The 905,151-nt window shown below is 66.3% G+C and carries 833 protein-coding genes, 25 tRNA genes and 2 other RNA genes (2 of these 860 only partly in view); 504 read left to right on the forward strand and 356 right to left on the reverse strand.

The annotated features are described in order from the left end of the window. The 12 genes from AC3IPM_RS04420 to AC3IPM_RS04475 all read left to right on the forward strand — a co-directional run. On the forward strand, positions 1–1,122 hold the 3' portion of the coding sequence (locus AC3IPM_RS04420) for a chloride channel protein (protein WP_489302719.1). Its footprint begins 222 nt before the window's first position; 1,122 of the gene's 1,344 nt are visible here — the last part of the coding sequence; its start codon lies beyond the left edge, outside the window; it ends in the stop codon at positions 1,120–1,122. Between the two features lie 90 nt (positions 1,123–1,212). Continuing rightward, a tRNA-Leu gene (locus AC3IPM_RS04425) sits at positions 1,213–1,297 on the forward strand. A gap of 234 nt (positions 1,298–1,531) precedes the next feature. After that, entirely contained in the window at positions 1,532–2,827 is a 1,296-nt protein-coding gene (tig, locus tag AC3IPM_RS04430; RefSeq protein WP_489302720.1) for a trigger factor, read from the forward strand. 66 nt (positions 2,828–2,893) lie between these two features. Beyond that, positions 2,894–3,520 carry an ATP-dependent Clp endopeptidase proteolytic subunit ClpP gene (gene clpP, locus AC3IPM_RS04435; RefSeq protein ID WP_489302721.1) on the forward strand — a complete coding sequence of 209 codons (627 nt, stop codon included), beginning with the start codon at positions 2,894–2,896 and terminating at the stop codon, positions 3,518–3,520. Positions 3,521–3,646: 126 nt separating this feature from the next. After that, positions 3,647–4,936, forward strand: a complete 1,290-nt coding sequence (gene clpX, locus AC3IPM_RS04440; RefSeq protein WP_489302722.1) for an ATP-dependent Clp protease ATP-binding subunit ClpX — start codon at positions 3,647–3,649, stop codon at positions 4,934–4,936. A gap of 143 nt (positions 4,937–5,079) precedes the next feature. Further along, the gene (gene lon, locus AC3IPM_RS04445; protein WP_489302723.1) at positions 5,080–7,545 is read left to right on the forward strand and encodes an endopeptidase La; all 2,466 of its coding nucleotides are present in this window, start codon (positions 5,080–5,082) and stop codon (positions 7,543–7,545) included. A 206-nt stretch (positions 7,546–7,751) separates the two neighbouring features. Next, complete coding sequence (locus AC3IPM_RS04450; protein WP_038690141.1) at positions 7,752–8,024, forward strand: HU family DNA-binding protein; 273 nt, start codon at positions 7,752–7,754, stop codon at positions 8,022–8,024. An 11-nt stretch (positions 8,025–8,035) separates the two neighbouring features. Then, positions 8,036–8,110 (forward strand) — tRNA-Val (locus tag AC3IPM_RS04455). A gap of 28 nt (positions 8,111–8,138) precedes the next feature. After that, positions 8,139–8,215, forward strand: a tRNA-Asp gene (locus AC3IPM_RS04460). A gap of 109 nt (positions 8,216–8,324) precedes the next feature. Continuing rightward, a tRNA-Asp gene (locus AC3IPM_RS04465) sits at positions 8,325–8,401 on the forward strand. 89 nt (positions 8,402–8,490) lie between these two features. Further along, positions 8,491–8,567 (forward strand) — tRNA-Asp (locus AC3IPM_RS04470). A gap of 201 nt (positions 8,568–8,768) precedes the next feature. Next, a complete protein-coding gene (locus tag AC3IPM_RS04475) occupies positions 8,769–10,742 on the forward strand; it encodes a peptidyl-prolyl cis-trans isomerase (RefSeq protein ID WP_489302724.1) in 1,974 nt (657 codons plus the stop codon). A gap of 169 nt (positions 10,743–10,911) precedes the next feature. Here the strand turns inward: AC3IPM_RS04475 and AC3IPM_RS04480 are convergent, their stop codons facing one another. Both AC3IPM_RS04480 and gloB read right to left on the reverse strand, forming a co-directional pair. Further along, entirely contained in the window at positions 10,912–12,141 is a 1,230-nt protein-coding gene (locus AC3IPM_RS04480; RefSeq protein WP_489302725.1) for a lytic transglycosylase domain-containing protein, read from the reverse strand. Next, positions 12,138–12,905 (reverse strand): hydroxyacylglutathione hydrolase, encoded by a 768-nt coding sequence (gene gloB, locus AC3IPM_RS04485; protein ID WP_489302726.1) that lies wholly within the window; start codon positions 12,903–12,905, stop codon positions 12,138–12,140. The genes AC3IPM_RS04480 and gloB overlap by 4 nt, the downstream gene beginning before the upstream one ends. 11 nt (positions 12,906–12,916) lie before the next feature. On the opposite strand from gloB, the gene AC3IPM_RS04490 reads away from it, so the two are divergent. From AC3IPM_RS04490 to dnaQ, 3 genes are read left to right on the forward strand one after another with little or no spacing between them, the layout of a single operon-like run. Continuing rightward, positions 12,917–13,561, forward strand: coding sequence for a TRM11 family methyltransferase (locus tag AC3IPM_RS04490; protein ID WP_489302728.1), 645 nt, complete (start codon positions 12,917–12,919; stop codon positions 13,559–13,561). Positions 13,562–13,572: 11 nt separating this feature from the next. After that, the gene (gene rnhA / locus AC3IPM_RS04495; RefSeq protein ID WP_489302729.1) at positions 13,573–14,025 is read left to right on the forward strand and encodes a ribonuclease HI; all 453 of its coding nucleotides are present in this window, start codon (positions 13,573–13,575) and stop codon (positions 14,023–14,025) included. A 4-nt stretch (positions 14,026–14,029) separates the two neighbouring features. Further along, entirely contained in the window at positions 14,030–14,755 is a 726-nt protein-coding gene (gene dnaQ, locus AC3IPM_RS04500) for a DNA polymerase III subunit epsilon (RefSeq protein WP_489302730.1), read from the forward strand. Between the two features lie 56 nt (positions 14,756–14,811). Here dnaQ and AC3IPM_RS04505 read toward each other — a convergent pair whose 3' ends face one another. Continuing rightward, positions 14,812–15,516, reverse strand: a complete 705-nt coding sequence (locus AC3IPM_RS04505; RefSeq protein WP_489302731.1) for a PP2C family protein-serine/threonine phosphatase — start codon at positions 15,514–15,516, stop codon at positions 14,812–14,814. A 166-nt stretch (positions 15,517–15,682) separates the two neighbouring features. On the opposite strand from AC3IPM_RS04505, the gene AC3IPM_RS04510 reads away from it, so the two are divergent. Both AC3IPM_RS04510 and AC3IPM_RS04515 read left to right on the forward strand, forming a co-directional pair. Further along, positions 15,683–15,773 (forward strand) — tRNA-Ser (locus AC3IPM_RS04510). A gap of 396 nt (positions 15,774–16,169) precedes the next feature. Continuing rightward, positions 16,170–16,586 (forward strand): DUF6165 family protein, encoded by a 417-nt coding sequence (locus tag AC3IPM_RS04515; RefSeq protein ID WP_489302732.1) that lies wholly within the window; start codon positions 16,170–16,172, stop codon positions 16,584–16,586. Here AC3IPM_RS04515 and AC3IPM_RS04520 read toward each other — a convergent pair. Continuing rightward, the gene (locus AC3IPM_RS04520) at positions 16,556–17,608 is read right to left on the reverse strand and encodes a glycosyltransferase family 9 protein (RefSeq protein ID WP_489302733.1); all 1,053 of its coding nucleotides are present in this window, start codon (positions 17,606–17,608) and stop codon (positions 16,556–16,558) included. The two genes, AC3IPM_RS04515 and AC3IPM_RS04520, sit on opposite strands and share 31 nt — an antisense overlap. A 21-nt stretch (positions 17,609–17,629) precedes the next feature. Here AC3IPM_RS04520 and AC3IPM_RS04525 point away from each other — a divergent pair, with 21 nt between their 5' ends. The 4 genes from AC3IPM_RS04525 to AC3IPM_RS04540 all read left to right on the forward strand — a co-directional run bounded on the left by AC3IPM_RS04525 (position 17,630) and on the right by AC3IPM_RS04540 (position 29,173). After that, positions 17,630–18,379, forward strand: a complete 750-nt coding sequence (locus AC3IPM_RS04525) for a 3-deoxy-D-manno-octulosonic acid kinase (RefSeq protein WP_489302734.1) — start codon at positions 17,630–17,632, stop codon at positions 18,377–18,379. Further along, the gene (locus tag AC3IPM_RS04530) at positions 18,379–19,146 is read left to right on the forward strand and encodes an MBL fold metallo-hydrolase (RefSeq protein WP_489302735.1); all 768 of its coding nucleotides are present in this window, start codon (positions 18,379–18,381) and stop codon (positions 19,144–19,146) included. Before AC3IPM_RS04525 ends, AC3IPM_RS04530 begins: the two co-directional genes overlap by 1 nt. Continuing rightward, on the forward strand, positions 19,143–19,565 hold the full coding sequence (locus tag AC3IPM_RS04535) for a nuclear transport factor 2 family protein (RefSeq protein ID WP_489304011.1): 423 nt from the start codon (positions 19,143–19,145) through the stop codon (positions 19,563–19,565). Before AC3IPM_RS04530 ends, AC3IPM_RS04535 begins: the two co-directional genes overlap by 4 nt. Before the next feature lie 383 nt (positions 19,566–19,948). Next, positions 19,949–29,173 (forward strand): autotransporter-associated beta strand repeat-containing protein, encoded by a 9,225-nt coding sequence (locus AC3IPM_RS04540; RefSeq protein WP_489302737.1) that lies wholly within the window; start codon positions 19,949–19,951, stop codon positions 29,171–29,173. A 94-nt stretch (positions 29,174–29,267) separates the two neighbouring features. Here the strand turns inward: AC3IPM_RS04540 and ffs are convergent. Continuing rightward, positions 29,268–29,364: signal recognition particle sRNA small type (ffs, locus tag AC3IPM_RS04545), an RNA gene on the reverse strand. 303 nt (positions 29,365–29,667) lie between these two features. On the opposite strand from ffs, the gene AC3IPM_RS04550 reads away from it, so the two are divergent. Continuing rightward, positions 29,668–29,985, forward strand: a complete 318-nt coding sequence (locus tag AC3IPM_RS04550; protein WP_489302738.1) for a DMT family transporter — start codon at positions 29,668–29,670, stop codon at positions 29,983–29,985. A 93-nt stretch (positions 29,986–30,078) separates the two neighbouring features. On the opposite strand, the gene AC3IPM_RS04555 is transcribed toward AC3IPM_RS04550, so the two are convergent. Then, a tRNA-Ser gene (locus AC3IPM_RS04555) sits at positions 30,079–30,171 on the reverse strand. 136 nt (positions 30,172–30,307) lie between these two features. On the opposite strand from AC3IPM_RS04555, the gene dnaX reads away from it, so the two are divergent. The 4 genes from dnaX to AC3IPM_RS04575 all read left to right on the forward strand — a co-directional run bounded on the left by dnaX (position 30,308) and on the right by AC3IPM_RS04575 (position 33,746). Beyond that, a complete protein-coding gene (gene dnaX, locus AC3IPM_RS04560) occupies positions 30,308–32,245 on the forward strand; it encodes a DNA polymerase III subunit gamma/tau (protein WP_489302739.1) in 1,938 nt (645 codons plus the stop codon). Between the two features lie 6 nt (positions 32,246–32,251). After that, positions 32,252–32,572, forward strand: a complete 321-nt coding sequence (locus AC3IPM_RS04565) for a YbaB/EbfC family nucleoid-associated protein (protein WP_489302740.1) — start codon at positions 32,252–32,254, stop codon at positions 32,570–32,572. A 95-nt stretch (positions 32,573–32,667) separates the two neighbouring features. After that, positions 32,668–33,267, forward strand: a complete 600-nt coding sequence (gene recR, locus AC3IPM_RS04570) for a recombination mediator RecR (RefSeq protein WP_489302741.1) — start codon at positions 32,668–32,670, stop codon at positions 33,265–33,267. A 119-nt stretch (positions 33,268–33,386) separates the two neighbouring features. Further along, positions 33,387–33,746 (forward strand): histidine triad nucleotide-binding protein, encoded by a 360-nt coding sequence (locus AC3IPM_RS04575; RefSeq protein WP_489302742.1) that lies wholly within the window; start codon positions 33,387–33,389, stop codon positions 33,744–33,746. Between the two features lie 100 nt (positions 33,747–33,846). Here the strand turns inward: AC3IPM_RS04575 and AC3IPM_RS04580 are convergent, their stop codons facing one another. Genes AC3IPM_RS04580 through AC3IPM_RS04595 form a run of 4 tightly spaced genes read right to left on the reverse strand, consistent with a single transcriptional unit; the run spans position 33,847 to position 38,224 of the window. Next, positions 33,847–34,371, reverse strand: coding sequence for a Slp family lipoprotein (locus tag AC3IPM_RS04580; RefSeq protein ID WP_489302743.1), 525 nt, complete (start codon positions 34,369–34,371; stop codon positions 33,847–33,849). Then, positions 34,368–36,320 (reverse strand): transglutaminase TgpA family protein, encoded by a 1,953-nt coding sequence (locus AC3IPM_RS04585; protein ID WP_489302744.1) that lies wholly within the window; start codon positions 36,318–36,320, stop codon positions 34,368–34,370. The genes AC3IPM_RS04580 and AC3IPM_RS04585 overlap by 4 nt, the downstream gene beginning before the upstream one ends. Continuing rightward, entirely contained in the window at positions 36,313–37,269 is a 957-nt protein-coding gene (locus tag AC3IPM_RS04590) for a DUF58 domain-containing protein (protein ID WP_489302745.1), read from the reverse strand. The genes AC3IPM_RS04585 and AC3IPM_RS04590 overlap by 8 nt, the downstream gene beginning before the upstream one ends. 1 nt (position 37,270) lies before the next feature. Next, the gene (locus tag AC3IPM_RS04595) at positions 37,271–38,224 is read right to left on the reverse strand and encodes an AAA family ATPase (RefSeq protein ID WP_489302746.1); all 954 of its coding nucleotides are present in this window, start codon (positions 38,222–38,224) and stop codon (positions 37,271–37,273) included. A gap of 40 nt (positions 38,225–38,264) precedes the next feature. Between AC3IPM_RS04595 and AC3IPM_RS04600 the strand changes: the two genes are divergently transcribed. Then, on the forward strand, positions 38,265–40,109 hold the full coding sequence (locus AC3IPM_RS04600) for a glycosyltransferase family 39 protein (RefSeq protein ID WP_489302748.1): 1,845 nt from the start codon (positions 38,265–38,267) through the stop codon (positions 40,107–40,109). A gap of 7 nt (positions 40,110–40,116) precedes the next feature. On the opposite strand, the gene AC3IPM_RS04605 is transcribed toward AC3IPM_RS04600, so the two are convergent. After that, the gene (locus AC3IPM_RS04605; RefSeq protein ID WP_489302749.1) at positions 40,117–40,689 is read right to left on the reverse strand and encodes a Maf family protein; all 573 of its coding nucleotides are present in this window, start codon (positions 40,687–40,689) and stop codon (positions 40,117–40,119) included. A gap of 113 nt (positions 40,690–40,802) precedes the next feature. Here AC3IPM_RS04605 and AC3IPM_RS04610 point away from each other — a divergent pair, with 113 nt between their 5' ends. From AC3IPM_RS04610 to AC3IPM_RS04700, 19 genes are all read left to right on the forward strand, one after another. Continuing rightward, complete coding sequence (locus AC3IPM_RS04610) at positions 40,803–41,312, forward strand: YceD family protein (RefSeq protein WP_489302750.1); 510 nt, start codon at positions 40,803–40,805, stop codon at positions 41,310–41,312. 108 nt (positions 41,313–41,420) lie between these two features. Continuing rightward, complete coding sequence (gene rpmF / locus AC3IPM_RS04615) at positions 41,421–41,618, forward strand: 50S ribosomal protein L32 (protein WP_038690090.1); 198 nt, start codon at positions 41,421–41,423, stop codon at positions 41,616–41,618. Positions 41,619–41,706: 88 nt separating this feature from the next. Next, on the forward strand, positions 41,707–42,684 hold the full coding sequence (locus tag AC3IPM_RS04620) for a beta-ketoacyl-ACP synthase III (protein ID WP_489302751.1): 978 nt from the start codon (positions 41,707–41,709) through the stop codon (positions 42,682–42,684). A 74-nt stretch (positions 42,685–42,758) separates the two neighbouring features. Beyond that, on the forward strand, positions 42,759–43,541 hold the full coding sequence (locus tag AC3IPM_RS04625) for a BUD32 family EKC/KEOPS complex subunit (RefSeq protein WP_489302752.1): 783 nt from the start codon (positions 42,759–42,761) through the stop codon (positions 43,539–43,541). A 176-nt stretch (positions 43,542–43,717) separates the two neighbouring features. Continuing rightward, entirely contained in the window at positions 43,718–44,662 is a 945-nt protein-coding gene (fabD, locus tag AC3IPM_RS04630) for an ACP S-malonyltransferase (RefSeq protein WP_489302753.1), read from the forward strand. Positions 44,663–44,734: 72 nt separating this feature from the next. Further along, positions 44,735–45,478 carry a 3-oxoacyl-ACP reductase FabG gene (gene fabG / locus AC3IPM_RS04635; RefSeq protein ID WP_489302755.1) on the forward strand — a complete coding sequence of 248 codons (744 nt, stop codon included), beginning with the start codon at positions 44,735–44,737 and terminating at the stop codon, positions 45,476–45,478. Between the two features lie 153 nt (positions 45,479–45,631). Continuing rightward, on the forward strand, positions 45,632–45,871 hold the full coding sequence (acpP, locus tag AC3IPM_RS04640) for an acyl carrier protein (protein ID WP_017357544.1): 240 nt from the start codon (positions 45,632–45,634) through the stop codon (positions 45,869–45,871). Between the two features lie 145 nt (positions 45,872–46,016). After that, positions 46,017–47,279: a beta-ketoacyl-ACP synthase II gene (gene fabF / locus AC3IPM_RS04645; protein ID WP_489302756.1), complete on the forward strand. Its 1,263-nt coding sequence runs from the start codon at positions 46,017–46,019 to the stop codon at positions 47,277–47,279. Between the two features lie 96 nt (positions 47,280–47,375). Beyond that, positions 47,376–48,731, forward strand: a complete 1,356-nt coding sequence (locus AC3IPM_RS04650) for an aminodeoxychorismate synthase component I (RefSeq protein ID WP_489302757.1) — start codon at positions 47,376–47,378, stop codon at positions 48,729–48,731. A gap of 95 nt (positions 48,732–48,826) precedes the next feature. After that, complete coding sequence (mltG, locus tag AC3IPM_RS04655; protein WP_489302758.1) at positions 48,827–49,885, forward strand: endolytic transglycosylase MltG; 1,059 nt, start codon at positions 48,827–48,829, stop codon at positions 49,883–49,885. Then, positions 49,882–50,541 carry a dTMP kinase gene (gene tmk, locus AC3IPM_RS04660; protein ID WP_489302759.1) on the forward strand — a complete coding sequence of 220 codons (660 nt, stop codon included), beginning with the start codon at positions 49,882–49,884 and terminating at the stop codon, positions 50,539–50,541. Before mltG ends, tmk begins: the two co-directional genes overlap by 4 nt. Position 50,542: 1 nt before the next feature. Continuing rightward, complete coding sequence (locus AC3IPM_RS04665) at positions 50,543–51,502, forward strand: DNA polymerase III subunit delta' (protein WP_489302760.1); 960 nt, start codon at positions 50,543–50,545, stop codon at positions 51,500–51,502. Beyond that, positions 51,499–51,852 (forward strand): PilZ domain-containing protein, encoded by a 354-nt coding sequence (locus AC3IPM_RS04670; protein WP_489302761.1) that lies wholly within the window; start codon positions 51,499–51,501, stop codon positions 51,850–51,852. The genes AC3IPM_RS04665 and AC3IPM_RS04670 overlap by 4 nt, the downstream gene beginning before the upstream one ends. Positions 51,853–51,917: 65 nt before the next feature. After that, positions 51,918–51,992, forward strand: a tRNA-Val gene (locus tag AC3IPM_RS04675). Positions 51,993–52,134: 142 nt separating this feature from the next. Continuing rightward, a complete protein-coding gene (locus AC3IPM_RS04680; RefSeq protein WP_489302763.1) occupies positions 52,135–52,548 on the forward strand; it encodes a hypothetical protein in 414 nt (137 codons plus the stop codon). Between the two features lie 117 nt (positions 52,549–52,665). Further along, positions 52,666–53,052: a YbjQ family protein gene (locus AC3IPM_RS04685; RefSeq protein ID WP_489302764.1), complete on the forward strand. Its 387-nt coding sequence runs from the start codon at positions 52,666–52,668 to the stop codon at positions 53,050–53,052. 41 nt (positions 53,053–53,093) lie between these two features. Further along, entirely contained in the window at positions 53,094–53,633 is a 540-nt protein-coding gene (locus AC3IPM_RS04690; protein WP_489302765.1) for a hypothetical protein, read from the forward strand. Positions 53,634–53,736: 103 nt separating this feature from the next. Next, complete coding sequence (locus tag AC3IPM_RS04695) at positions 53,737–54,615, forward strand: SDR family NAD(P)-dependent oxidoreductase (RefSeq protein WP_489302766.1); 879 nt, start codon at positions 53,737–53,739, stop codon at positions 54,613–54,615. A gap of 45 nt (positions 54,616–54,660) precedes the next feature. Beyond that, positions 54,661–55,536: a LysR family transcriptional regulator gene (locus AC3IPM_RS04700; RefSeq protein WP_489302767.1), complete on the forward strand. Its 876-nt coding sequence runs from the start codon at positions 54,661–54,663 to the stop codon at positions 55,534–55,536. Positions 55,537–55,584: 48 nt separating this feature from the next. Here AC3IPM_RS04700 and AC3IPM_RS04705 read toward each other — a convergent pair whose 3' ends face one another. The 3 genes from AC3IPM_RS04705 to AC3IPM_RS04715 form a co-directional block, all read right to left on the reverse strand. Next, a complete protein-coding gene (locus AC3IPM_RS04705; RefSeq protein ID WP_489302768.1) occupies positions 55,585–57,672 on the reverse strand; it encodes a TonB-dependent siderophore receptor in 2,088 nt (695 codons plus the stop codon). Positions 57,673–57,765: 93 nt separating this feature from the next. Then, positions 57,766–59,151 (reverse strand): sensor histidine kinase, encoded by a 1,386-nt coding sequence (locus AC3IPM_RS04710; RefSeq protein WP_489302769.1) that lies wholly within the window; start codon positions 59,149–59,151, stop codon positions 57,766–57,768. Then, positions 59,129–59,812 carry a response regulator transcription factor gene (locus AC3IPM_RS04715; protein WP_489302770.1) on the reverse strand — a complete coding sequence of 228 codons (684 nt, stop codon included), beginning with the start codon at positions 59,810–59,812 and terminating at the stop codon, positions 59,129–59,131. The genes AC3IPM_RS04710 and AC3IPM_RS04715 overlap by 23 nt, the downstream gene beginning before the upstream one ends. Before the next feature lie 225 nt (positions 59,813–60,037). Here AC3IPM_RS04715 and AC3IPM_RS04720 point away from each other — a divergent pair, with 225 nt between their 5' ends. The 4 genes from AC3IPM_RS04720 (at position 60,038) to AC3IPM_RS04735 (ending at position 67,434) form a co-directional block, all read left to right on the forward strand. Then, positions 60,038–61,240 carry an efflux RND transporter periplasmic adaptor subunit gene (locus tag AC3IPM_RS04720; RefSeq protein WP_489302771.1) on the forward strand — a complete coding sequence of 401 codons (1,203 nt, stop codon included), beginning with the start codon at positions 60,038–60,040 and terminating at the stop codon, positions 61,238–61,240. Positions 61,241–61,246: 6 nt separating this feature from the next. Further along, a complete protein-coding gene (locus AC3IPM_RS04725; protein WP_489302772.1) occupies positions 61,247–64,348 on the forward strand; it encodes an efflux RND transporter permease subunit in 3,102 nt (1,033 codons plus the stop codon). Positions 64,349–64,507: 159 nt separating this feature from the next. Continuing rightward, complete coding sequence (locus AC3IPM_RS04730; protein ID WP_489304013.1) at positions 64,508–65,485, forward strand: Lnb N-terminal periplasmic domain-containing protein; 978 nt, start codon at positions 64,508–64,510, stop codon at positions 65,483–65,485. Continuing rightward, positions 65,482–67,434, forward strand: a complete 1,953-nt coding sequence (locus tag AC3IPM_RS04735) for an esterase/lipase family protein (RefSeq protein WP_489302773.1) — start codon at positions 65,482–65,484, stop codon at positions 67,432–67,434. The genes AC3IPM_RS04730 and AC3IPM_RS04735 overlap by 4 nt, the downstream gene beginning before the upstream one ends. 51 nt (positions 67,435–67,485) lie before the next feature. Here the strand turns inward: AC3IPM_RS04735 and AC3IPM_RS04740 are convergent, their stop codons facing one another. Next, positions 67,486–68,862, reverse strand: coding sequence for an MFS transporter (locus tag AC3IPM_RS04740; protein ID WP_489302774.1), 1,377 nt, complete (start codon positions 68,860–68,862; stop codon positions 67,486–67,488). Positions 68,863–68,950: 88 nt separating this feature from the next. On the opposite strand from AC3IPM_RS04740, the gene soxR reads away from it, so the two are divergent. Further along, positions 68,951–69,385, forward strand: coding sequence for a redox-sensitive transcriptional activator SoxR (gene soxR, locus AC3IPM_RS04745; RefSeq protein WP_489302775.1), 435 nt, complete (start codon positions 68,951–68,953; stop codon positions 69,383–69,385). A 7-nt stretch (positions 69,386–69,392) separates the two neighbouring features. Here the strand turns inward: soxR and AC3IPM_RS04750 are convergent, their stop codons facing one another. After that, complete coding sequence (locus AC3IPM_RS04750) at positions 69,393–69,995, reverse strand: short chain dehydrogenase (RefSeq protein WP_489302776.1); 603 nt, start codon at positions 69,993–69,995, stop codon at positions 69,393–69,395. A gap of 94 nt (positions 69,996–70,089) precedes the next feature. Between AC3IPM_RS04750 and AC3IPM_RS04755 the strand changes: the two genes are divergently transcribed. After that, on the forward strand, positions 70,090–70,971 hold the full coding sequence (locus AC3IPM_RS04755; protein ID WP_489302777.1) for a LysR family transcriptional regulator: 882 nt from the start codon (positions 70,090–70,092) through the stop codon (positions 70,969–70,971). Positions 70,972–71,073: 102 nt separating this feature from the next. Here AC3IPM_RS04755 and proC read toward each other — a convergent pair whose 3' ends face one another. After that, positions 71,074–71,895, reverse strand: coding sequence for a pyrroline-5-carboxylate reductase (proC, locus tag AC3IPM_RS04760; protein ID WP_489302778.1), 822 nt, complete (start codon positions 71,893–71,895; stop codon positions 71,074–71,076). Positions 71,896–71,917: 22 nt separating this feature from the next. Then, positions 71,918–72,598, reverse strand: coding sequence for a YggS family pyridoxal phosphate-dependent enzyme (locus AC3IPM_RS04765; protein ID WP_489302779.1), 681 nt, complete (start codon positions 72,596–72,598; stop codon positions 71,918–71,920). A gap of 86 nt (positions 72,599–72,684) precedes the next feature. Between AC3IPM_RS04765 and AC3IPM_RS04770 the strand changes: the two genes are divergently transcribed. The 3 genes from AC3IPM_RS04770 (at position 72,685) to AC3IPM_RS04780 (ending at position 76,027) form a co-directional block, all read left to right on the forward strand. Beyond that, positions 72,685–73,722, forward strand: coding sequence for a type IV pilus twitching motility protein PilT (locus AC3IPM_RS04770; RefSeq protein WP_228886757.1), 1,038 nt, complete (start codon positions 72,685–72,687; stop codon positions 73,720–73,722). A gap of 51 nt (positions 73,723–73,773) precedes the next feature. Then, a complete protein-coding gene (locus tag AC3IPM_RS04775; protein WP_489302780.1) occupies positions 73,774–74,910 on the forward strand; it encodes a PilT/PilU family type 4a pilus ATPase in 1,137 nt (378 codons plus the stop codon). A 223-nt stretch (positions 74,911–75,133) separates the two neighbouring features. Next, positions 75,134–76,027 carry a hypothetical protein gene (locus AC3IPM_RS04780; protein WP_489302781.1) on the forward strand — a complete coding sequence of 298 codons (894 nt, stop codon included), beginning with the start codon at positions 75,134–75,136 and terminating at the stop codon, positions 76,025–76,027. On the opposite strand, the gene AC3IPM_RS04785 is transcribed toward AC3IPM_RS04780, so the two are convergent. Beyond that, positions 76,014–76,835: an alpha/beta fold hydrolase gene (locus AC3IPM_RS04785; protein ID WP_489302782.1), complete on the reverse strand. Its 822-nt coding sequence runs from the start codon at positions 76,833–76,835 to the stop codon at positions 76,014–76,016. The genes AC3IPM_RS04780 and AC3IPM_RS04785 overlap by 14 nt on opposite strands. Before the next feature lie 168 nt (positions 76,836–77,003). Here AC3IPM_RS04785 and AC3IPM_RS04790 point away from each other — a divergent pair, with 168 nt between their 5' ends. After that, the gene (locus AC3IPM_RS04790) at positions 77,004–77,219 is read left to right on the forward strand and encodes a DUF4287 domain-containing protein (RefSeq protein WP_489302783.1); all 216 of its coding nucleotides are present in this window, start codon (positions 77,004–77,006) and stop codon (positions 77,217–77,219) included. A 105-nt stretch (positions 77,220–77,324) separates the two neighbouring features. Then, positions 77,325–78,032: a YitT family protein gene (locus AC3IPM_RS04795; RefSeq protein WP_489302784.1), complete on the forward strand. Its 708-nt coding sequence runs from the start codon at positions 77,325–77,327 to the stop codon at positions 78,030–78,032. Between the two features lie 24 nt (positions 78,033–78,056). Here the strand turns inward: AC3IPM_RS04795 and AC3IPM_RS04800 are convergent, their stop codons facing one another. Both AC3IPM_RS04800 and AC3IPM_RS04805 read right to left on the reverse strand, forming a co-directional pair. Further along, positions 78,057–78,584 carry a DNA-3-methyladenine glycosylase I gene (locus AC3IPM_RS04800; RefSeq protein ID WP_489302785.1) on the reverse strand — a complete coding sequence of 176 codons (528 nt, stop codon included), beginning with the start codon at positions 78,582–78,584 and terminating at the stop codon, positions 78,057–78,059. After that, complete coding sequence (locus AC3IPM_RS04805; RefSeq protein ID WP_489302787.1) at positions 78,581–80,377, reverse strand: DUF4153 domain-containing protein; 1,797 nt, start codon at positions 80,375–80,377, stop codon at positions 78,581–78,583. Before AC3IPM_RS04805 ends, AC3IPM_RS04800 begins: the two co-directional genes overlap by 4 nt. A gap of 84 nt (positions 80,378–80,461) precedes the next feature. Between AC3IPM_RS04805 and AC3IPM_RS04810 the strand changes: the two genes are divergently transcribed. Genes AC3IPM_RS04810 through AC3IPM_RS04820 form a run of 3 tightly spaced genes read left to right on the forward strand, consistent with a single transcriptional unit; the run spans position 80,462 to position 82,455 of the window. After that, the gene (locus AC3IPM_RS04810) at positions 80,462–81,028 is read left to right on the forward strand and encodes a YqgE/AlgH family protein (protein WP_489302788.1); all 567 of its coding nucleotides are present in this window, start codon (positions 80,462–80,464) and stop codon (positions 81,026–81,028) included. Next, positions 81,021–81,488: a Holliday junction resolvase RuvX gene (gene ruvX / locus AC3IPM_RS04815; protein WP_489302789.1), complete on the forward strand. Its 468-nt coding sequence runs from the start codon at positions 81,021–81,023 to the stop codon at positions 81,486–81,488. Before AC3IPM_RS04810 ends, ruvX begins: the two co-directional genes overlap by 8 nt. A 16-nt stretch (positions 81,489–81,504) precedes the next feature. Next, a complete protein-coding gene (locus tag AC3IPM_RS04820) occupies positions 81,505–82,455 on the forward strand; it encodes an aspartate carbamoyltransferase catalytic subunit (protein ID WP_489302791.1) in 951 nt (316 codons plus the stop codon). Between the two features lie 174 nt (positions 82,456–82,629). On the opposite strand, the gene AC3IPM_RS04825 is transcribed toward AC3IPM_RS04820, so the two are convergent. From AC3IPM_RS04825 to AC3IPM_RS04915, 19 genes are all read right to left on the reverse strand, one after another. After that, the gene (locus tag AC3IPM_RS04825) at positions 82,630–83,085 is read right to left on the reverse strand and encodes an REP-associated tyrosine transposase (protein WP_489302792.1); all 456 of its coding nucleotides are present in this window, start codon (positions 83,083–83,085) and stop codon (positions 82,630–82,632) included. Between the two features lie 157 nt (positions 83,086–83,242). Further along, positions 83,243–84,043: a carboxylesterase family protein gene (locus AC3IPM_RS04830; RefSeq protein WP_489302793.1), complete on the reverse strand. Its 801-nt coding sequence runs from the start codon at positions 84,041–84,043 to the stop codon at positions 83,243–83,245. 67 nt (positions 84,044–84,110) lie between these two features. Then, entirely contained in the window at positions 84,111–84,377 is a 267-nt protein-coding gene (locus tag AC3IPM_RS04835) for a hypothetical protein (RefSeq protein WP_489302794.1), read from the reverse strand. Between the two features lie 13 nt (positions 84,378–84,390). After that, complete coding sequence (gene mgtE / locus AC3IPM_RS04840; protein ID WP_489302795.1) at positions 84,391–85,752, reverse strand: magnesium transporter; 1,362 nt, start codon at positions 85,750–85,752, stop codon at positions 84,391–84,393. Between the two features lie 522 nt (positions 85,753–86,274). Next, complete coding sequence (locus AC3IPM_RS04845; RefSeq protein WP_489302796.1) at positions 86,275–86,727, reverse strand: hypothetical protein; 453 nt, start codon at positions 86,725–86,727, stop codon at positions 86,275–86,277. After that, the gene (locus tag AC3IPM_RS04850) at positions 86,724–87,674 is read right to left on the reverse strand and encodes an RHS repeat domain-containing protein (RefSeq protein ID WP_489302798.1); all 951 of its coding nucleotides are present in this window, start codon (positions 87,672–87,674) and stop codon (positions 86,724–86,726) included. The genes AC3IPM_RS04845 and AC3IPM_RS04850 overlap by 4 nt, the downstream gene beginning before the upstream one ends. 100 nt (positions 87,675–87,774) lie before the next feature. Beyond that, complete coding sequence (ptsP, locus tag AC3IPM_RS04855; RefSeq protein WP_489302799.1) at positions 87,775–89,556, reverse strand: phosphoenolpyruvate--protein phosphotransferase; 1,782 nt, start codon at positions 89,554–89,556, stop codon at positions 87,775–87,777. A gap of 2 nt (positions 89,557–89,558) precedes the next feature. Beyond that, positions 89,559–89,828, reverse strand: a complete 270-nt coding sequence (locus AC3IPM_RS04860; protein ID WP_489302800.1) for an HPr family phosphocarrier protein — start codon at positions 89,826–89,828, stop codon at positions 89,559–89,561. Further along, positions 89,821–90,213: a PTS sugar transporter subunit IIA gene (locus tag AC3IPM_RS04865; protein WP_038689985.1), complete on the reverse strand. Its 393-nt coding sequence runs from the start codon at positions 90,211–90,213 to the stop codon at positions 89,821–89,823. The genes AC3IPM_RS04860 and AC3IPM_RS04865 overlap by 8 nt, the downstream gene beginning before the upstream one ends. 83 nt (positions 90,214–90,296) lie before the next feature. Then, positions 90,297–91,193: an RNase adapter RapZ gene (gene rapZ / locus AC3IPM_RS04870; protein ID WP_489302802.1), complete on the reverse strand. Its 897-nt coding sequence runs from the start codon at positions 91,191–91,193 to the stop codon at positions 90,297–90,299. Continuing rightward, positions 91,190–92,140 carry an HPr(Ser) kinase/phosphatase gene (hprK, locus tag AC3IPM_RS04875; RefSeq protein ID WP_489302803.1) on the reverse strand — a complete coding sequence of 317 codons (951 nt, stop codon included), beginning with the start codon at positions 92,138–92,140 and terminating at the stop codon, positions 91,190–91,192. The genes rapZ and hprK overlap by 4 nt, the downstream gene beginning before the upstream one ends. Next, positions 92,137–92,589, reverse strand: coding sequence for a PTS sugar transporter subunit IIA (locus AC3IPM_RS04880; RefSeq protein ID WP_489302804.1), 453 nt, complete (start codon positions 92,587–92,589; stop codon positions 92,137–92,139). Before AC3IPM_RS04880 ends, hprK begins: the two co-directional genes overlap by 4 nt. 20 nt (positions 92,590–92,609) lie before the next feature. Beyond that, entirely contained in the window at positions 92,610–92,930 is a 321-nt protein-coding gene (hpf, locus tag AC3IPM_RS04885; RefSeq protein WP_489302805.1) for a ribosome hibernation-promoting factor, HPF/YfiA family, read from the reverse strand. Between the two features lie 60 nt (positions 92,931–92,990). Beyond that, the gene (locus tag AC3IPM_RS04890; RefSeq protein ID WP_489302806.1) at positions 92,991–94,430 is read right to left on the reverse strand and encodes an RNA polymerase factor sigma-54; all 1,440 of its coding nucleotides are present in this window, start codon (positions 94,428–94,430) and stop codon (positions 92,991–92,993) included. Between the two features lie 41 nt (positions 94,431–94,471). After that, the gene (lptB, locus tag AC3IPM_RS04895; RefSeq protein WP_489302807.1) at positions 94,472–95,191 is read right to left on the reverse strand and encodes an LPS export ABC transporter ATP-binding protein; all 720 of its coding nucleotides are present in this window, start codon (positions 95,189–95,191) and stop codon (positions 94,472–94,474) included. Next, positions 95,191–95,745: a lipopolysaccharide transport periplasmic protein LptA gene (gene lptA / locus AC3IPM_RS04900; RefSeq protein ID WP_489302808.1), complete on the reverse strand. Its 555-nt coding sequence runs from the start codon at positions 95,743–95,745 to the stop codon at positions 95,191–95,193. The genes lptB and lptA overlap by 1 nt, the downstream gene beginning before the upstream one ends. A gap of 144 nt (positions 95,746–95,889) precedes the next feature. Beyond that, complete coding sequence (lptC, locus tag AC3IPM_RS04905) at positions 95,890–96,450, reverse strand: LPS export ABC transporter periplasmic protein LptC (protein WP_489302809.1); 561 nt, start codon at positions 96,448–96,450, stop codon at positions 95,890–95,892. After that, positions 96,447–96,995, reverse strand: coding sequence for a KdsC family phosphatase (locus tag AC3IPM_RS04910; RefSeq protein ID WP_489302811.1), 549 nt, complete (start codon positions 96,993–96,995; stop codon positions 96,447–96,449). The genes lptC and AC3IPM_RS04910 overlap by 4 nt, the downstream gene beginning before the upstream one ends. A 42-nt stretch (positions 96,996–97,037) precedes the next feature. Continuing rightward, on the reverse strand, positions 97,038–98,039 hold the full coding sequence (locus AC3IPM_RS04915) for a KpsF/GutQ family sugar-phosphate isomerase (RefSeq protein ID WP_489302812.1): 1,002 nt from the start codon (positions 98,037–98,039) through the stop codon (positions 97,038–97,040). 53 nt (positions 98,040–98,092) lie between these two features. On the opposite strand from AC3IPM_RS04915, the gene AC3IPM_RS04920 reads away from it, so the two are divergent. The 3 genes from AC3IPM_RS04920 (at position 98,093) to AC3IPM_RS04930 (ending at position 99,982) form a co-directional block, all read left to right on the forward strand. Further along, a complete protein-coding gene (locus tag AC3IPM_RS04920; protein WP_489302813.1) occupies positions 98,093–98,326 on the forward strand; it encodes a BolA family protein in 234 nt (77 codons plus the stop codon). Positions 98,327–98,399: 73 nt separating this feature from the next. Next, the gene (murA, locus tag AC3IPM_RS04925; RefSeq protein ID WP_489302814.1) at positions 98,400–99,674 is read left to right on the forward strand and encodes a UDP-N-acetylglucosamine 1-carboxyvinyltransferase; all 1,275 of its coding nucleotides are present in this window, start codon (positions 98,400–98,402) and stop codon (positions 99,672–99,674) included. Continuing rightward, entirely contained in the window at positions 99,671–99,982 is a 312-nt protein-coding gene (locus tag AC3IPM_RS04930; protein WP_489302815.1) for an EF-hand domain-containing protein, read from the forward strand. Before murA ends, AC3IPM_RS04930 begins: the two co-directional genes overlap by 4 nt. 56 nt (positions 99,983–100,038) lie before the next feature. Here the strand turns inward: AC3IPM_RS04930 and AC3IPM_RS04935 are convergent, their stop codons facing one another. The 7 genes from AC3IPM_RS04935 to purM all read right to left on the reverse strand — a co-directional run bounded on the left by AC3IPM_RS04935 (position 100,039) and on the right by purM (position 104,865). Continuing rightward, positions 100,039–100,722: a DUF3108 domain-containing protein gene (locus AC3IPM_RS04935; protein WP_489302817.1), complete on the reverse strand. Its 684-nt coding sequence runs from the start codon at positions 100,720–100,722 to the stop codon at positions 100,039–100,041. Positions 100,723–100,725: 3 nt separating this feature from the next. Further along, positions 100,726–101,514: a DUF3108 domain-containing protein gene (locus AC3IPM_RS04940; protein ID WP_489302818.1), complete on the reverse strand. Its 789-nt coding sequence runs from the start codon at positions 101,512–101,514 to the stop codon at positions 100,726–100,728. 65 nt (positions 101,515–101,579) lie between these two features. Then, on the reverse strand, positions 101,580–102,239 hold the full coding sequence (purN, locus tag AC3IPM_RS04945; protein ID WP_489302819.1) for a phosphoribosylglycinamide formyltransferase: 660 nt from the start codon (positions 102,237–102,239) through the stop codon (positions 101,580–101,582). Then, on the reverse strand, positions 102,236–102,871 hold the full coding sequence (locus AC3IPM_RS04950) for a DUF2238 domain-containing protein (protein WP_489302820.1): 636 nt from the start codon (positions 102,869–102,871) through the stop codon (positions 102,236–102,238). The genes purN and AC3IPM_RS04950 overlap by 4 nt, the downstream gene beginning before the upstream one ends. Further along, the gene (locus tag AC3IPM_RS04955; protein ID WP_489302821.1) at positions 102,868–103,311 is read right to left on the reverse strand and encodes a hypothetical protein; all 444 of its coding nucleotides are present in this window, start codon (positions 103,309–103,311) and stop codon (positions 102,868–102,870) included. The genes AC3IPM_RS04950 and AC3IPM_RS04955 overlap by 4 nt, the downstream gene beginning before the upstream one ends. A gap of 7 nt (positions 103,312–103,318) precedes the next feature. Further along, the gene (locus tag AC3IPM_RS04960; protein ID WP_489302822.1) at positions 103,319–103,786 is read right to left on the reverse strand and encodes a hypothetical protein; all 468 of its coding nucleotides are present in this window, start codon (positions 103,784–103,786) and stop codon (positions 103,319–103,321) included. A 23-nt stretch (positions 103,787–103,809) separates the two neighbouring features. After that, positions 103,810–104,865, reverse strand: coding sequence for a phosphoribosylformylglycinamidine cyclo-ligase (gene purM, locus AC3IPM_RS04965; protein ID WP_489302824.1), 1,056 nt, complete (start codon positions 104,863–104,865; stop codon positions 103,810–103,812). Between the two features lie 108 nt (positions 104,866–104,973). Between purM and AC3IPM_RS04970 the strand changes: the two genes are divergently transcribed. The 3 genes from AC3IPM_RS04970 to hda are packed head-to-tail and all read left to right on the forward strand — an operon-like array spanning position 104,974 to position 107,968. Next, complete coding sequence (locus tag AC3IPM_RS04970; RefSeq protein WP_489302825.1) at positions 104,974–106,092, forward strand: DUF2066 domain-containing protein; 1,119 nt, start codon at positions 104,974–104,976, stop codon at positions 106,090–106,092. Beyond that, on the forward strand, positions 106,089–107,261 hold the full coding sequence (locus AC3IPM_RS04975) for an AI-2E family transporter (protein WP_489302826.1): 1,173 nt from the start codon (positions 106,089–106,091) through the stop codon (positions 107,259–107,261). Before AC3IPM_RS04970 ends, AC3IPM_RS04975 begins: the two co-directional genes overlap by 4 nt. Then, positions 107,258–107,968 carry a DnaA regulatory inactivator Hda gene (gene hda / locus AC3IPM_RS04980; RefSeq protein WP_489302828.1) on the forward strand — a complete coding sequence of 237 codons (711 nt, stop codon included), beginning with the start codon at positions 107,258–107,260 and terminating at the stop codon, positions 107,966–107,968. The genes AC3IPM_RS04975 and hda overlap by 4 nt, the downstream gene beginning before the upstream one ends. Positions 107,969–108,092: 124 nt before the next feature. On the opposite strand, the gene murU is transcribed toward hda, so the two are convergent. The 4 genes from murU to AC3IPM_RS05000 form a co-directional block, all read right to left on the reverse strand. Then, complete coding sequence (gene murU, locus AC3IPM_RS04985; protein ID WP_489302830.1) at positions 108,093–108,797, reverse strand: N-acetylmuramate alpha-1-phosphate uridylyltransferase MurU; 705 nt, start codon at positions 108,795–108,797, stop codon at positions 108,093–108,095. Then, positions 108,794–109,819, reverse strand: a complete 1,026-nt coding sequence (locus AC3IPM_RS04990; RefSeq protein ID WP_489302831.1) for an aminoglycoside phosphotransferase family protein — start codon at positions 109,817–109,819, stop codon at positions 108,794–108,796. Before AC3IPM_RS04990 ends, murU begins: the two co-directional genes overlap by 4 nt. A gap of 58 nt (positions 109,820–109,877) precedes the next feature. After that, positions 109,878–110,147 carry a GlsB/YeaQ/YmgE family stress response membrane protein gene (locus AC3IPM_RS04995; protein WP_489302832.1) on the reverse strand — a complete coding sequence of 90 codons (270 nt, stop codon included), beginning with the start codon at positions 110,145–110,147 and terminating at the stop codon, positions 109,878–109,880. Between the two features lie 69 nt (positions 110,148–110,216). After that, positions 110,217–111,710, reverse strand: coding sequence for a M20 family metallopeptidase (locus AC3IPM_RS05000; RefSeq protein ID WP_489304014.1), 1,494 nt, complete (start codon positions 111,708–111,710; stop codon positions 110,217–110,219). 125 nt (positions 111,711–111,835) lie between these two features. On the opposite strand from AC3IPM_RS05000, the gene AC3IPM_RS05005 reads away from it, so the two are divergent. From AC3IPM_RS05005 to AC3IPM_RS05020, 4 genes are all read left to right on the forward strand, one after another. Continuing rightward, entirely contained in the window at positions 111,836–112,240 is a 405-nt protein-coding gene (locus tag AC3IPM_RS05005) for a ComEA family DNA-binding protein (RefSeq protein ID WP_489302833.1), read from the forward strand. A 470-nt stretch (positions 112,241–112,710) separates the two neighbouring features. After that, positions 112,711–113,781 (forward strand): L,D-transpeptidase, encoded by a 1,071-nt coding sequence (locus tag AC3IPM_RS05010; RefSeq protein WP_489302835.1) that lies wholly within the window; start codon positions 112,711–112,713, stop codon positions 113,779–113,781. A 26-nt stretch (positions 113,782–113,807) separates the two neighbouring features. Next, positions 113,808–114,527, forward strand: a complete 720-nt coding sequence (locus AC3IPM_RS05015; RefSeq protein WP_489302836.1) for a murein L,D-transpeptidase catalytic domain family protein — start codon at positions 113,808–113,810, stop codon at positions 114,525–114,527. 25 nt (positions 114,528–114,552) lie between these two features. Further along, on the forward strand, positions 114,553–115,164 hold the full coding sequence (locus AC3IPM_RS05020; RefSeq protein WP_489302837.1) for a HutD/Ves family protein: 612 nt from the start codon (positions 114,553–114,555) through the stop codon (positions 115,162–115,164). Between the two features lie 15 nt (positions 115,165–115,179). Here AC3IPM_RS05020 and AC3IPM_RS05025 read toward each other — a convergent pair whose 3' ends face one another. The 13 genes from AC3IPM_RS05025 to AC3IPM_RS05085 form a co-directional block, all read right to left on the reverse strand. Beyond that, the gene (locus AC3IPM_RS05025; protein ID WP_489302838.1) at positions 115,180–116,790 is read right to left on the reverse strand and encodes a sulfite reductase subunit alpha; all 1,611 of its coding nucleotides are present in this window, start codon (positions 116,788–116,790) and stop codon (positions 115,180–115,182) included. Beyond that, the gene (locus tag AC3IPM_RS05030; RefSeq protein WP_489302839.1) at positions 116,787–117,767 is read right to left on the reverse strand and encodes an FAD:protein FMN transferase; all 981 of its coding nucleotides are present in this window, start codon (positions 117,765–117,767) and stop codon (positions 116,787–116,789) included. Before AC3IPM_RS05030 ends, AC3IPM_RS05025 begins: the two co-directional genes overlap by 4 nt. Before the next feature lie 51 nt (positions 117,768–117,818). Next, entirely contained in the window at positions 117,819–118,625 is an 807-nt protein-coding gene (locus tag AC3IPM_RS05035; protein ID WP_489302840.1) for a DUF4198 domain-containing protein, read from the reverse strand. Between the two features lie 100 nt (positions 118,626–118,725). After that, positions 118,726–119,244 carry a DUF2271 domain-containing protein gene (locus AC3IPM_RS05040; RefSeq protein WP_489302841.1) on the reverse strand — a complete coding sequence of 173 codons (519 nt, stop codon included), beginning with the start codon at positions 119,242–119,244 and terminating at the stop codon, positions 118,726–118,728. 26 nt (positions 119,245–119,270) lie between these two features. Continuing rightward, positions 119,271–119,912: a PepSY-associated TM helix domain-containing protein gene (locus AC3IPM_RS05045; protein WP_489302842.1), complete on the reverse strand. Its 642-nt coding sequence runs from the start codon at positions 119,910–119,912 to the stop codon at positions 119,271–119,273. A 719-nt stretch (positions 119,913–120,631) separates the two neighbouring features. Further along, the gene (locus tag AC3IPM_RS05050) at positions 120,632–123,064 is read right to left on the reverse strand and encodes a TonB-dependent receptor domain-containing protein (protein WP_489302843.1); all 2,433 of its coding nucleotides are present in this window, start codon (positions 123,062–123,064) and stop codon (positions 120,632–120,634) included. 149 nt (positions 123,065–123,213) lie between these two features. Then, positions 123,214–123,645 carry a hypothetical protein gene (locus tag AC3IPM_RS05055; RefSeq protein ID WP_489302844.1) on the reverse strand — a complete coding sequence of 144 codons (432 nt, stop codon included), beginning with the start codon at positions 123,643–123,645 and terminating at the stop codon, positions 123,214–123,216. Positions 123,646–123,762: 117 nt separating this feature from the next. Continuing rightward, positions 123,763–124,491 carry a tetratricopeptide repeat protein gene (locus AC3IPM_RS05060; protein WP_489302845.1) on the reverse strand — a complete coding sequence of 243 codons (729 nt, stop codon included), beginning with the start codon at positions 124,489–124,491 and terminating at the stop codon, positions 123,763–123,765. Further along, complete coding sequence (locus tag AC3IPM_RS05065; RefSeq protein ID WP_489302846.1) at positions 124,484–125,173, reverse strand: Fe2+-dependent dioxygenase; 690 nt, start codon at positions 125,171–125,173, stop codon at positions 124,484–124,486. The genes AC3IPM_RS05060 and AC3IPM_RS05065 overlap by 8 nt, the downstream gene beginning before the upstream one ends. Positions 125,174–125,222: 49 nt before the next feature. Then, positions 125,223–127,520 (reverse strand): TonB-dependent receptor, encoded by a 2,298-nt coding sequence (locus AC3IPM_RS05070; RefSeq protein ID WP_489302848.1) that lies wholly within the window; start codon positions 127,518–127,520, stop codon positions 125,223–125,225. Positions 127,521–127,671: 151 nt separating this feature from the next. Further along, a complete protein-coding gene (locus AC3IPM_RS05075; protein ID WP_489302849.1) occupies positions 127,672–128,064 on the reverse strand; it encodes a hypothetical protein in 393 nt (130 codons plus the stop codon). 80 nt (positions 128,065–128,144) lie between these two features. After that, the gene (locus tag AC3IPM_RS05080) at positions 128,145–128,477 is read right to left on the reverse strand and encodes a non-heme iron oxygenase ferredoxin subunit (protein WP_489302850.1); all 333 of its coding nucleotides are present in this window, start codon (positions 128,475–128,477) and stop codon (positions 128,145–128,147) included. Then, on the reverse strand, positions 128,474–129,010 hold the full coding sequence (locus AC3IPM_RS05085; protein WP_489302851.1) for a GNAT family N-acetyltransferase: 537 nt from the start codon (positions 129,008–129,010) through the stop codon (positions 128,474–128,476). Before AC3IPM_RS05085 ends, AC3IPM_RS05080 begins: the two co-directional genes overlap by 4 nt. Positions 129,011–129,377: 367 nt before the next feature. On the opposite strand from AC3IPM_RS05085, the gene AC3IPM_RS05090 reads away from it, so the two are divergent. The 9 genes from AC3IPM_RS05090 to AC3IPM_RS05130 all read left to right on the forward strand — a co-directional run bounded on the left by AC3IPM_RS05090 (position 129,378) and on the right by AC3IPM_RS05130 (position 142,192). Next, positions 129,378–134,123 carry an RHS repeat-associated core domain-containing protein gene (locus tag AC3IPM_RS05090; RefSeq protein WP_489302852.1) on the forward strand — a complete coding sequence of 1,582 codons (4,746 nt, stop codon included), beginning with the start codon at positions 129,378–129,380 and terminating at the stop codon, positions 134,121–134,123. Beyond that, a complete protein-coding gene (locus AC3IPM_RS05095) occupies positions 134,120–134,527 on the forward strand; it encodes a DUF4279 domain-containing protein (protein ID WP_489302853.1) in 408 nt (135 codons plus the stop codon). Before AC3IPM_RS05090 ends, AC3IPM_RS05095 begins: the two co-directional genes overlap by 4 nt. 1,004 nt (positions 134,528–135,531) lie before the next feature. Next, on the forward strand, positions 135,532–136,005 hold the full coding sequence (locus AC3IPM_RS05100; protein ID WP_489302854.1) for a hypothetical protein: 474 nt from the start codon (positions 135,532–135,534) through the stop codon (positions 136,003–136,005). 643 nt (positions 136,006–136,648) lie between these two features. Next, entirely contained in the window at positions 136,649–137,014 is a 366-nt protein-coding gene (locus AC3IPM_RS05105; protein ID WP_489302855.1) for a hypothetical protein, read from the forward strand. A 717-nt stretch (positions 137,015–137,731) separates the two neighbouring features. Further along, entirely contained in the window at positions 137,732–138,046 is a 315-nt protein-coding gene (locus AC3IPM_RS05110; RefSeq protein ID WP_489302856.1) for a hypothetical protein, read from the forward strand. Positions 138,047–138,625: 579 nt separating this feature from the next. After that, positions 138,626–139,033 carry a DUF4279 domain-containing protein gene (locus tag AC3IPM_RS05115; RefSeq protein ID WP_489302857.1) on the forward strand — a complete coding sequence of 136 codons (408 nt, stop codon included), beginning with the start codon at positions 138,626–138,628 and terminating at the stop codon, positions 139,031–139,033. A 400-nt stretch (positions 139,034–139,433) separates the two neighbouring features. After that, positions 139,434–139,919 (forward strand): hypothetical protein, encoded by a 486-nt coding sequence (locus AC3IPM_RS05120; protein ID WP_489302858.1) that lies wholly within the window; start codon positions 139,434–139,436, stop codon positions 139,917–139,919. Between the two features lie 941 nt (positions 139,920–140,860). Then, positions 140,861–141,349: a hypothetical protein gene (locus AC3IPM_RS05125; RefSeq protein WP_489302859.1), complete on the forward strand. Its 489-nt coding sequence runs from the start codon at positions 140,861–140,863 to the stop codon at positions 141,347–141,349. A gap of 411 nt (positions 141,350–141,760) precedes the next feature. Further along, entirely contained in the window at positions 141,761–142,192 is a 432-nt protein-coding gene (locus AC3IPM_RS05130; RefSeq protein ID WP_489302860.1) for a hypothetical protein, read from the forward strand. Between the two features lie 17 nt (positions 142,193–142,209). Here the strand turns inward: AC3IPM_RS05130 and AC3IPM_RS05135 are convergent, their stop codons facing one another. From AC3IPM_RS05135 to AC3IPM_RS05165, 7 genes are all read right to left on the reverse strand, one after another. Continuing rightward, complete coding sequence (locus tag AC3IPM_RS05135; RefSeq protein WP_489302861.1) at positions 142,210–143,334, reverse strand: TonB family protein; 1,125 nt, start codon at positions 143,332–143,334, stop codon at positions 142,210–142,212. A 10-nt stretch (positions 143,335–143,344) separates the two neighbouring features. Beyond that, complete coding sequence (locus AC3IPM_RS05140) at positions 143,345–143,938, reverse strand: biliverdin-producing heme oxygenase (protein WP_489302862.1); 594 nt, start codon at positions 143,936–143,938, stop codon at positions 143,345–143,347. A 233-nt stretch (positions 143,939–144,171) separates the two neighbouring features. Next, positions 144,172–145,428: a cysteine desulfurase gene (locus AC3IPM_RS05145; RefSeq protein WP_489302863.1), complete on the reverse strand. Its 1,257-nt coding sequence runs from the start codon at positions 145,426–145,428 to the stop codon at positions 144,172–144,174. After that, a complete protein-coding gene (gene sufD, locus AC3IPM_RS05150; protein WP_489302864.1) occupies positions 145,425–146,687 on the reverse strand; it encodes a Fe-S cluster assembly protein SufD in 1,263 nt (420 codons plus the stop codon). Before sufD ends, AC3IPM_RS05145 begins: the two co-directional genes overlap by 4 nt. After that, positions 146,687–147,451, reverse strand: a complete 765-nt coding sequence (gene sufC / locus AC3IPM_RS05155; RefSeq protein WP_489302865.1) for a Fe-S cluster assembly ATPase SufC — start codon at positions 147,449–147,451, stop codon at positions 146,687–146,689. Before sufC ends, sufD begins: the two co-directional genes overlap by 1 nt. Before the next feature lie 66 nt (positions 147,452–147,517). Next, a complete protein-coding gene (gene sufB / locus AC3IPM_RS05160; RefSeq protein WP_489302866.1) occupies positions 147,518–148,993 on the reverse strand; it encodes a Fe-S cluster assembly protein SufB in 1,476 nt (491 codons plus the stop codon). 16 nt (positions 148,994–149,009) lie between these two features. Next, positions 149,010–149,462 (reverse strand): SUF system Fe-S cluster assembly regulator, encoded by a 453-nt coding sequence (locus AC3IPM_RS05165; RefSeq protein WP_489302867.1) that lies wholly within the window; start codon positions 149,460–149,462, stop codon positions 149,010–149,012. A gap of 174 nt (positions 149,463–149,636) precedes the next feature. Here AC3IPM_RS05165 and AC3IPM_RS05170 point away from each other — a divergent pair, with 174 nt between their 5' ends. After that, a complete protein-coding gene (locus AC3IPM_RS05170) occupies positions 149,637–150,104 on the forward strand; it encodes an SET domain-containing protein (RefSeq protein WP_489302869.1) in 468 nt (155 codons plus the stop codon). Between the two features lie 32 nt (positions 150,105–150,136). On the opposite strand, the gene AC3IPM_RS05175 is transcribed toward AC3IPM_RS05170, so the two are convergent. From AC3IPM_RS05175 to AC3IPM_RS05190, 4 genes are all read right to left on the reverse strand, one after another. Further along, entirely contained in the window at positions 150,137–150,733 is a 597-nt protein-coding gene (locus AC3IPM_RS05175) for a DUF1439 domain-containing protein (RefSeq protein ID WP_489302870.1), read from the reverse strand. A gap of 76 nt (positions 150,734–150,809) precedes the next feature. Next, the gene (locus tag AC3IPM_RS05180; protein WP_489302871.1) at positions 150,810–151,343 is read right to left on the reverse strand and encodes a hypothetical protein; all 534 of its coding nucleotides are present in this window, start codon (positions 151,341–151,343) and stop codon (positions 150,810–150,812) included. A gap of 54 nt (positions 151,344–151,397) precedes the next feature. Further along, complete coding sequence (locus AC3IPM_RS05185) at positions 151,398–151,706, reverse strand: DUF3861 family protein (protein ID WP_489302872.1); 309 nt, start codon at positions 151,704–151,706, stop codon at positions 151,398–151,400. 452 nt (positions 151,707–152,158) lie between these two features. Next, entirely contained in the window at positions 152,159–152,560 is a 402-nt protein-coding gene (locus AC3IPM_RS05190) for an HU family DNA-binding protein (protein ID WP_489302874.1), read from the reverse strand. A gap of 378 nt (positions 152,561–152,938) precedes the next feature. Here AC3IPM_RS05190 and AC3IPM_RS05195 point away from each other — a divergent pair, with 378 nt between their 5' ends. Both AC3IPM_RS05195 and AC3IPM_RS05200 read left to right on the forward strand, forming a co-directional pair. After that, a complete protein-coding gene (locus AC3IPM_RS05195) occupies positions 152,939–153,376 on the forward strand; it encodes an OsmC family protein (protein ID WP_489302875.1) in 438 nt (145 codons plus the stop codon). Positions 153,377–153,456: 80 nt separating this feature from the next. Beyond that, positions 153,457–155,127 (forward strand): amidohydrolase, encoded by a 1,671-nt coding sequence (locus AC3IPM_RS05200; protein ID WP_489302876.1) that lies wholly within the window; start codon positions 153,457–153,459, stop codon positions 155,125–155,127. Between the two features lie 42 nt (positions 155,128–155,169). On the opposite strand, the gene AC3IPM_RS05205 is transcribed toward AC3IPM_RS05200, so the two are convergent. Next, positions 155,170–156,045 (reverse strand): PhzF family phenazine biosynthesis protein, encoded by an 876-nt coding sequence (locus AC3IPM_RS05205; protein ID WP_489302877.1) that lies wholly within the window; start codon positions 156,043–156,045, stop codon positions 155,170–155,172. A 213-nt stretch (positions 156,046–156,258) separates the two neighbouring features. Here AC3IPM_RS05205 and AC3IPM_RS05210 point away from each other — a divergent pair, with 213 nt between their 5' ends. From AC3IPM_RS05210 to murD, 3 genes are all read left to right on the forward strand, one after another. Then, positions 156,259–158,862 carry a bifunctional aspartate kinase/diaminopimelate decarboxylase gene (locus AC3IPM_RS05210; protein WP_489302878.1) on the forward strand — a complete coding sequence of 868 codons (2,604 nt, stop codon included), beginning with the start codon at positions 156,259–156,261 and terminating at the stop codon, positions 158,860–158,862. A gap of 70 nt (positions 158,863–158,932) precedes the next feature. Then, positions 158,933–160,285 (forward strand): UDP-N-acetyl-alpha-D-muramoyl-L-alanyl-L-glutamate epimerase, encoded by a 1,353-nt coding sequence (murL, locus tag AC3IPM_RS05215; protein WP_489302879.1) that lies wholly within the window; start codon positions 158,933–158,935, stop codon positions 160,283–160,285. Further along, positions 160,266–161,675, forward strand: coding sequence for a UDP-N-acetylmuramoyl-L-alanine--D-glutamate ligase (gene murD / locus AC3IPM_RS05220; RefSeq protein ID WP_489302880.1), 1,410 nt, complete (start codon positions 160,266–160,268; stop codon positions 161,673–161,675). The genes murL and murD overlap by 20 nt, the downstream gene beginning before the upstream one ends. Positions 161,676–161,734: 59 nt before the next feature. Here murD and AC3IPM_RS05225 read toward each other — a convergent pair whose 3' ends face one another. After that, the gene (locus tag AC3IPM_RS05225) at positions 161,735–162,316 is read right to left on the reverse strand and encodes an SMI1/KNR4 family protein (protein ID WP_489302881.1); all 582 of its coding nucleotides are present in this window, start codon (positions 162,314–162,316) and stop codon (positions 161,735–161,737) included. Between the two features lie 131 nt (positions 162,317–162,447). Here AC3IPM_RS05225 and AC3IPM_RS05230 point away from each other — a divergent pair, with 131 nt between their 5' ends. Continuing rightward, on the forward strand, positions 162,448–163,242 hold the full coding sequence (locus AC3IPM_RS05230) for a dienelactone hydrolase family protein (RefSeq protein WP_489302882.1): 795 nt from the start codon (positions 162,448–162,450) through the stop codon (positions 163,240–163,242). Between the two features lie 73 nt (positions 163,243–163,315). Here the strand turns inward: AC3IPM_RS05230 and AC3IPM_RS05235 are convergent, their stop codons facing one another. Next, positions 163,316–164,314: a polyprenyl synthetase family protein gene (locus tag AC3IPM_RS05235; RefSeq protein ID WP_489302883.1), complete on the reverse strand. Its 999-nt coding sequence runs from the start codon at positions 164,312–164,314 to the stop codon at positions 163,316–163,318. Positions 164,315–164,538: 224 nt separating this feature from the next. Between AC3IPM_RS05235 and AC3IPM_RS05240 the strand changes: the two genes are divergently transcribed. Continuing rightward, positions 164,539–166,152, forward strand: coding sequence for an alpha-glucosidase (locus AC3IPM_RS05240; protein WP_489302884.1), 1,614 nt, complete (start codon positions 164,539–164,541; stop codon positions 166,150–166,152). A gap of 291 nt (positions 166,153–166,443) precedes the next feature. Here the strand turns inward: AC3IPM_RS05240 and AC3IPM_RS05245 are convergent, their stop codons facing one another. Together AC3IPM_RS05245 and AC3IPM_RS05250 are read right to left on the reverse strand one after the other, a co-directional pair. Continuing rightward, positions 166,444–169,203 carry a TonB-dependent receptor gene (locus AC3IPM_RS05245; protein WP_489302885.1) on the reverse strand — a complete coding sequence of 920 codons (2,760 nt, stop codon included), beginning with the start codon at positions 169,201–169,203 and terminating at the stop codon, positions 166,444–166,446. Between the two features lie 190 nt (positions 169,204–169,393). Continuing rightward, positions 169,394–171,460, reverse strand: a complete 2,067-nt coding sequence (locus tag AC3IPM_RS05250; RefSeq protein ID WP_489302886.1) for a glycoside hydrolase family 97 protein — start codon at positions 171,458–171,460, stop codon at positions 169,394–169,396. A 237-nt stretch (positions 171,461–171,697) separates the two neighbouring features. Here AC3IPM_RS05250 and AC3IPM_RS05255 point away from each other — a divergent pair, with 237 nt between their 5' ends. From AC3IPM_RS05255 to AC3IPM_RS05270, 4 genes are all read left to right on the forward strand, one after another. After that, a complete protein-coding gene (locus tag AC3IPM_RS05255; RefSeq protein ID WP_489302887.1) occupies positions 171,698–173,908 on the forward strand; it encodes a glucosidase family protein in 2,211 nt (736 codons plus the stop codon). Beyond that, positions 173,905–175,392: an MFS transporter gene (locus AC3IPM_RS05260; RefSeq protein WP_489302888.1), complete on the forward strand. Its 1,488-nt coding sequence runs from the start codon at positions 173,905–173,907 to the stop codon at positions 175,390–175,392. Before AC3IPM_RS05255 ends, AC3IPM_RS05260 begins: the two co-directional genes overlap by 4 nt. Then, positions 175,392–177,107: an alpha-amylase family glycosyl hydrolase gene (locus AC3IPM_RS05265; protein ID WP_489302889.1), complete on the forward strand. Its 1,716-nt coding sequence runs from the start codon at positions 175,392–175,394 to the stop codon at positions 177,105–177,107. The genes AC3IPM_RS05260 and AC3IPM_RS05265 overlap by 1 nt, the downstream gene beginning before the upstream one ends. Positions 177,108–177,176: 69 nt before the next feature. Further along, complete coding sequence (locus AC3IPM_RS05270; RefSeq protein ID WP_489302890.1) at positions 177,177–177,557, forward strand: SseB family protein; 381 nt, start codon at positions 177,177–177,179, stop codon at positions 177,555–177,557. 9 nt (positions 177,558–177,566) lie between these two features. Here AC3IPM_RS05270 and AC3IPM_RS05275 read toward each other — a convergent pair whose 3' ends face one another. Both AC3IPM_RS05275 and AC3IPM_RS05280 read right to left on the reverse strand, forming a co-directional pair. Next, positions 177,567–181,145 carry a M1 family aminopeptidase gene (locus tag AC3IPM_RS05275; protein WP_489302892.1) on the reverse strand — a complete coding sequence of 1,193 codons (3,579 nt, stop codon included), beginning with the start codon at positions 181,143–181,145 and terminating at the stop codon, positions 177,567–177,569. Positions 181,146–181,158: 13 nt separating this feature from the next. Continuing rightward, positions 181,159–182,052, reverse strand: a complete 894-nt coding sequence (locus AC3IPM_RS05280) for an ABC transporter ATP-binding protein (RefSeq protein ID WP_489302893.1) — start codon at positions 182,050–182,052, stop codon at positions 181,159–181,161. Positions 182,053–182,275: 223 nt separating this feature from the next. Here AC3IPM_RS05280 and AC3IPM_RS05285 point away from each other — a divergent pair, with 223 nt between their 5' ends. Then, complete coding sequence (locus AC3IPM_RS05285; RefSeq protein ID WP_489302894.1) at positions 182,276–183,658, forward strand: alpha/beta hydrolase family protein; 1,383 nt, start codon at positions 182,276–182,278, stop codon at positions 183,656–183,658. Here AC3IPM_RS05285 and AC3IPM_RS05290 read toward each other — a convergent pair. Then, complete coding sequence (locus AC3IPM_RS05290) at positions 183,644–184,675, reverse strand: LacI family DNA-binding transcriptional regulator (RefSeq protein WP_489302896.1); 1,032 nt, start codon at positions 184,673–184,675, stop codon at positions 183,644–183,646. The two genes, AC3IPM_RS05285 and AC3IPM_RS05290, sit on opposite strands and share 15 nt — an antisense overlap. Before the next feature lie 283 nt (positions 184,676–184,958). Here AC3IPM_RS05290 and AC3IPM_RS05295 point away from each other — a divergent pair, with 283 nt between their 5' ends. The 3 genes from AC3IPM_RS05295 (at position 184,959) to AC3IPM_RS05305 (ending at position 186,934) form a co-directional block, all read left to right on the forward strand. Further along, positions 184,959–185,516 (forward strand): single-stranded DNA-binding protein, encoded by a 558-nt coding sequence (locus AC3IPM_RS05295; protein ID WP_489302897.1) that lies wholly within the window; start codon positions 184,959–184,961, stop codon positions 185,514–185,516. 124 nt (positions 185,517–185,640) lie between these two features. After that, entirely contained in the window at positions 185,641–186,666 is a 1,026-nt protein-coding gene (locus AC3IPM_RS05300; protein WP_489302898.1) for an AI-2E family transporter, read from the forward strand. A 52-nt stretch (positions 186,667–186,718) separates the two neighbouring features. Beyond that, positions 186,719–186,934, forward strand: coding sequence for a hypothetical protein (locus tag AC3IPM_RS05305; RefSeq protein ID WP_489302899.1), 216 nt, complete (start codon positions 186,719–186,721; stop codon positions 186,932–186,934). A 9-nt stretch (positions 186,935–186,943) separates the two neighbouring features. Here AC3IPM_RS05305 and AC3IPM_RS05310 read toward each other — a convergent pair whose 3' ends face one another. Both AC3IPM_RS05310 and AC3IPM_RS05315 read right to left on the reverse strand, forming a co-directional pair. Beyond that, positions 186,944–188,059: an MBL fold metallo-hydrolase gene (locus AC3IPM_RS05310; protein WP_489302900.1), complete on the reverse strand. Its 1,116-nt coding sequence runs from the start codon at positions 188,057–188,059 to the stop codon at positions 186,944–186,946. 55 nt (positions 188,060–188,114) lie between these two features. Then, on the reverse strand, positions 188,115–188,684 hold the full coding sequence (locus AC3IPM_RS05315) for a TetR/AcrR family transcriptional regulator (RefSeq protein WP_489302901.1): 570 nt from the start codon (positions 188,682–188,684) through the stop codon (positions 188,115–188,117). A gap of 160 nt (positions 188,685–188,844) precedes the next feature. Between AC3IPM_RS05315 and AC3IPM_RS05320 the strand changes: the two genes are divergently transcribed. The 5 genes from AC3IPM_RS05320 (at position 188,845) to AC3IPM_RS05340 (ending at position 195,008) form a co-directional block, all read left to right on the forward strand. Next, a complete protein-coding gene (locus AC3IPM_RS05320) occupies positions 188,845–189,360 on the forward strand; it encodes a GNAT family N-acetyltransferase (protein ID WP_489302903.1) in 516 nt (171 codons plus the stop codon). Between the two features lie 40 nt (positions 189,361–189,400). Next, on the forward strand, positions 189,401–189,844 hold the full coding sequence (locus tag AC3IPM_RS05325; protein ID WP_489302905.1) for a DUF1801 domain-containing protein: 444 nt from the start codon (positions 189,401–189,403) through the stop codon (positions 189,842–189,844). 99 nt (positions 189,845–189,943) lie between these two features. Continuing rightward, on the forward strand, positions 189,944–191,068 hold the full coding sequence (locus AC3IPM_RS05330) for a metallophosphoesterase (protein ID WP_489302907.1): 1,125 nt from the start codon (positions 189,944–189,946) through the stop codon (positions 191,066–191,068). Positions 191,069–191,227: 159 nt separating this feature from the next. Further along, on the forward strand, positions 191,228–193,540 hold the full coding sequence (locus AC3IPM_RS05335) for a TonB-dependent receptor (RefSeq protein WP_489302908.1): 2,313 nt from the start codon (positions 191,228–191,230) through the stop codon (positions 193,538–193,540). Continuing rightward, positions 193,527–195,008 (forward strand): esterase-like activity of phytase family protein, encoded by a 1,482-nt coding sequence (locus tag AC3IPM_RS05340; RefSeq protein WP_489302910.1) that lies wholly within the window; start codon positions 193,527–193,529, stop codon positions 195,006–195,008. The genes AC3IPM_RS05335 and AC3IPM_RS05340 overlap by 14 nt, the downstream gene beginning before the upstream one ends. A 37-nt stretch (positions 195,009–195,045) precedes the next feature. Here AC3IPM_RS05340 and AC3IPM_RS05345 read toward each other — a convergent pair whose 3' ends face one another. Beyond that, a complete protein-coding gene (locus AC3IPM_RS05345) occupies positions 195,046–196,452 on the reverse strand; it encodes a DUF2867 domain-containing protein (protein ID WP_489302911.1) in 1,407 nt (468 codons plus the stop codon). A 10-nt stretch (positions 196,453–196,462) separates the two neighbouring features. Next, positions 196,463–196,780, reverse strand: a complete 318-nt coding sequence (locus AC3IPM_RS05350) for a metalloregulator ArsR/SmtB family transcription factor (RefSeq protein ID WP_489302912.1) — start codon at positions 196,778–196,780, stop codon at positions 196,463–196,465. Positions 196,781–197,013: 233 nt separating this feature from the next. On the opposite strand from AC3IPM_RS05350, the gene AC3IPM_RS05355 reads away from it, so the two are divergent. Beyond that, the gene (locus AC3IPM_RS05355; RefSeq protein WP_489302913.1) at positions 197,014–197,682 is read left to right on the forward strand and encodes a class I SAM-dependent methyltransferase; all 669 of its coding nucleotides are present in this window, start codon (positions 197,014–197,016) and stop codon (positions 197,680–197,682) included. 138 nt (positions 197,683–197,820) lie between these two features. After that, positions 197,821–199,089, forward strand: coding sequence for an MFS transporter (locus AC3IPM_RS05360; protein WP_489302914.1), 1,269 nt, complete (start codon positions 197,821–197,823; stop codon positions 199,087–199,089). Between the two features lie 36 nt (positions 199,090–199,125). On the opposite strand, the gene AC3IPM_RS05365 is transcribed toward AC3IPM_RS05360, so the two are convergent. From AC3IPM_RS05365 to AC3IPM_RS05380, 4 genes are all read right to left on the reverse strand, one after another. Continuing rightward, positions 199,126–201,336 carry a TonB-dependent siderophore receptor gene (locus AC3IPM_RS05365; RefSeq protein WP_489302915.1) on the reverse strand — a complete coding sequence of 737 codons (2,211 nt, stop codon included), beginning with the start codon at positions 201,334–201,336 and terminating at the stop codon, positions 199,126–199,128. A 384-nt stretch (positions 201,337–201,720) separates the two neighbouring features. After that, positions 201,721–203,415 carry a malate dehydrogenase (quinone) gene (gene mqo / locus AC3IPM_RS05370; RefSeq protein ID WP_489302916.1) on the reverse strand — a complete coding sequence of 565 codons (1,695 nt, stop codon included), beginning with the start codon at positions 203,413–203,415 and terminating at the stop codon, positions 201,721–201,723. A gap of 153 nt (positions 203,416–203,568) precedes the next feature. Continuing rightward, positions 203,569–204,153, reverse strand: a complete 585-nt coding sequence (locus AC3IPM_RS05375; RefSeq protein ID WP_489302917.1) for a hypothetical protein — start codon at positions 204,151–204,153, stop codon at positions 203,569–203,571. An 88-nt stretch (positions 204,154–204,241) separates the two neighbouring features. After that, on the reverse strand, positions 204,242–205,147 hold the full coding sequence (locus tag AC3IPM_RS05380; protein WP_489302918.1) for a LysR family transcriptional regulator ArgP: 906 nt from the start codon (positions 205,145–205,147) through the stop codon (positions 204,242–204,244). A gap of 136 nt (positions 205,148–205,283) precedes the next feature. Between AC3IPM_RS05380 and AC3IPM_RS05385 the strand changes: the two genes are divergently transcribed. Together AC3IPM_RS05385 and AC3IPM_RS05390 are read left to right on the forward strand one after the other, a co-directional pair. After that, entirely contained in the window at positions 205,284–205,919 is a 636-nt protein-coding gene (locus AC3IPM_RS05385; protein ID WP_489302919.1) for a LysE/ArgO family amino acid transporter, read from the forward strand. Positions 205,920–206,036: 117 nt separating this feature from the next. Beyond that, entirely contained in the window at positions 206,037–208,013 is a 1,977-nt protein-coding gene (locus AC3IPM_RS05390; RefSeq protein WP_489302920.1) for an alpha/beta hydrolase family protein, read from the forward strand. Between the two features lie 41 nt (positions 208,014–208,054). Here AC3IPM_RS05390 and AC3IPM_RS05395 read toward each other — a convergent pair whose 3' ends face one another. After that, on the reverse strand, positions 208,055–210,721 hold the full coding sequence (locus AC3IPM_RS05395; RefSeq protein ID WP_489302921.1) for a hypothetical protein: 2,667 nt from the start codon (positions 210,719–210,721) through the stop codon (positions 208,055–208,057). A gap of 342 nt (positions 210,722–211,063) precedes the next feature. Between AC3IPM_RS05395 and AC3IPM_RS05400 the strand changes: the two genes are divergently transcribed. Next, complete coding sequence (locus AC3IPM_RS05400; RefSeq protein WP_489302922.1) at positions 211,064–212,503, forward strand: hypothetical protein; 1,440 nt, start codon at positions 211,064–211,066, stop codon at positions 212,501–212,503. A gap of 6 nt (positions 212,504–212,509) precedes the next feature. Here the strand turns inward: AC3IPM_RS05400 and AC3IPM_RS05405 are convergent, their stop codons facing one another. Both AC3IPM_RS05405 and AC3IPM_RS05410 read right to left on the reverse strand, forming a co-directional pair. Beyond that, complete coding sequence (locus AC3IPM_RS05405; RefSeq protein WP_489302923.1) at positions 212,510–214,276, reverse strand: peptide MFS transporter; 1,767 nt, start codon at positions 214,274–214,276, stop codon at positions 212,510–212,512. A 99-nt stretch (positions 214,277–214,375) separates the two neighbouring features. Continuing rightward, positions 214,376–215,560: an acetyltransferase domain-containing protein gene (locus AC3IPM_RS05410; RefSeq protein WP_489302924.1), complete on the reverse strand. Its 1,185-nt coding sequence runs from the start codon at positions 215,558–215,560 to the stop codon at positions 214,376–214,378. A 103-nt stretch (positions 215,561–215,663) separates the two neighbouring features. On the opposite strand from AC3IPM_RS05410, the gene AC3IPM_RS05415 reads away from it, so the two are divergent. The 3 genes from AC3IPM_RS05415 (at position 215,664) to AC3IPM_RS05425 (ending at position 221,219) form a co-directional block, all read left to right on the forward strand. Then, entirely contained in the window at positions 215,664–217,634 is a 1,971-nt protein-coding gene (locus tag AC3IPM_RS05415) for an OPT family oligopeptide transporter (protein ID WP_489302925.1), read from the forward strand. Between the two features lie 148 nt (positions 217,635–217,782). Beyond that, the gene (locus AC3IPM_RS05420; RefSeq protein WP_489302926.1) at positions 217,783–219,846 is read left to right on the forward strand and encodes a dipeptidyl-peptidase 5; all 2,064 of its coding nucleotides are present in this window, start codon (positions 217,783–217,785) and stop codon (positions 219,844–219,846) included. Between the two features lie 131 nt (positions 219,847–219,977). Beyond that, complete coding sequence (locus tag AC3IPM_RS05425) at positions 219,978–221,219, forward strand: DUF819 family protein (protein ID WP_489302928.1); 1,242 nt, start codon at positions 219,978–219,980, stop codon at positions 221,217–221,219. A 121-nt stretch (positions 221,220–221,340) separates the two neighbouring features. Here AC3IPM_RS05425 and AC3IPM_RS05430 read toward each other — a convergent pair whose 3' ends face one another. Genes AC3IPM_RS05430 through AC3IPM_RS05450 form a run of 5 tightly spaced genes read right to left on the reverse strand, consistent with a single transcriptional unit; the run spans position 221,341 to position 224,379 of the window. After that, a complete protein-coding gene (locus tag AC3IPM_RS05430) occupies positions 221,341–221,826 on the reverse strand; it encodes a hypothetical protein (RefSeq protein ID WP_489302929.1) in 486 nt (161 codons plus the stop codon). A gap of 49 nt (positions 221,827–221,875) precedes the next feature. Then, positions 221,876–222,136 (reverse strand): cell division topological specificity factor MinE, encoded by a 261-nt coding sequence (minE, locus tag AC3IPM_RS05435; RefSeq protein ID WP_228886285.1) that lies wholly within the window; start codon positions 222,134–222,136, stop codon positions 221,876–221,878. Between the two features lie 2 nt (positions 222,137–222,138). Further along, positions 222,139–222,948: a septum site-determining protein MinD gene (minD, locus tag AC3IPM_RS05440; protein ID WP_489302930.1), complete on the reverse strand. Its 810-nt coding sequence runs from the start codon at positions 222,946–222,948 to the stop codon at positions 222,139–222,141. A gap of 35 nt (positions 222,949–222,983) precedes the next feature. Continuing rightward, positions 222,984–223,769: a septum site-determining protein MinC gene (gene minC, locus AC3IPM_RS05445; protein ID WP_489302931.1), complete on the reverse strand. Its 786-nt coding sequence runs from the start codon at positions 223,767–223,769 to the stop codon at positions 222,984–222,986. 13 nt (positions 223,770–223,782) lie between these two features. Then, on the reverse strand, positions 223,783–224,379 hold the full coding sequence (locus AC3IPM_RS05450; protein ID WP_489302932.1) for a GNAT family N-acetyltransferase: 597 nt from the start codon (positions 224,377–224,379) through the stop codon (positions 223,783–223,785). 138 nt (positions 224,380–224,517) lie between these two features. Here AC3IPM_RS05450 and AC3IPM_RS05455 point away from each other — a divergent pair, with 138 nt between their 5' ends. The 5 genes from AC3IPM_RS05455 (at position 224,518) to AC3IPM_RS05475 (ending at position 228,902) form a co-directional block, all read left to right on the forward strand. After that, the gene (locus AC3IPM_RS05455; RefSeq protein ID WP_489302934.1) at positions 224,518–225,717 is read left to right on the forward strand and encodes a sensor histidine kinase; all 1,200 of its coding nucleotides are present in this window, start codon (positions 224,518–224,520) and stop codon (positions 225,715–225,717) included. Further along, positions 225,717–226,358: a response regulator gene (locus tag AC3IPM_RS05460; protein ID WP_489302936.1), complete on the forward strand. Its 642-nt coding sequence runs from the start codon at positions 225,717–225,719 to the stop codon at positions 226,356–226,358. Before AC3IPM_RS05455 ends, AC3IPM_RS05460 begins: the two co-directional genes overlap by 1 nt. Positions 226,359–226,673: 315 nt before the next feature. Beyond that, on the forward strand, positions 226,674–227,750 hold the full coding sequence (locus AC3IPM_RS05465) for a polyketide cyclase (RefSeq protein ID WP_489302938.1): 1,077 nt from the start codon (positions 226,674–226,676) through the stop codon (positions 227,748–227,750). Between the two features lie 104 nt (positions 227,751–227,854). Further along, positions 227,855–228,226 (forward strand): DUF423 domain-containing protein, encoded by a 372-nt coding sequence (locus AC3IPM_RS05470; RefSeq protein WP_489302940.1) that lies wholly within the window; start codon positions 227,855–227,857, stop codon positions 228,224–228,226. 1 nt (position 228,227) lies between these two features. Next, complete coding sequence (locus tag AC3IPM_RS05475; protein WP_489302941.1) at positions 228,228–228,902, forward strand: DNA-3-methyladenine glycosylase family protein; 675 nt, start codon at positions 228,228–228,230, stop codon at positions 228,900–228,902. 93 nt (positions 228,903–228,995) lie between these two features. Here AC3IPM_RS05475 and AC3IPM_RS05480 read toward each other — a convergent pair whose 3' ends face one another. From AC3IPM_RS05480 to AC3IPM_RS05500, 5 genes are read right to left on the reverse strand one after another with little or no spacing between them, the layout of a single operon-like run. Continuing rightward, on the reverse strand, positions 228,996–229,802 hold the full coding sequence (locus tag AC3IPM_RS05480; RefSeq protein WP_489302943.1) for a M15 family metallopeptidase: 807 nt from the start codon (positions 229,800–229,802) through the stop codon (positions 228,996–228,998). Between the two features lie 9 nt (positions 229,803–229,811). Then, entirely contained in the window at positions 229,812–230,162 is a 351-nt protein-coding gene (locus AC3IPM_RS05485; protein ID WP_489302944.1) for a hypothetical protein, read from the reverse strand. After that, the gene (locus tag AC3IPM_RS05490) at positions 230,159–231,466 is read right to left on the reverse strand and encodes an alpha/beta hydrolase (RefSeq protein ID WP_489302945.1); all 1,308 of its coding nucleotides are present in this window, start codon (positions 231,464–231,466) and stop codon (positions 230,159–230,161) included. The genes AC3IPM_RS05485 and AC3IPM_RS05490 overlap by 4 nt, the downstream gene beginning before the upstream one ends. Then, complete coding sequence (locus tag AC3IPM_RS05495; protein ID WP_489302946.1) at positions 231,463–231,642, reverse strand: type II toxin-antitoxin system antitoxin; 180 nt, start codon at positions 231,640–231,642, stop codon at positions 231,463–231,465. Before AC3IPM_RS05495 ends, AC3IPM_RS05490 begins: the two co-directional genes overlap by 4 nt. A 7-nt stretch (positions 231,643–231,649) precedes the next feature. Further along, complete coding sequence (locus AC3IPM_RS05500; protein WP_489302947.1) at positions 231,650–232,519, reverse strand: SPFH domain-containing protein; 870 nt, start codon at positions 232,517–232,519, stop codon at positions 231,650–231,652. A gap of 122 nt (positions 232,520–232,641) precedes the next feature. On the opposite strand from AC3IPM_RS05500, the gene purT reads away from it, so the two are divergent. After that, a complete protein-coding gene (purT, locus tag AC3IPM_RS05505; RefSeq protein ID WP_489302948.1) occupies positions 232,642–233,826 on the forward strand; it encodes a formate-dependent phosphoribosylglycinamide formyltransferase in 1,185 nt (394 codons plus the stop codon). Between the two features lie 68 nt (positions 233,827–233,894). Here the strand turns inward: purT and AC3IPM_RS05510 are convergent, their stop codons facing one another. Both AC3IPM_RS05510 and AC3IPM_RS05515 read right to left on the reverse strand, forming a co-directional pair. After that, positions 233,895–235,100, reverse strand: a complete 1,206-nt coding sequence (locus AC3IPM_RS05510) for an endonuclease/exonuclease/phosphatase family protein (RefSeq protein WP_489302949.1) — start codon at positions 235,098–235,100, stop codon at positions 233,895–233,897. Between the two features lie 37 nt (positions 235,101–235,137). Beyond that, positions 235,138–235,893, reverse strand: a complete 756-nt coding sequence (locus tag AC3IPM_RS05515; protein ID WP_489302950.1) for an arginyltransferase — start codon at positions 235,891–235,893, stop codon at positions 235,138–235,140. A 155-nt stretch (positions 235,894–236,048) separates the two neighbouring features. Between AC3IPM_RS05515 and AC3IPM_RS05520 the strand changes: the two genes are divergently transcribed. Further along, positions 236,049–236,639: an EF-hand domain-containing protein gene (locus tag AC3IPM_RS05520; RefSeq protein WP_489302951.1), complete on the forward strand. Its 591-nt coding sequence runs from the start codon at positions 236,049–236,051 to the stop codon at positions 236,637–236,639. A 60-nt stretch (positions 236,640–236,699) separates the two neighbouring features. Here AC3IPM_RS05520 and AC3IPM_RS05525 read toward each other — a convergent pair whose 3' ends face one another. The 4 genes from AC3IPM_RS05525 to AC3IPM_RS05540 all read right to left on the reverse strand — a co-directional run bounded on the left by AC3IPM_RS05525 (position 236,700) and on the right by AC3IPM_RS05540 (position 240,452). Then, positions 236,700–237,908, reverse strand: coding sequence for an RNA polymerase sigma factor (locus tag AC3IPM_RS05525; RefSeq protein WP_489302952.1), 1,209 nt, complete (start codon positions 237,906–237,908; stop codon positions 236,700–236,702). 84 nt (positions 237,909–237,992) lie between these two features. After that, entirely contained in the window at positions 237,993–238,502 is a 510-nt protein-coding gene (locus AC3IPM_RS05530) for a putative signal transducing protein (RefSeq protein ID WP_489302953.1), read from the reverse strand. Between the two features lies 1 nt (position 238,503). Further along, the gene (gene tesB, locus AC3IPM_RS05535) at positions 238,504–239,412 is read right to left on the reverse strand and encodes an acyl-CoA thioesterase II (RefSeq protein WP_489302954.1); all 909 of its coding nucleotides are present in this window, start codon (positions 239,410–239,412) and stop codon (positions 238,504–238,506) included. A gap of 260 nt (positions 239,413–239,672) precedes the next feature. Further along, complete coding sequence (locus tag AC3IPM_RS05540; RefSeq protein ID WP_489302955.1) at positions 239,673–240,452, reverse strand: enoyl-CoA hydratase/isomerase family protein; 780 nt, start codon at positions 240,450–240,452, stop codon at positions 239,673–239,675. Between the two features lie 34 nt (positions 240,453–240,486). Here AC3IPM_RS05540 and AC3IPM_RS05545 point away from each other — a divergent pair, with 34 nt between their 5' ends. Then, on the forward strand, positions 240,487–240,930 hold the full coding sequence (locus AC3IPM_RS05545) for a copper chaperone PCu(A)C (protein WP_489302956.1): 444 nt from the start codon (positions 240,487–240,489) through the stop codon (positions 240,928–240,930). A gap of 11 nt (positions 240,931–240,941) precedes the next feature. On the opposite strand, the gene AC3IPM_RS05550 is transcribed toward AC3IPM_RS05545, so the two are convergent. The 4 genes from AC3IPM_RS05550 to uvrA form a co-directional block, all read right to left on the reverse strand. Then, the gene (locus tag AC3IPM_RS05550) at positions 240,942–241,166 is read right to left on the reverse strand and encodes an energy transducer TonB (protein ID WP_489302957.1); all 225 of its coding nucleotides are present in this window, start codon (positions 241,164–241,166) and stop codon (positions 240,942–240,944) included. A 150-nt stretch (positions 241,167–241,316) separates the two neighbouring features. After that, a complete protein-coding gene (locus tag AC3IPM_RS05555) occupies positions 241,317–242,318 on the reverse strand; it encodes an RHS repeat domain-containing protein (RefSeq protein ID WP_489302958.1) in 1,002 nt (333 codons plus the stop codon). Positions 242,319–242,557: 239 nt separating this feature from the next. Then, entirely contained in the window at positions 242,558–242,983 is a 426-nt protein-coding gene (locus AC3IPM_RS05560; RefSeq protein WP_489302960.1) for an acyl-CoA thioesterase, read from the reverse strand. Continuing rightward, the gene (gene uvrA, locus AC3IPM_RS05565; protein ID WP_489302961.1) at positions 242,983–245,979 is read right to left on the reverse strand and encodes an excinuclease ABC subunit UvrA; all 2,997 of its coding nucleotides are present in this window, start codon (positions 245,977–245,979) and stop codon (positions 242,983–242,985) included. Before uvrA ends, AC3IPM_RS05560 begins: the two co-directional genes overlap by 1 nt. 294 nt (positions 245,980–246,273) lie before the next feature. On the opposite strand from uvrA, the gene rplU reads away from it, so the two are divergent. The 3 genes from rplU (at position 246,274) to obgE (ending at position 248,114) form a co-directional block, all read left to right on the forward strand. Next, the gene (rplU, locus tag AC3IPM_RS05570) at positions 246,274–246,591 is read left to right on the forward strand and encodes a 50S ribosomal protein L21 (protein ID WP_489302962.1); all 318 of its coding nucleotides are present in this window, start codon (positions 246,274–246,276) and stop codon (positions 246,589–246,591) included. 15 nt (positions 246,592–246,606) lie between these two features. After that, positions 246,607–246,867: a 50S ribosomal protein L27 gene (rpmA, locus tag AC3IPM_RS05575; RefSeq protein WP_019184517.1), complete on the forward strand. Its 261-nt coding sequence runs from the start codon at positions 246,607–246,609 to the stop codon at positions 246,865–246,867. A 194-nt stretch (positions 246,868–247,061) separates the two neighbouring features. Then, positions 247,062–248,114, forward strand: a complete 1,053-nt coding sequence (obgE, locus tag AC3IPM_RS05580) for a GTPase ObgE (protein WP_489302963.1) — start codon at positions 247,062–247,064, stop codon at positions 248,112–248,114. Between the two features lie 175 nt (positions 248,115–248,289). Here obgE and rpsT read toward each other — a convergent pair whose 3' ends face one another. Beyond that, on the reverse strand, positions 248,290–248,559 hold the full coding sequence (rpsT, locus tag AC3IPM_RS05585) for a 30S ribosomal protein S20 (RefSeq protein WP_019184515.1): 270 nt from the start codon (positions 248,557–248,559) through the stop codon (positions 248,290–248,292). Positions 248,560–248,675: 116 nt separating this feature from the next. Here rpsT and murJ point away from each other — a divergent pair, with 116 nt between their 5' ends. The 7 genes from murJ (at position 248,676) to AC3IPM_RS05620 (ending at position 258,333) form a co-directional block, all read left to right on the forward strand. Continuing rightward, positions 248,676–250,280 carry a murein biosynthesis integral membrane protein MurJ gene (murJ, locus tag AC3IPM_RS05590; protein ID WP_489302964.1) on the forward strand — a complete coding sequence of 535 codons (1,605 nt, stop codon included), beginning with the start codon at positions 248,676–248,678 and terminating at the stop codon, positions 250,278–250,280. 75 nt (positions 250,281–250,355) lie between these two features. After that, positions 250,356–251,303 carry a bifunctional riboflavin kinase/FAD synthetase gene (locus tag AC3IPM_RS05595; protein WP_489302965.1) on the forward strand — a complete coding sequence of 316 codons (948 nt, stop codon included), beginning with the start codon at positions 250,356–250,358 and terminating at the stop codon, positions 251,301–251,303. Further along, the gene (gene ileS, locus AC3IPM_RS05600; protein WP_489302966.1) at positions 251,300–254,131 is read left to right on the forward strand and encodes an isoleucine--tRNA ligase; all 2,832 of its coding nucleotides are present in this window, start codon (positions 251,300–251,302) and stop codon (positions 254,129–254,131) included. The genes AC3IPM_RS05595 and ileS overlap by 4 nt, the downstream gene beginning before the upstream one ends. Continuing rightward, the gene (gene lspA, locus AC3IPM_RS05605) at positions 254,131–254,637 is read left to right on the forward strand and encodes a signal peptidase II (RefSeq protein WP_489302967.1); all 507 of its coding nucleotides are present in this window, start codon (positions 254,131–254,133) and stop codon (positions 254,635–254,637) included. The genes ileS and lspA overlap by 1 nt, the downstream gene beginning before the upstream one ends. 55 nt (positions 254,638–254,692) lie before the next feature. Then, positions 254,693–255,643, forward strand: coding sequence for a 4-hydroxy-3-methylbut-2-enyl diphosphate reductase (gene ispH, locus AC3IPM_RS05610; RefSeq protein WP_489302968.1), 951 nt, complete (start codon positions 254,693–254,695; stop codon positions 255,641–255,643). Positions 255,644–255,775: 132 nt separating this feature from the next. Further along, positions 255,776–257,659 (forward strand): M61 family metallopeptidase, encoded by a 1,884-nt coding sequence (locus tag AC3IPM_RS05615; RefSeq protein ID WP_489302970.1) that lies wholly within the window; start codon positions 255,776–255,778, stop codon positions 257,657–257,659. Next, a complete protein-coding gene (locus AC3IPM_RS05620; protein ID WP_489302971.1) occupies positions 257,656–258,333 on the forward strand; it encodes a lysoplasmalogenase in 678 nt (225 codons plus the stop codon). The genes AC3IPM_RS05615 and AC3IPM_RS05620 overlap by 4 nt, the downstream gene beginning before the upstream one ends. 74 nt (positions 258,334–258,407) lie before the next feature. On the opposite strand, the gene AC3IPM_RS05625 is transcribed toward AC3IPM_RS05620, so the two are convergent. Genes AC3IPM_RS05625 through AC3IPM_RS05635 form a run of 3 tightly spaced genes read right to left on the reverse strand, consistent with a single transcriptional unit; the run spans position 258,408 to position 262,698 of the window. Then, positions 258,408–261,200, reverse strand: a complete 2,793-nt coding sequence (locus AC3IPM_RS05625) for a TonB-dependent receptor plug domain-containing protein (protein ID WP_489302972.1) — start codon at positions 261,198–261,200, stop codon at positions 258,408–258,410. Positions 261,201–261,205: 5 nt separating this feature from the next. Further along, on the reverse strand, positions 261,206–262,177 hold the full coding sequence (locus AC3IPM_RS05630) for a FecR family protein (RefSeq protein ID WP_489302973.1): 972 nt from the start codon (positions 262,175–262,177) through the stop codon (positions 261,206–261,208). Beyond that, on the reverse strand, positions 262,177–262,698 hold the full coding sequence (locus AC3IPM_RS05635) for an RNA polymerase sigma factor (protein WP_489302974.1): 522 nt from the start codon (positions 262,696–262,698) through the stop codon (positions 262,177–262,179). Before AC3IPM_RS05635 ends, AC3IPM_RS05630 begins: the two co-directional genes overlap by 1 nt. Before the next feature lie 256 nt (positions 262,699–262,954). On the opposite strand from AC3IPM_RS05635, the gene AC3IPM_RS05640 reads away from it, so the two are divergent. The 5 genes from AC3IPM_RS05640 (at position 262,955) to AC3IPM_RS05660 (ending at position 268,309) form a co-directional block, all read left to right on the forward strand. Further along, a complete protein-coding gene (locus AC3IPM_RS05640) occupies positions 262,955–265,831 on the forward strand; it encodes an autotransporter domain-containing protein (RefSeq protein ID WP_489302975.1) in 2,877 nt (958 codons plus the stop codon). A gap of 104 nt (positions 265,832–265,935) precedes the next feature. Beyond that, positions 265,936–266,011: transfer RNA gene (locus AC3IPM_RS05645), tRNA-Thr, on the forward strand. A gap of 299 nt (positions 266,012–266,310) precedes the next feature. Next, a complete protein-coding gene (locus AC3IPM_RS05650) occupies positions 266,311–267,363 on the forward strand; it encodes an RHS repeat domain-containing protein (RefSeq protein WP_489302976.1) in 1,053 nt (350 codons plus the stop codon). Positions 267,364–267,369: 6 nt separating this feature from the next. Next, on the forward strand, positions 267,370–267,660 hold the full coding sequence (locus AC3IPM_RS05655; RefSeq protein ID WP_489302978.1) for a hypothetical protein: 291 nt from the start codon (positions 267,370–267,372) through the stop codon (positions 267,658–267,660). 46 nt (positions 267,661–267,706) lie between these two features. After that, the gene (locus AC3IPM_RS05660) at positions 267,707–268,309 is read left to right on the forward strand and encodes an RHS repeat domain-containing protein (protein WP_489302979.1); all 603 of its coding nucleotides are present in this window, start codon (positions 267,707–267,709) and stop codon (positions 268,307–268,309) included. 462 nt (positions 268,310–268,771) lie between these two features. Here AC3IPM_RS05660 and AC3IPM_RS05665 read toward each other — a convergent pair whose 3' ends face one another. Further along, on the reverse strand, positions 268,772–269,224 hold the full coding sequence (locus AC3IPM_RS05665) for a DUF695 domain-containing protein (protein ID WP_489302981.1): 453 nt from the start codon (positions 269,222–269,224) through the stop codon (positions 268,772–268,774). Between the two features lie 235 nt (positions 269,225–269,459). Here AC3IPM_RS05665 and AC3IPM_RS05670 point away from each other — a divergent pair, with 235 nt between their 5' ends. From AC3IPM_RS05670 to cyoD, 14 genes are all read left to right on the forward strand, one after another. Beyond that, entirely contained in the window at positions 269,460–269,816 is a 357-nt protein-coding gene (locus tag AC3IPM_RS05670) for an RHS repeat-associated core domain-containing protein (RefSeq protein ID WP_489302982.1), read from the forward strand. Positions 269,817–269,881: 65 nt separating this feature from the next. After that, a complete protein-coding gene (gene imm40, locus AC3IPM_RS05675; RefSeq protein WP_489304016.1) occupies positions 269,882–270,172 on the forward strand; it encodes an Imm40 family immunity protein in 291 nt (96 codons plus the stop codon). A 199-nt stretch (positions 270,173–270,371) separates the two neighbouring features. Further along, entirely contained in the window at positions 270,372–270,845 is a 474-nt protein-coding gene (locus tag AC3IPM_RS05680) for a hypothetical protein (RefSeq protein WP_489302983.1), read from the forward strand. A gap of 266 nt (positions 270,846–271,111) precedes the next feature. Continuing rightward, positions 271,112–272,116 (forward strand): 2-hydroxyacid dehydrogenase, encoded by a 1,005-nt coding sequence (locus AC3IPM_RS05685; RefSeq protein ID WP_489302984.1) that lies wholly within the window; start codon positions 271,112–271,114, stop codon positions 272,114–272,116. Positions 272,117–272,311: 195 nt separating this feature from the next. Continuing rightward, complete coding sequence (locus tag AC3IPM_RS05690) at positions 272,312–273,580, forward strand: chymotrypsin family serine protease (RefSeq protein WP_489302985.1); 1,269 nt, start codon at positions 272,312–272,314, stop codon at positions 273,578–273,580. A 113-nt stretch (positions 273,581–273,693) separates the two neighbouring features. After that, positions 273,694–275,316 (forward strand): L-lactate permease, encoded by a 1,623-nt coding sequence (locus AC3IPM_RS05695; RefSeq protein ID WP_489302986.1) that lies wholly within the window; start codon positions 273,694–273,696, stop codon positions 275,314–275,316. A gap of 258 nt (positions 275,317–275,574) precedes the next feature. Further along, positions 275,575–277,320, forward strand: a complete 1,746-nt coding sequence (locus tag AC3IPM_RS05700) for a ShlB/FhaC/HecB family hemolysin secretion/activation protein (protein ID WP_489302987.1) — start codon at positions 275,575–275,577, stop codon at positions 277,318–277,320. 21 nt (positions 277,321–277,341) lie between these two features. Then, positions 277,342–289,875 carry a hemagglutinin repeat-containing protein gene (locus AC3IPM_RS05705; protein ID WP_489302989.1) on the forward strand — a complete coding sequence of 4,178 codons (12,534 nt, stop codon included), beginning with the start codon at positions 277,342–277,344 and terminating at the stop codon, positions 289,873–289,875. 2 nt (positions 289,876–289,877) lie between these two features. Further along, the gene (locus AC3IPM_RS05710) at positions 289,878–290,285 is read left to right on the forward strand and encodes a hypothetical protein (RefSeq protein WP_489302990.1); all 408 of its coding nucleotides are present in this window, start codon (positions 289,878–289,880) and stop codon (positions 290,283–290,285) included. Positions 290,286–290,782: 497 nt separating this feature from the next. Next, the gene (locus tag AC3IPM_RS05715) at positions 290,783–291,268 is read left to right on the forward strand and encodes a hypothetical protein (protein ID WP_489302991.1); all 486 of its coding nucleotides are present in this window, start codon (positions 290,783–290,785) and stop codon (positions 291,266–291,268) included. Between the two features lie 771 nt (positions 291,269–292,039). After that, positions 292,040–293,125: a ubiquinol oxidase subunit II gene (gene cyoA, locus AC3IPM_RS05720; protein WP_489302992.1), complete on the forward strand. Its 1,086-nt coding sequence runs from the start codon at positions 292,040–292,042 to the stop codon at positions 293,123–293,125. Between the two features lie 8 nt (positions 293,126–293,133). After that, positions 293,134–295,131 carry a cytochrome o ubiquinol oxidase subunit I gene (gene cyoB / locus AC3IPM_RS05725; protein WP_489304018.1) on the forward strand — a complete coding sequence of 666 codons (1,998 nt, stop codon included), beginning with the start codon at positions 293,134–293,136 and terminating at the stop codon, positions 295,129–295,131. Next, entirely contained in the window at positions 295,128–295,769 is a 642-nt protein-coding gene (cyoC, locus tag AC3IPM_RS05730) for a cytochrome o ubiquinol oxidase subunit III (protein WP_489302993.1), read from the forward strand. Before cyoB ends, cyoC begins: the two co-directional genes overlap by 4 nt. After that, on the forward strand, positions 295,769–296,119 hold the full coding sequence (gene cyoD, locus AC3IPM_RS05735; protein ID WP_489302994.1) for a cytochrome o ubiquinol oxidase subunit IV: 351 nt from the start codon (positions 295,769–295,771) through the stop codon (positions 296,117–296,119). Before cyoC ends, cyoD begins: the two co-directional genes overlap by 1 nt. Positions 296,120–296,238: 119 nt before the next feature. Here the strand turns inward: cyoD and AC3IPM_RS05740 are convergent, their stop codons facing one another. Next, positions 296,239–298,302, reverse strand: coding sequence for a putative bifunctional diguanylate cyclase/phosphodiesterase (locus AC3IPM_RS05740; protein WP_489302995.1), 2,064 nt, complete (start codon positions 298,300–298,302; stop codon positions 296,239–296,241). Between the two features lie 145 nt (positions 298,303–298,447). Between AC3IPM_RS05740 and radA the strand changes: the two genes are divergently transcribed. The 3 genes from radA (at position 298,448) to AC3IPM_RS05755 (ending at position 304,225) form a co-directional block, all read left to right on the forward strand. Further along, a complete protein-coding gene (gene radA / locus AC3IPM_RS05745; protein WP_489302996.1) occupies positions 298,448–299,824 on the forward strand; it encodes a DNA repair protein RadA in 1,377 nt (458 codons plus the stop codon). A 190-nt stretch (positions 299,825–300,014) separates the two neighbouring features. Further along, positions 300,015–301,874, forward strand: a complete 1,860-nt coding sequence (locus AC3IPM_RS05750; RefSeq protein ID WP_489302997.1) for an ATP-binding protein — start codon at positions 300,015–300,017, stop codon at positions 301,872–301,874. A 44-nt stretch (positions 301,875–301,918) separates the two neighbouring features. Continuing rightward, entirely contained in the window at positions 301,919–304,225 is a 2,307-nt protein-coding gene (locus tag AC3IPM_RS05755; RefSeq protein WP_489302998.1) for a tetratricopeptide repeat protein, read from the forward strand. A gap of 52 nt (positions 304,226–304,277) precedes the next feature. Here the strand turns inward: AC3IPM_RS05755 and AC3IPM_RS05760 are convergent, their stop codons facing one another. Beyond that, positions 304,278–305,072 (reverse strand): cytochrome C assembly family protein, encoded by a 795-nt coding sequence (locus AC3IPM_RS05760; RefSeq protein WP_489302999.1) that lies wholly within the window; start codon positions 305,070–305,072, stop codon positions 304,278–304,280. Between the two features lie 130 nt (positions 305,073–305,202). Here AC3IPM_RS05760 and ffh point away from each other — a divergent pair, with 130 nt between their 5' ends. The 8 genes from ffh (at position 305,203) to rplS (ending at position 311,342) form a co-directional block, all read left to right on the forward strand. Continuing rightward, the gene (gene ffh, locus AC3IPM_RS05765) at positions 305,203–306,591 is read left to right on the forward strand and encodes a signal recognition particle protein (protein WP_489303000.1); all 1,389 of its coding nucleotides are present in this window, start codon (positions 305,203–305,205) and stop codon (positions 306,589–306,591) included. A 109-nt stretch (positions 306,592–306,700) separates the two neighbouring features. Next, complete coding sequence (locus AC3IPM_RS05770) at positions 306,701–307,135, forward strand: hypothetical protein (protein ID WP_489303001.1); 435 nt, start codon at positions 306,701–306,703, stop codon at positions 307,133–307,135. A gap of 75 nt (positions 307,136–307,210) precedes the next feature. Next, complete coding sequence (locus tag AC3IPM_RS05775; protein WP_489303002.1) at positions 307,211–308,287, forward strand: NAD(P)H-dependent flavin oxidoreductase; 1,077 nt, start codon at positions 307,211–307,213, stop codon at positions 308,285–308,287. Then, on the forward strand, positions 308,284–309,072 hold the full coding sequence (locus AC3IPM_RS05780; RefSeq protein ID WP_489303003.1) for an aminotransferase class IV family protein: 789 nt from the start codon (positions 308,284–308,286) through the stop codon (positions 309,070–309,072). Before AC3IPM_RS05775 ends, AC3IPM_RS05780 begins: the two co-directional genes overlap by 4 nt. Positions 309,073–309,197: 125 nt before the next feature. Then, entirely contained in the window at positions 309,198–309,458 is a 261-nt protein-coding gene (rpsP, locus tag AC3IPM_RS05785; protein WP_017356068.1) for a 30S ribosomal protein S16, read from the forward strand. Positions 309,459–309,501: 43 nt separating this feature from the next. Further along, the gene (gene rimM / locus AC3IPM_RS05790) at positions 309,502–310,014 is read left to right on the forward strand and encodes a ribosome maturation factor RimM (protein ID WP_489303004.1); all 513 of its coding nucleotides are present in this window, start codon (positions 309,502–309,504) and stop codon (positions 310,012–310,014) included. A 4-nt stretch (positions 310,015–310,018) separates the two neighbouring features. Then, positions 310,019–310,777: a tRNA (guanosine(37)-N1)-methyltransferase TrmD gene (gene trmD, locus AC3IPM_RS05795; protein WP_489303005.1), complete on the forward strand. Its 759-nt coding sequence runs from the start codon at positions 310,019–310,021 to the stop codon at positions 310,775–310,777. Between the two features lie 154 nt (positions 310,778–310,931). Continuing rightward, on the forward strand, positions 310,932–311,342 hold the full coding sequence (rplS, locus tag AC3IPM_RS05800) for a 50S ribosomal protein L19 (protein ID WP_038689625.1): 411 nt from the start codon (positions 310,932–310,934) through the stop codon (positions 311,340–311,342). A 129-nt stretch (positions 311,343–311,471) separates the two neighbouring features. Here the strand turns inward: rplS and AC3IPM_RS05805 are convergent, their stop codons facing one another. After that, positions 311,472–312,956 (reverse strand): MATE family efflux transporter, encoded by a 1,485-nt coding sequence (locus AC3IPM_RS05805; protein ID WP_489303006.1) that lies wholly within the window; start codon positions 312,954–312,956, stop codon positions 311,472–311,474. Positions 312,957–313,080: 124 nt separating this feature from the next. Between AC3IPM_RS05805 and AC3IPM_RS05810 the strand changes: the two genes are divergently transcribed. Both AC3IPM_RS05810 and AC3IPM_RS05815 read left to right on the forward strand, forming a co-directional pair. Then, positions 313,081–313,485: an RNA-binding S4 domain-containing protein gene (locus AC3IPM_RS05810; protein WP_489303007.1), complete on the forward strand. Its 405-nt coding sequence runs from the start codon at positions 313,081–313,083 to the stop codon at positions 313,483–313,485. A 117-nt stretch (positions 313,486–313,602) separates the two neighbouring features. Further along, positions 313,603–314,805: a glycoside hydrolase family 5 protein gene (locus AC3IPM_RS05815; protein ID WP_489303008.1), complete on the forward strand. Its 1,203-nt coding sequence runs from the start codon at positions 313,603–313,605 to the stop codon at positions 314,803–314,805. Positions 314,806–314,920: 115 nt separating this feature from the next. On the opposite strand, the gene katG is transcribed toward AC3IPM_RS05815, so the two are convergent. From katG to mutS, 3 genes are all read right to left on the reverse strand, one after another. Next, positions 314,921–317,158 carry a catalase/peroxidase HPI gene (gene katG, locus AC3IPM_RS05820; RefSeq protein WP_489303009.1) on the reverse strand — a complete coding sequence of 746 codons (2,238 nt, stop codon included), beginning with the start codon at positions 317,156–317,158 and terminating at the stop codon, positions 314,921–314,923. Between the two features lie 201 nt (positions 317,159–317,359). After that, complete coding sequence (locus AC3IPM_RS05825) at positions 317,360–317,983, reverse strand: DUF937 domain-containing protein (protein WP_489304020.1); 624 nt, start codon at positions 317,981–317,983, stop codon at positions 317,360–317,362. A 108-nt stretch (positions 317,984–318,091) separates the two neighbouring features. Beyond that, entirely contained in the window at positions 318,092–320,662 is a 2,571-nt protein-coding gene (gene mutS, locus AC3IPM_RS05830) for a DNA mismatch repair protein MutS (protein ID WP_489303010.1), read from the reverse strand. 194 nt (positions 320,663–320,856) lie between these two features. Here mutS and AC3IPM_RS05835 point away from each other — a divergent pair, with 194 nt between their 5' ends. From AC3IPM_RS05835 to AC3IPM_RS05925, 19 genes are all read left to right on the forward strand, one after another. Then, positions 320,857–322,446: a tyrosine-type recombinase/integrase gene (locus AC3IPM_RS05835; protein WP_489303011.1), complete on the forward strand. Its 1,590-nt coding sequence runs from the start codon at positions 320,857–320,859 to the stop codon at positions 322,444–322,446. Further along, on the forward strand, positions 322,427–323,011 hold the full coding sequence (locus AC3IPM_RS05840) for a hypothetical protein (protein ID WP_489303012.1): 585 nt from the start codon (positions 322,427–322,429) through the stop codon (positions 323,009–323,011). Before AC3IPM_RS05835 ends, AC3IPM_RS05840 begins: the two co-directional genes overlap by 20 nt. A 191-nt stretch (positions 323,012–323,202) precedes the next feature. Beyond that, positions 323,203–323,574, forward strand: coding sequence for a hypothetical protein (locus tag AC3IPM_RS05845; protein WP_489303013.1), 372 nt, complete (start codon positions 323,203–323,205; stop codon positions 323,572–323,574). Positions 323,575–324,011: 437 nt separating this feature from the next. Continuing rightward, positions 324,012–324,206, forward strand: a complete 195-nt coding sequence (locus AC3IPM_RS05850) for a hypothetical protein (protein WP_489303014.1) — start codon at positions 324,012–324,014, stop codon at positions 324,204–324,206. Positions 324,207–324,246: 40 nt separating this feature from the next. Next, the gene (locus AC3IPM_RS05855) at positions 324,247–326,247 is read left to right on the forward strand and encodes a phage/plasmid primase, P4 family (RefSeq protein ID WP_489303015.1); all 2,001 of its coding nucleotides are present in this window, start codon (positions 324,247–324,249) and stop codon (positions 326,245–326,247) included. A gap of 55 nt (positions 326,248–326,302) precedes the next feature. After that, the gene (locus AC3IPM_RS05860; RefSeq protein ID WP_489303016.1) at positions 326,303–326,719 is read left to right on the forward strand and encodes an ankyrin repeat domain-containing protein; all 417 of its coding nucleotides are present in this window, start codon (positions 326,303–326,305) and stop codon (positions 326,717–326,719) included. A gap of 2 nt (positions 326,720–326,721) precedes the next feature. After that, positions 326,722–327,636 carry a hypothetical protein gene (locus AC3IPM_RS05865; protein WP_489303017.1) on the forward strand — a complete coding sequence of 305 codons (915 nt, stop codon included), beginning with the start codon at positions 326,722–326,724 and terminating at the stop codon, positions 327,634–327,636. Between the two features lie 122 nt (positions 327,637–327,758). Beyond that, a complete protein-coding gene (locus AC3IPM_RS05870) occupies positions 327,759–328,505 on the forward strand; it encodes a M15 family metallopeptidase (RefSeq protein ID WP_489303018.1) in 747 nt (248 codons plus the stop codon). 177 nt (positions 328,506–328,682) lie between these two features. Then, positions 328,683–329,315, forward strand: coding sequence for a DUF5710 domain-containing protein (locus AC3IPM_RS05875; protein WP_489303019.1), 633 nt, complete (start codon positions 328,683–328,685; stop codon positions 329,313–329,315). A 217-nt stretch (positions 329,316–329,532) separates the two neighbouring features. Next, complete coding sequence (locus AC3IPM_RS05880) at positions 329,533–330,021, forward strand: JAB domain-containing protein (RefSeq protein ID WP_489303021.1); 489 nt, start codon at positions 329,533–329,535, stop codon at positions 330,019–330,021. 295 nt (positions 330,022–330,316) lie between these two features. Then, positions 330,317–332,260: a site-specific DNA-methyltransferase gene (locus AC3IPM_RS05885; RefSeq protein WP_489303022.1), complete on the forward strand. Its 1,944-nt coding sequence runs from the start codon at positions 330,317–330,319 to the stop codon at positions 332,258–332,260. Beyond that, positions 332,250–334,634: a DEAD/DEAH box helicase family protein gene (locus tag AC3IPM_RS05890; protein ID WP_489303024.1), complete on the forward strand. Its 2,385-nt coding sequence runs from the start codon at positions 332,250–332,252 to the stop codon at positions 334,632–334,634. Before AC3IPM_RS05885 ends, AC3IPM_RS05890 begins: the two co-directional genes overlap by 11 nt. Positions 334,635–334,708: 74 nt before the next feature. Next, a complete protein-coding gene (locus AC3IPM_RS05895) occupies positions 334,709–336,064 on the forward strand; it encodes a DUF6035 family protein (protein ID WP_489303025.1) in 1,356 nt (451 codons plus the stop codon). A 10-nt stretch (positions 336,065–336,074) separates the two neighbouring features. Continuing rightward, positions 336,075–336,980, forward strand: coding sequence for a hypothetical protein (locus AC3IPM_RS05900; protein ID WP_489303026.1), 906 nt, complete (start codon positions 336,075–336,077; stop codon positions 336,978–336,980). Between the two features lie 11 nt (positions 336,981–336,991). Next, the gene (locus tag AC3IPM_RS05905; RefSeq protein WP_489303028.1) at positions 336,992–338,095 is read left to right on the forward strand and encodes a transglutaminase family protein; all 1,104 of its coding nucleotides are present in this window, start codon (positions 336,992–336,994) and stop codon (positions 338,093–338,095) included. Beyond that, the gene (locus AC3IPM_RS05910; protein ID WP_489303029.1) at positions 338,092–338,814 is read left to right on the forward strand and encodes an RHS repeat-associated core domain-containing protein; all 723 of its coding nucleotides are present in this window, start codon (positions 338,092–338,094) and stop codon (positions 338,812–338,814) included. Before AC3IPM_RS05905 ends, AC3IPM_RS05910 begins: the two co-directional genes overlap by 4 nt. Next, positions 338,814–339,170: a hypothetical protein gene (locus tag AC3IPM_RS05915; RefSeq protein ID WP_489303030.1), complete on the forward strand. Its 357-nt coding sequence runs from the start codon at positions 338,814–338,816 to the stop codon at positions 339,168–339,170. Before AC3IPM_RS05910 ends, AC3IPM_RS05915 begins: the two co-directional genes overlap by 1 nt. Before the next feature lie 11 nt (positions 339,171–339,181). Continuing rightward, positions 339,182–339,547 carry a hypothetical protein gene (locus AC3IPM_RS05920; protein ID WP_489303032.1) on the forward strand — a complete coding sequence of 122 codons (366 nt, stop codon included), beginning with the start codon at positions 339,182–339,184 and terminating at the stop codon, positions 339,545–339,547. 95 nt (positions 339,548–339,642) lie between these two features. After that, on the forward strand, positions 339,643–339,978 hold the full coding sequence (locus AC3IPM_RS05925; protein WP_489303033.1) for a hypothetical protein: 336 nt from the start codon (positions 339,643–339,645) through the stop codon (positions 339,976–339,978). Positions 339,979–340,062: 84 nt separating this feature from the next. Here the strand turns inward: AC3IPM_RS05925 and AC3IPM_RS05930 are convergent, their stop codons facing one another. Next, positions 340,063–340,416: an HNH endonuclease gene (locus tag AC3IPM_RS05930; RefSeq protein WP_489303034.1), complete on the reverse strand. Its 354-nt coding sequence runs from the start codon at positions 340,414–340,416 to the stop codon at positions 340,063–340,065. Between the two features lie 163 nt (positions 340,417–340,579). Between AC3IPM_RS05930 and AC3IPM_RS05935 the strand changes: the two genes are divergently transcribed. From AC3IPM_RS05935 to AC3IPM_RS05980, 10 genes are all read left to right on the forward strand, one after another. Next, positions 340,580–340,804 (forward strand): hypothetical protein, encoded by a 225-nt coding sequence (locus AC3IPM_RS05935; protein WP_489303035.1) that lies wholly within the window; start codon positions 340,580–340,582, stop codon positions 340,802–340,804. Next, positions 340,801–341,739, forward strand: coding sequence for a hypothetical protein (locus AC3IPM_RS05940; RefSeq protein ID WP_489303036.1), 939 nt, complete (start codon positions 340,801–340,803; stop codon positions 341,737–341,739). Before AC3IPM_RS05935 ends, AC3IPM_RS05940 begins: the two co-directional genes overlap by 4 nt. An 86-nt stretch (positions 341,740–341,825) precedes the next feature. Further along, complete coding sequence (locus tag AC3IPM_RS05945) at positions 341,826–342,230, forward strand: hypothetical protein (protein WP_489303037.1); 405 nt, start codon at positions 341,826–341,828, stop codon at positions 342,228–342,230. Positions 342,231–342,560: 330 nt separating this feature from the next. Next, positions 342,561–343,145, forward strand: a complete 585-nt coding sequence (locus AC3IPM_RS05950; RefSeq protein WP_489303039.1) for a hypothetical protein — start codon at positions 342,561–342,563, stop codon at positions 343,143–343,145. Between the two features lie 40 nt (positions 343,146–343,185). Then, a complete protein-coding gene (locus AC3IPM_RS05955; protein ID WP_489303040.1) occupies positions 343,186–343,746 on the forward strand; it encodes a hypothetical protein in 561 nt (186 codons plus the stop codon). Between the two features lie 393 nt (positions 343,747–344,139). Then, the gene (locus AC3IPM_RS05960) at positions 344,140–344,355 is read left to right on the forward strand and encodes a hypothetical protein (protein ID WP_489303041.1); all 216 of its coding nucleotides are present in this window, start codon (positions 344,140–344,142) and stop codon (positions 344,353–344,355) included. 48 nt (positions 344,356–344,403) lie between these two features. After that, positions 344,404–344,586, forward strand: a complete 183-nt coding sequence (locus AC3IPM_RS05965) for a hypothetical protein (protein ID WP_489303042.1) — start codon at positions 344,404–344,406, stop codon at positions 344,584–344,586. Positions 344,587–344,706: 120 nt separating this feature from the next. Further along, the gene (locus AC3IPM_RS05970; RefSeq protein ID WP_489303043.1) at positions 344,707–345,300 is read left to right on the forward strand and encodes a hypothetical protein; all 594 of its coding nucleotides are present in this window, start codon (positions 344,707–344,709) and stop codon (positions 345,298–345,300) included. A gap of 241 nt (positions 345,301–345,541) precedes the next feature. Next, the gene (locus AC3IPM_RS05975; RefSeq protein WP_489303044.1) at positions 345,542–345,901 is read left to right on the forward strand and encodes a hypothetical protein; all 360 of its coding nucleotides are present in this window, start codon (positions 345,542–345,544) and stop codon (positions 345,899–345,901) included. Next, positions 345,901–346,239 (forward strand): hypothetical protein, encoded by a 339-nt coding sequence (locus tag AC3IPM_RS05980; protein ID WP_489303045.1) that lies wholly within the window; start codon positions 345,901–345,903, stop codon positions 346,237–346,239. Before AC3IPM_RS05975 ends, AC3IPM_RS05980 begins: the two co-directional genes overlap by 1 nt. Positions 346,240–346,241: 2 nt before the next feature. Here the strand turns inward: AC3IPM_RS05980 and AC3IPM_RS05985 are convergent, their stop codons facing one another. From AC3IPM_RS05985 to AC3IPM_RS06005, 5 genes are all read right to left on the reverse strand, one after another. Continuing rightward, a complete protein-coding gene (locus AC3IPM_RS05985; RefSeq protein WP_489303046.1) occupies positions 346,242–346,742 on the reverse strand; it encodes a hypothetical protein in 501 nt (166 codons plus the stop codon). A 15-nt stretch (positions 346,743–346,757) separates the two neighbouring features. Continuing rightward, entirely contained in the window at positions 346,758–347,021 is a 264-nt protein-coding gene (locus tag AC3IPM_RS05990; protein ID WP_489303047.1) for a hypothetical protein, read from the reverse strand. Between the two features lie 48 nt (positions 347,022–347,069). Continuing rightward, positions 347,070–347,618, reverse strand: coding sequence for a type 4 pilus major pilin (locus tag AC3IPM_RS05995; protein ID WP_489303048.1), 549 nt, complete (start codon positions 347,616–347,618; stop codon positions 347,070–347,072). Continuing rightward, on the reverse strand, positions 347,615–347,905 hold the full coding sequence (locus AC3IPM_RS06000; RefSeq protein WP_489303049.1) for a hypothetical protein: 291 nt from the start codon (positions 347,903–347,905) through the stop codon (positions 347,615–347,617). Before AC3IPM_RS06000 ends, AC3IPM_RS05995 begins: the two co-directional genes overlap by 4 nt. A gap of 442 nt (positions 347,906–348,347) precedes the next feature. After that, positions 348,348–348,527, reverse strand: a complete 180-nt coding sequence (locus AC3IPM_RS06005) for a hypothetical protein (RefSeq protein WP_489303050.1) — start codon at positions 348,525–348,527, stop codon at positions 348,348–348,350. A gap of 362 nt (positions 348,528–348,889) precedes the next feature. On the opposite strand from AC3IPM_RS06005, the gene AC3IPM_RS06010 reads away from it, so the two are divergent. The 4 genes from AC3IPM_RS06010 to AC3IPM_RS06025 all read left to right on the forward strand — a co-directional run bounded on the left by AC3IPM_RS06010 (position 348,890) and on the right by AC3IPM_RS06025 (position 350,990). Then, positions 348,890–349,291: a DUF6573 family protein gene (locus tag AC3IPM_RS06010; RefSeq protein ID WP_489303051.1), complete on the forward strand. Its 402-nt coding sequence runs from the start codon at positions 348,890–348,892 to the stop codon at positions 349,289–349,291. 74 nt (positions 349,292–349,365) lie between these two features. Then, positions 349,366–349,959: a nucleotide-binding protein gene (locus AC3IPM_RS06015; RefSeq protein ID WP_489303052.1), complete on the forward strand. Its 594-nt coding sequence runs from the start codon at positions 349,366–349,368 to the stop codon at positions 349,957–349,959. After that, positions 349,949–350,251, forward strand: coding sequence for a hypothetical protein (locus tag AC3IPM_RS06020; RefSeq protein ID WP_489303053.1), 303 nt, complete (start codon positions 349,949–349,951; stop codon positions 350,249–350,251). The genes AC3IPM_RS06015 and AC3IPM_RS06020 overlap by 11 nt, the downstream gene beginning before the upstream one ends. 79 nt (positions 350,252–350,330) lie before the next feature. Continuing rightward, entirely contained in the window at positions 350,331–350,990 is a 660-nt protein-coding gene (locus AC3IPM_RS06025; RefSeq protein WP_489303054.1) for a hypothetical protein, read from the forward strand. Between the two features lie 25 nt (positions 350,991–351,015). Here the strand turns inward: AC3IPM_RS06025 and AC3IPM_RS06030 are convergent, their stop codons facing one another. Then, positions 351,016–352,143 carry an HNH endonuclease gene (locus AC3IPM_RS06030; protein ID WP_489303055.1) on the reverse strand — a complete coding sequence of 376 codons (1,128 nt, stop codon included), beginning with the start codon at positions 352,141–352,143 and terminating at the stop codon, positions 351,016–351,018. Next, positions 352,140–352,439: a hypothetical protein gene (locus AC3IPM_RS06035; protein WP_489303057.1), complete on the reverse strand. Its 300-nt coding sequence runs from the start codon at positions 352,437–352,439 to the stop codon at positions 352,140–352,142. The genes AC3IPM_RS06030 and AC3IPM_RS06035 overlap by 4 nt, the downstream gene beginning before the upstream one ends. 432 nt (positions 352,440–352,871) lie before the next feature. Here AC3IPM_RS06035 and AC3IPM_RS06040 point away from each other — a divergent pair, with 432 nt between their 5' ends. The 7 genes from AC3IPM_RS06040 (at position 352,872) to AC3IPM_RS06070 (ending at position 358,896) form a co-directional block, all read left to right on the forward strand. Further along, complete coding sequence (locus AC3IPM_RS06040; protein WP_489303058.1) at positions 352,872–353,255, forward strand: hypothetical protein; 384 nt, start codon at positions 352,872–352,874, stop codon at positions 353,253–353,255. Beyond that, the gene (locus AC3IPM_RS06045) at positions 353,252–353,905 is read left to right on the forward strand and encodes a hypothetical protein (RefSeq protein ID WP_489303059.1); all 654 of its coding nucleotides are present in this window, start codon (positions 353,252–353,254) and stop codon (positions 353,903–353,905) included. The genes AC3IPM_RS06040 and AC3IPM_RS06045 overlap by 4 nt, the downstream gene beginning before the upstream one ends. 51 nt (positions 353,906–353,956) lie before the next feature. Next, positions 353,957–354,736 carry a hypothetical protein gene (locus AC3IPM_RS06050; RefSeq protein ID WP_489303060.1) on the forward strand — a complete coding sequence of 260 codons (780 nt, stop codon included), beginning with the start codon at positions 353,957–353,959 and terminating at the stop codon, positions 354,734–354,736. Positions 354,737–354,786: 50 nt separating this feature from the next. Continuing rightward, positions 354,787–355,410, forward strand: coding sequence for a hypothetical protein (locus tag AC3IPM_RS06055; RefSeq protein ID WP_489303061.1), 624 nt, complete (start codon positions 354,787–354,789; stop codon positions 355,408–355,410). Continuing rightward, positions 355,407–356,264 carry a hypothetical protein gene (locus tag AC3IPM_RS06060; protein ID WP_489303062.1) on the forward strand — a complete coding sequence of 286 codons (858 nt, stop codon included), beginning with the start codon at positions 355,407–355,409 and terminating at the stop codon, positions 356,262–356,264. The genes AC3IPM_RS06055 and AC3IPM_RS06060 overlap by 4 nt, the downstream gene beginning before the upstream one ends. Then, entirely contained in the window at positions 356,261–358,309 is a 2,049-nt protein-coding gene (locus tag AC3IPM_RS06065; RefSeq protein ID WP_489303063.1) for a TraM recognition domain-containing protein, read from the forward strand. Before AC3IPM_RS06060 ends, AC3IPM_RS06065 begins: the two co-directional genes overlap by 4 nt. Positions 358,310–358,413: 104 nt before the next feature. Beyond that, a complete protein-coding gene (locus AC3IPM_RS06070; RefSeq protein WP_489303064.1) occupies positions 358,414–358,896 on the forward strand; it encodes a hypothetical protein in 483 nt (160 codons plus the stop codon). Positions 358,897–358,959: 63 nt separating this feature from the next. On the opposite strand, the gene AC3IPM_RS06075 is transcribed toward AC3IPM_RS06070, so the two are convergent. After that, positions 358,960–359,256: a hypothetical protein gene (locus tag AC3IPM_RS06075; RefSeq protein ID WP_489303065.1), complete on the reverse strand. Its 297-nt coding sequence runs from the start codon at positions 359,254–359,256 to the stop codon at positions 358,960–358,962. Between the two features lie 170 nt (positions 359,257–359,426). On the opposite strand from AC3IPM_RS06075, the gene AC3IPM_RS06080 reads away from it, so the two are divergent. Then, positions 359,427–359,774, forward strand: coding sequence for a helix-turn-helix domain-containing protein (locus AC3IPM_RS06080; RefSeq protein WP_489303066.1), 348 nt, complete (start codon positions 359,427–359,429; stop codon positions 359,772–359,774). Between the two features lie 6 nt (positions 359,775–359,780). On the opposite strand, the gene AC3IPM_RS06085 is transcribed toward AC3IPM_RS06080, so the two are convergent. The 4 genes from AC3IPM_RS06085 to AC3IPM_RS06100 form a co-directional block, all read right to left on the reverse strand. Continuing rightward, a complete protein-coding gene (locus AC3IPM_RS06085) occupies positions 359,781–360,635 on the reverse strand; it encodes a hypothetical protein (RefSeq protein WP_489303067.1) in 855 nt (284 codons plus the stop codon). A gap of 281 nt (positions 360,636–360,916) precedes the next feature. Further along, on the reverse strand, positions 360,917–363,154 hold the full coding sequence (locus tag AC3IPM_RS06090; RefSeq protein WP_489303068.1) for a hypothetical protein: 2,238 nt from the start codon (positions 363,152–363,154) through the stop codon (positions 360,917–360,919). Further along, positions 363,154–363,630: a hypothetical protein gene (locus tag AC3IPM_RS06095; protein WP_489303069.1), complete on the reverse strand. Its 477-nt coding sequence runs from the start codon at positions 363,628–363,630 to the stop codon at positions 363,154–363,156. The genes AC3IPM_RS06090 and AC3IPM_RS06095 overlap by 1 nt, the downstream gene beginning before the upstream one ends. Positions 363,631–363,691: 61 nt before the next feature. Next, positions 363,692–364,102, reverse strand: a complete 411-nt coding sequence (locus tag AC3IPM_RS06100) for a GIY-YIG nuclease family protein (RefSeq protein WP_489303070.1) — start codon at positions 364,100–364,102, stop codon at positions 363,692–363,694. A gap of 108 nt (positions 364,103–364,210) precedes the next feature. Here AC3IPM_RS06100 and AC3IPM_RS06105 point away from each other — a divergent pair, with 108 nt between their 5' ends. From AC3IPM_RS06105 to AC3IPM_RS06125, 5 genes are all read left to right on the forward strand, one after another. Further along, entirely contained in the window at positions 364,211–364,453 is a 243-nt protein-coding gene (locus AC3IPM_RS06105) for an ankyrin repeat domain-containing protein (protein ID WP_489303071.1), read from the forward strand. After that, complete coding sequence (locus tag AC3IPM_RS06110; protein WP_489303072.1) at positions 364,437–366,290, forward strand: type IV secretion system DNA-binding domain-containing protein; 1,854 nt, start codon at positions 364,437–364,439, stop codon at positions 366,288–366,290. The genes AC3IPM_RS06105 and AC3IPM_RS06110 overlap by 17 nt, the downstream gene beginning before the upstream one ends. Before the next feature lie 51 nt (positions 366,291–366,341). After that, entirely contained in the window at positions 366,342–368,984 is a 2,643-nt protein-coding gene (mobF, locus tag AC3IPM_RS06115; protein WP_489303073.1) for a MobF family relaxase, read from the forward strand. Positions 368,985–369,628: 644 nt separating this feature from the next. Next, complete coding sequence (locus AC3IPM_RS06120) at positions 369,629–370,027, forward strand: hypothetical protein (RefSeq protein WP_489303074.1); 399 nt, start codon at positions 369,629–369,631, stop codon at positions 370,025–370,027. Between the two features lie 303 nt (positions 370,028–370,330). Continuing rightward, complete coding sequence (locus AC3IPM_RS06125; RefSeq protein ID WP_489303075.1) at positions 370,331–370,615, forward strand: hypothetical protein; 285 nt, start codon at positions 370,331–370,333, stop codon at positions 370,613–370,615. 57 nt (positions 370,616–370,672) lie between these two features. Here AC3IPM_RS06125 and AC3IPM_RS06130 read toward each other — a convergent pair whose 3' ends face one another. Continuing rightward, entirely contained in the window at positions 370,673–370,846 is a 174-nt protein-coding gene (locus AC3IPM_RS06130) for a hypothetical protein (RefSeq protein ID WP_489303076.1), read from the reverse strand. 145 nt (positions 370,847–370,991) lie between these two features. On the opposite strand from AC3IPM_RS06130, the gene AC3IPM_RS06135 reads away from it, so the two are divergent. Together AC3IPM_RS06135 and AC3IPM_RS06140 are read left to right on the forward strand one after the other, a co-directional pair. Beyond that, positions 370,992–373,196 carry a methyl-accepting chemotaxis protein gene (locus tag AC3IPM_RS06135; RefSeq protein ID WP_489303077.1) on the forward strand — a complete coding sequence of 735 codons (2,205 nt, stop codon included), beginning with the start codon at positions 370,992–370,994 and terminating at the stop codon, positions 373,194–373,196. A 135-nt stretch (positions 373,197–373,331) separates the two neighbouring features. Continuing rightward, positions 373,332–373,694, forward strand: coding sequence for a glycine zipper 2TM domain-containing protein (locus AC3IPM_RS06140; RefSeq protein WP_489303078.1), 363 nt, complete (start codon positions 373,332–373,334; stop codon positions 373,692–373,694). Positions 373,695–373,706: 12 nt separating this feature from the next. On the opposite strand, the gene AC3IPM_RS06145 is transcribed toward AC3IPM_RS06140, so the two are convergent. From AC3IPM_RS06145 to AC3IPM_RS06160, 4 genes are read right to left on the reverse strand one after another with little or no spacing between them, the layout of a single operon-like run. Then, positions 373,707–374,837 carry an ABC transporter permease gene (locus AC3IPM_RS06145; RefSeq protein WP_489303079.1) on the reverse strand — a complete coding sequence of 377 codons (1,131 nt, stop codon included), beginning with the start codon at positions 374,835–374,837 and terminating at the stop codon, positions 373,707–373,709. Continuing rightward, positions 374,834–376,003 (reverse strand): ABC transporter permease, encoded by a 1,170-nt coding sequence (locus AC3IPM_RS06150; RefSeq protein ID WP_489303080.1) that lies wholly within the window; start codon positions 376,001–376,003, stop codon positions 374,834–374,836. The genes AC3IPM_RS06145 and AC3IPM_RS06150 overlap by 4 nt, the downstream gene beginning before the upstream one ends. After that, positions 376,000–377,019: an HlyD family secretion protein gene (locus AC3IPM_RS06155; RefSeq protein ID WP_489303081.1), complete on the reverse strand. Its 1,020-nt coding sequence runs from the start codon at positions 377,017–377,019 to the stop codon at positions 376,000–376,002. Before AC3IPM_RS06155 ends, AC3IPM_RS06150 begins: the two co-directional genes overlap by 4 nt. Next, on the reverse strand, positions 377,012–378,361 hold the full coding sequence (locus AC3IPM_RS06160) for a TolC family protein (RefSeq protein ID WP_489304021.1): 1,350 nt from the start codon (positions 378,359–378,361) through the stop codon (positions 377,012–377,014). Before AC3IPM_RS06160 ends, AC3IPM_RS06155 begins: the two co-directional genes overlap by 8 nt. A 280-nt stretch (positions 378,362–378,641) precedes the next feature. Here AC3IPM_RS06160 and AC3IPM_RS06165 point away from each other — a divergent pair, with 280 nt between their 5' ends. Then, positions 378,642–380,618 (forward strand): oleate hydratase, encoded by a 1,977-nt coding sequence (locus tag AC3IPM_RS06165; protein ID WP_489303082.1) that lies wholly within the window; start codon positions 378,642–378,644, stop codon positions 380,616–380,618. 12 nt (positions 380,619–380,630) lie between these two features. Here the strand turns inward: AC3IPM_RS06165 and AC3IPM_RS06170 are convergent, their stop codons facing one another. Genes AC3IPM_RS06170 through AC3IPM_RS06185 form a run of 4 tightly spaced genes read right to left on the reverse strand, consistent with a single transcriptional unit; the run spans position 380,631 to position 384,721 of the window. Further along, entirely contained in the window at positions 380,631–381,521 is an 891-nt protein-coding gene (locus tag AC3IPM_RS06170; protein WP_489303083.1) for a hypothetical protein, read from the reverse strand. Between the two features lie 5 nt (positions 381,522–381,526). After that, the gene (locus tag AC3IPM_RS06175) at positions 381,527–382,579 is read right to left on the reverse strand and encodes a peptidogalycan biosysnthesis protein (protein ID WP_489303084.1); all 1,053 of its coding nucleotides are present in this window, start codon (positions 382,577–382,579) and stop codon (positions 381,527–381,529) included. 6 nt (positions 382,580–382,585) lie between these two features. Next, positions 382,586–383,986 (reverse strand): aspartate aminotransferase family protein, encoded by a 1,401-nt coding sequence (locus AC3IPM_RS06180; RefSeq protein ID WP_489303085.1) that lies wholly within the window; start codon positions 383,984–383,986, stop codon positions 382,586–382,588. 48 nt (positions 383,987–384,034) lie between these two features. Further along, positions 384,035–384,721, reverse strand: a complete 687-nt coding sequence (locus tag AC3IPM_RS06185) for an MtnX-like HAD-IB family phosphatase (RefSeq protein ID WP_489303086.1) — start codon at positions 384,719–384,721, stop codon at positions 384,035–384,037. Positions 384,722–384,900: 179 nt separating this feature from the next. Here AC3IPM_RS06185 and AC3IPM_RS06190 point away from each other — a divergent pair, with 179 nt between their 5' ends. Continuing rightward, positions 384,901–385,686 carry a MipA/OmpV family protein gene (locus AC3IPM_RS06190; RefSeq protein ID WP_489303087.1) on the forward strand — a complete coding sequence of 262 codons (786 nt, stop codon included), beginning with the start codon at positions 384,901–384,903 and terminating at the stop codon, positions 385,684–385,686. Here the strand turns inward: AC3IPM_RS06190 and AC3IPM_RS06195 are convergent. The 7 genes from AC3IPM_RS06195 to fabR form a co-directional block, all read right to left on the reverse strand. Beyond that, the gene (locus AC3IPM_RS06195; RefSeq protein ID WP_489303088.1) at positions 385,674–386,882 is read right to left on the reverse strand and encodes a DegT/DnrJ/EryC1/StrS family aminotransferase; all 1,209 of its coding nucleotides are present in this window, start codon (positions 386,880–386,882) and stop codon (positions 385,674–385,676) included. The two genes, AC3IPM_RS06190 and AC3IPM_RS06195, sit on opposite strands and share 13 nt — an antisense overlap. Next, complete coding sequence (locus AC3IPM_RS06200) at positions 386,879–387,277, reverse strand: DMT family transporter (RefSeq protein WP_489303089.1); 399 nt, start codon at positions 387,275–387,277, stop codon at positions 386,879–386,881. The genes AC3IPM_RS06195 and AC3IPM_RS06200 overlap by 4 nt, the downstream gene beginning before the upstream one ends. Next, positions 387,274–387,633 carry an EamA family transporter gene (locus AC3IPM_RS06205; RefSeq protein WP_489303090.1) on the reverse strand — a complete coding sequence of 120 codons (360 nt, stop codon included), beginning with the start codon at positions 387,631–387,633 and terminating at the stop codon, positions 387,274–387,276. The genes AC3IPM_RS06200 and AC3IPM_RS06205 overlap by 4 nt, the downstream gene beginning before the upstream one ends. Before the next feature lies 1 nt (position 387,634). Further along, positions 387,635–388,471 (reverse strand): alpha/beta hydrolase, encoded by an 837-nt coding sequence (locus AC3IPM_RS06210; protein WP_489303091.1) that lies wholly within the window; start codon positions 388,469–388,471, stop codon positions 387,635–387,637. A gap of 81 nt (positions 388,472–388,552) precedes the next feature. Next, a complete protein-coding gene (locus tag AC3IPM_RS06215; protein ID WP_489303092.1) occupies positions 388,553–389,932 on the reverse strand; it encodes a sensor histidine kinase in 1,380 nt (459 codons plus the stop codon). Further along, on the reverse strand, positions 389,929–390,600 hold the full coding sequence (locus tag AC3IPM_RS06220) for a response regulator (RefSeq protein WP_489303093.1): 672 nt from the start codon (positions 390,598–390,600) through the stop codon (positions 389,929–389,931). The genes AC3IPM_RS06215 and AC3IPM_RS06220 overlap by 4 nt, the downstream gene beginning before the upstream one ends. Positions 390,601–390,755: 155 nt before the next feature. Further along, complete coding sequence (gene fabR / locus AC3IPM_RS06225) at positions 390,756–391,421, reverse strand: HTH-type transcriptional repressor FabR (RefSeq protein WP_489303094.1); 666 nt, start codon at positions 391,419–391,421, stop codon at positions 390,756–390,758. 93 nt (positions 391,422–391,514) lie between these two features. Between fabR and AC3IPM_RS06230 the strand changes: the two genes are divergently transcribed. Then, positions 391,515–392,591, forward strand: a complete 1,077-nt coding sequence (locus AC3IPM_RS06230) for a flavin reductase family protein (protein WP_489303095.1) — start codon at positions 391,515–391,517, stop codon at positions 392,589–392,591. A gap of 2 nt (positions 392,592–392,593) precedes the next feature. Continuing rightward, complete coding sequence (locus AC3IPM_RS06235) at positions 392,594–393,751, forward strand: fatty acid desaturase family protein (protein ID WP_489303096.1); 1,158 nt, start codon at positions 392,594–392,596, stop codon at positions 393,749–393,751. On the opposite strand, the gene AC3IPM_RS06240 is transcribed toward AC3IPM_RS06235, so the two are convergent. From AC3IPM_RS06240 to AC3IPM_RS06265, 6 genes are all read right to left on the reverse strand, one after another. Further along, a complete protein-coding gene (locus AC3IPM_RS06240; protein ID WP_489303097.1) occupies positions 393,748–395,925 on the reverse strand; it encodes a TonB-dependent receptor plug domain-containing protein in 2,178 nt (725 codons plus the stop codon). The genes AC3IPM_RS06235 and AC3IPM_RS06240 overlap by 4 nt on opposite strands. A 116-nt stretch (positions 395,926–396,041) precedes the next feature. Beyond that, positions 396,042–397,535, reverse strand: a complete 1,494-nt coding sequence (locus AC3IPM_RS06245; protein ID WP_489303098.1) for a M23/M56 family metallopeptidase — start codon at positions 397,533–397,535, stop codon at positions 396,042–396,044. After that, positions 397,532–397,918, reverse strand: coding sequence for a BlaI/MecI/CopY family transcriptional regulator (locus AC3IPM_RS06250; protein ID WP_489303099.1), 387 nt, complete (start codon positions 397,916–397,918; stop codon positions 397,532–397,534). Before AC3IPM_RS06250 ends, AC3IPM_RS06245 begins: the two co-directional genes overlap by 4 nt. A gap of 68 nt (positions 397,919–397,986) precedes the next feature. After that, positions 397,987–399,117: a metallophosphoesterase gene (locus AC3IPM_RS06255; protein WP_489303100.1), complete on the reverse strand. Its 1,131-nt coding sequence runs from the start codon at positions 399,115–399,117 to the stop codon at positions 397,987–397,989. A gap of 129 nt (positions 399,118–399,246) precedes the next feature. Beyond that, on the reverse strand, positions 399,247–399,777 hold the full coding sequence (locus tag AC3IPM_RS06260) for a hypothetical protein (protein ID WP_489303101.1): 531 nt from the start codon (positions 399,775–399,777) through the stop codon (positions 399,247–399,249). Positions 399,778–399,826: 49 nt separating this feature from the next. Continuing rightward, entirely contained in the window at positions 399,827–401,248 is a 1,422-nt protein-coding gene (locus tag AC3IPM_RS06265; protein WP_489303102.1) for a GGDEF domain-containing protein, read from the reverse strand. A gap of 159 nt (positions 401,249–401,407) precedes the next feature. On the opposite strand from AC3IPM_RS06265, the gene AC3IPM_RS06270 reads away from it, so the two are divergent. From AC3IPM_RS06270 to AC3IPM_RS06280, 3 genes are all read left to right on the forward strand, one after another. After that, positions 401,408–402,439 (forward strand): cation diffusion facilitator family transporter, encoded by a 1,032-nt coding sequence (locus AC3IPM_RS06270; RefSeq protein ID WP_489303103.1) that lies wholly within the window; start codon positions 401,408–401,410, stop codon positions 402,437–402,439. Between the two features lie 76 nt (positions 402,440–402,515). Beyond that, on the forward strand, positions 402,516–403,265 hold the full coding sequence (gene gpmA / locus AC3IPM_RS06275; protein ID WP_489303104.1) for a 2,3-diphosphoglycerate-dependent phosphoglycerate mutase: 750 nt from the start codon (positions 402,516–402,518) through the stop codon (positions 403,263–403,265). A 242-nt stretch (positions 403,266–403,507) separates the two neighbouring features. After that, the gene (locus tag AC3IPM_RS06280; RefSeq protein WP_489303105.1) at positions 403,508–405,601 is read left to right on the forward strand and encodes a M13 family metallopeptidase; all 2,094 of its coding nucleotides are present in this window, start codon (positions 403,508–403,510) and stop codon (positions 405,599–405,601) included. 81 nt (positions 405,602–405,682) lie between these two features. Here AC3IPM_RS06280 and AC3IPM_RS06285 read toward each other — a convergent pair whose 3' ends face one another. The 5 genes from AC3IPM_RS06285 to AC3IPM_RS06305 all read right to left on the reverse strand — a co-directional run bounded on the left by AC3IPM_RS06285 (position 405,683) and on the right by AC3IPM_RS06305 (position 412,024). Then, positions 405,683–406,288 carry an HD-GYP domain-containing protein gene (locus AC3IPM_RS06285; protein WP_489303106.1) on the reverse strand — a complete coding sequence of 202 codons (606 nt, stop codon included), beginning with the start codon at positions 406,286–406,288 and terminating at the stop codon, positions 405,683–405,685. A gap of 51 nt (positions 406,289–406,339) precedes the next feature. Further along, entirely contained in the window at positions 406,340–406,855 is a 516-nt protein-coding gene (locus AC3IPM_RS06290) for a hypothetical protein (RefSeq protein ID WP_489303107.1), read from the reverse strand. A 79-nt stretch (positions 406,856–406,934) separates the two neighbouring features. Further along, positions 406,935–410,402, reverse strand: a complete 3,468-nt coding sequence (gene mfd / locus AC3IPM_RS06295) for a transcription-repair coupling factor (protein WP_489303108.1) — start codon at positions 410,400–410,402, stop codon at positions 406,935–406,937. Positions 410,403–410,491: 89 nt separating this feature from the next. Then, a complete protein-coding gene (locus AC3IPM_RS06300) occupies positions 410,492–411,037 on the reverse strand; it encodes a GNAT family N-acetyltransferase (protein ID WP_489303109.1) in 546 nt (181 codons plus the stop codon). A gap of 126 nt (positions 411,038–411,163) precedes the next feature. Beyond that, complete coding sequence (locus tag AC3IPM_RS06305; protein WP_489303110.1) at positions 411,164–412,024, reverse strand: 23S rRNA (adenine(2030)-N(6))-methyltransferase RlmJ; 861 nt, start codon at positions 412,022–412,024, stop codon at positions 411,164–411,166. A 45-nt stretch (positions 412,025–412,069) separates the two neighbouring features. Here AC3IPM_RS06305 and creB point away from each other — a divergent pair, with 45 nt between their 5' ends. The 7 genes from creB to AC3IPM_RS06340 all read left to right on the forward strand — a co-directional run bounded on the left by creB (position 412,070) and on the right by AC3IPM_RS06340 (position 419,804). Further along, positions 412,070–412,765, forward strand: a complete 696-nt coding sequence (gene creB / locus AC3IPM_RS06310; RefSeq protein ID WP_489303111.1) for a two-component system response regulator CreB — start codon at positions 412,070–412,072, stop codon at positions 412,763–412,765. A gap of 3 nt (positions 412,766–412,768) precedes the next feature. Continuing rightward, positions 412,769–414,229, forward strand: a complete 1,461-nt coding sequence (gene creC / locus AC3IPM_RS06315; protein ID WP_489303112.1) for a two-component system sensor histidine kinase CreC — start codon at positions 412,769–412,771, stop codon at positions 414,227–414,229. A 98-nt stretch (positions 414,230–414,327) separates the two neighbouring features. After that, the gene (gene creD, locus AC3IPM_RS06320) at positions 414,328–415,647 is read left to right on the forward strand and encodes a cell envelope integrity protein CreD (RefSeq protein ID WP_489303113.1); all 1,320 of its coding nucleotides are present in this window, start codon (positions 414,328–414,330) and stop codon (positions 415,645–415,647) included. Between the two features lie 10 nt (positions 415,648–415,657). Further along, positions 415,658–416,083, forward strand: coding sequence for a hypothetical protein (locus tag AC3IPM_RS06325; protein WP_489303114.1), 426 nt, complete (start codon positions 415,658–415,660; stop codon positions 416,081–416,083). Between the two features lie 112 nt (positions 416,084–416,195). Next, on the forward strand, positions 416,196–417,782 hold the full coding sequence (locus AC3IPM_RS06330) for a M20/M25/M40 family metallo-hydrolase (protein WP_489303115.1): 1,587 nt from the start codon (positions 416,196–416,198) through the stop codon (positions 417,780–417,782). A gap of 116 nt (positions 417,783–417,898) precedes the next feature. Then, the gene (gene gltX / locus AC3IPM_RS06335; protein WP_489303116.1) at positions 417,899–419,302 is read left to right on the forward strand and encodes a glutamate--tRNA ligase; all 1,404 of its coding nucleotides are present in this window, start codon (positions 417,899–417,901) and stop codon (positions 419,300–419,302) included. 16 nt (positions 419,303–419,318) lie between these two features. Beyond that, positions 419,319–419,804 carry a transcriptional repressor gene (locus tag AC3IPM_RS06340; RefSeq protein WP_489303117.1) on the forward strand — a complete coding sequence of 162 codons (486 nt, stop codon included), beginning with the start codon at positions 419,319–419,321 and terminating at the stop codon, positions 419,802–419,804. A gap of 78 nt (positions 419,805–419,882) precedes the next feature. Here AC3IPM_RS06340 and AC3IPM_RS06345 read toward each other — a convergent pair whose 3' ends face one another. The 10 genes from AC3IPM_RS06345 to AC3IPM_RS06390 form a co-directional block, all read right to left on the reverse strand. Next, positions 419,883–421,025 (reverse strand): HlyD family secretion protein, encoded by a 1,143-nt coding sequence (locus tag AC3IPM_RS06345; RefSeq protein WP_489303118.1) that lies wholly within the window; start codon positions 421,023–421,025, stop codon positions 419,883–419,885. Between the two features lie 8 nt (positions 421,026–421,033). Next, positions 421,034–422,719 (reverse strand): MFS transporter, encoded by a 1,686-nt coding sequence (locus AC3IPM_RS06350; RefSeq protein WP_489303119.1) that lies wholly within the window; start codon positions 422,717–422,719, stop codon positions 421,034–421,036. A gap of 11 nt (positions 422,720–422,730) precedes the next feature. Continuing rightward, on the reverse strand, positions 422,731–423,297 hold the full coding sequence (locus AC3IPM_RS06355; protein WP_489303120.1) for a TetR/AcrR family transcriptional regulator: 567 nt from the start codon (positions 423,295–423,297) through the stop codon (positions 422,731–422,733). 99 nt (positions 423,298–423,396) lie between these two features. Beyond that, on the reverse strand, positions 423,397–424,623 hold the full coding sequence (locus tag AC3IPM_RS06360) for an MFS transporter (protein ID WP_489303121.1): 1,227 nt from the start codon (positions 424,621–424,623) through the stop codon (positions 423,397–423,399). After that, positions 424,620–425,054, reverse strand: coding sequence for a MarR family winged helix-turn-helix transcriptional regulator (locus tag AC3IPM_RS06365; RefSeq protein ID WP_489303122.1), 435 nt, complete (start codon positions 425,052–425,054; stop codon positions 424,620–424,622). Before AC3IPM_RS06365 ends, AC3IPM_RS06360 begins: the two co-directional genes overlap by 4 nt. An 86-nt stretch (positions 425,055–425,140) precedes the next feature. After that, positions 425,141–427,108 carry a MacB family efflux pump subunit gene (locus tag AC3IPM_RS06370; protein WP_489303123.1) on the reverse strand — a complete coding sequence of 656 codons (1,968 nt, stop codon included), beginning with the start codon at positions 427,106–427,108 and terminating at the stop codon, positions 425,141–425,143. Next, on the reverse strand, positions 427,105–428,289 hold the full coding sequence (locus AC3IPM_RS06375; protein WP_489303124.1) for an efflux RND transporter periplasmic adaptor subunit: 1,185 nt from the start codon (positions 428,287–428,289) through the stop codon (positions 427,105–427,107). Before AC3IPM_RS06375 ends, AC3IPM_RS06370 begins: the two co-directional genes overlap by 4 nt. Positions 428,290–428,407: 118 nt before the next feature. Beyond that, positions 428,408–428,980, reverse strand: a complete 573-nt coding sequence (locus AC3IPM_RS06380) for a hypothetical protein (RefSeq protein WP_489303125.1) — start codon at positions 428,978–428,980, stop codon at positions 428,408–428,410. Continuing rightward, positions 428,973–430,331: a sensor histidine kinase gene (locus AC3IPM_RS06385; RefSeq protein WP_489303126.1), complete on the reverse strand. Its 1,359-nt coding sequence runs from the start codon at positions 430,329–430,331 to the stop codon at positions 428,973–428,975. The genes AC3IPM_RS06380 and AC3IPM_RS06385 overlap by 8 nt, the downstream gene beginning before the upstream one ends. After that, entirely contained in the window at positions 430,328–431,002 is a 675-nt protein-coding gene (locus AC3IPM_RS06390) for a response regulator transcription factor (RefSeq protein ID WP_489303127.1), read from the reverse strand. The genes AC3IPM_RS06385 and AC3IPM_RS06390 overlap by 4 nt, the downstream gene beginning before the upstream one ends. 255 nt (positions 431,003–431,257) lie before the next feature. Here AC3IPM_RS06390 and AC3IPM_RS06395 point away from each other — a divergent pair, with 255 nt between their 5' ends. After that, the gene (locus tag AC3IPM_RS06395; protein ID WP_489303128.1) at positions 431,258–431,539 is read left to right on the forward strand and encodes a hypothetical protein; all 282 of its coding nucleotides are present in this window, start codon (positions 431,258–431,260) and stop codon (positions 431,537–431,539) included. Positions 431,540–431,788: 249 nt separating this feature from the next. Here the strand turns inward: AC3IPM_RS06395 and AC3IPM_RS06400 are convergent, their stop codons facing one another. After that, positions 431,789–433,975, reverse strand: coding sequence for a TonB-dependent receptor (locus AC3IPM_RS06400; RefSeq protein ID WP_489303129.1), 2,187 nt, complete (start codon positions 433,973–433,975; stop codon positions 431,789–431,791). 172 nt (positions 433,976–434,147) lie between these two features. Here AC3IPM_RS06400 and AC3IPM_RS06405 point away from each other — a divergent pair, with 172 nt between their 5' ends. Continuing rightward, positions 434,148–434,561 carry a MerC domain-containing protein gene (locus AC3IPM_RS06405; protein ID WP_489303130.1) on the forward strand — a complete coding sequence of 138 codons (414 nt, stop codon included), beginning with the start codon at positions 434,148–434,150 and terminating at the stop codon, positions 434,559–434,561. A gap of 110 nt (positions 434,562–434,671) precedes the next feature. Continuing rightward, the gene (locus AC3IPM_RS06410) at positions 434,672–434,854 is read left to right on the forward strand and encodes a 30S ribosomal protein THX (protein WP_038689543.1); all 183 of its coding nucleotides are present in this window, start codon (positions 434,672–434,674) and stop codon (positions 434,852–434,854) included. 197 nt (positions 434,855–435,051) lie between these two features. On the opposite strand, the gene AC3IPM_RS06415 is transcribed toward AC3IPM_RS06410, so the two are convergent. The 3 genes from AC3IPM_RS06415 to AC3IPM_RS06425 form a co-directional block, all read right to left on the reverse strand. Beyond that, a complete protein-coding gene (locus tag AC3IPM_RS06415; protein WP_489303131.1) occupies positions 435,052–436,320 on the reverse strand; it encodes an alkaline phosphatase family protein in 1,269 nt (422 codons plus the stop codon). Between the two features lie 70 nt (positions 436,321–436,390). Further along, positions 436,391–436,882, reverse strand: coding sequence for a methylated-DNA--[protein]-cysteine S-methyltransferase (locus AC3IPM_RS06420; RefSeq protein ID WP_489303132.1), 492 nt, complete (start codon positions 436,880–436,882; stop codon positions 436,391–436,393). Beyond that, the gene (locus AC3IPM_RS06425) at positions 436,879–438,345 is read right to left on the reverse strand and encodes an AlkA N-terminal domain-containing protein (RefSeq protein WP_489303133.1); all 1,467 of its coding nucleotides are present in this window, start codon (positions 438,343–438,345) and stop codon (positions 436,879–436,881) included. Before AC3IPM_RS06425 ends, AC3IPM_RS06420 begins: the two co-directional genes overlap by 4 nt. Before the next feature lie 173 nt (positions 438,346–438,518). Between AC3IPM_RS06425 and AC3IPM_RS06430 the strand changes: the two genes are divergently transcribed. The 4 genes from AC3IPM_RS06430 (at position 438,519) to ubiM (ending at position 441,975) form a co-directional block, all read left to right on the forward strand. Further along, a complete protein-coding gene (locus tag AC3IPM_RS06430) occupies positions 438,519–439,661 on the forward strand; it encodes a COG3904 family protein (RefSeq protein ID WP_489304023.1) in 1,143 nt (380 codons plus the stop codon). A gap of 61 nt (positions 439,662–439,722) precedes the next feature. Continuing rightward, a complete protein-coding gene (locus AC3IPM_RS06435; RefSeq protein ID WP_489303134.1) occupies positions 439,723–440,253 on the forward strand; it encodes a DUF4019 domain-containing protein in 531 nt (176 codons plus the stop codon). Between the two features lie 42 nt (positions 440,254–440,295). Then, positions 440,296–440,685 (forward strand): MAPEG family protein, encoded by a 390-nt coding sequence (locus AC3IPM_RS06440; RefSeq protein WP_489303135.1) that lies wholly within the window; start codon positions 440,296–440,298, stop codon positions 440,683–440,685. A gap of 90 nt (positions 440,686–440,775) precedes the next feature. Continuing rightward, complete coding sequence (gene ubiM, locus AC3IPM_RS06445; RefSeq protein ID WP_489303136.1) at positions 440,776–441,975, forward strand: 5-demethoxyubiquinol-8 5-hydroxylase UbiM; 1,200 nt, start codon at positions 440,776–440,778, stop codon at positions 441,973–441,975. A gap of 3 nt (positions 441,976–441,978) precedes the next feature. Here ubiM and AC3IPM_RS06450 read toward each other — a convergent pair whose 3' ends face one another. Further along, positions 441,979–442,209 carry an RNA-binding S4 domain-containing protein gene (locus AC3IPM_RS06450; protein ID WP_489303137.1) on the reverse strand — a complete coding sequence of 77 codons (231 nt, stop codon included), beginning with the start codon at positions 442,207–442,209 and terminating at the stop codon, positions 441,979–441,981. A gap of 223 nt (positions 442,210–442,432) precedes the next feature. Between AC3IPM_RS06450 and AC3IPM_RS06455 the strand changes: the two genes are divergently transcribed. The 6 genes from AC3IPM_RS06455 to AC3IPM_RS06480 all read left to right on the forward strand — a co-directional run bounded on the left by AC3IPM_RS06455 (position 442,433) and on the right by AC3IPM_RS06480 (position 451,967). Beyond that, complete coding sequence (locus tag AC3IPM_RS06455) at positions 442,433–444,391, forward strand: DEAD/DEAH box helicase (protein WP_489303138.1); 1,959 nt, start codon at positions 442,433–442,435, stop codon at positions 444,389–444,391. A 181-nt stretch (positions 444,392–444,572) separates the two neighbouring features. After that, positions 444,573–447,002 carry a putative bifunctional diguanylate cyclase/phosphodiesterase gene (locus AC3IPM_RS06460; protein WP_489303139.1) on the forward strand — a complete coding sequence of 810 codons (2,430 nt, stop codon included), beginning with the start codon at positions 444,573–444,575 and terminating at the stop codon, positions 447,000–447,002. A 149-nt stretch (positions 447,003–447,151) separates the two neighbouring features. Continuing rightward, on the forward strand, positions 447,152–448,831 hold the full coding sequence (locus tag AC3IPM_RS06465) for a sensor domain-containing diguanylate cyclase (RefSeq protein WP_489303140.1): 1,680 nt from the start codon (positions 447,152–447,154) through the stop codon (positions 448,829–448,831). Positions 448,832–448,878: 47 nt separating this feature from the next. Next, a complete protein-coding gene (locus AC3IPM_RS06470) occupies positions 448,879–449,601 on the forward strand; it encodes a pseudouridine synthase (RefSeq protein ID WP_489303141.1) in 723 nt (240 codons plus the stop codon). A 68-nt stretch (positions 449,602–449,669) separates the two neighbouring features. Continuing rightward, a complete protein-coding gene (locus AC3IPM_RS06475; protein ID WP_489303142.1) occupies positions 449,670–450,740 on the forward strand; it encodes a GGDEF domain-containing protein in 1,071 nt (356 codons plus the stop codon). Positions 450,741–450,806: 66 nt separating this feature from the next. After that, on the forward strand, positions 450,807–451,967 hold the full coding sequence (locus tag AC3IPM_RS06480; protein ID WP_489303143.1) for an AAA family ATPase: 1,161 nt from the start codon (positions 450,807–450,809) through the stop codon (positions 451,965–451,967). A 1-nt stretch (position 451,968) separates the two neighbouring features. On the opposite strand, the gene AC3IPM_RS06485 is transcribed toward AC3IPM_RS06480, so the two are convergent. Continuing rightward, entirely contained in the window at positions 451,969–452,916 is a 948-nt protein-coding gene (locus AC3IPM_RS06485; RefSeq protein WP_489303144.1) for a DMT family transporter, read from the reverse strand. Positions 452,917–452,993: 77 nt separating this feature from the next. Here AC3IPM_RS06485 and AC3IPM_RS06490 point away from each other — a divergent pair, with 77 nt between their 5' ends. Further along, entirely contained in the window at positions 452,994–453,668 is a 675-nt protein-coding gene (locus AC3IPM_RS06490) for a Pr6Pr family membrane protein (protein ID WP_489303145.1), read from the forward strand. 23 nt (positions 453,669–453,691) lie between these two features. Here the strand turns inward: AC3IPM_RS06490 and AC3IPM_RS06495 are convergent, their stop codons facing one another. Next, on the reverse strand, positions 453,692–454,513 hold the full coding sequence (locus AC3IPM_RS06495; RefSeq protein WP_489303146.1) for a DUF72 domain-containing protein: 822 nt from the start codon (positions 454,511–454,513) through the stop codon (positions 453,692–453,694). Continuing rightward, positions 454,510–454,950 carry a VOC family protein gene (locus AC3IPM_RS06500; RefSeq protein ID WP_489303147.1) on the reverse strand — a complete coding sequence of 147 codons (441 nt, stop codon included), beginning with the start codon at positions 454,948–454,950 and terminating at the stop codon, positions 454,510–454,512. The genes AC3IPM_RS06495 and AC3IPM_RS06500 overlap by 4 nt, the downstream gene beginning before the upstream one ends. A gap of 132 nt (positions 454,951–455,082) precedes the next feature. On the opposite strand from AC3IPM_RS06500, the gene AC3IPM_RS06505 reads away from it, so the two are divergent. The 3 genes from AC3IPM_RS06505 (at position 455,083) to AC3IPM_RS06515 (ending at position 459,453) form a co-directional block, all read left to right on the forward strand. Continuing rightward, the gene (locus AC3IPM_RS06505) at positions 455,083–456,666 is read left to right on the forward strand and encodes a serine hydrolase (protein ID WP_489303148.1); all 1,584 of its coding nucleotides are present in this window, start codon (positions 455,083–455,085) and stop codon (positions 456,664–456,666) included. 87 nt (positions 456,667–456,753) lie between these two features. Continuing rightward, complete coding sequence (gene smrA / locus AC3IPM_RS06510) at positions 456,754–458,586, forward strand: multidrug efflux ABC transporter SmrA (protein WP_489303149.1); 1,833 nt, start codon at positions 456,754–456,756, stop codon at positions 458,584–458,586. Between the two features lie 93 nt (positions 458,587–458,679). Continuing rightward, the gene (locus tag AC3IPM_RS06515) at positions 458,680–459,453 is read left to right on the forward strand and encodes a hypothetical protein (protein WP_489303150.1); all 774 of its coding nucleotides are present in this window, start codon (positions 458,680–458,682) and stop codon (positions 459,451–459,453) included. A 79-nt stretch (positions 459,454–459,532) separates the two neighbouring features. Here the strand turns inward: AC3IPM_RS06515 and AC3IPM_RS06520 are convergent, their stop codons facing one another. Then, positions 459,533–461,341, reverse strand: a complete 1,809-nt coding sequence (locus AC3IPM_RS06520; RefSeq protein ID WP_489303151.1) for a DUF885 domain-containing protein — start codon at positions 461,339–461,341, stop codon at positions 459,533–459,535. 102 nt (positions 461,342–461,443) lie between these two features. On the opposite strand from AC3IPM_RS06520, the gene AC3IPM_RS06525 reads away from it, so the two are divergent. Further along, entirely contained in the window at positions 461,444–461,800 is a 357-nt protein-coding gene (locus AC3IPM_RS06525) for a GFA family protein (protein ID WP_489303152.1), read from the forward strand. Further along, positions 461,800–462,606: a DUF4349 domain-containing protein gene (locus AC3IPM_RS06530; RefSeq protein ID WP_489303153.1), complete on the forward strand. Its 807-nt coding sequence runs from the start codon at positions 461,800–461,802 to the stop codon at positions 462,604–462,606. Before AC3IPM_RS06525 ends, AC3IPM_RS06530 begins: the two co-directional genes overlap by 1 nt. Positions 462,607–462,650: 44 nt before the next feature. Here the strand turns inward: AC3IPM_RS06530 and AC3IPM_RS06535 are convergent, their stop codons facing one another. Further along, positions 462,651–462,944, reverse strand: coding sequence for a hypothetical protein (locus tag AC3IPM_RS06535; RefSeq protein WP_489303154.1), 294 nt, complete (start codon positions 462,942–462,944; stop codon positions 462,651–462,653). Between the two features lie 90 nt (positions 462,945–463,034). After that, positions 463,035–463,985: a LysR substrate-binding domain-containing protein gene (locus tag AC3IPM_RS06540; RefSeq protein ID WP_489303155.1), complete on the reverse strand. Its 951-nt coding sequence runs from the start codon at positions 463,983–463,985 to the stop codon at positions 463,035–463,037. A gap of 161 nt (positions 463,986–464,146) precedes the next feature. Here AC3IPM_RS06540 and AC3IPM_RS06545 point away from each other — a divergent pair, with 161 nt between their 5' ends. Continuing rightward, a complete protein-coding gene (locus AC3IPM_RS06545; RefSeq protein WP_489303156.1) occupies positions 464,147–465,028 on the forward strand; it encodes a DMT family transporter in 882 nt (293 codons plus the stop codon). Between the two features lie 87 nt (positions 465,029–465,115). Here AC3IPM_RS06545 and AC3IPM_RS06550 read toward each other — a convergent pair whose 3' ends face one another. Continuing rightward, positions 465,116–466,015 carry a peptidylprolyl isomerase gene (locus AC3IPM_RS06550; protein ID WP_489303157.1) on the reverse strand — a complete coding sequence of 300 codons (900 nt, stop codon included), beginning with the start codon at positions 466,013–466,015 and terminating at the stop codon, positions 465,116–465,118. A 144-nt stretch (positions 466,016–466,159) separates the two neighbouring features. On the opposite strand from AC3IPM_RS06550, the gene AC3IPM_RS06555 reads away from it, so the two are divergent. Both AC3IPM_RS06555 and AC3IPM_RS06560 read left to right on the forward strand, forming a co-directional pair. Continuing rightward, complete coding sequence (locus AC3IPM_RS06555; RefSeq protein ID WP_489303158.1) at positions 466,160–466,525, forward strand: PadR family transcriptional regulator; 366 nt, start codon at positions 466,160–466,162, stop codon at positions 466,523–466,525. Then, positions 466,522–467,511, forward strand: coding sequence for a sensor domain-containing protein (locus tag AC3IPM_RS06560; RefSeq protein WP_489303159.1), 990 nt, complete (start codon positions 466,522–466,524; stop codon positions 467,509–467,511). The genes AC3IPM_RS06555 and AC3IPM_RS06560 overlap by 4 nt, the downstream gene beginning before the upstream one ends. 47 nt (positions 467,512–467,558) lie before the next feature. Here the strand turns inward: AC3IPM_RS06560 and AC3IPM_RS06565 are convergent, their stop codons facing one another. Both AC3IPM_RS06565 and AC3IPM_RS06570 read right to left on the reverse strand, forming a co-directional pair. Further along, positions 467,559–468,875 carry a polyhydroxyalkanoate depolymerase gene (locus tag AC3IPM_RS06565; protein ID WP_489303160.1) on the reverse strand — a complete coding sequence of 439 codons (1,317 nt, stop codon included), beginning with the start codon at positions 468,873–468,875 and terminating at the stop codon, positions 467,559–467,561. 97 nt (positions 468,876–468,972) lie between these two features. Beyond that, complete coding sequence (locus AC3IPM_RS06570) at positions 468,973–469,569, reverse strand: class I SAM-dependent DNA methyltransferase (RefSeq protein ID WP_489303161.1); 597 nt, start codon at positions 469,567–469,569, stop codon at positions 468,973–468,975. 122 nt (positions 469,570–469,691) lie between these two features. Here AC3IPM_RS06570 and AC3IPM_RS06575 point away from each other — a divergent pair, with 122 nt between their 5' ends. Then, on the forward strand, positions 469,692–470,147 hold the full coding sequence (locus AC3IPM_RS06575; RefSeq protein ID WP_489303162.1) for a CopD family protein: 456 nt from the start codon (positions 469,692–469,694) through the stop codon (positions 470,145–470,147). 462 nt (positions 470,148–470,609) lie between these two features. Here AC3IPM_RS06575 and AC3IPM_RS06580 read toward each other — a convergent pair whose 3' ends face one another. From AC3IPM_RS06580 to AC3IPM_RS06655, 16 genes are all read right to left on the reverse strand, one after another. Continuing rightward, a complete protein-coding gene (locus AC3IPM_RS06580; RefSeq protein ID WP_489303163.1) occupies positions 470,610–471,569 on the reverse strand; it encodes an acetyl-CoA carboxylase carboxyltransferase subunit alpha in 960 nt (319 codons plus the stop codon). A gap of 113 nt (positions 471,570–471,682) precedes the next feature. Then, positions 471,683–472,555: a hypothetical protein gene (locus AC3IPM_RS06585; RefSeq protein ID WP_489303164.1), complete on the reverse strand. Its 873-nt coding sequence runs from the start codon at positions 472,553–472,555 to the stop codon at positions 471,683–471,685. A gap of 31 nt (positions 472,556–472,586) precedes the next feature. Then, entirely contained in the window at positions 472,587–476,168 is a 3,582-nt protein-coding gene (dnaE, locus tag AC3IPM_RS06590; protein WP_489303165.1) for a DNA polymerase III subunit alpha, read from the reverse strand. A 656-nt stretch (positions 476,169–476,824) separates the two neighbouring features. Beyond that, positions 476,825–477,475, reverse strand: coding sequence for a ribonuclease HII (gene rnhB, locus AC3IPM_RS06595; protein WP_489303166.1), 651 nt, complete (start codon positions 477,473–477,475; stop codon positions 476,825–476,827). Further along, a complete protein-coding gene (lpxB, locus tag AC3IPM_RS06600) occupies positions 477,472–478,752 on the reverse strand; it encodes a lipid-A-disaccharide synthase (RefSeq protein ID WP_489303167.1) in 1,281 nt (426 codons plus the stop codon). The genes rnhB and lpxB overlap by 4 nt, the downstream gene beginning before the upstream one ends. Next, entirely contained in the window at positions 478,749–479,540 is a 792-nt protein-coding gene (gene lpxA / locus AC3IPM_RS06605) for an acyl-ACP--UDP-N-acetylglucosamine O-acyltransferase (RefSeq protein WP_489303168.1), read from the reverse strand. Before lpxA ends, lpxB begins: the two co-directional genes overlap by 4 nt. Before the next feature lie 18 nt (positions 479,541–479,558). After that, the gene (gene fabZ / locus AC3IPM_RS06610) at positions 479,559–480,017 is read right to left on the reverse strand and encodes a 3-hydroxyacyl-ACP dehydratase FabZ (protein ID WP_489303169.1); all 459 of its coding nucleotides are present in this window, start codon (positions 480,015–480,017) and stop codon (positions 479,559–479,561) included. Next, positions 480,014–481,036: a UDP-3-O-(3-hydroxymyristoyl)glucosamine N-acyltransferase gene (gene lpxD, locus AC3IPM_RS06615; RefSeq protein WP_489303170.1), complete on the reverse strand. Its 1,023-nt coding sequence runs from the start codon at positions 481,034–481,036 to the stop codon at positions 480,014–480,016. Before lpxD ends, fabZ begins: the two co-directional genes overlap by 4 nt. Positions 481,037–481,385: 349 nt before the next feature. After that, positions 481,386–483,749: an outer membrane protein assembly factor BamA gene (bamA, locus tag AC3IPM_RS06620; RefSeq protein WP_489303171.1), complete on the reverse strand. Its 2,364-nt coding sequence runs from the start codon at positions 483,747–483,749 to the stop codon at positions 481,386–481,388. Between the two features lie 73 nt (positions 483,750–483,822). Next, positions 483,823–485,181 (reverse strand): RIP metalloprotease RseP, encoded by a 1,359-nt coding sequence (gene rseP, locus AC3IPM_RS06625; protein WP_489303172.1) that lies wholly within the window; start codon positions 485,179–485,181, stop codon positions 483,823–483,825. A gap of 34 nt (positions 485,182–485,215) precedes the next feature. Beyond that, positions 485,216–486,406 carry a 1-deoxy-D-xylulose-5-phosphate reductoisomerase gene (locus tag AC3IPM_RS06630; protein ID WP_489303173.1) on the reverse strand — a complete coding sequence of 397 codons (1,191 nt, stop codon included), beginning with the start codon at positions 486,404–486,406 and terminating at the stop codon, positions 485,216–485,218. Positions 486,407–486,408: 2 nt separating this feature from the next. Then, positions 486,409–487,233 (reverse strand): phosphatidate cytidylyltransferase, encoded by an 825-nt coding sequence (locus AC3IPM_RS06635; RefSeq protein ID WP_489303174.1) that lies wholly within the window; start codon positions 487,231–487,233, stop codon positions 486,409–486,411. Beyond that, the gene (uppS, locus tag AC3IPM_RS06640) at positions 487,230–488,000 is read right to left on the reverse strand and encodes a polyprenyl diphosphate synthase (RefSeq protein ID WP_489303175.1); all 771 of its coding nucleotides are present in this window, start codon (positions 487,998–488,000) and stop codon (positions 487,230–487,232) included. Before uppS ends, AC3IPM_RS06635 begins: the two co-directional genes overlap by 4 nt. Positions 488,001–488,005: 5 nt before the next feature. Beyond that, a complete protein-coding gene (gene frr, locus AC3IPM_RS06645) occupies positions 488,006–488,563 on the reverse strand; it encodes a ribosome recycling factor (RefSeq protein WP_489303176.1) in 558 nt (185 codons plus the stop codon). A 159-nt stretch (positions 488,564–488,722) separates the two neighbouring features. Further along, the gene (pyrH, locus tag AC3IPM_RS06650; protein WP_489303177.1) at positions 488,723–489,454 is read right to left on the reverse strand and encodes a UMP kinase; all 732 of its coding nucleotides are present in this window, start codon (positions 489,452–489,454) and stop codon (positions 488,723–488,725) included. Between the two features lie 124 nt (positions 489,455–489,578). Next, a complete protein-coding gene (locus AC3IPM_RS06655) occupies positions 489,579–491,078 on the reverse strand; it encodes a sensor domain-containing diguanylate cyclase (protein WP_489303178.1) in 1,500 nt (499 codons plus the stop codon). Between the two features lie 294 nt (positions 491,079–491,372). Between AC3IPM_RS06655 and AC3IPM_RS06660 the strand changes: the two genes are divergently transcribed. Continuing rightward, complete coding sequence (locus tag AC3IPM_RS06660) at positions 491,373–492,068, forward strand: AIM24 family protein (RefSeq protein ID WP_489304025.1); 696 nt, start codon at positions 491,373–491,375, stop codon at positions 492,066–492,068. Positions 492,069–492,560: 492 nt separating this feature from the next. Here AC3IPM_RS06660 and tsf read toward each other — a convergent pair whose 3' ends face one another. The 8 genes from tsf to AC3IPM_RS06700 all read right to left on the reverse strand — a co-directional run bounded on the left by tsf (position 492,561) and on the right by AC3IPM_RS06700 (position 500,409). Then, positions 492,561–493,439 (reverse strand): translation elongation factor Ts, encoded by an 879-nt coding sequence (gene tsf, locus AC3IPM_RS06665; RefSeq protein ID WP_489303179.1) that lies wholly within the window; start codon positions 493,437–493,439, stop codon positions 492,561–492,563. A 126-nt stretch (positions 493,440–493,565) separates the two neighbouring features. Further along, positions 493,566–494,432: a 30S ribosomal protein S2 gene (rpsB, locus tag AC3IPM_RS06670; RefSeq protein ID WP_489303180.1), complete on the reverse strand. Its 867-nt coding sequence runs from the start codon at positions 494,430–494,432 to the stop codon at positions 493,566–493,568. A gap of 213 nt (positions 494,433–494,645) precedes the next feature. Continuing rightward, positions 494,646–495,362: a fimbrial biogenesis chaperone gene (locus AC3IPM_RS06675; protein WP_489303181.1), complete on the reverse strand. Its 717-nt coding sequence runs from the start codon at positions 495,360–495,362 to the stop codon at positions 494,646–494,648. A gap of 1 nt (position 495,363) precedes the next feature. Beyond that, a complete protein-coding gene (locus AC3IPM_RS06680) occupies positions 495,364–495,639 on the reverse strand; it encodes a hypothetical protein (protein ID WP_489303182.1) in 276 nt (91 codons plus the stop codon). A gap of 75 nt (positions 495,640–495,714) precedes the next feature. Beyond that, entirely contained in the window at positions 495,715–496,764 is a 1,050-nt protein-coding gene (locus tag AC3IPM_RS06685; protein ID WP_489303183.1) for a Csu type fimbrial protein, read from the reverse strand. Continuing rightward, positions 496,761–499,124: a fimbria/pilus outer membrane usher protein gene (locus tag AC3IPM_RS06690; protein ID WP_489304027.1), complete on the reverse strand. Its 2,364-nt coding sequence runs from the start codon at positions 499,122–499,124 to the stop codon at positions 496,761–496,763. Before AC3IPM_RS06690 ends, AC3IPM_RS06685 begins: the two co-directional genes overlap by 4 nt. A gap of 13 nt (positions 499,125–499,137) precedes the next feature. Further along, on the reverse strand, positions 499,138–499,875 hold the full coding sequence (locus AC3IPM_RS06695; protein ID WP_489303184.1) for a fimbrial biogenesis chaperone: 738 nt from the start codon (positions 499,873–499,875) through the stop codon (positions 499,138–499,140). Between the two features lie 9 nt (positions 499,876–499,884). Continuing rightward, positions 499,885–500,409, reverse strand: coding sequence for a Csu type fimbrial protein (locus AC3IPM_RS06700; RefSeq protein ID WP_489303185.1), 525 nt, complete (start codon positions 500,407–500,409; stop codon positions 499,885–499,887). Between the two features lie 255 nt (positions 500,410–500,664). Here AC3IPM_RS06700 and map point away from each other — a divergent pair, with 255 nt between their 5' ends. Genes map through dapE form a run of 5 tightly spaced genes read left to right on the forward strand, consistent with a single transcriptional unit; the run spans position 500,665 to position 506,642 of the window. Further along, positions 500,665–501,438 carry a type I methionyl aminopeptidase gene (gene map / locus AC3IPM_RS06705; RefSeq protein WP_489303186.1) on the forward strand — a complete coding sequence of 258 codons (774 nt, stop codon included), beginning with the start codon at positions 500,665–500,667 and terminating at the stop codon, positions 501,436–501,438. Positions 501,439–501,440: 2 nt separating this feature from the next. Next, complete coding sequence (locus AC3IPM_RS06710; protein ID WP_489303187.1) at positions 501,441–504,080, forward strand: [protein-PII] uridylyltransferase; 2,640 nt, start codon at positions 501,441–501,443, stop codon at positions 504,078–504,080. Beyond that, positions 504,080–505,147: a 2,3,4,5-tetrahydropyridine-2,6-dicarboxylate N-succinyltransferase gene (dapD, locus tag AC3IPM_RS06715; RefSeq protein WP_489303188.1), complete on the forward strand. Its 1,068-nt coding sequence runs from the start codon at positions 504,080–504,082 to the stop codon at positions 505,145–505,147. The genes AC3IPM_RS06710 and dapD overlap by 1 nt, the downstream gene beginning before the upstream one ends. Positions 505,148–505,155: 8 nt before the next feature. After that, positions 505,156–505,518: an arsenate reductase gene (locus tag AC3IPM_RS06720; protein ID WP_489303189.1), complete on the forward strand. Its 363-nt coding sequence runs from the start codon at positions 505,156–505,158 to the stop codon at positions 505,516–505,518. Continuing rightward, positions 505,515–506,642, forward strand: coding sequence for a succinyl-diaminopimelate desuccinylase (gene dapE / locus AC3IPM_RS06725; protein ID WP_489303190.1), 1,128 nt, complete (start codon positions 505,515–505,517; stop codon positions 506,640–506,642). The genes AC3IPM_RS06720 and dapE overlap by 4 nt, the downstream gene beginning before the upstream one ends. A gap of 140 nt (positions 506,643–506,782) precedes the next feature. Here the strand turns inward: dapE and AC3IPM_RS06730 are convergent, their stop codons facing one another. Together AC3IPM_RS06730 and AC3IPM_RS06735 are read right to left on the reverse strand one after the other, a co-directional pair. Then, positions 506,783–507,466: a pentapeptide repeat-containing protein gene (locus AC3IPM_RS06730; protein WP_489303191.1), complete on the reverse strand. Its 684-nt coding sequence runs from the start codon at positions 507,464–507,466 to the stop codon at positions 506,783–506,785. 75 nt (positions 507,467–507,541) lie between these two features. After that, positions 507,542–508,420 carry a tetratricopeptide repeat protein gene (locus AC3IPM_RS06735; protein ID WP_489303192.1) on the reverse strand — a complete coding sequence of 293 codons (879 nt, stop codon included), beginning with the start codon at positions 508,418–508,420 and terminating at the stop codon, positions 507,542–507,544. Positions 508,421–508,754: 334 nt separating this feature from the next. Between AC3IPM_RS06735 and asnB the strand changes: the two genes are divergently transcribed. Both asnB and AC3IPM_RS06745 read left to right on the forward strand, forming a co-directional pair. Then, on the forward strand, positions 508,755–510,446 hold the full coding sequence (asnB, locus tag AC3IPM_RS06740) for an asparagine synthase B (protein ID WP_489303193.1): 1,692 nt from the start codon (positions 508,755–508,757) through the stop codon (positions 510,444–510,446). 74 nt (positions 510,447–510,520) lie between these two features. Then, entirely contained in the window at positions 510,521–511,900 is a 1,380-nt protein-coding gene (locus tag AC3IPM_RS06745; RefSeq protein WP_489303194.1) for a cation:proton antiporter, read from the forward strand. 77 nt (positions 511,901–511,977) lie between these two features. Here AC3IPM_RS06745 and AC3IPM_RS06750 read toward each other — a convergent pair whose 3' ends face one another. Further along, positions 511,978–514,329, reverse strand: coding sequence for a penicillin acylase family protein (locus tag AC3IPM_RS06750; protein WP_489303195.1), 2,352 nt, complete (start codon positions 514,327–514,329; stop codon positions 511,978–511,980). A gap of 141 nt (positions 514,330–514,470) precedes the next feature. Here AC3IPM_RS06750 and bfr point away from each other — a divergent pair, with 141 nt between their 5' ends. Then, positions 514,471–514,959, forward strand: a complete 489-nt coding sequence (gene bfr / locus AC3IPM_RS06755; protein WP_489303196.1) for a bacterioferritin — start codon at positions 514,471–514,473, stop codon at positions 514,957–514,959. A gap of 206 nt (positions 514,960–515,165) precedes the next feature. Here the strand turns inward: bfr and parC are convergent, their stop codons facing one another. Beyond that, entirely contained in the window at positions 515,166–517,409 is a 2,244-nt protein-coding gene (gene parC / locus AC3IPM_RS06760) for a DNA topoisomerase IV subunit A (RefSeq protein WP_489303197.1), read from the reverse strand. Positions 517,410–517,467: 58 nt separating this feature from the next. Next, positions 517,468–518,346: an AraC family transcriptional regulator gene (locus AC3IPM_RS06765; RefSeq protein WP_489303198.1), complete on the reverse strand. Its 879-nt coding sequence runs from the start codon at positions 518,344–518,346 to the stop codon at positions 517,468–517,470. A 141-nt stretch (positions 518,347–518,487) separates the two neighbouring features. On the opposite strand from AC3IPM_RS06765, the gene AC3IPM_RS06770 reads away from it, so the two are divergent. From AC3IPM_RS06770 to AC3IPM_RS06785, 4 genes are read left to right on the forward strand one after another with little or no spacing between them, the layout of a single operon-like run. Then, on the forward strand, positions 518,488–518,931 hold the full coding sequence (locus tag AC3IPM_RS06770; RefSeq protein ID WP_489303199.1) for a MarR family winged helix-turn-helix transcriptional regulator: 444 nt from the start codon (positions 518,488–518,490) through the stop codon (positions 518,929–518,931). Continuing rightward, positions 518,928–520,421: an efflux transporter outer membrane subunit gene (locus AC3IPM_RS06775; RefSeq protein ID WP_489303200.1), complete on the forward strand. Its 1,494-nt coding sequence runs from the start codon at positions 518,928–518,930 to the stop codon at positions 520,419–520,421. The genes AC3IPM_RS06770 and AC3IPM_RS06775 overlap by 4 nt, the downstream gene beginning before the upstream one ends. A 10-nt stretch (positions 520,422–520,431) precedes the next feature. Continuing rightward, complete coding sequence (gene emrA, locus AC3IPM_RS06780; protein WP_489303201.1) at positions 520,432–521,613, forward strand: multidrug efflux MFS transporter periplasmic adaptor subunit EmrA; 1,182 nt, start codon at positions 520,432–520,434, stop codon at positions 521,611–521,613. A gap of 7 nt (positions 521,614–521,620) precedes the next feature. Next, positions 521,621–523,198, forward strand: a complete 1,578-nt coding sequence (locus AC3IPM_RS06785) for a DHA2 family efflux MFS transporter permease subunit (protein WP_489303202.1) — start codon at positions 521,621–521,623, stop codon at positions 523,196–523,198. A gap of 265 nt (positions 523,199–523,463) precedes the next feature. On the opposite strand, the gene AC3IPM_RS06790 is transcribed toward AC3IPM_RS06785, so the two are convergent. The 4 genes from AC3IPM_RS06790 to AC3IPM_RS06805 all read right to left on the reverse strand — a co-directional run bounded on the left by AC3IPM_RS06790 (position 523,464) and on the right by AC3IPM_RS06805 (position 525,040). Next, on the reverse strand, positions 523,464–523,886 hold the full coding sequence (locus AC3IPM_RS06790) for a nucleotidyl transferase AbiEii/AbiGii toxin family protein (RefSeq protein ID WP_489303203.1): 423 nt from the start codon (positions 523,884–523,886) through the stop codon (positions 523,464–523,466). After that, positions 523,883–524,386, reverse strand: coding sequence for a helix-turn-helix domain-containing protein (locus AC3IPM_RS06795; protein WP_489303204.1), 504 nt, complete (start codon positions 524,384–524,386; stop codon positions 523,883–523,885). The genes AC3IPM_RS06790 and AC3IPM_RS06795 overlap by 4 nt, the downstream gene beginning before the upstream one ends. Positions 524,387–524,690: 304 nt before the next feature. Next, positions 524,691–524,777, reverse strand: a tRNA-Leu gene (locus AC3IPM_RS06800). A 176-nt stretch (positions 524,778–524,953) separates the two neighbouring features. Next, positions 524,954–525,040 (reverse strand) — tRNA-Leu (locus tag AC3IPM_RS06805). 155 nt (positions 525,041–525,195) lie between these two features. On the opposite strand from AC3IPM_RS06805, the gene AC3IPM_RS06810 reads away from it, so the two are divergent. Continuing rightward, entirely contained in the window at positions 525,196–525,879 is a 684-nt protein-coding gene (locus tag AC3IPM_RS06810; protein WP_489303205.1) for a glutathione S-transferase family protein, read from the forward strand. A gap of 72 nt (positions 525,880–525,951) precedes the next feature. Here AC3IPM_RS06810 and AC3IPM_RS06815 read toward each other — a convergent pair. Further along, positions 525,952–526,038 (reverse strand) — tRNA-Leu (locus AC3IPM_RS06815). Positions 526,039–526,166: 128 nt separating this feature from the next. On the opposite strand from AC3IPM_RS06815, the gene rnr reads away from it, so the two are divergent. From rnr to rlmB, 3 genes are all read left to right on the forward strand, one after another. Beyond that, positions 526,167–528,641 (forward strand): ribonuclease R, encoded by a 2,475-nt coding sequence (gene rnr, locus AC3IPM_RS06820; RefSeq protein WP_489303206.1) that lies wholly within the window; start codon positions 526,167–526,169, stop codon positions 528,639–528,641. A gap of 21 nt (positions 528,642–528,662) precedes the next feature. Then, positions 528,663–529,133 carry a GFA family protein gene (locus tag AC3IPM_RS06825; protein ID WP_489303207.1) on the forward strand — a complete coding sequence of 157 codons (471 nt, stop codon included), beginning with the start codon at positions 528,663–528,665 and terminating at the stop codon, positions 529,131–529,133. Positions 529,134–529,220: 87 nt separating this feature from the next. Next, positions 529,221–529,967, forward strand: a complete 747-nt coding sequence (rlmB, locus tag AC3IPM_RS06830; protein WP_489303208.1) for a 23S rRNA (guanosine(2251)-2'-O)-methyltransferase RlmB — start codon at positions 529,221–529,223, stop codon at positions 529,965–529,967. A gap of 92 nt (positions 529,968–530,059) precedes the next feature. Here rlmB and AC3IPM_RS06835 read toward each other — a convergent pair whose 3' ends face one another. Genes AC3IPM_RS06835 through AC3IPM_RS06845 form a run of 3 tightly spaced genes read right to left on the reverse strand, consistent with a single transcriptional unit; the run spans position 530,060 to position 534,668 of the window. Then, entirely contained in the window at positions 530,060–531,484 is a 1,425-nt protein-coding gene (locus tag AC3IPM_RS06835) for an efflux transporter outer membrane subunit (protein WP_489303209.1), read from the reverse strand. Next, positions 531,481–533,436: a MacB family efflux pump subunit gene (locus AC3IPM_RS06840; protein ID WP_489303210.1), complete on the reverse strand. Its 1,956-nt coding sequence runs from the start codon at positions 533,434–533,436 to the stop codon at positions 531,481–531,483. The genes AC3IPM_RS06835 and AC3IPM_RS06840 overlap by 4 nt, the downstream gene beginning before the upstream one ends. After that, positions 533,433–534,668: an efflux RND transporter periplasmic adaptor subunit gene (locus AC3IPM_RS06845; protein WP_489303211.1), complete on the reverse strand. Its 1,236-nt coding sequence runs from the start codon at positions 534,666–534,668 to the stop codon at positions 533,433–533,435. Before AC3IPM_RS06845 ends, AC3IPM_RS06840 begins: the two co-directional genes overlap by 4 nt. Before the next feature lie 170 nt (positions 534,669–534,838). Between AC3IPM_RS06845 and AC3IPM_RS06850 the strand changes: the two genes are divergently transcribed. From AC3IPM_RS06850 to AC3IPM_RS06860, 3 genes are all read left to right on the forward strand, one after another. After that, a complete protein-coding gene (locus AC3IPM_RS06850) occupies positions 534,839–535,567 on the forward strand; it encodes a response regulator (protein ID WP_489303212.1) in 729 nt (242 codons plus the stop codon). After that, positions 535,564–536,967, forward strand: a complete 1,404-nt coding sequence (locus AC3IPM_RS06855) for a sensor histidine kinase (RefSeq protein WP_489303213.1) — start codon at positions 535,564–535,566, stop codon at positions 536,965–536,967. Before AC3IPM_RS06850 ends, AC3IPM_RS06855 begins: the two co-directional genes overlap by 4 nt. Before the next feature lie 154 nt (positions 536,968–537,121). Next, entirely contained in the window at positions 537,122–540,148 is a 3,027-nt protein-coding gene (locus AC3IPM_RS06860; protein ID WP_489303214.1) for a two-component regulator propeller domain-containing protein, read from the forward strand. Here AC3IPM_RS06860 and rnt read toward each other — a convergent pair whose 3' ends face one another. From rnt to AC3IPM_RS06940, 16 genes are all read right to left on the reverse strand, one after another. Beyond that, positions 540,149–540,739, reverse strand: a complete 591-nt coding sequence (gene rnt, locus AC3IPM_RS06865; protein ID WP_489303215.1) for a ribonuclease T — start codon at positions 540,737–540,739, stop codon at positions 540,149–540,151. It lies immediately after the preceding gene. A gap of 71 nt (positions 540,740–540,810) precedes the next feature. Beyond that, the gene (locus AC3IPM_RS06870) at positions 540,811–541,488 is read right to left on the reverse strand and encodes an HvfX family Cu-binding RiPP maturation protein (protein WP_489303216.1); all 678 of its coding nucleotides are present in this window, start codon (positions 541,486–541,488) and stop codon (positions 540,811–540,813) included. A gap of 77 nt (positions 541,489–541,565) precedes the next feature. After that, entirely contained in the window at positions 541,566–542,315 is a 750-nt protein-coding gene (locus AC3IPM_RS06875; protein WP_489303217.1) for an HvfC family RiPP maturation protein, read from the reverse strand. Beyond that, complete coding sequence (locus AC3IPM_RS06880) at positions 542,312–543,190, reverse strand: HvfB family MNIO-type RiPP peptide maturase (protein WP_489303218.1); 879 nt, start codon at positions 543,188–543,190, stop codon at positions 542,312–542,314. Before AC3IPM_RS06880 ends, AC3IPM_RS06875 begins: the two co-directional genes overlap by 4 nt. After that, complete coding sequence (locus tag AC3IPM_RS06885) at positions 543,177–543,527, reverse strand: HvfA family oxazolone/thioamide-modified RiPP metallophore (protein ID WP_489303219.1); 351 nt, start codon at positions 543,525–543,527, stop codon at positions 543,177–543,179. The genes AC3IPM_RS06880 and AC3IPM_RS06885 overlap by 14 nt, the downstream gene beginning before the upstream one ends. 78 nt (positions 543,528–543,605) lie before the next feature. Beyond that, positions 543,606–544,112, reverse strand: a complete 507-nt coding sequence (locus tag AC3IPM_RS06890) for an RNA polymerase sigma factor (RefSeq protein WP_489303220.1) — start codon at positions 544,110–544,112, stop codon at positions 543,606–543,608. A gap of 576 nt (positions 544,113–544,688) precedes the next feature. Next, the gene (phoU, locus tag AC3IPM_RS06895; protein WP_489303221.1) at positions 544,689–545,396 is read right to left on the reverse strand and encodes a phosphate signaling complex protein PhoU; all 708 of its coding nucleotides are present in this window, start codon (positions 545,394–545,396) and stop codon (positions 544,689–544,691) included. A gap of 52 nt (positions 545,397–545,448) precedes the next feature. After that, positions 545,449–546,279: a phosphate ABC transporter ATP-binding protein PstB gene (gene pstB, locus AC3IPM_RS06900; protein ID WP_489303222.1), complete on the reverse strand. Its 831-nt coding sequence runs from the start codon at positions 546,277–546,279 to the stop codon at positions 545,449–545,451. 19 nt (positions 546,280–546,298) lie between these two features. Then, positions 546,299–547,165 carry a phosphate ABC transporter permease PstA gene (gene pstA / locus AC3IPM_RS06905; RefSeq protein WP_489303223.1) on the reverse strand — a complete coding sequence of 289 codons (867 nt, stop codon included), beginning with the start codon at positions 547,163–547,165 and terminating at the stop codon, positions 546,299–546,301. Beyond that, the gene (pstC, locus tag AC3IPM_RS06910) at positions 547,165–548,133 is read right to left on the reverse strand and encodes a phosphate ABC transporter permease subunit PstC (protein WP_489303224.1); all 969 of its coding nucleotides are present in this window, start codon (positions 548,131–548,133) and stop codon (positions 547,165–547,167) included. Before pstC ends, pstA begins: the two co-directional genes overlap by 1 nt. 93 nt (positions 548,134–548,226) lie before the next feature. Beyond that, on the reverse strand, positions 548,227–549,318 hold the full coding sequence (gene pstS / locus AC3IPM_RS06915) for a phosphate ABC transporter substrate-binding protein PstS (protein WP_489303225.1): 1,092 nt from the start codon (positions 549,316–549,318) through the stop codon (positions 548,227–548,229). A gap of 395 nt (positions 549,319–549,713) precedes the next feature. Next, on the reverse strand, positions 549,714–550,733 hold the full coding sequence (pstS, locus tag AC3IPM_RS06920; RefSeq protein WP_489303226.1) for a phosphate ABC transporter substrate-binding protein PstS: 1,020 nt from the start codon (positions 550,731–550,733) through the stop codon (positions 549,714–549,716). Positions 550,734–550,925: 192 nt separating this feature from the next. Further along, positions 550,926–552,137 carry an OprO/OprP family phosphate-selective porin gene (locus tag AC3IPM_RS06925; RefSeq protein WP_489303227.1) on the reverse strand — a complete coding sequence of 404 codons (1,212 nt, stop codon included), beginning with the start codon at positions 552,135–552,137 and terminating at the stop codon, positions 550,926–550,928. 182 nt (positions 552,138–552,319) lie between these two features. After that, on the reverse strand, positions 552,320–552,994 hold the full coding sequence (gene nth, locus AC3IPM_RS06930; protein WP_489303228.1) for an endonuclease III: 675 nt from the start codon (positions 552,992–552,994) through the stop codon (positions 552,320–552,322). Continuing rightward, the gene (locus AC3IPM_RS06935; RefSeq protein WP_489303229.1) at positions 552,994–553,353 is read right to left on the reverse strand and encodes a hypothetical protein; all 360 of its coding nucleotides are present in this window, start codon (positions 553,351–553,353) and stop codon (positions 552,994–552,996) included. The genes nth and AC3IPM_RS06935 overlap by 1 nt, the downstream gene beginning before the upstream one ends. A gap of 3 nt (positions 553,354–553,356) precedes the next feature. Further along, positions 553,357–554,139, reverse strand: a complete 783-nt coding sequence (locus AC3IPM_RS06940) for an enoyl-CoA hydratase/isomerase family protein (protein WP_489304029.1) — start codon at positions 554,137–554,139, stop codon at positions 553,357–553,359. Positions 554,140–554,322: 183 nt separating this feature from the next. Here AC3IPM_RS06940 and AC3IPM_RS06945 point away from each other — a divergent pair, with 183 nt between their 5' ends. The 3 genes from AC3IPM_RS06945 to AC3IPM_RS06955 all read left to right on the forward strand — a co-directional run bounded on the left by AC3IPM_RS06945 (position 554,323) and on the right by AC3IPM_RS06955 (position 556,863). Then, on the forward strand, positions 554,323–555,024 hold the full coding sequence (locus tag AC3IPM_RS06945; protein ID WP_489303230.1) for an FKBP-type peptidyl-prolyl cis-trans isomerase: 702 nt from the start codon (positions 554,323–554,325) through the stop codon (positions 555,022–555,024). 133 nt (positions 555,025–555,157) lie between these two features. Continuing rightward, positions 555,158–555,961, forward strand: coding sequence for a CoA pyrophosphatase (locus tag AC3IPM_RS06950; protein ID WP_489303231.1), 804 nt, complete (start codon positions 555,158–555,160; stop codon positions 555,959–555,961). Next, complete coding sequence (locus tag AC3IPM_RS06955) at positions 555,958–556,863, forward strand: sulfurtransferase (protein WP_489303232.1); 906 nt, start codon at positions 555,958–555,960, stop codon at positions 556,861–556,863. Before AC3IPM_RS06950 ends, AC3IPM_RS06955 begins: the two co-directional genes overlap by 4 nt. Before the next feature lie 27 nt (positions 556,864–556,890). Here AC3IPM_RS06955 and AC3IPM_RS06960 read toward each other — a convergent pair whose 3' ends face one another. Then, complete coding sequence (locus tag AC3IPM_RS06960; protein ID WP_489303233.1) at positions 556,891–557,457, reverse strand: N-acetylmuramoyl-L-alanine amidase; 567 nt, start codon at positions 557,455–557,457, stop codon at positions 556,891–556,893. Between the two features lie 57 nt (positions 557,458–557,514). Between AC3IPM_RS06960 and AC3IPM_RS06965 the strand changes: the two genes are divergently transcribed. Both AC3IPM_RS06965 and rlmKL read left to right on the forward strand, forming a co-directional pair. Next, positions 557,515–558,042: a hypothetical protein gene (locus tag AC3IPM_RS06965; protein ID WP_489303234.1), complete on the forward strand. Its 528-nt coding sequence runs from the start codon at positions 557,515–557,517 to the stop codon at positions 558,040–558,042. A gap of 174 nt (positions 558,043–558,216) precedes the next feature. Continuing rightward, complete coding sequence (gene rlmKL / locus AC3IPM_RS06970) at positions 558,217–560,361, forward strand: bifunctional 23S rRNA (guanine(2069)-N(7))-methyltransferase RlmK/23S rRNA (guanine(2445)-N(2))-methyltransferase RlmL (RefSeq protein WP_489303235.1); 2,145 nt, start codon at positions 558,217–558,219, stop codon at positions 560,359–560,361. 188 nt (positions 560,362–560,549) lie between these two features. Here rlmKL and AC3IPM_RS06975 read toward each other — a convergent pair whose 3' ends face one another. From AC3IPM_RS06975 to AC3IPM_RS06990, 4 genes are all read right to left on the reverse strand, one after another. Then, positions 560,550–560,879, reverse strand: coding sequence for a DUF3325 domain-containing protein (locus tag AC3IPM_RS06975; protein WP_489303236.1), 330 nt, complete (start codon positions 560,877–560,879; stop codon positions 560,550–560,552). Beyond that, positions 560,876–562,537 carry a PepSY-associated TM helix domain-containing protein gene (locus AC3IPM_RS06980; protein ID WP_489303237.1) on the reverse strand — a complete coding sequence of 554 codons (1,662 nt, stop codon included), beginning with the start codon at positions 562,535–562,537 and terminating at the stop codon, positions 560,876–560,878. The genes AC3IPM_RS06975 and AC3IPM_RS06980 overlap by 4 nt, the downstream gene beginning before the upstream one ends. Continuing rightward, a complete protein-coding gene (locus AC3IPM_RS06985) occupies positions 562,534–562,857 on the reverse strand; it encodes a DUF3649 domain-containing protein (RefSeq protein ID WP_489303238.1) in 324 nt (107 codons plus the stop codon). The genes AC3IPM_RS06980 and AC3IPM_RS06985 overlap by 4 nt, the downstream gene beginning before the upstream one ends. A gap of 118 nt (positions 562,858–562,975) precedes the next feature. Then, entirely contained in the window at positions 562,976–565,210 is a 2,235-nt protein-coding gene (locus AC3IPM_RS06990) for a TonB-dependent siderophore receptor (protein ID WP_489303239.1), read from the reverse strand. A 453-nt stretch (positions 565,211–565,663) separates the two neighbouring features. Between AC3IPM_RS06990 and AC3IPM_RS06995 the strand changes: the two genes are divergently transcribed. Together AC3IPM_RS06995 and AC3IPM_RS07000 are read left to right on the forward strand one after the other, a co-directional pair. Then, entirely contained in the window at positions 565,664–568,000 is a 2,337-nt protein-coding gene (locus AC3IPM_RS06995; RefSeq protein ID WP_489304031.1) for a TonB-dependent receptor plug domain-containing protein, read from the forward strand. Next, positions 568,000–569,292, forward strand: a complete 1,293-nt coding sequence (locus tag AC3IPM_RS07000; RefSeq protein WP_489303240.1) for an aminotransferase class V-fold PLP-dependent enzyme — start codon at positions 568,000–568,002, stop codon at positions 569,290–569,292. Before AC3IPM_RS06995 ends, AC3IPM_RS07000 begins: the two co-directional genes overlap by 1 nt. A gap of 11 nt (positions 569,293–569,303) precedes the next feature. Here AC3IPM_RS07000 and AC3IPM_RS07005 read toward each other — a convergent pair whose 3' ends face one another. From AC3IPM_RS07005 to aptA, 4 genes are all read right to left on the reverse strand, one after another. Then, the gene (locus tag AC3IPM_RS07005; RefSeq protein WP_489303241.1) at positions 569,304–569,702 is read right to left on the reverse strand and encodes a DUF4124 domain-containing protein; all 399 of its coding nucleotides are present in this window, start codon (positions 569,700–569,702) and stop codon (positions 569,304–569,306) included. Positions 569,703–569,805: 103 nt separating this feature from the next. Beyond that, positions 569,806–571,101 (reverse strand): DUF445 domain-containing protein, encoded by a 1,296-nt coding sequence (locus tag AC3IPM_RS07010; protein ID WP_489303242.1) that lies wholly within the window; start codon positions 571,099–571,101, stop codon positions 569,806–569,808. Between the two features lie 70 nt (positions 571,102–571,171). Beyond that, complete coding sequence (locus AC3IPM_RS07015) at positions 571,172–572,047, reverse strand: ParB N-terminal domain-containing protein (RefSeq protein WP_489303243.1); 876 nt, start codon at positions 572,045–572,047, stop codon at positions 571,172–571,174. A 79-nt stretch (positions 572,048–572,126) separates the two neighbouring features. Next, positions 572,127–573,479, reverse strand: a complete 1,353-nt coding sequence (gene aptA / locus AC3IPM_RS07020; RefSeq protein ID WP_489303244.1) for an omega-aminotransferase AptA — start codon at positions 573,477–573,479, stop codon at positions 572,127–572,129. Between the two features lie 112 nt (positions 573,480–573,591). On the opposite strand from aptA, the gene AC3IPM_RS07025 reads away from it, so the two are divergent. Together AC3IPM_RS07025 and AC3IPM_RS07030 are read left to right on the forward strand one after the other, a co-directional pair. Then, entirely contained in the window at positions 573,592–575,094 is a 1,503-nt protein-coding gene (locus AC3IPM_RS07025) for an aldehyde dehydrogenase (protein WP_489303245.1), read from the forward strand. Between the two features lie 112 nt (positions 575,095–575,206). Next, the gene (locus AC3IPM_RS07030; protein WP_489303246.1) at positions 575,207–576,490 is read left to right on the forward strand and encodes an MFS transporter; all 1,284 of its coding nucleotides are present in this window, start codon (positions 575,207–575,209) and stop codon (positions 576,488–576,490) included. 13 nt (positions 576,491–576,503) lie between these two features. On the opposite strand, the gene AC3IPM_RS07035 is transcribed toward AC3IPM_RS07030, so the two are convergent. The 3 genes from AC3IPM_RS07035 to AC3IPM_RS07045 all read right to left on the reverse strand — a co-directional run bounded on the left by AC3IPM_RS07035 (position 576,504) and on the right by AC3IPM_RS07045 (position 579,737). Continuing rightward, entirely contained in the window at positions 576,504–576,965 is a 462-nt protein-coding gene (locus AC3IPM_RS07035) for a bacteriohemerythrin (RefSeq protein ID WP_489303247.1), read from the reverse strand. Positions 576,966–577,035: 70 nt separating this feature from the next. Continuing rightward, positions 577,036–578,376 (reverse strand): GGDEF domain-containing response regulator, encoded by a 1,341-nt coding sequence (locus AC3IPM_RS07040; protein WP_489303248.1) that lies wholly within the window; start codon positions 578,374–578,376, stop codon positions 577,036–577,038. A 74-nt stretch (positions 578,377–578,450) separates the two neighbouring features. Further along, the gene (locus tag AC3IPM_RS07045; protein WP_489303249.1) at positions 578,451–579,737 is read right to left on the reverse strand and encodes an NAD(P)/FAD-dependent oxidoreductase; all 1,287 of its coding nucleotides are present in this window, start codon (positions 579,735–579,737) and stop codon (positions 578,451–578,453) included. A gap of 193 nt (positions 579,738–579,930) precedes the next feature. On the opposite strand from AC3IPM_RS07045, the gene AC3IPM_RS07050 reads away from it, so the two are divergent. The 3 genes from AC3IPM_RS07050 to AC3IPM_RS07060 all read left to right on the forward strand — a co-directional run bounded on the left by AC3IPM_RS07050 (position 579,931) and on the right by AC3IPM_RS07060 (position 583,361). Next, entirely contained in the window at positions 579,931–580,689 is a 759-nt protein-coding gene (locus AC3IPM_RS07050; RefSeq protein ID WP_489303250.1) for a gamma-glutamyl-gamma-aminobutyrate hydrolase family protein, read from the forward strand. Then, positions 580,686–582,122, forward strand: a complete 1,437-nt coding sequence (locus AC3IPM_RS07055) for a glutamine synthetase family protein (RefSeq protein ID WP_489303251.1) — start codon at positions 580,686–580,688, stop codon at positions 582,120–582,122. The genes AC3IPM_RS07050 and AC3IPM_RS07055 overlap by 4 nt, the downstream gene beginning before the upstream one ends. A gap of 135 nt (positions 582,123–582,257) precedes the next feature. Continuing rightward, positions 582,258–583,361 carry a polyamine ABC transporter substrate-binding protein gene (locus tag AC3IPM_RS07060; protein WP_489303252.1) on the forward strand — a complete coding sequence of 368 codons (1,104 nt, stop codon included), beginning with the start codon at positions 582,258–582,260 and terminating at the stop codon, positions 583,359–583,361. Positions 583,362–583,499: 138 nt separating this feature from the next. On the opposite strand, the gene AC3IPM_RS07065 is transcribed toward AC3IPM_RS07060, so the two are convergent. After that, entirely contained in the window at positions 583,500–584,654 is a 1,155-nt protein-coding gene (locus tag AC3IPM_RS07065; RefSeq protein ID WP_489303253.1) for a M35 family metallo-endopeptidase, read from the reverse strand. Positions 584,655–584,907: 253 nt separating this feature from the next. Here AC3IPM_RS07065 and AC3IPM_RS07070 point away from each other — a divergent pair, with 253 nt between their 5' ends. From AC3IPM_RS07070 to AC3IPM_RS07085, 4 genes are all read left to right on the forward strand, one after another. Next, positions 584,908–586,044, forward strand: a complete 1,137-nt coding sequence (locus AC3IPM_RS07070; RefSeq protein WP_489303254.1) for an ABC transporter ATP-binding protein — start codon at positions 584,908–584,910, stop codon at positions 586,042–586,044. Beyond that, positions 586,041–586,952, forward strand: coding sequence for an ABC transporter permease subunit (locus tag AC3IPM_RS07075; RefSeq protein WP_489303255.1), 912 nt, complete (start codon positions 586,041–586,043; stop codon positions 586,950–586,952). Before AC3IPM_RS07070 ends, AC3IPM_RS07075 begins: the two co-directional genes overlap by 4 nt. Further along, positions 586,949–587,794: an ABC transporter permease subunit gene (locus AC3IPM_RS07080; RefSeq protein ID WP_489303256.1), complete on the forward strand. Its 846-nt coding sequence runs from the start codon at positions 586,949–586,951 to the stop codon at positions 587,792–587,794. Before AC3IPM_RS07075 ends, AC3IPM_RS07080 begins: the two co-directional genes overlap by 4 nt. Before the next feature lie 304 nt (positions 587,795–588,098). Then, on the forward strand, positions 588,099–589,463 hold the full coding sequence (locus tag AC3IPM_RS07085) for an NAD-dependent succinate-semialdehyde dehydrogenase (RefSeq protein WP_489303257.1): 1,365 nt from the start codon (positions 588,099–588,101) through the stop codon (positions 589,461–589,463). Here AC3IPM_RS07085 and AC3IPM_RS07090 read toward each other — a convergent pair whose 3' ends face one another. The 7 genes from AC3IPM_RS07090 to AC3IPM_RS07120 all read right to left on the reverse strand — a co-directional run bounded on the left by AC3IPM_RS07090 (position 589,464) and on the right by AC3IPM_RS07120 (position 595,347). Beyond that, a complete protein-coding gene (locus tag AC3IPM_RS07090; protein WP_489303258.1) occupies positions 589,464–590,462 on the reverse strand; it encodes a magnesium and cobalt transport protein CorA in 999 nt (332 codons plus the stop codon). It lies immediately after the preceding gene. Positions 590,463–590,477: 15 nt separating this feature from the next. Next, the gene (locus tag AC3IPM_RS07095) at positions 590,478–591,731 is read right to left on the reverse strand and encodes a lipoprotein N-acyltransferase Lnb domain-containing protein (protein ID WP_489303259.1); all 1,254 of its coding nucleotides are present in this window, start codon (positions 591,729–591,731) and stop codon (positions 590,478–590,480) included. 8 nt (positions 591,732–591,739) lie between these two features. Beyond that, positions 591,740–592,621, reverse strand: a complete 882-nt coding sequence (locus tag AC3IPM_RS07100; protein WP_489303260.1) for a CorC family transporter — start codon at positions 592,619–592,621, stop codon at positions 591,740–591,742. An 87-nt stretch (positions 592,622–592,708) separates the two neighbouring features. Continuing rightward, a complete protein-coding gene (locus AC3IPM_RS07105) occupies positions 592,709–593,287 on the reverse strand; it encodes a hypothetical protein (RefSeq protein WP_489303261.1) in 579 nt (192 codons plus the stop codon). Between the two features lie 28 nt (positions 593,288–593,315). Then, the gene (gene ybeY / locus AC3IPM_RS07110; RefSeq protein ID WP_489303262.1) at positions 593,316–593,801 is read right to left on the reverse strand and encodes an rRNA maturation RNase YbeY; all 486 of its coding nucleotides are present in this window, start codon (positions 593,799–593,801) and stop codon (positions 593,316–593,318) included. Between the two features lie 19 nt (positions 593,802–593,820). After that, a complete protein-coding gene (locus tag AC3IPM_RS07115) occupies positions 593,821–594,357 on the reverse strand; it encodes a hypothetical protein (RefSeq protein WP_489303263.1) in 537 nt (178 codons plus the stop codon). Positions 594,358–594,363: 6 nt separating this feature from the next. Then, positions 594,364–595,347, reverse strand: a complete 984-nt coding sequence (locus tag AC3IPM_RS07120; protein ID WP_489303264.1) for a PhoH family protein — start codon at positions 595,345–595,347, stop codon at positions 594,364–594,366. A gap of 422 nt (positions 595,348–595,769) precedes the next feature. Between AC3IPM_RS07120 and AC3IPM_RS07125 the strand changes: the two genes are divergently transcribed. The 3 genes from AC3IPM_RS07125 to AC3IPM_RS07135 are packed head-to-tail and all read left to right on the forward strand — an operon-like array spanning position 595,770 to position 598,833. Then, entirely contained in the window at positions 595,770–596,744 is a 975-nt protein-coding gene (locus AC3IPM_RS07125; protein WP_489304032.1) for an HlyD family secretion protein, read from the forward strand. Between the two features lie 50 nt (positions 596,745–596,794). Next, on the forward strand, positions 596,795–597,721 hold the full coding sequence (locus AC3IPM_RS07130) for an ABC transporter ATP-binding protein (RefSeq protein WP_489304034.1): 927 nt from the start codon (positions 596,795–596,797) through the stop codon (positions 597,719–597,721). Further along, positions 597,718–598,833 (forward strand): ABC transporter permease, encoded by a 1,116-nt coding sequence (locus AC3IPM_RS07135; protein ID WP_489303265.1) that lies wholly within the window; start codon positions 597,718–597,720, stop codon positions 598,831–598,833. The genes AC3IPM_RS07130 and AC3IPM_RS07135 overlap by 4 nt, the downstream gene beginning before the upstream one ends. A 126-nt stretch (positions 598,834–598,959) precedes the next feature. Here AC3IPM_RS07135 and miaB read toward each other — a convergent pair whose 3' ends face one another. Then, entirely contained in the window at positions 598,960–600,423 is a 1,464-nt protein-coding gene (gene miaB, locus AC3IPM_RS07140; RefSeq protein WP_489303266.1) for a tRNA (N6-isopentenyl adenosine(37)-C2)-methylthiotransferase MiaB, read from the reverse strand. 154 nt (positions 600,424–600,577) lie between these two features. On the opposite strand from miaB, the gene AC3IPM_RS07145 reads away from it, so the two are divergent. The 6 genes from AC3IPM_RS07145 (at position 600,578) to AC3IPM_RS07170 (ending at position 605,724) form a co-directional block, all read left to right on the forward strand. Continuing rightward, the gene (locus tag AC3IPM_RS07145; protein ID WP_489303267.1) at positions 600,578–601,534 is read left to right on the forward strand and encodes a lytic transglycosylase domain-containing protein; all 957 of its coding nucleotides are present in this window, start codon (positions 600,578–600,580) and stop codon (positions 601,532–601,534) included. Between the two features lie 169 nt (positions 601,535–601,703). After that, positions 601,704–602,324 carry a ubiquinol-cytochrome c reductase iron-sulfur subunit gene (gene petA / locus AC3IPM_RS07150; RefSeq protein ID WP_489303268.1) on the forward strand — a complete coding sequence of 207 codons (621 nt, stop codon included), beginning with the start codon at positions 601,704–601,706 and terminating at the stop codon, positions 602,322–602,324. 2 nt (positions 602,325–602,326) lie between these two features. Further along, a complete protein-coding gene (locus tag AC3IPM_RS07155) occupies positions 602,327–603,586 on the forward strand; it encodes a cytochrome b (RefSeq protein WP_489303269.1) in 1,260 nt (419 codons plus the stop codon). Then, positions 603,579–604,325 carry a cytochrome c1 gene (locus AC3IPM_RS07160; protein ID WP_489303270.1) on the forward strand — a complete coding sequence of 249 codons (747 nt, stop codon included), beginning with the start codon at positions 603,579–603,581 and terminating at the stop codon, positions 604,323–604,325. Before AC3IPM_RS07155 ends, AC3IPM_RS07160 begins: the two co-directional genes overlap by 8 nt. 160 nt (positions 604,326–604,485) lie before the next feature. Then, positions 604,486–605,121, forward strand: coding sequence for a glutathione S-transferase N-terminal domain-containing protein (locus AC3IPM_RS07165; RefSeq protein WP_489303271.1), 636 nt, complete (start codon positions 604,486–604,488; stop codon positions 605,119–605,121). A gap of 159 nt (positions 605,122–605,280) precedes the next feature. Continuing rightward, a complete protein-coding gene (locus tag AC3IPM_RS07170) occupies positions 605,281–605,724 on the forward strand; it encodes a ClpXP protease specificity-enhancing factor (protein ID WP_489303272.1) in 444 nt (147 codons plus the stop codon). 64 nt (positions 605,725–605,788) lie between these two features. Here AC3IPM_RS07170 and AC3IPM_RS07175 read toward each other — a convergent pair whose 3' ends face one another. The 4 genes from AC3IPM_RS07175 to AC3IPM_RS07190 form a co-directional block, all read right to left on the reverse strand. Continuing rightward, positions 605,789–606,145 (reverse strand): DUF3301 domain-containing protein, encoded by a 357-nt coding sequence (locus AC3IPM_RS07175; protein WP_489303273.1) that lies wholly within the window; start codon positions 606,143–606,145, stop codon positions 605,789–605,791. An 82-nt stretch (positions 606,146–606,227) separates the two neighbouring features. Next, positions 606,228–607,274 carry a DUF2272 domain-containing protein gene (locus AC3IPM_RS07180; protein ID WP_489303274.1) on the reverse strand — a complete coding sequence of 349 codons (1,047 nt, stop codon included), beginning with the start codon at positions 607,272–607,274 and terminating at the stop codon, positions 606,228–606,230. Between the two features lie 138 nt (positions 607,275–607,412). Then, a complete protein-coding gene (gene nadC / locus AC3IPM_RS07185) occupies positions 607,413–608,279 on the reverse strand; it encodes a carboxylating nicotinate-nucleotide diphosphorylase (protein ID WP_489303275.1) in 867 nt (288 codons plus the stop codon). Next, positions 608,276–608,545, reverse strand: a complete 270-nt coding sequence (locus AC3IPM_RS07190) for a Trm112 family protein (protein WP_489303276.1) — start codon at positions 608,543–608,545, stop codon at positions 608,276–608,278. Before AC3IPM_RS07190 ends, nadC begins: the two co-directional genes overlap by 4 nt. Positions 608,546–608,604: 59 nt before the next feature. Here AC3IPM_RS07190 and purE point away from each other — a divergent pair, with 59 nt between their 5' ends. Continuing rightward, entirely contained in the window at positions 608,605–609,108 is a 504-nt protein-coding gene (gene purE, locus AC3IPM_RS07195; RefSeq protein WP_489303277.1) for a 5-(carboxyamino)imidazole ribonucleotide mutase, read from the forward strand. After that, positions 609,108–610,253 carry a 5-(carboxyamino)imidazole ribonucleotide synthase gene (locus tag AC3IPM_RS07200; RefSeq protein WP_489304036.1) on the forward strand — a complete coding sequence of 382 codons (1,146 nt, stop codon included), beginning with the start codon at positions 609,108–609,110 and terminating at the stop codon, positions 610,251–610,253. The genes purE and AC3IPM_RS07200 overlap by 1 nt, the downstream gene beginning before the upstream one ends. A gap of 150 nt (positions 610,254–610,403) precedes the next feature. On the opposite strand, the gene AC3IPM_RS07205 is transcribed toward AC3IPM_RS07200, so the two are convergent. Continuing rightward, positions 610,404–610,985: a superoxide dismutase gene (locus tag AC3IPM_RS07205; protein WP_489303278.1), complete on the reverse strand. Its 582-nt coding sequence runs from the start codon at positions 610,983–610,985 to the stop codon at positions 610,404–610,406. Positions 610,986–611,104: 119 nt separating this feature from the next. Between AC3IPM_RS07205 and grxD the strand changes: the two genes are divergently transcribed. From grxD to AC3IPM_RS07270, 13 genes are all read left to right on the forward strand, one after another. Continuing rightward, positions 611,105–611,425: a Grx4 family monothiol glutaredoxin gene (gene grxD / locus AC3IPM_RS07210; protein ID WP_489303279.1), complete on the forward strand. Its 321-nt coding sequence runs from the start codon at positions 611,105–611,107 to the stop codon at positions 611,423–611,425. After that, the gene (locus tag AC3IPM_RS07215) at positions 611,422–612,162 is read left to right on the forward strand and encodes an SDR family NAD(P)-dependent oxidoreductase (RefSeq protein WP_489303280.1); all 741 of its coding nucleotides are present in this window, start codon (positions 611,422–611,424) and stop codon (positions 612,160–612,162) included. Before grxD ends, AC3IPM_RS07215 begins: the two co-directional genes overlap by 4 nt. A gap of 297 nt (positions 612,163–612,459) precedes the next feature. Further along, positions 612,460–615,729, forward strand: a complete 3,270-nt coding sequence (locus AC3IPM_RS07220) for a TonB-dependent receptor (RefSeq protein WP_489303281.1) — start codon at positions 612,460–612,462, stop codon at positions 615,727–615,729. 1,275 nt (positions 615,730–617,004) lie between these two features. After that, positions 617,005–617,589: a Fic family protein gene (locus AC3IPM_RS07225; RefSeq protein WP_489303282.1), complete on the forward strand. Its 585-nt coding sequence runs from the start codon at positions 617,005–617,007 to the stop codon at positions 617,587–617,589. A gap of 4 nt (positions 617,590–617,593) precedes the next feature. After that, entirely contained in the window at positions 617,594–618,013 is a 420-nt protein-coding gene (locus AC3IPM_RS07230; protein WP_489303283.1) for a hypothetical protein, read from the forward strand. A 197-nt stretch (positions 618,014–618,210) separates the two neighbouring features. Next, the gene (gene ppnN / locus AC3IPM_RS07235) at positions 618,211–619,599 is read left to right on the forward strand and encodes a nucleotide 5'-monophosphate nucleosidase PpnN (RefSeq protein WP_489303284.1); all 1,389 of its coding nucleotides are present in this window, start codon (positions 618,211–618,213) and stop codon (positions 619,597–619,599) included. Between the two features lie 198 nt (positions 619,600–619,797). Then, a complete protein-coding gene (locus tag AC3IPM_RS07240) occupies positions 619,798–620,313 on the forward strand; it encodes a GspH/FimT family pseudopilin (protein ID WP_489303285.1) in 516 nt (171 codons plus the stop codon). Further along, positions 620,310–620,801, forward strand: a complete 492-nt coding sequence (pilV, locus tag AC3IPM_RS07245; RefSeq protein WP_489303286.1) for a type IV pilus modification protein PilV — start codon at positions 620,310–620,312, stop codon at positions 620,799–620,801. Before AC3IPM_RS07240 ends, pilV begins: the two co-directional genes overlap by 4 nt. Continuing rightward, a complete protein-coding gene (locus AC3IPM_RS07250) occupies positions 620,798–621,967 on the forward strand; it encodes a PilW family protein (RefSeq protein WP_489303287.1) in 1,170 nt (389 codons plus the stop codon). Before pilV ends, AC3IPM_RS07250 begins: the two co-directional genes overlap by 4 nt. Before the next feature lie 5 nt (positions 621,968–621,972). Then, positions 621,973–622,497 carry a pilus assembly PilX family protein gene (locus tag AC3IPM_RS07255; RefSeq protein ID WP_489303288.1) on the forward strand — a complete coding sequence of 175 codons (525 nt, stop codon included), beginning with the start codon at positions 621,973–621,975 and terminating at the stop codon, positions 622,495–622,497. Positions 622,498–622,508: 11 nt separating this feature from the next. Next, positions 622,509–626,243, forward strand: coding sequence for a pilus assembly protein (locus AC3IPM_RS07260; protein WP_489303289.1), 3,735 nt, complete (start codon positions 622,509–622,511; stop codon positions 626,241–626,243). A 26-nt stretch (positions 626,244–626,269) separates the two neighbouring features. Next, on the forward strand, positions 626,270–626,680 hold the full coding sequence (locus tag AC3IPM_RS07265) for a type IV pilin protein (protein ID WP_489303290.1): 411 nt from the start codon (positions 626,270–626,272) through the stop codon (positions 626,678–626,680). A gap of 69 nt (positions 626,681–626,749) precedes the next feature. Then, positions 626,750–626,826, forward strand: a tRNA-Asn gene (locus AC3IPM_RS07270). Between the two features lie 70 nt (positions 626,827–626,896). Here the strand turns inward: AC3IPM_RS07270 and AC3IPM_RS07275 are convergent. Next, on the reverse strand, positions 626,897–627,511 hold the full coding sequence (locus AC3IPM_RS07275; RefSeq protein WP_489303291.1) for a GspH/FimT family pseudopilin: 615 nt from the start codon (positions 627,509–627,511) through the stop codon (positions 626,897–626,899). 92 nt (positions 627,512–627,603) lie between these two features. Here AC3IPM_RS07275 and uvrB point away from each other — a divergent pair, with 92 nt between their 5' ends. The 12 genes from uvrB (at position 627,604) to AC3IPM_RS07335 (ending at position 641,223) form a co-directional block, all read left to right on the forward strand. Next, complete coding sequence (gene uvrB, locus AC3IPM_RS07280) at positions 627,604–629,628, forward strand: excinuclease ABC subunit UvrB (protein ID WP_489303292.1); 2,025 nt, start codon at positions 627,604–627,606, stop codon at positions 629,626–629,628. A 106-nt stretch (positions 629,629–629,734) separates the two neighbouring features. After that, positions 629,735–629,809 (forward strand) — tRNA-Val (locus tag AC3IPM_RS07285). A 202-nt stretch (positions 629,810–630,011) separates the two neighbouring features. After that, the gene (locus AC3IPM_RS07290; protein ID WP_489303293.1) at positions 630,012–632,417 is read left to right on the forward strand and encodes a DNA internalization-related competence protein ComEC/Rec2; all 2,406 of its coding nucleotides are present in this window, start codon (positions 630,012–630,014) and stop codon (positions 632,415–632,417) included. A gap of 3 nt (positions 632,418–632,420) precedes the next feature. Beyond that, positions 632,421–633,095, forward strand: coding sequence for a MotA/TolQ/ExbB proton channel family protein (locus tag AC3IPM_RS07295; RefSeq protein WP_489303294.1), 675 nt, complete (start codon positions 632,421–632,423; stop codon positions 633,093–633,095). A 3-nt stretch (positions 633,096–633,098) separates the two neighbouring features. Further along, positions 633,099–633,521 (forward strand): ExbD/TolR family protein, encoded by a 423-nt coding sequence (locus AC3IPM_RS07300; protein WP_489303295.1) that lies wholly within the window; start codon positions 633,099–633,101, stop codon positions 633,519–633,521. Beyond that, positions 633,518–635,266: a lipid A export permease/ATP-binding protein MsbA gene (msbA, locus tag AC3IPM_RS07305; protein ID WP_489303296.1), complete on the forward strand. Its 1,749-nt coding sequence runs from the start codon at positions 633,518–633,520 to the stop codon at positions 635,264–635,266. Before AC3IPM_RS07300 ends, msbA begins: the two co-directional genes overlap by 4 nt. Next, on the forward strand, positions 635,266–636,288 hold the full coding sequence (lpxK, locus tag AC3IPM_RS07310) for a tetraacyldisaccharide 4'-kinase (RefSeq protein WP_489303297.1): 1,023 nt from the start codon (positions 635,266–635,268) through the stop codon (positions 636,286–636,288). Before msbA ends, lpxK begins: the two co-directional genes overlap by 1 nt. 58 nt (positions 636,289–636,346) lie before the next feature. Continuing rightward, positions 636,347–637,120 (forward strand): 3-deoxy-manno-octulosonate cytidylyltransferase, encoded by a 774-nt coding sequence (kdsB, locus tag AC3IPM_RS07315; protein WP_489303298.1) that lies wholly within the window; start codon positions 636,347–636,349, stop codon positions 637,118–637,120. An 88-nt stretch (positions 637,121–637,208) separates the two neighbouring features. Then, positions 637,209–638,624 carry a hypothetical protein gene (locus AC3IPM_RS07320; RefSeq protein ID WP_489303299.1) on the forward strand — a complete coding sequence of 472 codons (1,416 nt, stop codon included), beginning with the start codon at positions 637,209–637,211 and terminating at the stop codon, positions 638,622–638,624. Then, the gene (uvrC, locus tag AC3IPM_RS07325; protein WP_489303300.1) at positions 638,621–640,468 is read left to right on the forward strand and encodes an excinuclease ABC subunit UvrC; all 1,848 of its coding nucleotides are present in this window, start codon (positions 638,621–638,623) and stop codon (positions 640,466–640,468) included. Before AC3IPM_RS07320 ends, uvrC begins: the two co-directional genes overlap by 4 nt. Before the next feature lie 9 nt (positions 640,469–640,477). After that, entirely contained in the window at positions 640,478–641,101 is a 624-nt protein-coding gene (gene pgsA, locus AC3IPM_RS07330) for a CDP-diacylglycerol--glycerol-3-phosphate 3-phosphatidyltransferase (protein ID WP_489303301.1), read from the forward strand. A 46-nt stretch (positions 641,102–641,147) separates the two neighbouring features. Beyond that, a tRNA-Gly gene (locus tag AC3IPM_RS07335) sits at positions 641,148–641,223 on the forward strand. A 93-nt stretch (positions 641,224–641,316) separates the two neighbouring features. On the opposite strand, the gene AC3IPM_RS07340 is transcribed toward AC3IPM_RS07335, so the two are convergent. Together AC3IPM_RS07340 and AC3IPM_RS07345 are read right to left on the reverse strand one after the other, a co-directional pair. Beyond that, positions 641,317–641,973 carry a hypothetical protein gene (locus tag AC3IPM_RS07340; RefSeq protein ID WP_489303302.1) on the reverse strand — a complete coding sequence of 219 codons (657 nt, stop codon included), beginning with the start codon at positions 641,971–641,973 and terminating at the stop codon, positions 641,317–641,319. Then, a complete protein-coding gene (locus AC3IPM_RS07345) occupies positions 641,970–642,404 on the reverse strand; it encodes a hypothetical protein (protein WP_489303303.1) in 435 nt (144 codons plus the stop codon). The genes AC3IPM_RS07340 and AC3IPM_RS07345 overlap by 4 nt, the downstream gene beginning before the upstream one ends. A gap of 119 nt (positions 642,405–642,523) precedes the next feature. Between AC3IPM_RS07345 and AC3IPM_RS07350 the strand changes: the two genes are divergently transcribed. The 9 genes from AC3IPM_RS07350 to AC3IPM_RS07390 all read left to right on the forward strand — a co-directional run bounded on the left by AC3IPM_RS07350 (position 642,524) and on the right by AC3IPM_RS07390 (position 648,040). Beyond that, positions 642,524–643,651, forward strand: a complete 1,128-nt coding sequence (locus tag AC3IPM_RS07350; RefSeq protein WP_489303304.1) for an NAD(P)/FAD-dependent oxidoreductase — start codon at positions 642,524–642,526, stop codon at positions 643,649–643,651. Positions 643,652–643,812: 161 nt separating this feature from the next. Next, positions 643,813–643,888 (forward strand) — tRNA-Gly (locus AC3IPM_RS07355). 146 nt (positions 643,889–644,034) lie between these two features. Next, positions 644,035–644,110: transfer RNA gene (locus AC3IPM_RS07360), tRNA-Gly, on the forward strand. Between the two features lie 73 nt (positions 644,111–644,183). After that, a tRNA-Cys gene (locus tag AC3IPM_RS07365) sits at positions 644,184–644,257 on the forward strand. A 760-nt stretch (positions 644,258–645,017) separates the two neighbouring features. Continuing rightward, a complete protein-coding gene (locus tag AC3IPM_RS07370; protein WP_489303305.1) occupies positions 645,018–645,380 on the forward strand; it encodes a hypothetical protein in 363 nt (120 codons plus the stop codon). 188 nt (positions 645,381–645,568) lie between these two features. After that, positions 645,569–646,063, forward strand: coding sequence for an ImmA/IrrE family metallo-endopeptidase (locus AC3IPM_RS07375; protein ID WP_489303306.1), 495 nt, complete (start codon positions 645,569–645,571; stop codon positions 646,061–646,063). A gap of 577 nt (positions 646,064–646,640) precedes the next feature. Then, positions 646,641–646,753 (forward strand) — tRNA-Cys (locus AC3IPM_RS07380). Between the two features lie 147 nt (positions 646,754–646,900). Continuing rightward, entirely contained in the window at positions 646,901–647,356 is a 456-nt protein-coding gene (locus AC3IPM_RS07385) for a BLUF domain-containing protein (RefSeq protein WP_489303307.1), read from the forward strand. A gap of 447 nt (positions 647,357–647,803) precedes the next feature. Next, positions 647,804–648,040, forward strand: coding sequence for a hypothetical protein (locus AC3IPM_RS07390; RefSeq protein WP_489303308.1), 237 nt, complete (start codon positions 647,804–647,806; stop codon positions 648,038–648,040). Positions 648,041–648,063: 23 nt separating this feature from the next. Here the strand turns inward: AC3IPM_RS07390 and AC3IPM_RS07395 are convergent, their stop codons facing one another. Next, positions 648,064–649,095, reverse strand: a complete 1,032-nt coding sequence (locus AC3IPM_RS07395) for a 4Fe-4S dicluster domain-containing protein (RefSeq protein WP_489304038.1) — start codon at positions 649,093–649,095, stop codon at positions 648,064–648,066. Positions 649,096–649,151: 56 nt separating this feature from the next. Next, positions 649,152–649,451, reverse strand: a complete 300-nt coding sequence (locus AC3IPM_RS07400; RefSeq protein WP_489303309.1) for a hypothetical protein — start codon at positions 649,449–649,451, stop codon at positions 649,152–649,154. Positions 649,452–649,645: 194 nt separating this feature from the next. Between AC3IPM_RS07400 and AC3IPM_RS07405 the strand changes: the two genes are divergently transcribed. From AC3IPM_RS07405 to AC3IPM_RS07455, 11 genes are all read left to right on the forward strand, one after another. Beyond that, positions 649,646–650,083 carry a group III truncated hemoglobin gene (locus tag AC3IPM_RS07405; protein WP_489303310.1) on the forward strand — a complete coding sequence of 146 codons (438 nt, stop codon included), beginning with the start codon at positions 649,646–649,648 and terminating at the stop codon, positions 650,081–650,083. Positions 650,084–650,127: 44 nt separating this feature from the next. Next, positions 650,128–651,537 carry an oxygen-independent coproporphyrinogen III oxidase gene (hemN, locus tag AC3IPM_RS07410; RefSeq protein WP_489303311.1) on the forward strand — a complete coding sequence of 470 codons (1,410 nt, stop codon included), beginning with the start codon at positions 650,128–650,130 and terminating at the stop codon, positions 651,535–651,537. A 73-nt stretch (positions 651,538–651,610) separates the two neighbouring features. Continuing rightward, positions 651,611–652,579: a hypothetical protein gene (locus AC3IPM_RS07415; protein ID WP_489303312.1), complete on the forward strand. Its 969-nt coding sequence runs from the start codon at positions 651,611–651,613 to the stop codon at positions 652,577–652,579. Positions 652,580–652,628: 49 nt separating this feature from the next. Beyond that, positions 652,629–652,715: transfer RNA gene (locus AC3IPM_RS07420), tRNA-Leu, on the forward strand. Positions 652,716–652,796: 81 nt separating this feature from the next. Then, positions 652,797–653,489: a glutathione S-transferase family protein gene (locus AC3IPM_RS07425; protein WP_489303313.1), complete on the forward strand. Its 693-nt coding sequence runs from the start codon at positions 652,797–652,799 to the stop codon at positions 653,487–653,489. A 102-nt stretch (positions 653,490–653,591) separates the two neighbouring features. After that, positions 653,592–654,641 (forward strand): DUF5694 domain-containing protein, encoded by a 1,050-nt coding sequence (locus AC3IPM_RS07430; RefSeq protein WP_489303314.1) that lies wholly within the window; start codon positions 653,592–653,594, stop codon positions 654,639–654,641. Between the two features lie 98 nt (positions 654,642–654,739). After that, complete coding sequence (locus AC3IPM_RS07435; RefSeq protein ID WP_489303315.1) at positions 654,740–655,756, forward strand: TraB/GumN family protein; 1,017 nt, start codon at positions 654,740–654,742, stop codon at positions 655,754–655,756. Between the two features lie 100 nt (positions 655,757–655,856). Then, the gene (locus tag AC3IPM_RS07440; RefSeq protein WP_489303316.1) at positions 655,857–656,312 is read left to right on the forward strand and encodes a BLUF domain-containing protein; all 456 of its coding nucleotides are present in this window, start codon (positions 655,857–655,859) and stop codon (positions 656,310–656,312) included. Positions 656,313–656,602: 290 nt separating this feature from the next. After that, positions 656,603–657,892, forward strand: a complete 1,290-nt coding sequence (locus AC3IPM_RS07445; protein ID WP_489303317.1) for a nucleotide sugar dehydrogenase — start codon at positions 656,603–656,605, stop codon at positions 657,890–657,892. A gap of 31 nt (positions 657,893–657,923) precedes the next feature. Then, a complete protein-coding gene (locus AC3IPM_RS07450) occupies positions 657,924–659,546 on the forward strand; it encodes an FMN-binding glutamate synthase family protein (RefSeq protein ID WP_489303318.1) in 1,623 nt (540 codons plus the stop codon). Beyond that, a complete protein-coding gene (locus AC3IPM_RS07455) occupies positions 659,546–660,046 on the forward strand; it encodes a GNAT family N-acetyltransferase (protein WP_489303319.1) in 501 nt (166 codons plus the stop codon). The genes AC3IPM_RS07450 and AC3IPM_RS07455 overlap by 1 nt, the downstream gene beginning before the upstream one ends. Before the next feature lie 41 nt (positions 660,047–660,087). Here the strand turns inward: AC3IPM_RS07455 and AC3IPM_RS07460 are convergent, their stop codons facing one another. After that, positions 660,088–661,335 carry a TIGR03862 family flavoprotein gene (locus tag AC3IPM_RS07460; protein ID WP_489303320.1) on the reverse strand — a complete coding sequence of 416 codons (1,248 nt, stop codon included), beginning with the start codon at positions 661,333–661,335 and terminating at the stop codon, positions 660,088–660,090. 9 nt (positions 661,336–661,344) lie between these two features. After that, positions 661,345–661,785, reverse strand: coding sequence for an FKBP-type peptidyl-prolyl cis-trans isomerase (locus AC3IPM_RS07465; protein ID WP_489303321.1), 441 nt, complete (start codon positions 661,783–661,785; stop codon positions 661,345–661,347). 63 nt (positions 661,786–661,848) lie between these two features. Here AC3IPM_RS07465 and AC3IPM_RS07470 point away from each other — a divergent pair, with 63 nt between their 5' ends. From AC3IPM_RS07470 to AC3IPM_RS07485, 4 genes are all read left to right on the forward strand, one after another. Beyond that, positions 661,849–662,214, forward strand: coding sequence for a DUF6164 family protein (locus AC3IPM_RS07470; RefSeq protein ID WP_489303322.1), 366 nt, complete (start codon positions 661,849–661,851; stop codon positions 662,212–662,214). A 54-nt stretch (positions 662,215–662,268) separates the two neighbouring features. Then, positions 662,269–663,012, forward strand: a complete 744-nt coding sequence (locus AC3IPM_RS07475) for a sulfurtransferase (RefSeq protein ID WP_489303323.1) — start codon at positions 662,269–662,271, stop codon at positions 663,010–663,012. 89 nt (positions 663,013–663,101) lie between these two features. After that, a complete protein-coding gene (locus tag AC3IPM_RS07480) occupies positions 663,102–664,088 on the forward strand; it encodes an LLM class flavin-dependent oxidoreductase (protein ID WP_489303324.1) in 987 nt (328 codons plus the stop codon). A 116-nt stretch (positions 664,089–664,204) separates the two neighbouring features. Next, entirely contained in the window at positions 664,205–664,714 is a 510-nt protein-coding gene (locus tag AC3IPM_RS07485; RefSeq protein WP_489303325.1) for a pyridoxamine 5'-phosphate oxidase family protein, read from the forward strand. 38 nt (positions 664,715–664,752) lie between these two features. On the opposite strand, the gene AC3IPM_RS07490 is transcribed toward AC3IPM_RS07485, so the two are convergent. Together AC3IPM_RS07490 and AC3IPM_RS07495 are read right to left on the reverse strand one after the other, a co-directional pair. Beyond that, on the reverse strand, positions 664,753–665,409 hold the full coding sequence (locus tag AC3IPM_RS07490; protein WP_489303326.1) for an exopolysaccharide biosynthesis protein: 657 nt from the start codon (positions 665,407–665,409) through the stop codon (positions 664,753–664,755). After that, positions 665,393–666,703: a hemolysin family protein gene (locus AC3IPM_RS07495; protein WP_489303327.1), complete on the reverse strand. Its 1,311-nt coding sequence runs from the start codon at positions 666,701–666,703 to the stop codon at positions 665,393–665,395. The genes AC3IPM_RS07490 and AC3IPM_RS07495 overlap by 17 nt, the downstream gene beginning before the upstream one ends. 281 nt (positions 666,704–666,984) lie before the next feature. Between AC3IPM_RS07495 and AC3IPM_RS07500 the strand changes: the two genes are divergently transcribed. Continuing rightward, positions 666,985–667,611, forward strand: a complete 627-nt coding sequence (locus tag AC3IPM_RS07500) for a DUF47 domain-containing protein (protein ID WP_489303328.1) — start codon at positions 666,985–666,987, stop codon at positions 667,609–667,611. A gap of 13 nt (positions 667,612–667,624) precedes the next feature. Beyond that, positions 667,625–668,746: an inorganic phosphate transporter gene (locus AC3IPM_RS07505; protein ID WP_489303329.1), complete on the forward strand. Its 1,122-nt coding sequence runs from the start codon at positions 667,625–667,627 to the stop codon at positions 668,744–668,746. Positions 668,747–668,865: 119 nt separating this feature from the next. Here AC3IPM_RS07505 and AC3IPM_RS07510 read toward each other — a convergent pair whose 3' ends face one another. From AC3IPM_RS07510 to parE, 3 genes are all read right to left on the reverse strand, one after another. Continuing rightward, positions 668,866–669,417 carry a GNAT family N-acetyltransferase gene (locus tag AC3IPM_RS07510; RefSeq protein WP_489303330.1) on the reverse strand — a complete coding sequence of 184 codons (552 nt, stop codon included), beginning with the start codon at positions 669,415–669,417 and terminating at the stop codon, positions 668,866–668,868. Between the two features lie 10 nt (positions 669,418–669,427). Next, entirely contained in the window at positions 669,428–669,871 is a 444-nt protein-coding gene (locus tag AC3IPM_RS07515) for a GNAT family N-acetyltransferase (protein WP_489303331.1), read from the reverse strand. Positions 669,872–670,148: 277 nt separating this feature from the next. Continuing rightward, a complete protein-coding gene (gene parE, locus AC3IPM_RS07520) occupies positions 670,149–672,038 on the reverse strand; it encodes a DNA topoisomerase IV subunit B (RefSeq protein WP_489303332.1) in 1,890 nt (629 codons plus the stop codon). A 162-nt stretch (positions 672,039–672,200) separates the two neighbouring features. Here parE and AC3IPM_RS07525 point away from each other — a divergent pair, with 162 nt between their 5' ends. The 8 genes from AC3IPM_RS07525 (at position 672,201) to truD (ending at position 678,910) form a co-directional block, all read left to right on the forward strand. Next, entirely contained in the window at positions 672,201–672,443 is a 243-nt protein-coding gene (locus AC3IPM_RS07525; RefSeq protein ID WP_489303333.1) for a hypothetical protein, read from the forward strand. 418 nt (positions 672,444–672,861) lie between these two features. Further along, a complete protein-coding gene (gene pyrG / locus AC3IPM_RS07530) occupies positions 672,862–674,526 on the forward strand; it encodes a CTP synthase (protein WP_489303334.1) in 1,665 nt (554 codons plus the stop codon). A 101-nt stretch (positions 674,527–674,627) separates the two neighbouring features. Then, positions 674,628–674,933: a hypothetical protein gene (locus AC3IPM_RS07535; protein ID WP_489304040.1), complete on the forward strand. Its 306-nt coding sequence runs from the start codon at positions 674,628–674,630 to the stop codon at positions 674,931–674,933. 69 nt (positions 674,934–675,002) lie between these two features. Next, the gene (eno, locus tag AC3IPM_RS07540; protein WP_489303335.1) at positions 675,003–676,289 is read left to right on the forward strand and encodes a phosphopyruvate hydratase; all 1,287 of its coding nucleotides are present in this window, start codon (positions 675,003–675,005) and stop codon (positions 676,287–676,289) included. A 3-nt stretch (positions 676,290–676,292) separates the two neighbouring features. Beyond that, positions 676,293–676,640 carry a cell division protein FtsB gene (gene ftsB, locus AC3IPM_RS07545; RefSeq protein ID WP_489303336.1) on the forward strand — a complete coding sequence of 116 codons (348 nt, stop codon included), beginning with the start codon at positions 676,293–676,295 and terminating at the stop codon, positions 676,638–676,640. After that, positions 676,637–677,335, forward strand: coding sequence for a 2-C-methyl-D-erythritol 4-phosphate cytidylyltransferase (gene ispD, locus AC3IPM_RS07550; RefSeq protein WP_489304042.1), 699 nt, complete (start codon positions 676,637–676,639; stop codon positions 677,333–677,335). The genes ftsB and ispD overlap by 4 nt, the downstream gene beginning before the upstream one ends. A 34-nt stretch (positions 677,336–677,369) precedes the next feature. Next, complete coding sequence (ispF, locus tag AC3IPM_RS07555) at positions 677,370–677,867, forward strand: 2-C-methyl-D-erythritol 2,4-cyclodiphosphate synthase (RefSeq protein ID WP_489303337.1); 498 nt, start codon at positions 677,370–677,372, stop codon at positions 677,865–677,867. Then, on the forward strand, positions 677,864–678,910 hold the full coding sequence (gene truD, locus AC3IPM_RS07560; RefSeq protein WP_489303338.1) for a tRNA pseudouridine(13) synthase TruD: 1,047 nt from the start codon (positions 677,864–677,866) through the stop codon (positions 678,908–678,910). Before ispF ends, truD begins: the two co-directional genes overlap by 4 nt. A gap of 164 nt (positions 678,911–679,074) precedes the next feature. Here truD and AC3IPM_RS07565 read toward each other — a convergent pair whose 3' ends face one another. From AC3IPM_RS07565 to AC3IPM_RS07575, 3 genes are all read right to left on the reverse strand, one after another. Then, positions 679,075–679,614 carry a Smr/MutS family protein gene (locus AC3IPM_RS07565; RefSeq protein ID WP_489303339.1) on the reverse strand — a complete coding sequence of 180 codons (540 nt, stop codon included), beginning with the start codon at positions 679,612–679,614 and terminating at the stop codon, positions 679,075–679,077. A 69-nt stretch (positions 679,615–679,683) separates the two neighbouring features. After that, on the reverse strand, positions 679,684–679,962 hold the full coding sequence (locus AC3IPM_RS07570; RefSeq protein WP_489303340.1) for a hypothetical protein: 279 nt from the start codon (positions 679,960–679,962) through the stop codon (positions 679,684–679,686). Positions 679,963–680,347: 385 nt separating this feature from the next. After that, complete coding sequence (locus AC3IPM_RS07575; RefSeq protein ID WP_489303341.1) at positions 680,348–680,623, reverse strand: hypothetical protein; 276 nt, start codon at positions 680,621–680,623, stop codon at positions 680,348–680,350. A gap of 175 nt (positions 680,624–680,798) precedes the next feature. Here AC3IPM_RS07575 and AC3IPM_RS07580 point away from each other — a divergent pair, with 175 nt between their 5' ends. From AC3IPM_RS07580 to AC3IPM_RS07715, 28 genes are all read left to right on the forward strand, one after another. Further along, positions 680,799–680,984 (forward strand): hypothetical protein, encoded by a 186-nt coding sequence (locus AC3IPM_RS07580; protein WP_489303342.1) that lies wholly within the window; start codon positions 680,799–680,801, stop codon positions 680,982–680,984. Beyond that, entirely contained in the window at positions 680,981–683,290 is a 2,310-nt protein-coding gene (locus AC3IPM_RS07585; protein ID WP_489303343.1) for a VapE domain-containing protein, read from the forward strand. The genes AC3IPM_RS07580 and AC3IPM_RS07585 overlap by 4 nt, the downstream gene beginning before the upstream one ends. Then, a complete protein-coding gene (locus tag AC3IPM_RS07590) occupies positions 683,287–683,625 on the forward strand; it encodes a DUF7696 family protein (RefSeq protein ID WP_489303344.1) in 339 nt (112 codons plus the stop codon). The genes AC3IPM_RS07585 and AC3IPM_RS07590 overlap by 4 nt, the downstream gene beginning before the upstream one ends. Next, on the forward strand, positions 683,622–683,987 hold the full coding sequence (locus AC3IPM_RS07595) for a hypothetical protein (RefSeq protein WP_489303345.1): 366 nt from the start codon (positions 683,622–683,624) through the stop codon (positions 683,985–683,987). The genes AC3IPM_RS07590 and AC3IPM_RS07595 overlap by 4 nt, the downstream gene beginning before the upstream one ends. A 373-nt stretch (positions 683,988–684,360) precedes the next feature. After that, the gene (locus AC3IPM_RS07600; RefSeq protein WP_489303346.1) at positions 684,361–684,795 is read left to right on the forward strand and encodes a hypothetical protein; all 435 of its coding nucleotides are present in this window, start codon (positions 684,361–684,363) and stop codon (positions 684,793–684,795) included. Between the two features lie 4 nt (positions 684,796–684,799). Beyond that, the gene (locus AC3IPM_RS07605) at positions 684,800–685,129 is read left to right on the forward strand and encodes a hypothetical protein (protein WP_489303347.1); all 330 of its coding nucleotides are present in this window, start codon (positions 684,800–684,802) and stop codon (positions 685,127–685,129) included. Further along, entirely contained in the window at positions 685,126–685,611 is a 486-nt protein-coding gene (locus AC3IPM_RS07610; RefSeq protein WP_489303348.1) for a glycoside hydrolase family 24 protein, read from the forward strand. The genes AC3IPM_RS07605 and AC3IPM_RS07610 overlap by 4 nt, the downstream gene beginning before the upstream one ends. After that, a complete protein-coding gene (locus tag AC3IPM_RS07615) occupies positions 685,608–686,048 on the forward strand; it encodes a hypothetical protein (protein ID WP_489303349.1) in 441 nt (146 codons plus the stop codon). Before AC3IPM_RS07610 ends, AC3IPM_RS07615 begins: the two co-directional genes overlap by 4 nt. A 4-nt stretch (positions 686,049–686,052) precedes the next feature. Next, positions 686,053–686,208 carry a hypothetical protein gene (locus AC3IPM_RS07620; RefSeq protein WP_489303350.1) on the forward strand — a complete coding sequence of 52 codons (156 nt, stop codon included), beginning with the start codon at positions 686,053–686,055 and terminating at the stop codon, positions 686,206–686,208. A gap of 86 nt (positions 686,209–686,294) precedes the next feature. Further along, positions 686,295–686,840: a hypothetical protein gene (locus tag AC3IPM_RS07625; RefSeq protein WP_489303351.1), complete on the forward strand. Its 546-nt coding sequence runs from the start codon at positions 686,295–686,297 to the stop codon at positions 686,838–686,840. Next, the gene (locus tag AC3IPM_RS07630; RefSeq protein WP_489303352.1) at positions 686,837–687,406 is read left to right on the forward strand and encodes a phage baseplate assembly protein V; all 570 of its coding nucleotides are present in this window, start codon (positions 686,837–686,839) and stop codon (positions 687,404–687,406) included. Before AC3IPM_RS07625 ends, AC3IPM_RS07630 begins: the two co-directional genes overlap by 4 nt. An 8-nt stretch (positions 687,407–687,414) precedes the next feature. Then, positions 687,415–687,834 carry a hypothetical protein gene (locus AC3IPM_RS07635; protein ID WP_489303353.1) on the forward strand — a complete coding sequence of 140 codons (420 nt, stop codon included), beginning with the start codon at positions 687,415–687,417 and terminating at the stop codon, positions 687,832–687,834. A gap of 50 nt (positions 687,835–687,884) precedes the next feature. Continuing rightward, positions 687,885–688,223, forward strand: a complete 339-nt coding sequence (locus AC3IPM_RS07640) for a GPW/gp25 family protein (RefSeq protein ID WP_489303354.1) — start codon at positions 687,885–687,887, stop codon at positions 688,221–688,223. Further along, positions 688,223–689,119 carry a baseplate assembly protein gene (locus tag AC3IPM_RS07645; protein WP_489303355.1) on the forward strand — a complete coding sequence of 299 codons (897 nt, stop codon included), beginning with the start codon at positions 688,223–688,225 and terminating at the stop codon, positions 689,117–689,119. Before AC3IPM_RS07640 ends, AC3IPM_RS07645 begins: the two co-directional genes overlap by 1 nt. Continuing rightward, complete coding sequence (locus tag AC3IPM_RS07650) at positions 689,112–689,657, forward strand: phage tail protein I (RefSeq protein WP_489303356.1); 546 nt, start codon at positions 689,112–689,114, stop codon at positions 689,655–689,657. The genes AC3IPM_RS07645 and AC3IPM_RS07650 overlap by 8 nt, the downstream gene beginning before the upstream one ends. Before the next feature lie 6 nt (positions 689,658–689,663). Next, the gene (locus AC3IPM_RS07655) at positions 689,664–691,670 is read left to right on the forward strand and encodes a tail fiber domain-containing protein (RefSeq protein WP_489303357.1); all 2,007 of its coding nucleotides are present in this window, start codon (positions 689,664–689,666) and stop codon (positions 691,668–691,670) included. 1 nt (position 691,671) lies between these two features. Continuing rightward, a complete protein-coding gene (locus AC3IPM_RS07660; RefSeq protein ID WP_489303358.1) occupies positions 691,672–692,340 on the forward strand; it encodes a hypothetical protein in 669 nt (222 codons plus the stop codon). An 86-nt stretch (positions 692,341–692,426) separates the two neighbouring features. Further along, entirely contained in the window at positions 692,427–693,635 is a 1,209-nt protein-coding gene (locus tag AC3IPM_RS07665; protein WP_489303359.1) for a phage tail sheath C-terminal domain-containing protein, read from the forward strand. Positions 693,636–693,637: 2 nt separating this feature from the next. Then, positions 693,638–694,141, forward strand: a complete 504-nt coding sequence (locus AC3IPM_RS07670) for a phage major tail tube protein (RefSeq protein ID WP_489303360.1) — start codon at positions 693,638–693,640, stop codon at positions 694,139–694,141. A 73-nt stretch (positions 694,142–694,214) separates the two neighbouring features. Continuing rightward, positions 694,215–694,505 (forward strand): phage tail assembly protein, encoded by a 291-nt coding sequence (locus tag AC3IPM_RS07675; RefSeq protein WP_489303361.1) that lies wholly within the window; start codon positions 694,215–694,217, stop codon positions 694,503–694,505. A gap of 147 nt (positions 694,506–694,652) precedes the next feature. After that, positions 694,653–697,058, forward strand: coding sequence for a phage tail tape measure protein (locus tag AC3IPM_RS07680; RefSeq protein WP_489303362.1), 2,406 nt, complete (start codon positions 694,653–694,655; stop codon positions 697,056–697,058). Then, positions 697,058–697,525 (forward strand): phage tail protein, encoded by a 468-nt coding sequence (locus AC3IPM_RS07685; protein WP_489303363.1) that lies wholly within the window; start codon positions 697,058–697,060, stop codon positions 697,523–697,525. Before AC3IPM_RS07680 ends, AC3IPM_RS07685 begins: the two co-directional genes overlap by 1 nt. Beyond that, entirely contained in the window at positions 697,512–697,724 is a 213-nt protein-coding gene (locus AC3IPM_RS07690) for a tail protein X (RefSeq protein WP_489303364.1), read from the forward strand. The genes AC3IPM_RS07685 and AC3IPM_RS07690 overlap by 14 nt, the downstream gene beginning before the upstream one ends. Further along, complete coding sequence (locus AC3IPM_RS07695; RefSeq protein ID WP_489303365.1) at positions 697,715–698,791, forward strand: phage late control D family protein; 1,077 nt, start codon at positions 697,715–697,717, stop codon at positions 698,789–698,791. The genes AC3IPM_RS07690 and AC3IPM_RS07695 overlap by 10 nt, the downstream gene beginning before the upstream one ends. A gap of 204 nt (positions 698,792–698,995) precedes the next feature. Beyond that, the gene (gene surE, locus AC3IPM_RS07700; protein ID WP_489303366.1) at positions 698,996–699,775 is read left to right on the forward strand and encodes a 5'/3'-nucleotidase SurE; all 780 of its coding nucleotides are present in this window, start codon (positions 698,996–698,998) and stop codon (positions 699,773–699,775) included. Continuing rightward, positions 699,772–700,449, forward strand: coding sequence for a protein-L-isoaspartate(D-aspartate) O-methyltransferase (locus AC3IPM_RS07705; RefSeq protein ID WP_489303367.1), 678 nt, complete (start codon positions 699,772–699,774; stop codon positions 700,447–700,449). Before surE ends, AC3IPM_RS07705 begins: the two co-directional genes overlap by 4 nt. Positions 700,450–700,468: 19 nt before the next feature. Further along, a complete protein-coding gene (locus AC3IPM_RS07710) occupies positions 700,469–701,083 on the forward strand; it encodes a YqaA family protein (RefSeq protein ID WP_489303368.1) in 615 nt (204 codons plus the stop codon). Further along, entirely contained in the window at positions 701,080–701,853 is a 774-nt protein-coding gene (locus AC3IPM_RS07715; protein WP_489303369.1) for a peptidoglycan DD-metalloendopeptidase family protein, read from the forward strand. Before AC3IPM_RS07710 ends, AC3IPM_RS07715 begins: the two co-directional genes overlap by 4 nt. 184 nt (positions 701,854–702,037) lie before the next feature. Here the strand turns inward: AC3IPM_RS07715 and AC3IPM_RS07720 are convergent, their stop codons facing one another. Together AC3IPM_RS07720 and yhbY are read right to left on the reverse strand one after the other, a co-directional pair. Next, entirely contained in the window at positions 702,038–702,412 is a 375-nt protein-coding gene (locus tag AC3IPM_RS07720) for an Mth938-like domain-containing protein (protein WP_489303370.1), read from the reverse strand. Positions 702,413–702,426: 14 nt separating this feature from the next. Continuing rightward, entirely contained in the window at positions 702,427–702,732 is a 306-nt protein-coding gene (gene yhbY, locus AC3IPM_RS07725; RefSeq protein WP_489303371.1) for a ribosome assembly RNA-binding protein YhbY, read from the reverse strand. Between the two features lie 65 nt (positions 702,733–702,797). Here yhbY and rlmE point away from each other — a divergent pair, with 65 nt between their 5' ends. The 15 genes from rlmE to AC3IPM_RS07800 all read left to right on the forward strand — a co-directional run bounded on the left by rlmE (position 702,798) and on the right by AC3IPM_RS07800 (position 717,811). Then, positions 702,798–703,430 (forward strand): 23S rRNA (uridine(2552)-2'-O)-methyltransferase RlmE, encoded by a 633-nt coding sequence (gene rlmE / locus AC3IPM_RS07730; RefSeq protein ID WP_489303372.1) that lies wholly within the window; start codon positions 702,798–702,800, stop codon positions 703,428–703,430. A gap of 53 nt (positions 703,431–703,483) precedes the next feature. Then, positions 703,484–705,427: an ATP-dependent zinc metalloprotease FtsH gene (gene ftsH, locus AC3IPM_RS07735; protein WP_489303373.1), complete on the forward strand. Its 1,944-nt coding sequence runs from the start codon at positions 703,484–703,486 to the stop codon at positions 705,425–705,427. Positions 705,428–705,582: 155 nt separating this feature from the next. Then, on the forward strand, positions 705,583–705,771 hold the full coding sequence (locus AC3IPM_RS07740; RefSeq protein ID WP_489303374.1) for a hypothetical protein: 189 nt from the start codon (positions 705,583–705,585) through the stop codon (positions 705,769–705,771). A 68-nt stretch (positions 705,772–705,839) separates the two neighbouring features. Then, positions 705,840–706,739 carry a dihydropteroate synthase gene (gene folP, locus AC3IPM_RS07745; protein WP_489303375.1) on the forward strand — a complete coding sequence of 300 codons (900 nt, stop codon included), beginning with the start codon at positions 705,840–705,842 and terminating at the stop codon, positions 706,737–706,739. Continuing rightward, positions 706,739–707,692, forward strand: a complete 954-nt coding sequence (gene miaA / locus AC3IPM_RS07750; RefSeq protein WP_489303376.1) for a tRNA (adenosine(37)-N6)-dimethylallyltransferase MiaA — start codon at positions 706,739–706,741, stop codon at positions 707,690–707,692. The genes folP and miaA overlap by 1 nt, the downstream gene beginning before the upstream one ends. Before the next feature lie 107 nt (positions 707,693–707,799). Continuing rightward, positions 707,800–708,084, forward strand: coding sequence for an RNA chaperone Hfq (gene hfq / locus AC3IPM_RS07755; RefSeq protein WP_489303377.1), 285 nt, complete (start codon positions 707,800–707,802; stop codon positions 708,082–708,084). Between the two features lie 38 nt (positions 708,085–708,122). Then, entirely contained in the window at positions 708,123–709,433 is a 1,311-nt protein-coding gene (gene hflX, locus AC3IPM_RS07760) for a ribosome rescue GTPase HflX (protein ID WP_489303378.1), read from the forward strand. 11 nt (positions 709,434–709,444) lie between these two features. Next, on the forward strand, positions 709,445–709,939 hold the full coding sequence (locus tag AC3IPM_RS07765) for a CinA family protein (RefSeq protein WP_489304044.1): 495 nt from the start codon (positions 709,445–709,447) through the stop codon (positions 709,937–709,939). A 35-nt stretch (positions 709,940–709,974) separates the two neighbouring features. After that, positions 709,975–711,654: a 2-polyprenylphenol 6-hydroxylase gene (gene ubiB / locus AC3IPM_RS07770; protein WP_489303379.1), complete on the forward strand. Its 1,680-nt coding sequence runs from the start codon at positions 709,975–709,977 to the stop codon at positions 711,652–711,654. A gap of 386 nt (positions 711,655–712,040) precedes the next feature. After that, the gene (lexA, locus tag AC3IPM_RS07775) at positions 712,041–712,691 is read left to right on the forward strand and encodes a transcriptional repressor LexA (protein ID WP_489303380.1); all 651 of its coding nucleotides are present in this window, start codon (positions 712,041–712,043) and stop codon (positions 712,689–712,691) included. Between the two features lie 204 nt (positions 712,692–712,895). Further along, on the forward strand, positions 712,896–713,936 hold the full coding sequence (recA, locus tag AC3IPM_RS07780; protein WP_489303381.1) for a recombinase RecA: 1,041 nt from the start codon (positions 712,896–712,898) through the stop codon (positions 713,934–713,936). A 111-nt stretch (positions 713,937–714,047) separates the two neighbouring features. Beyond that, positions 714,048–714,539 carry a recombination regulator RecX gene (gene recX / locus AC3IPM_RS07785; RefSeq protein WP_489303382.1) on the forward strand — a complete coding sequence of 164 codons (492 nt, stop codon included), beginning with the start codon at positions 714,048–714,050 and terminating at the stop codon, positions 714,537–714,539. Positions 714,540–714,645: 106 nt separating this feature from the next. Further along, on the forward strand, positions 714,646–717,294 hold the full coding sequence (gene alaS / locus AC3IPM_RS07790) for an alanine--tRNA ligase (protein WP_489303383.1): 2,649 nt from the start codon (positions 714,646–714,648) through the stop codon (positions 717,292–717,294). Positions 717,295–717,436: 142 nt separating this feature from the next. Then, positions 717,437–717,640 carry a carbon storage regulator CsrA gene (gene csrA / locus AC3IPM_RS07795; protein ID WP_019183311.1) on the forward strand — a complete coding sequence of 68 codons (204 nt, stop codon included), beginning with the start codon at positions 717,437–717,439 and terminating at the stop codon, positions 717,638–717,640. 78 nt (positions 717,641–717,718) lie between these two features. Continuing rightward, positions 717,719–717,811, forward strand: a tRNA-Ser gene (locus AC3IPM_RS07800). A gap of 60 nt (positions 717,812–717,871) precedes the next feature. Here AC3IPM_RS07800 and AC3IPM_RS07805 read toward each other — a convergent pair. Beyond that, a complete protein-coding gene (locus AC3IPM_RS07805) occupies positions 717,872–718,255 on the reverse strand; it encodes a VOC family protein (protein WP_489303384.1) in 384 nt (127 codons plus the stop codon). 209 nt (positions 718,256–718,464) lie between these two features. On the opposite strand from AC3IPM_RS07805, the gene AC3IPM_RS07810 reads away from it, so the two are divergent. Then, entirely contained in the window at positions 718,465–720,693 is a 2,229-nt protein-coding gene (locus tag AC3IPM_RS07810; protein WP_489303385.1) for a TonB-dependent siderophore receptor, read from the forward strand. 56 nt (positions 720,694–720,749) lie between these two features. On the opposite strand, the gene AC3IPM_RS07815 is transcribed toward AC3IPM_RS07810, so the two are convergent. Further along, positions 720,750–721,451: a pirin family protein gene (locus tag AC3IPM_RS07815; RefSeq protein WP_489303386.1), complete on the reverse strand. Its 702-nt coding sequence runs from the start codon at positions 721,449–721,451 to the stop codon at positions 720,750–720,752. A gap of 141 nt (positions 721,452–721,592) precedes the next feature. Here AC3IPM_RS07815 and AC3IPM_RS07820 point away from each other — a divergent pair, with 141 nt between their 5' ends. Then, entirely contained in the window at positions 721,593–722,519 is a 927-nt protein-coding gene (locus AC3IPM_RS07820) for a LysR family transcriptional regulator (RefSeq protein WP_489303387.1), read from the forward strand. A 118-nt stretch (positions 722,520–722,637) separates the two neighbouring features. After that, positions 722,638–723,780 (forward strand): alpha/beta hydrolase family protein, encoded by a 1,143-nt coding sequence (locus tag AC3IPM_RS07825; RefSeq protein WP_489303388.1) that lies wholly within the window; start codon positions 722,638–722,640, stop codon positions 723,778–723,780. Between the two features lie 66 nt (positions 723,781–723,846). Here the strand turns inward: AC3IPM_RS07825 and AC3IPM_RS07830 are convergent. The 10 genes from AC3IPM_RS07830 to AC3IPM_RS07875 all read right to left on the reverse strand — a co-directional run bounded on the left by AC3IPM_RS07830 (position 723,847) and on the right by AC3IPM_RS07875 (position 729,802). Further along, positions 723,847–723,923: transfer RNA gene (locus AC3IPM_RS07830), tRNA-Arg, on the reverse strand. Between the two features lie 83 nt (positions 723,924–724,006). Next, positions 724,007–724,083 (reverse strand) — tRNA-Arg (locus AC3IPM_RS07835). A gap of 56 nt (positions 724,084–724,139) precedes the next feature. After that, positions 724,140–724,216, reverse strand: a tRNA-Arg gene (locus AC3IPM_RS07840). 61 nt (positions 724,217–724,277) lie between these two features. Next, entirely contained in the window at positions 724,278–725,117 is an 840-nt protein-coding gene (locus AC3IPM_RS07845; RefSeq protein WP_489303389.1) for an alpha/beta hydrolase family protein, read from the reverse strand. After that, a complete protein-coding gene (gene thiD, locus AC3IPM_RS07850) occupies positions 725,114–725,923 on the reverse strand; it encodes a bifunctional hydroxymethylpyrimidine kinase/phosphomethylpyrimidine kinase (protein WP_489303390.1) in 810 nt (269 codons plus the stop codon). Before thiD ends, AC3IPM_RS07845 begins: the two co-directional genes overlap by 4 nt. An 80-nt stretch (positions 725,924–726,003) precedes the next feature. Continuing rightward, positions 726,004–726,672 (reverse strand): YoaK family protein, encoded by a 669-nt coding sequence (locus tag AC3IPM_RS07855; RefSeq protein WP_489303391.1) that lies wholly within the window; start codon positions 726,670–726,672, stop codon positions 726,004–726,006. 30 nt (positions 726,673–726,702) lie between these two features. Continuing rightward, positions 726,703–727,206, reverse strand: a complete 504-nt coding sequence (locus AC3IPM_RS07860; RefSeq protein WP_489303392.1) for a hypothetical protein — start codon at positions 727,204–727,206, stop codon at positions 726,703–726,705. Continuing rightward, positions 727,203–728,600 (reverse strand): PhoH family protein, encoded by a 1,398-nt coding sequence (locus tag AC3IPM_RS07865; protein WP_489303393.1) that lies wholly within the window; start codon positions 728,598–728,600, stop codon positions 727,203–727,205. The genes AC3IPM_RS07860 and AC3IPM_RS07865 overlap by 4 nt, the downstream gene beginning before the upstream one ends. 81 nt (positions 728,601–728,681) lie before the next feature. Further along, entirely contained in the window at positions 728,682–729,161 is a 480-nt protein-coding gene (locus AC3IPM_RS07870; protein ID WP_489303394.1) for a peroxiredoxin, read from the reverse strand. A gap of 80 nt (positions 729,162–729,241) precedes the next feature. After that, complete coding sequence (locus AC3IPM_RS07875) at positions 729,242–729,802, reverse strand: glycine cleavage system transcriptional repressor (protein ID WP_125361497.1); 561 nt, start codon at positions 729,800–729,802, stop codon at positions 729,242–729,244. A 165-nt stretch (positions 729,803–729,967) separates the two neighbouring features. Here AC3IPM_RS07875 and dapA point away from each other — a divergent pair, with 165 nt between their 5' ends. Then, positions 729,968–730,861 carry a 4-hydroxy-tetrahydrodipicolinate synthase gene (dapA, locus tag AC3IPM_RS07880; RefSeq protein ID WP_489303395.1) on the forward strand — a complete coding sequence of 298 codons (894 nt, stop codon included), beginning with the start codon at positions 729,968–729,970 and terminating at the stop codon, positions 730,859–730,861. Positions 730,862–730,887: 26 nt separating this feature from the next. Then, positions 730,888–731,412: a hypothetical protein gene (locus AC3IPM_RS07885; RefSeq protein ID WP_489303396.1), complete on the forward strand. Its 525-nt coding sequence runs from the start codon at positions 730,888–730,890 to the stop codon at positions 731,410–731,412. Positions 731,413–731,508: 96 nt separating this feature from the next. On the opposite strand, the gene fdxA is transcribed toward AC3IPM_RS07885, so the two are convergent. Beyond that, positions 731,509–731,832 (reverse strand): ferredoxin FdxA, encoded by a 324-nt coding sequence (gene fdxA / locus AC3IPM_RS07890; protein ID WP_108764771.1) that lies wholly within the window; start codon positions 731,830–731,832, stop codon positions 731,509–731,511. Between the two features lie 216 nt (positions 731,833–732,048). Between fdxA and AC3IPM_RS07895 the strand changes: the two genes are divergently transcribed. Continuing rightward, positions 732,049–733,467, forward strand: a complete 1,419-nt coding sequence (locus AC3IPM_RS07895) for a sugar porter family MFS transporter (protein WP_489303397.1) — start codon at positions 732,049–732,051, stop codon at positions 733,465–733,467. Between the two features lie 86 nt (positions 733,468–733,553). Here AC3IPM_RS07895 and AC3IPM_RS07900 read toward each other — a convergent pair. Then, positions 733,554–733,628 (reverse strand) — tRNA-Glu (locus AC3IPM_RS07900). Positions 733,629–733,678: 50 nt separating this feature from the next. Here AC3IPM_RS07900 and pcnB point away from each other — a divergent pair. From pcnB to AC3IPM_RS07935, 7 genes are all read left to right on the forward strand, one after another. Continuing rightward, entirely contained in the window at positions 733,679–735,046 is a 1,368-nt protein-coding gene (pcnB, locus tag AC3IPM_RS07905) for a polynucleotide adenylyltransferase PcnB (RefSeq protein WP_489304046.1), read from the forward strand. A gap of 3 nt (positions 735,047–735,049) precedes the next feature. Then, positions 735,050–735,538 (forward strand): 2-amino-4-hydroxy-6-hydroxymethyldihydropteridine diphosphokinase, encoded by a 489-nt coding sequence (gene folK / locus AC3IPM_RS07910; RefSeq protein WP_489303398.1) that lies wholly within the window; start codon positions 735,050–735,052, stop codon positions 735,536–735,538. A gap of 31 nt (positions 735,539–735,569) precedes the next feature. Further along, complete coding sequence (gene panB / locus AC3IPM_RS07915) at positions 735,570–736,385, forward strand: 3-methyl-2-oxobutanoate hydroxymethyltransferase (protein WP_489303399.1); 816 nt, start codon at positions 735,570–735,572, stop codon at positions 736,383–736,385. Then, positions 736,382–737,224, forward strand: a complete 843-nt coding sequence (gene panC, locus AC3IPM_RS07920; RefSeq protein WP_489303400.1) for a pantoate--beta-alanine ligase — start codon at positions 736,382–736,384, stop codon at positions 737,222–737,224. The genes panB and panC overlap by 4 nt, the downstream gene beginning before the upstream one ends. Before the next feature lie 612 nt (positions 737,225–737,836). Continuing rightward, complete coding sequence (panD, locus tag AC3IPM_RS07925; RefSeq protein WP_068850963.1) at positions 737,837–738,217, forward strand: aspartate 1-decarboxylase; 381 nt, start codon at positions 737,837–737,839, stop codon at positions 738,215–738,217. Next, positions 738,214–739,728 carry a glucose-6-phosphate isomerase gene (pgi, locus tag AC3IPM_RS07930; RefSeq protein WP_489303401.1) on the forward strand — a complete coding sequence of 505 codons (1,515 nt, stop codon included), beginning with the start codon at positions 738,214–738,216 and terminating at the stop codon, positions 739,726–739,728. The genes panD and pgi overlap by 4 nt, the downstream gene beginning before the upstream one ends. Positions 739,729–739,812: 84 nt before the next feature. Continuing rightward, positions 739,813–740,256: an XVIPCD domain-containing protein gene (locus tag AC3IPM_RS07935; RefSeq protein WP_489303402.1), complete on the forward strand. Its 444-nt coding sequence runs from the start codon at positions 739,813–739,815 to the stop codon at positions 740,254–740,256. Positions 740,257–740,264: 8 nt separating this feature from the next. Here the strand turns inward: AC3IPM_RS07935 and AC3IPM_RS07940 are convergent, their stop codons facing one another. Both AC3IPM_RS07940 and AC3IPM_RS07945 read right to left on the reverse strand, forming a co-directional pair. After that, on the reverse strand, positions 740,265–740,834 hold the full coding sequence (locus AC3IPM_RS07940) for a response regulator transcription factor (RefSeq protein ID WP_489303403.1): 570 nt from the start codon (positions 740,832–740,834) through the stop codon (positions 740,265–740,267). Then, a complete protein-coding gene (locus AC3IPM_RS07945; protein WP_489303404.1) occupies positions 740,831–742,057 on the reverse strand; it encodes an ATP-binding protein in 1,227 nt (408 codons plus the stop codon). Before AC3IPM_RS07945 ends, AC3IPM_RS07940 begins: the two co-directional genes overlap by 4 nt. A 144-nt stretch (positions 742,058–742,201) precedes the next feature. Between AC3IPM_RS07945 and ispG the strand changes: the two genes are divergently transcribed. The 3 genes from ispG (at position 742,202) to AC3IPM_RS07960 (ending at position 745,029) form a co-directional block, all read left to right on the forward strand. Next, positions 742,202–743,467 carry a flavodoxin-dependent (E)-4-hydroxy-3-methylbut-2-enyl-diphosphate synthase gene (gene ispG, locus AC3IPM_RS07950; protein ID WP_489303405.1) on the forward strand — a complete coding sequence of 422 codons (1,266 nt, stop codon included), beginning with the start codon at positions 742,202–742,204 and terminating at the stop codon, positions 743,465–743,467. Then, positions 743,448–744,164: a phosphatase PAP2 family protein gene (locus AC3IPM_RS07955; protein WP_489303406.1), complete on the forward strand. Its 717-nt coding sequence runs from the start codon at positions 743,448–743,450 to the stop codon at positions 744,162–744,164. Before ispG ends, AC3IPM_RS07955 begins: the two co-directional genes overlap by 20 nt. A 217-nt stretch (positions 744,165–744,381) precedes the next feature. Continuing rightward, positions 744,382–745,029, forward strand: coding sequence for a response regulator (locus tag AC3IPM_RS07960; RefSeq protein WP_489303407.1), 648 nt, complete (start codon positions 744,382–744,384; stop codon positions 745,027–745,029). Between the two features lie 98 nt (positions 745,030–745,127). Here the strand turns inward: AC3IPM_RS07960 and AC3IPM_RS07965 are convergent, their stop codons facing one another. The 5 genes from AC3IPM_RS07965 to zwf form a co-directional block, all read right to left on the reverse strand. Then, a complete protein-coding gene (locus tag AC3IPM_RS07965; protein ID WP_489303408.1) occupies positions 745,128–745,787 on the reverse strand; it encodes a bifunctional 4-hydroxy-2-oxoglutarate aldolase/2-dehydro-3-deoxy-phosphogluconate aldolase in 660 nt (219 codons plus the stop codon). A 204-nt stretch (positions 745,788–745,991) separates the two neighbouring features. Next, on the reverse strand, positions 745,992–747,908 hold the full coding sequence (gene edd / locus AC3IPM_RS07970; RefSeq protein ID WP_489303409.1) for a phosphogluconate dehydratase: 1,917 nt from the start codon (positions 747,906–747,908) through the stop codon (positions 745,992–745,994). 45 nt (positions 747,909–747,953) lie between these two features. After that, positions 747,954–748,676, reverse strand: coding sequence for a 6-phosphogluconolactonase (pgl, locus tag AC3IPM_RS07975; RefSeq protein WP_489303410.1), 723 nt, complete (start codon positions 748,674–748,676; stop codon positions 747,954–747,956). Then, complete coding sequence (gene glk, locus AC3IPM_RS07980) at positions 748,673–749,680, reverse strand: glucokinase (protein WP_489303411.1); 1,008 nt, start codon at positions 749,678–749,680, stop codon at positions 748,673–748,675. Before glk ends, pgl begins: the two co-directional genes overlap by 4 nt. Next, positions 749,677–751,119 (reverse strand): glucose-6-phosphate dehydrogenase, encoded by a 1,443-nt coding sequence (gene zwf / locus AC3IPM_RS07985; protein WP_489303412.1) that lies wholly within the window; start codon positions 751,117–751,119, stop codon positions 749,677–749,679. The genes glk and zwf overlap by 4 nt, the downstream gene beginning before the upstream one ends. 352 nt (positions 751,120–751,471) lie before the next feature. Between zwf and AC3IPM_RS07990 the strand changes: the two genes are divergently transcribed. Next, on the forward strand, positions 751,472–752,563 hold the full coding sequence (locus tag AC3IPM_RS07990; RefSeq protein WP_489303413.1) for an ABC transporter ATP-binding protein: 1,092 nt from the start codon (positions 751,472–751,474) through the stop codon (positions 752,561–752,563). 542 nt (positions 752,564–753,105) lie between these two features. On the opposite strand, the gene ygfZ is transcribed toward AC3IPM_RS07990, so the two are convergent. Further along, positions 753,106–753,969, reverse strand: coding sequence for a CAF17-like 4Fe-4S cluster assembly/insertion protein YgfZ (gene ygfZ / locus AC3IPM_RS07995; protein WP_489303414.1), 864 nt, complete (start codon positions 753,967–753,969; stop codon positions 753,106–753,108). A 39-nt stretch (positions 753,970–754,008) separates the two neighbouring features. Between ygfZ and AC3IPM_RS08000 the strand changes: the two genes are divergently transcribed. From AC3IPM_RS08000 to AC3IPM_RS08045, 10 genes are all read left to right on the forward strand, one after another. After that, on the forward strand, positions 754,009–754,182 hold the full coding sequence (locus tag AC3IPM_RS08000; RefSeq protein WP_489303415.1) for a DUF1674 domain-containing protein: 174 nt from the start codon (positions 754,009–754,011) through the stop codon (positions 754,180–754,182). A 56-nt stretch (positions 754,183–754,238) separates the two neighbouring features. After that, a complete protein-coding gene (gene sdhC / locus AC3IPM_RS08005; RefSeq protein ID WP_489303416.1) occupies positions 754,239–754,631 on the forward strand; it encodes a succinate dehydrogenase, cytochrome b556 subunit in 393 nt (130 codons plus the stop codon). Next, complete coding sequence (sdhD, locus tag AC3IPM_RS08010; RefSeq protein ID WP_038689045.1) at positions 754,628–755,014, forward strand: succinate dehydrogenase, hydrophobic membrane anchor protein; 387 nt, start codon at positions 754,628–754,630, stop codon at positions 755,012–755,014. The genes sdhC and sdhD overlap by 4 nt, the downstream gene beginning before the upstream one ends. 31 nt (positions 755,015–755,045) lie before the next feature. Continuing rightward, positions 755,046–756,836, forward strand: a complete 1,791-nt coding sequence (sdhA, locus tag AC3IPM_RS08015; RefSeq protein WP_489303417.1) for a succinate dehydrogenase flavoprotein subunit — start codon at positions 755,046–755,048, stop codon at positions 756,834–756,836. A 162-nt stretch (positions 756,837–756,998) separates the two neighbouring features. Beyond that, positions 756,999–757,784 (forward strand): succinate dehydrogenase iron-sulfur subunit, encoded by a 786-nt coding sequence (locus AC3IPM_RS08020; protein WP_489303418.1) that lies wholly within the window; start codon positions 756,999–757,001, stop codon positions 757,782–757,784. A 120-nt stretch (positions 757,785–757,904) separates the two neighbouring features. Beyond that, on the forward strand, positions 757,905–758,153 hold the full coding sequence (locus AC3IPM_RS08025; protein ID WP_128095617.1) for an FAD assembly factor SdhE: 249 nt from the start codon (positions 757,905–757,907) through the stop codon (positions 758,151–758,153). Continuing rightward, the gene (locus AC3IPM_RS08030) at positions 758,104–758,553 is read left to right on the forward strand and encodes a hypothetical protein (protein ID WP_489303419.1); all 450 of its coding nucleotides are present in this window, start codon (positions 758,104–758,106) and stop codon (positions 758,551–758,553) included. Before AC3IPM_RS08025 ends, AC3IPM_RS08030 begins: the two co-directional genes overlap by 50 nt. 23 nt (positions 758,554–758,576) lie before the next feature. Beyond that, complete coding sequence (locus AC3IPM_RS08035; RefSeq protein ID WP_489303420.1) at positions 758,577–759,818, forward strand: lipoprotein-releasing ABC transporter permease subunit; 1,242 nt, start codon at positions 758,577–758,579, stop codon at positions 759,816–759,818. Further along, positions 759,811–760,524 (forward strand): lipoprotein-releasing ABC transporter ATP-binding protein LolD, encoded by a 714-nt coding sequence (gene lolD, locus AC3IPM_RS08040; protein ID WP_489303421.1) that lies wholly within the window; start codon positions 759,811–759,813, stop codon positions 760,522–760,524. Before AC3IPM_RS08035 ends, lolD begins: the two co-directional genes overlap by 8 nt. Positions 760,525–760,611: 87 nt before the next feature. Then, on the forward strand, positions 760,612–761,073 hold the full coding sequence (locus AC3IPM_RS08045) for a DUF6491 family protein (protein WP_489303422.1): 462 nt from the start codon (positions 760,612–760,614) through the stop codon (positions 761,071–761,073). 100 nt (positions 761,074–761,173) lie between these two features. Here AC3IPM_RS08045 and AC3IPM_RS08050 read toward each other — a convergent pair whose 3' ends face one another. From AC3IPM_RS08050 to ftsY, 3 genes are all read right to left on the reverse strand, one after another. Then, on the reverse strand, positions 761,174–761,443 hold the full coding sequence (locus AC3IPM_RS08050) for an oxidative damage protection protein (protein WP_489303423.1): 270 nt from the start codon (positions 761,441–761,443) through the stop codon (positions 761,174–761,176). Between the two features lie 5 nt (positions 761,444–761,448). After that, positions 761,449–762,594 (reverse strand): A/G-specific adenine glycosylase, encoded by a 1,146-nt coding sequence (mutY, locus tag AC3IPM_RS08055; RefSeq protein ID WP_489303424.1) that lies wholly within the window; start codon positions 762,592–762,594, stop codon positions 761,449–761,451. Between the two features lie 117 nt (positions 762,595–762,711). Continuing rightward, on the reverse strand, positions 762,712–764,076 hold the full coding sequence (gene ftsY, locus AC3IPM_RS08060) for a signal recognition particle-docking protein FtsY (RefSeq protein WP_489303425.1): 1,365 nt from the start codon (positions 764,074–764,076) through the stop codon (positions 762,712–762,714). A gap of 198 nt (positions 764,077–764,274) precedes the next feature. On the opposite strand from ftsY, the gene AC3IPM_RS08065 reads away from it, so the two are divergent. Then, the gene (locus AC3IPM_RS08065; RefSeq protein ID WP_489303426.1) at positions 764,275–764,562 is read left to right on the forward strand and encodes a hypothetical protein; all 288 of its coding nucleotides are present in this window, start codon (positions 764,275–764,277) and stop codon (positions 764,560–764,562) included. Between the two features lie 131 nt (positions 764,563–764,693). On the opposite strand, the gene htpG is transcribed toward AC3IPM_RS08065, so the two are convergent. Then, positions 764,694–766,592, reverse strand: coding sequence for a molecular chaperone HtpG (htpG, locus tag AC3IPM_RS08070; protein WP_489303427.1), 1,899 nt, complete (start codon positions 766,590–766,592; stop codon positions 764,694–764,696). A 262-nt stretch (positions 766,593–766,854) separates the two neighbouring features. Here htpG and rsmD point away from each other — a divergent pair, with 262 nt between their 5' ends. From rsmD to AC3IPM_RS08100, 6 genes are all read left to right on the forward strand, one after another. Beyond that, a complete protein-coding gene (gene rsmD / locus AC3IPM_RS08075; RefSeq protein WP_489303428.1) occupies positions 766,855–767,460 on the forward strand; it encodes a 16S rRNA (guanine(966)-N(2))-methyltransferase RsmD in 606 nt (201 codons plus the stop codon). A 7-nt stretch (positions 767,461–767,467) separates the two neighbouring features. Beyond that, positions 767,468–767,977, forward strand: a complete 510-nt coding sequence (gene coaD, locus AC3IPM_RS08080) for a pantetheine-phosphate adenylyltransferase (protein ID WP_489303429.1) — start codon at positions 767,468–767,470, stop codon at positions 767,975–767,977. A 47-nt stretch (positions 767,978–768,024) separates the two neighbouring features. Beyond that, complete coding sequence (locus AC3IPM_RS08085) at positions 768,025–768,516, forward strand: hypothetical protein (RefSeq protein WP_489303430.1); 492 nt, start codon at positions 768,025–768,027, stop codon at positions 768,514–768,516. A 127-nt stretch (positions 768,517–768,643) separates the two neighbouring features. Next, on the forward strand, positions 768,644–768,925 hold the full coding sequence (locus tag AC3IPM_RS08090) for a YfhL family 4Fe-4S dicluster ferredoxin (RefSeq protein ID WP_489303431.1): 282 nt from the start codon (positions 768,644–768,646) through the stop codon (positions 768,923–768,925). Beyond that, on the forward strand, positions 768,922–770,664 hold the full coding sequence (ggt, locus tag AC3IPM_RS08095) for a gamma-glutamyltransferase (protein ID WP_489303432.1): 1,743 nt from the start codon (positions 768,922–768,924) through the stop codon (positions 770,662–770,664). Before AC3IPM_RS08090 ends, ggt begins: the two co-directional genes overlap by 4 nt. A 137-nt stretch (positions 770,665–770,801) precedes the next feature. After that, a complete protein-coding gene (locus AC3IPM_RS08100) occupies positions 770,802–771,692 on the forward strand; it encodes an MBL fold metallo-hydrolase (protein ID WP_489303433.1) in 891 nt (296 codons plus the stop codon). A 63-nt stretch (positions 771,693–771,755) separates the two neighbouring features. On the opposite strand, the gene AC3IPM_RS08105 is transcribed toward AC3IPM_RS08100, so the two are convergent. Both AC3IPM_RS08105 and upp read right to left on the reverse strand, forming a co-directional pair. Continuing rightward, positions 771,756–772,049 (reverse strand): PsiF family protein, encoded by a 294-nt coding sequence (locus AC3IPM_RS08105; RefSeq protein WP_489303434.1) that lies wholly within the window; start codon positions 772,047–772,049, stop codon positions 771,756–771,758. A gap of 117 nt (positions 772,050–772,166) precedes the next feature. Then, complete coding sequence (gene upp, locus AC3IPM_RS08110; RefSeq protein WP_017355792.1) at positions 772,167–772,802, reverse strand: uracil phosphoribosyltransferase; 636 nt, start codon at positions 772,800–772,802, stop codon at positions 772,167–772,169. 210 nt (positions 772,803–773,012) lie between these two features. Here upp and AC3IPM_RS08115 point away from each other — a divergent pair, with 210 nt between their 5' ends. The 6 genes from AC3IPM_RS08115 to AC3IPM_RS08140 all read left to right on the forward strand — a co-directional run bounded on the left by AC3IPM_RS08115 (position 773,013) and on the right by AC3IPM_RS08140 (position 779,528). Next, positions 773,013–775,583 carry a TonB-dependent receptor gene (locus AC3IPM_RS08115; RefSeq protein WP_489303435.1) on the forward strand — a complete coding sequence of 857 codons (2,571 nt, stop codon included), beginning with the start codon at positions 773,013–773,015 and terminating at the stop codon, positions 775,581–775,583. Beyond that, on the forward strand, positions 775,583–776,701 hold the full coding sequence (locus AC3IPM_RS08120) for an NHL repeat-containing protein (RefSeq protein WP_489303436.1): 1,119 nt from the start codon (positions 775,583–775,585) through the stop codon (positions 776,699–776,701). The genes AC3IPM_RS08115 and AC3IPM_RS08120 overlap by 1 nt, the downstream gene beginning before the upstream one ends. Beyond that, positions 776,701–778,080, forward strand: coding sequence for a purple acid phosphatase family protein (locus tag AC3IPM_RS08125; protein WP_489303437.1), 1,380 nt, complete (start codon positions 776,701–776,703; stop codon positions 778,078–778,080). The genes AC3IPM_RS08120 and AC3IPM_RS08125 overlap by 1 nt, the downstream gene beginning before the upstream one ends. Before the next feature lie 49 nt (positions 778,081–778,129). Further along, a complete protein-coding gene (locus AC3IPM_RS08130; RefSeq protein WP_489303438.1) occupies positions 778,130–778,765 on the forward strand; it encodes an inorganic diphosphatase in 636 nt (211 codons plus the stop codon). A gap of 79 nt (positions 778,766–778,844) precedes the next feature. Continuing rightward, positions 778,845–779,273 carry a hypothetical protein gene (locus AC3IPM_RS08135; protein WP_489303439.1) on the forward strand — a complete coding sequence of 143 codons (429 nt, stop codon included), beginning with the start codon at positions 778,845–778,847 and terminating at the stop codon, positions 779,271–779,273. A 15-nt stretch (positions 779,274–779,288) separates the two neighbouring features. Beyond that, positions 779,289–779,528: a hypothetical protein gene (locus AC3IPM_RS08140; protein WP_489303440.1), complete on the forward strand. Its 240-nt coding sequence runs from the start codon at positions 779,289–779,291 to the stop codon at positions 779,526–779,528. A 13-nt stretch (positions 779,529–779,541) separates the two neighbouring features. On the opposite strand, the gene AC3IPM_RS08145 is transcribed toward AC3IPM_RS08140, so the two are convergent. The 3 genes from AC3IPM_RS08145 to AC3IPM_RS08155 all read right to left on the reverse strand — a co-directional run bounded on the left by AC3IPM_RS08145 (position 779,542) and on the right by AC3IPM_RS08155 (position 781,057). Then, positions 779,542–779,868 (reverse strand): tetratricopeptide repeat protein, encoded by a 327-nt coding sequence (locus AC3IPM_RS08145; RefSeq protein WP_489303441.1) that lies wholly within the window; start codon positions 779,866–779,868, stop codon positions 779,542–779,544. 2 nt (positions 779,869–779,870) lie between these two features. Continuing rightward, positions 779,871–780,332 carry a flavin reductase family protein gene (locus tag AC3IPM_RS08150; protein WP_489303442.1) on the reverse strand — a complete coding sequence of 154 codons (462 nt, stop codon included), beginning with the start codon at positions 780,330–780,332 and terminating at the stop codon, positions 779,871–779,873. A 98-nt stretch (positions 780,333–780,430) separates the two neighbouring features. Further along, positions 780,431–781,057: a superoxide dismutase gene (locus AC3IPM_RS08155; protein WP_489304048.1), complete on the reverse strand. Its 627-nt coding sequence runs from the start codon at positions 781,055–781,057 to the stop codon at positions 780,431–780,433. Between the two features lie 243 nt (positions 781,058–781,300). Here AC3IPM_RS08155 and AC3IPM_RS08160 point away from each other — a divergent pair, with 243 nt between their 5' ends. Both AC3IPM_RS08160 and AC3IPM_RS08165 read left to right on the forward strand, forming a co-directional pair. After that, positions 781,301–782,716, forward strand: coding sequence for a cryptochrome/photolyase family protein (locus AC3IPM_RS08160; protein WP_489303443.1), 1,416 nt, complete (start codon positions 781,301–781,303; stop codon positions 782,714–782,716). A gap of 148 nt (positions 782,717–782,864) precedes the next feature. Further along, the gene (locus AC3IPM_RS08165) at positions 782,865–783,560 is read left to right on the forward strand and encodes a YiaD family glycine zipper/OmpA-like lipoprotein (RefSeq protein ID WP_489303444.1); all 696 of its coding nucleotides are present in this window, start codon (positions 782,865–782,867) and stop codon (positions 783,558–783,560) included. A 255-nt stretch (positions 783,561–783,815) separates the two neighbouring features. Here the strand turns inward: AC3IPM_RS08165 and AC3IPM_RS08170 are convergent, their stop codons facing one another. Beyond that, on the reverse strand, positions 783,816–784,838 hold the full coding sequence (locus AC3IPM_RS08170) for a LysR family transcriptional regulator (protein WP_489303445.1): 1,023 nt from the start codon (positions 784,836–784,838) through the stop codon (positions 783,816–783,818). Positions 784,839–784,979: 141 nt separating this feature from the next. On the opposite strand from AC3IPM_RS08170, the gene AC3IPM_RS08175 reads away from it, so the two are divergent. The 7 genes from AC3IPM_RS08175 to AC3IPM_RS08205 all read left to right on the forward strand — a co-directional run bounded on the left by AC3IPM_RS08175 (position 784,980) and on the right by AC3IPM_RS08205 (position 793,234). Next, on the forward strand, positions 784,980–785,207 hold the full coding sequence (locus tag AC3IPM_RS08175) for a hypothetical protein (RefSeq protein WP_489303446.1): 228 nt from the start codon (positions 784,980–784,982) through the stop codon (positions 785,205–785,207). Further along, the gene (locus tag AC3IPM_RS08180; RefSeq protein WP_489303447.1) at positions 785,204–785,977 is read left to right on the forward strand and encodes an SDR family NAD(P)-dependent oxidoreductase; all 774 of its coding nucleotides are present in this window, start codon (positions 785,204–785,206) and stop codon (positions 785,975–785,977) included. The genes AC3IPM_RS08175 and AC3IPM_RS08180 overlap by 4 nt, the downstream gene beginning before the upstream one ends. Before the next feature lie 91 nt (positions 785,978–786,068). After that, complete coding sequence (locus AC3IPM_RS08185; RefSeq protein WP_489303448.1) at positions 786,069–787,283, forward strand: efflux RND transporter periplasmic adaptor subunit; 1,215 nt, start codon at positions 786,069–786,071, stop codon at positions 787,281–787,283. Positions 787,284–787,443: 160 nt separating this feature from the next. Further along, entirely contained in the window at positions 787,444–790,614 is a 3,171-nt protein-coding gene (locus tag AC3IPM_RS08190; RefSeq protein ID WP_489303449.1) for an efflux RND transporter permease subunit, read from the forward strand. 25 nt (positions 790,615–790,639) lie between these two features. Next, entirely contained in the window at positions 790,640–791,377 is a 738-nt protein-coding gene (locus AC3IPM_RS08195) for an SDR family oxidoreductase (protein WP_489303450.1), read from the forward strand. Continuing rightward, positions 791,371–792,801: an efflux transporter outer membrane subunit gene (locus AC3IPM_RS08200; protein ID WP_489303451.1), complete on the forward strand. Its 1,431-nt coding sequence runs from the start codon at positions 791,371–791,373 to the stop codon at positions 792,799–792,801. The genes AC3IPM_RS08195 and AC3IPM_RS08200 overlap by 7 nt, the downstream gene beginning before the upstream one ends. Positions 792,802–792,970: 169 nt before the next feature. After that, entirely contained in the window at positions 792,971–793,234 is a 264-nt protein-coding gene (locus tag AC3IPM_RS08205; protein ID WP_489303452.1) for a hypothetical protein, read from the forward strand. A 51-nt stretch (positions 793,235–793,285) separates the two neighbouring features. Here AC3IPM_RS08205 and AC3IPM_RS08210 read toward each other — a convergent pair whose 3' ends face one another. The 5 genes from AC3IPM_RS08210 to AC3IPM_RS08230 form a co-directional block, all read right to left on the reverse strand. Then, positions 793,286–794,170: an endonuclease/exonuclease/phosphatase family protein gene (locus AC3IPM_RS08210; RefSeq protein WP_489303453.1), complete on the reverse strand. Its 885-nt coding sequence runs from the start codon at positions 794,168–794,170 to the stop codon at positions 793,286–793,288. A gap of 143 nt (positions 794,171–794,313) precedes the next feature. Then, entirely contained in the window at positions 794,314–794,982 is a 669-nt protein-coding gene (locus AC3IPM_RS08215; protein WP_489303454.1) for a hypothetical protein, read from the reverse strand. A 178-nt stretch (positions 794,983–795,160) separates the two neighbouring features. Beyond that, positions 795,161–795,563, reverse strand: a transfer-messenger RNA (tmRNA) gene (gene ssrA, locus AC3IPM_RS08220). Positions 795,564–795,723: 160 nt separating this feature from the next. Next, a complete protein-coding gene (locus AC3IPM_RS08225; protein ID WP_489303455.1) occupies positions 795,724–796,083 on the reverse strand; it encodes a hypothetical protein in 360 nt (119 codons plus the stop codon). A gap of 79 nt (positions 796,084–796,162) precedes the next feature. Next, on the reverse strand, positions 796,163–797,068 hold the full coding sequence (locus AC3IPM_RS08230) for a LysR family transcriptional regulator (protein ID WP_489303456.1): 906 nt from the start codon (positions 797,066–797,068) through the stop codon (positions 796,163–796,165). 114 nt (positions 797,069–797,182) lie between these two features. On the opposite strand from AC3IPM_RS08230, the gene AC3IPM_RS08235 reads away from it, so the two are divergent. Then, positions 797,183–797,863 carry an isochorismatase family protein gene (locus AC3IPM_RS08235; protein ID WP_489303457.1) on the forward strand — a complete coding sequence of 227 codons (681 nt, stop codon included), beginning with the start codon at positions 797,183–797,185 and terminating at the stop codon, positions 797,861–797,863. Here the strand turns inward: AC3IPM_RS08235 and AC3IPM_RS08240 are convergent. Both AC3IPM_RS08240 and AC3IPM_RS08245 read right to left on the reverse strand, forming a co-directional pair. Beyond that, positions 797,860–798,291 carry a DUF6691 family protein gene (locus tag AC3IPM_RS08240; RefSeq protein WP_489303458.1) on the reverse strand — a complete coding sequence of 144 codons (432 nt, stop codon included), beginning with the start codon at positions 798,289–798,291 and terminating at the stop codon, positions 797,860–797,862. The genes AC3IPM_RS08235 and AC3IPM_RS08240 overlap by 4 nt on opposite strands. Then, positions 798,288–798,716: a YeeE/YedE family protein gene (locus tag AC3IPM_RS08245; protein WP_489303459.1), complete on the reverse strand. Its 429-nt coding sequence runs from the start codon at positions 798,714–798,716 to the stop codon at positions 798,288–798,290. The genes AC3IPM_RS08240 and AC3IPM_RS08245 overlap by 4 nt, the downstream gene beginning before the upstream one ends. 98 nt (positions 798,717–798,814) lie before the next feature. On the opposite strand from AC3IPM_RS08245, the gene AC3IPM_RS08250 reads away from it, so the two are divergent. Further along, positions 798,815–799,162 carry an ArsR/SmtB family transcription factor gene (locus AC3IPM_RS08250; RefSeq protein ID WP_489303460.1) on the forward strand — a complete coding sequence of 116 codons (348 nt, stop codon included), beginning with the start codon at positions 798,815–798,817 and terminating at the stop codon, positions 799,160–799,162. A gap of 3 nt (positions 799,163–799,165) precedes the next feature. Here AC3IPM_RS08250 and AC3IPM_RS08255 read toward each other — a convergent pair whose 3' ends face one another. Together AC3IPM_RS08255 and smpB are read right to left on the reverse strand one after the other, a co-directional pair. After that, positions 799,166–799,591, reverse strand: coding sequence for a GNAT family N-acetyltransferase (locus AC3IPM_RS08255; RefSeq protein WP_489303461.1), 426 nt, complete (start codon positions 799,589–799,591; stop codon positions 799,166–799,168). Beyond that, entirely contained in the window at positions 799,591–800,094 is a 504-nt protein-coding gene (smpB, locus tag AC3IPM_RS08260; RefSeq protein ID WP_489303462.1) for an SsrA-binding protein SmpB, read from the reverse strand. Before smpB ends, AC3IPM_RS08255 begins: the two co-directional genes overlap by 1 nt. Positions 800,095–800,154: 60 nt before the next feature. Here smpB and AC3IPM_RS08265 point away from each other — a divergent pair, with 60 nt between their 5' ends. Both AC3IPM_RS08265 and AC3IPM_RS08270 read left to right on the forward strand, forming a co-directional pair. Next, positions 800,155–800,583, forward strand: a complete 429-nt coding sequence (locus tag AC3IPM_RS08265; protein ID WP_489303463.1) for a type II toxin-antitoxin system RatA family toxin — start codon at positions 800,155–800,157, stop codon at positions 800,581–800,583. Between the two features lie 3 nt (positions 800,584–800,586). Further along, positions 800,587–800,847 (forward strand): RnfH family protein, encoded by a 261-nt coding sequence (locus tag AC3IPM_RS08270; protein ID WP_489303464.1) that lies wholly within the window; start codon positions 800,587–800,589, stop codon positions 800,845–800,847. A gap of 16 nt (positions 800,848–800,863) precedes the next feature. Here the strand turns inward: AC3IPM_RS08270 and AC3IPM_RS08275 are convergent, their stop codons facing one another. Beyond that, on the reverse strand, positions 800,864–801,259 hold the full coding sequence (locus tag AC3IPM_RS08275) for an outer membrane protein assembly factor BamE (RefSeq protein WP_489303465.1): 396 nt from the start codon (positions 801,257–801,259) through the stop codon (positions 800,864–800,866). 103 nt (positions 801,260–801,362) lie between these two features. Between AC3IPM_RS08275 and fur the strand changes: the two genes are divergently transcribed. Continuing rightward, positions 801,363–801,770, forward strand: coding sequence for a ferric iron uptake transcriptional regulator (gene fur, locus AC3IPM_RS08280; protein WP_489303466.1), 408 nt, complete (start codon positions 801,363–801,365; stop codon positions 801,768–801,770). A gap of 126 nt (positions 801,771–801,896) precedes the next feature. Here the strand turns inward: fur and recN are convergent, their stop codons facing one another. After that, positions 801,897–803,558, reverse strand: coding sequence for a DNA repair protein RecN (gene recN, locus AC3IPM_RS08285; protein WP_489303467.1), 1,662 nt, complete (start codon positions 803,556–803,558; stop codon positions 801,897–801,899). 111 nt (positions 803,559–803,669) lie between these two features. Between recN and hrcA the strand changes: the two genes are divergently transcribed. The 6 genes from hrcA to AC3IPM_RS08315 all read left to right on the forward strand — a co-directional run bounded on the left by hrcA (position 803,670) and on the right by AC3IPM_RS08315 (position 810,903). Beyond that, positions 803,670–804,737, forward strand: coding sequence for a heat-inducible transcriptional repressor HrcA (gene hrcA / locus AC3IPM_RS08290; protein ID WP_489303468.1), 1,068 nt, complete (start codon positions 803,670–803,672; stop codon positions 804,735–804,737). 82 nt (positions 804,738–804,819) lie between these two features. Further along, on the forward strand, positions 804,820–805,335 hold the full coding sequence (gene grpE, locus AC3IPM_RS08295) for a nucleotide exchange factor GrpE (RefSeq protein ID WP_489303469.1): 516 nt from the start codon (positions 804,820–804,822) through the stop codon (positions 805,333–805,335). Positions 805,336–805,489: 154 nt separating this feature from the next. Next, a complete protein-coding gene (gene dnaK, locus AC3IPM_RS08300; protein WP_489303470.1) occupies positions 805,490–807,418 on the forward strand; it encodes a molecular chaperone DnaK in 1,929 nt (642 codons plus the stop codon). A gap of 121 nt (positions 807,419–807,539) precedes the next feature. Then, positions 807,540–808,676 carry a molecular chaperone DnaJ gene (gene dnaJ / locus AC3IPM_RS08305; protein WP_489303471.1) on the forward strand — a complete coding sequence of 379 codons (1,137 nt, stop codon included), beginning with the start codon at positions 807,540–807,542 and terminating at the stop codon, positions 808,674–808,676. A 206-nt stretch (positions 808,677–808,882) separates the two neighbouring features. Then, on the forward strand, positions 808,883–809,791 hold the full coding sequence (gene pdxY, locus AC3IPM_RS08310; RefSeq protein WP_489303472.1) for a pyridoxal kinase: 909 nt from the start codon (positions 808,883–808,885) through the stop codon (positions 809,789–809,791). After that, on the forward strand, positions 809,788–810,903 hold the full coding sequence (locus AC3IPM_RS08315; protein ID WP_489303473.1) for a prephenate dehydrogenase: 1,116 nt from the start codon (positions 809,788–809,790) through the stop codon (positions 810,901–810,903). Before pdxY ends, AC3IPM_RS08315 begins: the two co-directional genes overlap by 4 nt. A gap of 290 nt (positions 810,904–811,193) precedes the next feature. Here AC3IPM_RS08315 and AC3IPM_RS08320 read toward each other — a convergent pair whose 3' ends face one another. The 5 genes from AC3IPM_RS08320 to AC3IPM_RS08340 all read right to left on the reverse strand — a co-directional run bounded on the left by AC3IPM_RS08320 (position 811,194) and on the right by AC3IPM_RS08340 (position 815,356). Next, on the reverse strand, positions 811,194–811,391 hold the full coding sequence (locus AC3IPM_RS08320; RefSeq protein WP_489303474.1) for a hypothetical protein: 198 nt from the start codon (positions 811,389–811,391) through the stop codon (positions 811,194–811,196). Positions 811,392–811,462: 71 nt separating this feature from the next. Then, the gene (locus AC3IPM_RS08325) at positions 811,463–813,229 is read right to left on the reverse strand and encodes an ABC transporter transmembrane domain-containing protein (RefSeq protein ID WP_489303475.1); all 1,767 of its coding nucleotides are present in this window, start codon (positions 813,227–813,229) and stop codon (positions 811,463–811,465) included. Beyond that, on the reverse strand, positions 813,222–813,830 hold the full coding sequence (locus AC3IPM_RS08330) for an IMPACT family protein (RefSeq protein ID WP_489303476.1): 609 nt from the start codon (positions 813,828–813,830) through the stop codon (positions 813,222–813,224). Before AC3IPM_RS08330 ends, AC3IPM_RS08325 begins: the two co-directional genes overlap by 8 nt. A 39-nt stretch (positions 813,831–813,869) precedes the next feature. Further along, positions 813,870–814,841: a hypothetical protein gene (locus tag AC3IPM_RS08335; RefSeq protein ID WP_489303477.1), complete on the reverse strand. Its 972-nt coding sequence runs from the start codon at positions 814,839–814,841 to the stop codon at positions 813,870–813,872. Beyond that, complete coding sequence (locus tag AC3IPM_RS08340; protein WP_489304050.1) at positions 814,838–815,356, reverse strand: RNA polymerase sigma factor; 519 nt, start codon at positions 815,354–815,356, stop codon at positions 814,838–814,840. Before AC3IPM_RS08340 ends, AC3IPM_RS08335 begins: the two co-directional genes overlap by 4 nt. 250 nt (positions 815,357–815,606) lie before the next feature. Here AC3IPM_RS08340 and AC3IPM_RS08345 point away from each other — a divergent pair, with 250 nt between their 5' ends. Next, positions 815,607–818,474, forward strand: a complete 2,868-nt coding sequence (locus tag AC3IPM_RS08345) for a bifunctional diguanylate cyclase/phosphodiesterase (protein ID WP_489303478.1) — start codon at positions 815,607–815,609, stop codon at positions 818,472–818,474. A gap of 27 nt (positions 818,475–818,501) precedes the next feature. Here the strand turns inward: AC3IPM_RS08345 and AC3IPM_RS08350 are convergent, their stop codons facing one another. Next, positions 818,502–819,095 (reverse strand): LOG family protein, encoded by a 594-nt coding sequence (locus tag AC3IPM_RS08350; protein WP_489303479.1) that lies wholly within the window; start codon positions 819,093–819,095, stop codon positions 818,502–818,504. 202 nt (positions 819,096–819,297) lie between these two features. After that, entirely contained in the window at positions 819,298–820,794 is a 1,497-nt protein-coding gene (locus tag AC3IPM_RS08355; RefSeq protein ID WP_489303480.1) for an aminotransferase class III-fold pyridoxal phosphate-dependent enzyme, read from the reverse strand. A 247-nt stretch (positions 820,795–821,041) separates the two neighbouring features. On the opposite strand from AC3IPM_RS08355, the gene queA reads away from it, so the two are divergent. From queA to fabV, 6 genes are all read left to right on the forward strand, one after another. Beyond that, positions 821,042–822,073, forward strand: coding sequence for a tRNA preQ1(34) S-adenosylmethionine ribosyltransferase-isomerase QueA (queA, locus tag AC3IPM_RS08360; protein ID WP_489303481.1), 1,032 nt, complete (start codon positions 821,042–821,044; stop codon positions 822,071–822,073). Positions 822,074–822,142: 69 nt separating this feature from the next. Continuing rightward, entirely contained in the window at positions 822,143–823,273 is a 1,131-nt protein-coding gene (gene tgt / locus AC3IPM_RS08365) for a tRNA guanosine(34) transglycosylase Tgt (RefSeq protein WP_489303482.1), read from the forward strand. A 152-nt stretch (positions 823,274–823,425) separates the two neighbouring features. Continuing rightward, positions 823,426–823,773: a preprotein translocase subunit YajC gene (yajC, locus tag AC3IPM_RS08370; protein WP_489303483.1), complete on the forward strand. Its 348-nt coding sequence runs from the start codon at positions 823,426–823,428 to the stop codon at positions 823,771–823,773. 61 nt (positions 823,774–823,834) lie between these two features. Continuing rightward, a complete protein-coding gene (gene secD / locus AC3IPM_RS08375) occupies positions 823,835–825,688 on the forward strand; it encodes a protein translocase subunit SecD (RefSeq protein WP_489303484.1) in 1,854 nt (617 codons plus the stop codon). A 15-nt stretch (positions 825,689–825,703) separates the two neighbouring features. Further along, positions 825,704–826,681, forward strand: coding sequence for a protein translocase subunit SecF (gene secF, locus AC3IPM_RS08380; protein ID WP_489303485.1), 978 nt, complete (start codon positions 825,704–825,706; stop codon positions 826,679–826,681). A gap of 273 nt (positions 826,682–826,954) precedes the next feature. After that, positions 826,955–828,214, forward strand: a complete 1,260-nt coding sequence (fabV, locus tag AC3IPM_RS08385) for an enoyl-ACP reductase FabV (protein ID WP_489303486.1) — start codon at positions 826,955–826,957, stop codon at positions 828,212–828,214. 66 nt (positions 828,215–828,280) lie between these two features. Here the strand turns inward: fabV and AC3IPM_RS08390 are convergent, their stop codons facing one another. Next, positions 828,281–829,483 (reverse strand): MFS transporter, encoded by a 1,203-nt coding sequence (locus AC3IPM_RS08390; protein WP_489303487.1) that lies wholly within the window; start codon positions 829,481–829,483, stop codon positions 828,281–828,283. Then, positions 829,480–830,673, reverse strand: coding sequence for an MFS transporter (locus tag AC3IPM_RS08395; RefSeq protein ID WP_489303488.1), 1,194 nt, complete (start codon positions 830,671–830,673; stop codon positions 829,480–829,482). The genes AC3IPM_RS08390 and AC3IPM_RS08395 overlap by 4 nt, the downstream gene beginning before the upstream one ends. A gap of 136 nt (positions 830,674–830,809) precedes the next feature. On the opposite strand from AC3IPM_RS08395, the gene AC3IPM_RS08400 reads away from it, so the two are divergent. Further along, a complete protein-coding gene (locus tag AC3IPM_RS08400; RefSeq protein WP_489303489.1) occupies positions 830,810–831,397 on the forward strand; it encodes a TetR/AcrR family transcriptional regulator in 588 nt (195 codons plus the stop codon). Between the two features lie 28 nt (positions 831,398–831,425). On the opposite strand, the gene AC3IPM_RS08405 is transcribed toward AC3IPM_RS08400, so the two are convergent. From AC3IPM_RS08405 to AC3IPM_RS08415, 3 genes are all read right to left on the reverse strand, one after another. After that, on the reverse strand, positions 831,426–833,495 hold the full coding sequence (locus AC3IPM_RS08405; protein WP_489303490.1) for an EAL domain-containing response regulator: 2,070 nt from the start codon (positions 833,493–833,495) through the stop codon (positions 831,426–831,428). Positions 833,496–833,585: 90 nt separating this feature from the next. Further along, positions 833,586–834,770: a BaiN/RdsA family NAD(P)/FAD-dependent oxidoreductase gene (locus AC3IPM_RS08410; RefSeq protein ID WP_489303491.1), complete on the reverse strand. Its 1,185-nt coding sequence runs from the start codon at positions 834,768–834,770 to the stop codon at positions 833,586–833,588. Between the two features lie 8 nt (positions 834,771–834,778). After that, complete coding sequence (locus tag AC3IPM_RS08415; RefSeq protein WP_489303492.1) at positions 834,779–835,327, reverse strand: YaeQ family protein; 549 nt, start codon at positions 835,325–835,327, stop codon at positions 834,779–834,781. 42 nt (positions 835,328–835,369) lie between these two features. Between AC3IPM_RS08415 and AC3IPM_RS08420 the strand changes: the two genes are divergently transcribed. Further along, on the forward strand, positions 835,370–836,263 hold the full coding sequence (locus AC3IPM_RS08420; protein ID WP_489303493.1) for a pseudouridine synthase: 894 nt from the start codon (positions 835,370–835,372) through the stop codon (positions 836,261–836,263). 96 nt (positions 836,264–836,359) lie between these two features. Here AC3IPM_RS08420 and AC3IPM_RS08425 read toward each other — a convergent pair whose 3' ends face one another. Then, the gene (locus AC3IPM_RS08425; protein ID WP_489303494.1) at positions 836,360–836,827 is read right to left on the reverse strand and encodes a YaiI/YqxD family protein; all 468 of its coding nucleotides are present in this window, start codon (positions 836,825–836,827) and stop codon (positions 836,360–836,362) included. A 300-nt stretch (positions 836,828–837,127) separates the two neighbouring features. Between AC3IPM_RS08425 and AC3IPM_RS08430 the strand changes: the two genes are divergently transcribed. The 4 genes from AC3IPM_RS08430 (at position 837,128) to AC3IPM_RS08445 (ending at position 840,377) form a co-directional block, all read left to right on the forward strand. Further along, positions 837,128–837,337: a cold-shock protein gene (locus tag AC3IPM_RS08430; protein WP_145477885.1), complete on the forward strand. Its 210-nt coding sequence runs from the start codon at positions 837,128–837,130 to the stop codon at positions 837,335–837,337. A 152-nt stretch (positions 837,338–837,489) separates the two neighbouring features. Beyond that, a complete protein-coding gene (locus AC3IPM_RS08435) occupies positions 837,490–838,182 on the forward strand; it encodes a glutathione S-transferase family protein (protein ID WP_489303495.1) in 693 nt (230 codons plus the stop codon). Positions 838,183–838,219: 37 nt separating this feature from the next. Next, entirely contained in the window at positions 838,220–839,785 is a 1,566-nt protein-coding gene (locus tag AC3IPM_RS08440; protein WP_489303496.1) for a protein adenylyltransferase SelO, read from the forward strand. Between the two features lie 55 nt (positions 839,786–839,840). Continuing rightward, positions 839,841–840,377: an adenine phosphoribosyltransferase gene (locus AC3IPM_RS08445; RefSeq protein WP_489303497.1), complete on the forward strand. Its 537-nt coding sequence runs from the start codon at positions 839,841–839,843 to the stop codon at positions 840,375–840,377. A gap of 115 nt (positions 840,378–840,492) precedes the next feature. Here AC3IPM_RS08445 and dbpA read toward each other — a convergent pair whose 3' ends face one another. Beyond that, positions 840,493–841,869, reverse strand: a complete 1,377-nt coding sequence (gene dbpA / locus AC3IPM_RS08450) for an ATP-dependent RNA helicase DbpA (protein ID WP_489303498.1) — start codon at positions 841,867–841,869, stop codon at positions 840,493–840,495. 33 nt (positions 841,870–841,902) lie between these two features. Further along, the gene (locus AC3IPM_RS08455) at positions 841,903–842,979 is read right to left on the reverse strand and encodes a YeiH family protein (protein ID WP_489303499.1); all 1,077 of its coding nucleotides are present in this window, start codon (positions 842,977–842,979) and stop codon (positions 841,903–841,905) included. Between the two features lie 104 nt (positions 842,980–843,083). Here AC3IPM_RS08455 and AC3IPM_RS08460 point away from each other — a divergent pair, with 104 nt between their 5' ends. Then, entirely contained in the window at positions 843,084–843,983 is a 900-nt protein-coding gene (locus tag AC3IPM_RS08460; protein ID WP_489303500.1) for a LysR family transcriptional regulator, read from the forward strand. Between the two features lie 36 nt (positions 843,984–844,019). Continuing rightward, positions 844,020–845,903: a ribosomal protection-like ABC-F family protein gene (abc-f, locus tag AC3IPM_RS08465; RefSeq protein WP_489303501.1), complete on the forward strand. Its 1,884-nt coding sequence runs from the start codon at positions 844,020–844,022 to the stop codon at positions 845,901–845,903. Between the two features lie 29 nt (positions 845,904–845,932). Here abc-f and AC3IPM_RS08470 read toward each other — a convergent pair whose 3' ends face one another. After that, positions 845,933–846,394: a c-type cytochrome gene (locus AC3IPM_RS08470; protein WP_489303502.1), complete on the reverse strand. Its 462-nt coding sequence runs from the start codon at positions 846,392–846,394 to the stop codon at positions 845,933–845,935. A gap of 9 nt (positions 846,395–846,403) precedes the next feature. Then, complete coding sequence (locus AC3IPM_RS08475; protein WP_489303503.1) at positions 846,404–846,799, reverse strand: c-type cytochrome; 396 nt, start codon at positions 846,797–846,799, stop codon at positions 846,404–846,406. 204 nt (positions 846,800–847,003) lie between these two features. Between AC3IPM_RS08475 and AC3IPM_RS08480 the strand changes: the two genes are divergently transcribed. From AC3IPM_RS08480 to AC3IPM_RS08490, 3 genes are read left to right on the forward strand one after another with little or no spacing between them, the layout of a single operon-like run. After that, positions 847,004–848,149, forward strand: coding sequence for an efflux RND transporter periplasmic adaptor subunit (locus tag AC3IPM_RS08480; protein ID WP_489303504.1), 1,146 nt, complete (start codon positions 847,004–847,006; stop codon positions 848,147–848,149). Next, entirely contained in the window at positions 848,146–851,652 is a 3,507-nt protein-coding gene (locus tag AC3IPM_RS08485; protein ID WP_489303505.1) for an efflux RND transporter permease subunit, read from the forward strand. The genes AC3IPM_RS08480 and AC3IPM_RS08485 overlap by 4 nt, the downstream gene beginning before the upstream one ends. Beyond that, a complete protein-coding gene (locus AC3IPM_RS08490) occupies positions 851,649–854,756 on the forward strand; it encodes an efflux RND transporter permease subunit (protein ID WP_489303506.1) in 3,108 nt (1,035 codons plus the stop codon). Before AC3IPM_RS08485 ends, AC3IPM_RS08490 begins: the two co-directional genes overlap by 4 nt. Before the next feature lie 146 nt (positions 854,757–854,902). Here AC3IPM_RS08490 and AC3IPM_RS08495 read toward each other — a convergent pair whose 3' ends face one another. From AC3IPM_RS08495 to ykgO, 6 genes are all read right to left on the reverse strand, one after another. Further along, on the reverse strand, positions 854,903–856,135 hold the full coding sequence (locus AC3IPM_RS08495) for a TraB/GumN family protein (protein WP_489303507.1): 1,233 nt from the start codon (positions 856,133–856,135) through the stop codon (positions 854,903–854,905). Beyond that, entirely contained in the window at positions 856,128–856,658 is a 531-nt protein-coding gene (locus AC3IPM_RS08500) for a GNAT family N-acetyltransferase (RefSeq protein ID WP_489303508.1), read from the reverse strand. Before AC3IPM_RS08500 ends, AC3IPM_RS08495 begins: the two co-directional genes overlap by 8 nt. A 20-nt stretch (positions 856,659–856,678) precedes the next feature. Continuing rightward, a complete protein-coding gene (locus tag AC3IPM_RS08505; RefSeq protein ID WP_489303509.1) occupies positions 856,679–857,566 on the reverse strand; it encodes a carbon-nitrogen hydrolase in 888 nt (295 codons plus the stop codon). Positions 857,567–858,045: 479 nt separating this feature from the next. Continuing rightward, positions 858,046–859,083, reverse strand: coding sequence for an agmatine deiminase family protein (locus AC3IPM_RS08510; protein WP_489303510.1), 1,038 nt, complete (start codon positions 859,081–859,083; stop codon positions 858,046–858,048). A gap of 46 nt (positions 859,084–859,129) precedes the next feature. Continuing rightward, entirely contained in the window at positions 859,130–859,456 is a 327-nt protein-coding gene (locus tag AC3IPM_RS08515) for a hypothetical protein (RefSeq protein ID WP_489303511.1), read from the reverse strand. Positions 859,457–859,616: 160 nt separating this feature from the next. Then, positions 859,617–859,742 carry a type B 50S ribosomal protein L36 gene (gene ykgO, locus AC3IPM_RS08520; RefSeq protein ID WP_057628212.1) on the reverse strand — a complete coding sequence of 42 codons (126 nt, stop codon included), beginning with the start codon at positions 859,740–859,742 and terminating at the stop codon, positions 859,617–859,619. A 194-nt stretch (positions 859,743–859,936) separates the two neighbouring features. On the opposite strand from ykgO, the gene cmk reads away from it, so the two are divergent. From cmk to galU, 8 genes are all read left to right on the forward strand, one after another. After that, a complete protein-coding gene (cmk, locus tag AC3IPM_RS08525) occupies positions 859,937–860,617 on the forward strand; it encodes a (d)CMP kinase (protein WP_489303512.1) in 681 nt (226 codons plus the stop codon). Between the two features lie 196 nt (positions 860,618–860,813). Continuing rightward, the gene (rpsA, locus tag AC3IPM_RS08530) at positions 860,814–862,499 is read left to right on the forward strand and encodes a 30S ribosomal protein S1 (protein WP_489303513.1); all 1,686 of its coding nucleotides are present in this window, start codon (positions 860,814–860,816) and stop codon (positions 862,497–862,499) included. An 87-nt stretch (positions 862,500–862,586) separates the two neighbouring features. After that, on the forward strand, positions 862,587–862,892 hold the full coding sequence (locus AC3IPM_RS08535) for an integration host factor subunit beta (RefSeq protein WP_017355596.1): 306 nt from the start codon (positions 862,587–862,589) through the stop codon (positions 862,890–862,892). A 103-nt stretch (positions 862,893–862,995) separates the two neighbouring features. Continuing rightward, complete coding sequence (locus AC3IPM_RS08540; protein ID WP_489303514.1) at positions 862,996–863,286, forward strand: LapA family protein; 291 nt, start codon at positions 862,996–862,998, stop codon at positions 863,284–863,286. Between the two features lie 6 nt (positions 863,287–863,292). Then, positions 863,293–864,471: a lipopolysaccharide assembly protein LapB gene (gene lapB, locus AC3IPM_RS08545; RefSeq protein ID WP_489303515.1), complete on the forward strand. Its 1,179-nt coding sequence runs from the start codon at positions 863,293–863,295 to the stop codon at positions 864,469–864,471. A gap of 10 nt (positions 864,472–864,481) precedes the next feature. After that, positions 864,482–865,450 (forward strand): MraY family glycosyltransferase, encoded by a 969-nt coding sequence (locus AC3IPM_RS08550; protein ID WP_489304052.1) that lies wholly within the window; start codon positions 864,482–864,484, stop codon positions 865,448–865,450. 16 nt (positions 865,451–865,466) lie between these two features. Continuing rightward, a complete protein-coding gene (locus AC3IPM_RS08555) occupies positions 865,467–867,374 on the forward strand; it encodes a polysaccharide biosynthesis protein (protein WP_489303516.1) in 1,908 nt (635 codons plus the stop codon). Then, the gene (gene galU, locus AC3IPM_RS08560; protein ID WP_489303517.1) at positions 867,371–868,255 is read left to right on the forward strand and encodes a UTP--glucose-1-phosphate uridylyltransferase GalU; all 885 of its coding nucleotides are present in this window, start codon (positions 867,371–867,373) and stop codon (positions 868,253–868,255) included. The genes AC3IPM_RS08555 and galU overlap by 4 nt, the downstream gene beginning before the upstream one ends. Before the next feature lie 206 nt (positions 868,256–868,461). On the opposite strand, the gene AC3IPM_RS08565 is transcribed toward galU, so the two are convergent. From AC3IPM_RS08565 to AC3IPM_RS08575, 3 genes are all read right to left on the reverse strand, one after another. Beyond that, on the reverse strand, positions 868,462–869,670 hold the full coding sequence (locus tag AC3IPM_RS08565) for an acetyl-CoA C-acyltransferase (protein ID WP_489303518.1): 1,209 nt from the start codon (positions 869,668–869,670) through the stop codon (positions 868,462–868,464). A gap of 69 nt (positions 869,671–869,739) precedes the next feature. Further along, complete coding sequence (locus AC3IPM_RS08570; protein ID WP_489303519.1) at positions 869,740–872,112, reverse strand: 3-hydroxyacyl-CoA dehydrogenase/enoyl-CoA hydratase family protein; 2,373 nt, start codon at positions 872,110–872,112, stop codon at positions 869,740–869,742. A 44-nt stretch (positions 872,113–872,156) separates the two neighbouring features. Next, positions 872,157–872,819 carry a TetR/AcrR family transcriptional regulator gene (locus AC3IPM_RS08575; RefSeq protein ID WP_489303520.1) on the reverse strand — a complete coding sequence of 221 codons (663 nt, stop codon included), beginning with the start codon at positions 872,817–872,819 and terminating at the stop codon, positions 872,157–872,159. Positions 872,820–873,139: 320 nt separating this feature from the next. Between AC3IPM_RS08575 and ndk the strand changes: the two genes are divergently transcribed. From ndk to AC3IPM_RS08645, 14 genes are all read left to right on the forward strand, one after another. Then, positions 873,140–873,565, forward strand: coding sequence for a nucleoside-diphosphate kinase (ndk, locus tag AC3IPM_RS08580; protein WP_489303521.1), 426 nt, complete (start codon positions 873,140–873,142; stop codon positions 873,563–873,565). Between the two features lie 10 nt (positions 873,566–873,575). Continuing rightward, entirely contained in the window at positions 873,576–874,781 is a 1,206-nt protein-coding gene (rlmN, locus tag AC3IPM_RS08585; RefSeq protein WP_489303522.1) for a dual-specificity RNA methyltransferase RlmN, read from the forward strand. Beyond that, entirely contained in the window at positions 874,768–875,565 is a 798-nt protein-coding gene (locus AC3IPM_RS08590; RefSeq protein ID WP_489303523.1) for a tetratricopeptide repeat protein, read from the forward strand. Before rlmN ends, AC3IPM_RS08590 begins: the two co-directional genes overlap by 14 nt. Before the next feature lie 6 nt (positions 875,566–875,571). Beyond that, positions 875,572–876,435: a helix-turn-helix domain-containing protein gene (locus AC3IPM_RS08595; protein ID WP_489303524.1), complete on the forward strand. Its 864-nt coding sequence runs from the start codon at positions 875,572–875,574 to the stop codon at positions 876,433–876,435. Positions 876,436–876,494: 59 nt separating this feature from the next. Further along, positions 876,495–877,133: a YfgM family protein gene (locus AC3IPM_RS08600; protein ID WP_489303525.1), complete on the forward strand. Its 639-nt coding sequence runs from the start codon at positions 876,495–876,497 to the stop codon at positions 877,131–877,133. After that, positions 877,133–878,341, forward strand: a complete 1,209-nt coding sequence (gene bamB / locus AC3IPM_RS08605; RefSeq protein WP_489303526.1) for an outer membrane protein assembly factor BamB — start codon at positions 877,133–877,135, stop codon at positions 878,339–878,341. The genes AC3IPM_RS08600 and bamB overlap by 1 nt, the downstream gene beginning before the upstream one ends. A gap of 12 nt (positions 878,342–878,353) precedes the next feature. Continuing rightward, positions 878,354–879,745: a ribosome biogenesis GTPase Der gene (der, locus tag AC3IPM_RS08610; RefSeq protein ID WP_489303527.1), complete on the forward strand. Its 1,392-nt coding sequence runs from the start codon at positions 878,354–878,356 to the stop codon at positions 879,743–879,745. Between the two features lie 133 nt (positions 879,746–879,878). Beyond that, positions 879,879–881,018: a molybdopterin-synthase adenylyltransferase MoeB gene (gene moeB, locus AC3IPM_RS08615; RefSeq protein ID WP_489303528.1), complete on the forward strand. Its 1,140-nt coding sequence runs from the start codon at positions 879,879–879,881 to the stop codon at positions 881,016–881,018. A gap of 210 nt (positions 881,019–881,228) precedes the next feature. After that, a complete protein-coding gene (locus AC3IPM_RS08620; RefSeq protein ID WP_489303529.1) occupies positions 881,229–883,064 on the forward strand; it encodes a monovalent cation:proton antiporter-2 (CPA2) family protein in 1,836 nt (611 codons plus the stop codon). Between the two features lie 121 nt (positions 883,065–883,185). Next, positions 883,186–884,400, forward strand: coding sequence for a hypothetical protein (locus tag AC3IPM_RS08625; RefSeq protein ID WP_489303530.1), 1,215 nt, complete (start codon positions 883,186–883,188; stop codon positions 884,398–884,400). Between the two features lie 31 nt (positions 884,401–884,431). Continuing rightward, entirely contained in the window at positions 884,432–885,313 is an 882-nt protein-coding gene (gene folD / locus AC3IPM_RS08630) for a bifunctional methylenetetrahydrofolate dehydrogenase/methenyltetrahydrofolate cyclohydrolase FolD (RefSeq protein WP_489303531.1), read from the forward strand. Positions 885,314–885,463: 150 nt separating this feature from the next. Next, positions 885,464–886,918: an IMP dehydrogenase gene (gene guaB, locus AC3IPM_RS08635; protein WP_489303532.1), complete on the forward strand. Its 1,455-nt coding sequence runs from the start codon at positions 885,464–885,466 to the stop codon at positions 886,916–886,918. Between the two features lie 113 nt (positions 886,919–887,031). Continuing rightward, positions 887,032–888,597, forward strand: a complete 1,566-nt coding sequence (gene guaA / locus AC3IPM_RS08640; protein ID WP_489303533.1) for a glutamine-hydrolyzing GMP synthase — start codon at positions 887,032–887,034, stop codon at positions 888,595–888,597. A gap of 241 nt (positions 888,598–888,838) precedes the next feature. Beyond that, the gene (locus AC3IPM_RS08645) at positions 888,839–889,069 is read left to right on the forward strand and encodes a hypothetical protein (RefSeq protein WP_489303534.1); all 231 of its coding nucleotides are present in this window, start codon (positions 888,839–888,841) and stop codon (positions 889,067–889,069) included. 2 nt (positions 889,070–889,071) lie between these two features. Here the strand turns inward: AC3IPM_RS08645 and AC3IPM_RS08650 are convergent, their stop codons facing one another. After that, a complete protein-coding gene (locus AC3IPM_RS08650; protein ID WP_489303535.1) occupies positions 889,072–889,662 on the reverse strand; it encodes a helix-turn-helix domain-containing protein in 591 nt (196 codons plus the stop codon). A gap of 88 nt (positions 889,663–889,750) precedes the next feature. On the opposite strand from AC3IPM_RS08650, the gene AC3IPM_RS08655 reads away from it, so the two are divergent. The 6 genes from AC3IPM_RS08655 to AC3IPM_RS08680 all read left to right on the forward strand — a co-directional run bounded on the left by AC3IPM_RS08655 (position 889,751) and on the right by AC3IPM_RS08680 (position 894,761). Next, the gene (locus AC3IPM_RS08655) at positions 889,751–890,203 is read left to right on the forward strand and encodes a hypothetical protein (RefSeq protein ID WP_489303536.1); all 453 of its coding nucleotides are present in this window, start codon (positions 889,751–889,753) and stop codon (positions 890,201–890,203) included. Between the two features lie 92 nt (positions 890,204–890,295). Beyond that, positions 890,296–891,570 carry an MFS transporter gene (locus AC3IPM_RS08660; protein ID WP_489303537.1) on the forward strand — a complete coding sequence of 425 codons (1,275 nt, stop codon included), beginning with the start codon at positions 890,296–890,298 and terminating at the stop codon, positions 891,568–891,570. Between the two features lie 66 nt (positions 891,571–891,636). Next, positions 891,637–892,434, forward strand: a complete 798-nt coding sequence (locus AC3IPM_RS08665) for a type 1 glutamine amidotransferase domain-containing protein (RefSeq protein ID WP_489303538.1) — start codon at positions 891,637–891,639, stop codon at positions 892,432–892,434. A 190-nt stretch (positions 892,435–892,624) separates the two neighbouring features. Then, positions 892,625–893,407: a 3-hydroxybutyrate dehydrogenase gene (locus AC3IPM_RS08670; RefSeq protein WP_489303539.1), complete on the forward strand. Its 783-nt coding sequence runs from the start codon at positions 892,625–892,627 to the stop codon at positions 893,405–893,407. A gap of 266 nt (positions 893,408–893,673) precedes the next feature. Then, complete coding sequence (locus AC3IPM_RS08675; protein WP_489303540.1) at positions 893,674–894,159, forward strand: hypothetical protein; 486 nt, start codon at positions 893,674–893,676, stop codon at positions 894,157–894,159. Further along, positions 894,156–894,761, forward strand: coding sequence for a hypothetical protein (locus tag AC3IPM_RS08680; RefSeq protein WP_489303541.1), 606 nt, complete (start codon positions 894,156–894,158; stop codon positions 894,759–894,761). The genes AC3IPM_RS08675 and AC3IPM_RS08680 overlap by 4 nt, the downstream gene beginning before the upstream one ends. 62 nt (positions 894,762–894,823) lie before the next feature. Here AC3IPM_RS08680 and AC3IPM_RS08685 read toward each other — a convergent pair whose 3' ends face one another. Further along, positions 894,824–897,943: a galactose-binding domain-containing protein gene (locus AC3IPM_RS08685; protein ID WP_489304054.1), complete on the reverse strand. Its 3,120-nt coding sequence runs from the start codon at positions 897,941–897,943 to the stop codon at positions 894,824–894,826. A gap of 590 nt (positions 897,944–898,533) precedes the next feature. On the opposite strand from AC3IPM_RS08685, the gene AC3IPM_RS08690 reads away from it, so the two are divergent. The 6 genes from AC3IPM_RS08690 to AC3IPM_RS08715 all read left to right on the forward strand — a co-directional run. Then, the gene (locus AC3IPM_RS08690; RefSeq protein WP_489304056.1) at positions 898,534–899,055 is read left to right on the forward strand and encodes a helix-turn-helix transcriptional regulator; all 522 of its coding nucleotides are present in this window, start codon (positions 898,534–898,536) and stop codon (positions 899,053–899,055) included. Between the two features lie 56 nt (positions 899,056–899,111). Further along, positions 899,112–899,921, forward strand: a complete 810-nt coding sequence (locus AC3IPM_RS08695; RefSeq protein WP_489303542.1) for an APH(3') family aminoglycoside O-phosphotransferase — start codon at positions 899,112–899,114, stop codon at positions 899,919–899,921. A 168-nt stretch (positions 899,922–900,089) separates the two neighbouring features. Then, positions 900,090–900,620 (forward strand): DUF3592 domain-containing protein, encoded by a 531-nt coding sequence (locus AC3IPM_RS08700; RefSeq protein WP_489303543.1) that lies wholly within the window; start codon positions 900,090–900,092, stop codon positions 900,618–900,620. Positions 900,621–900,700: 80 nt separating this feature from the next. Beyond that, the gene (locus tag AC3IPM_RS08705) at positions 900,701–901,912 is read left to right on the forward strand and encodes a hypothetical protein (RefSeq protein WP_489303544.1); all 1,212 of its coding nucleotides are present in this window, start codon (positions 900,701–900,703) and stop codon (positions 901,910–901,912) included. Next, positions 901,909–904,110 carry an ATP-binding protein gene (locus AC3IPM_RS08710; RefSeq protein WP_489303545.1) on the forward strand — a complete coding sequence of 734 codons (2,202 nt, stop codon included), beginning with the start codon at positions 901,909–901,911 and terminating at the stop codon, positions 904,108–904,110. Before AC3IPM_RS08705 ends, AC3IPM_RS08710 begins: the two co-directional genes overlap by 4 nt. 67 nt (positions 904,111–904,177) lie before the next feature. Continuing rightward, positions 904,178–905,151 carry the 5' portion of a phosphotransferase enzyme family protein gene (locus AC3IPM_RS08715; protein ID WP_489303546.1) on the forward strand. 130 nt of this gene lie beyond the right edge of the window, so only the first 974 of its 1,104 coding nucleotides appear in the window; the start codon lies at positions 904,178–904,180; its stop codon lies off the right edge, out of view.

The following is a 905,151-nucleotide window of genomic DNA, read 5'->3' on the forward strand; positions in this document are numbered from 1 at the left end:
CTGACCCACGGCGCGCTCAAGCCGACCCGCGGTAGCGGCATTCCGCAGGTCATCGCCGCGCTGGAGCGGCCGGACACCGCATTCCGCCAGCACAACCTGTCGCTGCCGGTGTCGGCCGGCAAACTCGGGCTGACCGTGCTGGCGCTGTTTGGCGGCGCTTCGGTCGGGCGCGAAGGGCCGACCGTGCACGTCGGTGCCAGCCTGATGTATGTGATCGGGCGCGCGCTGGGCTTCCGCGACCCGCGCCACGCCGGGCATTTCCTGCTCGCCGGCGGCGCGGCCGGTATCGCCGCGGCGTTCAATACCCCGTTGGCCGGGGTGGTGTTTGCGATTGAGGAGCTGTCAGGTCGGCTCGAACACCGTTTCTCCGGCGCGTTGCTGACCGCGGTGATCGGCGGCGGCGTGGTCTCGCTGGGGCTGCTCGGCAACTACACCTATTTCGGCCATGTCGCCGTGACCCTGCCGCTGGGTATGGGCTGGCTGGCGGTGCTGCTGTGTGGCGTGGTCGGCGGCCTGGCCGGTGGGCTCTTCAGCCGGACGGTGCTGGCCGCCATGGATGGCCGGCCGCGCTGGCTGGGCCGGGCCCGTGCGTCGCGGCCGGTGCTGTTTGCCGCCGGCTGTGGGCTGTTGCTGGCGGTGCTCGGGCTGATCTTCGGGGCCGGTGCGTTCGGGACCGGCTACGAACAGGCGCGCGGGCTGGTGCAGGGGCAGGGGATGGTGGGGCACGAGTTCGGCCTGATGAAGTTTGCCGCCAACCTGGTGTCCTACGTGGCCGGTATTCCCGGTGGGTTGTTCTCACCGGCGCTGGCGGTGGGTGCCGGGATCGGCCACAACCTGGCGGTGCTGCTGCCGGGCGTGGACCCGGGCGCGGTGGTGCTGCTGGGCATGTGCGCCTACCTGACTGGAGTGACCCAGGCGCCGCTGACCTCGGCGGTGATTTCCATGGAGCTCACCGACAACAGCGACATGCTGCTGCCCATCCTGGCGGCCGTGCTGCTGGCGCGGGCGGTGTCTTCGCTGGTCTGCCGGCAGCCGATCTACCGGGCGCTGGCCCAGCGGCTGCTGGAAGCGATGCCGGCACCTCCAGCCCCTGCAGCGCCCCGCGAGGCGGCCGGAAGCTGATCCCTGCTGCGCTTGCGCCCATTCAGTATTGTCGATACGGCTTTTGCTTTGCGCCGCGCCCTGCAACAATGGGCGTCTGAGCAACGGCTCGCGAAAGTGGCGGAATTGGTAGACGCCCTGGATTTAGGTTCCAGTGCCGCAAGGCGTGGGGGTTCGAGTCCCCCCTTTCGCACCAGATTGGCGGCCGTGGGCCGCAACCATGACCATGGGCACGTCCCCCAGCGGGGAGACGGCCACATGCTGGGCACGGGCACGCCCGTGACGTTCCCGGCACCGTGCTGGCGGCGCTGGCCGGAATCGGCGAAACTACAGGGCTGCGGCGGGCAAGCGCGTCAACGACCCCGCGTCCAAAACCCGTTTTATCCATCACATCGAGCCGGGGGCGTTGCCGCCGGTGGCAGGAGTCAACATGCAAGCTTCGATCGAATCCACCGGCAACCTGGAACGCCGCCTGACCTTCTCGCTGCCGGAAGAGCGCCTGCAGACGCACATCAGCGGCCGCCTGGGCGAAATCGCCCGCACCGCGCGCATCAAGGGCTTCCGCCCGGGCAAGATCCCGGCCAAGGTGATCGAGCAGCGTTTCGGCCAGCAGGTCCGCAGCGAAGCCGTTGACGGCCTGCTGCGCGAAACCTTCGATGCCGCCCTGCGCGAGCACGAGCTGCGCATCGCCGGCACCCCGCGCATCGACAAGGGTGAAGAAGGCGAGTTCTCCTTCGTCGCCACCGTCGAGCTGATCCCGGACTTCGGCGACGTCGACGTCAGCGCGCTGACCGTGATCCGCCACACCGCCGACATCACCGATGCCGACATCGACCAGATGATCACCAACCTGCGCGAACAGCGTCGCAGCTGGAGCCCGGTCGAGCGCGGTGCGCAGGACGGCGATCTGGTCGCGCTGGAAACCTGGTCGCAGGCCGGTGACGAGCGCCTGCCGGCCGAAGGCACCGAGAAGGGCAGCGTGGTGGTGGGCCAGGGCATGATGTTCGAGCAGATCGAACAGGGCCTGGTCGGCCTGGCCAAGGGTGAGGAAAAGACCCTGGACGTCGAGTTCCCGGCCGACTGGCGCGTGCCGGCGCTGGCGGGCAAGCAGGTCAAGGTCACCGTCAAGGCGGTCGACGTGTCCGCGCCGGTGCTGCCGGACGTGGATGCCGAGTTCATCAAGAGCTTCGGCGTGAAGGGTGGCGATGAGGAGCAGTTCCGCAAGGACATCCGCGCCAACCTGGAGCGTGAACTGAAGGGCGCGCTGATGAACCGCCTGCGCCGCGAAGTGGGCGAGCAGCTGATTGCCGCCTACGCCTCGGTCGAACTGCCGCCGCGTCTGGTCGAGAACGAAGCCCGCGCCATGCTGGCCCAGCAGGTCGAGCAGATCCGCCGCAGCGGCCGCAACCCGGGCGAGATCCCGGCCGATGCCCACGAAGGCTTCAAGGACGCTGCGGGCAAGCGCGTGCTGGTCGGTCTTCTGGTCGGTGAAGTGGCGCGCAAGAACGACCTGCGCCTGGACCCGAAGCGCCTGAATGAAACCATGCGTCTGATTGCCTCCACCTATGAAGAGCCGGAGCAGGTCATTGAGATGTACCGCAATGACCCCCAGTTGATGAGTGGGCTGCAGAACCGCGTGATGGAAGAGCAGGTGATCGACTGGATCGCCGAGCGCGCCCAGCACACCGAACAGCCGCTGTCGTTCCAGGACGCCATCCGCCAGTAAGCGGACGGTGTTTTACGCCCCGCGCCTTGGCGCGGGGTTGTTTCCCCCCAAATAGGTGCCTCAGAAATGGACAACCGAACCACATCCCTGAACATGGTTCCCATGGTGGTCGAGCAGACCAGCCGTGGCGAGCGCGCCTATGACATCTATTCGCGCCTGTTGAAGGAGCGCCTGATCTTCCTGGTTGGCCCGATCGACGATCACATGGCCAACGTGGTGGTGGCGCAGCTGCTGTTCCTGGAAGCGGACAACCCGGAAAAGGACATCAGCATCTACATCAACTCGCCCGGTGGCGTGGTCACCGCCGGTATGGCGATCTACGACACCATGCAGTACATCAAGCCGGACGTGAGCACCATCTGCGTCGGCCAGGCCGCCTCGATGGGCGCCCTGCTGCTGGCATCCGGCGCCGCCGGCAAGCGTTATGCGCTGCCGAACTCGCGCGTGATGATCCACCAGCCGCTGGGCGGCTTCCAGGGCCAGGCCTCGGACATCGACATCCATGCCCGTGAAATCCTGACCCTGCGTTCGCGCCTGAACGAAGTGCTGGCCAAGCACACCGGCCAGTCGCTGGAGACCATCGCGCGCGATACCGAGCGCGACAACTTCAAGAGCGCCGCCGATGCGGTCGCCTACGGGCTGGTCGACCAGGTGCTGGAACGCCGTCCGGAAGAGTCGATCACCCCGGCGTGATGACACCGCCAGGCCGGGAAACCGGCCTGTTTCCGCGGGGTCGGGCAGGACTGGTGTCCTTCCGACCCTGTGCTATTCTCGAATCGAACCCCCGTTCAGCGGGTGGGGTAACTGGGTAAGCGAAGCATGAGCGAAGACCGCCAAGGTCGTTCCACGGACACCGGCAAGATCCTCTACTGCTCTTTCTGTGGAAAGAGCCAGCATGAGGTGCGCAAGCTGATTGCGGGTCCGAGCGTGTTCATCTGTGATGAATGCGTCGAGCTGTGCAACGACATCATCCGTGAAGAGCTTGAGGAAAAGGCGCAGTCGGCACGCAGTTCGCTGCCCAAGCCGCGCGAGATCCTCGAGGTCCTGGACCAGTACGTGATCGGGCAGAACCGCGCCAAGCGGACCCTGGCCGTGGCCGTGTACAACCATTACAAGCGCATCGAGAGCCGTCAGAAGAACGACGAGGTCGAACTGGCGAAGTCGAACATCCTGCTGGTCGGTCCGACCGGTTCGGGCAAGACGCTGCTGGCTGAAACCCTGGCCCGCCTGCTCAACGTGCCGTTCACCATGGCCGACGCCACCACGCTGACCGAAGCCGGTTACGTGGGCGAGGACGTGGAGAACATCATCCAGAAGCTGCTGCAGAAGTGCGACTACGACGTCGAGAAGGCACAGCAGGGCATCGTCTACATCGATGAAATCGACAAGATCTCGCGTAAGAGCGAGAACCCGTCGATCACCCGCGATGTGTCCGGCGAAGGCGTGCAGCAGGCCCTGTTGAAGCTGATCGAAGGCACCGTGGCCAGCGTTCCGCCGCAGGGCGGCCGCAAGCATCCGCAGCAGGAATTCCTGCAGGTGGACACCAAGAACATCCTGTTCATCTGCGGCGGCGCGTTTGCCGGGCTGGACAAGGTGATCCAGCAGCGGTCCAACGATTCCGGCGGCATCGGTTTCGGCGCCAAGGTGAAGAGCTCCGAGCGCAAGCAGGAAATCGGCAAGGTGCTGGCGGAAGTCGAGCCGGAAGACCTGATCAAGTTCGGCCTGATTCCCGAGTTCGTCGGTCGTCTGCCGGTCGTGGCCACCCTGGAAGAGCTGGATGAAGCAGCGCTGATCCGGATCCTGACCGAGCCGAAGAACGCCATCACCAAGCAGTTCAAGAAGCTGTTCGAGATGGAGCACGTCGAGCTGGAGTTCCGCCCGGACGCGTTGGCGGCCATTGCCCGCAAGGCGCTAAAGCGCAAGACCGGTGCCCGTGGCCTGCGTACCATCGTCGAATCGGTGCTGCTGGACACCATGTACGACCTGCCTTCGGCGGAGAACGTCAGCAAGGTGGTGGTGGATGAATCGGTGATCGAACACAAGTCCGAGCCGTACCTGATCTACCAGACCCCGCCGGCACCTGAACAGAAGGCGGCAGGCGCTGAATAATCAGTTCAAGCATTTGAATTGATAGAGGTTTTTCAGAACAGCTTGCATCTAGAAGCCGATGGCCCCATAACGAGGCCATCGGCTTTTTTTGTATCCGGGCGAGGCCGCCCGGAGGCCATCCCCACTGTTCCACTGGAGCCCACATGGCCCGTTCCCCAACTGAGACTCTCGACCTGCCGGTACTGCCGCTGCGTGACGTGGTGGTGTTCCCGCACATGGTCATTCCGCTGTTCGTCGGCCGCGACAAGTCCATGCATGCGCTGGAGCAGGCGATGGCGGCGGACAAGCGCATCCTGCTGCTGGCACAGAAGTCGGCCGAGACCGATGACCCGACCGCGGCCGACCTCTACCAGGTCGGCACGCTGGCCACCGTGCTGCAGCTGCTGAAGCTGCCCGATGGCACCATCAAGGTGCTGGTCGAAGGCCTGTCGCGCGTCAACGTCACCCAGGTCACCGAGCGCGACGGCGCGCTGCACGGCATTGCCAGCGAAATCGAATCGGACGAGTCGCGCGAACCGCGTGAAATCGAGGCGATCGCCCGTTCGCTGATGTCGCTGTTCGAGCAGTACGTCAAGACCAACCGCAAGCTGCCGCCGGAGCTGCTGCAGACCCTGGCCGGCATCGATGAGCCGGCGCGCCTGGCCGACACCATCGCCGCGCACATCAGCGTGCGCCTGGCCGACAAGCAGCGCCTGCTGGAAACCCTGCAGATCGGCGACCGCCTGGAAATGCTGGTCGGCCTGGTCGACGGCGAGATCGACGTGCAGCAGATGGAAAAGCGCATCCGCGGCCGCGTGAAGTCGCAGATGGAAAAGAGCCAGCGCGAGTACTACCTCAACGAACAGATGAAGGCCATCCAGAAGGAACTGGGCGACCTGGATGACGCGCCGGGCGAGCTGGACGAGCTGGCGCGCAAGATCGCCGAGGCGGGCATGCCCAAGCCGGTGGAGACCAAGGCCAAGTCAGAGCTCAACAAGCTCAAGCAGATGTCGCCGATGTCGGCCGAGGCCGCGGTGGTGCGCAACTACCTGGACTGGCTGCTGGGCGTGCCGTGGAAGAAGCGCACCAAGGTGCGCAAGGACCTCAAGGCCGCGCAGGACACCTTGGATGCCGATCACTTCGGCCTGGACAAGGTCAAGGACCGCATCCTGGAATACCTCGCGGTGCAGACGCGCGTGAAGCAGATGAAGGGCCCGATCCTGTGCCTGGTCGGCCCGCCTGGCGTGGGCAAGACCTCGCTTGGCCAGTCGATCGCCAAGGCGACCAACCGCAAGTTCGTGCGCATGAGCCTGGGTGGCGTGCGCGACGAGGCCGAGATCCGTGGCCATCGTCGTACCTACGTCGGCTCGATGCCGGGCCGCATCGTGCAGAACCTCAACAAGGTGGGCAGCAAGAACGCGCTGTTCGTGCTTGATGAGATCGACAAGATGTCGATGGACTTCCGTGGCGATCCGTCCTCGGCGCTGCTGGAAGTGCTCGACCCCGAGCAGAACAACGCCTTCAACGACCACTACCTGGAAGTGGACCTGGACCTGTCCGAAGTGATGTTCGTGGCGACCTCCAACTCGCTCAACATCCCCGGGCCGCTGCTGGACCGCATGGAAGTGATCCGCATCCCCGGCTACACCGAGGATGAGAAGCTCAACATCGCCATGCGCTACCTGGTGCCCAAGCAGATCAAGGCCAACGGCCTGAAGCCGGAGGAACTGGAGATCGCCGGCGACGCCATCCAGGACATCGTGCGCTACTACACGCGCGAATCGGGCGTGCGCAACCTCGAGCGCGAAGTCGCCAAGATCTGCCGCAAGGTGGTCAAGGAGATCGCGCTGGCCGGTCCGGTCGCCGCGGCCAAGCCGGCCAAGGCCGCCAAGAAGACCAGTGCGAAGAAGAAGCCGCTGGTGCTGGTCAACGGCAAGAACCTGGACAAGTACCTGGGCGTGCGCCGGGTCGACTTCGGCCGTGCCGAAGAGCAGAACGAGATCGGCCTGGTCACCGGCCTGGCCTGGACGGAAGTGGGCGGCGACCTGCTGCAGATCGAATCGACCCTGGTACCGGGCAAGGGCCAGCTGATCCTGACCGGCCAGCTCGGCAACGTGATGAAGGAATCGGCGTCGGCGGCACTGTCGGTGGTGCGTTCGCGCGCGGTCGGCCTGGGTATCGACAGCGAGTTCCTGCAGAAGCACGACGTGCATGTGCACGTGCCCGATGGCTCCACCCCGAAGGACGGCCCCAGCGCCGGCATCGCGATGGTGACCTCGCTGGTGTCCACGCTGACCAAGGTGCCGATCCGCGCCGAAGTGGCCATGACCGGCGAGATCACCCTGCGCGGCCGCGTCACCGCGATCGGCGGGTTGAAGGAGAAGCTGCTGGCGGCGCTGCGTGGCGGCATCACCACGGTCATCATCCCCGAAGAGAACCGCAAGGATCTGGCCGACATCCCGGCCAATGTCACCCGCGATCTGAAGATCGTGCCGGTGAAGTGGATCGAAGAGGTGCTGGACCTGGCCCTTGAGACACCGCTGACCCCGAAGAAGGCCAAGAAGGATGGGGCGCGCGTCACAGTGCGTGGCAAGAGCAAGACAGCTTCGAACGCGCGCGTCAAGCATTGACGCGTGCTGTCGAAATGCCCGAAACCCGCGTCGTTATTGGCTTTTCAGCTTGCGCGGGTAGGGGTGCGCTGGTATAAAAGCAGCACTCGCGAGTCAGCACGCTACTGACGTCGGCGAAATGAGAACTTCACTGGCATCCGGCCGCACTCTGGGTCGGATGCTTCACTGTCGAATATGCGGAATCCCCGCCAAAGGAGCTGTACAGAATGAACAAGACCGAATTGATCGACGCCGTTGCCGAAGCCGCCGACCTGACCAAGGCCGAGTCCAACCGTGCCGTCGACGCCGTCATCGCGTCCATCACCAAGGCCCTGAAGGGCGGTGACGCAGTGACGCTGGTGGGCTTCGGTACGTTCCAGGTTCGCGCGCGTGCTGCCCGCACCGGCCGCAACCCGAAGACCGGCGACACCATCAAGATCGCTGCATCGAACAATCCGTCGTTCAAGGCTGGCAAAGCCCTGAAGGATGCCGTAAACTAAGCGGCTTGCTGGGGTGCTTAGCTCAGCGGTAGAGCGTCTCCTTTACACGGAGAGGGTCGGGGGTTCGAAACCCTCAGCACCCACCACAGCACCGCCAGTAAAAGTTTGAAATGTGGAGCGGTAGTTCAGCTGGTTAGAATGCTGGCCTGTCACGCCGGAGGTCGCGGGTTCGAGTCCCGTCCGCTCCGCCAGTTTCAACGAGGCCCCTGAGCGATCGGGGGCCTTGTTTTCTCCAGCGACGCAAGTTGCAGGGAAGACAGACGTAGAGCCGACCGTTGGTTGGCTGAAAGAGTTAAATGCGGAGCGGTAGTTCAGCTGGTTAGAATGCTGGCCTGTCACGCCGGAGGTCGCGGGTTCGAGTCCCGTCCGCTCCGCCAGTTTCAAAAAAATCCTCGAAAAGTAGTAATTCGGGGTGGGTTTTCTGGGTATCTTCGGATATGATGAGCGCCTGCAAAGTTTCAAGCGCGGAGCGGTAGTTCAGCTGGTTAGAATGCTGGCCTGTCACGCCGGAGGTCGCGGGTTCGAGTCCCGTCCGCTCCGCCAATTCTTGAAGGCCCCTGGTGCAAACCAGGGGCTTTTCTTTTGCCCGCGATCCGGGGCGGCGGGTCCGTAGCCGGGTCGAACACGACGTCGCTGCCGTGCGGTCACCTGCTCTGGGCGATCAAGGTTGTCGCCGCCGCTTTTGGAGCCGGGCGCGAAGCGGGTTACACTGCCGGGCTCGCCAATCAGGCCTTGATTTTTCCCATGCTGCAGAAACTTCGCGACAAGACCTCAGGCTGGATCGTCACCGTGATCCTGGGGCTGCTGATGATTCCGTTCCTGTTCGTGATCGACAACAGCTACCTGGGTGGCGTTGGTTCGCAGAACGTGGCCAAGGTGGCAGCGCCGCCGACGTGGTGGCGCTCGGCACCGTCATGGTGGCCGATGTCGTTCCTGTGGCAGCACCATGAGATCAGCTCGCAGGACTTCCGCGTCCGCTTCGAGCAGGCGCGCCAGCAGGCACGCACCGAGAAGGGCGAGGACTTCGATCCGCGCGAGTTCGAGAGCACCGAGAACAAGCTGGCCGTGCTCGACCAGATGGTCGACGAGCAGGTCGTGCGCCTGGCCGGCGAACAGTCCGGCATCGTGATCGGCGACAACGCCGTGCGCGAATACATCGCCGCGATTCCGGCGTTCATCGGCGCCGATGGCAAGTTCAATGACAACCAGTACCGCATCGCCCTGGCCAGCGGCAATCCGCCGCGCACCCCGACCCAGTTCGAGGCGCTGGTGCGCGAGAGCATCCAGCAGTCGGTGATTCCGTCGGCGCTGCAGGGCTCGGGCTTCGTCACCCAGGCCGAGACCGAGCGTCTGTTGAAGCTGCTCGGCGAAACCCGCGACGTGGAACTGGCGGCGATGGCGGAACTGCCGGCCGATACCGCCGCGGTAACCGACGCGCAGATCAAGCAGTGGTACGACGGCCACACCAAGGATTTCCGCCAGCCGGAAACGGTGTCGCTGGAGTACGTGGAAGTCAACGGCGCCACCCTGCCGCCGGCGACCGCAGCCGATGAAGCGACCCTGCGCAAGCGCTATGCCGAAGAGAAGGCGCGGTTCGCCACGCCGGAACAGCGCCTGGCCTCGCACATCCTGATCGCCGCCGATGGCAGCGATCCGGCCAAGCTCAAGGCCGCCGAAGAGAAGGCCACGCGCATTGCCGCCGAAGCCAAGGCACCCGGTGCCGACTTCGCCGCGCTGGCCAAGGCCAACTCGGAAGATCCCGGTTCCAAGGGCAATGGCGGCGACCTGGGTTGGGTCGAGCGCGGTGCCATGGTCAAGCCGTTCGAAGACGCGCTGTTCGCCATGAAGGCCGGTGAAGTGACCGGCCCGGTCAAGACCGACTTCGGTTACCACGTGCTGCTGCTGCGCGAGCAGAAGGGCGGCGAGGGCCGTGCGTTCGAAGACGTGCGCGACCAGCTGGCCGCCGAGCAGCTCAAGGCCGACAACGAGCGTGCCTTCACCGACCTGAGCGGTCGCCTGGTCGACCTGGTCTACAAGAACCCGACCTCGCTGGAAGGCCCGGCCAAGGACATCGGCCTGCCGGTGCAGACCCTGGGGCCGTTCACCCGCGCCACCGCAAGCGGCATCGCCGCCAATCCGGCGGTGCTGCGTGCGGCGTTCTCCGACGTGCTGACCCAGGATGGCACTGTCAGTGACCCGATCGAGATCGCACCGAACCACAGCGTGATGATCCGCGTGACCGATCACAGCCCGGAACAGGCGCTGCCGTTGGACAAGGCCCGCGAGCAGGTGATCGCCGCGATCCGTACCGACCGCAACCGCCAGGCGTCCGAGAAGGCCGCCGATGCGCTGCTGGCCAAGCTCAAGGGCGGCCAGACGCTGCAGGCGCTCGCCGTCAGCGAGAAGCTGCAGATCAGCCCGCTGCCGGGCCTGCCGCGCACCCAGCCGGTGCCGACCCCGGAAATCAACAAGGCGGTGTTTGGCGCGCCGGTGCCGGCCGAAGGCAAGCCCAGCTACGGCAAGGTTGCCCTGCAGGGTCGCTACCTGGTGTTCGCGGTGACCAAGGTCAGCCCGGGCAACCTGGCCGAGATCCAGCCGGAGCAGAAGAAGGCCTTCAAGGACCAGCTGGACCAGATCGACGGCATGGCCGCGGCCAAGGCCTACATCGAAGCCATGCGCAAGCACTACAAGGTGCAGACCGAAGAGGCCAACCTCTAACCGGGAATCCGGTGCGGGGTCCACGCCAGGCGTGGATCCCGACGGTTGCAGTAGAAGGCCCGGCATTGCCGGGCCTTCTGCGTTTCAGGGCCCGGATACGACGATGCCCGGCAGGGCCGGGCATCGATCAGGGCGGTCTGCACAGGCCGGGCGCTGCCCGGCGTGGCCGTTAGTCCTCTACCCGCAATACCGCGCCGGGCTTGAGCACGCTGCTGCCGCTGAGCCCATTGAGCGACAGCAGGGCCTTGAGCGGCATGCCGTAGCGGCGGGCGATGGTCCAGGCCGATTCGCCATCGCGCACGGTGTGGCGGCGGCTGCGCGGACGGTCAGCGCTGCTGGCGACCGCGCGCGAGGCGCTGGACGTCGGCGTGCTGGCCTTGGGAGCCGGGGTGACCTCCGCCTTGGCCGGGGCATCCACGGCGGCCACCGTGGCCATCATGGCGGCACTGGCATCGACCGGCGCATGCGCGGCCGGGGCCAGCACGGTGGCCTGCCCGGTCGGGCGGCCCTTGCCGCTGGCCAGGGCCGGATTCAGGCGGGCGATCCGTGCCGGGTCCAGCGAGCGCTGTGCGGCCCACTGCTGGACGCTGGTGCCGGCCGGCAGGGGGTGGCCCTTGAGTACCGGTACGGTGCGGTCCAGCGAGGCCATCACGCCCGGCTTGGTTTCAGCGTTCTCGAGCACGCAGGCCAGGGCATGCAGCTTCTCGACGTAGGCATAGGTGATCGGCGACAGCCCCGGCAGTTCGGCCGGGCGTGCGTTCTGGGCGTTCATGCCGCCCTTGCGCAGCGCCTGCAGCACGCGGTACTCGCCCGCGTTGTAGGCCATGGTGGCCAGCCGCCAGTCGCCGGCGAACATGCCGTGCAGGGTCTTGAGGTAACGCACCGCGGCCTGGGTGGAATCCACCGCCGACAACCGGCCGTCGTAACCGGCGTTCATCTGCACCCGGTGGTTGCGCGCGGTGGTGGCGATGAACTGCCACAGCCCGGCCGGGCCACTGCCATTGCGGGCATTGGGCCGATAGCCGCTTTCCACGAACGGGATCAAGGCGAACTCGGTGGGCAGGTCGGCCTTGCGCAGCTCTTCAACCACATAGCCGAACAGCACCAGCGCATCATCGTCCTGGTTGGCCAGCCGCGAGGGCGCATGGGCGAACTGCTTCTGCCAGCGCGGGCTGGTGGCCTCGGCATTGCAGGTGGGTTCGGCCAGGCCATCACGGAAGCTGGCGAAGATCTCCTGCCCATTGCGCACCGACGCCGGCGGCAATGCGGCTGGATCCAGCGGCAGCTGCGACAGCCCGGCCACGTTCTGCGACATGCCGGCACTCAACGACTGGGCGCCCGCGTTGCCGGCCACGGCGATGGCCAGGCCGAACGCGAGCGGCAACCATCGCCGACTCATGTACGGAATCCGTCTTTCCAGCCTCGCAGACCTGCGAGCACATCGACTTCATCGGTGACGGGACGATCCAGGTGCGCGCTGACGGCAGCACGGATCGCAGGGGTATGGGTACGCAGGAACGGGTTGCATTCCAGCTCGCTGGCCAGGGTCACCGGCAACGTGGGGCGTTCATCGCGGCGCATGGCCAGGGCCTCCTCATGGCGCTGCCTTACGGCAACGTTGGTGGGGTCGACATGCCGCGCGAAGACGGCATTTGACACGGTGTATTCGTGTCCGCAGCACAACAGCAGGTGCGGCGGCAGGGACGCCAGCTTGTGCAGGGATGCAAGAAGCTGGGACGGCGTACCTTCGAACATGCGTCCACAGCCCAGGCTGAACAGTGCGTCTCCGCTGAAAAGATGTTCAGCGGTGTGAAACGCAACATGGGACCGGGTGTGTCCGGGCACGGATACTACGTCGATCCCCAGCCCCAATGCCTGAATGCGTTCACCTTCGGCCACCCGGTGGGTGGCGATGGGAATGCGCGGATCGTCCGGTGCATACACCGCCAGCCCCGGAAAACGGGCCTGCAGCGCAGCTACGCCGTCGATGTGATCGTCATGGTGGTGGGTGAGCAGCACGCTGTGCGGCTGCCATCCCTGCTGCGCTGCCGCAGCCAGGACCGGGTCGGCCTGGCCGGGGTCGATGACGATGGCACGGCCGTCGTCGGCGATCAGCGCCCAGATGTAGTTGTCCGCAAATGCGGGTAGGGCGGTCAGTCGCATAGAATTGGACCATGCCCGCCACGCCGAGCCCCCGTCAAGCGTCAGTCGCATCCTGGTTTGATACTGAACCGGCGCAGGCGCTGTGCCAGCTGGAGTTCGAGCGCCTGCAGCCGTTGCTGTCGGCGCACCCGGTGACCCCCTGGCTGTGGATCGCGCCGACCCCGGCCTGGCTGCCTGCTGCAGCACTGCCGGGGCGTGGCCTGCGCCTGTACCGGCAGGGGGGCGGCTATGCCGGCGATGCCACCTGCGCGCTGCCGCTGCCGCTGCCCAACGAGAGCGTCAATGCGATCGTGCTGCAGCATGTCACCGCCCGCGATGCAGAAGCCCTGATCGGCGAGTGCGAGCGGGTGCTGATGCCGGGCGGGCGGTTGTGGCTGTCCACGCTCAATCCGTTCAGCCCGTTCCGCCGCCAATGGCGTCGGCATGGGCTGGTGGTGCGCACCCCGCAGCGGCTGCGGCACACCCTGGAACAGGCCGGGCTGGTCTGTGAGGACCTGGCCTGGTTGGGCCCGATGTGGCGCGACCGCGCCCCTACCCGGGGCAGTCTTGCCCCGTTGCGCGCGGCCTGCCTGTTCACCGCCGAGAAACGCACCCTGGCTTTGCCGGGACCTACGCCACTGCCGGTCCGCCATTGGCACGGCACCGTGGCGACCTGATCTGGAATGCAATGAAGACAATTGAAATACACACCGACGGTTCCTGCCTTGGCAATCCCGGCCCCGGCGGCTGGGCGGCGCTGCTGCGCTACAACGCGCACGAGCGCGAGCTCAGCGGCGGTGAACCGCACACCACCAACAACCGGATGGAGCTGATGGCGGCCATCTCGGGCCTGGAAGCGCTGACCGAGCCCTGCGAGATCGTGCTGTACACCGATTCGCAGTACGTGCGCCAAGGCCTGACCCAGTGGATGCCGGGCTGGATCCGCAAGAACTGGAAGACCGCCGGCGGCGACCCGGTGAAGAACCGCGAGCTGTGGGAGCGGCTGCACGCCGCCACGCTGATGCACACCATCGACTGGCGCTGGGTGAAGGGCCATTCCGGTGACCCGGACAACGAGCGCGTGGACCAGCTGGCGCGCGATGCCGCGATCCGGATCCGCGCCACCGGAGCGGTACACTGAAGCCATGCGTCAGATCATTCTTGATACCGAAACCACCGGCCTGGAATGGCGCAAAGGCAACCGCGTCGTCGAAATCGGCTGCGTGGAACTGCTTGAGCGCCGCCCGAGCGGCAACAATTTCCACCATTACCTCAAGCCCGACTGCGAGTTCGAACAGGGCGCGCAGGAAGTCACCGGGCTGACCCTGGAGTTCCTGGCCGACAAGCCGGCCTTCGCGCAGATCGTCGATGAGTTCCTGGCCTACATCGACGGCGCCGAGCTGATCATCCACAACGCCGCCTTCGACGTCGGCTTCCTGGACAACGAGCTGTCGTTGCTGGGCGACCACTACGGCAAGATCACCGACCGCTGCACGGTGGTGGATACGCTGAAGATGGCGCGCGAGCGCTATCCCGGCCAGCGCAACTCACTCGATGCGCTGTGCAAGCGGCTGGGCGTGGACAACGCCCATCGCCAGCTGCACGGTGGCCTGCTCGATGCGCAGATTCTGGGCGATGTGTATATCGCGCTGACTTCGGGCCAGGAAGAAATCGGCTTCGGTTCGGCCGATGACACCCAGCGCGGCACCGCGCACGCGCAGGCCTTCGATACGTCCAAGCTGCTGCCGCGCCCGCGCGTGGTCGCTACCGCCTCGGAGCTGGAGGCGCACGACGCGCGCCTGGCCAAGCTGCGCAAGAAGGCCGGGCACGCGATCTGGGATGGTGAGCGCGAGATGGCCGAAGCCGGCTGATTTCAGCGCACGGCGTGCTGTCGCCACGCCCTGCGCGGCGACGGGCCGCTGCGGACTCAGTGGCAGCGCACCAGGATCACGGTGATGTTGTCCGAACCGCCCCCGTCCAGTGCGGCGGCCACCAGGGTGTCCACGCATTCCTGGGCGCTGGCGTCATCGAAGGCGAGGGTGCGGGCGATGCCCTGGTCCTCGACTTCCTCGGTGAGCCCGTCGCTGCACAGCAGCAGCTGCATGCCCGGGCGCAGCTCGCCGGTGGTGGTGGCCACGTTCAGATGCGCCGGATCGGTCACCCCCAGTGCCTGGGTGACCACGTTGCGGTGCGGATGCGCGCGCGCCTGTTCGGCGGTCAGGTTGCCCTGGGCGACCAGTTCCTGGACCACGCTGTGGTCCTGGCTGAGCTGGGCCAGCGCGCCGTCGCGCCACAGGTAGGCGCGGCTGTCGCCGACCCAGGCGACTTCGTAGCGGTTGCCCTGGACCCGCGCGGCGACCACGGTGGTGCCCATCGGCAGGCTGTCGTTGCGCCGCCGCGAGGTGCGGATGATCTCCTCATCGGCGACCCGGATCGCATGGGCCAGGCTGGCGCCCTGGCGGATCTCGCGCACGATGGTCTCGCGCGCCAGCGCACTGGCGACCTCGCCACAGGCATGCCCGCCCATGCCATCGGCGACCAGCCACAACGCCAGTTCGCCATCGCCGTAGTAGGTGTCCTCGTTGAGGTCACGGCGCAGGCCGGGGTGGGTCAGGTGTCCGAATTCGATCATGGTGGGGCGATGGCCGGGAGTGTTGCGGGGAGTAACGGCATGATCGCGGCCCGCCGGACATCCGGCAAGGCATCGATACAGAAGAAATTCACTTCTTTGCACAGAACGACTTGTCGCCAGCCGCTCCTGACCGTATCATTCGCTCCCCGGTTCGCCGGGACCATCTGGAGAGGTGGCAGAGCGGTTGAATGTACCTGACTCGAAATCAGGCAGGCGTTTATAGCGCCTCGGGGGTTCGAATCCCCCCCTCTCCGCCAGATACGCAAAAAAGGCCGCCCATTGGGTGGCCTTTTTTGCGTATCTGGCGGAGAGGGGCTGAGGCGAAGCAGCGCCGGGGTTCGACGGATTCGTCTGGAACGAATCCGGACAGACGAACGTCTGGCCCTGGAGCGCGCAGCGCGGAAGGGCTGGGCCCATGGATGGGCCCAGCAATCCCGGCAATGAAGCGGCCACCCTCGTCCCGGGTTCGACCCGCCCTCAGGCGAAGCAACGCGGGGCCGCTACCGCTCTGCCGGGCGACGCCACGCATAGCGTGGCGCTTCAGTTGGCCTTTGCGAACAATGCCACCTGTTGAAGCGGCAGGCACAGCAACCGCTGACCTGCGTTCCACGCCACGTCCGTTAAACTGGCCGCTCACGTAACGGATGCCCCCCATGACCGCTGAAATCCTTGTTCCCGTGTCCTTCGGCGAACTGCTCGACAAGATCTCGATCCTGCAGATCAAGGCCGAGCGCATCGGTGATCCGGCCAAGCTGGCCAATATCCACGCCGAGCTGAGCGCGCTGGAGAAGACCTGGATGGCGCACCCGGCCGCGGTCAAGGACATCGCCCGGTTGCGGGTGGCGCTCAAGGCGGTCAATGAGCGCCTGTGGGATATCGAGGACAACATCCGCCTGCAGGACAAGGCGCAGGCCTTCGACGACACCTTCGTGGAACTGGCGCGCAGCGTTTACCTGCAGAACGACGAGCGTGCGCGGATCAAGAAGGACATCAACCTGGCGCTGGGGTCGGCCTACGTCGAAGAGAAGTCGTACAAGGATTACGCCCCGAAGGGGGCATCGGCCACGTAACGCTCGAAGGCGGCGATGCCGTCTTCTACGGTGATCAGCTGCATCACGTCGTCGAACTCGATCTTGGTGCCCCATTTGAGTTGGCTGGCGGGCTTGCCCAGGAACCGGCGCGCGGCAGCGTCGTAGCGGTCCACGCAGTAGCGACGGTCCGAGTACGGCCCGCTGCGGTGCGGGTTGCTGGCCGCATGCAGGCCGAGCACCTTGGTGCCGACCGCGTTGGCGATATGCATCGGGCCCGAGTCCGGGGTCATCACCAGCGCCGCCCGGGCCAGCAGGGCGGGCAACTGCTTGAGCGTGTCCTTGCCGACCAAGTCCAGCGCCGGGGTCGTCAGCTGGGCCTGGATGGCATCGGTCATTTCGCGTTCCAGCGTGCTGCGGCCGCCGCACAGCACCACCCGCCAGCCGCGGCCGGTGGCGTGGTTGGCCACCGCGGCATAGCGATCGGCATACCAGTTGCGGCGCACATGGCTGGAGCAGGGCGAGATCATCAGCACCGGGCGGCCGTCGTCCTGCCACTGGGCTGCGGCCCATTCGTAGGCCGAGGCCGGCACCGCCAGGTCCCAGCTGACCTCGGTCTGCGTGTAGCCCAGCGGTTCGCAGAAGCTGCCGATGGCGTCCAGCACATGGATGCCGGGGCGGTCGGGGATGCGCTCATTGATGAAAAGGCCGTGAAGGTCCTTGGAGCGTGATCTGTCGTAGCCGATCCGGCGCTTGGCCGGGATGAAGGCCGAAAGCACGTTGGCGCGAAAGGCTACCTGCATCTGCAGCAGGGCCTCGAAACGGCCCGCCGGCAGGCTGGCGCGGAGCGCACGCATGCCGGCCAGCCCGGTCTTCTTGTCGTAGGGGTGGAACACGACGCCCGGCAGCCCGTCGAGCAGCTTGTGCCCGGCCTTGTCGATGATCCAGTGCAGCGCAACGCCCGGTTGTGCCTGCTGCAGGGTCCGCACCAGCGGCACCACATGGGTGACATCGCCCAGCGCGGACAAACGCAAAAGACACAAGGAAGAGGACGTTGGTGCCATGGTGTTGTTAGACTCGAAGGAATGGTTGCATTCGACGCCAATGAAGCGCTGACGCCCTGCCGTGATGGACGCGGCCTGGGTGCCATTCTGTTCGACCGCGAACGGCTGCGGCAAGCCGAGATCGAATTGTTCGTACCGTCCCATTGGGCCGAGCGGGCCCGCCCGGTCGGCGATGGCGGCCGGGGCGGCGCCTGGTTCGTGGATGCCCCGTTCGGCCAATGCGTGCTGCGCCAGTACCTGCGCGGTGGCATGGCAGCCAAGCTGAGCCGCGACCAGTACCTGTGGCGCGGTGCCGACAAGACGCGCAGTTTTGCCGAATTCCGCCTGATGCGCGCGCTGCGCGCGCAGAAGCTGCCGGTGCCGCGCCCGATCGCGGCGTTCTACATGCGCGAGGGCCTGCGTTACCGCGCGGCGATCCTGATGGAGCGCCTGGAAGGGGTGCGTTCGCTGGCTGACCGCGCGCTGGTCGCCGGTCGCGGGGCGCCGTGGGAGGAAACCGGGCGGCTGATCGCGCGTTTCCATCGCGTCGGCCTGGACCACGCCGACCTCAATGCCCACAACATTCTGTTTGATGCCAACGGCCACGGCTGGTTGATCGATTTCGACCGCGGCGTGCAGCGCATCCCGGCCACCCGCTGGCGCGAGCGCAATCTCAAACGCCTGCTGCGTTCGCTGATCAAGCTGCGCGGTGAGCGCAGCCATGAAGACGTGGAAAAGGATTATGCGCGGCTGCGCCGTGCCTACGACCTGGCCTGGAACCGGGGTTACTGATGGACTGGTCATTGCGTTTCATGGGCGTCGGCAGTGCGTCGGCCGTACAGCTGGGTTCGCCGATGGCGGTGATCGAGCGCGACGGCCAGCCGTGGCTGACCATCGATTGTGGCGGCGAAGGGCTGACCGCTTACCAGGCCCACTACGGGCACTCGCCGCAGGCGTTGTTCGTGACCCATGTGCACCTGGACCACGTGGCCGGTTTCGAGCGTTTGTTCGTGGATGCGTTCTTCTCGGCGAAACGGCGTGGGCGCATCCGTCTGTATGTACCAGCGAGCGTAGTGCCGCTGCTGCATAAACGCGTCGCCGATTATCCGAATGTACTGGCCGAGGGCGGTGCCAATTTCTGGGACGCGTTCCAGTTGATCGTGGTCGGTGATGCGTTCTGGCATGACGGGGTGCGGCTGGAAGTTTTTCCGGTGCGCCACCATTGGCCGGAAACCGCCTATGGGCTGCGTCTGAAAGGCGCGCTGGTGTGGAGCGGCGATACCCGGCCGATTCCGGAAATGCTGGCGCGCTATGCCGATGACAACGAATTGATCGCACACGACTGCGGCCTGCAGGGCAATCCCTCGCATACCGGCGTGGACGATCTCGAACGCGAGTACAGCGCGGCGCTGCAGGCGCGGATGATGCTGTATCACTACGCCAGCCACGCCGATGGTGATGCGCTGCGCCAACGCGGCCACCGCGTGGCGCTGCCCGGCGAATGCGTGGCCCTGGCCGCACCGACGGCGATGCACGTGCTGGCCCAGGATCCTCCCTGAGCGGGGCCGGCATGCAAGCGCCTGATGCGTTGGCAGCCCATCTGGAGAAACTCGAACGTGCGCTGCACGATCCGCAGGTGCGGGCCGACGTCGTGCGCCTGGGCGCATTGCTCGACGAGGATTTCAGCGAGATCGGCAGTTCCGGGAATCTCTATGATCGCGCTGCGGCGTTGCTCGAAATTCCTGTTGATCGTGCGCAGGTCGCTATCGGGTCGGACGATTTCAGCGTGGCGCTGCTGGTCGATACGCTGGCCCAGGTGCGTTATCGCAGCTGGTATGTAGTCGATGGCGTACGCCAGCCGATGGTGCTGCGCAGTTCGCTATGGCGTCGACAGGGCGGGGCGTGGCGCATGGTATTCCATCAGGGAACACCCGCGGCGAATCCGCTGGCGACAGACGGCGAGGGGAATCTTCGATAATGTCGCCAATGGCATGTTGTGGCGGGGTCGATTCTCCCCATTTGGAATGCCCGGCGCTCGCCTGATCGGCGGTATGTCAATTAATTGGCGCGCCAGTGCGATGGGCATCTCGGTTTTCCTGATTGAGTTTCACGCGGCACTGGCGGTCGGTTATGCACAGTCCGCGCATTCGCTACGTAATTTTACTGGCGCAGCAGTCAGCAGTACGCCATGAGTTTCTGATGCCGCTTTGCATCGGGCCCGTGTGAAAGTGTGAGCTGATTCAAAATTTATGACGGTGGTCGACATTTCCTTGTCCCGAATGGGGCAGGGCAGGTTTTCTTCACCTGTCATTCCATGCAGTCCTTCGTTGTTGCCATCGGTTACTTCAGGGAGATGTATCGATGAACCGCATTTACCGTCTCGTTTTCAATCACCGCCTTGGGGTAGTGCAGGTGGCATCGGAGATCACCACGCGCGCAGCCGGCGGCAGCAGCGGCGGTGGGATCAAACAGCCGCCGCTGGGTGCCAATCGCCTCGCCCTGGCGTTGGCGATCACCCTGGCAACCCCCTTGCTGAGTGGAACGGTATTTGCGGCCTGCACCACGGCGGGTAGCACGGTCACCTGCGCCACCGGATCGAACACCAACACCTTCGCCAGTGCTGCGAATGCGCTGACGGTCACCGTGCAGACCGGTGCCGTGCTCAGCGTGCCGCCACTGCTCGGTGGCAATGCGCTGACCTTGAGTGGCAATGGCATCACCCTGAACAATGCCGGTTCGATCGACCCGACCATCAACGGTGGCCTCAGCCTGGCCGCGTCCGGGGCGGTGCTGGGCAACAACACGGCCGGTGGCAACGCCATCCAGGTCAACAACCAGGCCGGGGGCTCGATCAAGGGCCTGGTCAATATCGGCTCGCTGCTCGGGTTTGGCGGGCAGGCGCTGACGGTGCAGAACGCCACGGGTGGCACCACCACGATCACCAACGACGGCACGATCGGCATGTCGATCCTGGGCATCGGGTTGTTCACCACCGCTGATGCGCCCGCCTTGGTGACCTACGGCGGCAGCCAGACCAACCTCACCAATACCGGCACCATCACCGGCCGCGTCGGCTTCGGCGCCTCCGGAACCGCAGGCGCACCCAATACCTTCATCAACGCCGGCACCATCAACGGCAGCGTGTACCTGGGCGACACGGCCACCGGCAATACCTTCACGGCAGTGTCCGGCTCCAGCATCACGGGCGATGGCATCGCGTTGGCCGGCACGCTGGGCGGCATCAATGTGAAGCTGGCCGCGGCGCGCACCGTCGATGGCGGTAACGGCACCGGCAATCGACTGGTGCTGCAGAACAGTGCCGTCGGCACGGGTACCGGCACCGGCGGCGCGGTGACCAACGCCGATGCGACCCAGTACCTGAATTTCCAGCACCTGACCGTCAACAGCGGCACCTGGAACCTGCTCGGCGTCGTGGCCAGTGGCGACACCACGCTCAACGACGGGCTGGTCAACTTCAATACGTCAGGCGCGTTTGGCAGCGGCGCACTCAGCGTCAATGGCGGGGCGATCGCGGCCACCAGCGCCGGCCTGAGCCTGGCCAATGCGGTGTCGCTCAACACCGGCCGGCTGACCCTGGCCGGGACCAATGCCTTCTCGCTGGGCGGGGTGCTGTCCGGGACCGGCGGACTGACCGTGAGCAACACCGGCATCACCACCTTGAGCGGTGCCAACCTGTTCAGCGGCGGGGTCAACCTCAACGCGGGCGGGTTGCTGCTCGGCAACGCCGGCGCGCTCGGCGGTGGTGTGTTGACCGTGGGCGGCGCGGCAAGCCTGGACACTTCCGGAGCGTTCACGCTGGGCAACAACATCGCGGTCAACGCCGGCGGCACCCTGACCCTGCCCGGCGGCCAGGCGCTGACCCTCAATGGCGCGATCTCCGGTGCCGGCAACCTGACCAAGAACGGCGCCAGCACGCTGACCCTGGGTGGCGCCAATACGCTGGGCGGGAACTTCGTCATTGCCGGTGGTGGCGTTGCCCTGGGCGCAGGTGGCAGCCTGGCACCGACCGGCGCGCTGTCGCTGGCGACGGGGACCACGCTGGATCTGTCCGCTGCGGCCAACCAGACCGTCGGCTCGTTGGCCGGGCTGGGTGGGGCGATCAATCTCGGCACGCGGACGCTGACCCTGGGCGGGCTGGGTAACACCAGCTATGCCGGCACGATTGCCGGCAGCGGTGGGCTGGTCAAGCTCGGGACGGGGATCCAGACCTTGGGCGGCGCCAACACCTTCACTGGCGGCGTGGCGCTCAATGCCGGGGGGCTGTTGATCGGTACCGCGACGTCGCTGGGCAGTGGCACGCTCAGCGTCAATGGTGCCGCCAGCCTGGACGGCACAGGCGGCCCGCTTGCATTGAGCAATGCCGTCAACCTGGGCACCGGCGCTTCGTTGAACCTGCTCGGCGGCCAGCCGTTGACGTTCAATGGTGTGCTGTCCGGCGATGGCGGGTTGATCAAAAATGGCGCTGGCTTGCTCAGCTTGAACGGTGCCAACACCTTCAGCGGCGGGCTGAGCCTCAACAGCGGTGGCCTGCTGCTCGGCAACAGCGCGGCGCTGGGCACGGGCGTGGTGACGGTGGCCGGACCGGCGACGCTGGACGCCAGTGCGGCCCTCGCGCTGGGCAACAACTTCAATCTGGTCGGCAGCACGCTGACCCTGCTCGGCGGGCAGCCCTTGTCCCTGGGCGGTGTGATCGGTGGCAGCGGTGGCCTGATCAAGAACGGCGCCTCCACGCTCACCCTCTCCGGCGCGAATACCTTCACGGGTGGGCTCAACATCAACGCCGGCACGGTCGCGCTCGGCGCGGGCGGCAGCCTGGCGTCCACCGGTGCGGTGACACTGGGCAGCGCGGGAGCGGCCTTCGACATCGCCGCTGCGGGCAACCAGACCATCGGTGCGCTGTCCGGTGTGGCCGGCACGGCGATCACGCTGGGTGGCAATACCCTGGCCTTCGGCGATGCCAGCAACCAGACCTTCAGCGGTGTGATCTCCGGCACCGGTGCATTGACCAAACAGGGTGCCGGTGTGCAGACGCTGACCGGCGCCAACACCTTCAGTGGCGGTGTGAATCTGACCAGTGGCGGGCTGCTGCTGGGCAACGCGGGGGCGATGGGCACCGGTGCCCTGACGGTCAGCGGGGCGGCCACGTTGGATGGATCGGTGGCGCTGAACCTGGGCAACAACGTCGGCCTGGGGGTGGGCGCTGTACTGACCCTGCCGGGCAGCCAGAACCTGACCCTGGGCGGGGTGGTGAGCGGCGCCGGCAGCCTGACCAAGAACGGCGCTTCGCTGCTCACCCTCAACGGTGCCAACACCTTCAGTGGCGGGCTCAACCTCAACGTCGGTGGCGTGTTGCTGGGCAACAGCGGCGCGCTGGGCACTGGCGCGCTCAACGTTGGCGGCGCGGTGACCCTGGACAGTGGCGCCAACCTGGCGCTGACCAATGCGGTCAATCTGGGGGCCGGTGCCAGCCTGAATCTGCTCGGCAGCCATGACGTGCTGCTGGGCGGCGTGGTGGCCGGTAGCGGCAGCCTGATCAAGAGCGGCGCCACCGTGTTGACCCTCAACGGTGCCAACACCTTCGCCGGCGGGCTCGGCCTCAACGGCGGTGGGCTGATGCTCGGCAACAACGGCGCACTGGGCACCGGGACGCTGGCGGTAGGGGCCAACGCCACGCTGGATGCCAACACGGCACTGGCGCTGGGCAATGCGGTCGCATTGGGCAATGGCAGCACGCTCAGCGTGCTGGGCAGCCAGGACCTGGCATTCGGCGGCGTCGTTTCCGGCATCGGTGCACTGAGCAAATCCGGTGCCGCGTTGCTCAGCTTGAACGGTCCCAACACCTTCAGCGGCGGTGTGGTCCTCAACGCCGGTGGCCTGCAACTGGGTAATGCCACGGCCTTGGGCAGTGGCGCGTTGAGCGTCACCGGCAATGCATCGCTGGATACCAGCGCTTCGCTGAGCCTGGCCAACGCGATCAACCTGGCCGTGGGCACCAACCTGGGCCTGGTCGGCAGCAACGCCCTGGGCTTGAACGGAGTGGTGTCCGGTGCCGGGGGTCTGACCAAGAACGGCGCGGCGACGCTGACTCTCAGCGGCAGCAACACCTATACCGGCGGCACCACCGTCAATGCCGGCACGCTGGCGCTGGGCGCGGGCGGCAGTCTGGCCGCAAGCGGTGCGGTGACCCTGGCGGGCGTGGGCAGCGTGCTGGATATTTCCGCCGCGGCCAACCAGACCATCGGTGCGCTGTCGGGCGTGGCCGGCAGTACGATCGCGCTGGGTGGAAATGTACTGAGTTTCGGCGCGGCAACCGATCAGAGTTTCGACGGGGTCATCAGTGGCAATGGCGGCCTGGTCAAAGTGGGGGCCGGCGTGCAGACACTGCGCGGTGCCAATACCTTCAGCGGTGGGGTAACGCTCAACGCCGGTGGCCTGGTGGTGAGCAATGACGCCGCGCTCGGCGCGGGTGCGCTGACCGTGGGCGGTGCTGCCACGCTGGATGCCAACGCGGCCGCCACGCTGGCCAACAACATGCTGCTCAACGCCAGCCTGACCGTGCTGGGCAGCAATGCGCTCACCCTCAACGGCAACCTGTCGGGCACCGGCAGCCTGACCAAGGAGGGCGCCGCGCAGCTGACCTTGAACGGCACCAACACTTACACCGGTGGTACCACCGTCAACGCCGGCACGTTGGCGCTGGGCGCAGGTGCGAGTCTGTCGGCGAGCGGTATCGTCAACCTTGCCGCCGGTTCCATCTTCGATCTGTCGGCGGGCAACGGCACGCAGACGTTTGGCACGCTGGTCGGCAACGGCACGATCAATCTTGGCGCGAACGCGTTGACGGTGGGTGGCCCCACCAATGGGACCTTCGGTGGCTCGATCAGTGGCACGGGTGGGCTGATCAAGGAAGGCAGCGGCACTGAAACCCTGACCGGCACCAATACCTACACCGGCGGCACCACCATCAATGCCGGCACGCTGGCGATCGGCGCCGGTGGCAGCCTGGCGGCGACCGGTGCGGTGAATCTGGCCAATGCAGGCACCGGTTTCGACATCAGCGCCGGAGGCAACCAGGCCATTGGTGGCTTGTCCGGCGTGGTCGGCAGCGCGGTCTCGCTGGGAGCCAATACGCTCACCCTGGGCGGGAACGGCAATGGCGATTTCAATGGCGTGATCGCCGGTACCGGCGGCCTGGTCAAGAATGGTGCGGGCATCCAGACGCTGGGCGGCGCCAACACCTTCAGTGGTGGTGTGGCGCTCAACGCCGGTGGCCTGGTGCTGGGCAACAACAGCGCCCTGGGCACCGGTGCGTTGAGCGTGGGCGGCGATGCCATGCTGGATACGCTGGCGGCGTTGAACCTGGCCAACGCGATCAGCCTGGCAACGGGCGCCAATCTGAACGTGCTCGGCAGCAATGCGCTCACCTTGGGGGGCAGTGTGTCCGGCGCGGGTGGGTTGATCAAGAATGGTGCGGCGACGCTCACCTTGACCGGCGCCAACACCTACACCGGTGGCACCACCATCAATGCCGGTACGTTGGCGATCGGGGCCGGCGGCAGTCTGGCGACCACCGGTGCGGTCAACCTGGCCGGTACCGGCACGCTGGATATCTCCGCCGGTGGCAATCAGGGCATCGGTTCACTGGCGGGCGTGGCTGGTAGCGCGGTGGCGCTGGGCGGCAATACGCTCACCCTGGGGGGCGCGACCGACAGCAGCTTCAACGGCAGCATCAGTGGCAGTGGCGGGCTGGTCAAGAACGGCAGCGGCATGCAGACGCTGACCGGTGTCAACACCTTCAGTGGTGGCGTCACCCTCAACGCCGGTGGGCTGGTGGTGGGCAACAACGCCGCACTGGGTACCGGCGCACTGACCGTGGGCGGTGCGTCCACGCTGGATTCCAACAGTGCGGTGACCCTGGCCAACAACGTGGTACTCAACGCCGGGCTGACCGTGCTGGGCAGCAACGACCTGACCCTCAACGGCAACCTGTCCGGCACCGGCAGCTTGACCAAGAACGGCCTTGCGACGCTGACCTTGAACGGCACCAACACCTACACCGGTGGTACCACCGTCAATGCCGGCACGCTCGCACTGGGCGCCGGTGCGAGCCTGTTCGCCGGTGGCATCGTCAATCTCGCCACGGGCGCGACCTTCGATCTGTCGGCCGGCAACGGCACGCAGACGTTCGGCACCCTGGTCGGCAATGGCACGGTCAACCTCGGCGCAAATACGCTGACGGTGGGTGGCCCCACCGATGGCACCTTCAGTGGTTCCATCGGCGGCACCGGCGGGCTGATCAAGCAGGGCACCGGCACCGAGACGCTGACCGGCACCAACACCTATACCGGCGGCACCACCATCAATGCCGGCACGCTGGCGATCGGCGCCGGTGGCAGCCTGGCGTCCACCGGCGCGGTGAACCTGGCCGGTGCAGGCACCGGCTTCGACATCAGTGCCGGCGGTGCGCAGAGCATCGGCTCACTGTCGGGCGTGGCGGGCAGCACCGTCGCGCTGGGCGGCAATGCGCTGACCCTGGGCGGAATTGGCAACAGTGCCTTCAATGGCGAGATCACCGGCACCGGCAGCCTGATCAAGAACGGCGCCGGTACGCAGACGTTGGGTGGCGCGAACACCTTCAGTGGGGGTGTCACGCTCAACGCCGGAGGCCTGGTGCTGGGCGACGATGCCGCACTGGGCAGCGGTGCACTCAGCGTGGCGGGCAGTGGCACGTTGGATACCAGCGCGGCACTGACCCTGGCCAACACGGTCACGCTGGCTGCAGGTTACAATCTCAACCTGCTGGGCAGCAACGATTTGACCCTGGATGGGGTGATCTCCGGTGCGGGTGGTCTGACCAAGAATGGCGCGACCACGCTGACCCTGACCGCCGCGAACACCTATACCGGTGGTACTGCGATCAACGACGGCACCCTGGCGATCGGTGCCGGTGGCAGCCTGGCCACCACCGGCGCGGTCAACATCACTGGCAATGGTGCGCTCGATATCAGTGCCGGTGGCAACCAGAGCATCGGTTCGCTGGCCGGCGGTGGCACGGTGGCGCTCGGGGCGTCGCTCCTGAGTACCGGCAACGACAACACCAGCACCACCTATGCCGGTGTGATCAGCGGTAGCGGCGGTTTGCAGCAGAACGGCAGCGGCACGCTGACCCTGACCGGCAACAACACCTACACCGGCGGCACCGGCATCGGCGCCGGTGGCACCCTGCAGGTAGGGGCGGGCGGGACGACTGGTGCAATCCTTGGCGACGTGGCCAACGACGGCACACTGGTGTTCAACCGCAGCGATGCGCTCGATGTCACCGGCACCATCAGCGGCAGCGGCGCGCTGCTGCAGGCCGGTGGTGGCACGTTGACCCTGCTGGGCAACAACACCTACAGCGGTGGCACCACCATCAACAGCGGTGGCACCGTGCAGGTGGGCAACGGCGGCGCGGGCGGTGCGATCACCGGCAACGTCAGCAACAACGGCAGCCTGGTGTTCGACGTGGCCGGTGCGACCAGCCTGGCCGGCACCATCAGTGGCAGTGGCGGGGTGGTGCAGGCCGGCAGCGGCACGCTGACCCTGACCGGCAACAACAGCTACACCGGCGGCACCACCATCAACAGCGGTGGCACCGTGCAGGTCGGCAACGGTGGGGCGAGTGGTGCGATCGCCGGCAACGTCAGCAACAACGGCAGCCTGGTGTTCGACGTCGCCGGTGCGACCAGCCTGGCCGGCACCATCAGCGGCAGCGGTGGGCTGGTGCAGGCGGGCAGCGGCACGCTGACCTTGACCGGCAACAACACCTACACCGGTGGCACCACGATCAACACAGGCGGCACGCTGCAGCTGGGCAATGGCGGTGCGAGCGGTGCGATCACCGGCAATGTCAGCAACAACGGCAGCTTGGTGGTCAACGTCGGTGGCGGTGCCAACCTGGGCGGCGCGATCAGCGGCAACGGCAGCATCGTGCAGACCGGTCCCGGCACGTTGACCCTGGGCGGCAACAGCGGTGGATTCAGCGGCACCGGCCAGGTCAATGGCGGCACGCTGGATGTCACCGGCACGATTGGCGGCCAATGGCAGGTGGCGAGCGGCGCAACGGTATCGGGCACCGGCACCATCGGTACCACCACCGTTGCTTCGGGCGGCACGCTGGCTCCGGGCGGCAGCGCGATCGGCACGCTCAACGTCAACGGCAACCTGACCCTGGCCAGTGGCAGCGTGCTGGCCGTCGACCTGGGCGGGACCACCAATGATGTGGTGCAGGTCAGCGGCCAGGCCAATGTGCAGGGCGGCCAGGTGAAGCTGACCACGCTGGATCCACAGACCAGCTACCAGCAGGGCCAGCAGTACACGCTGATCAACGCGGCCGGTGGCCTGACCGGGCAGTTCCAGGCACCGACCAGCAGCTCGGCGTTCCTGTCCACCACGTTGTCCTACACCAACAACGCGGCGCGCCTGCAGATCGATGTCGCGCAGACGGCCGCGTTCGTTACCGCCGCACGTACCCGCAACCAGTTCGGGGTCGCCTCGGCGCTGGACAGCCTGCCGCAGGCCGGCCAGGCGCTGTCGCTGTACAACACGGTATTGCTGTACGACGCGGCCACTGCGCGTGAGGCATTCAACCAGCTGTCCGGCGAGTCCTACGCTGCCACCCGTTCGGTACTGCTGCAGGATCGGTACCTGGAGGAGGGCATCGGCCAGCGTTTGAACAGTGAGTTGCCGCTGGTGCGCGGTGCACGTGGCGCGGCGTGGTTGGCCGGCAGCGGCAAGGTGTTCAAGCAGGATGCCGACGGCAATGGCGATGAGATCCGGGTCAACCGCAATGCGTTGATGGCCGGTGTCGATTGGCAACTGGGTCAGCACGCGCTGGTAGGCGTGGCGGCCGGCAGCCAGCGGCTGGATCAGCGCCTGCCCGAACGCGACTCGCGGGCACGCCTGCGTGGCACCACCTTCGGCCTGTACGCCCAGGGCCAGTGGGAAAACGGCTTGAGCGTGTCGGGCAGCGTGTCGCGCGGCGACTACCGCACCCGTACCACGCGCGCTGTACCGCTGCTGCAGCAGTCGCTGTACAGCCGCCAGGACGCCGACGTCACCATCGCCCAGGCCGAGCTGGGCTGGACGTGGGGCCGTGGCCCGGTGCAGGTGCAGCCGTATGTGCAGTTCGCCCGGCATTGGCTGGACAGCGATGCGGCCACTGAAAGTGGCGGCACTGCCGCGCTGGCGGTGCAGGGTGGCAAGGACAGCCTCAACACCACCACGGTGGGCGTGCGTGGGCGCTGGGACGTCGGTGGGGAGCGCTTCCCGGCCCAGCTGACGGTGGGCCTGGGCTGGCAGCATGCCAATGGCGATACCGACGTGGCCAGCCGCCAGCAGTTCGCGGTGGGCGGTGCGGCGTTCGATGTGTACGGCACGGCGCTGGCGCGCAATGCGGTGGTGGGCCAGGCCGGCGTGGCGGTTGGGCTGGGGCGCAGCAGCCAGCTGTCGATGTTCGTGCAGGGCCTGCATGGCGATGGCCGCCGCGACATCGGTGGCCAGCTCAACCTGCGGGTCGGCTTCTGATACAGGGGAGTAGGGCGCGGCCGCACCGGGAACCGTCGTGTTCCCGGTGCAGGCGGGAGTCGGAAAGGTGGGAGCGGGGCCTGAAAAGGCGGTAGCCCCGCCGGCTGACCTCGGCGCCCGCGTCGATCGATACCGTTGCTGCCTTCCGGCCCTGGCGGGATTTTCGACCTAGCGTCGCGAGGGGCCGACGGGGCCACCATAGAAACGTTGGCCGCCTTGCGGCGGCCGGTGCTCGTTGCAGCGGGCGATCATGGATCGGCCAGCGCGCTGGAGCGGTGCATGCGGGAACGGGCCCTGCAGTGCAGTCGCGCATTCTAGCGCATGCGCGACTCGCCGCGCCAGACGCGGTGGCTGAATCGCATGTATCCCGTTGCCCGCGGACGTGGCCCCGGGGCGGGGATGGCGCTAAAATGGCCACGCCATTGGAGGAACGACCTCCCCCGCATCGGGCATCAATGACCAGGACGGCCTGGCCCCCAAACAAGGAGGGCCGCATGGCCTGGATCTATCTGTTGGCAGCCGGTGTACTGGAAATCGTCTGGGCGTTCGCGATGAAGCAGTCCGACGGTTTCAGCAAGCTCACCCCCTCGATCATCACCCTCACCACCATGATTGCCAGCTTCTGGCTGCTGTCGCTGGCGATGCGCACCCTGCCGCTGGGCACCGCGTACACGATCTGGACCGGCATCGGCGCGGTTGGCGCGTTCGTGGTCGGCATCACCTTCCTCGGCGAGCAGGTCAGCGCGATGCGGATTGCCGCCGCGGTGCTGATCGTGGGCGGGCTGGTGTTGATGAAGCTGTCGAGCGCGTGAAGGTGCCTTGCGCGATGGGACGGCCGGGATCTCCGTGCTTTCCACCGCAGGAATGAAAAGGGCCGCCCCATGGGGCGGCCCTTTTCATTTGTCTGGCGGAGAGAGGGGGATTCGAACCCCCGAAGCGCGGTTTAGACGCTTACACACTTTCCAGGCGTGCTCCTTCAACCGCTCGGACACCTCTCCGGACCTGCTGCGATAACCCGCTGCAGGGGCGCAGATTCTAGCGGGGGAATTGCAATCGCACAAGCGGCACGACGCGAAGGGCAGGGGGGCTGGACAGGCGTGGCACAATGGACGTCCCGATGAAGACGGTGGCCTGATGTCCTATCTCGTCCTTGCCCGCAAGTGGCGTCCGAAGCGTTTTGCCGAGCTGGTGGGCCAGGAACACGTGGTCCGTGCGCTCAGCAATGCGCTGGACAGCGGCCGGGTGCACCATGCGTTCCTGTTTACCGGCACCCGCGGGGTCGGCAAGACCACCATCGCGCGTATTTTCGCCAAATCGCTGAACTGCGAGCAGGGCACCAGCGCCGACCCGTGCGGCCAGTGCCCGGCCTGCCTGGATATCGATGCCGGGCGCTACATCGACCTGCTCGAGATCGATGCCGCGTCCAACACCGGCGTGGATGACGTCCGCGAGGTGATCGAGAACGCCCAGTACATGCCCTCGCGTGGCAAGTACAAGGTCTACCTGATCGACGAAGTGCACATGCTGTCCAAGGCGGCGTTCAACGCGCTGCTGAAGACGCTGGAAGAGCCGCCCGAGCACGTGAAGTTCCTGCTCGCCACCACCGACCCGCAGAAACTGCCGGTGACGGTGCTGTCGCGCTGCTTGCAGTTCAATCTCAAGCGCCTCGACGAAGACCAGATCCAGGGCCAGATGACCCGGATCCTGGCCGCCGAGGAGATCGAGTCCGACCCGAGCGCGATCGTGCAGCTGGCCAAGGCCGCCGACGGCAGCCTGCGCGATGGCCTGTCGCTGCTCGATCAGGCCATTGCCTATGCCGGCGGCGCGCTGCGTGAAGACGTGGTGCGCACCATGCTCGGCACCGTCGACCGCACCCAGGTCGCGGCCATGCTGGACGCCCTGGCCGATGGCGACGGCGTGCGCCTGCTGCAGGTGGTGGCGGCGTTGGCGGAATTCTCGCCGGACTGGAGTGGCGTGCTCGAGGCCCTGGCCGAAGCCCTGCACCGGATTCAGGTGCAGCAGCTGGTGCCGGGCGCGCCGGGCGATGCCGAGGGCATCGATGCGGCCGCCTTCGCCCAGCGCCTGCGCCCGGAAGTGGTGCAGCTCTGGTACCAGATGGCGCTCGGCGGCCGGCGTGACCTGCACCTGGCGCCGAGCCCGCGTGCGGGCTTTGAAATGGCCGTGCTGCGCATGCTGGCGTTCCGTCCGGCCGCGGCGGTCCCACCGGTGCCGCGTGATCCGGGCGCCGGTACCGAGGTCACCCCGGGCAGCGCCGCGCAGGGCAGTGGCATGGCCGCGGCCTCCGCTGCGGCGCCGGTTGCCGCTGTGGCCGCGGCGCCAGCACTCGTAGCCGCCGCCCCGGTGGTTCCTGCGCCGACGCCGGCGCCCGTGGTGGAGGCGCCCAAGCCACCCAAGCCGGCCCCCCGGCCTGAGCCCGGCGCTGAACACGATCCGCCGCCGTGGCACCAGGCCGGCGCGGCCGACCGCGATGAAGCGCTGGCGGCGGAAATGGCCAGTCCCGACGCGGCCATGGTGGCCCCGTGGGAAGCGCCGCCATCGGCGCCCCCGGTTGCCGTGGACGCCGCGACACCCACGCCCCAGCGACCGCAGGGCATCGCGATCGCGCCGACACCCGCGTCCAATTCGGCCGCCGAACCGACGGCTCCGGCCAGTGTGGTGCAGCTGCAGTCGGCCGAAACCTGGCTGGAGCTGGTCACCCAGAGCCAGCTCACCGGCCCGTCGCGGCAGCTGGCGGCGCATGCGGCCTTCATCAGTTTCCAGCAGGGCACCTTGAAACTGGCGGTTTCGCCCGGATTTGAGTACCTGTGCTCGGACCGTTCGCTGGCCGCGTTGACCGATGCCCTGTCCGGGCCGCTGGGGCAGACCCCGCGGATCGTGATCGAGCACGGCGGCGCGCAGGCCGAAACGCTGCATCAGCGTTCGGACCGTCAGCGCGGTGAGCGTCAACAGGCGGCCGAGGCCGCTTTCATGGCCGATCCGGACGTGCAGGTGCTGATCCAGCAACACGGCGCCCGGCTCGTGACCGATTCCATCCGTCCTTTTGATGAGTAAAGAACCATGCGCGGCAATATCGCCCAACTGATGCAGCAGGCCCAGAAGATGCAGGAAAACCTGCAGAAGGCCCAGGAAGACCTCGCCAAGCTGGAAGTCACCGGCAGCGCCGGCGGCGGCATGGTCAGCGTGACCCTGACCGGCACCAAGGAGTGCCGCAAGGTACGCATCGATCCGTCGATCCTGTCCGACGCGGAAATGACGGAAGATCTGGTCGCGGCCGCCTTCAACGATGCGTCCAACAAGATCGACGCCGAGTCGAAGAACCGCATGGGTTCGGCCACGGCCGGCATGCAGCTGCCGCCGGGCATGAAAATGCCGTTCTGATCCATCGCGTGCAGCGGGCGCCGTCCGTTGCCGATCTGTCGACCGCGCCGCGAAGCCCCCGGGCTTCGCGCGCTTGTTTCTGGGAACGCACTGCCATGAGCCAGCCCCTGCTCGAACAACTGATCGAGGCCTTCCGGGTGTTGCCCGGGGTGGGCCAGAAGACCGCCCAGCGCATGGCGTACCACGTGCTGGAACGCGAGCGCGACGGGGGCCAGCGGTTGGCCGAGGTGCTGGCCAAGGCGATCGAGCGGATCGGCCACTGCGTGCAGTGCCGCGATTTCAGCGAAACCGAAATCTGTGCGGTGTGCGCCAATGGCAGCCGCGAACGTGTGCAGTTGTGCGCGGTGGAATCACCGGCCGATCGCCTGGCGATCGAGCACGCCACCGGCTTCCGTGGCGTGTATTTCGTGCTGCAGGGACGGCTGTCGCCGCTGGATGGCATCGGCCCGCGCGAACTCGGCCTGGACCAGCTGGAGGCGCGCCTGCAGCAGGGTGAAGTGCAGGAACTGATCATCGCCACCAGCGCCACCGTCGAAGGCGAAGCCACCGCGCATTACCTGGCGCAGCTGGCACGCGCACACAAGGTGCGCCCCAGCCGCCTGGCCCAGGGCCTGCCGCTGGGCGGCGAACTGGAATACGTGGATCGCGGCACGCTGTCGCACGCCTTCGGTACCCGCACCGAAATCCAGGAATAACGCCGCGGCAATGCGGTAGAGCCGACCCATGGTCGGCTGGCCGCGCAACGCGCGGCAATGATCGAAACCAGGTACGCCATCGCGCTAAGCTCCACTGTCTCCTTCTCAGCTGGTGCCCCATGAGCCAAGACACCCTGTTCGGCAAGATCATCCGCCGCGAAATCCCGGCCACGATCGTCTACGAAGACGACGAGGTGCTGGGTTTCAAGGACATCGCGCCGCAGGCGCCGGTGCACGTGTTGTTCATTCCCAAGAACGAAGCGATTCCGACCCTGGATGACGTGCAGCCCGGGCAGGCGCACCTGATCAGCAAGCTGGCGATGGCCGCAGCGGCGTACGCGCGTCGCGAAGGCTTCGCGCAGGATGGCTACCGCATCGTCATGAACTGCCGCGAGCACGCCGGGCAGACGGTGTTCCATATCCACCTGCACCTGTTGGCGGGCACGACGCTGGGGCACTTCGGTGCGGCGAACCGTTGAGCGGCGCGGTCGACTGACGGGCCAAAGAAAACGCCGCCCTGGGGCGGCGTTTTCGCTTCAAGGGGTACCGACCCAAGGCCGGTACCCGCCGGGGGATTGGTTACCACCAGCCCCAGCCGCGGTAGCCCCAGCCCGGGCCCCAGCCTGGACCCCACGGGCCATACGGGTACGCCGGCACCACATCCACCTGGCGCTGTTCCGGCCACAGGTAGATCACGTCGGCGTCCAGCTTGGGCAGGCGGTAGTCGTACTCGCCGATACGGGTGTTTTCGTAGCCGCCGATCTTGCCGATGAAGGTCACGTCACGGCCCGGTTCGAACACGGCCGGGTCGTAGAAGCCGGCGCGGCAGGCGACGAAGCGACCATCACTGGCATCGGCCGAGGTGGTGCTCGGGCGGCCGCTGCTGTTGAGCGGGCGCGAGATCATCTGGAAGCAGGTCTGGCCCTGGCCCGGATTGGTCTCGATGATGCGGCCGCCCCAACGCACCGGCGTGCCGACCTGCTGGGTGGGCACCGCATCGCGCGGGCTGACCATGCTGAACTGGCCTTGCAGCGGTTTGGGTGCGGTCGCGCAGGCGGCCAGCGCCAGGGAAGCGGCGAGGGGAAGCAATATCTGGATCTTCATGGGGATGCTCCGGAGGACGGGCGATGCCTGCGCAGGTCGCGCAATAATGAAGTGAGGTCGACGTCAGCGCCAGCGTAGCGCGCCTGGACGAAACGGAGGCTGAGCGAGAGCAGCGCCGGGTCGGGGTGTTGCCGGTGCACGCGTGCGGCCCAGTCGCCGGCGGTCTCGGCGCTGTCCCGGGCCAGCCCGCGCCGGGCGTAACGGCGACCCAGCCGGTGCCAAGCCCGCAGCAGCGGGTCGCGCTCGCGTTCGCCACGGGTCAGCCACCATGCCATCCACCCTAGCGCGGCCAGCGCGAAGGCCGTGAAAATACCGATCAGCTGGGCGGGCTCGAGCTTGTCGATACCCAGCGGGCGCAACAGCTGCTGCTGGCGGTTGGCATCGAAGGACAGCACCAGGTCGTTCCAGCCGCGGCGCAGGAAGTCGCCCACCTGGGCCAGCTGCAACCAGCGGCCCTGCAGGGTGGTGGCCGCGCCCCCGTCGCCGAGGCGGTCTTCCAGGGTGTCGTAGATGCGCTCGGGGGCGACGGCGGCGGTGGGGTCCACCCGCACCCAGCCGCGCCCGGGCAGCCACACTTCGGCCCACGCGTGGGCATCCATGCGGCGCACCACCCAGTAGTCGCCAAACGGATTACGCGTGCCACCCGCGAAGCCGGTGACCACCCGTGCCGGGATGCCGGCATTGCGCATCAGCACCACGAACGAGGAACTGAAGTGCTGGCAGAAACCCGCCTGCTGGTCGAACAGAAACTCGTCCACGCCATCGCGGCCGGGCAGCGGTGTGTCGAGCGTGTAGGCGAAGCGTGTACGGATCCAGTCCAGGCTGCGCGCGACGATGGCGGCATCGTTGCTGCCAGCCTCGCGCCGCCACTGCCGGGCCAGCGTAGCCGTGCGGGGATTGAAGCCTTCCGGCAGCTGCAGGGCGAGGCGGCGTTGTTCGGGGCTGAGCGGGTCGAGGTAACCGATGGCCGGCGCGGACTGCAGTCGCCAGCGGGTCAGCGCGGTCAGGCTGGCGCGGCTGCGCAGGCTGTGGTCCGCATCCAGCTGGCTGCCGGGCGGTGCCTGCAGCGGCAGGTCCAGCGCCACCAGCTGGCGGCGGTCGGTGGCTTCGTAATCGATCTGGTAATCCCAACGCGTGGCGGCATGCCGCACCGCGGCCGGCGCACCTTGCGCGCTGCGGCGGTCCTGTTCCCAGCGGCGGCCGTCGAACCGGGTCATCACCGGGCCACGCCAGTAACGCTGCTCGGGGGCGGGTATCGCGCCGAAGAACTGCACGCGCAGCGCCGGGCTGTCGTCGGCCATCAGGTCCAGCCATTGGCCAGGCTCCATGTGGTCGGACAACCCCGGCTTGCCCACCGCGCGCTCGGGCAGGCCCCACAGCGGTTCGCTCAGGCGCGGGAACAGCCAGAACCCGGCCAGTGCCAGCGGCAGGCCCAACGCGACCAGCCGGCCGACGCCGCGCAGCTGGCCGCCGATCGCCGGGCTGGGGGCCTGGCCTTCGGCATGCGCCAGGCGCTGCAAGGCCAGCAGCGCGCTCAAGGCGGCGGCCACGCCGAGCAGCATGGTCCAGGGTCCCTGGTCGAGCAGGAAGGCGGCGAACGGCGCAAACAGCGCGAAGCCGAGCAGGCTACGAGCGTCGCGCAGGCTGCGCAACTCGCTGGATTTCAATGCCAGCATTGCCGCCAGCAATGCGCAGCCGGTGTCGCGCCCGGGGCGGGCGCCCATCTGCCAGTAGATTGCCGCGAGCATCGCCAGTACCAGCAGCAGCCGCACCGGGCCGGGCAATACGCGTTGGCGCGAGATTGCGGCGGTCAACAGCGCGGTCGCCGCGATCACCCCGGCCAGCAGGTCCGGCAACTGCAGCAGCAGCGGCAGCAGGCCAAGTGCCGCACTGGCCAGGGTCCAGCCGCGTGCGCTGGTGCTCAGTAAAGGAGGCGTCGGCTCAGCCATGCGGCATCAGCGCCAGGGCGCGTTGGCAAAGGTGATGGTGGCTGCTGCCGTTGCCGGGGCCGAGCACCGGTTGTCCGGGCAGCTGCAGGGTGTAGCGGCGGCCCTCGCGCTCGGCCATGTCGACCCAGCGCGCGAGCCGCGCGATGCGTGCTTCGCCGGGCAGGGGCGCCAGCTGACGCCAGTCGAGCAGGATGTCCACGCCCACAGGTTTTTCATACTCGCGCACCAGCAAGGTGTCGCGCCGCGCGGAGTGCTTCCAGGAAATGCTGCGCGGCGGATCGCCGGCCCGGTACGGGCGCAGCTGGTGCAGTTCATCGCCGCTGGCGTGCACACGGGTGTGCAGCGGATCGCCACCGCTTTCCGGCAACGCGGGGGCCTGTGCTTCCGGTGTGGCATACACCAGCAGCGGCGTATCCGGCCACACCCACGACCACGCACGGACCAGGCCCAGCGGCTGCGTGGTGGAGATGCGGATGCGCTCCAGATCGAGCCAGCCACGATGCTCGGTGGGCAATGACAGGTCCACTTCCACCTGGTCGGTATCGAGCAGATGGGCAAACGCGCTGGCCTGGCCTTGCTGCAACAGCAGGCCGCGGCGTGCGCGCGCGTCATGGCGCGACACACTGATGCGCAAGCGCATTGGCATGCCGGCGGTGACCGGTTCGGCCGAGACCGCATCGATGCGCAGTGCCGACAACTGGAGGTGCGCGCTGAGCGTGCTGGCCACCGCCACCGTGGCCAACAACAGCGCCAGCAGCAATGCTGGATTGTTGTTGTAGTTCAGTGCGCCCAGCAGCATGGCCATCAGCAGCACGGCCATGAACAGGCCGAAGCGCGTGGGCAGCACGTAGATGCGGCGGCGGTCCAGCCGCTGCGGCAATGTTTCGGGCTGGCGTGGTCGCGCCAGCTGCTGCAGTTTCTGCCAGCGGTCTCCCCAGCCGCGGCGCATCTCAATCCACCGGTACGGTCTGGAGCATCGCCCGCGCCAGCGCGGGTCCGTTGCTGGCTTCTGCTTCAGGCACCAAACGGTGGCCAGCCACGGCGACGAACAAGGTCTGCACGTCTTCGGGCACCACATGGCTGCGCCCCAGCAGCAGGGCATGCGCCTTGGCCGCGCGCAGCAGCGCCAGCCCGGCGCGCGGCGACAGGCCCACGCGCACACCGGTGTGCTGGCGGCTGCGGGTCAACAGTGTCTGCACGTACTGGATCAAGGCTTCACTGGCATGGACCTGGCCGACCGCCTCACGCAACGTGCGCACCTGTTCCTCGCTCAGGCAGGCCGTGGCACGCGCGATCAGATGGCGGCGATCGGTGCCGCGCAGCAGTTCGCGCTCCGATTCCGGATTGGGGTAGCCCAGGGCCAGGCGCAGCAGGAAGCGATCCAGCTGCGAGTCGGGCAGCGGGAAGGTGCCCGACAGATCGACCGGGTTCTGCGTGGCGATCACGAAGAACGGATCGGGCAGCGCATGGGTGGTGCCGTCGAGGGTGACCTGCTGTTCGGCCATCGCCTCCAGCAGTGCGCTCTGCGTGCGTGGCGGGGCACGGTTGATCTCATCGGCCAGCAGCACATGGGTGAACACCGGGCCGGGATGGAACTGGAACTGCCGGCTGGCGGCGTCGTAAACCGAGACACCGAGCACATCGGCCGGCAGCAGATCGGAGGTGAACTGCACGCGCTGGAAGCCCAGCCCCAGGCTGGAAGCCATGGCATGGGCGAGGGTGGTCTTGCCCAGCCCGGGCAGGTCTTCGATCAGCAGGTGGCCACCGGACAGCAGCGCCACGAAGGCCAGCCGGACTTCATGTGCCTTGCCCAGCACCAGACCATTGACCTGGTCCTGGGCGCTGCGAAGGGCCTGTCGCAATACATCGGTTAGCATGGCTGGCACGTGGGGCGAATTTTCCATGACCGTCTCGTGTCGATGATTCCTTCGATTCTATAGAGCAATGCAGGGCGAACAACGCGCACGCACAATTTTCCTGCTGTTGTGGACGCTGGTCACCGCCATCAAGCTGGTGGTGGCCGCACGTCTGCCCTTGTTCGTGGACGAAGCGTTCTACTGGCAGGAAGGCCAGCACCTGGCGGCGGCGTATTCGGACCTGCCCGGGCTGACGGCCTGGCTGTCGCGGCTGGGGGTGGAGATCGGGGGGCCGCACGTGCTGGCCCAACGCCTGCCGTTCCTGGCTATCGGCGCGGCGTTGCCGTGGCTGGTCTCGCGGATCGCCACGCGCTGGTTCGGTGCGGTCGCCGGCTGGCAGGCTGGCAGCCTGACCCTGCTGATGCCGTTGTCGGCCACGCTGGGCATGCTGGCGGTACCGGACGTGCCGATGGCGTTGGCTGCGGTGCTGTGCCTGGATGCGGGTGCACGGCTGCTGCGCAATGTCGATGCCGCCGCGGCGGTGAAGCTGGCGCTGGGGCTGATGATCGGTGCGCTCAGCCACTACCGTTTCATCGGCGTGATCGTGGTCGGCTTCATCGCGCTGCTGCTGTTGCCGCAGGGCCGGCGCATGCTGCGCGATCCGCGTGTGTGGGTGGCATTGGCGGTGGGCGTGCTGGCGTGGTTGCCGCTGCTGTCGTGGAATGCCGACAACCATGACGCCGGGCTGAAATTCCAGGTGGTCGAACGCCACCCGTGGGCGTTCGAGTGGAGCGGGCTGTGGTTCCTGGTGATCCAGCCGATGCTGGTCACGCCGATCCTGTGCATGGCGATGTGGAAGGTGGCGGTGGCCGGTACCCGCTCCGGCGGCGGTGCACGTGCGCAGTGGCGCTATTTCGGCCTGATCGGCGGTGTCTCGACGTTGGCGATCTTCGCGCTGGGCTTCTTCACCGATGTCGAACGGATCAGTTTCCATTGGCCGTTGCCGGGCTATCTGGCGCTGCTGGTGGCGGTGCCGGTGGTGCTCAACGGCTGGCCGCGCTGGTTGCGCCGGACTGGTTGGTGGTTGGCCGGGGCAGGTTTGATGCTGGCCTTCGGCTACTACCTGATGGCGTCCACGCCGAGCCTGCGCGAGCAGCTGGCGGGGAACAAATACTACCCGCGCAATTTCGCCGGTTGGGAGCCACTGGCGGCGGCCGTGCGCGAGGAATTGGCCGGCATGCCGGCGGGCACGCGGGTGTTGGCCGGCAACTTCAAGGTGGGCGCCGAGCTGGGCTTCCAGCTGCGCGATGCGGACATCGAGGTGCTCAAGCACCCGCTCAACGACAAGCATGGGCGCAGTGCGCAGCTGGGGTTGTGGGGGCTGTTGCATCAAGGCGAACGCACGGCGCCGATGCTGCTGGTGCTGTCGCCGAGTGATCAGCGCTTCCGCGATCTCTCTTCGCGCTATCACGCGATCTGCGCGCAGGTGGGGCCGTTGCCGCCGCCGCGCGTGGTCAGCAACGACCACGGCTATCAGCGCTTCCTGTTGTTCAAGCTGCCGGTCGAACGTGCGGCCGGGCCGTGCGTCACGCCGGCCCTGGCGTGGATCGATACGCCGCTGCCCGATGCCGTGGTGGGGACGTCGCTGGACGTGCGTGGCTGGGCGTTCAAGGACGGGGTGGGGCTGTCACGGGTGGAGCTGCTGGTCGATGGCAAGCCCGTGGCCGACGCCCGCTATGGGCGCACCTTCGACATCACCGGATTCTGGCCGCTCTCCACGGATCCGCAGCACCCCAACGTCGGCTTCGATGCCCAGCTGGATACGCGCGCATTGGCCCCCGGCCGGCATTGGCTGGGGATGAACCTGTATGGCCGCGACGGCAGCGTCGAGCGTTGGTCGGAACAGCCTTTCGACGTGCCCGCCCGGCGCTGAACCGCGCTCAGGGCAGCCGGTAGCCGGCCTGGCGCAGCAGCTGGCAGACCGCGATCAGCGGCAGGCCGATCAGGGCGGTCGGGTCGCGGTTCTCGATCGCCTCGAACAGGCTGATCCCCAATCCTTCGCATTTGAAGCTGCCGGCGCAGTCCAGGGGCTGCTCGATCGCCACGTAGCGGGCGATCTCGGCGCCATCCAATACCCGGAAACGGACCCGGGTGAGGTCGCAGGCCTCGAACACCTCGCCGTCCCGGCACAGGCTCACCGCCGTGTGGAAATCCACGGCGCGGCCGGACATCGCCGCCAGCTGCGCATGCGCCCCGGCCACGTCGCCCGGCTTGCCCAGCGGGCTGCCGTTCAGTTCCGCGACCTGGTCCGAACCGATCACCCAGCGCCCGGGATGCCGCGCGGCCACCTCGGCGGCCTTGGCCCGGGCCAGGCGCACGGCCAGTGCCCGTGGGGCCTCGCCAGGCTGCGGCGTCTCGTCCACGTCCGGCGCGGCGCATTCCAGCGCAAGGCCCAGTCGTTGCAGGAGTTCGCGGCGGTAGCGCGAAGTGGAGGCGAGCAGCAGCGGGAGCATGCGACAATACCGGCTGGAGGGCCCCGCAGTCTGGGCTCCGGCAGGTGGGGCAGCAACCCCCGATGCGGTTGGATTTGACAGCCGGGCGGACGGTCCTTAACATTCAGCGGCTTATGTCCGCGAACGTACCCGAAATGCTGGATGCTTGGCGGATGGTCGCAGCGCGAAGGCGCTTCGACGGTCACGTCAGCCTGGCTGAATTTACCCGCCTGCAAGGGCTTGTTGCCGATACCGAAGGCCAGTGCACCTATTCACTGGAATTCGCGCACGACGACATCCTGCGGGTATCCTATGTTGAACTGTCCATCGACACCGAGCTGCCGCTGATCTGTCAGCGCAGCCTGCAGCGATTCCTGTTGCCGGTCTCGATGGTGCAGCGGCTCGGCCTGATCCGCAGCGAAGAGGATGAATCCTCGTTGCCGGAAGGGTACGAACCGTGGCTTGTGCCTGAAGACGGCATGCTGCGACCGCTGGAACTGGTTGAGGACGAACTTGTCCTGGCCGTGCCCGTCGTGCCGCTGTCTCCCGATGGCGAGGCGGTGGACCAGGACTGGGCACCGACCGAAGAAGAAATGAGCAAGGCCAACCCGTTCGCGGCATTGGCGGCGCTGAAAAAACAATAGCAGCCGGATTGTCGTCGGCGGCTGCGGCGAAAGCGAAGACTGTGCTGGGCGCTGGCGTCCTGCGCGACGATACGACGAAGCAAAACGAACCGAGTTTGGAGCAATCCCATGGCTGTGCAGAAATCCCGTGTCACCCCGTCCCGCCGCGGTATGCGCCGTGCGCATGACGCCCTGAGCGCCAAGCAGCTGTCCACCGACCCGACCACCGGCGAAGTGCACCTGCGTCACCACATCACCGCTGACGGTTTCTACCGCGGCAAGAAGGTGATCGCGACCAAGTCGAATTCGGCCGTCGAAGAAGATTGATTTGTAGGGGCCGCTGCCCGGTCGGGCAGCGGCCTTTACCCCATTCTTCCCGGCTGTCAGTGTTGATGGCCGTGCTACAGGACATGTAATGAGCAAGCGGATCTACTCGAGGATCGCGGGCACGGGTAGCTATTTGCCCGAAAGAGTGTTGACCAACCAGGATCTGGAGAAAATGGTCGACACCACCGATGAGTGGATTCAATCGCGCACGGGTATTCGTGAGCGGCACATTGCAGCTGAAGGTGAAACCACCAGCGACCTCGGCTATCACGCCGCGGTACGTGCGCTGGAAGCGGCCGGTATCGACGCTTCGCAGCTGGACATGATCGTGGTGGGTACAACCACGCCCGATCTGATCTTTCCCTCCACCGCGTGCCTGATCCAGGCCAAGCTCGGTGCGAGCGGTTGCCCCGCCTTCGACGTCAACGCAGCCTGTTCGGGCTTCGTGTTCGCGTTGAGCGTGGCGGACAAATTCATCCGTTCCGGTGACGCCCGCCATGTGCTGGTGATCGGTGCGGAAACGTTGACCCGCATTGTCGACTGGACCGAGCGCACCACCTGCGTGCTGTTCGGCGACGGTGCTGGCGCGGTCGTACTCAAGGCCGACGAAGACACTGGCATTCTGAGCACCCACCTGCATTCGGATGGCAGCAAGAAAGAGCTGCTGTGGAATCCGGTGGGCGTGTCTGCAGGCTTCGGCGAGGGCGAGAACGCCCGCGGCGCGATCCTGATGAAGGGCAACGACGTCTTCAAGTACGCGGTCAAGGCGCTGGATTCGGTGGTCGATGAGACCCTGGAAGCCAACGCGCTGACCAAGGCCGACCTCGACTGGCTGATCCCGCACCAGGCCAACCTGCGCATCATCGAAGCCACCGCCAAGCGGTTGGAGATGTCGATGGAGCAGGTGGTGGTGACGGTGGACAAGCACGGCAATACGTCTTCGGCCTCGGTGCCGATGGCGCTGGACGTCGCCGTCCGCTCCGGTCGCGTCGAGCGCGGCCAGCTGCTGCTGCTGGAAGCCTTCGGCGGCGGCTTCACCTGGGGTTCGGCCCTGCTGCGCTATTGATAGTGCAAGTTACGACAACGTGACGCTGTCGTTACGGCCCCATTAGGGGCCGTTTGCATTTGAGGAGATCTGTCATGGTTGAGCCCATCGTCATTGAAGGGCAGCGCGCCTGGCTGAAGCAGTACGGCGAAGGAAGCCGCGCGGTCGCGCTGGGCCTGCTCAATTTCGTTGCGAACCGTTTCGAGCTGGACGCACTGCGTCCACCGCCGCACCGCGGTGGCGATGCCGCGCGGGAAACCGAGGCACGGCGTCTGGCCGAGCTGCAGGCGCAGGGGGTCAACGTGCCGCACGTGATCGGCAGCGGGCATGCGGCGCTGGTGCTGGGCGACAACGGCAGTTCGTTCAACGTCTGCCTGCGCCAGGCCGATGCGGCGGGCCGCGATCGGCTGGTGTCGGCGGCGATGCAGGCCATTGCCGCCGCGCATGGGAAGGGCGCGTATTTCGGGCAGCCGCTGCCACGCAACCTGACCTGGGATGGCAGCCAGGTGGGTTTCATCGATTTCGAGGAAGACCCGCTGGAAGTGATGGACCTGGCGCAGGCCCAGGCGCGCGACTGGCTGATGTTCGGATACGGCGTGGCCAAGTATTACGAGGATTGCCCGGAGCGCCTGCAGGCGTTGATGGCGCAGGCGATGGACGGCGCGGATGCGCCGGTGCTGGCGCACGCCCATGCGGTGACCGGGCGGCTGCAGGGGCTGGCCCGCTACAGCCTGAAGATGGGCCGGTCGGCGCGCGCGCTGGCGCACTCGATCCTGATCGTGCACGGCGCCACGACGCTGGGGGTACTGATGCTGGTGGGAATCTGCTTCGACTTCTTCTCCGACGGCGACCTGGACATCCTGCAGTTGCTGGTGTGATCAAGAGCGTCGTTGCTGAGCCTTGACCCACCCCAGCCCTCCCCCAGTGAAGCGCAGGCGCCGCCTTTGACGTGGGCGTAGACGTTGACGTTGACCCCCACATACGCGGCAGTACAGACGGAGGGCAGTGTTCCCCCTTATCATTCGCCGTTCGATTTTTGCAGGCGGATGACCGCGTGACCGATTCCAATCTCGCATTCGTGTTCCCGGGCCAGGGCTCGCAGTCGGTGGGCATGCTGGCCGAACTGGCCGAGCTGCACCCCCAGATCCGCGAAGCCTTCACCGAGGCCTCCGACGGCGCTGGCGTCGACCTGTGGGCGCTCTCGCAGGGCGGTCCCGAGGAAATGCTCAACCGTACCGAATACACCCAGCCGGCCCTGCTGGCCGCCAGCATCGGCGTCTGGCGGGTCTGGAATGCCCTCGGCGGCGCCAAGCCGGCCGTGCTGGCCGGCCACAGCCTCGGCGAGTACACCGCCCTGGTCGCCGCTGGCGCCCTGTCGCTGCGTGACGGTGCCCACCTGGTGCGCCTGCGTGGCCAGCTGATGCAGGAAGCCGCTCCGACCGGCGTGGGCGCCATGGCCGCCGTGCTCGGCGCCGAAGACGCGCTGGTGCTGGAAGTCTGTGAACAGGCGGCCGGCAGCCAGGTCGTGGTGCCCGCCAATTACAACTCGCCCGGCCAGATCGTCATCGGTGGCGACGCCGCCGCGGTGGATCGTGCGCTGGCCCTGCTCGCCGAAAAGGGCGTGCGCAAGGCCGTCAAGCTGGCCGTGAGCGTGCCCTCGCACACCCCGCTGATGCGCGAAGCCGCCAACCGCCTGGCCGAAACCATGGCCGGCCTGCACTGGCACGCGCCGGCGCTGCCGGTGGTGCAGAACGTGGATGCCCGCGTTCACGATGGCCTCGACGCCATCCGCCAGGCCCTGGTCCAGCAGCTGTACCTGCCGGTGCAGTGGACCGGCTGCGTACAGGCGCTGGCCGCCCGTGGCGCCACCCGCGTCGCCGAGTGCGGCCCGGGCAAGGTGCTGGCCGGATTGATCAAGCGCATCGACAAGTCGCTGGACGCGCGCACACTGTCCACGCCCGCCGATTTCGAGGCAGCCCGCGAGACCTGGGCTGCCTGATGTCTTTCGATCGCCTCCGCATGCCGGCCCCCGTGCCTGGCCTGCGGACCGGTCCCGTCTGAGGAAATGCACATGAGCAAGCCCCTTCAGGGTGAAATCGCACTGGTCACCGGCGCCAGCCGGGGTATCGGCGCGGCGATCGCCGACGCACTGGCCGCGCAGGGCGCGACCGTGATCGGCACCGCCACCACCGACGCCGGCGCTGCCGCCATTGGCGAGCGCCTGGCCGCCAGCGGTGGCCACGGCCGTGCGCTGAACGTTACCGACCCGGCCGCGCTCGACGCCGTGCTGGACGGGATCGCCAAGGAATTCGGTGCTATCACCATCCTGGTCAACAACGCCGGCATCACCCGCGACAACCTGCTGCTGCGCATGAAGGACGAGGACTGGCAGGCCATCCTCGATACCAACCTGACCAGCGTGTTCCGCACCTCCAAGGCAGTCATCCGCGGCATGATGAAGGCGCGCAAGGGCCGCATCATCAACATCGCCTCGGTGATCGGCGTGACCGGCAATGCCGGCCAGGCCAACTATGCCGCCGCCAAGGCCGGCATCATTGCCTTCTCCAAGTCGCTGGCCAAGGAAATCGGCTCGCGCGGCATCACCGTGAACGTGGTGGCGCCGGGCTTCATCGACACCGACATGACCAAGGCCCTGCCCGAAGAACAGCGCACCGGGCTGGTCAAGACGATCGCCCTGGAACGCCTGGGCGAGCCGTCCGATATCGCCAATGCGGTGGCGTTCCTGGCCGGCCCCTCGGCCAGCTACATCACCGGCGAAACCCTCCATGTGAACGGCGGCATGTACATGCCGTAAGCATGTGGCGCATGGACTGCGCCGCAAGTGGTTGATCCACAAGATATTTTGCAGCGATGCAAGGCGTCGGTGGTTTCCACTACACTATCCCACGGTCATCCAGCACTGGATGGCGTCATTTTTGAACCACTACTCCATCTGGAGCGATATCCAATGAGCACCATCGAAGAACGCGTCAAGAAAATCGTCGTCGAACAGCTTGGCGTCAAGGAAGAAGAAGTCACCAACAGCGCATCGTTCGTCGATGACCTGGGCGCTGACTCGCTGGACACCGTTGAACTGGTGATGGCGCTGGAAGAAGAGTTCGAGTGCGAAATCCCGGACGAAGAAGCCGAGAAGATCAGCACCGTGCAGGCGGCAATCGACTACATCAACGCCCACGTCAAGGCCTGATGTCAGACGGCAGTGCGCGTGCGGGCTTCCCGCTTGCCGCGCACCGCACCCCATGGGGCCGCAGTTGCGGCCCTGTGTGTTTGGGCATCGCATCGAAAGTAAAACGAGTTACCCGTTGAGAACGTTCGGGTCAGGAGAATCAGCAATGAAGCGTCGCGTCGTCGTAACCGGCCTGGGCATCGTCTCGCCGTTGGGCAATGATCTGGCCAGCAGCTGGGAAGGCATCACCCACGGTCGCTCGGGCATCGGTCCGCTGACCAACGTTTCCGATGCGTACCTTGAGCGTTTCACCACCAAGATCGCAGGTGAGGTCAAGGACTTCGACATCACCGCCGACAATGCACTGTTCGGCAAGTTCCGGGTCAGCGGCAAAGATGCCCGCAAGATGGACCCCTTCATTCACTACGGCCTCGGTGCCGCGTTCATGGCCCTGCACGATGCGGGCCTGGACATCACCGATGCCAATGCCGATCGCATTGGCGCCATCGTTGGCGCCGGCATCGGCGGCCTGCTCGGTATCGAAGAGCAGACCATCGAGTTCCACGAGGGCAAGAAGATCTCGCCCTTCTACGTGCCCAAGACCATCATCAACATGCTGCCGGGCCAGCTGAGCATCATCACCGGGTTGAAGGGGCCGTCGTTCTCGGCGGTGTCGGCGTGCGCCACCTCCAACCACTCCATCGGCACCGCCATGCGCATGATCCAGTACGGCGATGCGGACGTGATGGTGGCCGGTGGTGCAGAGCGCGGCTCCTCGCCGACCGCACTGGGCGGCTTCTGCGCGATGAAGGCCATGTCCACCCGCAACGATGCGCCGGAGCAGGCCTCGCGCCCGTGGGACAAGGACCGTGACGGCTTCGTGCTGGGTGACGGCGCCGGCATCCTGATCCTGGAAGAGTACGAACACGCCAAGGCGCGTGGCGCGAAGATCTACTGCGAGCTGGCCGGCTTCGGCGCCAGTTCCGATGCGTTCCACATGACCGCGCCGAGCGAAAACGGCGAAGGTGCCGCGCGCTGCATGGTCATGGCCATGAAGGACGCCGGTGTCACCCCCGAGCAGGTGGGCTACCTCAACGCGCATGGCACCTCGACCCCGCTGGGCGACCTCGGTGAGACCATGGCGATGAAGGCCGCCTTCGGCGAGCACGCCTACAAGATGATGGTCAGCTCCACCAAGTCGATGACCGGCCACCTGCTCGGCGCTGCCGGCGGCGTGGAAGCGATCTTCTCGGTGATGGCGCTGCAGGACAACGTGATTCCGCCGACCATCAACCTGCAGCAGCCGGGCGAAGGTTGCGACCTGGATTACGTGCCCAACGAGGCACGCCAGGCCAAGGTCGATGTGGTGATGTCCAATGGTTTCGGCTTCGGCGGCACCAACGGTACGCTGGTGTTCAAGCGGGTCTGATCCGCGCCGTCACCGCCTTCCCACCCGGGCCGCCATCTTGGCGGCCTTGGTGCATCTGGCCCCCGCGCAACGCTGCGCGCTCTTCCGGTTCCCGCCATGCTCCAGATCCGCCCCCTGCCTGACACCACCGACCTGCTGACGCTGCAGCGCCTGGCCCCGCAGCGCTATCCGCTGCTGATGGAGTCCACCGCGTCGAGCACCGCGCAGGGCCGCTGGGACCTGCTGCTGATGGCCAACGGACAGGCGCTGGCATTGCATGCAGACGGCATCACCCGTGACGCCGAGGGGCGGGCCCACCCCGGGCGCTTCCTGGACGTGCTCGACGCGCACTGGGCCGCACTGCGGCAGCCGCGCGAAGAGACCATGCTGCCGTTCCGCGGCGGCTGGGCGCTGATGCTGGATTACGAACTGGCCGGGCAGATCGAGACGGTGCTGCAGCTGCCGGCGCGCGCCGATGGGCTGCCCTCGGCGTTGGCGCTGCGCTGCCCGGCCGCCGTGCTGCATGACCGCGTGCTGGGCCAGTACCACGCGGTGTGCGAGACCGACCATGTCGGCGTGCTGGAGACGCTGCTGTCCGATCTGGACGCGGCCGCAGCACAGCCGCCGCTGCCGGCCTGGCAGCCGCCGGTGCAGGTGGACGAAGACGCGCCGGCGCGCTTCACCGATGGCGTGACCAAGGTGATCGACTACCTGCGCGCCGGTGATGTATTCCAGGTTAACCTGTCGCGGCGCTGGCAGGCGCAGTTCGCCGACACGCTCGCGCCGCAGGCGCTGTATGCGCAGCTGCGGGTGGCCAATCCGGCCCCGTTCGCCGGGTTGTTCATGGCCCAGGGCAGGGCGGTGGTGAGTTCCTCGCCGGAACGGCTGGTGTCGGTGCACGGCGATGAGGTGCAGACCCGCCCGATTGCCGGCACGCGTCCGCGGTTCGCCGGTGACGACGATGCCGAGCGCATCCGCGAACTGGTGGGTCATCCCAAGGAGCGCGCCGAGCACGTGATGCTGATCGACCTGGAGCGCAATGATCTCGGTCGCATCTGCACGCCCGGCAGCGTCGAAGTCGACGAGCTGATGAGCGTGGAGAGCTACGCCCACGTGCACCACATCGTCAGCAACGTGCGTGGCCGCCTGCGCGAGGGGGTCAGCCCCGGCCAGGTGATCGCGGCGACCTTCCCCGGCGGCACCATCACCGGCTGCCCCAAGGTGCGCTGCATGCAGATCATCGCCGAGCTGGAACAGACCGCGCGCGGCGCCTATACCGGCGCGTTCGGCTGGCTGAACCGCGACGGCGACCTGGACCTGAACATCCTGATCCGCACCGCCGAAGTCGCTGCCGACGGCGCGACCTTCCGCACCGGCGCGGGCATCGTGGTCGATTCGGACGCGGACAAGGAACTGGACGAAACCCGGGCCAAGGCCCGGGGCCTGCTGCGCGCACTGGGCCGGCAGGACTGAACGTGCCCCGCCGCCAAGCCGGGCGGCGCTGGGGTTTGGCGGTGTGCAGTACGCGCGCGGTATGCTGCGCGGCGACTTGGTGATTCGAGGTGGGCATGGCGGGTGCGAAACGGGGATGTCTGGCTGTGGTGGCGGTGCTGCTGTTGGGCGTGCTGCTGCTGGCCGCGGCCGGTGCGTGGTTCTGGCAGAGCCAGCGTGGCTTCGCCGATGCGCCGCTGACGCCCGACCAGCCCAGCGTGGTGATCGCCTCCGGTGATGGCCTGAACACGGTGCTCGGCAAGCTGCGTGCGGCCGGCGTGGAGGAGGGCAGCGACACCCAGTGGCAACTGCTCGCCCGCCAGGTGGATGCGGCCGGCAAGCTGAAAGTGGGCGAGTACGCGCTGGATGCCAGCCTGACCCCGCGCGAGCTGCTCCTGCGCATGCGCCAAGGGCGGGTGGTACAGCACCGGGTGACGATCGTGGAAGGCTGGAACATCCGCCAGCTGCGTGCCGCGCTCAAGCGCGCCGACCCGCTGCTGCACACCACCGATGCGCTTGATGACGCCGCCCTGATGAAGGCGCTGGGTTTCCCCGGTGAACACCCGGAAGGCCGGTTCCTGCCCGAGACCTATGTCTACCAGCGCGGTGACAGCGACGTGGACGTGCTCAAGCGCGCGCATGCCGCAATGGAGAAGGAACTGGCTGTCGCCTGGGACAGCCGCAGCGACGACCTGCCGCTGAATTCCCCCTACGAGCTGCTGACGTTGGCCTCGATCATCGAGAAGGAAACCGCGTTGGCCAGCGAGCGTCCGCAGATTGCCGGCGTGTTCGCGCGCCGCTTGAAGATCGGCATGCGCCTGCAGACCGACCCGACCGTGATCTACGGCATCGGCAGCAGCTACGACGGCAACATCCGCAAGCGCGATCTCACCACCGATACGCCGTACAACACCTACACCCGCGCCGGCCTGACCCCGACCCCGATCGCCATGCCCGGGCGCGACGCGCTGCAGGCCACCGCACAACCGGCCGCCGGCAATGCGCTGTACTTCGTTGCGGTGGGCGATGGCAGCGGCGCGCACGTGTTCTCGGCCAGCTACACCGAACACAATGCGGCCGTGGCCCGCTACCTGCAGCAGCTGCGTCAGCAGCGCAGCCAGGCAGCGCCGCAGTGAGCGCGGCCCTGCTGCGCCACCCGCGTTTCGTCAGCCTGGAAGGTGGCGAGGGCGCGGGCAAGACCACCGCCATCAACGCCATCCGCGATGCGCTGCATGCGCGCGGTCACGAGGTACTGCTGACCCGCGAGCCCGGCGGTACGCCGCTGGCCGAGCGCATCCGCGGGCTGGTGCTCAAGCCCGATCCGGAGATTGCCGCCGAACCGTTGTCGGCCGAGGCCGAGCTGCTGCTGGTGTTCGCCGCGCGGGCCCAGCATGTGCGCCAGGTGATCGAACCGGCGTTGCGCCGTGGCAGCTATGTGGTGAGCGATCGCTTCACCGATTCCAGTTACGCCTACCAGGGCGGCGGACGCGGCCTGGACCCAGCCTGGATCGCCGAGCTGGAGCGACGTGCGGTGGGCCTGCTGCCGGGGCTGACCCTGCTGCTCGACGTGGACGTGGCCGTGGGCCGTGCGCGCGCCAATGGCCGCGACCTGTGGCCGGACCGGATCGAAAGCGAACAGGATGATTTCTTCCAGCGCGTGCGCGCGGTGTTCCGCCAGCGCGCCGCCGAGGACCCCGCCCGTTTCCGCCTGATCGACGCGGGCCAGGACCAGGCCGGGGTGGCACGCGCGGTGGTGGCCGCCGTGGACGCGTGGCTGGCGCAGGAGAGCTGACATGAGTGACACCTTTTCCCCCTGGCAGCAGCGCGCCTACGACCAGACCGTGGCCGCGCTGGACGCTGATCGCCTGGGTCACGGCCTGCTGATCTGCGGGCCGGCCGGGCTGGGCAAGCGCGCTGTCGCACTGCGCATGGCCCAGCACATCCTGTGCCGCGGCGAATCGGCCGCGGCCCAGCGCAGCGCGCAGTTGATTGCGGCGGGCACGCATCCGGACCTGCAGCTGATCTCGTTCATTCCGAACAAATCCGGCGACAAACTGCGCACCGAAATCGTGATCGAACAGATCCGCGAGATCTCGCAGAAGCTGGCATTGACGCCGCAGTACGGCATCGCCCAGGTGGTGATCGTCGACCCGGCCGATGCGATCAACCGCGCCGCCTGCAACGCGCTGCTCAAGACCCTGGAAGAGCCGCAGCCCGGCCGCTACCTGTGGCTGCTCAGCAGCGACCCGGCGCGGCTGCCGGCGACCGTGCGCAGCCGCTGCCAGCGGCTGGAATTCAAGTTGCCGCCGCGCGAGGAAGCACTGGCCTGGCTGCAGGCCCAGGGCCACAGTGAAACCAGTGCACGCGAGGCGCTGGACGCCGCGCGCGGGCACCCCGGATTGGCCGATAGCTGGCTGCGCGACGACGGGCTGGCCCTGCGCCGGCAGGTGGCCAGCGATCTGGAAGCGCTGGTGGCCGGACGCGCCGGTGCGGTGGAGCTGGCCCAGCGCTGGACCGGCGACGACCACGCCGCATTGCGCCTGCGCCATGCCGCCGACCTGGCGCTGGCCCAGGCCGCCGGTGGCGGCTTGACCGATCCGGAGCGATTGCACAAGCTGGGGGCCTGGTTCGACGCCGCCAACCGAACCCGCGATCTGCTGCGCACCACGGTGCGTGGCGACCTGGCGGTGGTGGAATTGTTGTTGGCCTGGAACAAGGTCAACGAGCGGCAAGCAAGGGGAAATAGAGCATGAGTGCCACCAACGCCCGTCAGGGCATCCTGTCGCTGGCCGTCAAGGACAAGGCGGCGCTGTACAGCGCCTACATGCCGTTCGTGAAGAACGGCGGCATCTTCGTGCCCACGCCCAAGCGTTACTTCCTGGGCGACGAGGTGTTCCTGCTGCTGACCCTGCCTGACTCCAGCGAGCGCCTGCCGGTGGCCGGCAAGGTGATCTGGGTGACCCCGGCCGGGGCCCAGGGCAATCGCGCGGCGGGGATCGGCGTGCAGCTGGCCGAAGGCCCGGAAGGCGAGAACGTGCGCCACAAGATCGAGACCCTGCTGGCGGGGATCCTGACCTCGGACAAGCCCACGCATACGATGTGAAGAAATTTGGGCAAAACCGTTGACGTCAAAATTTGCCGCCCTATAATGAGCGGCTCAGCAGCATCGGGCGGTTAGCTCAGCGGTAGAGCATTGCCTTCACACGGCAAGGGTCGCAGGTTCGAACCCTGCACCGCCCACCACGCTGCAACATGAAGAAGCCGGCCCTTGGGTCGGCTTTTTTGTTGGCGGGTCGACTGGGGGTATCGTGCCGTTGCGGGCCATTCCGCACATGGCGTCCCCCCATCAGGAGATCCGTATGGACGGCAGCACGAGGTGCACCCGATGAACGACGCGCATCCCGTTCCCAGAGGGCTGCTGCTCGCGCTGTTGTGCGCGCCGCTGCCCGCGATGGCATCGGACCCGGCCGGGTTGCTGACGATCTTCGTGGGCTTGCCTGTGCTGGCGGTGGCTGTGGTGGTGCTGGGACTGCTGGTGATCTTCCGGCGCCACGCGTGGGTGCGCGCAATCGGGCTGCTGATCGGTGTGCCGGTGCTGCTGGCCGGCGTTTACGTTGGCTACGTGGATACCTGGCGGTTCTGGCCGGAACCGGACGGTGCCGATGCACCGGTGCAGATCAGTATCGTGCTTGGCTACGGCGTGCTCTGGCTGTGCGCAGGGCTGTTCACCGGGTTGCTCTGGCGCAGCACCGTGCATCGCGCAGCGTCGGCGGATATCAAGCCAATGCGGTATCCGTAGCAGTACGGCGCAGCAGCCTGATTGCCGAAGGGGAAAATCGCCTGTCGCGCGCCGCTTGTTGAGGCCGCCGCGTCGCCCTAAGATCCGGCGACACGCTCAGCGAAGGTCAAGGCACCCATGGCAGATCCTTACAACAGCAATCCCCGTCCGAGCACTGCCATCCGCCTCGACGATGCGATGGTCACCACCGCCTTCGAACTGCCCGGCTTCCGCACCGTGCGCAACCTGGGCGTGGTACGCGGCATCACCGTGCGTTCGCGTTCGATCGTGGGCAACTTCCTTGGCGGGATACAGACGCTGTTCGGCGGCAACATCACCATCTACACCGAACTGTGCGAGCAGGCCCGCGAAGAAACCTACCGTGACATGGCCAAGCATGCGCGCCTGCTCGGTGCCAACGCGATCATCGGCATGCGCTACGACGCCACCGACGTGATGACCGGGCTGACCGAAGTGCTCTGCTACGGCACGGCGGTGGTGGTCGAACCGACGCGTAGTTTCTGACGCGGTAGTTACTGCAGCTCATGTCGCTCAAGAGGCCCTTGATGGCTGCGCTGCTGCTGGGAATCCCGGTGGCGGCGCTGTTTGCCTACGATGCCATCGTGCTGCAGCCACACCTGGCGCAGATCGAAACGCTGCTCGCCGACAGCGAACCGGGGGATCTGGCGCCGCCGCAGCAGATACGGGATCTGATCGATGCCAACGCAGGCTCGCCCACGCCGCATGCCACCCGGCTGATGCTCGCGCGGGTCTATCCGGACCCGGGCAGCGCAGGGCGGCGGCATCTGCATGGCGCATTGTGGCGGGTGCTGTTGCCCCTGCATTTCAGCCGCACCCGGATGTATGGGGCGTATGCCGCGTTGTCCTTCAACGGCATCGATCGTGGATTGAGCCGCTTTGCGCGACGCGAATATGGCAGCACGCTGGCAGCGCTTTCACCGCAACAGGCGGCGATGACGGTGGCCATGACGCATGCGCCCGGCATCTACCTGCGTGATCCGTCCAGGTTGCGGGCGCGGGCGGATGCATTGCTGCAGAAGACGGGGCACCCGCCGATGGACGCGCAGGCGACGCCGTCTCCCTAGCTGTGGAACGTAGGCGCGGCTCGCCGCGCGATACGCCAAACGTATCGCCACATCCTATAAGCAGTATTGGCTGTGTCTCCCGTGTTGGCCTGAAGCTGTGCGAATGGACAAACACGACGCCCTTTCTTTCAACGGCCAGGTAGGCCTGATCACCGGGGCCGGCGGCGGCCTTGGCCTGGCCTACAGCCGCCTGCTGGCCCAGCGCGGAGCGCAGGTGGTGATGCACGACGTGGGCGCGGGTGTGGATGGGCAGGATACCGATCCACAGCGCGTAGCCACGACGGTGGCGCTGCTGCGGGGGCAGGGCCTCGACGTCCACGCCGCGCACGACCCGATCGACAGCCGTGCCGATTGCCAGGCCTTGATCACCGCGATCCTGCAGCGCTTCGGGCGGTTGGATTTCATCATCCACAACGCCGGTTGGGTCGAGTACCAGCCGATCGAGGCGCTGGAAGAAGCGCGCTTCGACCGCATGATGAGCCTCGCCGCGAAGGCCCCCCTATGGTTGGCGCAGGCGGCATGGCCGGCGATGCAGGCCGCGCGTCATGGCCGCATCGTAGTGACCACGTCCGACCGCGCGCTGTACCCGCAGTATGTGCAGCCGGGATTGGTCGCCTACGCCGCGGCGAAACTGGCCGCTGTGGGCATCGTCAACGTGCTGGCGGCCGAAGGTGCGCCGCACGGCATCCTGGTCAATGCGGTGTCGCCGGTGGCCAAAACCCGGATGTGGGGCGTGCAGGGCGAGCCCGACGAACTGCATCCCGATGCGGTCGCCCCGGGTGTGGCCTTCCTGGTGTCGTCGGCGTGCCAGCAGGGCGGTTGGATCCTGCGCGCAAGCAACGGCCAGTTCCATGCCACGCGCAGTGAGGAGGCCGACGGCGTGGCGTATCCGCGTGATCTGCGTGCGGTGCAAGCCGGCAGCATCGAGGACATCGCGGCGCAGTGGTCGAACGTGGCGCAGCCGGCCATCGAGCCCCGCTGAGCGGGACGTATTACGCTGGCCCCTGTTTTCCGTTCCGGCAGGCCCATGGTCGACCTTCGCCTCCTCCGCCAGTTCGTCGCCGTCGCCGAGGAGCTGCACTTCCATCGTGCGGCGGCGCGGCTGCACATGTCGCAGCCGCCGCTGACCGCCGCCATCCGCAAGCTGGAAGAGGAGGTGGGCGCCGAGCTGATCCTGCGCGGCAACCGCACGCTGGGGCTCACCGCCGCAGGCCAGGTATTGCTGGCGCAGTCACGGTTGACCCTGCAGCAGGCCGAGCACGCTCTGACCGCCACCCGCGATGCGGCCGCCGGGCGTACCGGTACCGTGCGCCTGGGCTATGTGGGCAGTGCGCTGTACGGGCGGCTGCCGCAGGTGATCCGCGCGTTCCGCAGCAGCCATCCACAGGTGCGGCTGGAGTTGATCGAGGCAACGTCCGCACGGCAGGTGCTGATGCTGCGTGAGCAGCGGCTGGATGCGGGCGTGTTGATTCCACCGGTGTACGAGGCCGGTGACATGCAGCTGCGCGACTTCGATCACGACCGCCTGGCCATCGCGCTGCCGCGTTCGCATCGACTTGCGCAGGGAGGTGCGATTGCGCTGGCCGCGTTGGCCGCCGAACCCTTCGTGCTGTGGCCCGCGCGCGAGGGGCAGGGCTTCCATGCGCAGGTGATCCAGCTGTGCGCGGCAGCCGGTTTCGTGCCGGGCGTGGTGCAGGAAGCGCACGGCATGCATGCGGTGCTGTCGCTGGTGGCGGTGGAGGCGGGTGTGGCGATCGTGCCGGCCAGCATGGCGGGATTCCGCGGCGCGGAGATCCACTATCAGGCGATTGAAGGGGACGCGGCGCGGTTCATGTTGCAGCTGTGTCTGCGCAGCGGGGCGGAGTCACCGGCCCTGGGCCAGTTACTGCAGTCGATGGCCTGATCTGCACGCCGTCCGACCCGGGCACGGCGGCCCGGGTCGCCAGGAACCTCAGAACCGGTAGCTGATGGTGCCGGTGACGGTGCGCGGGTTGCCGGTGAAGCAGTCACCGAAGTTGCGGCACGGCGCGAAGTACTTCTTGTCGGTGAGGTTGGTGATGTTCAGCGCCATGGTCCAGTCGGTGACCTGCACTTCGAGCAGCCCATCGATGAGGGTGTAGCTGGGCGTGCGGATGAAGCCGCCGTAGCCCAGCGACTGGGTGTTGCCGACGTAGCGGCCACCCACGCCCACGCGCAGCCGCGCATCGGCATCGAGCTGGAAGCCCTTGGCGATCCACAGCGAGGACAGTTCCTGCGGGGTGTCGTTGAGGCGCTGGTCCACTTCCATGGCGAAGCTGCTCTTGGTCACCTCGGCCTTGTTGCGTGCGTAGGCGGCGGTCACGGTGAGATCGTTGGCGAAGGAGAACTGGCCTTCCAGCTCCACGCCCTTTGACTGGATTTCACCGGTCTGGATGACGTTGAGCACGTTGTCCGGATCGTTGGTCTGGCGGTTGGTTTCGGTGATGCGGTAGACCGAGGCGGTGACCAGCATGTTGCGCGCCGGCTGCCACTTCACGCCGCCCTCGACCTGGTGGCCCTGCATCGGCTTGAACGCGCGGCCGTACAGGTCCTGGCCGTTGACCGGCAGGAACGACTCGCTGTAGCTGATGTACGGCGAGACGCCGCCGCCGATGTCGCCGATCAGACCGGCGCGGTAGGTGGTGGCGTTGTCGGTCTGGCTGGGCAGGCCTTCGGTCTTGCTGCGGGCGTGGTCGCGGCGGGCGCCGAGCACCAGCGAGACGCGATCGGCCCAGCGGATCTGGTCCTGCACGTACACGCCCAGCTGGGTGGTGCGCTGGTTGGGCAGGCGGTTCCAGCCGTTGATGGTCACCCCGGTGGATACCGGGGTGTAGATGTCGATCGGGGTCGGGGTGGCATCCAGGCTCTGCGATGTCTCGCGGTAGTCGGTGTAGTCCACGCCGGCCAGCAGTACGTGCTGGAAGGCACCGGTGGCGAAGTCGAACTGGAAGGCGTTGTCACTGGTGAGCACACGCACGTCCGGGCGTACGCCGTAGGCATTGCGGTTGACCACGCGCTTGTCGGCATCGATGAACGGATCCAGCGGGTTGGTGTAAGTGTCCGGATACAGTTCGCGGAACTCGGTCTTGCCGTCCAGGTAGCGCACCGACGAGCGCAGGCTCACGCTGTCGCTGAAGCGGTGGTCGAACAGCGCGGTAAGGCTGTACACGCGCGAGTCGAGGGTGTCGAAATCGCGGTCGCCCAGGAAGGTGGACGGGTCCAGGCGGCGGCCCGCCGGTGCGTTCAAGGTGGCCACCACCGGCAGGAACTGCTGGCTGGAGGCAGTGGTGTCGTGCTGGTAGCTGGCCAGCACGGTGAGCGTGCTGCGCTCGCCGCGCCAGCTGATCGACGGCGCGACGTAGACGCGGTCATCGTCGACGAAGTCGGTCTGCATGCCGGCGTTGCGGACCAGCCCGACCACGCGGCCGGCGACGGTGCCGGCGTCATTGAGGGTGCCGCCGATGTCGCCCTGGAACTGCTTGCGGTCGAAGTTGCCCAGCTGCACGCCGAGCTCGCCGCCGGTGTCGGTGAAGGTCGGGCGCTTGGTCATGGCGTTGATGATGCCGCCGGTGGCGCCGGCGCCGTACAACACCGAGGACGGTCCACGCAGCACTTCCACCCGCTCCAGGCCATACACCTCGGTGCGTGCCATCGGGTTGAAGCCGTAGCTGCGGCGCAGGCCGTCCAGGTACTGCACCGGGTCCAGGCCGCGCACGGTGCTGCCGTCGCTGCGGGTATCCAGGCCGTAGGCATCGGCGGTGACGCCGGCGCTGTAGCGCAGGGTTTCCTGCAGAGTGCGGGCGCCGCGGTCGGTGAACAGGTCGGCGGTGACCACGCTGATCGCCTGCGGGGTCTGGGTCAGCTCGGTGTCGGTCTTGGTCGCGGTGCTGGCGCGATCGGCCACCACGCTCACCGCATCCAGGGTGCGGGCGGCGTTGCTGTCCTGGGCCTGGGCAATCGCCGAGGCGAGCAGGGAGGGCAGGGCGAGGGACAGCAGCAGCGGGCGGCGGAGGGCGGGCATCGGTCGGTCCGGGGGTGACGGTGGCGACGGATTATCCGGATGCTCCAATGCAAATACAAATTATTCGCAAATGGGTCGGTTGCGAAGTTCCGTTCAGGGCAAGCCATCGGCCTGGCAGCGCAGGCTGAGCCAGGCCCCGCCGCCCGGGGCGGTGCCGGCGCGGACCCGGAACCCGTGCAGGCCGGCGATGGCGGCCACGATGGACAGGCCCAGCCCGAAGCCCTCACCGCGCCCGGCATCGCCGCTGCCGCGGAAGAAGCGCTGGTAGATCAGGCTGCGGTCCTGGGCGGGGATGCCCGGCCCGTTGTCGATCACATCGATGCGGGGGGCACCTTCCTCCTCCACCGCACGCAACACGATGATCCCGTTGGCGGGCGTGAAGCGCAGCGCATTGGACAACAGGTTGGCCAGCGCCTCGAACAGCAGCTCGCGGTCGCCGCGCACGGCGCTGAGCGGGGGGGCGACCTCCAGCTGCAGCAGTTGCTGCTTTTCTTCGGCCAGCGGCAGGTAGAACTGATGCAGCTCGCCGAGCAGCTCGGCGATGTCGATCTCGATGAACGCCGAGCGGCGCTGGTGGTTCTCCAGTTCCGACACCCGCAGCAGCGCGGCGAAGCGCGCCATCAGCATGTCCGTGTCGGTGAGTGCGCGGTCCAGTTGGTTGGCGCGCGGATCCTCGTCGTCCAGATCCACGCGCATGCGGTACAGGTGCGCGCGCAGCCGGGTGAGCGGGGTACGCAGGTCGTGGGCGATGCTGTCGCACACGCCTTTCACTTCGGTCATCAACTGCTCGATGCGTTCAAGCATGGCGTTGACGATGCTCGACAAGCGGTCGATCTCATCCGGGCGTCCCGACACCGGCAGGCGTTGGCCCAGGTCGCCGGCGATGATGCGGTTAGTGGCGGCCTCGATCTGCTGGATGCGTTTCAGCGGCCGCCGACGCAGCACATGCCAGCCGGCCAGGCCGGGAATGACGGTCAGCGACACGCCCCACAGCAGGGCTTCCAGGATGATGCTGTTGACCATGGTGAGCTTGCCGCTGGGGCGTGCGAACACCAGCAGCCGGCCATCCTGGGTGTTCACTCCGAGCGCGCGGCCGGCTTCCTCGCGCGCGCCGCTGGCCAGCGCCCAGCTTTCCACCGCATGCGAGCGGCCATCGATGTCCAGGCCTTCGGGAATGGCCTGCAGTGGGCCCGCAAGATGCGCACCGTTGCGGTTGAAGATGCCGTAGGCGTAGGCGCCATGGATGTCGTAGCGCAGGCTGTCGCGCAACGCAGCGTCGAGTGCCTGTCCTTCGAACTTTTCGAACAGGTGGGCGCGTTGCAGCAACCCGGATTCGGCCACATCACTGAGGTAGTCCGAGACCCGCCAGTACATCACCCCCAGCAGCACGCTGGACCACGCCACGAACAGCACGCAGTACAGGCCCAGCAGGCGGCTGCTGGACGAACGCCAGCCGTCAGACATGCTCGTCGAGGACATAGCCGGTTCCACGTACGGTCTTGATCGGCTGTGGCCGGCCAGGATGGTCGATGCGCTTGCGCAGGCGTCCGATATGGACGTCGATGAGGTTGGTGCCGGGGTCGAAGTGATAGCCCCAGACCTCCTGGAACAGCATGCTGCGGGTGACCACCTGGCCGGCGTTGCGGACCAGGAATTCCAGTAGTTTGAATTCGGTGGGCAGCAGTGCGATCTCATCGCCGGCGCGGCGCACCGAGCGCGTCATCAGGTCCAGCTCCAGGTCGCCCACGCGCAGCACGTTGTCGCTGCTGGGCGGCTGGCCGTGGCGGCGGATCAGCACTTCCACGCGTGCGGCCATCTCGTCGGAGGCGAACGGTTTGGTCAGGTAGTCATCGCCCCCGGCGCGCAGCCCGCGCACTCGTTCATCCACATCCGACAACGCGCTGATCATCAGCACCGGGGTGGTGATGCCCTGGCGGCGCAGCGCGGTGACCAGGCCCAGCCCGTCGATGCCGGGCAGCATACGGTCCAGCGTGATCACCGCGTAGTCGCCACTGCGCGCCAGTGCCAGGCCCTGGTCGCCATTGGCCACCAGGTCCACCTCGAAGCCGTGGCTGCGCAGCTCGGTGGCGATTTCCTGGGCGGTGACGAGGTCGTCCTCGATGGTGAGTACGCGCGGCATGGGCCACTATAAGTCCTGGGACACGTGCATCCTCGCAACCGCCCGCAGCCACTGCAAATGAAAAATGTTTCATGCGTTTTTCGCCGGATCCTGCCGCTGCGTCTTCTATATTCGGCCCGTGGAAGGGTGCCGCCGGCGGGTTTCGGTGCCCCCACGGGATGCCGGCGCATGATGCCGGCGTCCTGCGCCCCCAGCGCTTCCCCCACGCCTGGAACTCCGTAGCCGATGACCCACACGCTCCGCTCCCCCCTGGCCAGCGCCTGGCCGCTGCTCCGTACCTGCCGTGCCCCGCTGCTGGCGCTCGGCCTGGCAACCGCGTTGGCGGCCTGTGGCAATGACGCCCCAAAGGCCGCCGCCGCCGCGCCGGAAGTGACCGTGCTGACCCTGCAGACCCAGCCGCTGGCGCTGGAGCAGGAACTGCCGGGGCGCACCGTGGCCTCGCAGGAATCGGAGGTACGCCCGCAGGTGGCCGGGGTGCTGGTGAAGCGTCTGTTCGAGCAGGGCCAGATGGTCCAGGCCGGGCAGCCGCTGTTCCAGATCGAGCCGGCGTTGTACCAGGCGGCGCTGAACGAGGCGCAGGCCAACCTGCGCACCGCCGAGGCCACGGCCGTGGCGGCGCGGCTGCGCTCGGAGCGGCTGCAGACACTGGGCAAGGACCAGCTGGCCGCGCGCCAGGACGTGGACGATGCGATTGCCACCCATCACCAGGCCGCCGCCGCGGTGCAGGCCGCGCAGGCGGTGCGTGATACCGCGCGTACCCAGCTGGGCTTTGCCCACGTGACCGCACCGATTGCCGGGCGGATCGGGCGGGCGCTGTTCACCCCGGGCGCGCTGGTCACCTCCGGCCAGGCCGAACCGCTGGCGCGGATCCAGCAGGTGGACCCGATGAACGTGGATATCACCCAGTCCAGCAATGAATTCCTGGCGCTGCGCCGGGCGATTGCCGAAGGCGGGGTGGAGGCCACCACCGCGCCGGTGCGGCTGCGTCTGTCCGATGGCAGCGACTACCCGCTGCCGGGCACGCTGGAGTTCGCCGATATCGATGTCGACCAGGCCACTGGCAGCATCACCCTGCGCGCGCAGTTCCCCAACCCGCAGGGCCAGTTGCTGGCGGGCATGTACGTGCGTGCCCAGGTGGGCCAGGGCACCCGCCAGCAGGCGCTGCTGGTGCCGCAGGCGGCGGTGGATCGCAGCCCCAAGGGCGAAGCGCAGGCATGGGTGGTGGACGCACAGGGCAAGGCCCGGCAACGGGTGTTCAGCACCGCGCGTGCGGTGGGCGATCAATGGCTGGTGCTTGATGGCCTGCGCGCCGGTGAACGGGTGGTGCTGAGCGGCCGCCAGGGGCTCAGCGATGGCATGGCGGTGCGGGTGAAGCCGGCGGCCGTGCCGAGCGCCGCATCCGCCACCACGCCCGCGAAGCGAGGCTGAGCCGCCATGCTGCCGCGCTTCTTCATCCACCGCCCGGTATTCGCCTGGGTCCTGGCGATCTGCATCATGGCGCTGGGCACCATCGCGGTGACCCAGCTGCCGGTTGAGCAGTACCCGGACATCGCCCCGCCGCAGGTCAACATCACCGCCAACTACACCGGTGCCTCCGCACAAACGGTGGAGGACAGCGTCACCCAGGTGATCGAACAGCAGATCAAGGGCATCGACCACCTGCTGTATTTTTCGTCCACCAGTTCCTCCTCCGGCCAGTCGCGCATCACCGTTACCTTCGACCAGAGCGCCAACCCGGACATCGCCCAGGTGCAGGTGCAGAACAGCGTCAACCAGGCCATCAACCGCCTGCCGCAGGAGGTGCAGCAGCAGGGCATCACCGTGGCCAAGTCGCAGGGTGATGCGCTGATGGTGGTGTCGCTGTACGACACCAGCCGGCGCATGGAACGCGTGGACGTGTCCGACTTCCTGGTCAGCAATGTGCAGGATCCGATCAGCCGCATTCCCGGGGTCGGCGAGATCAATGTGTTCGGTGCGCAGTACGCCATGCGCATCTGGCTGGACCCGCACAAGCTGCGCGCCTATGCCTTGATGCCGTCCGATGTGCGCAGCGCGATCGAAGCGCAGAACACCCAGGTGACGGCCGGTGAACTCGGTGCGTTGCCGGCGTCCCCGCAGCAGAGCCTCAATGCAACGGTCACCGCGCAGTCGCGTCTGCAGACGCCGGAGCAGTTCCGCGGCATCATCCTCAAGACGCTGCCCAGCGGTGCGGCGGTGCACCTGGAGGACGTCGCCCGCGTCGAGATCGGCGCGGAGAACTACCAGACCAGCAGCTACCTCAACGGCTATCCGGCCGCGGGTTTCTCGGTGACCTTGGCCTCCGGCGCGAACGCGCTGGAAACCGCCGATGCGGTGCGCGCGGCGATCGAACGGCTGCGGCCCGGTTTTCCACCGGGCATCGAGGTGGCGTACCCGCGCGACAGCACGCCGTTCGTGCGCGTGTCCATCGAAGGCGTGATCCACACCTTGATCGAGGCGATCATCCTGGTGGTGGTGGTGATGTTCCTGTTCCTGCAGAACGTGCGCGCTACGCTGATCCCGGCGATCACCGTGCCGGTGGTACTGCTGGGAACGTTCGGTGTGCTGGCCGTGGCCGGATTCACCATCAACACGCTGACCCTGTTCGCGATGGTGCTGGCGATCGGTCTGCTGGTCGACGATGCGATCGTGGTGGTGGAGAACGTCGAGCGCATCATCCACGAAGAACATCTGCCGCCGCGCGAGGCGACCGAGCGTTCGATGGGCGAGATCACCGGCGCGCTGATCGGCATCACCGTGGTACTCGGCGCGGTGTTCCTGCCGATGGCGATGTTCGGTGGTTCCACCGGCATCATCTACCGCCAGTTCTCGATCACGATTGCTTCGGCGATGGCGCTGTCGGCGCTGGTCGCGCTCACCCTGACCCCGGCGTTGTGCGCGACCCTGCTCAAGCCCTCCTCGGCGCAGAAACCACCGGGACGCTTCTTCGCCTGGTTCAACCGCGGCGTCGAGCGCAGCCAGGCAGCCTACCGCGGCAAGCTCGGCGGTGTGGTGGCCAACCCCAAGCGCTGGATGGCGTTCTACCTGCTGCTGATCATCGGCATGGTGGCGCTGTATGCGCGCATGCCCACCGGCTTCCTGCCGGTGGAAGACCAGGGCCAGGTGATGTTCCAGTTCTCCACGCCGGAAGGCACGCCGATGGCGCGCACCGAGGAACTGGGCGCGAAGATCAGCCAGTACTTCCTAGAGAAGGAAAAGCAGAATCTGGACGTGGTGTTCGTGGTGATCGGCCGCAACAACGCCGGCACCGGGCAGAACGCCGGGCAGGGATTCCTCGCACTCAAACCGTGGGGCGAACGCAACGCGGACAACAGCGCCGCGGCAATCATCGCCCGGGCCAACCAGTATTTTCGTGGCCAGGCCGATGCCAAGGTCAACGTGTTGTCGCCCCCGGCGGTACGCGGGCTGGGGCAGTCCAGCGGGTTCGAGCTGTGGCTGCAGGACAACAGCGCGGCCGGGCGCCCGGCGTTGCAGAGCGCGCAGCAGCAGGTGGTGCAGGCCGCCAACCAGGACGACGGCCTGACCTCGGTGCGCTTGAACGGGCTGGGCGACAAGGCCGAGCTGCACCTGGACATCGACCATGCCCAGGCCAGCGCGCTGGGCTTGGCGCAGGGCGATATCAATGCCACGCTTTCGGCGGCGTGGGGCGGTACCTACGTCAACGATTTCCTCGACCGCGGTCGGGTCAAGCGGGTTTACCTGCAGGGCGACCAGCCGTACCGCAGCGTGCCCGATGACATCGACCAGTGGTCGGTACGCGGCACCAACGGGCAGATGGCTTCCTTCGCCAGTTTCGCCAGCAGCCATTGGGCGCGCGGACCGCAGCTGCAGCAGCGCTTCAATGGCCTGCCGGCGATGGAACTCCAGGGCAGTGCCGCCGAAGGTCGCAGTTCCGGCGAGGCGATGCAGCGCATGCAGGCGCTGGTGGCCGAACAGCCTGGCTTCGCGCTGCAGTGGAGTGGGTTGTCCTATCAGGAACAGATGTCCAGCAACCAGACCCTGTGGTTGTATGCCGCGTCCATCGCCTTCATCTTCCTGTGCCTGGCCGCGCTCTACGAGAGCTGGACCGTGCCGGTGGCGGTGCTGCTGGTGATTCCGCTGGGCGTGATCGGTACCGTGCTGGCGACCACCGCGGCTGGCTTCGTCAACGACATCTACTTCCAGGTTGGCCTGCTGACCACGATTGGTCTGTCGGCCAAGAATGCGATCCTGATCGTGGAGTTCGCCGAAGCCGAGTACCGCGCCGGGCGCTCGGCGGTGGAGGCGGCGCTGCAGGGCGCGCGGCTGCGCCTGCGCCCGATCGTGATGACCTCGCTGGCGTTCGTGGCCGGTGTGATTCCGCTGGCGCTGGCCACCGGTGCGGGCGCGGCCAGCCGTCGCGAGATCGGCATCAGCGTGATCGGCGGCATGCTCTCCGGCACGCTGCTGGCCATCGTGCTGGTGCCGCTGTTCTTCGTGCTGGTGCGGCGGCTGGGCAAGGCGCGGCCGGTGGCGTGAGGCGTGGCGGTTCGGGCATAGCGGTGTTACGCCAGGAAGTTTTGACGAAGCTGAACACGCAAAAATGTCCTGTACTCACCGGTTATGGCTAACTAGCGCCCCGGATCAACGACGGAACGACGCGTGAAGAAGGCAGGACGATGGGGGCTGGCCGCACTGATGCTGCTGGCGGCGCTGTGGATCACCGGGCTGCTGGCCTACCAGTTGCCCGGGCCGGGCTGGCTGCGCACCGTGGTCATCGTGGTGTGGGCCGGCTTTGCGCTGACCACGCTGGTGGCGGTGGCACGGGCGCGCGCCGGGCGTTGGCCGGGTGCGGTGTTCGTCGCCGCGCTGGTCGCCTCGGGGGTCTGGTGGCTGCTGCTCAGCCCACGCCAGGACCGGCTCTGGGCCGACGATGTGGCGCAGCGGTTGAAGGTGGTCGAATTCGACGGCCGGCACGTGGTGCTCGACAACGTGCGCAACTTCACCTGGCACAGCGAAGACAACCACGAGGTGCGCTGGGAGCGCCGCGCCTATGACCTGGACCAGCTGCGTTCGGCCGACCTGGTGCTGTCGTATTGGATGGGGCCGATGATCGCGCACACGCTGGTCTCCTTCGGTTTCGCCGACGGTCGCCAGCTGGTGTTCTCGCTGGAGATCCGCAAGGAGCGCGGCGAATCGTTCTCGGCGCTGGGCGGTTTCTTCCGCAAGTTCGAGATGACCCTGGTGGCCGCCGAGGAAACCGACATCGTGCGCGTGCGCAGCAACGTGCGTGGCGAGGATGTGTATCTGTACCGGCTGCAGGGCATGACGCGCGAGCAGCTCAAGGGCTTGTTCGTGTCCTATCTGGGCGAGGCGCGCAAGCTGGACGCCGCGCCTGCGTTCTACAACACGCTGACCAGCAACTGCACCACCATCGTGTATGAGCTGGCCAAGCAGATCGCACCCGGCCTGCCGCTGGATTACCGCCTGCTCGCATCGGGCTACTTCGCCGAGTACGCGCGTGATCTGGGCGTGCTCACGCCCGGGGTGGATTTCGCCACCCTCAAGGCGCGTGGCCGCATCACCGAGCGCGCGCGCGCGGCCGGCGATGATCCTGACTTCTCCCGTTTGATCCGCCGTGGCGTGCCCGGTATCGACCAAGGAAACACCCCATGATGTTGTCGTTCCCGCGCCTGCCGGGGCGCGCGTTGCCGCTGCTGGCCGTGGTGCTGTCGCTGCTGCTGTCCAGCGGTTGTGCGATGGTTACCATGAAGCAGGTGGCGCCCACCGAGTACCTGGCCAACAAGCGCGGCGACGTACTGACCTCGGGCAAGCTGAGTGCCGCGTCGCAGGAAACGCTGAGCGTGATCGGCCTGGACGAGGCGCAATGCGAGAAGGATGTTGCCGCCTGCCAGAAGACCCTGGAAGACACCGCCGTGTTGCCGGAGGAGCAGCGGCTGTCAGCGCTGTCCGAACTGTGGGTCAAGACCGCATTGGGGCTCAGCCCCAAGCCCAAGGACCGCGAGAAACACCCGATGTCCGACGCCGCGCTGGATGCGTGGCTGGAAGCGGCGCGCTATGCCTATGCCTACCTGTTCTTCAGCGGACGCACACCGTCCGAGCGTGCCTTCGAGGACCGCCAGACCCAGGTCCGCGACTACTACAACTACGCCGCCGAACAGACCGCGGCGGTGGTGTTCAAGCGCAGCCGCGAGAGTGCGCTGGAAGGGGAGGACTACAACGCCGCGGTGGCCGGTGAGCGTTGGACGCTGACGTCGGACTTCGACCAGCTGCGCATGACCAGTATCCCCACCACCATGGTGTCGGCCTCGTCGGTGAGCTTTGCCGGGTTGCGCAGCACCTACCGCCGTGATGGCTTCGGTGCCGAGCTGGTGGTGGTGATGGATCCGCCCAAGCTGATCGCCGCGGCGGACGGCAAGAAGGCCGAGATTCCGCAGTACAGCGAGATGTCGGCGATCAATGCCACCGCGCTGCTGCGCTTCAAGGGCGATTCCCTGCGCGAGGTGATGGAGACGACCCAGGTGCTGTTCGATGTGTACTCGCCGGAGTCCACCGAGAGCATCGACCTGCACGGCGAGAAAGTGCCGCTGGCCGGCAACTTCACCGCCGCCTACGGCATGTGGCTGGCCCAGTCCGGCTTTGCCACGCAGTCGCTGCGCACCTTGTTCGGCCTCAGCGAAGGCATCGCCGAGCCGCATATGTACCTGATGCAGCCGTGGGATCCGAATCGCCGCATCATCTTCATGCTGCACGGCCTGGGCAGCAGCCCGGAAGCGTGGGTGAACGTCGCCAATGAAATCATGGGCGATCCCGAACTGCGCCGTCATTTCCAGGTGTGGCAGGTGTATTACCCGACCAACGCACCAATCGCGTTGAACCGCTTCGAGATCAACGAGGCCTTCAACAACACCCTCAAGCACTTCGACCCGAACGGCACCACGCCCGCGTCCAAGGACATGGTGTTCATCGGCCACAGCATGGGCGGCGTGTTGGCGCGGCTGCTGGTGACCTCTTCCGGCGATGCGCTGTGGGACCAGTTGCTGGCCAGTTACGAGCTCAAGGGTGAACGCTTGAAGCGGGTGGAGGCCAAGCTCGGCCCGCTGCTGCACTTCACGGCCGAGCCGAATGTGGAGCGTGCGATCTTCATCGCCGCCCCGCACAAGGGCACCGACATCGCCGGCAATCGGCTGGGCCGGTTGATCGGGCGGCTGGTGCGGTTGCCGATCACCATCCTGGGCAAGTTCGAGGACGTGTTCCAGACCCTGCAGCAGGCCGAGGCGCAATCGGCGCAGCCGACCAAACTGCAGATTCCCAACAGCATCGACAACCTCAAGGCCAGCGATCCGTTCGTGAAGGCCGCCGGTGCGCTGCCGATCGAGCCGGGCCTGAAGTACCACTCGATCATTGCCCAGCGCAAACCCGAGGTGCCGCTGCAGCAGTCCGACGATGGGCTGGTGCCGTACTGGAGCGCGCATCTGGACGGTGCGGTGTCGGAGAAGGTGATCATTTCCGGGCACAGCGTGCAGGAAACCCCGCAGGCGGTGCTGGAAATCCGGCGAATCCTGCGCGAAGACCTCAAGGACGTTGGCGACACGCATCGCTGACACTGCGCGGTGCGGTCCACGCGACCGCACCGTTGCCGGGGGTGCAGCGGCCTAGATCCGCCGCGCGACCACCACGCTGGCGGCGGCCAGCAAGAGCATGATCGCGAAGGTCAGCAGATAGCCCAGGGTCTCGTTGCCGGCCAGGAACAGCGCGAACAGCGAGCCGGACACCGCCAGCGTGGTGGCGACGCCGAGCGCTTCGCTCAACTGCAGCGCCGAGGTGTTGGCCCCTTGCTGGGCCGGCGGCGACAGTGACAGGGTCAGCACCGAGAGGCTGGGGTAGATCATGCCCATGCCCAACCCGGTCAGGGTCCAACCGGCGAGTGCCGGCCACAGCGGCACGCCGGGCTGGATCGCCAGTGCGGTGGCGATGATGCCCACGCACATCATCAGCGCACCGCTCTGCAGCAGCTGCCGCCGCGACCAGCCGCGTTTCTGGTGACCCTGCAGCCAGGAGCCGCTGAACCAGCCCAGTGCGCCCAGGCTGAGTGCAACGCCGGCGAGCAGGGGCGAGAAGCCGCGCTCGCGCTGCAGCAGCAACGGCAGGAACGCCTCGCAGCCGAAGAATGCCGAGGCGGCGATGCCGCGCAACGCGATCACGCTGGGCAGGCCGCGGCGCACGCGCAGGGTGCCGGCCGGCAACAGCTTCCAGCTGCACAACGCCAGTGCGGCGATGGCCGGCAGCAGCAGGGCCACGGCCCGCCAGCCGTGTTGCTGGCCGCCCACATAGAGCAGCAGCGCAGCGCAGGAAGCGCCGATGGCCCAGCGCACCACCGTGGTGGTGCCGGTAGTGTGGTTGGCCGGTGGCTGCCGGCCGCGCAGCGCCGGGCGCAGCAGCAGCGCGGCCGGTACCGCCAGCAGCGGCACCGCCAGGAATACCCAGCGCCAGCCCAGGTGCTGCACGATCAGGCCGCTGATGCCGGGCCCGATCAGGGAGGGCACCACCCAGCCGGCCGAGAACGCCGCGAACACGCGTGGGCGCATCGACTCGGGATAGGTACGGCCGACCAGCACGTACAGCGCCACCGAGATCGCGCCCGCACCCAGTCCCTGCATCAGCCGGCCCAGTACCAGCACCGGCATGTGCTGGGCCAGCCCGGCCACCAGCAGCCCGGCGATGAAGCACATCAGACCCAGCCACAGTGGCCGCGCCGGGCCCTGCTGGTCGCTCCAGCGCCCGGCCAGGGTCATGCCGATCACGCTGGTGGCCAGGGTGCCGCCGAAGGCCAGTGCGTACAGGCGCAGGCCATCAAGTTCATGCGCCACGGTGGGCATTGCCGCAGCCACCGCCAGCGCCTCGAAGCCGTGCAGCGAGACCAGCGCGACCATGCCGACGGTCGTGGCGCGGTACTGCGGTGAGAGGATCGAGGGCGGTGGCGCATCGGCGGGGACCGCCGCGGAGGCGGGTACGGCAACTTCGGAAGACATGCGGGATTCCTGGCGTCGGGGCGGGGGCGCTTGCAGTGCGCCGCGGCGTCACGCACGATGACACCTGAACCATGGTTGAGGTCAAGCAGTGATCGCGCAGGAACTGAGTGTAGGTGAAGTGGCCAGTCGCAGCGGGGTGGCGGTATCGGCCCTGCATTTCTACGAGCGCAAGGGCCTGATCCGTAGCCTGCGTACCGCAGGCAACCAGCGCCGGTTTTCTCGTGATGTACTGCGCCGGCTGGCGGTGATCCGGGTCGCGCAGCGGGTAGGCATGCCGCTGGAGGCGGTGGCCACCGCGTTCGCGGCGCTGCCGGACGACAAGACGCCGACCAAGGCCGAGTGGGCGAAAATGTCCGCCCTGTGGCGGGGTGAGCTGGACCAGCGCATCGCGCAGTTGCTGCTGCTGCGCGACCAGCTCACCGATTGCATCGGCTGCGGCTGTCTGTCGTTGAAGCGTTGCCGCCTGGCCAACCCCGGCGATGCGCTGGGTGACCAGGGCGATGGACCGCAGCGCTGGGGCTAGCGCGCGGTCACCACACGGTGAACACCTGCCCGCTCTGCACACCTTCCACGCTGCGCTGGTAGGCCAATGCAGCCCGCTGCGCGGTGACCGGCTCGAACCCCGGGAAATACGCGCCGTAGTCGTCCATTGATTCGACCAGCACATTCGGGCTGACCACGTTGATGCGCAGCCCGCGCGGCAGCAGTTCGCAGGCCGCGCCACGCGCGAAACCTTCCAACGCGGCATTCACCGCGGTGGCGTTGGCACCGTCGCGGATCGGTTGTGCGCTGACGATGCCGCTGGTCAGCGTGATCGAGCCGCCCGTGTTGAGGTGATGCTGCGCAGCCAGCGCGAGGCGTACCTGGCCCAGCAGCTTGTCCTGCAGGCCGAGGTTGAACTGGGCCGGGCTCATCTCGGCCAGTGGGCCGAAATGCAGGCGGCCGGTGGTGGCGACCACGGCATCGACGGTGCCCACCTGCTTGAACATCGCCTGCACGCTGGCATCGTCGGTGAGGTCCACCTGCACCTCGCCGCTGTGGCGCCCGGCGCGGATCAGTTGGTGGTGTGCGCCCAGGATGGTGGCGACGGCCTGGCCGAGGGTGCCGCTGGCGCCTACGAGAAGGATCTTCATGTCGGTTGCTCCGGAAAGGTAGGGCCAGTCTGCGCCGGCAATCTTGGTTTGGTAACCGGCGTATGCTTTGCAGATTCCTAATCAGGAGTTTCCAATGGACATCGTGCGCTGCATGCAGGCCTTCGTGGCGGTGGTCGAGCGCGGCAGCCTCAATGCCGCCGCCGAGCAGTTGCAGGTGTCCTCGGTGATGGTGGGCAAGTATCTGCAGCAGCTGGAGACACACCTGGGGGTGCGGCTGCTGCAGCGGAACACGCGCCGGCAAAGCCTCACCGATGCCGGGCGCAACTACCTGGCCGGTTGCCGCACGGTGCTGGAGCAGGTGCAGCAGGCCGAGGCCAGCGTGGCAGGGCTGCAGGCGCAGCCGCAGGGCGTGCTGCGGATCAGCGCACCGGTGACCTGGGGCAGCTGCGTGCTGGCGCCGTTGGTGGCCGATTACCTGGCGGCGCACCCGCAGGTGGTGGTCGAGCTGGACCTGAGCAACCGGCGCGTGGATCTGATCGAAGAACAGTTCGACGCGGTGGTGCGGATGGGGCGCTTGAGCTCCACGGAATGGGTGGCGCGCCCGCTGCCGCCGTATGCGATGCGCATCTGCGCCGCGCCGGCGTATCTACAGCGCAAGGGCGTGCCCCGGCATCCAGGTGAGCTGGCCCGGCACGATTGCCTGACCCACCTGGCGTGGCGCGGCGGCCATGGCTGGCGGCTGCGTGGGCATCCGGAGCAGGATTGGTCTGAGCATTCGCGGCTGCTCTGCAACGATGGCGATGCGTTGCGTCGGGCGGCATTGGCCGGCGCCGGGCTGATCCTGCAGCCGGCGGTGCTGCTGGCCGAGGACATCGCGGCCGGGCGATTGCAGCCGGTGCTGGACGACTACCTGCCCGAGCCCCGCCCGCTGCACCTGGTGTACCTGCCGGACCGGCGGCCGCGACCGAAGCTGAGCAGCTTTGTGGACTTCCTGCTGGACGCACTGAAGGCCTGACCCGTGGCTCTACCCTTGCCGGTTGTTACGCAGCCACGCATGGCGTGGCTCTACCCAGGCGTTGCCGGCGGTCGAGCGATGCTGCCCGCAACCGGCAATGGATCAGTCGTTGGCAGCCGACAAGGCCTGGCCGCGTCGCGTGGCCGCATCGATCGCAGTGGCGACGATCGCTTCGAAGCCATCGCCCTGGAAGCTTTCGATGGCGGCCTGGGTGGTGCCGTTCGGCGATGTCACGCGGCGGCGCAGCTCGGCCGGTGCTTCCCCGGATTCATCAAGCATGCGGCTGGCGCCGAGCAGGGTTTGTACCACCAAGGTACGCGCTGCTTCGGCGGACAGGCCTTGGGCGATGCCGGCCGCTTCCATGGCTTCAGCCAGCAGGAACACATAGGCCGGGCCGCTGCCGGAGACGGCCGTCACCGCATCCATCAGCGCTTCCTCCTCGATCCACACCGTGCGCCCGGCACTGGCCAGCACCGTGTCGGCCTGCGCGCGCTGCGCCGCGCTGACCGCCCCGGTGGCGAACAGCCCGGTGACCCCGGCGCCGAGCAGGGCCGGCGTGTTGGGCATTGCGCGGACCACCGCCTGGCCGCCGCCAAGCCAGCGGTCGAGCTGGGCGCTGGTGATGCCGGCGGCGATAGACACCGCCAGCGGTGCGGTGGCCTGGGCGAGATCGGTCAGCGTGGCGCAGACCTCGCGCAGCACCTGCGGCTTCACTGCGAGCACCCAGACCTGGCCCTGCGCCGCCGCCTCGCTGGCGCTGACGTAGGTGTGCACGCCGAATTCGGCGGCCAGCTGCTCGCGCAGCGCCGGCACCGGTTCGGCGACATGGATGCGGCTGGCGGCAACGCCCTGGCGGACCAGGCCGGCGATCAGGCTGCGGGCCATGTTGCCGCCCCCGATGAAGGTCAGCGATGAAGTACTCATACGATCTCCTGGAAACGAAGGGTCATGCCGGGCGCACGCGCGCGCCGAACAAGGCGGTGCCGATCCGGACCATGCTGGCGCCGTGGGCGATGGCCTCGGGGTAGTCGCTGCTCATGCCCATCGACAGCGTGTCCACCTGCCGATACTGCCCGGCCAACGTCTGGAACAGGGCGGCCATGCGTTCGAACGCCTGCTGGCGGCGTTCGGCATCCGGCCATGGTGCCGGAATCGCCATCAACCCGCGCAGCTGCAGCCGTGGTTCGGCGGCGATGGCTGCTGCCAGTATCGGGACCTCCTGCGGGCTGCAGCCGTGCTTGCTGTCCTCGTCATCGATGTTGACCTGGATCAGCACGTTCAGCGCGGGCAGCGTGGCCGGGCGATGGGCGGCCAGGGCGGTGACCAGCTTGAGCCGGTCCACGCTCTGTACCCAGTCGAAGTGGCGCGCGGCCAGCTCGGCCTTGTTCGACTGCAGGTGGCCGATCAGGTGCCATTCCAGGCCCAGCGCGGCCAGCGCGTCGATCTTGTCCAGCGCCTCGCGCACGTAGTTCTCGCCGAACGCGCGCTGGCCCTGCGCGGCCAGGGCGGCCACGGCGTCGGCCGGCTGGGTCTTGGACACCGCCAGCAGGCGGGGCGTTGGCCGCCCGGCGGCGGTGGCCGCGTTGTGCAGGTTCAGCAATATCGTCGGCAGGGGCAGGGCGGACACGCGCGCATTCCGGTAGTTCAGGAACGCTATACTGCCGCCCGGGGAAAGATCCTTCCAGTCGCAGCAGTCATGGGGAGTAGCAGCGTATGGATATCGCCGAGCTGTTGGCGTTTTCCGTGAAGAACAAAGCATCGGACCTGCATCTGTCGGCTGGCCTGCCGCCGATGATCCGGGTCGACGGCGACGTCCGTCGCATCAATATTCCGGCGTTGGACCACAAGCAGGTGCACGCGCTTGTCTACGACATCATGTCGGACAAGCAGCGTCGCGACTACGAGGAATTCCTCGAAGTCGATTTCTCGTTCGAGATTCCCAGCTTGGCGCGTTTCCGTGTCAACGCTTTCAATCAGAACCGCGGTGCCGGTGCGGTGTTCCGTACCATTCCCTCCGAGGTGCTCACCCTGGAAGACCTGGCGGTTCCGCCGATCTTCCGTGAGCTGATCGACCAGCCGCAGGGCCTGATCCTGGTCACCGGCCCGACCGGTTCGGGCAAGTCGACCACGCTGGCGGCGATGATCGACCACATCAACAAGAACGAATACGGCCACATCCTCACCGTCGAGGATCCGATCGAATTCGTGCACACCTCGCAGAAGTGCCTGATCAACCAGCGCGAAGTGCACCGCGACACGCACGGCTTCAACGAAGCGCTGCGTTCGGCACTGCGCGAAGACCCGGACATCATCCTGGTCGGCGAACTGCGTGACCTGGAAACCATCCGCCTGGCACTGACCGCCGCGGAAACCGGCCACCTGGTGTTCGGCACGCTGCATACGAGTTCGGCGGCCAAGACCATCGACCGCATCATCGACGTGTTCCCCGCCGGCGAAAAGCCGATGGTGCGCTCGATGCTCTCCGAGTCGCTGCGTGCGGTGATCTCGCAGGCGCTGTTGAAGAAGGTCGGCGGCGGGCGTACTGCCGCGTGGGAAATCATGGTGGGCACCCCGGCCATCCGTAACCTGATCCGCGAGGACAAGGTGGCGCAGATGTACTCGGCGATCCAGACCGGCCAGCAGCTGGGCATGATGACCCTGGACCAGCATCTGCAGGACCTGGTCAAGCGCAGCCTGATCACCCGCAACCAGGCGCGCGAATACGCCAAGGACAAGCGGATTTTCGAATAGTGGTAGTGCCGGCCGCTGGCCGGCTCCTGGAAACCTTCGGAGTACACCGCGATGAGCACCACCACCATCGACTTCACCTCGTTCCTCAAGCTGATGGCGCACCAGAAGGCGTCGGACCTGTTCATCACCGCGGGTATGCCGCCGGCGATCAAGGTCAACGGCAAGATTTCACCGATCACCCAGACCCCGCTCACGCCGCAGCAGAGCCGCGACCTGGTGTTGAACGTGATGACGCCGGCGCAGCGCGAAGAGTTCGAAAAGACCCACGAATGCAATTTCGCCATCGGCCTGTCCGGTGTCGGCCGCTTCCGTGTCAGCTGCTTCTACCAGCGCAACCAGGTCGGCATGGTGCTGCGCCGGATCGAGACGCGCATTCCCACCGTGGAAGAGCTCAGCCTGCCGCCGATCATCAAGACGCTGGCGATGACCAAGCGCGGCATCATCCTGTTCGTCGGTGCCACCGGTACCGGTAAGTCGACCTCGCTGGCGGCGATGATCGGCTACCGCAACCACAACTCGACCGGGCACATCATCACCATCGAAGACCCGATCGAATTCGTGCACAAGCACGAAGGCTGCATCATCACCCAGCGTGAAGTGGGCATCGACACGGACAGCTGGGAAGCGGCGCTGAAGAACACCCTGCGCCAGGCCCCGGACGTGATCATGATCGGCGAGGTGCGTACCCGCGAAGGCATGGACCACGCCATCGCGTTCGCCGAAACCGGCCATCTGGTGCTGTGCACCCTGCATGCCAACAACGCCAACCAGGCGATGGACCGCATCATCAACTTCTTCCCCGAAGACCGCCGCAACCAGCTGCTGATGGATCTGTCGTTGAATCTCAAGGGCGTGGTCGCCCAGCAGCTGATCCCGGCGCCGGATGGCAAGTCGCGCAAGGTTGCGATGGAGATCATGCTGGGCACGCCGCTGGTGCAGGATTACATCCGCGACGGCGAGATCCACAAGCTCAAGGAAATCATGAAGGAGTCGGTGCAGCTGGGCATGCGCACCTTCGACCAGAGCCTGTTCGAGCTGTACCAGGCCGGCGAGATCAGCTACGAAGACGCGCTGCGTTATGCCGACTCGCAGAACGAAGTGCGCCTGCGCATCAAGCTGTCGCAGGGCGGCGATGCACGCACGCTGTCGCAGGGCCTGGATGGGGTGGAGATTTCCGAGATCCGCTGAGGCGGTGGGAACGCGGCAGCGCTCTGCCGCGTTCGCCGCATGGGCTGCCGCTGTGGTGGCTCCATCCAGCAACGCTGATGATGCTTGTCCCATGTATCGAGGGACGCCGATGGTTTTGATCCCTCAATGGCATTTCCATTGATAGTGGGATGATCGCCCGCTTTCTTGCGCATCGCATTTTCTAGATTGGACCGGGGGGTCCAACCTGGAAAAGGAGATGGGTATGAAGTCGATGATCGCTGCCTTGCGGTTGTGGCTGCTCCTGCTCCTGCCCTTGCTGCTCGTGTCATGCCGGTCCTATTTTCCTTCGGACGTGAAAGCGCAGGTCTCCGAAGAAGGCGCTGCCGGACTCGACTACGGGCGCAAGGCAGGCATTTCCTATCTGGTCACCACCCAGTACATCCCTGGGGCCATGCGTTCATCGCGGGCCAGGCAGCAGCATGCCCACTGCAATGCAGACGGTCGGCATGTCGAGGTGAGGTGGCGCAACCCCGACATTGCTCCCGAACAAGCCATGAGAACCTGTGGATGGGTGTTATCGGCAGCGGCGTTCATTGCCGGCTACAGCGGTGGCTCGCGCGTCCGCAACCTCCGGGTAACGGTCATCGAGGAGGGCGAGGGCAGGGATACGCGCTGGCTGAGCATTGCCCCGCCGGGAGGTCTGTCGATGCGACTGGCAGTACGCTGGTTGGGCGATGAAGCGCACAGCGCGGCGGAGGCGGTCCGCCTGTTCGCACACGAACTCGCCCATGTGGATGCTCATTTCGCATCGCCGTTGCATGTGGGCGATACCGAGCAGTTGGCCTATCTTGCCGGTGCGTGTGCGCAATGGCACGTGGTTGGCACGCTCGCGACGCGGGATCTTGAGGCCGGTGTGCTCAATGTGGATGAAGCCGTGTTCCGGCATTCCTCCGACGTGGCCAATCGCGTCTGGAGCCTGTTGCACCCCTTCATCGCCGAAGGGCCATTGACCCGTGGGCATCCGCAGGCTGCTGCATTCTCTGCGCTATGTGATGCCCGGCTGAAATCGGGATTCGAATCCCTCCAGGTCGGGGCAATGCACCACGGCGGCGGATCTTCGGCCCGCCGCCGTGGTACATGGATCAGCCGCGAATGAACGCCAGCAGATCCGCGTTGATCACCTCGGCATGGGTGGTGCACATCCCATGCGGATATCCCTTGTAGACCTTCAACGTACCGTGCTTGAGCAGCTTGATCGACAGCTCGGCCGAGTCGGCGATCGGGACGATCTGATCGTCGTCGCCATGCATCACCAGGACCGGCACGTCGATCTTCTTCAGGTCCTCGGTGAAGTCGGTTTCCGAAAACGCCTTGATGCAGTCGTAGTGGGCGTTGATCGCGCCCATCATGCCTTGCCGCCACCAGTTGTCGACGATCCCGGCCACCGGCGGGCTGCCGTCGCGGTTGAAGCCGTAGAACGGAATCGGTACCTCGCGGTAGAACGCGGCACGTCCAGCGAGCAGTTGCGCGCGGAAGCCATCGAACACCTCCTTCGGCGTGCCGCCCGGGTTGCTCGCGCTCTTGAGCATGATCGGCGGTACCGCGCCGACCAGCACGGCCTTGGCGACGCGTCCCGGCTTGGCCTGGGCCACGTAGTGGGCCACTTCGCCACCGCCGGTGGAGTGGCCGATATGCACCGCATCGCGCAGGTCCAGGTGCTCGACCAACGCGTTGACGTCGGCCACATAGGTGTCCATCTCGTGCCCGCTACTGGTCTGCGAAGAGCGCCCATGGCCGCGGCGGTCATGCGCGATCACCCGGTAGCCCTGCAGCAGGAAGAACTGCAGCTGGCTGTCCCAGTCGTCGGCGCTGAGCGGCCAGCCGTGGTGGAAGACGAGGGGCTGGCCCTGGCCCCAGTCCTTGTAGAAGAGCTGGGTGTTGTCGGGCGTGGTGACGTAAGGCATGACAGGGCTCCGGGTAGTGGGGTGGGGTGGTGCGATGTGGCCCTGCATGCTGCCGCAGCCGGGTGTTCAGCCGGAATGAAAGGCACATGTCGATTCCGCGCACGCTCGAACGTCGTACAGAAGAACCCGGCATCCGTCCGGGTATCCCCAACGCGCGAGGAACCTGTCATGAGCGATACCCCCAAGGTCAACGGCCCGGCCTCCTACTTCCCCTCCATCGAGAAGACCTACGGCCAGCCGGTGGGGCATTGGCTGGCCCTGCTGGTGGCGCAGGGCGGGCTCAAGCATATGGAGCTGGTGAGCTTCCTGAAGGCCGAACATGGGCTGGGCCATGGCCATGCCAACGCGCTGGTGGCCCACCATCTGCGCACCGCCGGGCCCTGAGCCGGCGGGCATCAGTGAGGGTGGGCGGCTGGCTGAATCACTTGCACCTGCAACTGTCACGCTGATCGTGTCTAATACCGCTCCCCACGTTCAGCCCCCACCCCCATGTCCCTTGAATCCCATGGCCCCGCGCCGTGCGACGACGCCGACGGCCACCTTGTCACCGCCGGTCCGCTGACGCCGCCGCCGGACAGCGCCGGCACCGTCGCCGACCAGACCGCCCTGCGCCACTCGGTGGCCGAGGACGTGCAGGGCATGATCCTGGCCACCCTGGTGGCCTCGCTGGGCCTGGCCATCTTCGCCAAGGGCGGGCTGATGATCGGCGGCATGGCCGGGCTGGCGTTCCTGGCGCACTACGCCTTCGGCTGGAACTTCGGCTTGGTGTTCGTGCTGGTCAACCTGCCGTTCTACTGGGTGGCCGTGCGCCGCATGGGCTGGGAGTTCACCCTGAAGACCTTCGCGGCCGTGACGGCCTGCGGCATCCTGACGGACCTGCTGCCGCGCTGGGCCGATTTCGCCCACATCGCACCGCTGTACTCGGCGCTGGTCGGCGGCGCGCTGGCCGGCCTGGGCATCCTGTTCTACATCCGCCACCGTGCCAGCCTCGGCGGCATCGGCATCCTGGCCGTGTACCTGCAGCGCACCCGCGGCTGGAGCGCCGGCAAGGTGCAGATGTCCTTCGACACGCTGCTGATGTGCGTGGCGTTCTTCGTGCTGTCGCCGTCGCAGGTGATGTACTCGGCGATCGGTGCGGTGGTGCTCAGCCTGGTGCTGATGTTCAACCACCGCCCGGGCCGCTACATGGGCGTGTAAGAAGTCCTAGCGGGCAGATGCCGGCTACGGTTGGGTACGCAGGGCCTGCAGGCGCGCATACACCGGGCACTCCGGGCTGTGCGCGCCGGGCAGGTAGCCCAGGCTCATCAGGAATTCGCCGGTGATTTCCCCGCCGGTGAAGCGGAAGGTCTTCTTGAACAGCTTCACCCATGCCGCCTTGTCCTGCGGGTGGTGGGCATCCAGCCATGCCGCGAAGCTTCCATGGCTGGCGCGCAACTGCTGGATCACCTGGGCGTTGTGCACTGCTGCATGCACCTTGAGCCGGTTGCGGATGATCCCGGCATCGCCGAGCAGGCGCTCGATCTCGCGTTCGCCGTAGGCGGCCACCGTGTCCACGTCGAAGCCATCGTAGGCGGCGCGGAAGCCTTCGCGTTTCTTCAGGATGGTTTCCCAGCTCAGTCCCGCCTGGTTGATCTCCAGGATCAGGCGCTCGAACAGCTCGCGTTCCTCGCGCTGCGGAAACCCGTACTCGTGGTCATGGTAGTGGCCGTGCACCGGATGGCCGGGCGCGATCAGACAGTAGCCGCTCATGGGCGGGGCTCCTTCAGGGAAGATTCGTCGACGCCGAACAGCGCGCTGCCGTCCAGCGACAGGCTGCTCCAATGGGGGCGATGCACCTGCAGCTGCCCATCGAGCAAGGCCTGGTTGCTGCGTTTCACCGCGTCCTGGGCAAAGCTCTGGAACGTGACCGTGCCGGCATCCACCCAGTCCGCACCACGGCGCGTATGCACCTGGCACTGCGGGCCGCCATAGCTGCGCAGGGTGCACAGCAGCATGTCATCGACACCATCGGCGTTCAGATCGCGACGCAGCGCGACACACGCGGTGTCCATGTCGAGGCATTCGCGGGCGTCGAGCTTGCGTGCCAGCACCGCCTGCCACCAGTCGGGATCCGGCGCGGGGCTGCCCTTGGCCAGCTTCACGTGCTGCTGCAGCACGGCCAGTTCGCGGATACCGTGCGTGCCGTTGTCGTCGCCGGAGCCGTCATAGCGGGACTGCTTGGCCAGCGCAGTGGTAATGATGCTGCGGGCGCGGGCATCACTGCTGAAACGGGGGTCGTGCAGCAGTCCCTGCAAGGCTTCGACGCCGCGGCGGCCGAATTTGAAGCGCAGGGTGTCGGCGTCTTTCATGCGGATCGCCGCCGGGTTGTCATGCATCCGCGCGAGCTGGCTGGACACGCTGATCCGCATCGGATCGAGCAGCGGGGTGTTGGCGAGCAGGCCCAGGCCCAGCACCGCCCAGCACATCCAGCGGTTGACCGGCTCGATGCGCTGCAGCCACGGCGTGCGCGGGCGCACCGCACTGAACGCATAGCCCAGCGCATAACCGGCGACCAACACCGCCACCAGCAGGCCCCAGAAGCGCTCCGGGGTCCAGCCGTACTGGCTGATGCGCAGCCCCATCGCATACAGCGACAGTGCTGCATACACCGGCAGCACCAGCAGGCTGGCTTCGACCAGCCGACGCAGCCAGCGCGGATACGGCGGTTGTTCGCTGTCGTGCTGGTAAACCGCATTGACGAACACCACCAGCAGCAGGGACAGCGTGAGCAGCAGGCTGGCCGCCGACCGGGTCCGCCACAGAGCGTCCAGACCGGTGAAGGGCAGGCTGATGACGAAGATCACCGCGATGAACGCCAGCAGCGGCAACAGCCCGCGGCCGACAGCGAACAGCACCTGGCGGGTCATCTGGATGGCGCGGTGCTGGGTGCGCCCGATCAGCACGCCGAACCCGAACAAAGTGCCGGTCGCCAGCGCGATGAATGCGTTTTCGCGGAACAGATCGCGGAAGAAGTGGATGTCCACCAGCTCGAACAGCGCCGCCCACAGCCACAGCAGCAGCCAGGTCAGGCCGGTGAATGCCAGCGCCAGGGCCAGGGTCAATCCGTTCTGCCAGGCCCGCTCGAACAGCGCCGCGTACGGGGCGCGCCAGTGGCCGTGCTGCAGGCGGAACTGCCACCACGGCAGGCTCACGAACACCGCGATGGCCATGCTGATCGAGAACGGCATCAGCAGCGGACCTTGTTCCAGGTCCTTGGCGCCGCCGCCCAGATTCCAGCCGATCCAGCTGGCCAGGCCCAGCACCAGCAGCGAAGCCAGCGCGGCATGCAGCCACAGCCGGCGGTCGCGCAGGTCCACCAGGGTCAGGGCAACGGCGGTGGGTACCGTCAGTACCCAGGTGTACCAGCGCACCCGGTTGCACAGGTCGTGGAACGGCCAGCTGTCAGCGGCTTCCTGCACGGCGTACAGCATCAGCCCCTGCAGCAGTGCGATCAGCACGATGGTGCTGCGCGAGGCGGTGGGCAACACCGGGTGGGTGGTCATGCGGACGGATCCTTCCGGGAAAACACGCATGCTAGCGGAAGCGCTCACGCCCGTGTCCCGGGCCCAGCGGGTAGAATAGGTGCCATGTCCGAGCTGTCCACCTCCCTTGCCCATCACCTTCTGGTCGCGCTGCCGTCGCTGACCGATTCCACGTTCGCGCGCAGCGTGGCGCTGATCTGCCAGCACGACGAGAACGGCGCGATGGGCGTGGTGGTCAACCAGCCCTCCGAATACACCTTGGGTGAGGTGCTGGCGCAGATGGAGATCGCCACCGACGACGGCAACCTGCGCGCCAAGGTGGTTCTCAATGGCGGCCCGGTGCACCCCGAGCGCGGCTTCGTGCTGCATGACGACACCCGCGACTGGGATTCCAGCCTGGCGGTGGGCGAAGGCGTGTTCCTCACCACCTCGCGCGACATCCTCGAGGCCATGGCCCGGGGCGAAGGCCCGCGCAATGCGCTGGTCACCCTGGGCTGCGCCGGCTGGAGCGAAGGCCAGCTGGAGAACGAACTGGGCGAGAACAGCTGGCTGACCGTGCCGGCCGATGCCGAACTGCTGTTCAGCACGCCGCTGGACCAGCGCTGGCAGGGTGCTGCGGCACGGATCGGCGTGGATCTGTTCCGCCTCACCGATTACAGCGGCCATGTCTGAGCCGGCCACCATCCGCCGCGACGGCACCGTGCTGGGCTTCGACGTCGGCTCGCGCCGGATCGGCGTGGCCATCGGCAGTTCTTTTGGTACCCACGCGCGTGCGATCGCGGTCGTGGATGTACACGGCAATGGCCCGGACTGGGCCGCGGTGGAACGTTTGATCAAAGAATGGCGGCCCGACGGCCTGGTGGTGGGCGACCCGCTCACCCTGGACGGCCAGGACCAGCCCAACCGCAAGCGTGCGCAGGGCTTTGCCCGCCAGCTGCGGGAACGTTTCAAGCTGCCGGTGGTGCTGGTCGACGAACGTTCCAGTTCGGTCGAAGCCGCGCGCCGGTTCGCGGTCGAACGCGCCGAAGGCCGCAAGCGCCGCCGTGACGCGGCCACCCTGGATGCGGTGGCGGCGGCGGTGATCATCGAACGCTGGTTGTCCTGCCCGGACGACGCCACCCCCGTTACCTGACTCCCAGACCCTGCCCATGACTGCTTCGCAACTTGATTCCGATGGACGCCTGCGCCACCTGCTGACCCTGGAAGGTCTGCCCCGCGAAACCTTGTTGCAGTTGCTTGACCGCGCTGGCCAGATCCGCGATGCGGCGGTGGGCCGGGTCGGTAACAAGCGTCACGTGCTCGGCGGTTCGGCGGTGTGCACACTGTTCTTCGAACCGTCCACGCGCACCCGCAGCTCGTTCCAGCTGGCCGCGCAGCGACTGGGCGCGGACGTGCTCAACTTCGACGCCTCCACCTCGTCCACGCGCAAGGGCGAAACCGCCTGCGACACGTTGAAGAACCTCGAAGCAATGGGCGTGCGCGGCTTCGTCGTGCGCCATCCCGACGACGGCGCGGTGGCCGCGTTGGCCGCCGTTGCAGGCGAGGGCACCGCGCTGGTCAACGCCGGCGACGGGCGCAGTTCGCACCCCACCCAGGGCCTGCTCGACATGCTGACCCTGCGCCAGGCCAAGGGCAGCGATTTCTCGAAGATGAAGGTCATCATCGTTGGCGACGTGAAGCACTCGCGCGTGGCCCGTACCGACCTGCATGCGCTGCGCACGCTGGGCGTTGGCGAGATCCGCGTGTGCGGCCCGCAGTCGTTGCTGCCCGACGATGACACCCTCAAGGGCTGCATCGTCGGCCAGGATTTCGACGCCATGCTCGAAGGCGCCGATGCGCTGATGATGCTGCGCCTGCAGCGCGAGCGCATGGAAGAAGGCCTGGTGCCCTCGATCGAGCAGTACCACGCCAAGTACGGTCTCAATGCCGCGCGCCTCAAGCGCGCCGGCACCGACGCCGCCGTGCTGCACCCGGGCCCGATCAACCGCGGCGTGGAAGTCACCGACGAGGTGGCCGACGGCCCGCAGTCGTGGGTACTGCGCCAGGTCGCCAATGGCGTGGCCGTGCGCATGGCGGTACTGGAAACGTTGCTGGGTTGAGGGTGCGCCGCCGCCCGACCAATGATCGGGCGCCAATGCGGTGGGTGCCGACCGTTGGTCGGCTCTGCAGCAATTCAGGTAGTGCCGGCCGCTGGCCGGCTCTGCAGCAATTCAGGTAGTGCCGGCCGCTGGCCGGCTCTGCAGGTCCCATGAGGAGCCGGCCAGCGGCCGGCACTACGGTTCCATGGGCCAGACGCACCACGCATACGGGTAGTCTCCGATTTCATCGGTCAAACCTGCCCGGATCGGATTGCCCAGAATGTACATGGCGTGCCGTCGCAGGGCCTCGTCCGAGCGGATGGCATGGTCGTGATAGCCGGCTTGCCATAGCGCACCGCGACGACCACACGCCCGGTTGAGTGCAAGCGCACTTGATGATTTGAAGCGGCGTGCAATTTCGCTGAGCGGTTTTGACCGCAGTTCAAGCAACCAGTGCACATGATCCGGCATCACTACCCATGCGAGAGATCGTGCAAAGCCCTGCCGGTCGATTTCACGCATATGCGCCATTGCCAACGCCGCCGCGTCAGCATCATCGAACCAACGATGGCGGTCGTGGCAGACCATGGTCAGCACATAGCTCTGGCCTGGAATGGAACATCGGCCGATGCGCAGTCGCGAGGAACTCATGCCGCATCTTCGGCGATTCTATGGTTTGGCGACGTCGGTCAAATACGGTTGGGGCTGTAGCGGAAGAGCGCCTTGGATGCTGGGGGCTATGAGGAGCCGGCCAGCGGCCGGCACTACCGGTTCATGCGGTCCATGAGGAGCCGGCCAGCGGCCGGCACTACCGCTTCTGCTTCCACAACCAGTCCCACATCGCCGCGTCGGCGTACGTCGCATCCCAGGCGTTGTGGTTGCCGTCGGGGTACTCGGTGTAGCGCACGTCTTTCGCGCCGGCCTGCTGGAACGCGGCGTACAGCTGGCGGTCGTCTTCGGGCGGGACGATGTCGTCCTGCGCGCCATGGAACATCCACACCGGCAGGTGCCGCAGGCGCTGCGCGAGGACCGCATAGGGATCGGGCAGGGCGGCTACGGCCTCCACCTGCAGGTCCGGGCGGATCTGGTGCGGGGACAGTACCGCGCCGCACACCGGTACCATCGCGGCGAACCGCTGCGGTTCGGCCAGCGCGATGTTCCAGCTGCCATAGCCGCCCATCGACATGCCGGTCAGGTACTGGCGTTGCGGGTCGGCACCGAACTCGGCCAGGGTCGCATCGAGTGCGGCGAGCGCCATGCGGTTGTTCTCGTTGGACCACTCCCCGTGCTGCGGTGCCTGTGGCAGCACCACCAGCGCGGGAAAATCCTCCGCATGGTCGCGCAGGTACGGCCCCAGGCCCGCCTCGGTCTGGCGCTGGTTGTCGCCACCACGCTCGCCCGATCCGTGCAGGAACAGCACCACCGGCAACGCGCCGTGCTGCGCCCGTGCGCCGCGTGGGACGAAGACCTGGTAGTAGGAGGTGCGGCCGTCCAGCTGTACTGCGCGGCCGACGAAATGCCCCGGCGCGTCGTCGCGGCGCGGGGCGCACCCGGCCAGCGTCACCATCGCCATTGCCCACAACAGCCAACCCGCGCGTCGTCGTGCCATTGCCCATCCTCGACTGGAAGCGTTTTCAGTCTAGGCGGCAATCCGCCGGCGGGCATCGTGCAGTGCATCAGTCCGGGCGCGGCGCCGCAGCCAGGATGGCCAGCTGGTCGATCGCTTCGGGGTGGCCGTCGGCAGCGGCGGCCTGCACCTGCGCCAGACTGGGGTGGACCACCAGCAGGACCGGGTTCTCGCACTGCGGGCAGTCGAACTCGGCTTCATCCTCGTGCAGCTCCATCACCATCTGGCGCGCGCTGCCCTGCCATTCGCAGGCCGCGCAGGTGTGGGTCTGGTCGCGCCAGCCGGGGAGGAAGTAGTTGTCGAGGGTCAGGGCCATGCAGGTTCCAACGTCAATGCAGCAGGATCAGGGTGGCCAGGCCGAGGAAGCTGAAGAAGCCCATCACGTCGGTCACCGCGGTCACCACCACGGTGCCGGCCACGGCCGGGTCCACGTTCATGCGCTTGAGCAGCAGTGGCAGCAGCACGCCGGCCAGGGCGGCGGCGCAGAAGTTGATGATCAGCGCCAGGGTGATCACCAGCGACAGCAGGAAGCTGTGGAACCAGATGTAGGCGATGATGCCGACCACGGTCCCGATCAGGGTGCCGTTGATCAGCGCCACCCGCGATTCTTTCCACAGCAGGATGCGCGCGTTGCTCTGGCCGACCTGGCCCAGCGCGATGCCGCGCACCATCAGGGTCAGCACCTGCACGGCGGCATTGCCGCCGACGCCGGCCACGATCGGCATCAGCACCGCCAGCGCCACTACCTTCTGCAGGGTCAGCTCGAACTGGCCGATCACGCTGGCAGCCAGGAACGCGGTGCACAGGTTGATGCCCAGCCAGACCACGCGGCCGCGCACGGCGCGCTTGATCGGCGAGAACAGATCCTCTTCCTCGTCCAGACCGGCGGCGCCCAGCGCCTGGTGCTCGGCCTGCGAACGGATGATGTCGACCACGTCATCGATGGTGATGCGGCCGAGCAGGATGTTGTTGTCATCCACCACCGGGGCCGATACCCAGTCATGATCGGAGAACTGCCGGGCCACTTCGTCGCCGCTTTCGCCGACATCGATCGCCGGTTGCTCGTCATCGATCAGCCGGTTGATCGGCGTGCTGTCCTCGTGGGTCACCAGCGCGGCCAGCGACAACCGGCCCAGGTACTGGTGGCGGCGGCTGACCACGAACAGGTGATCGGTGTGGTCGGGCAGCTCGCCGCGCAGGCGCAGGTAGCGCAGCACCACATCGACGTTGACGTCGGCGCGCACCGTCACCACATCCGGGTTCATCAGGCGCCCGGCGCTGTCCTCGGGGTAGGACAGGACCTGCTCGAGCCGCTCGCGGTTCTCGCGGTCCATCGACTTGAGCACTTCGTCGATGACCGTGTCCGGCAGGTCTTCGACCAGGTCGGCCAAATCATCGATGTCCAGGTCTTCGACCGCGGCGATGATTTCGTCCGGGTCCATGTCGGCCAGCAGGCTTTCGCGCACTTCCTCGCCGACGTGGACCAGCACCTCGCCATCGTCTTCCGGATCGACCAGGCCCCAGACGATCTCGCGCTTGCCCGGCGGCAGCGATTCGAGCAGGTTGCCGATCTCGGCCGGCGCCAGCGTATTGACCAGGCGGCGCACCGGACCCAATCGCCCGCTGTCCAGTGCATCGGACAACAGCCGCAGCTGGCGTGCCGTCTTGTCGTGGCGTACGGCTTCGGCCATGGGCAGCTCCTGCGGAAAAAGAAAAGGCCGCTATCCGGACAGGATGCGGCATGCGGGGTGGTCACCGCGTCATTATCGCGTGCTTGTGTGTCAATCGGGTAGGTGCCTTGGCAGCCTTCAGGACGACGGCAGGAGGGGGAGGGCTGATCAGGGTTCAAGGAGTATGAAGGGATGCATCGCAGCGGTCCCGGGAGCGCCCTCGGGACGGGCAGTGCGAGGCCAGGTCAGCGCCCTTGGGCTGACTGGGTTGCAGTGTCAAGCCAATGAAGCTCATGGACGCGGCAAATGACGTTCGCAAGCCAGCGACGCTGGCTGCCTCACCGCTGCGTCGCGAAGGGCCATGTCGTCCTGAGTGGAATCAGGCTTCCACCGTGGTTGGCGTTCCAACTGGCAGGTGTTGAAGCGTGGAGTACGAAGCCGTTGACTTCCCGGATTCAGATTTGCAAGCCGCGCTCGAAAGTGATGCAAGCACACAATTCGCCCGATACGCCCTCCGTGGGTTAGATCCCGATCAGACGCTACTCAGCGCTTTGCATTTGCGCGTACTTTCGTGCCATCGGCCGCTTCGTAGCAATGAATGCGCGTGGCTTGGAATGTGGCGCCGCCCGGAACAGACGTCCCATCCCTGACCGCGCGGCCGGAAATCCGGATCTTCAGGCGCATCAGATGACGCGTTCGGGCCGGAGCGAGAGATTGCCTGAACGCGGCTGCGAGAAACTCCTGTGCATGCAGTTGCGGATAGCGGGAGTCGTCGAAGTTGACCCCTATTCCATGATTTTCATCCCTGTCGCAATCGAATATCAGGATGCCATGACGGGTTGCGTAATAGCATCCCGTCAAGGTGACATCACGGTCGATTGGTGGGTTATCGAGAATGGCTGGAATCGTGGAGTCGCTCTTTGCGGGTTGACAGTCCAATGCTGTGGCGGTCAACGGCAGCAGCACCATCCAAGCGATGGCAAGCATGATTTTCATTTGGTACATTTCCCAATTCCGCAGCTAGCCGTAACGCTGGAGTCCGCCTCGCGTTGAATCGTCATTTCGTCTCGACCTGTTCCTGGCTCCCAATAGCCCCAAGGCGAGCGAGCCTGCAAAGATTCGTGGTATGCCGCTTCAGCGCGATATGCCCTAACTTCGCCGGCGCGCAGAAGAGATCTGCTGGCCGTCATTGATGGCAACCCCTGAATCAATCGTTGCCGTTGATCAATGCCATGTGAGCCTTCGTGGAGAACTGTCGCATTGAGAATATCTTGCGTCCTTACGCCAGATACACCGGAAGCCATGCTGGCCATGGCTTGCATGTTGAAGCCCACGGTGGTGGTGCGGCCAGATGTCTCTGCAATGCCATAGAAACTCCCTGACCGCTCGTTCACGACGACCCCGTTGTCCACGCCCTCTGCGCCATAGAAGTTCGCGACTTGGGACGATCGAGAATCGCGAATTCTGGTTCCAGTCTGCTGTTTAGCGGATTGCTTGATTGATTTCAACGCGGACTTAACCCCTGCGCATAGATCCTTGCCTCCCTTGCACAGATAACGGCCATCCGGATCAATGGCTGAATACGGGTTATTGGCAACGTACGAGTATCGATTGAAATTGCCTCCATCTTTCCCGGCCCCTACCGGATCGCTGGAAAGAAACCTGCCGAGGGCGGCGCCGTAGTATCGCTGCTGCATGTAGGTCAATCCCGTCTCGGCATCTTCTACGTGCCCGGAGTAACCAGGGCCACCCTGGGCCGATGGGGAAATGTTGGCGCCGTACGGCTCGTAGCTGCGCCGTTCGACTACCTGCCCGCTCTCGTCGGTAACTGCCACGATGGACCCGAGGGCATCGGTATGGATGTACTCCACGCGCTGTGCCATGACCGGCTGGGCGAAGACCGTCGCTGCAAGTGCTGCGAGAAATAGAATATTCCGGCGCATAGCCTCGTCCTTGATGCACGATGTGATGACAATGATCGTATCTGAGGTAGACCCGCAAAGCGCGTGCCGCTCAACGAGGTCGCTACGTGGGCTCAGAGGGTTACGAGCCGGGAGCGTGACCGGCCTTCTCGATCCAGCGTTCGATACCGCGGCGGTCGCGCGCGGCCAGCAGCTTGGGCGCCATTGCCTGCAGCTCGGACAGGTCGCTGTCGCGGATGGCGCGGCGCACTTCCAGCAGCGTGCCCGGATGGAGGCTGAACTCGGTCAAGCCCAAGGCCAACAACAGGCGGGTCATCAGCGGGTCGCCGGCGATCTCCCCGCACACCGCCACCGGGATGTCATAGGCCTGGCCGGTGCGCAGGATATGCGCGAGCAGGCGTACCACCGCCGGGTGCAGCGGCGAGTACAACTCGCCGACGGCTTCGTTGTTGCGGTCGGCGGCGAGCAGGTACTGGACCAGGTCGTTGGTGCCGATCGACAGGAAATCCACCAGGTCGATGAAGCTCTCCAGTGCGATCGCCGCCGCCGGGACTTCGATCATCGCGCCGAACGGGATGTGCTCGGCCACCTCATGGCCTTCGGCGCGCAGCAGCTCGGCCTGTTTGTTCAACCGCCGGCGCACCGCCAGCACTTCTTCGCGGGTGCTGACCATGGGAATCAGGATGCGCAGCTTGCCGTAGGCCGAAGCGCGCAGGATCGCGCGCAGCTGGGTATCGGCCACCTTGGGCCGGGCCAGCGACAGGCGCACGCCGCGCAGGCCCAGCGCGGGGTTTTCTTCATTGCTCAGGGTCAGCCCGGTGCGGTCGGCCTTGTCCGCGCCCAGGTCCAGGGTGCGGATGGTGACCGGGCGCCCGCTCATGCCCAGTGCGGCATCACGGTAGGTTTCGAACTGTTCCTGTTCGTCGGGCAGCTCGTTGCGCTGCAGGAACAGGAACTCGGTGCGATACAGGCCCAGCCCGTGCGCGCCCAGTGCATGGGCCTCGGTGACGTCCTCGCGCGACTCGGCGTTGGCCAGCAATGCGATATCGACATTGTCGCGGGTGCGGGTGGGCTTGGAACGCAGCCGGCCCAGTTCGCGCTGCTCGCGGGCATGCTCGCGCAGGCGGACGCGGTAGTCGCGCAGGTCGGTCGCCTGTGGGTTGATGGTGATGGCGCCATCGCCGCCATCGATGATCAGCACGTCGCCATCGGCGACCTTCTGCAGCAGGTTGCTGACGTTGACGATCAGCGGCAGGTGCAGGCTGCGCGCCAGGATCGCGCTGTGCGACAGCGCGCTGCCACCGGCAGTCACGATCCCGACCACGCCTTGGGCCTGAAGCTGGGCCAGCTCGGACGGGGCGATGTTGTCGCAGACCAGGATCTCCCCGGCCAGCCCTTTGACGTCCGGCGGGCGCTTCTGCAGGAAGGCATGGATGCGCCCGATCACATGGTCCAGATCGTCCATGCGGCTCTTCAGGTAGGCATCGTCCATGCCATCGAAGACCTTGGCCAGGCGGTCGCGCTGTACGCGCAACGCATAGCCGGCACTGTAGGGGCCGCTGCGGATCAGCTCATCCAGCCCGAACAGCAGCTCCGGATCGTCGAGCAGCAGCGCGTGCAGGTCGAGGAATTCGCCCACTTCCTGGTTCAGCGCACCCTGCAGGCGTAGGCGCAGGTCGTGCATTTCCGCGCGGGCTGCGTCCACCGCTTCATGCAGGCGCTGCAGCTCGGCGGGGACCTTGGCCGGGGCGATGCGTTGTTCGGCCACTTCCAGGGCATGCGGCAGGCGTACCCGGGCGCGGCCCAGGGCATTCCCGCGCGAGGCACCGTGGCCGCCCAGCAGCAGGGCGCCGGAGGCGGTCCGTGCGGGCGTGCCAGCCCCTGCTCGCGGCGGCCCCGGCATGCTCAGTTGTCCTCGTCGAAGCGCCGTTCGAACAACGACACCACTGCGTCCATCGCGGCGACTTCGTCCTCGCCATCGATACGCACGGTGACCGGGGTGCCCTGGCCGGCGGCCAGCAGCATCACGCCCATGATGCTCTTGGCGTTGATCTCACGGCCTTTGGCGGCCATGGTCACGTTGCAGCGGAAAGGCGCCAGCTCCTGCACCAGCTTTGCAGTGGCGCGAGCATGCAGGCCCAGGCGGTTGGATACGGTGAGTTCACGTTCAAGCATCGTCGACAATCGCTCCATTGCGAGTGCCCGCCGCGGCTGTGGCGGGCAGTTGATCCAGTCCCTGTTCCGGATAATTCATCACCCGCAACAACATCGGCAGGCTAAGCGCCGAGACCCGGCGAGCCGGGGTGCCCAGACGAGCCAGTTGCCCGGCCAGATTGCTGGGGCTGGCGCCGTACAGGTCGGTCAGGATCAGCACGCCCTGGCCACTGTCCACCCGGCGCAAGGCGGCCGAGGCGAGTGGGAGCAGGACGTCCAGGTCTGCGTCGAACGGTACTTCGAAAGCTTCGGTCTTGAGCGGCAGATGCCGCAGCAGCCGGGTGGCCACGTCCAACAGGGACGTGCCTACACCGGGATGCGTTACGAGGAGAATGCCACAGGTCATTCCCGAACGTTAACAGGTCAACATGAATTGGCGATAGCAGGTGTGAAGGCCTGCTGTGTTCTGTCATTCATGTCGCAGTGCCTTCAATCCAGTTCGCGGTGGAACGTGGCCACTTCCGGCCAGCCCTGGTCGCGGGCATGGCGTGCCATGCGCTCGGCCAGGTAGACCGAGCGATGCTTGCCGCCGGTGCAGCCGAACGCCACCGTCACATAGCTGCGGGTGTCGTTGCCCAGCCGCGGCAGCCAGGTGTCCAGGAAGTCGATCAGCTGGCCGGCGTACTTCTGCACATCCGGCTGGTTGTCCAGATACTCACGTACGCCGCGCTCGCGTCCGGACATCGGGCGCAGTGCCGGGTCCCAGTGCGGGTTGGGCAGTACCCGTGCATCGAACACGAAGTCGGCCTCGGCCGGCACGCCGCGCTTGTAGGCGAAGGACTCAAACAGCAGCGAGAGCTTGTTGCCGTGGCTGAGCGCGAACTCGGTCACCACCTTGCGGCGCAACTGGTGAACGTTGAGATGGGTGGTGTCGATCACCGCATCGGCGGCGCGGCGCAGCGGCGCGGTCAGCTCGCGTTCGCGGGCGATCGCCTCGGGCAGGGACAGCCCAAGCTGGCTCAGCGGGTGCCGGCGGCGGGTGTCGGCATAGCGTTTGAGCAGGGTTTCATCGGTGGCATCGAAGAACAGCAGCTGTGCATCCAGCCCGGCCAGCTTGGCGTCTTCACGCCAGTACGAAAGCTGGCTCAGGTCGCTCTGCGCACGTACGTCGATGCCGACCGCCAGGCGGCGCGGGGCATCGGCATCGTGGCCGGCCAGCAGGCTGCGCACGAAGTCCGGCAGCAGGTTGATCGGCAGGTTGTCGGTGCAGTAGTAGTCGAGGTCTTCGAAGGTCTTCAGCGCGACCGTCTTGCCGGAACCGGACAGCCCGCTGACGATGATCAGGCTGGAGGCGGTCGGGGCGGAGGCGGGGGCGGGCGTGCTCATGGCGTTCGTCGTTCCAGCATGTTGCTGTGGCGGGCGATGAACATCGCCGCGGGGTCTATCCCCTTGGTACGTAAAATGTGCAGCCGGGTGGCCGCCTCGGTCAGTACCGACAGGTTGCGGCCGGGCATCACCGGCAGGGTGATCAGCGGCACGTCCAGGTCCAGCACGTGGCGGGTGCCGGAATCGCCGGTCAGGCGCTCGTAGCCATGGGGGGTGGGTTCGGTCATGGGCTTGGTCAGGTGCACGATCAGCCGAAGGTACTTGTTCTTCTTTACGGCTGTGTCACCGAACATCTCGCGCACGTTGAGCACGCCCAGCCCACGCACTTCCAGCAGGTCCTGCAGCAGCTCCGGGCAGGTGCCGTCGAGCACGTCCGGGGCGATCTGGGTGAATTCCGGGGCATCGTCGGCCACCAGGCGATGGCCGCGGCTGAGCAGCTCCAGGGCCAGTTCGCTCTTGCCCGAGCCGGCTTCTCCGGTGATCAGCACGCCGATGGAGTAGATCTCCATGAACACGCCATGCAGGATCACCCGCGGCGCCAGCGTGCGGGCCAGGTGGTAGGACAGGTGGTTGAGCAGCTCGTGACCGCGCTTGGGCGAGATCCACAGGGGGGTCTGGGATTCGTCGGCGGCCGCGCGCAGGTCTTCCGGGCACGGCTGGTTGCGGGTGATCACCAGCGCCAGCGGGTGCGACTGCATGATCCGCTCGATGGTCTCCCAGCGCTGGCGGGAATCCAGCGAGTCCAGCCAAGACAGTTCCTCGGTCCCCAGGATCTGCACCTTGTTGGGGTAGATCGCATTGAGGTAGCCGGCCAGCGACGGGCGCCGGGACACCGTGTTGCCGGCTTCCAGCTCACGGCGCTCGCCCTTCTGCCCGGCGGCCCAGCGCAGGCCGAGGCGGTCGCGCTGCTGTTCGAACAGTTCGCGCGCAGTGATGCTGGTATTCATGCGGCACTCGCCGGCGGGGGGAATTCGATGACCTGACGCAGCGCGTCGCCGTCGCGCGCTTCGCGCAGCGCCTGGCGGATGGCCGGCTCGGAGAACAGCTCGGCCAGTTCGGACAGCAGCATCAGGTGTTGATGGGTGTAGTGCGCGGGCACGGCAATGGCGAACACCAGGTCCACCGGTTCATCGCCGCCGAAATCCACCGGCGTCTCCAGCCGCAGCAGGGCACCGCGCGGGCGCTCCAGCAACGGCGCGCGGCCGTGCGGGATGGCGATGCCGTGGCCGATCGCGGTGCTGCCCAGCGTCTCGCGCTGGCACAGGTTCTGGTAGATCAACTCGGCATTGGCTTCGCGGCAGGCCAGCAGCCGGGCGGCGGCTTTCAGCACGCTGTCGCGATCGGCGGCCGGCAACACTTTCGTGCGCACGGCCGCCAGAAGATCAGTCAAGGGCATGTCAGGGGAGAACGAGGACGTCAGTCGTCATTGTCGCCCACCGGGAGCGGTGCGTGCTGCAGTTTCTTCTCTTTGTGCTTGATCACGAGGCGGTCAAGCTTGTCGGCCAGGATATCGATCGCGGCATACATCGTGGGAGCGCTGGCATCGGCGTGCAGGGTCTGCCCGGGAACGTTCACACTCGCATCGGCATGGTGCTCCGGCTTGCGGATCGACAGCTGCACGCGAATCTCGCAGTGCTGGTCGAAGTGCTTCCCCAGCCGCCCCAACTTGGTTTCCACGTACTCGTTCAGAGCCGGGGTGATCTCAAGATGGTCCTTGCCAAACGTTTCGATGAGCATCGGGTTTCTCCTTTTCATTCGGATGAGCCAATGAACCTTCCCGCCGAGCGCGGTCGAGCGTCAGACGATTCTTACTCTTTCGTGCGAGGCGGAAATGTTCATGGCCTCACGATACTTCGCTACGGTGCGCCGCGCTACCGGTATTCCCGAGGTCTTGAGCAGGTCAGCCAGCTTGGCGTCAGAAAGCGGCTTGCGCGGGTTCTCGTCATCGATCAGGCGCCGGATCATGGCCTGGATGGCGGTGCTGGACGCCTCGCCGCCGCTGTCGGTGTCGATCCCGGAGGCGAAGAACGCGCGCAGCGGCAGGGTGCCGCGCGGGGTGCGCACATATTTGCGGGCAATCGCCCGGGAAATGGTCGATTCGTGCAGGCCGAGCTCGCCGGCCACTTCGCGCAGGGTGAGCGGGCGCAGCGCCTGTTCGCCGAACTCCAGGAACGCGGCCTGCTGCTGCAGCAGGCTGCGCATCACCCGCAGCAGGGTTTCCCCGCGCGCTTCCAGGCCCTTGAGCAGCCAACGCGCTTCCTGCAGGTGGGCGCGCAGATAGCCGGCGTCGGCCTCGCCACAGCGGCGGATCATCTGTTCGTAGCCGCGGTGGATCACCACCCGCGGGCCGGCATGGGCGGCCAAGGCGGCGCGCCACACGCCGTTCTGGCGCCATACCACGCAGTCCGGCACCACGTAGCTGTCGTGGGCCAGTTCGCCGATCTGGGTGCCCGGGCGCGGGTCCAGCGAGCGCAGCAGCTGCACGGCGGTTTCCACCTCGGCCAGCGGTTCGCGCAGTTCATGGGCCAGCCCGGCAACGCCGCTGCGCGGCAGCCGTTCCAGCGGGCCGTCGGCAACGCGCCGGGCCAGGGCCAGCCCGGGGGTGTCGGGGGGCAGCACGTCCAGCTGCAGCTGCAGGCATTCGCCCAGGCTGCGCGCGCCCACCCCGATCGGGTCGAAGCGCTGGATCTGGTGCAGCACCGTCAGGATTTCGGTTTCATCGGCGTGAATGGCCGGCAGCAGCGTCTCGGCGATGGCCGACAGGGGCTCGCGCAGGTAGCCGTCTTCCTCGAACGCGTCGATCAGCGCCGCGCCGATGCTGCGGTCGCGCACGCTCAGGTGCGACAGGTGCAGCTGCCAGAGCAGGTGGTCGGCCAGCGATTCGGTCTCGGCCACGCGCTCGGCGGCGCTGCCGTTGTCATCGTCGTCGAACGAGCCGCCGCTGTTGCCGCTGCTCCAGTCCCCCTCACCCGGGGCCCAGTCGTCGCTGGCCGCAGGCGGGGTGTCGGCCTCGGCCGGGCCCTCGCCGGGGCCGGGCGGGCGCTCGTCGTCGCCCGGGGCGATATCCAGGGTGGGCTCGGCGTTCTCGGCCCAGTCCAGCAGCGGGTTGGTTTCCACCGCCTCGGCGATTTCCAGTTCCAGCTCGGCGCTGGACATCTGCAACAGCTTGATGGCCTGACGCAGCTGCGGCGTCATGACCAGTTGTTGTCCCAGCGATGTCTGCAGCCGTGCTTTCATGCCTGTGCCGAACGAAGGGAAGGCGTCGCAGCGGCCGCCGGTCAGAGCTTGAAGGTTTCTCCAAGGTAGACGCGGCGGACATCGGCGTTGGCCAGAATGGCGTCTGGTGCTCCCTGCGCCAGTACGCTGCCTTCGTTGAGGATATACGCGCGGTCGCAGATTCCCAAGGTCTCGCGCACATTGTGGTCGGTGATCAGCACGCCGATGCCACGCTGCTTGAGGTGGGTGACGATGCGCTGGATCTCGCCGACCGAGATCGGGTCGACGCCGGCGAACGGCTCATCGAGCAGGATCAGGCGCGGGCGCGCGGCCAGTGCGCGGGCGATTTCGCAGCGGCGGCGCTCACCACCGGACAGGCTGGCACCGAGCTGGTCGGCGACATGGCCGATCTGCAGTTCATCCAGCAGCGAATTCAGCTCCTTTTCGCGGCCGGCCTTGTCCAGGTCTTCGCGCAGTTCCAGCACCAGGCGGATGTTGTCGGCCACGGTCAGCTTGCGGAACACCGAGGGTTCCTGCGGCAAATAGCCCACGCCCTGCTTGGCGCGGGTGTACATCGGGTCGGCGGTGATGTCCTTGCCGTCCAGCACGATGCTGCCGGCATCGGCTTCGACCAGCCCGACGATCATGTAGAAACAGGTGGTCTTGCCGGCGCCGTTGGGGCCGAGCAGGCCGACCACTTCACCGGCGTCGAGGGTGAGCTCGAAGTCCTTGACGACTTCGCGCTGCTTGTAGCGCTTGCGCAGGCCTTTGGCGACGAGCATTACTTCTTGCTCCCTGCGGTGGGGACGGTGGTCTTGGCGGCGGGCGTCGCCGCGGCCGGGGCGGCGGTCTTGTTCTTGGGCGGAATCACGGTGCGCACGCGGGTGCCATCGCCGCCGCTGTTCATTTCGCCGGTGCGGGTGTTGTAGGTCATCTTCTCGCCGGAGTTGGTGCCCCGCGCGCTCTTGACGTGGTAGTTGCCGGTCATCACCAGCACTTCGGTCTTGATGTCGTAGTCGATGCGATCCGCACTGGCATCCATCCAGCTGCCGTCGTCCAGCTGCTGCTTGAGCTTGGCCTGCTTGCCGGTGAACACCGCGCGCACCGCCTCGCCATCTTTCATGTAGATCTCGGCTTCGGAGGAACGCAGGTCCAGCGTGCCCTGGGTGACGATCACGCCCTGGGACAAGGTGGTCTTGCCATCGCCCACCAGGGTGCCTGACTGCGCACCGGCATCGATGGACATGCTCTCGTTGCGATCGGTCGACTTCGCGCTGGCGGCGAATGCCGGGACCAGAAGACTGATCGCGCAGGCGGCTGCAAATAGGATCTTCATGGGGTGTCTGTTCTGCCGTTTGATTGCCCGGGCCAGGTGGCCAGGGAACTGTCGATGTCGAGGCCGGGGGATGCTGTCCGGCCCATGGGGAGTGCTGCTGCCGGCCCGCGCCGTTGGAGGACGTCGCGATGACCGGTCACGCCATCATCTGGCGGGTTGGTAGGTGCCCTTGGACTGGCTGAGGAAATGATACGTCTTGTTTTTCGAGTCCAGTTCAAAGCCCACGCCGGTCTGGGTGATGCCGGGCCGGGTCATGCTCACCTTGGCATCGGTCTTGGCACGGTTCTCTTTCGGGAACACGTCCAGGTGGTCGGTACGGAAGGTGGTCGGTGGCACATTGGGAACCTTGGGGCTGTCGCCGCTGACGTCGCCGGTCAGCTTGAGCAGGTCGCCCTTGGCACTGACCCAGCCGGTCTTGCCGCGCAGTTCCCAGTGGTTGCCGTCCTGGTCGGGCAGCAGGAACAGGGGGGTGGTGATGGTCATCGTTTCATCGCTGCGCAGGCGTTCCAGCAGCGGTGCGCGCAGGGTGGTGGATTCCTTGCCCTGTTCGTCCAGCGCCACGATCTGGAAATCGTGCAGCACGTAGTCCTTGCTGGCGTCATCGTTGACCGCCGCCACGGGTTTGTCGCGATGGCGCAGCAGCGACCAGCCGCTGAGCAGCGCGGCGACCAGCAGCAGTCCACCCAGGGCGGTACGCCAGCTCATGCGCCGAACCTCGCCAGCACCGCATCGATATGGCCCTGCGCGGCCAGCAGCACATCACACAGCTCGCGTGCGGCGCCACGGCCACCGTCGCTGCGGGTCTGCCAGTGCACGCGTTCGGCGATCCACGGGTGGGCATTGGCCGGGGCCACCGCCAGGCCCACCGCGCACAGCGGGGCGAGGTCGGGCAGGTCATCGCCCATGAAGGCGACCTGGTCCAGGCCCACGCCATGCTGTTCGCACAAGGCGCGCACGCTGGCCAGCTTGTCGCCGACCGCGATCTGGGTGTCGATGCCCAGGTCGGCGCCACGCTTGAGCGCGGACAGGCTGTTGCGCGCGGTGATCAGCACCGGGTGGATGCCATGTTGCTGCAGCAGTTTCAGGCCGAGTCCGTCCTGCACGTAATACGCCTTGCTCTCGTTGCCGTCCCGGTCGTAGTAGAGCCGACCATCGGTGAGCGTGCCGTCCACGTCGAAGCAGGCCAGCCGGATACGGCCGGCAGTGGCATGCAGGTGGGACGGGAAACCGGGCAACGGGGAGTAGGGCATCAGGGAAGGCAGTCCAGCTGAATGGAGGAAGGCAACTGTGGTTTAAACCACCCGGGCCCGCAACAGGTCATGAATGTTGAGCGCGCCGACCAGGCGGCCCTCGCCATCGACCACCATCAAGCCGTTGATCTGGTGGGTTTCCATCAACCGCGCGGCCTCCACGGCCAGCTGGTCGGCGCCGATGGTGCGGGGTTTGTGGGTCATCACCTCGGCGATCCGGGCGCTGCGCACGTCCAGGTCGGTGTCCAGCGCACGGCGCAGGTCGCCGTCGGTGAACAGGCCGATCAGGCGGTTGTCGGCATCGACCACGGCGGTCATGCCCAGCCGCTTGCGGCTCATCTCCACCAGGGCCTCGCTGAGGCTGGCACCCACGTCCACCCGCGGCAGCTCATCGCCGCTGTGCATGACATCGGTGATGTGCAGCAGCAGGCGGCGACCAAGGCTGCCGGCCGGGTGCGAGCGGGCGAAGTCGTCGGCGGTGAAGCCGCGCGCGTCCAGCAGGGCCACCGCCAGCGCGTCGCCCATCGCCAGCGAGGCGGTGGTGCTGGAGGTGGGGGCCAGCGCCAGCGGGCAGGCTTCGGCCGGCACGCTGACATCCAGGTGCACGTCGGCGGCCAGGGCCAGCGTGGACTGCGGCCGGCCGGTCATGGCGATCAGCCGGTTGCCCTGGCGCTTGAACACCGGCAGCAGCATCAGCAGTTCGTCCGATTCGCCGGAGTAGGACAGCGCCAGCACCACGTCGGTCTCGGTGATCATGCCCAGGTCGCCGTGGCCGGCCTCACCGGGGTGCACGTAGAACGCAGGGGTGCCGGTGGAGGCCAGGGTCGCGGCGATCTTGCGGGCCACGTGGCCGGACTTGCCCATGCCGGTGGCGACCACCCGGCCCTGGCTGCCCAGCACCAGCTGGCAGGCCTGGCTGAACGCATCGCCAAGCCGATCGGCTACGGCGGCAAGGGCGTCGGCCTCGATCTGGAACACGCGGCGGCCGCTGGCAACCAGCGCCGTAGCGTCGGTTGAAGAGGGGGGCAGGGGCGATACAGCCATGCGGGCGCCACGCGGAAGAGTAGAATGAGCGCACATTTTATTAGGAAAGCCCGTTGGACGCCGAGACCATCCGCAAACTGATCGAATCCGGCCTGCCGGGCGCCCGCGCGGACGTGCAGGGCGATGATGGCGTGCATTTCGAGGCCACCGTGGTGAGCGACAGCTTCGCCGGCAAAATGCCGCTGGCGCGCCACCGCATGGTGTATGCCACCCTGGGCGATCTGATGGGCGGGGCGATCCATGCGCTGGCGCTGAAGACCGTCACCACGGCCGAAGCCGCCGGTTGATTCCGGAAAGCCCCGCGCGCCTCCCTTTTTCAGCCGACCCACGGTCGGCTCTACCTGACCCCAAGTAGACTCCATGGCCAAGATCGTAGTGACCGGCGGCAAGCCGCTGCACGGTGAAGTGAACATTTCCGGCGCCAAGAACGCCGTCCTCCCCATCCTGTGCGCCACCCTGCTGGCCGACGCGCCGGTGGAAATCACCAACGTGCCGCACCTGCACGACGTGGTCACCACGGTGAAGCTGCTCAGCGAACTGGGGGCCAAGGTCACCATCGACCAGGGCACCCTGTCGCGCGGCAGCGCGATCGTGGTCGACCCGCGCTCGGTCAATCAGCACGTGGCCCCGTACGAGCTGGTGCGCACCATGCGCGCCTCGATCCTGGTGCTGGGCCCGCTGCTGGCCCGCTTCGGCGCGGCCGAAGTGTCGCTGCCCGGCGGCTGCGCGATCGGCTCGCGGCCGGTCGACCAGCACATCAAGGGCCTGCAGGCGCTGGGTGCGGAGATCACCGTCGAGAACGGCTTCATCAAGGCCCAGGCCAAGCGCCTGAAGGGTGCGCACTTCACCTTCGACATGGTCAGCGTCACCGGCACCGAGAACGTGTTGATGGCCGCCGTGCTCGCCGAAGGCACCACCGTGCTGGACAACGCGGCGATGGAACCGGAAGTCACCGATCTGGCGCACTGCCTGATCGCGCTCGGCGCGAAGATCGAAGGCCTGGGTACCGCGCGGCTGGTCATCGAAGGCGTCGAGAAGCTGTCCGGTGGCCGCCACGAAGTGCTGCCCGACCGCATCGAAACCGGCACCTTCCTGGTTGCCGCGGCGATGACCGGCGGCAAGGTCACCGTCAACCGTGCCCGTCCCAACACCATGGACGCGGTGCTGTCCAAGCTGGTCGAGGCCGGTGCGAAGATCGAGACCACCGAAGACAGCATCACCCTGGACATGCAGGGCAAGCGCCCGCGCGCGGTCAACCTGACCACCGCGCCGTACCCGGCGTTCCCGACCGACATGCAGGCCCAGTTCATGGCGCTCAACTGCGTGGCCGACGGCGTGGGCGTGATCAACGAAACGATCTTCGAAAATCGTTTCATGCACGTCAACGAGCTGTTGCGTCTGGGCGCGGACATCCAAGTGGAAGGCCACACCGCGATCGTGCGCGGCGCCGAGCATCTCAGCGGTGCGCCGGTGATGGCGACCGACCTGCGCGCCTCGGCGTCGCTGATCCTGGCCGGGCTGATGGCCGACGGTGACACCACCATCGACCGCATCTACCACCTGGACCGTGGCTACGAGAACATCGAAGAGAAGCTGTCTTCGCTCGGTGCCAGCATCCGGCGCGTCACCGCATGATCCTGCGCGGGAAATTCACCCGCCGCCGCAAGGCGCTGCTGGTGCTGATACTGGTGGTGCTGGCGTGGCTGGGCTATGCCTGGTACGCCGACATCGCCATCACCCAGGGCATCGAGCAGCAGGACATGGACTGGAACGCCGATGGCACGGTCAGCCGCACCGAAGTGCTGCAGGCGCTCTATGCGGTGGGCGTGAAAACCACCCAGGACGGCAACCGCCATTGCCGCACGTTCTACTGGCGCAGCAACGGTGAGCAGATCCGCGTGGACTGCAAAACCGTGTTTGGCGAAGACGCCAAGAAGGAATAAAAAAACGCCCGCGAAAGCGGGCGTTTTCATTGCGGCCGTTTGCTATCCGGCACTACTCAGTTCATGCCCTTGATCGTCAGGTCCAGCGCGTCCTTGCCATTGTCACGCTGCAGCAGGCGCGCCGGCACCGGGAACTCCGGCACGATCCAGGCGATCAGTTCCTTGTTGCCATCGGTGCGCGAGACCTTGGTGGCTTCGTAGGACTTGCCCCCGATGGTGATCTGCTCCTTGCCGACTACTTTGTAGGACATCGGTTTGATCCGGCCTTCGTCGACCATGCGGTAGTTCAACGGCTTGCCGGCGGCCAGATCGCGCGCGATGGCGAGGTTGATCAGCAACGCATCCATGTCGCCGGCCTTCAACGCGACCGGGCCACGCCGTTCCGGCTTGACATCGCCACTCCAGGTGGCCTGGTTGCTGGACCAGTTGTAGGTCGCATCGACATTGCGCTTCTTCACCAGCAGCACCGAACGGTCGTTGCTGCTCAGCGGGCGCAGGCGGCCATTGGCCTCCTCGAACACGGTGCTCTGGCTGAGGTCGGCCAGCTGGTTTTTCACGTTCAGGCTGTAGCGCCACTTGTTGGCGCCTTCGCTGGCCAGGGTCATGCTGCCATTGGCCTGCATGCCCATGTAGCTGGCCTGGTAGTCGGCCTTGAACGGCTGCAGTGCCATCGCCGGCAGGCTCACCACGGCCAGTGCGCCTGCGGCGATCCAGGTCAGCGGGCGGTTCAACATGTTCATCGGTCAGACTCCTTGGTATTCGATCAGGCGCAGATCGATCCGATCTTCGCCGTCTTCGCGTTGCAGGATGCGCACCGGGGTGGGGACCCCGTTGGCGATCCAGAGGATGGTTTCGTCATTGCCGCCGTTGGTCCGGTAGACCCGCAGCGCGTTGTAGGACAGCTCGCCGACCTGCACGGTCTCGGTTTCCGCGGCGGCCTGGTAGTCGTGCTGGCGCACGCGGCCGACATCGACGTAGCGGTAGTGCATCTGCCCGCCCGGCCGCGCGTCGCGCATGATCGCCAGGTTGAGCAGCAGCGCGCTCTGGTCGCCGGGCTGCAGCGGAATGGGTTGGGTGCGTTCCTTCTTCAGGTCGCCCAGCCACTGCGCCGTGCCGGCCTGCCAGTTGTAGGTGCCGGTGACCTTCTTGCCCAGGAACAGGCCCTTGCGCACGGTGGCCTGGCTGAGCGGGACATAGCGCCCGGCCTGGTTCTCGAACACGGTGCTCTGTTCCAGGTTCAGGCCCAGCACGCTGGCGAAGCCATGCCGGCCGATCACCTGCATGTCCACCCGCCACTGCTCGCCGCCAGTATGGGTGACGCGCATGGTCGCATCGCCGGCCTGCTTGCCCTTGTAGAGGGCCTGGTAGGTGGCGGTGAACGGCTCCAGCGGGGGGGCTTCCCAGGGCGCGGCCGCCAGTGCCGGTGGCAGCGGGGCAGCGGCCGGTTCGGGCGGCTCCTGCGCGTGCACGAGGGCAGCAGTGCACAGCAGGGAGGCGATCAGCAGCACGGGCTTGAACAAGGGCGTTCTCATGCAGGCAGGTCGGTAAGGGGGGAAGGATGCCAGCGCCGGGGTCAGCGGCGTGTGTGCGTGGCCATTCAGGGCTGCAGCTGTCCGGCGCAATCTAGGCGCAGCGGGTTAAACAGGGGGTGACCGTCGACCAGCAGCTGACCGTCGCGTTCAGCCACCCGGCCTGCCACCAGCCACTGCAGGCTGGCGATCAACAGCGGATGCTCCACCGCCAACACCCGCTGGGCCAGCGTTTCCGGGCGGTCGCCGGGCAGCACGGGTACCCGTGCCTGGGCCAGTACGGTGCCGGCGTCCAGTTCGGGAACCACGAAGTGCACGCTTGCACCGTGCTCGGCATCGCCGGCCTCCAGCGCGCGGGCGTGGGTGTGCAGGCCCTTGTACCGCGGCAGCAGCGAGGGATGGATGTTGACCAGGCGGCCGTTGAAGCGCTGCACGAAGTCCGCACCAAGGATGCGCATGTAGCCGGCGCAGATCACCCAGTCCGGCGCGAACCCGGCCAGGGCATCACCCAGGGCGGCATCGAAGGCGGCGCGGTCGGGGTAGTCCTTGGGCGAGCGTGCCCAGCGCTGTGTGGCGGCGACGCTGTGCAGGGCCGGGGCGTCGGGCTTGTCGGACAGCACGGCGACCACGTCGGCCGAGAGCTGGCCGGCCTCGATCGCCGCCAGGATGGCCTGCAGGTTGCTGCCGCGGCCCGAGGCGAGCACGGCGATGCGGCTGCGGGTGCTCATCGCGGTGCGCCGCGGCGTACCAGCGGCCAGACCGCCAGCGCGCCGATCGTGGCCAGCAGCATGTCCGCGTGCGCATCCCAGATGTCGCCCTGTTGGCCGTTGTAGGCCTCGGCAGCATCGGGCGACAGCAGCAGGGCGATGGCCCATTCCAGCCATTCGTAGGCCAGGCTGGAGCACATGATCACCATCACCGCCAGGCTGAAGGCGTGGCCGAAGCGCAACGCCGGCCAGGCATGCCGGGCCAGCTTGATCAGCGCCGGGGTGAAGCAGACGCCGTAGAGGAAATGGATCAGCCGGTCGAAATGATTGCGCTGCCAGCCGAACGCGGCGTTCGGCGACCAGCCGGTCAGCGCCTGCAGCCAGGCGTCGTAGGGCACGTTGGAATACAGCCAGCGCGCGGCGATGCAATGGATGGCGATGAAACCGCAGATCGCCGCGAACGCGCCGTTGCCCAGCCGCCAGCGCCGGTCCACCCACCACAGCGCGACCAGTCCGACCACGGTCAGTGAACTGTGCAGGGTCTGTTCAAGCGGCCATAGCGGGTGGATCCAGGTGGCCGCGAACACGGCCAGCACGGCGATGAAGGCGATTCGTTTCAAGGGCGAGGCACGGCCGGTAGGGGCGCCACTCACGCGGCCATCCGGCTGTCGTCGTCCAGGAAGCTGGCACGCACTTCCGGGCGTCGCAGGGTGAGCAGTGCGTAGACCGCCAGGGCGATGCCCAGTGCGCCGGCCAGGCAGGCCAGGCCGGCGGCGATCATGCAGTAGCGGTGGTGCTGGCGGGCCCCCAGGCGGCGGGCTGCCAGCGCATGTACCACCGCCATGGCCACGCTGTAGATCGCCACCGCGCCCAGCACCAGCAGGATCAGCAGGGGCGAGGGGCCATCGGGGGTGGGCTGCGCGGTTTCGCTGATGTAGCCGCCGACCCCGGCCATCACGCAGATCAGCGCGAGCAGCACGTGGACCACGGCCAGCACGTAGAACATCACCTTCAGCGCGTGCAGGTGCGAGGCGATCTGGTAGGGCTGCCAGCCGCTGGGAGGGCGCGGCAAGGGCGGGGGCGCGAACGACATGGTGACCTCAGCGGGAAGCGGCAGGCGCGAACGCGGCCTTGATCGACGGGCGGCTCAGCACGACCAGGGAGAACACGCCCAGCACCGTACCGAACGGCATGAACATGCACGACAGGCCGGCCACCACCATGCACAGCAGGTGGCGGCGACGCTGCGCCAGACAGCGCCCGGCGTAGGCCATGTAGCCGGCCAGGGTCATTCCGGCGGCGATGAACAGCGCGGCGAAGACCACGAAGAACCAGCCGAACAGGCGTGGGTCGAACGGCGCCTCCTGGTCGGCCGGGGTGTCCATCGGCATCGCGCCGGTGATGATCGCAATCCCCATCGCCAGGTGGATGAGGGGAAACAGCGAGAACAGCGCCGTGAAACCGGCCAGCACGTAGTGGAAGATCGACAGCAGCCGCAGCTGCGAGGCTTCTTCAGGCGACAGCGCGGCGGCCGGGGCAGGCGGCGGTAGCGGAGGAGTGGCGTCCATGCGGGGCTCCGGTGCGGGTGGGATCAGGCGATGTGGACGCGTTCGGCGCCGGTCGCGGTGGTGACTTCACCGATCGTCCAGTGCGCCAGGCCGAGGCCGTCCAGTGCCGTGCCGATGGTGCCGACCTGCGCCGGCGGGACCACCAGCACGAAGCCGATGCCGCAGTTGAAGGTGCGCCACATCTCGGCGTCGGCCACCGCGCCTTCGCGCTGCAGCCACTGGAACACCGGCGGCAGCGGCCAGGCGCTGGCCTGGATGTCCAGGCCCAGGCCGTCGGGCACCACGCGGATGATGTTCTCGGTGAGGCCACCACCGGTGATGTGGGCCATGCCGTGGATCGCTTCGCCATGTTGCTTGAGCAGGGCCAGCACCGGCTTGACGTACAGCGCGGTCGGGGCCATCAGCGCATCGATCAGGGCCACGCCCCCGTCCAGCACCACGTCGGCCGGGCGGCCGGCGCGGTCGAAGATGCGGCGGATCAACGAGTACCCGTTGGAGTGCGGGCCGGAGGAGGCGATGCCGATCAGCACGTCGCCCTGCGCCACGCGGGCGCCGTCGAGCAGTTCGGACTTCTCCACCGCACCGACCGTGAAGCCGGCCAGGTCGTACTCGCCCGGCGGGTACATGTCGGGCATTTCAGCGGTTTCGCCGCCGATCAGCGCGCAGCCGGCCTCGGTGCAGCCGTTGGCGATGCCGCCCACGACCGCCGCGGCGGTGTCGATGTCCAGCTTGCCGGTGGCGAAATAGTCCAGGAAGAACAGCGGTTCGGCGCCCTGCACCAGCACATCGTTGACGCACATGGCGACCAGGTCGATGCCGATGGTGTCGTGGCGGCCCAGCTGCTGGGCCAGCTTCAGCTTGGTGCCGACCCCGTCGGTGCCCGAGACCAGCACCGGCTCGCGGTACTTGTTGGACAGGTCGAACAGCGCGCCGAAACCGCCCAGGCCGCCCATCACCTCGGGCCGGAAGCTGCGCTTGACCAGCGGCTTGATGCGCTCCACCAGTTCGTTGCCCGCGTCGATATCGACACCGGCATCACGGTAGGTCAGGGGAGAGGGGTTGGACGGGGAGTTGGTCACGGGCGTCGGCGCTGCGCTGGGGTGAAAGCGGGATTTTAACAGGCCACGTTGGCGCGCAGGCCCTATTCGGGCAACAATTCCCCCCGGATACGCTCAATGGAAGTCCTGATGCGCCGCAGCCTCTTTTTCATGATGTTCCTCGCGCTATGCCTGCCGGTGGCCACGATGGCCCAGAGCGGGCTGCGCACCGAAGGCGACGTGGCCAGTGCCACCGGGGCCTACGAGGCCGAAGTGCCGGTCAACAGCCAGGCCGATGCCGACCGCAACGGGGCCCTGGCCCGCGCGCTGGGCAGCGTGCTGGGCAAATTGTCCGGTGACCGCAGCGTGATGGCGCGGCCCGGGGTGGCGCAGGCGCTGCGCGGGGCCAAGGACTATGTGGCCAGCTATGACTACCGCCAGGACCAGAGCACCTCGGCCAGCGGTGCCCCCAGCTACCGGACAGTGCTGGTGGCGCGCTTCCGCGAGGATGACGTGGATGGGCTGATTTCCGCGCTGGGCCTGCCGCTGTGGCCGCAGCCGCGCCCGAAGCCGGTGATCTGGATGGCCATCGACGATGGCTCCGGCCCGCGCCTGGTCAGCGTGCAGCAGGCCAACGCCGCCCGTCCGTTGCTGAACCGCGCCGTCGAGCGCGGCTACAAGCTGGGCCTGCCCACCGGCACGGCCGCCGAGCAGGCCCTGGTCGGGGCGATCTGGCGCCAGGACACCGCCGCGGTGGCACGCGCCTCCGCGCGCTACGCCCCGCCGATGCAGCTGGTTGGCAAGCTGTACCGCGCCAACGGCGGCTGGGTGGCCGACTGGGTGTTCGTGGACGGCGGCAAGGAACTGAACAAGTGGACCACCAAGGACAGCGATGCCCGCCGTGCCATGGCCGGTGGCGCCGACGGCACCGCCGATGCGCTTGTGCGCCGCTACGCCAAGGCTGGCGCGGCCACCGGGGCCTCGGGCACCTACACCATCGCGGTGACCGGGCTGGACAACGCCGAGGACTACATGCGGCTGGCGGCCGGGCTGCGTGAAAGCCCGGTGGTACGCAACATCACCCCGATCCGCGCGTCCGGCAACCGGCTGGAGCTGGCGCTGGAGATGACCACCGGCCTGTCCGGGCTGAACCGCATGCTGGGCGACAACGGCGTGATCGTGCCGCTGGCCCCGCTGCCGGTGCCGGTCGATGGCGATGCCCCCGGTACCCCGCCGCCCCCGGCCAGCAACGAGTACCGACTGCGATGACCTTGTCCCCCGAAGCGGAAATCGCGCAGTTCCTGCGCCGTGTGAAGTACGTGCTGCTGGTGCTGGCGATCGGCTGGGTGATCTGGCTGCTGGCCCCGATCCTGACCCCGTTCGTGCTGGCCCTGGCGCTGGCCTGGCTGGGCGATCCGCTGGTCGACCGGATCGAGGCCACCGGGCGCTCGCGCAACACCGGCGTGGTGCTGGTGTTCGTGGCGATGGTGCTGGTGATCGTGGCGCTGCTGCTGATCCTGGTGCCGATGATCGAACGCCAGATCGCCACCCTGGTCGCGGCGATCCCGCAGGCCCAGCAATGGTTGATGCAGACCGGCATCCCGTGGTTCGAGCAGAAGACCGGGCTGGAGATCATGCAGTGGCTGGACCCTGACCGCCTGATCGAATGGGTGCGCAGCCACTGGCAGCAGGCCGGCGGTTTCGCCAAGTCGTTCTTCGGCTACGTGTCGCGCTCAGGCTTTGCGATGGTGACCTGGGTGGTCAACATCCTGCTGCTGCCGATCCTGGCGTTCTACTTCCTGCGCGACTGGGACAAGCTGGTCGAGCGGGTGGCTTCGGTCATCCCGCGCAACCATATCGGCACCATCACCAACCTGGCGCGCGAGTCCAACGAGGTGCTGGGCGCGTTCATCCGTGGCCAGTTCCTGGTGATGATCGCGCTGGGCGTGATCTACGCCGCGGGCCTGTCGCTGGTCGGGTTGAAACTGGGCCTGTTGATCGGCCTGATCGCCGGCTTGATCAGCTTCATTCCGTACCTGGGCGCGACCACCGGCATCATCATGGCGATCGCTGCGGCACTGGTGCAGGCGCAGGGTTTCGACCTGAAGCTGCTGATCCTGGTCGGGGTGGTGTTCACCGTGGGCCAGCTGCTGGAAAGCTACGTGCTGACCCCGCGCATCGTCGGCGACAAGATTGGCCTGCACCCGGTGGCGGTGATCTTCGCGGTGATGGCCGGTGGCCAGTTGTTCGGCTTCCTCGGCATGCTGCTGGCGCTGCCGGTGGCGGCGGTCACCAACGTACTGCTGCGCTATGCGCACCAGCGCTACCGGCAGAGCGACCTGTACGCCGGTGAGCGTTCGACGATCGTGCTGGATTCCTACATCGACAAGCCGACGATCATCGTCGAGCCCTCGCCGAAGGCACCGGATCCGCAGTGAGTGTCGTTCCGCAGCTGCCGCTCGCCCTGCGTTACCCGCAGGACGAGCGCCTGGAAACCTTCATCGGCGCACCGGATGGTGCGCTGGCGCAGCTGCGTGCCATCGCGGTAGGCGCCGCGCACGACTGGGTGTACCTGGAAGGCGCGGCCGGCACCGGCAAGACCCACCAGGCGCTGGCAATGTGCTCGCTGGCCGAGCAGGCCGGGCGCCAGCCGACCTACCTGCCGTTGAAGGCAGTGGTGGGGCGCACGCGCGCGGCGTTGGAATCGCTGGAAGGGCGCGACCTGGTCGCGCTGGACGGGCTGGATGCGGTGGCCGGGCATCGCGAGGACGAAGTGGCGTTGTTCGACTTCCACAACCGTGCGCGCAGCGCCGGGATCACCCTGCTGTACACCGCCCAGCATGGCCCGGACCAGCTGGGGCTGGTGCTGCAGGACCTGCGTTCGCGCCTGCAGCAGTGCGTGCGGGTGTTGCTGCAGCCGCTGGACGATGAGGGGCGCGCGGCCGTGCTGCGCGAGCGCGCGCTGCGCCGTGGCCTGGCCATCGACGAAGCGGCCATCGACTGGTTGCTGCACCGGACCGGGCGCGAGTTGGGCAGCCTGGTGAGTCTGCTGGATTGGCTGGATCGCGAGTCGCTGGCCGCGCAGCGGCGCATCACCGTGCCGTTCCTGCGCCAGGTGCTGGAAGACGGCCCGCACCGGTTGTAAAACCGGATGTCGTGAGCGCGGTTCTTGGCTGCTCTCGGGGGAGGGGGCATCGGCGCGTCAGCCACGCATGGCGTGGCTCTACCTGAGGCGGCAATCGGTCGCGTCAGCCACGCATGACCTGGGGTTACCCGCGCAGCGCGGCGTCCAGTTGCGCGAGGCGCTCCGGGGTGCCGACGTCGGTCCAGCGGCCGTGGTGATGCTGGCCGCTGACGCGGCCGTGGGCCATGGCATGCCGCATCAGCGGGGCCAGGCCGAACTGTGGCGGGGTGGCGGCGGCACCGTCGGTGGCACCGATCACGCTGCGCCAGCCCGCGATGATCGCCGGTGAAAACACACCGACGCCGGCGTAGGTCAGGCGCGCAGCATCGCCGTCATCGCTGACCTGCCCATCCGGGTGCAGGATGAAATCACCCCGCGGGTGCTGCAGCGGATTGTCGACCAGCACCAAGTGCGCATCGCCGTGCGGCACGCGCGGAAGGGCGGTGAAGTCCAGGTCGGTCCAGACATCGCCGTTGACCACCAGGAACGGTGCATCGCCCAGCACCGGCAGCGCGTTGAGGATGCCGCCGCCGGTTTCCAGCGGCACGGCCCCTTCATCGATGAAATGCAGGCGCAGGCCCCAGCGGCTGCCATCGCCCAGGGTGGGCGCGAACTGCGCGCCCAGCCACGAGGTGTTGATCACCACGTCCTTGAATCCAGCCGCGGCCAACCGCTCCAGGTGCCACACGATCAGCGGTTTGCCACCGGCCAGCAGCAGCGGCTTGGGCGTGTGCAGGGTCAGTGGACGCATCCGCTCACCCTTGCCGGCGCTGAACACCAGCGCCTTCATGCGCGGGTGACCAAGGGGCGTGCCAGTTGCTCGAGTGCCGGCTTGATCCGCTGCTGCAACAGCGCATCCAGCGGGGCCAGTTCGGGATGGCGCGGCAGCACTTCGTCCAGGTAACGGATGAAGCGCGGCGCGTCTTCGAAGTAGTGGCCCTTGCCATCGCGATCGCGCAGGCGCACGAACAGGCCGAGGATCTTCAGGTGGCGCTGAACGCCCATCCAGTCGGCATCACGCAGGAACTGCGGCCACGGCCGCACCGGCAGGCCCGCGGCCAGCGCCTGGGCGTGATAACGCGCCAGCCACGCATCCACGCGTTCGAGCGGCCAGCTCAGGAAGGCATCCTTGAACAGGCTGATCGGGTCATAGGCGATCGGGCCGCGCACCAGGTCCTGGAAATCCAGCACTGCCGGACCGCCATCGACCGGCATCAGGTTGCGCGGCATGAAATCGCGGTGGGTGAGCACCTGGGGCTGGTTCAAGGCGTTGTCCATCAGGCGTCGATGCACCAGTTGCAGGCCTTCCAGCTCGCCGCAGTCCAGCTGCAGGCCGAGGTGGCGTTGCAGGAACCATTCGTCGAACAGGCCGGCATCGCGTTGCAGCAGGGCTTCACCGAACGCGCCCATGCCCTCGGGCACCGGGATCGACTGCAGCCGGATCAGCTGCGCGAACGCGGCGTCGAACCAGCCATCGGCGTTGTCCGCGTCGATATGGCGCGCCAGCGTGGGGCCGCCCAGATCTTCCAGCAGCAGGAAGCCCTGCTCGACATCGCGTTCGATCACCTGCGGCACGCGCACGCCGTTGGGTTCCAGCAGGTCGTGCATGCGCAGCCACGGGCGCACGTCTTCCAGCCCGGGCGGGGAGTCCATCACGATGTGACTGCCCTGGGTGCTGGTGGTGCGCCAGTAGCTGCGGAAACCGGCGTCGACCGAGGCGCGGTCCAGCGCCAGGTTCGGGTCGGCCAGCGCGGTACTGGCCCAGCGCCGGCGGAGCGCGGCGCGCTGGGGATCGGAAGCGGGATCGTTCATGGACGGGTACGTCGAAGCGGCACCGTGTGGCGCCTGGGGAAGAAGGGGAGGGAGCGGTTCAGCGCTTGCCGCTGACCAGCCGCAGCACCGCCAGCACCGCGACGGCACCGACGATCGCGCCGAGGAAACCGGCCGGTTCGCCGGCGGCATACCAGCCCATGTACTGGCCGAACCAGCCGGCCAGCAAGGCGCCGACAATGCCCAGCACGATGGTCAACAGGCAGCCCATGCGATTGTTGCCGGGCATGAAGAAACGCCCGAGCAGACCGACCACGAAGCCGACCAGGATGATGTAGAGCCAGCTGGTGCTGCCGAACAATCCGTTCATGCGCTGCCTGCCTGTGAAAGGTGGATGCAGCCTAGCAAGGCCAGGCCGCATCCGTCACGCCAACACCGCTCAGCAGCAGCCGTGGCCGCCATGGCGGGTGCCGCTGTCGGCGGCCACCGGCGAACCGCTGGTCTCACCGCGCAGGCTGGCTGCGTAATGCTCGCTGATCACCTTGGACACGCAGGAGGTGACCTTCTTGCCCATCGGGATGTGCAGGAACTCGTTCGGGCCATGCGCATTGGAGTGCGGGCCGAGCACGCCGGTGATCATGAACTGCGCGCCGGGGAACTTCTCGCCGAGCATGCCCATGAACGGAATCGAGCCGCCTTCGCCCATGTACATCGCCGGCTTGCCGAAGAAGGCCTGGCTGGCCTCGTCGATGGCGCGGGTCAGCCACGGCGCCATGGCCGGGGCGTTCCAGCCGCTGGAGGCCTTTTCCAGGTCCAGCTTCACTTCGGCACAGTTCGGCGGATCGCGCAGCAGTACTTCCTTGAGCAGTTCACCGCAGGCCTTGCCATCGGCGGTCGGCGGCAGGCGCAGCGACAGCTTCACCGCGGTATGCGGGCGCAGCACGTTGCCAGCCGAGGCCAGCGCCGGCATGCCGTCCACACCGGTGACCGACAGCGCAGGGCGCCAGGTGCGGTTGAGCACCAGCTCGGTCAGGTCTTCGTTCATCGGCTTGAGGCCATCGACCATCGGGAACTTCTCGAAGATCGCGGTATCCACCACGTCGGCCGCACGCTTGGCCTGTTCCAGGCGCTCGGCCGGGATCTCCACATTCATGCCGTCGATCAGGATGCGGCCGGTGTTCTCGTCCTCGATCCGCGACAGCAGCTGGCGCAGCAGGCGGAAGCTGGACGGGATCACGCCGGAGGCATCGCCGGAGTGCACGCCTTCGTTGAGCACCTTGACCGAGAAGTTGCCGCCGGTCAGGCCGCGCAGCGAGGTGGTGCACCACAGCTGGTCGTAGTTGGCGCAGCCCGAATCCAGGCACACCACCAGCGACGGCTTGCCGATGCGGTCGGCCAGGTGGTCCACGTAGGCCGGCAGGTCGTAGCTGCCCGATTCTTCACAGGCTTCAATCAGCACCACGCAGCGCGCGTGCGGCAGGCCCTGTTCCTGCAGTGCCAGCACCGCGGCCAGCGAGCCGAAGATCGCGTAACCGTCGTCGGCGCCGCCGCGGCCGTACAGCTTGTCATCACGCAGCACCGGCACCCACGGGCCCAGGTCGTCGTCCCAGCCGGTCATTTCCGGCTGCTTGTCCAGGTGGCCGTAGAGCAGGATGGTGTCGTCGCCGGTTTCGGCGCCGGTGGCGGGGATCTCCAGCAGGATCAGCGGCGTTCGGCCTTCCAGGCGCACCACCTCCACGTTCAGGCCGGGCAGGTTCTGGGCGCGGGCCCAGCTTTCCATCAGCGTGACCGCCTGTTCCATATAGCCGTTTGCGACCCAATCGGCGTCGAACATCGGCGATTTGTTGGGAATGCGGATGTAATCGACCAATTGCGGGACGATGTCGTTGTCCCACTTTTCACTGACAAATTGGCCGAGCTTGGCGCTGTCCATCTGAAACTCCGATTGCATGGGCGAGTCCGGCCATTCTACGCCCGTGAACGGGGTAGGGATTTCCCTACACCACGTCAGGTATTTGGCTGGCTGTGTGAAGGTGTTGTGGACGATAGGCTATGTGTATGTGGCGAGGGACACTGGTTGCCTCCGACGGGATAGCCGGTCGGCACCGGTTCCAAGCCACAAGGAGCAACAAGGTGGGGCCTTGGTTTTCGTGGAAGGCGCTTGCGCTGGGACTGCTGTTGATCGGGGCTGCTCACGCGGCCGAGCGCATCGACATCAATACAGCTGATGCGTCGACGCTGCAGCAGGGATTGACGAACGTGGGGCCCCACAAGGCCGATGCGATCGTCGCGTACCGGCGACAACACGGCCCATTTGTCCGCGTCGAGGATCTGACACGGGTAAAGGGGATAGGGACAGCAACAGTCGAACGGAATCGACGACGGATGACGACGGGGACCATGAAGGCACCCGCCGCGGAACCGCCCAGGAGGGCAGTGACGGCACCCGTACCAAGGCGCTGATCAAACAGGACAGGTCGGAGACCGGCAAGACGCCGGGCACTGGCTCCCAACGCAGGATGCGCGGGGGCACCGACAGCCGCACGGAGGCGGCAGGCACGGAAGCGGCGCGGAAGGAATGGCGCGGATCCACCAGGACGGTGGCATCCAGACCCGGGAAGGGCTGTGATGGCGGAACAGATATACGGCCGAGTGCAGGAAGCATGGCCGGCACCCAAACTGGGCAGGACGCACAGGGGGAAGGCGGGAAGCCGACAAGGACGTGACGATTGCCCGGTACTGCACAAGGATGTGCGGCCGGGCAATTTCTTTGGTTCTTCTCCTCTCTGCGGGAGAAGGCCACTGCAAATTTTTTCGTGCAAGGCCCCGCGGCCCCAACGATCGCCCCACACCCAGAACGAATCCGCTGCCGTTGATCTGCGCATGCAGCGCGTTGGTGTAGCGTCTGCGCATCACTGGACGGAATGAATCACATGGCACCACGTCGCGCGTTGCTTACCTTGGCTCTGGGCACCTTGTTCGCTGCGGGACTGTGTTCGGCGGTTGCCGCGCCACCGCCGGCCAGCACTGCCGCTACCGACAAGGCCAGCGCAACGCCGCGTGGCCCCACCGATCTGAAGCCCGGTGAATTCCTCTGGCATCCGGAAATCTCCCCGGCCGGCCCGATCGTGCTGGTGGTCAGCCTGGATGAGCAGCGCGCCTACGTGTATCGCAACGGCATCGCCATCGGCCTGAGCACGATCAGTTCGGGCAAGGCCGGGCATGAAACGCCGACAGGGGTGTTCACCATCCTGCAGAAGGACAAGGATCACCGCTCCAACCTCTACAACAGCGCGCCGATGCCCTACATGCAGCGGCTGACCTGGGACGGCATCGCCCTGCACGGCGGCAGCCTGCCCGGGCACCCGGCCTCGCACGGCTGCGTGCGGCTGCCGCAGGCGTTCGCGCAGAAGCTGTTCGGCGAAACCAAGCGCGGCGATACCGTGGTGGTGGCCGATGCCAAGAGCGCGCCGATGACGCTGGCCTATCCGGCCGTGCTGGCGCCGGTGAACAGCACTGGCAAGCCGCTGGCGGAGACCACCGAGGCCCCGGACCACTACTGGAACGATGCGGCTGCGCCGAGTGGGCAGGTCGGCATCCTGGTCAGCCTGCACGACCAGCGCCTGTATGTGCTGCGCGATGGCGTGCTGATCGGCGAATCGCGGCTGCAGGCCAAGGCGCTGCCGGCGTTCGAGGGCACCACGCTGTTCGTGATGCAGCAGGGCTACTCGGACGTGCCCAGCCCGCTGGATGCCACCCAGAAACTGCACAAATGGACCGCCTATCCGTTGCTGGGGCAGAGCGCCGGCAATGCCAGCCCGGACCTGCTGGCCACCCCGAGCCTGCCGATGGCGTTGCCGCCGGCGTTCGCCGAGCAGCTGTACAAGGCGTTGGTGCCGGGAACCACGTTGCTGGTGACCAGCCTGCCGGCGGTCCGCCCGGCGGCGGATGAACAGAATCTGCAGCCGGTGTTGGAATCCGATGCCGGTGGGTCCACCTTGTAGGCATTGGCCCTGCTGGTACGCCGTTGATGCGTGTCTCCACGATTTCCCTGCTTGCCCTGTGCGGGCTGACGCTGAGCGCGTCGGCCGGCAGCGTGTGGGCCGCGCCTACCCGGGCGGTGGCTGAATTGCCCGCCCCCCAGTTGGCCGAGGCGCTGGCGCGCGCCGCACCGGCGGCCGACCGCAAGGTGCTGCAGCTGGCGGCGCAGGCGATGACCTGTGCGCTACGCCGACCGGAGCTGGGCATCGACGCGAAGCGACTGAGCGTGATCGACTACTCGCGCCCCTCGACCGAACCGCGCATGTGGGTCTTCGACGTGGCGCGGCAGACGCTGCTGTTCGAGGAATGGGTGGCGCACGGGCGCAATAGTGGTTCCAACCAGACCGAGCATTTCTCCAACCGCGATGGCAGTTTCATGTCCAGCCTGGGCGCGTTCACCGCGCGCGAAACCTACATGGGCGGCAATGGCTATTCGCTGCGCCTGGAAGGTTTGGAACCCGGCTTCAACGACCACGCGCGCGACCGCGCCATCGTGATCCACGGCGCGCCCTACGTGAACCCGGCGATCGCACGGTTGCAGGGCCGGCTGGGCCGCAGCCTGGGCTGCCCGGCGGTGCGCCTGTCGGTGGCGCGGCCGCTCATCGACAGCTTGCGCGGCGGCGCGATGGTGTTCGCCTACTACCCGGACAAGGAATGGTTGGCGCGCTCGCAACTGCTCGGCCCGGACTGCGGTGGCAACGCCGGCTGAGCACGCGCTGGGGCACAATGGGGGCATGTCCGATATCACTGCCCTGCACGCGGCCACGCGCGTAATTCCCAGTTTCGAATACCGCCGCGAACGCTGGCGCAACGGCCTGGGCTGGACCCGCGAAATCCTGCGCCTGCCCGACAATGACGACTGGCAGCTGCGCCTGTCGATTGCCGAGATCGAGCAGGATGCAGCGTTTTCTTCATTCCCCGGCGTCGAACGCGAGCTGGTGCTGCTGCGTGGCGAAGGGCTGCGCCTGCGTTTCGCCGACGGCACGCTGCATACCTTGCTGCCGCCGCACGAGCGCCTGCGTTTTGCCGGCGAAGCGGAAGTCAGCGGCGAACTGGTGGATGGCGTCACCCACGATTTCAACCTGATGTGGCGGCGCGACCAGCTAGATGCCGAACTACTGCACCGGCCGCTGGTGGGCAGCATGTTCTTCTTTACCGAGCCCGATGCAGCGTGGGCGATCCATCTGCTGGCAGGGCAGGCGCAGTTCGACGCGGCATCCGGGCTGCCGCCGCTGGAAGCGGGCGACACGGCGTGGCTGGCGGCGGGTGAACGACAGCGCTACGCGTTGCATGGGGGCGGGGAATTGCTGGCGATCCGCGTGGCGCCGAGCGGCGCCGCGCGCTGATCAACGCACGGGCGCTCAGTACACGTCGCGCCGATAGCGGCCGGCCACGATCAGCGCTTCCTTTCCCTCGCGGCCCAACGCGCGTTCGATCACGGCATCCACGGCCGGGGCCATGCCCTGCAGGCTGCCGCAGACCAGGATCGTGGCGCCTTCGCGGGCCCACTCCCAGAGCTGATCGATGTTGGCCTGCAGGCAATCCTGCACATAGTGATGTTCGCCACCGTCACGGCTGAACACCGTATCCAGGCGTTCGATCCAGCCGGCCTGCTGCCAGGCCTGCAGTTCATCGCCGAAGTAGAAATCATGCGCGGCAGTGCGCTCGCCGAACAGCAGCCAGTTGCGCCGCGCGCCGGCATCGATGCGCGCACGCAGATGCGCGCGCAGGCCGGCGATACCGGTGCCGTTGCCGATCAGGATCAACGGTGCGTCGGGCGCGGGCGCATGGAAGTTCGGATTGCTGCGGAAGCGCAGGTCAATGCGGCCACCGGGTTCGGCGTAATCGCACAACCAGCCGCTGCCCAGCCCCGGGGTGCCATCCGGGCGCAGTTGCCGGCGCAGCAGCAGCTGTACCTGGCCCTCGGCCGGAATGCTGGCGATGGAGTATTCGCGATGCGGCAGCGGGCGTAGCGCGGCAACCAGCGCCGCTGCATCGGCGGCAGGTGCTTCGTCGGCGGTGGGCAAGTGCGCACGCGCCAGATGCTCGCGCAGGGCGACGCCGTTGATGATCTGCGCGCCATCCAGCGCGGCGTTCTCCAGCCACGTCTGCACCACGGCAGGGGCCTGCTGCGGACCGATCTCCACCACGTCACCGGCCTGCCACTGCGGCAGCACGCCATCGGCCGGCGCCAGGGTCACCTGCCAGGTGGCCGTGCCGGGGCTGCCGGCGTTCTCCAGCGTGCGCGCACGCAGCTGCCAGTGCAGATACTCAGCCGGGGTCCAGTCGGGTAGATCAGTGGCGCTGCCGCCGAGCTGGCCCAGCAGTTGCTGCCAATGGCGCAGCGCAGCCGGGTCGGCGTTGTCAACCTCCACGGTGTCAAACAGCGGGTGCGCGCCGTGCTGGCGCAGCCAGGCGTCGAGCTGGTGGCCGAAGGCGCAGAAGTGACCGTAGCTGCGGTCACCCAGCGCCAACACGCCGTAGTGCAGCTGCGGCAGCGCTACCGCTTGCGGCATCACCTGGCGCAGGAAGGTGAGCGCATGATCAGGAGCATCGCCTTCGCCGGTGGTGCTGACAATGAACAACGCACGTTCGGTCTGCAGCAGCAAGGCGGTATCGACCGCCTCCAAGCTGCGCACACGCACGCCAATACCGGCTGCGCGCAGTGCCTCGGCGCTGCGCTCGCAGAGCTGGCGGGCGAACCCGGTCTGGCTGGCCCAGACCAGCAGCAGCGGGGCGCTGCCATCGGGACTGGCCACGTCCCGGCGCGGCCGGCCACGCCACCACACCAACGTACAGAACGCGGCATACAGCGCCACGCTGGCGCCTGCCCAGCGCCACTGCGATGCCAGCGGCGTACCCTGCAACCACGCATCCTGCAGGTGCAGGCGGAGCAGCAACCACGCCATCAGCGCCAACAACGCTGCCACCGCGATGTTGCCGAGCACCGCGCGCGAAGGGCCGCCGCTCATGCGCGTGGCGCCTGGGCAGCGTCGAGCAGGCGCTCGAAAGCCGGGCTCATGTGTTCTTCGATACGTTGGCCGGTGCGGGTGACAAAGCGCGCGGCAAGCTGGTGCTCGCGCGCGAACGCCAGCCCCTGCTGCACGCCCATCACGGTCAACGCGGTGGCCCAGGCATCAGCGTGCATCGCATCGGCCGCCAGCACGGTCACCGCCGCGGCGGCATGGTTGACCGGCGCACCGCTGCGCGGATCGAGGGTGTGGCTGAACTGTTCGCCGGCCTGTTCGAACTGGTGCCAACGATCCCCCGAGGTGGCCACGGCAAGATTGTCCAGGGCCACCACGCGCGGCGGGTAGTCGGCAGCGGCATCTTCTTCCGGCGCCGATTCCACCAGCACGCGCCACGGTTGGCCATCGGGCTTGCGGCCGACGCCATGCAGTTCGCCGCCGACTTCCACCAGTGCAGCGGTGATGCCCTGGTCGCGCAGCCAGGCGCTGACCACGTCCACGCCAAAGCCCTTGGCGATGGCCGAAAGATCCAGTGCCAGGCCACCGGGTTGAGTGAGCTGGGGGTGTTGCCAGTGCAGGCGCTGCCAGCCGCAGCGGGCGCGGGTAGCGGCCAGCAGGGCCGGGTCGGGCACGCGCCGGGCGTTGGCCTGCGCGCCGAAGCCCCACAGCGCCACCAACGGGCCGACCGTGGGATCGAAGGCGCCATCGCTGCGCCGGGCGATATCCAGCGCGCAGTCGAGTACCGTGGCGAACAGAGCAGGCACGTGATGCGTGCTGCCGCTGTCGGCGCGGTTGAATCGGGTGATGTCGCTGTCGGCTTCCCAGGTGCTCATCTGCGCCACGATGGCGTCGAGCTGGGCCTGGATGCCGGCGTGCAGGGAATGCAGGTCGCGCGTAGGCGATACCGCCAGTTTTACCTGCCAGGTGGTGCCCATGGTGTGGCCACCGAGGCTGGCGATGTCGAGAGTGGGGGTGTTCATCGGGTCTGCTGAAAAGCCCCCTTCGTGGTGAAGGGGGCGCGCCATTGGCGATTACTGCGGCAACACTTCCAGCGTGGCGACGTAGCTGAGACGACGGACCTTGGCCTGCTTGAGCGAGGTCTTCTTGTCTTCGCTGCCGGTTTCCAGCCAGTACATGCCGGCTTCCGGCCAGGTGACGCTGAACTCACCCTTCTTGTCGGTGGTCACCTTGATCTCGTTCTGGGCGTTGCGGTAACGCGTGCCGCCGCGCGTGATCTCGAAGGCCAGGCCGGCGCGCGGCTTGCCATCGATGAGCACGCGGAAGCTGGCGGCTTCGCCGGCGACGAGGTCATTGGGGTGGCCCAGCGCGATCATCTCGATGCCCTGCTTGGTGGGCTTGAGCGCGGTGTCGTTCGGGGTGCCGTTGGTGACGAAGGTTTCGATGCGGCCGACCGACTGGGCCACCTGCAGCTTCTTGGCCTTCTTCGGCACTTCCGAAGCGAATGCCGCCGCGGTGCCACGCCAGCGCTTGGGCTTGCCGGCTTCTTCCCAGCTGGCCGACAGGCCGTTGTTGACTGAGGCCAGGCGGTAGGTGCCCTGCTGGGTCAGTTCAACGTCGAACACGCTGCGGAACTTGCCGGTGGCGGCGTTCTGCGGCTGCACGGTGCTGCCATCGGGCGCGGTGATGACCAGGCTGTCCAGGCGCAGCGGCACGTGGTTGAAGTAGAACAGGTCGTTGGACACCGCGGCATCGACGGTGATCCACGGGTTTTCACCGGCAATCACGGTCTGCGAAGGCTGCAGCCAGGCTTTGTGGGCCAGGGCGGAGAACGGAAGTGCGGCGGCCAGGGCGGCGGCTAGGACGAGCGAGCGCTTCATCAAAAACTCCATGTAGTGGGGATGGGACCGGCCGGGTGGCCAATGCGACGTCGCACCGCGACGTCCAGAAGGGTGCCCGCCGGCGAGGGCGGGCACAAGCTCAGGGCTTGGCCGTCAGGGTGACCAGGCCGAGTTCGGTGGTGCCCTGGGCCTTGCCGTTCTGCACGGCGGTGGCGGGCCAGGTGAAGGGAATCTTGAGCAGTTCACGGCCGCCGACTTCGCGCACGGCTTCCACGACCAGGGTGTAGTTGCCCGGGGCCAGGGCCTTGAGCGCGGGCTGCTTGTCGTTGAAGGACAGGGCCTGCTTGCCGGCGGGGCGGGTGGGGCCGGTGATGCCGTCGACGGGGACGTCCAGGGTGCGGCCGCTCTTGCGCCACCACTGGCGCAGGTCGGGCAGCCACTTGGTGCCGTGGCCTTCGCTGTTGCCGGTCTGCTGATACCACACGGAGAGGTTGGCGGCGACCTTCTGGTCGGCCCCTTCCAGCCACACCGCGACGTAGGGGCGGTGGTACTCGGCGACGGTGAGTTTGGGCACTTCGACGTTGATGTCGAGGGTGGTGGCGTACGCCGGGGAGGTGGCGAGCAGGCCGCTCAGGGCGATGGTCAAGGTGACGCGCATGGTGCGGGCTCCGGGAGGGACGAGGGTCAGTGGATGAGGAGGAGGGCGATGAGCAGGGGGATCATCAGGCCGAGGCCGACCAGCGGCCAGGTCATGCGGCGCTGGCGGGCATGCAGGTGCAGGAGGAACAGGCCGGTGATGCAGAAGACGAGGCAGGCGACGGCGAAGATGTCGAGGAACCATCCCCAGGCGGGGCCGGCGTTGCGGCCTTTGTGGAGGTCGTTGAAATAGGAGACCCAGCCGCGTGAGGTGGCTTCGTATTCAACGGCGCCGGTTTCGCGGTCGATGCTGAGCCAGGCGTCGCCGCCGGGGCCGGGCAGGGAGAGGTAGATTTCGCCGTCGGACCATTCGGCGGGGCGGCGGCCGATGGCGATGCCCAGCTGTGCGTCGAGCCAGCGGGTGGCGGGGCGGGGCAGGGGGGCGTTGCCGTCGCTGCGGTCGCCGAGCTGGCCGAGGAGGTCGGCGGGGAGGTCAAGCTGGCGGTTGACGACCTGGGGCTTGGCTTCGATTTTGGCAGCGTGGTTGAGGGTGATGCCGGTGGCGGCAAACAGGAGCATGCCGATCAGGCAGACGGCCGAGCTGATCCAGTGCCACTGGTGCAGGGTGCGCAGCCAGAAGCCACGACGTTGTTGTTGCTGCACGCTGGAGGGGGGAGCGCTGGTGGCCACGGTCTACGGCATCGGGAGCTGAATGGTGAATTACACCATTGATGAGAATGGTTCGCAATTTGTTGCCGCTGCGAGAGCCGAAGCCACGGCCAGAGCTACAGCCACAGCCACAGCCGGCTTGTTCCCTGCTATCGGGCAGCGAGACGACGTGTGTGGGTTCACGGGACACGCCGCAAGTACGTCCATGTAGGCTCCTCCACCGCATCCATGCGGTGGAGGGTCCCGTGAACCCACACACGCCGTCTCGCCCACAGTGGGTCGGTGTGCAGGGGAACAGCGGGACAGCGGGACAGCGGGACAGCAGAGCAGAAGTTCCTTGGTCTCTGTTGTCCATCGGTGGTCGGTGCGATCAAGACTTATGGGCTCGCCGACGCGCCGAGCAAAGTCCGGCAATCGCTTCTCCCGTTTTTGCTTGTGCTCGCCCATGGGCACCAGCCAACTGTAGGCGGGGCGGTGGCGGTGGGGGTGCGGGACCCTGAGCGCCATGGATGGCGCGACGGAGCTTACATGGGTGAAGGCGCACGCTTGCGAGGCACTGCCTCGCGTGCGACTGAACGCACAGCCGCCAGCGGCTGGGCCGGGCCCCGGAGGGGGACTTGCAGCGTGTCCCGCACCCCCACCGCCACCGTCCCGCTACACCGGAGCCCCCGACGTGAAGGCTCCGGCTGTTGCAGTTGATCCTGATCCTGATCTTGATCTTGATCGAGAAAGCCGCCGAATCAGAACTTGGCGTTCAACGAGATCCAGTAGCTGCGACGCTGGTCCTTGGTGGCGTAGTCGTCCACGCAGTTGTATTCGCTGTCGCTGATCAGCACGCACGACTGCGACACGAAGTCCTTGTCGAACAGATTGTTGACCCGTGCATTGAGCGTCAGCCACTGGTTGATGTTCCAGCTGCCTCCCAGGTGGAAGATCGTGTAGTCCTCGTAGTAGCGCACCTGCGAGTTGCTCACGCCGCCCACGTTGCTCACCAGCGTGTCGCGGTAGCGGTCGTAACGGCCTTCGCCGATCAGCGACAGGCTCACTGCCTCGTTGATCTGCCAGTTGATGCTCGCGTTGGCCATGTGCTTGGCCGGGGTCGTCGTGCCGCCTACCGGCTTGCCCTTGTCCACGCCGCTGGTCTGCTCGGACTTGGTGTAGGTGTAGTTGCCGCGCAGCTGCAGGTTGTCCAGCAGGTCCACATAGGCCGCCGCTTCCACACCCTTGGTCTCGGCCTTGTCGATGTTCACGCTCTGGCTGAAGGTGCTGTAGCCCAGCGCCGCCCAGCCCGGCCCGACATCCACGCAGTAGCCGCTGCCTGCCGGCGCTACTTCGCAGTTCGGGAACGTGCCGCCGCTGGCGATCTTGTCATCGAACTTGTTGAGGAAACCGGTGACGTTGAAGCCCCAGTCCGCACCCTCGTAGTAGGCCGCCACCTCATAGTTGGTGCTCGTTTCCGGCTGCAGGTTCGGCGAACCCACCAGCGGCAGCACGCCCTGGCCACCGAAGCCGGTCACGCCCGGGAACAGCTGGTCCGGGCGCGGCGTCTTGTAACCCGTGCTCACGCCACCCTTGAACGTCCACGCGTCGCTGGCGTTCCACACCAGGTAGCCGCGCGGGCTCAGGTGGCTGCCGAAGATGTTGTGGTCGTCGTAGCGCACGCCCACCGTCGCGGTCAGCGTGTCGGTCAGCGACCAGTTGTCCTCGGCGAACACCGACCACATCCGGTGCTGCTGCTTCACGTTGTCGCGGTAGCCGGCGCCATCCATGCCGAACACACCGTCCACCATGTCCGTGTCGTTGTACTGGCCGCCGACGGTGAGTTTGTGCGCACCGAAGGTCATGTCCAGCATCGTGTCCAGCACGTAGCCTTCCAGCTCCATCGTGCGCAGCGGACGCGGCAGGAAGGCCTGCAGGCGGGCCTGCTCGCTGGCGTTGAGGGCGGTCAGGGCGTTGCCGCGGCCGGCCGCGCAGTTGGCGGCGGCGCCGGTGCGACGGCATACGTCGTTCCACAGCGTCTGCAGGTCGCCACGCTCGTCCAGCGTCAGCGGCAGCGAACGGCCCAGGTTGTTGCTCTTGGTGTGGGTCAGCGTGGTCTGCCAGGTGCCGAACGCATAACGGCCCTGGTGGCTCAGTGCCAGCTGGTCGCGCTCATAGCGCTGGTAGGCGGTGTAGCCCACGCGCGGCTGCACCACGCGGCGGGAGACCGTGCCGGTGCCGTTCGGGTTGGGGATGGTTGCATTGCCCACGCGCCACAGGCTGGCCAGGCTGTCCAGGGTGCCGGTCTGGCCTTCGCTGTTGTCGTACTTCTGGCGCGAGACGTCGTAGTCCAGGGTCAGGTCATGGTCGTCGTTGATCGTCCAGCTCAGGCGCAGGCCGGTGTTCCAGTTGGTGTTGGCCACGGCCTTGCCGCCACCGCCGAAGCCAATGCTGCGCGACCACAGCGTGCCATCCGGCAGCGGCAGGTCGTCCCACTCCGGATTGGAGGCCTTGGCGTCGTAATAACTGCCACGCACGGCCAGGCCGAGGCGGTCCTTGACCAGCGGGCCGGTCAGGTAGACGTCGGTGGTGCGCGCATCGCCGAACTGGTCGTCCTGCTGCAGCGTGAAGCCCTGGGTGACCGAGCCGTGCCAGCTGTCCTGGTTGCGCCGGGTGATGATGTTGATCACCCCGCCCATCGCATCCGAACCGTACAGCGTGGACATCGGGCCGCGCACCACTTCGATGCGCTCGATCGCATCGAGCGGCGGCAGGTAAGCGAACTGGCCACCGCCGAAGTTGTTCGGATACAGCTGGCCCACATTGCTCTGGCGGCGGCCGTCGATCAGCACCAGGGTGTATTCGGACGGCATGCCGCGCATGGAGATGGTGGCGCGGCCGTTCTTGTCGGTGGTTTCCATGCCCACGTCGATGCCTTCCACGTCACGCAGCGCATCGACCAGGCTGGTGTAGGGGCGCTTGCTGAGTTCTTCGCGGCTGACCACGCTGATGCTGGCCGGGGCGTCGGTGATCTTCTGCTCGAAGCCGGCCGCGGTGACCACCACCTTGTCCAGCGTGGTCGGTGCGCCGGCGGCGGCGCCATTGGCGAATGCCGGGGCGCTCAGGGCGGTGAGCAGGGCGATGCTCAACGCGCAACGGGACAGGGACGTACGACGATGCTGGCGCTGGGCCATGGCAGTAACCTCGAAAGAAAAGACGGACGCGCGGTGGCCGGGCGCAGTGGCCGCGACACACACGGGAATTCAGCAGGGGGCCCGCAATGCGGGCAGTCAGGACGTGAGCGGCATCGACGGCGCAGTGGCGCCGCAGGCGATGCGGGTGATCAGCCCTGCGGGGGCGCCTGGCCGCGCTGTACGCGCAGTCCGGGGGCGGCAGGCAACGGCGTGGCCGGTGCCGAATCGATCGACGGGGTGACCTGCGGCGGCAGGTCGAGCAGGGTGGCCATCAACGCATCGAGCGCGTCCAGCGATTCCGGCAGCCGCGGTTGCGGGGTGGTGGCCGGGCGCGCGCTGGCGGTGCGGCGCGGTTTGGCCGGGGTTTCTTCCTGTGTGCTGCTCTCACCGCCGCCGGCCGGGCGTTCTTCGACCGGCAGCTGCAGCACCAGCGCGGCGCTGCCGGGCACCGCGTGCTCCAGCACCGGCAGGCCGGCGAACAGCATCGCCAGTACGGCCAGCCAGGCCAGCACCGTGGCCAACGCGGGTCGCTGCCCGCGCATGGCGGGGGCGAAGCTGCGATGGCGGTGTGCGTGATGCAATGCGGTTCCCGGTGGGCGGCGCGGCCCGGTCAGTCGGGGCGCGAGGCGGCGGGATTGTAGGTGAGATTGGTTATCCGACGCAAATGCGAATGATTTGCGCCTTGACTGGCGACCGGCTCACTGGCCCGGGGCGGTGTCCAGCAGGGCCCGGATCTGCGGGTACGGCGAGACCGCCAGCGCCGGGCGGATATGCGCCTGGAAAGACGGGCTGCCGCTGGCCAGCGCACGCTCCAGCCAGCCGGTGGCGGCGTCCACCTGGCCGGTGGCCAGCAGCAGCGAGGCATGGCTGGCCTGGCCGCGGAAATCACCGGCTTCGGCCGAGCGCTGGTACCAGGCCGGTGCGGCGGCGGGATCGGCGATGACACCGATGCCGTCCTCCAGGCAGCGCCCGACCAGGTTCATCGACTTGGCATGGCCGTGCTGCGCGGCGCGCAGGTACAGCGCGTAGGCCGCGGTGGGGTCCTTGCCGACGCCACGGCCGGTGGCCAGCAGGTTGGCCAGGTTGTACATGCCCCAGTCCAGCCCCGCCTCGGCAGCCTTGCGATACCAGACTGCCGCCAGTTCCAGGTTGAATGGCGTGCCGCTGCCCAGTTCATGGCAGCGGCCCAGCATGTTCATCGCGATGGCCAGGCCACCGTTGGCGGCCCGTTCGAACCACAGCACGCCGGCCGCAGCATCCATCGCGCAGCCGCGTCCTTCGCTGCAGGCCTGGCCGAGCAGGAACTGCGCCTGCGCGTCGCCGCGCTGTGCCGGGCCTTGCAGGGTGGCCAGTGCCGCAGCGGGATCGTGCTGGAACTGCGCGGCGAGCGCGGCGGCATCGAACGAAGTAGCGTGGGCCTCAGACATCGGCCCATTGCCGCAGCAGGTTGTGATACACGCCGGTCAGGTTGACCAGCGCGGGGTGTTCGGGGTGGTCGTGGGTGAGCCGGCGGATGGAGACATCCAGGTCCCACATGAGACGGCGCTGGCCGTCGTCGCGCAGCATGCTCTGGATCCAGAAGAACGAAGCCAGCCGCGCGCCGCGAGTGACCGGGGTGACCTGGTGCAGGCTGGTGCCCGGGTACAACACCATGTGCCCGGCCGGCAGCTTGACCCGCTGGTTGCCGTAGGTGTCTTCGATCACCAGCTCGCCGCCGTCGTACTCGTCCGGATCGCTCAGGAACAAGGTGGCGGAAAGATCGGTGCGCACCGGCTGCGGTTGCCCGGCGGCGCTGTAGTCATAGCGCACCGCGTTGTCGACATGGAACCCGAAGGTCTGTCCCTGCTGGTAGCAGTTGAACAGCGGCGGGAAGATGCGGCGCGGCAGTGCGGCGGAAAAGAAGGTGCTGTTGCGGCCGAGTGCCTCTTGGATCACCGCCCCCACCGCGCGTGCGGTCGGGTCGCTCTCGGGCAACTGCAGGTTGTGCTTGGCCTGCGCGGACTGGTAGCCCGCGGTCAGGCGCCCGTCGGTCCAGCCGGCCTTGGCCAGCTGCGCGCGGGCCTGGGTGACCTGCTCGGCGGTGAGGACGTCGGGGATGTGCAGCAGCATGATCGGCTCCAGAACCTCCCGCGCCGGAGCGCGGGAGGTCGTGTGTGGCTTAGAACTTGAAGTTGAAGGCCAGCGTTGCCGAACGGCCCGGCGCGATGGCGGCGTAGTGCGAAGCGTACGCCTTGGTGAAGTAGGTCTTGTTGGTCAGGTTCTGCACGTTCAACTGCAAGTTGTAGCGCTCGCTGAAGGCGTAGCCGACCATCGCGTCCCAACGGGTGTAGGAGGGCACCCACTTGGTGTTGTTGACGTTGCCGTACACCTTGTCCACGTAGTTGGCACCGGCACCCAGGCTCAGGCCCGGCACGAACGACGGCGCCCAGGTGGTCCACAGGCTGGCGCTGTGCTTGGCGGTGTTGGGGAACTGGTTGCCGTTGAACGGCGACGGTGCCCACACCGGGTTGGCGGTGGTGCCGACGTTGACGAAGCCATTGTCCTCGACCACGGCATCCAGGTAGGTGTAGCCACCGAACACCTGCCAGCCTTCCACGATCGTGCCGCTGAAGCCGAGCTCGGCGCCCTTGACTTTCTTGCGGCCGGCATTCTGGGTGGTGCCGGCGTCGCTGGTCACGCGCGCATTGGTCATCTCGGTTTCGAAGATCGCACCGGTCAGCGACAGGCGTGCATCGAACAGGTCCCACTTGGTGCCCAGTTCGATGTTGCGGCTGCGCTGCGGCTTGAGGTCCTGGATGGTGGCACTGATGCCGTCGGCGCCGTCACCACCGTCCACCCCCACCGGCGTGGAGGAGGTGCCCCACGACAGGTAGATGCTGCCGTTGGCGGTCGGCTTGAACACCAGGCCGGCCTGGCCGTTCCAGAACGAGGTGTCGTTGCGCAGGTGCTGCAGGTTGGCCGCCGCGGTCGGTACGAACTGGTGGGTGTTGTAGTCGTCGAAACGCGCACCCAGGTTCAGCATCCACTGCTCGCTGAAGCTGATCGTGTCAAAGGCATAGGCCGACTTGGTGCGGGTGGTCTGGCGCACGTCGTTGAGCGGGTTGCTGCGGGTCACGGTGTGCAGCGAGGCCCACGGATCGTGCGGGTTCGGGTTGGTCAGGTCGGTGCAGTTGTAGCCGGTGGCCACGCCGGTGGTCGGGCAGGCCTGGGTGCCGGTCTGCGGGTTGTTGGTGCCGCCGGTGGTCTGCCCGTTCGGGCGACGCACATCGCCGATCAGGAAGTTGCCGCGCACGGTCTTTTCGCTGCTGTACTCGATGCCGGCGTTGAAGCTGTGGCGCAGCGGGCCGGTCTCGAACTCACCGGTCAGGCTGGTCTGGTTGATGAAGCTGTCGGTCTGGGTGGCGCGCGAGTTGGTGCGGCGCCAGATCGTGCCGTACAGGTTCGGGTTGCCCTTGCTGTCGTCCGGCTGGGTCCACAGGTAGTCGTTGCGGGTGTCGCCGTAACGGGTGATGTTGCGCAGCACGATGCCGCCGAAATCATGCGACAGGTTCAACGTGGTGATGTCGGCGCGGGTCTTCTGGAAGTCGCGGTCGACCAGTCCGTAGAACGCATCGCGGTTGGTCACGATCGGGCTGCCATCGCCGTTGAGCGGCAGGTTGGCGCCGCTGGTGAACGGGTTGTTGTACGGGAAGCCGCCGGCATCGGGCAGGTCGTTGGTCTGCATGTGGTAGTGGCTGATCACCGCCTGGGTCGGGCCGTCCAGGCCGAACGCCAGCGACGGGGCGATACCCCAGCGGCTGCTGTTGACCTCATCGCGGCCGGCCACGTCGGCCTCGTGCTTCATGATGTTCACGCGTGCGGCGATGCCGTCGCCGATCACCTGGTTGGCATCCAGCGTGCCGCGGTAGTAGCTGTCGGTACCGGCGGCCAGCGAGCCCTGCACGAAGTTCTGCAGCTTCGGGGTCTTGCTGACCAGGCTGATGGTGCCACCGGCCGAGCCGCGACCGGAGTAGGCCGAGCTCGGGCCCTTGATCACCTCGATCTGCTCGATGGCGAACACTTCGCGGGTCTGGCTGCCGGCATCGCGGATGCCGTCCACATAGATGTCCGAGGCCGAATCGAAGCCGCGGATGAAGGGACGGTCACCGGTCGGGTTGCCGCCTTCGCCGGCGCCGAAGGTGATACCCGGCACGGTGCGCAGCGCATCGAGCAGGGTGGTCGCGGCGGTCTGCTCGATCACCTGCTGGGAAATCACGCTGACCGACTTGGGGGTGTCCAGCAGCGGCGCGGTGAACTTGGACGACTGCGCGCGCACGCGCGAGCCATGCACGTCCACGCCATCGAGTTCGGTGGCGCGCTGCGGGTCGTTGGCAGCATCGGTTTCGGCATGGGCGAGGGCCGGTGCGGCAATGGCCAACAGCAGGGCGGACGACAGCGGGGTCGGGCGGACGGTCATGGGATTTCCTGGAAGTGCGGACGAATGCCGGGCGGCCGGAGCAGTCACGGCAGGCGGAAGCGGAGCGGAGAAAGGAACAGCAACAGGCGTGGCCGCCGACGGCGCAGTGCGCCGCCACGGCAGGCATCAGCGCGCAGCGCCGATGCCGGAATCAGGCGTAGGGAGGGGCGTGGCCGGGGTTGAGCCGCAGCGACGGTTCCAGCAGCTGCCAGCGCAGCGCATCGGCCGGCCACAGCGGTACCACCGCCACCCAGGCCGCACGACTCAGCCGCAGCGCGGTGGCGTGGCTGCCGGTATCGGGGTCGACGCCGCCTTCAACGGCGACGCTGGTCTCGGTGAGGGGGGCTTCGGGGGCGGGCGCCGGCGGCGACTTCAGCCGGCTCCAGGCCGCTGCCGGGGCCTCCTGCAACCCCGCGAGGCCGGCCTTCCACGGCGCGGAGGCCGAGGCTGCACCGGCCGCGTTCAGCCAGGCGCAGCCCAGCAGCACCACGCAGAGCGTGGCCCACAGGGCAGCAATACCGGTGGCAGAGCGGTGGGCGGGCACAGGGTACCGGGCAGGCGCGACCGGACGGCCGCAATGCCTATGGTAATAGCAACAATTCGCGTTTTCAAAACGGCGCCCGTTCAGTCGCGGTCGTCGCGGGCCCAGACCCCGTCGTGTTCGCGCTTGACCGGGAACCGGGCGACCGGCGAATAGGCCGGGGCGCACAGGGCCCGGCCGTCGCGCACATCGAAGCGTGCCCCGTGCAGCACGCACTCCACGCTGCCCTCGGTGGTGTCGAAGGTGCCCGAGGACAGTTCAAACTCATCGTGGGTGCACTGGTCTTCCAGCGCGTACAGCTCGCCGTCCAGGTTGAACACCACGATCGGCGTGCCGGTGACGTCGTCGAAAGCGCTCTTCATCTCGCCGGGCAACAGCTCGGCGCTGGCGCAGACGAAGGTCCAGGTCTCGCTCATGCGCCGGCCACCAGCGGTTTTTCCAGGATCTCGAAGCGCAGGTCATCGCGCTTGGGAATGCCAAAACGCTCATCGCCATACGGGAACGGCTTCTTGATGCCGGTGCGGACATAGCCGCGGCGTTCGTAGAAGGCGATCAGCTCGTCGCGCACGTCGATCACCGTCATCTGCATCACCGGCACGCCCCACTCGCGGGCAGCGTGGGCCTCGGCGGCCTCGATCATGATCTTGCCGATCCCGCTGCCCTGCTGGCCCGGATCGACCGAGAACATGCCGAAATAGCCCTTGCCGTTGTCATCGGCCACGTGCGCGCAGGCCAGCAGCTGGCCATCGCGTTCCGCCAGCAGGATGCTCGAGCGCGGCCGTGCCAGATCGGCCTGCAGGCCCTGCGCGTCGATGCGGGCCCCGTCCAGCAGGTCGGCTTCGGTGGTCCAGCCCACGCGGCTGGCGTCGCCCCGGTAAGCCGAGGTGACCAGGGCGATCAGGGCGGGAATGTCGGCGGCGGTGGCCGTACGGAAGGTGAGAGTGGTCATGGGGGCATTTTAGCGGGTGCGGGGGTGGCGGGTAGGGGGCTGGGTGAACCGGCCGGCGCGACCAAGGGGGGCGGTGTCGAGATGTGAGGGACGCTACATAGGAGAAAACCTACGTTGTGCGATGTGATTCACATAATGTGTTGAATGGGCGTTAGGAATGTTCGTGTTTTCGAGAATTAAATGGTTGGATCGTTGACTTGCCGCTCGGGGTGATTCATAAACACGCCACATTGCGCGTTTATTTTCAGCATGGCCCGTCCAGCGTGATGGGGTTTTCCGACGAAGGAGTGATCTTGCTCCTGCCGGTAGTGACGAAGTGCCGCTGCGTGCGTGCGTGGTTTCCATCCAGGAAGGAAGGAGTACAGGGATGTTGCGATCAAGAATTCAGGTCTGTTTTGGTGCCTCGTTGGTAATTGTGACCACGTTGGTGGTCTCATCTCCGCTCCATGCACAGGAAGTGAAAAAGGAGTGGGGGAGCAATCTGTCGATGGGACAGGCGCGTGCCACCGAAAGTGCGGCGCAGCGTGACATCAAGAACTTCTACGCCCGCTATGAAACGGACAAGCCTTTCGTCTGGGAGGTAAAGAGACAGTTGGTGACCGCCAACAAGGTCACCTATGACTACCGGACAAAGCCCGAAAAGATCGTCATTGCCGACTGGGTCTACACCTACGAGAACCAGCAGTACAGCAGCGAAGATGCGCTGCGCCAATCCATCCTGAATCGCCATCCCAGCGACCCACAGTGCGCCGCCACCACGCTGGTTCCGGGTGTGTGGACGGGAAGGCCTGGCACTGGCACGGGTGACGATGGCAGCAACACGCATGAAGAAAGTGAGAACCAGGTAACCATCAACCACTACTATGCATCGACGGCTAGCTGCGACGCGCTGATTGGCAGGATGCAGGCCACGCGTCAACGCACGGTCCTATGCCCCAATCGCCCCGCGATGAAGTGGAATGCAGGGATGGGGGCGTGTTCGTTGCTCATGCAGGAGCAGCCCAACACGGCGATGTTGATGACCTATTGGAGTACGCCGGTCACCAAACAGTGTTCCGTCGGCAATCCGTGTGATCCCACTACCGGCGACAAAACCCAGCCGGAACCCGATTTTGATCTGGGCTGGATCCAGTTCGCACGCCACTACCATTCGATGACCTCCACGGCAGGTGGGGCGTTCGGTCCCGGCTGGACCCATTCACAGAACCTGCGCATGACCTTGGGCACCGATACAGGCACGTTCCCGCCGAGCACAGAGTTGCTGGTTGGCCTGGTTGATGCGGATGGAACACAGACCGCATTCAAAAAGATCGGCACCAGCTACAAAGCCAATGACGGCAGTGGCGACCGCATCGTCCAGCAGGGCACTACCTGGCTCCTGTACCGCGCCGATGAGCTGCTGAGCTTCAATGGTAATGGCCTGCTGCAGTCACGCGCGAGGGAAGACGGCAGCTCGCTGACCTATCTGCATGACACCCGCGCACGCCTGCTCTCAATCACCCATTCCAGCGGCCGCAGCCTGCTGTTCCACTACGAATCCCCGGCCGGCGATGACCTGATCAGCGGGTTGTCCGTGGCCGGTCAGTTGCTGGCCAGCTACACCTACACCGCGCAGCGACAGGTCGCCTCGGTCACCTACGCCGATGGTGGTGTGCGCAGCTATCACTACGAGGACAGCCGCTTCCCGCAGTACCTCACCGGAATCACCGCCGAGGATGCCCGCCGCTTCAGCTGGTATGGCTACGATGCCAAGGGCCGGGTGACCTGCAGCCGCCATTCCGGCGATTGCACCCAGGCCGACGTCGGCGTTGACGGCGTGCGCCTGGAATACACCACCACCGGCACCACTTTGGTCACCGATGCCCTCGGCAAGGTGGCTACCTATGGCCTGACGGCGTCCGGGGCAAGCGGCCTGCCGCGCAAGGTCAGTGGCATCGTCGACCCGCAGGGCACGGAGAGCCGCAGCTACTACACCGAAGCGCAGGACTTCCGCCGCCGTCTGGATACGCTGACCGACCGTCGTGGCACCCAGACCAAGCATGCCTACGCCGCTGCCACCGATCCGGTGACTGGCCAGGCGGTCAGCGTGCAGACGACGACTGAAGCGCTCGGCTTACCCGAGCAGCGGATTACGGACGTGCATACCGATGTAGCCAGTAACCGCGTGCTGGTCAGCCGGGTCGGCAATCGCGAAACTCGCATCACCCGCAATGCCCGCCTGCAGCCAGTGAGCCTCGCGGTACGCGACCTGGCCACGGCCCAAGTGCGCACCACCACGCTCAGCTACTGCGAAGCGGCCGACGTCGCGGCCGGTGGCAACTGCCCGCTGTTGGGGCTGCTGAAAAGCGTGGATGGTCCGCGCAACGACATTGCCGATACCGCGACCTACGCGTACTACGGCAATGACGATGCGGGCTGCGCCGATCCGGCCGCCGGCACCTGTCACTACCGCAAAGGTGACCTGCGCACGCTGACCAATGCGCTGGGCCACAGCGTTGAAACCTTGTCCTACGACACCCAGGGGCGGCCACTGTCGGTCCGCGATGCCAATGGTGTGGTGACCGACTATGCCTACCATCCGCGCGGCTGGCCGATCGCAGTCAACGTGCGGGGCACAAACGCGGCGGGCGACCGCAGCACGCTGCTCAGCTACTGGCCCACAGGGCAGGTGCAACAGATCACCGAGCCCGACGGTGCCAGTGTCACTTATGTCTACGATGCCGCCCAGCGCTTGACCGACATCGCCGACAGCGCGGGCAACAGCGTCCACTACACGCTGGACAACGCCGGCAACCGGCTCAAGGAAGACACCGTCGACGGCGGCGGGACCCTGCGCCGGACCCTGGCACGCCTCTACAACACGCTGGGTCAGCTGACCACGCTGAAGGACGCCGGAAACCACGCCACCGGTTTTGGCTACGATGCCAACGGCAACATGCAGGCCATCACGGATGCACTGCAGCGATCGACCAGCCAGCAGCACGACCCGCTCAATCGTCTGGCACGCACGCTGCAGGATGTCGGCGGTATCGCGGCCGAGATCCGCTCCAGCTACAACGCCCTCGACCAGGTCACCCAAGTCACCGACCCCAAGGGCTTGCACACGCAATACGCCTACAATGGCTTCGGCGACCTTACCGCGCAGAGCAGCCCGGACAGCGGCAGCACCACCTTCTCCGTGGATGCAGCAGGCAATCGCAGCACCCGCACCGATGCCCGTGGCGTGACAGCGACGTACCACTACGACGCGTTGAATCGATTGACCGGCATCGCCTATCCGGACCCCGGCCTCGATGTTGGTTACAGCTACGATGCGGCGCCGGCTGCCTGCGCGCCCGACGAGCGCTTCGCCAAGGGGCGCCTGGGTAGCGTCCAGCATGCAGGTGGCAGCACCGCGTACTGCCACGACCGCTTCGGCCAGGTGACCCGGAAAGTGCAGACCGTCAGCGGCGTCAGCAGCACGCTGCGCTACGCCTACACTCACGCCGGGCGCCTGGCCGCGCTGACGTACCCCGATGGCAGCATCGCCGACTATGTCCGCGACACCCAGGGACGCATCAGCCAGATCGGCCTCATCCGTCCCGGCCAGGCCCGGCAGGTGGTGGTCAGCCAGGTGACCCACGCCGCCTTTGGACCGGTCACCGGCTGGACCTATGGCAATGGCCGCCAGTTGCAGCGTCCGTTGGACCTCGACTATCGGCCACAGGCTGTGCATGACCCGGCGGCGGGCGGACTCTCGCTGAGTTACGGCTATGATCCGGTCGGTGCGATCACCGAACTGAAGAACGGAGCAGGCACCAGCGTGCTGGCCAAGTACGGCTACGACACGCTCGGTCGCCTGACCCAAACCAAGGATGGCGTGACAGATGTGGCGATCGAGGCCTACGTCTACGATGCCACCGGCAACCGCACTGCACTGACAACAGCAGCGGGCACCGCGAACTACACCTATCCGGCAGACAGCCATCGCCTGGTCGCTGTCGATGGCGAGGCGCGCAATCAGGACGCAGCTGGCAACACCACCAGCATCGGTGCAAAGACCTTCGTCCATAACGATGCCAATCGCATGAGTGTGGTCAAGCAGGCCGGTGCAGTGCTGGAGAGCTATGCCTACAACCATCGTGGCGAGCGCGTACTTCGTACACCTGCTTCAGGTGACGCACTGGTGACGGTGTATGACGAATCGGGCCAGTGGATCGGCAACTACAGCGCCACCGGTCAGCTCCAGCAGCAGGCCATCTGGCTGGACAACTTCCCGATTGCACTGCTCAGCCCGGCGAGCGCGGGCGTGCCTGAAGTGGTCTACATCCAGCCCGATCACCTGGGTACCCCGCGTGTGGTCATCGACCCGATCCGCGATGTGACGATCTGGGCGTGGAGCAACAAGAGCGAGGTGTTTGGCGATCAGGCTCCGGCGGTGGACCCGGACGGGGACGGTGTGGCATTTGATCTGGCGCTGCGTTTCCCGGGGCAGCAGGCGACGGATGCTAGTGGGATGTTCTATAACTACCAGCGGGAGTACGACCCTGCGGTGGGCAGGTACTCGCAGAGTGACCCGATTGGGTTGGCGGGGGGGATAAGTGTCTACGGGTATGTTGGTGGCAATCCATTGAAGGTGGTGGACCCGGAAGGATTGCAGTCGTCCGCAGCCCGTCAGGCATCGTCACGCCCACTCATAATGAGCTCCGGTGTTGATGGCTACCAAACGTGGAATCCGGACCTGCCAAACTATGGTGGTGAGGTGGCGCCAGGTCCATACATCTATCCGGACAGGCTTGCCTTTCCGGCACTGGAGGCGGCAATCTGGATAACAGCCAGTTTGGCCCTAAAGGGAGATCCACGAGCGTTTCTCCAGTTTGCCAAGCGAAATGAGGGGCGGAGTGATAAGCCTAGTGGATGTCCTGAGGGGACGCTTCCAATCAACAAGGCTAAAGGCAAATACGGCTGGACAGGTGATGATCTTCATAAAATTAAGAAGGGCGTTGGTGCTGGTCCGACTGATTGGACGGGAATAGACAGAGATGGAAATGTGTGGACGCATGGTGACGTCGGTGGCGCAGAGGATCATGGGCACTTCGGTATATTCCTACCTGGCAATCGAGGTGAACAATGACTGATCTATTCTCCATAACCCTCCGGGTTTTTCACCCAGTCTGTCGTCATGAGGAGATTGAGGCATCGCTTGGGATGTTGGCAGATGTGGGGCATTCCGTCGGCTCCCCGCGGCGCACATTAACGGGAGATCATCTAAGTGGGGTGTACCGGGAGACGTTTGCATCCTTCGATTTGAAGGAGAGGGTGCCAGGGAATTTTGTTGATGGAGTTGACGAGTTGCTTGGGTCTCTTGCGGCACATCGAGATTATTTTCATCGTGTCATTAATGAGCGGGGGCGGGTAAAGCTTTACGTTGGCGTTTTCTTTGAGGTGATGTCAGGGTTCGTTCTCGGTGCGGAGACGATGTCTTCCTTGATCGATATGCACGTTGAGCTGGAGGTTGAGTACTTCTCCTCGCCTTGAGTGGGTAGCAAGGGATTGCCAAGCAGGACAGACGACAAGCGCCGTCATAACGGTTGCGTCGAAGTATCCCGCTCAGATGCTGAGCAGACTTGGCTCAGGGGTGGCGGTTAGTGCTGGCTTTTCCCCGTATATAGGCGTACCCGTGTCAGGCCTTGCGGTCTAAGGCTCAGCCTTTAGAGCTGCATATCAACACCCAGATGCAGTAGCCGCTGCCGCGATAATTGGAGAGGATTTGTGTCGCTGATTTCGTTATTCAGTACTTCCTGCCCCTCGTGTGGCCATCCGGGTCAGCGCCTATTCATATTGAAGGCACTCAGCAGGAGGGTGCGGAAGAGTTGCAATTGCTGTGGCGTGGAGTTGCAATCTGATATCGGATTTGGTCGGTACCTTTCTCTGATCATCTATGTTCATGTGGTCTTGGCCTTCGTCGCATTCCCGCTGGTGCTGGCGCTTGCCGGTCAGAGATGGTCATTGGCAATTGTCTGTGCTATGGCATTCTTGGTCCTAGCGTTTATTCCTGCCATCGTGATTCATTCCCGCAATGTGGTTGCTGCTCCACCTGCAGGCAGGCACCTGAAATAGGTGCAAAGGACCATGGATGATATTTGTCAGCCCCGAGATGCTGAGCGCTCCATGTACGAAATGTCATCGAGTGCGACGCATACGGCGTCATGATTGCCGGGATGGCGGGCGTCATGGCTGAGTGCCCTGGAGTTTCAGATGATCGCTTCGGGCGCAATGTGTATGAGTTTTAATGAGTATGGTGCCAAAATTCCCCATGCAGCTGCATGGCGCATGCTTGAAACGGAGCAGGTGCCGCGTCAGGATTCGATTGCCATGAATCGCTCACGTGGCGCATCTGGGCGATGGATCCACTTCGCTGTAGCGAATGGACGTCGGAGCAAAGCTGCTAGTGGCATAGGTAATTCCGCTCTTCCGAGTGGGGTGGTGAAGGTGCTCGGCCTACTTAGGGTAATGATGAATTACAAGTCCCACTTCAACAAATGCAAAATTTCGAAGAATTGATACTTTCAAAGTTCCTGGCGATTGCAGCCGTTGCCGCTGCTGCCTTCACCTCTTATGTTCTTGTGCGTTCGATGGTTGGCATGAGCTGCTCAATGAATGCCTACTCTCCGGGCGTGCTGGCGGCCATGTATGCGTCCTTGCTGATGCTTGTCCTGTACTCCAAGTTCAAATTCTCCTCGCGAGGCCTGGTTAAGTCGCGGATCACATTGGTTCGACGGGTATTTGTAACAGTGGTGGCACTTGAGCTAGTAGGTGTCGGCATACTATTTGCCTGGAACCGTGACTGTGTGAGCATCGTTCGCGCACTCCCGCTTCCTGGGGCCCTTCTGATCTTCTACACAACAGTAATTTTTTCTCTGGTGTTTGGCGATGCCTATTTGGGCGTGTTGAGGAACGCCATCCGCCTTGGCGTCAAGCCGATTGACTTTATGCGAAATGGGGGCTTGAAATGACGCGGATGATCCGCCGCAAATGATCTGTATGGCGGCTTCAGTTTTGCAGCCGCTGAGTACAGCATTGTCCGTCGATAGCGCGACACTTAGGGCCTTTGCCAATCCCATATCCGCTGCTACCGCCCACACCTTGCACGATTCAAAAGTGGATGCTCCAGTGGGTACGTTGATGGCCCCAACTTCTCTGTCTACGACTGGGCGAATCCAACGGACGAATCTGGACCTGATGGCCAGCAGTGATGGCTGTTCGACGATTAAATCTTCGTCCCAAGCGAGCGATAGATGCGCCTCTACCCTGATAAGACGGTATACGACTTGAAGGTATGCTTTTGAGGTCAGGTTGGCTATGTACGGGATGGGTTTGCATCGATCAAAAACGCTATCTGCGTCGGCGCGAATGCCCTTCATTGCAAGGCAAACTGCGAGGCGCCTCAGAGCGGGAGTTTTTTAGAGGCTGTTGCCTGAAATGCTGGTGGCATGCGGGAGATGTAAGAGTTCAAGATGCTAGGGGGCGGAGGTCTGAGTTTCGAAATTGACTGTGGACATGATCACGGACAGGGTAATCCCCATGTCCATGAATGGGTGGGCAGCAAGAGGCAGCCGGGGGGGGGGGCGGTAAGTGACTGGCCAAGGAGGTAGTATAATGAAGGCGAATATTCACGATTTTGAAATCACCGGAATACAGGCTTTGGGTGAGAATTCGTTTGTTATAAGGCTGTTTGATCCGCAGTATTCAGTGTGTTATGTGATGAAATTTATGGATGTTCAGAGGCTATATGTTGATGGCTTCACTTTGCAGAACATAGTTCTCGACTTGAATGTGTATACCAATCCTTCCGAGGATTTTGGTTTCAAGCACGCATGTGGGATGCTTGATCTAGATATGGCGACTGCAAAGGTGATGCTCGAAACGGGCAGCTTGGTTCTTATCGAGGCGGCTTCAGGCGCTGAGATTGCTTGTATTCTTGGCGATCGCCAACTACCCGACCTTGTTGCTGCAAGTGAGTGAGGTGCCGTAAATCGCTTGCTCAAAACGGCCAGCGTTTAGCCCTGTTTCACCGCAAGGCAAACTGCGAGGCGCCTCAGGGACGGTGTTTTGGAGAGGCTGTTGCCTGCAATGCTGGTAGCGCGGGGGAGACATTGGATCAGAGGGTCAAAGGGGGCAGTGCAGGATTGCGCGAATAATAAGGTTGTCAGTTGGCTCGGGCGGTATCATTCAACTGAGCGCCCCTGTTCGCAGGTATGCTCGGGTCTTCGGTCGAATGGCCCGCTATCGGGACGCTGGCGTGAAGAAAATTACAAAAGCAAGCTTGGTTGTAATTACGCTGGCGTTGGCAATTGCGGGCGGGCTCTGGTTAGAAGCTCAGTTGAGAGTCGACGATTGCTTGGATGGCGGGGGTAGTTGGAACTACGAAACCTCGCGTTGTGATGGATGACGAGGCACACAGTCACGACGTGGTTGGTAGAACCATCAACATCGGCGCAAAGGTCTTCGTCTACAACGATGCCAGCCGCGCCAGTGCGGTAAAGCAGGTCGGTGCAGTGCTCGAGAGCTGTGCCTACAGCCAGAGCTCAAGATCCAGATGGACGAGGCAATCGCAGGCAGGATGTGAAGGAAGACGATTGGGGTTCAACCGGCTGGGTGCTGGTATGCATACAGGGGGCGTACTGGGACATCCAGGCGAAATGCGGTGGCCATACAAGCAAGTATCCGGGGACGGTCTAGATGAGTGATGCCGGTCTGGTCGAATTGAAAGCAGTAAACGTCATGTATTACTCGTCGCACGATGAGCAATGCTTCTTCGATTGGCTGGGAGCGATGTCGTGCGTAAGAGAGTTCTTCGGAAAGGGCGATGTACTATTCATTGTCGTCGATCGATCAGCCGTCACCAAAGGAGAGCTGTTGGACCTAATCGCCTTCTTCTTTAGATACAATATTTCCATGGCTCAGTTGCGGAAGTTTGATTCTCCGGAATTTTCTGGGTGGTTTCGCCAACGCGGTACCTACTGGAACTATCGGGTCTTCAGAGCGTTGAAGTGAGATCGATCGACTGTCTTCCAGAGCTTCAGGTATTGCAGGCCGCCATGAATCTGTACATCAACCTCGGTGCTGTCGTGGGGAGCACAATCCTGAGTCCCTGGATCATCGATTTAAAAGATGAATCGGGAGTCGAGTCCCTTGCGGATGCGATTATTCTTGGGATCATCTGCGCAGGGGGAGTAGTCGTGGTTGCCGCTGGCGTCTCGCTGCTTCTTGGCCATCGGATGGCCAGGCCGACGTTGCGCGCAGCCTTCTTCACAAACGGGGAGTTCCTGCAGCAGGCGTACATGTCTGGGCTGGTCCTATGCGGAATGTCTCTGGGCGTATGGGTCGCCGGCCCTGCGCCCGGTCATGCTTGGCCGTTGCTTCTCACATTGGGGGGCGGGTGTTTGATGGGGGCCCTGCTATCCACTTGGCTATTTGCGTCCCCACCCGTTGACGTGGATGGCGCGGACTAGCCGGGGAGATGGCTGGGATGCTGCTTATCGCCCAACTTCCTTTGAAGCTCTGCGTTGGTCGAAGAAACGGGCCGATTCTTCGATGAAACCTTCGGGAACAACAGCTGGATGATTGCTTGCCATGAATGAAGATGCCCGCTACAGAATTTCGCTTCGAATTACACATCCAAGCATTCGGAGCGATGAGATAAGCGCCCAGCTCGGCCTTGCGCCGAACGTTGCGTACACCGCGGGCGACAGTAGGGTGACTCCAAAAGGGAATGCGATTCCCGGCACCCGGAGAGAATCGTTTTGGTGTCACGAGCTGTTTGTGGTTGAAGATTCATTCGAAATTGCGATGTTGAACGTTAGTAAGCAGCTTGAGAAGAACAAGGGCTTTCTCGATGGTCTATCCTCCACGGGGGGGCGTTTGGAGTACTTTGTAGGATGGTTCTCCACGAGGAACTCAAGTTTTGCCTTGGAGAGTGACCTCTTGAAGCTGCTTGCTGATCTGAAGGTCAACTTGGCATTCGACGTTTACGCTGAGTAGGCATAGTGCGACCAAGATTTCTACTTCCGGCATCGCGTCTGATCTTCTGGCGAATCTACGCGTTGTGAGTCGATTCGGATGTCGACGGGGTTTCCTTCAGATTGTCGCTGAGGTCGCTGAGGTTGCCTGGGCAACGAGTGACCGAGGCCCGTGGCATGTTCTTCAACTACTGGCGTGTTGATGATAGTAAGTGGTCAGGTACTTGCAGTTTCGGCCTGCAGGTAGCTTCCCAACAGGGGGATAGCAGGTTCTTTTGGGTGGGCAAGTCGCTGGACGTCCAATGAACCCAAGCGCAGCGAGAGGTTTGACGTGTACGAAGCGGATTCGTTGGCGCTGCAGACGCTGTCGCCTCCGCTTCGGTAGGAGGCCCGCATCGTGGTTGAGCATTCTGGAGATGCCCATGCTTGGAAAATTGCTGTCAGTTGCAATCGTCATCTTCTCGATTACGGCATGCGGCACGTACCCGAGGAAAAGCAATTCCTGGTTGTCAGATTGGGTGGATGCGAGTGCAGGTGTGGTCTCTCCAAGCAACTCCATTGAAGTCGCTCTCGGCAAGGTCACACTTCTCAGTTCCGACGATGAGGAAAGGGCTGAACAGTGGCTATTGGAGAGTGGGCAGAGTTCAGCCATTCTCTCAGAGGTGCCCGATACCATTGCTTTGACGGAGTTGAGGCAGCTGGAGCGCGGGCCCGGAGAGGACCTCTATCTCGTCAGAGGCGCTTCTGACGGGGGGAATGGCGTCTTCTCTGCGCATGTGAACGGATCGGGGATTCTGATTCTGTACAACGTCATGGGCGGGTGCGGCACGCTTGAGAGGCGCGTCCTGGTTGTAAGCCTTCGCAGCAAGCCCGGAAGGGTCTATGGAGGATGTTCGGGTGCGATGTGATGCACTCGGCCCTTCCGTAGCCTGTGCGCAGCTTGGCGGCTGTCCGTGCTCACATGCTGCGCAGCACACGCTACGGTCCAGGCGCAGGTGCATCTAAGCCCAGGAGACGTAGTTGAAATCGTCAGGCCGGGAGACTCGGTGCAGGGGGCTGCTGGGGTTGCCCCTATCGCAGCGTAAGTCCGCATCGCATTGCTCAATCAGCGGTAGCCGGAAACGAGAGGTGCGCTCTCAGCAATTCGACCCGCAATTGCATGGCATTGACGACGGCTTGGGGTACTACGGCTTACACGCACTTCGCTGCTTTCCGAACGGCTACTCCATTGGCTTTGATGCAGTCAACAACGATATGGTCGGGGTTGGTGCTGATGGTGTCGTCACTACGCGGCACGGGCAGCAGCGTAGTGACTGTGGCAATGATCTCGTGCTGGGCGTTGAGATCATCGGGCTTTCGCACATCTATCGGCGTCGTGTGCGAGCGCGATGACTCGATGGGGCAAAGGGAGTGCCATGAGGATATTTGGAAAGATGCAGCTCGTTGGGCAGCCAATGAACATTGAAGAGGTTGCGTTTCAGGTTGGGCCAGCGGCGGCAAGGAGTATCGCCAGGTTCCTATTGGAGTGCGCTGAGGAAATGGAAGCCGACGGGCAGTGGGAGCATAGGCACTACTCTGATTGGTGCGAGCAGAATGGAATTGTGATGGATCGTCCTGAATTGATCATAGTCAGAGGTTCGGGGTGATGATGGGGATGGGCTGCTTCATCGCCGCGGTGGATCGCGTGTGGTGATTGGCTCGGTGCGCGAGGTGACCTTCGAGGTATGGCACAGCAGGGACGCATTGCTCGATGATCTTGCTCCGGCCTTTAGGGGGCGATGCAGTGCATTGATTTCCTGATCTTTGCTGGATGTAATCGTGGACAAACGTGAGAGCGGGAGTGGATGCGATGAACGTTGCATGTGGAACGGCGAAGTTCCTGGAATCATCGGGCTCATGTGCCCTTGCGTGTCTCGCGCTGTTCGCCACGTTCGCAATGTCGGGTTGTTCCGGTGATCTTCCATCCCACAGGGGGACGGATGTGCAGGCCGGATGCACCAGCCCGCATTTCGAAGTGTTGCAGGCGATTTCCGAGGATGCCGCCACAAGAAGGAACTCCGGGTTCAACTTTGATCAACCGGAGGTGATTGTCCTATGGGGCAAGATGCCCGCGACCGCGCGTGCCTGCGGATTCGTTCGCGGGCGAATGAAACTGATTCGTTCGGCCTCTGAAGCTGATCGAGACCGCAGCATTATGGCTATCGAAAAGCTGTACTACGATGAGGATGCCGCTTTCGTTGGGGTTTGGTTTCCGCCGACGGGTATGAACGGAGACTTCTTCCTGAGAAGAAAGGCGGGGCGATGGCAGGTTGTGGAGTCGGAGCTATGGGAGAACTAAGCGCCTTGTTCGAAGTGACGTCTCTCCATCACGAGGTCATAGTCGGCAGGAGCGTCGGCCCAGGGCTCGTTTGTCTATGAAGCATGGTCATATCGAGAGTTCCGCATCCCTTCGTCGTTCCACGAATGGAACTTTCGCGGGTGGGCCACGCATGTTCTTCTGCTTGAGCGCTTCGCCAAGTGCAGCAATCCGCCTGATGCTGTTTCCTCGCTGGTTTTGCATGACACACTGAATCACTCAACCAACTTCCATAGAAACTCTGCGTTGGTCGAAGACACGCAGCGCTTCTAGGATGAATCCCGGTTCGCGTGAAAAGCGTCCCTGCCGCAACGGCATCGATACGCGCGTTCCACCTGACGATGCAACACGCCGTCCAGCGGTCGCTGTCGTCCCTTCCCCCCGCTGCCGGGTATGTCCCTGATGAAACGTTCTCTGCTGCTGCTTTTCACGCTGCCTGCCTGGCTGGGGTGCAGCCAGGCCTCCTCCTCCGAGGATGTCTTCCTTTCCACCAGCGAGCAGGCCGTGGTGAAGACAGCGGCCGAGTCGGGCGATCTGCCGGCGATCAAGCGGTTGATCGCGCACATCGAAGCCGGCGGCGATGTGGACGATGCGGCCGGGGCATGGCGCGCGCGTGCGCGCAGGATGGGGGATCCGCAGGAGCTGTATCACCACGCGGCACGGCGCCTGGTCGAAGCGCAGGAAGCCGAGGATCCCGAGCATCGCGCCAGCCTGCTGGAGGAGGCGTTGGAGGCCGCGCAGAGTTCGTACGCGGGCAGTGCCGATCCTTCGACGCAGTTGCTGGTGGAGCAGATTGCGCGGACGGCGCAGGCCCCGTCGCCCTGACGACAACGGGGCGCGATTCAACGCATGAAGAATTCCACCGGGAACGACAGTTCCACCGGGGCAGGCCGATCATCGGGGACCACAGGCAGCGGTTCGGCGCGGCGGAAGGTTTCCAGTGCGGCCTGGTCGAGCAGGGCGAAGCCTGAGGTCTTTTCCAGTGACAACGCCAGCAGCGTGCCGTTGCGGGCCAGGCTGACCCGGACCTGCACGATGCCTTCCTGGCGGCGCGAACGTGCGGTGTTGGGGTAGCGGCGGAAGCGCTCCAGGCGGGCCATGACGCGGCCTTCCCAGCTGTCGCGGCCGGGCGTGGCCTCGCTGGGGCCGGCCGGCAGTGGGGGCGAGGGCGGGGCGGCGGCAACCGATGCTTCCTGTTGCTGCGGTGCCGGCGAATCCACTTGCGGTTGCGGCGGCGTGGGCGGCGGGATTACCCAGTGTGCGGCGGCGCGCGGCGGGGTCTGCGGCAGCGGGCGTGGCGGCTCGGGCTTCTGTTTGACCACCGCCGCGGCGGTGCTGGGCGTGGGTGCGACGATGTCTTCCAGCGGCACTTCCGGTGCGCGCGGCGGCAGCAGGATCAACTGGGTGCGCTCGGCAGGCGGCGGGGGCAGGTCGATCGGTGCCTGCGCGCGCGTCCACAACAACAGGACCAAGGCGCTGAGGTGCGCCAGTACGGTGATGCTGGCGGCCAGGCCGTGCACATGGCGCTCGGCGAAGCCGATCAGCGCACTCGGCGGGGTACCGCGCGGCACGGGGCGGCACAACAGGTACAGCGCGCACCCGGCCATGCCGATGGCCACGCTGGCCAACAGCACAAAACCGGGATGGGCGAAGTAACAGAAGGTGGCGAAGCCGAACGCCATGCCGCCACAGGCGAAGGCCTTGGCGCGGCGTGACATCGCGCCCTGCTCGCGCCACAGCACCAGCGGTGGGCCGAAGCGCGGGTGTTGCAGCAGCCAGCGTTCAAAACGCGGCGAAGATTTCCCGAAGCACGCCGCGGCCAGAATCATGAAGATGGTGGTGGGCATCACCGGCAGCAGGGCGCCGATGATGCCCAACCCGACCATCGCCAGGCCAAGCAGCAGGTAGCCGAGGCGGACCACGCGATGGCGCGGTGCGGCGTTCGGGAGACGGGTGGCGGCGAGCATGGCGACCATCTCAGGCGGTGAATGCCTGCTCGACATGGCCGTGCACGCGCAGGAAGGCCTGCGTGGCGCCGTCGATCACGCGCTGTTCCTGCATCGGGTCCAGCGTGGCCGCATCCAGTGCTGCGGTGAATTCGCGCCAATGGCGGGCGCGGCCGTCCGGATGCCCGGCCAGGTGGCGTGCCCCGCGGCTGTCGTCCAGGCCGATCTTGGCGGCCAGTTTGAACAGGATCGCCGCGCCGAGGTTGGAGCCTTCGGCCACGTACAGCCAGCCCAGCGCGGTGGCCAGATCGGTGTTGGCCGGGAGGGCGCCGTTGTCCGCGGCGGGCACCGGCTCGCCGAGGTCGGCCAGGTCCTGCCGCAGCGCCTGCAGGCGCTGGCGCTCCCCCAGGTCGGTGAGCACCGCCTGTACCTCGGGCAGTGCGTACAGCGCGGCGATATCGCGGTGGAAGCGGTACTGCACACGCAGGAACCGGCGGTAGTTGGCGGTGGAGGCGAACGGCTCGCCACGCATGATCCGCTGGTCGAGCCGGTCGTGGGTGGCGTGGGTGGCAGTCTTCAGGCGCTGGCTGCGCGTGGGGGTGCTCGCAGTGGGGGCGGCAGACATGCGGGGCTCCTTGGTGTCATCGCATACGTGTGCGCGTCTTCATTGCCGTGCGTGAAGCCGTGGCAGCCCCGCATCGCGGGAAGGGCAAGGCGAATCATGCAAATGAGACGTGTTCGCATTATTGCATGATCCGGCCCCCGGAAGGAGGCACGCATCGCCACGTCCCGGCGCGACAAACGAAAACGCCGTGGCAAGCCACGGCGTCTGCGGTCAGGCGATGGCGGCGTAGGCGCTCAGCCCAGCAGCTTGCGCACCTTGTTCAAGGCCACGACGAAGCGCTCGATCTCGGCGTGCGTGTTGTAGAACGCCAGCGACGCGCGGCAGGTGGCCGCGACGCCGTAGTACTGCAGCAGCGGGTGCGCGCAGTGCTGGCCCGAGCGCACGGCCACGCCCTCCAGATCCAGCAGGGTGGCCAGGTCGTGGGAATGTGCGCCTTCGACCAGGAACGAGACCACGGCGGCCTTGTCCGGGGTGGTGCCGAAGATGCGCAGGCCGTCGATCCTGCTCAGCTCTTCATTGAAGTGCGCAAGCAGCTCGGCCTCGCGGGCTTCCACGTGGTCCAGCCCGATCGACTCCAGGTAGTCCACGGCCACGCCGAGGCCGATGAAGCCGGCGATGTTCGGGGTGCCGGCTTCGAACTTGTGCGGGGCCTCGTTGAACACGGTGCCGTCGAAGCTGACTTCCTTGATCATCTCGCCGCCACCGATGAACGGCGGCATGGCATCCAGGTGCTCGCGACGCGCCCACAGCGCGCCGGTGCCGGTCGGCCCGCACATCTTGTGGCCGGTGATGGCATAGAAGTCGCAGCCGATGGCCGGGATGTCGATCTTCCGGTGCGGTGCGGCCTGCGAACCGTCGACCACGGTGATGATGCCGCGCTTGCGCGCTTCCCGGCAGATCTCGCGGACCGGGTTGACCGTGCCGAGCACGTTGGAGACGTGGGTGATGGCGAGCAGCTTGACCTCGGGGGTCATCGCCTTGCGCAGTGCGTCCAGGTCGAGCGCACCCTCGGGGGTGATCTCCGCGACGCGGATGCTGGCGCCGGTGCGCTGGGCAACCAGCTGCCACGGCACGATATTGGCGTGGTGCTCCATCCGCGACACCAGGATCACATCGCCGGCCTTCAGTCGCGGCAGCGCCCACGAATAGGCGACCAGGTTGATCGCGAAGGTGGTGCCGCTGCACAGCACCAGCTCGCTGGGGCGCACGTTGAGGAAGCGCGCCAGCTTGTTGCGGGCGCCTTCGTAGGCATCGGTCGCCTCGGTGCCGAGCGCATGCACGGCACGGCTGACATTGGCGTTGTAGCGCCGGTAGAACTCGTCCACCGCGCCGATCACCTGTACCGGCTTCTGGCCGGTGTTGGCGTTGTCGAAATACACCAGCGGCTTGCCATGCACTTCGCGCATCAACAGCGGGAAGTCCAGCCGCACACGGTCCCAGTCGGGAGCCGCAGCGGTGTCGGCGAGCGGGCGCGGCGTGGACAGGTTCATGCCACGCCCGCCTGGGCCAGCGCGATGTCGAGCTGACGGCGCAGCTGTTCGGTCAGGCGGGCGTCCAGCGCGTTCAGTGGTTCGTGGCAGAACGCGGCGCTGAGCAGCTGCTGTGCCTGGTCGGCGGGCAGGCCGCGCGAGCGCAGGTAGAACAGCGCGTTGGCGTCGAGCTGGCCGACGGTGGCACCGTGCGCGGCCTTCACTTCGTCGGCATCGATCACCAGCGTCGGCTGGGTATCAATCTCGGCGTCGGCGGAGAGCAGCAGGTTCTTGTTGGACAGGTTGGCGTCGGTGCCGTCGGCGCCTTCGCGGATGTGGATGCCGCCATGGAACACCACCCGGCTGCGGTTGGCCGCCACGCCACGCCAGACCATTTCCGAGGCGGTGTCGCGCGCGATGTGCTCGATACCCAGGCGGGTGTCGATGTGGCGGCGGCCGTTGCCGAGCATCACGCCGTTGGCGGTCAGCTGGGCGTTGTCGCCTTCCAGGCGCACGTTGAGCTCGTGGCGGCTCAGCGCCGCGCCCAGCTCCAGGTCGATGCGGCGGTACTGCGCGTTGCGGGCCAGTACCGCGTCGGTACGCAGCAGGGTGGTGGCGCGTGCGCTGTCGGCCTGCACGCGGGCGTGCGACAGCACCGCATCGGCGGCCAGGTGGACGTGCACCAGGGTGTTGCCCAGGTGCGCGGCATCGCCGACATGCAGGTGGTGCTCGACCACGCCCAGCGCAGCGCCGGCACGCAGTTCGATCAGGTGGCGGTGGTGCCAGGCCAGATCGCCGCCACCGGCAACGCTGACGAACACCAGCTGCAGCGGCAGTTCGACCTGCGCGCCTTCCTCGACGCGCACCAGGACGCCTTCATCGGCCAGCGCGGCATTGAGGCGGGCGAAGATTTCATCGCTGCGCTCGAAGCGGCGGCCGAGGAAACGCAGCGCCTCATCACCGGCGGCCAGCGCCGTGGACAGGGTCTGCAGCTGCACACCGGCGGGCAGCGTGGACAGCTCGCTCAGGGCTTCGGACGGACGGCCGTTGACGAACACCAGACGCGGCGACGGAACGTCGGCCAGCAGGGCGGCATCGATCTCGGGCGCCGCCAGCGGGGCCGGGCTGAAGCTGCGGCGTTCCAGCTGGCGCAGCGAGGTGTACTTCCAGGCTTCGGCGCGCGGGCCGGGCAGGCCGGCCTGCAGCGCGGCATCCAGTTCGGCACGGCGGGCGTCGCTGCCGCAGAAGCCGCTGGCGAGGGAATCCAGCAGAACGCTCATCAGACCGCTGCCTCCGGCACCACACGATCCTTCAGGAAGTGGTAGCCGTGGGCTTCCAGTTCCAGCGCCAGTTCCGGGCCGCCGCTCTGCACGATCTTGCCATCGGCCAGCACATGCACCACGTCCGGCTTGATGTAGTCGAGCAGGCGCTGGTAATGGGTGATCACGATGAACGAACGGTCCGGCGAGCGCAGGGCGTTGACGCCGTCGGCGACGTTCTTGAGCGCATCGATGTCCAGGCCGGAGTCGGTCTCGTCCAGGATCGCCAGCTTGGGTTCAAGCACGGCCAGCTGGAAGATCTCGTTGCGCTTCTTCTCGCCACCGGAGAAGCCTTCGTTGACGCCACGGTGCAGCAGTTCGTCCTTGAGGTGCAGCACGGCCAGCTTCTGGCGCACCAGCTTGAGGAACTGCATCGAATCCAGTTCTTCCTGGCCACGGGCCTTGCGCTGCGCATTGAGCGCGGCACGCAGGAAGTAGGTGTTGTTCACGCCGGGGATTTCCACCGGGTACTGGAAGGCCAGGAACAGGCCGGCGGCGGCGCGTTCTTCCGGCGCCAGCTCGAGCAGGTCACGGCCTTCGAACTGGATGCTGCCTTCGCTGACGTCATAGCCGTCGCGGCCGGCCAGCACGTTGCCCAGGGTGGACTTGCCGGCGCCGTTGGGACCCATGATGGCGTGCACTTCGCCGGGCTTCACGTCCAGCGACAGGCCGGTGAGGATTTCCTTGTCGCCGATGCGGGCGTGGAGGTTTTCAATCTTCAGCATGATACGAATCCGGGATAGAGCCACGCCATGCGTGGCTGAAAAATTCAAACGAAGGCGGCGGGCGGATTAACCGACCGAGCCTTCCAGCGACACTTCCAGCAGCTTCTTGGCTTCCACCGCGAATTCCATCGGCAGCTCGCGGAAGACCTGCTTGCAGAAGCCGTCGACGATCATCGAGACCGCGTTTTCCTGGTCGATGCCACGCGCGCGGCAATAGAACAGCTGGTCGTCGGAGATCTTGGAGGTGGTGGCCTCGTGCTCGACGGTCGCGCTGGGGTTCTTGACCTCGATGTACGGGAAGGTGTGCGCGCCGCACTTCTTGCCGATCAGCAGCGAATCGCACTGGGTGTAGTTGCGCGCGCCGTCGGCATTGCGGTCGATCTTGACCAGGCCGCGGTAGGTGTTCTGGCCACGGCCGGCGCTGATGCCCTTGCTGATGATCTTGCTCTTGGTGCGCTTGCCGATGTGGATCATCTTGGTGCCGGTATCGGCCTGCTGGCGGTGATGGGTCAGCGCGACGGAGTGGAACTCGCCCACCGAGTCATCGCCGAGCAGCACGCAGGACGGGTACTTCCAGGTGATCGCCGAGCCGGTCTCGACCTGGGTCCAGGTGACCTTGCTGCGCGCGCCACGGCATTCGGCACGCTTGGTGACGAAGTTGTAGATGCCGCCCACGCCGTTCTCATCGCCCGGGTACCAGTTCTGCACCGTGGAGTACTTGATCTCGGCATCGTCCAGCGCCACCAGCTCGACCACCGCGGCGTGCAGCTGGTTCTCATCGCGCATCGGCGCGGTGCAGCCTTCCAGGTAGGACACGTACGCCTTGTCCTCGCAGATGATAAGGGTGCGCTCGAACTGGCCGGTGTGGCCGGCGTTGATGCGGAAGTAGGTGCTCAGTTCCATCGGGCAGCGCACGCCCTTGGGAATGAACACGAAGCTGCCGTCGGAGAACACCGCCGAATTGAGCGCGGCGAAGTAGTTGTCGCCCACCGGTACCACCGTGCCCAGGTACTGTTTGACCAGTTCCGGGTGTTCCTTGATGGCCTCGGACATCGAGCAGAAGATCACGCCCTTTTCGGCCAGTTCCTTGCGGAAGGTGGTGCCGACCGAGACCGAGTCGAACACTGCATCCACGGCCACGCCGGCCAGCTTGGCGCGTTCGTGCAGGGGCACGCCCAGCTTGTCGTAGGTGTCCAGCAGTTCCTTGGGCACGTCATCCAGCGAGGCGTACTTCGGGCCCTTGGGCGCGGAGTAGTAGCTGAGCGCCTGCAGGTCGATGGCGGCAATCTGCAGCTTGGCCCAGTTGGGCATCGGCATGGTCAGGAAGTGGCGGTAGGCGTCCAGGCGCCACTGCGTCATCCATTCCGGCTCTTCCTTCTTGGCCGACAGGGCACGGATGGTGTCCTCGTCCAGGCCAGGCGGGAGTGAGTCCGATTCGATGTCCGTGATGAAGCCGGCGGCGTACTTGCGGCCGAGCTGCTCGTGGATCTCGCGGTTGGGGGTATCGCCGGCGGCGACGGTGTCGAGGGTATCGGTGGCCATGGGGGCTGCCTACGGATCAGGAGATGACATCCGCCGCGATCGCGCGACGGGTGGCATCAACAAGGGGAAGAGGGGGCAGGATCTGCGCCAGGCTGACCGCGCGCAGGGCTTCAGCCACCACGTCGTTGATCAGCCGCCAGCTGCTGCGCGCGCCGCACTGGCGCTCGCGCCCGCACTGGCTGTGGTCGTGGCTGCACTCGGTCAGGGCCAGCGGCCCTTCCATGGCTTCCACGATCTCGAACAGGCTGATCTGCTCGGCAGCGCGGGTCAGGCGGTAACCACCGCGCACGCCGCGCAGGCCTTCGACCAGCCCGGCCTGGGCCAGCGGCTTGAGCAGCTTGCTCACGGTGGGCGGTTCCAGGCTGGCGAATTCGGCCAGCTCGGTCGCACTGAGCACCTCGCCCGGCCGGGCGGCAAGCACGGTCAGGACCACGGTGGCGTAATCGGTAAGCTTGGTGACGCGGAGCATGGGGAGGGCAGAACCATAAAGCGGACTGAAATTGTACGCTTTTCTCCGCGGGCATCCAACCCACCCTGTTCAGGCGTGCATGCGGGCCACTTCGTGGTGGCGCGGGCCGGCGTGGCTTTGGCAATCACAAAGATTAAGCGAGAATCGAATCTTCCCACTGCAACGGCCAGCCACATGCCCAAGAAGATCCAAGCCCGCAAGTCCGCCATCCACGGCAACGGCGTGTTCGCGCTGGCGCCGCTCAAGCAGGGCGAGCGGGTCATCCAGTACAAGGGTCTGCTGCGCAGCCACGCCGACGTGGATGCCGATGATACCGGGGACGTGGAGAGCGGCCACACCTTCCTGTTCACCCTGAATGACGATTACGTCATCGATGCCAACTACAAGGGCAATGACGCGCGCTGGTTGAACCACAGCTGCGACCCGAACTGCGAGGCGGTGATCGAAGAGGCCGAGGGCGACAACCGCCGCGAAGACAAAGTGTTCATCGAGGCGATCAAGGACATCGCCCCGGGTGAAGAGCTGACCTACAACTACGGCATCACCCTGGCCGAGCGCCACACCGCGCGCCTGAAGAAGATCTGGGAATGCCGCTGCGGTGCCAAAAAGTGCACCGGGACGATGCTGCAGCCCAAGCGCTGAGGCGTACCGACCCACGGTCGGTACCCTGCGGACTAGTTGCCCAGCATGCCGGCCGGGACCAGCTTGCCCAGGTCCTGGTTGAAGGTGACCACCAGCTTGCCGTTCTCGACCTGGGCCGACTGCACCTGCAGCGCGCCGAGCACGCCGGCCACGGTCGGGTCGATCTTGTAGATCGGCTCGCGCCGCGCATAGTCGGTCAGCCAGGCATTGAGCAGGCTGCGGGTACGCGAATCGAGCTTGCCGCCGTTGTTGGCCGGAGTGAAGTCATCCACGGTCGGCTGGTCCAGGTGGAAGCCCTGGGTCTGCGCGTCGTAGCGCAGGCCGCTGCTCAGCTTGACCTTGCCCAGCGGCGCCGGCGCGCTGCCGGCGGTGGCCATGGCGACGTCGAAGCCCAGATCGAGCCGGTTGCCCTGCGGCAAGGCCAGCTGCGGGTGGCTCATGGTCATTGCGATCAGCCCGCCCAGCGCATTCTGGGTCCGCGGGAAACTGCCATCCAGGTACTGCTGGACATCGGTGGCGCCGACCGACAACTGGCGGCCGGACACACTCGGCGCCGCCTGGGCACCGACCGCCGCAGCGATGAGCACGGTGCAGGCGGCAAGGCGGGACAACAGCGGGCGTGCATTCATGGCATGGGCCGGGGGATTGAAGAGAGCTTCACGATAGCGCGTTCGGCTGAATCGGCGCCTGCTGATCGGCGTGCGTTCAGTCCAGCGTGGGTTGCAGCGAGGCGCCGTGGATTTCCCAGGCACTGCCGTCCGGGCGGGGTTGCAGCCGGTACCAGCCGTGGTAGTGCAGGGTGCTGCCGTCGCGGGTGACCATGCGGATCCGCACCGGCACTTCGCGCAGGCGCGACGGCTGGGCGTGATCGCGCGCGATCGGGCTGTCCGTATCCACCCGCAGCTGGCGCAGCACGGGCAGGCTGCGCAGGGCCTGATCATCCGGGCGCGTGCCGGTGCCGCCGCCGCTCCAGTACGCATCGGCGGCCGCGCGGTCGCCGCGCATCAGGGCGTTGACGTAGTTCCGGATAGTGGTGGGCTCGTCGGGCGCCTGCTGCGATACCGCGCTCAGGGCCGCGATGGGGATGTTGGCCAGCGCGTCGGGTTGGCTTTCGTCCTCGGCCGCCGCAGTGCCGGACGCGGCCGAGGATGCAGTGTTCGACGCGGCCTCGTGCCCCGCCTGGGGCTGGCAGGAACAACCACCGAACAACAGCGGCAACAGAAAAAGAGCACGACGCATGCAGACACCCTCCCCGGTGAGGGGGCGAGTGTAACGCGACGCCGTTGGCGTCGATCAGGGCGTGCGCTGGATCGCGTCGAGGGCCTGCAGCACGTTGTCCAGCTGCGGCTGCAGCGCGGTCAGCGGGTGCGCGGCGTCCTGTGCATGGCGGTGGGCCAGGTCGTGCAGCAGCTGCGTTGCCACGATCGCCGCGGCACGTTCATCGCCACTCAGCCCGGTGTGGCGACGCGCGACTTCCAGCAGCCGCATCCAGTCCTGCTGGGCGCGGTGTTCCAGTTCGATCGTGCAGCGTCCGCTGCACTGCAACCCGTCCTTTTCGATCGGGGTAACGGTAATGCGGTAGCGCTGGGCAGGGCTGGTCATGGCGGCGGGGGCTGTGGGGAGGACTCCACCTTAGGTCGGCGCTTGCGGCCGGACGACAGGGGCAGCCGCACGCAGTGTTCCAGCTTCTGCGTTCCGGCCTTGCACGGAGGGCCTGAAAGCGCTGCGACAGCGTGGTTTGCGCGTGCGGAAGGGCGGAATCGGCGATTGGGCAACGCTGTGTTTCGTGTTCCGCTAGCCCCACCACGCCCGCAGATCAACGGCAGCGGATTCGTTCTGGGTGTGAGGCGAGCGTTGGGGCCGCCTTGGTGGTTGGCAGGCGCCGGGCGACATTCGCCTGCAAGGGCATCAGGGCCCGCGTCCCAGCCCTCTGCACCGCGGGGCCTTACACGGGGGAAATGCGCCGTGAAAGCTCCCCGCAGAAGGGGAGAAGAACCAAAAAAGAACGGGACGGCCATGGCCGTCCCGTCCGGGTGCTGCAGGCGCTGCGCTGATTACAGCGCGGCGTCCTTGAGCTTCTTGAGCGGACGCACCTTCAGCTTGGTGGAGGCCGGCTTGGCGGCGAACCACTGCTCTTCCTTGGTGAACGGGTTGATGCCCTTGCGCTTCGGCTTGGCCGGAACGCTGACGGTGGAGATCTTCAGCAGGCCCGGCAGGGTGAAGCTGCCCGCGCCCTTCTTGTGCACCGAAGCGGCGACGGCGCCTTCCAGCGAGGCGAGCACGGCGCGCACGTCCTTGGCGACAACGCCGGACGCTTCAACGATGTGTGCAACCAGACCAGACTTGCTCAGCACTTCCTTGATCGGCTTGGGAGCAGCGGCCGGCTTTGCGGCTGCCTTCGTAGCGACTTTCTTTACTGCCTTCTTCGGGGCAGCCTTCTTAGCGGTCTTTGCCATGGTTTCCTGTTCCGTGAACGGTTGGTTGTTTGGTCGCGCCGAACCCCGTCGGCAAGCGAAATGTAGGCCAACTATGCAGCGCCGCCAATAGGCAATCGCATAAAAGTTCGGGTTTTTTCGTTCCCTGGTTACCGCAGTGCATCAGTTCATGCCCGAAAAACAGGGGGCGTGGCGCGTGCCCAGGCGCCCATGCTGCGCGGGCCGCGGATGCCGGAAATACGCGGAGGCCCTTGAAAACAGCTGTTTTTTTTGCAGGACCAGACCCGGGTCGCCGGCGCGTGAGCCTGGGGCGGCACCTGCCGTTGCCGCCAGCCCGACACGGCGCTAACGCCGGGCTGTCTACGCTGGAGCTGCCATTCATCCGCAGGAGACGAACCAATGGGCATTTCGCGTCACGCCACCGCGCACTGGGAAGGTGACCTCAAGACAGGCAAGGGACAATTGAGCACGCCGCAGAGCGGCCTGATGGACAAGACCCGCTATGCCTTCAGCAGCCGCTTCGGCGATGAGAAGGGCACCAACCCGGAGGAGCTGATCGCCGCCGCGCACGCCGGCTGCTTCACCATGGCGCTGTCGGCCAAGCTCACCGAGGCCGGTTTCGTGCCCACCACGCTGGATACCGAAGCCAAGGTGGACCTGTCGATGGAGGGCGGCCCGCAGCTCTCCCAGATCACGCTGTCCGTCAAGGCGGTGGTGCCGAACATCGACGCCACCCGGTTCCGTGCCATTGCCGAGGATGCCAAGCAGAACTGCCCGGTATCCAAGGCGTTGAGCGCCGTGCCGATCAGCCTGGAGGCCACGCTGGCCGGCGCGTGAAGCGGTCCTGCCGCAGCGCGCATTGAGTGATTCCTGCAGGGGCGGCATAGTCGCCCCTGTTCTGTTGCGGGGAGTGTCGCGTGCGCCATCGCCTTCTGGCTGTCCTGTTGTGCTGCTGTGCCGCCCAGGCGCAGGCCGATGTCCGCCTGCTGAGCGCGGCGCGCATCCATACCGGTACACCCGACGCGGCACCTGCCACCGCCTTGGCCTGGGACAGCGACAGCGGCCGGGTGCTGGCGGTGGGCGAGCGCGAGGCGCTGCTGACCCTGTATCCGCTGGCACCGGTGACCGCGCTGGGGGATGTCACGGTGGTGCCGGGGTTGATCGATGCGCATGCGCACCTGATGTTCCTCGGCGGCACCTTGATGCAGGCCGACCTGACCGGCGCGGCCAGCAAGGCCGAAGTCGTGGCACGCCTGCAGCGCTTCGCGGCCGACAATCCGGACGGGTGGCTGCTGGGCAATGGCTGGGACCAGAACCACTGGCCGCAGACAGCCTTCCCGACGGCGGCCGATCTGGATGCCGCCTTCCCGGATCGCCCGGTATGGCTGGGGCGCATCGATGGCCATGCCGGCTGGGCCAACAGCGCCGCGCTGCGCGAGCTGGCGCACCGCCCCGGGCAACGCGCCCTTGCCGGGCAGTGGCAGCCGGAGGGCGGGCGCATCGTGCGCGACGCGCGCGGGCAGCCCAGCGGTGTGTTCATCGATGGCGCGATGGAACTGGTGCGCACGGTGATTCCGGCCGCCACCGCCGCGGCACGGGAGACGATGCTGGAACGCGCGCTGGACAAGGCGGTCAGCCAGGGCCTGACCGGCGTGCATGACATGGGCGTATCGCGTGAGGATCTGGCGCTGATGCAGCGCTTCGCCGATGCCGGGCGCCTGCCGTTGCGCATCGATGCCTATGCCGATGGCGACGATGATGCGCTGGCCGATCTGTGTGCGCACGGCGCTTACCAGCATCCCGGCGGGCGGCTGGAGATGCGTGGCGTGAAGCTGTTCATGGATGGCGCGCTGGGCAGTCGCGGCGCCGCGCTGCTGGCCGACTACAGCGACGATCCGCACAATCGGGGGTTGCTGGTGACCTCCCCGGCAGACTTCGAACGTGCGGTGCGCCGGGCCGACGGTTGTGGGCTGCAGGTGGCCACGCATGCGATTGGCGATCGTGGCAACCGTATCGCACTGGACACCTATGCGCGGGTGCTGGGGACGCGCAGTACCGGCGACCATCGCTGGCGCATCGAACACGCCCAGGTGGTGGCGTTGGCGGATATTCCGCGGTTCGCGCAGCTGGGCGTGATCGCCTCGATGCAGCCCACCCATGCCACCTCGGACATGGGCTGGGCGCAGGACCGCGTGGGCCCCGAGCGCATCCTTGGCGCGTATGCATGGCGGCGGATGCTGGCGGCCGGTGCGCATCTCGCGCTGGGCTCGGATTTCCCGGTGGAGCAGGTCGACCCGCGGCTGGGGCTGTATGCCGCGGTGACGCGGCAGGACCGCGCCGGACAACCGCCCGGAGGCTGGCAGCCGGAACAGCGTTTGACCGCCGCCGAAGCGCTGCGCGGGTTCACCGCCGATGCGGCGTGGGCCGGGCACGACGAAGCGCAGGTGGGCCGCCTGCAGCCCGGCATGCGCGCCGACTTCGTGGTGTTCGATCGCGATCCGCTGGCGGTGCCCGCCGCACAGTTGGCCGACCTGCAGGTGCGGTCGACCTGGGTGGATGGGCAGCTGGTCTATGAGCAGGCGCGCTGAGAGGGCACGCTGAGGCGGCGCACTGAGGCGCCGCCGCGGGGGTCACCAGTCCAGCGTGCCGCGGATGACGGTCTGCACCTGGCCGCCGGACCAGACATCGCCGTCGGCATCCAGGTGCAGGCTCAGCCGCGCATCGTGGCCGACCTCACGGCCCTGGCTGACCACGTAGTCGCGGCGGCCGTCGGGCAGCGCATCGCGGCTGTCCAGCCAGGCCGCCAGCACCGCGTTGGCGGCGCCGGAGGCGGCGTCCTCAAAGCGCCGGCCGTTGCCGACGAACGCGCGCACGGCCAGGTCCCAGGGCTGGCCGACGCTGCGTGCGTAAGCAAACACGCCCATGCTGCCGGTGGCCTCGGCCAGCGTGGCGATGGCGTCCCAGTCCGGGGCCAGCGCACGTAGTGCGGCCTCGTTCGCCAGTTCCACCACCCACCAGCTGCGCCCGCCGTCCATGCGTGCCGGCGGCAATGCACCCAGCGCCCAGCCGGCCAGCGCCGGCTGCAGGCGCGGGTCGTCATGGCCGGTGACTTCGGCCACCTGCGCACGCGGGGTGCGGATGGCGATGCGGCGGGCCGCGCCATCACCGTCCACGCGCAGCGGCAGCGCGCCGGCGATGCCGTCCTGGACCAGCACGCCCTCGACCGGCACCGCCAGGCCGGCGTCCAGCACCGCGTGGGCGGTGCCCACGCTGGGATGGCCGGCAAACGGCACTTCCTTCTGCGGGCTGAACATGCGGATCCGGTAGCTGGCACCGACGACCTGCGGGGCGGACACGAAGGTGGTCTCCGGCAGCCGGGTCCAGCGGGCGATGGCCTGCATCTGCGCATCGTCCAGGCCTTCGGCGTCGAGCACCACGGCCAGCGGATTGCCGGCCCCGGGGAAGGGGGAGAACACATCCAGCTGCAGGAAACGGCGAGGGCTCATGGCAGGTACGTCCAGCGAAATCGGGCGGGCAGCTTAGCAACCCGCGCGGCGCTGTCGGCGCGGTCGACCGGCCGGTGCCGCGGTGGTGCGAGATAAATGAGGCCGGAAACCTGACGGAGACTGGCCCTGTACGGGCCGGGCTTGGCATAGAATCGGGGGTTCGGCCCGGTGTGCCGGGCGAACTCCCCTCACTACGAAACCCCCTTTACCACCATGTCAGCTTCCCCCCTTGTCGATCGTTGGATCGTACTGAAGTTCGGCGGCACCTCCGTGTCGCGTCGTCACCGCTGGGACACGATCGGGAAGCTGGCGAAAAAACGTGCGGAAGAAACCGGCTCGCGCGTGCTGGTGGTGGTGTCGGCGTTGTCCGGCGTGACCAATGAGCTGACCGCGATCGCCGACGGCGCCGCCGACAGCCGCGCCCGCGTGGACGCGCTGGTCGCGCGCCACCGCGAGTTCCTGGTCGAACTGGAGCTGGATGCGGCCGCACTTGATGTGCGCCTGGCCGGCTTGAGCGGCTTGCTCGACGACCCGCGCGCGGCCAGCCGCCCGCTGGACTGGCAGGCCGATGTGCTGGGCCAGGGCGAGCTGCTGTCCTCCACCGTGGGCGCGGCGTACCTGCGCGCCAGCGGCCTGGACTTCGGCTGGATGGACGCGCGCGAGTGGCTCGACGCGCTGCCGCCGCAGCCCAACCAGAGCGACTGGTCGCAGCGCCTGTCGGTGAACTGCCAGTGGCGCGCCGATGCGGCGTGGGCGGCACGTTTCCATGCGCAGCCGACCCGCATGCTGATCACCCAGGGCTTCATCTCGCGGCATGCCGATGGCGGAACCGCCATTCTCGGTCGCGGCGGCTCGGACACCTCGGCGGCGTACTTCGGCGCGCTGCTCGGTGCCAGCCGCGTGGAGATCTGGACCGATGTGCCGGGCATGTTCAGTGCCAATCCCAAGGACGTGCCCGACGCACGCCTGCTGACCCGGTTGGACTATTACGAGGCGCAGGAAATCGCCACCACCGGCGCCAAGGTGCTGCACCCGCGATCGATCAAGCCGTGCCGCGATGCCGGCGTGCCGATGGCGATCCTGGACACCGAGCGCCCGGAACTGCCGGGCACCAGCATCGACGGCAACGCCGCGTCGGTGCCGGGGGTGAAGGCGATCAGCCGCCGCAACGGCATCGTGCTGGTGTCCATGGAAGGCATCGGCATGTGGCAGCAGGTTGGCTTCCTGGCCGACGTGTTCGGGCTGTTCAAGAAGCACGGCTTGTCGGTGGACCTGATCGGTTCGGCCGAAACCAACGTGACCGTGTCGCTGGACCCGTCCGAGAACCTGGTCAGCACCGACGTGCTGGCGGCGCTGTCGGCCGACCTGTCGCAGATCTGCAAGGTCAAGGTGATCGTGCCGTGCGCGGCGATCACCCTGGTCGGGCGCGGGATGCGCTCGATGCTGCACAAGCTGTCGGACGTGTGGGCCACGTTCGGGCGCGAACGCGTGCACATGATTTCGCAGTCGTCGAACGATCTGAACCTGACCTTCGTCATCGATGAAGCCGACGCCGACGGCCTGCTGCCGATCCTGCACGCCGAGCTGATCGACAGCGGGGCGATGCCGGTCGAAGAGGGCGAGGTGTTCGGCCCGCGCTGGCGCGAGATCGCCGGGTCGATCCGGCCACGTGAAACGGCGTGGTGGCGCGGCCAGCGCGAGCACCTGCTGAACCTGGCCCAGGCCGGTACCCCGCGCTACGTGTACAACCTGCCCACGGTGCGCGCCCGCGCCCGTGCGCTGACCGCGATCAAGGCCATCGACCAGCGTTACTACGCGATCAAGGCCAACTCGCACCCGGCCATCCTGGAGGTGCTGGAGCAGGAAGGTTTCGGTCTGGAATGCGTCTCGCATGGCGAGCTCAAGCACGTGTTCAACACGCTGCCGACGCTGTCGCCCAAGCGCGTGCTGTTCACCCCCAGCTTCTGTCCGCGCACCGAGTACGAAGCCGCGTTCGCGCTGGGCGTGACCGTCACCGTCGACAACGTGGAGGCGCTGCAGCGCTGGCCGGAGCTGTTCGCCAACCGCGAGTTGTGGCTGCGCGTGGACCTGGGCCGTGGCGAAGGCCACCATGCCAAGGTCCGCACCGGCGGCAAGGAATCCAAGTTCGGCCTGCCGATCGCGCGGGTGGAAGAATTCGTGCGCATCGCCGCCGAACTGGGCACGCGCGTGGTCGGCCTGCATGCGCACCTGGGCAGCGGCGTGGAAACCGCGCAGCATTGGCGCCTGATGTGCGATGAGCTGGCCGGGTTCGCCCGCCGCATCGGCAGCATTGAAACCATCGACATCGGCGGTGGCCTGCCGATTCCCTACAGCGCCGACGACGAACCCTTCGACCTGGAGGCGTGGGCGCTGGGCCTGGCCGACGTCAAGGCGGTACACCCGGCGTTCCGCCTGGCGATCGAACCCGGCCGCTACCTGGTGGCCGAGTCCGGCGTGCTGCTGACCCGGACCACCCAGGTGGTGGAGAAGGACGGCGTGCGCCGGGTCGGCCTGGATGCGGGCATGAACACGCTGATGCGCCCGGCGCTGTACGACGCCTGGCATGACATCGAGAACCTGAGCCGGCTGGGCGGCTATGCCGAGGCGGTGTTCGACGTGGTCGGGCCGATCTGCGAATCCAGCGACATCTTCGGCAAGCGCCGCCGCCTGCCAGTGTCGACCGCGCCGGACGATGTGATGCTGATCGCCGATGCCGGTGCCTACGGCTATGTCATGGCCAACACTTACAACCAGCGCGAGCTGCCGCGCGAGGACGTCATCGATGACGTGCCTTGAGCGCTGCCTGCCGCCCACCTCTGCAAGCGCGCCGTGCACCCGCACGGCTGCGCGCTGAACCGGATACACCATGACTGCTTTTGATAAACACCAGGTTGCCGTCTTCCGCTTCGTCCGCTGCGATTTCGCGGCGGATACCGGCGTGGCGCAGCTGGTTTACGCCTTCGACGACGGCCCGGAACTGATCGAGACGGTGACCATCCCGGGCGCGCCGTTCGTGCTTGACGCTGCGCGCGCCGAGGCCGTGCAGCGTGCGCTGCGACTGCTGCACCTGATCGCCGGCGTGAGCTACTACAAGGCCGGTGTGCCCGAACAGGTGCGTATCGACAGCTACGCCATCGATGCGGCCACCGCGGCGCTGGTGGAAACCGTGTACCTCAACGGGCTGGGCGAGTTCGCCTACCGTAATGGCCTGAACCTGCGCGGGCGTTTCCGCCTGCCGGTGGATGCCGTGGCCTTCGCGGCACCGGCGGTGGGCCTGCGCGAACACGCGCTGGTGGCCATCGGCGGCGGCAAGGATTCGCTGGTCAGCATCGAAGCGCTGCGCGGGTTGGGAATTGCCGAAACGGTCACTTGGATCGGCGGTTCGCAGCTGATCCGCGCCTGCGCCGAGCGCACCGGCTTGCCGATGCTCAACATCGGCCGCGCGCTGGCCCCGGCGCTGTTCGACCTCAACCGCCAGGGTGCCTGGAACGGGCATATCCCGGTGACCGCGGTGAACTCGGCGATCATGGTGCTGGCCGCGCTGCTGCAGGGCGTGGACCAGGTGGTGTTTTCCAACGAGCGGTCGGCCAGCTACGGCAGCCAGATTCCCGGCACCGGCGAGGTCAACCACCAGTGGTCCAAGGGCTGGGCGTTCGAGCAGGCCTTCGGTGAGCACCTGCAGCAGCACGTCGCCGCCGACCTGCACTACTACTCGCTGCTGCGCCCGCTCTCGGAGCTGGCGGTGGCGCGACAGTTCGCCAAGAGCGACTACTACGACGCGCATTTCTCCAGCTGCAACCGCAACTTCCACATCCTCGGCGAGCGCCCGGTGAACCGCTGGTGCGGGGTGTGCCCGAAGTGCCACTTCGTGTTCCTGGCGCTGGCCCCGTTCATGCCCAAGACCCGACTGGTGAGCATCTTCGGGCGCAACCTGCTCGACGATCTGGAGCAGGCCGGTGGCTTCGATGCGCTGCTGGAGTTCCAGGACCACAAACCGTTCGAATGCGTCGGCGAAGGCCGTGAGTCGCGGGCGGCGATGGCAACCCTGGCACTGCGCCCGGAGTGGAACGAAGACGCGCTGGTGAAGCGCTTCATCCACGACATCCAGCCGCAGCTGGACGCCGGTGCACTGCAGATCGAGCCGTTGCTGGTGCTCGAAGGCGAGCACCGTATTCCGGCCGCGATCTGGGAGCGCCTGCGTGCGAATTTCGCAGCTTGAAGGCAAGCGCGTTGCGCTGTGGGGCTGGGGGCGTGAAGGGCGGGCGGCGTTCGAGGTACTGCAGCAACGGCTGCCCTCGCTGGCGCTGACCCTGTTCTGCCCGGAGGCCGAAGTGGCCGCTGCGCGTGCGCAGACCCACGGTGCAGTGCAGGTCCGTAGCGATGTGAGCGGGCCCGCGCTGGCCGGCTTCGAGGTGGTGATCAAGTCGCCGGGGATCAGCCCCTATGGCGAGGCGGCCACGCAGGCGGCCGCGCAGGGCACCCAGTTCATCGGCGGCAGCGCGCTGTGGTTCGCCGAGCACGCCGATGCCGACGGGACCGTGCGCGATACCGTGTGCGTGACCGGCACCAAGGGCAAGAGCACCACCACCGCGCTGCTGGCGCATCTGCTGCGCGCGTCCGGTGCGCGCACCGCGCTGGTGGGCAACATCGGGTTGCCGCTGCTGGAAGTGCTGGACCCGCAACCCGCACCGCAGTACTGGGCGGTGGAGCTGTCCAGCTACCAGACCGGCGAAGTGGCGCGCAGTGGCGCGCACCCGCAGGTGGCCGTGGTGCTGAACCTGTTCCCGGAGCACCTGGACTGGCACGGCAGCGAAGCGCGCTACATCCAGGACAAGCTGCGGCTGGTCACCGAGGGCGAGCCGCGCATTGCCGTGCTCAACGCGGCCGACCCGCACCTGGCCGCGCTGACGCTGCCGAACAGTGACGTGGTGTGGTTCAACCAGCCGCAGGGCTGGCACATGCGCGACGACATCGTGCATCGCGGCGCGCAGCCGGTGTTTGATACCCGCAACACGCCGCTGCCGGGTCGCCACAATCGCGGCAACCTGTGCGCGGTGCTGGCCGCGCTGGAGGCGCTGGGCCTGGACGCGGTGGCGCTGGCGCCGGCGGTACAGGACTTCCGCCCGCTGCCGAACCGCCTGCAGCGGATTGGTGCGGCCGATGGCCTGACCTACGTCAATGATTCGATCAGCACCACACCGCATGCCAGCCTGGCGGCGTTGGAGTGCTTCGCCGGCCAGCGCATCGCGCTGCTGGTGGGCGGCCACGACCGCGGCCTGGACTGGACCGATTTCATGCAGCACATGGCGCACGACGTGCCGCCGCTGGAGATCGTGACGATGGGCAGCAACGGGCCGCGCATCCACGCGTTGCTGCAACCGCTGGCCGACGCCGGTCGGTTCGGCCTGCACGCCGCCGCCGACCTGGGCGAGGCGATGCAGCTGGCACGCACGGCACTGGGCACGCAGGGTGGGGTGGTGCTGCTGTCGCCGGGCGCACCCAGCTATGGCGTGTATCGCGATTACGTGGCGCGTGGGCGCCATTTCGCCGAACTGGCCGGGTTCGACCCGGATACGATCAGCGCGATTCCGGGCATCGGGATCGCCTGAGGGTAGTGCCGGCCGCTGGCCGGCAAACCCGGGGTATCGCATCCACGCATGGCGTGGATCTACTGGTCAATGAAGCCGTAATCGCGGTCGATCAACTGCTGCAGGTACGCATCGAAGCTCGGCGCGATCACCCGGTAGCTGTCCGGGTCGTGCAGGTAGCGCACCACCTGGCCGACCGTGCCACCGGGCGCGGGATCGAAGTCCAGGTACAGCATCGAGGTGCCGCCATTGTTCATGCAGTGCGAGAAGCACAGCCGGCTGCGCATCGGCAGGTCGGCATCGATGCCGGCGCCGAGGATCTCCGGCTCCTCTTCCAGCCATTCCTCGTAGATCGAGCGGATGCTGTCATCCCACTGCGCGCTGTCCTCGAAGATCTGTTCGATCGAACGCAGGTAATAAGGGTAGTCGCCCACGTCCGAGCCGAGCATCAGCACGCAGACCTCACCTTGGGGGTAGGTGCGGAAGTGCGTGCCATCGACCCGACCGAGCAGTGCCAGCAGACTGACCGGGGCCTGTGGCCAGCGTTCGCGCAGCCGCTGCAGGTCGGCGCTGCTGGCGCCTTCGGTCCAGCGCCACATCTGCGCATCGTCGTCGGGAAGACGCGGGACCAGGCCGGAAAGGAAGCGTTCGACGAGGGACATGCAGAGCGTCCAGGCAGAAGGGGCTGGCAAGGGTGACAGAGCCTCGCCGCGGCGTGAACCCCGGCGCGTGTCCACGGGCCTGCACAGGGCGGGGCATACACTGACGGTCCTTTCGCGGTGGAGCAGGTGCGATGAACCGACTGTGGACGTGGAGCGTGGCAGGGTTGATGGGGCTGGCGGGTTTTCCCGCGCTGGCCGCCATGCAGGCAAAACCGGTGGAATGGACGCTCGACGGCACCACGTTCAGCGGGGTGCTGGTCTACGACGACAGCGACAACGACAAGCGCCCGGGGCTGGTGATGGTGCCGAACTGGAAGGGCGTCAACGCCTCGGCCATCGAGAAGGCCAGGCAACTGGCCGGCGATGACTACGTGGTGCTGGTGGCCGACGTGTACGGCAAGGGCGTGCGGCCCAAGACCGACGCCGAGGCCGGTCCGGTGGCGACCCAACTGCGCAACGACCGGCCGGTGCTGCGGGCGCGCGCGCTGAAGGCGATCGAAGTACTCAAGGCCCAGGCCGGCAATGCGCCGTTGGATGCATCGCGGATCGGCGCGGTCGGGTTCTGCTTCGGCGGTACCACGGTGCTGGAGATGGCCCGTGCCGGCGCGCCGCTGGCAGGCGTGGTCAGCCTGCACGGAGGCCTGGGCTCACCGCTGCCGGCCCAGGCCGGTGGCACGCATCCGTCGGTACTGGTGCTCAATGGCGCCGACGACAAGGGCGTCAGCAAAGCGGATATCGCCAGCTTCGAGCAGGAAATGAACGCGGCCAAGGTGGACTGGGAGTTCACCAACTACAGCGGTGCGGTGCACTGCTTTGCCGAGCGTGATGCCAACAGTCCGCCGGGCTGCCTGTACAACGAACGGGCCGCCAAGCGCGCGTGGAAGGCGCTGGATGAATTCTTCGAGGAGCGCTTCGAGAAGCGTTGAGAAGGTGTGCCGACCCACGGTCGGCACCCACCCATGATGTGTGCCGACCCATGGTCGGCACACAGCCGCCGGCTCAATGCGAGCGTTGGACCGCGTAGCGGGCCAGGCCGCGCAGGGCGGCGACGGCATCGTTGTCGGCCAGGCCGTCGAGCGCACGCTCGGCGGCGTCGGCGTATTCCACGGCGCGGGCGCGGCTGTACTCCAGCCCGCCGGTGGCGTGGATGGCGGCCAGCACTTCGGGCATCGCCTCGGCATCGCCGTTCTGCACGATCTCGCGCAGGCGCGCGCGGGTGGCGGCATCGGTATGCGCCATCGCATGGATCAGCGGCAGGGTGGCCTTGCCTTCGGCGAGGTCATCGCCCAGGTTCTTGCCCAGTTCGTCGGCGTTGGCCGAGTAGTCCAGCACGTCATCGGCGATCTGGAAGGCGTAGCCCAGCGCCATGCCGTAGTCGTACAGCGCCTGCTGAGTGGCTTCGTCCACGCCGCTGGCGAGCGCGCCCAGGCGGGTACCGGCGGCGAACAGCACCGCGGTCTTGCGCTCGATCACGCGCAGGTAGGCGGCCTCGTCAGTGTCCGGGTTATGCACGTGCAACAGCTGCAGTACTTCGCCCTCGGCGATGCGGTTGGTGGTATCGGCCAGGATGCGCATGACCGGCATGCGGTCCAGCTCGACCATCAGCTGGAAGCTGCGCGAGTACAGGAAATCACCAACCAGCACGCTCGGGGCGTTGCCCCACAAGGCGTTGGCGGTGCTGCGGCCACGCCGCAGGCTGGATTCGTCCACCACGTCGTCGTGCAGCAGGGTGGAGGTGTGGATGAACTCGATGATCGCCGCCAGCTGGTGGTGTTCCGGGCCGGCCTGGCCGACCGCGTGGCCGGCCAGCATGACCAGCATCGGCCGCAGGCGCTTGCCGCCGGCGGAAATGATGTGGTCGGCGATCTGGTTGATCAGCACGACATCCGAGGACAGTCGGCGGCGAATCAGCGCATCCACGGCAGCCATGTCGGGTGCGGCGAGCGTCTGGATCTGGGGCAGGCCCAGCGCGGGGCGGGTGTCTTCGGTGATGGTCATGCGGTCTGACTTTCAGGCTTGCCCGGAATTATAGGCGGTGCGGTGGTTTTGCGCCCGCGAAGACGGACCTGTGGCCGTTCCGGACCGTTCCAGCGGCGTCGGCTGCACCGCCCCAGCGTGAATACGTATGCAAGGCGCGCCGCCGCCGAAGGCGCAAGGCTAAGCTTGTCGGGTTCGTCGTGGTGCCCTTCAGGGGCGCCCTGGAAGCCCGGAGGGGGCCCTCAATGTCGCAGACTCCATGGTGGCGCGGTGCCGTCATCTACCAGATCTACCCGCGCAGTTTCCTGGATGCCAACGGCGATGGGGTAGGCGACCTGCCCGGCATCATCGAACGGCTGGACCATGTGGCCGCGCTGGGCGTGGACGCGATCTGGATCTCACCGTTCTTCACCTCGCCAATGGCCGATTTCGGCTACGACATCGCCGACCACCGCGATGTCGATCCGCTGTTCGGCACGCTGGCCGATTTCGACCAGCTGCTGGCCAAGGCGCATGCGCTGGGCCTGAAGGTGATGATCGACCAGGTGTTCAGCCATACCTCGATCGAGCATGCCTGGTTCCGCGAGAGCCGCCAGGACCGCACCAATCCCAAGGCTGACTGGTACGTGTGGGCTGACCCGCGCGAGGACGGCACGCCGCCCAACAACTGGATGTCGATCTTCGGCGGGGTGGCCTGGCAGTGGGAGCCGCGCCGCGAGCAGTACTTCCTGCACAACTTCCTGGCCGACCAGCCGGACCTGGATTTCCACAATCCGGCCGTGCAGCAGGCGACCCTGGACTATGTACGGTTCTGGCTGGACCGCGGCGTGGACGGCTTCCGTCTGGACTCGATCAACTTCTGTTTCCACGATGCCCAGCTGCGCGACAACCCGGCCAAGCCGCTGGAGAAACGCCTGGGCCGTGGCTTCAGCGCGGACAATCCGTACGCCTACCAGTACCACTACTACAACAACACGCAACCGGAGAACATCGCCTTCATCGAGCGCCTGCGCGTGCTGTTGGACGAGTACCCGGGTACGGTGAGCCTGGGCGAGATCTCGGCCGAGGATTCGCTGGCCACCACGGCCGAGTACACGGCGCCGGGCCGCCTGCACATGGGCTACAGCTTCGAGCTGCTGGTGAAGGATTTCAGCGCCGGCTACATCCGCGACACGGTGTCGCGGCTGGAAGCAACCATGACCGAAGGCTGGCCGTGCTGGGCGATCTCCAACCACGACGTGGAGCGCGCAGTGACCCGCTGGGGCGGGCACCCGGCGCAGCCGCGGCTGGCGCGGCTGCTGGTGGCGTTGCTGTGTTCGCTGCGCGGTTCGATCTGCCTGTACCAGGGCGAGGAGCTGGGGCTGGGCGAGGCCGATGTGCCGTTCGAGGCGCTGCAGGACCCGTATGGCATCACCTTCTGGCCGAACTTCAAGGGCCGCGACGGGTGCCGCACGCCGATGCCGTGGCTCGATGCGCCGCTGGCGGGGTTCACCACGGGCGAGCCGTGGCTGCCGATTCCGGCCGAGCACCGCGCGCTGTCGGTGGCGTCGCAGTCGCACGATCCGCATTCGGTGCTGAACGCATTCCGCCAGTTCCTGGCCTGGCGGCGGAGCATGCCGACGCTGCTGGTGGGCGATATCGCCTTCCTGGAGACGGCCGAGCCGGTGTTGATGTTCGAACGCCGGCATGCCGGGGAGACGCTGCTGCTGGCGTTCAATCTGTCCGCCGATGCGGTGCGTGTGGCGTTGCCGGTGGGCGAATGGAAGGCGTTGCACGTGCCCGGCCCGGACGCGGGGCAGGTGGAGGGTGATGCGCTGGTGTTGCCGCCGCAGTCGATGTACTGCGCACGCCTGGGCTGAGTCGATTTCCGGTGGTATTGAGAGGGTGGGGCCGATGGCCCCGCCCTTTTTTTGGTTCTTCTCCCCTTGGAGGGGCGTCTCACTTCCAGACCAACAGCAGCGGATTCGTTCTAGGTGTGAGGCCGGCGCCGGGGGACATTCGCCCGCATGGGCATCGGGGCCCGCGCCCCAGTCATCTGTACCGCGGGGCCTTACACGGGGAAAAGCAGCCACGCATGGCGTGGCTCTACCCGGGGCACAAAAAAACCGCTGCCTGGGCAGCGGTTTTTCGTTCCTGCGTGTGCGACTGGGTCAGAACTTGTAGTTCACGCCCAGCATGTAGGTGCGGCCCCACTCGATGTATTCCAGCGGGCGGTCCTTGGTACCGGCATACGTGCGGTACGGCTCGTTGGTCAGGTTGCTTCCCTGCAGCAGCAGGGTCAGCCCGTGCAGGCTGCTGCTGTCGGCGAAGGTATAGCTGATCTGGGCATCGGTGACGTTTTCGCCGACCACGTAGCGCAGGGTGCGGTTGCCGTTGAAGTTGCCGATTTCACCGATGAAGTCCGAACGGCGGCGCTGGCTCACGCGTGCTTCAAAACCACTGCGCTCGTAATACGCGGTGACGTTGTACACGCGCTTGGACAGGCCCGGTAGGCTGATCGGATCGCTGCCTACGCTGGAGGCACTTTCCGGGTCCAGGATCTCGATGTCGCTGTCGTTGAAGGTGGCGCTGGCCTGCACACCGAACCCACGCAGGCTCTCGGTGAGCATGTCCAGCGGGAACGAGGCGGTCAGTTCCAGGCCCTTCAGCGTGCCGCCCTTGCCGTTCTCCGGTGCGGAGAAGGTGCCGGTGGTCAGCAGGGGCGCGGTCATGCCCGGCGGAATCACGTAGCTGGCCAGCAGGTCGCTGAAATCGTAGTCATCGCGCGACTGCGTGTACACGTACGACTTGAGGTCCTTGTAGAAGATCGCCGCGGCCACGTAGGCCTTCTCGCCGAAGTACTTCTCATACGACAGATCCAGCGCGTTGGCCCGCCACGGATTCAGCAGCGGGTTGCCGCCGCTGCCGCCGGGCTTGCCGGTGGCGGTATCCACGCCGAACTCCAGGCCGGCGCGCATCTGGTCCACGCGCGGTCGTGCGACCTGCTTGGCCGCGGCGAAGCGCAGGGTCTGCTGGTGCGGGAACATGAAGACCAGGTTCAAGCTGGGCAGCCAGTCGGTGTAGGTCTTGCCGGAATCGATCGGCAGCACTTCCTGGCCGGCCGGACGCGAGCGGTCGAAGTAGTTGGACTGCGAGCTCTGGTCGGTGCGCACCATCTGCACGCCGATGTTGCCGCGCACGCCCACCTCGCCGATGTCGGTGTTGATGTTCGCGCGTACCCAGGCGGTGCTGGTCTTTTCCTGCACCGTCCACGCCTTGGGAATCAGGTAGTCCAGGTTGGTGACCGGGTTGAACACCATGTAGCGGTCCACCGCGGCCGGAACATTCCAGGCGGGGATGTAGCCGAGCCCGGCGAAGCCCAGGTTGACCGGACGGTACTGCAGGTCGCTGGCGATGTTGGCATCGCCCTGTGCGCCGAGCAGGATGTTGCCTTCGGCCTGGGTCTTGGTCTTGCGGCGGTCCGCGTAGTTCACCCCGACATCCACGTCGGAGAACCAGGCGAGCGTTTCAGGCAGGGCGAAGGTGGCCTGCAGGCGTGCCCCCTTCAGCCGGTCTTCGACCTGCGGCACCTTGCCGTAGCCGGAGCCGTAGATGGTGTTGGTCAGGAACAGCGCATCGGGATTGGCGTAATTCAAGCCAGGCCGGATCTGCGAGAACCCATTGGGATTGACCACCACGCCGACCGTATCGAGCTGCGGCATCGGGGTCAGCTGCAGGTTGTTTTCCAGGTTCAGCTCATCGCGGACAGCTTTGGAGTAGTTCAGGTCGGCGACGACCTTGACCCGCTCGAAGTTGAATTCGTTGTTCCAGCCGAACGCATCGATCTTGTCCTTGCGCTTGTTGTACATGCCGCGCACCAGCGGGTACACGCCGCTGGCGTTGCCGCCGGTGAAAGTGCCATCGGCATTCACCTGCGGGTTGGTGATCAACAGGCCCGGCGTGTAGTTGCCGTTGTAGTTGCTGAGGTTGACCTCGAACTGGTTGGCGGTGTCGATCTGCTCGGCTTCGGTGTGGAAGGCATCGAGCGTGCTGGTCCACACGTTGGACGGGCGGAACTGCACGGTGGCCATCACGCCGTCGCGCTTGTTGTTGCCGGTGCGGCGCAGGGCCTTGATGCCATCGGAGAACGCCGTGCCCGGGGCCAGGCCGGGGCGATTGCCGTTGTCGGTGTTCTCGGTGGTCCACGGCTCGTACAGGCCCACCTGGTTTTCCTGGATGGGCATGTCGCTGTGCGCGTAGCCGATCGCGATGCCCAGGGTGTTGTCGCGGAACTGGTCGATGTAGCTGGCGCTGAAGCGGTTGCCGTACGGGTCGACGTTGGCGGCCTTGCCCAGCGAGCTCTTCTGGTAGCGGCCGCTGATGGCGATCACGCGCTCGGCGAAGCTGAGCGGGCGCACGGTCTGCATGTCGATGGTGCCCGACAGGCCCTGGCCAACCAGCGCCGCGTCCGGGGTCTTGTAGACGGTTACGCCGTTGACCAGTTCCGAGGGGTACTGGTCGAACTCGACGCTGCGGTTGTCGCCGGTGCTGACCACTTCACGCCCATTGAGCAGGGTGGTGGCGAAGTCCGGCGAGAGACCGCGCACGCTGATCACCTGGGCGCGGCCGGCCACACGCTGGGCGGCCAGGCCGGGCAGGCGGCCCAGCGATTCGGCGATGCTCACATCGGGCAGCTTGCCGATGTCTTCGGCTGAGATCGCTTCCACCACCGAGGTGGCGTCCTGCTTGATCGCGATCGCGTTCTCGATGCCACGGCGGATGCCGGTGACCTGCACGGTGTCCAGGTTGGTCGCCGCGGTAGCGGCCGGCGGGGTGGTGGTAGTGGGTTCGGCGGTCTGCGCCGACGCCATCAACGGCGTCAGGGCGACGGCCAGCGCGAGACTCAGCGCGCTGCGCTTGCGGTTCAACATTTTCCCCTCCCAGGCAATGTTGCCAATCGATTTTTGGTTGCCCGGAGACCCGGGAGCGTCACGGCGCGGTGGCCGTTGACTGCGTGGCTATGGTAGGCAGCGCATCGGCTGCGGGAATCACCCTGCATACGTATTCACTGCAGATGCACGCGGTGTAAGCGGTTACAGGCGGGCCTGCCGCGCATCCGCGTTACAACGGGGTAAACCGGATCGCCTGGCCACCGCCGGGTGCCAGGGTCAGCACCAACGCATCGGCGCTGGTCACTTCGCGGGTTTCACGCACGAACGCGAACGGGTTGCTGCGGAAGTCCGCGCCATCGCCATCGCGGTAGATCTCGGCGCGATAGCGCACGCCCGGTTCCAGGAAGCCCAGCGACACTGGCAGCACGCGGCCGTGTTCGTCGGTGATGCTGCCCAGGAACCAGTCGCGGCTGTGGCGGTCACGGCGCACCAGGGTCACGTAGTCGCCGACCTCGCCGTTGAGCACGCGGCTGTCCTCCCAGTCCACTGCCACGTCTTCGATGAAACGGAACGCCTCGCGATGTTGTTCGTAGTGCTCAGGCAGATCGGCGGCCATCTGGATCGGGCTGTAGATCACCACGTACAGCGCCAGCTGGCGGGCTAGCGTGCTGGGAATGGCCTGGCCGCCGCGGCCCTTCAGGCTGAGGATGCCAGGGGTGTAATCCATCGGCCCGGACAGCATGCGCGTGAACACCAGGTTGACCTCGTGCTCGGGCGGATTCGGTGGCTGGCCCCAGGCGTTGTATTCCATGCCGCGTGCGCCTTCGCGCGAGATCCAGTTGGGATAGGTGCGGCGCAGCCCGGTGTCCTTGATCGGCTCGTGCGGATTCACCGCGATATGGCGCTTGGCCGCTTCCTGCACCACCTTCAGGTGATGCCGCGCCATGAACTGGCCGTCATGCCATTCGCGCCACAGCGGGCCACCGGCCGGATTGCGCCGGTCGACCTGGCCGTCGTCGCACACATAGCCGCTCTTGAAGGAATCCACGCCCAGCCGTGCATACAGATCCAGTGCCGCACCGAGCTGGTCTTCGTAGTGCTCCACCGCACAGCCGGTCTCGTGATGGCCGATCAGGTGCACGCCCTTTTTCGCGCCGTAGGCGGACAGTGCCTCGATGTCGAAATCGGCGGTGGGCCGGGTGAAGTCGAAGTCGTAACCGTTGCCGACCCAGTTGCCGTCCCAGCCCGGGTTCCAGCCTTCCACCAGCACGCCACGGAAACCGTGCGCGGCGGCGAAGTCGATCACCTTTTTCGTCTTTGCGGTGGTGGCGGCGTGTTTCGGCCCGGTGGCCCAGCTTTCCTGGTCCAGGTGCATCGACCACCACACGCCCATGTACTTGGAGGGCTTCACCCAGCTGACATCGCCGAGCGCATTGGGTTCGTTGAGGTTGAGGATCAGGTCCGACTCGACTAACCCACCGGCGCGGTCGCTGATCTGCAGGGTGCGCCAGGGCGTATCGAAGGGCAGCGAACGGCGTACCTTCCAGCCCTCGGCCGAGGGTGACAGCTGCGCGCGCAGGCGCTGGCCATCGGTGCGGCGCAGCCACATGCCGGCATAGTCCACCAGCGCGGCCTCATGGATGGCCACGTGCAGACCGTCGCGGCTGCGCAGGGTGATCGGGGTATGCACCAGCGGCACCTGATCCAGCGGCGTGCGCTGGTACAGGTACTCGTAGTGGATCGGCTCGCCGGCGGGGATCCACCAGGCGGTGGATTCGGGGGCGATCGCGAACTCGGTCAACTCATCATCGATGATCACCTCGCGCAGGTTCGGCTGCGCGGGGAAGCGATAGCGGAAGCCCACGCCGTCGTCGAAGACGCGGAACACCACGTCCAGGCGGCGCTTGGCACCGCTGCGCTCGCCGAGCTGCACCACCACTTCGTTGTAGTGGTTGCGCACCCGGTGACGTTCGCCCCAGGGCTGTTCCCAGGTGTCATCGACGCTGCGCGTGGTAGTTCCGAGCACGGCCAGGTCGCGGTCGAGGCGGCCATCGCGCAGCTGGAAACCCAGCCTGGAGGCGTCCACCACGGTTTCGCCGAAGCGTTCGACCCGATAGGTGGGGGTGCCACCGTCCAGCTGCAGGGCGACCTGCAGCACGTTGCCCGGCGATGCCACGCGGGCCACGGTGACAGGTTCGGCCCAGGCGGAGGCAGCGCCGAGCAGCAGCGACAAGGCCAGCCAGGGCAGGTGACGGCGCGCGAGGCGGCCCCCCGGATCATGCAGATGCTTCGGCATTTCCCCTCCCAAGGCAGCCCGAACATGGCTTGGACTATAGCCACGCAGATCCAGCCCTTTCGTCGCAGCGGCATGAATACGTATGCAGGTGGGCGCGCTCCGGGGCCTGCCGTCTACCATGGGGACAGGCACCCTGGGAGGGGGCCGCGCGCGCAGCGCCGCCGTAGGGGCGTTGCGTCACCACAACGCGTGCAAAGAGGGAGGGAGGCACCGGGCGCAAGCCGGGTCGCCGCTTCGATGCTGAAGATGATCTGCCTGACGGCTGCCCTTGGGGCGGCACTGGGTTCGACCGCGATGGCGGCGGACCTGACCTTCGACGGCCGCCACGCGCGCGCCGAGACCACCGCTGAGGGCGGCTTCCGCCTGCAGGCCCCACAAGACACGGTCGCGATTGCCGCGCAGCCGATGCGCAGCCACACCGACAGCCCGATGTTCGATGCGCTGTTCGCGTTGGCGCAGCAGGAAATGGCCGCCGACCGCGTCGATGCGATCCGCGACCCGGCCTTCAATCAGGGCAATCCGGTGCCGTGCGCCTGCTTCCAGACCGGCGAGCGCTGGCCCTACGTATGGACCCGCGACGTCAGTTTCGCGGCCGATCTGGCGGTGTCGCGGCTGGACCCGGTACGCACCCGCCAGTCGCTGCAGTTCAAGCTGTCCGCCGCTCGCGACGGGCATACACCGGGGCTGTTCGTGGCCCAGGACACCGGCTCGGGCGGCAGCTGGCCGATCAGCAGCGACCGGGTGGTGTGGTTCCTTGCCGCCCGCGGACTGCTGGATGACGCACCGTTCGCCGACCAGGTCTGGCAGGCATTGCAGGCCACGCTGGCGCTGGACCGCGCGGCGGTGTTCGAACCGCATATCGGCCTGTATCGCGGCGAGACCTCGTTCCTGGATTGGCGCGAGCAGACCTATCCGGACTGGACCCGGCAGGACGTGCGCTTCATCGGCGACTCCTTTGCGCTGTCCACCAACGTGCTGCATTACCAGGCGCTGCGCCTGGCCGAAAAACTGGCCCGCGCGCGCGGCGATGCCCGTGCCAGCGACTACGCCGGCTGGGCCGATGCACTGGCCATACAGATCGACGCGCGTTTCTGGCGCGAAGATGCCGGCATGTACATGAGCTACATCGGCGAGACCGCGCATCCCGTGCCCTATGCCAAGTACGACCTGTTGGGAATCTCGCTGGGCGTGCTGGCCGGTGTGTTCCCGGAGGCGCGCGCCCGCCGCGCGCTGGCCACCTATCCGGCCGTGGAGGGCGGCAGCCCGGTGGTGTGGCCGCAGGAAGCGCAGCAGCCGATCTACCACAACCGCGCGGTGTGGCCGTTCGTGAGTGCGTATTCGCTGCGGGCCGCGCGCCGGCTCGACGATGCGCCACGCATCCAGCTGGAAATCGAGTCGCTGATGCGCGGCACCGCGCTGGCCGGCTCCAACATGGAAAACTACGAGATGCGCCGGCTGGCCGTGCATGTTGACGAAGGTGCGCTGAGCGGCCCGGTGGTGAACTCACCGCGTCAGTTGTGGTCGGTTGCCGGATATCTGTCGATGGTGCTCGAAGGCGTGTTCGGCGTGGAGGCCGACGGCGGCGTTGCACCGAAACTGCCCACGGCGCTGGTGCCGCAGCTGTTCGGCAAGCGTCGCAGCATCGAACTGGACGATGGCCAGCATCGCTACGTTCTCAAGCGACCGCGTAAGCTCGACGGCGAGCTGCTGGTCGCCCGGAAAGTCACGCGCAAGGGCAACACCGTCACGGTCGAGCTGATGGCGCAGCCACGCGCGACAGCGGCACCCACGGGTAGCGCCGAACCACGCTCGGCGGCCTTTGCTTCCGCCTTCGCCCCCACCACCCCGGCGCCCCCGCAACCCACGCAACGCGGCAAGGCCTGGGCCATCCCCATTCCCGCCAACCACGTCCTGTGGCAGGACGGCACGGCAGTCACCGCAACCAACGCGTTCACCCTCAACGACGATGGCCACCAGCACTGCATCAGCCTGACCCGTCGCGACGGCGCACTGGAATCGCTGCACAGCCCCACCGTCTGCGTCGGTGCGCAGCAGCGCCTGGCCGGTGCCACGCAATGGCGCTGGAGCGCGGTCAAGCCCACCCGCGTGCGCGTGCGGCTGGACTACAACAACCCCAACGGGCCGATCAACACCGGCGTCACCGCGGCGGTGAAGCAGCTGGTGGTGCAGTGCCCCGGCGTGCCCGAACAACGCGCCACCGTGGCCATGCCGCACAGCGTGGGGCCGCAGACATCCACCGCCGCCGTGTTCGACCTGCCCAAGGGCAGTTGCCGCCTGCGCCTGGAGGAGGGTTTCAACATGAGCGCGCTGGCGCACTTTGCCAGCTACAACGGCGGCAAGGGCGGGCATGACGGGGTGCTCAACCGGGCCAACGTGCGTGCGCTGCTGATCGCGCCCATTGCCACCGATGCGGAGCCGGGCCGATGAGCGGTTCGCCCAAGCCCACGCTGTCGTTCTGGCAGATCTGGAACATGTGTTTCGGCTTCCTCGGCATCCAGTTCGGATTCGCCCTGCAGAACGCCAACGCCAGCCGCATCTTCGAAACGCTGGGGGCCTCGCAGGATGCGGTGCCGGGGTTGTGGATCGCCGCGCCGCTGACCGGCCTGCTGGTGCAGCCGGTGGTGGGCTACCTGTCCGACCGCACCTGGACACGCTGGGGACGCCGCCGTCCGTTCTTCATGATCGGCGCGGTGTTGACCACGCTGGCGCTGCTGGTCATGCCGAACTCGCCCACGCTGTGGATCGCCGCGGGCACGCTGTGGGTGCTGGATGCCTCGATCAACGTGTCGATGGAGCCGTTCCGTGCCTTCGTCGGCGACCAGCTGGCTCCGCGCCAGCGGCCCACCGGCTATGCGATGCAGAGTTTCTTCATCGGCGTGGGCGCCATCGTGGCCAGCTTCCTGCCTTACATCCTGACCCACTTCGGCGTGGCCAACACCGCCGTGCCCGGCGAAGTGCCCGATACCGTGCGCTACGCCTTCTACTTCGGCGCCGCGGTGCTGCTGGCGGCGATCACCTGGACGGTGGTCAGCACCCGCGAGTATTCCCCCACCGAACTGGCCGGCTTCGACGATGCCGAGCCGCCGCCGCACCACGCCGATACGCGCGTCGCCGGCCCGGCAGGGTGGGGCCAGATCACGCGCTGGCTGGGCCTGGGTGTGGCGCTGGCCGCGGTGATCGCGTGGCAGCACGGCGACAAGATGCTGTACGTGCTGGCCGGGCTGTGCGTGGGCTATGGCCTGCTGCTGGCGGTGGCGCGGCTGCTGCCGGGCCCGCACATGCTGGCGGCCATCGTCGGCGACCTGCGGGCGATGCCCATGACCATGCGGCGCCTGGCGTGGGTGCAGTTCTTCTCGTGGTTCGCCCTGTTCGCGATGTGGATCTTCACCACGCGGGCGGTGGCCGGTGTCCACTTCGGTTCCACCGATACCGAGTCGGCCGCCTACAACGAAGGCGCCAACTGGGTCGGCGTGCTGTTCGGTGCCTACAACGGTTTCGCGGCGCTTGCCGCCTTGCTGATCCCGCCGATGGTGCGCGCGATCGGCCTGCGCTGGAGCCATCTGCTGAACCTGTGGCTGGGCGGCGCCGGCTTGATCTCGATGATGTTCATCGACGATCCGCGCTGGCTGCTGCTGTCGATGGTCGGGGTGGGTTTTGCCTGGGCCTCGATCCTGTCGCTGCCCTATGCCCTGCTGTCGGACAGCGTGCCGGCGGCGAAGATGGGCGTGTACATGGGCATCTTCAATTTCTTCATCGTGATCCCGCAGCTGGTTGCGGCCAGCGCGCTCGGCTTTGCCCTGCGCGCCTGGCTGGGCGACCAGCCGATCCATGTGCTGGTCCTGGGCGGCTGCAGCCTGCTGGTGGCCGGCCTGTGCGTACTGCGGGTTCCGTCCCGTCCGGAGGTGGTGTGATGCGTGGTGCCCTGTCTGTTGCTGTCTGCCTTGCCCTGTTCGCCGGCCACGCTACGGCTGCGCCGCGCCCGACCTACGTCGGCACCACCGAGCCGTTCGCCAGCGACGCGGTGTACTTCGTGGTCACCGACCGTTTCGTCAACGGCGACGTCTCCAACGACCACCGCGACCAGGGCGGCAAGCACCGCACGTTCGACATTCCGGTGCAGTGCCCGGACAAGGTGGACGGCAACATCGGCTACCTCGGCGGGGATTTCAAGGGCGTGCTCGACAACGCCGCTTACATCCGCAACCTCGGTTTCGGTGCGGTCTGGATCACCCCCATCGTCGACAACCCGGACGAAGCGTTCACCGGCAGCAAGCCGATCAGCTGCAGCAGCACGCTCACCGATCGCGGCAAGACCGGCTACCACGGCTACTGGGGCATCAATTTCTACAGGCTCGACGAACACCTGCCGAGCAGGGACCTGGATTTCGCCGGGCTCACCCGCGGTCTGCACGCTGCCCAGCTCAAGGTGGTGCTGGATATCGTCGGCAACCACGGCTCGCCGGCCTGGACCATGCCGGTACGCCAGCCGCAGTTCGGCCAGCTCTTCGACAAGGACGGCACACTCATCGCCGACCACCAGAACCTGCCGCCGCAGCAGCTGGACCCGCAGCACAATCCGCTGCACGCGTTCTACAACACCATCGGTCCGGTGGATGGCAAGGACGGCTCGATCTTCGACGGCAACCTGGCCGAGCTGTCCGATTTCAACGAACACAATCCGGCGGTGATGGATTATCTGGTCGGCGCCTACCTGCAGTGGACCGCACAGGGCGTGGATGCGCTGCGTATCGACACCATCGGCTGGCTGCCGCATCCGTGGTGGCATGAATTCGTGCGCCGCATCCGTGCCGCGCATCCGGGCATGTTCATGTTCGGCGAGGCGTTCGACTACGACGCCAGCAAGATCGCCGAGCACACCTGGCCGGTCAACGCGAACGTGAGCGTGCTGGATTTCCCGCTGCGCGGCGCGCTGTCGTCGGTGTTCGGCAAAGAGCAGAAGGGCTTTGAAGCACTGGTCGAGCCGCTGCACCTGCTCGGCGGCCCGTATGCCAACCCGTATGAATTGATGAGTTTCTACGACAACCACGACATGGCCCGCCTGGACGCCACCGATGACGGTTTCATCGACGCGCACAACTGGCTGTTCACCGCGCGCGGCATCCCGGTGCTGTACTACGGCTCGGAGACCGGCTTCATGCGCAGCCGCGCCGAACACGCCGGCAACCGCGCGTACTTCGGCCAGCCGCGTATTGATGCCGCCCCGAAGAGCCCGATCTTCGGGCCGCTGCAGCGCATCGCCCAACTACGTGCGGCCACGCCCGCGTTGCAGCGTGGCCTGCAGGTCAACGAACGCCTGCAAGGGGATGAAGCCGTGTTCTTCCGGGTGCTGCAGCAGGGCGACACCACCCAGACCGCGCTGGTGCTGCTCAACAAGGGCGACACCGCACGCCGTATCGAGGTCCGCCGCTATCTGCAGCCGGGCGCGTGGCGTGATGCGCTGGACGGCGGCAGCCAGCAGGTGACGGACCGCCTGACGGCCGAGGTGCCCGCGCACGGGGTCAAGGTCTTCCTGCTGGACGCGGCGGTGAAGCAGCCGGCGCTGCAGGCCGAACTGCAACGTGCCGTGGCCGACCAGGCCGCGCGGACCGAACGTCTGGCCCGGTAGCCAGCAGCCCGCAGGCGCAGCCGGCCAGCGGCCGGCTCTACAATGGGGCGCCCTGGACCCCTGCCGACCATGACCGAACTGCCGCCCCAGACCCCGATCGAAACCCTGCTCAAGTCCGCGATGGACGGCCAGCTGCCGATCGGCCTGTTCATGAAGGCCTTCGTCGCCTCCGAGGTGGTGTTGCTGACCGGCAGCCTGGTCACCGCCGACGGCAGTGGCTTCGATCCGCTGCTGTTCGACAAGGGCGGCGTGCTGCACGTGGCCGTGTTCACCGACATGGCGCGCGTGGGCTTCCACAGCCAGCAGGCCCCGCACACCCTGCGCATGCAGCTGCTGGAGGTGCTCAAGCGGGTTCCGGGCGGTTATGGCGTGGTGGTCAACCCGGGTACCACGCTCGGGCTGGAACTGTCGGCGCCGGGGATCGGCGAAATCCTCAAGGATTTCGCCTGACCGATTCCGCTACAGGCTCACCTTGCGCCGGTTGTCCTCGCTCACCCGGTCGATCAGCTTGTTGTACGGATCAAACCCGGCCTCATCCGGCTTGGCATCCACCACCACGGTAAGGGTAGGGGACTCGGTGATGATGTGGTGGCGCTGCAGGTACAGCACCTTCTGGTCGCGCTCCTTGCCCGAGGGCCCGTTGGCGAACACACCCACCTCGATCCAGTCGTCCATCGTGCCGGCGCTTTCCTTGCCACTGCCATCGGCATAGCGCTTCTGCGCGTGCAGCGACAGGCTGACCTCGTACTTGCCGTCGGGCCGCTTGCGGGCCGTGGCGGCCAGCAGCCGGTTGTCGTACAGGCTGATCTTCTCGAACAGGTCGGTGACCAGCTGCTGGCGGTCGGCCGGCGTTTCAGCACGGATGTAGGCCAGCAGCTCACGCGAGGTGGTGTAGGGCGGCTGCTGGTAGCCCTTGTCCTGCAGGAAGCGCTTGAGCGCGCGGTTCAATGCTGCCTCGCCGATCTCCTCGCGCAGCCGGTAGAACACCAGCGAGCCCTTTTCGTAGTGGATGTACTGCTGGTTCTCCACCCGGGCCAGCGGCAGTTCCTCGATGCGCTCGCCGCCGCGGCCGGACAGGTAGCGGTCCAGCTCGGTCTTCAGGAACTGGCGCATGTGCGCCCGGCCGTATTCCTTCTCCATCACCATCAGCGCCGAGTACTGTGCCAGCGATTCGGACAGCATCGTGGCGCCCTGTACGTTGGCCCCGATCACCTGGTGCGCCCACCACTGGTGCGCGATTTCATGCGCGGTGACGTAGAACACGTAGTCGATCTTGTCCGGGTCGCGCAGGTCGGCGATGAACCCGATCGATTCGGAGTAGGGGATGGTGTTGGCGAAGGACTGCGCGAAACTCTGGTAGCCCGGGAACTCGATGATGCGCACCTGGCGGTGCTGGTACGGGGTGAAGTTGGCCTCGTAGTATGCCAGTGACTTCTGCACCGCCTCGATCATGCGGTCCACGTTGTAGCCGTGGCGCGGGTCGTAATACACCTCGATCGGGATGTTCTTGTACATGCCGCGCTTCACCGTCCAGCGTGCCGACAGGTACGCATAGAAGTTCAGCATCGGTCGGTCCATGGCATAGCGGAAGCAGCGCCGTCCCTTCACCGTCGATTCGTGCTGCAGGTAGCCCGGGGCCAGCGCGATCTGGTCCGGCGCGGTGCACACGGTGGTGCGGAAATCCAGCCAGTCCGCATCGTCGGAGACGTAGGTGTTGGCGCGCGCGGCCTCGTCCTCCAGCTTGGGCATGCGGGTGGGCTCGCCCAGCCCGCGCTTGCGGCGTTCGTTGCGATCTTCCAGTTCCGCGGCGGCTTCATAGCCGAACGAAGGCAGCATGCGGCTGTTGAAGAAGCTGCCGTTCTCGACCAGGTTGGTCGGTGCCTGCCCAGCGGTGAGGCCGGTGGGGTGCTGGTCCACGCGGAAGTGGATGCGGCGCGCTTCGCCGGGCTGCAAGGGCGTGGTCAGGTGGTAGATGCGGTAGCCCAGGTCCACATCGTGGAAGCCCAGGGTCTGCCCGCCCAGGTCCACCGCCACCAGTTGACGGTCGTCGCCCATCGCGATGTGGACGTCCTGGATCGGCACATCGTGGGTGTTGCGCACCGTCCAGTCCGCGTCGATCACCACCGACTGGGTTTCCGGATGCAGGTCGACCCGGTTGTCCACCGCGATGATCCGCGGTTGCGGCAGGTTGCGGTATTTGGACAGTTCGCGCTCATAGCGCGCCATCAGATCGTTCACCTGGTCCGGCGAGTGGAACGCGTTGCGGATGTTGGTGCTCCAATACAGCCAGCCGCCTACCGCGATGAAGCCCAGCATCGCCACCGCCGCGCCGAGCCCGGTGGGCCCGCGCAGGCGGCGACTGGCCAATGCCAGCCGCTGGCGCAGGCCATTGCCCACCCCGCGGACCCAGAACGCCGACGCCAGGCACAGCAGGGCAACGATCAACAGCGCCCAATACCCCTGGAAGGCCAGCTGGCCGGGCAGGAAGTGACCAAACCCGTTCATCTCCGAATAGGGTGCGTTCGGCCAGCTGCCGAAGTTGTAGATGTTCTGGCTGTAGTCGAGCATGCCCAGCGCCATCTGCCCGATCATCACCAGGATCAGCAGCGCGTAGCCGAAGAACTTGTTGTTGGTCAGTACCTGCAGCACCAGCGCCATGCCCCCCATCAGCACATAGATCACCGAGCCCAGTGCCAGCGTCTGCAGGTAGACCAGCGGCTCCAGACGCGTATAGCCCTGGGCCAGCTGCAGCACCATCGACACCAGTGCGCCGATGCCCTGGAAGCAGGCGATCACCACCACCAGCGTGGTGAACTTGGCCAGCAGCGGCACCCAGTTCGGCACCGGCATGGCATCGTTGACTTCATTGAGCCGCGCCGTGCGTTCCTTCCACACCAGCTCGCCGGCGTAGAACAGCACGATGATCACCAGCAGCCAGCTGTAGGCGCCCTGCAGGGCGGCCAGCATCTGCGAAGTAACCGGCCAGATGGGGGTGCCGTAGAGCGTGTCCTGCGACAACGCGCCGGGGATGAAGTTGGCCAGGCCCAGTACCAGCAGCACCAGGAACGGCACGCTGCGCAGCACGCCAGAGGTGTCAAAGCGCACCTGGCGCAGGTACTGGTGCCAGCCGGTGGCGGCGCTGAAGGTGGGATGCACGCGCGGCAGCGTTACCTGCGCCGGGCGCGGCGTGGCGGCTGTTGGCGTGATGCGCTGGCGACCCCAGCGACGGCGGGCGCTGCCGCTGCGCTCGGTGCGGAACAGCGCGAAGGTGGCCGCGAACAGCACGGCCGCCACGCCCAGCCACAGCGCGCGGTTGGCCAGCAGGTAGCCGGAGAAGGCAGGCAGCTGGGTGTTGCTCTGCTCGATGGCCCAGTAGCGCACCGTGCGGCTCAGTGCACGCATGCCAAGCGGCTCGCCCAAGGTGGCGACCCAGGTGTTGTCGATATCGCGCAGCAGTGAGGCGCTCACCCCGTACAGCACGAAGTAGCCCACCAGGCCGATGTACACCCACAGGATCGAGCGGGTCAGCGCGGCCAGCAGCGACAGCAGCGCCACGGTGAACACCACGTTGGGCACGACGATGAAGGCGAAGCTCCATGCATAGGCGTGGACCGGGATCGGGCCGAGCCGGGCCGGGTCCACCCACGGCATGAACGGTGCCAGGAAGATGCCGATGGCGATGATCACGTACACCAGCAGGCTCGCGCACAGCGCGGCCAGGATGCGGCCGGTGAGGTAGTGGCTGCGCTTGATCGGGCTGGCGAAGATCAGCTCGGCGGTGCCCAGTTCGAAATCGCGCAGCAGCGCATTGCTCACGAACAACGTGGACACCAGCATGCCCATCACGGTGAAAATGCCCATGAAGCGGGCGATCACGATGGGCGCATTGCTGTGCACATTGCCGCTGCCGCCGCCGATCTGCACCGCCTCGGAAGAGGCGGCCGCGAAGCCCAGGGCGGCAAACAGCAATGCCAGCAGCCACAGCAGGGGAGAACGAAGCTGCTCGCGCAGCTCGAAGCGGAAGAACGTGGCGATCATCGGCGTGCTCCGGTCAGGCTGCACGCGCCTGCAGGCGCAGGCGTTGGAAATAGACGTCCTCGAGGTCCGGCGCGACCGGCACGAAGCCATCGCCCGGGTCGCTGGCACTGTGCACGTGGATCACCGGTCGCCCGCCCACCAGCCGCGTGGACAGCACCACGTGGTTGGCCTCGTAAGCGGCCAGCGCGGCGCTGTCCACCTGCTTGCGCCACACCTGCTGCTGCAGCGCCTCGATCGCCTCGCTGGGCTTGCCGGTCAGCAGCACCTGGCCCTTGTTCATGATGGCCATGCTCGGGCACAGGTCGGTGACGTCCTCCACGATGTGGGTGGACAGGATCACCGCCACGTTCTCGCCGATGGCCGCCAGCAGGTTGAGAAAGCGGTTGCGTTCTTCCGGGTCGAGGCCGGCGGTGGGCTCATCGACGATTACCAGGCGCGGATCGCCCAGCAGTGCCTGGGCGATACCGAAGCGCTGGCGCATGCCGCCGGAGTAGGTGCCCAGCTTGCGCTTGCGCGCATCCCACAGGTTCACCTGCTGCAGCAGGCCATCCACCACCTCACGGCGCTGGCCGCGGGCGGTGATGCCCTTGAGGATGGCGAAATGGTTGAGCAGGTCCAGCGCACTGACTTTCGGATACACCCCGAAATCCTGCGGCAGGTAGCCCAGCCGGCGCCGCACCGCGTCCTTGTCGCGCAGCACATCGATGGCGGCCTCGCCGGGCACCTCCAGGCTGACGCTGCCGCTGTCGGCCTCCTGCAGCGTGGCCAGCGTGCGCATCAAGGAGGATTTGCCCGCGCCGTTGGGACCAAGCAGACCGAACATGCCGCGTGGGATGTCCAGGGTGACGTCATTCAGGGCGTGCACGCCATTGGCGTAGGTCTTGGAAAGTGAGCGGATCTGCAGCATGCGGCGTACACCTTTCCCTGTGTGGAAGAGCGAGTTATCCCGGCAAAGCGCCGGCACCACATCCGCCGTAAGTCATGGGTGCCGCAGGGCAAAGCCGGTGGGCTGCCAGCCAAGTCGCGCCATATTGAGCGTGTTTCATCGCGCCAGGGCCAGCTTCGTCGCCCCGCAGTGGCACCCGCCGGCCGGTACCGGCACGCTGGGCCATCCACTGCAGGAGCGCGCCATGCCCATCCATGCCTTATCGTTCCGTGCGCCGCTTCGGTGGCTGGCGGCGCTGTCCGTGGTGTTTCTGGGGTCAGGCCCCGCTATTGCCAGCCCCGTGCCCGATGCCGGGGCATCGCCGCACTGCGCGGTGGGCAGCTACCGCATGCGCGATGGCAGCAGCTTGGACATCGGCCCGGGCGCCACGGCCGAGACACTGCGCTGGCGGCTGCCCGATGGGCGTACGGGTGGGCTGCACACCGCTGGGCCGGGCCGCTGGTCCAGCACGCTGGGCTGGACTGAACGCGCCGACGGGCACCGGCTGGTGGTGGTGCCCGGCTGCGGTGATAACGCCATCGCATTCGATGGCCTGCGCGGTGAACGCATCGCGCTGCGGGAAACCAATACGCGTTTCGCTTCCAGCGGTGCCACGCTTGCCGGCCGCCTGACCCTGCCGCCGGGCACCGGGCCCGTTCCCATCGTGGTGCTGGTGCACGGCGCCGAACATGAGGCGGCGTTGCCGCGCTACGCGTTGCAGCGCGAGTTCGCCGCCGCCGGCATCGGCGTGTTTGCCTACGACAAGCGCGGCACCGGACGCTCCTCGGGCCGCTACACGCAGAACTACCTCACCCTGGCCAACGATGCCATCCAGGCCGCGCGCGAGGCGCGCCGACTGGCCGGCGCGCGGGCCGGCCGGCTCGGTTACCAGGGCGGCAGTCAGGGCGGCTGGGTGGCACCACTGGCGGCCAGGATCGAACCGGTTGATTTCATCATCGTCAGCTTCGGGCTGGCCGTGTCCCCACTGGAAGAAGACCGCGAGGCCATCACCGAGGACATGGCGCGCGCCGGGTATGGGCCGGACGTGGTGGCCAAGGCGATGGCCGTCGCCGATGCCACCGCAACCCTGGTCGAGAGCGGCTTCACCGACGGTTACGCGTCGCTGGATGCAGTAAAGGCCCGCTACGGGCAGGCGCCGTGGTTCAAGGCGGTACGCGGCAACATCAGCGGCTACCTGCTGGCAACGCCGGAGGCCACGGTGCGGGTCGAGGGGCCCCGGTTGCTCGAGGGCATACCAGCGCACTACGATCCGATGCCGGTACTGGAGCACCTGGATGTTCCTCAGTTGTGGTTGTTCGCCGGCCAGGACCGCGATGCACCGCCGGGCGAAACCCTGCGCCGCCTGGCACGGCTGCAGCACGACGGTCGACCGATCCAGACGGCGGTGTTCCCCGATGCAGACCACGGCATGTATGCCTTCGAGCTGGATGCGGCCGGCGAGCGCGTCTCGACCCGGCAGCCCGACGGCTATCTGCGGCTGATGCAGGCGTTCATCCAGGCACGCCCCTTGGAGGCGTCCTACGGAGCGGCCAAGGTGATCGGCAGGCCGCGTTCAACCGCGCCGTGAAGACTCGCGCAGCACCTGCTTCACCGCAATGCTCTGGCCTTCCACCGCCTCGCCGTTGATCAGCGCCAGCAGCTTCTCCACCAGCAGCTGGCCGGCCTGCTTGGTGTCCTGCTGCACGGTGGTGAGCGTGGGCGACACCGAGGACGCCAGTGGAATGTCATCGAAGCCGGCCAGGGCCACGTCCTGCGGCACGCGCAGGCCGTGTTCGCGCAGCGCACGCATCGCCCCGATCGCGATCAGGTCGCTGGCCGCGAACACCCCGTCCACCGGCTCGCCCTGCGCCAGCAGGGCCTGGCAGGCATCGAAGCCATCCTGCTCGGTGGTGATCGCATCGTGCTGCAGGCCGGGCGCGGCGGTGATGCCGCGTGCCGCCATCGCCGCGACATGGCCGCGGTAGCGTTCCTCGAACTCCGGATAGTGGCTGGAGGCGTGGCCGATGAAGGCGATCCGGCGGCAGCCCTGGTCCAGCAGATGGGCGGTGATGTCGAAACCGCCCTGGAAATTGTCGCTGCCGATCGACACCCCGGGCTGGTCGGGCAGGGCCGCGCCCCAGCGCACGAAATGGGTGCCTTGTTCGACCAGCCGCTGCAGCCGCTCGCGCGACTCGTGGTAGTCGCCGTAACCGAGCAGGATGATGCCGTCGGCCTTGTTGCTGTCTTCGTAATCGGCCTGCCAGTCGGTGGACAGCTGCTGGAAGGACACCAGCAGGTCGTAGCCGTGCAGCGCGCAGGCGCGGGTGATCGAACCCAGCATGGCGTGGAAGAACGGGTTGATCAGCGAATCGTCGTTGGTCGGGTCTTCGAAGAACAGCAGCGCCAGCGTGCCGGCATTGCGCAGGCGCAGGCTGGAGGCGTTCTTGTCGACCTTGTAATTCAGCTCACGGGCGATGCGCAGGATGCGCTCGCGGGTCTCCGGGTTGACCATCGGGCTGCCGCGCAGGGCACGCGACACGGTGGGCTGGGAGACCCCGGCCAGGTGGGCGATGTCCAGGGAGGTGGCTTTACCGCGGATGGTCATTGCTGGGCAGGGCCGGGACGACGACCTGCATGATGCCATGGGGCCGGTCGGGCAGGCGCGGTGGGCGTGGCGCTGAACGCCCGCAGGCCTTGTCGCACAGAGGTTGAGGGCGATTCCGACCTGCTTCGGGCTGAATTCCGACAGGGTCGGGGACGGTCGCGATGATAAGATGGGGCGTTCTGGATCCCCCCAATTCTCCCGTGGGCGGCCCGGCGTCTCTGCACCCCCGCCCGGGGCTGTGATATGACTGCGGCCTGCCCTCGGACAACGGAAGAGCAACCCTATGGCGCGCGGCATCAATAAAGTCATCCTGGTCGGCAACCTCGGCAACGACCCGGACGTGAAGTACACCCAAGGCGGCATGGCGATCACCCGCATCAGCCTGGCCACCACCAGCGTCCGCAAGGACAAGGATGGCAACCAGCAGGAGCGCACCGAATGGCACCGCGTGGTGTTCTTCGGCAAGCTCGGCGAAATCGCCGGCGAATACCTGCGCAAGGGCAGCTCGGTCTACGTCGAAGGCAGCCTGCGCTACGACAAGTACACCGGCCAGGATGGCGTGGAGAAGTACTCCACCGACATCATCGCCGATGAAATGCAGATGCTGGGCGGCCGTGGTGAAGGCGGCGGCGGTGGCGGTGCTGGCGGCGGCAACGTTGCCGGCGGCGAGCGTCCGCAGCGTCAGCAGGCCCCGCGCCAGGAATACGGCGGTGGTGGCGGTGGTGGTCAGCGCCAGGGCGGGCAGGGTGGCGGCTACGGCCAGCAGCGTCCGCAGCAGCAGGCGCCGCAGCAGTCGGCGCCGCCGATGGATGATTTTGCCGACGACGATATTCCGTTCTGATCCTCACCCGTCCACCGGAATTCAGACGCGTGTAACCAGGCCCCGCAGTGCGAACTGCGGGGCTTCTGCGTTCTGGCACCCCGACGATCCACTACCATGGGCCACCCCGCCCGGAAGCACCGCGATGTCCGACGTGATTGCCCCCCTGCCGAAGCCGCCCGCCGCACGCATCGCCGCCTGGCTGCTGATGCTGCTGGGCATGTGGCTGGCGCTCAAGCTGGGCCTGGTGGTGACCCTGCTGTCGGGCCTGCTGGTGTTCCACCTGACCCACCTGTTGGCGTCGTCGGTGGAGGGCCGCCTGCCGCCGGGCCGGGCGCGGGCGATCTCGGTGATCGTGCTGTCGGCGCTGATCATCGGCGCGCTGGCCCTGGCCGGGATTGGCGTAGCGGCGTTCTTCCGCAACGAGACGGGGGGCCCGGACGCGCTGCTGGCGCGGCTGATGGACATCCTCAATACCTCCCGCCACCAGGTGCCCGAGCTGCTGCGCGCCTACATTCCCGAGGACACGCAGGCGTTGCGTGCGGCCTTGAACGAGTGGGCCGCCGAGCATCAGCGCCAGCTTGGCGTGGCCGGCACGTCGGTCGTGCAGGTGGGGGTGCGCGTGCTGATCGGCATGGTGCTGGGGGCGATGATCGCGCTGTACGACGAGATGCCGCTGCCGAAGATGGGGCCGTTGGCGCAGGAGTTGATCGGGCGTACCAGCCGCCTGGCCACCGCGTTCCGCCAGGTGGTGTTCGCCCAGGTCAAGATTTCGCTGCTCAACACCTTGTTCACCGGCGTGTTCCTGCTGGTGGTGCTGCCGCTGTTCGGCGTGCACCTGCCGCTGGCCAAGACCCTGGTACTGATCACCTTCGTCGCCGGCCTGCTGCCAGTGGTGGGTAACGTGCTGTCGAACACGATCATCACCATCGTGGCGCTGTCGGTGTCGTTCTACGTGGCGGTGGCGGCGTTGCTGTACCTGGTGGTGATCCACAAGCTGGAGTACTTCCTCAACGCGCGCATCGTTGGCGGCGAGATCCAGGCCCGCGCATGGGAACTGCTGCTGGCCATGCTGGTGATGGAAGCTGCCTTCGGCCTGATCGGCCTGGTCGCCGCACCGGTGTTCTACGCCTACCTCAAGCGCGAGCTGCTGGATCAGCGCTGGATCTAGCCGCCGATGCACTCCGCGGATTCACTGCTCTGAACCGACGATAGAGACCCTTATGCTCATCTTTCTGTTGTTGCTGGTCATCACGCTGGTGTGCTTCTGGATCGTGTTCCTGGGCGGTGCCGAACGGGTCAATGGCCTGTTTTCCTTCATGGACCTTGACCCGGTCGAGATGCTCACCCCGGCGATGACGCCGCTGCAGGTGCGCATCTGTACGGCCGTCATCTGGTGCGTTTCGGTGGTGTTGATCGCGGTGCTTGCGCCGCGCTGAGTGGCAGCGCTACAGCGCGGTGCCCAGCGGCATCGCGCGTGACACGGCATCTGCGTCCTTCACTGTGCGCCACCACGGTGCGCCGGCATGCGGGGCGGACAGATCCAGGTATTCGCCCATCTGCGGGGTGGACAGGGCGATGCCGCGCGCGGTGGTCAAGGCACTGACCCGCTCGAACGGCTCGTCCCATTGGTGCATGGCCAGGTCGAAGGTGCCGTTGTGGATCGGCACCAGCCAGCGCCCGCGCAGGTCCTGGTGGGCCTGCACGGTCTGCTCCGGCTGCATGTGCACGTACGGCCACTTGGCATCGTAGGCACCGGTTTCGATGAAGGTGACATCGAACGGACCGTAGTGCTCGCCGATGCGCTTGAAGCCATCGAAGTAGCCGGTGTCGCCGCTGAAGAACAGGCGCAGGTCGTCGTCGAGGATCACCCACGAGGCCCACAGGGTACGGTTGGCATCGCGCACGCCACGGCCGGAGAAATGCTGGGCCGGGGTGGCGGCGAAACGGACACCGTCCACCTCGGTTTCCTGCCACCAGTCCAGTTGGCGCACGCGCTCGCGCGGTACACCCCAGGCAATCAGGCGATCGCCGACCCCGAGCGGAGTGAGGAACACCTCCGCGCGCTGGGCCAGGTGTTTGATGGTGGCGCGGTCGAGATGGTCGTAGTGATCGTGCGACAGCAGTACGCCGCGGATCGGCGGCAGGTCGCGCAACGCGATCGGCGGGGCGTGGAAGCGCTTCGGGCCCATCCACTGCACCGGCGAGGCGCGTTCGGAAAACACCGGGTCGGTCAGCCACCAGCCGCCGCGCAGCTTGATCAGCAAGGTGGAGTGGCCGAGCCGGTACAGGCTGCGGTCCGGGGCCTGGGCCAGTTCCTGCGCGCTGACCGCGCGCACCGGCGGGCTGTGGGCGGGGCTGGTACCGGGCGGGCGGTTGAACAGGAAGTCCCACGCCAGCTTGAGGGTCTGGCCCAGCGTTTCCTTCGGCTTGGGGGCGGTGTTGGTGAACTGGCCGTCCAGCATCTGCGGCGAGTTGTCATGGTTGGCGATAGGCACGGTCAGGGTCATCCCGATAATCACAGTGAGGGTGGCGGCAACGGCGAGGAGGGGCAGGGCGCGCATCCGGGCTCCGTGTAGTGAGTGTGTAGGCACTCATTTATATGAACAACGATCGACATCAGCGTTGGATGCCTTTCCAGAACAGGTCGAAACCGGCCTGCTGCAGCGCCTTGGCCTGTTCGGGCTGGGCGGCCATCGCTTCCAGGGTGGTTTCCAGCAGGCTCAACAACACCCGGCCCAGGTAGAACGGCACCCGCTCGGCCGGGATATGCGCCACCACGCTGGCTTCCAGCGACTGCAACATGCTGCCGAACAGGCCGCTGCACTGGGCACGGGTGTGTTCGGTGATGCGCTCGGACACCTTGAGCTGGCGCAGGGCCATGCGGTCGACCGGATGCGCCGCGCCCCAGCCGATCAGCGCGTTCCAGACGTGCTGCAGCTGGGCATGGGCCTCGGCATCGGCCGGGAATGCGTCACCCAGCGCGAGCGCCAGCCGGGTTTCCAGGCGCACGAACAGTGCATTGAGCAGGGCGTCCTTGGTCTCGAAATAGGTGAACACCGTGCCTTCGGCGACCTTGGCGGCGCGGGCGATCTGCGCGGTCGAGGCGCCTACGCCCTGTGCGGCCACCAGGGTATTGGCGGCAGCCAGAATGGCGTCTCGTTTTTCCTCGCTGAGCGGTCGGGCCATGACAGGGCGTTAGGTGAGTGGTCGCTCATTTATAGGCGGGGGCCCGGCATCGCGCAAGGGGGCAGGGCACGCGGGCGGGCATCCGTTCAGCCGCGCTGGCAGGGCCTGGCCGGTCCGGCCTACCATCGCCGCTGTCTTCCGCCGCGCACGTCCTGCCACCATGTCCGAGCCCATTTCCCTGACCACCCCGCGGCTGCGGTTGCGGCCGATGCGCATCGAAGACTTCCCCGCCTATGCCGACTTCCTGGCATCACCCCGCGCGGTGGGGCTGGGCGGACCGTTCGGTCTGCGCGCGGCCTGGGCCATGTTCTGCCACGACCAGGCGTGTTGGACCTTCTTCGGCCACGGCGCATTGATGATCGAGCGTCGCGCGCAGGGCGACTGCATCGGCCAGGTCGGCATCAACCATGGCCCGCTGTTTCCCGAGCAGGAACTGGGCTGGCTGCTGTACGCGGGGCATGAAGGGCAGGGCTATGCGTATGAAGCGGCGGCGGCGCTGCGCGACTGGGCCTTCCAGGTGCGTGGCCTGACGACGTTGGTCAGCTATACGGCGGCCGACAACACCGCCTCGCAGCGGTTGGCCGAGCGTCTGGGCGCCCACCTCGATGCCGACGCGGTGCGTGGGGATCCCGAGGATCTGGTCTACCGCCATCAGCCCGTGCAGGGTCTACGCTAGCAGTCGCCATTGAACCCAATCCAGGCCGGAGGGCCGACAGATGACCCGCAAACGCAGTTCCGATACGCCCGCCGGCAGCGGCAAGGTCCGGCTGCTGGCCGGGGACAATCCACAGATCGCCAAGGGCGAAGGCGACGCACCGGTACAGGCCTATCTGAATGCCATTCCAGGGTGGAAGCGCGAACGTGCCCGCCAGTTGGATGCGCTGATCGTGGCCACGCTGCCGGATGTGCGCAAAGCGGTGAAGTGGAACTCGCCCTGGTATGGCGTGGGGGAGAACAACTGGTTCCTCGCGTTCCATTGCGTCACCGGCTATCTCAAAGTGGCGTTTTTTCGCGGTACCTCACTGCAGCCGCTGCCGCCGGTGGCGTCCAAGCAGAAGGAGGTGCGTTACCTGCACGTCGTCGAAGACCAACCGCTGGACGAAGCGCAGTTCATTGCGTGGGTACGCCAGGCCAGTGCATTGCCCGGTGAACCGCACTGAGCAGCCAGACACGTGCAGCTGAACGATCACGGTGGCAGGCCGCTGCGGATTCGGCAAAGATGAGCGGCTGTTGTTCCCCCATTGCGATTGGATCTGCCTGTGCTGAGTGTTGTTGGTCTTGTGCTTGCGTTGTATGTGGTGTGGCGTCTGGTGTGGCCGTTGCGGGTGTCGTTGTCGGTGCGTGGCCCATTGGGGCTGCTGGTGCTGGCCCTTGCGCTCCACCATCGAATCATTGCCCGTTTCGCGGGCAGCATGGCCTCGCCGGAGATCCCCAAGGCCGCCATCGCGGTGCTGGCCACCGGCTTCACCACCTTGTTGATCGGTGCCTTGGCGCTGCTGCTGTTGGATGTGCTGTTGCTGGGCGCGCGCCTGCTGCGCTGCCCACGCGCGAGTGCCCGGCTGCGCGCGGCGTGGTTGCGTCCGGCGGCGATGGGCATGGCGCTGCTGCTGTCCGCCTACGGCGTCTGGCAGGGCATGGCGGTGCCGCAGACACGGCAGATCGAGGTGGCCATCAACGGGCTGCCTGCCCCCTTCGATGGGTATCGCATCGTGCAGCTCACCGACATCCATGCCAGCCGCCTGCTCACCGGTGACTGGGTGGCCAAGGTGGTGGCCAACAGCAACGCGTTGAAGCCGGATCTGGTGGTGATCACCGGTGACCTGATCGATGGCAGCGTGGCGGCGCGGGCCAACGACTTCGCGCCGCTGGGGCAGTTGCATGCCGCTGACGGTGTGATTGCGATCACCGGCAACCACGAGTACTACGCACAGTACGCCACTTGGATGCAGGCCTTCCGCGCGCAGGGCATGCAGGTGCTTGAGAACACCCATACGCAGGTGCGCCGCGGTGGATCAGCACTGACCATCGCGGGCGTCACCGATCCGGTCGCGGCGCGCTACGGCTTGCCGATGCCGGACCTGGGCGCGGCACTGGCCGGGGCCGATCCGTCCGCACCGGTGATCCTGCTCGATCATCGTCCCGTCCAGGCCCGCGAGCATGCGGCCCGTGGCGTGGCACTGCAGTTGTCCGGGCACACCCACGGTGGCCACATCGTGGGCATGGACCAGTTGGTGAAGCAGGCAAACGGTGGCTACGTGTCCGGCCGCTACCGCGTGGGTGGCATGACCTTGTATGTGAGCAATGGCGCCGGGCTGTGGGCCGGTTTCGCCGCACGCATCGGTGTGCCTTCGGAAATCACCGAGATCACCCTGCGCCGGCGCTGAACGTGTCACATGGCAGTCATCGGAAAGGCGCACCCTTTTCACGTGGGTGACGCAGCGCGGTTGCTGCCGCGTCGCCCAGGTCGGTTTGTCCTTCCCATTGCCTTTCATGAGCACCGTGCCTGCGCACGGTGGCTCGTGCCTGCCTGAGTGTTCCACTACATGAAGAAGAATCTGTTGGCGGCCGCGCTTGCGGTGGTCCTGGTACCGGCTGCGTGGGCGCAGGAGGCTGCTCCGGCCTCCACTGCCGCCACCGAGCTGGACGCGGTGTCGGTGATCGGCAGCGGTGAGGCGCGCCAGGTGCAGCGCATCACCCCGCAGAACCTGGACATCCTGCCGCCGGGCACCAGCCTGCAGAAGGCCATCAACATCCTGCCCGGTGTGAATGCACAGTCGGCCGATGCGCTGGGCACCAACGAGCAGTCGATGACGCTCAGCCTGCGCGGTTTCAATGCCACGCGCCTGGGCTACACGCTGGACGGCGTACCGCTCGGCGATGGTGCGTACAACAACTACAACGGCCTGACCATCAACCGCGCGCTGATCAGCGAGAACATGGCCGGCGCCGAACTGGCCGTGGGCATCGGCAACGTCGGCACGCCCTCCACCAGCAACCTGGGCGGCACGCTCAGCTACACCTCCAACACCCCCTTGGCTGCGATGGGCGCGCGCCTGGTGCAGACCTTCGGCAGCGACGGCAACCGGCGCACCTTCGTGCGCGCCGATACCGGTGAGCACAACGGCTTCTCGGCCTACGTGTCGGGCATGAACGCGGCCTCGGACCTGTGGAACGACCAGACCGCCTACAACCAGTCGATCACCAAGCAGTTCAATGCCAAGGGCGTGTGGAACTTCAGCAACGGCCGCATCGCGGCCTTCGTGGATACCTCGCGGACCTCGCAGGCGGACTACTTCTACCTGTCGCGCAACGAGATGCAGCGCGGCCTGGGCTGGGACTGGGGCGGCTATGCGCCGGACTGGAACAAGGCGGTGGCCAAGGCGTACTGCAACACCGCGACCTACGTGAAAGCCAAGTGCGATGCCAGTGGCCCGGACCGCGATGCCGATGGCGCCTTCACCGCCGGCCAGATCCTGCGCGATGACAACCTGTACTACCTGTCCGGCGATTTCTTCCCCAGCGATGGTTTCAGCGTGCATGCGCTGGCCTACCACCACGATGACCACGGCGAAGGCCACAACTGGAACAGCGGGGCCTGGTCGAACAAGGGTACGCCGCAGGAAGTGCCGATCATCTTCCGCAACACCATCTACGAGATCGACCGCAACGGTGCCACGCTCTCCTTCGACTGGGACCTGGGCGCGCACCACCTTGAAGGCGGGCTCTGGTACGAGCGCAATGAAAGCAGCGCCGAACGCTATCAGACCGCAGTCAGCGGCCCGCGCGACCTGAGCGGCATGAACAGCACCCAGGCCGACGTCGGGGTGTTTGCCCAGCGCACGCGCTGGGAAACCAAGCAGGCCTACCTCAAGGACACGTGGCGCCTGCTGGATGACCGCCTCACCCTCGAAGCGGGGGTCAAGAGCCCGCACGTGACCTCCGATGCCCAGGCGCTGCCCGGCACCGCCAAGGCACCGATCGCGGCCAGCTCCAACAACCAGTTCGCAACCGGCCGGTTGAAGATGAGCAAGGCGCTGCTGCCGAGCGTGGGCGCCAATTTCCGGCTGACCGACACGCAGGAAATCTTCGCCAGCTACGCCGAGAACATCGCCATGTTCCAGGGCGGCTTCAAACTCGGTCCGCAGGCGGTGAGCCAGGCCACCTGGAACGCGCAGGGCAACCTGAAGCCGGAGCAGTCGCGCGCCTTCGAGGCCGGTTACCGCTACGTCGGCGACACCCTGCAGGCATCCCTGGCGGCCTACACGGTGCGCTTCGACAACCGCCTGCTGCAGTACAACCCCTGCGATTCGCGGCAGCCGGTGGGCCCGTCCTGTGGCAACCGCTTCTACAACGTCGGTGGCGTGGACAGCCGCGGCGCCGAACTGACCGTGGTGTGGACCCCGAACGAACACATCAGCTGGTACAACTCGGCCTCGTTGAACCGTTCGACCTACCGCTCGGACTACGTGCAGGCCGGCGTGGTGCAGCCGATCGAAGGCAAGACCCAGACCGATACGCCCAAGCAGATGTTCGCCAGTGAAATCACCTGGCGCGATGCCGGCTGGTTCGCCACGCTGCGCGGCAAGTACACCGGTGAGCGTTTCTACACGTATACCAATGACCAGGGCTTCGGCGGGTTCACCGTGTTCGATGCCTCCGGCGGCTACGACTTCGGCCCGGTGGCCTTCGCCAAGGGCGTGCGGGTGTCGGTCAACGTGACCAACCTCACCGACAAGCGTTACGCCTCCAACCTGGATTCGAGCGTGTTCGCGCCGAGCGACCCGACCGGCTCGATCTACGTCTTCCATGCCTCGGCGCCGCGGCAGGTATTCGGGACGCTTGATGTCCGCTTCTGATCGCCAGCGGTGCCTGCTGCAGCGCGCACTGCAGGCGATCCTGCTGTGCCTGCCAGCCACTGGGTTCGCCGCGGCACCGGCCACCAGCCCGCTACCGGTGCCAGCACCCACGCTGATTGCCGCAGGCACGCTGCCGGCGGGCACCGTGGATTTCCTCGGCGATACCCTGGGCTCGTTCTCCTCGCTGGCAGTGGACGCCACGCAGTGGCGACGCACCCCTGAAGGTTATGCGGGGGTGTTGTGGACGCTGCCTGACCGGGGCCGCAACGATCCTGAAGCAGGCCTGTTCTACGACTACGCCGGGCGGCTGGAGCGGCTGCAGCTACGCATCGTGTTGCCGACCGCCGCGCAGCAGGCCAAGGGCCAGGCGGGCGCGGTCCGGCTGGTGCCGGACGGCGGGCTGGTGCTGCGTGATTTCAATGGGCAGCCGTTCACCGGTGCCGATCCCGGCGAGCACACCGTCGAACAACAGGGGGTGCTGTTGCCCTCGCCGGCGCAGGGGGTGGGGGCGGGCAAGATCTCGCTGGACGCGGAGTCGCTGCAGTTCACCGCGGACGGCCACTTCTACGTAGGCGACGAGTACGCCGCCCACGTGTATTACTTCGCTGCGGACGGCCGCCTGCAGGGCGTGATCGTGCCACCACCGGCGGTACAGCCGCAGCGCGGTGGGCGGGTGATGTTCGACTCGCGCACACCACCGGACAGCGGCCGGCGCAACAACCAGGGCGTGGAAGGCATGGGCCTGTCACCGGATGGCCGCCGGTTGTTCGTGGCGCTGCAGAGCGCGCTGGTGCAGGACAGTGCCCGCGGCAACGCCAGTGGCCGCATCAACACCCGCGTGCTGGTCTACGACGTCAGCCAGAATCCCGTGCCCGCGCACCCGGTGGGCCACTACGTGGTGCCGTTGCCGGCCTATGCGCACGACGGCAAGGGCGCCTTGGATCGCACCGCGGCACAAAGCGAGCTGCGCGCGCTGGATGATCACCGCTTCGTGCTGCTGGCGCGCGATGGCAATGGGCTGGGCAGCGATCGTCAGGATCCGATCGTGTACAAATCGGTGTTGCGGGTGGACACCGCGGCGGCCAGCAACCTGGCCGGCACCGTGTACGAGCGGACGACGGCGTCGGTACTGGCCGCGCCCGATGCCACCGTGCTCAAGCCCGACATCGTGCCGGCCGCCACGCAACCGTTGCTGGACCTGCTGGATCCGGCGCAGCTGGCCCGCGCCGGGCTGGACCTGGACACCGCCAAGGGGGTGCATGCAGGGCTGCTGTCGGAGAAGTGGGAGGCGATGGATCGGGTTCCAGCGCTGGACCAGCAGCGGCCGCAGGACGTGTTGCTGTTGATCGGCAACGACAACGACTTCATCGCGCGGCATTGCCGGATGCAGGGCAACCCCTGCGACAGCGCATACGACAACGACAACCGGCTGTTGGTGTACCGGCTGACCTTGCCGGACCCACACTAGAAGGCGCGTGTGAGCGCGGGTTGCCCGCCGGGGTGACTCAGCCCAACGTCGCCGCGGCCTGCAGTGGCAGGGCATGTTGCGGTGCCTGTGCATACGCAACGGCGGTGCGCAGCAGGCTGGGGCCGACGTGGCCACGGTGGACACGGTCGATGGCGGCCATGTAGACGCGCCCGAAGCGGTTGTGGGTCTGTACCCGGTTGCCGAGCGAGATCCGTGCGCTGCCGTCGTCCAGCAGTTCCACCCGCACACAGGCACGGAAACGCAGATGGCGGTCGTCGGCACCGAGCAGCACTTCGGCGCTGCGGTCATCGGCGTGTACGCACTGTGCATGCACCGGGAAGCGCTGTGCGAACAGCTGGCTGCGGTCGCCCGAGAGCAGGGACGATACCGGGCAGCCCAGCGACGAGGTGCGCAGGTGCAGCGGGGCCACCAGGACATTGCGCAGGGTCATCAACTGGCCGACGCTGCGCGGCGGGTTGCGCACGAAGCCTTCCAGCACCGCTTCCAGCAGGGCAGCGGCGGAGCGGCCGGGCACGCGGTGCGCGGGCAGCAGCAGGCTCAGGTAGTCCTGATGGTCAACGCCGTCGACCAGGGCCTGGCACAGCAGCGAATCGGCAGGGGGCTGGGGCGCGGCCTGCAATGGATACGCCGGATCGCGTTGGCCCACATAGCCGTGCGCGGCGCGCAGGCGTGCCAGTTGCACGCGTACGCGGCCGACCAGATCGCGGCTGCGGGCGCACAGCCGTGCCAGCATCGAACGCGGCGGGGCCTGCAGCGACAGCGCCAACACCGGTAGCTGGGCCAGGTTGGTGGCGGCCAGCAACTGCTGCAGGACCGGCGGCAACGTGTCGGTGAGGGTGGGGATGTCGGCGTCGCCCGCGTCCACCCGCGCGCGCTGCTGTTCGCTCAGCGCGCCACTGCGTTCGTCGGTGTGGCAGGACAGCGCGAACAGTGCCGGGTGCTGCGCGTTGCGCGAGACGAACTGATGCCAGGTGCCGCTGCCGAAGCGCACGGTGAACAGGCAGTCCGGTGGGACGTCGACACAGCGCAGGGCGCGCACGAAATTGGCCGGGTCCTGTTGCAGCTGGGCGTCGGAGGCGGTGGAGAAGCGCAGCTGCGCGCCACCGCTGCCGGCAATGGCAGTGAACATGCGCGGCCCGGCGTGGCGATGGAACGGGTGCCCCTGTCGGCCCACGCTGAAGGAATACAGCGAGGAGGCATCGCCTTGGGCCAGGTGCATGCCGCCGAGGCGGGCGGAGGGTTCATCCAGCGCATCGATGAAACCCGGGTGGGCGGCCTGGCGGATACCGGCATCGCGTACCAGCAGGTCGCCGGCGCCCAGGCCGAGCTGGGCGATCAACGCCACTTCCACCGGGCTGCCCTCGCCGAAGGAAGGCAGGCTTACGCTGGGAAACGAACGGCTCGGGCGATTCACGTCCAGCATGCCGGGCTCCTTATCCGGTGGTGGTCTTGCGACGGGCCTTGGCCCGGCTCTCACGCTGCAGCGGGCCGCCGACCGGGCAGACTTCGGCTGCCCAGGCGAACAGCGTATTGGTCAGGGTGTCCGGCACCTGGCGGAAGTACACGAACTGGCCGCGCTTTTCGCGCTCGATCAGCCCGGCATCCTCCAGGATGCGCAGGTGGCTGGACAGCGCCGGCTTGCTGAAATCGAAACGTTCGCCAAGTTCGCCCGCGCTCAATTCACCGCCATTGAGGTAGGCCAGGATCTGTCGGCGGGCGGTGGAGGCGAGGGCTTCGAAGATGCGGTCCATGACGGTATTTAACTAATTCGTTAACTGATGGTGTTCCGGTCCGCGGGCCGTGTCAAGTGCCTGGGCCTGTGGCCACGGTGAAACCGTCTCCACCCCGATCGCGTAGGATGGCTTGGTCACACGCTGCTACGCGCGTCCTGCGCGACCGCCTTCGGGTCGCCCGCTTCGCTCCATTTACGAGTTCTCGTTGCCGTTGTCGGCATCGAGAGTTCCCCGTGTCCCACGGAGCGCTCATGCCGGGCTATGCCACCCGCATTCTTACTGTCCCAGTCGGCGGTCACGACTTCCGTATCCGCGCGCTCAGCGATCTGCAGCAGTTCGCCGATCCCACCGGCCGTGCCGAACGTGCCGGCATCCACTCGTCCCTGTGGAGCCTGTTCGGCCAGGTCTGGCCGGCCGGCCGCGTACTCGCCGAAACCATGACCACCTTCGATGTGGCCGGCAAACGCATCCTCGAACTCGGGTGCGGGTTGGGCCTGGCCAGCCTGGTGCTGGCCCATCGCGGCGCCGATGTGGTGGCCAGCGACCACCACCCTTTGGCGGAATCGTTCCTGGCCTACAACGCCGGGCTCAACGACCTGCCGGCGATCCACTACCGCGACCTGCCGTGGGAGCTGCCCGATGCGTCGCTGGGCCGCTTCGATCTGATCATCGGCAGTGATGTGCTGTACGAACGCGGGCATGCGCTGCAGATCGCCACCATGATGGAGCGCCATGCACAGCCCAGCGCCGAGCTGCTGCTGACCGACCCGGGCCGCGGCAATGTCGGTACGTTCTCGCGCGCAATGGCCCTCCAGGGCTACGCGGTGGATGAGGAATACGGACTGTTCGACGACGAGGGCGAATCCCCCGGGCGCGGGCGGTTGCTGCGCTACACGCGTGGGGAGGCGTTCGCGGCCTAGTCCTGGATGCGCAGTCGGCGGCGTTCGCGACACGCACAACGCCCCGGCGGCAAGCGGGCGCCAGGATGTGGTGAGCACGTGAGTTCCTGGGCGATGGCGGTGTCGTAGGCTCTGGCACTGATCTGCTCCAGGTGCCCGATGTTGCCGAGTTCCCGTCTCTCTCCGCGTACCCGTTCGATGATTGTCGCCGGGTTGTCCACGGTGGTGGAGTGGTACGACTTCACCTTGTACCTGTACCTGGCCACGGTGCTGTCGCGGGTGTTTTTCGGTGGCGGCGAAAATGCGTTGCTGGCGACGCTGGCCGGTTTTGCGGTGTCCTACCTGATGCGCCCGCTCGGGGCGCTGTGCTTTGGTCACCTGGGCGACCGTTTCGGGCGGCGCTACATGTTGCTGGCGTCGATGCTGCTGATGACCGTGGCGATGCTGGCCACCGCGATGCTGCCCACCTTCGCCAGCATCGGCAGCAGCGCGGGTGTGTTGCTGCTGCTGTTGCGTTGCGTGATGGCGTTTTCGGTGGGCGGCGAATACACCGGCGTGGTGGCCTACCTGCTGGAAACCGCGCCCACACGCCGCCGCGGCTTGGTGACTTCGCTGGCATCGGCGGCCAGCGAAGTCGGCGCGTTGCTGGCGGTGGGGCTGTCGGCATTGACGGTGGCGCTGCTGAGCACCGCGCAGCTGGATGGTTGGGGCTGGCGGATTCCGTTCTTTGTTGGCGCGGCATTGGCGGCGGCGATCCTGCTGGCGCGTTCGACCATGCACGAGTCGCCCGAATTCGAGCGGCAGCGCGCCGCCGGTACCGTGCCGACCTCGCCGATCCGCGATACCTGGCGCTTCCATCGTGGCGCGGTTGCCCGCACGTTCGCGATCTCCGCGTTGGGTTCGATCACCTATTACGTCGGCATCACTTACGTGCCGGCGTTTCTTGGTTCGGCCGGTGCGGTAGGAGAATCCGAAGCGCTGTGGCTGTCCACGGTGGCGGCAGTGGCGGTGATCGGGGTGACCCCGTTGGCTGGCGCCTTGTCGGACCGGATCGGGCGACGCCCGGTGTTGATCGCGCTGGCGCTGTTGTCGGCGTTGCTGCCGTTGACGATGTTCGCGGTGATGGCGCGCGGCAGCACGCTGGAGATCGGTGTGGCCGCAGTGGTACTGGCCTGCCTGGCCGGCGGGGTCAGCGCGGTGGCCGCACCGGCCACGGCCGAACAGTTTCCCGGCGAAGGCCGGCTCAGTGGGTTGGCGCTGGGCGTGACGATGGCCACCGCGTTCTTCGGTGGCGCCACGCCATTGCTGGCCGAACTGCTGGTGCGCCACACCGGGTGGAACGCGGTGCCGGGCGCGATGATCGCGGTAGTGGCGGTGCTGGTGTTGCCCGTTCTGTGGGGGCTGCGCGAAACCCGCCCCACCCGGTAGTGCCGGCCGCCGGCCGGCACTCCCTTTTCCGATGGCTTAGAACTTCCAGCGCAGGCTGGCCGCCACGAAGCGCGGTTCGCCGTAGTTGTTGTAGTCCAGGTTGGCCCAGTAGGTCTTGTCCAGCGCGTTGCGCACGCTCAGCGTCGCGGTCCAGTTGTCACTGATGCGGTAGTTGGCGTTGAACTGCACCAGCGCATACGCCGGCTGGTTCACGGTGACGGTGCCGCCGAGCGGGTAGGGGATGTTGTAGCCCTGCACCTTGCTCTGCCACTGCACGCCTGCACCGACACTCAGGCGCTGCAGTGCACCGCGCAGCTGCACCTGGGTGTTGAGCTGCAGCAGGTCCTCGGCCGGGTTGGCGTACAGCAGGTCGGTGGCCGCGCGGGTCACCTTGACGTGGGTGAAGCCGGCATTGACCGTCCAGCCCGGCAGGATCTCGCCGTTGACGTCCATCTCCCAGCCGCGCGCCTTGGTGCCGTTGACGCCGATGTAGGCCGAGCTGCCATCGCTGAGCGAGCCGTCCGGCACGCTCATGTCGCGCACCGCGTAATTGTCCTGCTTGGCCTCGAACACGGCGGCATTGGCGGTCAGGCGGCCATCGAACCACTGCGTCTTCAGCCCGGCTTCCAGGTTCGAACCCTGTACCGGCGCGAGCAGGTTCTCGTTGCGGTCCTTGTTGTTCTGCGGGTTGAAGATTTCCGTGTAGCTGGCGTACACCGCCACGTTCGGGGTGACGTCGTAGACCAGGCCGACGTACGGGGTCACTTCATCGGTGACCTTGTACGCGCCGCTGGTGGCGGTATAGGTACCGGCCGCGTTGTAGGCGCGGGTCTGGGTCTGCCAGCGGCTCAGGCGCGCACCGGCAATCAGCGAAAGCGGATCGGCCAGGCGCAGGCGGGTGGCCAGATAGAAACCACTCTGGGTGGTCTTGGCCACGCGGCGCGCACCGGTCAGGGTGTAGGTCACCTCGGAGATGTCGCCATCCCAGGTATGCACGTTGGGGATGTAGTAGCAGCGCTCGCGGCCGCAGGTGGCCCAGTCGCGCGGGTAGTTCAGCGCCAGCGTGTTGGTGGTGGCCTCCAGGTCGGCCCACTGCGCGCCGATCGTGACATCGTGCTCGCGACCAAACAGGGGGAAGGTGCCGGTCAGGTAGGCGTCGACATTGCGGCGGGTGTCTTCCGAATCGCCGGCGGCGGTGCGCAGAAAAATGCCCGCGCCGGTCGTTGGATCCGGATTGCCGGCGCCATACAGGCGCATGTTCTGCACGTTGCCGCGGGTGTAGGCGGTGTTGATCTTCAGCAGCCAGTCGTCACCGAAGCGCTGTTCCAGGTTGGCGAACACGGTGCTGGTCTCGCGCTGCCAGTAGCTCCACTTCGGCGCCAGATTGGTCGAGCGCGACAGGTGGGCGAAGTTGCCCTGGCTGTCGAAGAACGGCACCGTGCCCCAGGTCGAGCCGACCGGGTTGTTGTCCTGGGTCTGGTAGCCGACGGTGACGGTGGTGCTGTCGGTCACGTCGCCTTCCAGCACGGCCATGCCGGCCATCTTGTTTTCTTTGTAGCGGTCGTAATAGAAGTCGCGATCGGTGTAGGCGGCGACCACGCGGCTGCGGAAGCGGCCATCGGCGGTCAGCGGCGCGGTGACGTCCGCTTCCATGCGGCGGTAGTCCCAGCTGCCCGCGCTGACCGAGAACGAGGCATCGAACTCCTTGCCCGGGCGCTTGCGCAGCAGGTTGACCGTGGCCGACGGGACGCCGGCACCGCTGAGTAGGCCGTTGGCGCCGCGGATCACTTCCACGCGGTCGTAGAAGGCGGTGTCGTATTCCTGGTTGGTCGATCCACTGTAGGTGGGGATGCCGTCGACCTGGAAGTCGGTGATGGCAAAGCCGCGCGCGTAGTACAGCGGGCGCTGGGTGTCATAGAAGGACACGCTGACGCCGGTCACGTTGCGCATCACGTCGTTGAGGCTGAACAGCGATTCGTCCTGCAGGCGCTGCAGGCCGATCACGGTGGACGACTGCGGGGTTTCCTGCAGGGTGATCGGCAGGCGGGTGGTGCTGGAGGGCGGCGCGGACTGCTCGGCGCGCACGCTGACCCGGTCCAGCGTCTTGGCGTCGGCGTTGCTGCCGGCGGCGGCATCTGCCGCGCCGGCGGCCTGTGCCAGCGGCGCAGTGAGCGACAGGGCGGACAACAGGGCCAGGCCCAGCGGGCGGCGGCGAGGGGTACGGGGCAGGCGGTCGCGAAGGGGCATGCGGGTCTCGAATCGGTCTCGGAGGGGGAAACAGCAAGGCAGCGCAGGGCCACCCGGTGCAGGGCACGGGGCAGGCAGATCCTTCTGGGGGCCGCAGACCGGGAAGCGGTACGGGGTGACGGCAGTCCATTGAGGCCGTCAATCACCTGCGCGGGCAGTGCAGCGGGTTGCAAATGTAAAGCGTTCGCATTCGCTTTACCAGTCCTGGATGCTTGCGGTGCTGTCTTCGTCTGGGCCTGAGGCGAGCGTTGGGGCCCCGTGGGTGGCCGTCAGGCGCCTTGGCAAATGTCCCCCAGCCGCCTGCACCGCGGGGCCTTGCACAAAGCCAAAAAAAATCCGGCCCCCAAAAGGAGCCGGATCGGTTCAGCGCAGCGGGCCGCAGGTTTACAGCGCCTGCAGTTCCTCATTGGCGTTGCGCGACTTCTTTTCCACCGGCACGGCGGCCGGCGGCGGGGTCATCATCACCGCCGGCGAGGTCTCCACCGGCACGTCCAGGTAGGGCAGCTTCAGCGCCTCGCTGGTCTGGCGGCGGACTTCGTTGGTCAGCGCCGGGCTGTCGTTGAGCTTGCGCCCGTAGGACGGCACGATCTGCTTCAGCCGGGCTTCCCAGCCGCCCGCCATCTGCGCCGGGAAGGCCTTCTTCAGCAGGTCCAGCATGATCGGCGGCGAGGTCGAGGCGCCCGGCGAGGCACCCAGCAGTGCGGCGATGGTGTGGTCCTGGTCGGTCACGATCTCGGTGCCGAACTGCAGCACCGCGCCCTTCTCCGGGTCACGCTTGATGATCTGCACGCGCTGGCCGGCGGTGACCAGCGTCCAGTCTTCGCGCTTGGCCTTGGGGAAGTACTTGACCAGCTCGGCCTGGCGGTCGGCGTCGTTCAAACGGGCCTGGCCCATCAGGTACTTCACCAGGTCCAGGTTCTCCGCGCCGACGTCGAGCATTCCCGCCACGTTGTTGTGGTTCACCGAGGAATACAGGTCGAACCACGAGCCGTGCTTGAGGAACTTGGTGCTGTACAGCGCGAACGGCCCGAACAACACCACCGGCTTGCCATCCAGCTTGCGCGCATCCAGGTGCGGCACCGACATCGGCGGCGAGCCGGTCTCGGCCATGCCGTAGGCCTTGACGCTGTGGCGGCTGGCGATCGCCGGATCCTGGAAGGCCAGGAACTGGCCGCCCACCGGGAAACCGGCGTAGTTCTTCGACTCCGGAATGCCCGACAACTGCAGCAGCTTGAGTGCGGCGCCGCCGGCGCCGATGAACACGAAGCGCGACTTGATGGTGGACTCGGTGTCGGCCTTGAGGTCCTTGACCGTCACGTTCCAGCTCTTGTCCTCGTTCTGGCGCAGCGCGCGGACTTCATGCTCCAGGTGCAGGCCGAAGTTCGGGCTGCGCTGCAGGCCGGCGGTGAGCTGGCGGGTGATCACCCCGAAGTTGACGTCGGTGCCCAGCGGCATCCAGGTCGCGGCGACCTTCTGCTTGGGGTCGCGGCCTTCCATCAGCAGCGGCGCCCACTGCGCGATCTGCGCGGCGTCCTCGGAGTACTGCATGCCGTAGAACAGCGGGTTCTTGACCAGGGCCTGCTGGCGCTTGTGCAGGTAGGCGATGTTGTCATCGCCCCAGACGAAGCTCATGTGCGGGGTCGGGTTGATGAAGTCCGAGGGCTGGCTGAGCCGGCCTTCCTTCACCTGGTGCGACCAGAACTGGCGTGAAACCTCGAACTGCTCGGCGATGCCGACCGCGCGCTTGGTCTCGATGCTGCCGTCGGGCAGTTCCGGGGTGTAGTTCAGTTCGGCGAAGGCCGAGTGGCCGGTGCCGGCGTTGTTCCAGCCATCCGAGCTTTCCAGGGCGACGCCGTCGAGGCGCTCATACACCTGGATGTTCCAGTCCGGCTGCAATTCCTGCAGGAAGGTGGCCAGGGTGATGCTCATGATGCCGCCGCCCACCAGTACCACGTCCACCGGCTTGTCGTTGCCGGCGGCCGGCACCGAACGCTGGTAGAAGGGCCAGTACAGGAAAATGGCGGCTGCCAGTAGCAGCAACACGAGCAGGCCCAGTAGGCCCTTGGCTAGTTTTTTCATGGGGATCTCGGGTGGGGGAGATGTAAACAGGATGCCGACGCCGCGGGGGAGGGGCGTGAAGAAACAGGCGCTTGGGCGGCACGGGTGGCGATTTTATCGCCTTTCGCGACATTTCTGGTGCAACGCAGCATCCGGCCGGTATGCCGCGCCGGGTCAGTCGCTGGCCAAGGTGAAGTATTCAAAAAGGAAATAACTGGCTTGATAGATGAGTGCTATCAGGGCCAGGGTCTGGTGGGCGCGGCGCTGGCGCAGGACGATGCCCAGCCCGGCGATCGCCAGCATCACCACGGTGTGGACCCAGTAGGCGTCGCCGAGCATCTGCCAGCGGCTCTGGCCCTTGATGGCGGTATCGACCAGATCGAGCAAGGTGACCAGCGCCAGCAGCCCGAAGAAGCCCCCGCGCCGCTGCAGCAGGTAGTTCTCATAGCTGCCGAACTCGCGCAGGTCCTCCGGGAACAGCAGCGTGCACAGCATGAACCAGCTGGCGCAGTAGCCGATCACGAACAGATACAGCCCGAAGGTCCACTGCCGGACCTGGCCCAGGCGGAACTCCCACCACCAGAAACTGACCACCGAGATCAGCGCCCACACCACCCAGCACAGGTGGATCCAGGACCAGCCGCGGCGCTGCGGGTGCTCGATGATCGAGGCCAGCCCACGCAGCACGGTAGTGATGCTCAGGCCCAGGATGATGCTGAGCACCACCCGGATGTGCAGGTAGAGCGGATCGGCGTCCATGGTCGCCCCCAAGGCTGGTTGAGGCGAGGCTGCGCCGGCCGGGGTCAGCGGGTTGTGTAGGGGCGGCGATGGAGGCGCGGTTCGCGGCTTATCGTTTCTTCTTGACCAGCGTCGCCGACGCGGCCAGCACCGCCTTCGTCAGTAGCGCCATGGTCTGCACATCGCCCTTCCAGTGCTGCCAGTACAGCGGCACGTCCTCCCACGCGCGCTGCTTCATCAGCACCAACCGGCCGGCCTCCAGGTGGCGTTTGACCAGTGGCAGCGGGTTCATGGTCCAGCCCAGCCCACCCAGGTTGGCCTGCACGAAGGCGCGGGTGGAGGGAATCCACCAGGTCGGCGCGGTCAACGGCAGGTCGTCGCCGGCCAGGCGGCGGGCGAAGCGGGCCTGCATGTCGTCCTTGCGGTTGAACACCAGCACCGGCGCCTGCGCCAGCGCCTGCGCGGTCACCCCCTTGGCGAAATGCTGTGCGTGGAAGGCCGGGGTGCAGGTGGCGGCGTAGCGGATGCTGCCCAGCGCATGGATCTGGCAGCCCTGCACCGGCTCGTCCAGGGTGGTCACCGCGCCCAATACCGCGCCCTGGCGCAGCAGCGCCACGGTGTGGTCCTGGTCTTCCGAGCGCAGGTCCAGCGTGGTGCCGGTCTGCCCGGCGAACTGCAGGGCGGCCTCGGGGAACCAGGTTTCCAGGCTGTCATGGTTCACCGCCACCGGGATGCTGGCCTGGGGCAGGTCCTCGTCGGCGATGCCCATGCGGTGCAGCGCGTCGTGTTCGAGCAGGGCGGTCTGTTCGGCCAGCTGCACCAGCACCTGGCCCTCGTGGGTGGCCACCGCCGGCGAGGAGCGCTTGACCAGCAGCCGGCCGACCCGGTCCTCCAGCGCCTTGATCCGCTGCGAGACCGCCGAGGCGGTGACATTGAGCGATTGTGCGGCCCGCTCGAAGCTGCCTTCGCGGACCACGGCGGCCAAGGCGCGGAGCTGGGCATGGTCGATCCGCATGGTCTTAAGTCCTGCTAAAGATGGTTAAGTAAGTTTAGCTCTACTTTTTAATGTTGCGGCGCGACAATATGCGCCATCCGGTGCTGTACGCCATGGCGAGGCACCGCTCCCCCCAAGCAAGACAAGGCGGTACCCCATGTTCTCCCTCATCTCCGGCGGCCCCGGTCTGGCCGCGTGGCTCAGCGGCGCAGCAACCGGCATCGGCCTGTTCGCGGTGGTCGGTGCGCAGAGTGCCTTCATCCTGCGCCAGGGCATCCTGCGCAAGCACATCGTGCCGGTTGTCGCGACCTGTGCGGCGATCGACGGCATTTTCATCTTCGCCAGCGTGGCCGGCCTGCGCACCCTGACCCAGGCGCTGCCGTGGCTGACCACCGTGGTGCTGTGGGGCGGCGTGGCCTTCCTGGCCTGGTACGCCTGGCAGTCGGCGCGGCGCGCGCTGGCCGGTGGTGGTGGCATGCACGTGGAAGACGGTGACAGCACCTCGCGCCGTGCCGTGCTGATCTCCGCGGTCGGCTTCTCGCTGATCAACCCGCACTTCTGGTTGGACATGATGGTCATTGGCGGCATTGCCGAAAACTTCGGCAACGCGCGCATGGCCTTCGCCGCCGGCGTGTTCACCGCCAGCTGCCTGTGGCTGACCGCGCAGGGCCTGGGTGCGCGCCTGCTGGCCCCGTTGTTCACCAAACCCAAAACCTGGCGGATCCTGGACGGCACCATCGCGGTGATCCTGTCGATCCTGGCTCTGACCCTCGCGTTCCGCGGCATGCATTGAACTCTCTCCTCAGTGCATTCCTTGAATGGCACCGCTTGCGGTGCCATTTTTTATTCTGTTCAGGTTCCGTCTAGAATCGAGCACCCGGACAGGGTGTCCGGACGACAGGGGAAAGGGATGCGCAAGTCTGGTTGGGTGGCCTTGGCCATGTGTGGGGCGCTGGCGGGGCAGGCCAGTGCGGTGGATCTGGACCGCTATCTCAAGCGCGATGAATTCGCCGATATCAAGATTTCGCCGGACGGCGCGTTCTACGCCGCTACGGTGCCGATGGAAGACCGTACGGCGCTGGTGATCCTGCGCCGCTCGGACAACACAGCGGTCGGCTCATTCGTGCCCCCGGCGAAGAACCATGCCAACGACTTCGATTGGGTCAACGGCAACCGCGTATTGATCGGGCTGGCGGAAAAAATCGGCGACCTGGACATGCCGCGCCGGACCGGGGAGCTGTACGCGATCAATGCCGATGGCGGTCGCGGCGAACTGCTGGTCGGCTACCGGGTGGAAGGCAATGGGCCGGGCACGCGCATCCAGCCCAAGAAGGTCGAGTCGGTGGCGGCCTTCATGTTTGACGACCTGCCGCAGGATGATCGCAACGTGCTGGTTTCGATCTGGCCGTTCAGCAACGATCCGTTCACCCGCGTAGACAAGCTGGATGTGCAGAGCGGCCGCCGTCAGACCGTGGCGTTGTCACCGGTACGCCGTGCCGAGTTCGTCAGCGACGGCCACGGCCAGGTCCGCTTCGCCCACGGTGCCGGCACCGACAACGTCAACAAGCTCTATTACCGCGAAGGGGTGGGCGACAACTGGAAGCTGGTCAACGACGAGGCGGTCAATGGCCGCATCGAGCAGGCGATCGGCTTTTCCGCCGACGGCACGCTGGCCTATATCACTTCCGAGCAGGCCAACGGGCCTGCCGCGATCGTGTCATGGGATCCGGCGACCGGCACGCGCACGCCCGTCCTGCGCGATCCGAAGGTGGATCCGAGCCGCATCATCCGTCGTCCCGGCACCGCTGTCCCGGTCGGGGCGCTGTTCCTGGGCGACACGCCGCACACGCGGTTCTTCGATGAGACCTCGGCCGATGCACGCCTGTACCGCAGCCTGGAAGCGGCGTTCGGTGGCGATGCGGTGTTCATCACCTCCAGTACCAAGGATGGCAAGCAACTGATGGTCGAGGCCTGGTCGGGGCGCAATCCCGGCGACTTCTACATCTTCAATACCGAGACGAAGAAGGCCGACCACGTGATCAGCCGCAGTAGCTGGGTCGATCCGGTCAAGGCTGCCTCGGTACTGCCAGTGGCGGTCAAAGCCCGCGACGGACTGGACCTGAGCGGGTTCCTGACCGTTCCGGCCGGCCGCGCAGGGGCCAAGCTGCCAATGGTGGTGATGCCGCACGGCGGCCCGTTCGGCGTCTTCGACGACGGCAGCTACACCACCGAAACCCAACTGTTGGCGGCGGCCGGTTATGCGGTGCTGCAGGTCAACTACCGCGGCTCGGGCAACTATGGCCGGGCCTTCCAGGCCGCGGGTGCCAGGCAGTGGGGCGGGGCGATGCAGGACGATCTGACCGATGCTACCCGCTGGGCCATCGCCCAGGGCCACGCCGATCCATCACGGATCTGCATCTATGGTGCCAGCTACGGGGCGTATGCCGCCTTGATGGGAGTGGCCAGGGATGCTGCGTTGTACAAGTGCGCCGCCGGCTATGTCGGCGTCTACGACCTGCCGATGATGTTCACCGCCGGCGACATCCGGCGCAGTGGGTCCGGTGAGACCTACCTCAAGGACTGGCTGGGCGATCCGCAGAAACTTGCGGCGGTCTCGCCGGTGAACCTGGCCGCGCAGATCAAGGTGCCGGTGTTCCTGGCCGCCGGCGGTGAAGACGAGCGCGCCCCGATCGAGCACACCAAGCGCATGGAAGCGGCATTGAAGAAAGCCGGGGTTCCGGTGGAATCGTTGTACTACCCCACCGAAGGGCATGGCTTCTACGTCGATGCCAACCGACGCGAGTACTACACGAAACTGCTGGCGTTCCTGTCCAGGAGCCTGGGCGGTGAAAGCGCCGGTACGGCAGCCGCCGCATCACAACCGTAGCCACAACCGCGGGGCCGCTGTGCGGCCCCGCGGTTGCGTGATCAGAACGCGTAGCCCAGGTGCAACTGCGCCTGGGTATCAGCCTCGCCGAGCAGGCGTTGCGCCATCAGCGAAGTGCCCACGCTGAGGCGGTTGCGGCGGTAGTCCGCCCCCAGCATCAGGCGGTAGTCCACACCGGACGGCGACAGGCCCGGCAGCATGAACGACTGCCCGTCGGCACCGTGCAGGTAGGCGCTGCGCTGGCTAGCCCGGTAAGCCAGCGAGCCGAGCAGGGCCGCATCGCCACGCAGGGTCACGTTCCGGCCGGCACGCATCTGCATCGCCGTGCCCAGTTCCCATTGCACGCCGCTGCGCGTGCCCGCGCCAACCGACAGGCCCAGCGCGCCCGCACCGTACTCGTGGAATCCGGCCTCACGGCTGCGATAGGCGTTGGCGCCCAGTCGCGGCTGCCAATGCATGCCGGCGGTCGTCCAGCGAGTGGTGAGCGTGCTGGCGATCCGCGAGCGCGAAACCGAGCGCTGGCTGTGCGCGCTGGTCTGCGCGGTGCCCCAGGCCAGCTGACGCTGCCCGTCCAGCTGATGCCACTCGTTGCCCAGGCTGTGCTGCAGTTCGAACGCGCCCAGCGCCTGGCTCATGCCCAGACCGGCGAAACGCGACTGGTTGCGGGTCTGGCCACCGTCGCTGGAGAAGTCCGAGCCGAGCAGCCCGCTGCTCAGCTGCAATTGGCGGCCGCCGCGCAACGGCACGTCAACCTGCACACCCGAGCCAATGCCCTGCACCCCGTGACGGATTTCCGAGCCGGGGCCGAACGCAACGACGCGGTGGCCGTTGCTGGGCGCACTGCGTGCCAGGCTGGACCAGAACGCATCGCCATTGGCAGCCATGCGCAGGCTGGACGCCATCACATCAGCACCGGAGAGCTGGTGCAGTGCACGGTTGAACTCCGCGGCATTGGCTACCTCCAGGCTGTGGTACAGGGCATTGTTGTCATACCCAGCTTCCAGTGCCCCAGCCAGGCCCTGCAGCGGTGCATCGGCCAGTTCGCGATAGTCGTTGCGGGTCATGACCACATCCACACTGCCGCTTTCGTCGCGCTCGGCCTGTGCGCGCCACACCACTGTGGCGCTGTGGATGTTGTCTTCACCACTGTCGGCACCGGCAAATACGCCGTCCAGGCGAACCTGCGACTGCGCCGTGCCGCGAGTGAAGCCGGTATCCACCGTGACGTCGGACAGGTGCCCGCCCTGGTGCAGGACCATGCGGCCGGCGCTGCCATCGGCATTGGTGCCCACGGTGTAGCCGCTGACACCACGCGGTGCCTGCCACCCCAGGTCCGGTTGACCCGGTCGGTTGGCGGCATCGGTCGGGGCATCGGCATTGACGCCGCTGCCGTTGCCGTACACGTTGACCTGACCATTGTTGATCAGCCGGCCGTTGCCGCCCGGCGCCATCTGGAAGGCGTGCGAATTGTCGGCATGGACATTGATCACCCCGCCGCGGCGGTTGTTGATCGTCGCCGAACCGTCCGAGCGCATCGCTACCAGGCCCTGGCCATTGTTGCCGCCTGCCGTCCCCAGGTTGATGGTTCCGTCGTTGATCAAAGTGGCACCACGCGCACCGGACATGGCTACCGCGTTGTCGCCGGTCACGGTGATGGTGCCTTGGTTGAGCAGGGTCGCCATCTGGCCCTCGGCATGCATCGCCGATTGGTGGCGGGCATGGCTGGTGATCTGTCCGCCGAGGCGGTTGATGCCGCTGCTGGCATGTGAATCGGCCACCAGGGTGAGCACGCGCGCATTCCCGTTCATCACGATGCTGCCGTGGTTGTTGAACGCTTCGATGATGTCGCGCTCATTGCCGACCTGCGAGGTCACCGCGTGGATCAGCGCATTCTCGTTCAAGGCGCCGTTGGCGACCACGCTGCCATGGTTGTCGAACTCGGCCATCCCGCGCAGGATGAAACCACCTGCGGTAACGTCCAGGCGTGCGTTGCGATGCCGTTCGCCATTGTCGAACTCACTTTCACCCTGCAGCGTGACCAATGTGTCGCGCAGCTCCATGTTGCCGAGGTTCTCGATGTCGGAATCATCGGCCAAGGTGACGCGCGCACCCTGTGCCAGCACGCTGCCGTAGTTGTCGAAGCTGGCATCGCTCTGCAGCTGCAGGCTGCCATTGAGTGCGAACGTACCGCGGTTGTCGAACTCACCATCGCGTTCGATCAGCATGCGGGCGCGGTCGGACACGCGGAGCGTGCCGTGGTTGTGCAGATGGCCATCATTGCGGATGGTCAGGCTGCCGGCGTTGAGCAGCAGCGTGCCGTCATTGCGCACGTTGCCGACGATGCGCGTGTCTACCGGCTGCTCCCAGCTGGCCTGCCCGCCACTGCCGACGAGGGTCTGGTTGTTGCCGTACTGGCCACCTTCATGACCGGGCGCAGCGCCGCCACCGCCACCCGAACCGTTGCCACCACTACTGCCACCACTACCACCTCCTGCTGCGGCACCGGCAGCCAGCGCGGCGATGCCGCCGATCCACCACGGCGAGAATCCGCGTGCACGGGGTGCTTCATCGTCATTGTCCTCGCAATGCGGTGCGGTGTCGGGGTCGCAGGGATCTTCGGCAGCCTGGGCACCCGTGTGCGGGGCGACGCACAGCGTAAGGGCGATGATGGCCGCCAGCGGATGGCGAAGGGGGAGAGAGCGACGCATACAGATATCTCCTGGCACACACGTGCATGGATAGGGGGAGGGGTGTGCAATCGGAGGCCGGCGCCCATTGCGGGACCGTGCCGGAGGCGCGGTCGAACGGGGCGCATGGTGGCAGCGGCACAGTGCCGTGTACCTGCAACTTTTACGAAAACTCCAGAATGTGATCTGGTCGTATGGTGTTAGACGCTGTTTAAGTGCAGCTGCTACGCAGACAACGAAAGACAGCGCTCGAAGGTGCCCCTGCAGTTCTTCCCTGTGTGTCGTGCATTTTGAAACTAGTTGCATGGCGACAGCGAGGCATGCCCGGGATCATCGCGGGTTTCCGTCCTGCGTGGTCCGAGCATGCCTGCAATCACCTTTTCTCGCGCTATCGCCACCCGCTGTGGTGCCCTGGTGTTGGCCGGCAGTGCGGCCGTTGCTTCCCCTGTTTTCGCGGCCGAGGCTGGGGAATACAGTGCGGAGGAAGTTACCCGCGCGCTGCTGACAACGGGGGCCGTGAGCGACGACAAACTCCAGTTGCATCGCTGGCTGACAGGCGTAGCGCCGGATCCTCCTGCCGCAGCCGCGCAGGAAATTGCCCAGGTGAGCCGGACCTTGAGGATGACCAAGGCGATGATAGGGCTGTGGCTGGATACCCTGTACGGGGATGATGTATCGGCACCGGGCAAGCAGGAGGCCGCAATGCTGATCACGCAGTCCACCAATGGAGGGGCCCTGCGCTGCATCGCACACGATATCCGCGCACAGCCGGCAGGTATCCCCCTGCAAGGCGCTGTATTGAACATGTTCGTTTCCGGCGAATTGCCGGAAAACGCGCAGGTGCTTGATGTGCAGTACCGCTGCATTTCCTCCTATGCGTCCGCACTTAGTGTGCTGGCGGACGCTTTCATCGCACGCTCGTCAGACGCCTTTGGCGTTGCCTTGCCAGACGGAAATGACGCTCTGGGTCTTTCCAGCGAGGCGCTCACGGCACGGATGACCGCTGCAATGGACCGTGACCGTCACTGGCCGTTGGCACTGGCGGGGCAGCTGCAACTGGTGTCGTTGCACGATGGGCATGCCTGGATGGCCGAGGGAGACGTAGTGGAGACGCTGATGGAAGACATGCTCGCCTCACTCTCCCTGCGTTTCACGCGGCCGGTGGGCACCGAGACGTCAGCAGCGTTGTCTGCGGAACTCAGCAGGCAGGCCCCGAGCAGTGCCGACCCCTCCGAACTGGTGAGCCAGATTCTGCTGTGGCTGCCGCCGGGTGTACGCGATGCGCTTCGCGGTGATGTGGAAGCCTATGTCGCCGCTGTCGCACCTCGCCTCACTACCTGCCAACCACTGGAGTCGCACTTTGGCGGTGACGATGATCGCCATGTGCGGGTACAGGTACGGTGCGGCGTCCCGGCACTTGATGAGGTGCCGGTGGCATCCATGCCACCTTCATTGCCGATGGCTGAGCTTGAGCAGTACTACCGGCTGGTACTTGCCGACCTGCGCGGCGCAGTTGACGGGGCCCGAATGGTGTCGGTACCGGGATTCATCCATCTGCAGTGGGATGAGGAAGGACAGCAGTGGGGTGGGCACGCCGGGGCGTACGCCGCGCTACAGGCGCGTGTGCTGCTGCCCACCGCGGTGGTGGACGAGTGGGCCAAACCGTCCAACATCAGCCGGTTCCTGCCCGCCGTCCTGCGCTACGAGAACGTGGACGAGGCCTCGATCGATGAAGAATCACGCGAAGCCCTGGAAGCAATGCGCATCAAGCTGGCCGAGCACCTGCGCAGCGCCACATCTTGAGGGGGCTTACTTCACCCCGTGCATCATTTTCTTCAACAGCGGCGAGCAGATCAGGGCAACCGCCGCACACCCCAGCCCGATCCACATCAGCAGCCAGAACAGGTGTTCGTAGCTGGCTGCGGCGCTGGCGATGTTCATGGTTTCGCCCTCCGGCACCTCGATGGCGGCGAGCTTGCCGAACAGCGCGGCCAGCGTTTCAGAGAACGCGGTGGCCAGGAACCAGGTGCCCATCATCAGGCTGACCACGCGCGGCGCGGCCAACTGGGTGACCGCCGACAGGCCGACCGGAGACAGGCACATCTCACCGATTTCCAGGATCAGGTAGGCCAGCACCAACCACCACACGCTGGCCATCTGCCCGCTGGCGCCCACCTGTTGTGCGGCCAGGGCCAGCGGCACGAACGACAACGCGGCGAAGATCAGCCCGAACGAGGATTTCAGCGGCTTGGACGGATCCAGCCGGCGCTTGTCCAGCCATGCCCACAGCACCGCGAACAGCGGCGCCAGCACCACCAGGAACAGGCCGCCCAGGTAGGTCAGCGAGCCGGCGGTCTGCGGAATCACCAGGCAGTCGCGCACCAGCATCACCAGCATGATCGCGACGATGGCGATGAACAGGTTGCGCGGTGCCGACGAGGCCGGGTCGCGCTCGGACAGGCGCGCGGCCACCACGAAGCCCAGCGGGGCCAGCAGCAGCGAGGCGATCGACCACGGCAGCGGCGTGCCGCCCTGGATCACCAGTGAGGGCACCAGGTCCTTGGTGAGCAGGCGGTCGGTGAAGGTCACCCAGGAACCGTAGGTCTGCTCGTACAGGGTGAAGAACACCAGCGCCATGAAGATCAGCGCCATCAGCGCGATCATCTGCTGGCGCTGCACCGGCGTGCAGCGGGTGCCGGTGAACCAGGCGAACCACAGCAGCACGCCACCGAGCACCACGATCATCAGCATCAGTGCGAGGCTGATTTCGCCGCCGAGTGCGAACGCACCATTCGCTGCGGCCCACATCAGCGCGGCCACCGGAATGATGCCGAGCACGGCGATGGCGTAGATCAGCCACTCGCGACGAACCCCGAGCACGCGCTGGCGCAGGGCGGCAGTGTCGGTGGGTTCGGCGTGGCCCTGCAGGTATTTCTGGCCCCACAGGAACATGCACAGGCCGATGACCATGCCGATGCCGGCCGCACCGAAGCCGTACTTCCAGCCGTAGGCCTCACCGAGGAAGCCGCAGACCAGCGAGGCGAACAACGCGCCGAGGTTGATGCCGGCATAGAAGAGCGAGAAGCCCGAATCGCGGCGCGGGTCGTTTTCCGGGTAGAGCTTGCCGACGATGGTGGAGATGTTCGGCTTGAGGAAGCCGACGCCCATGATGATCAGCGCCAGCGACAGGTAGGTGATGCCGAGGGCGGCGTCATCGCGCACGATCTGGCCGTCGATGCGGGTGGCGGCATGGCCTTCGAAGGCCATGCCGAGGTGGCCGAGCACCAGTAGCACGCCGCCGAACACCACCGCCTTGCGCATGCCCAGCCAGCGGTCGGCGAGCAGGCCGCCGAATACGGGGATGCAGTACACCAGGCCACCGTAGGCACCGAGCAGGTCCAGGCCGGCCTTGTCGCCGAACAGGTGGTACTTGGTGAGGTACAGCAGCAGCAGCGCTTTCATGCCGTAGAACGAGAACCGCTCCCACATCTCGGTGAAGAAGCAGACGTAGACGCCCTTGGGATGGCCGAGGAAATCGTCGGTGGCGGCGGAAGCGGGCAGGGCGGCTGCGGTCATCAGGGTCGGGGCAGGCGGGCAAGGCGGGCAGTATAGGGGCGTGGCCGCAGGGTGGCCGTGCCGGTCGTGGTGGCCGGAGGCGCGTCGTCGGCAACCGGTTTACAGGTAGCGCAGCCAGGCGAGGTCGCGTCGGCGTGCCTTGAGGCGGGCAAAGGCGCGGGTGGGCCAGTACAGCGCCAGTGCCAACAGGGCGGTGATGGCCCACAAGCTGGCCACGTGGTCCACGGCGAAGTAGTCGCCGTGCGTCGTTCCCCACCTGGCCACTGCCAGTACGTACAGCAGCTTCAGCACGTACAGGTGCAGCAGGTAGAAGAACATCGGGGCCGCGCCGATGGTGGCCAGCGGGGCCAGGGCGCGGGCGATCCGCGGCTGCTCGTACAGGCGCAGCAACAGCAGGCCGATGCCGAGGGTGAGCAGTACGAACAGCAGCGAGGGCGGGTACTTGGTGACGTTGAAGATGCTCATCAAGGTGTGTCCGGCGCTGTCCAGGGCCTGCCACGGGCGGTCGCCGTAGGCGTTGAGCGCACGCAGCAGCCCGAAGCCGAGCAGGGCGCCGCTGCCGGCCCACAGCAACCGGCGCTGGCGCAACGCGGCATCGCCGCCGCGTGCGAACCACGGGCCGATCACCCAGCCCAAGGCGATCACGCCGATCCACGGGAGTACGGGGTAGGACGTGCGTAGCCGCAGGTCTGAGCCGAGTTCGATCCAGTCGCGCTGGTGCAGCACTTTCCACAGTACCGGCCAGAAACCATCGCCCTGTACGTGGAGGCCGTCGAGCAGGTTGTGCCCGGCAATCAGCAGCAGTGCCAGCGCCGCCAGCAGCGGGCGCGGCAGCCATAGCAGTGCGGCCAGCGCGATCATGCTGAGCCCGATCGCCCAGATCACCTGCAGGTAGATCACGCTGGGTGGGAACCGCAGGGTCCAGGCGACGTTGACCACCAGCACTTCCAGCAGCACCAGGAACAGCCCGCGCTTGAGCAGGAAGGCCGAGGCGGCACGGCGGCCATCGGCCCGGCCGCTGGCATACAGCCACGCCGACAAGCCGGTGAGCAGCACGAATACCGGGGCGCACAGGTGGGCCAGCAGGCGGCTCACGAACAGGGCCGGCTCGACCGTATCGACCGCCATCGGGTCGCCTACCTGCTGGTGCAGGTAGAAAGTCTCGCGCACGTGGTCGAGCAGCATCAGCACGATCACCGTGCCGCGCAGCTGGTCGATGGAGGTCAGGCGTGGGGCAGCAGGGGCCACGGGCAGTCCGGTCGGTGGCGTGACAGGATATAACATAACAATTGCGAGGGGGCCGTACCGGCACCCCGCACTACCTGCACTGGACTTGCCCGGACAGGCCCGCTAGCGTGAAAGGGATTTTTTGCCAGCAGGGGCTTTCATGAACAACGACGCTGCGCCACGCCAGCTCACTTTCCGCGCGGTGGTGCTTGCCATCGTGCTGGCAGTGGTGCTGTCGGCCGCCAACGCCTACCTGGGTCTGTTCGCAGGCCTGACCATCGCCACGGCCATCCCGGCCGCGGTCATTTCCATGGGGGTGCTGCGCCTGCTCGGCGGCGGCACCATCCTGGAAAACAACATCGTCCAGACCGGCGCTTCGGCCGGCTCGTCGATTGCCGCCGGTGTGATCTTCACCATCCCGGCGCTGGTGATCATGGGCTACTGGCCGGACTTCAAGTACTGGTGGGTGCTTGGCATCGCCGGTCTGGGTGGCCTGCTTGGCGTGCTGTTCTCGGTACCGCTGCGTCGCTCGATGATCGTTGAAGATCCGCTGCCGTTCCCGGAAGGCAAGGCGGCCGCCGAAGTGCTCAAGGCCGGTGAAAACCCCGGCCCGGGCCTGAAGATTCTGGCCGTGTCTGCCGTGATCGGTGCCTTCGTCAAGGTCGCCGCCGCCAGCGGCATGCGCCTGATCCCGGACGCCTGGGCACAGTCGGCCTACGTCGGCAGTTCCAAGATCACCGCCTTCATCGGCACCAACCTGTCGCCGGCGCTGCTGGGCGTGGGCTATATCGTCGGCCTGAATGTGGGCATCGTGGTGGTGTCCGGCTCGATCCTGTCCTGGCACATCGCCATTCCGCTGTACCAGGCGTTCTTCACCAGCAGCGACCCGGCCCTGGCGGCCTCGATCGCCACGGCCTCCTCGGCCGACGCCGCGTTTGCGATCTGGAGTGCGAAGATCCGCTACCTGGGCGTCGGCGCGATGCTGATCGGTGGCGTCTGGACCCTGATTTCGCTGCGCAAGTCGCTGCTCAGTGGCGTCAAGAGCGGCTTCGCCGCAGCCCGCAAGAGCGGTGGCCCGGCCTTGGCCGAGACCGAGCGCGACCTGCCGATGAAGTGGATGCTGGTGGCGCTGGTGGTGTTCACCCTGCCGTTGCTGGCGCTGTACCAGGCCATTGTCGGCCAGTGGCATGTGTCGATTCCGATGACCATCATCATGATCGTCGCCGGCTTCCTGTTCGTGTCCGTGTCGGCCTATCTGGCCGGCCTGATCGGCTCGTCGAACAACCCGGTCTCGGGCATCACCATCTCCACCATCCTGTTCGCCTCGGCGGTGCTGGTGCTGTTGCTGGGCAAGGATGGCCTGACCCCGGTCGGCATCGGCGGTGCGCCGCTGGGCGCGGTCGCCGCGATCATGATCGGGGCGGTGGTGTGTTGCGCGGCCGCTGTCGGCGGGGACAACCTGCAGGACCTCAAGGCGGGCTACATCGTTGGCGCCACGCCGTGGAAGCAGCAGCTGATGCTGGGCATCGGTGCGTTCTCGTGCGCACTGATCATGGCCCCGGTGTTGAACCTGCTGGCGACCGCGTACGGCATCGGTGCCCCCACTGCCGCGCATCCCAATGCACTGGCCGCGCCGCAGGCCAATCTGATGGCGTCGGTGGCCAAGGGCCTGTTCGGTGGCCAGTTGCCGTGGACCTTCATCGGCATCGGTGCGCTGGTTGGCGCGCTGATCATCGCTTTCGACGGCTGGCTGAAGTCGCGCAACTCCCGGTTCCGCGTGCCGGTGCTGGCCGCTGCGATCGGTATCTACCTGCCGCTGGAACTGATGGTGCCGATCTTCCTGGGCGGCCTGATCTCCTACCTGGTCGAGCGCTTCCACAAGGTGCGTGCCGGTGACGAAGAAGGCCGCGACCGCGTGCACAAGCCGGGCGTGCTGTTCGCCGCAGGCCTGATCACCGGTGAGGCCCTGATGGGCATCGCCATCGCGATTCCGATCGTGGTCAGTGGGCATGCCGACGTGCTGGCCGTGCCCTTCACGCTGCCGGCCGCCAACTGGATCGGCCTGGCCGTACTGTTCGTGGTGGGCTGGTTGATCTACCGCACCGGCAAGCGCGCCGTCGGTTCGGTCTAACCAACCTCGACCGGTTTCAAGGCAAACCCCGCTCCGGCGGGGTTTGTTGTTTCTGAAGGTGGCAAGGGCATCGGCATGACCGATGGCCTTTGCATGGGCGGCCCCTCCGGCCCTACCATCGGCGTTTTGCCGTCCTGCGGAGACCCCGATGAAACTTCGTTACGCCCTGCTGCCGTTGTGCCTGCTGACCGCGCTGCCGTCGCTGGCCGCCACGCGTGGCCTGGATGTGCGCGACATGGTCGCGCTGGATCGGGTCTCGGCCCCGCTGCTGACCGCCGATGGCAGCAACGTGATCTTCGCCAAGCGCGTGGTCGCCAGCGACAGCAAGGCCAGCACCGGCCTGTTCATCCGCAACCTGCTCACCCGCGACCTGGGCCCGCCCAAGCCGCTCACCCCGGCTGGCTGGAACGTCAATTCGGCTGCGCTGTCGGCCGATGGCGGCACCGTCTACTTCCTCAGCGCCAAGGGCGGCAGCCAGCAGCTGTACGCCATGCCGGTGGCCGGTGGCACCCCGCGCCAGCTGACCGATTTCCCGGTCGATGTAGACAGCTTCCACGTCTCCCCGCAGGGCGACCGCGTGGCTTTCAGCAGCGGCGTGTTCCAGGACTGCGGTTCGGACCTGGCCTGCACCAGCAAGAAGCTGGATGCACACAAGGCGCGCAAGAATACCGGTGAGGTGTTCGACAGCCTGTTCGTGCGCCATTGGGACACCTGGAACGACGGCCGCCGCAACACCCTGTTCGTGGCCCCGCTGCCGGCGGCCAAGGCTGCGGCGGTGAAGGGCGCCTCGGCGATCAGTGCCACCCTGGCCGGCGATGCGCCGTCCAAGCCGTTCGGTGGCAATGACGATTTCGCCTGGTCGCCGGATGGCAAGACCGTGGTTGCCGCGGTCCGCGTGGCCGGCAAGCAGGAGCCGTGGTCCACCAACTTCGACCTGTACCAGCTCGATGCCGAGGGCAAGCAGGCGCCGCGCAATCTGACTGCGGCCAACCCGGCCTGGGATGCCGGCCCGGTGTTCAGCGAAGACGGCAAGACCCTGTACTACCGCGCGATGAAGCGCCCGGGTTTCGAAGCCGACCGTTTTGCCCTGATGGAAATGGACCTGGCTTCGGGCAAGACGCGTGAAATCGCACCGAAGTGGGACCGTTCGGCCGGCGAGATCGTGCTCTCCGGTGATGGCAAGGGCATCTACACCACCGCCGATGAGATGGGCGAGCATCGCCTGTTCCTGATCGACATCGCCAACGGCGATGCCGCCGTGATCGCCGAAGGTGGCAGCATCGGTTCGCCGACGCTGGCCGGCACCACCCTGGCCTACACCCAGAACAGCCTCAAGAGCGGCGACCAGATCATCGTGTCCGCGTTCGACGGTGCGCATCCGCGCGAAATCACCCCGAGCGCAGCGCAGATGCTGCCCGATGTGGCCTTCGGTGATTACGAGCAGTTCCAGTTCAAGGGCTGGAACAACGAGACCGTGCACGGCTACGTGGTCAAGCCGTACAACTACCAGGAAGGCAAGACCTACCCGGTGGCGTTCCTGATCCACGGCGGCCCGCAGGGCAGCTTCGGCAATGGCTGGAGCTACCGCTGGAATCCGCAGACTTACGCCGGCCAGGGCTATGCGGTGGTGATGATCGACTTCCACGGCTCCACCGGTTACGGCCAGGCCTTCACCGATGCGATCAGCCAGCACTGGGGCGACCGCCCGCTGGAAGACCTGCAGAAGGGCTGGGCCGCAGCGCAGAAGCAGTATTCGTTCCTCAACGGCGACAAGGCCTGCGCGCTGGGTGCCAGCTACGGCGGCTTCATGGTCAACTGGATCGCCGGCAACTGGAACACGCCGTGGAAGTGTCTGGTCAACCATGACGGCGTGTTCGACCAGCGCATGATGGGGTACGCCACCGAAGAGCTGTGGTTCACCGAGTGGGAGCAGGGCGGTACGCCGTACGACAAGGCCGCCAACTTCGAGAAGTTCAACCCGGTCAACCACGTCTCCAGCTGGAAGAAGCCGATCCTGGTCATCCACGGCCAGCTCGACTACCGCATCCCGGTCGAACAGGGTCTGGCCGCGTTCACCGCTGCGCAGCGCCAGGGCATCGAGTCCAAGTTCCTGTATTTCCCGGATGAGAACCACTGGGTGCTCAAGCCGCAGAACAGCGTGCAGTGGCACGACACCGTCAACGGCTGGTTGAAACAGCACATCGGCGAATAAGCCGGTCTGCAGCGCCGCCCTCCGGGGCGGCGCTTTTCTTTCGGTAGCACCGAGCCATGCTCGGCGGCTTTTCGCGGCACCCCTTTCCGTCACAGCAGCCGAGCATGGCTCGGCTCTACCTGAGCGCCCGCATGCCTTCCGCTCCCCTGATCCAGAACGACATCGTCGTCTTCGGCCTGATCGCCGCCACCCTCGGGGCCGTGTTCTGGACCGCCTCGCGCGAGCAGGGCATGTGGAAACGCTTCTACAGCATCGTGCCGGCATTGCTGCTGTGCTATCTGATTCCCGGCATCTACAACACCGTCGGTCTGATCGACGGGCAGAATACGCATCTGTACAACCCGGTCGCCCGCGACATCCTGCTGCCGGCTGCGCTGGTGCTGCTGACCCTGGCGGTGGACATCAAGGGCATCCTGCGGCTGGGCCCGAAACTGATCGTGATGTACCTGGGTGCGTCCTTCAGCATCATGCTCGGCGCGGTGGTGGCATTTCAGGTGATGAAGTGGCTGCACCCGGAAACCGTGGCCGGTGATACCTGGGCCGGCATGGCGGCCTTGGCCGGCAGCTGGATCGGCGGCGGCGCGAACATGCTGGCGATGCGCGAAGTATTTGATGTCAACGCCACCACTTTCGGCCAGTTCGCGGTGATCGACGTCGGCGTGGGCTATGTGTGGATGGCGGCCCTGATCTTCCTGGCCGGGCGTTCGGCCAAGCTCGATGCGCGCAGTGGCGCCGATACTTCCGGCATCGACGAGTTGAAGCTGCGCATCGAGAAGTTCCGCAGCGAACACGAGCGCGTGGCCAGCCTCACCGACCTGATGCTGATCGTGGCGGTGGCCTTCGGTACCGTGGGCCTGGCCCATGCGATCGCCGGGCCGGTATCGGCCTGGTTCAAGGGCCATGTCGCCTGGGCCGCGCAGTTCAGCCTGGACGCCCCGTTCGTGTGGGTGGTGGTGATCTCCACCACCTGCGGCCTGCTGCTCAGCTTCACCCGCGCGCGCAGTCTGGAAGGCGCAGGTGCCTCAAAGCTCGGCTCGCTGCTGCTGTACTTCCTGATTGCCTGCATCGGCATGCAGATGGACCTGCTGGCCTTGCTGGACCGCCCGTGGCTGTTCGGACTGGGCCTGATCTGGATCGCGGTGCACATCGTGCTGCTGTGGGCGCTGGCGCGGGTGTTGAAGGTGCCGTTCTTCTACTTCGCGATCGGCTCGCAATCCAACATCGGCGGCCCGGCCTCCGCACCGGTAGTCGCGGCAGCCTTCCATCCCTCGCTGGCGCCGGTCGGCGTGCTGCTGGGTACGATGGGCTACGCGACAGGCACCTACCTGGCCTACATCGTCGGCATCACCCTGCGGGCGATGGCCGGGCAGTGAGGCTCAGAAAGCGTAACGGCAGCGTTTCGATTGCTATTGGGGTGGGCACGGGGTGGCAAGGCCAACCCCGCCAGGGCGTGGCCTGTGCTCGCCCTGCACGCAGCAACAGAACAGCCGCGCGCTACGCAGCCAACAACCCACGCTCGACCAACCACGCTTTCGCGTCTTCAGCATCCTGCTCGAACCAGGCGCGCGTTGAGCCCAGTCGATACGTGTAGCCCCACGCATCCATATCCAGCATCAGGCGATCGCTTCCCACGCCCGGCAATTGCCCGGCCAGCACGATCTGCAGATAGCAGGTGGCGTCTTCTTCGGGTACCGAATCGGTCGCGTCGGTATGCACCAGTGCACGCCGTTCCGGCGGCAACACGATCAGATGGCAGGCCTCGTGCAGCATCGAATGCACCGGCGTGTCATCGCGCACGTACACATCGCTGCCGATGATCCCCGCTTCCGGTTCACCCCAGTAGCTGCCGGGAATCGGCGCGGCATCGTCCACCCGGTGCAGGCGCAACGCATGCGCCGCCAACAGGGTGGCGGCATCCTCGAACGCAATGTCACCCACGCGGGTCACCTGCGGTTCGGCGTCGGCAACAGCGAGCGTCATGGCGTCTGCATCATCGGCCCCTTCCCGCGCAGGGAAGGGGCGCTGCTCATTACGGCTGCTGCGGACCTTCGGGCAAGGCGACGGAAATATCGAGCACATCGTGCTCCCCGTCCTTCACCAGATCCACCCGCACCGCATCGGCGTCAATGTTGACGTACTTCTTGATCACTTCCAGCAACTCACGCTGCAGCAGCGGCAGATAGTCCGGGCCGCCACGGTGGCTGCGTTCCTGCGCGATGATGATCTGCAGGCGGTTCTTGGCCGTTTCGGCAGTGGTCTTCTTTCGGTTCAGGAAATCGAACAGTCCCATGCTTACCCTCCGAACAGCTTGCTGAAGAAGCCTTTCTTCTCCACGGTGGTGAAGCGCATCGGACGCTCTTCGCCGAGGATGCGGCCCACCGCATCTTCGTAGGCCTGGCCCGCCGCCGATTCCGGGTCCAGGATCACCGGTTCACCCTTGTTGGACGCATTGAGCACGTCGCCCGATTCGGGCACCACGCCAATGGCCTTCAGGCCCAGCACTTCTTCCACGTCGGTGATGCTCAGCATCTCGCCGCTTTCCACCCGCACCGGGCTGTAGCGCGTCAGCAGCAGGAACGCCGGGACGTCCTTGCCGGACTCGGCCTTGTGCGTCTTGGAATCGAGCAGGCCGATGATGCGGTCCGAATCGCGTACCGAGGACACTTCCGGGTTCACCACCACCACGGCACGGTCGGCGTAGTACATCGCCAGGAACGCACCCTTTTCGATGCCGGCCGGCGAGTCGCAGATGATGTATTCGAAACCGTCGGCGGCCAGGTCGTCCAGCACCTTGCGCACGCCTTCCTGGGTCAGCGCATCCTTGTCGCGCGTCTGCGAAGCCGCCAGCACGTACAGGTTGTCGAAGCGCTTGTCCTTGATCAGGGACTGCTTGAGCGTGGCCTCGCCATGCACGACATTCACGAAGTCGTACACCACGCGGCGCTCGCAGCCCATGATCAGGTCCAGGTTGCGCAGGCCGACGTCGAAGTCGATCACGGCCACCTTCTTGCCGCGCCGCGCCAGGCCGCATGCCAGGCTGGCGCTGCTGGTGGTCTTGCCGACGCCGCCCTTGCCGGAGGTGACTACGATGATTTCAGCCAAAGGACTTCTCCTGATTCTTTAAATTGGGTGCTGGCTCAGTCCAGCGCAGCGATCTTGATCTGGTCCTGCTCCAGCCACACCTGCACGGCCTTGCCGCGCAGCGTGTCCGGGACATCGTCCAGTACCTTGTAATGGCCGGCAATGGCGACCAGTTCAGCATGGAAATCACGGCAGAAAATACGCGCCGTGGTGTTGCCTTGGGCACCTGCCAGGGCACGGCCCCGCAGCGTACCGTAAATATGGATGCTGCCATCGGCGATCACTTCAGCGCCGGCGCCGACCGTGGCCATGACCGTCAGGTCGCAGTTTTCGGCATACAGCTGCTGGCCCGAACGCACGTTGCTGGTCTGCATGCGGCCCGGCTGCGGCGCCTTGGCCGGGTCGGCCGCGGCTGCCGGAGCGGGCGCCGCGGCGCGTGCACGCCGTGTCGGTTCCGGCGCCGGCGCAGGGGCGGGCGGAGGCGGCGCGGCATGCGTCGCTTCGGCCTCGGCCCGCTCGTACTGGGCGCGGAACTTGGCCAGCAGCGGCAGGCCGAGCTGCTGCGACAGCCGCTCGGTTTCGGTGGTGCCGTAGGCCAGTGCCACCGGCAGCACGCCGGCGCTGCGCAGGCCATCCAGCAGCGCCTGGGCGGTGGCCGCATCGGGAATCTGGCTCAAGCCGCCGAAATCCAGGATCACCGCAGCACGCCCGAACAGCTTCGGTGCGCGTGCCACGCGGTCGTGCATTTCGCGGGTGAGGCGTTCGACATCCAGGGTGCGGATGCGCAGGTTGGCAATGCCGACCTGGCCGATCTTCAGTTCACCGGCCTGTTCAAAATCCATGTTCGCCGCCACGTCAGGTCCCCGTCGGTCGATGCGCGCGCAGCGGCTCGCGACGATGACCCACCCAGGGCACGTCCGGCAGCGCGTCGCCGTAGGTGTCGTGCACCCATTGATAACTGCACAGGTCCTTGAGCAGCATGCTGGCGCGGACGTCGACGTTTTCCATCGTGTTCTGGCCCACCTCGCGGAAGCCGAAGCTGCCATGGAACAGCAGCGCCGCATCGGCGCCGTGGTCCAGGAACACCTCGCAGGTCATCTGCGGGTAGCGCAGCTCGGCATAGCTCTGTGCATCGGCATAGAACGCACGGCCGACGCCACCGCCGCGACGGCGGCTGGCGACCACGATGCGGTCGATATAGAAGAATGTGCTGGACAGCTGCTGCTGGAACCAGGCGAAGTTGCTGCTGTCGTGCTGGCTGTCGCTGCCAAAGCCGATCAGGAATCCGGCCAGGTTGCCGTCGCGCTCGGCGACGCGGAAATACTCAGCGGTTTCGTAGAACAGACGCAGGCGGGCGGCATCCAGCGGCAGGATGGCCAGACCGGCGTTGTTGTTCAGGGCCAGGACGGAATCGAGCTCGTGCTCGCGCACGTCGCGGATGACAATCGACATTGTGACTCCGTGGGGTAACGCGGTTGGCCCATCGAGGGGCCCTGCGCTGGATTATTGCATGGGTGGCCGACGCGGGCACCCCCGGGCCCATGACTTATGTCCGGGTGCAGGGGCGCAGGTTCAGCCTAAGATGCCTGCATGTTGGGATATCTAAGCCAAACCCGAGTTCTGCGACTGGCCGGCCTGTTCACCTGGGTCATGGTCGGCTTGCCGGTGGTCTATTCCCAGTACGAGTCACTGCTGCGGCACAGCGGCGATGGCATCGACCGCTGGTCGCTGTGGCTGTTTGCGGCCTACCTGGCCTTCGGTGCCGGCTACTTCTGGCTGACCCGCGGGCTGCGCGACGGCGGCCATTCGGCCTGGTATGACCGGGTGGTGCTGGTGCTGCTGACCGCCTCGGCGCTGGGGGTGAGCTATCTGAGCGGCTCGGGCCTGGGCAGCATCCTGATGATGGTCGCCGCCGGGGTCATCCCGTGGATGCTGCCGGTGCGCGGCGGGGTGATCTGGCTGCTGCTGAGCCAGCTGGCGGTGCTGCCGGTCTACTACCTGATCCTCAACATGCCGCTGTTCGAGGCCATCATGCAGTCGCTGCTGTACGGCGGCTTCTCCATGTTCATCTTCGTGACCAGCCTGGTCGCCCGCCAGCAGACCGACGCCCGTGAAGAGCAGCGCCGGCTCAATACCGAGCTGCGCGCCACCCGCGTGCTGTTGGCCGAAAGCGCCCGGGTCAACGAGCGCACCCGCATCTCGCGCGAGCTGCATGACCTGCTCGGGCACCACCTCACCGCGCTCAGCCTGAACCTGGAAGTGGCCGGGCACCTGACGGAAGGCCAGGCCCAGGAGCATGTGCACCAGGCCCATACCCTGGCCAAGCTGCTGCTCACCGACGTGCGCGAGGCGGTCAGCCAGATCCGCGACAGCGGCGCCATCGACCTGGCCGCGGCGCTGCGCCCGCTGACCCAGCAGGTGCCGTCGCTGAACATCCACCTGGATATCGAGAACCCCCTCAACGTGGAGGATCCCGAGCGCGCGCACGTGCTGCTGCGCTGCACCCAGGAGATCATCACCAATGCCGTCCGCCATGCCAACGCGCGTAATCTGTGGATCCAGGTGCGGCGCCACAGCGAGGGCGAGGTGGTGATCCAGGCGCATGATGACGGGGTGGGCGCGGAAGGCATCGTGGTGGGCAATGGCCTGCGCGGCATGCGTGAGCGCCTCCAGCAGTGTGGCGGTGAATTGCAGATTGAAACCCACCGGGGTCAGGGCTTCCGCCTGCGCGCCTCGGTCCCCGGTGTGCCAGTGTTGATGCTGGGTGCCGTCCTTGAAGGAGTGCGTTGATGATTCGCGTCTGTCTGGTCGACGACCAAACCCTGGTGCGGCAGGGGATCCGCTCGCTGCTGGCGCTTGACGACGGCATCGAGGTGATCGCCGAGGCCGCCGATGGCCGCCAGGCGGTGGAGGTGGTGCCCCAGGTCCGTCCGGACGTGGTGCTGATGGACATGCGCATGCCGGTGATGTCCGGGCTGGAAGCGCTGCAGATGCTGTCCCGGCTGGGCCAGCTGCCGCCGACCATCATCCTGACCACCTTCGACGACGACCAGCTGGTGCTGGCCGGGCTCAAGGCCGGGGCCAAGGGTTACCTGCTCAAAGATGTGACCCTGGACCAGCTGGTCGGTGCGATCCGCACCGTGGCCGACGGGGGCTCGCTGGTGCAGCCGGCGGTGACCCAGCGCCTGCTGTCCGGGCTGGAGCACATGCGCAACGAGTTCGTCAGCCTGGACCGGCCCGACCCGCTGACCGATCGCGAGACCGAGATCCTGCGCCTGATGGCCAGCGGTTTCTCCAACAAGGAGATCGCCAACTCGTTGGGCGTGGCCGAGGGCACGATCAAGAACCACGTGTCCAACATCCTGTCCAAGCTGGGTGTCCGCGACCGCACCCGCGCGGTCCTGAAGGCCTTCGAGCTGCAACTGGTCTGAGACCGCCTCCGGCCCCCGCTGGCAGCGTCGCCGGGGGCCTTTTGTCGATAATCTGAATAAGCGCGCAATCCCTTGTGCGACAAGGGATGTGCGGGGTGTTGGAGGCCATCTGGCCGAATCCGGCAAAGAAATATTGTCGATCCCCCGCGTGCTGACGCGCGTGATGCGTTATCTTTCCGCTCCTTGTCTATGCAAAACCGCTGCCGGCATGGAAACCGGTGCGCCAATCCTGATCAACAACACCCGCGAAGCCTGCTAGGATTGGCGCTTCGCTTCAATCAACCCGGCCGTGGGATCGGCCCCGGAGACTCCTGAATGACCCGTATTATCGAGTTCCTGATCGCCTTGGGGATCGTGGCTGGCCTGTTCGTCATCATTGGCGTATGTCTGCCGGGCGAGCGCCATATTTCTGAAAGCATCGAGACCAACCGCAAGATGACGATCGTGTATGACACGGTCAACAGCCTGCGCCGCTTCAAGGACTGGAACCCGCTCTTGCTGCGCGATCCCGCCGTTGAACTGAAGCTCTCCGGCCCCGCCGCCGGCGTCGGCGCCCGCCTGGACTATTCGTCCAAGGACGGTTCGCTGGGCCAGGGCAGCTGGGTCATCACCGAGTCCGAGCCGAACAAGCGCGTGGCGATCGCAATCGAGGACCCGACCAAGGGCCACGACAAGACCACCAGTTTCACGCTTGAGTCGACCGGCAAGGGTGGCCGCAACGTCAAGATCACCCAGGACTACGGCATCAAGTACGGCTTCAACCTGTTTGGCCGTTACGCGGGTCTGTACGTCAGCCGTCACGTCGGTGACGACCTGAAGCTGGGTCTGTCGCGCATGGCCAACATGCTGGCCACCGTGCCGAACATCGACTACCGCACCGCCGAAGCGCCGCTGGTGGATCTGGGCATCGTGGATGTGCCGGTTGAAGACCTGCTGGTCGTCACCGCCGGTAACGTCGACCGTGGCGAAGAGACCATCACCAAGTCCATCAAGGACAACCAGGAGTGGATCAAGCGCGTGATGGAGGCCAACAACCTCGAAGCCGCCGGTCCGTTCCGCATCATCACCACCGATTTCGGCGCCGAGAAGTACGCCTTCGACGTGGCCCAGCCGGTCAAGAAGAAGGGTGCCGAGGCTGCTTCGGCCGACGCCCTGACGGTGAAGATCGACGGTACCCCGGTCAAGTACGTGCACGTTGCTGCGCATCGTTCGGCACACGCGGCCTACACCGGCCACATGGCTGGCCTGGACGTGGCTCGCAACGCACTGCGTGCGTGGGCTGTGACCGGCGGCAATGAAGTGATCGATCGTCCGTACGAGTCCTGGAAGGGCGGTGTGGAGAAGTCGTTCACGCCGGAAGGGACCTACGACATCTACTGGGCCGTCAAGTAAACCGACGGTTACCGTGATGTAACGCACGACCTGAAAACGCGCCGCTTCCTGCGGCGCGTTTTTTTTTGGCTCCGGCTGCGGGGCCCCTTCTGAAGGATGCAAGCATGCTCAACCTGGAACGACGCGCACGCAAACCCTCGCTGCTGGCCTGCCTCGGCGGGTTGCTTGCAGCCACCGCCGTAGGCTTGTCGGCCTATGCCTCGCACGGCATCGCCGATCCGCTGGCGCAGTCGCACGTGACTACCGCGGCGCTGTACGCCTTCGGCCACGGCGTCGCCCTGGCCGTGCTCGGCCCGACCCAGCAGAACAGCGTGGGCAAGCTGGCCCTGTACGTGCTGCTGCTGGGCACGCTGCTGTTCTCCGGCAGCCTGGTGGCCGGTGCGTTGTGGAAGTTGAGCACGGGCCTGGCCCCGGTCGGCGGCACCGCGCTGATGATCGGGTGGCTGGTGTACGGCTTGAACGCGTTGAGGCGCTGAGATGCCCCGCTTCCGGCGCGGATTCGACGTGGACGCGGCGCATGCCTGGCTGTCCCGGCGTGACCGTCGGTTGGGCGCGTGGATGAAACGGCTCGGGCCGATTGCGGCGCCGCCGGGGTGGGGCAAGTCGTTCGACCCGGTCGATGCGCTGGCGCGCGCGATCCTGTTCCAGCAGCTCAGCGGCAAGGCCGCCTCGACGATCGTGGGACGCGTCGAGCTGGCCATCGGCAGCGCACGGCTGCATACCGAGACGCTGGGCCGCGTCGATGACGCCGCGTTGCGCACCTGCGGCGTATCCGGCAACAAGGCGCTGGCGCTGCGCGACCTGGCCCGGCGCGAGGCCGCCGGGGAGATCCCGGACCTGCGCCGGATGTCGGTGATGGAACACGACGCGATCATCGAGGCGCTGGTGCCGATCCGTGGCATCGGCCGCTGGACGGTGGAGATGATGCTGATGTTCCGGCTGGGCCGTCCAGACATCCTGCCCATCGACGACCTCGGCATCCGCAAGGGCGCCCAGCGCGTGGACAAGGCCGAGGCGATGCCGACCCCGAAGCAGCTGCACGAACGCGGCGAGAAGTGGGGACCGTACCGGACCTATGCCAGCTTGTACCTGTGGCGGATCGCCGATTTCAGCGCGGACGCCAAGGAAAAAACCAACCGTTCGCAGGACTAGCCATCCGGTAGTGCCGAGCCATGCTCGGCAGCCCTCTCCGGCCGATCGGTGGCCTTGCCTCGCCAGCAGAAAGCCGCCGAGCACGGCTCGGCACTACGCGGCCGGGTGCCAGCACCAGTGCCACGGTTCGTAGACGATGCCGTGTGGGTTGTCGCGCGGGTAGCTCAGTTGGAAGCCGAACGCTGTAGCGTTGCCGAGCAGCCAGGCGAATGCGTCGGTCTGCTCGAAGCTTTCTTCGGCCGGCGGCGCGCCGGGTGTGCCGATGTCCAGCGCGAAACCACTGTGGTGTTCGCTATAGCCCGGCGCGGCATTGACCTTGAGGATCGCGTCCACCGGCAGCCCGCGGGCGCGCTTGCGCTCGAAGATGCCCAACTGGTAATCGTGGCTGCGATAGCCGGAAATCGCATCCAGCGCCACGCCCTCGCGCGCGGCCTGTTGGCGCAGCCGCTGCCAGCCGCGGGCGGCCTGGCGGCGCAGCCACAGGGGGCGCCGGAAACGGTCGAAGCCGGCCAACTGCAGCTGGGCCGGTTCGGCCTCCAGTGCCAGCCCGGTGGTGCGCGCGTAGGCATCGGCATCGATGCCCAGGTGCTGCAGGCGCTGCTGCAACCCGGTCAGGGGCAGCAGGTGGTCGGCATCGACACCGCGCGCACGAACGAGCAGCTGCTGGTCCAGCGCGTCGAGTGCGGCTTCGATGCCGGGCTCGCGCATCAGCCGCGGCACCAGTGGCAGTACGCCCTGTGTACCGGCCACCGCCAGGTAGCGGCCATCGCGTTTGCGCCGCAGCACCCAGCGCGCCAGCGACAGCGCGCGCGCGTCGGCATTGCTGCGCGCACGCAGCAGGCCGGCGGGCCAGAGCTCGATGTCGGCGGTGTTGATCAGCAGGGCAGGGGCAGTGCGCATGCGTGCAGCTTAGTCCGCAGGCGGCGTCGCGGCCAGCGCCTTCAGGTCCACCACCCGCGCACGCTCCAGCTGCATGTCCTGCACCGCCACCCGCTTGCGGTAGAAGGTGGATTGCACGTCCAGCGTGCGCCCGTCCAGGCGGATCCGGCGGCGGAAGAACGCCCAGCTCAGCGCGGCGGTCACCAGCAGCAGGAACGGCACGGTCAAGCCCAGCTCATGCGGCGTGCGCTGTGCGGACTGCACCGTGCTGACCACGATCAGCAGCGCAATGCCCAGCATCGGTACCCAGAGCCACAGCAGCCGCCAGACCGAAGCCGGTGCGACGGTGAAGTCGATGCTCGTTGGGGTTTTCGCGGTCATGGCAGCGTCTTGATCCACTGCGCGACATCGTCGATCAGCTGCGGCAGCACATGGCCGGGCGTGGCGTACTCCTGCAGCGAGCCGGGGCCCTCACCGGGAATGCCCAGGTGGTTCAGCGCCGGATAGTGATGGAAGCCGACTGCGCGCTGACGCGCCAAGCCGCGCTGCCACAGCTGCCAGTCGGTATCCACCACCTGGAAATCGCGTCCGCCCTGCAGCAGCAGAATCGGAACCGGCAGCGCCTTTGCATCGGCCACCGGGTCGATCGTGTCGAATGCCCGCCAGTAGCTCGCCGGCTGGCCGAGCGGCAGGTCTTTGGCGGCTACCGTCGCGGTGCCGCGTGCGGCGGCGATCTGCGCGTCCAGCCGATCCAGCGCGGCCTGCTCCTCGGCGCTGATGCTGCCATCGCGCAGGAACAGGTAGCGGTTCTGTTCCGGCAGCAGGGTCAGCAACGAGCGTGCCGGTGCCGCCCACAACACCACGCCGGCTACCTTGCCCGAGCGGGCTGCAATGCGCGGGGCGAGCATGCCGCCCTGGCTGTGGCCCATCACGTAGACATGGGCAGGATCGACACCGCTGGTGCTGGCGAGCGTGGCTACCGCCGCCACCGCATCGTCGGTGGTCTCGTCATCCATGCTGAAGTCACCCTTGAAATCCTCCGGGCGAACCAGCGTGCGCTTGTCGTAGCGCAGTACGGCGATGCCCTGTGCGGCCAGGCCGCGCGCGACGTCCAGGAAGGGCCGGTTGCCGCCGATGGTCTCGTCGCGGTCCTGCGGGCCCGAGCCATGCACCAGTACCACTGCACGGAAGGGGCCGCTGCCGTTGGGCAGGGCCAGGGTGGCCGGCAGATTGCCCTTGGGGCTGGCCACCTCGGTGGCGATTTCGCGGTAGCTGGCATCGGCCGGGACCGGTGCCGCCACCGGCGTGGTGACCGGCTTGAAGATCAGCCCGGCGATGCGCCCCTCGGCATTCACCGCGACCTGTGCGTCCACCGCACTGCGGGCGAACTGCAGCCGCTGCACCACAATCTGCATGTCCTGCTGGGCTGCCACGTGCGGTTCGCCGCGACTGCGCAACTCGCCCAACGAGTGCCAGATTGCCTGCAGGGTGGGGGCTGGTACGGCCTTGGCCATGCCGGCGGTGAACATGGCCTGGGCGGCATCGGCGTTGCCCGCCTGCAGTTTGTCCAGCAACTGGGTGGCGGTCTGTTCCGGGGTGGCGGCGAGGGCGGTCATGCCCAGCGAAAACAACAACACTGCGGCACCCAGCGGTGCGACAAAACTGCGGCTCCAGCGTGTGCTCATGGCTTGCTCTCCTTGGTGGCATCCGATTTCGGCAGGCGTCCTGCCTTGCGCAGTGCATCGCGCAGCACGTACTCGATCTGCGCATTGGCGCTGCGCAGTTCGTCATCGGCCCAGCGCTGCAGGGCCGTGAGGATCTCGGCGTTGATGCGCAGCGGATAGGCTTTCTTCTCACTCATGTGCGGATCAATACAGCGAGCCGGCGTTGATCACCGGTTGGGTGCCGCGGTCCGAGCACAGCACGGTGAGCAGGTTGCTGACCATGTGTGCCTTGCGCTCTTCGTCCAACTGCACCACGCCGTTCTTCTGCAGCTCGGACAGGGCCATTTCGACCATGCCCACGGCGCCAGCGACGATGCGCGTGCGTGCGGCGATCACCGCATTGGCCTGCTGGCGCTGCAGCATCGCCTGGGCGATTTCCGGCGCATAGGCGAGGTGGCTGATGCGTGCATCGAGCACCTGCACGCCGGCATCGGCCAGGCGTTCGGCCAGCTCGTCCTTGAGATGCTGGGAGATCTCACTGGCATGGCTGCGCAGCGAACGCTGTCCCTCCTCGTGCTGGTCGTAGGGGTAGCTGGTGGCCATCGCGCGCAGTGCCGATTCGGACTGGATGTGCACGAAGCTTTCGTAGTCGTCCACGTTGTAGACGGCCTCGGAGGCATCCACCACCTGCCACACGATCACGGCGGCGATCTCGATCGGGCTGCCGTCCAGTTCGTTGACCTTGAGCTTGCCGCTTTCAAAGTTGCGCACGCGCTGGCTGACTTTGCGCTTGGCGAAGAACGGGTTGTTCCAGCGCAGGCCGTTGTCCTTGACCGTACCGACGTACTTGCCGAACAGGCTCAACACCACGGCCTGGTTGGGCTGCACGGTGTACAGGCCGGTCAGGCTGAGCATGGCCAACACGGACAGGGCGACGCCGCCGAGCATCATCACGGGGGCGACCGGCGATGCGTTAGCACCTGCGATGAACAGCCACGCCGACAGCCCGAGCAGGGCCAGCACCAACAGCAGCAGGGGCAGGCCGGACAGTGAGCGGATGGGCTTCTCTTTCATGGCAGGGCGTCCTTGGGTGGTTTTGCTGACGATATCAAAATGATATCAAACCGCAAGTGCCGCCCGGTGTCGGTCCCGGAAGCCTTAAAATGCCTCCCCGCCCCTGATGCCCGGAAATCGCCATGACCACGCTCGGTACGCCGCTGTCTCCTTCCGCCACCCGTGTGCTGCTGCTGGGCTCGGGCGAACTGGGCAAGGAGGTCGCCATCGAGCTGCAGCGGCTGGGGGTGGAGGTGATCGCCGCCGACCGCTATGCCGATGCCCCGGCGATGCAGGTGGCGCACCGCGCGCACGTGATCGACATGCTCGATGCGATGGCGTTGCGCGCACTGATCGCGCAGGAGCAGCCGCACCTGGTGGTGCCGGAGATCGAGGCGATCCACACCGAGACCCTGGTCCAGTTGGAGCAGGAGAGCGGCCTGCGGGTAGTGCCGACCGCGCGCGCCGCGCGCCTGACCATGGACCGTGAAGGCATCCGTCGGCTCGCCGCCGAGACCCTGGGGCTGCCTACCTCGGCGTACCGCTTCGTGGACACCGAGGCCGAGTACCGCGCTGCCGTGGCTGCGATCGGCCTGCCGTGCGTGGTCAAGCCGGTGATGTCCTCCTCGGGCAAGGGCCAGAGCACGCTGCGCAGCGACGCCGACATCGCCCCGGCCTGGGAATACGCGCAGACCGGCGGCCGCGCCGGTGCCGGGCGCTGCATCGTGGAGGGCTTCATCGACTTCGAGTACGAGATCACCCTGCTGACCGTGCGGCATGCGGCGGGCACCTCGTTCTGTGCGCCGATCGGGCACTGGCAGAAGGACGGCGACTACCGCGAAAGCTGGCAGCCGCAGCCGATGTCAGCGCGCGCGCTGGCACGTGCTGAAGAAATCTCGCAGGCGATCACCGACGACCTCGGCGGCTGGGGGCTGTTCGGGGTGGAGCTGTTCGTGAAGGGCGACGAGGTGTGGTTCAGCGAAGTGTCGCCGCGCCCGCATGACACCGGCCTGGTCACGCTGGCGTCGCAGGAACTGAGCGAGTTCGCGCTGCATGCACGCGCGATCCTGGGGCTGCCGATTCCGCTGATCCGCCAGAGTGGTCCGTCGGCGTCGTGCGCGATGCTGGCGCATGGCGAAGGCGTGCCGTTCTTCAGCAATGTGGCCGCCGCGCTGGTGCATCCGGATTCGGCGCTGCGCCTGTTCGGCAAGCCCAGCGTGCACGGTCATCGCCGCGTGGGGGTGACCCTGGCGCGCGGCGACGATATCGAGCAGGCGCGCAAGATCGCGCGCGAAGCGGCCGAAGCGATCGGCATCGAACTGCGCTGAGGGGTGTGGCGACGACCCACCGTCGTCGCCTGCCGCGCGGTGGGTACCGACCGTGGGTCGGTACGCCCTTACTTCACATCCACCCACACCAGGTGGTGGTCGCTGCCATCGGCGATCTTCGCTTCCGGGCTGCTGTTGTCCGGCCAGAACACGCCGCTGCCGATGTAGCTGAAGCCAACCGAGGGCAGCACGTAGTCCAGCCGCATGGTGCCGGACTTCGGGCCGAAATCGCCGGTGGCGTGGAACGGTGCGCCGCGGCGCACGATGCCCTTTTCGGCGTAGGCCAGGCTGGTCTGTTCGGCGCCGACGCTGCGCGGGGTCGGGTAGCGCAGCACGCGGGCGTTTTCGATCAGCTCGACAATCGCCTCGTGGCGGCCGTCACCGTCGACCGGGTCATTGTTGAGGTCGCCCAGGATCACGAAGCGCGCATCGGCCTGCAACCCACCGCACGTGCCCTGGTCATCGCACAGCCACGGCTTGCTGCCGGCCGACAGGTATTCCTGCCACAGCCGCAGCTCATCGTGGTTGCGCGCGGCATTGCGCTTCTCCGGGCCGTCGAACACCGGCGGGGTGGGGTGCGAGACCAGGGCGTGGACCACGCCGCCCGGGGTGCGCACCGGCACATCCCAATGCGACTTGGAGGACAGCCGCAGCTGCGACCACACGTGGTCGTTGTAGAACGATTTGCCGCTGCGCGGGTCGATCGGGCGCAGTGCCCCCGGCATCTTGCTCCACTTGAGCAGCTGGAAGCTGCGCACGGCTTTTTCATCGATCGGGTAGCGCGACAGCACCAGCATGCCGTACTGGCCCGGGTGCAGGCCGTAGCCCCAGGCATCGTTGCCGCGGGCGCGGCCGTCGCCGCCGATCTGGCCGTTGTTGTCCAGGTCCAGCCCGCTCTGCACGCCGGTATTGACCGGGGCCAGGTAGCGGTAGGCGTAGTGCAGCGGTTCGCCGCCGCCGGGCTGGGCGGTATCCAGGTAACGCTGCTGGAACAGGTCGGCGGCGCGATGCGCGTCGTCGTAGTCGAACTCGTTGAGCAGGACCAGGTCCGGGCGGACCTGCTGCAGCACCGCGGCGATCTTGCGCGCGTGTTCGCTGTCGCCTTCAAGCTCGGCGATCAGTCCGCCGGTCTCGTCGCTGTACAGCGAGGTGTTGTAGGTGGCGATGCGCAGCGGCGCGGAGGCGGTGTCCGGCATGGCGGCGGTCTTGGTCGGGGTCTGCGCGCAGGCACCGCAGAGCAGGGCCAGGGCAAGGATCAGGGGATGGGCTTTCATCCGCCTATTCTGCACCCAAGCCGATGTCAGTGATGCGTCAACGGCCGTCCAGGTCATCGTCGAAATCGTGCCAGCGGCGGCCGTCGTAGGCCTCCAGCGGACGGAAGCGGCGCTTGTAGTCCATCTTGCGGTGGTCGCGGATCCAGTAGCCCAGGTACAGGTGCGGCAGCTGCTCGCGGCGGGCCCAGGCGATCTGCTGCAGGATCGCGAAGGTACCCAGGCTGCGGTGCGCGTGGTCGGGGTCGAAGAAGGTGTACACCGCCGACAGCCCCTGCGGGGTGACATCGGTGACCGCGACCCCGATCAGGGCGCCGCGCTGGCCGCCAGCGCCGGGGGCGCGCAGCTCCATGAAGCGGCCCTGCGACCACTGCCCGATCAGGAACTGGTCGAACTCGTGCGGGCCGTGCTCGTCCATGCCGCCCTGGGCATGGCGATGGGTGAGGTAGCGGTGGTACAGCGCGAACTGTTCCTCGGTCTGTTCGGCCGCCACGATCCGCACTTCCAGGTCCGCGTTGCGGGCCAGGCAGCGGCGCTGGCTGCGGTCGGGGGCGAACCGCGCCACCGGGATGCGCACCGACACGCAGGCATGGCAGTGGGCACAGTGCGGCCGGTAGACCAGGTCGCCGGAGCGGCGGAAGCCCCAGCTCAGTGCCATCGGGTACAGGCTGCCCAGGCGCGGGTCGTTGGGGTCGAGCACCAGATCGCGCGCGGCCCGGTCCGGCCAGTAGCCACAGGGGTGGTCACCGGTCTGGAACAGTCGCAGCTCGTCGTCGCGGTCGCCATGCATCGCCATGCCCACAGCATAGCGCCGGGGCGTCGCAGCCGGCGCGACTGTCCGCCGGATGAACATGGCCGGCAGGGCTGTCAACGCCGCCGCCGCCCGGGCGTTGTTATCGCTGTGGGTGCCGACGCACCGCACGCAGATCCCCCAAGAAACCGGAGTGACCCATGCGCAACCGCAAATCCCTTCTGCTGCTGGCCCTGTTGCTGTCCACCGGCGTTGCCGGCCTGGCCATCGCCGCCGATGCCCCGACGCCTGCTGACAAGCCGGCCCGCGCCAAGCTGGATACCAACGGTGACGGCTTCATCGACCGCAGTGAAGCGGCCAGGGCCCCGCGCCTGGCCGAGAAGTTCGACACCCTCGACGTCAACAAGGATGGCAAGCTGTCCCGCGAGGAACTGCCGCGCTGGCACGGCAAGCGCCACGGTCGTGGCCCGGGTGGCCGGGGCGACTGGATGGCCAAGCTGGATACCAACAAGGATGGCCGCATCAGCCGTGAAGAAGCCAAGGCCAACCCGCGCCTGGCCGCGCGCTTCGACCAGATGGATGTGAACAAGGATGGCTATCTGGACAAGGCCGACCGCGAGCTGCGCATGAAGCAGCATCGCGATGCCTGGTTCGCTGCGGCCGACACCAACAAGGACGGCCAGATCAGCAAGGCCGAGTTCGATGCCGCCAAGGGCCCGTTCGGTGGCCCGCGCGGTGAGCACCGTGGCGGCAAGCCGCCGATGCCGCAGAAGGCCCCGGCCGCGAAGTAAGCCGCTACCGAAGCGGTGTGTGTGACGAGGCGCCGGTCATCGACCGGCGCCTTCATGCGTTCAGAGCCGGCCGCTGTGCTGCAGGCTGTACAGCACCGTAGCGGCAACACCGATGGTGACGGCGATGATCGCGCTGCGCCCGTACATCAGCTGGTACTTCCAGTTTGGCCCGTTGCGGCCGTGCCGTGCCGCGTCGCGCGCCAGCATCGGCGCCATCACCCGCTGCAGCGGTACCAGGCACTGGTAGTTGACCGCGCCCATGCCCAGTGCCATCGCCGACAGCAGCAACCAGACCGGCGCCTGCAATACGCTCAGCATCAACACGGACAGACACATCACCATCGCGGTGATGGTGCTGAGCTGGACGAACTGGCGCACGTGTTCCCGTTCGGTGGCGTTTTCCGCATACGACAGCAGGTAGCGGCCGCCCAGGTAGCTGCCGAGCATGCCGCCCATCAGCCCAGCAGCCACCGCACCCCAGCTGAATATATGGCCCAGGGTCTGGGTCTGGCTGAGGGCGGCGCTGAGCGAGCCCAGGGCGGTGCCGCCGGAGATCGAAGCGCCGCCGAGGCCGAGCTTGCTGGTACCCAGCCCGGTGCCGAGCAGGATGGCGGCACTGGCGGTACCGGGCGCGGCCACCATCAGCACCGACGCGATGGTGGTGGCGAACGCGGCGCTGGGTGCACTGCTGCGGGCGAACTCACCGAAGCGGCGCAGCATCTCCTCGCGTACGCAGCCGCGTGCACGCGACAGCCGCTTGCGTACCGCCGCATCGCTGAGGCCGAGCAGGGTGGCCACCTGCTGTGAGCTCTGGCCCTCGCGGTAGAACAGCAGCAGGGTCTCGCGGCTGTCCTCGGGCAGGGCCGAGATGATCTCTTCGGCCGCCAGCTCTTCCTCCACCCGCTGCCAGTGCTCCGGCGCGCTGGGGCTGGGATCGGCGGCCATGCTGATGGCGATCTCGGCGGCTTCGCCAGACAGCGGCCGGCCACGGTTGGCGCGCAGCCAGTCGCGCGCCAGATTGCGGGTGATCTGGCGCAGCCACGGCAGGAAACTGGCGTGGTTGTGCAGCTGGTTGAGCTGCTGCCAGGCCTTGATGAAGGCCTCCTGCGCGATGTCCTCGCTGGCCTGCACATCGCGGGTGATCGCCAGTGCGATCGCGGTGACGGTGTTCTGGCAGGCCAGCACGATGCGGCCGTAGGAGTGCGTGCAGCCGTCCGCGGCGGCAGGCAGGTCGCGTTCCAGCGTGGCGGTCAGCGGGTGCGGCGTCATGGTGTCCTTCCCTGGGGGTAATCGGAGTATGACGTTGGCCGTGGCCGGATGTGACCGGGCGCATGCCGCGCCCGGGTGGGCAGGTTACGTGGCCGGCTGGATGCGTACCCGGATTTCTTCTTCCTCCGGCTTCGGCGCGTCCTTGGCCGGGCTCGCCGGCGGCGCAGCGGGCTGCACGGCCGGAGCCGGCACAGCGTCCGGGGCGCTGCGGTGGCGCAGCACCACCACCATCGCCACCGCGGCGATCACCAGCAGCAGCCCGATCCGGATCCGCCAGGCCCAGTTGCGGGCCGGGGCGATCTGGGCGACCTCGTCGCGGAAGGCGAACTCGGCGGTGGGGTGGTCGCGCCGGGTGGTTTCCAGCAGGCGCGCATCGCGCAGGATCTCGCGCGCACGCGGCTGGTCGTTGGCATGCACCACCCACAAGGTGGGATGGGTGGTGGCCTTGCTGGTGTCCAGATAGCTGAACTGGCTGCCGCGCTTGCTGTGGTACGAACGCCCGTTGGTGATGCGCACCTCGATGCCGGCATCACGCAGCAGCTTGGCCACACCTTCCACGGTTTCCACGCGCTGGCTGTTGAATATCTGTCTCATGTCAGTCCTTGGCCGGTACGGCGGCGGCCGCGGCACTGTCGTCTACCACACGGATCAAGCCTTCCTGCGCGGTGCTGGCCACCAGCACGCCGTCGCGGGTGAAGAACTGGCCACGCGCCAACCCGCGCGAGTCCTGCGCGCTGGGGCTGTCCAGCGAGTACAGCAGCCAGTCATCGGCGCGGAACGGGCGGTGGAACCAGATGGCGTGGTCGAGCGAGGCCATCTGCACGTGCGGCTGGTAGTAGCTGATGCCGTGCGGGAAGGTGGCGGTGCCCAGCAGATGGAAATCCGAGGCGTAGGCCAGCAGCGCCTGGTGCAGCTCCGGGGCATCGCCGACGCGCTCGTTCAGACGCAGCCAGACCTGGTGGTACGGCGGGCGCTTGGGCGGGTTGAGTTCATCGCGCGGGTACACGTGGCGGAACTCGAACGGACCGCCGCGCGAGAGCCAGCGCTGCACCTTGATCGGCAGCCGCTCCAGCACTTCCTGCGGCAGCGGGCGGTTCGGTTCGATGTCTTCGGGCTGCGGCACTTCCGGCATCTTGTGCTGGTGCTCGGCGCCGCTTTCGGCCTGCTGGAAGGAGGCCGCGCAGAAGAAAATGACTTTGCCATGCTGGATCGCCGTGACCCGGCGCACCGAAAAACTGCCGCCATCGCGGGTGCGGTCCACGTCGTAGACGATGGGGTGGTCGATGTTGCCGGCGCGCAGGAAATAGGCGTGCAGCGAATGCACGTGGCGGCCGTTCTCGACCGTGGCCTGCGCGGCCGACAGCGCCTGGCCGAGCACCTGCCCACCGAACACGTACTTGGTGCCGATGTCGCGGCTCTGGCCCCGGAACAGGTTGTCCTCCAGGCGCTCGAGCGTGAGCAGATCGATCAGCTCGGAGACAACGGGTTCGTGCGTGTCGGACAAGGGAAGCAACCGGCAGGGGGAGGACCCGAATTATAAGGTAGTGCCGGCCGCTGGCCGCATGACGGCAGCACATTCGCGCTGCCGCCCCACGGTTCGCTGCGCAAACCGCGGGCCCCTTCTCATTGCCCTCCAAACCCCCGCCGCTTCGCGGCCGCCCCCTGACTCAGGGGGCTCGTTCCAGGCATGTGCGCGCAACCATGCAGCGCGTGATCGGCGGGTGCCGGGTTGCCGGCCAGCGGCCGGCACTACCCGGTCGGCGGTCAGCCCTTGCCCAGCCTGGCTACCAGCGTGTGCAGCGCCTGCTGGGCATCCGGGGCGTACCAGGCCTCGATGAAGCGGTCGAGCTGGATCAGGTCCGGGTGCAGGGCGTCGTGCAGGTCGGCGCGGGCGATCGCCCGGGTCAGCAGCATTGGCTGGCGCGGCAGCTTGAGCAGGCGCGTCAGCCAGGCCACGGCCTGCGGCACCACCTGCGCGGCGTCGGCCAGTTCGTCCACCAGGCCGATCTCCAGGGCCCGTTCGGCCGGTACCATTTCCCCGCCGACCAGCAACTGGGTCGCCCGGTGATGCCCGACCACGCGCCGCATCAGGCGCTGGATGCCTTCAGGCGCGACCAGCCCGACCTGCACTTCATTCAGGCCGATCACGGTGGGCTGGGTCGGGTCCGGGCTGCGCGCCAGGATCCGGTAGTCGCAGCACAGGGCCAACACGCAGCCGCCGGCCGGGGCATGCCCGGTCAGTGCGGCCACCACCGGCACCCGGCATTCGGCCAGGGTGCGCACCGCGCCGAAGAAGGCCTGCCAGCTGTCCAGCAGCTTGTGCTGGTCATCGCCATGGCTCAACAGGTGCGGCACGTCCATGCCGGCGCTGAAGATGCGCTCGCTGCCGGACAGCACGATGCCGTGCACGTCCTCGGTCATGGCCTGGTTGATGGCATGGATCAGGTGACGGCACAGCTCGGTATCCAGCGCGTTGACCGGCGGGCGGGCCAGCCGCAGTTCGCGGATGGGGCCATGGTTGATCACCTCGATAAGCGTCGTCATGCTGCGATCTCGTTGCGGGCAGGAATCTGAGACGATGATAACCAAACCATTCGTGTGCGTATTGTTGGCGCTGTGTGCGCCCGCAGCATCGGCGCTGGCCGCTGAGCCGGAGTGCGTGAGCCTGCGCGAGGGCTGGCTGCGGTTGCCGCCCGGGGCCACGCCGATGGCGGCCGGCTATGCGGTGATCCGCAACGACTGCCGCACTGCGGTCACCCTGGTGGGCGCGGTCAGCAAGGCCTTCGGCGATGTCTCGTTGCACGAAACCACGCTGGTGGAGGGTGTCAGCCGGATGCGCGCGGTGGAGCGCTTGCCGATTGCCGCCGGTGCGTCGGTACAGCTCAAGCCCGGTGGGCTGCACCTGATGCTGATGCGGCCGGAGGTGGCGTTGAAGGAAGGCGCGCAGTTGCCGCTGCGGCTGCGCCTGGACGACGGGCGCATGGTGGATGGCGTGTTGCAGGTGCGCAGCACCCTCCCGTGAGCGGGGCGGTGCTACCCCAGGGCCACGCATTCGTTGAACAGCCTCGTTTCTCGCCCGTCCACAGACCAGCTGAAAAACACCCGCCATGCCTTGTCTTGAGGCAGGTCGACGGCGTTGAAGCGGTAGCTCTTCAACTCATTCAGCACGGCGCGATCAATAGGGTAGTACCTAGAAGATCTGATAATTCTCGTTTGACGAGCGAGTCCACTGGCGTCAAGTCGCATCGAAAGCTCCATGCAGCCTCCTGACGCAAACCGTCCCGCCGGCCCACGGTCCAGGACAATATCGAACGGAGGCGTAAAGGCACTGGCAGGCATCCGGTCGGAAGGTTGGGAGGGGGCCAGTGTCAGCGCTATCAAGATTGCTCTGAACATAAGAGGATCTACTCAAGGGATAGGGATGCCGCTGTAGCTTTGACGCGCAGGCAATCCAATTTCCTGCCTGTATGGATTTTCCAGGTATTTGACCGCATTGATTTCACCAGCATCTGATGAGTCGAATGGGCGATGGCCGTATCCCAGTGCAGCAGCACCGAGTGGTGTGTGTCCGATCTCATGGGCGAGCAGGGTATCCAATCCTGCACCCCGCAGTTCGGCAGGGTTTCCCAGTCCGCGCTTGTAGGCAGCAACATCGAGGCTGTAGGAAACATAGTTCCCGCCCTGCGATGGATCAAATCCACCAGAAAATGAGGGAAGGAATCCTGATTCAGGCAAAGTCTGTATCAAGTTAATTTTCTGTCGACTGCGGGCAGCTTCTCGTCCGACCGCTCCACCTGCCGACGAGCGCAGGAAACGCCGCGCCGCAGATGTAGTCTGCTGTGGCATTGCGCTTGCACTTGGAGAGGCGCCAGCGTCAGGTGACGATACAGATGAGTGTGCGAATACAGAGGAGACGGACCGCGCGCCAACTGATGTGGCCGACTTGGCCTGCGTTGTGAACTCGCCCGATGAAGCGCACGTATTATCTGCATTTGTTATCCTTGATCCTGTACACCGGCCATCTGGATCGTAGTAACGGTATGGATTGTTTCCCGCGTAGTAATAACGATTGAAAAGCGCGGTGCCGGATGCGCTGGGGCCTACCGGGTCGACGGAAAGAAATCGCCCAATATCCGGATCGTAGTAGCGTTGCTGCATGTAGGAAAGCCCGGTCTCCATATCGTGCACGTGTCCAGCATACCCGGGGCCGTTGGAAGAGTCCGTAGCGCCCCCGTAGGGTTCATACGCTCTGCGAGAAACCACTTTTCCCGACTCATCGGAAATTGCAACTATCGATCCCAGTGCGTCGGTGTGTATGTATTGAATTTCATCCGCGTAGCAGGACATGGGCAATGCTACTGCAACGGCCGAAATCAGTGTGAGCTTGATCAGGTTTAGTGGGGACTTCATTGTCTCTCCGTCATTGAGTTGCTCAGCACACACTTGAGAAAATGGATTCCTCAGAAGCATGGCATGTCAGAGGCTTGTATGCCATTGGCAGTAATCGGAGGGGCATTTAGGTGCGATTGGCGCGCGCCCTAGGCAACTGTTGATCCCACAGAGGCTGTTTGTGAGCTGGCTCCATCGGATTCCAGTCTGTCCTTGCCGGCGATCAAAAAAGGCCGCCTTATGGGCGGCCTATTCTGCCTTCAACATCCCGCGGCGCTCAGCTCGAACGCGCTGCGGATCGCGTCCGGCAGCGGCGCGCTCTTGCCGGTCTGGGTGTCCATCCACACCACCACCACGTTGCCGTCCGAATACAGGCGGCTGTCGTCCTGCTGGTCGACGATGCGGTGGCCGATGGTCACGCTGCTGTTGCCCAGCCGCTCGACGAACAGCTCCACCACGATGTCGTTGGGCCACACGATCGGCAGGCGGTAATTGACGTTGGTGGCGGCCACCACCGGTGCGATGCGGTCAGCCATCGAGACGCCTTCCACGCCCAGCATCCAGCGCACGCGCGCCTCTTCCAGGTAGGAAATGTACTTGGCGTTGTTGACGTGGCCCATGCTGTCCATGTCGCGCCAGCGCACGCTGATCGGAACGCGGGCGAGGATCTTGTGGTCGGTGCTCATCAAACGTCCTTCTTCTTCTTGGCAGCGGTACTGCTGGTCTTGCTGGCCTTGCCGGTGCTCTTGGCGGCCGCCGCCTTCTTGGCCGGCTTCTCCGGCTTCACCTTGCGCGGCGGGCGCGCATCGGGCTTGTTGGCCACCGCGGCCGGCTGCTCCGGGCGCGCGCTGGTGGAGGGCAGCATCCGCGCCAGGAACTGGCCGGTGTAGGAGGTCGGGCATGCGGCCACGTCTTCCGGGGTGCCGGTGACGAGGATGGTGCCACCGCGATGGCCGCCTTCCGGGCCCAGGTCCACGATCCAGTCCGCGGTCTTGATCACGTCCAGGTTGTGCTCGATCACCACTACCGTGTTGCCTTCGTCGCGCAGCTTATGCAGCACGCCGAGCAGCGCTTCGATGTCGTGGAAATGCAGGCCGGTGGTCGGTTCGTCGAGGATGTACAGGGTGCGGCCGGTATCGCGGCGCGACAGTTCCTTGGACAGCTTCACGCGCTGCGCTTCACCGCCGGACAGCGTGGTCGCGCTCTGGCCCAGCTTGATGTAGCTCAGGCCCACGTCGACCAGCGTTTCCAGCTTGCGCGCGATGCTCGGCACCGGCTCGAACAGCTTCAGGGCATCTTCGACGGTCATCTGCAGCACGTCGTTGATGTTGTAGCCCTTGTACAGAATCTCCAGCGTTTCGCGGTTGTAACGCTTGCCGTGGCAGACATCGCAGGGCACGTACACGTCCGGCAGGAAGTGCATCTCCACCTTGATCAGGCCATCGCCCTGGCAGGCCTCGCAGCGGCCACCGCGCACGTTGAAGCTGAAACGCCCCGGCGAATAGCCGCGTGCACGCGATTCGGGCACCTGTGCATACAGCTCGCGCAGCGGGGTGAACAGGCCGGTATAGGTGGCCGGGTTCGAACGCGGGGTCCGGCCGATCGGCGACTGGTCGATGTCCACCACCTTGTCGAACAGGTCCAGGCCCTGGACCTCCTTGTACGGGGCGATCGGGTGCGAGGAACCGTTGATCTCGTTGGCGGCCAGCGAGAACAGGGTGTCGTTGATCAGCGTCGACTTGCCCGAACCGGACACACCGGTGATGCAGGTCAGCAGGCCCGACGGAATGTCCAGGTCCACGCCCTTGAGGTTGTTGCCGCTGGCCCCGCGCAGGTGCAGGGTCATCTTCGGGTTCGGCTTGTGCCGGCGCGCCGGAATCTCGATGGCGCGCTTGCCCGACAGGTACTGGCCGGTCAGCGAGCGCGGTGCATCGAGGATGTCCTGCAGGGTGCCCTGGCCGACGATTTCGCCGCCGTGCACGCCCGCACCCGGACCGATGTCCAACACGTAGTCGGCCAGCCGGATCGCGTCTTCGTCATGCTCGACCACGATCACCGTGTTGCCCAGGTCGCGCAGGCGGGTGAGGGTGCCGAGCAGGCGCTCGTTGTCGCGCTGGTGCAGGCCGATGGACGGCTCATCGAGCACGTACATCACCCCGACCAGGCCCGCGCCGATCTGCGAGGCCAGGCGGATGCGCTGGGCTTCGCCACCGGACAGCGTGTCGGCCTTGCGCTCCAGGGTGAGGTAATCCAAGCCCACATCGACCAGGAAGCCCAGCCGCTCGCCGATCTCCTTGACGATCTTGCCGGCGATCTCGCCACGCCAACCGGGCAGGGTCATGCTGCTGAAGAACTTCAGTGCTTCGTCGATCGGCAGCACCACCAGTTCCGGCAGCGCGCGGTCGGCCACGAACACGTTGCGTGCGGCCTTGTTCAGGCGCTGGCCGTGGCACTCCGGGCAGTTGCGTTCACTGATGTACTTGGCCAGTTCTTCGCGCACCGCCGCCGATTCGGTTTCCTTGTAGCGGCGTTCCAGGTTCGGAATGATGCCTTCGAAGCGGTGCTTGCGCTGGGTGCGGCCACCGGCCTCGGTGAAGTAGGTGAAGGTGATCGCTTCCTCGCCACTGCCGTACAGCACGGCCTGGCGCACGTCGTCGGGCAGGCTCTGCCAGACCGCGTCCACGTCGAACTTGTAGTGTTTGGCCAGCGAGGCGATCAGCTGGAAATAATAGGCATTGCGACGGTCCCAGCCGCGCACCGCGCCGGCCGACAGCGACAGCTCCGGGTGCACCACCACGCGCGAGGGATCGAAGAACTCGGCCATGCCCAGCCCGTCGCAGCCCGGGCAGGCGCCGACCGGCGAGTTGAACGAGAACAGGCGCGGTTCCAGCTCGGGCAGCGAGTAGTCGCAGACCGGGCAGCTGTACTTGGACGAGAACAGGTGCGCGGGCGCATCGGCCACGTCCAGCGACTGCACCGAGACCATGCCGTCGCCCAGCTTCAGTGCGGTTTCGAAGCTCTCGGCCAGGCGCTGCTTGATGTCTTCGCGCGGGCGGAAACGGTCGATCACCGCTTCGATGGTGTGCTTCTGGCGCAGCGCCAGCGGCGGCACCGCATCGATTTCATGCAGCACGCCGTCGACGCGCACGCGCACGAAACCCTGCGCACGCAGCTGGTCGAACACCTGGGCATGCTCGCCCTTGCGTTCGCGGATCACCGGCGCCAGCAGCATGTAGCGCTGTTCCGGGTCCAGGGTAAGCACGTGGTCGACCATCTGGCTGACCGTCTGCGCCTCCAGCGGGTAGCCGTGGTCGGGGCAGCGCGGGCTGCCGACGCGGGCGTACAGCAGGCGCAGGTAGTCGTAGATCTCTGTGATGGTGCCCACGGTCGAACGCGGGTTGTGCGAGGTCGACTTCTGCTCGATCGAGATCGCCGGGGACAGGCCTTCGATATGGTCCAGGTCCGGCTTTTCCATCACGCTCAGGAACTGCCGGGCGTACGCCGACAGCGATTCCACGTAGCGGCGCTGACCCTCCGCATAGATGGTGTCGAAGGCCAGCGAGGACTTGCCCGAACCGGACAGGCCGGTGATGACAATGAGCTTGTCGCGGGGCAGGTCGAGATCGATGTTCTTGAGGTTGTGCGTCCGCGCGCCGCGGATGCGGATGAAATCCATCGCCATGGGGGATCCGTTGTAAGGCTCTGGCCCGGAGGGCCGGCAAGCAGGTGGGGCAAGCGGAGACGGCAATCGGTCAGCCTACCGAGCTTGGGATTTGGGGGCAATCGGCGACTTTGCCAGCCCCGTGTCTCACCGCCTGAGACCTGCCGGGGCGTTACCTGAACAGGATTCAGCTCCAGGGCGTCCCGGCCAGGGGGTGACTTGACCCGACCCACCCCCAGTCATTAAAATCCCGCTTCTGTCTGCCCTCGATGGCAGCAGTCCATAGACCACAATAACTACAGAGGAAGTCTGGTCATGTACGCAGTACTGGTAACCGGCGGTAAGCAATACCGCGTGGCGCAGGGCGAAACGCTCCGCATTGAAAAGCTCGAAGTCGAAGTTGGCAACGAGATCAAGTTCGACAACATCCTGATGCTGGGTGACAGCGATGGCATCAAGCTGGGCGACGCTCTGAGCGGCGCTACGGTCACTGCCAAGGTCCTGTCCCAGGGTCGTGCCGACAAGGTCCGGATCATCAAGTTCCGTCGCCGTAAGCACCACATGAAGCGTCAGGGTCACCGTCAGTACTACACCGAAATCGAGATCACCGGCATCGCCGGTGGCAGCAAGTAATCAGGAGAAGCAGTCATGGCACATAAAAAGGGCGTAGGCTCATCGCGCAACGGTCGCGACTCCAACCCGAAGTACCTCGGCGTCAAGATCTTCGGTGGCCAGGCCATCGATGCCGGCAACATCATCGTGCGTCAGCGCGGCACCCAGTTCCACCCGGGTACCGGCGTCGGCCTCGGCCGTGACCACACCCTGTTCGCGCTCGTCGACGGCAAGGTGGAGTTCTCGGTGAAGGGCCCGAAGAAGCGTCGTACCGTCAGCGTCGTCGCCGAAGCCTGATCTTCGCGATGCGCAGGCGCCCACGCCACGGCGTGGGGTCGCTGACGAAAGCCCCGCTTCGGCGGGGTTTTTCGTTGGTATCAAATCAATAGGGCGGGACGTTTCCCGCCGCCGCCCCTGGATCGTACCGGGGGCGTTAGACTCTGCGGTCGGGTGCATGTGCTGCCCGCCGCCTCCAGTTGGCAACCAGAATCATGAAACTTGTAGACGAAGCAGAAATCCAGGTCACCGCCGGCAATGGCGGCAACGGCTGCGTCGGTTTCCGTCGCGAGAAGTTCATTCCGCTGGGCGGCCCGGACGGTGGCGATGGTGGCAATGGCGGCAACGTGTGGATCCGTGCCGATGCCAACCTGAACACCCTGGTCGACTTCCGCCATGAGCGCATCTTCAAGGCGCAGCGTGGCGAGAACGGCATGGGCCGGCAGGCCTATGGCAAGGGTGGCGAAGACCTGGTCATCACCGTGCCGGTCGGCACCGTGGTCATGAACGTGGCCACCGATGAAGTGATCGGCGACCTCACCCAGCACGACGACCGTCTGCTGGTGGCCAAGGGCGGCCGCGGCGGCCTGGGCAACATGCACTTCAAGAGCTCCACCAACCGCTCGCCGCGCCAGGCGCTGCCGGGCGAAGAGGGTGAAGAGCGCCTGCTCAAGCTGGAGCTGAAGCTGCTGGCCGACGTCGGCCTGCTGGGCTTCCCGAACGCCGGCAAGAGCACCTTGATCCGTGCCGTGTCCGCAGCCACCCCGAAGGTGGCCGATTACCCGTTCACCACGCTGTACCCGAACCTGGGTGTGGTGCGCGTCGAGAATTACCGCAGCTTCGTGATCGCCGACATTCCCGGCCTGATCGAAGGTGCCGCCGACGGTGCCGGCCTGGGTGCGCAGTTCCTGCGCCACCTGCAGCGCACCCGTCTGCTGCTGCACCTCGTGGATATCTCCCCGATGGAAGGCGGCGTGGAAGGTGTTTCGCCGATCGAGCAGGTGCGTGCGATCGAGCGCGAGCTGGAGAAGCATGATCCGGAGCTGCTGAACAAGCCGCGCTGGCTGGTGCTGAACAAGGCCGACCTGATGTTCGAGGACGAGGCCAAGGCCGCCGCCGAGAAGATCATCGCCGAGCTGGGCTGGACCCAGCCGTGGTACCTGGTCTCGGCCCTGGGCCGTGAAGGCACCTGGCCGATCATGACCAACATCATGGCGTTCTTCGATCGCCAGAAGGAAGACGAGGCGCAAGCGCGCGATGCGTACTGAGCGCATCGTCGCGCCCCTGAGAAACCCGGCTTCGGCCGGGTTTTTCTGTGGTGCATCATCGCAGGCAGCTCGTCAGGAATGCGGCCCAACAAAAAACCCGGCCGGAGCCGGGTCTTTTTCTGCAGCGGGGTCGAAGCCACGCATGGCGTGGCTCTACAACTGCCGCAGCGCCGTATCAGGCGGCCTTGATGGCCTTGATGCGCGCGGTCAGGCGGCTCTTATGGCGAGCAGCCTTGTTCTTGTGGATCAGACCACGCGAGCTGAAACGGTCGAGGATCGGCTGAGCAACAGCGAAGGCTGCCTCGGCGCCGGCGGCGTCATTGGCATCCAGAGCCTTGATCACCTTCTTGACAGCGGTGCGCAGCATCGAACGCTGAGCCGTATTGCGCGCGTTGCGCACGACGGTCTGCTTGGCGCGCTTCTTGGCGGACTTGATATTGGCCACAGTGGTGGTTTCCTGAAAAATCGGTGTAATGGGAACAGCAAGCTGGAAAGTATGATGGCTCGAAAAATGTACGTCAAGTCAATTGTCAAGAGGGAACACGGGTGAGTTCACCAAGGATGTTGCGCGGGCTGCTGTCTTTCAGCAGCATGACCATGATTTCACGGGTGCTGGGGCTGGTCCGCGACCAGGTCATCACCACCACGTTCGGCACCAATGCGGTGACCGACGCCTTCTGGGTGGCCTTCCGGGTGCCCAACTTCCTGCGCCGGCTGTTCGCCGAGGGCTCCTTCGCCACCGCCTTCGTGCCGGTGTTCACGGAGGTGAAGGAAACCCGCCCGCATGCCGAACTGCGCGAGCTGATGGCGCGCGTGGCCGGCACCCTGGGTGGGGTGCTGCTGGTCGTCACCGCGCTGGCGCTGATCTTCGCCCCGCAGCTGGCCACGCTGTTCTCCAGCGGCGTGGACACCGACCCGGCCAAGCACGGCCTGCTGGTGGACCTGTTCCGGCTGACCTTCCCGTTCCTGCTGTTCGTTTCCCTCACCGCGCTGGCAGGCGGGGCGCTGAACAGCTTCCAGCGCTTCGCGATGCCCGCGCTGACCCCGGTCATCCTCAACCTGTGCATGATCGCCGGCGCCCTGTGGCTGGCGCCGCAGCTGGGGGGCACGCCGGAGAAGCAGATCCTGGCCCTGGGCTGGGCGGTGCTGGCCGCCGGCCTGCTGCAGCTGCTGTTCCAGCTGCCCTCGCTGAAGGGCATCAACCTGCTGACCCTGCCGCGCTGGGGCTGGAAGCACCCCGGCGTGCGCAAGGTGCTGACCCTGATGGTGCCGACCCTGTTTGGTTCCTCGGTGGCGCAGATCAACCTGCTGCTCGATACGGTGATCGCGGCCAAGCTGACCGACGGCTCGCAGTCCTGGCTGTCGCTGGCCGACCGTTTCCTGGAACTGCCGCTGGGCGTGTTCGGGGTGGCGCTGGGCACGGTGATCCTGCCGGCGCTGGCCCGCCACCACGTCAGCACCGACAAGGCCGGCTTCTCCAGCGCGCTGGACTGGGGCCTGCGCACCACGCTGCTGATCGCGGTGCCGGCGATGCTGGGCCTGCTGCTGCTGGCCGAGCCGCTGATCGCCACGCTGTTCCAGTACCGCCAGTTCACCGCCTTCGACACCCGCATGACCGCGCTGTCGGTGTACGGCCTGAGCTTCGGCCTGCCGGCCTTTGCGCTGCTCAAGGTGGTGCTGCCGGCCTTCTACGCGCGCCAGGACACCAAGACCCCGGTCCGCGCCGGTATCGCCGCGCTGGTGGCCAACATGGTGTTCAATTTCATTCTGCTGGCGGTGCTGTACCACGTGATGGTGCCCGAGGCGCTCAAGGCGCAGGGTGTGTGGGTGGCGCTGGGCAAGCAGCCGGGCCTACACCTGGCGCTGGGCATTGCCAGTGCGCTGTCCAGTTACCTGAACCTTGGCCTGCTTTGGTACTGGCTGGGCAAGACCGATGTCTACCAGCGCAAGCCCGGTTGGGGCGGGTATGTGACCCGGTTGGGCCTGGCCTGTCTGGCCATGGTGGCGGTGCTGCTGGGCCTGCTCTACCAGATGCCGGACTTCACCGGCATGGACAAGTGGCACCGCATCGGCAACCTGGCGCTGCTGGTCGGCGGCGGTGGCCTGACCTATCTGGTGGCCCTGGCGGCCATGGGCTTCCGCCCGCGCCACCTGCGCGAGCATTGATCTGTGGACACCCCGGCTATACTTCATGGCTATCCCTTGCAACGCATCGGTCCTGGTGGGCCGGATTCCCAGTTGATGAGCAGGTTGTTCAGAAGTATCGAAGGCGGGGCCTTGTTCCCGCACGGAAGCGTGGTCTGCATTGGCGCGTTCGACGGCCTGCACCTGGGCCATCGGGCGCTGGTGCGGCATGCGGTGGCGCGCGCGCGCGCATTGGGCGTGGCAGCCGTGGCGGTGGCGTTCGAGCCGTTGCCGCGCGAGTACTTCGCCCAGGGCGAGCCGCCGCCGCGTTTGACCCTGGCCCGCAACAAGGTGGCCATGTTGAACGAGCTGGGCGTGGATGCGATCGGGCTGCTGCGCTTTGATGCGCGCATGGCCGCGATGCAGGCCGAAGACTTCGTGCAGCAGTTGCTGGTGCAGCGGCTGGGCGCGCGCGAGGTCTGGATCGGCCCGGAGTTCTGCTTCGGCAACCGCCGCCGTGGCGACCTGGCCCTGCTGCAGTCGATGGGCGCCGCGCTGGGCTTTACCGCCGGTGCGATCGAGCCTGTGGACCTGCACGGCGAGCGCATTTCCAGCACCCGCATCCGCCAGTTGCTGCGCAGCGGCGATTTCGCCCATGCCAACGACCTGCTTGGCCGCCCGTATGCCATCGGGGGCCGGGTAGTGCGCGGCCGCCAGCTCGGCCGTACGCTGGGGTTCCCGACCGCCAACCTGCGTTTCCCGAAGACTCCGGCGTTGTCGGGCATCTATGCGACGTGGGTGCACGGCGTGTTCGACCAGCCGTGGCCGTCGGTCTCGAGCTTCGGCACGCGCCCGACCGTGGACGGCGTGGAGCCGCTTCTGGAAGCCCATCTGTTCGATTTCCAGGGCGACCTGTACGGTCGGCATATCGAAGTAGAGTTTGTCGCCAAGCTGCGCGATGAAGAAAAGTTCCAAGATCTGGCGGCGTTGACCGACCAGATGCACCGTGACGCCGATCAGGCGCGTCACATCCTTTCCGAACACAGATTGCGAGCCACTGCGTGAGCCAGGACTACAAAGCCACCCTTCATCTGCCGGCAACCGAATTCCCGATGCGCGGCGACCTGCCCAAGCGCGAGCCGGGCATTCTGTCGCGCTGGGAAGACGAGGGCCTGTACGCCCGCCTGCGCGAGAACGCGCAGGGCCGCCCGCTGTTCGTGCTGCACGACGGCCCGCCGTACGCCAATGGCCAGATCCACCTGGGCCATGCGGTCAACAAGATCCTCAAGGACATCATCGTCAAGTCGCGCTACCTGGCCGGCTTCGATGCGCCCTACGTGCCGGGCTGGGATTGCCACGGCCTGCCGATCGAGATCGCGGTCGAAAAGAAGTGGGGCAAGGTCGGGGTCAAGCTGGATGCCGAGCAGTTCCGCCAGAAGTGCCGCGAATTCGCTGAAGAGCAGATCGAGCTGCAGCGCCGCGACTTCAAGCGCCTGGGCGTGATCGGCGACTGGGACAACCCGTACAAGACGCTGAGCTTCGATTTCGAAGCCAATGAAATCCGCGCGCTGTCCAAGGTGTTCGCCAACGGCCACATCGTGCGTGGCGCCAAGCCCGTGCATTGGTGCTTCGACTGTGGCTCGGCGCTGGCCGAGGCGGAAATCGAGTACCAGGACAAGACCTCGCCGGCAATCGACGTGGCTTACGTCGCGCGCGATTCGACGCAGCTGGCGGCGCGCTTCGGCGTGACCCTGCCGGCCGATGTCGAGGTGGCGGTGCCGATCTGGACCACCACCCCGTGGACGCTGCCGGCTTCGCTGGCGGTGTCGCTGGGCGCGGACATCCAGTATTCGCTGGTCGAAGGCCCCGCCCACAACGGCACGCGCCGCTGGCTGGTGGTGGCCGCCACCCTGGCCGAGCGCGCGCTGCGCCGCTACGGCGTTGAAGAGGTGGTGGCGCATGGCCACGCCGCCGGTGCCGCGCTGGAGAACCTGCTGCTGGCCCACCCGTTCTATCCCTCGCGCGACATCCCGCTGCTCAACGGCGCGCATGTCTCCGACGAAGACGGTACCGGCGCGGTGCATACCGCCCCGGGCCACGGCCAGGAAGATTTCGTGGTCAGCCAGCAGTACGGGCTGATGGACCAGTACAACGCCGGCCAGATCAATCCGGTCGACGGCCGTGGCGTGTATCTGCCCTCGACCCCGCCGGCCGGCGAGGTGGTGCTGGCGGGTGTGCACCTGTGGAAGGCGCAGCCGCTGATCGTCGATGTGCTGCGCGACAGTGGCGCGCTGCTGGCCTTCGTCGAGATCGAGCACAGCTACCCGCATTGCTGGCGGCACAAGACCCCGGTGGTGTTCCGCGCCACCCCGCAGTGGTTCATCTCGATGGACAAGGCCAACCTGCGCCGCGACGCGATGGCCGCGATTGACAACGTGGGCTGGTTCCCGAGCTGGGGCAAGGCGCGTATCGGCAGCATGGTCGATGGCCGCCCGGACTGGTGCATCAGCCGCCAGCGCACCTGGGGCGTGCCGATCGCGTTGTTCACCCACCGCGAAACCGGTGAGCCGCACCCGCGTACCGTCGAACTGATGCAGCAGGTCGCCGACCGCGTGCAGGCCGAAGGCATCGACGTGTGGTACTCGCTGGACAGCGCCGAGCTGCTCGGCGATGAAGCGCCGCACTACGAGAAGGTTACCGACATCCTGGATGTGTGGTTCGACTCCGGCGTCACCCACGAAGGCGTGCTGCTGGCGCGCGGCTTCGGCAAGCCCGCCGACCTGTACCTGGAAGGCTCGGACCAGCACCGCGGCTGGTTCCAGTCCTCGCTGCTGACCGGCGTGGCGATCGACAAGCACGCCCCGTACAAGCAGTGCCTCACCCATGGCTTCACCGTGGATGAGAAGGGCCGCAAGATGTCCAAGTCGCTGGGCAACGGCATCGAGCCGCAGGACATCATGAAGACCCTGGGCGCGGACATCCTGCGCCTGTGGATCGCCTCGGCCGACTACAGCAATGAAATGTCGCTGTCGCAGGAAATCCTCAAGCGCAACGCGGACGCCTACCGGCGCCTGCGCAACACCGCGCGCTTCCTGCTCGGCAACCTGGACGGTTTCGACCCGGCCCAGCACCTGGTGGCACCGGCGGACATGGTCGCGCTGGACCGCTGGATCGTGCACCGCGCCTTCGAGGTGCAGGAGAAGATCAAGGCGGCCTACACCAGCTACAACATGGCCGAGATCGTGCAGCTGCTGCTGAACTTCTGCAGTGTCGACCTGGGCTCGTTGTATCTGGACGTCACCAAGGACCGCCTGTACACGATGCCGACCGACTCGCGCGGCCGCCGTTCGGCGCAGAGCGCGATGTACCACATCGCCGAGGCGTTCACGCGCTGGATCGCCCCGATCCTGAGCTTCACCGCCGACGAGCTGTGGGGCTACCTGCCGGGCGCGCGCACGGACAACGTGCTGATGGCGACCTGGTACGAAGGCCTGGCCCCGCTGCCGGCCGACGCACCGCTGAACGCGGCCGATTTCGACCAGCTGCTGGCCCTGCGCGAGCAGGTGGCCAAGGTGCTGGAGCCGATGCGTGCCAACGGTGCGATCGGTGCGGCGCTGGAGGCCGAGATCACCGTGGCCGCCAACGCGGAAACCGCCGCGCGCTGGCAGCCGCTGGCCGAGGAGCTGCGCTTCCTGCTGATCAGTGGCGATGTGCAGGTGCGCCCGGCGACCACCGATGAGGTATTCGTCAGCGCCCAGCCGACCGAAAAGACCAAGTGCGTGCGCTGCTGGCACTACCGCGCCGATGTGGGCAGCGTTGCCGCCCATCCCGAGCTGTGCGGCCGGTGCGTGACCAACATCGACGGGGCCGGCGAAGACCGGCGGTGGTTCTGATGGCCGCCGCCCGCCCGCGCCCGAGCGCGCTGATCTGGCTGCTGCTGTCGGCCGCCATCATCGGCCTGGACCAGTGGAGCAAGGCCTGGGTGCTGTCCAGCCTGCCCGAGTACCAGCCGGTAGTGGTGATCGAGGGCTTCTGGAACTGGTTCCGTACCTACAACACCGGCGCAGCATTCAGCTTCCTGAGCGACGCCGGTGGCTGGCAGCTGTGGTTCTTCACCGCATTGGCGGTGGGCATCAGCGGGCTGATGGCCTTCTGGCTCTCGCGGACCCCGCGCGCGCATTGGCGCAGCGCGGTACCGTATGCCCTGGTGATCGGCGGGGCGATCGGCAACGTGATCGACCGGCTGATGCACGGTCACGTGGTCGACTTCATCCAGTGGTACGTCGGTGAGCATTTCTGGCCGTCCTTCAACATCGCCGATGCGGCGATCGTGGTCGGTGCGATCGGGATCGCCCTGTTCGGGCTGTTCGACGGCAAGGCCGAGAAAAAAGCGGGATAATTCCCTCCTGTATCCAGCACTAAACCGGCGTTGCGCCGGCCGGAGTATCTGATCGATGGACGTGTTGCTCGCCAATCCGCGTGGTTTCTGTGCCGGTGTCGATCGTGCGATCGAGATCGTCAAGCGCGCGATCGAAACCCTGGGAGCGCCGATCTACGTGCGCCACGAGGTGGTGCACAACCGTTTCGTGGTCGATGACCTGAAGCGGCGCGGTGCGATCTTCGTCGAGGAACTCGATGAAGTGCCCGATGACAACACGGTGATCTTCAGCGCCCACGGCGTCTCCCAGGCCGTGCGCCAGGAAGCCGAGCGCCGCGGCCTGAAGGTGTTCGATGCCACCTGCCCACTGGTCACCAAGGTGCACCTGGAAGTGGCGCGGCATTGCCGCGCCGGGCGCGACGTGGTGCTGATCGGCCACGCCGGCCACCCCGAAGTGGAAGGCACCATGGGCCAGTGGAGCCGCGAGCGCGGCACCGGACGCATCTACCTGGTGGAGGACGTGGAAGACGTCGCCACGCTGGAAATCGACCAGCCCGAGAATTTCGCTTACACCACCCAGACCACGCTGTCGGTGGATGACACCCGCGGCATCATCGAAGCCATGCGCGCCCGCTTCCCGGCGATGCAGGGCCCGAAGAACGATGACATCTGCTACGCCACGCAGAACCGCCAGGACGCCGTGCGCGACCTGGCCAAGCGCTGTGACCTGGTGCTGGTGGTGGGCTCGCCGAACAGTTCCAACTCCAACCGGCTCAGCGAGCTGGCCCGCCGTGAAGGCGTGGAGTCGTACCTGATCGACGGTGCCGAAGAGATCGACCCGGCCTGGGTGGTCGGCAAACAGCACATCGGCCTGACCGCTGGCGCCTCGGCACCGCAGGTGCTGGTCGACGGCGTGATCGCGCGTTTGAAGGAGCTCGGTGCCAGCGGTATCGGCGAACTCGACGGTGAGCCCGAATCGATGGTGTTCGCACTGCCCAAGGAACTGCGGCTGCGCCTGATCAGCTGATCGTGGTTGCCCTGAAGGACACGCAAGGCCCGCGCAAGCGGGCCTTGTGGTATCTGCGCCCATGACCTTTGACCATGGGGCGTGGCGATGCAGAGGACTAGCATCAACGGTTTCACCGTTGGAGCCTTGCCGATGAACATGCGTACCGCCGTCCTGTCCGTGCTGCTGGCGTTGTCCGCCACCGGCGTACAGGCGCAGACGCCGCCACCGCAGGACATCGCGTGGCCGGGCGTGCTGCGCATCGAGGTGGATGCACGCGATATCGGCCGGCGCATCTTCAAGGTCAAGGCGACCATTCCGGCCAAGCCGGGCCCGCTGACCCTGCTGTACCCGCAGTGGTTGCCGGGCAGCCATTCGCCGATCGGGCCGATCGACAAGCTGGCTGGCCTGGTGGTGAGCGCGAATGGCAAGCCGTTGCAGTGGACGCGTGATCCTTACGATGTGTATGCCTTCGGCGTGGTCGTACCGGAAGGCGCCAGCGCGGTCGTCGCCGAGTTCAAGTTCCTGTCCCCGCAGGGTGGCAACCAGGGGCGGGTGGTGATGACCCCGGAAATGCTCAACCTGCAATGGAACGCCAACTCGCTCTACCCGGCTGGCGTGATCACCCGCAACCTGCAGGCCCAGGCCAGCGTGACGCTGCCGCCGGGCTGGTCGTATGCCACGGCCCTGGAGACCGAGCGCCGCGACGGCGACACCGTGGTGTTCAAGCCGATCAGCTATGAGCACCTGGTCGATTCACCGCTGTTCGCCGGGCGTCATTACCAGCGCATCGACCTGGACCCGGGCGCGAAGGTGCCGGTGCATCTGAATGTCTTTGCCGACGATGCCAAGTCGCTGGTCGCAAAGCCGGAGCAGATCCAGGCACACCGCGCGCTGGTCCAGCAGATCTACAAACTGTACGGTGCACGCCACTTCGACCACTACGAGTTCCTGCTGGCGCTCACCGGCAAGCTCGGTGGGATCGGCCTGGAGCACCAGCGTTCCAGCGAGAACAGCGCCGAGACCAGCTACTTCACCGAGTGGGACAAGCAGTGGTCGGGCCGGGATCTGCTGCCGCACGAGTTCAACCATTCCTGGAACGGCAAGTACCGCCGCGGCGCGGACCTGGCCACGGCCAATTTCAACGTGCCGATGGGCGACAGCCTGCTGTGGCTGTACGAAGGCCAGACCCAGTTCTGGGGCCAGGTGCTGGCCGCGCGTTCGGGCCTGTGGAACGTGCAGCAGACCCGCGACACGCTGGCCAACGTCGCGGCCACCTATGACCGTGGCCGCCCCGGGCTGGCCTGGCGCACGCTGCAGGACACCACCAACGATCCGACCATCGCCCAGCGCCGCGCACTGGCCTACCGCAACTACCAGATGAGCGAGGATTACTACTCCGGCGGCCAGATGGTGTGGCTGGAGGTGGAGGGCAAGCTGCGCGCGCTGACCGGCAACAAGCGCAGCCTGGATGACTTCGCCAAGGCGTTCTTCGGGATGAACGACGGCGACTGGAACGTCAATCCGTACACCTTCGAGGATGTCGTGCGCAGCTTGAACGGCATCGCGCCTTACGACTGGGCCGGCTTCCTGCGCGAGCGTCTGGACGGGCACGGCCCGCTGACCGGCGGGCTGGAGGCGGCGGGCTGGAAACTGGTCTACACCGACACGCCGAACGAGGCGTTCAAGGCCCAGGAAACCCGCGCCAAGAACACCAACCTGCTGTACTCGCTGGGCCTGGCGGTGGGCAACAGCGGGGCGATCAGCGATGTGCTGTGGGACAGCCCCGCGTTCAACGCCGGGCTGGCGCCGGGCATGAGCGTGCTGGCCATCAACGGGCGTGTGTTCAAAGGCGAAGATCTCAAGGACGCCGTTGCCGCCGCACACACCGACAAGGCGCCGATCACCTTGCTGGTGAAGAGCTTTGACCGCATCGACAGCGTGCAGCTCGACTACCACGGTGGCCTGCTGTATCCCGCGCTGGAGCGCGTTGCGGGCAAGCCCGATCGCCTGGCTGAACTGTGGAAGGCCCGATGAAATCCCGCCTGCGCGATGTTCTGATCGTGCTGCTGGCACTCGGCGCCATCGTCGGTGCCGGCCTGGACGGTGATGGCCGCTGGCTGCATTGGGTGGCCAAGCCGCTGGCCACGTTGTTGATCGCCCAGATTGTGTGGCGATCCACCACGCCACTCAGTCGCGGCTACCGGCGCGCGGTGCTGGCCGGCATGCTGCTGTCGTGTATCGGCGATATCGCGCTGATGCTGCCCATCGATGCCTTCGTGCCCGGGCTGATCGCCTTTCTGCTGGCGCACCTGTGCTACATCGCGGCGTTCCGCGCCGGCTGGCGGGCAGGGCGCGGGCTGGGACTCGCCGCGCTGCTGCTGGCAGTGTTTGCGGCAATCAACCTCCGTGGATTGTGGCCGTTGCTGCCGTCCGCGCTGCGCCTGCCGGTAGTGGTCTATGTGGCGGTGCTGGCGTTGATGGCGACGCTGGCGCTGGCACGCGCCTGGTCGCGTCCTCAGCCACTGCCTGCCGAAGCACACAGCGCACGGTGGGCAGCCTGCGGTGCGGTGCTGTTCGTCATCAGTGATTCCACCCTGGCCTGGGACCGCTTTGGCGGTGGCCTGCCGATGGCCGCGCTGTGCGTGCTGGCCACGTACTACGCCGCGCAGTACTGCATCGCGCGATCGGTGCAACCTCACGCGGTGTAGCGGGTTGGCAAATCGGTAACGTTGACAGTGCAACGCGGTGGAGCAGCCACGCATGGCGTAGCGCTACCGGGGCGTCAACGCACCTGCAGCGTCAGCAGGAAGTACCGGCCCAGCGGGTCATCCAGGCCCGGCGCCAGGCCGCCGTTGCCGGTGAGGTAGTTGACCGGCTGCGCGTCCAGCAGGTTGTGCACGTCCAGTGCCACGCTCACGCGTTGCCCCAGCTGCCGGCCCAGATGCAGGTTCCAGCGTAGCTGGTCGGGATTGTTGCAGCGGCCCTGGGCTTGCTGCTGTTCGGGGCAGCTGGCGCCCGGCAGCCAGGCGCGGGTGCGGCCCACGTAATTGCCGCGCAGCGCGAGATCCCAGCGTGCGTTCTGCCATTGCGTGGTGAGCACCGCGGCCAGTGATGGCGTCGCGTGGCCGCGCAGATCCACCGTTTCGCCGTGGCGGAAGCGGCGAAGCTCCTGTTGCTTCAATGCATCCAGCGACAGTCGCCATTGGCCATGCGCCAGCGTGTCGCGCCGGTAGTCGCCGCGCAGCACCCAGTTGCGCGAGACCGTACGCCCGATGTTGTCGAACGACAGCCGCAGCGCCCGCAGCGCACCGTCCTCATCGAGCTCCCAGGTACTGCCGTTCCACACGGCATCCTGCGGACGCAGGGCCAGGATCTCGTTGCGCAGCTCAACCCGGTTGTGGGTCAGCGACAGCGACAGGTCGCGCGCGGGCAGCCAGCTCACGCCCAGCGAATGGCTGCGGGTGGTCTCGGCTTTCAGGTGATCGTTCTCCACCACCTCCACCTCCACCTCGCAGCCGCGCCGCGTCGGGTACGCGCAGGCCGGCAGTGCTGGCGAGGGGGGCAGCACGGTCTGCTCGAAGTAGCCCGGTGGCCGGCGGCGTTCGAACAGGCTGGGTGCGCGGTAGCCGCGTCCGCTGGACAGCAGCAAGGACCAGTGTGGCGAGGGATTCCAGCGCAGCCCAACGCGGGGCGAGAACGCGCTGTCGTCGCCATCGCGGTCCCAGCGGGCGGCGACATCCACGCGCAGTGCGTCCACCAGCGGCAGCCCCAGTTCGGTGTACAGCGCGCTGGAAGGGCGCGACAACCGCCGCTGCGCCAGCGGCAGGCCCAGCGCGAGCTCGCCTTCGCCCAGCTGCGGGTCCGGTCGCGCGGTCCACGCTTCGTGGCGCACGTCGATGCCCGTGGCCAGCTGGGCCGGGCCGCCGGGCAGCGTCGCCACCTCACGCTGCAAGCCCCACCACGCCTGCCACTGATCGGTGCGCCCGCGATTGCGGATGGAGGTGAACAGCTGCTTGGCCAGCGGCGCCGGCAGGGTGGTGAAACCGGGCACGAAGCCCTGGCGCGTGGCCTCGAACAGACGCTGGGTACGCACCGCGCCTTCGGTGGTCAGGGAAACGTCGCTGCGCTGCCGACTGACGCCGGCTTCCCAGCTGCGGCCGGGCTGGTCGCGGCCGATGCCGGTGCTGAAGTCGATGTCGTTGGTCTGTACGCGCGGGCGCACCACGCCGCCTTCCTGGAACACATGGTTGATCAGTAATCCGCCGCCCAGCGACAGTGCCGCCGCGGTGGCGCCCAGCGCGAAGTGCTGGTGGTTCTGACTGGCGCGCGCTTCCACGTAGCCATAGCGGCCCTGGCCGGCATCGTGCCGATAGCGGGCGTAGGCCGCAGCGGTGGTGGCGGCCGGCTGCAGCGAACGTGCGCGTGCGCTGTCGAACCAGCAGCCGTCGTTCTCGCGTCGCAGCGGGGCCTCGCACAGCCAAGCCGGCAGGTAGCCGCCTTCGTCGCTGAGCAGGCCGATCGGATAGCGATCCTGTTCGCGATGCCAGCTGCGGCGATCGCCTTCCACGTGCTGGGTGCGCTGCACGTCCAGCCCGGCGAACCAGCGGTCGCCGTCCTCGCGGCTGCCACCAGTGGCCAGCTGCAACCGATGCTGGTCGCCGTCGCCGCGGCTGCTCACGCCAGCCTGCAGCATCGCTTCGGGGCCGTCGGTCTGATCGCGCAGGATGATGTTGACCACGCCGGACATCGCATCGGCACCGTAGATCGCCGAGGCACCGCCGCGGACCAGCTCGATGCGCTCGACGAAACTCAGCGGAATCCCGCCCAGGTCGGTAAGCGCGCCCTGGTCCAGCGACACCATCGGGTAGCGCGGCAGCCGCCGGCCATTGACCAGGAACAAGGTGGCGCGCGGCCCCATCCCATCCAGACTGGTGGTCGCCGCCGCACCCACCGGCAGGTACATCGAATCGCCGCCCCGCGCGGTGGTCAACGGCGGGTGACCGTTCATGCCGGGCAGGTGACGCAGCAGGTCGAACAGCGATCCATAACCGCTGCGCAGTATTTCATCGCGCTCGATCACCGTCACCGGCAGGGTCGTCTGCAGGGAGGTGCGCGGCAGGCGGCTGCCGGTGACGTGCACTGGCGCCAACTCCACCTGCGCGGGCATGCGGGGCGCTGGCGCAGGGGCTCGCACGGTCTGCGGCGCGGTCTTGACGGGCGCTGTGCTCGGTGGCCGGCGCCGAACCACGAACACCCCCGGCGACGTCTGCAGCACCTCGACCGGTGCGTCGGCCACCAGTTGCTGCAGCGCTGCAGCAGGCGCCAGCCGGGTGCGCATGCGTGGCGCCTGCAGGCCGGCCAGTTCGCGTGCATCGAACAGCAGCACCTGGTTGCTCTGCCGCGCCCATTGCTGCAGGGCCGCGCTCAGCGCGCCGGGTTCGATGCGGTAGACGACCGTTGCAGGTGCCTCGTACGGGGTGGCGAGTGCCAGTGAGGCGTGCGCCAGCAGCAGGCCGAGCCCCAGCGCGGCCCAGTGTGGCCAGCGCCCCCGCGTTGCTGCCCCCTGCGTTGGCATCGAGGTCAGTGCGTGCGGTGCAGTACCAGCGCGCCGTCCGCGCGCTGTGTTGCAGTGATCGACCACCCTTGGTCCAACGCGGACAACAGCGCGTCGGCATCACCGGCGCGGAACGTGCCGCTGACCGCCAATGCCGCGATCGCCGGGTCGGTGATCACCAGTGGCGTGGCGCTGTAGCGGTTCATCTGCGCCACCACCGCCTGCAGCGGGGCCGCATCGAATACCAGTTGCCCCTGCAGCCAGCCTTCGGCGGCCGGTCGCGACAACACCCCTGGCGTCATCCGGCCCGAGTCCGCCACCTGCAACTGCTGCCCTGGTTCGAGCACGTGCTGACTGGCCTGCGTGCCGCTGCTGGTCACGTCCACTGCGCCTTCCAGCAGCGCGACAGTCACGCTGCCATTGTCAGCACGTTCCACCTGGAAGGTGGTGCCGATGTCGCGGATGGTGCTGTTGCCGGCGTGCACGCGCAGCGTTCTGCTCGATGCGGCCACCTGCAGCTGGACGCGTCCGCGTTCGAGGGTGATATGGCGCGCGCGCCAGCCGAAGCGGGTGCTCAACGCACTGCCGGCGTCCAACGTGGCGACGCTGCCATCGGCGAGGGTGAGCTGCTGTGGCAGGCGCCCGGCGTTGGCGTATTGGCGTGGCGTCGGGTTGCCATCGATGGCAACCATCCCGCCGCCCGCCACGGCCAGGCAGATGCCCGCGGCCATCGCCACGCGCGGCCACCAGCGCGGTTGCGGCGGACGTGCGATGCGTGCGGTGCTGGCCCGCGCCCATGCATCGCTGGCGAGCGCCTCGGCCTGCTGGTGCAGGGTCTCGGCCTGTGCCCAGGCGCGCACGTGTTCGGGGTGCTGCGCCAGCCAGTCTTCGAACGCATCGCGCTCGGCGCTGCTGCAGTCCGGTGCCTCCAATCGTGCGACCCATTCGCTGGCACGTTCGAAAATCGCGTCACGGCTGTCGTGTTCGGCAGCACTCATCATGGTTTCCCGTCCTTGCGGAAGATGTCCGGGCCCAGCTCCTGGCGGAGTCCCTGCAGGGCGCGGGCGATGTGTTTTTCCACCGTCTTGGCGGTGATGCCGCGGTGGCGCGCGATCTGCGCATAGCTCATGCCGCTGATGCGGTTGAGCAGGTAGACCTCGCGGCAGCGCTCGGGGAGCTTGAACAAGGCCTGGCGCAGGATCGCCAGCATCTGCCCGGACTCGGCCTGGCGCAGTGGGCTGGGCGTCGTGGATGAAGCCTCATCGCTGCCATCGCTGTCATCCAGCGGCAGGTGTGGGCGCGACTGCGCCGAGCGCCCACGGTCGGCCAGGCGGTTGCGCGCGATCCGGTACAGCAGCAGGCGCAGTTCCTCGCTGGAATGCGCCTGGTAGCGGATCAGGCGTTCCATGCAGTCCTGCGCGATGTCCTCGGCGTCGTCGGCGCTGGCGCCACGCGCACGCAGGAACGCACACAACGGCGCGCGCTCCCCGCGCACGAACGCAGTGAAGGTCTCCGGCATCGGTGACGGATCGGGCGCGCTGTAGAGCAGGGGAGACGGAACGGACAGAGCGGAAACCTCGAACGGCGTTGAACCACTGACGATCGAGTATTACGCGACGTTGACGGGATGGGGAAGGGTGCATGTCAGATCCGGCTGAATCTGAATGAGTTTAGATTTCCGTCGAAGGGTCGGTGGGGGAGATCGGCGCTCTGCACCGTTCTGCTCTGGGTCCCGCGTGCTGCGCGGGCAGACCCTTTCTGGAGAGAGAGAACAAATGAAGTATTCGGTGTTGAGTGTGGCGTTGGCGGGTGTGTTGGGCATGGCCGCGATCGGTGCGAGCGGCGAAGCCGCCGCAATGAACTATCACGTGCAGGGGGATCGCATCTTCCTAAGTGGCGGGGTGACCTACGCCGATGTGGTGTCGTTGCCGGCGCTGCTGGCCAAGGCGCAGGCCGAAGGCCGCCCGATCCGCGAAGTGGTGCTGCGCACCTCCAACGGCGGCGCGCTGATCGCCGGCGAGTGGTTGCAGGGTGTGATCCGCACGTCGGGGTTGAACACCATCGTGTCCGGCCACTGCATCTCATCGTGCTCGATCATGCAGTCCGGCGGGGTGGAGCGCTACCTGGCCGGCGACCTGCCGATTGTCGACTCGGTGCAGATCCACGCCGCCAGCAATGGCGGCAAAGTGATCTACACGCCGTCGTCGCGCATGACCCAGATCTACACCGGCAACTACGGCGGCGGCATGGACCCGGCGCTGCTGCACAAGGCGATGTACGAAGTTGCCAAGCCCAATGGCCTGCTGGTGTTCGCCGACCCGGCGCGGACCGGCGGCAACTCGGTGAGCTTCGACCCGGATGGCAGCGGCAGCAAGCGCGAGACCTTCCCGGGCCAGGACATCCATACCAACAACATCGTTACTGCGGCCGGCTATCGCGACCCGGGCGATACCTTGAACGTGACCGCCAACGTCAGTGGCGACATCAACGTCGGCTACCTGCGCACCGGGCGCCAGCTGCAGGCCTTCGTCGATGATGACTTTGCACGCTGGAGCACCAACTGGCGGTCCACCTATATCAACCTGGCACAAAGCATCTACAACGCATCCAGCAGCGGCCCACAGGGCATCGGCGCGAACTCGGTGCAGGATTATCTCAACGACGCCGGCATCCAGGCGCAGTTGCTGTCCAAGCTGCGCCTGGCCGACCTGGATGCGTCGACCCTGGCCAACTCGATGGGCGTGATCCGCGTGACCAACGGTGCTACCTGGCGCACCGCGGCCACCACCGGCGCAGACTTCATGCTGGTCGACAACGGCACCATCGCGCTGGAGGGTGGTGCACTACGCGCGTCCGAAGTGCGGGTGCTGGCCGCCGGTGCGCTGGTGGGCCACGGCGACGTCGCCGGTACCAGCATGGACTTTGCTGCACTGCGCGGTGGCACCGGCCCATCGTGGCGCGAAGACGGCTTCAACCGCCTGCGTGTGTACGGCACGCTGATGCCGCGCGGCGGCGACCTGGTCACCCACGGCTACGTCAACATCATGCCGGGTGGCAAGGTGCTGTTCGATGTCACCGAAACCGGTGGCACCGACACCGGCCGGCTGCGCGTGGGTACCTTCTTCGATGACGCGCAGACCGACGGCGCGCTGGTGATTTCGGCGGGCGCGTACCTGGAGTTGAACGTGGCGCGCGGCTATTACGACGGCAGCTACCGTCGCGACCTGGTGCAGGGCCCGATCTACCAGCAGGGCTTCCAGGATGCCGTTCGCCTGGGCGATACCGGCTACACCGCCAGCATCACCGACGGTGAGGTGTTCCGGCCGCGACACAACTCGTTGCTGAGCTTCAACGTCAAGCAGACTGCCGATGGCCTGTGGTTGACCGCCAACCCGGGCTTCGACCAGTTGTCGCTGTTCACCAGCGCCAACGCCGGCGACGGCCTGGGACGCGCGCTGGCCAGCGCCGCCAACGGCAACAATGCCGCGCTGCGCCCCTTGCTGGCCTCGCTGCAGTTCGCCGACCGCGACGTGATCCAGCAGCAGGTCGGCAGCCTGCGCGGCGATGGTCACGCTACCCAGCGCCTGGCGGATGCGGCGCTGGTGGGCAGCATCGGCAACGTGGTGCAGCAGCATCAGTTCGCCATGCGCAGCAGCGGCGGCGATGCCAGCGGTCTGGCCGCACAGGCTGCGCAGGCCGCGTCGGCACAGCCGGGCATGGCCCACGGCAGCCTGTTCAACCAACTGGCCATGCACCTGGTGCAGCCGGCCGACGCCGCGGGCACCAGCGCCGACAGCAGCCCGCGCAATGCCGGTTTCTGGGGCCGTGGTTTCGGCAGCCAGGGGCGCATCGAGGCCGATGGCGGCGTGGCCGGCATGACCCACACCACCGGCGGCATCGTGCTCGGTGCCGACACCCGCGTGGCCGATGACAGGGTCACCCTGGGCGTGAGCGTGGCGGCAGCGGACATGTCGACCAAGGGTCGCGACGGTGCCGCTTTCACCGGCGACGTGCGCGCGCTGGACGTGGGCGGGTATGTGGATGCGGTGTACGCACGCGGCTATGTGAGCGCCGCGCTGCGCTACACCGACCTGCGCCACGACACCCGCCGCAGCGTCGCGGGCATCGACGGACTGGAAGCGCCACTGCGCGCCAAGTACGACGGCAACACCGTCTCCGCACGATTGGAGCACGCGTTCACCTTCACCACCGCCAACGGCCTGGTGATCCAGCCGCTGCTGCCGGTGGTGGACTACGCGCGCAGTTCCAGCGTGCGTTTCCGCGAAGATGCCGGGGTGGGCGCCCTGGCCGGCCGCAGCGACAGGCTGGAGAGCATCCTCGTGGGTGCCGGGCTGCAGCTGTCCAAGACCTTCGAAGGCCGCGCCGGCGAGCGCATCACCCCGCACGCGCGGGTGCTTTGGCAGAAGGAACTGGGCGACACCCAGGCCCGCTACAGCACCGCGTTCACCGCAGCTCCGGACCTGGTGTTCGGTGCCGCCAGCCAAGCGGTGGGCGAACAGGTGCTGGCCTGGAACGTGGGCGTCACCAGCCGCGCCAGCGAGCACCTGTCGATCATGCTCGATTACGTGGGTGAGCGCCGCGACGGCCAGGACCAGAACGGCGTGATGCTGGGCCTGGGCTACCGGTTCTAAGGGGCAGGGTGTGTCCGGGGCGGCCAGGCCGGCCCGGGCCCGCCGGGCGGGGCGGAGGCCGCAATTGACCATTCCGGCCCTCACCCCGTAGAATTGCCTGCTTCGCCGGAATAGCTCAGTTGGTAGAGCGGCGCATTCGTAATGCGTAGGTCGTAGGTTCGATTCCTATTTCCGGCACCAGAAACAGCGAAAAGCCCCGGCCTTGGTCGGGGCTTTTTGTTTGTGGGCCGCTTGACGGTAGTGCCGGCCGCTGGCCGGCAACCTCATGGACATTGAGCGGCGCCGAATTACGCATTCGTCGACGCGGTCCCAGAGTAAGCGGGAGACGCGGGTCGGTGGCTTCACCGGCACTTGGGCCAACTCACCCTACTGGTCGCTATGACGCATGACGCCCACATTTCTGCCCAAAGTACCCTGCAGTCACACGTTGTGATATGAAGTCATGGCCTTGCTGGAAGGCTCTTTCAGGGATTGGAAGGATGACCGGGTTGAGGGGGATTGCTGGAGGCGTGTTTTCAGGCGCCGGGAAGCTCAAGAAAGTAATTCAGAGGCAAGGCCTGCTGGGGATATGGATTTGCTGCATCGCGCTGATTGGACTCTCATCGGTGTCGTCGGCGTGGGCGCAGGAAACGATCACCTATATCCACACCGATGCTCTCGGCTCGGTCGTGGCCGAGTCCGATGCCAACGGCAATGTGATCAAGCGCTACGACTACGAGCCGTATGGAGCGGTGGTAGGTGGCCAAGTTGAGGATGGCCCGGGGTACACAGGGCATGTGAGCGATGCGGCCACTGGGCTGAGCTACATGCAGCAGCGGTATATGGATCCGCAGTTGGGGGTGTTCCTGTCGGTTGATCCGGTGACGGCGTATGAGCAGCCTGTTGGACAGTTCAACCGGTATCGGTATGCGAACGGGAATCCGTACAAATTCTTCGATCCAGATGGAAGATTTGGATGCACGGGCTCACGCATCAAGAGTACATGCGACGGCATGGGCATGGCGTGGACTTCGACTAGGAGTCCGCTTGATACAGGGCGGAACAAGCAATCTTCAGGCGGGGGCTCACAATCATCACAAGGCTATAGTGGCGCGCAAGCAGTCAGAGCACAGCAGGCAGGTGAGATCGCCGTTGGCGCGCTCGCCGCTATCGCAATGCAAATTCCGGAAATGTTCCCCGACGGAGGAAGTTCTGATCTCAGCTCTATCGCTTTCATCTTTGCGCTGAAGACTGAAGTGAACGAGATTGGCCCCTTGATTGGCGCTGCAAACAAGCCATTCAATACTTCAGGCTTGTCTGTTGCTGCGCGTGCATGGGAGAAGCACGCAGGAAGGCCGGGTGGATCTTTCCGCGCATTGAAGGGCGGAATTGATCAGAAGAACTTGGCCGCAGAGAACTTCGTACGTTCGGCGCTGAATGGGAGTCGAACTGAGCTTTCGCGTGGCGGCTTTGAGTACCGGACATCTACGGGGCAAGGAGTTCGCTATAATAAGGATGGAACTTTCTCTGGATTTCTCGATCCGTCGAGGTAACTACTGATGAGCGACTTCACATTGGACTTTGTTTCGAGGAATGAGTACGAATTCCTTGCAGTTGAGATGTCTTTTCGTGGGCAGCTACTTTGTGAGATAAATTCAGAGCGCGGCCTGGATCATTTGGAAGTCGAGTTTTTACACGACTCCCGGGTGCTTAGTGAGGGTGTGCCTTTGACGTTTCCGGTTGCTGAATTTGCAAATGAATTCGCGGCTGCTTGCGCAGCCTTGGTTGAGGCCAATGGCATTCGGTTTCAACAGAAGGCAGCGGACGAAGATGGTGATTCGAACCTATAGAGTGCAAGGCCCGCGGAGTTGAGATGAGGGGGGGGGGGCTGGAGGCGTGTTTTCAGGCGCCGGGAAGCTCAAGAAAGTAATTCAGAGGAAAGGCCTGCTGGGAGTATGGCTTTGCTGCATCGCACTGATCGGCATCTCATCGGTGTCGTCGGCGTGGGCGTGGGCGCAGGAAACGATCACCTATATCCACACTGATGCCCTTGGCTCCGTTGTGGCCGAGACTGATGCCAACGGCAATGTGATCAATCGCTATGACTACGAGCCGTATGGGGCGGTTGTCGGTGGGCAAGTTGAAGACGGCCCGGGGTACACCGGACATGTGAGCGATGCGGCTACTGGGCTGAGCTACATGCAGCAGCGGTACATGGATCCGCAGCTGGGGGTGTTCCTGTCGGTGGATCCGGTGACGGTAGATGGCAGCGATTCGAGACACTTCAATCGTTATGCATACGCTTATAACAATCCATACCGTTTCACTGATCCAGATGGTCGCTGCCCCGCTTGTCCTGTAATTGTCTTCTTCGTTGTAGCCATGGCGCACCTCGACTCGGCGAACACACCACCTCCTGACGAGGCGATTCAACGTGCACCAGCAGGTGATGCATTCGATGCTATTCCGGGTGGTGGCGTGGCGGTCCGGGGCGTCTGAACGATTGCTAACATGGTCGATAAGACGTATATGACCTGCACCCGTGACCATCCAGCCAAACCTACCTACTCAGGGAAAATGAGTGGAACGGGGAAGGCTGAGCAACAGGCGGCAAAGCGTACAGCTCAGCCAGATCATCAAGCCAAAACTGCAGATGGGTACCGTCCTGCCGCGGTGGGCAAGAACTTTTCAAATCCTTATGCAATCGCCGGGCGCGAGCAGCGACTTATTGAAAGTAATGGCGGGGCTAAGTCCCAAGGAGGGGCGCTAGCTAACAAGGTAAATGCAAACTCTCGCAGTAATCCAAGACGCGAGGCCCGAATGGAGGCGTGCAAGAGTGAGTTCGGTTGTTAGTGATCAGAAAAAAGTGGCGCTGCTCGCGTGTCTTGGTCGAACAATGGATGCACTGAACATTGAACCCAGGTGCATGCATTGCCACTTGGGCTCAATGAGCGATCACGGCTAGTTAGAGCGAGAAGGCTGTACTAGTAGGTCCAGCTCCGGTTTCGCCAATATCCAGTCGACATCGTACTCCATCTGATATTCCCACTCGCGCAGGACATCTGACGTGGAAGTCAGAAGTTGCAATGTCTGATTAGCCATTTCGGGATCATGCACTCGATACAGGAGCACGCGTTCTCCACGAGCCGTAATTCGGGCGAGAAAAATTGCATTGTGGTCTACCTCAAGCGCGGGGGCAATTTCTCTCTCAAGGCATGCAAGGGCTTCAACCTCTTCCTTGGTCGGCATGCCATTCACACCTTCCAGCTTGCAATTTACTCCAATCCTCAGGTGCCACGGGAAGGCATCATGCCCTGCAAAGGTCAGCAATGTGGAATTGGCAACTACGATAGCCGGATCGCTACCGATGGAAGTCTCAATCAAGTTATAGCGGGGAACAGGGGCATTTCTCATTCGTCTATCCATCTGGCACCGGTGTAAATTCTAGTGCTTCGCCGGTCTGAAGCCTCGGGCTTGGTTGTAGCCAGGATCGACTCCAGCGGAACCGTAATCAAGCCTATCACTTACCAGTCATACGGCGCTGTCGTAGGTGCGGCGGTTACCGATGGACCGGGGTACACAGGACATGTAAGCGACGCAGCCACCGGGCTGAGCTACATGCAGCAGCGATGTATGGATCCGCAGTTGGGTGTTCCGGTCGGTTGATCCGGCAACGGTGTATAACCAGTCTGTTGGACAGTTCAAGAGGTATCGGTATACGAACGGGAATCCGTACAATTTCACGGATCCGAAGGGGCGACAAGGAGCAGAGCGTTCTGTTGATCGGCATCGTAACGGCATGGAAGCTGGCGATGGCGTTGTATACGAGACGTTTCAGCCCCGCGCGATAGCGGCAACGGGCGGCATGCTTTCGCCAGTGGTGATCGAGGTGGGCCTGGCGGCGCTAGCCAATCCTGCTGCTGCAGCCACTACGGCCGAAATTAGAGCCGGCGCTGCGGGTGGTGCCATCAATCATCGGTTGTTCAAGCCGGAAGGGGAGTTGTGACCGTGGTTCAGAAAGTATGGTCCAATCAGATTGATTCGATACTGTGTGTCGGCGAATCTCTGGAGATGTTGGGAGTGCGCAACTGGGCGCTTGATCAGGCTGGCGCGCTTAACGCATTGGAGAGTATGTGTGGTCATGGCATTGCGGTCGCCGGTGGTGACGTCTACAGACGGGAAAACGGCCGCCTTGAACCGACTTGCGACGATTGGTATTGCAACAGGAGCGATGGTGAGCAGATGAGCCACTACGTTGAGCGTAGCATCGGCCTGGCGAGGAATTACATATCCGACTATCCAAATTCCGATGGTAGAGCTTTTTTCTCGCTGGTTCCTAGTGCTCGGTTACAAGAACGGTGAACCTATATTAATTCGGATTCTGCAAGCGGACGATCCACATCCAAACATCCCGTCTCACTGATCCTCCGAGTGTGGCCCTCAAGTCACAAAGCCTAATTCGTGCGTCTGGGCGACGGAAGCGCTCGTGGACCGGATAGGATACGTGATTCTCGCAGTGCCCTGCAGAATCGGCGTGAGAAGCGCACTGTGGATCGGGTAGTTGGGAGGCTGGTTAGGTGCCGCCGGAGGTAAAGAAGTGACCATATATTTGAAGTGCTGCATTGTCTTTGTTGGGGTGTTTTCTATGAGTGGCTGTGCGCTGCCTGCGCGTGTTAATGCCGTGGGCGGTCATGGAGCACAGTTATCGTTTTGTGAGGTTGCTCAAAATTTGGAAAAGTACCGCGGTGTCAAGGTTGCGTTCAGTGCTCGCTATGTATCGGATGGAAGGCATGAGGAGGTTTTGGAGAGTTCTGCGTGTGGTGGTGGTAGGCGAATAGTTGATGTCGGTAAGCGCGGTGGGTCTGAATCTGTGGCAAGGTTCTATGAGGAGCGAGGTCGGGTTTGCTCCGAAAGGGGGGCTATCTATTTGTGTAATACATCGGCGGAAATCGATGTGCTGGGTACGGTAAGACAGATGTCCGGTGAGTTCGTTTTTGATATCGAAGAAGTAGGTCATTATTATTTCTCCGACTGACAAGTCGGCGAGTAGCTCCCAGGGGGGCTTTCACGGGTCTGCTTGCTGATTGGCAGAGTGTCCTCAAGAGCACAGGCTTGCCTTGTAAGCGCAGAGGGTGGCGAGATTCGGCAGCGCGTGTACGAGGATGCACAGGACGACTAAGTAATAGGGTCTGCAGGAAGTTCGAGATGAGCATTCTGATGATGGCGGGGTGCCTCCACGACAGAACACCTCCAACGATTCTGGTATACCGGTTGCCAGCATTCCGTCTCCCGAAGCCCCCAATGAAAACAGCCGTCTTCAGCGCTCGCCCCTACGATCGCAAGTTCCTCGATGAGGCCAACCTGCAGGCAGGTACCGCGCAGGCATTCGAGTTTCTCTACTTCGATGCCGCCCTGGACGTCCACACTGCCGCGCTGGCCCAGGAATGCCTGGCCGTCTGCGTGTTCGTCAACGACCGTCTCGACGCCCCGGTACTGCACGCGCTGCATGCGCTGGGCGTGCGCGCGATACTGCTGCGCTGTGCGGGCTTCAATAATGTGGATCTCGGCGTGGCCCAGCAGCTGGGCCTGTTCGTGGCACGGGTGCCGGCCTATTCGCCCGAGGCCGTGGCCGAGCACGCGCTGGCGCTGATCATGACCCTCAACCGGCAGACCCATCGCGCCTACAACCGGGTGCGCGAGGGCAACTTCATGCTCGATGGCCTGCTCGGTCGCACGCTGTATGGCAAGACCGCCGGCATCATCGGCACCGGCAAGATCGGCCTGGCCACTGCGCGCATTCTCAAGGGGATGGGTTGCACCGTACTGGGCCACGATCCGTTTCCTTCGCCCGATTTTGCGGCGATCGGGGCGTTCGTGGGGCTGGAGGAGCTGCTGGCGCGCGCGGACATCGTCTCGCTGCATTGCCCACTCACCGCCGATACCCATCACCTCATCAACGATGCCTCGCTGGCGCGGATGAAGCCCGGCGCGATGCTGGTCAACACTTCCCGTGGCGGTCTGGTCGATACCCCGGCGGTGATCCGTGCACTGAAGTCGCGGCAGCTCGGTCACCTGGCCATCGATGTATACGAGCAGGAGAGCACGCTGTTCTTCCAGGACTGGTCCGGGGAGATCATCGACGACGACACCTTCCAGCGGCTGATGACCTTCCCCAACGTGCTGGTGACCGGGCACCAGGGCTTCTTCACGGTTGAAGCGCTGCAGGAGATCTCGGAGATCACGCTGCAGAATCTAGCGGATTTTGCTGCGGGCAGAGAGCGGCGGGATCGACAGTGCCAAGCTTAGCTGGCGCGAACTCTGGGGGCGAAGTGGACGTTTCAGGTACCCATAGGTACTTGCTTGCTATTCTGGATGCGCAATAAAAATTTCATCAAAGTCATCCTTTGATCAGCTGTGATTGCGGTCACTTACCCGGTTTGGACGTGGCAATACAATGGCTTGTCATTGGCGTCGGCGATTTTATAGTCAAGGAGGAGTGTTGTGAAATTTAGTCCAGGAATCGGGCTGTTTATCTTCATGTTTGTAATTGACGCAAGTGCATCAAGTTCTTCTCCAGAGCCCACTCGGGAGGCTACAGAGGCAGAGGTCCTATTCTCCAAGGCATGGGGCGTCTCCACCAAGGAGACAGCCCGCCGGTTCAAGTTGCGCGATGCCGCAGTTCCGCTGCGCGCGAAGATCATTGAAGAATTCCGAGATCGATACGCGGGTGGCTATGTCTCGGATGACTCGATGACAATTGTGGTGCGGCTTACGGGAGACAAGTTCGTACCGGAACGCATCATCTCGACCCCGCATGGGAACATGAGATTCACCTTCGCTACCGGCGCAAAGCACTCCATAGTTCAGATTAGAAGGGTCGTGAGTTCAGGGAGAGTCCAGCGTGTATTCGGCGATCAGTCCACCGCAGTTATCAATCAACGCGACGGGTCGATAGTTGTTTCCACCACTGATGCAGATTCTGCGAAGGCCTTCCAAGAGGTCGAGAGGCATGCATCCGAACTTCTCGATGGAATTCCAGTGAAGGTGGTTAAAGATTCATTCAAGCCGAAGTATGGTGAGCCGGTTGATGCACATGGCTCGAACGCGATAGTGCCGGCGTTGTCCAGGGTATCCGCCACAGACTTGCGAGCAGGTGGGCGAGGGCACAATTCTGGAAGCTACTGTACTTTTAGTTTCAGGGCATACGACAACAAAACGGGCAAGGCGGGAATGCTCTCGGCAGGTCATTGTCCGGAGACGATGAACTACAGCAGCGTGCCGGGCTCTCACGAGACGGTGTCGACAGATCTTACGGGGACAAAGAAGCTCTGGGATAGCTCGCATGATGTGCAGTGGTACCCGGAGCAGGCCCCATATCTTGCGACGTGGACCTTGTTCAGTGGTGGCGCTTCCTCACTTCCTGCGTTGCTCTCCGAGCCCATCCGGGATGTATTGGAGGGCTTCGTTGATCTCTTGATTGTGTGCCAGCGCGGTGCGACTACAGGTTACTCCTGTGGGACGCTGGTGGCCGTTGATGCTGCCCCTGCCAATCCAATACTCTCTAATCAGCAACAATGCGAAAATACATGGATGCTTGCTGAGGGGCCACTTCTGCAATGCGCGGGTGGAGATAGTGGGGCGCCGGCTACGACTACCGGCTATTCGCCCTTGGGGGTGGTGACTGCGATGAAAGGTGATGACGTCTGTGATGGGGTGTATTTCATGGGGTTGAGCAGGATCGAAAGTTCTTTGGATCTAACAATTCGCTGAATAGTGAACTACGTTTCGTGTTGGCGTGGCGTTGGAATGTGGTCAGCCATTGACTGTGAATGTGAACAAGCAGGGTGCTGTCGCCCCTTCCTTCCAAGTAGCAGGGCCTGACCATGTGGCTTCAGAACTACGATCCGCTCGGCAACGCCAACCTCTCGGCTCTGCTCGCCGCGCTGCCAGTGCTGGTGTTTCTGCTGGCGCTGACCGTGCTGCGGCTCAAGGGGCTCACCGCTGCGCTGCTCGCGGTGCTGGTCTCGGCCGTGGTTTCTGCGTGGGTGTTCGGCATGCCGCTGGCGAACATCGCCGGAGCGGCGGTGCTGGGCATTGCCAACGGCCTGTTCCCGATCAGCTTCATCGTGCTGATGGCGGTGTGGCTGTACAAGCTGGCCATCCGCAGCGGCAAGTTCGAGGTGATCCGCGGCAGCATCGCCACCATTTCTGAAGACCAGCGCATCCAGGTACTGCTGATCGCGTTCTGTTTTGGCGGGTTTCTCGAAGGCGCGGCGGGATTTGGTGTGCCGATCGCGATCTGTGCCGCGCTGCTGGTCGAACTGGGCTTCCGGCCGCTGAAGGCGGCGATGCTGTGCCTGGTCGCCAATGGGGCGGCCGGTGCGTACGGTGCGATCGGTATTCCGGTACTGGTGGGCGCGCAACAGGGCGGGGTGGGGCTGGGTGAGATGTCGCTGATGCTGATCCCGCTGGTGCAGCTGTGCGCGCTGCTGCTGCCGGCGGCGTTGGTGATGATGCTGGACGGGTGGCGTGGCGTGCGCGAGACCTGGCCGGTGCTGCTGGTGGTCGGCGTGGTGTTCAGCGGCACCCAGACGCTGACGTTGTACCTGCTGGGCCCGGAGCTGGTGGATATCCTCGGGCCGCTGGCCGGCATGGGTGCCTTGGCGGCCTTCATGCAGGTCTGGCGGCCCAAGCGCATCTACCGCGAGGCGCAGGCACCGCCGTTGAGCGAACAGCGCTGGTCGCTCAGGGACGTGCTGCTGGCGTGGTCGCCGTTCTACATCCTCACCGCCACCATCCTGGTCTGGAGCCTGCCGGCGTTCAAAGGCCTGTTCGCCCCGGATGGTGTGCTGGGCGCAACGGTGCTGCATCTGCCCATCCCGTTGCTGGACCAGCGCGTGCAGGAGCTGCCGCCATTGGTGGCCAGCGCGCGCACACTGCCGGCAGTCTGGAACGTGGGCTGGCTCAATGCCTCCGGCACCGCGATCCTGATCGCTGCTGTACTTACGGCAGTGCTGTCGCCGAAGCTGGGCCTGCGCTCGGCCGGCCAGGAGCTGGCGCAGTCGGGCAAGGAGATGTGGAAGCCGTTGGCCACCGTGGCGCTGGTGATGGCGGTGGCCTACCTCACCAATTATTCCGGGGCGTCCTCAACGATTGGGCTGGCGCTGGCGCAGGCCGGTGGATTCTTCCCGGTGCTGGCGCCGGTGATCGGTTGGATGGGCGTGTTCATCACCGGCTCGGTAGTCAACAGCAATACCCTGTTCGCGCACCTGCAGGCGGTGACTGCCGCCCAGATCGGGGTATCGCCGGCGTTGCTGGTGGCGGCAAACACGGCCGGTGGCGTGATGGCCAAACTGGTGTCGCCGCAATCGATTGCCATCGCTGCGGCAGCGGTGAAACTGGTGGGCCAGGAATCGTCGATCATGCGCACCACTCTGGCCGCCAGCCTCGCGCTGCTGGGCTATGTGTGCCTGTGCACGCTGGTGCTGTCGCTGCTGCTGGGCTGAGCGCGGCACGCAGGTCTGCCGTGCTGCGCTTGCCGCAGCACGCCCGGTTGCACGTTCAACTGAACGCTGGATGCACCGCCTTGCGCGTGCGCTAAAGAAGCTCCGACCCCTGCCGATACGGCAAGCGATCAGTGAACTCATGGCGTGGCGCCGATTGAAGCAGCCATGCCATGGCAACCCTATACATTTTCCGGTCTGAACGGGCAGCCCCGCATGACGTTGGGCGACGCCGGCCGGGGCTTCAAGATATGGAACGACGTGAGTACAAGGACGAAGGACGTAGGGCGAGGGCGCCGTGGCTGGTGCGTTCTTCTGGCAGCGGGCCTGGCCACGCAGGTATCGGCACAGCAACCGCCCGATCCGGCCGCACAGGAACTGGTACGCCAGCAGGAGCGTGAGCGGGTGCTGCGCGAGCAGCAGGAGTCGCGGCCCGATGTTCGCCTGGAGCGCACGGCCGAGGGCGGCATCGAGCGCCTGCCGGTCGCCGAGGATCCGTGCTTCCGGATCGATCGCATCGTGCTGGAGGGCGATCAGGCCGAACGCTTCGCCTGGGCGTTGCGTGCCGCTGATCCCAAGGACGATCCTGCTACTGGGCGCTGCCTCGGCACCGAGGGCATCAACCTGGTGATGAAGCGCGTGCAGAACGCGATCATCGCCCGTGGCTACGTCACCACACGCGTGCTGTCCGCGCCACAGGACCTCACCGGCGGCACGCTGACGCTGTCGCTGCTGTCGGGGCGTTTCCGCAACGCGGTGCTGGTCGATCCGGCCGCGGCGCGGGTGACGCTGGCCAATGCGCTGCCGGTCCGTCGTGGCGAGCTGCTGAACCTGCGCGACGTCGAACAGGGGCTGGAGAACTTCCAGCGCGTGCCCACTGTCACTGCCGACATCCAGATCGCGCCGGCCGAAGGCGATGGTGCAGAACCTGGGCAGAGCGATCTGGCCATTGCCTGGAAACAGCGCCTGCCGGTGCGCGCAAGCCTCACCTTGGATGATGCCGGCAGCCGCTCCACCGGCAAGCTGCAGGCCAATGGCACGCTGTCGCTGGACAACCCGCTGGGCATGAACGAGCTGTTCTACGTCAGCGTGGGGCGCGGCGTGTTCAACGGCGCAGGCAAGCAGACAGAGAGCTGGACGGCGCACTACGACGTGCCCTACGGCTACTGGCTGCTCGGGGTCACCGCCAGCAGTTACGACTACAGCCAGTCCGTGGCCGGTGCCTTCGAAAGCTACGACTACAGCGGGCAGAGCCGCAATGCCGAGGCACGTGTGGATCGGCTGCTGTTCCGCAATGCCAAGGTCAAGCTGGGCATGTACGGCCGTGGCTGGTGGCGGGAGTCGCGCAATGCCATCGACGATACCGAGATCGAGGTCCAGCGCCGGCGCACCGCCGGTTGGGAGCTTGGCCTGACGCACAAGTACTTCCTCGGCAATGCGACCCTCGATGCCAACGTGGCCTACCGCCGTGGCACTGGTGCGTTCAATGCGCTGCGCTCGCCGGAAGAACAGGCCCATGCCTTTGACCCGGAGATGATCCCGCTGGAAGGCACCTCGCGCATGCGCGTGATCACCGCCGATGCGCAGCTGACCGTGCCGTTCCAGCTGGGCGCACAGCGGCTGCGCTACACCGCGGCATGGCGTGCGCAATGGAACCGTTCGCCGCTGTCGCCGCAGGATCGCTTCTCGATCGGCGGGCGTTACAGCGTGCGTGGTTTCGACGGCGAAAGCTCGCTCAGTGGCGAGCGTGGCTGGACGTTGCGCAACGATGTGTCGCTGGCCCTGGGCGGCGGCCAGGAAGCCTACCTGGGCGTGGACTACGGCCACATCGGCGGCCCGTCCGCACGCTGGCAGGCGGGCGCCTACCTGGCCGGCATGGCGTTCGGCCTGCGCGGCGGCTGGAAGCAACTCTCCTGGGATGGCTTCGTGGGCTCGGCGCTGGAAAAGCCACAGAACTTCCCTACCGACTACACCACGCTCGGCTTCAGCCTGGCGTGGCGCTATTGAGCTGGCACAAGGAATCGTGACATGAACTGTGTATATCGCCTGGTGTTCAACCGGGCCCTGATGGTGTGGCAGGTGGCGTCGGAACTGGCGGGTGGATCGGCCGGAACTGTCGACCGCCGTGCAGGGATCCAGCGCGGGGCGGCACTGTCGCCGCTGGGGTTCGCCCTGATGTGCTCGCTGGGGTGGGTAACCCTTGTTTCCACGGCACAGGCGCAGAGCGCCGGCCGCATCGTTGCCGACCCTGGCGCACCGGGCAACGAACGCCCCACCGTGGTGGCCGGGGCCAATGGCGTGCCGGTGGTCAACATCACCACGCCGTCGGCGGCAGGCGTATCACGCAACCGGTATTCGCAGTTCGACGTGGGCCGCGAGGGCGCGATCCTCAACAACGCGCGCGGCCAGGTGCAGACGCAACTGGGTGGCTGGGTACAGGGCAATCCCTGGCTGGCCACCGGCAGCGCACGGGTGATCCTCAACGAGGTCAATGGCCCGGCCAGCCAGCTCAATGGCTATGTGGAAGTGGCCGGGCAGCGCGCCGAGGTGGTGATCGCCAACCCAGCCGGCATCCAGGTCAATGGCGGCGGCTTCCTCAATGCCAGCCGCGTGACCCTGACCACGGGCACACCGTTGTTCGTCGGCGGCGCGCTGGAAGGGTATCGGGTCGGTGGCGGGGCCATCCAGGTTGGCGGTGAAGGGCTGGACAACAGCCGCGTGGATTACACCGATCTGATCACCCGCTCGTTGCAGGTCAACGCGGGCATCTGGGCCCAGCAGCTGCAGGCCAGCCTGGGCAGCAATCAGGTCAGCGCGGATCACAGCCGGGTCACTGCCATCGCCGCCAGCACGCCGGCGCCCACCTTCGCGCTCGATGTGGGTGCACTGGGCGGCATGTTCGCCAACAAGATCTGGCTGGTGGGCAACGAGCATGGCGTGGGCGTGCGCAACGCAGGCACGCTCGGCGCACAGGCCGGTGAGCTGGTGGTCACCGTGGACGGCCGGCTGGAGAACACCGGCGCCTTGCAGTCGCGCCAGGACGTGCGCGTCAGTGCGGGCGAAGGCATCACCAACGCCGGCACGCTGGCCGCCTCGCGCGAGCTGCTCGTCCAGACCGGCGGCACGCTGGACAACAACGGCGGCACCGTCAACGCGCAGCGCCTCCAGCTGGAGGCCAACGCTCTGCGCAACCGTAGCGGCGCGATCGAGCAGACCGGTGTGCAGGCATTGGCGGTCAACGCGGGCAGTGTGAGCAATCGCGCTGCCGGTCAGATCGGTGCGCTCGAACCGATTGCCGCAGGCGGCGGGACGCAGCCGGGCAGCGGGAACGGTGGCAGCACGCCAGGTGGCGGCAGTGTCGACCCCGGCACCGGCACCGCGCCGGGTACCGGGGGCGGCACGTCTACTGGCACGCCGCCGGTACCGGGCACGGCGCCATTGGCCGCCGGTGCCGTGAATATCGCCACGCAGCTGGACAACGACGCCGGGCGTCTGGCGACCGGTGGCATGCTGAGCCTGGCTGTCAACGACGGGCTGGACAACCGGGGTGGCCAGATCGGCGTGTCCACATTGCAGGCGCGCGGCGACCTGGACAACAGCACGGGCACGTTGCAGGTGCATGGCAATGCGGACCTGCAGCTGGGCCGGCTGGTCAACGACCAGGGCAAGCTCAGCGTGGCCGGTGACCTGGGGCTGGATGCCGGATCGCTGCTCAACCGGGGCGGCGAGCTGCGGCATGCCGGTACCGATGCCAGCCGCTGGGTCGTGCGCGACGCACTGGACAACAGCAAGGGTGTGCTGGCCTCCAATGCCGCGCGACTCACGCTCAGCGCCGGCCATGTGATCAACGCGGACGGTCGCCTCGAACACGCCGGTGCCAAAGGGCTGGCGCTGTCCAGCCAGGCCTGGTCCGGCGCCGGCGGCAGCATCGGCACCGCCGGCGCGCTGACCTGGACTGCCGGCAGCATCGACCTGCGCGGTGGCAAGCTCACCGCATTGCAGTTCGACATCGACGCCGACCGCCTGGACAACCGCGGCGGCACGATGCTGTCGCTCGGCACCCAGTCCAGCGCGCTGCGTATCGCACAGCACCTGGACAACAGCGCCGCCGGCACGCTGGCCGGCAATGGCAGCCTGGACATCCGCACCGCCACGCTCGGCAATGCCAAGGGGTTGATCCAGCAGGCCGGCAATGGCCTGCTGACGATCCGCGCCGACACCTTGCAGGGGGCGGAAGGACGACTGCTCAGCAATGGGCAGCTGGACCTGGAAGGTGGCCAGATTGATCTCAGCGGCGCTACCACCTCGGCGCAGGAGATCCGCATCGCGGCGGCGTCGCTGGACAATGCCGGTGGACAGATCAGTGCACTCGGCGACGCCGCGCTTCAGCTGAACGTGCGCGAGGAATTCGACAACCGCAACGGTCATCTGGCCAGCAACGCCGGCATTGATCTGGCGGCGGGCAGCTTCGACAACCGGCAGGGCACGGTGCTGGCGGCGGGCAAGCAGCCCACCGCGTTGCGCGTACGCGAGCGGCTGGACAACAGCGCGGGCGTGATCTCCAGCAACGGCAACCTGCTGCTGCAGGCCGACACCGTGCTGAATCGCGGCGGCAAGGTGTTGGCGGCCGAAGACGGCAGCCTGCAGGTCACGGCGACGACGGCGCTGGACAATGCGGCGGGCGGTCGTCTGGCCGGTGAAGGCGCGGTCACGCTCCGCGCAGGCGTGCTGGACAACAGCAGTGGTGCCATCGAACACGCTGGCACAGGCACGCTGTCCCTCACCGCCGACATGCTGCAGGGGGCGGGCGGACGCATCCTGAGCCTGGGCACGCTGCAGCTGGGCGGTGGCGATCTTGTGCTCGGCGCAGGCAGCACCACCCAGGCCGAACGCGTGTCGGTGGTGGCCGATGCGTTGAGCACGGCCGGTGGCACGCTCAGCGCTACCGGAAACGAGGTGCTGGACCTGCGTGTGGCGCACGGGCTGGACAACACCGCCGGCACGATTGCCGGCAACGGCGCATTGCAGCTGCAGGCGGGCACGCTGCTGAATGCAAAAGGCACGCTGAGTGCGGCCGGCACCGGCGACAGCACGCTGCAGGTTGAAGGGGCGCTGGACAACCGCGAAGGCAGCATTGCCAGCAATGCCAACCTGCTGACGGTGCGCGCCGCGAGCGTGGACAACACGTCGGGTACACTGCGGCAGGCGGGCACGCAGGGCCTGAATCTCACCACCGGGCGCCTGGACGGCAGCAAGGGCACGCTGGTGTCGTCGGCCACGCTGACCCTGCGCGCGGACACCGTCGACCATCGCGGCGCGACGCTGGGTGCAGACCGCATCGATCTGGACGTCGCAACGCTGGACAACGCCGGCGGCCGCATCATCGCCAGCGGCGACGGCACCAGCCGCATCGTCGCCGACACCCTCGGCAATGTCGGTGGCACCCTGGCCAGCAACGGCGACCTGACGCTGCAGGCGAAGACCCTGGACAACACCGACGGCAAGGTGCAGCACGCCGGCACCGGCCTGTTGCAGATCAACGCCACCACCTTGACCGGGCAGCGCGGCACGCTGCTGAGCAATGGTGCCCTGACGCTGGACGGCACCACGCTGGATCTGCGCGATGCAACCACCTCGGCACAGCGCATCGCGCTCACGGCCGGCGCGCTCACCACCGCCGGCGGCACGCTCACCGCGACCGGCGACGCTGCGCTGCAGCTGCATGTGCAGGGCGTGCTGGACAACCGCGGCGGTACGCTGGCCAGCAATGGCTTCCTCGACCTGTCCGCCCAGCAGTTCATCAATGCACAGGGCACGTTGCAGGCAGCAGGCAGCACGCGCTCGACGCTGACGATCGGCCAGGACCTGGACAACCAGAAGGGCCGCATCCTGCTCGGCGGCGCCGGTACGCTCACCACCGCGAGCATCGACAACCGCGGCGGCACCGTGCATGCCGGCGGCAGCGAACTGGTGCTGGATGTCGAGGGACGGCTGGACAACCGCGATGCCGGCCTGCTCTCAAGTGCCGGTGCGCTGGAGATCGAGGCCGACACTGTCGACAACCGCCACGGCACTGCCGTGGCCGCCCAGGACCTGCGCGTCACGACCGTCGCGGCGCTGGACAACAGCGACGGCGCGATGCAGGCCACCGGCCTGCTCGATGTGCGCACAACCGGCTTGAACAACCAGCGCGGCACGCTTATCGGTGGTCAGCTGGCCATCGATGCGCGTGGTGCAACCGTGGACAATCGCGCCGGCACGCTGGGCAGCCAGCTCGGCGCGATCACGGTGCACAGTGGTCGCCTGGACAACCAGGCCGGGCGCGTGCAGTCGGCCACCGACCTGACCCTTGATACCGCCGGCCATGCGATCGACAACAGCGGCACCGCCGCCAGTGGCGGCCTGCTGGCAGGTGGCACGCTGCAGGTGGATGGCGGCGCGCTGGACAACCGCGGCGGTGCGACTTCCGCACAGGGCGACGCACGTCTTCAAGTCGCGGCGGTCGACAACAGTGCGGGCGGCACGCTGGCCAGCGCGGCCGGCCTGACCCTGCACGCTGCAACGCTGACAAACGGCAACGGCCGGGTGCAGGCGGGGCGCAACCTCGACCTCACCCTGAGCGGGCACCTGGACAACAATGCCGGCGCGATCGCCGCCGGGCAGCAGCTGACGCTCAACGCGGGCAGCGTGGACAACCGCAACACCCGCGGTGGCGATGGCACCCGTGGCCTGCAAGGCGGCCAGCTGCAGTTCGATGCGCAGTGGCTGGACAACAGCCAGGGCCAGATCGTGACCGATGGCGGCGCACGGTTGCAGGTCAACGGCCAGTTGCAGAACAGCGGCGGCGTGATCACCAGTGGCGGCAACCTGGACAGCCGCGCCGACAGCGTCGCCAACAGCGGCGGCCTGCTGCGCGCCGATGGCAGCCAGACGCTGGCGGCACGCACGCTCAGCGAGGACGGCCAGATTCACGCCCAGCGTGACCTCGGCCTGACCCTGCAACAGGGCATGCGTAATACCGGCGAGTGGATCGCCAACGGCACACTGACCCTGCAGCTGACCGGTGACCTGGACAACCAGGGCGTGCTGCGCGGCGGCAACCTGGACCTCAACGCGCAGAACATCCGCAATGCGGTCAATGGAGAAATCACCAGCCAGGGCGTCACCCGCCTCAATGCCCGCGACCAGTTGACCAACCGTGGCCTGATCGACGGCAACGTGACCCACCTGCAGGCCAGTATCGTGGACAACCTCGGCACCGGCCGCATCTACGGTGACCACGTGGCGATTTCCGCCGGCGTGCTGAAGAACCATGCCGAGGATGCCAACGGCGCCACCCGTGTGGGCACCGTGGCCGCGCGCGAGCGCCTGGACCTGGGCGTGGGCCAGCTGCAGAACACCGACAAGGGGCTGATCTACAGTGGCGGCGATGCGGCCATTGGTGGGGCGCTGGGCGCCGATCGTGTTGCGTCCGGCATGGCGGGCAGGATCGACAACATCGGTTCGATCATCGATGTCGCCGGCAACCTGGCCATCGATGCGCAGGTGATCAGTAACATCCGTGAGAATGTGGTCACCACCTCGGTGAAGACCATCGACACCACGACGAACATGACGGTCGCTGCGTGGCAGAAGAACAGCAAGAACACCGCCGGAACGGTCAGCGACACCAGCAACTACAAAGCGTGGGAGTTCTACTACATCGCGCCGGAAGACGTGCTGCAGGACGAGCCCTTCATCGCGCCAGACGGTACTCGTATGGGCAAGGCGGTGATCCGCCTGACCGCCAACACTTCGCGTTACTACTACGCAGCCGGTGGCCTGGGCACGGACGTACGCGGTGAGCGCTGGCGTCTCGATCCTGTGTCCGGCACCGTCACCATCTACTACGTGGCCAAGAGCAACCAGGCCAACCCGGACCAGGTCAGCGTGGCCGATCCGTTCGCGGTACTGAAACCCAACGCGCCATTCAAGTACCAGACCGACAGGCTGAATTTCTCCAGCGCCTACGGTACCTGCAGCACACAGTGCATCCAGTTCATCACGCCGGCGGGCTACGACAACCCGGACACGATCATTTCCGGTCGGCGCCAGCACACACAGGAAACGAGCCTCAATGAGCAGAGCCGCATTGCCCACCATGTGGCGCATGAGGATCAGCTGCAGCCTGGCGCGGGTGCCGATGCGGTCATCCGCTCAGGCGGCAGCATGCGGCTGTCGGTGGATGAGCTCAACAACCAGTACGCGCAGATCGCGGCCGGCGGCAACCTGCAGATCGTTGGCCATGGTGCCGACAGCCGGGTCAACAACGTTGGGCTGACGCTCTACCGCACGCACACGTTCAATAACACGTCGATCGCCTACAACGGCACCCGCACCCAATGGGAGGCGCCGTCGATCTCCGAGGAGGTCGGCAAGCTCGGTGGTCAGATCACGGCCAATGGCACGCTGACCATCGATGTCGGCGATCTGAGCAACCTCAACCAGGGCCGCAACGCACCCAATGTCCAGGACGGCGCTGCGATGGCCAACCTCAACGGGCACGGGCCGCAGACCCAGCCGACCGGCCCGGAGCACGGCGGCGCGCAGGGGCCAGGGCACGCCGGCGGCACCACTGCCGAGCGTGCATTGGCACAGGCCGCCGAAGCGGCAGGCAGCAGCCAGGGCGGTGCAGTCGGGGGCGTGAGCAACGGCGGTGGCGTTTCGGGTGCGCGAGTGGTGGCCGCTGCGGGCGGCTCGCCCGACCGCATCGCGATGGGCGCACCGGATACGCGCGCACCCAACGCCAGCCTGTTCAACGTCAACCCCAATGGGGGCAGCTACCTGGTCGAGACCGACCCGCGCTTCACCGACCACAAGACCTGGCTCAGCTCGGACCATCTGCTGGGCAAGATGGGCTATTCGCCGGATGCGGTGCACAAGCGTCTGGGCGATGGCTACTACGAACAGAAACTGGTGCGCGAGCAGATCGGCGAGCTCACCGGCCGTCGCTTCCTGGACGGCTATGCCAGCGATGAAGCGCAATACCGCGCGCTGCTGGAAGCCGGTGCGACCGTTGCCAGCCAGTGGGGCCTGCGCCCCGGCGTGGCGCTGACTGAAGCACAGATGGCACAGCTGACCAGCGACATCGTCTGGCTGGTCGAGCAGACCGTGACCCTGGCCGATGGCAGCACCACCACCGCGCTGGTCCCCCAGGTCTACCTGCGCCTGCGCCCGGGCGACCTGGACGGGCAGGGCACCTTGCTGGCCGGCGCCAACGTGGATATCACCCTCGCCAATGGCCTGGTCAACACCGGCGATATCGTCGGTCGCAAACTGGTGACCATCGATGCGGGCAACATTGAACACCTTGGTGGCAGCATCTCCGGCAAGCATGTAGGCCTGTCTTCGGACAAGGACATCCGCATTGCCGGTGCCACCGTGACCGCCACGGATGCCCTGTCGGTGCAGGCCGTGGGCAATGTCACCGTTGCCTCCACGGTGGAAACGCTCAGTGGCGGGGGTGTGCACGCGTTCGAGGTCACCCAGCTGGACCGCGTCGCCGGCTTGTACGTCACCAACCCCAGCGGGGACGGTGTGCTGTCGGTGGTGGCCGGTGGCGATATCCACCTGCAGGCAGCACAGATCCGCAACGCCGGTGCCGATGGCATCACCCAATTGGCGGCGGGCGGCACCCTGGACCTCGGCGCGCAGACGCTGGGTCAGCGCACCGACAGCACCTTCGATGACCGCAATCACATCCGCAGCAACCAGACCACCCATGCCGTCACCAGCGTGCAGGGTGCCGGTGACGTCGTGCTGGCCGCAGGCAAGGACATCAATCTTGCGGCAGCGCAGGTCAAGGCCGGAGGTGGCATGGCGCTGCAGGCTGGCGGCGACATCAACAGCCAGGCGCTGGTGGACAGCACCAGCACCGACTTCAGCGCGGCCGGCAAGCGCAGCTCGCTGCAGATCAGCCAGAGCGATGAAACCGTGCGGGGCAGCCAGCTGTCGGCGGGCGATAACCTGCTGCTCACCGCGGGCCGCGACGTCAATCTGACTGCCGCCCACGTCGCCAGCAGCGACGGTACGGTAAGCATCAGCGGTGGCCGTGACGTCAACCTGCTCTCGGCCAACGAGTCGCACGACTACAGCCTGGACAGTTACGAGAAGAAAAAGAAGACGCTCTCCAGCACCACCACCACCCGCAGCATCGACAACAGCGACAGCTACGCCGTGGGCACGGTGATCCAGGGCAACAGCATCGATATCACCGCCGGCCGCGATTTGACTGGCGTCGGAGTGGTGGTCGATGCGACCCATAATGTGATCCTCGGCGCGGGCAACAACGTGCTCATCACTGCCGCTGAAGACCTGCACAGCAGTGAATCCAGCCAGAGCAAGAAGAAGTCCGGTGTCACCGGTGGTTTCGGCAATGGCGTGGCTTCGGTGGGCTACAACAGCGCCAAGAACAGCAGCACCAGCGCCGAGCAGTCCACCACCCAGGTGGGTTCGGCCGTTGCCTCGCGCGACGGCAGCGTGCTGATCAACGCCGGCAACCAGTTGACGATTGCCGCGTCGGATGTGGCCGCCGGCGAGAACCTGACCCTGGTCGGCAAGGACATCGCCCTGCTGGCGCGGCAGGACACGGTGGACAGCCAGTCCAGCCAGGCCAGCAAGTCCAGCGGTTTCTCGGTCGGCGTCACCTACGACCCGACCAAGGCCTACCGCAGCGCCCGCGATTCCACCACCGACGGCATGGCCGACAGTGGTTCGATGATGGGCCGCATCACCCGCACCGCCGAAGGTGCGGCGTCGGGCCTGCGCGCTGCAACCACGTCCACCGTGGTGACCGCCGGCAGCCAGCGCTCCAACAGCAGCCAGAGCCAGTCGACCAGCGATGCACGGGTGACCCAGTTGGCTGCCGGTGGCGATCTGACCCTGGTCGCGAATGGTGGCTCGATCACCAGCCAGGGCGCGCAGCTGTCGGCCGAGGGCAATGCCGTGCTGCTGGCCACCAAGGACATCGTGTTCGATGTTGCCCACAACACCGAGCACAGCGACAGCAACAGCAGCGCCAAGGGCTGGGGCATCGCCAACAACACCAGTGGCCTGCCGTTCGGCACCAACAACTCGCGCAGCGAGGGCAGCGGCAGCAGCGACACCATCACCGGCACCCAGTTGTCGGTGGGCGGTGGCGTGCGCATGGCCACCACCGAGGGCGACATCAGCCTCACCGCGGCCAACATCGCCGCCGAGAAGGACGTCAACATCCGTGCCGCCGGTGACCTGACCATCCGCAGTGGCCAGGACACCGTCAGCAATGCCAATACCGCCGACAGCAAGGCGATCGGCACGGTGCAGATTTCTGACACGGAGAAGTTCTCCGGCTGGCATCGCGAGCAGCACGAAGACGACAGTGGCATGGTCTCGCAGGTGGCCAGCAACGTTGGCAGCCTGGGCGGCAACGTGAACCTCACCGCCGGGGGCACCTACACCCAGACCGCCAGCAACGTGGTGGCTGCCAAGGACGTCAATATCACCGCGGCGGAGATCGCGTTGCTCACGGCCAACGAGACCGGGCACTCTTCGCAAAGCGACAAGGACCTGAAGATCGGCGTGTTCGCGCGGATCAAATCGCCCTTCATCGACCTGATCAACAACGTGGAGGCGGCACGGCAGTCGGATGGGCGGCTGCAGGCGATGCAGGGGATGGCTGCTGGTGCCAATGCGTACCAGGCCGCCAGCGCGATCGCGGGTCTGACAACCAGCGGCGCGGTTGGCAGCGGTTTGCTGTTCAGCGCCGAAGCCGGCATTGGATTCAAGACGGCCAGCAGCAGTGCTGATGGACGCAGTGATGTCTCGCGGGGCTCGACCATCCAGGGCGGCGGCAATGTCAATCTGACCAGCACCCGCGGCGACATCCACATCGTGCAGGGCAATCTCAGTGCCGGCAACACGCTCAGCCTGGACGCGGCGCGCGACATCCTGCTCGAAGCGGGGCAGGCGCATGTGGAGGACCGCAGCAAGAGCCGCAACGCCGGCGCGGAAATTGGCGTGGGTGCGCAGGTGGGAGCGCAGACCGGTGTGTACGTGTACGCCGAAGCCAGCGTGGGAAGCAGCAAGTCGAACTCGGACGGCAGCACCTGGCAGAACACCACCCTCACCGGCCAGAACATTTCGCTCAAGGCCGAGGGCGACACCACGTTGCGCGGCGCCACCGCGACTGCCGACCGTATCGAGGTCAAGACCGGCGGAACGCTGACCATCGAATCGCTGCAGGACATCGCCGAGAGCATGTCCAAGAACAGCCAGGTTGGTGGCCGTGTACAGGTCTCCATCGGCACCGCGTGGAACGCCGACGCCTACGCCAGCGCCGGCAAGGCCGAGGGCAGCTACCAGGGCGTGGGCCAGCAGAGCGGGCTGTTCGCCGGCAACGGTGGCTACCGCGTCGATGCGGGGCATGTGAACCTGATTGGCGGTGCGATTGCCAGCACCAACGCCGCCAACAGCGAGCTCACCGCGCAGACGCTGACCTTCACTGATCTGCAGAACGAGATGGCCTATAAGGCCAGCTCGGGAAGTATCAGTGGCGGTGCGGGCGGCGAGATGAACGGCTGGACGCCGGTGGGGGGAACCACCACGCCGCGTGGCAGCCCAGGCGTACCGATGAGCGAGAAGGGGAGCGACAGCTCCACCACCTTCGCCACGCTAACTGAAGGGAACATCAGCATCGGCGGCAACAAGACCACCGCGGCAGAGCTGGGAATCAACACCGATGCCAGTGCAGCACACCGCGCGCTGGATGCATTGCCGGATGTCGACAAGGTGCTGGCGGACCAGCAGGCGATGGGCGCGGCGATGGGAACCGTGGTGGCGACCAGCAAGCAGATTGCTGCGGATGTCGGCAGCTACGGGGTCAACAAGATCACCAAGGCGTATCTGGATGGTCTGAGTGACAAGGAAAGGTCCGACTTCCTGCGGTCCAGTAGTGATGATCAGATCGCGACCTTGTCGAGCTTCGACTCCGGTTACAAGGACGCGCTTGATACCCAGCTCAAATGGGGTATCGGTGGTGAGTACAGTCGGGCGTTGGATGCGGTGACCCAGTTGCTGGTTGGCAGCGTGGCCGGCCAGGGTGGCGGGCAGATTGCGTCCAATACGCTGGCGCCGTATGCGGCTAACTTCATTGGTGACAAGTTCGATCCGAATCACGGCAGTGACCCCGACGCGACACTGCAACTGTTGTCGCATGCAGTGCTCGGGGCGTTGCTGGCCGAGGCGAATGGTGGATCGGCGGGTTCCGGTGCGGTGGCCGCAGTCGGTGGTGAACTGGCCGCGAAGTACTTGACCGACACTCTGTATGGCGGCGACCCATCCAAGCTGGATGACCAGGACAAGCAGACGATTTTGGCGCTGTCGCAGGCGGTTGGGGCACTGGCGGGTGGGCTGTCGGGGGAGGGACTTGCGGGTATCGCACTGAATGCAGAAATTTCCAGGAATTCTTCTGAGAACAACTTCCTTAGCCACGAGCAGCGGGTGAAGAAGGACGTCGAGAATGCCAAGTGTGGGAGTGATGATGCATGCCGTGGTGAAGTGAACTCCCGTTGGGCCGACGTCAGCCAGGATCAAAGCAGGGCAATGAAGGACAAGTACCTTCCTTACCTGACTGCTGATGAGCAAGCAATTCTCTTCAGCTTGAAGCCAGGCACAAAGGCTTACGACGAGATCCTTGCCGGTGCAGTTGTGAGGGAGAGCTCTAAATCACCCGCGTACAGTTCAATTCTCGGCCGTGACATCTCGGTTCTGAAGGAAAATGACTGGGTGGGCGCGTTGTTTGGTCCGATGCCGAGAGCGATGACTCTCGAAGATCGGAATCGCATCGAGACGGCAATTTTAGGGCCGATCTTTGGAATGCCCAGCGTGTACTCTCAGTTGCGCGGGCATAGCCCCGAAACAGTTGCTGCGATGAATCAGTTGGGGGCTATTGCGTGGGATATGGCGGGCACGGCAACCGCATTTGCGCCAAAAGCGAGCGGGGGCGTGGTTGGTCCTAAGGTGTCAAAAGGTACCGCTGGATCAGTAGCGGTTGACTATCTTCAGGCTGGGGCGCGTCAAGGCGCAAAGCTGTTTGTTCCGGATGCACCGGTACAAGTGAGTTCTGCACATAGTGTCAATACAATAACTTTGAAATCCCGATATGGTGATGGGAGCGCAGTAGTAGGGAAGACAGTAGCAATGGGTGGGGTTGATTTGAAAGGTGACATCGCAGAGATTAATGCCGGGCGTGCGATAATCTTGCCGGGCGGCGACGTAGTTACTTCATCCGGGAGGGTGTACGGTAGACACCCAGGGAAAAATTCTGTGTTCCCTCGTGAGGGACCGGGCCTCATCAAGCTGACCAGGGCTGAGTTCGGTTTGTATCAAGGCATGCTTCGACATGGCGGCCTGCGGGATGGAGCATTGAGGCAGTTTGAAGGGATGTCCGCCGCTGGCAATAGAGGGCTTAGCGACCAGTCACGCGCGAAGCTGGGTGAACTTTTTGGGTCAAGGCAGGCTGTGAAAGCCAAGTCGGGGAAATGAACGTGGAGATCTTCGAGGTTTCAATTGGTAGAGCTATTGAGTTTGAGGAGTTTGGGCGAGAATTCTCCATTTTCTACAGGGTTTCAGAGGGTTTCGTGCTGCCAGCCGATGTTTATTGGGAGCGGGTTATTGCCGGTGATTATGCTTGCGCCGGAGTGGAGTTGATCATTGATGGCGGCGATTTCCAGACCTTGATCAGGGGATACTCGGATCTGGATGTTCTGGGCGAAGGGTTGGGTAAGTTCGCGGCTTACCTTGCGGTCGCTCTCAATACGGAAATCGCAATCGGCGACTTTATCGACAGTCATGAGGGTGGATTCATTGTCTACTACCCATCAGGCCGGGCAAGGTTTGCCGATGAGCGATGCGGGGATGAGTTTTCCCTTGATCTGGGTGGCTGGCTGCCATAGGTCGGGCTTGTTTTGTGCCAGCCCTTGGGCAAGAGGCTGATCAATCGCTGCATACGTTTGTTGGAGTTGCACTATGGCCAGCGGCCGGAGCGTCGGCCGGCCAGGCTTGGTTCTTGATGTGCATGGTGGGTGGTGCGGCGGTCAGTTGGCTGCCATTGCGCTGGCGCCGTATGCGGCGATCTTCATCGGTAGTGAGCTCGATCCGACCCGCTGCAGGAGTCCTGATGCGCCCCTTCAGTTGATCTCGCACGTCGTGCTGGATGCTCTATTGGCCGAGACAAATGCGGCATCTTTCATAAGTGGTGCACTGGCGACGAAGTGCCTCACTGATATCTTCTGCGGAGGGGGTCCTGGGATAGCGGCAAGTCATTTTCGCGTTGTCGCATGCTGTGACAGCATTGGTTGGCATATTCAAATGGTGCCCAAGTCCGCAAGGGAGCAACTGGTCAATAGTGCTGAAAAGCGTCTGATGTGGCTGCCAGAAGCAGGGGTGTGTAATGCGTGCCAGGTATGTTGCTGTTATCGGAGCAGGGGTCGTTTTGCCCGAGAGGGAGTTGTTGATCAGTCTTGCATGGGGTGCTGCTCCCGTGTCCTACTTTCAGGATCGAGAAAGTTTGGATGATTGCAGCTTCCTTGATTTGAAGGTGAACAAGTGGGAGGTCAATGCCGATTGGAGTCGCGGCCAGTATGAGGAGCCCTTCATCAGGATCGAAATACTTAGAGGGGCGGCGCTGGCGGAATACATGCAGAATGAAGTGCTTTCTCTGCCGGTGAGCGACATAAGCGAAGCTGTTCTTGTCTTTGAGCTGGATGAGGGCGGTAGTAAGCTTGACGAGGTGCTGTTGCTCCGCCTTGTGTCCGTCTTTTTTGAGGGCAACAAGTTGTACCGCTGGTGTGACGGTTTTCGAGAGATCAGTGAGCAGGAGGTTGCTTCTCTGCCGGCGCGGCAGTCCCTTCTGGAGCGTCTGGTGGCATGTGAGTAGATGCGCGGCGCGCGCTCTGATTTGCTCCAATCAACGTGCTCTCAGGGATGATGGAAGTGTCCGGTATGAGCGATTGGGATGCATCTATTTCGACATTGCCTAAGCGGACAGATCCGCCGGGAGCAGGAGCGGAGTGATGGATTTGAAGCGTGGTGGTGAGGGCGTCTTCCTGTTGGCATTGAGTGGTGTAGATTCGTGAATCATCTGCGACCATTGGCAAAGACTCATATCCCACCAGGATTGACGTCTCCATGGACGTAGGCGTGTCATTGGCCCATGAGCTCATGGAGCTCATGGAGCTCATGGCGCGAGAAGGGTTGGAGCAATAGAGCCTCGACCCCGTTCAAGGAAGTCGGGCGCGAAAGGATCATCGTCCGATGTCCTCCAATCGAATTTCTGAGAGGGCGCGCGGCCGAGGCTGGAGATGGGTACCTGTAGGGCACGCTCCAGCGGACGTTGGCCTGCTCGTGCAGCAGGACAGGCCCGGACACCGCCGAACAGAGACGCCGCACCCCCATTCATGTCTATACATGAACGGCCCAACCTTGCCAATCCGGGCCATTGCCCGCCACTGCGACAACGTGTCGCAGCCAAAAACAGGTCTTTCCTGCGCCGGATCATTGTCAATGCCTTTCTTAAATGGTGCGTGACGGCCTAAAATTAGAGGGCTGACATGATCGTCCTCCGTGCCTGTCCCCTGGACCGGCACACCCGGCTTTGGCCGGCGGGGGCGGGCTTGACCTGGCATTCCCTACGCAATTGGATCGACCGATGATTCCGTTGAACCCCCTTGGACGCTTTTTGCGTCCGGGCCTGCTGTTTGCGTTGTCCGTGTTCCTCACGGGCTGCAACTCGGCCATCCTCAACCCCAAGGGCCAGATCGGCCACGATGAAAAGACACTGCTGATCACGGCTACCGTGCTCATGCTGCTGGTCGTCGTGCCGGTCATCGTCATGACCCTTGCCTTCGCCTGGAAGTACCGTGCCTCCAACACCAAGGCGCGCTACGAGCCGAAGTGGTCGCATTCCACCGCGATCGAAGTGGTTGTGTGGTCGATCCCGTGCATGATCGTGCTGGTGCTGGCCGTGCTGACCTGGCGTTCCTCGCACGCGCTGGACCCGTACCGTCCGCTGGAGTCGGACAAGAAGCCGGTGGTGATTGAAGCCATCTCCCTGGATTGGAAGTGGTTGTTCATCTATCCGGAAGAGAACATCGCCACGGTCAACGAGATCACCTTCCCGGTCGATACCCCGCTGAACTTCAAGATCACGTCCGATTCGGTGATGAATGCGTTCTTCATCCCGCACCTGGGCAGCATGATCTACTCGATGACGGCCATGGAGACCAAACTCCACCTGATCGCCAACGAGACCGGTGAGTTCCCGGGCATGTCCTCGCACTACAGCGGCGCGGGCTTCAGCAAGATGCATTTCACCGCGCACTCGGTCACCGAGGCGCAGTACCAGGAATGGCTGACCAAGGTCCGCGCCGAGAGCGCCACCCTGGACAAGCCGGCCTTCCATGCATTGACCGCCGAAAAGAACCACGACTGGCACCCGGTGACCTACTACGGCACTACCGAGGCCGGCCTGTTCGACTGGGTCATCGCCAAGCACATGGGCGACAACCAGCACTACGGCATGAAGCACGACCACAAGGCCATGAAGCATGACGGCGCCGAGGGCGAAAGCCACGAAGGCCACGACATGCAGGCCATGAGCGCTGCCCATGAAGGCCATGACGCCGGCACCGCGCCTGCGGCCCAGGCCGCCGGTGCTGCCGACGCGCACGCCGAACACACTGCAGACGAGCACGCCGCCGCCGGTCACACCGGCCACGCGGGCTCGGGAGAATGAGCATGAATATGTTGGGTAAGCTGACATTTGCCGACATCCCGCACGACCCGATCATCATCACCACGCTGATCGGCGCGGGGATCGGCGGCTTGCTGGTGCTGGCATTGATCACCAAGTTCAAGCTGTGGGGCTATCTCTGGAAAGAGTGGTTCACCTCGGTCGACCACAAGAAGATCGGCGCGATGTACCTCATCGTCGCCTTCGTCATGCTGCTGCGCGGCTTCGCCGACGCGATCATGATGCGTGTCCAGCAGGCCATGGCGGCCGGTGGCAACGAGGGTGTGCTGCCACCGCATCACTACGACCAGATCTTCACCGCCCACGGCGTGATCATGATCTTCTTCGTGGCGATGCCGCTGATCACCGGCCTGATGAACGTCGTGGTGCCGCTGCAGATCGGCGCACGCGACGTGGCCTTCCCGTTCGTCAACTCGCTCAGCTTCTGGCTGTTCGTGGCGGGCGCGGGCCTGGTGATGATCTCGCTGGGTGTCGGTGAGTTCGCACAGACCGGCTGGCTGGCCTTCCCGCCGTTGTCAGGCAAGGAATACAGTCCAGGGGTAGGTGTCGATTACTACATCTGGGGCCTGCAGGTTGCAGGCCTGGGCACAACGCTGAGCGGTATCAACTTCTTCATCACCATCCTGAAGATGCGTACCCCCGGCATGAAGCTGATGCAGATGCCGATCTTCACCTGGACGGCTCTGGTCACCAACGTGCTGATCATCGCCGCCTTCCCGGTGCTGACCGTCACCCTGGTGCTGCTGACCCTGGACCGTTACCTGGGCACGCACTTCTTCACCAATGACGGTGGCGGCAACGCCATGCTGTACATCAACCTGATCTGGATCTGGGGTCACCCGGAAGTCTATATCCTGGTGCTGCCGGCCTTCGGCGTGTTCTCCGAAGTGATCGCCACGTTCTCGCGCAAGGCGCTGTTCGGCTACAAGGGCATGGTCTACGCCACCGCCTGCATCGGCGTGCTGTCGTTCCTGGTGTGGCTGCACCACTTCTTCACCATGGGCTCGGGTGCCAACGTCAATGCCTTCTTCGGCATCACGACGATGATCATCTCGATCCCGACCGGCGTGAAGATCTTCAACTGGCTGTTCACCATGTTCCGCGGCCGTGTGCAGTTCACCACCCCGGTGCTGTGGACGATCGGCTTCATGGTCACCTTCACCATCGGCGGCATGACCGGCGTGATGCTGGCGATCCCGGCCATCGACTTCGTGCTGCACAACAGCCTGTTCCTGATCGCCCACTTCCACAACGTCATCATCGGCGGCGTGGTGTTCGGCATGTTCGCCGGTATCACCTACTGGTTCCCGAAGATGTTCGGCTTCCGCCTGGATGAAACATGGGGCAAGCGCGCGTTCTGGTGCTGGTTCATCGGCTTCTACGTGGCCTTCATGCCGCTGTACATCCTGGGCTTCATGGGCATGACCCGCCGCATGCAGAGCTACCCGAACCCGGAGTACCAGCCGCTGCTGGTGATCGCGATGGTCGGTGCGTTCATCATCGGTGCCGGCATCCTGTCGCAGATCATCCAGATCATCGTCTCGATCCGCGACCGCAAGAAGAACGCCGATCTCACTGGCGATCCGTGGGATGCCCGTACGCTGGAGTGGGAAACCTCTTCGCCGCCGTCGTTCTACAACTTCGGCGCACTGCCCAAGGTCACCGAACTGGACGACTTCTGGGAGCGCAAGCAGCGTGGTGAGGCGTGGGAACGCCCGGCCAAGTACAGCGACATCCACATGCCGCGCAACACCGGTACCGGTGTGGTGATCGGTGCCTTCAGCCTGGTGTTCGGCTTCGCGATGATCTGGCACATCTGGTGGCTGGCCATCGTTGGCCTGGTCGGCATGATCGGCACCTTCATCTGGCGCACCTTCGACAAGGACGTGGATTACTACGTGCCGGCTGCCGAAGTGGAGCGGATCGAGAATGAGCACCGTCGCCACCTGGTGGCGCAGGGCCTGGTGAAATCGGAGCTGAAGGTATGAGCAGCACTATCCCCAACACCATGAACCATGGGCACGCCGCGCAAGCGGCGGCCCACGGCCATGACGAGCACGAGCACCACGACACCGGCGGCAACACCGTCTTCGGTTTCTGGGTGTACCTGATGAGCGACTGCCTCATCTTCGCCAGCCTGTTTGCCACCTACATCGTGCTGTCCGGCGGTACCAATGGCGGCCCGGGCCCGAAGGACCTGTTCGACCTGTCCTTCGTGGCATGGGAAACCACGCTGCTGCTGGTGTCCTCGCTGACCTTCGGGCTGGGCATGATCGCCATGCACAAGCACAAGATCGGCCAGATGTACCTGTGGCTGGCGCTGACCTGGCTGTTGGGCTTCGGCTTCATGGTCATGGAAGTGTGGGAGTTCAACCACCTCATCCATGAGGGCTACGGTCCGGACCACAGTGCGTTCCTGTCGGCGTTCTTCGCGCTGGTGGGTACCCACGGTCTGCACGTGAGCGCGGGCCTGCTGTGGCTGCTGATCATGTTCATCCAGATCAAGCAGAACGGCCTGACCCCGACCAACAAGACCCGCATGGCGTGCCTGAGCCTGTTCTGGCACTTCCTGGACCTGATCTGGATCGGCGTGTTCTCCGTCGTCTATCTGAATGGAGCGCTGTAATGGCCGCACATGACAATCACGCACACGATCATGGCCACGGTGCCGGCGGCGAAAGCCACGGCAGCGTGAAGTCCTACCTGATCGGCTTCCTGCTGGCGGCCGTGCTGACCATCATCCCGTTCTGGGCGGTGATGCACGGCGACCTGCCGCGCTTCACCACCGGCGTGATCGTGGTGATCGCCGCGGTGCTGCAGATCCTGGTGCACCTGGTGTTCTTCCTGCACCTGGACCGCTCCTCCGAGCAGCGCTGGAACGTCAGCGCGGCGGCTTTCACCGTCGTGGTGATCGGCATCATCGTCGCCGGCTCGCTGTGGGTCATGCACAACATGAACGTGCACATGATGCACTGACGTCTTCGCGACGTTGCTGCATACGGAAAGGCCGCCCCTGGGCGGCCTTTTTGTTGTCTGTGGGTTTGCGTTCGGTGTGTTGAAGGTGCCGGCCGGCATCCGGCACTACCGGGCGTGTATCAGGGGGATTGGGACAGGCGCAGGAATTCGTCAGCGGCTACCGGCCTGCCGAGGTGATAGCCCTGCAGCAGGTCGCAGCCCAGGTCGCTCAGGTACTGGCGCTGGCTGTCGGTTTCCACGCCCTCGGCGACGATCTGCAGCTGCAGCGAGCGGCCCAGCGCGATGATCGAAGAGACGATCGCGGCGTCTTCGGCGTTCTCTTCCAGGTCATGTACGAAGGCGCGGTCGATCTTCAGTTCGGTGGCCGGCATGCGCTTGAGGTACAGCAGGCTGGAGTAGCCGGTGCCGAAGTCGTCGATGGAGATGTTCACGCCCATCGCGGTCAGCCCGTGCAGGATCTGCAGGCTGGCTTCGACGTCGCGCATGGCGGTGGTTTCGGTGACTTCCAGGGTCAGCGAACTTGGTGCCAGGCCGTGGCGCTCCAGCGTGTTGCGCACGGTTTCGAGCAGCGTGCTGGAGGCGAACTGCAGCGGTGACAGGTTGACCGCCATCGACCACTCCGGGTTGCCGGCATCGTGCCACTGGCGCAGCTGCGCGCAGGCGCGGTCCAGTACCCAGTCGCCCAGCGGCAGGATCAGACCGCTGCGCTCGGCGATCGGAATGAACGCATCCGGGCTGAGCAGGCCCAGCTCGGGATGCTGCCAGCGCACCAGGGCCTCGGCGCCGATCAGCGGTTTGCCGGACGCCGGGAACTTGGGCTGGTAGTGCAGCACCAGCTCATCGCGCTGGATCGCCCGGCGCAGCTCCTGCAGCAGCTTGAGCTGCTGGTTGGCACTGACGTGCATCGACTCGGTGAAGAAGCTGTAGCCGTTCCGGCCGGTTTCCTTGGTGTGGTACATCGCCGCGTCGGCGTGTGCCATCAGTTCGCGCTCATTGGTGGCGTCGGCCGGGTACAGGGCAATGCCGAGGCTGGCGCTGACCTGCAGTTCCAGCGTGTCGATCAGAAACGGTTCGGCCACGGTGGCGATGATGCGCTCGGCCACCACGGCGGCATCCTCCGGCGCTTCGACCTGGAACACGATCACGAACTCATCGCCGCCCAGCCGCGCGAAGGTGTCCTGGGCACGCAGCAGGGTGGCCACCCGCCGGCTCATCTGGATCAGCAGTTTGTCGCCCAATTGGTGGCCGTAGGCATCGTTGATGGCCTTGAAACCGTCGAGGTCGCAGAACATCACCGCGAAACTCACCTGGCGACGCTGTGCCTTCTCGATGGCCTGTTCGATGCGGTCCTGCAGCAGCATGCGGTTGGGCAGCTGGGTCAACGGGTCGTGCAGGGCCGCCTGGATCAGTTTCTCGTTGGCCTGGGCCAGCGAGTTGGCGAGCATGCCGGTACGGGTGCGCATCTGGCGGTCGAACACCGAGGCGATCAGCGCGATGCCGGTGGTCGCAAGAGTGGTGACGATGACCAGTACCGCCAGCCATTTGCTGTCGAGGCCCTGGCCGTTCACCGCGCCGCAGATGCTGCCCGCCGGAAAGCGCGCGGCGGCCATACCGGTGTAGTGCATGCCGACGATGGCCACGCCCATCACCGCCGAAGCCAGCCCGCGCAGCAGGTAGGGGCTGCGTTGTTCCAGCCGCAGCCGGAAGGCGATCCACAGCGCCGCACCGGCCGCGCCGATGGCGATCAGCACCGAGGCGGCGAACCACCACGGGTCGTAGTCGATCCCGGGCTGCATGCGCATCGCCGCCATGCCCAGGTAGTGCATTGTGGCGATGCCCAGGCCCATGAGTACCGCGCCGGCCGCGAGCCGCCGCCAGGGCAGGGTTGGCCGCGACACCAGCCACAAGGCATAGGCCGAGGCGCTGACCGAGACCGCCAGCGAGTACAGGGTGATGGCCAGGTCGTAGCCGATTGGAATCGGCAGGCGGAAGGCCAGCATGCCGATGAAGTGCATCGACCAGATGCCCATGCCCATTGCGCCGGCGCCGCCGGCCAGCCACCAGCGTGCCACCCGGCCCTGGGTGCTGGCGAGGCGGCCGGCCATGTCCAGCGCGGTGTAGGAAGCGAGGATCGCAACCAGCAGCGAGAACACGACAAGACTCAGGCTGTAGGTGCCGGTCATGGAAAAACCTGGAAAGTGGGGAAGGGCAGTGGCCCGCCGCAGTATCGGCGGCGCGCGCGGAATCTTGAGCGGGCGCGCGCATCGTCTCGGTTGTTGCGACGCGGCTCGGCTATCCTGCCCGACAGTCGATGAAGTGGAACTGGACATGGCCAAGAGGCTCACCGCCTACGTCTGCAGCGAATGCGGCGCGGAGTACAGCAAGTGGCAGGGGCAGTGCACCGAGTGCGGCGTCTGGAACGTGCTCAGCGAGATCACCCTGGAAAGCGCGGCGGCGGCCAAATCGCCGGCCGCCCGTCGCTCCGGCTGGGCCGGCAAGGTGGATGCGCCCAGGATCATGGCGCTCAAGGACGTGCAGCAGACCGAGCACCTGCGGGTCAGCACCGGCATCGGCGAGTTCGACCGGGTGCTGGGCGGCGGCCTGGTCGAGGGTGCGGTGGTGCTGGTTGGCGGCGACCCGGGCATCGGCAAGTCGACCCTGCTGCTGCAGGCGGTGGCGAAGATGGCCGCAAGCCTGCCGGTGCTGTACATCACCGGTGAGGAGTCGCTGTCGCAGGTGGCCGGGCGCGCGGTGCGGCTGGATCTGCCGCTGGAGGGGGTCAACGCCTTGGCCGAAACCCAGGTCGAGGCGATCCTGCAGCACGCCAGCGTGGCCAAGCCGCGGCTGATCGTGGCCGACTCGGTGCAGACGCTGTGGACCGAATCGCTCACCGCCGCGCCGGGCTCGGTCAGCCAGGTGCGTGAGAGCGCGGCGCGGTTGGTGCGCTTTGCCAAGGAAACCGGCACCGCCGTGTTCCTGGTCGGGCACGTCACCAAGGAGGGCGGCATTGCCGGCCCGCGCGTGCTCGAGCACATGGTCGATGCGGTGCTGTACTTCGAAGGCGAAAGCGGCAGCCGCTTCCGTCTGCTGCGCGCGTTCAAGAACCGCTTCGGCGCGGTCAACGAGCTGGGCGTGTTCGCGATGGGCGAGAAGGGCCTCAAGGAGGTTTCCAATCCCTCGGCGATCTTCCTGTCCGGCGGCAGCACGCGCCAGCCCGGCAGCTGCGTGATGGTCACCCGCGAAGGCACCCGCCCGCTGCTGGTGGAAGTGCAGGCGCTGGTGGATGCCTCGCCGCTGTCCAATCCGCGCCGGGTCGCGGTGGGCCTGGAGCAGAACCGGCTGGCGATGCTGCTGGCGGTGCTGCATCGCCATGGCGGTGTCCTGGTCGGCGACCAGGACGTGTTCGTCAATGTGGTCGGCGGCATCCGTGTGCAGGAAACCGCGGTGGATCTGCCGGTGCTGCTGGCGGTGCTGTCCTCGCTGCAGGACCGGCCGCTGGCCGACAAGACGATTGCCTTCGGTGAGGTTGGCCTGTCGGGCGAGATCCGGCCGGTGCCCAACGGTGAGGATCGGCTGCGCGAGGCGGCCACGCACGGGTTCAAGCGTGCCATCGTGCCCAAGGCCAATGCGCCCAAGACCGGCAGCGTGAAAGGCATGGAGGTGATCGCGGTGGAGCGCTTGTCCGAGGCGATCGACGCGATCTGAGTTGTTCGCTGGGGTGCGTTGTCGTATCAGGCGCGCCCCGGCATTTGCGTGCGTGCGGCGCTGCCCGCGGGTGGTCCATGCGCACCTTCCGGGCATGCGCATGCCATCGTCGCTATGCTAGTTTTTACGGTTGACCCTTCGTTCCAGCCCGTGCCCGCGCCAGGGTACGCACGCCAGAGAAAACGATTTCATGTACGACACGTCCCTCGAAGCCAGCGGTGCCAGCGAAATCCGCCGCGCCGGTGTCGATCTCAACGGATTGATGACGGTCCTTGGCAAGCACCTGTACTCCACCCCGGTGGTGGCGCTGCGCGAACTGGTGCAGAACGCCCACGATTCGCTGGTCCGGCGCCGGCTCGAACAGCCGGGCTGGGATACGCCCGGGCGGATCGAAGTGCACGGCGACGCCAACACCGGCATCGTGCGCATCATCGATACCGGTGCCGGGCTCACCCAGCAGGAAATCCACGACTACCTGGCCACGGTCGGTGTCGGCTACACGCGCGGCCTGCGCCAGGCCGGTGACGACGATGAAGGCCTGATCGGCATGTTCGGGCTGGGCTTCCTGTCCGCCTTCGTGCTGGCCAAGCGGGTCACCGTGCGCACCACCTCCTACCAGGATCCCGCGCTGGGCCATTGCTATGTGTCCAGCAACGCCGAGCAGTACACGGTGTCGCCGATGCCGGCCCGTGCGGTGGGCACCGAAGTGCTGCTGGAACTGCACACCGACTTCCAGCACCTGGCCCAGGAAGCGCACCTGCGCGACATCCTCGGCCGCTACTGCGCGCTGCTCGGCGAGCCGATCCACATCGGCCGCGATACGCAGGCGATCAATCCCGAGCCGCCGCCGTGGCGACCGCGCGATGGCGTGCTGCTGCACCCGCTGCAGGCACAGCGCCGCGCGGTGGAGTTCGCCGCGCGTTTCGAGCGCCACTTCGAACCCATCTGCGCGGTGCCGGTGCGTGCCGTCGGCGACAGCGATGCGGTGGGCCTGCTCTGGGTCCAGGATGGCGCCACCTATGGCACCAGCGACAACCGCAACCTGTCGGTGTTCGTGCGCGGCATGTTGCTCGACGACGATGCACGCGACCTGCTGCCGCCGTGGGCCGGTTTCATCGGCGGGGTGATCGAATCCAACCGGCTCACCCCCACCGCCAGCCGCGAAGATCTGCAGCGCGACGCATCCTACGCCGCCGTCCAGCACGCACTGGGCGAGGCGCTGATCGACGGCCTGGCCGAGGTCGCGCGGACCCAGCCCGAAGCCTGGCGGCGCATCCTGGCGCGCCACAACGAAGCGCTGCTGGGGGCCGCGCTGTGCGATGAGCGCCTGTTCCAACTGCTGCTGGAGCACGTGCGCCTGCCGACCTCGCAGGGCGACATGAAAGCCAGCGAGCTGCCCGCGCGTGGCGCGGTCCACGTGATCCTGGACAGTGGCGGCGGCTTCGAGGAAATGCTGTTCCGTGCGATGGGCGTGCCGGTCGCACACGGCAACCGCTACGCAGTGGTGCCGTTCCTGCGCCGCTGGACCCAGGCCCGCGGCATGCGCCTGGTGGAGCTGGGCACCGAACAGGGCAACCGCGCGTTGTTCCAGACCGATACCTTGCCGGCCGAGGACATGGCCTGGCTGGAGCAGCACCTGGGCGATGGCGAGCAGCTGCTGCCCGCGCACTTCGATCCGGCCGAGCTGCCGGTGGTGGTGGTGCCCGACCGCGAGGCCGAACTGAAGCAGCGGCTGGAGAACGACGACAACGACAAGCGCGTGTCGATGGCGGCCCTGCGCCTGGCGCGCCAGTTCACCGCCCGCATCCAGACCCGCCCGACCTCGCGGCTGTACATCAACCTGGACAACCCGGCGGTGCAGGCACTGCTGGCCGCACGCCGCGCCGACAACCCGCAGGCCGTGGCCGCGGCGCGGTTGCTGCGCTCACTCAAGGTGATCGTCGGTGCGCAGGGGCGTGGCCTTGATGGTGGCGCCGCCAGCGGCGACCTCAACCGTGCCTTCGGCGACATCGCCCAGGCCCTGCAGCAGATGCTGCAGGCGCCGCGCTGAGCCCTTTCCCTTTTTGAATTGAACGACAGGACAGTACGAACTACATGGATATCTGGAACTGGGTGGAAAAACTGCAGGATGACCTCGGCCAGGCCGGTCAGCCGCAGAGTGCGCAGCTGCTGACCCGGCTGACCGATGAAGTCTGCGAACTGCGCATGGACCGCGTCGATGCCCTGCTGCCGGAGGCGCGTGCACTCGGCAAGACCCTGGCCAACCCGTGGCTGGAGGTCTTCGTGGGCCATTGGGAAATGCGCAACCGGGTCGGTAACCGGCTCGAAGGCGAAGCGGCCCTCGGCGATGCAGTGGCGTTGTTCGAGCGCGCCCACCGTGCCGATGCCGCCGACTGCCCGCAGACCGTCTGCGTCACCCAGGACTTGGCCGCGTGCTACGGCAACATCGACGGTCCCGGCTGGGTGCCCGAGCGGGTGGAGGTGTGCGATGAAACACTGGCGCGGATCGACCCGAGCTGGGCCTGCTTCCAGTGCCTGAGCTGCGAGAAGGCCGATGCGCTGCTCGACGACGGCCGCAGCGACGATGCGCTGGGCTACCTCGATACGCAGGCCGACACCGTGCTGGCGCATGGCGGCAAGGTCTACGACAGCTTTCCGGAAATGCGCATCAAGATTCTGCTGGCCAGCGGCCGCGCCGCCGAAGCGCTGACGCTGATCGAGCAGCGCGAAGCCGAAGTGGCGGCCGAGGGCGACTACGAGCCGGCCAACTGCACCGTGCCGCGCAAGCTGTCCAAGGCCTGGGCGCTGGCCCAGCTGGGCCGCGATGAAGAGGCGATGGCCTCGATGGTGCCGTTCGCGCAGCTGTCGCCGAACTACCGGCGGATGTGGGCGCAGACCGTGGCCCTGCTGGCGCGAAACACCCCGGCACACAACACGTGGGAGCTGGGGCGTCGGCTCAACGTCACCCTGGCGCACTTCGCCGAGGTGGGCGCACACCGTATCGTCATCGAGATCGCCGGGCTGTGCGTGGACCTGGCGTTGCAGCGCGATGCCGTGTGGATGGCGCAGCGCCACCTGGTGCTGGCCCAGCAGCATCTTGGCCAGCTGCGTCAGGACCGCGGGGCCCGTGCACAGCTGGCGGAGCTGGCTGCGCGCATCGAGGCGGCGCCGGCCCAGGCCACGCTGCCGGTACCGGCGGCCGAGTTGCTGACGTGGTTGCTGGCACAGGGCGAGGCCGATCAGGGCCGCGACCCCGAGCGCGAAGCGCAATGGTTGCTGCAGGCCGTGGATGAACGCCCCGACGATGCGGCGCTGGTCGATGTCGCCGCCTCGGCCTTGAACGCCTGTGGCGCTGCCGAGGAGGCGATCGCGTTGTTGTGGCGGCATGTGCAGCAGCACCCGGCAGAAGATGGCACGCCGGCGTACACGCTGATGCGCCTGCTGGTTGAACGTGGCGATGAAGCCGGTCTGACCCGTCTGATCCGGCAGTTCGAGGGCAGCGTGCCGGTGTTCGCGTTGTGGTGCCAGGCGCAGCTGGCGCGGCATCGCTCGGATTGGGCGGCGCTGGAGCAGGCCTGCACCGCCTTGCTGGCCCTGTCGCCGGGCTCGCATGGCGCGCGCGGTCTGCTGGCCACGGCCCTGATGACGCAGCAGCGCTTCGACGAGGCCAAGCAGCACTACCGGCACCTGACTGAAACGCTGGAAGAGCCGCGCAGCGTGCACTGGGATCACATGACCGCCGCCAGTGCTGCACGCGACTGGGATGCGGTGCGCCATTCGGCCGCGGCGATCGGCATGACGCTGAGCAATGACACCGGGCCGGTGGAAGAGAATTTCGGCTGGGTGATCATCCGCTGCATGGATGCCGGCGAGCCCATCGAGTACTACGCGCAGCGCACCGGCCCGGTCACCGCGCGCATCATCGAAAACGCACCGGCCAGCCGCCCGCAGCGGGTGGACGACTGGGTGGTGTTCGATGCCGAGCTGGTGCACCCCGCGCCCGAGGACGAGCAGGAGCGCGAGCACTTCATGCCGACCTACGCGCAGGTGCATCTGCTGGAAAGCGGTGGGCATGCCAGCAGTTGGCTGGTGGACGGCGTGGACCCGGGCGAAGACCGTTGGACGGCCTTCAGCGAGGCGGTCCAGGCGCAGGGCTGGAAGCTGTGGAAGCACAGCCGCGACGACTATCAGCTGACCGATCCGGACAACGCCGACGGCCAGTTGCCGGGCGTGCTGTTCACCATCGCCCAGCCGCAGGGGCATCCGCCGCTGGCCCTGCATCGTTTCCTCAGTGAGGCGACGGCGGGCTGGGCGCATCCGCTGTGCTGGCTGCGCCTGGCCGAAGCCTGCGACCAGGATGAGCAGCGGCACCTGGCGGTGATCGAACGCTACGGCCTGTAATCCCGTGTGCCCGTGGTGCCTCGCCGGCGCCGCGGGCATTGCCACGCTGGCGTCAGCGGGTATGCCCGAACACCAGTTCGATCACGAACTGGCTGCCGAAGAACGCCAGCAGCAGCAACGCCATCGCGGTGAGGGTCCAGTGCACCGCCTTGGCCCCGCGCCAGCCGTAGCGGCGGCGGCCGATCAGCAGGATGCCGAACACGATCCACGACAGCAGGCTGAGCACGGTCTTGTGCACCAGCTTCTGCGCCAGCAGGTCATCGACGAACAGCACCCCGGTGACCAGGGTCAAGGTGAGCAGGGCGAAGCCCGCCGCGATCACCCGGAACAGCAGCGATTCCAGGTCAGCCAGCGGCGGCAGGGCGCGCAGCCAGGGGCGGAAATCACGCCGGCGCAGCGCACGTTCCTGCAACCACAGCATGATCGCCAGCAACGCGGCCACGCTCAGCGTGGCGTAGGCCAGCAGCGCCAGCCAGGCATGCGTGGCCAGCTGCCAGCCCAGCGGCCGGCTGGGTTCGTGGCCGTAGCCGTGGTAAATGCACAGCACCGCCGCGGCCATCGGGAACACCAGTACGCCCAGCGCGGCCATGCGCCCGCGCGCGGCCACCAGCGAGGTCAGCCAGGCCATGCCCAGCCCGACCAGCGACAGCGCGGCGAAGAAATGCATGTCCGGGCCGCCGCTGTTCTGGATGGCCACCAGCGCGTGGTAGCCGCCGTGCAGCAGCATCGCCGGCAGTGCCGGCCACAGCCAGGTGGGCGAGCGGCTGGCGTCATCGCGGCCGACCGCGCGCACCAGCAGGCCGGTGGCGGTCAGGTACAGCAGGGTCGCGATGAGAACGATTGTCATCGTGTCAGTTTCGCATACCCCCGGGGCAGTAGCGATGGCTGCGGCGACAGGCCGCAGCGGCGGTCGGGGAGCAGGGCGGACCCGCTATACTGTGGGTCTCTTTGTCTTTCGTTCTGAACAGGTTGCCTCCATGTTCGAGTCCCTGACCCAGCGCCTCTCCGGCACCATCGAGCGGCTGCGTGGCCGCGGCCGCCTCACCGAGGAAAACATCCGCGAGGCCACCCGCGAAGTCCGCATCGCGTTGCTGGAAGCCGACGTCGCCCTGCCGGTCGTGCAGGCCCTGGTGGAGCGCATCAAGGTGCGCGCGGTTGGCCAGGAAGTGCTCAAGTCGCTGACCCCCGGCCAGGCGCTGATCAAGGTCGTGCGCGACGAGCTGACCACGGTGATGGGCTCGGCCGCCTCGGACCTGAACCTCAATGTCCCGGCCCCGGCGATCATCCTGATGGCCGGCCTGCAGGGTGCGGGCAAGACCACCACGGTCGGCAAGCTGGCCAAGCACCTGAAGGAAAAGCGCAAGAAGAAGGTGATGGTGGTCTCGGCCGACGTCTACCGTCCCGCCGCGATCGAGCAGCTCAAGACCCTGGCCGAACAGGTGGGCGTGCTGTTCTTCCCGTCCAGCGCCGACCAGAAACCCGAAGCGATCGTCCGCGCCGCCATCGACGATGCACGCAAGTCCTTCGTGGACGTGCTCATCGTCGATACCGCCGGCCGCCTGGCCATCGACGAAGCGATGATGGCCGAGATCAAGGCGTTGCACGCCGCGGTCAACCCGGCGGAAACGCTGTTCGTGGTCGATGCGATGACCGGCCAGGACGCGGCCAATACCGCCAAGGCCTTCGGCGAAGCCCTGCCGCTGACCGGTGTGGTGCTGACCAAGACCGACGGTGATGCCCGTGGCGGTGCCGCGCTGAGCGTGCGCTACATCACCGGCAAGCCGATCAAGTTCGTCGGCGTCAGCGAAAAACCGGACGGCCTGGACGTGTTCCACCCGGACCGTATCGCCAGCCGCATCCTGGACATGGGCGACGTGCTGTCGCTGGTGGAGCAGGTCGAGCAGCAGGTCGACAAGGACAAGGCACAGAAGCTCGCCGAGAAGGTCGCCAAGGGCAAGAAGTTCGATCTGAACGACATGCGCGACCAGCTCGAGCAGATGCAGAACATGGGCGGCATCGGCGGCCTGATGGACAAGCTGCCGGGCCTGGGCCAGATCCCCGAGCACCTCAAGGCGCAGGTCAGCCAGGGCAAGGAAGTGCCGCGCATGATCGCCATCATCAACTCGATGACCAGGAAGGAGCGCCGCAATCCGGGCCTGCTCAACGGCTCGCGCCGTGCCCGCATCGCGCGCGGCTCCGGGTTGACCCCGGCCGACGTCAACAAGCTGATGAAGCAGTATCAGCAGATGGAAAAGATGATGAGCAAGATGGCCGGTGGCGGCATGAAGGGCATGATGCGCAGCATGAAGGGCATGATGGGTGCCATGGGTGCCATGGGTGGCCGCGGCGGCATGCCGTTCCGCTGATCCAGCAACACCGTACAGCAGCCGGGAACGTCATCTGCAGGCGCGGATGACGCTTGCCACGCCGGTCCGGGTGGCCGACTATCGCGCCTGATCAATCAAGGGAATGTCCGTGAACAAGTCGATCGTGGTAATCGCGCTGGCCCTGGGGCTGGTGGCGTGCAAGGACGATGCGTCCATGTCGCAGAAGGCCGGCAGTGCGCTCAGTGGCACCGCCGCCGATTTCGTCGCCGGACTGGGCGAGGGTGTCGACAAGAAGATGAACGTGACGCTGCAGGCGGATCCCGCGCTGGCCGCACGTGGCCTCACGGTGACCTTGGGCAAGAGCCGTGGCATGGGCTCCAAGGATGCAGCCGTGTACGTGGTGGCCGACAAGGCCTTCAAGGGCAAGCTGGTGGCACGCGCGCTGGATGCCGCAGGCACCGAGATTGGCCGCGCCATCGCCGAAGAAGAATTCGCCGCCGATGACGCCCGCTACGTGAGCTTCAAGTTCAACGAGGAAATGGACAGCCAGCTGGTGCGTACCTACGCCCTGTCGGCGCGCTGAGTCCTGCCGGCGTATACGCCGGGCGAGGTCGGTGCGGCGTATGCTGGCACCGTCTCCCGCACAGGTGCGCCGATCGTGAGTGTTGCCCCGATCCTTGAACGCGCCGACAGTTTCTGTCGGCGTTTTTCGTTGCAGGCCCCGATCCTGCTCGCACCGATGGCCGGGGCCTGCCCGGTACCGTTGTCGGCAGCGTTGGCCAACGCCGGCAGCATGGGCGCGATGGGCGCAGTGCTGTCGCAGCCGCAGGATATCGGCGCGTGGATGGAAGCCTTCCGCGCACAGTCGTCCGGTCCGGCACAGATCAACGTTTGGATTCCCGATGCTGCCCCCCAGCGTGATGTCGCAGGCGAGGCGGCCACGCGCGCGTTCCTGGCCCAGTGGGGGCCGGAGGTGGCGGCCGCTGCCGGCGATACCGGTCCGGCCGATTTCGATGCGCAGTTCGATGCCTTGATCGCCGCGCGACCGGCGGTGGCCTCGACCATCATGGGCGTGTTTTCTGCCACCCAGGTAGCGCGTCTGAAGGCAGCCAGCATCGCCTGGTTCGCCTGCGCCACCACCTTGTCCGAAGCGCGTGCCGCACAGGCGGCCGGGGCCGATGCCGTGGTCGCGCAGGGCTTTGAAGCCGGCGGACATCGCGGTGCGTTCGAGCCGGACGCGGCCGAGCGCCAGCTGGTCGGTCTGTTCGCACTGCTGCCACGCCTGGCCGACCACCTCGACGTGCCGGTGATCGCCGCCGGCGGTATCGCCGATGGCCGTGGCATCGCGGCGGCGCTGCTGCTCGGCGCCAGTGCGGTGCAGGTCGGCACCGCCTTCATGCGTACGCCCGAATGCGCGCTGGACCCGGCGTGGGCGCAGGCGCTGGCCCACGCCGAGCCGGAAGACACCTGGCCGACGCGTGCCTTCAGCGGGCGGCTGGGCCGTGGCCTGGCCACCGCCTATGTGCGCGCCGCCGCGGCCGGCGATGCGCCACCGCCGCGCCCGTATCCGGTGCAGCGCGGGCTTACCGCACCGATGCGTGCGCAGGCCAATCGCGAGCATCGCCTCGATGCGATGCAGGCCTGGGCGGGGCAGTCGGCATGGCTGGCACCGGCACGGCCGGCGGCCGAGGTGCTGCAGCAGATGTGGGCCGATGCCCGGGCGCTGCTGGGATGAGCATTTACTGCAACGGGCAGCGCGCCGACAGCGACGATCTGGCCGCCGCGCTGACCAACTACGGTCACTTCACCTCGCTGCAGGTGCGTGGCGGCGCGGTGCAGGGGCTGGATCTGCACCTGCAGCGCCTGCAGCAGGGCACATTGGAACTGTTCGGGACTGGATTGGAGGCGGCCCAGGTACAGGCATGGATGTGCCAGGCGCTGCACGACGACAGCCTCGCCGATGCCTCGCTGCGGGTGACGGTGTTCTCGCGTGCCTTCGATTTCCGCCAGCCGCTGCAACCGGTAGCTGTGGATGTGCTGGTGGCCACTGCGCCGCCGGTGGAGCTCCCCGCCATGGCGCGCCGCGTGCGCACCGTGCCCTATCAACGCGAGCTGCCGCAGCTCAAGCACGTCGGCACCTTCGCGCTGTTCCAGCACCGTCGCGCGGCGCTGCAGGCCGGGTTCGACGATGCGCTGTTCCTGGGGTCGGGCGCGCGCATCAGCGAGGGCACCACCTGGAACATCGGCTTTGCCGTCGACGACGTGCTGGTCTGGCCACAGGCGCCGGCGTTGCGCGGTACGCATGAGCGCCTGTTGCAGGCCGGCTGGCAGGGCGCGCAGCAGATCCGGCCGGTCGAGCGCAGTGAACTGGCCGGGTTCCATGCCGCCATCGCCTGCAACTCGGCCGGGGTCTGGCCGATCGGCCAGATCGATGCGGTGCCCTTGCCGGGCTCCGAGGCGCTGTGCGCGCGTGCGCGGCAGGTGCTGGCGGCCACCGCTTGGCAGCCGCTGGCGGTGTGAGCGGGGCCGGGTAGGGGCCTGTTCAGGTTCGGCGGTCTTCACGGGCTTGGAATGGCCGCAGGCCGCCGCTATAATCGCCGGCTTACCGCGCCATCCTGGCGACTGGGCAATAGAGGAATTACACCATGGTCAAGATTCGACTGACCCGCGGCGGCGCCAAGAAGCGTCCCTTCTACCACATCATCGTGACCGACTCGCGCAGCGCCCGTGATGGCCGCAACATCGAGCGCGTCGGTTACTACAACCCGGTGGCCCAGGGTGCGGAATCCCGCATCGTGCTGGACCTGCCGCTGGTCGACAAGTGGGTTGCCAACGGCGCCCAGATGACCGACAAGGTTCGCAACCTGTACAAGGAAGCGACCAAGGCCCAGGCCTCCGCGGCCTGATCCTGAAGGGCCGCGCTTGTCGCGGCCCATTCGGTCTAGACAGATGAAAGATACCGAGCGCCGGATCCTGCTGGGCAGGATTGTCGGCGCTTTTGGTGTGCGAGGCGAGATCAAGCTCGAGTCCTGGACCGAGCCGCGTACCGCCATTTTCCAATATCAGCCCTGGATCCTGCGTACACCCGCCGGCCAGGAGAGCACCCTCAAGGGCGCGCGCGGACGTCAGGCCGGCAAGCACTTGATTGCGGTGTTTCCCGATATCACCGACCGCGATGTGGTCGAGTCGATGTACGGAACCGAAGTGTATGTGGCACGCAGCGCGCTGCCGCCGCCGAAGCCCGACGAGTACTACTGGGTCGACCTGGAAGGCTTGCAGGTGCGCACCGTGGATGGCGTCGAACTGGGGCGGGCTTCGCACCTGTTCTCCACCGGCTCCAACGATGTGCTGGTGGTGCAGGGCGACCGTGAGCGGATGATTCCGTTCGTGCAGCCGGAGTTCGTGGTGTCGGTGGATTTCGAGGCCAACCTGATCGTGGTCGACTGGGACCCGGAGTTCTAGGCCGGTGCGCATCGACGTCATCACCTTGTTCCCCGAGTTCATGGCGCAGTCCGCTGCGCTGGGCGTGGTCGGGCGTGCCGCCGAACGCGGCCTGCTCGACCTGCACGGCTGGAATCCGCGTGACTATGCCGAGGGCAATTACCGCCGGGTGGACGACCGTCCGTTCGGTGGCGGCCCTGGCATGGTCATGCTGATCGAGCCGCTGCGGGCCTGCCTGGCTGCGGCGAAGGCGGCCGATCCGGCGCCCGCGCCGGTGATCTACCTCAGCCCGCAGGGCAAGCCGTTGACCCAGGCCAAGGTCCGCGAACTGGCCGCGCTGCCGCGCATGATCCTGCTGTGTGGGCGCTATGAAGGCGTCGACGAGCGGTTCCTGGCGGCCGAGGTCAGCGAGGAAATCTCGATCGGCGATTACGTCCTGTCCGGCGGTGAGCTGGGTGCGGCGGTGATCGTGGATGCCGTGACCCGGCTGCAGGAGGGCGCCCTGGGCGATGCCGAATCGGCCGCACAGGACAGTTTCGAAGGCCCGCAGGGGCTGCTGGACTGCCCGCACTACAGCCACCCGGCCCAGCATGAATGGGGCACCGTCCCGGATGTGCTGCGCTCGGGCAACCATGCCGCCATCGCCCGCTGGCGCCGCCAGCAGTCGTTGCTGCGGACCGCATCACGGCGGCCGGACCTGCTTGACGAGGTCCAGCTGTCCAAGGCCGACCGGACCCTGCTGGAGCAGGGCCGCAAGGCCCAGGCCGAAGACCCCACCCCCTAGCGCGGGGGTAGGAACTTCGGCTATCATTGGCGATTCCCATCAGGCCTTTGCGCCCGATGGTGGATCCATACAAAAAAACGTGCAGCACAGTCCGGTGACTGCATGAGCCCACGTTGTCGAACGACACGACCACCCGAACACTATCGGTGCACCCATGAGCAAGCTGAACAAAACCATCCTTGCGGACTTCGAGTCCGCCCAGATCACCCGCGAGCTGCCGAAGTTCAGCCAGGGTGACACCGTCGTCGTCAACGTGAAGGTCAAAGAAGGCAACCGTGAGCGCGTCCAGGCTTACGAAGGCGTCGTGATCGGCACCAAGAACGCCGGCCTGAACTCCGCTTTCACCGTCCGCAAGATCTCGCACGGTTACGGCGTCGAGCGCGTCTTCCAGACCCACAGCGCCATCATCGACTCGGTCGAAGTGAAGCGTCGTGGTAAGGTCCGCGCCGGTAAGCTGTACTACCTGCGTGGTCTGGAAGGCAAGGCTGCCCGCATCAAGGAAGATCTGGCCGCCGCTGCACAGGCCAAGCAGGCCCGCCTGGCTGCTGCCAAGGCTGCCCAGTAATACCGCGCCGACAACTTCGGTTGTCGCGCAACAAACGGCCACCTTCGGGTGGCCGTTTGCGTTTGGGCGACGCAAACAGGCAACGTGCGCCATGACCTCTGACCTGCCGTACCCACCAACGGTGGGTACCTACCGCATCGGCTGCGGCGCAGGTGCTGCGGTGGGCGGCGCATCCGGATCCAGATCCGCCACCGGTGAAGGTGGTGTTGCCGGCACTTCGGCCGGCACCGCGATTTCCTCGCGATGGCTGGGCAGCATCCGCGCCTTGCGCCAGCCGCCCCAGCGGTAATACGCCAGCGACAGCAGCATCGCGCAGAACGAGCTGACCGGGAAACTCCACCACACCGCGTCGGCGCCCCAGCGGTCCTGCAGCAGTTCGGCGAACGGCACGCGGATGCCCCACAGCGACGCCGCCAGGATCAGCAGCGGCGGAATCACCGCGCCGGTGGAGCGGACCACGCCGGAAATCACGAAGTTCACGCCGAAGAACAGGAACGACCACACCGCGATGTGGTTCAGATGGCGTGCCACCTCCAGCGCCTGGCTGCCATCGGGCAGGAACAGCGCCAGGGTGTAGCGGTCGAGCAGGATCAGCGGCAGGATCAGCACGCCGGTCAGCAGGAAGTTGTACATCACCCCGCTGCGCGCGGTACCCCGCACCCGGTCCCAGCGCTGCGCGCCGACGTTCTGCGCGGCCATCGATGAGCACGCCGCGCCGATCGCCATCGCCGGCATCTGCACGTAGGTCCACAGCTGCAGCGAAGCGCCATAGGCCGCCGCGGTGTCGGTGCCGTAGCTGTTGACCATGCTCATCATCAGGATCATCGACAGCGAGATCAGCACCATCTGCAGGCCCATCGGCACGCCCTTGACCACCAGTGCACGCAGGATCTCCAGATCGATCTTGAACAGCGCCATGTCCTTGCGGCCCAGCCACAGCACGTGCCGCTTGTTGCGCATGTACCAGAGCAGCCCGGCCAGCGACAGCGTCTGTGCGATCAGCGTGGCCCAGGCCGCACCGGCGATGCCGAGCTTGGGGAACGGGCCGATGCCGAAGATGAGCAGCGGGTTGAAGCCGATATCCAGCACCACCGACAGCAGCAGGAAGCGGAACGGGGTACGCGAGTCACCGACGCCGCGCAGGGCTGAACTGAGGAATGCGAATGCATACAGCGTGGGCATCGCCAGGAAGATGATCTTCAGGTAGGCCTCGGCCAGTGGCAGCGATTCGGCCGGCGTGCCCATCGCGGCCAGCAGCGGGTGCGACAGCCACCAGCCGGCGATGGCGATCACCACCGACAGGCCGATGAAGAAGGTGGCACTGGTGCCCATCACCCGCCGCGCCTGCGCCAGGTCGCGCGCGCCCATCGACTGGGCGATCAGGATGGAGGCGGCCATGCCGATTCCGAACACCGAGCCGATCAGGAAGAACATGATGTTGTTGGCGTTCGCGGTGGCGGTCAGCGCCGCCTCGCCGAGGAAGCGCCCGACCCAGATCGCATTCACCGAGCCGTTCAATGACTGGGCGATGTTGCCAGCCAGGATCGGCAGCGCGAACAGGAACAGGTTGCGCCCGATCGGGCCGGTGGTCAGGTCAAGCGGCGCTTTGGCCATGTGCTCTGGAGATCACGCTCGGGGAGGGGCACACTAGCACCAAGCCTGTCAGCGGGATATCGCGATGCAGCACAGGCCCCCCTGAACCGCCAACCGGCCAAGGCCGTGGAGCTGGATAGAAAGCATGACTGAAGCAGCACCGCTGGTGGTGGTCCGCCTGGATGTCTGGTTGTGGGCGGCGCGATTCTTCAAGACCCGCAGCCTGGCCAAACAGGCGGTGGAAACCGGCAAGGTCGATGTGCAGGGGCAGCGGCCCAAGTCCTCGCTTGCGGTGCGGGTGGGGGAGCAGCTGCAGATCCACCGTGGCGATGAAGTGTTCGACGTGCAGGTGCGTGGCCTGAGCGAGTTGCGCGGGCCGGCACCGCTGGCGCAGCAGCTCTATGAAGAGAGCGAGGCCTCGCGCGCGCGGCGGGCCGAAGTGCGCGCGCAGCGGGCGGCGGCGAAGAACGGCTACCAGCCGCCCGAACATCGGCCCGACAAGCGTGCGCGGCGGTTGATCCGTGCACTGGGTGATCTGGATGCGCTGTAGTCGATAGAAAATGGCAACGACGGCATGCCGCAGACCCTGACCGGGTTCACGGCAGGTGCCGGGCATCGCGGCCATGCTGTGTACCTGTTGATTCTGCGGGTTGTGTCGATGCCGTTCTTGCCTTCTCTTCTGCTGCGCCGGTTTACCTGGCGCGTCCTGCTGCTGGCCAGCCTGTTTGCATCCACCGCCGTGCAGGCCGCGGACATCACCTTCTGGGATGTTCCCCGCCACGGCGGCAACAGCTTCAACCAGGTGCCGCCCGACCGCGCCCATTTCGATGCGCTGCGTGCCACCGGCGCTACCTGGGTGCGGCTGAGTTACGACAAATGGCCGGCGCACCAGCGTGATTTCCTGATCGGCAACGCCGATGACTATCGCGGGTTGGACGCGGCCGATCTCAAGCTACTGCGCCGCGTACTCGATGATGCCCATGCGTCCGGGCTGAAAGTGGTGCTGGCGCCGCTGTCGCTGCCGTTGCTGCGCTGGTCGCAGAACAATGGCGGCGAGCACGATCCGCGGTTGTGGCAGAGCCTGGATGCGCAGCAGCCTGCGCTGGCGTTCTGGCACGATCTGGCCGCTGCGCTGGCCGGGCACCCGGCGCTGGCCGCCTACAACCTGATCAACGAACCGGCACCGGAGCGCGGCGGCGTGGACGAGCACGCCTCGGCGGCGGCACTGGCGCAGTGGTATGCACGGGTAAAAGGCACCGGGCGCGACCTGCCGGCGTTCTACACGCGGCTGATCGCAGCGGTACGCCGCGCGGACCCGACCACGCCGATCATGCTCGACGCAGGCTGGTATGCCGCCGCCGATGCGTTCTCGTACTGGCCTGTCGCGTTGAAGGATCCGGCGCTGCTGTACAGCGTGCACATGTACGAACCCTACGCGGCCACCAGTGCGCCCAACCAGAAACGCGCCACGCCGTATGGCTACCCCGGCACGGTGCCGTTCGGTAGCGGCGAGCAGAACTGGGACGCTGCGCGGGTGCGTGAGTACCTGATGCAGCCGCTGCTGTGGGCCGACGCGCATGGCATTCCGCGCACGCGCATGGTGGTGGGCGAGTTCGGCTGCATGCGGCGCTGGAGCGGTTGCCCGGCCTACCTGCACGATGTGCTCGCGGTACTGGATGACACGCGTGTGCACTGGGCGTTCTATGCCTTCCGCGAGGATGCCTGGGATGGCATGGACTACGAACTAGGCGATGGGCCGCTGCCCTGGACCTACTGGAAATCGGCCGAGGCGGGCAAGGTGCCGTCGCCGCCGCGCAGTGAAACCCCGCTGTTCGCGCCGATCCTGAAGCGGCTGCGCGCATCGCCGTAACGCGCTACCGCACCGGCCCGATGGATGACAAAAAAGGCGTGCCGGTCAGTGACCGGCACGCCTTGATTCGTTTTCAGGCTACCGGCCGCTGGGGTCGGTGCCGTTCCGCGTGGTCTCAACCGTGCAGGTCGAAGCGGTCCAGTTCCATCACCCGGGCCCAGGCGGCGACGAAGTCCTGCACGAACTTCTTTTCGCCATCGGCACTGGCGTACACCTCGGCCAGCGCGCGCAGCACCGAGTTCGAGCCGAACACCAGGTCGACCCGGCTGCCCTTCCAGCGCTGCGTGCCGCCGTTGCGGTCGTTGCCGGTGTAGCCATCGCCGGCCGGCGTCCACTGCGTGCGCATGTCGAGCAGGTTGACGTAGAAGTCGTTGCTCAACGTGCCGGGGCGCTCGGTGAGCACGCCCGTGTTGCTGCCGCCGGTATTGGTGCCCAGTACCCGTAGGCCACCGACCAGCGCGGTGAGTTCCGGTGCGGTCAGCGTCAGCAGCTGCGCACGGTCGATCAGCAGCGCTTCGGCGGGCACGCTGTAGCGGCCCTTGAGGTAGTTGCGGAAGCCATCGGCGTACGGCTCCAGCACCTCAAAGGACTCCACGTCGGTCTGGGCCTGGCTGGCATCGGTGCGGCCGGGATGGAACGGCACGGTGACCGTATGGCCGCCGGCCTTGGCGGCCTGCTCGACGCCGACATTGCCGGCCAGCACGATCAGGTCGGCCAGCGACACCTTGCGACCACCGGCGGCGTTGAACTCCGCCTGGACCTTCTCCAGTGCGGCAAGCACCTTGCCCAGCTGTTGCGGCTGGTTGACCGCCCAATCCTTCTGCGGGGCCAGGCGGATGCGCGCACCGTTGGCACCACCACGCTTGTCCGAGCCGCGGAAGGTGGAGGCCGAGGCCCATGCGGTGGACACCAGCTCAGCCACGCTCAATCCCGCCGCGGCGATCTTCTGCTTCAACGCGGCGATGTCCTGCGCATCGATCGGCGTCTTTCCGGCCTGGGGGATGGGGTCCTGCCAGATGAACTCTTCGGCCGGGATTTCCGGGCCGAGATAGCGTGCACGCGGGCCCATGTCGCGGTGGGTCAGCTTGAACCAGGCACGCGCGAAGGCATCGGCGAAGGCCTGCGGGTCGGCCAGGAAACGCCGCGAGATCTTCTCGTAGGCCGGGTCCACGCGCAGCGAGAGATCGGTGGTGAGCATGGTCGGGCGGTGCTTCTTCGAGGCGTCGTGCGGGTCGGGAATGACCGCATCGCTGTCCTTGGCCACCCACTGGTGGGCACCGGCCGGGCTCTTGGTCAGTTCCCATTCGTGGCCGAACAGCAGCTCGAAGAAGTCGTGGCTCCACTGTGCCGGGGTACGGGTCCAGGTGACTTCCAGACCGCTGGTGATGGCGTCGCCGCCCTTGCCGCTGCGGTACTTGTTTGCCCAGCCCAGGCCCTGGCTTTCCAGCCCGGCCGCTTCGGGTTCGGCGCCCACGTTGTCGGCCGGGCCGGCGCCGTGGGTCTTGCCGAAGCTGTGGCCGCCGGCAATCAAGGCGACGGTTTCTTCATCGTCCATCGCCATGCGCGCGAAGGTGTCGCGGATGTCGAAAGCGGCCTTGAGCGGGTCGGGGTTGCCGTCCGGACCTTCCGGGTTCACGTAGATCAGGCCCATCTGTACCGCCGCCAGCGGGTTTTCCAGGGTGCGCGAGTGCACGTCGCCATCGGCATCGTCGTCGGAGACCAGCACGCCGTGGTCCTCCTGCACGCCTTCAGAACCATGCGCATAGCGCACGTCACCGCCCAGCCACGTGGTTTCGCGGCCCCAGTACACGTCCTGGTCGGGCTCCCACGTATCCGGGCGGCCGCCAGCGAAGCCCAGGGTCTTGAAGCCCATCGATTCCAGCGCGACGGTGCCGGTGAGGATCAGCAGGTCGGCCCAGGAAATGGCCTGGCCGTACTTCTGCTTGATCGGCCACAGCAGGCGCCGTGCCTTGTCCAGGCTGACGTTGTCCGGCCAGCTGTTGAGCGGGGCGAACCGCTGCTGGCCGCGGCCACCGCCGCCGCGTCCGTCGCCGATGCGGTAGGTACCTGCGCTGTGCCAGGCCATGCGGATGAACAGGCCGCCGTAATGGCCGAAGTCGGCCGGCCACCAGTCCTGCGAATCGGTCATCAATGCGGTGATGTCGGCCTTCAGCGCCGCATAGTCCAGGCCATTGAACGCCTTGGCGTAGTCGAACGTCTCACCCAGTGGGTTGGAGCGGTCCGAATGCTGGTTGAGCAGGTCCACGCGCAGCTGGTTGGGCCACCAGTCGCGGTTGGTGGTGGCATTGCCGATGAGGGCATGGTTGAACGGGCACTTTGCTTCGCTTTTCATGGGTATCTACCTGTGTAGCAGCGAATGTGGGGACCATCTGCGGCACCGCGCCGATGGCGACAGGGCCCCGGGCATGAACCCGGGGCGTGCCGTGAAGGCATGCGACCACGTTAAGCAATGCGGTTCATTCGGTAAATTCGAATGAATCAACCAAAACGATAGTCGTGGCCTATTTGTCGCCGCATCGTCGCTTGGCTGCGCTCAGCGCTTGCCGCCGAGCAGGCCGCCGCCGAGCTTGAGTAGATCGCCGATGCCGAGCTGGCCATCGCCGTCCTGGTCCAGCACCGAGGTCAGCAGCCCACCGGCACCGCTGCTCTGCGCTTCCTGGCCCAGGGCCTGGCTGAGCTGGCCTGCGTTGCCGCCATTGGCGAAGCGCTGGGCGAGGTAGGACATGACGATGGGGGCGAGGATGGCCAACAGCTGGCTGGTCTTGCTGCTGTCCAGCCCGGTGGCCTGGCTCAGGCCCTGTGCGGCGCGGTCGCTGTTGCCACCAAACACATGGCCGAGGATGCCGGCACCGTTGGTGGCATTGCTGCCACCGCCACCGCCGAGCACGCTGCCGAGCAGCCCACCCAGGTCGAAGCCGCCGCCACTGGCGGGCGCGTGGTCGCGCTGCAGCGCACCGAGCAGGGCTTCAGCGCCTTGCGGCTGCTGCGCGTTGCGGCCCATCGCGCCCATCAGCAGCGGCAGCGCCGCGCCGATCGCCGTGCTGGCCTGGTTCTGGTCGATGCCCAGCTGCTGGGACACCTGTTGCAGGCCCTGGCCCTGCTGCAGCTGCTGGAAGAGGGATGCGGCAAGGGATTCGGTATTCACGGCGGACTCCAGTCAGAGGGTAGGTAACCGCCCGAGCATAGCGCCGCGCATAAGACGAACATGCGAAACCTTCACGGCCCCCGGACATGCGCGGTAGTGCCGGCCGCCGGCCGGCACCCCTCAGATCAGTGCCTTCAACCGGTACAGCGCCTCCAGCGCCTGCTTCGGGGTCAGTTCGTCCGGGTCCACTGCCGCCAGCGCGTCCAGCGCCTTGCTGTTGGGCGCACTGAACAGCCCGAACTGCTGCGGGGCATCCAGCGCCTGTGGCGCGACGATGGCGGATTGGGTGTCGCCACCGCGCTGCTCCAGCTCGGCCAGGCGGCGCCGGGCCTGGGCCACGGTGGCCTTGGGCAGGCCGGCCAATGCGGCCACCTGCAGGCCGAAGCTGCGGTTGGCCGGGCCGTCCTTGACCGCGTGCATGAACACCAGCGCTTCGCCGCCATTGCGGTCGGTATGTTCCACCGCGTCCAGGTGCACGTTGGCGATGCCGCTGGGGCCGCCCTCGTGCTGCTCGTCGGCCAGCGCGGTCAGTTCGAAGTAGTGCGTGGCAAACAGCGTGTAGCAGCGGTTGCTGTAGGCCAGGTGGCGGGCTACGGCGTCGGCCAGGGCCAGGCCGTCGTAAGTGGACGTGCCACGGCCGATCTCGTCCATCAGCACCAGCGAGTGCGCGCTGGCGTGGTGCAGGATGTAGCTGGTCTCGGACATCTCGACCATGAAGGTGGACTGCCCGCGCGCCAGGTCGTCGCCGGCGCCGATGCGGGTCAGGATGCGGTCGATCGGGCCGATCACCGCACGGCTGGCCGGCACGAAGCTGCCGATGTGGGCCAGCAGCACGATCAGCGCGTTCTGGCGCATGTAGGTGGATTTACCGCCCATGTTCGGGCCGGTGATCACCAGCATGCGGCGGTCCGGATGCAGGTCCAGGTCGTTGGGCTCGAAGGGCTGCTCACGCACCGCTTCAACCACCGGATGGCGGCCGCGCTCGATGCGCAGGCAGGCGGTGGTTTCCAGCTCCGGGCGGGCCCAGTCCAGCGCCTGCGCGCGTTCGGCGAAACCGGCCAGCACGTCCAGCTCGCTGAGCGCGGCGGCGCACTGCTTGAGTGGTTCCAGCTGGTCGGCGAGGGTGTCGAGCAGTTGTTCGTACAGCAGCTTCTCGCGCGACAGCGAGCGCTCGCGCGCCGACAGCACCTTGTCCTCGAACGACTTCAGCTCTTCGGTGATGTAACGCTCGGCATTGGTCAGCGTCTGGCGACGGGTGTAATGCACCGGCGCCTTGTCGGCCTGGCCCTTGCTGATTTCGATGTAATAGCCATGCACACGGTTGTAGCCGACTTTCAGCGTGGCGATGCCGCTGCTGGCGCGCTCGCGCTGTTCCAGATCGATCAGGAACTGGTCGGCGTGGGTGGACAGCCGGCGCAGCTCGTCGAGCTCGGTATCGAAGCCTTCGGCGATCACGCCGCCGTCGCTGAGTTTCATCGGCGGGGTCGGAGCGATCGCGCTGGCCAGCAGGTGCGCGCATTCGTCGTGCGAGCCCAGTGCGTCGTGCAGCGCAACCAGGCGCGGCGAATCCAGCGGCGCCAACACCGCACGCACCTCCGGCAGCAGGCCCAGGCCATCGCGCAGGGTGGAGAAGTCGCGCGGACGCGCCGAGCGCAGTGCCACCCGGGTGAGGATACGCTCCAGGTCGCCGAGTGCGCGGAAGGCTTCGCGCACGTCGCTGTCGGCGCCGCGGTCGATCAGTGTGGCCACCGCGTCATGGCGCTGCACCAGCACGTCGCGCAGCCGCAGCGGCCGGTGCAGCCAGCGGCGCAGCAGGCGCCCACCCATCGGGGTGACCGTGGTGTCGAGCACGCCGAGCAGGGTATTGCGGGTATCGCCATCGACGCGCGTGTCCAGCTCCAGATGGCGGCGCGTGGCCGCGTTCATGGAAATGGCTTCGCTGGCGGTTTCAGTGGCAATCGCGGTGAGATGCGGCAGGCGCTGCTTCTGGGTTTCTTCGACATAGCCGAGCAGCGCGCCGGCCGCGGCGGTGGCACGCGGCTTGTCATCGATGCCGAAGCCGGTCAGATCGTGCAGCTTGAAGAAGGCGAGCAGCTGGCGGCGGCCGCTGTCGGGATCGAACAGCCACGGTGCACGGCGGCGGATGCCGTTGCGGTGCTTGAGGAATTCCGGCCAGTTCTCTTCGTCCGGGACCAGCAGCTCGGCCGGCTCCAGCCGCGCCAGTTCGGCTTCCAGCGCGTCGTCGCTGTCGACTTCGTTGACCAGGAAACGGCCACCCGCCAGATCCGCCCAGGCCAGCCCGTAGCCGTGCTTGCCGCGCGAGAGCGCCATCAGCAGCGTATCGCGGCGCTCATCCAGCAACGCCTCGTCGGTGACCGTGCCGGGGGTGACGATGCGCACCACCTTGCGTTCGACCAGGCCCTTGGCCAGCGCCGGGTCGCCAATCTGCTCGCAGATCGCCACCGACTCGCCCAGCGCCACCAGCCGCGCCAGATAGCCTTCATAAGCGTGCACCGGCACGCCGGCCATCGGAATCGGCGCACCGCCGGAACTGCCGCGCTGGGTCAGGGTGATATCGAGCAGCCGCGCCGCCTTGCGGGCGTCGTCGTAGAACAGCTCGTAGAAGTCGCCCATGCGGAAGAACAGCAGCAGGTCCGGGTAGCCGGACTTGGCGGCGAAGAACTGCTTCATTAGCGGTGTATGGTTTTCCAAGCCCCCGCTTTCGTTCTGTTTTTCTTTCTTTATCAACTATTTAACCTCAAAGCAGGCCGGGCAACTTGGGACATCTGATCCCATCTTATCCCGACTTTGGACAGTTCGGTGTAGCTCAGTTGTAGCCCGATCCGGTATGGTGCAGTCCAGGGCCACAGAAGCTGGGCTACATCGTGAAAATCAAGCTCACTCAAACGCTAATCAAGGATCGACTTTCCGTTGCTTTCAAGCCTGTTTTCAAGCCTAACGGGCAGATGGAATGGAAGCCGAGAGCTGAGTTTGAGAAAGACAAGGACGGCCGACCGGCGGGTCCGCCATTCGCCCCCTACATCATCCTTGATGCGGACCAGGACGCGCCAACCGGATTTGGGGTCAAGGTCGGCAAGAAGCTGACCTTTGTCCTGCAGCGCCGGGTGGGCAAAAAGGTCCTCAAGGTCAAGGTCGGGGACGTCAACGACTTCGACAGCCTGGACGCCGCCCGGCGCCGGGCCCGGGAACTTGCGCTCAAGATCGAGGACACCGGGCGAAATCCCAACCTGGTGGCCAAGGCAGAGCGGGAGCGGACCACGGCTGCTACGACCACCGTGGCCGAGGCCTTTGCCATCTACAGGAACCACCTGGTCAACCGTCAGCGACCGGCCAAAGCCAGTAGCCTGAAGAACTTCGACCTGGCTGCCCGCCGGCTCGATCGGGATGGCGTGAAGCTGCTCCATCGGCCACTGGGCGAGATCCGCGACAAGGAAGTGGTCAAGGCGTTCGACAACCTGGCCAAGTCGCCCCGTCCGCCTCACCCAAACCTAGGCAAGGGCAAGAACCCCAAGAAACCGGCCAAGCGAAAGGTCGTTTCAAAGACACCAGTGCAGGGCATCCGGACCGCAACGGAGCAGACCTTTCGCTGGGCTACCGTTTCGGCAGCCTTCGTTATCAAGGAGGATGCCGTGGCCGCGGCGCAGGAGGGCCGGGCGCCGTCGATGGTGCACAACCCCTTCGACGCGCTGAAGACCCACGAGCGCTATCGCGATAGGGCCGCCCTGGAGAATGCTTACAAGGCAAGCGCGGCCCGGAACCCCTTGTCGATTACAGACGGCACGCTGGGGAAGTTCCTCAATGCGCTGTGGGCGAAGCGTCAGGTGGCCAACTACCAGACCGCTTGTGACTACCTCCTGCTGACCCTGCTCTGGGGAACGAGGCGGGGTGAGGCTGCGCCGTTGAAGTGGTTCGATCGGATCAGTTCCGTCGAAGCGCGGACTAGTTCCTGGGTGGATATCGACAAGAAGAAGCAGGTCTACATTCACTACACCAAGAATCATTCCAGCCTCACACTCCCGCTGGGGCCGGCCGCGCTGGAAATCCTGACGCAGCGCCGCAACGAGGCAAAGATCCCGGTGCCCAAGCACCAGCAGAAGTGGGTGTTCCCGGCCCGATCAAGTCGTGCGGTCCAAGGCCACTACCTGGACAGCAAGGCGATCCTGACCGGTCTGCGCAAGTCCGCCACCCTGGAGCAGTTGCGCACGCATGACCTACGGAGAACTTTTGGCGGTGTGGCCGAAGCGATCACCAGCTACGCCATCGTCAAGCGTTTGCTGAACCACAAGTCATTGTCAGACCCCACCGAGCGCTATACCAAGGCCGAAGAACACCGAGTGGTGGACGCCATGGAGCGGATTGAGCGAGCCATGTTGGAAACGGCTCCCATCGTGGCCACGGCTTTGCTACCGTTGCCTGGAAGCGAGGGCAGGGGCCATGGCAGACGAAATGCTTGAGGACACGAGTAAGTCAGCACGCCAGCGCAAGCTGGCAGAGCTGCGCGAGCACCTGGATAACTTACCGAGCGGCGCATTACTCAATGCGAGCATGGCCGCGATCGTGCTGGATGTTTCGACAAAGACACTGGCTCGCTGGAGGGCCGTAAAGGGGATGGGGCCTCCCTACCTGGAGCCGGTCGTCATGGAGGTCAAATCCACGCAGCCATTCAAATACCGCAAATCGGACCTCGACCAGTTCGTTTCCACGAGAATGCGCGCAGGCGGTTTTGCCTTCTCAACCCAGGTTCAACCTTGGCAATCCGACGACATGGGCCTGATCGTGGGCAATGCCTTGGATTGCCAGTCCATTGACGATCTGATGGACAGCGACCTCATGGTGGCAACGCTGCTAGATGCCTTGGCCGAGCCATGGGCAACATCGGGCGCGATGAAGCCCTTCCGCGATGAGTTGGATGCGGCAATGCGGCAGGCGATGGCGCAAGTGGACGGCAACTTGCAGACACTTGAGCTTGAAGAGAGGACGCCGCCGGCCACTGGGAAACCTAGAACACGCGATATCTAGGCGGCAGGCAAAACAGACACTGAACAAATGGAGCCATCGGCTCCATTTTTTTGTCCGCAGATGTCCCAAGTTGGGCGCAACAGTCGCCAGATGCCGCAGTTGTCCGAAGTTTTGCTCCGGCTGGGCTAGGTGATGGGTGCGTAGCTTCTCGTTCCATGAACTCGGCATCCCGCCGAGAACTGGAGCCAGCTATGAGCAAAAGTCAGAACCGCGCCAAGCGTGCCAATCAGCGACGCCAACAGCAGGCCACCCTCTCAACCAACTATGTCGTTATGTATGCCTTCGGCACGGAGCCAGCCATCGGTGCGGCCGCTGATGGCATCGGCGTCTCTCGCAAAGACTTTACCGACCAGCTTTGCGACAGGTTCCGCGAGCGCTGCCATCGTGAGCTTGATGCCTGCTCCTACTTTCCCCTGTTCTCCGACCCCCACGACCGCAATCTGGTGCTCCAGCTGTCCTTCTGTGGCGGCAACGAAGTTGTCCTTTGCAGCATGCGCGACATGCGCTCGGATACTTCTGGGTTCGATGGCCATTCGCTCTTCATCCAATCGGTCCTTCACTAGCGTTGCACGGGTCGGCGATGGAGCCCGTGCAGCCTTATCGGAGAAGAAAGCCATGTTGCTTCAAGAGCTTGCAAGAACTAATCGGAGCTGCACGGGTTTTCTGCACGGGCATCAACTCGCGCTGGACGTGCTTTTCGCTGCCATGTCCAGCGCAGATCCTGATGTTTCCCCGTTTCCAAACAAAGCTTCTATGGGATTAGAGCTGTTAAACCCGTGCACTCGTGCAATGAGAGAGAAAGAGGATATGGATCAACCATTTGCAGCTGCACAGGTTAGTGCACGGGCTTCCAAAAACTCGTGCAGGAACCCGTGCATTTGGCTCGCGGCGCTGGTTGCAACTCTTTTTTCGCCGCATTTGCTTGACAAAACGGCCGGTTGCCTTTCGATGAAGTGGCGGGGTCAAGTTGACCCCACTCAAAACATCACTGGATCTAACTATGAGCAATGTCATCGAGTTCCCCCTGTCGCGCAGTCGGCGCGTTCGCCGGGACAAGCGCATCAAGGTTGGTTTCACCCAGTCGCAACTAGCGGCTCTGGATGCGGAGAGCTTGCGGCGTGGGTGTTCTCGGGCCGTCGTTCTGGGCGACTTGTTGGACAGCCTGATCGAAGACAAGCGCCAGGCACGACGCTAGTCGCCGCCAATCCAATTTCATTTCAGCTTCGGAGAGTTTCATGAGCTTCCAGTCCAAAGACATCCCTAATCAAATGCAAACACGGCCCACGTGGGCGGGAAAACGCGAGCGCGTCGGGGATGGCACTGTCCTGAACTTTCCTGCTACGCAGGATCGTTCGGCTACCACTGATGATGTCCAGGACGGCGAAGAGGCGAGCACCGGTGTCGAAAATGCTGAGGGCTCCGCCGCAGCGCAAAGCGAAGAGAGCACAAGCCAGCCGTCCCAGCCGGAAGCAGGACAGCAGCAAGCCCAGGCACCCGCAAGCGAAGATCCGCCAAAGAAGGAGAAGAAGCCCACGCCCGAGGTGCGCTTTGTTCGCGCGATGCTCAAGGACGGATGCCCGTTTCGCCTTGGTCGGCGCGAGGGCAAGTATGGGACGCCGGATACGACCTTCTATCAGTGGGTGGACGATGAGGAAGGCACGCGCTGGCAAGCCATGAATGAGAGCGACCTGGAAGGGATTGCGACTTCGTGGCTGATGAAGAACTGCGCTAGCTCCGTCTCCAAGGCCAAGGCGCCATCGTGCATCGGTGTTCTCCGCAGCTTGCTGATCAATTCGCGGCTGACGCTGCCGGAACGAGAGCAGACCATCGATGTCGTGCCTCTGCGCAACGCGTATCTGCTCATCGACAAGCAGGGGGTGATCCGTGCGGTCAAGCCCGACCGCATGTTTGGCCAGACCCACTGCATCCAGGCCGACCTGGATTGGAGCCGGGTTGGCAAGGATGGCATCTATAAGCCGTTGGAGCCGAAGGATGGCAGCTTTTGGCACACTTATCTGAGCAGCACATTCACGGATCCTGGCGTCTATGAGGTCGCCCAGGAGGCATTTTCCATGGCCTTGCTGTCGCAGGGCTACGAAAAAGCTGTGTGGATGTATGGCGAGGGCGAGAACGGCAAGTCGGTCATGCTCCACATCCTGCGGTCGCTGGCTCCCAACGCGACGGCGGCGGTGCTTCTCAATCGTCTGGTCAAGAACGAGTTCGGCACCAATCAGCTGATCGGCAAGAAGCTGGCGTTGGTGTCTGAGATGCCCAAGGTGCTGTCGGCTGATATCCAGGGCCTGCTCAAGGCCTTGGTGTCGCGAGACGCGGTGCCTGGCGAGTTCAAGGGCCGGGACCAGTTCACTTTTATTCCGGAAGCGGCCTGGTTCATGGCGTCGAACCACCATCCTGTCATGCCTGAGCACGAGCATGGCTGGTGGCGCAAAGTGATCACGCTGCCGTTCCTTAACCGCGTGGACAAGGCAAGCAAGATCATCGGCCTGGAAAAGCTGATCACAGGCAATCCGGCTGAGATGATCCAGGTCATCGATTGGCTGCTGATCGGCGGAGCACGCCTGACCCGGCGTGGCCGGTTCCTGTCGGATAACGAAATGCCGGCGGCCATCCAGAGCATCACCCACGCACAGCGTGTTGAGAGCGATACCGTCGCAGCATGGGCGGAGGATGCCGAACCTAGCTACTCGGCAACTGTCTGGACCAGCAAGCAGGCCATCTACGATCACTATCGCGAGCATGTCCAATCTGGCGGCCGTCAGGCCAGTGCGGCCAATGCGTTCTGGAAGCGCATCGCGGAGCGGTTCCGCAATGACAAGCTGGACACGGCAGGCGAGCAGATGACGATCAACGGCAAGCGCGAGCGCTATGTCCAACTGTCGGTGTCTGACATCAAGCCTGGCCGGTTGATGACCAGTATGTCCCAGGTAAAGGGTGCGGAAAAAGCTGCGACGAAGGAAGCTGCTGCAGAGCAAGAGAAGGAAACGAAGACAGACGCTGAGAAAGCGGCGGCAGTGAAGGCCGCTGCATTGAGGGCCGTTGAGGCAATGATGGCGACAGCGGCAAAGCAAGAGAAGAAGGCGACCGAAGCGAAGGAAGCCGCGGAGAATGCCGCCGCGATGAAGTCCGCCGCGGTGAAGGCTGTTGAGGCGGTGCTGGAGACGGCGGCGGCTAATGCAACGCCAGTCAGCGACGAGGACGTGCCAGAGGCCTTCAAATGAGCTGGCACCATGGTTGGGATGACGACGGCGAGGCCGAGTTGCCAGGGAGCCAGAAATGATTGACGACTACGGCTCTTGGGACGAGACACCCCTCCACCGAGCTGTTCGCCAAGCATGGCTGGAAGAATGCCTCGCTCTGCTGGCGAATGGCGCGGATCCAAATGCTCTCGACAGTTATGGCAGCACGCCGCTTTCCAATGTTCTGCTTCGTGCTGAGCTGCTGCTCGATAACGGGATCGAGTTCAATGGGATGCGGAGCCGTGAGCAATACGAGCGGGACTTGGGCGACATCCTAGGTCTGCTGTTGGACAACGGCGCCACATACGAAAAGGCGACACGGCACTACATGTGCACTGTGCCGCCGAAGGTCAAGGAGTGGTATCGCGAACAGGAATGTCACTGGCACGCGAAGGTCATGGACCAGGCAACAGCGCCAGCACTGGAACCGTTCCGCCAAGCGGCGAGGCTTTGATCATGGAGCCCATTAGCCGGCGCGACATCATTGCCATGGGCGGCAATTTCACGATCGACAAGTTCGATGCCTCCAGCTTGCCGCGTTGGGCGAAGACCGATACCAATCGCTATCAGGCCGCCCCGCTAAGGGCGCTGGACGGCAAGACAGTTCATGTCCACGTCGAAGACGGGTATTCCATGATTGTTCTGTGGCCTGATCATTGGTCGGGCCTCGATCATGTCCACATCCAGGTCGGCATGTTCATGGACGACACGGATCACAACCGCAATCGGGTCGGCCAGTTCATCGCGCCGATGGACCCCGGGGCTGCCGAAGCCCTGGATATCAAGGACTGGGACTGGGGCTACCAGGCTTTGAATCGGGACAGCAGGCGCCACGGTATCCCGTGCTACGACCAAGACGTATTGGCTGAGCTCGGCCTCGAAAAGGACGCGGGCCTCTATGTCGCCGTCCAACAAGAAGATCGCCGCGCCGAGAAACATTACATCGCCATAGGAGCCGATCCCTTGCGCCCCACATTCGAGGGCGATTGCGTTGCTCGCTTGTCCATCGCCCAGGGCAACTTCACCTATACCCAGTCGCCCGAACTGATCAATGCGCGACATCTGGGCACCGGAGAAAGCGGAGCCTTCGGCCTTGCCCGGGCTGGCATGACCAGTCAGGTAGCCAGCTTGGTCCAGCTTGGATTGGATTGCACAATCCAGGACCGCGATGGCAAAACGGTCCTGGATCGGTTTCGTCGGCCAGAGCGTCGGGCCGAGGTTGAGCGAGCCATCGCCGAGCGGCTACAGCAGCAGCTGGAAACCAACACTGCCCCCCTTCGTGATCGGCTTCCCGACCTCTACGACAACAACACGCTCGCCAAGGCATTGGCCGCGACCCAGCCTGTGCGCAGCCGCGGCATGAGGCTCTAGTCGAAATGAAATCGTGATCAGCAGTGCAAGCCTCGCGAATGTCCGGCTTCTTTCGGGCTGCACGCTTGACAAACCGTTCGGTGGTGCTCGTATGGAGGTAGGACTATTGGAGACCGCCACCCATGAAACCTTCTTGTTTACTCATCATCGCGCTGCTTGCGTTGGCTGAAACCGCACAGGCCAACGAACTCCCGAGCGCTTCGACGCTGATCTTTGCCAGCTTTGAGCCCGGGCTTGGCAATCACAGCATCAAATCCATTTTCCATGCCGATCCCTTCGCCTGCGAGACTGCTGTCTGGCCGCACGAAGAGAATGCCAAGCAAATCCAGGCCCAGGCGCGCATCGATGACCAGCGTCGCCGGGCCATTCTCGTGTCAGAAAGCACCTTGGCATTGCGCATGAAGCATCTGGCGCGCATCGGCTATTTGGATCCCACACTGCGTGATCGCATGGAGGCCATCTATGAAGAACTGCGAACCGTCTACGGCTACGAGTTCATTCCGACCGAGGGCTTTCGCTCCCCGGAACGCCAGGATGCGCTGTTGGCCAGTGGCTTGGGGGTCACGACGGTTGGCGCCATGCGCAGCTGTCATCAATACGGCCTGGCACTGGATAGTGCCTTCATGGTGAATGGTGTGCCGTCGTGGGACATGTCCAATGACAGAACGCGCGCGGCTTATTTCAAGCTGGGCGAACTGGCCACGCGCGACGGGTTGCGGTGGGGTGGCTTTTGGACCAACCCCGCCGACTACGCGCATGTCGAGATGAGTTCCGAATGCTGGGCCGCCAAGCGATCGGCCGAGACCTACTTTGCGGCCATCGATCTGCGTTCACCCACGGTGCGCGTGGCCTGGAGCACGCGCCAGTGAGCAGGATTCCGACCCATCGCGAACTTCGCGCCTTGGCCTTAATGCCCCGCGGCATGTCGCCGCAGCGCTTGTGCTGGTCCGTTCTCAAAAGCCAGGTATGCCTGGACCTGGTGCGTAAGGCTCCGGCACGACAACGCCGGCAAGTGCGCACTATCATGAGCAAAAGGACGCACGCCTATGGCCCGCACTGATCTTTTCGTTCCCTTCGAGCAGAAGGAAGAAGCCAAGATACTCGGCGCACGCTGGGATCCGGAGAAGCGTTGCTGGTGGACGGATGCCCGGGATCTGGAACCCTTCGCCCGCTGGATGAGCCCGCAGGCGCCAGCGCCGGTTCCAGTAGTGCCAGAACGCTTGGCCGAACCGGAGTTGCCCAATGTCAGGGCGCCAGACTTTGCCCTGATCACCGCGCACACGGGTTGCTGGAAATGTCATGCGCCCACCAAGGTCTCAGCCTTGGTGCTCGATGCCTACGAAGAACAGGATCCAGAGTATGGCGACTGGAGCGCAGGCTCCGCCCGGATGATGCTCCAGAACATCGCAACCTTGAACGCGGCAGCGTCAGAGCAGGTGAGGGCGTTTGCGCCCTGGATGAAGCCCGGGTTCTCCCGAACCGCAGACGCCGTGTATCTAGCCAACCACTGCACGCATTGCGACGCGCTTCAAGGCGAGTGGTTCCTCACCGAAGCAGGTTCCGTGTTCTTCCCCAGCGATGGGCTGATGCCGGAATTCGAGATCACCGTGTTCGATGTGCCGCTTGAAGCCGAAGCCAGCGGCAGTATGTCGAGTTGGCTGGACGAGTTGCGGATATAACCGCCGCAGTTCTTCAGTTGGGGTAGGCACTGCCCACTCCTGCTTTCCCCATCCCTTCATCCGTGCCTGGCGCTCTTCATGGGCACTCTGGCTCGGCCTGTCGCTACCGCAAGCCCGTGGGCTCCTCCACTGCGTTGCGGCCTTCGGTGCGGCACCGCCTCATCGACCGAGCACCCGTCTCCCACGAGCGCCACAACGGCGCGGATGGAGAGAAACAATGGGCTGCGCACGAGACATCCTGGGCCACTACAACCTGACCCCGACGACCACTGAAGAAGAGATCCTGCGGGCTGCCGAAGAGATCCTGACCCGGAGGTTCCAGCGGGGCGATGCCCTGTCCGACCCACAAGCCGCCGGCCGACTTCTCAAGGCGCGGCTGGCACACATCGAGAGCGAAGTCTTTACGGTGATCTTTCTCGATACCCGGCATCGAGTGATTGCCATCGAGGATCTGTTCCACGGCACCATCGACGGCTGTGAGGTCCACACTCGCGTCGTTTTGAAGCGCGCCTTGGAGCTCAATGCGGCAGCTTGCATACTCGGACATCAGCATCCGAGTGGGGAACCCGAACCATCGGCCAGCGACCGCGCCCTTACAGCCCGGCTCAAGCAAAGCCTGGCGCTCGTCGATATCCGGCTGCTCGACCACTTCGTGGTCGGCGGTGCGCGCGAACCGGTCTCCATGGCCGCCAGGGGCTGGGTCTAACCCAGCCTTCGGCAATCACTGCCGGCGCAGTGTTGCTTTTGCCTGCATACTTGCTGGTGCAAGTTGCTGATTAGGCATGTTTTTGCAACAATCGACTGACGGGTAGTGCCTTTCCAGCGATGGTCTGACACGCTACCCCTTAGGGCGGTCGAGGCGGCGCAATCGGTGAGACGGCGGACGACTACGGTGGCTCACCGACCGGTCGCGCCTGCGGCTGGCCGTCCCGAGGAATGACTTTGGCCCCAATGGGCCATTTTTTGCGGCCGTGTGCCGCTGGAACGAGATAGGCGAGCGGATGAAATACGAAGAGATGCCGAGGGCCGCGTTGATCCGGCTGCTGATGGAGCAGGACGCTGAGCGTGCTGACGCCGGCAAGGACGGCATCGTGATGAGCTACACGGGCCGCACGGCGCCGTGGCAGATCGTCCGCCAGGTCAAGCCCAAGATGTGCGAAATCAATAAGCGCGCGTCCGTCGGGTCCGCGGAGGAAGAGGTCGCTAACGAGCTGTGGGACGGTGAAAACCTGTCCGCCATGATCACGCTCTACAAGTATCGCGGCCAGGTTGACCTGGTGCTGACCGATCCGCCCTACAACACGGGCGAAGACTTCCGCTACAACGATAAGTGGGACAAGGATCCCAACGACCCTGATCTTGGCGACCTTGTTGCCAAAGATGATGGCTCGCGCCACAGCAAGTGGCTTCGCTTCATGACCCCGCGGCTTTGGATGATGCGGGAAATGCTGAAGCCAGGTGGCGTGATTGCGATCTGCATCGACCACCGAGAGCTTTACCGGCTTGGCATGCTGATGGATGAGATTTTCCACGAGGAAAATCGCATCGGCATCATCAACTGGCAGAAGACAACCCCGAAGAACCAGTCGTCGAAGCTGTCGCTGACGACTGAGTATGTCCTTGTCTATGCCAAATCGGCGGACATCGCCAAGACGGGTCTGGTTGGAAGGTCAACGCTCGCCGACGCGCGGTTTGGCAACACCGACAACGACACGCTGTCGGATTGGAAGCAGGGCGATCTCACGGGTAAGGGATCGAGCAAGCTTGCCGACTATGCGATCCAGTCGCCATTTACCGGTGTGTTCCATGATCCGGGTGAGAGGCACTGGGCCAATAAGCGGGCCAAGATGAAAAAATGGCTCGAAGAGTGGGGCGTTGAATACGAGGACCTGGACATTGGGGATGGTCGAGGCAAAGCGCTGTCCATTAAAGGTTGGGGTGCTGCGACCAAGGCGCAGAAAGACAAGCTGCTCAAGCGGTCTAAGGACATCGCCGAAAAGCGACTTGCGCAGCTCAATTGGCCATACCTTTACTGGGGCGTTGACGGTCAGCAGAAGCCTGTTCGCAAGGTCTACAAGAGCCTCGTGAGGCAAGGCAGCGTCCCCACCACTTTCTGGCTTGACGATGATGAGGCGCCGCTTCCAGTGGATGCTGTTTCTTGGCTGCGGACGATGAGTGGCCGTTCAAGGGATGGTGTCGAAGAGCTTGATGCCGTTGTCGGGAAAGGCCATAACTTTGAAACGGTCAAGCCACTGAAGCTCATCAAGAAGATCATCCAGATCTGGTGCCGGCGGGACGGCATCGTCCTGGATCCCTTCGCAGGGTCTGGCACAACCGGGCAGGCTGTTCTTGAGCTCAATAATGAGCAGGATGCGCACCGCAGGTTCATCCTTATTGAGCAGGGCAATGACGAGAAGGGAGACCACTACGCGAAGACACTCACTGCCGATCGCTTGAAGCGAGTTATTACCGGCAACTGGAAGTCCGGCAAACGGGATCCTTCGGGTGGGGGCTTCCGCTTCCTTACCTTGAAGCGTGAGAAGGTCGATGCCAGCGCTGTGAATGCGTTGGCCCGCGAAGAAATGATGGACTTGCTGCTGTCCAGTTATTGGGATCGCAACGACAAGGCCAAGTCGTATTTGCGCAGGCTCCCGGCGGGTGAGCACAAACACCTCTTCGCGGTGAACAGCCGGAATGAAGGGTTTTTTCTTGTCTGGACCGCCCCCGAAACGCCATCCTCGTTAACCAGAACTGTTTACAAAGAGATCGTGAAAGAGGCCGAGGCTAACGGTTTGTTGGGTCGATACCACGTCTACGCCGCGCTGGCGCCCTACACGGGCACGGACATCGAGTTCTATCAGATCCCGGACAAGGTGCTGGAGCACATCGGCTTCAATGCCAGGGCCGACGCCTACAACAATGAGGGCGGCACGGATGCAGCTTGAGCTCAAACCTTTCCAGATAAAGGCCGCAACGCAGATAGCCAATCGCTACGCCTTTTTCGCGCACCACCCTTATCGCCCGACCTTCAAGGGCAAGTTGCCGAGACCGTATTACCAGGCGCTGTCAGCGATTACGGGTGCCGGCAAGACGCCCGTGCTGGCCGAAGCTGTGGCGCTCATGCGCATGCACATGAGCGCAGAGCCGATCATCTTCTGGATGTCGAAGGCCAAGTCTGTGGTCCAGCAGACCTACAACAACTTCTCCAGCGGCGGGAAGTATTCCGGCATCGTCGAGGGCTTCCGGGTTATCCGGGCGGGCCAGCTTGAGCCGGTGGTCATCGCAGATGGTTCCACCCCATTGATCGTGATGGCCACCACGGGCCTGTTCAATAACAAGGAACAGGCCGATGGCGCGCTAAACATCTACAAGAAGGATCAGGACCTATTCGGCGAGAAGTCGCCATGGGAGCGTTTGATCGAACGCGACGCAGATGGTGTGCGTCGGCCCTTGATCATTGTGTATGACGAGGGGCACAACCTGTCCGATCAGCAAACAGCGATCCTGGCCGAGTTGGAGCCAGAAGCCTACCTGTTGGCCAGCGCGACCATGAAGCTGCCGGTTCAGTTCAATGAGAAGGTGCTCCGGCCGCTTAAAACGTGGGTGGACGACGCGGCAGAGGATGACACTGCGGGCGAGGCATTCGAGAAGCTTGCTGCCTTGAACAAGGAAGGTGCCCCTGACGCGGACGCTTTCGCGATCACTTTGGTGGACAGCGAGGCCGTGGTTAAGGCCGAGCTGATCAAGACCGCCATCCAGTTCGACGGCAGCACAGCCCCTATGGAGCGGTGCCTGGACGAGCTGTATGAGCGCCTGCAGCTGATCGAGCATGAGATCCAGGCACGGGCCTTGGGTTTTGTGCCCAAGGCGATCTATGTGTGCAAAACCAATATCACCGATGACGGGGATAAGGACGATCACTCAAAGCCCTTTGAACACCGCAACGCGCCGCCGATCCGTATCTGGCGCTACCTGGTGGAAGAAAAGAAGGTCGATCCGGCCAAGATCGCCATCTATGCCGACCTCAAGTTCGTGGAAGGCAACAAGCCTGAAGCCGTCAACCTGTTCTCCAAGGGCGAGAGCGACTTTGACAATTTTCAGGCCGGCGACTTCCAGCACATCATCTTCAACCAAGGCCTTCAGGAGGGTTGGGATGATCCGGGCTGCTACTTGGGCTACATCGACAAGAGCATGGGCTCGCAGATCAAGGTGGAGCAGATCATCGGCCGGGTGCTTCGCCAATATGACGCCAAGCACTACGATGCGCCCATTCTCAATAGCGCCCATTTTTTCCTGCGCGTTGACAAGAAAAATGTGTTTACCGAGGCAGTCGATGCTGTTCGGGCCAAGCTGCAAGAGGCCGGGACCAGCATCGAGATTGTTCAAAACTATGCCGGTAGCGATGGCGGCTCAGAGGAGATCGAGCCCAAGGATGACGTGTCTGTCCTGCTGCATGAGGTGAAAGCTGACGCCGACGATGCGGTTGATGCCATCGCGGACCTTGTGTCCAAGTTCCCGACTATCAAGGAAGCTGATCCTGACGCCCTTGGGCAGGCGCACAAAAAATCAGAGGTGGTGGATATCTCTGACCTGGCCAAGAATGGCGGCGGCGACTGGCAAACCAGCGGACACTCCAATCGCGTGCGGCTTCGGTGGCTCGTTGACAATGCCATTCGTTCCCGATCCCGTGGCGCCAAGGCCGTGGTCAATCTCCAGGCGTCCAAGTTCGACATCCGGGTCGAAGCCAACAGCAATGCCCAGACATGGGCTGAAGTGCTGGCGCGCGACATCGTTGCGACTTACTACCAGCGCACATCCTTGGTTTACGAGACAGCCAAACCCTATGTGTTCCCGGCACTCCGGGTCCCCAAGAAGGCGCAGGTTTTCACGAATGGCCTGTATGAGCGCTACAGCGGCTTCAACAAGTTTGAGCAGCTGTTTGCCAACGCCCTGGACAAGCTAGGCAACACCTGGCATCGAAACCCCAGCAATGGCGGCTTCCGCATCCCGTTGCTTTCCGAAGGCGATAGCGCCTCGTTCTCCCCTGACTTCCTGGCGTGGAAGGGCAAGTTTGTCTATTGCCTGGATACCAAAGGTGGGCACCTGCTGACGGATGCGGTCGCCCGCAAGCTGTTTGATATCCAGGACAACGGCACCACCAAACTGTTGACGCGCTTCATCACGGAAGGGAAGCAGACCGCGATCGGTGGGAAGCCTATCAAGGGTGGCTATACCGTCTGGAAGATGAAGGCGGGCTCGCCTACTGCCATCCATGTTTCAAGCGTGGAGGAGGCGGCTAAGGAATGTATGAAGCCATAGCCGTGTTCCAGGGGCGTCTCATGTTGGGAGACGCCTACCGGTCAGGCTGGCTCTATCTTTAGCGGATACCCAGCATGACCTCTCTGCTTCATCCGTCGCCGGCCATCACCCAGCTGATCGAGGATGAGACTGGCAAGCCCATGTCTGCGCTGGAGCTTGTAGGGCATGACCGCACCGCGGTCCTGCGGCTCAAACACGAGCTGCATTTGTCCCGGACAACCGGCGAAGGTCAGGTGCTTTGCGCCATCTGCGGCACTGCCGTGTATTTGTGCGCAACCCCTGACACCGAGCACTTCTTTTTTAAGCACTTCATTGAGGACGGCAACTGCCCGGCGATAACCAGGGGTGGCCTCACCATGGGGCAGATTACCGCGCTCAAGTTTCACGGGCAGCGGGAGAGCAAGCGCCACATTCGACTGAAAACCCTGCTCGCTGAAAGCGCAGGTTTCGATCCGGCGTTCTCTCTACCTGTCATCGAAGGGACTTGGAAGGGGAAGGAAGGCAAAGACTATCGACGGCCCGATGTTCGGTCCCGTTTCAGCGATACGATCGATGTTGCCTTTGAAGTCCAACTGTCCACGACCTTCGGCAAGGTCATGGCCGAGCGTGAGGTCTTCTATCGTCAACAGGGTGGTCTTTTGCTCTGGGTGTTCGGTGAGTTCTCGATCGAGAGTGCCCGCCTCATGATGGAAGTTGTGTTTGCGGTGAACAACCGCAATGCGTTCATCGTGAACGAGGCGACGCGCGACGCGTCGCGTGAAGCGGACGCCCTCATGCTTGAGTGCTGCTGGGCGCAGCCTGCGCGCCACAAGGACAGCATCGTGTGGACGCAGCACCGCAAGCTGGTTCGCTTCGACGAGCTCACGCTGGACCAGGAGCGCCAGCGAGCGTTCTATGTCGATACCGACAAGCTTGAGGCGGAAATACGCGCCGACATAGAAGGCCCGCCCTTGGCCCAGCGCTTTGAAGACTTCTGGCTGGCTGTTGAACATTTCGACGGCCGGCAGCGACCCGAGCTTGTGGAACTGGATCGGCAATGGGGAGAGCTCGATAGGCTGTTCGCCGACCGTGGAGCGCCCCTGCCTTCCGGCTGGGGAGACTGGGACTTCAAGAGCTTGATGCGCTGCATCTACTTGGCAAAGTTTGGCCGTGCGGTGGGCTGGGAATACACCCAGTTCTGGCCGGCTGCGCATCATGTTCATGACGCCGAGAAACGCTATCTCTGGATCTTCATTCCGGCCCTGCGCCATTACGGACGATTGGCGGACATTGAGGCGATGGACAAGAAGGGGAAGTGGGCCTGGAAAATGGACGCCTGGCAAAGAGGGATGGCTGCGGGGGATCCAGCCTTTGAGGAAGAGCATCGGTTCGACGACGCGCTACGCCTCATTTTCCCGGAGCTATGGGACGATGTAGCACCGCGCACCTAAGGGGGATCGCATGGCCTACGACTGGAACCAGCACGAAATCGCTCGCTCTCCATGGCGCAGTGAGATCGTGCCTTACTTACCCGCAATCCTGATCCAGAGGGCGAAGGAAGGCCGGCCGATCACTTACACGGAATTGTCCGACGCGCTGTTTGAGCACTACGGGCTGGAGCCAAAAGCGCGCAAAACACTTTATGGACCGCCAGTCGGCGCGGTCGGCTTTGCCCTCAAGGCGCTTGGGGACAAGTGGGGCGAACGGATCCCTCCGCTGAACGTCATCGTCGTCCAGGCTTCCACAGGTCTGCCAGGCGTTGGTGCGGATGAAGTCGCTCATTACTTTTTCGACGATGCCGGTCGCGGCATGGCCAAGAACCGCAAGGCCTATCTGGATGCGGCCATGCAGGCCGTGTTCGACTACGGCCAACGATGGGATCGGGTGGCCACTGCATTGGGTGCCGAGACCTTGGATCCCGGTGCTGGCATTGACGATCCAGGTGATGCCATCCCACTGCCGAAGCTGCCTCGCACCTATGAGGCCGAGAGCAAGGAGCACAAGGCCCTGAAAGACTGGGTGCGCAAGAACCCGGCTTGGTTCGACGATTACGGTGCCTTCAGCCAGGGTGAGAACGAACATTGGCTGAGTTCGGGCGACCGGCTTGATGCCTACTTTGACAATGGCAAGCAGTATCTGGCCGTCGAAGTGAAGCCCAGCCATGCGAGCGACGCCGAGCTCATGCGCGGCGTCTACCAGTGCGTCAAATACAAGGCCGTGCTCCGGGCCGAACGGATTGCGTTGCGCCGAGCACCGTTAGGTGAAGCCGTGCTGGTCAGCACGCGCAGGCCTAACAAAGAGATCCGCGCACTGTTGAAGCGGCTCCATCTGGACTTTGTCCTGGCCCCACCGGAAGCCGAGGGCTAGGCAGCTCTTGTGTGACATTTTTCACACTTCTCGCACCCGATGGCAGCCTGCCTGGGTTGGCGTTACAGTGGTCGGGCGACAGGGAGGGGTTCGTGGGGAAACGCGCTTTTAGATCGGCAGCATGGATGCTGGGCTTTTGCCTGGCGGTGCTGTGCGTGCCCGCGTTTTCAGCCACCCTGGGCACTGGCCCTATTCCCGAGATCAAGCGCCTGCTGGCGCAGCCTGAGGACCGGATCGATCTGGCCCAGGCGAAGCTGGCCATCGACCGCCAGATTGACCCATCTACCGATGTCGCCGGCTCGCTGAAAGAAATCGACCGCCTGGTGGCCCTAGTCAAGAGCCGCACACCCGCGGGCCTGGACCACAAGGCTCAGATGGATGTGCTGATCAGCACCCTCTATCAGCCCGGCCCCTGGAACGGAAATAAGGTCTACTCCTACGACTTGGACGACCCCACGGGCGAGGACAAGCGCACCAAGCGCCTGTCGTATTACCTGCGCACGAAGAAGGGCAACTGCGTCAGCATGCCCATCCTGGTGGCGATCCTGTCGCAGCGCTTGGGCTTCATCGTGACATTGACCACGACGCCCGCGCACATGCTGGTGAAGTTCGTCAATGACGATGGGCAATGGCACAACGTCGAGGCGACCAGCGGCGAGTATGTTTTCGACAGCGCTTACGAGCACGATACCAAGATCACGCCGCTGGCGATCAAGAATGAGCTCTATCTGCGTCCCCTGACTCCGCGTCAATCTGTTGGCGCGATGGCCAGTTCGTTGATGGAAGACCTATATGCCAAGAAGCAGGCCGAGCCGTTAATGGAAGTGGCCCACGCGGTGCTGGCCGTGAACCCCAAGGACGTCATTGCCATGCTCTATGTCGGCAATGCCTACGGGATCCAAGTCCAGCAACGTTTCAAAGACAAGTTTCCCAATCTCACCGATATGCCGGCGGCGCAGCGGCCCGAATACAACCGGCTGGCGCTGGCCAACCACGAATGGTTCGACAAAGCAGAAAAATTGGGGTGGCAGCCGCAGTCCAAGGAAGATATGGACAACTACCTCGCCTCGATCGCACGCGAGAAAGCCAAACGCACAAGGGACGGAAAGCTATGAGCAAACAACTACTACTGGTGTCTGGATTGTTGGGGTTGATCGCGGCCGGCACGGCCGAGGCTCGCTTCGTTTCCGTCGATCCGGTTCAGGCAAATCCGAACAACGGAACCAATTTCAACCGCTACTACTATGGCAACAACAACCCATACAAATACACAGACCCAGACGGCCGGGCTGTATCGCTTGCGGGAACGCCGGCTGACCAGCAGAAGTTCATCACACAGACGCAGCAGTTGACCGGCACTACGGTAGCGCCTGACAAGCAAGGCAACCTAACCGTTCAATCCACCAATCCGAAGGTGGGTTCTCCGGGTGCCGCCACCGCGCTGTCGAACGCGATCAATGCGCCGCAGACCATTGCCTTGACGGCCGTGAGTAGTGATCCCAATGTTTTCATCGACTCATACGCAACGGGCAAAGTTGATGTGGACGACATCGGGAACTTCGCCGCAACCAACAATGACTTGGGAGCAGCGGCCCTCACTCATGTCCTGACCGAATACACGACCGCAATGCAGGCCGGAGGCATGACACAGGCCAATTTTCCAGCCGCACATGCCGCTGGCCTTACCGCTGAAAGTGCCGTTATGGGCGCTTCCAGCCGAACCTCAACCGGCATGCCAACTCCCGGTTCCAACTTCGGCGTTCAGTATCAGGATGCCAGCGGGACTACGATCAAGTCCTACAATTTCCTGCTGGATCAGAACGGGACGCCCTGATGACCGCAAAGCTTTTTTTTCTGGTTTTGGTGCTCGGCATCGGGTCTGCATGTGCCTCAACCAAACCGACGCAGCATAGCCAGAAGCTGGATCAAGCGGTCATCGTCGAACGGTCGGCCATTCCACCCTTTAGCGGCTATCTCCGCACCTATGTCCAGTTCAAGGTAAAGGCGGTTGGGTCAGAGCTAGAGGTCTTTTATCCGTATTTTGAAGATGGAAAGCGCATTCCCGATGTCGGAGAGGTCTGTAATCTTACCTTCCACACCGAGCTCGTTGATGGCCATGTCGGGAACAACGCCACTAAGATCCAGAATGCCAACGTAATTGACAGCCTTGAGTGTAAGAAGTCGGCCTAGGCTTTTCGGCCATGACCAAAAAGACGGCTTTGGTCCTGTTCATCGTCAGTGCGCTCGCCGCGCTTGCCATCCACTACTTCATGTTTGAAATGCGCTACATGTGGTATGTGCCAGCCGAAGATGCGCGCTTCATGTATTTGGTCTATGCGGGCTGCATCGGCGCCATTCTCTTGTTTTTGGCGTTCTTCCCATCGCGGATTGCGGTAGCACTGGTTGGTGCCTTCGCACTGTTCTTTCCCCACTTTTTTTTCGCGTCCGATGCGCGACCGTTGCTCGGCCGCACCATTGACCTGCCTGGTATCGGCATTGCGCTTGTCGCTTTGGGCTTGCTGGTGCTAGCAACTCACCTGAGGAACAAGGCATCCGCTCGGGTCTGATGCTCTTGCGGCTGCTTTCCTTAGGCCTGATCTTGGCCGTCGTCGGTTGTGCGACGACCGCTACCATTCGATGGGCGCCGGAGTCAGAGTTCGCCTTGGCCATCACCGACAACCCAGCGCAGCAGCGCTTCGATCTAATGTTGTCGTCGAAGTCAGATAAGCCGTTGTGCCTGTCCAAGGAAGCGTGGCCTGCAGAAGGAGGCTTGCCGCCCGGTTTCGATGGCGCGACGCTGACGACATCCAATGGCACGAAAAGCCTGTTGCCCACCGGCAGCGCGTATTGCCCAGGCGGATGCGGGGAAGTGCTCATTGAGCCAGGCCAGCAGGTGCGCGGCACTATCTCCTACCAAGCGTTTGGCGATGCTGCAGCCATCGCCGCGGATACCCGCTCACTGGCCTTCACCGTCCATCCTTATGTCTGTGCTCGTTAGCAGGCACCGAGCAACATCGCCCTTTCGAAATCCAGCGCCGCTTCGCATATACGCATCGGCCAGCCGAAGCCCTTAGCCCAACTACTAGATCAGGGCGTGGAACAGGTCGCGGGAATGCCAGTGCCGTTGTTTCACGCGCGACTGAACCCGGGCACGGAACCGGTCAGGATCCGGGGCAGCCTCGGGACGGAAGCGATGGCGCGCCTGATTGCAGTGATGGCAGGCGGCGACCACATTCGCTCCGTGCCGGCCGCCGTCCTGTTGGGCCACAAGATGCTCCCCTGTGGCTTGTAGGCGCGATGCCTGGCGCAAGGTCAGTCCGTGCGCTGAGGCGAAGCCGGCGCGGTCGGTTAGCCACATGGGAAAGTCGCAGTAGAAGCAGCGGCCGTCCTGACGATGGAAGGCGGCATTACGGGCGGAAGAATAGCGCTGGGCCATGGGTGCGTCCTGGAGAGGGCGAGGGGATTTTTCCCGTCGCCTCGTATCTGAGGACGCGCAGGCACCTGGAGCCTATTGGCTATGCAGGCACAACACCGGGGCTTCAGCCGAGCCGGCAAGGCCATTTATCGCGCCGGGAGCGGGCCGATGTCAAGATAGAACCATGACGCGCGATGACCTGATTGCCTTGCTCGATACCTTGGAGGCCCACCTTCCGGACTTGATCGCGGCCAATCCCGACCCGGGTGATTTCTGGGTGGAGTTCGCTGCGCAGGCCGACGCCATCGAGGACCAAGCTGGCGACCATGAGGCCCTATTCCACGAAAGGATCCAGGTCATGCTGGCCAAGCACAGCCGCTACATCGTGGGGGTTGAGGAAAACGCATGAGCCTGACCAAACGAATGATGGGCCTTGACGACGAGCTGCCAGAGGTAGATGCGGAGGCGTTTAGCGATCCCGCCACTTGTGAAATCGATGATGACTGGTTGCGCAACGCAGAGCCCGAGCAGCAAGCGGCAGCCATGAGGCACTGGTTGCTTGCTCGCTATTGCGACCCGGCAATGGAAACACCCCACAGCTCGGATGTGGGCTACATCTTTACTCGCGGTGGGCCGTGGCATCCGCACGATGTGCTGATGGAGCGTTTTGAAGATATCGCAGACTTCGACACGATCGAAGAGTTAGCTAGCGATATCGTCCAGGAGATAGGCGACGAGTTGGCGCCTACCGGTCTGACGGCAGAAGAAGACTGGGATGTTGAGGTTGAAACAGCGGACAGTCCGCTGCGCGATTTGCGCAGGCGGTTGGAGGAGCTGCGCCTCGTGCTGGGAATGGAGGGGCCGGAGGTCGCGAAGTTCCAGGCTAGGAACCTGGTCTATGCCGCCCTGATTACCGCCTTAGAAACGTATCTATGGGAAACCGCGGTGTGGTGGCTGGCGAATGAGGATGCCAGCGTTGAGCGCCTGGTCGCCGCTCGCGCCACCCTGGATCGCCGCTTGAAGGATATGGTCGGAGGTGAGCAAGTTGAGCTGGAACTTCGGCGCCAGCGGATCCACAACGGCATGAAAGACATGGTGTGGCACCGCTGGCGTAGCAACTGGCCATTCCTTGCTGCGCTACTCGATGTCGAAATGCCAGACCACGAAACCTATGGCCTCACCATTGCCGCGTTGAAACGGCATGACATCGTTCACCGCTCGGGCCAGAACAAAGAACGCACCGAGGCCGTGTATGCGACGACGACCGAAGTGGAAGCGTTGGCCGATGCCGTATTGGCCTTCGCTGAAGATCTTCATTACCGGATCGCATCTCGGGGGACCTGATCGTGCGCTACTCCGCAGAGCAAAGGACAGCAGCTTAGTCGCCTATGTTGCTATTTCTACAGAAGCGGGCATGGGGCACCGACCGAATGCGCCGGGCACTGCTAAACGATTTCCTCAGCTACGCGCGTCTATACCAGGGCCGTAATGCGATCAGGACTTTCAAGAATTCCATCGAGGCCGACCCTAACCTCTATGTGTATTTCGCAGGGAAGCACGCCGGCTATGTTCACGAGTGGTCGCTGGACAAGCCCAATGCGACTGTCGCGATTGGGCATTTCGCCGTAGCCAAAGAGCTTGAGGGCCACGGTTTTGGTCAGCCCTTTATTCGCGGCTTCGCCCATGCCATCAAGTGCGAATATGGGGTCAAGCGGATCCTGTTTCACGAACGCAAGATTTCTCCGGCCTATGTGCAGCTATTCCAGAGCATTGGGGCTGCTCCCACCGGGAACATCGTCAAGGGCGGAATCCCGGAGTGGGAGTGGATCATTTAGCGCATCATCCGATGCACATTTCAGAAAAGTCTGACGCAGCGCCACAAGGTTCGCTGCTGGTTTTGATTGCTCCTGCCGGGCAATCTATCTCAGTCGCCCAAGCCACTACACCCGCAGGAAGCGTAATCAGATCGGATTACCCCAACCGACTTGTCCAGCAAGCTAGGTGGGACCGTGAAGGGGGTCGGCGGAAGGGAGACCTCGCCATAAAGCGCAGGAGCGACAGGAAGCCCCCGAAAGGGGGCTTTTATCAAGTTCGTTCCTTGACACTCAGCCCCATGGCATTCGACCATCCGGTGCATGGCAAAGAAAGCAGTAAAGAAGAAGCCGTTGCCGCCGGGACCTGAGCGCGACGGGCTGGTGCGCAAGCTCTACGCGACGAAGGGCATGACCCAGTCCAAGATGTCCCGCGAGCTGGGCGTCTCGCGGCAGCGGGTCTGGCAGCTACTGGATGAGCTCAAGATCAAGCGTCGCGAGCGGCCGACCCGCGCCGAGCGCATCAAGAAGATCCCCGCGCTGATCGAGGCCGGACTGTCCGGCCGGGAAATGGCCCAGCACCTGCAGGTGAATAAGTCCATCTTCTACCTGGACCTGGAAGCGCTGCGGCCGAAGCTGAGCAAGCGGCTGCTCCAGATGTATTACGACAACGGGAGCAACCGGCGGTCTGAGAAGGCGAAGGGGCGCCCACATCCGTTGTATGCGGATGCCATCGCCAAGCGGCACACCGCGATCCTGGCTCTGATCGACCAAGGCAAGACCCTGGGGCAGATCGGCGCCAAATTCAAAGTAACTGGGCAGACGATCCGCAATGACCTCAAGCGCCTGGGACTGACCAAGCGCCTGGAGGCGAAGATCCAGGCCAACCGGGTGGCGCAGTCCGCACGCACCCGCGCCAAGAACGCCAAAGCGCGCTAGCTGCGTTTGACAGTCCGTCCCACCATGCTATCGGTAGAGCATGGACAGGGAAAATCTCCAGCGCCAGCAACGCATACGCCAGCTTTATGAGCAGGAAGGGTGGGGCTGCGCCCGGATTGCGCGAGAACTCAGCGTCTCGCGTCAGCGAGTCTTCCAGGTCAAGAAGGCGCTAGGGCTGAAGAAGCCTGGTGGCATGCCATCCGAACAGCGCATGGCCAAGATCGAAGCCCTGATGCGCGACGGCCTGACCCAGCGGGCCATAGCCAGGACTTTGAAGATCTCCGGAGAGGAGGTCTCGCAGACGCTTGCTCAGCATCCGCAGCGACTGGCCATTCTCCAGGCGTGGAAGGAGGCTCAGCCGGCGTGGAAACGTCGCCGGCAGATCCCGGCACTGATCGAGCAGGGCCTCACAGGTCCGCAGATCGCCAAACGCTTGCGCGTTTCCCAGTCCATGATCGCCAGCGACCGCAAAGCGCTGAAGCTGTCGCTCGCACTTCAGGCCAAGGTGCGCGAGAACGCGCGTGTAGCCACGAGCCTTTCTGTCGCTGCTCACAATCGCGCACGCGCTGATTTCCCGGCGTCGCCAGTCAGTGGCTCGTAGCAGCACGATCACGCCCAAGGCAGGTTGCAGAGCTGAGCCCCTTACCGTGGGGTCATGCCACGCCTGGCCCAGTCTGGATCGCCATCTCGAACTCGCGTTGAAGGCAGGGCAGCGGGTCAATGGCCCGGACTGACCGGCTCACAGGATCCTGGCTGTTTGCGGATGGCTTTTGTGGGCCACTGTCGCTACGGCCGCGCGACGCAAACCTACGGCTGCTCCACTGCGCCTGCGCCCAGTCAGAGCCGCTAATGCCGCCTTTGATATTGCGGCAACGCTAGTCTCCTCCCGGCCTTGAACTTCGTTTCGCCCCTGGTGCCCAGGGTGCTGCCGCGCTCATGCCTTCGCTTGTCGTTGAACCCACGCAATCCGCGTATCAACAGCAAGGAAACCATCATGAGCAAGAAGACTTCCACCCCGGCCGCCGACAACGCCCGCTTCGATGCTTTCACCGTCCGCGAGTTCGAGCAGAACGGCGAAACCAAACACGACTGGGTCCGAGTTGGCACCGCATGGCCCCACCAGGACGGCAAGGGCTTCCGGGTTGTGCTTCAGGCCCTGCCGGTGGATGGCGTGATCGTCCTGCGCCGTTTCGAGCCGAAGGCCGACTGACGGCGACGCCGGGGGCGCAAGCCCCCGGCAGCCTCACTGGAGACAACCATGGACAACTGGACCTACCACTTCGACGGCTTCCTCAAGCGCTTCTATGCGATCGACCATACCGATGCGGGCACGGACGAGCATCAGCTAGCCCGCTATCGCGATCTCAAGCCGCGGGAAGCTGCGCTGGCCTTCGGCGAGGACTACGACTTGACCCGCGTCGATGGACCTTGGGGCTGCTAACGCAGCCCTTGGCGCGGGTGCAGGGCAAGGGCGAGGAAGGGCGGGGAAAATGTTGGGGTTCTCACACTTGACAAAACGGCCGATGGTGATTGTATGAGTGTGTCCCCACGGAGAACACCGATGTCGCAACTCCTCACCATCGCCAGTCTTGTCTCCATCGCAATGATGTTCTTCGCGATCGCCTCTGCTATCGAGAATGTGAGGCTTGCGCGAGCCATGAAGCGCTCGATCGAGGCTCAGGACTTACAACGCAAGGAGCAGGATGAAGAGCGTGCGCGGAAGGAACAAGTCGCCAAAGCTATCGCTATGCGGATGGAAGCCAGGCACAAGGCCAAGCGGTTCCAGCTGGACATCGACCAGTTCCCGGGGGTAGGCGTCAGCTTTTTGGGGCAGCCCTTCAACGGCTGGGAAAATGCGCTACAAAGCCTGATGGATCGCGGTCTGTTGTTAGACGGACCGAGCGAGGAGTTCAAGCGCTTAAAAAGAACGGTTCAGGACGGCATTGCGTTCAATCAGCAACGTGTGGCCGACGCGTCAAATTCACAGCTTGATACCAACACACGAGCCAGCCTCTCTTTGTCGGCGGTCCATGTGGCTGAGGGTAAGAAGTGCCTGGATCATCTTGAAGCGATCGAAGCTGGATGGCGCTTTGACGAGACGGATTTGGCGACAGCCCCGGCGGTAGGTGCCGATCGCAAGCAGGGCAGACTGTAATGGGCGCCACTTTCATTCTCAAGGCCATACATCGCCGTCATCGATACTACGCCTACGCCGCGAGAGCAGGCGGCATCTTGTGGATGGATCGCATGTGCCATGAGGCGATGGTCAGGAAGCCTTGGAAGGTGCCCATTTATCAGTGCTCGCACTACATGGGGCAGAGCCGGTTGATGACCACGGAAGAGTGGAAGGCTGCCAGGAAAGCGGGGATGGAAGAATACATAATTGGATGTGTGCGATGAGGACACTTTCGCCATTTGATGAAGGCCAAGAGATCATCAGCGGGGATCGGTATGAGCGCTGGTTGGCGGGTGCAGTTGAGGAAGCGAGAAAGCTGGCAACAGCCTGCCCAGACCTTCACCAAGAATGGATTAACTATCGCAACGAACAGACTTCATATGTTTCGAGCACAGTTCAAGCCATCCGTCTAACGGCAGAAAAGGCAAAGAAGACCGGGCGCCTGGAAGCGGATTGCATTTGGAACAGTGAGGCCCTCAATTGGTTGCTGGCTGACTTCGCAGAGGAGGCCATTCTGGATCGGTATGAGAAGGCGACTGCTCCAGCGATGGGTGCCAGCAAACGTGTGGGGAGACTTTGATGTCCACCATCACACCGTTTGAGGTGCTCCAAGCCTGCGAACAATCCGCCACCCAGTGGCGCCGCTACATCTGGCGCCATGGTCAGCGCTCCGCATTGACCTGCCCGATGCCGCGGCCGGCCATCGACCACCTGATGGAAAGCACGGACCAAGGTGAGCGTGCATGCAATGCCGCGCTGGATGATGCCCAGGACGCCGGGCTGATCTTGCGGCTGCCGCAGGGCGGCGCCTGGATCACGGTCAAGGGTAGGGCGCTGCTGACGAATGATCCCTACTACTGGGGCTTCTGGAATGGTGGCGGCGGCTATGAAGAGCCAGCGGTGCCTAGCCCGGCCTAATGCTAGATCGCAACGTAGGCGGCGTTCTCGATACGCGTGCCATTCGGATCCGTCCAGGACACCGTAGCGTTGTAAGACGACGGACTGTCCAGGTAGATGGCGGCCAGGAATTCGATGCTCGATCCCACGTCGAGAACAGGGGCGGGGAACTTGGCCTTGTAGTCTCCGTCCACCGCGGGGTTGTGCCCGCCATCTTCGGTCAGGAACTTGACCTCGACATTCCGCGCAGCGGCCGGGCCCAGGTTGCTCACACGGAAGCGGTAGTTTGATCCGTTGCGCAAGAGCTCCAGCTTCACATGGGCGCCATTCTGCGACTGTTCGCTCGCCACCAGCATTTCCAGCTGCTTCTCGTGTAGCGCCGCCGTCGCTCGGTTTTGCCGTAGCTGCGCATCTTCCAGCTGATCCATCCGCTTGCGTTGCCGGCTCTGCCGAACCAGGGCAATGAGGCCGGGAACAACCGCCAAGAGCGCGACGAGTAGCGTGAGGATTTCAAAGTTCGACATGGGCATTCCTATCTCTCAAACGCGCACATAGGTCCAGCTCTTCAACTTGAGCCGCTTCGCCCATTCCTTAGCAGTGGCCTTGTCCCCTGCAGCCAGCAGCACCGACCGGTCCAACTGGTCGATCAGCGTCCAGGTGCCAGTGCCATCGGCGGGCGGTTCGTCGAAGCAGTAGAACTGCATTCGATCTGTCCTGGTCGCCAGGTAATACTCGGCGAGTGCCCGGGGATTGCCGGAAGGGCTGTTCATTGGACCGTAGCTGATGGTGCCTTTGCGGGACATGTGCGCGACCGAGGTTGGCTTTGACAACAGCCTACCGCACAGCTGGCGCTAGAGCAGGGCTCGATCCCCGTTGCCGCCGCCGTCGTGGTCGATGACCACGGAAACAGGGGTGGTCCGGCAGGCTTGGGCCAGCTGCGTGGGGTTGAGCCCCGCGTCCTTTGCGGCGACCAGCACACCGCCCACATGGATGGCGGTCTCGCCCTTGTAGATCGCTGACACGAACTGAAAACAGAACTCCGCGGGCACGCTTGCGTAGGTGATACGTGCATGCGCGTTCGGGCGCTGCGCGTCCAGGGTCAGAGGTGCGATTGTGATCGCGCCCCAAACGCTGCGCAGGGTAGCGCCTTCAATCATCCCCGCTGGCACCAGCGCGTCGCTGGCCACCTTCGCCGTCGATACGCCGCTGAAGTGGCCAATCGACCGGCCGTTGGCGCCGTCGATCGCTTCGATGAGCGCGTGATAGTCCTTGGCCTGGCGGTCCACCTGTCGTGCACTGTCCACATGGCGCGCGAGAACGAAGATGCCGGATGACACGGCGATGATGATGCCGATCAGCAGGATGAGCTCGACCAGTGCTAACCCGCGTTGGCATTTCATGCCGATGCCAACTCCGACGCTTGGCGGTGCCAGAGAACGCCCAGGCCCAAGGCCAGCGCCGCAAGCCAGGACAGCACGAAGGTATCAAACCATGGGTCTGGTAAAGCGCTCATTCGCACACACCAGGCTACCAAGGCAATGCCGATGGCGAGGTAAGACCCAACGGCTGCCAGCTTCAGCGCTGCGCGATCTTCGATCTGACCCATGAAGAACCAGGCGAATGTCAGCAGGCCAGCGGCTAAAGCCGAGCCCATGACAAACGCAGAAGCGAGCACTAGGAAGTCCATACCTTTACAACTAAGGCCGATGGGATAGGGCGTCAAGCGATCCGGACATGCGATCCATGTGCATGGCGAAGCTATCGGAGAGCAGGAAGCATCCGGCCATGGCTACGGCGAAGAGGGCGAAGTTGACGAAGCGTTTCATGGGGCACCTGTCGTGAAGTAGTAGAGCGCGATAAACCACATGGCCACTCCCAGTCCCAGCACCACGGGAATGAGGTCGTCTGGATTGAGCCGGAAAGACGCCCGGGTGAGTTTTCCGTGAACGCGTCGCGCCAGGAGCACAGCGATGGCGGACGCCAGGAGCGAAGGCCAGGCTAAGACGAGCCAGGGAAGGACAAAGGCAACCACCAGCAACGAGCGCTCCAACCAGCGGGTGCTTGGAGTCGGCCTGGTCAAGGCAGAGGCGAAAGCGCCCATGGGCAACTCTCCAGATTGAAGGTGGGGATTACAGGCCTGTGACAGCCGACGCCTGCGCGAACACGCCGCTGATGAAGGCCCAGATACCAGAACCGACGCCGGCCACGGCCAGGGCAGCGACGACATAGCCGCCTAGGTAAATCACCGTGCTGTCAGTGGTGCGCCAGTAGGCGATGGGGTTCAGTGCGATTTCGACGATGTCTTTCATGGCGGTCTCCTGTGGGGTTTTAGTGCTAGCTGCTGATTGCATCTGCTAGCAGGTGCTAGCACCTAAATCCATGCAAGCACGACCGCTATGAATGTCAAGCAGCTATCCCAAAATATTTGAGGCGGCCATCCCTGGCGATCCTCCGCTGCGCTGCGCGCCCATCCAGGCTTGCCAGCCCCTTTGCCCGGCTTCTACGGTCAAGGGTCGTTCCAGGGCCCGAGTAGTCGCCTGCGGCTCCGGCCCGCGCCAGCCCTTTCACTTCCTCCCTTGACCGCGCCAGGTGGCGGGGCAACGCGTTTCCCATGCCAGGTCATCGCGAGGCGCTGCCCTGTGGCAGGGCCAATAACAAGGGAGACCAAAAAATGTTCACCAAAGACGACATCGTTTTCAGCTACACCCGCGCCCAGGCGATTGCCGATGGCGTGCTCTATGCCGCGCCCGATGACATCCGCAAGGAAGCCGGTTTCCGGGTTCCGGTTGCGCTCACAGAACGCGTTTACCGGGATTGCGTCGAATGGACCGAGGACGACACGGAGCGGCGCCAAGTGGCGCAGGACCAGGAAGGCCGTCTGTGGGATGTGCTGGCGATGGCGCGCTTCGCGGCTGTTGGCCAGCCTGAAAGCTGCCGGGTTGAGTTCGACATGTTGCGCGTGTCGCGACAGGGCAGCGGCCATGCCGCGCGCAAGGTGCGCTTGGTCTCCATGATCCATGAAGGCGACGCCGGGGAGCCGGTCATCACCATCCTGTTTCCCGACGAAGATTGACAACACGTCCCGGCCATCTACGTTCAATGCAAGCACTTGCTAGCAGCTGCTAGCACCTGAAATCAGGAGAGACCATGGAACTTTCAATCTGGATCCCCAAAGGCGGGACCGGCAAAACCATGCTGGCGACGACACTCGCCGGCTATCTGGCTACCCAAGACCTGCGGGTGCTGGTCGTTGACCTGGATCCGCAGTCCGGATCCTTGGTCTGGGCCAGGCGTGCCGCTAAAGCAGGACAGGACACTCCATTCGTTGTCGCTGCAGCACGGAGCCGCGGCTTCGATGTCGTGCTCTATGACCATGCCCCGGTGCCGCCACAGGGCGGTCTACCAGGGCAGTTGGTCATCATGCCGACCCTGCTCGATGGCACCACCCACCCGCTCTACATGCGGGGCCGTCAGATCCTGGAGCAGCGAGGTCAGCCTTTCGTTGTCGTGCCCTCACGAGTGCGGCCAGAACGCAGTGAACAGCGGCAGTTACTGGGCCGTGCCTTCGCAGGCTTGCCGGTCATCCGCGATCGGGCGATTTATCCCAATGCCTACGGGCGCGGGCAAACAATCTATAGCCAGGAGTTGAAGCTCCCACATGCCGCGCTCGCGCGGGCGGAGTTCGACCTCGTTGCCGAACACATTCTTGGGAACTTGAAGGAGGCACGCCATGCAGCCTGATTGGATGAATGAGGAGGTCGCAAGCCAAGAGGGTGAGGTGGCCTTCAGCAAGAAGGCGAGCCCGTTCCAGATCAGCCGCGCCAAGGCTGGCATGAACGGCCCGTCGATCCGCGTGTTCGCCGAGGCCAAGGGCGAGACAGCATCGGTTTTCGTGCGCGTGCCTCGCGACACCATGGAACGTTGGCGCCGACTGGTAAGGGGTGGGCATTCCGTGGCAATCGCTGCGGCCATGGAACTGCTGCTGGATGACCTTGAGGCGACGGGCGAAGAAATCTTGATCGAGCAGGCTTGACAAGCCGGCGCGTGGTGATTGCATGGAAACGAGGCCGCGACAACGCGCGGCTACCGCCCCCATCCAAGGAGACCGCCCCATGTTTACCGCCGAACTCAGGACCACCCGCACCGCTGAAGATCGCCAGGCTTGCGAAGACCGCGCCATAGCGAACCGTGCGCTTATCGATCGCCTGCTCAAGAAGCCGCGGCCAGTCGCGCCTCCTGCCGTTCACGGGCCGCTCCATCAAGCCATCATTGATGGCGACCTGGCCAACGTTCGCCGGCAACTGTCGCCGCTCACGGTGAACCAGGCAACCCTGTCGGGGCTTTCGCCGCTCCATCTAGCCGTCTACGGCTACAGCACCATCGCGGAAACGGCGCCCTGGGTCGCTGCGCGTGCTCAAGGTCGCAAGCTCGACCGCGAGGGCATCTTGGATCTGTTGATTGAAGCAGGCGCCAAGCTGGATACCTGGGACCACGCCAAGCGGCTGCCGGCCGCGTGCTGCCAGGGCAAGCGACTGCCCGATAGCCTGACGGCAGCCATGGGCTCATTGATCAAAGAAACATCCCATGGTGCGAACGATCGGAAGATGCTCAATGCGTTCTTCTCCCACCATGATGGAGCGCAGGAAGACAAGACAGGCCTCCAAACGCATGGTGTGAATGAGAGGAAGCTCAAATCGCTCTTCTCACAAGACGATCACGACGAAGCCTGGGGCGAAAAGGAAGGTCTCCACATGGACCGTATTCGCAGCTGAAACTTTGGAAATCAGAGAAGCCCGGTCAGTCGATGGCCGGGCTTTTTTGTGCCCCATGCTTTCGTACGAAATCCGCCCAGGCATCGCTGTTGGGGTTAGACCATCGGCGACCCAGCTCCAGCCAATACTGATCGATGAGGGGCAGGGCGGCCTGGCGCTGCGCTTCCGCGTCCAGTCGCTCCCGTTCCATCTGGGCGTCCAGGGCGTGGAGGATTTGTTGATCCTGGCAACGCTGCGCGTCTCGGGTTCGCTCCCACGCCAAGTCCGTTTCCCGGTGCTTGTTTACCCAATCCCAGTCAAATGGACGGCCGGTCTGCCCGGAGGCTTTGTATTCGATGAGCAACCGGCGCCCCCAGTCCATGGGGCGTTCCTGGGCAGGGATCGGTTTGGGTTTGAGCTTGGGGCGCCGACGGCGAATGTCGAGGACATTGGTATAGGTGAGGTGCCAGTGGCTGTCGCCGGGGACGTCCGGCGTTGGATCGGGAAAGGCTCCGCCCAGTTCAATGCGGCGCACCCAGGCGTTGAGGTCGATCAGTTGCCAGACGACATCGTGGAAGCGGGCAGGAGGCAGGCGCCAGGCTTCGCCCGAAACCTTCCTGCCGCCGGCACCGACGAGTAGGGCGACCACATCGCGGGGCGGCTTCATGGCTGCCTCCCACGCAATGAACCCATCGATTTCCGTCAGCGCGGCATACACGGCGAACCTGGGGTGCGACCAACGGGCCGACAGATGACGAAGCACCGTTTCCTTTTTCTTGCCCAGGTCAGGGTTCCGGAGCAGGTGGTTGTGGGCGACCTCAAGCGCCGCCAGCCGGTGAGCGTCGAGAGCGGCAACGGCTTCCTTGCTGCTGGCCTTCCGCCAGCTGATCCAGTCCAGGTTGCCCTTGGCCTGACGACAGGAAGGGCACACCGCAAACAGATTGGATGAGTGAAGCGTGCCGCCAAGCTGACGGGGGATGAGATAGCCGATGTTCCAGCTTCCCTTGTTGCGCGGCCTGTCCACGGCTGCCAGCTCCCTTGCGCAGTAGGCGCAACGACCGTTGAAGACACGCAGCACATTCCGGTAGCGCCACCACTCCAATCCTTTGCCAACCGGAGCCGATGCAACGGCTTCCAGTCCCGAGAGAAAGGAGGCGAGGGCATTGCGGCTCACTGCTGGTTCCCATAACGACCAAGGCCGATGCGGGTCTTGGTGCCATCCTCATTGGTGAACTCAACTCGGGTTCCAAAACGGTGGGCCACGAGCTTCGCTAGGTCGGCTACCTCCGCTGGCGTCTCTTTCGACAGCAGATAGATCGCAACGAGCAGTGCCCCATTGACCGATAGGCCAGCATGGTCAGCCGCACGTTGGAGTTCCTGTTTCGCGGTTGTGGTCAGCTCGATCCTGCGTGAGTGGACCTTTCCCTTGGTCAGTTCGCGTTGTTTCTTTGAACGCTCACCTGAAGTCATAGCACGGTCGCCAATGGTGGGCCTGCCTACCTTCCTTCCTGTTAGAGGCTTCATAGATTTGTTTCGCTGGTTGCCTTGACCCATCAAAGCATTCCCGAACAAAGCGTCAAGTTTCCTTGAGCTGTCTGGCCACGAGCAGAAACAAAAACCTGCATTTTGCTTTGACCGACCTCCGACGATTGCCAGAGATGACATTTCGTCCCGTCCAAAACAAAATGTATACACACCATACGCACCGTTCGGTGGTAGCGCGCTGCGCGCTTGGTGTGCCCCAAAGCCTTGAAGCGAAAGGCTTTGCAGCTGGTAGCAACTAGCCACCGCAGCTGCTACCAGCGAAGCCAAGATTTTTGCCAGATGGCCCTGTCTTTACGGCGTCTGCGGCTGGTAGCGCCGACGCTTGACAAGCCGTCCCGCTGAGCTATCGGTATAGGTATGACCCAGACACCAAAGCAACGGCAAGTCCGTTTTGCTCCAAGCGACGACGCACGCATTGAAGCTCAAGCAGTTGCCGTGGGAATGACGGTGCCGGCATGGATGAAGAGCGTGCTCTTGCGCGCCCTGGACGACACCGACACAGCCGAGGTGGTGCGTGCCGAGCTCCGCGAGGCCCGGACTCAGCAAGAGAAACAGGTGGCGGATCTGAAGGCCTTCCTGTTCGAGGCACTGGTTGGCTTGGGTGATCGGATCAAGACCTCGCAAGTGAACTTCCTTCAGGAACTCGTTGGCCAGCTCCCGCAATCCCAGAGCAACAAGACCGGCCTGCACGACCTCCTTCCATCCCGCCCTAATCCCAACTTCACAGGAACCAAATCATGAAAAAGAACATCACTTTCCTTGTAGCTGCCAGCCTCGTGCTGTCCGGTTGTGCCACGACCAGCGGTCTGACCGGCTCCCCCGCCAAGCCACAAGTTTCGGCTGAGCAGAAGGCCGAGGCTCGCCAAGGTGCCGTGCGTGCCGGCGCCAAAGGTTGCGGCATCGGAGCGGCCACTGCCGTCGGCATGGGCGTCGTTGGCAAGTTGCTCGGCTTCGGTGGTGGCATCAATCTCGGCCAGGTCGCTGCCGGCTGTGTGGTCAGCGGCGCCGCGACGGGCATCCAGGCTTATCAGTCCCAGTTGAACGACTTCCGCGTCCTGCAAGGCAAGGTGTCGGTGGGCGCCATCGCCACGGTCAAGGAAAAGGATGTTGTGGTGGATGGCAAGCCGACCAAGGCTGCCGAGAACCTGACCTTGAACCTCGATGCCGCAAAGGTCGCTGCCCGCCACGCCGATACTCAGATGGTGCTGTCGCAGCTGTCGGCCACGCTCAACAAGCAGTCGATGGACATGACGGTGGTGGTGTCCGGGAGTGCCGGCGATCGTGCCTGGCTGGTTGCCCAGCTCACCACGCTGTTGAAGAACCCGAAGGTCAAGGTTGAAGGGGTCGTCGGAAATTCGCCCGTGATCATCGTCAGCCCGATGCCTCGCTAACCAACTGGTCCTGCCTTCGGGTGGGACCTCCTTATCTATAGAAGGCCTGCCATGTCCAAATTCGGAAACATGTTCGACGACGACGAGTTGGGGGCACCACCCCCGCCGCCGCCGAGCGGTGAGCACAGCAAAAGCGCGATCGAAGATCCCGGTCTTCTGAATGACGAGGCCCGGGCACTCATCGAGGCCCAGGCCAAGGCTGCAATGGAAACGTCCAAAAAGGCGGCCAAGGCGGGACTGGCAGCGACCTTTAAGGCAGGAGAGGCCCTGGCGGCTAAGGCGAGGGAAACTAAATCTCGGGTCCAGGCTGACCCTGCCAGTGGTAAGCGGGCCAAAGTTCTTGCGATCAGCACCGCGGTTGTCATTGTCCTGGGAGTTGTGGCTTGGTTCGTCTTCAAGCCCAAGTCTGCATCTGAGGCGGGGCTGATGATGCCAGTCATTCCCGCAGCTCAAGCCGTCTCTGTTCAACACGAGCCGACAGCTCCCCCGTTGGCGCCTGATGTTGAAACTCAGGCTGGCGCCGTGGAGGTTCAGCCGCAGGCCGAACCAATGCAAGCCGAACCGGCGGAACCCGTGCCGATGCCGATGCTTTCGCCAGGTGCCTTTGAAGCACAAGCCACCCTGCCAAACCCACCGAAGGAAGAACCTGTGCCGGCCGTGAAGTCGGAGCCGGCGCCTGTTCCTGCGCCCGCGGCCAAGCCCGCTGCAGCGGCGAAGCCGCAGGCGGCACGGCCGCGCCCGATAAAGGCACCGCAGGTTGGGGAACAGGAGCAGCAACAGATCGACGCCATCAAGAGTTTCGAGGCGCAGTTTTCAGGCAAGACGCCTTGACATTCCGTTCCCACACGCTATCGCTAAAGGTATCCCCTGGAGGACTGTCAATGGCCATCTCTGAAACAGCTAAACACGATGAAGAAATGAAGGCGCGATTGGCTGAGGCGGTCGAGGTTGCGAATGCTATGAGGGCCCCGAAACCACGCATTTCAATCTCAAAAGGCATCAAGCGAGCACATTTGGCGATGACGAAGATCTCGCCGGCATCGTGGATCCTCCATCACCTGGGGTGCTTCCTAGTGGCCACGCCAAGCGAGCTCAAGCAAGCAGACCACTTCTGGTGGGACAACGAGGACCGTCCTCACCCCACCAAGCAGGAATACGACGACCCGCGCGTGCCCATTGCACAGGTCGCCAGCGACCATTTCCGCTGGCTGCTACGCAAGGGCCTGGCCTGGTATTCGTTCTATCTGTCTAGCGCCCTGGTCGTGGTCATTTATTTGACAGGCCTGATCGTGGGGCTTGCTTTGGATAAGACGCCGAACAATGGCCTCGGCCTGTATCAAGGTTCAGTGATCGAAAACCCCGTTGCCGGGATGAGCCGCAAGGAGAAGCAGCAGGCGTTGGGCAAATCTCTGGAGAGCCGTGGGCTTGATCCGAGGACCGTTTCGGAAAACCAGCTGAATGCTCGCGAGCTCGAACTACTCAACTCCCTGGAGACCGGTCTATGAAGAACCCATACAAGCTCGCCCGCTACATGCCCATCGCATCGTGGCTTGAGCAGTCCAAGGCTTTTGGCCGCGATGTTGGAGGCCGGCATGATGTTCCAACTCATGTTGAAGGCTACGACGAAGACGGAAATCCCATGCTGGACAAAAACGGAAACCCCGTCATGGTTCCAGTCAGGGCCGACCTTCGGGATATCAAGGGACGCTGGTGGGGGACGAAAGACGGCCGATCGCTCGCAAGCGTCGTGCTGGTCGAAAGCCTGCGGCAGGGTGGCCAGTCGGCCATCACGCCAGTGCTGATGGCATTGATCACGGTGTTGACCGTGGTAGCCATGACCTGCCTGAAGCTGGCTGGCATGGCCGAGCATGAATGGCTGACTGATGCTTTCCGTGGGTTAGGCGGCCTTGCCGTAGTTGGCGCGTTTGTTCTATTCATCGCGCTGTGGTCGGCCATTGGGGCGCATGGCAATCGCACGGTGCTGCTTGGATCGGTCATCGTGCCTGCGGCCGGCATCTTGATGGGGTTCGTGCCTGGGGCGGCAGGAGCGGTAATGGCCCATCTACTGCCGGTTGCCATCGTGGTGGGCGTGATCGCGTTCCTGGTCTTCATTTTTATTGGCAACCGGGACACCTCCAAGCAATTCTTCTACAACACTTTCAAGAACATGGCGTTCTTCGCCATCACAGCAGGCATTGCCTACTTCGCTGTGGGGAAGATCTTCAATGGAGTGCTGCTGCCCTTGTATTGGGCGATCCTCGGTTGCTCCATGCCCGTGTGGTGGGAGCGTAAGGAGGAGCGCATGCGCTCACTCAAGCTTGATTACCAAGAACTGACTGCATCGGGAGATAGCGCATGAAACTCGGAAACACTTCACCGGCAAAACGCTTGGCACAGGCTCGCGCAGCCGAGCGGGACAAGTCCGGCTTCATTCAAATGGGAACGGCCACCGGAAAGCTCAGTGGTTATGGCGATGGATTTGGACCTGATGCTGGTCTGCCTACGGGCCATACCGTCCAGGACGCGAGCACCCATTTGCATGTCACGGGCAAAACGGGCGGCGGCAAAACCTTCAATGTCTTGCTGGATTACATCTACCAGTGGGTTGAGCACAATGCTGGCGGGGTGTTTGCCCTGGATGGCAAGGGCGACATGGGCGAAAAGCTGCTGGCAGCATTCATCGCCAAATTCGGTCTGAAACACAACGTGGTTTTGATTAAGCCAGGCATTCGGCTCGGGCTAATGGAGGGGTTGACGCCCCATGAGTTCATCGAGGCTATTTCCGATGTGGGCGGTGCGAAGAAGGAAGAGGCCCAACAATCTGATACTGAAAGATACTTCACAACGCAAGCCTATAGTTTTGGCTTGAGTATTTCTGTAATTCTGAATGAGTTGGTCAAATCCCAGGCAAATAACCCGCGGCGCAACTACTTCTGGCAAATTTCTGGTGTGGATCGTTTCAAGATGGCATTGAGCCAGAAGAATGCGGCCAGTGAGCGGATCATGGCCGATGTTCGCGAACTGCCTCAGTGGAATACATCTGTCTCGCTTGAGGACGCGGTGCTCTACATCGAAAACGATTTCTGGCCGAAGCCAATCGACACCACTAGCGGCGTAGTGTCCGTGTTTGACAATTGGATCAAGCCATTGATGCAGCATGAAGAGTTGCGCGCTTGGTGCGACACGGAGAAGGGTGTTGATATCACCATCCCACTTCGCGGTGGCTTTGTTTCAGCATCGCTGCCAGAGGTGAAATATGGTGCTGCGGGCAAGCTGGCTCAATCGCTTATGAACCAGAGAATGTTTTCAAAGACCCGCCGTCGTGCAGGCGATTACGACTGGAAGGCCGCAGGCGAAACACCTGTGTTGTTCGTTAAGGACGAGGCACAGGAGCTGATTACCAAAGCCGATCGCGACTTCCTGCCAGTGTCGCGAAGTCTGGGCGGCTATGCCCTCTATGCGACGCAGAGCTTCGATGCGTATGAGGCGAGGATGGGCGATGCGGCCACCCGTGCGTTCCTGGACAACTTCCGTTCCCAAATTGTGTTTCGCAGCTCCCCCAAAACAATGGAGTGGATCGCCAAGGAAGGGGGCAGGGGCCGCTACATCTCCTGGAACACACCTACGCAGGCAATCGGCTTCCTACACACCGTTCAGCGTATCGCTGGTCATCGTCTCTACGACGAGACCCGTCCTGACGCCCACATCGCGAGGAAGCAGCGGCGCCGCGGCGCTGGCCGTGTGCTGATCCCGAGCGGATCGAAGGTAGCCAATGGCCACCTAGGTGCCGATGCGATCGCGATCAACCGGACCTATCATGATACCAATGACCTGCCCGAGAACGCTGCCAAGTCCCTGACATTCATCGCATCCATGTCAGGCGAGATCAAGTTTCGGGATCTGCTGACATTGGAGGATATGGCCGAGCAGTTGAACTCTCCCCAGGATGCGATTGGTCTGTTCCATCGTGCAGGCTCGCAGCGGGCCGACTACATCCATTTCGATATTTTGACGCCCCAGCAGGTGGTCGAGCGCGAGCACAAGTTCCACCGTTCCCTGATCTTCAACTCGCTTTATTCCACCTTCAAGCGTGATGTCGCGGGGATCCTGGGTTCCGAGCTGCGCCCAAGCAAGGTGAGCCACCTCACTTATGCGTTGATCGACCTGGCGCTGACCGAGGCTGACTACGAGAGCTGGATTTCGGGCTTGGACGAAATGCCCCAGGACGAGAAGGTGAAGCAGTTCAGCTCAAGGGTGGAGGCGCGTGCCGAGCTGATCAATCTTCAGCATGGCTTCGATATTGGGTCGGATCGGAAGCTGCAGAAAGATCTTTATGTCGCGATCCGCGACATGCTGATTGATCGTTGGGAGGAGGAGAACAAGCTACCAGCGAAAGCCGCCTGATATGGCTTTGGACAACGGCCCCATTTTTGGGGCCGTTTCCTTGACGACGCATCCCGTGGCCTTACGCTCAAGGTGTAAACCCCACCCACCATCGGAGATCCCATATGTCCCTGTCCAATCTGATTGCCAGCCGCCGTGCCGTCCACGAAGCACAGGACAATGGCATGTCTGTTCCGGAATACCGGGAGCGCCAGCATCGCTCCACAGCGGCCCAGGTGGCCGGCAACAGCCAGCAAGAGCACGATCGCACCCAGGACATCGCCCAGATGCGCAACGACTACATGCAGGCGAACCTGGGCAAGGGTGAGCCGACCATGGGGCAGATCGAGGACTGGCACCAGGCGCAGCGCAGCCAGCAGCAGCAAGCCCCGGCGCCGTCGATGGATGCGGCCAAGGCCGAGCGAGACTGGGAGGCCGGGCTGTCCCGGGATCAGCGCCAGGAGCACATCCAGGCCGACAACCGCGGCGAAATGAAAGTTTCAGCACCCAAGGCCGAGCTCCCCAATCTTCAGGACAATCGCGTGCTGGATGCCGCCCGTAAGGAGGCGCCGAGCCAGGAGCAAATGGTTCCGCGGTTCAAGCGCTGAAGTTTTCAACTACATAACGGCGGCGCAACTCATGTTGCCCGCCGTCTTTTTTTGCCCGTGTGATTAGTGGAACTGCCGCCAGACCAGGCCTGCGGAGACAAAGAGGATCCAAGGCGTCAGCGGACCCATGACGGACCAGAATGCCAGCTTCAATCCGCGGCCGCTGTAGCCGGGGTAGGTGGTGGCGCCAATGCCATGGCCCAAGCCTACACAGGCCAAGATAATGGCAATCGGGAAAAGGGGCGACAGGAAGGTGGCGAACCACATGCACCGCCAACCACCCTTCAATTTCATCTCTACAAAATTCTGTTGGGCGAGCGTCGTGCCGCCGATGGTTTTGGATTTAACAGCTGCGTTCATGGTCGGGTCCCCTGTGGATGAAGTGCTCGCTATACGTGTATCCCCGTGGTGCAGGGTGTCAACCGTAGCGTTAGGTGCTTCACTGGCATTTTGCCGCTGTTACAGATACCGTAACAGACAGGGAGAAAGCAAGTGGGCAATCTGAGGGGGTATCCCCCCAGGCCCCATCCTTGTCCACCCCGATCACAACCCGCGATTTACTGTCCCTACGTCTGAAAGAGGCGAGGTTGGCCGCGGGTCTCACTCAGGAAAAGCTGGGCACTCTGGCGGGGCTATCCATCGACGTGGCAAGGATGCGGATCAATCGCTACGAGCGGGGGACCAGCGAGCCGAATGAGGCGACCGCCAGGACCCTTGCCAAGGCCCTTCAGATACCCCTGGCATCGTTGTATGCGGAGACCCCGGCCATGGCACAGGTCATCGAGGCCATTGCCCAGCTGCCTGCACGCGAGCAGAAAAAAGTGGCCGAAGAACTGATGGCCAAGGTCGCTGCTCGCCGATCGAAGAAGGCGGAATAGCCGTTCCTACTCGCCCTGGGCCTGGTTGCGCTCGCGCATCTTGTCGATCGCGTCCAGGTAGTCCTTGGCAGCGCCACTCAGCAATAGATCCAGGGCGATCCAGTTGCGCATGCTGGGATGGATCTTCCCCAGCGGCATTGGCTTGGCCGGCCGCATGGGCGGACCCAGCGTGTAGACGAAGTGGGGGGCATTCGTCTCTGGCCAGCGCGGGTCGATGTCCTGGATATGGTCTGTCGTGATGACGCTTTCCACGAAATGCACGCTTCGAAACTCGGCGTGATAGCGGAAGCCGAAATAGGCCGGCGGGATGGTGGGCCAGCCACCGCGGCCATCGCCACCCACCGGATGGAAATACTGCCCCTGTTCCGTAATGACGTCGACCCAGGTCAGCGGATTGTCAGGCTTGATGCGCGCCCGGTTGAGCGAAACGATATAGGCCCGTGCGTCAAAGATGTTCGATGTCATCCCATATCCCTTCAAGTGCTCGATAAGATGCGACAGCCAAAGCCTGTCCACGGGACTACGTGTGGCCGCGTGCGCTCGACGCGCTGCGTTCTGGAGGTCAGACCAGGACAGGTGCGATACCGCCACATCCGCGAGCTGTGAGGGCTGGTGTCGCGCTGCCCAGGTCTGGTCTGCGGCACTGATCGAGACGAGGCGTTTGTGTTGTGCGTTGGACGCCTGCAGCCGGGGCAGGTAGCGCTCCATTTGCCCAAGGGTCGGCACACGCCAACCCAGCTTGGCTTCGAAGATGGCATGGAGCGCGGTGCCGGCGGTCAGTTCCAGATCCGTGAAGCCACGGTCATCCGCGAACACCTGGCTGCGGACAACAGGCTCAAGGCCAGGATCGACACCCAGCATGCGCATGACTTCCTGGCGCAGGGTGAGGCACTGGTCGAGGCACCAACCGAAGGCAGCGGTCCCGGCATTTTCGTCTGAGCCTGCCAGCCCGAAGCAGCTGGCAGGAGTTGAGCCACGTATGAGCATCGGTTTCCCCCGAAGCCATCATAAGACAAGGGCTCCCGAAGGAGCCCTTGTTGCCGGTTGACCGTCCGGCGCCTGAAGTCCGGAGGTGGCTCCGGTAGTCCAGGAAGCGCAGCAGTGGAGACCGCCAGGTGCTCGTTGGCTGCGCTGGTCAAGCTTTACCAGCCGATCGACACGCCGCCACCAATCGAGGTGTCATCGCCCGTGGACGACACACCGATTGAGAAGCTGGCAACCGAGCCGCTGGGCGTGGTCGCATCCCAGCTGAGGTTGGCCGACATTGCCGCTTGGCCACCGCAGTAGCCGATACCTGCAGAAGCCTTGCGACGAGCGCCGTTGGCAGCAGCGGCACCGATCGCCTGAGCTTGGGCTGCCCCCATCGCGCAAACCCCGCTAATGCGCTTGTCCTGCGAGTTGAAGCGGTTGTCGATGTTGGTCCAGCGATCATTCCAGCGCTGTTCCATGTCCCACAGCTGCCCACCGTTGACGGCATCCATCGAGCCGCGCTCGATACGACCGTTGGCCACATTGGTAATGCGCTGGCTGCCCGCATCGATCCCTTGACGGGTCATTGATGGGCCGCCCTGGATCGAAACACCATTGGCGTCAACCGTGGTGTCGCCGACCTTGACGCTGCCCTGGTTGCTCAGCTCGACGTTGTCATTGAGTTCGACGGTTTGGTTGCCGTCCGCATCCTCGGTGACTGCGATGTTGCTTCCTCCCTCGATCGGCTTGCCGGCACCGTCGCGGCCATCTCGGCCATCGGCACCGTCCTCGCCATCAGAACCATCTTGGCCGGCCGGACCCTGCGGGCCTTGGGGACCCGAGGGACCTTGCGGGCCGGCAGGACCATTGCCACCAGGCGGCAGCGCTTCCAAGGCGGCCACGCGGCCGTCCAAATCGGCAAGGGCAGAGCCGACGGTGGTATGGACCGCGCCTGACAGGAAGTTGTAGTTCGGACCACTGAAAGCGCCGGTCGCCGGATCGTAATTCGCACCACCGCCAAGCCAGGCGGCCTGGTTGGCCACGACCACCTGCGTCTGCGACACACGGGCATCGACCGTTCGCACCTGGCCCATGTTCGCGGCATCGGTGTTGGCCTGGCCATCGGCGACATGCGTCAGGCGCTGATCAATTTCACCGGCACGGCCGAAGGACACTGTGTTGTCCTCGTTGCACTCGGCTCCATAGCCGACAGTGGTGCATCGAGCAGTGGCATGGCCATAAGCACCCAGAACGGTCGAACCATCGGCTTCGGCATTGCCCTGATGACCGAGAACCGACGAGGCTTCGCCGCCCGCGTTGGTCATCGCTCCAGCCGCGGTCGCGCCATAGGCAGTCGCTGCTGCGCGAGGGCCAGCTGCTGCGGTGTTCTGCGCACTTGCGTTCGCAGCGTCGCCACCAAGCCCATCACCCTGGCCCTTGAAGTAGGGGTCTGTGCCACCTGGGCCCGTCGGCTTGTTGTCGATTGCCAACAGGGCATCGCCCACATTGGTATAGGTGCCCGTGGACAGGTTGTAGGTAGGACCAGTCGTCGCACCTGTTGCCGGGTTGTAAGTGGCACCGCCACCGAGCGAGTTCGTGATGGATGTGATTGCAGGCACGACTTGCTGGACGATCACGGCGTCGTGATCTTCGGTGCCGGCAGCCACATTGATGATTTGGCGATAGGTCTGGGGCGCTGCGGGCAGACCGAGGGCTGGATTGGCGGCAACCGGCTGGCTGTTGCCTACCGAGAGCACATTCTCACGGCCCTCGGAATTGGAGAATGCGCCGACTGCAGCGCTATTCCTGTCGTCAACTCTGGCGCCGGTTCCGACAACGGTAGTCAACTCGACATAGCCAGGACCGAACGGGCCACTGCCACTGGAAGCGCCGCGGCCAATGACAACATTTGCCCACCCGCCGCTATAGCCCCCAACTACAGTGCTGTTGGAGCCTTGGTTGAAACCGTTAATGTTCGTGGAGTAGTTGCCGTTTGTGGTGCCATTGATCGACACACTGTTGATGCCCTGTGCTCGGCCGTTGATGGCGACGCTGTCTGAATTGGTAGTTGCAGAGTTGTAGCCGATCGAAACCTGTCGCAATTCGCCTGCGCCGGCAAATGGATCCGAGTTGGTGTTGCTTGCACCATCGCCCACGGCCACCCCGCGGCCCGCATTAACACGGTTGCCGACGCCAGTTCCGTTATTGCGAACGGTTCCATTGCTACCAACGAGAACTACAGAACCAAGGCTCGTCGTGCAGGTAGCAGTCGAGTTGTCGCCGATGACAACTCCATCACCGCAAAATGTTGTATCGACATTGTTTCCGAGCTCGATGACCGCCGCATTCGCCGATCCCATGCACGCCAGCAGTAGCAGTGCCAGCGCCTGAAGTGAGGCTTTGAACTTCATTACTTGGCGCTCCTATTGGTGGACTTGAGGAATGCCGCCGTGCGCTCTTTCGAGCACACAATCGGCGGTGGGATAAAAACGCGGACCTTTTCGGCAATGGCTGGAGGTGCAGAAACCGAATCGGAAATGCTCTCCTGATAAGTGGTCGTCGTGTCCGCGTATGGCAGCGAAGCGGCGTAGATGCCAGCCGCATTCGTCTTCGTCTTGAAGACCTGGCCATTGGCCGAGGTCAGGGAAATGTTCACGCCAGCGCGTGGGCCACCGGCCCAGACAGCGCCGCGGATCTCGCACTTGTCGCCTTGGACCAGGGCCACCGGTTGCTTGGCCAGCTGATAGGCGATGGGCGGGGCGCCAGCGGTTGATACCTCTGCTGCTTGGGCAAGTGAACAGAACGCAGCAAAAATGAGGCCAACGACAAAGAGCTGGATCCTTGATGCGCTATTGGTATCCAGCAAGGAGGTGAGCAAGGTTTTCATGGGCGGTCTCGTATGAGGTTGAGGGTCTTCCTATTCACAACTAGCCTCACGGGACGGGATGTCAAGCTAACAGACGAGACAAGGCGTTGACTGCTTTCCAGAACGGCTTCCTGGAGTGCCGGCGCGGCCAGGACAGGGACAAGGCAATCCCGCGGCGCTTGGGTGTGGCTCGGCGCCTGGGATCGCAGATCAAGCCAGGAGGCTTGGCGTAGACCAGCCAGCCATGGGTCTGGGCTTTCAGCCGCCAGGCATATTCGTATTCCACGGCCTCGGCTTCGGTGCCACCGACCACGCCGAGAACAACGAAACTAAAGGAGCGGCCGCACCAGCCACCTGCTGGTCGCCTGTGTTGGAGCTCGCGTTCGCTCGGATCCACCGACTGGCCGATGTAGCAGCAGCCGTTGTCGAATAGCAACGCATAGAGCGTTCGAGACCGGGCGTGATACTTCTGACTTCGGTTCCAGCGGCGCATATCGACAGTTCAAGTGGATCTGCTATCAGGCCTAGCATCCGGGGGCGCGATGTCAAGAAATGGCCTGGCTGCGCTTGACAGTCCGTCCCCGCCCATCACTTTGAAAGGATGGACATTCACGACCTGATAGCCGCAGTTCGCTGCTCGGATCTTCCGCGTGCTCGCCAGCTACTGGCCGCTGGCACTGATCCGAATGCCGATCACAATTTCTCGAAAGGCCCACTCCACCTGGCTGCTGAGGCCCAGAACTGCGAGCTCATTGAGCTGTTGTTGTTCGCTGGCGCAAATACCTCTCGCAGGGATGTCTACGGCCTGACCCCACTGGACTACTCCGATGTCGCAGCCTCGTGATCTGCTGACACCAGAGGAAGCGGGCAACGCGTCTGCGTCGGAAGTAGTCCGGCGCTGGGATCAGGCCATGGTGTTAGGGGCGCTGGTCTTTGTCGCTGTGCTATCCCTCTCCATGTTCCTGCTCTGGAAGCTGGGCGAGCCGGGCATGGGGCGGCTGGATGCCCTGGAGCATGGTTTGGGTGCGCTGCGCTACCTGTCCACCCAACACGATATGGACTGGCTGCCTTGGGGCGAGCTCAAGCGCGAGCCGTGGGTGATTTTTCGCATGGTGGTTTCACTGGTGCTAGCAGGTGCTAGCAGCTGGTGGATTGGTTGGCTGACGGCGCGACCGATGTCCCGGGTTCGCCATATAGAGGGGCCGCGGTTGCTGGAAGGGAAGGAGGCCGAACGCGCGTGCAGGTCTATATCGCAGAAGGATGGATGGCTTTGGCTTCATCCTTTGCTCCACATGCTCAAGAGGCACATGACCAAGCATGTGGTGATCGTAGGGTCGCCTGGCGGCGGCAAGACGCAGATCCTGTGGTGGATCCTCAAGCAGCTGCTTGTGATGGGAAAGTGGGGCCGGAAATGCCTCATTTACGACATCAAGGGCGACTACATCGCTGCCATCCCTGAAGCGGCCTTGGTTTCACCCTGGGATGCGCGATCGTATGTCTGGGACATCGCCGAGGACTTGAATACCTCGCAAGCTGCCAGCGTCTTTGCGTCGGCAATGATCCCAACGAAAGATGGCGACTTCTGGTCGGGTGCTTCCCAGCAGATCGTCCTAGGAATGATCCTTCAGCTGATCCACGACAAGCAGCACGTGGGAAAGAACTGGGATTTCGACACTCTGGCAGGGCGCCTGGTTATGGATCCTAACGAGCTCAAGGATCTGCTTCAACAGCATTACCCTCCAGCGGCTCGCCTGCTTGAGGATCCATCAAGCACCACGGCGCTGAATATCTTGCAGACCGTGGTGGCCAATACCCGGATCATTCAGCAGCTGGCCGAAGCCTGGCGTGGCGAAGGCCGCAAGAAGATCAGCTTCCGAAAGTGGGCGGCTGACGACTGGGCAGGGCGGCGTCAGATTATTTTGGGCGCCGGCCCAGACGTCGACATGACCAGCCGATACGTAGCCGCCATCATCAATACGCTCATTCCGAACATCATTTCACCCGCGCTGCCCGACGATGAAGAGGGGCGCACGCTGGCCATTGTGTTGGACGAGTTCACTAGCCTGGGCAAGCTCAACATTGGCCCGCTGATCGACAAGGGGCGCAGCAAGGGCTGCATGGTCATCCTGGGGTTCCAAGCTATCGACCAAGTTAAGGAGGTCTACGGCCAGAACTTCGCCAACGGCATGATGTCGATGGTCTCCACGCACATCATTTGCCAGACCGCCCTGGGCGAGACACAGAACATGCTGGCGAACCTATTCGGCCGGCGCCGAGTGGCCATGACCACGCATAGCCGCGCAGCTGGGGCGACTGGCTATAGCGTTGCCCAGCACGAAGAGCAGCGTCAGGTGGTGGCCCCGTCCGTCATCGGGCATGAGCTTGGAGTGGTCCGCCGCAAGAAGGGTTTCACCATCAAGGCGATCGTTTCCATCGGCAAGGATCCGCTACTGCTGGAATTCCCGGGCGAGCCATTGCCGAAGTTTCGTCCGACCTTTGTGCCTGCGAAGTGGACAAAGGGAGTTCCGAAGCGGGAGAAGCCGGTCAAGGCAGAGCCTGCGGAGGCGACAACAACGGCAGTGCTCGGCCTGGGGGAGGTCAAAGCTGAGCCTAAACAGGACCACGAGCAACCCGAGGACGGGCTGACAGCGTTGGCTAGGCGCGAAGGGCTGTTGCCTTGACGACCTGTCCGGTGATGCTTTTATGGGATGTATGCAACCGAGGGCGTCCTGATGTTGAATGTCACGAAACTGGATGGAAGTGGCCGGGACACAAAGTCTGGCGGAAACATCCTTGAATACCTGAAGGCGACCGAGTATTACCTCGACCGCGACGGCCATGCGATGTCGTCGAGCCAATGGGTGGGTGGCGGTGCCAGAGTGCTGGGCCTAGAGGGCGAGGTAAGGGTCGAGGACATGGAGAACCTGGCTCGCGGCATCGGGCCCGACGGTGACGAGCTCCGGCAGAATGCTGGCGAGGCAACTCGCGTTGGTTGGGATCTGACTTTTTCCAGTGTCAACTCGTTTTCTTTCGCCTACTCAATCGCCGATCCGAGCGAGCGCGACAAACTGCTGGAAACTCACCACGCGGGCGTCGAAAAAGCGCTGGGCTACCTGGAAGGGCTATCGCGCGTGCGCACCGGCAAGGCCGGGCTGGGCGAGCAGCTAGAGACATCGGGTCTAGTCGCATCCCGCCACACTCACTTCGGATCCAGGGAGCTTGAGCCGCAGGTCCATACTCATGCGTTGGTCTACAACGTGGCTCAGGGTCGCGACGGCAAATGGCGCGCTCTCCATGCCGACCACATGCTCCAGAACACCCGTGCAGCAGGCGCCCTTTATCGTGCCGAGCACGCTTGGCAGTTACGCCAGCAGGGCTACGGGATCGTCAAGGATCGGAAGCTAGATGCAGACGGTCGTGAGACAGGCGATGTTTTCTACAAGTTGGCCGGTATCGATGAGCGTCTGACCGATCGCATAGCCACCCGCCGCACCCAGATCCTGGAGTATCAGAAGGAGCATGGCGGGACGCTGGACCAGGCCGCGTTGGCGACACGCAAACACAAGGACGAGCCGACTTACAGCGAGCTGCTGAAGATGTGGCACCAGTCCCTGGAAGAGGCCCAGAAACTCGATCCTACGTTGAAGGTCCCCAGCATTGGCGAGCTTCAAAGTAAGGCTTGCGTGTTCGGTGAAGAGATCAGCGACGACGATATCCTCAAGCGCCTACACACGACCGAGGCCAGTTTCACTAAAGCGCAGTTGGTCGAACGCATTGCCTTGGAACATGTTGGGCAAATGGATGCCAAAGGCATCCTCCAAGAGGTCGATGCCTTTCTGAAGCGTGCGCCGATTGTGGAGCTCGCTCGCCACAACGATCACCATTTGATTGATGGTGAGCCGAAATTTGCGGCTCAGTGGATGATCGACATGGAGTTGGAGATCGGCGCTCGTGGGCGGGCACGCATGGACGAGGTCCAGATCAAGGTGGCTCCAGAAACAGTTGAGGAAGCCATCTCGGAAATCGAGACCAAGGACAATTTCAAGTTCAGCCAGGAACAAATAGCCGCGGTGCTCCATCAAACCGTTGATACGGGTGGCACTGCGATTATTTCTGGGCGAGCGGGGACGGGAAAAACCACGCTGGCGAAAGCTGCCGTGTTGTCCTGGAGGAAAAACGGCCAAGAAGTAATCGGTGTTTCCACAGGCTGGGACGCGGCCAAGAAGCTGGAAGCGGAGGCTGGTATCGAGTCATTTTCCGCTGCCAAGCTGCTGTGGGACTTGGAGAACGGCAAGAAGCAACTGACCAATCGTCATGTCGTTCTCTTCGACGAAGCGGGTATGGCTGGAACCGAGGTCATTCACAAGCTTCAGACCTTCACTGATCAGGCAGGTGCCAAGCTCGTCCTTCAAGGCGACCAGCACCAGCTACAGCCGGTCTCGGCCGGCAATCCTTTCTCGATGCTGATCCAGGTGATCGGGCACAAGGAAACGACGGAAATTCGCCGACAACGCACACAGGAGGGGCGGGACCAAGCAGACCTCATTTATGGCTCGAATCTCGGCCAAGAGATCATGGATAGATATGACAGGAACGGTCAAATCTACCGGTCTCAAAACACGAAAGCCTCCATTGAAAACCTCGCAGACCGCTGGGTGGCATCCACTGAGCAGGACAAAGAGAAGCTGATCATCGGGGCCACGAACTCAGACAGCGGCTTGGTCAACGATGCCATTCGCAAGCGGCGTCAGGCAGCTGGGATCCTGGGGGCTGACAAGGCGCGGTTCAAAGCCATCGTCAATAAGGAGTGGAAGGAAATCGCTCTAAGCGATGGTGACCGTGTTCGTTTCGGGAAGCTCGACAAGCGAATGGACGTGGTCAATGGTTCTATTGGCATTGTTCAAGAAATCAAGCAGGGAAAGCAGGAGGACAGTCATCTGATCACGGTCAAAATCGAGAGCGACATTAAGTCCAAGGATGGACGGCTGGTGTCATTCGACACCGCCGACTACAAGTCTGTCGGCCATGGCTACGCGTTCACGGTCCACAAGACCCAAGGGCAAGGCCGCGAGGAGACCTACCACCTGGTCAATCCAAAGATGGCGGACAAGAACCTTCAGTTGGTTGCTCAAACCCGTGCCAAATCGAAATACATGATGTTTGGCGCCGCAGACGATATTGCTGAGATGGCTCCGCGGATTGGCCGCGAGCGTCCGAAGCAAAATGCAATCGACCAGATGGCACAAATCCAGAATATTGAGCCGCCGTCAATCGAGCTGAACGACAAAACCAAGCAGCTGGTGCGGGAGTCCGGTGCGCACATCCAAGAGCAGCGGCGACTGATGAAGGGCAGGGGCCTGGGGCTGAGGAAGTAGTTCTCGATACTTCGCTGCAAAGCCGGAATATCCGCCGAAACTGGAGCCAACTTGGGACAATCGGCTGTAGCCTATATGTAGCCCATTTCGTACTGCCCGGGGCGAGAAATGCTGATATGCCGGGATAAAACAGCGAAAACGGGCTGGTAGCTCACTAATGCTTCATCAGCGGGGTGTGTTCGGCGGACCCCTTGCTGTCCTTGGATTTCATTGTCGAATCAGTGGTTTGCAAGAAACGTCCTTACGGGAACTGGCGGTCAATCCGGGTCGCTGGCGGGAAGTAACGGTGTGTCTAGGCGCGCTGTTGTTGCGGCACCAAGAGGGATTGACCACGGATCAGGCTGGTGGTGGGGCGGAAGGGGAGGCCTCCCGTCGCCGAGGTGCCCAGTTTAAGCTGACCCACCGGCAAATCTTTGAGTTGTCTATCGAAAAGGTGGCACTTCAAGGCCAGATCGGTCACCTCGTGATGGGACGGGGCCGAAAGTGAGGCTGGGAAGCCCTGGCGGATCGCACCAAGGGGGCGACCAAGGGAGCTGATTGGGAGGCGGCCTCGGGGTAGTCTCTTTCCACCAGGACAGGATTTGCGCCCAGTGCCGCATCGGGCCTGTCCCAATCAATATTCAGGGCAAACGGAGGAGCCGCTCATGGATGCCGAAAAGGCAGTTGGATGTACCTTGCTTCGGACATGGGTGCGTCGGATCCTATCAATTGTTGTCGGGACATTGATGCTGGCGTGCAGTGGCTACTATGGTGAACAAACGCTCAAGCTCGAACATGTGCAATTCTTCAATGCCCGGCAAACGCAACCGGGGGAGCTGCGAATATCTGGAGTCGCAGTACATAGTTCACTTTCCGTGCAGCGCATAGAGAGTGTGCTGGGGGGGCGAGAGATTCAGGTGAGGGTGGTGCTTGTTCCGGCAAAAAAGGGATTGTCGGGAAGTTTCGCGTACGTTGCTGTCTTGAATGACACCGTTGAAAAAGTGACGTTTGGAGACGAACGCACCCTGATCTGGACGCGGGAGCGAGGCGCTATTGGACGCTAGCGGAGCCAATGCCTGGCCTGACCTTTCCCCTGCAGAACGTATCCCTTGCCGTGTGATGTAACTCCAGCAAGGCCTCGGGGCGCATCAAAGTGCAATGCCGCGTTCTCGGTCGCCGGATGGATCGTACGCAAGCGGGGATGCAGACAACCCCGCTGTACACCACGCTTGCAGTAACCGACGGTGGGGGGAGTGGTGCAGCAGTACACCTATGATCCGTATGGCGTCTCCAGCTCGGCGACAACTGAGTACAGAACGTAGCGAATACAATCGGCTGGGGCCGGCCGGGAAGAGGAGAGGTTTTTGATGAGGGCACAGATGGCGCTGGGGTGGTCATTGCTTATCGGATGGATCGCCGCTCCATGGTTTCTTTGGTGGGCCGCGAATGGGCTGGACAACGTGGTGTGGTTCGTTCTGCACCAGCTTTACTATCTTCCACTCGGTTGTTGGATCGGGAAGCCTTTCTTCATACCCGACTCCGAGGTGATGTTCTTCGTGCTTCCGGCAGGGCGAGTGCTGACAGCACTTTTCTATATTGCCACCGGCGGGATGATCTTTCTTGCCCGCCGCACATGGAAGCGCAAGAGATAGGGCACTGGAACTCCTTCTCTGACGCGGCTTCTGGTAGATCATGCCGACGCCGTAGCGTCAATTCCGGTGGCCCAGCGTAGCGATCTGCTCGCGCAGTTTCATGTTGTGGTCGGGCGAGGGCTCACCACGCCGCGCACTGGCGCTCATGCGCGCAGTGGACAGCGAGCATCGCTCGCTCAACTCCATCTCGACCGTTCCAGGCACCAGCCGCCCCTGCGCCGATTCGGACACTACCTTTGATGTCGGGAGATTCCCGACGGTATGGATGGGTTTGAAGTTAATGAATGTGGGTGGCTTATTACTTTATGGGAACTCCCTAAAGTTTCCCGATGCCGGGCCGTCATCGGATACAGGGCCATCCTTCAAAGGAATTGAAATGCTTGCCTTACGCAAAATGCGCGTCGGAATGCGGCTTGCCGCCGGTTTTGGTCTGTTGCTGCTGATGATCACCGCCACGCTGGCGGTAGTGCTGTATGGAAATGCACAGAAATCGGCCCAGTTCGAGCGCGTGGTCGATGTCAACATGGTCAAGATGCGCCTGTTGAACGATATGCTCGATACCAACAACGCCTTGCTGATGCACCGTCGTCTGATGGTGGTCAAGCGGGGCGAGGGAATTGCCCAGGATCAGGCCGAGGCGGAAAAACTGTCCGGGGCCTATGACCGGATCTGGGATCAATACGTAAAGATTCCCCGCGATGCGACTGGCGACACGCTGGTCGCGGGCATCCAGGCGGCGCGTACCGCCACCGATGCCGCCACCAGTGAACTGAACCAGCAGATGCAGGATGGTGACTTCGACGCCGCTGCGCAGGCACTGTTGCGCGAGCATGGCTTGGCGATGGGCTGGAACCAGGCCATCTCCACGCTGCTGCGGCACCAGGACACCCTGACCAGCCGCAGCCGCGACGAGTACCACGCGATCGAGCGCTGGACGGCCCGGCTGTCGATGGCGATCGGCGCGCTCAGCCTGGTGCTGGGCGGCTTGGCGGCCTGGCTGATCACGCGCAGTTTGACCCGGCCATTGGGCACGGCGGTGCGCCTGGCCGATGGCATCGCCGAGGGGCGCCTGGACAACCGCATCGATGTTTCCGGCAACGACGAAGTGACCCAGCTGCTGGCGGCGATGCAGCGCATGCAGGGCCAGGTGCAGGCGGTGATTGCCGCCCAGGCGGAACTGGCCCGGCAGGATGAGACAGGCAGCCTGAGCTATCGCATGGATGCGAGCGTGTTCCCGGGCGACTACGGGCGGATGGTGCGCGACACCAACGCGCTGGTGGACGCGCACGTGCGCGTGCAGAACCGCCTGATCGAGGTGATGCGCCACTACGCGCGTGGTGACCTGTCGATGGACATGGAATCGCTACCCGGGGAGAAGGCCGCGATCAGCCAGGCGATGGCCGAGACCAAGGCCAGCCTGTCGGCGATCAATGCCGAGATCCGGCGCCTGGCCGGTGCGGCGGCGGCCGGCGATTTCAGCCTGCGCGGCGACGCGGAGCACTACCAGCATGATTTCCGCGAGATGGTGGAAGGCCTGAACCGGTTGATGCAGTCCACCGACCACAACCTGGGGGAGGTGACGCAGCTGCTGCAGGCCATCGCACGGGGCGACCTGACCCAGCGCATGCACGGCGAGTTCCATGGCGTGTTCGCGCGGATGCGTGACCATTGCAATGCCACGGTTGACCAGCTCACTTCGATTGTCGGGCGCATCCAGACCAGTACGTCCAGCATCAACCTGGCGGCCTCGGAAATCGCCTCGGGCAACAGCGATCTGTCGCGGCGGACCGAGCAGCAGGCAGCGAGCCTGGAAGAGACGGCGGCCTCGATGGAGGAACTCACCTCCACCGTGCGGCAGAACGCCGAGCACGCGCGCCAGGCCAATCAACTTGCGATTGGCGCGCACACGGTGGCCTCGCAGGGCGGTGAGGTGGTGGGCGAGGTGGTCACCACCATGGGGGAGATCGAGGCCAGCTCCCGGCGCATTGCCGAGATCATCTCGGTCATCGACGGCATCGCCTTCCAGACCAATATCCTGGCGCTGAATGCTGCCGTGGAAGCGGCGCGTGCCGGTGACCAGGGACGGGGCTTTGCGGTGGTCGCCGCCGAAGTGCGCACCCTGGCGCAGCGTTCGGCCGCTGCCGCCAAGGAAATCAAGGGGCTGATCGAGGACTCGGTGGGCAAGGTCGGGGACGGCTCGGCGCTGGTGCGCAAGGCCGGTGCCACGATGGGTGAGATCGTGGCCTCGGTGCAGCGGGTGACCGACATCATGTCCGAGATCTCGGCGGCCTCGCAGGAGCAGTCGGCCGGTATCGAGCAGGTCAACCAGACGGTGATGCAGATGGACGAAACCACCCAGCAGAATGCGGCGCTGGTGGAGGAAGCCACGGCGGCCGCGCGCGCGATGGAGGACCAGGCAAACCTGCTGGGCGAGGCGGTGGCGGTGTTCCGCATCGTGGCCAGCGCCATGCCGACGACGGTCGCAGCGGCGGCGCCGGTCGCGGCCGCTGCGCGCGCGCCACGGGTGACGCCGCGGCAAGCACCACGGCTGGTGACGGAAAGCGGTTGGCAGGAGTTCTGAACGACGCCTGCCGGCCGAGGCTGGCCGCGCGCTGAACCCACGTGCCGTTCTTGACCTGGCGTGCACGTGTTTTCACCTGTGATTGCCATGCGCGGGCGCAGGCTGGTAGCCCAGTAGCCGCGTCAGGAGACGACCATGAAGATCACTACCCACATGCTGTGCCTGGGTGCACTGCTGGCAGCATCGTTCACTGCCGGCGCGCAGACCTACGGCCCGAAGGACGAAGGCCGCCGCTTCAATGACGGCAGCAAGATCGTCTGCAAGAACGTGGAAGTGCAACGCAACAGCAAGGACCCGAACCGTATCGCCGGTACCGCCACGGGCGCGGTGGTGGGCGGACTTCTGGGCAACCAGGTAGGCGGCGGCAACGGCAAGAAGCTGGCAACGGTCGCCGGTGCGGTGGCCGGTGGCGCAGCGGGTCGTACCATCCAGGGTCGCAGCCAGCAGAACAACGGCGATCGTGTGGTCGAGCGTCGTTGCGAACGCCGCTACCCGTAACGACCGGTCAACTCAGTTGTCGCGCGTCGGGCTTGTCGGCCGGCGCGCGCCCAGCCGCCACACCGCCAGGGCCCCATAGAGCACCAGCAGCCCGGCCAGCGTCCACAGCTCGCGCCCGACTTCGGCCAGGCTGGCATCCATCTGGTTCAAGCGCACCATCAGGTTGATGCCTGAGGTGGTGGGCAGCAGTTGGGCCAATGCCACCAACGGCTTGGGTGATACCACCGCCGGCCAGGACAGGTTGGCCAGGAAGAACAGTGGAATCGACACCGCGATGATGTATTGGAACGGCCGTTCGCGGGTGCGGAAGAAGCTGCCGACGAACAGCCCGAATGCCACCGTGGCAGCGATGAACAGGCTGCCGCCGAGCAGTTGGCCGAGCGGGTTGCCGCCGCGCGGATAGTCCTGCACCCAGGCGGTGAACCCGGCATAGTAGAGCAGGCCGAGCAGGCCGATCAGACCAAAACCCAAGGCCATGCCGGCCAGCGTCGGCAGGTTGAAGCGTAGCCGGCGGCCCAGCGCGAGCCGGCGCGTGCCGAGCAGGACGCCGATGCCCATCAACAGGGTCTGGTGCACGATCAGTTCGGCGACACCCGGCACGATCGCGCTGCCATAGCCTTCCTGTGTATTGAAGAGCGGGCGCTGCACCACGGTGATCGGTGGGGCTTGCGGGGCGCCCATGAACGCGGCCTGGTTGACCGCGGCCTCGCGAGCGAATGCGCCCAACGCATCGGCCACGCCACCGAGTACCCAGCTGGCCCGCCCGAGGTACGCCCCGTTGCCGAGCAGCACCAGCTTGCCGTTGCCGCCGCGCAGGATGTCGCGCTCCAGGTGGGCCGGGATCAGCAGGATGCCCTCGGCATGACCGGCCTCCAGGATACGGCGTGCTGCGCCGATGTCGTGCGGCTGGTCGACGATGCGCACCGCACGCAGTGCATCCACGCGGCGCAGCAGTTCGCGGCTGGTCGCGCTCTGGTCCTGGTCGACGACCACGATGGGCAGGTTGCCGGCGACCTGGTGACGGTACGCGGCAGGGTAGAAGAACGAGTACAGGATCACCGCGCCGATCATCACCACCAGCGTGTAGCGGTCGCTGAGCACGGCACGCAGGGTCTGCCGGGCGCTGTCCCACAGCTGGCTCATGCGTGGGCTCCGGTGGGCGCATTTGCGCGCGCGGCGGCAATCAGGCGCCAGCCACCGATGCCGCCGGCCACCACCACCATCAGCAGCAACGTGGCCAGCGGCCACAGCGATACGGCCCATGCCGCACCGACGAACTGCTGCTGGGTCTGCAGCTTGACGTAGGCGGTCAACGGCAGCAGCAGGTTCCACACACGGGTGAACAACGGCGCATCGATCACCGGGAAGGTCGCGCCGGAAAACGCCAGCGCGGTGCCGATGCTCAGGCCCACCACCGACAGCGCGGTGCCCATGTCGCGGGTGACGCCGACGAACAGCAGCGCGATGGCCGCGCAGGCAGCGTAGAACAGGGGCTGGGCCAGCAGCAGCAACAGCGCGCTGCCGGCCACGCCGTCGCCGCGCAGGTAGGCCAGGTAGCCCACGCCCAGCGCGCCATACAGCGAGAACAGCAGCACGTAGGGCAGCAACTTGCCGACGATGGCCGACCACGGGTGCGTGCCCAGCCATGCGCCCAGCTGGCCATCGCGTACTTCGCGGCCCAGGCTGCTGGCGGCGGCCAGGGCCAGCACCAGCGAGAGCAGGGCCGGGAAGATCAACGGCAGCAGGAACAGCTCGTAACTGCGCGCCGGGTTATAGAGGATGTCGGCCTGCACCGCGATCGGTGCGGCGCGCAGCTTGGATGGCCCGACCTGCTGGCCGATGCGCTCCACCAGCAGGCGTGCGTTCCAGGCGGCGAGGGCATCGGCGATATCGCGCACCGCCGACTGCCCGGTGGTGAGGTAGGTGGCGTTGTAGTAGGCGAACACCGTGCCCTGGCGGCCGCGCAGGGCCTGGCGGGTGGCATCGCGCGGTACCAGTACCACCGCGAACACGTCCAGCCGGCGCAGCTGCGATTGCGCCTCGGTCAGCGTGATCGGCTGGCTTGCCACCCTCAGCCCGGGGCTGGCGTCGAGCATGCGCAGCAGCTGGCGGCTCTCGGCGCTGTGGTCCAGGTCTACCACCGCAATCGGGATTTCGCGCATCACCGAGGCCGAGAACAGCCAGGCCATCAGCGCCAGCATCAGCAGCGGCATTACGCTGATCAACGCCAGGTCGGCGCGGTCGCGGCGCAGGTGGCGCAGCTCGCGGTGCAGCGAGCCGGCGAATGCCGCCCGCCTACCGGGCTTCATCGTTGCGGCCACGCGAACAGCACGCTCATGCCCGGGCGGAAGCCGTCGATGGGTTTGACCGGGCGCAGCCGCACTTCGAAGCTGCGCACGTCGTAGCCAGAAGATTGCCGCGTGGTGCGCCAGGTGGCGTAGTCGCCGGCGGGGTTCAGGAAGTACACCTCGAATTCGGCGCTGCTGCCGCCCAGCGCCGGGATGTCCCCGCGCAGGCGGCTGCCGACCTTCAATCCTTCCATCTGCGATTCGCGCAGGTTCAACGACACCCACATATGCGCGATGTCGACCAGGGTGAACACCGGGTAGCCGGCCGGCACCAGCTCGCCGACGTCGGCCATGCGCTTGTTGATTTCACCGGCCACCGGCGCGCGGCCGTTGACCTCTTCGCGCGCGGCATCCACTTCGGCCACGGCGCCGCGGGCCTGGCGGACCTGGCCCTGCGCGGCGCGCTTGTCCTGCTCGCGGGCGCCGGCCAGCGCCTGGTCGTACTGGGCGCGGGCGGCGTTGGAGAGCTCGCGTGAACTGCGTGCCTGGGCCAGCGCTTCGTCGCGCTTCTGCCGGCTCATCACGCCTTCGTTGAAGAGGTTCTGCACGCGCTGGTAGGTGGCGTCGGCCAGGGTCGCCCCGGCTTCCGCACGCTTCCAGTTGGCCTGCGCGGCGCGGATATCCTCGCTGCGTGCGCCTTCGTCGGCCTTGTCGGCCACCGCGCGGGCGGCCTCCAGTGCACCGTGGGCCTGCTCTTCCTTGGCCGCAACTTCAGGGCTGTTGAGCACGAACAGGACCTGGCCGGGGCTGACCCGGTCGCCCTCGCGGACCTTCAACTCGGCCACCCGCGCGGTGATCTTGGCGGCCACGTTGACCGTATCGGCATCGGCCATGCCCTGCAGCTGTTCGGCCGGGCTGCGCCAGGCCAGCCACAGGCCGAGCACCACCACCACGGCCAGTACCAGCACGATCAGGATGCCGCGCCGGCGTTGGTTCGGCGGCGGGGCATCGGCGGCGGCCTGCAATGTGTCATTCATGCGTGATCACCTCGTCCGCGCGGCGTCGGAATTCTTCATAACGGTCCATCTGTCCACTGATCTCCAGCAGTTGCGCCAGTGCCACGTCGTACTGGTAAGCGGCCTGCGCGCGTTCCACTTGTGCGCCGCCCAGGCCCAGCCGCGCATCGATGACATCCAGTGAGGTGGCCTGGCCTTCGCGGAACGCCAGTTCCTGCAGGCGCAGGTTCTCGCGGTTCTGTTCGATGCTGCTGTCCAGCAGCAGGAACTGCTGACGCGCACTATCCAGATCGTTCCAGGCCTTGCGCACGCCCAGCGTGACCTGGTTTTCAGCCTCGCGCAGGCCGGCCTCGGCCTGGTCCTGCTGCGCGCGTGCGGCACTGATCTGTGCCGGCCGCGAACTCGGTGACAGGAAGGTGTACTTCAAGCCGATGCCGAAGGCCCAGTCCGGGTCGGTGAGCATTTCATCGCGGCGCAGGAAGTCGTACTGGCCGAACAGATACACGGTGGGTTTGAGCTTGGCCTGCTGCGCGCGCACGCCCTGTTCGGCCTGCGCCACCACCGCACGCAGGCGCGCGATCTGCGGCTGCCGCGCCTGCGCGGTGCGTTCGAAGCTGGCCAGATCGCCCAGCGGGGCGCGGTGCACGAACAGCGGCGACAGCGGGCGGACTTCACCGCCGCTGCGCAGCAGCGTGGCCAAGGCGGCTTTCAGTGTCTGCAGGTCGTTGAGCGATTTCTGGTACTCGCGTTCGGCCTTGTCGCGCGCGACGTTGGCCTGCAGCCGCTGGGCGCGGGTGGCGAAGCCCTCGCGTTCCAGCTTGAGCGCATCGTCCAGATGGCGCTGCAATCCATCGCGTACATCCCGACGCACCGTGACCGCCTGCTCGGCCAGGCGTTGGCCGAAATAGGCCTGGGCCAGCTGCACGCTCAAGGACTGACGCTGTGCCTCACGTTCGGCGTCGGCCTGGCGGGTGGCGCCGGCGGCCGCCTGTTGTGCGGCGGGAATCAAGCCGCCGGTATACAGCGGCAACACCGCGGTGACCACCGGACGGGTGCGCCAGTCGCGCTCGGTGAACTGCAGCGGCGAGTCGATGCCGAAGGCTTCGGCGACCGGTGCCAGCGAGCCTAGTGGCAGGGTGAGGGTCTTCTGGAACTGCAGGCGCCGCACTTCGCCGGTGATCTCCGGCAGGCGCAGCAGGCGGGTGGCGTCCTGCAGGTCCTGCTTGTTGCGGACGGATGCATCGGCGGCGGCCAGGGCATCGGAGACCTGCTCCAGCCGCTGCTGCGATTGCTGCCAGTCCAACGCAGGCGGCGCGGCCTCGCCGGGCGGGGCGACCTGGGCACCGGCTTGGGCGACGGCCAGCGCGCACAGCAACAGCGGTGCCAGGCGGTGCAATGGGGAGGGGGCTCGCCGCAGCGATCGAGGCCGGCTCACGTGGTGGCAGGTCCGTTCGTAAAGAGGTCGGCAAAAGATAGTGGAGGCTGCGTGAAGCCGGAGTCTTCACGCGCGTCGGCAAGCGCGCGGAAGGTTTGATGTGGATCAAGGCGGCGTTGCCATCGCTGCGTAACATGGGACGCGTCGGCGCGGTGCTACCGTCGTGGTCAGCGCAGTGTCCATCCATCATGATGAAAGGAGTGGTGCCATGAGCCAGCAGTCGTCGCAGGGACGCAACACGGGAACGGCGCCGTCGTTCGAGCACGAACCGGACAGCAGTGCAGGCTACTGGTCGAACCGGCCGCAGAACACCCTGCCGCCGCCGGACATGATGGGCGCCTACATGCGCAACCGGCCGCTGCCGCCGGAGGGCATGGCGACGCGCCGGGCCTACATCATCGGCACCGGCATCGCCGGTCTGGCGGCAGCGTTCTACCTGATCCGCGATGGGCACATGCCGGCGGCCAACATCACCCTGATCGACAGCCTGGACATCGAAGGCGGCTCGCTGGACGGTGCCGGCAATCCGGACGAAGGCTACCTGATCCGCGGCGGCCGCGAGATGAACTGGAACTACGACAACTTCTGGGACCTGTTCCAGGATGTGCCGGCGCTGGAACTGCCCGAAGGCTTCAGCGTGCTCGACGAGTACCGCGCGATCAACGACCACGATCCGAACTGGTCCAAGGCGCGGCTGCTGCACCAGCAGGGCAAGATCAAGGACTTTTCCAGCTTCGGCCTGAACAAGGCGCAGCAGTGGGAGCTGGTCAAGCTTCTGCTCAAACGCAAGGAAGAACTGGACGATGTGACCATCGAGGACTACTTCAGCGGAGGCTTCCTGCAGAGCAACTTCTGGTTCTTCTGGCGTTCGATGTTCGCCTTCGAGAACTGGCAGAGCCTGCTGGAGGTGAAGCTGTACATGCACCGCTTCCTGGATGCGTTGGACGGCCTCAACGACATGTCCGCGCTGGTGTTCCCCAAGTACAACCAGTACGAAAGCTTCGTGGTGCCGCTGGCGCGCATGCTGCGTGCGCAGGGCGTGCAGGTGCAGTTCGATACGCGCGTGCACGATCTGGAGATGGCGGTGGACGGCCAGTCGCGCACCGTCACGGCGCTGCGCTGCAAGGTGGGCGGGCGCGAAGCGACGATTCCGGTGGAGGCCGGTGACCTGGTGTTCGCGCTGACCGGTTCGATGACCGAAGGCACTGCTTACGGCGACATGGACTCGGCGCCGGTGCTGGCGCGCGGCCACGCCGAGCCCGGCCCGGACAGCGACTGGGCGCTGTGGCGCAACCTGGCCCGGCAGTCGCCGCTGTTCGGCAAGCCGGAGAAGTTCTACGGCGATGTGGACCGCTCGATGTGGGAATCGGCGACGCTGACCTGTTTCCCTTCGCCGCTGGTGGAGAAGATCAAGCAGCTCTCGGTGAATGATCCCTACTCGGGCAAGACCGTGACCGGGGGTGTCATCACCATCACCGATTCGAACTGGGTGCTGAGCTTCACCGTGAACCGGCAGCCGCATTTTGTTGATCAGCCCAAGGATGTGCTGGTGGTGTGGGTGTACGCGCTGCTGATGGACCAGGACGGCAACCACATCAAGAAGCCGATGCCCGCCTGCACCGGGCGCGAGATCCTGGCCGAGCTCTGCCATCATCTGGGTATCGCCGACCAGCTCGATGCGGTAGTGGCCAACACCAAGGTGCGTCTGGCGCTGATGCCCTACATCACCGCGCAGTTCATGCCGCGCGCCGCGGGCGACCGCCCGCACGTGGTTCCCGCCGGCTGCACCAACCTGGGCCTGCTCGGCCAGTTCGTGGAGACCCGCAACGATGTGATCTTCACCATGGAGAGCTCGATCCGCACCGCACGCGTGGCGGTGTACACGCTGCTGCAGCTGGACAAGCAGGTGCCGGACATCAGCCCGACCCAGTACGACATCCGCAACCTGCTCAAGGCCGCGCGTGCGCTCAACAACGGCGAGCCGTTCCCGGGCGAGCGCGTGCTGCACCGGCTGCTCGGCAAGAGCTACTTCGCGCACATCCTGCCGCCGTTGCCGGATGCAGGAAAGGACAAGGGCGGGTTCATGGAGGAGGAGCTGTCGTGGCTGTCGGGCAAGGGCAGCCTGGCGCTGAAGGAGCTGTCGGCGCGGTTGGACAAGCTGGGCGAGCGCCTCGGCAAGCGCTGAGCCCCGCGCGCGTCAGTGTTGGCCGATCAACGGCAGGTCGGCCAGCGCTGCCAGCAGGATGCGGTTCACCTGCTGGTGGCGTGATTGCCAGGCGGGCAGTAGCCCAGGGTCGATCTGCGGTTGCCCGTCCAGCGCCGACAACCAGCGCTTGAACCGGCTGCGGTAGTGCGCCTGCGACACTTCGCCGGTGATGTCACTGCCGACCAGGCCGCCGCCACGCAGCGCTGCGATCACCGCCAGCGCGTGCGCCAGCTGGAAGCGGCCCTGGTCCCAGTTGCTGCGCACCACGTCTTCGGCGAACACATCCTTGTCGATCGACAGGTAGGTGGGTTGGGGCGTACGTGCCTGCTCGGCGGCGAAGGTGGCCACCAACGTCTCGGGGTCATCAAAGCGCCGGAACGCATCGGCCATGCCCAGCCGGTGCGCCCAGCCGACGTCCACGTCCAGGCTCCAATAGGTCAGACGGCCGCGCAGCAGGGGCGTCCAATGATTCTCCCAGGCGTGGCGCAGGGCGATGTCGGTCGAGGTGATGCCCAGTACGTGGACGTGGCTCACCTGCGGCAGGGCCGCGGCGGCATTGACCCAGGAGCCGCAGTGCATGCCGAACGGAAAGCGCATGTTGTCCGGATGGTTGTCCAGCACCACCAGCTGGAAGGGTCGCTGCGTTGGCAGGCGACGCAACAAGGCCAGGCTGAGGTGGTGGAAATCCCCGCTGCCCAGCAGCACCGTGCCGGTGTCGGCCGGCAGCTTCGTCAGCACCGTGTTGCCGAAACGGGCGAGGGTGGCGTGGCGGCAGGCGAAGCGCAGTGGATCGTGCCAGTGCGGCACGGCGAACGTGTTGGCGGCGGGCAGGGGCAGCACCGCGCCGTCCAGTGCCAGGATCAGGGGCGAGGGCATCGGCATCGGTCTCAGCCGCCACCGTCCGGCTCGCCCTGCAGATGCGGGGCCAGTCGGCGCAGCGCGGCGCGCAGCAGCGGTGAGCGTGCCCGCACGGCGTGCCGGGTGTGGGTGAAGCGTGCGCCCAGTTCGGCCTTGACCCGGGCATCGGTCCAGCCGGCCACGTAGTGGCTCAAGCCATGCTGCAACGCGTATTCCAGATTATGGATCCAGCTGACCGCATACAGGTTGTGCTCGCGGGCCTGTGGGTAGGCCAGCCCGAGGTACTTGTCCACCAGCTTGCCAGCGTGCACGTAGCACAGGTTCCAGCCGATCAACGCGCCCTGATGCCGGTACAGGAACAGCCGCCCCTGGCTGGGGCCATCGGCGAGCAGGCGCTGGAAGTAACGCGGGTCGAGCAGGTCGAAATGAATCTGGCTCTGCGCATAGACATTGCGGTACAGCGCATGCAGTTCGTTGAGCAGCTGTGGATTGGACAGGGCCGGGTCGCCGCTGGCGAGGCAGGTGACATCCAGGCCGGCGCGCGCGCGCAGCTTGCGCCGGATGTTCTTGCGCCGGGCGGCCGACAGTCGCGCGAGATAGCCATCGATCGAATCGAAATCGATGCCGACCCAGGCCAGCGGCATGCCCTCCAGGCTGATGAAGCCGCGCCGCTGCAGTGCACGCAGGAACGCGGCGCTGTGTGCATTGGCCCCAGCGTCCAGCAGCGGTGAGTCCACGGCGAGGTCCTTGACCACCAGCAGCGCGCAGTCGGCTACGGCATGGCGGCACACATCATCGGCCAGCGCCGCCGCCGACACGTGCGCCGGCAGCGGGGTGTACTCGGTGCTGGTGGCGCCGATGAAGCGCGTTTTCCAGGTCAGTGCGCGCCCCCAGTAGCGGGCCAGCGGCCACCCCAGCACACGGGCGCGCAGGGCCTCGTCCAGGTGGGTGGTGAGGTCCAATGGCGCGCGGAAGGTGGGCAGGCCGCTGGGCAGCCGGCCTGCATCGAAGCCGAGTGGTGGATGGGCGAGGAAGCCGTCCAGCAGCGCCGCCGGCTCCAGCGCGGTGCTGCTCGCATGCATGTCCGCTCAGCCCTTGGCCTTGGTCAGCAACTGGTCCAGCAACGTGATCGCCAGATCGATTTCGTCGTAGCTGATTTCCAGCGACGGCGCGAAGGTGATCACGTTCTTGTACCAGCCGCCCACATCCAGCACGAGGCCGATGCGCTTGCCGTCGTGGACGAGGTCGCCGGCCAGGCCGATGTCGACCATGCGGTCCAGTAGTTCGCGATTGGGGGTGAAGCCGTCGGCGGCGCAGATCTCCGCGCGCAGGGCCAGGCCCAGGCCATCCACGTCGCCCACTTCGGGGTGACGCTTCTGCAGGCCACGCAGGCCGTCGAGGAAGTAGGCACCCTTCTGCGGCACGGTGCGCTCGTAGTCGCGCTCCTGGCCCAGCTTCAGCACTTCCAGGCCGAGCCGGGTGCCGAGCGGATTGGAATTGAAGGTGGAGTGGGTGGAGCCCGGCGGGAAGATGGTGGGGTTGATCAGTTCCTCGCGTGCCCACAGCCCCGACAGCGGGTTCAGGCCATTGGTCAGCGCCTTGCCGAACACCAGCACGTCGGGGGTCACGCCGAAGTGTTCGATGGCCCACAGCTTGCCGGTGCGCCAGAAACCCATCTGGATTTCGTCGACCACCATCAGGATGTTGTACTTGTCGAGCACCTTCTTCAGATCGCGGAAGAAATTCGGCGGCGGAATCACATAGCCGCCGGTGCCCTGGATCGGCTCGACATAGAACGCGGCGTATTCGGCCTGGCCGGCCTTGGGGTCCCACACGCCGTTGTACTCGCTCTCGAACAGGCGCTCGAACTGGCGCACGCAATGGTCCGAGTACTCTTCCGGGGTCATGCCCTTGGGGCGACGGAACGAGTAGGGGAAGGGGATGAACATTGCGCGCTCGCCGAAGTGGCCGTAGCGGCGGCGATAGCGGTAGCTGGAGGTGATCGACGACGCACCCAGGGTGCGGCCGTGGTAACCACCCTCAAAGGCGAACATCAGGCTTTTGCCGTTGCGCGCATTACGCACGATCTTCAGTGAATCCTCCACGGCCTGCGCACCGCCCACGTTGAAATGCACGCGTCCCTCCAGCCCGAACCGGTCCTGCATGCCGGTGGCGATGGTCTTGGCCAGCTGCACGCGGGTGGGATGCAGGTACTGGCTGGCCACCTGCGGCAGGGTATCGATCTGGTCTTTCAGCGCATCGTTGAGGCGGCGGTTGGCGTAGCCGAAGTTGCAGGCCGAGTACCACATCTGCAGATCGAGGTAGGGCGTGCCGGCCGCATCGAACATGTAGCTGCCTTCGCAGCGCGCGAAGATCTTCGGCGGATCGACGTAATGCACGGTGTCGCCGAAGGAACTGTAGCGGGCTTCGTCGGCCAGCAGCTGTGCATCGCTGACGTTGGCCGAGGCGTTCTTGTCAAAGAGATTCATCAGGTCGATTCCGTAAGGGGCATTCGGGAGCAGCGGGTGAGGAGGGGGTCACGCGGAGGCGAGGGTGCGCGGCAGGGGCGGGCGCAGCAGCCTGCCGGCGAGAAGATCAGGCAGCAGTGCGGTGGCGTCGTGGAAGCTGTCGATGGCCGCATGGGGGATGCCGGCATCGCTGCAGTGGGCGATCAGGCGGCGCTTGGCAAACACGAAGTCGGCGTGTTCGGAGACGCAGAAATCCGAGGTGCCATCGCCGATCATCAACACGCGCGGTGCGTCTTCGGCCCGCGCGCGTGCGGCGACGCTGCACTTGCAGGTGCCGCTGCGGCAGCCATCGGCCTGGTGCGGGGATTCCAGTTCCCAGTGTCCGTCGCACCAGCGCAGGTGGTTGGCCACCACCGGCAGTGGCGGCAGGCCGTGGTTGGCGAGGATGCGGTGGATGGCGTAGTCCAGGCCGTCGCTGACGATGCGCAGCGGCAGCCCCAGTGCCTGGGCCTGGCGGACGAATCCGGCGAAGCCGGGGTCGATACGGATCTGGTCCAGGTGGGCATCCAGCGTGGCCGGGTCCAACGCCAGCAGGCGCACCTGGCCCTGCATGCACGCACGTGAACCGATCTCACCGGCCTGCCACTGGGCTTCCAGTGCCTGCCAGCCCGGCTGGCCGTACTGCACCAGCAAGGTGTCGATGACATCTTCGAGGCTGATGGTGCCGTCGAAGTCACACAGGATGCTCCAGCGCATGGGCACGTCCGTCCAGAGGGTGAGGAACCGTCGCGGCGGGGACACCGACGATGGGCTCACTCTAGGAACGCATCCTTTCCCGATCCTTTCCTGGACATGTGCTGGCCGTGTCCGCACGGGAACGGTTCAGCGATGTCGAAAACATGTCGGATCGACATAACCGGTGTAGCGTGGCCGCCATGTCCAAGTTCACCCGCCGCGTGTGTATCACGCTGTTGACACTGCTGGCCTGCGGTTCCGTGCAGGCGGCCACGCAGGACGACGGCGATCATTGGAGCGTCGCCCTCGGTGCTGGCGCGCAGCAGCTGCCGCGTTGGCTGGGATCGGCGCGCCAGCAGTGGCAGCCGATTCCCTTCTTCGATATCGAGGCGCCCGGCATCGGTGAACTGTCCAGCACCGATGGGCTGACCGTGCCGCTGCTCAAGGCGGGGCGATGGCAGACCGGTGTCTATGGTGACTACCTGTGGGGGCGCAGCCGCAGTGATCTCGGTCCGCATCTGGCCACTGCGGTACCGGTGATCAATGCCCGCCTGATTGCCGGCGGTTTTGTCGAGTACAAGGCCAGCGATGCGGTGGCCATCGGCGGGCGTCTCGGCCACGACCTGGGCAGCGACGGTGCCTACCTCAACCTGTACGTGGACTATGACCTGCCGCCGGTATGGTACCTGCAGCAGTCGCTGTCGTTGGGCTGGCGCGGCATGAACGGCGCGGCGATGCAGCGCTACTTCGGCGTGGGCACGCAGACGGCCACACAGCTGGACATCGGCCGTTGGCAGCCCGGCAGCGGCAGCCAACAGGCCTCGGCCAACTACAGCGTGTTCGTGCCCACCAGCGAGCACACCGGGCTGGCCCTGTCACTGGAGTACGCGCGCCTGCTGGGCGGTGCCGCCGACAGCCCGCTGGTGCAGCACTTCGGCAGCAGCGGCCAGTGGGAGCGCAGCCTGGCCTTCATTTACCACTTCTGAGGTGCCAGCCCCTTCAGGATCGCGTCGACATCGGCGTCGGTCCACCACGGGCTGTTGCCGATGGTCAGGGTGCGCGCGGCGAAATCGCGTGCCTGCGGGGTGGCCTGTGGCGGCACGATGCCGCGCAGATACGCATAGTCGGGCAGGGCATGGATGAACATGCGGCTCACGCCCAGGCCGCTGGACCACAGCGTGGCCAGTGCGGCATCGCGCGCGCGCTGGCTGGGCAGGCGCACCATCAACAGTGGCCAGGTGCCCTGCGTGCCAGGTGCGTCATCGATCACGGTAACCCCGGGAAGCTGCTGCAGGCGATCGCGCAGCTGCAGGCCGCGCGCGCGGGTAGCCTGCTGGAAGGCGGGCAGGCGTCGCGCGGCACGGGCACCCACGGCCTGTCGCCATCGGCTGACGCGGTGCTGCGGGATGTCCAGCGGGAATACATCGCCCACTGCGGCTTCCAGCGCGTGGCGCTGTAGTGCCTGGCGCAACGGATCGCCGTACACCAGCGGCAGCAGCGAAGGCCGGTAGCACAGCGCTAGTCCCAGCAGCTGCAGACTGCGCTGCAGTTCACGGCGCAGCTGCGCCGGTGCGTGTTCGTCGGCGGCGTCGCGCAGGGCGGCACGCAACGTCGGGTCGCGGCAGACCAGCAGGCCGCCTTCGAACAGGCTCAGGCCCTTGCCGGCCGCCAGGCTGAAGAAGCCGATGTCGCCGCGCAGGCCGACACTGCTGCGGCCCACCCGCGCGCCGAGCGCCTGCGCGGCATCCTCGATCACCCACGCACCCACGTCGCGCGCGGCCGCGCAGGCGTCATCAACATCGGCCACGCGCCCGCCCAGATGCGTGGGCAGCACGGCCAGCGTGCGCGCGCTGCACGCCTCGCGCAGCGCGTCGGCATCCAGGTCGAAGTGGCCAGGGCGGGTATCGCACAGCTGCACACGCAGGCCGGCGGCATGCACGGCAATGGGCACCAGCGGACACGTGTAGGCCGGTATCACCACCGTGTCGCGGCCGGGCGCGCGGTGCTGCAGCGTGCGCAGGGCGAGCAGCAGTGCCGCGCTGCCCGAGCAGGTCAGCTGCAACGGCGGGCTGCCCAGCTGCGCGCCCATCACCGCGCACAGGTCACCGCCGCCGGGCAGGAAATCCAGCCATTGCATGGGCAGGCCGGCGGTAGGCGGCAGTTCGCGTGGCAGGACGATCATGCGCGCGGGCCGTCCGCGTGGTGGGGATCGTGCGCCTCGGCCCGGCCCAGGCACAGGATGCCGATCACGATCAATCCCGCACCGAGCAGGTGGTGCGCAGTGAGTGGTTCGTGCAGCAGCCACGCCGACAGCAACAGCACGCTCACCACTTCCAGGTGCGAGGCGGCGAAGGCCGGGCCGATCGGCGCATGCCGCAGCAGGCTCATCCAGGTGAAGAAGGCGCCGATGTAGCCGATGATGGCGCCATACACCCACGGCTGCGCGAGGACCCGCAGTACCCAGTCGGTGCTGGCCTCCACCGGCAGCGCGCCGTCGCCGGCGAGCTTGAAGCACAGCTGCGCGAGCGTGTCGAACGCCATCAGCAGCGGGAACCCGACGAGATACAAGCGCTTCATGCGCCCAGCCCGACCACGACCACGCCGGCACAGACCAGCAGCATGCCGGCCACGCGCAGGGGCGTCAGCCGCTCACGGAACAGCAGCCGGCCGGCGATCATCAGCGCCACGATGTTGATCGACCCCAGCAGTACGCCCATCGACAACGGCACCAGTGACAGGAACGCGATCCAGGCGACGAATTCCAGCACGTAGCAGGCAATGCCCAGCCACAGCCAGGGGCGCCCCAGCATGTGCCGCCAGCGCTGCAGGCCTTCACCGTCCTGCGGGTCGCTGGCGGCGGCCTTGAACGCGAGCTGGCCGCCGGTGTCGAGCACCACGTTGACCAGCCACAGCGTGATGGCCAGCGAGCCCATCTCAGGCCACCTCCGGCAGGGCGCCGCGGCCGTCGGCGACAGCGTTGAAGAACGCCACGCTGCGCCGGATCACCTCGCGGCGTTCGCGGTCGATGGTGATCATGTGATAGCTGTCATCGAGCACGACCAGCTCGCTGGGGCCGCGGACCCGTGACATCACCAGGTGGGCGTTGCCGAGGCTGGCGACATCGTCTTCGCGCGCGTGCACCACCAGGCAGGGTGCGCGGACCTGGTGCAGGTGCCGGCGCGTCCAGTGCGACAAGGCATGCATCTCCGCCAGCGCATGCCAGGGGTTGCCGGGCAGCCCGGCCGCCGCGCTGTCGCCGGACAGCATCGCGGCACTGACCTGCGCGCGCAGGCGTTCGTCGCGCAGCCCGTAGGGGGGCTCTTCCATGAACATGCGGTCGCGGCCGATGCCCAGTCGTTTGAACCACGGCAGCAGGAACGACAGCCGCGCCACCGCGGGAATGTTCCAGCCGTCATAGCGGAACGTCGCCCCGTACACGCCCACGCCATGCACCCACTCCGGGCGCCGCGCGGCCAATGCCAGCGCCAGCACCGCGCCCATCGACAGGCCGCCCACGTGCAGCCGGTCCACGCGTGTGCGCAGCCGGTCCGCGGCCTGTTCAACGCCGTCGTACCACTGCTCCCAGCGGGTCTGCAGCAGGTCCTCGACGCTGCCGCAGTGGCCGGGCAACTGCACGCCGTGCACGGTGAAGCCGGCGTTGTGCAGGCCCTTTCCCAGCACCCGCATTTCCGCTGGCGTCCCCGTCAGGCCATGCACCAGCAGCACGCCGTGTGCGCCACCGGGGTAGAAGAATTCATGGGAAGCAGTCACCGTGTCGGCTCCGGCAGGTCACAGGGAGCCTGCAGGATCGCAACCGGGGTTTTCGCCAGCCTTTCATCGGCCGGGCCCGGGTCACCCGCGCTTCAGGCGCGGGAAGCGCAGGGAGACCTTGAGCCCACCGCTGGCCACGTTGAGGTAGGCGATGCGACCGTCCATGTGGTCCAGCGACGCGCGGGCAATGGCCAGGCCCAGCCCGGTGCCAGGCTCGCCGGTGCCGGGGGCGCGGAAGAAGCGCTCGCCCAACCGCGCCATCATCTCCGGCGGCACGCCCGGGCCGTTGTCTTCGACATACAGCGCCACCTCGCGCTCACTGACGTGCAGCCCCACGCTCACCGTGGTTCCGCGGCCGGCGTAACGCAGGGCATTGTCGATGAGGTTGTCGAGGGCTTCGTGCAGCAGCGGTGCATTGCCCATCACCCACCAGGGGCCGGCATCGCTGTGGTAGCCCAGGTCGATGCCGGCACGGATCGCATCGGGAACGCGCGCGCCCACCCAATGCGGTACGTGCGCGCCCAGGTCCAGTGCCTGCAGGGCGTCGGGAACGGCCTGCGCGCGCGCCAGGGCCAGCAGCTGGGTGCTGACCCGGGTGGTGCGCGCGTTCAAACGGCGGATGTGCTGCAGCGCTTCGCGCACGGCGTGCGGGTCGTCCAGCGCCAGCGCCTGTTCCACGTGCAGGCCCATCCCGGTCAACGGCGAGCGCAACTGGTGCGCGGCATCGGCGATGAAGCGGTTCTGCAGCGCGATCATCTCCGACTGCCGCGCGATCAGTCCGTCGATGGTGCTGATCAACGGCTGGATCTCCTCGGGCACATCGGCATCGGAGATCGGTGTGAGCTCGCCCTCGCGCCGGGCCAGGCGGCGGGTGAGCGGGGTGAGGATCTTCAGGCCGTGTTTGACCCCGAACCAGACCAACGCGGCCATGCCCAGGATCAGCGAGGCCATCAGCGGAATGGTGATCATCAGGATCTCCTGCGCACGATGGCGGCGGTCGGCCATGGTCTCGGCCACCGTCACGGCCAGGCGGTCGCCGGCATCGTTCATGGCCTGGGTGCAGACCGTGGCCATGCGCACCTGCTGGCCGTTGAGCTGGCCGTTGTAGAGCACCGGGTACTGGCGCTCACCGCATTCCTGCGAGGGGGCGTAGGCGCTGAAATCGGCGTTGCCGCTGATCGTGCCGTGGCGGCTGCTGTCCACGTTGAAGTAGCGGTGGCCGTCGGGGTCGTACTCGATCAGGAAGCGCGCCTGTGGCGACAGATCGCCGTTGACCGGCATGGTGCTGAGCATCTGCGCGAACGAGTGGGTGTCGTCGGTCAGGTTGCGGTCGTGGATGCGGTTGGAATATTCCAGCGCGATGTAATAGGTGAGCAGCGCATTGAGGATCAGCAGCGCCAGCATCGGCAGCGCCAGGAACGCCAGCAGGCGACGGCGCAGGCTGGGCGGGCCGCGCATCACGGGGTGGCTTCCTCCAGCATGTAGCCCAGCCCACGCACGGTGCGGATGCCCATGCCGCCGGGTTGCAGCTTGCGCCGCAGGCGGTGCAGGGCGATGTCCAGGCCGTTGTCGGTAAGATCCTGGCCCCAGTCGCACAGGGCGTCCACCAGCTGGGCGCGCGAGACGATGCGGTCCGGGCGCACGGCCAGCGCCGAGAGCAGGCCGAACTCGCGCGCGGTCAGTTCCAACGGCGCATCGCCCACCCATACCCGGCGCCCGGGCAGGTCCAGCCGCAACGGGCCGATGCGCAGTTCCGGGGCGCCATTGCTGGTGACCCGGCGCAGCTGCGCACGCACGCGCGCTTCGAATTCGTCCAGCGCGAAGGGTTTGACCAGGTAGTCGTCGGCGCCCAGGTCCAAGATGCGCACGCGCTCGCTCAGGCCATCGCGCGCGGTGACCACCAGCACGGCCAGTCCGTCGCCGCGCTGGCGCAGGCGTTGCAGCACCTGCTGGCCTTCCATCTGCGGCAGGCCCAGGTCCAGCACCAGCAGCGCATAGGCGGTGGCGCCGAGTGCGGCATCGGCATGCGCGCCGTTGTCGACATGGTCCACCACATGGCCCTGGCGGCGCAGCGACGCACACAGGCCGGACGCGATATCCGGGTCGTCTTCGGCGATGAGTACGCGCAAGGCCTGGCTCCAGTAGCCGGCGCACCGCCGCCACTGCAACGGATGCCGAGAGCGCGCAGGGTAGCGCCAGCAAGGCAGAGCGGGGCGTGAGTGGCCGGCGGGGAGCGCCCCGCGCTGAGGGTCCGTTCAGCTAGGCCGGGCGGACGGCCGCCGGTTCAGCGCGTTGGCGGATTGCCGGCAATCGTGCGTGCACCGGTGATGATCATGCGCAGCATCTGCGACAGCTGCTCGATCAGTTCGGCGTCCTTTTCCTGCGGCTGGTCGACCGCGGTGGCGCCCATCGCGAACACCAGCCGGGTGATCGCCTTGGAGGCCAGCGCCGGTTCGTGCAGCACCGCACCGCCGTCGGCGGCGGCCAGGCGGATCAGGTCCAGGCGCAGTTCGTCTTCGAAGTAGTTCAGTTCGCGGTCGACCGCCTGCTTGAACGCATCCGAGCCGGCACTGCCTTCGCGCAGCAGCACGTGCAGGAGTTTGTGATCGGCGCGCAGCTGTTCGAAGAAGGTCTCCACCGACAGGCGGATCACGCTGCGCTCGGAGGAGGCGGCGCGCTGGCGGGCCTCGCCGATGATGGTGCGCAGCGAGCGCCCGGCCAGGTCGATCAGGGCCACGGTCAGCTCGTCCATGTCGCGGAACTGGCGGTAGAACGAATTCGGTGCGATCCCGGCTTCACGCGCCACTTCGCGCAGGCTCAGGGTGGAGACGCTGCGGTGCGGGCCGATCAGCGCCAGCGCGGCGGCCAGCAGGTCGTCACGCGAGATCGAGGCTTTGCGCGCCGGATGGACGTCATCGGCGGCCGACAGGGGCAGGTCTGGGGAGGTCATCGGGGGCACGGCAGTCAAGTCCCTGAATCATAGCCGGTCCCGCCAGTGCACAACTGTATACACACATGTATGCCCGTGCGTATAGTGGCCTGCATGAGCGCACGTCCCCAACCTCCACGCCGCCGTTCCAGCCGCCTTGCGCCCCGCCAGTGGGTGCCCGAGGCGCTGTTCGACTTCTGGGCCACCGGCCTGCACCCGTTGTGGACGCTGCGCCGTGCGCGGGCCCGGCTGGTGGCGCGGGAAACGGCCAGTGCCGACGCGGTGACCCTGGTGCTGCGCCCGAACCGGCATTTCAAAGGCCTGGCGCCGGGCCAGCACGTCACCCTCGGGGTGGACGTGGAGGGCCGTCGGCTGAGCCGCAGCTACAGCCCCACCGTGCTGGCCGATGGCCGGCTGGTGATCACGGTCAAGGCGATTGCCGGCGGCAAGGTCAGCCAGCACCTGGTGCATGCCGCGCAGATTGGCGAGGTGGTCGAGCTGGGCCAGGCGTTCGGTGCGATGACCGTGCAGCCCGGCGCCGATGCGCGCCTGTTGCTGCTGGCCGGTGGCAGCGGCATCACCCCGATGCGTGCGCTGCTGCGCCAGCTGGAGGCGGCGGGCATGCCCGGTCGGGTCGACCTGGTGTACTGGGCACGCCAACGTGAGCAGGTGTGCTTTGCCGAGGAACTGGCGGCCCTGGCCGCGCGTCATCCGCAGTTCCAGCTGCATCTGGCGCTGACCCGTGATCCGCAGCAACCCGCGGCGCGCGTGGACGCATTCGCCTTCGAGGCGCTGGGCGATCTCGGCACGGCCCGCACCTTGATCTGTGGCCCGGGTGGTTTTGTCGAGGCTGCACAGGCGCGGCTGCAGGGGCAGGTCGGCTCGATCGAATCCGAGGCGTTCAGTGCGCCGGTGCTGGCCGATGTCGAGGACGGCCTGGTCCAGGTGGAACTGCGCCGCAGCGGCCGCACCCTGGCACTGCCGCGTGGCACCTCACTGCTGCAGGCACTGGAGGCCGAAGGCATCCGCCCGCCCAGTGGTTGCCGCATGGGCATCTGCAATACCTGCGTGTGCGCCAAGGCCAGCGGCGTCACCCGCCATACCCTCACCGGCGACTACGCGGCCGAACCGGCCACGCAGGTGAAGCTGTGCGTGAACAGCGCCAGCACCGATCTGATCCTGGAGCTCTGACCATGTCTTCCGTGCACAACCGCGCGCTGTCCGCCGCCCAACTGCAATCGTTCGGCGATGAACTCGATGCGCTGCGCGCGCGCCAGCTGGCGACCCTGGGCGCCGCCGACGCGCGCTACATCCGCCGCGTGGTGGCCGGCGTGCGCTGGACCGGCGTGGCCGGCCGCGCCCTGCTGTTCCTGGGCGCATTCGTACACAGCGTGCTGATTCCGGCGTGGATCGCCGGCGTGGTGCTGCTGGCAGTGTCCAAGATCCTGGAGAACATGGAGCTGGCCCACAACGTCATCCATGGCCAGTACGACTGGATGGGCGACCCGCAGCTGCAGGGCAGCACCTACGAATGGGACATCGTCGGCACCGCCGACAACTGGCGCAAGACCCACAATTTCCGTCATCACACCTACACCAATGTGCGTGGGCTGGATGACGACATCGGCTACGGCCTGCTGCGGATCTTCCCGGAACAGCGCTGGCGCCCGTTCTACCTGATGCAGCCGGTGGTGGCAGTGGTGTTCGCGCTGCTGTTCGAGTGGGGCATCGCGATACAGGATCTGCGCCTGGGCCGCTGGCTGGCCGGCAAGATGACCTTCAAGCAGCTGTGCGCGCAGGCGCGCCCGGTCGGTCGCAAGATGGGCAGGCAGATGTTCAAGGACTACCTGCTGTTCCCGGCGCTGGCCGGCCCGTTCTTCCTGCCGGTGCTGCTGGGCAACGTGGTGGCCAACCTGATCCGCAACGTGTGGACCTACGTGATCATCTTCTGCGGCCACTTCACCGCCGATGCCGAGACCTTCCCCAAGGAATGCGTGCGCGATGAAAGCCGCGGCCACTGGTACCTGCGCCAGCTGCGCGGCTCGTCCAACCTCACCGGCGGCAAGCTGATGAACGTGATGTCGGGCAACCTCAGTCACCAGATCGAACACCACTTCTACCCGGACATTCCGGCCAACCGCTACGCCGCCATCGCGGTGGAAGTGAAGGCGATCTGCGCGCGCTACGGGCAGCACTACAACACCGGTTCGCTGCCGAAGCAGTTTGGCCAGGTGATGTGGCGGATCGTGCGCCATGCGTTCCCGAGCAGGCCGCAGCGCGTGCGGGCTGCTACGGTGGTGGAGACCGCGTTGCCGCAGCCGGTTGAACCTGCCAGCCGCGCGGCCGCCTAGAGCTGCTGCTCCCACTGCAGCCGCCACACCGGTGCGGTGGATCGGTGCTGCTGCAGCTGCTGCCGGCCCTGCGCATCCCACAGCACCTGGCCCGAGACCAGGTCATGCCGCAGCAGGTTGTTGGCGCTGAGCCGCAGCTTGGTGCGCGGTCCCAGCGTCCACAGTGCATACAGGTCCAGTTCGCGCTGGTAGGCGTCGATGTCGATCTGGCCGTTGCCGATGCGCACCGGGCCCCCACTGCGGTAGGTGTAGTTCAGCCCGGTGCTCCAGCGCGGGTTGATCCGGTAGTCGGCGCCCAGCGAGCCGGTGAAACGCAGTTGCCCGTCCAGGCGGTTGTCCGGCCCGGGCACATCGTCCACACGCGACCAGTTGCGCGTGGCATTGATGCGGAAGGACACCTCCGGTGCGTTGGCGAGGAACCGCGCCAATGCGACCCGGGCATCCATCTCAAGCCCCCAGCTGCGGGCATCGCCTGCGTTGCGGGGTGTGGCGACCCATCGCCCGTCCTGCACGACGGTTTCGGTGCGTACTGCATCCTGGACGCGCCGCGCATAGATACCCAGGCTGAACTCGGTGCCGTCCTTGCCCTGGGTTTCATAGGCAATGTCCACGCCGGTGGCCAGCTCCGGGCGTAGCGACGGATTGCCCTGCTCGTCGGGGTTCAGCGGCCGGTTGTTGGTCGAGGTGTACGGGCGCGGAATCAGCGAGGTCAGCGTCGGGGATTTGTAGGTGCGGCTCAGCGCCACGCGCAGCTGGTCGTCGCGGGTGCCCGGCAGCTTCCACAATGACTGCAGCACCGGCGACAGCACGCTGTCGCGCTGCTGGATGGCGGCAAAGCCGCTGCCGGCGCTGCGGATGTCGATGTTCTCCCAGCGCAGGCCCAGGTACATCGACCAGCGTGGACTGAGCTGCAGCTCGTCCTGCCCATACACGGCCACGCGCCGGATGCGCGCATCGAAGGACAGATCGCTGATGCTGCCGGCGTTGCCCGCGATCGGCCGCAGCTGCTGCAGGCGGGCCTCATCGCGGCCATCGAGACTGCCTTCCCAGCCAAGTTCCAGCGTGTGTCGGCCGTGCGTGGGCAGCGCGTATTTTCCCGTGCTGTTGACGTTGTGCACGCGCAGGCGCGCGTCGGTGTGGTCATCCAGGTTCTGTCGGCCATCAATGCCGACGCCCTGTTCGCGGTAGCGGTAGCGTTCGCGGTTGCCACCCACGGCCAGCCGCGTGGTGAAGCTGCCGCCGGCAGCGAAGGCGTGGGTCCAGGCCGCGCTGCCACTCAGTTGTTCCACCGCGATGCGGGTGCGTTGCACGTAGCGGGCCTGCAGCAGCGGCGGCCCCAGCCAGTTGTCCCACGCGATGTCGGTGCTGCGCTGGAACCGGCTGGCGTCGGCCAGCGCCTGCAGCGCCACGGTATCGCCATTGTCCAGGCGGAGTTCCATACCGGGTGCAAGCGACACCGCCTCACGTGAGCCGGTGGCCCGCAACTGGCTGCTGCGCAGCACGTCCGCCTGGCCCGCGTGGTCATACGTCGATTCCACGGCGCGCTGTTCAACCAGGAACTCGCGGCGCGAGGCGCTGGCGGTTATCGACTGGCTGCGTTGTGCCTGGCGACGGCTGCGCTGCCAGGTCAGCGATGGCGTATTGCGCGCGTTGGAGAGCCCCCAGACCAGTACCAACGATTCGGCATCCTTGCGTGCACCGGCGGCCAGTACGATGTTGAGCGTACCGGCGATTGCCTCGGTGCGCAGGTCGGCGGTGGGCGCGCGGAGAATCTCGACGCGTTCGACCATCTCCGGGCTCAGCGCGTCCAGATCGAAGCCCAGCGGCGCCTTCTGCCCGTTGATCAGGATCTGGGTGTAGCCAGCGCCCAGTCCACGCAGCGACAGTGTGCCGCTACGACCGGGTGCCCCCTGGCCAACGCTGATCCCAGGCAGTCGTTTGAGCGCATCCAGCAGGGCAGGATCGCCGTACTGACGCAGCTGCGCGGCATCGATGACGATCCGCGTGGCGGTGTCATCGCGGCGCGCCTGGTAGTGCGCCGCCTGCACCTGCACGGTGTCCAGTGCAGTGGTTGGCGGGGTGCCGCCATCGAGGGTGGCCGATTGGGCCCAGGCCGTCGGGGCGAGGCACAGCGGCAGCAGCAGGATCGGACGGCAGGAAGCGGGCAGGGGCATGCGGGCGGTCCAGGACAGGGCCGGGGTGGCCGTGGGGCAGGCAACACCTGCCCCTCCTGCGACCAGGACGACCAGATGCAACGCGGGGTAGCAACGCGGTGGAGCGGGTCAGCGGCTCATGGCAGCCGGCGCTGCGGGTCGATGCGTTCGCCGTTGAACAGCATCTCCATGTGCAGGTGCGGGCCGGTCACGCGTCCGCTGCGGCCGGTGCGTGCGATCTGATCGCCGCTGCGGACCTGCTGGCCGACCTGCACGTCGGTGCCGTCGAGGTGGGCGAACAGGGTCTGCCAGCCGTTGCCATGGTCCAGCACCACCACGGTGCCGTACTGCGCGCCGCCGGGATATGCGGTGGTGGCGGCCATCACGGTGGCATCGGCCGGCGCCAGCACCGGCGTACCGACGCGTGCGCCGAAGTCGATGCCGCGATGCGCGCGTTGGCGGATCCCGCCGGCATCGCCGTAGTGCCCGGTGATGCGCGACTGCGCCAGCGGTGCGGCGAAGTGCATGGTGGCCGCAGCGAGCAGCGACGCGTCAGGTGTGGCGAGCGTGCGATGGGCGGTGATGGCCACGATGCCCAATGGGAGGGGCGTGGCAGCGGTGCCGGCCTGGACAAGCACCAGCATCGCGCCGAGGCCCAGCGCGCCCGCTCCGAGCAGCGTGCGCGCAACCCCTGGCAGCGCGCGCCCGGTGTCACCGGCCAGCATGTGTTGGATGCGCAGCCGGTGGCCGGCGGCATCGCGATGGGTCAGTGCGCTGGGGGATGACGCGGCCGCACCGTGGCCGGCCATGCGCAGGGCCTGCAGGTAGGCGGCGGCGAAGTCACGACGGGCGGTGTCGTCGGTGCCCAGTGCCAGCGCGTCGCAGCGCAGTTCCACTGCCATCTGCACGCGGGCGGCGAGGCGGCGCACGAACGGGTTGAACCACAGCAGCGCGTCCACCATCGCCATCACGCCGGCCCGCTGCGGATCACGACGGGCAAGGTGCGCCGCTTCGTGGGCCAGCACCAGCCGCAGCTGACGGTCGCTGAAATCCTGCACTGCTGTGGCAGGCAGCACGATGGTCGGGCGCGGCCAGCGCACGGCGAACGGGCTCACGGCGTGCGGGGTGAGACGGATACCGATGCCCTGTCGCGAATAACGCTCGGCGTGTTCGCGGCAGCCTGCGCCCGGCCACGCCGTCGGCGCGACAGGCGCTGCCGCGCGCACGATCCGCGCGACCGCCCGGGTGCCGCGCAGCAGGCGCAGCAGTGCGATGCCGGCACCGGCCAGATAGGCCGCCCACAGCAGCTGTGCGAGCGTTGGCCAGCCCAGCCGGGTTGCCGGGTTTGTGCCTGCGCTGATCGGCGTGCTGTTCGCGTCCAGTTCCAGCGCGATCGGCAGCGCCAGCGGCGTGGGCAGCGCGGCGACCTGCGCCGGTGCGGCGAAGGTCAGTGCGATCGCCAGCAACGGCGGCAGCACGGCAAGCAGCCAGAGGGACAGCCAGTAGCGGGTCGCGGCCGCCGACAGCTGCAGCCAGCGGTGCAACAGGCTACCCGCGCCCCACGCCAGGCCAGCACAGAGCAGGCTGCCCAGCAGGTGCACCAGCGACGCATCCAGTGACGGCAGGCTCATGGCTGCGACTCCCGGTCCGGGTCGCGCAGCAGGGCTTCGAGCTGCTGCAGCTCGGTGTCGCTCAGCAGGCGGCTGTCGGCGAAGGCCTGCACCGGCAGGCCGCCGTCGATCTCCAGCACGCGGCGGGCGAAGTCCGCGCTCAGCGCGGCCAGCGTCGCCACCTTGCCCACCTTGGCCCGATAGACGTTCAGACCATGCTCGGCCGTCTCATCGACCAGGCCCTTGTCGACCATGCGCTCGAGCGTCTTGCGCGTGGACGAATACGACCAGTCCAGCGTGGCGGCCACGCCGTTGTGGAGTTCGCGCGCGCTGCAGGCGCTCTGGCGCCACAGGCACTTGAGCAGTTCCAGCTCGGCGTTGGAGGGGGTGGGGACGCGGACCATGGCGACACCAGTGTCAGGAGGTGATGTCGCAAGTGTGCGACAACTGTCGCATGTCCCGCAAGAGGGGGTCAGTCCTCCCGATCCATCGTTCCCTCGGCCAGTGGCACCCGGCTGCCGTCGAGCAGGCCACGGCTGAGCACGCCGTTGTCGATGAACAGCAATTCGCCGTTCTCACCGTTCTTGATGCTGCTGTCGATGGCGATGATGCGCTCGCCATGGAAGCGGCTGACGTGCGGCATCGAGGTGTGACCCACCACGATGCGCTTCAGGTCCAGCTGCGTCAGCAGTGCCTGCACCTGCGCGGTGTCCATGCGTCCATCGAAATAGCCGCGGTACCAGATCGGGCTGGTCTTGCCGTCGAACAGGCGCGCGGTGTCCGGCGCGGCCTTGACCTGATCACGCGGAAGACCGACCGCGGCCTGGTAGGTACGGTTGGTGGTGTCCATGTCGCGCACCAGGTCCAGGTTCTCCGGGGCGATGCCGCCGTGCAGGAACAGCGTGTCGCCGATCCGCAGCAGCACCGGGCGGGTGCGCAGCCACTGGCCAATCGTGGAGTCCGGGCCATACAGCGCCGGGTAGGTGCGGCCCAGCAGCTGCGCGCTCTTGAGGTACTTCGGATTGACGTAGCGCAGGTCGTCGTAGAGCACCATGGTTTCGTGGTTGCCGAGTACGAAGTGCACCGCGCCACCGGCTGCGGCGGCGTCCTGTTGCAGGCGGTACAGCAGCCAGAACGCCTCGGTGACCTGCGGGCCGCGGTCGAACACATCGCCGGCCACCACCAGGGTGGCATCGCCGAGCGACCAGCGGTCCTGCGCATCGATCACGTGGTGGGCGCGCAGCAGCTTCACCAGCAGCCCGTACTGGCCGTGGATGTCCGACAGCGCCACGATGCGCGGTGTCGCCGGATACTGCGCCAGTTCTGCTGTACGTGGCGGCAGCACGGTCACCGGGTGCGGATAGCCGCATTGCGGTGCGATCAGCGTGGCTTCGCCCTTCGTGGGCAGCGTTCGCCGCACCACGTGGTCATTGCAGATCCACTGGGCTTCCAGGCCTTTGTCGGTGCGGAACACATACGGCCCATCGGCGTCGACGTGTTCGGCCGGCTGCGCCACCTCGCGTGCGCCAACGGTGGGCGCGGCCAGCAACAACGTGGGCAACAGCAGGGCGAGCAGGGGAGACAGCAGAGGGCGGCACGGCATCGCGTGGATCCTTGGCAGGCAGGTGGCAACGCGGGCCGGGCCCGCCAGAAGATCCTACGCTGCCGCCGCCACGCCCGGCATGCGCCGAAGGTACCGAAGGCTGTGCCGCAACGGGCGGTTGCAGCCGTGCTACTTCACGCCGGGACCGGCCTTGGCCGCGGCGGCGTGGCTGATCCGCACCTGCGACAGGCAGTCGCTGGCATCGGCCGGGAAGGTGAAGGCGATCATCGCCGTGCCGACTTCGGCGCCCAGGGTGGTGTTGCCACCGGGGCCATGCCCCCCGTGCAGGGAGTCCATCACCCACAGTTGCGGGTGGCGTTGCCGCAGCGAGCGCAATGGCACACAGCGGTCGGCCAAGGGCAATTGCAGCGAGAGGATGCGGCCATCCGGCCCATGCTCGATCTCGGCGCGGCTTGCGTACAGGTCGTCGCCAAAACGCAGCGCGACCGGGTCGGCGCTGTCGATCGGGCCGCTATCGGCCTGGATCCGCTGCATGCCGCGCAGCGTCTGTTCCGGCGATGCTTCCCAGCCCAGCGCCAGCCATTCCGTGTACGCCCACAGCGCGCGCTCGTCGTGCGCACTGGCGGGCGGGTCAGCGGCCGCTGCGCGTCCTGGCAACATGGCCTGCGCGGCGCACAGCACGCTACGGAGCAAGGACATGCGGTACCTGTCTGGTCGGGATGCCAGCGGCGATGGTAGCGCGGCGGTTTCAGCCGCGCTGCAGCGCCTGCCGTCCCGGCGGTTCGGGCAAGGTGTCGCTGGCCAGGACCACCTGATTGCGGCCGGCCTTCTTGGCCTGGTACATGGCCGCGTCGGCGCGGGCCATCAGCCGTTCGTAGTCGGGGTGGCCATCGTGCGCGGCCACGCCGATGCTGGCGGTCAGCGCCAGCGGCTGGCCGTTGCCGAGCTGGGCCGGGTGCTGCGCGATCTGCTTGCGCAGGTTCTCGGCGATCACCTGCGCCTGCACGGCGGTAGCCGCCACCAGTACCACCACGAACTCTTCGCCCCCGTAGCGGAACAGATAGTCGCTGCCCCGGGTGAGCTGGCCCAGCAGTGCGGCCACATGTTGCAGGGCGCGGTCGCCACCGTCGTGGCCGTGGGTGTCGTTGATCGCCTTGAAGTGATCCAGGTCCAGCAGCAGCACCGAGAATGGCGTGCCGGTGCTGTTGGCCAGATCGATCTCACGGCGCAGCACGGTCGGCAGGAAGCGGCGGTTGAGCAGGTTGGTCAGCGCGTCGCTGCCGGCATCCAGTTCGCCGATGCGCTCGAACAACATGCCCATCAAGGTGCGGATCCGTGCCAGCTGCTCGCGGATGTCCTGCAGTGCCGCCAGCCGGGCGGCGAGGTCGGCGTGCAGCAGGGCGGCGCGCAGCTGTGCATCGATGCTGGCCACCAGTGTGCCGACCTGCGCGGTCTCGCTGCTTTCGCCAAAACTGGGAATGCCCTTGTGGGTGAACCACAGGCCGAATTCCGAGTGCGCCAGGTCAACCGTATCGGCCTCGCTGCTCTGGCTGGCAATGGCGTACAGCAGCGCGTTTTCCCAATCCAGCAGCAGGGCGCGCTGGCGCTCGCGTTCGGTACTGACGTTCTGCACCAGCGAGAACAGCCGGTAGGCGGCATCGGTACGCGAGGAGCGCTCGCGCGCGTGGGTGTAGGCCAGCGTCATGCCTTCCAGCGCGATATCGATCACCGTGCTGATGCAGCTGATCGCGGCGAAGGCGATATCGGTATGGGGGGCACGCGCACGCAGCTGGGCAAACAGCGCGTGCTTGAGCACCCGCGCACCGCGCGTGACGAGGTCGACGGGAATGCCGACGCGGGCATGCACATCACCGATCACGCGCTGCGCGGCAACGGCGGCGGCTACGCCGGTGTCATCGGTGCTCAGCAGCTGCTGTAACCAGCGCTGCATCGACGGCTGCAGGCGTTGTTTTACCTGCTCATGGGACAGGAAGCGCGAGGCGCGCGGGTCCTGCAGCAACACGGCGTAGAAGCGTTCGGCCAGTGCGGGCGGGGTGTCCACCGCCACCGCACACAGCAGCGCGGCGGCAGCGGGGCCTGCTTCGTGCAGGCAATGGTGCCAGGCGTCGGCGAGCGGCTGGCTGGCCTCGTCCAGGGAGGGAATGTGCACGGTGGAGCGACCTGCGTGGATCAATCCCCCGGTATCGGCCGCTGGGGCAGGAAGCTGAAGGGGAGTCAGGACGATCCGGGCATGCAATGTTATAAATCACGTAATAGTCTCCCGCGGCCCACCGGGGTAGCCTGATCGCATTGCACAGGAGCTGTTGCCATGGGTCACGACCACGATCACCTTCCCAGCGAGATCCGCCACGAGAAGCCCCTGTGGTGGGCGCTCGGGCTGACCTCGACCTTCCTGCTGATCGAAGTGGTCGGTGCGTTCTGGACCAACAGCCTGGCGCTGCTGTCCGATGCCGCGCACATGGCCACCGATACGCTGGCGCTGATGATCGCGCTGATCGCAGTGCGGCTGAGTCGGCGCCCACCTGATGCCAAGCGCACTTACGGCTATGCGCGGCTGGAAGCGCTGGGCGCGATGATCAACGGCGCCATGCTGTTCGTGGTGGCCGGCTACATCCTGTGGGAGGCCATCGCACGGTTCCGCCAGCCGCAGGAAATCGCCTCCACCGGCATGCTGGTGATCGCCTCGGCCGGGTTGGTGATCAACCTGATCTCGATGCGCCTGCTGCGTGCCGGCAGCGGCGAGAGCCTCAATGTGAAGGGGGCCTACCTGGAAGTGTGGGCGGACATGCTCGGCTCGGTGGCGGTGATCGTGGGTGCGCTGTTGATCCAGTGGACCGGCTGGAAGCCGATCGACCCGATCCTGGCGGTGCTGATCGGGCTGTGGGTACTGCCGCGCACCTGGGTGTTGATGCGCGAGGCGATCAACGTGCTGCTGGAAGGCGTGCCCAAGGGCATGGACGTGGCCGCGGTGCGCACGGCGCTGTGCAGCCACGATGGCGTGCTGGATGTGCACGACCTGCATGTGTGGGCGCTCGCCTCGAGCACCCCGGCGCTGACCGCGCACGTGGTGATGGGCGCCGGCGTGGATGCCGACCGCCTGCGTCGCGACCTGGGCACGGTGCTGCACGAACGCTTCGGCATCGACCATGTGACCCTGCAGATCGAAGCCGACCACTGCGGCGATGCCTGCAGCGTCGGTCCGGGGCGTACCGCCGCCGCCGATGACCATGCCGGGCGTGATCATGCCGGGCACGTGCATGCCAACCCCGCCCTCGCGACCGGCGAGCAGCGTCGCAGCGGGCCGGACGCACAGGGCCATCACGGCCATCCGCATCCCTGAGCCGGGGCGCGGGGCAGGGCAGGTGGGCTTGCCGCTACAATGGGCGCCTGCCTTGCCACCTGTCGGAGATACTGCAGTGACCCGGAAACTCGTACTGTTGCGCCACGGCCAGAGCCAGTGGAACCTGGACAACCGCTTCACCGGCTGGGTGGACGTGGAACTGACCGAACAGGGTCGCCGCGAGGCCGCCGCCGCCGGCCGGCTGATGCGCGAGGAAGGGCTGCAGTTCGATGTGGCGCACACCTCGGTGCTCAAGCGCGCCATCCACACGCTGCAGGGCGCGCTGGCCGAGCTGGACCAGGACTGGCTGCCGGTCAGCAAGAGCTGGCGCTTGAACGAGCGCCATTACGGCGGCCTGCAGGGCCTGGACAAGGCCGAGACTGCAGCTAAGCACGGCGAAGACCAGGTCAAGATCTGGCGCCGTTCCTACGACATCCCGCCGCCGGCGATGTCGCTCGACGATCCGGGCCACCCGATCCACGACCGTCGCTACGCCGGTCTGGACCGCAACGCGCTGCCGGGCACCGAGTCGCTGGCGACCACGCTGGAACGTGTGCTGCCGTACTGGTTCGATGCGATCGCCCCGCAGTTGAAGGACGGCAAGACGGTGCTGGTCACCGCGCATGGCAATTCGCTGCGCGCGCTGTACAAGTACCTCAACCACGTCTCGCAGGACGCCATCCTGGAGCTCAACATTCCGACCGGCATTCCATTGCTGTTCGAACTGAACGACGATCTGAGCGTGAAGTCGTTCCGCTACCTGGGCGACCCGGAAGCGGCACGCAAGGCCGCTGAAGCCGTGGCGAACCAGGGCAAGGCGAAGTAGGTACCGACCGTTGGTCGGTACGATCTTTCCGTGCCGATATGCAGTGTCGCGAGTGCTGGCAATGTGCGGACCAACGGTCCGCACCCACCGCGAGGTCGGACCCACCGGGAGGTCGGACCCACCGCGAGGCGTGCCGGTCCGATGCCTGTGACCTTTGGCCGGTCCGTCGCGCCCCCTCCCGCGCTACGCTGCTGGATTGCCCGGTATCCGGGCAATGCATCCATCTGTAGCCGGAGAGTCGCATGAAGTTTTCCAAGCTGGTCCCGTTGGGCCTGACCGTCGCCATCGCCGCTTCGCTGGCGTCGTGCGGCAAGACCGATACCGCACCGACCGCTGCGGCCGATGCCAAGCCGGCCTTTGATCTGTCGCAGATCAAGACCCCGTTGATCTCGCTCAACAGCGCCGATCTGGACCCGGCGATCGCCGCGTGCACGGACCTCAACGGGTTCGTCAACAGCAAGTGGCTCACCGCCAACCCGGTGCCGAACGACCAGACCACCTGGGGCAGCTTCGAAATCCTGCGTGAGCGCTCGCTGGAAGTGCAGCACACGCTGGTCGAGCAGGCCGCAGCCAGCCAGGCCAAGGCCGGCTCGGTGGAAGCCAAGATCGGTGATATCTGGAAGACCGGTTCGGACGAAGCCAAGATCGAGGCCGCCGGCATCACGCCGCTGCAGCCGCAGCTGGACAAGATCGCCGCGCTGAGCGACACCGCCGCCATCACCCAGTACCTGCGCGACAGCCAGGCACAGGGCCAGGGCGTGCTGTTCTCGCTGTTCGCCAATGCCGACTACAAGGATTCGGCCAACGTCATCGCCTACGTCGGCCAGGGCGGCCTGGGCCTGCCGGAGAAGGGCTACTACTTCGACGATGCGCAGGCCAAGATCCGCGACGCCTACGTGGCCTACATCGCCCAGGTGCTGACCCTGTCCGGCGTGGATGCCGCGCAGGCCAAGACCCAGGCCAAGGCGGTGATGGACTTCGAAACCCGCCTGGCCAAGGCGTCGCTGTCGCGCATTGAAATGCGCGACCCGGCCAAGCGCTACAACCCGGTCAGTGCCGCCGAAGCGGACAAGCTGACCCCGAACTTCAGCTGGACCACCCTGTTTGACACGCTCAAGGTGCCGGCCGCAACGAAGTTCTCGCTGGCCCAGCCGGCGTTCTTCACCGAAGTGGACAAGATGCTCGCCGACGTACCGGCCAGCACCTGGCAGGCCTACCTGCGCTTCCACACCCTCGATGACGCTTCGCCGTACCTGAGCAGCGCCTTCGAAAAGGCCAACTTCGACTTCTACGGCACCACCCTGCGCGGCCAGAAGGAAATGCAGCCGCGTTGGAAGCGCGTGCTGGAGTCGGTCAACACGTCCATCGGCGAAGGCCTGGGCCAGCTGTACGTGGAAGCAGTGTTCCCGGCCGAGTCCAAGGTGGCCATGCAGCACCTGGTGGAAAACCTGTCGGTGGCGCTGAAGGCGCGCCTGGAAAAGCTGGAGTGGATGGGCGAAGACACCCGCAAGAAGGCGTTGGAGAAGTGGGCCAGCTTCACCCCGAAGATCGGCTACCCGGACAAGTGGCGCGACTGGTCGGGCTTTGAAACCAACGCCGACAGCTACCTGGGCAACATGCAGGCCGCGCGCGCGTTCAACTACCGCTACATGTTGAACAAGATCGGCAAGCCGGTGGACAAGACCGAGTGGGGCATGACCCCGCAGACCGTCAACGCCTACTACAACGCGACCAAGAACGAGATCGTGTTCCCGGCGGCGATCCTGCAGGCGCCGTTCTTCGACGCCAAGGCCGATCCGGCACTGAACTACGGCGGCATCGGCGCGGTGATCGGCCACGAAATGATGCACGGCTACGACGACTCGGGCAGCCAGTTCGCGGCCAACGGCAACTTCGACAACTGGTGGACCGACAGCGACCGCAAGGCCTTCACCGAGCGTACCGACCAGCTGGTCGCGCAGTTCGATGGCTATGAATCGCTGCCGGGCATCAAGGTGAAGGGCAAGCTCACCCTGGGCGAGAACATCGGTGACCTGGGCGGCCTGACCGTGGCCTATGACGCGCTGCAGATGGCGTTGAAGGAGAACCCCAAGGCCAATGTAGCCGTGGACGGCCACACCCAGGACCAGCGCTTCTTCATGAACTGGGCCACCGTGTGGCGCCGCAACTTCACCGACGGCGAGCTGCGCGTGCGCCTGAACACCGACCCGCACGCCCCGGCGAACTTCCGTGCCAACGGCGCGCCGTCGAACATGCCGGCCTACGCCAGCGCGTTCGAGTGCAAGGCCGGTGATGCGATGGTGCGCGGCGACGACAAGCGCGTCGTACTGTGGTGATCGCAGGCCGTTGAGCGAAATGAAAAACCCGGCGAAAGCCGGGTTTTTTCTGGAACACCGCTTGGAAAAAACCTTCCAGGTTCAGACCCGTGCGGGCTCACGCTTGAGCAGCTGCTGGAACGCGCCCAGCACGTCCGGATCGAGCAGGCCGCCAGCGGCATCGTCGAGAATGCGCATCGCGCGGCTGCGTTCCATCGCATCGCGGTAGGGGCGGTCGCTGGTCATCGCATCCCAGGCATCGGCGATGGTCAGAATGCGGGCACCCAACGGGATCTCGCTGCCACGCAACCCGTCGGGATAGCCACTGCCATCGTAGGCCTCGTGGTGCGAACGGATCAGCTGGGCCACCGCGTCGGCATCGGCGCGACCGGTGGCCGCGAAGATGCGCTCGCCGCGCTCGGGATGGGTGCGCATGATCGCCGCCTGCACCTCATCCAGCCGGGCCGGATGCAGTAGCACATGATCGGGGATGCCGATCTTGCCGATATCGTGGAATCGTGCGGCCAGGCCGAGCTGGTGGCGCTGCGCCGCATCGAGATCGCAATGGCGCCCGAGCTGCTCGCACAGCTCGCCAACGCGGTCGCAGTGGAAGCGGGTGTAGGGGTCGCGCATCTGCAGCGACATCGACAGCGCATCGATGGAGCAGGTCAGCGGATGGGTCGGGTCAAACGGGGTAGGGTCGGTCACGGGCGATTCTGCTGGCGAGCCTGGCCGCACGTGCGACCAGGCTCGGATGGATCAATGCCTCTGCAACTGGATGCCGTGCTGCTTGGCATACGCACCCTGGGCGGCGTCCAGCGCCTCCATCTCGGTGTCCATGCGCGTGCCCAGCTGCTGCAGCTGTTCGGCCAGCGGCGTGATCTGCGCCTGGCTGTAGCCCTCCGGCAGCGCGGCGATCTGCACCAGGATGCCGAACATCTCATCGGAGCTCTGCACGTAGGTGCGCAGCTTCTGGTGCACGTCCTTGGCATCCTCGGACGGCGGCATCTGGTCGATCAGCGTCAGGTGCTGCTGCATCTCGGCGCGTGCGCGCTCCAGGCCCGGCTTGAAGCTGGCGATGCCCTTGCCCGAGGCCAGCGCCTTCTGCAGTTCCAGGCCCTGGTTGCCGATGGTCCACTGCTGCACGGTCGTGGCGGTGCCGTTCCAGAACGCCACGTTTTCGGTCAGGTACTCGCTGGCGCTCATGCCGTTGCCGCCGCAGGCGGTCAACACGGCCAGGCTGGCAGCCAGCAGAAGGGGGCGGAATGATTTCAAAGCAACTCTCCTTGTCGCGGGCAAAAAGCAGGCAGACCCTCCGGCCCGCAGTAGCGGAGGGTCATCGGGGGAATCAGGATCAGCGTGGCGAGAGGGTCAGCAACAGCGCCTTGGCGGCGCTGAAGCGGTCTTCCGGCAACGGCAGCGGGTGTTTGATGCGCAGCTTGTCCGGGCCGTCCATGGTGTACAGCTTGGGCTGCTTCTGGATCAGCTGGATGACCGCCATCGGGTCGATGTCCGGCTTGGCCTCGAACACGATGCGCCCGCCGTTCTCGCCCAGGTCCAGCTTGCGGATGCCGAGCCGGTTGGCCTGCAGTTTCAGTTCGGCAATCGCGAACAGGTGCTTGGCCGGGTCCGGCAGCAGGCCGAAACGGTCGATCATCTCCACCTGCAGCTCGCGCAGTTCATCGCTGTCGCGCGCGCTGCTGATGCGCTTGTACAGGGTCAGGCGGGTGTGCACATCGGGCAGGTAGTCGTCGGGAATCAGCGCCGGCATGTGCAGTTCCACGTCCGCGCCGCGCGCTTCTTCGCCAGCGTCCAGGTCGGGCAGCTTGCCCAGCCGGATGCTGCGCACCGCGCGCTCAAGCAGCTCGGTGTAGAGGCTGAAGCCGACCTCGGCCATCTGCCCGCTCTGGTCCTCGCCGAGCAGTTCGCCGGCACCGCGGATTTCCAGGTCGTGGGTGGCCAGGGTGAAACCGGCGCCGAGTTCGTCCATCGAGGCAATCGCCTCCAGCCGCTTCTCCGCATCCGGGGTCATCGCGCGCTTGTCCGGCACCACCAGGTAGGCGTAGGCACGGTGGTGCGAGCGCCCGACGCGGCCACGCAGCTGGTGCAGCTGGGCCAGGCCGAAGCGGTCGGCGCGGTTGATGATGATGGTGTTGGCGTTGGGGATGTCGATGCCCGATTCGATGATCGTGGTCGACAGCAGCACGTTGTAGCGCTGTTTCTGGAAATCCAGCATCACCCGTTCCAGCTCGCGCTCGGGCATCTGCCCGTGGGCGATGCCGATGCGCGCTTCCGGCACCAGTTCGGCCAGGTCGCGCTGCATGCGGCCGATGCTTTCCACATCGTTGTGCAGGAAATACAGCTGGCCACCGCGCGCGAGTTCGCGCTGGAAGGCTTCGCGCAGCAGCGCGTTGTCCCAGGCGGTGATGAAGGTCTGCACCGCCAGCCGGTTCGGCGGCGGGGTGGCGATGATGGACAGGTCGCGCAGGCCGGCCATGGCCATGTTGAGCGTGCGCGGGATCGGGGTGGCGGTCAGGGTCAGCAGGTGCACGTTGGCGCGCATCGCCTTCAGCGCTTCCTTCTGGCGCACGCCGAAACGCTGCTCCTCATCGACCACGACCAGGCCCAGGTCCTTGAACTTCACGTCCGGCTGCAGCAGCCGGTGGGTACCGATGATCACATCGATGGTGCCGGCGGCCACTTTCTCCAGCTCGGCCTTGATTTCCTTGGTGCTCTTGAAGCGCGACAGCACTTCGACCCGGAGCGGCCAATCGGCGAAACGGTCGCGGAAGTTGCGATAGTGCTGTTCGGCCAGCAACGTGGTCGGCACCAGTACCGCCACCTGCTTGCCGGCGCTGGCCGCGGCGAACGCGGCGCGCACGGCGACTTCGGTCTTGCCGAAGCCGACATCGCCGCAGACCACGCGGTCCATCGGCTGGCTGCTGGCCAGGTCGCGCAGGGTGGCATCGATCGCGGCGAGCTGGTCGGGGGTTTCCTCGAACGGGAAACCGGCCGCGAACGGCTCGTACATGCTGCGGTCCACGTGCAGCGCCAGGCCGGCACGCGCACGGCGGCGGGCCTGGATTTCCAGCAGTTCGGCGGCCACGTCGCGAACCTTCTCGGCCGCCTTGCGCTTGGCCTTGGTCCACTGCTCGCCCCCGAGCGAATGCAGCGGCGCGGTTTCCGGCGATGCGCCGGAGTAACGGCTGATCAGCTGCAGCTGGGCGACCGGCACATACAGGCGGTCGCCCTTGGCGTATTCGATTTCCAGGAACTCGCCGGGCATGCCGCCGGCATCGAGCACGATCAGGCCACGGTAGCGGCCGACACCGTGGTCTTCATGCACGATCGGCGCGCCTTCGGTCAGCTCGCCGAGATCGCGGATGATCGCTTCCGGCTCACGTCCGACCCGGCGGCTGCGGCGGGTGGTACCGGCGCGTTCGGGGAACAGCTGGCGTTCGGTGAGCACCGCCAGCGATGGCGCATCCAGGGCGAAGCCGTTCTCCAGCGGCGCCACGGTGATCGCAAAGCGGGTGGCGGTGTCGGCCAGGAAGGCGGGCAGGTCGGTGACCACCGGCGGCTTCAATTCGGCCGCCAGCAGTACTTCCAGCAGCGCCTCGCGGCGCCCCGGTGAATCGGCGGCGATCAGTACCCGGCCCGGGTAGTGGCCCAGGAAGGACTTCAGCGCTTCGCCGGCCGGCGCATCGCGCGCGGCCACCGGCAACGGCGGCAGCGGTTGTTCGCCCAGCGCCTGCGCCTCGGCGATGCGCGGATGGTCGGCCGCCCACACCTCGATGCGCGGCAGCGCGTTGAGCTTGGCGCTCAACGCCTCCGGGCTCAGGTACAGCTCCTGCGGGGCCAGCAACGGCCGCTCGACGTCGTGGCGGCGCTGCTCGTAGCGGTTCTGGGTCTGCGCCCAGAACGCAGCGGCGGCTTCGCCTACGCCCGGGGCCATCACCGGCAGCATGTTCGGCTGCAGGTAGTCGAACAGGGTGGCGGTCTGGTCGAAGAACAGCGGCAGGTAATATTCCACGCCGGCCGGGGCCAGCCCGGACTTGAGATCCTGGTACAGCGCGCTGCGCCGGGTATCCACGTCGAAACGCTCGCGCAGCGTGGCCAGCACGCGCGACACGCTCAGGTCGTCCAGCGGCACTTCGCGGCCGGGCAACATCCGCACCGCATCCACCTTGTCCAGTGAGCGCTGGCTCTCCGGGTCGAAGGCGCGGATCGAATCGATGTCCTCGTCCAGCAGCTCCACCCGCAGCGGCGACTGCGCGCCCATCGGGAACACATCGAGCAGGCCACCGCGCACGGCGAAGTCACCCGGGTCCATCACCTGCGGCACATTGCGGTAGGCGGCGCCTTCGAGGCGACGTTTCTCCGCATCCAGGTCCAGGCGCTGACCCACCTTCAGGTCGAAGCTGCCGCCGATGATGTACTTGAGCGGGGCCAGCTGCTGCAGCAGCGTCTGCACCGGCACCACCACGATCCCGCGCTTGAGCGTGGGCAGGCGGTGCAGCGCGGCCAGGCGCTGGGAAATGATGTCCGGGTGTGGGCTGAAGGCGTCGTAGGGCAGGGTTTCCCAATCGGGGAAAGCCACCACCGGCAGGTCCGAGGCGCTGCCCAGCAGGGTGCGCAGGTCCGCTTCGATCTGGTTGGCACCGTGGTTGTCACGGGCGATGACCAGCAGCGGCCCGTCGTGGACCTCAGCCGCACGCGCGACGTACCAGGCCAGCGCCGTGGCCGATGCAGGAGCGCGCCACCAGGCGCGGAGCTGGCCGGAACGCGGCAGCGGAGGAGCGGGATAGGAGGTGCGAGACATGAACCGTCGATTTTAGCAGACCCGGCACGCCGCGCCGGGCAGGTCAGCAGGCGACGGGTGACGCCGGCCGGTTTATGGCCGGCGTGACATCAGCTGTCCAGCTCCAGCACCATGCGCACCAGGCCGGGGGTGCCGTTGGGATGCGGCACCGGCTTGAAGCCGAGCGAGGCGGCCAGCTGCTTCATGGGTTCGTTCTCTTCGGCCACATCGCCGTACAGGCGATCCAGGTACTTGCCGCGCGCCCATTTGACCAGCTTGCGCATCAGCTGCCGGCCCAGGCCCTGGCCGACCAGGAAACGGCTGACCAGGATGGCGTACTCGGCTTCGCGGGTGCCCTGGATGATCGAGGCACGGGCCACCGCGCCGACCACGGCTTCACCGGCCGGCAGCGACTCGGCCGCCACCAGGGTGATTTCGCTCTTCGGGTTGGGGTGGGTCAGGCGCTGGGTGGTTTCCGGCGACAGTTCCGTCACCGACTGCAGGAAGCGGTCGCGGATCTCCTCCGGCCCGAACAGGCTGAAGGCGGCGTGCAGCGGTGCCCCGTCTTCGGGGCGGATCGGGCGGATCAGCAGCTCATGGCCACTGGGCGCCTTGAAAATCTCGTGCCAGGGCGGCATGCGGTTACGGGTAGCCATACCGGTCATTCCTAGGTGGTCTTCGGATTCTCGCATCCCCGGGGGGACGTTCCGTGAACGGAACACTCACGTCAAACCGGGCTGCGGGTGGGTGGGCCGGCGCGGGCCGGCCCTGCCTTCACAGGCTTATTCGGCCTGCTTGAGCCACTGCAGGCGGGTGCTGGCACCGGCCTCGCCGAGGAACTGCTTGAGCGCCGGCATCGCCGGGGCCAGGGTCAGGTCGAACTGCCACGGCGGGTTGAGCAGCAGCATGCCGCTGCCGTTGAGGCGCAGCGGGGAGTCATCCGGGCGCACCAGCAGCTCGGCGGTCAACACCGACTTCACCGCCGGCAGGGCACAGGCCTTGCGCAGGAAGTGCAGTACGGTACGGCGCTGTTTGATCGGGAACCAGATGGCAAAGGTCGCCTGTGGCCAGCGGCTCAGGATTTCGCTCACCGAGGCCAGAATGGCCTGGTACTCGGCGTCCTGCCCTTCATACGGGGGGTCGATCAGGACCAGGCCGCGGCCGATCTTCACGCCGTTGGCCTTGGGCGGGATCAGTGCCTTGTTCTGTGCATAGCCATCGGCGTGAAAGACCGCCACGCGGCTGTCATGCGCGAACAGCGCCTTGAGCGATGCCGCTTCGGCGTCCTGCACCTCGCACACGGCCATGCGGTCCTGCTCGCGCAGGGTCTGGGCGGTCAGCAGCGGTGAGCCGGGGTAGCTGACCATGGCGCCGACCGGGTTGTCGGCCTGCACCGCCTTCAGGTAGCGCTCCACCACCGGCGGCAGCTTGGGCTGCGCCATCAGGCGCATCACCCCGTCCTCGGCCTCCAGCGTCTTGCGGCTTTCCTCGCTGGCCAGCAGGTAGCGGCCAGCGCCGCCGTGGGTGTCCAGCACGAAGAACGGGCTGTCCTTGCGCTTGAAGGTGTCGAGCAGGGCAAGCTGCACGATGTGCTTGAGCACATCGGCATGGTTGCCGGCATGGAAGGCGTGGCGGTAATTCATCGGCGCAGTGTACGGCGCGGCGGGCCCAGCGGCTATGCTGCGCGCATGAGCCAGCCCCTGCACAACGTCCTGGTGGTCGAAGATGAGACCGCCATCGCCGACACCGTCCTGTATGCGCTGCGCAGCGAAGGCTATGGCGCGCGCCATTGCCTGCTGGGGGGCGAGGCGCTGGCCACCCTGCACCAGCAGGCCTACGACGTGGTGGTGCTGGATGTGGGGCTGCCGGACATGAGCGGGTTCGAGGTGTGCCGCACGCTGCGCACCTTCAGCCAGGTGCCGGTGATCTTCCTGACCGCCCGCAACGACGAATTCGACCGGGTGCTGGGCCTGGAACTGGGCGCCGACGACTACATGGCCAAACCCTTCTCGCCGCGCGAGCTGGTGGCGCGGGTACGGGCGCGCCTGCGCCGCGCGGTGGCGCCGGTGGCTGACACCACGACCGGCTGGCAGCAGCACGGCCGTTTCGCGATCGACCGCGACGGCAGCCGCATCCGCTATGCCGAACAGCCGCTGGACCTGACCCGCTACGAATACGCGCTGATGGCCGCACTGCTGCAGCGCCCCGGCGCCATCCTCAGCCGCGCCCAGTTGATGGACCGTGGCTGGGACAGCGACGCCGACAGTGCCGACCGCACCGTGGATACCCACGTGAAGACGCTGCGCGCCAAGCTGCGCGCCGCCGGTGCCGAGCCCGACCCGATCCGCACCCATCGCGGCCTGGGCTACGCGCTGGAGGTCTAAGCCATGCGTCTGGGCCTGAAACTGTTCCTGGGCTTCTTCCTGATCGTGGGCATCGCGGCGTTCTTCGTGATGCGCATCTTCGTCAACGAAGTGAAGCCCGGGGTGCGCCAGGCGATGGAGTCCACGCTGGTGGATGCGGCCAACGTGCTGGCGGAAATGGCCGCGGCCGACCTCAAGGCCGGGCAGATCCGCAATGGCCGCTTTGTGGCCGACCTGGCCCGCGCGCAGCGCCGCGACCCCAAGGCGATGGTCTGGCGCTTCCCCAAGCGCAGCCTGGACTACCGGGTGACGATCACCGATGCCAAGGGCATCGTGGTGTACGACTCGACCGGGGAAGGCATCGGCCGCGACAACTCGCGCTGGAATGATGTCTACCGCACCCTGCGCGGCGAATACGGCGCGCGCTCCAGCCCGGAAGTTCCCGGCGATGACACCCAGACCGTGATGCATGTGGCCGCGCCGATCCACGACCCGGCCGATGCCAGCCGCCTGATCGGCGTGCTCAGCCTGGCCCAGCCCAATCGCAGCATCGATCCGTTCATTGCCGCCAGCCAGCGCGCGATCATGCAGCGCGGTGCATGGTTGATCGGGCTGTCGGCGCTGATCGGGTTGCTGATGACCGCCTGGTTGATGCATGGTGTGAGCCGGCTCAACCGCTATGCCAAGGCCGTCAGCGCCGGTGAGCCGGTACCGCCGCCGAAGCCGCGCCGCGATGAGATCGGCGATCTGGGCCAGGCGCTGGAAACGATGCGGCGCAAGCTCGAAGGCAAGGCGTACGTCGAGCAGTACGTACAGTCGCTGACCCACGAGATGAAAAGCCCGCTGGCGGCAATCCGTGGTGCGGCCGAGCTGCTGCAGGAGCCGCTGCCGGACGCCGACCGCGTGCATTTCGCCGGCAGCATCCAGGGCCAGGCGCAACGCCTCACCGAGACCATCGACAAGCTGCTGGCGCTGGCCGAAGTGGAGCAGCATGGCTGGCTGCAGAAGCGCGAACGGATCGACCTGGCGCCGCTGCTGCAGGCTGCCGCGACGGCGGTGGCGATGCGTGCGCAGGCCATGGCGGTGGCGATCGATATCGAAGCGCCCGAGGGCCTGGTCATCCAGGGCGATGCCTACCTGCTGCGCCAGGCGGTGAACAACCTGCTGGAAAACGCACTGGCATTCTCCAGCAGTGGCAGCCGCATCCAGCTCAGCGCCGCACGCGAGGGCGAAGGCGTGGCCCTGCGCGTGGCCGATCGCGGCAGCGGCGTGCCCGACTATGCATTGGAGCGGGTGTTTGAACGTTTCTACTCGCTGGCACGCCCGGCCACCGGCCTGCGCAGCTCCGGGTTGGGGCTGTCGTTCGTGCAGGAAGTGGCACGACTGCACGGCGGCAAGGTGCAGTTGCGCAATCGCGAAGGCGGTGGTGCCGTGGCCGCGCTGTGGTTGCCGTGGCGCGATCCCGCCGCGCAGATCCGGCGCTGAGCCCCGCCGCGCGGCGACTTCACACAGACTTCAAACTCAGCACAAACCCCGCACACGGCAGGCGGTGAAGCTGGCCCCCTCCCAAACGAGGACGGGCGATGAAATCCCTGCACATGCTGTTGCGCTTCGCCATTGTCGGCGGACTGATCCTGTTGCTGCTGATCCCACTGATGATGATCAAGGGCGTGATCAAGGAACGCGAGGCCTACCGCGACGAGGCCTACCTGCGCGTGTCGCAGAGCCGGGCCGGGGCGCAGACCCTGACCGGCCCGGTACGGGTGGTGCCGTGGACCGAGACCCGCGAAGTGGAGGTGGTCGATGCGGCCGGTACCAAGAAGAAAGAGATCCAGACCGAGCCGGGCTACTGGCTGCAGATGCCGGGCAAGTTGTTGGTGGATGGCCAGATGCAGCCCGATGAACGCCGGGTCGGCCTGTTCCGGGTGCCGGTATACAGCTGGAAGGCCAAGGTCAGTGCCGAGTTCAGCGACGATGACTATCCGATCAAGGCCGGCCGCGTGTATGGCACGCCGTACCTGGCGGTGGGCATCGCCGACGTGCGCGGGCTGGTCGGCTCGCCGAAACTGCAGGTGGATGGCGCCGCGTTGACGCTGCAGCCGGGCATCGGCGATGTCTCGGGCATGGGCAAGGGCCTGCACGTGCCGCTGCGCGGGTTCGACAGCACCGCCGGTGGCATGCTCAAGGGCAGCACCATCGAGCTGGACCTCGTGCTTGATGGCACGCGGTCGCTGGCGGTGGTGCCGGTGGGTGACGACAGCCGCATCGCGATCCGTTCGCCGTGGCCGCACCCGCTGTTCGGTGGCAGCTTCCTGCCCAACGAACGCAAGGTGGGCGAGCAGGGCTTCGATGCGCAATGGGCGGTGTCTTCGCTGGCCTCCGAGGCACAGCGCCAGCTGCGCAGCGGCAGCGAGGCCACCCCGGAAACGGTCAGCGTGGAGCTGGTCAATCCGGTCGACATCTATACCCAGGCCGATCGCGCCAGCAAGTACGGCATTCTCTTCATCGTGCTGACCTTCGTTGGCTTCATCCTGTTTGAACTGATCAAACGCCTGCGCATCCATCCGCTGCAGTACCTGATGGTCGGGCTGGCGCTGGCGATCTTCTTCCTGCTGCTGCTGAGCCTGTCCGAGCACATTCCGTTCTGGACCGCGTATGTCGCCTCGGCGGTGGCCTGCATCGGGGTGCAGGCGGTGTACCTGTCCGGCGTGTTGAAGAGCTGGGCACGCGGGCTGGGCTTTGCCGGCATGCTCACCGTGTTGTACGGCGCGCTGTATGGCCTGCTGGTTTCGGAGAACAACGCCTTGCTGATGGGCTCGCTGCTGCTGTTCGGTGTGCTGGCCGCGGCGATGTGGATCACCCGCCGGGTGGACTGGTACGAACTCGGCGCCAGCCTCAAGTAAGGACACCACGATGAACCTGCATCGACGGTTGCAAGAACGTGCCCGCCGGGCCTTGCCGGCACGGCTGGGGCGCTGCGCGCTGCTGGCCGGCGATGCAGGCGGGCAGGGCTGGCCATCGCCGCTGATGGCGCTGCCGGGGGCCAGGATCGCCCCCGGCCTGGTCCGCTTTGCACTGGCCGCCGACATCCGCGCGGCGGTGCTGGGCGAAGGCCTGGCTTGGCTGCGCGAGGCCCGCCAGGCACGCGGGCCGCTGTGCGATGCCGGTTATCGCCCGTGGCGGCAAGGCGCCGAAGCACTGCAGGAGATCGGCATCGACGGCCTGCCGGGCGATTGGCCGCAGCACACCCCGGTATTCGGCTGCGCATCCCTTGATCGCAACCGCTGGTTGCTGTTGATTCCCGTGGTAGGCCAGCTCTGGTACGGCTGGCGCCGCTGAGCGGTCTGCCAACCATGACTGATGGCCCGCGGTCGCAGCGGGCCGCGCTCGCTAGACTCGGCGATTGATCGTGGTCGGGCGCAAGCCGGGGGTAGCTGTGTTGAAGTGGGGCATGTTGAGCGTGGCATTGGCACTGAGCGGCGTGGCCGGTGCACAGACGAAGGAAACGGTGGACCTGGACATGGTCAGCCGGATCCGCCAGGAAGCCTTCCACCGTTCGCAGGTGATGGCTACTTTCAGCCATCTCACCGAACGCATCGGCCCGCGCCTGACCAATTCGCCGGCGATGGCCGAGGCCAACCGCTGGACCCGCGGCAAGTTCAACGAATGGGGCCTGGTCAATGTGCATGACGAGGCCTTCGACGGCTTCGGCCGCGGCTGGGAATTCAGCAACGCCAATGTGGAGATGCTGAGCCCGCGGGTGACCCCGCTGTATGCGCTGCCGAAGGCCTGGACCCCGGGCACGCCGGGCACCGTTGAAGGTGAGGTGATCAAGGTCGAGATCAAGAAGCTCGCCGACCTGGAGCAGTACAAGGGCAAACTGACCGGCAAGATCCTGCTGCTCAATGATGCACGCGACTATGCGCGCGCCAGTACGTCCGATTCGCACCGCCACGATGATGCCGGCCTGGCCGAGCTGCAGGTGTTCGCGGTGCCCAAGGACGTCGCCGACGCCAGCGCCGAGCGGGCAAAGAAGGCCAAGGAACACCGCGAGAAGCAGGCACTGGCGCAGGCCACCAATGCGTTCTTCGTCGAGCAGGGCGTGCTGGCCACGATCAGCATCAGCGGCTGGGACAACGGCATCATCCGGGTCGGCGGCGGCGGTTCGCGCAAGGCCGGCGAGTCGGTGGGCGTGCCCGAGCTGGCGATGATGGCCGAGCACTACAACCAGTTGGCGCGTGCGGTTGCGCAGAAGCAGGTGGTGAAGCTGCGGGTCAACGTGGACGCGCGCTTCACCGATGCACAGGACCAGCCGGGCCACAACACGCTGGCCGAGATCCGCGGCAGCAGCAAGGCCGATGAGATCGTGATGCTGGGTGCGCACATGGACTCCTGGCACACCGGTACCGGTGCGGCCGACAACGCCGCGGGCGTGGCGGTGATGATGGAAGCCATGCGCATCCTCAAGGCGGTGGGCGCCAAGCCCAAGCGCACCATCCGCGTGGCGCTGTGGAGCGGGGAAGAGCAGGGCCTGGTGGGGTCGCAGGACTACGTGTCGCGCCATCTGGCACATTTCCCCGAGCCGACCGATCCTGAGCAGAAGCTGCTGCCGGTGTCGATGCGCGAGCCGACCGGCCCACTGCAGCGCCTGCGCGACTACGACCGGTTCTCGGCGTACTTCAACATGGACAACGGTTCGGGCCGCTTCCGTGGCATCTACGCCCAGGAGAACCTGGCCGCGGTGCCGATCTTCGAGGCCTGGCTGGCGCCGTTCCATGACGTGGGCGCCACCACGGTGGCCACCCGCAACACCGGCAGCACCGATCACATCGCCTTCGACCGGGTCGGCCTGCCGGGCTTCCAGTTCATCCAGGACCGCCTGGACTACTTCACCAACGTGCACCACAGCAACCTGGACACCTGGGACCACGCCGAGCCGGAGGACCTCAAGCAGGCCGCCGCGATCGTGGCCTCGTTCGTCTACAACGCCGCGATGCGCGAGGAGAAGCTGCCGCGCAAGCCGCTGCAGGCGCCCTGAGCGCAGCCGTCGCGGACCGTCCCGGGGCGGTCCGCGCCCGTCAGGACAAGGTTTCCCCGGTTTCGGGCCGGGACGGGTAAAATTGCCGGGATTCCGCTTCCCGCCCCGAGCCTTCCATGATCTGCCGCACCCGTTTCGCCCCCAGTCCCACCGGCTACCTGCACATCGGCGGCGCGCGCACCGCGCTGTACTGCTGGCTGGAGGCCCGTCACCGTGGCGGCGAATTCGTGCTGCGCATCGAGGACACCGACCGCGAGCGCAGCACCCAGGGCGCGATCGACGCCATCCTGGAGGCGATGGACTGGCTGGGCCTGGGCTACGACGAAGGTCCGATCTACCAGACCCAGCGCGTGGCCCGCTACCAGGAAGTGGCCGAGCAGCTGGTCGCCAACGGCAAGGCTTACTACGCCTACGAGACCAAGGAAGAGCTGGACGCGATGCGCGAGGCCGCCATGGCCAAGCAGGAGAAGCCGCGTTACAACGGCGCCGCCCGCGAGCTGGGGCTCCCTTACCGCGACGACCCGAACCGGGTCATCCGCTTCAAGAATCCGCTCACCGGCACGGTGGTGTTCGACGACCTGATCAAGGGCCGCATCGAGATCGCCAACAGCGAGCTGGACGACATGGTGATCTTCCGTCCGGATGGCTTCCCCACCTACAACTTCGCGGTGGTGGTGGACGATTGGGACATGCGCATCAGCGAGGTCATCCGCGGCGACGACCACATCAACAACACCCCGCGCCAGATCAACCTGTACGAGGGCATCGGGGCACCGGTGCCGAAGTTCGGCCACATGCCGATGATCCTGGACGAGCAGGGCGCCAAGCTGTCCAAGCGCACCGGCGCGGCCGACGTGATGCAGTACAAGGACGCCGGCTACCTGCCCGACGCGCTGCTGAGCTACCTGGCCCGGTTGGGCTGGTCGCACGGTGACCAGGAACTGTTCAGCCGCCAGGAGCTGATCGACCTGTTCGATGTGACCAACTGCAATTCCAAGGCCGCGCGCCTGGACATGGCCAAGCTGGGTTGGGTCAACCAGCACTTCCTGAAGACCGAAGCACCGGCCGATATCGCCCCGCACCTGGTCTACCAGCTGGACAAGCTGGGCCTGGACCTGGCCGCCGGCCCGGCCCCGGCCGACGTGGTGCTGGCGCTGCGTGACCGCGTGCAGACGCTGAAGGAAATGGCCGAGAAGGCGGTGGTCTGGTACCAGCCGCTGACCGAATACGACGAAGCCGCCGTGGCCAAACACTTCAAACCGGGCGCGGAACTGGCACTCGGCAAGGCCCGCGAGCTGCTGGCGGCGGCCGCTGAATGGACCGTCGAGAGCGTCTCGGCCGCCCTGCACGACGTAGCCACGGCGCTGGAGATCGGCATGGGCAAGGTGGCGCAGCCGCTGCGCGTGGCCATCACCGGCACCCAGGTCAGCCCTGACATTTCCCAAACGGTGTTCCTGGCTGGGCGTGAAGAGGCCTTGAAACGCATCGACGTCGCACTTACTAAAGTACCGACGGCCTGACCACAGGAGACCGCGCATGCCTGCCAAAACCGCTTGTACCGCCCCCCACCATCACGTTCACGACGCCTCGGACTTCGTGAAGGTGGTCGAACGCGTGTGCACGGAGCGTGGGCTGCGACTGACCCCGATCCGCGCCAACGTGCTGCGCCTGATCGCCGAGGCCGGCAAGCCGGTCAAGGCTTACGAGCTGCTGGAGTGGGTGCGCAACGGCAAGGGCGTCGGTGCCGACGCCCCGCCGACCGTGTACCGCGCGCTGGATTTCCTGATGGCCAACGGCTTCGTGCACAAGCTCGAATCGGTCAACGCGTTCGTGGCCTGCCATCATCCCAGCAGTGCACAGCACTCGGTGCCGTTCCTGATCTGCAACAGCTGCCACAGTGCCGTTGAGCTGGAAGACAAGGAGATCGTCAGCCAGCTGGAGAAGCGCGCCAAGGAGCTGGGCTTCCAGCCGCAGGCGCAGACCCTGGAAGTGCATGGGTTGTGCGCGCGCTGCGCCGGTTGAAATCAACCACGGTGAGTACCGGCCGCTGCTCGGTACGCTGACGAAAACGCCGCGCATTGCGCGGCGTTTCCATATGTTTCAGCGGCCCGCGTCCGCCGTCTCCACCCGCACCACCACCGACATCCCCGGGCGCAGGCGCTTGGCCAGCGCCTGATCGGGATCGATGGCGATCCGGATCGGCAGCCGCTGCACCACCTTGGTGAAGTTGCCGCTGGCATTGTCCGGGCGCAGCACGCTGAACTCCGAACCGGTGGCCGGCGCGATCTGTTCAATGTGACCGTGCAGCTTTTCGCCGTCGAAGGCATCCACCGCGAAGGTTGCCGGTTGCCCGATGCGCATCTTCCAGGTCTGGCCTTCCTTGAAATTGGCCACCACCCACAGCGTGTCTGGAACCAGGAACAGCAGCTGTGAGCCGGCGCTGACGTATTGCCCCTGGCGCACCGACGCCTCACTGATCTGGCCATCGCGTGGGGCATGGATGACGGTATTGGCCAGGTCGATGCGCGCCAGCTCCAGCTGTGCCTGCGCGGTTGCCACGCGCGCTTCCAGGCTCTTGCGCGCCACCTGGGTCGAGGTGAGGGTTTCTTCGGCGATGCGGATCTGCGCCTGCGACTGCAGCACCGCCGCCTGCGCGGCCTGGGCGCTGGTGCGGAACTTGTCGCGGTCATTGAGGGCCACCAGCTGCTGGGCGGCCAGCTGCTCGTAGCGCTTGAGCTCGCCACGCGCACGCGACAGTTCGGACTGGCCGGCCGAGAGGTTGGCCTGCGCGCCGGCAATCTGCGCGCGGTTCTGGGCCTGCGCCTGGTCGGAATTGGCCAGTGCGGCGCGTGCGCTGTCCAGGTCGGCCTGGGCCTGGGCGACCTTTTCCTTGTAGATGCGGTCGTCGATGTGCACCAGCGCATCGCCCTGGCGGACGTGCTGGAAGTCCTTGACCAGCACCTGGGTGACATAGCCGTTCACCTGCGGCGCGAGCACGGTGATCTGGCCGCGCACATAGGCGTTGTCGGTGCTGACCCGGGTGCTCTGGAACGGCCACAGCGACCACGCACGCAGGATCAGCGCGATGCCGAGCAGCGCGATCCCGATCATGATCACCACGCTGCGCCGGCTCGGTGTGAGGTACTTCGGCACCGCCGCGGCGGTCGCCGGCGCGGCATCGGTCGGTGGGGCCGGGTTGACGTTCTCAGCGGTGCTGTCGTCGCGTGGCGGAGTGCTGGGCATGTCGGGACTCATCGGGGCCCCCCGGAGGCGGGCGCGGCGGTGGAAAGGGAAGAGCTGGGTGGATGACGCTTGCGCCACTGTTTGCGCACGGCGGTGCGTACCGATAGCAGCAGCAACCAGCCCAGGAAGGCCAGCGCGACGGTGCCACTCAAGGTGAACACATCGTTGAACGCGCGCACGTTGGCTTCGCGGCGGGTGGTCAGCGCCAGTTGCGCGGTGCCCTGCGCGCTGCGTTGTACCGGGTCGGTGATCAGCCCGGCGTACAGCTGCTGCTGTTGCTTCAGGCGCTGGGCGACCACGCCGTCGGCCGGGTCGAGCTGGCTGACCAGCGCGGCGGAGTAGACCTGTTCGCGGTGCAGCTGGTAGGTGCTCAGCACGGCCGAACCGGCCAGGCCACCCAGGGTCTGGGTGATCGAGACGGTGATCAGGAAGCTGATGATGTGGTCGGCGCCCTGCTTCAAGGCCTGGGTGATGCCGAGCATGATCAACGGGCCCATGAACATGCCCGCACCCACCGAGGCCAGGAACTGGCTCAGGAAGAAATCATGCGGACGGTCCAGGCTGGTGCGGCTCTGGTCGGCGAACGCTGCGCTGCCCAGCAGCAGGATGGCCATCAGCAGCTGCGCGATGATGCGCTTCGGCCCGAACGTGAGTGCGGCCGCGGCGATGCCGGTGATCACGCCGGCCAGGATCACCGCGAACAGCGGCCGCATCTGGTCCGGGCCCATGCCGAGCTGGCGCATCAGCCCGACCACGCCGTAGGACTGCTCGGTGGTGAGGAAGCGGATCAGGAAGGCACCGACGATGAAGTGCAGCACTGCCGGGCTGGCCAGCCAGCGCGTCTGCAGCAGCGGATTGCGCCGGTAGTGTTCGACGATGAAAGCGGTGGTGGACAGCGCGATGGCGGCCACCAGCGCCCAGCCCAGCCACGGCGTGTCCAGCCACCAGCGCACGTAGCCCTGGGCCAGCACGATCACCAGCAGGGCCACGGCCGGGGCGAGCAGGGCGAAGGTGAGGAAGTCCAGCGGCTCAAAGGCCTTGATCTGCACGCCAGGCGGCAGCTTCAGCAGCACCACGGCAGCAAAGGCGCACAGCGCCAGCCCGGCTTCAAACAGATACAGGTTGTGCCACTGGCCGGTATCCACCAGCTCCGGTGACACCAGCCAGGCGATCGGCACCGCCATCTGCGAGATGCCCACGCCGATCACCAGCAGGTTGCCGGTGAATCGGCGCGGCAGCGCCTGCAGCATGTACAGCGTGCCCAACGTGCTGCACGCCGCACCAGCAAAGCCGCTGGCCGCGCGGGTCAGCAACGTGGTTTCGTAGCTGCCCACGAACAGGTGCAGGACCGCCAGCGCGGCGTACAGGCCCAGCCCGATTTCGGCGAACAGGCGGATGCCATATTGCTGGCGGAACTTGAAGGCCAGCAGGTTGGCGGTCACGTTGACCATCGCATACGCCGCCACCAGCCAGCTGCCCTGTGCGGGAGTGAGCCCCAGCTGGCCCTGCATGAAGGGCAGGTTGGCAGTGACCAAGGCATTGCCCAGGCCGCCGGTGATGCCCACCAGCAGCGCCACCAGCGCGTAGGCCAGGCGCCGGTGTGGCGGATGCCACGGCATCGAGGCCGAACCGGGCATGGTCGGCTTTTCGTGCTCTTCCCAGGCGGGAATCGGTTTGAGGTACGACGACATCATCCCTCCTGACTTCAGGCCTCCTCGTTGGCGGCCCCCCGCAGCCCGCCGCGCAGCAGTTGCAGGGCGCGCGCGGCCAACCGGGCGCGCTCGTCGCGGGTCTTGCCACGCAGCGCCGCACCGAGCATGCCCGAGATCAACGATACATCGCTGACCTGCAGGTCCGGGCGGCACAGGCCGGCGTCGATCGCGCGCTGCATCGGGGCTTTGAGCAGGTCCCAGATGGTCTGGCGTGCGGCCTTGATGGCCGGGTTGTCCGGATCCACCGCACGCCAGTAGTCCGACAGCGCCGGTGACTGCACGATGCGCGCGGCCATGCCCTCGAACACTTCGAACAGCGCATCGTCGCGCTCGCCCAGGCTCTCCACCTGGCGCCGGATCCGCGCCACCGTGCGTTGCAGGAGCGCTTCGACCAGCGCGGTGCGATCGGGGAAATTACGGTACAGCGTGGCGCGCCCGACCTGGGCGCGGTCCACGACCAGGTCCAGCGGGGCGGTGACACCGTGTTGCCCGAACACCGCGTCGGCGGCATCCAGGATGAGGGCGCGGCGCGCAGCCGCATCGGCACGTTGGGTAGGCATGTTTTATTTTCGGACGAAAGTGTCCGTAATGAAAGCGCTCAAGCGTGGAAGGGTCATTTCCACTAGAAGGCCATCAAGCAAGGTCAAGCCAACGTGAAGTCAGGCCAGGGCCGGTTGCCGCTGCGGCCGTGTTTCGCGGATCGGCAGGTTGACCAGTGCTGCCAGTGCGGCCAGCGCCATGTCGGCGTACCACATCCACTGGAAGTTGCCCGAGTGCGCCAGCGCCACACCGCCCAGCCACGCCCCGAAGAAGCCGCCGAGCTGGTGCGAGAGCAGGGTCAGCCCGAACAGCGTGCCCAGGTAGCGCGGGCCGAACAGCTTGCCGACCAGGCCGACCGTCGGCGGCACCGTGGCCAGCCAGGTGAAGCCCAGCGCGGCGGAGAACACGTAGAAGGTCAGCGGCGTCGGCGGGGCAAGCAGGTACAGCCCGATCATCACCGCACGGCTGGCGTACATCCAGAACAGCAGGTACTTCATCCGGTAGCGCTGGCCCAGTGCACCGACGATCAGGCTGCCGGCGATGTTGAACAGGCCGATCAATGCAATCGAAGTCGAGGCCACCGTGGGTGACAACCCGCACAGCGCGATTTCACCGGGCAGGTGGGTGACCAGGAAGGCGATATGCAGGCCGCAGGTGAAAAAGCCCAGGTGCAGGCACCAGTAGCTGCGGTCGCGCAAGGCCATGCGCAGTTGCGCACGCAGACCGCCGTCATCAACCGGGTTGACCCCCGGCGCGTGGTCACTGGCGCGCCGCCGCAACGGCCACGCCAGCGGCAGCGACAACACCGTCACCACGGCCATGGTGATCATGGCGCGAGCCCAGCCGGCGCTGCCGATGATCCATTGCACCAGCGGGGCGAACACGAACTGGCCGAGCGAGCCGCCGGCGTTGATCAGGCCAGCGGCGAACGAGCGTTTCTCCGCGGGCAGGCGGTGCGCGGTGGCACCGATCAGCACCGAGAAGCTACCCGCACCGGCACCGGCGGCCATCAACAGGCCGAGGGTGAAGCTGAGTCCCAGTGGGCTGGTCAACAGCGGCGCCAGCAGCAGCCCGGCGGTGAGCAGCAGGGCGCCGAACACCAGCACCGGCAAGGCGCCGCGCTGGTCGGCGACAGCACCGAACACCGGCTGCACCGCGCCCCACACGAACTGGCCGATGGCCAGCGCGAAACTGATCTCCACCACGCTGACGCCGGTGCTGCGGTGAATCGGGTCGACGTACAGACCGCTGGTCTGGCGCACGCCCATGGTGACCATCAGGATCGCCGAGGCGGCGACCAGCAACCCCCAATGCATCGACGGCGCGCGCTGAGCAGCTGCGTTCATGCGCCCGCTCCCTGCGGCAGCGCCAGGTCGAGCTGATCGAGCAGGGTATGCAACTGGGCGGTACGGGTGCTGCCGAAGGCGGTTTCGATCTCGTCCTGGGCGCGCTGCCACAGTGGCTTGGCGCGGCGCAGGCACGCCTTGCCCGCTGCGGTGATGACGATCAGGCGCTGGCGGGCGTCTTCACCGCGCTGCTCGGCCAGCCAGCCGGCCTGCAGCAGCGGCTTGAGGTTGCGGGTGAGGGTGGTGCGGTCCATGCCCAGCGCAGCAGCCAGCTCACCGAGCAGGCGCGGTGTGGGCGCGCGGCGCAGGATCGAATAGGCATTGAGGCTGAGCCCGATGCCGGCCAGGTGCGCGTCATAGATCTGCGAGAGCTGGCGCGAGGCGCGGCGCAGGCGGAAGCAGGTGCAGGGGCTGGGGGGCAACGGGTCCATGGGGGCGGCCGGGGTGGGATGTCCGCATCATAGGTGTATATGCACGTAATGTGGAGCCCGGCCGGAGCGGATGCCCGGCCGGGCAATTACTGGATCAGCGCCTGCACCGGGTCCAGCTGGGCGGCACGCCGCGCCGGCAGGAAGCCGAAGCCGATACCGATCAGGCTGGAACAGGCGAAGGCGGCGATGATCGAGGCCACCGAGAACACCAGGTGGAAGCCCACATCGGCCAGCGCCAGCACCAGGCCCAACGCCAGCGCCAGGCCGATGCCGAGCAGGCCGCCCAACAGGCAGACCAGCACCGACTCGATCAGGAACTGCTGCAGGATGTCGCCGTGCCGTGCGCCGACCGCCATGCGCACGCCGATTTCCCGGGTGCGCTCGGTCACCGAGACCAGCATGATGTTCATCACGCCGATGCCGCCGACGACCAGCGCGATGGCCGCGATCGACCCGATCATCATGGTCAGGATGCCGGTGGTCTGCTCGATGGACGCGCGGATCTGCGCGTTGTTGCTCATGTAGAAATCCTGGCTGCCGTGGCGGCGGACCAGCAGCCGGGTGATCGCCAGTTCCGCAGCGTGCATCGTGACCGCGTCGGACACCCGCACGGTGATGCTGGAGACATGGCGCTGGCCAAGCATGCGTGCCATCACCGTGGTGGACGGCAGCCACACGCTGAGCACCGAGGCATCGCCCACGGCCGTGGCCGGCTTTTTCGTCACCCCCACGATGCGTGCCGGCACATTGCCGAGCAGCAGGGTCTGGCCGATCGGGTTGTCGGTCGGGGCAAAGAAGCGCGCCCGCGTGTTCGCATCGATCACCACCACCTGCTGGTAGCGATCCACCGCGGCGCGTCCAAATAGGCGTCCCTCGGCGATCTCCAGTCCGCGCACGCGGAAGTACTGCTCGCCCACGCCGTGCACCTGCGCGCTGGCCGAACGGTTGCCACGTCGCGCGGTTGCCGAGGTGGCCACCCCGGGCGTGGCGCTGTCGACGAAACGTTGCCCGGCCAGCGCGGTGCTGTCGCCTGGGGTCAGGGTTTCCACCAGGCTCGACCGCAGGTCGCCGAAACCGGTGCCCGGGTAGACCTCGATGGTGTTGGTGCCCAAGGCGGAGATATTGGACAGGATTGCCTGGCGCGCGCCGGTGCCCAACGCCACCACGGACACCACCGAAGCAATCCCGATGATGATGCCCAGCATGGTCAGAAAGGTGCGCATGCGATGGGCGTTCATTGCCCGCAGCGCCATGCGGAATGCCTCGGTGAAGCGGTCGCGCCATGCCTGCAGGCCGCCGCCCGTGGCGGGCGGTGGGGCCTGTGTGACGGTGGCAGGCCGCACAGGGGTGCCGGTGGCAGTACGGCGATCGGCCACGATCCGGCCGTCGCGGATCTCGATGATGCGTTGGGCGTGTTCGGCCACGGCCATGTCATGGGTGACCAGCACCACGGTATGACCTTCGGCATGCAGTTCGGAGAGGATCTTCATCACCTCCTTGCCCGACTGTGTGTCCAGCGCGCCGGTTGGTTCGTCGGCCAGGATCACCGCACCACCGTTCATCAGCGCCCGCGCGATGGAAACGCGCTGTTGCTGGCCGCCGGACAGTTCGCCCGGGCGGTGGTCCATGCGTTCGCCCAGGCCGAGCCGGCTCAGCAGTTGCCGGGCGCGCAGGTGGCGCGCCTGGGCGGTCATGCCGGCGTAGATGGCGGGCACCTCGACGTTGCCGACCGCCGACAGGTCATTGAGCAGGTGGTAACGCTGGAAGATGAAACCGAAGTGCTCGCGGCGCAGTTGCGCCAGTTCGTCCGGTGCCATCTGTCCGGTCTCGCGTCCGTCCACCTGGTAGCTGCCTGCGGAGGCATGGTCCAGGCAGCCCAGGATGTTCATCAAGGTGGATTTGCCCGAACCGGACTGGCCCACGATCGCCACCAGCTCGCCGGCGTGGATGTCCAGATCCACGTTGTCGAGCACGACCAGGGTCTGCTCGCCGGCGGCAAATGCGCGGTGCAGTCCGCGTACGCGCAGCAACGGCGCAGGCAGGTCCGTACTCATGCGGGTGGGGCCTTCGCATCGGCCTCGCCCAGCACCACCTGCTCGCCCACGCGCAGGCCGCTCGTGATCTGGACCTGTATCTGGTCGTCCAGCCCGATCGTGATCCGGCGCGGCTGTGCACGCCCATCCGTGCCCACCACCTGCACGGTGTAGCTGCCATCGGCGGCGTGGCTGCCCAAGGCGGCCGACGGCATGGTGGGTACGCCGGTTGCCCGGCCCAGCACGATGCGGACCTGCGCGGTCATGTAACTGCGCAGGTGCCCGTCGGCATTGTCCACCTCGAATACGCCGTTGTAGTACATCGCAGTGCGGCTGCCAGCGCCGGACAGCGCCGGTGCCGACAGCCCGGTGGCGTCCTCGCGGGTGATCGACTCCGGTGCCGGCGCGATATCGCGCAGGGTACTGGTGTAGCGGCGGGTGGGATCGCCCAGGATGGTGAAGAACACGTCCTGGCCGCGCGTGGCGTGCACCACGTCGGCCTCGGAGATTTCGGCGTATACCGTCATGGTGGCCTGGTTGCCGAGCATCACGATGGTGGGCGCGCTCTGCACGGCGTTCACCGTCTGTCCCTGCCGGGCGACCACGGCCAATACCGTGCCTTCAACCGGTGCGGTGATGCGGGTGTACTCCAGGTTGGTCTGCGCCACATCGACATCCGTCTGGCGCTGCGCGACTTCTGCATCCAGCGCGGCGATCTGCTCGCCGGTGGCGTCCACATCGGCCTTGGCCTGCTCGTAGTCGGCCCGCGAGATGGCCTGCAGGGCGACCAGTTTCTGCTGCCGCTGCAGGGTCAGTTCGTACTGGTGCAGCCGGCTGGCCAGCGCGTTGCGGTTGGCGCGCGCGCTGCGTTGCGCGGCCTGCGCGTTCTGCAGCGCGTTGCGCTGGGTGCGTGAATCGATCTCGGCGATCAGGTCGCCAGCCTGGACCTTGTCGCCCAGCGCGACATGCAGCGACTCGATACGACCGGAGACCTGTGCGCCGACGCTGACCAGGTGCGAGGGTTTGAGCGTGCCGGTGGCTTCCACGATCTGCTCGATATCGCCGCGGATCACGGATGCGAGCAGCAGCTTCGGCGGCGGTGCCGGCTTGAGTCCGTTGTAGGCCAGCGCTGCGGTGCCGAGGATGGCGGCGGCGAGGAGGAACACGGTACGGCGTCGCCGCGGGGACGGAGCGGCACTCACGGGTGCTGCTCCCGCGCGTCATGGGGCATGGGGAGTCCTTGCAGAGGGTGGGGCAGGCGGAGCGGCATGCAGTGTCGGCACGCAACCTTGCGCCAACCTTGTGTCGCCGCAGCGGACCTCAGCCGGGGGAAGCGACGGTGATCGAGGCCACGGCAATGAACAGCAGTACGCTGCCCAGCACCCACAGGCCATGCCGGAGCGTGCACATGGCCGGTCGCTGCGACAGCAGCGCGACCATCAGCGCCGCCGCGTAGGTCAGCCCGCCGGCAAGCAGCCAGGCGGAAGTGCCGGGGGCGTGCAGATGCAGCCACACGGCGACCGTCCCTGCGAGCAGGAACAGCACGCAGCGCACCTGCGCGTGATACCGGCGGGGCGACGCGCCAGCGTGCCGGGGATGCAGCGCCGACAGGGCATGTGCCGCGAACAGGAGACCGACGAACGCCAGCACCGTCGCACTGAATGCGGACGGATGGCGGCTGCTGCAGAAGATGACCAGCGCACTGCCGGGAAGTGCGAAGAACAGCGCGCCGAAGATGTGGATCAGTGCATCGGTACGTTCGCCTTCGGGCATCGCGCGCAGCCAGTGCCGCAGGTGGGGCCGTTGTGGATGGGCACGGCGCCGGTTCCAGGCGGCCGCGGTCAGATCGGGTCCGCGCCGGCGCGGATCGCGCGCGCGTTGCGCGTCAGCCATCGGGTACGTCCACTACCGCTGTGGGCCCTGCCGGAATGGCCGGGAACGTGACCCGTAGCAGCGCACCGCCGCCCGGGGCATCCAGGATGTCGATCCGGCCCCCGTGGCGGTCCACGACCTGCTGGACCAGGTTGAGCCCCAACCCGGCCCCGGTCTGTCGCGGCCGCAGCCGCTGGAACGGCTCGAACACCCGCTCGCGATCTTCGACGGGAATACCAGGGCCGTCGTCTTCAACATCGATGCAGGTGCCGTGCACCCGCACGATCACCTGGCCGCGGCCGTGCTCGGCGGCGTTCTGGACCAGATTGGAGACCACCCGGCCGATCGCATCGGCATCGCCCAGGATGGGCTGGTGGTCCGTGACGGCCACCGACACCGCTCTGTCCGCTTCGATCAGCAGCGGCGCCAGCTCGGCGACGACCTGCTTGACCAGATGTGCAAGGTCGATGGTGAGCTTCGGGCCATCCTTGTCCAGCCGGTGCAGGTCGAGCAGCTGTTCGGCCAGCGTGGCCAGCCGAGTGACCTCGACCGAGATGCCGCGCGATGTGGGATCGCCGGCCGCGTCGATCTTCAGGCGCAGGATCGCGATGGGCGTGCGCAGTTCGTGTGCTGCCGCGGCGATGAAGCGGCGCTGGCGGTCGTGCCCGTCGTCAAGCCGGTCCAGGGCTTCGTTGACCGCACGCACCAGCGGGGCGATCTCCACCGGCACGGCCGTCTCGGTCAGGCGCACGCGGCGGCGATTGGCCGAAATCCCACCGGCCTCGGCGGCGATGCGCTCGACACCGGCCAGCGAGCGCTTCACGATCAGCGGGGTCAGGATGATCGTCACCAGCGCGAGCAGCAGGAAGATCGGCAATGCCACCACGTTGGCGGCCAAGGCCATCTGCCACGTCAACGTGCTCTGCTCACCGTGCGCCATGATCGTGACCTCGCCGGCCGGGCTGGATTCGCGGCGCACGGCCACGGCCAGCCCATTGTCTGCATCGCGCCCGCGCAGGTCGCCGTAGGTGATGCCGTTCAGTGCGCCTACCAGCGAGGCGTACTGGGGGGGAACCCGGCCAAAGGTGACGTGGCGCCCCTGATCATCCTGCGCCATGAACCAGGCGGCGGGCGCCACCTTCAGCATTTCGGCGAGCGCCGGTGTCATCTGCACGAACAGCGCACCGTCCCGGTCGCGGTGCACGGCCTCGGCAGCCACGGTGGCGAACGTCTGGATGGTGTAGTGGCCGCCACTGTCGGCACGGACCAGCAGCATCAGCAGTGCGAAGAAGGCAATGACCAGTGCGAGCAGGTGGAAGATCAGTGGCTTGATGATCAGCGGCCACTTCAGCGAGGGTTGCCGCCGGGTCATTTGCGTTCCCGCATGAGGTAGCCGACACCCCGGATGGCGTGGATCTCCACGCCGGCATCGGCATCGCTCAGCTTGCGGCGCAGGCGCGAGACGTGCGAGTCCAGGCTGTTGGAATGGATGCCATCGTCGAAGCCGTACACGGCCATCTCCAGTGATTCACGCAGCACGGTCCGGCCCAGCCGCTTGGCCAGCGTGGCCAGTACCCGGATCTCACGGCGCGGCAGCTCCAGCCGCGCACCGGCCACGGTGGCTTCGCCGGAAGCGGGGTCGAACACCAGCATGCCCACGTTGATGGTTTCGATGTGCAGCCCGCCGGGCCGGCGGCGCACGGCGCGAATCCGTGCGAGCAGCTCTTCCAGCGCGAAGGGTTTGGCCAGATAGTCGTCGGCGCCCTCATCCAGGCCGGTCACGCGGTCGGGCAGCTGACCGAGCGCGCTCAGCACGATCACCGGCACGCCGGGGTTCTTCTCCCGCAGCAGGGGGATCAGCGACAGCCCGTCGCCATCGGGCAAGGTGCGGTCCAGCAGCACCAGGTCGTGCAGGCCATACAGCGCCGCTTCCCGGGCAACCGACAGCGTGTCGGCGTGGTCCACCACAAAGCGTTCGCGCTCCAGGGCGCCTTTGAGCGTGGCGGCGAGTTCGATTTCGTCTTCGACAAGCAGGATGTGCATCGGGTGACTCATGCAGGCAGTGGAGCCGGCGGAAGGGGCTCTGTACCGGTGCGGGCACGCAAGGTACTACAGCAACATTGCGTCAACGTGGCGTGCAGGCCGGTGGCATCGGCGCAAGCCTGGCGCAACCCGGCCCATCGACCATGCGCGCCGGATCGGGCCGCTTGCCGGCAATGACATTCGATTCTTCCCTGTCGCGGCGGTGCCGGCACTACGGCGCGTCGCGTGCCATGTTTCCCTCGTTCTGGAGTCACCATGAAGGCGTTTGTTCCCCTGTTGTTCCTTTGCATGCTGTCCGGCTGTACCACCGCCAAGATGACGGTGACCCCGGATGGCCGGCGTGGGGTGTCCATCGACTGTTCCGGCTCCAGCTCCTGGAGCGGGTGTTATGAAAAGGCCGGCCAGATGTGCCCCGGTGGCTATGCGGTTTTCAGCAAGGATGGCGATGAGGGCAACAAGATCGCAGTGGGCAACAAGGACGGTTTCAGCTCCACCCAGATCGCCACGCGCTCGATGCTGGTGGCGTGCTCGGATTGAGGTTGGCGTCCGGATCAGAAGCGTAGATCAAGCGCGGGGCGTCGCTCTTGCTGGTTTGGGCTGGCCTGTGCGGATCGCCAGGACACGCCGTGCATACGTCCATGCAGGCTTGTCCACAACCCGCACCGCGGGGCCTTGCACGGAAAAAATGCGCCGTGGACATTTCCCGAAGATGGGAGAAGAACCCAAAAAAGGGGGCCTTGCGGCCCCCTCAGGGTGAACCCACGACCCCAGTCGAGAATTCCGAACTCAGAAGAACGCGCGGATACCGAAGGCCACGCCGCGGCCCGGCAGCGGCGAGTAATCGCGCAGCAGCGAGGTATGCGGGCGCACTTCCTGGTTGGTCAGGTTGTTGCCATCCAGGAACACTTCATAGCTGTTGCTGTCGTTGCGATCCCAGCGGTAGGCCAGGTGCGCGTCGACCAGCGTGTAGCCCTTGCTCGGGTCTTCGTTCTGGGCCACGTCCTTCTGGCGGCTGTAACGTACCGCGCCCACCGAGGCGCGCCAGCCGTCCCTGGACCAGCGCAGGTCCGCGCCGACACGGGCCGGTGCGATCCGCGGCAGATAGCCGGTGTTGGCCAGGTCCACGCTGTAGTTGTGGTTGTGGTCGCCGTGCGGCACCGCGATATCGACACGGCGGCTGCCGCTGCCATCCAGTTCGGCCTTCACGTAGTCGCCGAACACGCGCAGATCCCAGTCGCCGGCATTGCCTTCGAACAGATGGAACAGCGCTTCGGCTTCGGCGCCCTTGAAGGTGGCGTCCTGCTGGGTCCACAGACGTACCGGCAGGCTTTCCACCACGCCGGTGTCGGCCAGGTAGATGAAGTCCTTGAACTTGGTCTGGTAGATGGAGGCCGAGAAATCAACCCGGTCGCTGTGGGTATGGATGCCCAGCTCGATGCGCTGGCCGCGCTCGGTCTTCAGGTTGGCATCGCCGATTTCCAGCGAGCGCGTGGCAATGTGCGCGCCGGCCGCGTACAGCTCTTCATTGGTCGGGGCGCGCTCGGAACTGTCGATGCCAAAACGCAGGTCGACCGCATCATTGAGCTTCCAGATACCGGCAGCGGACAGGTTGGTGGCGTCGAACTTGCGCGCGCGGTAGTCGCCGGTCGGGTCCAGTTTGACCTGGTCGTGGCGGCCGCCCAGTTCCAGCTTGAACGGGCCGAACTGCTTCTCCTGCAGCACGAACAGACCGATATTTTTGGTGCCGGTATCGGGCACGAACGCTTCCTCGCCCTTGGCGCCGAAATCGCTGTTGCCGAACTGCAGGCCGAAAGCACCATCCCAGCCGCCGATCTGCTGCTGCACCGCTTCCAGGCGGCCTTCGATGCCGCGGTTGGTGAAGCGGGTGGCGGGCGTACCGGCTTCCAGTTCGGTGTGCTCGTAGTCGGTATAGGCAGTACGCAGATTGATGTTCTTCAGGAACGCGACCGGGTTGTAGATGCCGCCCTTGGCTTCAAAGCGGTTCTGCACCATGTCGATGCGCACATCGTGCTCTTCGCCTTCTTCCTCCTCGCCATGGTCGTGATCATGGTCGTGGCCATCGCCGTCGGCATGCACATGCGCGCCGTTGGGAATGCCGTAGTTGGTGCGGTAGGTACTGGCCGACGCGCCGAAGTAGCCGCCTTCGCCGAGCCAGGTGGCGCCCACGCCGCCGGCGCGGGTGCGGATCGAGCTGTTGTCCAGGCGGCCGCGACGCGGCTCATCGGTGTCACCGGCCTCGTGCTCGTGGCCGCTGTGGTCTTCCAGGCCATCGATCACCGCGTAGCCCGGGATGCGGTAGTCATCGCCATTGCGGACCAGGCCATCCACATGCAGTACCCAGTTGCCGTTGACGCCATCGAGGCGGAACATGCCGCTGCGCTCGTCATTGACCGAGTTGCCGCGCAGTTCGGCGCGTCCGCTGAGCGGGCGGTCCGGCAGTTCACGCGCGATGCGGCCATCCACCACGTTGACCGCGCCGCCGATCGCGCCGCTGCCGAACAGCAGGGTCGCCGGGCCTTTGAGCACTTCGATCTGGTCGGCCAGGAACGGTTCGATGCTGCTGGCGTGGTCGGCGCTCACCGTGGAGGCATCCATGTTGCCCATGCCATTGGACAGCACTGCCACGCGCGGGCCTTCCTGGCCGCGGATGATCGGGCGACCGACGCCGGGGCCGAAGAAGGTGCTCTGCACGCCCGGCAGCTTGGCCACGGTGTCACCCAGGGTGCCGGCCTTGGCCTCGTCCAGGCGTTCACCGGCCAGCACGTCGACCGGGCGCGCCAGCGATTCGGCGTCGCCCTGCAGCGGCGAGGCGGTGACCTTGATCGTCGACAGTTCGGTGAGGTGGTGGTCGCGCGGGCCGGCGTCATCGGCAGCCAGGGCCAGCGAGGGGATCAGCGCGGCCGCAAGGGCCAGGGACAGGGTGTGCGGCTTGAGGGAACGGGAAGAGCGCATGGGCAGAAGGTCCGTCGTCAATTGTTACAATGTATCAATGGTGGGGCGCGCGGCTCCCAATGGCAGGGCCATGTGGAACGGGGTGTTGCAGGGGGAGGAGCAGGGGACGGGAGTGCGCGTCGGGATTGATGTTATATTATTCCATAACGCTTCGCCGACCCTGCTGGAAGTCATGCCCCTGTTCGCTCGAGTCCGCCATCTGCTGGATCGCTTCGGTGCCACCGGTTCGCTGCTGTGCGCGGTGCACTGCGCTGTGTTGCCGATCCTGCTGGCTGCCGCCCCCTCGCTGGGCCTGTCGTTCTGGCTGGGCGACCGTGTGGAGCTGGCCCTGGTCAGCTTCGTGACCCTGCTGGGCTTGTTCAGCCTAGTCTGGGGCTATCGCCGTCACGGCGCGCTGCGCGCGTTGGGTTTCCTGGTGCCGGGCCTGACCGCGCTGTGGGCCGGTCTGCTGTACGCACCGCTGCACCATTCAGCGGTACCGCACGCGGTGGTGATGACGCTGGGCGGGGTGCTGGTGGGCGTGGCCCACCTGGTGAATCTGCGCTTGAACCACAGCCACGTCCATGATGCCAGCTGTGCGCATTGAGGCGCTGTGGTAGGCTTTCCGATCGTGCGCGGGGGCGCCTGAGAGGGCGGCCCCGTCGAACCCGTGTCAGTACGGGGTTAATCAGATTTCAGACTTAAGGAGTTGACGACATGGGTAAGGGTGACCGCAAGACCGCCAAGGGCAAGCGCTTCAATGCCAGCTACGGCAATTCGCGCTCGCACGTGGTGAGCAAGGTGGCCGTGGGCGCAGCTGCGCCGGTCGCCAAGAAGACCGTTGCCAAGGCACCGGCCAAGAAGGCTGTTGCCAAGAAGGCTGTCGCCAAGGCCGGTTGATCGCGCCTGGCGGGTCGAAGAAACGCGGCGCTTGCGCCGCGTTTTTTTTTGCTTTTCTTTCGGTTACGCGCGAAGTCCACGCCGCATTCTTGCCTTGTAAGGCGCCGCGGTGCAGGTGGCTGGGGCCCCAACGCTCGCCTCATGCCCAGAACGAAGACAGCCTTTACTTGGAACCGGACGTGTGTCCGCTCGGCGGCTCAGCGCAACGCCGGCAACAATGTGTCGGGATTGCCATCGTTGGGCGCCGCCGGCACGCCCAGCAGACGGGTCAGCAACGGATAGACATCCACGTTGTCGAAGCCAGGCAGGGTTTCGCCCTGTTTGAACGACGGACCGTGCGCGATGAACACCGCGCGCATCGACGGCAACGCGTTGTCGAAACCATGCGAGCCGCGGTCGCCCGGCGCGCGCTTGGCGATGCGCTCGCGGGTGAGCGCATCCCAACCTTCATGGGTCTGGCACACGATCGGCGGCACGCGCGGATTGCTGCCGTACTCCCAGCGCGGTGGCAGCGCCTCGCGCTTCCAGCAGTCGTAGTGCGCGTGCGCGCCGAGCAGAATCTTCTCCGCCTGCTGCTGCTTGCCGGGCAGGGGCATGAAGCCGACCGACTGGCCTACCGACACATCCTTGGCGATGCGCGGGTCGATCATGTCCTCGATCACCAGCACCTGGCCGTCCGGCACGCTGGCCATGCCATGGTCGGAGACCACGATCACGTTGGTGCCTGCCGCAAGACCGCGCGCCTGCAGGCCGTCGAGCAGGCGGCCGATGGCCGTGTCGACCTCGCCAATGGCGGCAGCGTACTCGGGCGAATCCGGGCCATGGTCATGCCCGGCATGGTCCACCTGTTCCATGTACAGCGTGACCAGCCGCGGTGCCTTGGGGCCGGTTTCGCCCAGCCAGGCCAGTGTGGTGTCAACGCGGTCGGGCAGCGGCACGCTGCTGTCGAACACGCGCCACTGGCTGGGCCGCACGCCCTGGATGGCCGCTTCGCTGCCGGGCCAGGACCAGGTGGCAGTACGTACCCCGGCCTTCTCGGCACCGACCCAGATCGGCTCGCCGCCCCACCAGCGCGCATCGGTGACCGCCTCGCGCAGGTTCAAGCGGAACGCGCCGAGGGTCTCTTCGTGCATGTTGTTGTGGATGATGCCGTGGTGGTCCGGGCGTAGGCCGGTGACCAGGGTGTAGTGATTGGGGAACGTCAGTGCCGGATAGGAGGGGGTCATCCAGCGCGCGCGCACGCCGTCCTCCACGATCCGTGACAGGTTCGGGGTGATGCCGCGGTCGAGCATGTCCGCACGCAGGCCGTCGATGGACACCAGCAGCAGTTTCGGCGCGTCCGTGCGGGACGGCGAGGTGATCGCGCTGGCGCTGGCGCTGACGGCAGGCGGGGTGGAGGGCGCGCTGGCACAGGCGGCGAGCGTGAGAGTGGCGACGAGCGCCAGCGGCAGGCGGACGGAAATCATCCAACCATGATAGTCGCCGGCGGTGACGTGTCGAAGACAACCGATGGCAGGGGCGCACCCCTGCCGCGCATCAGGCAAACAGCGAATCGCGCTGTGCCTCCAGCTGCAGCAACGCCGCCTTGGTCGGCAGACCCCCGCCGAAACCGGTCAGTGCACCACTGCTGCCGATGACCCGATGGCAGGGCAGCACGATCGGCAGGGGGTTGCGGCCGTTGGCGGCACCCACCGCACGGCTGGCGGTGGGATGGCCGATATGCCGGGCCAGTTCGACGTAGCTCCAGGTCTGTCCGAACGGAATATCGGCCAGCGCTTTCCACACGCGCAGCTGGAACGGCGTGCCGTGCGGGGCCAGCGGCAGATCGAAGCCGATGCGCTCACCCTGCAGGTACTGCAGCAGCTGCGTGCGCACCTCGCGCAGGGCGTGCGCGTCGTGCTGCCAGTGCTCGCGCCCCTTGGCGTCGTAGCGGTTGTTCTCGAACAGGATGTGGTGGATGCCCTGGCTGTCGCCGGCGACGGTCAGCGCGCCGATCGGGCTGTCGAAGGTGTCGTAGAACAGGTTCATGGGGTCACTCCAGCAGAAGGCGTGGCCAGATGCCACAGGTGCAGGACGGCGTAGGCCCGCCAGGGTCGCCACGGCTGCGAGCGGGCTTGGGTGGTGCGCTCGCTCAGGCGTTGCCCGTCGCCGAGGACCTGTTGCAGGACCAGGTCGCCGGCGGGGAAGGCATCGGGCAGCCCTAGTGCGCGCAGGGCCATGTAATGCGCGGTCCACGGGCCAATGCCGGGCAGTGCCACGCAGCGCTCGACGAAGCTGTCCAGGCGCTGCCCGGCGCTGAAATCCAGGCGCCCATCGGCCACGGCGGTGGCTACCGCACGCACGGTGGCGGCGCGGGTGCGTGGCAGGCCGATGCTCTCCAGCGGCGCCTCCGCCAGCGCCTGCGGCGACGGGAACTGGCGGTCCAGGCCCTCAGGCATGTGCTCCAGCACCTGTCCGAAACGGTCCACCACGCGGCGGGCCAGGGTGGTCGCGGCGGCGACGCTGACCTGCTGGCCGAGCACCGCGCGCACCGCCACTTCAAATCCCTCCCAGCCGCCGGGAACGCGCAACCCGGGCCGTTCGGCGATACCGCGCGCGAGCAGCGGTTCCGCAGCCAGGCTGGCGTGCACGATGCGCAGGTCGGCATCGAGGTCGAAGATCCGGCGCACCCGGCGCACGATGTTGGGGATCGCGCGCGGGTCGACCTGGTCCAGCTGCAGGCGCAGCTCGGGCCGCTTCGGGTCGGCGCTGACCCGGATCACCCCGGGGCGCTCGGGCGGGCCGATCACGCGCTGGTAGCTGTCGGCATCGATCTGCTCGATCCCGGGGATGGAGCGGCGGCGCAGGAAGCCCAGCATGGCCGCGAAGTCCAGCGGCGGCCGGTAGCCCAGGCGCAGGGTCAGCACGCCCTCGGCGAGCGCGCCGCGCTGGCGGCGGATCGCGGTGGGCGGCATGCCGCAGCCTTCCAGGAACGCGGCGTTGAACCGGCGCAGGCTGTTGTAGCCGGCCGCCATTGCCACGTCGGTGACCGGCAATGCGGTCTCGGTCAGCAGCTGTTTGGCCAGCAGCAGCCGGCGGGTGGCGTGGATCTGTGCCGGCGCCGCGCCCAGCCGCGCCACGAACAGGCGCTGCAGTTGGCGCGCGCTCAGGCCCAGCCGCGCCGCCAGGTCCGCTACCGGGGCGTCCTGCAGGTAGCCGTCGTGGATCAGCGCAAGCGCGCGCTGCAGGGTTTCATTGCTAAGCGCGTCCTGCGCTTCCGGCGCCAGCTCCGGGCGGCAACGCAGGCAGGGCCGGAAGCCTGCCGCGGCGGCGGCTGCCGCGCTCGGGTAGTAGTCCACGTTGCGCGGCTTCGGCGGCGGTGCCGGGCAGACCGGCCGGCAGTAGATGCCGGTGCTGCGCACGGCGGTGAAGAACACCCCGTCAAAGCGTGCATCGCGAGCCAGGCGGGCACTTTCGCAGGCGGCGTAGTCCAGGGGCAGGGCGGTTTCCATGGGGGCCAGTCTATGCCCGTCCCGCGGGGGCGGCTCGCCGTTTTCGGACAGCTATGCAAACCGCCGCCGGGCTCGGTTCAGGGGCGGTTGCCGCGCGGGCCGTCGCGCGCACTAGACTGTGCATTCATGTGCCGCTGCGCGCACGCCTTCTGTACGGATACCGGGTTTCCATGTTGCTCAAGTCGTGGTGGTTGCCAGTGGTGTGCCTGGGTCTGGCTGGCTGCAGCCAGTTGGAGAATCCGGGCAATGTGACTGCCGCCGACAAGGCGGTGCGGGCGCAGGCCGCCGATGGCGATCACATGGTCTCGATCAACGCGGCCGACGTGCCGGCACCCGCGCCGCCGCCGCCCAAGCGCGGCGACCAGGGCTGGCCCGAGGTGGCGCTGGAAAACGGCAAGGCCTGGATCAGCTGTGCCACCGACTATGCCGGCGACGCGGGCGATGGGCAGGAACTGCTGGCGCTGGATCGCGGCAGCATCGATGCCGCGCTGGCGCCGTGCGCCGAGCGCGGGCTGCTGCGCGTGCGCTACGTGGGCAAGATCAATCCCGGCTTCGCCGAGCTGGTCGCACGGCTGGCGATGGTGGCCGAGGCCCAGCACATTTCCAAGCGCATCCTGGACCTGGATTCCAGCGGCGGCCAGGTGGAAGCGGCGATCATCGCCGGCGACCGCATCGGTGAATCCAACTGGACCATCTGGGTGCGCGAAGGCTCGGTCTGCCACAGCGCCTGCGTGTTCGTGCTGGCCGCCGGCGACAACCGTCTGGTGGCCGGCAAGGTCGGCATCCATCGGATGATGCGGATCAGCTCCAAGGCGACGTCGCGCGCCGAACTCAACCGCGAACTGCATGAGGTCTACGACAGCGTCAAGGATTACCTGCAGCGCAACGGCGTGGCGGTGGGCGTGGCCGACCTGATGATGACCGTGCCCAACCGCAGCCTGCGCGTGCTCAGCAGCGAGGAACTGCGCCAGTTCGGCCTGGATGGTACCAATGCGGTGCAGGACGACCTGGAGCGGATCAAGCAGATGCGCAAATGCGGCGATGATTTCGTGCGCCGCAAGGATGCCTTCCTGATCGCCTTCGACCAGCAGTGCAAGCGCGATGGCAGCGAACTGGAGGCGGTCAACAGCTGCGGTCAGACGCTCAAACAGCGCTACGGGTTCCCGGATGCGAGCTGCCCGGACGAAAGCCCGTTGTCGGAAATCGATGTGTCCACCTTGCTGCCGACGAATCTGTCGCCGCCGCGGGATGCGCCCACCGAACGCACCGCCAGCGAGGCGGGCCAGCCGCCGGTGGAAGCGGCCGAGCGCAACTGACGGTCTGCTCACGGTGTTCACGTAGACTCGAAGGCCATTTCCTCCAGCCAACGGTGTCCTGATGCGTGTTCCGCTGCTGCTGTTGTCCTTCCTGCTCCCGCTTGCTGCCAGCGCGCAGACGCCGCCCCCGGCCACCCCGGCGCCCGCGCCCGCGCGCCCGGCACCGGCTGCTACGCCCGCCGCCCGCCCGGTACTGACCCCGGCGCAGCAGGCGCAGGTGCAGAAGCAGGATGCGGAGATGACCACGGCGGCGTTGCAGGTCGCGCAACTGGTCGACACCAATCGCGCCGGCGAAGCCTGGAAGGGCGCCTCGGCGGTGGCCAGGAAGTCGGTGACCGAACAGACCTTCGTCAACCAGCTGAGCAGCGACCGCAAGCGCCTGGGTGCGCTGGCGTCGCGTGGCCAACCGGTGGTGACCCGGGTCAAGTACGCGCCAGGCGCGACGGTGCCCGAAGGGCTGTACATCAATGTCAGCTTCCCGACCCGGTTCGCCAACAGCGCGCAGCCGGTCCGCGAGCTGATCTCGTTCCGGCTCGATGAAGACCGGGTGTGGCGCCTGGCCGGCTACAGCGTGCGCGCCGCCACGCCCTGATCCCCGGGGCACCGCGGTGCCCCCACTACCAAGGAATGCACGATGAGTATCGAGATCCAGATGCTGGTGTGGTCGATCGTGCTGGGCCTGGCCCAGATACTGGTGGCCGACATGGCCGTCACCCGTGAGCGCGGGCTGGGCTGGAACGTGTCTGCGCGCGATGGCACGCCATCGCCGCTGGGCCCGGTGGCCAGCCGCCTGCAGCGCGCCCAGGCCAATTTCCTGGAGACCTTCCCGTTCTTCGCCGCCGCCGTGCTGGCGGTGGTGTTGACCGAACGCCAGAACGACACGACCGCGCTCGCGGTGCAGCTGTATTTCTGGGCGCGGCTGATCTACGTGCCGCTGTACGGCGCGGGCGTGCCCTATGTGCGCAGCCTGGTCTGGGCGGTGTCGCTGCTGGGCATCGTGCTGCTGTTGTGGACGCTGGTGTGAACCGGCGCCGACGCCGCTGATCCAGATCAAGGCCGTCACCGACACGGCGGCGGTATGCTCGACCGGCACAGGCAACCGCAGGAGGGAACCATGCCGGATTCGAACGCACCGTCAGTGGACGTAGTGGTGGTAGGGGCCGGCCCGGCCGGGCTGTGCTTCGCGCGTGCGCTGGCCGACACCGGCCTGAGCGTGACGCTGGTCGAGCAGCAGCCGCGCGATGCGCTGGCCGAACCTGCCTTCGACGGCCGCGAGATCGCGCTGACCCACGCCTCGCGGCAGATTCTGGAAGCGCTGGGCATCTGGGACCGGTTGGATCCAGCCGAGATATCCCCGCTGCGCGATGCCAAGGTCATGGACGGCGCGTCGCCGTTCGCACTCACCTTCGCGGCGACCCAGCGCGATGGCGGCGACCTGGGCTGGCTGGTGCCCAACCATCTGATCCGCCGCGCCGCATGGCAGAGCGTGCAGGGCCAACCCGGCCTGCAGGTGATCGCTGCGGCGCGGGTCAGCGGCGTGTTGTCCGGGCCCACGCACAGCGTGGTGAGCCTGGCCGACGGACGCCAGTTGCAGGCACGCCTGGTGGTGGCCGCCGACAGCCGCTTCTCCGCGACCCGGCGCATGCTCGGGATCGGCGCGCGCCTGCGCGACTTCGGCAAGTCGATGCTGGTCTGCCGGATGCAGATCGAGGTGCCGCACCAGCACACCGCCTGGGAGTGGTTCGGCTACGGCCGCACCATGGCCCTGCTGCCGCTCAATGGCGACCAGGCCTCGGCCGTGATCACCCTGCCGCCACGCGAGATCGAAGCGCTGCTCGGCCAGGACGAGGCGGCCTTCGGGCGCAGCATCAGCAGCTTCTTCGAGCACCGCCTGGGCGCGATGCGGCCGGTGGCCAAGGCCGTGGCCTATCCGCTGGTGGGGGTGTATGCCAATGCTTTCGTCGGCGCGCGTAGTGCGCTGATCGGTGATGCCGCGGTGGGCATGCACCCGGTCACCGCGCATGGCTTCAACCTGGGCCTGCAGAGCCAGCATCGCCTGGCCGGGGTGCTGCGCAAGGCGGCCGCACAGGGCGGTGACATTGCGTCACCGGCCGGGCTCGCCGCCTACGAGCGCGGCCACCGGCTGGCCTCGCGGCCGCTGTACGAGGCGACCAATGCGATCGCCGCGCTGTACACCGATGACCGCCTGCCGGCGCGCGTGCTGCGCCGGGCCGGGCTGCGGCTGGCACACGGGGTGGCCCCGTTCCGCCAGCTGATCGCCGCGCACCTGACCCAGCGTCAGGCGCCGGGCTGACCCTCAGGGGGCGTCGCTGTCGGCCAGGATGTTGATGACGGTGTCACCGAACTGGACCTGCTGGCCGGCGCGGATCTTGCACGCCTTGCGCAGTTCGACCTCGCCATCGACCAGCACCTGGCCATCGCCGATCACGGTCTTGGCTTCGCCGCCACTGGTGACCAGGTCGGCCAGCTTGAGCAGCTGCTTCAGTTCGACATAGTCGCGGTCAAGTTCGAATTCGAGGGTCTGCATGGTGGTATCGGCTGGAAATGAGCGCCATTGTCGTGGATACTGCGCGCGGCTGATAGCCTGCCGGAACGCTGATGGAAGAGTGCACATGGTCCTCATCCGGTCAGGGCTAGCCTGTTCCTGAACGGAAAGTGCGCGTCAGGCGCGACAGGACGCCGCGCAAGGCGCACAATAGACACCATTTTTAGCACGCCTGCATTCGCGGCGGTGCCCCCGGAGTTACCCAATGTCCCAAGAAACCCCCGCGCCGCTGCTGTTCGCAGATCTCGGCCTGTCCGACGCTGTGATGCAGGCCGTCGCCGCTGTTGGCTATGAAACGCCGTCGCCGATCCAGGCTGCCACCATTCCGGCCATGCTGGAAGGCCGTGACGTGCTGGGCCAGGCCCAGACCGGTACCGGCAAGACCGCCGCCTTTGCGCTGCCGGTGCTGTCCAACCTCGATTTCAACCAGGCCAAGCCGCAGGTGCTGGTGCTGGCACCGACCCGCGAACTGGCCATCCAGGTCGCCGAGGCGTTCCAGACCTATTCCTCCGGCATCCCCGGTTTCCGCGTGCTGCCGGTCTACGGCGGCCAGCCCTACGGCCAGCAGTTGACGGCCCTGCGCCGCGGCGTGCACGTGGTGGTGGGTACCCCGGGCCGGGTGATCGATCACCTCAACCGCGGCACCCTGGACCTGTCCGAGCTGAAGACGCTGGTGCTGGACGAAGCCGATGAAATGCTGCGCATGGGCTTCATCGACGACGTCGAAGCCGTGCTCAAGAAGCTGCCGGAAACCCGTCAGGTGGCGCTGTTCTCGGCCACCATGCCGTCGCAGATCCGTCGCATCGCGCAGACCTACCTGAAGAACCCGGCCGAAGTCACCATCGTCAGCAAGACCACGACGTCGGCGAACATCCGCCAGCGTTACTGGTGGGTGAGTGGCATGCACAAGCTCGACGCGCTGACCCGGATCCTGGAAGTGGAACCGTTCGACGCGATGATCGTGTTCGCACGCACCAAGGCGGCCACCGAAGAGCTCGCCGAGAAGCTGCAGGCGCGTGGCCTGGCCGCGGCCGCCATCAACGGCGACATGCAGCAGGCCCAGCGCGAGCGCACCATCGGCATGCTCAAGGAAGGCAAGCTGGACATCCTGGTGGCCACCGACGTGGCGGCCCGTGGCCTGGACGTGGAACGCATCAGCCACGTGCTGAACTACGACATCCCCTACGACACCGAAAGCTACGTGCACCGCATCGGCCGTACCGGCCGTGCCGGCCGCACCGGTGACGCGATCCTGTTCGCCACCCCGCGCGAGAAGGGCATGCTGCGTGCGATCGAGCGCGCCACCCGCCAGCCGATTGAAGAAATGCAGCTGCCGAGCGTGGACGCGGTCAACGACACCCGCATCACCAAGTTCATGAGCCGCATCAGCGACGCGCTCGATGCCGGCGGCAACGACTTCTACCGCGATCTGCTGCAGCGCCTGGAAAACGAGAAGAACGTGCCGGCGATCGACATCGCGGCCGCGCTGGCCAAGCTGCTGCAGGGCGATTCGCCGTTCCTGCTGACCCCGCCGGTGCGTGGCGCCCGTGAAGAGCGTGCCCCGCATCAGCGCAATGACCGCAACGATCGTGGTGAGCGTGGCGAGCGTCCGGCCCGTTTCGAGCCGCGCTTCGAGCGTGGCCCGCGTCGCGAAGACGACCGTGGCCCGCGTCCGCCGCGCCCGGAAGGCGACTTCGGCAACAACGACGGCGGCTTCGAACGCGCCCCGCGCCGTGACATCGCCCCGCGCGGTGCCGCCGAGCCGGGCATGGAGACCTTCCGCATCGAAGTGGGCCATGTGCACGGCGTGAAGCCGGGCAACATCGTCGGCGCGATCGCCAATGAAGCCGGGCTGGAAAGCCGCTTCATCGGCCGCATCGACATCCACGACGACTTCTCCGTGCTGGACCTGCCGGCGGAAATGCCGAGCGACCTGCTCACCCACCTGAAGAAGGTCTGGGTGTCGGGCCAGCAGCTCCAGATGCGCAAGGTCGAGCCGGGTGAAGACCTGACCCCGTCGGCGCGTCCGCCGTTCAAGCCGAAGTTCGGCCAGGGCAAGCCGCGTGGTCCGGGCGGCCCGGGTGGCAGCCGCGGTGGTCCGGGCGGCAACGACCGTCCGCCGCGCCGGGACGGCTTCAAGCCGCGTGGCCCGCGCGGCGCCTAAGCACCGCCGTCTTCTCGACAACGCCAGCCTCCGGGCTGGCGTTGTCGTTTCAGGGATCGGCTGGGCTGCCGATACCCCTCCATGGGGTTTCGCGCCGTCTCAACATCGCTGGCCCTAGCCTGAGCATTGGATCGAGCAAGAACGGACACAAACCCACACCTTGGCGCCGGGGGGATCCGCGATGCTGGAAAGTGGCAGGGACGTTGGCGACAAAACCGTACCGTATCTGACGCGGGGCTTGACCCTGCGTTTTGCCTTGTTGACCGGGATGGCAATCGGACTGGTGGGCATCTCCGCGCTGATCCAGGAGCTGCAGGCGGCCTCCACGGCCTGGATCGTCGGCCAGAGCCACTGGTCACGCAGCCAACAGCAGGCCAGCTTCGCACTCAGCCGCTATCTCAACCACGGTCGTCCGCGGGATCTGGCCGAAGCGCGCCAGGCGCTGGCGGTGCCGCTGGGCGACCTGGACGCACGCCGCGCGCTGGAGAAGCCCAAGGCCGACCTTGACCGTGCCCGCCATGGCTTTCTTGCCGGTGGCAATGCGCCGGGGGATATCAACCGGCTGATCATCTCGTTCCGCTATCTCGGCCACGTCGGCTATTTCCGCGACGCGGTGCGGCTGTGGCGCGAGACCGACGGACCGCTGCTGCAGCTCGCCGGCCTGGTCGGCTCGGCGCAGGCACTGCACGCGCGCGCCGACGTGGAACCGGTGACCCAGGCGATGCTGCTGGATCAGGTGCAGGGGCTGGATCGCGACCTGCAGGGGCGCGCCAAGGCGTTCTCGATGTCGCTGCAGCGCACCGCGGCGATCGTGCGCATGACCACGCTGCTGGTCGGCGGGCTGTCGGTGCTGCTGATCACCTTGATGGGGGTCCTGCTGGCGCGGCGGGTGCGCCGCGACCTGGTCGAAAAGGAAAGCCGGTTCCGTGCCGCGTTCTACCAGGCCACGGTCGGCATGCTCAAGCTGGATGCCCGCGGCGGGATCATCGAAGCCAACCAGGCCATCGCCGACATCCTCGACTACCGCCGCGAGGCCCTGCTCGGCATGGCGCTGCCGGATCTGCTGGTCGAAGGTGAGCTGGTGGTGGATGGCAAGGGCAGCATCGACTGGCCGCAGCAGCTGCGCCCGGGCGAGCTGCGTTTCCGGCGTGCCGAGGGCGGCCTGCTGTGGGGGCGCTGGAGCGGCACCATCGTGCGTATGCCAGGCCGCGACCTGACCGTGTTTGCGATCATCGAAGACGTCACCCAGAACCATGCACTGGCCCGCGAGGTGGAACACCATGCCAGCCACGACCCGTTGACCGGGCTGGTCAACCGGCGCGAGATCGAACGGCTGCTGGATCTGGCCCTGCTCGACGTACGCAGCGATGGCGGCGTGCACAGCCTGTGCTACATCGACCTGGACTACTTCAAGCTGGTCAACGACGGGCTCGGCCACGCGGCCGGCGACCAGCTGCTGCGCAGCTTCGCCGACTATCTGGTCGGGGCGGTGCGCGAGGGCGACTGGGTGGGCCGCCTGGGCGGGGACGAGTTCGCGTTGTTCCTGGCCAACGTGGCGCAGGATGAAGCCAAGCAGGTATTGCAGCGGCTGCTGCGCACGCTGAGCCAGGCCAGCTTCCAGCATGCCGACGGCAGCCCGCGGATCAGTTGCAGCATCGGCGTGGTCGAAGTCACCGCCGAGGCCGAGGACGTCAACTGGCTGATGAGCGCGGCCGACAGTGCCTGCTATGCGGCCAAGGAAGCCGGACGCAACCGCGTGCACTGCTTCAACGAGAGCCGCATGGCGCTGGACGAGCGTCGGCGTGAGGCCGAGCGGCTGGCGCGGGTGTCCAGTGCGATCGCCGAGAACCGCATGCTGCTGTATGCCCAGCGCATCGAGCGGGTAGGCGATCCGGAGTTCCTGCATTACGAAGTGCTGGTGCGCATGCGCAACCCCGACGGGGTGCTGCAGGCGCCGGGTGAATTCATGCCGGCGGTGGAGCGCTACGGCATGGGCATGGCGCTGGACCGCCACGTGCTGTCGCTGCTGTTCCGCCACCTGCAGGTGTGCCCGGCGCATGTGCAACGGCTGGGCTTGTGCAACGTCAACGTGTCGGCGCAGTCGATCGCCGAACCCAGTTTCCTGGCCTTCGTCTGCGACCTGCTCGAACGCAACCGCGGGCTGGCGCGCAAGCTGTGCTTCGAGATCACCGAAACCGCCGCGATCAGCAGCCTGGCCCAGGCCCGCAGCTTCATCGAAGGGGTCAAGGCGCGTGGCTGCCTGGTGGCGCTGGACGACTTCGGCTCGGGGCTGTCCTCGTTCGGCTACCTGCGCCAGCTGCCGGCGGACATGCTCAAGATCGATGGGGTGTTCGTGCGCGACATGGACATCGACCCGGTCAGCCGCGCGGCGGTGCGGGCGATCACCGAGATCGGCCGCGAGCTGCACATGACCGTGATCGCCGAATGGGTGGAATCGCGGGATGTGGCCGGCCAGCTGCAGCTGCTGGGGGTGGATGGGCTGCAGGGCTATGCCATCGAACGGCCGATGGCGCTGGAGCGGATGACCCAGCCGGCGCTGTGGCCGGCGCGCACGGGGGTGTCATCGGACGGCCGCCGGGGCCTGCCATGATCGCTTCGGGGCCACTGCCCGGGAGCCGCCATGCCGCCAGATGCAGATGAATGCTGTTCCCCGTGTCGGGCGCCGGTTCTTGCGATAATCCGCGCCAGGGGCGACACGCGGCGGGCGTGGCGGCAAAACGCAACGGGCAGGGCGGTGGTGTGAGGGACAGGCACGGCAGGTTCGGTGGGAACATCGCGGCGGGATCGCTGCTGATATGGCTGTTGCTGTCGCTGCTGCCCGGCCAGGCCGTGGCCGCCCCGCAGGTGGGGCGCGATGTGCTGCTGCTGGGCGCGGCCACCGCCGAACAGACCCCGCAGCGCGCCTGTGCACCGGATGTGCTGGCCCGCCATCAGGAAGTGCTGGCGGTGCCCGCGCCGGCCGAGGGCTGGTCCGGCGCGCCGCAGGCCGTGGACGTGTTCGGCGTGTTGTCCGGCGAAGTCCGGATCAGCCACGGCGAGCGCCAGATCTGCGGCAGCATGCATGACGCACGCACCCGCGATTCGCGCTTCCGCGCGGGGGTCGGCATGGTGGTGGTGCCCAAGGCCGGCGAGCACGAGCCGATCGTGGTGTCCTGGGCGACCCCGCTGAAACCGCATTGGATTCCCACCGTGCGGCTGGGTGCCCCCAGCCCCGTGCAGCAGAACGACACCGCGCGGCTGCTGGTGCGCGCAGCCTGCATCGCCGTGGCGATCGCGCTGGCCCTGTCCGCGCTGATGGGCTATGTCACCGCCAAGGACCGCTCGTTCCTGATCTATGTCGCGGTGTGCCTGATTTTCGTGCTGTGGCAGGCGGTGCTCGGCGGGCTCAGCGGCTATCCCGAGCCGTGGCTGCCGGTGCACGACCGCGCCTCGTGGTGGCTGGTGGCCCTGACCGCGTTCACCGAGGCGCTGCTGTTGCCGATCCTGTGGCGGCTCAACGGCGGCGACCGGCTCTGGCCGCAGTCGCGCGGGGCCCAGCAGGTGGTGCTGTGGGGCCTGATCGGGCTGGGCCTGTGCGTGCCCTGGATGGGCCTGGCCGCATTGGCCTGGTCGGCCGCCGCACTGGAGAACCTGTACCTGCTGGGCTGCACGCTGTGCCTGGCGGTCGGCGTATGGGCGGTGCTGCGCCGCGACCTGTACGCGCTGGCGGGGCTGAGTGCGTTGGCGCCGTGGTGGCTGATGATCATTGCCGATGCGTTGCGCGCGCAGTGGTTGATCGCCTACCGGATCGAAACCCTGCAGTTGTCGGCCACCTGGTTCCTGATGATGTCGGCCTACGCGTTGAACCTGCGCCTGGGCCGGCTGCGCCAGCAGCGGGACGAGATGCGCCAGCTGGCCGACACCGATGCGCTGACCGGCCTGCCCAACCGCCGCGCCGGCCTGCGCCTGCTGGCCCAGTACCTGGACCGCGCACGGCAGGAGCAGCAGCCGTTGGCGATCGGTTTCCTGGACATCGACCTGTTCAAGGACATCAACGACCAGTTCGGCCATGAGGTGGGCGACCAGGTGCTGGTGGCGGTGGCACGCGCGCTGCGCGGTGCGGTACGCAACCATGATGACGTGATCCGGATGGGGGGCGAGGAGTTCCTGGTGCTGCTGCCTGGCACCGCCCACGGCATCGCTGCGGCGCGGCTGGAGAACATGCGCGAACAGGTGGTGGCGGTCACTCCGCAGCTGGCCATCACCGGGCTGAGCGTGTCGGCCAGCATCGGCCTGGCGGTACTGCGCGCCGGTCAGGACGACCTGCCCGGGCTGCTGCGCCGCGCCGACCACGCCATGTACTGCGCCAAGCGGGCCGGCCGCAACCAGGTCTACGACGCTGAACAGCCCACCCCGGCCAACGACCCGCTGGCGGTCTGAACCACGCCGGCCCCCTGCGGCGGGCGTGTTTGCCGGATAATGGGCGGATGACAACCCGACTCAACAAGCACATCGCCGAAACCGGCTTCTGTTCCCGGCGCGAAGCCGACCGCCTGATCGGCGAACGCCGCGTCACCGTCAATGGCCATCCGGCCGGCACCGGTGCGGTGGTCGGCGAGGGCGACGTGGTGCTGGTCGACGGCCAGCCGCTGCGCGTCCGCGAAGCGAAGAAGGCCGGCGGCCGCAAGCACGTCTACATCGCGCTGAACAAGCCGGTGGGCATCACCTGCACCACCGAAAGCACGGTCAAGGGCAACATCGTCGACTTCGTTGGCCACGAGCAGCGGATCTTCCCGATCGGCCGCCTGGACAAGGATTCGGAAGGCCTGATCCTGCTGACCAGCAACGGCAACATCGTCAACCAGATCCTGCGCGCCGAGAACGGTCACCAGAAGGAATACATGGTGGCGGTCAACAAGGCGGTCACCGACGAGTTCCTGCGTGGCATGGCCCGTGGCGTGCGCATCCGCAATGAAACCACGCTGCCGTGCCGCACCAGCCGGCTGGCCAAATTCGGCTTCCGGGTGATCCTCACCCAGGGTCTGAACCGGCAGATCCGCCTGATGGCGGCCGCGTTCGACTACCGCGTTACCCAGCTGCGCCGCGTGCGCATCGACAACATCAAGATCGGTGCGCTCAAGCCCGGCCAGTGGCGCAACCTCACCGACGCCGAGCTCAAGGGCCTGCTGCCGCAGCAGCAGGAATGGTGACGGCGCGCCTCACGCCGTGATCCGGTGGCCGGGCTAGACTGCGCAGGCACCTCTTCCTGCCCATCCCGATGATCAAACCGTCCAAGCCGGACAACGAAGAACAGCGCCTGCTGGCGCTGCAGCGCTACCAGATCCTGGATACGCCGCAGGAGCGCGCGTTCGAGGATCTGGTCACCATTGCCACCGCGCTGTGCGGTACGCGGATGGGCGCGGTGACCCTGGTCGATCGCGACCGCCAGTGGTTCAAGGCCCGCCAGGCGCTGGGCGTTTCCGAAACCAGCCGCGAGATTTCCTTCTGCGGCCACGCCATCCTGCAGCCCGGCCAGGTGATGGTGGTCGAAGATGCACGCATCGACCCCCGCTTCCATGACAACCCGGTGGTGGTCGATGAACCGCACATCCGCTTCTACGCCGGCGCACCGCTGATCAGTTTCGAAGGCTTGCCGATCGGTACGTTGTGCGTGTTCGATGCCAACCCCGGCCAGCTCAATGCCGACCAGTCCGAAGCCTTGGCCGCGTTGTCGCGGCAGGTGTCGCTGGTGATGGAGCTGCGCCGCTATGCGCATGACATCCAGCAGCACATGAGCGACCGGGCCTGGTACGAGCAACGCCTGTCCGAATACAACGAACTGCTGGAACAGCAGAACGCCGATCTCACCGAACAAAGCCGCACCGACCCGCTGACCGGCCTGCCCAACCGCCGGGCGATGAGCGCGGCGCTGGAAGCGGCGGTATTCGACGCCGATGGCCAGCCACGGCAGACCGCGGTGGCGCTGCTGGACCTGGATCATTTCAAGACCGTCAACGATCTGTACGGGCATGCCAGCGGCGACCACGTGCTGGCCGAGCTGGCCCGGCTGCTGCGTGCGCACTTCGGCGGGCATGGCCTGGCCGCGCGCTATGGCGGTGAGGAGTTCGTGGTGCTGATGCCCGATACCCCACTGGCCACCGCCGAACTGCAATGCGATTTCCTGCGCATGGCGGTGGCCGACCTGCCACTGGGCATCCCGCTGACGATCAGCATCGGGGTTGCCGCGCATCACCATGGCGACCCGGTGGAGCAGACCCTGGCCCGCGCCGATGGCGCGCTGTACCAGGCCAAACGCGAAGGCCGCAACCGCGTGGTGCGCGCCGACTGAGCCGGTCGCAGCGGCTGCGATCCGCGCTTGCCACACTGCAAGGCCCCAGTCCGAGCGAGACCCCGCATGCTGCAGACCCTGGCCGTCGCCAACTACCGCTCCCTGCACGAACTGGTGGTCCCGATGGGCCGGTTGAACCTGGTCACCGGTGACAACGGCAGCGGCAAATCCAGCCTCTACCGCGCCTTGCGGCTGTTGGCCGAAACCGCCCAGGGCGGTGTCGCCGCCGCGCTGGCACGCGAGGGCGGGTTGAGCTCGGCGCTCTGGGCCGGGCCGGACCAGATCGACCGGCGCATGCGCAGTGGCGAGGTGGCGGTGCAGGGCACCGCACGCGGCAAACCGGTCGCGCTGCGTCTGGGGTTTGCCACCGACGCATTCGGTTATGCCATCGATCTGGGGCTGCCGGTCCCCAGCGATTCGGTGTTCGACCTGGAGTCGCAGATCAAGGCCGAGAGTGTGTGGGCCGGGCCGTTCCTGCGCAGCGCCAACGCGCTGGTCGAACGCCGTGGCGCGAGCGTGCGCCGGCGCGGTGCGCAGGGCTGGGAGGTGCTGGATGAACACCTGTCGGTGTTCGACAGCCTGTTCACCCAGGTGGCCGATCCGGTACGCATGCCCGAGGTGCTGCAGCTGCGCGAGTACATCCGGCGCTGGCGCTTCCACGACCACTTCCGTACCGACAGCAGCGCGCCGGCACGCCAGCCCACGCTGGCCATCCGCACCCCCGTGCTCAGCCACGACGGCCACGACCTGGCTGCGGCCTGGCAGACCATCCTGGAGATCGGCGATGCACCGGCGCTGGCGCTCGCTTTGGACGACGCATTTCCCGGCGCACAGGTGCTGATCGATCTGCATGAGGGACGGCTGTCGTTGAAGTTCCAGCAGCCGGGCCTGCTGCGTCCGCTGGCGGCCACCGAGCTGTCCGACGGCACCCTGCGCTATCTGCTGCTGATCGCGGCCTTGCACACCCCGCGGCCCGCGCCGCTGCTGGTCCTCAACGAACCGGAAACCAGCCTGCATCCGGACCTGCTGCCGGCGCTGGCGCGGCTGGTCATCGCGGCCAGCGGGCGCAGCCAAGTGTGGGTGGTCTCACATGCGAGCCGGCTGATCGCGGCGTTGCAGGAAGCACCGGACTGCAATGCGATCCGTCTGCACAAGGACATGAGCCAGACCCGTGTGCTCGGCCAGGGCCTGCTGGATGCACCGGCCTGGTACTGGCCGGCGCGCTGAGTCAGTCGGCGATGTTGCGCGCTTCGGCGGTACCGAGGATTTCCGGGTGCTGCACCGGCTTGCGTCGATTGAGCAGCGGATGCAAGAACACCGCGCCGACGATGATCGCCACGCCGGCGTAGAAGGTCGGGGTCAGTTCGCGTTGTTCGGACAGCAGCACCATCGCCAGCAGGATCGCGTAGACCGGTTCCAGGTTGGTCACCAGCTGCACGGTGTAGGCGCTGAGGTGGCGCAGTGCCACCAGCGCGAGCGCGAACGGCAACAAGGTGCACAGCCCGGCCAGAGCCAGCAGCAGCAACCCGTCATGCAGGTTCGGCACCACCCACAACGGGCTGGCCAGGGCGGGCAGCAGGAACGGCAGTACCGGTGCCAGCAGGGTGAGGGTGACGGTACCGGCGCCAAGTTCCAGCGCGGTCACGGTGAGCGGATCGGCATGGCTGACCAGGCGTTTGTTGAGCGAACCGAATACCGCCACCAGCAGCGCCGACAGCGCCCCCACCAACACCCCCAGGCGCATTCCGTCGGGTACGCCACCGACCACCAGGCCCACCCCCGGCAACACGGCCAGGCCGAAGGCCAGCTCGCGCAGCTGGAACGGGCGCTTGGCCACCCACGGCTCGATCACCGCCGTGAACACCGGCGCCAGCGCGATGCAGGTGGCGGCCACCGAAGCATTGGCCAGCTTCACCGCGCCATAGAACGTGAGCCAGTGCAGCGCAACCAGCGCGCCCACCCCGCAGTAGCCGGCGAACACGGCCGGCGACAACTGGCGCAGCCCGCGCCACACCCGTGGCACCAGGGCGAGCATCGCCACCACCAGCAGCATCCGCCACCACACCAGCGGCAACGCGGGCAGGGTGATCAGCTTGCCGAGGATGGCCGTGACCCCCCACAACAGCACACAGAAGTGGATTTGCAGCAGCGCTTTGCGGGTATCGGTCATCGGCATCGGCATATTGTGCGGCAAGCCGGGCGTCATCGCGATGCACGCCTGTCGACGTCCGTTCTCCATGGCATCCTGCACCGATGGATACTGCCTCCCGCGTCACCGGCGCCACCGTTCCCGATCCGTCCCCACGCGCCCGTGCCTGGGCCGGGCTCACCGCGCTCACGGCCGTGGCTGCCGTGGCACTGCAGTACGCACTGCTGCTCGAATCGGTGGGCAATACCCTCGGCACCGGCCAGGCGCTGCTGCGCCTGCTGGGCTACTTCACCATCCTCAGCAACATCGGTGTCGCCGCGGTGTGCCTGGCGCGCCTGCGCGGGCGCCGCGACGGTATGGCCGCACCCGCACCGAGTGCGGCGGTGGCGCTGTACATCGGCATCACCGGCCTGATCTACGTGCTGGTGCTGCGAACTCTGTGGCAGCCGCAGGGCCTGCAATGGTGGGCCGATACCGGTCTGCACTATGCCGTTCCGGTGCTGTACCTGCTGGGCTGGTGGGCCGGCCCGCACGGCTACCTGCAGTGGCGGCAGCTGGGGTATGCATTGCTGTTCCCGGTGGCCTACCTGGGCTGGGCGCTGCTGGTCGGGCGCTGGAGCGGGCAGTATCCGTATCCGTTCCTGGACCTGACCGCGCTCGGCCCGGTGATCGTGGCGCGCAACGTATTGGTGGTCGCGCTGGTGTTCGTGGCGTTGGGCGCGGTGTTGTGGCGTCTGGACCGGCGAATGAAACCGCCCGCAGCATCGCCCGTCCAATAGCAATGAAATGCCCGCGCGTGGCGTTACCGCGCGCCCACCTGATGCAGCTGTTCGCGCAAGGCCATCGCCGCGGCGGGATTGCGCTGCTTGGCCGCGCCAATGAACAGCACGTACACGTCGCGTGGCCCTTCCAGCGCCGTCGGCGCCGACGTGACGTGCGGCAGGTCCGGGTTGTCTTCACCGCGCGCCCAGCGCATCGCGCGCAGGCACCACTGCTCCAGGGCGCGGGCGGGATAGCCGGCACGCAGCGTGGCGCGCGCATGCATCAACCGCGCGTAGACGAAATCCGCGCAGGGATCGGCAAAGCTGGGATGGTCGGCTGACCCGCTGAACACCAGCGCCGCGCCATGCGCACGCGCCACGGCGACCAGCTCCGGCGTCCAGGCCGCCGGGTTGCGCACCTCCAACGCGTGCTGCAGGCGCTGCCCTTCGGCCTGCCGTGGCAACTGTTCCAGCAAGCGTGCGAATTCCTGCGCACCGGCCGGATGTCCTTCGCCGAATTGCCAGACCAGCGGTCCCAGCCGGTCACCCAGCGCCAGGATGCCTTCGATGAAGGCCTGCGCACGCGTGCCCACCGTGGCCAGGTCATGCGTCTGTGTGATCGTGCGCGGCGCCTTGGCCGAGAAACGGAAACCCGGCGGCGTCTGCTCGCGCCATTGCGCATACACCGCCGGCTTCTGCGCACGGTAGAAGGTGCTGTTGATCTCGATGCAGCCCAGCGCGCGGCTGGCATGCGCCAGTTCCTCGCGCTGGGCCAGCCCGGGCGGATAGAACGCGCCGCCGCGCCAGGCCGGAAACACCCAGCCGCCGATGCCGGTGCGGATGCTGCCGGGCGCTGTGCTCATGCGCCGCCGGCGTGCGCCTGCCACGGGTTGTAGCTGCCAAACCACCACAGGTAGCCTTCCGGATCGCGGCAGGCATAGCCCCGGCCACCGTAGTCCTGGTCGGCGATGTCGATCACCACCTGCGCCCCGGCGGCGATCGCCTGTGCGTAATGTGCATCCGGATCGGCCACGATCACGCAGGCGCTCTGGGTCTGGCGGCCGCCCACCTCATCGGGCTGCACGCTGTGCTTGCCCCATGCGCTGCCGTTCTCCACCGAGCCGAGCATGATCATGCCGCGCCCGTAAACCAGCTGCGCGTGGTACACGACGTCGCCGTCGGCGTACACCGCTTGTGGCTCGAAGCCGAACGCGCGCTGCAGCCAGTCTATGGCGGCCCGCGCATCGCGGTAGCGCAGGCACGGAATGATGGTGGATCCGAGGTCGGCTGGGGCGGTCATGCGGGTCTCCAGGGTGGGCCTGCTTCTGGCACAGGCGAGCCTGCGGGGGCCCGCGTTACCATCGTGCGAAACCCGGCGTTGGCAGCCCCAGCGGTTCTCAACGCCCCCGCGACACGCAACTGGAGACACTGTTTGAACACATCCTGGATCGGAGGCGTCGTGCTGCTGGCATGCGCACCTTTGGCGTCGGCAGCGGTGCCGGCGGAACTGCAGCGGCTGGACGCCACGGTAGAACGTGTGCGCAGCACCTTCGACGTGCCCGGCATCGCCGTGGCCGTGGTCAAGGACGGCCAGGTGGTGCTGGAGCGTGGCTACGGCGTGCGCGAGCTGGGCAAGCCGGCCCCGGTACAGGCCGATACGCTGTTCGCGATCGCCTCCAACACCAAGGCCTTCACCGCAACCTCGCTGAACCTGCTGGCCGAGCAGGGCAAGCTGAAGATGGACGACCGGGTGATCGACCATCTGCCCGGTTTCCGCATGTCCGATCCCTATGTGACCGGCGAGATGCGCATCCGCGACCTGCTCTCGCACCGCAGCGGGCTCAGCCTGGGCGCCGGCGACCTGCTGTTCTGGCCGACCACCGGCTACAGCAACCAGCAGGTGGTGCAGCGCCTGGCCAAGGTGCCGCTGAAGGCCGGCTTCCGCGACCGCTACGCCTACGACAACATCCTGTACGCGGTGGCCCAGCAGGTGATCGAGCAGGTCTCCGGGCAGACCTATGCCGACTTCCTGCAGCAGCACATCTTCACCCCGGTCGGCATGGCCGGTACCCGCTACAACGCCGACCAGCTCAAGCCCGGCGACAGCGCCGCCGTCGGCCACGCCAAGTACGACTTCAGCCAGCTGCGCACGGTGGCCCCGCTGACCTGGTCCAACAATGCCGGTGCCGGTGGCATCTATTCCAGCGTGCACGACATGGCGCGCTGGATGAACGTGCAGCTGGCCCAGGGCAAGCTGGAAAACGGCAACGCGCTGTTCAGCGCCAAGAGCCAGCAGGGCATGTGGCAGATGATCACGCCGCAGGTGGTGGCCGAGCCGAGCGTGCCGCAGCTGGCCGCCGCACGGCCCAACTTCGCCGGCTATGGCGAAGGCTGGAGCCTGAGCGACTACCGCGGCCAGAAGCTGGTCTGGCATACCGGCGGCTGGCCGGGCATGGTCTCGCGGGTAACCCTGGTGCCCGAGCAGAAGCTGGGCATCGTGGTGCTGACCAACCAGGAAGTCGGCGCCGCCTTCAACGCCATCACCATGGACGTGCTCGACGCCTACCTGCAGGCGCCGCCCACCGACTGGGTCGGCGCTTACGCCGCGGCCGTGGCCAAGGCGCTGGACAAGGCCGATGAAGGCTGGGCCAAGCACCAGGTCGCGCGCGACGCCCGCTCCAAGCCCTCGCTGCCGGCGAGCGGCTACGTCAACGGCTACCGCGATGCCTGGTACGGCGATGTGTTTGTTGAACAGCAGGGCGGCAAGCTGCGCCTGCGTTTCGGCCAGACCGCACAGCTGCGCGGCACGCTGGAGCATTGGCAGCACGACACCTTCATCGTGCGCTGGGATGACCGTTCGCTCAATGCCGATGCCTTCGTCAACTTCAGTCTGGACCCGGACGGCAAGGTACGTGAGGTGCGCATGCAGGCGATTTCCTCGCTGACCGATTTCAGTTTCGATTTCCAGGACCTGCTGTTGGTACCGATCGTGGCCGAGGCTGCTCCCAAGGGCTGAACCGCGTCCCCGATGTGAGCCGCAGGTAAAGGCAGAATGCAGGCCGCGATGGGATAATCGCGGCCTGCTTCACTTCGGGGTAATGGAATGTTCCGCTGGTTCGAATCGCTGATCCCGGTGTTCCCGCCGGTCGATGCACGCATGCCGCCACGCAACGTGGTGCCGTTCTACATCCACTACCTGCGCCCGGTCTGGCCGGTGCTGCTGTCCACGCTGATCGCCGGGTTGCTGCTGGCGCTGGTGGAAGTGGCGATGTTCGACTTCCTTGGTCGCATCGTGGACATGGTGGCCGAGCAGCCCGGCGCGGATTTCTTCCAGCGCCATGCCAACACCCTGGGCTGGATGTTGTTCATCACCGTGATCGCGCGCCCGATCCTGGTGGGCTTGCACAACCTGCTGGTCAACCAGGCCATCGTGCCGGGGCTGAGCAACCGCTCGCGCTGGCTGATGCACAACTATGTGGTGCGCCAGAGCCTGAGCTTCTTCCAGAACGATTTCGCCGGCAGCATGGCCAACCGCGTGATGCAGACCGGCACCTCGCTGCGCGAGTCGGCGGTGCAGATGGTCGATTCGCTCTGGTACATCGTGGTCTATACCGGCACCGCGCTGTACCTGTTCGCGCAGGCCGACTGGCGCTTGATGGTGCCGCTGATCCTGTGGCTGCTGGCCTATGTGGTGATCATGATCTACTTCGTGCCACGCGCGAAGGAGCGCGCCTGGATCGCCTCGGCCGCGCGTTCCAAGGCGATGGGGCGCATCGTGGATGGCTACACCAACATCCCCACGCTCAAGCTGTTCGCCCATGCCGGCCGTGAGCAGGCTTATGTGGCCGAGGCCATCGAAGAACTGGCGGTCAAGCACCGCCGCCAGACCCGCATCACCACCGGCATGGACCTCACCATCGCCGTCGTCAACGGCTTCCTGATCGCCGGTACCTGCGGCCTGGCATTGTGGCTGTGGAGCAAAGGCAACATCAGCGTTGGCGCGATCACGTTGGCCACCGGCCTGGTGATCCGCATCCACAACATGTCCGGCTGGATCATGTGGACCATCAACGGCATCTTCGAGGACATCGGCACGGTGCAGGATGGCATCACCACCATCGCCCAGCCGCTGACCGTGCAGGACCGCGCCGACGCGGTGCCGCTGCAGGTCAGCACCGGCGGCGTGCATTTCGATGACATCCACTTCCATTACGGCAAGGCCGGTGGCGTCATCGCCGGTCTGGACCTGCGCGTGCAGCCCGGCGAGAAGATCGGCCTGGTGGGCCCGTCCGGTGCGGGCAAGTCGACCCTGGTCAACGTGCTGCTGCGGCTGTACGACCTGGAAAGCGGGCAGATCCGCATCGACGGCCAGGACATCGCCGGGGTCACCCAGGAAAGCCTGCGCCGCCAGATCGGCGTGGTCACCCAGGACACCTCGCTGCTGCACCGCTCGATCCGCGACAACCTGCTGTACGGGCGCCCGGATGCCAGCGAGGAACAACTGCACGCGGCGGTGGCCAAGGCCCGTGCGGCCGCCTTCATCGAAACGCTGGTCGACGGGGAAGGGCGCCGTGGCTACGACGCGCACGTCGGCGAACGCGGCGTGAAGCTGTCCGGCGGCCAGCGCCAGCGCATCGCCATTGCCCGCGTGCTGCTGAAGGATGCCCCGATCCTGGTGCTGGACGAGGCCACCTCGGCGCTGGATTCGGAAGTGGAAGCCGCGATCCAGGACAACCTCGACGAACTGATGGCCGGCAAGACCGTCATCGCCATCGCGCACCGCCTGTCCACCATCGCGCGCATGGACCGGCTGGTGGTGATGGACGAAGGCCGCATCGTGGAAACCGGCACCCACGCTGAGCTGATCGCGGCCGGTGGTCTGTATGCGCGCCTGTGGGCACGCCAGACCGGTGGGTTCGTGTCGGCCGATCAGTAATTCGGCCGGCCGATTGCAGTGCAGGCGGGGCCGGTCGTACGATGCCTCCCGTAGCACGGGGAAACGCCAGCAGGAACAGGGAGATCAGGGCACATGGAAACCTATCGCAGCAAGGCAATGGGCTGGATGCTCTACGCAGGGATGATCCTTGGGGGCGCCGTGGCCGACGTTGCTGCAGCGCCGGCCTACACGTTCGAAACATGGTCACAGCCGGGCAACTGTGACCGGTACCGCGCACTGGACTACAACGTCAGGGGCCCACGCGCGGAAAAACCACTGGCCGATATGTCCGACCGGGTGGTATCGATAGTGGTCTCGCTGGGATCATCGGACGAGGATATCGAAGCGCTTCGGCTCGCCCAGCTCTGCAGGGCGCTGGACTTGACGTTCAGGTCCGTGATGCTTCCACCCCCGCGCCCCGAGCCCTGGAATCCGAATCCAGCCTATCCCCAAGGGCGCGCATTCGTCGCACACAACGGCATGCGGAGCGAGAAGATCGGGCAATCCATCTCGCTTCAGTACTATGAGAAATTCCTGTCGCTGTACTATTGGATCTCCAGGGAGGTGGAGGTAGAACCGACCCAGGCGTTGTTCGACGACGTTTCCTACGCGGACATCGGCGAGCACTGCCCACTTCGCGCACAGCAACTGAAGGACCGCCTTGTAGCTGCCGGCTACAGCATCGCCCTCTTCGACGAAGCCCCACCGGACAAGGACCTACTCTTGATCGACCAAGGGCCCTTCTACCTCTTCACTCGTGGCAACCGGACCATCTACGTCAAGATGCAGGGTACCTACACCGACCAACGGCGCGCGTTGGATTCGCATTGTGTGGGATCCATCGATCTGAAGATCCACCTGGATTGAGCGAGCGGTTCGCACCGACGAAAAAACGGCCCGGTTCGCACCGGGCCGTTTGCCTGTCCGACGAGGAACGCGGCAACGCTTATTCGATCGGCTGGTCCAGCATCAGCTGGCGCGCGAAGCGCACCGGCGGCGCGCCGTAGGACAGCATCTGATCGTGGTAGGCCTTCAGGTTGAACTTCGCGCCCTGCTTGTCCTGCACCGCCTTGCGCGTATCGAAGTGTTCCTGCGCACCGACGAAGTAGGTCGGTAGCTGCGCCGACGTCAACTGCGCGCGCACCCACTTGCCCGACGCCTCGCTTTCCTGCTGGAACGCATCGTGGGTCATCAGCTGCATCGCCTGCTCACGCGTCCAGTTGTCCACGTGCACGCCCTGGTCGAGGATCGCATTGGAGATCGTGCGCAGGTAGAACTTCAGCTGGACCAGGTGGAACAGCGGGTCGTTGTCCAGGTAGCCCTGCTCCTGCATCATCCGCTCGGTGTAGACCGCCCAGCCCTCGGCGAACAGCCCCGAACGCAGCACCGCGCGCAGCGTGGACGGGAACTTGCCCGAGTGCCAGCCTTCCAGATAATGACCCGGCGTGCCTTCATGGATGCTAAGCAGGTGGATCATGCGGCTGTTGTATTCGCGCAGGAACGAATCGACCTGCTTGTCGGTCCAGTCGTCCGGAATCGGCGACACCGCGTAGAACGTCTTCAGGTTCTTGTCCAACGGGCCCGGCGAATCGCAGTACGCCACCGCCACGCCGCGCTGGAACTCCGGCATCAGGATGATGTCCACCGGCGAATCGGGCAGCGTCATCAGGTCATGCTTGCGCACGAACTCGGTGGACTGCGCCAACGCCGCCTTGGCGTCCTCGACCACCTTGTCGCGGGCCGGCTTGTCGGCGTAGGCCAGTTCCAGCGCGGCTTCGATCGCGGCCTGCTGCTGCTCATCGCTCGGGTTGGCCGGCAGCGCCGGTGCACCCGGCTTGTCCTTCAACACCGTCTGCGCGATGCCGTACATGTCCTGGCGCACGCGCTTGAGTTCAGCACGCGCACGCTCACCGATCTCCGCGCGCGACAGCGAGGAATTCAGCGCGAACTTCAGCTTCTGGTCGTACAGCTGTGCGCCGATGCGGAAATCGCCCTTGGCATTCGGTACCAGGGTCTTGTCCAGCCAGGTCTGCTGTTCCTCGACCGCCTTCTTCAAGCCATCGATGGCCGCCTGCAGGCGCTTGCCGTCTTCGGCCGGCAGTTCGCTGATATGCGGGGCGATGAAGGTGTCCACGATGCTGAGGATGCCGCGGTTCTGCTTGGCCACGGTTTCGGCATGGATCTTCGGCACGCGGGCCGGGTCCAGGTTCGCGCGGGCCTGGGCGAAGATCTGCGGCAGCTTCTCCATGCGCGCGGTCGCCGACTTCAGGCGCTCGGGCAGCGGCGCGAATTCGCGTGCCATCAGGCCGTAGATCGCACTGCCGGCCACACCGTTGTAGATCTGCGGATCCCACTTGGAGGCCTGCAGCACTTCGGCGTTCCAGATCTCGGACTGCAGCTGGTTGCGCAGGATGGCCGCATCGACCTGGTTCTCGCGCGAGAGCTTGCTTACATCGATGCGGTCCAGGTCACCGACCAGGCCCTTGTAGGCGGTCAACACCTTCTGCTGGCCAGCGGCGCTGAGGTCATCGATCTCGCTGTCGTAGCGGTGATCACCGATCTGCGTGGCGCTGATCGGCGACAGCTGCATCCAGGTGTCCAGGGCACGCTTGGACAGATCGGCGAAGGCGGCATCGACCGCGGCATCGCCGGCGGTGGCCGCAGCCGGGGTGCCGTTTGCGACGGGCGGGGCGTCGGCCTGCTGGCAACCGCCGAGGGCGGCGATCAGGGCGAGGGCGAGAAGATGCTGGCGCATCGGCGATCCTGTGCAGTGGTCAATCCCCGAGCATAGGCCCCCGCGCCCGGCCGTGCCCGTGCCATTGGATTACCATGGCCCTTTCCACCGGGAGGGTGCGCCATGCAGTACGAAGGAAGCTGCCATTGCGGGCAGATTGCATTCGTGGTCGAGGCTGCCGAGCCGATCACCGAGGCGCTGGACTGCAACTGTTCGCTGTGCCGCCGCCGCGGTGGCCTGCTGTGGTTCGCGCCACGCGCGGCGCTGACCCTGAATACCGACCCGGCCAACGTGGCCACCTACCAGTTCAACAAGCAGCACCTGGAACACCACCATTGCCGCACCTGCGGCACCGCCCCGTTCAGCGAGGGCATGGACCCGCGCAGCGGGCAGCCGATGGTGGCCGTGAACGTGCGTTGCCTGCCGGGCCTGGACCTGGACGGGCTCAAGATCAACCGATTTGATGGAGCAAGCATGTGATGAAAGGGACGACCTGGCGCCTGCGTGGCGTCGTGGCAGGGATGCTGTTGCTGGGCCTGGCCGCTTGCGCCAAACATGAGGCCGCTGCGGACAGTGGTGGCGGCGCGGGCGCGGTAGCGTCTCCCGAAGGCGCTGCGTTGGCCTACGAGCACGACGTGCGCATCCGCATGGAAGCGACCGGGATCGGCGCGCGCGTCAAACAGGTGGCCGATGCCTGCCAGTCCAGCCGCTTCGGCGACTGCGCGGTGCTGCAGGTGAACCAGCAGGGCGGCGAGTACCCCAGCGGCTCGATCCGGGTCCGGATCGCGCCGAAGGGCGTGGAGCCGATCATCGGGCTGGCCGGGCAGGGCGGTGAAGTGTCTTCGCGCAACACCCAGGCCGAAGACCTGGCCCAGCAGGTGGCCGACACCGCCTTGACCAAGGCACGCCTGCAGAAGGAACACGAGCGCCTGTTGGCCTACCAGGACCGGAATGGCCTGGCCATCGCCGACCTGCTGAGCATCAGCCAGCGCCTTTCGGAAATCGAAGCGGGCGTGGAGCAGGCCAACAAGGATGCTGCGCAGCAGCGCCGTCGTATCGATACCCAACTGGTCACGCTGCAGTTCGAGACGTCGGCCGGGCAGCGCAGCCGCAGTGACATCGCCGATGCCCTGCGCGATTCCGGGGCGATCCTGAGCAGCAGCGTCGCCTTCCTGATCCGTGCCGTGGCGGCATTGCTGCCGGTGGTGGTGATCGGTGGGTTCGGCCTGTGGCTGGGCCTGAAGCTGTGGCGTCGCCGCCAGCGCCGGCGCCAGGCCGCGCGCTGAGTTCCTTGCTGCGCGGTACCGGGACTGCCGGTGCCGCGCAGGATTCAGCCTTCGTCGTGCTCGTACTCGACGAACACATCCAGTTCCAGCGCCAGTTCCTGCACCGCATCGCGCACGCGTTGGGCAGTGTAGGCATTGCCGACTTCCACTTCCAGTTCATGGATGCCCGGGCCGATGTCATCGGACAGCCCGGCCGAGCTGGAATCGTCATCGTCCATGTGCGGCATCAGGTCGTCGGTTTCTTCGACATGTTCAATGCCGTCGATGCCCTGCAACAGATCGCTGATCGCGCGGGCATCGTCTTCGCTGCCGGTGATTCGAAGTCGCAACATGGCCATGGAATACGCCTTGGGGGAAAGGAGTCTCCAGCCTAGCCAGCGTGCGGATAAGGGCGGGTGATGACGCAGCGACACCGCATCCACGCTGCGCTACACGTCCCGGTCACCTGCAGCAGGGCGGCCCAGCAGTTCATCGGGCAGCGCCGGTATCGGCGTGCGTTCGTCCTGCGCCTCGCGCTTGAGCCAGTCCATGAACGCCAGCGCGGTGGGGCTGAGCGGGCGGTGTTCGGCGTGCACCACGTAATAGGCGTAGCGCGCCTTCAACGCCGGGCCGGGCAGGCGTACCAGTTCGTAGCGCTGCAGGTAGGGCTGGGCGATGTGCTTGCGCGCCAGCACCGCGCCGATCCCGTAGACCGCCGCGCGCATCGCATCGGTGCTGTCGCTGAAGCTATGCAGCGAGGGCAGATCCAGCCCGCGCACGCCGGCGGCACGGAACCAGTCGCGCCAGCCCTGCGGGGACATGTCGCTGATCAACGGCAGCGCGGCGATCTGCGCCGGCTCGCGCAGCGCCGACACGCCGGCCAGTGCGGGGGAGGCGACCGGGCACAGTTCGTCATCCATCAGGTGGTACGCGCGCATCCCCGGCCATTGGCCCAGGCCGTAGCGGATGCCCAGCTCCGGCCCGTTCTCGTCGAAGCGCACCAGCTCGGTGCTGGTCTGCAGTTCGATGCGCACGTGCGGGTGCTGATGGGTGAAGCGCGCCAACCGCGGCACCAGCCAACAATAGGACAGCGAGCGGATGGTGGTGACCCGCAGCGGCACGATGTCCGCCTGCGGGTGCAGGTTGCCGGCCACCGCATTGAGATCGCTGAGCGCGGCGGCGGCTGCATCGGCCAGTTGCCGGCCCTCGGCGGTCAGCCGCACGCCGCGCGCATGGCGCTGGAACAGCACCGTGCCCAGCAGGACTTCCAGCTTGCGCACATGGTGGCTGACCGCGCTGGCGGTGAGGTGCAGTTCCTGGGCGGCACGGGCGAAATTCTGGTGGCGGGCGGCTACCGCAAACACCCCCAGTGCGGGCAACAGGGCGGGACGCAGGATCATGGTCGAGACCCAAATGAAATTTGTGGCTTGACCGGATTCTACGCGCTTGCGGGGCGCTCCCGGCAGGCGGATGCTGTGTTTCCCGCCGCCGGAGCCCGCCCCATGTTGTCGCCCTTGTTCGCACCCAAGCCCGCTACCTGCCTGTTGTCGGGGGCGCGGCCATGAGCGGGACACCGCTGGCCAGCGCGGCGATCGAGCGCGACTGGCGCACCCCCCTGGAGCTGACGGTGCTGGGCGCCATCTGGGGCTGCTCGTTCCTGTTCATGCGCGTGGCCGTGCCCGCCTTTGGCCCTTACGCGCTGGTGGAAGTACGGTTGTTGCTCGGCGCGTTGGTGCTGCTGCCCTTCCTGTGGCAGGCGCGCGCGCACTTCCCGGCACGCCGCTGGCTGTGGCTGGCCCCGATCGGGGTGATCAATTCGGCCATTCCCTTCGTGCTGTTCGCTTGGGCGGCGCAACGCGCCCCGGCCGCGATCGGCGCGATCTGCAATGCGATGACGGTGCTGTTCGCCGCGCTCATCGCCTTCCTGTTCTTCGGCGAGAAGATCGGCATGCGCCGCGCCATCGCGTTGCTGGTCGGTTTCTCCGGCGTGGTGGTACTGGCCACGGCCAAGGTGTCCGGGCTGAGCATCGGTGCGGCGGTGGTGGCCGGTGCCACGGCGGCGCTGCTGTACGGGCTGGGCGTGAACCTGGTCAAGCGCCACATGACCGGCCTGCCGCCGGCCGCTTCCGCCGGTGCGACGCTCAGCTGTGCGGCGATCGCCTTGCTGCCGATGGCGCTTACGCATTGGCCGACCACGCCGATCCCGGCGCTGTCCTGGGCCAGCGCCGTCGCCCTGGGCGTGGTCTGCACGGGCCTGGCATTCCTGATGTTCTACCGCCTGATCGCGCGCATCGGCCCGTCCCGCGCCTCGACCGTGACCTACCTGGTGCCGATGTTCGGCGCGCTGTTCGCCTGGCTGTTCCTGGGCGAACCGGTGACCGGGGCGATGCTGGTCGCCGGTGTGTTGATCCTGGGCAGCGTGGCTGCGTCGCAGCGGCGCTGAACCTGCGCAGCCGAGCATGGCGCGGCGCTACCAGAAGACAACCGCCGCACCGCAGGGTAGCGCCGCGCCATGCTCGGCGGCTGCTGCCTAGCGCACCGGCACGGCGATGTTGCACAGGTCGATATGCCCGGCCGGGCGCTTGTAGAAATCATCCACGCGATTACGCCGCGCTTCCACGGTATCGGCGAAGGTCTTTGAATCCGTGCGCAGCACCTGCAGCTTCGGCCGCTGCGCTGCGGGGACATCGCTGGCCCGCTGGATCGAACGGATCGGCGTGCGCTGATCGGCCTGCGCATAGAAGCCCATCGGCGCCGGCCCACGCGGCAGCGCGCTGAGCAGTTCCATGCCCTGCAGTACCCGGCCGACCAGGGTGATATTGCGGTCCAGCTGGCGCGGCGACTGCCCCGTCACCACGTACAGCTCGGCGCCGATGCTGCTGTCTTCCTCGTTGTTGCGCCCAGCGCCCAGCGCCCCGTAGCAATGCGCCAGCCACGCCTTGCCGTCCTGCCGGTCCTGGCCGACCGGGAAGCCATCGACGAACCCGGTCTGGTCCGCCCAGCCGTCGCGGTCGGGCAGCACGCTGACCTTCAGGCCGGTGCTGTCGCGCTGGAACTCGGCCGGCAGCTTGCGCTTGGCCGAACCCAGCGGCTTGGCCTTGGCCGCATCGTCGGCATCGGCATCGCCGAACTGCACCACGAAATTGTCCTGCGCGCGGTAGATGCTCTCGCCATCCCAGAAGTGCTCATGGGCCAGGGTCTGGATGTTGGCCACGTGCTGCGGCGCGAACGCGGGGGCCAGTTCGACGGTGACCCGCCCGCTGTCCAGATTCATGTACAGCAGGTTGGCCGGGTCCGGGGTACGCCAGTCGCTGTCCGGCGAGGCCTCCAGGATCTGCTGCGGGCTGCGGTAGGGCGTGGCGGCGAAGGCCGGGCCGGGCAGAACGCAGGCCAGGGCGAGGGCAAGCAGGGCAGGGCGACGAAGCGACATGGCGGTCCCGATCAGGAGAGTCAGCCGATTCTGCGTGAAGCCAGCCCCCCGCCGCCACCCATGTCCGCCGACAGGGTGACTAACGACACATTCGCTATAGCTCACTTCGCACTAGTGTTGACTCCACGCTAGTTGGAGAACGCAATGAGCGACCACGAAGCCCACTTGAAGAAGTTCCAGAAAGAGCTTAGCGCCGGCACCGTGTCGCTGGCCCTGCTGGCGGTCCTCGCCAAGGCCGGTGAGCCGCTGTACGGCTACCTGATCGCCAAGGAGCTGGAGCGGGTCGGCGAGGGTGTGCTCAGCGGCAAGCAGAGTGCGCTGTACCCGGTGCTGCGCAACCTGGAGGGCGGCGGGCTGCTGGAGAGCCACGTCGAACCGTCGATGGCCGGCCCGCCACGGCGCTACTACCGCATCAATGAACGCGGCCGCGAGGTACTGGAGCAATGGACCCAGGCCTGGCGCGCCACCCGTGATTCCGTCGATTCCGTGTTGGAGGGGGTACTGCAATGAACGACCAGACCACAGCAGGCAACGGCCTGCCGGCCACCATCCCGCAGTACCTGGCGCAACTGCGCGCCGCCCTGCACGACGCCGACCCGGCGATGGTGCAGGACGCCCTCTACGATGCCGAGGAATACCTGCGCTCGGAACTGGCGGCACAGCCGGGCCGCAGCGAGGCCGAGGTGATCGCCGATGTCGCCGGCAGCTATGGCGCACCGGAAGAGGTGGCGGAGATCTACCGCGAAACCGAGATCACCGTGAGCCGGGCGCTGCGTGTCCCCAGCGCCGGTGCCCGACCCGTGTCCCGCGCGGTGCCGGCCGCTGACGCCGCCGCTGCCACGGCGGGCAGCGCGCCGCCGCCGGCCGTGCGCCCGCGTTCCGCACTGGCCCGCTTCTTCGGCGTGGCGCTGGAACCGCGCACCTATGGCGCGCTGTTCTACATGCTGCTGTCGCTGGCCACCGGCATCTTCTTCTTCACCTGGGTGGTCACCGGCCTGTCGCTGTCGCTGGGCCTGCTGGTGCTGATCATCGGCATCCCGGTGGCGGTGCTGTACTTCGGTTCGGTGCGCGGGCTGTCGCTGCTGGAAGGGCGGCTGGTGGAAGCGCTGCTGGGCGAGCGCATGCCACGCCGGCCGACTTACTCCGACCGCAACCGCAGTTGGCTGCAGCGCATTGGCGACATGTTCACCGACGGCCGCACCTGGCTGACCCAGCTGTATTTCGTGCTGATGCTGCCGCTGGGCATCGTGTACTTCACGATCTTCACCACGCTGCTGTCGATCGCGCTGGCCTTCATCTGGTCGCCGATCGCCGCGCTGATGTTCGACAACAAGTACTGGGGCATCTGGATCGACGGCCAGCAGATGATGCCGATGTGGTTGACCCCGCTGTTGGCGATCGTGGGCGTGGTGCTGCTGTTTGCCACCCTGCACCTGGCGCGCGGCATCGGCCGCCTGCACGGGATGATGGCCAAGCACCTGCTGGTGCGGCTGTAAGGGCGCGATGGCGGAGGGAAAGTGCCGACCAACGGTCGGCACGCCTTTCAGCTGGCCTTGCGGCGCAACGGGGTCACGTTGCTGGCGATCTTGGCGGCCTTCTTCGGCTTGGCCGTGGCCGCCTGCGCGTGGGTGGCGAAGAAATCGCGCACTTTCGGGTACACGGTTTCGCGCCAGCGGCGGCCGCTGAAGATGCCGTAGTGGCCGGCACCTTCGACGATGAAATGCTCGCGGTGCTCGGCCGGGATGCCACTGCACAGCGCCTGCGCCGCTTCGGTCTGGCCGAGGCCGGCGATATCGTCCAGCTCGCCTTCGATGCTCAGCAGCGCGGTGCCGGTGATCGCGGTGGGGTCCACGCGCTCACCGTTGACGAACCACTCCCCGCGCGGCAGCAGGAATTCCTGGAAGACCACACGGATGGTGTCCAGGTAGTACTTGGCCGGCATGTCCAGCACCGCGTTGTACTCGTCGTAGAAATGACGATGTGCGTCGGCGTCTTCCATGTCGCCCTTGACCAGGTCGGCGTAGAAATCCCAGTGCGAACTGAAATGCCGGCTGGGGTTCATCGACAGGAACCCGGCGTGCTGCAGGAAGCCCGGATACACGCGACGCCCAGCGCCCGGATAGGTGCCCGGCACCGTATGGATGACGTTGTTCTCGAACCACGACAGCGGGTTCTGCGTAGCCAGGTTGTTCACTGCGGTGGGGCTGCAGCGCGCATCGATCGGGCCGCCCATCATCACCAGCGTGCGCGGAGTGGGCTCGCCCCGGCTGGCCATCAGCGACACCGCGGCCAACACCGGTACCGTCGGCTGGCAGACGCTGACCACGTGCAGTTTCTCGGCACCCAGATGGCGGATGAATTCCTGCACGTAGGCGATGTAGTCATCCAGCCCGAACTCGCCCTCGCTGCCCGGCACCATGCGTGCATCCACCCAGTCGGTGACATACACGCGGTGGTCGCGCAGCAGGGTGCGCACGGTATCGCGCAGCAGGGTGGCGTGGTGGCCGGACAGCGGTGCGACGACCAGCACGAACGGCTGGTTGAGCATGGTGTGCAGCTGGTCGGCTTCGTTGCTGTGGCGCTTGAATCGCAGCAGCTTGCAGAACGGCTTGGTCACTTCCTCATGGACGACGATCGGCACGCGCTCGCCGTCGACCTCGATTTCGTTGATGCCCCATTCCGGCTTTTCGTAATCCTTGCCGATCCGGTGGAACAGCTCATTCACGGCGGCCAGACGATCGGCACCGGGCATCTGCGACCACCAGTGGCCCTGGTTGGCGAAGAACTTGGCGTTGGCCTGTGCCTGATGTACCCAGGGAGCAAGCAGATTGCGGGTCAACTCATGCAGCTGATAAAGCATGGCGTCCGAATATGTATGGTCTTATGTTGCCGCGCAGCATAGCGCACCCGCGACGTGCCCGCGTTAATAGGGCTGTCGTCTCATTTGTTATCGAGATTCAGCGGTCGCCGCGTTCCAGCGCCGCCGCATGCCCGGCCAGGGCCGGCGACAACCAGCAGTGCGACCCCAGCGCGGTGAAGCCGACCGCCTTGAGCTGGCTGCGGTACCAGCGCGCCGGACGCGACTGGAAACCGTCGTGGTCGCCGTCGAACTCATCTTCGGCACTGAACGCTTCCAGGAAGGCGACGCCGCCGGTCAGTTCGGCGAAGCCGGCCAGCGCGGGGCGCAGCTCACGGCTGGGCACGTAGTGCATCACATCCGAGCAGACCAGCAGGTCCACTGGCGCGCACGGGCGCAGCCAGGCGAAGTCGCCCACCTTGGCCGGGTGCAGGTTGCGGCTGCGGCCGTAGCGGTGCACCGCGTAGTCACTGCTGTCAAAGCCCATGTACTGCACGCGCGGGCGCAGTTTCAGCAGCGGCGCACGCCAGGCCCCTTCACCGCAGCCGATGTCCAGCACGCTGCAGATCGGGCGTTCCAGGTAGTACTCGGCACTGGCGACGGCCAGCGCCACCTTGCGTGCCAGGCGCGCCGCGCCACCGGCCTGGTCGGCCTGGTACCAGCGCTGGAAGTAGGCCTGGTCGTAGTTCTTGTGCATGGGCGGCATCGGACAGAAGGGAAAGCGGCCGCCATCGTACTGCGTCAAACCGTCGCGCATGCGCGGTGGGGGCGAATCGGCCAGAATGAACACCATTCCACGCCAGCCGCCGGAGCAAGCGCATGCAGTCCTACTACTGGGTAAAAACCTTCCACCTGCTGTTCGTGGTGGCGTGGATGGCGGCCGTGTTCTATCTGCCGCGGATCCTGGTCAACCTCAGCGAAACCGCCGGGCAGCTGCCCGTCACCGAACGCCTGCAGCTGATGGGCCTGCGGCTGTACAAGTTTGGCCACATGATGTTCGGCTTCGCGCTGATCCTGGGCCTGGTGCTGTGGCTGGGCTACAAGGTCATCCCCGATTTCCCGACCATGGTCGCCCCCGGCGCGGCCGGCTGGCTGCACGCCAAACTCGGCCTGGTCGTGCTGCTGCTGATCTACTACTCCTGGACCGGGCGCCTGTTGAAGGCGGCGGTGAAGGGCCGCGCGCTGCCGTCCTCGCGTGCGCTGCGCTGGTTCAATGAACTGCCGCTGGTGCTGTTCATCGGCGTGGTCTACCTGGTGCTGGCCAAGCCGTTCTGAACGGAAATGGTCCACGGCGGATTTTCCACGTGTAAGGCTCCGCGGTGCAGGTGGCTGGGGCGCGGGCCCCGCTGCCCTTGCGCGCGAATGTCCCCCGGCGCCGGCCTGCGGCCGTCACCTCCTCCTTTACTTCGCCCGCAAGGGCAGCGGGGCCCGCGTACCGAAAACACCGGTGCCTCTTTGCCAGCGCTCGGTTTTACAGATGCGTTCCGAAGCCTTGCCCCCTTGGTGGCTGGCAGGCGACTGGGCAAAGTAAAGGAGGAGGTGACGGCCTACGGCCGGCGCCGGGGGACATTTGCCAAGGCGCCTGCCAGCCACCAAGGGGGCCCCAACGCTCGCATCACACCCGGAACGAATCCGCTGCCGTTGATCTGGAAGTGACACGCCCCTCCAATGGAGAACACCAAAAAAAAGCCGGACGCTTTCGCGCCCGGCTTTTGAGGTGCACATGGCGCGGCCCGATCAGGCCGCTTCGTAGGCACCGTAGCTGCGTAGGCGCTCGTAGCGCTTCTGCAGCAGGTCCTCGGTGGACAGCGTCTGCAGCGCGTCCAGCTCGTTGAGCAGCACGGCCTTCAGACGCTTGGCCATCTGGTTCGGGTTGCGGTGCGCGCCACCGGTGGGCTCGCGCACCACCTTGTCGACCAGGCCCAGGCCCTTCAGGCGCGGCGCGGTCAGGCCCAGCTGTTCGGCGGCATCCTTGGCCTTGCCCGCGTCCTTCCACAGGATCGAGGCGCAGCCTTCCGGGCTGATCGTCGAGTACACGCTGTATTCCAGCATCACGGTGCGGTCGCCCACGCCCAGCGCCAATGCGCCGCCCGAGCCGCCTTCACCGATCACCGTGCAGATCACCGGCACCTTCAGCTCGGCCATCTCCATCAGGTTGCGGGCGATCGCCTCGGACTGGCCGCGGGATTCGGCATCGATACCCGGCCAGGCGCCGGCGGTGTCGATCAGGGTCAGCACCGGCAGGCCGAAGCGTTCGGCCATCTTCATCAGGCGCAGCGCCTTGCGGTAGCCCTCCGGCTTGGGCATGCCGAAGTTGCGCTTGATCTTTTCCTTGGTGTCGCGGCCCTTCTGGTGCCCGATCAGCATCACCGAGCGGCCACCGATGCGGGCCAGGCCGCCGATGATCGCCTTGTCGTCGGCGAAGGCGCGGTCGCCGGCCAGTTCCTGGAACTCATCGCAGATGATGCGGATGTAGTCGGCGGTGTAGGGGCGCGAGGGGTGACGGGCCAGCTGCAGAATCTGCCAGGAAGACAGGTTGCGGAAGATCTGCGCGGTGCGCACCCGCAGCTTGTCCTGCAGGGCATGCACTTCGGCCTCGACATTGACCGCCGGACCGGCGCTGGCGCTGCGCAGTTCCTGGATCTTCGCCTCCAGATCAGCGATGGGTTGCTCGAAGTCGAGGTAGTTCGGATTCATCGGAAACCGTCGTGAAGTAAAGAGGGAAAGTGTAGCCGAATGCGTCGAAAAGCCCCGTACGCCGTCGTCTGGAAACCGACGGTAGCGCAGCGGGGCCGGGGGCGCCAGTCAGCTCAGGGCACGACCAGCACCGCGCTGCCCATCAGCTGGCTGCGGGTGGTCACGAAGTCGTTGTAGGCCTCGTTGGCCTTTACCGGCAGCTTGGACCCCAACATGGCCGTGGCCGCGGTGAAGGCCATCTGGGCCTGGAAGGCCTCCTGCTGCAGCTGCAGCTGGTCATCGGCGGTGGTGGCGTGCAGGTAGCGCGTGTACAGCTCGCGCAGCGGGCCGGCATGGGCCTCGAAGGCCGGGTCCAGCGCGGGCAGGGTGGCCGGGGCCGTTTCCAGCGGGTAGGCCGGGGCGACGTAGCCGCGCGGCTGTTCGCGCAGGTAGGCGCCGGCCTGGTCCATGTCGGCCTCCACATAGGCGATGAAGTCGGCGGCGGTGAAGATCTTGGTGCTGATCCGCCCGCCGCTCTCGTCCACGTGGGCCACGGTCTGTTCGTCCGGGAACGGCTCACGCACGCCGAAGGTCCAGTTCTTGTCGATGAACAGGGCGTGGGAGACCGCGTAGGGGCCTTCGAACGTCACGCCGCCAAGTTCGATCCGGCTCTTGCTGCTGCCGAAGTGCTTGAGCTTGTCAGGATCGGTGACGTAGATCTCGCGGGCGGTCACGTACTCGCCCAGGGTGGGGTTGATCAGCCCGCCCTTGCCGCGTGCGTAGACGATGAAGCGCACGTCGCCCAACTGCGTGCTCTGCAGGTGGTGCTCGCCGGGCTTGAGCTTGACCGGGCGCGAGGCATGGGCGGCGATCGGCAGTTCGTTGCCATCGATGCGCAGGGTCAGCGGCGTATCGGTGGGGTTGTCGATCTCGAAGGTCTGGCTCGGGCTGGAGCAGCCGGTGAGGGCAGTGGCTGCGAGCAGCAGTACGGTGAAACGCTTGATCAAAACAAAGTACCTGTCGTGCGGATGGAGCGGGTCAGTTCGACCACGGCGGGCTGTAGCGCACCTTGACGGTACGCACGGCGGGATCGGCGCGCAGTGCGTCGACCAGGTGGCTGTCCACGCGCACGGCGGTATCGCCGGCCACGTCGAGCATGCCGGCCACGGGGCCTTGTGCGGTGCCCAGCAGCAGGTCCAGGCGCAGCGGTGTGCGGCCGGGACGATGGCGGTCCAGCAGGGCATTGATGCGCGACCACACCGGCCCGTCCTGGCGCAGGTCCACGCGCAGCGACAGCCGCGTGGCGTAGTTGGCGCAGATGTCCTCGTAGTCCCAGCACTGGCGGATGCGCAGGGCATAGCCGCCGTTGAATTCGTCTTCGCGCAACCCGCCCTTGACCACCAGGATGCGGTCCTTGGTCATCAGGTGGCCGAACTCGGCCATGCCGTCGGAGAAGGCGCTGCATTCGACCCGGCCCTTGCCGTCTTCGAGCTGCATGAACACCTGGCTTTCGCCCTTGCGGCGCACGCCCACCACCAGCCCGGCCAGAATCACCGGGGTTTCCTGGCGCCAGGCGCGCTTCTCGCCGTCCTTGCTCGGGCGCGGCGGCGGAATCAGTTTCTCGAGCGCGCCCAGGTCGGTGCCGACCAGTTCCTTGACGTCATCGGCATGCGGGTCGAACGGGTGGCCACTGAGGTAGAAGCCCAGCGTTTCACGCTCGCCTTCCAGCAGCTGACCCAGGCCCCATTCGCGGGCTTCGGGCAGATCCAGCTGCATCGCGGTGGTCTGCGGGCTGGGGGCGCCGAACAGCGAATTCTGGCCGGACGCCTTCTCGCGCGCGAGCTGGTCGGTGGCCTTGAGCACCTCGGGCAACTGCAGCATCAACGAGGCGCGGTTCTTGCCCAGGCCATCCATCGCGCCGCAGTTGATCATCGCTTCGAGCGTGCGGCGGTTGAGCTTGCCCGATTCGGAACGCATGCAGAAATCCAGCAGCGTTTCGTATCGGCCCCCGCGCACGCGCTCGTCCACGACCGCTTCGCAGGCACCCTGGCCGACGCCCTTGATCGCGCCCAGGCCGTACTGGATGGTGTCGGCGGTGGCCGCTTCGAACATGTACGCCGAATCATTCACCCGCGGTGGCAGCACGGTCAGGCCGAGGTTGCGCACTTCGGCCAGGAAGCCGACCACCTTGTCGGTGTTGTCCATGTCCGAGGACAGCGTGGCCGCCATGAACTCGGCCGGATAGTGGCGCTTGAGCCAGGCGGTCTGGTAGCTGACCAGCGCGTAGGCGGCGGCGTGCGACTTGTTGAAGCCGTAGCCGGCGAACTTTTCCATCAGGTCGAAGATGGCATCGGCCTTGGCCTCGCTCACTCCGTCCTTGGCCGCGCCTTCGCGGAAGATCTCGCGGTGCTTGGCCATTTCGGCCGGCACCTTCTTGCCCATCGCGCGGCGCAGCAGGTCGGCGCCGCCGAGCGAGTAACCGCCCACGATCTGCGCCATCTGCATGACCTGCTCCTGGTACACCATGATGCCGTAGGTGTCTTTCAGGATCGCTTCGGTACGCGGATCGGGATAGATGATTTCTTCCTGGCCGTGCTTTCGCGCGTTGAAGGAAGGAATCAGGTCCATCGGGCCGGGGCGGTACAGCGACACCAGCGCGATGAGGTCTTCGAACCGGTCCGGGCGCGCGTCCTTGAGCAGGCGGCGCATGCCCGAGGATTCGAACTGGAACACCGCGCCAGTGTTGCCGTTGGCGAAGATGTCCTTGTAGGTCGCCGCGTCGTCCAGCGGCAGCGCGGTGATGTCCACCGGCGGAATACCGGCGCGCGCATGGCGCTTGTTGATCGCCTTGACCGCCCAGTCAATGATGGTCAGCGTGCGCAGGCCGAGGAAGTCGAACTTGACCAGGCCGATCTCTTCGACGTCGTTCTTGTCGAACTGGGTGACCGGGTTGCGGCCACGGCCGCCTTCATCGTGTTCGGCGAACAGTGGGCAGAATTCGGCCAGCGGCTCGGGCGCGATCACCACGCCACCGGCGTGCTTGCCGGCGTTGCGGGTGAGATCCTCGAGCTGGCGGGCCAGGTCGATCAGGTCGCGGACATCGTCTTCGTTCTGGTAGCGCTGGATCAGCTCCGGCGAGGCCATTTCCGAATCCTTGCCTTCACCCATGGCGTCCTTGAGCGAGATGCCCAGGATGTTGGGGATCAGCTTGGAGACGCCGTCGACCAGGCCGTACGGGAAGCCGAGCACGCGCCCGGAGTCGCGCACCACGGCCTTGGCGGCCATGGTGCCGTAGGTGATGATCTGGCTGACGCGTTCGCGGCCGTACTTGCGGGCGACGTAGTCGATGACTTCGTCGCGACGGTCCATGCAGAAGTCGATGTCGAAGTCGGGCATCGACACGCGTTCGGGGTTGAGGAACCGCTCGAACAGCAGGTTGTACGGGATCGGGTCGAGGTCGGTGATCTGCAGCGCCCAGGCCACCAGCGAGCCGGCACCGGAACCGCGGCCGGGGCCGATCGGGATGCCCTGGTTTTTGCCCCACTGGATGAAGTCGGCCACGATCAGGAAGTAGCCGGGGAAGCCCATCTTGATGATGGTGGCCAGTTCGAATTCGAGGCGGTCGACGTAGTCCTGGCGGGTCTTGCCTTCGGCCAGCGGATTCTTTTCCAGGCGCGCGTCCAGGCCCTTGCGCGCTTCGCTGCAGATCCAGCTGTCCAGCGTTTCTTCTTCGGGCACCGGGTAGTTGGGCAGGAAGTAGGTGCCCAGGCGCATTTCGATGTTGCAGCGCTGCGCGAGTGCCAGAGTATTGTCGATCGCGTCGGGAATGTCGGCGAACAGCGCGCACATTTCCTCGGGCGATTTGAGGTACTGCTGGTCACTGTAATCGCGCGGGCGCTTGGGGTCGTCGAGCACGCGGCCGGAGGAAATGCACACGCGCGCTTCGTGGGCGCTGAAATCTTCGGGCTGCAGGAAGCGGACGTCGTTGCTGGCCACCACCGGCAGGCCACGCTGGCCGGCGGCGAGCAGGGCAAACTGGTTGAAGGCTTCTTCGCCGTCGCGACCGGTGCGGGTCAGTTCCAGGTGCAGGCCATCGCCGAACACGCGCTGCCAGTCGGCGAGCTGTTGTTCGGCCAGGTCGTGGCGGCCTTCGCTGGCAAGGCGGCCGGCGAGGCTGTCGCGGCCGGCGAGGGCGAACAGGTTGTGGCAACCGGCCTTGAGCCATTCCGGATGCACGGCGACGCCGCCTTCGGGGCGGTGGCCTTCCATCCAGGCACGGGTGAGCAGGCGCGAGAGGCTGAGGTAGCCGTCGCGGTCGCGGCACAACAGGGTCATGCGCCAGGGGGTCATGCCCTCTTCGGCGATCATGATGTCGGCGCCGGCGATCGGCTTGATACCTACGGTTTCGGCGGCTTTGTAGAACTTGACCAGGGCGAACAGGTTGTTCAGGTCGGTCACTGCCAGGGAGGGCAGTTTCAGTTCGACAGCACGGCTGAGCAGGTTGGCCTGCTTGGCTTTTTTCGGGTCAGCCTGATCCGGCTTCGCCGGGACACGGATGGTCGAATCCGCCAGCGAAAATTCGGTGTGGACGTGGAGATGTACGAAACGGGAAGTGGACATGCCGGGCCAATGTAATGCCCGGTCAGGGTAGCGGCGGGCGGCAGGAGGAACAAGGCTTGACAGCGGTGTTACAGGGGGGCGGGTTGGCGGTTGTGTTCAGCTAACGTCAACAGCCACAGCCACAGCCACAGCCATAGCCACAGCCGGTGTGCGTGTGCCGAGGGGCTGGGGGGCGGCGGATGCGGGGGGCGCGGGACACGCCGTGAACCCATCCATGGGGGCTTGTTCAAAACATCCATGTTTTGAACAGTCCCGCGCCCCCCGCATCCGCCACCCCCCTGACGCTTGGCCGGTACGCATGGGGGGGCAAGGGCTTTGAGCAGGAGCCGTGGCATTCAGTTGATCGAGTGCGGGAGATCAACTTCGCCAGGTTGGGAGAAGAAAGGTAGTGCCGAGCCATGCTCGGCACCCACACCCCACCCAATTGGCGGTTACCCCATCGAATCCACAGGGCCGGTGTTGACGTTCGTTGCGCACCGACCCTCTGTGAAAAGGGGGGCACGGTTGGATCGGCGGGACCCTGAGGCGCATGGATGCGCCGCCGGAGCCTACAAGGACGTACTTGCGGCGTGTCCCGGTGATCCAACCGTGCCGCCCTTTAACTCGGAAAGCTGGCGCACCGCTCTTGCTCTTGCTCCAGCTCCAGCTCCAGCAGTTCAGCCAGAAACAGCCAGTTCACTCGCCCGCACGGGGGCGAAGCTGCGGCGGTGCTGGGGGCAGGGGCCGTGGCTGCGCAGTGCTGCCAGGTGGGCCGGGGTGCCGTAGCCCTTGTGCTGGTCGAAGCCGTACTCGGGGTGCTGCTGGTGCAGGTCCAGCATGAAACGGTCGCGGCTGACCTTGGCCAGGATCGAGGCGGCCATGATCGACCGGTCCAGCCCGTCGCCGCCCACCAGCGCCTGCGCCGGGCAGGGCAGCCCCTTGGGCACCACGTTGCCGTCGATGCGCGCGAACTGTGCCACGTGCGCCACCCCTTCCACCGCGCGGCGCATGCCCAGCATCGTGGCCTGGTAGATGTTCAGTGCGTCGATCTCGGCAACGTCCACCATCACCACATGGAAGGCCAGCGCCCGCTCCATGATCTTGTCGAACAGCTGATCGCGGCGCAGCGCGGTCAGCTGCTTGGAGTCGTCCAGTCCGCTCAGGCGTGGGCGGTCCGGGTCGAACACCACCGCCGCGACCGCCACCGGCCCGGCCAACGGGCCGCGTCCAGCCTCGTCCACGCCGGCCACGAAGCGCGGGGCCACGGTGGCCAGCGCCGCGCCGTCGAACAGCGTCAGCGACGCGGCTGCCGCGTGGCGCCGGCTCATGCCGCCGGTGCCGCGCGCGGGTTGCGCGACAGCAGCTCGGCCACCGCATCGGCGGCACGCGCCGAGGCATCCTGGCGCAGCTGCAGGTGCAGCTGCTGGTAGGTGTCCTGCAGATCGTGCACGCGCTGCGGATGGTCGAACCATTGCAGGATCGCCGCGGCCAGTTTGTCCGGCACGCAGTCGTGCTGGATCAGCTCGGGCGCCAGGTCCTTGCCGGCGAGGATGTTGGGCAGCGCGAAACGGTTGACCTTGATCAGGCCCAGCGCCTTGACGATGCGGTAGGTGAGTTCGGCCACGCGGTAGCCCACCACCATCGGGCGTTTGACCAGCATGGTTTCCAGCGTTGCCGTGCCCGAGGCCAGTACCACCACGTCGGCGGCGATCATCGCGTTGCGCGCATCGCCCTCGAGCAGGTGCGAATACGCCACCGGCAGTGCCGAGCGCGACAGCTGCTCGTTGATCAGCCGTCGGCAGGCCGGGTTGGCCGCCGGGACCACCACGTGCAGGCCCGGAATGCGCTCGGACACCTGCCAGGCCGCCTCGAAGAAGGCCTCGCCCAGCTTGCCGATCTCGCCCAGCCGGCTGCCCGGCAATACCGCCAGCACCTTGGCATTGCTGGGCAGGCCCAGGGCCACCCGCGCCTGCTCACGGTCGCTGTGCAGGGGAATCTCGTCGGCCATCGGGTGGCCGACAAAGCGCGCATCGATGCCGTGCCGGGCATAGATCGGCGGCTCCATCGGGAACAGGCACAGCACCAGGTCCGCGCTCGCCCCGATCTTCTCGGCGCGCTTCTCACGCCACGCCCAGACCGACGGGCTGACGTAGTGCACGGTGGTGATGCCGCGTTCCTTCAGCCAGCGCTCCACGCCCAGGTTGAAGTCCGGGGCATCGATGCCGATGAACACATCCGGCTGCCAGTCCAGCGCGCGGGTGCGGAACTCGCGGCGCAGTTTCAGCAGCCGCGGCAGGTGCCGCAGAATTTCGGTCAGGCCCATCAATGCCAGCTCGCTGGCGTCGAACCAGGTCAGGCAGCCGGCGCTGCGCATCGCATCGCCGCCGATCCCGGCGAACTCGGCGTTGGGAAAGCGCCGCCGCAGTTCACGGACCAGGCCCGCACCCAGCAGGTCGCCGGACGCTTCGCCGGCGACCAGCGCGATCCGCACCGGTCGTTCGGACGCATGGGCCAGCCCGGCCTTGTCCAGCGTGTCCACCACCGCCGCGAGGTCGATGATCTGCGCGGTCGTTCCGGCTGCCGTCTGCCCGCCCGGCGCCGTCATCGCAGCAGCGGCCTCTCGGCGTGCTCGATGAAGTCCAACAGGTCCTTCACGTCAGCGCTGTGCGCGGCCTGTTCGGCCAGCTGCACCTTGGCTTCGGCCAATGGCAGGCCGGCCACGTACAGCGTGCGGTAGGCGCGCTTGATGCTGGCGATGCGCTCGGCATCGAAGCCGCGGCGTTTGAGGCCTTCGCTGTTGATCCCGCGCGGGCGGCCCAGCGAATCGCTGCCGACCATGGTGAACGGCGGGACGTCACCGTTGGTCAGCGCACCCATGCCGAGGAAGGCATGTGCGCCGATCCGGCAGAACTGGTGCGCACCGGCGAAGCCGCTGATGATCACGTAGTCGCCCACGCTGACATGGCCGGCCAGCGTGGTGTTGTTGGAGAACACGCAATGGTTGCCGACATGGCAGTCATGCGCGACATGGGTGTAGGCGAGCATCCAGTTGTCGTTGCCGACCGTGGTGATGCCGCCGCCGCCTTCGGTGCCGCGGTTGATGGTGACGAACTCGCGGATCACGTTGTCGTCGCCGATCACCAGCTGCGTGCGCTCGCCTTTGTACTTCTTGTCCTGCGGTTCGCCACCGATCGCGGCATGGCCGATGAAACGGTTGTTGCGACCGATCCGGGCCGGGCCCTGGATCGAGCAATGCGGGCCGATCACCGTGCCGGCGCCGATGTCAACATCGGCACCGATCAGGGTGAACGCGCCAACCTGCACGTCGTCGGCCAGGCGCGCGGCCGGGTCGACCACGGCGGTGGGATGGATGCGTGGGGCGTTGTCAGTCATTCCTGCCTCCGTGGTGGCTCAGCCTTTGGCGCCGGCGCACATGACTTCGGCGCTGGCCACGATTTCGCCGTTGACCTTGGCTTCGCCGTAGTACCAGCCCATGTTGCGGATCAGGCGCTTCATCTGCACGTCCAGCATGAGCACGTCGCCGGGGATGACCTGCTTGTTGAAGCGGGCATTCTCGACCTTGACCATGTAGAACAGCTTGGACTGGGCGTCACGGCCGAGCGTGAGCTGGGTCATCACGCCACCGGCCTGGGCCAGTGCTTCGATGATCAGCACGCCGGGCATGATCGGACGGCCCGGGAAGTGGCCCTGGAAGTACGGTTCGTTGTAGCTGACGTTCTTCTGGCACAGGATGCGCTTGGCCTCGACGTCGAGTTCGACGACCTTGTCCACCAGCAGGAACGGGTAGCGGTGGGGGATCAACTCCTGGATCTGGGTGATGTCGATCGGGAGCTGCAGGGTGTCGTTCATTCTTTCTCCTTGCCAGCGGCCAGGACGCGGCGTGCCAATGCGTCCAGCTGCTTGAAGCGCGCGGCGTTCTTGCGCCACGTGCGGTTGTCGGTCAGTGGGGTGCCGGAGGAATACTCACCCGGCTCGTGGATGGAATTGCGCACCACCGATTTACCGGTGATCACGACCTTGTCGCAGATTTCGAGGTGGCCGACCACGCCGACATGCCCGCCGAGCAGGCAGTAACGGCCGATCTTGGCGCTGCCGGCGATGCCGGTGCAGCCGGCGATGGCCGAGTGGGCGCCGATCTGCACGTTGTGTGCGATCTGCACCAGGTTGTCCAGGCGCACGTCCTCGGCGAGGACGGTGTCTTCCAGGGCGCCGCGGTCGACGCAGGTGTTGGCGCCGATTTCGCAATCGTCGCCGATGCGCACGCCGCCCAGCTGGGGCACCTTGATCCACTTGCCGGCATCCATGGCCAGGCCGAAGCCGTCGGCGCCGAGCACGGCGCCAGGGTGCACGCGCACGCGCTTGCCGAGCTTGACCCGGGTGACCAGGGTGACCCGCGCGATCAGCTCGCAGCCGCTGTCCAGGCTGCAGTCTTCGCCGATGATGCTGCCGGCGCCGATGATGCAGTTCTCACCGACCACGCTGCGCGCGCCGATGCTGACGAACGGACCGACGTGGGCGCTGGCGGCGACCTGGGCGCTGGGATCGATCACGGCGCTGGGGTGGATGCCCGGCGGGCGCGTGGGCGCGATGTCGAACAGGGCGCCTATCTTGGCGAAGGTGGTGTACGGGTCCTGGGCGATCAGCGCCGCGCCGGGCGCGGCGTCGGCATCCTCGGCGCGCAGCACCACGATCGCGGCCTGGCTGTCGGTCAGCTGGGCGCGGTAGCGCGGATTGGCCAGGAAGGTGAGCTGGCCGGGGCCGGCATGGGCAAGCGTGGCCACGCCATGGATGGCGGTGCTGCCGTCACCATGGACCTGCAGGCCGAACTGCTCGGCGAGTTGCTGGGCGGTATAGGTAGGAGTATTCACGGCGCGAGTTTACCGTGTGGCGCAGGTTCGGTCATGCGGGGCGGGGGCGGGGGCGGTCTGCGGCTGGGTTGGTCGCGCTGCGGCGCCGGGTTGCTATCGGGTGGGATCATGGCGGCCAGCCCTGTCCGGGACACGGCGTGACTCCATCCATGGAGCCTCGTGGGCGCCATCCATGGCGCCCAACGGTCCCGGACAGGGCTGGCCGCCATGACCCTGCAGAATTTCCAAGGATCGCGGCCGGCACTACCGGGATCTCAAACGAAAACGCCGGGCAAAGCCCGGCGAGTGCGCAACGCGTCTGGTGGAGAGCCCCCTTCTAACGGGGGCTCGCCGAAGGCGCAGCAGTCCGTCAGAACTGCCCACCAAACGTAAACTGCAGGCGCTCGATTTCGTCGCCGTCCTTCTTCTTCAGCGGGAACGCATAGCTGATCGAGATCGGGCCGACCGGGGCGCGCCACAGCAGGGCCACACCGGTGGACACGCGCAGCTCGTTGGCCTTGAAGTTGTCCGTGCCGTTGTAGACGTTGCCGAAGTCGAGGAAGGCCGACACGCGCGCCGACGGGCTGTCGAACAGACGCGGGAAATAGGCTTCAACCGAACCGACGGTCTTCAGCGAACCACCCAACGGCTGGCCGTTCGGATAGCCTTGGGTGATTTCGCGCGGGCCCAGGGTGTTGTCTTCGAAGCCGCGCACCGAGTTGGTGCCGCCGGCATAGAAGTTCTCGTAGAACGGCAGGCCGGAGGCGGTCACGGTACGCGTGGTGCCGTCGGCATTGGTGATCACGCGGGTGGTGTCGTTGCCGTAGCTGTCGCCGTAGCCGACTTCGGCGCGGGTGTTGATGACCAGCGACGGGATGATCGGCCAGTACTTGGAGATCTGGTAATTCAGCTTGTAGTACTCGACCGTCGAACCCGGCAACGTGGTTTCCAGGCCGACGCGCTGGTAGGTACCGCGGGTGGGCATGAAGTAGTCGTTGCGGGTATCGCGTGCCCAGCCCAGCTCGGTACGCCACGAGTGGAACGTGCGGCGGCCGATCGCATCGATGTAATTGATGATCGACTGCGGCGTGGAGCCCGGGTAGGTGGTGATCTGGTTGCTGTCGATACCGACCATCAGCGAGACGGTGTCGTTTTCGGTGATCGGCACGCCGAACACCATCTGCGCCGAACCGTTGGTGCTGTTGTACTGGGCGGTATTGAAGTCGGAGTAATCCAGTTCGCGCCAGGACAGGTTGTAGCCCAGCGACACGCCGTCATCGGTGAAGTACGGGTTGGTGTAGCTGAAGCCGTAGCGCTGCAGGTAGCTGCTGCGCGAGGCTTCGACCGACACGCGGTTGCCGCCGCCCAGGAAGTTGTTCTGCGACAGCTGCACCGAGGTGGTCATGCCGTAGGACTGCGAATAGCCCAGGCCGAACACGAAGCTGCCCGAGGTGGTTTCCTTGACGTTGTAAACCACGTCGACCTGGTCGTTGCTGCCGGTGACCGCGGGGGTCTCCACGTCGACCGATTCGAAGTAGCCCAGGCGCTGCAGGCGGATCTTGGAACGGTCGATCGCGGCCTGCGAGTACCAGCTGTTTTCGAACTGGCGCATTTCACGACGCAGCACTTCGTCGGAGGTACGGGTATTGCCCTTGAAGGTAATACGACGCACCTGCACGCGCGGGCCCGGCACGACCTGCATGTTGATCGCCACGGTACGGTCGGCGCGGTTGCTGGTCGGAATCGGGTTGACCTTGGCAAAGGCGTAACCGATGTTGGACAGCGAATTGGTGATCGCATCCGAGCTGAATTCCAGCAGCGCACGCGAGAAGGTGTCGCCGGACTTCTGGATCACCATGCGCTCGACATCTTCCTGCGGGAGGATGGTGTCGCCGGTGACCTTGATGTCGGAGATCTTGTACTGCTCACCCTCGGTCACGCCGGCGGTGATGAACATGTCGCGCTTGTCGGGGCTGATCGAGACCTGGGTGGAATCGATGCTGAAATCGACGTAGCCGCGGTCCAGGTACCAGGAGTTGAGCTTTTCCAGGTCGCCGGACAGCTTTTCCTTGGAGTACTGGTCATCGCGGCGGTACCACGAAGCCCAGTTGTGCTCCTTGGATTCCCAGATTTCCAGGATGTCCTTGGCCGGGAACTTCTCGGTGCCCACCAGGTTGACGTGCTGGATCTTGGCGGCCTTGCCTTCCTTGATCGCGATGGTGATGTCCACGCGATTGCGGTCCAGCGGGCTCACGGTCGGGGTGATCTCGACGTTGTATTTGCCGCGGTCGTTGTACTGGCGGCGCAGTTCCTGGGTCACGCGGTCCAGGCTCAGGCGATCGAAGGTACCGCCCTCGGTCAGGCCGATGTCGCTCAGGCCCTTGAGCAGCTGGTCGCTCTTGATGTCCTTGTTGCCGGTGACGGTCAACTTGTTGATCGCCGGGCGTTCCTTGACCGTGACCACCAGGATGTTGCCCTGGCGGTCCAGCTGCACGTCTTCGAAGAAGCCGGTCTTGTACAGGGCACGGATCGACTCGCCGACCTTGTTGTCGGTCAGGGTATCGCCACGTTCCACCGGCAGGTAGGTGAACACGGTACCGGAGGTGATGCGCTGCAGACCATCGACACGGATGTCGCTGACGGTGAAGGGCTCGGCTGCCTGCGCCAGGGCGGGCACGCCGAAACCGGCGGCGAGTGCGAGGGCAAGCAGGCGGCGATTGGGGAGTCGCGTCATGTCACGTCCGGTTGGAGTCGAATGCAATGTTGCGGGATGCCGGCGCATAAGACGACGACAAAAAGGAAAAAGTTCATCGCGGGCCCAGGCTGAGGATGTCGTTGTAGAACGCCAACCCCATCAGCCCAGCCAACAGCGCCAGGCCGATGTACTGACCGGCGGCCATGGCCCGCTCGCTCAGCGGGCTGCCCTTGACCAACTCAATAAGGTAATACAGCAAGTGCCCGCCGTCCAAGATGGGGATGGGCAACAGGTTGATGATGCACAGGCTCAGCGACAGCAGGGCCAGGAAATACAGGAACCAGTCCAGCCCGCGCTGGGCCGAGACATTGGCGACACGGGCGATCGTGACCGGGCCGGAAATGTTCTGCAGCGAGGCGTTGCCGGTCACGATGCGGCGCATCATACCCAACGAATCGCCCGCCATCCGGGCGGTTTCGCGCAGCGCCACCGGGATGGCCGCAAGCGGGCCGTACTGCAGGCGGGTGTCGTAGGCCGGGGCCTGCTGAACCGGGAAGCTGATGCCGATCTGCCAGGTGGGCTGGCCGCGGCCGTCCTTGCCTTCACGCGGGGTCAGTTCCAGCGCGAGGCGCTCGTCGGCGCGCAGCACTTCCACCATCCCGGGGCCGCCACGCTGGCCCAGCGCATGGATCTGCGCGGCCACCTGGTCGGCGCCGTCGGTGCGCTGGCCGTCGACCGCCACGATCAGGTCGCCGGGCAGCAGTACGCCCTGCGCTGCCGAACCGGGCAGCACCGACTCGACCAGCGGCGGCTGCAGCCAGAACTGCCAGCCCAGGCCGGCCAGCTGAACCACCCGGCGTTCATCGAAACCGGCCGGCAGCTGCGACAGTGGCAGGGCGCGGGTCTGCACCTGGTCCTGGCCATCCAGCACTTCCAGTGCGGCATCGTGGCGATCCATCGCGGCGGTGGTCAGCGCCATGCTGGCCTCGCCGGCACTGGCCACCGGGCGGCCATCGACGCTGATCACGCGATCTCCGGCCTGCAGGCCGGCGCTCTGCGCCATGCCGCTGGTGCGACCGACGGTGGCGGAATAATCCTGTTTGCCCAGTACGAACATCACCCACAGCAGGGCGATGCACAGCACCAGGTTGGCCGCTGGGCCCGCCGCGACCACCGCGATGCGCTGCCAGACGGTCTTGTGGTTGAAGGCCTGGTGGCGCTCGGACGGGTGGACCTCGACCTCGCGCTCGTCGAGCATCTTCACGTAACCGCCGAGCGGGATCGCGGCAATGGCGAACTCGGTGCCGGCGCGGTTGCGGCGCATCCACAGCGGGCGGCCGAAGCCGACCGAGAAGCGCAGCACCTTGATGCCACAGCGCCGTGCCACCCAGTAGTGGCCGAACTCATGGAAGGTCACCAGCACCCCAAGGCTGACGATCATCCACCAGACGGATCCGATGAATTCACCCATGGTGGTCAGCATTGGCAGAAGCGGTATGGGGCATTCAGGCGTGGTCGATGGCGGCGAGGGTGAGCTGGCGGGCGCGCTGATCGGCAGTCAGCAGGACCTCCAGTGTATCGGCGGACTCCACCGACAGTGTTGACAGAGCGTTAGCCACCAGCGCCGGAATGGCAAGGAAAGCGATCCGCCCCTGAAGAAACGCTGAAACAGCGATTTCGTTGGCGGCATTGAGGATGGCCGGGGCGGTGCCGCCAGCGGCCATCGCCTGCCAGGCGAGGCCCAGGCAGGGGAAAGCGTCATTGTCGGGGGCTTCGAAATCGAGCCGGCCCTGGGTCAGCAGGTCCAGCCCGGCAACCCCGGATTCGATCCGCTGCGGCCAGCCCAGGCCCACTGCCAGGGTGGTGCGCATGTCCGGCAGGCCCATCTGGGCCAGGGTGGAGCCATCCACGAACTCGACCAGCGAATGCACCAGGCTCTGCGGATGGACCAGCACTTCGATGCGCTCGCCGGGGATGCCGAACAGGTGGTGGGCCTCGATCACTTCGAGGCCTTTGTTCATCAACGTCGCCGAATCGACCGAGATCTTCGGGCCCATGGACCATTTCGGGTGGGCCACGGCCTGGGCCGGGGTGACCTGGGCGAGCTGCTCGCGGCGCTGGCCGCGGAACGGGCCACCGGAGGCGGTGAGCAGGATCCGGCGCACGCCGGCGCCTTCCAGGCTGGCATCGCGCGAGCGCAGGCACTGGAAGATGGCGCTGTGCTCGCTGTCGATCGGAATGATCTCGGCGCCACTGGCGGCGGCCTGGCGCATCAGCAGCTCACCGGCCAGGACCAGTGATTCCTTGTTGGCCAGCAGGATGCGCTTGCCGGCGGCGGCAGCGGCCAGGGTCGAGGACAGCCCGGCCGCGCCGACAATCGCGGCCACCAGGGTGTCGCAGGCGTCGCTGGCGGCCAGGGTATCCAGCGCGTCCGGCCCGGCATGGGCCTGGGTGCGCAGCCCGGCCGCGCGCAGGCCATCGCGCAAGGCGGCATGCAGCGCCGCATCGGCAATCACCGCATGCTCGGGCTGGTGCGTGGCGCACAGCGCGATCAGCGCCTGCACCTGGCTGCCCGCGGCCAGCACACTGACCTGATAGCGGTCCGGGTGGCGCGCGATCACGTCCAGGGTGGAGGCACCGATCGAACCGGTGGCGCCGAACACGGCGACCCGGCGGGGAGGCAGAACGCTGTCCATGCTCAGAATCCGAAGATTTCCTTGCCGAGTGCGAACACCGGCAGGGCGGCCAGCACGCCGTCGACGCGGTCCAGCACGCCGCCGTGGCCGGGAATGATGTGGCCCGAATCCTTGGCGCCGGCGTGGCGCTTGAGCAGGCTCTCGTACAGATCACCCAGCACCGAGGCGAACACGGTGACCACCGCGGTGATCACCAGGCCGACCACGTGGCCGCTGTCGATACCCGCGAGGTAGCCGAAGCCGAGCGCGACCAGCAGGCCGGCCAGCAGCCCGCCGACCAGGCCTTCCCAGGTCTTGTTGGGGCTGATCCGCGGCGCCAGCTTGGTGCGGCCGAAGGTGCGGCCGGCAAAGTACGCGCCCGAATCGGCGGCCCAGACCACGGCCAGGGCGGTCAGCAGCCACAGGTTGCCCTGCGCGCTGCTGGCGTGGATGAGCACCAGCGAGGCCCAGGCCGGCACGATGGCCAGGGTGCCGGCGAGCAGCTTCAGCGCACGCGCCGGGCTGCTCGGGCTGGCGCCGAAGTTGAAGAAGCGCAGCCATGCCAACGCCAGCAGCCACCAGCCGATGCCGACCAGGGCGGCAATCTGGTACAGCACCAGCGAGCCGTCACCGGCCCACACCATCAGCACCATCAGCACCAGGTTCAGCACCAGCAGCACGGTGCGGGCGAGGGTGTCGTCGACGTCGGCCAGCTTCAGCCATTCCCACAGGCCGATCAGGAACACGGCGGCGGCGGCGGCGGCCAGCCACGGGGTGGGCAGCAGCAGGATCGCGGCGATGGCGACCGGCGCCATGATCAGCGCGGCGATGACTCGGGTTTTGGTCATGGGGTGGACGTCTCGGTGGCCAGGGCGGCGATCTGGGCGCTGGTCAGGCCGAAGCGGCGTTCACGTGCAGCGAAGGCATCGAGGGCCTGCTGCAGGACGGCGGCGTCGAACTCGGGCCACAGCACGTCGGTGAACCACAGCTCGGTATAGGCCAGCTGCCACAGCAGGAAGTTGCTGATACGGGTGTCGCCACCGGTGCGGATGAACAGGTCCGGTGCGGGCAGGTCGGCCAGGGCGACGCGGCTGGACAGCATCGCTTCGTCGATCTGTTCGGGCAGCAGCCGGCCGGCTGCGACTTCGACCGCCAGTTCGCGCGCGGCGCGTGCGATGTCCTGGCGGCCGCCGTAGCTGGCGGCAATGTTCAGGGTCATCGCCTGGTTGTCGGCGGTGCGTTGTTCGGCCAGCTGCATGCGGCTGACCAGCCCGGCGCCGAAGCGCTCGCGTTCGCCGATGAAGCGCACGCGCACGCCACGGCGATGCAGCTCGTCCACTTCGCGGTCGAGGGCATTGAGGAACAACTTCATCAGCGCGTCGACTTCCTCGCTCGGCCGGCCCCAGTTTTCACTGGAGAAGGCGAACAGGGTGAGCGCGGCGATGCCGCGTTCCAGACAGAAATCGATGGTGCGGTTGACCGCGCGCGCGCCGGCCCGATGGCCGATGACGCGTGGGCGGCGACGCTTCTGCGCCCAACGCCCGTTGCCATCCATGATGATGGCAACGTGGCGCGGCACGGGCGCGCTGGAGCTGGTGGTCGGGGCCTGGGACATGGGGCTCAGACCGCCATCAGTTCCTTTTCTTTTTCCGCAACCACACTATCGACGTCCTTGATGGACTTGTCGGTCAGCTTCTGGATGTCGTCTTCACCGCGCTTCTTGTCGTCTTCGCTGATCGACTTTTCCTTGATCAGCGTGGCGATGGCCTTGTTGGCGTCCTGGCGGATGTTGCGGATGGCGATCTTGGCGCCTTCGCCTTCCTTCTGCACCTGCTTGCCCAGCTCCTTGCGGCGCTCTTCGGTCGGCGGCGGCAGGTTGAGGCGGATCACGGTGCCGGCCACGTTCGGGGTCAGGCCAAGGTCGGAGGCGTAGATGGCCTTCTCGACGTCCTTGATCATGCCCTTGTCGAACAGCGTGATGACCAGCGAGTGGCCTTCGGAAACGCTGATCGAGGCGACCTGGTTCAGCGGGGTATCGCTGCCGTAGGCCTTGACGGTGATGCGGTCCAGCAGCGCCGGCGATGCGCGGCCGGTACGGATGGAGGTCAGGGTGTGCTTCAGAGCATCGATGCTCTTGGCCATGCGCGTCTGCGCGTCCTGCTTGATTTCGTTGAGCATCGCCCGAATCCTGGATGTAACTGGGAATCGGGCGATTATAGGCGAATACGGGCTTGTGCCGTCGTATTGACGCTTATGCCGCCGGCCGTTGAGGCCCTATGCGGCGGTGGGACGTGGCAGCGCCGGGCGATTGGCCGGCGCTGCACATGACTACCCCGTTCAGGCAGTCTGGTCGCGGCCCTTGACCAGGGTGCCGATGTTGCTGCCGTGCAGGATCTTCAGCAGTTCGCCCGGCTGGCCCATGTCGAACACGCGCAGCGGCAGATCGCTGTCGCGGGCGAGCGCGAAGGCGGCGGTATCCATCACTTCCAGGCCACGGCGGATGACTTCGTCGTAGGTGAGGCTGTCGAAACGGACCGCGTCGTCGTACTTGTTCGGGTCCTTGTCGTAGACGCCGTCGACCTTGGTGGCCTTGAGCAGCAGGTCCGCGCCGATTTCGATCGCACGCAGCGCGGCGCCCGAATCGGTGGTGAAGAACGGGCTGCCGACGCCGGCGGCGAAGATCACCAGGCGGCCTTTTTCAAGGTGGCGGATGGCGCGGCGGCGGATGTAGTCCTCGCATACATCGTTTATTTTGATCGCGCTCATCACGCGCGCCTTGGCGCCGAGCTTCTCCAGCGCGTCCTGCATGGCCAGGGCGTTGATGACCGTGGCCAGCATGCCCATCTGGTCGCCGGTGACCCGGTCCATGCCGCCTGCGGCCAGGCCGGCACCGCGGAAGATGTTGCCGCCGCCGATCACCAGGGCCACTTCAGCGCCGGCCTGCTGGGCTTCGATGACTTCACGCGCCAGCCGGTTGATGACCTTGGGGTCGATGCCGTAGTCCTCGTCTCCCATCAGCGCCTCCCCGGAAACTTTCAGCAGGATGCGGCGATAGATGAGATTGGACATGGTGGCCTCTGGATGCGTGGAAAACGCGGGAATTCTACTGGAAGCCGGGCCGGAGGGCGGATTTATTTTGCTGCAGTGCGGCGAGGGTGGTGCGGTTCTGCCGCCGCACCACCGCTAAACCCGTTCAGGCCGGCGCAGTGCCCGGCGAACGGGCGATGACACGGTTACGGCCCAGGTTCTTGGAGCGGTAAAGCACGTCGTCGGCCGCCTTCAGCAGGTCCTGAACATCGGCGAAACGCTCGTAGCCACCCTGGGTGGCCACGCCGGCGGAGAAGGTGACGAACAGCGGGCCGCCATCCAGTTCGGCCATGGGCGTGTTGACGATGGTGGCGAGCACCCGGCGCACCACTTCCAGCGCGACCGGTTCGGTGGTGTTGGGCAGCAGCGCGACGAATTCCTCGCCGCCGAAGCGGGCCACGGTATCGCTGGTGCGTAGCTGTTCCTGCAGCTTGCTGGCGAACATGCGCAGCACTTCATCGCCCATCAGGTGGCCGTGGGCGTCGTTGATCTTCTTGAAGTCGTCCAGGTCGATGAAGGCCACCGACAGCGGCCAGCCGTGGCGCGTGGCGCGCAGGAATTCCTGCTCGAGCACGGCTTCCAGCTGGCGCCGGTTGAGCACGCCGGTGAGCGCATCCCGGTGGGCCTGCTCGGCCAGGCGGTTGGCGCGCGCTTCGAATTCGTCGGCACGCTGGCGGGCCAGCGAGGCATCCTGCATTTCGCGCAGGTTGCGTAGCGTGGCCAGTTCCTGGGCGTGGTCGATCAGCTGCTGCACGCGCGAGGGCGAGAACAGCGTGGTTTCGAACAGGGCGCTGATGTCGGGCAGGGCTTCGCTGATGCGCGACAGCACCTGGTCGAACTGGGCGCTGTCCAGCTGCAGCTTCTCGTTGACCAGCTGCAGGGCATGTTCGCGCGCGGCATCGGCATCGGGATTGAGCCAGATATCGGCGACGGCGCCGGACAGGGCCACGCAGATCTGGAAGTTGTCTTCGGCGTCGGCCGGCGATTCGCTGCGGGCGATGCTGTCCACCAGGTAGCGCGGCAGGTCCCACTGTTCGGCCATCCACGCGCCGACCTCGGCGTGGCTGCACTGCAGGTGCTCGCGTTCAAGGGCGACCAGGGCATCGTTGTCGCGGGCCTGGCGCAGCAGCGGCAGGTAGTGCTCGGGCTGGGACTGGGCGAGCACCAGCACGCCGATGTCCTGCAGCAGGCCGGCCAGCATCAGCTCTTCAGCCTTGCGCAGGCCGCGGGCCTGGCCCAGCAGGCTGGAGGCCAGGGCGCTGAGGATGCTGCGCCGCCACGCGCGTTCGCGCAGGTCATGGCCTTCGCCGGTGGCGTTGAGGTCCTGGGTGACGGTAAAGCCCAGCGCGAGGCTGACGGTGGCATTGAGGCCGAGCATGGTCAGTGCCTGGCCGAGATTCTCGATCCGGCGGCGGCTGGCATACAGCGGTGAGTTGGCAATGCGCAGCATGCGGGCGCTCAGCGCCATGTCGATGGCGATGATGTCGGCGGCGGTGGTGATGTCCGCTTCCGGGTCCTGGGCCAGCTCGATGATGCGCAGGGCAATACCGGGGGGCGAGGGCAGGTTGCGGCAGAGCGCCAGGGCGGCTGTCAGCTCGGGAGGCATGTCTGGACTATTGATGTGTTGTGGCAAGAATACATGGAGTGCGTCACATATTTGGGCGGAAATTCTTGCGTTGGGGTAACAAATCGCGTTGGCAATCTTGCGCCGATCCGCCATGCAAGGCAAAACCAGCGGGCAAACGGCGTGGCGACTGGGCGACGGGGTCTTTGGTAACACATTCGCCACCGAATGGGGGAGTGGCGTTGTGCGGGGCGCCGCCGACAATGGGGTGCGGTGGGCGCGATGTGCGTGGGGAGGCTACCATTCGCGCTCTCAACCACAAGGATGCTGCAACCGATGGCCGTGAAGTCGCTCGAGGAATTCCTGTCCACGTCGAAGGAAAAGGATGTCAGTGCGGATGCGTTCGAGCTGGAAAGCCTGCACATGCTGGAAGTGCGGGTCGATGGCATGGTGTGGGCGAAGTCGGGTTCCATGGTGGCGCGCAAGGGCGCGGTGAAGTTCACCCGGCAGGGGATTCTCGAGCAGGGTCTGGGCACGCTGCTGAAGAAGATGGTGACCGGCGAGGGGTTGCAGTTGATGAAGGTGGAGGGGCAGGGCCGCGTGTACCTGGCCGATGCCGGCAAGCAGGTGACGCTGGTGCGTCTGGCGGGTGAGTCGATTTTCGTCAACGGCAACGATGTGCTGGCGTTCGAGACGGGGATCGATTCGAAGATCACGATGATGAAAAAGGTGGCCGGGATGCTGTCCGGCGGGCTGTTCAACATCAAGTTGAGCGGGCACGGGATCGTGGCGATGACGTCGCACTACGAGCCGATGACGCTGCCGGTGAACGCGCAGACGGGTCCGGTGTTCACCGATCCGAACGCGACGGTGGCCTGGTCGGGTTCGCTGTCACCGGAGATCGTGGCGGATATTTCGTTGGGCACGCTGGTGGGGCGCGGTTCGGGCGAGACGCTGCAGATGAAGTTCGCCGGCGAAGGTTGGGTGGTGGTGCAGCCGTACGAGGAAGTGGCCTTCCAGTCGAAGGGCTGAGCCAGCGCATTGGCCTTGCTCTGCATTGACGTTGGTAGTGCCGAGCCATGCTCGGCAGAAACAACCGCAACACCCAAAGTCAACGTCAACAGCAACAGCAACAGCAACCTTTCACTCCCGCCTGAAATGGGCTGGGGCGTTTGAGTTTGCAGGACACGCTGCAAGTCCCGCTCCGCGGCCCGGCCCAGCCGCTGGCGGCTGTGCGTTCAGTCGCACGCGAGGCAATGCCTCGCAAACGTGCGCCTTCACCCATGTAAGCTCCGTCGGCGCATCCATGCGCCTCAGGGTCCTGCAAACTCAAACGCCCCAGCCCATCGACACTTGGCTGGTGTGCAGTTGAGGTCAACTTCAACGGCAGCGGACGTTTCCCATTCGCCCAGCCCGCACCAGTGAAGCGCCGACGTTCTTGATCTTGCTCCCGCCCACAAAAAAGCCCGGCATATGCCGGGCTTTTTCGTTCTCGCGGTATCGCCGAGGCGATGCCGGGATGGATCAGGCCAGACCGGCCTGCTTCATCACTTCGGCGGCGTAGTCTTCCACCACCTTCTCGATGCCTTCGCCAACGGCCAGGCGCTTGAAGCCGATCACTTCGGCGCCAGCGGCCTTCAGGACCTGCTCGACCGACTGGTTGGTGTCCAGCACGTACGGCTGGCCGTACAGGGTCACTTCGTTGACGATCTTGGCGATCTTGCCGCTGATGATCTTTTCCAGGATGTCGGCCGGCTTGGACTTGTCCTTGTCGGACATCTTGGCCAGTTCGATTTCCTTTTCCTTCGCAACGAACTCGGCCGGCACATCGGCCGCCTTGTTGTGCGGCGGGTTCATCGCAGCCACGTGCATGGCCAGGCCACGGGCCAGCTCGGCGTCGCCGCCGGCCAGTTCAACCAGCACGCCGATGCGGCCGCCGTGCACGTAGGCAGCGACGTTGTTGGTCGATTCCAGGCGAACGATGCGACGCACGTCGACCTTCTCGCCGACCTTGGCGATGACCGCGGCGCGGGCTTCTTCGACCGACTCGCCGGCCGGCAGCTTGGCGACCTTCAGTGCATCGATGTCAGCAGCGCCCGAGCTCAGCGCGGTGCCGGCAACGGCCTTGGTGAAGTCCAGGAAGTTGCTGTCCTTGGCGACGAAGTCGGTTTCCGAGTTGACTTCGACCAGCACGGCCTTGTTGCCTTCCTGCGCGGCCACGATGATGCCTTCGGCAGCGACGCGGTCAGCCTTCTTGTCGGCCTTGGCCAGGCCCGACTTGCGCAGCCATTCGGCCGAGGCGTCGATGTTGCCGCCGTTTTCGGTGAGTGCCTTCTTGCACTCCATCATGCCGGCGCCAGTGCGCTCGCGCAGTTCCTTGACCAGGGAAGCAGTGATTTCCACGGGATTTCCTCACGAAAGAAAGGGGTTGGGCCGGCATGGTGGCCGGCCCGTATGACAGGGTCCTGTCATCGCGCCATCGGCAGCGGACAGGAACGGTGGGCGCGCGGCGCCCACCGAGGGCCTGGATCAGGCCTGGGCTTCGCCAGCCTTGTCGGCGGCCGGAGCATCGGCAGCCGGAGCGACAGCGGCCGGAGCGGCAGCAGCAGCAGCCGGAGCAGCAGCCTTCTTGGCCGGAGCGCGGCGGGCCGGCTTGGCTTCTTCGCCAGCGGCTTCGCTGAACTCTTCTTCACGGACGGTGGCAGCGTGCGGAGCAGCAGCCTTGCCTTCCAGCACGGCGTCGGCGGCAGCGCGGGCGTACAGCTGCACAGCGCGGATGGCGTCGTCGTTGCCCGGGATCGCGTAGTCGACCAGTTCCGGGTTGTAGTTGGTATCAACCACGGCGATCACCGGGATGCCGAGCTTCTTGGCTTCCTTGATGGCGATGTCTTCGTGGCCGATATCGATGACGAAGATCGCGTCCGGCAGACGGTTCATGTCCTTGATGCCGCCCAGCGAGGCTTCCAGCTTGTCGCGCTCGCGACGCAGGCCCAGCACTTCGTGCTTGACCAGCTTCTCGAAGGTGCCGTCGGTTTCGCCGGCTTCCAGTTCCTTCAGGCGGGCAACCGACTGCTTGACGGTACGGAAGTTGGTCAGGGTGCCGCCCAGCCAACGCTGGTTCATGAACGGCATGCCGCAACGCTCGGCTTCTTCGCGGATCGACTCGCGGGCGCTGCGCTTGGTGCCCAGGAACAGGATGGTGCCGCGCTTCTGGGCAACGCTGGAAATGAAGTTCATCGCGTCATTGAAGAGCGGAACGGTCTTTTCCAGGTTGATGATGTGGATCTTGCCGCGGGCGCCGAAGATGTACTGGCCCATCTTGGGGTTCCAGTAACGGGTCTGGTGGCCGAAATGGACGCCGGCTTCCAGCATCTGACGCATGGTGACCTGAGGCATTGCACTACTCCTGAATGGGAACCGGCCGCCACGGGTAATAGTTGGGCGGTCCGCCGCAAGGCGGGTGGTTCCGGGGTTTGGCTTCCCTGTCGCTTCCGTGACCGAACTCCTTGCGGAGCACCCCGGCACGGATATGGGCGGCAGGTGTGGATTCACCGGTGACGTCCGGTGTTGACGGTTTCCCCTGCACCAAGGCGCGGGGGATCCGGTCGATTATAGCCCGCTGGCGGCCGAGGGTGCAATTGGCGGGGGTGGCGGTGCCAGCGCAGCCTCGTCGGCATGGTCCAGGCGGGCCCGGAATTGACCACCCGCGTAGCCATCGGCGCGCGGCGGCAGCGGCCAGCTGCGCTGGCGGCCGGGCAGGACATAGCCGGCCAGGCCCGCGATCAGGGGGTGCCGATGGCCCTGGGCATCGATGAACACCAGGTCGGCCAGGTGCGCGTGGTGGTGGCCGCCATTGTAAAGCTGCAGCTGCGGCTGCGGGCCAGGCTGCACGGCGACCTGCAGGGCAGGGGTGGCGACGATGGCGGTGGGTGGGTCCAGAAACACCGGCAATGAATAGCGCGGTGCGTGTTGTGCGGGCAGGGCGGGATCGGGGCTGATGACCAGCCGATAGGCCTGCTGCACCTGTACGGGGGCCGCGTCCAGGCGAACCACGCGCAGGCGCTGACGCTGGCCGGGCGCGATCTCCAGCCGCGCCGGACTCAGAGCCAGGCCCTCGGTGGGGCGCAGTTGTTCGGCGTCGTCCTGCTGCTCCCAGCGGTACAGCCGGGCCTGGCCGGACCAGGGCGCGGGGCCGGGGTTGTGCAGCCACAGGGTAGTGTCGGCCTGCTCGGCCGGGAGCAGAACCGCTGTGGCGGACAGTTCCAGGCCCGGTGCGGCGAACGCCGGTAACCCCAGGGCCAGGGCGAGCAGGACGCGAAGGACCATATCAATAGGTGACCGTGACCCGGTCCTGGGCGTGCGCCTCGGCCGGTTCGGCCGGGGTCAGCGCCTGCACCTGGGGCGGTACCGGGGTGGGTGCGTCACTGCGTTGCTGCGCGGGCGGGCAGTGCCGATCCCCGGACGATGGGGCGGCAGCGCAGTCGGCCACGATCCGCAGCGCGATGCGCAGGCCGGTATGCGATTGCGCAAAGGCCGGGGAAACGATCGCCCACGACAGGGCGGCCAGGCAGGCCAGGAGGGCGGGAAACCGTCGCAGGGTCATCGAACATCACAGCCGGGGGACGTGGCCGGTATCGGCCGGTGCCCGGCCGGCTTGAGGGCTGGCGCGTGGCCGGGATCAGTAGGTGATGGTCACGGTGATGACGTCCTTGTAGCTGCCTTCGGCCGGCAGGGCGCCACTGGTGGGCGGCGCGCGGCCATACACGGTCACGGTCTGGGCGGCGCCGTTGCCGGTGCCGGTCACGGTGTCCACCCCGATCGTGTTGCCCCAGCGCTGGCTGCGCCCGCTGTCGCGATACAGCTCGTAGGCGATGAAATACGCGGGATTGGTGAGGTGCTGCATGCGCCGGGTGGTGGTGCCGAGCACGTGCTGGCCGTTGTTCAGGCCGATGTTGTAGGCGGTGCGGTTGATGCAGGTCAGGCCGATGGTCGAGAGGCGGTCGATGTTGCCGGTGATCGCGCCGGCGTTGTTGCCGAAATCCATGTCGGTGGTGATGTAGGTGCTGCACTGTGGCAGCACATTGGCGGTGACGGTGAACGGAAAACCGCCGGTGGCGGACTTGTTGCCGGTGGCGCCGGCACCGGCCGCGGTGGTGCACGCGGCCGGCGGGCTGGCAGTGCCGAGCAGCACTTCGTTGAAGGCATAGCGCAGGGTCACCGCGGCACCGCTGAAGCTGCTGCTGAAGCTGCCGGCGGACAGCACCTGTGCGGCCGGGACCTGGCCGTAGATGGTGACGAGGACATTGCCGCTGCCCCCGGTGAGCAGGGGTACGTTGTAGTTGAGGTCGACCACCGCCGCGCCAGGGCTCGCGCCGGGGGTCAGGCCCCAGACCGTGGTGCGGGTGGAATTGGAATACAGCTGGTAGCCCATCACATCCAGGGTGCTGTTGGTCAGGCTGCGGGTCGGCGTGGTGGCGCTGCCGGCGCTGCCGTTGCCGATCCCCAGACAGGCACGGACCGAGGCGGTGGCCAGCAGGCTTAGTGCAGTGGTGGTGCAGGTAATGGTGAAAGTGGTGGTGGTGTTGGTGACGCTGGCCGCGCCATTGGTGATCGGCCCGAATGCCAGGGTGACCGGAGTGGTGGTGGTGCAGGTGGTGTCCGCGCGTGCGGCCGGGCTGACGCACAGCACCAGCAGCATCAGCAACAGGCCCAGCAGCGCGCGGATCATGGCGTGGCCTCCGGCAGACAGGGCAGAGGGCCGAGCCGGGGTACCCGGGTGCTGTTGGCGGGAAGCTGGGCCAGGGTCACCGTGCAGTGGCCGCGTTCGGTGGTGATCTGCAGTTTCGCCGGAACGTGCAGGTCTTCCAGGTAGGCCTCGCCGTCGTAGCCGACCGTCGCCTGTCGCGCATCGGGCAGGCGGATCCGGCTGCCCGCGGGCAGCGGCTGGCCGTTGCCATCGTGCAGGATCACGGTCACCGCACGGGTCCGGCGCAGGCCGAAGTCGACCCCGATGCCCGCGCTCTGCCGGGGCGTGACCCAGCGGTCGACCTCGGCGGCACGCACATCGGCCGGCAACGCCAGGGTGTCGATCGAGAGGCGGTTGCGTTGCCAGGACAGCAGGGGCGTGACCAGCAGCAGTCCGTTGCGGTCGGTGTTGCCGATCACACGGTTTTCCAGGCGGACCGGGATGCCGCTGAAATCGCCGGTGGAGACCACCGCGAAGGCGTCGGGAACCTCGCGCGCGGCAAACACATGGCCGCCCATCCAGACCAGGCTGCCACTGGCGTTGGCATAGCCGTAGTCGCTGTTGCCCTGCCGCGAATAGCCCAGTGCGTAGCGGCCGGACCGGTTGAGCCAGCCCGCCTCGGCCAGCCCGCCACCGCCGCTGTCGCCGCCCCGCGCCTGTACCCGCCAGCCCATGCCGCCCTGGCTGCCATCGCCGGGCACCGGTTGGGACAGGTCGGCGATGTAGGTGTTGCTGTCGCCGTTGCGCTGCGCCGACAGGCTGGCCTGTCGGCCGCTGCCGAGCGCGGCCGACAGCGACAGGTACACGCTGCGGTCGCGGCTGTCGGACAGGTTCTGGTTGACCGACAGATACGCCGACCAGCGTTGGCCGATGCTGCGCGACCAGAACAGGCTGGCGTAGCGGTTGTCTTCGCCGCCGCGATAGCGCAGCCGCAGGTAGCTGGCGCTGAAGGCGCCGGCCCGTTCCAGGTTGAAGCCGAGCGTGGCCTGTTCGCTGATCTGCGGCGGCAGGCTGTTCTGCAGTGCGCCCAGGTCGCGGTAGTCGCCGTGGCTGCGGCGGCTGGACATGTTGAGGTTGAAACGGCGGTTGTTCCAGCTGTAGCCCAGCGCGTACTGGCCGCCCTGGCGGCCGTCGAAGCGGCTGCGTGCATAGGCCGCATTGACCACACCCGCATTGCCCAACAACCACCAGCCGCCTGCGCCGGCGTTGCCCACGCCGCCACCGCCTTCGGCATGCAGTTCAGCGGTGAAGCGGTCGCTGGCACCGTAGCGCCAGGTGCCGCTGGCAATCGTCTGCGGTTCATAGGCGAAAGAGCGGATGGCGTAGTCGCGACGCATCCGGCCCACCCCGAGCGACCAGTCCGACAGCCCCTTGGCAAGCAGCTGCTGGGTGCCGTAGAAGGCGAAATCCAGGGTCTGCATGCGCCCGAACGCGTCGGTGATCACCACCTGGGCATTGCCGGTGCCGCTGATGCCCGGTTGCGCGGCCAGCTGGAACGGGCCGACCGGCACCTGGCCGTTGTACTGGCGCAGGCCGTCCACGTAGAGCTCCACGTTGGAGGGCACCACCGCCTCGCCAAGGAAACTGGGCGTGGGGGTCAGCACGCGGTAGGGCTGCAGGCCGTAATTGCGGCCGACCTGGATGCCGCCCATGCGCACCGGGCGGCTCCAGTCGACGAAGCCGCTGTAGAAGTCGCCGACCGTGAGCGTCACTGCCGCATCGGGGAAATCCAGTTGCCAGCGGCTGTCCAGGCGGACGCTTTCGCCGCGCCAGCGCCGTTGCGGGTCCTGGTAGGTACGCATGATCGCGCTGTTTTCCAGCACGCCGCGGCCGAGCCCGAACACGCGCATCTGCGTGGTCAGCGCCAGGTTGCCGCCGGCATCGTTGTGGCTGCCGTAGAGGTCGTAGTTGAGCAGGCTGCCCGGTGAGGCCGAGGCCACCGGCGTGGTTTCGCCCGCGCGCTGCAGCCGCGTGGTTGGCAGATCCAGCTGCTCCAGTGGCACGTCCAGCGACAACGTCTGCTGGTTGGCGTCATAGCGCAGCACCACTCCGGTCAACTGGTCCAGCGGCACCGGGGCCTCGCCGCGGGCGCGGAAACCGAGCTGGCGCAGGGTGCCGGGGGAGGCCAGCAGCCGGCCCAGTTCCTGGGTGAAGGGCATCAGCCCACGCGGCGTGCGGTTCAAGGTCACGTCCAGATACAACGTCTGCGGTGCGGTCAGCGGGGTGGGCGCCGGGGCCGGCAGCATGGCGTCGCCGGAAACGCCCGAGGCTTCCAACCCGCCCTCCGCGGCGGCTTCGGCGGCCGCACTGGCCCACGGCAACAGGCTGGCACCGAGCAGCATGCGCGCGCAGGCCTCAGCGAGCCGGTGGCGCAACGGGCAGTGGCGTCTGGGCCGACTCACCATTGATCCTGGCCAGGAAAGTGGCGCCTGCCAGCCGCGCCGGCGGCACCTCCAGCGGCCAGCGCATGGTCTGGCCGGCGAGCACGTAGCCCAGCAACCCCGGGTGCAGGACCTGCGGGCGCTCGGGCGTGCCGATACCGACATCGGCCAGCTGCGCATGCGCGCGGCCGTCGTTGTGGACTTCCAAAGCCGGTCGACCATCGCCCAGTGTCACCAGGCGTGCCTGCAGCCGTGGGGTGCCCGGTTCGGTGGGTTGCACGAACACGGGCAGCGAGTAACGCAGCACGAACTGCATGCCGCTGCGCTGCGGATCCAGGCCCGGCACTTCGTCCACGATCAACCGATAGGCCAGTTGCTGCGGCGGTGCCTGCGGGTCGGTTCGGACCACCCGCAGCAGCTGCTGCTGGCCTGCCGAGAGCGCCTGCATCGGCGGGCTGACCTGCAGCTCGTCGGTGGGTTGCAGCTGGTCCTGCCCGTTCTGCTGTGTCCAGCGGTAGACGCGGACCTGCACCTGGACCGGTGCGGTGCCGCTGTTGCTGACCCACAGCGCATCGGCGTTCTGCCGTGCGGTGAGCTGCAGCGAGGTGGGGGCGACCTGCAGGCTGGCGGCGGGACTGGTGGCGGGCAGGGCGAGCAGGCTGCAGGCCACGACCAGCCCCCGCCAGGGGCGGGCCCCTGCGGAAATCGGCATGCGCGGCCCTCAGTAGGAGATGGTGGCGGTGACCGTGTCCTGGTAATTACCGGTGGCGGCGTTGTTGACGCTGGGGTTGGCGATCTGGCCGAACACGTTGTAGGCCACGGCGAGCCCGGTGCCGGTGCCAGCCACCGTATTGGTGCCGGTGGTGGAGCCCCAGACATTGGCATGGCCGCTGTCCTGGTAGAGCTGGTAGCCGACGTAGTTGTTGGTGGTCACCGCCGCATTGGTGTTGACCATGCGCCGGGTGGTCACGTCGTTGGCGGTGGCGGCGTTGCTGCCGGCATTCAAGGCGATGGTGTACGGGGTCAGCGCGGAGCACTGCGCGGTGATGGTGCCCTGCGCGTTGGACGGGGCGGTGGCGGTGGACAGCGCCGAGCCGAAATCAACGTCGGTCGCCGCGGCCGCGGTGATCGTGCAGGCCTTGGTGATGATGATCTTGACGTTGAAGGTGGTGGTGTCGGCGGCCAGCGCCGGCGTGGCGACGGCGGCCAGGCCAAGGCTGAACAGCAGGGGGCGGAGGGATCGCATGGCATGCTCCTTGGACGGGGTCCTGGATGAACAAGTCGATGTACTGCCTGACTGCGGGGACGTGCGCCGAGGCGCTAGCTCCGCTTATAGGCAGGCCGCCGTCGGGGGCGCGTGAGGAAAACTGGCCGCAATTCTCAGTTTTCACGTTCTGGCGGTGACCGTCGCCCCGGCCGGACGGCACCCAGCCGAACCGGGGCTGTCGGCGCTGCCACCGATCCCGTTCAGAATGGCCCCGGATCGGCGATAATGGCGGACATGAGCGTGAATCTGAAAACCCCAGAGGAAATCGAACTGATGCGCATCGCCGGCCGCCTGGCCAGCGAAGTGCTCGACGTGGTCACCCCGTATGTGAAGCCGGGCGTGACCACCGAAGAGCTGGACCGCATCTGCCATGACCACATCATCAACGTGCAGAAGGCCACGCCGGCCAACGTCGGCTACCGCGGCTTCCCGAAGACGGTCTGCACGTCGGTCAACAACGTCATCTGCCATGGCATTCCCAGCGAAGCCAAGGTCCTGAAGGAAGGCGATATCGTCAACATCGATGTCACCGTGATCAAGGACGGCTGGCACGGCGATACCAGCCGCATGTACTACGCCGGTACGCCCTCGACGATGGCCAAGCGCCTGGTCGATACCACCTACCAGGCCATGTGGGCCGGCATCCGCGCGGTCAAGCCGGGCGCGACGCTGGGCGACATCGGCCATGCGATCCAGAGCCTGGCCGAAGGCGAGCGCTTCAGCGTGGTGCGCGAGTACTGCGGGCACGGCATCGGCAAGGTCTACCACGACGAACCGCAGGTGGTGCATTACGGCCGTCCCGGCCAGGGCCTGGTGCTGTTGCCGGGCATGACCTTCACCATCGAGCCGATGATCAACGAGGGCACCCGCTACAACAAGGTGCTGCCCGATGGCTGGACCGTGGTCACCAAGGACCGCAAGTTGTCGGCGCAGTGGGAGCACATGATCGCGGTCACCGAGACCGGCGTGGACGTGCTGACCCTCTCGCCCGGCGAATCGCAGGTCTGAGCATGCTGCCGGCGAGCCCGATCCTGGACGCGCCGGCCGACGCCGTCGCCGACCCCGCGTGGTCGGCGCTGGCACGCCAGAACCTGCAGCAGGCCGATGCGCGCCTGTACCGCCGCTTCGACCAGGGCGACAACATCGAGCGCCTGTTGGCGCTGCGCGCCCGCGCCGCCGACCACCTGATCCGCCTGGCCTGGCAGCGCTGCCTGCCGGCCGATGCCGGCCTGGCGCTGTTCGCGGTGGGCGGCTATGGGCGGGGCGAGCTGTTTCCGCGCTCGGACATCGACCTGCTGGTGTTCGGCGCGCCGGATTGCCAACGTCGCCATGAAGCGGCGTTGGCGCGGCTGTTCGCGCTGCTGTGGGACTGTGGGCTGCCGGTCAGCCATGCGGTGCGCTCGGCCACCGAATGCACCCAGGCCAGCGCCGACCAGACGGTTCTTACCGCCCTGATCGAATCGCGCCCGGTATGCGCCGATGACGCGTCGCGCCAGGCCCTGAAGGCCGCGGTGAACGTGGACGGGCTGTGGCCACCCCGCAAATTCTTCCTGGCCAAGCGCGAGGAACTGTTGGCCCGCCACCAGCGTTTCGGCGACACCGCCGACAACCTGGAACCGGACATCAAGGACGGCCCGGGGGGCCTGCGCGATCTCAACACGCTGGGCTGGATGGCACTGCGCGCGTTCGGGGTGCGCGACCTTGAAGCGCTGGTCGGGCTGGGCCATCTTGGCGCCGATGAAGCGGCGGCACTGAAGCGCGAGCGCTGCGCCTTGGCGCGGCTGCGCTTCGGCCTGCACCTGGTGGCCAACCGGCCGGAAGAGCGCCTGCGCTTCGACTACCAGAAGACCCTGGCAACCCGGCTGGGTTTCGGCGATGACGTCGAAAGCCTGGGCGTGGAAAAGATGATGCAGGGGTTCTACCGCAGCGCCAGTGTGGTGCGGCGGATCAGCGACCGCCTGCTGCAGCGCTTCGAAGAACAGTTCGATGGCGAGGCGGTGCCCGAGCCGGTCAGCGTGGGTTTCTCGCTGCGCCGCGGCTACCTGGCCGCCAACGACAGCCGCTGGCCGCAGGGCGATATCGAACAGGTGTTCGCGCTGTTTGCCAGCTGGGCCTACAACCCGGACGTACGTGGCCTGCATTCGCTGACCGCGCGCGCGCTGGCCGAATCGCTGCCCGAGCTGCCGGCTTATACCGTGGCCAGTGCCGCGGCACGCGAACAGTTCCTGGCCCTGCTGCGCAGCCCGCGCGCGGTGGACACGCTGGCGCGGATGGCGCGGCTGGGCGTGCTCGGCCAGTGGATTCCCGCATTCGCGCAGGTCTCCGGGCGCATGCAGTTCGACCTGTTCCATGTCTACACCGTGGACCAGCACACCTTGATGGTGCTGCGGAACATCGGCCTGTTCGCCAGCAGCCGGGCCGATGAGCGTTTCTCGATCGCCCATGAAGTCTGGCCGCGGCTGCGCAAGCCGGAGCTGCTGCTGCTGGCCGGGCTGTTCCATGACATCGCCAAGGGCCGTGGCGGTGACCATTCCGAACTCGGCGCGGTCGATGCGCGCGACTTCTGCCAGGCGCATGCGCTGAGCAGCTCCGATACCGAACTGGTCGCCTGGCTGGTCGAACAGCACCTGCGCATGTCCATCACCGCGCAGAAGCAGGACATCTCCGACCCGGACGTGATCCATCGTTTCGCCACCCTGGTGGGCAGCCGCGACCGCCTGGACTATCTCTACCTGCTGACCTGCGCCGACATCGCCGGGACCAGCCCGAAGCTGTGGAACGCCTGGAAGGACCGCCTGCTGGCCGACCTGTACTTCGCCGCGCGCCGCGCGCTGCGCGACGGGCTGGAAAACCAGATGCCGGCGGCCGAACGCGTGATCGAAGCGCGCGAATCGGTGCGTGCACTGGTCCGCGAGCGCGGCTACGACGATGCCACCATCGATCGCCAGTTCGCGGTGATGCCCGATGAAAGCTTCATCCGCCTGCGCCCGGAGCAGCTGGCCTGGCAGGCGGCCGCGCTGGTGCCGGTGAAGCAGGGCCAGACCCTGGTCAAGGTGCGCCGGATCACCCCGGACGACCACGCACTGGAGGTGTTCGTGCATTCGCCAGACCGCGACGGCCTGTTCGCCGCGATCGTGATGACGCTGGACCGCAAGGGCTACGGCATCCACCGCGCGCGGGTGCTGGATGGCCCGGTCGACACCATTTTCGATACGTTCGAGGTGACCCCGGCCGACAGCTTTGCCGATGGCGACGCGCTGCGCCTGGAAGCGGCCCTGCGCGAGGCGCTGGCCGGTGATCTGGCCCTGCTGCGGCCCTCGCGGCGGGTGATCCCGCGCCAGCTGCGGCATTTCCGTTTCGCCCCGCGCATCGAGTTCCGCGACGTCGACGTGGGCAACGGCGGTGCCACCCGTTTCAGCCTGGTCGCGCCCGACCGCCCCGGCCTGCTGGCCGACGTGGCGTTCGTGCTGCGCAACCAGCGGCTGCGCGTGCACGATGCACGCATTGCCACCTTCGGCGAGCGCGCCGAAGACATGTTCGTGATCAGCGATGAGCACGACCACCCCCTGACCGAATCCTCCCGGCAGCAGTTGCATGACGCCATGCAGGCCTGCCTGGACCCTGATCGAAAAGCCGGAGACCCCCACTGATGGCCACCAAGCCTGCCAAGAAGACCGCCGCGAAGACCGCCGCGGCGACCAAGACTGCTGCCGCACTGAAGAAGCCGGCCGCGGCGACCAAGGCGCCTGCCGCAAAGAAGCCGGCGGCGAAGAAGGCAGCGGCCACCAAGGCCGTGGCCAGCCCCGCCGAGAGCGCGGCCAAGCGCAGCGCCAGCCGCGATGCCACCATCGCCCGCAAGTCGCTGCGCAAGCCGGCCACGCCGGGCGTGGAAGAACTCAAGTTCGGCATCGAAAGCGCCTTCGAGCGCCGTGCCACGCTGACCCTGCATGAACTGGAAGGCTCGACCAAGCCGCTGGTCGGGCGCGTCATCGACGGCCTGGAAACCGGTGAATTCCGGGTTGCCGAGCCCGATGGCCAGGGCGGCTGGAAGGTCAACGAATGGCTGAAGAAGGCTGTGCTGCTGTATTTCCGCGTCAACGACATGGCCGTAGTGGATGCGCGCCCGGCGCCGTTCTGGGACAAGGTCGAGTCGCGCTTCGCCGGTTTCGATGAAGCCAAGTTCCGCCGTGCCGGCGTGCGCGTGGTGCCCGGTGCGATCGCACGCCGTGGCAGCTACTTCGGCAAGGACGTGGTGCTGATGCCGAGCTTCACCAACATCGGCGCCTACGTGGGCGAAGGCACGATGGTCGATACCTGGGCCACGGTGGGTTCGTGCGCGCAGATCGGCAAGCACTGCCACCTGTCCGGCGGCGCCGGCATCGGTGGCGTGCTGGAACCGCTGCAGGCCAGCCCGACCATCATCGAAGACCATTGCTTCATCGGCGCGCGTTCGGAAGTGGTGGAAGGCTTCGTGGTCGGCCATCACAGCGTGATCGGCATGGGCGTGTTCCTCGGCCAGAGCACCCGCGTGTACAACCGCGCCACCGGCGAGATCAGCTACGGTTCGGTGCCGCCGTACAGCGTGGTGGTGTCCGGCCAGCTGCCGTCCAAGGACGGTTCGCACTCGCTGTACTGCGCGGTGATCGTCAAGCAGGTGGACGCCAAGACCCGCAGCAAGACCAGCGTCAACGACCTGCTGCGCGGCCTGGCTGACTGAGGCCTGCGATGACCACCACCGTGTATGGCTTGAAGAACTGCGACACCTGCAGGAAGGCCACCAAGTGGCTGGATCGCTTTGCGGTGGCGTACACCTTCATCGACTACCGCGAGCATGCGCCGAGCCCGGAGACCCTGATCGACTGGGCCGCCCAGGCCGGCGGCTTCGGCGCGTTGATCAACAAATCCTCCACCACCTGGCGGCAGCTGCCGGACAACCGCAAGGCGGCCGCGTCCGATGCCGAATGGAAGCTGCTGCTGCGTGAACATCCGCAGCTGATCAAGCGGCCAGTGGTGGTGACGGCCGATGGGGTGATGACCCAGGGCTTCTCCGACAAAGGCTTCAAGCAGCGGTTCGGAGTGGGCGCGTGAACGATGTGGTCGCGCTGACCTGCGATCTGATCGCGCGGCCCTCGGTGACCCCCGACGACGCGGGTTGCCAGGCCTTGCTGGCCGGTCGCCTGCAGGCGGCGGGCTTCCAGTGCGAACACCTGCGCCTGGGCGAAGTCGACAACCTGTGGGCCACCCACGGCCAGGGCGCACCGGTGCTGGTGCTGCTGGGGCATACCGATGTGGTGCCGACCGGGCCGGTCTCGGCCTGGACCAGCGATCCCTTTGCGCCGACGATCCGCGAGGGCGTGTTGTACGGCCGCGGCGCGGCCGACATGAAGGGCAGCGTGGCCGCCTTCGTGGTGGCGGCCGAGCAGTTCGTCGCCGCCCATCCCGAGCACCCCGGCACGCTGGCGGTACTGTTGACCAGTGATGAGGAAGGCGACGCCATCGATGGCGTGCGCCGCGTGGCCGATCTCTTCCGCGAACGCGCGCAGGGCATCGACTGGTGCATCACCGGCGAGCCCTCATCCACCGCCGTGCTCGGCGATCTGCTGCGGGTCGGCCGCCGCGGCAGCCTCTCGGCCACGCTGACGGTGAAGGGCGTGCAGGGCCATGTCGCGTATCCGGACAAGGCGCGCAATCCGATCCACCTGGCCGCCGCCGCACTGGCCGAACTGACGGCACGGCATTGGGACGATGGCTTCGAGAGCTTCCCGCCGACCAGCCTGCAGGTCTCCAACATCCACGCTGGTACCGGCGCGAACAACGTGATTCCCGGCGAACTGCAGGTGCTGTTCAACCTGCGCTACAACCCGCACTGGAACGCACCGACGCTGGAACGGGAAATCGCCACGTTGCTCGATCGCCATGCGCTGGACTACACGTTGAAATGGCATCGCAGCGGCGAACCGTTCTACACGCCGGAAGGCACACTGCGGCGGGTGGCGCGTGAAGTGCTGGGCGAATTCGCGGGCACACCGCCCGAGGAAAGCACCGGCGGCGGCACCTCCGATGCACGCTTCATCGCGCCACTGGGCGCGCAGTGCATTGAAGTGGGGCCGGTCAATGCGAGCATCCACCAGGTGGATGAAAACGTCCGCGTGGCCGATCTGGAGCAGCTGCCAGCGCTGTACCAGCGTTTGATCGAACGCTTGTTGGCCTGATTTCTGCAGGCAGCGCCCGCCGTCGCCCGTTACCGTAGTGCCGGCCGCTGGCCGGCTCCCATGATTGCCGGACGGAAAGCGGAGCCGGCCAGCGGCCGGCACTACTGGATCGCTGCGGCGCGGAGCGGGTCGCTTCGCTCCTAGGCCACGATCAGCCCGAACGCGGCCAGCGCCGCAGCCGCCTGGCGCTGCGAAATCACCGCCTTCTTGAACAGCTTGGCGTCCATCACGTTGAGCCCGCTGATGTCGGTGCCGCGCAGGTCCGCGCCTTCAAAACGCGTGAGCCGTGTCTGCGCATTGCGCAGGCTGCCACCGTTGAACACCGCATCGCGGAAATCGCAGCCGGACAGCTCGGCCTCGGAAAAATCCATGCCGTCCAACTGTGCCTTGCGGAACGACAGCCCGCGCAGGTCGGCGCTGACCAGCAGGCAATCGCGGAATTCCAGTGCCCAACCGGTCACCTCCTGCAGGTGCGCACCGGTCAGCTTGCAGTCCTGGAACTGCACCGAGGACAGCGTCGCGCGACGCCAGTGGCTGTTGTTGAGATCGCAATGCGCAAAGCGCGCGTCGCTGAGCAGGGCCGAGCTGAAATCGCACTGGCTGCCCCGGCATTTCGTCCACTGGCTTTCCTCCAGTGAGGCGGCCAGCCAGGACGCGCTGGCAACCGAGCACTGGTTGAACTGGAACCCGTCCATGTCCAGCCGCGAGAAGTCGCCGTTGTCGAACGTGCAGCCTTCGAAAATGGCTGCACGGGGATGCGCGGCGATGATGGCCTGCATGCGCGCGCGGGTGATGATGTCATCGCGGAAGGTGGCGGTATTCATGCCCTCATTCTGTGCGATGTGCCGGCGCAGCGGCAGCCTTGAAGGCGGCGACGGAATGTGTACAAACCCGGCCCGTCAGTCGAAGGTCCAGAACGGTGTTTTGATTCTGTCGCGCCAGAACGTTTCGCCGGCCAGGTAGAACTGCTGGGCCTGCGCCTTGGCGAACCAGCCAGCGGCCGCGTCCAGATCACGGGTCACGCCGGCGCGTCCACGGCCAAGCAGCAGGCCGCTGAAGTACTGGCCGTAGACGTTGCCCTGGTCGGCCGCCAGCCGATACCAGTGCAGTGCCTGCAGGCCATCGCGCGGCAGACCCATGCCGGTTTCATACAGTGCGCCCAGATCCACCTGGGCATTGGCATCGCCGCGTTGGGCGCGGGTCTGGATCTGGACGACCAACGGATGCAGCGTGCCATCGGGCTGCGCCGCGATCGCCTGCGGCAGCCGCGAGGATTCGGACGACATGTGGTTGTAGATCGTCGCGCGCAGGTCCCAGCGCAGGGCGCTGGCCGCTTCGCCACGTTCGCGGTGGAACCGGGCCAGCATCAGCATGGCCATCGGATTGCCGTGCTCGGCCGCAGCGCGATACCAGCGCTCGGCCTTGCGTGGCGAGGGGCGCAGCGCGGCCCCCTGGACGATGTTCGGGCCGTCGCCATGCAGCAGCTCGCCGGTGCTCCAGATCCGGCCCAGCGCCTCTTCGGCGCGGGCGTTCTGCAACGTCCACGGGGTGACGGCGACAGCCCGTTCGTACGCGCCCACCGCGCGCGGATCGTTGAACTGCTCGTAGGTTCTGGCGGCCTCCCAGGCACTGTCGAAGCTGCCGTCGGCGGCCTTCACCGCCAGCGCCTGGGCGATGCTGGCCGGCGTCCGCGCGGGGGTACTGCTGCAGGCGACCAGGGCGAGGCTGAGGGCGATGCCGCCCAGCCGTGAAGCGATGCGTCCGATGCGAAGGTTCATGCCAGCCGGGTCGTACAGGGGGGCGTGATTATCGCCTGCGGCCACGGTGCGGGGTTGTCCCGGGCTGTCGGCATGGTTGCCATCGCAACAGTTGCACCGCCGCCCAAACCCGGTTACGGTCGGATCCATGTCCTCGTTCCTGGCCACCGCCGTCAATAACAACCGCAGCAATCTGCGCGCGAATAATCGTGCGCGGCTACTGCGGGACTGCGACCAGGGCTAGTACAAGCAACACGCCCGAACCTCAGAAAACCCGCATCGGCCGATGCGGGTTTTTTTTTGGCCGCTCGGATCGCTGCACCCCGTGTATCCCCCATCATCAGGAGCTGCTCCCATGTGTTCGATCTTCGGCCTGTTCGGCCTGCAACCCGGCGACGACCTTCCGGCCCTGCGCCGCCACTGCCTGGAGCTGTCCCAGCGCCAGCGCCATCGCGGCCCCGACTGGAGCGGGGTGTACGTGGATGACGGTGCCATCCTGGTCCACGAGCGGCTGGCCATCGTCGACCCGGCCGGTGGCTCGCAGCCGCTGCTGTCCGAGGATGGCGGCCTGGCCCTGGCGGTCAACGGTGAGATCTACAACCATCGCGAGCTGAAGGCCGAACTGGCCCAGCCCTATGCCTTCCAGACCGGCTCGGACTGCGAAGTGATCAACGCGCTGTACCGTGAAGACCGCCCGGCCGCGTTCCTGAACCGCCTCAACGGCATCTTCGCCTTCGCCCTGTGGGACCGGGCGCAGCAGCGCGTGCTGATCGCGCGCGACCCGATCGGGGTGGTGCCGCTGTACTGGGGCCATGACAAGGCGGGCCGGCTGGTGGTGGCCTCCGAGCTGAAGTCGCTGGTGGATGTCTGCGCCGATGCGGCCCAGTTCCCGCCGGGGCACTACTACGACAGCGCCACCGACACGCTCACCCGCTACTACGAACGCCCCTGGCGTGACTACGACGCGGTGGAAGGTGTCGAGGCCGACCGCGCGGCGCTGCGTGAAGCGTTTGAACGTGCGGTGCATCGCCAGCTGATGACCGACGTGCCCTACGGCGTGCTGCTGTCCGGCGGCCTGGATTCCTCGCTGGTGGCAGCCGTGGCCGCGCGCTATGCCCGCCACCGTATCGAGGACGGCGACCAGAGCGAAGCGTGGTGGCCGCGCCTGCACTCCTTCGCGATCGGCCTGAAAGGTTCACCCGACCTGGCCGCGGCCGCCATCGCCGCCGAGGCGCTGGGCACCGTGCACCACGGCTTCGAATACACCTTCGAAGAAGGCCTGGACGCGCTGCCGGAGGTGATCCGGCATGTGGAAACCTACGATGTCACCACCATCCGCGCCTCCACCCCGATGTTCCTGCTGGCACGCCGGATCAAGGCGATGGGGGTGAAGATGGTGCTGTCCGGCGAGGGCAGCGATGAAATCTTCGGTGGCTACCTGTACTTCCACAAGGCGCCGAACGCGCGTGAATTCCATGAAGAACTGGTGCGCAAGCTCGACGCACTCAACAACTACGACTGCCTGCGCGCCAACAAGTCGATGATGGCCTGGGGTGTGGAGCCGCGCGTGCCGTTCCTGGACCGCGAATTCCTCGATGTGGCCATGCGCATCGATGCGAAACACAAAATGGTCGGGCAGGGCCCACAGGGCGCACGCCGGATTGAGAAGGCCGTGCTGCGCGAAGCGTTCGAGGGCTACCTGCCGGAGTCGATCCTGTGGCGGCAGAAGGAGCAGTTCAGCGACGGCGTCGGCTATGGCTGGATCGACGGGCTCAAGGCGCATGCCGAAACCCAGGTCAGCGACCGGGTGATGGCCGCGGCCGACAAGCGCTTCGTGCACAACCCGCCGCAGACCAAGGAGGCCTACTACTACCGCCACGTGTTCGAGCAGTACTTCCCCACCCAGGCCGCGGCCGAGACGGTGCCGGGGGGCAAGTCGATTGCCTGCTCCTCGCCGGCGGCGATTGCCTGGGATGCCAGCTTCGCGAGCATGGCCGACCCGTCCGGGCGCGCCGTGGCCGGCGTGCATGCGCAGGCGCTGACCTGAGCCATCGCCGGGGCGCTGCGCGTTTGCGCGCGTAGCGCCCGTAGAATTGACGCCTCAATCGATGGGGATCGGCAATGGAAGCAGACACCCGCGGCATGCGCCGTAGCGGGCTGGCATGGCGTTACCTGGGATGGGTGGTGCTGCCGCTGATCATCGGCGTGGGGCTGGCGCGCTATGCCGGCCCGGGCGTCGCGGCACAGGTGGCGCGCGCGGAATCCTCGCTCGGCGCCGACTGGGCCGCGCACCTGCACGCGCCGCTGGGCCTGTTCCTGTTGCAGCTGCTGGTGCTGCTGCTGGTGGCCAAGGGCGCCGGCTGGCTGTTCCGCAAGGCGGGGCAGCCCGCCGTGATCGGTGAGATGGCGGCCGGCCTGATGATGGGGCCGCTGGTGCTGGGCGCGGTGTTGCCGCAGGTGCATGGCGTGCTGTTCCCGGCGGCGTCGCTGGGATCGTTGGGCCTGCTCAGCCAGCTGGGCGTGCTGATGTTCCTGCTGGTCGCCGGTGCCGAGCTGGACCTGGGCGGTCTGCGCGGTCGGCGCCGTTTTGCGTTCGTGATCAGCCATGCCGGGATCGCACTGCCGTTCGTGCTCGGCGTACTGCTGGCGATCGGGTTGTACGGCGCGCATGCGCCCCGCGGGGTCGGCTTCACCGGTTTCGCCTTGTTCGTGGGGATTTCGCTGAGCATCACCGCCTTCCCGGTGCTGCTGCGGATCCTGGCCGACCGCGGTATCAGCCGCACCCCGTTGGGGCAGACCGCCATTGCCTGCGCCGCGCTCGGCGATGCCACCGCGTGGTGCCTGCTGGCGCTGATCGTGGCGGCAACGCAGGCGCAGGGCTGGGTGCCGGCCACGATCAACCTGGCCTGCGTGGTGCTGTTCGTCGGCGTGATGCTGGGCGTGGTGCGGCCGTGGTTCTCGCGACAGACGATCGCGCCGGGACAGGAAGGACGCTGGCTGCTGATCATGCTGTTGATGGCACTGGGCTGTGCGCTGGTGACCGAGATGCTCGGCATCCATGCGTTGTTCGGTGCGTTCGCGGCCGGCGTGGCCGTCTCCGGCAATGCCACCTTGCGCCACACCGTGGCGAGCCGGGTCGAGCCGTTCGCCGTGACGCTGTTGTTGCCGCTGTTCTTCGCCATGACCGGCCTGCGCATGCGTGCTGACGCGCTGCAGGCCAGCGACCTGGTGCTGTGTCTGGTGGTCATTGCGGTGGCGACGCTGGGCAAGCTGCTGGGCACCTGGGGCGCGGCGCGCAGCGCGGGCATGGGCAACCATGAGGCCTGGAAACTGGGTGCGCTGATGAACACCCGCGGGCTGATGGAACTGATCGTGCTCAACCTGGGCTACGAACTGGGTTTCCTCGGCGACCGCCTGTTCGCGGTGCTGGTGATCATGGCGCTGGTGACCACGGCGATGACCGGGCCCCTGCTGGGGTGGATGGAGCGCCGCGCGCGGTAGGGGGTGGTGGGGCGCGGTGGGACCGCGGTGGGTACCGACCGTTGGTCGGTACGCCATTTGCCGGCCAGCGGCCGGCACTACCGGTTGGTGGTGGGCACCAGCTTCAAGGTGTAGACGGTTGCACCCGGCAGGAACGGGGTCGGGGTGCCCTTTACCCAGTCCTCGTGCCCGGCGCCCCAGAACGGCGACAGCGGGTGGCCGCTCTGGCCGCCCGGCATGTGCACCAGGCCGTCGGCTTCGTGACCGGGCGAGACCACCATCCGTTGTGATGCGCCGAAGGCGGGGCCCTGCACGCGCGGCATGTCGCGGTCGCCGGGCAGCGGGTCGGCGGGCATGCACAACCAGCGTTTGCTGAAAGCGGGCAGGGCGCGGCTGACCGGGTGGCAGATCGCGGCGGTGTTGCGCTCGCCCCAGGTGCGCTTGGCCAAAGGACCGTCCTGTGCGGCAAGGTCGGCGTCCAGCTGTTTCGCCGCATCGGCCAGCAGCGCATCCCAACTTGCATACGCGGTGGGCAGCAGATGCGCGGGGCGTTCGCTGACCAGCGGCCACAGCACGCCTTCGATCTGCGCCAGGCGCGGTTCCAGGTACTGCTCGCCGAGCTGTCGCTTGGCCGGGGCCAACAGGCTGGCCGAGACCGTGTCCAGCACCATGCCACGGAAACCGCGCGCGATCCGGTAGCTCACCGAATCGGTGCTGGCATGCCCGTCCCAGTGTCGGCTGGCGGCTTCCAACCGCTTCAGCGCGGGGTCGTCGCTGTGGCTGACCACCTCGCGCAGCAGCACCCACCAGCGTTGCAGGAACACGGCGCGATCATCGAGCTGGATCGCCAGCAGGTCGGCTTCGCTGAAGCGGTCGCGTGCGTTGAGGTCATCGCGGATCTGCCGGCCGCGCGCGCCCAGGTCATAGCCGGCGTTGCCGACCTCGGCCAGCGCGTCGCCGTCGAGCACCCGGCCATTGGCGGTCCACAGCCGGTGCGAAGGCGGATCGATCAGCGCCGGCGACTGGTCGCTGTGGATCGGCCAGGGCGCGCAGTGTGCCGCGACTGCGGTCTGCAGACCGGCGGGCGGGCAATCGGCGCTACGGTCCGGGCGCGCGCCGATCAGCCGCCACGCGATACGGCCGTGTGCATCGGCGATCAGCAGGTTCTGGGTGGGAATGCCGGAGCGGTCGGCGATGCGCAGGGCATCGTCGAGGCTGCGTGCGCGCGCCATGTCGGTGAAGTCCAGGCGGATCGCGCCGGGCAACTGGGCGGTCCAGCGCAGCGCCTCGCCACTGCCGTCGGCGCGTGCGTGCAGGATCGGGCCCCAAGCGGTTTCGCGGACCTGCATCACCACGTCGGCGCCACCGGCCACGCGGATGCGTTCGGGGTAGGTCGTGATGCCGTCCATGCTGCCAGGTGCATGCGCGGGCACTGCGACGAAATCGGCGTTGTCGATGTAGCTGTTGGTGAAGCCCCAGGCCACATGGCCGTTGCTGCCCACCACGATCGCGGGCAAGCCCGGCAGCGAGAAACCGCTGACATCGACCCTGCCGCCCACGGCCTGCGGGTCGGCGTAACGCAGCCGCACCCGGAACCACAGGTTGGGCGCGCGCAGGCCCAGGTGCATGTCGTCGGCCACGATCGCGCGGCCGTCGGCGGTCAACGCGCCGGCCACGGCGAAATTGTTGCTGCCGTGCACGTCGGGCTCGGCATGGCCGGCCGCCGGGCCGGTGGCCAGCGTGCGCAGGTCCAGCTGGGTAGCGTCGGGCAGCGTCGCATTGCCGCGTGCGGCGCCGAACAGCGGCGCATCCCATTCACTGCCGTCGTGGCTGAGCAGGGCGTACAACGCCGGCGGCACCACCGCGCGGATCCGCGCCATCGCCAGTTCGCTCTGGTTGGTCGGGTCCTGCAGGTCGGCGTACATCGCCAGCCCGGTCAGGATGCTGTCGGTGGGGGTCCAGGCAGCCGGCGGCTGGCGCAGCAGCAGGTACGGCCAGGGCCGCACCTGCAGCCCATTCAGGCCGCTGTTGACGCCCTCGACGTAGGCCTGCAGCCGCTCCGGCCGGGCCCCGGCGGCGTTGGCCAGGTGGGCCTGGGTGCCTGCGCGCAGCCGGTGCACACGCATCCGCTGGTCTGCCGGGACGGCGGCGGGGCCGAACAGCTCGGCCAGCTCACCGGCCGCCGCGCGGCGCATCAGGTCCATCTCGAAGTAGCGTTCCTGGGCATGCACGAAGCCCAGGGCGCGCAGCGCGTCGGCCTCGTTGGCAGCCTCGATGGTGACCACGCCCAGCGCATCGCGGCTGATCGTCGCCGGTGCCCGCAGCCCGCCCAGCCCCTGCTGGCCCTCCAGCGTGGCCAGGCTGCCGTGCAGCAGCCACCACAGGCTGGCCAGGGCAATGAGCACGACCAGCAGCGACAGCCACAGCACCCGCTTGAGCCAACGACGCATGCCGCGCTTCCCGGTGAGGTTGTCTCCGGATTGTAGGGTGGAGCGGGGGGCTGCGAGCGCAACTGCAACTGATTCCGATTAGATCATTGGATTTCCGAATGCGGCACCATGTGCGCCATTGATCCACAGGAGCTCCCCACCATGAAAGGCCATCCGGACGTCATCGCCTGCCTGAAGGAACTGCTGCGCGGCGAATTGGCTGCGCGCGACCAGTACTTCATCCATTCGCGCCGCTACGAAGATCAGGGGCTGTTCGCGCTGTACGAGCGCCTCAACCATGAGATGGAAGAAGAGACCCAGCACGCCGATGCGCTGCTGCGTCGCATCCTGTTCCTCGGGGGTGATCCGGACATGCGCCCGCATACGTTCGAACCCGGCGTGACCGTGGAAGAGATGCTGCAGAAGGATCTGGAAACCGAGTACAGCGTGCGCAACAACCTCGCTGCCGGCATGAAGCTGTGCGAGCAGCACCAGGACTATGTCAGCCGCGACATGCTGCTGGTGCAGTTGAAGGACACCGAAGAAGACCACGCCTGGTGGCTGGAGCAGCAGCTGGGCCTGATCAAGCGGATCGGGCTGGCGCTGTACCAGACCAGCAAGATGGACGCCAAGGGGACGGCCGCGCATTGAATGCGCGGTGATGCGCCGTTGCGCATCCTCCCCACGGCAGCACTTCCATTGGGTTCTGCCCGCCAGCCAGCCTTCGCCAGCACGCTGCAGAATCCGTCGTCCGCCCGCCAGCATCCGCCCGCCAGCGACGAATGAAAAAGCCGGGGAAATCCCCGGCTTTTTTGTGTCTGATGGGTGCCGGCCAACGGTCGGCACCCACCGTGGTGTTACTCCACCGCCAGGCCTTCCACCTTCTGCCAACCGCGCGGCAGCAGGTGGCCACGCGTGGCACGCGTGCCCAGGTAGGTCTCCAGGTCCTTGTAGGACAAATTCATGGTGCGCGTACCGCTGCGTACCAGCAGGGTGTTGCCCGGGCCGACCGATACCACCGCCACCACGCGCTCGGTGGCGAGCTTGGCCTTGGGGATGTCGATGATCTTGTTGCCCTTGCCCTTGTCCAGTTCCGGCAGTTCGTTGGCCGGAATGGCCAGCAGGTTGCCCGAGCTGGTCACCGCCACGATGCGGTCGGTTTCCGGGTTGCCCACCACGGCCGGGGTCAGCACCCTGGAGCCGGAGGTCAGGTTGAGCATGGCCTTGCCGGCCTTGTTGCGCCCGGTGAGGTTTTCGAAGCGGGTGACGAAACCGTAGCCGTGCGTGGAGGCCAGCACGAAGCGGGTGTTGTTCTCGCCACTGGCCAGGGTCAGGAACTGGCTGCCCGGGGCCGGCGAGAAGCGCCCGGTCAGCGGTTCACCGTTGCCACGCGCCGAGGGCAGGGTGTGGATCAGCGTGGAATAGGCGCGGCCCTCGCTGTCCAGGAACGCCACCTGCTGGGTACTGCGTGCGCGCACCGCGCCCAGCAGTGCATCGCCGTCGCGGTAGGACAGCGTGGACGGGTCCATGTCGTGGCCCTTGGCCGCGCGGATCCAGCCCTTCTCCGACAGCACCACGGTCATCGGTTCGCTGGGCACCAGCTCGGTTTCATCGATGGCCTGGGCGGCGCCACGCTGCACCAGCGGCGAACGACGCGCGTCGCCGAACTTCTTGGCATCGGCGGTGAGCTCGTCGCGGATCAGCTTCTTCAGCTTGGCCTTGCTGTCCAGGATCGACAGGATCTTGTCGCGCTCCTTGGCCAGCTCGTCCTGCTCGCCGCGGATCTTCATTTCTTCCAGGCGGGCCAGCTGCTTGAGCTTGGTTTCCAGGATGTACTCGGCCTGTTCCTCGCTCAGCGCGAAGCGCGCGATCAGCGCCGCCTTGGGCTCATCCTCGGTGCGGATGATGTGGATCACTTCATCCAGGTTGAGGAAGGCCACCAGCAAACCTTCCAACAGGTGCAGGCGGCGCTCGACCTTCTGCAGGCGATGGTTGAGGCGGCGGGTGACGGTGGTGGCGCGGAACTGCAGCCATTCCGACAGCAGCGTCTTCAGGTTCTTCACCTGCGGACGGCCGTCCAGCCCGATCACGTTGAGGTTGACCCGGTAGCTGCGCTCCAGGTCGGTGGTGGCGAACAGGTGGCCCATCAGCTGCTCTGCATCCACGCGGTTGGAGCGCGGCACCAGCACCACCCGTACCGGGTTGGCATGGTCGGACTCATCGCGGATGTCTTCCAGCCACGGCAGCTTCTTGGCGCGCATCTGCGCGGCGATCTGCTCGATCACCTTGGAGGGCGATACCTGGAACGGCAGCGCGTTGATCACCACGTTGCCGTTTTCTTTCAGGAAGGTCGACCGCGCGCGCACGCTGCCGTAGCCGGTTTCATACAGGGTGCGCAGGTCGGCGATCGGCGTGATGATCTCTGCGTAGCTCGGGTAGTCCGGGCCCTTCACGTGCTCGCACAGGTCGGCGACGGTGGCGTCCGGGTCATCGAGCAGGTGCAGCAGGGCGCTGACGATCTCGTTGAGGTTGTGCGGCGGCACGTCGGTGGCCATGCCCACGGCGATGCCGGTGGTGCCGTTGAGCAGCAGGTGCGGCAGGCGGGCCGGCATCCAGGTCGGCTCTTCCAGGGTGCCGTCGAAGTTCGGGGTCCAGTCGGTGGTGCCTTGGCTGATTTCGCCCAGCAGCACTTCGGCGATCGGGGTCAGCTTGGATTCGGTGTAACGCATCGCCGCGAACGACTTGGGATCGTCGGTGGAACCGAAGTTGCCCTGGCCTTCGATCAGCGGGTAACGGTACGAGAACGGCTGGGCCATCAGCACCAGGGCTTCGTAGCAGGCGCTGTCGCCGTGCGGATGGTACTTGCCGATCACGTCACCGACGGTACGCGCGGACTTCTTCGGCTTGGATGCCGCGTTCAGGCCCAGCTCGCTCATCGCATAGATGATGCGGCGCTGCACCGGCTTGAGGCCATCGCCGATGAACGGCAGTGCACGGTCGAGCACCACGTACATCGAGTAGTCCAGATACGCCCGTTCGGCGTACTCGCGCAGGGGCAACTGTTCAAAGCCGTGGAAGGCGGGGCGGGCAAGATCGGTCATGCGGGATTGTTACCTGTGGCAAGGGACGGCGACGGCTGTCGCCCTCGCAGGCGGACGATTATCCGGATGCGGCCGGGGATGCCAAGCCGCGTGATGGATTGAGCAGCTGGCCGGCCCGTGCCACATAGCGCCCCGGGGGGCAGCCGAAGTGGCGGCGGAACACGGTGACGAACGCGCTGGGGCTGCTGAAACCCAGTTCGTGGGCGATGTCGGACACGCTCTGGCCATCGGACAGACGGCGCAGCCCGTCGGCCAGCCGTGCCTGCTGGCGCCACTGGGCGAAGCTGAGCGTGGTTTCATCGCGGAAGTGCCGGGTCAGTGTACGCGGCGACAGCCCGGCCCATTGCGCCCATTGCTCCAGGCTGCGGCTGTCGGCCGGGGCGGCGATCAGCTGCGAGGCGATGCGCAGCAGGCGCCGGTCCTGCGGCATCGGCAGGTGCATGCGCTGGCGCGGGGCATTGCGGATCTCGTCCAGCAGCACCTCGATCATGTGCTGCTGGCGCAGGTCGGCGGCGGCAACCGGCAGCCAGTGCGCGACCCGCTGTGCCAGCGCCTGCAGCAGGTCGGAGATGGCCACCACGCAGGGTTCGTCGGGCAGGTCGCGGGCGGCCTGCGGGGTGATGATCAGGCCCCAGCCGCGCAACGGCCCGGAGATGTCCACCGTGTGCGGCTCGCCGGGCGGCATCCAGCCGGCGCAGCCGGGCGGCAGCGACCAGTTGCCGTGGCGGGTGCGGGTGTTGAGCAATCCGGCCTCCACGCAGATCAGCTGGGCGCGATGGTGCTGGTGCCAGTCGATCTCCCGCTCCAGCCCGCGCGCGCTCTCGATCTGGAAGCCCAGCACGGGCAATCCGTCATCGCGCTCGATCCAGTCCAGCACGTCATGGCGGATCAACGGGGCGGCGAGCACAGCGTCCTCTGGCCTGAAAATGCTATTCATTGTCCAGATTGTAATACCGGGCCATCGGGGATGGCTATTAAGGTGGCCACCCCGCACTGTTCTGTCTGTTGCAACACAGCATATCGTTCCAGATTGAATATTTCCATTGAGAAATATTATTTTTGGAACAAAATACGCTCCATGATCTGTCCTGCCACTACTCCCCCCAGCTTCGGCCTGCTGCTGCGCCAGGTGCGCGACGGCCTGGTCCGCCAATTGGATGCTTCGATGGCCGAAGAGAACCTGGGTATCGGCTTCACCCATTACATCGGTCTGAAGGTGCTCTCGGCCATGGCCCCGTGTACCGCCAACGAGCTGGCCCAGGCCATCGACCAGGTTCCCAGTGCGGTTACCCGCCTGCTGGACAAGCTGGAAGCGATGGGCTGTGTCCGCCGCGAGCCGCACGCCCAGGACCGGCGCGCGTTGCAGATCGTACTGACCGACGAGGGCCGCCAGTTGTGGGCCCGGCTGAAGCAGCGTGGCGACCAGACGATGGACTTCGCCCTGCGCGACCTGTCCAGCGACGAGCGCACGCAGCTGCTTTCCCTCATGACCCGTGTACGTGACTCCCTCAATACGCCATGACTCCCATCCCTGATCGCACTTCCTCACTGCGCCCGCTGCGGCCGGTGCTGCTGTCCGTGCTGGCGCTGGCGCTGGCCGCCTGTGCCAGCACCGGTGGCCTGCAGCCGCACGGCACGCTGCTCGACGCCGACAGCCTGCAGACCCAGCGCACCCTGGCTGCCGATGGGCTGAGCCAGCCCGGCTGGCCGTCCACCGACTGGTGGCGCGCGCTGGGCGATCCCCAGCTTGATGCCCTGATCGCCGAAGGCCTGCAGCGCAACCCGGGCCTGGACGCGGCCGATGCGCGGCTGCGCCAGGCTCGCGCGCAGATTGGCACCGCGCGTGCCGACCGCCTGCCCAGCCTGTCCGCTTCCGGTGGTTACACCGGCGTGCGCCTGCCGACCTCGATGGTCGGCGAGGAGCGCGGTGGCAGCTACGCGGGCAGTGGCCAGGCCTACCTGAGCTTCAGCTACGGCATCGACCTGTGGGGCGGCAAGCGCGCCGCCTGGGAAGCGGCCGTGGACAGCGGCCATGCTGCCGACGTGGATGCCCAGGCCGCGCGCCTGAACCTGTCCGCGGGGATTGCCGAGGCCTACGCCCAGCTCGGCTATGCCTGGCAGCTGCACGACGTGGCCAGCGAAGAGCTGGCGCGTGCGCAGAAGACCCTGGACCTGACCCGTCAGCGCCGCAAGGCCGGCATCGACAGCGACCTGCAGACCCGCCAGGCCGAAGCGCGTATTCCGGCGGCACAGCAACAGCAGCAGGCCGCGCAGCAGCAGATCGACGAGGCGCGCACGGCGCTGGCCGCGCTGGTCGGGCAGGGCCCGGACCGTGGCCTGCAGATCGAACGCCCGCAGGTGCTCAATCCGCTGGCCCTGCAGTTGCCGGGCGTGCTGCCCAGCGAACTGCTCGGCCGTCGCCCGGACATCGTGGCGGCGCGCTGGCGGGTGGAAGCGGCCGGTCGTGAGATCCACGCGGCCAAGGCGCAGTTCTATCCCAGCCTCAACCTGACCGCGCTCGGCGGAGTGGTGTCCAGTGAAGTGGACCAACTGCTCAAAAGCGGCTCGACCTTCGCCTTCCTCGGCCCGGCGCTGAGCCTGCCGATCTTCGACGGTGGCCGCCTGCGCGCCAACCTGGACAAGACCGACGCGCAGTACGACCTGGCCGTGGCCGACTACAACCAGTCGGTGGTCAACGCGCTGCGCGATGTCGCCGATCAGGTCAACGCGGTGCGCTCGCTGGCCAGCCAGTCCGAGGCACAGCAGCAGGCCGTCAGCACCGCCCGCGCCGCGCACGACCTTGCCGAACAGCGTTACCGCGCCGGCATCGGCAGCTATCTGGACGTGCTCAGCGTGGAAGAACAGCTGCTGCTCGCCCAGCAGCGGTTGGCCACGCTGCAGTCCCAGCAGATCCTCGTTTCGGTCCGGCTGAGCCAGGCGCTGGGGGGCGGGTTCACGCCTTCCAGCGACACCGCCACGCACGCCGCTCCCCCTGCATCCACGCATTCCTGAGACACACTCCATGAGCCAGACATCCGCTCCCGCTGCCGCTCCGGCAGCCCCGTCCCGTCGCGGCAAGCTGCTGCGCGGCCTGCTGGTCATCGTCGTGCTGCTGCTGGCAGCGCTGACCCTGTGGTACTTCATGTTCGGCCGCTGGTTCGAAGAAACCGACGACGCCTATGTGCAGGGCAACCAGGTCCAGATCACACCGCTGGTGGCCGGTACCGTGGTGGCGATCAACGCCGATGACGGCATGCGCGTGCAGCGCGGCCAGCTGCTGGTACGGCTGGATCCGGCCGATACCGAAGTGGCGCTGCAGCAGGCCGAAGCCAACCTCGCCGGTACCGTGCGCCAGGTGCGCGGCCTGTACCGCAGCGTGGAAGGTGCCCAGGCGGAATTGAATGCCCGCCAGGTCACCCTGAAGCGGGTGCGCGAAGACTTCGCCCGCCGCAAGGACCTCGCCGCCACCGGTGCGATCTCCAACGAAGAACTCGCCCATGCGCGTGACGAGCTGGCCGGCGCCGAAGCGGCCGTGGCCGGTTCGCGCGAGACCTTCGAGCGCAGCCGCGCCCTGGTCGATGACACCGTGATCGCCACCCAGCCGGACGTGCAGGCTGCCGCCGCACAGCTGCGCCAGGCCTATCTCAACAACGCCCGCACCGGCATCGTCGCCCCGGTGACCGGCTACGTTGCGCGTCGTTCGGTGCAGGTCGGCCAGCGCGTGCAGCCGGGTACCGCGCTGATGGCGGTGATCCCGACCAACCAGATGTGGGTGGAAGCCAACTTCAAGGAAACCCAGCTGCGTCACATGCGCCTGGGCCAGGAAGTGGAGCTGCGCTCGGACCTGTACGGCGGTGACGTGAAGTACAAGGGCCGCATCGACAGCCTGGGCCTGGGTACCGGCTCAGCGTTCTCGCTGCTGCCGGCGCAGAACGCCAGCGGCAACTGGATCAAGATCGTGCAGCGTGTGCCGGTGCGCATCGCCATCGATGCCAAGCAGCTGGCCGAGCACCCGTTGCGGATTGGTCTGTCGATCAAGGCCGAAGTGAGCCTGCGCGACCAGAAGGGCACCGTGCTGCCGACCGAAGATGCCAAGGGCCAGGTGTTCGACACCGATGTCTATGCCAAGCAGTTGCACAGCGCCGATGACGTGATCCACCAGATCATCCAGAGCAACCTGCCGCAGCAGGCCAAGGCGAGCTGAGGCCACCATGTCCGCACAAGCCCCCGCCGCGCCCGGTCTTCCGGGCGCGCCAGGCGCGACGGCCGGCTTCATGCCGGCCAATGTCGCCCTGTGCACCGCTGGCCTGGCGATGGCCTCGTTCATGCAGGTGCTCGACACGACCATCGCCAACGTGTCCCTGCCCACCATCGCCGGCAACCTGGGCGCCAGTTCGCAGCAGGCCACCTGGGTCATTACCTCGTTCGCGGTGAGCACCGCGATCGCGCTGCCGCTGACCGGTTGGCTGAGCCGCCGGTTTGGTGAGCGCAAGCTGTTCATCTGGGCCACGCTGGCCTTTGTGATCACCTCGCTGCTGTGCGGGCTGGCCCAGAGCATGGGCATGCTGGTGCTGTCGCGTGCGCTGCAGGGTTTCGTGGCCGGGCCGATGTACCCCATCACCCAGTCGCTGCTGGTATCGATCTACCCGCGTGAAAAACGCGGGCAGGCGTTGGCGCTGCTGGCGATGATCACGGTGGTGGCGCCGATCTGCGGCCCGATCCTGGGCGGCTGGATCACCGACAACTACAGTTGGGAATGGATCTTCCTGATCAACGTGCCGCTGGGCATCTTCGCCGCGCTGGTGGTGGGCAACCAGTTGAAGGGGCGCCCGGAGCAGGTGGAAAAGCCCAAGATGGACTACGTGGGCCTGATCACCCTGGTGATCGGCGTGGGCGCACTGCAGCTGGTGCTGGACCTGGGCAACGACGAGGACTGGTTCGCGTCGACCAAGATCGTGGCGCTGGCCTGTGTGTCGGTGGTGGCGTTGGCGGTGTTCCTGATCTGGGAGCTGACCGACAAGGATCCGATCGTGGACCTGCGCCTGTTCCGGCACCGCAACTTCCGCGCCGGCACGCTGGCGATGGTGGTGGCGTATGCGGCGTTCTTCAGCGTGTCGTTGCTGATCCCGCAGTGGCTGCAACGCGACATGGGTTACACGGCGATCTGGGCGGGGTTGGCGACAGCGCCCATCGGAATCCTGCCGGTGATCATGACGCCGTTCGTGGGCAAGTACGCCTCGCGTTTCGACATGCGCATGCTGGCCACCATCGCGTTCGTATTCCTGTCCTTCACCAGTTTCCTGCGCTCGGGTTTCAACCTGCAGGTGGACTTCACCCATGTGGCCGGGGTGCAGCTGATCATGGGTATCGGCGTGGCGTTGTTCTTCATGCCGGTACTGCAGATCCTGCTGTCGGACCTGGACGGCCGCGAGATCGCGGCGGGCTCGGGGCTGGCGACATTCCTGCGTACGTTGGGCGGCAGTTTCGCGGCGTCGTTGACGACGTGGCTGTGGGCGCGGCGCACGCAGGAGCACCATGCGCACATCACCGAGCACGTGTCCGGCTATACCCCGGGCGTGCAGGATCAGGTGCTGGCAATGGGGCAGGGCGACCTGCAGCACGGGGCAGCGGTGTTGAACAACATGGTCAATCACCAGGCCTCGCAGATGGGCTTCAACGACATCTTCTTCCTGCTGGGCTGGATCTTCCTGGCGATCATCGCATTCGTCTGGCTGGCCAAGCCGCCGTTCGGCGCAGGCGCGGGCGCGGCGTCGGCCGGTGGGCATTGAGAAGTGGTGTGTTGAGCTGAAGCAAAAACCCCGCCGAGAGGCGGGGTTTTTGTTTGGGGAACTCAACCAGATGCGAGTACGGGTCTGATGATGCGTTCCGCGCAGGCGAGGCATTCCTGGTACGACCAGCGCCGCCCAATCGCGTCGATGGCGTCCAGCTCGCGTTCGATGATGGCCGAGCGTTCCACGATGGCCTGCAGAAACTCTTCTCCATGCCTGCGCATGAAGGGGAGGGCATGGGCAATCTGCTCTGGCTCGGCTTCGGCTACCGCGCACAGATCGAACAGGTCGCGGCCTTGATCTCGCCCGAGGTCTCCACCCGGATCTGCCTGCCCTGGTAAAGCACGATCTCCACCGGTTCGCGGGTCAGCGTGCCACCTGCAACCACATCGATTTCGCCGTCCGGCAGATAGAGCTTCACGTACTCGGCGGCTTCCTCGTATTCGGAGGAAATGTCCGCAGCGGCGTCGCTCAGTCTCGGATTCACGTAGCCCAGATACTGTGGGTCCGGAACGAACAGGTCGATGTCCTTGCTGTGGCGATGGGCCATACGCAGCATGAGTACCGTTCCTCCGCCGAAGGACCAGGTGGCGCCAGGCACCTTGGCTTCAAGGTCGGCCATCAATGCCAGGGCGGAAGGAAACAGGCGCTGCCATACACCGGGGCGGGTGAGGTCAGCGCTGATCATTTCCAGAGATCGCGCCTGCTTTTGACCTGGCCAGCAAGCCGCCGCAGTTGTTTCCATACGACTTCGCGAGGCATGTGTGCCTCCTTGTGCACCTGGTCGGCAACCGAAGCCAGCAACGATACCGGCGCATCATCGAGCAGCGCATGCAAATGCGGTTCGAATCTGCCGGGGGCCTTGCCTGAAATGAGAATCTTCTTGAGTTCGCCGCTGGACAGTGCGGACTTGTAGCTGACATTGCTGCTCAGCGCGGCACGCTTGAGTGCAGTGACCTTGGGCGGCACGCGTGGCTTTGCGTGGTTGAGCTCCAGGCGAAGCGACAACCCCAGCTGGGCAGCAAGCCGATCCAGCTTCTTGATTCCAATATCCGGTGCGCTGCCATTCTCCAGCTGACTGATGGTCTGCCGGGACAGCCCGCTCATTTCGGCGACCTGCGCCTGGGTGAGGCCCATTTCCGCGCGGCGGGCTTTGAGCGCATGGCCGAATTGGCTGAGCGTGTCCATGAAGGCACTCTAGCAATAGAGGTTGGCATGTCAAATAAATGCGACATGGAAAACCTCAAGGCACTGATATTTAAGGGTTAAGTGAAAATAAGGCGGAGTGATTCGGGTCGTTTGAACGACATGGGATATCCGCGGATGGCGGTGGCTCGGCGGCAGCGCGGCAGGGTATCTGCCGTGGGCGCGTCGCGGCGTCGCCTCTGTTGGCGAGCTGGCATGTCGGGTGGCCGCCCGATCTGTCGATTGAGCAAGTGGATCCCGGAAACGAAAAAACCCGCTTGCGCGGGTTTGATCATTTACTGAGTCATGGTGCCCAGAAGAGGACTCGAACCTCCACGAAGTTGCCCCCGCTAGCACCTGAAGCTAGTGCGTCTACCAATTCCGCCATCTGGGCGACTCAGGGGACGAATTCTGCGGGAGAAGCACGATTGTGTCAACAGGATTTCGTGAAAAAATTCGTTCATGGCGCGTTGCTGCGTCAATGCGCTTCATGGCGCGCGAATCGTGCATTTCATCAAACCGCAGAAACGAAAAAACCCGCTTGCGCGGGTTTGATCATTTACTGAGTCATGGTGCCCAGGAGAGGACTCGAACCTCCACGAAGTTGCCCCCGCTAGCACCTGAAGCTAGTGCGTCTACCAATTCCGCCACCTGGGCGACTCAGGAGGAGAATTATGCGGAAGCAATCGAGGGCTGTCAATGCACGGTGAACTGGCGAAGGCGGCGGCCCTGCCGAGCAGGGTGGGGTGCCGCACTTGACCAGGGCAGCCGCCCCTGAAAATACTCGCCGAACCTGCCAGCAAGGCGATCCGATGACGACCCCGATCCTGCATTTCCACCCCCTGTCTTCGTGCTGCCAGAAGGTGCTGGTTGCCGCACGCGTGCTGGGCGTGGCAGTGGATCCACAGCTGTTGAACCTGGGCGATCCGGTGCAGCGCGACGCCTTCCGCGCGCTGTCGCCGCTCGGCAAGATGCCGGTGCTGGTCGACCAGGGGCGGGTGGTGGCTGAGACCAGCATCATCATCGAATACCTGCAGCAGCATCACGCGCGCGGCGCGCGGCTGATTCCGGACGATCCGGAGCAGGCACTGCAGGTGCGGTTCTGGGACCGCGTGTGCGACCTGTACGTGATGACCCCGATGCAGGCGCTGACCGCCACGCTGTTGCAGCCGCAGGCGGCGGGCAATGCCGAGGCGGACGCCGCGGCGCGTGCTGCGTTGCTCAAGCGCTATGCATTGCTGGACGGGCAGCTCGAGGGGCGGCGTTGGCTGGCCGGCGAGGGGTTCAGTCTGGCCGACTGCGCGGCGGCGCCGGCGTTGTTCTACGCGGTGGCGTACGTGCCGATTCCGGATGTGCATGCGGCGCTCGCGGCGTACCTGGAGCGGCTGATGGTGCATACCGACGTAGCGGCGGTGATCGATGCCGCGCGGCCCTGGTTCAAGCACTTCCCGGGGCGGGCCGGGCTGGCGCGGCGCTACTACGATCCGGACGCCTAGCCTGGGCGATGGATTGGCCGGGGCCGGAAACGAAAAAACCCGCTTGCGCGGGTTTGATCATTTACTGAGTCATGGTGCCCAGGAGAGGACTCGAACCTCCACGAAGTTGCCCCCGCTAGCACCTGAAGCTAGTGCGTCTACCAATTCCGCCACCTGGGCGACTCAGGGGGCGAATTGTGGAGATGCCGCCCGGGCTTGTCAACGCTTTTGCGAAAATTCTTCACAAAGCTGCATGAGCAGACGCCTCGACCGGTTCTGCACACCGCCAGCGGTTACCATGGAGGCCAATGAAACCAAAGAAACCGACCCAGGGCGCGAAAGCCCCCAAGTCCCCGGCGCCCAAGCAGGCAGCCGGTCCGTCGGGCAAGCCCCGCGCTGCTGCCAAGAAAGCCGGCAAGCTGCCGGCCTGGATGCCCGAATCCATGACGAATCCTGCAGCGGCACCGCCGCGCGCAGGCAAGCGCGGCCCCAAGCCCGCCGCGGCCGGCCCGATTCCGACCCGTCGCCGCCCGCACCCGGGCAGCGAAAGCCCGACCGACGTGCTGGATCCGTTCGCCGCGCGCGAGGCCGAGCGCTATGCGCAGCCGATCGCCAGCCGCGAAGCGATCCTTCAGCTGCTGGACCGTTGTGATGGCCCGCAGACCGCCGAGGAGATCGGCATCCATCTGGGCCTGACCGAGCCGGACCGCGCCGATGCGCTGGGCAAGCGCCTGGGCGCGATGGTCCGCGACGGCCAGCTGGTGCAGAACCGCCGCGGCGGCTTCGCCCCCGTGCAAGCGGTCAACCTGATCACCGGTGTGGTCATCGCCAACCCGGAAGGGTTCGGCTTCCTGCGCCCGGTCGAGGGCGGCGACGACCTGTTCCTGCCGCCGTATGAAATGCGCAAGGTGCTGCACGGTGACAAGGTGCTGGTCAACGTGACCGGCATCGATCGCCGCGGCCGCCGCGAAGGCAGTATTTCGCGCGTGCTCGAGCGTGGCATGACCCGCCTGATCGGCCGCTTCAGCGTGGAGTTCGGCATCAACTACGTGGTGCCCGACGACAAGCGGGTGCAGCGCAACGTGCAGATCCCGCCGGATCAGACCGGCGATGCGCGCGACGGCCAGCTGGTGGTCTGCGAGCTGACCCAGGCCCCGGACACCCGACGCCCGCCGATCGGCCGCATCATCGCGGTGCTCGGCGACAAGCTGACCGCCTCGCTGATCGTGGAAACCGCGATCCACGGCCACGAACTGCCGTTCGAGTTCCCGCAGGAAGTACTCAACGAGGCCGCGTCGGTCCCGTTGGTGGTCGAGCCGGCCATGATTGGCAACCGCGTTGATCTGCGCAGCACGCCGCTGGTGACCATCGACGGCGAGGATGCCAAGGACTTCGACGACGCGGTCTACTGCGAACCCAATGCCGAAGGCTTCCGGCTGGTGGTGGCCATTGCCGACGTCTCCAATTACGTTCGCCCGGGCACGCCGCTGGACGACGAGGCACAGAAGCGCGCCACCTCGGTGTACTTCCCGGGCTTCGTGGTGCCGATGCTGCCGGAGACGCTGTCCAACGGCATCTGTTCGCTGATGCCCAAGGTCGACCGCATGTGCTTCGTCTGCGACATGCAGGTGAACCGCGAGGGCGAGGTGATCCACTCGCGCTTCTACGAGGCGGTGATGAATTCGCATGCACGCCTGACCTACAACCAGGTCTGGCAGGCGGTGGGCGAGAACGACGTGGCTGTGCGCAACCAGATTGCCGCGGTGCTGCCGCAGGTCGAACGCCTGCACCAGTTGTACAAAGTGCTGGCCAAGGCCCGCACCAAGCGTGGCGCCATCGAGTTCGAATCCTCCGAAGTACGCTTCGTGCTGGACAACACCGGTGAAGTCACCCAGGCCGGCATGCTGGTGCGCAACGATGCGCACAAGCTGATCGAAGAATGCATGATCGCGGCCAACGTGCAGGCCGCGCGCTATCTGCTGTACAAGCAGGTGCCGGCGCCGTTCCGCGACCACGCCAAGCCGCCGGAAGCCAAGTACGACGACCTGTTGGAGTTCCTCAAGGAATTCAAGTTGAGCCTGCCGGCATGGTCCAAGGTGCAGCCGGGCGATTACACCAAGCTGCTCAAGAAGGTGCGTGAGCGCCCCGACGCGGCGCTGCTGGAATCGGTGCTGCTGCGCAGCCAGAGCCTGGCGGTGTACTCGCCGGACAACCAGGGCCACTTCGGCCTGTCGCTGGACGCCTACGCCCACTTCACCTCGCCGATCCGCCGCTATCCCGACCTGCTGGTGCACCGTGCGATCAAGCACGCGCTCAGCGGCAAGCCGCTGGAGAAGTACACCTACTCGGCGCGCGAGATGGCTGCGATGGCGCTGCAGTGCTCCGAGCGCGAACGTCGTGCCGATGAGGCCGAGCGCGAGGTGGATGAGCGTTACCGCGCCGCGTGGATGGAAAAGCACGTCGGCGGCCAGTTCGAGGGCGTGATCAGCGGCGTGACCAGCTTCGGCCTGTTCGTTGAACTGGACGAATCCAAGGTCAACGGCCTGGTCCACGTGACCCAGCTGCCGCATGACTATTACCAGTTCGATGCGGTGCGCAAGACGCTCAGTGGCGAACGTCGCGGCAAGGCCTACCGCCTGGGCGACCGGGTGCGGATCCTGGTGCTCAAGGCCAGCATGGAAGAGCGCAAGATCGACTTCCGCCTGGTCGAAGAGAAGGACGACGAGGTGGCACCGCTACCGCCGCGTGGCGTCCCGGCCAAGCGCAAGAAGCAGAAGTACTGAGCACCCCAACGGAGCCCCCGCATGCCTGCCATCCCCGAATGCAGCGGTGGTTGCCAGTGCGGGGCGATCCGTTTCCATGTGCGTGGCGCGCTCACCGACAGCTCGATCTGTCACTGCCGGATGTGCCAGAAGGCCTTCGGTGCCTACTACGCGCCGTTGGTCTCGGTGCGCCAGGTCGAATTCCGCTGGACGCGGGGCACGCCACGCCGGTTTGCCTCCTCCAACGTGGTCCAGCGCGGGTTCTGCGCCGACTGCGGAACCCCGCTGACCTATGAAGCCCCCGACGGCATGGCCGTCGCCGCCGGCGCCTTCGACGAACCGGCACGCCTGCCGCCAACCGTCCAGTACGGGGTGGAGGCCAAGCTGCCGTTCGTGGATACGCTGGGGTCGCTCACGGTGATCCGTGACGAGGACGACCCGGAGGCGGCGTTCCTGCAGGGCATGGTGTCTCACCAGCACCCGGACACCGACACCCCCGATGGGCCACGCTAGGGCCTGCGTGAACGCCCGGCAGGGCAGGGCCGTCGCCGATGCTCTACCATAGCCACCCCCTGTCCCCTGTACCGGTCACGCCCCGCAATGAGCAAGCAAAGCCAGTGGATCGTCGGCGTCAACGCCGTCGCCTCCTCGATCGAGAACGATGCCGAGAACGTCCGCGAAGTCCTGATCGAGGCCGGGGCGAAGAATCCGCGGCTGGTCGAGATCGAAGAGAATGCGCGGCGCAAGGGCATCGACGTGCGCAAGGTGAACACCCAGGCGCTGGACGGCGTGGGCGGTTCGGTGCGCCACCAAGGTGTGGCCGCGCGCTACCAGGCCGCACGCACCTACGGTGAGAACGAGCTGGAAGGGCTGGTCGTGGCGGCCGAGGGCAAGGCCCTGCTGCTGGTCCTCGATGAGGTGCAGGACCCGCACAACCTCGGTGCCTGCCTGCGCAGCGCGGCGGCCGCCGGTGCCACGGCGGTGATCATTCCCAAGGACAAGTCGGCCTCGGTCAATGCGACCGTGCGCAAGACCTCGGCCGGTGCGGCCGACCTGATTCCGGTGGTGGCGGTGACCAACCTGTCGCGCTGCCTGAAGGACCTGCAGAAGCTGGGCGTGTGGATCTACGGCCTGGCCGGTGAAGCCACCGCGTCGCTGTACTCGATCGACCTCAAGGGCAACATCGCCCTGGTGCTGGGCGGCGAAGCCGACGGCCTGCGCCGCCTGACCCGCGAAAACTGCGACGGCCTGGTCAAGATTCCGATGCCCGGCGAAATCGAGAGCCTCAACGTCTCCGTCGCCGCCGGCGTAAGCCTGTTTGAAGCGGTCCGCCAGCGGTCGGTGTAACCGCTGACGCACCACAGGTAGAGCCACGCCATGCGTGGCTTCGCGGTGCCGGATGGAAGGGCAGCCACGCATGGCGTGGCGCTACCCTGGCATCACCCTGCGCTGCCACCCAGCGCCTTGAACAACGTCACATCGTTGATCAACTGCTTCTGCTTCACCGACGCCAGCGACAGCTCGGCGTCGCGGCGGGTCTGCTGCGCCTCCAGCCACGTGCGCAGGTCGGTGGCGCCGACCCGGTAGCGCACTTCGTACATGCGCTCGATCGCCACCGCTTCGTTGTAGGACGCCTGCGAGGCGGCCACCTGGGTGTCGAACTGGGTGCGCGCGGACAGCGCGTTGTCCACTTCCGACAACGCGGTGTACAGCGTGCGGCGGAAGCCGTTGGCGGCCACCTGGTAATCGGTGCCGGCCAGGCGGGTGTTCAACTGCGCCTGGCGCACATTGAGGAACGGCAGCGACAACCCGGCGCCGAGCGTGGCCACCGGATTCTTCAGCACGTCCGACAGCGAGGTCGCACCGCTACCGACGTTGCCGCTCAGGCTCAACGCCGGGTAGTACTGGGTGGCGGTGACCCGGATGTTCTTGAGGCTGTTGCGCAGCCGCAGTTCGGCCGCGCGCAGGTCGGGGCGACGGCCGAGCAGCGCGGCCGGCAGGCCCTCGGCGATCTCCGGGGCGCTGCTGCGTTCAAGCTGCTGTGGTTCATCGGCCAACGGCCACGGTTGGCCATCGAGCAGTACCGTGAGTGCATTGCGGCTGGCCACCCGCTGCTGCTCCAGCGCGCTCTGCGCCGCGCGCTGCGCCTCCAGGCTCTGGGTGGCCTGGCGCACTTCCAGGCGCGAGACCGCACCGGCATCGAAGCGCGCCTGGACCAGCTGCTGGGTCCGCTGCAGCCGCTCCAGGTTGGTCTGGCCGGCGGCAATGGACTGGTTGAGGAAGGCCAGGGTCCAGTACTGCGTAGCGACATCGCCAATCACCAGCAGCGCGGTGTTCTGGCGGTCTTCTTCGCTGGCCTGCGCTTCCCATTGGGCGATGTCGCGCTGGGCGCGCAGGCGCCCCCACAGGTCGATTTCCCATTGCAGCGACACACCGGCGGAACTGCTGCGGTTCCAGTCCGCACCCTGGTCGACGGGGCGGTTGCCGCTGCTGCTGAGGCTGCCCGACGGTTGCGGCCACAACGCGTTGTCGGCCAGCCCGGCCTGCAGGCGCGCGCGCTGCACGGCCAGCCCGGCGGCGACCAGGTCGGTGTTGGCGGCCAGCGCGCGGTCGATCACCCGGTCCAGGCGCGGATCGCCGAACTGGGTCCACCAGGTATCGGTGCGGATATCAGCGGTGGCGGCCTGCGGCTGCGCGGAGACCGCCTCGGTGGGCGCGTTGAGCGTGGCATCACCGCGCCCGTAGCTGGCCGGAACCGCGGGGGCATCGACGGCGTAGCGGCCGCTGCTGACACAGCCGGACAGGGCCAGTGCGGACAGGCAGGCCAGTGCCAGCGGACGTAGGGAGAAGAGATGCATGTTCATTCGCGCGCCAGCGCCTCCACAGGATCGAGTTGGGCGGCGTTGCGTGCCGGGAGGAAGCCGAACGCCACGCCGATCAGGCTGGAGCAGGCGAACGCCGCCACGATCGAGGCGGTCGAGAACAACATCTGGAAATCCGGGGCGAACTTGCCGAACAGCCAACCCACCACCAGCGACAGCCCGACCCCGAGCAGGCCGCCAAGCAGGCACACCAGTACCGCTTCGATCAGGAACTGCTGGCGGATATCGCTTTGCCGCGCCCCGACCGCCATGCGCACGCCGATTTCGCGGGTACGCTCGGTCACCGACACCAGCATGATATTCATCACCCCGATCCCGCCCACCAGCAATGCGATCGCGGCGATCGCGCTGATCAGCAGGGTCATGGTGCGGGTGGTCTGTTCGATGGTCTGGCGGATTTCGGCGCTGTTGCTGAGGAAGAAGTCCTCGGTGCCGTGGCGCATGACCAGCAGCTTGGAGATGGCCGCCTGCGCGGCATCCATCGGCGTGCTGTCATCCACGCGCACGGTGATGCTGGAAACGAAGCTCTGGCCGAGCATGCGCGACATCACCGTGGTGTAGGGCACCCACACGCTCAGGCTGGTGGAGCCACCAAAGCCGAAGCTCTGCCGCTGGGCCACGCCGATCACCCGCACCGGCACGTTGCCGAGCAGGATCACCTGGCCGACCGGGTCCTCGCCGTTGGGGAAGAACTGGGTGCGGGTGTTCTCATCGATGATCGCCACCTGGGCCAGGCCGCGCACCGCATCGGTGTCGAAGAAGCTGCCGGCCAGCAGGGTGACGCCCTTGACCCGGAAGAACTGTTCGCCCACACCGCTGACCTGGGCGGTGGCGGACTGGTTGCGATAACGCGCGGTCACCGAAGACGACACGCTGGGCGTGGCACTGTCGATGTAGCTCTGCCGTGCCAGGGCGTCGGCGTCGCTGGCCTTGAGCGTCTGCACGCGGGCCGAGCGCATGTCGCCGAAACCGCGGCCGGGATACACGTCGATGGTGTTGGTGCCCAGCGCGCTGATGTTCTGCAGGATCTGCTGCTGCGAGCCGTTGCCCATCGCCACCACCGAGACCACCGAGGCGATGCCGATGATGATGCCGAGCATGGTCAGGAAGGTGCGCAGGCGATGCGCGTTCATCGCCAGCAGCGCCATCCGGAACGCTTCGGTGAAGCGGTCACGCGCGGCGCGCCAGCTGTGGCCCTTGGCGGCGGCCACGGTTGGCTGGCGCTGGGCGCGGTACTGGGGCGCATTGGGATTGCTGCGGTCGGCGATGATTTCACCGTCGCGGATCTCGATGATGCGCTGGGCGTGCTCGGCCACACTCATGTCGTGGGTGACGATGATGATGGTGTGGCCTTCGGCATGCAGCTCGCCGAGGATGCCCATCACCTCTTCGCCGGATCTGGTATCCAGTGCACCGGTGGGTTCGTCGGCCAGGATCACCTCGCCACCGTTCATCAGCGCGCGCGCGATCGACACGCGCTGCTGCTGGCCACCGGAGAGCTGGCCGGGCTTGTGGTTCATGCGGTCGCCCAGGCCCAGGCGTTGCAGCAGCTGCTCGGCACGCGCGGTGCGCACCGGCCCGGGGCTGCCGGCATAGACGGCCGGTACGGCCACGTTGCCGCGCGCATCCAGGTCGCCGAGCAGGTGGTAGCGCTGGAAGATGAAACCGAAATGTTCGCGGCGCAGTTCGGCCAGCTCGTCCGGCAGCATGCTGCCGGTCTCGCGGCCGGCCACCTGGTAGCTGCCCCGGGTGGGGCGGTCCAGGCAGCCGAGGATGTTCATCAAGGTCGACTTGCCCGAACCGGACTGGCCGACGATGGCGACGATTTCGCCGGCGTGGATGTCCAGGTTGACGTCGCGCAGCACCGCAATGGTTTCATCGCCGGCCGGAAACTCGCGGCGCAGGTCGCGCAGCCGCAGCAGCGGCAGGCTCATCGACGTGGGCCCATGCCCGGGCCGCCGATCCGTACCTGTGCACCGCCGCGGCCGCCACCACCGGAGGCCGGCGCGGTGCCGCCTTCGCCGACGATGACTTTCTCGCCTTCGCTCAGCCCGGACAGCACTTCGGCGTTGGCGCCGTTGTTGATGCCGATCTTGACCGTGCGCGGTGCCGGCAGGCCGTCCTTGTCGACCACTCGCACCCGGTACTGGCCGTCGCGGGTTTTCGGGCCCAGTGCCACCGCCGGAATGGTCAGTACATCCTTGGCCTGTTTGAGCATCACCGACACCTGCGCGGTCATGTCGATGCGCAGCGTGCCGTCGGGGTTTTCCACGTCGAACAGCGCGTTGTAGTACACCGCGCTGCTGGAACTGGAGCTGGAGGAACTGGAACTGGAGGAACTGTCGTTGGCGATCGACGACGGCGCCGGATTGATCTGACGCAGGGTGGCGTGGAACTTGCGGTCCGGCTCGCCCAGCGTGGTGAAGTACACCGGCATGCCGGCCTTGATCTTGACCACGTCGGCCTCGGAGACTTCCGCGTTGACCGTCACCAGGTCCAGCCGCGCCAGCATCACGATGGTCGGCGCGGTCTGATTGGCGTTGACCGTGCGGCCTTCTTCTGCCACCACGGCGACCACCGTGCCGTCCATCGGCGCGGTGATGCGGGTATAGGCCAGGTTGGCGCGCGCGGTGCCCAGTTCGGTTTCGCGGCCCTTGATCTGCGCATCGAAGGACTGGATCTGCGCGCGGGCGGTCTTCAACGCGGCCTCGGCGGCATCGAATTCCTGCCGCGAGGTGGCTTCGGCGGCCAGCATCTGCTGCTGGCGCGCGAATTCCAGCTCGGCCTGGCGCAGGCTGGCCTGCTGCACCGCGCGCTGGGCCCGGACCTGGTCCAGCGAGGCCTCGGCGTTGAGCACCGCATTGTGCTGGGTGGTGGCGTCGATCTCGGCGATCAGGTCGCCCTCCTTGACGCTGTCGCCCAGCTGCACCTTCAGGGATTTGATCTGGCCCGACGCCTGCGCGCCCACGCTGACCAGCTTGTAGGCGTCGATCACCCCGGTGGCTTCCACGGTCTGCTCGATGTCGCCACGGCTGACCGGGCTGGTCGCCAGGGTCGGGGCGGCCGGCTTGCGCAGGTACCCTGCGACAAGCGCCACAAGCACGACGACGACGGCGATCAGCAGCAGTACGCGGCCGCGGCGGGTGGTGGGCAGGCGGGGCTTCACGATGATCGTCTACTCGGCGGACCGGCAATGCGGCGGTGTCAGCATTGTGAAGACCGCTCCGTCCGTGCTCAACTCTCCCCGTGTGTCGCTGTGTGTCCAGCGCCGCGTTTGAAACATGCGTACGCAAACCACTGGATGCGGTTCAGCTCCCGACAGGGGATCATGGCCGCATGGAGACCCTTCACCCGATGCACCGACTGCTGATCGTCGACGACGACAATGACATCCGCCAGCTGCTGGCCGAACAACTTGGCCGTGCCGGCTATCTGGTCAGTACCGCCAGTGACGGAAACGGCATGCGCCAGCTGTTGGAGCGCGAACACGTGGATCTGATCGTGCTCGACCTCAACCTGCCGCGCGAAGATGGCCTGACCCTGTGCCGCGACCTGCGTGCGCGTTCATCCACGCCGGTGATCATGTTGACCGCGCGCAGCGAGCCGATCGATCGCGTGCTCGGCCTGGAGATGGGCGCCGACGACTACCTGGCCAAACCGTTCGAACCGCGTGAGCTGCTGGCGCGGATCCGCAACGTGCTGCGCCGGACCGAGGCGCTGCCGGCCAACCTGGAGCCGCTGGCGATCCGCCGCGCGCGCTTCTCGCACTGGGTGTTCGACCTGGAGCACCGCCATCTGCTGGATCCCGATGGGCGCGTGGTGGTGCTGTCCGGCGCCGAGTTCCGCCTGCTGCGGGTGTTCGTCGGCCATGCCAACAAGGTGTTGTCGCGCGAGCAGCTGGTGGCCTTGAGCAGCGGGCGCAGCTACGAGACCCAGGACCGCGCGATCGACCTGCAGGTCAGCCGGCTGCGCAACAAGCTGGCCGTTGACGGTGGCAGCGACGGCCTGATCAAGACCGTGCGCAACGAGGGCTATGTGCTGGCCACCGCGGTCACCCTGGAATGAAGCGCCTGCGCCGGTTCTTCGCCTCCATGGTGGGGCGCCTGTTCGTGATCCTGCTGCTGGGCATGAGCGTGGCCGCGATCGGCGCGACCATGCTGGCCAGCGCCAAGCGCCAGCAGGAATTCGAGCGGCAGAACCTCAACCGCATCGCCGACCGCCTGCAGGGGTTCGTCAACCTGCTGGACGGCAACCCGGAGCTGCGTGACCGCCTGCTCGACAGCGGTGGCCCCAGCGTGCGCCGGCTGCCCGAAGGCGCGCGCATCGGCCGCCCCGATGCGGCGCTGATGCAGGTGCTCGATGACCGCCCCGGCCCGGTGGCCAGCAGCCAGGTGGCCTTCACCGGCTTCCGCTCGTGCCTGCCCCGGTTGCCCGAGCTGCCGCATCGCAAGAAGCCGCGCAACGGCCCACCGCGCGAACGCGACCCGGCCTTCATTCCGCCCAAGTGCCGGGTGGTAAGCCTGCAGCTGACCGACGGTACGCCGCTGCGGTTGGCGCTGGATTCGCCGGCGGTGGCGCACAACGGCATCCTGGCGGTGGACCCGCTGTTCCTGACCTTGCTGGTGATGGCCATCGCGATACTGGCTTATGTGGTTGCCCGCATGGCGAGCGCGCCGCTGCAGCGCCTGGCCGATGCCGCGGCTGCCTTGGGCGATGACCTGCAGGGTGCACCGATGCCGGTGACCGGGCCGCTGGAAGTACAGCGCGCCGCGGAGGCCTTCAATGCCATGCAGAAGCGCCTGCAGCGGCACCTGGGCGAACGCACCCAGATGCTGGCGGCGATCACCCACGACCTGCAGACCCCGGTGACCCGGCTGCGCCTGCGCCTGGAGAACGTCAGCGACGAGGCGCTGCGCGAACGCCTGATTGCCGATCTCGGCGCGATGCAGGCGCTGATCCGCGAGGGGCTGGAGTTGGCCCGCAGCGCCGAAAGCGCCGAACAGCGTGCCGCGCTGGATCTGGATTCACTGCTGGAGAGCATCGCCGAGGATGCCGTGGAAGCCGGCGATGACGTCCGCTTCGAACAGGGCAGTGGTGCGGTGCTGATGCTGCGCCCGCTGGCGATGCACCGCCTGTTCTCCAATCTGGTGGACAACGCGGTGACCTACGGCCAGTCGGCGCGGATCAGCGTGGAGCAGGACGCCGAGGAGGTGGTGGTGCGGATCCGCGACCGTGGACCGGGCCTGGCAGAAGACGAGCTGGAGGCGGTGTTCGATCCGTTCATGCGGGTGGAGACATCGCGTTCGCGCGCCACCGGCGGTGCCGGGCTGGGCCTGACCATTGCCCGCGCACTGGCCGAAAAGGATGGCGCGCAGCTGCAGTTGCGCAACCATCCGATGGGGGGGTTGGAGGCAGTGGTGCGCTGGCCGGCGTCATTGCGTGCGCCGGGAAGCCGCACCGGCTGAGGTTTCACGGCGCAAATGCACGCGGATTTGCCTACTATGGGCAACCCCGCACCCGCTTCCTTTGCATGAGCGTGCCTTACCCCGCCTGCTGCCACGCCGGTGTTCTGCCGCGAACCGCGCTGTGCCCGCTCCGCTTTCCGCCTGGTCCCCACGCATGACGGCAGTGGGGGAGGGGATCCGGTGGCGGCCGGCACGAACTGTCAATGCAGTGCAGCGCCTGTGCGCAGCGCTGCTGTGGCTGTGCCTGCTGGCCGGGCTGGCGCCGTCGGTCGCCGCTCAGGAAGGGCCGCCGCCGCTGCGCGATTACGCCATCGATGTGTGGACCTCGCGCAACGGGCTGCCGCACAACTCGCTGCGCGATATCGCACAGACCCCGGAGGGCCATCTGTGGTTTGCCACCTGGGAAGGGCTGGTGCGCTACAACGGCCTGGAGTTCACCGTATTCGACCGCAGCACCCGCCCGGGCCTGCGTGACAATGGCATTGGTGCGCTGTTCGTGGACCATGGCGGCGCGCTGTGGATCAGTGATTCGCGCGGCAACGTCACCCGGCGTGGCCCGGACGGGGTATGGCGGGTGTTCGAGCATCAGCCCGATACGCCGCAGGTGCTGATCCAGGCCATGCAGATGGACAGCCATGGGCGGCTGTGGCTGCTGTATGAAGGCAATGGCATCGGCAGCCTCGGCGCGGACGGCCGCATCACCTACCAGAAGCCGCCGGCCGACGTGCCGATGGCGATGAGCTTCACCAAGCTGGTGGTCGATGCGCAGGACCGGGTCTGGGTCGGCACGTTGAACGGGCTGGTGGTGCGCGATACCGCCGGCGTGCTGCGCCGCGCACCGGAGAACTTCGGGCTCGGCCAAGGCCTGGTCTGGCCCTACCGTGCGCCGGACGGGGTGATGTGGGTGGTCGCCGGCGAGCGGGTCTACCGCATGCAGGATGGCCTGCCGCAACTGCAGCACCGCCTGCCGGGCGTGATGCACATCACCGCGATGCTGCAGGACCGCCACGGCGACCTCTGGCTGGGCACCGAGAACCAGGGCCTGCTGCGGTTGTCGCGGCACGGGCTGGAACGGCTGCCGGCCGGGCTGGCGTTGCCGGGCGGGCGCGTGGTCAGCCTGCGCGAGGATGCCGAGGGCAGCATCTGGGTGGGCGCCAACGGCGGCCTGTACCGCCTGCGCGAGACCTTGTTCACCAGCTACACCGAGCGCGATGGATTGAGCGGCGATTACATCCGGACCGTGCTCGAAGACCGCCAGCGACAGCTGTGGATCGGCAGTGCCAGTGGCCTGGACCGACGCGATGCGCAGGGCACCTTCAGCCCGGTCGCACTGCGCAACAGCGGCGGCAAGACGCCCTCGGTGCTCAGCCTGGCCCAGGACCACCAGGGCGATGTGTGGGTGGGCACGTTCGGCGATGGCATCTTCCGCCTGGATGCGCAGGGCCGCACGGTGCGCAGCTATGGCACCGCCGACGGCCTGCCCGGTGGCAACATCCGCGCGATGAGCGTGGACCGTACCGGTGCGGTCTGGGCCGGCACGCAGAAGGGCGTGGTGCGGATCGACGCGCACGGGGTGGAGGTGCCGGCGATCCCGGGCATGCCCGGTGGCCTGATCACCGCGCTCGCGCATGATGCCGAGGGCGCGTTGTGGATCGGCACCATCGAAGGCATCCGGGTGCTGCGCGGCAACCGCGTGCAGCACATCGACCTGGCGCCGCTGGGCGGCGGGCGCAGCGTGTTCGGTTTCCAGCAGATCGGCGATGCAATGTGGATCAGCAGCGATCGCGGCCTGTACCGCTGGCAGGATGATCGCCTGGCGCGGGTCGGGCTGGAGCAGGGGATGCCGGTGGATACCGTGTTCCAGCTGGTTCCGGACCGGATCGGCAATGTCTGGATCAGCAGCAACCGCGGCGTGCTGCGCACCGACATGGCGATGCTCGACGAGGTGGCCGATGGCCGCCGCCGGCGCATCGATGTGGAGCACTACAACGAAATCGATGGCATGGCCAATTCGCAGGCCAACGGCAGCTCCGGTCCCTCGGCGATCCTGCGCCAGGACGGCAGCTTCTGGGTGGTCACCGCCGGTGGTCTGAGCATGGTCGACCCGCTGCGCCTGCAGCGCTTCCGCGAGCGCCTGGCACCGCCGGCGGTGATCGAAAACGTGCTGGTGGATGGCAAGCCGCTGCATTGGCAGGGACGCGAGCACAACACCATTCCCGGCGGGCGCCGGCTCAGCGTCAGCTATGTCGGGCTGAGCTACCTGATGTCCGAACGGATCCGTTACCGCACCCGGCTCGATGGCCTGGACAGCGGCTGGGTCGAGCGCGGCCCGCAGCGCAGCGTGGAGTTCATCGGGCTGCCACCGGGCGACTACACCCTGCACGTGTCAGCGGCCCACCCGGGCGGCAACTGGAGCGACAGCGAAGCGGTCTGGGCGTTCACGGTGGAGCCGTTCCTGTGGCAGCGGCGCAGCATGCAGGTGGTCGGCGGGATGCTGTTGCTGGCCGCGCTGATCGCGCTGTACCGCTATCTGATCAACCGCTACAAGGCCAGCAACATCCGGCTGGCGCGGATGGTCGATGAAGCCACGCTCGACCTGCAGGCGCAGACGGTGAACCTGCAGGCGTTGAACCTGGAAAAGACCGAACTGGCCGACCGCCTGGCGGTGCAGGCCGAGCAGTTCGAGCGGCAGGCGCGCGAGGATGCGTTGACCGGGCTGCCCAACCGCCGCGCCTTCGATGAAGCGCTGGCGCGCGACTTCGCCCGTTCCCAGCGCAGCGGCCATCCGCTGTGCCTGGTGGTGCTCGATATCGACCACTTCAAGGAGGTCAACGACCAGCACAGCCACAGCGTGGGCGACGTGGTGCTGGTCGAAGTGGCGCGGGTGATCGCCTCGGCCTGTCGCGATTCGGACATGCCCGCGCGTACCGGCGGCGAAGAGTTCACGCTGCTGCTCAACGACACCCGGCTGGATGAAGCCGCGCAGGTCTGCGCACGCCTGCGTGGGCTGTTCCATGACCACCCGGACTGGGCTGGCGTGCCCGGGTTGAAGGTGACCTTCAGTGCCGGCCTGGTTGAACTGGACGCGGCCGACCGCACCCCGATGCTGCTCTACCAGCGCGCCGACCGCGCGTTGTACCGGGCCAAGAGCGAAGGTCGCGACCGCACGGCCATCGGTTGATCAAAGCGGACGCGGCCAGGCGTTGGCGATCTTGCAGAACAGCTTGGCGGTCTGCTCGGTGTCATACACCGCGCTGTGCGCTTCATCGGCGTCCCAGCCCAGCCCGGCGGCGCTGGCGGCACGGGCAAGCACGGTCTGGCCGTAGGCGATGCCGGCCATGGTGACGGTGTCGAACACGCTGAACGGATGGAACGGGTTGCGCTTGTGGCCCACCCGGTTGACCGCCGCGTTGACGAAGCCCAGGTCGAAATGCGCGTTGTGCCCGACCAGGATCGCGCGCTGGCAGCCGTACTTCTTCACCGCCGCACGCACCGGGGCGAAGATGTGGTCCAGCGCATCCTTCTCCGACTTGGCCAGGCGGAACGGGTGGTCGAGGATGATGCCGGTGATTTCCAGCGATTTCGGGTCGATCTCCAGCCCATCGGCCGGCACCACGTGGGCGCTGGCGGTCTGGCCGGGATAGAGCAGGCCGTTGTCGTCCATTTCGATCGGCACCGCAGCGATTTCCAGCAGTGCATGCCGGCTGCTGTCGAAGCCGCCGGTCTCCACGTCGATCACCACCGGCAGGAAGCCCCGGAAGCGGGTCGCCATCAAGCGCTGGGCGACCGAGGGCGTAGCAGCAGTGTCCGCCGGGGGGGCGGCAGACGGGGAGAGGTCTTCAGTCATCCATCCAGTTTAGCAGAGCGCTCCGCGCGCCCCGGCCGCCGTGCGCAGGCCAGCAGCGCCATCGCGCACACCAGCAACGCCGCACCCAGCCCCGGCAGCAGCCAGCTCACCGGCCAGGCGGCCGCCAGCGCCAGCACACCCCAGCTGCGCAGATCGCTGTCAGGGCCCACCTGGCGCCAGCGCAGCCGTGCCGCCAGCCAGGCATCCACGCTGAGCCGGCCGCCGCCGTTGAGCAGCAATGGCAGCAGCATCACGATGAACAGCAGCGGCAGCTTGAAGTTGCCCTGGCCCTGGTCGCTGATCGCATAGCCCTGGGCCAGCGCCCCCAGCGAGTCCCACTGTTCGGGCCAATGCACCGCGGCGGTTGCCACCACGGTTACGCCGATCAGCAGTGCCGCCGCGCTGCGGGTGGCCAAGCCGAGCAGCAGGCACAGCGCACCGCCCAGTTCGGCCCAGGTGGCCAGCTGCCAGTTGAGGTCGGCCGGCAGCGCGCGGATCGGCCAGGGGAAGCTGGCCTGCACGCTGTCGAACCAGTTCTCGCCGCGCCATTTTTCCAGACCGGACTCGAAGAATTCCCAGGCCAGCAGCAGGCGCAGGCCGAGCGGGGCCAGCCAGTGGCCCAGCGCGTCGGTACGGGTACGCAGGGCGGGCAGGGCAGACAGGGATGCAGACATCGGGGGCTCCAGCAGCAACGGGGGTGCCTACCAGAGGCGGCCGCTGTGCGCGCCGATGCGCCCCGACTGACGCCGGTTCAGCGCGCAGTCGGTGCTGCCGGGCCGATCACACCCGTGGACAGCAGCTGCGCGAGCAGGTCGCGCCCAGGGGCGAGCAGGGCCGCAGCGTCCAGGCCATTGCGGGCTGCCAACTGCTGCAGATGCTGTTCGCCGCTGGCGGGCGTGGGATCGTCCAGCTGTTCAAGCAGGTGCCAGGCCAGCGCGCTGAGCTGGGAAAACACGATGCGGCCGGTGGGCACGCGGCGGGCCAGCAGGAACGTCGGTTCGGCCGGCGGCACACGGGGCTGGACGTCGCGGCCCAGCTGCTGCACCGGCCAGGTGTAGGCCAGTGGCCAGGCCAACGGCGAACGCTGCAGCAGCGCCATGGTGGGATCGAAACCGGGCGACGGTGGCGGCAGCGGGGTGGCGTCCGATCCCTGCAGGGCCAATTCCACCCACTCGTAGTGCGCCAGCTCGGCCAGGAACGGGCGGGGCAAGCCAGGTTGCTCCTGCAGCCATTCCACGAATTCGCCGGCGACTTCGGTGAACAGCGGCGAGCGGCAGCGATGCTCGACGAAGTAGCGGCGGCACAGCGCCGCCCATTCGTCCTCGTCCAGAACCTGCAGCAGCACCGGGAAGCTGCTGCCCAGCAGCGCCTGCAGGTTGTTGAACAGCAGTTCGCGGTAGATCTGCAGGCGGCGTTCCTCCAGGCCGTCCGGCGCGGGCTGGTGCGCGGGATCGCGCAGGTGCCGGGTCAGCGCGGCCTGCTGGTGCTGCAGGCGGTTCATGCAGCCACCGGGGCAGGGCTGGCGCGGGTCAGGATCCGGCGGACCCGCTGCAGTTCCTGGCGCAGCTCGGCATACGGCGGGAAATTGAAATCGCGTTCAAGCAGGGTCGGGCGCGGGCCGAAACGCGCGCGGGCTTCGCCCAGCAGGGCCCAGACCGGGTCGATGACCGGGCTGCCGTGGGTGTCGATCTTGAGATCGTCGGCCTCATCGTAGTGGCCGGCCACATGCTGGCAGACGATGCGCGCCGCCGGCAGCCCGGCGATGAAGGCGTGCGGGTCGTAGCGATGGTTGATGGCGTTGACGTAGACGTTGTTGACGTCCAGCAGCAGGTCGCAGTCGGCCTCGGCCAGTACCGCGCAGGTGAATTCCAGCTCGCTCATGGCCGCGTGCGGGGTGAGATAGGTGGAGACATTCTCGACGGCGATGCGGCGGCCCAGCCGGTCCTGCACCTGGGCGATGCGCGCGGCGGTGTGGCGCACGGCCTCGTCGGTGAAGGGTAGCGGCAACAGATCGTAGAGGTGGCCGTCGTCGCTGCAGTAGCTCAGGTGTTCGCTGTACAGGCTGACGTGATGGGTGTCGAGAAAGCGCCCGACCAGGTCGATGAAATCCAGGTCCAGCGGCGCGCTGCCGCCCAGCGACAATGACAGGCCGTGGCAGGTCAGCGGGTAGCGGGCGCTCAGCGACTGCAGGCGTTCGCCGAGCGCGCCGCCGAGCTGGATCCAGTTTTCCGGCGCGCATTCGAGGAAATCGATATCCCCGGCCGGCGCCGCATCCAGGTCGTCCAGCAGGGCGCGGCGCAGGCCCAACCCCACCGCCGCCGCAGGCAGCGGCGAGGGAGCTGGGCTCAGCCGCGGGGCACGGTCAGTGCTTGGCACCGCACTTGCCTTCGCCACACTTGCCTTCGGCGGTCTTCTTGTCGCCGGCCTTCGGTGCGGCCTTGGGCTTGTCCTTGTCGGCGCCGCACTTGCCTTCACCACACTTGCCCTCGGCGCCCTTCTTGTCCTCGGCCTTGGCCTTGTCGGCACCGCACTTGCCTTCACCACATTTACCTTCGGCGGCCTTGGCGTCGGTCTTCGGTGCCGCCTGCGCCGCCAGGGCATAGCCCTGCACCAGGTCGGTCATCGACAGCGCCGAGGCGGTGCCGGCAATGCCGAGGCTGCCGGCGAGCGCGGCACAGGTCAGCAGGGACACGCGCTTGTGGGTCTTGTTCATGCAGTTACTCCAAGGGATGGCCCGGGGGCCGGGGAACTTGCCAGCGGAGCATGCCGGATTGCCGGCATGCAGGGAACATCAGGCCAGGTATTCGCGTGCCATGACGCGGGCACGGTGCAGGCGGGCCTTGATGGTTTCGGGGGTGGTGGACAGCTGTTCGGCCATTTCGGCGATCGAGCGGCCCTCCAGGTCGCGTAGCAGGATCACTTCGCGGTAGTGCAGGGGCAGTGATTCCAGGGCGGCGGCACAGTCGCGCTGCAGGTCCATGTCCGAGCGCCGCGCGGCGGGCAGGATTTCTTCGCGCAGTTCTTCGTCGCGCCACTGGCAGCGGGCGCGCTTGAGCCGGTTGCATTCGCGTTTGACGATGCGGAAGGCCCAGGAGGTGAAGCACTCCAGCAGGCGCAGGCTGGCCAGCCGCCGCGAGACGGTGATCAGGCTTTCCTGGACAGCGTCTTCGACGTCATTGATGACGCAGTGATGCTCCGCGTAGCGGCGCAGGTGCTGGCGCGAATGGCGCAGCACGCGCTCCAGCGCATCGCGGTCTCCGCCGTGGGCGGCGTTGAGATCCTCTGAGGGAATGATCATCTGCATGGTCGGCGGGCTTGGTGGACATCATCTTGCGGGGGACACCAGCAAGAGTCCAAGGGCGGGGCGGACGATCCGCGACGTTGGCGGGGCAGACAGGTGGGGTTCATGGGAAAAGGCCAAATGCCAACGGCGCAGATCAAGAGCGGGGCGTCGCTTGTGCGGGTTTGGGCTGGCGTGTGTGGGTAGGCGGGACACGCCGTGAATCCATCCGTGGAGGCTTGTTCACAACATCCATGTTGTGAACAGTCCCGCCTACCCACCCACGCCAGCCCTTGGACACATGGCGTCCGCTCATTGAACGGCGGTAGAGCCGGCCACTGGCCGGCTGGCCGCGCGACGCGCGGCATCCAACGCAGGCGCGTTCAAGGTTCTTCTCCCATTTGCGGGAAACGTCCACGGCGTGTTTTTCCGTGTAAGGCCCCGCGGTGCAGATGGCTGGGGCGCGGGCCCCAACGCTCGCCTCACACCCGGAACGAAACCGCGCGGAGAAGGAAAAAAAAACGCCTGACCGGTGCAATGGGCATCCGGCCAGGCGTGGGGTATAGCACTGCCGGGCGCGAGGCGCCCGATGGATTACAGCTGTTCGGTGCTGCTGGTCTCGTCGCGCTTCTCGCGCGGCGGCAGCGGCTGTTCGCCGTGCACCAGGAACCACACGTTCTCGGCGATGTTGGTGGCGTGGTCGCCCACGCGCTCCAGGTTCTTGGCCATGAACAGCAGGTGCGTGCACGGGGTGATGTTGCGCGGATCTTCCATCATGTAGGTCAGCAGCTCGCGGAACAGCGCGGTGTACTGCGCGTCCAGCCGGGCGTCGTCGTCGCGCAGTGCCAGCGCCGCGGCGGCGTCGTTGTCGCGGTAGGCATCGATGGCACGGCGCACCTGCTGGGCGGCCAGCCGGCCCAGCGAACGCAGGCCCTGGATCTGCGGCAGCGGCGGGGCCTTGCTCAGCGCGATCGAGCGCTTGGCCACGTTGGCGGCGTAGTCGCCGATTCGCTCGATGTCGGCCGGAATGCGCAGGCCGGCCAGAATCTCGCGCAGGTCGCGCGCCATCGGCCCGCGCAGCGCCAGGCGCATGACATCGTGGCTGATCTGCTGTTCCAGGCCGTCGATGGCCTCGTCGTTGGCGATGATGCGCAGCGCGGCGTTCTCGTCGCGCTTCTCGATCACGTCCATCGCCGCTTCCAGCTGCGCGACGGACATTTCGCCCATGCGCACGATCTCGGCCACCAGCCGCTGCTGCTCTTCGTCGTAGCTCTTGACGATGTGGTCGTTGGGGATGTTCATGGAGAGTCCATTAGGTAGCGCCGGACCATGCCCGGCAGGCGTTGTCTGGGAATCAGCCGAAGCGGCCGGTGATGTAGTCTTCGGTCTGCCGCTTGTTGGGCTGCGAGAAGATCACTTCGGTGCGGTCGTGTTCGATCAGGTCGCCCAGGTACATGAAGGCGGTGTAGTCGGACACGCGCGCGGCCTGCTGCATGTTGTGGGTGACGATGACGATCGTGTAGTCGTGCTTGAGCTCTTCGACCAGCTGCTCGATGCGGCTGGTGGAGATCGGGTCCAGCGCCGAGGTCGGCTCGTCGAGCAGCAGCACGTCCGGGCGCAGGGCCACGGCGCGGGCGATGCACAGACGCTGCTGCTGGCCGCCGGACAGGCCCAGTGCGCTCTGGTTGAGCTTGTCCTTCACTTCGTCCCACAGCGCGGCCTGGCGCAGCGCCTGCTCGACACGCACGGTCATCTCGGCCTTGGACAGCTTCTCGTGGTGGCGGATGCCGTAGGCGACGTTCTCGAAGATGGTCATCGGGAACGGTACCGGCTTCTGGAACACCATGCCGACCTTGCTGCGCAGCCGGTTCATCGGGTACTTCGGCGACAGGATGTTCTCGCCGTCCAGCAGCACTTCGCCGCGCGCTTCCAGCTTGGGGTACAGCGCGTAGATGCGGTTGAAAATGCGCAGCAGCGTGGACTTGCCGCAGCCGGACGGGCCGATCAGCGCGGTGACGCGCTTCTCGGGAATTTCCAGCTCGATGTTCTTCAGCGCGTGGAACTTGTCGTAGTAGAAGTCCAGCCCACGCGCAGCCAGCTTGATCGGCGCCGGGGTGTGCAGGTTTTCGTGCGAGGCCGGGACCACGATGCGCTGCATCGGCACGGCGTTGGAAAGATCGTTCATGGCGATGTCCGCGGAAAGGTCAGTCATGGGAGATACGGTTGCGCAGCAGGATGCCGCGCGCGGAAAGGCTGACCAGCAACACGAACACGGTCAGCACCAGCGCGCCGGCCCAGGCCAGCACCTGCCAGGATTCATACGGGCTGCCGGCAAACTGGTTCATCACCACCGGCACGCTGGCCATCGGCTGGAACACGTTGCTGTTCCAGTACTGATTGCCGAAGGCGGTGAACAGCAGCGGCGCGGTTTCACCGGAGATGCGGGCCAGGGCCAGCAGGATGCCGGTGATGATGCCGGCGGCGGCGCTGCGGTACAGCACCTGCACCGTCACCTTCCACTGCGGGATGCCCAGCGACAGCGCCGCTTCGCGCATCTGCGAGGGCACCAGGCGCAGCATTTCATCGGTGGTACGCACCACCACCGGCAGCACGATGAAGGCCAGCGACAGCGCACCGGCGAAGGCCGAGAACTGCCCGCCGGTCTGCATCACGTACAGGGTGTAGACGAACAGACCGAGCACGATTGACGGTGCCGAGAGCAGGATGTCGTTGACGAAGCGGACCACGGTGCCGGCCTTGCGGGCGTTGCCGTACTCGGCCAGCCAGGTGCCGGCCAGCACGCCCAGCGGGGTGCCGATGGCAATGGCCAGGCCGCACATCACCGCGCTGCCGAAGAAGGCGTTGGCCAGGCCGCCGGCCTGCATCGGCGGCGGGGTCATCTTGGTGAACAGGTCCAGGTTGATCCCGGCCAGGCCCTTGGAGGCCAGCGTGAACAGGATCCAGCCCAGGAAGAACAGGCCGAACAGCGCGGTCAGGCAGGACATGCCCAGTGCAACCACGTTGACGATGCGGCGGCGCAGGTACAGCGGTTGGGCGTTGGCGGTGGACATCAGTTGCCCTCCTTGCGGGACAGTCGCATCAACATCAGGCGGGCGATCGCCAGCACCACGAAGGTGACGATGAACAGCACGAAGCCGAGCAGCAGCAGCGCCGAGCGGTAGGTTTCAGTGGCTTCGCCGAAGTCGTTGGCGATCAGCGCGGCGATGGTGGTGCCCGGTTCCAGCAGCGAGGGCGACAGGCGCACGCTGTTGCCGATCACGAACGCCACGGCCATGGTTTCGCCGAGCGCGCGGCCGAGGCCGAGGAAGATGCCGCCGATCACCGCCGAGCGGGTGTAGGGCAACACGATGTCCCAGCTGACTTCCCACTTGGTGGAACCCAGCGCGTAGGCCGATTCCTTCAGGCGGGTCGGCACGGTGAGGAACACTTCGCGCATCACCGAGGAAATGAACGGGATGACCATGATCGCCAGCACGAAGCCGGCGGTAAGCACGCCGATGCCCAGCGGTGGGCCCTGGAACAACGGGCCGATGATCGGCATCGTGCCCAGGTGGTCGTTGAGGAACGGGGTGACGTATTCGGTCATCACCGGGACCAGCACGAACAGGCCCCACATGCCGTAGATGATCGAGGGAATGCCGGCGAGCAGCTCGATCGCGGTACCGACCGGGCCACGCAGCCAGCGCGGCGCGACTTCGGTCAGGAAGAAGGCGATGCCGAAGCTGACCGGCACCGCGATCAGCATCGCGATGAACGCGGTGACCAGGGTGCCGTAGATGGGCGCGAGTGCGCCGAATTTGTTCTCGACCGGATTCCATTCCGACGAGTAGAAGAAGCTCAGGCCTTGTTCCTGCAGGGCATGACGGCCGCCCCACAGCATCGAGAGCGCGGCGCAGGCCAGGGCGATCAGCACCAGGAACACGGTGGCGATCAGGACCCATCGGAACAGTCGGTCGTTGCGGGCATCACGCAGGTCGCGCGTGGACGGGGCGGGTACTGGCTGGGCGATGGCATTCATGGCAAAGGCGGGGGCCCGAGAGGTGGTGCGGCGGGGTGGTGCGGCATGCGGGGAAAACCGCGGGCCTGCGCGATCGCAGGCCCGCCGGAACGCTTACTTGAACTCGCTGGCCCAGTAGCCTTCGATCTGGGTGACCAGTTCGGCCGGCAGCGGCACGTAGTGCAGTTCGTTGGCCTGCTTCTGGCCGTTCTCGAAGGCCCACTTGAAGAACGCAAGGGTGTCCTTGCTGCGCTGGGCATCCTTGGGCTGCTTGTGCATCAGCATGAAGTTGGTGGCGGTGATCGGCCACGCCTGGTCGCCCGGGGCGTTGGTGATGACCAGGTTGAAGTCCTTGGCGCTGGCCCAGTCGGCGCTGGCCGCGGCGGCGGCGAAGGTTTCAGCGCTCGGCTGCACCCAGTTGCCGGCGGCGTTCTGCATGGCCGCATACGGCATGCCGTTCTGCAGCGCGTAGGCCAGTTCGACGTAGCCGATCGAGCCCTTGATCTGCTTCACGTACGAGGCCACGCCTTCATTGCCCTTGCCACCCACGCCGTCCGGCCACTGCACCGACGTACCTTCGCCGACCTTGGCCTTCCAGTCCGGGCTGACCTTGGACAGGTAGTTGGAGAAGTTGAAGGTGGTGCCCGAGCCGTCCGAACGGTGGACCAGGGTGATCTTGCCGTCAGGCAGCTTGACGCCCGGGTTGGCCGCGGCGATCGCCGGGTCGTTCCAGGTCTTGACCTTGCCCAGGAAGATATCGGCCAGCAGCGCGCCGCTCAGGCGCAGCTTGCCGGTTTCCAGGCCTTCGATGTTGACCACCGGGACCACGCCGCCGATGGCCGACGGGAACTGGCCCAAGCCGGCCTGCGCCAACTCTTCGCTGGACAGCGGCTTGTCGGAGGAACCGAAGTCCACGGTACCGGCCTTGATCTGGGCGATGCCGCCGCCCGAACCGATCGACTGGTAGTTGATCTTGGCGCCGGTGGCGGTGTTGTAGTCGGCCGACCACTTGGACACCAGCGGGAAGATGAAGGAGGCGCCGGCGCCGGAGATCTCGGCGGTGAGCCTGTCACCGGCCGCCGGGGCAGCGGCGGGGGCGTCGGCGGCCGGTGCGGCAGCCTGGCCTTCGGCGCCTGGCTTGCAGGCGGAAAGACCCAGCGCGATGGCCAGGGAAAGGGCGGTCAAGCCAGCCGTATGCAGTTTCATGGATCACTCCGTAGCGGGAAGGGGGCCGGTCTTGCCGGCCGACGCTGCTATGAAATGATGTTTTTGTTACAGCCTGATGACGGCGTGACAGGGCGCACATGAAAGCCTTGCGTGGCGGGGCCTGTGGCGTTCAGCCGGGCAGTGGCCGGGGGGCTTCACGGTGCATCTCCGCCCTGGCCAGCGCGGTCCTGGTCGGTCGGGCGCGGGGGCCCCAACCGCCATGCGCAAACTGCTGTTGCCCTTGGAGAGAGACCCCTCCAATAGAAGAAGAACCAATAAAAAGGCGCGGATCTTTCGATCCGCGCCGGGCGGCGGCAAGGGGAGAGAGGACCTGCCGACGCCATTGCACTGTCCGGTTGGCAGCAACCGGTGGGTCACCCCGTGGGGGTGGCCCCTCAATACTTCAGGTTCTGGGTCCAGTAGGTCTCGATCTGCTTGACCAGGGCATCCGGCAGCGGCACGTAGTCCAGCTGCTTGGCCTGCGCATCGCCGCTCTTGTACACCCAGCGGAAGAACTCCTGGGTGGCTTTGGCGTTGGCGACGTTCTTGGGCTGCTTGCGCACCAGGATGAAGTTGGTGGCGGTGATCGGCCACGCTTCGGCGCCCGGGGCGTTGGTCATGACCAGGTAGAAGTCCTTGGCACTGGCCCAGTCGGCGCTGGCGGCAGCGGCGGCGAAGGACGCATCGGACGGCTGCACGATCTTGCCGGACGCGTTCTTCATCGCGGCGTAGGACATCTTGTTCTGCAGCGCGTAGGACAGCTCGACGTAGCCGATGCCACCCTTGATCTGCTTCACGTAGGCGGCAACGCCTTCATTGCCCTTGCCACCGATACCGACCGGCCACTGGACCGAAGTGCCTTCACCGACCTTGCTCTTCCACTCCGGATTGACCTTGGACAGGTAGTTGACGAAGTTGAAGGTGGTGCCCGAACCGTCCGAGCGGTGCACGACGGTGATCTTGCCATCGGACAGCTTCACGCCCGGGTTCAGCGCGGCAATCGCCGGGTCGTTCCAGGTCTTGATCTTGCCCAGGAAGATGTTGGCCAGGGTCGGGCCATCCAGCTTCAGCGCGCCCGGGGCGATGCCGGCCACGTTGATCACCGGCACCACGCCGCCGATCACCGACGGGAACTGGGCCAGGCCGGCCGCAGCCAGCTCTTCCGGCTTCAGCGGGGCATCGGACGAGCCGAAATCAACCGTGGCCGCCTTGATCTGGGCAATGCCGCCGCCCGAACCGATCGACTGGTAGTTCACCTTCTTGCCGGTGGCGGTGCTGTAGTCGGCCGACCACTTGGACATGACCGGGTAGATGAACGAGGCGCCCGCGCCGGTCACATCGGCGGCATTGGCGGCGAACACGGACGACGCGGCGAGGACGGCAACGGCGGCGCGCGACTTGAAGGCGTGGATCACGGGGTGGCTCCTGGGATGGATGAAGGTGCGGGGTTTCCCGCCCGGTGCTCATTCCATAACGGTTCGATGACAGTGCAGCGTCTGTCATATGACGCGACCGTGACACGTGTCATTGGCGGTGGACACGAAACGAAAAGGGCGCAGCCCAAGCTGCGCCCTTCCGGTCACACGATTACGTGATTGCCGCAGGTCTTACCAGAAGAACTGCATGCGGGCTTCCAGGATGTTCGGGTCGTCGTTGACGAACGTACGCGCGGTCGAGTTGTACTTCTTGCTGCTGACCATCACGTAGTTCAGCGCCAGCTTCACGTTGGAACGCCAGTACCAGTTCGCACCGACCGTCCACACGTCCATCTTGCCGCCGAGCACGCCATCGACGATCGGCGGACGCCCGGCCACCGGATTCGCATTGACGTTGCCGTCATTGAGATCCATGTGGTCGTAACGCGCGCCCAGCTGCCACATGCCACTGGCCGGCTCGTCCGGCAGGCCGGTGGACGGCACGCCGCCCTTGTAGCCCCAGCTCTCGCCGGTGATGTTCCACAGGCCGCTGACGTAGTAGCCATCGCTGGTGTAGTTGTCGTGCGAGTAACGCTTGGCCTTGCTGGTGTAGTACTCGGCCTGGGCCTTGAACGGACCGCCGATGTACATCGCTTCCGCACCAAGGGTGCTCACGCGATCGGTATCGACCATGTTGCCGCTGTCGACCAGGCGCGCGGTGGCGAGGTCGGCATTCGGACGGGCGCGCACGCGCAGGGTGTCCGCATCGGTGTCGTAGTCGACGTAGCTCAGGCCGAAATGCAGCACCTGGCCTTTCTCATTGATCGGCGCCCAGGTACCACGCGCGCCGTAGCCGCTGCCGTGGGCCAGGTTGCGGGTCAGCTCGCGGCCGAAGGCGCTGGCGGTGACCGACCAGTTGGCATCGCCGATGCTGTACGCGCCGCCCAGACGACGGGCCACCGCGTAGGTGTTGGTGACCGCGGCCTTGGAAATGAAGTCGTTGTTCTTGGTGCTGGACAGTTCTTCCAGGCTGTTGGGCTGCTTGAACTGGCCGAACTGCACGAAGTGGTTGGCGTTGCCGGCCAGCTTGTACTTCAGGTTGGTGTCCAGGAACTTGTCGGCCTTGGCGTCGTAGCCGACCACCCACTCGATGTTGCCCGGGCCCTTGCCCTTGAGCACCAGCTCGGCGCGACGCAGCTCGAACTCGCTGTTCTTGCCGTTGCCGGCGTCGCCGCCATTGAGGTCGGTGATGTCGTTGTCGTACCAGTTGCCGTCGGCCTGGACCAGGCCTTCGAAGGTGATCTCCGAACCGCCGATCACGTCGATGGCCACTTCAGCGTGGGCGGCGGGCACAAACAGCGCAGCCGCAACGGCCGCAGTAAGAAGTTGGCGATGCAGTTTCATGGAGAGTCAGCCTTGCAGGCAGGTGGGAAGTTGCTGCGCAGGCTAATTAGTGAAGATTGCGTAAATATGACAGTTTCGGACAAACCGACGGCCGCCCCGGGGCCCGTCGTTGCAGGGGCTGCCATTGATGCCTTGGCCAGATGACTGGCGGATTGCGTCCAGATGGCAGTCGCCGCCCGTGTTCAGGCGGCGGTTTTCTGCTTGAAGCGGCACAGGTCGCGGATCACGCATTGCGGGCAGTCCGGCTTGCGCGCCTTGCACACATAGCGCCCGTGCAGGATCAGCCAGTGGTGCGCATCGAGCATGAACTCGGCCGGGATCACCTTCACCAGCAGGTCCTCGACCGCGCGCACGTCCTTGCCCGGGGCCAACCCGGTGCGGTTGGAGACACGGAAGATGTGCGTGTCCACCGCCATCACCGGCTCGCCGAAGGCGGTGTTGAGCACCACGTTGGCAGTCTTGCGGCCGACCCCCGGCAGTGCTTCCAGCGCGGCACGCTCGCGCGGCACTTCGCCGCCGTGCTGTTCGACCAGCATCGCGCATGCGGCAATCACGTTCTTCGCTTTGGCGTTGTAGAGGCCGATCGTGGCGATGTACTTCTTCAGCCCCTCCTCGCCAAGCGCCAGGATTGCCTGCGGCGTGTTGGCGACCGGGAACAATTTGCGGGTGGCCTTGTTGACCCCGACATCGGTGGCCTGCGCCGACAACGTCACCGCCACCAGCAGTTCAAACGGCGAGCTGTATTCCAGTTCGGTCTTGGGGTGCGGGTTGAGTTCGCGCAGGCGGGTGAACATCTCGATCACATCGGCCTTGGGCATGCGCGCGCTGCGCGATGGGGCCTTGAGTACAGCCGCCATCACGAGAGGTTCCCGGCTGCTTTGGCCTTGGCCCGGGCCAGGATGGCGGCCGCAGCGGGAGGCAATGCCGGCTTCTGTGCGGGGCTTGGTGCAGGCGCGCGGCGCGCCTCGCGTTCGGCGGCACGGCGGGCCAGCCGCAGTGCGCGTTGTTGATGACGCACGCGCGCCTGCCAGGCCACCTGCAGCTGCTGCTGCGCCTGCTGCAGGCGCTCGGGCAGTTCCGGGTGCGCGGGCAGCAGCTGTGCATCGCCGGCGGCGGGCTGGTAGTCCATCAGCCCGGCGGCCAGTGCGGCGTCGAGATTGTCGTCAAGCACCAGCTGCAACAGGCGGGCGGGCAGGGCGGGATCGGAATGCGGCATGGTTCAGCGGTTCTGGAAGACCGGCGGACGACGCGCCAGGAAGGCCGAGGTGCCTTCGCGCATGTCCTCGGTGGCGAACATCAGGCCGAACTGTGCGCTTTCATATTCCAGGCCTTCGCCCAGCGCGCATTCGCCGCCGATGTGGATCGCATCGAGGATGCCGCGCAGCGCCAGCGGCGCGGCGTGGGCCAATTGCGACGCCAGCGCGGCCACACGTGCGTCCAGTGCATCGCTGGCCACCACTTCATTGACGATGCCCAACTGCAACGCACGCGCGGCGGTGATCGGGGCGCCGAGCAGGCACAGCTCCAGCGCTGCGGCGCGGCCGCACAGACGCAGCAGTCGTTGGCTGCCGCCGAAGCCGGGAATCAGACCGAGATTGATCTCCGGCTGGCCGACCTTGGCCGTTTCCGCGGCGACACGCAGGTGGCAGGCCATGGCCAGTTCCAGCCCGCCGCCCAGCGCAAAACCGTTGATCCGGGCGATCACCGGCTTGGGCATGCGTTCGATGCGGCGCATCAATTGCTGGCCGATCAGGGAGAAATCACGACCCTGAACCGGGCTCAGTCCGTTCATTTCAGCGATGTCGGCACCGGCCACGAAGGCCTTCGGGCCGGCCCCGGTCAGTACCACCACACGGATCTGCGGGGCTTCGGCAGCGGCGGCGAAAGCCGCGTCCAGGGCCTGCAGGGTCTCGCGGTTGAGCGCGTTGAGCTTGTCCGGGCGGTTGACCGTCACGGTGCGCACGGCGCCGTCGTCGCCAATTTCGAGGGGGGCCAGGGGGATCGGGGCGTCGGCCACGGCGGGGCTCCTGAAAAACGTTAAAAAAAAGTGATGTTGAACTCTTGAAACGAAGTCAGGTCAGAGGCTGCGTCGTTAGTGGCGGTTCAACGTTGCGACGGCTATCCTAACCCGTCGCCTCAGGGCGGCCCAACGCGTCCTGAGTTACCACCCCTGGAGAAACGTTTGATGAAGTTGCGTTCTATCGCGGTCGCCGTCGCGGCCCTGGCCCTGACGGGCAATGCCTTCGCCCAGGACACTTCGTCCGAAAAGGGCAAGCTGAGCTATTACTTCGGTTACGACTACGGCAACAACCTGGCTGAGCTGACCGCGCGCGGTGAACAGCTGGACATCAACTCGGTGGTCAAGGGCCTGCAGGATGCCTACGCCAAGAAGCAGCCGTCGATCACCGCCGAACAGTTGAAGCCGGCTGTCGAAGCCTTCCAGAAGCGCGAGCAGGGTCGTGCGCAGGCCGCCAAGGCCGAGTACGACAAGGCCGCTGCCGACAACAAGACCAAGAGCACCCAGTTCCTGGCTGCCAACAAGGCCAAGGCCGGCGTGCAGACGCTGCCGAGCGGCGTGCAGTACCGCGTGGTTGAAGCCGGCAAGGGCGCCAAGCCCACCCAGGCCAGCACCGTGCAGCTGGAAGTCGCTGGCCCGTACCCGTACGGCACCCGTCCGGCCGAAGCCCGCCCGCCGCAGCAGATTCCGGCGATGAAGGTGAGCGAAGTCGAGATGAAGGCCATGCGCGAAGCGCTGCTGCTGATGCCGGCCGGTTCGAAGTGGGAAGTCACCCTGCCGCCGGAACAGGCCTACGGTGCCGACCCGCGTACCCCGTTCCCGCCGAACGTCGCCGTGCAGTTTGAAATCAAGCTGATCAGCGTCAAGTAACACGACACACAGAAGTAAACGACGCGCCGGTGTCATCACCGGCGCGTTTTTTGTTTCCGCGATCCACGCGGTGGGCGATGCACGCACGCGCGCAAACCACCGGTATTCGCGCTACTGTTGCCCGGTGCCCTCCATGGAAACTCCCGCGCATGCACTGCCCACTCCCTGCATCGGCATCTGTGCGCTGGATCGCGCCGGGCTGTGCACCGGGTGCCTGCGCAACATGGATGAAATCAGCCGCTGGCGAACCATGAGCCGACACGAACACCATCACCTCATGCAGCATGCGTTGCCCCTGCGCGAACAACTGCGGCAATCGCTGCGCGGTTCGCTGGCCGAACACGAGCGCCTGCTGCGCGCGCTGCATCCGCTGGACCAGCCCCCGTCGGGGGATGGCTGGAACCGCAGCGAACTGATTGACCTGTTGCCGCCCGGTCCTCCGGTGGAAGCGGCGGTGCTGGCCGGCATCGTGCCGCGCGCCGATGGTGCGCAGGTGATCCTGACCCGGCGCACCGAGACATTGCGCCAGCATGGTGGCCAGGTCGGGTTTCCCGGTGGGCGCACCGAGCCGGACGACCGCGATGCGGTGGCCGCCGCGCTGCGCGAGAGCCAGGAAGAGATCGCGCTGGGCGCGGACCAGGTCCAGGTGCTGGGCTATCTGGACCCCTTCGTGACCATCACCGGCTATCGGGTGATGCCCGTGGTGGCGGTGATCGATCCGCGTTTCGTGGCGGTGCCCGAACCGGCCGAAGTGGCCGAGGTCTTCGAGGTGCCGCTGGCCTACCTGATGGAGCCGGGCAACCTGCACCAGGTCGAGATCAACCATCGTGGCCGGATCCGCCATGTGCTCGAGTACACCTGGCCGGGCCAGCGCATCTGGGGCGCTACCGCTGCCATCCTCTACAACCTGCGTCGCCGCCTGGAGCAGACCGAATGAGCGCTTCGTCTTCCGACTGGTCCACCCTGGTGGATGTGCAGCAACTGGCCACCGCGCTGGCGCAGGGTGAGGCGCGGGTGCTGGATGCACGCGCCACCGCCAGCACGGCGTTGCGTGTGCTGGATGCACGCTTTGCGCTGGCCGATCCACATTCCGGTGCCCAGGCGTATGCGCAGGGCCATATCCCCGGCGCGGTGCATGCCGATCTCAACCGCGACCTGGCCGACCTGGACAAGCCTGGCCAGGGCCGCCACCCCGTGCCGGAAAGCGACACCTTCGCCGCTCGGTTGGGCACGTGGGGGATTGGCCCGGACACCCAGGTGGTGGTGCATGACGCGGCCGATGGCAGCATGGCCGCCGCGCGCCTGTGGTGGCTGTTGCGCCTGATCGGGCACACTCGCGTGGCGGTGCTCGATGGGGGGCTGGCCGCGTGGCAGGCCGCCGGCCTGCCGCTCAGCACCGAGCTGCCGCAGGTGACCGCCTTGCCGCCATACCCCGGCCGCTTCGACCTCCGCCAGATCGCCTCGGCCGAAGAAGTCGCCGCCCGCCTCAAGCATTCCCCGGGCTGGTTGCTGGACGCGCGCGCGGGCGAGCGTTTCCGTGGCGAAGTCGAGCCGCTGGATCCGGTCGCCGGGCACGTGCCGGGTGCGGTCAGCCGGCCGTTCGCGCTCAACCTGCATGAGGGCCGGCTGCGTCCGGCGGCCGATCTGCGCGCGGCCCTGCAGCCGTTGATCGGCACCCACGATCCGGCGCAGGTGGTGGTGATGTGTGGCTCGGGAGTAACAGCCTGCCATCTGCTGCTGGCGATGGAAGTGGCCGGTCTCTCCGGCGCGCGGGTCTATGCCGATTCGTGGAGCGGCTGGGTCAGCGATGCCACCCGCCCGGTCGCCACCGGGCCGTAAACCGGGGCGCTGGCCGACGTCCTTCGCCTACTTCAACGGCTGCAGCGCCGTGGCCGCCAGCACGCGCGGCCACGGAAACAACGGGCCGGGATCGCGTTTGCGCGGCACCCGCCGCTCCGGATCATCGCTGGCCACTTCCTCGCGGGTATCCAGCCACTCGTGGCCGGCGATATGGCGCAGCGCCGGCAGCTGTGTGCACAGGTGCTGCAGCAGATCGATCAGGGCGGCAATCTGCAGGTCCGGGTAGACCTCGTCCATGGCCTGGTGGCGCGAATCCAGCCAGTGCGGATAGCGCCCACGGTTGACCAGTTCAATGCCGATCGAGCGCGGGTTGTAGCCGGTCACGTGGTGGGCCACGCGGTCGTCGCCCACGTACTGCACGATGCGGCCATCGCGGTCGATGTAGTAGTGCCCGCTGTTGCCGCTGCCGCTGTCGTACAGCACGCGTTCGCCATACGTGCGTGCCATCGCCAGGTCGGGCAGTTCGGTGCAGTGGATGACCACCAGATCGATCTGGTCGAGCCCGCGCGGCAGCAGCCGGTCCACGTAGGGCAGGGGCTCTGGAGCGATCGGGGGCGGCGCGCGATGGGGCATGCGGCGATGCTAGCATTCCGTCATGAACGCTCCTATCCATTCCCGCGCGGTGCCTGCATGAGCCGCGGCCACTGCATTCTTTCCCACGGTTTTGAAAGCGGCCCGGACGCCACCAAGGTGACCGCGCTGGCCGAGGTGGCCCAGCGCCTGGGCTGGACCCACGAGCGTCCGGACTACACCGACCTGGACGCGATGCGCCAGGTCAGCAGCGTCGGCGACGTGCCGGCCCGCCTGCAGCGCCTGCTTGGCCTGGCCAAGGCTGCGGCGGAACGTGGTCCGGTGGTGCTGGCCGGGTTGAGCCTGGGCGCCTACATCTCGGCGATCGCCTCGCTGCAGGTACCCACTGCGGGTCTGTTCCTGCTGGTGCCGCCGACGAAGATGGGCCCGATGCCGGCGCTGGAGGCGGCCAAGGTGCCGATCAGCGTGGTGCACGCCTGGCACGACGAGCTGATTCCGCCGGCCGAGGTGATCGGCTGGGCCCAGGCGCGCGCGGCGCGGCTGCTGCTGGTCGATGACGGGCACCGCCTGAACAACCACGTGGAGGCTTCGGCGCGGGCGTTCGAGGAACTGCTGCTGTCGCTTTGAGGGTGATTTGCAGGGCGCCGGCCAGCGGCCGGCACTACCAGGGGCGCTCGGCTGCGGGGCGCCGGTCAGGGCGATTCCGGCCCGGTCACGTACAATGCCGGTCCCGACGTCCGCGTCGGGCTGCCTGCCGTGCCCGCTGGCACCCTCTTTCCGCTGACCTGCGATACCGATCCCGTGAAATTCTTTGTTTCCTGCGCCAAGGGCCTGGAGTACCTGCTCGCCGATGAACTGCTGGCGCTCGGCCTGGACAAGGCCACCGCCACCATTTCCGGCGTCAACGCCGAAGGCGAGCTGCCGCAGGCGCTGCAGGTCGTGCTGTGGTCGCGCCTGGCCAGCCGCGTGCTGTGGCCGCTGACCGAGTTCGACTGCCCGGACGAAGGCTCGCTGTACCAGGGCGTGTCGGCGATGGCGTGGGAACGGCACATCAGCCCGGAGCTGACCCTGTCGGTGGACGCGCATGTGTCGGGCACCGAGATCACCCACGCGCGCTTCGCCGCGCAGCGGGTCAAGGACGGCGTGGTCGACAGCCTGCGCTCGAAGGGGCTGGAACGGCCGTCGGTGAACACCGAGTTCCCGGACGTGCGCATCAACCTGTCGCTGCGCAAGGGCCGTGCCACCATCTCCATCGACCTGGGCGGTGGCCCGATGCACCGCCGCGGTTGGCGCATGGCGCAGAACGAAGCGCCGCTGAAGGAAAACCTGGCGGCCGCCGTGCTGCTGCGCGCCAACTGGCCGAAGATCCACGCCGAAGGCGGTGGTCTGCTCGACCCGATGTGCGGCAGCGGCACGCTGCTGATCGAAGGCGCGCTGATGGCCGCCGACGTCGCCCCCGGCCTGCAGCGCCACGGCAGCATTCCGCCGAGCCGCTGGCTGGGCTTTGACCGCGAGGCCTGGAATGGCCTGATGGATGACGCGCGTGCGCGCGAAATCGCCGGGCGCGCCGCGCTCAAGCAGGTCATCCACGGCAGCGACATCGACCCGCATGCGATCCGCGCGGCCAAGGACAACGCCGAAACCGCCGGGGTGTCCGAGGCAATCTGGTTCGGCGTGCGTGACGTGGCCGAGGTGCAGGTGCCGCCGCAGGAAACCGGCTGTGTGGTCTGCAACCCGCCCTACGACGAGCGCCTGGCCGCCGACGCGGTGCTGTACCGTCGCCTCGGCGATGCGCTCAAGCGCGCGGTGCCGCAGTGGCGCGCCAGCCTGCTGTGCGGCAATGCCGAGTTGGCTTTCGCCACCGGTCTGCGCGCCGGCAAGAAATACCAGTTGTTCAACGGCGCGATCGAATGCGCGCTGATCGTCTGCGATCCGATCGCGGTGCCGCAGCGTGAGAACGCCGGCCAGCCGCGCGAGTTGAGCGAAGGCGCGCAGATGGTGGCCAACCGCCTGCGCAAGAACATCAAGAAATTCAAGAACTGGCGCAGCCGCGAAGGCATCAGCTGCTACCGCGTCTACGATGCCGACCTGCCGGAATACGCAGCGGCCATCGACGTCTATGAAGAGGACGGCGGCGCGCGCCGCACCTTCCTGCATGTGCAGGAATATGCCGCGCCGGCCACCATTCCCGACGTGGACGTGCGCCGCCGCCGCAACGAATTGTTGTCGGCCGCGCGCGAGGTATTCCAGGTGCCGGCCGAACAGGTCGCGCTGAAGTCGCGCGAGCGCGGCAAGGGTGGCAGCAAGTACGGCCGCTTCGAACAGCGCGGCGAGTTCGTGCTGGTCCGCGAGAACGATGCGCTGCTGCGCGTGAACCTGTTCGATTACCTGGACACCGGCCTGTTCCTGGACCATCGTCCGCTGCGCTGGCACATGGCCCAGGAAGCGATCGGCAAGCGGTTCCTCAACCTGTTCTGCTACACCGGCGTGGCCACGGTGCAGGCGGCGGTGGCCGGCGCGGCCACCACCACCAGCGTGGACCTGTCCGGCACCTACCTGCAGTGGTGTGCCGACAACCTGGCCTTGAACGGCAAGGGCGGCAGCCAGCACCAGTTGATCCAGGCCGATGCGCTGGCCTGGCTGGAAGCCGAACGTCACCGTTTCGACGTGATCTTCTGCGATCCGCCGACGTTCTCCAACTCCGCGCGCGCCGATGATTTCGACGTGCAGCGTGAACACGTGCGCCTGCTGCGTGCAGCGGTGGCGCGTTTGAGCCCGGAAGGCGTGCTGTACTTCTCGAACAATTTCCGTCGTTTCAAGCTGGACGAAGAAGCGATCAAGGAATTCGCCGAGTGCAAGGAAATCTCCGCCGACACCATCGGCGACGATTTCGAGCGCAACCCGCGCATCCATCGCGCCTGGGAACTGCGCCGCTACGGCGCCTGAGCCCGACAGGTAGAGCCACGCCATGCGTGGCTACGCCGCAATGATCGAAACCGACCCGCAGGTTTCGTGATGCCCGAAGGTAGAGCCACGCCATGCGTGGCTAAGCAGCAACGATCGAAGCCAACCCGCAGGGTTGATGACGCCGGAACAGAGGGCAGCCACGCATGGCGTGGTTCCACCCGTCGCGCTCAGAGCAGCGCGGCTGCCAACCCCACCACCGGCAACGCCCACGCCAGCGGCGCGATCCAACGTGGCCGGAACGGATACAGGCCAAAGGCGATCAGCATGCCGCTGATGGTCAGTGCGCCCAACCACAGCACCGGGCCGATTGCCCAGCCGTGATCCCATACGCACACCGCGAACGACACCGTCAGCAGCGCCCAGCCCAGCACCTGCCACCGCCGGCGGCGTGGGGGCGCGGCGGCGGCCTTGCCGTGAAGGTCGAGCTGGTGCTTTTCCATCGCCAGCGACAACGCGGTGAACGCGGAAAAGCTCAACGTGATCGCCAGCAGCATCATGCGCTGACCTCCGCGTCGGCGTCGGCCTTGGCCGCAGCCGCAGCAGCAGCCGCCGCCGCAGCAGCCACCTGCCGCTTCTTCTTCTCCGCCGCACTCAAGGCCGGCTGCCAGCGCTGCATGCGCAGCCCGCAATAGGCCAGCATCGCGCCGAAGGCGATCATCATCAGATCGAACCCGGCCAGCACCCAGTCGCCATTGAATAGCGTCACGCCGAGGTGGGCATGGGTGGTCAGCGCATTGACCACCGGGATCAGCGCGAACATCGCCGCGCCCAGGTACAACTGCCAGGCCCACATCAGGCGCTTGGGCCACAGGAAGGCCGCCAGCAGCGCCGCACCCCAGGCGTAGAAGAACACGTTGGCCTCGGCGGTGGCACGCTCGGCCATCTGCAGCGGCAGCAGGCGGTTGCCCCAGAAGTAGGCGGCGAACGCGATCGGCAGGCCGGCCACCGCGCCGATGTTGAGCGCGTCGACCAGGCGCAGGCCGAAGCCGATCTTGCCGGATTTGGCATGCTTGGGCCGTTCCTTCACCGCCCACAGCACCACGCCGCTGGCCACCATCAGGCAACCGATCAGGCCGGACAGGAAGAACAGCGCACGCAGGCCCCAGTCGGCGAAGCGGGCCAGGTGCAGGCCGTACATCACCCCGCGGGTCTGGGTGGCGCCGCCGGATGCCGGGCTGGCCTCGATCAGCGCACCGCTGACCGCGTTGTAGCGCAGCGAGGGGGTATCCACCGACAGGCGCTTGCCGTCGCGCTGCTGGATGTCGATCACCGCATTGGCTGCGCCGGGGTGGTACAGGGTAAAGCCGCCGACGTCGGCGCCTTTCCACTCGGCACGGGCGCTGTCCAGCAGCTGCTGGATCGGCTGTGCGGCGGCGCGACCCTCGGCCGGCGTCTCGATGTCGGCCAGGCGCGCGAAGGCTTCGCTGAAGAAGGCGTCCTCATCCTTGGGATAGGCCACATTCACGCCCCACGGCAGGTACATGAACATCAGGGTCACGATGCCGGTGTAGGTGATCATCGCGTGGTAGGGCAGGGCCATCACCGCGCTGACGTTGTGGAAATCCAGCCAGGAACGCAGGCCTTTGTCTTTGCGGAAGGTGAAGAAGTCCTTGAAGATCTTCTTGTGGGTGATCACCCCGGTGATGATCGCCACCAGCATGAACATCGCGCAGAAGCCCACCAGGTAGCGCGCCCACAGCACCGGGATGTAGTGCAGGTCGAAGTGCAGGCGGTAGAAGAAGTCACCGCCACGGGTTTCGCGCGCGGCCACTTCCTGCCCGCTGTTGGGGTCCACCGTGGCATCGCCGAAGCGGCCACCGCCGCGGCGGCTGCGCTTCTCGCCTTCGGCCGGCGGCTTCACCATCGATTCGGGGTTGCGCCAGAACATGCGCATGGCCGGATTGCGTGCGTCAGGCAGGCTGACGTTCCAACTTTCGGCCTGTGGTGCCTTGTGCTGCAGGAACTGGATCGCACGCTCGGCGGCGACGTCGGCGCTGACCGTGCTGCGCGGCAGCTCCGGACGCATCCAGCGGCTGATTTCCTCGCGGTAGTAGCTGGCCGTGCCGGCCATGAAGATCAGCAGCAGCAGCCAGCCCACCAACAACCCGGTCCAGGTGTGCAGCCACGCCATCGATTGGCGGAATCCGTTCTTCATGCGCTGGCCCTCAGCAGTTCGGTGCCCAACCACAACAACGCGGTGGGAATCAGGATGCCGACCCAGGCGCGCAGCGCGGTGCGCGTGGCGAAGGCCCACAGCGCCGCGCACGCACACAGCACGATGGCCACCAGCATGCCGGTCAGCACCGCCTGGCCACGCGCGATCGGCAGGGCGACGGCGAAGAACATCGAACACGTCGCGGCCAGCGCGTAGCCGCCCAGGATCGCGGCCAGCGAGCGTGACAACACGCCCAGCCAGGGGCGGGTGAAGAAACTACCGATGCGGGTAAACCAGCTGGCGTCAGGCGTGCTGTCCACGGGAACCTACGATGTCGAGTCGAACAACGGACATCACCGGCCAGGGCCGGTGATGGATGAAAGAGTGGCCGTCCGTGGCCGTGTCATCGCACGTGGCGATGGTTCCCTTGGAGAGCGGTTACAGCTTCCAGCGCAGGTTCAACCGCACATTGCGCGGCTCACCCCAGTACACGCCGTCGTAGAAACCCACGTTGCTGTAGTACTTCTTGTCGAGCAGGTTGTTGATATTGAGCTGGGCCGAGAAATTCTCGTTGAACTGGTAGCCGGCGAAGGCACTGACCAGGAAGAACGACTCCTGGGTGATGGCCGACTTGTAGGTCTTGCGGCTGGTGGCGTAGTCGGCCGCCGGGCGGTTGGACAGGCGCCAGATCTCGCTCTGCCAGGTCACGCCGCCACCCAGGCTGAGCTTGCTCCAGGCACCGCTGGGTCGCCAGCTGGTGTTGAGCCGGAAGGTATCCACCGGGGTGGTGGTGTTCTGGCGCACGCCCTGCTGGTTGCGGATGGTGGTGTGGGTATAGCCGGCCGACAGGTTCCAGCTTTCGCTGATGCTGCCCTGCGCTTCCAGCTCCCAGCCCTTGACCTTGTTGCCCTTGCCGGTGGAGCGGTAGGCGGTGCTGCCATCGGGCAGCGAGCCTTCCGGCACCGAGTCATCGACCTCGGCCACGTTGTCCTTCAGGCCCTTGAAGATCGCCGCGGAGGCGTTCAGGCGGCCGCCGAAGAACTCGCCCTTGACGCCGGCTTCCCACATGTCGCCCACCACCGGCTCGAGGTAGGTGTTGTTGCGGTCGCGGTAGTTCTGCGGCTGGAAGATGTCGGTGTAGCTGGCATACACGCTGAAATCGCGGGCGAAATCGTAGATCAACCCGGCGTAGGGGGTCAGCGAATCATCCGGCTTGTAGCCGCCCCGGGTGGCGCCGGTCAGGGTGCCGTTGGCGTCGTGGGTGTAGGTCCAGGAACGGGTTTCCCAGTTGCCGTAGCGGGCGCCGAGCACGGCCAGCAGCGGGTCGGCCAGCTGCAGGCGCGCGGCCACGTAGGCGGCACGCTGCTTCAGCTCGTCTTCGGACTGCAGCCAGCTGTAGCGGGTGACATCCAGCGGTGCGACATCGCCGGTCCAGTGCCGCCAGTCCGGCACGTTGTCATAACCCGGCGCGTAGTCCACGCCCGACGAATCCGGCACTTCGCCCTTGCGCACGGACTGGCCGACACCCACCACCAGCTCGTGCTCGCGGCCGAACAGGCGGAACGGGCCACCGGCATTGAAATCGAACACCTGCATGTCGGCACGCTCGCCGAAAGCGCCGATGTAGGCGATTACGCCGCTGCCGTCCGGGCGCGGGTAACCGGAGGCGCCGTACCAGACGTTGCCTTCGGTCTCGCGCTTGGAGCGGGTGAAGCTGCCCTTGAGTGCCCAGCCGTTGCCCAGTTGCTGTTCCAGGCGCGCGAAGGCGGTTTTTTCCACGATCGGCCAGCTGCTCCACTTGGCCGACAGGTTGGTCGAGCGCGGCAGGTTGGCCGGCTGGCCATCCACGCCCCAGTACGGCAGCACGCCCCAGGTGACGCCCTTGGTTTCCGGCGACTGGTATTCGTAACCGGCTTCGAGCAGGGTGCTGTCGGTCAGGTCGGCCTGCACGATGGCGTAGAACACGTCCTTGTCCAGGCGGTACACGTCACGGAAGGAATCGCTCTGCTGCTTGGCCGCCACCACGCGCGCGCGCACACGGCCGTCCAGTGCGATCGGGCCACCCAGGTCCATCTCCAGGCGCTGGTTGCCCCAGCGGCCGAGGGTCAGATTGGCGCTCATCGCCACTTCATCGGTCGGGCGCTTGCGCACCATGTTGATGGTGCCCGAGGGATCACCTGCACCGGTGGTCAGGCCGGTGGCACCGCGTACCACTTCGATGCGGTCGTAGATCACGCTGTCGGTGTTGGTCTTGATGTAGCCACCGAAGGTGTTGAGCATCCCATCGACCTGGAAATTGGTGATGTTGTAGCCGCGCGAAACGTAGTTGATGCGCTCGCTGTCGGTAACTGCCACGTGCACGCCGGTGACCTGGCCCATCACATCGGACAGCGCGAACAGGCCCATGTCATCCAGACGCTGGCGGGTAACCACCGTGACCGACTGCGGGGTGTGGCGCAGCGACAGGTCCAGCTTGGTCGCGGTGCGCGCCTGCTTGACCGTATAGGACGTGGGAACATCGCCGTCGGCGGTGACCTTGACCGTGTCCAGCGTGGTGGCATCGTCCGCCGGGGCATCGGCCAGGGCCAGCGGCACATGGCCGGCGAGGGCGGCCACCAGCGCGAGGGCGAGCAGGGAAGGTCGGGACAGCGGCGACAACGAACGGGCGATCATGGCAGGCAGGGTTCCAGGGTGGTCAAGCGGCAACACGCATTCCATTGCGGGCCGCGACCGAAGCGCGATGCCCTGTCGGCAGCCGTGCTGCCGGATGGATTCCGCGCAGGGCAAAGCCGCCATCGGCAGCACGCACGGCACGGAAGCGAAAATCAGAGGGTGTACACGGGGCAGGGCCGGAGCGCGGTGCGCAGCTCGTTGACCCGGTAGGCTAGGCGTACAGCCGATGAGCGAATGATAGTCATTATCATTTCGTTAGGCAAGTGTGATGACGGGCGCGCGGACGCGTCATCCGGGGTGCGCGGGAATGTCACTGACGGGACATGTGCCCTGCACAGAATGCTCACGCGTTTTGAGCGTTGTGCTCGGCGCAATCCCCTTCTGTCGTTCCCGGAGTTGCACGTGAAGCGCAGTGCGTTGGCGGTTGCCGTTGTGTCCGTTGTTTCCCTGGTCATGGTCGCCGAAGGGCGCGCCGAGACCGCCCCGGCAGGGAATGCCGCGGCCCCCGCCACCCTGGACACGATGATCGTCACCGGCACGCGCGGCAGCAACCGCACGCAGTTCGACACGCTGGCGCCGGTGGATGTGTTCTCACAGGAAGACATCCAGGCGATCGAGTCGTCCGATCTCAATGACGTGCTGGCACAGCTGGTGCCTTCCTTTGTGGTGCAGCGCATGCCGATGAACGATGGCCTGGTGTTCGTGCGCCCGGCCACGCTGCGCGGGCTGTCGCCGGACCAGACCCTGGTGCTGGTCAACGGCCGTCGCTTCCATCGCTCGGCGCTGCTGGGCGCGCGTGGTGCGCAGGGCCCGGACCTGGCGCAGATTCCGGTGCACGCGATCCAGCGCATCGAAGTGCTGCGCGATGGTGCCTCGGCGCAGTACGGCTCGGACGCCATCGCCGGTGTGATCAACATCATCCTCGACGACCGCGTCGGCGGCGAACTGTCGCTGGGCCTGTCCGAGTACAGCGAAGGCGACGGCCGTGGCCGCAAGATCGGTGGTCGCCATGGCTTCGCGCTCGGCGACAAGGGCAGTCTGTCGTTGTTTGCCGACTGGGACAAATCCGATGCCACCTCGCGCAGCCGCCAGCGCGCCGATGCCATCGCCTTCCAGAAGGCGCATCCGGATCTGGTCGTGCCCGATCCGGTGCAGCGCTGGGGCCAGCCGGACCTGGAGAACCGCCACGCGGGCTTCAACCTCAACCTGGCCTTGAACGACAGCATCGACCTATACGGCTTCGGCCTGTATGGGCACAGCGAAGGCCTCAGCGATTTCAACTGGCGCAACCCCGATGGCACCGCCTCGGTCTACAACCCCAGCCGCGTATTCCCCGGCTGGAACGCGCGCAGCCTGTACCCGACCGGGTTCAGCCCCAAGTACGGCAACGAACAGGACGACCTGCAGGGCGTTCTTGGCCTGCGCGGCTACTGGGGCGAGCGCTGGCGCTGGGATGTGAGCGGTTCGTACGGGCGCAATGAGATCGACTACACGCTGGGCAACTCGATCAATGCCTCGCTCGGCCCGGCCAGCCCGACCGCGTTCTACCTCGGCCGGTTGTCGCAGGTGGAAAAGAACCTCAATGCCGACGTGGTGTATTCGCTGCCGGTGAGCGCGTTGACTGCGCCGATCAACATCGCCTTCGGTGCCGAGACGCGCGAGGAAACCTACGGCGTGGATGCCGGCGACCCGGCGTCCTATGCGATCGGGCCGGGCGCGGTCACCGGCCTGGCCGGCGGCGCCAACGGCGCACCGGGGTTCAGTGCGGCCAACGCCGGGCGTTGGAGCCAGCGCAGCCGCGCGGCCTACATCGACGTCGAAGCGCCGCTGACCGCGCGCTGGACACTGGGCGCGGCCGCGCGCTACGAGCACTTCTCCGCGTTCGGCGAAAGCATCGACGGCAAGCTGTCCACGCGCTTCGAGTTCACCCCGGACCTGGCCCTGCGCGGCTCGGTGTCCACCGGCTTCCGCGCGCCCACGCCGGGCCAGCTGTATACCCAGAGCACCCAGCAGGGCCTGGATACGGTGACGTTGCAGGTGTTCACCACCGGGCGCCTGTCGCCGAGCGATCCGCTGGCGATCCAGCTCGGCGCGCAGCCGTTGAAGCCCGAGCAATCGCGCACCGCTTCGCTGGGCCTGACCTGGAAGACGGGCCTGGGCTTCTCCGGCTCGGTGGACCTGTATGACATCAAGGTCACCGACCGCTTCAGCCAGTCGGCCTCGTTCGCGGTGCCGGCCGGCGTGCCCAATCCGCTGGCCTACACCTCGGTGAGCTTCTACACCAACGACTTCGACACCACCACGCGCGGTATCGACGTGGTCGGCAGCCACACCACCGCACTGGGCAGCGGCACGCTGAGCACCACCCTGGGCTACAACTACAACCAGACCCGCGTTGATGGCGGCCGCACCGGCGTGGCCACCAATGACAGCCAGCGGCGCATCTTCGAAGAGCGCCTGCCCGAGCACAAGGCCACCCTGAGCAGCACCTACGCACTGGGCCGCTGGAGTCTGCTCGGCAAGCTGCGATACTACGGCGCATGGACCGATTCCTCGGGCAATGCCACTGGCGACATCTTCCAGCGCTTCGGTGCGATGACCTTCTTCGACCTGGCGGTCAGCCTGCGCGTCACCGAGCAGCAGACCCTGCGGATCGGCGCGGACAACCTGTTCAACCGCTATCCCGACGAGGCCAATTTCCAGGCCAGCCGCGGCCTGATCTATTCGCGCAATGCGCCGTATGACACCGACGGCCGCAATGTTTACGCCGAATACCGGATCCGCTACTGATGGACCGGCAACGACGCCATCTGCTGCGCGGCGCGCTGGCCTTGCCGCTGGCCAGTGCGGCGATGGGCACCACGATGGCCGCTGACATGCCTGCACTGCCGCCGATCGCTGGGCGCACCCCGGCGCAGTTGGCCGGCGATGAGGCCTGGTGGGGCCAGGTGCGCGCGCTGTACGACCTCACCGATGACGTGGTGATGCTCGACAACGGCTACTGGGGCGCGATGGCGCGCCCGGTGCTGCAGGCCTACCAGCAGGCCACTGCCACGGTGAATGCCGGCAATGCCTGGTTCGGCCGGCTGGCCTTCCCGCCGCTGTTCGAACACGCACGCGTGCAATTGGCGCAGGCGCTGGGCGTGGACACCGACGAAATCGCGCTGACCCGCGGCGCGACGGAGGCGATGCAGGCGCTGATCGGGGGCTTCCACCGGCTCGCCCCCGGCGACACCGTGCTGTACGCCGATACCGACTACGACAGCATGATCATGGCGATGCAGTGGTTGCAGCAGCGCCGCGGCGTGCAGGTGCAGCGGATCGCGTTGCCCGAGCCGTTCGACCACGACGGCATCATCGAGGCGTATCGGCAGGCGCTGGCACGCTACCCGCGCACGCGCCTGCTGCTGCTCACCCAGGTCAACCACCGCAACGGCATGCGGCTGCCGGTGGCGCAGATCGCCGCGTTGGCACGCGCGGCGGGTGCCGAGGTGATTCTGGATGCGGCGCACGGCATCGGCCAGGTCGATACCCCGCTGCGCGAGCTGGGCGTGGATTTCGTGGGCATCAACCTGCACAAATGGATCGGTGCCCCGGTCGGCGTGGGCGCGATCTACGTGCGCCGCGGTCGCGTGCGTGATCTCGACCCGTACATGGGCGAGGCCGACCACGACGACATCCGCACCCGCATCCATACCGGCACGGTCAACTTCGCCGCGTACATGGCGCTGCCGGTTGCGCTGGACCTGCACCAGCAGATCGGCGTGGCCAACAAGCGCGCGCGCCTGCTGCGGCTGCGCAACCAATGGCTCGATGCCCTGCGCGACGACGAACGGATCCAGCTGCTGGCCGCGCCCGACCCACGGCTCTCCAGTGCCATCGCCAGCTTCCGGCTGCGTGGGCAGACCACGATGGCCGCCAACACCGCCACCGCCCAACGCATGGTCAAGCAGTCCGGCGTATTCGTGGTGCCGCGCGAAGGGCTGGCCTCCGGCGCCTGCCTGCGCGCCACGCCCGGCATCTTCAGCACACCGGCGCAGATGGACGCGCTGGTGGCGGCGGTGCGTGGGGTGGCGGGGTAGGGGCCACGGCCTCACCGCTTCGCGCAGGCCTTCTTGATCGAGTCGTCGATATGCGCGGGCGCCTTGCGGCCGAAGGTCTCGCCGATGTCGCGGCGCAGGCGCAGTTCTTCGCACTGTTCCGGGTCGACCGAGCCGTCGATCACCGAGCCGCGCACCGGCGGTTGGCCGCGGCCGGCATCGGCCTGCATGCGCCGGCGGGCCTGGTACAGGTCGCGCTGGGCGCGGCTGCGTTCCTCCCAGCTCAGCTTGGGGTCCTTGGTGATCGGCCGGGTCACGCCGGTGTCCTGCTCGGGTGGGCAGGGCACGGTCTGGTAGATGGTCTGGCCAGCGGCGGCACATTTGTAGACGCGCCCGGCATGGGCGTTGCAGGCCAGCGCACACAGCGCCAGCGTCAGAATGATCCTTCGCACGATTCCCCCTGTGGGCCGTTCCAGCCCGGAATGCGCGGCAGAATACGCGAACCACATCGCAAAAACAGCCGGTCAAACTGTCAAGTTGCCGCGCCGCCCCCGGCTACCAGTGCATCCACACCGTGAGCGCGTGCAGCAGCAGGCCGATCAGGCCGCCGACCAGGGTGCCGTTGAAGCGGATGAACTGCAGATCGCGCCCGACGCTGAGTTCCAGCTGCTCCACCAGATGGCGCTCGTCCCAGCTCTTGACGGTCTGCGCGATGTGCTGGGTGACCCCGTCGCGCAGGCGGCTGGTCAGGCGCTCGGCGCCGTCCATCAGGTGCTGGTTGAGGGCCTCGCGCAACGAGGGATCGTCCTGCAGCGCCTGGCCGACCGCGGCCAGGCTGCGGCGCAGGTGGCCGGCCAGTGCCGAGTCTTCGCTGGACAGGTCCGCGCGCAGGCTGGCGTGGATGCGCTCCCACAGGCCCTGCACGTACTCCTGCACGGCCGGGTGGTCGATCATCTGCTGCTTGATCTGGTCGATCTTCTCGGCCAGCGCCGGGTCGCTGCGCAGGCGCTGGATGTAGTCGGCCAGCCAGGTTTCGTAGTCGCGCCGCAGTGGATGCTCGGGCTGGGCCAGGATCTGCTGCGCCTCGGCCAACACCGCATGGGCCAGGCGCTCGGCCAGGCTGTCGCCGATCTCATCGATCGGTTTGACCCAGTTGACCGTGCTGGCCAGCTTGGGCCACTCGCGCTGGATGTAGCGCACGATCAGTTCAGACGCGCGCTGCTTGACGGCCTCGGTATCCAGCCACTCGCTGACCCGGGTCAGGCCTTCGTCGAGCACGCGCTGGTGGCGGTTGTCGGCGGTAAGCAGGCCGAGCAGTTCGCCGGCGGTGGCGGCGGCGTTCCATTGCCGCAGCTGCTGGATCACGAAGCCCTGGATGCTGCGCCGGACCGCGGCTTCATCCAGGAAATCCAGCGCCTGCAGGGCCCAGCCGCGGGCCATATCGGCCAGCAGCCGCGAGCGGGCCGGGTCGGCCAGCCAGCTACCCAGCCGGCTGGCCGGGTCGAACACCTGCAACCGCGCCAGCAGCGCCTGCGGTTCCAGGAACTGGTCGCGCACGAATACCGCCAGGCTGTCGGCGATGCGCTCTTTGCTGCGCGGGATGATCGCGGTATGCGGGATCGGCAGGCCCAGCGGGCGGCGGAACAGCGCCACCACCGCGAACCAGTCGGCCAGTGCACCCACCGCGGCGGCCTCGCAGAAGGCCGAGACCCAGGCCCAGATGCCGCGTTCGCCCTGCAGGTGGCTGATCACGAAGCCGGCCAACATCGCCAGCAACATCGCCAGCGCAATCAGTTTGAGGCGGCGCAACTGGGCGCGGCGCGGATCAACAGGAGGGGCGACAGCATTCATGTCGGCAGTCTACCCATCTGCGCATGATCAAGCGGTGGTAGTGCCGGTCGCTGGCCGGCAACCACGGACCTCAGGCGTCGGCCAGCTGCTTGCGCAGTGCGGCCAGCTGCTGGCGCAGCAGGTCGTTCTCCACGGTCAGCGCGATCACGCGCTGGCGCAGCTCGGCCGGGCCTTCGCCCAGTGCGTTGAGCGCATCGGCGATTTCGGCCTCGCGGCTCGGGTCTGCCTCCAGGCTGCCGTCTGCGCTGTGCAGCACGTCCTGCGCGGGCTTGCGTGGCTTGCGCTTGGCCTCGCGCACGCGCTTGGCAGCCTGCTTCAGTTCGTCTTTGCCGGCCACGGCAGCCGCGCGCTGTTCGTCTTCGGGCAGGTCGGCCACGGCGGCGGCGGCGCTGATCGAAATCACCCCGGTCTTGACCGCTTCCACCAGCTCCGGCGCGGCCTGCTTGTGGATGCGCTCGATCATCGTCACCTGGCTGCTGCTCAGGCGGGCTTCGCGAGCCATGTCGGCGCGGCTGACCTTGGGCGCGGCCGCCCACGGCGGGCTGTCTTCGTCGCCGTCCAGACCGGCATCGGCGATCTCGCCATCGCTTTCCTTCTGCAGCTGGGCCTGCTCGGCACGATGGCGCTCGGCCAGGATGTCGCGCTTGCGCAGCGCCAGCACACCGCGCTGGAAGTCGGACACGCTGCGCCGGCCCAGGTGCTGTTCGATCATCCACAGATGCACGTCGTCCATCGACTGGAAGCGGGTGTTCTGGACGGTCTGGAAGGGCAGGCCATGCTTCTGGCAGATGCCGTGGCGGTTGTGCCCGTCCACCAGCACGTCGCCCCACAGCACCAGCGCGTCACGACAGCCTTCGGCCAGGATGCTGCGCTCCAGCGCGTCATGCTCGTCGACGGTCAGCGGGTCGATGTAGGCCTTGAGTTCTTCTTTGACGACAATGTCCATGCAATCCGGTAGGCGAGCGCAACGAGACCCACCATTGTAGAGACCGGCGCCGGCTAAGTCGCCGCCGCCGGGTTCAGGCTCAGCCGGTGGCGCGGATCATTTCGCCCAGCACATCGACGATGCGGTCGATCTGCGGCTTGTCGATGATCAGCGGCGGCGACAGCGCGATCACATCGCCGGTACAGCGCACCAGCAGCTGGCCGTCGCGGAAGCAGCGTTCGAACACTTCATACCCGCGCCCGCCCGGGGCGTCCTTGCGCGGGGCCAGCTCGATGGCGCCGATCAACCCGAAGTTGCGGATGTCGATCACGTGCGGGAGGCCGCGCAGGCTGTGCAGACGGGTCTGCCAGTACTCGCCCAGCTCGATGGCGCGTTCGAACAGGCGCTCTTCGGCGTAGGTCTCCAGCGTGGCCAGGGCCGCGGCGCAGGCCAGTGGATGGCCGGAATAGGTATAGCCATGGAACAGTTCGATCGCCGCCGGCGGGCCCTGCTGGAAGGCGGTATGCACCGCATCGGACACCAGCACCGCACCCATCGGTACCGCGCCGTTGGTCAGGCCCTTGGCCAGGGTCAGCAGGTCCGGGGTGACCCCGAATCGCTGCGCGGCGAAGGCGTTGCCGACCCGGCCGAAACCGGTGATGACCTCATCGAACACCAGCAGGATGCCGTGCTGGTCGCAGATCTCACGCAGCCGCTGCAGGTAGCCGGGCGCGGGCAGGATGACGCCGGCCGAACCGGCAATCGGCTCGACGAACACCGCGGCAATCGTGGAGGCATCGTGCAGGGCGATCAGCCGTTCCAGGTCATCGGCCAGGTCGGCCCCGTGGCGCGGCAGGCCCGGACTGAAGGCATTGCGCGACAGGTCCAGGGTGTGGCGCAGGAAGTCGCTGCCGGCCAGCAGCGGGCCGAACTGTTTGCGGTTGTTGGGCAGCCCGCCAATCGACAGCCCGCCGAAACCCACCCCGTGGTAGGCCTTCTCGCGGCCGATGAAACGGGTGCGCTGGCCATCGCCGCGCAGGCGGTGGTAGGCCAATGCGATCTTCATCGCGGTATCCACCGCTTCGGAGCCGGAGTTGGTAAAGAACGCATGGTTGAGCGTGGCCGGGGCCAGCGCGGTCAAGCGCTGCGCCAGCACGAACGGCAGCGGCGTGCCCATCTGGAACGGCGGCGCGAAATCCAGCGTGGCCGCCTGCTGCTGGATGGCCTGCACGATGCGCGGGCGCGCATGGCCGGCATTGCAGCACCACAGCCCGGCCGCGCCATCCAGGATCGGGCGCTCATCGACATCGTGGTAGTACATGCCCTCGGCCCGCACCAGCAGGCGGGGCGCGGCCTTGAACTGGCGGTTGGCGGTGAACGGCATCCAGAACGCGTCCAGCGACTCCGGGGTCTGCCGGGCCAGGGTGGACAGCGGGGTTTCGTTGCGGGGCATCGGTGACTCCGTGGGCGCCGGATGGTCACGACTCTATCGCAGTTGCATCACGGCGGCCCGTGATGGCGGCGGGTATAAAGGGGGCACCTTGTGGCCGCCAGCGGAGCCTTCGATGCACGCACTTCCCACCCGCGAAGACTGGCAGCGCCGCGCCGACGCGCTGGTGCTGCAGGGCCAGGCCTTCATCGATGGCCGCTACGTGGATGCCGCCGATGGCGCGCGGTTCAACTGCATCAGCCCCATCGACGGGCGGGTGCTGCTGCAGGTGGCCGACTGCGGCGCGCAGGACTCGCAGCGCGCGGTCGCGGCGGCCCGGCGCAGTGTCGAGGCCGGGCACTGGTCGCGCGCCGCGCCGATCCAGCGCAAGAAGATCCTGCTGCGGCTGGCCGACCTGGTCGAGCAGCACGCCGACGAACTGGCCCTGCTGGAAAGCCTGGACATGGGCAAGCCGGTACGCGACGCACGCCAGGGCGACCTGCCCGGCGCGGTGCGCTGCCTGCGCTGGACCGCCGAGGCGATCGACAAGGTGTACGGCGAAATCGCCCCGACTGCGGCCGATACGCTTGGCCTGATCAGCCGTGAACCGGTGGGCGTGGTCGCGGCGATCGTGCCGTGGAATTTCCCGTTGCTGATGGCGTGCTGGAAGATCGCCCCGGCGTTGGCGGCGGGCAATTCGCTGATCCTCAAACCGTCCGAACGCTCGCCGCTGAGTGCGATCCGGCTGGCGGCGCTGGTCGCCGAGGCCGGCATCCCTGACGGCGTGTTCAACGTGCTGCCCGGCGATGGCAAGCGCGCCGGCGAACCGCTGGCCCTGCACATGGACGTGGACGCACTGGCCTTCACCGGCTCCACTGCGGTGGGCAAGCGGCTGCTGCAATGCGCCGGGCTGTCCAACCTCAAACGCACCTGGCTGGAATGCGGCGGCAAGAGCGCCAACCTGGTGTTCGCCGACGCGCCGGACCTGGACAAAGCCGCCGAAGCCGCCGCCACCGGGATCTTCTACAACCAGGGTGAGGTCTGCACGGCCGCCTCGCGACTGCTGGTGCAGCGCTCGATCCAGGAACCGTTCGTCGCGCGCGTGCTCGCCCATGCGCGCCACATGCAGCCCCGGCATCCCTTCGAGCCGGATGCGCCGATGGGGGCGCTGGTCGATGCCGCGCACGCCGAACGCGTGCTGGGCTACATCGGACGCGGCGAAGCACAGGGCGCCCGGTTGCTGCTGGGCGGCAAGCGTGTGGAGGTGGTGGCCGGGGGCAGCTACGTGGAGCCCACCGTGTTCGACCAGGTCGATGCGGGCCAGGAGATCGCCCGCGAGGAGGTGTTCGGTCCGGTGCTGTCGGTGTTGGGCTTCGACCACGAAGACGACGCGTTGCGGCTGGCCAACGACTCCCCGTATGGGCTCGCGGCGGGACTGTGGACCCGCGATCTGGGCCGCGCGCATCGGGTCGCGCGCGGGCTGCGCGCCGGCAGCGTGTGGGTCAACCAATGGGACGGTGGCGACATGACCGCCCCGTTCGGTGGCTACAAGCAGTCTGGCATCGGTCGCGACAAATCGCTGCACGCCTTCGACAAGTACACCGAGCTCAAGGCGACCTGGATCCACCTCGGCAGCTGAGCCGGCCACGGGTGCGGGCCCGGTCACAGCACGACGGTGTCGTCTGCAACCATCGGCCGCAGTGCGTCATGGCCGTGGCAGAATCGGGCAGCTGCCCTTTCCTTTGTGACCGATGTCGACTTCCGCCGCACCTGACGTCAACTCTCCCCGCCGCGTGTTGCTGGCCAGCCTGATCGGCACCACCATCGAGTTCTTCGACTTCTACATCTACGCCACCGCGGCGGTGCTGGTGTTCCCGCACCTGTTCTTCCCGGACAGCAGCGATGGCGCGGCCCTGCTGCAATCACTGGCGACCTTCGCGGTGGCCTTCATCGCCCGCCCGGTTGGCTCGGCGGTGTTTGGCCACTACGGCGACCGCATCGGGCGCAAGGCCACCCTGGTGGCCGCGTTGCTGACCATGGGCATTTCCACCGTGGCGATCGGCCTGCTGCCCACCCACGCCAGCATCGGCATCGTCGCGCCGGCGTTGCTGGCGTTGTGCCGGTTCGGCCAGGGCCTCGGCCTCGGCGGCGAGTGGGGTGGGGCGGTGCTGCTGGCTACCGAGAACGCGCCGCCGGGCAAGCGCGCCTGGTATGGCATGTTCCCGCAGCTGGGCGCGCCGCTGGGGTTCCTGCTGTCGGCCGGCATCTTCCTGCTGCTGGGGCGGCTGATGAGCGAGGCCGATTTCCTGCAGTGGGGCTGGCGCGTGCCGTTCCTGGCCAGTTCGCTGCTGGTCGCGGTGGGCCTGTGGGTGCGCCTGAACATCCATGAGACCCCGCAGTTCCAGGCCGCGCTGGACCGCAACGAACGCGTGCGGCTGCCGATGTGGACGGTGATCCGCGAGCATTCGGTGCCACTGGTGCTGGGCACCCTGGGCGCGTTCGCCACCTTCGTGCTGTTCTACCTGATGACGGTGTTCACCCTGGGCTATGGCACCACGGTGCTGCACTACTCGCGCGAGCAGTTCCTGCTGATGCAGATGGTCGGCATCCTGTTCTTTGCCCTGGGCATTCCGATTTCGGCGCGCTACGGCGACCGCTGGGGCACGCGGCGTACGATGATCGTGGCCAGCGGCCTGATCCTGGGCTTCGGGGTGGTGTTCGCGCCGCTGTTCCAGGCCGGCAGCCCCTGGCTGGTGCTGGGCTTCCTGTCGCTGGGCCTGTTCCTGATGGGCCTCACCTACGGCCCGTGCGGCACCTTCCTGGCCGAGATCTACCCGGTGCAGGTGCGCTACACCGGCGCGTCGCTGTCCTTCAACCTCGCCGGCATTCTCGGCGCGGCACCGGCGCCGTATGTGGCCACCTGGTTGGCGGAACGCTTCGGCCTGCTCGCGGTTGGTTTCTACCTGTGCCTCACCGCGCTGGTCACCATCGTGGCGCTGTTGGCCATGGGGCGGCACGCCGCGCGCCGCCGCTGAGGCCGCGCCAGGTTCAGCGGAAGAAGCGCTTCAACGTGCGTCCCAGCCAGCCGCCCTGCTGGTGCTCGCGGGCGAACTGGTTCAGGTGCTGCTTGACCTGCGGCGCATAGGCCTTGTCGTCGCCGCGGATGTGGTTGAACAGCCAGCGCGAGAGCATCGTGCGCAGCTCGTCGCTGATGTCCTCGCCGGCCTGGAAGCGCAGGCGGTACTCGGCCACGCGCTTGATGAAGATCTCATGCACGCGCTTGTGCGCAGCGCAGAACGGATAGCCGGCTTCTTCCATCAGCTCTTCTTCGAAGGCGAAGTGCGACATCGTGTAGTCCACCAGCTCATCGATCACCTCGGCCACGCCCAGCCGTTGCAGGGTGCCCTGTGCGACATGCAGGTGGTTGAGCATCTCCACGATCCGCATGTGCTGGTGGTCGATGACGTCGATGCCGATGTTCAGGTCGTCCTGCCAGACCAGAAGTGCCATGGTGCGTTCCCCGCGCTGTTCAACTGGGAACGACTCTAGGGTGATCGCGACAGCCCCGCGTTGATCTCGATCAAGGCACCAGTGCCGGCTCGCGCGCCACGCTGGCCACGCTGGTGCAGCTGACCCGGTTGCGGCCACCGGCCTTGGCCAGGTAAAGCTGACGGTCGGCCTCGGAGATCAGCCGGTGCAGCGAATCGTGCTGCGGGCGCAGGCAGCACAGCCCGATGCTGACCGTCATCCGCAGCACCGTGCCGCCCAGGTCCACCTCCAGCGCGGCGATGCGCTGGCGCAGCAGTTCGAAATAACCGCGCGCCTCGTCCTCTTCCAGCCCCGGCACCAGCAGGCAGAACTCTTCACCACCGAAGCGCGCAATCAGGTCCTGGTCGCGTGCGTGCCCGGCCACCGCCGCGGCCACCGCGCGCAGCGCATCGTCGCCGGCTTCATGGCCGTGGGTATCGTTGATGTGCTTGAAGTGGTCGATATCGATCATCGCCACCGCCACCAACTCATCGCGCAGCTGCAGTTGCGGCAGCTGGCGCTGGCTCTGCTCCAGGAAACAGCGGCGGTTCGGCAGGCCGGTGAGGAAGTCGCGCGTGGCCAGATCCTGCAGCGTCCCGATCAGTTCCAGCTGGTCCACGTTCTGCGACACCCGGCAGAAAAATTCCTCGCGCGAGAACGGCTTGCGCAGGAAGTCGTTGGCGCCGTTCTTCAGGAAACGCGGAATCAGCGAGGGATCGGTGTTGCCGGAAATCCCGATCACCGCCACCTTGTCGCGCGAGCGCAGGGTGCGCAGGCGGCGGGTGAACTCCACCCCCTCCATGCCGGGCATTTCCTGGTCCACCACCGCCAGCCGGATCGCCGGATGCGCTTCGATGGCCTTCAGCCCGGCGGCACCGTCGGCCGCTTCGTAAACCTGATGGCCGTACATGCGCAGCAGCGAGGCGGCATACATGCGTGCCGACAGCGAATCGTCCACTACCAGCGCGGCGATGCGCCGGTTGCGCTCCAGCCGCTGCACCAGCCACACCAGGTAGTCGATGCTGCCCGGGGTGTTCTTGAGCACGTAATCGATGATCTGCTGCTGCAGCACGCGCTTGCGCAGGTCTTCGTCGTAGACCCCGCTGACCACCACGGTGGGCAGCCCGCGCGACAGGAAATACTCCACCACCTTGTCGCGGTCGCCATCGGCCAGCACCAGCCCGGTCAGCACCAGGAACCAGCCCTGTTCCTCATCCAGCAAGCGCCCGGCCTCGGCCAGGCTGGTGGCCACCGACACCGGCAATTCCAGCCGCTGCTCGATCGCTTCGCGCAGCATGCTGGTGAACGTGCGCGAGTTTTCCACCAGCAGAATCCGCTGGGGCAGAGCATCACCGGGGTCGCTGTCGAAAGCGCCCTGCAACAGTGCCGGCATGAGGCGTACGCTCGAATTCGAGTGAGTCGGCAGGGATAGCGGCCGTTTCAGGTGCAACTTTAGGGGTGGGGGTATCACCACAACGCATCGCGCAACCTGTACCAGGACATCGCCGCCACCAGCAGCGGTGTGCGCAGCAGCCGGCCACCCGGGAAACGCCGGTGCGGGATGCGCTCGAACACGTCCAGCCGCTGCGACTGGCCGGCAATGGCTTCGGCCAGCACCGCGCCGGCCAGGCCGGTCGCTGCCACGCCATGCCCGGAAAAGCCCTGCGCGAAATACACATTCGGGGTGAGCCGGCCCCAGTGCGGAGCACGATTGCGGGTGATGTCCACGTAGCCGCCCCAGACCTGGTCCATGCCCACATCGGCCAGCTGCGGGAACACCTGGTGCATGCGCCGGGTCATCCCCCCGCGCAACCCCGGCGGTGGCAGCGCGGAATAACTGGCACGACCGCCGAACAGCAGGCGGTGGTCGGTGCTGAGCCGGAAGTAATCCAGCGCCCAGCTGACGTCGGCCACCGCCATGTTGTTGCGGATCAGACCGCGCGCACGCTCTTCGCCCAACACCTGCGAGGCGCCGATATAGGTGCCCACCGGCATGATCCGGCTCTCCAGCTCCGGGGCGATGCCCTGCAGCCAGGCGTTGCCGGCGATCACCACGTGGTCGGCGGTGACCGTGCCGGCGGCGGTGCGCAGCTGCGGACGCGCACCGCGCACCAGCTGCAGCACCGGGGAGCGTTCGTGGATCACCACGCCCAGCCCTTCCGCCGCGCGTGCGAGGCCCTGCGCATAAGCCAACGGATGCAGGTGACCGCTGGCCGCATCGAACATCGCACCGCGGTAGCGCGGGCTGTCCAGCTGCTCGCGCAGTTGCTGGCGGTCCCACCACTGCAGGGGATAGTCGTAGCGCTCGGCCAGTTCGATCAACCCGGCGCGCAGCGCACGTTCCTGTACGGCCCGGATCGGCACGCTGGCGTGACCCTCTTGCCAGTCGCAGGCGATGGCGTAGTGCTGCAGGCGATGCCGCAGCAGCGCCATGCCCTCGCGCGAAAAGTCGAACAGCAGGCGGGCGTCGTCCGTGCCGACCAGGCGTTCCAGCGTATCCACCTCGCAGCCATAGCCGACGATGGCCTGGCCGCCATTGCGCCCCGATGCGCCCCAGCCCACGCGGTGCGCCTCCAGCACCACCACGCGGTAGCCGCGCTCGGCCAGCGACAACGCCGCCGACAGGCCGGTATAGCCGGCGCCCAGCACGCAGACATCGGCACTGCAATCGCCTGCCAGCGGCGCGCGCAGTGCCTGCGCCGGCACGCTGTCGGCGTACCAGCTGGGCACATGGTCCTGGTCGGTGCGGCTCATGGCGCGCGCCGGCAGGGAACGGAACAGGCGACATTCATCGCGACAGCATGCCAGCAACCCGGTGCGGGAAAACAGCGGACAGTCTGTCGCAGCCATCGCGGCGGGCACGTGACGGGCAGGGCGGTGGTGGCGGTGTCTTGCGCGCCCTCATGCCACAGGGGTACCGTGGCTGCAGGTCCTCCGAGCATGACGCATGGTCTCGCCCCCTTGGGTCGGCCTGCCCACCGACAGCACGATGCTGGGCCACCACCGGTTCGCGGTGGCCGGCGAGAAGTACGTCCGCGCCCTGGTCGAGGCGGCCGGGGTCACCCCCGTACTGCTGCCCAGCCTGCAGCCGCCGTTGCCCGCGCATGACTGGCTCGAACGTGTGCAGGGACTGTTGCTGACCGGGGCGGTCAGCAACATCCAGCCGCACCTGTATGCTGGCGCACCGAGCTGGCCGGGCAACCCGCATGACCCGGCGCGCGATGCCAACGCGCTGTCGCTGCTGGATGCCGCGCTGGCGCGCGACCTGCCGGTGCTGGCGATCTGCCGGGGTTTCCAGGAACTCAACGTCGCCCTGGGTGGCAGCCTGCACGCCCGCGTGCACGCCGTTCCCGGGCTGGCCGACCACCGTGAAGATCCCGATGCACCGGTGGATGTGCAGTACGGGCCGGCGCACCCGGTAACGCTGGCCGCCGACGGGTGGCTGGCCGAATGGGCCGGTGCCGAGGCGGTGTCGGTCAACTCGGTGCACGGGCAGGGCATCGCGCGGCTGGCAGAGGGTCTTCGCGTCGAGGCGCGTGCGCCGGATGGCCTGATCGAGGCCGCGCGCAGCCGCACGCACAGCTTCGTGCTCGGTGTGCAGTGGCATCCGGAATGGCGTGTCACTGAAAACCGGTTCTATCACAGTATTTTCCAAGCCTTCGGCGATGCTTGTCGCCGCTACTCCAGCAAAGCAGACCGGTCATGACCACCCGAACGCGTTCGCGCAAAACCGCCACCCCGTCGCGCAAAGCGGCCGCTTCCTCGCGCAAGGCCGCTCCGCCGCCGGTGCCGCAGGAAAGCGCGCTGCTGCGCTGGCTCAAGGAACGGCGCATCACCGAGGTGGAGTGCCTGGTCCCGGACATCACCGGCAATGCGCGCGGCAAGATCATCCCGGCCGACAAGTTCTCGCACGACTACGGCACCCGCTTGCCGGAGGGCATTTTCGCCACGACGGTCACCGGTGAGTTCCCCGACGACTACTACGAGCTGACCTCGCCGTCGGATTCTGACATGATCCTGCGCCCGGACCCGGACACCGTGCGCATGGTGCCGTGGGCGACCGACCCAACCGCGCAGGTGATCCACGACTGCTTCACCAAGACCGGCGAGCCGCACGAGCTGGCCCCGCGCAACGTGCTGCGGCGCGTGCTCGACGGTTACGCCGCGCTGGGTCTGCGCCCGGTGGTGGCCCCGGAACTGGAATTCTTCCTGGTGCAGAAAAACACCGACCCGGACTTCCCGCTGCTGCCCCCGGCCGGCCGCTCGGGCCGCCCGGAGACGGCGCGGCAGTCGTACTCGATCGACGCGGTAAACGAATTCGATCCGATCCTGGATCTGATGTACGACTACTGCGATGCGATGAAGCTGGACGTGGACACCTTGATCCACGAATCCGGCGCGGCGCAGCTGGAAGTCAACTTCACCCACGCCAATGCCATGGACCTGGCCGACCAGGTGTTCCTGTTCAAGCGCACCATGCGCGAGTCGGCGATGCGCCATGGGGTGTACGCCACCTTCCTGGCCAAGCCGATGGAGAACGAGCCGGGCAGTGCGATGCACATCCACCAGAGCCTGCTGCGGGTCAGCGATGGCCAGAACGTGTTCACCGGCGAACACGGTGGCGAGGACTTCAGCCCGCTGTTCGGCCACTACCTGGCCGGGCTGCAGAAGTACGTGCCGATGGCGATGGCGTTCTTCGCGCCCAATGTGAATTCCTACCGTCGGCTGGTGTTCGGCGAGGTCTCGCCGAGCAATGTGCACTGGGGCTTCGACAACCGCACCTGCGGGCTGCGCGTGCCGCTGGATACCCCGGAGAACATGCGGGTGGAAAGCCGCTTCGCCGGTTCCGACGCCAATCCCTACCTGGCCATGGCCGCCACCCTGGCCGCGGGCCTGCTTGGCATCCGCGAGCAGGGCTCACCGACCGCGCCGGTCAGCGGCAGCGCCAAGGAGCTGGGCTACGACCTGCCGCGCTCGCTGGGCGAGGCATTGGACGGGCTGGAGGGCTGCCCGGAACTGCGCGAGATGCTGGGCGAGCGCTTCTGCCGGGCCTACGTGTCGGTCAAGCGCAAGGAATACGAGACCTTCTTCCGGGTAATCAGCTCCTGGGAGCGCGAATTCCTGCTGCTCAACGTCTGATCGGGCCCAGCCGCCACTTTGGGCATGGCCGTGAGGACCGCGTGCTGGGAAAATGGGGGCGTGCCCGTTAGGCTGGCACCCGTTGCGCCGGTCCGGCCGGTTCCCCCAACTCGCACCTGACCTGTGGAGAGTCCGATGAAGCTGCGAATCCTCACCCTCGGCATTGCCGTTTCCCTGCTCAGCGCCTGTGGTGGCGCCCCGCAGGACGACAGCAAGGTGCTGAACGTCTACAACTACAACGATTACATCGCCGAAGACACCATTCCGACCTTCGAGAAGACCACCGGTATCAAGGTCACCTACGATGTGTTCGACAGCGATGAAATGGTCGAAACCAAGCTGCTGGCCGGGTCCAGTGGCTATGACGTGGTGGTGCCGACGCTGAACTTCTTCGGCCGCCAGATCCAGGCCGGCGTGTTCCTGCCGCTGGACAAGAGCAAGATCCCGAACCTGGCCAATCTGGATCCGGAGGTGATGAAGCGCATCGCCCAGCAGGATCCGGGCAACCAGTACGGTGTGCCGTACATGATCGGTACCACGGGGATCGGCTACAACGTGGAGATGCTCAAGCAGCGCTTCGGCGGCAGCACCGATATCGCCAACAGCTGGGATCTGATCTTCAAGCCCGAAAACATCGCCAAGATGAAGGATTGCGGGATCACGATTCTGGACACGCCGTCGGACATGATCCCGATCGCGCTGCACTACCTGGGCCAGGATCCGCACAGCAAGGACCCGGCCACGCTGCAGAAGGCTGCCGACCTGCTCAAGAGCATCCGGCCGTACGTGCAGAACTTCCACTCCTCGCAGTACGTGGGCTCACTGGCCAACGGCGGCACCTGCCTGGTGGTGGGCTGGTCGGGCGACATCATCCAGGCCCGCGACCGCGCGGCCGAGGCGGCCAATGGCGTGACCGTGGCGTACTCGATCCCGCGCGAAGGCGCGCCGCAGTGGTTCGACATGCTGGCCATCCCCAAGGATGCCAAGCATCCGCAGGCGGCCTACGCGTTCATCAACTACCTGCTCGAGCCCAAGGTCGCCGCGGCCAACACCAACTACATCCACTACGCCAACCCGGTGTCCAAGGCGACTCCGCTGGTGGATGCGGCGATTCGCAACGACCCGACCATCTACCCGCCGGCCGACGTGGCCGCCAAGATGTTCACCTATTCGATCAACCCGCCGGAGGTGGACAAGCTCTACACCCGGTTGTGGACCGAGGTGAAAACCGGGCGCTGAGTCCTCGTCTCCAGCGACAATAGGGCGTCTTTTCAGAGAAGAGAAGACGCTCGCTTGCCAAAATCAAGAAATACTCCGCTTCAACGGTAGGGATAATGGCCCTTCTGGTGAGTTGAGAAGGGAGCTTTTTCGAGTGCTTCACTCTTCGGAATATTCGTTCTTGGCAAAGTACTCAAGTCCATAGGCGTGCTCAGCAGCGAGGTCTCGATCAGTTCGGGCCATGCCTGCCGCTTCAGATGGAAGTGCAAAAGATGCGTCATAGTCGGACGTGCCTTTGGCAAGAAAGTCGTCAAAATGCGAAACTTCGTGATAGATCGTCACCGCCCTTGACCCTGTCTGATCATTTGGGTCAATTGGAAGTGAAAAGAAGTTTGGGCAGTAGTTGATGAGGTAGTTGATGCCCTGAGTTGTCCACGCATTGACACGATTGACTAATTCAATGGGGCAGTCGCAGGAGGGCTGGAGTAGAACCCCAAATCTAGAAGCCGTGGCGCCGACGATCTCTCGTATTGTGATGTTGACTGGGTCGACCTCATTGGGATCTCCATGATTTCCAAACCACGTTGTGTATCTTGGCGACTGATTGAAGGTGGCTATGATTGAGTCTTCCGTCTGTTCAAATCCATAGAGCGAGTCAAGGTAGCTCTTCGTATCCCCCGGAAGTTTCCGAGCTGCGGGCATGGATTCAACTATTGCGAGGAGCTTGTCCGGCGGGCACCTTGTGGGGTTTGAGGCTGTGCTGCTGTGCGAAGATCCGCGCTGGGATGGTGGTTTTGGGGTGATTCTGGGTGTGACGATGTCTATGAACGGAGACGTTTTGTAGATATAACGCTTGGATTCGCCGATCGGAGACGTCTGTGCTGCGTTGGGTTGTAGCTCCCGGTAGCGCACTCCTGGTGGCGAAATGCGATAGCGAGTATCGGGTTGAAGGTCGTAGCTTGCCGTGATGTCGACAGTTACTGTTCTTTTTTCCTCCGGGGCGAGAGTTATTGTTTCAAGTCGCGCTTCGCGAGTTAGGTTTACGTGAATCCCTCGATAGGCCGGGGTTGAGCCGTCGGCAGCAATAATCTGAAAAGAATCGCTCCAAAGGCGTCCATCCTTCAGCGAATTTGGCAGGCTCGTGAGAGGGATGGAGGCTGATTTTTCTCCTGCGTTTGTATAGGTCAACGTCAATCTGATGTGAGCATCGATCTGTGTTGAATCTTGCTGGACGTTGACCAATATTTCAGCGTACGCCCGAGGTGTCCCCGCGGCGAGGAATAGAGTGATCAGCAGTTTTCCAGCAATACTCATGAATTCAGTCCATTGAGTTGGGTTTGCACCATGCTGTTCTCGCACTCAGGTGGTCCCTGGTCAAATAGATATTGCCGGTTCTGTGAGGTCGTGTGATTTTTATGAAGGTGGGACCTTGTGCGGGTCTACTGATGATCCGCGTAGTCTCCGCAAGGCGTTGACGCTGCTGAAGTGAACGTCGTCGTTATTTCTTGCACAGGTGCGGAGGGCTAGAATGACGCGCCCCTTTGCCCCTGCTCCCGGAGCCCCCCCAATGTCCGCTGAAGTCCAGCCGGAAGTCGCCGATGCCCTGCCAAGCGACACGCCGGGCTATCTGTCCATCCGCGCGCTGCGCAAGGAATTCGACGGTTTCGTCGCCCTCGACGACGTCAGCCTGGACGTGCGCAAGGGCGAGATCTTCGCCCTGCTCGGGGGGTCGGGCAGCGGCAAGTCCACGCTGCTGCGCTGCCTGGGCGGTTTCGAAACGCCTACCCGGGGCAGCATCGAGCTGGATGGCCAGCGCATCAACGACCTGCCGCCGTACCAGCGGCCGATCAACATGATGTTCCAGTCCTATGCGCTGTTCCCGCATATGACGGTGGAACAGAACATCGCCTTCGGGCTGAAGCAGGATGGCCTGGCCCGCGACGCGATCCGCACCCGGGTCGGCGAGATGCTGGAGCTGGTGCAGCTGGGCAAGCTGGCCAAGCGCAAGCCGCATCAGTTGTCCGGCGGCCAGCAGCAGCGCGTGGCGCTGGCGCGGTCGCTGGCCAAGGGGCCCAAGCTGTTGTTGCTGGATGAACCGATGGGCGCGCTGGACAAGAAGCTGCGCTCGCAGATGCAGCTGGAGCTGGTCAACATCATCGAGACCTCCGGCGTGACCTGCGTAATGGTCACCCACGATCAGGAGGAGGCCATGACCATGGCCACCCGCATCGCGGTGATGGAGGCCGGCTGGATCCAGCAGGTGGGCAAGCCCGATGAAATCTACGAGCAACCGGCCAACCGGTTCGTGGCCGAGTTCATCGGTTCGGTCAACCTGTTCGACGGGGTGATCGACGAGGACCTGCCCGAGTACGTCACGGTGCGCACGCCGCTGTTCCCGGCGCCGATCTACGTGGCGCATGGCATCACCGGCTACGAAGGCCAGCCGGTGGCGTTCGCGCTGCGCCCGGAGAAGGTGATGATCGGCAAGGACGAGCCGGCCGCGGACACCAACAAGGCGCAGGGCGTGATCGAGGAGATCGCCTATTTCGGCAGCCACTCGGTCTATCACGTGCGCCTGCCGAGCGGCGCCAAGGTGCTGTCCAACTTCGCCAATTCGCAGCGTTGGGCCAGCGACGGGCTGACCTGGGGCGACAGCGTGTGGGTGCATTGGCGCGACAACGACGGCGTGGTGCTCACCGCATGAACGCGACCGGCTGGAAGCGTTGGCTGCCCGGCACCCGTGCCGGGGTGATCGCGGCGCCCTACCTGTGGCTGCTGCTGTTCTTCGCGGTGCCGTTCGTGATCATCCTGATGATCTCGTTCTCGCGCACGCAGGTCGGCTCGCCGCCGTATACATGGCTGCTGGAGTACGTGGACGGTGCGTTCTCGCTGAAGCTCAACCTGGGCAACTACGCCGCATTGGTGAAAGACAACCAGTACGTGCTGGCCTACCTGAGTTCGATCAAGATCGCGGTGATCGCCACGCTGCTGACGCTGCTGATCGGCTACCCGATGGCGTACGTGATTTCGCGGATGTCACCGGCCGCGCGCAACGTGGCGATGATGCTGGTGGTGCTGCCGTCGTGGACCTCGTTCCTGATCCGGGTCTACGCCTGGATCGGCATCCTGGACCGCAATGGACTGCTCAACCAGCTGCTGTTGAAGATCGGCCTGATCGATGCGCCGCTGCAGATCCTGTACACGCCGACCGCGGCCTACATCGGCATCGTGTACTGCTATCTGCCGTTCATGGTGCTGCCGCTGTACGCCAACCTGGTGAAGCTGGACAACCGTCTGCTGGAGGCGGCCTACGATCTGGGTGCGCGGCCGTGGCAGGCCTTCCTGCGGATCACGCTGCCGTTGTCGCGCACGGGCATCATCGCCGGCTGCATGCTGGTGATGATTCCGGCGGTGGGCGAGTTCGTGATTCCGGAGATGCTGGGCGGCCCCGATACGTTGATGATCGGGCGGGTGCTGTGGGGTGAGTTCTTCAACAACCGCGACTGGCCGATCGCCTCGGCGGTGGCGATCGTGATGCTGGCACTGCTGCTGGTGCCGATCCTGCTGTTCAACCGGCTGCAGCAGCGCGAGCTGGAAGGAAAGCTGGCATGAGCATGGTGCGCCGCAATCGGTGGTTGGGCTGGTCGGTACTGGGGCTGGGCTTTGCGTTCCTGTACCTGCCGATCCTGTTGTTGATGGTTTACTCGTTCAATGCCTCCAAGCTGGCGACGGTGTGGTCGGGCTTCTCGACGCGCTGGTACGGGGAGCTGTTCAACAACCGGCAGATCCTGGAGGCGTTGTGGATCAGCCTGAAGGTGGCGTTCTGGACGGCCTGCGCGGCAACGGTGCTCGGCACGATGGCAGCGATGGTGATGACGCGGATGCGGCGGTTCCCGGGCAAGACGGTGTTCGGGGCGCTGATCACCGCGCCGCTGGTGATGCCGGAGGTGATCCTGGGCTTTTCGCTGATGACGCTGCTGGTGTCGATGGGCGGCATTCCGGGCTTTCCGAGCCGGGGGGTGACGAGCATCTGGATCGCGCATGTGACGTTCACGCTGTCGTTCGTGACGGTGGTGGTGTCGTCGCGATTGCAGGAGCTGGACCGGTCGCTGGAGGAGGCGGCGATGGATCTGGGGGCGAGCCGGTTGAAGGTGTTCTTCCAGATCACGTTGCCGATCATCGCGCCGGCGCTGGTGGCGGGCTGGCTGTTGGCCTTTACGTTGTCGCTGGATGATGTGGTGATCGCGAGTTTCGTGGCGGGGCCGAATTCGACGACGCTGCCGATGAAGGTGTTCGCATCGGTGCGGATGGGGATCAAGCCGGAGATCAATGCGTTGGCGACGTTGATGGTGCTGGCGGTGTCGGTGGCGGCGGTGGTGGGCTGGTTCATCACGGCGCGCAGTGAGAAGCGGCGCCAGCGCGACATGCAGATGGCGCTGCAGGACAAGAGCTGACTTCAGCAACAGCAACAGCAACAGCGGGGGGTAGGTTGCCGGGGTTGGCGTCGGCATGGGCGGGTTGGCGGGACACGCCGTGAATCCATCCATGGAGGCTTGTCCACAACATCCATGTTGTGGACAGTCCCGCCAACCCACCCATGCCGACGCCCGATACCTTTCCGGCCCCTCACTCCCCACGGTAGAGCCGGGCCATGCCCGGCTGCCTCGATCGAGGCGCCTATCCACATTCGTCGTAACCGGCAACATCCAACTCACAACGGCAGGCGCAGAATGGTGGTCTGTCTTCTGGAGTACCGCGATGACCGTTGAAATCGTCAACCCTGCCACCGGTCGGGTCACTTACCGCCATGAGCTGCTGGACACCGCGCAGATCGAGCAGCGGCTGGCCGCGGCGGCCACGGCCTTTCCGTTGTGGTCGGCGCGATCGCTGCAGGAGCGTGGGGCGATCCTGCGTGGGATTGCCGCGCAGCTGCGCGCCCGCAAGGGCGAGCTGCAGGTGGCGATGACCAGCGAGATGGGCAAGCTCAAGGCCGAGGCGTTGGCCGAGGTGGAGAAGTGCGCGCAGGCCTGCGAGTACTACGCCGACCACGCCGCGGACTATCTGAAGCCGCAGCTGATCGATACCGAGGCCCAGCGCAGCTACGTGCGCTACGAGCCGATCGGTTGCGTGTTCGCGGTGATGCCGTGGAATTTTCCGATCTGGCAGGTGTTCCGCTTCCTGGCTCCGGCCTTCATGGCCGGCAACGTGACGCTGCTCAAGCACGCCAGCAATGTGCCCCAATGCGCGGACCTGATCCTGGCCGTGTGCCGCGACGGGGGCCTGCCCGAGGGGGTGTTCGATGTGCTGCACATCGACAATGACCAGGCTGCCGAGGTGCTGCGCGACCGGCGGGTCAAGGCGGTGACGCTGACCGGCAGCGAGCGCGCGGGGCGTTCGATCGCCGCCAATGCGGGCGATCAGTTGAAGAAATGCGTGATGGAGCTGGGCGGCAGCGATGCATTCGTGGTGCTCGACGATGCTGATCTGGACAAGGCCGTGGCCGCGGCGGTGAAGTCACGCTTCGACAACAGCGGGCAGACCTGCATCGCGGCCAAGCGCTTCATCGTGGTCGATGCGATCGCCGAAGCGTTCGTGGCGAAGTTCGTGGCCGCCGCCGCCGCGCGGGTCTACGGCGACCCGCAGGACGAGAAGACCACGCTGGCACCGATGGCACGCGCGGACCTGCGCGATGAGCTGCACAAGCAGGTCCAGGCCAGCGTGGCCAAGGGTGCGAAGGTGCTGCTGGGCGGTGAGCCGGTCGCGGGTAGCCATGCGGGTTATCCGGCCACGATTCTGGACAACGTGGTGCCGGGCATGCCGGCCTACGAGGAAGAGCTGTTCGGCCCGGTCGCGGCGATCCTGCGCGTGCGTGACGATGCCGACGCATTGCGGGTGGCCAATGACACCACGTTTGGCCTGGGCGGCAGCGTGTGGAGTGGCGACCCGGTGCGCGGCGAGGCGCTGGCCAAGCGGCTGGAATGCGGCGCGGCGTTCGTCAACGCCATCGTCAAGAGTGATGTGCGGCTGCCGTTCGGTGGCACCAAGCGTTCGGGCTTCGGGCGCGAGCTGGCCGACCACGGCATCCACGAGTTCATGAACATCAAGTCGGTCTACGTGGCTTGATTACAGCCAACGCACCCGCTTGAACAGGCGGTACAGGCCTACGCACACCGCGCCGACGCCGACGATCATCGCCGGGTAGGCCCAGGGGCGGTCGAGCTCGGGCATGAAGTGGAAGTTCATGCCATACCAGCTGGTGATCAGGGTCGGTGCGGCCAGCAGCGCGGCCCAGGCGCCGAGGCGCTTGACCGTCTCGCCCTGGGCCAGGGTAACCAGCGACAGGTTCACGCTGAGCGCGGTGCCCAGCATCTCGCGCAGGGTGTCGATCACATCGCTGATCCGCACGGCATGGTCGTGCACGTCGCGCAGGTACAGCTTCACCTCATCAGGCACCAGCTCGCCCTGGTAACGCTTGATCTGCGCCAGCATGTCCTGCAGCGGGGCCACCGCCATGCGCATCTTGTTGAGCTCGCGCTTGAGCTCGTACAGGCGCACGACGGTCTGGCGCTTGTAGCTGTCGGAGAAGATGTCGTGCTCCAGCAGCTCCAGCGTGTCGCGGTAGCGCTGGGTGATGGGCAGGTAGTTGTCGACCACGAAGTCCAGCACCGCGTACAGGCAGTACGACGGGCCCATTGTGCGCAGCAGTTCGGGCTCGCGCTCGACGCGCGCACGCGGGGCGGCATAGGACAGCGAGGCACCGTGGCGCACCGTGACCAGGAAGCGCGGGCCGAGGAAGGCGTGGGTTTCGCCGTACTGGATGCGCTCGTCCACCATCTGCGCAGTGGTCACCACCACGAACAGCGAATTTCCGTACGCCTCCACCTTGGGCCGCTGGTGCGCATTGCGGGCATCTTCGATGGCCAGCGAGTGCAGGCAGAACTCCTCCTGCAGCTTCAGCAGTACGCTGTCGGCCGGCTCGTACAGGCCGACCCAGACGAAACCGTTGCCGCTTTCGATCACATCGCTGATCGCGTCCAGGCTGATGTCGTGGCGCTTGCCCTGATCATCGTAGTGGACGCAGTTGATGACACAGGCCGGGTTGGCGGGGACGGCGTTTTCCATGGGGTGCATCGTGCGTCAGGCCTTGGTGACGGGCAAGTCACGGCGGCCCAGCACCCAGGCCAGGGCCAGGTGGATGGGCAGCAGCAGTACGATCCATTGCAGGTTGACCTGCGCCTGCAGGGTCAGCCAGTGCAGCACCAGGCCCAGCGCGGCGAGCAGCGCCACCGCCCACAGCACGATCCGGAACCATGCACGCGGCGCGCGACCGCGCAGCACGCAGATCGCGCCGGGCAGCAACAGCAGGCACAACGGCGAGAGCTGCAGCAGGTTGCGGTTGGCCCAGGCGGCCTGGTGCGCGCTGAAGCCCCACAGGTAGGTCAGCAATGCGCCGGCGATGCCGCAGAACAGCCAGAACGGCAGCGCCAGCCCGGCCACCACGCGGCGGCGCGGGCGCAGCGCCAGCACGGCGGCCGCTGCGAGCACGCCGCACAGCAACCAGGGCCACCACTGGCGTGCCGTTTCGACCGGCTCCGGTGCGATCCGGTGTGGCAGCAGTTCCTGTTCGGACTGCACCAGCGGGCGACCTTCGCTGTTGCGCGCCTGGCGCAGCGCATCGGCCAGCCGCATCGGCACGAAGGCTTCCTGCCAGCGCGACAGCGGCTGGTCGGCGAACGGGCCCAGCCCGATGTCGAAGCCCAGCCACATCCACGGCGAGGGCGAGGCCAGCCGCACCGATTCACTGCGGAAGGTATTGCCGCGCGAGCGCCCGGACAGCTGCGAGTGCAGCCCGCCGCCCAGCGCCTGGTCGATGCTGTCGCGGACCATGGTGGCGCAGTTGGCGGTGTAGTAGTCGTAGTGGTAGCGCGCGTTCTCGGGTTTGGCGCGCTCGGCCAGCGCCGCCGCCAGGGTGCGTGCCTGCTGCGGGTCCAGGTCCAGCCACTGCAGGCTGGCGCCACGGCCGCTGTCGCGGTAGTAGTACAGGTCTTCGTCCAGCGGCAGGGCCACCAGGTAGTACATCATGTCGCCGCGCACGAAGCGGCCGATGAAGTCCTTCTCGCTCGGGTCGAAGTAGCCGAAGTTGTAGGAGATCGCCTGGCCGGTGGTCGCGTCCTGCACCACGATGGCGTCATGCCCGAAGCGTTCGAAGAAGATCTCGCCGGGCTGCATGGTGACCACGCCGATCCGCGGCGCGCTGAGCGCGGCCGGGGTCGGCTGGGTGGCATCCACGGTGTCCAGTGCCAGCGCGCCGAACGGCACGCTGGTCAGGCTGGACAGACAAATCAGGAGCAACAGGCGGCACAGCGGCCACCGCTTGAGCAGGGGCCGCATGGCGTGGGTCAATCCTCGTTGGTGGGGTCGGGCGGCAGCACGGTCACGTGGAACGCCTGCACGCGGCGGGCGTCGGCACGCGCCACCCGGAACACGAAGCGGTCCAGGCTGAGCTCATCGCCGGTTTCGGGCAGGTGACCGATCGCCTCGGTGACCAGGCCACCGATGGTGTCGTAGTCGTCGTCGGGGAAGTCGGCGCCGAACCGCTCGTTGAAGTCCTCGATCGGGGTCAGCGCATCGACCACGTACTGGCCGTCGGCCTGGATCGCGATCTGTGCGGTGTGGTCCTCGGCTTCATCGTGCTCGTCGTCGATCTCGCCGACGATCTGCTCCAGCACGTCCTCGATGGTGACCAGCCCGGCGACACCGCCGTACTCGTCGACCACGATGGCCATGTGGTTGCGCGAGAGCCGGAACTCCTTCAGCAGCACGTTGAGCTTCTTCGCTTCGGGGATCAGCACCGCCGGGCGCAGCAGCTCGCGGATGTTGGCCGGCCCGTTGTCGGCAACCACGCCGCGCAGCAGGTCCTTGGCCAGCAGGATGCCGAGGATGTCGTCCTTGTTGTCGCCGTGCACCGGGAAGCGCGAATGGCCGGATTCGACCACCTGCTTCATCAGTTCAAGGAACGGGGCTTCCACCGGCAGCGAGACCATCTGCGAACGCGAGATCATCACGTCGCCCACGGTGAGCTCGGCCACCGAGATCGCGCCTTCCATCATGCGCAGGGTATCGGCGGCAATCAGGCCGTCTTCCTGGGCGGTGTGCAGCACCGCCACCAGCTCGTCGCGGGTGTGGGGTTCGCCGGAGAAGGCAGAGGTCAGGCGTTCGAGCCAGCTGCGCTTCTTTTCATTGGGCTCCTGGACGGAGCTACTACTGTCGTCTTCAGACATCTCTGGAAAAAAGGCACCCGGCGAGCCGGGCGTTGGATTCAGTCTAGCAGGATGCGCGGCGCTGTCAGCGCCCTCCGGCGGGCGTATTCACCCGTTCGGCGGCGCGGCCGGGGTGGCCTCCGGGGCGGCGGCGGGCGGCGGCGCCTCTTCCGGCGGCAGGTCCAGGCTGTAGGTGCAGCCGGCCAGGGTCTTGCCCGGGTGGCTCTTGACCGTGGACAGGCTCAGGATCACCGATTCGATCAGCGCCTCGCCGGTCTTGGGGTCGGTCACGTCGCGGCTGACCAGTTCGCGCCCGGCCATGAACTTGTCCGGGTTGTCGACCCCGTCCTCCAGCGCCAGGGATTTGGCCAGCGGGCGCGGGTCGGCCAGGTCCAGAATCGCCATGATGCTGGCGCCGGCCACCGCGATGACCTCGGTGCGCTGGCCGAACACGGTGATCGGGCTGGCCAGGCGGAACTCGCTCATGAACTGGTTGGTCTGGGCCAGCGGCTGCAGGCCGTTGGCGACCGCCTTGAGCGGGTCGGCGACCACCGGGGCCACCGCGTTGTAGTCAGCCAGGCCCTGGCGGCATTCGATCAGGGCGGGCAGGTCCAGGGTCGCGGCGTTGGCCACGGTGCCGCTCGACAGCAGGGCCAGGCCCAGGCAAAGGGGGGAGAAAACGCGCATCGGGGTCACTCGCGGGCTGGGGCGGCGCTCACTGCTCGCCGGCATAGGGGTCGGCGATGCCGAGCTCGGCCAGGATGTCGCGCTCCAACTGCTCCATCGCCTCGGCTTCCTTGTCGTCTTCATGGTCCCAGCCGAGCAGGTGCAGCACGCCGTGCACGGTGAGGTGCGCGTAATGGGCATTGAGGGCCTTGCCCTGTTCGTCGGCTTCGCGGGCCACCACCGGAGCGCACACCACCAGGTCGCCGAGCAGCGGGAACTTCACGCCCTTGGGCAGGCCTTCGGGAAGTTCGGCCGGGAAGCTCAGCACGTTGGTGGCGTAATCCTTGCCACGGTAGTGCCGGTTCAACGACTGGCCTTCCTTGGCATCGACCAGGCGGATGGCGAGGTCGGCTTCGCGGATGCGGCCCTTCAACGCGGCGGCAACCCACTTGCGAAAGCTCACCGCCGAGGGCAGGCCGGCGCGGGGCAGGGCGTAGCTGACGGCGACATCGAGGCGGACGGGACCTTTGGTCATGGCACGGAATTCCGGGTAATCAGACGATACAAGTGACAAGAAGGAAGAACGGGTGGCCGTCTTCCAGTCGATAGGAGCGCGCGCCCATCGCGCTCTGGGCGCAGGTGGTCTCGCGGGCCAGCACGGCGGGCTCAAGCTGGGGACGGCTGTCCACGGCCACGCTGGCCCGCCCCGCCTGCAGCAGATGGTCGAGCAGGAACAACGCATCGCCGGGTACCTCGCTCAGCGACACGCGGCGGCAGCCCAGCGCATCGGTGATCGGGCTGCGCAGCTGTGACAACGCCTGCGCGCGCGTGCCCTGGATGTGCGCCATCCGTTCGGACTCGGGCGCATTCGCGCGCGGCTGCCAGCGGGCCGGCCGTGCGGCCAGCACGTCGGTGATGGCCTGGTCCGGCACCGAGACCACGACACGCGGGTCCATCTGCACCGACAGGCACGGTGCGCGCATCGCCGACGCCAGCACGATGCGTTGGTCCACCAGCGCATCCCCGACTGCGGCGACGGCAGGCGAGGCAGCCAGCAGGGCCCAGCACAGCGTGAGCACGCGCGCGACCATGCCGGGTTACTCCGCCCCCGGCTTGAGCTGCTGCAGGTCGCGGCGGTCGTAGGCGCTGACGATGCGCGCCACCAGCGGGTGGCGGACCACGTCGCGCGCTTCGAAGAAGGTGAAGCTGACGCCATCAACGTCGCGCAGCACTTCAATGGCATCGCGCAGGCCGGACTTCACGTGCTTGGGCAGGTCGGTCTGGGTGAGGTCACCGGTGACCACCGCGGTGGAGCCGAAGCCGAGCCGGGTCAGGAACATCTTCATCTGTTCGATGGTGGTGTTCTGCGCCTCGTCCAGGATCACGAAAGCATCGTTGAGGGTGCGCCCGCGCATGTAGGCCAGCGGCGCGATCTCGATGACATTCTTTTCCAGCAGCTTGAGCACCTTCTCCACGCCTAGCATTTCATACAGCGCGTCGTAAAGCGGGCGCAGGTAGGGGTCCACCTTCTGGCTCAGGTCGCCGGGCAGGAAGCCCAGCTTCTCGCCGGCCTCGACCGCCGGGCGAACCAGGATCAGCCGCTGCACGCGCGATTCGTTCAAGGCATCCACGGCCATCGCCACGGCCAGGAAGGTCTTGCCGGTACCGGCCGGGCCGATCCCGAAGTTGATGTCATGGCCGGTGATCTGGTGCAGGTAGCGCGCCTGGTTGGCGCCGCGGCCACGCACGGTGCCGCGCTTGACCTTGATGGTGACGTCCTGCGCTTCGTAGGCGCGCTCCACCACATGCTCCACGTTGGCCTGGTTCAGGCGCAGGTGGATGGCGTGGCTGTCGAAGACGCTCTCGGCCGCTTCCAGGTACAGCGCCTCGATCAGCTTCTGCGCTTCCTCGGCCACCTGTTTGGGGCCGGTCACGCGGAACACATGGCCGCGGTTGGCGATTTCCACGCCGAGTTTGAGTTCGATCTGGCGCAGGTGCTCATCGAACGGGCCGGCCAGGTTGGCCAGGCGCTCGTTGTCTTCCGGGCTCAGGGTGAAATCGCGTTGTGCCAGTGCCGTCATTGCATCCGGCGGCCACCGGTCCGGGGACCTGACCGCAAGCTTGGGAAAGGAAGTACAGGGTAGCGCGGGCGTGGGGTCGCCGCCACAGCGGCAGGGGCGCGCAGGGTTCTCCACAGCGGCTGTGCAACACCGGTGCAGCAAGCTGTGGATAGCTCATGCCAGCCCTTGTGCGCCAATGCGTTCGCCGTGTTGGTCAAAAAAGTGTCAGGCGCCGGTCGGTCGTCCACAGGTGCTGTGGGTCACGTCGGGAGAAACATGTGGATAAGCCGGCGCGCGCCAGCGCCCGCAAGGCCTGTCAGCGCGTGATCATTTCATGACCAGTGCCGGCACGGTGGATGCCGGGGGTCTGACTTCCTCTTCACGTACGTGTGCGCAAGGTGAGGATCACCGTGTTCCTGACCACGCTTGGCGAGGCGACTTCGATGTCACGTGCTTGTTCTGCATCCACGCGTTGCGGGCCGCTGTTGATGGCCGCGCTGGTGCTGGTCGGCTGCACCGCGAAGGAGGAGCCGGCGCTGGGCACGCTGGAATGGGACCGGATCAGCGTGCCGGCCCCGGCAGCGGAAACCATCGTGGCGGTGCAGGTGCGCGAGGGCCAGCAGGTGCGCGCCGGGACGTCGTTGCTGCAGTTGGAGCCCACCCGCACCGCAGCCCAGTTGCAGGCCCTGCAGGCGCAGCAGGCCCAGGCCGGGCAAGCATTGCTGGAACTCCGCAACGGGCCACGCAGCGAAGACATCGCCCAGGCGCGCGCCAACCTGGCCGCGGCCCGCGCGCAGGCCATCGAGGCATCGGCCTACCTCGCGCGCCTGCAGCCGCTGGGGCGCCAACAACTGGTTGCCGCCGCCGATGTCGACCGTGCCCGCGCCGCCGCCGGCAATGCGCAAGGCGTGGTGCACGCGGCCGAACAAGCCCTGCTGGCGTTGGAACATGGCAGCCGCGTCGAGCAGGTTGCGCAGGGCGAGGCCGCAGTGCAAGCCGCGCAGGCCCAGGTCGACGCGCAGGCCGTCACCCTGCGCAAGCTGGACCTGCTGGCACCGCGCGCGGGCCGCATCGATGCCTTGCCGTATCGGCTGGGCGACCAGGCCCCGGTCGGCGCGCCGCTGGTGGTGATGCTGGTGGGGGAGCGCCCGTATGCACGGATCTACCTGCCCGAGCCACTGCGCCAGCGGGTCAAACTGGGCCAGGCCGCGCAGGTGCAGCTGCAGGGGCGCGAGGGCAGCTTGCCCGGGCACGTGCGCAGCATCCGCAGCGATCCCAGCTTCACCCCGTATTACGCGCTCAGCGGCGCTGACGCCTCGCGGCTGAGCTGGCTGGCCGAGATCGAGCTGGACCCGGGCAAGGACCCGGCGCAGCTGGCTGACCTGCCGGCCGGTGTGCCGGTGCAGGTCGTGTTTTGAGCAGGGCCGTACCGCCCCTCGGCGCCAGTGCCGCGGCTGCCGACCTGGCGATCCGCGCGCGCGGCCTGACCAAGCGCTTCGGCAAACTGGTGGCGGTGGACCATGTCGACCTCAGCGTGCCGCGCGCGAATGTGTATGGGTTCCTCGGCCCGAATGGTTCGGGCAAGTCGACCACCATCCGCATGCTGTGCGGCCTGCTCACCCCCAGCGAAGGCGAGATCGAGGTGCTGGGGCTGCGCATTCCCGAGCAGGCCGAAGTGCTGCGCCGGCGGATCGGCTACATGACCCAGCGCTTCTCGCTGTTTGAAGACCTCACCGTGCGCGAGAACCTGGAGTTCCTCGCCGCGGTGCAGGACATCCCGCGTGCGCAGGCGGCCCGCCGCATCGATGAACTGGTGGAGCAGTACCACTTCCAGGACCGGCAGAAACAGCTGGCGGGCACCCTCAGTGGCGGGCAGAAGCAGCGGCTGGCTTTGGCCGGTGCGGTGATCCAGCAGCCGGAACTGCTGTTCCTGGACGAACCGACCAGCGCCGTCGATCCGGAATCGCGGCGCGACTTCTGGGAAAAACTCTTCGACCTCGCCGACGCCGGCACCACGTTGCTGGTCTCCACCCATTACATGGACGAAGCCGAGCGCTGCCATCGCCTGGCCATCCTCGACCAGGGCGCGCTGGTCGCCGATGGCAGCCCGGCCGAACTCACCGCCGCGCTCGCCGGGCGCACCCTGGAGGTCAATGCGAGCCAGCCGCGCCAAGCCCAGCGCCTGCTCGCCGCGGTACCGGGCGTGCTCAGCGTGGCCCAGATCGGCAACACCCTGCGCGTGCTGCTGGCGCGCGAAGGCGAGGGTATGGAACGCATCCAGCAGGCCCTGCGTGCAGGCGGCCAGCAGGCCGAGGTGGTGGCCACGGCCGCCAACCTGGAAGACGTGTTCGTCTCGGCCACGCGCGGCCGTGAGGCGGAGGAGCACACGCAATGAACCTGCGCCGGCTATGGGCGATCGTGCTCAAGGAGCTGCGCCAGATGCGCCGCGACCGCATCACCCTGGCGATGATCCTCGGTATTCCGGTGATGCAGCTGGTGCTGTTCGGCTACGCCATCAACCTCAACCTGCGCCACCTCGATGCGGGGATTGCCGACCAGGCCAACACCGCCGCATCGCGCGCGGTGCTGATGGACATGATCGCCACCGACGTGATCACCCCGACCCTGCACGTGCAGACGCCTGAGCAGTTGATGCAGGCACTGCGCGAAGGCCGGATCAGCGTTGGCGTGGTGATCCCGGCCGACTTCGAGCGGCGTCGCTTCGAGGGCCGCGAAGCGATCCAGGTCCTGGTCGATGGCAGCGACACGGTGGTGCAGAGCGCGGCGGTGCAGCTGGCCCAGGTGCCGCTGGATACCATCCCCACCAGCAACCAGCGCCCGCTACGCGCCGGGGCGGTGGCCAGTGCCGGGCAGATCAGCGTGGTGGCCTTCTACAACCCGCAGCGGCGCTCGGCGGTGAACATCGTGCCGGGCCTGATCGGCATCATCCTGACCATGACCATGGTGATGTTCACTGCGGTGGCGATCGTGCGCGAACGCGAGCGCGGCAACATGGAACTGCTGATCGCCACGCCGCTGAGCAGTAGCGAGCTGATGATCGGCAAGGTGCTGCCGTATGCGGTGATCGGGCTGATCCAGACCAGCCTGGTGCTGCTGCTGGGGCTGTGGCTGTTCGACGTACCGGTGCGTGGCAGCGTGTTGGACGTCTACCTGGTGGCGATGCTGTTGATCGTGGCCAACCTCAGCCTGGGCCTGCTGATTTCGACCAAGGCGCAGTCGCAGTTCCAGGCGATGCAGATGACCATGTTCGTGTTCCTGCCCTCGATCCTGCTGTCCGGCTTCATGTTCCCGTTCGCGGGCATGCCACGGGTGGTGCAATGGCTGGCCGAGGTGTTGCCGCTGACCCATTTCCTGCGCCTGATCCGCGGCATCATGCTGCGCGGCGCGCGCTGGTGGGAGCTGTGGCCGGAAGTGGCCGCGCTGCTGGCCTTCATCGTGGTGATGATGACCCTGGCGATCGTGCGCTTCCGCAAGCGCCTGGATTGAAGCAATGCCGACCAACGGTCGGCATCCACCGCGGTAGGTGCCGACCGTTGGTTCCATCCACCGCGGTAGGTGCCGACCGTTGGTTCCATCCACCGCGGTAGGTGCCGACCGTTGGTCGGCACGCTTTCAGCTGGTCACCATCCGCGCGCGCAGCGAATTGCTGTACGCCTCGGTGATCACCACATCCACGAATTGTCCGACCAGCCGCGCATGCCCGGGGAAATTCACCGAACGCATGTTCTCGCTCTTGCCGGTCAGCTCGTTCGGGTCGCGCTTGGACGGACCCTCCACCAGCACCGTCTGCACGGTGCCCACCATCTTCTGCGAGATCGCCGTGGCCTGCTCGTGGATCCGCGCCTGCAGGCGCGACAGCCGGGCATGCTTTTCGGCATCGCTGATGGTGTCTTCCAGGTCCGCGGCCGGGGTGCCGGGGCGACGCGAATAGATGAAGGAGAAACTGTGGTCGAATCCAACGTCTTCGATCAGCTTCATGGTCTTCTCGAAATCGGCGTCGGTCTCCCCCGGGAAGCCCACGATGAAGTCCGAGCTGATCGAGATGTCCGGTCGCACTGCACGCAGTTTGCGGATCTTGGCCTTGAACTCCAGCGCGGTGTAGCCGCGCTTCATCGCCGACAGCACCCGGTCGCTGCCGGCCTGCACCGGCAGGTGCAGGAAATTGGCCAGCTGCGGCACGTCGCGGAAGGCATCCACCAGCGAATCACTGAACTCCAGCGGGTGCGAGGTGGTGAAACGGATCCGGCCGACGCCGTCGATCTCGGCGATGGTGCGGATCAGCAGGCCCAGGTCGGCGAACTCGCCCTCACCGTACGGGCCGCGGTAGGCATTGACGTTCTGGCCCAGCAGGTTGATCTCGCGCACGCCCTGCGCGGCCAGCTGCGCCACTTCCACCACCACGTCCTCGAACGGGCGGCTCACCTCGGTACCGCGGGTGTAGGGCACCACGCAGAACGAGCAGTACTTGGAGCAGCCTTCCATGATCGACACGAAGGCCGAGCCACCGTCGGCGCGCGGCTCGGGCAGGCGGTCGAACTTTTCGATCTCCGGGAAGCTGATGTCCACCTGCGACTTGCCCGACTCACGGCGCTGGCGGATCAGCTCGGGCAGGCGGTGCAGGGTCTGCGGGCCGAACACCAGGTCCACGTGCGGGGCGCGCTTGATGATCGCCTCGCCTTCCTGTGACGCGACGCAGCCACCGACCCCGATGATCACGCCGCGGCCGTTGTTCTTCAGTGCCTTCCAGTAGCCCAGCTGGCTGAACACCTTCTCCTGCGCCTTCTCACGGATCGAGCAGGTGTTCATCAGCAGCACGTCGGCCTCGGCGGGGTCGTCGGTGAGTTCCAGGCCTTCCGCGGCGGCCAGCACGTCGGCCATCTTGGACGAGTCGTACTCGTTCATCTGGCACCCGTGGGTCTTGATGTACAGCTTGCCGCGCACCGGGCCGTTCACCTGGGGCCTGGCGCCGGGCAGCGGCAGCAGGTCGGGGCGGGGGGCGTCGGGGCGGGGAGAATCGGAGGCAGGCAAGGCGGAGCCGGCCGAAGTCGGCACGGTCGAAGCTGGCGTCCCGGTCATGGCGCTTATTCCAGTCGGGTGGGCGGGCAGGCGGCCGGAAAGGCCGCAGATGAGCCGCATAGTGTATGCCGGGAAAGGCACGGAGGGCAGGGCGCATGACCTCGGGCGGGGCTGCCCCTTGGCAATCTCCCCCGAAGTTGGGACACTCGCGCCCATGAAGGGGATCTTGGGGATCTTTGCGCTGGCCTTGGCTGCGCTGACCGCTATGCCGGCCAGTGCGGGCACGCTGTACAAGTGCGTCGGCGCCGATGGCATCCCCAGCTACGTGAGCAAGCGGGTGTCCGGTACCAGCTGCAGCGTGGTCAGCAACTACCGTCCCGACCGCAGCGCCCCGCGCCGGTACGTCCCGCCGCCGGCACCTGCACCTGCGCCTGCAGCCGCCGCGATCGCCGCCCCGGCCACGCCGGCCCAGGCCGATCGCGCCGGTACCGGCACCGCGGTGAATGTCAGTGCCCCGGCCCCGACCCCGGCGGCCACCGTCCTGACCGCTGCCCCGGCTCCCGCGCCGCGCACCGGCAAGGCCCAGCGCGTGGTCAGCGGCCAGGTTTATTCCTATATGAAGGACGGGGTGCGCCACTACACCAGCGCGCGCCCGGCCCAGCTGGCCAGCCTCGGCCAGGTCCGCACCATCCACTACAGCTTCATCGAGCGCTGCTACGCCTGTGGCGCCAACCCGGGCGTCAACTTCGGTTCGGTACGGCTCAACACCACGGCCTTCCAGACCGAGATCGCCGCCGCGGCGCGCGAGTTCGGCGTGGAAGAAGCGGTAGTCCGCGCGATCATCCATGCCGAGTCGGCCTACAACCCGACCGCGCTCAGCCGCGCCGGTGCACAGGGCCTGATGCAGCTGATGCCGCCCACCGCGCGGCGCTTCGGTGTCACCGATTCCTACGACGCCGCGCAGAACATCCGCGGCGGCGTGCAGTACCTGTCGTGGCTGCTAAAACGCTTCAATGGCAACCTCACCCTCGCGGCCGCGGGCTACAACGCCGGCGAAGGCGCGGTGGACCGCCACGGCGGGGTGCCGCCGTACAGTGAGACCCAGTACTACGTCAAGCGGGTGGCGCAGCTGGCCGATCGCTATCGCGGTGCGCAGTCCACCACGCAATGATCGTCCGCGCCCATGGCGCTGACCGTCCCGAATGCCGTAATGTCGACCCGTAGTACCGCGTTGTGCCGCTGACTTCGGTTCAGCTACACTCGCGGCTGATTCAATGTGGACTGGCCCCCACCAGTCTACTGGCAGCCTCAAGCTACCTAAATCTATATCGGAGTGCCGGATGGCCAACGATGGGGTAAACGATCCAGTCAACACCGGACGTCGACGATTTCTTTCAGCAACCACTGCGGTGGTTGGAGCCGTCGGCGTCGGATTTGCAGCGGTACCGTTCATCAAGTCCTGGAATCCCAGCGCCCGTGCCAAATTGGCCGGTGCACCTGTGATTGCCGATATCAGCGCCCTGCAGGAAGGCCAGCGACTGGTCATGGAATGGCGTGGGCAGCCGATCTGGATCGTCAAGCGCTCCAAGGCCATCCTTGAAGCCCTGCACGGGCTGGACGGGCGGCTGAAGGACCCCGAGTCGGGCGTGAAAGACCAGCAGCCCGGGTACGTGCTCAAGCAGAATCCCGAATTCCGCGCGATCAAGGCCGACGTCTCGGTCCTGGTCGGGTTGTGCACCCATCTGGGCTGTTCGCCGGAGATGGTGGCCGAGATCCGCCCCGAGCCTTACGACCCCCAGTGGAAGGGCGGCTACTTCTGCCCCTGCCACAAGTCGCGCTTCGACATGTCCGGTCGCGTGTTCAAGGATGTCCCGGCGCCGATCAACCTGCTGGTGCCGCCGCACCATTACCAGGACGACAACACCATCATCATCGGCGTTGACCCGCAGGGGGCGGCTTGAGCATGGCCAACATCCTTACCCGCACCGCCAACGGTGTCGCCGACTGGGTCAATGCCCGCGCCCCCGGCCTGATGCCGGTCTACCGCAAGCATGTGAGCGAGTACTACGCGCCGAAGAACTTCAACATCTGGTACTACTTCGGTTCGTTGGCGCTGCTGATCCTGGTCAACCAGATCGTGACCGGCATCTTCCTCACGATGCACTACAAGACCAACGCGGCCGAAGCGTTCGCCTCCATCGAATACATCATGCGTGATGTGGAGTGGGGCTGGCTGATCCGCTACATGCACTCCACCGGGGCCTCGCTGTTCTTCATCGTGGTCTACCTGCACATGTTCCGCGGGCTGCTGTACGGCAGTTACCAGAAACCGCGCGAGCTGGTGTGGATCCTCGGCATGCTGATCTACCTGGTGCTGATGGCCGAAGCCTTCATGGGCTACGTGCTGCCGTGGGGCCAGATGTCGTTCTGGGGCGCCAAGGTGATCATCTCGTTGTTCGGCGCCATTCCGGTGATCGGCAACGGGCTGACCGAGTGGATCATGGGCGACTACCTGCCCAGTGACGCCACACTCAACCGCTTCTTCGCCCTGCATGTGATCGCGCTGCCGCTGGTGCTGTTGCTGCTGGTGGTGCTGCACCTGGGCGCCCTGCACGAAGTGGGGTCCAACAACCCCGACGGCGTCGAGATCAAGAAGGGTCCCAAGGGCAACCGCTGGTCGGCCACCGCGCCTACCGACGGCATCCCGTTCCATCCGTACTACACGCTCAAGGATGGCGTCGGCGCCGGCTTCCTGCTGATCATCGCCGCCTTCATCATCTTCTTCGCGCCGGCCTTTGGTGGCCTGTTCCTGGAGCATGACAACTTCACCGAGGCCAACCGCCTGGTCACCCCGGAACACATCAAGCCGGTCTGGTATTACACCCCGTACTACGCGATGTTGCGGGTGGTACCCAACAAGCTGGGCGGCGTGCTGGTGATGTTCTCGGCGATCGCCATCCTGTTCCTGGTGCCGTGGCTGGACCGTGCGCGGGTGAAGTCCTACCGCTATCGCGGCGTGCTCTCGCGGGTGCTGCTGGGCGTGTTCGCGGTGTGCTTCGTCTGGCTCGGCGTGATCGGCTCGGGCCCCGGCACCGATGCGCATGAAACCTACGTGGGCCGGGTGCTGACCTTCCTGTACTTCGCCTTCTTCATCACCATGCCGATATGGACCAAGCTGGACAGGACCAAGCCGGTACCGGAGCGGGTGACCACGCATGACTGACCACTGGATTGTCCGGCTGGCCTGCGCGGCCGCCCTGATGCTGGCCAGCAGCCTGGCCGGTGCCGCCGAGGGCGGCAAGACCCTGCAGGCCGGCAACGACCTCAACGACCGGGCCTCGCTGCAGCGCGGCGCGCAGCTGTACATGAACTACTGCTCCGGCTGCCACGCGCTGAAGTACCTGCGCTATTCGCGCATGGCCGAGGATCTCGGGCTGAGCGAGGAAGAGGTGATGAACAACCTCAACTTCACCGGTACCCCGATCGGCGAGCAGATCCCGGTATCCATGCCCAAGGCCCAGGCCGAAAAATGGTTCGGCAAGATGCCGCCGGACCTCAGTCTGATTTCCCGCGTGCGCGGCAGCGACTGGGTCTACACCTACCTCAAGTCGTTCTACGTGGATCCGTCGCGGCCACTGGGCTGGAACAACAGCCTGTTCCCGAACGCCTCCATGCCCAACCCGCTGTGGGAGATGCAGGGCCTGCAGCATGCGATCCACGGCAAGGCCGAAGGCCCGGGGCTGGACCCGCCGGTGACCGGGTTGAAGGTCGAGCAGCCGGGCAATGTCGATGCCGCCCAGTACGATCAGGCCGTCCGCGACATCACCAACTTCCTGGAGTATGCCGGTGAGCCGGCCGCGCTCAAGCGCCAGAAGCTGGGGGTGTGGGTGATCCTGTTCCTGGCCCTGCTGACCTTCCTGGCGTACCTGCTGAAGAAGGAATACTGGAAGGACGTTCACTGAGCGCCGATGGGGTGTCCGTTATTGATCGATCCGGCACCGGGTCGATCAGCCTATTGGCTTTTGTGATGGGCAGTTGCACACTCGGGTACTGTGACGACCGTCGGCAATGGGCTGGCGGCGCCGATGCGACCGGCGGTTACCGGACGTTGGAGAGCCTTTGATGGCGGCGAGCGTACGCATGCGGAATACCCTGACGCTGTTTTCCTCGAACGACGATGTCCTGTGCCATCGCGTGCGTCTGGTGCTGGCGGCCAAGGGCGTGACCTACGATTTCGTTCCGGTCGACCCGCAGAACCCGCCCGAAGATCTCATCGATCTCAATCCCTACCATTCGGTGCCGACCCTGGTCGAGCGCGAGCTGGTGCTGTACGCCGCCTCGGTGGTCAGCGAGTACCTGGACGAGCGCTACCCGCATCCGCCGTTGATGCCGGTCGATCCGTTGTCGCGTGCGCGCATCCGCCTGGCGATGCTGCGTATCGAACACGACTGGGTGCCGCAGGTGCAGGCGATCCAGCTGGGCAACAAGACCCAGGCCGAAGCCGGCCGCAAGCGCTTGAAGGAACTGCTGACCAGCGCGGTGCCGCTGTTCAAGGCCAGCAAGTTCTTCCTCAACCCGGAAATGAGCCTGGCCGACTGCGCGATGGCCCCGATCATCTGGCGCCTGAAGGCGCTGGACGTGCCGCTGCCCAAGGACGGCAAGTCGATCGAGGACTATGGCAACCGGATCTTCCGCCACCCCGGCTTCATCCGCAGCCTGACCGACCAGGAAAAGAAGCTGCGCGACCTGCCGGTCTGAGCCGGTGCAGCGCCGGCCGGCCCGTTGCTGCGCTGAACGATTCGGCCGCGGTCAGGCCAATGGCCTGCGCGCGGAGGCTGACCTGCGGGTAGGCGGGCGCGTACACTTGTCGCTACGCAATCGGATCCAAGACAGCCGGGCAGCGCCCGGCTCCACGCTATGACTGAAGACACTTTCCGCATGACCAGCCATCGCCCCTATCTGTTGCGGGCGCTGGTGGAATGGATCAACGACAACGACCTGACCCCGCACATCCTGGTCGACGCCGGCATGCCCGGCGTGCAGGTGCCGCAGAGCGCCGTCAAGGATGGCCGGGTGGTCCTGAACATCGCCGAGCGCGCGGTGGTCCAGCTGCATATCGACAATGACAGCGTGAGCTTCTCGGCGCGCTTCTCCGGCACCAGCTACCCGGTGCAGGTGCCGATCTCGGCCGTGCTGGCCGTCTACGCCCGCGAAACCGGACAGGGCATGGCGCTGCCCGATGACATCCCCGGCCACGAGACGGGCCCGGACGATGAACTGCCGCCGGATGACTCGCCGTCCCCGCCGGACGACGCACCGCCCAAGCCCAGCGGCCGCCCGCACCTGCGCGTGGTGAAGTAATCGATCGCCGCCGCAAGGCGGCGATTGCATGTGCAGCGCCGATCAACGGCCTGCGCTAGGGGCCTCAAACATCCTCTGCATCACGGGTATCGATATCCCGCCGGATCTCGCTGATCCGCGCCGCCGAGGGCCCCACGAAGGTCACCAGCTGATCGCCACGCAGCACCATGCGGCCGCTGTGGCGGTCCACGCCATCGTGCGAATACTCGAACTTGAAGGTGCGCTCCCAGCCCAGCCAGCCATTGGGCTTGCGGCATACGCGCAGCCCGGTGGAATGCACGCTCTGGTCGAGCCACTGCACATCGGCCGCGCGGCAGGCATTGCGGCCGAGTTCGCCGGCACGCTCGGCGGCGGCGCGGGCGGAGTTCCAGAACGCGTACGCGAACGCACCGGCAATCATCAACAGGATCAAACTGGGCATCGGTGACTCGGCGCGGTCAAGGAGGTCGAACCTCCAAGATGGCGACGAATGCGATGCAGATCAAGCGGCCGGGCAGGGGCGATCATCCGATGCGTGGCGGCGTCGGCTCGGGCGTGGTCGGCGCGGCCGGTGCGCGCGCTGGGGCGGGGGCCGTGGAGGGCGGCGGGGCGGGCACTGGCGTTGCCGGCGGCACTGGACCGGCCGGATCTGGCGCCACCGTCGGCATTGGCTGCATGGCCGGCGTGGTGGCCACCAGCTTCAGCAGCGCGGCCCAATCCTGCCGGTTGAAGTTGCATTCTTCTTCGCGGCCCGGCGTGCACCCCAGTTCCATGCCATCGCTGGCGTTGGCCTTGGCCGGCGGCAGTTCGATACGGCCGCTGCGGTCCAGCGACAGCTTGCGCATCGCCACGGTGTTCATCACGTTGCCGCCGATCAGGTACAGGGTGCGGTCGCCGCCGATGTTGGCCGCGATCACCACCTCGCAATGCGACTTCCAGTGGCCCACCGCGCCACTGCCCAGCGACTGCACCAGGCCGCTGTAGCTGAGCGTTTCCCGGCGATCACGCAGGAAGCACAGCAGGTCGCCCGGCGCGGGCTTTTCCTGCGCCGGATCGGTCATCCGGTACGGGCCGCTGTTCTGGTACGCCGCGCGGATGTAATCGATATGCCGGGGTGAGCGGGTGAAGCCCGTTACGCTGGCGCGGGTCATCACCCAGGAAATGAAGGCGGCCGACCAAGGGTTGTCGATCAGGAACGCACGGCAGTCGGTGTCGGTGTAGCGCGTGCCCGGCGGGGCCATGCAGCTGGATGCACCGGGCTGGTCGCCCATCGGCGACAGCGTGCCGCTCTGGCGCCAGTACCCCACCACGCGTTGCCAGGCGACCATGCCGTTGTCGGCGAGGTGCACGTCCTCGGCTTCGGTCGCGCTGAGGCTGGCCACGCGGCCGTCGCGGTCGATGAAGGGGCGATACCAGAGCCGATGTTCGTTGCAGGCGGTCTGCACGATGCTTACCGCCAGCGGGCTCAGCCCGAACCGGGGCGGGATGTCGCAGACTTCGGCCGCCGAAGCGGTCAGGGGCAGCAGGGCAGGCAAGGGCGCCAGGCAGGCGAGAAGCAGCAGACCGCGCATGCGCGCTCTCCGGGTGGGGGCGCGCCCAGCGTCGCAGACCGCACCTGCCGATGCCGTGAATACGGGCATCGGGTAGTGCCGGCCGCTGGCCGGCTCATTGCAATGCCGGGTGGGTCGAGAGCCGGCCAGCGGCCGGCACTACGCTTGGGCAGGTGGGTCGCCGAGCTTCAGTGACAGGTCAATCGCCTGCACGTGCTTGGTCAGGCCGCCGATGGAAATGCAGTCCACGCCGTCCTCGGCGATCGCGCGCAACCCGTCCAGGTTGACGCTGCCGGATACCTCCAGTGGAATCCGGCCGGCGGCGATCTTCACTGCCTCGCGGCGCAGGGCGGGCTCGAAATCGTCGATCAGGATGCGCTCGCAGCCCACTGCCAGCGCCTCGCGCAGCTGGTCCAGGTCTTCAACCTCGACCACCAGCGGCAACTGCGGCCACTGCGTGCGCGCGGCCTGCACCGCAGCGGTCAGTGAGCCTGCCGCGCGGATGTGGTTTTCCTTCAGCATCACCGTGTCGAACAGGCCCAGGCGGTGGTTGTCGCCTCCGCCGCAGCGGACCGCGTACTTCTGCGCCACGCGCAGCCCGGGCAGGGTCTTGCGGGTGTCCAGAATGCGCGTGCCGGTGCCGGCCACGGCCGCCACATAGCGTGCGGTGGTGGTGGCGGTGCCGGACAGGGTCTGCAGGAAATTCAGCGAGGTGCGCTCGGCGCTGACCAGGCTGCGGTTGCGCCCGTGCAGGATTGCCAGCACGGTGCCGGCGGTGACCTGCTGGCCTTCGGCCACGCGCCAGTCGATCTGGACCTGCGGGTCCAGCGCGCGGTGGGTGGCATCGAACCACGGCCGCCCGGCGATCACCGCGTCCTGCTTGCACAGCAGGTAGGCGCTGTCGGGGCGGTCGGGCAGCAGCGCGGCACTGACGTCACCGCTGCCGATGTCCTCGGCCAGTGCGCGCGCCACATCGGCGGCGACCACGGCGGCGTCTGGCGCCGCCCGCTCGGCGGCGTGGCTCATTTTTCCGGGAAATCGGCGATCTGGGCGGTGGCGATGGCCTCTTCGGCCAGCAGCACCGGGATACCGTCATCGACGCGGAACACCTGCTTGCGGTCGCGGGTCAGCAGGGCCTCGCGCAGGGGCTGGGCCTGGGCACTGCCGTCGGCCTTGGCCACGCCACCGGCGCCGATCGCGCGGTTGAGCGCCTCCAGCCCCTTGGCATCAAGCAGGGACAGGGGTTGGCGGGTGTCGGGCGAGCACAGCAGGTCGAGCAGCTTGCGATCCATGGATTCTTCGTCTTGCGTGGAAGACGGCTAGAATACGTCTTTAAGGCAGGTGACGGCCAATGACCCTCAACCAAACCGCGCCGCTCGTCGGCATCGTCATGGGTTCCCGCTCGGATTGGGAAACCATGCAGCACGCCGCCCAGAAGCTCGATGCGCTGGGTGTTCCCTATGAAGTGAAAGTGGTCTCGGCGCATCGCACGCCGGACGTGCTGTTCACCTATGCCGAGCAGGCGGGCCCGCGCGGCCTGCGCGCGATCATCGCCGGTGCCGGTGGCGCTGCGCACCTGCCGGGCATGATCGCCGCCAAGACCGCCGTGCCGGTGCTGGGCGTGCCGGTGCAGTCCAAGGCCCTCAACGGCATGGATTCGCTGCTGTCGATCGTGCAGATGCCGGCCGGCATCCCGGTCGCCACCTTCGCCATCGGTAATGCCGGCGCCTCCAATGCCGCACTGTTCGCCGCGGCGCTGCTGGCCCCGGAACAGCCGGCCATCGGCCAGGCCCTGGACGCCTTCCGCGCCCGCCAGACCGAAGACGTCATGGCCCACGACGACCCGCGTCAATGATTCCCAAGACTGTTGGCATCCTGGGCGGCGGCCAGCTCGCCCGCATGATGGTCCTGGCCGGTGCACCGCTGGGCCTGCGCTTCGAGCTGTTCGACCCGGCCGCGGACGCCTGCGGTGCCCAGGTGGCGCCGTTGCAGGTTGCCGCGTTCGAGGACGAGGCCGCCCTGGCCGCGTTCGCCGACCGCGTAGACGTGGTCACCTTTGATTTCGAGAACGTGCCGGCGCGCAGTGCGCAGTTCCTGGCCGAGCGCGTGCCGGTGTATCCGAGCCCGGATGCGCTGGCCATCGCGCAGGACCGGCTCAGCGAGAAGACCCTGTTCGGCGAACTGGGCATCCCGTTGCCGCCGTTCGCCGATATCCGCAGCCGCGATGAGCTGGCCGCCAAAGTCGCCGAGTTCGGCTTGCCCTGCATCGTCAAGACCCGCCGCCTGGGCTACGACGGCAAGGGCCAGTTCCGGATCCGCAGCGCGGCTGATATCGACGCCGCCTGGGAAACGCTTGGCAGCTACGTCGAAAAAACCGGGTTGATCCTGGAAGGCTTCGTCGCCTTCGAGCGCGAAGTGAGCGTGGTGGCTGTGCGCGGTCGCGACGGTGAGTTCCGCGCCTGGCCGGTGACCGGCAACTGGCATGTCGATGGCGTGCTGTCGGCCAGCCTGGCCCCGGCCACGCTGGCGCCGGCACAGCATGACGCAGCGATCGGCTATGCGCGTCGCCTTGCCGAACGGTTGGAGTATGTCGGCGTGTTCGCGCTGGAGCTGTTCTGCCGTGGCGATGAGCTGCTGGCCAACGAGATGGCACCGCGCGTGCACAACTCCGGGCACTGGACCATCGAAGGCAGCGAGACCTCGCAGTTCGAGAACCACCTGCGCGCTGTGCTCGGCCTGCCGCTGGGCGACACCCGCATGCTCGGCCACGCCTGCATGCTGAACTGGATCGGCGCGATGCCCGACGCCACCGCCGTGCTTGCCCAGCCCAGCGGGCACTGGCACGACTACGGCAAGCAGTCGCGCGAGGGCCGCAAGGTCGGCCATGCCACGCTGCGCGATGCGGATGCCGGTGCATTGGCCACAGCGCTGGAGCAGGTGGGCGCACAGCTGGATCGCACCGCCCAGGTGGTTCCGGTGGTCAAGACCCTGCGCGGCTGAAACCCGGCCCTGCGCTCAACCGCAGGGTGGGCATGCTGCGGTGGGTGCGCACCGTTGGTGCGCACCAGGGCGGTAAACGCGAACGGCGTGTGACACGTAGGCAGGTTGTGCCGACCGACGGTAGGCACCCACCGCCGTCGTGGCCGCGGCTCAATCGCGCAGCTGCGCGCTCACGAAATCCCAGTTGACGATCTTCCAGAACGCGTCCAGATAGCGCGCGCGCTCGTTCTGGTAGTCGATGTAATACGCGTGTTCCCACACATCACAGGCCAGCAGCGGCGTGCTCTGGCCGGTCAGCGGGGTGCCGGCGTTGCGCGTTACCTGGATCGCCAGCGCCCCGTTGGGGTGCTGCACCAGCCACACCCAGCCCGAGCCGAACAGTCCCAGCGCGGCGCGGTCGAATTCCTCGCGCAGGCGCCGTGCATCGCCGAAGTGGCGGGCCACCAGTTCGCCCAGCCGGCCCTGCGGATCGCCGCCACCGCGGCCGTGCAGGCATTGCCAATAGAAGCCATGGTTCCACGCCTGGGCGGCGGCATCGAACAGGCTGCCCTGGCTGATCCGGACAATCTCCTCAAGGCTCAGTTCGGCCAGCTCGGTCCCTTCGGTGCGCGCGTTGACCGCCTCGATATAGGCGCGGTGGTGGCGGCCGTGGTGCAGGTCCAGGGTCTCGGCCGACAGGTGGGGCTGCAGGGCGGTGCGGTCGTAGGGAAGGCGGGGCAGTTCGAGGGGCATAGGGTCGGCTGGCTGTGATCGGGGCGCCGGAGGCGGGGCCAGTAGGCTTACAATGGCGGTGGAGGGAAGTCTATCCGACCGGCGAGGTCGGGTTGTCCCGCATTGGAGGGAGAGTCGTTGTGGCGGTGATGCAGCAGATCCAGTCCGAAGTCGAACGTTACCCCCTCGTGTTGTTCATGAAGGGCACCCCGCAGTACCCGATGTGCGGCTTCTCCAGCCGTGCCATCCAGGCGTTGATGGCCGCCGGCGCGGTCGCGCTGCGCACAGTCAACGTGCTGGAGGAGCCTGAAGTCCGCGCCAACCTGCCGCGCTTCTCCAACCTGCCGACCTTCCCGCAGCTGTTCATCCACGGCGAGCTGATCGGCGGCTGCGATATCGTGCTGGAGCTGTTCGAGTCCGGCGAGCTCAAGCGCATCGTCGAAGAGGCATCCCTGGCGTGAGTGCCCTCCCGACCGACGTGGCCGGGAACGGCGCACTGGCCGATCGCATCATTCTTATTGCTGGCGCCGGCGGTGGCTTCGGCAGTGCCGCCGCCGTGGCCTGTGCCCAGGCTGGGGCCACGGTGGTCCTGCTGGGGCGCAAGCCGCGCCGCTTGGACCGGGTCTATGCCGCCGTCCAGGCCGCAGGCCCGGAGCCGCTGCTGTACCCCCTGGACCTCGAAGGCGCCACCCCGGACGACTACGCCACCCTGGCCGAGCGCCTGCGTAGCGAGCTGGGCCGGCTCGATGGCCTGTTGTACTGCGCCGCCGACTTCGCCGGGCTGACCCCGTTCGAACTGGCCGATCCGGCCGCCTTCGCGCGCGCCGTGCACGTCAATCTCACTGCCCCGGCGTGGCTGGCCCAGGCCTGCCTGCCGCTGCTGCGTGAGCGCGACGACGCCGCTCTGGTGTTCACCGTGGACGATCCGGCCCGGGTAGGGCAGGCGTACTGGGGCGGCTACGGGGCCGCCCAGCATGGCCTGCGCGGGTTGATCGCCTCACTGCACGACGAACTCGGGCGTGGCCCGGTACGGGTCAGCGGCCTGCAGCCCGGCCCGATGCGCACGGCGCTGCGGGCCCGTGCCTTCTCGCTGGACGAAGACCGCAGTGCGCGTGAGCCGGCCGACTGCGCCGCCGCGGCCGTGCTGCTGCTCTCTGCCGCCGGCAGCGCCCATCGGGGCCAGGTGCTGGACGCCTGAGCACCGCAGACGGGCGGACTCGCGCCCGGCGGGTGCGGGGCCGCCGTCATGCCGCTGCCATCGTCGGCCGCCATCATCAGATGTGAAGAAAGCGTCACGATAGCGTTGTGATCGTGTGTGGTTTGTCGCCAAACCGTCACAATCCGGCGCTACCGTGTTAATCTAGTGTTAACCGTTGCGGCTGAATCCAGCTCGCGGCTAGGGAACCCAGATCAAAGTCCAGTCAGCCCTCAGTCCGGCTGCTTGGGCGCGTTTTTTTCTCCGCCATCGCCAATCTCGCATCGAGGCTACCCCAAAATGACCCACCCACTCCGGATGTCCAAGCTCACCCTTGGTCTCGTGGCCGCACTTGCTGCCGCTCCCGCCTTCGCCCAGAGCACCTCTGCCGGTGTCGGCGGCCAGGTCACGTCCGCCGCAGGTTCGCCTGTCGTCGGTGCCGAAGTCACCATCACGCACACCGAGTCGGGCACGGTCAGCCGTGCCGTCACCGACGCGTCGGGTCGTTACAACGCGCGTGGTCTGCGCGTGGGTGGTCCGTACACCATCACCATCAACAAGTCCGGTGAAGGCACCAAGACCGAAGAGGGTGTCTACCTGAACCTGAACCAGGTCAACACCGTCAACGCCAACCTGGCGGGCGACGTTGCCGGCGCCACCAACCTGGATGCCGTGCAGGTCGTGGCCGTCGCAGGTGGTTCGGAAATTTTCAGTGCCTACAAGATGGGCACCGGCACCAACGTCGATCGCCAGACGATCGAGTCGCTGCCGTCGGTCAACCGCAACATCCAGGATTACATCCGCCTCGACCCGCGCATCTCGCAGGTCAGCAAGGCTGACGGTGCGATCTCGGTCGGTGGCCAGAACACCCGTTACAACGCCATCCGCATCGACGGCATCGGCGCCGGCGATCCGTTCGGCCTGGAATCCAACAACCTGCCGACCGAGCGTCAGCCGGTGTCGATGGATGCGATCCAGGAAATCAACATCGACATCGCCAACTACGACACCACCATTGCCGGTGGTACAGGTGCGGTGATCAACGCGGTGACCAAGTCGGGTACCAACAACTTCGGCGGCACCGTGTACTACGCGTACCGCGACAAGGACATGGTCCGCAAGGATCTGGAAGGCGTCCGCTTCAACGGCTTCGACGACGAAAAGACCTACGGCATGACCTTCGGCGGCCCGATCGTCAAGGACAAGCTGTTCTTCTTCGCCAACTACGAAAAGATGGAGCGTTCGGCCCCGGGCGTCAGCCTGACCGACAGCCCGTACGGCAAGGGCACCATCACCGATGCTGACATCGCCCGTGCGCAGCAGATCGCCACCGGTTACGGCTTCGACGCCGGCTCGCTCAACCCCCCGTCCAACAAGACCGAGGTGGAAGAGTACGCGCTGAAGATCGACTGGAACATCAACGAGAACCACCGCGCCGCGGTGCGTTACAACAAGCTTGAGCAGAACGTCGTCCGCTTCCCGCAGATCAGCAACAGCGCGGTTTCGCTGAGCACCTTCTGGTACCAGCAGCCCAAGACCTATGAATCCTGGATGGGTGAGCTGTTCAGCGACTGGTCCGAGAACTTCTCGACCGAGTTCAAGCTCTCGCACAAGGAATACAGCGCGATCCGTACGACCCCGTCGAGCCTGCCGCAGATCCAGGTCCGTGGCTTCGGTGGCGCCGCCAACAACTCGCTTTACTTTGGTACCGAACAGAACTCGCACGTCAATGCGGTCGAGAGCAAGGAGCTGAGCGCCTTCGGTGCCGCTACCTGGTATGTGGGCGACCACACTCTGAAGTTCGGCTTCGACTACTCCGACAACGACCTGCTGAACTACTACGGCCGCAACGTCAACGGCGTGTACGTGTTCAACAACCTGAATGATTTTGCCGCTGGCAAGATCAACCAGTACATCGTCCGTGCCCCGCGCGCTGGTGGCAGCTACGACGATATCCCGGCCAAGTACACCCTGAAGAATACCGGTGTGTTCATCCAGGATAGCTGGGCGGTCAACAGCAACCTGACCCTGCAGGCCGGTGTCCGCGTCGACATGCCGGACTTCAGCGACCAGGGTCTGTACAACCCGCGCATCATGCAGTTGTACGGGTACGACAACACCAAGTTGCCCGATGACAAGCTGGTGCAGCCGCGCTTCGGTTTCAACTACACCTTCGATACCGATCGCCCGACCCAGCTGCGTGGCGGCGTGGGCCTGTTCGGCGGCGCGGCCCCGAACGTGTGGCTGGCAGGCGTATACCAGAACACCGGCCTGAACTACACCGAGTACACGGTCAACAGCCCGACGACCAACTTCTTCACCCCGAACACCAACCCGCCGTACATCCCGACCAGTGGTGCCGGCGCGCGTCAGAACGTGGATATCGCCGCGCCTGACCTGAAGCTGCCGTCGGTGTGGAAGACCAATCTCGCCTTCGATCACGAACTGCCGTGGTACGGCATCGTCGCTTCGGCCGAGTTCCTGTATACCAAGGTGAAGAGCGCGATCTACTTCGAGCGCCTTGACCTGTACAACCAGGCTGGTGTTGATGCCACCCGTATTGGCCAGGACGGTCGTGAGCTGTACTGGAGCCCGGCGGGCTATCTGCCCTGCGTGGGTCTGGCCGCAACGCCGACCAACTGCTCGGTGCAGCAGAACCAGACGGTCAATGGCCAGCGCGTGGATGGCAAGGCAAATCGCCCGACCGACATGGGCGATGTGCTGCTGATGCGCAACACGGACAAGGGCAGCAGCCGCCAGTTCACCGCGGGCCTGAACAAGCCGCTGACCGAGAACTGGGGCTGGTCGCTGGCCTATACCTACACTGCGGCGAAGGAAGTCAGCCCGCTGACCAGCTCGCAGAACACCTCCAACTGGGGCAGCACCCTGATCGGTACCGCCAACGAGAACGTGGCCTATGACTCGCGTTATGCGATCAAGGACCGTATCACCGGCTCGATCAACTGGAAGAAGGCATTCTTCGGCAACTACAACACCACCGTGGGCCTGTTCTACGAAGGCCGTTCGGGTCGTCCGTTCAGCTACATCTACTACAACGACATGAACGGCGATGCCGCCGCCACCAGTGGCGCCGGCTACTTCAACGACCTGTTCTACGTTCCCAAGGGCCCGGGCGACGTCAAGTTCACCGGCGGTGCCGCGATGGAGAAGAAGTTCTTCGATTGGCTCGCCCAGAATCCTGACCTGGCGGCCTACCAGGGCTCGATCGCCCCGGCCAATGCATTCCGTACCAGCTGGGTGAACAGCTTCGACCTGCACGTTGCGCAGGAATTCCCGGGCTTCATGAAGGAGCACAAGGGTGAGCTGGCGCTGGACATCATGAATGTCGGCAACCTGCTCAACAAGAAGTGGGGTCGCATCGAAGATTACGGCTTCAACTCGACCGCCCGCGTGGCCAGCTACGCAGGTATCGATCCGGCTACCGGCAAGTACATCTACAACTTCACCGGCACCGCTGATTCTCCGACCATCCAGGAGAACAACAACGACAAGGGCAACACCGGCGTGTCGCGCTGGTCGATGCAGCTGACCCTGAAGTACAAGTTCTGATCCATCGAACTTGAGGTGTGATTGAAAACGGCCGGGGAAACCCGGCCGTTTTTTTGTGATTGACCCGTCCTGAATTTCGTTGACACCTTTTTCCCCGGGAAGAGGGATGTTCAATGAAATCAATAATCAGGCGCAGCCAGCGGGACTATTTGTTTACCCTAATATTTTCGGCCGTGGACCAAGTTGAGCTGACCTGCAAAGCGGCTCAGGAGCGGCATGGAATTCAAGTACGAAGCACGGTTCTTTCTTGGCTTTGCCGATATGGTCCGCAGGATTGGTCAGGTGGGACATCATCTGTCCCCATAACGACTTCACCGAAAAGTGGGCCAGCCAAGTCGCTGACCTCCGAGCAACATGCGGGTCCAACGGCGGGATGCCAACGAGAAAGCACAGCTCTTCGAGGCCTTCGTGGGTGTGGTCAAAGAGCACTACGGGGAGTGCGTTGTAGAAAAGCTTTCTGGCAAGTGCCCACGCAAAGGCGCCCCGAAGGCGTAAGCGTGTCAAGGGCTTGCCGACATTTTGGCATCAGTCGCCAAGCGTACTATCAGGCCGGCCACCGTCAGCAGCGGGAATTGGCCGACAGCGCTCGGGCAATCGCCCTTGTGGGTAGCTACTGCACGCAGCAGCCAAGCATCGGAACCCGCAAGCTGCGCGGTCTGATCGGCCCCGCTTTTGCGGGCGCTAGAGGGGGGCGATCGTCTATTTAGCATCCTGCGAGAGGCGCGGCTGCTGGTCCCAATGTGGCGGGCATATGACAAGACAGCCGACAGCTATCATCGCTTTCGTTGGCATTCCAATCTGCTCAAGCCTCGCCAGGGTCACGTGTTGCCAACCGGTAGCGAGCAGGTCTGGATTGCCGATATCACTTACCTGCCGACGCAAGAGAGATTCGTCTGTCTGAGCCCGATCACGGACGCAACATCGGGCGTATTTGGCCTCCTGGTGGCAGCCGGATCGTCCTTCACGGGTGTCAGCCTATGGCATGACGAGACGTGATCTGCGCTTTCAACTACGTAGATGCTGCTGCGCATGCCGACATGAGTGTGGTATTAATGATCGCAATAGGGAGAGGTTGCCTTGAAGTCAAGATATGGACTGTCGCTTTCAGCAATTAAGGCGTTGGGAGGATGCCTTGGTGGGGCTGTCGCATCCCCATTGGATAAAGATCCCAAATTCCGTGACGAAGCCATTGCCGTCTTGGCGTGCAGGTTAAGATACTGTCCCCAGTGCGAGTCATCTGGACGCGTTCTGGGGGGGTGTAAAAGTGGATCCCGCTTGGCGGCACTATCCGCGCGTGGGCCCATCATCGGGCTGACTTCGGCAACTCTACGCAGAGTCCATACGATTTTGATGCCCGGTGTTGCCGACTCTGGACGTTTTAGAGTTGGCAATGTCGTGGTGGGACTTGAGAGTTCGCCCGCGCCTTTTGTGAGCGCCAGAATTGATGTCGAGCGACATGTAAGGGACTGTGCGCCTTGGTATCATAAATTTTCATTGCAGGCTCGTGCCGCGCTCGTCGTCTATCTGATGGCGATCCTTCATCCATTCGAAGACGGCAATGGCAGAGTCATGCGCGCGCTTCTCACTATGCTTTCGGTTGAGGGGCAAAACGGTTCTGCCTTCTTGGCCTTCTTGGCAATCTTCATAAAACTCAGACAGTCGGAGCTTGCTTTGGCGCTCCAGCAGTTGTGTGAAGGTTCTCCGAGCGGAGTGCAGGATCTTTTTGATAAAGCAAGGGTAGAGTTTGCAAGTTTGGAGTTGAGGTCAGCAAGCGGAGAGGAGAGTGTTCGCTGTTGGGTGGATGGTCAGCTGTCGGAATTGACTCGTATTAACATGAATTACATCTTGAATGGAGCTTAAGATCATGAAGATCGGAGTTGCAATTGCATCTATTGTTTTAGCCATGGGTATGTCCTCCCATTCTGATGTCGTATTTGCTCAAGTCTGCGGGTCCTGGACTTGCCCGCCTGGTCCTCAGTACCCTGGTGATGGAAATACGCAACGAGAGGATGATCAGCCCGGTTTCATCATCCATGGGGTGATGGTTCACGGCGTAGAATGTAATGCCTCGTATGAGGAGAAGTATGCTGGAATCATTCGTGAACTCCAGTCATGGGTCCCCTATGATCGTGCGCTAATATTGAAGTATCAGTTTGTCGGCTTCGGATTTTCAGGTAGTCTGACCGAGGGCGGTGGAGAGATCTGGCAGATATTCCCGCAGGGGGATAATGTTCCGCTTCTGTATCCCACGGAAAGCCCCTATGCTCACTGCCGAGCCAAATAGGGTGTCTGAGCGCGTGGGGCTCAAAATTCTGCTCCGTTGCTTGCAGTGTTGAGATCAATCGAATAGGCTTTGCGCTGCCGAAAATCAGGGTGCTGGTTGGGGCGGAAGTGTATCCAACGGTCGGGCTTCCCGGCCGTTTTGCTTTTTAAGGGGGCAGCAGTAAAGTCGTCTACCTTGAGGAAGCGAAAAGAATGGAAATGACGATCACCGAAAAGCCGGCGCGCACGCTGCCGGTGCAGGACGCGCGGATCTACCCGCGCGGTGGGCTGGATGTGTTGTCGCGGGCCGAGGTGGCGCGTCTGCGCGATGCCTCCGGCGGTGGCATGCACGAGCTGCTGCGGCGCTGTGCGCTGGCGGTGCTGACCAGTGGCAGTGCCTCGGACGATCCGCGCGCGGCGCGCGATCTGTATCCGGATTTCGATATCCAGGTGGCACAGCAGGACCGAGGCGTACGCATCGATCTGGTCAATGCCCCGGCGATGGCCTTCGTCGACGGCGAGATCATCCGCGGTGTGGCCGAGCTGCTGTTCGCCGTGGTCCGCGACCTGGCCTACATGGCCATCGAGATGGGGCCGGCCTACGCGGCCGAGCTGGAGACCTCCGAAGGCATCACCAACGCGGTGTTCGGGCTGCTGCGCAATGCGCGCATCCTCAACCCGGGCGACCCGAACCTGGTGGTGTGCTGGGGCGGCCATTCCATCGGCCGTGACGAGTACCTGTACACCAAGCAGGTCGGCTACGAGCTGGGCCTGCGCGGTCTGGACATCTGCACCGGCTGCGGCCCGGGTGCGATGAAGGGCCCGATGAAGGGCGCCACCATCGCCCACGCCAAGCAGCGCAAGCACGTCACCCGTTACATCGGCCTGACCGAGCCGGGCATCATCGCCGCCGAGTCGCCGAACCCGATCGTGAACCACCTGGTGATCATGCCGGACATCGAGAAGCGTCTCGAAGCGTTCGTGCGGATCGGCCACGGCATCATCGTGTTCGCCGGTGGCGTGGGCACCGCCGAAGAGATCCTGTATCTGCTCGGCATCCTGCTGCGCGAGGAAAACAAGGACCTGCCGTTCCCGCTGATCCTGACCGGCCCGACCGTGGCCGCGCCGTACTTCGAGCAGATCGACCGCTTCATCCGCCTGACCCTGGGTGAGGAAGCGGCAAGCCGCTACGAGATCATCATCGGCGACCCGGTTGCGGTGGCGCGGCGGATGAGCCAGGGCATCAAGCGCGTGCGCGAGCACCGCCTGGCGCAGAAGGATTCGTTCTTCTTCAACTGGTCCATCGAGATTCCGTGGGACTACCAGCAGCCGTTCGTGCCGACCCATGAGGCGATGGCCGCGCTCGATCTGCACCACGGGCGCCCGCCGCACGCACTGGCAGCCGACCTGCGTCGTGCCTTCTCGGGCATCGTGGCGGGCAACGTCAAGGAAGACGGCATGCGCCGCATCGAGGAGTTCGGCCCGTTCGAGATCCACGGTGACGCCGACATGATGCAGGCGCTGGACGAACTGCTGCGCGGTTTCGTCGAGCAGCGCCGGATGAAGATCTCCGGCGAGTACCAGCCCTGCTACAAGGTCATGGCCTGAACGCGGATTCCCGGGCCCAGCGGCCAGGGATGCGGCAGCTCTGAAACAGGCCGGGCAGGGGTGCCCGGCCGCGCTAGAGGGTCCGCGGGCGTCAACTGATTGACGCCCGTCGCCCCCGGGCGACCGTTCGTCCTGCCGCCGCTTGCCGCCAGGCGGCGGGGCGTCCATCTTCTGTGCCATCACGCTGGGGAGCGTTCCATGCAATCGCGCCGATCCAAGGGTTTCACGCTGGTAGAACTGATGGTCACGCTGGTGGTACTGGGCGTGCTGTCTGCGATTGCCTTCCCGAACTTCCGCAACACCCTGCGCTCCAACCGCGTCAGCACGTCCAACAATGAAATTGTCGGCATGCTGTCGCTGGCGCGCAGCGAGGCGGTCCGCAACAAGCAGGGCGCGGGTGTCTGTGCCAGCAAGACCGGCAACCTGTGTGACGGCGACTGGTCCGATGGCCTGATGGCCTGGTCCGACCTGGACGGCAACGGCGCGCTCGACGGCAACGACACCGTGCTGCGCTACGCCAAAGGCAATGCAGAGCTGGTCCTGACCGGCCCGGCCCCGGCCCAGATCCTGTTCGATGCGCGCGGGCGTCGGCGCAGTGCCGCCGCCCAGCAGATCATCCTGACGCCCGCCAAGTGCGCGGCGGGGGATCCGCGTCGAACCCTGACCGTGAATCTCTCCGGCCAGATCCGTGTGGAACGAGGGACATGTTCATGATGCGCAGGAATTTCAACGGTTTCGGCCAGCGTGCGCGCGGCTTCAGCCTGCTCGAGGTGCTGGTGGCGCTGCTGGTGCTTGCCTTTGGCCTGCTCGGTTTCGCGCTGTTGCAGACCATGAACGTGCGCTTCGTGCAGAGCGCGAACTACCGCACCCAGGCCACCAACCTGTCCTACGACCTGATTGACCTGATGCGTGCGCAGCGCACCGATACCCTCAACGGGGGCGGCTACGTCGATGCCTCCTTTGCCGCCGGCACGATCAGCCCGAAGGGCGCCTGTGCGTGGCCGGTCGGGGCGGCGGTGACCGCCAAGCAGAACGTGGCGCGCTGGCAGTGCCAGGTGGTCAAGACGCTGGGCGACAAGGCCAGTGCGCAGGTGCAGTACAACAATGGCCAGGTCACGGTGGCGATCAGCTGGGGCGACCAGCGCTGGGATGCCAAGGACCCGGACAGCCTGACGTCCTTCGGCCTGGTGTCGCAGCTATGAGTACGATGATGCCCTCCCGCAAGTACATGACCGGCTTGTCGCTGATCGAAATGATGATCGCGATGATCATCGGTCTGATCATGATGCTCGGCGTGGTGCAGATTTTCATTGCCTCGCGCTCGGCCTCGCAGCTGTCCGAAGGTGCTGCACGCACCCAGGAAAACGCGCGCTTCGCGCTGGACTACCTGCAGCGCGACCTGCGCATGGCCGGTCACTTTGGCTGTGTCAACGACCAGGCGCATGTGGTCAAAGGCAACAACTCGATCGGTTACCACATTGCCGGCGTGGTCCCCGGCAGCGGTGTGCCATTGGACTTCTCGGTGCCGATCCAGGGCTACGAGGCCGGTGGCACCGCGCCCACCAACTCGCTCACCATCGGGGCCACCTGGCAGGCGGCACTGGCCACACCAGACAGCATCCAGAAGCTCAAGCCGGCACCCATCGCGGGCAGCGACATCCTGGTGCTGCGCTTCTTCCATCCCGATGGCGTGGCGATCAATACCCTGACGTCCGCGGCCAGCGAATCCAAGATCGGCATCAGTACGGCCAGCGCACAGCGTCTGGCCGCGGGTGTCAGTGGCGGTCCCAGCGTGTTCGGCGTCGCTGACTGCACCCGTGCCGAGGTCTTCACCGGTCAGCTGAACGGCACCACCGTCACCGCCGATGCCACCGATCTGTCGCAGTACGCAGCCAACAACGCGGTGACCATGCTGTACCGCGCCGAAGCGGTGGTCTATTACATCGCCAGCAACGGCACCGGGCCGGCGCTGTACCGGGCCCGCGCCGGCTCCGGTGGTGGCTACGGCGATGGCGAGGAACTGGTTGAAGGCATCGAGAGCCTGCAGTTCCTGTACGGGTTGGACGCCGAGGTCAACATCAGTCGCGCAGCACCGCCCACCGGCAACATCGTCGAGCAGCGCGCGGGCAACAACGTGAGTACGGCCACCACGGCCGCCGCGGTGGCGCAGTGGCGGCGGGTGGGGCTGGTCCAGGTCGGCCTGCTCGCGCGCAGCCCGCAGCAGGCCTCGGCGGAAGCGCCGAAGGATGCCAACAACTATCTGGGCGTGCTGGGGGTGACCATCGTCCCGCCCGCCACCGACGACAAGCGTTTCCGCGCCAGCTATGAAGTGTCCGTGGCGCTGCGCAACCGACTGTTCGGGAATTGACTGCCATGAAGAGCCTGACCCAAGTCAAGCGTGTGCACCCGCGAGCCACGATGCACCGGCAGCGTGGTGCCGTGCTGTATGTGGCCCTGATCATGCTGATCCTGCTGGCGATCCTCGGCGTGGTCGGGATGCAGGTGGCCGGCATGCAGGAAAAGATGTCGTCCAACTACCGCGCCACCAACCTGGCCTTCCAGAATTCCGAAGCGGCCGTGCGTGGCACCGAGGACGCGGTCGAGAAGATCGCCAACCGCGAAGCGGCCGGCGCCAATGCGCTGGTCAGCAGTGGTGACATCCAGCAGCGCTGCGACGATGGCTACGACCCGATCCTCTGGGTGCAGCAGTCCAAGCTGGGTAGCAAGCCGCTGGTCAACGTGCGCCAGATCGATGGCTGCATCCAGGGCGAGGGCACGCTGGACATGGGCAAGCCGCTCGACAAGCCGACCGCCGTGTACCAGATCACCGGCTACGCCGCCGACTCCAACGCCGATGGCAGTTCGTCGACGGCCATTGATACCGTGTTCAAGCTCTGAGGGCTGCCGCAATGATGTCGCGCAAATTCAAGACACTGCTCGCCGGCTCAACCGTGCTGCTGGCTGGCGGTGGCTACTTCGTCTACAGCTTGATGGCCGCCCAGGCCCAGGGCGTGTTGGCGCAGGCGCCGCTCAATGACCAGGTGCAGACCGCACCGGCCTTCATCATGGCCGTGGACGATTCCAACTCCATGACCTTCGAGCGGATGTTCACCGGCGGTGACGGTCGCATGCGCTGGAATTCGAACAACGGCAGCTTCTTCAGTTCCGCCGGGGTGTTCTACAGCGTCGGTGACGCATGCAACAACAATTCCACCGACTGCTATCTGTACCTGTACCCGCACCAGAACTTCAATGCCAGTTACTCGCCGGGGCGCGCGATTCCGCCACTGGATATCTTCGGGTTCGCGCGCTCGCCGACCTACAACGCCAGCTATTACAACCCGAACGAAGTCTATGAGCCGTGGCGCCGTGCCGACGGCACGCTGTGGGCCAACGCGTCGACCACCGCGGCCCGTGCCGATCCACGCTCCGGCTTCACGGGTTACAACGTCACCTACAATCTGACCACGAACCGCACCAATACCGATGAGTCGTTCCAGTTCGTAAGCGGGATGAGGATTCCGGATCTGACCGGTACCGGCACACGCTATTACCGCAGCGGTTCCTGGCGTACGGCAGTGCGTGATATTGGCAGTGACGTCAGCTACCCGGTGGACTACTTCCCGGCAACGTTCTATCTGCCCACGTCGGCGGCGGCACCCAGTGGCTACATCACCAAGGATGCTACCACTCGTCCGAAGATCGACGGTGCCTGCGGCCCTGGCTGCGATATGTATCGCTACCAGATCAAGAGTGAAAATTACTCCAACATCGCCGACTACAACACGGCGATCCAGAACTTCGCGAACTGGTTCCAGTACCACCGCAACCGCATCCTGGCGATGGTCGGCTCGTCCAGCCATGCCATGGTGGATGTCAGCAACATGCGGGTGGGCTACTTCACCATCAACGGCCTGAGCCCGGTAACCATGTACGACATGGCCACCAACAAGGCCGACCTGTACACGCAGATCTACAAGCTGGCGCCCAACGGCGGCACGCCGAACCGCCAGGCGGTGGAGTACCTGGGCAAGCAGTTCCGCCGCACCGATGCCGGCGCGCCGGTGCAGCTGGCCTGCCAGAAGAACGGCGGCATGCTGTTCACCGACGGCTACACCAATACCTCCAGCTCGGTGAGTGGCTATGCCAATGCGGACGGCACCAACGCCGCGCCGTTCAATGGTGCACCGTTCAAGGACAGCTACAGCAACACCATCGCCGACATCACCGCCGCCTACTACGGTGGCGCGGACTGGACGCCCTTGCGCAACGATGCCGGATTCCCGGCCGGCCAGGTGCCCGTCAGTCCACAGTGCAAGACACTCGATGTGGGTACGCCGGCATGGAAGCGGCTGGATTGCCAGACCAATCTGCACATGAACTTCTACGGCGTGACGCTGGGTGCACAGGGCAAGATCTATGGCCGCAACCAGGCGGCCACTGCGGACCCGTACGCCAATCCGCCGAACTGGGATGGTAGTGGTGACCCGACCGGCGTTGATGACGGTACCGTCATCGATGAAATCTGGCATGCCGCCATCAACAGCCGCGGCGAGTTCATCAACGCGCAGACACCGGCCGAAGTGACCGCGGCGATGCGTCGGGTGCTGTCCTCGATCACCGGTGGTGGTTCGCCCTCGGGCAGCATGGGCATGACCGGTGCGCGTATCGGCGCCGGTTCGCTTACGGTGACCCCGCGCTATGACATCACCAATGAAGCGACCGACTGGTACAGCAAGTTGACGGCCGCCAAGGTCAGCGTGAATCCCAAGACGCAGGTCGCCGAGTACACCGAGACCTGGGAGGCCTCCAGCCGGATCAGTTCGGTCGGCCGCCAGGTCGTGATGAACAAGGGTGGCACCGCGCTCGAGTTCAACGCCGCCAACGTGAGCCTGGCGGACCTGTGCAAGGCCAGTCCGCTGACCCGATGCACCGATGCCGCACTCACCACGATGGGGGCCACCAATGCCACCGCGGTGGCGTACCTGCGCGGCGAGACCAGCCGTGAAGTGCGCAACAGCGGCATCTACCGCGACCGCACCACGCTGCTGGGCGACATCATCAATTCCAACCCGGTGGTCAGTTCGCCGCTGGACGACTACGGCTACCGCCAGATCGGCGGCACCCTGGCCACGACCTACGCCACCTACCTGCAGACCAAGATCAAGACCCAGAACTACATGGTCTATGTCGGCGCCAATGACGGCATGCTGCACGGCTTCGATGGCGGCATGAACGGCAGCAGTGTGGACACCGCCGACGGCGGCAGGGAGCGCCTGGCCTATATTCCCTCGACCTCGCTGGGTCACATGGGCAACCTGTTGCTACCCTACAAGGCCGGTTCCAATGACCAGCCGTTCCAGCACCGCTATTTCGTGGATGGCCCGGTTGCGGTGTCCGACGTGTTCAATGGCACCAATTGGCGTACTGCGCTGGTGGGCACCGCCGGTGCCGGCGGCCGTTCGGTATTTGCACTGGATGTGACCGACCCGACCAGTTTCGGCACCGGTAGCGTGTTGTGGGAAATCAGTGACACCAATGCCGATGCCAATGTGAGCGGCAATATCGGCAATGTGCTGGGCAAGCCGGTCATCGTGCCGGTGCGCGATGGGGCCACTTATCGCTGGAAGGCGATCTTTGGCAACGGCTACGGCAGCATCAACGGCAAGGCCGTGCTGTACGTGGTCGACATGGCCTCTGGTGCCGTGACCATGATCGAGGCCGAGGAGGCCGGCAACACCATCTCCGGCAGCAATGGCCTGGGCAATATCGTGGCCATCGATCGCTGGCGCGATACCAAGCAGGACGTGCGCGGCCGTGATGGAGCGGCCGACACCGTATACGCCGCCGATCAGCGTGGCGCGATCTGGAAGTTCGACCTGCGCACCAATGCCAAGGTGACCACGCCGTTGTTCACCACGGTCCAGCACGCCGAGCGCGCCGGTTCTGCCACGCTGAACTATCGTCAGCCGATCACCGGTGGCCTGACCGCTGCGACGGGTGCCGGTGGCGGGGTGATGCTGTTCTTCGGAACGGGCAGCTTCTCCTTCGTCAATGACACCTCCGACTTCACCCAGCAGGCGCTGTACGGCGTCAACGACACCAGCAATGGTGTCCCGCCCAGTACCTTGACCGCTGACAACCTGGTGGCCTACAGCGTGGTAACGACAGGCACGGAGCGCACCCTGATCACGGGCACGACCCCCGCCGGCGCACGGGGGTGGGTGGTCAATCTCCCGGCAACGACGGGCGAGCGGTTCGTCGGTAATCCGACCGTCGTATCAGGCGTGTTGTTCATGCCGACCTACGTCCCCAATCCGGCGACCAAGGGCTGTTCGACCAACGGGTCCAACTGGCTGTTCGGGCTGGATACCCTGACCGGCGCCGGTGCGATGTCGGACATGCGTGTCGGCAGTCCGGGGGGTACCCGCCCCAGCATCGGTACGGCTGCCGTCCAGCTGAAAACCAATGGCAGCGCGCCAGTCAAGGACGTCGGTGCATCGTCGATTCCACGCCTGCGCAGTGGCGCGGGTGGTGGTCCGCCCGGCGGCAACTCGTGCTGGATGCTGGTGAGCGTGTCCGGTGGTGAGCCGATGTACGCGCCGTATCCGTGTGGCCGCCAATCCTGGCGCCAGGTGCAATGATCATGAAAGGACAAGGATTCAACACCATGAAGCGTCTGCAGAAGGGCCCGTCGCTGATGGGGGGTTTCACTCTGATCGAGTTGATGCTGGTGATCGGTGTGATCGCCGTGCTCAGCGCGATCGCGTTCCCGTCCTACCTGGAGCATGTGCGCAAGTCGCGCCGGGGGGCGGTGAAGGCGGACATGGTGGAGTACGCGCAGCGTGCTGAACGCCTGCACTCTTCTGAGAATTCGTACGCCAACTTCAAGCTGCCGTACACGGTGTCGCCGCGCGAAGGGGGCACTGCGTACTACAACCTGAAGGTGCAGGTGGCCCAGTCCAGCTTCACCATCACCGCCACCCCGCAGGGCACCCAGACCAAGGACAGCTGTGGCGAGATGACCATCGACCAGGCCAACCGCAAGACGGCCAAGGACACGCTCAGCAGCTGCTGGTAAGCGCGAGCGGGCAGGGCGTCGCAGTGGGTGTTGCCCTCGGGCAAATCCACCCGTACAATGCGCCTCCCCGCCCGAATAGCTCAGCCGGTTAGAGCACTTGACTGTTAATCAGGGGGTCGTTGGTTCGAGTCCAACTTCGGGCGCCAGATTTTGAAAAAGCCGCGAGAAATCGCGGCTTTTTCTTTTTGTGTGTTCTTGTTCGTGCTGCGGTCGCCGTCATTGCCCGCAGGCGCCTGTACCAGGGTGGGTCTCGGATCGGATCCGCCCGCTGTTGTTGACGACTACCTTGCCAAGCAGACGGTCGTGTTGGCAGATCCGCAATGTCGCGTTGGTCCCCAGCGCGCGCCCGTCCCGGAGAAAGCGGATCCTGCCCCGGTCGAGGTTGGACGCGATGCGCCAGCCCTTGGGTAGCGTGAAACGCTCGTGGTGGAGGACTTCACGTATCCCGGGCGCAGTGGCGTGACGGGAGGGGTTCACCAGGATGATCCAGCCTTGAGCCCAGCGGTCCGCGTCGGCGCATTGGTGGCCGTCCGCACTGGCGCACAGGCTGACGTCGGCCCGGCGGTGGATGGCGGCCATCCGGGCATGGGCCAGGTGGGTGCTGAGCAGGTGACGCGCGCTGCTGGCGCGCTGGCGATCCAGCAGTGCCGTCAGTGCGGGGAGGGCGATTCCCGCCAGTATTGCCAGAATCACGAGCACCACCATGGCCTGCAGCAGGGTCCAGCCCTGCTGGAGCCGGGAAACGCCGAACGCGGGTGGGACGGAGGGCATGGGCTCACCGGGCAACGGGGAGGAGACGTCAGCCTGCGCGGCGCCGTGGGCGTCTTGCATCCTCCAGGCACGCCTTCGCGCGTCAGCCATCCCCTCAGCCTGCCGTCACCAAGTGCCCCGGTATACTGGTGGGCCCGGTCTATGGCGCCACCATGAGCGATCGCTTCGAACTTGTATCCCCGTATTCGCCGGCGGGTGACCAGCCGGCGGCGATCGAGAAGCTGACGGCCAATTTCGAAGCCGGCATCGCCAAGCAGACCCTGCTCGGCGTGACCGGCTCTGGCAAGACCTACACCATCGCCAACGTCATCCAGCAGGTGCAGAAGCCGACCCTGGTGATGGCGCCGAACAAGACCCTGGCCGCGCAGTTGTATGGCGAGTTCAAGGCGTTCTTCCCGCACAACGCGGTCGAGTACTTCGTCAGCTACTACGACTACTACCAGCCCGAGGCCTATGTGCCGTCGTCGGACACCTTCATCGAGAAGGACAGTTCGATCAACGAGCACATCGAGCAGATGCGCCTGGCCGCGACCAAGACCCTGCTGTCGCGCCCGGATGCGATCGTGGTCGCCACGGTCTCGGCGATCTACGGCCTGGGCGCGCCGGAAGATTACCTGTCGCTGCGGCTGATCCTGTCCAAGGGCGAGCGCATCGACCAGCGCGACCTGATCAACCACCTCACCCAGCTGCAGTACACCCGCAACGAGTACGAGCTGCACCGCGGCACGTTCCGGGTCCGCGGCGAAGTGGTGGATGTGTTCCCGGCCGAATCGGACAGCGAGGCGGTGCGCATCGAGCTGTTCGAGGGGGAAGTGGAGCAGATCAGCATGTTCGACCCGCTCACCGGCGAAAGCCTGCGCAAGCTGATGCGCTACACCGTGTATCCCAAGACCCACTACGCCACCACCCGTGAGCGCGTGCTGGCGGCGGTGGAGACAATCAAGGCCGAGCTCAAGCCGCGGCTGGAGCAGCTGTACGAGCAGAACAAGCTGGTCGAGGCGCAGCGGTTGGCGCAGCGTACCCAATACGACCTGGAAATGATGGCCGAGGTCGGCTACTGCAACGGCATCGAAAACTACTCACGGCACCTCACCGGCAAGGCCCCGGGCGATCCGCCGCCGACCCTGTTCGACTACCTGCCGGCCGATGCACTGCTGGTCATCGACGAATCGCACGTGACCATCCCGCAGATCGGCGCGATGTTCAAGGGCGACCGTTCGCGCAAGGAAACGCTGGTGGAATTCGGTTTCCGGCTGCCATCGGCGCTGGACAACCGGCCGCTGCGATTCGAGGAATGGGAAGAGCGCTCACCACGCAGCATCTACGTGTCGGCCACGCCCGGTCCCTACGAGCTACGTGAGTCCGGTGAGGAGATCACCGAGCTGGTGGTGCGCCCGACCGGTCTGATCGACCCGGTGGTGGAAATCCGCCCGGTCGGTACCCAGGTCGACGACCTGATGTCGGAAGTACACGAGCGCATCAAGCTCGGCGACCGCGTGCTGGTCACCACGCTGACCAAGCGCATGGCCGAGAACCTCACCGAGTACCTCACCGAACACGGCATCCGCGTGCGCTACCTGCATTCGGACATCGAGACCGTCGAGCGCGTGGAGATCATCCGCGACCTGCGTCTGGGCAAGTTCGATGTGCTGGTCGGCATCAATCTGCTGCGCGAAGGCCTGGACATGCCCGAGGTGTCGCTGGTGGCGATCCTGGACGCGGACAAGGAAGGTTTCCTGCGCTCCACCGGGTCGTTGATCCAGACCATCGGCCGCGCCGCGCGGAACCTGCGTGGCAAGGCCATCCTGTATGCCGATCGCATGACGCGTTCGATGCAGGCGGCCATCGATGAAACCGACCGCCGCCGCGCCAAGCAGGTCGAGTACAACGAACTGCATGGCATCGTGCCCAAGTCGGTGCTGCGCCCGATCACCGACGTGCTTGAAGGCGCGCGCTCGGAAGCGTCGGAGAAGGAATCGCGCGGCAAGGGCAAGGGCCGTGGCGGCCGTATCGCCGAAGAGGCCGTGGATTACCGCAGCCTGGAACCGGCGCAGATCGCCAAGCGCCTGCAGGTGCTGGAGCAGAAGATGTACCAGCACGCCCGCGACCTGGAGTTCGAAGATGCCGCGCAGGTCCGCGACCAGATCCGCCTGTTGAAGGAGGCCAGCCTGGGCTGAACGGACCTGTGTGAAATATCTTCACAAAAGTGTTGCGCTTGCCGGGGGACGTCCGTAATATACGCGGCCTGCACCGACGCATTCGCAGCGGCGCAGGAAACAAAACGGGCGGTTAGCTCAGCGGTAGAGCACTACCTTGACATGGTAGGGGTCACAGGTTCGAACCCTGTACCGCCCACCACTTCAGTCCCAGCGACTGCGGTGGAACATCAGAAAAGCCGGCCCTCAGGTCGGCTTTTTTGCTATGTGCGTTTCAGCGTTGTGATGATGGCCGTGAGCGCTTGACGCAGCATGCGGCAGTTGCCGACAGCTATCCTCTGACCTTTCCGATGGCGCCACCGTTGGCGCTGGCCAAGCATGCTGTTTTCGCCTTGGCCATTCCTATGCCTCGCACGGGGGCTTCACGCTGCTGCGATCCGGCGGCACCGCTGCTGTTTGGCAATGCCTGCGTGGCCGCGCTGGTCACAGGCATCTGCGCGGCCGTATTCGCCCCTACCTTGCTGGTGTTTCCTGCGGCGCTGCTGGTGCTCGCGCTTGGCGCGGTGGCGTGGTTGTGGCCATCGCGGGGGCGTTGGCTGGGCGCTGCGTTGCTGGGCGTGGGCTGGGCGGCAATACACGGGCACTGGACATTGCAGCAGCAACTGCCCGCGAACGCCCTGCCTGCCGAGTACGCATTGCGTGGCACGGTGGTCAGCCTGCCCGAGCATCGGCCACGCAGCACCCGCTTCCGCTTTCGCGTGGATGACGATGCGTCCCTGCCGGATGCCGTGCGCGACCGCGATTTCGATCTGAGCTGGTACGACGATGGCCGCGTGGACGCAGCGCCCGCGCGGCATCGCCTGCAGGCTGGCGCCCGCTGGGAGCTGAGCGCGCGCCTGCGGCCGCCGCGTGGGCTGCTCAATCCGGGGGGATTCGATGCCGAGCGACACGCTGTGCTGCAGCGTGTCGCCGGTAGCGGCCATGTCCGCGCGGCCCAGGCGGCCCGCGCACTCGGCGCGCCACGCGGCGTGCCGGCCTGGCGCGAGCGCATGGCGACCGCGATTGCCCGCCAGGTGCCAGGCGAGGGCGCGCGCTTCATCCAGGCCCTGGCGCTCGGCGACACCCGGGCGCTGACCGCGGACGACTGGGACGCGCTGCGTGCGCTGGGGCTGACCCATCTGGTCGCCATTTCCGGTTTCCACGTCGGGCTGGTGGCGGGCTTCGCGGCATGGCTGGCCATGCTGGTCTGGCGGCTCTGGCCGCGCTTGGGCAAGGTGTGGCCGAGGCCATTGGCGGCGGCTGTCGCGGCCGTGGCCGGGGCGGCGCTGTATGCCGCGGTGGCCGGCTTCGCGCTGCCCACCGTACGCACGGTGCTGATGATCGCGGTGGTGGCGGCGGCGCGGTGCGTGCGGCGGCGGATGACGGTGGGGCGGGCGCTGGCATTGGCCGCGCTGGTGGTGCTGGCGGTGGATCCGTTGTCGGTGCTGGCTGCGGGCTTCTGGCTCAGCTTTGCCGGGGTGTTGTGGCTGGTGTGGTGCCTGCCCGGGCGTGATGTGCACTGGCTGCGGGCGTTCCTGGGCGCGCAGGGGGTGGCCACGCTGGCGCTGCTGCCGCTCACCGTGGCGCTGTTCGGCCAGGCCTCACGGGCGGGGCCGCTGGTGAACCTGCTGGCGATTCCCTGGTGGAGCCTGGTGGTGGTTCCCCTCGCGCTGCTGGGGACGGCGATGGAAGCGCTGCTGGACGGCGCGGGCGCCTGGCCCTGGCGGCTGGCGGCCGTGTGTTTCCAGGCCAGCTGGTGGTTGTTCGGCTGGGTCGCGCGCAGCGAGCTGGCCTTGTGGTGGTTGCCGCAGGCCGGCCGGTTGGCGCTGCCGGCCGCGCTGGCGGGAGTGTTCTGGCTGCTGCTGCCACGCGGCAGCGGCGCGCGCCTGCCGGCGTTGCTGTTGTGCCTGCCGCTGCTGTGGCCGCCGCGCGGGCTGCCGGAGGAGGGCGAGGTGGAGATGCTGGTGGTGGATGTCGGGCAGGGGCTGGCCGTGGCGGTGCGTACCCAGCGGCATGTGCTGCTGTACGACGCGGGCCCGGCCGCCGAGGCCGGCTTTGACGCGGGCGAACGGGTAGTGGTGCCGGCGCTGCGGGCGTTGGGCGAGTCGCGGCTGGATCGGCTGGTCCTCAGTCATGGCGATCGCGATCATGCCGGGGGCGCGGCGGCGGTGCGGCGGGCATTCGATGAACCGCCGCTGCAGGCACCGCGCAACGCGGTGGCAGGGATCGGCCAGCCCTGTGCGGCGGGTGTGGCGTGGCGCTGGGACGGGGTCGACTTCGCGTTCCTGCATCCGCCGCCCGGGGCCGACTACCAGGGCAACGAGAGCAGCTGCGTGCTCCGGATCAGCACCGCGCACGGCGCGGTCCTGCTGGCCGGCGACATCGGCAACCGGGTCGAAGCCGACCTGCTGCGGGCCGTGCCGCAGGCGCTGCGCGCCGAGGTGGTGGTGGTGCCGCACCATGGCAGTGCGGGCTCCTCCAGCGCGCCCTGGGTGCAGGCGGTGTCGCCGCGGCTGGCAATCGTCTCGGCCGGGCACGGCAACCGCTTCGGCCATCCGCGCGCCGAGGTGGTGGCACGCTGGCAGGGCGTGGGTGCCGAAGTGCTCACTACCGCCGACAGTGGCGCTCTGCGTCTCTGGTTGGGGCGTGAAGGTCTGCAGGTGCGTGAACAGCGGGTTTTTCAGCCGCGTTGGTGGGATGCTGCGGAGCGGGCGCGGTCGGCTGCTATTCTATCGGCGGTGAAACAGGCGGCCGATGGGCCGGAGGGTTGAAACGTGTGGGAACTGGTCAAGGCCGGTGGCTGGCCGATGGTGCCGCTGCTGCTGTTGGGCGTACTGGCTTTGGCGATTGTCCTGGAGCGTTTCTGGACCTTGCGACGTAACGAGGTCCTGCCCCCTGGGCTGGGCCAGGAAGTACGCAACTGGGCGGCGCGCGGCAAGCTCGACCCCGCCCATCTTCAGTCGCTGCGCGCGAATTCGCCGCTGGGCGCGTTGCTGGCCGTGGCGCTGGAAGCACGCAACCGCCCGCGCGACCAGATCCGCGAACGCATCGAGGATGCCGGCCGGCACCTGGTGCACCGCATGGAGCGATTCCTGAACGCCCTGGGCACCATCGCCTCGGCCGGACCGCTGCTGGGCCTGCTCGGTACCGTGGTGGGCATGATCCAGATGTTCCTGGGCATCCTCGACCATGGCGTGGGCGATGTGAACCAGCTGGCTGGCGGTATCGGCAAGGCGCTGGTCTGCACCGCCACCGGCATGATCGTGGCGATCCCGGCGCTGATGTTCCACCGCTATTTCAAGGGCCGCATCGGCGGTTACGTGATCGAAATGGAGCAGGAGGCCTCGGCCCTGCTGGACGCGCTCGATGGCCGTCCCGGGGTGATGAACCCGGCTGCCCGCACTTCGCCGGGCGCTGCTGCGGCGGCACCGGTCACGGTCAAGGGCTGACGGATGCGTATCCGCAATGACCGGGTCCAGGACGAGCCGCATATCGATCTGGTCCCGCTGATCGATGTGATTCTCGTGCTGATCATCTTCTTCGTGGTCACCACCACCTTCGATGCGCGCTCGACGCTGCAGCTGCAGCTGCCGACCGCCAGCCAACAGGACAACCCCGAGCCGCCGCGCGCCTTGAGCGTGTTGGTGAATGCGGACGGGCGCTATTTCATCAACGACCAGGAAGTGCTGCGCACCGACGTGGAGTCGGTCAAGCAGACGATTGCCGCCGTTGCCGGCAGTGATCGTGAACAGACCGTGCTGCTGCGTGCCGATGCACGCACCCCGTACCAGGCCGTGGTCACCGCCCAGGATGCCCTGGGACAACTCGGCTTCCGCCGCATCGCAATTGCTACCGCGCCGGAGGTGCGTCCATGAGTAACCAACACGCCCCGATCTGGCCGATCTACAAGCGCCTGCTCGGCTATACCCGCGCCTACTGGACGTTCATGGTGGCCGCAGTGATCGGCATGGTGGTGGAAGCCGTGGCCGGCTATAACTTCACCAAACTGATGGAGCCGCTGGTCAACCGCGGCTTCGTCAACCCCGAGCCGCGCATGGCGGTGATCCTGCCGCTAACCATCCTGGGCCTGTTCGTGGCGCGCAGCGCGGCCACATTCGTCAGCGACTATACGCTGGCCCGCACCGGCCGCAGCGTGGTCCGTGACCTGCGCCAGCAGGTGCTGGAGAAGTACCTGCACCTGCCGTCCTCGCATTTCGATACCGAGTCGACGCCGGTCATGGTCAGCCGACTCAACTACGATACCGAACAGGTCACCCAGGCCAGCGCCGACGCGCTCAAAACCCTGGTGGCCGACACCCTGACCATCATCGGCATGCTGGCGGTGATGCTGCAGATGAGCGTCAAGGTCACTGTCGCGATGCTGGTGGTGGTGCCGATGATCGGCCTCATCGTTTCGTACGTGGGCAAGCGCTACCGGCGCATCAGCCGCGGCATCCAGGACGGCATGGGCACCATGGCCGCCACTGCCGAGCAGTCGCTGGCCGCACAGCAGGAAGTGAAGGTACACGGCACCCAGCAGCAGGAAATCGGTCGCTATTCGCGGCTGGCCAACCGCATGCTGGGCCTGAACATGAAGGTGGAAACGACCCGCGCGGCCGCTTCCAGCATGGTCCAGTTCCTGGCGGCGCTGGCGCTGGCGGTGATCGTCTGGGTGTCTACCCGCGAAGCGCTTGCCGGCCGCCTCAATGCCGGCCAGTTCATGGGCCTGATGATTTCGATGACCGCGATCATTCCCTCGTTGCGCCGCCTCACCAGCGTGCAGTCCTCCATCGCTCGTGGCGTAGCAGCTGCCGAGCGCCTGTTCGGCATCCTCGACATGCCGGTGGAGCGCGACAAGGGGCAGGCGAAGATCGGCCGTGCACGCGGCGAGCTGGCCTTCGAACACGTGATGCTGCGTTACCGCGAAGACACCGGAGTGGCTCTGGACGATGTCAGCTTCGTGGCCAAGCCCGGCACGGTCACCGCCATCGTCGGCCGCTCCGGCAGCGGCAAGACCAGCCTGATCCGGCTGGTACCGCGCTTCTACGAACCCAGTGGTGGCCGTATCACCCTGGACGGCATGCCGCTGGACGACTACCCATTGGCCGACCTGCGCCGCCAGGTGGCGATGGTCGGGCAGAAGGTGATGCTGTTCGATGACACCGTCGGCGCCAACATCGCCTACGGCATGGATGCCAGTGAAGAACAGATCCGCGCGGCGGCCGAAGCGGCCAATGCCTGGGAGTTCATCGCGCGCATGCCGCAGCAGCTGCAGACCCCGGTTGGCGAAAATGGCGCGCTGTTGTCCGGCGGCCAGCGCCAGCGTCTGGCAATTGCGCGCGCGATCCTGCGCGATGCACCGATCCTGATCCTGGACGAAGCCACCGCGGCACTCGACAACGAATCCGAGCGCCTGGTGCAGGATGCGCTGCAACGGCTGATGCCCGAGCGCACCACGCTGGTGATCGCCCATCGTCTGTCCACCATCGAACATGCCGACCAGGTGCTGGTCATGGACCACGGCCGCATCGTTGAACGCGGCACCCACAGCGAGTTGCTGGCCTTGGGTGGGCTGTACGAACACCTGCACAAGATGCAGTTCCGCGAAAGGCAGTCTTGATGGCAGGCAAAGGTACCCGGACGCCGCCGTACTGGTATGACGGCAGCGCTGTCCCGGTGTTGCCACGGCTGCTGGCGCCGCTGTACGGCGGTGCCATCGCGCTGCGGCGGATGCTGTACCGCCGGCGCTGGTTGAAGCGGTATTCGCTGCCGGTGCCGGTGATCGTGGTCGGCAATGTCACTGCCGGTGGCACCGGCAAGACCCCGCTGACCATCGAGCTGGTCAAGCGCCTGCGCGAAGCCGGCTGGAAGCCGGGCGTGGCCAGTCGTGGCTACGGCCGCGAAGAGGCCAAGACCCCGCGCTGGGTGGAAGCGACCACCGCCACCGCGCTCGGGGGTGACGAGCCGGTGCTGATCGCCTGGAAAACCGGCGTGCCGGTCCGGGTCGATGCCGACCGCGTCGCGGCGGGCAGGGCGCTGGTCGAGGCGGGCTGCGACATCATCGTCTGCGACGACGGGCTGCAGCACTACCGCTTGGCGCGCGACATCGAAATCGAAGTGGTCGATGCCCAGCGCCGCTACGGCAATGGCCGCCTGATTCCGGCCGGTCCCCTGCGTGAACCCGCCAGCCGTGCGCAGGACTGCGATTTCCGCGTGGTCAACATGGGCCAGGCCAGCGACGGCGTTGCCGCGCAACCGGCGTGCGGATTCGGCGAATGGCCGATGCAGCTGCACATCGACAGTGCGCAACCGCTCACCGGTGGACGCGCGCGTGCGCTGTCGCACTTCAAGGGCCAGCGCGTGCACGCGGTGGCGGGCATCGCTCATCCGAAGCGCTTTTTCGACATGCTGCGTGCGCAGGGGATCGGCGTGGTGCCGCATGCCTTCGCCGACCACCAGGCCTACCAGGCCTCGGATCTGCGTTTCGGCAGCGAACTGCCGGTGCTGATGACCGAGAAGGACGCCGTGAAATGCAAGGTGTTCGCCAACGAATGGCATTTCGCCGTGCCGTTGGCGGCCGACCTGCCGGCGGCGTTCTGGGTCAACCTGCTTGACCGGCTCGACAAGCTCGGCAAGCGCTGACGCCTGTCTTCCCCCGTTCTTACTGCGTTTCCCCTGCGTTGCTGCCGAGAGTGCCCGCATGAGCCAAGCCATCGATTTCGTCGTTGCCATCCCGGCGCGCTATGCCGCCTCGCGACTGCCGGGCAAGCCGCTGCGCCTGCTCGGGGGGCAGCCGCTGGTGCTGCACGTGGCCCAGCGCGCGCTGCAGGCCGGCGCCCGTGAAGTGTGGGTGGCCACCGATGACGCACGCATCGCGGACGCATTGCAGGGGCTGTCCACAGTGCGCGTGGCCATGACCTCGGCTGCGCATGCGTCGGGCACCGATCGCCTCGCCGAATGCGCCGTACAGGCCGGCTGGAGCGACGACACCGTGGTGGTGAACCTGCAGGGCGATGAGCCTTTCGCCCCCGCCGAAGGCATCCGGGCGGTGGCCGAAGCGCTGATCTACAGCGGCGCGGAGATGTCCACGCTGGCCACGCCGGTGGACGATGCACACACCGTGTTCGACCCGAACGCGGTCAAGGTGGTGCGCAAGCAGAACCTGGACGCGCTGTACTTCAGCCGCGCGCCGATTCCGTGGCACCGTGATGCCTTCGCCGGTTCGCGCGAGTCCCTGTCCGGCCAGCACTGGCTGCGCCACATCGGCATCTACGGCTACCGCGCCGGCTTCCTGCGCCAGTTCGCGGCCCTGCCGCCGGGCACGCTGGAGCAGCTCGAATCGCTGGAGCAGCTGCGGGCGCTGGAAGCCGGTTACCGGATCAGTGTGGCGTTGACTCCGGCCGCGTTCCCGCCGGGGATCGATACCCCCGAGGACCTGGAACGGGCCGAGGCCTGGTTGGCGGAGCATCCCTGAGCCGGGTGGCGCGAATTGCGCAGCGCGGCGACGGAAATCGGGCACTGGCGCGACGGTTGCATGACGCCGACTCCGGCATAATCGGGGCATGAACGTACAGCCCGTCCAGGACCTGCCCGAATTTGCCCCGTGGCTCAACGCCATCCCGACCACCCTCACCGAGCTGCGGGGTCGGCCGGTGGTGCTGGCTTTCGTCAATGCCGCCTCGGTGTGGTGCGCGCAGCGGCTGGCCGAACTGGCCCAGTGGCAGTCGCGCAACCCGGGCAAGCTGCAGCTGCTGGTGCTGCAGGTACCGCGCTTCGACTGCGAGCGCGACCCGGCCCAAGCCTTGAAGCTGCTGCGCCGCCAGGGCCTGGCCGCACCGGCGCTGCTGGACGCGGACTGGGACGGCTGGCGTCGCTTCGGCGTGAGCGCCTGGCCGACCCTGGTGCTGCTGGATGCGCAGGGGCGAGAACGCGAACGCCTGGTGGGGTTTGCCGGGGAGCTGGAGCGCTCGCTCAACGCCTTGTGCGAAGGCGGCTCGCGTCCGCTCGATGGTGAACTGGCATTGGCCCGTGAACTGCATCCGGAACCGCGCCTGCCGCTGCTGTTCCCGACCGGGCTGGCCGTCACGACCGAGCGCCTGTACATCGCCGATACCGGCCACCACCGCGTGCTGGAGTGCAGCCATGGGGGCCGCGTGCTGCGCCAGTTCGGGCTGGGCACGGCCGACTTCATGGACGGCGGCCCGGCCGAGGCGGCGTTCAACCGCCCGCAGGGCCTGGCGCTGGAGCGCGAGTCGCTGTACGTGGCCGACACCGGCAACCACGCGCTGCGCCGCATCCATCTGCTCACCGGCCAGGTCGACACCCTGTGCGGCAATGGCCGCCCCGGCGAGCCGAGCGAAGGCGTGGTCGCGCAGCCGCGCCAGGCAGCACTGAACCACCCGCAGGGCCTGGCGGTGGCGGACAACCAGATCCACATCGCAATGGCCGGCGACAACCGCATCTGGAGCTACCACCTGGGCCAGCGCGTGCTGAGCTGGCGTGCCGGTTCCGGGGCGATCGACGAGCGCGACGGCAGCGGCCACATGGCCGCGTTCGCGCAGCCGGCCTCGCTGGCTGCGGTGCAGCAGGTGCTGTACGTCTGCGATGCGCTGGGGTCCTCGATCCGCGCCATGCAGCTGCGCGGTGACCTGGTCCAGACCCTGGTCGGGCAGGGCTTATGGTCGTTCGGTGAACAGGACGGTCCGCGCAGCATCGCCCAGCTGCAGTACCCGCAGGCGATCGCGCTGAGCCCGGACGCGCCGTTGCTGTGGATCGCCGACACCGGCAACGGCCGCCTGCGCACGCTGCGCCTGGGCGGCGGTGAGCTGAGCACGCTGGAACTGCCACGACGCCTGCACGGCCCGGCCGGTCTGGCGCTGGGCGGCGGTGCGGTGTGGATTGCTGAAACCGACGCGCACGCCGTGCTGCGTTTTGATCCCGTGAGTGGCGTTCTGAGCGACGTCCCGATCAGCGAATGACCGTCTCCACCGCTCCGGCCTTCGATGGCAAGGCCTTTGCCGCCCATCTGAGCACCGCTCCTGGCGTTTACCGCATGTACGCCGCCGACGACAGCCTGCTGTACGTCGGCAAGGCGCGTGCGCTGCGCAACCGCGTGGGCAGCTATTTCAACGGCACGCCCAAGACCACCCGGATCATGTCGATGCTGTCGCAGGTAGCGCGCATGGATGTGACCGTGACCCGCTCGGAGGCCGAGGCGCTGCTGCTGGAGAACCAGCTGATCAAGTCGTTGTCGCCGCGCTACAACGTGTCCCTGCGCGACGACAAGACCTATCCGCAGGTGCTGCTTACCCGCGAGCAGTGGCCGCGGATTGCGCTGCATCGCGGCCCGCGTGCGGTACCCGGCCGCTATTTCGGGCCGTATCCGGGCGTCACCGCCGTGCGCGAAACGCTCAATCTGATGCACAAGCTGTTCAAGCTGCGCAGCTGCGAGGACAGCGTGTTCCGCAACCGCTCCCGGCCCTGCCTGCAATACCAGATCGGCCGCTGCAGCGCGCCCTGCGTGGAGCTGGTGGCGCCGCAGGACTATGCCGAGTCGGTGCGGCGCGCCTCGATGTTCCTGGAAGGCAAGAGTGACCAGCTGGCCAGCGAACTGGGCAGCCAGATGCAGGCGGCCAGCGAGGCCTTGGAGTTCGAACAGGCCGCACGCCTGCGCGATCTGGTCACCGCGCTGCGCAGCATGCAGACCCGCCAGTACGTCGATGGCCGCGCCGCCGACCTGGACGTGCTCGCCTGCGCCACCCAGGGCGCCAATGCCTGCGTGATGCTGCTGTCGTTCCGTGATGGCCGCAACCTGGGCACGCGGCCGTTCTATCCGCGCACCAACGGCGAGGAAAGCGCCGAGGAAGTGCTGGGTGCGTTCGTTTCGCAGTACTACGTCGAACACGCGCCACCGCGCGAGATCCTGCTCGACCGTGAAATTCCCGATGCCAGCCTGATCGAATCGGCGCTGTCGGCCTCGGCCGAGCACAAGGTGCAGCTGCGCTGGAACGTGCGCGGCGAGCGCGCCGGCTACGTCGAGCTGGCCAGCCGCAACGCGCAGATCACCCTGGTCAGCGAACTGACCAGCCGCAGCGCGCAGCACGCGCGCAGCGAAGACCTGCGGCAGATGCTGGGCCTGGCCGAGCCGGTCAAGCGGGTGGAGTGTTTCGATATCAGCCACACCATGGGCGAGGCCACCGTCGCGTCCTGCGTGGTGTTCGATGCCAGTGGCCCGGTGCGCAGCCAGTACCGGCGCTTCAACATCAGCGGCATCGAGCCCGGCGATGATTACGCCGCCATGCATCAGGCGATCGACCGCCGTTTCCGGCGTGCGATGGAGGAGGACGGCGTACTGCCGGACCTGCTGCTGATCGACGGCGGGGCCGGCCAGCTGGCCCAGGCCCAGTCGGCGCTGGCCGATCTGGGGGTGGAGGGGGTGATGCTGGTGGGTGTGGCCAAGGGCGCCGAGCGCCGTGCGGGGCACGAGGCGCTGGTGCTGCCCGATGGCCGTGAACTGCGCCCGGGCGCAGCGTCGCCGGCCCTGCAGTTCATCCAGCAGGTGCGCGATGAGGCCCACCGCTTCGCCATCACCGGTCATCGCGGGCGCCGCCAGAAGGCGCGCATGACCAGCAAACTCGAAGATATTCCCGGCATCGGCCCGCGCCGGCGCGCCAGCCTGCTCAAGCATTTCGGCGGCCTGATCGGCCTCAAAGCGGCCGGTGAGGCCGAAATCGCGAAAGTGGAGGGCATCAATGACGCCCTCGCTGCACGCATCTACGCTAACCTTCATGGACTGCCCACGCCCGACGCGGCGGGCGAGTAGAGAGACGCAATGAAGTTGACCCTCCCCACCTGGCTGACCCTGCTGCGGATCGTAATGATCCCGGTGCTGGTGCTGGTGTTCTACCTTCCCTTCAAGTGGACCAATTTCGCCTCCGCGGCGATCTTCGGCCTGGCTGCGCTGACCGACTGGCTGGATGGCTGGATCGCGCGCCGCTACGACCTGCAATCCGCATTCGGTGCCTTCCTGGACCCGGTTGCGGACAAATTGATGGTGGCCGTGGCGCTGTTCCTGATCGTGCAGGGCCATCCCACCGCGTGGATGGCGGTATGGGCGGCGGTGATCGTCGGCCGTGAAATCGCGGTATCGGCGCTGCGCGAATGGATGGCGGAAATCGGCCAGCGTGCCAAGGTGCGCGTGGCGCTGATCGGCAAGATCAAGACCACCGCGCAGATGGTCGCCTTGCTGTGCCTGCTGTACTCGGTGGCGCCGCACACGCCGATGAACGAAATCTGGATGGGCATCCCGGTGTTCCACATCGGCGACTGGACCCTGGCCATCGCCTCGATCCTGACCCTGTTCTCCGGCCTGCAGTACCTGCACGCGGCGTGGCCGAGCCTGCGCGAGGACGAGCGCCTGGCGCGGGAAACCACGCGTGCAAAAAAGAATGGCTGAGGGCTGTTGACAGCACCGCGTTTGGCTGTAGAATTTCGCCTCCCAAGCGGGAATAGCTCAGTTGGTAGAGCGCAACCTTGCCAAGGTTGAGGTCGCGAGTTCGAGTCTCGTTTCCCGCTCCAGATACGGTGTACGCAGCGGTTCCAGTGCTGCGGAGGCCAACGAAAAAAGCGACCCTCGGGTCGCTTTTTTCGTTTCGGCGACCCTGCGCGCCCTCACCCGGCCGGAACAGCGGCATGGAGGGGATGCGGAGCACTGGCAGGCGGCCGAACGTTGGGCATGGCAGGGCAGTTCTCCATCACCAGCCTGCGCCCCTGCACCCGGATGCAGTACCGCCGCTCCGCGTCGTCTGCCTCCCGCTGGAAGCTCGCGACCCACGGATGCGCCATCGGCGTGAGTGCTTCACCCAGGTGGTCCCCGGACGTGGAGGCCAGCGTGATTGTCTTCAGGCAACTCTGCAGCAGCATCTGGTCCAGCAGGCGAAGCCGTTGGTCGTGCACCTCGATCAGCAGCAGGCTGTCTTCATGGCCGGCGCCGCAGTACCCCATCGGCGTGGAGGGGTCCGATGGCAGGCGTACCAGCAGCGTGATGCTCGCGGCGTGATCGTGCCGCCGCTCCGCGTCATGCAGGAAAACCATCGCCTGCGCGTCAGTCAGCCGCTCTAGCAAGGGGGCATCCATGACCAGCGGCGTTCGGCTCGCCGGGGAGTTCAGCCACGCCGTCGGCTTGTCGCTGCCACCCGCCAGGATCAGGTGCTTTCCATCGTTCAACAGCAGCGTCAACGGCGCCGGCGATGCCGCAGCGCCCAGCGTCAACATCAGGACGACGGCCAGCGCCGCTGCCCGACCTTTCAGCCGTACTCGCGCGTTCAACGTGGTCGCCCTTGTTGCGCTTCGCACCAGGTCTCCACGGCATTGCGATCAAAGCCTGGGCAGGTGTTGTCCACCGCGATGTAGCGATAGGGCGACTGCGGCTGGTAGGTGAAGTGGTAGTAGTACCGGCGGTCCTTGCCGTACAGCCAGTAGTTCGAGGATCCGGCGTTGATGAGGTAGGGATCAAACGTGAAGATCGACGATTGCTCGGGAATGAAATTGTCCTGGTCGAACAGCAGCATCATCATGTTTGAGGCCGCGTGCGTCGCTACGCTGGCAATCAACCCGCCGGCGACGACAACAGCAACAGCCATGCGAGCGTTTCTGCGGAATGTGGGTTTCATGGGTTCAGTGTCGATGCGATGTTGAAGGGCGTGGATCCGCGGCCGCGGCCGAGTGCCATCAGGCATTTCATTTTCGTCGGCGTCCATGCAACAAGTTTGAACGATACGTGTGGAGTGGCGCTTCATACCCACTTCACCGGAACTTCATCGCGCCCCCGCCGGTGCATTTGAAGCTGTGTTCTCGTTATGACGCGGCGAACGCAGACATGCCTCCTACCTTTCCCAATGCTGACTACGACCTGGTGATTGTCGGCGCCAGCTTCGCCGGCGCGGCCTGCGCATTGGCTGCCGCCCAGTACGGCCTGCGCATTTGTGTGCTTGAGCGCAAGGCGGATCCGGGCGCACGGCTGCATACCACCGGCATCATCGTGAAGGAGGTCATCGAGCAGACCTGGTTGAAGCGGATCCCCGCCGAGCTGTTGCAGCGGGTTGAACAGGTGCGCCTCTACGCGCCCAACCTGCGCAGCGTGCGCTTGGCGGCCCCGGGCTACTACTTCATGACCACCGATACGCCGAACCTGATGCGTTGGCTGGCCGACGAGCTGCGTGCCAGCGGGGTGAACCTGCGCCTGCAGCACTCCTTCACCCAGGCGCGGCGGGAGGGCGATGGCTGGCAGGTCGACGGGGTGGGGCGTACGCGCTACCTGGTGGGTGCCGACGGTGCCAGCTCACGCGTGGCCCAGCGCACCGGGCTGGGCCGCGTGCGCGACAATCTGTACGGCGTGGAGCACGAGTTTGCCGACGTGCAGCTGGCCGAGCCGGGCGCGCTGCACTGTTTCGCCAGCAAGCGTTTCGCACCGGGCTATATCGGCTGGGCGGCGCAGAACCCGACGGGCATCCAGATCGGCCTGGCCCTGCGGCACGACCCGCAGCACGCGCGTCAGCCGGACCTGCACGGCTTCCTGTCGCAGATACGCGACGCCGTGGGCTTGCCTGCCGACGCGCGCCCCAGCGCCACCCGCGCCGGGCTGGTGCCGTGCGGCTTGCCAGATGGCCCGATCACTGCGCCGGGGCTGATGCTCACCGGTGATGCAGCTGGCATCGTCTCGCCGTTGTCGGCCGGCGGCATCCATTCGTCGTGGCGGCACGGCTGGACCGTGGGGGATGCGGTGGGCCTGCATCTGCGCGGCAACGGGCCCGCTCCCGAGCCGGTCGCGGCACGCGCCGCGCCCACGTTCCGGCGTAAGCGCCTGCTGCGTTGGGCGATGGACACGCTGCAGATGGACTGGCCGGTCAACGCGCTGCTGCACTCCGGGGTGATGCGGCGTGTGGCTGAGCAGATCTATTTCCATCGGCGTGGGATGCGCGATACGCACCGAGAGTGCGTGCCCTGACGCGTGCGTGTCGAGGCTGACCGCACGCCGCGCTTCCGGCTGAACAAGCATGTTGACGGCGTGAAGGAATCCCGACACAATAGCGCTCCTTCAACGCAGGTCGATGGGCCGACAGCCTCCAGCACCCAGGGTGCAGGGACGTCGGGGCAAGCAGAAATTCTGCGGGAATAGCTCAGTTGGTAGAGCGCAACCTTGCCAAGGTTGAGGTCGCGAGTTCGAGTCTCGTTTCCCGCTCCAGATTGCGACAGGGCCCTTCAGGGGCCTTGTTTTTCTCCGCGATGGCACGCGGGCATCCTGATCGGCCTAGCCGACAGGGATGTGAAAAAAGGTGTGAAAAGGCTGGTGTGTTACCTGCGGTTTCGGTAAGATACGCGCCTGATTTTGCGGGAATAGCTCAGTTGGTAGAGCGCAACCTTGCCAAGGTTGAGGTCGCGAGTTCGAGTCTCGTTTCCCGCTCCAAATCCTGACCAGGCCCCGTTCTCGGGGTCTTGTTTTATCGGGGTAAGATCGCCCGGTAAGCTGTAGGGTCACCGGCCTGGTGGCAGAGTGGTTATGCACCGGACTGCAAATCCGTTGAGATGGGTTCGATTCCCGTCCAGGCCTCCATTTAAAACCCTGATTTATCAGGGTTTTTTTATGCCCGTAGCTTTTTCGAGCCGGGCGCAAAAGCCGGTTGGGGGGGCGAAATCCCTTGTCTGCCCCCCGTTCCTGAGTGACAAACTCGCGTTAGCATGTGCGCAGTGCGTGTACGCGAGTTTGAGATCCAGGATGGCTACCAAGAGACGCCGCGGCAACACGTGGGACTACACCTTGCGCTGACCACCTGCGGAGGGGGCGCAGATGCGAGCCCGGACATCTGGCTGGCATGATCCTTGCAGCGTATGGGTACGGGATGGGCGGGTGGTGGAGGTTGCGTCGGATCTACCTCTGGTGGATGTGGGCATCTGGGCTGTGAAGGGCTGTATCTTGTGGCCATCAGCTCTCCCAAATCGCAAGATGTTGTGCTGCCCAGGCAGTGGTCATGTCAAATTGTAGCTTCCGTGACCCTTGAGGATGGTCTCCCCGGTGGACAGGTGCGCAATCAAACCTTACGCTCCGGGCCCATAGACTGGAGCTCAAGGTTGGTTCGACGGCCGTAAAGCGCGCTAGGACGAGGAGGGGGATCGGATTGATGTGTTTTGGGGAGATCAAGTCACTCTGGTGTGACAAAAATTGTCACTTATTGCCCAGAGAGTCAGGTACTTAAGCGCGAGCTTTCTTGGCTAGCATTTTTTTCCAAAATTGCCACTTGACTTCACGATTTCATCAAGTTTTTAGTGTAGTGTCCGTTCTTAAGGAAGTGTCCAGTTGCTACATGGAGTAGCGGATGGATGTGCGTAGACGAGAATTCTGCGCCTTGTTGCAGAGGTTGGACCCAACGCTGTTGCAAACTTCCAAAAAGGCCCGCTATAATGTGCGGCTGTCTAGTTACGAGTTGCTCGTAACCTCTAACTTATTGATTCTAATGGGGCAGGATATGGTGAACGACATGAGCGCGAAAGATCGACTGCAAGGCCTGGAAGCCAAGCTGCGTGAGCGCGGGGTCGTGGACGTCAAGTTTTTCTTTGATCACACCCGCAAGCCACTGCTGACTGGTGCTGTTTCGGACGTGATCGAGGTACTGGATGCCGTGGTTGGTAGCCGTTTTGACAAGGCTTCGGCCTTTGGCGACTCTGTGCACGCTGCGTAATCTTCTTGTAAAATCCTAGATCCAAAGGAGGGGCGCCCTGCGAAGGGCGCCCCTTTTTATTGCTATCAAGTCAGGGGAAGAGAGTGATTCTATCGGACGACGATGTAATCCGTTGCCTTCAGAAGGCGAAGGAACTTGCCGAGCATTACGAGGGTTACGTGCGCTCAGCCGATGCAAGCGCCCGTTCCATGGACGACATGGTTGAAGTGGCGAGGCAGTATCTTGAGAAGCGGGTGGACATCCACGATCTTGATGTCATAGCTGATGACAAGTGCGTTCGCGGAATGTTTGCGGCCTTCAGTGATGGTCACTACGAGATTTTCCTCCTTGCAGAGCTGGGTGAGCGCGAACGCCGTGTGGTGCTGACCAAGGAAATGATGCACGTGCTCCTGGACGAAGACCGTTGCAGGAACATGGACATCTATGGACACGTTCAAGAGGCGGCATCGTCCTTCTCTATTGAAGACTCGAATCCAGACTCACCTGTCGCAACGGAAGTTCTGGCCGAGATTGCTGCGATGGAATTTCTTCTGCCCTACGCAAAGCGTAAGGCGATCCTCCAGCACTGTGGTGATAATCCTGACTATGCGTTGTTCGCTCGTCGGTACGGCGTTCCGCAGAGCTATATCGAGGACTACTTGAGCGATAGGAATATGGCGGAGTTTGGGAAGATAGAGTGGTAATTGCTCTTGGGTTGACGTTTTCTGGCGCTGGTCAAAGGCCGCATTAGCTGAGTACCTGATCGACAATGTGGGCGCCTGATAGGCGCCTTTTTGTCGCGTGGCTGTTTGGTGCTTTGATCAAGAAATGCGTGCAAGAGACGTGCTTAGGCAATTCAATCGCACGGCCTTGATAGGTGGGTGTCGCAGGATCTGCGAACGCAATCAGTGCCCTTCCGCTCCTTGCTTCCTCCCGACTTCCGGTGGCGTTCGATCGCCAGTAGACCAAAAGGTCTACCAGACTCCCTGTACTGCAATATTATTTAGGTGCTCGGCCTGTCCTAAAAGGTTGATGACCAAGGGGGGGGGGGCAGTTGGATCGGCATCTTGCCTATGAACAGTGGCGGGGAAGGAAATGCTCCACATATGAGCAGGGGGTGAATGGCTCTGAGCTGTGGGTGGTCCAGCATCAGGCTTGGTTGCGCCTGGAGATCCAGCAGCAACGTCGGTTGCGGGATGCGCTGAGGCGCTGAGGCGCTGAATTGTGGGCATCGGGAATTCCTTCTTGCGCGTAGTGATAGGGCTGGTGGATTTTTCCCGTGGCTTGGTAGGTGTGGCAGTTTGCGTGGCATAGCATTGAAACCATTGCAGATACTGGCGGTCTTTCGGACTGCAAGTCCGTTGAGATGGGTTCGATTCCCGTCCAGGCCTCCATATCGAAACAAGTGAAAAGCCCGCGCAAGCGGGCTTTTTGCATGGTGGGCGTCTGCGGGCCTGGCGAGGGTCTGAATGCTTCAGGCAGCAGCTTTATTTAGGTAACTGAAAGTGCCAGCATTGGCGCCAGTTTTGACGGATACACCCATGCCGCTTTGTGCAATCGCCTATGTCAGCGAGGCCGTCAACGGCCTGACCGAGGCCGCTCTGGCAGCGCTGGTCGAAGACGCGGCGCGCTTCAATGCGGTGGCCGGCGTCACCGGCGTGCTGCTGTTCGATGGCCAGCGGTTCCTGCAGTATTTTGAAGGCCCGGATGACGGGGTCGGCGCGGTCCACGAGCGGGTGCTGCAGGCACGCAGCCATGTGCAGATCGTCGAGCTCGGCCGGGCGCGGGTACCGCAGCGCTACTTCCCGTATTGGGGCATGCATGGCATCGGGGTCGACCCGGCGTTGATGCAGCAGTTGTCAGCCGGAGAGTGGGAGGGGTTTGCACGTCAGCTACGCGATGGGCCGGCGCTGGAAAGCGGGCTGGACCTGCTGCTCAACCTGGCGGCCCGCACATTGGCCGCGTCGCCCGGTGCGGGCCAAATCAGATCCGTCTGATGGCTCCAGGCCGAACGCCTGCCTATGCTCGAGGGGCCGGTACAGCTCCCCTGTACCGGCTTTCCGGCGCGCTCCGCTACTCCCCAGCAGCGATCTCCCGCGCGTGACGCCCAGCGGGCATCGTCGTGACCGGATTCTTCCTCCACCTGGAGCTGCCCGCGACGTGTTGCCGCACGGGCTTGATTCCGGCCGGTTGCCGCCGTTAACTGACATCAGGGTGTCAAAGGCGCCGGCGCATGCTCGCGGTGGGGGATCGCGGCCTGTGTGAACGGTTCAGCGACGTGGCCGCCTTATACCTTATCCCGATTGACATGGCGCGAAGACCGTGCAAATTTTGGGTGAACAGAAAGTGAACTGCGCAAGTGATGTCGTTGCCGTACTTTTTCGCTGTGCCTAAGACGGGGTTGTTGCTCATCTCCAATGCAGGGCAAGTCCAAGGGAGGTCGTATGCATTACGGCGTACATGACTTGGCTGACGGCGTGCGCACCGAGCTGGAAGCCAGCTATACCAAGCATGGCTGTGGCCCGGAATTCTGGACAACCTACCAGCAGGTGCTGGAGCGCCTGGTGCCCAAGGGGCGTAGCCGCACCCAGGTCACCAACGAGCTGGCCTTGATCATCGAACAGCTGGGCATCGTAAGACGTGCGCAGATGGTGCCGCCGCGCACCGCACGCACGCGCTGAAAACCGGTTGGGGGACCGGTCCGCTACAACAATTGATGGACGCCGATACCCAGCAGCGTAAGCAGGGTGCCGAAGGCTGCCAGCGTGCGTGGTCGCAGCCAGCGGGTGGGGCGTTGCTGCAGGGCATTGGCACTGGCATGGCGGATCAGCCCGGTGGGCAGCTGCCAGCGGCGCATCTGTGTCGTGCAGGCGTCCACGCAGGCGCCGCAGCTGATGCACTCCGGCTGCGGGCCGGCGCGCACGTCCAGGCGCATCGGGCAGACGTCGACACAGGCCTGGCAGTCCAGGCAATCGCCGAGGCGATCGACCGGGAAGCGCGGCATCGGGCCGGCCAGGGCCGGGTGTGCGGCGCGGAACGCGTAGTCGTTGGCACTGACGGGATCGAGCAGGCCACGGCCGCGCTGGATCACGCCACCCAGCCCGGGCGGGCGTGGGCCGCGCGGTTCGCCGCGCCGTGGGTCGTAGCAGACCTGCGGCGTATCGGCGTCGCACAGGCTTGGGCAGAGCCGTGCATAGGGGCACAGGTCGATGCAGACCTGCTCACGCAGGAAGCCGGCGTTGCCCCAGGTGGCCGCGGCATAGAACAGCACCCAGAACGTTTCCCAGCCGCTCCACGCCGGTGGCCACAGGTTGCCGACCAGCGCCTGCATCGGGCTGAAGAAGCCGACGAAGGTGATGCCGGTCCACAACGCCACCAGCGCCCACAGCAGATGCTGGATGACGCGGGCCAGGGGGCGATGGCGCAGGTGGCGCGCACAACCCTGTTCGATCCAGCGGAACAGGCCACTCCACAGGGTCTGCGGGCATGCGTGGCCGCACCAGACCCGTCCGGCCAGCATGGTCAGCAGCACCAGCGCGCTGGCCAGTACCGCCAGCAGGCCGAGCAGGACGCCGACGTCTTCCGGCCACAGGGTCAGCCCGAACAGGTCGAAGCGACGTGCCGGCAGGTCGAACAGCAGCGCCTGGCGGCCGTCCCAGCGCAGCCAGGGCAGCAGGTAGAAGCCAGCCAGCAGCGCGCAGGAAAGCCCGGCGCGCCAGCGCAGCGGCGCACGCATGTTCTGCCGGGAGGGCGGCGGGGCAGGATCGAGCAGGTGCAGGTGGCGAGGCATGGTCAACCCAGTGGCACGTCGTCGTCGTCGTCACGGCGGAGTGGCCGCAACAGATACCAGGTGATGCCGCTGGCCGCGGCGGTGACCGCCCAGAACATGAAGAAGCCCACGGTGTAGCCGAGCTCGCGGCTCAGTGCGTGCTGCGGAAAGCTGATGTCGCGCAACTGCAGCGGGTCGACGAAGGCGAAGAACACCACGCTGGCCAGCCCGGCGGCAACGAAGCTGGGCCACAGGATGGCGCCCCATTGCTGGATCAGCAGCCGACGGCGGCTGGCCTCGGGCGGGTCATGCGGATCGGTCATTGCGGCCACGGTCAGGGGAAAGGGGCAGGGCGCGGCTATACTCCGCGCCAACCGGCCCCGGGCCGGGTTCGCGGGCGCGCCCCCGGTACTGACGCCCAGACTAAAAGGCGCCATCGCCGCCGACATTGATCCTGATCAAGACGCGCCGACGCCATTGCGGCGATGCTGTCTCCCGTACCTGTCGAAGGACTGCCATGCTGGACCCCGATACCCTCCCGCTGCCGACCCCCGCGCTGGCGCTCTGCAGCGAGCAGGAGGTGACCCGGCTGGTGCACGACTTCTATGCGCGGGTGCGCCTGGAGCCGCGACTGGCGCCGGTGTTCGCCGCGCGCGTGGAGGACTGGGACGCACACCTGGCGCAACTGGTGGATTTCTGGTCGGCGATGCTGCGGGGCACCCGCCGATTCAGCGGCGCGCCGATGCCCAAGCACATGGCGATGGACGAACTGGACAAGGACCTGTTCGACCGTTGGCTGCAGTTGTTCCGCCAGACCACCGCCGAATCCGGCAACGTGCCGATGCAGCGGCTGGCCGATGACGTCGCCGCGCGCATTGCCGATACGTTCTGGCGCCGCTTCCAGATGCTGCGCTGGCCAAGCCTGCCGATGGCCGGGCAACCGCGCCCGGATTGATCTGGCTCAATGCGGCCGGGCGTGGCTGCGCGCACGCTCGGGTCATGGATACCTTCTCGCCTGCCGCTGCCGGGCTTGCCTGGCACTTCGACCCCGAACTGCTGCGTCGTCACGACCGCCCGGGCCCGCGCTACACCTCCTATCCGACGGCGCCGCATTTCCACGATGGCTTCGATGCGGATGCACTGCGCACCGCCATTGCGGACAGCAACGCGCAGGCGCGCCCGTTGTCGCTGTATGTGCATGTGCCGTTCTGCAGCAGCCCGTGCTTCTACTGCGGCTGCAACCGGGTGATCACCCGCGACCAGGGCAAGGGCGTGGCCTACGTGGCGCGTGTGCTCCGCGAAGCCGACCGGATTGCGCCATTGTTCGATGCCGGCCGCGAGGTGATCCAGCTGCACCTGGGCGGTGGCACCCCGAACTTCCTGGCGGCGGCGCAGATGCGCGAGTTGATTGAGGGGCTGCGCCAGCGTTTCCGCTTCAGCGCATCGGCCGCGCGCGATTTCTCCATCGAACTGGATCCGCGCTTCGTCACGCGCGAGGACATCGCCATGCTGGCGGGGCTCGGTTTCAACCGTGCCAGCCTGGGCATCCAGGATTTCGATCCGACCGTGCAGCGCGCGATCAACCGCGAACAGGCCGTCGAGCCGACGTTGGAGATCCTGCGCGCCTGTCGCGAGCATGGCCTGCGTTCGGTCAACGTGGACCTGATCTACGGCCTGCCGCACCAGACGTTGGCCGGTTTCGCGCAGACCCTGGAAACCGTGCTGCGCGAGCGTCCCGACCGGCTTGCGGTCTATGGCTATGCGCACCTGCCGCAGCTGTTCAAGGCGCAGCGGCAGATTCCCGATGCGGCGCTGCCCACTGCCGAGTTGAAGCTGGCCCTGCTCGGCCTGGCGGTGCGGCGGCTGTCACTGGCCGGTTACCAGTACATCGGCATGGATCACTTCGCGTTGCCCGATGAGGACCTGTCGCGCGCGCAACGTGGCGGTCAGTTGCACCGCAATTTCATGGGCTACACCACCCATGCCGAAACCGATCTGGTCGGGCTGGGGGCCAGCGCGATCAGCCACATCGGCGACAGCTACAGCCAGAACCCGCGCGAGTTGCCGGCCTGGGAAGCGGCGGTGGATGCCGGTGGCCTGCCGGTGTGGCGTGGCCTGCGCCTGGACGCGGACGATGCCTTGCGGGCGGAGCTGATCGGCCAGCTGATGTGCCAGGGCGAGGTGGACGGGCGCGCCCTGTGCGCGCGGCACGGGCAGGATTTCGAGAGCTATTTCGCCGAGGCGCTGGCCGCCTTGGCGCCGCTGCAGGCCGATGGCCTGGCCGAGTACGCGGCCGGCGTGGTGCGCGCCACCGAGCGCGGGCGGCCGCTGCTGCGGCTGCTGGCGATGTGTTTCGACCGCTACCTGGCCCAGCCGGACCAGCCGGTGCGCTACTCGCGCGCGATCTGAGCCGGTCCACTGCCACGGGATCGCCCGCAGGGGTGTAGTACGCTTCGCCAACGTTGAAATCGCGAGCGTCTGCATGAAGATGATGCTGTACTTCGGGGCCGCCTACATACTGTTCTTCGCAGTGCCGTTCCCCTGCATCATGTACTACAGCATTGGCTACCCGGTGGCTGATGATATGCGGGTCGGCACGGGCTGGGCGCTGGCCCTGCTGGCGCTGTCGTTGCTGTTGTGGTCGGCGGTCGCCGCCGCCTATGTGCGGACGCTGCTGTGGTCGCCGTTTCGTGCCTATGCACGCGTCCGTGCCATCGAGCGGGGAGCGATCCATCGTCGCGCGCGGATCGTGCAGGCGCAGCCGACCAGGCGCAGGATCCAGGGCTGGCAGGAGTGGAAGCTGCGGCTGGCCTTCGAAAACCTGTCCGGTGCAGCCATCCAGGACGAGCTGTTGATCGTGGACACCAAGCCGGAGCTGCACCGTTTCGTGGCCGGCAACACGCTGGACATCCGGCTCAGCCCAGAGCCGGGCAGCTATCCCAACTTTGTCATCGACGGATCACGCTCGCAGATCGCCCATGGCAGCCTGCTTGTTCGCGGGTTGATCGGCATCGTGCTGGGCATGGTGCTGCTGGGCTACTACGCCTGGAGCTGGCTGGACCAGAGCCAGGGCCAGGGCTGGACCTTCCTGAGCCCGTGGCACCCGTTGATCACCATGCCGGCGAGCCTGTGCTTCTACCTGTTGGTGGGCTGGATGATCACCCGTTTGACCACCCGTTTGATCGGCATCGGCCGCGCTACCGAGGCATTGAACTACCTGGGCATCGCGACCCAGGCGCGGGTGCTGGGCGTGCGCCAGACCGGCTCCGAGATCAATAGCCAGCCCGAGCTGGAGTTTGACCTGGCCTTCGAGGATCAGCACGGCCGTGCGCAGACCGCCAGCGTGCGCAAGGTGGTGAGCCTGCTCGACCTGGCCGCGGTGCCGCGTGAGCAGGTGCGGATCCTGTACCACCCCAACGATCCCACCCAGGTGTTGATGCCGGATCTGTGAGGGCGGATTTCCAAATCCGGGCGCGATCAGGCACCCTATGCGCGCCGTGGCCCGGATGGCGAAACTGGTAGACGCATCGGACTTAAAATCCGCCGGAGGCAACTCCATGTCGGTTCGATTCCGACTCCGGGCACCAACACCATGAGGCGGCCTTCGCGCGCCTGCATTTGCCGCTAGCATGGCAGCACCTCCACTGCCTGCCCGCGCGGTCGCTGCCATGCTCAAGCTCCATATCGGCAACAAGAACTACTCGTCCTGGTCGCTGCGCCCGTGGCTGCTGATGCAGCAGGCCGGCATTGCGTTCGAGGAAGTGGTGCTGCGCTTCGACAGCTTCGACGCCGACTCGCAGTTCAAGCAGCAGGCCATGGCGTTGTCGCCCTCGGGCACGGTACCGGTGCTGGTCGATGATGGGTTGGTGGTGTGGGATTCGCTGGCCATCGCCGAATACCTGGCCGAACGTTTCCCCGGGCACGCGTTGTGGCCGACGTCGCAGGCCGAGCGCGCGCTGGCGCGGTGCGTGTGCGCGCACATGCACAGTGGCTTCGGGGCGCTGCGCCAGCACTTCCCGCAGAACATCGAAGCGGCGTTGCCGGAGGTGGGCGCGCGGGTGCTGCGCGAACAGCCGCAGGTGGTCGAGGATCTGCAGCGGCTGCAGGCGCTGTGGCTGGACCTGCTGGCACGTCATGACGGTCCATTGCTGTTTGATCAATTCAGCATCGCCGATGCGTTCTTCGCACCGGTGGTGATGCGCCTGAAAACCTATGCGTTGCCGGTGGCACCGGCGGTGGCGGCCTACATGGACGCGGTGCAGGCCTTGCCGAGCATGCAGCGCTGGATTGCCGCGGCGCTGGCCGAGCGTGATTTTCGTCCGTTCGAGGAACCTTACCGGCAGGCACCGGCCTGGCGCTGACGGGCGCATCCGCACGGCCTATGCCACCCGTTGGGTATCCGGAGCCCGGCAACGCGCGTTAGGCTCGAACGCATCGCGATGGGCGTGCAGCAGGAGGCGGGCATGAAGGCAGCAGGATGGGTGATGGTGGCGTGCGCTGGAGTGATCCCGCTGTCCGGTGCGGCGTTCGAGCCCACCGCGATGGATGCACGGCTGCACGGGCCGCCGACCCAGGTGGCCGTGCTGGGCACCGTGCATCTGGCGCAGATGGACGCGGGCTGGCGGCGGGAGTCGTTGCAGCCCCTGCTCGATACGCTCGCCGCCTACCGCCCGGATGTGATCACCGTGGAAGGCATGTCCGGCCCGCAGTGCGAGCAGCTGCGCCGGCATCCCTCGCTGTACGCCGACGCCGCGGAATTCTGCAGCAGTACGCAGGTGGCCCAGACCTCGACCGGATTGGCGCAGGGCGAGGCCATCGAGCAGATGGAAGACCGCCTTGATCACTGGCCAGCCGCGCCGTCGGTGGCGCAGCGCCGGCAGCTTGCCGGGCTGTTCGCGGCTGCCGGTGAGCAGGCGTCGGCGCTGGTGCAGTGGCTGCAGCTGCCCGCGGCGGAACGCCGCCCCGGCGATGGCGTGGATGCGGCACTGGCTGCGCGCCTGGACAAGCTGGCGGTCAACAACAACGAGAACTTCCAGATCGGTGCGGTACTCGCTGCCCGGCTGGGGCTGCAGCGGGTGTATGCGGTGGATGACCACAGCGCCGACAGCATCAAGCGCGGCCAGGACGCCAGCTACGACGCCACCCTCCAGGCGATATGGAACGCGCCCCCGCCCAGCTTTGCCGCGCGCCAGACGGCGCTGGAGCAGGGCGGCGACATGCTGGCGCTGTACCGGTTTCTGAACTCCCCTGCGGTACTGGAAGAAGCGCTGCAGATGGACTTCGGCGCGGCGTTGGCCGAACCGTCGGCACAGCGCTACGGGCGGCAGTACGTGGCCTGGTGGGAAACCCGCAACCTGCGCATGGCGGCCAACATCCGCAGCGCGTTCGCGCACGTACCCGGTGGCCGCGTGCTGGTGATCGTGGGCGCTTCGCACAAGCCGTACTTCGATCAGTACCTGGGCGGCATGCATGAAGTCGAGATCGTGGATGCGCTGGCGCCGCCGGTGCGCTGAATCTGTATCGCGCGGAGTGGGCGAACGCAAACTTTACGCAACCCCGCGACGCTGCCCGTAGGCTGCGCACGAGTTCACCACCGGCACAGGACAGGGAAATGGCACGACACGCAGGGAAGGCGCTGGCATGGGGTTTGACGATGCTGTGGATGGCGACGGCGCAGGCCCAGTCACCCAGCCTCGCCAGCACCGAACCGGTGGTGGTGGACATGGCCCCGGTGGTGGTGACCGGCGTGCAGCCCGGGCCGGGCCTGTGGCGGGTGAGCGGCGCCGACGGGCATACCTTGTGGATTCTCGGCACCGTGTCGCCGTTGCCGGCCAAGCTGGACTGGCGTGCCGATGAGGTACAGGCCGTGATCGCCAGTGCGCAGCAGGCGCTTGGCCCGCCTGGGTTCAAGGTGGATGCCGATGTCGGCGTGTTCCGTGGCTTGACCCTGCTGCCGTCGGCACTGAAGGCCGCGCATGATCCGCAGGGGCGCACGCTGGAGCAGATTCTGCCGCCGGATCTGTATGCGCGCTGGCTGCGGCTCAAAGCGCCGTACCTGGGGCGCGATCGCGGGGTGGAGAAGGATCGCCCGCTGGTGGCGGCCGCACGTTTGTATGCCGAAGCACTCAAATCAGTGGGCCTGCGCCAGCGCTCCACGGTCGGCGATACCTTGGAGAAGGCCTACAAGGCACGCGGCCTGAAGCCGGTGGAGACGCGGGTGGTGATCAAGATCGACGACCCCCGCCAGGCACTCAAAGAGGTGCGCAGCAGCACCCTGCAGGACGTGACCTGCATGCAGCGCACGCTGGATGTGGTCGAGCACCAGCTGCCATTGCTGGTCGAACGCGCCAATGCATGGTCGGTGGGCGACATCGAAGCGTTGCAGCGGCTGGCCGTGCAGAGTCAGTACGACGCCTGCATCACGGCCGTGGCGCAAAGCGAGTTCGGCCGCCGCCGCGGCCTGGTCGATCTGGACCGCCAGGCCGCGCAGCAATGGCTGCTGGCCGCACGTGCGGCGCTGGCCCGCAACGCGGTCACCTTCGCCACCGTTCCGGTGCATTCGCTGGTCGCTCCGTCGGGGTATCTGGCGCAGTTGGAGCAGGCCGGCTACACCGTGCAGAGCCCCTGATCCGATGGCGTATTCGCGGGCCCGCAAGGGCCTGCATCGCGCTATCCAGCCTGCGTGGTTCATGGCATAGTCGGCGGAGGTCACCGGGGGGACTGCCTGCATGCCGTTGCGTGCGATTGCCTATGTCAGCGACGCCATCGAAGGAATCAACGTTTCCGATATCGATCGGATTCTGGGCGCTGCGACCAGCTTCAACAGAGTCGCAGGTGTCACCGGTGTGCTGATGTTCGACGGCGCGCATTTCCTGCAGTACTTCGAAGGCCCCGAGGACGGGGTGAATTCGGTCTTCCAGCGCATCCTCAATGCACGCAGCCATCGTCATCTGCGCGAGCTTGCGCGCGGGCCGGTGCCGGTCCGTCATTTTCCGCGCTGGACCATGGCCTCGGCGTCGGTGGATGCGCAGGTGCTTACCTGCATCGTGGACCACGCGTGGCACGGGTTCACCGCGGCGCCGCCGGTCAATGGCCAGCCACGCGTCGGCTTTGCACGCCTGCTGGAATTGTGGACCGGGGTGTCGGGCGAACTGGAGCCGGCCGCACTGACCCTGGGCTCGTAACGGAATGGTTCCCGATTCGTAACACAACGATCACGGATCGCTGCCTATCCTATGCCTACCAGCTGTGACACGTCGTGCGGGGATACCCTCCAGGCTGTCTGAAAGGGTAGTAACCGCAGCTGGACCATTTTATGGCCGTCGTCCGTACTCTCCGCGGGCGGCGGCTTTGTTCTTTGTGGGGCCGGGCCGCACGCGTTAGGCTTGCAGCATCCACTGCCTGGCATTCCCCCCATGACCCCATCCCACCGGCTGCCCTTGCCCTCCTGCGTCTGCCCGCCATGGGCAATGCTGTGACGGGCGTTGCGATCGGGGCGGCCAGCGAGGCGCGCATCGGGGTGATCGGGCTGGGCTACGTCGGCCTGCCGTTGACCGTGGCCTTCGGTTGCCAGCAGGCCACGCTGGGCTACGACATCGATGTGGCACGCGTGGCGGAGCTGCAGCAGGGCCACGACCACACCCTGGAACTGGATGCGCAGGAACTGGCACAGGCACGGCATGCGCGCTACAGCGCGGTGCCCGGCGACCTGGCCGCCTGCAACGTCTACATCGTCACCGTGCCGACCCCGATCGATGCGCACGAACAACCCGACCTGGGGCCGCTACGCAGCGCCAGCCAGTTGATCGCCAGTGTGCTGGCGCCGGGCGACCTGGTCATCTACGAGTCCACGGTGTATCCGGGCACCACCGAAGAGGTCTGCGTGCCGTTGCTGGAAGCCGGCTCCGGGCTGCGTTTCAACACCGATTTCTACTGCGGCTACAGCCCCGAGCGGATCAATCCCGGCGACCGCGCGCGGCGTCTGGCCGATATCCGCAAGATCACCTCCGGGTCGACGCCCGAGGTGGCCGCGCTGGTCGATGCGCTGTATGCCCGGATCATCACCGCCGGCACCTGGCCGGCCCCGTCGATCCGGGTGGCCGAGGCGGCCAAGGTGATCGAGAACATCCAGCGCGACGTCAACATCGCGCTGGTCAACGAGTTGGCGCTGATCTTCGACCGCCTCGGTATCGACACCCAGGACGTGCTGGATGCGGCCGGCAGCAAGTGGAATTTCCTGCCATTCCGGCCGGGTCTGGTCGGCGGGCACTGCATCGGCGTGGATCCGTATTACCTGCTGCACAAGTCTGAAAGCGTGGGTTACCACCCCGACCTGATCCACACCGCGCGCCAGGTCAACAACCGGGTCGGCGCGCACGTGGCGCAACGGGTGCTGGCGCTGCTGGCCGAACGCGGCAAGGCGGCGGCCGGCGCGCGGGTGCTGGTGCTGGGCGTGACTTTCAAGGAGAACTGCCCGGACCTGCGCAACAGCCGTGCGCTGGAACTGGCGCAGGCGCTGCATGCCAGCGGGGCACAGGTGGACGTGCAGGACCCCTGGGTGGGCCCTGCAGCACTCGCCGACAGCGGCGTGCAGTGGGTGCCCGCGCCGGACCCGCAGGGCTATGACGCGGTGGTGCTGGCGGTGGCGCACGACCGTTTCCGTGCCTTCGACGCGGCGCAGATCCGCGCACTGCTGAACGGCGACGGGGTGGTGTACGACGTGAAGTCGGTGTGGCCACGGGACGTTGTCGACGACCGGCTGTAGACTCAAACGCGTTTGTTGATCAAGGAAAGCCATGCATCGTTATCTGGTCTACGTGCTCGCCATCCTGCTGTTTCCGGTCTGCCTGTGGCTGGCCGGGATCTGGCCTGCCTGGTATTGGGGCGTGGGGGTCAGCGCTGCGCTGGCGATCCTGGGCACCTGGGACCTGTTGCAGAAGCGCAGCACGCTGCGCCGCAACTACCCGGTGATGGCACATTTCCGCTATGGGCTGGAATCGATCGGCCCGGAAATCCGCCAGTACTTCGTGCAGAGCGATCTGGAGGACGTGCCGTTCTCGCGCCAGCAGCGCGCGCTGATCTACCAGCGTTCGAAGAACCAGATGGACGTGGTGCCGTTCGGTACCCTGCGCAGCACCTATGCGGTGGACTATGAGTGGATCAACCACTCGCTGGCGCCGACCAGCATCGGCCACCATGATTTCCGCGTGTTGATCGGGCCGAACTGCGCCAAGCCGTACTCGGCCAGCGTGTTCAATATCTCAGCGATGAGTTTCGGCTCGCTCTCGGCCAATGCCATCCGCGCACTCAACGAAGGCGCGCGGCGCGGCAGCTTCTACCACGACACCGGCGAAGGCTCGATCTCGCCGTATCACCGTGAGATGGGCGGCGACCTGGTCTGGGAAATCGGCTCGGGCTATTTCGGCTGCCGTGACGACAACGGTGGTTTCAGCGAAGAACGCTTTGTCGCCAACGCCAATACCGATCAGGTCAAGATGATCGAGATCAAGTTGTCGCAAGGCGCCAAGCCCGGCCACGGTGGTGTGCTGCCGGCGGCCAAGGTCAGCGCGGAGATCTCGATCACCCGCGGCGTGCCGATGGGGGTGGACTGCGTATCGCCATCCAGGCATTCCGCGTTCAATACGCCGGTGGAGCTGCTGCAGTTCGTGGCACGGTTGCGTGAGTTGTCCGGAGGCAAGCCGGTGGGCTTCAAGCTGGCGATCGGGCATCCGTGGGAATGGTTCGGCATCGCCAAGGCGATGCAGGAAACCGGGTTGTTGCCGGACTTCATCGTGGTCGACGGCGCCGAAGGCGGGACCGGCGCGGCACCGGCCGAGTTCATCGACCACGTGGGTGTGCCGATGCACGAAGCGCTGCTGCTGGTGCACAACACCCTGGTCGGGCTGGACCTGCGCGACCGCATCCGTGTCGGCGCGGCCGGCAAGGTCACCAGTGCGTTCGAGATCGCACGTACCATCGCGCTCGGCGCGGACTGGTGCAACGCCGGGCGCGGTTTCATGTTCGCGCTGGGCTGCATCCAGTCGCTGAGCTGTCACAGCGACAAATGCCCCACCGGGATCGCCACCCAGGACCCCAGCCGTTGGCGGCACCTGGATGCGACCGACAAGGCCACCCGCGTGCACAATTATCACGAGCGCACCCTGCGCGCGTTGGCCGACCTGCTGTGCGCGGCCGGCTTGAACGACCCCGCGGAGCTGGGCCCGGAGCACATCCTGCGCCGGGTTTCGCCGGTGGAGATCCGCTCGCTTGCCTCGCTGTACCGCTACCTCAGCCCGGGCGAACTGCTGCGCCAGGTGCCCGACCATGCGGTGTTCCATGATTACTGGAGTGACGCGCGCAGCGATTCGTTCCAGCCACCGGCGCGGATCCAGGCGCTGCGCAACAGCAAGTCGCGCTGATGGCGGGGAACGCGCACGCCCCGGTACTACGCCGCGGGCGTGCCGACGAGGCCGAGCGACTGTGGGTGCTGCGCACCCGCTGTGTGCGTGAGCTGTGCAGCACGGCGTACCCACCCGAGGTGATCGCGCCGTGGGCCGCCTCGCCGCCGCCGGCATCGTACGCTGACCTGATCGCGCAGGGCGGTTGCGTGGTGGCCGAGGACCGGGCGGCGCAGCTGCTCGGTTACGGCATCTTCGATGGCACAGGCAATGAGATCGACGCGCTGTTCGTCGACCCCGACTGTGGCGGGCGTGGCATCGGCCAGGCCTTGATGCAGGCCCTGCAGGCACTGGCCGATCCGGCGAGGCCGCTGGTGCTGTCGGCCTCGCTCAACGCGGTGCCGTTCTACCAGCGCTGCGGTTTCGAGGTGCTGCGCGAAGAGCAGTACCCGCATCCCAGCGGCGTCGCGCTCGCCTCGGTACGCATGCAACGCGCCCGATCAACGCCCATGCCCCGGTAGTGCGTGGAGCCGGCCAGCGGCCGGCACTACCGATATCCAGATCAACGGGCCTGCAGGTACTCGATCACGCCGCGCCCGGCGCGCAGCCCGCTGGCAAAGCATGCCGTGAGCAGGTAGCCGCCGGTGGGCGCTTCCCAGTCCAGCATCTCGCCGGCGCAGAAGGTGCCCGGCAGGTCGGTCAGCATCAACTGCTCGTCCATGGCCTCCAGGCGCACGCCGCCAGCGGTGCTGATCACTTCGGCGATCGGTCGCGGTCGCAGCGGCGACAACGGCAGCTGCTTCAGTGCTACGGCAATACGTTCCGGCGGCAGTTGCCCGGCGTCCTTGCCCAGCACTTCAAACAGCAGCGCGGATTTGACGCCGCCCAGCCCCAGCTGACGACGCAGGTGCTCGCCGAAGCTGCGACCCTGGCGCGGGCGCTGCAGCTTGTCCAGCAGCTGGGCTTCGGTCTGGCCCGGCAGCAGGTCCAGATGCAGCACGACCTCGCCATCGCGGGCGAGGGTATCGCGCAGGTCGGCGGCCATGGCATAGATCAGGCTGCCTTCGATGCCATTGGTGGTGATCACGCACTCGCCCTGCTGGATGCGCGGGGTGCCATCCAGCGCGGTCCAGTGCGCCACCACCGGCTTCAGCGGCGCGCCGGCCTGGCGGTCGCGGAAATAGGCGGTCCACTCCATATCGAAACCGCAGTTGGCTGACTGCAGCGGGGCGATGTCGATGCCGCGCGCGGCCAACGGTGCTTCCCAGGCGGCATCGGAACCCAGCTGCGGCCAACTGCCGCCGCCCATTGCCAGCACCACGGCATCGGCCTGCACGGCGACCTCGCCCTCCGGGGTCTGGAAGCGCAGCGTGCCGTCGTCGTTCCAGCCGGTCCAGCGGTGCTGCACATGCAGGCGCACGCCCTGTTCCTTCAGGCGCCGCACCCAGCCGCGCAGCAGCGGGGCGGCCTTGCGGTCGATCGGGAACACCCGGCCGGAACTGCCGACGTAGGTATCCACGCCGAAATCGCGCGCCCAGGCGCGCAGCGCCTCGGCATCGAAATCGGCCAGCCACCGGCCCACCTGCGCGGCACGCTCGCGGTAGCGCGAGACGAACACGGCCGGCGGGTCGGAGTGGGTCAGGTTCAGGCCGCCCTTGCCGGCGATCAGGAACTTGCGTCCGGGCGAGCCCTTGGCCTCGTACAGGTCGACCTGGTGACCCGCGGCGCGCACGGTTTCGGCGGCCATCAGCCCGGCCGGGCCGCCACCGATGATCGCCACGCGGCGCGCGGGGGAATGCTCAATGCTCATGCAGGGCGATCAGCGCGGCTTGACGTCGAGCAGTTCGACATCGAACACCAGCGAGGCGCCCGGGCGGATCGGGCCGGCACCGCGATCGCCGTAGCCGTAGGCGGCCGGGATCATCAAGGTACGCTTGCCGCCGACCTTCATGCCGGCGAAGCCTTCGTCCCAGCCCTTGATCACCTGGCCCTGGCCGAGGCCGAAGCTGAAGGGCTCGCCACGGTCCACCGAGCTGTCGAACTTTTCGCCGTGCTTGTCGGCCTTGTTCTCGTCGTAGATCCAGCCGGTGTAATGCACGGTGATCTGGCTGCCCGGGGTGGCCTCGGCACCGGTGCCGGGCTGGGTGTCGATCTTCTCGAACGTGGCGATGCTGCCACCCGGCGGCGGGCCGGGCGGGGTGCAGCCGGCCAGCAGCGACAACAGCAGGGGAGCAAGCAGGAACTTCGGCAGACGACGCATGGCGGCACCGGGTTGAAAACGGGGACGCAAGGGTAGCGCATCGCCGGGCGCTATCATGGGCGCATGTCGAAACTGCTGCTCAACCTGCGCCATGTCGCGGACGATGAAATCCAGGACGTGATCGCCCTGCTGGACAAGGCGGGCATCGCCCATTACCGCACCGAGGCCAGCCCCTGGGGGATCTCCTGGGGCGGCATCTGGATCCGTGACAATCCCGACCTCCCACGCGCCAAGGCGCTGATGGCCGAGTACCAGCAGGCCCGCGGCGAGCGGGTCCGGGCCGAACGCCAGGCCGCGCTGCGCGACGGCACCGCCGAAACTTTCGGCAGCCTGCTGCAGCGCCGGCCGCTGTTCGTGGTGGCAATGCTGCTGGGCATGGCCGCCGCCGCGGCGCTGGTGCTGCTGCCGTTCGTGCTGCTGCGCGGCTGAACCGCGCACCGGCCGGGGCCGGGCAGGGCGGCTGCCGGGATTTATAATGGGCCGATGATCGCCAATACCGCCGCCTACCATTTCGTCCCCGTTGCCGACCCCGATGCGCTGTGCGCGTGCCTGCTGGAGCGGGCGACCGCAGCCGGGCTGCGCGGCACCATCCTGGTCGCCGGCGAGGGCATCAACCTGTTCCTGGCCGGCGGCGAAAGCGGCATCGACGGCTTCTACGCCGCGTTGCAGGCCGATCCGCGCTTCGCCGACCTGCGCGTGAAGACCAGCTACAGCCAGATGCAGCCGTTCGCCCGGCTCAAGGCCAAGGTCAAGCCGGAGATCATCAGTTTCCGCATCGACGATGGCCAGCCGCTGGCCTATCCGCGTGCGCCGGCGATCGACCCGGCCAGCGTGCAGCGCTGGTTGCGCCAGGGCCACGACGATGCCGGCAAGCCGGTGGTGATGCTCGACACCCGCAACACCCAGGAGATCGAGTACGGCACCTTCCAGGACGCGCTGGTGCTGCCGATCACCAAGTTCACCGACCTGCCCGAGGCGCTGGCGCCGCACCGCGAGGCGCTCAAGGACGCCACCGTGGTCAGTTTCTGCACCGGCGGCATCCGCTGCGAGAAGGCCGCGCTGTGGATGCGCAACGAGGGCATGGACAACGTGCTGCAGCTGGACGGCGGCATCCTGGGCTACTTCGAGGCCGTGGGCGGCGAAGGCTACGAGGGCCGCTGCTTCGTGTTTGACGAGCGCGTGGCGCTGGACGCCGAGCTGAAGCCGCTGGTCGACAATGACGCGTAAACCGCAGGAATCAGCATCCCGCCATCGGCACTGGCGGGGGCGGTATCCAGCCCCATCTCAGCGGGATGACTTCTGGATGGAATGCGCTCATGCAACTGTCGATTCTTGATCTGGCCCCGGTCTGCGAAGGCAGCGATACCACCCAGGCCTTCGCCAACATGCTGGACCTGGCCCAGCACGCCGAGGGCTGGGGCTACCACCGTTACTGGCTGGCCGAGCACCACAACATGCCGGGCATCGCCAGCGCCGCCACCGCGGTGCTGATCGGCCATGTGGCCGGGGGTACCCGGCGGATCCGCGTCGGCGCGGGCGGCATCATGCTGCCCAACCACTCCCCGCTGCAGGTGGCCGAGCAGTTCGGCACGCTGGCCTCGCTGTATCCGGACCGCATCGACCTGGGCCTGGGCCGCGCCCCCGGCACCGACCAGCCGACGGCCCGTGCCCTGCGCCGCTACTTCGACAGCGCCGACCAGTTCCCGCAGGACGTGCGCGAACTGCTGCACTACTTCGAACCGGCCCAGCCCGGCCAGGCGGTGCGCGCGGTACCGGGCGCCGGTATCCCGGTGCCGGTGTGGCTGCTCGGCTCCAGCCTGTTCAGCGCGCGCCTGGCCGCCGCGATGGGCCTGCCGTTCGCGTTCGCCTCGCACTTCGCCCCCGACGCGATGGATGAAGCGTTGGCGGTGTATCGCCGCGAGTTCCGCCGGTCGGCGTATCTGGAAGCGCCGTACGCGGTGTTGGGCCTGAACGTGGTGGCCGCCGAATCCGAGACTGAAGCCAAGCGTCTGTTCACTACCCAGCAACAAGCCTTCGTCAACCTGCGCCGTGGCCAGCCCGGGCTGGTACCGCCGCCGATCGACGACATCGAAGCCTTCTGGCAGCCGCACGAAAAGCTCGGCGTGCAGAACGCGCTGGCGTGTGCGGTGGTGGGCGACATCCGCCAGGTGGGCGAGGGCATGGCGGCGTTTGCCGCGCGCCACAAGCCCGATGAGATCCTGCTGACCGCCAACATCTTCGACCATGCCGCGCGCAAGCGTTCGTTCGGTTTGGCGATGCAGGCGTGGCAAGCGAACGCGTAAGCGCTGCGTCAGTCACGCAGGGCGTGGCGCTGGCGAAGGTGGCGTGACCTTGCGGTTCACGCCACCGTAGCCGCCGATCGGGTGTGATGGGGGCTCCCGTTTGCAGGAGTCACCCCATGGCCGAGCACGATCGCCAGCAGCACATCCAACAACTGGCCGGGCTGATCGAGGGCATCGAGATTGCGATGTTCACCACGGTTGGCCTGGATGGGCGCTTGTACAGCCGTCCGCTCGGTACCCAGGAGGTCGCGTTCGATGGCGACCTGTGGTTCGCCACCGCGGCCGACAGCCCGAAGGTGGCCGAGATCGCGGCCAATCCGCGCGTCAACGTCGCCTATGCCTCGCCCTCGGGCAACACCTATGTGTCCGTCGCCGGTACCGCGCGCATCGTGGATGATCGCGCCAAGGTCGAGGCACTGTGGTCGCCGGCGATGAAGCGGTTCTTCCCCGGTGGCAAGGACGATCCCAACCTGCGCCTGATCCACGTCCGCACCGAATCGGCCGAGTACTGGGACGGCCCGGGCGGCTTGCTGGGCAGCGCGCTGCATTTTGTGTTGTCGGCGATGAGCGATGATCCGGCCGCGTTGTCCGATACCGGTACGGTGGATCTCAAGCCGGGTGCATGACAGGCCCGGGGCGGCGCGCTGGGCTAGAACGCGCTGGGCTAGAACCAGCGCTGCAGCTGCTCCATCGTGTAACTCACCAGCTGCCCGGAGCTGAAACCGAAGAACAACACCGCCGCGATGGCACCGATCCAGTTGAACAGCATCAGCATGCCATCGCGTTCCAGCAACGCCAGTGCGAACAGCAGCAGCTGGAAGCCGAACAGGTAGTTGGTGAACGGAATCGGCAGTGACAACAACACCGCGACCAGGATCAGCAGCAGGCCGGTGAACGCATGCGCCGGCAGCGGTACCAGTAGGCCCGGCAGGCGCGGTTTGAGCAGGCGGTCGAGGCGGCGCAACGCGCCGTCGATGCGGGCCAGGAAGCGGTGCATGGTGCCGCGCTTCGGCCCGCGGTTGGCAATGAATCCCGGCAACCACGGGCGGCGCATGCCGCACAGCATCTGCGCACCGATCAGCAGGATCAGCGGGCCGCTGACCGCGCCGCCGACACCGGGCACCGGAATGAACGCCGGCAGGATCGCCACGAACAGGAACACCCCGAACGCGCTCTGCTGCAGGTTCTGCAGGATCTGGCCCAGGCGCAGACGTTCTTCCGGGTCGCCGTGGTCGAACATCGCCAGCAGCGTGCGGATGCCTTCGTTGCGGTACTCCGGCCGGCCTTGATCCGGTGTGGGCGGATCAGCCGGTGAGTTCATCGGTCGCTTCTTCGTCCAGCGTGCGCAGCAGCAGCTTGTCCACGCGGGCGCCGTCGAGATCGACGATCTCGATGCGCCAGCCGGCCCAGTCGAAGTACTCACCGGCATGCGGGATGCGGCCGAAGAAGTGAATGCACATGCCGGCCAGCGTGTAGTAGTCGCCATCGTCGGCATCGGGCAGGTCCACATTGCCCATCAGCTCGCGCAGGTCCTCGATCGACAGCGAACCGTCGACCAGGTAGGAACCGTCTTCGCGGGTGACCACCAGCGCATCCTCGTCCACGTTCTCCACCGACTGCAGGCGGCCGACGACGGCGCCCATCAGGTCGCTGATCGTGACCAGGCCCTGGATCTCGCCGTACTCGTCCACCACCAGCGCCATCGACTGCTGTTCTTCGCGGAAGATCTCCAGCAGCTTCATCGCATGCGTGGATTCGGACACATACAGCGGTTCGCGCAGGTTCTGGAACAGCGAGTGGTCATCGCGCACCAGGCGGGTGACCAGGCTTTTCACTTCGAGCACGCCAACGATGTCCTGGTCGCCGGTGCGGTACACCGGGTAGCGCGAGAATTCGTTCTCGCGCATGGTCGTGAGGTTTTTTTCCGGGTCAGCCAGGGTATCGAGCCAGGCAATCCGGTTGCGCGGGGTCATCAGGCTGTCCGCGGTGCGGTCGCCCAGGCGCATCACGCGGTTCATCATGTCGCGCTCGTGCGCGTCGATCACCCCGGCCTCGTGGCTCTCGGCGACCAGCATGCGGATCTCTTCTTCGGTCACCGACGCCGCCTCGTCCTTGCCCAGGCCCAACACCCGCAGCACCAGCCGGGTGCTGTGCGAAAGCAGCCACACGGCCGGGAAGGCGATCCGGGACAGCCAGCCCATCGGCCAGGCGACCAGGCCGGCGATATCCTCCGAACGGGTGATCGCCAGCCGCTTGGGAACCAGTTCGCCGAAGATCAGCGTCAGGAAGGTGATCAGGGCTACCGCCAGCGCCTTGCCCACTTCACCCGAATAGGCGAAGGCCGGGAACATGCCGTGCAGCCACGTGGCGATCGCCAGGCCGATCGCCTCGCCACCGAACACACCGGTCAGGATGCCGATCAGGGTGATCCCGATCTGGACGGTGGACAGGAAGCTTTCCGGCTTTTCAGACAGTTCCAGCGCCCGCTCGGCACGCTTGCTGGTGCCGGCCATCTGCTTGAGGCGGCTCTTGCGCGAGGTCATGACCGACATTTCGGACATGGCGAAGAAGCCGTTGAGCAGGATCAGGGCCAGGACAATGATGAGTTCAAACACGGGCGTCGTCCCCGGTTGGTGGCAGGGAGGGCGTGTTCAAGCGATGTCGGCTACCGGAGGGCGCGTAAGCGCGGCGGTGCGGCGGGGGGTAAGGGTCGTCGTCCATAGGGTGCACCCGAAGGTGCGCGCGTATCTTAACAAAACGCCGGGGGAGGGGTGCAAGCAGGGTCGTTCAGACGGGCCCCGTGCCGCGTGAAGACGAGGGGAGTACCCGGATTGGACATCAAACCGTCATAATTCCGTCCGGTGCCGTCCTTCCTCGACGGCGAATAGGTTTCTCAATGTTCTCTCTGCAGACCATTTTCGGCTCCGGCAAACAGTTCTACACCCTGCTGGACGAGGCTGCCACGGCCGCCCAGGACAGCGCCAAGGCGCTGCACGCCATGCTGCGTGATGCCGACCGCCAGCCCGCGTTGGACGCCTTCAAGCTGGCCCGCCTGCGCGAACGCGCCGCCTCGGACAAGATCAGCCAGGCGCTGGTGGACAGCTTCATGACCCCGATCGAGCGCGAAGACATCGAAGCGCTGGGTTCGGCCCTGTACAAGATCCCCAAGCAGGTCGAGAAGTTCGCCGACCGCTATTCGCTGGCGACCACCCACCTGGAGCACATCGACTTCGCGCCGCGCGCGGCGATGCTCGAACAGGCCGCCAGCGTGGTGGTGGAAATGGTGGCCGACCTGCGCCACATGAACCTGGACCGCATGACCGCGCTCAACGAGCGGCTGCGTTCGCTGGAGAACGAGGCCGACCGGCTGATGCTCGAGCTGTACCGCGACATCTATTCCGGGCGCCTGGACAACCTGCAGATGTTCCTGCTCAAGGAGTTCTTCGAGATCCTGGAAAAGGCCATCGACCGGTGCCGCGAGGCCGGTGTGGTGGCGTACCAGATCGTGCTGAAGAACAGCTGACGGACGCCACAGCATGCTGACCCTTGTCCTGGTGGTGATCCTGGCCGCGCTCGTCTTCGAGTTCATCAACGGCTTCCACGACACCGCCAACTCCATCGCCACCGTGGTGGCGACCAAAGTGCTCTCGCCCGGCTGGGCGGTGATGCTCGCCGCCTTCATGAACCTCATCGGTGCCCTGACCGGCACCGCGGTCGCGCTGACCATCGCCTCGGGCCTGCTCAACACCAACGTGGTCGATGTGACCCCGCAGGTGATCCTGTGCGCGCTGCTGGGCGGCATCATCTGGAACCTGATCACGTGGTGGAAGGGCTTGCCGTCCTCGTCCTCGCACGCGCTGATCGGTGGCCTGTGTGGCGCCGGCCTGGCCGCCGCCCACAACAACTGGGATGCCCTGATCTGGTCCGAGCGTATCGGCACCTGGGCCCAGAACAAGGGCCTGCTGTGGAAGGTGTTCCTGCCGATGATCACCTCGCCGATCGCCGGCTTCCTGCTCGGCATCGTGGTGATGCTGCTGCTGTGGGCGATCATCGCCGGCATGGCCAAGGCCGGTGGCTGGCTTGGCCGGATGGCCCGTCCGCGCATCGTCAATGCGTTCTTCGGCAAGGCTCAGATCGTCTCGGCGGCCTACATGGGCTTCGCCCACGGCCACAATGACGCGCAGAAGACCATGGGCATCATCGCCATGACCCTGATCGGTGCCGAGGCAACCGGCGCATTGAACGACCTGCCGTCCTGGCTGGCCTTCATGCACCCGGACGCACATGCCGGTGACGGCATCGCGATGTGGATCGTGCTGACCTGTGCGGTGGTGATGGCGGCCGGTACCGCGTCGGGTGGCTGGAAGATCATCAAGACCCTGGGTCACAAGATGGTCAAGCTGCACCCGATCCACGGCTTCGCCGCGGAGACCAGCTCGGCCACCATCCTGACCCTGGCGGCCCACTTCGGCATGCCGGTCTCGACCACGCACAGCATCTCCACCGCGATCATGGGCGTGGGCTACGCCAAGAACCCGCGTTCGCTGCGCCTGGGCGTGATCGAGCGCATCGTCTGGGCCTGGATCCTGACCATCCCTGCGGCCGGTGGCTGTGCCTACCTGATGCTGCGTCTGTTCGAGATGTTCGGCTGGACGTAAGCGTCCGCTGAGCACGGTAGCGCCGAGCCATGCTCGGCGGCACGAAGAAGCCCGCCAATCGGCGGGCTTTTTCGTGGGCATCAGTACAACGTCAGCCGAGCATGGCTCGGCGCTACCAGTCAGCGGCCGCGGTCCCGCGCCAGCAACCCATACAGCACCGAATCGGACAGCTCGCCGCCCACGCACCAGCGCTCGCGCAGCAGCCCTTCGCGCTGGAAGCCGATCCGCTCCAGCACCTTGGCCGAGGGCTGGTTGCGCGGGTCGATCTCTGCTTCCAGCCGGCGCAGCCCGCGCTCGTCGAACAGGTGGCCGACGAAGCAATCCAGCGCCTCGCGCATATAGCCCTTGCCCTGTGCGTGCGGGGACAGGTTGTAACCGATCTCCGCGCGCCCGGAGGCCTCATCGATGGCGAATACCACGCAGATGCCCAGCAGCGGGCCCTCGGCATGTTCGCGGATGGCCAGCTTGAGCTGGATGCCATCGCCCATCGCGGCGACGTCCTCGACGACCTGCACGTAGGCCTGCTTGAGGTCGGTCCAGGCCGGGTGGTTCCAGTAACGCATCACCTGCGGGTCGGACTGGATCGCGAACAGCGCGGCGGCGTCGCCGACGCGGATCGGCGTCAGCACCAGGCGCGCGCTGCGCAGCTGCAGGGTGTCGGGGAAGTGCATGCGGGTTCCTTCAGGTGGCGGGCAGCGCCATGTGCAGCAGTGGATACGGTTGGCCCTGGCCATCCAGCGCCGAGCGCCCGGTGACCACAAAGCCCTGGTGCAGATAGAAGCCCACGGCCTGCGGGTTCTGTTCGTTGACGTCCAGCGCGGTGGCGCCAAGCTGATCGACGGCATGGCGCAGCAGGTGCCTGCCGATGCCGGTACCGCGCTGCGAGGGTGCAATGAACAGCATCTCGATCCTGCCGTCGGCCACGCCGAGGAATCCGGCGATGTCGCCCTCGACCTCACGCTGCACGTACAGGTCCACCGCTTGCAGGTACACCGTGCGGATCAGCGGGCGCAATGTGGCGATGGCTGCTTCCGGCAGGAAGGTGTGGGTGGCCCGCACCGACGCTTCCCACACCTCGGTGATGCGGTCGTAGTCGGCGGGCAGGGCGGGGTGGGGGCGGTCCATATCGGCGTGCACGATGGGGGAGTTGGATTATTGCCCGTATCGAAAACAAAAAAGTTCTGCTCCGCTCTGCTGGAGAAGTCCATGGCGCATTTTTTGCCGTGTAAGGCCCCGCGGTTCAGCTGGCTGGGGCCCGCGCACCAAAAGCACGGGCGCCTAGTTGCAAGCGCTCGCCTCAGACCCAGAACGAATCCACCGCTGTTGATCGCCTCTCCAAGGAGAGAAGAGCCACAAAAAAGCCCGCCGGGTGGCGGGCTTTTCGTGCTGGTGCAGGTGGACTTCAGACTTCCAGCGAGGCCAGGTCGCCCTTGTTCTCCAGCCACTGCTTGCGATCGCTCGCGCGCTTCTTGGCCAGCAGCATGTCCATCAGCGAATGGGTCTGCTCGCCATCGTCGATGGTCAGCTGTACCAGGCGGCGCGTGTCCGGGTGGATGGTGGACTCGCGCAGCTGCGGCGGGTTCATCTCGCCCAGGCCCTTGAACCGGGTGACGCTGATGGCACCCTTGATCTTCTCGCGCTCGATCTTGTCCAGCATGGTGCGCTTTTCTTCTTCGTCCAGCGCGTAGAACACCTGCTTGCCCACGTCGATACGGAACAGCGGCGGCATCGCCACGAACACGTGGCCGGCATCCACCAGCGCCGGGAAGTGCTTGAGGAACAACGCGGTGAGCAGGGTGGCGATGTGCAGGCCGTCCGAGTCGGCGTCGGCCAGGATCACCACCTTGCCGTAGCGCAGCCCGCTGATGTCGTCCTTGCCCGGATCGCAGCCGATCGCGATGGCCAGGTTGTGCACTTCCTCCGAGGCCAGCACGCTGCCCGAGGAGACTTCCCAGGTGTTCAGGATCTTGCCGCGCAGCGGCATGATCGCCTGGAAATCCTTGTCGCGGGCCTGCTTGGCGCTGCCGCCGGCCGAGTCGCCTTCGACCAGGAACAGCTCGGTGCGCGACAGGTCCTGGCTGATGCAGTCGGCCAGCTTGCCGGGCAGGGCCGGGCCCTGGGTGACCTTCTTGCGCACCACCAGCTTTTCGGTCTTGAGCCGCGCACTGGCGCGTTCGATGGCCAGCTGGGCGATCTGCTCGCCAAGGGCGACGTTCTGGTTCAACAGCAGGCTGAAGGCGTCGTGCGCGGCGCCTTCAACGAAGCCGGCGGCCTGGCGCGAGGACAGGCGTTCCTTGGTCTGGCCGCTGAACTGCGGGTCGGTCATTTTCAGCGACAGCACGAACGAGACCCGGTCCCAGACATCTTCCGGGGCCAGCTTGACGCCACGCGGCAGCAGGTTGCGGAAGTCGCAGAACTCGCGCAGCGCCTCGGTCAGGCCGGTGCGCAGGCCGTTGGCGTGGGTGCCGTGCTGGGCGGTCGGAATCAGGTTGACGTAGCTTTCCTGGACCAGCTCGCCCTCGGGAATCCAGGCCAGGGCCCAGTCCACGATCTCGTTTTCCTTCTTCAGGTGGCCCACGAACAGGTCCGCCGGCAGCATCTCGCGTTCGCCCAGCTCGGCCTTGAGGTAATCGCTCAGGCCGTCTTCGTAGTACCAGGTGTCCTGCTCGTCGGTGGCCTCGTCGCGCAGCTTGACGGTCAGCCCCGGGCACAGCACGGCCTTGGCACGCAGCAGGTGGCGCAGCGCGCGCAGGTTGTACTTGGGCGTATCGAAGTACTTCGGGTCGGCCCAGAAGCGCACGCGGGTACCGGTGTTCTTCTTGCCGACACTGCCGACCACTTCCAGCGGGGTGGCGCGGTCGCCATTGCGGAAGGTGATGCGGTGCTCGCTGCCTTCGCGCTTGATGTGCACCTCGACCAGCGTCGAGAGCGCATTGACCACGCTCACGCCCACGCCATGCAGGCCGCCGGAGAAGGTGTAGTTCTTGTTGTTGAACTTGCCGCCCGCATGCAGCCGGGTGAGGATCAGTTCGACGCCGGGGATCTTCTCCTCGGGGTGGATGTCCACGGGCATGCCGCGACCGTCATCACTGACTTCGCAGCTGCCATCCTTGTACAGGGTGACTTCGACCGTGCGGGCGTGCCCGGCCAGGGCTTCGTCGACGGCGTTGTCGATCACTTCCTGCGCCAGGTGGTTCGGGCGCGAGGTGTCGGTATACATGCCGGGGCGGCGCTTGACCGGGTCAAGGCCGGACAGGACTTCAATATCGGCGGCGTTATAACGGGCGTTCATCTGTCTTCAAAAAGCGCATAGCGACGGCGAAGTTTGCGGGCTGGCCGGTTTTTTTGCACGCCGCACGTTCAGGAGCCGGCCGACCGGGGTTGGATACACTGTGTCTGGTGGAAACCGTACCCCGGTGACCCCAACCCAAGCCAACACCGCGAGGAGTGCCCCATGAAGAAGTTGCTGACCATCGTTGCCATTGCCGCCGCCGTCGTGGCCGTGCCGCTGGCACTGGCGCAGAACGCCGGACAGGGCCAGCCCGCGCCGCAGCAGGGCGAACAGGCCGACAAGGCGCAGTCCGAGGCCGATGCCAAGGCCAAGCGCCGCGCCCAGGCCACCGCCGAAATGAAGGCCAAGGGCGAGCAGGCCCCGCAGAAGGAAGAAGAGGAAGAGGAAGCGCGCAAGAAGCGCTGATTCCGGCGCATCCGCGCTGCCGCCCGCCCGGGCGGGTTCCCTGGCGTGTGAAAAGAGCCCCGGCCCTTGTCCGGGGCTCTCTTTTTGTGTGAAGGCCGCACGCCGCCCTTGGGCTGAGGGCCTTCAATCTGTAAACTATGGCTTTCCGGGAGCAGTACGTGTCATCCATCAGCGAATGGACTGGTTCGGTCGTGCGCGATCGCCAGCAGGGTAGGCAGGAGGTGACGGTCCCAACGGTGGCCGGCACGGCTGACCCGACGTCGCAGACTGGCCCGACCCGCGCTGTTCCCCCGATCCCGCCCCCGGCGCGTGCGTACCCCGCAGCCACCGGCCGGATCTCCCCGAATACCCCCTTCACGTCGACCGTCCCCACCGGGGCCGGCGCCGTTTTCCCCTTCCTGACAGGACACCCCCAGCCATGACTCCCTTGATCTTCGTAACCGGCGGCGTAGTGTCCTCGCTCGGCAAAGGCATTGCCGCCGCGTCACTTGCGTCCATCCTCGAAGCCCGTGGCCTGAAGGTCACGATGATGAAGCTCGACCCGTACATCAACGTCGACCCGGGCACCATGAGCCCGTTCCAGCACGGCGAGGTGTACGTCACCGACGACGGCGCCGAGACCGACCTGGACCTGGGCCACTACGAGCGCTTCGTGCGCACGCGCCTGAGCCGCAAGAACTCGGTCACCACCGGCCGCATCTACGAGAACGTGATCCGCAAGGAGCGCCGCGGCGACTATCTGGGTGCCACCGTGCAGGTGATCCCGCACATCACCGATGAAATCCGCCGCTGTATGGACGAAGCCACCGAAGGCTTCGACGTGGCACTGGTGGAAATCGGCGGCACCGTGGGCGATATCGAATCGCTGCCGTTCCTGGAGGCGATCCGCCAGGTGCGCACCGAGCGCGGCCCCGAGATGGCGCTGTTCATGCACCTGACCCTGGTGCCGTACATCGCCGCCGCCGGCGAGTTGAAGACCAAGCCGACCCAGCACTCGGTCAAGGAGCTGCGCTCGATCGGCATCCAGCCGGACGTGCTGCTGTGCCGTTCCGAGCAGGTCGTGCCGGATTCGGAACGCCGCAAGATCGCCCAGTTCACCAACGTTTCCGAGCGCGCGGTGATCAGCGTGCCGGATGTGGACGTGCTCTACCGCATCCCGATGGGTCTGCACGTGCAGGGCCTGGACGAGATCGTGGTCAACCAGCTCAAGCTGGCCGACAAGGCCGGTCCGGTCGATCTGTCCGAGTGGGAAGCGGCGGTGGATGCCACCCTGCACCCGTTGGACGAGGTCACCATCGCGGTGGTCGGCAAGTACGTCGACCACCAGGACGCCTACAAGTCGGTGGGCGAGGCGCTCAAGCACGGCGGCCTGCGCCAGCGCACCAAGGTCAACCTGAAGTGGCTGGAAGCGCAGGAGCTGGAAGGTACCGACATGGCGGCGCTGAAGGACGTCGACGGCATCCTGGTGCCGGGCGGCTTCGGTGACCGTGGCTTCGAAGGCAAGGTGCTCACCTCGCAGTTCGCCCGCGAGCAGAACGTGCCGTACTTCGGCATCTGCTACGGCATGCAGGCCGCGGTGGTCGACTTCGCCCGCCATGTGGCCGGGCTGGAAGGCGCCAACAGCACCGAGAACGACCGCCAGTCGCCGAACCCGGTGATCGGCCTGATCACCGAGTGGCGCACCGCCAGCGGCGACACGGAAAAGCGCGACGAGCGCTCCGACCTGGGCGGCACCATGCGCCTGGGCCTGCAGGAGCAGCGCCTGAAGCCGGCCACGCTGGCCCGCGAGCTGTACGGCAAGGACGTGGTGTCCGAGCGTCACCGCCATCGCTACGAGTTCAACAACCGCTACCGCACCCAGCTCGAAGATGCCGGCCTGGTGATTGCCGGCAAGTCGATGGACGACACCCTGGTGGAAGTGGTGGAACTGCCGCGCGACCAGCATCCGTGGTTCCTGGCCTGCCAGGCGCACCCGGAGTTCCTGTCCACCCCGCGCGAAGGCCACCCGCTGTTCATCGGCTTCATCCGTGCCGCGCGCGAGCGCAAGGCCGGCGGCGCGCTGCTGCAGGAAGCGCGGGCCTGACCGCGCCCCGCGCCGGCCACCCGCGCCGGCAGTGGCGGGCCTGGCCGTGGGGCTGGGCCGCGCTGGGCTTCTCGATCGCCGCCTGGGGCTGCCTGTTCGTGATGCTGGTGCTGGTGGCGGCCAGCGTCGGCATGCCCGGCGATGGCAACCATGCCCTGCGCGCGGTGCAGCCCTTCATCTACCTCACTCTGGCGCTGTCGGCGGGGGTGGTACTGGGCTGCGTGGTTTCGGCGGTGCTGGCGCTGCGCCTGCGCCGACAGCCGGCCGGGGGCGGCGTCGCGTTGGCGCTGCTGGCCCTGCTGCTGGCGGTGCTGGTGGCGCCCTGGCTGCTGTCGCGCACGCTTTCGTATACGGTTTCCGCTGCGCCCCCGGCCGCGATTTGGCAAGCGGCGGGCGGGCGGGGATAATCACGCGGCATGCTTTTCCGGCGCTGGTTTTTCCGGCGTCTTCCCTTTCTGACTGGTAACCGGCCCGCTATGACCACGATCCGCAGCATCCACGCCCGTGAAATCCTCGACAGCCGTGGCAACCCCACGCTGGAAGCTGAAGTCATCCTCGAGGACGGTTCGTTCGGCCGCGCCGCGGTGCCGTCGGGTGCCTCCACCGGCACCAAGGAAGCGGTGGAACTGCGTGATGGCGACAAGACCCGCTACCTGGGCAAGGGCGTGCGCAACGCCGTGGCCAACGTCAACACCACCATAGCCAATGCGCTCAAGGGCTTCGATGCCGCCGACCAGGAAGGCCTGGACCGTCGCCTGATCGACCTCGATGGCACCGAGAACAAGGGCCGCCTGGGCGCCAACGCGCTGCTGGGGGTTTCCCTGGCCAATGCCCATGCCATGGCCGCCTCGAAGAAGCAGGCGCTGTGGCAGTACCTGGCCCAGGGCCGCGATGTGACCCTGCCGGTGCCGATGATGAACATCATCAACGGTGGCGCACATGCCGACAACAACGTCGACTTCCAGGAATTCATGGTGCTGCCGGTCGGCTTCACCTCGTTCTCCGAATCGCTGCGCGCCGGCACTGAAATCTTCCATTCGCTCAAGTCCGTGCTCAAGGGCCATGGCCTGAGCACCGCGGTGGGCGATGAAGGCGGCTTCGCGCCGGACTTCCGCAGCAACGTTGAAGCGCTGGACACGATCCTCGAGGCGATCGGCAAGGCCGGCTACACCGCCGGTGAAGACGTGCTGCTCGGCCTGGACGTGGCCTCCAGCGAGTTCTACGAGAATGGCAAGTACAACTTGGTGGGCGAGAACAAGCGCCTGACCTCCGAGCAGTTCGTCGACTTCCTGTCCGACTGGGCCGCGCAGTACCCGATCATCAGCATCGAAGACGGCCTGGCCGAGAACGACTGGGCCGGCTGGAAGCTGCTCACCGACCGCATCGGCAGCAAGGTGCAGCTGGTGGGTGACGACCTGTTCGTGACCAACCCGAAGATCTTCAAGGAAGGCATCGAGTCCGGCACCGCCAACGCGATCCTGATCAAGGTCAACCAGATCGGCACCCTGACCGAGACCCTGGAAGCGATCGCCATGGCGCACAGCGCCAACTACGCCGCCGTGGTCTCGCACCGTTCGGGCGAAACCGAAGACACCACCATTGCCGACATCGCCGTGGCCACCACCGCCACCCAGATCAAGACCGGCTCGCTGTGCCGCAGCGACCGCGTGGCCAAGTACAACCAGCTGCTGCGCATCGAAGAATCGCTCGGTGCCGGTGCGCGTTATGCCGGCCGCGACGCGTTCGTGTCGCTGAAGCGCTGATCCATGCGCAACTGGCGCTGGGTACTGTTGTTGCTGGCGCTGCTGCTGGCATGGCTGCAGTACCGTTTCTGGTTCGGCCCGGGCAATTCGGGTGAAGTGATGATGCTCGAGGCCCAGGTCGAGAACCAGAGACGTGACAACGCCGGTCTGCAGCAGCGCAACGATGCGCTGGCTGCCGAAGTGAAGGACCTCAAGGAAGGCCAGGCGGCCATCGAAGAGCGCGCGCGCAGCGAGCTGGGCATGATCAAGCCCGGCGAGAAGTTCTACCGCGTGGTCGAGGATGCCCCGGTGTCGCCGCCGCGCGCCCCGGTGGTGGCCGACCCCAACGCACCGCACCAGGACGTGCCCTGATGGGCAGCGTCTGGGCCGTGGTGCCGGCCGCCGGCCGTGGAGCCCGCTTCGGCGGCGCCACCCCCAAGCAGTACCTGGTTGCCGGCGACCGGGTCTTGCTGGCACATACGCTGGAAGCGCTGCTGTCGCACCCGGTCGTGGCCGGGGTGATGGTGGTGATTGCCGAGCAGGACGCCGACTGGCCGGGCTGGCAGTCGTTGGCCGACAAACCGATTCTCACCTGCACCGGCGGCGCTACCCGTGCCGCCTCGGTGCTGGCCGGGCTGCAGGCGCTGCCGGACAGCGTGCGTGCCGATGATTTCGTGCTGGTGCACGATGCCGCACGGCCGAATCTGGCCGCGGCCGATCTGGGCCGGCTGCTGGAAGTGGGGCGCAACGATCCGGTCGGTGCGATCCTCGCCGCGCCCGTGCGCGACACCCTCAAGCGTGCCGGTGATGACGGTGGCATCGATGCCACCGAGCCGCGTGCGCGCCTGTGGCGTGCGCTGACCCCGCAGCTGTTCCGCCGCCACCAGTTGGCGCGGGCATTGCAGGAAGCCGCCGATGCCGGCGTGGAGGTCACCGACGAGGCCATGGCCATGGAGCGCCAGGGGCTGCGTCCGTTGCTGGTGGAAGGCAACGAGGACAACTTCAAGGTCACCACCCCGGCCGATCTGTCCCGATTCGAATTCGAGCTGTCGCGACGCGCTCCCTGAGCGTGCGCGGCACTCCCCACTGCAGGTTTTCGTCATGACTACGCCGCATTTTCCTCCCGTCCGGATCGGACAGGGCTACGACGTCCACGCCTTCGGCACGGGCGACCACATCATGCTTGGCGGTATCCGCGTGGCGCACAGCTGCGGCGTGCTCGCACACAGCGACGGCGATGTGATCCTGCACGCGCTGTGCGATGCGATGCTGGGCGCGCTGGCGCTGGGCGACATCGGCCAGCACTTCCCGCCGTCGGACATGCGCTGGAAGGATGCCGACAGCAGCCAGTTCCTGGTCCATTGCAACCAGCTGCTGCGTGAGCGCGGCTGGCAGGTGGGCAACAGCGACATCACGGTGATCTGCGAGCGGCCCAAGGTGGGCCCGCATGCGTTGGCCATGCGCGAGCGCATCGCCGGGCTGCTGGGCGTGGCGCTGGATACGGTGAGTGTCAAAGCCACCACCTCGGAGACGCTGGGCTTCACCGGGCGCGGTGAAGGCATCGCCGCCCAGGCCGTCGTGCTGTTGGTGGCGCTGTGATCGCGCTGCCGCTGGCGTTTGGCGCGCCGTTGCTCACCGCAAAGATCCGCACCACGCCCGACGATTTCCAGGTGGACGAACTGCCGGCCTTCGAGCCGAGCGGGGAGGGCGAGCACCTGCTGCTCACCCTCCGCAAGCGCGGCGCCAATACCGCGCACGTGGCCAAGGTGCTTGCCCGTTGGGCCGGGCTGCCGGACATGGCGGTCAGCTACGCCGGCATGAAAGACCGCCATGCGGTCACCACCCAGCGTTTCAGCGTGCACCTGCCCAAGCGGGTCGCGCCGGACCCGGCGCTGCTGGCCTCCGATGAGATCGAGGTGGTCGAATCCACCTGGCACAACCGCAAGCTGCAGCGCGGCGCGCTGGCGGGCAACCGCTTCAAGCTGGTGTTGCGTGACGTGCAGGGCGATGCGGCGGCGATTGATGAGCGGTTGTCGTTGATCGCCGCGCGCGGCCTGCCGAACTGGTTTGGCGAGCAACGCTTCGGCCGCGACGGCGGCAACGTGCCGGCCGCGCTGGCGATGTTCGGTGGGCGTCGGATGCGCCCGGACCAGCGCTCGCTGCTGCTGTCGGCGGCGCGTTCGGCGCTGTTCAACCAGGTGCTCGCCGAGCGCGTGGCGCAGGGCAACTGGGACGCGCCGCTGGACGGCGAGGTGTGGATGCTGGACGGCAGTCGCAGCGTGTTCGGCCCCGAGCCGTTCACCGACCTGCTGGCCGACCGCCTGGCGCGGTTCGACATCCATCCCAGCGGCCCGTTGTGGGGCGAGGGCGAGCTGCGCAGCAATGCGGCGGCTGCGGCGCTGGAGCTGGCTGCGATCAGCGACGAGCAGTCGCTGGCCTTGCGTGCCGGGTTGGAAGGGGCGCGCCTGAAGCAGGAGCGCCGCGCGCTGCGCCTGCGCCCGGCGATGCTGCAGCACCAGTGGCTGGCGGCGGACGTGCTGGAGCTCTCCTTCGCACTGCCACCGGGCTGCTACGCCACCGCCGTATTGCACGAACTGGGCCCCGTCCAGGACGCCAGCCAGAGCAGCCCCACCGACGCCTGACGGACGCGCCACGCCTGGCGTGGCGTACCACCGGGCCGGACCGCTGAACGAAGGGCAGCCACGCGTGGCGTGGCGCTACCAGAGGCAATGGGTAGTGCCACGCCATGCGTGGCAACGGCAGCGCTCATGACCCCGAACGAAGGGCAGCCACGCCCGGCGTGGCGCTACCGGTGGGCGAGCAGCACCAGCACCGCGCCGGTGCCGCCTTGCCCCGCGGGGGCGGAATGGAACGCCAGCACATCGTTGCGCAGGCGCAACAGGCGATCGACCAGGTTCTTCAACACCGGCGCGCCGCCATCGGACTGCAGGCCCTTGCCGTGGATGATGCGCACGCAGCCGTAGTCGTGGGCATGCGCATCGAGCAGGAACTGCCGCATCAGGGTTTCGGCCTGTGCGGCGGTGGCGCCATGCAGGTCCAGTTCGTCCTGCACGGAATACTGGCCGCGCTTGAGCCGTTGGAACATGCGCGCCGGCAGGTTTTCGCGGCGGTAGCTGGCGGTGTCGCCGGCTTCCAGGGCACCCGTGCCCTGCAGCAGCCGTGCGAATTCACCTTTGGCCTCGTGCTCGTCCTGCTCGGCCATCCGCGCACGCGGCTTTGGCCGCGGCGTGGCCGGCGGTGGGGCGACCGGCTTGCGCAGCGGCGTCACCTCGCCGATGGCGGCGCGGAACAGGGCGGCGGGGTCTTCGTCTTCTGGGGCTGACATGCGCACAGCGTAATGCCCCCCTGCCGCGCTGCCTACCGTTTCCGGGAGGCAGCGCGGCGGCGGCCCGGTTCAGAAGTCCCGCGGTTGGGCCATGGCGCGGTCCAGGAACATCAGCCCCTGCTGCAGCGAACGTCGTGCGTCGTCGAGCCAGCGGAACGGGTCGGCGTCGGACAGGCGCTGCATTTCATCAATGTCGCGGCAGCCCTGTGCATGGGCGTGCTGCTCCTCGATGTGGGTCTGCGCGTATTGCATGAGTTCACTCAATTGGTTGGCCAACTCGCGCGTACGGTCCCGGATCTGGTCGGTGCCCGGATCATCGATAGAGCGGACGCGTTGGCTGGACTGCATGCTTCATACCCCTGTTTTAGCGGTTTAACTTTGATCTGGAATCAAATCGCTGCGCACATCGCGGGCCGCAGAACAGCCGGCCCGGCGTGTCGAACGATTCAAGGCACTCATCATTCAGGCAGTAGCCCGTGGCTTGGGGGCGCACGGTTCCCTGTGCGGTTTCAGCGTGTGCTTTCAACGAATGCGCGAGGTTCAATGCATCGAATGCTTGTGCCTGGTCGATAACGTCAGCCATCGGAAGGGTGTCGCTCGCTTCTCTGCCCGGTTGCCCGGACACGTTGGGGGTGGGAAGGAGGTGGAACCATTGGACCGCACTGACGTCGCACAGCTTGCGACTGCCCGAGGGAATCCAGAATGTTCCGCCCGATCAAATACTTGGCCCCGCTCAACCGGGGAGCAATGCGGCGCTGGCGGTATAGGCGCAGACGGTGCTGCGCACCTGCTCGCGCAGCTGCGAAATCAGCTCCGCCGCGATGCCATCGGCGATGGTGGCAAGCTGCGCCGGCGACGTTTCAATGGCGCCACCGGACAGCCGGCGGATGCTGCTGGCGCGGCCCTGCGCCTGGTGCTGGGCCACCCGGCCGATCACCGCCAGGGCGTCGTCGAGGTCGGGGCTGATGGCGGTGAGAATAGGGTGGGGAGCGGGGCTGTTGGTAGTCATGTCAGGATGTTCTTCCATTGTTGTCCTGGATATCCTGATTCGGTAAGATGTCCCCGTCAACCCCATTATCCCCGCGTTGCGATACCCCGTTTTCATCAACCGGGGGAGGCCGCGTGCCGGTGGGCTGGCCTGTCGCCGCGCCGGTCGCGTGGCCATTGCCAAGGAGACCCCCCGCATGGACAGAACCCTGGAGCTGGATCGGCTGATGCGCGAGCACGCACTGACGGCGCGGCAGGTCGGTCGGCTGGTCAATCGCCAGCCGCATACCGTGCGCAACTGGCGCAGCAGCCGCGACCGGACCATTCCCGCGCATACCCTGGAACTGCTGCGGCTCAAGCTGGATGCGAGGGTGTCGGGATGATCGCGGTCGGCGACCACGCGCTGGTCGCAGCATTCGTGGCCGCGATGCACGAGGCGGGTATCGTGCCGCGGTTGGCGGCCGGAGAACTGCAGCCGGATGGCCGCCTGCGCCGTTTCCATGTGCAGGGTGATCGGGCCGGCACGCGCAACGGCTGGTGCGTGCTGTTCGGCGACGGCGTGCCGGCCGGTGAATTCGGCCATTGGCGGACCGGCCAGAGCCATCGCTGGTGCGCACGGCCCAGCGTGATGCTCAGCGCGCAGGAGCGCGCGCAGCTGGAGGCGCGCATGGCCAGTGCGCGTGCCGAGCGTGAGCGCGAGCGCAACGCCCGCGAGATGCGTGCCGCCACACTGGCGCGCAACCTGTGGGCGCGTGCCGAGCCGGTGGCCGGGCAAGCCCACGCCTACCTGCAGCGCAAGGGCGTACAGGCGCATGGGCTGCGCCGGGTGGCTTGGCCGTTACGTGGGGGACCCGGCCAGCCAGGGCGGCAGATTGCCGACACGCTGGTGGTGCCGCTGATGGATGGCGAAGGCCGGATCGTATCGTTGCAGGGCATCTTTCCGGGCATCGACAGCGAACTCGGCCGCGACAAGAGTTTCCTGTCGGGCGGGCAGAAGAAGAATGCGTTCTATGTCATCGGCGAACCCATGTCGGGCCGGCCGGTGGTGTTCTGCGAAGGCTACGCCACCGGTGCCAGCGTGCATGAAGCCAGCGGCTGGTGCGTAGTGGTGTGCTGGGATGCATACAACCTGCCGGGAGTGGCCGGAGTGTGGCGGGCGGCGCTGCCGCAGGCGGAGTTCGTGATCGCCGCCGACTGCGATCGCTTCGGTGCCGACCCCGATCGCAATGTCGGCATCGATCAGGCCCGGCGTGCGGCCGAGGCCAGTGGTGCGCGCGTGGTCTGGCCGCAGTTCACCAGCGCGCTGGGCGAACCGACCGACTTCAATGATCTTGCCCAGCGCGAAGGCCTGGAAGCGGTACGCCTGCAGTTGCAGGCCGAGCCGCGCCGGGCTGCCGGGACGGCGCCGGAAGCGGTCGCCGAGGCCCCGGCCAGCTACACGGTACCGGGCAGACTGTGCCGCTTCGACACGGTGTCGGCGTTCCCGGACAGCGACAGCCGCGGCCGGCCTCTGCCGACCGCGCGCAACCTGGCCGAGCTGTGCCGGCGCACCGGCATCCAGGCGCGCTACAACACCATCCGCAAGGAACTGGAGATCCTGGTGCCGGACCTGCACGCCACCATCGACAACGGCCGCGAGGTGGCGATGAGCGAACTGCTGGACTGCATGCATCGGGTGCGGATGCCGATCAGCGGTTTCGAGAGCAGCCTGTGTGCGGTGGCCGAGGCCAACCGCTTCAACCCGATCGCCGACTGGATCGAGCAGCGGCCCTGGGACGGCGTGTCACGGCTGCAGGCGTTCTACGACACCGTGACGGCAGCGACCGACACCCGTCTGGCCGACGGGCGCTCGCTGAAGGAAGTGCTGATGCGCAAGTGGATGCTGTCGGCGGTGGCGGCCGCCTACGAACGGGATGGCGTAGTGGCGCGCGGCGTACTTACGTTCGTGTCACGGCAGAACCTGGGCAAGACCCGCTGGGCCAAGCAGCTGGCACCGCGGGCACTGGGCGTGATCGCCGATGGCGAAGTCCTCAATCCGGCCGACCGCGACAGCGTCAAACGCGTGGTATCCAAGTGGATCGTGGAGCTGGGCGAAGTGGATGCAACCTTCCGCAAGGCGGACATCGCGGCGCTCAAGGCCTTCATTTCCCGCGACAGCGACGAGCTGCGCCGGCCCTATGCGCGTACCGAATCGCGCTACGCGCGGCGCACCGTCTTCTTCGCATCGGTCAATGACCCGCAGTTCCTGCACGATCCCACCGGCAATACGCGCTGGTGGACGATCCAGGCCTCGGCACTGGGGGAACCGGCCTCGCTGGACATGCAACAGGTGTGGGCGGAACTGAAGCAGCGCTACGACGCCGGCGACAGCTGGCACCTGGATACGGATGAATTGGATGCGCTGAACGGCCACAACCGCGACCACGAGACGATCTCGCCGGTGCAGGAAATGATCGATCGCGAGTTCGACTGGAGCGCGCCGCCGACGATCTGGATCAACCCGATGCGCGCCACCGAAATCGCGCTGGCGGCCGGGATCGACCGACCGCTGCGCACCCACGTCAACGAAGCTGCGGCCTACGTGGTGCGGCGCTACGGGGTGTGCACGCGCAAGATCGGCAAGGACCGCAGCAAGGCCTGGATGATGCCGCCGCGCCTGCGCAGTGCAGACCTGCAGGTGCCGCTGTGAGCCACACCCGCACGGCGCTGGAAGGCTGGCGTGCCGAATGCGAGGCGCGCCACGTGCTGCTGCGGATTCCCGGTCGGGCGGCACGGCATCGCTACCTGGCCCGGGTCGCGCGGGTGCGCGGCGAACCGGCACGGATGCGCCTGCACGCCGATGTGATCGCGTTGTGGCACCAGCTGCGGCGGCGGCAGGGTGGGGGCGAGATGTTGGCGGATCCTGACGTAAAACCGGCGGATCCATTAATAAAAGTGAAGAGTCCTGCGTGCGAGCAAGCAGGACAATGCGGTACAGTAAACATATCCCCGTTGTCCGTTGGGGACATCTTGGAGAAGTCATGAACGTCCAGAAATTTGAAGCGTTCCGCCAGCAGGCCATCGAACTGTTCGACAGCCAGCCGTCGCGGGACAAGCACAAGCTGAGCCTGGATGCCATTTTCACGGCGCTGGTGCTGGCCGACGGCAAGTCTGCGAGTGGCCGTGCGCAGAACCGGCGCACCCGCGAGGAAGCTGCGCCAGCGTGGTTCGAGGACACCTTGAAGAAGCTGCGTGGCAGTGGCGAGGCCATGACGGTCGGCCGCTTCCTGATGCTGGCGGGGAAGTTCCCTGCAACCCGTCCCGACGCACTCAATGCCTCGCGCTGGCTGCGCGAGGCCGGGTATACCCCGCGCAAAACCGGCGGCAACCTGTTGTTCGATCTCTAGCCGCCACGCCGCCGGTGCGCGGCCACGTCCATTGCAGAACAGAGCCCGGCCTTGCGCCGGGTTTTTTGTTTGCGGCGTACGTTCACGGGAACCCATTCATACCCACCCCGTACCCCTGACATACCCGGCCTGCTGCACCGTGCTGATGGGGTTTTCTCCTCCAGGGGTATCAGGAGTACTGGAATAGCGGCGAAACCACTGGCAGCAGGATGACGGGGCACAGCGGTGTCGAACCTGTGACCTCCCCGTACCCTGATACCCGGGGATGGCAGCAATTCATGCAGCGACGCGGGGTATCCCCGAACGGGAAGAATTGTGCTTTTCCAGGATTGCAGGACAATAGGGATAACATAGATATCCTGAGTATCCTGACATGCACGATCCGCTTCCCAGCAGTGCCCAGCAACTGGCCGACGTGATCGGCGCCGATGCAGTGTTCACGCTGATCCAGCACTGGCCGCGCACGGCAGTCAAATCCACCTCGCGTGGGCGGCTGGTGTTGTACGTCCCGGCGCGCCTGCCCGATGGGCACCGGCTGGTGTCCATCCTCGGCTGGGACACCGCGCAGGCGATGGTGAAGGTGTTTGGCGGTGAACTGCTGTTCCTGGCCAGTTGCGCCGAGACCTTCGCCCGCCAGCGTCGACAGGCGATCCTGGAGGAGCTGGAAACCGGCGCATCGGTGGCGTTGGTAGCACGCGTGCACGGGCTCAGCGAACGCCATGTGCGGCGCATGGCACAGCAGGACCGCGCTGCAAGTGAAGCGCCGGCCAGCACGCCCGACACTGGGCGCCGTTACCGAATCCAGTGATCCCATGAACGAACCGGATGTACTCGCCGGCCTGCCGGACTGGCTCAAATTCGCCGGCGGTGCATCCGGCTTCATCGCGGCCGGCGCGCTGTGGATCCGGCAATGGCTGTCGTCGGCCAAGCTGGACCGCGCCGCCGACGACGCCAACGAACGCACGCTGGCGCGCCTGCAGGAGCAGCTGCTGGCCGAACGCGACCGCGCCGATACGCTGATGCGCGAACGCGAAGCGATGGCCACCGAGATCGGCTCGCTGCGGGGTGAAGTGCACGCGCTGCGTGCCCAGGTCGACAGCCTGATGGCGATGATCCGCGAGATGCGCGGAGCACCGGCATGACCGCCGCCGCCGATGCCGCACTGGGCGGGCGCAATGTCGCGGCCTTCCTGGACATGCTGGCCGTGTCCGAAGGCACCGACGATGGCCGCCAGCGCACCCGCGACCGCGGCTATGACGTGATCGTCGGCGGGGGGCTGCTCGACGACTACCGGCGTCATCCCGGGATTCTGGTGGCACTGCCACGTTATGGGATCAAATCCTCGGCGGCTGGCCGTTACCAGTTCCTGCGCGCGACGTGGGCCGATCTGGCCAAGCGTTTGTCGTTGGCCGATTTCAGCCCCATCGCGCAGGACCTGGCCTGCGTGGAACTGCTGCGCCAATGCGGCGCCCATGTGCTGGTCCGCAATGGACGCTTCGACGATGCCGTGCATGCGGCGCGGCGGATCTGGGCCAGCCTGCCCGGGGCGGGCTATGGGCAGCATGAGCAGTCGCTGGGCCGCCTGCGCTCGGCCTACCTGGCGGCCGGCGGGCAACTGGCATGAACCGCGCGCTGGTGCTGTGCGTGCTGCTGGCGGCCTGGACCGGGCTGGCCATTGCATTGGGCTGGAAGCTGCGCGACGGCAGCGCCGAGGTGGCCACCCAGCGTGTCGCGCTGGCGCGGCTGCAGCGCAGCCATGCGGCCACCGAGGCACGCGGTAAGCAGACCCTGGCCAACGTGCGCAGCGCCACGTCCAGCGAACAGCAACGGCTGCTTCGCCAACAGCAACGCCGTGCGACCGATGCGCGGCTGCAGCAGGAGATCGATCAACATGAGGCATCCATGCATGCGCGGGGCCGCGATCGCGGTGACGCTGATCCTGGCTTCATGCGCATCTGGCGCGCCGCCAATGCCGGCCAGCCACCCGTTGCCGGTGAATCTGCAGATCGCACCGGCCCAGCTGCAGCCGCCGCAAGCACTGCCCGCACCGGCGGGCGCTGACGACATGTCGCTGCTGCGCAACCACGTCGCCGTTGCCCACGCTTACCATGCTTTGGCTGACCAGGTGCGCGCACTGCTGTGCACGCTGGCGCGCAGCGAGGGCATCCAGGTCAACGCATCGGCGCCGACGTTGGCGGTTCCCTGTGATCAACCGCAGTAGCACACGCGGCAGGACAGCCCTGCAATGGGGTGTATCGAACGGGCCGGCCACACTGCAGGCCTGAGATCCCTGGAGCTTCCTCCCTCATGGCAGATGCCATCGCCGTTTCCCTCGCGCCGCTACAGGGCGCGATCATCGCGCGCCTGCAGGCGCGCTTCCCGAACTATTCCACCGTTGCCTTCAACCGCAGCACCGAGTTGGCCAGCATCACCACGCCGGCGGTGCTGTGCGAGCTGCTGAGCGCCGAGCCACTGGCGGCCGGCAGTGATGGCGGCAGCGGTCGCTTCGCCTGTGCGCTGCGGCTGCTGGCGCGGATCGTGATTGACGATGCCGCCCAGGCGGCCGCGCAGGTGCGTGACGCGGCGCTGACAGTGGCCACCGATCTACACCAGTGGGGGCATGTGCCCAGCGTCTCGAGCGAGCCGGTGACGGTGATCGGCATCGCGCCCGAGCCGGCTGACAACGTGCCTGCCGGACGCCTGATCTGGCGGGTCGAGTGGCGCGTGCCGGTGTTGCTGGGCGAGAGCGCCTGGGATGAGGCAGGCACCGCCGTGCAGGGCTTCTACAGCGTGGTGCCGGCGATCGGTTTGGCCCACCTGGACGACTACTGCCCGCTGCAGGCACAGCCATGAATGCCCTGGGCGAACAGCATCGCCTGATCGGCAATCTGCTGATGCTCGGCGTGGTGGCTGAACTCGATGAGGCACGCGCACGCGTGCGTGTCGACCTGGATGGCATGCGCAGCGACTGGATTCCCTGGGTGGCCGACCGTGCCGGGGCCGGCGTGCGCCATTGGAGCGCACCGGAAGTGGGCGAGCAGGTGGTGGTGGCTTGCCCCTACGGCGACCCGGCACAAGGCGTCGTGCTGGGCAGCATCTTCCAGGATGCGCATCCGGCGCCCGGCAACCGCCGTTCGCTGCATCGCACCGAATATGCCGATGGAACCCGCGTGGAGTACGACCGCCAGGCGCGGCGGATGACCATCGATGTTGGCGAAGGGCAGGTACTGGTGCGCTGTCGTTCGGCCCAGGTCGAGGCCAGCCACGGGGTGGATCTGAAGACTCCGGCCGTGCGCTGCAGCGGCAGTCTGTCCACCGAAGGCAACCTGGCGGCCGGCACCGGCGCCTCAGGCACCTTCACCACCGCCAGCGGCAACATCGTCACGGTCCAGCAGGGCATCGTGACCAACATCTTCTGAGGACGCCGATGAACATCCAGGGAAGCCTGCCCTTCAATGCGCAGGTATTCGCGCGACTGCGCGAGCAGGTCGATGCACTTGAACACTGCGATCAACTCGCCCAGCTCAGCGGCGAAATCCAGGCCGCGGCCGACGGCGTGGTTGCCGGCATCAATGAGCAACTGGCGGTGATCGAACCGATCATGGCGCTGCTTGCTGCACCGGGCGCGAACCCGGCGCAGATCGTCACCTGGATCACCGACTTCATCAGCGCCTTCCTCAAGCCGGTGATCAAGCCGTACGCGACACTGCCCTTGCAGCTCGCCCAGGTGGCGGCCGAGCTGGCGCAACTCACCAGTGCGCTGCAATCGGCCTCGGGTCGCATCGGCTGTGGCACCGGCAGCTTCGATCTGCCAACGCCTGCAACGCAGCTGCCGGACACGTTGTAGCGGCCACCCCTGCAATGTTTCGGCGCGGCCGCAATCGCGATCATGTCGGCATGCGCGGAATAGATGCCAACTCGGGAAAAACACTGGATGGCCTCGGCCATCTCCGTCAATCAGTCCGCGACATCCTGACCACACCGGTCGGCTCGCGGGTGCTACGCCGTGACTACGGCTCACAACTGTTCGAACTGCTGGATGCGCCGACCAACCTGTCGCTGCGCATGGACCTGATCGCCGCCACCGTGGATGCGTTGGCGCGCTGGGAGCCGCGGCTGCGGGTCGACCAGGTCGATATCGCGATGCCACGGCCCGGCCAGGTCAACGTCCATGTCAACGGAACCTATCTGCCCAACGGGCAGCTCATCACCATCGAAGGAATTGAGGTCAGCTGATGTCGTCCGGATCTTTCACCAGCGTCAACCTGTCACAGCTCCCCGCGCCGGCGGTGATCGAAGTCATCGACCACGACGTGATGTTCAACGAGATGCTGGCGCGCCTGCGTCAGCTCGACCCCACCTTCGATGCACTGCTGCCTTCGGACCCGGCCTACAAGATCCTGGAGGCGGTGACCTGGTTCCGCCTGCTCGACCGTCAGCGGGTCAACGATGCCGCACGCGAGGTGATGCTGGCCTATGCCAGCGGCAGCAATCTGGACCACCTCGGTGCGATCTTCGGGGTTGGCCGCCAGGTGCTCGATGAAGGCGCCCCGGACCGTGGCGTGCCGCGCGTGCTGGAGGCCGACGAGGACTTCCGCCGCCGCATCCAGCTCGGGCCGGAAGGATTCAGCGTGGCCGGCCCGGAAGGCGCCTACATCTTCCACACCCTCAGTGCCGACCCGCGCGTGCTCGATGCCAGCGCAACCAGCCCGACCCCGGGCGATGTGGTGATCTCGGTGCTGTCGCGCGAGGGCGATGGCAGCGCCGCCGCCGATCTGCTGGCGCAGGTCGCGCGCAAGCTCAACGCCGAGGATGTGCGGCCGATGACCGACCACGTGATCGTGCAGTCCGCGCGGATCACGCCGTATCAGGTCGAGGCACGTGTGTTTACGTTCGCCGGTCCGGACTCGGACGTGGTGCTGGACGAGGCGCGCACGCGCCTGCAGCGCTACGTGTCCGAGTCCCACCGGCTGGGCCGTGACGTGACCCGTTCGGCGCTGTTTGCCGCCCTGCATGCCGAAGGCGTGCAGCGGGTGGAACTGGTGGCACCGGCGGTGGACCTGGTCATGGACCGCACCGAAGCCAGCCACTGCACCCAGGTGACGATCACCTACGGCGGCATCGATGAGTGAACCCTCGCTGTTGCCGCCCAACGCCACCCGCGCCGAGCGCGCGCTCGAACAGGCCGTGCAGGTGCGGCCGCTGCCGGTGGCCCTGCAGGCGCTGTGGGATGCCGACCGTTGTCCGGCCGCACTGCTGCCCTGGCTGGCCTGGGCGTTGTCGGTGGATGACTGGAAGGCCTACTGGCCCGAACAGGTCAAGCGTGCCCGTGTGCGCGTGGCGATCGAGGTGCAACGCCGCAAAGGCACCGCCCACAGCGTGCGCCAGGTGGTGCAGGCCTTCGGCGGCTCGCTGGTGCTGCGCGAATGGTGGGAGACCGAGCCGAAAGGCCGGCCGCACACCTTCGACATGCTGCTGACCCTGTCCGGCGAAGGTGGCGAGAACGCCACCGCGCGCTACGTCGATGACGTCATCGCGGAGGTCAGCCGGACCAAGCCGGTGCGCTCGCACTTCACTTTCACCCAAGGCGCGCAGTTCAACGGTGCCCTCGGCATCGGCGCCGGGGCCCGCGTGGCGTGCTACCGCCGTCTGAACTTCGTTGAAGGATAAAACCGCATGCAATTGATTGTTACTTCGGCCGGCCGTGCTGCGCTGGTCAACGCCGAGAACACCGGCACCAACACCGTGCGCGTCGCCGCGATCGGGATCGGCTCGAGCGGCTTCACCGCCAAGCCCGACGGCAGCGACACCAGCCTGCCGGGCGAGGTCAAACGCCTGACCACCTTCGCCGGCCTGGTGGTGGCCGCCGACACCCTGCACGTCACCATCCGCGACGACAGCAGCGATGTCTACAGCATGCGCGGCATCGGCCTGTACCTGGAGGACGGCACGCTGTTCGCGCTGTACGGCCAGGCCGGGGTGATCCTGGAGAAGGCCGCGCAGGCGATGATGCTGATGTCCGCCGACGTGGTGTTCACCCAGGTCCAGGCCACCTCGCTGACCTTCGGCGATGCCAATTTCATCAATCCCCCCGCCACTACTGAAGTACAGGGCGTGGTCGAGCTGGCCACCGATGCGGAAGCCATCGCGGGTAATGATGCGCAGCGTGCGCTCACCCCGCGTGCGAGCAAGGCGAGCCTGGATGCCCGCCTGGGTGCCAACGCGCCCACTCCGTTCGCGCGCAACCTGCTGGCCGTCAGTACGGCGGCAGCCATGCGCAGTGCGCTGGAACTGAAGGGCGCTGCGTTGAAGGACGAAGGCGCCGGCAAGGGGCTGGATGCGGACCTGCTGGACGGCAAGCACGGCGACCACTATCTGCAGTGGAGCAACCTGGTCGGCGCCCCGGCCACGTTCCCGCCGGCCACCCACGCCCATGCCTGGTCCGACATCCAGGGCAAGCCGGCCACGTTCCCACCGACCGCGCATGGTCATGTGACTGCCGACATCACCGGTCTGGACGCCGCATTGGCGGCGCGTCCGCTCAAGGGCAGCAATGGCACCTGGCCGGACGTGGTGCCCACCGCCGCCGATCTGTTCGAGGCACCCGCGGCACTGCGCGCATTCACCCCGGAGACGACCAATGCACCGGGCAGCTACGGCGTGGCGGCCGCGTGGAGTACCAACGGCAAGTTCGACAAGGTCAACGGCATCGGCATCCACCAGCTGGCCTTCAGCAGTGATCGCAGGCTGTTCTGGTCGCAGTCGCAGAACGGGCAGCAGTTCAACGCCTGGGATGAGCTGTGGACCACGCGGAACTTCGATCCGGCGAGCCGGGTGAAGAAGTCGGGGGACAGCATGACCGGCACGCTTTCAACGACCGAACTGCGTGTATCGGCGCCCGCTACCGCCAGCGGGTACAGCGCGGTCAATCTCTACAACGGAGGCACGATCTTCCAGTGCGGTGCTGATAACCCGTACTACGGTGCGTTCTCGGTCAACGTCGGCGCAGTCAATGATGTGCCGGTCAACATCGTCCAGAACAACAAGATGGTGATCCAGCTTCTATCTGGCGGGTACATCCGTGCTTGCGGCTCACCTTGGGACAACCTGGATCAATATCATGCGCTTGCAGTCCACGGCGGAATGGCTTCGACCGGGAGCGCGGCAGCGTTCGTTCTTCATGAGCGGGAGAACAATGTCAACCAGATGCACACCTACTACTCGCAGGGCTTGTACAGGATCTGGTCATCCCTTGCCAACAGGGACGTGCTCCAAATCACGCCCAATGGCGCCGTCACCTCTCCGGGAGGGTTTGACACCGCATCGTCGCGGAAGCTGAAGCAGATTGATGGGCCGATGCCGTACGGCTTGGCGGAGATCGAGCGGCTCCAGACAGTAGCTGGACGCTATCGACATGAGTACAACGCCGACGGTCGAAAGCGCCTGTTCTTCGTGGCGGAACAAATGGCAGAGGTCATCCCTGAGGCGGTCACAAGCGATGGTGTTGAGTTCAGGGGCGAGCGCGTCGCTTCGATCAAGATGGAGCAGCTGCTTCCTGTGATTGTGAAGAGCATCCAGGAACTAGCCAGTCTGCGTCGGGAGGATCAGGAAAGCCTCACGAAAATGCGCGCAACGATTGCTGCGTTGCAGTTCGAACTCCGTGCAATGCGTGGGGAGGCCTGACATGGCCTCCGGTTATCGCCGCAACGGCGTTGACTTCGATGACATCTTCGATTTCTACGCCCAGGGCGCCACCTCCCGGCAAACAGGGAGGCGCCTGAATGGCGCCGACCTGAGCCAACGCTATGCGCACATCTCATTCGGCGGAAAAGCGGCCGATGTCGGTCACCGTGTTGATGGCGTGGATCTATCCAACCTTTGGGCAGCCAAGGGCACGGCGTCTTACGTGATCGCCGGTCTGCATGGCAAGGAACTCAGTGCCCACGATGGCGCTGCGACCAATCAGCCGCAGGTGTACGCCACGGTACAGGTTTACCTGGTTTCTGATGGCGCATGGGTGGTCTCCGGTAGCACCGCGCGAGGCCCCGTCGGTCAGGACGCGCCCACTTCGGGCCGATGGCTCCCAGACGGAGCGTCGGTATCAGACTACGAGGTGATGTTCCAGGTCAGTGCCAGCGGGAACTCTGGCCATTCGGTGCAGAACAGTGCGCCGGGATATGCCTCACTGACGACGGGTCGATCCGCGTCACTGACCCTGGGTGCGATCTCAGCAGTCAATACCACCTGGCGGGACGCTTATTTCGAGGTGCTTATTCACCTGCGCCGCATCTCGACCGGATCGGTATCGCTCACCAAAGTGACCGGAAGCATCAGCACCAACGGCTGGGTCTGATCCGGACCTCCCTGCAATGGGACCACGCGCACCAAAACCGCAACATGGCCACGTACTCCGGCTCTCACCAAACATGGAAAAATCCAATGGCTGAACAGTTTCTCCACGGTGTCGAAGTCATCAACATCGATGACGGCACCCGTCCCATCACCACCGCCGCGTCGAGCGTGATTGGTATCGTCGGCACCGCGCCGCGCGCCGGCCTCGACTTCCCGATCAACCAGCCGGTGCTGGTCACGTCCCGCCAGCAGGCGGCCAAGCTGCGCAGCGGCACGTCCGCCCAGGGCGAGGGCACGCTGCCCGCCGCGCTGGATGCGATCTTCGACCAGGGCACGGCCGTGGTGGTGGTGGTCCGCGTTGATGGCGGCCAGTCCGAAGCGACCGCACTGGCGGCCGTGGTCGGCGGCACCAATCCGGCCGATGGCAACTACCAGGGCAGCTATGCGCTGCTGTCGGCCGAGTCGGTGCTCGGCGTCAAGCCGCGCCTGCTGATTGCGCCCGGCTTCACCCACCAGCGCCCGGAAGACCCGGCCAATGTCGGCACCGCGCTGGCCAATCCGGTGGTTGCCGCACTGAAGGGCGTCGCCACCAAGCTGCGTGCGGTGGTGGTCGCTGACGGTCCGGACAGCAACGATGCCGCCGCGATCGTCGCCGCCGGCGACCACGGCAGCCAACGCGTGTTCCTGGTCGATCCGGGCGTCAAGCGCCTCAACAGCGCCGGCGTGATCGAGGTGCAGCCAGCCTCGGCCACCGTCGCCGGTGCGATCTCGCGCAGCGACAACGCGCGGGGCTGGTGGGCGTCGCCCTCCAACATCGAGCTCAACGGCGTGCTCGGTACCACCCGTGCAATCGACTTCGGCCTGGACGATGCCACCAGCCGCGCCAACCTGCTCAATGCCGGGAACGTGGCCACCATCATCCGCCAGAACGGCTTCCGCCTGTGGGGCAACCGCACCCTGGCCACCGACGGCAAGTGGCAGTTCCTGTGCGTGGTGCGCACCGCCGACATCATCGCCGATTCGCTGCAGGCCGCGCATCTGTGGGCGGTCGACCGCGGTATCACCAAGACCTACGCCGATGACGTGCGCGACGGCGTGCAGGCCTACCTGCGCAACCTGGTGGCCAACGGCGCGATCCTCGGCGGCGACTGCTGGATCGACCCGGAATTGAACACCGCCGAGAACATCAAGGCCGGCAAGTTCTACTGGGACTTCGACTTCACCCCGACCTATCCGGGCGAGCACCTGACCTTCCGGATGCACATGAACGACAACTACATCTCGGAGATCTTCTAAGCATGGCGCGCAATATCCGCAAGAACTTCAACTTCTACGTCGACGGCAAGGGCTTCGCCGGCGAAGTGGAATCCTTCACTGCCCCCAAGCTGACCCTGAAGACCGAGGAGTTCCGTGCCGGCGGCATGCTGGCCCCGACCGAGATCACCCTGGGCCACGAGAAGCTGGAATGCTCGGCGTCGCTGCTCAGCGACGACGCCGACATCATGTCCAAGTTCAGCGTCGCCCAGGGCAAGGAGTACCAGTTCACTGCCCGTGAGGCGCTGGAATCCAGCGATGGCACCGTCACCACGGTGATCCACTCCATGCGCGGCAAGGTCAAGGAAATCGACCGCGGCGAGACCAAGGCCGGCGAGAAGGCCACCACCAAGCTGACCATCAGCCTGAGCTACTACCGTCTCACCCACGGCGCCCTCGTGGTGCAGGAACTGGACGTGGTGAACATGGTCGCGCGCCAGAACGGCGTGGACCTGCTGGCTCCGATCCGCGGCGCGCTGGGCATCTGATTCCCACGCCGTGCGTACTACCCGGGGCGATCGTGTATCGCCCCGTTTTCATCCTTCCAGGAGAGTGCACCCCATGACCACCAAGAAGAAGAGCGCTGCCGACCACGTCATCGAACGTCGCGGTTTCGCCGAGATCACCCTGTCGCGTCCGGCCAGCATCGAGGGCAGCGAGCACGCCGTGCTGCGCATGCGCGAGCCGACCGTGGAAGACATGGCCGCGTTCCAGGACGACAAGGGCAGCGAGGCGGTGCGCGAGATCGGCATGCTGGCCAACCTGTGCGAGCTGCCACCGGCGGCGATCCGCAGCCTGCCCATCCGTGACTACGCCCGACTGCAGGCCGCGTTCGCGCTTTTTACGAACTGACGCCCACGCAGATCCGCCAGGGCACCCTGGCACTGGCCGGTCATACCGGCTGGTCCCTGGCGGAGATTTCGGCATTGACCGTGTCCAGGTTCATCTGGTGGATCGAGGGGTTGCCCGTTTCGCATGACTAGTACAACAGACAAAGAGATGCGTGACCTGCAGGCCGAAACCCGGCGCCAGTCGATCACGCTGGCGGGCCTGGGGCGGCGTTGGGCGCGGGAGTCGGCGGCGGCCTGGGGACAGGACGTCTCCAAGGGCTTTGCCGCCGCCAGCAGCGAGATGTCCAAGACGTTCTCGGCGATGCGCGCCGACATCAGCCGCTTCGAAACCCAGACGCAGGCGCAGTGGGCGGCCAACCGCCGCCCACTGTCCTTCGCGCTGGGCCGGCGCATGGTGGTCAATGCACGCGAGGGCAAGGCGGCCGGCGAGCGCTTCGGGGCATCGTCCGGGCAGTTGATGGGCCTGGTGGGCCGGATTGGTGGTGCCGCGCAGGCGGCCGCCAGCGTGGAACAGGGCAATCTGGCGATCGGTCGCTCGGCATCGTTGACCACGACTCAGCTGGCGACGATGTCGACCCAGCTGGTGCAGGTCGCACGCGATTCCAACCAGACCACCCAGGACGTGCAGAAGGCGTTCGGCCGGATGCTGGCCGGGGGGCTGCGCTTCGATGCGGTGGCCGGCTCGATCGGCAGCGTCAGTCGCGCGGCCAAGGCCACGTATGTCGACATCGATGCGATGGCGACGCTGGCGCAGTCGCTGCAGAGCGCGCTGGCGGTCAGCCCCAGCGGGCTGCAGCAGGCACTGGGCAGCATCGCGGTGGCCAGCGACAAGGGCACGGTCAAGATGGCGCAGATGACCGCGTTGTTGCCGGGGCTGGCCGCAGGCTTCCAACGCGTAGGCCTGTCCGGCAACGAGGGCGTGGCCAGCATGGCGGCGGCGCTGCAGGTGGCACGCGGTGGCGCCTCTTCGGACAAACAGGCCGCGGGCAATACCCAGGCCTTCCTCGATGACCTGGTGTCGCCGCAGGTGGCCCAGCGCGCCAGCGCCACGCTTGGCCTGAATCTGGCTGACGTGATGCGCCAGGCACAGTCCAGCGGTGGCAATCCGTTCGATGCCGCCATCCGCGGCATCCTGCAGGCCACCGCGGGGGATCTGTCCAAACTCGACGCGGTGTTCCAGAACAACGGCTCGCGCGCGTTTCTGCGCAGCATGACCGTGGACTGGGCGCGCTACGGCGATGTGCGCCGTCAGGCACTGGTGCAGGGCGACGGAGCGATCGATGCGAAGTTCGGTGATGCCAGCCAGGCACTTGGCTTCAAGCTTGAGCGCCTTGGGAATTCGTTCGAACGCCTGAAGCAGGTGTTCGGCAAGGCCATGGGGCCGGCCGTGGGCAAGGTCGCGGACGGCTTGTCGGGCCTGCTCGATACGGCCACCGGCTTCGTCGAGAAGAACCCGCAGCTGGTCGCCGGGGCAACCAGTGCCGGCGTGGCGTTCGCGGCATTGGGAACGGTGGTCAGCGGCGCGCAATGGGCCTTCCGTCTCGCGGAAGCACCGGTGCTCCAGGTGATGGGGTTCCTGCAGCGCTGGCAGGGCGGGCAGACCGTGCTGCAGATGGGGCGCCTGGGCAACGCGGCGCTGCGAGTGGGTGGTGCGCTGCGCTGGGTGGCGATGGCCATCGGTGGCATCGGCGGGGCACCGTTGCTGGCCATCGCCGCTGCGCTCGCGGCGGCTGCGATCGGCGTAAGCCTGCTGTGGAACGGCATCAAGGAAATGTTCAATGGTATCGGCGCCGGTATCAGCGACTCGATGCAGCCTGCGTTGAGTCTGTTGTCGGAGACCTTGTCCGAACTGCAGCCTGCCTGGGACCTGATGGGCACCTCACTGGAGTGGCTCAAGGAGAAGTTCGTCACGTTGGTGGGGCCGATCAATTTCTCGGCCGAATCGATGGGTGTGTTCCACGCCGTGGGTCATGCCATCGGCCAGATGCTGACGTTCACGATGCGCATCGCGATCGGGTTGGTTTCGGCAGCGCTGCACAAGATCACGATGCTGGGCAAGTCGATTGCCGTGCTGGGGGTCTATGCCACCGAAGGGTGGAAAGCCGGTGAGTTCGCGCGCAAGGATCTGCAGCGCGAGGACGATGAGTGGACGGAGAAGTTCAAGGCGAGCGTGATGCCGCCCAATCCAGCCGCTGCCATCGAAGCCGGACGCAATCGCACCCGCCAGATCAAGGCCGGGCAGGACAAGGCGAAGGAAGCGCCCGCGCAGGCGGCCGTCGGTATCGCCGGGCTCGGACTGGAGGGCATGCCGCTCGGTGCACTGGGTGCCGACTTCGACCTGGCCGCCCTGCAGGGCAAAGCGCCGCCGGCGTTGTCGCTGGCGGCGGGCAAGGCCGGCAGCGCACCGGCACCGGCCACCATGGTCAACACCTGGAACATCACCCAGCTTGCCGGTGAATCGGCCGAAGCGCTGGCCCGTCGCGTGATCGCGATGCTCGAGCGTGAACAGGCCGTACGGCAGCGCAGTTCGCTGGCAGACGGAGTCTACAACTGATGGCGTATCGTCAATTCATCTCCGGCCAGGTCTCCAAGTACCTGGACCGGTTCAACGGCAACAGCAGCGGCAATGCACCGGTGCTGCTGATGCTGGGCGGGTTCAAGTTCAGCCTCAATACCGCCGTGTTCAACCAGATGCAGCGCAGCACGGCCTGGCAATGGCCCTCGCAGGCGCGGATCGGGCAGTATGGGGCGCTGCAGTACACCGGTCCCGGCGAGGACACGCTGGTGTTGCCCGGCGTGGTGTTCAGCGATTTCCGCGGCGGCAGCTACCAGGTCGATGCGTTGCGCCAGCTGGCAGCGATGGGGCAGCCGCTGCCCCTGCTCAATGCCTATGGCAAGGTGCTGGGCCGTTGGGTGATCGAGAAGATCGACGAGACCGCCAGCGAGTTCCACGCCGATGGCACGCCACGTCGCCAGGAATTTTCGGTTTCCCTGCGGAGGTTCGACAATGCTGACCTATAACACCCGCGAACATGACGTGCTCGACGACATCGTGTGGCGGCACTACGGCGTCCTCAACCCGTCCACGCTGCGCCAGGTGCTGGAGGCCAACCGTGGTCTGGCCGGACGTGGCAGCGTGCTGGCAGCCGGAGTGCTGGTGAACCTGCCTGTGGTGGTGCAACCGGCCGGGGCAAAGATGGGGGTGGCGTTGTGGGATTGAACATCGCACCGGCCTTCCGCGTGCTGGCCAACGACCAGGACATCAGCGACCGCATCCGCGAACGCTTCGTCAGCCTGAGCTTCACCGACGAAACCGGCACCGCTTCGGACATTCTCTCGATCACCCTGGCCGACCATCTCGCCGATGCCGCCTTGCCGGTACCGCCGGTCGGGGCGGAGCTGGAGCTGTTCCTGGGGTATGACGACCGCCTGCAGCGGATGGGGCTGTTCATCTGCGACGAAGTGCAGTTGTCCGGCATGCCGGGCAGCATGGTGATCCGCGCACGGGCGGCGCCGTTCGAGGCCAGCAAGCGCGGCAAGACCGATCTGCAGACGCAGAAAACACGGACCTGGAAGAAGGGCACCACGCTGGGCACGATGGTGGCGCGGATTGCCGCCGAACACGGCCTGCGTGCGCGGGTGTCGCCGGTGCTGGCCAGCGTGGCGCTGCCGCAGACAGTGCAGTCCAGCGAATCGGACATGAACCTGTTGCTGCGTTTGGCGCTACGCCACGATGCGGTCGCCAAGCCGGCCGGTGGCGTGCTGTTGTTCCTGCAGCGCGGCGATCTCACCACCGCCGAGGGCACTCCGCTGGAAAACACGGTGGTCACGCCGGGGCAGGGCAACAGCTACCAGGTGACATTTGCGGCGCGCAAGAATGCCGGCACCACCATCGCCTACTACCGCGACACGCAGAAGGCGCAGCGGCGTGAGGTGGCGGTGGGGCAGGGCGATCCGGTGATCCGGCTGCGCATGGCGGCCGCCGATGCCCAGGCCGCGCGAGCCATGGCACTGTCGGCACACCAGGCGCGCGCACGTGACAAGAAGACGCTGAAGTTCTCGATGGGCGGCGACCCCAACCTGCGCGCGGAGAGCATGCTGGTGCTCAAGGATTTCCGCGAGGGCGTGGATGGTGGCTGGCTGGTCAAGAAGGTGACGCATACGCTGGACCAGAATGGGTATGTCAGCGCCATCGAGTGTGAGCAGCCCAACAGCGCCGAGGAGGTCAAGCGTGCCCGGGCCGCACCCGTGCAGGACCGGATCCAGGGGGTGGAGGAGATCGGCTGAGCCGGTACGGGGCACCGCGCGCGACGGTGGCAGGGATTCAAGCCGGTCGATGCCGTCTGGCGGGGTAGGACGATCTGCCCGCATGCGGCACAATAGCTGACGCACTTGCGCGGTCTGTAGTCCCCGCTCCGGGGAGGGTCGGCCCCGCCAACGCTGGAAAGTGATGGAATCGAAGTCTTGAAAAATCAAGCGGTTAAATCGCAGATGCGGATCCTGGTCAGCAACGACGACGGTGTCGACGCCCCGGGCATCAAGATGCTCGCGTCGGTATTGCGTGACGCCGGTCATGAAGTGACCGTGGTCGCGCCGGACCGGGATCGTTCCGGTGCCAGCAATTCGCTGACCCTGGATCTGCCGATCCGCCTCAAACGCATCGACCACTACACCTGCTCGGTGGCCGGTACCCCGACCGACTGCGTGCACCTGGCGCTGACCGGCATGCTCGAATACGAGCCGGACATCGTGGTCTCCGGCATCAACAACGCCGCCAACCTCGGCGACGATGTGATCTATTCCGGCACGGTGTCGGCGGCGATGGAAGGGCGTTTCCTCGGCCTGCCGGCCGTGGCGATGTCGCTGGTGTCGCACAACCACGACCCGCGCAATTTCGAGACCGCGGCCCGTGCGGCGGTGGAAATCGTCACCCGCCTGAAAGCCGATCCGCTGCCGGCCGACACCATCCTCAACGTCAACGTGCCGGACCTGCCCTGGGGCGAGATCCGCGGTTTCGAGGTCACCCGGCTTGGCAACCGGCATCGCGCCGAGGCCTGCATTCCCCAGCGTGATCCGCGCGGCAACGAGGTGTTCTGGATCGGTCCAGCCGGGCGCGAGCAGGATTCTGGCCCCGGCACCGATTTCCATGCCGTGCGCAATGGCTTCATTTCGATCACCCCGATCCAGGTCGACCTCACCCGCTACCAGGCGTTGGAGAAGGTGGCCAGCTGGGTCGGCGGGTTGACCGCTACGCTGGACCGTCCGGCATGACCCCACGCCTGCGCCTGCAGCCCGAAGCGGTCGGCATCGGCATGACCTCCCAGCGTGTGCGCGACCGCCTGGTCGAACGCCTGCGCGAGGCGGGTATCGTCGACGAGGCCACGCTCAATGCGATCCGCGTGGTGCCGCGACATCTGTTCATCGATGAAGCACTGGCCTCGCGGGCCTATGAAGACACCGCGCTGCCGATCGGCCATGGCCAGACCATTTCGCAGCCGTGGGTGGTGGCGCGGATGACCGAGGCCGTGCTGCAGTCGGCGCCGAAGAAGGTGCTGGAGGTTGGCACGGGCTCGGGCTACCAGGCCGCCGTGCTGGGTGCGCTGGGCCTGGAGGTCTATACCGTGGAGCGGATCGGCGACCTGCTGCGGCAGGCGCGCAAGCGCTTCCGCGCGCTGGGCATGAACATCCGGACCAAACACGACGATGGTCGCATCGGCTGGCCCGAGCATGGCCCGTTCGATGCCATCGTGGTCACTGCCGCCGCACCGGCGCTGGTCGATGCGCTGGTCGATCAGCTGGCCGTGGGCGGGCGCCTGGTGGCGCCGGTCGGTGGATCGAGTGCGCAGTCGCTGGTGCAGTTGACCCGTCGCGAAGACGGCAGCATCGAGCAGCAGGTACTGGCACCGGTCACGTTCGTACCGCTGCTGTCTGGCATGCTGGATTGATTCCCAGGAGCGTTACGTCATGAAGATCTTTGGTCCGCTGTATGAGCGGGCAATGAAGTGGGCCGCGCACGAGCGCGCGCCGACCTACCTCACCGTGCTGAGTTTCATCGAGGCGATCATCTTCCCGGTGATGCCCGAGGTGATGCTGGCGCCGATGTGCGTGGCCCAGCCCAAGCGCGGCTGGTGGTTCGCGACCCTGAGCCTGGCCGGCTCGATGGCCGGCGCGCTGGTCGGCTATGCACTGGGCCACTATGCATTTGAAGCGCTCAAGCCGGTGTTCGCCGCGATGGGCATGCTGTCCAGCATCGAGGGCGGGATCGCCATCGTGCAGGCCAAGATGGCCGAGTCGCCGTGGGCGGTGTTCACCTTCCTGGTGCTGGGCGGCTTCATGCCGATCCCGATGAAGGTCTTCACGTGGGCATCGGGTATCGTCGGCGTGCCGCTGCCGCAGTATTTCCTGAGCATGTTGATCGGCCGTGGCAAGCGCGTGTTCGTGCTCGCGGCGGTCATTCGTATTGGCGGGCCGCGCGCGGAAGCCGCGCTGCGCCGTTGGATTGAACCGCTGGGCTGGATCGCGACCGTACTGCTGGTCGCGCTGATCGCCTGGCTAGTCTGGAGGTCGAAGTTCGCATGAGTGCTGATCGTTTGAGCAAGGGGATGCGCGCTGCCGCGTTGCTGGTGGTGGTGTCCACGCTGAGTGCCTGCGGCACGGCCACGGTGGTCAAGCCGTCCGCAGGCCGCGGTGTGCACACGACGCCGCAGAGCTCGGTGGCCAAGCCCGGGCAGACGGCTGTGGTGCGGCGGGGCGACACGCTGTACGCGCTGGCCCGCATCCACAACATCACCCCGCGCGATCTGGCCGCCTGGAACGGGCTGGCCGAGCCCTACACGATCTATCCGGGGCAGACGCTGCGTCTGTATCCGGGCAGTGGTGGCACGCCGGGCCGGGCGCCGACCACGGTGGTAACGGCACCGCGTCCAGGCACCGCAACGCCGGCACCCACGCCGTCGCCGACCACCGCGATCAAGAGCAACATCAGCTGGCGCTGGCCGGCCGATGGCGCGCTGGTGGGCAAGTTCGTAGCGGCCGATGTGACCAAGCAGGGCGTGGACGTTGCCGGCACCAGCGGGCAGCAGGTACGCGCCACCGCGCCGGGCGTGGTGGTGTACTCCGGTGCAGGCCTGGTCGGGTTCGGCGAGCTGATCATCATCAAGCACAGCGACCAGTGGCTGTCGGCTTATGGCCACAACCGCAAGCGCCTGGTCAACGAAGGCCAGAGCGTGAAGGCGGGCGAGCAGATCGCGGAGATGGGCCGTACCGGCACCACGCGCGACATGCTGCACTTCGAGATCCGCTACAACGGCAAGCCGGTCGATCCGCTGCTGTACCTGCCGCCGCGATAACCGGCGCCGGTAGACCCTGCAGCCACCCATGGGGTGGCGCTACATCGGGGTTGGGATGTACCGCGTAGCCACCCATGGGGTGGCTCTACCCTGGTAGAGCGATGCCATGCATCGCTGCGCTCTGGCCACCGGCCACGAAAAAGGCCGCCTCGCGGCGGCCTTTCCTGAACGAAATCAGCCCATTTCAGCCCTGCAGGATGAACGCCGCAGCCACCTTGCGGCCTTCGCCAGCCAGGATGTTGAAGGTGCGCGCGGCGGCCGGGTTGTTCATCACTTCCAGGCCGATGCCGCGGGTCAGGCAGGCAGCCAGCACCGCCGCGGGCGGGAACACCTGGGTGTCGCCGGTACCCAGCACGACCAGCGCCGGGTTCAGCGCCAGCACCGGTTGCAGGTGCTCAGGGGTCAGTGCAGCGATATCGGCCACCGGCCACGCCTCGATCAGGGTGTCCGGGGTCAGGATGAAGCTGCTGGCCAGGACGCGGTCGTTCACTTTCGCGGTGCGGCCGTCGGCAGCACGCAGCGCGTAAGCGTAATCGGGCAGTTCGTGGCTCAGTTGCATCGGGAAGTCCGGATTCAGCCGCGCGGCAGGACGATCTGGCGCTGTTCCTTGCTCGGGCGGTACAGCACGGCCACATGGCCGATGCGCTGCACCAGGGCGCTGCCGGAGGCGGTGGCCAGCTCGGCGATCATCGCGTCACGGGTCTCGCGGTCTTCGGCACCGACCTTCACTTTGATCAGTTCGTGGCGTTCCAGCACTTCGTCCAGCTCGGCCAGGAAGGCCGGAGTGACCCCCTTGCCGCCGATCTGCAGCAGCGCCTTCAGATCATGGGCATGGCCGCGAAGGAAGCGGGTCTGGGAGGAGGTCAGGACAATAGACATTCAGGAACAAGCGGTTAACTGGGGCGATCAGGGTATCATGACCACCCGTTCCGGCCCTATTCCCAATGGCTTCCCGCAGCAAAAGCAGTCAACGCTGGTTGAAAGAGCACTTTTCCGACCCCTTCGTGAAGAAGGCCCAGGCCGAGGGCATGCGCTCGCGCGCCGCCTACAAGCTGGAGGAGCTGCTCGAGCGTGACCGGCTGCTGAAGCCGCACATGGTCGTGGTGGACCTGGGCGCTGCCCCCGGGGGCTGGTCGCAGCAGGTCCGGCGCCAGATCGGCGACACCGGCCGGGTGCTGGCCCTGGACATCCTGGAGATGCCGCCGCTGGCCGGTGTGGAGTTCCTTCACGGTGACTTCAGGGAACAAGCCGTCCTATCGCAGTTCGAAGCCATGCTGGGGGATCAGCCGGTAGACCTTGTGCTCTCGGATATGGCCCCCAATAAAAGTGGGATGGACGCGGTCGACCAGCCGCGGATGATGCACCTGGCGGAGTTGGCGTTGGATTTTGCCGACCACCATCTCAAGCCGGGTGGCGCGTTCCTGATCAAGCTGTTCCAGGGCGTGGGCTTTGACGACTACGTGCGCGAGATGCGCCGTCGGTACGACAAGGTTTCCATCCGCAAGCCCGAAGCATCCCGCAAGCGTTCGTCCGAGGTGTACGCCTTGGGGCACAGCAAACGTGCGCAGATCAAGTAAGCTCAACCATACGAATCGCGTCAGGAATTAGAGGAACACCGGAGCCAATGAGGATGAACGACTTGACCAAGAACCTCCTGCTATGGGTGGTGGTCGCCGTGGTGCTGATGGTGGTGTTCCAGAGCTTCTCGCCCAAGAGCAGTGGCGCTGGAGCCCAGGGAGCGACCTACTCGCAGTTCCTGGACCAGGTGGACAGCGGCAACGTCCAGCAGGTGACCTTCAGCGGCGATATGCGCGGCGGCACCAACCAGATCTCCTACACCACGCGTGGCGGCCAGAAGGCCACCATCACCGCACCGCTGGATCGCGACCTGATCAACGTGCTGCGCGGCAAGAACGTGGAAATCGTCCAGGAAGAGCCGTCCAGCGGCATCTCGCTGGGCGCGATCCTGATGAACTTCCTCCCGGTGATCCTGATCATCGGCTTCTGGCTGTTCATCATGCGCCAGATGCAGGGCGGTGGCGGCGGGGCCAAGGGCGCCATGTCCTTCGGCAAGTCGCGCGCCAAGCTGCAGGGCGAAGACCAGATCAAGGTCACCTTCGCCGATGTCGCCGGGTGCGATGAAGCCAAGGAAGAGGTCGGCGAACTGGTCGACTTCCTGCGCGACCCAAGCAAGTTCACCAAGCTCGGCGGCAAGATCCCGCGCGGCGTGCTGATGGTCGGCCCGCCCGGTACCGGCAAGACCCTGCTGGCCCGTGCGATCGCCGGCGAAGCCAAGGTGCCGTTCTTCTCGATCTCCGGTTCGGACTTCGTTGAAATGTTCGTCGGCGTCGGCGCCAGCCGCGTGCGCGACATGTTCGAGCAGGCCAAGAAGCAGGCCCCGTGCATCATCTTCATCGACGAAATCGACGCCGTCGGCCGCCACCGTGGCGCCGGCCTGGGCGGTGGTCATGACGAGCGCGAGCAGACCCTGAACCAGCTGCTGGTGGAAATGGACGGTTTCGAGGGAGGCGAGGGCGTGATCGTCATCGCCGCCACCAACCGTCCCGACGTGCTCGACCCGGCGCTGCTGCGCCCGGGCCGCTTCGACCGCCAGGTCGTGGTGGGCCTGCCGGACGTGCGTGGCCGCGAGCAGATCCTCAAGGTGCACATGCGCAAGCTGCCGCTGGCCGACGACGTCGAGCCGATGGTGATCGCGCGTGGTACCCCGGGCTTCTCCGGTGCGGACCTGGCCAACCTGGCCAATGAAGCGGCGTTGTTTGCCGCGCGCGGTGGCGAGAAGGAAGTCCGCATGGACCACTTCGACCGTGCCCGCGACAAGATCCTGATGGGTGCCGAGCGCCGTTCGATGGCGATGAGCGAAGAAGAAAAGACGCTCACCGCCTATCACGAAGCCGGTCACGCCATCGTCGGCCGCCTGGTGCCTGAGCACGACCCGGTCTACAAGGTCACGATCATCCCGCGCGGTCGCGCGCTGGGCGTGACCATGTACCTGCCGGAAGGTGACAAGTACTCGATCAACCGCGTGGCGATCAATTCGCAGCTGTGCTCGCTGTACGGTGGCCGCGTCGCCGAAGAACTGATCTTCGGGCCGGACAAGGTCACCACCGGTGCCTCCAACGACATCGAGCGCGCCACCAAGATGGCCCGCAACATGGTCACCAAGTGGGGCCTGTCCGAGACCCTCGGTCCGATCGCCTATGGCGAGGAAGACGATGAGGTGTTCCTGGGCCGTTCGGTGACCCAGCACAAGAGCGTGTCCAACGACACCGCACGCCGCATCGACGAGGAAGTGCGCAGCATCCTGGACAAGGCCTACGCACGCACCACCGAGTTGATGACCGCCAACCTGGACAAGCTGCATGCGATGTCGCAGCTGCTGCTGCAGTACGAAACCATCGATGCGCCGCAGATCGACGCCATCATGGAAGGCCGCGATCCGCCGCCGCCGGCAGGCTGGAACAAGTCCAACAAGGATGGCGGTGGCAGCAACAACGACAAGGGCGGCGACGCCCGTCCGGTGCCGCCGATCGCCGGTCCTGCCGAACAGCTCTGAGCGGCAGGCAGAGTGATGACGAAGGCCGGGGAAACCCGGCCTTTGTCGTTTCCGGACAGCTACCATCGTTTGGCGCGTCATTTGCGCGCAGGCCGGATTGCGTCGTTGCAGGTGATAATGCGGTCTTGTTTTCGTCCTTTCGTTCCGGAGCCACCATGTCCCTTCCCCCGCCGCAGCCCGTTTCGCACACCATCGAAATGGTGATCGCCACGGTAGTCGGGGTGGCCATCGGCCTGACCGCCGACAACTTCCTGTTGGGGGCCGGCATCGGCATCGGCCTGGGCATCGTGCTCAGCGTGGCCAAGACCGTGTACGTCGAGCGCAGGCGTCGCCAGCAGCGCTGATCGCCTTCTGGCGGCTGGAGCGGGGCGCCGGCGTAAACTACGCGCTGGCGCTTTTCGTGGACCCACCCATGTTCGATATCTCTCCCCAGCTCGATTGCGGCGGCCGCGTGCTGCGGCTCGATCGCCCGCAGATCATGGGCATCGTCAACGTCACCCCGGATTCGTTCTCCGACGGCGGCGCGCATGACACGGTCGAGGCTGCGGTCGCGCACGGCCTGCAGCTGGTGGCCGAGGGCGCGGACCTGCTCGATATCGGTGGCGAATCGACCCGCCCGGGCAGTGCGCCGGTGTCGCTGGAGGAAGAACTGCGCCGGGTCATCCCGGTGATCGAACGGTTGGCGGCCGAGACGGCCGTGCCGATCAGCATCGATACCTTCAAGCCGGAGGTGATGCGCGCCGCCGTGGCCGCGGGTGCTGGCATGGTCAATGACATCCAGGCCCTGCGCCAACCCGGGGCGCTTGCCGCCGTCGCCGAGCTCGGCGTGCCGGTGGTGCTGATGCACATGCAGGGCGAGCCGGGCAGCATGCAGGACACCCCGCATTACGACGACGTGGTCGCCGAGGTCCATCGTTTCCTCGCGGACCGCATGTTCGCGGCGGAAATGGCCGGTATCGCCAAGAAGAACCTGGTGATCGACCTGGGCTTCGGTTTCGGCAAGACCACCGAACACAACATGATCCTGCTGGCGCGCTCGGCGCGCTTCCTGGAACTGGGCGTGCCGATGCTGGCGGGCCTGTCGCGCAAGCGCAGCATCGGCGAGTTGACCGGTCGCGATGCGCCACGCGAGCGCGTTGCCGGCTCGGTGGCCGCGCATCTGATTGCCGCCCAGCGCGGGGCGATGCTGCTGCGTGTCCACGACGTCGCCGCCACCGTCGACGCGCTCAAGATCTGGGCCGCCGTGGAAGCGGTGCCGATGCCGCGCGTGGATGCCGCCCCGGCGATGCCGCGCTGGCCGGACGAGGACTGATGGGCGCCGACCAGCGCCCGCTGGCCATCGCCGTGATGGGCCCGACCGCGTCGGGCAAGACCGCCACCGCGATCGCCCTGGCCCAGCAGTTGGGCGGGGAGATCGTCAGTGTCGATTCGGCGCTGGTGTACCGCGGGCTGGATATCGGCTCGGCCAAGCCCGACGCGGCCGAGCGGGCGCAGGCCCCGCATCACCTGCTCGATCTGCGTGACCCCTGGCAGACCTATTCGGCCGCCGAGTTCGCCGCCGATGCCGCCCGCGCCGTGGCCGATATCCTGGCCCGCGGCCGCATTCCGATCCTGGCGGGGGGCACCGGGCTGTATTTCCGGGCCCTGCTGCAGGGCCTTTCGCCGATGCCGCCAGCCGATCCGGCCACCCGCGCACAGATCGCCGCCGAGGCCGCCGAGCAGGGCTGGCTGGCGCTGCATGCGCAGTTGGCCCAGGTCGACCCGGCGGCGGCCGCCCGCATCCATGCCACCGACCCGCAGCGCATCCAGCGGGCGCTGGAGGTATATCGGCTGACCGGGACCCCGATCAGCGAATGGCAGAAACGGCCGGGCGTGGACCGCCTGCCGGTGCGCACGCTCAAGCTGGTGCTCGCACCGCAGGCGCGCAGCGTGCTGCATCAGCGGATCGAAGCCCGTTTCGACGCCATGCTCGGGCAGGGCTTCCTGGACGAGGTGAAGGCCCTGCGCGCGCTGCCCCCGATGGCCCAGGTCGCCGCCCCGCTGGACCTGCCGGCGGTGCGTGCGGTCGGCTACCGGCAGGCCTGGGAGTACCTGGACGGGCAGGGCAGCGCGGTTGAATTCCGTGAGCGGTCCATTTATGCCACCCGGCAGCTGGCCAAGCGCCAGCTGACCTGGTTGCGCGGCGAACTTGATGCGCGCTGGTTCGACCCCCATCTGGAGAAGGCTTCCCTGGCGGATGCGGTGTCGACCTTCGTCGCACGCTGAGCTCGCGCCTTCCTTCGCCCCGCCCGTGTACCATCAAGGATTCCGGTGGGCGGCGGGGGCCGTGGCAACTGCCGGAAAATCATAAAAACAATAATCAGGAGTGTGTAATGTCCAAGGGGCAATCGCTGCAGGATCCGTTTTTGAATGCACTTCGGCGCGAGCGCGTGCCGGTTTCGGTGTATCTGGTCAATGGCATCAAGCTGCAGGGAACGATCGAATCGTTCGACCAGTTTGTGGTGCTGCTGCGCAATACGGTCAGCCAGATGGTGTACAAGCACGCCATTTCGACCGTGGTACCGGCGCGCAACGTGCGGGTCGGGCCAGGCGGTGGTTATGTGCAGTCCAATGAGGGTGGCGCCGAAGGTGCCGAAGGCGATGAAAACGTTGAGTGACACGTTGAGCAACACGTTGAGCAATCCAGGAGTCGTGCGTGTTTGACCGTTCCAAACGAGGCGAACACGCCCTCCTGATCCAGCCGCATTTCGGGCGGCTGGAAGACGATGTGCTGGAAGAATTCACCGATCTGGCCCGCTCGGCCGGGGCCAGCATCGCGACCACGATCACCGCGCGCATGGATCGGCCGAACCCCTCGACCCTGATCGGCAGCGGCAAGCTGGACGAGGTCAAGGCGGCGGCCGACGCCACCGGCGCGGACCTGATCCTGGTCAACCATTCGCTGTCGCCGGGACAGGAGCGCAACCTGGAGCGCTTCCTGGAGCGCCGGGTGATCGACCGTACCGGCCTGATCCTGGACATCTTCGCCCAGCGGGCGCACAGCCACGAAGGCAAGCTGCAGGTCGAGCTGGCGCAGCTGCGCCACATGGCGACCCGGCTGGTGCGCGGCTGGACCCATCTGGAGCGCCAGCGCGGTGGTTCGATCGGCCTGCGCGGCCCGGGTGAAACCCAGCTGGAAACCGATCGCCGCCTGTTGCAGAAGCGGGTCGAACAGCTGCAGAAGCGGCTGGAAAAAGTCGAGGTGCAGCGCACCCAGATGCGCCGCGCCCGCGTGCGCAGCGAACTGCCGCGCGTGGCCCTGGTCGGCTATACCAATGCCGGCAAATCGACCCTGTTCAATGCGCTGACCGGTGCCGAGGCGTATGCCGCCGACCAGCTGTTCGCGACGTTGGACCCGACCGTGCGCCGCATCGCGGTGCCGGGTGGCAACGTGGTCCTGGCCGACACCGTCGGTTTCGTTCGCGATCTGCCGCATGACCTGGTCGCCGCGTTCCGCTCCACCCTGAGCGAAGCGCGCGACGCCGATTTCCTGCTGCACATCGTCGATGCCGCCGATCCGCACCGTGAGGAGCGTATCGCCCAGGTCGACGAAGTGCTGGCCGCCGTGGGTGCCGGTGATCTGCCGCAGCTGCTGGTGTTCAACAAGATCGACCGCATCGAAGGCGCCGAAGTGCGGCATGACGCGCAGGACGGCATTCCCGATACCGCGCGCCGTGAGCGCGTCTGGATTTCGGCGCGCGATGCACAGGGCCTGCCGCTGCTGCAATCGGTACTGGGCAAGCGCCTGGGCCTGCAGCACGTCACCGGCAGCCTGCGCCTGCCGCCCAGCGCCGGTCGACTGCGCTCGCGCCTGCATCAGTTGGAAGTGGTGCGCAGTGAACAGGCCGACGAGGAGGGCTGGCTGCTCGAGGTCGACATTCCGATTGCCGAAGCCGAGAAATTGGCCGCAGGCGAGGGCGGTGCCCCGATCCGTGCCCTGCTGCCGGAAAAACTACCGGAGTGGTGACACCCTTGTCCCTGCGCATTCCCACCGATGCCGAGCTCGGCGTCCTCGCCCACGACGTTGGCCAGCGCCTGCAGCAGGCGTCGCTGCAGCTGGTCACCGCCGAAAGCTGCAGCGGCGGGTGGATCGCCAAGGCCATGACCGATATCGCCGGATCCTCGGCGTTCTTCGATTGCGGCATGGTGGTGTACAGCTATGAGGCCAAACAGCGGCTGCTCGGCGTACGTGCGCAGACCCTGGAGCAGTTCGGCGCGGTCAGCCGCGAAACCGTGCTGGAAATGGTCTCCGGGGCGCTGATCAACTCCGGCGCGGGCATCGCCGTGGCGGTGACCGGCATCGCCGGCCCCGGTGGCGGCAGTCCGGACAAGCCGGTCGGCAGTGTCTGGATCGGCTGGAAAGGCCGCGGCGGCTATGCCCGTGCGCAGCTGTTCCAGTTCGAGGGGGACCGCGAAGCCATCCGCCGGCAAACCGTGCAGCAGGCGCTGACGGGAATTTTCGCCCTGCTGTGACATCCTGAGCGCGTGTGTCGACAGGAGCTGCGCGAATGTGGGAAACGCTGGGAACCGTCCGTGACCTGGGCCGTCTGCAGGAAATCGCCTCGGTCCTGATCCGTTATGGCTTCGGCGATCTGGTGCGCCGGATCGGCCTGGCCGATGTGCTGGAGCGGGCCGGTCGGCTGCTGCATTGGAACGATACCCAGCAGATCCTGCGGATGACCGCACCGGTGCGGGTGCGCCGGGCGATGGAAGACCTCGGGCCCACCTTCGTCAAACTCGGCCAGGTGCTGGCCACCCGCGTGGACCTGTTTCCGTCGGACTGGATCGCCGAATTCTCCGAACTCCAGAACGCCGTTCCGGCGCTGCCCTACGAACAGGTCCGCGAACAGCTGGAGGCCGACCTCGGCGCGCCGGCCAACGAAGTGTTCGCCTGGCTGGATCAAACCCCGATGGCCGCCGCCTCGCTCGCGCAGGCGCACCGCGCAACCCTGCACGACGGCACCGACGTGGTGTTGAAGATCCGCCGGCCGGGCATCCGCGAAGTGATTGAAGCCGATCTGCGCCTGCTGGCGCGCCTGGCGGAAATCATCGAGGCACGGCTGCCGGACCTGCAGCGCTATCGCCCTGCCGAAGTGGTGCAGCAGTTCCAGGTCTCGCTGCGACGCGAGCTGGATTTCGCTGCCGAATGCCGCAATGCCGAGCGCATCGCGCGCAACTTCGTCGGCCGCGACGACATCCTGATTCCCAGCGTGCACTGGCAGTGGACCTGCGAGAGCCTCAACGTGCAGGACTTCGTCGACGGCATTCCCGGGCGTGACCTGGCCGGCGTGGATGCCGCCGGGCTGGACCGCGTACAGCTGGCCCGTACCGGCGCCCGGATCGTGCTCAAGATGGTGCTGGAGGACGGCTGCTTCCACGCCGATCCGCACCCGGGCAACATCATCTATCTGCGCGACGGCCGCATCGGCGTGATCGATTTCGGCATGGTCGGGGCGATCTCCGAACAGCGCCGGTTCCAGGTCGCACAGCTGCTGCACGGGCTGGTCAGCCAGGAGCCGGAGCCGGTCGCCGATATCCTGCTTGACTGGGCCGGCGGCGTGGACGTGGACGAGTCGCGCCTGCAGCAGGACATCAGCACCTTCGTCGACCAGTACCGTGGCGTGCCGCTCAAGGACCTGCACATGGGCCTGATGCTGGGCAACATCACCACCTTGCTGCGGCAGTACTCGTTGACCCTGCCGGCGGATCTGGCCTTGATGATCAAGACCTTCCTGACCCTGGAAGGCATGGGCCGCCAGCTCGACCCGCAGTTCGATATGGCCAGCGCCGCGCGGCCCTATCTGGAACGGGTGATGTGGCAACGTTATGCACCCGGCGCCCTGCTCAAGCGCGGCAGGCGCAGCCTGATCGGCGCGATGGAACTGATGGGCGACCTGCCACGCGACGTGCGCCGGCTGCTGCAGATGGCGCGGCGTGGCCGGCTCCAGCTGAAGGTCGAGACCACCGCACTGCAGGGCTTCGGCGACCAGGTCAACCGCGCCGCCAACCGCCTGGTGATGGGCATTGTCACCGCCGCGCTGATCATCGGCTCCTCGATCGTCATGCACAGCGTCGGCGGCGTCTCCAGCCGCTGGCTGCTGGCGCTGGGCGTGGCCGGCTTCGTCGGCGCCGGCTTCTGCGGCGTGTGGATCCTGTTTTCGATCTGGCGCAGCGGCAAGAACCCCTAAGGGGTTCTTGCCGCTGGGATCCGCAGGATCCCGGCAATCGGCCGCACCTGCGACCGATTGCCTGTAGGGCCGACCGTTGGTCGGCCGCTCTTTAATGGAGCAACCGCACCGCCCCCAGGTAGAGCCGAGCCATGCTCGGCTGCCCTCCGTCCAGATGCCATGAACATCTGCCACGTAGGTTCAAACCGTCCAAACTCGGGACAACAGACCAACACCGACACCCTACGTGCCCGGAAGCTTGTGCCGCGCTGGCGCGCGGTCGCCGACCAACGGTAGGCGGCTACGGGTTGCTGAGGGCTTCGGTGGGATCTGGATCAACCTTTTGATGTCGGCTCTTCTCTGTGGGCACTTGCGTGTCCACATCGTTAGTAGTAATACTACTAACCATGGACCTGACCGACACCCAGCAGGCGATCCTGCAGTTGATCGCCGAGCGTATTGAGACCGATGGCGCACCGCCGTCGCAGACTGAAATTGCACGTGCCTTCGGCTTCAAGGGCGTTCGTGCCGCGCAGTACCACCTGGAGGCGCTTGAGCAGGCCGGGGCGATCCGTCGCATTCCCGGCCAGGCCCGTGGCATCCGGCTGGTGCAGGCACCGGCCCTGCAGGACGGCCTGCCGGCCTCGCTGTCGGTACCGGCGCTGCCCGACCATGTGCTGCGCCTGCCGGTGCTGGGCCGGGTCGCGGCCGGCCTGCCGATCGGTGCGGATATCGGCTCGGACGATTTCGTGGTGCTGGACCGGGTGTTCTTCTCGCCCGCGCCGGACTACCTGCTCAAGGTCCAGGGCGATTCGATGATCGACGAGGGCATCTTCGACGGTGACCTGATCGGTGTGCACCGCACCCGTGACGCCCGTTCCGGCCAGATCGTGGTGGCCCGCATCGATGACGAGATCACCGTCAAGCTGCTGAAGATGGGCAAGGACCGGATCCGGCTGCTGCCGCGCAACCCCGACTACAAGCCGATCGAAGTGATGCCCGACCAGGACTTCGCCATTGAAGGCCTGTATTGCGGCCTGCTGCGGCCCAACCGCTGACCCCTTTACTACGCTTCACCTGCACGGTCTTTTGTGGCGATTCTCTGGTTCTGCTGAGGTTGGTACGGATGTCCGATAATTTTTTTCCGAACGCCGGGCAGAATCTCAGCCTGTGCGATACGCCAGCCTTAAAGTGAACCCATGGCCAAGAAGACTTCCAAAGACAGCACCTCCACCGACTCGACCTCTGCAAGGACCACTCCGATGGACGAAAACAAAAAGCGTGCCCTCACCGCCGCCCTGAGCCAGATTGAAAAGCAGTTCGGCAAGGGTGCTGTGATGCGCATGGGCGACCGCGTCGTCGAAGCGGTCGAGGTCATCCCCACCGGCTCGCTGATGCTGGATATCGCACTCGGCATCGGTGGCCTGCCCAAGGGCCGTGTCGTGGAGATCTATGGCCCGGAGTCCTCGGGCAAGACCACCCTGACCCTGCAGGCGATCGCCGAGTGCCAGAAGAAGGGCGGCACCGCTGCCTTCATCGACGCCGAGCACGCGCTGGACCCGATCTACGCCGCCAAGCTGGGCGTCAATGTCGACGACCTGCTGCTGTCGCAGCCCGATACCGGTGAGCAGGCGCTGGAAATCGCCGACATGCTGGTGCGCTCCAGCTCGGTGGACATCGTGGTGATCGACTCGGTCGCGGCGCTGACCCCCAAGGCCGAAATCGAAGGCGAGATGGGCGACCAGCTGCCGGGCCTGCAGGCCCGTCTGATGAGCCAGGCGCTGCGCAAGCTCACCGGCAACATCAAGCGCTCCAATACCCTTGTGGTCTTCATCAACCAGTTGCGCCACAAGATCGGCGTGATGATGCCGGGCCAGAGCCCGGAAGTGACCACCGGCGGCAACGCCCTGAAGTTCTACGCCTCCGTGCGCCTGGACATCCGCCGCATCGGCGCGATCAAGAAGGGCGATGAGATCATCGGCAACCAGACCAAGATCAAGGTCGTCAAGAACAAGATGGCGCCGCCGTTCAAGCAGGTCATCACCGAGATCCTGTACGGCGAAGGCATCAGCCGCGAAGGCGAACTGATCGACATGGGCGTGGAAGCCAAGCTGGTCGAGAAGGCCGGCGCCTGGTACAGCTACGGTGAAGAGCGCATCGGCCAGGGCAAGGACAACGCCCGCGGCTACCTGCGCGACAACCCGCAGATCGCCCAGCGTCTGGAAGCGGAACTGCGCGAGAAGTTCCAGCCGGCCGAAGCGCCGCGCGAAGCCGGTCAGGACGACGAAGACGACGCCGAGTGAGTTTCCTGCGGGGCAGGGCAGCGCCGTCAGTGACGCTCGCCCTGTCCCGCGGTTTCAGTATTTCCCCGACGGGGGAAGCGCCAGGGACGGCGCATTTGATTGAGGGCCGCCATGCAGGATTCAGACGCGCCGGCACCGCGCCGCAAGCGCCGCGTTCAAGAGCAGACCCCGGTGCAGCGTGCGCTGGCACTGCTGGTACGCCGTGAGCATTCCCGGAAAGAGTTGACCCGCAAGCTGCAGGCGCGCGGCATCGAGACCGATGACGCCCGTGCCGCGGTGGACAAGCTGAGCGAGGCGGGCTGGCAGGACGATACCCGCTTTGCGGAGAACCTGGTCCGGATCCGTGCGAACACCGGCTATGGGCCGATCCACATCCGCGCAGAACTGGGCACCCATGGGTTGGACAGCGAGCAGATCGCACGGGCCATGGACACCTTCGAGGGCGATTGGACCGAAAACGCCCGCGATCTGGTCTGCCGCCGCTTCGGCGAGGCCGGCCCGCAGGAGCTGGCGCAGCGCCGCAAGGCCGCCGATCTGCTGGCCCGGCGTGGGTTTCCCGGGGACAGCATCCGCCAGGCCACCCGCTACGACCCAGAGGACTGAGCGGCCCGGGCCTGATACCCTTTGTGGTTTCGGCGGTCCTGTGTTGACACCCGGCCATTGGGGCTGCGTGCCAAGGATCGACCGGCACGCATGAAGCCAGCCCCCCATGACCGCATCCGCCAAATTCACCACCTCCCAGATCCGCAGCGATTTCCTTGAGTTCTTCAAGGGGAAAGGCCACACCATCGTGCCCTCGGCGCCGCTGGTACCGGGCAATGATCCGACCCTGCTGTTCACCAACTCCGGCATGGTGCAGTTCAAGGACGTGTTCCTTGGCGCCGAGAAGCGCAGCTACGTGCGCGCGGCCGACGTCCAGCGCTGCCTGCGCGCGGGCGGCAAGCACAACGATCTGGACCAGGTCGGCTACACCGCGCGCCACCACACCTTCTTTGAAATGCTGGGCAACTGGTCGTTCGGCGACTACTTCAAGAAGGACGCCATCGCCTGGGCCTGGGAGCTGCTGACCCAGGTCTGGAAGCTGCCGGCCGAGCGCCTGCTGGTCACTGTCTACCAGACCGATGATGAGGCCTACGCGCTGTGGCGCGACATGATCGGCATCCCGGAAGACCGCATCGTGCGCATCGGCGACAACAAGGGTGCGCCGTTCGCGTCAGACAACTTCTGGCAGATGGCCGAGACCGGCCCGTGTGGCCCGTGCACCGAGATCTTCTACGATCACGGCGACCACATCGCCGGTGGCCCGCCGGGCTCGCCGGATGAAGATGGCGATCGTTTCATCGAGATCTGGAACCTGGTGTTCATGCAGTTCGACCGCCAGCCCGATGGCACGCTCGTGCCGCTGCCGGCGCCGTGCGTGGATACCGGCATGGGCCTGGAGCGCCTGGCGGCGATCCTGCAGCACGTGCACACCAACTATGAAATCGACCTGTTCCAGGCGCTGATCCGCAAGGCCAGCGAACTGACCGGCATGGCCGACCTGGAAAACAAGTCGCTGCGCGTGATCGCCGATCACATCCGCGCCTGTTCCTTCCTGATCGTCGATGGCGTGCTGCCGTCCAACGAAGGCCGCGGTTACGTGCTGCGCCGGATCATCCGCCGCGCGCTGCGCCATGGCTGGATGCTGGGCGTGCGCCAGCCGTTCTTCAGCAAGCTGGTGCCGGTGCTGGTCGAGCAGATGGGCGTGGCCTATCCGGAACTGCCGGCGCAGGCCGACACCGTGGTGCGCGCGCTGCAGGCCGAAGAGGAGCGTTTCGCGGAAACCCTCGATTCGGGCATGAAGATCTTCGATGACGTCGCCGCCAAGGTCACCGATGGCGTGATCCCGGGCGTGGACGCGTTCCGCCTGTACGACACCTACGGTTTCCCGGTGGATCTCACTGCCGACATCGCCCGCGAGCGCGACATGCGCGTGGACATGGACGGCTTCAACGCCGCCATGGACACCCAGCGCGAAACCGCGCGCGCGGCCGGCAAGTTCGGCGGCGGCGTGACCCTGTCCGCCGACCTGGTGGCCACGCTCAAGCCGACCGTGTTTCTGGGCTACGACCGCCTGCAGGCCGACGGCCTGACCGTGCTCGCACTGCTCAAGGACGGCCGCCCGGTGGACGCCGCGCAAGCTGGTGACGCACTCATCGTGATCACCGACCAGACCCCGTTCTACGCCGAGTCCGGCGGCCAGGTCGGCGACACCGGCATGCTCACCGGCAAGGGCGTGCAGCTGCAGGTCAGCGACACCCAGAAGTTCGCCGGCCAGTTCCATGGCCATGTCGGCACGCTCGCCGAGGGCAGCCTGAAGGTCGGTGATGTGCTGTCCGGCCAGGTTGATGGCCAGCGTCGCGGCGCCACCATCCTCAATCATTCGGCCACCCACCTGCTGCACGCCGCCCTGCGCGAAGTGCTCGGCACCCATGTGCAGCAGAAGGGCTCGCTGGTCGCACCGGATCGCCTGCGTTTCGATTTCGCGCACTTCGCACCGATCAGTGCCGAAGACCTGGCGCTGGTCGAGCGCAAGGTCAACGAACAGGTCCGCGTCAACAATGCCGTGGAAGTGCGCAACATGGCCATGCAGGAAGCGCTGGATTTCGGCGCGATGGCACTGTTCGGCGAGAAGTACGGCGAGAACGTCCGCGTGCTGAAGATGGGCGACTACTCCACCGAACTGTGTGGCGGTACCCACGTCAACCGCACCGGCGACATCGGCCTGTTCAAGATCACCTCTGAAGGCGGCGTGTCCTCGGGTGTGCGCCGCATCGAGGCGGTGACCGGGCAGGGCGCGCTGGACCATGTGGCCCATGAAGAGGCCTTGCTGGATGAAGCGGCCGCGCTGCTGGGTGGCAACACCGGCGACGTGGTTGAGAAGATCCGTCAGCTCGGCCTGCGCCAGAAGCAGCTGGAACGCGAACTGGAGGCCTTGAAGGCCAAGCAGGCTGCCGGCGCTACCGCTGATCTGGGCGGCGCGGCGGTGGAGGTCAACGGCATCAAGATCCTCGCTGCGCGCCTGGAAGGCTTCGACGCCAAGGCGTTGCGTGACGCGATCGACCGCCTCAAGCAGCAGCTGGGCGATGCGGTGATCGTGCTGGCCGGTACCCAGGACGGCAAGGCTGCCTTGGTTGCGGGCGTGAACGGCGCCGCAACGGGCAAGGTCAAGGCCGGGGAACTGTTGTCGCACATCGCCAGTCAGATCGGGGGCAAGGGCGGCGGTCGCCCGGACCTCGCCCAGGGTGGTGGCGAGGACGGGCCCGCCCTTGCTTCGGCCCTGGCCGCTGTGGTGGATTGGGTCACCCCCCGTATCTGAACATCCTGAAGCCTCCTGCTCCTTGAAGGGGTGGGAGGCCTGACGGTACTATGGCGAATACCTTCCCTTTGTCGTGGGGCGTCCCTTGGCTGGGCGCCAAGCCGGTGGGGAAACACCACCGGTTCCCTGGAGACTTGCAAAAATGTTGATCCTGACTCGCCGTGTAGGCGAAACCCTGATGATCGGTGACTCGGTCAGCGTGACCGTGCTCGGCGTCAAGGGCAACCAGGTGCGTATCGGTATCACCGCTCCGAAGGATGTGGCCGTGCACCGCGAAGAGATTTACCAGCGGATCCAGCGCGGCGATGAGCCGAATGCATCCGGAAGTGAAAATTCTTCGGATTAAGGCTTTACCTTCGGGCGCGGAAAAAGTTATTATTCGCGCCCCCGCTGAGATGAAACGCAGCGGCGGAACAAGAACACTGGAGCGGTGCCCGAGTGGCTGAAGGGGCTCCCCTGCTAAGGGAGTATAGGGCTTAAAACTCTATCGAGGGTTCGAATCCCTCCCGCTCCGCCAGATGTAAGAAAAGCCCCTGAGTGCAGACTCAGGGGCTTTTTCTTTGTGCGTGTCGCCGGCTTACGCCACCGTTTGGCGATTGATGACCGCTTCGATGCGGTGGCCGTCCGGATCGATCAGGAAGGCGGCGTAGTAGTGCATGCCGTAGTCATCGCGCAGACCCGGCGCGCCGTTGCAGTTGCCGCCGCAGGCCAGCGCATCACGATGAAAGCGGTCGACCGCGCTGCGGGTGGGGGCACTGAAGGCGAGGTGGAAGCCGTCGCCCGGGGCCTGGGTGTCATCGCGCAGCTTCAGGCACAGCAGGTCCTGATCATCGATGTAACCGTAGCCGATCGCGGTGTCGTCCTCGAACACGCGGCGCGCGCCGAGCGCGCCCAGTGCCGCGTCGTAGAACCTGCCGGCCGCGGCCAGGTCACGCACGCCGAGTGAAATGTGGTGAAGCATCCTGCTGTCTCCGTAAACCATCGTGTTGGAGCCGGGGAGCATCGCATGCCGGCCGCGCAGCGGACATGTGGCGTGCACACTCACACCTGTGGCCGCCAACAGGCGTAGAATCCGCCCGCTGCCAGGGCGCTGATGCGCGCGCCCGGCGCTTCCCTACTTTTCCCTCCAGCCGCCGCCAGAGGACTTCCTTCCTGTCTGGAGGTATTGCTGTGTCCGTTGCTCTGTTCCGTATTGCCGGGGCGCATGCCCTGCCGGGTCGTCGCCCTGCAGGTGCCACGCCGCGCCTCACCCGCCTGATCCAGGCGATCTCCTGCGTGATCGCGGTCGCCGCCTGCGCGCCCGCCGCGCTGGCCGCCGATGCACCGGCCGAGCCTGCGCCGCCCAAGGATGACGCTGCACAGACGCTGCAGACGGTGCAGGTCACCGCCAACCAGCTCGGCACCGTCACCGAGGGCAGTGATTCGTACACCCCCGGCACCATCGCCACCGCCACCCGGCTGGTGCTTACGCCGCGGCAGACGCCGCAGACGATCAGTGTGATCACCCGCAAGGAGATGGACGACTTCGGCCTGACCGGCATCGATGACGTCATGAAGGTCACGCCGGGCATCAGCATCGTTACCTATGACAGCGAGCGCACCGAGTACTACGCGCGCGGCTTCGCGGTGCAGAACTTCCAGTACGACGGCATCCCGATGGCGCGCGATTCGGCGTACTCGGCCGGCAACACGCTGAGCGACATGGCCATCTACGATCGCGTCGAGGTGCTCAAGGGCGCCACCGGCCTGTTGACCGGCATGGGCGATCCGGGCGCGACCATCAACCTGGTGCGCAAGAAGCCAACCCGTGAACTGGCCGGCAGCGCCACGATCGGGGTGGGCTCGTGGGACAGCTACCGTGCCGAGGTCGACGTGGGCGGGCCGCTGACCGCCAGCGGGCGCGTGCGCGGCCGTGCGGTCGCCGCCTACCAGGACAAGCATTCCAACGTGGACCACTACCAGCGCAGCAACCAGGTGTTCTACGGCATCCTCGAGGCCGACATCAACGACAGCACGCTGCTCACCGTGGGCGCCGACTACCAGGACAGCGATCCGAAGGGCTCCAGCTGGGGCGGCATCCCGCTGCTGGATACCCAGGGCAACTTCAACCGCATGCCGCGTTCGTTCAACAACGGCGCCCGCTGGAGCCGCTGGGGCCAGTACAGCCGCACCGGTTTCGCCACGCTGGAGCACACGTTCAACAACGACTGGGTGGCCAAGCTGCAGCTCAACCACCAGGTCAATGGCTACGACGCTTCACTGGGTGCGGCCGCCGGTGGCAATCCGGACCCGGTGACCGGCGCGGGCGTGAGCATGTGGCTGGGCCAGTACATCGGCAAGACCACCAGCAATGCCGCCGATCTGTATGTGAGCGGCAAGTTCGAGTGGTTCGGTCGCCAGCACGAGCTGGTGGTGGGCGGCAGCGCGTCGCGCAAGCGCTGGGTCAACAACGGTTACTCGCCGCAGCCGGGCTACCCGACCGCGGTGGCCGACTACCGCGCCTGGACCGGCGACGTGCCCGAGCCGGACTGGCAGTGGGGCTATGGTGACAACCAGGTCACCCGCGAGAGCGGTGCCTACGTGGTGGGTCGCTTCGATCTGGCCGATCCGCTCAAGCTGATCCTCGGCAGCCGCATCGCCAATTACAAGTCGCCTGACACCGACGAGAGCGGCGTGATCGTGCCGTATGCCGGCCTGGTCTACGACCTCAACCGCAACTTCTCGGTATTTGCCAGCTACAGCACCATCTTCAAGCCGCAGGGCAACCAGGATGAGCGGGGCAAAGTGCTGGATCCGCTGGAAGGCCGCAGCTACGAGGCCGGCCTGAAAGCAGAGTTCTTCGACGGCCGCTTCAACGCCAGCGCGGCGGTGTTCCAGCTGGACCAGGACAACTACGCCGAGCCGACCGGCGGGCTCACCCCCAGCGGCGGCACCGCGTACCGCGGGCTGATGGGCGTGCGCACCAAGGGCTACGAGCTGGAGATGTCCGGCCAGTTGGCGCCGGGTTGGCAGGTGCAGGGTGGTTACGCGCACAAGGTGGCGCGTCAGCAGTCCACCAAGGTCTCCACGCTGGAGCCGGAAGATCAGTTCAGCCTGCACAGCAGCTACCGCCTGGGCGGCGCTGCACGCGCGTGGAGCGTGGGCGGCGGCGCACGCTGGCAGGGCAGTACGTTCGGCACGATCACCAACCCGGCCACGGCCGCGAGCATCGTCCATCGTACCGAGCCGTATTGGCTGGTGGATGCGATGGCGCGCTATGAGTTCAATGACCAGCTGTCGGCAACGCTCAACGTCAACAACCTGCTCGACAAGCGTTACTACACCATCTTCAGCTGGTACAGCACCTACACCTGGGGCGAGCCGCGCAATGTGCGGCTGACGGTGAACTACAAGTTCTGATGCAATGAAGACGCCCCGATCGAATCGGGGCGTCTTCTTTTCCGCAATGGCGTGGCTTACAGCGCCACGTCGAACACGATCACTTCGGCATCGCTGGCGTTCTCCAGCGTGAGCTGGGCTTCATCGGTGACCTGCAGCGCATCGCCGGTGTCCAGGGGGATGCCGTTGACCTGCAGCTGGCCACGCGCCACCTGCACATAGGCACCGCGACGTGCAGCCAGCGGCAGCTGCACGCGATCATTGCCGTCCAGGATCGTGGCGTAGAGATTGGCGTCCTGGTGAATCAGCAGCGAACCGTCACGGCCGTCGCGGGAAGCGATCAGGCGCAGCTGGCCACGCTTGGTGTCCGGGGCGAAATGGGTTTCCTGGTAGCTCGGGGTGATGTTCTCCTGGTCGGGGAACAGCCAGATCTGCAGGAAGTGCACGGGTGCATCGGCCGAGTGGTTGAACTCGCTGTGGCTGACCCCGCTGCCGGCGCTCATGCGCTGCACATCGCCGTAGCGCAGCACCGAGCCGGTGCCCATCGAGTCCTTGTGCTCCAGCGCGCCGCCGAGCACGTAGGAGACGATCTCCATGTTGGCGTGGCTGTGGGTGCCAAAGCCCTGGCCGCCCTGCACGCGGTCTTCGTTGATCACCCGCAGCGGGCCGAAGCTGACGTAGCGGGGATCGTGGTAGTTGGCGAAGGAGAAGGTGTGCATGGAGTTCAACCAGCCATGGTTGGCCTTGCCACGGGTATTGCTCTTGCGGATCTGCAGCATGGGGATTCTCCTGGGTGTTCGATGGTTTCGATGGCGGTCCGGGTAGCGTTGTCCGCTTCCCTTTCCTGTTGGCGCCAGTATCCGCTTGCACCCGGGGTTTGAAAAACGGATAGTTTCGCAAGCCATCATCGAAAAATTCGAATGCTCAAGCTCAGTCTGGACGCCCTGCAGATCCTGGATGCCATCGACCGCCGTGGCTCGTTCGCGGCGGCCGGCAAGGCGCTGCACAAGGTGCCATCGACCATTTCCTACACGGTGTCCAAGCTGGAGCAGGACCTGGGTGTGCAGCTGTTCGACCGGATCGGGCCGCGCGCGCAGCTCACCGCCGCCGGGCAGGCGCTGCTGGAGGAGGGGCGGCACCTGCTGCGCGCCGCGCGGGAGCTGGAGATGCGGGTGCGTCGGGTGGCCTCGGGCTGGGAAGCCGAGCTGACCGTGGCGGTGGATTCGATGTTCCAGCCGGCGCTGTTGGCGCAGGACGTGCAGGCCTTCAACGCGGTGGCTGAGCAGACCCGGGTGCGGCTGATCAGCGAGGCGCTGTCGGGAACCTGGGAGGCGCTGCTGGATCGGCGTGCGGATCTGCTGGTCGGGGCGGCAGGCGAGGGCCCGAGCGGGGGCGGCTATGTGGTCGAGCCGATGGGGGCGGTAGCGTTCGTATTCGCGGTGGCGCCCTCGCACCCGTTGGCCGCGGTCACCGGGCCGCTTGGGCGCGAACAGTTGGCCGAGTATTGCGCGATCGCGGTGGCCGATTCGGCGCGGCGGCTGTTGCCGCGTACGGTCGGGCTGCTGATGGGCCAGGAGACGGTGACCGTGCCCGATACGGTCAGCAAGTTCCGCCTGCAGTGCGCCGGGCTGGGCTTTGGTTTCCTGCCCGAGCCCTATGTGCACGACGCGGTGCGGCAGGGGCGGCTGGTGATCAAGCCGGTGGAGGAGCCCAAGCCCGATGAAACCTTCTGGCTGGCGTGGCGGCCGGGCGAGGAGGGGGCTGCGCTGCGCTGGTGGCGCGAGCGGATGCAGCGGCCGCAGGTGATGGCGGGCTGGTGGCCGACGATGCGGGCGTGGCTGGGCTGAGGCGCTGGCGTCAAACTGAATCCAGGCTGGGCTGTCATCGGATGGTCATGTTGGTGCGATAGAGCGGCCCCGGCCCAGTCCGTACCCTGCACGGCTCATCTTGATTCGTGTCTTGCCCATGAAGCGCCTGCTGCTGTTGCTGCTGGCCGGGGTCGGCCTGTGGCTGGCTGCGTGCTCATCGCTCTCTTCGTCCGCTGCCTCCACCTCGCTCAGCGATCGCTTGGTCGCGCCCGGTGGCGTGTCCACGCTGCTCGATACCGCGCGCATCGCCGCGGCGGTGGACAGCGTGCCCAATCGCCATGGCCGGGTCACCAGTCGCACCGGTGTGCCGATCTTCTGGCGCGCTTTCGATCCTGGCCAATACGGCGTGCAGTACCGCTATCTGGCGCAGCAGCATGACAACGGCCTGCCGTTGCGCACCGGCCTGCAGCTGGACGTGCCGCGGCCGTTCCAGCCGCAGGCGCCGCGCGGCACGGTGGTGCTGCTGCACGGCTGGATGATGAACGGTGATGCGATGCTGCCGTGGTCGTTGCAGCTGGCGCAGGCCGGCTACCGCGTGGTCACCATCGACCTGCGCAATCACGGCCAGTCCGGTGCGGGGCCGTCCGGGTACGGTACGTTCGAGTCGGACGACGTCATCGATGTGATCGATGCGTTGCAGGCGCGCGGTGAAGTGACCGGGCCGCTGTACCTGTTCGGCGTGTCCTACGGTGCGGCCACGGCGCTGTTCACTGCCGACAAGCTGGGCGACCGGGTCACCGGGGTGGTGGCGATGGAGTCCTTCGCCAATGCCGGGGATGCCATCCGCAGCATGATCCCGCACCTGATGTCGCTGCAGCCCAGCGACTGGAAGGCGCAGGCGATTGCCTCCTACGCGCGCTGGCGCTACGGCGGGCAGGACATCAACCAGGTCATCGCCGCGGCGAGTGCGCGGCTGGACCTGGATCTGGATCGCGTCGATGTGGCCCGCGCGCTGGCCGATACGCGTGCCTGCGTGCTGTTGGTGCACGGCCAGGACGACCAGCATGTGCGGGTGGACCAGGGCCGCCGGCTGGCCTTGGCCAGCCCGCGCGTGCATTACATCGAGATGCGCGGCGAAGACCACATCACCTTGCCGTTGCGGCTGGACCTGCTCGGTGGCGTGGTGGATGACTGGCTGGCGCATGAGGGTCGTGCCGGGGCGCAGTGCGCGTCGCCGGAGATGCCGCAGGAAGCCGATCGGATGGCGATGGCGCGGGTGGCTGCAACGCCGCGCGGTTGAGCAACATCATCCGACTGAAACGCAAAAAAAAACAGCAGCCGATGGCTGCTGTTTCCGTCTATGCAATGGTGCGCCCGGAGAGATTCGAACTCCCGACCGCCTGGTTCGTAGCCAGGTACTCTATCCAACTGAGCTACGGGCGCATTTGCATTGTCTGGTTGTGTGTCCTGCCATGCGTGTTGCCACGTTCGACGGGAGGGCAGGGCGGGCCTGCCGTTCGATGTAATGGTGCGCCCGGAGAGATTCGAACTCCCGACCGCCTGGTTCGTAGCCAGGTACTCTATCCAACTGAGCTACGGGCGCATTTACATCGATTTTTCGTGTTGCCGATACCGGCGGCGGAGCCGATACCCTGTTGATGGTGCGCCCGGAGAGATTCGAACTCCCGACCGCCTGGTTCGTAGCCAGGTACTCTATCCAACTGAGCTACGGGCGCGTCAACAGGAGCGGAATTATGCGGATCGACGCCGCATTCGTCAACGCCTTTGTGAAGGTCTTCATTCAAATGAATGAAAAATCGCCTCCACCACGGCCTCCGGCGCCTTCATCCACGCGAAGTGATCGGCGCGCGTGCCCAGTGTCGCGGCAGTCAGCACCTGCACGGTGGCGCTGACCTGCGGCAGTTTGGCCAGCAGCCCGCGCATCGAAGACGGCGGTGCCAGCCAATCCTGCGCCATCACCACCGCGCTGGCGCGGCCGTGCACGGCGTGCATGGCGCGGTCCAGGTCCTGGGGGATGCCCACGCCGGTGTAGTGATTGCTCAGCCCCACCTTGGCCCAATCGCCGATCAAGCCACGTGCCTCGGTACCGCCGAAGCCGAGCCGACGCCCGTGCAGGACGCCCTGACGTTGCGCCAGCCACGGCAGGAAGCGGTAGAGCAGGGGTAGCGTCCAGCCGCGCGGGCCAGGGAAGGTGCGCCAGAACGGGGTGCCGCTGGCGACCAGCCAGAAGCGCTGGAAGGCCTCCGGATGCAGCCCGGCGAAACAGCACGCCAGCTGCCCGCCCAGGCTGTGGCCACCGATGATGCGCTCGGCGCCGGGGCCGGCATCGAGCAGTGCCAGGCTGGCCGGCAGGTCGTGCTCGAGAATCTCGCGATAGCCCCAGTCCTGGCTGCGCGAGGGCCGCAGGCTGCTGCTGCCGTTGCCACGCCATTCGTGCAGATACACCGCGATGCCGCGCGCGGCCAGCGCCTCGGCCAGGGGCAGGTAGTGACGCGCGGCCACGCCGAGCGCAGGCAGCCACAACAGCCGTGCACGGGGCTGCGCAGGCACACGCGCCAGCAGTTCGAAGCGATGGCCGTCGCCGGTCACCACCGGCAGTGCGTGGGCCTGGATCATGCCGGCCGCGCGGCGCCGAAGTGGTCGATCACCAGCACCTCGCTGCGGCCGGGGTAGTAGCCGCTCTGCAGCCCGCGCGCGACGTAGTCGATGGCCGCTTCGCAGGCATTGGGCAGCGACAGCCCGCAGCACAGCTGTGCGGCAATCGCCGAGGCCAGCGTGCAGCCGGTGCCATGTGCGTCCACCGGCAGGCGGGTATGGATGAATTCTTCGCGGGTGACACCATCGAAATAGCGGTCGATCACGCGCGTGCCTTCATCCATATGCCCGCCCTTGAGCAGCACCGCGCCGGCACCCAGTTCCAGCAGCGCGGCGGCGGCGTCTTCGGCGTCCTCGGCATCCACGATGCGGCGACCCAGCAGCAGCTCCGCTTCGGGCGTGTTCGGGGTAAGCAGGGTGGCCAGGGGAATCAGGCGTTGGCGCATCGCGTCCAGCGCGCTGTCTTCCAGCAGTTTGGCACCGCTGGTGGCCACCATCACCGGATCCAGCACGATGTGGGTGGGGCGATACTTCTGCAGTGCATCGGCCACCAGCCCGATCACCTCGGCATTGGCCAGCATGCCCAGCTTGACCGCATGGATATCGAAGTCGGCGAAGCAGGCATCGATCTGCGCCTGCAGGAAATCCAGCGGCGGCACGTGCACGGCGCTGACTCCGCGGGTGTTCTGTGCGGTCAGCGCGGCGATCGCCGACAGGCCATGCACGCGGTGTGCGGCAAATGCCTTCAGGTCGGCCTGGATGCCTGCGCCGCCACCGGAATCGGAACCGGCGATGGTCAGGGCGGAAACGGGAGTGGATGGGCTCATGCCCCGATTGTGCCGGGGTACCCCGCATCCCGGTAGTGCCGGCCGCGGGCCGGCAGCGGCATCAACCCGTCCGCACACGATCAGCGGCGCAGCAGCGCCCATTGTCGGTACAGCACATAACCCAACCCGGTGCAGCCGGTCAGCAGTGCCGGCGCGAGCAGGGCGTCATAGCCGAAACGCAGGAACAGTGCCGCACCGATCACGCCGCCGGCGAGAAAACCACTGACGATCAGGCCGCTCAGGGTCAGCCGGCGGATCGGCAGCGGCAGCCCGCGCAGCAGGTGGCCCAAGCCGATGCCCAGGTCGGTGAACATGCCGCTGAGGTGGGTTGTGCGCACCACCGCGCCGCTGAAGGTGGTGGCCATCGCGTTCTGCAGGCCGCAGGCCATCGCCGCGGCCAACGCGCCCCAGATCTGCTGCTGCTTGAACAAGGGGATGGCCACCAGCAGCAACACCGATTCCAGGGTGAGCACCACACCGTAGCGGCGGCCCAACTGCAACGCGCTGTCCTGCACGATCATGCCGCTTAGCATCGCGCCCAGGCAGAACGCGATCAGCAATGCCCACAGGTGGCCGACCACGCGCCAGTCGCCTTGCGCCAGGGCCATGCCGAGCTGGCTGGTGGTGCCGGTCATGTGGCTGACCGCCTGGTGTTCAAATCCCAGGAAGCCGACCACGTTGACCATGCCGGCCACGCACGACAGGGCGACGGCCCCGATCCAGACCCAGGTGGGCAGCCGGATGCTCATCGACGGGAAGCAGGAAGGTGCACGGTGCGATCAGGGGCCTTCGATCGCGCCGTTGAATTTTACTTCCGAGAAGCTGTTGCTGGCCGGATCGAACAGCGCGCCCCAGAACTGGCTGCCCCCATCACAGACCCGGATCGCTTCGCGCGCGGGGTTGATGTCGTGGTCGCTGGGCGGGAAGGCGTTGATGTAGATCAGCTTGCGTCCCTCCATTTCGATGCCGACGTATTGGCGGTCGAAATCGCCTGCCTTGGGCACCTGCGCCTCCAGCGTGGGCAACTGGGCTTCCAGCTGTTCCACCTGCTGGCGGCTGGGGGCCCAGTAGCCGGTCACCCGCCCCGGCTCGCGGCCGGGGCTGGTGCGTGAGCAGGTGTCGAGCACCTGCGCGGCGATGAGCGGGCGGGTCACCACCCAGGATTGGCCGGCCTTGATCGCGGTCGGCACGGTGTTGCCCGGCCGCGTGTTGGACGGCGTGCAGGCGGCCGCCAGCGCGGCCAGCGCCAGCGGCAGGACGGCACGAGTGATGGAACGGTTCACAACACCTCCGAGGCGTAGTCGGCCAGGCGCGAACGCTCGCCACGGCGAAGCGTGACGTGTGCGCTGTGCGGCCAGTTCTTGAAGCGGTCCACCGCGTAGGTCAGGCCCGAGGTGGTTTCAGTGAGGTAGGGCGTGTCGATCTGCTCGACGTTGCCCAGGCAGACGATCTTGGTGCCGGGGCCGGCACGGGTGATCAGCGTCTTCATCTGCTTGGGGGTGAGGTTCTGCGCTTCGTCCAGAATCAGGTAGCGCGACAGGAAGGTGCGACCGCGCATGAAGTTCAGCGAGCGGATCTTGATCCGGCTGGCGATCAGGTCATTGGTTGCCGCACGCCCCCAGGCGCCGCCTTCCTGGGTGTGGGTGAGCACTTCCAGGTTGTCGGTAAGCGCGCCCATCCACGGCGTCATCTTTTCTTCTTCGGTGCCGGGCAGGAAGCCGATGTCCTCGCCCACGCTGACCGTGGCGCGGGTCATGATGATCTCGCGGTAGCGCTGCTGGTCCATGGTCTGGGCCAGGCCGGCGGCGAGTGCGAGCAGGGTCTTGCCGGTACCGGCGGTGCCGAGCAGGGTGACGAAGTCGATCTCCGGGTCCATCAGGGCGTTGAGCGCGAAGTTCTGTTCGCGGTTGCGCGCGCTGATGCCCCATACCGCGTGGCTGCCGTGGCGGAAATCATTGACCAGCGACAGGGTGACCTTGTCGCCATCGACCTTGGCCACGCGCAGTTCGACTTCATCGTCGCCGGGCAGGTAGGCGTACTGGTTCGGGTGCCAGCTCTCGTCTTCGCTGGCGATGATTTCGTAGCTGGTGCGGCCCTTGTCGCTCCAGCTGCGCAGGCTGTCGCTGTGTTTCTTCCAGAAGTCTTCCGGCAGCTCGGTGGCGCCGGTGTAGAGCAGGCTGAAATCGTCCAGCGCACGATCGTTTTCGTAATCTTCCGAGACGATGCCGGCGATCGCCGCCTTGATCCGCAGGTTGATGTCCTTGGACACGAACACCACCGGAATCTCCGGGATCTGCTCCTTCAACGCCAGGATCGCGCCGAGGATGGCGTTGTCCGGAATCACCGCGCCGAAGCTCTTGCCCGCGTCGAAGTGGCTGGTCTGGAAACGCAGCAGGCCCACGCTCTGCTTGCCGCGCAGCTGCAGCCCGTTCGGACGCAGCAGCGGAATGCCGTCGGCCAGGTTGTCCAGCCCGGAGGCCTGCACCAGCTCGTTGAGGAAACGGCTGACCTGACGGGCGTTGCGGCTGGCTTCGGTGGTGCCCTTCTTGCCGTTGTCGAGCTCTTCGATCACCTGCATCGGCAGGTAGACATCATGCTCCTCGAACTTGAACAGCGCGGTCGGATCGTGCATGAGCACGTTGGTATCCAGAACGTAGATGCGCTTGCCTCGGGTCATCGTCATTTCCTGGTGGCAGAACAGGGACAAGCCATCACGACCTGCGGGGCAGGGTGATGGCCATTGGGGGTGCCGGGTTGGTCACTGGGTTTTCGCGGCCTTCAGGGCTTCAAGGACGGTGTCTGCGTGGCCGGCGACTTTCACCTTGCGCCACGCCTGCACGATACGACTGTCAGGCGAAATCAGGAAGGTGCTGCGCTCGATGCCGCGCACCTGCTTGCCGTACATGTTCTTCAGCTTGATCACATCGAAGGCGGTGCACAGCGCTTCGTCGCCATCGCTGATCAGTGGGAAGGCGAAGCCCTGCTTGGCGCAGAAGTTGTCGTGGGATTTGACCGAGTCGCGGGAGACGCCGAACACGCGTGCGCCGGCGCGCTTGAACGCGGGCAGCAGGGCATTGAAATCGATGCCCTCGGTGGTGCAGCCCGGGGTGCTGTCCTTGGGATAGAAGTACAGCACCAGCCACTGGCCGGCCAGTTCGCCGAGGGTGGTGTGTGCGCCGCCGGAAAGCGCCAGCGGCAGGGAGAGAGTGGTGCTGTCCAGGGTATCGCCGATGTTCATGAGGTCCTTTTTCCGGAGCCTGGGTTATTTCTACTACAACTGCATGAAACGCCGCGCGCCCGTGACGAACGCGCGAAGTTTCAGAACTTCATCGGATCCATGATCGCGTCCAGGTTCAGGTGGTCGCAGAATTCGAGGAAATCATCGCGCAACGCGGCGATGTGCATGTTGGCCGGAACCCCGATGGTGACCTGCGCGGAGAACATCTCCGCCCCGGTCTGCATGGCGCGGTAGCGGGTGCTCTGCAGGTTTTCGATGGTGATGCCCTGGCGGTCGAAGAAATCGGCCAGCTGGAACAGGATGCCCGGCTTGTCGGCGGCGATCACTTCCACGATGTAGGGCAGCAGGTTGGACTGCGCCTGCTTGGCACCGGTGCGGTACCAGACCAGCTTCAGGCCTTCCTCGCGCTCGAGCCGGGTCAGCATCGCCTCCAGCTTGGCAACCGCGTCCCAGGAGCCGGTGGCCAGGGCGGTCACCGAGACATCGCGACCCACGGTGGCCAGGCGGGCATCGACCAGGTTGCAGCCGCTGTCGGCGATACGCCGGGTGACGGGCAGCAGGGGGGACTCCGGATGCGTCGTGTAGGCGTTGATCAGGAGATGGTTTTCGGTCGGCGCAGGCCGCGGCGTGGTGTCGGTCAAGGTGGTTCCGGGTGGTACAAGGTGAGTCTGAACGGCGCCGGCGACGGCGCGGTTGCCGGAGTCCAGCATACTTGCCCGCGCTTTCGACCCGCAAGTAACATGCAAAGTACATCCGGCCTGCGTTTACGTGGACCGGGTCCCCCCTTTCTTCCGAGCAACGTTTCCTTGTCCCTTTCCGGTCTCATCACCGCGCTGGCCACGCCTTTCCAGGCCGATGGCGCATTGGATCCCGACGGTTGGCAGCGCCTGCTGCACCTGCAACTGGAGGGTGGTGTTCACGGGGTGGTGGTAGCCGGTTCGACCGGCGAGGCCGCGACCCTGTCCGACGACGAGTACGACCAGCTGCTGCGCAGTGCGGTCAAAGCCGTGGCCGGGCGGGTGCCGGTGCTGGCCGGGACCGGGTTGTCGGGAACCGCCAAAACCATCGAGCAGACCCGCCGGGCCGCCGCCAATGGCGCCACGCATGCGTTGGTGGTGACCCCGCCGTACGTGCGCCCCACCCAGGCCGGGCTGATCGCGCATTACCGCGCGGTGGCCGACCAGGGCGGCCTGCCGGTGATCCTGTACAACGTGCCCGGCCGGACCGGCTGCGACATGCTGCCGGAGACCGTGGCCGAACTGGCCGCACACCCGAACATCGTGGGCATCAAGGAAGCGGTGGGCGATGTGGGCCGGGTGCAGGCGCTGCTGGCGCTGCGGTCGGCGGACTTCGTCATCCTCAGCGGCGATGACGGCACGGCCGCGCGCTCGATCCTGTCCGGTGTGGACGGGCTGATCTCGGTGGGCTCCAATGCCTTGCCGGGTGCCTACCGGCGCATGTGCGAGTTGGCTGCGGCCGGTGAGCGCGAGGCGGCCGAGTCGTGGGATGCACGACTGGAGCCGTTCCATGAATTCTGCGGCGTGGAGTCCAACCCGATTCCGGTGAAGGATCTGCTGCGCCGGATCGGCATCGGCCACGGGCTTCGCCTGCCGCTGCTGCCCCTGTCCGCGGCCCATCACGCCGCTGCCGAACATCTGGCCACCGACATCGGTGCGCTTGAAGCACTTTCCAACCACTGACCACAGTGGTCACCCAGGAGATTCCCATGCGTCAATCCGTTTCCGCCATCCGCGTGCTGTCCTTCGCGATCCTGGCTACCGCCACCCTTGTGGGTACCACCGGCTGCTTCAAGCGCGGTGCGAAGGGCGACTATGCGCTCGCCCCGGAAATGCGTCCGCTCGAAGTCCCGCCGGATCTGAACGTGCCCGGCGCCGCCGGTGGCGCCCAGGTGCCGGTGCTGGCCTCGCAGGTGGCCAAGCCGGCACCTGCTGCCGCAGCCGCCACCACCGCACCGGTCAGCAATGCCGGCTTCACCGTGGCCGGCGGCAAGGAAGAGGCGTTCGGCAAGGTCGGCGCCGCGCTGGAAGCCATTGAGGGCGTGAAGATCGCCAGCAAGGCCCAGCTGCTGGGTTCCTACGACGTGGCCTACGAAGGCAGCGACTTCCTGGTCCGCGTGGTCGGCGTCGACGCCGGTGCCTACGTCTCGGCGGTGGACCCGCGTGGCCTGCCGGCTACCGGTGCGGCCCCGACCAAGCTGCTGGCCGAGCTGAAGGCAAAGCTGGCCCCGTAAGGGCGAGCGTCAGGTCCGGCCGTTGGCCGGACCGGGCCGAAGCAATCAAAAAGGGCGCCCATGGCGCCCTTTTTCGTACCTGCACAACCCGCGGGCTCAGCGTTCCAGCAGGGGCAGCTTGTCCGGCTTGCCGTCCCATTCGCCCGCATCGGCCGGCGGATCCTTGCGCACGGTCAGCACCGGCCAGGCTTTGGCCAGTTCAGCGTTGAGGCCGACGAACACTTCCTGCCCGGCGGGCACGTCGTCTTCGGGGAAAATCGCGTTGACCGGGCACTCCGGTTCGCACAGGGTGCAGTCGATGCACTCGTCCGGATCGATCACCAGGAAGTTCGGGCCTTCATGGAAGCAATCCACGGGGCACACTTCCACGCAATCGGTGTGTTTGCACTTGATGCAGTTTTCGGTGACGACAAAAGGCATGGCTGGATCTGAATCCGACAGTAAGCCGGACAATTCTAGAACAGGTTGGTCCCCGGCGCGGGATTGAATCTCAATCGGCGTCGAAACAGTGCCTTGAGTGCCGGCCCGGCCCACTGTCGCGGCCAGCCATGGCGCAGCGATGCTCGCCTGTGCGACGCTGGCCTGGATCCACCGCCCTGCGGTCCGGCGGCCCCTTCCTTCCATGCAGGTGCGTCCATGTCCCCAGCGCTCCCCCCGTCGGCCAGCGGCGAGAACACCGGCTTCATCGTGCTGATCAGCTGCGTGGCCACCCTCGGCGGCTTCCTGTTCGGCTTTGACAGTGGCGTGATCAACGGCACCGTGGACGGGCTCAAGCAGACCTTCCAGTCCAGCCAGGCCGGGATCGGCTTTGAAGTGGCCTCGATGCTGCTGGGTTGCGCGATCGGGGCGTTCTTCGCCGGACGGCTTGGTGACCGGCTGGGCCGGCGCGGGGTGCTGATCATCGCCGCGGTGATGTTCCTGGGCTCGGCGATCGGCGCCGGTGCCGCGCACAGCTCGCTGGTGTTCGTGATCGCGCGGGTGATCGGCGGGTTCGCGGTGGGCGCGGCCAGCGTGATGTCGCCGGCCTACATCGCCGAAGTGGCCTCGGCGCGCTACCGCGGCCGGTTGGCGACGGTGCAGCAGATGGCCATCATCAGTGGCCTGTTCTGCGCCTTCCTCAGCAACTACCTGCTGGCCCGCGCCGCCGGGGCGTCGACCGAGCCGCTGTGGCTGGGGCAGGCGGCATGGCGCTGGATGTTCTGGGTGCAGGCGCTGCCATCGGCGCTGTTCCTGGTGCTGCTGCTGGTCATCCCGGAAAGCCCGCGCTATCTGGTGGTCAGTGGACGCCGTGCGCAGGCGCTGGCGGTGCTGACCCGGCTGTATGGCCCGGCCCAGGCCGCCGCGACGCTGGCCGAGATCGAGGCCTCGCTGGGCCAGGACCAGCACCGGCCGCGCCTGTCCGATTTGGTCGACAGCCACAGTGGACGGCTGCGCCGGATCGTCTGGGTCGGGATCGGGCTGGCGGTGTTCCAGCAGTTGGTGGGCATCAACGTGGTCTTCTATTACGGCGCGGTGCTGTGGCAGGCGGTGGGCTTTTCCGAAAGCGACGCGCTGCTGATCAACGTGCTGTCCGGCGCGCTCAGCATCGGCGCCTGTCTGCTGACCATCGTGCTGATCGACCGGATCGGGCGGCGCCCGCTGCTGTGGATCGGCTCGGTGGGCATGGCGGTATCGCTGGCACTGGTCACCGTGGCCTTCGCCAGTGGCACGCTCGATGCGGGCCGGCTGCAGCTCTCTGACGGCATGGGCCGGCTGGCGCTGGTGGCCGCGAACGTCTACGTGGTGTTCTTCAACATGTCCTGGGGCCCGGTGATGTGGGTGATGCTGGGCGAGATGTTCCCCAACCAGATCCGCGGCTCGGGTCTGGCCGTGGCCGGGGCGGCGCAATGGAGCGCGAACTTCGCCATCACCGTGAGCTTCCCGCTGCTGCTGGGCGGGATCGGCCTGGCCGGGGCCTACGGCCTGTATACCGTGGCGGCCACGCTGTCGATCTTCTTCGTGCTGCGCTACGTGCGCGAAACCAAGGGCCGCGCGCTGGAGCAGATGGAAGGATGAGGGCGGCGGCAGGCAAGCGGACCGGTGCGGCCGCCACAACGCAAAAACCCCGCCGGGGCGGGGTTTTTGGCTTTCTGCACCGCGACTGGTGCTCCCTAGGGGACTCGAACCCCTGTTTTAGCCTTGAGAGGGCCACGTCCTAACCATTAGACGAAGGGAGCAGACTTTGTCGCGAACTGCGCAGCGCGCTAGTATATGGACCTAGATGCCATTGGGCAATCCCGAAAACTCAACCGGAAGCGCCAACATCAATTCTTCTGCTACTCCGTTCAGCCTGCGCGTGATCCCGCGCGACCAGCACACCATCTCCCGCAAGGACATCAGCCCCAACGCGCTGCGCGTGCTGTACCGGCTGCGCGATTCCGGGTTCAGCGGCTATCTGGTGGGGGGCGCCGTGCGCGACCTGCTGGTTGGCGGCAACCCCAAGGATTTCGACGTGGCCACCGACGCCACGCCCGAGCAGGTCAAGGCGCTGTTCCGCAACTGTCGCCTGATCGGCCGCCGCTTCCGTCTGGCCCACGTGGTGTTCGGCCGCGAGATCATCGAGGTGGCCACGTTCCGCGCCAACATCGATGACGGCAGCGGCGACCGCGAAATGGAAAACGGCATGCTGGTCCGCGACAACGTCTACGGCTCCATCGAAGACGACGCGATCCGCCGCGACTTCACCTGCAACGCGTTGTACTACGCGATCGAGGATTTCTCGGTGCGCGACTATACCGGCGGCTTCGAGGACGTGCAGGCGCGCCTGATGAAGCTCATCGGCGACCCCGAGCAGCGTTACCGCGAAGACCCGGTGCGCATGCTGCGTGCGGTGCGTCTGGCGGCCAAGCTCGGCTTCCAGATCGAAGACGCCACCGCCGAACCGCTGCCGCGCCTGGCCGGGCTGTTGGCCGAAGCCGCGCCGGCACGCCTGTTCGAGGAAGTGCTCAAGCTGTTCCTGTCCGGGCACGGCGTGGCCAGCTTCGAAGGGCTGGAGCGTTACGGCCTGCTCGATGTCATGTTCCCGGAAAGCGCCGCGGCGCTGCGCAGCAACCGCAGCGGTGCGTTGCGCCGGATGGTGATCGAAGGCCTGCACAACACCGACCTGCGCGTGGCCAATGACGAGCCGGTGTCGCCGTCGTTCCTGTTCGCGCTGCTGCTGTGGCCGGCGTTCTGCCGCGCCCTGGCCAGCCTGCAGAAGCAGGGCGTGGCGCTGGAAGAGGCGCAGCGCCGTGCGGCCGACCGCGTCACCCTGCACCAGCTGACCACCATCGCGCTGCCGCGCCGGTTCTCGCTGCCGATGCAGGAGATCTGGTTGCTGCAGGGCCGCTTCAGCTCGCGCCAGCGCAAGCGCGTGATCCGCACGCTGACCCATCCGCGCTTCCGCGCCGCTTACGACTTCCTGGTGTTGCGCCAGGTCGCCTCCAGCGAGCACCAGGCCGATGTGGAGTTCTGGCGCGAGGCCCAGCTGCAGTCCGGCACCGAGCTGGACTCGGCGCTGGATGCCGCGCACGCCGAAGGCGAGGACGAGGAGGGCGCGCCGCGCAAGCGCCGCCGTCGCCGTCGTCGTCCCGGTGGGGCTGTTGCAGGCGAGTAAGCGGTGATCCAGGCCTGTATTGGATTGGGCGCCAACCTCGGTGATGCCGCGCAGACCCTGCGCGGCGCGTTCGTGGCGCTGGCGGCCTTGCCGCAGACCACGCTGCGCGCGCACTCGCAGCTGTACAGCACGCCGGCCTGGGGCAACCCGGACCAGCCGGCGTTCGTCAATGCCGCCGCGGTGCTGGACACCACGCTGGGCGGGGCCGAACTGCTGGACGCGCTGCTGGCGATCGAGCGCTCCTTCGGCCGGGTCCGCGATGCGGCCGTGCATTGGGGCCCGCGCACGCTGGACCTGGACCTGCTGCTGTATGGCGAACAGGTGATCGACCTGCCGCAGCTGCAGGTGCCGCATCCCTACCTGCATGAGCGTGCCTTCGTGTTGGTGCCGCTGGCCGAGATTGCCGGTGATGCCACGATTCCGGGGCATGGCCGGGTGCGGGATGCTGTAGTGCGGGTGGAGGCCTGCGGGATCGCTCCAATAGGGGGATAATGCCGGGCTTATCGCCACCGGTTATCAGCTCATGAGTACCCACGCAGACAGCAAGCCCTGGACCGTCCCGGCATTGGCCGAGGCCAAGCGCAATGGGCAGAAGCTGGTGATGTTGACCGCCTACGACGCCGGTTTTGCACGTGCGTTCGATGCCAACGGCGTGGACCTGATCCTGATCGGCGACTCGCTGGGCATGGTGGTGCAGGGGCACGATTCGACCCTGCCGGTAACCACCGACGACATGGTCTACCACACCCGCGCGGTGGCCCGCGTGCTGCAGCGTGCGTTGCTGGTGGCCGACCTGCCGTTCGGTGCCGACGCCACCCCCGAGCGCGCGCTGGACGCCTCACTGCGCCTGCTCCAGGCCGGTGCGGAGATGGTCAAGATCGAAGGCGCCGGCTTCAAGCTGGACGTGATCCGTTATCTGGTCGAACGCGAAATCCCGGTGTGCTCGCACCTGGGCCTGACCCCGCAATCGGTACTGCGCCTGGGCGGTTACAAGGTGCAGGGCCGCGGTGATGCCGCCCAGCAGCTGCGCGATGACGCCAAGGCCGCGGTCGAAGCCGGTGCCAGCCTGGTCGTGCTCGAGTGCGTGCCCACCCCGATCGCCACCCAGGTGACCGCCGATGTGGCGGTGCCGACCATCGGCATCGGCGCCGGCCCCGGCTGCGATGGCCAGGTGCTGGTGCTGCATGACTTCCTCGGCCTGGACAGCGGCCATCGCCGGCCCAAGTTCGTCAAGGATTTCCTTGCCGAAGGCGGCTCGGTGGCGGGTGCCGTCCGCGCCTACGCCGACGCCGTGCGCGACGGCTCCTTCCCCGACGCAGAACACGCCTACGCCTCATGATCGATACCGTCACCGAACTGTCCCGCCTGCGCGCGGTCGTCAACGGCTGGAAGCGCGAAGGCCTGCGCGTCGCACTGGTGCCCACCATGGGCAACCTGCACGCCGGCCACTATTCGCTGGTCACGCTGGCGCGGCAGTATGCCGACCGTGTGGTCTCCAGCGTCTTCGTCAACCCGACCCAGTTCGGCCCCAACGAAGACTTCACCCGTTACCCGCGCACGCCCGAGGCCGATACCTCCGGCTTGGAGCAGGCCGGCTGTGACGTGCTGTGGCTGCCGACCGTGGAATCGATGTACCCGTTCGGCATCGAACTGGCCGCCAGCGTCAACGTGCCGGGCATCAGCGGCCTGCTGGAAGGCGCGCACCGCCCGGGCCATTTCGATGGCGTGTGCACGGTGGTCTCGCGCCTGTTCAACCAGGTGCAGCCGGACGTGGCCGCCTTCGGCAAGAAGGACTACCAGCAGCTGGCGGTGATCCGCCAGATGGTGGAAGACCTGGCCTTCCCGATCCAGATCGTGGGCGGCGACATCGTGCGCGAAACCGACGGACTGGCGATGAGCTCGCGCAACCAGTACCTCAACGCCGAACAGCGCCCGGTATCCATCGTGATCCACCAGGTGTTGCTGGGCATGCGCGAAGGTTTCATCGCCGGCAAGGCCCGCACGGTGATCGAAGCCGAAGCGACCGCCGCGCTGCAGGCAGCGGGCTTCCAGGTCGACTACGCGGTGGTACGCCAGCCGGACCTGTCCGAGCCGGCCGACAGCAACGACGGCACCCGCGTGGCCCTGATCGCCGCCCGCATTGGCAACACCCGGTTGATCGACAACCTGGAGTTCTGAGGCCGCTGTTGCCCCAGCCCCCTGCAAAGAGCCGCCTTCGGGCGGCTTTTTGCGTTTTCAGGGCCACAGCCAGAGCCAGAGCCCTCAGCTGCAGGTGCCCGTGGATTGGGCGGGTGGAGGTGGGTGGGCGGGGCACGCCGTGAACCCGTCCGTGGGGGCTCGGCCAAAACATCCATGTTTTGGACGGCCCCACCCACCCACCCCCACCCGCCCATGGGTGAGATCCGGGTGGCCTTCGGGCGAGCAGGGCTGTGAGCCGCAGCCGCAGCCGCTTTGCGGCTGGCAGCGCCGGCGGCCGGCGGTTGCCCACCGCACACATGAAACCGTCAGGGAGGAGGCCAGGCCGCCCTATCCGGGACTGTTGAAAACAAGGATGTTTTCAACAAGCCCCCATGGATGGGTTCACGGCGTGTCCCGGATAGGGCGGCCTGGCCTCCTCACGCGCGCGGAAGTGAGACGCTGCTGTTCGCGGGGGAGTGAGCGGAAAGACATCCCCAACCCCTTGATCTGCCTGAACCACCAGCAGCGCCAAGGCATGGGCCTGGTCCATGACCCTGCCGCCCAGCCCGCGGGTGCTAGAATTTCCCTTTCCTCCACCGTTGTCCCGCTGCCATGCATCTGTCCCTGCTCAAGACCAAGATCCACCGCGCCACCGTCACCCACTCCGAGCTGAACTACGAAGGTTCCATCGCCATCGATGACAACCTGCTGTTGGCCACTGGCATCCGTGAGTTCGAACAGGTGCACATCTGGGACGTCACCAACGGTGCGCGTTTCTCCACCTATGCCATCCGCGCCGAAGCCGGCAGCGGCGTCGTCTCGCTCAACGGCGGCGCCGCGCGCCACGTCCAGGTCGGCGACATCATCATCATCGCCGCCTTCGCCAGCATGAGCGAAGAAGAAGCTGACAGCTTCCGGCCGAAGTTGGTATATGTGGACGGCAACAACCAGATCTCCCACACCAACGACAGCATCCCGACACAGGCCGCATGACACAGAACAACGGATTCGACCCGCTTCACTCCCATGCCCAGCGCCTGCGTGGCGCGAGCATCCCCTCGTTGATCGCCGCCGAACCCGGCCGCGCACAAACGCTGGGGCTGCGGGTCGGTCCGTTGTACGTCAATTTCGCGCGGCAGAAGTACGACCGCGCGGCCTTGGACGCACTGCTGCAGCTGGCCGCCGCGCGCGATGTCGCCGGCGGCTTCCAGCGCCTGTTCCGCGGCGAAACGGTCAATGTGACCGAAGGCCGCGCGGCGCTGCATACCGCGCTGCGCGGTGACACCGGCGGTGCGCCGGTAGCGGCCGAGGCGTTCGCCACCGCCGCCAAGGTGCGCGCCCAGATGGGCGAACTCATTCGCGCGCTGGAAGCAACCAACGTCACCGATATTGTCAGCGTCGGCATCGGCGGTTCGGACCTCGGTCCGCGCCTGGTTGCCGACGCGCTGCGCCCGGTCAACGGCGCACGTTTCCGCGTGCATTTCGTTTCCAACGTGGACGGCGCCGCCATGCAGCGCACCCTGGCCACGCTGGATCCGGCCACCACCGCCGGCATCCTGATCTCCAAGACCTTCGGCACCCAGGAAACCCTGCTCAACGGGCAGATCCTGCACGACTGGCTGGGCGGCAGCGAGCGCCTGTATGCGGTCAGCGCCAACCCCGAACGTGCCGCCAAGGCCTTCTCGATCGCCGCCGGCCGCGTGCTGCCGATGTGGGATTGGGTGGGCGGCCGCTATTCGCTGTGGTCGGCGGTGGGTTTCCCGATCGCGCTGGCCATCGGCTTTGAACGCTTCGAACAGCTGCTGGCCGGTGCCGCGCAGATGGACGAGCATGCGCTCAACGCCCCGCTGGAGCGGAACCTGCCGGTGCTGCATGCCCTGACCGACATCTGGAACCGCAACCTGCTCGGCCACGCCACCCATGCGGTGATGACCTACGACCAGCGCCTGGCGCTGCTGCCGGCCTACCTGCAGCAGCTGGTGATGGAGAGCCTGGGCAAGCGCGTGCAGTTGGATGGCAGCCCGGTCGCCAGCGACACCGTGCCGGTGTGGTGGGGCGGGGCGGGCACCGACGTGCAGCACAGCTTCTTCCAGGCCCTGCACCAGGGCACCAGCGTGATCCCGGCCGATTTCATCGGCTGCGTGCATAACGATGACCTCTATGTGCTCAACCACCAGGCGCTGATGGCCAACCTGCTGGCGCAGACCGAAGCGCTGGCCAACGGCCAGGGCAGCGACGATCCGCACCGCGACTACCCCGGCGGCCGCCCGAGCACGCTGATCCTGCTCGATGCGCTGACCCCGCAGTCGCTGGGCGCGCTGATCGCCATGTACGAACACGCGGTGTACGTGCAGTCGATCATCTGGAACATCAACGCCTTCGACCAGTTCGGTGTGGAGCTGGGCAAGCAGCTGGCCAGCCAGTTGCTGCCGGCGCTGCAGGGCGAGCCCAACGCCATCACCGACCCGGTGACGCTGGAATTGCTGGAACAGCTGAAGGGCTGAGCCACGTGCCGGGGCTGTGCTCCGGCGCGGCACTGCCGCACGAACTTGCTACGCCCCGCGCACGTCACCTACCAGGATGTAGAAATGAGCCAGGACACCTCCGCAACTGCCCGACCCACGCCTGACCAGGCCGGCCATCCCGATCATGCGATGTACCAGCAGATCCGTGAGGGCGTGGCCGCGATCGATGCGCAGCATGGCCGCAGTTTCGATGCCACCAGCGAACGCCTCACCGCCAGCCTGTTGCCGCTGGCGAAGGAAAACGGGTTGAGCCGGGTCGACCACGTGGTGCTGGGCCAGCAGGGCAGCCAGGCCGCGCCGGGCCAGTACGTCTTCGTGGTGCAGGGGGCGCTGGATAACCCGGCCCACCTACGCGCGCATACGGCCACCGCCGAAGCGGTGCAGACGCCGGTCGAAGCGTCGTTCCAACGCGTGCAGGCCACCGATGCACCGTCGCTCGCGCGTGAGCGCAGCGAAGAACAGCTGCGCCAGCAGAACCCGCAGCACGCCCCGCCGTCGCTGGGCTGACGCTGGCGTTACGGCCGTTCCGGGCTCGGCCGCTTGGCCAGCTTGCGCTGCAGTGATCGCCGGTGCATGCCGAGCAGGCGCGCGGCGGCAGAGACATTGCCGCCGGTTTCATGCATCGCCTGCTGGATGTGTTCCCACTGCAGGCGACTGATCGGGGTCATCGCATCCGGCGGCTCCAGTTCGCCGTCATCGGCCGGGCCATCGTCTTCCTCGCCCAGCGCCCGCAGGATCATCGGCACCGTGGCCGGCTTGGGCAGGTAATCGTCGGCGCCGAGCTTGATCGCTTCCACCGCGGTGGCGATGCTGGCATAGCCGGTGACCAGCAGAATCCGCATGTCCTCGCGCAACGCGCGCAGCGGCTGGATCAGTGAGAGCCCGGATTCGGCGCCCAGCTTCAGGTCGATCAGCGCATAGGCCGGCGGTTGCTGGCGCGCCAGCAGCAGGGCCGAGGCGATATCGCTGGCGGTGACGGTTTCCAGTCCCTTGCGGGCCAGGCTGCGCTGCAGGGTGCGCAGGTACAGCTCGTCATCGTCGACCAGCAGGCCATGGCTGGCAGCGGGGAGGGCAGGCAGGGTCATGCGGGGTTCTCCGGGGAAGCCAGGGGCAGGCGGAAGCCGACGCGGGTACCGGCACCGTTGGCCGGCCGCATCCACAACTCACCGTCCAGGCGCTCGATGGTGGCATGCGACAAGGCCAGGCCGACACCCAAACCTTCGGTCTTGCCGCTGTTGAACAAGGTGCCGGGCAGGACCGCCTGGCGTGCGTCGAAACCGTGGCCGTAGTCGCGCACCTCGCCAATCAGGTTGGCACCCTCGATGCGCAGGGTCAGGTCGACCTGCGGGCGCTCGGCTTTCTCGCCGGCGTCGGCGGCATTGTTGAGCAGCACCATCAGCAGGTGGCCGATGCCCGGGTCCAGCGGCAACTTCAGCGGTGCGTCGTCGTTGCGTTTGAGGGCGATGGTAGGGCGCACAAGTCGCCACTGTTCCAGCACCTGCGGCAGGGTCACCGTGTCGCGGCCCGGGGCATCGCCGGCGGCCGGCCGGGCCAGTGCCAGCACCCGCTCGCGACACTGCACCAGCAGCTCGCGCAGGGTTTCCACGTCGTCGCGCACTTCGCTGCTTTCGGTCTGGTCGGCGATGTCGTCGGCGAGCAGGGTCATGGTTGCCAGCGGCGTATTGAGTTCATGCGCGACCGAGGCGGCATGGGTGGCCAGCGCGACGATGCCTTCGTTGCGGACGAAGCGCTCGCGCAGCATCGCCAGTTCGTATTCGCGCTGGCGCAGCGCGATGGCCAGGCGGGTGGCGAAGACCAGCACCACCGTGGCCGACAGCAGGAAATTGCACACCACGCCCCACTGGTGCATCTGCATCTGGCTGAAATAGCCGCTGGGCAGCGGCAGCCCGAACAGGCCGCTCACCGCATAGCCGATCAGGCAGGTCGCAGCCACGGCCAGCGTCCAGCGCAGCGGCAGCGCCAGCGCGGCCAGCGCGATCAGGATCAGGAACAGCGAGCCGAACGGGTTGGCGACACCGCCACTCCAGCCCACCATCCAGGTCAGCACGATGACATCGACCAGGATGTGCCCGAAGGCGGTGAGTGGGGCGGTGTCTGCATCGTGCACGCGCAGCTGCGCATACAGGTTGAACAGGGTCAGCGCCGCCACCCCGGACCACAGCGGCAGCTGCGGCAGGTCCAGCCCGAGCACCCAGGTGGCCACCAGGATCGTGGCGGCCTGGCCAGCCACGGCCAGCCAGCGCAGGCTGCACAGCGTACGGAGAAAGGGGGCGTCGGGACCGTTCATTGGCGTCCATCGTATGCGCTCGCGGCGCTGCCTGCCTGCGACAATCGGCCGCATCGGCCAGGGCCACCTGCCGCGGGCGCCGAATAATGAGCGGCAACCAACGGCGGGCACCTTCCTGCACGCCGGGCGCGCTAAAATGCGCCGATGCATGACGCCGTCTCCAAACCGACTCCCCCCTCCGACACTGCCGTGTGGGCCCGCCGCCAGACCCAGTCCGTCCGCATCGGCGGCGTGGTGGTGGGCGGTGGACACCCCGTGGTGGTGCAGTCGATGACCAACACCGACACCGCCGACGTCGCCTCCAGCGTCAAACAGGTGGCCGAGCTGTGGCGGGCCGGGTCGGAGATGGTGCGCCTGACCGTCAACAATCCCGAGTCGGCCGCGGCCATCCCGCGGATCGTGGAAAAGCTGCAGATGATGGGCATCGAGGTGCCCCTGATCGGCGACTTCCACTACAACGGCCACCAGTTGCTGACCCAGGAACCGGCCTGCGCCGAGGCGCTGGCCAAGTACCGCATCAACCCGGGCAATGTCGGCTTCGGCAAGAAGAAGGACACCCAGTTCGCGCAGCTGATTGAGTTTGCGATCCGCTACAACAAGCCGGTCCGGATCGGCGCCAACTGGGGCTCGCTGGACCAGTCGCTGGCGGCGCGCCTGATGGACGAGAACAACCACCGTGAGACGCCGTGGGATGCCGGCCGGGTATTGCGCGAGGCGCTGATCCGCTCGGCGCTGGATTCGGCCGAAACCGCCGTCGAGCTGGGCCTGCCGCGCGACCGTATCGTGCTGTCGGCCAAGGTCAGCGGCGTGCAGGAGCTGATCGCGGTGTACCGCGACCTGGCCCAGCGCTCGGACTTCGCCCTGCACCTGGGCCTGACCGAGGCCGGCATCGGCAGCAAGGGCATCGTCGCTTCGGCGGCGGCGCTGGCGGTACTGATGCAGGAAGGCATCGGTGACACCATCCGTATTTCGCTGACGCCCGAACCGGGCCAGTCGCGCACGGCCGAGGTGATCGTCGCCCAGGAACTGCTGCAGACCACCGGGCAGCGTGCGTTCACGCCGCTGGTGACGGCCTGCCCGGGCTGCGGCCGCACCACCTCGGAGTTCTTCCAGGAACTGGCCAAGGTGGTGCAGAACCATGTGCGCGAAAAGATGCCGGTGTGGAAGATCAGCCATCCCGGCGCGGAGAACATGACCCTGGCGGTGATGGGCTGCGTGGTCAACGGGCCGGGCGAGTCGCGCCACGCCAACATCGGCATTTCCCTGCCGGGTACCGGCGAGGCTCCGTCGGCGCCGGTGTTCGTGGATGGCGAGAAGTCGGTGACGTTGCGCGGTGAGAACATCGCCCAGGACTTCGTGGCCCTGATCGACAGCTACGTCGAACGTACCTATGTCCGCAGCGTCGGATAAGCCGACGGCAATGGCCGCGCCGCGCGAACAGGCGGCGGGATTCCGACACTGGATCGCGCACAACGCCTGGCGTTTCGTGCTGCTGTTCGTCGGGGTGCTGCTGCCGCTGGCCGGCTTCGTGGCCCTGGCCGATGAAGTGCACGAGCTGGAGTCGATCTACTTCGACGCGCCGCTGCTGTGGACCTTGCACAACCTGCATTCGCCGGGCCTGGACCGCTTCTTCGTGCTGCTCTCCAAGCTGGGCTACGAGTGGTTCCTGATTCCGGCCGACGTGCTGATCGTGGCGCTGCTGGTGTGGCGTCGGCGCTGGCGCGAGGCCAGTTTCGTGGCGATCAGCTTCGTCGGCTCGGCGCTGCTGAACCTGGGCAGCAAGCAGTTCTTCCAGCGCGACCGGCCCAGCCTGTGGGAATCGATCGCCCCGGAGAGCACGTTCAGCTTCCCCAGCGGCCATGCCATGGGCTCGATGACCCTGGCCATCACCGTGGTGCTGCTGGCCTGGAACACCCGCTGGCGCTGGCCGGTGCTGGTACTGGCACCGGCATTCAGCCTGCTGGTGAGCGTGTCGCGGGTCTACCTGGGGGTGCATTACCCCTCCGACATCCTGGCCGGATGGTGTGCCGCGCTGGTTTGGGTGGTAGGGTGCTTCCTGGTCATGTTCCGGCGCCGGCATCCGTGGGGTCAGCGGCACCGGGCCTGAAGCGACGCCACTCACGCTGAAAACAGCGGGGGATCCGGCGGCCGCCGATAGTTCATGTGAACCGATACGGCCTGGGGTGAAAGGCTTAGGGGAAGGGGCAATCCAGCAGGGTGTGATGCGGACACCAGAACGCGCTGACAGGGCGGAAACGTCCTTGTTATCGCAATACTCCGCGGCTAGGCTTGCCCCCGATCGCAGCGTTTGATGAGGTACGTGGATGACGATTCGAGTGTATCTGGTGGACGATCATGCGCTGGTGCGAACCGGCATGAAGATGATCCTGTCCAACGAGACCGATATCGAGGTAGTCGGTGAAGCGGACTCCGGTGAGGATGCGTTGCCTGAGATCCGGCAGCTGCGTCCGGACGTGGTGCTGTGCGATCTGCACCTGCCTGGCGTGAGCGGCATGGAGGTCACCGAGCGGGTGGTCCGTGGCGATCACGGCACGCGTGTGGTGATCGTGTCGGTGCTCGAAGATGGTCCGATGCCCAAGCGCCTGCTTGAGGCCGGTGCCTCCGGTTACATCGGCAAGGGCTGCGATGCGCAGGAACTGCTGCGCGCGGTCCGCGATGCGGCACTGGGCCGACGCTACCTGGGCAGCAGCATCGCGCAGAACCTGGCGTTGTCCAACGTGGAAGGCAGCCAGTCGCCGTTCGATACGCTGTCGCCGCGCGAACTGGAAGTGGCCCTGCTGCTGACCCAGGGCCTGCGCCAGGAAGATATCGCCAAGCGGCTGAGCCTGAGTGCGAAGACGGTGAACACGCACAAGGCGCGTCTGTTCGAGAAGATGGGCATCCACGACAACATCGCCCTGGCGCGCATGGCCAGCCAGTACGGCCTGGTGGATCCGGCACGGCCGATGTAACCAGCGACGCGCGCTGAAGAACGAAAACGCCCGGGCATGCCCGGGCGTTTCGTTTTCCGGTAGAGCCACGCCATGCGTGGCTGCCCCTGAGACAGGCTTCAGTGCGCGCGAACCCGCGCCACGATCTTCGCGGCCTGGGCGGCGCTGTCACGCACCTTGTCCCACTCGCCGTTGTCGATCCAGTTGCCCGGCACCATCCACGAACCGCCGATGCAGACCACGTTCTTCTGCTCCAGGTACTCCGCTGCGGTGGTTTCGGTGATGCCACCGGTCGGGCACAGCTTCAGGTCCGGGATCGGGCCCGCCAGCCCCTTGATCATCGCCAGCCCGCCCACGGCCGAGGCCGGGAACAGCTTGCAGACGCGGAAACCCCGCGCATACAGCGCCAGCATCTCGGTCGGCGACGCCGCACCCGGCACCACCGGCAGCGCCGCGGCCGCCAGCGCGTCGGCCATGTGCGCCGGCGTACCCGGCGTGACCAGGAAATCCGCACCCGCATCGATGGCCTGCTGCATCTGCGCCACGGTCAGCACCGTGCCCGCACCCACCACCACATCGGGCAGCTCGCGCTTGAGCATCGCCAACGCCTCCATCGCCACCGGCGTGCGCAGGGTCAGCTCGATTGCCGGCAACCCGCCTTCCAACAACGCCGCGCTGACCGCGCGCGCCTGGTCGAGCGTATGCACGGTGACCACCGGCAGGATGCCGGCCGCGTGCAACAGGGATTCAGCGCGCTTCTGGTGTTCGGCAATGCTCATTCGTCGCTCTTCCTTCTTCTTTGACAGTCGACGCCAGGAAGGCGCCGCGATAAGTCGTGAGGCGGCGGTGCGGTCCCTTCCGGGGACGTCCAAAACATGGATGTTTTGACGAGCCCCCATGGATGGGTTCACGGCGTGCCCCGGAAGGGACCGCACCGCTGCCTCACCCACGGAACACCCACCGCCGCTTTTGGCGCAAACCCCTCAGGCGTCCTTGGCTTCATGCGGTGCATAAGCCGCCGCCGCATCGCCGCCCAACTCGTACTCCGCGTCGTAATTCCAGATATCGCCATCGGCCGCCGCCGGCCCACACGAAATCGAAATCGCACCCTGATCGGCCGGGCCGACCAGGCGACGGTTCATCGCGAACAGATTGCGCCCCATATCGTGCGCGGCCGGCGCCGTGTTGCGGGCCGGTTCGCGTGCCGCGAACTCCGCCGCATCCACCAGCAGCTCCAGCGTGCCTGCCTCGCCATCGAGACGCATCATGTCGCCCTCGCGCACCCGCGCCAGCGGACCGCCGCGCGATGCTTCCGGGGTCATGTGGATCGCCGCCGGGAACTTGCCCGAGGCACCCGACAGACGCCCATCGGTAACCAGCGCCACGCGCCGGCCCTGGTTCTGCAGCAGGCCCAGCAGCGGCGCCAGCGAATGCAGCTCGGGCATGCCGTTCGCGCGCGGCCCCTGGAACCGCACCACCGCGATGAAATCGTGCGGCAGCACCCCGGCCGCATGCAGCTTGTTGAGCACCTGCGGCGCATCCACCACCACCACCGGCGCTTCGATCGTGCGGTACTGCGGCTTCACCGCCGACAGCTTGATCAGCGAACGGCCCAGGTTGCCGCGCAGCAACCGCAGCCCGCCCTGTGCTTCGAACGGATCGGCGACCCCACGCACCACCTCCGGATCGGCGCTGTCGCGCAGCCCGTCAAAGTAGGTGAGCGTGCCATCGCGCAGCGCCGGCTCCTGGCCGTACTGGTGCATGCCGCCTTCGGCCACCGTCTGCAGGTCGGCGTGCATCAGCCCGGCCTCCATCAGCTCCCGGAACACGAACGCGGTGCCACCGGCGGCCGCGAAGCGGTTCACGTCCGCCTCGCCATTCGGGTACACCCGCGCCAGCAGCGGAACCAGCTGCGACAGCTGGTCCATGTCGTCCCAGGTCAGCACGATGCCGGCCGCACGCGCCACCGCGATCCAGTGGATGGTGTGGTTGGTGGAACCGCCGGTGGCCATCAGCGTGACCACTGCGTTGACGATCGCGCGCTCGTCGATCAGCCGGCCGAGCGGACGGAAGTCGTCGCCCAGCGCACAGATCTCCAGCGCACGCGCCGCCGCACGCCGGGTCAGCGCATCGCGCAGCGGTGTGTCCGGATTGACGAACGAGGCACCGGGCAACTGCACCCCCATCGCCTCGAGCAGGGTCTGGTTGGAATTGGCCGTACCGTAGAACGTGCAGGTGCCGGCGCCGTGATACGACGCGGCTTCGGCTTCCAGCAGCTCCTCGCGGCTGGCCAGCCCGGCCGCATAGCGCTCGCGCACTTCGGCCTTCTGCTTGTTCGGAATGCCCGGTGTCATCGGCCCGGCCGGCAGGAAGATCGCCGGCAGGTGCCCGAACGCCAGCGCACCGATCAGCAGGCCCGGCACGATCTTGTCGCACACGCCCAGGTAGACGGTGGCATCGAACATGTCGTGGCTGAGCCCGATCGCGGTCGACTGGGCGATCACATCACGCGAGAACAGCGACAGCTCCATGCCACCGCGACCCTGGGTGACGCCGTCGCACATCGCCGGCACACCACCGGCCACCTGCGCGGTCGCACCGAGTTCGCGTGCGGTGTCGCGCAGGATGTCCGGGTAATGCTCGAACGGCTGGTGTGCCGAGAGCATGTCGTTGTAGGCGGTGATGATGCCCAGGTTCGGCGTGACCCCGCCGCGCAGGCGCGACTTGTCGGTCGGGCCGCAGGCGGCGAAGCCGTGCGCAAGGTTGCCGCAGCTCAGCCGCGAACGGAACGGACCATCGCGCAGGGCGGCATCGATCCCGGCCAGGTAAGCGGCGCGCGAGGCGACGCTGCGCTGGACGATGCGCTCGGTGATGGCATGGAGTTGGGGATGCAGGCTCATTGGCTACCGGCTATGAGAGGGCGAATCGAACAACCCCGGAAGGGGTCAGTCACACCAGTGGACGCGCAGTTTCGCGCCGTCGAGGTCGATCGCGTTGAGGATGGGATACAGCTGCGGATTGTTGCTTTCCAGCGCCTGCTTGAGCACTTCCAGCTTCTGCTTGCCGCGCAGCAGCAGCAGACGTTGGCGGCTCTGGCGCAGGCCGTGCGGCGTGAGGGTGATGCGCAGCGGCCACTGGTTGGCACCGGGGCAACCGGTGGCATCCAGTGCCGCGTAGGGCAGGGTGCTTTCCAGTGCGCGGGCCAGGTCCCGGGAGCCGGGGAACAGCGACGCGGTGTGGCCGTCGTTGCCCATGCCAAGCACGCTCAGGCACGGGGCCTGGCTGTGCTGGGCCTGCAGGTTGGCGGTGTACACGCATTCGGGCAGCGGCTTGCCGATCCGCACCAGCGGATCGAAATGGGCGCCTTCGGCACGGCTGAGGAAGCTCTCGCGCACCAGCCGCGCGTTGCTGTCGCGGTCCTGCGGTGACAGCCAGCGCTCGTCGACCAGGCTCACTTCAACCCGGTCCCAGTGCACGTCCAGCTCGGCCAGCGCCTGGTACACCGGTGCCGGCGTGGTGCCGCCGGAGAGCAGCATGCGCGCCCGGCCGAATTCACCGATGTCGTGGTTGAGCACCTGGGCCATTTCCGTGGCGATGGCCTCGATCCAGCCATCGGCGTCGCCGTGGCGGATCAGGGTGAAACGATCGGTGTTGTCCAGGGTATTCATGCGTGGGTTCCAGGCAGGTCGCGTTCAACATCGGCGGCATAGGCGGCAGCGCCCAACAGGCCCGCGTGCGGATGCATCACCGCCAGCGACGGCACCCGCGCCATGATCGAAGAGAAACGCCCCTTGTGTTCGAAGCGCTGGCGGAAGCCGGAATGCTGCAACGAGTCGAGCATCTTCGGGGTCAGCCCGCCGGTCAGGAACACGCCGTCCCAGGCACCTTGCATCAGCACCAGGTCACCGGCGATCGCGCCGAACACCGCACAGAACACATCCACGGTGCGCATCGCCTGCGGATCGCCGTGCAGGGCGCGCGCGGTGACGTCCACCGGTTGCAGCTGGCCCGGATCGATGCCGGCCATCTCGCAGACCGCGCGATGGATGTTGACCAGGCCCGGCCCGCAGATCAGGCGTTCGTTGGAGACGCGCCCGAACTGCTCGGACAGGATCTCCAGGATGCGGATCTCTTCCGGCGTGCCCGGCGGGAAGCTGACATGGCCACCTTCGGTTTCCAGCGGATAGCAGCGGCCGTGGCGCAGGATCAGGCCACCCACGCCGAGCCCGGTACCGGGGCCGATGACCGCGTAATTGCGCGGCTGTCCCGGCTTGCCCGGTACCCAGGCGGCACCGCCGACCTGGATCACGTCATCGGGCTGCAGCAGTGAGATCGCCATCGCCTGCGCGGCGAAATCGTTGATCAGGTGCAGCTCGTCGAACCCGAGCATCTGCGCGGTGCGACTGCGCGAGATCACCCACGGGTGGTTGGTGATGCGCGCTTCATCGCCATCCACGCGGCCGGCCACGGCGAATACGCCGCGTTTGGCCTCGGCACCGACCTGGTCCAGGTAGTGGCGCGCGGCATCACCGAGCGAGGGAAAATCGGCGACCGCGAATTCGCGGATGCTGTCCTGCTGCAACGGTGCGGCCAGGTGGGTGTCGGCAAGCGCGAAGCGGGCATTGGTGCCGCCGATGTCGGCGACCAGAACGGGTTGCGACTGCTCCGTCATGCGTTGCCGTCCTTGTGGCCGGCATGGGCATCGCCATCGACGGGCAGGAACCCGGCGGCTTCTTCCGGGCCCCATTCGCCGGCCGGATACGGCTGCAGCGGCAGCTTGGCTTCCTTCCAGGCATCGCTGACGCTGTCGATCCAGGCCCAGGCCGCGCGCACTTCGTCATCGCGCACGAACAGCGCGTGGTTGCCGTTGAAGGCATCCAGGAACAGGCGCTCGTAGGCGATGCGGCGGTGCAGGCCGGTGGGGACCGACAGCTCCAGCTCCAGCGGATGCAGTTCCAGCGCGCCCCATTCCGGGCCGGCCAGGCTGCTCATCAGGCCCAGCTCGATGTTCTCCTGCGGCTGCAGCTGGAAGGTGATGCGGTTGGGCGTGGCATTGCGGCGGTGCGGGCGCTCGAACAACCAATGCGTGACCGGCTTGAGCGTGACCACCACGCGGGTGGTGCGCTCGGCCAGACGCTTGCCGGTGACCAGGTGGAACGGCACCCCGGACCAGCGCCAGTTGTCGATATGCGCGGTGACCCCGGCGAAGGTTTCCACATCGCTGCCTTCCGGCGGCTGGTAAGCCTGTGCGGGCTGGCCGTTGATGGTGCCGGCGGTGTAGCGGCCGCGCACGCTGTCACGCGCGGCGTGCTTGGCGTCGAGCGGACGCAGCGAACGCAGCACTTTGACCTTTTCGTCGCGGATGCGGTCGGCTTCCAGCGAGGCCGGCGGCTCCATCGCCACCAGGCACAGCAGCTGCAGGATGTGGCTCTGGACCATGTCGCGCAGTGCGCCGGAGCGGGCGTAATAGGCATCGCGGCCATCCACGCCTTCGCTTTCGGCGACCAGGATGTGCACCGACTCGATGTAGTTGCGGTTCCATACCGCTTCCAGCAGCGTGTTGCCGAAGCGCAGTGCGATCAGGTTCTGCACCGCGGCCTTGCCCAGGTAGTGGTCCAGGCGGAACACGCGGTCTTCATCGATCCACGCACCGATGGTGCTGAGGATTTCCTCGGCGCTCTTGCTGTCGCTGCCGATCGGCTTTTCCAGCATCAGCCGCGCCGGTGCGGCAAGCGCGCCACCCAGGGCCAGGCCCTCGCAGGTGGAGATGTACAGGCCCGGCGGAATGGCCAGGTAGCTCACGCATTTGCGGTGGACCAGATCGCGCACCGAATCGGCGACCGACTCGGGATTGCGCAGGTCCACCGAGCGGTAGTCGATGCGCTGCAGCAGGGACTGGATGTCGTCCTGGCTGGCCAGCGGCATCGCCTGCTGCAGGCGGGGGCGCAGGATTTCGCGGAAGCCTTCGGTGTCATGCGGGGACAGGGCCAGCGCGCGGATGGTGAAATCCTCCGGCAACAGGCCATCGCCCAGCAGGCGCAGCAGTGAAGGGAACAGATAACGCTGGGCCAGGTCGCCTGTGGCACCAAACAGGAAGAGGGTGTCGTGCATCGCTCGAGTTTCAGATCCGGGTGACATCGTTGTCAATCGCTTCTCGTCTATGTTCTCGGGGGGCTTGCTGATCGTCTTGTCCGGTGTTGCGGCGCAGCATGAATGGGCGTGGGACCCATGCATGATGGCCCAACGACCGGGCGCACCGGGAACAATGTGCTCCGTAGGGTGCGTCGCGGCCATGACCGACCATGGATACTGCCACGTGAAAACGTTTACATGGCAGAATGAGCAGACTGTATTCGATTGCAGTGGTCGCCGTCATGCGGCACCACGCCATCGACCTGCCATCGGGAGGGCCGAAGGCAGTTCCGCACAACAGCCCGGCAGCGGGCGGACTGGAATGGGTGATATGGCAAAAGTGCAGTTGCAGGGCGTGCGCAAGGTCTACGACAACGGTCAGGTGGCCGTCCAGGGCGCGACCTTCGAAGTGGCCGATGGTGAGTTGATGGTGCTGGTGGGGCCGTCCGGGTGTGGCAAGTCGACCTTGCTGCGCATGGTGGCCGGGCTGGAAGAGATCAGTGGCGGCACGCTGAGCATCGGCGACCGGGTGGTCAACGATGTGGCACCCAAGGACCGGGATATCGCCATGGTGTTCCAGAGCTACGCGCTGTACCCGCACATGACGGTGGCCGAGAACCTGGCATTCGGGTTGAAGCTGCGTGGGCACGACAAGGCGACGATCAGCAAGCGGGTCAACGAGGCCGCGCAGACGCTGGGCCTGACCGACATGCTCGACAAGCTGCCCAAGGCGATGTCCGGTGGCCAGCGCCAGCGCGTTGCACTGGGTCGCGCGCTGGTGCGCGAGCCGGCGGTGTTCCTGCTCGATGAGCCGCTGTCCAACCTGGACGCGAAGCTGCGCCACAGCGTGCGCACGGAAATCGCGCAGCTGCACCGCAAGCTGGGCACGACGATGATCTACGTGACCCACGATCAGGTCGAAGCGATGACGCTGGGCCAGCGGATCGTGGTGCTCAAGGACGGGATCATCCAGCAGATCGATACGCCGATGGCGTTGTACGACCGTCCGGCCAATCTGTTCGTGGCAGGCTTCCTGGGCAGCCCGGCAATGAACGTGCTGCGTGGGATCCTGGAGCGCACGGACAGCGGGATCGTGGTGCGCGAGGCAGCGCTGACGGCGCCGCTGGGCCAGGCCACGGTCGATCCGGCCTGGATCGGCATGTCGATCGCGGTAGGCGTGCGCCCGGAGCACCTGCAGCCGGCAGTGGCTGACGACGCAACGGCGTTCGAGGCGACAATCGACGGCATCGAGCCGGTCGGCAACGAGATTTTCGTGAACATGAGCACAGGCGGCCAGGCGCTGGTGATGCGTGTGGCACCGCAGGCACTGCCGGCGGTAGGCGAAACCATCCGCGTGGCGATCCACCCGCAGGGCCTGCACTTCTTCGACGCGGAAACCGGCGAGCGGCTGGAACTGCGCTGAGGTTTCGCTATTGAGGTTGGGTTGGTTGGCGGTTCAACGTCAAAACCAGCGCCTCATTGCCTTGGGCAGGAGAGCGCCGGGTAGCCCAGGCCGGGACACGCCGTGAACCCATCCGTGGGGGCTTGTTCACAACATCCATGTTGTGAACAGTCCCGGCCTGGGCTACCCGGCACCCTCCCTCAAAGTTTCCGTTGAGCGGCTGAGAGAGCAGCGCACACCATCTCCGCGGATTCGGGCTGCCTAGGCTAAAAGCCTAGCCGCGTCGCGACGGCCTGATGAGCTGGCGTCGACTCAAATGACATTCGGCGGTATCGACGCATGCGCACGCGTCGCCTCTCCCTTCCGCACAGGGGAAGGCTGGAGGCGGATATGCCGTGTAGCCCCTACCAGGACTGTTCACAACATGGATGTTGTGAACAAGCCCCCAGGGATGGGTTCACGGCGTGTCCTGGTAGGGGCTACACGGCGTATCCGCCTACCCGTAGCTAAGGAGTCGCCAAGCTCTTGACCTCGGCGCAGACCCCAACAAAAACAAGCAAACCTCAGCGCGCCAGCCCATCCAGCAGTGGCAGATGCGTGGCGTCCACGCCGGCCACCTGCAGCGGCTCGGCGCTGATTTCCAGCGGCAGTACCGCCAGCGCCAGATCGCCGGCCACGCTGGCCACCGTGCCGATCGCCGCAGCGTTCTGCAGTACCTGCGCACCGCTCAGCGTGCCATCGGCCACCCGCAGCAACTGCAGCGCCCGCTTGGCCTTGCCCAGGAAGTGCGTGCGCGCCACGATCTCCTGGCCCGGATAGCAACCTTTTTTGACGCTGTACCCGTTCAACCGGTCCAGCCCCAACTGCTGCGGCGTCCACTGCTCGCGCTGATCGGCCTCCAGCCGTGGCAGCCCATAGCGCAGATCCGACTGCCGCCAGGCCAGCGCGAAGGCCGCATCGCCCGGCACGGGATCGGCGTGCAGCGGACCGATCCGCAGCGTCCGCGGCAGCACATCGCCGCCCATATCCAGCTCCAGCGTCTCGCCAAGTACCGCGACTGCTGCGCCAACGGCCGCCTCCGGCGCAGTGAAGCTGCCGGCCACACCCCAGTCGTTGCGCACCGCGATCTTCACCTTCCGGCGGAACACAAAACGCTGCAATTGCGACGCAATCGCATCCCCGTCGCCATCGGCCAGCACCAGCAACACGTCCTCCGGGTCTACCCGGATCAGCTGGAACACAGCAATGGTGCGGCCCTTGGCGCTCAACCACGCGCTCCACTGCCAGTGCCGCAGGGGCAGGGCAGTGACATCACTGGAGAACTGGGCATGGGCGAACGCCGCCGCATCGGCACCGCTGAGACTGAGCAGCTGGTGACCGGAGAGGCGCGGATATCCAACGAAATCGGTAGGCAGGTTGTCAGGCACGTGAACGGGGTCTAAAATTTGTGCGTTGCGAGAACACCCATGATAGGCCAAACAACCCCCTCTCCCGAATCCGAGCCCGACGCGCCCCAGGCCACCGAGAAGCAACCGCTTCCCGAAACGCCCGTGGTGCCAGTGGAAATCGGTGGCCGCGGCGGACTTGATCCGGTGCGGTACGGTGATTGGGAAAAAAACGGACGCTGCATCGATTTTTGATCAGCATTGAGCCAACGCGGCATTTTGCCGCCCAGCCGAGACAACGAGCCCAGCGAATGGCCGCCAGAGAACGTCCCCTTTCCCCGCACCTTCAGGTGTATCGCTGGCAGATCCAGATGGCCACCTCGATTTTGCATCGAGCGACCGGCATCTTTCTGTCTGTTGGAGCCCTGATCATCGCCGGCGGCCTGCTGGCCCTGATGATGGGTCCTGAATCCTGGAATTGCTTCACCGGCCAGGCCGGTAGCTGGTATGGAAAGCTCTTCCTGTTCGCATGGACGTGGTCGTTTGCCTATCACCTGTGCAACGGCCTGCGCCATATCGTGCAGGACTTCGCCATCGGCTTCTCCATCCCCGCCTTCGTGCGCAGCAGCTGGATCTCCGTGTTCGCCAGCCTGGTGATCACCGCGCTGGTCTGGGCCTATGTCTTCATGGGAGCCGCCGCATGAACAAGTTCCGTACCCCGCTGAAGAACGTGCGCGGCCTTGGCGCAGCCAAGACCGGTACTGAACATTTCGTCATGCAGCGCCTGACCGCCACCGCGCTGGTCGGCCTGACCATCTGGTTCCTGGTATTCGTGCTGAGCCTGATCGGCGCCGATTACGTGACCGCCACCGACGCGGTGTCCAAGCCGTGGAATGCGGTGCTGCTGGTCGGCTTCCTGGTCGCGATGTTCTGGCACGCCCAGCTCGGCCTGCAGGTCGTGCTGGAAGACTATATCCACAACTCGCTGCTGGCCCTGGCGCTGCAGACCACGGTGAAGTTCATCGCCGTGCTCGGCGCGATCGTCAGTGTTTTTGCGGTCGCCCGCATTGCGCTCGGCGTTGCCTGAGTCCAGGCACCAAGACAGGAATCCAGATTAGATGTCCGCTTACAAGATTACGGAACACAAGTACGACATGGTCGTGGTCGGCGCCGGCGGTGCTGGCCTGCGCGCCACGTTCGGTCTTGCCGCCAAGGGCCTGCAGACCGTCTGCCTGACCAAGGTCTTCCCGACCCGTTCGCACACTGTTGCCGCGCAGGGTGGTATTTCCGCCGCGCTGGGCAACATGGGTGAGGACGACTGGCGCTACCACTTCTTCGACACCATCAAGGGTTCGGATTGGCTGGGTGACCAGGACGCCATCGAATACATGTGCCGCGAAGCGATTCCGGCCATCATCGAGCTGGAACACTACGGTGTGCCGTTCAGCCGTACCGAAGAGGGCAAGATCTACCAGCGCCCGTTCGGCGGCATGACCACCAAGTACGGTGAAGGCCCGTCCGCGCAGCGCACCTGCGCCGCCGCCGACCGTACCGGCCACGCCATGCTGCACACGCTGTACCAGCAGTCGCTGGCGCACAACGCGCGCTTCATGATCGAGTACTTCGCACTCGACCTGATCTTCGATGACGAAGGCGTCTGCCGCGGCGTGCTCGCCCTGGACATGGCCGACGGCTCGCTGCACCTGTTCCGCGCCCACGGCGTGGTGCTGGCCACCGGCGGTTACGGCCGCGCCTACTTCAGCGCCACCTCGGCCCACACCTGCACCGGCGACGGTGGTGGTCTGGTCATGCGCGCCGGCCTGCCGATGCAGGACATGGAGTTCGTGCAGTTCCACCCGACCGGCATCTACGGCGCCGGCTGCCTGATCACCGAAGGTGTGCGAGGCGAGGGCGGCATTCTGCGCAACAGCAATGGCGAGCGCTTCATGGAGCGCTATGCACCGCACTACAAGGATCTGGCCTCGCGCGACGTGGTGTCGCGTTCGATGACCATCGAGATCCGCGAAGGCCGCGGCGTCGGCGAGCACAAGGATCACATCCTGCTCGACCTGACCCACCTCGGCCCGGGCGTGATCGACGACAAGCTGCCGGGCATCGCCGAAAGCGCACGCATCTTTGCGGGCGTGGACGTGCACAAGCAGCCGATCCCGGTCATCCCGACCGTGCACTACAACATGGGCGGCATCCCGACCAACTACCACGGCGAAGTCGTGCGCAAGCTGGGCGACAACAACGATGCCGTGGTCCCGGGCCTGTACGCGATCGGCGAAGCCGCCTGCGTGTCGGTGCACGGTGCCAACCGCCTGGGTTCGAACTCGCTGCTGGATCTGGTGGTGTTCGGCCGCGCGGTGGCCAACCGCTGCGCCGAGACCATCAAGCCGGGCATGCCGCACAAGACCCTGCCGTCCGATAGCTGCGACAAAGCCCTGGGCCTGCTCGACAAGCTGCGTTACGCCAACGGCGACACCCCGACCTCGGTCATCCGCGATCGCATGCAGCGCACCATGCAGAACGATGCGGCAGTGTTCCGTACCAGCAAGACGCTGGAAGAGGGCTGCACCAAGATGGCCGAGATCTTCGACTCCTTCCAGGACGTCAAGGTCACCGACCGTTCGCTGGTGTGGAACTCGGACCTGATCGAAACCTACGAGCTGAACAACCTGCTGCTCAACGCGGTGGCAACGATCAACTCGGCCGAACAGCGCAAGGAAAGCCGTGGCGCGCACGCGCACGAGGACTTCCCGGACCGCGACGACGTCAACTGGCAGAAGCACACGCTGGTCAACGTCGACGACAAGGGCAAGTGCAGCTTCGACTATCGCCCGGTGCACATGTACACGTTGAGCAAGGACGTGGACGTGGTGCCGCCGAAGCCGCGCGTCTACTGAGCGCCCGCGGCATGACCACCGGCCACGCAGCGCCCGCCAACGCCTCCGCCCGCAAGGGTGGGGTCGTGCGTGCGCGGCAGGCCGGCGGTGTCGACTTCCTCACCTTCCGTGCTAGCCGCGCCTGCATCGCAGCGCGAGCCGCCTGAGCCAACGAGAACAGCCATGGCCGAGTTTTCCCTCCCCAAGAATTCCAAGATCGGAAAGGGCAAGCACTTCCCCGCCCAGAGCGGTGCGAAGAACACCCGTACCTTCAAGGTCTACCGTTGGAACCCCGACGACGACAGCAATCCGCGCACCGATACCTACGAGATCGACCTGGACAGCTGCGGCCCGATGGTTCTGGACGCGCTGATCAAGATCAAGAATGAAATCGATCCGACCCTGACCTTCCGTCGTTCGTGCCGCGAGGGCATCTGCGGTTCGTGCGCGATGAACATCGACGGCACCAACACGCTGGCCTGCACCCGCGCCATCGCCGACTGCGGCAAGGCCGAAGTGCCGATCTACCCGCTGCCGCACATGAGCGTGGTCAAGGATCTGGTGCCGGATTTGACCCACTTCTACGCGCAGTACGCCTCGATCAAGCCGTGGATCCGCACCCAGACCCCGCCGCCGCCGGACCGTGAGCGCCTGCAGTCGCCGGAAGACCGCAAGAAGCTGGACGGCCTGTACGAGTGCATCCTGTGCGCGTGCTGCTCGACCAGCTGCCCGAGCTACTGGTGGAACGGCGAGCGTTACCTGGGCCCGGCGATCCTGCTGCAGGCCTACCGCTGGATCGTCGACTCGCGCGATGAAGACACCGGCGCCCGCCTCGACGAGCTGGAAGACCCGTTCAAGCTGTACCGCTGCCACACCATCATGAACTGCTCGCGGACCTGCCCGAAGGGCTTGAACCCGGCCTTGGCGATTGCCGAGATCAAGAAGCTGATGATGGCGCGCCGCGCCTGATCCAGCGGTTCATGCTGCCGCCGCCCGCGCGGCGGCACCTGCGGCGGCACCGACCGGAAGGTCCGGTGCCGCTGTTGTTTCCGGCCTCTGCCGGCCGGTCTCCGGAGGAATGCATTGTCGATGGACGAAGCCACTGAACTGAAAAAGCTGCGCTGGCGCTGCCGGCGTGGCATGCGTGAACTGGACCAGCTGTTCGGCCGCTACCTGGACCGCTGCTGGTTGCAGGCACCTACCGAAGAACGCGAGGTTTTCCTGTTCCTGCTGGAGAGCGAGGACGATAAGTTGTGGCGTTGGTTCATGGGTTACGAGGAATGCCCGCATGCCCAGCCCGCCGCGCTCATCGCCCGGATCCGCGCCCTGCCGGCTTGAGTGGCGGCCCTCGCGCTGGCAGTTTGCCGCGCACCTGCTGCTGACCGCGCTGGCGCCTTGGGCGCTATGGAACACCGATCTGGCGCCCGCGTTGCGCGGGCCGGCCGCGCTGCTGGCGCTGGCCCTGGGGGGATGGGAGGCCTGGCGCTACCGCCGGCAACCGCCGCAGCAGATCGTCATCCCGCCGGGCGAGGCCCCGGTGCGGGTGGAGGGGGCGGTGGTGGAGGCGCTGGTGCTGGCCGACCGCGGGCTGCTGCTGCAGCTGGGCTGGTGCCACGGCCGGCGTCGCCACTGGCGGTTGTTCTGGCCCGATACGCTGGCCCCGGCGCAGCGACGTGAACTGCGACTGGCCGTGCACGCACGCTACATTTCCCGTTCACCGCCGGCAGTGGCACCATAGCCTGAATTGTCCGGCGTACCTGCATGTTCAAACCCATACCTGTCGCAATCGGTCTGCGCTATCTGCGCGCCAAACGCCGCAACGGCTTCATCTCCTTCATTTCGATGGCCTCCATCCTCGGCATCGCGCTGGGCGTGACCGTGCTGATCACCACCCTGGCGGTGATGAGCGGGTTCCAGAAGGAGATCCGCGATCGCCTGCTGCAGATGACCGCACACACCACGATCACCGCCGACGGCGCGCCGATGTCGGACTGGCAGCGGGCGGTGGACATCGCCAAGAAGGACCCGCGCGTGGCCGGTGCGGCACCGTACATCGAGATCCAGGCGATGCTCAGCGGTCCGCGCGTGCAGGGTGCGATCGTGCAGGGCATCGATCCGGCGCTGGAGCCGGGCGTGTCGGTGATCAACCAGAAGATCAAGAAGGGCAGCTTCGACAGCCTCACGCCGGGCAGCTACAACCTGCTGATCGGCAAGGAACTGGCGATCTGGCTGGGCGTGGATGTCGGCGACACCGTGCTGGTGACCCTGGCCGAAGTGCAGGGCACCCCGGTCGGGGCGATGCCGCGGCTGAAACGCTTCAAGGTCAGCGGCATCTTCGAGGCCGGCTACAACGAGATCGACCGTGGGGTGGCCTACGCCAACATGGACGACCTGGAGCGCGTGCTGCGCATGGACGGCGTCACCGGTGTGCGGCTCAAGCTGCATGACATGGACAAGGCGCTGGACGTCGGCGTGGACCTGGCGCACGGCCTGGGCGGCGCCTACCGGGTCAGCGACTGGACCCAGCAGAACGCCAACCTGTACCACTCGCTGCGCATGGAAAAAGTGGTGATGGGCATCCTGCTCTCGCTGATCATCGCGATGGGCGCCTTCAATCTGGTGTCCTCGCAGGTGATGCTGGTGACCGACAAGCAGGCCGACATCGCGATCCTGCGCACCCTCGGCCTGACCCCGGGCGGGGTGATGCAGGTGTTCATGGTGCAGGGCTCGCTGATCGGCATCTTCGGCACCGTGCTGGGCGTGGTCGGTGGCATCACCCTGACCTTGAACCTGGAGCGCATCCTGGGCGCGATCGAACACTTGTTCAACGTCAAGCTGCTGCCCGAGGACGTCTACTACATCACCGGCCTGCCGACCGACATGCAGACCCCGGACATCATCGTGATCACCGTGATCGCATTGGTGATGAGTTTCCTTGCGACCCTGTATCCCGCCTGGCGCGCGGCACGTACCCAGCCGGCGGAGGCCCTGCGTTATGAATGAAGCACTCACCCTGGGCGAGGAAGTCATCCGCGCCGAAGCACTGGCCAAGACCTATGCCGAAGGCCGCATGCAGACCCCGGTCTTCAATGGCCTGGACCTGCGCGTGTCGGCCGGCGAAACGGTGGCGATCATCGGCGCGTCCGGCGCCGGCAAGAGCACCCTGCTGCACCTGCTGGGTGGGCTGGACACACCGACCGCCGGTGAAGTCTTCGTCGCCGGCCAGCGCATGTCCGGGCTGTCGGACAGCCAGCGCGGGCGCCTGCGCAACCGCGCGCTGGGCTTCGTGTACCAGTTCCACCACCTGCTGCCCGAGTTCACCGCGCTGGAAAACGTGATGATGCCGGTGCTGCTGGGTGGCGAAGAAGTGGCCGATGCGCGCGCGCGCGCACGTGCGCTGCTGGAGTCGGTCGGGCTGGGGCACCGGTTGGAGCACAAGCCGGGCGAGCTGTCCGGTGGTGAGCGCCAGCGCGCGGCGGTAGCGCGCGCGCTGGTCAACCAACCGGCCTGCGTGCTCGGCGATGAGCCCACCGGCAACCTGGACGACAAGACCGCCGCGACGGTGTTCGAGCTGATGCTGGAGCTCAACCGTGCCCACCACACCAGCCTGGTGCTGGTGACCCACGACCGCAGCCTGGCCCGCAAGCTGGACCGGGTGCTGGAGCTGCGCGAAGGGCGCCTGCACGCGCTGGCCAACAGCGAGGTCTGAGCTGGCGGCTGAATGGCCGGCGCGATGCTCTCGCCGGCCTCACGCAGCGGGTGCATGATCGGCGCAGTCATCCCTGTTGGAGGCGCCATGAAAACCCTGATCGCAACGGCCGCGCTGTGCCTGACCCTGGTGGCCTGTGCCACCACCGGGCGGCTCACCACCGAACAGCGCCTGGCGCTGTACCGCGCCCACGCCGGTCCGCCACAGCAGAGCCTGCAGTATTTCGGCTCACTCAATGGCTGGACGGAGCTGGGTGACAGTGCGCTGGCGGTGTGGACGCGGCCAAGTGAGGCCTATCTGCTGGAGTTGCGCGGCCCCTGCCAGGGGCTGTCGTTCGCCACCGCGATCGGGCTGACCAGCCAGATGGGCCAGGTGTCCTCGCGCTTCGACAAGGTGCTTGTCCGCGACGGTACGCCGGGCCCGAGCATGCCGTGCTTCATCGGCAGCATCCGCAAGCTGGACGTCAAGGCGCTGCGGGCGTCCGAGCAGGAGCTGCGCCAGGCGCAGGTGCAGGAGCGTGAGGAAGGGCAGGTAGCGCCGGAGAAGTAAGGTGGGGGCTGCCCTGTCTTCGTTCTGGGTGTGAGGCGAGCGTTGGGGCCCGCGCGGCCAGCCAGCTGTACCGCGGGGCCTTACACGGCAAAAAGTGGAATCAGGCTTCCGGAACGAATCCGGCCGGCTTTTCCGCGTCCTTCTCGAACAGGTATTTGACCAGCTCTGCTTCCAGGAACGCGCGGTGCTTGGGATCGCGCGGGGACAGCCGGTTTTCGTTGATCAGCATGGTCTGGTGCGCCAGCCAGGACGACCAGGCGGTCTTGCCGATGTGGTTGAAGATGCGTTGGCCCAGCTCGCCCGGGTAGGGCACGAAGTCCAGGCCTTCGCTGTCGCGTTGTTCGTACTGGCAGAAGAGGGTGCGGGACATGGCGGTTACTCGTTGTTTCGGGAAGTCGGTGCGCGGGGCATTGTACGGCGCGCGCGCTTGGCCGGTGCCGGGGCGGGGGCGCCGTCCAGCAGCTTGCGGATCGGGGCGGGCAGGCCCAGTGCGGCCAGGCCCTCATCGGCTACCCAGCGCAGCGCCGGGTCGTCGCGATGCAGGCCATTGACCCGCCGCACCAGCACCTGCAGATGCAGGCGGTAGTGGCTGAAGGTGTGTTGCAGCACCGGCAGTGGCTCGGCCTCTTCCAGCGATCCATCCACATGCGCATCGAACCAGTCCTGCAGCGCGATGCCACTGTCGGCCTGTGGCAGCGTCCACAGCTGTGCCCAGATGCCGGTATCCGGGCGCTTCTGCAGCAGCACGCGGCCCTGTGCATCGCGCAGCAGCAGCGCCACCGCTTCGCGTTCGGGCAGGGTCTTGCTCGGCTTGGGCGTGGGCAGCTGCGCGGTGCGCCCTTCGCGGCGGGCGACGCAGTCTTCCTGCAGCGGGCAGATCACGCAGGCCGGTTTGTTGCGCGTGCAGACCGTTGCGCCCAGGTCCATCTGCGCCTGGGTGTAGTCGGCCAGGCGCGCGTCCGGCACCTGCTGCACATGCGCTTCGGCCAGCGCCCACAGCACTTTTTCCACCGCCGGCAGGCCGGGGAAGCCGTCGATGCCGTGGTAGCGGGTCAGCACGCGCTTGACGTTGCCATCAAGAATGGCGAAGCGATCATTCCAGGCTTGGCTGAGGATGGCGCCGGCGGTGCTGCGGCCGATCCCGGGCAGTGCGTGCAGGGCGTCGAAGTCCCGTGGCAGCTCACCGCCATGCAGCTCCACGCAACGTTGCGCGGCGGCATGCAGGTTGCGCGCACGGGCGTAGTAGCCCAGCCCGGCCCACTGCGCCATCACCTCGTCATTGCTGGCCGCTGCCAGCGCAGGCAGGCTGGGGAAGAACTGCAGGAACTTCAGGAAGTACGGAATGACCGTGCTGACCTGGGTCTGCTGCAACATGATTTCCGACAGCCACACCCGGTACGGCGAGCGCGGATGCTGCCAGGGCAGGTCGTGGCGGCCATGGCCATCGAACCAGGGCAACAGGCGCGCGACGAAGGCGTCATCGGTGCATCGGGCGGCGCTGGCGGCAGGCTGGCGGGGCATGGCGGTTCCGGAGAGGGGTAGAGCCACCCCATGGGTGGCTGCTTCTGCCCAAGGCAGGGCACCGGCCACACCGGGCGTTGCGGCAGCCACCCATGGGGTGGCTCTACAGGGATGCGATCAGCCGCCCAGTGCTTCGGGCAGCAGGGCGTCGACGAAGGCTTCCGGGTCGAACACGCGCAGGTCTTCCGGGCGTTCGCCGATGCCGGCAAAGCGGATCGGAATGCCGAACTCACGGGCCAGCGCGAACACGACGCCGCCCTTGGCGGTGCCGTCCAGCTTGGTCACCACCAGCCCGGTCACGTTGACCGCGGCATGGAACTGGCGCAGCTGCGAGAGCGCGTTCTGCCCGGTGGTGCCGTCGATCACCATCAGCACTTCATGCGGTGCGTTGGGGTCGAGCTTGCCGAGCACGCGGCGGATCTTGCCCAGCTCGTTCATCAGCCCGGACTGGGTGTGCAGGCGGCCGGCGGTATCGGCGATCAGCACTTCGGTGCCACGGGCCTTGCCGGCCTGCAGTGCATCGAAGGCGACCGAGGCGGCATCGGCGTTTTGCCCCTGGGCGATCACGGCCACGCCGTTGCGTTCGCCCCAGGCCTGCAGCTGGGCCACGGCGGCGGCACGGAAAGTATCGCCGGCGGCCAGCATCAGGCTGTGGCCGTCGTCCTTGAAGCGCTTGGCCAGCTTGCCGATGGTGGTGGTCTTGCCGACGCCGTTGACGCCGACGGTGAGCACCACGAAGGGCTTGGCGGTGCGGTCGATCAGCAGCGGCTTGGCAACCGGCTGCAGGATCGCGATCAGGTCGCTGCGCAGGGCGCTGAGCAGGGCGTTGGCATCGACGAATTCGCGCGCCTTCATCCGCTTGCGCAGGCCTTCGACCAGCGCGGTGGTGGCGCCCACGCCGACGTCGGCGGTGATCAGAGCGGTTTCAAGCTCGTCCAGCAGGTCGTCGTCGAGCTTGGGATTGCGCGAGAACAGACCGCCGAAGCTGCGTGCGATCACGCTGTTGCGCAGGCGTTCGCGCCAGCCGGACTTGCCCGGAGCGGCCGGGGCAACGGTGTCGGTAGGTTCGGCTGGCAGCGGTTCTGCGGCCTGCTGGGTCACTTCGCTGGCCACCAGCACCGGGCTGGGCAGCGGCGCGGCGATGGGCTCGGCGATGACGACCGCGGCCGGCGCAGGCGCTGTGGGAATACTGGCTGCAGGTGCGGCCGGTTCCGCTGCCACGGTGACGGCGGCAGCCTCCACTGCAACGGGCGCGACGGTGGTGCGTTCAACCACGGCGGGCGCTTCAGCGATCGGTGCCGCTGCGGCAGGTTCAACCGCTACGGGTTCGGGAGCCACCGTTTCGACCGGTACAGACGCGGCCGGGGCGTCCTGGCTGGCCTGCGGGAATGCCGCTGCCAGCTCTTCAGCCGAATAGTGCTGGGTCTTGGGCACGTCCTGCGGCGTGTCCTGGGGTTTTTTGCGGCGGAAGAAACTGAGCATGGGCAAAAGACACTGATATCAGAGGGCTATGCTACCACTGCGCCCCCAACGGCCCGGGGGCGTGGCGGTGGCAGCGGGGCGGTGCGCACCGGTAGGTGGCGCGGGGCTCAAGCTTCGGCCGGGGTGGCCGCTAACGGTTGTGAATGGCTGCGTCATTGGACGTGGCCTGGCAGCGCGGAGTGCAGCAACGTGAACGTGATGACCCTTGCCAGTTCCGGTATGCGTGCCGCCAGCCTGGGTGTGCAGGCGGCGGCGTCAAACGTCGCGCGGCTGCCGGTACCGGACGCTACCCGGATCGGCGTAGCGCAGGCCTCGGTGGAAGGCGGCGGTGTCCAGGCCCGTCTGGTCGAGGTGGCGCCGGATCCGGCCGCCCCGGTTCCAGACCTGCTGGCCGCCAAACAGGCGGTGCTGGCGTTCTCCGCCAACGCCACCTTGATCCGACGCAGCGACCAGATGCTAGGCGCGCTGCTGGACACGCGCGCCTGAGCCAGCCGTTGATGGCAACGTAAACGGTAGTGCCGGCCGCTGGCCGGCTCATAGCCGCGCAGGTCATGCGAGGAGCCGGCCAGCGGCCGGCACTACCGACGGCTGCCGGCCCAGGGCCGGCCCCCTTTGTTTTACGCCGACAACTCCAGCAGCAGCTTGTTGAGCCGGCGCACGTAGGCGGCCGGATCCTTCAGCGTGTCACCGGCAGCCAGTGCGGCCTGGTCGAACAGCACGCGGCTCAGGTCGTCGAAACGCGCGGCGTCCGCTTCCTGGTCCAGCTTGCCGATCAGCGGATGGCCGGGGTTGAACTCGAACACCGGCTTGCTGTCGGGCACCTTCTGACCGCTGGCTTCCAGAATCTGGCGCATCTGCATGCCCAGATCCTGTTCGCCGATGGCCAGGATCGCCGGGGAGTCGGTCAGGCGGTGCGAGACGCGCACGTCGGCCACATCGTCACCAAGTGCGGACTTGATGCGATCGACCAGGCCCTGCTTGTCCTTGGCGGCTTCTTCCTGGGCCTGCTTGTCCTCGGCGGTTTCCAGCGCGCCCAGGTCGAGGTCGCCACGGGCGACATCCACGAACGACTTGCCGTCGAACTCGGTCAGGTAGCCCATCAGCCACTCATCGATGCGGTCGGTGAGCAGCAGCACTTCAATGCCCTTCTTGCGGAACACTTCCAGGTGCGGGCTGTCCTTGACCTGGGTGTGGCTGTCGCCGGTCAGGTAGTAGATCTTGTCCTGGCCTTCGATCATGCGGCCCAGGTAGTCGGCCAGTGCGACGCTCTGCTCGCCACTGGCGTCGTGGGTGGAGGCGAAGCGCAGCAGGCCGGCGATCTTCTCGCGGTTGTTGAAGTCTTCGGCGGGGCCTTCCTTGAGCACCTGGCCGAACTGCTTCCAGAAGCCGGCATAGGCGTCGGGCTTGTCCTTGGCCAGCTTGTCGAGCATGTCCAGCGAGCGCTTGGTCAGCGCGGACTTCATCGAGTCGATGACCGGGCCGGACTGCAGGATCTCGCGCGACACATTCAGCGACAGGTCGTTGGAATCCACCACGCCCTTGATGAAGCGCAGGTACAGCGGCAGGAACTGCTCGGCCTGGTCCATCACGAACACGCGCTGCACGTACAGCTTCAGGCCCTTGGGCGCGTCGCGGTGGTACAGGTCGAACGGGGCGTGGCCGGGCACGTACAGCAGCGAGGTGTACTCGAGCTTGCCTTCGACCTTGTTGTGGCTCCAGGCCAGCGCATCCTGGTGGTCATGCGCGGCGTGCTTGTAGAACTCCTGGTACTCGGCATCGGTGATTTCGGTGCGCGGGCGGGTCCACAGCGCACTGGCGCGGTTGACGGTTTCCCATTCCAGCTCGGCCGGGGCGTCTTCGCCGTGGGCTTCCTTGGGCATCTGGATCGGCAGGCCGATGTGGTCGGAGTACTTCTTGATGATGCTGCGCAGGCGCCAGCCGTCGGCGAAGTCGTGCTGGTCGTCCTTCAGGTGCAGCACGATGCGGGTGCCACGCTCGGACTTGTCGATGGCCTCAACGTCGAACTCGCCTTCGCCGCGCGAGGACCAGTGCACGCCCTCGCTGGCCGGCAGGCCGGCGCGGCGGGAGTAGACGTCGACCTGGTCGGCGACGATGAAGGCGCTGTAGAAGCCGACGCCGAACTGGCCGATCAGCTGGGAGTCCTTCTTCTGGTCGCCGGAGAGCTGGCGCAGGAAGTCGCCGGTGCCGGACTTGGCGATGGTGCCAAGGTGGGCAATGGCGTCCTCGCGGCTCATGCCGATGCCGTTGTCCTCGAGGGTGAGGGTGTGCGCATCGGCGTCGAAGCTGACACGGATGCGCAGGTCGCCGTCGTTCTCGAGCAGGGCCGGCTGGGTCAGCGCTTCGAAGCGCAGTTTGTCCGAGGCATCGGCGGCGTTGGAGATCAGCTCGCGAAGGAAGATTTCCTTATTGGAGTACAGCGAGTGGATCATCAGCTGCAGCAGCTGCTTCACTTCGGTCTGGAAGCCCAGGGTTTGCTTTTGGGTCTGCTCGGTCACGGTGACGATGCTCCTTGGTCAATGCCGCGCCCGGCGCGGCGGCTGGCTCAAGGGGTAGGGGTGGATTGTCCCGAATTCAAGGGCGCCGCTGCACCTCCTGACGCCAACGGTAGCGCCACGCCATGCGTGGCTGCTCTGCTGCTCTTCATCCGGAGCTTCCACACGCCCTAGAATGACGGACCGAATTGCTGCTCCCGCTGCTGCCCATGACCTGCTTCGCCCGCATTGCTCTCCGTTCCACCCGCCTGCACCGGGGCCGCGCATGACCCCGCGCCAGCCGATCACAGCGGCCGTGGGCCAGGTCCGGATCATTGGCGGCAAATGGCGCGGCACCAAACTGCCGGTGCCGTTGTCGCCGGGGTTGCGGCCGAGCAGCGACCGCGTGCGCGAGACCCTGTTCAACTGGCTGATGCCGCGGATCGGCGGTGCGCGGGTGCTGGACCTGTTCGCCGGCAGCGGGGCGCTGGGGCTGGAGGCGGTGTCGCGCGGGGCGGCACAGGCCACGCTGGTCGAGCGGGATGTGGCGCTGGCCCGGCAGCTGCGCGAGTCGGTGGCCAAGCTGGGCGCGCAGGGGCAGATCGAGGTGGTTCAGGCCGATGCCCTGCAGTGGCTGGGCCAGCCGCCCAAGGGGCAGGCCGATATCGTCTTTATCGATCCGCCGTTCGCGGCCGGGTTGTGGGAGGCGGTGCTGGCCGGGCTGGGCCCGCATCTGGCCGCCGATGCGTGGCTGTACCTGGAGTCGCCGGGCGGGCAGGGGCCGGTGGTGCCGGCACCGTGGCTGCTGCACCGCGAGGGGGGTACCCGCGAGGTGCGTTTTGCCCTGTACCGCCGCGCCACTGCTACACTTTCACCAGATCACAACGCGTAGCTACCGTATGACCGTGGCCAACCGCCGCATTGCCGTGTACCCGGGCACCTTTGATCCGATCACCAACGGTCACATCGACCTGGTGAACCGGGCCGCGCCGCTGTTTGAGAAGGTGGTGGTAGGCGTGGCGATGAGCCCGTCCAAGGGGCCGACGCTGCCGCTGGAGCTGCGCGTGCAGCTGGCGCGTGACGCGCTGGGCCACAACCGCAACGTGGAAGTACGCGGCTTTGACACCCTGCTGGCGCATTTCGTGCGCTCGGTGCAGGGCGGCATCCTGCTGCGCGGGCTGCGCGCGGTGTCCGATTTCGAATACGAATTCCAGATGGCGAGCATGAACCGCCACCTGATCCCCGAGGTCGAGACGTTGTTCCTGACCCCGGCCGAGCAGCACAGCTTCATTTCGTCTTCGCTGGTCCGCGAGATCGCCCGCCTGGGCGGCGACGTGTCCGGCTTTGTGCCGGCCTCGGTGCTTGAGGCGCTGCGCAAGGTCCGCGAAGCGAAGTCGAACCCGTCGTAAAACCTGTCAGACCCATACATACCAAGAATCACCAAGGGAGGAATTCCATGAACAACACCATGCGTGCCATGTTGATCGCGTCGTTCGCGCTGGCCTTCACCGCCTGCAAGAAGGAAGACGCCGCGCCGGCCGCCGACGCCCAGCAGGCGCTGGTCGCCCCGGCCAAGGACGACGATGCGGGCTGGAAGAAGTACCTGCAGTCCGTGGCCGTGCAGAACATGGGCAACATCACCAACAGCCCGTTCCTGTACTACCTCTCCCCGGAATCGGATCCGGAGTTCGCCGCCAAGTACGAGCGCCAGGTTGAAAGCGCCACCACGGCGGTCGGTCGCGGCATCCAGCCGGGCAACATGCTGGCCTTCGGTTCGTCGGCCTCGGGCAAGATGGCCGACATGATCCAGGCCGTGTTCAAGGACGTGTCGCCGGATTCGATGAAGGGCGTGCGCGTGGTGTTCATCGGCCAGGCCGCTGATACCGCCCGTGTGCAGGCCATCGTGCAGCCGACCGGCGCCGAGTACATCTTCGTAGAAGCCAAGTAACCCGTGCAGTGGCGGCCGCGCCTCTGGTGCGGCCCGGGCGGCTTCCGGCGAGGAAGCCGCCGATGATCGGCCTGCGTCTGCGCAGGCCGGTCTTCATCCGCCGGCGCGGGCGTGGAGCAATACCGCCATGTCGCTGAAAATCAATGAGCTCTGCGTCAACTGCGACGTCTGTGAGCCGGCTTGCCCCAATCAAGCCATTTCGATGGGTGAAACCATCTACGTGATCGATCCGGCCCGCTGCACCGAGTGCGTGGGACATTTCGACGAACCCCAGTGCGTGGTCGTCTGCCCGGTGGAATGCATCGATCCGGATCCGGATATCCCGGAAACCCAGGAAGCCCTGCTGGCCAAGCTGTTCGGTCTGCAGCGCGACCATCCCGAACTCTACGTGGAGTCTCCCCCCGAATGAACACGCTGTCGCGTCGCTGGTTGCTGCTCGTCGTCCTGCTGTGGTCCCCGCTGGCCGGGTTCGCCGCCCCTGCGGCACAGACGTCCCTGGCCAAGCATCCCGATGGCGCCGCGATTGCCAGTGGCCATCACCTGGCCACCGAAGCCGGCATGGAGATCCTGGCCAAGGGCGGCAACGCCTTCGATGCCGCCGTGGCGGTGTCCTCGGTGCTGGCGGTGGTCGAGCCGATCAGCTCCGGCCTGGGCGGTGGCGGCTTCTTCCTGCTGCATGACGCGGCCACCGGCAAGGACGTGATGCTGGACGCGCGCGAAACCGCGCCGCAGTCGGCAACGCCGGCGGCGTTCCTGGACAAGAAGGGCGAGCTGGACCGCGACCGCTCGGTCAACGGCCCGTGGTCGGCCGGCATCCCCGGCCTGCCGGCGGCGCTGGTGGAGCTGTCGTCCAAGCACGGCAAGTTGCCGCTGCGCACCGCGCTGGGCCCGGCGATCCGCATCGCCAGCGACGGCTTCCCGGTGTACGCGCGCATGGCCAAGGGCTATGCCTCGCGCCGTGAAGTGATGGAGCGCTACCCCGGAACGCGTGAGGTGTACCTGCGCAATGGCCGGCCGATCGCCGAGGGCGATCTGTTCCGTCAGCCGGAACTGGCCGCCACCCTGGAGCGCCTGGCCGACAAGGGCTTCGACGGTTTCTACCGTGGCCAGACCGGCACGCTGCTGCTGGCGGGCGTGAAGCAGGCCGGCGGTCGCTGGAGTGCCGAAGAGCTGGCCGGCTACCGGGTCAAGCTGCGCGAGCCGATCGTCTTCAACTACCGTGACTGGAAGATCACCACCGCCTCGCCGCCGTCGTCCGGTGGCATCGCACTGGCTTCGATGCTGCAGATTCTGGAAGGTTGGGATCTGAACAGCCTTGACGAAGCGCATCGCACCCATCTGGTGGTCGAGGCGATGCGCCGCGCTTACCGCGACCGTACGTTCTTCCTCGGCGATCCGGATTTCGTGCAGATCCCGCAGAAGGTGCTGACCAGCAAGGATTACGCGCAGGGCCTGCGCGCGACCATCCATCCGGAGAAGGCCACCCCCAGCGACCTGCTGTCGGGCAACCCGACCCCGCTGGAAGACGACGAGACCACCCACTTCTCGATCATCGACCGTGAAGGCAATCGCGTCGGCGCCACCCAGACCGTCAACCTGTTGTACGGCTCGGGCCTGATTCCGTCGGGCACCGGCGTGCTGCTCAACAATGAGATGGACGACTTCGCGCTGAAGCCGGGCACCCCGAACGCCTTTGGTGTGATGGGCTATGCGGCCAACGCGCCGAAGCCGGGCAAGCGCATGCTCAGCTCGATGACCCCGACCTTCATGGAGTCCGCCGACAAGGTGGTGGTGCTGGGTACCCCGGGCGGCAGCCGCATCATCACCATGGTGCTGCTGGGCATCCTGGGCTATGACGCCGGCCTGGATGCGCAGCAGGTGGCGGCCTTGCCGCGTTATCACCACCAGTGGCTGCCGGACGTGATCGAGGCCGAAACCGGCGCGTTCTCGGCCGGGGCGATCCAGCAGCTGCAGGCGATGGGCCACAAGATCGACCTGCCCGGCGACAGCGCTGCTGGCGGGCGCGGGTCCAGCCATGTGTGGGGCAACCTGCAGACCGTGGAGTGGAACCGCCGCAGCAACACCCTCAGTGGTGGCAGCGATCCGCGCAACCCAGTCGGCAGTGCCGAAGTCAAACAAGCAAAGTAGTGCCGGCCGCTGGCCGGCAATCCTGGCATTCCTGCTGGCCGGCAACCCGATCAAACCCCGCCACCCGGCGGGGTTTTTCGTTACAGGCGCCAGCGCGCCTAGCGAATATTTAACGTCGTCCGCCGGATAATTTACCGATGAAACTATGGTCCATACGCGGTAACACACAGAAGCTGGACGGCGGCGCGATGTTCGGCAATGCGCCGCGCGCGGTCTGGGAGAAATGGGCGGCGCCGGATGATCTCAACCGGATCGAACTGGCCTGCCGCGCGCTGCTGGCCAGCCCGCTGGCGGGCAAGACGGTGCTGTTCGAAACGGGTATCGGCGCGTTCTTCGAGCCCAAGCTGCGCGACCGTTACGGCGTGCAGGAGCCGCGCCATGTGCTGATGGAATCCCTGCGCGAGGCCGGATTCGAGCACGAGGACATCGACGTGGTGGTGCTCAGCCACCTGCATTTCGATCACGCCGGTGGCTTGTTGGCGCAGTGGAGCGAGGGGCGCAGCCCGGAGCTGTTGTTCCCCAACGCGACCTTCCTGGTGGGGGCCGAGCACTGGCAGCGCGCGCTGCACCCGCACCCGCGCGACCGTGCCAGCTTCATTCCCGAGCTGCCCGGCTTGCTGCAGGCCAGTGGCCGGCTGGAAATCGTCGAGGGCGCCTATTCCAAGGCCCTGGGCAAGAGCGTGCGTTTCAGTTTCAGCGATGGCCATACGCCGGGGTTGATGCTGGCCGAGATCGTGGGCCCCGAGCAGGTCGATGGCCAGCCGCGCGGCGGCGTGGTGTTCTGTGCCGACCTGATCCCCGGGCGCTCCTGGGTGCACGTGCCGATCACCATGGGCTACGATCGCAATGCCGAGCTGCTGATCGATGAGAAGCGCAGCTTCCTCGAAGACAAACTCGCGCGGAACGTGCATCTGTTTTTCACCCACGACCCGGCGTGTGCGCTGGCGCAGGTGGCACGGGATGAGAAGGGCCGGTTCGGTACGGTGCACGAGCTGGGCGAACTGAAAGCGCGCGCGCTGGCCGGGTAAACCGACCTCGGGTCACGCAACATCGGTAGTGCCGGCCACTGGCCGGCACCCCGGAATATAGGCTCAATGTGCCTTGAGGCAGCCGCTCATGAACGTCTTGCGCGCATCACCGGCCAGCTTCTTGGTGGCGGCATCGGCGTTGCAGCTCTTCATGCGTTCCTGCGGCGTGGTCGGCGCGGCGGCGGCCGGGGCCGGGCCACTCAGGCAGGTCTTCTGCGCCATCTTGTAGTCTTCGCCGGTCTTGCCTTTGTTCTTGGCCGAACAGTCGGCCATGCGCTGTTGCTGCGGCGTGGCTGCACTGGCGACGACGGGGCCGCCGATCAGCAGCAGGCAGGCCAGCAGGGACAGGGTCTTCATGGTGCAGCTCCACGCGCGGGGTGATGGTGCGCGCAGCTTCTGCCTGCCGCTGCGTAGGCGGCGTGAACATTGCGGACGGGCCGCCGCAGGGGCAGCCCGTCCTGTTGCATCGTTGCCTCAGCCGGCTACGCGGGTGCCGAAGATGCGGTCGCCGGCATCGCCCAGGCCCGGCAGGATGTAGCCCTTCTCGTTGAGCTGGGCATCGATGGCGGCGGTGAAGATTTCCACGTCCGGGTGCACGGCCTGGACGGCGGCGATGCCTTCCGGCGCGGCCACCAGGAAGATGCCCTTGATGCGGCGGGCGCCGGCGCGCTTGAGCATGTCGATGGTGGCGATCAGGGTGCCACCGGTGGCCAGCATCGGGTCCAGGATCAGCGCATCGCGCTCTTCCAGGCGGCCGGTCAGGCGCTCGAAGTAGGGCACCGGCTGCAGGGTTTCCTCGTCGCGCTGCAGGCCGACCACGCTGACCCGGGCGGCCGGAATCAGCGACAGCACGCCACTGAGCATGCCCAGCCCGGCGCGCAGGATCGGCACCACGGTGATCTTGGCACCGGCAATGCGCTGCACCGTCACCGGGCCGGCCCAGCCAGCCATGGTGTGGGCTTCGGTTTCCAGATCGGCGGTGGCCTCGTAGGCCAGCAGGCCGCCGAGCTCATTGGCCAGCTCGCGGAAATCCTTGGTGCTCAGCGATGCATCGCGCATCAGGCCGATCTTGTGCTGCACCAGCGGATGGCGCACTTCGACGATTTTCATGGGAAGGGGGAGGGGGTAGAGGAGAGGCCGCTAGTGTGCCGCAACACCCAACCGAAGCCAAAATCCAAGCCGCCACGCCCGGTAGTGCCGAGCCATGCTCGGCAGGCCCACCAAACCCCGATCTCGCGCCTCCATGTCCCCGGTGTCATTCCCATGAAACCTCCCGGACATACCGTGCTGACCCATTCTTTACACAGATTGGGGAATGCAGTGCAGAAGAAGCGTCCGTTGGGCCTGGCGATCAGCCTTTCGTTGCTGGCGGTGATCACCCCGTCCGTCCATGCCGCCGATACGCCCGATGGCAGCACGGTGGCCGGCAGCGCCGCCGCGGGTGCCGCAGCCACCGATCTGGACCGCGTTGAAGTGCGCCCGCAGCTGGAGTCGCAGACCCGCGCGGTCGACCTCAAGCGCAGCAGCGATGCCATCGAAGACGCGGTGTCTTCCGATGCCATGGGCGTGTACCCGGACAAGAACGTGGCCGAATCACTGCAGCGCCTGCCGGGCGTCAGCGTGACCCGCGATCAGGGCGAGGGCCGTTTCGTGGTCATCCGCGGCCTGGATGCGAACCTCAACAGCGTCAGCATCGACGGCATCGCCATCGGCACCCCGGAAGATTCCAGCCGCGCCGCGCCGTTGGATGTGATCCCGTCGGACTCGACCGAGCGCCTGCGCGTGGTCAAGTCGCCGACCCCGGACATGCCCGGCGATGCGATCGGCGGCGCGATCCTGGTCGAATCCGCTTCGGCCTTCGACCGTGACGGGCGCACCCTGCGCGGCAAGATCGAAGCCAGCCACCAGCAGCTGTCCGGCAACACCAGCCCCAAGGCCGCCATCAACTACAGCGAAGTGTTCGCCGATACCTTCGGCGTGGCGCTGGGTGTGAACTACCAGAACCGCAAGTTCGAATCGGACAACACCGAAGTCGAATACAACCCCTACGAGGGCGGCGCCAAGGACGACCTGTTCGCCACCAGCCTGCAGCACCGCAAGTACGAAATAGAGCGCAAGCGCATCGGCGCCAACCTCAACTTCGACTGGCGTCCGAACGAAGACAGCCGGTACTACCTGCGCACGCTGTACAGCCAGTTCGATGATGCCGAAACCCGCCAGCGCACCATCTTCGAGTTCGGCGACGAAGGCGTCACCGCGCTGGGCGGCAAGCAGTACCGGGTTGACGACCTGGCTGCGGACAGCATCCTCAAGCGCATGCGCTACCGCACCAAGAAGGAAAATACCCTGGCTGCCAGCCTGGGCGGTGAGAACCGCCTGACCGGCGCGGTGATCGACTACAAGGTCGGTTACACCCGTACCGAAGAGCGGGTCAACGATGAGATGGAGGCGCGCTTCAAGTACGACGGCGACGATCTCAGTGCCCGCATCGACCAGAGCAGTGGCATTCCGCGGGTGACCCTCAGCGATGCCGGCTGGATGGACAATGGCAACTACGTGTTCGACCGCGTGGTGCTTTCGCCCAAGCGTGTGGATGACAAGGAACATAGCGCGCAGGTCAACCTGCGCTTCGACGGCGACGCGTCCAGCTACAAGTTCGGCCTGCTCGGCCGTTGGCGCGACCGCGACGTGAATGTGGATGAGCGCGAACTGCGCGTGGGTCCGAAGATTGCACTATCGGACTGGACCACAAGCAGCCCCGACCATCGCGGCGGCAGCCTCGGTGAGGGCATGAGTTCGGATGCGATGCGCCGCTACTGGGCGCAGTCCGGGTCGCAGTACAGTGCCCGCCCGCAGGACGTGGGCGGCAATGCGTTGACCTCGCTGGAAGAAGACTACACCGCCAGCGAAGACATCTTCGCCAGCTATGCGATGGGCACGTGGGACATCGGCGCGCTGCGCATCATCGGTGGTGTGCGCGTGGAGAACACCCAGTTCACCGCCACCGGCAACCGCGTGGAGGTGGCCAGCAACGGGCGCACCTATACGGTCACCCCGCTCACGGTCAGCCGCAGCTATACCAATGTGCTGCCGGGCCTGCACCTGCGCTATGACGCCGGCAGTGATTGGGTGCTGCGTGCGGCGGCCAACAAGACCGTGTCGCGCCCGTCCTTCGGCGATATCGCCCCGCGCATCGGCCTGAGCCGTGGCGACGAGGAAGTGCGGATCGGCAACCCGCAGCTGGACCCGTATGAATCGAAAAACCTGGACCTGTCGATCGAGAAGTACCTCGGCAGTACCGGCATTGTCTCGCTGGGCGTGTTCCACAAGTCGATCGACGGCTACATCGTCAACAAGCTGAGCAAGAACGACCCGGCCTATCCGGGCTTCGACGTCACCCGCGTGATCAACGGCAACCAGGCCAAGGTCAACGGGGCCGAGTTCAACTGGCAGCAGCAGCTGTCGTTCCTGCCGGCCGGCTGGGATGGCCTGCTGGTCGGTGCCAGCGGCACCTGGCTCGACACCGATTTCGACCCCGGCCTGGCCGACCGCCAGGGGGACGACTTCATGCTGCCGCGTGCCTCCAAGCATGTGTACAGCGCCCACATCGGCTACGAAAAGGCCGGTTTCAGCACCCGCATCGCCACCGTCTACCGCAGCGAGTACCTGGACACGCTGGGCGACAGCCGCGCCTACGATATCTACGTGGCACCCAACACCCAGCTCGATTTCAGCCTGGACTACAAGATCACCGCCAATGTGAGCATGTACTTCGAAGCGCAGAACCTGCTCGACAAGCCGCTGGAGCTGTACCAGGGCGTGCGCTCGCGCACCCTGCAGAATGAAGAATACGGCCGCACCTACGCGCTCGGCCTGAAGGTGGCACTGTGATGCGCGCTGCGCCGGCCCTGGGGCTGCTCGGCTTGGCCCTGCTGACGGCCTGCAAGCCCGCGCCGGCCCCCGCACCTGCCACGCCCGCCGGGCAGGCCATGGCCGCCGCCGCTGCACCGGCGCGCGACGTCGCCACCGTCGCCGAGGCCTTCCTGACCCCGATGACCCCGGCCGACAACATCGACTCGCCGGCCAGCTGGACCGCGCCGGATGGCACGGTGTGGCTGATCGCCACCGCCAAGAAAAGCGACAAGCTGGTGGTCTACGACGGCCAGACCGGCGCGCTTCTGCGTGATGTCGGCAGCACCGGCACAGCGCCGGGGCAGTTCGTGCGTCCCAACGGCATCGCGGTGATCGATGATCTGGTGTTGATCGTCGAGCGCGACAACCACCGCGTGCAGGTGCTGCAGCTGCCGGACTTCAAGCCGCTCGGTGTGTTCGCCGCCGATGACCTGCGCAAGCCGTATGGGCTGTGGGTGAACAAGCAGGCCAGCGGCTACGACGTCTACGTGACCGACTCCTACCATGCCGGTGAGGACGCGCAGGGCAACGATGTGCTGCCGCCGCTGGCCGAGCTGGACAAGCGCGTGCGCCGCTATGCGATGACCTTGCAGGGCGGCAAGGCCAGCGCGGCGCTGGTGTCGAGCATTGGCGATACCAGCGAGGCCGGCGCGCTGCGCGTGGTGGAGTCGATCTGGGGCGACCCGGCCAACGACCGCCTGCTGATCGCGGAGGAAGACGAGACCTACGCCAGCGAAGTGAAGGTGTACACGCTGGAAGGCCGCTTCACCGGCACCACCTTCGGCCGCGACGCGTTCAAGGCGCAGGCCGAAGGCGTGACCCTGCGTACCTGTGGCAAGGACGGCTGGTGGATCACCACCGAGCAGGGCAAGCAGCGCAGTGTGTTCCATCTGTTCGACCGCCACACGCTCAAGCATGTTGGTGCGTTCCAGGGCAACACGGTGGCCAACACCGATGGCATCTGGCTCAGCCAGGCCGCGTCGGCGCGCTTCCCGCACGGCGCGTTGTACGCCGTGCATGACGACCAGGGCGTGGTGGCCTTCGATTGGGCCAGCGTGGCCAAGCAGCTGTCGCTGCCGCTGGAGTGCGCTTCGTGATGCGCGCATCGCACATGGCCCGCGCACTGGGCCTGGCCTTGCTGCTGTGTAGCGGTGCCGCCTCGGCCGCCTCGGCGGAAGCCACGGCCGAGCCCAATACCCAGGTTCCTGCTGGCAGCCGCCACTATGCGGCCAGCGGTTTCCCGGATCGCATCGTCGCCTCGCCAGCGCAGGATGCCGCACGCGGCTTCTCGGTGGCCTGGCGCACGGACGCCTCGGTCAATGCACCGGTGTTGGAGTGGGTGCTGGCCGGCGATTCCCCCGATGTGGGCACGCCCACCCGCATCACTGCCAGCACGACCGCCCTGCAGACCGAGCTGGGCGGATCGCATCACCATCGCGCCGACGTCACCGGCCTGCAGCCGGACACGCTGTACCTGTGGCGCGTACAGGGGCACAACACCTGGGGCGCGTGGAACCAGCTGCGCACCGCCGGCCGTGCCGAACAGCCGCTGACCCTGCTGTACTTCGGTGACACCCAGAACAAGAACCTCAGCCACGTCTCGCGGGTGCTCCGCGCCGGCCTCAAGGCGGCCCCGGACGCACGCCTGAGCCTGTTCGCCGGCGATCTGGTCAGCGGTGGCGATGGCCAGGACGACAGCGAGTGGGGTGAGTGGTTCGCGGCGGCGGGCTGGCTGCCACAGGAAACCGTGGTGGCGCCTGCGATCGGCAACCACGAGTACTTCGAGGAGTTTGAAGACACCCCGCAGGAGCGCCGCGTGCTCGGCCGCCACTGGCCGGTGACGTTCGCGTTGCCGCGCAATGGCGTGGATGCCGCGGATACCACCACCTACTGGTTCGACTACCAGGGCGTGCGCATCGCGGTGCTCGATGGCACCTCGGCATTGGACCTGGGCACCGCGCAGGCGCAGGCTGCCTGGTTGGACAACGTGCTGGCCGACAACCCGCATCCGTGGAGCATCGTGCTGTTGCACCAGCCGTTCTACTCGCCCCGCGAAGGGCGCGAGAATGTCGAACTGCGCGATGTGCTGCTGCCGGTGGTCCGCCGTCGCAACGTTGACCTGGTGCTGCAGGGGCATGACCACACCTACGGCCGCCGCGGCGAAGGTCAGGCCGCCACCCCGCAGTTCGTGGTGACCGTGGCCGGGCCCAAACAGTACCGGCTTTCTGATGAGGCGCGCGCCAGCATGGCACCGGTTGGCGAGGACACGCAGTTGTTCCAGGTGCTCAGGATCGACCCGCAGCACCTGCGCTATGAGGCGCGTACTGCGACCGGCCGGTTGTACGATGGCTTCGAGTTGACACGCGCCGGGGATGGGCGCAAACAGAAGGTTGAACTGACGCAGGGACGCATCGCCCCCCGTGACTGCACGCGCGCGCAGACCCTCAAGGGCCGTGCCGACCGTTGCTGGGAATGACTGCCAGGCCGGGACGCAGCCCTGCGCCCGGCCGCCGTTGGAGAGCTTGATGGACACACGACGCGTTCTACCCCTGGCGGCAATCGCTGCCGCCTTGCTGTTGCTGGCCGGCGCCAGCGCGGCGACCAATGCCGTGCTGCATCCGTTCCTGGCCGCGCAGCCGAAGAACGTACCGGACGAGGCGAACCTGGCGGTGGAGATTCCGGCCGGCAGTTTCACCAAGTATGAAATCCAGGAAGACGGGCTGGTGCATGTCGACCGTTTCCAGTCGATGCCGGTCGCCTATCCGGCCAACTACGGCTCGATGCCACGTACCCTGGCCGGTGACAATGACCCGCTGGACGCACTCGTGCTGACCCGCGAACCCCTGCACCCCGGCGTGATCGTGCGCTTCCGCCCGATCGGCTTCCTGAAGATGGTCGATGGTGGCGAGCACGATGAGAAGGTCATCGGCGTACCCACCGACAAGCTCGACCCGACCTACGCCAACATCCGCGATCTCAACGATCTGCCCGCCATCGAGCGCCAGCGTATCGAGGCGTTCTTCCGCGTCTATAAAGATCTGCCCGAAGGCCGCAATCCCGTCCAACTCAATGGCTGGGGCAACGCCGCCGAGGCCAAGGCCCTGATCCGCGAAGCGATGCAGCGGTTCGACGCGCAGCAGCGGCGCGCCAAGGGCGACTGAGCCGTTTCTGCCTGACCGGCCGCGCGCGGCGCCCGTGGCGCGCTATCCTCGCAGGCTACAGGCAGGGGAGCCGGCGGCAATGCAGCAGACGCGGTGGGTAGAGGGCATGGGCACGGCGTTGCTGGTGTGGGAACTGCTGTTCCTGGCGCTGCCCGTCACTGCGCTTGATGGCTTTGCGTTGCTATGGCTGATGCAGCCCTCGGATCACCCGGATTATCTGCCCACGTTGATCGGCATGGTGCTGGCCAGCGTGGCGCTGCTCGGCTTCTGGCGGCTGACGTTCGGCTTCCTGCTCAATGGCCTGTCGTTGCGTGGCCAGCCGCGCTGGGCACGCTGGAGTGCGGGGCTGGGAACCCTGTTGTGCCTGGCGAGCCTGCTGGTGGGGATGATCTTCAACCGCCTGACCGGCTGGGCGCTGGTTGGAGTGATGGGCCTGCCCGTGCTGGTACCGCTGGGCCACATGTGGGTAGTTTCCCGCGCCACGCCGCGGCCGCCACCGTTGCCGTAGGGAAGAGGGAAACACATGGAAGAAGAGATCAAGCGCGGCGTGCTGAGCCTGCTCCAATGGCTCGTGATCAGCGTGATATGGAGCATCCTGCTCTATGGCTTGGGCTGGGTGACACTGAAGGCACTCACGGTTGGCCGGTATCCGACCGCGGAGGTGAGCGAGGCAGGGCAGAACTGGATTGCCTTCGCGGGCATGTGCGTGGTGGCGCTGGCATGGGGGCTGATCGCGCTGCACAACAATGGCCTGCTGGGGTAGGCGATGTCGACCCTCATGCGGCCGGCGACATCGCCTTGTGTGCACGCCGCAGGAACACGGCCATTTCCTTTTCAGCCTGTTTGTCGCCGTTGCGCTGAGCCACCACGATCCCCTGTGCCCACGCAGCCGCGGCGGCGGCCGGATCACCTGCGGCCAGGTGTGCCTTGCCGAGCAGCTTCCAGCCGGCCGAATAGGCCGGGTCCTGGAGGATGCACTGGCCCAGGTGCACGACCGCCTGTGCGGCATCGCCGGTATCGAGCAGCGCCTTGCCCAGGCTGAAGCGCAGCAGTGCGTTGTCGCGGCCCTGCGCAAGCAGGCGTTGCAGTGCGGGAATGTCCATGCTCACTCCGTGTCGGTGCGGGCGTAGCGGCCCCGGTGGAACACCAGTGCCGCGCCGGGCGCGGTGCTGAAGTGTTGCACGCGGCCGATGATCAGCAGGTGGTCGCCGGCCGGCAGCGTCTGCTCCACGGTGCAGACCATCCGCGCAATCGCCGCGCTGACCAGTGGCACGCCGTCGCTGTGATCCAGCCAGTGGGCACCTTCAGGGGTACGTCGGCGTAGTGGGTCGGCGAAATGGCGTGCCACCGCTTCCTGCGTGGACGACAGAACGCTGATGCCGAAGCGTGCGGCATCGCGGTAGATGGGCAGGTCCAGCGAGCGTTCACCGATGCTCCATAGCAGCAGCGGCGGTTGCAGCGACAGCGAGGCGAACGAGTTGATGGTCATCCCAATCACCGCGCCATCGGCACCGGATGCCGTGGCCACCGCCACGCCCGTGGGGTACTGGCCGAAGGCATCGCGCAATGCCCTCGGGGATGGCCCCGCGGGCGCGCCGTCAGCGTGTCCATCGGCAGCGCTTGCTGCCAACCGGGTAAGCGCCGTGGCTGCGGGGCCGTGCTGCATCAGCGTCCGCCTGCGGCCTGATAGCGACGTGCGACCTCGGCCCAATCGATCAACGCGAAGAACGCCGCGATGTAGTCCGGGCGACGGTTCTGGTAGTGCAGGTAATAGGCGTGTTCCCACACGTCCAGGCCCAGCACCGGCGTGCCACCGGACAGGCCGGCCGCGGCGCCCATCAACGGGCTGTCCTGGTTGGGGCTGCTCTCCACCCGCAGCGTGCCATCGTGCAGGGTCAACCATGCCCAGCCACTGCCGAAGCGGGTCTGCGCAGCCTTGGTGAAGGCATCCTTGAAGGCTGCATAGCCGCCCAGGTCGCGCTCGATCGCGGCGGCCAACGGGCCTTCGGGCTGGCCGCCGTGAGGGCTGAGTACGGTCCAGAACAGGCTGTGGTTGGCATGGCCGCCGCCGTTGTTGCGCACCACGTTGCGCACGGCCTCGGGCAGGGCGTCCAGGTCGGCGATCAACTGCTCCACCGGCACCGACGCGATACCCGCATCGGCGAGCGCGGCATTGAGGTTGTTGATGTAGGTCTGGTGGTGCCGGGCATGATGGATTTCCATCGTGCGCGCATCGAAGTGCGGTTCCAGGGCGTCATAAGCGTAGGGCAGGGCGGGCAGGGTGTAGGACATCGTGGACAGCTCCGTCAGAGGAGTCGCCATGTTCGGACCTCAAGCATGGTTTAGGTCAAGCGGTGTCGCGCACGCCGTTCAGGGCCGGCTCTGCGTTGCCAGGCATGTCAGGGAGTGCGTAACAGGGCTCACCCGTCTAGTCGCGCGGTTGTGCATCGACCATGCCGGTGGCGCTTTCGATGCGTGCACGGTGTTCACCGGGCCTCGCTATCATGCCCGCACAAACTTCCCGAGGTGATGGTCGTGTCGGTAGCGTTGGTGTGGTTTCGCCGTGATCTGCGGCTCCAGGACAATCCCGCCCTGCAGGCAGCGCTCGATGCCGGGCATGTGCCGGTGCCGGTGTACATCCATGCGCCGCACGAAGAAGGCCACTGGGCCCCGGGCGGTGCATCCAACGCCTGGCTGCACCGTTCGCTGGCCGCATTGGACGCGGCGCTGCGCACGCACGGCTCATCGCTGGTGCTGTGCCAGGGCGACAGCCAGCCCGAGCTGGAGCGGTTGATCGCCGAGACCGGCGCGGTGGCGGTGTACTGGAACCGCAAGTACGAACCGGCAACCCAGCCGCGCGATGCGCGGATCAAGCGCGAACTGCGCGAACAGGGCGTCCTGGCCGAAAGCCACAACGGCAGTCTGATGATTGAACCCTGGGACGTGGCCACGCTGCAGGGCAACCCGTACAAGGTATTCACCCCGTTCTGGCGCAATGCACTGACCCGCCTGCAGGTGCCTGCGCCGCGCCCGGTCCCGGCCACGCTGCCGGCGCACAGCGTGCAGGGCGTCGCGCTGGACGGCCTCGGCCTGGCGGCGTCGCTGCCGTGGGATGCGGGCTTCTGGGAACACTGGCAGCCGGGGGAAGCCGGTGCGCAGGAGGCGTTGACGGTGTTCATCGATGGGGCGCTGAGCGGCTACCGCCAGCAGCGCGATCTGCCCGACCGGGTGGGTACCTCGCTGCTGTCGCCACACCTGCATTTCGGTGAGATCGCACCGTGGCAGATCGTCCGTCGCCTGCAGCCCGAACGCAGTGCCGCCCGCGATGCCGACATCGACGGCTATATCCGCGAGCTGGGGTGGCGCGAGTTCTCCTACCACCTGCTGCACCACTTCCCGCAGACCACCGACCACAACCTCAATCCGCGTTTTGATGGGTTCGCCTGGGCCGCGCCCGATCCCGAGACGCTGCAGGCCTGGCAGCAGGGCCGCACCGGCATTCCGATCATCGATGCGGGCATGCGCGAACTTTGGGCCACCGGCTACATGCACAACCGGGTGCGCATGCTGGTGGCCAGCCTGCTGTGCAAGCACCTGCGCCAGCACTGGCGCGAAGGCGCGCGCTGGTTCTGGGACACGCTGGTGGATGCCGACCTGGCCAACAACACGATGGGCTGGCAGTGGGTGGCGGGTACCGGCGCGGACGCCGCGCCGTACTTCCGTATCTTCAATCCGGTGACCCAGTCGGAGAAGTTCGATCCGCAGGCACGCTACATCACCCGGTGGGTACCCGAGTTGGCTGCATTGCCGCTCAAGGCCCGGTTCGCGCCCTGGCAGCACCCCACGCTGCTGGCCGAGCTTGCGCCGTCGTACCCGCTGCTGCCGCTGGTCGACCTGGCTGCGGGCCGTGATGCGGCACTGGCCGCTTACCGGCATACCGGCGCGGCGTAAATCCCCGTGCGGCGTGCCCTGCGGGCCGCCGCTCAGCAACCTGAACACGAAGGGCATGGCGGTTGGTGTCGTCATGTCGGCATCGCGTCTGCCTGTTTATGCTCTTGGCGGCCCGCAAGCCGGCCCACCGGTAACCTTGGAGAACAACATGATCCGTCCCGCAACCCGTAACGTGGCTTTGGCCCTGATGACCGCCGCCGCCCTGTCGGCCTGCGCCACCGGTGGTTCCTATGTGCAGAGCGACCCGTACGGCAATCCCACCGAGCAGCAGAACCGCACCGGCCGCAACGCCCTGATCGGCACCGCCGTCGGCGTCGCCGCCGGCCTGCTCAGCGGCAACAGCGCCACCGAGCGCCGCCAGCACGCCATGATCGGTGCCGGTATCGGCGCACTCAGCGGTGCGGCGATCGGCCAGTACCAGGATCGCCAGGAACGCGCGCTGCGCGAACGTACCGCCAATACCGGTATCGACGTCTCGCGCGATGGCGACAACCTGACCCTGAACCTGCCCGATGGCATCACCTTCGACTTTGGCAAGGCCACGCTGAAGCCGCAGTTCTACGGTTCGCTCAATGGCGTCGCCCAGACCCTTGCCGAGTACAACCAGACCATGATCGAAGTGGTCGGCCACACCGACAGCATCGGCAGCGATGCGGTCAACAACAAGCTCTCCAAGCAGCGTGCCGATTCGGTGGCCGCCTATCTGTCCGCCCAGGGCGTGCAGGGTGCGCGTATCGAAACGATGGGCGCCGGCAAGGCCTATCCGATCGCCGACAACAGCACCGATGCCGGCCGCGCGCAGAACCGCCGCGTTGAAATTCGTGTGATTCCTCTGCGTCAATAACGCATAGCGTTATTGTCGCGCTCAGGCCGCAGGCCGGAGCAGAATGCCGCCCTTGCAGGCGGCATTCTTGTGGGTGCCAGCCGCTGGCTGGCACGCATGGAACATTTCCGAACGTTCGCGCCTTAGTGCCGACCAACGGTCGGCACCCACCGCATCAGGGCGAGCTGCGCCCTCCCAGTGCCGACCAACGGTAGGCACCCACCGCATCAAATCAGCACCCACCGCATCATCCGGCACCCACCGCATCATCCGACCTTACGCGGTCACCTTCTCCAGGATCCGCTTGCCCGTAGCCTGCAGCTCGACCTCCGCTTCAGCTTCCTGGTGCTGCTTGGCGTACTTCGCATTGGGGCACTGCGCCAGCATGTAGTTGGCGTCGAAGTTGAGCTTCTCGACCAGGAAGTCGACGAACGCGCGCACTTTCGGTGAGACCAGTCGGCCCCCGGCGAACACCGCGTTGAAGTCCACTTCCGGGCCGGTCCAGCCGGCCAGTACGCGGCGCACCATGCCCGATTCCACGAAAGGCTTGGCCATCACGTCGCCGGTCAACAACAGGCCTTCGCCGCACACCAGCGCGCCATTCAGTGCGGACGGGTCATTGGCCACCAGCAGCGGATTGACCGGGAAGTCGCGCAGATCGCCGCCGTTCTCGCCCAGCTGCCAGAAGAAGCGGTTGTTGTTGAGGTTGCGCGCCTTGCGCATCGCCAGGATGCGGTGGAACTGCAGTTCATCCGGATGCAGCGGCTCGCCGTAGCGTTCGATGTAGGCCGGGCTGGCAAACACCTGCGTGCGCAGGCTGCCCAGCTTGCGTGCCACCAGATTGGAGTCGGGCAGGGTGCCCACCCGCAGTGCCAGGTCGGCTTCGCCGGCGATCAGGTCGAGCTTCTCGTTGCCCAGGTGCATGTCCAGCTGGATTTCCGGGTACTGGGCATGGAACTGGCCAAGCAGCGGCGCGATCCAGGTGATGCCGATCGAGTAGGGCACGGTGAAACGCAGCCAGCCGCGCGGGCCGGACTGCAGCTGGTTGACCGCACCTTCGGCATCGTCCAGTTCGCGTGCGATGCGCTGGCAGTGCTCGTGGTAGACCGAGCCGGCCTCGGTCAGGCCCAGCCGGCGCGTGGTTCGATGCAGCAGCCGCGCACCCAGGCGCGTCTCCAGTTCCTGCACTTTGCGGCTGACCGTGGTCTTGGGCAGGCCGAGCGCATTGGCTGCGGCGATGAAGCTGCCTTGCTCGACCACTTTGACGAAGATCAGCGTGTCGTTGAGATCGTGTGCCATGACGGAGTCCGAAGTCGGGGAGGGAGAGAGTGCCCGAATGATTGTGCCGGGTACGGGACGATTATTCCCCTTAATCCGGACTAATCAAGTGGGAGTTTGAGGACTAATCTGGCGCCATTCCCGAATTGAAGGACGACAACCATGTGGTTGCGGAACATTCTTGGCCGCGTGCTCAGCGGCCACAAGGCCCCGCTGGAACTGGCGATGACCGTAGAGAAGCGCCTTCCGGCGTTCTCCCACAAGGCTTTTCGTGAGTTCACCCCCCCGGCCAACCTGCAGCGCGGTGGCAGCCTGCGGCTTGGCAGCCGCCCCGGTGACCGACTGGGCCGGATTGGGATTATCCCGGCAACGGGAGTGAAAGTCCCATGAGCGGGACGCTGGCCCCCGAGGTGCTGGTGCTGGGTGGTACCGGCAACGTCGGACAGGGCATCGTCGCGGCACTGCTGGAGGCTGGCAGCCCGGTGTTGGTGGTCGGCCGTGACCCGGCCCGGCTGGCGGCGCTGCGCGAACAGTTTGCCGATGAGCCCGGCCTGGAGACGCTGCTGGGCTCGCTGGGCGATGACGCCTCGGCCCGGACCGTGGCCGAACGCATTCGCGCGCGGCCGCGTGCACTGGCGGCGGTGGTCGATGCGATGGGCGGCCCGTACAACCGTGGGCGGGTGACCGACCGCAGCGGCGATGCGTTGCTGCAGGCGCTGCAGGCCGACGTGCTGCCGCACGTGCATGCCGGCCGCCACCTGTTGCCGCTGCTGCGCGGTGGCGGCCAGCCGCGCCGCTACGTGCTGGTGGGCAGCCCGGCCGGCTTCAAGCCGTGGGCGGGCTACGGTGAGTCGTCCATCACCACCTCGGCCACGCGCATGTACGCGCAGGTGATCCACCAGGAAGCACAGGCGCTGGGCGTGCGCGCGCAGATGCTGGAAGTGTGCAACCCGGTGTGTACGCCGGCCAATGCCGCCAACGCGTGCATCGAGTGGCCGAGCGCGTTGCTGGTCGGGCGTCGCCTGGTATCGCTGCTGGACAACTGCACCGACAACCGCGCCATCGTGCGCTGCGATGCCAGCGATGCCGAACTGCCACGCGGTCTGCTGCACCTGGACCGGCCACCTCCGCTGCCGCGCAACACCGTCGGCGCTGCTTGACCTCTACCAAGGTTGAGGTCGCAAGCTTCGCCACCCACGTTCGGCACTCCCCCCGATTTCGTATTACCACCCCTCCGTATGGATGCATCTCATGACTTCCCCCAACTCCACTCCGCATCGTTTCACCCGACGGCTGGCCATGGCCGGCGTGTCGATTCTTGCTGCTGCCGTGCTGGCCGCCTGCAGCGGTGGCCACGCTGAAGAAGCGGGCATGCCGCCGCCGCCGCAGGTCAGTGCCGCGCCGGTGCTGATCAAGCCGGTCAGCCAGTGGGATGACTTCAGCGGCCGCGTCGAAGCGGTGCAGAGCGTCGAGCTGCGTCCGCGCGTGTCCGGCTACATCGACAAGGTCAACTACGTCGAAGGCGAAGAGGTCAAGAAGGGCGACGTGCTGTTCACCATCGACGCACGCAGCTACCAGGCCGAGTACGACCGCGCCCGCGCCGAACTGGCCCGCGCCCGCACCCAGTCCACGCTGGCGCGCAGCGAGTCCGAGCGCGCCAAGAAGCTGTCCGACCAGCAGGCGATCTCCACCGAAACCTGGGAACAGCGCCGTGCTGCTGCCGACCAGGCCGGGGCGAGCGTGCAGGCCGCGCAGGCCGCGTTGGATGCCGCCGCACTGAACCTGGAGTTCACCAAGGTGCGGGCACCGATCAACGGCCGCGCTGGCCGTGCGATGGTCACCGCCGGCAACCTGGTCACTGCCGGCGACAGCGCCAGCGTGCTGACCACGCTGGTCTCGCTGGACACCGTTTTCGTGTACTTCGATGCCGATGAAGGCACCTTCCTGCGCTACGCCCAGATGGCACGCAAGGGCGAGCGCCCGAGCGAGCGCGACAGCGAGCTGCCGGTCAAGGTCGGCCTGTCCGGCGAAGACGGCTACCCGCACAGCGGCAAGGTCGACTTCCTCGACAACCAGGTCACCCGCAGCACCGGCACCATCCGCGTCCGTGCCCTGCTCGACAACGCCGACCGCACCTTCACCCCGGGCCTGTTCGCACGCGTGCAGCTGCTCGGCAGCGGCCAGTTCCAGGCCATGCTGATCGATGAAAAGGCCGTGCTCACCGACCAGGACCGCAAGTACGTGTACGTGGTCGACAAGGACGGCAAGGCACAGCGTCGCGATATCGCACTGGGCCGTACCGCCGAAGGCCTGCGCATTGTCGAGCAGGGCCTGAAGGCCGGTGATCGGGTGATCATCGACGGCGTCCAGAAGGTCTTCATGCCCGGCATGCCGGTCCAGGCCAAGGTGGTTGCCATGCAGCCTGCTGCGGCGCCGGTTGCCGCGCAGGCCACCGCACTGAATTGAAGGGCAGCCGACTGACCGTCGGCCCTACATAGCAGCCGACTGACAATCGGCTCTACCGTGTCTGCCATCGCCCCGTGCAGGGGAGTCCGCCACCGCTGTCGCACGCGACAGGGGCCGGGATCGTGCACGCCGGCGGTGGTGAAAACCCAGGAATCCACCCATGGACTTTTCCCGTTTCTTCATCGACAGGCCGATTTTCGCGGCGGTGTTGTCGATTGTGATCTTCGCCGCCGGCCTGATCTCCATCCCGATGCTGCCCATCGGCGAGTACCCCGAAGTGGTACCGCCTTCGGTGGTCGTGCGCACCGTGTACCCGGGTGCGAACCCGAAGGTGATCGCCGAAACCGTGGCCACGCCGCTTGAGGAAGCCATCAACGGCGTCGAGGGCATGATGTACCTCAAGTCCGTTGCCGGTTCCGATGGCGTGCTGCAGATGACCATCACCTTCCGCCCGGGCACCGACCCGGACGACGCGGCGGTGAAGGTGCAAAACCGCGTCGCCCAGGCCCAGGCGCGCCTGCCCGAGGACGTGCGCCGGCAAGGCGTGACGACCCAGAAGCAGTCGCCCACCTTCCTGATGGTGGTGCACCTGACCTCGCCGAACGGCAAGTACGACACCCTGTACCTGCGCAACTACGCACGCCTGCACGTCAAGGATGCCCTTGCACGCATCCAGGGCGTGGGTGATGCGCAGATCTTCGGCGGTGGCGACTACGCCATGCGTGCCTGGCTGGATCCGGACAAGGTGGCCGCACGCGGCCTGACCGCCAGCGACGTGGTGCGCGCGATGCGTGAGCAGAACGTGCAGGTCTCGGCCGGCCAGCTCGGCGCCGAGCCGATGCCCAACAGCCAGTTCCTGACCCTGATCAATGCCCAGGGCCGCCTGCGCAGCGAGAAGGAATTCGGCGATATCGTGCTCAAGAGCGGCACCGACGGTGAAGTGGTGCGTCTGTCGGACGTGGCCCGCATCGAGCTGGGTGCCGGCGACTACACCCTGCGCTCGCAGCTGGATGGCAAGAACGCGGTGGGTATCGGTATCTTCCAGGCCCCCGGCGCCAACGCGCTGGAGATCCGCGATGCGGTGATGGGCACCATGGATGAGATGCAGAAGTCGTTCCCGGACGACGTCAAGTACGAAGCCGTGTACGACACCACCATCTTCGTGCGTGATTCGATCAAGGCCGTGGTCACCACCCTGCTCGAAGCGATCGCGCTGGTGGTGCTGGTGGTGATCCTGTTCCTGCAGACCTGGCGCGCCTCGATCATTCCGTTGATCGCGGTGCCGGTGTCGATCGTGGGTACGTTCGCGGCGCTGTACGTGCTGGGCTTCTCGATCAACACGCTGAGCCTGTTCGGGCTGGTGCTGGCGATCGGCATCGTGGTCGATGACGCGATCGTGGTGGTGGAAAACGTCGAGCGCAACATCGAAGAGGGTCTCACCCCCTTGGCCGCGGCCCATCAGGCCATGCGCGAAGTGTCCGGTCCCATCATCGCCATCGCGTTGGTGCTGTGTGCGGTATTCGTGCCGATGGCCTTCCTGTCCGGCGTCACCGGCCAGTTCTACAAGCAGTTCGCCGTCACCATCGCCATCTCCACGGTGATCTCGGCGATCAACTCGCTGACCCTGTCGCCGGCCCTGGCCGCGCGCCTGCTCAAGCCGCATGGTGCACCGAAGGATGGCCCGAGCCGTCTGATCGATCGCTTGTTCGGCTGGGTGTTCCGTCCGTTCAACCGCTTCTTCAAGTCCAGCTCGGAGAAGTACGAGCGCGGCGTGTCCAAGATCCTCGGCCGTCGCGGTGCGGTGTTCGTGGTGTACGCGGTGCTGCTGGTGGGTACCGGCTTCATCTTCAAGATCGTGCCGCCCGGCTTCATCCCGACCCAGGACAAGCTGTACCTGATCGCCGGTGTGAAGTTGCCGGAAGGTTCTTCGATCGCGCGTACCGATGAAATGCTGCGCAAGGTCGCCAAGATCGCCCAGGAAACCGATGGTGTGGCCCACACCATTTCGTTCCCGGGTCTGAATGCCCTGCAGTTCACCAACACGCCCAATACCGGTGTTGCGTTCATTCCGCTCAAGCCGTTCAACGAGCGTCATGGCCGCACGGCGGCGCAGATCAACGCCGAGATCAACCAGAAGATCGCCGGGCTGCAGGAGGGCTTCGCCTTCGCGATGATGCCGCCGCCGATCCTCGGGTTGGGTAACGGCAACGGCTACCAGATGTTCATCGAAGACCGCGGCAACCTGGGCTACGGTGCGCTGCAGAATGCCGTGCAGGCGATGCAGGGCGCGGTAGCGCAGACCCCGGGCATGGCGTTCCCGATCACCAGCTACCAGGCCAACGTGCCGCAGCTGGATGCCGAAGTGGACCGGGTCAAGGCCAAGGCGCAGGGCGTGCAGTTGACCGAGTTGTTCGACACCCTGCAGACCTACCTGGGTTCGGCCTACGTCAACGACTTCAACCAGTTTGGTCGTACCTGGCAGGTGATCGCCCAGGCCGACGGCCAGTTCCGTGACAGCGTGGAGGACATCGGCAAGCTGCGCACCCGCAACGACCGTGGCGAGATGGTGCCGATCGGTTCGATGGTCACCGTCAAGCAGACCTTCGGCCCGGACCCGGTGCTGCGCTTCAATGGCTACCCGGCCGCTGACCTGGCCGGTGAAGCCGACCCGCGGATGCTGTCCTCGGCCGAGGCGATGAGCAAGTTGACCGAGATCGCCGGCAAGGTATTGCCGGTCGGCATGACCACCGAGTGGACCGACCTGAGCTACCAGCAGGCCACCCAGGGCAAAGCCGCCTTCATCGTGTTCCCGGTGGCCATCCTGCTCGCGTTCCTGGTGCTGGCCGCGCTGTATGAAAGCTGGTCGCTGCCGCTGGCCGTGATCCTGATCGTGCCGATGACGCTGCTGTCCGCGCTGTTCGGTGTGTGGATGACCGGCGGTGACAACAACGTGTTCGTGCAGGTCGGCCTGGTGGTGCTGATGGGCCTGGCGTGCAAGAACGCGATCCTGATCGTCGAATTTGCCCGGGAGCTGGAAATGGGCGGCAAGGGCATCGTGGAAGCCGCACTGGAAGCCTGCCGCCTGCGTCTGCGTCCGATCGTGATGACCTCCATCGCCTTCATCGCCGGCACCATCCCGCTGGTGCTCTCGCATGGCGCCGGTGCGGAAGTGCGCTCGGTGACGGGCATCACCGTGTTCGCCGGCATGCTGGGCGTGACCTTGTTCGGCCTGTTCCTGACCCCGGTGTTCTACGTGGCGCTGCGCAAGTTCGTCAGCCGCAATGGCGGCGGACAGCTGGTCACCCACGGCGAACCCACCATCCATCATTGATGCATCACCCCACAAGGATTCCCTGATGAACACTGCAACCCTCAAGATCGCCCTGGTCACCGGTGCCACCCGCGGTATCGGCCTGGAGACGGTGCGTCAGCTGGCCCAGGCCGGCGTGCACACGCTGCTGGCCGGCCGCAAGCGCGACGTCGCCGTCGCCGAGGCACTCAAGCTGCAGGCCGAAGGCCTGCCGGTGGAGGCGATCCAGCTCGACGTCGGTGATGCTGCCAGCATCGCCGACGCGGTGAAGACCATCGAAGAACGCCATGGTCGACTGGACATCCTGGTCAACAACGCCGGCATCCTGCTCGACGACATCAAGATCGCGCCCTCCGCGCAGAGCCTGGAGACCTGGCGCAACACCTTCGACACCAACGTGTTCGCGGTGGTTGCGGTCACCCAGGCGTTCCTGCCGCTGATCAAGGCCTCCCCGGCCGGGCGCATCGTCAACGTGTCCAGCATCCTGGGCTCGTTGACCCTGCACAGCCAGCCGGGCTCGCCGATCTACGGCTTCGCGGTACCGGCCTACAACGCCTCCAAGAGCGCGGTGAATGCCTGGACCGTGCAGCTGGCCTATGAGCTGCGCGAGGGCACCACCAAGGTCAACACCGTGCATCCGGGCTACGTAAAGACCGACATGAATGGTGGCGAAGGCGAGATCGAAATCAGCGAAGGCGCACGTTCCAGCGTCGGCATGGCGCTGATCGATGCCGATGGCCCCAACGGCAGCTTCACCTACCTGGGCGAGGTGCTGCCATGGTGATCCGCCTGTTGACCGCAGCCGTGACCAGCGCGCTGCTGGCTGGCTGCGTCAGCGTCGGCCCCAACTACAAGGCGCCACCGGCCACGCCGGTGAGCCTGCAGGGCGCCGCCGCGCCGGTGTTCACTACCAGCTCGCCGGTGGCCAGCTGGTGGGCCCAGTTCGACGACCCGGTGCTGGAACAGCTGGTACACGATGCACTGGGTACCAACCTGGACCTGCGCATTGCGATGTCGCGCGTGCGGGAGGCCCGGGCGGTGTTCGTCGAACAGCGCCTGGACCAGCTGCCGCACGTCACCAGCGGTGGCAGCTATGACCGCCGCAAGCAGCCCGATGCAACGGTGGGCGGCGATCGGGTATTCAGCGAGACCTACCAGCTCGGCTTCGATGCCGGCTGGGAGCTGGATCTGTTCGGGCGCCAGCGCCGTGCCGCCGAAGCGGCGCGTGCGGACCTGGGGGCCGAGCAGGACAACCTCGCCGATGCCCAGGTCACCGTGGCGGCCGAAGTGGCACGCAACTACTTCGAGCTGCGTGGTACCCAGAAGCGCATCGATGTGGCCAAGCGCACGCTGATCAATCTGCGCGACACCCAGAAGCTGACCGAGACCCGTTGGGAACTCGGTGCCGGCAGCGAACTGGACGTGCAGAGCAGCCGCGCACGGCTGAAGGCGATCGAGGCCGACATCCCGCTGCTGGAAGTGGCCGAAGTGCAGTCGCGGCATCGCCTGGCGGTGTTGCTGGGGCAGCGCCCCGATGCGCTGGATGCGTTGCTGCAGCCGCGTGAAGTGGCGGCCTACGCCAAGGCGCTGCCGCTCGGTGACACCACCGACCTGCTGCGCCAGCGTGCCGACGTGCGCAGTGCCGAACGTCGACTCGCTGCGGCCACCGCTCGGGTAGGCGTGGCCACGGCCGACCTGTTCCCGCGGATCAGCCTGAGTGGCTTCGTCGGCTTCCTGTCCGGCGATGCCAGCGGATTGGTCAACGGCAACAACAAGGCCTGGTCGGTGACGCCGTCGATCAGCTGGGCCGCGTTCGACTTCGGTACCGTCAAGGCGCGTCTACGTGCCAGCAAAGCCCAGGCCGACGGTGCCGCCGCCGAGTACGAGAAGGCGGTGCTGCTGGCGCTGGAGGACACCGAGAACGCGTTGACCCGCTACGCCAAGCAACAGGCGCGGCTGGCCATCGTCGCCGAACAGGCGCAGGCCGCACGGCGTGCCGAACAGCTGGCGCAGATCCGCTACCGCGAGGGCTCGGAGGACTTCCTCACCCTGCTCGATGCACAGCGGACCCAGCTGGCCGCCGACGATGCGCTGGCGGCTGCCGAGTCCACGGTGAATGTCAGCGTGGTCGGTGTGTACAAGGCGCTGGGCGGGTGGGGCCAGCAGCAGGATGCGACACCGCCGGCGGTGGCCAGCACCCTGCGATGAAGGATAGCGGGAGGACGTAGTGACGTCCTCCCGCTTGCATGCTGGCGGGCGGGTGTCAGGTTTCCCCGCAATGGCGTTTCAGCCAATCGCCCATTGACGGCTTTGCCACTGCAACCGCGTGCACGCCGGGTGCTACAAAACACCCCTTCTTTTTCAGGGGACCTGTGTGATGCAACACGACAGGCCGCGGCCACGCCCGCAGATGCACGAAACCCTGCCGGCTGCATCGGCACTTTCACCGTGGGTCATCGCATTGCTGGTAGTAGCGGCATTGATGGTCGCATTGGGCTTTTCCCGTCTACCCGGCAATCAACTGGCGATCGGCGTGGTCGCGATGGGCGTGTTTCTGGCCATTGCCGCCCGCATCTGCCAGGCGCGCGACCAGCACCTGGCGGTGTGCCGGCTGCTGGAGGCCCGGCATGAACCACGCTAGCGCGGCGCGGATGACCCGGGCCAGTTGCCTGCGGCATGGCCCGGGCATGGATCACTTCTGTCGCGGTGCTGCTGCGGCGTTGCCAGCGGCGAACTGCAGGTCCACCTGCACCGGATAGTGGTCCGAGGGCAGCACGCCACCGGGCCTGTCATCCAATGTGCTGAAACGCTGCACCTTGAAGCCGCGCACCAGGATCCAGTCCAGCTCCACGGTCGGCTTGCCGGTGAAATCATGGAAGGTCAGGCGCGGCCCATCGACCTTGCCGGCAACCCTACGCGCATCGGTCAATGCAGCGGTGAACGCCTGATAGGTGCTGCTGCCGGGCTCGGCATTGAAATCCCCGGTCACCACCACTGGAATATCCTTGGGGAGCGTGGCGAGCCGTGCGGCAATCAGCTTCGCACCCAGCACGCGGCGCGGTTCGTCTTCGTCGCGGTAGGGCAGGTGGGTGTTGAGCAGGTAGAAGCGCTGGCCGTCAGCCTGACGCTTGAACAATGCCCAGGTCACCATGCGCGGCATCAGGTTGCCCCAGGTAATGCTGCCGACCACATCGGGGGTATCGGAGAGCCAGAAATTGCCCGATTCCACCACGGTCAGCTGCGCGCTGTCGTAGAACACGCCCATGTGCTCATCGGCGTTGCCACCGCGGCGCCCTTCGCCAAACCATTGGTAGCCCGGCAGGTGTTCGACCAGATACTCGGCCTGCTTCTGCACCAGCTCCTGGGTGCCGAACACCGCCGGGTGCTGCTCATGCAGCAGCGCGATCATCGCCTCGCGACGATCCTCCCAGCGCCGCCCCGGCTCGGTATCCACCGGCGTACGCACATTGAACGACATCACCCGTAGCGGGGCAGGGCCCTGCGCCAACGCAGCACCCACCGGCAGCGCCAACAGGACCAGCGCCCACAGGGCCGGACGACGAAAACGAGACAGCATGGGAATCCCTCCATTCCACCAAGATGGCTGGGCTCCAGCGTCGCATGGATCCAATCGAAAGGGATGTGCAGCAACGGGTGATATGAGCGGAAACCCAACGCGTGGTGGGGCAGGGATATCGGCATCTGGCGAGCACCCGATATTCAACCCGACAGCAGGATCGAGCCGATCAACACATTGATCCCGATACCCAGCACCAGCACCCACAGCATCGAGGCGAACGCGTTGCGCCATGAACAGCCCAGCCCGGCCCGCAGCCACCGCATCTGCGCGTTGGCATACCAAAGGCAGGCCAGCGTCACGCCGACCGCACCGATGATCGTGGAGGGCTGGCCGGGCAGGGTGATCAGCAGTGTTCCGGCCGAAAAGACCAGCGCGAACGGTGCCGTCAGATAACACTGGGTATAGAACGGATGCCGCAGCGACTCGCGGGTCATGGCGCTGCGCTTGCGTCGCAGCAGGTGCACCGTGGCCACCAGTGGCCATACCGCAAAGCCGATCGAGCGATACAGCAGCAGCGTTTCCTGGTTGCCGAACACCGTGCGCGAAATGTCACTGGTGCCCACATAAACCTGGTGGGTGAGGTACTCCATGCCGTGCGCCACCAGCACCGCCAGCATCAGGAACATCGGCGGGCTGATCGCATCGTCGAAGCGATGTTCGGCGTCCTGTTTCAGCTCGGCATCGACGTAGCCGGCCATCCGCTGCGGGTGCACGATGACCCGGTACAGCGTGCGCGGAAAGAACAGGAACCAGGTGCAGAGTTCGTAGAGAAACTCTTCCAGCGATCGCAGTAGTTTGAGGAAATCCATGACCACCTCGTGCGCAGAGGGCCAAGGTGGGGCCCGGCCATGCGGTGAGCATCGCGTAGCAGGGCGCGCGCGTATAGAGGGGCGGTGGGTGTCTGTATTTTCAACAGGCAATAAAAAAGCCGGAAGTCCTGTCACCAGGAACTTCCGGCTTCTTTCCGGCCCCGTGGGGCCGGTTGTATGGTGGAGGTGGGCGGAATTGAACCGCCGTCCGAAGGCACTCCATCCCCGGTACTACATGCTTAGCTCACCGTTGAATCTCATCCTGTGGCAGCACGGTGTGCAAAGCGCACCCCAGGACCAGCCTGCTTTAGTTAAGTCGTGACTGACAGGCAGCCATCACAACCGGTTCCGTGATAATGACCCTACATCTACGAGCACGGGCACAAGTAGGTTCGGGGGTTCGCCTTAGGCGGCTGTAGAACTAAACGCTAAAGCTGTTTTTAGGCAGCGATTGCGAAGTCGTTCGAACCGTAGTTGTCGTCGTTGGCAACTAAAAGTTTGCTGCTGGATTAACGAGGAAAGCTGCCCCCTCGGCATGCACCAAGTAACTTCACAACCCCCGTCGAAACCAATGCACCCCCGGTTTCTTCAAGTTCTGTAAGGTAAAAACCTACCTGACATCGCGAATCCTACGCCAATCCGCGTGAACAGTCATCTTTCGGGCCGGGCTTCGCGCAACGGCCCGGCCGTCCATTCAGGTTTCCCTGCACGGCGAACGTCCGTTGCTGCGCCCGCGCAGAATCAGCGCTTGCCTTCCTGCTGGCGGCGGCTGTCGGCCTGGTGACGGGCCTTCTGCTTGCGCAGGTGGTTCTGCTCGTTGCGCTGGGTGATGGCCTGCTTGCGCACTTCCGGGGCGACCTGGGCCATCAATGCTTCGGCGCGGGCGATCAACCGGCGGTGCTCCAGGCTCTCAAAGGTCTGGTTTTCCGTGGCGTCGCGCCTGGCATTGCGCAGCAGGTAGGTCAGCACCTTGGTCAGAGCGGCCGGGTCCATGGCGCGGGTCAGTTCGGCGAAAATCGACTCATAGGCGCCGATATCTGCCTTAAGTTCGTCGATCGATGCCGCTACGGGCGCGGTTTCCTGAGTGATTTCCTGGGTCATGCGCCGTTCCTGCCTGTGTAATGAGCGGGGATTCTGACAGGTGTCGGCGGGCTGCGGGACATTACGGCCGCGGCCCGGCTCAATCTTCCTGCAGCTGCTCGAAGCGCAGGGCCAGGTAGTCGATCAGCGTGCGCACGGCCGGTAGCAGCCCGCGCCGCGACGGAAACACCGCATGCACGATGCCGTGCTGCGGCTCCCAGTCGGGCAGCACCCGCACCAGCCGGCCGTCGGCCAGTTCATCGCAGACCATCATGGTCGGCAGCATCAGCACACCCACCCCGGCCACCGCGGCAGCACGCAGGGCGATCATGTCGTCGCTGACCAGGCGTGGCACGTGGTTGAGCTGGGCCACGGTGCCGTCCGCCGCGGTCAGCCGCCAGCTGTGCAGCTGTTGGGGGGCGCTGAGATCGACGCTGGGAAAGCGCGCCAGGTCGGCCGGCACGGCAGGGGCGGGCTGGTGGGCGAACAGGAGCGGGCTTGCGGCGATGCACCAGCGCCGGGTGGCCAATGTGCGCACGACCAGGTCGCTGTCTTCCAGCGGCGGTGGGCGCACCCGGATAGCGATGTCCAGGCCTTCGCCGATCACGTCCACGCGGCGGTTGGTGGCCTCCAGCTGCAGCGATACCTTGGGGTGCTCGGCGAGGAAGTCGGCCAGCATCACCCCCATCCGCGCGTGCAGGATGGCCACAGGGACCGCGATGCGAACGGTGCCGCGCGGTTCGGCCCGCGACAGCGCGATGGCCTCTTCGGCGGCCTCGGCCTCCACCAGCATGGCCTTGCAGTGGGCGTAGTAGTCCTGGCCGACCTCGGTCACCGAGAAGCGTCGGGTCGAGCGTTGGATCAGGCGCACGCCGAGGCGTTCTTCGAGCAGGGCGATGCGCCGGCTGAGCTTGGACTTGGGCATGCCCAGGGCGCGCCCGGCCGGGGCGAAACCGCCGTGGTCCACCACGTGGACGTAGTAGGAAAGGTCGTTGAGGTCGATCATCGCCCGGCCGCCATCGTTCGTCAGGTGGGACGGTGAGGATAAATCCTGCGGTCTACCGGGTCCATCGTCTCGCCGATACCGTGGATTCCTCACCCACCAGACAGGAGTTCCCTCATGAGCACACCCGCCAATTTCAATGGCAGCGCCCCGGTCATCGACCCGGCCAATGCCGCCATGTTGCTGATCGATCATCAAAGCGGTCTGTTCCAGACCGTGAAGGACATGCCGATGCCCACGCTGCGCGCCCACGCCGGGGCGCTGGCGAAGATGGCCAGCCTGACCGGGATGCCGGTGATCACCACCGCGTCGGTACCGCAGGGGCCGAACGGCCCGCTGATTCCGGACATCCGCGCCAACGCGCCGCACGCGCAGTACGTCGCCCGCCGTGGCGAAATCAACGCCTGGGACAACCCGGAGTTCGTTGCCGCAGTAAAGGCCACCGGCCGTCGCCAGCTGATCATCGCCGGCACCATCACCAGCGTGTGCATGGCGTTCCCGTCGATCGCCGCGGTGGCCGAGGGCTACCAGGTCTTCGCTGTCATCGATGCCTCGGGCACGTATTCGAAGATGGCCGAGGAAATCACCCTGGCCCGGGTAGTGCAGGCGGGCGTGGTGCCGATGGATACCGCGGCGGTGGCCTCGGAGCTGCAGAAGACCTGGCACCGCGAGGACGCCGCGGAGTGGGCGCAGATCTACACGCAGATCTTCCCGGCCTACCAGCTGCTGATTGAAAGCCATGCCAAGGCACAGGACGTTGCGCTGAACCAGGAAGTGCTGGATTCACAGCGCGGCTAAGGCTGTTGGGGTGCCTGTTTGCGGCCCCCACGCTGCAGGGCCATGCCCAACAGCATGGCCGGCACGAACCACAGCGCCTCGGATGAGGCGATGCCCAGCCCGGCCAGTGCCGGGCCCGGGCAGTATCCGGCCAGGCCCCAGCCGATCCCGAACAGGGCGGCGCCGAAGATCAGGCGCCGGTCGATACGGCTGCGGGTGGGCAGCACGAAGTGCTCGGCCAGTTGCGGGCGCGGTTGTCGCAGTACCAGGCGGAACAGCGCGGTGCTGGTCAGCACGGCGCCGCCGAGCACGAACAACAGCCGCGGATCGAACGGTCCGGTGATGTCCAAGAAGCCCTGGATGCGGCGTGGGTCGGTCATGCCCGAGACGGCCAGGCCAAGCCCGAACATCGCGCCGGCGGCCAATGCGGCCAGCAGTTGACGGCTCATGCCACACCGCCGACGTGCCGCACCAGGTAGGTGGTGAGCATGGCAGTTGCCATGAACACTACGACCGCGACCAGCGAGCGCGATGAGAACCGGGCCAGCCCGCAGACACCGTGACCACTGGTACAGCCGCCGCCCAGGCGCGCGCCGAACCCGACCAGCAGGCCGGCGATCACCAGCAGTGGGCGAGGGTAGTCGGTGCGCGGCACCGCCGCGCCCGGTGCCCACGCCAGCCAGGCGCCACCGGCCAGGACCAGGCCGATCAGGAAGGCCCAGCGCCAGGCGCGGTCGCCCCGGGGGGAGGACAGCGTGCCGGCGACGATGCCGCTGATGCCGGCGATACGCCCGTTCCACCAGAGCAGCGCGGTGGTTGCCGCTCCGATCAGGACGCCACCGAGCAGGGCCGAGGGCCAGTCGGGCGGGATCATGCCGGGTGTCCGGCGCGGGGGAGCAGGTGGGGGCGCATGGTCACGACTTTAATTTAGATAAATCTAAATTAGTGCTCTCTGAGATAAAGTGTCAAGCCATGCATTCCCCGTCTTCCGTACATCTTCCCCCGGCGCGCGCCACGGCCATGGCCGAGCAGGCCGACCGTGCCGCCGCGCTGCTGAAGGCGCTGGCGCATCCGGCACGGCTGCGCGTGTTGTGCCGCCTGGTGGAAGGCGAAGCGTCGGTGGGCGAGCTGCAGCCGCTCAGTGGGCTGGGCCTGTCGGCACTGTCGCAGCACCTGGCGGTGTTGCGCGGCATGCAGTTGGTGGTGACCCGGCGCGAGGCGCAGACCATCTTCTATGCGCTGGCCCAGAGCCCGGCGTTGGGTGTGCTGGCCGCGCTGCATGCCGCGTATTGCCCGGCAGATGCCTTGGCGACGGCCTGAGCCTCAGAGCAGCTTGCGCAGGTAGATCCGCTGGTGGCCGGGCGGGAAGTCCTGCAGCCGGCCAAACACCTCATAGCCGTGCTTGAGGTAGAAGCCTTCGGCCTGCCAGTCGAACGTATCGAGCATCACTGCATGGGCGCCCATCGCACGCGCCTGCTGTTCGGCATCGGTGAGCAGGGCGTGGCCCAGGCCACGACCACGCTGGCCTTCATCCACCCACAACGCATGCACCATCAGCCAGCCGCCGTAGACATCGGCGGCCAGGCCGGCACACGGCTGCCCCTGTTCGTCATGGATCACGCGGTTCAACGGCTGGTCGTCCAGCGCATTGCCGCAGGCGGCGCGATTGAATGCGCGCAGCCCGGCATACACCGCCGCCGTGTCGTCGGCACTGGCCGTATCGATACGGGGCGGCGGGGGCGTGGCCATCAGGCGTCGCGGTTGTGCCGGCGCATGGTGCGCGACTTTTCGCGGGCCCAGTCGCGGTCCTTCTCGGCATCGCGCTTGTCGTGGGTCTGCTTGCCCTTGGCCAGCGCGATCTCGAGCTTGATCTTGTTCTTGCTCCAGTACATCGCGGTGGGCACGATCGTGTAGCCATCGCGCTGCACCTTGCCGATCAGCTTGTCGATCTCGTTGCGGTGCAGGAGCAGTTTGCGCATGCGCCGGTCTTCGGCCACCACGTGGCTGGAAGCCTGGATCAACGGGGTGATCTGCGCCCCGATCAGGAAGATCTCGCCGTCACGCACATAGGCGTAGGCATCGATGATGTTGCCGCGCCCGGCACGGATCGACTTGACCTCCCAGCCCTGCAGGGCCAGGCCGGCTTCGAAGCGATCTTCGATGTGGTACTCGTGGCGGGCACGCTTGTTGAGCGCGATGGTTTTGTTGGCCGTCGCGTCCTTTGCTTTATCCTTGCCGCTGTTCTTGCTCATTTCCGTATTGTCTCCGATTCGGGCCATCCCGGTCGATTCATCCGCAAACAGTAGTGCCGTATGCCAACTATCCGCCGTAGTGCCCTGGTCGAACATTCGGCTGCCCGCATGTTCGACCTGGTCAATGATATTGATGCCTATCCGCGCCGGTTCCGCTGGTGCTCGGCGTCGCAGATCCTGGAATCCGGCCCGGACCGGCTGGTGGCGCGGTTGGACCTGGGGTTGGGTTCGTTCTCGACCTGGTTCATGACCGAAAACACCCTGCAACGTCCGCACAGCATCGATATGCAGCTGCGCGATGGGCCGTTCAAGCGCCTGCACGGGCGTTGGGAATTTCACGTGCTGGCCGAGGATGCCTGCAAGGTCAGCCTGACCCTGGAGTTCGAGCCGACCTCACGCCTGCTCGGTCCGGCGCTGGCGCTGGGCTTCCAGGGCCTGGCCGACCGCATGGTCAATGATTTCGTCCGCGTCGCCGATGCGGAGGACTGACCCGTGATCGAGGTCGAGGTGCTGCTGGCCTGGCCGGACCGGGTCCAGTCCTGCCGGCTGCAACTGCCCGAAGGGACCACCGTGGCCGAGGCCATGGCCGCCGCCGCGATCGAGGACGCTGCCGATTGCCCGGCGGTGTCCGTGCACGGCGTATTGGCCCCGCTGGCGCAGGTGCTGCGTGACGGGGACCGGGTGGAACTGCTGCGCCCGCTGGTTGCCGACCCCAAGGACAACCGCCGCCGGCGCGCTCGCGCCGGCAGCTGAACCAGGGGGCCAGGCCTCAGCGGCCGCGCTGCTTCTTCTTGTCCTTGGCCAGGTTGCGGCCGAACTGGCGCACGCTGGTCTTGGCAAGGTCGGCGTCCTGGTTCGGGAAGTACTCGCCATCCCAACGGGTGACCAGGTCGTTCTCGAAGAACACCGTGAAGTTCTTCACTTCGGTATTGCCCAGCCGGTTCACGCGCTGGCTGGCGGTGTAGTCCCAGCGCTGTGCGTGGAACGGGTCCGGGATCGAGGGGGTGCCAAGCAGCGCGTTGACCTGCTGCTTGCTTTGGCCCACCTGCAGCTGACCGACGGCCTGCTCCCGGATCAGGTTGCCCTGATAGATGGGTTGCTTATAGATGATGCCGCAGCCCGTGGTGGACAGGGCAACGGCGGCGACCAGCAGGAGTTTGCGCATCGGGAATGGCGTTTGGGGAAATCCAGTCGATGATACACTCACGACGCGTCGCCGCGACCCAATCCGAGGCAGCTGGCGCTAAATCGCCAATGAACGGAGAACTATGGAAACCCACGACCTGCGCAAAGTCGGCTTGAAGGTGACCCATCCGCGGATGCGGATCCTGGCCCTGCTCGAGCAGCGCACCGCCCAGCACCACATGACCGCCGAAGACATCTACCGCCAGTTGCTGGAGCACGGGGATGAGATCGGCCTGGCCACGGTGTACCGGGTGCTGACCCAGTTCGAGGCCGCCGGCCTGGTGCTGAAGCACAATTTCGAAGGCGGCCAGGCCGTCTACGAGCTCGACCGCGGCGGCCACCACGACCATATGGTCGATGTGGACTCGGGCAAGATCATCGAGTTCGAAAGCCACGAGATCGAGGAGCTGCAGCGCAAGATCGCCACCGATCACGGCTACGAGCTGGAAGAGCACTCGCTGGTGCTCTACGTGCGCAAGAAGCGCCGGTAACGGGCCGCTGGCGGCCCGGATGCGATCAAAAAACCCCGGGCATGCCCGGGGTTTTTGTTTTCAGCGCCAGGCGCCGGTTCCGGCGGGGAGCCGGCCAGCGGCCGGCACTACCCGATCACGGAGGCCTCAGACCTGCAGCAGTTTGCGCGCGGCCGCGCGGGCTTCCTTGCTCACTTCCACGCCGCCCAGCATGCGGGCGAGTTCTTCCTCGCGCGCCTTCAGGTCCAGCTTCTCCACCGCGCTCTGGGTCATGCCATCTACCGGGGCCTTGCTGACCCGGTAGTGCGCGTGGCCCTTGGAGGCGACCTGGGGCAGGTGGGTGACGCACAGCACCTGACGCTTCTCGCCCAGGGCGCGCAGCTTCTGCCCGACGATGTCGGCCACGGCGCCGCCGATGCCCGAATCCACTTCGTCGAAGACCATGGTCGGCACCGCGTCCAGGCCCAGCGCGGCGACTTCGATCGCCAGCGAGATCCGTGACAGCTCACCGCCGGAGGCCACCTTGCGCAGCGCGCGCGGGGGCTGCCCGGCATTGGCGGCGACCAGGAACTCGACCCGCTCGGCGCCGTTCGGGTCGGGCTTGGCCACGGCCTGCGGCTCGATCTCGATCAGGAACTGGCCACCGCCCATGCCCAGCTCGCCGATCAGGGTGGTGGTGGTGTGCGACAGCTCGGCCGCGGCGGTGCGGCGGCTGGCGCTGAGCGTGGCGGCCACGGCCTGCCACTGGCCGGCAGCGCGGTCGATTTCCCCGGCCAGGGCCTGCAGGCGGGTGTCGGCGCCGCGCAGCTGTTCCACTTCGGCTTCCATTGCATCGCGCTGCTCGCCGAGGGCCTCCATCGGGACCCGGTGCTTGCGCGCGAGGTCGTGCAGGCGGCCGAGCCGGCGTTCGATGTCCTCGAACTGCTCCGGGTCGGCATCCAGGTCGTCGTGGACCCGATCCAGCAGCGACAGGGCTTCGTGCAGCTGGATGGCGGCGCTGTCGAGCAGGGCATCGACCTCGCCGAGCCGGCTGTCGTGTTCGGCCACCCGCGACAGCTCGTGGCGGGTCTGCTGCAGCAACTGCAGCACCGAGACGTCGTCATCGCCGTTGAGCCGGCTGGCGGCCACGTCGCAGGCGCTGATCAGCGCGCTGGCATGGGCCTGGCGGCGGTGGCTGCTGCCGAGCTGGGTGATCGAGGCCGGTTCGAGGTCCTCGCGCTGCAGTTCGCCGAGCTGGTGTTCCAGGAAACCGATGCGGTCGCTGACGTCGCCCTGGCGCGACAGCGCCTCGGCTTCGTCCACCAGCGCCTGCCAGCGCGCGGCGGCCTGGCGGACCTGGCCGCGCTCGGTATCGTTGCGCGCGTAGGCGTCCAGCAGCGAAAGCTGCGAGGGCCGCGACAACAGCGCCTGCTGTTCGTGCTGGCCGTGGATCTCCACCAGCATCGCGGCCAGTTCGGTCAGCTGGCCCAGGGTGACCGGGCGGCCGTTGATCCAGGCGCGCGAACCGCCGTCGGCGCGGATCACCCGGCGCAATTGGCACTGGTCGTCGTCGTCGAGTTCGTTCTCGCGCAGCCAGCGCCACGCCGGGGCGTCGCCGACGGGGGCGAACTCGGCCGACAGTTCGGCACGAGCGGCGCCGTGGCGGACCACGCCGCTGTCGGCGCGCAGTCCGGACAGGAAGCCGAGCGCGTCGACCATCAGCGACTTGCCTGCGCCGGTCTCGCCGGAAACCACGGTCATGCCCGCGCCGAATTCCAGTTCGGTAGCGCGGACGACGGCAAAATCCTTGATCGATAGATGTCTGAGCATGTTCTTGGGTTCTCGAGCCGCGCAACGCTAGCATGGGCGAGGGGATGCTCCAATGGCTTGCCATCGGCCCCGACAGCCATTATCTAAGGTGGCGTCTCACAGGCTGATTCCATGCACCCTTCCGCCACCCATCTTGCGCCACGCGCCCGCCACTTGTTGCGGACCCTGATCGCGCGCCACATCCAGGACGGCGAGCCGGTCGGCTCGCAGACCCTGGCGCGGCTGGCTGGGCTGGATGTCAGCCCGGCCACCATCCGCAACATCCTGGGCGACCTGGAAGACCTCGGCCTGCTCAGTTCGCCGCATACCTCGGCCGGGCGGGTACCGACCGCGCATGGCTACCGGGTGTTCGTGGACAGCCTGGTCAAGATGCAGCCGCCGGGGGAGGGTGACCTGAGCCGGCTGCGCAGCGAGCTGGCCACCGGCAGCGGCACCCAGGCCCTGCTGGGCAGCGCCTCGGAGCTGCTCTCGGCGATGAGCCACTTCGTTGGCGTGGTCAGTGCGCCACGTCGGGAGCAGTTCGCGTTCCGCCATATCGATTTCGTGGCCCTGGACGCGCGCCGGGTGTTGGCGATCCTGGTGTTCGCCGACAACGAGGTGCAGAACCGGGTGATCGAGCCGCGCCGCAGCTTCGAGCCGGGCGAGCTGGAACAGGTGGCCAACTACCTCAACGCGAACTGCGCCGGGCGGCCGCTGGCCGAGATCCGCGCGCGGCTGCTGCTGGAGCTGCGCGATGCGCAGTCGGAAATGGAACAGCTGCTGGCTCACAGCATCGAGCTGGCCGAGCAGGCCATGGTGCCGCCGGCCGATGACATGGTGCTGGCCGGGGCGACCCGGTTGATGGGCGTGCAGGACCTGTCCGACCTGGAGCGCCTGCGCGAGCTGTTCGAGGTCTTCGCCAGCAAGCGCGAGATCCTGCAGCTGCTCGAACGCACCATCCAGGCCCCGGGCGTGCGCATCTTCATCGGCGAGGAGACCGGGGTGATGCCGCTGGAGGGCGTATCGCTGGTGACCGCGCCGTACTCGGCCGATGGCCAGGTGCTGGGCGTGCTGGGGGTGATCGGGCCCAAGCGGATGGCCTACGACCGCATGATCCCGCTGGTGGAGGCTACCGCCCAGGTGCTGGGGGCTGCGCTGGGCTCGCCGGGCGGGGCAGGATTGTCCCGCGACAAGGCCTGAATTGTCCCGAAGCTCTTGAAACCGGAGGCCACGCCCATATAGGGGTGGGTGGAGGCGGGGAGTCACCGCCAAGGATCCGGAAATGAACCAAGACCAGTCTGATATCGCATCCCAGCAGCCGGACGCCGCCCAGGCCTCGGCCGATTCCCTGCAGCAGCAGTACGATGCCCTGCATAACGAGCTGGCGCTGCTCAAGGCCGAGTCGCTGCGCGAGCGCGCCGACCTGGACAACCAGCGCAAGCGCGTGGCCCGCGACGTGGAACAGGCGCGCCGCTTCGCCAACGAAAAGCTGCTGGGCGAGCTGCTGCCGGTGTTCGACAGCCTCGACGCCGGCCTGAATGCCGCCGGCAGCGAGCCGAGCCCGCTGCGCGAAGGCCTGGAGCTGACCTACAAGCAGCTGCTCAAGGTCGCCGCCGACAATGGCCTGACCCTGCTCGACCCGACCGGCCAGACCTTCAACCCGGAACACCACCAGGCCATCAGCCAGGTCGACGCGCCCGGCGCGGCGCCCGGCAGCGTGGTCCAGGTGTTCCAGAAGGGCTACCTGCTCAACGACCGCCTGCTGCGCCCGGCGCTGGTCGTCGTCGCCCGCGATTGACCCGGGCGGCCGGGCTGGCGCGACGCTGAACGCGTTGCGCCGCCACCGGACACAGTGTTCGGCGGATGGCTTGAATGTGTTCCCGCCATCCCCCACATCCCATTCATAACCCGGCAGCTGCCGGATGTTCCCCAAATTTTCAGGAGTCTCCCTCATGGGCAAGATCATTGGTATCGACCTCGGCACCACCAACTCGTGTGTGGCGATCATGGACGGCGGCAAGGCCCGCGTCATCGAGAATTCGGAAGGTGACCGCACCACGCCTTCGATCGTCGCCTACACCAAGGACGGCGAAGTGCTGGTGGGCGCCTCGGCCAAGCGCCAGGCCGTCACCAACCCGAAGAACACCTTCTACGCCGTCAAGCGCCTGATCGGCCGCAAGTTCACCGACGCTGAAGTCCAGAAGGACATCGCGCACGTGCCTTACGGCATCCTGGCCCACGACAATGGCGATGCCTGGGTGCAGACCAGCGACGCGAAGAAGATGGCGCCGCAGGAAATCTCCGCCCGCGTGCTGGAGAAGATGAAGAAGACCGCCGAAGCCTTCCTGGGTGAGACCGTCACCGAGGCGGTGATCACCGTGCCGGCCTACTTCAACGACAGCCAGCGCCAGGCGACCAAGGACGCCGGCCGCATCGCCGGCCTGGAAGTCAAGCGCATCATCAACGAGCCGACCGCGGCCGCGCTGGCCTATGGCCTGGACAAGGGCGACAACAAGGATCGCAAGATCGTGGTGTACGACCTGGGCGGCGGCACCTTCGACGTGTCGGTGATCGAGATCGCCAACGTCGACGGTGAGAAGCAGTTCGAAGTGCTGGCCACCAACGGCGACACCTTCCTGGGCGGCGAAGATTTCGACAACCGCGTCATCGAGTACCTCGTCGACGAGTTCAACAAGGACCAGGGCATCGACCTGCGCAAGGATCCGTTGGCCCTGCAGCGCCTGAAGGACGCCGCCGAGCGCGCCAAGATCGAGCTGTCCACCAGCCAGCAGACCGAAGTGAACCTGCCGTACGTCACCGCCGACGCGTCGGGCCCGAAGCACCTGAACATCAAGCTGACCCGCGCCAAGCTGGAAGCGCTGGTGGAAGACCTGATCAAGAAGTCGATCGAGCCGTGCCGCGTCGCGTTGAACGATGCCGGCCTGCGTTCGAGCGACATCAACGAAGTGATCCTGGTCGGTGGTCAGACCCGCATGCCGAAGGTGCAGCAGGCTGTCACCGAGTTCTTCGGCAAGGAACCGCGCAAGGACGTCAACCCGGACGAAGCCGTGGCACTGGGTGCTGCGATCCAGGGCGGCGTGCTGGGCGGCGACGTCAAGGACGTGCTGCTGCTGGACGTGACCCCGCTGTCGCTGGGTATCGAAACCATGGGTGGCGTGTTCACCAAGATCATCGAGAAGAACACCACCATCCCGACCAAGGCCTCGCAGGTGTTCTCCACCGCCGAGGACAACCAGTCGGCCGTGACCGTGCACGTGCTGCAGGGTGAGCGCGAACAGGCCCGCTTCAACAAGTCGCTGGCCAAGTTCGACCTGTCCGGCATCGAGCCGTCGCCGCGCGGCCTGCCGCAGGTGGAAGTGTCCTTCGACATCGACGCCAACGGCATCCTGCACGTGTCGGCCAAGGACAAGAAGACCAACAAGGAACAGAAGGTCGAGATCAAGGCCGGTTCGGGTCTGTCCGAGGACGAGATCGCGCGCATGGTCGCCGACGCCGAAGCCAACCGCGAAGAAGACAAGAAGTTCCATGAGCTGGTCCAGGCCCGCAACCAGGCTGACGCGCTGATCCACGGTACCCGTACCGCGATCAACGAGCACGGCAGCAAGGTCGGTGGCGATGTGATCGGCAAGGTGGAGTCGGCCCTGGCCGACCTGGAAACCGCGATGAAGGGCGACGACAAGGCACAGATCGAAGCCAAGTCGAAGGTACTGGAAGAGGCCGGCCAGGCGCTGTTCGCCGCTTCGGCTGCGGCCGAGCAGGGCGGTGCCGCTCCGGGCCCGGACGCCGGTGCCAACAACGGCGCGCACGACGATGTGGTCGACGCCGAGTTCACCGAAGTCAAGGACGACAAGAAGTCCTGATCCGGACCCGACACGGGACGTTGCACAGGCAACGTCCCGTTGTCGTATCCCCCGTAGATCCTGGCAGCCGTAACACGGTTTGTCGGGGACGCATCCCGACTGCCGGATACCGATTCAAGTTATGAGCAAGCGCGATTATTACGAAGTGCTGGGCGTGTCCCGCACCGCCAACGACGAAGAACTGAAGAAGTCCTATCGCCGTTGCGCGATGAAGTTCCACCCGGACCGCAATCCGGGCGACAACGCGGCCGAAGCCTCCTTCAAGGAGTGCAAGGAAGCGTACGAAACCCTGTCCGACAGCAACAAGCGGCGCATGTACGACGCCCACGGCCATGCTGCGTTCGAGCACGGCATGGGCGGCGGCGGTGGTGGCCCCGGCGGCCCGGACATGAACGATATTTTCGGCGATATCTTCGGCAACATCTTCGGAGGTGGCAGCGGTGGTGGTGGCCAGCGCCAGGCGCGTCGCGGGGCCGATATCGGCTACGTGATGGAGCTGGACCTGGAAGAGGCGGTGATGGGCGTGGAGCGCCGCATCGAGATTCCGACCCTGGCCGAGTGCGACGACTGCAACGGCAGCGGTTCGGAAGACGGCAAGGTCGAGACCTGCACCGTGTGCAAGGGCCATGGCCAGGTGCGCATCCAGCGCGGCATCTTCGCCATGCAGCAGGCCTGCCACAACTGCAACGGCCGCGGCAAAATCGTCCAGAACCCCTGCAAGACGTGCCACGGCAATGGCCGTGTCGAGGAAGACAAGGTGTTGTCGGTGAAGGTGCCTGCGGGCGTCGACAGCGGCGACCGCATCCGCCTGTCCGGTGAGGGCGAGGCGGGTCCGGCCGGTACTCCGGCGGGCGATCTGTATGTGGAAGTGCGGGTGCGCGAGCACGCCATCTTCCAGCGCGACGGCGACGACCTGCACTGCGAAGTGCCGATCCGGATCTCGCAGGCCGCGCTGGGCGACACCGTGCGCGTGGCCACGCTGGGCGGTTATGCGGAAATCCGCATCCCGGCCGAAACCCAGACCGGCAAGCTGTTCCGGATGCGCGGCAAGGGCGTGCGCTCGGTGCGCAGCCGCAGCGAGGGCGATCTGTACTGCCGCGTCGTGGTGGAAACCCCGGTCAACCTGACCCCCGAACAGCGCAAGCTGCTCGAGCAGTTTGAAACCACCTTCACCGGCGACGAAGCGCGCAAGCACTCGCCGAAGTCGGCGACGTTCATCGACGGCGTGAAGGGGTTCTGGGACCGCATGACCTCGTAAGCTGTACGCGATTCAAGCGATGTAACGAAGGCCCTCTGGCGACAGGGGGCCTTTTTTTGGGCTTTCTCCCGTCTGCGCGAAAAGCCCACCGCTCGCCTCACACCCAGAGCGAATCCGCTTTTGTTGATAGAACCATCTCTTGTCCGACGCAGGGCGGCGCTACCCGCACTCTGCGCCGTTCGGGTTGGCAGGCGTAAAATGTCGGCATGAACGAATCCCTCGAAAGCCACCTGGTCCACGGGCGCCGCCAGCGCCCGGACGGTCCGTCGCCGGTCGACGTCATCTCGGTACAGTCGCAGCTGGTCTACGGCTATGCCGGCAACAGTGCCGCGGTGCCGCCGTTGCGCGCGCTGGGCGTACGCGTGGCCGAAGTGCCCACCACGCTGCTGAGCAATGCGCCGTTCTACCCGACTACGCGCGGCCGCGTGCTGCCCGCCGACTGGTTCGCCGAACTCCTGCTGGGGGCCAGCGAACGCGGCCTGCCGCAGCGGGCGCGGATGCTGGTATCCGGCTATTTCGGCAGCGTCGGCAATGGCGCGGCCTTCGCCGATTGGCTCGATGACGTACTGCCGGCCTCGCCGCAGCTGCGCTACTGCCTGGACCCGGTCATCGGCGATACCCATACCGGCCCTTACGTGGAACCGGGGCTGGAAGCCGTGTTTGCCGAACGGCTGCTGCCGCATGCCTGGCTGGTCACCCCGAACGCATTCGAGCTGGGCCGTCTCACCGGCATGCCCAGCCTGGAAGAGGGCGATGCCATCGCCGCCGCGCAGGCGCTGCTCGCGCGTGGGCCGCAGTGGGTGCTTGCTCACAGTGTCGGTGGCGAGCCCGGCCAGCTGGTCACCCTGGCGGTCAGCCGCGAGGCGATCTGGCGCTGGTCCTCGCCGCACCTGCCGGTGGACGTGGCCGGTACCGGCGATGTGTTGATGTCGCTGCTGGTGGCGTTCCTGCTGCGCGGTGAATCGTTCGAACAGGCCATCTCGCGCGCGATCGCCGGCGTGCACGTCGCGCTGGAAACCACCCTGGCCAACGGCCACGAAGAGTTCGATGTGCTGGCCGCCGCGCCGGCCGCACTGGCCCTGCCGCGTCGCTTCGTTCCCGAGCGGCTGGCGTGAGTGCAGCACCGGTTGTCGTTGGCATCGTCGGCAGCGCCGGTGCCTACGGGCGCTGGCTGCGCGGCTTCCTGCAGCAGCGGATGGGCCTGCAGGTCATTGGCCATGATCCGGCCGACCCGCACTCCGAGGATCCGGAGACCCTGCTCGAACGTGCCGACGTGCTGGTGTTCTCCGCCCCGATCCGCCATACCCCGGCACTGATCGCCGATTATGTGCGCCGCTCGGCGGGGCGCGAAGCCGGACGACTGTGGCTGGACGTCACCTCGGTCAAAAGCGCACCGGTGGCCGCGATGCTGACCTCGCAGGCCGAGGTGGTCGGCCTGCATCCGATGACCGCACCGCCCAAGGCGCCCACCCTGAAGGGGCGGGTGATGGTGGTCTGCGAGGCACGCTTGTCGCGCTGGCAGCCGTGGGTGCAGCAGTTGTGCAGCGCCCTGGAAGCCGAATGCGTGCAGGCCACGCCCGAGCACCACGACCAGGTGATGGCGCTGGTGCAGGCGATGGTGCACGCCACCCACCTGGCCCAGGCCGGCGTGCTGCGCGAGTACGCACCGCTGCTGGGTACGCTCACCGAGCTGATGCCGTACCGCTCGGCGTCCTTCGAGCTGGACACTGCGATCATCGCGCGGATCCTGTCCTTGAACCCGGCCATCTACGAAGACATCCAGTTCGGCAACCCGCATGTCGCGCCCATGCTGGACCGCCTGCTCGCACAACTGCAGCAGCTGCGCGCGCAGGTGGCACAGGGCGACGACACCGCGCGCGCGGCGTTCCGCCAGCACCTGCTCGCCGACAATCGTGATGCGCTGGGCGAGCGCGTGCTGGCCGACGGCAACTACAGCTTCGAACGGGTCGGCTACCTGCTCGCCGACCTGACCGAACGCAACGCGATCAGCGTGCACCTGCCCGAAGACCGTCCCGGCTCCCTGCGTGAACTGCTGAACGTGTTCGAACGGCACGGCGTCAGCCTGGCCTCGATCCATTCCTCGCGCACCCCTGCCGGTGAAGTGCACTTCCGGCTCGGCTTCGTCGCCGGCAGCGATGCTCTGGCGATGCAGCAGGCCGCGCGTGAAATCGACGCCTCCGGCATCGGCCGGGTTCTGGCCCGCTGAGTCGCGGAGGTGCGTATTCATCCACAGGGGGTGTGGATGAGTGGCGCACAAACATGTGGATAACCGCGCGCAGCCGTTGCGGTATATCGCTGTCAAGATTGTTGGTCAGAAAATGACCAGGGGATCTGAGATTATTTTTTGTGGGGGTCTGCGCTGGCGGAAAAGGCAGCCACGCATGGCGCGGCTCTACCCGATCGGCGCAGCCGGCCAGCGGCCGGCTCTACCGTTATTCCGTGAGCGGCAGACAGCAAGTGACGCGTTGTCTTTGATCTGCGCCGGGCAAGCACCGATCAGGTGCTGAGCGTGAGCTCGCCGCCGCGCGTGCGGAACTGGCGGCCCTCGCGGTCCAGGTGCCGGCCATCGGCCAGCTCGTAACGCGGCGCGGGCTCGGCCGCACGTTCAGTGTTGCCTTGCCGCTCGGCTTTGAATTCGATGATCACGTAGCTCTCACCGTTGGCATCGGTGGCGGGGAACTGTCGGAACGACATCACGAACCTCCTGCAGCAGCGCGGGCCTGGGACGCCCGCACCATGCAACGCCGCACGTTAGCGGTGCGTCATCAATCGATGAACTGCAGTTTCGCCAGCTCCGCATACAGCCCACCTTCGGCCAACAACTCCTCATGCGTGCCCTGCGCGATGATCCGGCCGTGGTCCATCACCACGATCCGGTCGGCCTTCAGCACGGTCGCCAGGCGGTGCGCGATCACCAGCGTCGTCCGCCCCGCCATCAACCGCTCCAGCGCCTGCTGCACCGCACGTTCGCTCTGCGCATCGAGTGCGCTCGTGGCTTCGTCCAGCAGCAGGATCGGTGCGTCCTTCAGCAGCGCACGCGCAATCGCGATGCGCTGCTGCTGGCCACCGGACAGACGCGCGCCGCGTTCGCCCAGCTCGCTCAGGTAACCGTCCGGCAGCGCCTGCAGGAACTCATCGGCCTCGGCCGCTTCTGCCGCGCGCTGTACCTCTTCATCGCTGGCTTCCAACCGCCCATAACGGATGTTCTCCAGTGCCGTGCTGGCAAACAGCGTCGGTTGCTGCGGCACCAGCGCCATCTGTGCACGCAGCTGCGCCGGATCCACCTGGCGCACATCCACGCCATCGACCAGGATGCGGCCGGCCGCCGGATCGTGGAAGCGCAGCAGCATCGACAGCACCGTGCTCTTGCCAGCGCCGGAAGGCCCCACCAGCGCCACGGTCTCGCCTGGGCGCACGTGCAGGTTGAATTGCGCCAGCGCGGCGGTATCCGGGCGCTGCGGGTAATGGAAGACCACGTCTTCAAAACGGATCTCGCCGCGCAGGGGCTGCGGCAGCGGCTGTGGGTTGGCCGGGGCGGTGATCTCGATGTCTTCCTGCAACAGTTCGGCGATCCGCCCCATACCGCCGGAGGCGCGCTGCAGTTCGTTCCAGACTTCGGCCAGGGCGCCGACCGAACCACCGCCGATCAGCGCATACAACACGAACTGACCGAGCGTACCGGCGCTCATGCGGCGGTCGATGACATCGTGTGCGCCCAGCCACAGCACGCCGACGATGGCACCGAACACCAGCACGATCGCAGTGGCAGTCACGATCGACTGGGCACCGATGCGACGGCGGGCGGCACGGATCGACTCGCCCAGCGCCGCATTGAAACGGCCGCGTTCATACGGTTCGCGCGCATGCGCCTGCACCGTGCGTACCGCGCCCAGCGTTTCGGCAGCCAGGCTGTTGGCGTCGGCTACCCGGTCCTGGCTGGCGCGCGCGATATTGCGCAGCCGGCGTGCACCGATGATCACCGGCAGCACCGCCAGCGGAATGCCGACCAACGACCACACCGCCAGCCGCGGGCTGGTCACGAACAGCATCACCAGGCTGCCGACCACCGTGACGCTGCTGCGCAGGGCCACCGACATGGTCGAGCCGATCACGCTGCGCAGCAGCTCGCTGTCGGCAGTGAGCCGTGACACCAGCTCGCCGCTGCGGCTGCGGTCATGGAAACCCGCGCCCAGCGTGATCAGGTGCGTATACAGCCGGCTGCGCAGGTCGGCGACGACTTTTTCGCCCAGCAGCGAGACAAAGAAGAAGCGCGCGGCGGTGGCCAGTGCCATCACCACCGCAACCAGGAACAGCAGGGCGAAGGCGCGGTTGATCTGGCCATTGCTGTTGAAGCCGTGGTCGATCATCTGCTTGACCGCCGGCGGCAGGCTCAGCGTGGCCGCCGAGGACACCACCAACGCCACCAGCCAGGCGCTGAACAGCCCGGAATGACGACGCACGAACGGCCACAGCGTGCCCAGGCTGCCAAGCCGGCGCAGCGAAGGGGGCGGGGTGGTGGGGCTGTCAGTCATTCAGGGGGCCAGGGTCAGTGTGCAGTTCAATGCGGATACGATCACGGGTGGCGTCGCGCAGGCGGCTTTTCAATGGGTCGACCTGATCGGCAGGCAAACGCACCTGCAGTTCGACCCCGGCGGCGGTGAAGGTTTCGGCGCGCTTCTCGGCGCCGTGCCCGGCCAGTGCGGCGTGCAGCGCGCCCAGGTCTTCGAAGGCGGCGTGGATGTCCAGCTCGGCCAAGGCGATCAGCGGCAGCCGTGGGGCCGTACGCAGGCATTCGGCGGCGGTGCCGCCATAGGCACGGACCAGACCACCGGCCCCCAGTTTGATGCCGCCATACCAGCGGATCACCACCACCATCACCCGGTCGAAGCCCTGGCCGTCGATCGCGGCCAGGATCGGTCGACCGGCGGTGCCGGCGGGCTCGCCATCATCACTGGAGCGGTATTCGTTGCCGTAACGGTAGGCCCAGCAGTTATGGGTGGCATCGGCGACGGCCACCTGCTGCAGGAAGGTCAGGGCGGCGGCCGCATCGGCGATCGGCGCAGCGTGCGCGATGAAGCGGCTGTGCTTGATCTCCAGGCTGTGGCTGGCAGGGGTGGCGAGCGTATCGGGCATTCCCACCATTCTAGTGGGCCTGCCCGATTCCGGTGCGGGTCAGTTGTCCAGCAGCTGGCGCAGATCGTGCGGTATGCGCACTTCCGGGTACTGCTGCAGGTAGCGCTCCAGGCTGGCACGCGCGGTGTCGCGGTCACCGGCATCGCGGCGTTCGCGGATGCGTTTGATCCACTGCTTGCGTGGCAGCGCGGCATCGGCCTCGACTTCAGCGCTGAGCGTGTCGGCGCTGACCGCATCGGCGGCGACAGCGGAGACTTCTTCGGCAGTGCTGCGTTGGGCGCGCCGCATCACACCCGGTGCACCGCTGCTGCGCATCAGCTCGCCGGCCACGGGCGCGGCCATGCTGTTGCTGGACTTGGCCCGTGCGCTCTCCTGGAGTGGGGCGCCGGTGGTGGTGACCGGCTCCGGTGCGGCGGCGGGCGCAGCGACCGAATCCATGGCGTACGCCTGGGCGGCCTGCGGCGCGGGAGGTGCCGCCGCTGGCGCGGGCGGTGCGGGCCGCACCGGTGCCGCCACCGGTGCGGGCTTGGGCGGCTGCAGTGCCGGCGGGGTGGGCGCGGCCATGGGCGACGGCGGTGGCGGTGCGGCCCAGGGCCGGGCGGGCGCACTGTCCTTGGCGGATGCGGCGCGTTCGGCGGTGGCCGTAGCGGCCGCTTCGGCCGCCGCAGCGGGAGCATCGGGCGCTGCCGCCGCCGGCGACGCCTGCTCGGCCGCACTTGGAATCTGCGGTGCGTCCGGCTTCAGCTGCCAGGCAATACCGACTGCGAACACGACAGAAGCGGCGACGCCCAGCATCGCCGGCAATCGCGAGCGCGGCCGCCGCGCGCGTGGGCTGGCCTCCGCCACGGCGGCGGCTGCGGCGTCCTGCACGGGCGTCGGGCTCTGCACGGCGGCACGTGCCGCCGCCAGCACCGCATCATCCAGCGCGGCGGACGGCACGCTCGGCGTGGCACGGCCGAGCAGGCGGGCCAGGTCGCGTTCTTCCGGGGTCAGGGGATCGGGGCCGTTCATTCGTTCATTCCCGCGCGCAGCTTGTCCATCGCGTAGCGCAGCCGCGACTTGACGGTCTCCCGGCCGACGCCGGTGATCTGGGCGATGTCTTCCAGGCTCAGCTCCTGCTCCAGTCGCAGCTGCAGCACTTCACGCTGCTCCTCGGGCAGCTGTTCCATGGCCAGTTGCAGGCGGCGGCGCTGTTCGAATTCGGACAACTGGGTTTCTGGCGTGCGGCTGTCGCTCATCCGCGCCACGCGCTCGTCGGCATCGCCGGGTGCCGCAGGCCGATGCCGCGCCGCACGCCAGTGGTCGTTGAGACGATTGTGGGCGATGCGGAACAACCAGGTGGTGAAGGCGGCGTCAGGCTGCCAGCCGGCACGTGCGGCGATCACCCGCTGCCACACATCCTGGAACATCTCATCGGCCAGCGCGCCATCACGCAGCTGGCGCAGCAGGAAGCTGTACAGGCGGCTGCGGTGGCGCCCGTACAGGGTTTCGAACGCGCGCAGGTCGCCACTGGCCCAGGCCAGCATCAGCGACTCGTCGGTTGGCAGGGCAGCGGCGTCCACGGCGCACAGAGTAAGCGCTGGGCGGCATTCCGCATAGCCGCTCACGGGGGGCGGCAGGGCAGGCGACGACACGCTGGCAACAAGGGTAGGCACACCTTCTTCAACGTCCATCGGCGATGATCGGGGTTGCCGGTCTTCCATTGCCCCCCGGTACGCGCGCTATGCTCGGGGGACAGGGGAGGCGACGGGCATCCGGCGCCAGAATGAGATGAACATGTTGTCCAGTCAGGTAGACACGTCCTCGGGGCATCCGGAGCGTGACGCAGGGGTTTCCCCTGCGCTCGCGCAGACGCTGTGTGCGCTGCTGCCGCCCGGCGCGCGGGTGGCGCTGGCGTGGTCCGATCCGGGCCTGGGCGAGGGCGGCCAGGTGTTTCCGCCGTCGCGCGATCCTGCCGACGGGGTGGACGCCCTGCTGGGCGCGGACACCGCCGCGCAGGTGTCGCTGCAGCGCTGGCAGGACCAGGGCAGCGAGCTGGCGCTGAGCGCGGTATGTGTCGACGACGCTACTGCCGATGCGGCCTGGTGGGAGATGGGCCGCCTGACCCTGCAGGATGCTGTGGCACTGGCCCGGCAGCGCGAGCAGATCAAATCACTGGAGAACTCCAAGCGGCTGCAGCAGGCGCTCTATGAGATCGCCGACCTGGCCGGTGCGGACCTGGAAATGGCCGAGATGCTGCGCCATTTCCACCGCGTGCTGAATTCGCTGATGTATGCGCAGAACTGTTTCATCGTCGAGTACGACGATGTGCGCCGACGGGTGCGGTTCCTGTACTTCGCCGACCAGCAGGATGATTTCGTCGCCGACCCGGACCGCAGCTACGAAGAACATGAAATGCCGCGCAGCCTGACCTTCGCGCTGCTGCGCCACGGGCAGCCGTTGAGTGGGCCGTCCAACGAACTGTTGGCTGCGATGAACGATGAGTACGACCCGCAGCGGGGGCCGGAAAGCCTGGACTGGCTAGGGGTACCGATGCTGCGCGATGGCCGCGTGTGCGGCGCGATCGTGGTGCAGAGCTACGAGCAACGCGTGCGCTACAACGAGGCCGATCGCACCTTGCTGGGCTATGTGGCCCAGCACATTCTCACGGCGATGGACCGGCGCCAGGCGCAGGTGCAGCTCGAACGCCAGGTGGAACGGCGCACGCTGGAACTGCAGCGCGCCAACGGCAGCCTGCAGGACGAAGTGGTCGAACGCCGCCGCGCCGAAAAATTGCAGTTGGCGCTGTACAACATCGCCGAGATGGCGATGAGTGCCGAGAATCTGGGGCAGTTCTACGTGCAGGTGCACGCGGTCGTGAGCACCCTGCTGGATGCACGCAACTTCTACATCGCGCTGGTCAACGAAAGTGGCGATGGGCTGGAGTTCGTCTACTCGGTGGACGAATACAACGCCGCACGCGCGCCGCGTCCGTTCAGCAAGGGTCTGACCGAGCTGGTGGTACGCAACCGACAGCCGCTGCTGGCGTCGCGCGGGCAGATCGATGCGCTGCGCGATGCCGGTCGGGTACGCGAATTCGGCGCGCGCTCGCATTGCTGGCTGGGCGTGCCGCTGCTCAGTGATGACGACGTGGTCGGGGTGATCGTGGTGCAGAGCTACACGCCCGAGGTCAGTTTCACCCTGCACGACCAGCGCCTGCTGACCTTCGTGGCGCAGAACATCGGCAATGGTCTGGCCCGCCAGCGCGACCAGGAGCGGTTGCGCAATGCGCACGCCGAACTGGAAAAACGCGTGGCGGAACGCACCCGCGAGCTGGCCGAGGTCAACGACAAGCTGCTCGGCCAGATCGGTGAGCGGCTGCGCGCCGAGCAGCGGCTGACCCACCAGGCCATGCACGATGCGCTGACCGGTTTGCCCAACCGGCTGCACCTGCTGGACCGGCTGGAGGATGCGATCGAGCGCGCGCGGCAGCCGGGCGGGCCGGCGTTCGCGGTGCTGTTCCTGGACCTGGACCGCTTCAAGCTGGTCAATGACAGCATCGGCCACGCGGCCGGCGACCAGATGCTGGTCGAGGTGGCCAAGCGCATCGTCTCGATGGTGGGCGGCGAGGACGTGGTGGCGCGGCTGGGCGGCGACGAGTTCGCGATCCTGCTGCAGTGCGACCAGGGCCTGGCCTCCGCGCTGGAGTTCTCGCAACGCATGCTGGTGGCGCTGGAGGAGTCGATGTGGGTGAAGGGGCGCGAGCTGTTCCCGTCCGGCAGCCTGGGCATCGCGATGTGGAACCCGCGTTACCGCAATGGCGAGGAACTGGTGCGTGACGCCGACGCGGCGATGTACCGGGCCAAGGCACAGGGCAAGGACCGGTGCGCGGTGTTCGACGAGGCCATGCGCGAGGAAGCACTGCGCAGCCTGGACCTGGAGGCCGACCTGCGCCGGGCGATCATCAACCGTGATTTCCTGCCGTACTACCAGCCGATCATGCGCCTGGGCGATGGCGAGGTGGTGGGCTATGAAGCGCTGCTGCGCTGGCAGCACGAGCGGCGCGGGTTGCTGCTGCCCAGCGCGTTCCTGGACCTGGGCGAAGAGAGCGGGCTGATCGAGCAGGTGGACTGGCTGCTGTACGAAGAGGTGATCGGGCAACTGGCGCGCGGCGGTGAAGGCTATCTGTCGGTGAACGTGTCACCGCGGCATTTCCGCTCGGCCGATTTCACCTCGCGGCTGTTCGGCCTGATCGAGTCGGCCGGGGCCGATCCGCGCCGGCTGCGGTTGGAGATCACCGAGGTGGCCTTGCTCGACGATGGCCCACGCACGCTGCGGATCCTGCAGAACCTGCGCGATCGCGGGGTGCTGGTGCAGCTGGACGATTTCGGTACAGGCTTCTCGGCGCTGTCCTACCTGCACCGCTTCCCGATTTCCACGCTGAAGATCGACCAGAGTTTCATCGCCGGCCTGCATGGCCAGGATATCCAGAGCACCTACGCGCTGGTGCAGGGCGTGCTGTCGCTGGCGCGCACGCTGGGCATCGAGACGGTGGGCGAGGGCATCGAGAACGAGGCGCAGCGGCTGACGCTGCTGCAGCTGGGGTGCGATTACGGCCAGGGCTACCTGTTGGGTCGCCCTGCGCCGATGGCCTCCTTTGCCTAGTGCCGCGCCGGGCGCGGCACGCGTGCGTCAGCGCAGTGCGGCGCGACGCTTCTCGTCGATCCACTTGGAGGCCTGGGCCGGCTCGTAGGCGCGCATCCAGTCCAGCATGGCGTCGATATCCGAGCCGTACCACAGGTCCGCGCGCTGTTCCGGGTGCAGGAAACGCTCGTCGACCATGCGGTCGATCATGCCGATCAGTGGCGCGTAGAAGCCATCCACGTCGAGGAACGCGCAGGGCTTGTTGCCGATCCCCAGCTGGCGCCAGGTGAGCATTTCGAAGATCTCTTCCATGGTGCCGAAGCCGCCGGGCAGGGCGACGAAGGCATCGGAGAGGTCGAACATGCGCGACTTGCGCTCGTGCATCGAGCCGACGATTTCCAATTCGGTCAGGCCACGGTGGGCCACTTCCCAGTCGGCCAGCTGCTTGGGGATGACGCCGGTGACTTCGCCGCCGCCTTCCAGCACGGCGTTGGCCACCGTGCCCATCAGCCCGACATTGCCGCCGCCGTAGACCAGGCGCAGGCCGTCACGGGCGATGCGGTCGCCCAGCGCGATGGCGCGCTCGGTGTAGACCGGCTTGCTGCCGGCGTTGGAACCGCAATAGACGCAGATCGACTTCATGGGGGCTTCCTGTTGTGCGTGAATGTCGCGACCGGAAACGAAAACGCCCCGCCGAGGGCCGATGTTCCGGCTTCGTGACGGGGTGTGGTTTCGCGGATGCAGGTAGCGATTATCGCGCTTTCAGGGCGCTGGGGCCAATCGGGGCACCGACCCAGGGTCGGTGCCCACGCGTTGCTGGCGGTCAGGGTGCGGTCGGCAGACGTCAGGCCGCCTGGGACTGTTCGCGGCGCGGACCTTCCTTGAGTGCACGCCCGACCAGGCCGACCAGCAGGTCCAGTTCTTCGCTGTCCATACCGAAATGCGGGGTGAAGCGCAGCGAGTTCTCACCGCCATGGATGACGTTGATACCGTGGTTGCGCAGCCATTCCTCGGTGGAGCCGGTGCCGTAGCACTTGAACTGCGGCGCCAGCTCGCAGGAGAACAGCAGGCCGGTGCCCTGCACCTTGGTGATCAGCCCGCCCAGCTCGGTCTTGAGCTGTTCCAGCTTGCGCACGGCTTCCTCACCACGCACGCGGATGTTCTCGCGCACCTGCGGGGTGAGCAGCGACAGCGTGGCGCAGGCCACATCCAGCGCACGCGGGTTGGAGGTCATGGTGTTGCCGTAGATGCCCTTGCGGTACAGCTGCGCGGCATGTTCGGTGACCGCCAGGACCGACAGCGGGAACTGCGCGGCGTTGAGCGCCTTGGAGTAGGTCTCCATGTCCGGCACGTCCAGGCCTTCGAAGCCGGGGTAGTCAACGATCGACAGCACGCCATGCGCACGCAGGCCCGCCTGGATCGAGTCGAGCAGCAGCAGGCTGCCGTGCTGGCGGGTCAGTTCGCGGGCCAGCGCGTAGAACGACGGCGGCACCGAGCGGCCCGGGTCGCCTTCGCCCATCACCGGCTCCAGGAACACCGCTTCGATGAACCAGCGGTTCTGTTCGGCCTCGGCGAACACGCGCTTGAGCGCGTCTTCATCGTAGGGGGCGATCGCGATCACCGAGTCCTCGCCACGGTAGCTGGCCAGGTGCTGCATGTAAGTCTTGCGGCTGGAGTCCGAGTACAGGCCCGGGCGGTCGGTGCGGCCGTGGAAGCTGCCCTTGACCACCACGCGCTTGATCTTCGCGCCGGCATGGCGGGCACCCGGATCGGTCTGCAGCTTGGCGTTGACGTCGGCGATGCGTGCGGCCAGGCCAACCGCCTCCGAACCGGAGTTCAGGCACATGAAGTGGCTGTACGGGCAGCCGCCGCGGCGGTGGCCGATCTCCTTGCGCAGGGCCTGGATGAAGCGCTGCTGGGACAGGCTGGGGGTCATCACGTTGGCCATCACCTGCGGTGCGGCCATGGCGTCCATCACCGCCTCGGGGGTGTGACCGAAGCCGAGCATGCCGTAACCACCGGCGTCATACAGCACGGCACCCTTCAGGGTGACGACCCAGGCGCCGCGGGCGGCGAGGGCGACGTACGGGGTGACGGCGTCATCGGCATAGAAATTGACGAAACCGTCCTGCATCGCGTCGATCTGGGCGCGCTCGTCCAGTGCCAGCAGGGCGCCCAGGTCGGCGCGCACGCGCTCGAATTCGGCGGCGGCGGCGTCGATGGCGGCGACCAGCTGCGGGTGGCCGGCGGCCAGGCGTTCAAGGGTGGCGTCATCCAGGCCGGCGGTGAGGCGGGTGCCGGGCTGGGCGCGAAGGGGGGCGAGGCGTTCGATGAAGCTCATTGCAGATCTCCTGAAACGATTGGCGGCACGGCTGAAATGCAAAACGCGCGTCTATTCGCGCGCGCTTCGGGCATTCCTGCTCGTGCATCAGACTTCCAGCCCGATGCTAGCACGCGCCTTTTCGCGCGATAACCCCGCAAAAAACTGTTGCAAAGCAGCATTTTGCGCGACGTTTGCCAGATCCTGCATTGCCACCGAGGGCCAGTCGTACAATGCCCGACATTGCCTACACGTTGCCGTGCGTCTCTTGAAAAAGTCCGATTTCCATTACGACCTCCCGCCCGAGCTGATCGCCCAGGCGCCCTTGGCCGAGCGCTCGGCCAGCCGCCTGATGCTGGTGCCGCCGGCGCCTGCCGCCTTTGAACATCGCCAGGTGCGCGACCTGCCGGCGCTGCTGCGCGCAGGCGACTTGTTGATATTCAACGACACCCGGGTGATCCCGGCGCGGCTGTTCGGCCAGAAGGCCAGCGGCGGGCGGGTCGAGATCCTGATCGAGCGTCTGCTCGGCGCGCAGCAGGCACGGGCCCAGGTCGGGGCCAGCAAGTCGCCCAAACCGGGCAGCCGGATCGCCCTGGATGCCGGCGGCGAGGCTGAGGTGCTGGGCCGCGACGGCGAGTTCTATGTGCTCACGTTCCATGTGCCCGAGCCGCTGGAGCAGTGGTTGCTGCATGCCGGCCAGCTGCCGTTGCCGCCCTACATCCAGCGCGCGCCGGGCCTGGACGACCGCGAGCGCTACCAGACCGTGTTCGCCCGCGAAGTGGGCGCGGTGGCCGCACCCACGGCCGGCCTGCATTTCGATGAGGCGCTGCTGGCCACGCTGAAGGCACAGGGCGTGGACTTCGGCCACGTCACCCTGCACGTGGGCGCAGGAACGTTCCAGCCGGTACGCGTGGACGACCTGAAAGAGCACGTGATGCACCGCGAATGGCTGAATGTGGGCGCTGAACTGGTCCAGCAGGTCCGCCGCACCCGCGCCGCTGGCGGCCGGGTGATCGGGGTGGGCACCACCGTGGTGCGTGCGCTGGAAAGCGCGATGCGTGACGGCGAGCTGCTGCCGTACGCCGGGGAAACCCAGATCTTCATCACCCCCGGCTACCGGATCCGCAGCGTGGACGCGCTGCTGACCAACTTCCACCTGCCCGAAAGCACCCTGCTGATGATGATCTCGGCCTTCGCCGGGCAGCCCCGCGTGTTCGAGGCCTACCAGGCGGCCATCGCCGAGAAATACCGCTTCTTCAGCTACGGCGACGCCATGTTGCTGTTCCCCAAGGGGGAGTGACGGGGGCGGGCAGGGCGGTCGGGGCTGTTTTCAGCGACAATGGGCAATTATTTGCCCGAATCCCGCTCCATGTCCCGACTCCAGTTCCAGCTCAAGACCACCGACGGTCGCGCCCGCCGCGGCCGCCTGACCTTCCCGCGTGGAACCGTGGAAACCCCGGCCTTCATGCCGGTGGGCACCTACGGCACGGTCAAGGGCATCCTGCCCGAGCAGATCCGTGCGCTGGGGGCCGAGATCATCCTGGGCAACACCTTCCACCTGTATCTGCGCCCGGGCCTGGACGTGATCGCCGACCACGGCGGCCTGCACGGCTTCGCGCGCTGGAACGGCCCGATCCTGACCGACTCCGGCGGTTTCCAGGTGTTCTCGCTGGCCCACCGCCGCAAGATCACCGAACAGGGCGTGACCTTCGCCTCGCCCACCGACGGCGCCCGCGTGTTCCTGGGCCCGGAAGAGAGCATGCGGATCCAGAAGGTGTTGGATTCGGACGTCGTGATGATCTTCGACGAATGCACGCCGTACCCGGCCACCGAGCCGGTGGCGCGCGCCTCGATGGAGCTCAGCCTGCGCTGGGCCCTGCGCAGCCGGGATGCCCACGATGAGCTGGGCAACGACGCGGCCCTGTTCGGCATCGTCCAGGGCGGGGTCCACCACGACCTGCGCAGCCGCTCGGCCGAGGGCCTGCAGAAGATCGGCTTCGATGGCTATGCCATCGGCGGCCTGGCGGTGGGCGAGCCCGAGCACGAGCGCAACGCCATGCTCGACCACCTGCACCCGATCCTGCCGGCCGACCGCCCGCGCTACCTGATGGGCGTGGGCCGCCCGGAAGACCTCGTCGAAGGCGTCGCCCGCGGCGTGGACATGTTCGATTGCGTGATGCCCACCCGCAACGCCCGCAACGGCCACTATTTCACCTCCTTCGGCACGGTCCGCATCCGCAATTCACGCTACCAGCGCGACATGGATACCATCGAGCCGGGCTGCGGCTGCCATGCCTGCACCAGCGGTTACACCCGGTCCTACCTGCGCCATCTGGACCGCTGCAACGAAATGCTGGCGCCGATGCTGGGCACCATCCACAACCTGTATTACTACGAGAAGCTGATGGCCGACATGCGCGCAGCCATCGAGGCGGGAACCTTTGCCGCCTTCCGTGAGTCCTTCTACGCAGCCCGTGGCATGGCCACGCCGGCGCTGTAAGGGGCCCGTACAGCACCCGACCGGCGCGAAGACCCTGTCGAACGGCCCAAGGACGAAGTCCCGGGGCCATGGCATACTTCGAGGCTGACCATCGTTTCGCGGCGCGCCCGGCCCCATTGCCGGGACGTCTCCCAACCCAAGGACACCTGCTTATGAACCTGATCGCCTTCCTGATTCCCGCCGCCCACGCCCAAGCCGCTGGCGGCCAGCCGGGCGGCGGCATGGGTCTGACCACGCTGCTGTTCCCGATCATCCTGATCGCGATCATGTACTTCCTGATGATCCGCCCGCAGATGAAGCGCCAGAAGGAACACAAGGCCATGCTGGAGAAGATCAAGCGCGGCGACGAAGTGCTCACCAACGGCGGCATCGCCGGCGTGGTCACCGACATCGGCGACAGCTTCATCACCATCGAAGTGGCCGACAACGTGCGCATCCGCGTGCAGAAGGGCGCCGTGGGCAACGTGCTGCCGACCGGCACGCTGAAGTCGGCCAACTGAGCCACTCCCTTTCCGATGCACAACCGCGGCGCCGGGATGGGCGCCGCGCGGGACCCAAGCAATGCTCGAATTTCCACGCTGGAAGTACTTCGTCATCCTGATCGTGCTGGCGCTCAGTGCGCTGTACGCGCTGCCCAATATCTACCAGAAGGACCCGGCCGTCCAGATCACCGCCAACCGCGGCGGGCAGATCGATGACGCCCTGCGCGACCGCGTGCTGGCCGAGCTCAAGCAGGCCGGGGTCCACAACCTGGGTGCGGAACAGGAAGGCGACAGCCTGATCGTCCGCCTGCCGGACCTGCAGTCGCAGGCCGCTGCCAGTGAGACGCTGCGTGACAGCGTGGGCGAAAACTACGTCGTCGCGCTGAACCTGGCGTCGACCGTGCCCGATTGGCTGGCCAAGCTGGGCGGTCGCCCGATGGTGCTCGGCCTGGATCTGCAGGGCGGTGTGCACTTCGTGCTGCAGGTCGACCAGAAGGCTGCCCTGGACAAGCGTCTGGACGCCTACGCCGAAGACGTGCGCACCAGCCTGCGCGATGCCCGCATCGCCTACCAGTCGGTGGAGCGTCGTGCGGACAACAGCATCATCGCCACGATCAGCCCGTCCGCCGGTGCCGATGCCGTGGCCCGCGCCCGTGAGGTGATGGTCAAGGCGCAGCCGACGCTGGGCTATGAGGTCAACGACAACCGCATCGCGGTGAAGGTGCCGGAGGCCGAGCTGAACCAGATCGCCAACGGTGCCATCGAGCAGAACATCAACACGCTGCGCAACCGTGTCAACCAGCTGGGTGTGGCCGAGCCGATCATCCAGCGCCAGGGTGCCGACCGCGTGGTGGTGCAGTTGCCGGGCGTGCAGGACACCGCCGAAGCCAAGCGCATGATCGGTGCCACCGCGACGCTGGAATACCGCGCCGTGGTGGATGGCAATGCCCAGGATGCAATCACCAGCGGCCGCATTCCGCCGGAGGCCAAGGTCTACCAGCGTCGTGACAACGGCGGCCCGGTGTTGCTCAACAAGCGCGTGATCGTCACCGGTGACCAGATGGTCGCCGCGCAGGCCACCACCGACCAGAACGGCGCCGCGGCGGTCAGCGTGACGCTGAACAATGTCGGCGGCCAGCGCATGTTCGACTTCACCAGCGCCAACGTGAACAAGCCGATGGCGGTGGTCTACACCGAGCGCATCCCGACCGTGACCCTGGTCGACGGCCAGGAAGTGCGCAGCTTCCGGGTCAAGGAAGAAGTGATCTCGGTGGCCAACATCAACGGTGTGTTCGGCAAGAACTTCCAGACCACCGGTCTGGAGAAGAAGGAAGCCGAAGACCTGGCCAAGCTGCTGAAGTCCGGCTCGCTGGCCGCGCCGATGGACTTCGTGGAAGAGCGCGTGGTCGGCCCGAGCCTGGGTGCGGAGAACGTCAAGAACGGCATCACCGCGGTGGTGTACGCGTTCCTGTTCACCCTGGTGTTCTTCAGCATCTACTACCGCATGTTCGGCGTGATCACCTCGCTGGCGATGCTGTTCAACCTGCTGATCGTGGTGGCGGTGATGTCGATGTTCGGCGCCACCATGACCCTGCCGGGCTTTGCCGGTCTGGCGCTGTCGGTGGGCCTGTCGGTCGACGCCAACGTGCTGATCAACGAGCGTATCCGTGAGGAACTGCGCGCAGGCATGCCGGGCAAGACCGCGATCGTGACCGGTTACGAGCGCGCCAGCGGCACCATCCTGGACGCCAACCTGACCGGCCTGATCGTGGGCGTGGCGCTGTTTGCCTTCGGCACCGGCCCGCTGAAGGGCTTCGCGCTGACCATGATCATCGGTATTTTCGCCTCGATGTTCACGGCGATCACCGTTTCTCGTGCTCTGGCGACGCTGATCTACGGCCGTCGCAAGAAGCTCCAGAACGTGGCCATCTAACGGGACGACTCGCACATGAAACTGTTTCCGCTGCACATCCTCCCGAACGACACCAAGATCGACTTCATGCGTTGGCGCCATGCCGCGATGGTGGTCACCCTGCTGCTGTTCGTGGGTTCGATCGCGTTGATCGCGACCAAGGGCTTCAACTACGCGTTGGACTTCACCGGCGGCACCCTGATCGAAGCGCGCTTCGAGCGTCAGGTTGACGTCGAGAGCGTCCGCGCCAAGCTTGAAGGCAATGGCTTCGAAGGCGCCCAGGTGCAGAGCTTCGGTGGCAACACCGACCTGCTGATCCGTCTGGCCCCGCAGGGCGAGCACGCCCCGGGCACCGGCAATTCGGCCAGTGACCAGCGCACTGCCGCCGCCGTGGTCAAGGCGATCTCCACTGGCGACAACAAGGCCACCGTCCTGCGCAACGAGTTCGTGGGTCCGCAGGTCGGCAAGGACCTGGCGATGAACGGTCTGTACGCCACCTTGTTCATGCTGGTGGGCTTCCTGATCTACATCGCGTTCCGCTTCGAGTGGAAGTTCGCCATCACCGCCAGCATCGTGGCGCTGTTCGACCTGCTGGTCACGGTGGCCTATGTGTCGGCCACCGGCCGCGAGTTCGACCTGACCGTGCTGGCCGGCCTGTTGTCGGTGATGGGTTTTGCCATCAACGACATCATCGTGGTGTTCGACCGCGTCCGCGAGAACTTCCGCAGCCTGCGCGTGGAGCCGCTGGAGGTGCTGAACCGTTCGATCAACCAGACGCTGTCGCGTACGGTGATCACCGCGGTGATGTTCTTCCTGTCGGCGCTGGCCCTGTACATGTACGGCGGCACCTCGATGGAAGGCCTGGCCGAAACCCACATGGTGGGTGCGGTGATCGTGGTGCTGTCCTCGATCCTGGTGGCCGTGCCGATGCTGACCATCGGTGCGCTGCGCGTGACCAAGCAGGACCTGCTGCCCAAGGCCAAGGACATCGAGGCGCTCGAGCGTCGTCCGTAAGCCACCGGCTGCATGAAGTACCTGGAAAGCCGCGCCCTGCGCGGCTTTTCTTTTGGCCGCAGGCAGGGGCCCGCGCCCTGCGGCAGCGCCGGGTCATGCCCGGCGGCTCTCCCGCCATGTTCGTAAATTTCAGCGCCGCCATACCCACCCGTCGGTTGTGCTGCAGGGCCCCGCGCACTACGATCCCATGCGTTCCGCGCAGCCGCCCCGGTGGCGCGCGTTGCCCCCTTTCATCGCGCAGGCCAGGCCTGCGCCAGTTCAATCGAGGTCTTCATGGTCATCAAACCGCGAGTGCGCGGCTTCATCTGCGTCACCACCCATCCCGTCGGCTGCGATGCGGCCGTCAAGCAGCAGATCGACTACATCCAGGCCAAGCCGAAGATCGTCAACGGCCCGAAGAAGGTGCTGGTGCTGGGCGCATCCACCGGCTACGGGCTGGCGGCACGGATCACCGCCGCCTTCGGCAGCGATGCGGCCACGCTGGGCGTGTTCTTCGAACGCCCGGGCACCGAGACCAAGCCGGGCACCGCAGGCTGGTACAACACCGCTGCGTTCCACAAGTACGCCGAGCAGGCCGGTCTGTACGCCAAGAGCGTCAACGGCGATGCGTTCTCCGATGAGGTCAAGGCTAAGGTCATCGAGCTGATCCGGCAGGACCTGGGCCAGGTCGACCAGGTGGTGTACAGCCTGGCCGCCCCGCGCCGCAAGCATCCCAAGACCGGTGAGGTGATCAGCTCCACGCTCAAGCCGATCGGTGCGCCGATCACCCTGCGCGGGTTGGATACCGACAAGGAAGTGATCACCGAAACCACGATCCAGCCGGCCAGCCCGGAAGAGATCGCCGGTACCGTGGCGGTGATGGGCGGCGAAGACTGGCAGATGTGGATCGACGCGCTGCTGGAGGCCGGCGTGCTGGCCGAAGGCGCCACCACCACCGCCTTCACCTATGTCGGCGAAGAGATCACCCAGGCGATCTACTGGAACGGCTCCATCGGCGCGGCCAAGAAGGACCTGGACCAGAAGGTGCTGGGCCTGCGCGAGAAGCTGGAGAAGATCGGCGGCGACGCACGCGTGTCGGTGCTCAAGGCCGTGGTGACCCAGGCAAGTTCGGCCATCCCGACCATGCCGCTGTACCTGTCGCTGCTGTTCAAGGTGATGAAGGCGCAGGGCACCCACGAAGGCTGCATCGAGCAGCTCGACACGCTGTACGACATCCTCTACGGCGGCCAGGACAGCGGCAACGCCGTCGAGCGCCTGCGCCACCAGTTGGTTGCCGACGACGGTCGCCAGGTCGAGCTGATCGACAATGACGGCCGCCTGCGCGCGGACTACAAGGAAATGTCGCCGGCGGTGCAAGGCGAGGTGGTGGGCCTGTGGCCGCAGGTCACCAACGAGAACCTGTACGAGATCAGCGACCTTGCCGGCTACAAGGCCGAGTTCCTGCGCCTGTTTGGTTTCGGCATCGACGGCGTGGATTACGACGCCGATGTGGCCACCGACGTGCAGATTCCGAACCTGGTCGACATGGCCTGAGCACACGTGCCCACCGTGGGTGGGCACTGGCAACGCCATCGATGACGACGCACGAACGCCGGGTGATTACCCGGCGTTTTTCGTTGCAGCGGGGTCATCGTCGCGATGGATGGCGATGGCCAGCAGCAGGGCGACGCCGGCACAGCCTGCGGCCAGCCCGAGATTGGCACCCACGCCCAGCTGATCCAGCACTTGGCCGCCGGCCCACGATCCCACTGCAATGCCGACATTGAACACGCCGACATACAGCGCCGTGGCGATCTCCAGTGCATGCGGCGCGGCTCTCATCATCGCGCTCATCAGGCCGACCGAAACGCCGCCGTAGGCCAGGCCCCAAACCAGCAACGTCATCGCACCGCCAAGCGGGGTGTCACCCAGCGTCAGCCACAGGGCCGGCGTGAGCAGCAGCCCGGTGGCAATCGCGATCACCACCGGGCCGGGGCGGCGGCCGGCAACGATACCGGCGAGGAAATTGCCGGCAATGCCGGCGATGCCGTAGCCGAACAGCAGCGGGCCGATCCCGCTGGCCTGGAACCCGGACACCGTCAACAGCAGCGGCCGTACGAAGGTGAAGGCCATGAAGTGGCCCGCCACCAGCAGCAGGGTCAGCAGCAGCACGGCCTGCAGTCGCCGGTTGGAAAACGCCCCGCGCAGTTGTCGCGCCGTGGCCGAGGCAGCCACCGGCAGCGCCGGCATCACGGCCAGGTGCAGCAGCAGGACCCCGCCGCTGAGCAGCGCCATGCCACCAAATGCCCAACGCCAGCCGGCAAGCTCGCCGATCCACGCGCCCAGCGGCACACCCAGCACCGAAGCCGCCGCCACGCCGCCGAAGATGATCGACGTTGCCAGGCCGATCGCGTGGGCAGGCACCAGCCGGGCCGCCAAACCACCGGCAATGGCCCAGATGCCGCCCATGCAGAACCCGACCAGTGTGCGTGCCGCCAGCATCCAGCCCATGTCCGGCGCCAGCGCCGAGGCGATGTTGGCGAAGATCAGCATCGCGAGCAGGCCGCACAGGATCCAACGCCGGTCCACCCCACCCGAGGCGATCACCACGACCGGTGCGAACAGCGCGGCGAGCAGGGCAGGCAGGGAAATGGTCAGCCCTACGGTTCCAGTGCTGGCGCCGAGGCTGTCGGCCATACCGGTCAGCAGCCCAACCGGGAGCATTTCGGTGGTCACCACTGCGAACGTCGACAGGCCCACCGCAGCCACGGCCAGCCATGCGCGGCGTGCCGATGCCGTTGGTGTAGAAGAGGAAGGGGTCATGGCGTGGCACCGTGCACGGCCAGGCGGCGGTGTCCCCATACGGCGATCACCAGGACCAGCACACCGGCAGCCAGCGCGGTGCTGAAGCCGGCCCGTGCGCCATGGCCGTCCACCATCTGCCCGGCGACCGCCGCGCCCAGCGCCACGCCAACGTTCAGGCCCGCCAGCAGCCAGGTCATGCCTTCGGTCAGGCGCTGCGCAGGCACCAGGCGCTCGACCAGCGACATCGCCACGATCAGGGTGGGCGCGAAGAACACGCCGGCGAGCAACACCGCGGCGGCCAGCGCCGGAATGCTGCCCACCGCCAGCAGCGGCAGGGTGGTGGCGGCCGTGGCCGCACCGCCGATCAACAGCAGACGATGCATCGGCGTGCGCAGCTTGAGCAGGCCGAACAGCAGCCCGGCAACGCACGAACCCAGGGCATACGCGGAGAGCACCAGACTGGCCGCAGCCGGATGACCCTGGGCGTTGGCGAAGGCAACGCTGACAATATCCACGGTGCCCACGATGACGCCCATCGCCACCATCAGCAGGGCCAGCAACCGCACGCCCGCGAGCCGCATCAGCGGGCCGCTGCGGTCGGCGGCCGACACGTCCGCCAGCGCGGGTTCGGTGCGGCGCTGCGCGAGCAGGGCGCACGTACCCACGGCCAGCAGCAGCGCCGCCGCCAGCGGGCCGGCCTGCGGCAGCACCCCCACCGACAAGCCGACCGCCAGCGGCGGACCGGCGATGAAGGTGACTTCATCCAGCACGGTTTCCAGCGAGTAGGCGGTCTGCAGGCGCGGCTGGCCGCGGTAGATCGCCGTCCAGCGTGCGCGCACCATTGCCGACATGCTGGGCATGAAGCCGGCCAGCAGCGCACCGGCAAACAACGTCCAGACCGGTGCCTGCCAGGTGGCGCTGGCCAGCAGGATCAGCGTTCCGGTCACGCTCAGGGCGGTGGCGGCCGGCACGATGCGGCGTTGCCCATGCCGATCGACCCGGCGCGAGACCTGCGGCGACAGCAGGGCATAGGCCAGCACGAAGGTGGCCGACACCGCGCCGGCCAGCGCGTAGCTGCCGCGCAGCTGCACAAGCAGGGTGATGATGCCGATGCCGGTCATCGGCAGCGGGATCCGGGCCAGCAGCCCGGCAACCAGCAGCGCCCGGGTACCGGGTACGGCGAACAACGATCTATAGGAGTGGGTCACAGTGTGCTCTTGAAGGATTCGACTTGCCGGGCGGCGCGCGTCGGACAACAATACGTACGCTACGTATGTATAAAATCCTACATTCATACGTCGCGTATGTAAATAATCATTCGATCCGTATGTAAGGAGCACGCCGATGGTCCGCCGCACCCGCGCCGACATGGAAGCCACCCGCGCCAGCCTGTTGGCCACCGCCCGCAGGGTGTTCACCGCGCACGGTTACGCCGACACCTCGATGGATGACCTGACCGCCCAGGCCGGGCTGACCCGCGGCGCGCTCTACCATCACTTTGGTGACAAGAAGGGTTTGCTGGCCGCGGTGGTGGCGCAGATCGACGCGGAGATGGACGCGCGCCTGCAGGCCATCTCCACAGCGGCCCAGGACCCGTGGGAAGGATTTGGCCAGCGCTGCCGTGCCTATCTGGAAATGGCGCTGGAGGCGGACATCCAGCGCATCGTGCTGCGCGATGCCAGGGCGGTGCTCGGCGGGGCCACGCCCGAGTCACAGCGGCACTGCCTGGCGTCGATGCAGCAACTGATCACGCAGCTGGTGCAGGCGGGTATCGTGGATGACGTCGCGCCGCAGGCATTGGCCGCGCTGTTGTACGGCAGCCTGGCCGAAGCGGCGGTCTGGATTGCCGAGGGGGACGATGGCGCGGCGCGTCTGGCGCAGGCGATCGTCGCGCTGGACTGCCTGTTGCGCGGGCTGCGGGTCAAGCCCTGATCCCCCGCGATGCGCGGGGGGAGGGGGCTCAGGCGAAGTCGAAGTTCATCAATGGCCCGGCCGGGCCGACGAACTCACCCTGCACGTAGTCGACGCCGGCACTGAACAGCAGGCTCATCGAATTGGCATCGGCGACGAACTCGGCGATGGTGCGGATGTTGGCCGACTGCGCGCGGGCGGTGATCTCGCTGATCTTCTCGCTGTGCTCGCGGGTGCGGGCGAAATCGCAGGTGAAGTCGCGGTCCAGCTTGAGGAACTGCGGCTGGAAGTGCGCCAGCAGCTGGAACGAATCCAGCCCCGAACCAAACTGTTCCAGTCCGATCCGGCAGCCCAGCGGCGCCACCTCGGCGAGGAACTGCTGCGCATTGCGCAGATGCGTGAACACCTTGGCCTCCGGTGCGTGCAGCCACAGCCGTTCGCCGGGCACACCGTGTGCGGTGAGCTCGCGGCGCAGGGTCGCCACCATCAACGGATCGTTGAACGACTCCGGGGTGATCTTGACCATCATGTGGGTGGCATGGCCGGCCCGCATGCGCGCGCCCAGCACGCCGATCGCATGCGCCACCACCCAGCGGTTGATGTCGGCCAGCAGGCCGTGTTCCTCGGCGATGCCCAGGAAGGCGGTCGGGCTGAGCAGCTCGCCGTTGTTGTCCAGCCGCAGGTAAGCCTCGTACAACTCCAGCGGCTCGCCCTGCAGGTTGAGCACCGGCTGGTAGTGCAGCTGGAAGCCATCGCCGGCCAGCGCCTCGCCGATGCGTGCGACCCAGCGCTGGATGCGTTCTTCTTCGACGCGGTCGACTGCGGAGGGGTCGAAGATGCGCGTGGTGTTGCCCAACTCGGACGCGGCCTGCTGGCATTCGGTGGCGCGTGCCAGCACCTGGCCGATGCTGGCGATCTTCTCACCCACCTGCACACCGCCGATGCTGACGGTGACCGTGGCCGAGCGCGCGCCGATGCTGAACACCTCGGCGGCGAAGCGCTCGCGGATCTGGTCGGCCAGCGCCACGGTCTGCGCATAGGCACCTTCGGTGAGCACCGCGAAGCTGTGTTCGCCGAAGCGCGCCACCTGCACGCCATCGCCGACGCTGTCGGCCAGCACCCGGGCCAGCGCGCCGATCAAGGCATCAGCCGAATCCAGCCCGATGTCCGGCAGCAGCCGCGCATAGTGGTCCGGCTCGACCAGCAGCAGGCCGAACTGGCCTTCGCTGCGGCCGGCCTGGGCCACTGCGTTTTCCACATGCAGCATGAAGGTCGGGCGGTTGAGCAGGCCGGTGACCTGGTCGCGCTGGCGCAGGTCTTCGACCTCGCGCGCCAGCTCCGGGTCCAGCTCCATGCGGCGGCGGAACACCACCTGCAGGCAGGACTCGCCTTCGTAGCTGGCCTGGGTGAATTCCATGGTCGCCGCGAACACCGCGCCGTCCTGGTTGCGCGCATCCACCTGGTACTGCGGCGGCGGCGCCTCGCCCTTGCTGAGCGACTTGAGCAGCTGCTTGAAGCCGTCGACGTGCTGCGGGGCCACCATGTCCAGCAGCGAAATGCCTTCGACGTCATCGAAAGATTCGTAGCCGAACATCTCCAGGTACGCCTCGTTGGCGCGGATGTGCATGCCTTCGTGGACGTAGGCGATCGGTTCGCGCGAAGAGGCGATCAGCGCATCGCAGCGGCGCTCGGTTTCGCGCATCTGCGCCTCGATCCGGCGCAGGCCGCGGCGGGCGTGCAGGTCGGTCCACTCGTTGCGCACCACCGCCAGCACGTGCTCGGGGCGATGGCGCAGGGCGATGGCGCGGAAACCGTTGGCGCCGGCCTCGACCCATTCGTTCTCATCGATGCTCTCGGCCAGCAGGACCATCGGGATGTCCTTGCCGCTGGCCGCGATCTGCTGTGAGACCTGCAGCAGCGCGATGCTCTGCGCAGGCGCGGCCAGCACCAGGTCGATCGGCTGGCTGCCCAGGATCTGGACCAGCTCGTCATGGTTCTGCGGCCGCGCCGGACGCACCGCGATCCCGCTGTTGCGCAGCGTGCTGACGATGGTTTCAGCGTTCTCGCCGCTGTCATCCACGATCAGCAGGCGCACGGTGATGTCATTCGTGTTCTGCATTCACTACTCCCCGGACTGCAAACTTGATACACGATGCATGCGATTACGTCCATGCGGCAAACGGTAGCCGGTCACGGATCGTGCGCCTGCTCAGACCGCCTGGCCGGCGGCATGGCCGCAGGCCCAGGCCCACTGGAAGTTGTAGCCGCCCAGCCAGCCGGTCACGTCCAGCACTTCCCCGATGAAATGCAGCCCCGGCACCAGTTGCGATTCGAAGGTGCTGGAAGAGACCTTGCGGGTGTCCACGCCCCCCAGCGTGACCTCGGCGGTGCGGTAGCCCTCGGTGCCGCTGGCCACCAGCGGGAAGTCCTGCAGCAGCGCGGCGGCCTCGCGCAGCTGGCGCTCGTCGATCTGCTTGACCGGGCGGTCCGGCAGCCAGTGCTCGCACAGGCGCAGGGCCAGCCGGCGCGGCAGCACTTCGGACAACACGGTGCGCAACTCGGCGCTGCCGCGGTCGCGCTTCATCGCGCGCAGCCAGGCGTCGGCATCCTGGCCGGGCATCAGGTCCAGGCGCAGGTCGTCGCCGGGCTGCCAGAACGAGGAGATCTGCAGGATCGCCGGGCCGCTGATGCCGCGGTGGGTGATCAGCATCGAGTTGCGGAATTCGACGTCATTGCAGCGCGCCGTGATCGGCAGCGCCACCCCGCTGAGTTCGTTGAAGCGTTCCTGGTGCTTGCCGCTCAGGGTCAGCGGCACCAGCCCGGCGCGGGTCGGCAGCACGTCGTGGCCGAACTGGCGCGCCAGCTCGTAGCCGAAGCCGGTTGCCCCCATGCTCGGAATCGACAGCCCGCCGGTGGCAACCACCAGCGAGGCGGCATGGAAATGCCCCTGCGCGGTGTGCACGTGGAAGCCATCGGCACCGCGCTCGACCCGGGTCACCGCGCAGTCGGTGCGGATCTGCACCCCGGCCGCCGTGCACTCGTCCACCAGCATGCGCACGATCTGCTTGGAGGAGATATCGCAGAACAGCTGGCCGAGTTCCTTCTCGTGATAGGCGATGCCGTGGCGCTCGACCATCTCGATGAAGTGGTAGGGCGTGTAGCGCGCCAGCGCCGACTTGCAGAAGTGCGGGTTGGCCGACAGGAAGTTGGCCGGGGTGGTGCCGGTGTTGGTGAAATTGCAGCGCCCACCACCGGACATCAGGATCTTCTTGCCCACCTTGTTGGCATGGTCGATCACCTGCACGATGCGGCCGCGCTGGCCGGCGGTCAGCGCGCACATCAGCCCGGCCGCGCCGGCACCGATCACCAGCACGTCGCACGCAATGGGCTTCATCGCCTGGCTCATTCCTTGGCGCGCTTGCGCCAGGTCGGGATCACGTCCAGCTGCATCTGGTCGTTGATCAGCTGCACTTCGCCGTCCTGGATCAGCACGCTCCAGCGCATGGCGCGCTGGATCTGCCCGGCCCAGCGCTCCACGAATCCGCCCTCCAGATCGAGCACCGAGAGGTTGTCGAAGCGCTCCAGGCCCTTGGCCTGCTTGGTCCACCACACATCGGCGGCATGGCCGGCGAAGGTCACCACCTGCACCTGGCGGCTGCGGTTGCAGGCCTTGCGGATGCGCGATTCGTCAGGCTGGCCCAGGTCGATCCACTGCAGGATGTCGCCGGTGTAGTCGCGGTGCCACAGGTCCGGCTCGTCGTCGGTGCTCAGCCCGCGGCCAAATTCCAGGCGCTCTTCGGCATTCAGCGCAAAGGCCAGCAGCCGCACCATCAGGCGCTCATCGTTTTCCGACGGGTGCTGGGCCAGGGTCAGATTGTGGGTCGCGTAGTAGCCGCGATCCATATCGCTGATCTGCAGTTCGGCCTTGCGGATGGTGGCGGTGAGGGCCATGGGGATACCGTGAACAAAGAGCGCCATGATAATGGGTGGGCCATGACCCCGTCCGATCCAATCTCCACCGGCCTTGCCGCCAGCCACCTGCAGTTGCCGCCCGGCGACTGGCCGACCCTGCTCGATGGCTTGTGTGCACGCTTTCCGCGCATTGACCGCGCGCAGTGGCAAAGCCGCTTCGCGCGCGGCCGGGTGCTGGACGCGCAGGGCAGGGCGCTGGCGGCGGACCGGCCGTGGCAGGTGGGGCTGGAAATCCAGTATTTCCGGGAAGTGGCCGATGAACCGGTGATTCCGTTCGTCGAAACCATCCTCTACCAGGACGCGGATCTTCTGGTGGCCGACAAACCCCATTTCCTGCCGGTCACCCCCGCCGGCGGCCATGTGCGCGAAACCCTGCTGGCGCGGCTGGTGGCGCGCACTGGCAACCCGGACCTGGTGCCGCTGCACCGGCTGGACAAGCTGACCGCCGGGCTGGTGTTGTTCTCGGCCCGGCCCGATACCCGTGATGCTTACCAGCGCCTGTTCCGCGAGCGCCGCATCGACAAGACCTACGAGGCGCTGGCCCCGGCCTTGACCGCGATGGGCTTCCCGCTGGAGCGGCACAGCCGGATGGTGCCGGGCGAGCCGTTCTTCCGCATGGCCGAGGCCCCGGGCGCGTCGAACGCGCGGACCCGCATCGAGGTGATCGCGCGCAGCGGGGCGGTCTGGCACTACCGGCTGCACCCCGAATCCGGGCGCAAGCACCAGCTGCGCGTGCACATGGCCGCGCTCGGCGCACCGATCCTGGGTGACGACCTGTACCCGCAGTTGTGCCAGCGCGACGACCCCGGTTTCAGCCGACCCCTGCAGCTGCTGGCCCAGGCACTGGCCTTCAACGACCCGCTGACCGGCGAACCCCGCCAGTTCACCAGCCACCGCACCCTGCAGCCCGGGTAGTGCCGGCCGCTGGCCGGCTCCCCTAGATGCCTCCACCGCCGACCAACCGGTTGATCCAGATGGCCCAAGGCGCCGGCCAGCGGCCGGCACCACCGGTTACCGTCGCGCCAGCCAGCGGTCCAGTTCGGCCGCGAACGCCTGCCGGTCACGCGCGTTCAGCGGCGGTGGCCCGCCGGTCTGGACCCCGGCGCCGCGCAGTTCCTCCATGAAATTGCGCATCGACAGCCGCTCGGCCATGTTGTCGGGGGTGTACAGCTGCCCGCGTGGGTTCAGCGCGACGGCCTTCCTGGCCAGCACCAGCGCCGCCAGCGGGATGTCCTGGGTGACCACCAGGTCGCCTGCGGACACCCGCTCGACGATCACGCTGTCGGCCACATCCAGGCCCGGCGGCACCTGCAGGGCGCTGATATGGCGGGAGGGCGGGGTACGCAGCGCATGGTTGGCGACCAGGGTCAGCGGGATCTTCACGCGCTCGGCAGCACGGAACAGGATCTCTTTGATGACCCCGGGGCAGGCATCGGCGTCCACCCAGATGCGGGAAAGCAAGGGATTTGAGTCGGGCATTTGGCTGATCTTAAGGTAAGAAAATTCTGAATAGGGGCTGAGAATTTGTGTAGCATTGCCCAATCCCTTGTCCCGTCAGGCGTGACGAGGGAACGGCTGAATAAATCAGCTATCGCTTTTTCGGTAAAACACGCGTATCGTCGCTCTCACTGTGTTTGCTAGGGTCACCGTGAATCGTGGCCTGGTGCAGTTGATCTCACGATCTGCTCATCGATCCGCTTTACCAACGCCTGCAACTCAGTCTCGGCCCCGATTTCCGGGAGCCGCGATTTTTCCAACTTATGTTTCAGGAGTTAGTACATGTCTGATCGTCAGACCGGCACTGTCAAGTGGTTCAACGACGCCAAGGGCTTCGGCTTCATCACCCCGGAAAGCGGCCCGGACCTCTTCGTCCACTTCCGCGCCATCCAGGGCACCGGCTTCAAGTCGCTGCAGGAAGGCCAGAAGGTCACCTTCGTCGCCGTCCAGGGCCAGAAGGGTATGCAGGCTGATCAGGTGCAGGCGGCCTAATAGGCCCCCCGCTACCGTCAGGTTGCAATGAAACGCCGGGAGCGAAAGCTCCCGGCGTTTTTATTTGTGCGTTCGTTGCGCGGCCCCGGGGCAATGACGTCAGCGTGCCGCCGCCACGGTTAGGATGACGCTTTGAATCCGCGGAACCGTCGATGATCAAGGTGCACCATCTGGACCACTCGCGCTCGCAGCGCGTGTTGTGGATGCTCGAAGAGCTGGGGCTGCCGTACCAGCTGGTCAACTACCAACGCGACCCGAAGACCTGGCTGGCACCGCAGGCGCTGCGCGAGATCCATCCGTTGGGCAAGTCGCCGGTGCTGCAGGACGATGCGCTGGTGCTGGCCGAATCCGGTGCGATCCTGGAATACCTGGCCGACCGCTACGACAGCGCCCGCCAGCTCTCGCCCGAGCCGCTGCCGGCGCAGGCGGCCGAGCGCCTGCGCTACCGCTACTGGATGCACTACGCCGAAGGCTCGGCGATGCCACCGCTGGTGATGAGCCTGGTGTTCGCGCGGGTGCGCAAGGCGCCGATGCCGTTCTTTGCCAAGCCGATCGCGCGCGGCATCGTCGACAAGGTGATGAAGACCTTCGTCGGCCCGCAGCTGAAGCTGCACCTGGACTGGATGGAGGCCGAACTGGGCAAGGCACCGTGGTTTGCCGGTGAGCGTTTCACCGCCGCCGACATCCAGATGAGCTTTCCGGTCCAGGCCGCGGCCATCCGCGCTGGCGACATGGCGGCCTACCCGAAGCTGCAGGCGTTCGTGCAGCGCATCGAACAGCGCCCGGCCTACCAGTGTGCCATCGAGCGCGGTGGTCCGTTGAATCTCGGCGCGGGCGCGCGTTGAGCTTGTGGGGGCGCGGCGACGCCCCCATTTCATGACGATGAGCACTGAACCGCTGCACTTCGACAACCGCTTCATCCGTGACCTGCCCGGCGATGAAGAAACCGGCCCCCGCGTGCGTGAAGTGCGCGGTGCGGCGTGGTCCTCGGTACTGCCCACCCCGGTGGCGGCGCCGCAGCTGCTGGCGCACGCACCCGAGGTGGCCACGTTGCTTGGCATGGGCGCGGACCTGGTCGATGACGACGCCTTTGCACGCGTGTTCGGCGGCAATGCGCTGTATGCCGGCATGCAGCCCTGGGCGGCCAACTACGGCGGCCATCAGTTCGGTCACTGGGCCGGGCAGCTGGGCGATGGCCGCGCGATTTCGCTGGGTGAGCTGATCACCGCGGAAGGTGCGCGCTGGGAGCTGCAGCTCAAGGGGGCAGGGCGCACGCCCTATTCGCGCGGCGCCGACGGCCGTGCGGTACTGCGTTCGTCGATCCGCGAGTTCCTGTGCAGCGAGGCCATGCATCATCTCGGTGTGCCGACCACGCGCGCGCTGAGCCTGGTCGGTACCGGCGAGACGGTGGTGCGCGACATGTTCTATGACGGCCATCCGCAGGCCGAGCCGGGGGCGATCGTGTGCCGGGTGGCACCGTCGTTCATCCGCTTCGGCACGTTCGAGCTGCCGGCCTCGCGCGGCGATACCGCTTTGCTGCGCCAGCTGGCCGATGCCTGCATCGCGCGTGATTTCCCCGCACTGGCCGATGCCGGCGCGGACCGCCACGCGCGCTGGTTCGCGCAGATCTGCGAACGCACCGCGGTGCTGGTCGCGCACTGGATGCGGGTCGGCTTCGTGCATGGCGTGATGAACACCGACAACATGTCCATCCTCGGCCTCACCATCGACTACGGCCCGTATGGCTGGGTCGATGACTACGATCCGGACTGGACACCCAACACCACCGACGCGCAGGGGCGTCGCTACCGCTTCGGCACGCAGCCGCAGGTGGCGTACTGGAACCTCACCCGGCTGGCGCAGGCGCTGGCCCCGTTGTTCGACGATGTCGCACCGCTGCACGAAGGCCTGGCACGCTTCCAGGCGGTGCACGCGCAGTGCGAGCGCGAGGACATCGCGGCCAAGTTCGGCCTGGCCGACTGCCGTGATGACGACCTGGCGATGATGGCGGCCTGGCTGCAGATCCTGCACGACGGCGAGATGGACATGAGCATCGCCTTCCGTGCATTGGCCAGCCTGGATCCGGCTTCACCGTCGGTGGATATCCTCGATGCCGCGTTCTATACGCCGGAACGGCGTGCAGCGGTGTTGCCGGCCCTGCAGGCGTGGCTGCAGCAATACGCTGCCCGGGTACGTGGCGACCGCCTGGAGGCGGATGCGCGCGTGCAGCGGATGCAGCGCGCCAATCCGCGCTACGTACTGCGCAACTGGTTGGCGCAGGAGGCGATCGAGCAGGCCGAGCGGGGCGATTTGAGTGGCGTGCACACCCTGCTGGAGGTGCTGCGCCACCCCTATGACGAGCAGCCCGGACGTGAGCACTACGCGGGCAAGCGCCCGGACTGGGCGCGTGACAAGCCCGGCTGCTCCACACTGTCCTGCAGCTCGTGAGCAGGCCTGGGGGCCGGCCGGGTTAAGCTGTGCCGCCCCGTTTACTGCCCTGACCATGACCGATTCCACCCCCACGCCTGCCTGGGCCGGTCGCCTGCGCGACATCGCCGATTTCCCCAAGCCGGGCATTCTGTTCAAGGACATCATGCCGCTGCTGGCCGATGGCGCCGATTTCGCCGCCGCGGTGGATGCGATGGTGGCGCCGTGGCGCGATGCGCAGCTGCAGGCGGTGATGGGTATCGAGTCGCGCGGCTTCATCCTCGGCGCGGCGATGGCGCGGGTGCTGGGCGTGGGCTTCGTGCCGGTGCGCAAGCCGGGCAAGTTGCCGGGGCGCACCCTGAAACAGGAATACACCCTGGAATACCGTACCGACAGCATCGAGGTGCACGCCGACGCCTTGCCGGCCGGCGCACGGGTGCTGGTGGTGGATGACGTGCTGGCCACGGGTGGCACGCTGTTGGCGGCGCTGTCGCTGGCGCAGCAGCTGCAGGTCGAGGTCGTGGGCGCGGCGGTGCTGGTCGAGCTGGCCGGCCTGGGCGGCCGTGAGCGCTGGAACGCCGACGTGCCGCTGCTGGCGAACCTGGTGTACTGATCCCCAGGTTGCTGCGCGTTTTACCGGGGAGCCGGCCAGCGGCCGGCACTACCTTGTCCTCCACCATCGGGTAGTGCCGGCCGTTGGCCGGCTCCCCGCGATGCTAGGTAACGCATTACATCTGCCGCACGCGGAAACGACGGCCCTTGATCTTGCCCGCTTCCAGCCGCGAGATCGCCTTGCCGACATGCTCGCGCGCGATCGCCACGTACGAGCGCGTGGCGTAGATGTCGATCTTGCCGATCACCTTGGCCGACAGCCCGGCATCGCCGGTCAGCGCGCCGAGGATGTCGCCGGGGCGCAGCTTGTCGGTCTTGCCGCCGTCGATGCGTAGGGTTTCCATCGCCGCCTGCGGCAGCACCGCCGGACGCGCGGTGGCCAGCGGGGTTTTCTGCCAGTCCAGCGGCTTGCCCTGCGCGGCTTCCAGCGCGTCGGCGCGGTTGCGCTCGCGGCCGGTGACCAGGCTGATCGCAAGGCCGGTAGCACCGGCGCGACCGGTACGGCCCACGCGGTGCTCATAGGTTTCGATATCGGTGGGCAGCTCGTAGTTGATCACCGCTGCCAGGTCCTGCACGTCCAGTCCGCGGGCGGCGACGTCGCTGGCCACCAGCACGTTGCAGCTGCGGTTGGCGAAGCGCACCAGTACTTCATCGCGATCGCGCTGCTCCATCTCACCGTGCAGCGGCAGCGCGGAGAAGCCGAACTGCTGCAGCGAGTTGGCGACATCGTCCACGTCGCGACGGGTGTTGCAGAACACCACGGTCGATTCGGGGTTGTACTTCAGCAGCAGGCCGGCCAGCGCCTTCTGCTTGCTGGCCAGGTCGACTTCGCAGAACAGGTGGCGGATCGCCGGCGCGTGGTCGGCGCCTTCCACGGTCACTTCCACCGGGTCACGCAGCAGCACCCGCGCGATCTCGCGGATCTCATCGGGGAAGGTGGCCGAGAACAGCAGCGTCTGGCGGTCCTTGTTGGTGCGCCCGGCAATCTCGCGGATCGGCTCTTCAAAGCCCATGTCGAGCATGCGGTCGGCTTCGTCCAGCACCAGCGTGGTCACCCCGCCCAGGTGCAGGGCGCGCTTGCGGCCCAGCTCCTGGATGCGCCCGGGCGTTCCTACCACCACGTGCGGGTCGTGCGCTTCCAGCGAGGCCAGCTGCGGGCCCAGCGGCATGCCGCCGGTCAGCACCACCAGCTTCAGGTTGGGGATGCCGGTGGCGAGCTTGCGAATCTGCTTGCCGACCTGGTCGGCCAGTTCGCGGGTCGGGCACAGCACCAGCGCCTGCGCGCGGATCACCGACGGGTCCAGTGCCTGCAGCAGGCCCAGGCCGAACGCGGCGGTCTTGCCGGAGCCGGTCGGGGCCTGTGCGATCACATCGCGGCGCTCAAGGATCGCCGGCAGGCTTTGTGCCTGCACGGGGGTGAGCGAGGTATAGCCCAGGGCATCGATGCCGGGCAGCAGCGCTGGTTTCAGCGGCAGGGAAGAGAATTCAGACATGCGGTAGTGTCGCAGAAGTCCGCCCCGGCTGCCTCAGCCGATCAGCGCATGCACGCTCAGGTTGATGCCCAGCCCGCCACCGAGCAGCCAGCCGAACAGCAGCAGGGCCAGCAGCAGCGGCTTGATTCCGGCCTGGCGCAGCGCCGAAACGTGGGTGGTCAGGCCCAGCGCGGCCATCGCCATGGCCAGCAGCACCGTATCCAGGTCGATGGCCGCATGCACCACGCTGGCCGGTAGCAGCTGCAGCGAGTTGAACCCGGCCACGGCCACGAAGCCGAACGCGAACCACGGCACCACGATCTTCGCCCGCGCCGCGCCGGGCTGGGCGCGGCGACCGCGTGCCAGCAGCAGCGACAAGCCCACCAGGAACGGGGCCAGCATCATCACCCGCACCATCTTGGCGATCACCGCGGTATCGGCTGCGCCCTCGCTGACCGCACGCCCGGCCGCCACCACCTGGGCCACTTCGTGCACGGTCGAGCCGGTGAACACGCCGTACATCGATGCGCTCATCGGCACCCAGCCGTGGGCCAGGTTGAGCTGGTACAGCAGCGGGTACAGGAACATCGCCAGCGTGCCGAACACCACCACCGTGGAGACCGCCACCGTCACCTGTTCGGCACGCCCACGCACCACCGGTTCGGCCGCCATCACCGCCGCGGCGCCGCAGATCGAGCTGCCGGCCCCGATCAGCAGCGCGCTGTCACGGTCGATCCCCAACCAGCGCGTGCCGGCCCACCAGGCCAGGCCGAAGGTGCTGAGCAGCACCAGCGCATCGATCAATACGCCGGACACGCCGACCTGGCCGATGTCCTGGAAGGTCAGGCGCAGCCCGTACAGCACGATGCCGGCACGCAGCAGCCACTGCTTGGAGAAGCCGACACCGGCACCGGCGCGCGGGGCCAGCGCCGGGTAGAGGCTGTTGCCCAACACGATGCCCAGCACGATGGCGAGGGTGAGCGCGCTGATCCCATGCGCCTGCAGCCACGGCACCTCGGCCAGCGCCATCGCCGCGGCCGCGACCAGTGCCGTCAGCAGCAGGCCGGGCGCACGACCGCGCCAGCGCTGGGTCAGGGTAGGCGAGGACAGGGGCAAAGAGGGGGCGTTCACGGACAAGCTCCAACCGGATCAGGTGCCCAGCCTGCGCGCCAGGCCTAAACCTGTAAAACGCATTGTTCATGTCATTTCAACCTGTTTCATGGGTTAATGGCTGCATGCACCTCACACTGCGCCAATGGCAGGTATTCGTGACCGTGGCCGAGGCGGGCACCACCGCGGCGGCCGGGGAGCAGTTGGCGTTGTCGCAGTCGGCGACCAGCGCGGCGCTGAAGGAGCTCGAAGCGCAGCTGCCCACGCCGCTGTTCGACCGCATCGGCCGTCGGCTGGTGCTCAATGCGCACGGTCGCGCCCTGCTGGATCCGGCGCGGGCGCTGCTGGCGGCGGCCACCGATCTGGAAGCTGCGGCCGGCGTCGGCCGCGACCGGGCGGGCGATGTGCTGCCGATCCAGCTGCGGATCGGCGCCAGCACCACCATCGGCAATTACCTGCTGCCGGTGCGGGTGGCGGCGCTGCTGCACGACAACCCGCGCGCGCAGGTGGACCTGCGGATCGGCAACAGTGCCGAGGTGGTGGCCGCCGTGCAGCGACTGGAGGTCGATTTCGGCCTGATCGAAGGCCCCTGCCATGAAAGCGGTCTGCAGGTACTGCCCTGGCAGCGCGATGAACTGGTAATCGTGGCCGCGGCCCACGCGCTGCCGTCGACGGTGACGCTGGAGATGCTGGCGCAGGCGCGCTGGCTGCTGCGCGAGCCCGGTTCGGGTACCCGCGAGACGGTCGAGCAGGCGCTGCTGCCGCATCTGCATCATTTCGCCCGTTCGATGCAGCTCGGCAGCACCGAGGCGATCAAGCAGGCCGCCGCCGCAGGGCTGGGCCTGGCCTGTGTGTCCCGGCATGCCGTGGCCGACCTGGCCGCGCTGGGGATCCTGCAGATTCTGGATACACCGCTGCCGCCGCTGTCGCGCCAGCTGTGGCTGGTGCGGCATCCGGGCAAGCGCGTGCCGCCGCGGCTGGGTGAACTGTTGGCACTGCCCCCCCGCGTTTTCCAGCACGGCTGAGCGACGCCGCGGCCCGCCAGCCGGTACAATGGTCGGATGCCTCTGATTACTCTGCAAAACGTCGACTTCAGCGTCGGCGGCCCGTTGTTGCTGGAAAAAGCCGAACTGTCGATCGAACCGGGCGAGCGTATTGCCCTGATCGGCCGCAACGGCGCCGGCAAATCGACCCTGCTCAAGCTGCTGTCCGGCGACCACAAGCCCGACGACGGAGAAATCCGCGTGCAGCAAGGGGTGCGCGTCACCCGCCTGGAGCAGGAAGTGCCGCACGGCGCCGCCGGCAGCGTGTTCGACGTCGTGGCCGATGGCCTGGGCGAACTGGGCCAGTGGCTGGCGGAATTCCATCACCTGAGCATGGCCGACGAGTTCGACGGCGATGCACTGGGCGCGGTACAGGCCAAGATCGACGCCGCCAATGGCTGGGGCCTGGACCAGCGCGTCACCGAAACCCTGACCAAGCTCGACCTCGATGGCGAGGCCGAATTCGCCCGCCTGTCCGGCGGCATGAAGCGCCGCGTGCTGCTCGGCCGCGCGCTGGTGTCCGCACCGGACCTGCTGCTGCTCGACGAACCCACCAACCACCTGGACATCGAAGCCATCGACTGGCTGGAAATGTTCCTCAAGAACTGGAACGGCAGCGTGGTGTTCGTCACCCATGACCGTCGCTTCCTGCGCGCGCTGGCCACCCGCATCGTCGAGATCGACCGCGGCCAGGTCACCAGCTGGCCGGGCGACTGGGCCAACTACGAGCGCCGCCGCGAAGAACGGCTCAACGCGCAGGCCCAGGAAAACGCGCGCTTCGACAAGATGCTGGCGCAGGAAGAAGTCTGGATCCGGCAGGGCATCAAGGCCCGTCGTACCCGCGATGAAGGCCGTGTGCGCCGCCTCAAGGCGATGCGCAGCGAGCGTTCGCAGCGGCGCGAGCTGGGTGGCAATGTGCGCATGGAAGCGGCGCAGGCGGAGAATTCCGGCAAGAAGGTCATCGACGTCAAGGACATCTCGTTCGCCTTCGGCGCACGCACGATGGTCAAGGATTTCAGCACCGTGATCCTGCGCGGCGACCGCATTGGCCTGATCGGCCCGAACGGCAGCGGCAAGACCACCCTGCTCAAGCTGCTGCTGGGCGACCTGCAGCCGCAGAGCGGTGAAGTGCGCGCCGGCACCAACCTGCAGATTGCCTACTTCGACCAGTACCGTTCGGTGCTGCGCGAGGATTGGACCGCGATCGAGAACGTGGCCGAAGGCCGCGATTTCATCGAGTTCAATGGCAAGCGCAAGCATGTGCACGCTTACCTGCAGGACTTCCTGTTCTCACCCGAGCGTGCGCGTGCGCCGATCACCCGCCTGTCCGGTGGTGAGCGCAACCGCCTGCTGCTGGCCAAGCTGTTCGCGCAGCCGTCCAACCTGCTGGTCATGGATGAACCGACCAACGACCTGGACGTGGAAACCCTGGAGCTGCTCGAAGAGCTGCTCAGCGACTACACCGGCACGTTGCTGCTGGTCAGCCATGACCGTGACTTCCTCGACAACGTGGTGACTTCCACGATGGTGATGGAAGGCGACGGCGTGGTCGGCGAGTACGTCGGTGGCTACAGCGACTGGCAGCGTCACGCCGAACGCGTGGCTGCGATCGCCGCCGCTGCACCGGTGGTGGCGGCAAAGCCGGCGACGGCCACCGCGGCTGCCGCGGAACCGGCGGCCGCCAAGCGCAAGCTCAGCTACAAGGACGCGCGCGAGCTGGAACAGCTGCCGTTGAAGATCGAACAGCTGGAGAAGGACGTCGAAGGCCTCACCGCCGCGATGAACGACCCGGCGTTCTACCAGCGCAGCGCGCCGGACATGGCCGCCCACACCCAGCAGTTGAACAAGGTGCAGGCCGAGCTGGACGCCGCGTACGCGCGCTGGGAAGAACTGGGCGGCTGATGCAATCGGCGCCCGAAGGCGCCGATCGCTCATTTCAACCCGTGCAGGTCCCGCAGCTGGCTCGGCCTGGAGCCGAAGTACGCGGCCAGGTCGGCGATGTCCTGATCGCTCAGGTTGGTCGCCTGCGGGGTCATCAGTGCGTGCTGGCGGTCGCCGGCACGGTAGGCCTGCAGGGCGTGGGCCAGATAATCACCGTACTGCCCACCCAGTTTCGGGTAGGTCGGGTCGATCGGCTTGTTGCCGTCGGCCCCATGGCAGTCGATGCAGCTCTGGCCGGTGGCCTTGCCCTTGACCTGGGCACGGGCCTCGCCGGCCGCAATGCGACCGGTGGGCAGGCCGGCGGAGGAGCCTGAACCGTGCTCGCCACTGGCGTGGCCCGGGTCGGCGGCGGAATCTGCGCTGTTTTCCACCTGCGACTGCGAACAGGCAGCCAGCAGCAGGGCAACGGACAGGGCGATGGCGTGACGCTTGAACGGCGCGGCTTTCGTCATGAGCGGTGCTTATTTGGCGGTGGACAGGTAAACAGCGAGATCGGCGATCTCCTGTTCGCTGAAACTCATGGACTGCGCCTGCATCGTAGGATGCTTGCGCTTGCCATGGCGGTACTCGCTCAGCGCCTGGCTGAGGTACTGCTGGGTCTGCCCCCCGATCTTGGGCACCCGATAACTGGGATAGGCGTTCTTGTACCCGGTGATGCCATGGCATCCCTGGCAGGTGTACGCCAGCACGCGACCATTGTCGTAACTGCCGGTCGGGGCGGCGGGGGCGGCCGCGACGGGAGCCGGGGCGGGTACGGCAGGTGCGGCGGGTACTGCTGGAGCAGTTGCGGCCTGTGCGGCGGCCCCGAGGGGCAGGAGGACGGCCAGAAGACAAGCGGCGAGCGGCTGCGGGCGCATGATGTCCTTTCCGGTATACGGGTCTGGTCGTTCCGGCGTGGGGTACGGAACTGGCCCGAGTATAGCCTGCGATTTCATCTAGCTGAAACCGGGGTCGGGCAGGGCGTAGCCGCAGGTCACCATGACCTTTGGGATATGGTGTGGTCGTGACGTGGTGCATTACTTTGCTACAACACCTGCCCACGCATCCCCAGGGACACGACGATGTCGCGACATACCTTCCTGCACCGCCGCACCGGAACCTGCGCCGCTGCACTGCTGATCACTTCCTGCCTGCTGCTGAGCGGCTGCGGCGCCGGCGCCGGCAGCGCCGAGGCCCAGGCCGCCGAAAAGGACTCCAAGGCCGAAAAGGCTGCCGAGGCGGTACCGGTCGAAGCCGTGGCGGCCAGCCGCCGCGCGGTCGCGGCCAGCTACACCGGCACGGCCGCGCTGGAGGCGCGGGCCGAATCGCAGGTGGTCGCCAAGACCTCCGGCGTGGCGCTGGCGGTCCTGGTGGAAGAGGGCCAGCCGGTCCGCGCCGGGCAGCCGCTGGTGCGCTTGGACCCGGACCGCGCGCGGTTGGCGGTGGCGCAGAGCGAAGCGACCATGCGCAAGCTGGACAGCAACTTCCAGCGCGCACAGAAACTGGTGGGCCAGCAGATGGTCAGCGCCGCCGACGTCGACCAGATCCGTTTCGACCTGGACAACGCCCGCGCGCAGTACCGCCTGGCCACGCTGGAACTGTCCTACACCACGGTGGTCGCGCCGATCTCCGGGGTGATCGCCTCGCGCTCGATCAAGACCGGCAACTTCGTGCAGATCAACACGCCGATCTTCCGCATCGTCGACAACTCGCGGTTGGAAGCCACCCTCAACGTGCCCGAGCGTGAGTTGGCCACGCTGCGCGCCGGCCAGCCGGTGACGCTGGTGGCCGATGCGCTGCCGGGCAAGTCGTTCCCGGGCACGGTGGACCGTATTTCGCCGGTGGTCGATGCCGGCAGCGGCACCTTCCGCGTGGTCAGCGGCTTCGGCGAGGACGCCGCCGGCCTGCAGCCGGGCATGTTCGGCCGCATCCGCATCGATTACGACCAGCGCGCCGACGCACTGGTGGTGCCGCGCCTGGCGCTGCTCGATGACGGTGAGCCGGCGGTGTTCCGCGTGCGCGATGGCAAGGTTGCGCGGGTCGCGGTCAAGCTCGGTTATGCCGAAGGCGCCTGGGTGGAGATCCGTGACGGTCTGGCCGAAGGCGACCGCGTGGTCACCGCAGGCAAGGTGGCGCTGCGTGATGGCACGGCCGTGCAGGTGATCGGCGACAAGCCGGCCACCGTTGTGGCCAAGGCCGCCCCGACCAAGGCGGAGAGCCGTCAATGACATCGGCCGGCAACGACCACGGCAACGATCCGCATTCGGGCAGCGCGCCGCCGCAGGGCGGTGGCCTGGTGGAATTCGCCACCCGCCGCCGCGTCACCATCGCCATGTGCACGGTGACGCTGCTGCTGTTCGGCTTCATCGCGCTGGGCAACCTCAAGGTCAACCTGCTGCCGGACCTGAGCTATCCCACGCTGACCGTGCGTACCGAATACACCGGTGCGGCACCGACTGAAATTGAAACCCTGATCAGCGAGCCGGTCGAAGAAGCGGTGGGTGTGGTCAAGAGCCTGCGCAAGCTCAAGTCGGTTTCGCGCACCGGGCAGAGCGATGTGGTGCTGGAGTTTGCCTGGGGCACCAACATGGACCAGGCCAGCCTGGAGGTGCGCGACAAGATGGAAGCGCTGAACCTGCCGCTGGAGGCCAAGGCCCCGGTGCTGCTGCGCTTCAATCCGTCCACCGCGCCGATCATGCGCCTGGTGATTTCGGCCAAGCACGATCCGGCCAACGAGGCCGATGCGGTGCGCCAGCTCACCGAGCTGCGTCGCTACGCCGATGAAGACCTCAAGAAAAAGCTGGAGCCGGTTGCCGGCGTGGCGGCGGTCAAGGTCGGCGGCGGTCTGGAAGACGAGATCCAGGTGGATATCGACCAGCAGAAACTGGCCCAGCTCAACCTGCCGATCGACAACGTCATCAAGCGCCTCAAGGAAGAGAACATCAATATCTCCGGCGGCCGCCTGGAGGAGGGCTCGCAGCGCTTCCTGGTGCGCACCGTCAACCAGTTCGCCGACCTGGAGGACATCCGCAACCTGCTGGTGACCACCCAGAGCAGCACCGGCAGCGCTGCCGACGCGGCGATGCAGCAGATGTTCGCGATCGCCGCCTCGACCGGTTCCGACGCCGCCATCGCCGCTGCCTCGGCCGCGCAGAGCGCGTCCAGCAGCAGTTCCACCAACATCGCCAACGGCGTGCCGGTGCGCCTGAAGGATGTCGCCTCGGTGCGCCAGGGCTACAAGGAGCGCGAGGCGATCATCCGCCTGGGCGGCAGGGAAGCGGTCGAGCTGGCGATCTACAAGGAAGGCGACGCCAACACCGTGGCTACCGCCGATGCGCTGCGCAAGCGCCTGGAGCAGATCAAGCAGCAGATCCCCGGCGATGCCGAGCTGACCACCATCGAAGACCAGTCGCGCTTCATCGAGCACGCCATCAGCGATGTCAAGAAGGATGCGGTGATCGGCGGCCTGCTGGCGATCCTGATCATCTTCCTGTTCCTGCGCGATGGCTGGAGCACGTTCGTGATCAGCCTGTCACTGCCGGTCTCGATCATCACCACGTTCTTCTTCATGGGCCAGCTGGGGCTGAGCCTCAACGTGATGTCACTTGGCGGTCTGGCCTTGGCCACCGGCCTGGTGGTGGATGATTCGATCGTGGTGCTGGAGAGCATCGCCAAGGCGCGCGAGCGTGGCCTGGGCATCCTGCAGGCAGCGATCACCGGTACCCGCGAAGTGAGCATGGCGGTGGTCGCCTCGACCCTGACCACCATCGCGGTGTTCCTGCCGCTGGTGTTCGTCGATGGCATCGCCGGCCAGTTGTTCCGCGACCAGGCGCTGACCGTGGCGATCGCCATCGCGATTTCGCTGCTGGTGTCGATGACCCTGATTCCGATGCTGAGCTCGCTCAAGGGCCGGCCGCCGTTGTCGTTCCCGGAAGAGTCGGCACCGCAGCCGTGGCAGCCGGAAAAGCGCTGGCTCAAGCCGGTCGCTGGTAGCCGCCGTGGCGTCGGTGCGCTGGTGCGCTGGAGCTTCTTCGGCGTGGCCTGGGCAGTGATCCGCGTGTGGCGCCTGCTGGTGGCCATCATCGGCCCGGTGATGCGCAAGGCCAGCGACCTGGCGATGAAGCCCTACGCGGGCGCCGAGCGCGGCTATCTGCGGCTGCTGCCCGGTGCCTTGCACCATCCCGGTAAGGTGCTGGGCCTGGCTGCGCTGGCCTTCGTGGCGACCCTGGCGATGGTGCCGATGCTCGGCGCCGACCTGATCCCGCAGCTGTCCCAGGACCGCTTCGAGATGACCGCCAAACTGCCCGCCGGCACGCCGCTGAAGCAGACCGATGCGCTGGTCCGCGAACTGCAGCTGGGCCACGCCAAGGACGAGAGCATCGCCTCGCTGTACGGCGTCAGCGGCAGCGGCACGCGGCTGGATGCCAGCCCGACCGAGAGCGGTGAGAACATCGGCAAGCTCACCGTGGTGATGGCCGGCGGTGGCGATGCGCGCACCGAAGCGGCGATCACCGAGCGCCTGCGCGATTCGATGAAGCAGCATCCGGGCGTGCAGGTCGACTTCGCGCGACCGGCGTTGTTCAGCTTCTCCACGCCGCTGGAAGTGGAACTGCGTGGCCAGGACATGGCGACGCTGGAGCGTGCCGGGCAGAACCTGGCCGCGCTGCTGCGCGGCAACCCGCACTACGCCGACGTCAAATCCACGGTGGAAGAAGGCTTCCCGGAAATCCAGATCCGCTTCGACCAGGAACGCGCCGGTGCGCTGGGCCTGACCACGCGGCAGATTGCCGATGTGGTGGTCAAGAAGGTGCGGGGCGACGTGGCCACCCGTTACAGCTTCCGCGACCGCAAGATCGATGTGCTGGTACGTGCCCAAGCCGGCGACCGTGCCAGCGTGGACAGTATCCGCCGCTTGATCGTCAACCCGGGCAGCACCCGTCCGGTCACCCTGGAGGCGGTCGCCGACGTGGTCGCCACCAACGGCCCTAGCGAGATCCATCGCGCCGACCAGACCCGCGTGGCCGTGGTGTCGGCGAACCTGCGCGACATCGACCTGGGCGGCGCGGTGCGCGAAGTGCAGGACATGGTGGCCAAGCAGCCGCTGGGCGCCGGGGTGGGCATGCATATCGGTGGCCAGGGCGAGGAGCTGGCCGAATCGGCGCGCTCGCTGATCTTCGCCTTCGGCCTGGCGATCTTCCTGGTCTACCTGGTGATGGCCTCGCAGTTCGAATCGCTGCTGCACCCGTTCGTCATCCTGTTCACCATCCCGCTGGCGCTGGTCGGTGCGATCCTGGCGCTGATGCTGACCGGCAAGCCGATCTCGGTGGTGGTGTTCATCGGGCTGATTCTCTTGGTCGGCCTGGTGACCAAGAACGCGATCATCCTGATCGACAAGGTCAACCAGCTGCGCGAGGCCGGCGTAGCCAAGCGCGAGGCGCTGGTGGAAGGCGCGCGCTCGCGGTTGCGCCCGATCATCATGACCACGCTGTGCACGCTGTTCGGCTTCCTGCCGTTGGCCGTGGCGATGGGCGAGGGCGCCGAAGTGCGTGCGCCGATGGCGATCACCGTGATCGGCGGCCTGCTGGTGTCCACGCTGCTGACCCTGCTGGTTATTCCGGTGGTGTACGACCTGCTCGACCGTCGTGGCGATGCCTACTACCGCGAGCGTGGTCGCCAGCACAGGCCCATTTCCGCAGCCCCGGGCGGTGATACCGCACAGGAGCCGGCATGAGCGTTGCCGAGTTCTCCATCCGCCGTCCCATCACCACCATCATGTGCTTCGTGTCGCTGGTGGTGGTGGGGCTGATCGCCTCGTTCCGGCTGCCGCTGGAGGCCTTGCCGGACATCTCCGCGCCGTTCCTGTTCGTGCAGATACCCTACACCGGCTCCACCCCGGAGGAAGTCGAGCGCACCATCATCCGCCCGACCGAAGAAGCGCTGGCGACCATGACCGGGATCAAGCGCATGCGCTCGTCGGCCACGGCCGAAGGCGCCAGCATCTTCATCGAGTTCACCGACTGGGATCGCGACATCGCCATCGCCGCCTCGGACGCGCGCGAGCGCATCGATGCGATCCGCACCGACCTGCCCGACGACCTGCAGCGCTACAACGTGTTCAAGTGGTCCAGCAGCGATGACCCGGTGTTGAAGGTGCGCCTGGCCAGCAGCACCGACCTCACCGGTGCCTATGACATGCTCGACCGCGAGTTCAAACGCCGCATCGAACGCATCCCCGGCGTGGCCCGGGTCAACATCTCCGGCGCGCCACCCAATGAGGTCGAGATCGCGATCAACGCCGATCGCCTGACCGCACACAGCCTGAGCATCAACGAACTCAGCGAGCGCCTGCGCACGCTGAACTTCTCGATCTCGGCCGGCCAGATCGACGACAACGGCCAGCGCGTGCGCATCCAGCCGGTCGGCGAAATCACCGACCTGCAGGAACTGCGCGACCTGGTGATCGATACCAAGGGCCTGCGCCTGGGCGATATCGCCGACATCCGCCTGAAGCCGACGCGCATGAGCTACGGCCGCCGCCTCGATGGCAACCCGGCGGTGGGCCTGGACATCTTCAAGGAGCGCAGCGCCAACCTGGTGGAAGTCTCGCGTGCGGCGTTGGCCGAGGTCGAAGCGATCCGCAAGCAGCCCTCGATGCGCGATGTGCAGATCAAGGTGATCGACAACCAGGGCAAGATGGTCACGTCTTCGCTGCTGGAGCTGGCTGAAGCCGGCGCGATCGGCCTGCTGCTGTCGGTGACGGTGCTGTTCTTCTTCCTGCGCCATTGGCCGTCGACGCTGATGGTGACCCTGGCGATCCCGATCTGTTTCGTGGTCACGCTGGGCTTCATGTACTTCGCCGGCGTCACCTTGAACATCCTGACCATGATGGGCCTGCTGCTGGCGGTCGGCATGCTGGTGGACAACGCCGTGGTGGTGGTGGAGAGCATCTACCAGGAACGTGAGCGCATGCCCGACCAGCCACGGCTGGCCTCGATCATCGGCACCCGCAACGTGGCCATCGCGCTCAGCGCCGGCACGCTGTGCCACTGCATCGTGTTCGTGCCGAACCTGTTCGGCGAAACCAACAACATCAGCATCTTCATGTCCCAGATCGCGATCACCATCTCGGTGTCGCTGCTGGCCTCCTGGCTGGTCGCCGTCAGTCTGATCCCGATGCTGTCCGCGCGCATGCAGACTCCCAAGCTGGTGCAATCGGAAACGGGCGTGATCGGGCGGCTGCAGCGTCGCTACGCCAACGTGCTGCAGTGGACGCTGGAGCACCGCGGCTGGAGCGTGTTCGGCATCCTCATGGTGGTGTTGATCAGCCTGGTACCGATGAAGCTGACCAAGATCGACATGTTCGGTGGCGAGGGCGGCCACGATATCTTCATCGGCTACAACTGGAAGGGCGCCTACACCTACAGCCAGATGTCCGAGGAAGTTGCCCGGGTCGAGCGTTACCTGGACCAGAACCGCGAGTCGCTGCACATCACCCAGGTGTATTCCTGGTACAGCGAGCAGGAAGGCAGCAGCACCACGGTGACGTTCGATCCCCAGCACGCCGACAACCTGGCGGCGGTGAAGGAAGCACTGCGCAAGGGGCTGCCGCGCTCGGCGCGTGCCGACTACATCGTGGGCAACCAGGGTGGCGATGGGGGCGGTGGCGGCGGCAACCAGCAGGTGCAGGTGCAGCTGGTCGGCGACTCGACGCAGATGCTGCAGGAGATCGGCGAGGAAGTGGTGCCGCTGCTGGCCCAGCGCAAGGAGCTGCGCGATGTGCGTATCGACAACGGCGAGAAGGGCAGCGAGCTGTCGGTCCATGTCGATCGTGAGCGTGCGGCTGCGTTCGGGTTCAATGCCGAACAGGTGGCCAGCTTCGTCGGCCTGGCGCTGCGCGGCGCGCCGCTGCGTGAGTTCCGCCGCGGCGACAGCGAAGTGCCGGTATGGGTGCGCTTCGCCGGTGCCGAGCAGAGCAGCCCGGAAGACCTGGCCAGCTTCACCGTGCGCACCGGCGACGGGCGTTCGGTGCCGCTGCTGAGCCTGGTGGACGTGTCGATCAAGCCGTCGGCCACCCAGGTCGGGCGCACCAACCGCCAGACCACGCTGACCATCAAGGCCAACCTGGCCGAGAAGGTCACCGTGCCGGAAGGGCGCAAGGCGATGGAGGAAATGCTCACACCGATGAGCTTCCCGCCGGGCTACACCTTCACCTTCGACGGTGGCGACTACGGCGACGACAACGAGGCGATGCAGCAGATGCTGTTCAACCTGGTGATCGCGCTGGTGATGATCTACGTGGTGATGGCGGCGGTGTTCGAGTCGCTGCTGTTCCCGGCGGCGATCATGAGCGGCGTGGTGTTCTCGATCTTCGGCGTGTTCTGGCTGTTCTGGATCACCGGCACCTCGTTCGGGATCATGTCCTTCATCGGCATCCTGGTGTTGATGGGGGTGGTGGTGAACAACGGCATCGTGATGATCGAGCACATCAACAACCTGCGCCGGCGCGGGGTCGGCCGCACGCAGGCGCTGGTGGAAGGGTCACGCGAGCGCCTGCGTCCGATCATGATGACGATGGGCACGGCGATCCTGGCGATGGTGCCGATCTCGCTGACCGACACCCAGCTGCTGGGCAATGGCCCGCCGTACTACCCGATGGCGCGCGCGATTGCCGGCGGCCTGGCGTTCTCCACGGTGGTCAGCCTGCTGTTCCTGCCGACCATCTACGCCATCCTGGATGACCTGAGCAGCGCGGTGTCACGCATCATCCGCAGCGCGCGTGGCCTGCCGGCCAAAGACGCGGAACCAACCGACGCGGCGGCGGTCGAAGGCATGTGATGTGGTTGGGGGCCGTTGGGCGGCCCCCTTTTTTGCCGTGTAAGGCCCTGCGGTGCGGATGGCTGGGGCGCGGGCCCCAACGCTCGCCTCAGACCCAGAACGAAGACAGAGCAGTGGCCCTTGAAGGCCACCCCAAGGCCTGCGCGTTACCCCGCGACCTTGCCCCACACCTGGAACCCGGTGAGCCACAGGCCCAGCATGCTGCCCAGGTTGGTGAGCATGAAGGTCAGCACCACCCGGGTGACCCGGTTGCGGTACCAGCCCTTCACGCTCTGCGCATCGTCGCGCAGCATCAGGAAGTCTTCATAGGCCGGCTTGCGCAGGCGTGCTTCGACCAGCGCCGAGAACGCGCCGGTCGGAATGCTCAGCCGGAACGGCTTGAACGGCGCGACCACGATCGCGGTGAGGATGCTCAACGGATGGCTGCCCGCCAACAGGCAGCCCAGCCCGGCCAGGCCGCCGGTATACATCGCCCAGGTAGCCAGCAGCTCGCCACCCATGCCCAGCCCGCCGCGGTAGAAGCCCAGCGCGATCCCGGCCAGCACCACGGTCAGGATGGTCAGCGTGATCCACGGGATGTTGCGCTTCTTCGGCACGTCTTCCAGCGAAGCACGCAACGGGCCCGGCGCATCGGTATCGGTTTCCAGATACTTGGCCAGCCCGGCCAGGTGCCCGGCGCCGACCACGGCCAGCACTTCGCGCTGGGCCGGGTCATGCACCTCGCGCAGACGCGTGGCCATGTAACGGTCGCGTTCGCCGATGATGGTTTCGTAAAGCTCGGGGCTCTCGCTGGCGAACTCGCCGAAGCTGGCTTCGAGCATGTCGCCCTGCTTGAGCTTCTCGATTTCGTCCTCGCCAACGTCTTCCGACGCGAACAGGCCGGCACCCAGGCCCATCACCAGTTTGATCTTGCCGAAGAAGCCCAGCCGCTGCGACGCACGCTTGAAGGTCAGGCCCACTTCGCGGTCGATCAGGTGCACCGGCAGGTTGTGCTCGCCGGCCAGGGTGACTGCACGCTTGAGCTCGGCACCGGGCTCGATCCCCAGCTGCTCGGCGAGGCGGCGCTGGTAGGCGGCCAGTGCCAGGTTGGCGGCGAACAGAGCGACGCGGCCCTTGCGGATCACCTCGACCAGGTCCAGCTTGGCCAGCGCGTCCGGGTTGGTCAGCGCCTGCAGGCGCTGCGCGTCGAGCTCCACGGCGACCGCATCGAAACGGCCGCTGCCGATCGCGCGCTCCACCGCTTCCACGCTGGCCTGGGAGACGTGCGCGGTGCCCAGCAGGGTGTAGCGCACGCCGTCGCGTTCGACCACGCGCACGGGTTGGCCGGCGAACAGGGTGTCGTCGGTATCGATCTGGGTATCAGTCATTGCGTCATTCATTCGAAGGGGCGCTGTCGGCACCATCGCCGAGCGCGCGCTGCATCTGGACGGTGTCCAGCCAGCGGCCATGCTTGCGGCCGAGGCCGCGGAAAACGCCAACGGTATGGAAGCCGAAGCGTTCGTGCAGTTTGATCGAAGCGGTGTTGGTCGGTTCGCCGATCACCGCCACCATCTGCCGGTAGCCACGTGCCACGCAGGCATCGATCAGGCCCTGCATCAGCGCCGTGCCGACCCCGCGTCCCTGGAATGCGGCATCCACGTAGACCGAGTTCTCCACGGTCCACTGGTAGGCGATCCGGCCACGGTAGGTATTGGCGTAGGCGTAACCGGCCACCTGCCCATCGACCTCGGCCACGAGGTAGGGAAAGCCACGGCCGAGCATGTCGTGCATGCGCCGCAGCATCTCGCTGGCGTCGGGGATGTCGTACTCATAGGTGTTGACGAAATCAGTGACCTCCACCGCGTAGATCGCGGTGATGGCCTCGATGTCGCCGTCGCGGGCATCGCGCAGCAGTACGGTCACGGGGCAGGGGTCCTGTCGGCTCAGTCGATGTAGCGCTTGAGCAGGTCGCCATACGCATCGATGCGACGATCACGCAGGAACGGCCAGATCCGGCGCACATGCTCGCTGCGCTGCAGGTCCACCTCGCACATCAACACGGTCGGCTCGGTACCGGCCTCGGCGATGAACTCGCCCTGCGGGCCGAGCACGTGGCTGTTGCCCCAGAACTGGATGCCCGAAGCACCCAGCGGCGAGGCTTCATGGCCGACACGGTTGCAGCTCAGCACCGGCAGGCCGTTGGCCACGGCGTGGCCGCGATGGCTCAGCACCCACGCATCGCGCTGGCGGTTCTTCTCGTCCTGCTGGTCATCCGGGTCCCAGCCGATCGCGGTGGGATACAGCAGCAGCTCGGCACCGGCCAGCGCCATCAGTCGCGCCGCTTCCGGGTACCACTGGTCCCAGCACACCAGCACGCCCAGACGGCCGACGGAGGTATCAATCGGCTTGAAGCCGATGTCGCCCGGGGTGAAGTAGAACTTTTCGTAGAAGCCCGGATCATCCGGGATGTGCATCTTGCGGTACTTGCCCAACAGCGTGCCGTCCTTTTCAAAGACGACCGCGGTGTTGTGGTACAGGCCGGCGGCGCGGCGCTCGAACAGCGAGCCGACGATCACCACCGCATGCTTTTTGGCCAGTGCGCCAAGGCGTTCGGTGCTGGGGCCCGGGATCGGCTCGGCCAGGTCGAACTCGTCCACCGACTCGTGCTGGCAGAAGTACGCGCCGTTGTGCAGTTCCTGCAGCAGGATCAACTTGGCACCCTGTGCGGCCGCTTCAGCCACGCGCGCTTCGATCACGGCCAGGTTGGCCTCGGCGTCGCCATGGTTGCGCTCCTGGATCAGGGCGACGGAAAGGGTGTGGCGTGAGCTCATCCGGATGCGGTCCTGCGGGGGAAAAACGCAGTTTATCGCGGATGGGTGCACGCGGCGTGCTGGCCGCTAAATGCCCCGAGCCGGACTTCACACTTTCCGCGAACAGCCCTCGGCGGGAACATCTCTATGGGCAGGGCCATCGGGCACGGGGGGACGGGACACGCCGTGAACCCCGCTCCGCGGTCCGGCCCAGCCGCTGGCGGCCACGAAAAGCCACGGCAACCACCAAGCGCCACCTGCTGTTCCTGCCGCTGCACGCATTCTGTCGAGGGCGGGGGCCGGGCATCCCCCGGAGGGACACTCCACGGCATGGATGCCGTGGAGTAGCCTACAGGGACGTACTTGCGGCGTGTCCCGGAGGGGGATGCCCGGCCCCCGCCCAGCGCGCGACAACCGAAACGCTGCTCTGCGCTCTAAAGCTCTAAAGCTCTAAAGCTCTAAAGCTCTAAAGCTCTAAAGCTCTACAAGCTTTGCAGGCTTCAGGCGACCAACCCTTCAGGCAACTGCATGGTGATGCAGTGCAGGCTGCCGTTCTGCCAGATCAGCGAACGGCAGGGCACCTGCACAATCTCGCGGTCCGGGTAGGCCTGGGCCAGCACGTCGCGTGCGGCGTCGTCTGCCACATCCCCGTAGGCCGGCATCAGCACCGCGCCGTTGAGGATCAGATAGTTCGCATACGACGCGGCCAACCGACGACCCTCATCGATCACCGGCTGCGCCCACGGCAGCGGGAACAGACGGTACGGCTCGCCCTCGGCGGTGCGCAGCGCGGCCAACTCGTTGCCCATCGCCTGCAGCTCGGTGAAGTGCGAATCGCTGCTGTCATCGCAGGCTTGGTAGACAATGCTGTCCACCGAGGCGAAGCGCGCCAGCGTATCGATGTGGGCATCGGTATCGTCGCCCTCCAGATACCCGTGGTCCAGCCACAGCACCCGGTCCTGCTGCAGCCACTGGGCCAGGTCCGTGCTCAGCGACGCGCGGTCGCGCGTCGGGTGACGCTCGTGCAGACACTGCCAGGTCGTCAGCAGCGTACCGGCGCCATCGGTCTCGATCCCGCCGCCTTCCAGCGCGAACGGAATGCTCTGTAGCGCCGCGTTCGGCGCGAACACGCCGGCCGCGTGCAGCACGCCCACCAGCTGATCATCCAGGCTCGCGTCGAACTTGCCGCCCCAGCCGGTGAAGCGGAAGTCCAGCAGGCGGAAGCCGCCATCGGCACGGCGCAGCGTGATCGGGCCCGAGTCGCGCAGCCACGTATCGTCGTACTGCGCGGTGACGAAACGGACCCGCTCCATGGTGATCCGGTTGGAGCGCAGGCGCGCATCGGCGTAGGCCTCCAGGTCATCGTCGGCGACGATGATCAGCACCGGCTGGAAGCGGGTGATGGCCGCGACCAGCGCGATGTAGGTGTCCTCGACGTCACCCAGGCGGTCGGCCCAGTCGGTGTCGGCGTGGGGCCAGGCGATCAGGATGGCGGACTGGGTTTCCCATTCGGCCGGAAAGCGGAGCGTGTCGTTCATGGTCTCGGTGCGATGGCCCGCCACAGGACGGGCGGAAAGTGAGGGGTCAGCGGATCGGCGGCTTCGGGCCGACTTCGTTGGCGTCGGCCTTGTTGGCCACCACGTCGATCACCTTCTGCTTCTCGAAGTAGACGGTGAACTGCGGGTAGACCCAGCGATTGATGGTCGGCCATTGGCGCTTCTGTCCGCCGCGCGGGTCCAGGCGCTCGCCCGGGTCGCCGAACTGGGCCTGGACCTGCTGCATGCTCTGGCCGCGAACGGGCAGGGCGGTGGCGGGCTTTTCATGGCTGCGGTCGATCAGCAGGGTGTCGGCATGGACGCTGGAAGCGGCCAGCAGGGCCAGCAACGGCAAGGTGGTCAGGTAACGCTTCATCTCGATCTACTCCCCAGTGGTCAAGAAAGGCCCCACGACCCACGGTCGTGAGCTACCCGGCGATTACAACAAAAACGGCAGCAAAAAGCCGCCCGGAGGCGGCTTTTTGTTCATCACCCGGTCCGGTGAGGGACCGGTGGCGGCCGTGAGGCCAGCCGGCTCAGCGCTGGCGAGCCTTGAAACGCGGGTTCGACTTGCAGATCACGAAGATCTTGCCGCGACGACGGACGACCTTGCAATCGCGGTGACGGGTCTTGGCCGACTTCAGGGAAGACAGGACTTTCATTGCATACCTCGGCGTAAACGTTGGATTCGGTTGGAGCGCGGCCGCGATATGCAGATGACAATCGGCAGGTGACGCCCGTTCAAGCCCGCCATTCTACCGGGCTTTTTCCCATCCTTTCAAGTGGTTGGGCCAAAAAAGTCTCAGGCCGCCCCGGGCAGGGGCTAGAATGGGCGGTCACATCTACCGGGAAACCCATGAATCAGCTTCCATCCGTGCTCACCATCGACGGCCCGTCCGGGGCTGGCAAAGGTACTGTCAGCCGCATTGTCGCACGCCGGCTGGGCTGGCATTACCTGGATTCGGGCGCCCTGTACCGGGCGGTGGGCGTGGCCGCCAGCTGGGCTGATATCGATACCTCCGACGCCTCGGCGCTGGTCCGCTGCACCTTTGACACCCATGTGCGCTTCGTCGAAGCGGCCGATGGCGGGTTGCGGGTGATCGTGAACGATACCGACGCTACCGATGAGCTGCGGCTGGAGACCACCGGAGCCCTGGCCTCGGCCATTGCCGCCATTCCGGAGGTCCGGGCGGCGCTGAAGGAGCGCCAACGCGCATTCAGGATGGAGCCCGGTCTCGTCGCAGACGGGCGTGATATGGGGACCGTGATCTTCCCGGACGCCCCGTTCAAGGTCTTCCTCACCGCCAGTGCCGAGGAGCGCGCCGAGCGCCGGCATAAGCAGTTGAAAGACAAGGGGGTTTCTGTTAACTTTGATGACCTCCTGCGCGAGATCATGGCCCGCGACGCCCGTGATGCACAGCGCACAGTGGCGCCCCTGAAGCCGGCAGACGATGCCGTCATCATCGACACCAGTGGCATCGGCATCGACGCAGTCGTTGCCAACGTGTTGGATCTGCTTCCGGTTTCGGGTGCCTGATCCGTTGTACAGGAGGACCGTCGGAACATCGGCGGTTGTCGCACCATCGCAAGGCAACAAAAGCTCCGTCCCGCAATGATGCGTGGCGGTTTTCCTACTTAACACACGACCTGCGTTACCGGGGTCGACCAACAGGCGGGCAGTAAACGGGACCCTCGCGGGGACCAATGCCCATGTGTCCAACAGAGTAAATCTAATGACCGAATCATTTGCAGAGCTGTTCGAAGCCAGTCAGGCCAATCTGGCCAAGCTGAAGCCGGGCTCGATCGTCAGCGGTGTCGTTGTTGAAGTCCGCGGCGATGTCGTGGTGATCAACGCCGGCCTGAAGTCCGAAGGCATCGTGCCGATCGAACAGTTCCGTAACGACGCTGGCGAGATCGACGTCGCCGAAGGTGACATCGTCAAGGTTGCCCTCGACTCGATCGAGAACGGCTTCGGTGAAACCGTTCTGTCGCGCGAGAAGGCCAAGCGCGCGATGGTGTGGGACGAGCTGGAAGAAGCGTTGGAAAAGAACGAAACCATCACCGGCCGCATCAGCGGCAAGGTCAAGGGTGGTTTCACCGTGGACATCAAGGATGTCCGCGCGTTCCTGCCCGGTTCGCTGGTGGATGTGCGCCCGGTGCGCGACCCGGCTTATCTGGAAGGCAAGGAGCTGGAATTCAAGCTCATCAAGCTGGACCGCAAGCGTAACAACGTCGTGGTGTCGCGTCGTGCAGTCGTCGAGAGCGAGCACTCGGAAGAGCGCGAGCAGCTGATGGACAAGCTGCAGGAAGGCGCGATCCTGAAGGGTGTCGTCAAGAACCTGACCGATTACGGCGCATTCGTGGACCTGGGCGGTATCGACGGCCTGCTGCACATCACCGACATGGCCTGGAAGCGCGTGCGCCATCCGTCCGAAGTCGTGAACGTCGGCGACGAGCTGGACGTACGCGTGCTGAAGTTCGACCGCGAGCGCAACCGCGTTTCGCTGGGTCTGAAGCAGCTGGGCGAAGATCCGTGGGATAACATCGCCCGTCGTTACCCGGCCAACAGCCGCGTGTTCGGCAAGGTCTCCAACGTCACCGATTACGGCGCATTCGTCGAGATCGAGCCGGGCGTCGAAGGTCTGGTGCACGTGTCCGAGATGGATTGGACCAACAAGAACGTCAACCCGTCCAAGGTTGTGCAGGTCGGTGACGAAGTTGAAGTCATGGTCCTGGACGTCGACGAGGAGCGTCGCCGCATCTCGCTGGGCATGAAGCAGGTTGCCGCCAATCCGTGGGAAACCTTCGCCGCCATCTACAAGAAGGGCGACAAGGTTTCGGGCCAGATCAAGTCGATCACCGACTTCGGCATCTTCATCGGCCTGGACGGCGGTATCGATGGCCTGGTGCACCTGTCGGACATCAGCTGGAACACCACCGGCGAAGACGTGGTCCGCAACTTCAAGAAGGGCGACAACCTGGACGCCGTCGTCCTGGCCGTCGATCCGGAACGCGAGCGCATCAGCCTGGGCGTCAAGCAGCTGGAGCAGGATCCGTTCGGCCAGTACATGGCTGCCAATCCGAAGGGTTCCAAGGTCGAAGGCGTGGTCAAGGAAGTGGACGCCAAGGGCGCTACCATCGAACTGGCTGACGGCATCGAAGGCTACGTGTCCGCTCGCGACGTTGCGAACGAGCGCGTGGACGACGCGACCCAGTTCCTGAAGGTCGGCGACAAGGTTGAAGCCAAGTTCGTGGGCATGGATCGCAAGGGTCGTACCCTGCAGCTGTCGATCAAGGCCAAGGACGATGCGGAAATGCGCGAAGTGCTGGAGGAATACCAGTCCTCTTCGGCTTCCAGCGGCACCACCCAGCTCGGCGCGCTGCTGCGTGCACAGCTGAACGGCAACAAGTCCGAGTAATCGGCCTGACGCTGTAGTCGTTTCCTGGGCGGCCCGGACACTAGTCCGGGCCGTTTCAGGGTCTGAGTTCCTCCCCAAGAGCCCGTAATGACCAAATCCGAGCTGATCGAAATCCTGGCGCGCCGACAGGCGCATTTGAAGTCGGACGATGTCGATCTGGCAGTGAAGTCGTTGCTGGAAATGATGGGTGGGGCGCTGGCCGGCGGGGATCGTATCGAGATCCGCGGGTTCGGCAGTTTTTCGTTGCACTACCGGCCACCACGGCTGGGGCGCAACCCCAAGACCGGGGAATCGGTCGCGTTGCCGGGCAAGCATGTCCCGCACTTCAAACCGGGCAAGGAGCTGCGCGAACGCGTCAGCGCCGTGGTGCCGCTGGAAAGCGATCCTGCCTGAGTACCCGCATCCGCCGCGCGGATGCATGATTTCCACCGGGTTGGCTGGTAGAGCGGGCTGTTAGTCCGCTACTCTTGAGGCCTCCCGGAACTGGAGCTGGTGCATGAAAGTCGTACGTCTGCTTATCCTGCTGGCGGTTCTCGTGGCTGGGCTCATCATCGGTGCGCTCAATTCGGATCCGATCGTCATCAGCCTGGGCTTTACCCAGATCAATTCCACCACCGGCCTGGCGATCATCATCGCCCTGTTGTCCGGTGCCATCATCGGCGGCGGCATCGTGCTGGCCAGCCTGGTGATTCCGTTGTACGCCAAGCTGCGCAAGGCGCAGAAGGCCGCCCCGAGCGTGGTCGCGGCGCCGGCGGCCTCCCCATCCTCTACTTTTGACGGACGCTGAGCGCCGATGGAATTTGTTACCGAGTGGTTCTGGTTTTTCCTGTTCCTGCCGTTGGCGGCATTGTCCGGTTGGGTGATCGGGCGGCGCGGCGGGCAGCGGCATGGCGACAACCAGGTCAGCCGCCTGTCCAGCACCTACTTCCGTGGCTTGAACTACCTGCTCAACGAGCAGCCGGACAAGGCCATCGAGCTGTTCCTGCATATCGCCGAGCTGGACAAGGAGACCTTCGAGACCCAGGTCGCGTTGGGCCATCTGTTCCGCCGCCGCGGTGAAGTGGACCGTGCGATCCGCCTGCACCAGGGCCTGGTCAACCGTGCCGACCTCAGCGATGCGCAGCGCGTACAGGCGCTGCTGGCGCTGGGCGAGGACTACATGAAGTCCGGCCTGCTGGACCGCGCCGAAACCGTGTTCACCGAACTGGCACAGATCGACCAGCGCGCCCCGCAGGCGCTCAAGCACCTGATCGGCATCTACCAGGCCGAGCGCGACTGGGAAAAGGCGATCGACAACGCCAGTCGCTATGAAGAAGTCACCGGCGAGCCGATGGGCAAGCTGATCGGGCAGTTCGAATGCGAGCTGGCCGAGCGTTACCGCGGTGCCGGCAAGATCGAAGAGGCGAGGGCGGCCATCGCCCGTGCCTACCAGGCTGACGCAATGTCGGTGCGCGCGGGCATTCTGGAAGGCCGGCTCGAGAACGACGCCGGCAATGCCGAGGCGGCCGTGCGCGCGTTCGAGCGCGCCGCGCGCAACGATCCGGAATACCTGCCGGAAGTGCTGCAGCCGCTGATGCTGAACTACCGCAAGGTCGGCGATATGGGCGGCGCGCGCGCCTTCCTGTCGGAGATGACCGAGCATTACCGTGGCATCGCCCCGGTGCTGGCGCTGACCCAGTTGATGGAAGAGCAGGAGGGCGTCGCCCCGGCACGTGCCTACCTGGGGCGTCAGCTCAAGGACCGCCCGTCGGTGCGTGGCGAGTCGGCACTGATCGACCTGACCCTGGCCGAGGGCGCGGATTCGACCGCAACCCTGCACGATCTCAAGCACATCACCGACCAGTTGCTGGTGCGCAACCCGGCCTACCGCTGCACCCGCTGTGGCTTCGGCGCCCGCACCCACCATTGGCAATGCCCCAGCTGCAAGGAATGGGGAACGGTCAAGCCGCTGCTGAATTACGCGGTGCTCTAAGCCCATGTCCGTGGCTTGGATGAGTGCGCTGCCGCTGGTGCTGGCTGTCTCGGCGGCACTGACCTGGGGCGCGCGCCACTACGCGCTGCGCCGCAACCTGATGGACCAGCCCGGGGAGCGCCGCAGCCATGGCGTGGCGACTCCGCGCGGCGGCGGCATCGCCATCGTGTTGACCCTGCTGTTGGCTGCCGCGTCTGCCGCCCTGGTGTGGCCGGGTGCGCGCACTCCATTGCTGGTGTTCGGGCTGGGCCTGGTGCTGGTGGCCGGGATCGGCTGGTGGGACGACCATCGTCCGCTACCGGCACTGCGCCGGCTGCTGGTGCATGTGGTGGCCGCCAGCCTACTGGCCGGGCTGGTCTGGCAGGCCACGGGCAATCCGTGGCAGACGCTGCTGGCGCTGTTGTTCACGACGTCCCTGATCAATATCTGGAACTTCATGGATGGCATCAATGGGATCGCGACTTCCCAGGCCATCCTGGCCGGGCTGGCCTTTGCGCTGGTGCTGCCGGGGCCGCTGGCCCTGGCCGGCATCGTGCTGGCGCTGGCCTGCCTGGGTTTCCTGCCGTTCAATTTCCCCCGGGCCCGGATCTTCATGGGCGATGTCGGCAGTGGCGCGCTGGGCTATGCGATCGCCGCCCTGGTGTGCCTGGCCAGTGTCACTACCCAGGTCTCGTGGTTGCTACTGCTGGTGCCGCTTTCAGCCTTTCTCGTGGACGCGGGCTTCACACTGCTGTCGCGCATGCTGTCCGGGCAGAGATGGATGGATGCCCACACCCAACATCTGTACCAACGTGCTGTCAAAGGTGGTGCAGGCCACACTTCTGTTACAGGGATGTATTTTGTTTTTGGCCTGTTCAGTATTACAGTGTTTAATGCATGCACCAATTTGCAGCCGAGGTGGGAGGCTGCCGTGGCCGTCGTGTGGTTGTTGTTGACGACTGGTCTTTGGCTACTCCTGCGCAAGGGAATGCGCAACTAGAAGGATTGTTTGGTTTATGACGCCTTGGCAGGACCGTTTCACCAGTTTGCTACCGCGCGCTGCCATCGTGACCCACGACCTGTTCATGGTCTGGGCCTGCTGGCAGTTGCTGCATGCCGGCCGCTATTCGATGCTGGCCGATGCTCCCTCGCTGCCACTCTGGAACATCGACACCACGCTGGTGTTGGCGATCCAGGCCGTGGTGTTCTGGCGGGTGGGCCTGTATCGGGGGCTGTGGCGCTTCGCCAGCGTCGCCGATCTGCTCAATATCTTCAAAGCCAGCTTCATCGGCCTGCTCGCCATCGTGGTGGTGCTGGCCTACAAGCGCTTCAGCGGCGTGCCGATGTCGGTGCTGGTGATCTACCCGTTCGCGCTGTCGGCGCTGCTGGGTGCCCCGCGGCTGCTGTATCGCGCGTGGAAGGACTACCAGTCGCTGCAGTTCGATGCCAGTGCGCGCCGGGTACTGATCCTCGGTGCCGGCCAGGCGGCCGAAGCGCTGGTCCGTGATCTGCGCCGCTCCGGTGATTTCGAGCCGGTCGGGCTGCTCGATGATGCCCCGCACCTGCAGGGGGCCAAGCTGCAGGGCCTGCCGATCCTGGGCCAGCTCGAAGACGCCCCGACCGTGGTCCGCGAAACCGCGGCCAAGCTGCTGGTGATCGCTATCCCGTCGCTGGACGCGGTCGGCATGCAGCGGGTCGTGGCGATCTGCGAAAGCACCGGCGTGCCGTTCCGCATGGTGCCCAAGCTCAATGACGTGCTGCTCGGCCATTCGCTGCCGGGCGAGCTCAAGGAAGTGGCGATCGAGGACCTGTTGGGGCGCAAGCCGATCCTGCCGGACTGGTCGCTGATCCGTGGCTGGCTGGGCGGGCGCACCGTGCTGGTGACCGGCGCGGGCGGTTCGATCGGTTCGGAGCTGTGCCGCCAGTGCGCGCGCCATGGTGCCGGCCGCATCATTCTGCTGGAAATGAGCGAGCTGCTACTGCTGACCATCGAGGCCGAGCTGATCCGCAGCTTCCCGGACCTGGAAGTGGAAGCGGTGCTGGGCGACTGCGGCGATCCGGCGGTGATCCGCCACGCGTTGTCGCTGGGTAGCGTCGATGCCGTGTTCCATGCCGCCGCCTACAAGCAGGTGCCGGTACTGGAGCGCCAACTGCGCGAAGCCGTGCGCAACAACATTCTGTCCACCGAAACGGTGGCGCGCGCCTGCGTCGAAGCGCGGATCGAACATTTCGTGTTCATCTCCACCGACAAGGCGGTCGATCCGGTCAACGCGCTCGGCGCGAGCAAGCGCTATGCGGAGATGATCTGCCAGAGCCTGGACCAGAAGACCAGCCACACCCGTTTCGTGACCGTGCGTTTCGGCAACGTGCTGGCCTCGGCCGGCAGCGTGGTGCCGGTGTTCCGCGAGCAGATCCTCAAGGGCGGCCCGGTGACGGTGACCGACCCGGAAGTCACCCGCTATTTCATGACCATTCCCGAGGCCTGCCAGCTGATTCTGCAGGCCGCCGCGTCGGCCTCGCATGGGGCCATCTACACCCTGGACATGGGCGAGCCGGTGCCGATCCGGGTACTGGCCGAGCAGATGATCCGTCTGGCCGGCAAGCAGCCGTACAAGGACATCGCGATCATCTATACCGGCCTGCGTCCGGGCGAGAAGCTGCACGAGACGCTGTTCTATTCGGACGAGGACTATCGCCCGACCGCGCACCCGAAGATTCTCGAAGCCGGCGTGCGTACCTTCGCCCGCGAACAAGTGCTGGGCAACGTACCGAAGCTGCGCGAAGCGATCGCCAGCTACGACACCGATGCGATCAACAGCATCCTGTTCGCGACCATGCCCGAGTTCTCGCCGTTGCAACAGGACGATCACGTCGAGTCGGCTAAAGTGCTTCCCTTTCCGGCACGAGAGGCCAACAGGCTGTGACGAGCAAGCGTATTCGCAAGGCGGTTTTTCCGGTCGCAGGGCTGGGAACCCGGTTCCTGCCCGCCACCAAGACGGTGCCCAAGGAAATGCTGCCGATCATCGATCGGCCGCTGATCCAGTACGCCGTTGATGAGGCGATCGAAGCCGGGTGCGACACCCTGATCTTCATCACCAACCGCTACAAGCATGCGGTGGCCGACTACTTCGACAAGGCCTACGAGCTGGAGCAGAAGCTCGAGCGCGCCGGCAAGCTTGAGCAGCTCGAGCTGGTCCGGCATGTGCTGCCCAATGGCGTGCGCGCCATCTTCGTCACCCAGGCCGAAGCGCTTGGGCTGGGTCATGCCGTGCTGTGTGCCAAGGCGATCGTCGGCGATGAGCCGTTCGCGGTGCTGTTGCCGGACGATCTGATCTGGAACCGCGGCGACAGTGCGCTCAAGCAGATGGCCGATGCCAACCAGGCAACCGGTGCCAGCATCATCGCGGTGGAAGACGTGCCGCACGACAAGACCGGCAGCTACGGCATCGTGGCGACCGAGGCGTTCGACGGCCGCCAGGGGCGCATCAGCGCCATCGTCGAGAAGCCCAAGCCGGAGGACGCGCCCAGCGATCTGGCTGTAGTGGGGCGCTATGTGCTCAGCCCGAAGATCTTTGAGTTGCTGGAATCCACCGGCACCGGTGCGGGCGGCGAGATCCAGCTGACCGATGCCATCGCCGAGCTGCTCAAGAGCGAGCAGGTGGATGCGTTCCGCTTCGAGGGTACCCGCTTCGACTGCGGCACCCATCTGGGCCTGGTCGAGGCCACCATCCGCTTTGCGTTGAACAACGAGAAGCTGGCCGGTCCCGCGCGCGAAATGCTGAAGAAGGCCCTGGCCGACAGCTGACGGGTAGATCCGGGCCATGCCCGGCTGGCCGTTGACCGCGCCCTGGGGGTCGTTGCCGAGCGTGGCTCGGCACTACCGATCGGATGTGGGCGCACACAGCAGAAGGGCAGCCTCGTGGCTGCCCTTTTTGCGTTCAGCGTATTGACCAAGGGCCGATGCCCATACCGGTGACGGGTGCCGGCGCGGGGCCGGCACCGCCGCATGCATCAGAGCGCTTCGAAGATACCCGCCGCGCCCATGCCGGTGCCGATGCACATGGTGACCATGCCGTACTTCTGCTGGCGACGGCGCAGGCCGTGCAGCAGGGTGGCGGTACGGATCGCACCGGTCGCGCCCAGCGGATGGCCCAGCGCGATGGCGCCGCCCAGCGGGTTGACCTTGGACGGGTCCAGGCCGCAATCGCGGATGACGGCCAGCGACTGTGCGGCGAAGGCTTCGTTGAGCTCGATCCAGTCCAGCTGGTCCTGGGTCAGGCCGGCCTGCTTGAGCGCCTTGGGAATCGCGGCGATCGGGCCGATGCCCATCACTTCCGGGCGCACGCCGGCCACGGAGAAGCTGACAAAGCGGGCCAGCGGCTTCAGGCCGTAGTCCTTGACCGCCTGCTCGGAAGCCAGCAGCACCGCACCGGCGCCGTCGCTCATCTGCGAGGAGTTGCCGGCAGTGACGGTGCCGCCGAACTGGCCGTTGCGGAACACCGGGCGCAGCTTGGCCAGGCCTTCGGCGGACGAATCCAGGCGCGGGCCTTCATCGGTGTCCACGATGCGATCGCGGGTGATGATGCGGCGGCCGTCGGCCAGGTCGGGCTGGCGGGTGCGCACGTCGTAGGGGCTGATCTCGTCCTTGAAGTCGCCGTTCTGGATCGCGGCGATGGCCTTCTGGTGCGAGGCGAGGGCGAATGCGTCCTGCTCCTCGCGCGAGACCTTCCACTCTTCGGCGACCTTCTCGGCGGTGATGCCCATGCCGTAGGCGATGGCGACGTGGTCGTTGTCGAACACGCTCGGGGCCATCGCGATCTTGTTGCCCATCATCGGCACCATCGACATCGACTCGGTACCACCGGCCAGCATCAGGTCGGCGTTGCCCAGGCGGATCTGGTCGGCCGCCATGGCCACGGCCTGCAGGCCGGAGGAGCAGAAGCGGTTGACCGTCTGTGCGGCGATGGTGTCCGGCAGGCCGGCCAGCAGCACGCCGATGCGCGCCACGTTCATGCCCTGCTCGGCCTCGGGCATCGCGCAGCCGATGATGGCGTCGTCGATGCGGTTGACGTCGATGCCCGGCGCCTGTGCGACCACGGCGCGGAGCACGTGGGCGAGCATGTCATCGGGACGGGTGTTGCGGAACACGCCCTTGGGTGCCTTGCCGACCGGGGTGCGGGTGGCGGCGACGATGTAGGCGTCCTGGATTTGCTTGGTCATTGCAGTGATCTCTTGAATAGGGGTTGGAAGAGGTTGCCGGCCAGCGGCCGGCACTACCGTTTTCTTCCGTCAGTTCCGCAGCGGCTTGCCGGTCTTGAGCATGTGCGCGATGCGGGCCTGGGTCTTCTCCTGCTGGGCCAGTTCGACGAAGTGCTTGCGCTCCAGGGTCAGCAGCCACTCTTCGTCCACCAGCGTGCCGCGATCCACTTCGCCGCCACACAGCACGGTGGCGATGCGCACGGCGATTTCGTAGTCGTACGGGCTGATGAAGCGACCTTCCAGCATGTTGACCAGCATCATCTTGAAGGTGGCGATACCCACGTCACCGGCCACCTGGATACGGCGTGCCGGCATCGGCGGACGGTAGCCACCTTCGGCCAGCGCCTGGACTTCGGCCTTGGCGATGTACAGCGCTTCGAAGCTGTTGAACACCACCTTGTCGGTGGCGCGCATCAGGCCCAGTTCCTGGGCGTTGACCGCCGAGTTGGAGACCTTGGCCATGGCCACGGTTTCGAAGGTCTTCTTCAGTTCGGCGAACACGTCGCCGCCCGGGCCCGCGGCCTGGGAGGCGCGCACGGCCAGTTCCTTCAGGCCACCGCCGGCCGGCAGCAGGCCGACACCGGCCTCGACCAGGCCGATGTAGCTTTCCAGCGCGGCCACGCTCTTGGCGCTGTGCATCTGGAATTCGCAGCCGCCGCCCAGAGCCAGCCCGCGTACGGCGGTCACCACCGGCACCAGCGAGTACTTGATCGCCTGGCTGGTGCGCTGGAAGTTGTGCACCATCTCTTCGAACTGGTCGACCTTGCCGGCCTGCAGCAGGCCGAGCGCACCGGCCAGATCGGCACCGGCGGAGAAGGGTTCCTTCTGCTGCCAGATCACCAGGCCCTTGAAGTCCTTCTCGGCGCGCTTGATCGCTTCCTGCAGGCCGTTGAGCACGTGGTCGGAGACGGTGTTCATCTTGGTCTTGAAGCTGACCACGGCGATGCCGTCGCCGTCGTGCCACATGCGCACGCCGTCGTTCTCGAACACGGTTTCGCCCGGGCTGAACTGCTCGCCCAGCAGCGGATCGGGGAAGCGCTGGCGCTGGTACACCGGCAGTGCCGAGCGCGGCAGCTTGGCATTGCGTGACGGGCTGTAGCTGCCTTCGGCGGCATGCACACCCTCGCGGCCATCGAACACCCAGTCCGGCAACGGCGCATTGCTCATGCTCTTGCCGGCCACGATGTCATCGGCGATCCACTGTGCCACCTGCTTCCAGCCAGCGGCCTGCCAGGTTTCGAACGGGCCCAGCGACCAGCCGTAGCCCCAGCGGATGGCCAGGTCCACATCGCGCGCGGTCTCGGCGATGTCGGCCAGGTGGTAGGCGCTGTAGTGGAACAGGTCGCGGAAGGTCGCCCACAGGAACTGCGCCTGCGGGTGCTGGCTCTCGCGCAGCTTGGCGAACTTTTCGGCCGGGTTCCGGATCTTCAGGATCTCCACCACTTCCGGGGCGGCGGTGCGGTCGGCGGCGCGGTAGTCCTGCTTTTCCAGGTCCAGCACCACGATGTCCTTGCCGACCTTGCGGAAGATGCCGGCGCCGGTCTTCTGGCCCAGCGCGCCCTTGGCGATCAGCGCCTCCAGCCACTTCGGCGACTTGAAGTATTCATGCCAGGGGTCATTGGGCAGGGTGTCGCCCATGGTCTTGATGACGTGGGCCATGGTGTCCAGGCCGACCACGTCGGAGGTGCGATAGGTGGCCGACTTCGGGCGGCCGACCAGCGGGCCGGTCAGGCCGTCGACTTCATCAAAGCCCAGGCCGAACTGCTGGGTGTGGTGGATGGTGGACAGGATCGAGAACACGCCGATGCGGTTGCCGATGAAGTTCGGGGTGTCCTTGGCGTACACCACGCCCTTGCCCAGGGTGGTGACCAGGAAGGCTTCCAGGCCTTCCAGCACCGAAGCATCGGTGGTGGTGGCCGGGATCAGCTCGGCCAGGTGCATGTAGCGCGGCGGGTTGAAGAAGTGCACGCCGCAGAAGCGGTGGCGCAGCTGCTCGGGCAGCACGTCGGCCAGCTTGTTGATGCCCAGGCCGGAGGTATTGGAGGCCAGCACGGCGTGATCGGCCACGAACGGGGCGATCTTCTTGTACAGGTCCTGCTTCCAGTCCATGCGTTCGGCGATGGCTTCGATGATCAGGTCGCAGTCTTTGAGCTGCTCCAGGCCGGTCTCGTAGTTGGCCGGGGTGATCGCCTCGGCGTAGGACTTGCTGGCCAGCGGGGCAGGGCTGAGCTTGCCCAGGTTGGCGATTGCCTTGAGCACGATGCCATCGGCCGGACCTTCCTTGGCGGGAAGGTCGAACAGCACGGTGTCGACGCCGGCGTTGGTCAGGTGGGCCGCGATCTGGGCACCCATGACGCCGGCACCCAGTACGGCGGCGCGGCGGACTAGCAGGGAATTGGACATGTCGATAAGCCTTTGGTTGTCTGGAAGCCGGGCATGGCCCGGCTCTACGGGGTGGAGAGGGAGCTCGACGGAGCGGCGGTGCCCGCGCTGGCGCGGAATCCGGCTTCGGCGAAATGGATCAGTTCCTGGGCGGCATGGGCACGATGCGCCGCTTCGGTGACACCTGCGGGTCGCTTGATCAGGCCGAAATCGGCCATGGCGTAGGTCAGCGACCCGGCCAGGAAGTCCAGCCGCCAGTACAGCTCTTCCTTGCTCAGGCCTGGCACGCAGGCCGCGATCGCCTTGCCGAACTCGCGCAGGACGTGGCCGTAATGGTCGGAGAGGAATTTGCGCAGGTTGTCGTTCTTTTCAGCGTAGGCGCGTGCGATGACCCGCACGAAGGCGCCGCCGCTCTGACGGTCCTGGGCCATCGCCAAGGCCGGCTCGACGAAGGCGGCCAGTACCGGGCGCAGCGCGCCGGGGTGCTCGCGGCGGGCGCTGTCCAGCTGCGACAGGCGGGCGCTGGTCATCTCGTCCATGCGCCGGCGGAACACCTCGTTGACCAGGTTTTCCTTGGAGCCGAAGTGGTAGTTGACCGCCGCGATGTTCACATCGGCCTGGCTGGTGACCTGGCGCAGCGAGGTTCCGGCGAAGCCATGCTGGGCGAACAGCTCTTCGGCGGCGCCGAGGATGCGGTCCTTGGTGGAGAAATGAGCGGGCTTGGCCATGGGCGGGACAGGGTTCAATCAAACGATTGTTTGATATTAGACCTGTGGCTGCGCGCTGGCATTGTGCGGCGCACAATGGAAGGGAAGCCGTTCATCCATGTCCGGGTGGGCCCCGTGCGTGGCTGGCGACCTTGACCAATCTGAATGGAGAAGCCTTCCTTCGTGGGGATCTGGCCTGCCGAGCATGGCTCGGCACTACCGGACATCTCTGGGACACGTTAGAATCGCCTCACGTATATCAGGCTAAGCCCGCGTTTTGACGCGGGTTTTTTTCATGTTAATCTCGGGCCGATCAGTGGCCCGCCCAACGGAGTATTCCCATGGCGCTGGAGCGCACCCTTTCCATCATCAAGCCGGACGCCGTCGCCAAGAACGTCATCGGTGAAATCTACGCCCGCTTCGAAAAGGCCGGCCTGAAGGTCGTCGCCGCCAAGTACAAGCAGCTGTCGCGCCGTGAAGCCGAAGGCTTCTACGCCGTGCACCGCGAGCGTCCGTTCTTCAACGCGCTGGTCGAGTTCATGGTCTCCGGCCCGGTGATGATCCAGGCGCTGGAAGGCGACAACGCCGTGCTGGCCCATCGCGACCTGCTGGGCGCCACCAATCCGAAGGAAGCCGCGGCCGGTACCATCCGCGCCGACTTCGCCGAATCCATCGATGCCAATGCCGCCCACGGCTCGGACTCGGTCGAGAACGCCGCGATCGAAATCGCCTACTTCTTCGCCGCGACTGAAGTCGTCTCGCGCTGAGAGTGATGCCGTGAACGAGGTCGTACAGCCAACCGCCATCCCATCCGTGCTCATCTCGAGCCCGGCTGTGGCCAAGCAGAACCTGCTCGACCTCGATCGCGAGGGTCTGGAGCGCTTCTTCGCCGACACCCTCGGCGAAGCGCGCTACCGCGCCCATCAGGTCATGAAGTGGATCCACCATCACTACGTCACCGATTTCGATGAGATGACCGACCTGGGCAAGGCGCTGCGCGCCAAGCTCAAGCAGCATGCCGAGGTCCGCGTCCCGAACATCGTGTTCGACAAGCCTTCCGCCGATGGCACCCACAAGTGGCTGCTGGCGATGGGTACCGATGGCAAGAATGCGATCGAAGCGGTTTACATCCCGGACAAGAACCGCGGCACCCTGTGCGTGTCCTCGCAGGTCGGCTGTGCGCTGAACTGCACGTTCTGTTCGACCGCCACCCAGGGCTTCAACCGCAACCTCTCCACCGCCGAGATCATCGGCCAGGTGTGGGTGGCCGCGCGTCACCTGGGCAACATCCCGCACAAGCAGCGTCGTCTCACCAACGTGGTGATGATGGGCATGGGCGAGCCGTTGATGAATTTCGACAACGTCGTGCGCGCCATGAGCGTGATGCGCGACGACCTGGGCTACGGCCTGGCCAACAAGCGGGTGACCCTGTCGACCTCCGGCCTGGTGCCGCAGATCGACCGCCTGTCCACCGAAAGCGACGTGTCGCTGGCGGTATCGCTGCACGCGCCCACCGATGCGCTGCGCGAGACCCTGGTGCCGCTCAACAAGAAGTACCCGATCGTCGAGCTGATGGCCTCCTGCGCGCGCTATCTGCGCGCCAACAAGCGCCGCGAATCGGTGACCTTCGAATACACCCTGATGAAGGGCATCAACGACCAGCCCGAGCACGCCCGCCAGCTGGCGCGGCTGATGCGCCAGTTCGACAACGCCGTGCAGACGTCGCACGCGGGCAAGGTCAACCTGATCCCGTTCAATCCGTTCCCGGGCACCCGCTACGAGCGCTCCGGCGACACCGAAATCCGCGCCTTTCAGAAGATCCTGCTCGACGCGCAGGTACTGACCATGGTGCGGCGTACCCGCGGCGATGACATCGACGCGGCCTGTGGCCAGCTCAAGGGGCAGGTCATGGACCGTACCCGGCGCCAGGCCGAATTCAACAAAACGCTGCAGGACGGGAAAAGCCGGGATGCCGCTGCCTGATTGCCGATTGCCAGCCGTTGTTTTCATCGCGCTGGCATTGGCCGGCTGCGGCAAGCAAGGTCTCAAACCCCCGTCCGGTCCGCTGGAAGTCGCGCCGGTCTATGAGGTCCGTGACGACGCGGCCACGCGCCGCCGCTTCAGCTTCCAGGACCAGATGACGCTGGCCAACGAGGCTTTCAGCAGGGGGCAGCTGGACGCCGCGGAGAAGAAGGCGCGCGCCGCGTTGAAGGCCGATGGCAGCCGTCCGGAGGTGTATCTGATGCTGGCGGCGATCGCCAATCAGCGCGGTGCCGATGCCGAGGCGGGGGCGATGTACCGCAAGGCTGCCGAGCTGGCGCCCGAGCGCGGTGATGTCCTCAACAACTATGGCGCGTGGCTATGTAGTCATGACCGCGCGGCCGAGTCGCTGACCTGGTTCGACCGGGCATTGGCAGACAGTACCTACGCCACGCCCGGGGCTGCGCTGGCCAATGCCGGGGGCTGTGCACTGGATGCCAACCAGCCTGAGCGGGCCGTGCGTGACCTGCGTGCCGCCCTCCAGGTGGACCCGGCCAACGCCTATGCGCTGGAGTCGATGGCCCGCAACGAGTACGCGCAGGGCCGCTATTTCGAGGCCCGTGCCTTCGCGCAACGTCGTCTTGCGGCTGCACCGGCCACACGTTCCGTGTTACAACTTGCCTCTGAAATCGAGGCGCAGCTTGGTGACAAGGTCGCATCCGGTCGCTATCTGCAGCGAATTCGCGACGAATTTCCGCAGGATGCGGCTCCTAATCCCCGGGGTTGAAGCATTGTGATTGATGACCAGACTGTGAACGCTTTTGACACTGCAGCCGGCTGTGGGGCCCGTCTCCGCCAGGCGCGGGAAGCGGCAGGACTGACGCTCGAAGCGGTGGGGCAGCAGTTGCGCATGCCGACGCAGGTAGTGAAATCACTCGAGGAAGAGCAGTGGCAGCGCCTGGGCGCGCCGGTGTTCGTCCGCGGCCAGCTGCGCAGCTATGCGCGCCTGCTCAACGTCGATATCGGCGATGTGCTCGACCAGGCCCAGATCGGGCCGGTGGTGCCGCCACAGCTGGTCAGCCATACGCATACCCCGCGTGCGCGCCGGATCGCCGAGAGTCTCGGCCGCCGTGCGTTGTACGTGGGTATCACCGCCGTGTTGGCGGTCCCGGTCTGGTACGCCAGTCGTGGCCATTTCGATGCCGGCAATACCCCCAGCACCGCCTCGCTGGATGTGATTCCGGCCGCCGTTCCGGTGGCCGGTGGCCCGGCCCCGGCCGATCCCGTCAGTGCGCCCGCCGCACCGGCGGCGACGCCTGCGGCGGCCCCCTCGGCGCCTTATCTGGCCTCGCTGACCCCAGTGCCGCGCGCGACCACCACGCCGGCCCCGGCCGGCGCGCTGAGCCTGCATTTCAGCGACGACAGCTGGGTCGACATCTCCGCCCCGGACGGCAGCACCGTCGAGAAGGCATTGATCAAGTCCGGCGAGACGCGCAGCTTCAATCCGGGCCAGGTGGCGCGGATGGTGCTGGGCAATGCGTCGGCGGTCGAGGTTCAGCAGGCCGGCACTATCGTCGACCTTTCGCCGTACCAGCGAGCCAACGTGGCACGCTTTACGGTATCCTCTGACGGCTCCGTGGCTCCGGTTTCACACTAGAGTCGCGTTTCCCAATCCAATTCAAACAGCTCCTCCTGACGGGCGGGGCGAGAGTACGCATGGCGATCGACGACCTGCTCGACGAGCACGAACAAAGTGAACGCGTCCGCGGCTGGCTGCGGAAGAACGGTGTCAGCATCCTGGCCGGTGTGGTGATCGCCATCGGCGGCATTGCCGGTTGGCAGTGGTGGCAGAAAGAGCACAGCAGCAAGCTCGCCGGCGCCAATGTGCAGTACCAGGCCGTGCTGAAGAACCTGCAGGACAAGAACCTGGAGCAGGCGGCCAAGGGTCTGAAGGACCTGGAAGGCGGCAACGCCAGCATCTACGCCGACCTGGCTGCGCTGCAGCTGGCCAAGGCGCAGGTGGAGGCCGGCAAGAACGAAGACGCGCTGGCAACGCTGCGCGCGATCTCGGCCGATCCTGAAATCAAGCCGGTGGTCGAGCAGCGCATTGCGCGCCTGCTGGTGGCGACCGGCAAGACCGAGGAGGCGATCAAACTGCTGTCCAGTGCCACCGACAGCGCCAGCCTGGAAATCCAGGGTGACGCGTTGATGGTGCAGGGCAAGCGTGACGCCGCCCGCGGGCAGTATGAGAAGGCGCTCAAAACGCTGGACGTGGCAGCGCCGGAACGGCGTGTGCTGGAAACCAAAGTGATGGATGCCGGTGGCACCGTCACCGATCCTGCGGAGTCGGTGTAATGAACCAGATGGTCATGATCAAGCGCGTTGCCACCCTGGTCCTGATGGGCGTGGCGCTGTCCGGCTGCACTACCGTCAAGGGCTGGTTCGCCGGCAAGGACGCAGCTGCCAAGAAGGCCCTGGAGCCGGCGGAACTGGTGAAGTTCGAGCCGACCGCCAAGGTCGACCGGATCTGGAGCGTCAACGTCGGCAAGGGCGAGAAGCGCATCGGCGTGCGTCAGGGCCCGGTCGTGGCCGATGGCCGCGTCTACGCGGCCGCCATCTCCGGCGGCGTGCACGCCATCGATCTGCAGACCGGCAAGAAGGTCTGGACGTATGAGCCGGCCAAGGTCAAGAAGCAGCCCAAGCTGCGTCTCTCCGGTGGCCCGGGCGTCGGCGAAGGGCTGGTGGTCATCGGCACGCTGGACGGCCAGGTGATCGCGCTCGATGCCAACGACGGCACCGAGAAGTGGCGGGCCAAGGTGCCCGGCGAAGTGATCGCCGCCCCGGCCATTGGCCAGGGCATGGTGTTCGTGCGCAGCAACGACGGCCGTGTCACCGCACTGGATGTCGGCAACGGGACCCAGCGCTGGTTCAACCCGCGTGAGCTGCCGGCACTGACCGTGCGCGGCAATGCCCCGGTGGTGGTTGGCCCGGGCGTGCTGTTCATCGGCAACGATGATGGCTCGGTGTCGGCGCTGGCGATGCAGGACGGCCGTACCGTGTGGGACCAGATGGTCGCCAACGGCGAAGGCCGAACCGAAGTGGAGCGCATGTCCGACGTGGACGGCGCCCCGGTGCTGGAAGGCAACACGCTGTATGTGGGCAGCTTCAAGAATCAGACCATGGCGATCGAAGGCCCGACCGGCCGTCCGCTGTGGTCGCGCGATCATGGTGGCGCCGGCGGCGTCGCCCTGACATCGGGCAATGTGTTTGTCACCGACAACAAGGGCGGCGTGTTCAGCCTGGACAAGAGCAGCGGGTCGGCCATGTGGTCGCAGACGGGTCTGGCCCGTCGCCTGTTGACCGGTCCGGTGGTGCATGGCGACTACATCGTGGTCGGTGACTACAAGGGGTACCTGCACTGGTTGCGGACCGACAATGGCGAGTTCGCGGCTCGCGCCAAAAGCGGCGGCGACGCCCTGCTGGCGCAACCGGTGGCAGCCGATGGGATTCTGCTGGTGCAGAACGTTGATGGAAAGCTGACCGCGTTCCGGTTGGCACAATAAGGAGTTACCGCGATGCTGCCCTTGGTCGCCCTGGTTGGACGGCCGAATGTCGGCAAGTCCACGCTGTTCAATGCGTTTACCCGTACGCGCGACGCGCTGGTCCATGACCAGCCCGGCGTGACCCGGGACCGTAATTACGGTGTTTGTCGTCTGAATGAAGACAAGCCTTTTCTGGTTGTCGACACCGGTGGTATCGCCGGTGAAGAAGAAGGCCTGGCTGGTGCTACCGCGCGCCAGGCGCGCGCTGCCGCTGCGGAAGCGGATCTGATCCTGTTCGTGGTCGATGCCCGTGAGGGGCCGATGGACGACGAGATCCTGTCCTGGCTGCGCAAACTGGCCCGTCCGACCCTGCTGTTGATCAACAAGATCGATGGCATGAACGAAGACACCGTGCGTTCGGAATTTGCCCGTTACGGCTTCAGCGAAATGCTGACCGTCTCGGCCGCGCACCGCCAGGGCCTGGATGATCTGCTGGACGAGGTCGTGGAGCGGTTGCCGGAAGAGGGCACCACCGAGACCCTGGACACCGATCCGAACCGCATTCGCATCGCCTTCGTCGGCCGCCCCAACGTGGGTAAGTCGACGCTGGTCAATCGTCTGCTCGGCGAAGAGCGCATGATCGCCTCCGAAGTGCCCGGTACCACCCGTGATTCGATCTCGGTGGACATGGAGCGTGACGGTCGCGAATACCGGCTGATCGATACCGCTGGCCTGCGCCGCAAGGCGCGTGTCGAGGAAGTGGTCGAGAAGTTCAGCGTCATCAAGACCCTGCAGGCCATCGAGCAGTGCCAGGTGGCGGTGCTGATGCTCGATGCGTCCGAAGGTGTGACCGACCAGGACGCCAGCGTGCTGGGTGCGGTGCTCGACGCCGGCCGTGCGCTGGTGGTGGCGATCAACAAGTGGGATGGGTTGACCGACTACCAGCGCGAGCAGGCTGAAGCGCTGGTGTCGCGCAAGCTCGGCTTCGTGCCGTGGGCGGAAGTGGTGCGCATCTCGGCCAAGCACGGCTCGGGCCTGCGTGAGCTGTTCCGCTGCATCCACGCCGCGCATGCCTCGGCCACGCACGAATTCAGCACCAGCGAAGTCAACAAGGCGCTGGAAACGGCCTACGAGACCAACCCGCCGCCGGCGATCCGTGGTCACGTGTCCAAGCTGCGCTACGTGCATCCGGGCGGCTCCAACCCGCCGACCTTCATCGTCCACGGCACCCGTCTGAAAGACCTGCCGGAGTCGTACAAGCGCTATCTGGAGAACTTCTTCCGCAAGCGCTTCAAGCTGGTCGGCACGCCCGTGCAGTTCATCTTCCGCGAGGGTGTGAACCCGTACGAGGGCAAGAAGAACGTGCTCACCGAACGTCAGCTCAAGCGCAAACGGCGCCTGATCAAGCACGTCAAGGGCAAGTGATGCAAAGAAGAGCCGGCGCAAGCCGGCTCTTCTGCATTGAGGGTAGGTAGTGCCGGCCGCTGGCCGGCAACCCCGGCCAACCATCCGGAGGTTGCCGGCCAGCGGCCGGCACTACCTGCGCGATAATGCCCGCATGCACCCCACCCCAGAACTCACCCCCACCCAGGCCCGCGAACGCCTCGCCCACGGCGCGCTGCTGATCGACGTGCGCGCGTCGCACGAACGTGCCAATGGCATGGCAGAAGGCGCGCTGGGCATCGCCAAGGACGATCTGCTGGCCGCGCCCGCCACGCACCTGCCGGTCCCCGGCCGCGAGATCGTGCTGATCTGCCAGAGTGGCAAGCGCTCCATGGACGCTGCACAGGCGCTGCGCGATCTGGGCTACACGAATCTAGCCTCCGTGCAGGGCGGCACCACGGCCTGGCGCGGCGACGGGCTGCCACTGGTGCAGCCGCTGCAGAGCGATACCGAGCGCGACTTCAACGAACGCTATTCGCGGCATCTGCTGTTGCCGCAGGTGGGTGTGGCGGGCCAGAAGACGCTGCTCAATGCACGCGTCCTGCTGCTGGGTGCCGGTGGCCTCGGTGCACCGGCCAGCTTCTACCTGGCAGCGGCCGGGGTAGGGCACCTGCGCATTGCCGACGATGACGTGGTCGAGCGCAGCAACCTGCACCGGCAGATCATCCACACCGATGCCAGCATCGGCCAGGCCAAGGTGGATTCGGCGCGTGAGCGGCTGCTCGCGCTCAATCCACGGCTGGACGTGGAGGCCCTGCAGACGCGGGTGACCTCGGAGAATATCGATGCGCTGCTGACGGGCGTGGATGTGGTGCTGGATGGCTCGGACAACTTCCCGCTGCGCTACCTGCTCAATGACGCCTGCATCCAGCACGGCATTCCGCTGGTGTACGGTGCGGTGGAGCGTTTCACCGGCCAGGTGAGCGTGTTCGATGCCGGCCGCCAGCGTGGCGTCGCGCCGTGCTACCGCTGCCTGTTCCCGGAGCCGCCGCCGGCCGAATTCGCCCCGAATTGTGCCGAGGCGGGCGTGCTCGGGGTGCTGCCGGGCATGGTCGGCCTGCTGCAGGCCACCGAGGTGCTCAAACTCCTTCTCGGCATCGGTGAGCCGCTGGTCGGCCGCCTGCTCAGCTTTGATGCCCTGGGCATGCGCTTCCGCGAAACCCGGCTGCGGCCGGACCCGGATTGCCCGCTGTGCGCGCCCGGCCGCGCATTTCCCGGCTACATCGACTACGCGGCCTTCTGCAGCGCCGGGTAGTGCCGGCCGCTGGCCGGCAACCTCATCGCCGCCGGAAGGATCCGGAGGTTGCCGGCCAGCGGCCGGCACTACAGGTAGGTATGGAACGATTACGGGTTGTTTTGCCCGCACCGTTCTGTTTTCAGCACGATATGACGCAGCATGGACGCTATTGCTGTCTCACGCTTTGCCCTATCGTTGTGCCATCTATGTAGTCTGGGGAACAACCGCATGGCGGTGGAAGCAGGTGCCAGTGAACTGGTGAAAGTGGTGGCCCTGTTGGGCGCGGCCGTGGTGATGGTGCCGCTGTTCCGGCGGCTCGGGCTGGGCTCGGTGCTGGGCTATTTCGCCGCGGGCCTGGCGATCGGTCCGTTCGGCTTTGGCTGGTTCTCCGACCCGCAGGCCATCCTGCACACCGCCGAGTTGGGCGTGGTGATGTTCCTGTTCGTGATCGGGCTGGAAATGCGCCCCTCGCACCTGTGGAGCCTGCGCAACGAGATCTTCGGGCTGGGCACGCTGCAGATCGTGGTCTGCGGTGCGGTGCTGACCGGGGTCTGCATGCTGTTCGGTTTCCCGCTGCCGGTGGCCTTCATCGGCGCGGCCGGTTTCGTGCTGACCTCCACCGCGGTGGTGATGCAGCAGTTGGCCGAGCGTGGCGATATCGCCTTGCCGTCGGGGCAGAAGATCGTCTCCATCCTGCTGTTCGAAGACCTGTTGATCGTGCCGCTGCTGGCGGTGGTCGCACTGATGTCGCCGTTGCATGCAGAGGCGGGCGCCAGCTCGCGCTGGGTCAGCATCGGCATCGGTGCCGGAGCGATTGTCGGGCTGGTGCTGGTCGGACGCTTCCTGCTCAATCCGCTGTTCCGCATCCTGGCCGCCGCCAAGGCGCGTGAGGTGATGACCGCCGCCGCGCTGCTGGTGGTGCTTGGTGCGGCGCTGCTGATGCAACTGGGTGGGTTGTCGATGGCGATGGGCGCCTTCCTGGCCGGCGTGCTGCTCAGCGAGTCGACGTTCCGCCACCAGATCGAGGCGGACATCGAACCGTTCCGCGGCATCCTGCTCGGCCTGTTCTTCCTCAGCGTGGGCATGGCGCTGGACCTGACCGTGGTGGCGAACAACTGGCCGCTGATCGTGTCCGGCGTGCTGGCGTTGATGCTGGCCAAGGCAATATGCATCTACGTGGTGGCGCGGATCATGGGCAGTGACCACCACCAGGCGGTGGATCGCGGGGTGATGATGGCGCAGGGCGGCGAGTTCGCCTTCGTGTTGTTCTCCGCGGCGGCGGCAGCCGGGGTGATCGGAGTGGAGATCAACGCCAACCTGACCGCCATCGTGGTGCTGTCGATGGCACTGACGCCGCTGTTCGTGCTGCTGCACGATCGTTTCACGCCGGCACGCGAAGTGTCGATGGACGGCATCGAAGCCGCCGATGGGCTGTCCGGCAGCGTGCTGATGATCGGTTTTGGTCGCTTCGGCCAGGTGGCCAGCCAGTCGCTGCTGGCGCGCGACGTGGACGTGACCATCATCGACAACGACATCGAGATGATCCAGAGCGCCGAGCGCTTCGGCTTCAAAATTTACTACGGCGACGGCACCCGCCTGGACGTGCTGCATGCGTCCGGCGCCGGGGTGGCGCGCGCGATCGCGGTGTGCGTCAACGACAGCGCGCAGGCCGACCGCATCGTTGAACTGGTCGCGCACGAATTCCCGCAGGCCAAGCTGCTGGTGCGCTCGTTCGACCGTGAGCATTCACTGCGCCTGATCCATGCAGGTGTCGATTTCCAGATCCGCGAGACCTTCGAGTCGGCAGTGGCGTTCGGTGAGGCCGCGTTGATCGAACTGGGCCTGGATGAAGAGGATGCCGCGACCATCGCCGGCGAGATCCGTCGCCGCGACGCCGAACGCTTCGAGCTGGAGATGGCCGGTGGTGGCCTCACCGCCGGTGCGCACATGGTGTTTGGCAGCGCGCTGCCGGGCGTGCCGACACCGACGCCGTTCACGGCGCCCAAGCGCAAGGCGCGCACGCTCAATGCGGACGACGTGCCGGATGTCTCGGAGGAAGAGTAGGGGGCGTTGGCCTCTCCCTTTTTGCAACTATTCCCATAGTTCTTGATGGCTACGGACTGGAGACTGGGCGTCCATTTTCCTGCCTCGCTGGATTCGGTCCTGGCACGCGTTGACGCGTGGCATGACGCGGCTCGATCCAGAACAGCAATCAATGACCGTTGACACACAGGACGCCGCTGCTGGGCATGTCGCCCCGTCCACTCGTTACCTCGAATGCCCATTGCGCCAGACGTTCATGGAGCTGCATGAGGACAAGGGGTGCCTGAGAATCCGTCTGGGCACGATCGGCATGCCCTGCCTGGTGGTCCATGCCACCTTCAGTGGCTTGGGCAGGGCGCGGGCGGTCCAGCAGGGCCGGGTCGAAACGTGGCTGGCCAAGGGCTATGTCGAGTGCGCGTGTACGGTGGGAATCATCGACGGCAGTGTGGCCGATGAACTGTTCTGCGATGGACGGGAGCCGCACCCGCTTCTTGTTCCCTTCTTCGAGGTCACCGGCGCGGACACGCTTGAGGGAGGGCCGCTGCGATTGGCGCTGTTCCGCAATGGCTTTGCCTGGCACGAAGATTTCGACCTGGAATGCTTGGGCGATCTTGGTCTGCATGCGGGTGTCATTGTCGAGGGCGATGTCCACGTAAACGGCGTGCTGAGCCAGCTCACGTTTTGCACGCCCGCGTTCATCCTGATCAGTGGCGATGTCTACGCCAAGAGCCTGGGGCACCGTGACAGTTGCATGCGCATCCTGGGCGACGTGCATGTAGAGAACATCATCTATGGCGAGTACAACGACGGCATGCTCTGCATCGAGGGCTCGGTTCATGGCCGAGCTTTCATCAGCGACGATCACTACATGTACGCAGGGGGCGACTATCACGCTGCCGTGACTACAGATGGTGAGAACTGGAGCTGCCTGTCGCCCGAGCTGTTTGAAGACGATGACGATGAGTTTCCCTCGCTGTCCGAAGAGGCGATCCGGCGATTCATGCGGGAAGGGCGCGACCCCTTCGTTGCGGGGGCGTCGCTGACGTATCGGGACGTTTCCGTTCCCACCCCTCCAACACCGGTTGCGCAGCCGGTATCGGCATTCATGATGAGGATTCGCGCCTTGGTTGAAGTCGACGATGTCGAGGGATTGACCTCGCTCATCGAGGGATGGCCGGTACGCGACCAGGAATGGCTGATCGCTCTGATGGGACGACTCTCCGCACCCAGCACGACACCAGCACAACGGACGCGATTGCAGGCTGTGGCCCGTTCGCTGAACCCATCGCCGGAGCAGCGGGAGCAGTGGGGGGCGCGCATCAGCGGTGGGCGGGGCGGACCGAATCAGGGACAATAGACGACCGTCGCCCCCACGCCTGCCGCCTTCGATGAGCTCATTGACCCCTGATACCGCCGCTTCCGCCCGCATCCTGGACGGCCGCCGCATCGCCGAAGACCTGCTGGACAGCCTGAAGGTGCGCGTGGACGCCCGCCTGGCGGCAGGGGGCAGCCGGCCTGGGTTGGCAGTGGTGCTGGTGGGGGGCGACCCGGCCTCGACCGTGTACGTGCGCAACAAGCGCCGTGCCGCCGAGAAGGTTGGCATCGAGGCCTTCGACTACGATCTGCCGGCCGGGACCAACGAGGCCCAGCTGCTGACCCTGATCGACCAGCTCAACAACGATCCGAAGATCCACGGCATCCTGGTGCAGCTGCCGCTGCCGGGCATTCCCGATGCCAGCCGGCTGATCCACCGCATCGACCCGCGCAAGGACGTCGATGGCTTCCACCCGGAGAACGTCGGCCACCTGGCCCTGCGCGAGTTCGGCCTGCGCCCGTGCACCCCGCGCGGCATCGTGACCCTGCTGGGCCATACCGACCAGCCGGTGCGCGGCCGCAACGCCACCATCGTGGGGGTCAGCAACCATGTGGGGCGGCCGATGGGGCTGGAGCTGTTGATCGCCGGCTGCACTGTCACCAGCTGCCACAAGTTCACCCCCAAGGACGTGCTGGAGCAGTCGGTGCGCAACGCCGATATCCTGGTGGTGGCCGTGGGCCGCCCGGGCATCGTGCCGGGTGAATGGGTGAAGCCGGGCGCGGTGGTGATCGACGTGGGCATCAACCGCCTGGACGACGGCCGCCTGGTCGGCGACGTCGGCTTCGAGGCCGCCGCCCAGCGGGCGAGCTGGATCACGCCGGTGCCGGGCGGGGTAGGGCCGATGACAGTGGCCACGCTGATGCAGAACACCATCGAGGCCGCAGAGGCCTTCTGAGCGGGCGGGCACGCCTGTGGTGCCGGCCAGCGGCCGGCACTACCCGCTGAATGTGTGCTGCCTGGCGCGACACAGCGTCGCATCTGCCCCCTGCCCAAGGGGGCGAAATCAGGGTAAAATGTCGCGCTTCCCCACATCTCGGGTATGCCGATGCTGCGCATCCAGGCTGAAGCTCTCACCTACGACGACGTCTCGCTCGTCCCCGCACACTCCACGATCCTGCCCAAGGATGTCAGCCTGGATACCCGGCTGACCCGCGACCTGCGGCTGAAGCTTCCGATCCTTTCCGCGGCCATGGATACGGTCACCGAAGCACGCCTGGCCATCGCCATGGCCCAGCTCGGTGGCATGGGCATCATCCACAAGAACCTCAGTGTGGAGCAGCAGGCCGCCGAAGTGGCCACGGTCAAGAAGTTCGAAGCCGGCGTGATCCGCGACCCGATCACGGTCGGTCCGGAAACCACCATCCGCGACGTGCTGGCACTGACCCAGGCGCGCAACATCTCCGGCGTGCCGGTGGTGGATGGCGGCCAGCTGGTCGGCATCGTCACCCATCGCGACATGCGTTTCGAGACCGAGCTCGACGATCCGGTCCGCCACATCATGACCAAGAAGGATCGCCTGATCACGGTCAAGGAAGGCGCCGCGTCCGATGAAGTGCTGCACCTGCTGCACCGCAACCGCATCGAGAAGATCCTGGTGGTCAACGATGATTTCGCCCTGCGTGGCCTGATCACCGTCAAGGACATCCAGAAGAACACCGATTACCCGAACGCCGCCAAGGACATCGCCACCCGCCTGCTGGTCGGCGCGGCCGTCGGCGTTGGCGGTGATACCGATCGCCGTGTCGAGGCGCTGGTCGCCGCCGGCGTGGACGTGCTGGTGGTGGATACCGCGCACGGCCATTCGCAGGGCGTGCTGGACCGCGTGCGCTGGGTCAAGAAGAACTTCCCGCAGGTGCAGGTCGTCGGCGGCAATATCTGTACCGGTGAAGCGGCGCTGGCGCTGCTGGACTGCGGTGCCGATGCGGTCAAGGTCGGCATCGGCCCGGGCTCGATCTGCACCACCCGCGTGGTGGCCGGTGTCGGCGTGCCGCAGATCACCGCCATCGACCTGGTGGCCGAAGCGCTGCAGGACCGTATCCCGCTGATCGCCGACGGTGGCATCCGCTACTCCGGTGATATCGGCAAGGCGCTGGCCGCCGGTGCATCGACGATCATGGTCGGCGGCCTGCTGGCCGGTACCGAGGAATCGCCCGGCGAGACCGAGCTGTTCCAGGGCCGCTCGTACAAGAGCTACCGCGGCATGGGTTCGCTGGCCGCCATGGAGAAGGGGTCCAAGGACCGTTACTTCCAGGACGCCTCCACCGCCGACAAGCTGGTACCCGAAGGCATCGAAGGCCGCGTGCCGTATCGCGGCCCGGTCGGCGGCATCATCCACCAGCTGATGGGCGGCCTGCGCGCCACCATGGGCTACGTGGGCTGCGGCACCATCGAAGACATGCGTACCCAGCCGAAGTTCGTCAAGATCAGCGGCGCCGGCCAGCGTGAGAGCCACGTCCACGACGTGCAGATCACCAAAGAGCCGCCGAACTACCGCGCCTGATCCGGCGATGAGCGAAGAGGAACGAGGAAGCAGCTTCCCGTTCCTCTTTCTCTATCCGGCATCGATTCGGCCATTTTCGTTTTTCGTTTCCACTCCTGCATTGCCCGGGCGCCATGACCAACATCCATAACGACAAGATCCTCATCCTCGATTTCGGCGCGCAGTACACCCAGCTGATCGCGCGTCGCATCCGCGAGCTCGGCGTGTACTGCGAGATCTGGGCGTGGGACCACAACCCGGCCGAGATTGCCGCGTTCGGTGCCAAGGGCATCATCCTGTCCGGTGGCCCGGAATCGACCACGCTGCCGGGCGCGCCCGCCGCACCGCGGGAAGTGTTCGACAGCGGCCTGCCGATCTTCGGCATCTGCTACGGCATGCAGACCCTGGCCGCCCAGCTGGGCGGTGCCACCGAGGCAGCCGACCAGCGTGAGTTCGGCCATGCCGAGGTCAACGTCGTCCACCCCGACGCGCTGTTCAAGGGCCTGAGCGACCACGGCGGCGAGCCGAAGTTGAACGTCTGGATGAGCCACGGCGACCACGTGTCCGTGGCCCCGCCGGGCTTCACCGTGACCGCCGTGACCGACCGCATTCCGGTGGCCGCCATGGCCAACGAAGAAAAGCGTTGGTACGGCGTGCAGTTCCACCCGGAAGTGACCCACACCCTGCAGGGCCAGGCGCTGCTGCGCCGCTTCGTGGTGGACGTGTGCGGCTGCGAAACCCTGTGGACCGCGGCCAACATCATCGACGACCAGATCGCCCGCGTGCGCGAGCTGGTGGGCGATGACGAAGTGATCCTGGGCCTGTCCGGCGGCGTCGATTCGTCGGTCGTGGCCGCGCTGCTGCACAAGGCGATCGGCGACAAGCTGACCTGCGTGTTCGTCGATACGGGCCTGCTGCGCTGGCAGGAAGGCGACCAGGTGATGGCGATGTTCGCCGAGCACATGGGCGTCAAGGTCGTTCGCGTGAATGCCGCGGACCGCTATTTCAGCAAGCTCGAAGGTGTGAGCGATCCGGAAGCCAAGCGCAAGATCATCGGCAACCTGTTCGTGGACATCTTCGATGAAGAGTCCACCAAGCTGAAGAACGCCAAGTGGCTGGCGCAGGGCACCATCTACCCTGACGTGATCGAGTCGGCCGGCAGCAAGACCGGCAAGGCCCACGTGATCAAGAGCCACCACAATGTGGGCGGCCTGCCCGAGCACATGAAGCTGGGCCTGGTGGAGCCGCTGCGCGAGCTGTTCAAGGACGAAGTGCGTCGCCTCGGCGTCGAACTCGGCCTGCCGCGCAGCATGGTCTACCGCCACCCGTTCCCGGGCCCGGGCCTGGGCGTGCGCATCCTCGGCGAAGTGAAGCGTGAGTACGCCGAGCTGCTGGCCAAGGCCGATGCCATCTTCATCGACGAGCTGCGCAAGGCGGATCTGTACGACAAGACCAGCCAGGCGTTTGCTGTGTTCCTGCCGGTGAAGTCGGTGGGCGTGGTCGGTGATGCGCGTGCGTATGAGTGGGTGATTGCGTTGCGTGCGGTGGAGACGATTGATTTCATGACGGCGCATTGGGCGCATCTGCCGTATGAGTTCCTGGGGACGGTGAGCAACCGGATCATCAATGAGTTGCGGGGGGTGTCGCGGGTTGTTTATGACATCTCGGGGAAGCCGCCGGCGACGATCGAGTGGGAATGATTTGAACGAACGAGGGCGCCGAGAGGCGCCCTCGTTGTTTGGAAGTTGCGGATTGGAGGGGGGGCATAGGCCTGGGTCCGAAAGTTGATGCCTATCTGACGCTGCTTCAATATCTTTGGCAGCCAGCCGCCTACGTCCTTGTTTCATAGAGCCACAGCATTCGAGATATCAAGCCCGTCGCGCTGGTAAATGCGTTTTTGGCCTTGCAGGATTGATGGCTTTGAGAGCGGGAAGGAGCATGATGGAACGGATGTGGATGGTGCGCGGCGATGGTGGCAGCGTGTTTGACGCTTTTCGAGAGCGTGGGGTAGTTGCTGTGGGCTGGAATCCGCTGGCCGCTCATGCAAAACAGGGCGGCGCGCACCAAAACCGATACAAACAAATGGCCCGCAGTGCGGGCCGTTTGTTTTGGTGCCTGCAAGGCATCCGGCGACAGTCCGACCACCACGATTTCAGGATCGATATCGAGTGAACTTACCTGCTGCGCTGGAAAGCGGCAGTCGGCGACATTGGGTCGGACCGGGGTTTAGGCGAGGACAGCTTGGCCGATCCCGCCGCGCGCAACAGGCCCTGGAAAGTAGGGCAGTCAGCATGATTCTCGGCCGGGCACACGGCCGCGTGCCGCAGACCCTTGCTCAGCGCCTTTAGCCTTGCGACTGTAGCGTCCACCTCGTCGGCTTTCGCTGCCAGAGCGCCGCGGTTGATGTTCGTCCGCCCATCCGCGGAAAACATGACCTTGATTTCATCGAGGGAGAAGCCGGCAGATTGCCCCAGTGCAATCAGCGCAAGCTGGTCCACGACAGAAGGCGAAAAGGTCCGCCGGAGCCCGGAGCGCCCCGTCGACGCGATCAAGCCCTTTTCCTCGTAGTAGCGCAGCGCTGAAGCGGGCACGCCAGACCGCTTTGCCACCTCGGCGATGTCCATCCGAAACCCCTTGACCTCAAGTTGACTTGAAGTTGCATAGTGCAACTCATATCCCATCACGTCAAGGAAAAGCAAATTGAACGACATACCGAACAGCCCTGAACGCTCCCGGTCCACGCAGAGTCTGGAGAAAGGCTCCATTCGTAGCTCGTTGGACGTCGCGATGGAGGCCATAACGAAGGAATGGGGTCCACTCAGCACCAAGGTTGTCGCTGCGTGTCGAGGCCACTTGGAGCATCTCCTCAAGGCGCCGGCCACGGAGGATTGGCTGGAGGAACTGCATCGGGATGCGCCCGCAAACAAGGAGCTGCACCGCGACTCCCTCAATGGGTTCGTCCTCTTGGCACACACCGAACCAATGGGGCTGTATAGGCCGCCTCACGACCACGGCCGGGGGTGGGTCATCTATGCACTTCAGCAGGGTGAAATCGAAATGGGTACTTACACCCGACTGGTCAGCGCCGACGGCAGCGTTCAGTTGGTGCAGAGAGGGGCGACGACGGTGCGTCCAGGCGAGGTCCAGGTCTATCTTCCGGGGGATATCCACGACACACGCTGCGTAAATGGACCCGCGTTGCTATTCCGCTTCACGGAGCGAGACTTGAAGAAGGAGGACAAAGAAGAGCATCGCGTCACCCGGTACGTTGATCGTGATGGGACATGGATGCCGGAAGGCTCGTGACTGCCCCGCTCGCACCGGCGGCCGCAATGGAACAATGCCCAAAGTTGCCTGGGCGACGGAGGGCTGCCGCGACTGTCGCCGTGTTATTGGCCATGGTTCTCGCCGTCCTCGACGCAGCCGTAGTCAACGTTGCACTACCGAGCATGGCCCGCTCTTTACAGGTGTCCCCGGGAACATCGATCTGGATCATCACCGCTTACCAGCTCGCGTTGGTGATGGCCCTGCTGCCGTGCGCTGCGCTGGGGGATAGTCTTGGCCATCGCCGAGTTTTCACCGGGGGAGTTGCGCTGTTTACGGCCGCGTCCGTGTTGTGTGCAGTGTCGCCATCACTTCCTTGGCTCGTCGCGTCACGTTTCCTTCAAGGTCTAGGTGCTGCCGCGATCATGGCGCTCGGCATCGCCTTGCTTCGCGCCATCGTGCCCCAAGACCGGTTCGGAACCGCGATCGGCTGGAACGCGCTGGCCGTGGCGCTCTCGTCTGCGGCGGGCCCCACCATCGGCGCAGCGATCCTCGCTGGCGCAAGTTGGCCGTGGCTATTTGCTCTGAACCTGCCGTTGGGTGCAATGGTTCTTCTTGCCACGCGGGCACTGCCTCACGTCAAGGGCACGGCGCGCCCCCTTGACAAGATCAGTGTCGCATTGAACGCCGCCGCGTTTGCATCGCTCGTCGTCGGCATGGAACTACTGACTGCGCATGCGGTGCCTGCGGCATTGCTGATCGGTGCCGCAGCCATCACCCTGGCGGCCTTGATCCGACGGGAACTGCCGAAGGAGGTGCCGTTGATTCCTCTAGACCTGCTGCGCACGCCTTCGTTTCGCACTTCAGTGGTCGCATCGTTCTGCTGTTTCGCCGGCATAACCCTCGGCTTGTTGGCGCTGCCGTTCTACCTGCAGCACAATCTCGGGCTGGACCCCTTGATGACGGCGTTTTACTTGGCGCCCTGGCCCCTGACGGTGGCGATCGCGGCACCATTGGTTGGCCGTCTTGCTGATCGCGTCTCAACAGCTTGGCTGTGCGTGGTAGGCGGTGCATGCCTGGCGGTCGGGCTGTCTGCGACCGCAATGTGGGATCTACAGCAGAGCGCGCGCCCCTTGATGATCTTCACGGTGCTGTGCGGGCTGGGTTTTGGTCTTTTCCAAGTGCCCAACAATCGCAACATGTTCTTGGCGGCGCCCCGCGCAAGAAGCGGTGCTGCCGGAGGCATGCAGGCCACGGCCCGTCTGGCGGGGCAAACCGTCGGCGGGGTTGTCATGACTCTGATCTTTACCCTTTTCCCCGTCGACACGGCGCCGGTGCTTGCTTTGGGGATCGGTGCCACGCTGACGCTGGCAGCTGGTGTTCTAAGTGCACTTCGGGTGGACACGTAGGAAGGTGTTGGTGGCGACAAGGACGATGCCGACGACGAGGGCAATGCACCCGTGTGATTCACGAGAATGGCGGCTCGGATGTCTCATCAATTGGCAAAGCTCGTTCCCTTCGCAGACCGTCCTTGGCCTGAGTGGCTGCGCTTCATCGTGCTGTCCACCGGCTTCTATCTCAACGAACTGATGCAGCCGGTCAAACTGCTGCTGGATGCGGGCCACGAGGTGACCTTTGCCACGCCGCAGGGGCGGGCACCTACGGTGGATGCGTCATCGGTGACGCCGGCCTACTTCGGCGACGATGCCGCGCAGTTGAAGGCGCATAAGGATCTGCTGGAAAAACTGGCCTTGACCTCGCCGACAGCCTCACCGGTGGTCAGCCTGGCGCGTATCGAGCAGCAGGGCTACGCGCACTTCGATGCGGTCTACATCCCCGGTGGCCACGCGCCGATGCAGGACCTGCTGAAGAGTCCGGCACTGGGCCGGTTGCTGGCCGATTTCCACCAGCGCAACAAGACCACCGCGCTGGTCTGCCACGGGCCGATCGCGCTGCTGTCTACGCTGCCGGATGCGGCGGGTTTCGTAGCGACGCTGGAAGCCGGTGCCATGCCGGCTACGCCGCAGTGGATCTACAGCGGCTACCAGATGACGGTGATCAGCAACCAGGAAGAAGAGCAGGCCAAGCCGTTGCTGGGCGGCGGTGAGATGAAGTTCTACCCGCAGACCGCGCTGGAGCGGGCGGGTGCGAGGTTCAGCAGCAACACCACGCCGTGGACCGCCCATGTGGTGGTGGACCGCGAGCTGATTACCGGGCAGAACCCGGCATCGGCGTTGGAGGTGGGGCAGCGGTTGGTTGAACAGTTGAAATAAGTCGGTTCGTTCTGAGTACTTATATTTCCGGAGAATTCCGCGCGAACTGTGCGGGATCTCTGCCAGTTGGCAAGCCGCGTTATCACGGACGCCTTAATGGACGACGGCGGCAAGAGGCCACGGTGGGGGCATGCGCTGATGGGCTTCCCGGCCGCTACACTGACCCCCTACGCCCGATGGAATCTCGCCCATGTTCACTGGAAAAGTCGCAGTGGTTACTGGCTCCACCAGCGGTATCGGTCTTGGCATTGCCACCGCGCTCGCGCGGCAGGGGGCCGATATCGTGCTGAATGGATTTGGCGATGCGGCGGAGATCGAGAGAATCCGTTCCAGCCTGGAGGCCGATTTTGGCGTAAGGGTCGCGCACGATGGCGGCGACCTTTCCCGTGGTGAGGCGGTGCGGGAAATGATTGCCCATGCCGTCGAGAAGATGGGGCGTATCGACATCCTGGTGAACAATGCGGGCATCCAGCACACCGCGTCGATCGAGGAATTCCCGGTCGAGAAGTGGGATGCGATCCTCGCGCTGAATCTATCGGCGGTGTTCCATGCAACAGCGGCCGCCTTGCCCTACATGAAGCAGCAGGGATCGGGCCGTGTGATCAATATCGCGTCGGTGCATGGACTGGTTGCGTCGGTGAACAAGTCTGCGTATGTGGCGGCGAAGCATGGCGTGGTGGGATTCACCAAAGTGACGGCGCTGGAGAACGCAGGCACGGGCATCACGGCGAATGCCATCTGCCCGGGTTGGGTACGAACGTCGCTGGTGGAGCAGCAGATCACCGCGCTGGCGGAACGGGAGGGAACGGATCAGGCGTCCGCCGCGCGCGCACTGCTGGCCGAAAAACAGCCCTCGCTGCAGTTTGTGACGCCCGAGCAGCTCGGGGAAATGGTGGTCTTCCTGGCCTCGGACGCCGCTGCTCAGATTACCGGCACGGCACTTCCGATGGATGGTGGCTGGACAGCCCGCTAACTGGCCGGCTGTGCACGCCGCTGCAGCATCGGCAGCGCCACCAGGTGTGCGAGGTGGCCCACCACGGGCGCTGATCGCCATGCTGCCTTGGCATTGAACGCCGAAGTACGCATGAAAACACTGATAGCCGAGAAAATACGGTTTAGGACGTGATTGGGGGGGCGGGAGGCCGCGTGTATCATCGCGTTCAACAACGAAGGTGTAGCCGCGGCGGTCGGCGAGGTGCACCTATCCAATGGTCATTGGAACGCAAAGGAGAATGCAGCATGACCCCGCTACCCCGATTACATGTGGATGCCAGCCCGCGCGCACAGCGGCCGCAATCCCAATCCCTGAAGTTCTTGTTCCTGGTCGCAGCGATACTTTCGATCTGCACCTTGACCGGTTGTGTCTCGTTGCCGACCGCGCCGGAGTTGGTTGCACGCAGTAAGTGGAAGGGGCGCCCCGCCGAAGATGCCGTGCGCTTCTTCGGCAGCCCGCATGACATGCAGCGCTCTGCAGACGGAAAGCGCGCGGTGATGAGCTGGTACACGGACACCTCGTATACCCAGCGTGAGGCGGTTGGGTATTCCCAGGAGCGCCAAGGCAACGTCCTGGTCAACACGACCCACATGGATGACGTGGCGCATGCCGGGCGTTGCATCATCTCGGTGACCGTGGACAAGGACAAGCGGATCGTCGATTTCAAGGCGGACGCCGGCAAGTTGCTGCTGTCCAGCGGGTGTGCCGGCGTCAAGCTGGGGCCGCCATGAAGACGTCCATTCGCGGGGCATGGCTTGCGGGGATGGCGCTGATGGCGGTGTCCGGTACGGTGGTTGCCGAGGATTGGTGGGTGGTCTACGCCGGCAGCGATCCCTACAAGCTTGAGTTGTTGCTGGTGGACAAGGATTCGCTGGCGGCGGTCGCAGGTCCGGGGCGCGCGCAGCGCTCGCAGATGGTGGCCTTGCTTGATGGCCTGCATGTGGCGACCGTGCAGCAATACCGTTGCGCCACACGGCAGACCAAGATCGAGAGCGCCAATGCGTTCTCCAATGACGGTGCACCCAGCGCGATGAAGATGCAGTTTCCGGACGGTTGGACGGCGCTGCCCAATGACGTGCACGAAGCGGCCTTCTCGTTCGTCTGCGCACCGCAGGATCGCGAGAAGAATGGCATGCGCCCGGTGCAGAAGGGGTTGGACCGCGCAAGCGTGGTCGAGCATCTGGAACGAGTCAAAGCCCAGGCGGCCGTTGCCTACCTGAAAGGCAAGCAGGAGCAGGCGGAGAAGGCCAAGGTCGATTACGTGATGGATGAGCTGGATGTGCTGCTGAACAACAAGCCCGCAGCGCCTGCGTCGGCGGAATCATTCCGATAGGCCTGCGTTGAAATGACAAGGGCGCCGAACGGCGCCCTTGTTGGTTGCAGCCGGCAGTTGGCCTACCAACGCGCCTCCAGCTGACGGAACGGCTGCTTCAGCAGCACGCCCTGATCGTCGTAGTCGCGCACCATACGCCCATCCACCCGCACTTCCGCCGGGCGCGTCCGTGCCGGCCACCACACCCGCACAGCGGTGCCCTTGCGCAGACCCTGGCCCAGCGTCAGCTGCAGGGTGCCGTCACGCTGCTTTGCCTGCAGCTGCAACGTGCCGTACGCGGTGGGCAGGCGATCAATCGCCAGCCCCTCACCGGCCACCCACGACGGCGGCGTACCCGGCAACAGCGACAGCGCATCATCGTCTTCGCGCATCAACATGCCGAACAACGTGCGGCCATACTCCGCGCCGATCCAGGTATGCGGCATGTCGCCGAGGTAGCGCGGGAAGCGCAGGCGTGAATGCACCACTTCGGCCAGCACCTGCCACTCCAGTGGGCGGCGGTCGTGCAACAGACCTTGCAGCAACTCGTCGGCGGCTGCGGGCTGGCCCAGGTGCACATAGCTGAGCACGTTGCGGATTTCATACGGGGTGTAGGCGTACAACGCGCCAGGCTGGTTGCGCTTGCGCACATCGTCCAGGTAACGCGCGAAGGTGGTGCGCAGTGCTTCGGCAGGCAGTACGTCCTGCGCGCCGGTGGGGTCGAGTGCGATGGAGACGCCGGTGGGGTCGCCGTCGCCGAGGTCGGCCGAGGAAGGAATGAAGTCGATGCCCTTCCACGCCATGGTCGCGCGGATCGAGGCCGCCAGTGCATCGTGCAGGGCGGTGTACTGCGCGCGTGCCCACGCAGCGGTTTCGTGATCGCCCAGCGATTCGGCCAGCCACGCGCCGTCATGCCAGCCCTTCAGGCCCCAGTAGTCGTCCCAGTAGCTGTGGGTGGGCGAGGGGTAGCCTTCGTGGCTGATCGAGGGCGCGAGGATGCCGGCGAAGCGCTCCGGTGCAGGCTGGCTGGCCATGTAACCGGGCACCAGGGTGCGCTCGCGCAGTTCCTGCAGGAAGCGCATGGCCGCCTTCACCTTGGGCAGATAGGCACGCACCGATTCGGGGCCGCCGTCGAGGCGCGCGACGTCGGCGACCAGCGCGATGTACTGGCCCTGGCTGTCGTATTCGATGTCCGAGCCGAAGCCGGTGTTGACGCTGCCGTCGTCGTTGAGGATCGGCGAGACCAGGCCGTTGGCATGCACGCCGTGTTCGCTGTACCAGGCCAGGTAATCGCGCGCGACCTGGCGTTCGCCCATGCGTAGCAGCACCGCCGAGGTGGCCATGCCATCGCGGATGAAGGAGCGGTTGTAGTTGCGCGGGCCGGGTTGCATGGCCGGGCCGGTCTGGTTGATCAGCATGTAGGCGGCCTGCGCGCGCAGCATGTCCACCAAGGAAGGATCGGGCAGACGCAGGCCGACCTGGCCGAGCCGGGCCTGCCAGTCGGCGGAGGCACGCTTGGCGAGCGTTTCGTAGAGGGCATCCGCATCGCGGGGCAGATCGCCCAGGGCCAGGTCAGGGGCCTGCGGCAAGCTGCCGTCGACTGCGGTTGCCGCGGTGCCAAGCGCGAACACCAGCACCACCGAGCGGCTGGCACCGGGCGCCAACTGGATGCGGTAGGCCAAGGCGGCGGCAGCCAGGCCATCGGCATCGTGTGCCTGCCGCGCAGTGGGCAGGGTGCCACTGGCGATGGCCGCGGTGATTTCGGTGCTGCCATCGGGGCCGAACGCGGCGGTACCGGCGGCGTCCACCGGGGTCAGCGACTGCAGCAAGGTGCGGCCGTTGATGCGCACGCTGTTGTCCGCCACCGCGATGTCGCGGATCGGCGAGAGCCCGCCGTTCTGCCACGGCGGGTTCATCTGCATCGGCCGCACGGCCAGGTTCAAGGTGCCGTCCACCGGCGTACTGCCGGTGTTGCGCAGGCGGTGGCGCACGAAGGTGACCGGCTGGCCGCTGAGTTCAACCGCGAATGCCTCGCTGTCCAGTTCCAGCCCGGGTTGTGGCGACCACGCCGCGGTGGGCATCGGCTTCCAACCGTCGCGCAGTGCATGGCGCACGGGGCGGTCGGCGGCACCGGCGGCGCTGCCGTCGGCATTGCGCCAGATCGGCTGCACCAGCGGTGCGCCCTTGTAGGCTTCGATGTTGCCGTACTCATCGAAGATCGATTTCTGCCGGCCGGCATGCACGCCAACGGCGGTCCAGTAAGTCTGCTGCAGGTGCAGCGACGCCGGGAACAGGGTGCGCTGCGCGCCGCTGGCGGCAATCTGGTAACGCTTCATCGGCGTCATCACCGCTGCCGGACCGAGCAGGCGGACGCGCTTGATCTGCGGTGCGGCACCGTCCACGCTCAGGCGCAGCGCCTTGGCCGTCACCGGCGCGTTGCCGGCCAACCAGCTCTGCTGGCGGCTGCCGGCCTGCGGGTCGGTGGCCAACTCGCTCCAGGCACCGTGCGTGTCCTGTACCTGCAATCGCGCTGCGCCGTGCGCGCCGGCCCACTCCACCACCAGCCCGGTGGTGGGCTGCGGGCGGGGCAGGGCGATGTCGAGCGCGTGCGTGTTGCTCTTGAGGATCGGAAGGGAGACCGCGTCGCCCCCTTGCCACAGCGCGGCGGCCTGCGAGGTGGTGAGTCCGGATACCTGCGCGCTGGTGGTGCTGTCCAAGGGCTCCAGTTCAAAGATGGAGACGCCCCAATCGGAGGTGCGGTCCGGGCTGGCCAGGCGCAGGTAGCGGGCCTGGCGCGGGGCGAAGAACAGGGTTTCGATGCCGCCCAGCGAGTCGGCCATGGTGTACGCCGGCTGCCACTGTTTGCCGTCCAGCGAGGTCTGCAGGCGGTAGCCCTCCGGATTGGAGACATCCCAGGTGATCCGCGCACCGCTGAGCGACGCGGGCTTGCCGAGGTCCACCTGGAACCAGTGGCCGGGGCTGAAGGCGCCACCGGTGACCGTCTTCGGGTTGCCATCGATGAGGTGGCTGACCGCCATGGCCGGCACCTGCTGCGAGGAGCTGCTGGCCTGCCATTGGCTGCGTGGGGGCAGGTTCTGGGCCGAAACGGTCACCGCCAGCATCACGGCCGGCAGAAGCAGGGCACGCGCGACGCGGTGCGCAGGCGTGCGCGGGACAGTCCAGCGATTGGCAGGCAACCCCATCCAGCTCTCCTCGGCAACCCTCGACATGAGGTAGGGCCAACGCTAGCAGGGGATGTAATCGTTTACATGACGCGTCGCAATATCTGAGTTGCCCGCGTGGCGGCATCTGGACGCGAGCGGCGTCACGTTCGCTGACACGGTCTTCGCTGAACCCGCGAGCAGTTCACGGATCAGGCAAGGCGGAATGGCGGGCGGGAACAGGGCCGGGTCAGGATCGAACACGGTTCAGCACGGCCGATCTCTCGCCTGTCAGTCGACCGTACCAATTTTGCCGGTTGTCAGTTGACAACATTCAGTGTTGTGTCCAGACTGGAGACTGTGGATGGCTCGTCCCGTGCACCCGAAGAAGGAGGTCGAAGCGATCATTCGCTATGCCGAGCAACACGGCTGGCGGGTTGAGGTCTGCAGTGGCCATGCGTGGGGGCGGCTGTATTGCCCATTCAACGATCGGGAATGTCGATGCGGCGAGTTCTGTATCTCCAGTGTCTGGAGTACACCGCGTAGCCCAGGCAATCATGCGCAGGCGATTAAACGCGTCGTGGACAACTGCGTTGCACATCGCAGGCAGCGCGCCGGCAAGGAGTAACACGATGGAATACACCTTCACCTTGAAGTACCAGTTGGCCGAAGCGGATGTAGATCCGCAGGCGTTGGTAGAGCGTCTGGGCGAGGCCGGCTGCGACGACGCGCTGGTCGGTGTCGGCCTGCCAGGCCGGCTGGCACTCGCGTTCACCCGCGTTGCCGACAGCGCCGAAATCGCTGTTTACAGCGCGCTGGCGGATGTGCGCAGCGCAGTGCCGACGGCCAGCTTGATCGAGGTCACGCCAGACCTGGTGGGTTTGACCGATGTGGCGCAGATCGTGGGAGTTTCCCGGCAGAACATGCGCAAGCTGATGCTGGCCCATTCCGCGAGTTTCCCCGCCCCGATGCACGAAGGTAGCGCGTCCCTCTGGCACCTGGCCGACGTGCTGGTCTGGTTGCAGGGGCGTGGCTATGGGCTGGCCGATGGGGTGCTGGAGGTGTCGTGTGCGGCATTGCAGATCAATCTGGCCAAAGAGGGGCGGCGGCTTTCGCGCGGCTCGGTGGAAGCGCTGGATGTACTCGTGGGTTGAGCTCTCAGGTCGGATAGCCCTTGTGTTTCCATTGCAGCGGCCACAGCCTCACGGTCATGAATCCCTCTGCCCACAGTGCACTGAACGACGCTGGCCTGATGCTTCCCTCCGCGTGGGAAGTCCCCTTGGCGGCTGCGCGCATCACCGCGCAGGCGATCGGTGCCTCCTCCGCGGATGTGTTTCGGGTGCAGCGCGAGGATGGATCCGTCTGCTTCCTCAAGTCCGAACACGCCGATGGCTTCAGCGAACTTCCCGGCGAAGTGGCGCGGTTGCGCTGGCTGGAACAGCAGGGGGTAGCAGCGGCCCGCGTGCTGGATGCGCGGGAGGAGGGCGGGCGGCACTGGCTGCTGATGACGGCGCTGAGTGGCGTGGACCTTGCTTCTTCGCCCGCGTTGGCACCGGCACACGTGGTCGCCCTTGTGGCCGACGCGTTGCGCTGCCTGCACCAGATACCGGTGGAGGCGTGCCCGTTCGATCAGCGCTTGCCGTTGCGACTGGGAATAGCTGCCGCGCGGGTGCAGGCGGGCCTTGTCGACGAGGAGGATTTCGATGACGAACGCATCGGACAATCCGCCGGGCAGGTGCTGGCCGCACTGCAGGCGACAGCGCCCGACACGTTTGATCTGGTGGTCACCCACGGCGATGCGTGTCTGCCCAACCTGATCGCCGAGAAGGGCCGCTTCAGCGGTTTCATCGATTGCGGCCGTGCCGGCGTGGCCGATCGCCACCAGGATCTGGCATTGGCCGCGCGCAGCATCGCCGACACCCTGGGTGAGGCGTGGGTGCAGCCGTTCTTTGCGCACTATGGCATGGCACCCGACCCGCAGCGGCTGGCGTTCCACCGGCTGCTCGACGAGTTGTTCTGAGCGTGCGTTGATCAAATCGCCCTTCGCCCTGTAGTGCTTGACGCATCGTCAAGCAACGCAGGCGCGAACTTGACGGCGCGGTGATTCCGCACCCGCACGTGATTGCACACACTTTCCCCGAAGCCAGCGCCGACCTGCTGCTGGCCACCATGTCGACCGGGGAACACCATGATCCGCATTCCAGTATCCGATACCGCGCATGCACAGCTGACCCGCGCGTCGCGCTGGCTGTGCGCCATCGCCTTCGTGGGCATCGCCGCGGTGTTCGCGATCTCCGTGCTGGGTGGCTATCGCCAGGCACAGGCCATCCTCAAGGATGCCGTGACCGTGCAGGTGCCGGTGCAGCTGGACAACATCGAGGAGCAGCACGGCCGCCGGGGCCGGGTTACCCACGACTACCACTTCCGCTATCGGTTCGAAGCCAACGGGGTGGCCCACGACGGGCGCTTCACCACCTCCGAGGCCAACGCGGCAGCGTATCTGGGCGAGCAGGCGCAGGTGACGATTGCCTACGCACGCAACGACCCGTCGCGTTTCGAGCGTGTGCAGCGCCTGCAGAACCAGAAGGGGTTGGGCGCCGTGCTCGGCCGGCTGCTGGTGGCGCTGGCGCTGATGGCGCTGCTGATGTTCGTGGTGCACCTGCTGCTCACCCGCAAGCTGTTCGTGCGGCGCGCGCTGCCGGCAATGCCGCTGTCCTGAGGCGGCCGATGAAACCTCTGGTTGACAGCCGATCCGGCCACGGTAGGGTGGCCGATTCCCACCCGTTCTGGTCCTTTCCCATGCCTGCCCCGGAGTTCGCGGATCAGTTGTCACGCCATATGCGCCGGATCCGCGCCAGCGCGGGTGGGGTGGCCGCCGAGATCGGCATCAGCCGCGAGGCGGTCAACAACTGGCGCTCGGGCGCCTCGCTGCCGAGCCGCCGCCACCGTGACCGCGTGCTGGCCTGTGCCAATTACCTGCGGCTGACCGAGGCCGAGTGCAATGCGCTGCTGCGCGCGGCCGGGTTCGAGCCGGAGTTTCCGGTGGAACCGGATGCGCCTGCGCCCGCAGCGGCGTCCGCGCAGCCGATTCCGTCCACGGTGCTGCAGTTGTTTGATCGCTTGCAGCAGCTGCGACCCTATCCGGTCAGCCTGCTGCTGACCCAGGCGCATTGGGGCCAGCCGCCGGAGCGCGAGGCGATCCTGGCCGAAGCCACCACCCGCTACGGGAGCGAGCGCGTGCTGCACCTGCAGCCGCCGTTCCGTACGGATGATGGCGACCAGGCTTATTTCGCGCTGCTGGCCGCGCAATGCGGCCTGGAGGGGGTAACCTCCGACGCCGGATTCGAGGCGGCGCTGGCGCGACGGCTGCAGCAACCCGGGGCGCTGTTCTGCCTGGTCAGCCGCTTCGAGCAGGGCGCTGCGGGGCCGCGCGACGTGCTGGCCGGCATCCTGCGCAGCCTCAGCGAGATGTACAGCGGCAAGCTGCACCTGCTCATCTGCGGGGGCGCGGCGCTGGCCGATCTGAAATACCAGGGCGGCGATCTGTCGTTGCTCAACATTGCCGCCAGCGAGAGCTGGCCGGAGCTGGGCAGCGAAGACCTGCAGCGCAGCAGTCGGCACGCGCTGCCTGCGTATACGCTGACCCGCGCGCTGCATCTGTCCGGTGGCCATCCGTTGCTGGCGCAGGCCGCGCTGGTGCTGCTGGCCGATGCCGGGCTGGATGACGAGGCGGTCATTGCCACGCTTTCCACCCATCCGCGTTTGTGGGAGGCGCTGCTGCCGCTGCTGCGCGAGCCCGCGGCGCGGGTGGCGGTGGAAGGCTGGTTGGCGCGGCCACGGCTGGCGCCTGCGCGCCCCTACCTGGTGGATCCGCTGCTGCGGGAGTTGTATTGGAACAACCTGCTGGTCGCGCGGACACATGCCGACGGTGCCTGGCTGGAATGGCGCTGCGACGCGATCCGACGCGCGGCGCGCCAGGTCATCGACAGCCTCGCCGAGCTGCCGACATGAGCACGGCCGCAGCACTGCTGCGCTGGCGGGGATGGCGGCTGCTGCTGATCGCCGGGCTGACCTGGTTTCTGGTCAGCCTGTTGTTCGCGCCGATGTTGAACCCATGGGTAGCCTGGCGGATTCATCGCGACGGCGACAGCATGATGCTGATGCAGCAGGCGCGCACCGACATGATGTTCCTGCGCGAGGAGGCGCTGGTGGCGTGGCTGCAGACCGAACAGTGGCCGACACACGTGCAGGTGCCCGGTGTGCATGATCCGGCCGATGCCGTGCTGCAGGCCGAGCTGCCCGCGCCCTGGGTGCTGCGGCTGCGCTTCACCGAGCGCTTTCCGGCGCATACCGGGCTGCCGGGAACCGCGCTGCAGTTGACCCTGGATCCGCAGCGGCAGCACTGGCGATGCGAGGCCGGTACGCCCGCGCCGCCGTCGCGCTGGCTGCCGCCGGAGTGCCGCGCGCGCTCGGCATGGACCCCGGGCGACTGGATGACGCTGGTGCTGGTGCTGGCCGGCATCGTGCTGACGGTGCTGGGTCTGCTCTGGTATCGGCTGCGTCCGGCGGTGGCCGCTGTCGTGCGCACGCCGCGGCAGTTGTTCGCGCAACCGCTGCAGGTGCTGCCACGGCTGGACCGGCAACTGGGCTGGCTGCGCCTGCGTGAGCGGGTGCTGCGCGAGGCGGGGGTGGCGACGGTGCGCTGGCGTGAGGCCGTGCGGCAACCGCTGGGTTCGCCCGCACAGCAGGCGGCCGCGTTGGCGGCACGGGTGGGGGCGACCGAAACCGAGGCACACGACTGGACCTTGCCCGGCAGCGTGCGTGAGTGGCGACTGCCGGAGACCCTGCCGCTGGCATTGGAACGGCTGTGGCTGTACCTGCCGGATCCGCAGCTGGCGGGCGAGATGATCGTGCAGCAGCTGCGTGGCATGCCCAACGGCCAGGACGTGGTGCTGGTGGTCAGCCCCACCGTGGCGGCCGATGCGGCGTTGATGGCCTATGCGCAGGACCCGGCCAATCTGTGCGTCTGCCTGGAGCAGGCCGCGCAGACCCGCTGGCTGCTGCAGCCCGGCGCGCAGGCGCAGCTGGTCGGCCTGTTGGCGCAGCAGCTGAAAGTGACCCGTATTTCGCCGTACCAGACCCATGGCGGGATCACCCGGCCGGCGGCGTTCTTCGGCCGTGAATCGCTGCTGGCGCGGGTGCTCAATCGTGAGCCGGGCAACTACCTGCTGGTCGGCGGGCGGCAACTGGGCAAGACCAGTTTGATGAAGGCGATCGAACGCCGGTTCGTCGGCCACCCGCGCGTGCACTGCTGCTATCTGTCACTGCGCGACCATCGCCTGACCGTGCGCCTGGCGGCCGCGCTGGAGATGGCGGAAGACACCGGCATCGATGCGCTGGTGGCGGCGCTGGCCGCGCGTGCGCAGGGCCGCCGGGTGCTCCTGCTGATCGATGAAACCGACCTGTTCCTGCGCGACGAGGCCGCACAGGGCTATCCGCAGTTGGCGGCGCTGCGCGCGATCAGTGAGGAGGGCCGCTGTCATTTCATGCTCGCCGGGTTCTGGGATCTGTACGAAGCGGTGACCCTGGATTTCGCCTCGCCGCTGCGCAACTTCGGTGAGGTGATCCATGTCGGCGGGCTCGAGGAGGCGGCCTGCCAGGCACTGGCCACCGAGCCGATGGCGCGGCTGGGCGTGCACTTCGCGGCCGCGCCGTTGCCGCAGCAACTGGTGGCCGCCTGCGGCCGGCGTGCCAACCTGGTGGCGATCGTGTGCCAGCAGTTGCTGGGGCAGTTGGGCCGCGGCCAGCGATTGATCGATGCGGCGCAGCTGCATGCGGCCTTGGTCTCCGAGCCTGTGTTCGACGCGCTGGCCGGTTGGGCGCGCTTGAGTCCCGACCCGTTGGCGTGCCGGCTGGATCGGATCGTGGTGTACCGCGTGGCGTGCGCGCAGCTGGCAGCGAGCGGGGCACGTGGGGTCAGCCTGGAAGAGTTGCTGGCGGGGTTCGATGCGGCAGCGGTGGTGGTGGATCCCGAAGCGCTGCGGCGGGCGCTGGCGCGACTGCAGCTGGCCTACGTGATCCGGCGCGAGGACGACGGCCCCCGCTTCGTGTTTGCGGTGCCGCTGTTCGCTACCCAGTTCCAGCTGGAAGAGGCGCAGGCGCTGCAGCAGCGCGAACTGCAGGCGATGGCGGCCGCCACGTCGAGCTGAGGCGGCGGACGGCGACGGTCGTCTGCGGCGCTGCTCGAAAAGTGTGGAAAGCGTCACGACGTGACGCATGTCGCTGTGTCATTGCGCACGATTCTGCGATAGTGACAGCCTGTTCGTGCACGACGGCGGAGTGATGCTGCATCCACAGGACCTGTCCTCTTCGCAGATCGGCGCGGTGCTGGCCACCGCCTGGGGCGTGCAGCCGGCGACCGTGATCCAGCGCCCGACCGGGGCCGATGCCGGTGCCACGGTGTACCAGATCCATGCGATCGACGGCGGCCGCTGGTGGCTGAAGTGCCGCCGCTATGCGGTGGCAGATGCGGTCTGGGAGGTGCTGCAGTACCTGCGCCAGACGCTGGGGCTGGAGGAAGTGGCCGCCCCGCATCCGACCCTGGAAGGTGCCCCTTCGCTGTGCGCGGCGGGCCTGCAATGGACCCTGTTCGGCTATGTCGAAGGACAATCCGGTTTCGAGTCGGCGTTGTCGCCGCCGCAATGGCAGCGGCTCGGCCGGGTGCTGCGCCACGTGCACGACGCGCGCTTGCCCGATGCACTGCAGGCCGGGCTGGCCCAGCCGGGTTTTGACGATGACACCGCGGTGGAGCGGGTAGGGGCATGGCTGCAGCGCGGCGATGCGCGCTGGCCGACGCCTGATGCGCTCGCCGAACAGTACCTGCGCTCGTGGCGCCAGCACCGGCCCCGCATCCTGGAGGTGTGGCAGCGCTGCGTCGCGCTGCGCGAACGCCTGGAAGGGCAGCCGTTGTCGCGGGTGCTGTGTCATGGCGACCTGCATGCCGGCAACCTGCTGTTGCGCGCCGATGGCGGATTGAGCCTGATCGACTGGGACGACATGATGCTGGCGCCGCGCGAACGCGACCTGATGTTCGTCGGTGCCGGGGTGGGCGGGCGCTGGGGCCGCGAGGATCCACCGCGCTTCCGTGAGGGCTACGGCGCGGTGCATATCAATACCGCGCGGCTGGCCTACTACCGGCATTGGCGGATCCTGCACGACGTGCAGGAATTCCACGACCTGCTGCTGGAACC

Source organism: Stenotrophomonas sp. GL_111 (assembly GCF_057835245.1).

Coding starts and splice junctions, on each gene's coding strand:
- tig (WP_489302720.1), top strand. CDS start 1,532: ATGCAAGCTTCGATCGAATCCACCGGCAACCTGGAACGCCGCCTGACC.
- clpP (WP_489302721.1), top strand. CDS start 2,894: ATGGACAACCGAACCACATCCCTGAACATGGTTCCCATGGTGGTCGAG.
- clpX (WP_489302722.1), top strand. CDS start 3,647: ATGAGCGAAGACCGCCAAGGTCGTTCCACGGACACCGGCAAGATCCTC.
- lon (WP_489302723.1), top strand. CDS start 5,080: ATGGCCCGTTCCCCAACTGAGACTCTCGACCTGCCGGTACTGCCGCTG.
- AC3IPM_RS04450 (WP_038690141.1), top strand. CDS start 7,752: ATGAACAAGACCGAATTGATCGACGCCGTTGCCGAAGCCGCCGACCTG.
- AC3IPM_RS04475 (WP_489302724.1), top strand. CDS start 8,769: ATGCTGCAGAAACTTCGCGACAAGACCTCAGGCTGGATCGTCACCGTG.
- AC3IPM_RS04480 (WP_489302725.1), bottom strand. CDS start 12,141: ATGAGTCGGCGATGGTTGCCGCTCGCGTTCGGCCTGGCCATCGCCGTG.
- gloB (WP_489302726.1), bottom strand. CDS start 12,905: ATGCGACTGACCGCCCTACCCGCATTTGCGGACAACTACATCTGGGCG.
- AC3IPM_RS04490 (WP_489302728.1), top strand. CDS start 12,917: ATGCCCGCCACGCCGAGCCCCCGTCAAGCGTCAGTCGCATCCTGGTTT.
- rnhA (WP_489302729.1), top strand. CDS start 13,573: ATGAAGACAATTGAAATACACACCGACGGTTCCTGCCTTGGCAATCCC.
- dnaQ (WP_489302730.1), top strand. CDS start 14,030: ATGCGTCAGATCATTCTTGATACCGAAACCACCGGCCTGGAATGGCGC.
- AC3IPM_RS04505 (WP_489302731.1), bottom strand. CDS start 15,516: ATGATCGAATTCGGACACCTGACCCACCCCGGCCTGCGCCGTGACCTC.
- AC3IPM_RS04515 (WP_489302732.1), top strand. CDS start 16,170: ATGACCGCTGAAATCCTTGTTCCCGTGTCCTTCGGCGAACTGCTCGAC.
- AC3IPM_RS04520 (WP_489302733.1), bottom strand. CDS start 17,608: ATGGCACCAACGTCCTCTTCCTTGTGTCTTTTGCGTTTGTCCGCGCTG.
- AC3IPM_RS04525 (WP_489302734.1), top strand. CDS start 17,630: ATGGTTGCATTCGACGCCAATGAAGCGCTGACGCCCTGCCGTGATGGA.
- AC3IPM_RS04530 (WP_489302735.1), top strand. CDS start 18,379: ATGGACTGGTCATTGCGTTTCATGGGCGTCGGCAGTGCGTCGGCCGTA.
- AC3IPM_RS04540 (WP_489302737.1), top strand. CDS start 19,949: ATGAACCGCATTTACCGTCTCGTTTTCAATCACCGCCTTGGGGTAGTG.
- AC3IPM_RS04550 (WP_489302738.1), top strand. CDS start 29,668: ATGGCCTGGATCTATCTGTTGGCAGCCGGTGTACTGGAAATCGTCTGG.
- dnaX (WP_489302739.1), top strand. CDS start 30,308: ATGTCCTATCTCGTCCTTGCCCGCAAGTGGCGTCCGAAGCGTTTTGCC.
- AC3IPM_RS04565 (WP_489302740.1), top strand. CDS start 32,252: ATGCGCGGCAATATCGCCCAACTGATGCAGCAGGCCCAGAAGATGCAG.
- recR (WP_489302741.1), top strand. CDS start 32,668: ATGAGCCAGCCCCTGCTCGAACAACTGATCGAGGCCTTCCGGGTGTTG.
- AC3IPM_RS04575 (WP_489302742.1), top strand. CDS start 33,387: ATGAGCCAAGACACCCTGTTCGGCAAGATCATCCGCCGCGAAATCCCG.
- AC3IPM_RS04580 (WP_489302743.1), bottom strand. CDS start 34,371: ATGAAGATCCAGATATTGCTTCCCCTCGCCGCTTCCCTGGCGCTGGCC.
- AC3IPM_RS04585 (WP_489302744.1), bottom strand. CDS start 36,320: ATGGCTGAGCCGACGCCTCCTTTACTGAGCACCAGCGCACGCGGCTGG.
- AC3IPM_RS04590 (WP_489302745.1), bottom strand. CDS start 37,269: ATGCGCCGCGGCTGGGGAGACCGCTGGCAGAAACTGCAGCAGCTGGCG.
- AC3IPM_RS04595 (WP_489302746.1), bottom strand. CDS start 38,224: ATGGAAAATTCGCCCCACGTGCCAGCCATGCTAACCGATGTATTGCGA.
- AC3IPM_RS04600 (WP_489302748.1), top strand. CDS start 38,265: ATGCAGGGCGAACAACGCGCACGCACAATTTTCCTGCTGTTGTGGACG.
- AC3IPM_RS04605 (WP_489302749.1), bottom strand. CDS start 40,689: ATGCTCCCGCTGCTGCTCGCCTCCACTTCGCGCTACCGCCGCGAACTC.
- AC3IPM_RS04610 (WP_489302750.1), top strand. CDS start 40,803: ATGTCCGCGAACGTACCCGAAATGCTGGATGCTTGGCGGATGGTCGCA.
- rpmF (WP_038690090.1), top strand. CDS start 41,421: ATGGCTGTGCAGAAATCCCGTGTCACCCCGTCCCGCCGCGGTATGCGC.
- AC3IPM_RS04620 (WP_489302751.1), top strand. CDS start 41,707: ATGAGCAAGCGGATCTACTCGAGGATCGCGGGCACGGGTAGCTATTTG.
- AC3IPM_RS04625 (WP_489302752.1), top strand. CDS start 42,759: ATGGTTGAGCCCATCGTCATTGAAGGGCAGCGCGCCTGGCTGAAGCAG.
- fabG (WP_489302755.1), top strand. CDS start 44,735: ATGAGCAAGCCCCTTCAGGGTGAAATCGCACTGGTCACCGGCGCCAGC.
- acpP (WP_017357544.1), top strand. CDS start 45,632: ATGAGCACCATCGAAGAACGCGTCAAGAAAATCGTCGTCGAACAGCTT.
- fabF (WP_489302756.1), top strand. CDS start 46,017: ATGAAGCGTCGCGTCGTCGTAACCGGCCTGGGCATCGTCTCGCCGTTG.
- AC3IPM_RS04650 (WP_489302757.1), top strand. CDS start 47,376: ATGCTCCAGATCCGCCCCCTGCCTGACACCACCGACCTGCTGACGCTG.
- mltG (WP_489302758.1), top strand. CDS start 48,827: ATGGCGGGTGCGAAACGGGGATGTCTGGCTGTGGTGGCGGTGCTGCTG.
- AC3IPM_RS04665 (WP_489302760.1), top strand. CDS start 50,543: ATGAGTGACACCTTTTCCCCCTGGCAGCAGCGCGCCTACGACCAGACC.
- AC3IPM_RS04670 (WP_489302761.1), top strand. CDS start 51,499: ATGAGTGCCACCAACGCCCGTCAGGGCATCCTGTCGCTGGCCGTCAAG.
- AC3IPM_RS04680 (WP_489302763.1), top strand. CDS start 52,135: ATGAACGACGCGCATCCCGTTCCCAGAGGGCTGCTGCTCGCGCTGTTG.
- AC3IPM_RS04685 (WP_489302764.1), top strand. CDS start 52,666: ATGGCAGATCCTTACAACAGCAATCCCCGTCCGAGCACTGCCATCCGC.
- AC3IPM_RS04690 (WP_489302765.1), top strand. CDS start 53,094: ATGGCTGCGCTGCTGCTGGGAATCCCGGTGGCGGCGCTGTTTGCCTAC.
- AC3IPM_RS04695 (WP_489302766.1), top strand. CDS start 53,737: ATGGACAAACACGACGCCCTTTCTTTCAACGGCCAGGTAGGCCTGATC.
- AC3IPM_RS04700 (WP_489302767.1), top strand. CDS start 54,661: ATGGTCGACCTTCGCCTCCTCCGCCAGTTCGTCGCCGTCGCCGAGGAG.
- AC3IPM_RS04705 (WP_489302768.1), bottom strand. CDS start 57,672: ATGCCCGCCCTCCGCCGCCCGCTGCTGCTGTCCCTCGCCCTGCCCTCC.
- AC3IPM_RS04710 (WP_489302769.1), bottom strand. CDS start 59,151: ATGTCCTCGACGAGCATGTCTGACGGCTGGCGTTCGTCCAGCAGCCGC.
- AC3IPM_RS04715 (WP_489302770.1), bottom strand. CDS start 59,812: ATGCCGCGCGTACTCACCATCGAGGACGACCTCGTCACCGCCCAGGAA.
- AC3IPM_RS04720 (WP_489302771.1), top strand. CDS start 60,038: ATGACCCACACGCTCCGCTCCCCCCTGGCCAGCGCCTGGCCGCTGCTC.
- AC3IPM_RS04725 (WP_489302772.1), top strand. CDS start 61,247: ATGCTGCCGCGCTTCTTCATCCACCGCCCGGTATTCGCCTGGGTCCTG.
- AC3IPM_RS04730 (WP_489304013.1), top strand. CDS start 64,508: ATGCTGCTGGCGGCGCTGTGGATCACCGGGCTGCTGGCCTACCAGTTG.
- AC3IPM_RS04735 (WP_489302773.1), top strand. CDS start 65,482: ATGATGTTGTCGTTCCCGCGCCTGCCGGGGCGCGCGTTGCCGCTGCTG.
- AC3IPM_RS04740 (WP_489302774.1), bottom strand. CDS start 68,862: ATGTCTTCCGAAGTTGCCGTACCCGCCTCCGCGGCGGTCCCCGCCGAT.
- AC3IPM_RS04750 (WP_489302776.1), bottom strand. CDS start 69,995: ATGAAGATCCTTCTCGTAGGCGCCAGCGGCACCCTCGGCCAGGCCGTC.
- AC3IPM_RS04755 (WP_489302777.1), top strand. CDS start 70,090: ATGGACATCGTGCGCTGCATGCAGGCCTTCGTGGCGGTGGTCGAGCGC.
- proC (WP_489302778.1), bottom strand. CDS start 71,895: ATGAGTACTTCATCGCTGACCTTCATCGGGGGCGGCAACATGGCCCGC.
- AC3IPM_RS04770 (WP_228886757.1), top strand. CDS start 72,685: ATGGATATCGCCGAGCTGTTGGCGTTTTCCGTGAAGAACAAAGCATCG.
- AC3IPM_RS04775 (WP_489302780.1), top strand. CDS start 73,774: ATGAGCACCACCACCATCGACTTCACCTCGTTCCTCAAGCTGATGGCG.
- AC3IPM_RS04780 (WP_489302781.1), top strand. CDS start 75,134: ATGAAGTCGATGATCGCTGCCTTGCGGTTGTGGCTGCTCCTGCTCCTG.
- AC3IPM_RS04785 (WP_489302782.1), bottom strand. CDS start 76,835: ATGCCTTACGTCACCACGCCCGACAACACCCAGCTCTTCTACAAGGAC.
- AC3IPM_RS04790 (WP_489302783.1), top strand. CDS start 77,004: ATGAGCGATACCCCCAAGGTCAACGGCCCGGCCTCCTACTTCCCCTCC.
- AC3IPM_RS04795 (WP_489302784.1), top strand. CDS start 77,325: ATGTCCCTTGAATCCCATGGCCCCGCGCCGTGCGACGACGCCGACGGC.
- AC3IPM_RS04800 (WP_489302785.1), bottom strand. CDS start 78,584: ATGAGCGGCTACTGTCTGATCGCGCCCGGCCATCCGGTGCACGGCCAC.
- AC3IPM_RS04805 (WP_489302787.1), bottom strand. CDS start 80,377: ATGACCACCCACCCGGTGTTGCCCACCGCCTCGCGCAGCACCATCGTG.
- AC3IPM_RS04810 (WP_489302788.1), top strand. CDS start 80,462: ATGTCCGAGCTGTCCACCTCCCTTGCCCATCACCTTCTGGTCGCGCTG.
- ruvX (WP_489302789.1), top strand. CDS start 81,021: ATGTCTGAGCCGGCCACCATCCGCCGCGACGGCACCGTGCTGGGCTTC.
- AC3IPM_RS04820 (WP_489302791.1), top strand. CDS start 81,505: ATGACTGCTTCGCAACTTGATTCCGATGGACGCCTGCGCCACCTGCTG.
- AC3IPM_RS04825 (WP_489302792.1), bottom strand. CDS start 83,085: ATGAGTTCCTCGCGACTGCGCATCGGCCGATGTTCCATTCCAGGCCAG.
- AC3IPM_RS04830 (WP_489302793.1), bottom strand. CDS start 84,043: ATGGCACGACGACGCGCGGGTTGGCTGTTGTGGGCAATGGCGATGGTG.
- AC3IPM_RS04835 (WP_489302794.1), bottom strand. CDS start 84,377: ATGGCCCTGACCCTCGACAACTACTTCCTCCCCGGCTGGCGCGACCAG.
- mgtE (WP_489302795.1), bottom strand. CDS start 85,752: ATGGCCGAAGCCGTACGCCACGACAAGACGGCACGCCAGCTGCGGCTG.
- AC3IPM_RS04845 (WP_489302796.1), bottom strand. CDS start 86,727: ATGAAAATCATGCTTGCCATCGCTTGGATGGTGCTGCTGCCGTTGACC.
- AC3IPM_RS04850 (WP_489302798.1), bottom strand. CDS start 87,674: ATGCGCCGGAATATTCTATTTCTCGCAGCACTTGCAGCGACGGTCTTC.
- ptsP (WP_489302799.1), bottom strand. CDS start 89,556: ATGCCGGGGCCGCCGCGAGCAGGGGCTGGCACGCCCGCACGGACCGCC.
- AC3IPM_RS04860 (WP_489302800.1), bottom strand. CDS start 89,828: ATGCTTGAACGTGAACTCACCGTATCCAACCGCCTGGGCCTGCATGCT.
- AC3IPM_RS04865 (WP_038689985.1), bottom strand. CDS start 90,213: ATGACCTGTGGCATTCTCCTCGTAACGCATCCCGGTGTAGGCACGTCC.
- rapZ (WP_489302802.1), bottom strand. CDS start 91,193: ATGAGCACGCCCGCCCCCGCCTCCGCCCCGACCGCCTCCAGCCTGATC.
- hprK (WP_489302803.1), bottom strand. CDS start 92,140: ATGAATACCAGCATCACTGCGCGCGAACTGTTCGAACAGCAGCGCGAC.
- AC3IPM_RS04880 (WP_489302804.1), bottom strand. CDS start 92,589: ATGCCCTTGACTGATCTTCTGGCGGCCGTGCGCACGAAAGTGTTGCCG.
- hpf (WP_489302805.1), bottom strand. CDS start 92,930: ATGCTCATCGAAACGTTTGGCAAGGACCATCTTGAGATCACCCCGGCT.
- AC3IPM_RS04890 (WP_489302806.1), bottom strand. CDS start 94,430: ATGAAAGCACGGCTGCAGACATCGCTGGGACAACAACTGGTCATGACG.
- lptB (WP_489302807.1), bottom strand. CDS start 95,191: ATGCTCGTCGCCAAAGGCCTGCGCAAGCGCTACAAGCAGCGCGAAGTC.
- lptA (WP_489302808.1), bottom strand. CDS start 95,745: ATGAAGATCCTATTTGCAGCCGCCTGCGCGATCAGTCTTCTGGTCCCG.
- lptC (WP_489302809.1), bottom strand. CDS start 96,450: ATGAGCTGGCGTACCGCCCTGGGTGGACTGCTGCTGGTCGCCGCGCTG.
- AC3IPM_RS04910 (WP_489302811.1), bottom strand. CDS start 96,995: ATGCCCTACTCCCCGTTGCCCGGTTTCCCGTCCCACCTGCATGCCACT.
- AC3IPM_RS04915 (WP_489302812.1), bottom strand. CDS start 98,039: ATGGCTGTATCGCCCCTGCCCCCCTCTTCAACCGACGCTACGGCGCTG.
- murA (WP_489302814.1), top strand. CDS start 98,400: ATGGCCAAGATCGTAGTGACCGGCGGCAAGCCGCTGCACGGTGAAGTG.
- AC3IPM_RS04930 (WP_489302815.1), top strand. CDS start 99,671: ATGATCCTGCGCGGGAAATTCACCCGCCGCCGCAAGGCGCTGCTGGTG.
- AC3IPM_RS04935 (WP_489302817.1), bottom strand. CDS start 100,722: ATGAACATGTTGAACCGCCCGCTGACCTGGATCGCCGCAGGCGCACTG.
- AC3IPM_RS04940 (WP_489302818.1), bottom strand. CDS start 101,514: ATGAGAACGCCCTTGTTCAAGCCCGTGCTGCTGATCGCCTCCCTGCTG.
- purN (WP_489302819.1), bottom strand. CDS start 102,239: ATGAGCACCCGCAGCCGCATCGCCGTGCTCGCCTCGGGCCGCGGCAGC.
- AC3IPM_RS04955 (WP_489302821.1), bottom strand. CDS start 103,311: ATGTCGTTCGCGCCCCCGCCCTTGCCGCGCCCTCCCAGCGGCTGGCAG.
- AC3IPM_RS04960 (WP_489302822.1), bottom strand. CDS start 103,786: ATGGACGCCACTCCTCCGCTACCGCCGCCTGCCCCGGCCGCCGCGCTG.
- AC3IPM_RS04970 (WP_489302825.1), top strand. CDS start 104,974: ATGCGCCGCAGCCTCTTTTTCATGATGTTCCTCGCGCTATGCCTGCCG.
- AC3IPM_RS04975 (WP_489302826.1), top strand. CDS start 106,089: ATGACCTTGTCCCCCGAAGCGGAAATCGCGCAGTTCCTGCGCCGTGTG.
- murU (WP_489302830.1), bottom strand. CDS start 108,797: ATGAAGGCGCTGGTGTTCAGCGCCGGCAAGGGTGAGCGGATGCGTCCA.
- AC3IPM_RS04990 (WP_489302831.1), bottom strand. CDS start 109,819: ATGAACGATCCCGCTTCCGATCCCCAGCGCGCCGCGCTCCGCCGGCGC.
- AC3IPM_RS04995 (WP_489302832.1), bottom strand. CDS start 110,147: ATGAACGGATTGTTCGGCAGCACCAGCTGGCTCTACATCATCCTGGTC.
- AC3IPM_RS05000 (WP_489304014.1), bottom strand. CDS start 111,710: ATGGACAGCGCCAAGCTCGGCCAATTTGTCAGTGAAAAGTGGGACAAC.
- AC3IPM_RS05005 (WP_489302833.1), top strand. CDS start 111,836: ATGTGGCGAGGGACACTGGTTGCCTCCGACGGGATAGCCGGTCGGCAC.
- AC3IPM_RS05010 (WP_489302835.1), top strand. CDS start 112,711: ATGGCACCACGTCGCGCGTTGCTTACCTTGGCTCTGGGCACCTTGTTC.
- AC3IPM_RS05015 (WP_489302836.1), top strand. CDS start 113,808: ATGCGTGTCTCCACGATTTCCCTGCTTGCCCTGTGCGGGCTGACGCTG.
- AC3IPM_RS05020 (WP_489302837.1), top strand. CDS start 114,553: ATGTCCGATATCACTGCCCTGCACGCGGCCACGCGCGTAATTCCCAGT.
- AC3IPM_RS05025 (WP_489302838.1), bottom strand. CDS start 116,790: ATGAGCGGCGGCCCTTCGCGCGCGGTGCTCGGCAACATCGCGGTGGCA.
- AC3IPM_RS05030 (WP_489302839.1), bottom strand. CDS start 117,767: ATGAACACCCCCACTCTCGACATCGCCAGCCTCGGTGGCCACACCATG.
- AC3IPM_RS05035 (WP_489302840.1), bottom strand. CDS start 118,625: ATGAAGCGCTCGCTCGTCCTAGCCGCCGCCCTGGCCGCCGCACTTCCG.
- AC3IPM_RS05040 (WP_489302841.1), bottom strand. CDS start 119,244: ATGCGCGTCACCTTGACCATCGCCCTGAGCGGCCTGCTCGCCACCTCC.
- AC3IPM_RS05050 (WP_489302843.1), bottom strand. CDS start 123,064: ATGGCCCAGCGCCAGCATCGTCGTACGTCCCTGTCCCGTTGCGCGTTG.
- AC3IPM_RS05060 (WP_489302845.1), bottom strand. CDS start 124,491: ATGTCTGAGGCCCACGCTACTTCGTTCGATGCCGCCGCGCTCGCCGCG.
- AC3IPM_RS05065 (WP_489302846.1), bottom strand. CDS start 125,173: ATGCTGCTGCACATCCCCGACGTCCTCACCGCCGAGCAGGTCACCCAG.
- AC3IPM_RS05070 (WP_489302848.1), bottom strand. CDS start 127,520: ATGACCGTCCGCCCGACCCCGCTGTCGTCCGCCCTGCTGTTGGCCATT.
- AC3IPM_RS05080 (WP_489302850.1), bottom strand. CDS start 128,477: ATGAGCGAGACCTGGACCTTCGTCTGCGCCAGCGCCGAGCTGTTGCCC.
- AC3IPM_RS05085 (WP_489302851.1), bottom strand. CDS start 129,010: ATGACCACTCTCACCTTCCGTACGGCCACCGCCGCCGACATTCCCGCC.
- AC3IPM_RS05090 (WP_489302852.1), top strand. CDS start 129,378: ATGTTGCGATCAAGAATTCAGGTCTGTTTTGGTGCCTCGTTGGTAATT.
- AC3IPM_RS05095 (WP_489302853.1), top strand. CDS start 134,120: ATGACTGATCTATTCTCCATAACCCTCCGGGTTTTTCACCCAGTCTGT.
- AC3IPM_RS05100 (WP_489302854.1), top strand. CDS start 135,532: ATGCAAAATTTCGAAGAATTGATACTTTCAAAGTTCCTGGCGATTGCA.
- AC3IPM_RS05105 (WP_489302855.1), top strand. CDS start 136,649: ATGAAGGCGAATATTCACGATTTTGAAATCACCGGAATACAGGCTTTG.
- AC3IPM_RS05110 (WP_489302856.1), top strand. CDS start 137,732: ATGAGTGATGCCGGTCTGGTCGAATTGAAAGCAGTAAACGTCATGTAT.
- AC3IPM_RS05115 (WP_489302857.1), top strand. CDS start 138,626: ATGAATGAAGATGCCCGCTACAGAATTTCGCTTCGAATTACACATCCA.
- AC3IPM_RS05120 (WP_489302858.1), top strand. CDS start 139,434: ATGCTTGGAAAATTGCTGTCAGTTGCAATCGTCATCTTCTCGATTACG.
- AC3IPM_RS05125 (WP_489302859.1), top strand. CDS start 140,861: ATGAACGTTGCATGTGGAACGGCGAAGTTCCTGGAATCATCGGGCTCA.
- AC3IPM_RS05130 (WP_489302860.1), top strand. CDS start 141,761: ATGTCCCTGATGAAACGTTCTCTGCTGCTGCTTTTCACGCTGCCTGCC.
- AC3IPM_RS05135 (WP_489302861.1), bottom strand. CDS start 143,334: ATGCTCGCCGCCACCCGTCTCCCGAACGCCGCACCGCGCCATCGCGTG.
- AC3IPM_RS05140 (WP_489302862.1), bottom strand. CDS start 143,938: ATGTCTGCCGCCCCCACTGCGAGCACCCCCACGCGCAGCCAGCGCCTG.
- AC3IPM_RS05145 (WP_489302863.1), bottom strand. CDS start 145,428: ATGAACCTGTCCACGCCGCGCCCGCTCGCCGACACCGCTGCGGCTCCC.
- sufD (WP_489302864.1), bottom strand. CDS start 146,687: ATGAGCGTTCTGCTGGATTCCCTCGCCAGCGGCTTCTGCGGCAGCGAC.
- sufC (WP_489302865.1), bottom strand. CDS start 147,451: ATGCTGAAGATTGAAAACCTCCACGCCCGCATCGGCGACAAGGAAATC.
- sufB (WP_489302866.1), bottom strand. CDS start 148,993: ATGGCCACCGATACCCTCGACACCGTCGCCGCCGGCGATACCCCCAAC.
- AC3IPM_RS05165 (WP_489302867.1), bottom strand. CDS start 149,462: ATGCTCCGCGTCACCAAGCTTACCGATTACGCCACCGTGGTCCTGACC.
- AC3IPM_RS05170 (WP_489302869.1), top strand. CDS start 149,637: ATGCCCAAGAAGATCCAAGCCCGCAAGTCCGCCATCCACGGCAACGGC.
- AC3IPM_RS05175 (WP_489302870.1), bottom strand. CDS start 150,733: ATGAATGCACGCCCGCTGTTGTCCCGCCTTGCCGCCTGCACCGTGCTC.
- AC3IPM_RS05180 (WP_489302871.1), bottom strand. CDS start 151,343: ATGCGTCGTGCTCTTTTTCTGTTGCCGCTGTTGTTCGGTGGTTGTTCC.
- AC3IPM_RS05185 (WP_489302872.1), bottom strand. CDS start 151,706: ATGACCAGCCCTGCCCAGCGCTACCGCATTACCGTTACCCCGATCGAA.
- AC3IPM_RS05190 (WP_489302874.1), bottom strand. CDS start 152,560: ATGGCAAAGACCGCTAAGAAGGCTGCCCCGAAGAAGGCAGTAAAGAAA.
- AC3IPM_RS05195 (WP_489302875.1), top strand. CDS start 152,939: ATGGGCATTTCGCGTCACGCCACCGCGCACTGGGAAGGTGACCTCAAG.
- AC3IPM_RS05205 (WP_489302877.1), bottom strand. CDS start 156,045: ATGAGCCCTCGCCGTTTCCTGCAGCTGGATGTGTTCTCCCCCTTCCCC.
- AC3IPM_RS05210 (WP_489302878.1), top strand. CDS start 156,259: ATGTCAGCTTCCCCCCTTGTCGATCGTTGGATCGTACTGAAGTTCGGC.
- murL (WP_489302879.1), top strand. CDS start 158,933: ATGACTGCTTTTGATAAACACCAGGTTGCCGTCTTCCGCTTCGTCCGC.
- AC3IPM_RS05225 (WP_489302881.1), bottom strand. CDS start 162,316: ATGTCCCTCGTCGAACGCTTCCTTTCCGGCCTGGTCCCGCGTCTTCCC.
- AC3IPM_RS05230 (WP_489302882.1), top strand. CDS start 162,448: ATGAACCGACTGTGGACGTGGAGCGTGGCAGGGTTGATGGGGCTGGCG.
- AC3IPM_RS05235 (WP_489302883.1), bottom strand. CDS start 164,314: ATGACCATCACCGAAGACACCCGCCCCGCGCTGGGCCTGCCCCAGATC.
- AC3IPM_RS05240 (WP_489302884.1), top strand. CDS start 164,539: ATGTCGCAGACTCCATGGTGGCGCGGTGCCGTCATCTACCAGATCTAC.
- AC3IPM_RS05245 (WP_489302885.1), bottom strand. CDS start 169,203: ATGTTGAACCGCAAGCGCAGCGCGCTGAGTCTCGCGCTGGCCGTCGCC.
- AC3IPM_RS05250 (WP_489302886.1), bottom strand. CDS start 171,460: ATGCCGAAGCATCTGCATGATCCGGGGGGCCGCCTCGCGCGCCGTCAC.
- AC3IPM_RS05255 (WP_489302887.1), top strand. CDS start 171,698: ATGCTGAAGATGATCTGCCTGACGGCTGCCCTTGGGGCGGCACTGGGT.
- AC3IPM_RS05260 (WP_489302888.1), top strand. CDS start 173,905: ATGAGCGGTTCGCCCAAGCCCACGCTGTCGTTCTGGCAGATCTGGAAC.
- AC3IPM_RS05265 (WP_489302889.1), top strand. CDS start 175,392: ATGCGTGGTGCCCTGTCTGTTGCTGTCTGCCTTGCCCTGTTCGCCGGC.
- AC3IPM_RS05270 (WP_489302890.1), top strand. CDS start 177,177: ATGACCGAACTGCCGCCCCAGACCCCGATCGAAACCCTGCTCAAGTCC.
- AC3IPM_RS05275 (WP_489302892.1), bottom strand. CDS start 181,145: ATGATCGCCACGTTCTTCCGCTTCGAGCTGCGCGAGCAGCTTCGTTCT.
- AC3IPM_RS05280 (WP_489302893.1), bottom strand. CDS start 182,052: ATGCTGCAGATCCGCTCACTTTCCAAGACCTACGCCAATGGCGTGCAC.
- AC3IPM_RS05285 (WP_489302894.1), top strand. CDS start 182,276: ATGCCCATCCATGCCTTATCGTTCCGTGCGCCGCTTCGGTGGCTGGCG.
- AC3IPM_RS05290 (WP_489302896.1), bottom strand. CDS start 184,675: ATGACCATCCGCGGTAAAGCCACCTCCCTGGACATCGCCCACCTGGCC.
- AC3IPM_RS05295 (WP_489302897.1), top strand. CDS start 184,959: ATGGCGCGCGGCATCAATAAAGTCATCCTGGTCGGCAACCTCGGCAAC.
- AC3IPM_RS05300 (WP_489302898.1), top strand. CDS start 185,641: ATGTCCGACGTGATTGCCCCCCTGCCGAAGCCGCCCGCCGCACGCATC.
- AC3IPM_RS05305 (WP_489302899.1), top strand. CDS start 186,719: ATGCTCATCTTTCTGTTGTTGCTGGTCATCACGCTGGTGTGCTTCTGG.
- AC3IPM_RS05310 (WP_489302900.1), bottom strand. CDS start 188,059: ATGCGCGCCCTGCCCCTCCTCGCCGTTGCCGCCACCCTCACTGTGATT.
- AC3IPM_RS05315 (WP_489302901.1), bottom strand. CDS start 188,684: ATGGCCCGACCGCTCAGCGAGGAAAAACGAGACGCCATTCTGGCTGCC.
- AC3IPM_RS05320 (WP_489302903.1), top strand. CDS start 188,845: ATGTCCGAGCCCATTTCCCTGACCACCCCGCGGCTGCGGTTGCGGCCG.
- AC3IPM_RS05325 (WP_489302905.1), top strand. CDS start 189,401: ATGACCCGCAAACGCAGTTCCGATACGCCCGCCGGCAGCGGCAAGGTC.
- AC3IPM_RS05335 (WP_489302908.1), top strand. CDS start 191,228: ATGAAGAAGAATCTGTTGGCGGCCGCGCTTGCGGTGGTCCTGGTACCG.
- AC3IPM_RS05340 (WP_489302910.1), top strand. CDS start 193,527: ATGTCCGCTTCTGATCGCCAGCGGTGCCTGCTGCAGCGCGCACTGCAG.
- AC3IPM_RS05345 (WP_489302911.1), bottom strand. CDS start 196,452: ATGCTGGACGTGAATCGCCCGAGCCGTTCGTTTCCCAGCGTAAGCCTG.
- AC3IPM_RS05350 (WP_489302912.1), bottom strand. CDS start 196,780: ATGGACCGCATCTTCGAAGCCCTCGCCTCCACCGCCCGCCGACAGATC.
- AC3IPM_RS05355 (WP_489302913.1), top strand. CDS start 197,014: ATGCCGGGCTATGCCACCCGCATTCTTACTGTCCCAGTCGGCGGTCAC.
- AC3IPM_RS05360 (WP_489302914.1), top strand. CDS start 197,821: ATGTTGCCGAGTTCCCGTCTCTCTCCGCGTACCCGTTCGATGATTGTC.
- AC3IPM_RS05365 (WP_489302915.1), bottom strand. CDS start 201,336: ATGCCCCTTCGCGACCGCCTGCCCCGTACCCCTCGCCGCCGCCCGCTG.
- mqo (WP_489302916.1), bottom strand. CDS start 203,415: ATGAAAAAACTAGCCAAGGGCCTACTGGGCCTGCTCGTGTTGCTGCTA.
- AC3IPM_RS05375 (WP_489302917.1), bottom strand. CDS start 204,153: ATGGACGCCGATCCGCTCTACCTGCACATCCGGGTGGTGCTCAGCATC.
- AC3IPM_RS05380 (WP_489302918.1), bottom strand. CDS start 205,147: ATGCGGATCGACCATGCCCAGCTCCGCGCCTTGGCCGCCGTGGTCCGC.
- AC3IPM_RS05385 (WP_489302919.1), top strand. CDS start 205,284: ATGTTCTCCCTCATCTCCGGCGGCCCCGGTCTGGCCGCGTGGCTCAGC.
- AC3IPM_RS05390 (WP_489302920.1), top strand. CDS start 206,037: ATGCGCAAGTCTGGTTGGGTGGCCTTGGCCATGTGTGGGGCGCTGGCG.
- AC3IPM_RS05395 (WP_489302921.1), bottom strand. CDS start 210,721: ATGCGTCGCTCTCTCCCCCTTCGCCATCCGCTGGCGGCCATCATCGCC.
- AC3IPM_RS05400 (WP_489302922.1), top strand. CDS start 211,064: ATGCCTGCAATCACCTTTTCTCGCGCTATCGCCACCCGCTGTGGTGCC.
- AC3IPM_RS05405 (WP_489302923.1), bottom strand. CDS start 214,276: ATGACCGCAGCCGCCCTGCCCGCTTCCGCCGCCACCGACGATTTCCTC.
- AC3IPM_RS05410 (WP_489302924.1), bottom strand. CDS start 215,560: ATGTTATATCCTGTCACGCCACCGACCGGACTGCCCGTGGCCCCTGCT.
- AC3IPM_RS05415 (WP_489302925.1), top strand. CDS start 215,664: ATGAACAACGACGCTGCGCCACGCCAGCTCACTTTCCGCGCGGTGGTG.
- AC3IPM_RS05420 (WP_489302926.1), top strand. CDS start 217,783: ATGAAACTTCGTTACGCCCTGCTGCCGTTGTGCCTGCTGACCGCGCTG.
- AC3IPM_RS05425 (WP_489302928.1), top strand. CDS start 219,978: ATGCCTTCCGCTCCCCTGATCCAGAACGACATCGTCGTCTTCGGCCTG.
- AC3IPM_RS05430 (WP_489302929.1), bottom strand. CDS start 221,826: ATGACGCTCGCTGTTGCCGACGCCGAACCGCAGGTGACCCGCGTGGGT.
- minE (WP_228886285.1), bottom strand. CDS start 222,136: ATGGGACTGTTCGATTTCCTGAACCGAAAGAAGACCACTGCCGAAACG.
- minC (WP_489302931.1), bottom strand. CDS start 223,769: ATGGATTTTGAACAGGCCGGTGAACTGAAGATCGGCCAGGTCGGCATT.
- AC3IPM_RS05450 (WP_489302932.1), bottom strand. CDS start 224,379: ATGTCGATTGTCATCCGCGACGTGCGCGAGCACGAGCTCGATTCCGTC.
- AC3IPM_RS05455 (WP_489302934.1), top strand. CDS start 224,518: ATGTTGGGATATCTAAGCCAAACCCGAGTTCTGCGACTGGCCGGCCTG.
- AC3IPM_RS05460 (WP_489302936.1), top strand. CDS start 225,717: ATGATTCGCGTCTGTCTGGTCGACGACCAAACCCTGGTGCGGCAGGGG.
- AC3IPM_RS05465 (WP_489302938.1), top strand. CDS start 226,674: ATGACCCGTATTATCGAGTTCCTGATCGCCTTGGGGATCGTGGCTGGC.
- AC3IPM_RS05470 (WP_489302940.1), top strand. CDS start 227,855: ATGCTCAACCTGGAACGACGCGCACGCAAACCCTCGCTGCTGGCCTGC.
- AC3IPM_RS05475 (WP_489302941.1), top strand. CDS start 228,228: ATGCCCCGCTTCCGGCGCGGATTCGACGTGGACGCGGCGCATGCCTGG.
- AC3IPM_RS05480 (WP_489302943.1), bottom strand. CDS start 229,802: ATGCGCACTGCCCCTGCCCTGCTGATCAACACCGCCGACATCGAGCTC.
- AC3IPM_RS05485 (WP_489302944.1), bottom strand. CDS start 230,162: ATGACCGCGAAAACCCCAACGAGCATCGACTTCACCGTCGCACCGGCT.
- AC3IPM_RS05490 (WP_489302945.1), bottom strand. CDS start 231,466: ATGAGCACACGCTGGAGCCGCAGTTTTGTCGCACCGCTGGGTGCCGCA.
- AC3IPM_RS05495 (WP_489302946.1), bottom strand. CDS start 231,642: ATGAGTGAGAAGAAAGCCTATCCGCTGCGCATCAACGCCGAGATCCTC.
- AC3IPM_RS05500 (WP_489302947.1), bottom strand. CDS start 232,519: ATGAAAGAGAAGCCCATCCGCTCACTGTCCGGCCTGCCCCTGCTGCTG.
- purT (WP_489302948.1), top strand. CDS start 232,642: ATGACCACGCTCGGTACGCCGCTGTCTCCTTCCGCCACCCGTGTGCTG.
- AC3IPM_RS05510 (WP_489302949.1), bottom strand. CDS start 235,100: ATGAAAGCCCATCCCCTGATCCTTGCCCTGGCCCTGCTCTGCGGTGCC.
- AC3IPM_RS05515 (WP_489302950.1), bottom strand. CDS start 235,893: ATGGCGATGCATGGCGACCGCGACGACGAGCTGCGACTGTTCCAGACC.
- AC3IPM_RS05520 (WP_489302951.1), top strand. CDS start 236,049: ATGCGCAACCGCAAATCCCTTCTGCTGCTGGCCCTGTTGCTGTCCACC.
- AC3IPM_RS05525 (WP_489302952.1), bottom strand. CDS start 237,908: ATGACGCCGCACCCGCTGACCGCCACGCTGGAACGCGACCTGCCTGCC.
- AC3IPM_RS05530 (WP_489302953.1), bottom strand. CDS start 238,502: ATGAGACAGATATTCAACAGCCAGCGCGTGGAAACCGTGGAAGGTGTG.
- AC3IPM_RS05540 (WP_489302955.1), bottom strand. CDS start 240,452: ATGACGACGCTTATCGAGGTGATCAACCATGGCCCCATCCGCGAACTG.
- AC3IPM_RS05545 (WP_489302956.1), top strand. CDS start 240,487: ATGATAACCAAACCATTCGTGTGCGTATTGTTGGCGCTGTGTGCGCCC.
- AC3IPM_RS05550 (WP_489302957.1), bottom strand. CDS start 241,166: ATGGAGCTTTCGATGCGACTTGACGCCAGTGGACTCGCTCGTCAAACG.
- AC3IPM_RS05555 (WP_489302958.1), bottom strand. CDS start 242,318: ATGAAGTCCCCACTAAACCTGATCAAGCTCACACTGATTTCGGCCGTT.
- AC3IPM_RS05560 (WP_489302960.1), bottom strand. CDS start 242,983: ATGAGCACCGACCACAAGATCCTCGCCCGCGTTCCGATCAGCGTGCGC.
- uvrA (WP_489302961.1), bottom strand. CDS start 245,979: ATGGCGATGGATTTCATCCGCATCCGCGGCGCGCGGACGCACAACCTC.
- rplU (WP_489302962.1), top strand. CDS start 246,274: ATGTACGCAGTACTGGTAACCGGCGGTAAGCAATACCGCGTGGCGCAG.
- rpmA (WP_019184517.1), top strand. CDS start 246,607: ATGGCACATAAAAAGGGCGTAGGCTCATCGCGCAACGGTCGCGACTCC.
- obgE (WP_489302963.1), top strand. CDS start 247,062: ATGAAACTTGTAGACGAAGCAGAAATCCAGGTCACCGCCGGCAATGGC.
- murJ (WP_489302964.1), top strand. CDS start 248,676: ATGTTGCGCGGGCTGCTGTCTTTCAGCAGCATGACCATGATTTCACGG.
- AC3IPM_RS05595 (WP_489302965.1), top strand. CDS start 250,356: ATGAGCAGGTTGTTCAGAAGTATCGAAGGCGGGGCCTTGTTCCCGCAC.
- lspA (WP_489302967.1), top strand. CDS start 254,131: ATGGCCGCCGCCCGCCCGCGCCCGAGCGCGCTGATCTGGCTGCTGCTG.
- ispH (WP_489302968.1), top strand. CDS start 254,693: ATGGACGTGTTGCTCGCCAATCCGCGTGGTTTCTGTGCCGGTGTCGAT.
- AC3IPM_RS05615 (WP_489302970.1), top strand. CDS start 255,776: ATGAACATGCGTACCGCCGTCCTGTCCGTGCTGCTGGCGTTGTCCGCC.
- AC3IPM_RS05620 (WP_489302971.1), top strand. CDS start 257,656: ATGAAATCCCGCCTGCGCGATGTTCTGATCGTGCTGCTGGCACTCGGC.
- AC3IPM_RS05625 (WP_489302972.1), bottom strand. CDS start 261,200: ATGCCAACGCAGGGGGCAGCAACGCGGGGGCGCTGGCCACACTGGGCC.
- AC3IPM_RS05630 (WP_489302973.1), bottom strand. CDS start 262,177: ATGAGTGCTGCCGAACACGACAGCCGTGACGCGATTTTCGAACGTGCC.
- AC3IPM_RS05635 (WP_489302974.1), bottom strand. CDS start 262,698: ATGCCGGAGACCTTCACTGCGTTCGTGCGCGGGGAGCGCGCGCCGTTG.
- AC3IPM_RS05640 (WP_489302975.1), top strand. CDS start 262,955: ATGAAGTATTCGGTGTTGAGTGTGGCGTTGGCGGGTGTGTTGGGCATG.
- AC3IPM_RS05650 (WP_489302976.1), top strand. CDS start 266,311: ATGACCGGGTTGAGGGGGATTGCTGGAGGCGTGTTTTCAGGCGCCGGG.
- AC3IPM_RS05655 (WP_489302978.1), top strand. CDS start 267,370: ATGAGCGACTTCACATTGGACTTTGTTTCGAGGAATGAGTACGAATTC.
- AC3IPM_RS05665 (WP_489302981.1), bottom strand. CDS start 269,224: ATGAGAAATGCCCCTGTTCCCCGCTATAACTTGATTGAGACTTCCATC.
- imm40 (WP_489304016.1), top strand. CDS start 269,882: ATGTTGGGAGTGCGCAACTGGGCGCTTGATCAGGCTGGCGCGCTTAAC.
- AC3IPM_RS05685 (WP_489302984.1), top strand. CDS start 271,112: ATGAAAACAGCCGTCTTCAGCGCTCGCCCCTACGATCGCAAGTTCCTC.
- AC3IPM_RS05695 (WP_489302986.1), top strand. CDS start 273,694: ATGTGGCTTCAGAACTACGATCCGCTCGGCAACGCCAACCTCTCGGCT.
- AC3IPM_RS05705 (WP_489302989.1), top strand. CDS start 277,342: ATGAACTGTGTATATCGCCTGGTGTTCAACCGGGCCCTGATGGTGTGG.
- AC3IPM_RS05715 (WP_489302991.1), top strand. CDS start 290,783: ATGCGTGCCAGGTATGTTGCTGTTATCGGAGCAGGGGTCGTTTTGCCC.
- cyoA (WP_489302992.1), top strand. CDS start 292,040: ATGATTCCGTTGAACCCCCTTGGACGCTTTTTGCGTCCGGGCCTGCTG.
- cyoB (WP_489304018.1), top strand. CDS start 293,134: ATGTTGGGTAAGCTGACATTTGCCGACATCCCGCACGACCCGATCATC.
- cyoC (WP_489302993.1), top strand. CDS start 295,128: ATGAGCAGCACTATCCCCAACACCATGAACCATGGGCACGCCGCGCAA.
- cyoD (WP_489302994.1), top strand. CDS start 295,769: ATGGCCGCACATGACAATCACGCACACGATCATGGCCACGGTGCCGGC.
- AC3IPM_RS05740 (WP_489302995.1), bottom strand. CDS start 298,302: ATGACCGGCACCTACAGCCTGAGTCTTGTCGTGTTCTCGCTGCTGGTT.
- radA (WP_489302996.1), top strand. CDS start 298,448: ATGGCCAAGAGGCTCACCGCCTACGTCTGCAGCGAATGCGGCGCGGAG.
- AC3IPM_RS05750 (WP_489302997.1), top strand. CDS start 300,015: ATGTACGACACGTCCCTCGAAGCCAGCGGTGCCAGCGAAATCCGCCGC.
- AC3IPM_RS05755 (WP_489302998.1), top strand. CDS start 301,919: ATGGATATCTGGAACTGGGTGGAAAAACTGCAGGATGACCTCGGCCAG.
- AC3IPM_RS05760 (WP_489302999.1), bottom strand. CDS start 305,072: ATGACAATCGTTCTCATCGCGACCCTGCTGTACCTGACCGCCACCGGC.
- ffh (WP_489303000.1), top strand. CDS start 305,203: ATGTTCGAGTCCCTGACCCAGCGCCTCTCCGGCACCATCGAGCGGCTG.
- AC3IPM_RS05780 (WP_489303003.1), top strand. CDS start 308,284: ATGAGCATTTACTGCAACGGGCAGCGCGCCGACAGCGACGATCTGGCC.
- rpsP (WP_017356068.1), top strand. CDS start 309,198: ATGGTCAAGATTCGACTGACCCGCGGCGGCGCCAAGAAGCGTCCCTTC.
- rimM (WP_489303004.1), top strand. CDS start 309,502: ATGAAAGATACCGAGCGCCGGATCCTGCTGGGCAGGATTGTCGGCGCT.
- rplS (WP_038689625.1), top strand. CDS start 310,932: ATGAGCAAGCTGAACAAAACCATCCTTGCGGACTTCGAGTCCGCCCAG.
- AC3IPM_RS05805 (WP_489303006.1), bottom strand. CDS start 312,956: ATGGCCAAAGCGCCGCTTGACCTGACCACCGGCCCGATCGGGCGCAAC.
- AC3IPM_RS05810 (WP_489303007.1), top strand. CDS start 313,081: ATGACTGAAGCAGCACCGCTGGTGGTGGTCCGCCTGGATGTCTGGTTG.
- katG (WP_489303009.1), bottom strand. CDS start 317,158: ATGAAAAGCGAAGCAAAGTGCCCGTTCAACCATGCCCTCATCGGCAAT.
- mutS (WP_489303010.1), bottom strand. CDS start 320,662: ATGAAGCAGTTCTTCGCCGCCAAGTCCGGCTACCCGGACCTGCTGCTG.
- AC3IPM_RS05840 (WP_489303012.1), top strand. CDS start 322,427: ATGGCAGACGAAATGCTTGAGGACACGAGTAAGTCAGCACGCCAGCGC.
- AC3IPM_RS05845 (WP_489303013.1), top strand. CDS start 323,203: ATGAGCAAAAGTCAGAACCGCGCCAAGCGTGCCAATCAGCGACGCCAA.
- AC3IPM_RS05850 (WP_489303014.1), top strand. CDS start 324,012: ATGAGCAATGTCATCGAGTTCCCCCTGTCGCGCAGTCGGCGCGTTCGC.
- AC3IPM_RS05855 (WP_489303015.1), top strand. CDS start 324,247: ATGAGCTTCCAGTCCAAAGACATCCCTAATCAAATGCAAACACGGCCC.
- AC3IPM_RS05860 (WP_489303016.1), top strand. CDS start 326,303: ATGATTGACGACTACGGCTCTTGGGACGAGACACCCCTCCACCGAGCT.
- AC3IPM_RS05865 (WP_489303017.1), top strand. CDS start 326,722: ATGGAGCCCATTAGCCGGCGCGACATCATTGCCATGGGCGGCAATTTC.
- AC3IPM_RS05870 (WP_489303018.1), top strand. CDS start 327,759: ATGAAACCTTCTTGTTTACTCATCATCGCGCTGCTTGCGTTGGCTGAA.
- AC3IPM_RS05875 (WP_489303019.1), top strand. CDS start 328,683: ATGGCCCGCACTGATCTTTTCGTTCCCTTCGAGCAGAAGGAAGAAGCC.
- AC3IPM_RS05880 (WP_489303021.1), top strand. CDS start 329,533: ATGGGCTGCGCACGAGACATCCTGGGCCACTACAACCTGACCCCGACG.
- AC3IPM_RS05885 (WP_489303022.1), top strand. CDS start 330,317: ATGAAATACGAAGAGATGCCGAGGGCCGCGTTGATCCGGCTGCTGATG.
- AC3IPM_RS05890 (WP_489303024.1), top strand. CDS start 332,250: ATGCAGCTTGAGCTCAAACCTTTCCAGATAAAGGCCGCAACGCAGATA.
- AC3IPM_RS05895 (WP_489303025.1), top strand. CDS start 334,709: ATGACCTCTCTGCTTCATCCGTCGCCGGCCATCACCCAGCTGATCGAG.
- AC3IPM_RS05900 (WP_489303026.1), top strand. CDS start 336,075: ATGGCCTACGACTGGAACCAGCACGAAATCGCTCGCTCTCCATGGCGC.
- AC3IPM_RS05910 (WP_489303029.1), top strand. CDS start 338,092: ATGAGCAAACAACTACTACTGGTGTCTGGATTGTTGGGGTTGATCGCG.
- AC3IPM_RS05915 (WP_489303030.1), top strand. CDS start 338,814: ATGACCGCAAAGCTTTTTTTTCTGGTTTTGGTGCTCGGCATCGGGTCT.
- AC3IPM_RS05920 (WP_489303032.1), top strand. CDS start 339,182: ATGACCAAAAAGACGGCTTTGGTCCTGTTCATCGTCAGTGCGCTCGCC.
- AC3IPM_RS05930 (WP_489303034.1), bottom strand. CDS start 340,416: ATGGCCCAGCGCTATTCTTCCGCCCGTAATGCCGCCTTCCATCGTCAG.
- AC3IPM_RS05935 (WP_489303035.1), top strand. CDS start 340,580: ATGACGCGCGATGACCTGATTGCCTTGCTCGATACCTTGGAGGCCCAC.
- AC3IPM_RS05940 (WP_489303036.1), top strand. CDS start 340,801: ATGAGCCTGACCAAACGAATGATGGGCCTTGACGACGAGCTGCCAGAG.
- AC3IPM_RS05945 (WP_489303037.1), top strand. CDS start 341,826: ATGCGCCGGGCACTGCTAAACGATTTCCTCAGCTACGCGCGTCTATAC.
- AC3IPM_RS05955 (WP_489303040.1), top strand. CDS start 343,186: ATGGACAGGGAAAATCTCCAGCGCCAGCAACGCATACGCCAGCTTTAT.
- AC3IPM_RS05960 (WP_489303041.1), top strand. CDS start 344,140: ATGAGCAAGAAGACTTCCACCCCGGCCGCCGACAACGCCCGCTTCGAT.
- AC3IPM_RS05965 (WP_489303042.1), top strand. CDS start 344,404: ATGGACAACTGGACCTACCACTTCGACGGCTTCCTCAAGCGCTTCTAT.
- AC3IPM_RS05970 (WP_489303043.1), top strand. CDS start 344,707: ATGTCGCAACTCCTCACCATCGCCAGTCTTGTCTCCATCGCAATGATG.
- AC3IPM_RS05975 (WP_489303044.1), top strand. CDS start 345,542: ATGAGGACACTTTCGCCATTTGATGAAGGCCAAGAGATCATCAGCGGG.
- AC3IPM_RS05980 (WP_489303045.1), top strand. CDS start 345,901: ATGTCCACCATCACACCGTTTGAGGTGCTCCAAGCCTGCGAACAATCC.
- AC3IPM_RS05985 (WP_489303046.1), bottom strand. CDS start 346,742: ATGTCGAACTTTGAAATCCTCACGCTACTCGTCGCGCTCTTGGCGGTT.
- AC3IPM_RS05990 (WP_489303047.1), bottom strand. CDS start 347,021: ATGTCCCGCAAAGGCACCATCAGCTACGGTCCAATGAACAGCCCTTCC.
- AC3IPM_RS05995 (WP_489303048.1), bottom strand. CDS start 347,618: ATGAAATGCCAACGCGGGTTAGCACTGGTCGAGCTCATCCTGCTGATC.
- AC3IPM_RS06000 (WP_489303049.1), bottom strand. CDS start 347,905: ATGGACTTCCTAGTGCTCGCTTCTGCGTTTGTCATGGGCTCGGCTTTA.
- AC3IPM_RS06005 (WP_489303050.1), bottom strand. CDS start 348,527: ATGAAAGACATCGTCGAAATCGCACTGAACCCCATCGCCTACTGGCGC.
- AC3IPM_RS06010 (WP_489303051.1), top strand. CDS start 348,890: ATGTTCACCAAAGACGACATCGTTTTCAGCTACACCCGCGCCCAGGCG.
- AC3IPM_RS06015 (WP_489303052.1), top strand. CDS start 349,366: ATGGAACTTTCAATCTGGATCCCCAAAGGCGGGACCGGCAAAACCATG.
- AC3IPM_RS06020 (WP_489303053.1), top strand. CDS start 349,949: ATGCAGCCTGATTGGATGAATGAGGAGGTCGCAAGCCAAGAGGGTGAG.
- AC3IPM_RS06025 (WP_489303054.1), top strand. CDS start 350,331: ATGTTTACCGCCGAACTCAGGACCACCCGCACCGCTGAAGATCGCCAG.
- AC3IPM_RS06035 (WP_489303057.1), bottom strand. CDS start 352,439: ATGACTTCAGGTGAGCGTTCAAAGAAACAACGCGAACTGACCAAGGGA.
- AC3IPM_RS06040 (WP_489303058.1), top strand. CDS start 352,872: ATGACCCAGACACCAAAGCAACGGCAAGTCCGTTTTGCTCCAAGCGAC.
- AC3IPM_RS06045 (WP_489303059.1), top strand. CDS start 353,252: ATGAAAAAGAACATCACTTTCCTTGTAGCTGCCAGCCTCGTGCTGTCC.
- AC3IPM_RS06050 (WP_489303060.1), top strand. CDS start 353,957: ATGTCCAAATTCGGAAACATGTTCGACGACGACGAGTTGGGGGCACCA.
- AC3IPM_RS06055 (WP_489303061.1), top strand. CDS start 354,787: ATGGCCATCTCTGAAACAGCTAAACACGATGAAGAAATGAAGGCGCGA.
- AC3IPM_RS06060 (WP_489303062.1), top strand. CDS start 355,407: ATGAAGAACCCATACAAGCTCGCCCGCTACATGCCCATCGCATCGTGG.
- AC3IPM_RS06065 (WP_489303063.1), top strand. CDS start 356,261: ATGAAACTCGGAAACACTTCACCGGCAAAACGCTTGGCACAGGCTCGC.
- AC3IPM_RS06070 (WP_489303064.1), top strand. CDS start 358,414: ATGTCCCTGTCCAATCTGATTGCCAGCCGCCGTGCCGTCCACGAAGCA.
- AC3IPM_RS06075 (WP_489303065.1), bottom strand. CDS start 359,256: ATGAACGCAGCTGTTAAATCCAAAACCATCGGCGGCACGACGCTCGCC.
- AC3IPM_RS06085 (WP_489303067.1), bottom strand. CDS start 360,635: ATGCTGGGTGTCGATCCTGGCCTTGAGCCTGTTGTCCGCAGCCAGGTG.
- AC3IPM_RS06090 (WP_489303068.1), bottom strand. CDS start 363,154: ATGAAGTTCAAAGCCTCACTTCAGGCGCTGGCACTGCTACTGCTGGCG.
- AC3IPM_RS06095 (WP_489303069.1), bottom strand. CDS start 363,630: ATGAAAACCTTGCTCACCTCCTTGCTGGATACCAATAGCGCATCAAGG.
- AC3IPM_RS06100 (WP_489303070.1), bottom strand. CDS start 364,102: ATGCGCCGCTGGAACCGAAGTCAGAAGTATCACGCCCGGTCTCGAACG.
- AC3IPM_RS06105 (WP_489303071.1), top strand. CDS start 364,211: ATGGACATTCACGACCTGATAGCCGCAGTTCGCTGCTCGGATCTTCCG.
- AC3IPM_RS06110 (WP_489303072.1), top strand. CDS start 364,437: ATGTCGCAGCCTCGTGATCTGCTGACACCAGAGGAAGCGGGCAACGCG.
- mobF (WP_489303073.1), top strand. CDS start 366,342: ATGTTGAATGTCACGAAACTGGATGGAAGTGGCCGGGACACAAAGTCT.
- AC3IPM_RS06120 (WP_489303074.1), top strand. CDS start 369,629: ATGGATGCCGAAAAGGCAGTTGGATGTACCTTGCTTCGGACATGGGTG.
- AC3IPM_RS06125 (WP_489303075.1), top strand. CDS start 370,331: ATGAGGGCACAGATGGCGCTGGGGTGGTCATTGCTTATCGGATGGATC.
- AC3IPM_RS06135 (WP_489303077.1), top strand. CDS start 370,992: ATGCTTGCCTTACGCAAAATGCGCGTCGGAATGCGGCTTGCCGCCGGT.
- AC3IPM_RS06140 (WP_489303078.1), top strand. CDS start 373,332: ATGAAGATCACTACCCACATGCTGTGCCTGGGTGCACTGCTGGCAGCA.
- AC3IPM_RS06145 (WP_489303079.1), bottom strand. CDS start 374,837: ATGAGCCAGCTGTGGGACAGCGCCCGGCAGACCCTGCGTGCCGTGCTC.
- AC3IPM_RS06150 (WP_489303080.1), bottom strand. CDS start 376,003: ATGAAGCCCGGTAGGCGGGCGGCATTCGCCGGCTCGCTGCACCGCGAG.
- AC3IPM_RS06155 (WP_489303081.1), bottom strand. CDS start 377,019: ATGAATGACACATTGCAGGCCGCCGCCGATGCCCCGCCGCCGAACCAA.
- AC3IPM_RS06165 (WP_489303082.1), top strand. CDS start 378,642: ATGAGCCAGCAGTCGTCGCAGGGACGCAACACGGGAACGGCGCCGTCG.
- AC3IPM_RS06170 (WP_489303083.1), bottom strand. CDS start 381,521: ATGCCGATGCCCTCGCCCCTGATCCTGGCACTGGACGGCGCGGTGCTG.
- AC3IPM_RS06175 (WP_489303084.1), bottom strand. CDS start 382,579: ATGCATGCGAGCAGCACCGCGCTGGAGCCGGCGGCGCTGCTGGACGGC.
- AC3IPM_RS06180 (WP_489303085.1), bottom strand. CDS start 383,986: ATGAATCTCTTTGACAAGAACGCCTCGGCCAACGTCAGCGATGCACAG.
- AC3IPM_RS06185 (WP_489303086.1), bottom strand. CDS start 384,721: ATGCGCTGGAGCATCCTGTGTGACTTCGACGGCACCATCAGCCTCGAA.
- AC3IPM_RS06190 (WP_489303087.1), top strand. CDS start 384,901: ATGTCCAAGTTCACCCGCCGCGTGTGTATCACGCTGTTGACACTGCTG.
- AC3IPM_RS06195 (WP_489303088.1), bottom strand. CDS start 386,882: ATGATCGTCCTGCCACGCGAACTGCCGCCTACCGCCGGCCTGCCCATG.
- AC3IPM_RS06200 (WP_489303089.1), bottom strand. CDS start 387,277: ATGAAGCGCTTGTATCTCGTCGGGTTCCCGCTGCTGATGGCGTTCGAC.
- AC3IPM_RS06205 (WP_489303090.1), bottom strand. CDS start 387,633: ATGGGCTCGCTGGCCATCACGCTGTGGCTGGTCAACGTGGTGCTCGAC.
- fabR (WP_489303094.1), bottom strand. CDS start 391,421: ATGACCTCCCCAGACCTGCCCCTGTCGGCCGCCGATGACGTCCATCCG.
- AC3IPM_RS06230 (WP_489303095.1), top strand. CDS start 391,515: ATGAGCGCACGTCCCCAACCTCCACGCCGCCGTTCCAGCCGCCTTGCG.
- AC3IPM_RS06235 (WP_489303096.1), top strand. CDS start 392,594: ATGTCTTCCGTGCACAACCGCGCGCTGTCCGCCGCCCAACTGCAATCG.
- AC3IPM_RS06240 (WP_489303097.1), bottom strand. CDS start 395,925: ATGCCCCTGCCCGCTTCCTGCCGTCCGATCCTGCTGCTGCCGCTGTGC.
- AC3IPM_RS06245 (WP_489303098.1), bottom strand. CDS start 397,535: ATGAGCCTGCCGTCACTGGATGCGTCGCTGGTGCACCTGCTGGGCAGC.
- AC3IPM_RS06250 (WP_489303099.1), bottom strand. CDS start 397,918: ATGGTCCGCGTCCCCACCCCCTCCAACGCCGAGCTGGAACTGCTCAAG.
- AC3IPM_RS06255 (WP_489303100.1), bottom strand. CDS start 399,117: ATGCCGTGCCGCCCTCTGCTGTCTCCCCTGCTCGCCCTGCTGTTGCCC.
- AC3IPM_RS06260 (WP_489303101.1), bottom strand. CDS start 399,777: ATGTCCTTGCTCCGTAGCGTGCTGTGCGCCGCGCAGGCCATGTTGCCA.
- AC3IPM_RS06270 (WP_489303103.1), top strand. CDS start 401,408: ATGGGTCACGACCACGATCACCTTCCCAGCGAGATCCGCCACGAGAAG.
- AC3IPM_RS06280 (WP_489303105.1), top strand. CDS start 403,508: ATGAAGTTTTCCAAGCTGGTCCCGTTGGGCCTGACCGTCGCCATCGCC.
- mfd (WP_489303108.1), bottom strand. CDS start 410,402: ATGTCTCGCACCTCCTATCCCGCTCCTCCGCTGCCGCGTTCCGGCCAG.
- AC3IPM_RS06300 (WP_489303109.1), bottom strand. CDS start 411,037: ATGGCTACCCGTAACCGCATGCCGCCCTGGCACGAGATTTTCAAGGCG.
- AC3IPM_RS06305 (WP_489303110.1), bottom strand. CDS start 412,024: ATGAATTACCGCCACGCCTTCCATGCCGGCAACCATGCCGATGTGCTC.
- creB (WP_489303111.1), top strand. CDS start 412,070: ATGAGCCAGCCCCTGCACAACGTCCTGGTGGTCGAAGATGAGACCGCC.
- creC (WP_489303112.1), top strand. CDS start 412,769: ATGCGTCTGGGCCTGAAACTGTTCCTGGGCTTCTTCCTGATCGTGGGC.
- creD (WP_489303113.1), top strand. CDS start 414,328: ATGAAATCCCTGCACATGCTGTTGCGCTTCGCCATTGTCGGCGGACTG.
- AC3IPM_RS06325 (WP_489303114.1), top strand. CDS start 415,658: ATGAACCTGCATCGACGGTTGCAAGAACGTGCCCGCCGGGCCTTGCCG.
- AC3IPM_RS06330 (WP_489303115.1), top strand. CDS start 416,196: ATGTTGAGCGTGGCATTGGCACTGAGCGGCGTGGCCGGTGCACAGACG.
- gltX (WP_489303116.1), top strand. CDS start 417,899: ATGATCTGCCGCACCCGTTTCGCCCCCAGTCCCACCGGCTACCTGCAC.
- AC3IPM_RS06340 (WP_489303117.1), top strand. CDS start 419,319: ATGCCTGCCAAAACCGCTTGTACCGCCCCCCACCATCACGTTCACGAC.
- AC3IPM_RS06345 (WP_489303118.1), bottom strand. CDS start 421,025: ATGCCCAGCACTCCGCCACGCGACGACAGCACCGCTGAGAACGTCAAC.
- AC3IPM_RS06350 (WP_489303119.1), bottom strand. CDS start 422,719: ATGATGTCGTCGTACCTCAAACCGATTCCCGCCTGGGAAGAGCACGAA.
- AC3IPM_RS06355 (WP_489303120.1), bottom strand. CDS start 423,297: ATGCCTACCCAACGTGCCGATGCGGCTGCGCGCCGCGCCCTCATCCTG.
- AC3IPM_RS06360 (WP_489303121.1), bottom strand. CDS start 424,623: ATGAACGCAGCTGCTCAGCGCGCGCCGTCGATGCATTGGGGGTTGCTG.
- AC3IPM_RS06365 (WP_489303122.1), bottom strand. CDS start 425,054: ATGGACCCGTTGCCCCCCAGCCCCTGCACCTGCTTCCGCCTGCGCCGC.
- AC3IPM_RS06370 (WP_489303123.1), bottom strand. CDS start 427,108: ATGAGTACGGACCTGCCTGCGCCGTTGCTGCGCGTACGCGGACTGCAC.
- AC3IPM_RS06380 (WP_489303125.1), bottom strand. CDS start 428,980: ATGGCTGACGCGCAACGCGCGCGCGATCCGCGCCGGCGCGGACCCGAT.
- AC3IPM_RS06385 (WP_489303126.1), bottom strand. CDS start 430,331: ATGACCCGGCGGCAACCCTCGCTGAAGTGGCCGCTGATCATCAAGCCA.
- AC3IPM_RS06390 (WP_489303127.1), bottom strand. CDS start 431,002: ATGCACATCCTGCTTGTCGAAGACGAAATCGAACTCGCCGCCACGCTC.
- AC3IPM_RS06395 (WP_489303128.1), top strand. CDS start 431,258: ATGAAGGCGTTTGTTCCCCTGTTGTTCCTTTGCATGCTGTCCGGCTGT.
- AC3IPM_RS06400 (WP_489303129.1), bottom strand. CDS start 433,975: ATGCGCTCTTCCCGTTCCCTCAAGCCGCACACCCTGTCCCTGGCCCTT.
- AC3IPM_RS06405 (WP_489303130.1), top strand. CDS start 434,148: ATGCCCCTGTTCGCTCGAGTCCGCCATCTGCTGGATCGCTTCGGTGCC.
- AC3IPM_RS06410 (WP_038689543.1), top strand. CDS start 434,672: ATGGGTAAGGGTGACCGCAAGACCGCCAAGGGCAAGCGCTTCAATGCC.
- AC3IPM_RS06415 (WP_489303131.1), bottom strand. CDS start 436,320: ATGATTTCCGTCCGCCTGCCGCTGGCGCTCGTCGCCACTCTCACGCTC.
- AC3IPM_RS06420 (WP_489303132.1), bottom strand. CDS start 436,882: ATGAACCTGTTCTACGACACCTTCGACAGCCCGATCGGCGCGCTGACC.
- AC3IPM_RS06425 (WP_489303133.1), bottom strand. CDS start 438,345: ATGGAAACCGCCCTGCCCCTGGACTACGCCGCCTGCGAAAGTGCCCGC.
- AC3IPM_RS06435 (WP_489303134.1), top strand. CDS start 439,723: ATGCGTGTTCCGCTGCTGCTGTTGTCCTTCCTGCTCCCGCTTGCTGCC.
- AC3IPM_RS06440 (WP_489303135.1), top strand. CDS start 440,296: ATGAGTATCGAGATCCAGATGCTGGTGTGGTCGATCGTGCTGGGCCTG.
- ubiM (WP_489303136.1), top strand. CDS start 440,776: ATGCCGGATTCGAACGCACCGTCAGTGGACGTAGTGGTGGTAGGGGCC.
- AC3IPM_RS06450 (WP_489303137.1), bottom strand. CDS start 442,209: ATGCAGACCCTCGAATTCGAACTTGACCGCGACTATGTCGAACTGAAG.
- AC3IPM_RS06455 (WP_489303138.1), top strand. CDS start 442,433: ATGTCCCAAGAAACCCCCGCGCCGCTGCTGTTCGCAGATCTCGGCCTG.
- AC3IPM_RS06460 (WP_489303139.1), top strand. CDS start 444,573: ATGCTGGAAAGTGGCAGGGACGTTGGCGACAAAACCGTACCGTATCTG.
- AC3IPM_RS06470 (WP_489303141.1), top strand. CDS start 448,879: ATGACAACCCGACTCAACAAGCACATCGCCGAAACCGGCTTCTGTTCC.
- AC3IPM_RS06475 (WP_489303142.1), top strand. CDS start 449,670: ATGATCAAACCGTCCAAGCCGGACAACGAAGAACAGCGCCTGCTGGCG.
- AC3IPM_RS06480 (WP_489303143.1), top strand. CDS start 450,807: ATGCTGCAGACCCTGGCCGTCGCCAACTACCGCTCCCTGCACGAACTG.
- AC3IPM_RS06485 (WP_489303144.1), bottom strand. CDS start 452,916: ATGCCGATGACCGATACCCGCAAAGCGCTGCTGCAAATCCACTTCTGT.
- AC3IPM_RS06490 (WP_489303145.1), top strand. CDS start 452,994: ATGGATACTGCCTCCCGCGTCACCGGCGCCACCGTTCCCGATCCGTCC.
- AC3IPM_RS06495 (WP_489303146.1), bottom strand. CDS start 454,513: ATGAGCACAGCGCCCGGCAGCATCCGCACCGGCATCGGCGGCTGGGTG.
- AC3IPM_RS06500 (WP_489303147.1), bottom strand. CDS start 454,950: ATGACCGCCCCAGCCGACCTCGGATCCACCATCATTCCGTGCCTGCGC.
- smrA (WP_489303149.1), top strand. CDS start 456,754: ATGTTCCGCTGGTTCGAATCGCTGATCCCGGTGTTCCCGCCGGTCGAT.
- AC3IPM_RS06515 (WP_489303150.1), top strand. CDS start 458,680: ATGGAAACCTATCGCAGCAAGGCAATGGGCTGGATGCTCTACGCAGGG.
- AC3IPM_RS06520 (WP_489303151.1), bottom strand. CDS start 461,341: ATGCGCCAGCATCTTCTCGCCCTCGCCCTGATCGCCGCCCTCGGCGGT.
- AC3IPM_RS06525 (WP_489303152.1), top strand. CDS start 461,444: ATGCAGTACGAAGGAAGCTGCCATTGCGGGCAGATTGCATTCGTGGTC.
- AC3IPM_RS06530 (WP_489303153.1), top strand. CDS start 461,800: ATGAAAGGGACGACCTGGCGCCTGCGTGGCGTCGTGGCAGGGATGCTG.
- AC3IPM_RS06535 (WP_489303154.1), bottom strand. CDS start 462,944: ATGGCCATGTTGCGACTTCGAATCACCGGCAGCGAAGACGATGCCCGC.
- AC3IPM_RS06540 (WP_489303155.1), bottom strand. CDS start 463,985: ATGATCCTGCGTCCCGCCCTGTTGCCCGCACTGGGGGTGTTTGCGGTA.
- AC3IPM_RS06545 (WP_489303156.1), top strand. CDS start 464,147: ATGAGCGGGACACCGCTGGCCAGCGCGGCGATCGAGCGCGACTGGCGC.
- AC3IPM_RS06550 (WP_489303157.1), bottom strand. CDS start 466,015: ATGTCGCTTCGTCGCCCTGCCCTGCTTGCCCTCGCCCTGGCCTGCGTT.
- AC3IPM_RS06555 (WP_489303158.1), top strand. CDS start 466,160: ATGAGCGACCACGAAGCCCACTTGAAGAAGTTCCAGAAAGAGCTTAGC.
- AC3IPM_RS06560 (WP_489303159.1), top strand. CDS start 466,522: ATGAACGACCAGACCACAGCAGGCAACGGCCTGCCGGCCACCATCCCG.
- AC3IPM_RS06565 (WP_489303160.1), bottom strand. CDS start 468,875: ATGCTTTATCAGCTGCATGAGTTGACCCGCAATCTGCTTGCTCCCTGG.
- AC3IPM_RS06570 (WP_489303161.1), bottom strand. CDS start 469,569: ATGCACAAGAACTACGACCAGGCCTACTTCCAGCGCTGGTACCAGGCC.
- AC3IPM_RS06575 (WP_489303162.1), top strand. CDS start 469,692: ATGCAGTCCTACTACTGGGTAAAAACCTTCCACCTGCTGTTCGTGGTG.
- AC3IPM_RS06580 (WP_489303163.1), bottom strand. CDS start 471,569: ATGAATCCGAACTACCTCGACTTCGAGCAACCCATCGCTGATCTGGAG.
- dnaE (WP_489303165.1), bottom strand. CDS start 476,168: ATGTCCACTTCCCGTTTCGTACATCTCCACGTCCACACCGAATTTTCG.
- rnhB (WP_489303166.1), bottom strand. CDS start 477,475: ATGAGCCGGCGCCACGCGGCAGCCGCGTCGCTGACGCTGTTCGACGGC.
- lpxB (WP_489303167.1), bottom strand. CDS start 478,752: ATGACGGCGCCGGGCGGGCAGACGGCAGCCGGAACGACCGCGCAGATC.
- lpxA (WP_489303168.1), bottom strand. CDS start 479,540: ATGACTGACAACGCCCCACGCATCCATCCCACCGCCGTGGTCGACCCG.
- fabZ (WP_489303169.1), bottom strand. CDS start 480,017: ATGAACGACACCCTGCAGCTCCCGATCGACATCACCCAGATCCAGGAG.
- bamA (WP_489303171.1), bottom strand. CDS start 483,749: ATGACGCGACTCCCCAATCGCCGCCTGCTTGCCCTCGCACTCGCCGCC.
- rseP (WP_489303172.1), bottom strand. CDS start 485,181: ATGGGTGAATTCATCGGATCCGTCTGGTGGATGATCGTCAGCCTTGGG.
- AC3IPM_RS06630 (WP_489303173.1), bottom strand. CDS start 486,406: ATGGACAGCGTTCTGCCTCCCCGCCGGGTCGCCGTGTTCGGCGCCACC.
- AC3IPM_RS06635 (WP_489303174.1), bottom strand. CDS start 487,233: ATGACCAAAACCCGAGTCATCGCCGCGCTGATCATGGCGCCGGTCGCC.
- uppS (WP_489303175.1), bottom strand. CDS start 488,000: ATGTCCCAGGCCCCGACCACCAGCTCCAGCGCGCCCGTGCCGCGCCAC.
- frr (WP_489303176.1), bottom strand. CDS start 488,563: ATGCTCAACGAAATCAAGCAGGACGCGCAGACGCGCATGGCCAAGAGC.
- pyrH (WP_489303177.1), bottom strand. CDS start 489,454: ATGTCCAATCTCATCTATCGCCGCATCCTGCTGAAAGTTTCCGGGGAG.
- AC3IPM_RS06655 (WP_489303178.1), bottom strand. CDS start 491,078: ATGCCTCCCGAGCTGACAGCCGCCCTGGCGCTCTGCCGCAACCTGCCC.
- AC3IPM_RS06660 (WP_489304025.1), top strand. CDS start 491,373: ATGGCCGTGAAGTCGCTCGAGGAATTCCTGTCCACGTCGAAGGAAAAG.
- rpsB (WP_489303180.1), bottom strand. CDS start 494,432: ATGCCTCAGGTCACCATGCGTCAGATGCTGGAAGCCGGCGTCCATTTC.
- AC3IPM_RS06675 (WP_489303181.1), bottom strand. CDS start 495,362: ATGGTCCTTCGCGTCCTGCTCGCCCTGGCCCTGGGGTTACCGGCGTTC.
- AC3IPM_RS06680 (WP_489303182.1), bottom strand. CDS start 495,639: ATGACCCTGCGACGGTTTCCCGCCCTCCTGGCCTGCCTGGCCGCCCTG.
- AC3IPM_RS06685 (WP_489303183.1), bottom strand. CDS start 496,764: ATGATCCGCGCGCTGCTGGGCCTGTTGCTGATGCTGCTGGTGCTGTGC.
- AC3IPM_RS06690 (WP_489304027.1), bottom strand. CDS start 499,124: ATGCTGCTCGGTGCCAGCCTGTTGCCGTGGGCCAGTGCGGCCGCCGAA.
- AC3IPM_RS06695 (WP_489303184.1), bottom strand. CDS start 499,875: ATGCCGATTTCCGCAGGGGCCCGCCCCTGGCGGGGGCTGGTCGTGGCC.
- AC3IPM_RS06700 (WP_489303185.1), bottom strand. CDS start 500,409: ATGCGATCCCTCCGCCCCCTGCTGTTCAGCCTTGGCCTGGCCGCCGTC.
- map (WP_489303186.1), top strand. CDS start 500,665: ATGAGCGTGAATCTGAAAACCCCAGAGGAAATCGAACTGATGCGCATC.
- AC3IPM_RS06710 (WP_489303187.1), top strand. CDS start 501,441: ATGCTGCCGGCGAGCCCGATCCTGGACGCGCCGGCCGACGCCGTCGCC.
- dapD (WP_489303188.1), top strand. CDS start 504,080: ATGGCCACCAAGCCTGCCAAGAAGACCGCCGCGAAGACCGCCGCGGCG.
- AC3IPM_RS06720 (WP_489303189.1), top strand. CDS start 505,156: ATGACCACCACCGTGTATGGCTTGAAGAACTGCGACACCTGCAGGAAG.
- AC3IPM_RS06730 (WP_489303191.1), bottom strand. CDS start 507,466: ATGAATACCGCCACCTTCCGCGATGACATCATCACCCGCGCGCGCATG.
- AC3IPM_RS06735 (WP_489303192.1), bottom strand. CDS start 508,420: ATGAACCTTCGCATCGGACGCATCGCTTCACGGCTGGGCGGCATCGCC.
- asnB (WP_489303193.1), top strand. CDS start 508,755: ATGTGTTCGATCTTCGGCCTGTTCGGCCTGCAACCCGGCGACGACCTT.
- AC3IPM_RS06745 (WP_489303194.1), top strand. CDS start 510,521: ATGGAAGCAGACACCCGCGGCATGCGCCGTAGCGGGCTGGCATGGCGT.
- AC3IPM_RS06750 (WP_489303195.1), bottom strand. CDS start 514,329: ATGCGTCGTTGGCTCAAGCGGGTGCTGTGGCTGTCGCTGCTGGTCGTG.
- bfr (WP_489303196.1), top strand. CDS start 514,471: ATGAAAGGCCATCCGGACGTCATCGCCTGCCTGAAGGAACTGCTGCGC.
- parC (WP_489303197.1), bottom strand. CDS start 517,409: ATGACCGATCTTGCCCGCCCCGCCTTCCACGGCTTTGAACAGTTGCCC.
- AC3IPM_RS06765 (WP_489303198.1), bottom strand. CDS start 518,346: ATGAATAGCATTTTCAGGCCAGAGGACGCTGTGCTCGCCGCCCCGTTG.
- AC3IPM_RS06770 (WP_489303199.1), top strand. CDS start 518,488: ATGATCTGTCCTGCCACTACTCCCCCCAGCTTCGGCCTGCTGCTGCGC.
- AC3IPM_RS06775 (WP_489303200.1), top strand. CDS start 518,928: ATGACTCCCATCCCTGATCGCACTTCCTCACTGCGCCCGCTGCGGCCG.
- emrA (WP_489303201.1), top strand. CDS start 520,432: ATGAGCCAGACATCCGCTCCCGCTGCCGCTCCGGCAGCCCCGTCCCGT.
- AC3IPM_RS06785 (WP_489303202.1), top strand. CDS start 521,621: ATGTCCGCACAAGCCCCCGCCGCGCCCGGTCTTCCGGGCGCGCCAGGC.
- AC3IPM_RS06790 (WP_489303203.1), bottom strand. CDS start 523,886: ATGATCAGCGCTGACCTCACCCGCCCCGGTGTATGGCAGCGCCTGTTT.
- AC3IPM_RS06795 (WP_489303204.1), bottom strand. CDS start 524,386: ATGGACACGCTCAGCCAATTCGGCCATGCGCTCAAAGCCCGCCGCGCG.
- AC3IPM_RS06810 (WP_489303205.1), top strand. CDS start 525,196: ATGACGACCCCGATCCTGCATTTCCACCCCCTGTCTTCGTGCTGCCAG.
- rnr (WP_489303206.1), top strand. CDS start 526,167: ATGAAACCAAAGAAACCGACCCAGGGCGCGAAAGCCCCCAAGTCCCCG.
- AC3IPM_RS06825 (WP_489303207.1), top strand. CDS start 528,663: ATGCCTGCCATCCCCGAATGCAGCGGTGGTTGCCAGTGCGGGGCGATC.
- rlmB (WP_489303208.1), top strand. CDS start 529,221: ATGAGCAAGCAAAGCCAGTGGATCGTCGGCGTCAACGCCGTCGCCTCC.
- AC3IPM_RS06835 (WP_489303209.1), bottom strand. CDS start 531,484: ATGAACATGCATCTCTTCTCCCTACGTCCGCTGGCACTGGCCTGCCTG.
- AC3IPM_RS06840 (WP_489303210.1), bottom strand. CDS start 533,436: ATGAGCCTGCCGCTGCTGCGGCTGCGCGACCTGCGCCGCGAGTTTCCG.
- AC3IPM_RS06850 (WP_489303212.1), top strand. CDS start 534,839: ATGGAGACCCTTCACCCGATGCACCGACTGCTGATCGTCGACGACGAC.
- AC3IPM_RS06855 (WP_489303213.1), top strand. CDS start 535,564: ATGAAGCGCCTGCGCCGGTTCTTCGCCTCCATGGTGGGGCGCCTGTTC.
- AC3IPM_RS06860 (WP_489303214.1), top strand. CDS start 537,122: ATGACGGCAGTGGGGGAGGGGATCCGGTGGCGGCCGGCACGAACTGTC.
- rnt (WP_489303215.1), bottom strand. CDS start 540,739: ATGGCGACCCGCTTCCGGGGCTTCCTGCCGGTGGTGATCGACGTGGAG.
- AC3IPM_RS06870 (WP_489303216.1), bottom strand. CDS start 541,488: ATGTCTGCATCCCTGTCTGCCCTGCCCGCCCTGCGTACCCGTACCGAC.
- AC3IPM_RS06875 (WP_489303217.1), bottom strand. CDS start 542,315: ATGAACCGCCTGCAGCACCAGCAGGCCGCGCTGACCCGGCACCTGCGC.
- AC3IPM_RS06885 (WP_489303219.1), bottom strand. CDS start 543,527: ATGAACAAGACCCACAAGCGCGTGTCCCTGCTGACCTGTGCCGCGCTC.
- AC3IPM_RS06890 (WP_489303220.1), bottom strand. CDS start 544,112: ATGATCATTCCCTCAGAGGATCTCAACGCCGCCCACGGCGGAGACCGC.
- phoU (WP_489303221.1), bottom strand. CDS start 545,396: ATGAACATCCCCAACGACCACATCGTCAAGAGCTACGACGAAGAGCAG.
- pstB (WP_489303222.1), bottom strand. CDS start 546,279: ATGAACGATCTTTCCAACGCCGTGCCGATGCAGCGCATCGTGGTCCCG.
- pstA (WP_489303223.1), bottom strand. CDS start 547,165: ATGTCCACCGCCAACGCCCAACCGCTGTACCTGCGCCGCCGCATCGTC.
- pstC (WP_489303224.1), bottom strand. CDS start 548,133: ATGAATGCCATCGCCCAGCCAGTACCCGCCCCGTCCACGCGCGACCTG.
- pstS (WP_489303225.1), bottom strand. CDS start 549,318: ATGAAACTGCATACGGCTGGCTTGACCGCCCTTTCCCTGGCCATCGCG.
- AC3IPM_RS06925 (WP_489303227.1), bottom strand. CDS start 552,137: ATGAAACTGCATCGCCAACTTCTTACTGCGGCCGTTGCGGCTGCGCTG.
- nth (WP_489303228.1), bottom strand. CDS start 552,994: ATGGCGGCTGTACTCAAGGCCCCATCGCGCAGCGCGCGCATGCCCAAG.
- AC3IPM_RS06935 (WP_489303229.1), bottom strand. CDS start 553,353: ATGCCGCATTCCGATCCCGCCCTGCCCGCCCGCCTGTTGCAGCTGGTG.
- AC3IPM_RS06945 (WP_489303230.1), top strand. CDS start 554,323: ATGAAGTTGCGTTCTATCGCGGTCGCCGTCGCGGCCCTGGCCCTGACG.
- AC3IPM_RS06950 (WP_489303231.1), top strand. CDS start 555,158: ATGGAAACTCCCGCGCATGCACTGCCCACTCCCTGCATCGGCATCTGT.
- AC3IPM_RS06955 (WP_489303232.1), top strand. CDS start 555,958: ATGAGCGCTTCGTCTTCCGACTGGTCCACCCTGGTGGATGTGCAGCAA.
- AC3IPM_RS06960 (WP_489303233.1), bottom strand. CDS start 557,457: ATGCCCCATCGCGCGCCGCCCCCGATCGCTCCAGAGCCCCTGCCCTAC.
- AC3IPM_RS06965 (WP_489303234.1), top strand. CDS start 557,515: ATGAGCCGCGGCCACTGCATTCTTTCCCACGGTTTTGAAAGCGGCCCG.
- AC3IPM_RS06975 (WP_489303236.1), bottom strand. CDS start 560,879: ATGATGCTGCTGGCGATCACGTTGAGCTTTTCCGCGTTCACCGCGTTG.
- AC3IPM_RS06980 (WP_489303237.1), bottom strand. CDS start 562,537: ATGAAGAACGGATTCCGCCAATCGATGGCGTGGCTGCACACCTGGACC.
- AC3IPM_RS06990 (WP_489303239.1), bottom strand. CDS start 565,210: ATGATCGCCCGTTCGTTGTCGCCGCTGTCCCGACCTTCCCTGCTCGCC.
- AC3IPM_RS06995 (WP_489304031.1), top strand. CDS start 565,664: ATGGTCGCCGAAGGGCGCGCCGAGACCGCCCCGGCAGGGAATGCCGCG.
- AC3IPM_RS07000 (WP_489303240.1), top strand. CDS start 568,000: ATGGACCGGCAACGACGCCATCTGCTGCGCGGCGCGCTGGCCTTGCCG.
- AC3IPM_RS07010 (WP_489303242.1), bottom strand. CDS start 571,101: ATGAATGCTGTCGCCCCTCCTGTTGATCCGCGCCGCGCCCAGTTGCGC.
- AC3IPM_RS07015 (WP_489303243.1), bottom strand. CDS start 572,047: ATGGACATTGTCGTCAAAGAAGAACTCAAGGCCTACATCGACCCGCTG.
- aptA (WP_489303244.1), bottom strand. CDS start 573,479: ATGCCCCGCAACGAAACCCCGCTGTCCACCCTGGCCCGGCAGACCCCG.
- AC3IPM_RS07025 (WP_489303245.1), top strand. CDS start 573,592: ATGCACGCACTTCCCACCCGCGAAGACTGGCAGCGCCGCGCCGACGCG.
- AC3IPM_RS07030 (WP_489303246.1), top strand. CDS start 575,207: ATGTCGACTTCCGCCGCACCTGACGTCAACTCTCCCCGCCGCGTGTTG.
- AC3IPM_RS07035 (WP_489303247.1), bottom strand. CDS start 576,965: ATGGCACTTCTGGTCTGGCAGGACGACCTGAACATCGGCATCGACGTC.
- AC3IPM_RS07040 (WP_489303248.1), bottom strand. CDS start 578,376: ATGCCGGCACTGTTGCAGGGCGCTTTCGACAGCGACCCCGGTGATGCT.
- AC3IPM_RS07045 (WP_489303249.1), bottom strand. CDS start 579,737: ATGAGCCGCACCGACCAGGACCATGTGCCCAGCTGGTACGCCGACAGC.
- AC3IPM_RS07050 (WP_489303250.1), top strand. CDS start 579,931: ATGGTCTCGCCCCCTTGGGTCGGCCTGCCCACCGACAGCACGATGCTG.
- AC3IPM_RS07055 (WP_489303251.1), top strand. CDS start 580,686: ATGACCACCCGAACGCGTTCGCGCAAAACCGCCACCCCGTCGCGCAAA.
- AC3IPM_RS07060 (WP_489303252.1), top strand. CDS start 582,258: ATGAAGCTGCGAATCCTCACCCTCGGCATTGCCGTTTCCCTGCTCAGC.
- AC3IPM_RS07065 (WP_489303253.1), bottom strand. CDS start 584,654: ATGAGTATTGCTGGAAAACTGCTGATCACTCTATTCCTCGCCGCGGGG.
- AC3IPM_RS07070 (WP_489303254.1), top strand. CDS start 584,908: ATGTCCGCTGAAGTCCAGCCGGAAGTCGCCGATGCCCTGCCAAGCGAC.
- AC3IPM_RS07075 (WP_489303255.1), top strand. CDS start 586,041: ATGAACGCGACCGGCTGGAAGCGTTGGCTGCCCGGCACCCGTGCCGGG.
- AC3IPM_RS07080 (WP_489303256.1), top strand. CDS start 586,949: ATGAGCATGGTGCGCCGCAATCGGTGGTTGGGCTGGTCGGTACTGGGG.
- AC3IPM_RS07085 (WP_489303257.1), top strand. CDS start 588,099: ATGACCGTTGAAATCGTCAACCCTGCCACCGGTCGGGTCACTTACCGC.
- AC3IPM_RS07090 (WP_489303258.1), bottom strand. CDS start 590,462: ATGGAAAACGCCGTCCCCGCCAACCCGGCCTGTGTCATCAACTGCGTC.
- AC3IPM_RS07095 (WP_489303259.1), bottom strand. CDS start 591,731: ATGCGGCCCCTGCTCAAGCGGTGGCCGCTGTGCCGCCTGTTGCTCCTG.
- AC3IPM_RS07100 (WP_489303260.1), bottom strand. CDS start 592,621: ATGTCTGAAGACGACAGTAGTAGCTCCGTCCAGGAGCCCAATGAAAAG.
- AC3IPM_RS07105 (WP_489303261.1), bottom strand. CDS start 593,287: ATGCGCGTTTTCTCCCCCCTTTGCCTGGGCCTGGCCCTGCTGTCGAGC.
- ybeY (WP_489303262.1), bottom strand. CDS start 593,801: ATGACCAAAGGTCCCGTCCGCCTCGATGTCGCCGTCAGCTACGCCCTG.
- AC3IPM_RS07115 (WP_489303263.1), bottom strand. CDS start 594,357: ATGGTCGCGCGCGTGCTCACGCTGTGCTGGGCCCTGCTGGCTGCCTCG.
- AC3IPM_RS07120 (WP_489303264.1), bottom strand. CDS start 595,347: ATGACGGCACTGGCACAACGCGATTTCACCCTGAGCCCGGAAGACAAC.
- AC3IPM_RS07125 (WP_489304032.1), top strand. CDS start 595,770: ATGTCACGTGCTTGTTCTGCATCCACGCGTTGCGGGCCGCTGTTGATG.
- AC3IPM_RS07135 (WP_489303265.1), top strand. CDS start 597,718: ATGAACCTGCGCCGGCTATGGGCGATCGTGCTCAAGGAGCTGCGCCAG.
- miaB (WP_489303266.1), bottom strand. CDS start 600,423: ATGACCGGGACGCCAGCTTCGACCGTGCCGACTTCGGCCGGCTCCGCC.
- AC3IPM_RS07145 (WP_489303267.1), top strand. CDS start 600,578: ATGAAGGGGATCTTGGGGATCTTTGCGCTGGCCTTGGCTGCGCTGACC.
- petA (WP_489303268.1), top strand. CDS start 601,704: ATGGCCAACGATGGGGTAAACGATCCAGTCAACACCGGACGTCGACGA.
- AC3IPM_RS07155 (WP_489303269.1), top strand. CDS start 602,327: ATGGCCAACATCCTTACCCGCACCGCCAACGGTGTCGCCGACTGGGTC.
- AC3IPM_RS07160 (WP_489303270.1), top strand. CDS start 603,579: ATGACTGACCACTGGATTGTCCGGCTGGCCTGCGCGGCCGCCCTGATG.
- AC3IPM_RS07165 (WP_489303271.1), top strand. CDS start 604,486: ATGGCGGCGAGCGTACGCATGCGGAATACCCTGACGCTGTTTTCCTCG.
- AC3IPM_RS07170 (WP_489303272.1), top strand. CDS start 605,281: ATGACTGAAGACACTTTCCGCATGACCAGCCATCGCCCCTATCTGTTG.
- AC3IPM_RS07175 (WP_489303273.1), bottom strand. CDS start 606,145: ATGCCCAGTTTGATCCTGTTGATGATTGCCGGTGCGTTCGCGTACGCG.
- AC3IPM_RS07180 (WP_489303274.1), bottom strand. CDS start 607,274: ATGCGCGGTCTGCTGCTTCTCGCCTGCCTGGCGCCCTTGCCTGCCCTG.
- nadC (WP_489303275.1), bottom strand. CDS start 608,279: ATGAGCCACGCCGCCGAGCGGGCGGCGCCAGACGCCGCCGTGGTCGCC.
- AC3IPM_RS07190 (WP_489303276.1), bottom strand. CDS start 608,545: ATGGATCGCAAGCTGCTCGACCTGCTGTGCTCGCCCGACACCCGCCAA.
- purE (WP_489303277.1), top strand. CDS start 608,605: ATGACCCTCAACCAAACCGCGCCGCTCGTCGGCATCGTCATGGGTTCC.
- AC3IPM_RS07205 (WP_489303278.1), bottom strand. CDS start 610,985: ATGCCCCTCGAACTGCCCCGCCTTCCCTACGACCGCACCGCCCTGCAG.
- AC3IPM_RS07220 (WP_489303281.1), top strand. CDS start 612,460: ATGACCCACCCACTCCGGATGTCCAAGCTCACCCTTGGTCTCGTGGCC.
- AC3IPM_RS07230 (WP_489303283.1), top strand. CDS start 617,594: ATGAAGATCGGAGTTGCAATTGCATCTATTGTTTTAGCCATGGGTATG.
- ppnN (WP_489303284.1), top strand. CDS start 618,211: ATGACGATCACCGAAAAGCCGGCGCGCACGCTGCCGGTGCAGGACGCG.
- AC3IPM_RS07240 (WP_489303285.1), top strand. CDS start 619,798: ATGCAATCGCGCCGATCCAAGGGTTTCACGCTGGTAGAACTGATGGTC.
- pilV (WP_489303286.1), top strand. CDS start 620,310: ATGATGCGCAGGAATTTCAACGGTTTCGGCCAGCGTGCGCGCGGCTTC.
- AC3IPM_RS07250 (WP_489303287.1), top strand. CDS start 620,798: ATGAGTACGATGATGCCCTCCCGCAAGTACATGACCGGCTTGTCGCTG.
- AC3IPM_RS07255 (WP_489303288.1), top strand. CDS start 621,973: ATGAAGAGCCTGACCCAAGTCAAGCGTGTGCACCCGCGAGCCACGATG.
- AC3IPM_RS07260 (WP_489303289.1), top strand. CDS start 622,509: ATGATGTCGCGCAAATTCAAGACACTGCTCGCCGGCTCAACCGTGCTG.
- AC3IPM_RS07265 (WP_489303290.1), top strand. CDS start 626,270: ATGAAGCGTCTGCAGAAGGGCCCGTCGCTGATGGGGGGTTTCACTCTG.
- AC3IPM_RS07275 (WP_489303291.1), bottom strand. CDS start 627,511: ATGCAAGACGCCCACGGCGCCGCGCAGGCTGACGTCTCCTCCCCGTTG.
- uvrB (WP_489303292.1), top strand. CDS start 627,604: ATGAGCGATCGCTTCGAACTTGTATCCCCGTATTCGCCGGCGGGTGAC.
- AC3IPM_RS07290 (WP_489303293.1), top strand. CDS start 630,012: ATGCCTCGCACGGGGGCTTCACGCTGCTGCGATCCGGCGGCACCGCTG.
- AC3IPM_RS07300 (WP_489303295.1), top strand. CDS start 633,099: ATGCGTATCCGCAATGACCGGGTCCAGGACGAGCCGCATATCGATCTG.
- msbA (WP_489303296.1), top strand. CDS start 633,518: ATGAGTAACCAACACGCCCCGATCTGGCCGATCTACAAGCGCCTGCTC.
- lpxK (WP_489303297.1), top strand. CDS start 635,266: ATGGCAGGCAAAGGTACCCGGACGCCGCCGTACTGGTATGACGGCAGC.
- kdsB (WP_489303298.1), top strand. CDS start 636,347: ATGAGCCAAGCCATCGATTTCGTCGTTGCCATCCCGGCGCGCTATGCC.
- AC3IPM_RS07320 (WP_489303299.1), top strand. CDS start 637,209: ATGAACGTACAGCCCGTCCAGGACCTGCCCGAATTTGCCCCGTGGCTC.
- uvrC (WP_489303300.1), top strand. CDS start 638,621: ATGACCGTCTCCACCGCTCCGGCCTTCGATGGCAAGGCCTTTGCCGCC.
- pgsA (WP_489303301.1), top strand. CDS start 640,478: ATGAAGTTGACCCTCCCCACCTGGCTGACCCTGCTGCGGATCGTAATG.
- AC3IPM_RS07345 (WP_489303303.1), bottom strand. CDS start 642,404: ATGGACGCCGACGAAAATGAAATGCCTGATGGCACTCGGCCGCGGCCG.
- AC3IPM_RS07350 (WP_489303304.1), top strand. CDS start 642,524: ATGCCTCCTACCTTTCCCAATGCTGACTACGACCTGGTGATTGTCGGC.
- AC3IPM_RS07370 (WP_489303305.1), top strand. CDS start 645,018: ATGGATGTGCGTAGACGAGAATTCTGCGCCTTGTTGCAGAGGTTGGAC.
- AC3IPM_RS07375 (WP_489303306.1), top strand. CDS start 645,569: ATGGACGACATGGTTGAAGTGGCGAGGCAGTATCTTGAGAAGCGGGTG.
- AC3IPM_RS07385 (WP_489303307.1), top strand. CDS start 646,901: ATGCCGCTTTGTGCAATCGCCTATGTCAGCGAGGCCGTCAACGGCCTG.
- AC3IPM_RS07390 (WP_489303308.1), top strand. CDS start 647,804: ATGCATTACGGCGTACATGACTTGGCTGACGGCGTGCGCACCGAGCTG.
- AC3IPM_RS07395 (WP_489304038.1), bottom strand. CDS start 649,095: ATGCGTGCGCCGCTGCGCTGGCGCGCCGGGCTTTCCTGCGCGCTGCTG.
- AC3IPM_RS07400 (WP_489303309.1), bottom strand. CDS start 649,451: ATGACCGATCCGCATGACCCGCCCGAGGCCAGCCGCCGTCGGCTGCTG.
- AC3IPM_RS07405 (WP_489303310.1), top strand. CDS start 649,646: ATGCTGGACCCCGATACCCTCCCGCTGCCGACCCCCGCGCTGGCGCTC.
- hemN (WP_489303311.1), top strand. CDS start 650,128: ATGGATACCTTCTCGCCTGCCGCTGCCGGGCTTGCCTGGCACTTCGAC.
- AC3IPM_RS07415 (WP_489303312.1), top strand. CDS start 651,611: ATGAAGATGATGCTGTACTTCGGGGCCGCCTACATACTGTTCTTCGCA.
- AC3IPM_RS07425 (WP_489303313.1), top strand. CDS start 652,797: ATGCTCAAGCTCCATATCGGCAACAAGAACTACTCGTCCTGGTCGCTG.
- AC3IPM_RS07430 (WP_489303314.1), top strand. CDS start 653,592: ATGAAGGCAGCAGGATGGGTGATGGTGGCGTGCGCTGGAGTGATCCCG.
- AC3IPM_RS07435 (WP_489303315.1), top strand. CDS start 654,740: ATGGCACGACACGCAGGGAAGGCGCTGGCATGGGGTTTGACGATGCTG.
- AC3IPM_RS07440 (WP_489303316.1), top strand. CDS start 655,857: ATGCCGTTGCGTGCGATTGCCTATGTCAGCGACGCCATCGAAGGAATC.
- AC3IPM_RS07450 (WP_489303318.1), top strand. CDS start 657,924: ATGCATCGTTATCTGGTCTACGTGCTCGCCATCCTGCTGTTTCCGGTC.
- AC3IPM_RS07455 (WP_489303319.1), top strand. CDS start 659,546: ATGGCGGGGAACGCGCACGCCCCGGTACTACGCCGCGGGCGTGCCGAC.
- AC3IPM_RS07460 (WP_489303320.1), bottom strand. CDS start 661,335: ATGAGCATTGAGCATTCCCCCGCGCGCCGCGTGGCGATCATCGGTGGC.
- AC3IPM_RS07465 (WP_489303321.1), bottom strand. CDS start 661,785: ATGCGTCGTCTGCCGAAGTTCCTGCTTGCTCCCCTGCTGTTGTCGCTG.
- AC3IPM_RS07470 (WP_489303322.1), top strand. CDS start 661,849: ATGTCGAAACTGCTGCTCAACCTGCGCCATGTCGCGGACGATGAAATC.
- AC3IPM_RS07475 (WP_489303323.1), top strand. CDS start 662,269: ATGATCGCCAATACCGCCGCCTACCATTTCGTCCCCGTTGCCGACCCC.
- AC3IPM_RS07480 (WP_489303324.1), top strand. CDS start 663,102: ATGCAACTGTCGATTCTTGATCTGGCCCCGGTCTGCGAAGGCAGCGAT.
- AC3IPM_RS07485 (WP_489303325.1), top strand. CDS start 664,205: ATGGCCGAGCACGATCGCCAGCAGCACATCCAACAACTGGCCGGGCTG.
- AC3IPM_RS07490 (WP_489303326.1), bottom strand. CDS start 665,409: ATGAACTCACCGGCTGATCCGCCCACACCGGATCAAGGCCGGCCGGAG.
- AC3IPM_RS07500 (WP_489303328.1), top strand. CDS start 666,985: ATGTTCTCTCTGCAGACCATTTTCGGCTCCGGCAAACAGTTCTACACC.
- AC3IPM_RS07505 (WP_489303329.1), top strand. CDS start 667,625: ATGCTGACCCTTGTCCTGGTGGTGATCCTGGCCGCGCTCGTCTTCGAG.
- AC3IPM_RS07510 (WP_489303330.1), bottom strand. CDS start 669,417: ATGCACTTCCCCGACACCCTGCAGCTGCGCAGCGCGCGCCTGGTGCTG.
- AC3IPM_RS07515 (WP_489303331.1), bottom strand. CDS start 669,871: ATGGACCGCCCCCACCCCGCCCTGCCCGCCGACTACGACCGCATCACC.
- parE (WP_489303332.1), bottom strand. CDS start 672,038: ATGAACGCCCGTTATAACGCCGCCGATATTGAAGTCCTGTCCGGCCTT.
- AC3IPM_RS07525 (WP_489303333.1), top strand. CDS start 672,201: ATGAAGAAGTTGCTGACCATCGTTGCCATTGCCGCCGCCGTCGTGGCC.
- pyrG (WP_489303334.1), top strand. CDS start 672,862: ATGACTCCCTTGATCTTCGTAACCGGCGGCGTAGTGTCCTCGCTCGGC.
- AC3IPM_RS07535 (WP_489304040.1), top strand. CDS start 674,628: ATGCTGGTGCTGGTGGCGGCCAGCGTCGGCATGCCCGGCGATGGCAAC.
- eno (WP_489303335.1), top strand. CDS start 675,003: ATGACCACGATCCGCAGCATCCACGCCCGTGAAATCCTCGACAGCCGT.
- ftsB (WP_489303336.1), top strand. CDS start 676,293: ATGCGCAACTGGCGCTGGGTACTGTTGTTGCTGGCGCTGCTGCTGGCA.
- ispF (WP_489303337.1), top strand. CDS start 677,370: ATGACTACGCCGCATTTTCCTCCCGTCCGGATCGGACAGGGCTACGAC.
- AC3IPM_RS07565 (WP_489303339.1), bottom strand. CDS start 679,614: ATGTCAGCCCCAGAAGACGAAGACCCCGCCGCCCTGTTCCGCGCCGCC.
- AC3IPM_RS07570 (WP_489303340.1), bottom strand. CDS start 679,962: ATGCAGTCCAGCCAACGCGTCCGCTCTATCGATGATCCGGGCACCGAC.
- AC3IPM_RS07575 (WP_489303341.1), bottom strand. CDS start 680,623: ATGACTACCAACAGCCCCGCTCCCCACCCTATTCTCACCGCCATCAGC.
- AC3IPM_RS07580 (WP_489303342.1), top strand. CDS start 680,799: ATGGACAGAACCCTGGAGCTGGATCGGCTGATGCGCGAGCACGCACTG.
- AC3IPM_RS07585 (WP_489303343.1), top strand. CDS start 680,981: ATGATCGCGGTCGGCGACCACGCGCTGGTCGCAGCATTCGTGGCCGCG.
- AC3IPM_RS07595 (WP_489303345.1), top strand. CDS start 683,622: ATGAACGTCCAGAAATTTGAAGCGTTCCGCCAGCAGGCCATCGAACTG.
- AC3IPM_RS07600 (WP_489303346.1), top strand. CDS start 684,361: ATGCACGATCCGCTTCCCAGCAGTGCCCAGCAACTGGCCGACGTGATC.
- AC3IPM_RS07605 (WP_489303347.1), top strand. CDS start 684,800: ATGAACGAACCGGATGTACTCGCCGGCCTGCCGGACTGGCTCAAATTC.
- AC3IPM_RS07610 (WP_489303348.1), top strand. CDS start 685,126: ATGACCGCCGCCGCCGATGCCGCACTGGGCGGGCGCAATGTCGCGGCC.
- AC3IPM_RS07615 (WP_489303349.1), top strand. CDS start 685,608: ATGAACCGCGCGCTGGTGCTGTGCGTGCTGCTGGCGGCCTGGACCGGG.
- AC3IPM_RS07620 (WP_489303350.1), top strand. CDS start 686,053: ATGTCGCTGCTGCGCAACCACGTCGCCGTTGCCCACGCTTACCATGCT.
- AC3IPM_RS07625 (WP_489303351.1), top strand. CDS start 686,295: ATGGCAGATGCCATCGCCGTTTCCCTCGCGCCGCTACAGGGCGCGATC.
- AC3IPM_RS07630 (WP_489303352.1), top strand. CDS start 686,837: ATGAATGCCCTGGGCGAACAGCATCGCCTGATCGGCAATCTGCTGATG.
- AC3IPM_RS07635 (WP_489303353.1), top strand. CDS start 687,415: ATGAACATCCAGGGAAGCCTGCCCTTCAATGCGCAGGTATTCGCGCGA.
- AC3IPM_RS07640 (WP_489303354.1), top strand. CDS start 687,885: ATGCGCGGAATAGATGCCAACTCGGGAAAAACACTGGATGGCCTCGGC.
- AC3IPM_RS07645 (WP_489303355.1), top strand. CDS start 688,223: ATGTCGTCCGGATCTTTCACCAGCGTCAACCTGTCACAGCTCCCCGCG.
- AC3IPM_RS07650 (WP_489303356.1), top strand. CDS start 689,112: ATGAGTGAACCCTCGCTGTTGCCGCCCAACGCCACCCGCGCCGAGCGC.
- AC3IPM_RS07655 (WP_489303357.1), top strand. CDS start 689,664: ATGCAATTGATTGTTACTTCGGCCGGCCGTGCTGCGCTGGTCAACGCC.
- AC3IPM_RS07660 (WP_489303358.1), top strand. CDS start 691,672: ATGGCCTCCGGTTATCGCCGCAACGGCGTTGACTTCGATGACATCTTC.
- AC3IPM_RS07665 (WP_489303359.1), top strand. CDS start 692,427: ATGGCTGAACAGTTTCTCCACGGTGTCGAAGTCATCAACATCGATGAC.
- AC3IPM_RS07670 (WP_489303360.1), top strand. CDS start 693,638: ATGGCGCGCAATATCCGCAAGAACTTCAACTTCTACGTCGACGGCAAG.
- AC3IPM_RS07675 (WP_489303361.1), top strand. CDS start 694,215: ATGACCACCAAGAAGAAGAGCGCTGCCGACCACGTCATCGAACGTCGC.
- AC3IPM_RS07680 (WP_489303362.1), top strand. CDS start 694,653: ATGCGTGACCTGCAGGCCGAAACCCGGCGCCAGTCGATCACGCTGGCG.
- AC3IPM_RS07685 (WP_489303363.1), top strand. CDS start 697,058: ATGGCGTATCGTCAATTCATCTCCGGCCAGGTCTCCAAGTACCTGGAC.
- AC3IPM_RS07690 (WP_489303364.1), top strand. CDS start 697,512: ATGCTGACCTATAACACCCGCGAACATGACGTGCTCGACGACATCGTG.
- surE (WP_489303366.1), top strand. CDS start 698,996: ATGCGGATCCTGGTCAGCAACGACGACGGTGTCGACGCCCCGGGCATC.
- AC3IPM_RS07705 (WP_489303367.1), top strand. CDS start 699,772: ATGACCCCACGCCTGCGCCTGCAGCCCGAAGCGGTCGGCATCGGCATG.
- AC3IPM_RS07710 (WP_489303368.1), top strand. CDS start 700,469: ATGAAGATCTTTGGTCCGCTGTATGAGCGGGCAATGAAGTGGGCCGCG.
- AC3IPM_RS07715 (WP_489303369.1), top strand. CDS start 701,080: ATGAGTGCTGATCGTTTGAGCAAGGGGATGCGCGCTGCCGCGTTGCTG.
- AC3IPM_RS07720 (WP_489303370.1), bottom strand. CDS start 702,412: ATGCAACTGAGCCACGAACTGCCCGATTACGCTTACGCGCTGCGTGCT.
- yhbY (WP_489303371.1), bottom strand. CDS start 702,732: ATGTCTATTGTCCTGACCTCCTCCCAGACCCGCTTCCTTCGCGGCCAT.
- rlmE (WP_489303372.1), top strand. CDS start 702,798: ATGGCTTCCCGCAGCAAAAGCAGTCAACGCTGGTTGAAAGAGCACTTT.
- ftsH (WP_489303373.1), top strand. CDS start 703,484: ATGAACGACTTGACCAAGAACCTCCTGCTATGGGTGGTGGTCGCCGTG.
- AC3IPM_RS07740 (WP_489303374.1), top strand. CDS start 705,583: ATGTCCCTTCCCCCGCCGCAGCCCGTTTCGCACACCATCGAAATGGTG.
- folP (WP_489303375.1), top strand. CDS start 705,840: ATGTTCGATATCTCTCCCCAGCTCGATTGCGGCGGCCGCGTGCTGCGG.
- miaA (WP_489303376.1), top strand. CDS start 706,739: ATGGGCGCCGACCAGCGCCCGCTGGCCATCGCCGTGATGGGCCCGACC.
- hfq (WP_489303377.1), top strand. CDS start 707,800: ATGTCCAAGGGGCAATCGCTGCAGGATCCGTTTTTGAATGCACTTCGG.
- ubiB (WP_489303379.1), top strand. CDS start 709,975: ATGTGGGAAACGCTGGGAACCGTCCGTGACCTGGGCCGTCTGCAGGAA.
- lexA (WP_489303380.1), top strand. CDS start 712,041: ATGGACCTGACCGACACCCAGCAGGCGATCCTGCAGTTGATCGCCGAG.
- recA (WP_489303381.1), top strand. CDS start 712,896: ATGGACGAAAACAAAAAGCGTGCCCTCACCGCCGCCCTGAGCCAGATT.
- recX (WP_489303382.1), top strand. CDS start 714,048: ATGCAGGATTCAGACGCGCCGGCACCGCGCCGCAAGCGCCGCGTTCAA.
- alaS (WP_489303383.1), top strand. CDS start 714,646: ATGACCGCATCCGCCAAATTCACCACCTCCCAGATCCGCAGCGATTTC.
- csrA (WP_019183311.1), top strand. CDS start 717,437: ATGTTGATCCTGACTCGCCGTGTAGGCGAAACCCTGATGATCGGTGAC.
- AC3IPM_RS07805 (WP_489303384.1), bottom strand. CDS start 718,255: ATGCTTCACCACATTTCACTCGGCGTGCGTGACCTGGCCGCGGCCGGC.
- AC3IPM_RS07815 (WP_489303386.1), bottom strand. CDS start 721,451: ATGCTGCAGATCCGCAAGAGCAATACCCGTGGCAAGGCCAACCATGGC.
- AC3IPM_RS07820 (WP_489303387.1), top strand. CDS start 721,593: ATGCTCAAGCTCAGTCTGGACGCCCTGCAGATCCTGGATGCCATCGAC.
- AC3IPM_RS07825 (WP_489303388.1), top strand. CDS start 722,638: ATGAAGCGCCTGCTGCTGTTGCTGCTGGCCGGGGTCGGCCTGTGGCTG.
- AC3IPM_RS07845 (WP_489303389.1), bottom strand. CDS start 725,117: ATGATCCAGGCCCACGCACTGCCGGTGGTGACCGGCGACGGCCATCGC.
- thiD (WP_489303390.1), bottom strand. CDS start 725,923: ATGAGCCCATCCACTCCCGTTTCCGCCCTGACCATCGCCGGTTCCGAT.
- AC3IPM_RS07855 (WP_489303391.1), bottom strand. CDS start 726,672: ATGAGCATCCGGCTGCCCACCTGGGTCTGGATCGGGGCCGTCGCCCTG.
- AC3IPM_RS07865 (WP_489303393.1), bottom strand. CDS start 728,600: ATGACCCGAGGCAAGCGCATCTACGTTCTGGATACCAACGTGCTCATG.
- AC3IPM_RS07870 (WP_489303394.1), bottom strand. CDS start 729,161: ATGAACATCGGCGATACCCTGGACAGCACCACTCTCTCCCTGCCGCTG.
- AC3IPM_RS07885 (WP_489303396.1), top strand. CDS start 730,888: ATGCGTCAATCCGTTTCCGCCATCCGCGTGCTGTCCTTCGCGATCCTG.
- fdxA (WP_108764771.1), bottom strand. CDS start 731,832: ATGCCTTTTGTCGTCACCGAAAACTGCATCAAGTGCAAACACACCGAT.
- AC3IPM_RS07895 (WP_489303397.1), top strand. CDS start 732,049: ATGTCCCCAGCGCTCCCCCCGTCGGCCAGCGGCGAGAACACCGGCTTC.
- panB (WP_489303399.1), top strand. CDS start 735,570: ATGAGTACCCACGCAGACAGCAAGCCCTGGACCGTCCCGGCATTGGCC.
- panC (WP_489303400.1), top strand. CDS start 736,382: ATGATCGATACCGTCACCGAACTGTCCCGCCTGCGCGCGGTCGTCAAC.
- panD (WP_068850963.1), top strand. CDS start 737,837: ATGCATCTGTCCCTGCTCAAGACCAAGATCCACCGCGCCACCGTCACC.
- pgi (WP_489303401.1), top strand. CDS start 738,214: ATGACACAGAACAACGGATTCGACCCGCTTCACTCCCATGCCCAGCGC.
- AC3IPM_RS07935 (WP_489303402.1), top strand. CDS start 739,813: ATGAGCCAGGACACCTCCGCAACTGCCCGACCCACGCCTGACCAGGCC.
- AC3IPM_RS07940 (WP_489303403.1), bottom strand. CDS start 740,834: ATGACCCTGCCTGCCCTCCCCGCTGCCAGCCATGGCCTGCTGGTCGAC.
- AC3IPM_RS07945 (WP_489303404.1), bottom strand. CDS start 742,057: ATGAACGGTCCCGACGCCCCCTTTCTCCGTACGCTGTGCAGCCTGCGC.
- ispG (WP_489303405.1), top strand. CDS start 742,202: ATGCATGACGCCGTCTCCAAACCGACTCCCCCCTCCGACACTGCCGTG.
- AC3IPM_RS07955 (WP_489303406.1), top strand. CDS start 743,448: ATGTCCGCAGCGTCGGATAAGCCGACGGCAATGGCCGCGCCGCGCGAA.
- AC3IPM_RS07960 (WP_489303407.1), top strand. CDS start 744,382: ATGACGATTCGAGTGTATCTGGTGGACGATCATGCGCTGGTGCGAACC.
- AC3IPM_RS07965 (WP_489303408.1), bottom strand. CDS start 745,787: ATGAGCATTGCCGAACACCAGAAGCGCGCTGAATCCCTGTTGCACGCG.
- edd (WP_489303409.1), bottom strand. CDS start 747,908: ATGAGCCTGCATCCCCAACTCCATGCCATCACCGAGCGCATCGTCCAG.
- pgl (WP_489303410.1), bottom strand. CDS start 748,676: ATGAATACCCTGGACAACACCGATCGTTTCACCCTGATCCGCCACGGC.
- glk (WP_489303411.1), bottom strand. CDS start 749,680: ATGACGGAGCAGTCGCAACCCGTTCTGGTCGCCGACATCGGCGGCACC.
- zwf (WP_489303412.1), bottom strand. CDS start 751,119: ATGCACGACACCCTCTTCCTGTTTGGTGCCACAGGCGACCTGGCCCAG.
- AC3IPM_RS07990 (WP_489303413.1), top strand. CDS start 751,472: ATGGCAAAAGTGCAGTTGCAGGGCGTGCGCAAGGTCTACGACAACGGT.
- AC3IPM_RS08000 (WP_489303415.1), top strand. CDS start 754,009: ATGATAGGCCAAACAACCCCCTCTCCCGAATCCGAGCCCGACGCGCCC.
- sdhC (WP_489303416.1), top strand. CDS start 754,239: ATGGCCGCCAGAGAACGTCCCCTTTCCCCGCACCTTCAGGTGTATCGC.
- sdhD (WP_038689045.1), top strand. CDS start 754,628: ATGAACAAGTTCCGTACCCCGCTGAAGAACGTGCGCGGCCTTGGCGCA.
- sdhA (WP_489303417.1), top strand. CDS start 755,046: ATGTCCGCTTACAAGATTACGGAACACAAGTACGACATGGTCGTGGTC.
- AC3IPM_RS08020 (WP_489303418.1), top strand. CDS start 756,999: ATGGCCGAGTTTTCCCTCCCCAAGAATTCCAAGATCGGAAAGGGCAAG.
- AC3IPM_RS08025 (WP_128095617.1), top strand. CDS start 757,905: ATGGACGAAGCCACTGAACTGAAAAAGCTGCGCTGGCGCTGCCGGCGT.
- AC3IPM_RS08030 (WP_489303419.1), top strand. CDS start 758,104: ATGCCCAGCCCGCCGCGCTCATCGCCCGGATCCGCGCCCTGCCGGCTT.
- AC3IPM_RS08035 (WP_489303420.1), top strand. CDS start 758,577: ATGTTCAAACCCATACCTGTCGCAATCGGTCTGCGCTATCTGCGCGCC.
- lolD (WP_489303421.1), top strand. CDS start 759,811: ATGAATGAAGCACTCACCCTGGGCGAGGAAGTCATCCGCGCCGAAGCA.
- AC3IPM_RS08045 (WP_489303422.1), top strand. CDS start 760,612: ATGAAAACCCTGATCGCAACGGCCGCGCTGTGCCTGACCCTGGTGGCC.
- AC3IPM_RS08050 (WP_489303423.1), bottom strand. CDS start 761,443: ATGTCCCGCACCCTCTTCTGCCAGTACGAACAACGCGACAGCGAAGGC.
- mutY (WP_489303424.1), bottom strand. CDS start 762,594: ATGCCCCGCCAGCCTGCCGCCAGCGCCGCCCGATGCACCGATGACGCC.
- ftsY (WP_489303425.1), bottom strand. CDS start 764,076: ATGCTCAGTTTCTTCCGCCGCAAAAAACCCCAGGACACGCCGCAGGAC.
- AC3IPM_RS08065 (WP_489303426.1), top strand. CDS start 764,275: ATGACCCTTGCCAGTTCCGGTATGCGTGCCGCCAGCCTGGGTGTGCAG.
- rsmD (WP_489303428.1), top strand. CDS start 766,855: ATGACCCCGCGCCAGCCGATCACAGCGGCCGTGGGCCAGGTCCGGATC.
- coaD (WP_489303429.1), top strand. CDS start 767,468: ATGACCGTGGCCAACCGCCGCATTGCCGTGTACCCGGGCACCTTTGAT.
- AC3IPM_RS08085 (WP_489303430.1), top strand. CDS start 768,025: ATGAACAACACCATGCGTGCCATGTTGATCGCGTCGTTCGCGCTGGCC.
- AC3IPM_RS08090 (WP_489303431.1), top strand. CDS start 768,644: ATGTCGCTGAAAATCAATGAGCTCTGCGTCAACTGCGACGTCTGTGAG.
- ggt (WP_489303432.1), top strand. CDS start 768,922: ATGAACACGCTGTCGCGTCGCTGGTTGCTGCTCGTCGTCCTGCTGTGG.
- AC3IPM_RS08100 (WP_489303433.1), top strand. CDS start 770,802: ATGAAACTATGGTCCATACGCGGTAACACACAGAAGCTGGACGGCGGC.
- AC3IPM_RS08105 (WP_489303434.1), bottom strand. CDS start 772,049: ATGAAGACCCTGTCCCTGCTGGCCTGCCTGCTGCTGATCGGCGGCCCC.
- upp (WP_017355792.1), bottom strand. CDS start 772,802: ATGAAAATCGTCGAAGTGCGCCATCCGCTGGTGCAGCACAAGATCGGC.
- AC3IPM_RS08120 (WP_489303436.1), top strand. CDS start 775,583: ATGCGCGCTGCGCCGGCCCTGGGGCTGCTCGGCTTGGCCCTGCTGACG.
- AC3IPM_RS08125 (WP_489303437.1), top strand. CDS start 776,701: ATGCGCGCATCGCACATGGCCCGCGCACTGGGCCTGGCCTTGCTGCTG.
- AC3IPM_RS08130 (WP_489303438.1), top strand. CDS start 778,130: ATGGACACACGACGCGTTCTACCCCTGGCGGCAATCGCTGCCGCCTTG.
- AC3IPM_RS08135 (WP_489303439.1), top strand. CDS start 778,845: ATGCAGCAGACGCGGTGGGTAGAGGGCATGGGCACGGCGTTGCTGGTG.
- AC3IPM_RS08140 (WP_489303440.1), top strand. CDS start 779,289: ATGGAAGAAGAGATCAAGCGCGGCGTGCTGAGCCTGCTCCAATGGCTC.
- AC3IPM_RS08145 (WP_489303441.1), bottom strand. CDS start 779,868: ATGGACATTCCCGCACTGCAACGCCTGCTTGCGCAGGGCCGCGACAAC.
- AC3IPM_RS08155 (WP_489304048.1), bottom strand. CDS start 781,057: ATGTCCTACACCCTGCCCGCCCTGCCCTACGCTTATGACGCCCTGGAA.
- AC3IPM_RS08165 (WP_489303444.1), top strand. CDS start 782,865: ATGATCCGTCCCGCAACCCGTAACGTGGCTTTGGCCCTGATGACCGCC.
- AC3IPM_RS08170 (WP_489303445.1), bottom strand. CDS start 784,838: ATGGCACACGATCTCAACGACACGCTGATCTTCGTCAAAGTGGTCGAG.
- AC3IPM_RS08175 (WP_489303446.1), top strand. CDS start 784,980: ATGTGGTTGCGGAACATTCTTGGCCGCGTGCTCAGCGGCCACAAGGCC.
- AC3IPM_RS08180 (WP_489303447.1), top strand. CDS start 785,204: ATGAGCGGGACGCTGGCCCCCGAGGTGCTGGTGCTGGGTGGTACCGGC.
- AC3IPM_RS08185 (WP_489303448.1), top strand. CDS start 786,069: ATGACTTCCCCCAACTCCACTCCGCATCGTTTCACCCGACGGCTGGCC.
- AC3IPM_RS08190 (WP_489303449.1), top strand. CDS start 787,444: ATGGACTTTTCCCGTTTCTTCATCGACAGGCCGATTTTCGCGGCGGTG.
- AC3IPM_RS08195 (WP_489303450.1), top strand. CDS start 790,640: ATGAACACTGCAACCCTCAAGATCGCCCTGGTCACCGGTGCCACCCGC.
- AC3IPM_RS08200 (WP_489303451.1), top strand. CDS start 791,371: ATGGTGATCCGCCTGTTGACCGCAGCCGTGACCAGCGCGCTGCTGGCT.
- AC3IPM_RS08205 (WP_489303452.1), top strand. CDS start 792,971: ATGCAACACGACAGGCCGCGGCCACGCCCGCAGATGCACGAAACCCTG.
- AC3IPM_RS08210 (WP_489303453.1), bottom strand. CDS start 794,170: ATGCTGTCTCGTTTTCGTCGTCCGGCCCTGTGGGCGCTGGTCCTGTTG.
- AC3IPM_RS08215 (WP_489303454.1), bottom strand. CDS start 794,982: ATGGATTTCCTCAAACTACTGCGATCGCTGGAAGAGTTTCTCTACGAA.
- AC3IPM_RS08225 (WP_489303455.1), bottom strand. CDS start 796,083: ATGACCCAGGAAATCACTCAGGAAACCGCGCCCGTAGCGGCATCGATC.
- AC3IPM_RS08230 (WP_489303456.1), bottom strand. CDS start 797,068: ATGATCGACCTCAACGACCTTTCCTACTACGTCCACGTGGTGGACCAC.
- AC3IPM_RS08235 (WP_489303457.1), top strand. CDS start 797,183: ATGAGCACACCCGCCAATTTCAATGGCAGCGCCCCGGTCATCGACCCG.
- AC3IPM_RS08240 (WP_489303458.1), bottom strand. CDS start 798,291: ATGAGCCGTCAACTGCTGGCCGCATTGGCCGCCGGCGCGATGTTCGGG.
- AC3IPM_RS08245 (WP_489303459.1), bottom strand. CDS start 798,716: ATGATCCCGCCCGACTGGCCCTCGGCCCTGCTCGGTGGCGTCCTGATC.
- AC3IPM_RS08250 (WP_489303460.1), top strand. CDS start 798,815: ATGCATTCCCCGTCTTCCGTACATCTTCCCCCGGCGCGCGCCACGGCC.
- AC3IPM_RS08255 (WP_489303461.1), bottom strand. CDS start 799,591: ATGGCCACGCCCCCGCCGCCCCGTATCGATACGGCCAGTGCCGACGAC.
- smpB (WP_489303462.1), bottom strand. CDS start 800,094: ATGAGCAAGAACAGCGGCAAGGATAAAGCAAAGGACGCGACGGCCAAC.
- AC3IPM_RS08265 (WP_489303463.1), top strand. CDS start 800,155: ATGCCAACTATCCGCCGTAGTGCCCTGGTCGAACATTCGGCTGCCCGC.
- AC3IPM_RS08275 (WP_489303465.1), bottom strand. CDS start 801,259: ATGCGCAAACTCCTGCTGGTCGCCGCCGTTGCCCTGTCCACCACGGGC.
- fur (WP_489303466.1), top strand. CDS start 801,363: ATGGAAACCCACGACCTGCGCAAAGTCGGCTTGAAGGTGACCCATCCG.
- recN (WP_489303467.1), bottom strand. CDS start 803,558: ATGCTCAGACATCTATCGATCAAGGATTTTGCCGTCGTCCGCGCTACC.
- hrcA (WP_489303468.1), top strand. CDS start 803,670: ATGCACCCTTCCGCCACCCATCTTGCGCCACGCGCCCGCCACTTGTTG.
- grpE (WP_489303469.1), top strand. CDS start 804,820: ATGAACCAAGACCAGTCTGATATCGCATCCCAGCAGCCGGACGCCGCC.
- dnaK (WP_489303470.1), top strand. CDS start 805,490: ATGGGCAAGATCATTGGTATCGACCTCGGCACCACCAACTCGTGTGTG.
- dnaJ (WP_489303471.1), top strand. CDS start 807,540: ATGAGCAAGCGCGATTATTACGAAGTGCTGGGCGTGTCCCGCACCGCC.
- pdxY (WP_489303472.1), top strand. CDS start 808,883: ATGAACGAATCCCTCGAAAGCCACCTGGTCCACGGGCGCCGCCAGCGC.
- AC3IPM_RS08320 (WP_489303474.1), bottom strand. CDS start 811,391: ATGTCGTTCCGACAGTTCCCCGCCACCGATGCCAACGGTGAGAGCTAC.
- AC3IPM_RS08325 (WP_489303475.1), bottom strand. CDS start 813,229: ATGACTGACAGCCCCACCACCCCGCCCCCTTCGCTGCGCCGGCTTGGC.
- AC3IPM_RS08330 (WP_489303476.1), bottom strand. CDS start 813,830: ATGCCCGATACGCTCGCCACCCCTGCCAGCCACAGCCTGGAGATCAAG.
- AC3IPM_RS08335 (WP_489303477.1), bottom strand. CDS start 814,841: ATGAACGGCCCCGATCCCCTGACCCCGGAAGAACGCGACCTGGCCCGC.
- AC3IPM_RS08340 (WP_489304050.1), bottom strand. CDS start 815,356: ATGCTGGCCTGGGCCAGTGGCGACCTGCGCGCGTTCGAAACCCTGTAC.
- AC3IPM_RS08345 (WP_489303478.1), top strand. CDS start 815,607: ATGTTGTCCAGTCAGGTAGACACGTCCTCGGGGCATCCGGAGCGTGAC.
- AC3IPM_RS08350 (WP_489303479.1), bottom strand. CDS start 819,095: ATGAAGTCGATCTGCGTCTATTGCGGTTCCAACGCCGGCAGCAAGCCG.
- AC3IPM_RS08355 (WP_489303480.1), bottom strand. CDS start 820,794: ATGAGCTTCATCGAACGCCTCGCCCCCCTTCGCGCCCAGCCCGGCACC.
- tgt (WP_489303482.1), top strand. CDS start 822,143: ATGTCCCGACTCCAGTTCCAGCTCAAGACCACCGACGGTCGCGCCCGC.
- yajC (WP_489303483.1), top strand. CDS start 823,426: ATGAACCTGATCGCCTTCCTGATTCCCGCCGCCCACGCCCAAGCCGCT.
- secD (WP_489303484.1), top strand. CDS start 823,835: ATGCTCGAATTTCCACGCTGGAAGTACTTCGTCATCCTGATCGTGCTG.
- secF (WP_489303485.1), top strand. CDS start 825,704: ATGAAACTGTTTCCGCTGCACATCCTCCCGAACGACACCAAGATCGAC.
- fabV (WP_489303486.1), top strand. CDS start 826,955: ATGGTCATCAAACCGCGAGTGCGCGGCTTCATCTGCGTCACCACCCAT.
- AC3IPM_RS08390 (WP_489303487.1), bottom strand. CDS start 829,483: ATGACCCCTTCCTCTTCTACACCAACGGCATCGGCACGCCGCGCATGG.
- AC3IPM_RS08400 (WP_489303489.1), top strand. CDS start 830,810: ATGGTCCGCCGCACCCGCGCCGACATGGAAGCCACCCGCGCCAGCCTG.
- AC3IPM_RS08405 (WP_489303490.1), bottom strand. CDS start 833,495: ATGCAGAACACGAATGACATCACCGTGCGCCTGCTGATCGTGGATGAC.
- AC3IPM_RS08410 (WP_489303491.1), bottom strand. CDS start 834,770: ATGAAGCCCATTGCGTGCGACGTGCTGGTGATCGGTGCCGGCGCGGCC.
- AC3IPM_RS08415 (WP_489303492.1), bottom strand. CDS start 835,327: ATGGCCCTCACCGCCACCATCCGCAAGGCCGAACTGCAGATCAGCGAT.
- AC3IPM_RS08420 (WP_489303493.1), top strand. CDS start 835,370: ATGACCCCGTCCGATCCAATCTCCACCGGCCTTGCCGCCAGCCACCTG.
- AC3IPM_RS08425 (WP_489303494.1), bottom strand. CDS start 836,827: ATGCCCGACTCAAATCCCTTGCTTTCCCGCATCTGGGTGGACGCCGAT.
- AC3IPM_RS08430 (WP_145477885.1), top strand. CDS start 837,128: ATGTCTGATCGTCAGACCGGCACTGTCAAGTGGTTCAACGACGCCAAG.
- AC3IPM_RS08435 (WP_489303495.1), top strand. CDS start 837,490: ATGATCAAGGTGCACCATCTGGACCACTCGCGCTCGCAGCGCGTGTTG.
- AC3IPM_RS08440 (WP_489303496.1), top strand. CDS start 838,220: ATGAGCACTGAACCGCTGCACTTCGACAACCGCTTCATCCGTGACCTG.
- AC3IPM_RS08445 (WP_489303497.1), top strand. CDS start 839,841: ATGACCGATTCCACCCCCACGCCTGCCTGGGCCGGTCGCCTGCGCGAC.
- dbpA (WP_489303498.1), bottom strand. CDS start 841,869: ATGTCTGAATTCTCTTCCCTGCCGCTGAAACCAGCGCTGCTGCCCGGC.
- AC3IPM_RS08460 (WP_489303500.1), top strand. CDS start 843,084: ATGCACCTCACACTGCGCCAATGGCAGGTATTCGTGACCGTGGCCGAG.
- abc-f (WP_489303501.1), top strand. CDS start 844,020: ATGCCTCTGATTACTCTGCAAAACGTCGACTTCAGCGTCGGCGGCCCG.
- AC3IPM_RS08470 (WP_489303502.1), bottom strand. CDS start 846,394: ATGACGAAAGCCGCGCCGTTCAAGCGTCACGCCATCGCCCTGTCCGTT.
- AC3IPM_RS08475 (WP_489303503.1), bottom strand. CDS start 846,799: ATGCGCCCGCAGCCGCTCGCCGCTTGTCTTCTGGCCGTCCTCCTGCCC.
- AC3IPM_RS08480 (WP_489303504.1), top strand. CDS start 847,004: ATGTCGCGACATACCTTCCTGCACCGCCGCACCGGAACCTGCGCCGCT.
- AC3IPM_RS08485 (WP_489303505.1), top strand. CDS start 848,146: ATGACATCGGCCGGCAACGACCACGGCAACGATCCGCATTCGGGCAGC.
- AC3IPM_RS08490 (WP_489303506.1), top strand. CDS start 851,649: ATGAGCGTTGCCGAGTTCTCCATCCGCCGTCCCATCACCACCATCATG.
- AC3IPM_RS08495 (WP_489303507.1), bottom strand. CDS start 856,135: ATGAATGACGCAATGACTGATACCCAGATCGATACCGACGACACCCTG.
- AC3IPM_RS08505 (WP_489303509.1), bottom strand. CDS start 857,566: ATGAGCTCACGCCACACCCTTTCCGTCGCCCTGATCCAGGAGCGCAAC.
- AC3IPM_RS08510 (WP_489303510.1), bottom strand. CDS start 859,083: ATGAACGACACGCTCCGCTTTCCGGCCGAATGGGAAACCCAGTCCGCC.
- AC3IPM_RS08515 (WP_489303511.1), bottom strand. CDS start 859,456: ATGAAGCGTTACCTGACCACCTTGCCGTTGCTGGCCCTGCTGGCCGCT.
- ykgO (WP_057628212.1), bottom strand. CDS start 859,742: ATGAAAGTCCTGTCTTCCCTGAAGTCGGCCAAGACCCGTCACCGCGAT.
- cmk (WP_489303512.1), top strand. CDS start 859,937: ATGAATCAGCTTCCATCCGTGCTCACCATCGACGGCCCGTCCGGGGCT.
- rpsA (WP_489303513.1), top strand. CDS start 860,814: ATGACCGAATCATTTGCAGAGCTGTTCGAAGCCAGTCAGGCCAATCTG.
- AC3IPM_RS08535 (WP_017355596.1), top strand. CDS start 862,587: ATGACCAAATCCGAGCTGATCGAAATCCTGGCGCGCCGACAGGCGCAT.
- AC3IPM_RS08540 (WP_489303514.1), top strand. CDS start 862,996: ATGAAAGTCGTACGTCTGCTTATCCTGCTGGCGGTTCTCGTGGCTGGG.
- lapB (WP_489303515.1), top strand. CDS start 863,293: ATGGAATTTGTTACCGAGTGGTTCTGGTTTTTCCTGTTCCTGCCGTTG.
- AC3IPM_RS08555 (WP_489303516.1), top strand. CDS start 865,467: ATGACGCCTTGGCAGGACCGTTTCACCAGTTTGCTACCGCGCGCTGCC.
- AC3IPM_RS08565 (WP_489303518.1), bottom strand. CDS start 869,670: ATGACCAAGCAAATCCAGGACGCCTACATCGTCGCCGCCACCCGCACC.
- AC3IPM_RS08570 (WP_489303519.1), bottom strand. CDS start 872,112: ATGTCCAATTCCCTGCTAGTCCGCCGCGCCGCCGTACTGGGTGCCGGC.
- AC3IPM_RS08575 (WP_489303520.1), bottom strand. CDS start 872,819: ATGGCCAAGCCCGCTCATTTCTCCACCAAGGACCGCATCCTCGGCGCC.
- ndk (WP_489303521.1), top strand. CDS start 873,140: ATGGCGCTGGAGCGCACCCTTTCCATCATCAAGCCGGACGCCGTCGCC.
- AC3IPM_RS08590 (WP_489303523.1), top strand. CDS start 874,768: ATGCCGCTGCCTGATTGCCGATTGCCAGCCGTTGTTTTCATCGCGCTG.
- AC3IPM_RS08600 (WP_489303525.1), top strand. CDS start 876,495: ATGGCGATCGACGACCTGCTCGACGAGCACGAACAAAGTGAACGCGTC.
- bamB (WP_489303526.1), top strand. CDS start 877,133: ATGAACCAGATGGTCATGATCAAGCGCGTTGCCACCCTGGTCCTGATG.
- der (WP_489303527.1), top strand. CDS start 878,354: ATGCTGCCCTTGGTCGCCCTGGTTGGACGGCCGAATGTCGGCAAGTCC.
- moeB (WP_489303528.1), top strand. CDS start 879,879: ATGCACCCCACCCCAGAACTCACCCCCACCCAGGCCCGCGAACGCCTC.
- AC3IPM_RS08620 (WP_489303529.1), top strand. CDS start 881,229: ATGGCGGTGGAAGCAGGTGCCAGTGAACTGGTGAAAGTGGTGGCCCTG.
- AC3IPM_RS08625 (WP_489303530.1), top strand. CDS start 883,186: ATGACGCGGCTCGATCCAGAACAGCAATCAATGACCGTTGACACACAG.
- folD (WP_489303531.1), top strand. CDS start 884,432: ATGAGCTCATTGACCCCTGATACCGCCGCTTCCGCCCGCATCCTGGAC.
- guaB (WP_489303532.1), top strand. CDS start 885,464: ATGCTGCGCATCCAGGCTGAAGCTCTCACCTACGACGACGTCTCGCTC.
- guaA (WP_489303533.1), top strand. CDS start 887,032: ATGACCAACATCCATAACGACAAGATCCTCATCCTCGATTTCGGCGCG.
- AC3IPM_RS08645 (WP_489303534.1), top strand. CDS start 888,839: ATGGAACGGATGTGGATGGTGCGCGGCGATGGTGGCAGCGTGTTTGAC.
- AC3IPM_RS08650 (WP_489303535.1), bottom strand. CDS start 889,662: ATGGAGCCTTTCTCCAGACTCTGCGTGGACCGGGAGCGTTCAGGGCTG.
- AC3IPM_RS08660 (WP_489303537.1), top strand. CDS start 890,296: ATGGTTCTCGCCGTCCTCGACGCAGCCGTAGTCAACGTTGCACTACCG.
- AC3IPM_RS08665 (WP_489303538.1), top strand. CDS start 891,637: ATGGCGGCTCGGATGTCTCATCAATTGGCAAAGCTCGTTCCCTTCGCA.
- AC3IPM_RS08670 (WP_489303539.1), top strand. CDS start 892,625: ATGTTCACTGGAAAAGTCGCAGTGGTTACTGGCTCCACCAGCGGTATC.
- AC3IPM_RS08675 (WP_489303540.1), top strand. CDS start 893,674: ATGACCCCGCTACCCCGATTACATGTGGATGCCAGCCCGCGCGCACAG.
- AC3IPM_RS08680 (WP_489303541.1), top strand. CDS start 894,156: ATGAAGACGTCCATTCGCGGGGCATGGCTTGCGGGGATGGCGCTGATG.
- AC3IPM_RS08685 (WP_489304054.1), bottom strand. CDS start 897,943: ATGGGGTTGCCTGCCAATCGCTGGACTGTCCCGCGCACGCCTGCGCAC.
- AC3IPM_RS08690 (WP_489304056.1), top strand. CDS start 898,534: ATGGAATACACCTTCACCTTGAAGTACCAGTTGGCCGAAGCGGATGTA.
- AC3IPM_RS08695 (WP_489303542.1), top strand. CDS start 899,112: ATGAATCCCTCTGCCCACAGTGCACTGAACGACGCTGGCCTGATGCTT.
- AC3IPM_RS08700 (WP_489303543.1), top strand. CDS start 900,090: ATGATCCGCATTCCAGTATCCGATACCGCGCATGCACAGCTGACCCGC.
- AC3IPM_RS08705 (WP_489303544.1), top strand. CDS start 900,701: ATGCCTGCCCCGGAGTTCGCGGATCAGTTGTCACGCCATATGCGCCGG.
- AC3IPM_RS08710 (WP_489303545.1), top strand. CDS start 901,909: ATGAGCACGGCCGCAGCACTGCTGCGCTGGCGGGGATGGCGGCTGCTG.